The following is a 922,746-nucleotide window of genomic DNA, read 5'->3' on the forward strand; positions in this document are numbered from 1 at the left end:
TCGAAGGTGGTCTGCCCTGGCTTGATATTGAGCTTCTTCTCAATCGCAGCCTGAATACCTTGATAACCGGTGATATGGCACACCACGCTGTCGCAGTAGCGGATCACGTGACGGCCAACCGGCTGACGGAAAATCTGGCTGTAAAATGTTGCCACGCCTTCGACGTCACTGGCCGGGATCCCCAGCACATCGGCGATCGCATAGATCGCGCCATCCGGCACCCAGCCGCGCTGTTTTTGGACAATTTTCAGCGCTTCGATGGACGCCGCACGCGGGTCTTCGTAGTGGTGCTTCTCGTGCTCAATAGCCTCACGCTCAGCCGCACTCAGCTCAAAAGCCTCGGTTTGTGGTTGTTGATTCTCGTGCATAATTAGCGGTCCACGTCTGACATAACAAAATCGATACTACCCAGATAGACGATCAGGTCGGATACCAGGCTGCCGCGGATCGCCGACGGGATCTGCTGCAGATGCGCAAAGCTCGGCGTACGCACGCGGGTACGGTAGCTCATGGTGCTGCCGTCGCTGGTCAGGTAGTAACTGTTAATCCCTTTGGTCGCCTCAATCATCTGGAAGGATTCGTTGGCCGGCATCACCGGGCCCCACGATACCTGCAGGAAGTGGGTGATCAGGGTTTCGATATGCTGCAGCGTGCGCTCTTTCGGCGGCGGCGTGGTCAGCGGGTGATCCGCTTTGAACGGGCCTTCCGGCATGTTATCGAGGCACTGCTGAAGAATGCGCAGGCTCTGGCGCAGCTCTTCGACTTTCAGCATCACGCGGGTGTAGCAGTCAGAGACGCCGCCCCCGGTCGGGACTTCGAAGTCGAAGTTTTCATAGCCAGAATAAGGACGCCATTTACGCACGTCGAAGCCGATACCGGTGGCGCGCAGGCCTGCGCCGGTGGTGCCCCACTCCAGCGCCTCTTTGGCGGTATAGGCTGCCACGCCAACGGAACGGCCTTTCAGAATAGTGTTGCGCAGCGCGGCTTTCTCGTAAGAATCCAGACGCTTCGGCATCCACTCGAGGAATTCCCGCAGCAGGCGATCCCAGCCACGCGGCAGATCGTGCGCGACACCGCCGATGCGGAACCACGCCGGGTGCATACGGAACCCGGTAATCGCTTCCACCAGATCGTAAATTTTCTGCCGATCGGTAAAGGCGAAGAAGACCGGCGTCATCGCGCCGACGTCCTGAATAAAGGTCGAGATATACAGCAGGTGGCTGTTGATGCGGAACAGTTCGGAGAGCATCACGCGGATCACATTCACGCGATCCGGCACGGTGATCCCGGCCAGTTTTTCCACCGCCAGCACGTACGGCATCTCGTTGACGCAGCCGCCGAGGTATTCAATACGGTCGGTATACGGGATGTAGCTGTGCCAGGACTGACGCTCGCCCATCTTCTCGGCGCCGCGGTGGTGATAACCGATGTCCGGTACGCAGTCGACGATCTCTTCGCCATCCAGCTGCAGAATAATACGGAATGCACCGTGGGCCGACGGGTGGTTCGGACCGAGGTTGAGGAACATGAAGTCCTCGTTGTCAGTGCTGCGCTTCATGCCCCACTCTTCCGGTTTGAAGGTCAACGCTTCCATCTCCAGATCCTGCTTGGCTTTGGTCAGCTCAAACGGATCGAATTCGGTAGCGCGCGCCGGATAGTCTTTACGCAGCGGGTGGCCTTCCCAGGTCGGCGGCATCATGATACGGCGCAGGTTCGGGTGGCCATCGAAGGTCATGCCAAACATTTCCCAGGTTTCACGCTCATACCAGTTGGCGTTGGGGAACAGTTTGGTGAAAGTCGGCAGATGCAGATCATTTTCAGACAGCGCCACCTTGAGCATGATGTCGCGGTTGCGGTCGATAGAAATCAGATGATAGAAAACGGAAAAATCCGCGGCGGGCAGGCCATCGCGGTGGGTGCGCAGACGTTCGTCCATGCCGTGCAGGTCAAACAACATCACGTAAGGCTTCGGCAATTTCTTCAGGAAATCACCCACCTCAAGCAGTTGCTCACGCTTCACCCACACCACCGGTACGCCGGTGCGGGTTGGCTGAACGGTAAAGGCATCCGGCCCAAAGCGGTTGCGCAGTTCGCCGATCACCGGGTCATCAAGGTGATCGCGGGTTTGCCAGGCTGGTGCGGCGTCATGCGCGGTTAAATCGGTCATATTGTTCACCATTGCAAAAGGTCCGTGGTGACTGCCGGGCGAGACTTCGCGTTGTTGTAGATTGATTTGCGAAGTGGTACTCCCGCCCGCAGGCGCAAATTAAATCTCGTCCGGCGTCCGCAGATTGGTCACTGCAATACGTTCGCCGCGTTTACGCTCGCGTTCCGACTGCATATTGGCGCGATAAACGCCCTGATCGCCAACCACCCATGAGAGCGGACGACGTTCTTTACCAATGGACTCCTGCAGCAGCATCAGCGCCTGCATATAGGCCTCTGGACGCGGCGGGCAGCCCGGGATGTACACATCGACCGGAATGAATTTATCCACGCCCTGGACGACGGAATAGATGTCGTACATGCCGCCGGAGTTAGCGCAGGCGCCCATGGAGATCACCCACTTCGGCTCCAGCATCTGATCGTACAGACGCTGAATAACCGGCGCCATTTTGGTAAAGCAGGTTCCAGCGACCACCATCAGGTCCGCCTGACGCGGAGAGGCGCGCAGAACTTCTGCCCCAAAACGCGCAACGTCATGCACCGCAGTGAATGACGTCACCATTTCCACATAACAGCAAGAAAGGCCGAAGTTATACGGCCAAATTGAGTTCTTACGGCCCCAGTTCACCATGTCATGCAGCGCATGCTCGAGTTTCCCCATATACACGCTTTTATTGACTTCCTGCTCCAGGGGGTCGGTGACGATCTCCTGTTTCTGCAGGGGGTAACGGTCGTTCTCACCGTTAGGATCTATGCGGGTGAGCGTATAATCCATCTTATTGCCTCGCTTTTACTGCATATGACGGTTAGTGGGACTGTCTGTTTCCGGGTTAACCAGCGTGCGACGGGAACGCGCAGGCGTCCAGTCCAGTGCGCCGATGCGAACGAGATAAACCAGACCAGCCAGTAGCACTAAAATGAAAATTGCGGCTTCCACAAAGCCGACCCAACCGCTCTCGCGGATAGAAGTCGACCATGCGTAGAGATACAGGGCTTCCACGTCGAAGATAACGAAGAACATGGCAACCAGATAAAACTTCGCAGAAAGACGTAAGCGGGCCGAACCAACGGAGTCAATCCCCGATTCAAACGGCGTGTTTTTGCTACGCGCGCGCGCGCGACCGCCAAGGTACCAGCCGCCGACGAGCATGAGGCAGCACAGGCCGATAGCGATGATGAGAAATATAGCGAATGCCCAATGATGAGCGATGACTTCAGTGGATGTTGACATACGCATTGCTTAACCAAAAAAGTGTAGCGCCAAAACCCTCTGCTCTTACTGGCAGATGAACGCCACAGCGTTTCACGGGAGGAATAAAAAAAACCGTGCAAAAAAGCGTCCCTGGTTGATGTGAGAAGCCCAGATGCCGTGGCTTTTTACCCCTTTCTTTAACCTTTTGTCAACTTTAACAAAAGTTTTCATAACATTAATTTACATTGGAATCTTTTCATTAACATTAAATGCCCTTTTATGCGAAATAACCTTGCATACTGTTCGGTTTTAGTGTTGTTGAATCGTGTCCGTTTCCGTCGTAAATCAAAAATCCCTTCTATTTTGACAGGATTTAGCCTCGATTCCTCCCCCCAAAGAGGGGTATTTTCTTGATCTGTGACACGGTTTTGTTAATTACCCCAGGAAATCGGCAACAATCCGTCCGGTTTTTTAACATTAGCAGGAAGTGTTGAAAGTGCAGGGAAAAGTCGACAAGGTGAGCGCCCGGTCACGCCAATACGCTGATTTTTCAGGAAAGAAATAAAAAAAACATTCAAAACATCAATAATAGTGCAAAAAAAAGAGCCACCAGGCGGGAAACCCTCCCCTGAGGCTCTTTTTGCTCACTTACATTCTGTTACCAGTTTTTGTGATCTTTGTTAGAAAATTGCCCTCACAAAATGAAGGTGTTATCTCCCTCTTGCGGAGTAAGTGCCGGCCCCGTTCGCCAGGGGTCGCTCTCCTGACTCAGTGACTGAAAAATCACCTGCGGCAGCTCGCTCACCGTCTGCGGATTGCAACTGACCACATACCGGGTATCCGGCAGGCCAGGCAATCCATCGCTGATGCCAGCCACGCGCAAATCGGGGCTCATCATTTCGACGGGTCGCGCGGTGACGCCCAGCCCGGCTTTGACCGCTGCTTTCACCCCGGAGAGAGACGTCGCGCCATGGGCCAGATGCCATGGGACGCGGGCCGCCTCCAGCGCGGCAATAATATCCTGGCGGAAGGGACCAGGCTCCTCGAGCAAGATCAGAGGGATCGACTCCCCCTTCGCCAGCACATATTCCGCCGCACAGTACCAGAGGGTCGGTGACGTTCTCAGGATGAAAGAGGTAAAGCCGGGAGGCTGATGGGTGGTCAGCGCCAGATCCACCCGCCCCTCGGCCAGCATCGCCATGATGGCGGCATGGGGATGCACTTTGATCTCCAGCGTCATTCTGGGATAGAAGCAGCCGATGCGGTTTAACAAAAACGGCAGGATGGTATCGGCCGTTTCTTCCGACGCGCCGATGGTCAATCCACCTTGCAGGCTGCCATACATCAGCGACATGCAGGCTTCATCGTTAAAACGCAGGATCTTGCGGGCATAGCCCAGTAGCTGGATGCCTTGCTCAGTCAGCAGTTTATTACGCCCGTGACGGGCGAAAAGCTCTTTGCCGACCAGCTGCTCCAGGCGTTGCATTTGCTGGCTGACCGCGGACTGGGTACGACACACTGCGGCGGCGGCGGCGGCGAAGGTGTTCAAATCAGCGACCGCCACAAAGGTGCGCAGCAGATCGAGATCAAGGTTGAGTATCGGACGTGTTGTATTAATCATCTTTCTTCACTTACAGGTGGCTAACGCTGACCTGCCTTGTTGATGCTTTACGCCAGGTTTCCGGCTATTCCCTGAGCCTCGTGCTCACCGTCAGATGGCGGATAAACAACTGGACGAACGTTATTACATGCCAAAGTACTCGTCTGGGCAAATGCGCAGAACCACGGAGTAATATATTGTTCGTATTTCTCATTGTTATTTATTACCACGGCCAGTCAGGCGTCATACGTCGCTCCGGAAAAGCGGCCAGTGGTGGTGAGAAAGTCTCTCTTCCACCGCGCGTTCACACAGGGAAGAATGAACAATAAAATCCTGTAATAACAATATATTAAACATCAATCCAACCGGAGTGCTTACCGGCTATCACTGATATTAACGGCGATATTCTAACCGATTCCCGCCCTTTTTATAAGCCTAAATAAGGATTAACTCAGATAATTTTAAATTTTTTTCAACGTTTTATATAAATTAACAAACCTCAGATTATTACCTGTCAAAAATAATAATAATGCCCCCGCGGACTGTTTTTTATTGATATTATTTAACATCAAAATTACAAATCAGTCCCTATCGTATTAAGGATAGCGTTGTTTAGTCTGCCAACATTCTTCGTTCGCCCCTTCGCCACACAAACAAACCAGATAAATGATGGCAAAAAAGGCATATGGTCTACATATACGACCAAAAAAAGCATCATAAGCAGGTATAACCTACAACCTAAAACCGTAAGGGGCAGATAAATCAATTACGCTTAAAATCCTGCGTTAGCAAAATCTTCTCCTGCAAAGCCTTCAAAACAGCGGGGATGCGGAGTACATTGTTCCGTGCTGACTTCCACGGCAGGGAGTGGCGATAACAGCTAAAAGGTCAAGATTCATGTCCCCCATCGAAAAATCCAGCAAGTTAGAGAACGTCTGTTACGACATCCGTGGCCCGGTTCTGAAAGAAGCGAAACGTCTTGAGGAAGAAGGCAATAAAGTTCTGAAACTGAACATCGGCAACCCGGCGCCATTCGGCTTCGAGGCCCCTGACGAGATCCTCGTCGACGTCATCCGCAATCTGCCTACTGCCCAGGGTTACTGCGATTCGAAAGGGTTGTACTCGGCGCGCAAAGCCATTATGCAGCATTACCAGGCCCGGGGAATGCGTGATGTCACGGTAGAAGATATTTACATCGGCAACGGCGTGTCCGAACTGATTGTGCAGGCGATGCAGGCGCTGTTAAACAGCGGCGATGAGATGCTGGTTCCCGCGCCGGACTACCCACTGTGGACAGCGGCGGTGTCGCTTTCCAGTGGCAAAGCGGTCCACTATCTGTGTGACGAATCCGCTGACTGGTTCCCGGATCTTGACGATATCCGCGCAAAAATCACGCCGCGCACCCGCGGGATCGTGATCATTAACCCCAACAACCCCACCGGCGCGGTCTATTCCAAAGAACTGCTGCAGGAGATCGTCGAGATCGCCCGGCAGCATAACCTGATTATTTTCGCCGATGAGATCTACGATAAGATCCTCTACGACGAAGCCCAGCATCACTCGATTGCTGCTCTGGCGCCAGATCTGCTGACCGTGACCTTCAACGGACTGTCGAAAACCTACCGTGTTGCCGGTTTCCGTCAGGGGTGGATGGTGCTGAATGGCCCGAAAAAACACGCGAAGGGCTATATCGAAGGCCTGGAGATGCTGGCGTCGATGCGTCTGTGCGCCAACGTGCCGGCACAACATGCTATCCAGACGGCGCTGGGCGGCTACCAGAGTATCAGCGAATTCATCATTCCCGGCGGGCGCCTGTATGAACAACGCAACCGCGCCTGGGAGCTGATCAACGATATTCCGGGTGTCTCCTGCATGAAGCCAAAAGGCGCGTTGTATATGTTCCCGAAAATCGATGCCAAACGCTTCAATATTCACGACGACCAGAAAATGGTGCTCGACTTCCTGTTGCAGGAGAAAGTCCTGCTGGTGCAGGGTACCGCGTTCAACTGGCCGTGGCCGGATCATGTGCGCATTGTGACGCTGCCTCGTGAAGACGACCTGGAGATGGCGATCTCCCGCTTTGGCCGCTTCCTCTCCGGCTACCACCAGCTTTAATCGCTACGCCGCCGGCATTTGCATCCGGCGGCGATCCCTGCGCACAATGGAACCCGATGTTGTCACTGATTAAGGGTTCCTATGAGTCAGAGTCATTTCTTTGCCCACCTCTCCCGCCTGAAACTGATTAACCGCTGGCCGCTGATGCGCAACGTGCGCACCGAAAATGTCTCCGAACACAGTCTGCAGGTGGCGATGGTCGCCCATGCGCTGGCGGCAATTAAAAACCGTAAATTTGGCGGCCAGGTCAACGCCGAACGTATCGCCCTGCTGGCGATGTACCATGACGCCTCCGAAGTATTAACTGGCGACCTCCCTACCCCGGTGAAATATTTCAACTCCCAGATTGCCCAGGAATATAAGGCGATTGAGAAAATTGCTCAGCAAAAGCTGGTGGATATGGTCCCTGACGAGCTGCGCGATATTTTCGAGCCGCTGATTGATGAGCATCACTACAGTGAGGAAGAGCAGTCGATCGTTAAACAGGCTGACGCCCTCTGCGCCTACCTGAAGTGCCTCGAAGAGCTGTCTGCGGGTAACAACGAATTTCTGCTGGCCAAAGGCCGTCTGGAAAAGACGCTGGCGTCGCGGCGTAGCGCGGAGATGGATTACTTTATGCAGGTGTTTGTCCCGAGCTTCCAGCTGTCGCTGGATGAAATAAGCCAGGATTCGCCGCTGTAATTTTTCAGGCCGGGCAGCGGTTGCGCCCTACCCGGCCTGACCCCCTTAGAACGGAAACAGTACCGGGATCAGCAGCACGCAGACCACCATCACCAGTACGGTGAAGGGCACGCCAATCTTCACAAAGTCGCTGAAGGAATACTTACCCGGGCCAAGCACCAGGGTGTTGACCGGCGAGGAAACCGGAGTCATAAACGCCGCCGAAGCCGCCATCGCCACCACCATGGCGAAGGGATAGGGCGACACCCCCATTGACTTCGCTGCTGCCAGGGCTATAGGCGCCATCAGGACCGCGGTCGCGGTATTAGAGATGAACAGGCCTATCGCCGCGCACATTACAAACAGGCAGCCGAGCATCAGATAAGGCCCCTCGCTTCCGGCGACGTCCATCAGTCCCTTGACCACCAGATCTACCCCGCCGGTTTTCTGCAACGCCAGGGCAAACGGCATCATCCCGACAATCAAAATAATGCTTGGCCAGTGGATCGCCTTATAGGCGCTTTCGGCGTTGATGCAGCGGAATTTGCCCATCAGCAGGCAGGCGATGATCGCGGCAATCGGGTTGGGAATTTCATCAGTGAGCATCAGGGCTACCATCAACACCAGACAGAAAATCGCGTGCGGAGCCTGGCTGTGTGCCGGCGAAGCGTCATCCACTTCAACCGGCATATTGAGCACCACGAAATCACGCCCACGCTTCGCCAGCAGGGCAATTTGCCGCCAGTTGCCGACCACCAGCAGGATATCGCCGAGCTGCAGCGGCTCATCGACCACGGAACCATCCATCGCCTCGCCATCGCGCTTCATGCCGACGATATTGAGACCAAACCGGGTGCGGAACGCTATCTCACGCACCGTTTTACCAATCATCTCCGAATCCGGGATCAGCGACACCTCCGCCATGCCCACATCCAGCGCCTGATCGGCAAAATACTCGCCGCGCAGCACCATCGGCTCGAGCATCTGCTCACCACAGAACTGGCGTAAGTCGACATCGGAGGCGGACATATCGATCAGCAGGACATCGCGGGCGCGAAATTCCGATACCCCGTTGACGTTAACAATCACCCGACGGAACCGCCGCCAGCGTTCGACACCGATGACGTTGGCACAGTACCGCTCACGCAGCTTTAAATCATCCAGCCGCTGGCCGATCATCGGCGAACCGGGACGGATCGCCAGCCGGCGGGCGCGACCAGTGAGGTGATATTCGCGGATCAGATCGCGGAAGGTGCTTCTTTTTCGCCCATCGCGCGCGGATTCGCCATTCTCTGTCTTCAGCATAAAGCGCACCGCCAGCATATAGACGATGCCCAGGATCAGCACCACCAGGCCAATCGGCGTGACGCTGAAAAAACTGAAGCCGTGCAGCCCTTCTCGCAGCAGTTCACTGTTGACCACCAGATTGGGGGGCGTTGCGACCAGAGTCATCATCCCGCTGATAAGTCCGGCAAAGCTCAGCGGCATCATCAGCCGCGAGGGAGAGGTATTCATCCGCGCCGACACGCTGAGCACCACCGGAATGAAAATGGCGACCACCCCGGTTGAACTCATAAATGCACCCAGCCCGGCGACGGTGAGCATCAGGTAAACCAGCATCTTGGTTTCGCTGTTGCCCGCCACACTCACCAGCCACGCCCCCATCTTGGTGGCCACCCCGGTACGCACCAGGCCATCACCGATAATAAACAGGGCGGCAATCAGGATCACGTTAGGATCGCTGAACCCGGAAAAGGCTTCATTCAGCGTCAGCGTGCCGCTGAGGACGAAGGCGACAATGACCATCAGGGCGATAGCATCCATGCGCACCTTGCCGGTAGCAAACAGCACAACCGCGATAGCCAGAAGGGATAAAACCCAAATCAATTCACCGTTCACAACGTTTCCTTGTCACAAGTGGGAGTCGACATAGTGGCATAAAAAAGCCCCGGCAACGCGGGGCGAAATCATACGTTTACGCTTTAAGACGCACATTAACATAGCCGTCCGCCTGGCGTTCGATCACCAGATCGTCCAGGCTACTCAGCACGAGGTCGGCTTCATCCAGTCGAGGGGCATCGGCAGGCACGTTGACCGCGATGGTGCGACACCCCGCCGCCAGGCCGGAGAGCAACCCCGCCGGCGCATCTTCTACCACCGCGCACTGATCGGCCGGTAGTCCCAGCCGCTCGGCGCCCAGCAGATAGGCGTCCGGCGCCGGTTTTCCGTGTTTTACCTGCTCAGCGGTGATGAAGACCTCCGGCATCGGCAGGCCTGCCGCGCGATGACGCGCGTGGGCAACCGGCACCGACCCGGAAGTGACAATCGCCCATGGGATCCCAGCCTCATTGAGGGTACTCAGCAGGGTTAACGCCCCCGGCAGAGCGACAATGCCCTCGATATCAGTGGCTTCAATCTGCTCGAGGAAGCGGAATTCGGCCTGGATATCCTCCTCGCTACGACCCGGCATAAAATGGCGAATAGAGGTAATGGCCTGCTTGCCGTGAATAAAACTGAGAATTTCATCATGGTCAATGGCGAAACGATCGCCCCACTTACACCATGAACGCTCCACCACCGGCAAGGAATCCACCAGCGTCCCGTCTAAATCGAACAGGAAACCTTTACACTGCACGGGCACCTCCCTCAGGCATTGATAATTTGGTTAATTTCATTACTGCTCAGGTGATACTGGCGCGGACAGGCGTGCCAGACGCTCAGCATCCGCTGATATTTCTCCCACATCGGGGTCTGCGAGTTAAAGCCATGAGTGCCGGCGTCAAAATGGCTGTAGCGGCCTTCAATATTGACCATAAAGCGTACATAGCCGAGAAAACGCGCTTCGGTGGCGGCATCAAATCCGAGGAAGGTAACCCGACGCTCGTCGATACCCGCCGCGTCTTTCAGGTTGGTCCAGGAGACATGTAGCGCGTGGTACATCTCCATGATATCGATAACGGTACGGCAGGTTTCTTCCGTCAGCTGGCCAAACTCGCGGTCCAGTTCGCGCATCTGCAGCCCATACCCACGCTCAATGATGGTTTGCAGACGACGGTAGCGTTCCGCATTGTCCGGGTCGAGCATCGTCATCATTTTGTACTGATTGGATAAAATCAGACGCTGCGCATTGGTCATTTCCATGTTGTGACTCCTGTAGCACGGTAGGGCGTGAAATAAAGAAGGCGCATAAATCATGCGCCTTCTTTTATATGCGTTTTCCGTAGTGAATTACAAATCATCAAGGAAAGTTTTATCCAGTTGTTTGAAGGCGCGCTTAAGCGTGTCAGCCAGCGCCTGATAATCGGGCTTGCCTTCGACCGGCGCCAGCGCCTGCCCCGCCTCCTGCAGTTTGCCGCGCACTTCGTAAAACCAGTTAAGAATGGAGGGCGGCAGCGGCGTCACCGAACGCTTACCCAACCACCATAATCCCTGCATCGGCAGGCTCAGGGCAAACAGCGCGGTGGCGACAGCGGGACCCAGCTGGCCGCCCAGGGCTATCTGCCAGCACAGCGTAAAAATGGCGATCGGCGGCATGATACGGATAGCATAGCGGGTGGCACGAATAATGCGGTTTTCGATAAACACCGGCGCGAGGCGCTTGTCGAGAGGCCAGGTCTTTGCGTAATGCTGCCCGCGGTTGAACAAGCTAAAGAAGCTAACGGGGCGTTTCTCAGGGGTCGACATGGCTTTACCTCAACTTTACATATAAAACTTAAAAAATTCGTGCAAAACACCAACTATGCATGACATCGTTCAAAAGATTTTGGCAAAGGATGCCGCAATCAGGTATCCTGTGCCCGCCTGAAAGGGCGGATAGACTCTTTTGCCAGGCTAGTCAAATTATCGCATATTCTGCCATTGGCTGAAAATTATGCAAAATGGCATAAAATCAAATGTACTTCTCTCATCGTGCCCGAAAACAGAACAAGGCATGATGTTAATCATAAATGTCGAGGTCATCCTGCGCTACGCTAATGACACACTGACGTTTTTTTAGCCACGTATCATAAAAAGGTACTTCCATGTCGAGTAAGTTAGTACTGGTTCTGAACTGCGGTAGCTCCTCTCTGAAATTTGCTATCCTTGATGCCGTTAACGGCGACGAATATCTGTCCGGTTTAGCGGAATGCTTCCACCTGCCGGAAGCCCGTATCAAATGGAAAATTGACGGCGGCAAGCAAGAAGCTGAATTAGGCGCCGGTGCCGCGCACAGTGAAGCACTGAACTTTATCGTTAACACTATTCTGGCACAAAAACCAGAACTGTCTGCTCAGCTGACCGCAATCGGCCACCGTATCGTACACGGCGGTGAAAAATACACCAGCTCCGTGGTGATCGACGAGTCTGTGATTCAGGGTATTAAAGACGCAGCGTCTTTCGCACCGCTGCACAACCCGGCACACCTGATCGGCATCGCTGAAGCGCTGAAATCCTTCCCGCATCTGAAAGACAAAAACGTGGCCGTATTCGATACGGCGTTCCACCAGACCATGCCGGAAGAATCCTATCTCTACGCCCTGCCGTACAGCCTGTACAAAGAGCATGGCGTTCGTCGTTACGGCGCGCACGGCACCAGCCACTTCTATGTGACTCAGGAAGCCGCTAAGATCCTGAACAAGCCGGTGGAAGAGCTGAACATCATCACCTGCCACCTCGGCAACGGTGGTTCTGTTTCCGCTATCCGTAACGGTAAATGCGTTGATACCTCTATGGGGCTGACGCCGCTGGAAGGTCTGGTGATGGGTACCCGCTCCGGCGACATCGACCCGGCAATCATCTTCCATCTGCACGACACCCTGGGCATGAGCGTTGACGCGATCAACAAAATGCTGACCAAAGAGTCCGGCCTGCTGGGTCTGACCGAAGTCACCAGCGACTGCCGCTACGTGGAAGACAACTACCAGGAAAAAGCCGACGCTAAACGCGCGATGGACGTCTACTGCCACCGCCTGGCGAAATACATCGGCTCCTACACCGCGCTGATGGACGGTCGTCTCGACGCCGTTATCTTCACCGGCGGTATCGGTGAAAACGCCGCGATGGTGCGTGAACTGTCGCTGGGCAAACTGGGCGTCCTGGGCTTCGAAGTTGACCACGAACGTAACCTGGCTGCCCGTTTCGGCAAGTCTGGCTTCATCAACAAAGAAGGCACCCGTCCTGCCGTGGTTATCCCGACCAACGAAGAACTGGTCATCGCGCAAGACGCCAGCCGTCTGACCGCTTAATTCCACACCGCCAGCCATAACCTTCAATAATTCGAGCTGCAGGAAGGCGGCGACGCAGCAAATCCCCGGTGGCGTACACCACGTACGCCACCGGGGTGAGCAAGTAGAGCCAACGCGCATGCAACTTGAAGTATGACGGGTAGCTGGTGGTGCTGTTTTGTATCCCGCCTGATACTGGCGGTAACGAAAGAGGATATACCGTGTCCCGTACTATCATGTTAATTCCTACCGGTACCAGCGTAGGCCTGACCAGCGTCAGCCTCGGTGTGATCCGTGCTATGGAACGCAAAGGCGTTCGTCTGAGCGTCTTTAAACCAATCGCCCAACCGCGCTCCGGTGGCGATGCGCCAGACCAGACCACCACCATCGTTCGCGCCAGCTCCTCCACGACCACCGCCGCTGAACCGCTGAAGATGAACCACGTTGAATCTCTGCTCTCCAGCAATCAGAAAGATGTGCTGATGGAAGAGATCATCGCCAACTATCACGCGAACACTCAGGATGCGGAAGTAGTACTGGTGGAAGGCCTGGTGCCGACCCGTAAGCATCAGTTCGCGCAGGCGCTGAACTTTGAAATCGCCAAAACGCTGAACGCGGAAATCGTCTTCGTGATGTCGCAGGGCACCGATACGCCAGAGCAGCTGAACGAGCGTATTGAACTGACCCGCAACAGCTTTGGCGGCGCGAAAAACACCAGCATTACCGGCGTTATCGTCAACAAATTGAACGCACCGGTCGACGAGCAGGGCCGTACCCGTCCTGACCTGTCAGAAATCTTCGACGACTCGTCGAAAGCGAAAGTCGTGAAGATCGACCCGGCTCAGCTGCAGAAAGGCAGCACCCTGCCGGTGCTGGGCGCGGTGCCGTGGAGCTTCGATCTGATCGCCACCCGCGCGATCGACATGGCGCATCACCTGAATGCCACCATCATCAACGAAGGCGATATCAACACCCGCCGCGTGAAATCCGTGACCTTCTGCGCGCGCAGCATCCCACACATGCTGGAGCACTTCCGTGCAGGCTCGCTGCTGGTCACCTCGGCAGATCGTCCTGACGTGCTGGTCGCTGCCTGCCTGGCCGCGATGAACGGCGTGGAAATCGGCGCCATCCTGCTGACCGGCGGCTATGAAATGGACGCGCGCATCAGCAAGCTGTGCGAACGTGCCTTCGCCACCGGCCTGCCGGTGTTTATGGTCAATACCAATACCTGGCAGACCTCCCTGAGCCTGCAGAGCTTCAACCTCGAAGTACCGGTTGACGATCACGAGCGCATCGAGAAAGTTCAGGAATACGTGGCCAACTACATCAACGCCGACTGGATCGAATCGCTGACCGCGACCTCCGAGCGCAGCCGTCGTCTCTCCCCGCCAGCCTTCCGCTACCAGCTGACCGAGCTGGCGCGCAAAGCCGGCAAACGCGTTGTCCTGCCGGAAGGCGACGAACCGCGTACCGTGAAAGCCGCCGCTATCTGTGCGGAACGTGGCATCGCTACCTGTGTGCTGCTGGGTAACCCGGATGAGATCAACCGCGTTGCCGCAGCGCAGGGCGTTGAGCTGGGCGCGGGTATCGAAATCGTCGACCCGGAAGTGGTTCGCGAAAGCTACGTGGCTCGCCTGGTCGAACTGCGTAAGAGCAAGGGCATGACCGAAGCCGTCGCTCGCGAGCAGCTGGAAGACAACGTGGTTCTCGGCACCCTGATGCTGGAACAAGACGAAGTCGACGGCCTGGTGTCCGGCGCGGTTCACACCACCGCCAACACCATTCGTCCGCCGCTGCAGCTGATCAAAACCGCACCGGGCAGCTCGCTGGTCTCTTCCGTATTCTTCATGCTGCTGCCGGAACAGGTTTATGTCTACGGCGACTGCGCGATCAACCCGGATCCGACGGCAGAACAGCTGGCGGAAATCGCTATTCAGTCCGCTGACTCCGCAATTGCTTTCGGTATCGAACCGCGCGTAGCGATGCTCTCCTACTCCACCGGTACCTCCGGCGCGGGTAGCGATGTCGAGAAAGTCCGCGAAGCGACCCGTCTGGCGCAGGAAAAACGTCCTGACCTGATGATCGATGGCCCGCTGCAGTACGACGCCGCCGTCATGGCTGACGTGGCGAAATCCAAAGCGCCGAATTCGCCGGTTGCTGGCCGCGCGACCGTGTTCATCTTCCCGGATCTGAACACCGGTAACACCACGTACAAAGCGGTACAGCGCTCTGCCGACCTGATCTCCATCGGGCCGATGCTGCAGGGTATGCGCAAGCCGGTCAACGACCTGTCTCGTGGCGCCCTGGTTGACGATATCGTCTATACCATCGCTCTGACCGCGATCCAGTCAGCTCAGCAGCAGAAGTAATTCCCCGCTGAGATAAAAGCAAAAGGCAGCCAGATGGCTGCCTTTTTTCGTCAGGAGGCGAGCAGCTGTTGCTGCTGCGCGATTGCGGTATTACTCGCCCTCTTCCGCGTCATCATACTCATTACCCGCGTTACGGGTCATCCACAGCGCCAGCGCTTTCAGCGAGTCCGGCGTGAATTCATCGCAGCGGGCGGTGATCTCTTCCGGCGTTAACCAACACACCTCGCTGACCTCTTCTTCCTGCAGCGCAAATGGCCCATGCGAGACGCAGCTGAACAGGCTTCCCCAGACGCGACAGAACTTATCTTCGTAGTAAAACTGACCGTGATCGGCAAACGGTACTCCCGCGATGCCTAACTCTTCTTCGGCCTCGCGACGGGCAGACTCCAGCAGTTGCTCATCGGCCTGAACGACGCCTCCGGCGGTGGCATCCAGCATGCCCGGATGAAAGTCTTTTGTCTCGGTGCGTCGCTGCACCAGAATTTTTCCCATTCCGTCGTGAACGACGATATAGGTCGCCCGGTGACGCAGGCACTGCGCGCGCATCTGCTCGCGGCTGGATTGTGCTATCACCTCATTGTTTTCATTAACAATATCGACCCATTCTGTGCTTGCCAAATGATTCTGTTCCGCCATCAGGAAACCTTACTTTGAAAGCGCTCTCGCGGCGCGTCTTTATGATTGAGGGCTAAATTACGGGTAAATTGCGACCTCTGCAATAACCTGATTATCATTGAGTGCTAAAACCTGCAGACGCCCCTGATCCAGCAGCCCATAGCTGGCGGAATATCCCCCTTTCGGGATACTCACTGAGCCAGGGTTAAACAGGTAGATCGCACCGCGTTTTTCCGCAACCGGAATATGAGTATGGCCGTAAGCCAGAACATCGCCAGCGTCCAGCGGCGGCAAATTTTCCGGGCTATAAAGATGGCCATGGGTCAGAAACAGGCGGTAGCGTTCGCTGAGCACCTGTTGCCAGGGCGCGGTCATGGGAAAACGAAGTAGCATCTGATCCACTTCGCTGTCGCAATTGCCGCGAACGGCAATAATGCGCTCCGCCACGCTGTTAAGCCGCTCGGCCACCTCCGCCGGCGCATACCCTTCCGGCAGCGCATTGCGTGGCCCGTGATTGAGCACATCGCCGAGAATAATAAGCCACCTGGCGCCGCTTTGCGCGAACCGTTCAAGCACGCGTTCCGTAGCGGGCAGCGAACCATGAATATCGGAGGCAAACATCAGTTTCATAGATTCCATCTCCACTGGTTACGATGCCACTATGATAGCGGAAGCGCGGCGGGCGATCAGCCTGCACGTTTGGCGGAAAGCGCCACGTAACGCTGGATTGAAGCCCGCTGCCACTGAAAAGTCGCATAATCGGCCAGCGTCTCCGGCACCTCATCGCCATTGAGAACCAGACGATTGAGCATCAGCGCCAGGTCGGCGTCGGCAATGGACCATTCGCCAAATAAATTTTGCCCGCCGTGGGCCAGCAGCATGGCGGCGGTGGTAAACAGTTTTTCCGCAGATTGCTTGCCTGCCTCGCTGAGGGCCGGCATTTTCGCCCCGCCAAACACCACGGCGGTGGATCGCTCTTCACGAATCGGCACCAGATCGCTGCGCAGCCAGGCCTGGATCTGCCGGGCGCGGGCGCGTTTTTGCAGATCATGCGGGTAAATGCGCTCCCACTCCGGCGGGGCGAAACGCTCATCCAGATACTCGGTAATCGCCGAGGACTCGCTCAGCGCGAAATCATCAACCTCCAGCAGCGGTACGCGACGGGTGGCGGTATAGCCCGTCCAGCCGGCCTGCAGATGTTCGCCGCGGTTCAGGTCGACGGTTTTAAGGCTAAAAGGCAGGCTCTTTTCCTGCAGGGCGACATAGACAGACATCACATACGGTGAGAAAAAATCGGCATCGGACCACAGGGTAATCACAGGCTGGCTCATGGCTTCCTCAAGGATGGTAGACAGGACAATAAGCCAACATAGCCTGGCTTGCCGGGGATGTCACTGCTCGTCCGCGCGTCAGCATCACGTGGCTGCCTCCAGACCGATGCGCCGCTCGCGGATTTCCTCCCGGGTTGCGCAGCTTCACCTATACTCGAACAGTTTGCGACCCACGACGGCGGGAAATATTATGATCGATCTCTACTATGCACCCACCCCAAACGGCCACAAAATCACCCTGTTTCTCGAAGAGGCGCAGCTGGCCTATCGGCTAATTCGGGTCGATATCGGCAAAGGGGAACAGTTTCATCCACAGTTTCTGGCGATTTCGCCGAATAACAAAATCCCGGCGATTGTCGACCATATGCCTGTCGATGGCGGAGCGCCGTTGAGCGTCTTCGAGTCCGGCGCCATCCTGCTCTATCTGGCGGAGAAAAGCGGCAAGCTGCTGAGCGGTGAACTGCGGGAGCGCTATATTACTCTGCAATGGCTATTCTGGCAGGTCGGCGGTCTTGGGCCGATGCTGGGACAAAATCAGCATTTTGCCCACTCGGCGCCGCAAACGGTGCCCTATGCCATTGAACGTTTTCAGGTGGAAACCCAGCGACTGTACGGGGTTCTCAACCACCGCCTCGAAGCCAGTCCGTGGCTTGGCGGCGACCATTACAGCATCGCCGATATTGCCGCCTGGCCCTGGGTCAACAGCCATGTCCGACAGCGTATCGATCTGACGAACTATCCGGCGGTGCATAACTGGTATGAGCGCATTAAGCAGCGACCGGCGACCATTGAAGCGATGCTAAAAATTCAGCCTTATTAACCCCCTGCTCGCCCGTCGCGCTTTGTTGTATGATTGCAGAACTTACAACACGGAGGAAGCCTGCAATGTCTCAACCAGACGCCATTATTCGTATTAAGAACCTGCGCCTGCGTACTTTTATTGGAATTAAAGAGGAAGAGATCGCCAACCGCCAGGACGTGGTGGTGAATGTGGCGATTCACTATCCCGCCGATAAGGCGCGCGATAGCGAAGACATCAATGATGCGCTGAACTACCGCACCATTACCAAGCGCATCATCAGCCATCTTGAGAATGGCCGTTTCTCGTTGCTGGAAAAATTAACTCAGGATGTGCTGAATATCGCATGCGAACATCACTGGGTCACATATGCTGAAGTGGAGATCGATAAACTTCATGCGCTACGCTATGCCGACTCGGTGTCGATGACCATGAGCTGGCGGCGATAACGATGTCAGGGAGGTGGTATGAAGATCCTGCTTACGGGTGGCACCGGCCTGATTGGCCGACATCTGATACCCCGGTTGCTGGAGCTGGGGCATAGCGTCACGGTTTCCACGCGGCACCCGGATAGCGCCCGCGCCCGCCTCGATCCGCGCGTCACGCTGTGGCGCGATTTCGAAGGCCATCACCACCTCAATGATATTGATGCCGTTATTAATCTGGCAGGTGAGCCCATAGCTGATAAACGCTGGACGGCCGAGCAGAAACAACGCTTGTGCCATAGCCGCTGGGATCTCACTCAGCGGCTGGTGGGCCTGATCCACGCCAGCGACACGCCTCCCTCCGTGCTGATCAGCGGGTCTGCCACCGGCTACTACGGCGATCTCGGCGAGGTGGTGGTGACCGAAGAAGAACCACCGCACAATGAGTTTACCCATAAGCTTTGCGCCCGCTGGGAGCAAATTGCCTGCGAAGCGCAAAGCGAACGTACCCGCGTCTGCCTGCTGCGCACCGGCGTGGTACTGGCCCCGCGGGGCGGTATTCTCGGCAAAATGACGCCCGCCTTTAAGCTCGGCCTCGGTGGGCCTATCGGCAGCGGCAGACAGTATCTGGCCTGGATCCATATCGACGATATGGTTAACGGCATTCTGTGGCTGCTGGATAACGATCTACGCGGTCCGTTCAATATGGTTTCTCCCTACCCAGTGCATAACGAACAGTTCGCCCACGCCTTGGGTCATGCGCTCAATCGACCAGCCATTTTCCGCGTTCCTGCCGCTGCTATTCGCCTGCTGATGGGTGAGTCTGCCGTCCTGGTGCTCGGTGGCCAGCGCGCGCTGCCTAAGCGACTGGAAGCCGCTGGCTTCGCCTTCCGCTGGTACGATCTGGAAGAAGCGCTAAAGGATGTGCTGCGTTAATGGCTGACACAGGGGAGCATTGGCTCCCCTGATTCCATTCTGCTGGCTCATGCTCCACGCCTGGATGGCGGCCTCACCCTGGCGCTGCAGCATCGCCATATTCACGACAAATAGCGCCCTTAATCGCCTGAATTCACCGCCAGCCGGCCGGTTCGCCGATGTTACCTGGCGAAGCAAAGTGCTAAGGTAGGCTTTTCTTTCTGCGTATTGACTGCTTTATGACAACCATCACCACACCACGCCTTTCGCTTACCCGCTTTGTTACCGATGACTGGCCCTTTTTTCTGCGCCTGCGCCAGGATCCGCTGGTGATGCGTTTTATGGGGGAAGTGTTAAGCGAGACGGCGCTACGCAGCGTGTTTGCCAGCCGCTGTGCCGATCCCGGGGTGTTTGTTTTGCGTGATAAACGCGGCGACGCGCTGGGCGATATTGGGCTACGCATCAGTCCGAAAAATCCGCACGAGGCTGACGTCGGCTACGCCCTGTTACCGCAGGCTCAGGGAAGAGGCTATGCCAGCGAAGCGCTGCGCGCGATCTGCGATTATGGTTTCAGCACGCTGGGGGTGCAGGCCATCAATGCCTGGGTGCTGAGTGAAAATCATGGCTCATCGCGCCTGCTGGAGAAGCAAGGCTTTGTGCGCACCCAGGTGCTGGAGAAAGCCTATCATCTGAACGGCATCGATTACGATGACTGGATCTATCGGCTGGAGCGGGAAGCTCACCCGACGCCTACAGACGCCGGGTGAGCCGGTTATTTCAGCGACCCTTTCAGAAACTGCTGCAGGCGCGGGCTTTTCGGCGCGCCAAACAGCGCGTCCGGATGCCCTTCTTCTTCAATTTTGCCCTGATGCAGGAAAATAACATGCGAAGAGACGTGGCGGGCAAAGCCCATTTCGTGGGTCACCACCACCATGGTTTTTCCCTCTTCCGCCAGCTGCTGCATGATACGCAACACTTCGCCCACCAGTTCCGGATCCAGAGCGGACGTTGGCTCATCAAACAGCAGCACTTCCGGCTCCATCGCCAGCGCGCGGGCAATCGAGACACGCTGCTGCTGGCCGCCGGAGAGATGCACCGGGTATTTCGCCTGCTGACGTTCGTCAATCCCGACCTTGGCCAGGTATTTTACCGCGCGATCGCGCGCTTCCTGTTTGCTTAAGCCCAGCACCTGAATCGGCGCCTCCATGACGTTCTCCAGCACCGTCATATGGCTCCACAGATTGAAATGCTGGAACACCATGGTCAGGCGGGTGCGCAGCAGGCGCAGCTGGTTCTTATCAGCCACCTTCAGCTGGCCGTCCTTATCCCGCACCAGGCCAATATTCTGGCCACTGACGACGATCGTGCCTTCGCTCGGTTTTTCAAGGAAGTTAATGCAGCGCAAAAAGGTACTTTTTCCGGAACCCGATGAACCGATGATACTGATAACGTCCCCGGCTTTCGCCTGCAGGGAGACGCCCTTCAGCACCTCGTGTTCCCCATAGCGTTTGTGCAGATCGATAACGTTTAATTTATTGTCGGACATGGCGTTCTCAATGCGTCGAAGAAGGTTTGATATGCTGCAACCAGCGCTTTTCCGCTTTACGGAACAAGCTAATCAGCACATACGAGATAATTAAATAGAGCACCGCGGCGATGCCAAAGGCAGTGAACGGCTGATAGGTCGCGGAGTTAATATCGCGAGCGATTTTCAGCAGATCCGGCACCGTAGCGGTAAACGCCAGCGCGGTGGAGTGCAGCATCAGGATCACTTCGTTACTGTAGGCCGGTAGCGCAATGCGCAGCGCGGAAGGCAGAATAATGCAGCGGTACAGTTTGACGGACGAGAAGCCGTAGGCCCGTGCCGCTTCAATTTCTCCGGCAGGTACTGAGCGGATCGCCCCGGCGAAAATTTCAGTGGTATAGGCGCAGGTATTCAGGGTTAACGCCAGCACCGTGCAGTTTAGCCCGCTGCGGAAAAAAGCGTTCAGCAGCTCCGTGCCTTTGACGATTTCCAGGGTATACATGCCGGAGTAAAAAACCAGCAGTTGTACATACAGCGGCGTGCCGCGAAAGATGTAAGTGAACAACCAGATGGGGAACTGGATAAATTTATTGCTCGAGACGCGGCCAATGGCCAGAAACACCGCCAGAATGCCGCCCATCACCACCGAAGAGATCAGCAACCATAAGGTAATCGCCACGCCGGTAAAGCGATAGCCGTCGGTCCACAGCAGTGATTTCCAGTACTCCTGAATAATTTCAATCACAGGTCAGCCCTCTTCACGCCAACGGTATAGCGGCGTTCGAGCAGCAGCAGTACGCCATTAGAAAGGGTGGTAAACACCAGATAAATCAGGCCGCAGACGATGGCGAAATAGAACGGCTGCCAGGTGCTTTTCCCGGCCAGCTGCGTGGCTTTGACCACATCCTCCAGCCCCAGCAGCGAGACCAGCGCCGTTGCCTTGAGAATAACCTGCCAGTTGTTGCCGATCCCCGGCAGCGCGTAGCGCATCATCGCCGGGAACAGAATACGCCGGAACGTCTGCCCGCCGCTAAAGCCAAAGGCGGTAGCCGCTTCGATATGCCCCTTCGGCACCGCAAGGTAGGCGCCGCGGAAAGTTTCCGTAAAATAGGCACCATAGATAAAGCCGAGGGTAATAATCCCGGCGATCATCGGATCGATATCAAACTGCGCCATGCCCAGCGCATCGGTGACGCTGTTCAGCGCAATCTGCAGGCCATAGAAAATCAGCAGCATCAGCACCAGATCGGGCACGCCGCGAATCAGTGTGGTATAGCCTTCAAATACCAGCGCCAGAGGACGGTTGCTCGATAACTTTGCGCCAGCGCCCGCCAGCCCTATCAGGACGGCGAGAACGACCGAGCTAAGCGCAAGCTCCAGGGTGACGAGCGCACCCTGCAAAATAACCTGTGAAAACCCATACAGCATGCTGCCTACCCTGTCTGTCATTCACCATTGCGCGCGAAACGCACGCAATGGTGAGGCGTGAGAATTATTCGCCGTATACGTTAAAATCGAAGTATTTTTTCGCCAGTTTGTCGTAGGTGCCGTCCTTACGCATCTCTGCAAACGCCTTATTCAGCGCTTCACGCAGTTCGTTGTCTTCCTTACGCAGCCCCATACCGGTACCGACGCCGAACAGCTTCTCGTCTTTAATCGATGGTCCGCCAAACTGGTAATCTTTACCGATAGGCTGTTTCAGGAACCCTTCGCTGGCCGCGACCTCATCCTGGAACGCGGCGTCGATACGGCCGGCGGTCAGGTCGGAATAGATATTGTCCTGCCCCTGATAGGAGACAATTTCGATACCTTTCGGCGCCCAGTGCTCATTGCCATAGGTTTCCTGAGTCGTCCCCTGCAGCACACCCACGCGCTTACCCTTCAGGGTGGCGAGATCCGGCGTTACCGGGCTGCCTTTTTTCACCACCAGACGCGAATCTGCCGCGTACAGCTTGTCGGTGAAGGCAATTTCCTGCTGGCGCTTTTCGGTAATCGACAGCGAAGACATAATCGCGTCGATTTTCTTCGCTTTTAAGGAGGGGATCAGTGCATCCAGCGGGTTTTCAACAAAGGTACATTGGGTATTAATACGCTTACACAGCTCTTTTGCCAGATCGATATCAAAACCCACCAATTCCCCCTGCGCATTCTTCGATTCGAAGGGGGCATAAGTCGGATCGGTGCCAATACGAATTTTTTGCGGAATGGCGGCAAAGACTGTGGAAACGCTGGAAAGGGCCAGCGCTAAAGAGAGAGACAACGCCAGTTTTTTCATAACTATCCTCGACAGACTGTCATTCTAACGGGTTTATTAGAACTATTTACGCCAGTTATCGTGCCATTATTCGCCCCTTGAGGGCAAAGATTTATGCACCAGAAAGGCCGATTTTTTGCATCAGAAACGCTTAACTATGCATTTTTTAGCCAAAAAACTGGCTGCTTTTGCACTGAAATGATCCACAGCGTGTTTGGATGCACCCTTTTGGGGCATGGATACGAACCTGGCGGCAGGCCCACCCTATTGTGCGGGCCTGCAGCAGTCTTAGTCGCCGTAAACGTTAAAATCGAAGTATTTCTTCGCCATTTTGTCGTAGGTGCCGTCTTTACGTATCTCGCCCAGCGCTTTATCAAACGCAGCTTTCAGTTCGACGTCGTCCTTACGCAGACCGATACCGGTACCATCGCCAAAGTACTTTTTATCTTTCACCGACGGGCCGGCGAAGGCGAAATCTTTCCCGGCAGGCTGTTTCAGGAAGCCTTCGCTGGCGGCGACTTCATCCTGCAGCGCCGCATCCAGACGGCCAGCTGCGAGATCTGAATAGATCAGATCCTGGTTCTGGTAGGCCACCACGTCAACGCCCTGGCTGCGCCAGCGGTCATTGGCATAGGCTTCCTGAGTAGAACCTTGCAGCACCCCGACGTGCTTGCCTTTCAGCGCCTCCAGCGTCGGCTGGATCGGCGACCCTTTGGCGGCGATCAGACGCGAGTCAGCGGCATAAAGCTTGTCAGAGAAAGCGATCTCTTGCTGACGCTTCTCGGTAATGGAGAGCGAAGAGATGATGGCGTCAATTTTCTTCGCCTTGAGGGAGGGGATCAGGGAGTCAAAATCACTGCCGACCCAGGTACATTTCACCTTAATTCGGGAGCACAGTTCATTGCCTAAATCGATATCAAAACCAACAAAGTCCCCTTTTGCGTCTTTCGACGAAAATGGCGCATAGGTCGCGTCAGTGCCAATGCGAATGCTCTGCGGCAGAGCAGCAAACACGCTGGCTGTGCTGCTCATTCCCACGAGTAAAGAGAGAGCCAGAATCGTCTTCTTCATACAGTACCCTTAAGTGTCGTGTCGTGATGTGGTGCGTTGCTTGTTATGGTGATTGCCGATCAATCCTGCAGTTTTTGTGCCATCTTCCCGGTGCGTGCCGGGAACAGGGTTAAATTTGTTAAAATAAAGTTGCAGGATTGTCTTGGAAGGGAAGATACCAGCATTACTGGCGAAACCGCAGTGCCTCAGCGCAAAAAGACGAAATAAATGTCGAGGATTTGATCGGGACGACAAATTTGCACCACTGCGGCGCAAGCGTACATTGACTGCACTTATTTAGTGCAATCCTGTGCCCCCTGCCAGCGAGTAAACAAGTCTTGAGACAGGCTAATATCGAACTGATCGAGCACCCGGTTGACGGTTTGGTTGATGACATCATCCAGGCTTTGCGGCCGATGATAAAAGGCCGGCACCGGCGGCATTATCACCGCCCCGAGCTCCGCGGCCTGAACCAGCAGTCGCAGATGGCCGAGATGGAACGGGGTCTCCCGCACGCAGAGCACCAGCGGACGACGCTCCTTCAGCACGACATCGGCCGCCCGCGTCAATAGGCCATCCGTATAGCTATGGACAATGCCAGAGAGCGTTTTCATTGAGCAGGGTAAAATCACCATCCCGGCGGTTTTAAACGAACCGGAAGAGATACTGGCGGCGATATCGCGGGCGTCATGCACCACATCGGCCAGCGCCTGCACGTCGCGCACGCTGAAGTCGGTCTCGAGGGCCAGCGTTTGCCGTGCCGCCTGGCTGAGGATCAGATGGGTCTCAATCTCCGGCACATCCCGCAACACCTGCAGCATCCGCACGCCATAGATAGCGCCGCTGGCGCCAGAAATGCCAATAATCAGTCGTTTCACGTTCTGTTACCCCTTGCGCGTGTGCCGCAGACTTTGCCGGATTATAGCCTGTGGCGCAACTATTGATGCGCAGTTGATGGGCGAAAAAAAGCCCGCCGTCCCTCAGGAGCGGCGGGCCGCGACGCGCGAACGGGTTAACCCTCGTTGTGCATCTCGAGGTTTTCGACTTCGTTCTGCAGCTGGACCGCTTTGGCATCATCGTTACGCAGGGAGTCAAGATAGTCGAGGTACTGCTGGTCGACATCCCGGGTCACATATACGCCGTTGAAGACAGAACATTCAAACTGTTGAATATCCGGGTTCTCCGCGCGCACTGCGTCGATCAGATCGTTGAGATCCTGGAAAATCAGGCCATCGGCACCGATGATCTGGCGGATCTCATCCACTTCGCGGCCATGGGCGATCAGTTCGTTGGCGGTCGGCATATCGATACCATACACGTTCGGGAAACGAATTTCCGGCGCAGCGGAGGCCAGATACACTTTTTTCGCCCCCGCTTCGCGCGCCATCTCAATGATCTGCTCCGAGGTGGTGCCGCGTACAATGGAATCATCGACCAGCAGCACGTTCTTATCGCGGAATTCCGCACGGTTGGCGTTGAGCTTACGGCGAACAGATTTACGACGCAGCTGCTGACCGGGCATGATAAACGTCCGGCCGACGTAGCGGTTCTTCACAAAGCCCTGACGATAAGGTTTGTCGAGAATGCGGGCGATTTCCAGCGCGATGTCGCAGGAGGTCTCCGGGATCGGGATAACGACGTCAATATCCAGATCTTCCCACTCGCGGGCAATCTTTTCGCCCAGCTTAGTCCCCATGTTGACGCGGGCGCTGTAGACGGAAATTTTGTCAATAAACGAGTCCGGACGGGCAAAATAGACGTACTCGAACAAGCATGGGTTGCTGACCGGATTATCGGCACACTGACGGGTATACAGCTGGCCTTTCTCAGTAATATAGACCGCTTCGCCCGGCGCGACATCGCGCAGGAATTCAAAACCAAGCGTATCAAGCGCCACGCTTTCCGAGGCCACCATATACTCGGTGCGGCCGTCGCCAACGTCACGTTTACCCAGCACCAGCGGACGAATGCCGTTAGGGTCGCGGAAGGCCACCATGCCATGACCGATGATCATCGCGACGCACGCGTACGCGCCGCGGATCAGACGGTTGGTCGCCGCAATCGCAGCGAAGATGTTGTCCGCTTCCAGCGGGTAGTGACGGAAGTTATCCAGCTCACTGGCGAAAATATTGAGGAGGATTTCGGAATCAGAGGTGGTATTGATATGGCGGCGTTTTTCTTCAAACAGCTTTTTACGCAGCTCGTGCGCATTGGTCAGGTTGCCGTTATGCGCCAATGTGATGCCATACGGCGAGTTAACGTAAAACGGCTGCGCCTCGGAGGCGCTGGAGCTGCCCGCCGTAGGATAACGCACGTGGCCAATACCCATATTGCCCTGCATACGCTGCATGTGGCGGGCTTCGAATACGTCGCTTACCAGCCCGTTAGCCTTACGCAACCGGAAGCAGTTGTTGGCATCAATGGTGATGATGCCAGCGGCATCCTGTCCACGGTGCTGGAGCACCGTTAGCGCATCATAAATCGACTGGTTAACCGGCATAACACCGGCGATACCGACAATACCGCACATACGTCTTTTCCTCGTTCAGCAACGACCCAAAGTCTATACTTTAGGCAAGAAACTTGACGAGCTTTGCAGGTATTCAAAAAACCATCTGATGACAGGGGTAAAATAGGGAATAAACTGCGACTGATGCCAGTCATCGCTCTTCGCCATCCCGGTAAAGGTGTCCAGGAAGAACAAGATAGCGGCGATGATCAGCACCCCACGTAGCGCGCCGAAGCAGATCCCCAATACCCTGTCGGTTCCTGACAAACCGGTCTTCTCCACCAGCTGGCCTATCACATAGTTCACGATAGCGCCAACGATGAGCGTCACGATAAACAGCGCCGCAATAGCAATCCCATTTCGAACCCGTTCATCCTCAAAGCCCGTAAACCAGACAGACAGGTCAGCGTAGTAATGGCTGGCGACATAAAACGCGCAACCCCACGTCACTAACGATAAAGCTTCGCGAACAAAGCCGCGGATCAGGCTGACCAGGCAAGAAAGACCCAGCACCGCCATAATGGCGTAATCAATCCAGACCATATACGTCCCACGATTTACGCCCTGTCGTCCAGTTCGGGGCGCATTCTAACAGAAAAAGAAAACGTTTGCGTAGGGATTTCCATGCCCTACAGAAATAAAAATGGCGCTGAAAAAACATTCAACGCCAGACTGCCTTTCGCCTCTTGAGGGCGGCTGAGACAGGGTTTGCGGGGCGTTTCTCCCCGCCACGTTCTCTCCGCATGGCGGAAAAAACAATCAGTTTGGGGTGAAGCCCATCACGACCCCGCTAAGCCCGGAGATCTGCTGTAGATCGCCCAGCTGGCCTTTCAGCTTGTCTTTTGACGCATCCGGGCCGACGAGGATGCGGGTAATTTTACCCTGTACCGGCGTCGAAGGCGACGTATAGACTTTGAACCCCGAGGCCCGCAGTTTACCCACAATCTCATTCACCTTATCGGCGTTCTTCAACGCGCCCAGCTGAACCACATAGGCTTTCCCGGTCGGCGCCGGCAGGGCCGCCTGCTGCTGCGGTGGCTGTTGCTGCTGTGGCTTAGCCGGCGGCGGCGTTGGCGTCGCGGCCTGCTGTTGCGGCTGCGGCTGTGGTTTCGGCTGCGGCTTGGGCTGCGGTTTCGCGGCCACCACCGGCTCCTGAACGTCGTCGAAGCTGTTGCTGTTCACCGGAATACGCGATGGATCTAACGATGGCGCGGCGGCATCACCCGCCCGCACCTCTTCCGCCGCTCCTTCCGGCGGTTGCGAAGGCAACGCCTGGGTCGCCGCTGGCAACATATCCGGTTCATCGCGATCGCCCGGTTTCGGCACCAGCGGGATCGCGGCAAACTCATCCTGGTAATGCTTTTTCTGCCCGTCCAGCAGCCCTGGCAGGATAATCACCCCCAGCGCCACCAGCACGATTGTCCCGACTAAACGGTTCTGAAACTTACTCGCCACCGATTCTCCCCGCGTCTATCTCTTCCATAACCTGCGCTACGGTGTGAAACGAACCACACACCAGCACGGTATCTTCCACTTTAGCGTCAGCCATGGCCGCATGCCACGCCTGCGCCACGCTGGTATAGACTGTGCCGCCACGCAAATGTTCCACCAGCTGCTCCGCCGTCGCGCCGCGCGGGCCTTCCAGCGGCGCGCAGTACCAGGCGTCGACTTCCGGGGCCAGATTGGCCAGCGTACCGGCAATGTCCTTATCATGCAGCATACCAATAACCGCCAGCACGCGTCCCGTTTTCGCTAACGTTTTGAGACGCCCGGCGAGATAGGCCGCCGCGTGCGGGTTATGCGCTACATCGAGGATCACCCGCGGGGCATCGCTGATTATCTGAAAACGGCCCGGCAACATCGCGTCGCGGATCCCATCGCGGAGGATGGCGTCATCCACGGCCAGCCCGCTGGCGCGCAGCGCCGCCACGGCCGTCGCCGCATTCGGCAACGGCACCTGAGGCAACGGCAGGCGGCTTAACGCCCCGGCCGCGTCGCGGAAGGACCACGTATCGTCCTCCACCTCATAGCACCAGTCGACGCCGCGGCGCTGGAGCAGCGCGCCTTTCTCGCTGGCCACGTCGGCAATGGTGTGCGGCATATCCGGCTCACCCACCACCGCCGGTTTACCGGCGCGAAAGATACCCGCTTTTTCCCGGCCGATACTTTCGCGATCCGGCCCCAGCCAGTCGGTATGATCGAGGGCGATGCTGGTGACCACCGCGACGTCGGCATCTACGATATTGGTGGCGTCGAGACGGCCACCCAGCCCGACTTCAAGGATCACCACATCCAGCTGCGCCTGCTTAAACAGCCATAGCGCCGAGAGCGTGCCGTACTCAAAATAGGTCAACGAGATGTCACCGCGCGCGGCTTCGATTTCAGCAAACGAGGCCGTATGCGCGGCCTCCGGCAGTTCCGCTCCCTGAATGCGCACGCGTTCGGTGTAGCGCACCAGATGCGGGGAGCTGTAGACCCCCACTTTATAGCCGGCCGCCATCAGGACGGTTTCCAGCGTGCGGCAGGTGGTGCCTTTGCCATTGGTGCCCGCGACGGTAAAAACAAATGGCGCCGGTTTAACGATATCCATCTGCCCGGCGACCTCGCTGACGCGCGCCAGGCCCAGGTCGATGGTTTTACTGTGCAGATGTTCCAGATAAGAAAGCCACGTAGCCAGGGGCGACGTGGCCTGAGGAATAGGATCTTTTTCCATGATGCCCGTAAGAATTGACGGTTAACGCGTATGAATAAAAAAGGGCAGCGCCGCCAGGCCCTGCCCTCTGCTTTATCAGGCCTCAGGTTCCTGATCCGGTGCCGGCGGCACCACCACGCCTTCATGAGGCGCTTCCGAAACGGCAACCGGCGCCGGCAGGTTCATCAGCTTCGCCAGAATGCTGGCCAGCTTGAGACGCATTTCCGGGCGGCGAACGATCATATCGATCGCCCCTTTTTCAATCAGAAACTCGCTGCGCTGGAATCCCGGCGGCAGCTTCTCGCGTACGGTCTGCTCAATTACGCGAGGACCGGCAAAGCCGATCAGCGCTTTCGGCTCGGCAATGTTCAGATCGCCCAGCATCGCAAAGCTCGCCGATACGCCGCCCATGGTCGGGTCGGTCAGCACGGAGATGTACGGCAGCCCGCGCTCCTGCATTTTCGCCAGTGCGGCGGAGGTTTTCGCCATCTGCATCAGCGACATCAGCGCTTCCTGCATACGGGCGCCGCCGGAGGCGGAGAAGCAGATCAGCGGGCAGTTGTCTTCCAGCGCCTGCTCCACGGCGCGCACAAAGCGTGCGCCGACGACGGAACCCATCGAGCCCCCCATAAAGGAGAACTCAAAGGCGGCGGCAACCACCGGCATCGCGTAGAGCGTACCTTTCATTACCACCAGCGCGTCTTTCTCGCCCGTCTCTTTCTGAGCGGACGCCAGGCGGTCTTTGTATTTTTTTGAATCGCGGAACTTCAGCACATCTTTTGGCTCAAGTTCGCTACCCAGTTCTACCAGAGAACCTTCATCCAACAGGCTATGCAGGCGATTACGCGCCGACATGCGCATATGGTGATCGCACTTAGGACAAACCTCCAGGTTGCGCTCCAGCTCGGCGCGGTAGAGTACCTGACCGCAGCTATCGCACTTGGTCCATACACCCTCAGGAATGCTCGCCTTGCGGGTGGGAGTGATGTTGCTTTTAATTCGTTCAATCCAGCTCATTGATAACCTTTCTGCCTGAACCTGGTCGATGCCAGTTTTGTCGTAAGGGGCGCATAATGCCATTTTTGCCTCTTACAGACCATGAATGTTGCACATTAAATCATATCATCCCGGAACATGGGATAAAAAAGTGGTCAAACCGCTGCGCGCGACGATCATGCTCGGTCACGCGCAGCGCAGGGCGAACTACTTCGCCTGCTTTGACGCCGCCCGCTTATGGCGGATGATCTCAATCACACCCGGCAGGACGGAGAGGACGATGATCGCCACGATCAGCAGCTTCAGGTTCTCCTGCACCACCGGCAGATCGCCAAACAGATAGCCGGCGTAGGTGAACAGCAGCACCCACAGCAGCGCCCCGACCACGTTATAGGCTGCAAAATGACGATAGGACATATGCCCCATTCCCGCCACAAACGGCGCGAAGGTTCGGACTATCGGCACAAAGCGCGCCAGGATAATGGTTTTTCCGCCGTGACGTTCATAGAAGCTATGGGTTTTATCCAGATAGCTACGACGGAAAATCTTCGAGTTCGGATTACTAAACAGCTTCTCGCCGAACAGTCGGCCAATGGTGTAGTTGACCGCATCGCCGACGATGGCTGCGATGACCATCAGCAGTACCATCAGGTGAACATTGAGATCGTTCGTCGGCAGCGCCGAGAGCGCGCCCGCGACGAACAGCAAGGAATCGCCCGGCAGGAATGGCGTCACCACCAGCCCGGTTTCGCAGAACAGAATCAAAAACAGAATGGCATAAACCCAGACGCCGTACTGGGCAACCAGTTCGGCAAGGTGCACATCAATATGCAGGATGAAATCAATTAAAAAGTGAATCAAGTCCATGTTTGTCTTTACCCTTAATGACTCTATTAGTCCGCCAGAAACAGCGGGCCCATTGGCAGCACCGGTAAATCATAGTGGGCCGGGTAATCCACCGACACCAGATACAACCCTTCCGCTTTTGCCGTTGCCGCAGCGAGCGTCCTGTCTTTTGCTGCCAGCAGTTCTGCCATCCAGCTCTCTGGCTGGTTTCCGGCCCCGACTTCCATCAGGCTGCCCACAATATTCCTGACCATATGATGTACAAAGGCATTCGCTTTGATATCCACCACCACATACGCGCCGTAGCGGGTAACGTTAATATGCATCACATTCCGCCACGGGGTACGCGACTGGCACTGTACCGCGCGAAACGAGGTAAAGTCATTCTCGCCCAGCAGACACTGCGCAGCGCGCTGCATGCGCTCGGCGTCGAGCGGCTGGTGAAAATGCGTCACGCCATGACTTAGCACCGCCGGGCGCAGGCGATGATTATAGATGACGTAGCGATAACGGCGCGCCGTGGCGCTGAACCGGGCGTGAAAATCCGCCGGCACATGTTTAACCCAACGCACCGCGATGTCACCAGGTAAATTCGCATTTACCCCCAGCGTCCAGGCGGCATCTTTACGCTGCGCCCGGGTTTCGAAATGCACCACCTGGCCGGTGCCATGGACACCGGCGTCGGTGCGGCCAGCGCAAAAGACGGTAATCGGTTCGTTCGCCACCTGCGAGAGCGCCTTTTCCAGCTTCTCCTGCACACTGCGCACTTCGTTTTGCCGCTGCCAGCCGTAATATTTGCTACCGTCGTACTCGATGCCCAGCGCGATTTTAAAGATCGGCTGTTGCTCCATCTCAGACATCAGTACAGGTACTCCTCAATCAGCTTCTCGGCGATTTTCACCGCCATCAGCGCCCCGCCGAAGCGCACGTTATCCGCGACGGACCAGAACTGAATCTGCTCCGGCATGCCGTAATCGTTATGCACGCAGCCGATGGAGAGACGAGCGTTGCCGGAGGCATCGCCAACCTGGGTCGGGAATTCTCCCTCTTCAGAAAGTTCGATATCCTCACCGCGGGTAAAGGCGTCACGCGCCTCTTCCGCCGCCAGCGGACGCATCGCTTCAAAGTTCACCATCTGCGCATGGCCGTAGAAGACCGGCGACTGGACCACGTTGGCGGAGATCATCAGCCCGTCATCCTGAAGAATTTTGCGCGCTTCATCGACGATACGGCGCTCTTCGCGCACGCTACCTTCCCGATCCGGCAGCAGCGGCAGCATGTTGAACGCCAGCTGGCGGCCAAAGAAATCGTCTTCATCGATGGGGATGCCGTTCAGCAGCTTGGCGCTCTGCCCTGCCAGTGCATCCACCGCTTTTTTCCCCTGCCCCGAGGCGGAGAGCAGGTTGGTGACGCTGATCCGCGATAGTCCCCCCTGGTCGATAAGCGGCTTGAGCGCCGTCAGCAGCTGGCTGGTCAGGCTATTGGGCACTGCAATCAGATTGCGGTTGCGGTAATCGCCTAACACGAACGGGTTCACGTCCGGCACCACCAGCGGTACGTCTGGCTCCAGCGCAAACAGGCCGCTGAGATCGATAACCAGACACCCGGCGTTGGTGGCGTCTTCAATATACGCCGCGCTGGCTTCGGCGCCGGCGGCGAAGAAAGCCAACTGGGCCTGGGTCCAGTCAAACTCGGCAGCGTCTTTGACGATCACTGACTTGCCACCAAAACGCAGATGTTCGCCCGCGCTTTCATTGCGCGCCAGAGCAAAAATCTCCCCCACCGGGAACTGGCGTTCAGCAAGAGTTTCGAGCAGGGCTTCGCCTACGGCGCCCGTTGCGCCCAGTACGGCAATATTCCAGCCTTCAGACATGGTGGTTTACTCCAGAAATAAAGCGGCCCTGCCGGAGTATCCGGCAGGGGCATTAAGAAGACATTAACGAACAGGATGATGCACAGCGTTAAAACCGAGCTGGCGCAATAGCGTCGCCGCCTGCGCATCGCTGCACTGTACGTATAGCGAAGACCATTCGCGGCGTTCCTGATAGTTTTTACGCAGCTTGTCAAATTCACCGGCGACGCCGGCCACCTTCCGCAGCGGCGCATCATCGCGGCGCACATCATACACCAAGTGGACCAGCCTTTTCAGCGTCGGCTGATCGAGCGGCCCATGCAGGGTGATGCGGCCAAATTCCGGCGCTGGCAACAGGGTATCCAGCGCCACCTGCTGCGGATGGCCGATAAAGGCGCTGTAGGCTTCAAAAACCTGCGTTGTCCCGCGCGCTTTCCCTTCGAGGGTGTAGCCGGCGATATGCGCGGTACCGATATCCACTCGCTTAAGAAGCTCTACGTTAAGATCCGGCTCAGGCTCCCAGACGTCCAGCACTACGCTCAGCGGCTGTCCAGCTTCCAGCCGTTTCAGCAGCGCAGCGTTATCTACCACCGGTCCGCGGCAGGCGTTGATCAAAATCGTTCCTGGCTTCAGACGGCTAATCAGCGACTCATCCGCCAGATGCTGGGTTTTATATGGCCCTTCTTTATACAGTGGGGTATGGAAGGTGAGGACATCAGCTTCCTGAACCAGCGCATCGAGGGAGCGGAAATCGCCTTCGTCTCCGCGATCGGCGCGCGGCGGATCGCAGAGCAGCGTTTTGATCCCCAGCGCTTCCAGCCGTTTTTGCAGTCGTCCACCGACGTTGCCGACGCCGACGATCCCGACGGTACGATCGCGCAGCGCGAAACCGTCGCGTTCGGCCAGCATCAGTAGCGATGAAAAGACATACTCCACCACCGCAATGGCGTTGCAGCCGGGCGCCGCGGAGAAACCAATCCCTGCCTGCTGCAGCCACGCCTGATCGACGTGATCGGTGCCAGCGGTAGCGGTGCCGACGAACTTAACGGCCTTACCGGAGAGCAATGCTTCATTGACCCGGGTGACCGAGCGTACCATTAAGGCATCCGCATCGGTCAGGGCCTCAGCCGGGACCGGACGCCCCGGAACCGCTTGCACATCGCCTAAACGGCTAAAAAGCTCACGGGCATAGGGCATATTTTCATCAACGAGGATTTTCACAGTTCAGTACCTGTCTGAGAACGAGAGTTAACCGGGGAAGTGTGCCATAATCTGGCCGCCAGGCATACTCATCACCTGGTTTCAGCACCGCGATATCGAAAGGATGAATCATGACGCACCCCCTTGCAGATATGCCAGACCGCCCTCCGGGGCGAGGTCCATCAGGCACTGCCGCCACCGGCGAACCTTCGCTTTCCATGCAGCAACGCACCGTCCTGGAGCGACTGATCACGCGCCTGGTGGCGCTGACCTCGCAGCAGAATGCGGAAGTGTGGGCCTGCGTCAAGCATGATCTCGGACTGAAAGGCGACACGCCGCTGCTGGCCTGCCATTTCAGCGCCGCGGAGGCCAGTCTCAATCAGCGTTTAGCCGCCGCTCAGGACAATCATCATCATCGTCAGACGCTGGCGCAGCTCAGCGATCTGCTGGGTCAGGGCAATAACCGTCAGGCGGTCAGCGATTATATTCGTCAACATTATGGGCAAACGGCGCTGCATGCGCTAAGCCAGCCGCAGCTGGAGAACATTCTGCACCTGCTGCAGCGCGGCCAGCTATCGATCCCGCAACCGCAGCAGCGCCCGCCGACCCTGCGCCCGCTGTTGCCGGCCGAGCACAACACGCTCAATCAGCTGGTGACTAAGCTGGCGGCTGCCACCGGCGAACCGAGCAAACTGATTTGGCAATCCATGCTGGAACTTTGCGGCGTCAAATCCGGAGAGCTTATCCCGGCGACGCACTTCACGCCGCTTTCATACTGGCTGCAGGCGCGGCAAACGCTGAGTGCGCAAAGCGCGCCCACGCTCACCTCGCTGCAGGGTGCGCTCAAGCAGCCGCTGGAGGCCGCAGAATGGCAAAAGATTGTCGACTTTGCTCGTCGCAGCTGGCAGGTCACCCCGCAGACGACGCTGAGCCCAGCGCAGATCCTGGCGCTGTTGAATAAGGTGTTTGTGCTGCGGGTAGCCCGCGCCCAGGAGACGCTGGCCATCCCGCAGGAAAAGGCCGCGCCGAAACGAGCGTGGGCCGCTAAGCCGTGGCAGCTGGCGCTGGGCGGTGTGCTGATCCTGCTCCTTCTGCTGTGGTGGCTGCTGTAGCCCACGCCTTAGGAAAGCGCGCCCGCCTCATGCGGGCGCTCGTTAAGTGATTTGCCGGTTACCACCACACCTCGGCCTGAACGCCAACCATAAACTCATCTTTGCTGTCGTCGTTGAACGCAAACTGCGACAACTGGTTATCGAGAATATTGATATACGTTCCATAGAAGCGAATTTCAGGACGTGACCCCAGCAGGCTCGGCCCAACCTTCAGCGCATGGTACAGCGTCGTTTTATACGCTGACTCCTGCAGATCGTCGCCCTGACGGGTGTTGTTTTTCTGGGTAAACCACCCCAGCTCGATCCCGGTCTGGTTCCAGGTGTCCCATATCCACGCCGGGCGGATCACCGCGCGCAGGCTGTCGAAATCGCTGTGCGCTCCGCTTTCATAGCTATACACATCATTGCCATGGGCCCACACCAGCGAATTGGCCATGATAATGCGATCGGCGAGATACATTTCCCCCTGCGAGATCAGACGCCAGGCCACGCCGTTGGTATGATCGCCATAGTAATAGCGTCCGCTGGCCATGGAGTTACTGGCGCCGGAGAAGTTGGCGAAACTGCTGGCGTACGAGTTGTTCGCCACCTGCAGCGTAAATTCGTTAAAGCCCTTGCGCTCCAGCTCCTGACGAATAATGGCGGTGGCCATCCAGGTATCTTTGAACCGGAAGTAGCTGTTGTTATCCTCGTTTCTCTCCTGCTCGTCATTTTTATTTGCGAACGCATATTTGCCCATTAGCGACAGAGACCCCGACTGCCACAGGGGAATATTGCGATAGCGCAGGTCGACTGAGTTGGTGTTCATCTGAGTGGTTTGTGTGAAATCTCGTGAATATACGTCGACGTCGTTCCTGCTGATGGACGCATCCAGCTGGCCAACCCCCAGCGCCCAGTTCTGGATCCCGACCCCGGCCGCAACGTCGGTGGTCAGTGACTTCCAGTCCAGCATCTGAATTTCATACTCGGGCAGTTTATGTTTGCCGACCCAGAAATCCGCCTCTGGCGCGAACGGCAGAAAACCTTTGGTGGTCAGGTAAATATCACTAAACTGCAAAATGCTGTCGGTATCCTGGCCAGCAAACCAGGCGTCGTTATACTGCTCGCCGACGTTACCGTCGTACGTCACAACGGCATTCGCCGTTTTGCCATCCTGGTTATAGACCCGCTGATTCAATGTTAAGTCGAACCAGCCACTCATTTCATTACCGAAACGACCCAGCGAGCCGGGGGCGTAGGTCTGCGACGATCCGTGATTTGATGTTCCCCAGCCGGAACGGAAGTACCCCTGGTAGCTAAAGCCAATATCATCTTTAACAAATTTACTGATGTCCTTCAGGGTGACGCTTTCCAGTTTCGGCTTCTGGCCTTCGGTATCAATAACCGCCACCTGCTGAGTGGCTTTCACCTGCACCGGGGCCGCTTTTTTACTCAGTTCATTATTTTCATTGGCTATATTTTCCGCCACCGGCGACGTTGCTGTTGGATAACCCGTCGTGACATGACGTTTTTCATTCTCCTTAATACTTTTTTGTAATTCGGCCACCTTACCTTTATAGGTCGATAATTGTGATTGCGTTTTTTGTAGCTCTTTTTTATTCGCCGAAAGTTCAGACTCCAGTAATTCCAGACGCTGTTCAATGGTTAATTTAGCCGCCATCACATCACTTGTCGAAATAGCCAGCAGTACCGATAAAGACAATAAGCTCACCTTCAATTGACTTGAATACATAGGGTACCTTTACATATTGTTATAATTGGCCTTCAGCCAGAACGGCTGAAGGCGGGTAAATCAGGCAGAGCGCTCCTGGCGCAGGGCAATAATTTCTTTGGCTAAATCCTGGCACAGCATCGCGGTCATTAAGTGATCCTGGGCGTGCACCAGAATAAGGTTAACGGTGATTTTTCCGCAGCCTTCGTCCTGACCTATCAACGCCGTTTGGATCTGATGCGCAGCCCGACAGGCCGCTTCCGAGCTGGCCATCAAATCCGCTGCCCGCCCCCATTCCCGCTGCCGGGAGGCGGCAATCGCCTCCATGGCGTCTGATCGCGCCTGACCAGCATAAATCAGCAACTCCATGACCGTACTTTCATCTGCAAACATCGCCATCCTCCTGGTCGGTCGCCGCCGCGGTATTGACCTTGTTAGCGGCAATCACAAACGGTAAGTAAATGAGTGTTGAAACCGCGAGGCACAGAATGCCGACAAATAGCGCCAGCCAGTTGCCGCCGGTGCCAAAGAAGGCGATAAGCGGCCCGGGCGTGGTCCAGGGTACGGCGTAAGCAATCGGCGGAATAAACTCCATGCTAATAAAGAAATAACCGATCAATGAATTCACAAACGGCACCAGAATAAACGGGATCACCAGGATAGGGTTAAGCACAATCGGCAGGCCAAACATCACCGGTTCATTGATGTTAAACAGGCCCGGCACGAAGGCCATTTTTGCCAGGTCACGATAATCTTTGCGCCGTGAGGCAATAAAGATGGCCAGTAACAGGCCCAGCGTCATACCCGACCCGCCGCAGTTGGCAAACGCATCGTTGATGCCAGTCCAGGTAATGGGGTACGGTGCCCCCCAGGTGCTGCCATGCGAGGCGGCATAGGAGAGGTTTTCGAGGTTGGCTTCCGAGAAGATGGTCTCGCGGATGGCGGCCACGGTGTTCGGACCATGGATCCCCAGCACCCACAGGAAATTCGCTACCAGCCCCAGCACCAGAACCGTCACGATGTTGGTCCCCATATCCTTCAGCGGCGCCTGAATAAGGGTATAGATCAGATCGTTAAGGCCGTTAGGCGAAATACGCGTCAACAAATAGTTGAGGATCGAAAAGAAGATCATCACGAAGAAGATCGGCAACAACACCTTAAAGGAACGCGCCACCGCCGGCGGCACCGCAGCCGGCATCGTGATGGTCACCCTTGGGTTGCGCGCCAGGCGGCAAAAGAGTTCGCTGGAAATCAGCGCGACGATAATCGCCACAAACAACCCCTGCGGGCCAAGATATTTGGTCGCCAGATAGGCCTGGCCATCAATGATGGTATAAGGCGTGTACACCACAAAAAAGGCGCCGATCGCCGTCAGGCCGCACAGGAGATCGTCCTGCTGATAGCTGATCGCCATATTGCGCGCCACCAGAAAGGTGATCAATATCGCCATAATATTGACCGAACCGTTCATTACCGGGGTGAAAATCTGCTGCGCCTCCGCGAGGTGGGGGAATATCGCCCCTAAATGCAGAATACTGGCGATAAATCCGTCAGGCGACAAAATAGCAAAGTTGATAAGAATAATCAGCGAACTGGCCATGACGATGGGAAACGAAAGAATAAACGCATCGCGAATCGCTGAAACGTGGATCTGAGAATTTAACTTAATCGCGACAGGCACGAGGATTTTTTCCATGCCGCGCTCAAAGGTATCCATGAAACTCATGACGAACCCTTATTCATAATAATTTATTAACGTCATCGTGTTTTTTAGCCGCAGCAGCCCAGGGCAGCAACGAAAGTACCCACACGATAACGGGGATAAATGAGAAAACTATTGGTTTGCCAATAATGCCAGCGCACTTTCCAGAACAGCTTTACCGTCCATTTGCCCATAATATTTCATATCAATCACCGCCACGGGTATTTTTCCCTGAGCCACCTCTTCTATTTCCTTTTTTTGAAAGCGGACCTGTGGTCCCAAAAGGACGACATCTACTTCATTGTTCTTAATTTTTTCTTTAGCTTCAGAAATGGCCAGCGCATTGATATTAACCTGAGCCTTAATATTTTCAGCCTGCTCCAGCATGCGTTTCACCAGCATACTGGTCGACATTCCCGCCGCACACACTAATAATATATTTTGCATTACCCCTTCCTGTTTTATTTATGACCTCAATTGACGAGCACTTTAATAATTGTTAATTTTCTTAACCGCGGTTTTGATCACAGTTAGCCATACCAAAGTGGTGCAGAAGCAAAGCAAAAAATGAACGTCTTGCCCTGTATTTAACAACATACGTTAGCAAGCCCATGTTTCCAAAGGGATTGTGGAGGTTCAAAAGTGGTTTACAAAAATATCGTCAATTTGCTTAAAAAAAAAATTAATAGCCCGTTCTACAACATTGGCGATCTTCTGCCGGCCGAAAAAGAGTTGGCAGAACTTTATGATGTTTCACGCAATACGTTACGTAAGGCGCTGAAAACCCTGGAAGAGGATGGTTTAATCGAACGCCGACATGGCTCAGGCACATGGATTAGAAATAAGCATTTCCAGGCGTCGGTGACACACTTAGACAGTTTTACCGAAATTGCCCGTAATCAGGGGAAAACGCCCTCCAGCCAGATCCTCAAATTCGAGTTACAGCCAGCGTCGGAGGAAATTGCCCGTGGACTGCAATTGCAGCATGGCGAAGCGGTATATTATGCTAAGAGATTACGTTTTATCGATAATATTGCCATGCAATTAGAAGAAACCTGGCTCTCCGCGACCCGTTTTCCCGATCTGACCATCGCGCATATGAAGAAATCGAAGTTTTCATATATAGAAAACGAATGTGGGGTAAGAATAAATGGATGTTACGAATCAATAGTGCCGGTGCTCCCAACGCCTGAGCTGGCAACCCTCCTGCATATCAGCGCTAAAGATCCGATTATCCGCATGCAGACGCAGGCGATTGATGAACACCACCAGCCTATCGATTATTCCATTCTGTATACCAATATGTTTGAATTCCAGGTGAAGTATTATCTGCCGCGACAGACGGCGTCCGGTCTGCCCGCAAGCAAGACCGGACAATAACTTAACCCTGGCGGCGAAAAGAGACGAGGGTGACGAGGATCCCCAGCGCCGCGCAGAGGGCGCCGGCAAGGAACACCGACGAGTAGCCCAGCGAGGTCGCCAGCAGGCCGGTCAGCGGCCCGGTCAGGCCATAGGAGATGTCCTGAAAGGCCGCATAGCCGCCGAGCGCGGTGCCGCGCACCTGCGCCGGGACGCGCTTCACCACCTCCACGCCGAGCGACGGGAAAATCAGTGAGCAACCGCATCCGGTTAGCGCCGCACCGGCCAGCGCCAGCCAGGCATTCGGCGCCAGCCCCAGCAGGGTCAGACCAACCGCCTCTATCATCAGCGAAACCATCGCCACCCTGACGCCGCCAAACCGGTCCGGCATCCAGCCAAACAGAATACGCATCACGACGAAGGCGCCGCCAAACGCCGTCAGGGTAAAGCCGGCCATCGGCCAGCTATGGCTGGCGAAATAGAGGGAAACGAAGGTGCCGATCACCGCAAAACCAACGCCCTGCAGGCCCAGGCCAATGCCTGGCCGCCAGATCATGCCGATGACGCTCCATAATGAAGGCCGCTCGCCACCGTGAGCCGCCACTTTGCGCACGGTACCGTTAATAAGCCAGGCAACGAGCGGTAATCCCATGGTGACGCAGGCCAGCACCGCCACGCCGAAATGGCTATAGATCAATAATCCCAGCGGGGCGCCCACCGCCAGCGAACCGTACATCGCCATGCCATTCCATGACATCACTTTGCCGGAGCGGGCCGGCCCCACCAGCCCCATCCCCCAGCTCAGGTTACCGGTCAGCAGCTGGCTTTCGCCAAACCCGAGGATCAGGCGGCCCAGCAGCAGCAGGCCAAGCCTGGCGAGCACCGGCAACGGCAACAGCGCAGCGGCCAGCCATGCCGCGCCCGCCAGGGCGCAGGCCAGCATCCCTTGCAGGACGGAGCGTTTAGCGCCGTACTGGTCTGCCAGGCGGCCGGCGTAGCCGCGGGTCAGAACGGTGGCGAGGAACTGGATCCCTACCGCCACGCCAACCACGGTGTTGCCAAATCCCAGCTCCTGATGGACAAAGAGCGGGATCACCGGCAGCGGCAAACCAACAGTCATATAGGTCAAAAAGACGGCAAACGTAATACGGAAAAGCGAAAAATTCGCCGAAGAATGGGATGTTGTTTCAGTAACTGCGGACATGCATTACTCCAGATTCGCAGAGTAAGGCGAGCAAAGCGACACGCCCCCTCCACCTGATTATCAGGGTTAAGGCGCGTTGGTTGACGTTAAACGCTTACGCATTAGTGGAGAGACTAATGGATCCGCCAGCAGTGTGCCTGCTGGCCCTTACCCTGTCAAGATAACGAAAAAGGGGAGCCGGTGGCTCCCCTCTGCACTTCGCATGCTGATTAGGCGTTGTATTTACGCATCACCAGCGTGGCGTTGGTGCCGCCGAAGCCGAAGCTGTTGGACATCACGGTGGTCAGCTTAGCGTCAGTCGGTTTGGTGACGATGTTCAGGCCGGCAGCCTGCTCGTCCAGCTCTTCGACGTTAATGCTCGGCGCGATAAAGCCGTGCTCCAGCATCAGCAGGGAGTAGATGGCTTCCTGTACGCCCGCCGCGCCCAGCGAGTGGCCGGTCATCGCTTTGGTTGCCGAGATAGCCGGGCTGTTGTCGCCGAACACTTCGCGGATGGCGCCCAGCTCTTTCACGTCGCCGACCGGAGTAGACGTACCGTGGGAGTTCAGGTAATCGATCGGCGTATCAACACCGTGCATCGCCATCTGCATGCAGCGCACTGCGCCTTCACCAGACGGGGCGACCATGTCCGCGCCATCGGAAGTTGCGCCGTAACCGACGATTTCGGCATAGATGTGCGCGCCACGCGCCAGGGCGTGTTCCAGTTCTTCCACCACGACCATACCGCCGCCGCCGGCGATAACGAAGCCATCACGGTTCGCATCATAAGTACGGGACGCTTTTTCCGGGGTGTCGTTGTATTTGGTGGACAGTGCGCCCATGGCGTCGAACTCGCAGGCCATTTCCCAGCACAGCTCTTCGCCGCCGCCGGCAAAGACGATGTCCTGTTTACCCAGCTGGATCTGCTCTACCGCGTTACCAATACAATGGGCGGAAGTGGCGCAGGCCGAGCTGATGGAGTAGTTAACGCCGTGGATTTTGAACGGCGTAGCGAGGCAGGCGGAAACGCCGGAAGCCATCGCTTTCGTGACTACATACGGGCCCACGGCTTTCAGACCACGCGGGCTACGCATGGCATCAGCGCCGAAGACCTGGAATTTCGGGGAGCCGCCGCCGGAGCCTGCGATCAGGCCAACACGCGGGTTGCTCTGGTATGCTTCCGGCGCCAGACCTGCGTCGGCAACGGCCTGTTCCATGGACAGGTAAGCATAGATAGAAGCGTCGCTCATAAAGCGCACTACTTTGCGGTCAATGAGGCCAGTGGTATCCAGTTTGACGTTGCCCCATACGTGGCTGCGCATCCCTGAATCTTTAAGCTCCTGAGAGAAAGTGATCCCTGAACGTCCTTCACGCAGAGATGCCAGGACTTCCTGCTGGTTATTACCGATGCTGGAAACGATGCCCAAGCCAGTAATCACTGCACGTTTCATTAAATACCTCTGTAAGTCGCACTATTTTAAGTTTCGTGTCGCACAATAGCGTACACTTGTACGCCGAACAAGTCCGATCAGACATTTTGTGTATAAATTTGCGCCCTCAGGCACACATCGTTAAGATCGTGCTACGCCTTGTGATTCGAGTAACTTACGTGAAACAAAACGCCATACAACCCGCCAACCTGGAATTCAACGCTGAGGGTACACCTGTTTCCCGAGATTTCGACGATGTTTACTTTTCCAATGACAACGGTCTGGAAGAGACTCGCTACGTTTTTCTCGGTGGAAATCGCCTGCCGGAGCGTTTCGCCAGCCACCCTCGCCCGCTGATGATCGTCGCGGAGAGCGGCTTCGGTACCGGGCTCAATTTCCTCACCCTGTGGCAGGCGTTTGACGTTTTTGTTCGTGATAACCCGGACGTTACCCTGCAAAGGTTACATTTCATCAGTTTTGAAAAATATCCGTTAAAGGCTGAGGATCTCCGCCTGGCGCACCAGCGCTGGCCAGAGCTGGCTCCGTGGGCGCACCAGCTGCAGGCGCAATGGCCGTCGGCCTTCGGCGGATGCCATCGTCTGCTGCTCGACGGCGGGCGGGTGACGCTCGATTTGTGGTTTGGCGATATCAATGAGCTGACCAGGGAGCTGGATGATTCGCTGAACCAGCAGGTGGACGCCTGGTTTCTTGACGGCTTTGCCCCGGCCAAAAATCCCGACATGTGGACCCAGGATCTGTTCAATGCCATGGCACGTCTGGCGCGGCCCGGCGGGACGCTGGCCACCTTTACCTCCGCAGGGTTTGTCCGCCGCGGCCTGCAGGAGGCCGGCTTTACCATGCGTAAAAGCAAAGGCTTCGGCCGCAAGCGGGAGATGCTGACCGGCGAGATGGCGCAAACGCTGAGCTTTCCTGCGCGCGTCCCCTGGTTCGCTCGCAGTAGCAGCGATGCCCGCGAGGTAGCCATCATCGGCGGCGGGATCGCCAGCGCCCTGCTCTCCCTTGCGCTGCTGCGCCGCGGTTGGCAGGTGACCCTCTACTGCGCCGACGACGCCCCGGCGCAGGGCGCCTCCGGCAATCGCCAGGGTGCGCTGTATCCGCTGTTAAGCCAGCACGATCCGGCGCTGGCGCGCTTTTTCCCGGCGGCCTTTACCTTTGCCCGCCGAATGTATGACGCGCTGCCGGTGATGTTCGATCATCAATGGTGCGGTGTCACCCAGCTCGGCTGGGATGAAAAAAGCGCGCACAAAATCGCCCAGATGCTGGCGCTGAGTTTACCCCCGGACATCGCCTGCGCGGTGACGGCGGAACAGGTTGTCGGGTTGACCGGCGTCGATACCGGCTGCGGCGGCATCACTTATCCGGCCGGCGGCTGGCTGTGCCCGCAGCAGCTCACCGCCGAATTGCTGGCGCTGGCGGCAACTCGCGGACTGCACGTGCACTATGGTTATCACGTTGAAACGCTCAGCGCGGAGGGCGATGGTTGGCTGCTCAATCAGCAGCGCAATCATCAGGCGGTGGTGCTGGCGAACGGCCACAGCATCGCGGATTTTGCGCAAACCGCGCAGCTGCCGGTCTACCCTGTTGGCGGCCAGGTCAGTCATATACCTACCACTCCGCGGCTTTCCGCCCTGCGCCAGGTGCTGTGCTACGATGGCTACCTGACGCCGCATAATCCGCAAAATCAGCAGCACTGTATTGGCGCCAGCTACCATCGCGGGAAGACCGACACCACCTTCAGCGAGGAAGATCAGCAGCACAACCGGCAACGGTTGATCGACTGTCTCCCGAACGCGGAGTGGACGCTGGACGTGGATATCAGCGCCAATGCCGCCCGCTGCGGCGTGCGCTGCGCCACCCGCGATCACCTGCCAATGGTCGGCAACGTGCCAGACTATGAGGCAACATTGACGCAATACGCCAGCCTCCACGAACAGCAGGATCACGCCGGTCGCGCGCCGGTCTGTCACAACCTGTTTATGCTTGGGGCGCTCGGATCGCGCGGACTTTGCACCGCGCCGTTAAGCGCTGAGCTGCTGGCGGCGCAGATGAGCGGTGAACCGCTGCCGCTGGATAGCGATACTCTGGCGGCGCTGAATCCGAATCGGCTGTGGGTGAGAAAACTGCTGAAGGGAAAAGCGGTGAAATAAAACCATGAGGGCAGGCAATTTCCCGGGTACGGCTGACGCCTGACCCGGGCTACAATATGGCTCAGGCCTGATTTTTCGCCTGTTGATACAGGTTATGCCACATCCCCTGCACCAGAATTTGGTCCGGCGGCGACAGTTCGCCAGCGCTGATGGCCTTCTCCAGGCTCTGGCTGACCTTACTGTTTACCGCTTCAGCAGAATGCTCGCCCTCACCTTCCAGCTCAGCCACCGCCAGCGTCAGGTGGCCGCGCAGATAACCGCCGGCAAACAATTCATCATCACTGGCGTGGTCTACCATGTTGTCAATCAGCGCCAGAATGCGTGATTCAAACTCCGCGATCATCATCTTACCTCTTGTCATGTAATGTGTGGCCTTAGTGCAGGTCTTCCGGCCACGGAAAGTGTTCCGCCGTCAATGTCGGCGTTTGATAATAATGTTGCAATGCGCGAATAAAACGCGCCGGACGTTCGGGGATCCCTTGTTCAAGCAAAGTCATTACCCGAGCATGAACCCGGCGCTGGAAGGCGATGCGATCGGGCTCAACGTCTCCTTCCAGATTGTCACAGCTGACGTTAAACGGAAATCCCGCCGCCACGCAGAACAGCCACTCATAGGCCTGCGGTTTCACCTCGACGTCCTCAAACTGGCTTTGAGTCATCGCATCGCGGCCATCCGGGCAGTACCAGTAGCCAAAATCGACTCGTTCGCGGCGCGCTTTGCCGGCGACACACCAGTGAGAAATCTCGTGCAGGGCGCTGGCAAAAAACCCGTGCGCAAACACGATACGGTGATAGGGCGTGTCGTCATCGGCCGGAAGGTAGATCGGCTCATCGTCGCCTTTTACCAGGCGAGTATTAAATTCTTCGGCAAAGCAACTGTCGAAAAGGTCAATCAGTTGCTGATAATGGTGTTGCTGTTGCATTAATGAATTCCCAACCACTGCAAAATCTCAGCCCCGTGGCTGTCATAGAGAAGCTTCGCGCTCATCACCGCCGAGACGATAACGATCATCGGCCGGATCAGCGACTGCCCTTTACTCAGCACCAGCCGGGAGCCGGCGCGAGCGCCAATAAACTGGCCGGCCATCATCACAAAGCCGGTGGCCCAGATGACCTTCCCGCCGATGATAAACAGCAGCAGACCGCCGACGTTTGAGGTCGCGTTCAGCAGCTTGGCATGGGCCGTCGACTTCGCCAGGTTAAATCCGGCCAGGGTGACAAAAGCCAGTGCATAAAACGAACCGGCGCCGGGGCCAAAAAAGCCGTCGTAGAATCCTACGCTGCCGCCAGCAACCAGCGCAAACGGCAGACCGTACAGCCGACGCTGCCGGTCCGCTTCGCCCAGTTTCGGCATCAGCAGAAAATAGAGACCGATGCCGATCACCAGCAACGGCAGGATCTGCTTAAGAATATCGGACTGGACGTGCTGGACCAGCAGCGCACCCGCGGTTGAGCCGATAAAGGTCATCAGAATATTCAGCTTCTGATCGGCGAGGCTGACCACCTTACGGCGGACAAAATAGAGGGTCGCCGATAGCGACCCGCCGCAGGCCTGCAGCTTATTGGTCGCCAGCGCCTGCGCTGGCGGCATGCCGGCCGCCATCAGTGCAGGGACAGTCAATAAGCCCCCGCCTCCGGCCAGTGAGTCAATAAAACCGGCCAGGATGGCGACAAAGAAGAGTACCACCAGCACCAACGGCGATACGGCAAACAACTCGATAAAACTATCCATTACAGCACATGCTCATCCAGTAGCGCCTGACAGGAAGGCGGCAACGGCGGCGGCGTCTTCTTCACAGGGGGGGTAGACCCGGGTTTAGGTGGTTCGAACCAGCTCTGCAGCTCCGCTCCGCAGCCATCGCCGGGCGGCGGTGGCGCCTGATCCTCGCACTCCAGACTTCCCGCCGGGCAACGCAGTCGGACGTGCATATGAGCGCGATGCTGGAACCAGGGACGGACTTTACGCAGCCACTGGCGGTCGCTGCCCGCGTCCAGGCACAGTTGCTGTTTAATCGCCGGGTTGACGAAAATACGGGTGACCTCGCTATCTTCCGCCGCCAGCTTGATCAGCTGGCTGATTTGCGGGCTCCACAGCGACGGCACCACGTGCTTGCCGTCGCTGGCGACCAGATCCAGCGCCTGCGGCTTCAACAACTGAGACGATGTCCAGCGCGTTTGCGGCAGCTGGAGGAAAATATCGACATCCAGGCCCGTCTGGTGACTGGCGTGACCGCCGTTAAAGCGCCCGCCTGCCGGCATCCCCATGTCGCCAATCAGCACGGTTCCCATTCCTTTATTGTGCACCTGATTACTCAGGCGCTGAATAAACTGAACCAGATCCGGATGACCGAAGTAGCGACGCTGATCGGTACGCATCACCTGATAGCCGGTGGCGCTCAGAGGGAGCGCCTCGGCGCCCACGATACAGCCATTGGAAAATGCGCCGATTGACTGGGCGCTGCCGCCGATCGGCTGGGATATTTTCTGCCACGGCGTCGCGGCCAGGCTACCGGCGCTGGCCAGCAGCGCGAGCAGTGCGATAACGGTGTTTTTCATGGTTACCAGCGTGGAATTGTCGTCGTCACATCGCCATTCTGCGCGCGCTGACGCATAAAGTGATCCATCAGGACGATCGCCAGCATCGCCTCAGCGATCGGTACGGCGCGAATGCCGACGCACGGATCGTGACGCCCTTTGGTGATCATTTCCACTTCTTCGCCAAAGCGGTTAATCGTATGACCGGGAACGGTAATACTGGAGGTAGGCTTCAGCGCGATGTTGGCAACGATCTGCTGGCCGCTGCTGATGCCGCCAAGAATACCGCCGGCGTGGTTGCTCTGGAATCCGTCTTTGGTGATTTCATCGCGGTTTTCGCTGCCGCGCAGCTTCACCACTTCAAAGCCGTCGCCAATTTCCACCCCTTTCACGGCGTTGATGCTCATCAGCGCGTGGGCGATATCGGCATCCAGGCGATCGAAGACCGGCTCGCCGAGGCCCGGCGGTACGCCGTCAGCCACCACCGTCACTTTCGCGCCAATGGAGTCACCCTCTTTTTTCAGGCCGCGCATCAGTTCATCCAGAGCGTCGATTTTATCCGGGTCCGGGCAGAAGAACGGGTTTTGCTCGACCTGATCCCAGTCTTTGATGGCCAGCGGAATATCGCCCATCTGCGTCAGGCAGCCGCGAATGACGATGCCGAACTTCGCGGCAAGGTATTTTTTGGCAATCGCCCCGGCCGCTACGCGCATCGCGGTTTCGCGCGCAGAAGAACGACCGCCGCCGCGATAGTCGCGCAGACCATACTTTTGCTCGTAGGTGTAATCGGCGTGGCCCGGACGGAACAGATCTTTGATTGCGCCGTAATCCTGCGAACGCTGATCGGTGTTCTCAATCAGCAGGCCGATACTGGTCCCGGTAGTAACGCCTTCGAAGACGCCGGAAAGAATTTTGACCTGATCCGGCTCGCGACGCTGCGTGGTGTAACGCGAGGTGCCCGGGCGACGACGATCGAGGTCGTGCTGCAGGTCGGCTTCGGTCAGCGGGATGCCCGGCGGCACGCCGTCGACGATGCAGCCCAGCGCCAGGCCGTGCGATTCGCCGAAAGTAGTGACGCGAAAGAGTTGTCCAATTGTATTTCCTGCCATCACGGCTCCAATCTTTTTCGTTATGTTGGCGTGTTGTTTTTTTAGTCTTTATAAATACCGAAGTGCGCGCGGGCGTCAATCAGCTGCTGTTTGGTCAGCATGAAGACACCGTCGCCGCCGTTATCAAACTCAAGCCAGGTAAACGGCACGTCCGGATATTGCTCCATCAGATGTACCATGCTGTTACCGACTTCACAAATCAGAATCCCGTCATCGCTGAGATAATCCGGCGCGTTGCCGAGGATGCGGCGCGTCAGCTTCAGGCCGTCGCTACCGGAGGCCAGACCCAGCACCGGCTCATGCTCATACTCTTCCGGCAGATCGGCCATGTCCTCTTCATCGACATACGGCGGATTGGTGACGATCAGATCGTACTGCAGCTTCGGCAGATCGCGGAACAGGTCGGAGCGGATCGGCGTCACGTGATGGATCAAGCCATGGGACTCCACGTTGTGCTCGGCGACGGCCAGCGCGTCCAGGGAAATATCCACGGCGTCGACTTCGGCTTCCGGGAAAGCATAGGCGCAGGCGATGGCGATGCAGCCGCTGCCGGTGCACATATCAAGGATATGCTGCGGCTTATGGTTAATCAGCCCGGCAAACTGATTGTTGATCAGTTCGCCAATCGGGGAGCGCGGGACCAGCACCCGCTCATCGACGTAAAACTCATGCCCGCAGAACCACGCTTTGTTGGTCAGATAGGCGACGGGAATGCGCTCGTTCACGCGGCGGATCACCCGCTCAACGATGCGGTGTTTCTCGCTGGAGGTCAGACGCGCAGTCCGCATATCTTCCGGGATATCCAGCGGTAGGTAGAGCGACGGCAGCACCAGCTGTACTGCCTCGTCCCACGGGTTATCAGTCCCGTGACCGTACCAGATATTAGCAGCGCTGAAACGGCTTACCGCCCAGCGCAGCATGTCCTGAATGGTATGCAGCTCATTGACTGCCTCATCAACAAAAATTTTATCCACGACAACCTCCAGGGCACACTCTGCTATAAATTCGGCGGCTAGTGTGCCATGAAGACGGCGATAAATCAGCATTCTTGCGTGGGGTGACCGGGGAAAAAACAGGTTTTCCTTGCCCGAAGGGATATTGAGTCGGGTAAACTAGCGCAAAGTATTAATGAGAGTGGACAATGAAAAAGAAGACATCGCTAAGCGAGGAGGATCAGGCGCTGTTCCGTCAGTTAATGACCGGCACGCGGAAGATCAAGCAGGACACCATCGTTCACCGTCCGCAGCGCAAGAAGGTCACTGAGGTTGCTCCGAAGCGTTTGCTGCAGGAACAGGCCGATAACAGCCACTATTTCTCTGATGAGTTTCAGCCGCTACTGAATACTGAAGGCTCGACGAAATATGTCCGCGCCGACGTCAGCCATTTTGAGCTGAAAAAGCTGCGCCGTGGGGATTATTCGCCGGAACTGTTTCTCGATCTGCATGGGCTCACCCAGCAGCAGGCCAAACAGGAACTGGGCGCGCTGATTGCCGCCTGCCGCCGCGAACATGTGTTTTGCGCCTGTGTGATGCACGGGCACGGCAAACATATTCTCAAACAGCAAACCCCGCTGTGGCTGGCGCAACACCCGCATATTATGGCGTTTCACCAGGCACCAAAAGAGTACGGCGGTGACGCCGCACTGCTGATACTGATTGAGGTAGAGGAGTGGCAACCGCCGGAGCTGCCTTAACGGCGGGCTCCGGGGCCGTCAGATGGCGTTGGCCATCTTGAGATTGCAGGGGCTTTTCTGCCAGAGGTATTCACCCTTGCCGTCGGCGTCCAGCGTCACGCAGGCGATAGCCGAGGTGGTGAACATCGGAGGCGTTTCCCCCGGACACAGCTCTGAGACCAGGTACCCCACCAGCGGCAGGTGGGAGACGACCAGCGCCGTCGCCACGCCTTCATTCGCCAGCGCCTGCAGATAGGCGCTAACCAGGCCTACGTCGCCGCACGGCGTGAGTTCCGGCATCACGTCGACATGTTTCGGCAGGTTCATGCACTCCCCAACAATATCCAGCGTCTGTTCTGCACGCAGATAGGGACTGACAAGAACGCGCTCAATATCCACTTTTTGACCTTTCAGCCAGGTTGCCATCTGACGAGACTCATCACAACCGCATACGGTTAATGGACGAACTGAGTCGCTGGCTGCATCGAGGGCAGCGTCGCCGTGACGCATAATAAAAACTTGCATATTGCACCGCTTTTGTTAACCAGAAGCACCGTAGTTTGGCCTGCGAAGACAATACGCAGGTGACCCGGTGGCCGGGCATTGTGCCTGATCCATTCAACGAATGAAACGCTGTTTTTTACCTCAATGGCGTAAGTATAGTCAATCATTGTTTACAAAACAGCCAATCAACAGCGTCATCCGCAGCCGGATTTATCTTCTTTGACCACAACTTAGGTCAGCCGTTCATCCGCTGGCCAAAAGGTTGTCCCCTGTTCGGCCATGCGTAATAAAGTGTCACAGGGTGTAAAACGTGGGCCGTACTGGGCGGCCAGGCGCTGCAGGATCGCGGCAACTTCACCCGCGCCGATAGTATCCATATACCGGAACGGGCCGCCAAGAAATGGCGGAAAGCCTATACCAAAGACGGCGCCGATATCGCCATCGCGCGCGCTACGGATAATCTGCTCATCAAAGCAGCGCGCCGCCTCGTTAAGCATCATCATCACACAGCGTTCCGCCACCTGCTGCGCGGAGAGCCGCGACTGGGGGCGGTCGATGCCGAGCAGCGGATAGACTGCCGGGTCGGGCCGTTTTTTGCTTTTACGCCCTTTTGTCTCATAAAGATAGAAACCACGATTATTTTTTCTACCTTTGCGATCGTCCTTCAAAATCGCGTCAATGATGTTTGCAGGTGGGCTAAAACGTTCTCCAAACGCGCTCTCCAGCACGGGGATAATTTTGGTGCCGGTATCGATGCCAACCTCATCCAGTAGCTGGATTGGCCCTACCGGGAAACCGAATTTAACCAGGGCCTTATCAATCTCTTCAACCGGTTCGCCCTCCACCAGCAGGCGCATCGCTTCATTGATATAGGGCGCGAGGATGCGGTTCACATAGAAGCCCGCTTTATCCGCCACCACAATCGGCGTTTTCCCCTGACGTTTAGCCAGTTGCACCACGGTAGCGATAGCCTGCGGATCGGTTCCCTTATGCGGGATCACTTCAACCAGCGGCATTTTTTCCACTGGACTGAAGAAATGCAGGCCGATCACCCGCCCGGGGCGACGGGCCTGGGCGGCAATATCGCCTATCGGTAACGATGAGGTGTTCGACGCAAAGATGGTCTGCGGCCCGCAATATTGCTCCACTTCGCTGACCATCCGCTGCTTCAGGGCCAGGTCCTCAAATACCGCCTCGATCACCACGTCGCGATGAGCAAAGCCCTGATAGTCGGTGGCGCCGGAGATCATCGCCATCTGGCGATCGCGCTCACTGGGGCGCAGACGACGCTGGCGGACCTGTTTATTCAGCAGCTCCCAGCTGTACTTTAAGGCATGGTTAATCCCACGCGGCTGGATATCTTTAATGCGCACCGGCAGCCCGCCCTTACAGGCGGTCACATAGGCGATCCCCCCGCCCATCAGGCCGCCGCCCAGCACCGCAATGCTCGTCAGCGGTCCGGGCTCTGCTTCGGCGCCACGGTCTTTTTTCAGATCGGTACTGGCAAAGAAGATCGAACGCAGCGCTTGCGACTGCGGGGTCATCGCCAGTTCGCCAAACGCGCGAGCTTCTTCGGCGTAACCGCTGCTGCAACCGTGGGTCAGGCCATTCTCGACAACCTGCAGAATTCGCTTCACCGCCGGATAGTTCCCCTGGGTCTTGCGCTGCGTTTGTTTGCCGACGAAATGGAATAACAGATGGCGGCCCAAAGGCCCCGCCAGCACGCGTTCGCGTACGGGCATATCCCGACTGGCCGGTCGCCCCTTCAGCGCCAGCTCCACCGCCGCCTGCAATAAAATCGCCTGTGGAACCACCTCGTCCACCAGACCGGCCTTCAGCGCCTGGCGCGCACGCAGCTGCCTGCCGGTAAGCATCATATCCAGCGCTGTACTGACGCCAATCAGCCGCGGTAAACGCTGCGTTCCCCCGGAGCCCGGCAGCAGGCCAAGCTGCACTTCCGGCAAACCGAGTCGGGTTTTTTCGTCATCGCTACAGATCCGGCCATGGCAGGCCAGCGCCAGTTCCAGACCGCCGCCGAGGCAGGCGCCGTGGATGGCGGCAATCACCGGGATCGACAAGCCATGGATCTCAGCCATAATCTGCTGTCCCTGGCGCGCCAGCGCTTCCGCTTCCTGCGCGCTGCGGCAGCGGGCAATCATGTTAATGTCTGCGCCGGCGATAAAGTTATCCGCTTTGGCGGAGATAAACACCACGCCGCGCACCGACTTATCATCACGAACCCGACGTATCAGCCCCCGCACCTGATTGCCGAACTCGGCTTTCAGGGTATTCATTTTCTCACCCGGGGCATCGATGGTGATCACCGCGATCTTGTCCGCACGGACCTCAAGCTTAAAAGCGGAAACAGCATCCATTATTCAGCCTCCACGATCATCGCCGCACCCAGACCACCTGCCGCGCAGGCCGTCACCAGACCAAATCCCCCGCCCCGTCGCCGCAACTCATGCAGCGTCTGGGTGATCATCCGCGCGCCGGTGGCAGCAAAAGGATGGCCATAAGCAATAGATCCGCCGAGGACGTTAAACTTGCTCTCATCCACCTCACCGGTGGCCTGCGAGCGTCCCAGTACTTCACGGGCAAAGCGCTCGCTTGCCAGACACTGGAGATTGGCCAGCGTCTGCGCAGCAAAAGCTTCGTGCATATCAATAAGCGTCAGATCCGCCAGCGTCAGACCTGCCCGCTCCAGCGCCAGCGGCGTGGACCATGCGGGCCCCAGCAGCATATCCTGCCAGACGTCGATGGCGGTAAAGGCATAGCTGCGCAGATAACCCAGCGGCGTCAGACCCAGCTCTTTGGCCCTGGACTCAGTCATCAGGATCACCGCCGCCGCGCCGTCCGTCAGCGGCGTGCTGTTGGCAGCGGTGACGGTGCCATGCTTGCGATCAAAGGCAGGACGTAACTTTTGGTAATCTGCGAGGGTTGAATTTTTACGAATATTGTTGTCCTGCTCCAGCGGCTCGCGGAAGGGGGGCGCGTAGGCGGTCATCACCTCGGCTGACAACTTTCCCTCTTCCCAGGCTTTGGCCGCCAGCTGGTGCGAGCGATGCGCCAGCGCATCCTGTTGTTCCCGGGTGATCCCCCAGCTTTTTGCCATCTGCTCGGCGGTATCGCCCATCCGCAAACCGGTCGAATACTCCGCCACTGCCGGAGGGACCGGCAGCAGGTCGCGTGGCCGCAGACGGGAAAACAGCTTCAGCTTTTGGCTCAGCGTGCGGGCTTTATTGGCATCCACCAGCGTGCGGGCCAGTGTTTTACTGACCCCAATGGGCAATACAGAAGAGGAGTCGGCGCCGCCGGCAATACCGGCGCGGATGGTGCCGGCCATCAGGCTTTCAGCAACATTCGCCACGGCCTGGAAGCTGGTGGCGCAGGCGCGACTGACGCTATAGGCATCGGTGTGCACGCTCATTCCAGTGCCGAGCACGATTTCCCGGGCGATATTCGGCGCCTCCGGCATCTGCACCACCTGGCCAAAAACCAGTTGCTCAATGACGTCCGCGGGAATGTCACTCCGGGCGAGCATTTCGCCAACCACCATTTTCCCTAAATCAACGGCCGGAACGCCATGAAAAACCGTCGCCTGGCGCGCAAATGGCGTGCGTAAACCCCTGACAATGGCAATGCGATCGCCCTGACGGGTGATAAGCGGTAATGCCTGACTCATAACGCTCCCCTGTTAAGCAAAACAACCAAGTGGTCTGACCTGATAACAGTCTTAACTATTTTTTTACATTAAGCCAATCGGGGAAGCGAAAAATTGCGAGCCAAAACACATTGAACAGAAAGGTAACGCCCCTTCTACGGGGCGTTAAACGGAGGGATTAACGTAATCCTAACTGGAAGATCAGCGATTCGGCTTCGCAGCTAAAAATAAAATCGATATCCAGCTGTACGCCGCCGTCAACGTCGGTGAAGGTCGGGTTGATTTTGCACGGTTCAGATTGCACATTACGCGCTTTCTCGCTCAGCGCAGCGAGCGTTTGCTCCGCTTCAGCGCGGTTGGCGAACACGCGGCTGTATGAGGCGGTGCAGTCGGTGTTGTCCACAATGGTGCCAACATCCATACAGCAGCATACCGGGGTTTCATCAGCGCTACATTTACTCATCGTAGATTTCCTCTGTATAGGCACCTTCGGTGCCAGACAAATAATGTGCCTATTTTACGCCCTGCCCCCGGTGAGCCTCCAGCCGAGAATCGCCATCACCGCGTTAAGTGACAGAAATCACACTTAAAAATGATCTAAAACAAAAATCAGCTTTTCTGCCTCTTACTCCCCCCGACAATTTTGCCAGCTGGATCGCGTTTCTGTTATCACAATTGAAAAACTTCATAAACAAACTTGCAACAACTCATCTGGTCAGACCTATACTCAGCGCACTGGTCTGATTTCTCTGTTGTACCACAGACCCTACACTTCCGCGCTTCTGTTACGGCATGTAACATAGTTTAAAAAAAAATAACTCAATGAGGTTATGGGCATGAGCCAGAAAACCCGCTTTACCCAATCTGCCCTTGCAGTGGCTGTAGCACTTGTTTCCACCCAGGCCTGGTCAGCAGGCTTCCAGCTCAACGAATTCTCTTCATCAGGGCTGGGTCGGGCCTATTCCGGTGAAGGGGCTATCGCAGACGATGCAGGCAATGCCAGTCGTAACCCGGCATTAATTATGATGTTTGACCGTCCAACTATGTCGGCGGGCGCCGTTTTTGTTGACCCGGGTGTCAATGTCTCCGGCACCTCTCCCACCGGCAAGAGCCTGAATGCGGACAATATCGCCCCGACGGCGTGGGTTCCCAACTTCCACTTTGTCGCGCCGATTAACGATCAATTCGGTTGGGGGGCATCCATTACCTCTAACTACGGCCTGGCAACGGAATACAACGATGACTATGCGGCTGGCAGCATGGGCGGTAAAACCGACCTGACCACCGCGAACTTCAACCTGAGCGGCGCCTACCGTCTCGACAGCAACTGGAGCTTTGGCTTAGGTTTTGACGCGGTCTACGCCAAGGCGAAGATCGAGCGCTATGCGGGTGACCTGGGTCAGATTGTCGCTGGTTCTGGCGCACTGCCGCCGGCGCTGGCAGGCCAGGTGGCGAAGATCCCTGCCGACACGCAGATCGCCCATCTTAACGGCAACGCCTGGGGCTTTGGCTGGAATGCCGGTATCCTCTATGAGCTGGATAAGAACAACCGCTACGGTTTTACGTACCGTTCCGAGGTGAAGATCGACTTCGACGGTAACTACCGCAGCAGCCTGCCGGCGGCCTATAACCAAATCCTCGGCAACTTCGGTCTGCCAGCGGGCACTAACGGCCAGACCACCGGCGGTTCACTGACCCTTAACCTGCCGGAAATGTGGGAGCTGTCGGGCTATAACCGCGTGGCACCGCAGTGGGCGGTCCACTATAGCCTGACCTACACCAGCTGGAGTCAGTTCCAGGAGCTGAAAGCCACCGGCAGCAACGGCCAGACGCTGTTCTATAAAGAGGAAGGCTTCAAAGATGCCTACCGTCTTGCGCTGGGGACCACGTATTATTACGACGATAACTGGACCTTCCGCACCGGTATCGCTTTCGATGACAGCCCGGTGCCGGCCAACAACCGCTCCATCTCCATTCCTGACCAGGATCGCCTGTGGCTGAGCGCGGGTACCACTTACGCGTTTAACAAGGATGCGTCGGTTGACGTCGGTCTTTCCTATATGCACGGCCAGCACGTAGAAATTAAGGAAGGCCCGTATACCTTCCGTTCCGAAGGGACCGCCTGGCTGTACGGCGCCAACTTCAACTACCGCTTCTGATAAGCCGCGCGCAACAAAAAAGGGTGAACAACATGTTCACCCTTTTTTTATCGTTCGCAGATTACTGTGAATCAATGTCTTTCAGTTCATCCTGAATAGCCTGGGCATTCGGGTTGTCCGCCGGGGTCAGCTTACCGCCGTTGGCGATAAAGTCATGGCGCTGGAAATAAGCTTCACGCATCAAAATGTAAGGATCGGAAGACTGACGGAGCAGGCCGTCGGAATCCAGCAGCTGGGCACGAGTTTCAATCCCTTCGACAGCCCATTTACCAATCGACATCGGCCAGGTCAACCAGGAGAGTACCGGGTAGAGGCCATCGGCCATATCACCGCCTTCATCGCGCAGCGTAAAGCTACCGTAGAATGGCAGTTGCACATACGGACCATAGCCGACGCCATAATGGCCGAGCGTGCTGCCGAAACGATGCGGTTCAACGCGCTGCAGCTGCGGATTCGCCATGCCCGCGACATCGATCAGACCGCCCATCCCGAGGATGGTGTTCAGGAAGAAACGGGTAAAGTGCACCATACCTTTATAGGGGTCGCCCTGCAGGAAGGAGTTCACCATTACCGCCGGCTCTTCAAGGTTGCTGGTGAAGTTGCTCAAACCATTGCGCGCCGGCTGCGGGACGTAGTCACGCCATGCCACCGCCACCGGGCGAAGCACGTAAGGGTCGACCACGTTAAAGTTGAAATTGAACATCGTGCGGTTAAACCCTTCTAACGGGTCTGAACGCCCCTGCGGCTGATCGCCAGAGCTGGAACTGGCACATCCCACCAGCAATGTGGCGCCAAGCGCAAGCGCCGACAGGCGATAATTCATAGGTGTCTCCCTGGTTTTTATGGCTATCGCGAGTTGCCATCCATGACGGAAAGACAACGTTTCCGCCCGTATAGATGTGAGCGATTGTAACAGCACGTTGAACGATGTCTATATCACCCAAGTTGTTGATTTGATCATAGCCTGGGAATAACGAGATCGCGGGGCTCCTATTCTACCGGAGCAACAAAAATCTGACGTTACCATTTTTGCGATTTCAGAGTATACCCAGCCAGACGGCAGGGAAAGCCGCTACGCTATATCTATATAGATTGATAGCGAGGGCCACGAAATGGATGAACTAGACAATAACAAATTAAAACCAGCGGATGACGAGCGAGAAGTCGAAAGTGAAGAAAAACAGCGCGGAGAGGAAATAGAAGTGGATGAAGATCGCCTGCCCTCGCGGGCGATGGCCATCCATGAACATATTCGCCAGGAAGGGGAAAAAGAGATGGAACGCGATGCGCTGGCCTTGCTGTGGTCAGCCATTGCGGCCGGTCTGTCGATGGGCGCCTCCCTGCTGGCAAAAGGGATTTTTCACGTCAAACTGGAGGGGATCCCGGGCGGGTTTTTACTGGAAAATCTCGGGTATACCTTCGGCTTTATTATCGTGATCATGGCCCGCCAGCAGCTGTTCACGGAAAATACGGTTACCGCCGTTCTGCCGGTGATGCACAATCCCACACCAGGTAACATCGGTTTGCTGATGCGGTTATGGTCGGTGGTGCTGGCTGGCAACCTCATCGGTACCGCAGTGGCCGCATGGGCCTTCAATTTTATGCCCGTCTTTGATGAACCAACTCGTCAGGCCTTTGTCAGCATCGCCGAAGACGTAATGAAAAACAGCCCGACGGAGATGTTCGCTAATGCGATTATTTCCGGATGGCTGGTCGCCACCATGGTCTGGATGTTTCCTGTCGCCGGTGCGGCCAAGATCGTGGTGATTATTCTCATGACCTGGCTTATCGCCCTGGCGGATACGACTCATATCGTGGTGGGATCGGTCGAGATCCTTTATCTGGTGTTTAACGGAAGCCTGCCCTGGAGCGACTTTATCTGGCCGTTCGCCCTGCCGACGCTGGCGGGAAATATCTGCGGCGGGACCTTCATCTTCGCGCTGCTGAGCCATGCGCAGATCCGTAACGATATGAGCAGCAAGCGAAAAGCGGAAGCCCGCGCCCAGGCTGCGGAGAAAGCCAAAAACGCCGACCGGGCATAAAAAAAGCGCCGTGAGTGGCGAGGGTTTAAGCAGTCAGACGGTATGGCTCTTACTCAGGCGGGCAAAAAACGCTATACTCGCACCGCCTTGTCCCCTTAGTTAAATGGATATAACGAGCCCCTCCTAAGGGCTAGTTGCAGGTTCGATTCCTGCAGGGGACACCATATAAACGTTGACCGCTATTTCCCACCATGACCTAAACGCCAGCCATGGCATATTCTTCTCGCCATCATAATTTGCCGAAATTATCCGCGTGTGGATTAGCCAGGACAGGAAGGGGCGCCCCAGTCAATCGCACAGACAATAAACCGACAAAAACGCGCATTCCGCGTACAATGCCCCTTGGCTTAAACAGTCACAAGCCACTACCCCAGTGCAACCTTCTCTGGACGATACAGGAGCCAGGCGTTGATATGAAACAGATCACCCTCAGCGATATGCAGCAGCAGAGCGAAGCGGCAGCCAGTGCCCCGCGCTTGCGTGCCCATCGCAATTTTCATCCCGAACTAAGCGACCCGGTACAGCGCCTCGCCATTGCGATGGAACCCGGCACCTATATCCGTCCGCACCGGCACAGACATACCTTCGAACTTTTGCTGCCCCTGAAAGGCCGCTTTGTGGTACTGAATTTTGATGACAATGGCGTAGTCACCCGCCGGGTGGTGCTGGGTGAAACCTGCACGGCGCTGGAAATGGAAGCCGGTACCTGGCATACGGTGCTCTCGCTCGACCCGGGCGGGATGGTTTTTGAAGTTAAGCAAGGTGCTTATCAGCCGCTTGCCGAAGTTGACACCATGGCCTGGGCGCCTGCCGAAGGCCAACCGGGCACCGCAGAGATGATGGCATGGTATGCCATCGCGCAGCCGGGTGACCGTTTTCTGTCGACGCCACAATAACAACAGCTACACCAAACAGACGCGACTGGCGTCTGTTTGCCCCCCTGCCGACCACGAAGGTCGCCAATTGACTGTCCCTTTCTTCGTACTCCGCTCGTGCTCGCCTTCAACATTCCTGCAAAAAGATTCCTGCCAGAAAGAAATGCTTATATTGAGCAAACTATTTTTCTCTACGAATAAGAGATGATAAGATAACGGGATAAAGTAAATACGCGGCAGCAAAAAAATAAAAACAGCCAACTTATCGACATATTATTCTCAATGTGAATGGGTTTTGTTAATCAGGTAAAGGAAGTCAGCGGGAAGAATAAATCCTTGTCATCGATGCTTTTTGCTCACCATGGCGATTTATTTTTTCATCGACGTACAATTCTTATGAATATTACAGAACGGAATATCTGGAAGCTAAATAATTTACCGCCAATGGAGTATTGCTCTCTGGCGCGGGCGCAAAAATTATTAAACTGCGAACTTGAAGACATTCTTCACTGGCATGATATTGGTGCGATCAATCTCTGTCTGAAGCTTAATCCGACGCGGGGAACATTAAAAATAGCCGTCCTTTCTCATCAGGAAAAAGACGTGACCACCGCGCTTAATCCGCTTGCCTCTGCCGAGGAAGTGGAGACTTTCTGGTCACCCCACTCCCATATCCGCAGCATTCTGCGGCTTGATGGCGATATTCCGATTGTGGAAACATTACGCGGAAATACGGTGACGCAGTTTAACGTAAAAGTGTCCGCATCCGGACTCTGGCACCCACACAGTCGGAATTTAATGGCGCTACTGGAGGCGCCTGATGATATTCTTTACGAAAACAGACTCAGCATGATGCTGCCCGACAAACCGTTTGTCTATTGTCATTTCATTCCGGATGAAGACGAATACTCTGCTATATCATTGAACCGCATCTATATCACCAGCCAGGCCATTGAGAAAATATACGCTCACAGTATTAGCGCCCGGCCTATGGACGTGACAAAAAATTCGCTGCTGGAACAAACCAGTTACATCCATCAGGAATTAACCGTCCTGCCGCAAAATGAGGTATTGCTGGAATTTATCCATTACCTTATCCAGTCCCATACCGTATTTAATGAGAAATTACAGAATATGGCCGAGCCAGACAAGACTCAGCTCTTTCATCACGTACTGGAAAGGCTCAAAGAAGAGGGCATGCTCCGGGAGAACACCCTGCCCGATGAGGCCGATATCCTCAGCGAAGCCGATCGTTAGTCCAGGCTCGCCGGCAAGTGACGCAGGTCCTCATACAGGGCCTGGCCGTTTTCCTGCTCAAGCGTTACCGCGATCTCCCGCGCCAGCACAATGAATTCGCGCGCCGCAGCGCTCTGCCATGCGCCCTGGCGCTGCAGCAAACAGGCCGTGCGCTGCAGCAGCGCGGGCTTAAGCTCAATGGCCACGAGGTCATCATACTGTCCGGCGATCGCCGCTGGCAGCAGCGTCGCAAGCGGCGTGCCGCGAATAACCGTTAGTACGGCGCCGATGGAGTTGGCCTCCATCCGCACGTCAGGTTCAAGCCGATGGCGGCGACAATAGCGGTCGATCTGCTCCCGGGTGGCAAACTCGCTGCTCAGCAGGATCAGGGGCTGCGCGTCGAGAGCCTGTAGCTGCAGGTGGCTCTCATGAGCCAGCGGATGCGCGCGGCTCACCACCAGCGCGAGGGTTTCCGTCAGCAGCGGCTGAACCACAATATCCCGCGAGAGGCTCTCGTCAAAAGCAATTCCCACATCCAGTTCATCCTCCAGAAGCATCGTTTCCATCCGCTCCTGGTTCATCTCCTGGATAAGCAATTTCACTCCGGGGTAGCGTCGATAGTACGCCTCCACCAGCGGCCCCAGCATGTAAGTGGTAAAGGTCGGCGTCATGGCGATGCGGAGTTTACCACGCTGCAGATCTTCTGCGTCGTGCAGGGCGCGCCGCCCCTCCTCAAGATCGCGTAACACGCGGCGGGCACACTCCAGCCAGATCTCTCCGGCATCGGTCAGGCGGGTATAACGACCAGAGCGGTCAAAGAGCTGAACCTCCAGCATCGCTTCCAGCTGGCGGATCTGCTGTGACAGCGCAGGCTGGGAGACATGGAGCGCCGCGGCGGCGCGGGTAAATCCACGATGTTCTGCCACGGCGATAAAGTAGGAAAGATGGCGCAGGAGCATCCGCTTACCTATAAGCAATTCAAATAGGGTTCATCATAAATAAGTCTTTTAACTTATGAAACAAGATACGTACTCTCTACCTACCATCCTCTGCGTTTTTCACCATCAACATCATCTTATGCAGGAGTGACTATGTCCGCTGACGATCGCTATCTCCAGCGCGCATTAGCGCTGGCAAACCAAAACATTGCTGACGGTGGCCGCCCCTTCGGCGCCGTTCTGGTGCGGCATGATGAGATTGTCGCCGAAGGCGTCAATACTTTTCATCTGAACGGTGACCCAACGGCGCATGCCGAACTGAACGCCGTTCGCGATCTTGCCGCCAGACTGGGAAGCGAGGTGCTGCGCGAATGCGTTATCTATGCCAGCGGGCAACCTTGTCCTATGTGCCTGAGCGCACTCTATTTAACCGGCGTGCGGGAAGTATTTTTCGCCAACAGTAATCAGGATGGCGAACCCTTTCAGCTCTCAACCACCGCGATTTATCAGCAGCTGCAGCAGCCGCTGTCCCGGCAGACGCTGCCAATCCACCACTGCCCGCAGCCGGAGGGGCCGGCACTTTATCAGCGCTGGGCGGAACAGCAACCATGACGCCCATGCTGCGACAGAATCTGACGCTGTGTGTCCTGGTACTCATTGGGATAAACATGCGTCCGCTGCTCACCTCGATAGGTCCCTTGCTGCCGGATATCCGCGCCGCCAGCGGGATGAGCTATACCCTGGTCGCGCTCCTCACCGCCCTGCCGGTCATCGCGATGGGCGTACTGGCGCTGGCCGGCGGCTGGGTCGATCGCACTGTTGGTCAAAACCGCAGCATTGCGCTGAGCCTGCTGATTATCGCGGCGGGTGCCCTGCTGCGGGAAAGCGCCCCACATAGCGGTTTGCTGCTCAGCAGCGCCCTTGCGGGGGGAATTGGCATCGGCATTATCCAGGCCGCCATCCCGGCGGTGATAAAGCGTCTGTTCGCCCGGCGTACGCCGCTGGTGATGGGACTATGGTCGGCGGCGCTGATGGGCGGCGGCGGGTTAGGCGCTGCGTTCACGCCATGGCTGGCGTCACGCAGTACGGTCTGGCACCAGGCGCTGGCCTGGTGGGCGCTCCCTGCCCTGCTGGCCCTGCTCGGCTGGCTGGCGATTTGCCGGCAATTGCCTCGCGCACCGCATCAGACCAGCGCTTCCCCCCGGGTCGCGATTATTGGCCAGCGCCGCGCCTGGACGCTGGGACTCTATTTCGGACTGATCAATGCCGGTTACGCCAGTCTGATCGCCTGGCTGCCGCCCTACTATATCCAGCTTGGCGATAGCGCCCAGTACAGCGGCTCACTGCTGGCGCTGCTGACCGTCGGGCAAACCGCGGGGGCACTGCTGCTCCCGGCGCTGGCTCGCCAGGATGACCGACGCCAGCTTCTGCTGTTCGCGCTGACGCTACAGCTCATTGGCTTCTGCGGCTTCATCTGGCTGCCGCAGCACGTCCCAGCGCTGTGGGCCATCGCCTGCGGAGTGGGTCTGGGTGGCGCCTTTCCCCTGTGCCTGGTGCTGGCGCTGGATCACGCTGGACAACCGGCGGTAGCCGGCCGGCTGGTGGCGTTTATGCAGGGTATCGGATTTATCATCGCAGGCCTCTCCCCCTGGCTTTCCGGCCTGTTGCGTAGCCTGAGCGGGAACTACACGCTTGACTGGTCCTGGCATGCGCTCTGCGTCCTGCTACTCATGGCGCTCACACTGCGCTTTATCCCGGCTCACTACCCGGCCGAGTGGCGGCCGCGCGCCTCTGACCAGCATTAAATCGGCGGCGGCGCGTAGCAAAGAAATTGCGCACGCCCTCGCTGGCCGTCCTCCATTTTGCCCATCGCCAAAATCCGTTTTAACAGCGTCGCTGGCGTGAAATTTATTACCGGGTGAAATTAATGTGTCGCCGAATCACGACACTCCTAAGTAACTAAAAATTAATAAAAAAATGCCCCTTGTTTCCCTCATTTTTTAGGCGTACATTAGCGCCATCTGGAGCACAAAGCGCACAGAATTGCGAGCTGCCGCAACGTGATTTTTCACCTGCGACAGCCCAGGAATAACAGAACAATTAATTCATTTGAACGTCGCACAAGCGCGTGGAGTGATGAATCGTGAAATACTTCTTTATGGGCCTCTCTTTTATGGTCATCGTTTGGGCCGGTACTTTTGCCCTGATGATCTAGACTGCAGCGGTGTCAAAAAAAAACGGGAGCCCACTGGCTCCCGTTTTTGTTATGGCGTATTCGCCGAAGCGCTAGCTCGCGGCGGGCAGCAAGCCATCGGCGCGGAACATCGCCTTGATGCCACGGATCGCCTGGCGCGTACGGTCCCGGTTTTCGATCAGCGCGAAGCGGACGTGAGTATCGCCATAGTCGCCAAAGCCTATCCCCGGCGAGACGCAGACCTTCGCTTCATTAAGCAACTTTTTCGCAAACTCCAGCGAGCCCATGGCAGCGTAAGGTTCCGGTATTTTTGCCCAGACGTACATGGACGCTTTCGGACATTCCACCATCCAGCCGGCTTCGTGGAGCCCTTTCACCAGCACATCGCGACGGCGCTTATATTGTTCGGCAATTTCACGCACGCACTGCTGATCGCCCTCAAGGGCAGCGATCGCCGCCACCTGCAGCGGCGTAAACGTGCCATAGTCGTGATAGCTTTTGATGCGAGCGAGGGCATTCACCAGGGTCTTATTGCCGACCATAAAGCCAATGCGCCAGCCGGCCATGTTATAGCTTTTCGACAGGGTAAAGAACTCGACGGCGACATCGCGCGCGCCGGGCACCTGCATGATGGAGGGCGCTTTCCAGCCGTCATACACGATATCGGCATAGGCCAGATCGTGGACGACCAGGATGTCATACTGCTTCGCCAGGGCGACGACCTTTTCAAAGAAGTCCAGCTCCACACACTGCGCCGTTGGATTCGAGGGAAAACCAAGGATCATCATCTTCGGCTTCGGGTAACTCTCGCGGATGGCGCGTTCCAGCTCGTTAAAGAAATCCACCCCTTCCACCAGCGGCACCGAGCGCACCTGCGCCCCGGCAATCACCGCGCCATAGATGTGAATCGGATAGCTGGGGTTTGGCACCAGCACCGTGTCGCCATGATCCAGGGTCGCCAGCATCAGGTGCGCCAGCCCCTCTTTCGAACCAATGGTGACGATCGCTTCCGATTCCGGATCGATGTCAACGTTATAGCGTTCTTCATACCAGCGTGAAATGGCGCGACGCAGGCGCGGGATCCCCCGCGAGGTAGAGTAACCATGGGTATCAGGCCGTTGGGCAACGGTGCAAAGTTTTTCCACGATATGCGGCGGCGTCGCGCCATCGGGATTGCCCATACTGAAATCAATAATATCCTCGCCGCGCCGGCGCGCAGCCATTTTCAGTTCAGCAGTAATATTAAAAACGTACGGGGGGAGACGATCGATACGCGTAAAACGGCGTTCAGGACTGGATTCAGCCATAGGTTCCTCTGATTAACGTTAGCGCCCGGACCGTCCGAGCGACGCTGCCGCTGTTGCGGCTCGTTTAGAAAATAACCTGAAAAAAAACATGTTGTCGAGAGGGCCGGTAAAAAATATTCCCTGGCATATAAAACGGGTATCGACGGCGCTAAATACGGCAGTTCATCGCCGGAATAGTCCAGAGTTGTACAAAGAGTGGTAACACATTGATATCTTTCTTAACACAGAATTTTATCGTTAAAAGCCAGGGCTGCCGCTCTCGCGGTGGCCCCCCATCAATCCCCTTTAAAAAGTATGCCTTTTCCTCATTATATTTCTGCGGCTGGTCTTCTGCCGTCAGGTTTTTTATCATGTTCTTTTCTGGCCACTGACGCGGCACACCCATGCACGAAATTTTTACGATGATGCTGGCGGTCTATGATCGTGCGGCCCTGATGCTTATTTGCCTGTTTTTCCTCATTCGCCTGCGCCTGTTCCGCGAACTGTTGCATAAGTCGGCCCATACGCCGAAAGAGCTGCTGGCCGTGACCGCCATTTTCTCGCTGTTCGCCCTGTTCAGCACCTGGTCCGGCGTTCCGGTGGAAGGCTCGCTGGTAAACGTACGCATTATCGCCGTCATGTCCGGCGGGATCCTGTTTGGTCCGTGGGTAGGGGCAATTGTCGGGGTAATTGCCGGCGTACACCGCTACCTGATTGATATCGATGGCGTCACCGCCGTGCCCTGCTTTATCACCAGCATTGTCGCAGGCCTGCTGTCAGGATTGATTAACCGTAAAGTGGCCCGCGATCAACGGTGGAAAATCGGCATTCTGGCCGGCATGGTGTGTGAGACCCTGACCATGATCCTGGTGGTGGTCTGGGCGCCTTCCCTGAGCCTCGGCCTGGATATCGTCTCTAAAATTGGTATCCCGATGATCCTCGGCAGCGTCTGCATCGGTTTTATCGTGCTGCTGGTGCAGAGCGTGGAAGGGGAAAAGGAGGCCAGCGCGGCGCGGCAGGCAAAACTGGCGCTCGATATCGCTAACAAAACCCTGCCGCTGTTTCGTCACGTTAACAGCGATTCTCTGCGCCAGGTATGCGAGATTATCCGCCGTGACATTACCGCTGACGCGGTGGCGATCACCAATACCGAGCATGTGCTGGCCTACGTGGGCGTGGGGGAGGCCAACTATCAACACCACGACGATGTCATCAGCCCTACCACCCGGCAGGCGATTCGTTATGGGAAAATCATTATAAAAAACAATGATGAAGCCCACCGCACGCCGGAGATCCACTCCTTGATGGTGATCCCGCTGTGGGAAAAAGGGGTGGTGACCGGCACGCTAAAAATTTATTACTGCCACGCCCATCGCATCACTTCGACGCTGCAGGAGATGGCGATTGGCCTGTCGCAAATAATCTCCACCCAGCTGGAAGTCTCCCGCGCCGAACAGCTGCGCGAGATGGCCAACAAAGCGGAGCTGCGCGCCCTGCAAAGCAAAATTAACCCGCATTTTTTATTCAATGCCCTGAACGCGATCTCCTCCTCGATTCGCCTTAATCCGGACACCGCGCGCCAGCTCATTTTTAATCTGTCACGCTACCTGCGCTATAACATCGAATTAAAAGACGATGAGCAGATTGATATCAAACGAGAGCTGTATCAGATCAAAGATTATATCGCCATTGAACAGGCGCGATTCGGCGACAAGCTGACGGTCATCTATGATATTGACGACGACGTCAGCTGCGTGATCCCGAGCCTGCTTATCCAGCCGCTGGTGGAGAATGCCATCGTTCATGGTATCCAGCCCTGTAAAGGCAAGGGGGTGGTGACGATCGGCATTAACGAGTGCGGCAATCGGGTTCGCATCAGCGTTCGCGACACCGGCAACGGCATCGATCCCGCCGTGGTCGCTCGCGTGGAAGCCGACGAAATGCCGGGAAATAAAATCGGCCTGCTTAACGTTCATCACCGGGTGAAGCTCCTCTACGGCGAGGGGTTGCATATCCGCACCCTGACGCCAGGAACAGAAATCGCCTTTTATGTCCCCAATCAACACACGCCGCAGGCGCTGACGGAGTCTCTGTTGTCATGAGCGGAGAAAAGATGAAAGTTATTATTGTGGAAGATGAGTTTCTGGCTCAGCAGGAGCTCTCCTGGCTTATCAACACCCACAGCCAGATGGAGATCGTCGGCAGCTTTGACGATGGCCTGGACGTGCTGAAGTTTCTCCAGCACAACAAGGTCGATGCCATTTTTCTCGATATCAATATTCCGTCGCTGGACGGGGTTTTGCTGGCGCAAAACATCAGCCAGTTTGCCCATAAGCCTTTTATCGTTTTTATCACCGCGTGGAAAGAGCACGCCGTGGAAGCCTTTGAGCTGGAGGCGTTTGACTACATCCTGAAGCCCTACCAGGAGTCACGCATCATCAATATGCTACAAAAGCTAACCGCCGCCTGGCAGCAGCAAAATAACGTCGCTGCGGGAGCGACCAGCGCGGCGCCACGAGAAAACGACACCATCAATCTGATAAAAGATGAACGAATAATCGTCACCAGCATTCATGATATTTATTATGCCGAGGCGCATGAAAAGATGACGTTCGTCTATACCCGCCGGGAGTCATTCGTCATGCCAATGAACATCACCGAATTCTGCAGCAAACTGCCCACCGCACATTTCTTTCGCTGCCACCGCTCGTACTGCGTGAATCTCAGCAAGATCCGCGAAATTGAGCCGTGGTTTAACAATACCTATGTGCTGCGCCTGCGCGACCTTGAATTTCAGGTGCCGGTGAGCCGCAGTAAAGTGAAAGAGTTTCGCCAGCTGATGAATCTGTAGAGGCGGGAAGTCCCGCCATCCGGGCTACGACGGTAGCCCGGGAGGGATGCGCTTATAACACCTGGCCCAGCGTCTGACGCAGATGCGCGCCAGAGCCCAGCAGGCCCGGGTTTTCATGCACGATCAGGTAAACCGGAATATCCTGAACATAAGCTTTGAAACGGCCTTTGTCTTCAAAACCGCCGCGGAAGCCGGAGGCTTTAAAGAACTCCAGGAAGCGCGGCACGATGCCCCCGGCGATATACACGCCGCCAAAGGTCCCGAGAGTCAGCGCCAGGTTTCCGCCGAAGCGGCCCATAATGACGCAGAACAGCGATAGCGCCCGGCGACAGTCGGTACAACTGTCCGCCAGCGCTCGCTCGGTGACCTCGCGTGGCTGCAGGTTTTCCGGCAGGCGGCCATCAGACTTCACAATCGCGCGGTACAAATTGACCAGTCCGGGACCCGAGAGCACGCGTTCTGCGGAAACATGCCCCAGCTCGGCGCGCAGCTCTTCCAGAATAATCCCCTCTTCTTCGCTGTTCGGCGCAAAATCGACATGACCGCCTTCGCCCGGCAGGCTGACCCAGCGCTTGTCAACGTGCACCAGATGCGCCACGCCAAGCCCGGTTCCGGCGCCATAAACGGCGATCGGTTTGCCCGCTACCGGAGCGCTGCCGCCAAACTGAATGAGGTGCTCGGCTTTCAGCATCGGGATGGCCATGGAAACGGCGGTAAAATCGTTAATTATCTCCAGATGGGCAAAGCCAAGGTTGCGCTTCATTTCAGCGATGGAGAAGGCCCAGGTATGGTTGGTCATCGCTACCCAGTCGCCGGTGATCGGGCAGGCAATGGCGATACAGCCTTCGTTGACGGTCACCTGGTGCTCCTCCAGATAGACGCGCACCACCGCCTCCAGACTGGGATAATCGAGCCCGGAATAGGTCTTAGCACGAGAGATCTCTCCGCTCGCCAGATCACATAGCGCCAGGCGGGCGTTGGTCCCCCCGACATCTCCTACTAAAGCAAATTTTGTCATTCCGTTACGGCTCCGCTAAAGTCAAAATAATTCTTTTGGCACACTGTAAATTCATGGCGGCTTAACAACAACGTCCAACGCGCAGACGCCCCTTGTTTAGCGACACAGGTCACATTTAGTTTGTAATCTATGCAAGGTAGTCGGTAAACGACGCCGCGGGAATCAGACGCCGCCTTAACTTTATCGTTTCAGCACCATTTGCATCGACGGCCCCTACCGACGAAGGCAAAGTAGTGCTTCAGAACTTTGACAAGGACATTTTCATGCTCCATCCTCGCGCCAGAACAATGCTGATCCTGTCGGTGCCGGCCATCCTGATAGGTATCGCCTGCAGTCTGATCCTGATCGGCGCGATGAAGGTTGCCGCGCTGCTACAGCGCGTGCTGTGGAGCAATCTGCCCACCCAGTTGGGGATCAGCGCTGACAGCCCGCTATGGATTATCGCCATGCTCACGGCGACAGGGATCGCCGTGGGCCTGGTCGTCCGCTACAGCCCGGGACACGCCGGGCCGGATCCGGCGACCGAATCGCTCATTGGCGCCCCCATTGCCACCGGCGCGCTGCCCGGGCTGCTGGCCGCGCTGATCCTCGGCCTTGCCGGCGGCGTCAGTCTCGGCCCGGAGCATCCGATTATGGTGGTGAATATTGCGCTGGCCGTCGCCGTCGGTTCACGGCTGTTTCCGCGCGTCAGCTCGCTGGACTGGACCATCCTCGCGGCCTCAGGCACCATCGGCGCCCTCTTCGGCACCCCGGTGGCCGCCGCGCTGATTTTTTCGCAAACCCTCAACAGCAGCAACGAGTCGCCGCTGTGGGATCGTCTTTTTGCGCCGCTGCTTGCCGCCGCCGCGGGCGCGCTGACGACCGGGCTGTTTTTCCACCCACATTTCACGCTGCCGATCCCCCATTATGGCCAGATGCACTTCGTCGATATCATCAGCGGCATGATCGTCGCTCTGATTGCTATCGCCGTCGGCATGGTGGCCGTCTGGTGTCTGCCGCGCCTGCACGCCCTGATGCATCGCCTGAGACATCCCATCCTGACGCTGGGCATCGGCGGGCTGCTGCTGGGGATCCTGGGGACTATTGGCGGGCCCTTAACGCTGTTTAAGGGGCTGGATGAGATGCAGCAGCTGGCTTTCAGCCAGACGCTAACCGCCGCGGATTTTCTGCTCATCGCGCTGGTCAAACTGGCTGCCCTGGTGCTCGCCTCCGCCAGCGGTTTCCGCGGTGGGCGGATTTTCCCGGCGGTCTTCGTCGGGGTGGCGCTGGGGCTGATGCTGCATGCCCACGTGGATGCCGTGCCAGCGGCGATCACCGTCTCCTGCGCGATCCTCGGCATGGTGCTGGTCGTCACCCGCGACGGCTGGCTTAGCCTGTTTATGGCCGCCGTGGTGGTCCCGGATACGACGCTGCTACCGCTGCTGTGCATTGTGATGCTCCCGGCCTGGCTGCTGCTGGCCGGGAGGCCGTTGATGATTGCCAAACGACATACCGACTAAACGCGGCTGTTTCGTTCCTCCAGCGCCTGCGTCACCGCACGCAGGAAATCGGGGATATCCATTTTCGGTAGCATCACTTCGACCAGGGTAAGGGTATCGGAGGTGATGCTTTCCGCCATCGCTTCCCGTAGCTCAGCCGTGTGCGTGACCCGCCAGCAGCGAGAAACAACGTCCGGGGCGAAAGCTTCCGGCAGCCGCTGCCAGTCCCACAGGGCGATGTCATTGTAGCGCTGCTCAGGGCCATGAATCGCCCGCTCCACGGTATACCCTTCGTTATTCAGCAACAGAATAAGCGGTTTTTGCTTATCGCGAAGCATAGAGCCCATCTCCTGAATCGTGAGTTGGGCAGCGCCATCGCCGACAATCAGCACCACCCGCCGCTCTGCCGCCGCGGTTTGCGCGCCATAGGCCGCCGGGAGGGTAAAACCAATCGATCCCCACAGCGGCTGGACGATCAGCGATGCCTCAGAGGGGAGCTTAAGCGCCGCGATGCCAAACGCCGCCGTCCCCTGATCGGCGAGGATAATATCGCCGGGGCGCAGCGCATCCTGCACTGTCGACCAGAAATTCTTCTGGGTTAACTCGCCTTCGCCCTCCTCTTCCACTTCCGGCGCCACGACCTGAGGCGCCGCCCACTCCGCCGCCAGCGGGGCGGAAAGCGTCATTAATGCAGCCAGAGCTTGATCCATCGGCACGCCGCTGAACCAGTGGTCGCCCACCCTGACGGCGAAGGGCTGGATCTCAATGGTCTTCTCCCGCGCCAGATGCTGGGTGAATCCCGCGGTGATAGTGTCGGTGAAGCGCGTACCAATGCAGATGATGGTGTCGGCGTTTTCAATCGCCTCCCGGGTCTGCGGGGCGCTGGCGATCCCGCTATAGGTCCCGACAAACCCGCTCAGCTGCTCATCGAACAACCCCTTGCCCATTAGCATGGTGGCGTGAGCGATGGGGGTTTTCGCCACCCACTCCCGGAGCGTGTTCTGCAGACCATAGCGTTGCGCCAGGAAATCCGCCAGCAGAGAAATGCGTCGGCTGCCCCGCAGCAGGCGGCTGGCATGTTCGCGGAACCCGGCGAGCTGGTTTTCATCCGCCGGAGCGGGCTCCACCAGTAAGCGCTGGGCTGGGGCAATCGCTGCTGCTCTGGCGACATCGGCCGGCAGCATCAGATAGCCGGGCCGATGATGCGTCAGCATATCGCGCAGGACACGGTCGATCTCATGGCAGGCGTTGCCGGCGGTCAGCAGCGCCTGGCTGCAGGTGATCTGCTCGCTCATGCGGGCGAAATGGCGAAAATCGCCATCGCCGAGGGTATGGTGCAGCAGTTCGCCACGCTGCTGAGCGCCGGTAGAGGGCGCGCCGACGATATGCAATACCGGAATATGTTCCGCATAGCTACCCGCAATGCCGTTCAGCGCGCTCAGTTCGCCGACGCCGTAGGTGGTCAGCAGCGCACCGGCCCCTTTGATGCGCGCATATCCGTCAGCGGCATAGGCCGCATTCAGCTCGTTGGCGCAGCCGACCCAGCCTAATGCGCTGTGCGCGATGACGCGATCGAGAAACTGTAAGTTGTAATCCCCTGGTACGCCGAACAAGCGGTCAATACCGCAGTCAACGAGGCGATCCAGCAGATAATCCCCAATAGTGTAGGTCGGTTGCATGTCCATTATCCTCATTTTGGTGCAGGTGTAATTTGAGTATTGAATAAGCGATCCGCCTGTCCAGAAGGGGGACGATAAAGCCGGTGTAAAGCAATAGTTACGCCCAAAAAGCGGTGTACTCCACGCAAAACATTGATTAGTGTAAACGCATACACACCCTGTTTTATCTGCGGAGGAAGAATGGTTTACCAGGCAAGCACCACGCGATATCAAACGATGGAATATCGTCGCTGCGGTCGCAGCGGCCTTCAGCTCCCGGCGATTTCTCTCGGCCTGTGGCACAACTTTGGCGACGAAACGCGCGTGGAGATCAGCCGGCAGATGCTCCTGCACGCGTTTGACCTTGGCATAACTCATTTCGACCTCGCCAACAACTATGGGCCGCCGCCGGGTTCAGCAGAGAGCAATTTTGGCCGCATTCTGAAAGAGGCGCTCCAGCCCTATCGCGATGAGTTGATCATCTCCACCAAAGCGGGCTACACCATGTGGGACGGCCCGTACGGCGACTGGGGCTCACGCAAATATCTGGTGGCCAGTCTTAACCAGAGCCTGCAGCGCATGGGGCTGGAGTATGTCGATATTTTTTATCATCACCGCCCGGACCCGCAGACCCCACTGATGGAAACAATGCGTGCGCTCGATCATCTTGTCCGTCAGGGTAAAGCGCTGTACGTCGGGATCTCCAACTATCCGCTGGCCCAGGCGCAGGAGGCGGTGAAGATCCTTAACGACCTCGGTACGCCCTGCGTCATTCACCAGCCCCGCTATTCGATGTTCGAACGCAGTGCGGAAGAGGGGCTGCTGGATTTTCTGCAGACGGAAGGGGTGGGAAGTATAGCGTTTTCACCGCTGGCGGGCGGACAGCTTACCGATCGCTATCTGAACGGTATCCCGGCCGACTCTCGCGCCGCCAGCAGCAGTCGTTTTCTGCAGCCGGAGCAACTGACCGCCGCGCGATTAGAAAAAATTCGTCAGCTAAATACGATAGCGGAAGAGCGCGGGCAGAAGCTGTCGCAGATGGCGCTGGCCTGGGTTCTGCGCGAGGAGAAAGTGACCTCCGTGCTGATCGGCGCCAGCAAAACCACGCAGCTGGATGATGCCGTCGGCATGCTGCAGAATCGCCATTTCAGCACCGAAGAGTGCGCGGCCATCGACGCCATCCTTGCGCTGTAAAGCAAATGTTACTTTAGCAAAAAGTGCTCTTTTCTGCGCTTTCGGAGTTCGTCCGATGCGGCGGGTCTTTACCGGCCCGTAATATCAGGTTAACAGGCCGCTTACGGCCCCGATCGTGAAGGAGAAGAGTATGTTCAGGTCACTGATTCTGGCAGCAGTACTGCTGGCCGCAGCGCCACTAGTCGCTAACGCTGGTGAAATCACCCTGCTGCCATCGGTAAAATTACAAATAGGCGATCGTGACAATTACGGTAACTACTGGGACGGTGGCGGCTGGCGCGACCGTGATTACTGGCGTCGTCACTATGAATGGCGTGATAACCGTTGGCATCGACATGACAACGGCTGGCACCGCGGCTGGGACAAGGGTAAAAATAAAGCCTGGGAGCGCGGCTATCGTGCTGGCTGGAGCGACCGCGACGACCACCGCGGCGGCTGGGGACGAGGCCCGGGCGGACGTGGCCATGGCCATGGTCATCACTAACAGACGAAAAGGGGAGCCCATTGGCTCCCCTTTGCTTTAACCAGCGCGGGTCAAGAACTACGCCACGCCGAGCAGCGATCCCACAATTAACCAGCCGTTCAGACTCACCACAATGGCGACAATCACCCAGCCAGTGACTCTCACCCAGCGGGTATTCACCAGGTCGCCCATCAGTTGCGCATTGCTGGTAAATATCAGCAGCGGCACCAGAGCAAGCGCAATACCAAAGCTCAGCAGCACCTGACTCATCACCAGGATACGCGTAGGATCCAGCCCCAGCAGGATCACCACAAACGACGGCAGCATGGTGACCGCCCGGCGAAACCACAGCGGAATATGAAAGCGGATAAACCCCTGCATGACGACCTGCCCTGCCAGGGTACCCACTACCGTCGATGATAAACCTGCAGCGACCAGGCTCAGACCAAAGATGGTCGCCGCCGCGTGGCTCAGCAGTGGCTCCAGCGTTCTGTAAGCCTGATCGAGATCGGCGACGCCGGTATGGCCGTTGAAATGGAATGCCGCCGCGGCGGTCGCCATCATCGCCAGGTTGACAAACCCGGCAATGGTCATGGCGATCGCCACATCCCAGCGGGTCGCGTTATAGCGTTCTTTCCGCGTACCGCCGTGCAGATGCTGGGTAAGCGAGGAATGTAAGTAGATAACGTGCGGCATAATGGTCGCCCCCAGTACCCCGGCGGCTAAGAATACCGCCTCGCCGTTGGGCAGCGTAGGGATCACCAGCCCTTTTGTCAGGGGGGCCAGCGCGGGCTGAGAAAAGATCAACTCCACGACATAGGCCACAGCGACAAACAACAGCAGCCCGCCGATCACCTTCTCCAGCGGCTTTTGCCCGCGCCGCTGCAGCATCAGGATCAGGAAGGTCGCCACCCCGGTCAGCACCGCCCCCTGCAGAAGCGACACGCCCAGTACCAGCTTAAAGCCAATCGCGGCGCCGATAAATTCAGCCAGGTCGGTGGCCATCGCAATGATTTCCGCCTGCACCCAATAGAACCACACCACCGGGCGCGGGTAATGGTCACGGATCTGCTCGGCCAGATTTTTGCCGGTGGCAATGCCCAGTTTGGCAGAGAGCACCTGGATCAGCATCGCCATCAGGTTGGCCCATACCACGACCCACAGCAGCTGATAGCCAAAGCTGGCGCCAGCCTGAATGTTAGTGGCGAAATTACCGGGGTCGATATAGCCAATGGCAGCGACGAAAGCGGGCCCCATGAGGGCGAGCTTCACCTTGCGCGCGGCGCGACTACTGCTATTCTCAACGCGACTGCTAGTCATCTTCTGCCTCTGGAAATATAGCCTTTGCTATGTTTCATGCTATCAAAATGCGAATGATTATCAAGTTCATTTAAAATGGAGATAATGATTGCTGTGATAGGCGGGAACAATAGCTGGCCGGAAATGAAAAACGGGCGTTAGAACACGAGAGCGTGCCCAGTACTAAGAGTAGTACAAGAATGCAACTTTTAAAACCTTTACGTAACATAACAAAAGTGGATGTTTGATCACTATTTTTGCCATTGGTCACAGTTCCTTGCAATAGTGTGCAATTGATCTCGTTTTCTTTAAAGCCGTTGCATAGAATGTGCACGGAAATTTAACCTGCCTCATATTTGGAGCAACTATGGACCGCGTCTTGCATTTTGTCCTCGCGATCGTTGTGGTGGCTATACTGGCCCTGTTGGTCAGTCACGACCGTAAAAAGATCCGTATTCGTTATGTTGTTCAACTGCTTGTCATCGAAGTCCTGCTGGCCTGGTTCTTCCTGAACTCCGATATTGGTCTGGGTTTTGTGAAAGGCTTCTCTGAGATGTTTGAAAAGCTTCTCGGGTTTGCCAACGAAGGGACAAACTTCGTGTTCGGCAGCATGAACGATAAAGGTCTGGCCTTCTTCTTCCTTAAGGTTCTGTGCCCTATCGTCTTCATTTCCGCGTTGATCGGTATTTTGCAGCATATTCGTATTCTGCCGATTGTCATCCGTGCCATCGGTACCGTTCTGTCGAAAATCAACGGCATGGGCAAGCTGGAATCCTTCAACGCCGTGAGCTCGCTGATCCTCGGTCAGTCGGAAAACTTTATCGCCTATAAAGATATTCTCGGCAAAATGTCGCGCAACCGCATGTACACCATGGCGGCGACGGCGATGTCCACCGTGTCGATGTCGATCGTAGGCGCGTACATGACCATGCTGCAGCCGAAGTATGTCGTCGCGGCGCTGGTGCTCAACATGTTCAGCACCTTTATCGTTCTGTCATTGATTAACCCGTACCGCGTGGAAGAGAGCGAAGAAAATCTGCAGATGTCGAATCTGCACGAAGGCCAGAGCTTCTTCGAAATGCTGGGCGAGTACATTCTGGCGGGCTTTAAAGTCGCGATTATCGTGGCGGCGATGCTGATCGGCTTCATCGCGCTGATCTCGGCCCTGAACGCCCTGTTCGCCACCGTGACCGGCTGGTTCGGCTACAGCATCTCCTTCCAGGGGATCCTCGGCTATATCTTCTACCCGGTTGCCTGGGTGATGGGTGTGCCGGCAAGCGAAGCGCTGCAGGTGGGCAGTATTATGGCCACCAAGCTGGTCTCCAACGAATTCGTCGCCATGATGGATCTGCAGAAAATCGCCTCGACGCTCTCTCCGCGTGCGGAAGGCATTATCTCTATCTTCCTGGTCTCCTTCGCCAACTTCTCATCTATCGGCATCATCGCCGGGGCGATCAAAGGCTTGAACGAAGAACAGGGTAACGTGGTTTCTCGCTTCGGTCTGAAGCTGGTCTACGGCTCCACGCTGGTTAGCGTGCTGTCCGCTTCGATTGCGGCACTGGTTCTGTAACAGGCGCCTATCATCTGAGCCGGGCAATGCCCGGCTTTTTTTTACCCGTCATTCGCCCAACGGCTGAGGCTTACCGACCAGGTAACCCTGGAGATAATTCACGCCCAGTTCCAGCAAGCGCGCTTTTTGCGGTTCGCTTTCGACATATTCCGCCACCACGCTCATCTGTTTCGCCCGCGCCATTTCGACAATCGATTTCACCATAATGGCATCCAGCGGGTCCGTCAGAATGTCGCGGACGAAGCAGCCGTCAATCTTAATGATATCGGCCTGCAGATGCTTCAGTCGTTCATAGTTCGCATAACCGGTGCCAAAGTCATCAATGGCGATGGCGCAGCCAAACGCGCGCAGCGCGTCGAGATTTTGCTGGCTGGTGTCGGCATTGGAGAAGGCCTGCTCTTCGGTCACCTCAATGGTGATAAGATCTGGCGAAATGCGATAGCGTTGAAACAGCGCGATAATCTGCGCCGCGCTGTCTTTTTGCATCAGGGTTGAAGGCAGCAGATTGACCGAGAACCGCTGGCCGGGATGCTGATGGAGCGAACTGAACAGGGTCTCCAGCACCAGCATGTCAAAACGCTGGCTGAGGTTAAACTGCACAATCAGCGGAATAAACTGATCCGGCATAATGACGCCGTCACCACAGCGCATGCGCGTGAGGATCTCATGATAGCCCTCCCCCTCCGCGTTTTGAATCGGTTGCGCATAGAGCACCAGCGCCCGCTCTTTGAGAACCTGCTTGACGCGCATCAGGAGGCGTACCTGCTCGGTGGTTTGATCCACCACCAGCTCCTGCTCCTCATCCAACGCCAGTACCCGGCGTTCACTGCCCGCCTGTTCGGAAAGCCAGCTGAGCTGGCCCAGCATCTGGTGCAGCGTCTCACCCTGACCGTCATCACGGCTCCATGCCGCGCCAAACTCAAGATCCAGCGGCTGATTATGCCAGCTGAACTTTTTGTGGTTGAGGATGGCGACCATATGGTTTAGCCGCGCCGCAGGGTCCGGCCCGTCAAGCACGAGGATCAATTCGCTGCCGGGAACCTGGAAGACTTTATCCGTTGCCCCCAACAGCGGCTGAAGCGCCCGGATGATTTGCCGTTTACAGTCCACGCCCATCATTAGCCCATAATGTCGGCTAAGAAAATCGAGATTATCGATACGCAAGCTGCAGATAGCCTGCAGAGGACTGCTCTGTAAATGGCTCACCAGCGCGCGCAGATTAGGTAAGCCCGTCAGCGGATCCTCTTCCGCCTGGCTACGCCAGCGGCGTTTATTGCGATCGCTGCGGGCATAGGTGTCTGCCATATAAAACAAACAGATAGTGAAGGAGATCAGGACTGACAGCACAAAGGATAATGAATACTCGCTCTGGACGCCCTGGAGAAAGTTTTTATTATACACCACCAGCAAAAAGGCTGAGACAGACCATGAAATACGCAGCAGCGCATGACCAATCCGGCTAATCCCGATAAAGTAGACAATAAATATCACCGGAACTAAATAACCGGCAATAAATTCAGACTGATACGGCGCACACAGTAAAGTTAATAAAAGCGCCAGCGAGATAAACCAATATAGGGTAAAAGAACGATGTTTGGGTGCCAGCCATGGTAAACATTCCTGACGCCAGAAACGTCGGGCATAGTGCGGACTGATAATCATCCGCATTGGATAATAAAGAAACGTCGTAAAAATTAATGCCGCGCTGATTAAACTTTGGATATCTATTACGGTATAAATCAACGGCATACTACCAAAGTAACTGGTAATAGATAATGGAAACGCAAAATATTGCCCGGCAAGGTACATGGTGATTTTCAACAGCACCGGCGCGAAGAAGCCGCCCCAGAAGATCCGCGCCCCCATATGTTTCGCCGTGGGGCCACACCGCCAGCGCTTGCCCACCATCAGGCGTAAAACAGCGCAGGAGACAAACACAGCAAACAGCTGACAAAAGAGCAGAATAAGCGCCTGTGACAGCGTTAATTCAATGAGAAAGCTATTGGTAATGGCAAACGCGAGAATTAATGGTGCGATCGCATAGCGGCCAAAGATAAAAATAACAGAAAACATCACGCTGATTGGTAGCCAGGCAATATAAATAAGATTGCCATCAATAACCGTTTGCGGTGAAATAAAACGAGCCAGCGGAATAGCGACTAAACTGACGAGAAAGGCCAACAGAGTTTTTTTGATATTAATGTTAATTTTATCAAGCATTATTGTTAATTAAAACTCCGGCAACCTCATTACGTTTAATGGGGGAAATGTTATGTTGCTTATTTAGGGCAGGCAAGGTGAATTATCAGGAAAAAGTCTGAAATTACTTTCGATTTTAATAGCTGGAGATTAACTGACTTAACCAGAAAGTGCTTTACATGAAAACAGCTAAAAACAAAAACCCCCGCCGAGGCGAGGGTTCTGAATTTTGGTGGAGCTAAGCGGGATCGAACCGCTGACCTCTTGCATGCCATGCAAGCGCTCTCCCAGCTGAGCTATAGCCCCACAGGACCTCTTTACGAACCAAATCTGCTGGGTGCAGAATTTGGTGGAGCTAAGCGGGATCGAACCGCTGACCTCTTGCATGCCATGCAAGCGCTCTCCCAGCTGAGCTATAGCCCCGTAACGTAAAGCGTGTCGTGTTGACGGGCGGCATAATATGAATTCCTCGCTCAGGTGTCAACGGCAAAATTATCCTTCGCAATTCAATCGCTGAAAAAGCAGGCAACTTGCTGACATTGCGAGCCTTATCGCAGCCAGAAGTTAAACAGGTCACTTTTTCACGTAAAAGGATGCTATAACATGTGCAGCTAATTCCCATACATTTACTCAGGAAATAGTATGCTCAAGGAACGAATGACACCTGAAGAAATCGCCCACCTGACCGGCTATAGTCGGCAAACCATCAATAAATGGGTGCGGAAAGAAGGCTGGCAAACCTCTCCGCGGCCTGGCGTCCAGGGTGGCAAAGCGCGGCTGGTCCATGTCAATGAGCAAGTCAGGGAGTTTATCCGCAGCGCTCAGCGCGTGGCAGAGACACCAGGCGCCTATTCTACCCACGACAGCGATCTGGAATCGCTGCTGCTGACCCTTAGCAAAGAGCTCACTCCCAGCGAGCAGAAGCAGCTGATGTCGCTGTTGCTGCGCGAAGGGATCACCGGGTTACTGCTTCGGTTAGGGATCCGCGATCGGTAAAGCATGATGAAACTGAAAGATAAAATGACACCCGCAGAGCTCGCCGACTGCCTGGGACTGGCCAGACAAACGATCAATCGCTGGGTTCGCCAGCAAAAATGGCGCACGGAAGCGATACCCGGCGTCAAAGGAGGACGCGCGCGACTGGTGGTCATCGACAAACCGGTGCTCGAATTTCTGACCAACGCGCCTGCCAGGCGACACCTGTTTACCGACAATCATCTGGCGGAATCGCCCGGTGCTTATCTGGTCAATGAGGCAGACGTGGTCTGGCGGCAAATCACAGAAACCCTGCAGCTGATGACCCCGGCCGAACGGCTGCAGCTTCGCGATCTGCTGGCCCGGGAAGGGATTAGCGGCTTTCTTGCCCGCCTCGGCATCGCCAGCCCGGTGTAACAGACAAAAAAAACGGCAGGGGTAACCCTGCCGTTGTTTCATCCACGTCCCAATCAGGACGCCTGACCTTCACGTTCAGCGATAAAAGCCAGCGCTTTATTGATACGCTCCACGCTACGCGATTTACCGATAGCGTGGACGGTGACGTCAAGCGCAGGAGACTGCCCTGCCCCGGTAACCGCCACGCGCAGCGGCATGCCGACTTTACCCATGCCGACTTCCAGCTCATCAGCGGTTGCCTGAATTGCATGGTGGACGTTCTCCGCTGTCCAGTCGCCGATCGCCGCCAGCTTGTCGCGAACCACTTCCAGCGGCTGACGCGCCACCGGACGCAGATGTTTCTTCGCCGCATCGGCATCGAACTCAGCGAACTCTTCATAGAAGTAGCGGCAGCTCTGAGCAATCTCTTTCAGCGTTTTGCAACGCTCGCCCAGCAGTTTCACCAGCTCGGCCAGCTGTGGGCCATTACGGGTATCGATATTTTCCTGCTCGATGTGCCACTGCAGATGCGTCGCCACGTATTCCGCCGGCAGCGTATTGATGTAGTGATGGTTCAGCCACAGCAGTTTGTCGGTGTTGAACGCACTCGCGGATTTGCTGACCGCCCCCAGCGAAAAGAACTCGATCATCTCTTCGCGGGTGAAGATCTCCTGATCGCCATGGGACCACCCCAGACGTACCAGATAGTTAAGCAGCGCTTCCGGCAGGTAGCCATCGTCACGATACTGCATCACGCTCACCGCACCGTGGCGTTTGGACAGTTTTTTACCGTCATCGCCGTTGATCATCGACACGTGGGCGTAAACCGGCACCGGCGCATTCAGCGCTTTGAGGATGTTGATCTGGCGCGGTGTGTTGTTGATATGATCTTCACCACGGATCACATGGGTGATCGCCATATCCCAGTCATCTACCACCACGCAGAAGTTATAGGTCGGGGAACCATCGGTACGACGAATGATCAGATCGTCCAGCTCCTGGTTGCTGAACTCGATAGGTCCGCGGATCTGATCGTCAAAGATCACCGACCCTTCCTGCGGGTTGGCAAAACGCACCACGCACGGCTCATCGTCGGCATGATGCTCGTGGCTATGGCGGCAGCGGCCATCGTAACGCGGCTTCTCACCGTTCGCCATTTGCTCTTCGCGCAGCGCTTCCAGACGCTCTTTCGAGCAATAACATTTATAAGCGGTGCCAGCTTCCAGCATCTCATCGATCACGTTGTTATAACGGTCGAAACGTTTGGTCTGGTAATAAGGGCCCTCATCCCATTGCAGATTCAGCCAGTTCATGCCATCCATGATGGCTTCAATTGCTTCCGGGGTGGAGCGTTCGAGATCGGTGTCTTCAATACGCAGCACAAACTCACCGCCGTGGTTACGAGCAAAAAGCCAGGAATAGAGAGCAGTACGCGCACCGCCAACGTGCAGATAGCCTGTTGGGCTTGGCGCGAAGCGAGTTTTGATTTTCATGAATTGGCCTTACGTTTAATAAAGATGCCGATAGCCGGCAATGTCCGGTGGAAATTATGGGTCAATATTCTAACACCGTGGGCTGATTCCTCAATGTTGATCCCGTCGGAACGTCACGGTTTGCCATTTTTGTTTATAAATCATGCTACGCCGCCGGTTTTACGATCGCTTTGTTTAATTTTACGACGAACGAACGAATTCTTTAGAAAAGGCGTTGACTCATTTTCAACTCTCCCTATAATGCGACTCCACACAGCGGGGGTGATTAGCTCAGCTGGGAGAGCACCTCCCTTACAAGGAGGGGGTCGGCGGTTCGATCCCGTCATCACCCACCACTACTTAACGTAGTCTCCGCCGTGTAGAACAGAAAATTGAGAAGTGGGTGATTAGCTCAGCTGGGAGAGCACCTCCCTTACAAGGAGGGGGTCGGCGGTTCGATCCCGTCATCACCCACCACTTTCTCGCCAGCTGGATTTTCTGTCAAAATGTGAAGTACCGAAGTGGGTGATTAGCTCAGCTGGGAGAGCACCTCCCTTACAAGGAGGGGGTCGGCGGTTCGATCCCGTCATCACCCACCACTTCGGGTCGTTAGCTCAGTTGGTAGAGCAGTTGACTTTTAATCAATTGGTCGCAGGTTCGAATCCTGCACGACCCACCAATGTAAAAAGGCGCCCTAAAGGCGCCTTTTTGCTATGCGCCGAACTCAACGATTCGACAAAATTGTCGGGAACAATTTTGAACGACGCGGCAGCGTTGGCCCGCAGGGCGAGTCTCAGGATGAGACGAGTTTCTCTGCAGCAGGTTCGGGTCGAACGCAGTGAGACAACGGAGCCGCTTGCGGCGACGGCCCGAAGGGCGAGGCCAAGCCGAGTCATCCTGCACGACCCACCAATGTAAAAAGGCGCCCTAAAGGCGCCTTTTTGCTATGCGCAGTTTGCGGTCTTGCCGCGAGTTCCCCCGCAGCACTCCCCCTGTCAGCGCTGATACAGCGGATCTTCCACCCTCGCAGCGGTTAAATTTGCCCCTTCTTCACGCACAATTTCCCATAACGCCTGAGCGGCGGTCGACAGCGAGCGATTTTTCCGGCATGCCAGCATCAGTTGCCGCTCCATCACCGGGGTCAGCCGCTTCACCGTCAGATGGCTCCCCTGCGGTAACGGCAGCGCCAGCGCCGGCAGAACGCTGATGCCAATTCCCGATTCTACCATCGGAAACAGCGTTGCCGGGTGACCAATCTCCTGCACAATGTTCGCCCGGATAGCCAGCCGGCTAAGGGCCGCATCAATCAGCGGACGGCTGCCGGAGGCATAGTCCTGCAGGATCAGTCTCTCATCCTGCAGCGCTTGCCACGGCACCTCCGTCAGGCCGGCAAAAGGATGATCCTCCCGGCAGAGCAGCAAAAAAGGTTCCGCCAGGACCACTTCACACTGCAGATCTGCCGCCGGGCCGGGGTCGATCACAATGCCGAAATCCACTTCCCCATGGCGAATACTCTCCAGCACCCACTGCTGGGGCCGATCGTGCAACACAAAATCGATATCTGGATAACGACGGTTGCTGTGAGCAATACACTGCGGAATCAGGTGAGCGGAAATCGTCTGACTGGCGGCGACCTTGACGGTACCGCTCATCTGCTGGCCGACGCGCCCGGCGTCGCGCAGGGTAATCGTCAACTCATCGAGCAAACGCTCCAGCCGCCCCGCCAGCTGCTGACCCGCTTCGGTGAGCACGACTTCGCGAGTGGTACGGTCGAGTAGCCGGACGCCGGTCTGATGCTCCAGCTCCTTAACGCTATGGCTGACGGCCGACTGACTTAAGCCAATCATCTCCCCTGCCCGGCTGAAGCTTCTGGCCCGGGCGACGGTGACGAATACTTTTAACTGACGCAGAGAGTAATTCATCTTTTTTATTCATGAATAGATGCAATAAATCAATTTTATTTCTCAAATGAAAAAAAGCACAATAGCGCATCTCTTTTCAGGAGCGTTTATGAAACTTTTCCGCATTCTCGATCCGTTTACGGCAACCCTGGTCACCGTTGTCCTGCTGGCCTCATTCTTCCCCGCCCGTGGCGCTTTCGTTCCCTTCTTTGAACATCTGACCACCGCCGCCATTGCCCTGCTGTTTTTTATGCACGGCGCTAAACTCTCCCGGGAAGCGATTATCGCCGGCGGCAGCCACTGGCGTTTGCATCTGTGGGTGATGTGCAGCACCTTTATACTCTTCCCGGTACTCGGGGTTCTGTTTGCCTGGTGGGCGCCGGTGAATATCGATCCGATGCTCTACAGCGGCTTTATCTATCTGTGCATTCTGCCGGCCACCGTGCAATCCGCTATCGCCTTTACTTCGCTGGCCGGAGGCAACGTCGCGGCGGCGGTGTGCTCAGCCTCGGCCTCCAGCCTGCTGGGGATCTTTGTTTCACCGCTGCTGGTGGGCGTCCTGATGAACCTTCATGGCGCAGGCGGCAGCCTGGAGCAGGTCGGTAAAATCATGCTGCAGCTGCTGCTGCCTTTCGTACTCGGTCACTTATCACGGCCGTGGATCGGCAACTGGGTGGCGAAGCATAAGAAGTGGATTGGTAAGACCGACCAGACCTCGATTCTGCTGGTGGTTTACTCCGCCTTTAGCGAGGCAGTGGTGAATGGCATCTGGCATAAAGTCGGTCTGGGATCGCTGCTGTTTATCGTGGTGGTCAGCCTGGTGCTGCTGGCCATTGTCATCGCTGTTAACGTGTTCGTCGCCCGCCGCTGCGGCTTTAACAAAGCCGATGAGATTACCATCGTCTTCTGCGGTTCGAAAAAGAGTCTGGCCAACGGCATCCCGATGGCCAATATTCTCTTCCCGACCTCCATCCTCGGCATCATGGTGCTGCCGCTGATGATCTTCCACCAAATCCAGCTGATGGTCTGCGCAGTGCTGGCGCGGCGCTACAAGCAGCAAACCGATGCGCGTCTCGCTGAGGAAAAGGCCAACGCCGCCAAAGCTTAACGCGCTTTCTTCAGGGGCTGAACCAGATCGCTCAGCCCCTCGGTTTTAATCAGCAGGGTCAACGCCATCAGCTCGCCGAGATGGCCGGCAGGAAACTGATCCTTACGCGCAAACCACAGTAAATACTCTTCCGGGACATCGATTAAACGACGTCCCTTGTATTTACCGAACGGCATCTCAGTATTGGCTATTTCGACCAGCTGCGCTTTATCCACGTTATTCTCCCAGCAGACGCATCATTTCGGCTTCGTCAATCACCTCAATGCCCAGCTCCTGCGCTTTCGCCAGCTTAGAACCCGCCGCTTCGCCGGCAATCACCAGGTCAGTTTTCTTCGACACACTGCCTGCCACCTTCGCCCCCAGCGCGACGAGACGCGCTTTGGCGTCATCCCGCGATAGCTGACTCAGGCTGCCGGTCAGGACCACGGTTTTACCCGCAAACGGGCTATCAATCTCTTCCGCCTTCACCACGACTGGCGCCGGCCAGTGAACGCCTTCGGCCAGCAGCTGCGCGATGACATCGCGGTTACTCTCTTCGGCAAAGAAGTTGAAGGTATGGGTGGCAACCACGATGCCAACATCAGGGACCTTTTGCAGCTCCTCAATGGAAGCCTGCTCCAGGGCTTCAAGAGTGCCGAAATGCGCCGCCAGGGCCGCCGCTGTCGCTTCGCCTACCTCGCGAATACCCAGAGCGTAGAGGAAGCGTGCGAAGGTCGTCTCTTTGGCTTTTTCCAAAGCATTGACCACATTTTGCGCGGACTTCGGCCCCATCCGATCCAGCCCGGTGAGTTTCCCGGCGCTCAGGCGGAACAGATCCGCCGGCGTATGGACATACTCTTTCTCCACCAGTTGGTCGATGATCTTGTCACCCATGCCGTCAACGTCGAGCGCGCGACGGGAGACGAAGTGCTTAAGCGACTCTTTACGCTGCGCGCCGCAGATAAGGCCGCCCGTACAGCGGGCTACCGCCTCGCCCTCCACTCGCTCAACGTCGGACTGACATACCGGGCAGTGGGTCGGGAAGACAACATCCCGGGCATCCGCCGGACGCTCGGAAAGCACCACATTGACCACCTGCGGGATCACATCGCCTGCACGACGAATCACTACCTTGTCGCCGATTTTCAGACCTAAGCGTTCGATTTCATCGGCGTTATGTAGGGTGGCATTGCTCACCAGCACGCCGGCGACATGGACCGGCTCCAGGCGCGCCACTGGCGTGATCGCCCCGGTGCGCCCTACCTGGAACTCCACATCCCGGACGAAAGTCATCTGCTCCTGTGCCGGGAACTTAAAGGCCACGGCCCAGCGCGGCGCGCGGGCCACAAAACCCAACTGCTCCTGCAGCGCTAGCGAATCGACTTTGATCACCACGCCATCAATGTCAAAGCCCAGATGAGGACGATCTTCCTCGACTTTACGATAGTAAGTGAGCACTTCCTCGGGAGTATGACACAGGGTGACGCGATCGCTCACCGGCAGTCCCCATGCTTTGAACTGCTGCAAACGGGCCGAGTGGCTGGCCGGCAGCTCACCGCCCTCCAGCACGCCAACGCCGTAGCAGAAGAAAGTAAGCGGTCGCTTCGCCGTGATGCGCGGATCGAGCTGGCGCAGCGAACCCGCCGCCGCATTACGCGGGTTAGCAAACACTTTTCCGCCGGTGCGGCGCGCTTCTTCATTGATTTTTTCAAACCCGGCCTGCGGAAGGAAAACCTCACCACGCACCTCAAGACGTGCCGGGATATTCTCGCCATGCAGCTTGAGGGGGATAGTGCGAATGGTTCGCACATTGGAGGTAATATCCTCGCCGGTGGTACCGTCGCCGCGGGTCGCGGCCTGCATCAGTACGCCGTTTTCGTAGAGAATACTCACCGCGAGGCCGTCGAGCTTAAGCTCGCAGCAGTAGGTGAGATCGTCAGTGCTTTTCAGGCGATCCTGTACCCGCTTGTTGAAGGCGAGAAAGCTCTCTTCATCAAACACGTTGTCCAGCGACAGCATCGGCACTTCATGGCGGATCTGGCTGAAGGCAGTTAGTGGCGCCGCCCCCACCCGCTGAGTCGGCGAGTCCGGGGTAATCAGCTCCGGATGTTGACTCTCCAGCTCGCGCAGCTCGCGCATCAGGCGGTCATATTCCGCATCGGGCACTTCCGGCGCGTCCATAACGTGGTACAGATATTCATGATGGCGAAGCGTGGTTCGCAGTTCAGTCAGTTGTTGTTCGATCGGTTCCATATCACACCATCAATGATAAAAAACCCCCGACAGGCGGGGGTTGAGAAGGAGTTGAGATAACGCGGGACGTCAGGCGTTCGCGTCTTTCACTTCGCGAATACGATCCTGGTATTCACGCAGTTTTTGCGGCGTCATCATGCGACGCTGATCGTCAAGCACCACGCCGCCCACTTCATCGGCGATATACTGCGCAGACTGCAGCATCAGCTTGAAGTTCTGCAGTTCATCACCGTAGGAAGGGACCTGCATAAAAATAGTCACCCCAGGGGTCATCATATCCGCCATGCTGTCCGGATTGAAGGTCCCCGGCTTCACCATGTTGGCCAGACTGAACAGTACCGGGCCGCTGCCATCCGGACTCAGATGGCGGTGGAAAATATTCATTTCACCAAACTTGAAGCCGGCCTGCTGGATGCTGTTGATCAGCACCTCGCCGTTAAGCTGTGCGCCGTGATGGGCGGCGACGTTCATCACAATGACCGTCTCTTTACGCTCTTTCGGCTGCGGCGCGGCAGGCTGCGGCGGCTCTACCGGCTGCGGCTCGGCGACGGCGGGCTGCGGCGCGGCAACAGGCTGTGGCACAGGCTGCTGTGGGGCGGCTGGCTGCGGCTGGGCAACGGTCGGCGTCACCGGCTGCGGTGCGACGGGCTGCGGCTGATGTTGGGGTTGCACGGACGGCTGCGCGGGCTGCGGCTGTTGCCAGCCAGGCTGCGGAGCCGCATGCGGCGCAGGCTGCTGTCCCTGCGGTTGAACCGGGGCCTGGCGCGGCGATTGCTGCGGCTGGCGAACCGGTTCATCAGGACGCACAGGCTGCTGCATCTGGCGCTCGTAAGGCGGCTGGTACTGGTGCTGCGGCGCCTGACGAGGGGCTTCATGCTCCCCATGCGCGCCGTGCGGGGCGTGAGTGACCGGATGAACGCGGACTTCACCTACGCCTTCAACATTATCATCAAAGTCTTCGTTTTCCGACTCATCGTCGCGCGACTTCATACGTTTCAGTGGGCGATCGCGAAACATCGAAGAACGTTCTTTACGGCTGGTCCAAAAACCATGTACCAGTAAAGCGATTATGGCGATCGCGCCAACAATGATTAATATCAGACGCAAATCCTGCATCATTATATTCTCTGTTGTTCTAACACCTTGCCACCACGGCAAACATTTACTCACTAAGAGTATTTGCCGATTACCTCAAGTGCAAGTGCGTCGGTCGCTTTCACCACATAAAGATGAACTAAATCGTGCTTTTTGCTGTTTTTTCGAACATTTCCTAACTGGTTATTGTCTGGCGACCCGATAAAATAAGCGAGCATTCACACTGGATGTTAAAAAAGGAGCATTGCCTGGCTATGGTTTCATCATCCGCACCGACCCCGCGTAGCGGCGTTTATTATTTTTCGCAGGGCTGGAAACTCATCGGGCTGCCTGGCATACGGCGTTATGTCTTTTTGCCTTTGCTGGTTAACGTGCTGCTGATGGGCGGAGCCTTCTGGTGGCTATTTACCCGTCTCGACAGCTGGATCCCCTCGCTGATGAGCCATGTGCCGGACTGGCTGCAGTGGCTGAATTACCTGCTGTGGCCGGTGGTGGTGCTCTCGATTCTGCTGGTGTTTGGTTACTTCTTTTCGACTATCGCCAACTGGATAGCTGCGCCGTTCAGCGGCCTGCTGGCGGAACAACTTGAAGCGCGTCTGACTGGCGCCACCCCGCCGGACGTCGGCGTCTTTGGCATCATGAAGGATATTCCGCGCATCATGAAACGTGAGTGGCAGAAGCTGGCCTGGTACCTGCCCCGCGCCATCGTGCTGTTGCTGCTCTACTTTATACCCGGCGTTGGCCAGACGGTGGCCCCGGTACTCTGGTTCCTGTTCAGCGCATGGATGCTGGCGATTCAATACTGCGATTACCCCTTTGATAATCACAAGGTCCCCTTCAGGACCATGCGCGAAGCGCTGCGCAGCCGCAAAGTGATGAATATGCAGTTTGGGGCGCTCACCAGTCTGTTTACCATGATCCCGGTGTTAAACCTGGTGATCCTGCCAGTGGCCATCTGCGGCGCCACCGCAATGTGGGTCGATTGTTATCGCGATAAACACGCGGTCTGGAAATAGCCCCAACATGTTCACCCCGGGAGCGGCTGAGGCCGCTCCTTATATCTCGCTTATTCCTTCTCGCTTATCATTATTTCCCTTCCGCATATAGATATGCTAAATCCTTACTTCCGCATATTCTTTAAGCGGGTATGCTGATGCCGTACCCCCAAATTTCATACAGTTAAGGACGGGCCATGAGTAAGATTTTTGAAGACAACTCCCTGACTATCGGTCACACGCCGCTGGTACGACTGAACCGCATTGGTAACGGCCGTATCCTGGCAAAGGTAGAATCTCGTAACCCGAGCTTTAGCGTAAAATGCCGTATCGGCGCCAATATGATCTGGGATGCTGAAAAGCGCGGCGTTCTGAAACCTGGCGTGGAACTGGTCGAACCGACCAGCGGCAACACCGGTATCGCCCTCGCCTACGTGGCGGCGGCCCGCGGCTACAAGCTAACGCTAACCATGCCGGAAACCATGAGCATTGAGCGCCGCAAACTGCTGAAAGCGCTGGGCGCCAACCTGGTACTGACCGAAGGCGCAAAAGGCATGAAAGGCGCTATTCAGAAAGCGGAAGAGATCGTCGCCAGCAACCCGGAAAAATTCCTGCTGCTGCAGCAGTTCAGCAACCCGGCTAACCCGGAAATCCACGAAAAGACCACCGGCCCGGAAATCTGGGAAGACACCGATGGTCAGGTGGACGTCTTTATCTCTGGCGTAGGCACCGGCGGTACGCTGACCGGCGTCAGCCGCTACATTAAAAATACCAAGGGCAAAAAAGATCTGATCACCGTCGCGGTCGAACCGACCGATTCGCCGGTCATCTCCCAGGCGCTGGCGGGTGAAGAGCTCAAGCCAGGCCCGCACAAAATTCAGGGTATCGGCGCCGGCTTCATTCCTGGCAACCTGGATCTAAAGCTGGTGGACAAAGTGATCGGCATTACCAACGAGGAAGCTATCTCCACGGCGCGCCGTCTGATGGAAGAAGAAGGCATCCTGGCGGGTATCTCTTCCGGGGCCGCTGTTGCCGCCGCGCTGAAGCTGCAGGAAGATGAGGCCTTTACCAATAAGAATATTGTGGTTATCCTGCCTTCCTCAGGTGAGCGTTATTTAAGCACCGCGCTGTTCGCCGATCTCTTCACTGAGAAAGAACTGCAACAGTAGTGCCAGCTTGTAAATAATGTGTAAAAAAGCACCTTTTCAGGTGCTTTTTTGTGGCATACGTCAAAGTTTTACCCCTCCTGGCATTGATTCACCTCGTAGGGTCTGGTATTTAACCAGCACATTTATTTTGATGCGCGAAATTATTCAGAAGAGGATTTCCGCCAGCTGAATCGATTTTATGATTTGGTTCAAGTCTTCCTTTCGCGGCATAATGTTTAATGACGTGCTAGACGTCAATGGCCCGCAGGTCTTCGCAGCGCCAGGCGCTGCCGACGCCAAGGCCGGAAACGTAACGCCGGCGCTAACAATACAGGCTAAAGTCGAGTCGTTAGACTAGACTTTAGGTCCACAACACTAAACCTATAAGTTGGGGAAATATAATGTTCCAGCAAGAAGTTACCATTACCGCTCCGAACGGTCTGCACACCCGCCCTGCTGCTCAGTTTGTTAAAGAAGCTAAAGGCTTCACTTCTGAGATCACTGTAACCTCCAACGGCAAAAGCGCCAGCGCCAAAAGCCTGTTCAAACTGCAGACTCTGGGCCTGACCCAGGGAACCGTAGTGACCCTCTCCGCTGAAGGCGAAGATGAGCAGAAAGCTGTTGAGCATCTGGTTAAACTGATGGCTGAACTCGAGTAAGTTCACGGGTTCTTTTTCATATCAGTCACAAGTAAGGTAGGGTTATGATTTCAGGCATTTTAGCATCCCCGGGTATCGCCTTCGGCAAAGCACTGCTGCTGAAGGAAGATGAAATTGTCATCGACCGGAAGAAAATTTCTGCCGATAAGGTTGATCAGGAAGTCGAACGTTTCCTGAGCGGCCGCGCCAAGGCCTCCGCCCAGCTGGAGGTCATCAAAACCAAAGCTGGTGAAACTTTCGGTGAAGAAAAAGAAGCCATCTTCGAAGGGCATATCATGCTGCTGGAAGATGAGGAGCTTGAGCAGGAAATCATAGCCCTGATTAAAGATAAGCACATGACTGCCGACGCGGCAGCCAATGAAGTTATCGAAGGTCAGGCCACTGCCCTGGAAGAGCTGGACGATGAATACCTGAAAGAACGTGCGGCTGACGTACGCGACATCGGTAAGCGCCTGCTGCGCAACATCCTTGGTCTGTCGATTATCGATCTGAGCGCGATTCAGGATGAAGTCATCCTCGTCGCCGCCGATCTGACCCCGTCTGAAACCGCACAGCTGAACCTGAAAAAAGTGCTGGGCTTCATCACCGACGCGGGCGGCCGTACCTCTCACACCTCCATCATGGCGCGTTCCCTGGAACTGCCGGCCATCGTGGGCACCGGCAGCATCACGGCGCAGGTGAAAAACGGCGATTATCTGATTCTCGACGCGGTGAACAACCAGGTTCTGGTCAACCCGTCTAACGAGCAAATTGAAGCGCTGCGTAATCTGCAGGCTCAGGTTGCGGAAGAAAAAGCCGAACTGGCGAAACTGAAAGATCTGCCGGCGATTACCCTCGACGGCCATCAGGTTGAAGTCTGCGCCAACATTGGTACCGTTCGCGATGTCGAAGGTGCTGAGCGCAACGGCGCCGAAGGCGTTGGCCTGTATCGTACCGAATTCCTGTTCATGGACCGTGACGCGCTGCCAACTGAAGAAGAGCAGTTTGCGGCCTATAAAGCGGTGGCTGAAGCCTGTGGCTCTCAGGCCGTTATCGTGCGTACCATGGACATTGGCGGCGACAAAGAGCTGCCGTACATGAACTTCCCGAAAGAAGAGAACCCGTTCCTCGGCTGGCGTGCCGTGCGTATCGCGATGGATCGTAAAGAAATCCTGCGAGATCAGGTGCGCGCCATCCTGCGTGCCTCCGCTTTCGGTAAACTGCGCATTATGTTCCCGATGATCATCTCTGTTGAAGAAGTGCGTGCGCTGAAGAAAGAGATCGAAATCTACAAACAGGAACTGCGTGACGAAGGTAAAGCATTTGACGAATCCATTGAGATCGGCGTGATGGTGGAAACACCGGCTGCGGCGACCATTGCTCGTCATCTGGCCAAAGAAGTTGATTTCTTTAGTATCGGCACCAATGATTTAACGCAATATACTCTGGCAGTTGACCGTGGTAATGATATGATTTCACATCTTTACCAGCCGATGTCACCGTCTGTACTGAATCTGATTAAGCAAGTTATTGATGCTTCTCACGCTGAAGGTAAATGGACTGGCATGTGCGGTGAGCTTGCGGGCGATGAACGTGCTACACTTCTGTTGCTGGGTATGGGGCTGGACGAATTCTCTATGAGCGCCATTTCCATCCCGCGCATCAAGAAGATTATTCGTAATACGAACTTCGAAGATGCGAAAGTATTAGCAGAGCAGGCTCTTGCTCAACCGACAACGGACGAGTTAATGACGCTGGTTAACAAGTTCATTGAAGAAAAAACAATCTGCTAATCCAAGAGATGCGCGGCCCAAATTACTGCTTAGGAGAAGATCATGGGTTTGTTTGATAAATTGAAATCTCTGGTTTCTGATGACAAGAAAGACACCGGAACTATTGAGATTATTGCTCCCCTCTCCGGTGAGATCGTCAACATCGAAGACGTGCCGGATGTGGTTTTTGCGGAAAAAATTGTGGGCGATGGGATTGCCATCAAACCGACCGGCAACAAAATGGTCGCGCCGGTAGACGGTACCATTGGTAAAATTTTCGAAACCAACCATGCGTTCTCTATTGAATCTGATAGCGGCATCGAGCTGTTCGTTCACTTCGGTATTGATACCGTTGAACTGAAAGGCGAAGGCTTCAAGCGTATCGCTGAAGAAGGCCAGCGCGTGAAAGTCGGTGACCCGGTTATCGAATTCGATCTGCCGCTGCTGGAAGAGAAAGCCAAGTCTACCCTGACGCCGGTGGTTATCTCCAACATGGACGAGATCAAAGAGCTGATCAAACTGTCCGGTAGCGTGACTGTGGGTGAAACCCCGGTTATCCGCATCAAGAAGTAATGCTTGCTGCATAAAAATGGCGCCGAAAGGCGCCATTTTTTTATATCGCGCTGGTCACCGGCTGATAGCACTTCTCCCGGGACAAGATGCGCAATCCCTCCGGCGTGCTCTCCAGAATACGACGATCACTGTCAGAGACCAGCAGATCGCACTGGTACCCTCCGGCCAGGCCGAACAGCGACCGCGCTACGCAGGCATCCTCCAGCGCCGCCTCCCCTGTGGTATCAAAATGACCGACAATACGCCCCTGTTGGCGGATCACTAACCGATAGCTTTTCATCAGTTTTTCTCCCGTGGCGGCAGGATCAGTTCGTCACACCCCTGCGCGGCAGTCCAGTTCATGACCTCCAGCACGCGCCGGGCGGCAGCCTGCGTCGCCGCCCCCAGCGCCAGGCCGGTGAGCAGACCGCTCACCAGCTCTGCACAGAACAGATCGCCCGTTCCCTTCAGGTCCGTTTCCACCCGCGGGTGGGCCACCACCTCCACCGCATCGGCCGTCACCACCAGCACATTTATCGTCGAACGCGCCTCTCCCGGCGCGCTGGTGATCACCACCCATTTGAGGGTATCTGACAGCAGGCTTCGCGCCGCCGCGACCGCCTCCTGCTGATTGCGACAGCGCTGGCCGCTCAGCGTTTCCAGCTCAAACAGATTGGGGGTGATCCCTTGCGCCAGTGGCAGAAGATGCTGACGATAGGCGTCCGGGATCTCAGCCTTAACGTAGATGCCGCTGTCGACATCGCCGATGACCGGATCCACCAGAATGCACAGCCCGGGATGGCGGGCCCGCACCCGCGTCAGCCACTGCGCCAGACGTTCGATTTGAACGGCGTTGCCCATATAGCCGGTGGTCACTGCACGCAGTTCGCGCAACGCGTCGCGTTCCTCCAGCGCCTGCAGATACCCAACAAACCACTCCTCCGGAATAATGCCGCCATAGAACGTCTCATAATGGGGCGTATTGCTGAACAGTACCGTCGGCACCGCCAGCACGCGCAAACCGTGCTGTTTAATGGCCGGAACCGCGATGCTGTTGCCAACGCTGCCATAGACTACCTGGGACTGCACAGCGACGATATCGACTTCCGACGCCCGGCTTGTGTCGTGAAAGAGCACTGATTGTATGTCATCTTGCTGGCCCATCTTTTCTCCCCCCGCTGGACAGCGGGTCACGCACTGATTATGATTCGTCCTATGCTAAATTTCATTTTGTCATAGGTCAATAATGTTTACCGGAAAAACCGCCAGCGATATCTTCGATCATATCCGCCATCTGGTGCAGAGCGGTGGGTTGCGGCCCGGAGAGGTTCTGCCACCGGTACGCGAGCTCGCCAGCCAGCTGGAGGTGAATCGCAATACCGTCGCCGCCGCCTATAAACGGCTGGTCACCTCCGGGCTGGCCGTCAGCCAGGGACGAAACGGCACGGCCATTAAAGCACGGGATCCGCTGCCGGCGCTGGAGGGCGGTGACCCAACGACGCCGCTGAACGATATCTCCAGCGGCAATCCGGACCCCGCCAGACTGCCTGAATTAACCCGTTATCTGGGCCAGCTTGCCCGCACACCACGCCTGTATGGCGATGCTCCCATCGAGCCGCGGCTTGGTCAATGGGCCGAGGCGTGGTTTGCCAAAGAGATAGCGGTTCCCTTTGCGGTGAATCTCGCCAGCGGAGCGATTGACGCCCTGGAGCGTCTGCTGAGCGCTCTGCTGCTGCCCGGCGACGGCGTTGTGGTGGAAGATCCCTGTTTTCTCAGCAGCATCAATATGGTGCGTTACGCCGGTTTTACCCCCTGCCCGGTGGCGGTGGATGCCGAGGGGATGGATCCTGACGGCCTGGAGGAGGCGTTACGCAACGGCGCACGGGCGGTGATCTTAACCCCGCGCGCGCATAATCCTACCGGCTGTAGCCTGACGGAAACCCGGGCGCATGCCCTGCGGGAGGTGCTGGCCCGCTATCCGCAGGTACTGGCGATTGTTGATGACCATTTTGCCCTGCTGTCGGCCACGCCATGGCACTCCCCTCTTCCTGCAAGCACGCAACGCTGGGCGCTGGTGCGCTCAATGTCAAAAACCCTCGGGCCAGACCTGCGGCTGGCCTTTATCGCCAGCGATGCCGATACCTCAGCGGCGCTGCGCCTGCGGCTTAACGCCGGCAGCCAGTGGGTCAGCCATCTGCTGCAGGACCTGACGCTGGCCTGTCTGACCGATGAGGCGTTTATCGCCTCGATGACGGAGACCCGTCGTCATTATCGCCAGCAGAATGAGAAACTGGCGGCGGCGCTGGCCCGGCACGGCCACAGCCATGCTACGCCTGGCGATGGCCTTAATTTCTGGCTGCCGCTGCCAGCGGCGAGCCAGCCCTACGCCTTACGCCTGGCCCGCGCCGGCTGGCTGGTCCGGGAGGGGGAAATATTTGGTGTCCGAACGCCTGCGCACGGGCTGCGCCTGTCGCTGGGCCGTCTGAGTGACGCTGAGATTTCCCGCCTGGCGGCTGATATTGCGCTGGTCTTAAACCAACCCTGATGCAGGCCGTATCATTCAGCATGTTGAAGCATCTGCCGCACAGGTGAGTGATGGCAGCTGCCGATAAACTAATGAAAAAGTAAACGAAAGCAGGCACAGTCTTACCTGCATACCCTGCTCCCCCGGACGAATAAAACAGTCCCGGCGGCGGACAAATCGCTCGCAAGAAGGAGCACCAGAGATGCATCACACTGACCTGGCACTGAAGGCGGTCATTGAAGCCTGCGACCGCGCTATCTCACAGGAAGATTACGATACCCTGATGGCCTATTACGCAGAAGACGCCGCGCTGGTCGTCAAACCGGGCATGGTGGTCAGAGGGAAAGAGAATATCCGCAAAGCCTTTATCGCCATTGCCGACTATTTCCAGCACCGACTGGTGGTGACTCAGGGGAAAATGGAGGTTATTGAAGGCGGCGGCAATGCGCTGGTGATTATGGAGACCCGGCTGGATATCCCGACGGCGGACGGGATATCCCAGGTCACGCGGCGCGCCACCTATGTCTTTCAGAAGCAGGGCGAGCGCTGGCTGTGTACGGTCGATAACTCCTACGGCACCGACCTGCTTGATGATTAAATGCCAGCCCCCTGGCTAAAATGTTCTTCGCCGAACACGCCGGTGGAAAGGTAACGATCGCCGCGATCGCAGACGATCGCCACCACCACCGCGCCAGGATTTTCACGGGCAATGCGTAACGCGCCCGCCACCGCGCCGCCGGAACTGACCCCGCAGAAAATGCCTTCCCGCACCGCCAGCTGACGCATGGTATTCTCGGCATCCTGCTGATGAATATCCAGCACCGCATCCACCAGCGAAGCGTTAAAGATCCCCGGCATATACTCTGCCGGCCAGCGACGGATCCCGGGAATACTGCTGCCCTCTTCCGGCTGCAGGCCGACAATGGCCACCGGTTTACTCTGTTCGCGCAAAAAGCGCGACACGCCGGTAATGGTGCCGGTGGTCCCCATGCTGGAGACAAAGTGGGTGATACGTCCCGCGGTCTGCTGCCAGATTTCCGGCCCGGTGGTAGTGTAGTGGGCGTAGGGGTTATCCGGGTTGTTAAACTGATCGAGCAGTTTGCCCTCTCCGCGCTGCGCCATCTCAAGGGCCAGGTCGCGGGCCCCCTCCATTCCCTGCTCTTTAGTGACCAGAATCAGCTCGGCGCCGTAGGCACGCATCGCCGCCCGGCGCTCCTGGCTCATGTTGTCAGGCATCAGCAGCTTCATATGATAGCCTTTCAGCGCGGCGATCATCGCCAGCGCAATACCGGTGTTACCGCTGGTCGCTTCGATCAGCACGTCGCCGGGCTGAATTTCGCCGCGCTTTTCCGCTTCGACGATCATCGACAGCGCGGCGCGGTCTTTTACCGAGCCGGCCGGATTATTGCCTTCGAGTTTGACCCAAACTTCGCTGCCGTTGTCAGGACCCAGACGCTGAAGCTTGACCAGAGGGGTATTGCCGATGGTGTGTTCGAGTGTATTCACGATTTTTACTCAATAAAAAAGCCGGGTTGCGCTTCGCTTACCCGGCCTACAAGACGCGTAAAAATTCCAGGCCCGGAAAGCGTAGCCTTACCGGGCGATAGACCTGCTCAATAAGCTATCAGGCCGACTCCGCCAGAGCAAGCTCGCCGCGCGGCTCGATACGCTCGGTACCGTTATACAGGCGCGCGTTTTGCAGGCCAACGAACAGCCGTTCGCCGCGGGACGGCGCCTCATCGCCCGCCAGCACCACGCTCAGCGGTTCGTCATACCACCCCAGAGGCTGAACGACTAATTGGGTGTAGTGCCCTTTCGGGCTGGCTTCCAGGACCTGCACCGGCAGCGGGGAATCCAGGCTGGTCCGGCGGCTGATGTCCACTTCCCACGGACGCAGGAACAGATCCACCGGCCCCTGGTATGTTGGGGTATAGCCTAACGGCCAGCGGTGCGCGCCAACGTGGAACTGTCCACCGCGGATAATGCCCTGCAGGCGGTTTACTTCGCCCATAAACTCCAGTACGAAACGGGTCGACGGTTCACGCCACACGCGCTCCGGGGCATCGGCTTGTTCGATGTTGCCCTGACTCATCACCACCACCCGGTCAGCAACTTCCAGCGCCTCTTCCTGATCGTGGGTGACGAACACGCTGGTAAATTTTAACTCTTCATGCAGCTGACGCAGCCAGCGGCGCAGCTCTTTACGCACCTGCGCATCCAGCGCGCCGAAGGGTTCATCCAGCAACAGAATTTGCGGCTCCACCGCCAGGGCGCGCGCCAGCGCCACACGCTGTTTCTGGCCGCCGGACAACTGCGCCGGATAGCGATCAGCCAGATGGGCTAGCTGCACCATCTCCAGCAGTTTGGTCACTTTGGCTTTGATCGCCGCCGCATTGGGTCGTTCACGGCGCGGCAGCACGGTCAGGCCAAAGGCGATGTTGTCGAACACCGTCATATGACGGAACAGCGCATAGTGCTGGAAGACGAAACCCACTTTACGGTCGCGGGCGTGCATCCGGCTGACGTCGGTGCCGTGGAAGCGGATATGACCGCTGGTCTGATGCTCCAGCCCGGCGATAATTCGCAGCAAGGTGGTTTTTCCGGAGCCCGAGGGCCCCAGCAGCGCAACCATTTGTCCGGAAGGGATATCCAGCGAGATATCATTCAGCACCTGGGTGCGACCAAACGATTTCTTAATATTGGCAATCTCAATGCTCATGATTTCCCTCCTGTTGCGCGCGTTCTTTCTGATTGGCCAGACGCCATTGCAACATACTCTTTAAAAACAGGGTCAGAATAGCCATTAACGTCAGCAGGGCCGCAGCGGTAAACGAGCCGACGGTATTGTAATCCTGCTCCAGTAGTTCAATTTGCAGCGGCAGCGACAGCGTTTCTCCACGAATCGAACCGGAGACTACCGACACTGCGCCAAATTCGCCGATGGCGCGGGCGTTGGTCAATACCACGCCATACAGCAGCGCCCAGCGAATATTCGGCAACGTCACCCGACGGAACATCTGCCAGCCGGAAGCGCCCAGCAGCACCGCAGCTTCATCTTCATGACTGCCCTGGCTCATCATCACCGGCACCAGCTCGCGCACCACAAACGGACAGGTGACAAAGATGGTCGCCAGCACCATGCCCGGCCAGGCGAACATGATCTGCAGGTTATGCGCATCAAGCCAGCCGCCCAGCGGGCCGTTAGAGCCATAAAACAGCAGATACACCAGACCGGCCACCACCGGCGAGACGGCGAACGGGATATCCAGTAACGTCAGCAGCAGCTGGCGGCCGGGAAAAGTAAAACGTGTCACCAGCCAGGCCAGCAGCGTACCGAACACCAGGTTCACCGGTACGGTAATCAACGCAATCATCACCGTCAGCCAGATGGCATGCAGCATGTCCGGGTTGGCCAGGTTTTCCAGCACCGGCATCAGCCCTTTGCTGAAGGCCTGGATAAAGATATAGAGCATCGGCACGACGAGGATGAAGGCGGAGACCACCATCCCGACGCCAATCAGAAACCATTTCCCCCAGTTGATGCGGGGCGCGTCGTAGCGTTTCAATTGAGTAACTTCCGCCATTAGTGACCTACCACGCGTCGACCAAAGCGACTCTGCAGGGTATTGATGGAAAAGAGCAGCAGCAGTGAGGCGGCCAGGATCACCGAGGCGATCGCGCTCGCCGCCGGATAGTCAAACTCCTGCAGACGAATAAAGATCATCAGCGAGGTCACCTCTGTCTTCCACGCGATGTTGCCAGCGATAAAAATCACCGCGCCAAACTCGCCGAGGCTGCGGGTAAACGACAGGGCAATGCCCGCCAGCAGCGCCGGCGACAGCTCCGGCAGCACCACTTTGCGGAAACTCTGCCAGCGCGTGGCGCCCAGCGTTTCCGCCGCTTCCTCATACTCGGGTCCCAGCTCCTCCAGCACCGGCTGCACGGTACGTACCACGAACGGGATGCTGGTGAAGGCCATCGCCACGGCGATGCCGAGCCAGGTATAGGTCACTTTAATATCGAACTTCGCCAGCCATTCACCGTAAATTCCGTTAACCGAAAACAGCGAAGCCAGCGTCAGGCCGGCCACCGCCGTCGGCAGCGCAAACGGCAGATCCATTAAGGCATCCAGCAGCGTGCGGCCAGGAAAACGATAGCGAGTGAGGATCCAGGCCATCAGCAGACCAAAGACGCCGTTAAAAATCGAGGCCACAAACGCCGACAGCAGCGTCACCTTATAGGCCGCCACCACCTGCGGATTGGTGATCACATCCCAGTATTGCGCCCAGCTCATCTGCGCCAGCTGCATCACCAGCGCGCTGAGCGGTAATAACAAAATCAGACAGACAAACAGCAGGCTGGTGCCGAGGCTCAGGGTAAAGCCCGGCAGCACGCGCTTGGACGACACAGCAAACATTACTTACGCCCCGCCGCCAGCAGTTTGTCCAGTTCGCCGCCGCTGGCGAAGTGGGTTTTCATCACCTCAGGCCAGGAGCCAAACTTGTCCTCTACGCGGAACAGCTCGGTCTGCGGGAATTTATCCTTCAGGGCGTCCATCACTTTCGGGTTGTTTACCCGGTAGTAGTAGTCGGTAATGATGGTTTGCGCCTGCGGGCTGTAGAGCCAGTTCAGGTAGGCTTTCGCCGCCTTTTCCGTGCCATTGGCTTTGACGTTTTTATCCACCCACGCCACCGGGAACTCCGCCAGAATGTTGGTTTTCGGGATCACCACTTCAAATCCCTGCGCCTCATACTGCTTACGAATATTGTTCACTTCCGATTCGAAGCTAATCAGCACATCGCCCAGGCCGCGTTCAGCAAAAGTGGTAGTCGCCCCGCGTCCGCCGGTATCAAAGACTTCGACGTTCTTCAGAAACTGGGTCATAAACTGTTCGGTTTTGGCTTTATCGCCGCCGTCGGCTTTATCCGCCGCGCCCCATGCCGCCAGGTAGGTGTATCGGGCGTTACCCGAGGTTTTCGGGTTCGGGAAAATCAGCTTGACGTCAGAGCGAACCAGATCGTTCCAGTCATGAATGTTTTTCGGGTTGCCTTTACGCACCAGGAAACCCATCGTCGAATAGAACGGTGAGCTGTTGTTCGGCAGGCGGCTTTGCCAGTCGGCCGGGATCAGGTTGCCCTTGTCATGCAGGATCTGCACGTCCGTCACCTGGTTGTAGGTGACCACGTCCGCCTTCAGGCCCTGCAAAATAGCCAGCGCCTGCTTGGATGAACCGGCATGCGACTGCTTAATCGTCAGCGTGTCCCCGCCATTGTCCTTCGCCCACTGCTGCTCAAAAGGCGGGTTAAGGGCGGCAAACAGCTCGCGGGAGACATCATAGGAGCTGTTCAGCAGCTCTGTCGCCTGCGCCTGCGCGGCCAGCAGCATGGAAGCCGCCAGCGCCAGATATCCTTTTTTCAGTGATTTAACGGCCATTGCGCACCCTTATCAACGTTGAACATTTTCTGATGATCATCATATTTATAACGGGTACGAAAGGAGTAACGGTTTTATATACCGTTTGGCGATTTGGAAGTCGAAAAGAGAATAAGCAACTGGCAAAGCTTTGCTGAAAGCGGCTCGCAGATTAGACGTGTCATTGTGACAAACGGCAGCCAGGCGTGCACTGTGTTTATATGAAAAACACACAGATATTTGCTCGTCAGCTCAGACGTAGCTTAACGCCAACAGAACGTCGACTATGGTACTTACTGCGCAACCGCCATTTTGCTTGCTATAAGTTTCGCCGCCAGCATCCCGTTGGTCCCTATATTCTCGATTTTGCCTGCTGCGCAACACGGCTGGCGATTGAACTGGACGGCGGCCAACACGATGAGAGGCGTGCCTACGATGTTCGCCGCACCCGCTGGCTACAGAGCCAGGGATGGCGGGTTTTACGCTTCTGGAATAATGAGTTTGAAGAGTATGAAGATGCGGTGATGCAGAGAATACTTGAAGCGCTTGAGTCGCCGATGCCCTCACCCCGCCCCTCTCCCTGAGGGAGAGGGAGAAAGAGAGTCCGCACGCAGATTCCATAACCGCACCGAACGGTTCCCTCTCCCCCTTGGGGAGAGGGTTAGGGTGAGGGGAAAAAATTACAGCGCCTGAATACGCTCCAGCGACGGCGCGAAGTAATAGCCGCCGGTCACCGGTTTAGTGAAGCGCAGCATCGCGTCGCGTTTGCCGTCGGTATCGCCGAACATGCTCAGCAGCTGCTGCTCGATGTTATACAGGCGCGCGCAGTAGGCGCAGAAATAGAGACCATGGGTGCCGCTGGCGGTGCCGTACGGCAGGCTCTGACGGACGATTTTCAGCCCTTTGCCATCTTCTTTTAAGTCCACGCGGCTCAGGTGCGACGTGACCGGACGCTCGTCGCCATCGATCTCTTCGTTGGCTTCTTTGGTACGGCCGATCATCATCTCCTGATCCGGTACGCTCATGCGGTTCAGCTGTTTGAGATTATGCTCCCAGCGCTGGACGAACACGTAGCTGCCGCCCGCGTCAACACCGTCTTTAATGACTGCCACTTCGCGGCGGGTTTCTTCCCCCGCCGGGTTTTCGGTGCCGTCGACAAAGCCGCTGAGGTCACGCTCTTCCACCCAACGGAAACCGTGGATCTCTTCTTTCACGTCGATAGCGTCGCCAAAGGCGGCCATCGCGGCCTGCGCCACCGAGAAGTTGACTTCATGGCGGGCGGATAAAATATGAATCAGCAGGTCATACTGGGTGGACGGCGCCAGCCCTTTGCCGTAGACCGGAAAATCTTTTAACTCTTCCGCCCCTTCGCCGCCGCACAGCTGACGCCAGACGTTATTGCCGAACGCCACCACCGCCCCGAGTTTGGCGTCAGGGAATTTAGCCTGGAAGGTGGCCACGTTATCGACAAAATTTTTGCTCGCTTCGCGCAGGGCGTTAACGTCCCCTTTGACATTGGCTTCAATCCAAATCGCCGCGCGGCAATGTTCCGGCAAAATGCCGCTCTGAACCTGAGACATCGCTCCTCCTGAAATGATGCAACCACAACGCTATCGCGTTGCTAACGCGCCATTGTAACCGTTTTTCAGGGCCGTCGTGTCTCTTCAGATCAATTTAGCGACGCCAGATAATTTTGCTGACCTTCCAGTTTTTCAGCGTATCGTCGGAGGGCATCAGCTCGTCCGGGCCGCTCCAGTGGCCGGTAAAGGCATAGCTGATATGCTGGCTCCCCTCGGCCTGACACTCTACGACCGCGCCATTGTCATTGCTGCCTTTCTGGCAGTTGCCGAAGGCTTTGCTGTACAGGTCGCTAAACGGTGTGCCGATTTTCACGCCGCTGGCGGTTTTGATTTCGGCATCACGCACGTCAATCCGGCTGATGGTACCGTTGTCGCCATTGATGGTCAGCGCCACGCTGTTGTCTTTCAGCGCTTCAAAATAGTGGACGATATTGCCCTTATCGGTCTTCATCCCGCTGCGTAAACGGTAGTCGCTCCCCAGCGCATCGCTAATAGCCTGTTCATTGAGCGGCGTGGAGGCCGTCAGTTTACCCACCCCCTGCTCGGTCACCTCGGTGGAAGCGCCAAACCAGTTCCACGGATAGGCCGCCGACCAGTTGACTGCGCTCATCGTGGAGCAGCCGGTCAGCGCCAGCGGAAGCGCACAGAGCATTAAACGTAGCGATTTCATATCACAATCCTTTCTGAGTCATTCAACGCATGTTGGAGTTCACGATCGGCAAAAAGTGCCCTTAAAAGGTGGTCTGGCGAAAACAGGCGCCCAGGCGACGGCTGGTTAACAGCCACCACAGGGCATAACCATCCGCCACCAGCAGCCCGATGGTCAGCAAGGAGGGAGATTCGCCGCTCAGCCATAGCATCGGCTGCCACAGCAACAGCAGCAATTGCGATAGCACCAGCAGCCAGCGCATCGCCCGCCACGCGCGCGGCAGGCGCTGACGGTAGCCGCTAAGCAGAAAGGCCAGCACCGCCGGCACGCCGGGGAGTAAACCGAGCCAGAAGCGGTCGTGATCGGGATAGAACAGATTAAGAATCGCGTCGCCCTGCTGGCGCGATGCGCCGGCCATCAAAAACAGCACCCACGTGCGGGCCTGCAACAACAGCACGCACCAGAAGAGCAAAGGCAGGCGCAGACGGCCATGGGCATCAAAATCGGCGGGGATAAACTCAGTATTCTTCATCTTCGATCAGACGCTTGCCCAGGGTCAGGACATCGGCGTATTCATAGCCCAGCCGCTCATACATTCCCTGCACCACGTCGTTGTCTTCACGAACCATAATGTTGATTTTCGGGCAGCCGCGGGCAATCAGCTTTTTCTCGAGCCGGTTGAGCAGCGCGTTCGCGATACCCCGGCCACGATATTCCGGATGGACGCCGAGATAATAGGCCGATCCGCGATGACCGTCATATCCGCCCATCACCGTGCCGACCACTTCGCCATTCACTTCCGCCACCAGAAACAGGCTGACGTCATGATTCAGCTTGCGCTCAATATCCATCTCCGGATCGTTCCACGGGCGCAGCAGATCGCAGCGCTCCCACAGCGTCACAACCTCTTCGAAATCCTGCTGGCGAAAAACGCGAATCTCCATGGTATTCCCCACCATTGACGGTTAAAAACAGTGATTATGGCGCGAATATAACTGATAGCCAATATCAGGCGAAATCAGCGACAAAAAATGGCATAATATGACTTTGTCATGTATTGAAATGAAAAGTAAAACAATTCTTATTTTGAATGGTCGTAACGGCAAACGCGATACGATATAACATTGGACATCACTTGTTTACAATTCAGGCCGAATGAGCACTTTTAAACCCTTAAAAATACTTGCTTCGCGCCGTCAGGTGCTGAAAGCCGGGCTGGCTGCGATGACGCTGAGTGGCGTCGCCGAACAGGTCAGCGCAAAAGAGCAGCCACTGAAAACATCAAATGGACACAGCAAACCCGCCGCTAAAAAGGCCGGCGCCCGCCGCGTTGTGATGCTCGACCCGGGCCACGGCGGTATCGACACCGGGGCTATCGGCCATAACGGTTCGAAAGAGAAGCATGTGGTGCTGGCGATCGCTAAGAACGTGCGCAGCATTTTGCGCAGCAACGGCATCGACGCCCGCCTGACCCGTACCGGCGATACCTTTATCCCGCTGTACGACCGCGTGGAGATTGCCCATCAGCACGGCGCCGATCTGTTTATGTCGATCCATGCCGACGGCTTCACCAACCCGAGCGCCGCCGGCGCCTCGGTGTTTGCGCTGTCAAACCGCGGCGCCAGTAGCGCCATGGCAAAATACCTCTCCGACCGCGAAAACCGCGCCGATGAAGTTGCCGGTAAGAAAGCGACCGATAAAGATCATCTGCTGCAGCAGGTGCTGTTCGATCTGGTGCAGACCGACACCATTAAAAACAGCCTGACGCTGGGATCGCATATCCTGAAAAAGATCAAACCGGTGCATAAGCTACACAGCCGCAATACCGAGCAGGCGGCGTTCGTGGTGCTGAAGTCGCCGTCCATTCCGTCCGTGCTGGTGGAAACCTCGTTTATCACCAACCCGAACGAGGAGAAACTGCTCGGCACCACCGCTTTCCGGCAGAAAATCGCCACCGCGATTGCCAACGGCATTATCAGCTATTTCCACTGGTTCGATAACCAGAAAGCCCATTCGAAGAGACGTTAATGAAACCCGATGCCGCGCAGGTTAAAACTTTTCTGCTCCAGCTCCAGGACAACCTTTGCCAGCAGCTGAGCGCTGTCGATGGCGCACCGTTTATTGAAGACGCCTGGCAGCGGGAAGGCGGTGGCGGCGGGCGCAGCCGGGTGTTGCGCGACGGCAACGTGTTCGAACAGGCCGGGGTTAACTTTTCTCACGTCCATGGCGATGCGATGCCCGCCTCGGCAACGGCCCATCGCCCGGAGCTGGCCGGACGCAGCTTTGAAGCCATGGGCGTCTCGCTGGTGGTTCATCCGCTTAACCCCTATGTGCCCACCAGCCATGCCAACGTGCGGTTCTTTATTGCCGAAAAGCCTGGCGCCGACCCGGTGTGGTGGTTCGGCGGCGGCTTCGATTTAACCCCTTACTATGGCTTTGAAGAGGATGCCGTCCACTGGCATCGTACCGCCCGCGATCTGTGTCTGCCGTTCGGCGAAAAAGTCTATCCGCGCTATAAAAAATGGTGCGATGATTACTTCTATCTGAAGCACCGCCAGGAGCAGCGCGGTATCGGCGGTCTGTTCTTTGACGACCTGAATACCCCGGATTTTGACCACTGCTTCGCCTTTATGCAGGCGGTCGGGAACGGCTATGCTGACGCCTATTTACCCATCGTCGAACGCCGAAAAGCCATGCCGTACGGCGAGCGCGAGCGCCACTTTCAGCTCTATCGCCGCGGCCGCTACGTCGAGTTCAATCTGGTCTGGGACCGCGGCACCCTGTTCGGCCTGCAGACCGGCGGGCGTACGGAGTCGATTCTGATGTCGATGCCGCCGCTGGTGCGCTGGGAATATGATTATCAGCCCGAGCCCGGCAGTCCCGAGGCGGCGCTGAGCGAGTTTATTCAGGTGCGCGACTGGCTGTAACGGCCGGATGGCGGCTGGCCACCCGGCAGCGGCGTCGCTTCGCTCACACCCACTGGCGCAGGCGATGGTGCAGCGTCATCGACGGTTTCTCAGCAAACAGCTGCTGATAGTCGGTGGCGAACTGCCCCAGATGCCAGAATCCCCACTGCATGGCCGCCTCCTTGACCGTCTCCCGCTCTGACCAGGGACTTATCAGCTCCCGGCGTACGGCGTTCAGACGGATCCGTTTGAGCCAGGCGTTGGGGCCAATCCCCAGAATCGCATGGAAGGCGTTTTGCAGGGTGCGACGGCTGACGTACAGCTGCTGGCACAGGTCGAGAACGGTTAGCGGCTCCGCGCTGTTTTCCAGCACATATTCGCGGGCCTGCGCCAGCAGGCGGCGGTAGCTCTGGTGGCTGATACTCTCCGCGCTCACCATCGGCTGCGCCTCTTCCAGCATCGTCCCCATCGCCAGCAACAGATTATCCCGCAGCACCTTGCGCACCGCAGGCTGATGAAGGGTATCCGGATGCTCGCTGAAGGTGGCCAGCGCCTGCTGCACAAACCCCCACAGCGCGGCCTTATGCGGCTCCCGAACTGCCAGCGCTGACTGGTTGCGTAGCATATGCAGCACTCGCTCCGGGTGGTGCAGGAAACTGGCATGGCGAGAAATCACCTCCTCTGAAATCACCACACCGAGGATGGTGTAATCATCCGGTGTGCTGAGCTCGAACTCCGTACCGCCGGGACGGGTGGCGATTTCTGCCCGGCCCAGGCACTGCGAACCGATAAACCCCTGCTCTCCCCGCGCCGCCGGAATACCAAACCAAAAGGAGTTCGGCCAGACCACGCAGGACTGGCGCAGCGCCAGCCCGGTATATTCGCGAAAGACCTGGATCTCATCGAGCAGAATTTCGGTAAACTCGCCGCGAAACTGCCCCGGATGCAGCTGATCGTAAATCTGTTGCCAGGCGGTAATGGTCAGGGCGTGCTCATACACATCGGTTGTGTGTCGTTGATGAATATTGTCAATTTCAACCTGGGGCGTCAGCCGGGTATTTTCAGGTAACGCCTCGCAACAGAGATGGTGCAAATTTGCAGAACGACGCTTTTTCATAATCGTTAAAGCCGGGGGCAAGCCGCTCCCGGCACCTCCGACAGGTTATGGATTTTTGAGACGATAGCGGCTACTGCGTTTGCGTAGCGTCCCTGCGGAAAAGAGCTGATCCAGCGCCTGGCGGGCCTTATCCAGCGGCCAGGCAAAATGCGCGGCGACCTCGCCGGCCGTCATGCCCTGACGAACTGATGCCAGCAGCGTCAGTAACGCTTCCGATGATGCCGGGTCAGCAGGCGGCAGGGGCGCTGGCGGCGGTGGCTGAAAACCGCCGATCAGCCACTGGGTATCCTCTTCCGGACGGCCGATTTCCCGACGGCTGATCACACATCCGGTTCGCTCCGCCGCTACGCTTCCGGCATCCAGCGCGGCACGACAGGCCGCCAGATCCCCCTCCACCACCAGCGTCAATCTGCCGGGGTCGAGCACTTCATGACTGAGCAGGCGCACATTGGCCGCCTTGAGCATGGCATCCGCGGCGTCTACAGCGGCGACCATGCCCTCCACTTCCAGCAATCCCAGCGCATTGATCATCGCTCCCTCCGTTACGCACGCTGAACAGGATGACGGGCAATATCGAGAACGGCATCGGTAAAGGCGTTGCAGGCGGCTTTACAGGCGGCCTGACTTCCCGTCAAAAAGGCGGCCGAATAGTTGGTTTCCGACGGCGGCGGGACGTAGGTCACCAGCTGAACGTCGGCAGACTTCATCGCCGCATCGATGCCGTACGTCGCCTCCAGCGGCGTCGCCACCAGATAAGCGATCGGATCGCCCAACGCGATGCCAGCGGTCGATGAAAGATAAGAGCCGGTACGCGACACCACGTGCGCCAGAAACGCGGTATCTTGCGCGTCGTTAGCCCACTGGAACGCCGCCCCGCTTTCAATATGCGCCATCATGGCATCCAGCCCGGCGCGAACTTCCGCCGGGTTCGGGCCGCCGAGCATAATCAGCACTTCACCGGCGGTAGGCGACGGGCCATGAGCCGCTCCGGCATACAGGGAGCGGCCATAGACCACCTCCACCATCGCCTGTTTTGTCGCTTCGTCGGCGGCAATATACGTCACGTCATCAGAATCTGCCGTGATGAGTCCGAGGCTACGTATATGTGGCGGTAATTTAAGTTCCCGGGCAAAACCGTCATTCACCGAGGCAATCACGCGCATGGCAGTGACCGAGGGTCGAATCAAATCTAATGCGGGCATGATGCCTCCTTAACGGCTCATGTTGATGCCGGAAGCTTTCTGCTCCAGCATGCGTTTGGCTAAATCCACGATCACCGCGGCGGCTTCTACCGGCGGGGTGCCGCCCTGGTGGATATTGGAGATACAGGTCCGGTCGGCCTCGACGGTGGTCGCCACCCGCGGGGAGTACACCGCGTAGCAGGAGAGGCTCTCTGACTGGCCAAGTCCCGGGCGCTCGCCAACCAGCAGGATCACCACCTTCGCGCCGAGGATCTCGCCGATCTGATCTTCAATCTTGACGCGGCCATAGCGCACGAAGAACGGCGTCCCGACCTTCAGACCCGCCTGTTTCAGGCCGGCAAGCAGCGGCGGCAGGATCTCTTCGTAGTTGGCGGTGATGGCATCCGTCGACAGGCCATCGGACACCACCACCTGCACATCCGGATCCATCACGCACTGCGCCTTCAGCGCATCGATGGCCTCCGGACTGAGACGGCGTCCCAGATCGGGGCGCGTCAGGTAGCGATTTTTGTCGCTGATTTCCGAACGCACTTCCAGCAGCCCCTGCGCTTTCACCCACGCCTCCGGCACCTCTTTGAGCACCGTATCTTTCGAGCGCGAGTGATCCGCCAGGAAGCGCAGCAACGCGAGGGTGCGCGGACGCGGACCGGCGCGACCGGTGCAAACGCGCGCTGCGGTGCTGCGTTTCAGTTCGGTCAGCACTTCGGCGCGGTGCGGATGTTGTACGCCAATCCAGGCTTTCGCTTCCGCAGAGCCCAGATCCAGCGCGCAGCTTTCCACTGTTGCGTCGGTGGCGCACGCGGCAGCGTGGCAGGCCGGCGTCGTCGCTACGGGGGCCTCTGGCTGTGTCTGTGGCTGTCCCATTGACGCCATTACGCTGCGTACAATGTCTTCAATCTGTTTTTGATCCATGATGTGTCATCCCCGCGTCATCAGAAGAACAGTGACGGATCGCCCGCCCGTTTGGTCAGACGACCATTTGCCATAATGCCCATCCGTTCCAGCCAGCCTTCGAACTCCGGTGACGGACGCAGACCCAGCAGCTGGCGCACGGTCGCGGTATCGTGGAAGGCGGTAGTCTGGTAGTTGAGCATGATGTCGTCGCCGAGCGGCATGCCCATGATGTAGTTGCAGCCAGCGGTCGCCAGCAGGATCATCAGGTTTTCGTTGAGGTTCTGATCGGCATCGGCATGGTTGGTGTAGCAGCAGTCGCAGCCCATCGAGATGCCGCTCAGCTTGCCCATAAAGTGGTCTTCCAGCCCGGCGCGAATAATTTGTCGGTCGTTATAGAGGTACTCCGGCCCGATAAAGCCCACCACGGTGTTGACGAGGAACGGATCGTAGTGCCGCGCCAGGCCATAGTTACGCGCTTCCATCGTCACCTGGTCGGCGCCGAAGTTAGCGCCCGCGGAGAGCGCCGAGCCCTGCCCGGTTTCAAAGTAAAGACAGTTCTCCCCGGCGATGCGGTTAAACTCCGCTCCCACCGCCCGCGCTTCATCGAGCATCGCCAGTTCGACGCCGAACTCTTTAAGCCCTTTTTCACTGCCGCAGATGCTCTGGAAGATAAGCCCCCCCGGCGCGCCGCGGCGGATAGCTTCGATCTGGGTGGTGACGTGCGCCAGCACGCAGCCCTGGGTCGGGATGGAAAACTTGTCGATCACCCCGTACACCGTATCCAGCACGCGACTCAGGTTCTCCACGTCGTCAGTGACCGGGTTGACGCCAATCACCGCGTCGCCCGCACCGAAGGAGAGCCCTTCGTAGATTTGCGCGGCAATACTCTGCACGTCGTCGCGGGTATCGTTCGGCTGCAGGCGGCAGCTAAAGGTCCCCGGCAGACCGATGGTGGTATTGGCTTTTTTGATCACCGGCATTTTTTTGCCGCCGTAGATCAGATCGGCGTTGGAGCAGATCTTGGCCACCGCCGCCACCACCTCGGAGGTCAGCCCTTTGCGGACAAAGGCGATATCGTCGCTGGTGACCTCGTCATTGAGCACGTATTCCCGCAGGTCGCTGATGGCCCAGTGTTTAATCCGCTGATAGGCGGTTTCGTTCACGTCATCCTGGATCAGGCGCGTCACGCAATCCTCCTCATAGGGGATCACCGGGTTATTGCGGATATCGGCCACCGTCATATCGGAAAGCACCTGCTTGGCGGCCACGCGCTGCTGCGAACTCTCCGCTGCCACGCCCGCCAGCACATCCCCCGAACGCAGTTCGTTGGCTTTCGCCAGCACCTCTTTAACATCCTTAAACTGATAAACATTGCCGAACAATGTGGTCTTTAGTTTCATAAGTCGTTCCCTCAGGAAGGAAATGCGAGTGATTTCACCGTCACCGGCACAACCGATCCGCCAAAAAGAGGCGTACCAATGTCGATATAGTCCCCCGCCCGGACGCTCACCTCATCGATGACCGCCAGCGGAAGGTGTGGAAGCTGCGGCCGCAACAGCATGCCCAGCGCTTTGCCAAAATCCTGCTCGGCCACCAGCAGCAGCGGACGCGGATTGGGAAAGCGGGCGACAAACGCCAGCAGGGCGTCAATTACGGTCAGTAAGGTGGCGTAGCGCACCGGAAGTGAAGCGGGAAGCGCCAGCACGTAAGCGTCCGCCTCGGGGGCCAGATCAAGCTGCGTCAGCGCCTGCCGCCAGGCGTTCGGCAGATCGGCGGCATCCTGCGGGATAGCCACCGGCAGATTACGCAGCGGCAGTTGAACCCTCTCCAGCCAGATGGTGCTCCCGGACAGGGACAGCGTATGCGCCCCGGCGCCAATCACCGTGGCGCGCACGGTTTGCGTCGGAAACTGCACGTTCATTTCACGCAGGCGCGGATGCTCGTGCAGGGCCGTGGCCAGCAGCGGCCCGACATCGGAAAAACAGAAAGGATCGGCGGGTTGATGGCGGTAGCACTCCCCCACTCCGCCGGAAAGGGTAATCACCTCCGGCTGAACACCCGCAGGCAGTACTTCGGTTTGCATCAGCCCCTGCGCCAGCGGTGAGAGCCTGCCGTCGATCACCTCAACGATCAGCCCCGCCATCCGGCGCGCCACCTGCGCCAGCTGACCCGCAGTCAACGATAAAGCATCGGTTCCCGGGCCGAATACCGCATCGACAATCCGCTGTCCTGGCGAGTGCGCGTGGACCACGCGCCCCTGAGCGTCGGTTTCCAGCAGGCGGCCGCCGACGTTGAGGCAGGCGGTGGCGCTGAGGTTACCGGCGTCAAACAGGGCATAGTTCGAGGTACCGCCGCCAATATCGATATTAAGCACCCGGCACATCCGCTGCTGCGACAGGGTTTGCGCCCCGGCGCCGTGTCCGGCAATGACCGACTCCAGGTGCGGCCCGGCGCTGGCGACGACAAAATCGCCCAGCGACTGCGAGAGCGCCATCACCGCCGGGCGGGCATTGCGGGTTTTCGCGCTTTCACCAGTGATGATGATCGCCCCGGAGTCCACCGCTTGCGGGGCAATCCCGGCGGCCCGGTACTGAGCCAGAATCAGCGCCTCAAGCTCGGCCTCTTTCAGTTCTCCCTGCTTATCAACCGGCGTAAAAAAGACCGGGCTTTGCCAGCTAATGTCGCGTTTGATGAATTCGTAGCGCGGCACCTGGGAGACCGCCGCGCGGTTCACCAGCTCGAGGCGCGAGAAGATCACCTGCGTGGTGGTGGTGCCGATATCAATACCGACGCTCAACAGCTGGCGCGTGTTCACGAGTGCGCCTCCGCTTCGGTGTTGGCAGGCGCCGGTACGTTTTCATCTTTTGGCACCAGCAGCATCGCCACGCCAATCGCGGTAACGCCGCCGACCAGCTTGCCGACGATCATCGGGAAGATCATGGCGTTCATGTTGGCCGCCGCAAAACCGAGATGGTCGCCGAGGGCGAACGCCGCTGACACTGAGAAGGCGCAGTTGATCACTTTTCCACGGGTATCCATCTGCTTCATCATGCCGAACATCGGGATATTGTTCGCGAGGGTAGCGACCATGCCGCCGGCAGCCATATTGTTGATTTTGAGGAGATTACCGACACGCATCAGCGGCTTTTCAAACCAGCGGGTCAGCAGGAGCACCATCGGGTAAGCGCCGAGCAGCACGCAGGAGATAGAGCCAATGACTTCGATGGCGCGCATCACCTCGCCGGGCTGGTCACCAGGCGCCATAAAGATCGGGTCGAGTCCTGGGATCAGCTCCCAGCCGAGCAGGAACTTGATCACCGCCGCCGCCAGGCCGATGGTGATCAGCGCCACGAGGAATTTGGCGAAGATCTGGAAGCCGTTGATCATTTTTTCCGGAATGAACTTCAGCCCCAGCGCCACCAGCACGGCGACGATGATCACCGGGATCATATTCATCAGGATCAGCGCGAAGGTAAACGCTACCGGCTGGCCGTTGATCTCCACCCCGGAATACATCGCCACCAGACCGCCGGCGATACAGCCGATAGGAATAGTGACAATGCCCGCCAGCACGCCGAGCGCCAGCCAGCGGCGATCGGCAGGTTCGATAATGCCGAGCGCCACCGGAATGGAGAACACAATGGTCGGCCCCATCATGGAGCCGAGGATCAGGCCCGAGTACATCCAGGCCGCCACGTCGCCGCCCGCCAGCTCTTTGGCGAGGAAGAAACCGCCCATGTCGCACGCCAGCAGCGTGCCGGCAAACATCGACGGGTTGGCGCCGAGCATCTCATACAGCGGGATAATCACCGGACCGAGCAGATGGGCCAGCACCGGCGCCAGGGCGGTCATCCCGACCATCGCCAGGCCCAGCGCGCCCATCGCCATAAACCCTTCTTCAAACTGACCGCCGGATCCCTCAATGCTTTTCCCCAGTTTGCCGAGAAAGCGCGCCGAGCCGCCGAACTGCGACAGGATCCTGTCCACGGCGGCAATCAGCATAAAGAACATCATGATGTACATGATGATTTCGTTAATTCCCATAGCCCTTACTCCCTGTCATTTATGATTGGTAGATACTGTGAATACGGGGACATTAGCCGCACTCGGGGAACTTTCCCGGGTCGCGGCGTGAACGCCTTACCCGGGCTACGGCATAGCAGACGGCTGTGATCCTGTAGCCCGGCTAAGCGCAGCGCGAGCCGGGAAAGCCACAGCCACACGCCTCCGGGAAAATCCGCATTTATTGCGCCGCCGCGTACAGCTCGATAATCTGCTCCCGGGTGGCGGTGCGTGGATTGGTGCGCAGACAGATGTCGTCCTGCGCCGCCTGTGCCCAGGTGGCGTAGTGCGCGGGCGTCGCGCCGGCATCCGACAGCCGCATCGTCAGACCGACTTCCGCAATCAGTTCGCGCACGGCGGCGATTGCCTCAAGGTCATCGGTTTTCCTGCCGGTCAGCGCCCGGCCGATCTGGCTGAAGCGCCCCCGGCACACCATACGGTTGAAGCCCATCACCGTTGGCAGCAGCATGGCGTTGGCCAGACCGTGCGGAATATGCAGCGCCGCCCCCGGCTGATGCGCCATGGCATGGCATAGCCCCAGCCCGGCGCTGGAAAACGCCATCCCCGCCATGCAGGAGGCCAGCAGCATGTTCTCCCGCGCCGCCAGATCCTGGCCGCAGCCCACCGCTTTCGGCAGCGCTTCGCCGATCATGGCTATCGCCCCCATCGCCAGACTGTCGGTAAACGGCGTGGCGTGACGGGCGCTGTAGGCCTCGACGGCGTGGGTCAGCGCATCAATCCCGGTCATCGCCGTGACAGGCGGGGGAACGCCCTCAGTTAGGGCGGCGTCGAGGATCGCCACATCCGGCATCAGCGAGGCATGCGCCAGCACCTGTTTGCGTCCACTCACCGCATCGATAATCACCGTCACGTTGGTGGTTTCTGACCCGGTGCCGGCGGTGGTCGGCACTGCGATCAGCGGCAGACGTGGCTGTATTTCGCTGTGCTCCGTCATCTCCCCCAGCGTCTGCTCAGGGTTGGCGACCAGCAGCGCCACCGCTTTCGCCGCATCCAGCACCGAGCCGCCGCCGAAGGCCACCACGCCGTCGCAGCGCGCGTCCCGCAGCTGGGCGACCGCAGCGCAGACATCGGTGACGCAGGGTTCGCCGGCGGGACAGGGCCAGAGGGTCATGGCAACCCCTTTCATCGCCAGGCTACGCTCCAGCCCGGCGGTCATTCCCGCCTGATGGAGAAAACGGTCAACCATGACAAACAGATGCTTCAGGCCCCGGGCCTGCGCTTGCGGGCCGCAGGCCGCCAGCGCGCCGACGCCGTGCAGCGTCACCGGCGGAACGTTGAAGCTTTTCACTTGCTGAAGATTCAGCGTATCGAAGGCGTGGAACAGCGCCGTCTGCAGTTCAGCTTGCATAGATCCCCTCCGCTTTTTCCCTCCCGCTGTTGGCGATTGCCAGCGGGGTCATAAACAGGCTGTGCCGGGGTAAATGCACCTTCAGCGTCGGGAAACATTGGCAAAAAAGCGCCCTGACGCCCGGCTGCATGCAGGCGCCGCCTGCCAGCCACAAATCACCAATCCCTTGTCCGGTAATATGTCGGGCGACAATCTCAGCCATCTTCTCGTACACCGGTTTCACTACCGGCCAGATCTCTCCGGCATGGCGGCGCTTGTACTGCTCAGCCTCTTCCAGCCCGATGCCGCGATTCCCGGCCAGAGTCAGGGAGATATGGTGTCCGCCGGTGGCTTCATCCGCCGAATACGTCACCCTGCCCTGTTTAACGATGGCGATCCCGGTGGTGCCGCCGCCGATGTCCACCACCCCGGCATTATCGAGCTGCAGCAGATCCGCCACCGCGGTGGGCTCATCCAGCACATGACTGATCTCCAGCCCGGCGGACTCCAGGACGTTGATCGAAATGCGCGGATCGGTGCCGGGCGGAAACGAGGTCGCCGCATGCGCAAAGCGGCAGCCCAGCTGCTGTTCGAGGGTCGCGAGATGACGGCGCACGAGGGTGACGGCGCCGAAGAAGTCCCAGACGATGCCGTCGCGCACCACATCGGCCCAGTCAAGACATACCGCAACCGGCTGGCCATCGCGGTCGACCACCATCGACACCACGTCGCAGGTGCCCAAATCGATGCCCAGCCACAGCGGCGACTCGCTGGCGGCGGGTGCCTGGTTACACAGGGCAGCGGCTTTTTGCAGTCTCGGCGAAAGCCAGCGTTGTTCGTCGTGCGCCATGTTCATCCCTTATACGATTCGAAACGCATCCACCAGCACGCAGCGGCGCAGACGAACGAAGGTCCGCGCGCTGGTTACCCCTTCCCCGGTTGGGGTGGTGATGGTCATGGTGGTCCAGCCCTCACCGCCCAGCCCAAGCCCGGCGATGCACGGCCCGTTTTTGACGAAGATGCTGGTGTCGATGGCATTCGCCATCTGGTTCATGTTGTCGATGTTGCGCGAGTGCATCGCCGCCGTATGGTGGCAGCCGCCTTCCAGTTGCACCGCCAGGGCGATGGCCTCCTCGACGTTCGCCACCCGCACCACCGGCAGCACCGGCATCATCAGTTCAGTCACCGCAAACGGATGGCTGGCGGGGGTTTCCACGAACAGCAGACGGGTTTGCGCCGGCACCTGCAGGCCAATCGCCGCGGCGATTTTGCCCGCATCGCGGCCGACCCAGTCGCGGCTGACCGTGCCTTTGCCGCGCTCGTCGATATTTTTCAGCAGCAGCGGCTGGAGCTGTTCGGCCTGCGCCGCCGTGAGTTTCACCGCCTGCTGGCCTTCCATCAGGCGCATCAGTTCGTCGGCGACGCTATCGACCACGATCAGCACCTTCTCGTCGGCGCAGATGATGTTGTTATCAAACGAGGCGCCTTTGACGATCGCTTGCGCGGCGCGCGGCAGATCGGCGGTCTCATCCACCACCACCGGCGGGTTGCCGGCCCCGGCGGCAATCAGACGTTTGTTGGTATGTTTGCGCGCCGCCTCGACCACTGCTTCGCCGCCGGTCACCACCAGCAGGCCGATACCAGGGTACTTAAACAGCCGCTGGGCGGTGTCGATATCCGGGTTCGCCACGGTCACCAGCAGGTTGGCCGGGCCGCCGGCGGCCACTACCGCCTGGTTAAGCAAGGTGATCGCCCGCTGCGAGACCTGTTTCGCCGCCGGATGGGGGGCAAAGACTACGCTGTTGCCGGCGGCAATCAGACTGATGGCGTTGTTAATCACCGTCGCCGCCGGATTGGTCGAGGGCGTGACCGAGGCCACCACGCCCCAGGGCGCGTTTTCAATCAGCGTCAGGCCGTTATCGCCGGTCAGCACCTGCGGAGTCAGACACTCCACGCCTGGCGTACCCCGTGCCTGCGCCACGTTTTTGGCAAACTTATCTTCAACGCGTCCCATGCCGGTCTCCGTCACCGCAAGCTCCGCCAGTTCACGGGCATGCTTTTCACCCGCCTCACGAATGGCCTGAATCACCTGCTGACGCATCGCCACCCGCTTTAATCCCTGCTGGGCCGCCGTTGCCGCCGCGACAGCGTCATCCAGTGAGGCAAAAACGCCCCTATCATGAACGGCGTCAGCAGGCTGACTGCTGTCTTTCATTTTCAGCAGTACCGCTTTCACTACCTGTTCAATGTCCTGTTGATTCATGATTTTTCACCCTACTTATGGAAGAGCACCTGACCATCGGCCGCAGCCTCATCCACGATGCCAATCACGCACAGATCGACCGGAGAGGCGCCCTGTGCGTGCGCCTGTCGCGCCGAGCTGCCGCTGACCAGCAGCACCCACTCCCCGCATCCCGCGCCGATGTTGTCGATGGCGACTGCGCATTGCCCGTCGGGTTCGCCGCGGGCATTGAGCATCTCCACCATCAGCAGTTTGTCGTGGGCCAGCCCTTCATGGCGTACGGTGCAGACCACATATCCGGTTACGACAGCCAGCTTCATGTCCATCTCCGCGTGTGATGTGCAGGCCGGAAAAGCGCAGCGCCATCCGGCATTCATGCCTTTTCATGGCCGGATAGCGACGCGCTGACGTCTCATCCGGCCCGAACTTTCCGGCACCCCCTCCCCCGTTAGATGTTGCTGTCGCCCTTGAAGCTGATCGGGAAGACCTCTTCCAGATCGCCATGCGGGCGCGGGATGACATGTACAGAGACCAGCTCACCGATACGCTGAGCCGCCGCCGCCCCGGCATCCGTGGCGGCTTTGCACGCCGCGACATCGCCGCGCACCATGGCGGTCACCAGGCCGCCACCGATCTGTTTCACGCCTACCAGCTTGACGCGGGCCGCTTTGACCATGGCGTCGGAGGCCTCAATCAGTGCAACCAGGCCCCGGGTTTCAATCATTCCTAATGCTTCCATTGTGTTTTCCTCTCATAAGGGGTCCTGAAGGGGACCATTCATTCAACCAGCGTGGACGAGTCGGGGATCCGGCTTGCGTCCGTCTGGCGCGGTACCGACGCCACCAGCGCCAGTTCGATAATTTCCTCTACGCTACAGCCTCGCGAGAGGTCGTGAAGCGGGGCGGCGAGGCCCTGGATCAGCGGCCCGATGGCGCGATATCCACCCAACCGCTGGGCGATTTTGTAGCCGATGTTGCCCGCCTCCAGCGATGGGAAGACCAGCACATTGGCCCGCCCCCGCAGCGGGCTGCCGGGCGCTTTGTGCGCAGCGACGTCCGGTACAAAGGCGGCGTCAAACTGCAGTTCGCCATCGACCATCAGCTGCGGCGCCCGCTGACGCACGATCTCCGTGGCCTGCTGGACGTTAGCCACACAGGGATGCCGGGCGCTGCCGTGTGTCGAGAAGGAGAGCATTGCCACCCGCGGCGCTTCGCCAGCGATCGCTTGCCAGGTCTCGGCGCTGGCAATCGCGATATCCGCCAGCTGCGCCGCCGTCGGCTGCGGCACCACGCTGCAGTCGGCAAACCCCAGCGGCTGGCCGGCATACTGCGGCAGCATCAGAAACAGCGAAGAGAGCGTTTTACACCCCGGCTGCAGGCCGATAAGGCGCAGACCGGCGCGCAGCACGCTGGCGGTTGACGAGAGATTCCCGGCGATACACACCTCGGCCTCACCGCCGCTGACCATCGCCGCGGCGAACATCAGCGGGTCGGCCAGCTTGTCGACGGCGTCAGCGGGCGCTTTATCGCCGGCGCGCGCCTGCCAGGCGGCGGCAAACGCCTCGCGCATCGCCAGGTTGCTGTGCGGATCAATGATCTGCACTCCGGTCAGCGGCAGACGTTCGCCAAGGGCGAACTGCCGCAGCGCGAAGGGACTGGCGACGAGGATCGGACGCGCCAGGCCCTGCTGCTGCAGATAATGCGCCGCCTTCAGCACACGGACGTCCAGCGCATCCGGGAACACCACTCGGGCGGGGGCGCGCAGCGCCAGTTTGCGGCATTGGTCAATGATCATCTTCACCTCCCAGCTGCTGCTGCAGCTGGCTGAGGGTTGGCGGCGAATCCGTCACGCCCAGGATCATCATCACGTAGACCGCGCTGGAGAGACGGTTGAGCGCTTGCATAATATCGGCGCGCCGGACCGCAAATTGCGGCGTGATAAACACCTGCGCCGCGGTCACCTCCGCCTCGCGGACTTTGCCGCGCAGCAGATTAAGCAGCGCGACCTCGCGCCCATGGCGGGCCTCCGGCACCAGGTGAACGTGGCCCAGGAAGCGCAGCGGCTGATGGGACAGACGGTGTAGCTGTCCCTCGCTGAATCCGGCTATCGACTGCGCCGCCAGCGGCTCCTCCAGCGCGTCGGCGCGCATGATGTTGCCCAGCCGCGAACGGATATCCATCAGCCACGGCTGCCAGGACTCCGCCAGTTCAATTTGCAGCCACACCGTCAGAGCGATGGTGCTGTCCAGCACCGCACGGAAGGCCAGCCGCGGATCGTTTTTCGCCACCAGGGTATCGGCCGTCAGGTGGGTCAGGGTGTCCGGCTTTTTATCCACAGGCTGGTGACAGAGCTCGCAGCAGGCCTGGGGCGGATGGTCGCGGCTGGTCAGGACATGCACCGGCTGCGGCGTCTGTTCGTCATCCTCGACAAACAGGCGCCCCTGGCGGTCGAGAAATTTGACCCGCAGATGCCGACTTTCCAGCAGCTCCCTCGCCGAGGGCGTCAGGCGAGCGTCGGCAGGAAGATGGATTTCACCGCCTTCGCTGAGCGTATGATTCGCTCTGAGCCACGCTTCGGTAATGAAATCGTTCATAGCGATTGCCAGTTTGCCGGCCAGGCGACGTACAGGAAGCGCACCGTCGACGGGGTACCGAATTCGATGCTGGCGCCTTTCGGGATAAACATGACGTCCCCTGCTTTGGCAATCAGCGTTTCCCCCTGATGGCGCACATGCAGCTCGCCCTCCAGCACCATATCGATTTCGTCGTAGTTCAGCGTCCACGGGAAGAAGGCGTTCTCCCACTGCATAAATCCGGCGGCCATGCTGCTGCCATCCTGGTCGGTCACCAGGTCCGTTAAGCCGACGCAGTGCGGCTGGGCGCCGTCGAAGCGGCCAAACTTCACGCTGCTGCCGTCGATCACTTTGATGCCGCCTTTGCCGGTCACGGAGTCAAATCCTGGCTGCATCGCCTCCTGCTCCAGGGACTGCTTCTCCTTCATCACCTTTTCCATCAGCTGCGCCACCAGGCTTTCGGTAAACTGGCCTTCCGGCAACTGCGCCAGGATGGTTTCGCGGATCCGCTGGCTTTCCGTTTTGTCGCTGTTCGCCGCTGTCGCCGCCGGCGCGGCGCCATCATCCTCGGTGATAGTGAATCCCAGCAGCTCGGCGACTTCGCGCGCTTCCGGGGTGATAATGCTGGCGCGCAGAACAACTGACATCGCCTGTTCGCCGCGCGCGTGGGCGGCACGAATATCGTTAGCGGTAATGAGTTTCTTCACCTGGCCCTTCCTCCTTTTGGCTGAGCTCACTCAAATAATTTTCCAGCGACGCGACGCTTTGCGGATCGCAACCGTTGAGGGCGAAAACCGGCGCCTGAAACCCCATCCCGTCCAGCAGCTGCCGCACCGCGGCGACGTTGGCATCCGGCAGATCCGTTTTGCTGATCGCCACGATAAGGTGCTTTCGGCTGCCAATATCCAGTAACCCGGGAGGCAGGCGACTTTCGGTATCATTGGCCGCATGGACATAAATCAGGGTGTCCACATCCTGCAGGGTGGTAATTAAGGCGTGATACCAGCGAGGATGGCTGAAATATTCCCCGGGTGTATCGATGTCGCCACGATCGTTAAATTCCAGCGCCTGCGTTTTTCTGGCGAGGGAATAATTTCCCTGCAGGGCATTAAATAATGTGGTTTTTCCTGCACCGACGGCGCCGACAATGGCAATACGCTTCATGGTCGCTCTCAATTAACTTTTCGTTAATTCGCACAAGGTATAATTTAATAAGCGGCCTAACCCGCCGATGGTCTGCAGGAGCGCCTCCTCCACCGCGCCGACCGGACCGTAGATCACCAGCGCGCCGCTAAACCGGTCGAGAAAACCGATGTGCACATCGGCGGCCTTCATCGCCAGATCGCCGGCGATCATCGCTGTTTCCCCCGGTGTCAGCGTCATAATGCCGATCGCGCCGGATTCGGGTACGCCGATCTTTTTCGCCAGCTCCGCTCCCGGGTGGGCAATCAGATGCGCCAGTGTGACCTGTTTGCCTGGTACGAATTCCTGAATAATGCGTTCTTTATCCATGACTGATTGCCCCCCTGAAATCTGTCCTCATGGTGACGGTATTTCAGCGCGGCAAATAACAAATTTCGGCAAGTGGGGTTAAAAGGTGAAGTGGATCACTCAGGAGAGAAAATAATAATGCGGCGGAATTAAAAAGGCAGGCTCAGCGTTTTTACTCGCCGGCCTGCCTGATATTGTGCGCGGAAAACTCTCCGCGCGTTAATGGGAAAAAAACGAGATTACAGCGGTTCGGTTTGCGCTTCGACAACCGCCAGCGCCACCATATTCACAATGCGGCGTACGGAGGCGATCGGCGTCAGAATATGCACCGGCTTCGCCACCCCCATCAGCACTGGTCCGACGGTCACCCCTTCCGAACTGGAGACACGCAGCAGGTTATAGCTGATCCGGGCGGCTTCCATATTCGGCATCACCAGAATATTGGCCGATCCCTTCAGCGGGCTGTCCGGCATGCGGTCGTTGCGGATGCTTTCCACCAGCGCGGCGTCGCCATGCATTTCGCCATCGATCATCAGCTCCGGGGCGCTCGCCTTCACCAGTTCAAGGGTTTTGCGCATCTTGCTGGCTGACGGGCAGTCGGCGGAACCAAAGTTGGAGTGCGACAGCAATGCCACCCGCGGCTCAATACCGAAGCGACGCACGCTTTCCGCCGCCATCAGGGTGATCTCCGCCAGCTCTTCCGGGGAGGGATCGTGATTGACATAGGTGTCGGCGATAAAGGTGTTGCCGCTCGGCAGCAGCAGCGCATTCATCGCCCCGGCGGTGCTGACGCCGTCGCGATAGCCAAACAGCGGCTGCACCACGCGGTAGTGGTCGTGGTACTCGCCGATAGTCCCGCAGATCATCGCATCCGCTTCACCGCGATGAACCATGATGGCGCCAATCACCGTGGTGTTGCTAATCACCGCCCGCTGCGCCTGCTCCTGGGTAATGCCGCGGCGCTTCATCAGCTGGTAGTACTCGCTCCAGTACTCTTTAAACCGCGGGTCGGATTCATTATTGACGATCTCAAAGTCAACGCCGGCCTTGATCTGCAGACCCAGCTTCTGGATGCGCATTTCAATCACGCTAGGGCGCCCCACCAGAATCGGTTTGGCCAGCCCCAGCGACACCAGCTCCTGAGTGGCGTGCAGCACCCGGGTCTCCTCCCCTTCCGCCAACACCACGCGCTTCGGCTCTTTGCGCGCCTGAGAGAAGATAGGCTTCATAAACAGGTTGGTTTTATAGACGAACTCGCTCAGCTTCTCGATATAGGCGTCAAAATCAGCGATGGGGCGCGTTGCCACGCCGGAATCCATTGCCGCCTTCGCCACCGCAGGGGCAATCTTGACGATCAGCCGCGGGTCGAACGGTTTCGGAATGATGTAGTCCGGACCAAAGCTTAAATCCTGATCGCCATAGGCGGAGGCCACCACTTCGCTCTGCTCGGCATGGGCCAGCTCGGCAATGGCGTGCACCGCCGCCAGCTTCATCTCTTCGTTGATCGCCGTCGCGCCGACGTCCAGCGCGCCGCGGAAGATGAACGGGAAGCAGAGCACATTGTTGACCTGGTTAGGGTAGTCGGAGCGACCGGTACAGATGATGGCGTCATCGCGGACCTGCTTCGCCAGCGGCGGCAGAATTTCCGGCTCCGGGTTGGCCAGGGCAAGGATCAGCGGCGCGCGCGCCATCTTCTTCACCATCTCCGGAGTCAGCACTTTCGGGCCAGAGCAGCCGAGGAAAATGTCGGCGCCGTCGATCACATCATCAAGCGTACGTTTGCCGTCGTCTTCCACTGCGTAGGCGGCTTTGGTTTCCGCCATGTTCGGTTCACGGTCTTTATAGATGACGCCTTTCGAATCGCAGACCACGATGTTGTGCTTTTGCATCCCCAGCGCCACCAGCAGGTTCATGCAGGCGATCGCCGCCGCGCCCGCGCCGGAGACCACCATCCGCACGTCGGATAGATTCTTCTCGACGACGCGCAGACCGTTGAGGATCGCCGCGGTGCTGATGATCGCCGTGCCATGCTGATCGTCATGGAAAACCGGAATATTCATCCGCTCGCGCAGCTGCTGCTCGATGTAGAAACACTCCGGCGCTTTAATATCTTCCAGGTTGATACCGCCGAAGGTCGGCTCGAGGGCGGCGACGACGTTAATGAATTTGTCCGGATCCAGCTCATCGACTTCGATATCAAACACATCGATGCCGGCGAATTTCTTAAACAGGACGCCTTTGCCCTCCATCACCGGCTTGCCGGCCAGCGCGCCGATATTCCCCAGCCCCAGCACCGCGGTGCCGTTGGAGACGACCGCCACCAGGTTGCCGCGGGCAGTGTATTTGTAGGCGGCCAGCGGATCTTTTTCGATTTCCAGACAGGGGGCCGCGACGCCCGGCGAGTAGGCCAGCGCCAAATCGCGCTGGGTGGCGAGAGGTTTGGTCGGCGAGACCTGGATTTTTCCGGGAACCGGAAATTCGTGGAAGTCGAGGGCGCTCTGTTTTAACTGCTCATCCATTTTCTATTCCTTTCTTTCACGTATCGTTCGTAGGGGAAAAGCGTGATGACCATCCTGTCGTTCACCTTTCAGTGGCAGACAGTATCCCTCCTGGCGGGGCGATAAACTTTGAACACCGCCAAACTCTGGCCATCGCTATGATCTGGTTGTTATCAATTTATAGCGGTTATGTTACCCGGATTCGCCGCCAATAATAGCCCCGTCTGCTATGCTTTTTGGTTATGTACCTCATCACTATTTATACCGCATACCGGCAAGCACTCATGTAACACCTTGTTCCAGGAGGACTTATCTATGAATCAGCTAGACAGCATCAAGCAGTTCACCACCGTGGTCGCCGACAGCGGCGACATCGAATCCATTCGCCACTATCATCCGGAAGATGCCACCACTAACCCCTCCCTGCTGCTGAAGGCCGCCGGCCTGGCGTCCTATAGCGGACTCATTGACGACGCCATCGCTTGGGCGAAAAAGCAAGGAGGCGGCCGTGAAGCGCAGGTGACTCACGCCTGCGATAAGCTGGCGGTCAATTTTGGCGCGGAGATCCTCAAAAGCATTCCGGGCCGGGTCTCCACCGAGGTGGACGCCCGGCTCTCCTTCAACCGGGAGAAGAGCATCGAGAAGGCGCGCCATCTGGTGGCGCTGTATCAGGAGATGGGCATTGATAAGTCGCGGATCCTGATCAAACTGGCATCCACCTGGGAGGGGATCCGCGCCGCCGAGACGCTGGAAAAAGAAGGCATCCACTGCAACCTGACGCTGCTGTTTTCCTTCGCCCAGGCCCGGGCCTGCGCCGAAGCCGGGGTCTATCTGATCTCCCCTTTCGTCGGGCGTATTTATGACTGGTATCAGGCGCGTAAGCCGCTGGATCCTTACGTGGTGGAGGAAGATCCGGGGGTGAAATCGGTGCGCAATATCTATGACTACTTCAAACAGCATAAATACACCACCATCGTGATGGGCGCCAGCTTCCGCCGCACCGAACAGATCCTCGCCCTGGTCGGCTGCGACCGGCTGACCATCGCCCCGCCCTTGTTAAAAGAGCTGCAGGCCAGCGACGCCCCGGTGGTGCGCAAACTGATCCCTGCCAGCCAGATCCTGCCGCGCCCGGTGCCGCTCAGCGAGGCGGAGTTCCGCTGGGAACATAATCAGGACCCGATGGCGGTCGAAAAGCTGGCGGAGGGGATCCGCCTGTTCGCCGTCGATCAGCGCAAACTGGAAGATCTGCTTGCCGCCAAACTGTCACTTTAGTCTCACGGAGAAAACTATGTCCCGAAGAGAGCTTGCCAACGCCATCCGCGCCCTGAGTATGGACGCGGTGCAGAAAGCCAATTCCGGCCACCCCGGTGCGCCAATGGGGATGGCAGACATTGCCGAAGTGCTGTGGAACGATTTTCTCAAGCACAATCCGCAGAACCCTGGCTGGGTGGACCGCGACCGCTTTATTCTGTCCAACGGCCACGCGTCGATGCTGCTCTACAGCCTGTTGCACCTGACCGGCTACGATCTGCCGCTGTCAGAACTCAAGCAGTTCCGTCAGTTGCACTCAAAAACGCCGGGCCACCCGGAGCATGGCTATACCCCCGGGGTGGAGACCACCACCGGCCCGCTGGGCCAGGGGCTGGCGAACGCCGTCGGCATGGCCATCGCCGAACGCACCCTGGCGGCACAGTTTAACCGCCCCGGTCATGAGATTATCGACCATCACACCTGGGTTTTCATGGGCGATGGCTGTCTGATGGAGGGGATCTCCCATGAGGCCTGTTCGCTGGCCGGTACGCTCGGACTGGGTAAGCTGATCGGTTTTTACGATCACAACGGCATCTCCATCGACGGCAAAACCGAAGGCTGGTTTTCCGATGATACGGCCGAACGCTTCCGCGCCTATCACTGGCATGTGATCGGTGACATTGATGGTCACGATCCGCAGGCCATTAAACAGGCCATTGCGGAAGCGCAGGCGGTGAAAGATAAGCCGTCGCTGATTATCTGTCGGACCATCATCGGCTTCGGTTCGCCCAACAAAGCGGGGTCGGAAGAGTCTCACGGCGCGGCGCTGGGCGAAAAAGAGGTGGCCCTGGCCCGCCAGCAGCTGGGCTGGAAATATCCGCCCTTCGAGATCCCGAAAGAGATCTATCAGGGCTGGGATGCGCGTCCGCGCGGCGAAAAAGCCGAGCACGCCTGGAACGAGAAATTCGCCGCCTACCAGCAGCAGTTTCCGGAGCTGGCCGCTGAGCTGACTCGCCGCATGGATGGCACCCTGCCGGAAGACTTTGCCGCGACCGCCCGCGACTACGTGGCGAAACTGCAGGCCGAGCCGGCGAAAATCGCCAGCCGCAAGGCCTCGCAAAACGCGCTGAACGCCTACGGCCCGCATCTCCCGGAACTGCTGGGCGGTTCGGCGGATCTTGCGCCGAGTAACCTGACCATCTGGTCTGGCTCGACATCGATTAAAGACGATCCTGCGGGCAACTATATCCACTACGGCGTGCGCGAATTTGGCATGACCGCGGTGGCCAACGGCATCGCCCTGCACGGGGGCTTCATTCCGTATACCTCGACCTTCCTGATGTTTGTGGAATACGCCCGCAACGCCGCGCGCATGGCGGCCCTGATGAAGGCCCGGCAGATCATGGTCTATACCCATGACTCCATCGGTCTCGGGGAAGATGGCCCGACGCACCAGGCGGTGGAACAGCTGGCCAGTCTGCGACTGACGCCCAACTTCAGCACCTGGCGCCCCTGCGACCAGGTGGAGACCGCCGTCGCCTGGCAGGCGGCCATTGCGCGCCAGAACGGACCAACGGCGCTGATCCTGTCGCGGCAAAACCTGGCGCAGATGCCGCGCACCCCGGAACAGGTGCAGGCTATTGCCCGGGGAGGCTACGTGCTGAAAGATGCCGGCGGGAAGCCCGACCTGATCCTCATCGCCACCGGCTCGGAAGTGGAGATCACTGTGCTGGCCGCAGAAAAACTGTTGGCGAACGGGGTGAATGTGCGGGTCGTCTCGCTCCCTTCCACCGATGTGTTTGATGCCCAGGATGAGGCCTGGCGCGAGTCGGTGCTGCCGTCGGACGTCAGCGCGCGGGTGGCGGTCGAGGCCGGGATAGCGGACTACTGGTATAAATATGTCGGCTTAAAAGGCAAGATCGTCGGCATGACCGGCTATGGCGAATCCGCCCCGGCAGAGCAGCTGTTTCCGTTCTTTGGCTTTACGGTCGACCATATCGTCGCCACCGCGGAGCAGGTGCTTAACGGGTGATCCACAGCGTGGGCCAGGCGTCTGGCCCCTGCCAGTTATCACACGTCGGCTGCTGCGCGTAGCGGGAGAGACTGAACCGCTGGCCGTCAAAACGCCAGCGGGTCTGGATCCCGCAATCGCCGGCCTCGCGGCCTTTATCCAGGGTCACCAGCTCATGGCGGCGATCATCGTAGCTGGCGTTGATAAGCTCGATCTCCCGCGGTGCCTCGCCCGGCGGCTGAAACGGCAGCGTCAGCCGCACCTGACGGGCGACATAGGGCCGCTGGCGGGAGACCAGCCAGGCCAGCCAGACGGTGTTGTACGCGCCGGATTCGCAGCTGGTCATCAGCAGCACTTTGTCATCCGTCAGCGCAGTAACGCGAATTTCACGGCGGAAGGGATCGAGGGAGCAGTTGCTGTTGGTCATCCGCTCATTACCGTAGTCCATCAGATCGTTGAGCTCCTCACGCCCCAGCGGCGACTGCGCTGTTTCCGCGGTCGCCACTGCGCGCAGCGCCGGGGCCGGCGGTACGCTGAGCGGCGGCTCTTCCCCTTTGCCGACCCAGGCCGTTTCACTGCCTACCCGCTTTTGCCGATCGTCGATAAAAAACAGAGCCGCTTTCAACCCCTGCAGGGAGATGCTCTGCAGGCCATTGGCCAGCGAGAGAGCTTTCCCCTCCTGAACCTGCTGGAGAAATGCATCGATCGTCACGCTGTCGGCGGTTTTAATGAGCTTATCTTCAATGTGCCAGCGCTTGTCGGTCAGGGACACCGGTTTGCCATCCAGCAGCAGGCGCGGCGCTATCGGCGCTAGCGTCGCCACCGGATTACCGGTGCCCCCCAGTTCGATACGCAGGCTGGCGTCAGTCACTGCTCCGGCGCTGCGGCTGAGGGTCATCACCAGCCCATAATGCAGCCCCACGTTACGGGTGACGCAGAAATTTTGGTTGTTACAGGTGACCTGCCAGTCGTTGAAGCGCTGCTGCGTCGGTGCCGACCATGCCTGCGAGCAAGGCAGCACCGCCAGAAAGAGGAAAAAAATGATGCGAAAAAGCATGAACCGCCCGACCCCAGATAAACCCGACCACGGCGCCTATCCTGGACAACGGCAGCCGCTTACTCAATCGGATTTGTCAGAGTTCCCCGACATCAGGCCGGAGGTTTGCAGATACTGCAGCAGGATGACCGCCTTACCGTCGCGGATCTCACCGTCAGCGACCATCTGCAGCGCCTGGCTAAAAGGCAGCTCCAGCACCTCGATGGCTTCATCATCCACCCCGCCGCCGCTGGTGGTTCGCTGCGCGTCGCTGTACTCGGCGATAAAGAAATGCACCACTTCGGTGACGCCCCCTGGCGACATAAACAGCTCAAACAGCTTACGCACCTCGCCCACTTCGTAGCCGGTCTCTTCCACCGCCTCTTTACGAATGCAGGCTTCCGGCTCGTCGTTGTCCAGCAGCCCGGCGCAGGTTTCAATCAGCATGCCGTCATGATTGCCATTGACCCAGGTGGCGACCCGGAACTGCCGCACCAGGACCACCGTCTGCTTATGGCGGTTATACAGCAGTACGGTGGCGCCATTGCCGCGATCGTAGACTTCGCGCTTATGGCGCACGACGCTGCCGTCCGCCCGCGTTAGCTCATAAGTCATGTTGCGTAGTACGAACCAGTTCTCAGAGAGGATTTTATCTTTAATGACGTGAATATTGAGTGACATACCGACCCCACAGCGTAAAAGGACGCCCTCATACTACGCTGCGGGGCCGGGTTTGTCGTCAGTGAAGCGGCGTCGTTTTCAGCGCCAGATAGTCCAAAATCCCCTGCGCCGCGTGACGGCCTTCCGCCATCGCCGTCACTACAAGGTCTGCGCCGCGCACGGCATCGCCGCCGGCAAAGATCTTCTCCTGACTGGTCTGGTAACGGTAACGGCTCTCGACGCCGGCTTTGATGCGCCCCTGGCTGTCCAGCGCCACGCCCGCCGCTTCCAGCCAGGGCATGCGGTGCGGGTGGAAGCCAAAGGCCATGATCACCGCATCCGCCGGCATAACAAACTCACTGCCGGGGATCGGCGTCGGGCGGCGTCTTCCTCCCGCGTCCGGGGCGCCCAGCTCGGTGCGCAAAAAGCGTACCCCGTTCACTCGCCCGCTTTCGTCCAGCTCCAGGGTCACCGGCTGGACGTTAAACTCAAAGACCGCCCCCTCTTCGCGGGCGTTTTTGACCTCTTTTTTCGAGCCCGGCATGTTGGCTTCATCCCGCCGATAGGCGCAGGTCACCTGGCGGGCGCCGTGACGCAGCGCGGTGCGCACGCAGTCCATCGCTGTATCGCCGCCGCCCAGCACGACGACGTTCAGCCCGGCAGTGTTGATATAAGGCTCCTGAGCCGATGCCGCCAGCCCCATCACCTGTTTGGTGTTGGCAATGAGGAACGGCAGCGCATCGTAAACGCCGGGGGCCTCTTCGTTCGGCAACCCCGCCTTCATGGAGCGATAGGTTCCGGCGCCGACGAACACCGCGTCATAGTCGGCCAGCAGCGTCGCCATGGGGATATCTTTCCCCACCTCGCAATTGAGCTCAAAGCGGATACCCATCTCGCTGAAAATGGCCCGCCGCCGGGCCAGCAGCGATTTATCCAGCTTGAACGCCGGGATGCCGAAGGTCAGCAGACCGCCAATCTCCGGATGACGGTCAAAAACCACCGGCTGGACGCCGTGACGCACCAGCACATCGGCGCAGGCCAGCCCGGCCGGCCCGGCGCCGATAATCGCCACCCGCTTACCGCTCGGCTTAACCTGCGAGAGGTCCGGACGCCAGCCGCTGGCCAGCGCCTGGTCGGAAATATAGCGCTCAATGTTGCCGATGGTGACTGCGCCGCTTTCATCGCGCAGGGTGCAGGCACCTTCACACAGCCGGTCCTGGGGGCAGACGCGACCGGTGATCTCCGGCAGGCAGTTGGTCTGATGGGAAAGCGCGACCGCGGCGGCGATATCCCCCGCCTTAACCAGCTCGACCCACTGCGGGATATGGTTATGCAGCGGGCAGGTCCATTCGCAAATACTGTGTTCCCCACACGTGAGGCAGCGGGCGGCCTGCTGCTGCGCCTGCGCCGGGGTGAACGGCTGATAGATCTCCTCAAAGTGGCTCTTACGCGCCTCCGCCGCCAGCTTATCCGGCTCCCCGCGCGGCGGCGTCATCGCCATTTGCCTGACCTTCGCGCCAACATTGGGCTGGCTGCAGGTCAGCGTACCGCGCTGCCACGGCTGCACCTCCTGGCATGCCGAGCGCAGTCGCCGCTGCTTCGCCAGCGCGGTCAACGTCTCATCGTCGGCGAGGGTCAGTGCCTGCGCGGGACAGTTTTCCACACAGGCCGGTCCCGCCTCGCGGCCCTGGCACAGATCGCATTTCAGCGCGCTGGCCTTTACCAGGCCCGCAGCCTGCGGCGTCACCACCACCTGCATCACCCCGAACGGGCAGGCCACCATGCAGGATTTACAGCCAATGCATTTCTCCTGACTGACCTGAACGCTGTCGCCGGACTGGGCAATGGCGTCGTTGGGGCAACTGCGGACGCAGGGGGCGTCTTCACAGTGGCGGCAGGTGATAGCGTTACGCTGGCCCGCCGCTTTGATGACGGTGATACGAGGTAAAAAGCGCTGCGGGGTCAGCACGTGTTGCTCCTCGTTATGCGCCATTACGCAGGCCACTTCGCAGGCCTGGCAGCCGATACATTTTCGACTATCGCTCAAAATAAAGTGGTTCATGGCTTCCTTTTGTCTTTTTGGTGAATAACCCCTCAATGCGCATGACTATTTATTACCCGACAAGACGGCGCCGGAACAATGTCCAAATGCCCAGGATAAACTTTTTCTGGAGAGAATCCGTTTTGGATCAATTTTTTTGACTTAAATGAAATGAGGTTTCACACCGGCAAGAGATAATCCGCCTGTCTGAGGCTGCAAAGCAGACTCACTGCCTGCTGGCAGGAAAGTTCGAGGTTTCTTTACGATACGGCAAAAGCAACATGATAAATTACACTATCTCCTTAATTTCTCCACGATTGCCGGAGGCGCTGGCGCTAAAGTGGCACAGGCTGTGCAATAACAAAAAAATGTGCATATGAGGTCTTTATTCTGATGGCGAATTTCTTTATCGATCGCCCCATTTTTGCGTGGGTGCTGGCAATCCTGTTATGTCTGACGGGCACCCTTGCCATTTTGTCGCTTCCCGTTGAACAGTATCCCGACCTCGCCCCGCCGAACGTGCGGATCACCGCCAACTATCCCGGCGCCTCCGCGCAAACCCTGGAGAATACCGTCACCCAGGTTATCGAACAGAATATGACCGGCCTCGATAACCTGATGTATATGTCATCCCAGAGCAGCGCCACTGGCCAGGCGACGATCACCCTCAGCTTCACCGCCGGTACCGACCCGGACGAAGCCGTGCAGCAGGTTCAGAACCAGCTGCAGTCGGCGATGCGTAAACTGCCGCAGGCGGTGCAAAACCAGGGGGTGACGGTGCGCAAGACCGGCGACACCAATATCCTGACCCTCGCCTTCGTCTCCACCGACGGCAGCATGGATAAACAAGATATTGCCGACTACGTCGCCAGTAACATTCAGGACCCGCTCAGCCGCGTCAACGGCGTGGGGGATATCGACGCCTACGGCTCGCAATACTCAATGCGCATCTGGCTCGACCCGGCGAAGCTCAATAGCTACCAGCTGACCACCAAGGATGTGACCGACGCCATCAGTTCGCAGAACGCCCAGATTGCCGTCGGCCAGCTTGGCGGGACGCCTTCGGTCGATAAGCAGGCGCTGAACGCCACCATCAACTCGCAATCTCTGCTACAAACCCCGGAGCAGTTCCGCAATATCACCCTGCGCGTCAATCAGGATGGTTCAGAGGTGACGCTGGGCGATGTCGCCACCGTCGAGATGGGGGCGGAGAAGTACGACTACCTCAGCCGCTACAACCGGCAGGCCGCTTCGGGCCTGGGAATTAAGCTTGCTTCCGGCGCCAACGAAATGGCCACGGCGGAGCGAGTGATCAATCGCCTCAATGAGCTGTCGCAGTATTTTCCTCACGGTCTGGAATATAAAGTCGCCTACGAGACGACCTCCTTCGTAAAGGCCTCCATCACTGATGTGGTCAAAACGCTGCTGGAGGCGATCCTGCTGGTCTTCCTCGTGATGTATCTGTTCCTGCAGAACTTCCGCGCCACCCTGATCCCGACCATCGCCGTGCCGGTGGTGCTGATGGGCACCTTTGCGGTGCTGTATGCCTGTGGCTACAGCATCAACACCCTGACGATGTTCGCGATGGTGCTGGCGATCGGCCTGCTGGTGGATGACGCCATCGTGGTGGTGGAGAACGTCGAGCGCATCATGAGCGAGGAGGGCCTGTCGCCACGCGAGGCGACCCGCAAATCGATGGGGCAAATTCAAGGCGCACTGGTGGGGATCGCCATGGTGCTGTCGGCGGTGTTTGTGCCAATGGCCTTCTTCGGCGGCACCACCGGGGCCATCTATCGCCAGTTCTCAATCACTATCGTCGCGGCGATGGTCCTCTCGGTGCTGGTGGCCATGATCCTCACTCCGGCCCTTTGCGCCACGCTGCTCAAGCCGGTTAAGCCAGGTGAATCCCATGAAAGAAAAGGCTTCTTCGGCTGGTTCAACCGCACCTTCAACCGCAGCGCCAGCCGCTACGAAACCTTTGTCGGCAAAATTCTTCACCGCTCGCTGCGCTGGATGCTGATCTACGTCGTCCTGCTCGGCGGGATGGTGTTCCTGTTCCTGCATCTGCCCACCTCGTTCCTGCCGCTGGAAGATCGCGGGATGTTCACCACCTCGGTCCAGTTGCCGAGCGGCGCTACTCAGCAGCAGACGCTGAAAGTAGTGCAAAAAGCGGAAGATTACTTCCTCAATAATGAGAAGCAGAACGTCGAATCGGTATTTGCCACCGTCGGTTCCGGCCCCGGCGGCAACGGGCAGAACGTGGCCCGCATGTTTGTGCGTCTCAAAGACTGGGACCAGCGCGACCCGGAAACCGGCTCCTCCTTTGCCATTATTGAACGCGCCACCAAAGCGTTTAATCAGATCAACGAAGCGCGGGTCATCGCCAGCAGCCCGCCGGCCATCAGCGGCCTCGGCAGTTCGGCAGGCTTCGATATGGAGCTTGAGGATCACGCCGGTAAGGGGCACGATGCGCTGATGGCGGCACGCGATACGCTGCTTGAGCTGGCCGGCAAAAACCCACTGTTGACCCGGGTCCGCCATAACGGGCTCGACGACAGTCCGCAGCTGCAGGTCGATATCGATCAGCGTAAAGCGCAGGCGCTGGGCGTCTCCATTGACGACATCAACGATACGCTGCAAACCGCGTGGGGGTCGAGCTACGTCAACGACTTTATGGATCGCGGCCGGGTGAAGAAAGTCTACGTCCAGGCAGCGGCGAAATACCGGATGCTGCCAGACGATATCAATCTCTGGTATGTCCGCAACAGCAGCGGCACGATGGTGCCGTTCTCGGCCTTCGCCACCTCACGCTGGGAGACCGGCTCGCCGCGGCTGGAACGCTACAATGGCTACTCGGCGGTGGAGATCGTTGGTGAGGCGGCGCCGGGTATCAGTACCGGCACCGCGATGGACATGATGGAGAAGCTGGCCGCGCAGTTGCCAACCGGCTTTGGCCTCGAATGGACCGCCATGTCCTACCAGGAACGCCTCTCTGGCGCTCAGGCGCCGGCACTGTACGCGATTTCGCTGCTGGTGGTGTTCCTGTGCCTGGCGGCGCTGTACGAGAGCTGGTCGGTGCCGTTCTCGGTGATGCTGGTGGTCCCGCTCGGGGTGATTGGCGCCCTGCTGGCGACCTGGGTGCGCGGCCTGGAGAATGATGTTTACTTCCAGGTGGGCCTGTTAACGGTGATCGGCCTGTCGGCGAAAAACGCCATTCTGATCGTTGAGTTCGCCAACGAGCTGAACGAGAAAGGCCAGGATCTGCTCAGCGCCACGCTGTCGGCCTGCCGTCAGCGCCTGCGCCCCATCCTGATGACCTCGCTGGCGTTTATCTTCGGCGTGCTGCCGATGGCGACCAGCACCGGGGCCGGTTCCGGCAGCCAGCATGCGGTCGGTACCGGGGTGATGGGCGGGATGATCTCCGCCACCGTGCTGGCCATCTTTTTCGTGCCGCTGTTCTTTGTGCTGGTACGCCGTCGCTTTCCGCTGAAGGAGCGTCCGCAATAAGCCGTCGGGCGTTGGCGGCGAGCCTTAATAACAGAAAAGGCGACCCTTAAGGTCGCCTTCTTTATGTGTTCAGAACCATGACGCGCTTATTTACTTCGCGTTATTCCCCTGCTCACATTGCGGAAATTTATTTACGAAGCATGCCTTCAATAAAATCTTTCCAGTTCCCCAGTTCATGTTCAATCATAATAGCCTCTCTTATTATTATGGTCGATTCTATATAACTTCATTGCTGATGGGAAGTTGGGCTCCCCTATTGCTCTGATTGTCTTGTGGACGTCTGACAGAGATAAAACCTCTGGTTGCCGCCACTATGCCGTTTCGTATGTAAAAATTATGTGACGCAGAGCACTCTCAGGCAACATTTTCGCAATATTGTTAATAGCCTCACATCACTTCCGCGAATGAGCAAAATTTCACCACGCCGTCAATTGAATGAGATACCCGGTAAAAAGTTATATTTATTCATCTGAATCACGTATTATTTCAGTAAGACTTATATATTCGGAAATATCTGAGTTAACCGCTTAATTGAATGTGAAAGGTTTATCTATGCTCACCATGTACGGAATTAAAAACTGCGATACCATTAAAAAAGCCCGTCGCTGGCTGGAAGCGCATCAGATTGCGTATCAGTTTCATGACTACCGCGCCGATGGCCTTGACCGCGCGCAACTGGATACCTTTATTGCCGAACTGGGCTGGCAGGCGCTGCTGAACACCCGCGGCACCACCTGGCGCAAACTCGACGAGTCGCTGCGCAACAGCATCGATAATGCCGACGCCGCCGCCGCATTGATGCTGGAAATGCCGGCGATTATCAAACGCCCATTGCTCTGTGCGCCCGGTCGTCCTATGCTGCTGGGTTTTAGTGAAGCAAGTTATCAGCAGTTTAACGAGGTATAGTCTATGTCTTGCCCGGTCATTGAGCTGGCTCAGCAGCTTATTCGCCGCCCTTCCCTTAGCCCCGATGATGCGGGATGCCAGGCGTTAATGATTGAACGCCTGCGTGCGATCGGCTTTACCGTTGAACCGATGGATTTCGGCGATACACAGAATTTCTGGGCCTGGCGCGGCCACGGCGAGACGCTGGCCTTCGCCGGCCACACCGACGTGGTCCCGGCAGGCGACGCCGACCGCTGGATCAACCCCCCGTTCGAACCGACCATCCGCGACGGCATGCTGTTCGGCCGCGGCGCAGCAGATATGAAAGGCTCGCTGGCGGCGATGGTGGTGGCGGCGGAACGTTTTGTCGCGCAGTACCCGAATCATCGCGGCAGACTGGCGTTTTTGATCACCTCCGATGAAGAGGCCAGCGCCAAAAACGGCACCGTCAAAGTAGTGGAAACGCTGATGGCGCGTAACGAGCGTCTGGATTACTGTCTGGTCGGCGAACCCTCCAGTACCGAGGTGGTCGGCGATGTGGTGAAAAACGGCCGCCGCGGCTCGCTGACCTGCAACCTGACCATTCACGGCGTGCAGGGCCATGTTGCCTATCCGCACCTTGCCGATAACCCTGTCCATCGCGCGGCGCCGATGCTGGCGGAGCTGGTCAATATCGAGTGGGATAAAGGCAATGAATTTTTCCCGCCAACCAGTATGCAGATCGCCAACGTACAGTCCGGTACCGGCAGCAACAACGTGATCCCCGGCGATATGTTCGTCCAGTTCAACTTCCGCTTCAGTACGGAACTGACGGACGAGATGATCAAAGCCCGCGTGGTCTCCCTGCTGGAAAAATACCAGCTGCGTTACAGCGTGGAGTGGTGGCTCTCCGGCCAGCCGTTCCTCACCGGGCGCGGTAAACTGGTGGATGCGGTGGTGAGCGCAATTGAGCACTATAATGAGATCAAACCGCAGCTGTTGACCAACGGCGGCACCTCTGACGGTCGGTTTATCGCCCGCATGGGGGCGCAGGTGGTTGAGCTGGGCCCCGTGAACGCAACCATTCACAAAATTAATGAATGTGTGAACGCCGCCGACCTGCAGCTGCTGGCACGGATGTATCAACGCGTAATGGAACAGCTGGTCGCCTGACGAATTGACGTAAAGAGGAAGCGCGCATGGAATGGCTTATTAAACACTGGTGGATTCTGGTTCTGGTCTTTTTGGTGGGGGTGATTATCAACGTGATCAAAGATCTGAACCGCGTTGACCACAAAAAATTCCTTAACAACAAACCCGATCTGCCGCCGCACCGCGATTTTAACGATAAATGGGACGATGACGACGACTGGCCGAAGCACGACCAGTCGAAGAAACCGTAAATTTGCCTTTATCGCGGTACTGCCCGCCTGTAACCCCGTCCGCCGGGGTTACAGCATTTCGATGATATCGTCCCCTTTTGGCGTACTGCCGCTCAGCGCCTCATCAAAATAGTGCTTCGGCACGGTATAACGCAGACGCTCGATGGCAAACTGCATGCTGCGATCGTCAATGGCATGCCCCAGATCGTCAACAATATCTAAGGTCACGTCGCCGCCCGCCTGCTGTAATGCCTCCTGAGCCGACACCGCCCACGCCAGGTCGATAACCCGATCTTCCCCCCCGTGGATCAGATGAATGGTGGTGGCCGTCGTTGCCGTCATCGGCAGCGTCGCGTAGCGGCCATTAAAGGCGATCACTCTTGAAGCCAGATCTGGCGCCGCTTTGATACTCTCCAGCGACATAATCGCCCCCTGAGAGAAACCGATCAGCGCGGTGGCCAGTGGACTGACGCCGCTTTTCTCTTGCCAGTAGCGCACAATGTCAATGAAGGTCGGCATAATGGCATCGATGCGCTGCTGACGATTCTCTTCCGTCACTCCCTGCACCGAAAACCACTGCCGACCGTTGGGACCGCAAGGTTCGACCCCGCCGATGCTGACAATTAGCGCATCGGGAAACTGCGGCGCGAACCAGCTGCCGATTTGCCCCATAGAGACCGGGTTATCCCCTACGCCATGAAACAGCAGCAACAGCTGTTGCGCAGGCGTCGCAGGGCTTTGAACAATAAAATGATCGTGTTTCATGGCTGTCTCCTTAGTGTATGCCGGCAGTTTACGCCGCTCGCCAGATATGACCATGCCATTTAACTGAATGAGTTAGTTAAAATAATTGCAGATGCGCCACCTGCTGACGCAGCGCCTCAGCACGCGCTGCATCGAGGAAGCGCAAGGCGTCAGCGGCCTCAACACGCCATCTCGCCAGCAGGGCTTTACGCCCCGTCAGCCGCAGCGCAGCACACAGCGCGGCTTCCTCTTCCCCCTGCAGACGTCCGCGCAGAGCCGGCAACGGCATGTCGGCCTGCATCAGCAGGCGGTTGAGGCAGCCCAGCGCCGCGGCCAGCGGGCGATGGGCGAAAGCAAAGCTCGCCGCTTCCAGCCAGTCCTCATCACTAAGCATAGCGTCTGCGACGGCCGGCAGCGGCGCGGATTCGTCCCGCCACGGGCGAAGCCAATATTCATCCCGCAGCAGCCGCTGCGCCTCCCGCTGCGCGAGCTGGTGCCCCGCCGCAGTCAGCGGGAACAGAGCCATCGCGGTATAGCAGCCGCTGCTGGCCTCGCGATGGGTTCCCAGCCGCACGAGGATAAACCCGCAGCGTTGCCAGAAGCGCCACAGCTCAGGGGTATAGCCGAAGCTGACGGACAGATAGTCATAGCCTGCGGCATCGGCGGCGATACTGGCGATCATCTTCTGCCCGAGACCATCGCGCTGACGGGCAGGATGGACAGCGATCCGACTGACCCGCAGCCCGGACAGCGTCGCCGCCAGGGGACTGCCGCCATGCGCCGCCAGCGACTGGGCGACCAGATTCCCGCGCGGCCGGCGAAACCCTGCCCACACCGCCCGGCTAAGTTCGGGAGAAAGTCCCCCCTCGGCCACCAGCCACAGCGCGCCCGCCACCGCGCCGCTGGCGCGAGCGCAGCGAAAAGCCTGGCCGGGGGCATCCATCATGCGCCGCAGATCGAGCGGGGAAGTCCGGTAGTGCGCCCCGGACAATAGCTGGTACATCGCCTCCGGTAGCGCTGGCTGCGATTGCCAGCAGGACTGATTAACCGCTTCCAGCACCACCTCCCCCGTCGGCGCGTCGCGAAATGCCTCATCGTTAAAGATCAGCAACTGACGGATGGCTGACTCCAGCGGACAGCCCGCCGCCCAGCGGATCGGGGCGCTCAGGCTGAACGACTGCAGACGGGGCAGGCTGGCGCAAAATTTCAGCAGGAATCCGCGACCGGTGCCTTCATAACCCTGCACCGTCGTGGTGAGTAGCGTGCGGGGAAAACGGCTTACCAGCTGCCGGAGAAGCGGAGCCGGGATCGACGCGGCCTCATCGACAATCAGCCAGGCCGCCGTTTCTTGCGACGCCAACAGCGCATCGGGCGCCATAAAGCGGAACGCCTCGCCGGCAAAGCTCGCCAGCACCTCGACGGCGCTACGCGTTGGGGCGGTGACGATGGCCTCGCCCTCAAGCTGGCGCAGCAGCATGCCCGCGAGAGCGGATTTCCCTCGCCCGCGCTCTGCCGTCACCGCCGCGATACCGGGCGGCAACCGCGACAGTTGCTCAAGGATTAGCGCCTGCTCGGCCTGGGGGTGGCCATCGGCGGGATGCCAGTCAGGGCGGGGGGCGGCCAGCGGGAAGCGCGGCCGGTCCGACTGCTGCCAGAGCAGCACCTCCGGATCGGCGATAAACTGCCGGCAGCAGCGGTGAACAAAGTTGGGGGTAACGATAGGGTCGGGAGTATCGCTCCAGCGCAGGGAGTCCTCATCCGCCCGGGTCGGCCAGTCGGCGAAGGGGGGCGTCAGCAGCACCAGCCAGCTTCCCGCCCGCAGCGTACCGCTCAGGGCCGCCAGGGCCGCCACGTCACACCCGCGCCGGGCATCGAAAAAGGCGTGCATCACTTCCCGACCCAGCAGCGTCTTCAGGGCGCCAGGCGCCACGCAGGGCGCAGAAACCGGATCGGAGCCTACCCACAGACCATCGCCGCCGAGCCGCTCCCGTAGCGCCTGCGCCTGCTGCAGCGTCCAGGCCTCATCGCCGCTGAGCACCAGCAGGCGACGGATCCCCTCCCGCGCCATCTGCGCGGTGAGGTCAAGCAGCGCGTCCATCATCGGTGGCGATTACAGCGCGCTGCCGAAGGTGTTGCACTGCGCCGGATCGCCGCTGTCGAAACCGCGTTTGAACCAGGTGTAGCGCTGTTTTGACGTGCCGTGGGTAAAGCTGTCCGGTACCACGCGCCCCTGGCTCTGCTGCTGCAGACGGTCGTCGCCGATGGCTTCGGCAGCGTTCAGCGCCTCCTGCAGATCGCCGGTTTCCAGAATATCCTGCTGCTGCATATTATGGCCCCAGACGCCGGCGAAGCAGTCCGCCTGCAGCTCCATCTTCACCGACAGACGGTTGGCTTCGGCCTCGGTGGCATGCTGCTGTTGCTGGCGAACTTTCGGCTCAATGCCCAGCAGTTTTTGCACGTGGTGGCCCACCTCATGAGCAATGACGTACCCCTGAGCAAAGTCGCCGTCGGCGCCCAGTTTATTTTTCATCTCATCGTAGAAGGACAGATCGATATAGACCGTGCTGTCGGCAGGACAGTAGAACGGCCCCATCACCGACTGACCGGTGCCGCAGCCGGTACGTGTCGCGCCGCGGTAGAGCACCAGTTTTGGCTGGGGGTACTGGCGGCCCATCTTTTCAAAGATCGGTCCCCAGGTATCTTCGGTAGTGGCCAGAATGACGGAAGTAAACTTCGCCGCTTCATCGTCTTTCGGACTGATGGAGCGCTGCGTGGAGGTCTGCTGCTGCGGCATCGGCTCCCCGGTCAGCATGCCGGTCAAATCCACGCCGTAGTAGCCCGCCACCAGCACAATAATCAGCAGTACAATGCCGCCCTTCCCGCTCGGCAGACGGAAGCCCCCGCCGCCGCCAAACGGCGAGCCTGATTGACCACGTCGATCTTCAACATTGTCGCTTTCGCGACGCCCTTGCCAGCGCATAAGCACCTCATTCCCTGTTATGTATCAATAGCAGAGATCGTAGGCGGTTCAGCGCAGGATTACCACAGGAAACAGCAAGAGACGCCAGAAGATGAGGCCATCTTCTGGCGGCGAGCGGGTTAGTCGAGCTTAACGCCCAGGCGGTGAGCCACTTCTTCGTAGGCTTCGATCAGGCCGCCCAGGCTCTGGCGGAAGCGGTCTTTGTCCATTTTATCGAGGGTATTTTTATCCCACAGGCGGCTGCCGTCCGGCGAAAACTCGTCGCCCAGCACCACTTCGCCTTTGAACAGACCAAACTCCAGCTTAAAGTCCACCAGAATCAGACCGGCGTCATCGAACAGCTTTTTCAGCACGTCGTTGGCTTTGTAGGTCAGCTCGCGCATCCGCGCCAGATTCTCTTTGCTCACCCAGCCGAAGGTTTCGCAGTAGGAGTCGTTGACCATCGGATCGTGCATAGCATCGTTTTTCAGGAACAGGTCGAACAGCGGCGGGTTCAGCTCGATACCTTCTTCAATGCCTAAACGTTTTACCAGCGAGCCTGCCGCACGGTTACGCACCACGCACTCTACCGGCACCATATCCAGTTTTTTCACCAGACATTCGGTATCGGAAAGCAGCGCTTCCATCTGGGTAGGGATGCCCGCTTCTGCCAGTTTGCTCATAATGAAATGGTTGAACTTGTTATTCACCATGCCTTTACGATCGAACTGCTCGATGCGCGCGCCATCACCTGCTGACGTATCGTTACGGAATTCCAGTACCAGCAGGTCCGGATTATCGGTGCTGTATACTGTCTTCGCCTTACCACGATACAACTCAGCTTGCTTTTTCATCTTTCACTACTCCAGTGATATTGAGCCAAAAAATGACGTGTCGGTTTTACATAACATCCTACATCGAGCCTCAGAGCAGAGGCTAAACGCTTGCGAGGCGAACTGCAGTCAGGCGACTGGAGCGGCCTTAACTCGGCGATTTACAGGATTATGCGGCTACGCACACGTTTGCGTCACTATACATGAAAAAGGGCCGGATTGCTCCAGCCCTTTTGATTACTTGTTAAATGCGGCCTGGAATACGGCTACCAGGGCGTCATTTTGCGACTGCGTCAGGGTGTGACCTTTCGGGTCGATGAACTGCAGGCTACTGCGGTTATCGAGGTCACCGACCTGCAGTTTGTAGTCACCGGAGGCCAGCTGCGGGTCACGTGCGCCCAGCTCCTGCCAGCTGCTGTCAGACAGCGGCTTGTAGGTCAGCGCCATGCTGCCCTGAGAGCGCGTGCTGTCGGTCACTTTCATTCCCACTTTCTCGAGGGCGCCCGGCAGACGTTGCCACACCATATTAAACGGCGCGCGAACGACAAGCATCGGCAGGCCGGTGTCATCGGCAGCGCTCTGCACGTCGAAGGTGGCGCCAGCACTGCGCTGGGCCGCGTTCTGGGCGCTGGTGGCGCTCGCATCAAGGCCTTCCGAAATGACGTTCAGCATGGCGGTGCTGTAGCGCTGCAGTGACGCCGGATCGGCAACCGGTTTACCCGCCTGCTCCAGATTCACCAGCTTAACGACCACCGCTTGCTGATAGCCCTGCGGTTTGACGGAGATTTGATAACGACCGCGATACTGCTGATCTTCATCAAGGCGGTTCCACTCAACCCAGTCGGTGTTCAGCGTCTGGCTCGCATCATCGCGTTTCGCGATAACGTAGTTCTTCGACTGAAGGATACTGGTGACCTGCGCCCACAGCGAGCCGCTGCGGCCGTTCTCAACCATCAGCGTCGCGGTATCGCCATTAAACTGGGTCCGCGCACCGCTGACCAACGCCAGCGGCTGCGCCGGCGGGCGAATGTCCAGCGCTTTGCCCACCGCGCCGGTGCTGTTGGCCACCGGAATGTTGTAATCGCCCACCTGAATCGGCAGGATCATCCCCGCCGGCGCGTGAAGTTCGCTCAACGGTGACGCCTGTAAATAGGCCTCATCACCGCTCACCTGACGCTTATAGCGCGAGTCGGAACTACAGGCCGCGAGGAGTAGAACCAGCGAAACACCCGCAACCTTCGCCAGGCGCGACTTCTGTACTGAGTAAGCCATCAAATCTCCCTAAACTTTACAGCAAACCGGCATGCTTCAGCGCGGCGGTGACGGCTTCACGACCATGGTCGGTGATGGGCGTCATCGGCAAGCGCAGCGTATCGGTCGCCACAAGACCCAACGCCTTGCATCCCCATTTCACCGGGATAGGATTGGGTTCGACAAATAATTTTGTATGCAGTGGCATCAGACGCTGATTAATCGCACGCGCTTCGGCAAATTGACCCGCCAGCGCCAGACGGCACATGTCGGCCATTTCGCGCGCCGCCACGTTGGCGGTGACGGAAATCACGCCCACGCCGCCGAGCTGCATGAAGTCCATACCGGTCGCATCGTCACCGCTCAGCAGAATAAAGTCGTCTGAAACCAGCTCTTTGATCTGGTGAACGCGACTTAAGTTCCCTGTAGCTTCCTTAATACCGACAATATTTTTAATTTCCGCCAGACGGCCAACGGTTTCCGGCAGCATATCGCAACCGGTACGGGACGGCACATTATACAGAATTTGCGGCAGGTCAGTATGTTCAGCGATAGCTTTAAAGTGCTGGAACAGGCCTTCCTGGGTCGGGCGGTTATAATAAGGAGTGACCGTCAGGCAGCCGACAACACCGCTGTCGTTAAAACGTTTGGTCAGGCTAATCGCCTCTGCGGTTGCATTGGCTCCCGTGCCAGCGATAACTGGAATACGCCCGTCGGCCAGTTCCAGCGTCATCATCACTACGTCGCCATGCTCTTCATGGCTCAGCGTTGCGGATTCACCGGTAGTCCCTACCGAAACGATCGCCGAGGTTCCGTTGGCGACATGGTAATCAATCAGTTTTTTCAGGCTTGTCCGGCAGACATTACCGTTTTCATCCATCGGCGTGACAAGCGCTACAATACTTCCCGTGAACATGGGCCATCCTCAGAGCAGAAGTGCGACAAGATTCTCAATGTTACGTTTGGAGCTGCAATAAAAGCAAGAGACCCGACGCCATCAGGGATGTTGTATGGCGGTTTTTTTTATGCTTTCCTAATGTTACCTCACCTTTTTAAAGGAAGAACAGGTTTGACAGCCTCATTACAACACTATCTGGTTATTACCGCCCTGGGGGCTGACCGTCCCGGCATCGTGAATACGATCACTCGCCACGTCAGCAGCTGCGGTTGTAATATCGAAGACAGCCGGCTGGCCATGCTCGGTGATGAGTTTACGTTTATCATGCTGCTTTCCGGGTCGTGGAATGCGATTAACCTGATCGAATCAACCCTGCCGCTGAAAGGTGCGGAGCTGGAATTGTTGATCGTGATGAAACGCACCACTGCGCGCCCGCCGCAGGCCATGCCAAACACCGTTTGGGTCCAGGTTGAGGTGCCGGACTCACCGCATATCATCGAGCGCTTCACTGCCCTGTGCGATACCTGGAATATGAATATTGCGGAACTGGTGTCCCGCACTCAGCCGGGAGACGGCGATTCCGCGCAGCTTTTTATCCAGATAACTGCCCACAGTCCTGCGACGCAAAATGCAGCAAATATCGAACAAGCGTTCAAAGCCCTATGTACAGAACTGAACGCACAAGGCAGTATTAACATCGTTAATTATTCACAGCATGATGAACAGGATGGAGTTTAACCCATGACCCCACTGAAAGCCGGTGATATCGCACCGAAATTTAGCTTACCGGACCAGGACGGCGAGGAAGTAAATTTAACCGACTTCCAGGGACAACGTGTCCTGGTTTATTTTTACCCGAAAGCCATGACCCCGGGCTGCACCGTCCAGGCGTGCGGCTTGCGCGATAATATGGACGACCTGAAGAAAGCCGGTGTAGAAGTGCTGGGCATCAGCACCGATAAACCGGAAAAGCTCTCCCGTTTCGCCGAGAAAGAACTGCTGAACTTCACGCTGCTGTCTGATGAAAACCATCAGGTTTGCGAGCAGTTTGGCGTCTGGGGCGAAAAATCCTTCATGGGGAAAACCTACGACGGTATTCACCGTATTAGTTTCCTCGTCGATGCCGATGGCAAAATCGAACACGTCTTTGATGACTTCAAGACCAGCAATCACCACGACGTGGTGCTGAACTGGCTGAAAGAAAACACCTGATGCAGAGCAAGACGCCGGGGGAGGAGATCCTCACCCGGCGTCTTTTTTATCCCGAACACGTCAGTCGTCGTCAACCACCAGGCCATCCGGCCAGGCATGCACTACCGCTTTAATCAGCGTGGCCAGCGGAATGGCGAAGAAGACGCCCCAGAACCCCCACAGCCCGCCAAAGATCACCACCGACAGGATAATCACCAGCGGGTGTAAATTGACCGCTTCCGAGAACAGCACTGGGACCAACAGGTTGCCGTCCAGCCCCTGAATAATCAGATAGACCGCGAACAGGCTCCAGAACTCGGTGCCAGCGCCAAACTGAAACAGCGCCACCCCCACCACCGGAATGGTCACCACAAACGCGCCGATATAGGGGATCAGCACCGAGAAGCCCACCAGCACCGCCAGCAGCAGCGAGTAGTTGAGGCCAAAGAGAATAAAGCCGATCCAGGTGGCGACGCTGACGACAATCATCTCCAGCACCTTGCCGCGAATGTAGTTGGTGATCTGCTGATTCATCTCCTTCCAGACCTGCCCGGCAAGGCCACGATTACGCGGCAGTACGCGGCGCACCGCGTTGAGCATCTGCTCTTTATCCTTCAACAGGAAGAAAACCATCAGCGGCACCAGCACCAAATAGACCGCCAGGGTAAGCAGCCCCACCAGCGAGGCCAGAGAGTACTTCACTACCGAGTCGCCCACCGTCAACATCCGATTGCGCATATTTTCCGCCATCGCATCGATGATGCCGGCATCCATTAACGCCGGATAGCGCCGCGGCAGCGTAGCGGCAAAATCAGAGAGTTTGTTGAGCATACCCGGCATATCGCGGATGAGATAGATCCCCTGCTGCCAGGCCACCGGCATCACCACAAAGGCCAGCAATAGCAGGATGCCCACAAAGAGGATCAGCACCAGCGAGGTGGCCCAGGTGCGCGACAGGCCAATCCGTTCCAGACGAACCGTCGGCCACTCCAGCAGATAGGCCAGTACGATAGCCACCAGTAACGGCGCTAACAGACCGCTGAAAAAGAACATGATGCCGAAACCGGCAAGCAAAATAACCAGCAGCGCTATCGCCTCAGGGTCGCTGAATCGACGGCGGTACCACTGCATTAACATCTCAAGCATAAAACCTTCCCTGAAGGGCCAAGCGGCGACAATCCGGGGAATTGTATCGAAATGTCACAAAAAAGACTTCGCTTTTTGATGCGCCGCAGACAAACCGTTCTCCGCCGTGAAGATCATATTTTCAAGGCGGCCAACGCCAGCTAAACTCGCTGGGATGCGGCCAGGGAACATTGCGTCGCACAATCGGTCAAACTGGCACACCCACATTACAGGACAGAGGTTATGTTCAGGCAGTTGAAGAAAACGCTGGTGGCGACCGTCATCGCCTCGCTGACGCTGGGTTCGATAGGCCCTGCTTTTGCTGACTCCGCAGATACGCTGCCGGACATGGGGACCTCTGCAGGAAGCACGCTGTCGATTGGTCAGGAAATGCAGATGGGGGATTACTATGTGCGCCAGCTGCGCGGCAGTGCGCCGCTGATTAACGATCCCCTGCTGGTACAATATATCAACGGGCTGGGCATGCGTCTGGTGGCACACGCCAACTCAGTGCGCACCCCGTTCCATTTCTATTTGATTAATAACGACCAAATCAACGCCTTCGCCTTCTTTGGCGGCAACGTGGTCCTCCACTCCGCCCTGTTCCGCTACTCTGATAATGAGAGCGAACTGGCCTCTGTCATGGCGCACGAAATCTCCCACGTTACGCAGCGGCATCTCGCCCGCGCGATGGAAGATCAGAAGCGCAATGCGCCGCTGACCTGGGTCGGTGCCCTGGGTTCGATTCTGCTGGCGATGGCCAGCCCGCAGGCCGGGATGGCGGCGCTGACCGGGACGCTGGCCGGTACCCAACAGGGCATGATCAGCTTCACCCGCCAGAACGAAGAAGAGGCCGACCGGATTGGCATTCAGGTTCTGCAACGCTCGGGATTCGACCCACAGGCTATGCCGATGTTTATGGGTAAACTGCTTGACGAGTCGCGCTACTCGACGCGACCGCCGGAAATGCTGCTCACCCACCCCCTGCCGGAAAGCCGACTGGCCGATGCCCGTAACCGCGCCAACCAGATGCGCCCGGTGGTGGTACAGTCCTCAGCGGACTTCTATCTGGCGAAGGCGCGTACCCTCGGGATGTACACCAACGGCGACAACAAGCTGGGCACCGATCTGCTGAACGCCTGGGATAAGGGCAATATTCGCCAACAGCATGCCGCCCAGTATGGTCGCGCTCTGCTGGCGATGGAAAGCAACAACTTTGACCAGGCACGCAAAACGCTGCAGCCGCTGCTCAGCGCCGACCCGCAAAATGCCTGGTATCTCGACCTGGCCACGGATATCGACCTCGGGCAGAAGAAAACCAGCGACGCCATCAATCGCCTTAAAAACGCCCGCGAGCTGCGCACCAATCCGGTACTGCAGCTGAACCTGGCCAACGCCTTGCTGCAGGGCGGACAGCCCGGGGAAGCGGCGACCATTCTGAACCGGTATACCTTTACCAATAAAGAGGATGGCAACGGCTGGGATCTGCTGGCCCAGGCGGAAGGTGCGCTGGGCAATCGCGACCAGGAGCTGGCGGCGCGGGCAGAAAGCATGGCGCTGGTCGGTCAGCTGGAACAGGCGATTTCCCTGCTCAGCAGCGCCAGCTCGCAGGTGAAACTTGGTAGCCTGCAGCAGGCGCGTTACGATGCCCGTATCGACCAGCTACGCGATCTGCAGGCCCGCTTCCGCCCCTATCAAAAAATGTAAGGAGACCCCATGACCGACGCGGTAACAATTTACCATAACCCACGCTGCTCGAAGAGCCGCGAAACGCTGAGCCTGCTGCAGAGCCGCGGCATCGATCCACAGGTGGTGCTTTATCTCGACACACCGCCGGATGCCGATACGCTGCGTGAGCTGCTGCAGCTGCTGGGTATGGAGAGCCCCCGCGAGCTCATGCGCCAGAAGGAGGATCTGTACAAATCGCTCAATCTTGCCGACCAGGCGCTTAGCGACGCGGCGCTGATTCAGGCGATGGTCGACAATCCTAAGCTCATTGAACGCCCTATCGTCGTCAGCCGCGGCCAGGCGCGTATTGGCCGCCCGCCGGAGCAGGTCCTTGAGATCGTAAGCTAACCCACCTGCGCCGCGCTTTCGCGGCGCTTTTTTTTACGTGGCCGATTCCAGATCTTCCACGCCAATCCCTCCCGCCCGCCGGACGATGCTACTGTTCATCTATCGCTCAATCCACTGGACGGATGAACATGAAAAAACCGACCTCCACGCCCCATGACGCGGTGTTTAAAACCTACCTCTCCCATCCCGATACCGCCCGCGATTTCCTGCAACTGTATCTGCCCGAAACGCTGCTTAAAGTATGCGATCTGCGTACGCTGCATCTCGAGTCGGGGCATTTTGTCGAAGACGATCTGCGCCCCTTTTATGCCGACATTTTGTATTCCCTGAAAACCACGGCGGGAGACGGTTATATTTATGCGCTTATCGAACACCAGAGCACGCCCGACCGGCATATGGCCTTTCGTCTGATGCGCTATGCCATCGCCGCCATGCAGCGTCATCTCGATGCCGGTCACGATCAACTACCGCTGGTGATCCCTGTCCTCTTCTACCACGGTCTGGCCAGCCCCTACCCATACTCTCTACGCTGGCTCGATGAATTCGCCGCCCCGGAACTGGCCAGCCGTCTTTATCACGAAGCGTTTCCGCTGGCGGACATTACCGTCATTCCGGATGACGACATTGCCACCCACCAGCGCATGGCAACGCTGGAGTTACTGCAAAAACATATTCGACAACGCGATCTGGCGCAGCTCCTCGACAAGCTGAGCGAATTATTATTGACTGGACTGGCGACACAATCGCAGGTACAAGCCCTGATGCACTATCTGGTGCAGGCAGGCAATACGCGCGAGCCGATCAAGTTCATACGCGAACTGGCGTTACGTACGCCGCAGCATAAGGAGACGTTGATGACGATTGCGGAATATCTCGAGCAACAGGGACTGGAGCGGGGACTGGCGCAGGGGCGACAGGAAGGCCGGAAAGAAGAGGCACAGCGTATCGCCGCCGCCATGCTACACAGTGGCCTGGCGCGCGATCTGGTCGCTCATCTGACCGGACTGACGGAGCAGGAGCTGGCCCCACTGGCGGACTAGAGCTTAAGGATCTCTTTCACGAAGGGGATCGTCAGCTTGCGCTGGGCGGTAATCGAGGCGTGATCCAGCTGATCGAGGGTCATAAACAGCGAGCGCATCTCGCGATCCAGCCGCTTCAGCAGGAAGCGGCACACGTCTTCCGGCATCTCGAAGCCGCGCAGTCTGGCGCGTAGCTGCAGCGCCTGCAGTTTGTCTTCATCCGACAGCGGCTGCAGCTTATAGATCTGCCCCCAGTCCAGCCGTGAGGCGAGGTCCGGCAGACCAAGATTCAGCTGCCGCGGCGGCCGATCGCCGGTGATCAGCAGTCGGGTTTTGCCTGATTCCAGGATCCGGTTGTAGAGATTAAAGATGGCCATTTCCCAGGGCTCATCCCCGGCGACGCATTCAATATTATCAATGCAGACCAGCGCCAGCTGTTCCATCCCCTCCAGTACCTCGGGCACAAACCACGTCCGTTTATCCAGCGGCACGTAGCCCACCGCATCCCCGCGCTGGGAAAGCTCGGCGCAGGCGGCGTGTAACAGGTGGCTGCGACCTGCCCCTTCACGTGACCAGATATAAATGTACCCGCTGTGTTCCTGGCGCAGTACGTTCTGGAGGGCAGCAAGTAGGGAAGGATTATCACCCGGCCAGAAACTTGCGAAGGTTTCGTCGTCAGGAAGATACAGTGGCAAAGAGAGCTGTGCCGGTGCGTTCAGATGGACCTCAACATAGGCTTACAGAAAAACGCGGAGAGTTTACCACAGATTTAGGTCAGGAGAGAACCGGGCGGGATCGCCGCCCGGTCAGGAGATCGTTATTTAACCTCTTCGCTATCCACCGCGTCGAGGACCACCTCTTCCGGACGCAGGACGCTGATAAGCTTGAAAATCAGGCTCAGCGCGATGCCCACGATGGTCGCCAGCGCCATCCCTTTCAGCTCGGCGGCGCCAATGTGTACTTTAGCGCCGCTGACGCCGATGATCAGGATCACGGAGGTGAGGATCAGATTCTGCGCTTTACTGTAATCCACCTTCGATTCAATCAGTACGCGGATCCCCGAGGCGCCGATCACCCCGTACAGCAGTAGCGAAACGCCCCCCATCACCGGTACCGGAATGATTTGGATAGCCGCCGCCAGTTTGCCGACGCAGGAGAGCAGAATCGCAATGATCGCCGCGCCGCCAATAACCCAGGTACTGTAAACCCGGGTAATCGCCATCACGCCGATATTTTCACCGTAGGTGGTGTTGGGCGTCGAACCGAAGAAGCCGGAGATGATCGTCGACAGGCCGTTGGCAAACATCGAACGATGCAGACCCGGGTCGCGGATCAGATCGCGCTTAACGATATTGGCGGTCACCACCAGGTGCCCGACGTGCTCAGCAATCACCACCAGCGCGGCGGGCAGAATGGTGAAGATAGCAAACCACTCAAAGCGCGGCGTGTAGAAGGTCGGCAGCGCGAACCAGTGCGCCTCGGCGATCGGGGTGGTATCGACCACGCCCATCACAAACGACAACGCATAGCCCACCAGCACACCAATCAGGATTGGAATAATCGCCAGGAAGCCGCGGAACAGCACAGAACCAAATACCGTCACCGCCAGCGTTACCATCGAAATAATAATGGTTTTGCTGTCGGGGGCTTGACCGTCGGCTGGCAGCAGCCCGGCCATATTAGCCGCCACACCCGCCAGTTCGAGGCCGATAACCGCCACGATGGCGCCCATCGCCGCCGGCGGGAACATCACATCCAGCCAGCCGGTACCGGCTTTTTTGACAATAAAGGAGACGAGGCAGAACAGCACGCCGCACATAATAAAACCACCCAGCGCCACTTCGTAGCCCAGCGGCAACAGCAGCAGTACTGGAGAAATAAAGGCGAAACTCGATCCCAGATACGCCGGGATTTTGCCTTTACAGATAAAGAGGTACAACAGCGTACCAATACCGTTAAACAGCAGGACGGTGGCCGGGTTGATGTGGAACAGGATTGGCACCAGCACCGTTGCGCCAAACATAGCAAACAGGTGCTGCAAACTAAGCGGGATAGTCTGTAAAAGCGGCGGTCTTTCACTCACCCCGATAGCACGGCGCGTCATAGTGTTTTCCTCTGAGATGGTTAGTTATGTGTGTTTTATTCAAAAAAAAGCCGACTTTCAAAGTCGGCTTATTTATCGTTATTCGATTATTTCGTACCAAAGATCTTGTCGCCGGCATCGCCGAGACCGGGAATGATATACCCGTGTTCATTCAGTCCCTTATCGACAGAGGCGGTGTACAGCTCAACGTCCGGGTGCGCTTTCTCCAGCGCGGCAATCCCTTCCGGCGCCGCCACCAGTACCAGCACCTTGATGCTGGTGCAGCCGGCGTTTTTCAGCAGATCGATAGTGGCGATCATCGACCCACCGGTGGCCAGCATCGGATCAACCACCAGCGCCATACGCTCATCAATGTTGGACACCAGCTTCTGGAAGTAAGGTACCGGCTCGAGAGTCTCTTCATTACGATAGATACCCACCACGCTGATACGCGCGCTGGGGACGTGCTCCAGTACCCCTTCCATCATGCCAAGGCCTGCGCGGAGGATAGGCACAACGGTAATTTTCTTGCCCTTGATCTGCTCAACTTCCACCGGGCCATTCCAGCCTTCGATGGTCACTTTCTCGGTCGCCAGATCGGCGGTGGCTTCATAAGTCAGTAAGCTGCCCACTTCTGAGGCGAGTTCACGGAAGCGTTTGGTGCTGATGTCGTGCTCGCGCATCAGGCCCAGCTTGTGTTTGACGAGTGGGTGTTTGACTTCCACAATCTTCATTCTCTTTCTCCTCTGAGGGGCGGCCACAAAAAAAATCGCGGGATTATACCGCTTTTTGCGGATTGTGCCATACCCATCTTGCTTGACGTATATCAAGCAAAGTGATTTAGAGACAAAAAAACCGGAGGCAAGGCTCCGGCTTGGGTGCGGGGTGCAGTCCATACGCTTACGCGGGCCTACGTGTATTGTAGGTCGGTTAAGCGTTAGCGCCACCCGACTACGACAGGTTCTCCCCGTTGCTGGCAATCACCTGTTGATACCAGGCAAAGGACTTTTTCCGGCTGCGAGCCAGCGAGCCATTGCCTTCATTATCTTTATCGACATAAATGAAGCCGTAGCGTTTTTTCATTTCCCCTGTGCCGGCGGAAACCAGATCGATACAGCCCCACGGGGTGTAGCCCATCAGATCAACGCCATCCTCGACCACCGCCTTTTTCATCTCCGCGATATGGGCGGAGAGATAATCGATACGATACTGGTCATTGACGCTGCCGTCTGCTTCACGGACATCGATCGCGCCAAAACCATTTTCGACAATAAACAGCGGCAACTGGTAGTGATCCCAGAACCAGTTCAGCGAATAGCGCAGGCCAACCGGGTCAATCTGCCAGCCCCAGTCCGACTTTTTGACGTACGGGTTGGAGACCAGGCTGGTAGTTTCATCATAGTCGAGCAAGGGATTATCTTCGGTGGCTTTGGTGGCGAACGACATATAGTAGCTAAAGCCAATGTAGTCGACACAGCCCTCAGTTAACGCCTGACGATCGGCTTCGGTGATATCCAGGGTAAAGCCGCGGCGGGCAAAATAGTTGAGCAGATGCTGCGGATAGCGGCCGCGCACGTGGACGTCGGTAAACCAGTAACGGCGGTGCATGGCGTTCATCGCCATCATCATATCGTCCGGGGCGCAGGTCAGCGGATAGATGGGGCACATAGCGATCATGCAGCCAATCTGCAGTGCAGGGTTGATCTCGCGCGCCGCTTTCACCGCCAGGGCGCTGGCCACCAGCTCATAGTGCGCGGCCTGGTACATCACCGGTTCCCGGTCTTCATCCGGCAAATATTTCAAACCGGAGTTGGTGAAGGGGGCAAAGTCCTCATGGAAGTTGGCCTGGTTGTTGATCTCGTTAAAGGTCATCCAGTACTTCACTTTATGTTGATAGCGGGTGAAGACGACCCTGGCAAAGCGCACGAAAAAGTCGATCAGCTTCCGGTTGCGCCAGCCGCCATACTCGGTGACCAGGTGATAAGGCATTTCAAAATGCGACAGCGTAATCACGGGCTCAATGCCGTGCTTCAGGCATTCGTCGAACAGATCATCGTAAAACTGCAGGCCAGCCTCGTTGGGCTCCAGCTCATCGCCCTGCGGGAAAATACGCGTCCAGGCAATCGAGGTGCGAAAACATTTGAAGCCCATCTCGGCAAACAGCGCCAGGTCCTCCGGATAGCGATGATAAAAATCGATCGCCTCATGGTTCGGGTAATTTTTCCCCGCCACCACGCCGTCGGTAATTTCACGCGGCACGCCGTGGGCACCGGCGGTCATCACGTCCGCCACGCTGATCCCCTTGCCGCCCTCCTGCCAGCCGCCCTCTAACTGATGCGCGGCGACCGCGCCGCCCCACAGAAAACCTGCTTTAAATCCGGACATAGTCTCTCCCTAATGTCGATCGTCGCCAGGCGAACGATAGTGCTGATTGAAATGGTAAACCGCGCCAATCAGGCCGGCATCGTTGCCGTGACTGACGGTATCGAGATAGTCGGCAATGCCAAACCAGGCCAGATGCTGGCGCAGCAGAGCCAGAAATCCTGGACGTTCCACAATGCCGCCGCCGATAAAGATGGCCTGCGGATCGAAGATATTGACGAGGTTATAAAGGCCATGACCCAGGCCATTGAAGAACTCAGCGACCAGACGCTGACAAACCGGGTCGCCAGCGTCATAGCGGTCAAAAATCATTTCGCCTGTCACGCTCTCCAGCGGCGCAGCGATATGTTCCGCATAGCGATGGCGTAGCACTCGCAGGGTGCAGTTCTCATTCATCGAATAGCGACGAGGATCGCGCCCGCCGGGACGGTCAGTGAGCATGTAGCCGAACTCACCGGCGCGAAAACGCGCCCCGTGAACCAACTGATGATGGCAATAAATCGCCCCACCAATGCCGGTGCCAATGGTGAGTACCAGAAAATTGGCCATTTCCGCCGCTTTGCCCTGCCAGCGCTCTGCCAGCAGCACACAGTTGGCATCATTTTCAACTGAGACCGGCAGTCCGGTCCGGGCTTCAAGCCATGCTTTCATGGCGAAGTTATCAAATCGACGAATAGCGCCGCCCATGGTGATAAAGCCGCTGTGCGGATCAACATAGCCTGGCGCGCTGATGGCGACCCCTTCACACGACGGATGGGCCGCCAGCCATGACAGCATTGCCTGTAAGATATGATCGCCATCGCTGTCATTGATCGACTGCTTCGCGCTTTCCAGTAGCCTGCCATCGCGGGTCATCACGCCCATCTTTAATGCGGTGCCACCGATATCAAATGCCGCAATTTTCATTCATCCCTCTCCTGACCAGCGTCAATCACTGGCAAAATGCGTGGCAAACCAACACAGAAACCGGTTTCAGTCTTATGATGAGGATTCCTTAAGGCTGAGGCAAGCACAAGACTGTACCCGGTTTCATTTTCGTGAGCAGTATCAAATTTGACCATCTATCCGCTGTTTCACGCCGACTGTAAAGCAGGCTCGCAAACGTTTGCTTTCCCTGTTAGAATTGCGCCGATTTTTCTTGCTTACCGCAAACGCGTGGAGACTTCGCAGTGACCGACAAAACCTCTCTCAGCTATAAAGATGCCGGCGTGGATATTGATGCAGGCAACGCTCTCGTCGACCGTATTAAGGGCGTGGTGAAGAAAACCCGTCGCCCGGAAGTGATGGGGGGACTGGGCGGATTCGGCGCGCTGTGCGCACTGCCGCAGAAATACCGCGAGCCGGTACTGGTCTCCGGCACCGACGGTGTCGGTACCAAGCTGCGTCTGGCAATGGATCTGAAGCGTCACGACACCATCGGCATCGACCTGGTCGCCATGTGCGTGAACGACCTGGTGGTTCAGGGTGCTGAGCCGCTGTTTTTCCTGGATTATTACGCGACCGGTAAACTGGACGTCGATACCGCGGCCAGCGTCATTAACGGCATCGCCGAAGGCTGCCTGCAGTCCGGTTGCGCGCTGGTGGGCGGTGAAACCGCAGAAATGCCGGGGATGTATCACGGTGAAGATTACGACGTAGCGGGTTTCTGCGTCGGGGTGGTGGAAAAATCAGAAATCATCGACGGCAGCAAAGTGGCCGACGGCGACGTGCTGGTGGCGCTGGCGTCCAGCGGCCCGCACTCTAACGGCTATTCACTGGTGCGTAAGATCATTGAGGTTAGCGGCGTTGACCCGCAGACCACCGACCTTGACGGCAAAGCGCTGGCCGACCATCTGCTGGCGCCAACCCGCATCTATGTGAAATCGGTGCTCGATCTGATCGCCAGCGTTGACGTCCACGCTATCGCCCACCTGACCGGCGGCGGTTTCTGGGAAAATATTCCGCGCGTGCTGCCGGATAACACCCAGGCGATCATTGATGAGTCCTCCTGGCAGTGGCCGTCCGTCTTCAACTGGCTGCAAACCGCCGGTAACGTCAGCCAGCATGAAATGTACCGTACCTTTAACTGCGGCGTGGGGATGGTTATCGCCCTGCCGGCTGCAGAAGCAGACAAGGCCATTGCCCTGCTGAACGAGAAAGGTGAAAACGCGTGGAAAATCGGGTATATCAAAGCTTCCGATTCCGAACAGCGTGTGGTCATTGCATGAAAAACATCGTGGTGCTGATTTCCGGTAGCGGCAGCAATTTGCAGGCGATCATCGACGCCTGCGGCCGGAAACAGATAAACGGCACCCTGCGGGCGGTATTCAGTAACAAGGCTGATGCGTTTGGCCTTGAACGCGCGCGCGCGGCCGGCATCCCGGCCCACGCGCTGGCGCAAAGTCAGTTTGCTGACCGGGAAGCATTCGATCGTCAGCTGATGCATGAAATCGACGCCTACGCCCCGGATTTGGTAGTGCTGGCGGGCTATATGCGTATCCTGAGCCCGGCGTTCGTCAGCCATTATCAGGGACGTCTGCTGAACATCCATCCTTCGTTACTGCCGAAGTATCCTGGCCTGCATACTCATCGTCAGGTGCTGGAAAACGGTGATGAGGAACATGGGACCTCGGTGCACTTCGTCACTGATGAGCTGGACGGCGGTCCGGTTATCCTGCAAGCCAAGGTGCCGGTCTTCGCTGGCGACAGCGAAGATGAGGTGACGGCGCGGGTTCAGGCCCAGGAACATGCCATTTATCCGCTGGTCATCAGCTGGTTCGTCGATGGGCGTCTGCGCATGGCAGGCAACCACGCCTGGCTGGATGAACGACAACTTCCGCCCCAGGGCTATGCCGCTGAAGAATGAACAACAGCCCCGCCTTTTCCTGTCGCGGGGCTTTTTTTTAATTAAAATTGTTTATTAATCAATCATCTCACAGAAATATTTCTTCTTACTGTCATATTGTTGTGACACAGTAAATCGCTATGCAGAAAAATTCGTCATAATAGTCTACGTCCTGTGAGTAAAACGGAGTGTGAGCGGTAATGGGCCAGGAAAAGCTATACATCGAAAAAGAACTCAGCTGGTTGTCTTTTAACGAACGCGTGCTGCAGGAAGCGGCGGACAAAAGTAACCCGCTGATTGAGCGCATGCGCTTCTTAGGGATCTACTCCAACAACCTTGATGAGTTTTACAAAGTGCGCTTCGCTGAGCTTAAGCGCCGGATTATTATCAGTGAAGAACAAGGCAGTACCGCCCATTCTCGCCACCTGTTAGGCAAAATCCAGGCCCGCGTTCTGAAGGCCGATCAGGAATTCGATAGTCTGTATAACGAACTGCTGCTGGAGATGGCGCGCAATCAGATCTTCCTCATCAACGAGCGCCAGCTGTCCGTCAATCAGCAGGCCTGGCTGCGCAACTACTTCAAACAGTATTTGCGTCAGCATATCTCGCCGATCCTGATTAACCGTGAAACGGACCTCGTGCAGTTCCTGAAAGATGATTACACCTATCTGGCGGTGGAGATTATCCGCGGGGAAAACATCAACTATGCCCTGCTGGAAATTCCGTCAGACAAAGTGCCGCGCTTCGTAAACCTGCCGCCGGAAGCGCCTCGCCGCCGTAAACCAATGATCCTCTTGGATAACATCCTACGCTACTGCCTGGATGATATATTTAAAGGCTTCTTTGATTACGATGCGCTGAACGCCTACTCGATGAAAATGACCCGTGACGCCGAGTACGATCTGGTGCATGAGATGGAGTCGAGCCTGATGGAGCTGATGTCTTCCAGCCTCAAGCAGCGCTTAACCGCCGAGCCGGTTCGCTTCGTCTACCAGCGCGATATGCCGGACGCGATGGTCGAAATGCTGCGCGATAAGCTCTCCATCTCAAACTACGACTCGATGCTGCCGGGCGGCCGCTACCACAACTTTAAAGACTTTATCGGCTTCCCGAATGTGGGTAAGGCTAATCTGGTCAATAAGCCTATGCCGCGCCTGCGTCATCTGTGGTTTGATAAATTCCGCAACGGCTTCGACGCCATCCGCGAACGCGACGTCCTGCTCTACTATCCCTATCACACTTTTGAGCATGTGCTGGAGCTGCTGCGTCAGGCCTCGTTCGACCCCAGCGTACTGGCGATCAAAATCAACATCTACCGTGTAGCCAAAGATTCGCGCATCATTGACGCGATGATCCACGCCGCCCATAACGGTAAAAAAGTCACCGTGGTGGTGGAGCTGCAGGCACGCTTCGATGAAGAGGCTAACATTCACTGGGCGAAACGCCTGACGGAAGCGGGGGTCCACGTGATCTTCTCCGCGCCGGGTCTGAAGATCCACGCCAAGCTGTTCCTTATCTCGCGTAAAGAAGGCGATGAGGTGGTGCGCTACGCCCATATCGGTACCGGTAACTTTAACGAGAAGACAGCGCGGATCTACACCGACTATTCGCTGTTAACCGCCGATGCGCGCATTACCAATGAAGTCCGCCGCGTGTTTAACTTTATTGAAAACCCCTACCGCCCGGTCAGCTTCGATTACCTGCTGGTGTCGCCGCAGAACTCGCGCCGTCTGCTGTATGAGATGATCGATCGCGAGATCGCCAATGCGCAGAACGGGCAACCCTCCGGGATTACGCTGAAGCTGAACAACCTGGTGGATAAAGGGCTGGTGGACAGACTGTACGCCGCCTCCAGCTCCGGCGTGCCGGTCAATCTGTTGATCCGCGGCATGTGCTCGCTGATCCCTGGACTGGAAGGCATCAGCGATAATATCCGCGTCATTAGCATCGTTGACCGTTTCCTCGAGCACGACCGGGTCTACTGTTTTGAAAACGGTGGCGATAAACAGGTCTGGCTCTCCTCTGCCGACTGGATGACGCGTAACATCGATTACCGTATTGAAGTTGCCGCCCCGCTGCTCGACCCGCGTCTGAAACAGCGAGTGCTGGATATTTTTGATATCTTGTTCAACGATACGGTAAAAGCGCGCTATCTTGATAAAGAACTGAGTAATCGCTATGTGCCGCGCGGCAATCGCCGTAAAGTGCGTGCACAGATGGCGATTTACGATTATCTCAAATCACTCGAACAACCCGACTAACCTATGCCAATAAACGAAATAACCCCTCGGCCGCAGGAATTCGCTGCGGTCGACCTTGGTTCGAACAGTTTTCATATGGTGATCGCCCGTGTCGTCGATGGCGCCATGCAGATCATTGGACGCCTGAAACAGCGCGTGCATCTGGCCGATGGCCTTGATGAAAACTCGGTGTTGAGCGAAGAAGCGATGACCCGCGGGCTGAACTGCCTGTCGCTGTTTGCTGAACGTCTGCAAGGGTTCTCCCCTTCCAGCGTCTGCATCGTCGGGACGCATACGCTGCGTCAGGCGACCAACGCGGCAGAGTTTCTTAAACGCGCGGAAAAAGTGATCCCCTACCCGATCGAGATCATCTCCGGCAATGAAGAAGCGCGCCTGATTTTTATGGGCGTTGAGCATACGCAGCCGGAGCGCGGTCGTAAGCTGGTGATTGATATCGGCGGCGGTTCGACCGAGCTGGTCATCGGTGAAGATTTTGAGCCCCGCCTGGTGGAAAGCCGTCGCATGGGCTGCGTGAGCTTCTCGCAAGCCTACTTCCCTGGCGGGACAATCAATAAAGAAAATTTCCAGCGTGCTCGTCTTGCGGCGGTACAAAAACTGGAAACCCTGGCCTGGCAGTTCCGTATTCAGGGCTGGACCGTGGCGCTGGGCGCCTCCGGCACCATTAAAGCTGCGCAGGAAGTGTTGGTGGCCATGGGTGAGAAGGACGGGTTTATTACGCCGGAACGCCTCGAAATGCTGGTCAGTGAGCTGCTGAAGCATAAAAACTTCGACGCGCTCAGTCTGCCAGGCCTCTCTGAAGATCGTAAAGCGGTCTTTGCGCCGGGGCTGGCGATTCTGTGCGGCGTGTTTGACGCGCTAGCCATTAAAGAACTTCGTCTGTCCGATGGCGCCCTGCGTGAAGGCGTGCTGTACGAAATGGAAGGCCGCTTCCGCCACCAGGATATTCGTAGCCGCACAGCGCAGAGTCTGGCGAATCAGTACAATATCGATCGCGAACAGGCACGCCGGGTGCTGGAAACCACCACCCATATGCTGGAACAGTGGCAGGAACAGAACCCCAAGCTGGCAAATCCGCACCTTGCGGCGCTGTTGAAGTGGGCGGTGATGCTCCATGAGGTAGGGCTGAATATCAACCATAGCGGTATGCATCGCCACTCGGCCTACATTCTGCAGAACAGCGACCTGCCGGGCTTCAACCAGGAGCAGCAGATGCTGATGGCCACCCTGGTGCGCTATCATCGCAAAGCGATAAAACTCGACGACCTGCCGCGCTTTACGCTGTTCAGGAAAAAGCAGTTTCTGCCGCTGATCCAGCTGCTGCGCCTGGGCGTGCTGCTGAATAACCAGCGTCAGGCCACCACCACGCCGCCGACCCTGCGGCTGCAGACGGAAGCTCACCACTGGACGCTGACCTTCCCGCACAACTGGTTTAGCCAGAATGCGCTGGTGCTGTTGGATCTGGAAAAAGAGCAGCAGTACTGGGAAGGTGTGCCGGAATGGCTGCTGAAGATTGCAGAAGAAGAGCCAGACGCCTGAGCCGCGCTCCTGAATATTCCCCAGGCCGGGCCATCGCGCCCGGCTTTTTTCTGCTTCAGGCAGTCATCCCTTCCGCCAGCTGCGCCAGTGGTACCGGTACGCCGATATCGTAGCCCTGCAAATAATCGATCCCCAGCGCGATGACCGCCTGGCGTATCTCCGGCGACTCGACATATTCAGCCACCACCTGCATGTTCTTCATACGCGCCAGACGACAAATAGAATCCACCACCTGGTAATCGAGACTGCTGGCAAGCAGATTGCGAATAAAGCTGCCGTCGATTTTAAGAATGTCGACGTTCATCGTTTTTAACCGGGCGTAGCTGGCGTAGCCGGTACCAAAATCATCGATCGCCACCCGGCAGCCCAGCGCCCGCAGATGCTCTAAAGTCTGACAGACCAGCTCAGGGTTACTGAGTGCATAGTTCTCGGTCAATTCGAAAATAATCTGCCATGGCTCAATGTTGTACGTCTGCAGCAGCGCTTCAACTTCCTGAGGAAACTGGCTGCGGCTCAACGTGACCGGAGAGAGATTGATCGCCAGCCGCAGACCGGGCAGTGCCCGCCGGTGGGTATCCATAAAGGCTAGCGTGTGCTCAATGACCCACTGATCCACACGAGAGGAGAGGCCAAACTCGTGCGCCACCGGCAGGAACGCGTTTGGCCCCGTCAGTTCGCCCGACTCCCCTTCCATCCTCAGCAACACTTCATGGTAGTTATCGCCGCGGATGCCCTGGATAGGCTGCGCCATCAGGACGAAGTGGTCTTGCTCCAGCGCCTTGAGGATGCGATTCATCATCACCACTTTATCTTTCAGATCCTGTTGAACATGGCCGGCGCCGCGGCGCTGCATATTCTCCGGATGGCCGCTGGCCAGCGACATGTCGGCAATCGTGTTTAGTTCGCCAAGCAGCAAATACAGATGTTTGACCGGTGAGCGCACGTTGCAATAGCTCATGCCGATCCGCGGCTGGAGGGGAACCCCGTCCCAGTAGAAACGGAACTGCCGCAGGGAGCGGTCGATCAAATGAATACGCGCCTGATGCCCTTCACTGTTGAGGCGGAAAACCAAGTCATGGCCGGCAAGGTGATACACCGCTTCGTTAGGCTGCAGTAACGCGCTCAGGTGGTTCGCCAGCATTTGCTTATACTGAATGCGTAACAATACGCCGTAGTGGCGGCCCAGCAGTTCCAGCTCAGGAATGCGCAAAAAACAGAGCGTCGACCAGCTCGTGCCGTTGAGCGCCCGACTCAGCGCCCGCAGATTAGGCATATGTACGACCGGGTCGAGGAAAGCCATCTGCCGGACGCGAGCGTAGATCAGCCGCTGCTGTGTCGCCAGCATCGCCGTGTAGGCGACAATAAACGAGAAGACCAGATAGCTTGACGAGGTGATCGCCAGTTGGGTGTTATAGCTTGGATAAACCGGTAAGTAACGGTAATGAAAATGGATCACGGCAATCAGTACCGGCGTCCAGATCAGCGAGATAAAACGATAACCAAAACGCATGGCTCCCCAGAGCATGACCGGCATAAGTAATGATAACGTATAATTCGTACTAAATATGGTGCTGGTATCATTAAGCGGCATCAATAATAGCCCCAGCAGCAGGATTAATATCGCCGCCCAGCAAATGATTTCAATTGTTTTTATTTTTGGATCAATTTGTAAGCGAACCTGAGAAATAAATCCGCGAACATGAAAAGGGTTCCGAATTATCCGCAGCAGAAAATAACACAGCGGCACGCCCGTCAGACACCCCACCATCAACGCCTGAAAGGTGATTAACGACCGTAAACTAAACGGCGTAATCCCCGTCATCTCCGTCGTACGTGGATGCAGTCCCAGATACTCAGCGATCTGTGACAGAATAAGAAAAATGACCGAGGGAAGCAGCATCTGCCAGAACAGACGGTGCGGCATCAGTTTGACGTTACCGTGCGAGACCTGCTGGCGACGGGGTACAAAGATGCGATATCCGCCCCAGCACAGCACGCAGGGGATGAGAAAATGAAACAACACGCCGATAGCCTGCTCGGGCGTCATTCCTCGGGCCAGCGTGAGCAGCAGGCCAATAATAATACCCGGGATCGCCGCCCAACCGAAAAACATCATCAGGCTGAGTACTAATGCCAGAGGAAGATAATAAAGGAATACCATGTGGCCATTGAGCATGGTGTAGGTATTCGCCCATCTGGCGAAGGGTAATAACAGCGAGGGCAGAACAAGCGGTAAAGCCCACCACTTGTCGCGATATTGTTGATAATATTTTAATAAATTCATAGGTGCTCTACAGAGAGCCTCTGCTCCTGCGAGGCATATTCAGGCAGGCATCCAACCACCCCATGCTGACCGCATAAGTAATAACGATACGGTAATGTTCGCTGATTTTAGTGGTCAAGAGAATGGGACTGTTGATATAAATCAACAAATACTGACGCTAACATTAATAAAACTTATTTTTTTACCTTTTTATTGCTAATAAAGTGAGCATGTAAATACGATGATTATCTTATATAACATTAATTAATGTTTTCACTGCGGCACTTTTACATCTGCATCAATTGACCCCACCTCGTTCCTGTGCCTTAATACCCCCATCGCCCATCTTCGGGTATACTTCAAGGAACCTTTTGTGAGTCAGGCACCCAGTATGCGTAAACGACATCGATTTAACCGTCGCATGACCCGTATCGTACTGCTTATCAGCTTTCTCTTCTTCTTTGGACGCTTTGTCTACTCCTCCATCGGCGCCTGGTACCATCACCAGGATAAAAAAGCGTCGCAGGAGTCTTCACTCACCGTCGAGCCCTCCGCTCGCGAGTAATCCTTTGATTCTAATACTGGAAGCGCCACACTCCGCAGACAGAGTCGCTCGCTGCTGATGTATTGTCTTTGATGCGGTAATTTTGCCGTCGGCGATTTATCAGCGCACGGCATGCAGCAGGCGCAGCATTTCCGCGATACCTTTTGTCACAATTTTGTCCTGACGCATGACTACCGCCAGCTGTCGATATAGCCGCGGCGCCAGCGAGTGCACGCTTAATCCGTCGCGATCCTTCTCCTGCTCCACCGCCATGCGGGGCACGATGCTGTAGCCCAGCCCTGCCCGCACCATCCGTTTAATCGCCTCGATGCTGCCCAACTGCATCACCGGCGTGACCGCCACTCCCGCCGAGCGGAACCAGCGGTCAATCAGATCCCGGGTGCCGCTGCCTGCTTCGAAGGCAATGAGCGGCAGCGCCAGCAGTTCTGCAGGAGTATAATCCGCCAGCGTCCCCGTCTCGTGACTGGCATGGATAACCACGAACTCCTCGTCAACCACTGAGGTCACCGCCAGACTGCGTCCCTGTACGGGCAAGGTAACCAGCCCGAGATCGAGGCGATTTTCCTCCACCGCCCGGACGATATCCAGCGTGTTGCCGGTGGTCACCCCCACCGTCAACAGCGGATGCTGCTGACGAAGATGCTGCAGCAGCGGCGGGAGAAGATGAATGCAGGCCGTCGCGCCGGTCCCCAGCGTTACCGCCCCATTAACTTCCTGACTGAATGCGCTGACCGACTGCATTGCGCTATTCACCGCCCGATCGATCTGCTCGCTGTGGGCCAGCAGTGCCATTCCCGCCGCCGTCGCCTTGATCCCGCGGCCGGTACGCTCCAGCAAACGGGTCTGTAAAAACTGCTCCAGCTGACGCACCTGCAGGCTAACGGCAGGTTGGGAGATCCCCAGCGCGTCGGCGGCGGCAGAAAAGCTGCCGCGCTGTACGACCAGCCGGAAGGTCGCCAGGTTTCCCAGGTTCAGTGTTGTCATACAAAGTTTCTCTTATACCGCACATAAGGTGGCCGCTCTGCCAGAACAATAGCCTGCCGGGTATGCTCAGGACAACTGCCTTAACGGAATGAAAACCATGGAAACACGCGCTATTCCCCGACGGCTCGCCTTCACCGCGGGTGGTCAGCAACTGATCAACTGGGGGATCTCTTTTTATATGCCCGGCACCTTTGCCGGGGCTATCGCCGCCGACAAAGGATGGTCCTTGCCGCAGATCTATCTCGGCCTGACGCTCGCCATGCTGATGATGGCCGCTGTTTCTCCGTTCGTTGCCAGGCTGCTGGCTCGCTTTGGCGGAAGGCTGGTGGTCACCAGCGGAACCTTACTGATAGCCGCCAGCTGCGCCATGATGGCCTGGCGCCCTTCGCTGGCCGGCTGGTACGGCGCCTGGCTGCTGACCGGCATCGGCATGCGGCTCTCGCTGTATGATGCGCTGTTCGCCGCAGTGGTGAATCTGTACGGTCAGCAGGCGCGGAAAACTATCTCTCATATCACTCTCGCTGGCGGTTTGGCCTCTGCCCTCTTCTGGCCGCTGGGCGAGGTGTTATTAACTATCATGCCCTGGCAGAATGCCCTGCGGATCTATGCGCTGCTTGGCCTGCTGAGCGCATGGCTGAGTTATCAACTGCCTCGCCAGCGGCTCAGTTCACCGGCGAAATCACCAGCCTCGCAAGCGACAGCAGAGGGCGACCGGCGTAACGGGGCGCGTTACGCGATCTTCATTGCGCTGATCACCTTCATCTCTAACGGCACCTCCACCCATCTGCCGGAGTTTATCAGCCACTTTGGTCTGCCGGTTGCCGTCGGTATGCTGTGGGGATTCGGCCAGACCGGCGCCCGGCTGGGGGAAGTGCTGGCCGGTCCCCGGGTCACCCCACTCACGCTGACGCGTTTTACCGCGCTCGCCATGCCGCTCTGTTTTCTCCTTGGATTGAGCAGCACGGCTTATGCCGGATGCGCAGCCGGGTTTGTGCTGGGCTATGGCGCGATTAACGGGCTGGTGACGATTGTCAAAGCAACGCTACCGCTGGCGCTGTTTAGCGCAGAAAGCTATGCCTGCCGCACCGGTATCCTGCTAATCCCCGGGCAACTGATGGCGGCTGCCTCACCCTTTGCCTACGCATGGCTGAACCACCGGCTGGGCATTATCGGCGGAATGTGGGTGTCCACCGGGTTAACGTTGATCGTTGCCGGACTGGCGCTGGCGATGGTGCGCGGGGCGGGCACGGTACAGCCGGGTAAACTTTCCGCGCTCCGCACGGCGGCGGCAAAAAATGGGCCAGCTGAACATCTGCCGGAACCGCAAACGGGGAATTCACAGGGAAACCTCACCCTGCCAGATAACCTTCTGGGACGACGGGATTGAAGGGATGTCTAAAGAAAAAAACCCTCTGTAAAAACAGAGGGTTTTGTTTCATTCAGCTAACGCCGGGGATCATTCCCACTCAATTATATTCAACACAAAAAAGTTATTTTAAATCAGATAAATATAGGGATTTAATATCATCATACCATAACTTATACCATATTTTGATAGTTGTTTCTGATTATTGGTGTCAGCAGAGACGTTACAAGTAGTTAGTCGTTGCAGTCTGTCTCATTCGACGCAAAATTTTGCGGCCATTAAGCTCAATGCAGGCAAACACACCTCTACTACACATGATATATGATCTGTCGTGAGTCATAAAAAGCGGCTGTAGATCCTTGATGTAGAAACTGCAATCTAACGATAGCCGGATAGTGCCGAAACTGAATATAGCTGCAGAAATTCGGTCATTATAGACTCAATGCTTCCTTCACCTGCGGGCTTTCAAAGGCTGGTGCAAGCGCCTTGATGTCTTTCGACGTCATTCCCAACTCGTAGGCAAGAGGGCGCCATTTATCTATAATAATTTCCGCCATTACCCTGAGAGCCTCGCGAGCTTCATCTGTGTTGATGTTGAAGAGCTGCGCCGCGTCCAACACCTCCAAAATTTTGAGTTCGTTTCCATGGATCTCGCTTATCGCGGTCTTTAGGGTGCCACCAATTGACGGGTCGGGATTAATATCATAGGCGGGAGAAAGAGCCCAGCGATTGGCCGTTCGTATGAAACCGTGATTACGCAGATGGTCGTCTGTATTCTGAATCAGCACAGAATAAGCCATTCGTGTCCAAAGTTCGACCAAATCATCACCTGCACCATGTATAAGCATCTGCTCTGCTAGAGAGACATAGTTTGATGGCTCAGTCCCCGCTAAGCCCATAAAAGTCTGAGCCGTGATAAAATGAATACGACGAGGGTTTTTAGGATCTTCATAAGACCGATCAAAACGCTTAATTAAGGCCACAGGAAATTGGCCAGCTACGACAAGTAGCTTGGCTTCAGAAACCGTCATTCCTATTTCCCCTGCGAGACGAAGCGTAAGTACTTCTGCACGAGCCATATCGTATTCATCGCCCATCTTAGGCAACTTCGCTATCCAGATAGTCTGGTCATCTTCACGAACATTTACTTTTGGTCGCGCTCCACCTAACGAACCTGCAGCATCAAGCAGTATTTGTCCGGCAAGCAACTTTGCACGGTTTTCACGATAATGAGCCGGATCTGCTTCTAAAGCGCGAGCCTCATGAATCATAGTCTCAAGTTCAATGAGCCGTGGTATGGAATAGGCTCTTTCTCCAATCCGAGGTTGAGCTAGAGGAAGCGCATCTGGCGTATCGCTCTCATAAAAGCGAAGTGCCCCCGAACGTAAGAAATCATCGACCCCAATTAGGTACTCGAAATCATTCATTACACGACCGCCATTCGCTGCACGCATAATAGCGCGCCCCCAGGAATCAGGGGTGCTATCGGCGATCGGCATCACAAGGGGAGATGAATTTCCTTGTAGGCTGGCCGACGCGACTATCTGGCTGCGCGGCATGAAAGGAGAGAGGTCATAGCCCTCAGGATTATCGATCCAATTCTGCGCATAGGTGAACACGGAGCTCTGTCGCATTCCGTCTACATTGAAATCCAACTGTCCGACCAGATCTTGATCATCCATCCAGACATAAAGTCTTTGCTTCATATAAATTCTCTAATTACGAGCCCGAAGAGTCTCGCGTAGCTTTTAAGCGAGAGAGCAGCGATGATGTATGTCCTGACGGGCTGACTACTAACGTCCCCTGATTGCCCTGTGCCTTTGCTTCAACACCAGATTTTGTCGATTTGTTAACAGTCGCTGTACCTACCGCTCGTTGCATCGTCTTGGCCCTGGACCGGATCACAACATTCGTCTTAGTATCTTTACGGAGCGGCTTTGCACCTTGCATAACATTTTCACGTAGCATAGACAGTCCGATGTCATCATTGCGCATGTCGATCAAATTACTCAAGAGGTCAAGTTTTCCAAGAATGGTGAGCACCATCGCAAGCGTGTTGAGTGAAATACCGGCACCACCACCACTCTCAAGTCTATGCAAAGTAGAGCGCGAAATTCCTGCGGATTTTGCAAACGTATCAGCAGGGATTCCTCTTACTCTACGTGCGAATTCGATGTCTTTGCCCAATTTGACCAAAGCTGCTTCGGTTGAAGGGCGTACAACCGAGCCTTTTGTCCGACGAAGCTTACTCATGTTTTTTTCTTCCGGCATACTAACCTCACTCAGTTGCGTCTCATCTGTGATACAAATAACTATAACATCGAATGAGTAACCCTTGCAAAATAGGGCTAATCTGCTTTTCATCCGTCTCACTTGTGAGTCTGTGGCCATCATACTGCCGTACCAAACTGAAAACATTCATGAATATGTCGAGTCAAATTCTAGTCGAGAGAAACTCATTGTGAGTAATTGTTATATCAACCCCGTAGGGGTATACTATCCTGTTGAATCGATGAGGTTTAAACGTATCTGTGATGCAGCAACAAACTGCTCCAGTTACTATTCCACTTTTAGCGATAAAGTTTGAGGACTAAACCCTAGTGAGAATTCGTTACTTCGTCCCATTCAAACGCAAAATCATCATTGATGATCATTGGGAAATCCCAATGCAAGGCGGGAAGCTCCGCATCATTGAAGAGAGTGGTTACGCCAAAGCTATTGAACTTACTTTCGAAAAGCAGCCTCTGGAATATGCACCGAGCTTTCAGAAACGAGCCACTTATGAGGCTATGACAACGATAACCGGGCACGATGAACTTATAGCATTCGTGAAACGTCAACTCGATAACGCAGCCATATTTCTCGAATGTTTTCATGACATTGAACTCATGACAGAGGAAATTGAGGCCAAATATGAAGGAGAAACCCCGGAAGAAGAAACGCGACTATCCATAAAGAGTATATCAATGGGCAGACATGATTCTGCATTGCCTCTCAGTTTCGATATGTTTACGCGGGCGCTTATGGCTGCTGAGAAATATGATGGGCCGAGATTTGAAGTTGCCTTTGTAAAAAGCGCTCGCAAAATGCTTGAAAATCAGGAATTCATAAATTCCTTCCGCTACTCATTCCTGTTGATCGAGTCACTGTATGGGAATGGTCAATTTAAAACACCAAGCTTGCAAGGTGCGCTAAAATCAAACCAAGAATTTCGTAATATTGTTGAGCTTGCCATCAAAGATATGATTCCAGCAAAGAATGATCGGAATTCGGATACGGCAAAGCTCATTTCGACGAAACCAAATGCAGATGACATTATTAATCATTTAGTCGAAAAGCGAGGTTTCTATTTTCACGGAAACATCAAACGGAAGGACGCCTGGAACCCCGATGAACAAGACTCTGCAGAATCTCTGGCGCTTCTCGCAATAGGTATTATCACAAAAATTACTATGAAGGCGGCGGAGCCAATGTTCGTTGCAGAACTAGAGAAACGCCACTTTGAAGACGCAATGCAAGTAGGAGCCAAAATCGTGTTTGAAATAAAATTCAGATTCCGTGAACCCGAAGAAAATTTCGATAGGCAACATCAAGTCAACATAACTATGCCAGGAACCAAAGTCACCCCTCGTACAGCTTTCGCTGTCGCTCAGCATTTTCTACATGTATTCCAGCATAATCAGCCTATATCGGCTTTATGTGAAGCTGAATGCAAAATACAGGAAACCGGGGAAAAGGTATTTAACCTCACATTTCATTGCAAAGAAGAGTGAACTGAAAAGTCTGCGCTAAAAATATAACCACGGAAGCTATAAATAACATTATATCAAAAAACTACACAAATTTTTCTTCAGAAAATGACATCAGTTTTTTCCGCATCGCTTGCATTCAACCTGCCAAAAAATGCCATTAATGATGAATTAACCATTAATGGCATGATTTTATCAAAAATCAGGTTGTTATAAAAAACCTCATTCCCAACTGACCAAGAAAGCCATTGCAAAACAATAAGTTTATACATAGAGTGATCTTGCTACCATGAAAAATGCCATGCACAATAAAAACGTTCAAGAAGTCGGATTAGCCTCTCTAATGGCAATGGTTGCCGATAGCTGCCTCTCCAGGATGACCAACTAATCCGCATTACCATCACGAACAACCTCAGATAGAAGCTCCGTCGCATAAGACGACTCGGCCTGAAAAAGCCTTTCCCTGACTAGAGTCTTTAACTAATCTCCCATAGTTGTAGATGTCCTCAAACCTCAAGAATAACCTGCTAAGATCACTACAAGATCTTCTAATTCTGGCCGATACTGCCTGTCACGGCTGACATTAACTGGCCATAGCCGGACAGGCATCCCATCAGATAAACCTGCCCTTTCTTCTCCTCATCCAAAAAACTCAATACTCAACTGGCCCAAAATGCCCACGATAGCCAACTTGGGTGAGAATAAGACGATTGATGCACTCGACACTGACCAAGCCGCTTTCCACCGGCCTACCAAATAGGGCGATATTGCGAATGGTAGTTGCCTCCACATATTGCTCCCTCTGCGGATGGAAACGACGAAGCGACAGGCCATAGGCCGTCTCGAAAGGATGGCAGCCAGTGCGGATAAGGCTAAAAAAGGACGGATAACTTATTCCGTCGAAACCAGCCTCTTTAGCGGCAAGAGCAATGTCTCGGGCGATTTCATATGAGTGAGACCGGGCAAGAAAGAGCATATGTATTGCCATATCCAGACTTTCAAACTCGGTCTCTGTTTCTTCCAAAGAATGAGTCAAGTCCAATATCCGCAGATCCTGCTGATTCTTTAAGGTTGCGAAATAAAGCTCATCCTCCGTTGATGCCCTGCATTCATGAATACAAACATCGAGGTCTTGCGATCCGTACATCACAGAGAAGCCAGGAGAATCCAAACGCCCTCTACCTGCCAACCCCACAGGTGGGCTGTCATACTCGGAGGACTCAGCTGGTCGTTCAGGTTTAACGCGAAGACGGTAGAATTTGCTGCCCTTACTGAGCGTTGATTCGGGATATTCCCTCAGGATACGTTCGATGATCTGCGGACGTGTCGTCGGATCCTGAAGCCCCTTTAGCGGCTCGACTTCACCGACCATCCACAATCGAGGGCCGTAATGGAAAAATCCAATTTTAGCGACCTCCTCAATAAGCTTTACGTCATTCTTAAGCCACGTTGACGGGGCGATGTCACCTTGGCCATAATGGTGCTCATTGAACTGAATCACTGGCGCAGCGCCGTAGTCACAACGGACGGTGGTTCCGCTTACGAAAAAGCGCCACGCCAAATCTTTAATCTGGTCTCGGGTCAGCTTTTTCCCATCCGGGCTTTGGCAATTTGGGCATTCGCCTTGTTGTTCAAGGCCATGTTTTGCAGCGTCGATCCGCAGCCCTTCATCAGCGAAGCAATTTGAGCAGAGCAAAACCTGACTGGTTGGCTCGGTTATCTCAGACATAGAGGCTCCCTACATTTTTTACCGAACTTAATGATCAAATAAGCTTGAATAACCTAGACTCAAGATAACCGTTTGTGGCTGTAAGTTACCTGTCGGGAGGTATACAACAACAATGTATCTTTGCTCGAACGGCCATTTCCTGTCCCCCTAACACTGCAAATTATGAGCAAAGACTGGTCGCTGCCTTAGCACCCATTTAGTAAATCAAAAGGCAATAACAATCCTCAGGCCATAATTCGTATTTGATCAGGCGCCAATAATTTACTTTCAATTAGTTCAGCTTGAGCTCCCTCTGGATTAGCTGTGAAAAGTACTATACGTAGATCCTCCTCAGCACGGGAAAACGAGACATACACGAGCTTCTGAGTTACAGAGCGTTGCCGATCAGAGGGCTCCCCAGCAGTGAGAGGAGTAAGGGTTTTACTAAAGCTGTATTGGTTCCATGCTGCTTCGACATCATCATAAACGACCAATACCTTTGGATATTCCTCGCCCTTCACTCCATGTTGAGTGCTAAAGGCGGTATTGTTGTTAAGATATTCGAAATAGCGGGAGACTCCCCCTGTGGCCATTTTAAAAAATGAGTCTGCGAGCCAGTCTCCTTTTTCGAAACTGTGAAGCTCCTCATTGAAAGGCTCAGTACGTGGAGGACGATCAAGATGCTCACTCAATCTTTCTGAGGGCTGGATTATCTGCATCTCGACGCAAAAGTGAAGGATCGTTCCAATCGTTTCGGTATCCCACAAAGCATGCAACTGCTCAACCAAAGACCTCGAAGTCTCAATCATCACTTTCAGTGACTTTTCCGCATTTAATCCATTGCTCGCGAAAGCAGGACTATCTCTACGAAGTAGATGAATAATTTTTCGATCGTCACCTTGGCTTTGAGCTGTTATGAGAGGGCAAATCGTCGAAAGAAATGGTTTAAGAAGGAAATGCGTCCCTTCCTCAAAAGCATCTTGAGCCCTTGATGAGGCATAGTCTCCAGTGAAGAGGCGATTGAGATCAGCGAAGCCAAGTCGTCGCGCGATCATTTGACGTGCCAAGAAGAGCTTCATGACATCGTCGCGACCTTCCCAACCCCAGTTTTCGACTGCAGCATCCATACGAGCTAGCGCCCGCTCAATCTGTTCTTCTGAATAGCGCCTGCGTGGTTCTGTTGGCTCTTCTGCTTTAATTAGCAAAAATTCAACACTGCCTTCACATTCAGCATTTTCGCCAGCAGCATACTGCTCAACATCTCCACGATAAGCATTGAGAAGTCGGATAACGCTTTTAGAACAGCGAAAGTTTTCAGCTTTCTTGATGACTTTACCTTTGTCTGGTGGCGCAAAATCACCGGCACTTCGGTCATAAATCTGCTGCCAGGGGTCACCAAAATAGCCAATCATAGGAAGTTCATCACCCGCACAGACGAGATTGAGTCCTGAGACGATTCCCTCAAATGTGTCCTGTGCTTCGTCGACGAAGATGTAAGGGAAACGTAGGCCAATGATCCGTCTAAGTGTTTGATTATTTTTAAGTAAGTAGGTTGCAATTTCTATGACATCATCATGCCCAATCTGACCTTTTTCGTAATCACTAAAGCTAGTGTCAGAATAGTCAAAATGATTGACTGCTTCGAGAAGGGAAAGCTGTTCTGTCAGTCGTTCTATTTTTGCGCGGGCTTTAAGTGCCTTTTTGCTGTTACCGCCGTTATCATCTTCCCTAGCCTTGCCTATAAGATTTGGAATACGGCTTTCATATAACGCTTGACGAATATTTTCGTGGAAATGGCTAATCAAGCCCCACAGAAATCCATGAAGAGTCGAAACTAGGTACAACTCATCAAACCCCAATCTTTTCTTGATGACCTCAACCGCACGCTTGGTAAAGGTAATACAAGCAATGCGTTGACCATGCTTTCTAAGGATATTCCCTTCATTATCCCGGACCCTGCCAAGAGCATCTACCAGTGAACTAGTCTTGCCCGCGCCTGCGCCGGCTATCATCGCAAAACTACGATGGCCATCGATGCATGCACGGACTTGAATATCCGCTTCGCTTTCTATCCATGTCCTCATGCTATTCTCCCGCCGCGATAGAGGCTTCTGTATCCACCACAACTGGTAGCGGGGGTAATAGGCGCGACTCGAGCCATTTCAACCCTTCGGCAATATATCCAGGGACAATCCATTGCTCAGCGCAAGCCAAGATGTCCATAGCAAAATCAGTTTTTTTGAAATTATCCGACCGAACCATATCGTAAACATCTTGGTAAGCGTCGCTGAGAGACGCTCGGACAGTAATGCCAATAGATAAAGCACCAGATCGAAGGAGCCCAAAATTCTCATATACAATTGCTTCTTCCAACGTGCGCGGACGTAACATCTCGCTGGCATCATTTTCCTCGACCAAAACATCTGTCTGAAAAGCGATGCAACGATCCTTATCGTTGTGTTGCTTCTGCGCGCAAGTCAATGCGATCAGTTGGTCAATTGTTGTCAGCCCACAAAGTTTCTTTAGGGACGCGTTGGACGTTTTTGCTCCAGCAACATCCGCTCGACAGGCTTTGGGATAACCGGTAGGTGAAACTGAATCAATGTCTGTGATAACAAGATAGGGAATATGAAGGAAGCTAAGCAAACCCTCGAAACGGTGAGCATACGCTCCCCCTACCTCCAAAACTGTGAGATACACAGTCCGTAATCGCTCTGCAGCACGCTCAATCATGGTCGGCATTAACAACTTCTCAACAGCGCCTTCAACAAGGATGCCAGCATCGGCGAAAAATAGGTCACAGTGTGTTAGACGTAAATAGCGTTTAAGGAAGGCTAGCGATTCTGATGGTGGGATAACCTTACCATCAATTGTCTCCACATTCGGCTGGAAAGCGCGGAGGCTTCGAACCATTGACGCATTGCGAATGCCAGCAGCTTCTGTTTCACCCTCACAATGGCAGCGCTGGAAATAGCGAACTTTCTCAAAATCCACAGCCTCCATGATATGCGAGGAATGCGTGGTTATAACAAGTTGCGGTACGAGATTCGGTTCTCCAGCCACCTCAGCGGATTGATTTATTACTTGCCAAATGTTAGATATAAAAGTTTGTTGTACCTGAGCATGGAGATGAACTTCAGGTTCTTCAATGAAAATCATCAGGCACAGAGGTCTGTTCTCGGTGGTCATTACCCATTGAGAATGGAAGTGACGCGCCTGAATGGCCATATAAATTAGATTTTTGAATCCAAGCCCGTTATAGAGCTCAGGTAGTTCATGCTTCCGGCTAGGGTCAATATAAAGCAGTTCGGTATTCCCCCGAAGAGCAGTCTCGGGGCTAAGCGATGATATAATCTGCAATTCGCGATCATTAATTGACGGCACACCAAGGCGCTTGATGAGATTGATCAGTGGGGCAAATTGCTTTGCATAGTGATCAGTCAGCTGTTTGTTATTCGCATCGATTACGCTGTGAGCATCAGCGGCATGGTCAACCTGCTCAAGGTTCTTTTGGTAGAAGGTAGCAAATGCCGAAGAGAGCCTATTACTGCGACTGCTGTTGTCATCGTTAATGTTGCGCTGCGCGTCCACGAACTCAACACGAATGAGCTGCTTAAGAAGACGTTTGCCTTCGTCAGGATCAAGATAACTCGACAAGATCTCAGACGGTGCTCCCTCCTGAATCTTCTCGTCTAGTGAGTAGTAACAAACCGTAAAATGTCGGCCACGATTTCCGTCGATAGATAGATATTGCGAAAGCGACTTAGAGCGCGTTCCATCTTCCTTGGGAGGATAGGCAGCGTTGTAATTCTCGTATAACTTCCTTACTTCAGAGACCTCATACGACAGCCTAATCCCTACACTCGTGAAATCCGAAAGATTTGGCAATAATGTGAAAACTCTACCAAAACCGATGCTTTCGGGATCGATAGTGAACCAAAGGTCAAGACTAATTTTGGGGAGGAGCGTCTCATCTCCGGTCAATCCAAATGTGTCTAAATCTGCTATCCGGGCGACAGAAAAGTCGTAGATCTTGAAATCTCGTCCCCCCAGAAAGCAACGAAAAACCGCAGTGGCAGAAGTTTTGCCACTGTTGTTGGGACCAACAAAAATGGACTCCTTCTCTTCAATGTCAATCTGCACATTTTCCAATCGACGGAAGTTCCGAATCGCTACACGACTTACTTTCATTTAATCCCTCCTTGACACTTCAAGATAGCAATCCGAAAACTGATGCTACTCGCTTCGTTTATTTTGAGGACATTTTTTACATTTTTTCCAGCCCTTGCTGAGAAGTTTGTTCCAGAAATGACTTTGAACAAATATCCTTGCTAACAGCTGCCAGAAAGTGCCAGACATAAAAACAAAAAAGCCCGCAGTTACGCGGGCTTAGAGGTACTTTACTGCTTTTACGTGCAGGCTGTTGCCAGACGCGAAATCATTCCCACTCAATCGTTGCTGGCGGCTTACCGCTGATGTCATACACCACGCGGGAGATACCGTTCACTTCATTGATAATGCGGTTAGAGACGCGGCCGAGGAAATCATACGGCAGGTGCGCCCAGTGCGCGGTCATAAAGTCGATGGTTTCCACCGCACGCAGGGAAACGACCCAGTCGTATTTACGGCCATCGCCCATTACGCCGACGGAACGAACCGGCAGGAACACGGTAAACGCCTGACTCACTTTGTTGTACAGGTCAGCTTTGTGCAGCTCTTCGATGAAGATAGCGTCCGCACGACGCAGCAGGTCGCAGTACTCTTTCTTCACTTCGCCCAGCACGCGCACGCCGAGGCCCGGGCCCGGGAACGGGTGACGGTAGAGCATATCGTACGGCAGGCCCAGTTCCAGACCGATCTTACGCACTTCGTCTTTGAACAGCTCACGCAGCGGCTCAACCAGCCCCATCTTCATCTCTTTCGGCAGGCCGCCCACGTTGTGGTGAGATTTGATGACGTGCGCTTTACCGGTAGCGGAAGCGGCAGATTCGATAACGTCAGGGTAGATGGTACCCTGCGCCAGCCATTTGACGTCGTCCAGCTTCAGCGCTTCTTCGTCGAACACTTCCACGAAGACGCGGCCGATGATTTTACGTTTCGCTTCCGGATCGTTCTCGCCTTTCAGCGCGTCGAGGAAGCGCTGCTCGCCTTCAACGTGAACAATGTTCAGGCCAAAGTGGTCGCCAAACATGTCCATCACCTGCTGCGCTTCATTCAGACGCAGGAGGCCGTTATCCACGAATACGCAGGTCAGGTTTTTGCCGATGGCGCGGTGCAGCAACATCGCGGTCACCGAAGAGTCCACGCCGCCGGAGAGGCCAAGGATCACTTTGTCATCGCCAACCTGCTGGCGGATACGCTCGACGGCGTCGTCGATGATTTTCGCCGGGGTCCACAGCGCTTCGCACTGGCAGATATCGCGCACGAAGCGCTCCAGCATACGCATCCCCTGACGGGTGTGAGTCACTTCCGGGTGGAACTGCACGCCGTAGAAGCGTTTTTCTTCGTTGGCCATAATGGCAAACGGGCAGTTGTCGGTGCTGGCGACGGTGACGAAGTCAGACGGGATGGCGGTGACTTTGTCGCCGTGGCTCATCCACACGTCCAGCAACGGTTTGCCGTCCGCGGTCAGGGAGTCTTCGATACCGCGCACCAGCGCGCTGTCGTTAACCACTTCAACCTGCGCGTAGCCAAACTCACGCTCGTTAGAACCTTCCACATGGCCGCCCAGCTGCATCGCCATGGTCTGCATGCCGTAGCAGACGCCAAATACCGGCACGCCGGCTTCAAACACATACTGCGGCGCGCGCGGGCTGTTCTCTTCGGTAGTACTTTCCGGGCCGCCGGAAAGAATGATGCCGCTTGGATTGAATTCGCGGATCTGTGCTTCTGTGACATCCCACGCCCACAGCTCACAGTAGACGCCCAGCTCACGCACGCGACGCGCCACCAGCTGAGTATACTGAGAGCCGAAGTCGAGGATGAGAATGCGATGTTTATGAATGTTTTCCGTCATTGACGCTAATTCCGAGGCAAGTGAAACAGAGTAAATAAATCGCCCGACGCTAGGTCGGGCGAAGAAATCAGGAGCCCAGACGGTAGTTCGGGGACTCTTTGGTGATGGTCACGTCGTGAACGTGGCTTTCCTGAATGCCCGCACCGCTGATGCGTACGAATTCAGCTTTGGTACGCAGCAGGTCAATGGTACCACAGCCGGTCAGACCCATACAGGAACGCAAACCGCCCATCTGCTGGTGAATAATCTCTTTCAGGCGACCTTTATAGGCCACGCGGCCTTCGATACCTTCCGGCACCAGTTTGTCAGCAGCGTTATCGCTCTGGAAGTAGCGGTCAGAGGAGCCTTTAGACATCGCGCCAAGAGAGCCCATGCCGCGGTAGGATTTGTAAGAGCGGCCCTGGTAGAGTTCGATTTCACCCGGGGATTCTTCGGTACCCGCCAGCATAGAGCCGACCATCACCGCGGCCGCGCCGGCAGCGATGGCTTTGGCGATATCGCCGGAGAAACGGATACCGCCGTCAGCGATAACCGGAATACCGGTCCCTTCCAGTGCTTCCACCGCGTCGGAAACGGCGGTGATCTGCGGCACGCCCACACCGGTGACGATACGGGTCGTACAGATGGAGCCCGGGCCGATACCCACTTTCACCGCGCTGCAACCGGCTTCCGCCAGCGCGCGCGCGCCTGCACCGGTGGCCACGTTGCCGCCGATGATCTGCAGGTCCGGGTATTTCGCGCGGGTTTCACGAATGCGCTGCAGGACGCCTTCAGAATGACCGTGCGAGGAGTCGATCAGCAGAACGTCAACGCCCGCGGCGACCAGCGCGTCAACGCGCTCTTCGTTGCCGGCACCGGCGCCGACCGCCGCGCCTACGCGCAGACGGCCCTGCTCATCTTTACAGGCATTCGGTTTACGTTCTGCTTTCTGGAAATCTTTAACGGTGATCATGCCGCGCAGGTGGAAGCTCTCATCCACGACCAGCGCCTTCTCAACGCGTTTTTCATGCATCTTAGCGAAGACCACCTCGCGGCTTTCGCCTTCACGTACGGTAACCAGACGCTCTTTCGGGGTCATATAGACGCTGACCGGCTGGTTCAAATCGGTGACGAAACGCACGTCGCGGCCAGTGATGATACCGACCAGCTCGTTCTCTTCGGTCACCACCGGGTAGCCGGCGAAGCCGTTACGCTCGGTCAGCTCTTTCACTTCACGCAGGGTGGTGGTTGGCAGAACGGTCTGCGGGTCGGTGACCACGCCGGACTCATGTTTCTTCACGCGACGAACTTCTTCCGCCTGGCGCTCGATGGACATGTTTTTGTGAATAAAGCCGATGCCGCCTTCCTGTGCCAGGGCAATAGCCAGACGCGCTTCCGTTACGGTATCCATGGCTGCGGAGAGCATAGGAATATTCAGACGAATGGTTTTCGTCAGCTGAGTGCTGAGATCGGCAGTATTCGGCAGAACGGTAGAATGAGCGGGAACGAGGAGGACGTCGTCAAACGTCAGGGCTTCTTTAGCGATACGTAGCATGGGCAATATCTCGACCAGGGTGGATAAATATTGCCGTGGCATTATACAGAGCGTAACCGATTGCATCTACCCTTTTTTGCAAATAATACTTGCCATCCCCTCTGAGCGCGTTACTATCGACTGAATAACCTGCTGATTTAAAGTTTGATCTTGCTCACATGTTACCCTCTCAATCCCCCGCAATTTTTACCGTAAGCCGCCTCAATCAGACGGTGCGTCTGCTGCTTGAGCGCGAAATGGGCCAGGTTTGGATCAGCGGCGAGATCTCTAACTTCAGCCAGCCTTCTTCCGGCCACTGGTACTTCACCTTAAAAGACGATAACGCCCAGGTGCGCTGCGCGATGTTCCGCAACAGCAACCGCCGGGTGACGTTTCGCCCACAGCACGGGCAGCAGGTGCTGGTTCGCGCCAACATCACCCTGTATGAGCCGCGCGGCGACTACCAGATTATCGTCGAAAGCATGCAACCCGCCGGCGAAGGGTTATTACAGCAGAAGTATGAGCAGCTCAAAGCACAGTTAACGGCGGAAGGACTGTTCGAGCAAAAACATAAGCAGGCGCTCCCCTCACCCGCCCACTGCGTCGGCGTCATCACCTCGAAAACCGGTGCGGCGCTGCACGATATTCTCCATGTTCTCAGGCGCCGCGATCCCGGGCTGCCGGTGATCATCTACCCAACCGCGGTCCAGGGTGACGACGCCCCCGGGCAGATTGTGCGCGCCATCGCGCTGGCCAACGCGCGCCAGGAGTGTGATGTGCTGATTGTCGGGCGCGGCGGCGGTTCGCTGGAGGATCTGTGGAGTTTTAACGATGAGCGGGTGGCGCGGGCTATTTTCGCCAGCCAGATCCCTATCGTCAGCGCCGTCGGCCATGAAACCGACGTCACGATCGCCGATTTTGTTGCCGACCTGCGAGCACCGACTCCCTCAGCCGCCGCGGAGATCGTCAGCCGCAATCAGCAGGAGCTGCTGCGCCAGCTGCAGTCCGGACAGCAGCGTCTGGAGATGGCGATGGACTATTTCCTCGCCAGTCGCCAGCGCCGTTTTACCCAGCTGTTCCATCGCCTGCAGCAACAGCATCCGCAGCTGCGCTTGGCCCGCCAGCAGACCGCCCTGGAACGCCTGCGCCAGCGGATGCGCATCGCCGTGGAATCGCAGCTTAAGCGCGCCGAACAGCGGCAAAAGCGCACCGTTCAACGTCTGGATCACTACAACCCGCAGCCACGGATCCACCGGGCGCAATCGCGGATCCAGCAGCTGGAATACCGGCTGGCGGAAAATATGCGTGGCCGCCTCAGCGAGCGGCGTGAACGGTTTGGCAACGCGGTGACCCATCTGGAGGCGGTGAGTCCCTTAGCCACTCTGGCGCGCGGCTACAGCGTCACCTCGGTGAGCGACGGTACGGTGCTGAAACAGACAAAACAGGTCAAAACCGGCGATCTGCTCACCACCCGCCTGAAAGACGGCTGGGTCGAAAGCGAAGTGAAGCAGATCGCGCCGGTAAAAAAAACGCGAGCCAGAAAGCCTTCGCCCACTAAACCAGCGGAATAAATTCCACCCGTTTTTTCGAGATCAGGCCATGCCCATGCTGGCAAAAGTAATCCACCGCGCCGCACGCCTTGAGCACCTCCAGCGGCTGGTGGCATTCCGGGCAGCGGGCCTCGAGGGCAAATACCCTTTCGCACTGGGCGCAATGCGCGCTGCTGCCTTTGACATCTAACGGCGCGTGGCACAGAGGGCAATCAAGTTCCATAACCATTCCTTTCAACGTTTATCTGCACCTATTTTATCATGTTCCGGGTTTAATGAGGGCCGCGTAATTGCTGCTGTAGCCGGAGCAGCCATTCCACTTCCTCAAGCCGACGTCGCGTCAACCCGGCCACGCTGTCGGGCGCCCGGATAAACAGATTATCCGCGCCGAGGATCTGCTCATCGAGGCAGTGCGAATAGATCGTCCCGGGGCGGGTCCAGCGCTGGATCCGCTCGCCGTCGTGCAGCGTCACCATTTCGCCCTCAGGGGAGCGGTCGAGGATGAGGATTCGCCCGTCCCGCAGCCCTATCCGCATTCCCTTTTGCCCGCCTGCGGGGCCCGCGTATTTGTTTAGCCAGATATTGAGCGGGATAGTGCCCAGGGTTCCCTGCAGATGCGCCTCCCCCTCTGCGGTGACCGTATCCCCAGGGGCGATGCCATGGCCGAGGCGGTCTTTCGCCACCCGAAGGGAAAGGCTCAGCGCCGTATCGCTTCCGCTGGCGTGCAGGGTTTCGCGGAGCATCGCCAGGACATGGGTGCCGATATCAAGGATCACCCCATCAGGGTGACGCAGCTGCCGGGTATCCAGCTCCCCGGTGGCAAAATTGAGCGCGACCGGCTCTCCGGCAGCGTTAAAGCCGCTTGGCTCCTGTAAATAGCCTTCGAGCCAGACGATATCCTGCGCTGACAGGTGCGGCGGCGGCTGGCGGCTGGCCTCCCCTTCCGCCCGCCACCGTGGGCCAGGAGCGTTCAGCGCAACGCCTCGCGCCATCCAGTGGTCAAGAGCCAGCACCCGCGCGGCCTGCTCAGGCGGCGCCAGCAGCGCCCGCAGCCGGGCGGCCTGCTCAAGGTTGGCCACGATCGGCTTTTCCACCACGATGCGGGAAATGCCGCTGGCTAACGCTCTCTCCAGCACGGGCAGATGCTGAAGTGATGAGGTGGTAATGAAGAGCGTATCCAGAGGTTCGGCCAGCAGTGCCGACAGCGAACTACAGCGCTGGATCCCCGGCAGCGCTCTGCTGCAGTCCAGGTCATAGCCCTGGCAGCGGTCGATGATGTTTCCCAGGCGACGCAGCGCCGGTAAATAGGCGGTTTCCACCACCGCGCCGAGGCCGATAAAACCAATCTGCATAGTAAGTCCACCTTTGAGCCGCTCTGTTCCCCGCGAAGTATCGCGGGATTATGGCGGAAGGTTTTGACATTTACCGGCATGGCGGCCACAAAAAACCCGCCGAAGCGGGTTTGATGATTATTTGCTTTTCTTGATGTGCTTGATCAGGCGCTTACGTTTACGCATCTGGTTCGGCGTCAGGGTGTTGCGCTTGTTGGCGAACGGGTTTTCCCCTTCCTTGAACTGGATCCGGATTGGCGTACCCATCACGTCCAGGGATTTACGGAAGTAGTTCATCAGGTAGCGCTTGTAGGAATCCGGCAGATCCTTCACCTGGTTACCGTGGATCACCACGATAGGCGGGTTGTAGCCCCCGGCGTGGGCATATTTCAGCTTCACGCGACGGCCACGCACCAGCGGTGGCTGATGATCTTCCGCCGCCATGTTCATGATCCGGGTCAGCATCGCGGTGCTTACGCGGCGGGTGGCGCTGTCATAGGCTTCGCGTACCGATTCAAACAGGTTGCCGACGCCGCTACCGTGCAGGGCGGAGATGAAGTGCACCCGGGCAAAGTCGATAAAGCCCAGACGATAGTCGAGGGTCTCCTTCACCTGCTCCTTCACTTCCTGACTCAGGCCATCCCACTTGTTGACAACGATCACCAGCGAACGACCGCTGTTGAGGATAAAGCCCAGCAGCGAGAGGTCCTGATCGGAGATCCCTTCGCGAGCATCGATCACCAGCAGCACGACGTTGGCGTCTTCAATCGCCTGCAGCGTTTTGATCACCGAGAACTTTTCCACGACGTCGGTGATTTTCCCGCGCTTACGTACCCCGGCGGTATCGATGAGCACATATTCACGCTCGTCACGCTGCATCGGGATGTAAATACTGTCGCGGGTGGTGCCCGGCATATCGTAAACTACCACGCGATCTTCACCGAGGATGCGGTTGGTGAGGGTTGATTTACCGACGTTAGGGCGTCCAACAATCGCCAGCTTGATCGGCAGATCCTGCGGATTGAAGTCGTCCTCCGGCTCTTCTTCCGCTTCACCATTCTGCTCGGCTTCGAATTTTGCCCAGTATTCGGCGTCTTCATCCACCTCTTCCTGCGGGCTGATCTCATCCACCCATGGCAGCAGGGCCTGCTCCAGCAGGCTGGTCACGCCGCGGCCGTGCGAAGCAGCGATAGGATAGATATCACCCAGGCCTAAGGACCAGAAGTCCGCCATCGCCTGGTCGACATCGATGCCGTCGGTTTTATTGGCCACCAGGAAGGTGGGCTTTTCACGAGAGCGCAGATGTTTAGCGATGGCGATGTCCGCCGGCATCAGGCCTGCGCGCGCATCGACCATAAACAGCACCACATCGGCCTCTTCGATAGCCAACAGCGACTGCTCCGCCATCCGGGTTTCCACGCCCTCTTCCGTACCATCAATACCACCGGTATCGATACAGATGAATTCGCGGCCTTCGACTTCGGCCCGACCGTACTTACGGTCACGAGTCAGCCCCGGGAAATCCGCAACCAGCGCATCACGAGTGCGCGTCAGGCGGTTAAAGAGCGTGGATTTTCCAACGTTAGGGCGCCCGACAAGCGCGACCACAGGTATCATGTTAAATGCCTCATACAATCACTAAGCAACATCGTCTTAACGACGTTTTTAAAAAAGTCAAAACGGCCCCTGTCTGCCAGGGGCCGTTTCTTAATCATTCACGACAGCGGTAATTAACGCGTAATCGCGTACAGCGTACCGTCTTTCGCCTGGATCAGCAGTCGACCATCTGCAACCACCGGATCGGTCAGGAAGCCGGAACTATCGACTTTCTGCTGTGCCACAAAATGGCCATCTTCCGGATTCACCCAGTGCATGTAGCCTTCGCTATCACCGACGACCAGATTGCCATTATACAACACCGGCGCGGTCAGCAAACGGTGCAGCAGATCGCTTTGCGTCCACAGGGTCACACCACCATCGGTGGTCAGTGCCAGCAGGCGATCGTTCTGGTCAACCAGGTAGATACGGTTACCATCGACGATGAAATCATTCACCGAACCCAGCTCGCGTTTCCACATAATCTGGCCGCTACGCAGGTCCAGCGCGGTCAGGTTACCGTTATAAGCCAGCGCATAAACCACACCGTTAACGATGATCGGCGTCGTGTCGACGTCATTCAGGCGGTCAATTTCCGTCGGGCCGGTGGCCGTAGAAATACGCTGCTGCCAAATCATCTGCCCCTGCTGCATCAATACTGCACTGACGCGGCCGTTGTCGCCGCCGACGATCGCCGCGCCATAAGCGGTCGCAGGCGCAGACTCGCCGCGCAGGGAGAGTGCCGGCATATCGAGGTTAACGGTCCACTTCACGGCACCATCGGTCTCATTCAACGCCTGCAGCTGGCCGTTACTGGTATGCACCAGCACCATGCCATCGCTCACCACCGGACGCGACAGCGCCTCGCCAGCAACGCGGGTTTGCCAGGCAACGGTACCATCGCTGGTATTCAGCGCATACAGCTGCGCTTTCTCACTGCCAATATAAACATGGCCGCCAGAGACGGTCACACCGCCGGAAAGCAGCGCTGGCACGCGCGAGAACCAGCCATCTTTCTCCGCCAGGTTCACAGACCACACCTCTTTGCCGTCGTCCGCGTTCAGCGCTTTGACGGTGCCTTTACGGTCAGCAGCATACACTACGCCGTCGGCGAAGGCCGGATGAAGGTTAGAGTAAAATTCGCCGATACCATCGCCAACCGAGGTGCTCCAGGACGTGGACGGCGTAAACTGGTTTTCTACCGTCGGCAGCGGTGACATTTTCACCACATCTTCTTCGCTATTAAACAGCGAACACCCGCTCAGCAAGGTAACGGAAAGCAGCCCTGGCAAAAGTAATTTACGCAATTGCATCGAGTCCCTCTCAGATGGACAAATTATTCATTTTCATACGCATCATTTCGCTGAGCGCAGGAGAAGCATCGCTTTTCACGCCAGCTTCCCACGCCGCACGGGCCCCTTGCTTATCGCCTTTGCTCAACAGAATTTCGCCGCGCAAATCGGCCACAATGGCGGTCCAGCCCTCACCTTTGATGCTGTCGAGGGTTTTCAGCGCCGCATCAGCCTGTTTCATCTGCAGCTGAACGCGGGCAAGACGCATGCTGATAACCGATTTCAGGTTATCATCAGACGCGGCCGCCAGCCCCTGCTGCAGCTGCTTTTCAGCGTTAGGCAGATCGTTCTGTTCAACAAAATGCTGTGCCAGCTCGAGAGAGGCGAAGGCGCCGTAGGTATTTTTATTGTCAGCCGCGAATTTCTCCGCCCCTGACAGTACTTCTGGCGTATTCGATTTCAGCGCGGAAGTCGCCTGTTCGTAAGCCAGAGACGCGTCTCTGGCCGTATCCTGCTGATGGGAGGTCCAGTAGCGCCAGCCAACCAGCGCGCCAATCCCTAAAATCACCCCGACCGCCAGCGCTTTGCCGTTTTCGGCAAAGAAGCGTTTCAGCGCATCGACCTGATCGTTCTCGTTGTTAAAAGTTTCCACGCAGTCCTTCTCCTGACTAATAATTCCCGGGAGATTAACCCAGAAGTGTGCGCAAATGCGCGGCAACGCTCTCCTGCGTTACGGTAGTTTGCTCACCTGAGCGTAAATCCTTCACTACCACGTTTCCGTCAGCGATCTCTGACTCACCGACCACCAGGGCGATACGGGCGCCCCACTTATCGGCGCGGGCAAACTGCTTCTTAAAGTTGCCGCCGCCGTGGTTGGTCATCAGCTTGACGCCGGGCAGCGCATCGCGAACCTGCTCAGCCAGACGCATTGCAGCAGACTGAGTATCGGTCCCGGAGGCTACCAGGTATATATCGACAACAGGATCGGCTTTAAATTCCGGATTCACTGCCTGGACCAGTAAAACAAGACGTTCCAGCCCCATAGCAAAACCCACGCCCGGGGTGGCACGACCGCCAAGCTGCTCAACCAGACCGTCGTAGCGGCCGCCGGCGCAGACGGTACCCTGGGAACCGAGGCTGGTGGTTACCCACTCGAACACGGTACGGTTATAGTAGTCGAGGCCGCGTACCAGACGCTGGTTGACGGTGTAGCGGATCCCGGCATCGTCGAGCAGCGCGCACAGGCCGGCAAAGTGGGTTTTCGACTCTTCGTCGAGGTAGTCGCCGAGCGCCGGCGCGTCGTTCAGCAGCGCCTGCACGTCCGGGTTCTTGGAGTCCAGCACCCGCAGCGGGTTGGTGTACATCCGGCGTTTGCTGTCTTCATCCAGTTTATCGGTAAACTGCTCCAGGTAAGCTACCAGCGCGTCGCGGTAGTTGGCACGCGCTTCCAGCGAACCGATGGAGTTCAGCTCAAGGCTGACGTGATCGGAGATGCCCAGCTCACGCCACCAGCGCGCGGTCAGCATAATCAGCTCGGCATCGATGTCCGGGCCCTGCAGGCCAAACACTTCGGCGCCAATCTGATGGAACTGGCGGTAGCGACCTTTCTGCGGACGCTCGTGGCGGAACATTGGCCCGACATACCACAGACGCTGTTCTTGATTGTACAGCAGACCATGTTCGATGCCGGCACGTACGCAGCCCGCCGTCCCTTCCGGACGCAGCGTCAGGCTGTCGCCGTTGCGGTCCTCAAAGGTGTACATCTCTTTTTCAACCACGTCGGTCACTTCGCCGATCGCGCGTTTGAATAACGGGGTCTGCTCTACAATCGGCAAACGGATTTCGCTGTAACCGTAGCTACCGAGCACCTGCTTCAGTGAGCCTTCAATGCGCTGCCAGAGAGCGGTTTCGCCCGGCAGATAATCGTTCATGCCACGGATGGCTTGAATGTTCTTTGCCACGTTTATTCTCTTTATATATACAAAAATGAACCCCGGCGCCTTGCGCCCGCAGGTTCAATCATACACGGGAAGCGTATCGCTTCCCAACACGTTATTTTGCTTCAAGCTGTTGAACGTCAATACGACGGGCTTCATCGAGCATCGAGGCTTTGGCACGAATACGCGCTTCCAGCTGGTCGATCATGTCGTCGTTGTCCAGTCGATCTTTACGCACGCCGTCTTCATACAGACCGCTTTTCTTGTTGCCGCCGGTCACGCCGAGGGTGGAGACCAGCGCTTCGCCCGGACCATTCACCACGCAGCCGATGATCGAAACATCCATCGGGGTGATGATATCTTCCAGACGCTGCTCCAGGGCGTTGACCGTACCGATAACGTCAAACTCCTGACGCGAGCAGGTTGGACAGGCAATGAAGTTAATGCCGCGAGCACGAATGCGCAGGGACTTGAGGATATCGAAGCCGACCTTGATCTCTTCCACCGGATCCGCCGCCAGCGAGACGCGCAGCGTATCGCCGATCCCCTCGGATAACAGCAGGCCCAGGCCGATCGCGGACTTCACCGCGCCGCTGCGTGCCCCACCCGCTTCGGTGATCCCGAGATGCAGCGGCTGATCGATCTGTTTCGCCAGCAGGCGATAAGACTCTACCGCCAGGAAGACGTCGGAGGCTTTAACGCTGACTTTAAACTGATCGAAGTTGAGGCGATCGAGATGATCGACGTGGCGCATAGCCGATTCGAGCAGCGCCTGCGGCGTCGGCTCGCCATATTTTTCCTGCAGATCTTTTTCCAGCGAGCCGGCGTTGACACCGATGCGGATAGGAATGTTTTTATCGCGTGCGCAGTCCACAACCGTGCGAATGCGCTCTTCGTTGCCGATGTTGCCCGGGTTGATACGCAGGCAGTCAACACCGTATTCGGCGACTTTCAGCGCGATACGGTAGTCAAAATGGATATCGGCGACCAGCGGGACGTTGACCTGCTGTTTGATCAGTTTGAACGCTTCGGCGGCATCCATCGTCGGAACAGAGACGCGGACGATGTCCGCGCCGACGCGCTCTAACGCTTTGATTTGGCTTACCGTCGCGGCCACATCGGTGGTACGCGTATTGGTCATTGACTGGACGGCGATGGGGGCCCCATCGCCAATTGGCACATTACCAACGTAAATACGTTTAGATTTTCTACGTTGAATCGGAGCCTGGTTATGCATGAAAAATCTCCCGCGTTACCCGTCTGTTACTGCGCCGGTGATTGTTCGGCATTGAGGGTCAGACGCGCAACCTGGTTAGTTCTGATAAAACGACTCAAATCGACTGGCTTGCCGAGGAACTGGATCTGTACCGCTGCCGGGGCGCCAATTTTCAGTTTATACGGCGCCTGACCGCTCAGGTTCAGGTTGCCGCCTTTACGCTGCAGGCCGCTGAACAGTTTTTTACCGGTGGCATCGCTCACTTCCAGCCAGCAGTCGGCGGAAAAGTTCATCACCAGATCCTGTGCCGACGCCGCAGGGGTCGTGACGTTCGCCTGATCGGTCGGTAACGGCGAGGCCGGCGTCGTCGGGGCCGTTCCGGCGGTATCGACATTAGCCTGAGAAGGTGCCACGACCGCGTTATTGTCCGCTGGCGTCTGAGCCGGGGCGCTGGTGGTCGGTGTGCTGGCGGTATCGGTTGGCGCGCTGTTCGCGGCGCTATCGGTGCCTGAGTCTACCGGCGCGCTGGTATCCAGCGGCACGTTCTGGCTGTTGGCGTCACCGCCGTTCAGCTCAGCGGAAGACTGATCGGCCATGGTCGAGATCTCTTCCTGCTGCGCCTTATGGTCTTGCCACCACCAGGCACCGCTCAGGCCGATAACCACAAACAGCACCAGCCAGGTAAAGCTCATCAGCCAGCCATCGCGCTTTTTGCGACGCTTGCCTAAAGAGAAGCTCTGCATTGGCGCGACCTTTGCCGCACGGATAGGCGCTTGCTTGGCCATCATCGGCAGCAGTTCTTCTTCAGGGATATGTACGAGGCGAGCGTAGGAGCGGATGTAACCGCGCAGGAAGGTGGAGGCGAGGTCGGCAGGTGCCTTATCGTCTTCAATATCACGAACCGTGGACACCTTCAGGCATAAGCGTTCGGCCACCGCTTGCTGGCTAAGTCCGAGTTGTTCGCGGGCGTGACGCAAACGCGCGCCCGTGGTGTTTGCTTCTTGATGATCTTGAGTGGCTTCAGTATTCATTCGCTACAACTACTGGTACGTGAAATTTAAAGTTCAGCGCGGGAAAACGCCGGCGCCGCGAGACATCTGTGGTACGTCAGCCTCACAGTATAGGACTGTCAGGCGCGCGATCACAGAGACGAATCAAAATTGAATGCTAAGCGGTTGTTGTGCCGCTACATACTGCCTCAAAGTCGACAAAAACGCACCGTAATTATTAACTGAATCAGCGTATTTCGCCTGGTTATTGGTCATAAATATGACCCGCGCCGCCTGTGCTGCACGGGTCATCATTTGTCAGACCGCTTTTACGTCAATCGCTTCACCCTGCATCCGCTTACGCAGCGTGCGCTTGGTACGGTCAATAACATCGCCCGCCAGCTGGCCGCAGGCGGCATCAATATCGTCACCGCGGGTTTTACGCACGATGGTCGTAAATCCATATTCCATCAGGACCTTGGAGAAACGGTCGATGCGGCTGTTGGAGCTACGGCCGTAAGGCGCCCCCGGGAAGGGGTTCCATGGGATCAGGTTGATCTTGCACGGGGTGTCCTTCAGCAGCGCCGCCAGCTCGTGGGCGTGCTCGGTACCGTCGTTGACGTGATCCAGCATGACGTACTCGATGGTCACCCGGCCCTGGTTGGCGTTGGACTTCGAAATATAACCACGCACCGAGTTGAGGAAGGTCTCGATGTTGTATTTTTTGTTGATCGGGACGATTTCGTCACGAATGGTGTCGTTCGGCGCGTGCAGGGAAATCGCCAGCGCAACGTCGATCATATCGCCGAGCTTATCCAGCGCCGGCACCACGCCTGACGTCGACAGGGTGACGCGACGTTTGGAGAGACCAAAACCGAAGTCATCCAGCATGATTTCCATCGCCGGGACGACGTTGTTAAGGTTCAGCAGCGGCTCGCCCATGCCCATCATTACCACGTTGGTGATCGGACGCACGCCGGTGGTCTTCACCGCGCCGACGATTTTCGCCGCGCGCCAGACCTGGCCGATAATTTCGGACACCCGCAGGTTGCGGTTAAAGCCCTGCTGGGCGGTGGAGCAGAATTTACATTCCAGCGCGCAGCCTACCTGTGAAGAGACGCACAGGGTGGCGCGGTCTTCTTCCGGGATATAGACGGTCTCGACGCGCTGATCGCCAACGGCGATCGCCCATTTGATGGTGCCGTCGGTTGAGCGTTGCTCTTCCACCACTTCCGGGGCACGGATCTCAGCGACTTCTTTCAGTTTGCCGCGCAGGACTTTGTTGATGTCGGTCATTTCATCAAAGTCGTCGCAGCAGTAGTGATACATCCATTTCATCACCTGATCGGCGCGGAAAGGCTTCTCGCCCATGTTTTTAAAAAACTCGCGCATCTGCTGACGGTTTAAATCCAGCAGGTTGATTTTGGCATCTTTGTTCGGCACCGTCAGAGCGGCGGTATCAGGCGTGACAATTTGTTCAGACATAATGTTTTCCGGCCTCGTTATTACACGTTATGGCCCCAGGTGGGTTGAAAAAGAAACGCCCCGGAGAGCGACTGCTCGTCCAGGGGCGCTATATTCTACAAATTCTGGCGCATCATTGCCACGTTTGCACAAAGCAATGATAAAAAATCTGTAACTGACTGCTCAATCCTCTAAGGCTTTTCGATTGTCGCAAGGCGGCAAGCAAGTGACAAATTCGTCGGGAACGAATTTGACCAGCCGTAGGCTGGCCTCCGGTGAGAGGCAGGAGCCTCTCATTAATCCCCGGGAGCATAGATAACTATGTGACCGGGGTGAACGCGCGCAGCCAACGCCGCGACGGTCGAAAAGACGAGGTTTGTATCTCCAAAGTATTTCAGGTCACAGCGAGGCGGTGAGTTCGCAAATCCCCGGGAGCATAGATAACTATGTGACCGGGGTGCGCGAAGGAAGCCAACAATGCTGTGGCGTGAAAGACGCAGGAGATTAGCGAGTGCGCGGGCAAACCTCGCCTTCAGCAAAGAAGAACGCGATTTCGCGAGCAGCGGATTCTACAGAATCGGAACCATGGGTGCCGTTCTCAGTGAAGCTATCAGCGTAGTCAGCGCGCAGGGTACCGGCCAGGGCGTTCGCCGGGTTGGTGGCGCCCAGCAGGTCACGGTGACGCTGAACCGCATTTTCGCCTTCCAGTACGGAAACCACGATCGGGCCGGAGGTCATGAATTCAACCAGACCATCGAAGAACGGACGACCTTCGTGCTCAGCATAGAAACCGCGAGCCTGCTCAACGGTCAGATGCAGCATTTTGGTGCCGACGATTTTGAACCCTGCAGCTTCAAAGCGAGAAAAGATGCTGCCAATAACGTTTTTTGCCACCGCGTTTGGTTTGATGATGGAAAAAGTACGTTCAATAGCCATGATTACCTCTAATTAAATGTTCTGTTGTTGCGCATACGATCGTATGGCCTGGCGCGCATTATAATGAGCAACGTCGGCGATGCCTACGGATGAAGGTAACATTTTGTTAAAATAAGATGAGTATTGGAAACACAAACCGCCAACAACAAATTTACCCTTGTTATTGCAGGGTGAAACTGGCGGCCGCCGTTTGCCCAGCCTCATCCATGACCACCAGCTGCCACTCGCCAGGCTTATCCAGCGTTAGCGTGGTTGTCGCACCGGCGGCGTCTAACGGCTGGCCGTTGATAAACCACCAGCGCCGCCCTTCTCCACCGCTGGTTTGCACGGGTAACATCACCCGCGCCTCGCCCGGCAGACGTTTTATTAACGCCCCTTCGCGAATACCTGACAACACCAGCGGCGCGGCATTCTGAGTTTGCAACGGTGGGCACACTTTCGATACCGGCCCCAGACGCGCGCGACGGCGCTCGCTGGCCGGCAGCCACGGTTCCAGCGGCAGCGGCCAGACATCAATAACGACTTCAGTCGCACCCGGACAATCCGCGGCCACCCTTTCCCCTGCTGCGTTGCGCCACACCGGGAAGCGGATCCCGCGCACGCCCTCCTGCCCGGGCAGCAGCAGCGTCGGTGGCTGGCTGGCATCCAGCAGCCAGCTGGCTAAGCGCCGGCGGCAGTTGCTGTCACCGGCCGGTAGATCCTGCCCGCCTGGCCAGCAAATAGCCCCGCGGCTCACCGTTTGCGGGCGCGGGTCGACCGGCAGCCCGCCGCGGCTCATCGCCTGGCGCGCCAGCAACAGATTATTGACCTGGTTTAACAGCGGCACGGCGCTGGCGAAGCCAAACTGGCCCACCACCGGCGTACCGTCGGGCCGTCCGGTCCAGATACCTATCAGATATCGCGCATTGAGGCCGACCGCCCACGCATCGCGATAGCCATAGCTGGTACCGGTTTTCCACGCCAGCGGCACCACTTGCGGCAGTGAGGCATCGGGAACCGGTTGCGCTTCGCCGGCCAAAATGCGCCGGACAATCCACGCCGCGCCGGGTGACATCAGCGATCTTTCCACCAGCGGGTCGTCGGGCTTCAGGCGCAGCCACGCCGCCTTGCCGTGACGGGCAAAGGCGCTGTACGCCGCGACGATATCTTCCAGCCGTGCCCCGGCCCCACCGAGGATCAGCGACAGGTTCGGCTCTGCGCCAGCGGGCAGCGTCAGGGGCAGCCCGGCGTTGCGTAAATTCGCCGCGAAACGTTTGGGCCCGTAGGCTTCAAGCACCTGCACCGCCGGCAGATTCAGGGAGCGCACCAGCGCCTCGCTGACGCTCACCGGGCCATGAAATCCGCTGTCAAAATTGCCGGGACGATAATCGCTAAAGCGTCGTGGAACATCCTGTAATAACGACGCCGGATGGATCAGCCCGTCATCCATCGCCATCGCGTAGACAAAGGGTTTCAGCACCGATCCCGGCGAACGCACCGCCGAGACCATATCAATATGGCCGAAGCGGCTGTCGTCGGTGATATCCGCCGATCCCACCCAGCCGCGGACTTTCATATCCGTGTGATCGACGACAACAATCGCCAGTGAGCTGCGCGGCGGCAGGCGCGATTTCCAGTTCAGCGCCAGATCCTCAAGCTGCCGCTGGAGCCCGGCATCGAGCGTTGTCGTCACCTTTTCGTCGCGACTGGTCGCCAGCGCCCGGCGTGAAAAAAGCGGCGCCAGCTGCGGCATCTGCCGCGGGAATAGCCATACAGGTTCTTCCATCGCTTCCTGTACCGGCCGTTGCGGCCAGACGCCCTGGCTGACCATACGCGTGAGGACTTTATCGCGCGCCGCCTGGGCCCGCTGCGGCCAGCGGTCCGGGCGCAAACGACTGGGCGCCTGGGGCAGCACCGCCAGCAGCGCCGCCTCGCCGTAGCTGAGCTGAGCGGGCGGTTTGCCAAGATAAGCCCAGCTGGCCGCGCCGATCCCCTGCAGAGTGCCGCCAAAAGGCGCGCGGTTCAGATACAGGGTAAGAATGTCGTTTTTTGACAGATGCCACTCCAGCTGCAGCGCCCGCCATAGCTGTCGTAGCTTGCCGCCGAAGGTGCGCGGATGAGGGTCGAGCAGACGCGCGACCTGCATGGTAAGCGTGCTGCCGCCGGAAATGACCCGCCCGGAGGTTAAATCCTGCCAGGCGGCGCGCAGCACCGCGAAGGGATTGACCCCTGGATGTTTCCAGAACCAGCGGTCTTCATACTGGATGAGCGCCTGCAGATAGCGCGGCGACACGTCGGCGAGAGTCACCGGATAACGCCAGACGCCCTGCGCATCGGCAAAGCGCCAGAGCGGCGTGCCGTCTTCCGCCACGACCACGCGGGCAGGCGTGACGTCCTGCAGCGGCAGCGGCCACAGGCGATCGGCGGCCAGCACCGCCAGCCACAGCAGAAAAATAAACGCCGCCAGCCAGCGCCAGCGGCGTTTTACCCGAGGCAATACGCGCATTTACGGCGTCACGGTGAGCGGACCGCTGGCCGCCCCGGTCGCCCGCCACTGCGGCACATACATCGATTCCACCTGGGGCTGCGGGACCTGATAAGTGCCTGGCGTTACCGCCCGCGCCAGATAGACCAGCGTCACCGGCTGGCCTTCATTGACAGCGACAGCGGCGACGAAACGGTCGTCACGGAACTCGATATGCTGAATATCCGCCTGCTGCATCTGGTTAAGGAGATTTTGCACCGCGTCGCCATTCTCCTGCAGGCTGGCGCTGCTGTTGGCCAGGTTCTGGTTTTCCAGCTCCAGACCGGCAGGCAACAGATCAACCACCAGCGCGTCAGGCACATTGCGTTTGGCGGTCACCTCCAGCTTCACCAGTACCAGTTCGCCGCTGCGCAGCGAGGTCAGCGATTTCTGCTGACCCTGGGTATCGAAAATAGTGCGTTCAATCCCCAGGACATTACCGCCTGGCTGTGGCGCGCTATGCGGATAGCCGCTGCTGTCGAGACGCAGCCACAGCGGCTGACTGCCGGTATTACTCACCTGCAGCGTCGCCAGCCGATCGCCGTCGAGGTTACGGGTTTGCGCTTTGTCGCCGGCCAGCGGCTCAGCCTGCAGCGAGGTTTGCGCCTGCCAGTTGCCCGGCAGGTCGGCAAGCGTACGTCCGGCAAGGAACAGGGCGTTGGTTTCCTGGGTCGACAGCCAGCGCTGGCCGTAGGCCTCTTCCGACAGCGTGCTCAACAGCGTGTTTTGCACCTCCGGCAGCAGCTTGTTCTCTTCCAGCAGCGCCAGCTTCAGGGCGTCATCGCGAAGCGGGCTACCGTAATCGCCCAGCCAACGATTCTCATCCTGGCGCGGGGTCGCAACCGCCAGCTTCATGGCCTCATCGCCGCGCGGCGCATCGCCCATGGTTTTCAGCGCAATGCCGAGCTGCAGCAGCGGCAAGCCGGATCGCGCCTGGTCGTGACGGCTCCAGATTTCACGCAATGCGCCGAGCGGGGCTTTTTGCTGACGCGCCAGCACCAGCGCGGCGTATGCCTGGGCGGCAAAGCGGCTGGCCTGGGCGTCATCGCTGTAGCGCACGGTCATCAGCCCCGGATCCTGCAGATAGCGCAGCAGGCGTTCGTTACCTTTATTAATGGCGTTGACCGGTACGCTATAGCCCTGCTCGCCCGCGCGGACGAGGAAGTCCATGGCGTAGGCGGTCAGCCAGTACTCTTCCGGCCCCTCTTTATCCCACAACGCAAAGCCGCCATTTTCCAGTTGCATCTGCAGCAGGCGTGAGATACCAACATCGATTGCCGCGCGGCGTTTTTCATCGCTATCGCCGCTGATGCCCAGCGCTTTTAGCTGCGCCGCGCTGGTGTACAGCGACGGGAACAGGCCGCTGGCGGTCTGCTCAAGGCAGCCGTAAGGATAGGCTTTCAGCTCACGGATATAGCGCGCGAGGTTCAACGGCGGTTTCCCGCTGAGCAGCAGTTGGCCCTGCAGCGTTTGCGGGGCGAACCCCTGGCTCTGCGCCGCCGGCGCCTGCCAGCTTTCGCCGGGCTGTAGCACCGCGCCGCTGTTGACAGTCTGGGCCGGGAACGCCGGACGGACGCCGATTCTCCACTGTTTCTGCAGCGGGGCGAAGGTTTCTCCCGGCAGACTCAGGCCGCTGATAGTAGCATTGACCTGACCATCGCCGAATCCCGCCAGCGCGCTCACCGGTATAAACAGCGTGCTGCGCGCCCCCGGCGCCAGTTGCACCGGCGGCAGTTGACTCTCGCTCAACGTTACCAGCCCGCTGGCGGTAAGGTGAACCTGCAGGGTTTGCGGTTTATCGGTCAGATTGCTGAGATCCAGCGCCAGCCGTGTGGTGTCGCCGCTGGCGAGGAAGCGCGGGGTGTTCAGTTCGGCGATGACCGGGGCGGCCACCACCACTTTATCTTCGCTGCTGCCGAAGTCATCCGCCGTCCACGCCTGGGCCATCACCCGCAGCTCGCCGTTAAAATCGCCAATGGGTAACGTCACCGTGCCTTCGCCCTGATCGTTCAATACCACCGGCTGCGCCTGCTGGGCGACGATCGTCACGTGGTTGACCGGCGGTTTGCCGCCGCGTTTTAACTCGTCGCCATCGCCGCCGAAGCGCAGGCTGGCCACACGTCCCTGCCCTTCGATCACCTGGCCGTAGATGTCATAGATATCTGCGCCGTAACGCTTCTGGCCAAAGAAGGCGTTCCACGGATCCGGGGTAGCGTAATCGGTGATATTCAGTACCCCGCTATCCACCGCCGAGAGCAGGACGTTGACCTGTTTCGGCGCCTCGCCCTCTTTGACGCTGGCTTTCACTTTCACCGTCAGCGGCTGGTTGGGGCGCATTTTGTCCGGCGCTTCCAGCGCCAGCGTCAGGCGGCGGTTTTCATCGCCCAGCGGCAGATGCAGCAGGCCGACCGCGCGTTTCGGCGTCGCCGAGCGGGATTTATCGCCGGGGCGAACCACCAGCGTGCTGAGGTAGAGATCGTGGCGGTTCCAGGCTTTATCCACCGGAATAGACAAATCCATCCCCTCCGCCGGGACGTCAATTTCCTGCCACCACAGAGGCCCTTCGCTGGATTCCACCATCGCGTAGCCTTTACCCGCCGCCGGGGCGGCGATGTGCAGCTTGATGGTGTCGCCCGGTTTATAACTCGGTTTATCCAGCTTCATGGTGACCCGATCAGGACGCGCCGCGCCGGTACCTTCGCTGTTATCCTGCCAGCTATAGCCGGCCCAGAAGCGCACGCTGCTGACCACGTCGTCCGGCCCTTTCACCTCCAGGCGATATGAGCCCCACTCTACCGGGAAGCTCACTTTGCCGGTTTGTCCGGCCTGCAGATCCAGCGACTCCTCGCCCTCCTGCAGATCTTTCTGATCGAACTGCGACTGCCAGCCTTCGCTATCGGACCAGTTCCAGTAGTAGTCGCGGCGCTCGCGGATCAGCCGTACCTGCAGGCCCGAGACCGCTTTTTTCTCGCCTTTGGCGTCGGCATAGACGATATCAAACGCAGCGTTACTGTTCTCATCGACCACCGGCTGCTTCACGGTGGTATCGGTGCGGTAATCGTAAACGTCCTTCAGCGTAAATTGCGGGCGGATCCCCGGCAGCGCCCCGGCGGGCCAGATCGGCTGCTGTACGGTACGGGTCACCGGACGCCCCCCGGATTCCAGCAGGCTCGCCTGCAACACCACCTGCAGCGGCGAATGGCTATCCTGCCACTGGCTTGAGGTGGTCACTTCGCCATGGCCTTTTTCGTCCAGCGTCAGCTGGACTTCATCCAGACTACGGGAGAGGTTTTCTTCCGCAATATCGCCGAACTGGAAGCCCGGCAGCGCAGCGACGGCGTCGCGCAGCGGGCGCAGGAACAGCTTGCCCTGCAGCTGGTTGCCGCTGGCCGGCGCGCCGTAGAGATAAGCGCCGCTGACGGCAAAGGTGACGTCGGTATCCGGCGCGACTGGCGCAGCCTGCGGCGTCAGGTTCAGGGCCATGCGTTCCGGCATAAAGTCTTCGACGTGGAAGTCCCACTCGCGCGGCTGGTTATCGCCGGTGCTGGCGCGAATGTGCCACATGCCGGTAGCCGCGCCGCTGTCGAGCGGATAAGTGAACTGGTACAGACCATTCACCGGTTTGCTCATCACCGAACGGATCACCTGGCCGTCCGGCTGCACCACCTCCAGCTTCACCGGCTGCTCCGCCAGCGGCTTGCCGTCGCTATCGCGCAACAGCGCATTGAGGATCACCGTTTCGCCCGGCCGATAGAGATCGCGCGGGCCAAACATAAAGAACTGTTTGCTAAAACCGGGCGCCCCTGCGATAGAGAATTCCGCCAGATCCAGCGCCGGCAACTTGAGATCCAGCAGCGTCGTCTGCCCCTCTTTACGCGCCAGCAGCAGCGCGGCTTCTTTATCGGTTTGCAGAGTAACGTGGCCCTGGCTGTCGCTTTTCGCCTCCGCCAGGGTCTGCCCTTTGGCGTTGAGCAGCTGGACGTCGATACCAGACTGGGCGGCGCCGTTTTCCAGGCTCTGGGTAAAGACGTCCAGCCGGTTGTGGTAGCGATGCGCCGAGACGCCGATATCGCTGAGGGTAAACAGCGTCGCCGCGTTGCTGTAGCTATAATGGCCCGCCGGGTTCATCACCGCCACGTAGACGCCCGGCTGCTGGAGCTGCTTGATATCGTTCAGCGGCAGCAGCAGCTTTTCGCGGGTATTGCGTGCCGGGTTGAGATCGAAGCGGCCGGTATAGACCAGATCCGCCATCTTCAGCAGCTCGTCAGACTCCCAGTTGCTTAACGAGTTACGGTATTCCCACTGGCTGACAAACGCGGAGAGTGATTCCGGCTTAATACGGAAGAAATTGACATCGACATTGTCGACGTTCAGCGCCATCACCGGCAGCCCGGCGACCACGTTGCCCGGCAGCAGCGAGCCGCGGCTGGCGAAACCAACGCTCGGTGCGATATCGCGGGTGGTCAGGGTCTTCTCGAACGGTTTGTCGAGCGTGGCCTTGTTCAGGGCGGTCAGCGTCGGGTCGACCGAGACAATCAGCTCGCGCTTTGGCTCAAGGTGACGCAGACGCAGCTCTTTCAGATTCGGCGCCAGCTCCCAGGCACCGTCCACCTTACCGCTTTTCTTGTCGACCAGATGCACGCTGCGGGAGAAATCCTGGTCCGGCTGCAGCGGCACGGAAAACGTCAGCACCAGGGTCGCGGCGCCATCCAGTTGCACCTCCGAGGCGTCGAGCAGCGTCAGCGCTTTGCCCTGGCTTTTTTCCGCCAGCGCCGCCAGCTGGGCGCGGTCCGGTTTTGCCGTCGCGCCTGGGTTGCTATCCGCAGCTGGCGCCGGGGCCGTGGCCTGCGGCGTACCGCTGTCATCACACCCGGTTAATGAAAATGCGGTAAGGAGCGCCAGTGACAGCGCCGCTAAACGAAATGGTTTCATCCTTCTAACCCCTCGGCCGGTGGGCCTGATGCAAATTATCACTTTTTATTATGCGTTAAGGCGGCACTTCTCAACAGTGATGACGCGGGTTTCTGCCGATTAATCAGAAAAGTGCCGTGACGTCGTCCCCACTCTGACGTCCTTAACTTGTCAGCGTGAGATAAAACGCCGACAATTCAGTCATGAATTGTAAAACGGAGGCACCCATGTCCACCTCGTTTTTTGTCGCCGCCGACTGGCTGGCAGAACATATTGATGACCCGGAGATCCAGATTATCGACGCCCGTATGGCGCCCGCCGGGCAGGAGGCCCTGCGCGATATGGCCGCGGAATACCGCGCCGGCCACGTGCCGAACGCGCTGTTTTTCGATATTGAGGCGCTGTCCGATCACACCAGCCCGCTGCCGCATATGATGCCGCGCGCCGAGGCATTTGCCGTCGCCATGCGCGAGCTGGGCGTCTGCAGCGATAAGCACCTGGTGGTTTATGACGAAGGCAATCTGTTTTCCGCGCCTCGCGCCTGGTGGATGCTGCGCACCTTTGGCGTGGAGAAGGTGTCCATTCTGGCCGGTGGGCTGGAGGGCTGGCGACGTGACGAACTGCCGCTGGAGCAAGGCGTGCCCGAGGTGGCCGAAGGGGAATTCGACGTGCGTTTCGATCCCCAGCAAATTAAGCGCCTGACCGACGTCCTGCTGGTCAGCCATGAAGGGTCGGCGCAGATTGTCGATGCGCGTCCGGCGGCCCGGTTTAACGGCCAGGCCGACGAACCGCGCCCGGGCCTGCGTCGCGGGCATATCCCTGGCGCGCTTAACGTGCCGTGGACGGAGCTGGTGATTAACGGCGAACTGAAAACCGTCGACGAGCTGAACGACATCTTTTTACGTCAGGGTGTCGATTTTGAACGGCCAATCATCGCCAGCTGCGGATCCGGGGTGACGGCGGCGGTGGTCGTGCTGGCGCTCACCACGCTTGGCGTGAACGGCGTCTGCCTGTACGACGGCTCCTGGAGCGAATGGGGCGCGCGGAGCGATCTGCCGATTGAACCGGCCTCTGCCGCTCCGTAAACACGGCGTGACCGCGGGCCTCCCGTCCCGCGGTCACTAAATAATTTCTGATTTTCCCTCTCCCTTCCTTCTGCTTCTCGCTAAACCGGTTACTCTGTGCTGCAGCAGGGTTTGTACCTGCCGTATTCGCTTTGCCTGATGAGGAGGCAGAGCACCGGTACGGAATTCCTCAGGACTGATAGCGCATCCAGTCCGTCCCAATCTGATGTCACCACAAGGAGTGAAAATGGCATTAGTCTCTAACCCACATTCTGCTGATTCGCCGCGCCGTCCCTGGCTGGGAGGCATAGCTGGCCTGCTGGCGGGCGGCGTCATTCTTTATTTTTGGCCGCAATGGAACCGGACATGGTTAAGCCTGGTGCCTGTGCCGGTTTCTGTTTATACCCGCTTTCTCGGGGTCACGCTGGAAGAGGTCCCGTTAATAACCTATGGTCACCAGGCGCTGCTGGGTTTTCTGATGGTGCTGCTCGCGCCCGGTTACGGTAAGTCGACCCTTGCCGCGTGGATGATGCATAACCCTGCGTCAAGCCGGCGCTGGCCCGGCGAGGTTCTCCGCGCCTGGGGCATAAAATTTGGCCTGCTGATTATCGTCTTTTGCAATCTGTTCTTTTTATCCCGGGTCGGATCCGGGACCCTGGCGTTATATATTTTTATTCTCCAGCACGTCAGCGTTGCCGCGGCGGTGGCGTCAGGGGTGCTGCTCCTGCGTGACGCCCGACGTCTGGCCCGCACGTTCGACGCTCAGCTGGCGGACCTGCGCCTCCTCGTGATACTCACTCTGGGGTTTCAGACGATTTTGCCGGCGCAGATCGCGCTGATGAGCGCCCGGGGCGTGAATACGCCGCTGGGCTGGTACATTGTTATCGCGCAAATGGCAGGGGTGTTACTGGCGTTTATGCTGGTCGGCGGGCTGGTGGCAGCGCTACGTTCTTTGCTGGGCGAGGAGAGATGTCGGGCATGGCGTGGGGATATGGCGCTCTTCAACGGCATTGTCACGCTGTGTGTGACGGGATTTCTTATCTATAACATGGCGTCAGCCTATCCGCGGATCTTTGCTGCGCTGCATTAACCCTGGCAAAGCCGATTTTCGGCCTCACACTGGAAGCATAAAGAAACAGCGGGGGCAGCCGCCCCCGCGGTCAGATAATGCGGTTTTGTTTGAAATCGCGCAGGAAGCTGCCCCAGCGCTTTTCATAGAACGGTGTGATATGGGCAATCATAAAGTGGCTGATGCCCTTCTCGCCTTCCACCACCTGACAAATATCGATCGGCTCATCGCCGGGCAGGGTATCGGTCGCCACGCTGCCGGTGGTCTGAATAATGGACTCGATATCCCCTTCCGCTTCAATACCTATCAGCAGATTAGCGGGCGCGTCGGCGTGCTCTTTGATCGAGCACAGGAACGCCCGCTTGACGGTTTTCAGCGTTTTGAACAGCGTGGTCAGCGAATCGACCATCTGCGCCGGCGGGTCAGCGACTTCAGACAATAACAGCGCTTCGCCCCCTTCCAGCACCGTCTGGGTGCTGAGCGGGCTGCCCTCTTCCCCGAGCAGATGGCTGATTTCACGCGGGGTGAACTCTTTGCCGCTCGGCAGCTTCGGGTTGAGGAACAGCGATTCGCCCAGCGTCATCGCCATCAGCGTACGGGCCGGCATCATCACGAAAGCCTGTTCGTCTTCCACCGCCTGCTGTAGCGCCTCCAGCGAGGTAAAGAACGGGATCACCGAGCTGCCGTCATCTTTTTCCCAGTGCTGCAGATCCAGCGCGCTGTCTTCGACAATCTGCTCACCATCGGCTGCACTGCCGGGTACCCAGACGGTCGCCTCCAGCAGCGCGCTGAAAAATGCCGGACGGTGGGCGGGCTCAGTCGCCGCTTTTTCCAGCAGGGTTTCTAATTCATTTTTCGTATCAGACATAGTTTGGCTACTTCACAATGAATTGCCCGGCGGCCATTCGTCCACGCGGGCATACGGTTTTCCTGGCCGGGTAAGCGTAGCGCCCCCGGCAAGGCCGTTACTCAGCCGTCAGCAGGTTAGCAATGGTACGCACGCCAAGACCCGTCGCGCCCGCCGACCACTGCTCAACGGCAGATTTACGGTAGGTTGCCGAACAGTCGATATGCAGCCAGCCCTGATGGTAGTTTTCCACGAAGTGGGACAGGAAACCCGCCGCGGTACTGGCGCCAGCCGGATAGGCGGCACTGCCGGTGTTGTTCAGTTCAGCGAAGTTCGACGGCAGCTGGTTGCGGTGGAACTCGGCCAGCGGCAGACGCCAGAAGGCTTCGTTTTCCGCCTGGGCGCTCGCCAGCAGGCGATTCGCCAGCGCATCGTCAAAGCTGAACAGCGCGTGGTAGTCATTACCCAACGCGGTTTTCGCCGCGCCGGTCAGGGTGGCGGCATCGATGATCAGCGCCGGCTTCTGCGCCGAAGCGTCAATCAGGCCATCCGCCAGCACCAGGCGGCCTTCGGCGTCAGTGTTCATCACTTCAACGGTTTTGCCGTTACGATAATGAATAATATCGCCGAGTTTAAAGGCGTTACCGCTGATCAGGTTGTCGGCGCAGCACAGGTAGAGCTTCACGCGCTTGTTCAGCCCGCGGGTAATGGCAAAAGCCAGCGCGCCGGTGATGGTCGCCGCGCCGCCCATATCGGATTTCATTGAATCCATAAAGGCGCTCTGTTTGATGCTGTAGCCGCCGGAATCAAAAGTGATGCCTTTGCCCACCAGGCAGGCGTATACCGGGGCTTCTTTATCGCCGGTCGGGTTATAATCCAGCGCCAGCAGGACCGGCGGACGCTCGGAGCCGCGGCCTACGGTGTGCAGACCGAGATAGCCCTGCTCACGCAGATCTTCGCCTTTGGTGATGCGATAGCTCATCTGCTCGCCCGCCACGCTGCACAGCAGGTCCACGGCGCGCTGTGCCAGCTGCTCCGGGCCCAGCTCTTCCGCCGGCGCGTTGATGGTGTCGCGCACCCAGTCAATAATGGTCAGACGGTTGTCCAGCTCGCTACGCTGCGCATCGTCCAGGGTCGGCCATTCAACTTTACGGGTGCCTTTCGGACCTTTATAACCCGCCCAGAACGCCCACGCGCGGTCGGTGTCCCAGCCTTCGCCGCTTAACGCGACATGTTTGATGCCCATACCGTCAATTTTACGCGCCGCGCGTTGAATCAGGCCCAGGTCGTCTTTGCCGTTGAGATGCAGGGCGATGCCGTCGTTATTAATGCTGTAAGACGCCTTTTCTCCCCAGCGCGTATCGGCTGGCTGAGTAGAAAGCGTAATCTTCATGGCTTCGGTCATTATCATTATCCTTCTTAGCAAACGGGCCACCGTATGGCAGCCCGTAATGTTCTCTCGCTCGATGATTCATCCGACTTAATACCGTCGCATAAATCATAACGCGAAAATTATTCGGCTTCGTCTAACCAGACTAACAGAATCGCCTCGAGAATTTTTTCATTGGATGCGTTTGGGTCGTCATCGAACTCTTCCAGATCGCAAATCCACTGATGCATGTCGGTAAAGCGAACGGTTTTCGGATCGAGATCCGGATAAGCGTCGTACAGCGCTTCGCCGATTTCACGGCTGTCGGTCCATTTCAGTGCCATATTAATGCTCGCGTGCGTGGTTGATGGTGTAACGCGGGATCTCAACGACCAGATCTTCGTCGGTGACGCGCGCCTGACAGCTCAGGCGGCTGTCCGGTTCCAGTCCCCAGGCTTTATCCAGCATATCGTCTTCATCTTCGGTACTTTCCGCCAGCGAGTCAAAGCCTTCACGCACGATGCAGTGGCAGGTGGTGCAGGCACAGGATTTTTCGCAGGCGTGTTCAATCTCGATGCCGCTACGCAGCGCCGCATCCAGAATAGTTTCACCAGTCTCAGCTTCCACAACGATGCCATCCGGACACAGGTCCTGGTGGGGCAGAAATACAATTTTTGGCATTTTAAACCTCGTCCACGGATTGGCCTTTCAGCGCGATACGGACCGACTGATCCATACGGCGGGCGGCGAATTCCTGGGTTTGTGTGTCGATATTTTTAATCGCTTCTTTAATGGCGTCGGCGTCGTCGCCTGCCGCCGCGGCGCGTACCTGCTCCGCAGCAGCATCGATAGCCTGACGCTCCGCGGCGCTTAACAGCGCGGCGTCGGCGGCCAGCGCGCTTGTCAGGCTCTCCAGGACGCGGGCGGCTTCCACTTTCTGTTCAGCCAGCATGCGCGCCTGGACATCCTGTTCGGCATAGCTCATCGAATCTTTAATCATGGTGGCGATTTCGCCATCGGTCAGACCGTAAGACGGTTTCACCTGGATAGAGGCTTCCACGCCGGTCGATTTTTCCATCGCCGTGACGCTCAGCAGACCGTCGGCATCGACCTGGAAGGTGACGCGAATATGCGCCCCGCCCGCTGGCAGCGCCGGGATCCCGCGCAGCGCAAAACGCGCCAGCGAGCGGCAATCCTGCACCAGCTCACGCTCGCCCTGCATCACATGAATGGACATCGCCGTCTGACCATCTTTGAAGGTAGTAAACTCCTGCGCGCGGGCCACCGGAATGGTGGTATTACGCGGGATCACTTTCTCCACCAGGCCACCCATGGTCTCCAGCCCTAACGACAGCGGGATAACGTCGAGCAGCAGCAGTTCGCTGTCCGGCTTGTTGCCGACCAGAATATCCGCCTGAATCGCCGCGCCGATGGCGACGACTTTGTCCGGGTCGATGGAGGTCAGCGGGGTGCGGCCAAAGAATTCGCCAACGCGTTCGCGCACCAGCGGCACGCGAGTGGAACCGCCGACCATCACCACTTCCAGCACCTCTTGCGCCTCAACGCCGGCGTCTTTCAGCGCGCGACGGCAGGCCAGTAAAGTGCGTTTTACCAGCGGGGCAATCAGATCGTTAAACTGGCTGCGGGTGATATCGCCCTGCCAGCCGCCGACCTCGACGTGCGCTGCCTCGGCATCGCTGAGGGCGATTTTCGCCGCGATGGCGGCATCCAGCAGCTCACGCTGCAGGCGGTTATCGCTGCGGTCGCTGAAGCCCGCCTGCTCGCGCAGATAGTCGGCCAGCAGATGGTCGAAATCATCGCCGCCGAGCGCCGAGTCACCGCCGGTCGCCAGCACTTCAAACACCCCGCGGCTTAAGCGCAGAATGGAAATATCAAAGGTGCCGCCGCCGAGATCGTAGACCGCAATTACCCCTTCCTGACCGGAATCGAGGCCGTAGGCGATAGCCGCCGCGGTCGGCTCATTGAGCAGGCGCAGCACGTGCAGCCCCGCCAGACGCGCCGCGTCTTTGGTCCCCTGACGCTGAGCGTCGTCGAAATAAGCGGGAACGGTGATCACCACGCCGTCGAGTTCACCAGCCAGCGCTTCGGTTGCCCGGGCAGCCAGCGCTTTCAGGATGTCGGCGGAGACGCGAATCGGGTTCAGCAGGCCGCCGGCGGTCTGGATCATCGGCAGGCCGTTTTCACTGGCCTGCAGCTGATACGGCAGATGCGGGTAGCGGTTTTGAATATCGGCGAGGGAGCGCCCCATCATTCGCTTCACCGAGCTGATGGTATTGGCAGGATCCTGGGCGGCGTTAAGCCGGGCATCATAGCCGACGGTCAGCCCCGAAGCGTGGTAGTTCACCACCGACGGCAGCAGATAGCGGCCTTGATGGTCGGGCAAGGTTTCGGCCTGGCCGCTACGCACGGTAGCCACCAGAGAATTGGTGGTGCCCAGGTCGATACCGGCCGCCAGACGACGCTGGTGCGGCGCGGCGCTCAGGCCGGGCTCACTAATTTGTAATAAGGCCATAATTGCTTCCGAAAATTAAAAATCGAGCAGTTTTTCTTCGAGTTCTTCAGCACTGCTGCGCAGTTTATCAAGAAAACGGAGCTTACGTACCGTATCCGCCGCCGCCTCCCAGCTCTCATTATGCAATTGGTCAACCATCAGTTGATGGCGGGTATCAAACAGCGCTTTCACTCGTTTGATAAAGGCTTCCAGCCGCGCATCGTCTTTCGCCTTACCGATCTCGTCGAGCTCTTCGCGTAGCTCCAGCTGTTCCATCAGGAATGCGGTATCGCGAACGGTATGCTGCTCGCTGGCCAGATCGAAGCCATGAAGCGAGAGGAGGTATTCCGCCCGGGTCAACGGATGGCGCAGCGTCTGCCAGGCCTGGTTTATGGTCGCGGAATGCTGAACCGCCGCAAGCTGTTCCGCAGCAGGCGCGCTGGCAAATTTATCCGGATGGTACTGGCGCTGCAGATCCTGATACCGGACAGCCAGTTGTTCAAGCGAGAGGGTATAGCTGGCTGGTAACCCGAAGAGGGTGAAATAGTCCATAGTAACCTCAGGGTCATGCATCTAAATGAAAACCCCACGCGCGGCGTAACCGCGGTGGGGTTGGGGATGACCGATTATACGTTAAAGCTTTCGCCGCAGCCGCACTCGTCTTTGACGTTAGGGTTGGTGAACTTGAACCCTTCGTTGAGACCTTCTTTGACGAAGTCCAGCTGAGTGCCGTCGAGGAATTGCAGACTTTTGCCGTCGATCACGACCTTCACGCCTTTGTCTTCAAACACGGTGTCTTCTGCCGCCGGCTCGTCAACAAACTCCAGTACATAGGCCATACCCGAGCAGCCGGAGGTTCTCACGCCCAGGCGCAGGCCAAACCCTTTACCGCGGTTCGCCAGAAAGGCATTGACTCGCGCTGCAGCACTGTCGCTAAGAGTAATCGACATAACAAAACCTCAACTAATTATTTTGCTTCACGTTTGCTTTTGTAATCCGCAATCGCGGCTTTAATCGCGTCTTCCGCCAGAATAGAGCAGTGAATTTTCACCGGCGGCAGTTCCAGTTCATCGGCGATATCGGTGTTCTTGATCGCCTGCGCTTCGTCCAGGGATTTGCCCTTCACCCACTCGGTGACCAGGGAGCTGGAAGCGATGGCGGAACCGCAGCCGTAGGTTTTGAAGCGCGCGTCTTCAATGATACCTTCATTGTTGACTTTAATCTGCAACTTCATCACGTCGCCGCAGGCCGGCGCGCCGACCATACCGCTGCCGACGTTCTCGTCGCTGTTGTCAAAAGAGCCGACGTTGCGCGGATTCTCGTAATGATCGATAACTTTTTCGCTGTATGCCATGTTGAATTCTCCTTATCGGTGCCGAATTAGTGATGTGACCATTCAATACTGTTCAAATCCACGCCCTGCTTAAACATTTCCCACAGCGGAGAAAGATCGCGCAGACGGCCGATGGAGTTACGAACCAGTTTGATGGTGTAGTCAATCTCTTCTTCGGTAGTGAAACGACCTAAAGAGAAACGAATAGAGCTGTGCGCCAGTTCATCAGTCATACCTAACGCGCGCAGCACGTAGGATGGCTCAAGGCTCGCGGAAGTACAGGCTGAACCGGAGGAAACCGCCAGGTCTTTCAGCGCCATAATCAGCGACTCACCTTCAACGTAGTTGAAGCTGACGTTAAGAATGTTCGGCGCGCCCTGCTCGAGGTCGCCGTTGAGATAAACTTCTTCCATATCCTTCACGCCGTTCCACAGACGGTTGCGCAGCGCGCGCAGACGCGCCATTTCGCTTTCCATCTCTTCTTTGGCGATACGGTAAGCTTCACCCATGCCGACGATCTGGTGAACAGGCAAAGTACCAGAACGCATACCGCGCTCGTGGCCACCGCCGTGCATCTGCGCTTCGATACGGATACGCGGTTTACGGCGAACGTACAGCGCGCCAATGCCTTTCGGACCATAGATTTTATGGCCGGAGAAGGACATCAGGTCCACCTTCAGCTGGCTCAGATCGATAGGCAGCTTGCCCACGCTCTGGGTGGCGTCTACGTGGTAAATGATACCGCGGGCGCGACACATCTCGCCGATGGTAGCGATATCCTGCACCACGCCGATTTCGTTATTCACATGCATGATGGAAACCAGGATGGTGTCGTCACGCATCGCCGCTTCCAGCTCTTTGAGATCGATAATCCCGTTGCGCTGCGGCGCCAGGTAGGTCACCTCGAAGCCTTCACGCTCCAGCTGACGGCAGGTATCCAGAACCGCTTTATGCTCGGTTTTGCTGGTGATGATGTGCTTGCCTTTTTTCTGATAAAAGTTGGCTGCACCCTTGATCGCCAGGTTGTCGGATTCAGTCGCACCAGAGGTAAAGACGATTTCGCGCGGGTCGGCACCGACCAGCTCGGCAATCTGATTGCGGGCGATATCAACCGCCTCTTCAGCCTGCCAGCCAAAACGGTGGGAACGGGAGGCCGGGTTACCAAAGGTCCCGTCCATGGTCAGGAACTGCATCATTTTCTCGGCAACACGCGGGTCCACCGGCGTGGTTGCGGAGTAATCGAGATAAATCGGTAATTTCATTGCTCTTAAACTCCGTACATCACTCAATGCAAGGAATCAGGCAACCGGCTTGATGTACGACCGAGTACACGGAATGCTGGCGCATCCCGGCCTGATTCTGAAAGCTCTTTATAATCGTTGTCCCGACCGTTTCGTGCTGCCTCGCCCTGTCAGCCGCAGTCCGAAACGGGACGGGTCACTCAGGCGCGCAGCTTAACGTTGATCGCGTCCTGGGTGCGCGCATTGCGCTGGGTTTCGTGCTGATGCTGACGGCCGGACACATCAAGGATCTCCTGGTTATTCACCAGTTCACCCAGGGTGATATTGTTCAGGAAGCCGGTCAGGCGTTCGCTCAAATCGCGCCACAGCGCGTGAGTCAGGCACTTATCGCCGCCCTGACAGCCGCCTTTGCCCTGGCAACGGGTCGCGTCAACGGATTCGTCTACCGCGCTGATCACTTCGCCGACGGCGATGCTGCTGGCATCTTTACCTAACAGATAACCACCGCCTGGACCACGAACGCTGGAAACCAGGCCATTTTTACGCAGGCGAGAGAACAGCTGTTCCAGATAGGAAAGCGAAATTCCCTGACGCTCTGAAATATCTGCCAACGGCACCGGGCCCGTTTCAGAGTTGAGCGCAACGTCAAGCATCGCGGTCACGGCATAACGCCCTTTAGATGTCAGTCTCATGTCTTACTTAACCTCAAACTCGCCCCTGGCCGGGCTTTTTATTAATATGGGTATTGCATAGCAGGGCCAAGTCTGACATTCCCGAGTAATTTGGTCAACTATTTACTTGACTGTTTTAGTCAGGTATTTGGCTTTCCGTGCCGTTATTAATTTCGAGCCGCTCCCGGGGTCGGCCAAAGGCCTCGCCCGGGCTACAACAGAGATGTAGATTCGTAGGCCGGATAAGCGAAGCGCCATCCGGCGTTAACGCGCTTACTTACCTTTATTCTGCTGCTCAATAGACGCCAGCATGCCGCGCAGAATGTTCAGCTCCTGACTTTCCGGACGCGCGCGGGTGAACAGCCGACGCAGCTTGTTCATCACCTGCCCCGGATGATTCGGGCGGATGAAGCCCGTCGCCAGCAGCGTCTGCTCAAGATGGCCGTAGAAACGCTCCAGATCGTCCACCAGCGGGTACGGCGCCTCTTCATGGTCAACCGCAGGCTGCGCCTGCTCCTGCGTCGCCAGCCAGGCCATCCGCACTTCATAAGCGATAACCTGCACCGCCATCGCCAGGTTCAACGAGCTGTACTCCGGGTTCGCGGCGATCGCCACGTGGTAGTGGCACTTCTGCAGCTCTTCGTTGGTCAGGCCAACGCGTTCGCGGCCAAAGACCAGCGCCACCGGCGCATGCTGCCCCTCGGCGACGCTTTTCAGGCCGCATTCGCGCGGATCGAGCATTGGCCACGGCAGTGTACGGGAGCGCGCGCTGGTACCCACCACCAGGCTGCAGCCCGCCAGGGCTTCATCAAGGGTATCGACGATCTGCGCGTTACCGATCACATCGCTGGCGCCCGCGGCGAGGGCTATCGCCTGTGAGTCGGGTTTGACCAGTGGGTTGACCAGCCACAGGTTAGTTAAGCCCATGGTTTTCATCGCGCGGGCTACAGAGCCCATATTGCCGGTGTGGGAGGTTTCTACCAGTACGATTCGAATATTTTGCAGCATTATGGTTCTTCGGCTAAAGATTATTCGGGCATGCTACCATAAAACGGAGACATAAGCAGATTTCGCTGTTATTATATGCGCCGTTTTTTCCCGTTCTTTAACATCCAGTGAGAGAGACCGATGCATCCGATGCTGAACATCGCCGTGCGCGCCGCGCGCAAGGCGGGTAATTTAATTGCCAAGCACTACGAAACGCCAGACACCGTAGAAACCAGCCAGAAAGGCAGCAATGATTTTGTGACCAACGTCGATAAAGCCGCTGAAGCGATTATTATCGAAACCATTCGCAAATCTTACCCGCAGCACACCATTATCACCGAAGAAAGCGGTGAACACGCTGGTGAAGAGCAGGATGTTCAATGGGTTATCGATCCACTGGATGGCACCACCAACTTCGTTAAACGTCTGCCCCACTTCTCTGTTTCCATCGCCGTACGCATCAAAGGTCGTACTGAAGTCGCGGTGGTTTACGATCCGATGCGTAACGAACTGTTTACCGCGACCCGCGGCCAGGGCGCGCAGCTGAACGGCTACCGTCTGCGCGGCAGCAACGCTCGCGACCTCGACGGCACCATCATCGCGACCGGCTTCCCGTTCAAAGCGAAGCAGCACGCCACCACTTACATGAATATTCTCGGCAACATGTTTACCGAATGTGCCGACTTCCGTCGCACCGGCTCTGCCGCGCTGGATCTGGCCTATGTAGCCGCCGGCCGCGTTGACGGTTACTTTGAGATCGCCCTGAAGCCTTGGGATTTCGCCGCAGGCGAGCTGATCGCCCGTGAAGCTGGCGCGATTGTCTGCGACTTCACCGGTGGCCATAACTACCTGCTGACGGGCAACATCGTTGCCGGTAACCCGCGCGTGGTGAAAGCGATGCTGGCGAATATGCGTGAGCAGCTGAGCGATGCGCTGAAGCGTTAATCTCTTACTGATGTCAAAAAGGAAGCCGCGGCTTCCTTTTTTTATGTCATTTTATCATGTTGAGGATCTGGCGAATCACCGCATTGCCGCCGATGCACAGTACCGTCAGGCCGCTAAACAAGGCCAGCGGCCCGCGCCAGCGCAGGCAGCCCTGCGGCCCCAGCCAGCGCCGGAAACACAACGCTATTCCTACCGTCGCCAGGCGGGCTAACAGCACGCCGACCATCGCCGGAACCAGCAGCAGCCATCCCCACAGCGGCAACTCGAACTGCTGCGCACTGAGTAAAATCCATACCAGCTGAAACGGCAGATAAAAGCTCAGGGCAAAGATCAGCGGAATGCGAATATTGCTTGCCGGTGCGGAAACGCCTTGAAAGTCTCGCCAGCTATCGCGCAGCAGTATCCCAGCCAGCACCAGCGTGGCCAGATAGCAGACGTCGTTAAATATGCCCACGAACTGCATCAGCCGATAGCTGGTCAGCTTCCCCATGAAAGCAAAACGCCAGAAAATGATCACCAGGAAACCGAACTGCAATACCCAGCTGCGCAGGATCCAATCGACCATCTCCCGTAGCGAAGGCTGATTATGCACAGCCCAGGCAACAATGGGCAGTTTACTGTGCCCGGGGTGGCAAAAAGCCATGACGAAACCCGACAGCGTTAAGGTGGCGTAGGCCACCAGCGGGATATCCCCGATACGCGACACCCCGAATCCCATGACATACGACATGGCGTGGTAGACGCGCACCAGATCTGACGGCCACCAGCTGGCCAGCGCCGGAAACCAGTAGACGATCGCCAGGCCCGCCAGCAGCCCGGCGGCACCGGCGCAGCCATAATAAAACCGCCCGCTCGGTGCGGAAGAAACGATATTTGCGGCCATAGCGACTCCTTGTCATCCGCCGAAAAGCGGAAAACTAGAGCATCGCTTCGCCAGCGGCAAGCACAGGCGCCCACTTTCGGATTTGCGCCCGGCGTCTGACTAAAACGGGCGGATCCCACCGCCGGCCGGGACCGCGGTGAACCACATCACTCCTGCCGCCGCCAGCAAAATCACGCCGCCGGCCAGCGCCAGCGTCAGCCAGCCCACCTGACGCCACAGCGGCGGCGCCTGATGCTGACCCAGCTTCACCGCCAGCTGGCGAAAACTGTGCACCAGCAGCGCCAGCGCCGTGATGGTCAACGAGGTTCCCGCCGCCATCGCCAGCGCCGCCGCCATTCCCCAACTGAACACCCCGATCACCTTGCTGAACAGCAGCACCATGATCGCTCCCGAGCAGGGGCGCATGCCCATCGACAGGACGATCGCGGCGCGTGCCCGCCAGTCGTCGCCGCTCTGAAGCTGATCCGGCGCCGGGAGATGCTGATGCCCGCAGCCGCAATGCTCGTGATGAACATGATGTGGGGTAAAAGCGGTAAACGTTGGCCGGCTCAGCAGCAGACGCAGCTTTTTTAACGCCCGCCAGCACAGCAGCAAGCCTAATGCGCCCACCAGCAGATAGCTGCCCTTCTCCAGCCAGAAACTGCTGAGATGCAGCTGGCGCGCCGGCAGCTGCAGCAGCGCCAGCACCACGACCACCAGCGCGATGGCCACCAGTCCCTGTAATAAAGAGGCGGCCAGCGTCAGGTTAATGCTTGATTTCAGCTTCGAGGGATGGGTGGCGAGCCAGGTAGTAATGACAATTTTGCCATGGCCGGGCCCTAAGGCATGCACTACACCATAAACGAAACTGAACCCGAGCAGCGACAGGCCCGCCGCTGCCGGGTTCTCCGCCACCGCCTGCAGCAGGCGGCTGAGTTCCAGATTCAACGAGCGCTGCCAGACCGCGCTCTGCATCAGCACCTGCGGCCACGCCCGCCATAGCCAAATGCCGCCGATGATGCTCACAGCCAGCAACAGCGCCAGCGGCCACAGCGCTTTCCAGCGCGAGGATCGCGCGCGGGGGGTGAAAATTACTGACATGTCAGGGTCACCTTCTGGGCAAAATAGCTGCCCAGCGCCATATCCTCCGGCGGCGCATCCGCTTTATCCAGCGACTGAGCGTACGAGAGCATTTTGTCGTTCGGTTTTGGCGTCATCACCGTTGCCTTACAGGCGGCCCGCAGCGCGGCGGGCAGGGAAAAATCGCTATCCTTGTCATAAAACATGTCGACGTAGTAGGTCGGGTCGAAGGTGGAAAAGGTAAACGTCTGCCCGGCAACGGGTTGCGGCGTCGCCAGCGGCAGCGTAAAGGTCAGTACCGCCTGCAGTCCGTCACGCTCGAGGCCATAGCCGTCGGGACGATTTTCAAATTTCACCCGCTGGCCGTTGTGCCACAGCTCGCTGAAATAGTGCTGGCCGAGTACGTTGGCCATCACCTCCGCCGCCAGCTTTTTCCATACTTCGCTGCCCGGTTTGGCGTTACCGGCGTCATAGAGCAGATCCGATGAGGTAATTTCATCCATGGTCCAGCGCATTTTAAACCCGCTCAGCAGACCGTCTTTAACCACCGGCTCGCTCTGCAAACTAATGAAGCTATGCGGATGCGCGGCGGCTGAAAATGATAAAACCATGAAAAACGCCGCGCTGGTGCATTGTTTCACTCTGTTCATCTGTTCCTCACGTGAAAAATTCTGTGAACTTCACCAGCAATCCTGAGCTAAAGCGGGCGTTTCGCCCTGCCCCCGCCTCTGCCATTGTCTATTCTTAGCGAAAACCCTAACTGGAACTTACCAGATGATGACCGTCATTGAACCACCATCTGCGCTTTCCAGTCCACAGCGCCGTAGCCAGGTGCTCCTGATGTTTTATCTGCCCGGACAGTCGGTGACGACTGAACGGCTTGGCAGGATCAACCTCGTTGATGAGACCACGGCCCGGCAGGATATTGAGGAGACCGGACGCGAAATTCAGCGTTACCACCGTTTGACCCTCCGGTCAGAGGTGGACGGCAGCTATCGGATTGAAGGCGCCGCGCTCGACCAACGTTTATGTCTGCTGCATGCGCTGCGGCGGGGGCTACGCCTCTGCCCGCAGTTCGTCAATCATCATTTTACCCCGGCCCTGAAAACGCAGCTTAAACAGGAAGGCATTGCCCGTACCTTATACGATGATACCAATCTGCAGGCGCTGGTGAACCGCTGCGCGCGGGCGCTCAATCGCCAGTTTGACTGCCGCGACGTGCAGTTTCTGCGCTTATATCTGCAGTACTGTCTGCTTGAGCATCACCGGGGATACTCTCCGGACTTCAATGATGAACAGCAGCGTTGGGCCCAGACCGCCGCCGAGTTTACCCTGGCGCAGGAGATTGTCCGCCACTGGCAGCGCCGGGTCGGCGCTCCGCCGCATGTTGGAGAGCCCTTCTTCCTCTCGCTACTGTTTATGTTGCTCAAAACCCCCGACCCGGTCCGCGACGGTCACCCGCACGATCGCCGCCTGCGACTGGCTATCTCCGGCCTGATCCATCGCTTCCAGGTCCTCGCCGGCAGGGCTTTCAGTGATGAGCAGGGGCTCAGCGATCAACTCTATATTCATTTATCGCAGGCGTTGATCCGCAGCGTGTTTGCCATCGGCATCGACAGCACGCTCACGGAGGAAGTGAGCCGGCTCTATCCTCGCTTACTGCGTACCACCCAGGCGGCATTGAGCGAATTCGAGGAAGCCTGGCACATCCATTTTAATGAGGAAGAGACCGGCTTAATCGCGGTGATCTTTGGCGCCTGGCTGATGCAGAAAAGCGACCTGCACGAAAAACAGGTGCTGTTGCTAACCGATGACAACCCGGCTATAGAAGAGGCTCTGGAACAGCAGCTGCGCGAACTCACGCTGCTGCCGCTGAATATCAAATACCAGAGCGTAGAGCGCTTTCAGAAGGAAGGTGCGCCCAAAGGGGTGACGCTTATCGTCACCCCTTATGCGACGGCGCTACCGCTGTTTTCGCCGCCGCTGATCCACGCGGAGAACTGCTTCACTGAACGCCAGCAGCAGCATATCTGCGCGATGCTTGAGGACTAGGTCGCCACCGCTTTTGGCCGGATAATCAGCGCCGGGATCGTCAGCAGGGCCATTACCCAGAACACGCCCTGGTGCAGGTGCTGATAGAGGAAACCGGCGAAGACGGTCATGATGGCAATACTCCCGCCCATCGCCACCGCAGAATAGACGGCCTGCAGGCGGATCACTTCGCTGCCCTGACGGGCGGCGATATAGCGCATCGCCGCCAAGTGACACACCGTGAAGGTGCCACAGTGAAGGATCTGCGCAAGGAGGAGTCCCGGCAGCGCCATGGTCCAGCCCATCAGTCCCCAGCGAATCAGCCCGCAGACGGCGGAGAGCAGCAGCAGGTCGCGTGCGCTGAAGCGGCGGAACACCTTTTTACTCAACGCGAAGATCACCACTTCCGCCACCACGCCTAACGACCACAGATAACCGACCGCCGAGGCAGAATAGCCGGCCTGCTGCCAGTAGATGGCGCTAAAGCCGTAGTAGGCGGCGTGCGCCCCCTGTAGCAAACAGACGCAGGCGAGAAAGCGCCAGCTCTGGCGTACCAGCGTCAGCCAGGCCGTCAGTCCTGCTCCCTGCTGCTGGCGCGACTCCCCGTGGGGCATCACCGACGGCTTAAGCAGCATACCCAGCAGCATCGAGGCGACACCCAGGCTTAACATCAGCAGGATCGCCCGGTAGTCAAACAGACTGACCAGCTTGCCGGTCAGCGCCGAACCGATGACAAAGGCAATGGAGCCCCATAGCCGTACCCGGCCATAGTCCATGGTGATCTGCTTTTGCCAGGTATTGGCCAGGGCATCCGTCAGCGGCACCAGCGGCGAAAAGAACAGGTTGAAGCCGATGATGACCGCCAGCAGCCATGCCACGTGACTGCCGACCCAGAAGGCCAGCGCGAAAAGTAAGGTTAACAGGGCCAGCACGCGCAACGCGGCAATGAGCCGGGAGGGATCGCTGACCCGCGGGGCAATCAGCAGGCTCCCAAGAAAACGGGCCACCAGGCCGGCGCCAAGCAACAGGCCGATGGTTTCCGGAGTCAGCCCGTTTCCGGCCAGCCAGACGCTCCAGAAGGGCAGAAAAATACCGTAGCTAAAAAAGTAGGTGAAATAACTGAGCGCCAGCCAGCGCGTGGAGTGCAAGACCATGATTTCCTCCCGAATGGTGGCGATAGTCTGGCGACAAACCCCATCTTGAGTAAACCGGTGTCTCACTCTCTATATGGAAGTTGAGTACATTTGTCTTTAAATCGTGACACACATCACAGAGCGAGCACCATCCCATCGCCGGTTGTATTAAATAAAATCCGATAACCGGGCATCAAAGTGCGAGCAACCCCGCAGCCAAATCCTGATGAAACGAAGCGCAACATTATTATTTTCTCACCATGGCGGCGGGCAAATTTGTGTATTACGTTTAAATCACACTTCTCTCATAACGAGCTGATTATGAACACACTCCGCTATTTTGATTTTGGCGCTTCCCGCTCCTTGCTGCTGCTCATCGCCCGCATCGCCGTGGTGGTCCTGTTTATCCTTTTTGGTTATCCGAAACTGTTAGGCTTTGGCGGTACGGTGCAGTACATGGCCGCCTCCGGCGCGCCGATGCCGACGCTGGCGGCGATTATCGCTGTGATAATGGAGGTCCCTGCGGCGATCTTAATTGTGTTGGGCTTTTTCACCCGCCCGCTGGCGGTCATCTTTATTTTTTATACGCTGGGTACGGCGGTGATTGGCCATCATTACTGGGATATGACCGGCGATGCGGTATTGCCGAACATGATTAATTTCTGGAAAAACGTCAGTATTGCCGGCGCTTTTCTGCTGTTGGCGATTACCGGCCCCGGCGCGATTTCGCTCGACCGCCGCTAATCGGCAGACACAAAAAAGGCCGCAATCGCGGCCTTTTTTATTGCAACGTTAACGCTTACGCATAAACCGGGAAACGTGCGCAGATATCCAGCACTTTGCCTTTCACACGTTCAATGACCGCTTCGTCATTGATATTGTCCAGCACGTCACACATCCAGCCAGCCAGCTCTTTAACTTCCGCTTCTTTGAAGCCGCGGCGAGTCACAGCCGGAGAACCGATACGGATACCGGAAGTCACGAACGGGCTCTTCGGATCGTTCGGCACGCTGTTTTTGTTCACGGTGATGTTGGCGCGGCCCAGGGCGGCGTCAGCTTCTTTACCGGTCAGGTTTTTATCCACCAGATCCAGCAGGAACAGGTGGTTCTCAGTACCGCCAGAAACCACTTTGTAGCCGCGGTTCAGGAACACTTCCACCATCGCTTTGGCGTTTTTCGCAACCTGCTGCTGGTAAACTTTAAACTCTGGCTCCATCGCTTCTTTCAGCGCCACCGCTTTGGCCGCGATAACGTGCATCAGCGGGCCGCCCTGCGCGCTTGGGAACACGGCAGAGTTCAGTTTTTTGTACAGCTCTTCGCTACCGCCTTTCGCCAGAATCAGGCCGCCGCGCGGACCCGCCAGGGTTTTGTGGGTGGTGGTGGTCACAACGTGAGCATGCGGAACCGGGTTCGGATACACACCCGCGGCAATCAGGCCTGCCACGTGCGCCATATCGACGAACAGGTAAGCGCCGATGCTGTCAGCGATTTCACGCATTTTCGCCCAGTCAACGATACCGGAGTAAGCGGAGAAACCACCGATGATCATCTTCGGTTTGTGTTCCTGAGCCTGCTTCGCCATGTCGTCATAGTCAATTTTACCGGACTCATCAATACCGTAAGGGATGATGTTGTACAGTTTGCCGGAGAAGTTAACCGGAGAGCCGTGAGTCAGGTGGCCGCCCTGCGCCAGGTTCATACCGAGCACGGTATCGCCCGGCTGCAGCAGCGCGGTGTAGACCGCAAAGTTAGCCTGAGAGCCGGAGTGCGGCTGGACGTTAGCATAGTCAGCGCCGAACAGTTCTTTCGCGCGGTCGATAGCCAGTTGCTCAACCACGTCGACATATTCACAGCCGCCGTAGTAACGCTTGCCCGGATACCCTTCAGCATATTTGTTGGTCAGCTGAGAGCCCTGCGCCTGCATGACGCGCGGACTGGTGTAGTTTTCGGAGGCGATCAGTTCGATGTGCTCTTCCTGACGTACTTTTTCCTGCTCCATAGCCTGCCACAGTTCGGCATCATAATCGGCAATGTTCATTTCACGCTTTAACATCCGCATCTCCTGACTCAGCTAACAATAAAATTTCGGCCTAAAAAGGCGGTCCGATTGGACAACGGCCCACAGTATAACCTAATCATTCTGTGATAACAGGTCTTGACAAAGGATTTTACGCAAACGATTGGCTCCGCATGACACAAGGCTTTGAGCAATAACGTCTCTCTCATTATCAACGGATTTCTTTTCAGGTTTGTGATGCAAATTCTTCATGTTGTAACGGCATCGGGGTTAAGTGTTAAAGAACCATTTACATAGCAGGGTTATTTCTATAAGATGCATTTAAAATGCATCAATAAGATAACACACAAGGAAGCACGCTATGCTCGACGCTCAAACCATCGCCACGGTCAAAGCCACCATCCCCCTGCTGGTAGAGACCGGCCCAAAGCTCACCGCCCATTTCTACGATCGTATGTTCGCGCATAATCCGGAGCTCAAAGAGATCTTCAACATGAGCAACCAGCGCAACGGCGATCAGCGCGAAGCGTTATTCAACGCCATTGCCGCCTACGCCAGCAATATCGATAACCTGCCCGCCCTGCTGCCGGCGGTGGAAAAAATCGCCCAGAAACACACCAGCTTCCAGATCAAACCGGAGCAGTACAACATCGTTGGCAGCCATCTGCTGGCGACCCTCGATGAAATGTTCAGCCCGGGTCAGGACGTGCTTGATGCCTGGGGAAAAGCTTACGGCGTGCTGGCGAACGTCTTTATCGGCCGCGAAGCAGAAATTTATCAGCAAAACGCCAGTAAAACCGGCGGCTGGGAAGGGACCCGCGCGTTCCGCATCGTAAAGAAAACCCCGCGCAGCCAGCTCATCACCAGCTTTGAGTTGGCTCCAGTCGACGGTCAGCCGGTCGCCGATTACCAGCCGGGGCAGTACCTGGCCATCTGGCTGAAACCGGAAGGCTTCGACTATCAGGAAATTCGTCAATACTCTTTAACCCGCAAAGCAGACGGCAAAGGCTACCGCATCGCGGTAAAACGTGAGGACGGCGGTCAGGTTTCCAGCTGGCTGCATAACCATGCCAGCGAAGGCGATGTGGTCTATTTAGCCGCCCCGGCGGGAGACTTCTTCCTTAACGTTGAACCACAGACGCCGGTCACCCTGCTCTCCGGGGGCGTCGGGCAAACGCCGATGCTGGCGATGCTGGATGCGCTGGCGAAGAGCGGTCATCAGGGTCAGGTGAACTGGTTCCATGCGGCGGAAAATGGCGACGTTCACGCCTTTGCCGATGAAGTGAGTGCGCTTGGCGCGGCGCTGCCGGCGTTTACCTCGCACGTGTGGTATCGCAACCCGAGCGAAGCCGACCGTCAGACTGGACGTTTTGATAGCGAAGGTTTGATGGATTTAGCGGCAGTGGCGGACAATATTCGCGCCCCGCAGATGCAGTTCTATCTCTGCGGCCCGGTAGCGTTTATGCAGTTTGCAGCGAAGCAGCTGGTAGAATTAGGGGTTAATAAAGACAACATTCATTACGAATGTTTCGGCCCGCATAAGGTCCTGTAAGCCCCGACGACGCGGGGATTTGGAGGCCGGGTAAGCGCAGCGTCACCCGGCAATACTGCAGCGAGCGGCGAGGATTAAATCGCCGCGTCGTCTTCTTCACCAGTACGGATACGAATGACCCGCGCGACGTCGAAGACAAAGATCTTGCCGTCGCCAATCTTGCCGGTCTGCGCCGTACGGATGATGGTATCCACACAGGTATCGACGATATCGTCGGTCACCACGATTTCAATTTTTACTTTTGGCAGAAAATCCACCATGTACTCCGCGCCGCGGTACAGCTCGGTATGACCTTTCTGGCGGCCAAAGCCCTTCACTTCCGTCACCGTCATCCCGGTGATGCCGACTTCGGCCAGCGCTTCACGCACGTCATCCAGTTTGAAAGGTTTAATAATCGCATCAATCTTTTTCATGGTGTTCCTGTCTTAGTCGCGTAACCGGTTGCTTACCGTATCATAACTTGCGCTATGCTGCGGAGCTACTCTTTAAAGTCGTTGGCGTCGAGCTCATGGCGCGACAGCAGTTTATAGAATTCGGTGCGGTTGCGCCCTGCCATCCGCGCGGCGTGGGTGACATTGCCTTTAGTAATTTGCAGCAGCTTGCGCAGGTAGTTCAGCTCAAACTGATTGCGCGCCTCCACGAAGGTCGGCAGCGCGGTATTCTCTCCTTCCAGCGCCTGCTCCACCAGCGCGTCGCCAATCACCGGCGACGAGGTCAGGGCCACACACTGCTCAATCACGTTCACCAGCTGGCGCACGTTACCCGGCCACTTGGCGGCCATCAGCCGCTTCATCGCATCGCTGGAAAACGCCCGGACAAACGGCTTATGGCGATCGGCGGACTGGCGCAGCAAATGATTAGCCAGCAGCGGGATATCCTCAGCCCGTTCGGAAAGCGGTGGGATCTTCAGATTCACCACGTTGAGTCGGTAAAACAGATCTTCGCGGAACTCGCCGCGGGCCATCGCCTTCGGCAGGTCGCGATGGGTGGCGGAGATGATCCGCACGTTGATCTCGATATCGCGGTTGCTGCCCAGCGGACGCACCTTACGCTCCTGCAGGACGCGCAGCAGCTTCACCTGCAGCGCAACCGGCATATCACCGATCTCGTCGAGAAACAGCGTACCGCCCTCAGCGGCCTGGAATAATCCTTCACGGTTACTGACCGCGCCGGTAAAGGCGCCCCGCGCATGGCCAAACAGTTCGGATTCGAGCAGCTGTTCCGGCAGCGCGCCGCAGTTGATCGCCACGAACGGTTTATCATGACGCGGGCTGGCGTTATGGATCGCCTGGGCGACGATCTCCTTCCCGGTCCCACTCTGGCCGTTAATCAGCACGCTGACATCCGATTGCGCCACCATCCCGGCCTGCTCAAGCAGACGCAGCATCAGCGGGCTGCGGGTCACAATCGCCTGGCGCCAGGCTTCGTCGGTGGCCGGCGAGCGCTGCTCCAGCGCCTCATCAATGGCTTTATACAAGGCATCTTTATCGACCGGCTTGGTCAGGAAGCTGAACACCCCCTGCTGGGTCGCGGCCACGGCGTCGGGAATCGAACCATGGGCGGTGAGAATAATCACCGGTATGCCGGGCAGCCCCTTCTGGATCTCGCTGAACAGCTGCAGGCCATCCATTTCATCCATCCGCAGATCGCTAATCACCAGATCCACTTTCTCACGCCCCAGCACGCGCAGCGCTTCCGGCCCGCTCTCGGCGGTGACCACGCTGTAGCCTTCGCTGACCAGGCGCATGCCCAGCAGCTTCAACAGTCCCGGATCGTCATCCACCAGCAGCAAACGCGCCGGTTTACGGATCGTCATGGATCACCTCCGGCACTTTTTCGCTGCCGAAATTACCACCCGGCTTGCGGCTGGAGAGCTGGCGTTCGATATCCGTCAGGTTCTCCAGCTTACGGGTGGTCAGCTCCAGCTGTTCGCGCAACGCCTGCTCCTGCTGACGCAGCGTCTCCAGTTCGCTATCGCTGGACTGCTGAAGCTTCGCGTAACGGGCACGCTCTTCCACCAGCTGCAGCTGACGGGTCTGGCCGTCGCGCCAGAGCTGATACAGCGGGCGGACCTGAACGGCGATTTGCGGGCTGAAGGTATCGAGACGCGCCACCAGGTCGCGACGCTCGTCGGGAGTAATTTTGGCATCAGCAAGCAGGATGCCGCGACGGAACGCGTCCTGCCAGCTGTCGTCGGTATGGCGTTTCGCCTCCGCCCGCGCCTGCGCCGGTGCGAGGCGATCGGCACAGTCAATGCCCCGCAGCCAGTAGAGGGGATTTTTGTCGCTGGCATCGCTGCTGTGCGCCCAGATGTCCGCGCAGTCTACCGCGACAAAATCGGCCACCTGATGCTGCGCCTGCCCGGAGGCGGCGGTACCTTCCGCAGTATGCGGTGAAAAGCCGGCGGAACACCCCGCCAGCGTCAGACAAGCAATGCCTGAAAGCAGCCATCCACGAAGGGAACGGCGCCAGGCCAGGAATTGGGACATAGTTCCCCGATATCGATTCATAAGTTGGATTATTCCGGCGCTGAGGGAAGCGTAATGCGAAAACAGACCTGCCCGGCGGGCGCGTCAACTAAGCTGAGCTCCCCTTGCATCTGCCGGACGCAGTCGCGGGCGATACTCAACCCCAGCCCACTGCCCTTAACGGCCCCTTTACGCTGGTGACTCCCCTGGTAAAAAGGCTCGAAAATCATATTCTTTTCCGCGGCCGGGATCGGTTCGCCGCTGTTGGCGACATCAATACGCACCTGCTCTCCGTGCCGGTAGCTGTGGATACGGATGTTACCGGATTCAGCGCCATAGTGCACCGCATTGGAGTAGAGATTATCCATTACGCTTATCAATAGTGCAGGCTCTGCCAGGCAACGCCGCGCCTGCAGCGTCAGTTCAGTATGCATCAGTTTAGCCCGCGCGGGCAGGCTGTGCGCCGCCACGACGTTTTCCACCAGGTCCACCAGATCCACCGCTTCGCGAGCCACCGGGCTGTCGGCCTGTTTTCGGTTGTAGTCCAGCAACTGTTCAATCAGCTTTTGCAGGTTACGACTACTGCTGTCGAGGATCTCGACGATCTCCTGCTGCTCTGGGGTCAGTGGCCCGGCGACCCGGTCGGCCAACAGCTCGGTACCTTCACGCATACTGGCCAGCGGGGTTTTCAGCTCATGCGACAGATGACGAAGAAATTGATGCCGCTGCGACTCCAGCCACGCCAGGCGCTCGCTGAGCCAGATGATGCGCTTGCCCACCGAGCGCAGCTCGCGCGGGCCGGTAAACAATGCGGCGTCGTCCAGCGACTTCCCTGCCCCCAGCTGATTGATCATTCTTTCTATGCCTTTCACCGGACCGATAATCATACGGGTGAAGAGCAGCACCAGCGCCAGGCTCAGCAGAAACAGCACCAGCGCCTGCCAGCCGAAAAACTGGCCGCGTTCGGCAATCTCCTGCTGCAGCTGCTGGCCGCGGGAATAGACGACTGCCCGGGTCGCCTGCACCATATCGCTGTTATTGCTGGCGAAAACTTCCAGTCTGGCGGCCGCCTGGGCATCGGGGCCGCTATTTTTACACTGCAACTGCGCCAGATCGCTGACGTCCTGACGCAGCGCCTGCCAGAGTTTCTCGTCCGGTAGCACGCCGGCATGGGCATCCAGCATCTGGCTGTAGCGCTGTCGCTGATTCTGATACACCCGCGCCAGCGTCGGATCGTCCAGCACGCAGTACTGGCGATAGCTGCGCTCCATTTCCAGCGCGGCATTGATCATCGCCTCGCTGCGTCGGGCATCGACCAGCGTAGTGCGGTTAATATGCGCCGCCTGGGCGCTAAGGGCATTCAGGCTCTGCCAGGCCTGCCACGCCAGCACCAACAGCGGCAGCAGGATCAGCACAAAGGAGAGCGTCACCAGTTGACGCAGCGAACGGGGAAAAAGAGAGAGTCGCTTCAAGGATGTTGTCTCAATCATTAGCTCTGGTCGATGCTAACTGAGGAGCGCGCCGGAGAAAAGCGCTACCGCTGGTTACTGCGCCGCAGAAACAACAAAGCCAGGCGCAAGGCCTGGCTTTGTTCAGGAATGAGGCGGTGCCTTACTCGACGTTTCGCCCGATGTCTGATAAAGCCAGGCTGTTATCAGGAGTTGGACGGCAGGCACCTGTTTGTGCGTCATTCGAAGTTTATGTAGCGCGTCCCGAAGGGGCTGACATAAGAAGGTGAATGAGCCACTGGTTAATATTATGCATGAACTATGCCACCTTTCAAAACATTTTATTAACACGCTGATATATATGATATTAGCTCACGATCATTGCCATACCGGAACCGTACATTTTTTATTCATACTGTCGCTAATTGACGACACTAAACAGGCGCCGCACCACTGCTCAATAAAATCAATATGTTAAGTGTCTCCTATTGACGACACCATAACATAGGGGTTGTCGGCAATTCCCGACACCCTGGCGTGCCGGCCATCACAGATAAAAAAAGCCCCCTGCCTGAGCAGGGGGCTGATACATTCACATGAGGCGCTGCCGGAAGGTTAACCCAACTGTTTACGCGCGTTACGGAAGATACGCATCCACGGGCTGTCCTCGCCCCAGTTCTCCGGGTGCCAGGAGTTGCTTACGGTGCGGAAGACGCGTTCCGGGTGCGGCATCATGATGGTCGCGCGCCCGCTTTCGCTGGTCACCGCGGTGATACCGTTCGGGGAACCGTTCGGGTTCGCCGGATAGGTTTCGGTCACTTTGCCAAAGTTATCCACGAAGCGCAGCGCCACCAGACCTTTGCTCTCCAGCTGGGCCAGATGCGCGCTGTCGCGCACTTCCACCTGACCTTCGCCGTGGGAGACCGCAATCGGCATCCGTGAGCCAACCATGCCTTCCAGCAGCAGGGATGGGCTTTGCGTCACTTCCACCAGGCTAAAGCGCGCTTCGAAGCGGTCAGACTGGTTACGCACAAAGCGCGGCCACAGGTCGCTGCCCGGGATCAGCTCGCGCAGGTTGGACATCATCTGACAGCCGTTGCACACGCCGAGCGCCAGCGTCTGCGGACGATGGAAGAACGTCGCGAACTCATCGCGCACGCGCTCGTTGAACAGAATCGACTTCGCCCAGCCTTCACCCGCGCCCAGCACGTCACCATAGGAGAAGCCGCCGCAGGCCACCAGGGCATGGAAATCCCCCAGACCGGTGCGGCCCGCCAGCAGGTCGCTCATATGCACGTCGATGGCGTCAAAGCCGGCGCGATGGAAGGCTGCCGCCATTTCAACGTGGGAGTTCACCCCCTGCTCGCGCAGGACGGCCACTTTCGGACGCGCGCCGGTGGCAATGTACGGCGCCGCAATGTCGTCATTAATCTCAAACGAGAGCTTCACATTGAGGCCCGGATCGGCGTCATTGGCTTTCGCCTCGTGCTCCTGATCGGCGCAGGCCGGGTTGTCGCGCAGACGCTGCATCTGCCAGGTGGTTTCCGCCCACCACATGCGCAGCGTAGTGCGGCTCTCGCTAAACACCGTCTGACCGTTGGCGGTCAGCACGAAGCGATCGCCCTCGACCGCTTTACCAAGGTAATGCACGCAGTCTGCCAGGCCGTTAACCGCCAGAATGGCTTCCACCGCCTCACGGTCTGCAGCGCGCACCTGGATCACCGCCCCCAGCTCTTCGTTGAACAGCGCGGCCAGACGATCATCGCCCAGCGCGGCGATATCTGCTTCCAGGCCACAGTGGCCGGTAAAGGCCATTTCCGCCAGAGTCACCAGCAGGCCGCCGTCGGAGCGGTCGTGGTAGGCCAGCAGTTTACGCTGCGCCACCAGGGCCTGCATCGCGTCCCAGAAGCCTTTCAGCTGGGCAACATCGCGCACGTCAGCCGGCTTGTCGCCGAGCTGGCGATAGACCTGCGCCAGGGCCGTCGCGCCCAGCGCGTTGTGCCCTTTACCGAGGTCGATCAGCAGCAGAGCGTTATCTTCTGTAGAAAGCTGCGGCGTGACGGTATGACGAACATCTTCGACACGGGCGAAAGCGGAGATCACCAGCGACAGCGGGGAGGTCATCTCGCGCTGCTCGCTGCCTTCCTGCCAGCGGGTTTTCATCGACATCGAGTCTTTACCGACCGGAATGGTCAGGCCCAGCGCCGGACACAGCTCTTCGCCTACCGCTTTTACCGCCTCATACAGGCCAGCGTCTTCGCCCGGGTGACCTGCGGCGGCCATCCAGTTAGCTGACAGTTTCACGCGATTCAGCTCGCCAATCTGCGTGGCGGCGATGTTGGTCAGCGCTTCGCCGACGGCCAGACGGCCAGAGGCCGCGAAGTCCAGCAGGGCAACCGGGGCGCGCTCGCCCATCGCCATCGCTTCGCCGTAGTAGCTGTCGAGGCTGGCGGTGGTCACCGCGCAGTTGGCCACCGGGATCTGCCACGGGCCGACCATCTGGTCGCGGGCGACCATACCGGTCACGGTGCGGTCGCCGATGGTCACGAGGAAGGTTTTCTCGGCCACCGTCGGCAGGTGCAGAACACGGTTTACCGCATCAGCAAGGGTAATCGGTTGGCGATCCAGCGCGCTGCCCTGGGCTTTCAGGGTCTGCACATCGCGGGTCATTTTCGGCGTTTTGCCGAGCAGAACGTCCAGCGGCAGGTCGATCGGCTGATCGTTAAAGTGGCTGTCGCTCAGGCTCAGGTGCTGCTCCGCGGTAGCTTCGCCGATAACGGCATAAGGCGCGCGTTCGCGGCGACACAGTTCGTCGAACAGCGGCAGTTGCTCCGGGGCGACCGCCAGAACATAACGCTCCTGCGATTCGTTACACCAGATCTCCAGCGGGCTCATCCCTGGCTCATCGCTGAGAATATCGCGCAGCTGGAATTTACCGCCGCGGCCGCCGTCGCTCACCAGCTCCGGCATGGCGTTGGAGAGACCGCCCGCGCCAACGTCGTGGATAAAGAGGATCGGGTTGGCGTCGCCCAGCTGCCAGCAGCGGTCGATCACTTCCTGACAGCGGCGTTCCATTTCCGGGTTGTCACGCTGTACGGAGGCGAAATCGAGGTCGGCATCGGACTGGCCGGAGGCCATAGAAGAGGCCGCGCCGCCGCCGAGGCCGATGTTCATCGCCGGGCCGCCCAGCACGATCAGCTTCGCCCCGACGGTAATCTCGCCCTTCTGCACATGCTCGCCGCGGATGTTGCCGATACCGCCGGCCAGCATGATCGGTTTGTGGTAGCCGCGCAGCTCTTCGCCATTGTGGCTGGTGACTTTCTCTTCATAGGTGCGGAAGTAGCCGTTCAGCGCCGGACGACCAAACTCGTTGTTAAACGCCGCGCCGCCCAGCGGGCCTTCGGTCATGATGTCCAGGGCGGTGACAATGCGGTCCGGTTTACCGAAATCTTCTTCCCACGGCTGCTCGAAGCCCGGAATACGCAGGTTGGAAACCGAGAAGCCCACCAGGCCCGCTTTCGGCTTCGCGCCGCGGCCGGTGGCGCCTTCATCACGGATTTCGCCGCCGGAGCCGGTTGCCGCGCCCGGCCATGGAGAGATGGCCGTCGGGTGGTTATGGGTTTCCACCTTCATCAGTATGTGCGCCGGCTCCTGATGGAAGTCGTAGCGCCCGGTCTGGTGGTCGGCAAAATAGCGCCCCACTTCAGACCCTTCCATCACCGCGGCATTATCTTTATAGGCCGACAGGACGTAGTCCGGCGTTTTTTCGAAGGTGTTTTTGATCATTTTGAACAGCGACTTCGGCTGCTGTTCGCCGTCGATGATCCAGTCGGCGTTGAAAATCTTGTGGCGGCAATGCTCAGAGTTCGCCTGGGCGAACATATACAGCTCAATATCGTTCGGGTTGCGGCCCAGACGGGTAAACGCATCCTGCAGGTAGTCAATTTCGTCATCTGCCAGCGCCAGCCCCAGACGGAGGTTGGCGTCAATCAGCGCCTGACGGCCTTCGCCCAGCAGGTCAACGCTGGTGACCGGCGTCGGCTGATGATGGGCAAACAGCGTCTCGCCCGCTTCCAGGGCGTCGAAGACGCTCTCCATCATGCGGTCGTGCAGTTCCGCCGCCACGACGGTCCACTGCGCTTCGGTCAGGGTTGAGGCTTCAACGTAATACGCCACGCCGCGCTCCAGGCGCACGACCTGAGTCAGACCGCAGTTGTGAGCGATATCGGTAGCTTTAGAAGACCAGGGAGAGATGGTGCCAGGGCGAGGGGTCACGAGCAGTAATTTACCGGTCGGGGTATGGCTGCTTAAGCTCGGGCCATACTGAAGCAGTCGCGCCAGGCGCTCGCGATCGTCAGCGCTCAGCGGGGCGTTCAGATCGGCAAAATGAATATACTCGGCATATATGGCGCTTACCGGAAGGTTGGCCGCCTGAAATCGTGCCAGCAGTTTATTGATACGGAATGCCGACAGTGCAGGTGAACCACGCAAAATTTCCATCATAAGTCTCTCGTCTTCGAAGCTTTCAGGGTGAGCCAGGGGGGGAAACGGGCGTCATTATAGTGAATCCTGCGCCCCGACGAAACCGTTTGCGTAGAAATAAAATCATTGATGCTGTTTATCAATAAATGTGACGACCATCGCGAATAAGTTGCCAACTGGCGCATTCTTAAGCAGAATGCCGCACATTCGACGACAACCTTGCGTTTTTTCCGGACATCGCCTGCTGAGGAACCTGAAGCTGCAGAAGATTAACGCTCTGAAAAAATTAAAGATTAATTATCTGCTGATCGGCATTGTCACCCTTTTGCTGGCGGCGGCCCTGTGGCCGTCAATCCCCTGGTCCAGTAAACCCGAGAACCGGGTGGCGGGTATTATCGCTCGCGGCGAGCTGCGCATCAGCACCATCAACTCGCCGATGACCTTCGCCACCATGAACGATAAAACGTTCGGTCTGGATTATGAACTGGCGAAGCAGTTTGCTGACTATCTGGGCGTGACGCTTAAGATAACCGTCCGGCAGAATATCAGCCAGCTGTTTGACGACCTCGACGACGGTCAGGCCGATATGCTGGCTGCCGGTCTGGTTTATAACCAGGAGCGGGTGAAAAACTACCAGGCTGGCCCCACCTACTATTCTGTTTCCCAACAGCTGGTCTATCGTGTCGGTAATATCCGGCCGCGCACTCTCGCGTCGCTAACCGCCGAGCAACTCACTATCGCTCCGGGCCACGTGGCGATCAACGACCTGCAGGCCTTAAAAGCGGAGAAATATCCGGATCTTACCTGGCGCGTGGACGAGAAGCGCGGTACCACGGCGCTGATGCAGGCGGTGATTGACGGCAAACTCGATTACACCGTCGCCGATTCGGTGGCCGTCAGCCTGTTTCAGCGCGTCCATCCGGAGCTGGCGGTGGCCCTGGATATCACCGACGAACAGCCGGTCACCTGGTTTAGCGCCCGGGGCGAAGATAATTCGCTGTCGGCCGCAATGCTTGATTTCTTCAATAACATTAATGAAGACGGGACGCTGGCGCGCCTGGAGGAGAAATACCTCGGCCACGGCAACGACTTCGATTATGTCGACACCCGCACCTTCCTCCGTGCAGTGGAAAATATTCTCCCGGACGTGCAGCCACTATTTGAAAAGTACGCCCGCGAGATTGACTGGCGCCTGCTGGCCGCGATCGCCTGGCAGGAATCCCACTGGGATCCGCAGGCCACTTCCCCCACCGGCGTGCGCGGCATGATGATGCTGACGCGCAACACCGCGCAAAGTCTGGGACTGACTGACCGGACCGATGCGGCGCAGAGTATCGACGGCGGCATGCGCTATCTGCAGGATATGATGGATAAAGTGCCGGATTCGATTCCGAAAGACGAACGCATCTGGTTTGCGCTGGCTGCTTACAATATGGGCTATGCCCATATGCTGGACGCCATGGCGCTCACCCGCAAACAAAAAGGCAATCCCAACAGCTGGGCAGACGTTAAGCTGCGTTTACCCCTGTTGAGCCAGAAGCCCTATTACAGCAAACTTAAATACGGCTACGCGCGCGGCCATGAGGCCTACGCCTATGTGGAAAACATCCGCAAATATCAGATAAGCCTTGTCGGCTATTTGTCAGAGAAGGAGCGCCAGCAACAGCAAACGCTGGCCCTGGCGGAGGATTACCCGGCCGTGCTCCCGAATGAACTCGAACAGCCGCAGGAGACCACCCTGCCCTTTTTCAAGTTTCGCGCCGATAAGCAGATGGATAATGCCCGGTTAAAATTCCCCGGCCACCTGTATTAACCTTCTCCGGTCTGCTCCCGGGCTTTCTTCAGCGCTTTTTTCTCTTCCCGCCGCCAGCGAAAGAAGTCGCTCAGCATGGTAGAGCAGGACTCCGCCAGCACGCCTTCGCTTATTTCAACCCGATGATTCATTCCCGGATGGTGCAGGACATCTATTAGCGAGCCAGCGGCGCCGGTCTTGGCATCCCTGGCGCCAAAGACCAGGCGGGCGATACGGCTGTGCACCATGGCGCCAGCACACATGACGCAAGGCTCCAGGGTCACGTACAGCGTGGCGTCGATCAGGCGATAGTTTTGCTGCACCAGCCCGCCCTGGCGTAAAGCCATAATTTCCGCGTGAGCGGTGGGGTCGTGACGGCCGATCGGCCGGTTCCAGCCCTCGCCGATGACCTGGTTGTTATACACCAGCACCGCGCCCACCGGCACCTCGCCCTCTTCCCAGGCGCGCTTTGCCAGCGTCAGGGCATGACGCATCCAGTATTCATCATTGAGTTCGAGGTCAGACACAGCGGCCACTCCAGCAGAAAAAGCGGGGCGCATTATACATGGGCGCTATCAATTACACACTATTACTCCAGCTGCTGGAGCTCTCCCTGAGGCGTTACCCGCCAGCGATGCTGGCAAAAGCCGAGCAACGGGTTGTCCTGCTCGCTGTCGCTATAGCCGCTGTACAGCCGCAGCGGCGCGCCGATCTTTTTCTCCAGCTGCACCACTTTTTCATGCCCCAGGCAGCGCAGGGTCAATACCCAGCCGCCCCAGCGGCGCGCGGTGCGGCTGGCTATCAGATTCACCCGCGGCAGCCAGAGAGTATCGCGATAGACCTGCTCCACCAGCGACTGCGGCGAGCCGGTGATTAACCAGACGTCGGCATCGGTACTGGTCAGGTAGGCCGTGAGCCGCGCATGAACCACCGGAAACGCCGTCACATGATGGCGAAACCAGCCGACAAATTCCGCTTCCAGCCGCTTCAGTACCGCCTCGCGACGGCCAAAGGTTGACGCCCACAGCAGGAGGCTCATTGGCCAGCGCGCCGCCCGCCCACACACCGCCAGCCCGGCAAGGATCGCCGGCCCCATCGCCACCACCAGCAGCAGGTTTAGCGGCAGATTACGCAGCAGGTAGCGCAGGAAACTGCCGAACATATCCTGCTGATGCAAGGTTCCGTCCAGATCGAAAAACACCACTTTCCGTTCATTGTGCTGCAAACTGCCTCCTTATGTCAGGACTCGCTTCTCGTTAGGTTAAGCTTAACAGCCTTACGCCGCGAAGAGGGAAAACATCCCCTGCCGTTAAGGAACAATTAAATTAGCAGGCGAAGGAAAAATTGTGGCTCAAGAATTTTTAATTCGTGGTATACCCCTTATAATCGAATAAAAATTCTGTCAGTCACGAGCCGGACGGCTCCAGCGGAGCTCCAATGAACTGTTTAACGCGTATTCGTCAGCGCTATCCCACCCTGGCGGCGAGCGACAAAAAGTTGGCCGATTATATTCTGAGCCAGCCCGATGAGACCCGGCACCTCAGCTCGCAGCAGCTGGCGGCGGAAGCCGGCGTGAGTCAGTCCAGCGTGGTTAAATTTGCCCAGAAACTGGGGTTCAAAGGCTTTCCGGCGCTGAAGCTGGCGCTGAGTGAAGCGCTGGCCAGCAGCCCGGATCCGCACTCGGTTCCGGTACATAACCACATTCGCGGTGACGACCCGCTGCGTCTGGTCGGCGAGAAACTCATTAAAGACAATGTCGCCGCCATGCATGCCTCGCTGGACGTCAATACTGAAGAGACGCTGCGGGAAGCCGTCACGCTGCTGCGCAACGCCCGGCGGGTGATCGTCACCGGCATCGGCGCGTCCGGTCTGGTGGCGCGTAACTTTAGCTGGAAGCTGATGAAGATCGGCATCAACGCGGTTTCTGAGCAGGATATGCACGCCCTGCTGGCGACAGTGCAGGCCATGTCCAGCGACGATCTGCTGCTGGCGATCTCTTACTCCGGTGAGCGCCGGGAGATCAATATGGCGGCAGGTGAAGCGCTGCGCGTGGGCTGCAAGATCCTGGCGATCACCGGCTTTAGCCCTAACGCCCTGCAGCAGCAGGCAACCCACTGCCTGTATACCATTGCCGAAGAGCAGGCGACGCGCAGCGCGGCCATCTCCTCCACCAGCGCGCAAATGATGCTCACCGACCTGCTGTTTATGGGGCTGGTGCAGCAGGATCTGGAGCGGGCGCCGGAGCGCATTCGCCATAGCGAAGCGCTGGTGAAAAAGCTGGTCTGAGCAGAAAATGGGCGTATAATGCCCGCCCTGTTTGTGTTGTTTCTGAGACTTTCCTGATGGCGCTGTTAATTACCAAAAAATGCATCAACTGCGATATGTGCGAACCGGAGTGCCCGAATGAGGCCATTTCGATGGGTGATAGCATTTATGAAATTAACAGCGACCGCTGCACCGAGTGCGTGGGTCATTACGACACGCCAACCTGCCAGAAAGTGTGCCCGATCCCGAATACGATCCTGAAAGATCCGGCACACGTCGAGAGTGAAGAACAGCTTTGGGATAAATTCGTGCTAATGCACCACGCGGATAAAATTTAACCGCCATCCTGGCTAGCTTTCGACAATCACCGTGGCACAGGCGTAGTGGCGTTCATCGGCGAGGGTGACATGAATAGCCCTTACCCCCATTCGTTCCGCCAAAAGCTTTGCTTCGCCCCATAGCCGCAGCTTCGGCTTGCCCAGCTCGTCGTTGTATACCTCGAACTGATTAAACGCCAGTCCGTTACGGATCCCGGTTCCCAGCGCTTTCGCCGCCGCTTCCTTGACCGCAAAGCGTTTCGCCAGGAAACGCACCGGCTGCTGATGCTGCTCCCAGATGCTCCATTCATGGTCGCTCAGCACCCGGCGGGCAAGGCGATCGCCGCTGCGGGCGATCACCGCTTCGATGCGGGCGATCTCGACGATGTCGGTACCCAGCCCGAGAATGGCCATTAGCCGCGCGCTTCCAGCATCAGACGCTTCATTTCCGCGACCGCCTCTTTCAGGCCACTCATCACTGCGCGACCGATAATCGCATGGCCGATATTCAGCTCATGCATTTCCGGCAGCGCAGCAATCGCTTTCACGTTGTGATAGGTCAGACCGTGGCCGGCATTCACCTTCAGGCCAAGGCTGGCGGCATAGATGGCCGCTTTGGCAATACGTTCCAGCTCCTTCGCCTGCCCGGCGTCGGTTTTGGCATCGGCATAGCAGCCGGTGTGAATTTCGATATAGGGCGCGCCAACGTCTGCCGCCGCTTTGATCTGCTCGTTATCCGCATCGATAAACAGGGACACCAGGATACCGGCATCCGCCAGGCGTTGGCAGGCATCGCGCATCTTGTCGCGCTGCCCGGCCACGTCCAGTCCGCCTTCGGTGGTGACTTCCTGACGTTTCTCCGGCACCAGGCAGCAGAAGTGTGGTTTGGTTTCGCAGGCGATCGTCAGCATCTCTTCGGTGACCGCCATTTCAAGATTCATCCGGGTGTGCAGCGTCTCGCGCAGGATACGCACATCGCGATCGGTAATATGGCGACGGTCTTCGCGCAGATGCACGGTGATGCCGTCGGCGCCGGCCTGCTCGGCAATGAACGCTGCCTGAACCGGATCCGGATAGGCGGTGCCGCGCGCGTTACGCAAGGTCGCGATATGGTCAATATTGACCCCTAACAGTAATTCAGCCATGACAATCCTCGTTAATCATTATTCGTATTAGCCGCCCGCGCCTTTCGCGCGGGCATAAACTGGCGAAACAATTCCCGACTCTTAAGCGGTTTGCCCCCAAGATAGGGTTTCAGGGCGATACGGGTAAAGCGCTTCGCGGCCCGCAGCGTATCTACATCTGGAAATTCGCGACTCGCCAACGCTTTCAAATGGTGCCCGGTAAACGTGTTGTTATCAATCACCAGGCTGGCAATAAAGCCCTTTTCTTCGCGATAGCGATAGGTCATGGTGTCATCCACCGGCTCACCGCTGCCCGCGCAGTGAAGAAAATCCACGCCATAGCCCAGGTGCCCGAGCAGCGCCAGCTCAAAACGCCGCAACGCGGGCTCCGGCGAGCCGCTGGTTCCGGCAAGCGTCTGAATGCAGTGCAGATAGTCAAAAAAGAGTTCGGAGAAGCGTGTTTCGTGCTCCAGCACGCGGGAGATAAGCTCGTTCACATAGAGACCGCTGTAGAGCGTGATACCACTGAGCGGCAGCGCCAGCGAGACGGCTTCCGCGCTGCGCAGGGTTTTGACTTCGCCGCGGCCGCCGAAGCGAACCAGTAAGGGGGTAAAGGGCTGTAAAGCGCCTTTGAGATTAGAGCGTTTGGAGCGTGCGCCTTTGGCCACCAGGCGCACACGACCCGATTCTTCCGTGAAGACGTCCAGCATCAGGCTGGTTTCGCTCCACGGTCGGCTATGCAGGACAAAGGCGCGCTGCCATCCATCCACGTTGCGTTAACTCAGAGGTCGTCAACGTAACCGAGACTGCGCAGGGCGCGCTCGTCATCGGCCCAGCCGGATTTCACTTTGACCCACAGCTCGAGGTGTACCGGCGCTTCAAACATGTCCTGCATGTCCTTACGCGCTTCGATACCGATGGTTTTAATTTTGGCGCCTTTATTGCCAATCACCATCTTCTTCTGCCCTTCGCGCTCGACGAGGATCAGGCCGTTGATATCGTAGCCGCCGCGCTCATTGGTTACGAAACGTTCGATTTCCACAGTGACGGAGTACGGCAGCTCAGCACCGAGAAAACGCATCAGTTTTTCACGGATGATCTCGGAGGCCATAAAGCGCTGGGAACGATCGGTAATATAATCTTCCGGGAAGTGATGGATCGCTTCCGGCAGATGCTTACGCACGATCGCCGCGATAGTATCGACGTTGGTGCCGGTTTCCGCAGAGATCGGCACAATGTCGAGGAAGTTCATCTGGCTGGCGAGGAACTGCAGGTGCGGCAATAGCTCCGCTTTGTCCTGCACGTTATCCACCTTATTGACCGCGAGGATCACTGGCGCTTTCGCGTCACGCAGCTTGTTGAGCACCATCTCGTCGTCTTGCGTCCAGCGAGTGCCTTCCACCACGAAAATGACCAGTTCAACATCGCCAATTGAGCTGCTGGCCGCTTTGTTCATTAAGCGGTTAATAGCACGCTTCTCTTCCATATGCAGGCCCGGGGTATCGACGTAAATCGCCTGATACGGCCCTTCGGTATGGATACCGACGATGCGGTGACGCGTCGTTTGCGCTTTTCGGGAAGTGATCGAAATCTTCTGCCCAAGCAGCTTATTCAACAGCGTGGATTTGCCAACGTTTGGACGACCAACGATGGCGACAAATCCGCAATAACTTTTTTCTTCGCTCATTCCAGCTCCAGTTTTTTCAGCGCCTGTTCGGCGGCAGCCTGCTCCGCCTTGCGACGGCTGGAACCTGTGCCAACCACCGGTTCACTCAGGCCACTGACCTGGCAGTGGATAGTAAATTCCTGATCGTGCGCTTCGCCACGCACCTGGACCACCAGGTAGGACGGCAGCGGCAGATGACGTCCCTGCAGATACTCCTGCAGACGCGTCTTCGGATCCTTTTGCTTATCGCCCGGACTGATTTCGTCCAGACGGGTCTGGTACCAGGAGAGGATTAAGCGTTCAACGTTCTGAATATCGCTGTCGAGGAAAACCCCGCCAATTAACGCTTCAACGGTGTCCGCGAGAATGGATTCGCGACGGAAACCGCCGCTTTTCAGTTCGCCCGGCCCGAGGCGCAGACACTCACCCAGTTCAAACTCGCGAGCGATCTCCGCCAGCGTGTTGCCACGCACCAGCGTCGCGCGCATGCGGCTCATATCGCCTTCGTCTACGCGAGGAAAACGATGATAGAGCGCATTCGCGATCACAAAACTTAAAATGGAGTCACCTAAAAACTCCAGGCGCTCATTATGTTTGCTGCTGGCACTGCGGTGAGTTAATGCCTGTTGCAACAGCTCCTGATGATGAAAAGTGTAGCCCAGCTTTCGTTGAAGCCGATTAATTACGATGGGGTTCATGCGTTACCAATAAATGAATGCGTCAAAGATGCAGCACACGAAACCGACCTGAGCATACGCTTCATACAGCAAGTTGAAACAGTCCAATACGCTTTCGTGTGCAGTGTCACCCGGCAGAGCGACAACCAAAAACTTCGGGGGGATATTCTATACGCAACGACACGTGATGTCGTTAGTTTGAATGGATTTAAATATTAAATAATTCACGTCGCTGCGGTTATCGCAGCGACGTGAATTCAACAGGGGAAATTAATGAATTCCACCAATGCGCGATAACCGCACGCCGGTCGGCCATTCACCTTCCTGTTTTTCAAAACTCATCCAGATAGCGGTCGCTTTTCCGACCAGGTTCGCTTCCGGCACAAAGCCCCAGTAGCGGCTGTCGGCGCTGTTATCCCGGTTGTCACCCATCATAAAATACTGACCGGGCGGTACAATCCAGGTGGCCAGCGGCAGGCCGGACTGATGGTAGTACATCCCAACCTGATCCTGGGCAATCGGCACCATCAGAATACGGTGCGTGACGTCGCCCAGCGTCTCCTGACGCTCGGTCAGACGAATGCCGTCCGCTTTGGTTTCGCCCTTCGGCAACTGCCAGAAACCGCTGGACGCTTCGCCGCCGTTGCTGCGGGAGAAGGTCTGAACGAAATCGCTCGGCTCAACATTGGAATAGGTCACCGGCAGCGCGTTGCCGCAGGCCTGTCCGGAGCTGCAGCCCGGCTGAATAGTGACCTGCTTGGCAACCGGATCGTAGGTGACTTTATCGCCCGGTAATCCCACCGCGCGCTTAATGTAGTCGAGACGCGGATCTTCCGGATATTTAAACACCACGATGTCGCCGCGCTTTGGATGACCCGTTTCGATCAGCGTTTTCTGGTAGATCGGATCTTTAATGCCGTAAGCGAATTTCTCCACCAGGATGAAATCGCCAATCAGCAGGGTCGGCATCATCGAACCTGACGGGATCTGGAAAGGTTCATAGATAAACGAACGCACAATCAGCACAATCGCCAGCACCGGGAAGACCGAGGCGCCAGTTTCCAGCCAGCCCGGTTTCGGGCCCACTTTCTTCAGCGTTTTCTTATCCAGTTGCTCGCCGGTCGCTGCCTGAGCAGCGGCCTGACGCTCACGACGTTTTGGTGCGAAGATGAACTTATCCAGACACCACAACAGCCCTGTCACAAGGGTCGCAATGACCAAAATCAGGGCAAACATGTTCGCCATGCCAACTCCTTAATTATTTGCCGTCTTTACCAACGTGCAGAATGGCGAGGAACGCTTCCTGCGGCAGTTCAACGTTACCGACCTGCTTCATACGCTTCTTACCTTCTTTCTGCTTCTGCAGCAGCTTTTTCTTACGGCTGACGTCGCCGCCGTAGCATTTCGCCAGGACGTTTTTACGCAGCTGTTTCACAGTAGAGCGCGCGATGATGTGGTTGCCGATAGCCGCCTGAATGGCGATATCGAACTGCTGACGCGGGATCAGCTCTTTCATCTTCTCGACCAGTTCGCGACCACGATAAGGGGCGTTGTCGTTGTGGGTGATCAGCGCCAGCGCATCGACACGCTCGCCGTTGATCAGCACGTCAACGCGCACCATGTTCGAGGCCTGGAAGCGTTTGAAGTTATAATCCAGCGACGCATAGCCACGGGAGGTAGACTTCAGACGGTCGAAGAAGTCGAGAACCACTTCCGCCATCGGGATTTCGTAGGTCAGCGCCACCTGTTTACCGTGGTAAACCATGTTGGTCTGCACGCCACGCTTCTCGATACACAGGGTGATCACGTTGCCGAGGAACTCCTGCGGCAGCAGCATGTGACACTCGGCGATAGGCTCACGCAGCTCCTGAATATTATTCAGCGGCGGCAGCTTGGACGGGCTATCGACGTAGATAACTTCTTTGGAGGTCGTTTCCACTTCATAGACTACCGTCGGCGCCGTGGTAATCAGGTCAAGATCGTACTCACGCTCCAGACGCTCCTGAATGATTTCCATGTGCAACAGGCCGAGGAAGCCGCAGCGGAAGCCGAAGCCCAGCGCCGTTGAGCTTTCCGGCTCATAGAACAAGGAAGCATCGTTCAGACTCAGTTTACCCAGCGCATCACGGAAGTTTTCATAGTCATCAGAGCTCACCGGGAACAGACCGGCATAGACCTGCGGCTTCACTTTTTTGAAGCCCGGCAGCGCTTTATCCGCTGGATTACGCGCCGCGGTCAGGGTATCGCCCACCGGCGCGCCGAGGATGTCTTTGATCGCGCAGACCAGCCAGCCTACCTCGCCGCATTTCAGCTCGGTACGGTCGACCTGTTTCGGGGTGAAGATGCCCAGACGGTCGGCGTTATAGACCTGGCCGGTGCTCATCACTTTAATTTTATCGCCCTTGCGCATGGTGCCGTTTTTAATACGCACCAGCGACACGACGCCTAAGTAGTTATCGAACCAGGAGTCGATGATCAGCGCCTGCAGCGGCGCGTCCGGATCGCCTTCCGGCGGCGGAATATCGCGCACCAGACGTTCCAGCACGTCCGGCACGCCAACGCCGGTTTTCGCCGAGCAGCGAACCGCGTCGTGAGCATCGATACCGACGATATCTTCAATCTCGTCCGCTACGCGCTCCGGATCGGCCGCAGGCAGGTCGATCTTGTTGAGCACCGGAACGACTTCGAGGTCCATTTCCATGGCGGTATAGCAGTTCGCCAGGGTCTGGGCTTCTACGCCCTGCCCGGCGTCAACCACCAGCAGCGCGCCTTCGCACGCCGCCAGGGAGCGCGATACTTCATAGGAGAAGTCAACGTGGCCCGGGGTGTCGATAAAGTTGAGCTGATAAGTTTCACCATCGCTGGCTTTATAGTCCAGGGTGACGCTCTGCGCCTTGATGGTAATCCCGCGCTCACGTTCAAGGTCCATGGAGTCCAGAACCTGGGCCGCCATTTCGCGATCAGAAAGGCCACCGCAAATCTGGATGATACGGTCAGACAGCGTCGACTTACCGTGGTCGATGTGAGCGATGATCGAAAAGTTACGTATATTCTTCATATTTAGAGTTAATTATGCCTTACGAGTATCATGAGGCCGCTGTACTGTGCCTGACGTTTTTTAATCCGAAAACGCCGCATTCTACACTACATCCGTGAAACCAGGAAATGCTGTTAGATCCAGCATAACGGCAGAAATTGTGGCGTTGTTACAGGAAGAGTAAATAAAGATGAGGGGCAGTGAAATCACTGCCCCATTTCAGAGGAGGGCGTATCAACACGCAGCAGATCCGGCGGCAAACCGACGCTTAAAATCACCGGCTGCCATGACTGGCGAGCAGCCAGCTGCGGCGACAGACCGCGCGCCACCAGGAAGCCGCCGACGCCGCCCAACAGCGCGCCGCAAAGTGACGCGATATCGCTGGCAAACAGCACCTGGAAAATGGACGCCATCACAAACAGCCCCACCAGCGGCGCCATATAGACGAGCAGCGCTGAGCCCAGCAGGCTACTTTCAGCGATCCCCAGTTCCACTTTTTGCCCCGCGGCCAATGGCTGCTCGCAGGGCACGCTAATGGTATGGCTGGTCTGCGGCCCCAGCTTGTTTAACACCCGGCTACCGCAGCCGGCACGGGAAGCGCAGCTGCTGCAGGAGGCTTTAACGTCGCAGTGCACCTGCGCCACGCCGTTATGCCAGGAAACCACGGTGGCCCACTCTTTAATCATTGTACTGCCTTGAATTTAATACTGTCAGAGATACGCTTCGCCGTCTGCGGCGGCAGTTCGCCCACCACGGTGATCTCCGCGTTATCGCGTACCGTCGTGCTGACGGTACGTCGGCCGGTGCGCAACAGCTGGTCGCTGCTGGCCGCCGTGGCGCGGTTGATATTGATCGAGAAGCTGAACAAGCCGTCGGAATAGAGACGTGATTCGACTGGACCGTCAAAAGTGGGCAGACGGCGCTGACTGCTGGAAACTTCAGCCATCCCCTGGGGAAGCCATGTTGGCGCCCAGTTGAAGTTGGCTTTGTCGCCCCCTTCAGGGACGGACAGCTGCGGCGGTAGATTCGCTTTTGCCAGCGTCTCCATGCTGGCGCTGACGTTATCGCCAACGTTGAAGGAGACAACCCGGAACTGCTCCAGCGTTTCACCGTCGCGGTCGAGCAAATCGACGCGCAGAGGCAGTTTGGTCTCGGCGTCCAGCCAGGCGATAAAGCTATAGCGCGTACCGTCGCGAGCTACGACGCGGATCACGTCGCAGAGGCGATCAGCGATACGAGTACGACCAACGGAGATAAAATCATACGCAGCGGAGAGGCGTTTGAAATCGCTATAAACCAACGATGGCAGCGAATCGACGATGTAGTCGCCGTTGAGGGTGAAAGGATCGAGACCGGGTTCAAAATAGCTGATTTCCGTGCCGCGCAGGACCACTTCCCGGCGCGGGCCGTCCAGCTGCAGCAGTTGCGCCAGCGGTTGATTGTTCAGTCGCGCATGACGATAGCGCAGCGACTCAACGCCTTGTTTATTGATGCTGACGAAAGACAGCTCATAATTGAGGGACTGGCTGGCCAGGTTCATCTGCTGCAACAACGCCCCGGACGATGTATCAGCCGAGGCGTTGACAGAGAACAACAGGCTGCCTGCCATGAGCGACATGGCACACCAAAGTTGCTTCATTACTGCGATTGCGTTCCTAAAGTTTGATAACCCGGCACCTGGACTGCTGCCTGCTGAGTCTGGGCCTGGCCAAACTGCAGCTGCTCAGCGTGCAGGCGGCGCTGCAGTTCATAGTCCTGCAACATGGCGTTAATCCGGCGGCGCTGTTCCTGGACTTGCGCCTGCTGGCCGCTACCCGCTGATGCGTCAGCCGGCACGCCAAGGCTTACCGGGCTCGCTTTACCCATCATCGGCAGGGTATTGAACACTGGCGCCTCTGGCTGCTGAGTCGCATCAGACTGCCCATTATAGTGCTGGACGCCGACGATAACCGCAAGCGATACGCAGGCGGCAACGCCCATTTGGGTGAGTGAGCTGGCCCATGGACGCACTTTGTTCCAGAACGGCATCTGCCGCCACTGGTGGGGTGCGGGCTGAGATTCAGGAATAAGCGGCGCCGTCTGACGAACGGGCTCATTTTCAATGGCGGCCATCACCCGGGCGGAGATATCGAATTGCAGCACCTCTGCGGTATCGCCACGCAGCGTATCGCGAATGAGGTGATAGCTCTCCCAGGTTTTTTGCATCTCAGAGGAACGGCTCAGCTCGTTGAGCAGTTCTTTATCCAGCGTTTCACCATCCATTAAAGCCGAAAGTTGTTCTTTCTGCATGCCTGATACCCTTTTCCAGTATTCCGCTATCGTCAACGCCTGATAAGCGGTTGAACTTTATTATCAATAGCTTCTCGCGCCCGGAAGATACGCGAACGCACCGTCCCAACCGGACAATCCATGATAGCGGCTATCTCTTCATAGCTCAGGCCATCCAGCTCCCGTAACGTAATTGCCATGCGTAAATCTTCCGGGAGCGATTCAATGGTACGAAAAACTATTTGTCTCAGTTCTTCTGACAACATTAAGTTCTCAGGGTTCGAAATTTCTTTCAACGCCCCGCCGCTTTCGAAGTTTTCCGCCTCGTTGGCGTCAACATCGCTGGACGGCGGACGGCGTCCCTGAGCAACCAGATAATTCTTCGCCGTGTTGACGGCGATACGGTATAACCAGGTGTAAAAAGCGCTATCTCCCCGGAAAGAGTCCAGCGCACGCCATGCCTTAACGAACGATTCCTGAACAACGTCAGCGATATCGCCCGGCGGTACATAGCGGGAAACCAGACTCGCGACCTTATGCTGATAGCGCACCACCAGCAAATTAAACGCTTTCTGATCTCCTTTCTGGACCCGTTCAACAAGGACCTGATCCGTTAACTGCTCGCTCATCCGAGGTAATGTCTCCCCAAACCCAATTCCCATGCGTCTTCAAAACACCACCCAAAATCTGCATTATGAGCAAGCTGACTGTTGGAGTGCATGAAAACAATAAAGTTCCGTTACGCTTTTGTTTTTTGTCTGGCAACGGCGGCAGATCGTTATCAATCATTATATGCCCAGGTTGCTAAACAACAGGTTAGTCAATAAGAAAAAGCGCAGGCCCGACTGAAGGGTATCGTAACACAGTGTTTATTTCACTATAAAATCCAATGCTAACAACCTGCTCCACTTCTCTTTTTTACCGCACAACGCCCCTTTTCCCGGCCCCTTCTGTTTAGCCGTCACAACACCAGGCAAAAAATATGTACGATTCCTCACGCGCTGGTGCTATTGTGAGCTAAATGTGTTTAGTAAATTAAACAAAGACGATGAATACCACTCCTGACTTCTCTTGTGATGTGTTGATTATCGGCAGCGGCGCTGCCGGTCTCTCCCTCGCGCTGCGCCTGGCGGAGCACAGTTCGGTGACGGTGCTGAGTAAAGGGCCGATCAGCGAAGGTTCGACGTTCTATGCGCAGGGCGGGATTGCCGCCGTCTTCGATGAGACGGACAGTATCGAATCCCATGTTGAAGATACGCTGATCGCCGGCGCGGGACTCTGCGATCGCCATGCGGTCACCTTCGTCGCCAGCAACGCCAGACCGTGCGTACAATGGCTTATCGATCAGGGCGTGCTGTTTGACACCCAGGTCCAGGCCAATGGAGAAGAGAGCTACCATCTCACTCGCGAAGGGGGGCACAGCCATCGACGCATTCTTCACGCCGCCGACGCTACCGGCAAAGCGGTAGAGACAACGCTGGTCGATAAAGCCCTTGCTCATCCGAATATCCGCATCATTGAGCGCAGCAATGCCGTTGATTTGATTGTCTCGGACAAGATTGGCCTGCCGGGCACGCGCCGGGTGGTCGGGGCCTGGATCTGGAACCGCAATAAAGAGCGGGTAGAAACCTGCAGCGCGAAGGCGGTGGTGCTTGCGACCGGCGGGGCCGCCAAGGTTTATCAATATACCACTAACCCTGACGTCTCTTCCGGAGACGGCATTGCGATGGCCTGGCGGGCGGGCTGCCGGGTAGCGAATCTCGAATTCAACCAGTTCCACCCCACCGCGCTGTATCATCCACAGGCACGCAATTTCCTGCTTACTGAAGCGCTGCGCGGCGAAGGCGCCCACCTTAAACGCCCAGACGGCACCCGCTTTATGCCGGACTTTGACGAGCGCGGCGAGCTGGCCCCGCGCGATATCGTCGCCCGCGCCATCGACCATGAAATGAAGCGCCTGGGCGTTGACTGTATGTTCCTTGATATCAGCCATAAACCCGAGGCGTTTGTTCGCCAGCACTTCCCAATGATTTACGAAAAGCTGCTCGGTCTGGGAATTGATTTAACCAAAGATCCGGTGCCGGTCGTCCCCGCCGCGCATTACACCTGCGGCGGCGTGATGGTGGATGATAATGGCCGTACTGACGTCGATGGCTTATACGCCATCGGCGAAGTCAGCTATACCGGGCTGCACGGCGCCAACCGCATGGCCTCGAACTCGCTGCTGGAGTGTCTGGTCTACGGCTGGTCCGCCGCGGAGGATATCGCCCGGCGCCTGCCGCTGGCCCAGAAGGTCACCACCCTGCCGGCGTGGGATGAAAGTCAGGTGGAGATCCCGGATGAACTGGTGGTTATCCAGCATAACTGGCACGAGCTGCGCCTGCTGATGTGGGATTATGTCGGCATTGTGCGCACGACGCGCAGACTGGAGCGCGCCCTGCGGCGCATTACCATGCTCCAGCAGGAGCTGGATGAGTATTACGCCCGCTTCCGCGTCTCGAATAATCTGCTGGAGCTGCGCAATCTGGTGCAGGTGGCGGAGCTTATCGTACGCTGCGCGATGTTACGTAAGGAGAGCCGCGGGCTGCACTATACCCTCGACTATCCGCAGCCGCTGCCGAACAGCGGCCCGTCGATACTGTCGCCCCTGGCTCACATAAAGAGATAAAAATCCCCGGTCAGAGCAGTAAACCCTTCAGAGTACTGCTGCTCTGGCCCGCGGATCGCCAGTCTGTCGCAGAAACACTCTCCTGCCGTCGGGGAGAACGCCAGCAGCACCCGGTGCGGCGGCCGCAGTTCGGTCTCCGCCACGTCAGTGCGCAGTCGCAAATGCCACCCCATCGCCGTTGCCCGCTCGATAAACGCATTACCGATATCCACCGGCAGCACCACGCAAAAAAAACCTTCTTCGGTGATATGCTCTGCGGCACAGGTCAGCAGGGAGGCGTGATCGAGCGTCGTGGTATACCGCGCCTGCTCCCGCTGCGAGGTAGCGCATGGCACGCCTTCGGCAAAAAAAGGCGGGTTACTGATTATCAGTTCATAGCGTCGGGTTTGCGACGGCTGCCACTGATGGATATCGGCCTGGCAGACTTCTATGCGCGAAGACCACGGTGACGCGAGGGCATTTTCCCGCGCCTGAGCGGCTGCCTCCTCGTCCAGTTCGACCGCATCGACTTGCACATCGTGATCGGTACGCTGGGCGAGCATTAGCGCCAGCAGGCCGCTGCCCGCGCCAATATCCAGCACATGCTTCACCCCGGCAATCGGCGCCCAGGCGCCAAGCAAAATGCCATCAGTGCCCACCTTCATCGCGCAACGATCGTGGGCGACAAAGAACTGTTTGAAGGTAAAACCATTGCGCGGCAGCGCAAACTTCGACTGAGACATCCTCAATAACCTTGCCGACAAAACTCCTGAACGTAAGGCTATGCACAATACCGGAGAACAGATAGCCTTACAAACAGATGAACATTACGTCAGTAACGTCTATAATCGGCGGCCCACTCAGAGGTAGAACATGACTGTAACGACTTTTTCCGAACTTGAACTCGACGAAAACCTGCTGGAAGCCCTCCAGGATAAAGGTTTCACTCGCCCGACAGCCATTCAGGCCGCCGCTATTCCGCCTGCGCTCGATGGCCGTGACATTCTCGGTTCAGCGCCGACCGGCACCGGTAAAACGGCGGCGTATCTGCTGCCAGCGTTGCAGCACCTGCTCGATTTCCCGCGTAAGAAATCCGGGCCGCCGCGCATTCTTATCCTGACGCCGACCCGCGAGCTGGCGATGCAGGTGGCTGACCACGCCCGCGAGCTGGCGAAGCATACCCATCTGGATATCGCCACCATTACCGGCGGCGTAGCGTACATGAACCACGCGGAAGTGTTCAGCGAAAACCAGGATATCGTGGTCGCTACCACCGGTCGCCTGCTGCAGTATATTAAAGAAGAGAACTTTGACTGCCGCGCCGTCGAGACCCTGATCCTCGATGAAGCCGACCGCATGCTGGACATGGGCTTTGCTCAGGATATCGAAACCATCGCCGGTGAAACCCGCTGGCGCAAGCAGACCATGCTGTTCTCCGCCACGCTGGAAGGCGATGCGATCAAAGATTTTGCCGAACGCCTGCTGGAAGAGCCGGTTGAAGTCTCCGCTACCCCATCGACCCGCGAACGTAAAAAAATTCATCAGTGGTACTATCGCGCCGACGATATCGAGCATAAAACCGCGCTGCTGATTCATTTGCTGAAGCAGCCGGAAGCAACCCGCTCCATCGTCTTCGTGCGTAAGCGCGAGCGCGTTCACGAACTCGCCGCTAAGCTGCACGAAGCAGGGATTAACACCTGCTGGCTGGAGGGCGAGATGGTGCAGATTAAGCGCAACGAAGCGATTAAACGCCTGACCGATGGTCGCGTGAACGTGCTGATCGCCACCGACGTCGCCGCACGCGGTATTGATATCCCGGATGTCAGCCACGTGTTTAACTTCGACATGCCGCGCACCGCCGATATCTATTTGCACCGTATCGGTCGTACCGGCCGCGCCGGTAAAAAAGGCATCGCCATTTCGCTGGTTGAAGCGCATGACCACCTGCTGCTGGGCAAGATCGGCCGCTACGTTGAAGAACCGCTGAAAGCCCGCGTGATTGATGAATTGCGACCGAAAACCCGCGCGCCGAGCGAGAAGTTAACCGGTAAACCGTCGAAGAAAGTATTGGCGAAGCGCGCCGAGAAAAAAGAGAAAGAAAAAGAGAAACCGCGGGTGAAGAAACGCCACCGCGACACCAAAAATATCGGTAAGCGCCGTAAGCCAAGCGCGGCCGGGACGCCATCAACGTCCACTGAAGAGTAAAAAAAACGCCGGGACATCCCGGCGTTTTCACATCTGGCTTCAGCCTTACAGGCTTTCGGTAAAGGTACGGGCGATAACGTCGCGCTGCTGTTCCGGAGTCAGGGAGTTGAAGCGTACCGCATAGCCGGAAACACGAATGGTCAGCTGCGGGTATTTTTCCGGGTGCTCAACCGCGTCCAGCAGAGTTTCGCGACGCAGCACGTTCACGTTCAGGTGCTGACCGCCTTCCACGCGAACTTCTGGTTTCACGTCTACCGGAATTTCACGGTATTCGATTTCACCCAGTTTGCTCACCGCCACCACGTCATCTTCCGCAAAACCACCTTTGGCACACAGGCAGCGCGCTTCGCCTTTTTCGCTGTCCAGCAGCCAGAAAGAGTTCAGCAGGTCGTCGTTTGCCGCTTTAGTAATTTGGATACCAGTAATCATTTGATGCCTCCCAGGCAGTGTTTATTCGATTTTGGCCTCTTCGCGGCCAATTGGTAAAACCATTGTTGTATGAGTGTATATATATCAGCCGCACCCTCGGCATTCCTTGATATAAATCAATAAAAACCACTCACACAAAGTGGGTATAGGGGGATTTTATTGTTTTACATCAAGTTAGGCCATGGGGTCTCATAAATAATTTTGTAAATTTTCAATTTTTTTTGCATAAAAGCCCACATCAAGCCGTGCCGATTTTGTTCTGTAGAAAGAAGCCGTTAAGCTATAGCGATGACCCTTTGCAGGAGAGCAAGATGACCACCTCTTTAACCTGGCATGACGTGCTGGCGGATGAAAAGCAACAACCCTATTTTCTCAATACACTGAAGACCGTCGCCGAAGAGCGCCAGTCCGGGATCACCATCTACCCACCGCAAAAAGACGTCTTCAATGCGTTTCGCTTTACCGAGCTGGGCGACGTCAAAGTCGTCATTCTCGGCCAGGATCCCTATCACGGCCCGGGTCAGGCCCATGGTCTGGCATTCTCGGTTCGCCCGGGCGTCGCGATCCCGCCCTCGCTCTTGAACATGTACAAAGAGCTGGAGGCCACGATCCCCGGTTTTACTCGCCCCACTCACGGTTATCTCGAAAGCTGGGCGCGTCAGGGCGTACTTCTGCTTAATACGGTCCTGACCGTCCGCGCCGGGCAGGCGCACTCGCACGCCAGCCTTGGCTGGGAGACCTTTACCGATAAAGTTATCGCGTTAATCAATGAGCATTGCGAGGGGGTGGTCTTTCTGCTGTGGGGTTCTCATGCGCAGAAGAAAGGCGCGATTATCGATCGTCAGCGCCACTGCGTGCTGAAAGCGCCGCACCCATCGCCGCTCTCTGCGCATCGCGGCTTCTTTGGCAGCAACCATTTCGTACAGACCAACCAGTGGCTGGCTGACCGCGGCGAAGCGCCGATCGACTGGATGCCGGTCCTCCCCGCCGAAAGCGAGTGATCGACAGCCATAAAAAAAGCCAGCATCAGCTGGCTTTTTCGCATTCAGGCAGGCGAATTACGCCTTGTTCTGACGCCACCATTCTGCCAGCAGGACGCCGGTCGCCACAGAGACGTTCAGGCTTTCGACATTGCCGGTACCGTTGATGGCAACGCTGAGATCGGAGCTGGAAATCGCCGCATCGGACAGACCATCACGCTCCTGGCCTAACACCAGCACCATTTTCTTCGGCAGCTCGGCTTTAAACAGCGGCGTACCATTATGGCTGGACGTTGAGACAATCGCGTAGCCCGCTTTGCGGAACTGATCCAGGGTATCGATAAAGCTGTCGCCGGTGATCGGTTCAACATGCTCCGCCCCGCCCTCCGCCGTACGGATCGCCGCCCCGGACTCCAGCACGCCAGCATCCTGAACCACCACGCCCTTCACGCCGAAGTGCGCGCAGCTGCGCATGATCGCCCCGAGGTTGTGCGGGTTACCCACGTCTTCCAGCGCCAGAACGCAATCGTCTTCTGCCGCCTTCGCGACCCACTGGGCAACAGAAGTGCCGTGGCGTTTTTTGATCAGGAAGCAGACCCCGCCGTGGTGCTCGGTGCCGGAGGCTTTCGCCAGCTCGGCTTCGTCCACCACATGATAGGCTTTACGGTTGGCCGCCATCCAGCGCAGCGCCTCTTTAAAGCGGGGCGTGACGCTCTGGATAAACCAGGCGCGAACGATAGCTTCCGGACGGCTCTGGAACAGCGCCTGGCAGGCGTTTTCGCCATACACGCGGGTCTCTTCCGCACGCTGACGACGCAGTACTTCCGGATCGATAAAGCTCTTCCCGCTGATCCCGCCGTGATCTTCTTTTACCGGCGTCTCATCGCCAGGAGCACGGGAAACGGTACGCCACGGAGACGCATCGTCACGATGAAAATCATCGCGCTTGCGATCGTCACGCTTACGGTCGTCACGTTTGCGATCGTCGCCGCGGCTGTTTCGTTCGTCACGCGCAGGGCGGCTGCGGCCGTCAACACGAGATTTTCCTGGACGACCTCCCCCTTTCCCGGTACGTGGGTTATGGGTGCGTTTGTCAGAATCATCATCACTGCGGACATACATCACTTTGACCTTGCCGCTTTTATTTTTCAGTTCGTCGCTCATCAATTTTCTCCACCTGCGCTGCGCGAAGCGCGCAGATTACCCGATGTGTCATCGCTTCGCCATGATTTCGTTTAAAAGCCGGCCTCTATTGCACTCATCGAACAAAACGCATTGTCCTTAAATAACACTTAATCGATAATATGTAACATCACAGAAACATATCGGCCACGTGCCACGTTGCAACCCATAACCAGAGGTTAGTTATGAATACCGTTTGTGCCAGTTGTCAGGCTCTGAACCGCCTCCCGGACGATCGTAGCGCGGATGGCGCAAAGTGCGGACGCTGCGGTCACGATCTTTTTGACGGCGACGTCATCAACGCGACCGGGGCAACGCTGGATAAACTCTTAAAGGACGATCTGCCGGTCGTTGTCGATTTCTGGGCGCCATGGTGCGGCCCCTGCCGTAGCTTCGCGCCGATCTTTGAAGATGTCGCGGAAGAACGTAGCGGGAAGATGCGTTTTGTCAAAGTCAACACCGAAGCGGAACGTGAGCTTAGCGCCCGGTTTCGTATCCGCAGCATCCCGACCATTATGATGTTCAAAAATGGCGAAGTGATCGACATGCTCAATGGCGCGGTGCCAAAAGCGCCATTTGATAGCTGGCTGAACGAAGCCGGCCAACAGTAATCCTTCCGGGGCACCGCTTGTGCCCCGTTTTCACCTCTGCGACAATAGCGTTTTTCTCTAGCGACTCCCATGATTGAAAACGCAGTCCTTCGCCTGCGCGCTGAACGCCTCGCGCGTGCTACCCGGCCTTTCCTTGCTCGCGGCAACCGCATCCGCCGCTGTCAGCGCTGCCTGCTGCCGCTCAAGCAGTGCCTGTGCGCGACGTTAGTGCCCGCGCAGGCCACCAGCCGCTTCTGCCTGGTGATGTTTGATACGGAACCGATGAAGCCCAGCAACACCGGCCGGCTCATCGCCGATATTCTGCCTGATACCGAGGCTTTTCAATGGTCGAGAACCGAGCCGCCGCAGGCGCTGCTCGATCTGGTCGCGCATCCTGATTATCAACCGATGGTGGTTTTCCCTGCCTCCTATGCCGGGCCGGAGCGCCAGATCCTGAGCGCGCCGCCGTCCGGCAAGCCGCCGCTATTTATTATGCTCGACGGCACCTGGACCGAAGCGCGCAAAATGTTCCGCAAGAGCCCTTATCTTGACGCGCTACCGATAATCTCCGTCGATCTGTCACGCATCTCTGCCTATCATCTGCGCGAGGCGCACGCCGACGGACAATACTGTACCGCGGAAGTAGCCATCGCCCTGCTGGATCTGGCGGACGATGCCCCGGCCGCCGCTGCGCTTGGCGAGCACTTCACCCGCTTCCGGACCCGCTATCTGGCGGGAAAAACCCAGCATAAGGGCAGTATCACAGCGGACCAGGTGGAAAACGTTTAAAATCATTCGGTCACTGGGATGAAAGGAGACCGGTATGAGCCAACGAGGCCTGGAAGCACTGCTGCGACCAAAGTCCATCGCCGTTATTGGCGCATCAATGAAGCCGCAGCGCGCTGGCTATCTCATGATGCGCAACCTGTTAGCCGGCGGTTTCAATGGCCCGGTACTGCCGGTGACCCCCGCCTGGAAGGCGGTGCTCGGGGTGCTGGCATGGCCCACGATTGAGAGCCTGCCGTTTACGCCGGATCTGGCGGTGCTCTGTACTAACGCCCGGCGTAATATCGAATTGCTCGAAGCCTTAGGGCAGAAAGGGTGTAAAACCTGCATCATTCTCTCTTCGCAGCCGGAACAGTATCCGGCGCTGCTCGAATGCGCCGCCCGCTATCAGATGCGCCTGCTCGGCCCAAACAGCCTGGGGTTGCTGGCGCCGTGGCAAGGCCTGAACGCCAGCTTCTCGCCGGTCGCGATCCACCGCGGTAAACTGGCCTTTATCTCGCAGTCGGCTGCCGTCTCTAATACCATCCTTGACTGGGCGCAGCAGCGCGAGATGGGGTTTTCCTACTTCATCGCGCTGGGCGATAGCCTGGACATTGATGTCGATGACCTGCTGGACTTCCTGGCCCGCGACAGCAAGACCAGCGCCATTTTGCTTTACCTCGAGCATCTAAGCGATGCGCGTCGGTTTGTCTCCGCCGCGCGCAGCGCTTCGCGAAACAAGCCTATCCTGGTGATTAAAAGCGGCCGTAGCCCCGCGGCGCAAAAGCTGTTGCACGTCAACTCCGGGATGGATCCGGCATGGGATGCAGCCATCCAGCGTGCTGGCCTGCTGCGGGTGCAGGACACCCATGAGCTGTTCTCCGCCGTGGAAACGCTCAGCCATATGCGCCCGCTACGCGGTGAAAAGCTGATGATCGTCAGTAATGGCGCGGCTCCGGCGGCGCTGGCGCTGGATGAACTCTGGCTGCGGAATGGCAAACTGGCGGTCCTCAGCGAGGAGACCCGCGACGCCCTGCGCCAGGCGTTGCCGGTTGGCGTCGAGATCGCCAACCCGTTAGATCTGCGGGATGATGCCAGCAGCGAACATTATCAGCAGGCCGTGAATATTTTGCTCAACAGTCAGGACTATGACGCGCTGCTGGTGATCCACTCGCCCAGCGCGGCCGCGCCGGGCACGGAGAGTGCGCTGGCCCTGATTGACGCTCTGAAGCATCATCCGCGCGGTAAATATGTCACCGTGCTGACCAACTGGTGCGGCGAATTTTCCTCGCAGGAAGCGCGACGTTTATTCAGCGATGCCGGCCTCCCAACCTACCGTACGCCAGAGGGCACGATCACCGCTTTTATGCATATGGTGGAATACCGTCGCAACCAGAAACAACTGCGCGAGACGCCGGTGCTACCGGATTCGTTAACCGCCAATACCAGCGAAGCGCATGCTCTGCTGCAGCAAGCGATAGATGACGGCGCCACCACGCTGGATACCCATGAGGTCAGCCCGGTGCTCCGGGCCTATGGCATCCATACTCTGCCGACATGGATTGCCGCTGACAGCGCAGAAGCAGTGCATATCGCTGAGCAGATAGGCTATCCGGTCGCGCTGAAGCTGCGTTCTCCGGATATCCCGCACAAATCGGAAGTACAGGGGGTCATGCTCTATCTGCGTACCGCCGCCGAGGTGCAGCAGGCGGCAGATGCGATGATCGATCGCGTCAGACTGGCCTGGCCCCAGGCGCGCATCCATGGTCTGCTGGTGCAGAGTATGGCTAATCGCGCCGGCGCCCAGGAGCTAAGAGTGGTGGTTGAACACGATCCCGTCTTCGGCCCGTTGATTATGCTGGGCGAAGGCGGTGTGGAGTGGCGGGCCGAGGATCAGGCCGCGGTGGCGCTGCCGCCGTTGAATATGAACCTGGCGCGTTATCTGGTGATCCAGGCGATCAAAAATAAAAAGATCCGCGGTCGCAGCGCATTGCGCCCGCTGGATATCGCGGGCCTGAGCCAGCTGCTGGTTCAGGTATCGAATCTGATCGTCGACTGCCCGGAGATCCAGCGCCTGGACATTCATCCCCTGCTCGCCTCCGGCAACGAGTTTACGGCGCTGGACGTCACGCTAGGCCTGGCCCCCTTTGACGGCGACAGTGAAAGCCGCCTTGCGATTCGTCCCTATCCGCACCAGCAGGAGGAGTGGGTGGTAATGAAAAATGGCGATCGCTGCCTGTTTCGGCCGATCCTTCCGGAAGATGAGCCGCAGCTGCTCGCGTTTATTGCTCAGGTCACCAAAGAAGATCTCTATTATCGCTATTTTAGTGAGATCAACGAATTTACCCACGACGATTTAGCCAATATGACGCAGATCGACTACGATCGTGAAATGGCGTTTGTTGCCGTCAGGACCACCGCAGAGAAAAGCGAAATTCTCGGCGTGACGCGGGCGATCTCCGATCCCGACAATATTGACGCCGAGTTTGCCGTTCTGGTCCGTTCAGATTTAAAAGGGTTAGGCCTGGGGCGAAGGCTGCTGGAAAAGCTGATCGCCTATACGCAAAGCCATGGCCTGCAACGCCTTAATGGCATTACGATGCCGAATAACAGAGGCATGATCGGCCTGGCCAGAAAGCTGGGATTCACCGTTGATATTCAGCTGGAAGATGGGATTGTCAGTCTATCGCTGCCCCTGAATCAGGGATAATCGCGCCACGCTGACCGCAATTGTTGACCACATTAGCGGGTAGTAATGGTATTATTGCCCGCTTACGTCGTCTGCATGGTACAGAAGACCCTTCAATAAACAGAGAAGAAACGCACTGTGATGTTGTCAAAATTTAAGCGTAATAAACATCAACAACACCTTGCCCAACTCCCTAAGCTTTCTCAGTCAGTTGATGATGTAGAGTTCTTTTACGCCCCTGCGGATTTCAGGGAAGCGTTACTGACCCGGATTGCCCACGCCACTCAGCGTATATGCATTATTGCGCTCTACCTGGAGCAAGATGATGGCGGAAAAGGAATTTTGCAGGCTCTCTACGACGCCAAACGCCAGCGTCCGGAACTGGATGTCCGCGTTCTGGTAGACTGGCACCGTGCTCAACGTGGTCGTATCGGCGCCGCCGCCTCCAACACCAATGCCGACTGGTATTGCCGGATGGCCGATGAAAACCCAGGTGTGGATATCCCCGTTTACGGCGTGCCGATTAATACCCGGGAGGCGCTCGGCGTTCTCCATTTCAAAGGCTTTATTATCGATGACAGCGTCCTCTACAGCGGCGCCAGCCTGAACGATGTTTATCTGCATCAGCACGACAAGTACCGTTATGACCGCTATCAGTGCATCCGTAACGGCAAAATGGCGGACGTCATGTTCGACTGGGTCGACAATAATCTGGTTCAGGGGCGCGGCGTTAATCGTCTCGACAGACCGGATCGGCCAAAAAGCCCGGAAATCAAAAACGACATTCGCCAGTACCGTCAGGAGCTCCGCGACCGCAGCTACCATTTTGTCGGCACCGCTGGTGACGAAGAACTCTCCGTCACCCCGCTGGTAGGACTGGGGAAATCCAGCCTGCTGAACAAAACTATTTTTCACCTGATGCCTTGTGCCGAGCACAAGCTGACGATCTGTACCCCCTACTTCAACCTCCCTGCCGTACTGGTGAGAAATATCATCCAGCTGCTGCGGGACGGTAAACAGGTGGAGATTATTGTCGGCGATAAAACCGCTAACGATTTCTACATTCCGGAAGATCAACCGTTTAAAATTATCGGTGCGCTTCCCTATCTGTATGAGATCAACCTGCGGCGTTTCCTCAGCCGACTGCAATATTATGTCAATACCGATCAGCTGATCGTTCGCCTGTGGAAGGATGACGATAACAGCTACCATCTGAAAGGCATGTGGGTTGACGATGAGTGGATGCTGCTCACTGGCAACAACCTTAACCCACGCGCCTGGCGGCTCGATCTGGAAAACGCCATTCTGATCCACGATCCAAAGCGGCAGCTGGGGGCCATGCGGGAAAAAGAGCTGAAGCTCATCCGCACCCACACCACGGTAGTGAAACATTATCGGGATCTGCAAAGTATCGCCGACTATCCGGTGAAAGTGCGAAAACTGATCCGCCGCCTGCGACGGATCCGCATTGACCGGTTGATCAGCCGTATTCTCTGACTATCAGCCCCGCGTCGACGGGGCTTTTTTCTGGAAGCGCTATGCGTTCGATAATAGTGATGACATCGCTGCTGTTAACGGGCTGCAGCCACATGGCAAATGATGCATGGTCCGGTCAGGACAAAGCCCAGCATTTTCTGGCCTCGGCGATGCTGTCTGCCGCCGGCAATGAGTATGCGCAACATCAGGGTTACAGCCGGGACCGCAGCGCCGCCATTGGCCTGATGTTTTCCATCAGTCTTGGCGCGTCAAAAGAGCTTTGGGACAGCCGCCCGGCAGGGAGCGGCTGGAGCTGGAAAGATTTCGCCTGGGATGTCGCCGGCGCGACCACCGGCTATGCTGTGTGGCAACTGGCGCACCAGTAAGCGTTACAGGCGCAGGCCTTTTCCCTTGCGATGCAGCATCAGGGAAACCAGGAAGGCGATGGCCGCCATCACCGTCACATACCAGTAGAACACGTGCTCTATCCCCGCCGACTTAAGCGACAGCGCGACATACTCCGCAGAGCCGCCGAACAGCGCGTTCGCGACGGCATAGGAAAGCCCTACCCCAAGCGCGCGGACCTGAGCCGGGAACATCTCTGCTTTCAGGATGCCGCTGATAGAGGTATAGAAACTGACGATCAGCAAGGCGCAGATCACCAGTCCGAAGGCGGCATACGGTGAGCTCACCTTCTGCAGAGCACTGAGAATAGGCACGGTAAATAACGTCGCCAGCACGCCAAAGCACAGCATGGAGGTGCGACGGCCAACTTTATCCGAAAAGGCGCCGAACAGCGGCTGAACCAGCATATAAACGAATAGCGCCGCGGTCATGATCACGCTGGCGGTGCTAGCCGTCATGCCCGCCGTGTTGACCAGATACTTTTGCATATAGGTAGTAAAGGTGTAGAAGGTCAGCGATCCGGCGGCGGTAAAGCCCAACACCATCACGAAGGCCCGGCGATTGCGCCACAACCCTTTAAATGATCCAGCCTCTTTCAGCGCCCGGGTCTCCTGCTTTGAGGTTTCGTCCAGCTGGCGACGCAGCCACAGCGCGACGATAGCCAGTACCGCCCCAAGAGCAAAAGGAATACGCCATCCCCAGGCATGGAGATCTTCATCGCTGAGCACCTGCTGGAGCGCGACAACCACTAATACCGCCAGCAGTTGACCGCCAATCAGCGTAACGTACTGGAAGGAGGCATAGAAGCCTTTCTTACCTTCCACCGCGACTTCACTCATATAGGTCGCACTGGTGCCGTATTCTCCGCCAACAGACAGCCCCTGGAACAGACGCGCCAGCAGCAGCAGCGCCGGGGCCCAGGTGCCGATGACCGCATAACCCGGCAGACAGGCAATCACCAGTGAGCCAAAGCACATCATGCACACCGAGATAAGCATAGAGGCTTTACGTCCGCGGCGGTCGGCGATTCGACCAAACAGCCATCCGCCGATGGGACGCATCAGGAATCCGGCGGCAAATACGCCTGCCGTCTGCAGCAGTTGGGTGGTGGTATTGCCAGATGGAAAAAAGATATGGGCGAAATAGAGCGAGCAGAATGAATAAACGTAAAAATCAAACCACTCAACCAGATTCCCCGAGGAAGCGCCAACTATTGCCCAAATACGACGACGGGTATCGGCCTGATCCGGCGCGCCCCGTTCGGTAATGCTACTTTCTGTCATTGTTATATTGCTCCAGCAAAGACTGCAATCTGTCTTGTCGGGCGTACCACGTCACGTAGACAAATTAGTTAGTGAACTAAATGTTATATAATTGTTATATCTTTATATGTGACTGTATTCACATTTTTTTTCGTAAGAGTGGTTTTCGCGATTAACGCCAGCGCAGGGGCAAGGAAAAAGTAGATTATGATGAAGGGATTACCATGACGGGGTTTTATGTTGCTTTGAATGAAGATAATGGGGCGGGTATGGCAGGGTTTTCCCCGGAGGCGGTGCTGCGCACCTTGTCCGGGCTACAGGTCGTGCAGGGCGGGTGCGAATCCGTAGCCCCGGTAAGCGCAGCGCCACCGGGGAGACATACCCACACAGCAAAAAACCCCGCACCTTTCGGGACGGGGTTCTTGTTAAAACGCAAAAACAAAAAGCTCAGTCTTTCGACTGAGCTTTCTGCTTTGTTTGATGCCTGGCAGTTCCCTACTCTCACATGGGGAGACCCCACACTACCATCGGCGCTACGGCGTTTCACTTCTGAGTTCGGCATGGGGTCAGGTGGGACCACCGCGCTATCGCCGCCAGGCAAATTCTGTTTTTCAACACGTCTCACGGACGCATTGATTAATCTGTATCAGAGCTGAAAATTCTCTCAAATCGCCAAAACATCTTCGGCGTTGTAAGGTTAAGCCTCACGGTTCATTAGTACCGGTTAGCTCAACGCATCGCTGCGCTTACACACCCGGCCTATCAACGTCGTCGTCTTCAACGTTCCTTCAGGAGACTTAAAGTCTCAGGGAGAACTCATCTCGGGGCAAGTTTCGTGCTTAGATGCTTTCAGCACTTATCTCTTCCGCATTTAGCTACCGGGCAGTGCCATTGGCATGACAACCCGAACACCAGTGATGCGTCCACTCCGGTCCTCTCGTACTAGGAGCAGCCCCCCTCAATTCTCCAGCGCCCACGGCAGATAGGGACCGAACTGTCTCACGACGTTCTAAACCCAGCTCGCGTACCACTTTAAATGGCGAACAGCCATACCCTTGGGACCTACTTCAGCCCCAGGATGTGATGAGCCGACATCGAGGTGCCAAACACCGCCGTCGATATGAACTCTTGGGCGGTATCAGCCTGTTATCCCCGGAGTACCTTTTATCCGTTGAGCGATGGCCCTTCCATTCAGAACCACCGGATCACTATGACCTGCTTTCGCACCTGCTCGCGCCGTCACGCTCGCAGTCAAGCTAGCTTATGCCATTGCACTAACCTCCTGATGTCCGACCAGGATTAGCTAACCTTCGTGCTCCTCCGTTACTCTTTGGGAGGAGACCGCCCCAGTCAAACTACCCACCAGACACTGTCCGCAACCCCGGTCAGGGGCCTACGTTAGAACATCAAACATTAAAGGGTGGTATTTCAAGGTTGGCTCCACGCAGACTGGCGTCCACGCTTCAAAGCCTCCCACCTATCCTACACATCAAGGCTCAATGTTCAGTGTCAAGCTATAGTAAAGGTTCACGGGGTCTTTCCGTCTTGCCGCGGGTACACTGCATCTTCACAGCGAGTTCAATTTCACTGAGTCTCGGGTGGAGACAGCCTGGCCATCATTACGCCATTCGTGCAGGTCGGAACTTACCCGACAAGGAATTTCGCTACCTTAGGACCGTTATAGTTACGGCCGCCGTTTACCGGGGCTTCGATCAAGAGCTTCTCCTTACGGATAACCCCATCAATTAACCTTCCGGCACCGGGCAGGCGTCACACCGTATACGTCCACTTTCGTGTTTGCACAGTGCTGTGTTTTTAATAAACAGTTGCAGCCAGCTGGTATCTTCGACTGGTCTCAGCTCCATCCGCAGGGACTTCACCTACACACCAGCGTGCCTTCTCCCGAAGTTACGGCACCATTTTGCCTAGTTCCTTCACCCGAGTTCTCTCAAGCGCCTTGGTATTCTCTACCTGACCACCTGTGTCGGTTTGGGGTACGATTTAATGTTACCTGATGCTTAGAGGCTTTTCCTGGAAGCAGGGCATTTGTTACTTCAGCACCGTAGTGCCTCGTCATCACACCTCAGCGTTAAAAGGTACCGGATTTACCTGGAACCTCCGCCTACATGCTTAAACCGGGACAACCGTCGCCCGGCTAACATAGCCTTCTCCGTCCCCCCTTCGCAGTAACACCAAGTACAGGAATATTAACCTGTTTCCCATCGACTACGCCTTTCGGCCTCGCCTTAGGGGTCGACTCACCCTGCCCCGATTAACGTTGGACAGGAACCCTTGGTCTTCCGGCGAGCGGGCTTTTCACCCGCTTTATCGTTACTTATGTCAGCATTCGCACTTCTGATACCTCCAGCAACCCTCACAGGCCACCTTCGCAGGCTTACAGAACGCTCCCCTACCCAACAACGCATAAGCGTCGCTGCCGCAGCTTCGGTGCATGGTTTAGCCCCGTTACATCTTCCGCGCAGGCCGACTCGACCAGTGAGCTATTACGCTTTCTTTAAATGATGGCTGCTTCTAAGCCAACATCCTGGCTGTCTGTGCCTTCCCACATCGTTTCCCACTTAACCATGACTTTGGGACCTTAGCTGGCGGTCTGGGTTGTTTCCCTCTTCACGACGGACGTTAGCACCCGCCGTGTGTCTCCCGTGATAACATTCTTCGGTATTCGTAGTTTGCATCGGGTTGGTAAGTCGGGATGACCCCCTAGCCGAAACAGTGCTCTACCCCCGAAGATGAGTTCACGAGGCGCTACCTAAATAGCTTTCGGGGAGAACCAGCTATCTCCCGGTTTGATTGGCCTTTCACCCCCAGCCACAAGTCATCCGCTAATTTTTCAACATTAGTCGGTTCGGTCCTCCAGTTAGTGTTACCCAACCTTCAACCTGCCCATGGCTAGATCACCGGGTTTCGGGTCTATACCCTGCAACTTAACGCCCAGTTAAGACTCGGTTTCCCTGCGGCTCCCCTATACGGTTAACCTTGCTACAGAATATAAGTCGCTGACCCATTATACAAAAGGTACGCAGTCACACCCGAAGGTGCTCCCACTGCTTGTACGTACACGGTTTCAGGTTCTTTTTCACTCCCCTCGCCGGGGTTCTTTTCGCCTTTCCCTCACGGTACTGGTTCACTATCGGTCAGTCAGGAGTATTTAGCCTTGGAGGATGGTCCCCCCATATTCAGACAGGATACCACGTGTCCCGCCCTACTCTTCGAGTTCACAACCTGTGCATTTTGGTGTACGGGACTATCACCCTGTACCGTCGGACTTTCCAGACCGTTCCACTAACACACAAGCTGATTCAGACTCTGGGCTGCTCCCCGTTCGCTCGCCGCTACTGGGGGAATCTCGGTTGATTTCTTTTCCTCGGGGTACTTAGATGTTTCAGTTCCCCCGGTTCGCCTCGTTAACCTATGTATTCAGTTAACGATAGTGCAACGAATTGCACTGGGTTTCCCCATTCGGACATCGCCGGTTATAACGGTTCATATCACCTTACCGACGCTTTTCGCAGATTAGCACGTCCTTCATCGCCTCTGACTGCCAGGGCATCCACCGTGTACGCTTAGTCGCTTAACCTCACAACCCGAAGATGTCTTCAGATTGCGAAAATTTGAGAGACTCGAACACACTTAAACAGTGTGTCGTTTCAATTTTCAGCTTGATCCAGATTTTTAAAGAGCAAATATCTCAAACATCACCCGAAGATGAGTTTTGAGATACATCGGCACGCGTCTTTCACTCACGAACCAGCAAGTGGCGTCCCCTAGGGGATTCGAACCCCTGTTACCGCCGTGAAAGGGCGGTGTCCTGGGCCTCTAGACGAAGGGGACACTGAAGTCTCAATCGCAAGACGCCTTGCTTCTTTACTTTCATCAGACAATCTGTGTGAGCACTACAAAGGCAGGTTCTTTAAGGTAAGGAGGTGATCCAACCGCAGGTTCCCCTACGGTTACCTTGTTACGACTTCACCCCAGTCATGAATCACAAAGTGGTAAGCGCCCTCCCGAAGGTTAAGCTACCTACTTCTTTTGCAACCCACTCCCATGGTGTGACGGGCGGTGTGTACAAGGCCCGGGAACGTATTCACCGTAGCATTCTGATCTACGATTACTAGCGATTCCGACTTCATGGAGTCGAGTTGCAGACTCCAATCCGGACTACGACATACTTTATGAGGTCCGCTTGCTCTCGCGAGGTCGCTTCTCTTTGTATATGCCATTGTAGCACGTGTGTAGCCCTGGTCGTAAGGGCCATGATGACTTGACGTCATCCCCACCTTCCTCCAGTTTATCACTGGCAGTCTCCTTTGAGTTCCCGGCCGGACCGCTGGCAACAAAGGATAAGGGTTGCGCTCGTTGCGGGACTTAACCCAACATTTCACAACACGAGCTGACGACAGCCATGCAGCACCTGTCTCACAGTTCCCGAAGGCACCAATCCATCTCTGGAAAGTTCTGTGGATGTCAAGACCAGGTAAGGTTCTTCGCGTTGCATCGAATTAAACCACATGCTCCACCGCTTGTGCGGGCCCCCGTCAATTCATTTGAGTTTTAACCTTGCGGCCGTACTCCCCAGGCGGTCGATTTAACGCGTTAGCTCCGGAAGCCACGCCTCAAGGGCACAACCTCCAAATCGACATCGTTTACAGCGTGGACTACCAGGGTATCTAATCCTGTTTGCTCCCCACGCTTTCGCACCTGAGCGTCAGTCTTTGTCCAGGGGGCCGCCTTCGCCACCGGTATTCCTCCAGATCTCTACGCATTTCACCGCTACACCTGGAATTCTACCCCCCTCTACAAGACTCTAGCCTGCCAGTTTCGAATGCAGTTCCCAGGTTGAGCCCGGGGATTTCACATCCGACTTGACAGACCGCCTGCGTGCGCTTTACGCCCAGTAATTCCGATTAACGCTTGCACCCTCCGTATTACCGCGGCTGCTGGCACGGAGTTAGCCGGTGCTTCTTCTGCGGGTAACGTCAATCGGTGAGGTTATTAACCTCACCGCCTTCCTCCCCGCTGAAAGTGCTTTACAACCCGAAGGCCTTCTTCACACACGCGGCATGGCTGCATCAGGCTTGCGCCCATTGTGCAATATTCCCCACTGCTGCCTCCCGTAGGAGTCTGGACCGTGTCTCAGTTCCAGTGTGGCTGGTCATCCTCTCAGACCAGCTAGGGATCGTCGCCTAGGTGAGCCGTTACCCCACCTACCAGCTAATCCCATCTGGGCACATCTGATGGCATGAGGCCCGAAGGTCCCCCACTTTGGTCTTGCGACGTTATGCGGTATTAGCTACCGTTTCCAGTAGTTATCCCCCTCCATCAGGCAGTTTCCCAGACATTACTCACCCGTCCGCCGCTCGTCACCCGAGAGCAAGCTCTCTGTGCTACCGCTCGACTTGCATGTGTTAGGCCTGCCGCCAGCGTTCAATCTGAGCCATGATCAAACTCTTCAATTTAAGTTTGATGCTCGTGAATTAAACTTCGTAATGAATTACGTATGTTCACTCAGAGACTTGGTATTCATTTTTTGTCCGAAGACATTAAGAATCCATGTCACTTTGAGTGCCCACACAGATTGTCTGATAAATTGTTAAAGAGCAGTTGCGACGCGCTTTAGCGCTCTGTCGCGAGGTCCCGTATAATACGTTTTCCTCATTCAGAGTCAAGCGCTTATTTTGCTTTTCTCTGTCGGTTTTCAGCGTTGAACTTCATCGCCGAAATCCTCCTGACCCGGCGGCTTGTTTGCCGTTGTTCCGTGTCAGTGGAGGCGCATTATAGGGAGTAATTCTGAAGTGACAAGGATAAATTCAAAAAAAGAATTCAACCGCTCACTTTTCAACCAAACCAGGTGTTGAGCTTTAATTCTTGCCTGGTTTTTAAACAAAAACGAGCCCGTTGGGCCCGTTTTTGTCGTTTTGTGATTTACTGCACTGCCACAATACGGTCGTCTTTCACCACCAGCTCGACAGCTTTCCCCGGAACCAGCTCACCGGAAAGGATCTGCTGGGCTAACGGGTTCTCAATCTGCTGCTGAATAGCGCGTTTCAGTGGCCGCGCGCCGTATACCGGATCGTAACCGTTGGCGCTCAGCAACTTCAGCGCCTCATCGGACATCCGCACTTCATACCCACGCTCTTCCAGGCGTTTATACAAACGCTGCAGCTGGATCTGGGCAATAGAAGCAATGTGTTTCTCACCCAGAGGATGGAAGACCACCACTTCGTCGATACGGTTAATAAACTCCGGACGGAAGTTCTGGCTTACCACTCCCAGTACCAGATCCTTCATATGACCGTAGTCCAGTTCGCCAAACCGTTCCTGAATCAGATCGGAACCGAGGTTCGAGGTCATGATGACCACCGTATTACGGAAGTCGACCGTTCTCCCCTGCCCGTCGGTCAGACGCCCGTCGTCGAGTACCTGCAGCAGAATGTTGAACACATCCGGGTGCGCTTTTTCCACTTCATCCAGCAGAATGACGGAATAAGGACGACGACGCACCGCCTCGGTCAGGTAACCACCCTCTTCATAGCCGACGTATCCCGGAGGCGCACCGACCAGACGCGAGACGGAGTGTTTCTCCATAAACTCGGACATATCGATACGCACCATCGCGTCGTCGCTGTCGAACATAAAGTTAGCCAGCGTTTTACACAGCTCGGTTTTACCGACCCCGGTTGGACCGAGGAACAGGAACGAACCAATCGGCCGGTTCGGATCGGATAGCCCAGCGCGGCTACGGCGAATGGCGTTCGATACCGCTTCAACCGCCTCATCCTGGCCAATCACCCGATGATGCAGCTCCTGCTCCATACGCAGCAGTTTGTCGCGCTCGCTTTCCATCATCCGGGAGACAGGGATACCGGTCCAGCGGGCCAGCACTTCGGCGATCTCAGCATCCGTCACTTTATTACGCAGCAGACGCATGGTTTTCCCTTCGGACTGAGTGGCAGCCGCCAGCTGTTTCTCCAGTTCCGGAATTTTGCCGTACTGCAGCTCGGACATCCGCGCCAGATCGCCGACGCGACGCGCCTGTTCGATAGCGATTTTCGCCTGTTCCAGCTCGGCTTTAATAGTCTGGGTGCCGGAGAGAGAGGCTTTTTCCGCTTTCCACTCTTCTTCCAGTACCGAGTACTGACGCTCTTTATCCGCCAGCTCCTCGTTGAGCATATCGAGACGTTTCAGGCTCGCTTCATCAGACTCTTTCTTCAGCGCCTGCTGTTCCAGTTTCAGCTGGATAATACGTCTATCGAGACGGTCCAGCTCTTCCGGCTTGGAGTCGATCTGCATACGAATGCTGGACGCCGCCTCATCGATAAGGTCGATGGCTTTATCCGGCAGCTGACGGTCGGCAATATAGCGATGCGACAAGGTCGCCGCCGCGACAATCGCCGGGTCAGTGATCTGCACGTGGTGGTGCAGCTCGTAACGTTCTTTCAGGCCACGCAGAATAGCGATGGTATCTTCTACCGTCGGCTCGGCGACGAACACTTTCTGGAAGCGACGTTCCAGCGCGGCGTCTTTTTCGATGTACTGACGGTATTCATCAAGCGTTGTCGCCCCGACGCAGTGCAGTTCACCACGCGCCAGCGCCGGCTTCAGCATGTTACCCGCATCCATCGCGCCGTCGGCTTTACCAGCGCCCACCATGGTATGCAGTTCGTCGATAAACAGAATGACGTTGCCTTCCTGTTTTGACAGGTCAGTCAGCACGCCTTTCAGACGCTCTTCAAACTCACCGCGGTATTTCGCCCCGGCCACCAGCGCCCCCATATCCAGCGCCAATACCCGACGGCCTTTCAACCCTTCTGGTACTTCGCCGTTGACGATACGCTGCGCCAGTCCTTCGACGATTGCCGTTTTACCCACCCCGGGTTCACCAATCAGTACCGGGTTGTTTTTGGTACGACGCTGCAGTACCTGGATGGTACGGCGAATCTCTTCATCACGGCCGATCACCGGATCCAGCTTGCCCTGCTCGGCTCGCTCGGTCAGATCGACGGTAAATTTCTTCAATGCCTGACGTTGGTCTTCGGCACCCTGATCGTTCACGCTTTCACCTCCGCGCATTTGTTCAATCGCCTGAGTCACGTTGGCGGTTGTTGCTCCGGCAGATTTTAAAAGGTCGGTCAGCGTACCGCGCGATTCAAGCGCCGCCAGAACGAACAGTTCCGACGAAATAAAGTTGTCCTTTTTCTTTTGCGCCAGCTTGTCGCAAAGGTTCAGGATCCGCACTAAATCCTGAGAAGGTTGTACATCGCCGCCGGTGCCTTCCACCTGCGGTAAACGGCTCAAGGCCTGCTCGATGTCAGTGCGTAGTTTCCCGGCATTGACGCCCGCCGAGGTTAATAAAGGACGTACCGATCCCCCTTCCTGATTCAGTAAGGCGCTCATTAAATGAAGAGGTTCGATGAATTGGTTGTCGTGCCCGAGTGCGAGTGACTGGGCATCGGCAAGAGCAAGCTGGAATTTATTGGTAAGACGATCCAGACGCATAACTCCTCCCATAAACAGGTCAAATTTGCTACTGGAGATTAAATGAGGTCATCCCTCAATTATTCAAGGTTAAAGACCTGAACTATGCGAAAAATAAGTTTGCCTTCTGGATCGTCTTGATTCTCTAGGTTATATCAGCCAAATGAAACTTGCCATACGACCGGTGGTCTTGTCGCGCCGGTAAGAGAAAAAATCATCCTTTTCGCTTAGCGTGCAGCGATCGCCGCCGAAAATCTGCTCAACGCCGACGTTTGCCAGACGCTGCCGAGCCAGTTGATAGATATCAGCAAAATATTTCTCGCCTGCCGGACGAAAAGCCCGGTGCGCGTTCTCGTCTTTCGCCATAAAGGCATCCCGGACTTCCGGCCCCACCTCAAATGCCTGCGGACCAATGGCCGGGCCCAGCCACGCCATCATGTTTTCGGCTTTATCGGCGAAACGGGCAACCGTCTCTTCCAGAACCCCTTCGCATAAGCCGCGCCATCCAGCATGCGCCGCGGCGACTTCGGTGCCGTCGCGGTTACAGAACAGGACCGGCAGGCAGTCGGCGGTCATCACCGCACAGACGGTGCCTGGCGTACGACTATAAGAAGCATCTGCGCGTTTCGATGGATAGGGTCCGCCGTCCAGCGTCAGAACATCGGTGCCATGAACCTGCTCCAGCCAAACCGGGTAAGACGGCAAGCCACCGGCAGCAAACATCCGCCGCCGGTTTTCTTCAACATGCTGCAGATTGTCTCCGCAATGGGCGCCCAGGTTGAGCGAGTCATAGGGCGGCAGACTCACGCCGCCAATGCGGGTCGAACTACAGGCCGCCACGCTGCGGGGCATCGGCCACTGCGGTACAATCAGTTTAGTCATAACCAGTCAATATCGTCCTTATGGGCTTCAAAATCGGCACGCATCGCCTCGATGAGCTCGACCATATCCTGTGGGATGGGCGCGTGCCACTCCATTTCAATGCCGGTGATCGGGTGATACAGACGCAACATGGTGGCGTGCAGCGCCTGACGGTCGAATTTACGCAGCTCGGTGATGAACTCCTCCGACGCGCCCTTCGGCGGACGCGGCCGGCCGCCATACACCTGGTCACCCACCAGCGGATGGGTGATATGCGACATATGCACACGGATCTGATGCGTACGACCGGTTTCCAGGCGCAGGCGCAGGCGCGTATGGATGCGGAAATGTTCCATAATCCGGTAGTGGGTCACCGCCGGTTTGCCCATCGGATGCACCGCCATATGGGTACGTTTTGTCGGATGACGACTGATCGGCTCTTCCACTGTGCCACCGGAAGTCATGTGGCCGATGGCCACCGCTTCATACTCGCGAGTGATCTCGCGCAGCTGCAGCGACTCCACCAGCCGGGTTTGTGCCGGAATGGTTTTCGCCACCACCATCAGACCGGTGGTGTCTTTATCCAGACGGTGCACGATCCCCGCGCGCGGCACATCGGCAATCGGCGGATAGTAGTGCAGCAGCGCATTCAGCACAGTACCGTCAGGGTTGCCCGCGCCAGGATGCACAACCAGATCGCGCGGTTTGTTAATCACGAGGATGTCATCATCTTCGTAAACGATATTGAGCGGAATATCCTGCGGCTGGAAGCGCGCCTCTTCTTCGATTTCGACATCGATAGCGATGTGCTCTCCCCCCAGCACTTTTTCTTTCGGCTTATCGCCAATGCTGCCATTGACTAATACGCGTTGGTCCAGGATCCATTCTTTTATCCGCGATCGCGAATAATCAGGGAACAATTCGGCCAAAGCCTGATCTAAGCGTTGACCGAGTTGATTTTCGGTCACCGTTGCGGTGAGTTGTACTCGTTGTGCCATATACAGCTTCTTCGTTTAACGTTGGGTTTTACGGCTTTGCCGTTTAATATAGTGTGCTATTGTAGCTGGTCTTAATCGGGAGCAGGAACAGAGATTCTCCCGCATAAACATTTTGAGGAAGTCAAAACGTCATGACGCGCATGAAATACCTGGTGGCAGCCGCCACACTGAGCCTGGCTTTGGTGGGTTGCTCCGGCTCTAAGGAAGAGGTGCCTGATAATCCGCCGAATGAAATCTACGCGACCGCCCAGCAAAAACTGCAGGACGGTAACTGGAAACAGGCGATAACGCAACTGGAAGCGTTGGATAACCGTTATCCATTCGGCCCTTATTCCCAACAGGTACAGCTGGATCTGATTTACGCGTATTACAAAAACGCCGATCTGCCGCTGGCTCAGGCGGCCATCGATCGCTTCATGCGTTTGAACCCCACCCACCCGAATATCGATTACGTCATCTATATGCGCGGCCTGACCAACATGGCCCTGGATGACAGCGCCCTGCAGGGCTTCTTTGGTGTCGATCGCTCTGACCGCGATCCACAGCACGCGCGCGATGCCTTCAATGACTTCTCCAAACTGGTGCGTGGTTACCCGAACAGCCAGTACGCCACTGACGCCTATAAACGTATGGTGTTCCTGAAAGATCGCCTGGCCAAATATGAGCTGTCGGTCGTGGATTACTACACCGACCGTGGCGCATGGGTTGCCGTCGTGAACCGCGTGGAAGGTATGATGCGTAACTATCCGGATACCCAGGCCACCCGCGATGCCCTGCCGAAGATGGAAAACGCCTATCGTCAGATGCAAATGAACGCCCAGGCGGACAAAGTCGCGAAGATAATCGCCGCGAACAGCAAGAACACCTGAGTCTGATTCATGGATCGCAAACGGCAGCCAGTGGCTGCCGTTTTTTTATACTTTATCCCGTCAAGCTGAAGCGGTTTAGCGCCGGGTTAACTCATCAAATATGGCCTGCTTTACCGGGTTCGACAAGTAAAATCTCACTTCTTCCTGCCCTGTCTCACAAAATGAATTCGTTGACAAAAAGTGACAATAAAATGTGATTTAGATCACGCTTTTTGACATTGGGAAAGGTATGCTGGATTCACCAAGACGGGAAAGACAAGAGGTAAAATTTATGACAATGAACATTACCAGTAAACAAATGGAAATTACTCCGGCAATCCGCCAGCATGTCGCAGACCGTCTCGCCAAACTGGATAAGTGGCAAACTCATTTAATCAACCCGCACATCATTCTGTCTAAGGAGCCGCAGGGTTTTATCGCTGATGCAACCATCAATACGCCAAACGGTCATCTGGTTGCCAGTGCGCGTCATGAAGATATGTACGCCGCCATTAACGAATTGATCAACAAGCTGGAACGGCAGCTGAATAAAGTGCAACACAAAGGGGAAGCCCGCCGCGCCGCAACATCGGTGAAAGAGGCAGGCTTTGTGGAAGAAGAAGAGTAATCCTTAACTTAAGTTGTGTCATGCCACGCGCCTTCGGGCGCGTTTTTTATTGACAGAGTGAAAACAGTACAGGTACTGTAATCCCCACTACCTCAAGGAATTTACCATGAAACGTGTCCCGTTCTTCTTCGCATTCTTTTTTACCTTCCCCTGACCGGGAGGCAATTCGTCGTATAAGAAAGAATGCGAAGACGAACAATAAGGCCTCCCACCCGGGAGGCCTTTTTTATTTGATAACAACAAAGGCAACATCTATGACCGAGGAAAACCCATTACTGGCGCTGCGCGATAAGATAAGCGCACTGGACGAGAAACTGCTTGCTCTGCTGGCGGAGCGCCGCGGGCTGGCTGTTGAGGTTGGTAAAGCCAAACTGGCCTCCCACCGTCCAGTGCGTGATATTGACCGCGAACGCGATCTGCTGGAGCGTCTGATGACCATCGGCAAGCGCCATAATCTGGATGCGCACTACATCACCCGCCTGTTCCAGCTGATCATCGAAGACTCCGTCCTGACCCAACAAACCCTGCTGCAGCAGCATCTGAATAAAATTAATCCGCATTCGGCCCGCGTGGCCTTCCTTGGCCCTAAAGGCTCTTATTCGCATCTGGCGGCGCGTCAGTACGCCGCTCGCCATTTTGAGCAGTTTATTGAGAGCGGCTGCGCGAAGTTCGCCGATATTTTTAATCAGGTAGAGACCGGCCAGGCCGATTACGCCGTGGTGCCGATTGAAAACACCAGCTCTGGCGGGATCAACGACGTCTACGATCTGCTGCAGCACACCAGCCTGTCGATCGTTGGCGAGCTGACGATCCCTATCGATCATTGCGTGCTGGTTAGCACCTCGACGGATGCCGATAAAATTCAGACCGTCTACAGCCATCCGCAGCCGTTCCAGCAGTGCAGCCAGTATCTGAGCCGCTACCCGCACTGGAAGATTGAATATACCGAGAGCACCTCGGCGGCAATGGAAAAAGTGGCGCAGGCGAACTCCCCGGCCGTTGCGGCACTGGGCAGCGAAGCGGGTGGCGCCCTGTATAGCCTGCAGGTGCTGGAGCACTGCCAGGCCAACCAGACGCAGAACATCACGCGCTTCCTCGTCCTGGCGCGCAAAGCGGTGAACGTCTCCGATCAGGTTCCGGCCAAGACCACGCTGTTAATGGCGACCGGTCAGCAGGCGGGCGCCCTGGTGGAAGCCCTGCTGGTGCTGCGCAACCACAATCTGATCATGACCAAACTGGAATCTCGCCCGATCCACGGCAATCCCTGGGAAGAGATGTTTTATCTCGATATTCAGGCCAACCTGGACTCGCTGCCCATGCGCAAGGCATTAAAGGAGCTGGCGGAAATCACCCGCTCCATGAAGGTCCTCGGTTGCTACCCCAGCGAAAACGTGGTGCCAGTGGATCCGGTTTAACGTTCGCGGAACGGTAATTTCTTCATCCCTGCCACCGCAACCGGCAGGGTGAAGATGGCGCCTGACAGCGGGTACTTCGCCAGCTCATCGTCCTCCATGTTTTCCCGGGTTGTGGTGATATAGAGCGTTTTCATATCCGCCCCACCGAAGCAGACCATTGTCGGACAACGAACCGGCATCGGGTAAGTCTCCAGCTCCTCGCCCTGCGGCGAGAAACGAGCAATCCGCCAGCCGTCAAACATCGCGCTCCAGTAACAGCCCTCCACATCGATCGCCGCCCCGTCAGGGATGCCTTCGCCCGGCTGGAAACGGCGAAACACCTCGCGTCGTCCAGGCTCACCCTGTTCATCCAGCGGCGTACGGTAGATCACGGCGTTCGGCGTATCAGAGGTATACATCCAGCGCTGGTCGGCGCTAAACGCCAGACCGTTGGCGCCATGGATATCACACTGGATCACTTTCGGCTTCAGGTCATTATCGACTCGCATCAGCAGCGCGCCGTTGTAATCCCCCGGCCCCCAGAAGGTGCCGGCATAAAAACGCCCCTCGCGATCGGTCCCACCATCGTTAAACCGCGCCAGCTCCGGATTGCTCGGATTATCACAGACTTTCCGCCGCAGCAGGCCGTGGGCGTCGGTCAGCCAGATGCCACTGCGTAATGCAACGATAAATCCGCCCTTCTCACGCAGGGAGAAACAGCCGACCTCCTCCGGAAACTGCAGCACCTGGTGTTCGCCGCTGCGGGTATCGTAGCGGTGGATTTCACACTCCATGATATCGGCCCAGTAGAGGGCCTGTTCAGCCTCGCTCCAGGTCGGGCATTCCGGCAGGTATCCGGTGTAGTCAAACAGCGGTTGTGGTTCAGCCATCGTTGTCATCCCTATAAAAAAAGCCAGCGGTCGCTGGCTTTATTGTATACATCTTTTTCGCTTTACTGCCGATTATCGTTCGCCTGACGCAGTAGCGTGCGGCTCTCGCTCTGGAAACGCTGAGCGTAATCGCCAAACCAATGTTCGACTTTACGGAAGCTGTCGATAAACGCCTGCTTATCGCCCTGCTCCAGCAGGCCAATCGCTTCGCCGAAACGCTGGTAATAGCGCTTAATCAGCGCCAGGTTATTTTCCGATGACATAATAATGTCGGCGTACAGCTGCGGATCCTGGGCAAACAGGCGCCCCACCATCGCCAGCTCCAGCCGGTAAATAGGTGACGAAAGCGCCAGCAGTTGCTCAAGACGCACATTCTCTTCTGCCAGGTGCAGACCATAGGCGAAGGTGGCAAAGTGGCGCAGCGCCTGAATAAACGCCATGTTCTGATCGTGCTCAACGGCGCTGATGCGGTGCAGCCGCGCGCCCCAAACCTGAATTTGTTCGAGGAACCACTGATAGGCCTCCGGCTGGCGGCCATCACAATAGACCACCACCTGCTTCGCCAGGCTGCCGCTGTCCGGACCGAACATCGGGTGCAGGCCAAGAACCGGGCCCTGATGCGCTGCCAGCATCGCCTGCAGCGGCTCCGCTTTCACCGAGGCAAGGTCAACCAGAATGCAATCCGCCGGCAGCGGCGGCAGCCTGCCGATCGTCTCCACGGTGGTGTGAATCGGTACGCTGACGATGACCATGCCGGCATCGGCGACGATATCCGCCGCCCGGGCCCAATCGTCTTTTTCCAGAATACGCACCTGGTAGCCGGACAGCGTTAACATCTTCTCAAACAGACGCCCCATCTGCCCGCCGCCGCCGACGATGACCACCGGCCGCAGATTCGGGTGCAGGGTTTTGAAGCCTTTGTCGTTTTCGCTGGAATAGGATTCCCGCATCACGCGACGCAGAACATCCTCGATCAGATCCGGCGGTACGCCGAGCGCAGCCGCCTCTTCACGCCGGGAGGCGAGCATCGCCGCCTCGCGCTCCGGGACGTAAATCGGCAGACCATACTGGCTCTTCACCTCGCCGACTTCGGCCACCAGTTCCAGACGCTTAGCCAGCAGGCTAAGCAACGCTTTATCCACTTCATCAATTTGATCGCGTAACGCGGTCAGTTCAGCAACCATACTTTCCTCTTACACCAAACGGGCCGCCAGATGGCCGCGGAGATCCTTATCCAGTTCACGCAGCAGCGCATCGGTGGTTTCCCAGCTGATGCAGGCATCCGTCACCGAAACGCCGTATTTCATCGTCTCACGCGGCTGTTCAGAGGACTGATTGCCTTCGTGGATATTACTCTCGATCATCAGGCCGATAATGGAGCGGTTGCCATCTTTGATCTGTGCGACAACGGATTCAGCCACGGCTGGCTGGCGGCGGAAATCTTTATTGGAGTTCCCATGACTGCAATCTACCATCAGCGACGGTTTCAGTCCCGCCTGCGCCATCTCTTTTTCGCATTTCGCCACATCTTCCGGACCGTAGTTCGGCGCCTTACCGCCGCGCAGGATCACATGGCCGTTCGGATTACCCTGCGTTTGCAGCAGGCAGACCTGCCCGGCCTGGTTGATGCCGACGAAACGATGCGGCATCGCCGCGGCGCGCATGGCGTTGATGGCCGTCGCCAGACTACCGTCGGTACCGTTTTTAAAGCCGACCGGCATCGACAGGCCAGAGGCCATTTCGCGGTGCGTTTGTGATTCCGTGGTACGTGCGCCGATAGCAGACCAGCTGAACAGATCGCCAAGGTATTGCGGGCTGTTCGGATCCAGCGCTTCCGTCGCCAGCGGCAGTCCCATATTGACGAGCTCGACCAGCAGACGACGCGCAATCTTCAGGCCGCCTTCAACATCAAACGAACCATCCATGTGCGGATCGTTAATCAGCCCCTTCCAGCCGACAGTGGTACGGGGTTTTTCAAAGTAGACGCGCATCACCAGGTAGAGGCTATCGCTGACCTCTGCGGCAAGAGCTTTAAATCGACGAGCATATTCAATCGCGGCTTCCGGATCGTGGATCGAGCAAGGGCCGCAAACCACCAGCAGGCGCGGATCGCGGCCGGCGATAATATCGGAGATAGTCTCACGGGCATGCGCAATCTGCGCTTCCTGTTCAACGCTTAGCGGGAATTCCGCCTTCAGTTGCTCCGGGGTCATTAACACCTGTTCGTCGGTAATATGTACGTTATTCAGCGCGTCTTTTTGCATGATTGCGATCCTGTGTAGCTCGTTTGCGATAAAGGGTGCCTCAGCGGGCATGGCGTAACGATACCACACAAAGTAAAGAATTCAATCCATATTCCGTAAATTTTAATTTACACCGGCAAATTAATTGCCACTTAACTCGACAAAATATGTACTAAAATGTTTACACAACCAAAATTCACAGCAAACTTGCGCGCTATCGCGATCGCGATTACGAAAAATCCTGGTGAGATTTGTCCCAAAGCAAAGGGCGCATGTAATGACGGGTTTTGTTAACAGTGGTATTCTGCGCCGGGCATCGGCAGCGGCTTTTCCCGCGCTATGGCGAATTTGACGGAAGCGTTAATGACAGTATTACACCGTCTTTTATTGACTGTATTTTTTCTCATCGCGGTATCTCCTGTTTTTGCTGCCGGACCTTCAGAACATGTTCGCGCTATTGTTTCCGGGATCGTGACCTACACCCGTTGGCCGGCATTAACAGGGGCGCCGAAGCTGTGCATTTTTGCCTCATCACGCTTCACCCATAGCCTGGCTCATGAAGATCCGGATGCCTTGCCCTATCAACCGGTGATAGTACGTAATAGTGAAGAAGCGTTAAAAACAACCTGCGATGGTTTTTATTTTGGCAGCGAATCGCCGACCCAACAGTCGGAATTAACTCGCCGCTATGGCCCGAAGCCGCTTTTACTCATCGCAGAACAAAATACGGATTGCTCCATTGGTAGCGCGTTTTGCCTGATCATCAACGACGACAGGGTCCGCTTCTCCGTTAATCTGGACGTTCTGACGCACAGCGGGGTCCGGGTTAACCCGGACGTCCTGATGCTTGCCCGGAAAAAACCACATGAATAAGGACTTTTCACAGACCGCGCGCCCGACATTTAAACGCGCGCTTCGTCGAATTAGCGTGATAAGCGTGGTGATCTCCATGACGCTGGTCTGGCTGCTGCTAAGCACAGCCTCAATCTTCACGCTCAAGCAGTACGCGCAGAAAAATCTAGAGCTCACTGCCGCGACCATGGGTCGCAGCCTCGAAGCCGCCCTGGTGTTTGGCGATAGCGCAGCGGCGGAGGAGACCCTTGCTTCACTGGGGAAGCAAGGGCAGATTTCCCAGGCGATTGTGCTCAACGGCCAGAAGCAGCACTTCGCCGCATGGCGCCATGAACCGCTGGCCAACAAAGAACAAGTGAGCGGCCTTATCAGTCAATGGCTGTTTCCGGAGCCCACGGTGCAGCCCATCTGGCACCAGGGCAAACAAATCGGCGAGCTGCGACTGACCGCGCTTGATGAACTGATCAGCCACTTTCTCGGTATCTCGATTCTGGTACTGACCGGCAGCATTCTGCTCGCCTCATTCATCGCCCTGCTGCTGACCCACTCCCTGCACCGGGGGATCGTCACCGCCCTGCAGAGCATTACCGAGGTTGTGCACGATATTCGTGAAAACCGTCATTTCTCACGTCGGGTGCCCGAGGAGCGTATTGAGGAATTCCATCTTTTCGCCCAGGACTTTAACAGCCTGCTGGGGGAGATGGAGGACTGGCAGCGCCAGCTGCAGGCCAAGAATGCCCAGCTGTTGCGTAGCTCGCTTCATGACCCGCTGACCGGCCTGGCTAACCGCGCCGCCTTTCGCAACGCGCTCGCCGAACTGATGAAGAACGAGGTGGATCACCAGACCTCGGCATTACTGTTTCTTGACGGCGATAACTTCAAGCTGATCAATGACAACTGGGGGCACGCGGCAGGCGATAAAGTGCTGACGGAGGTCGCCAGCCGCCTGATGGCCTTCGCCGGAAAACGCCATCTGGCATGGCGTCTCGGCGGCGATGAGTTTGCCGTTCTGCTGCGTGAGGTGCGCTCGGAAGCCGAAGTGCAGGCTCTGTGCCAGGCGCTGTCGGAACAATTTCTTCCGCCATTCAACCTGCACAATGGCCATAGCGCCACGCTCTCGCTGAGCGTCGGTTATGCCCTGGCGTGGGAGCACGCCACCGCGGAATCACTGCAAGAACTTGCCGATCAGAATATGTATCGCATGAAAAACCAACGTATCCAGCAGACGCTGAAATAATAAAGGACTCATTATGCTCAGAAAATATTTCGTCCCCGCCCTGATGGCGGCGGCGCTTTTGACAGGTTGCCAGGCTCCTCAGGGAAAATTTACCCCCGAGCAGGTGGCGGCGATGAAATCTTACGGCTTCACTGAAAGCAATGGCGATTGGTCCCTGGGCTTATCCGATAGCATCCTGTTTGACAAGAATGACTACCGACTACGTCCCGACAGCCGCCAGCAGATCACCACGATGGCCTCGCGGCTGGCGGCGACCGGGATCACCCATAGCCGCCTTGAAGGCCACACCGATAATTACGGTGAGGATAGCTATAACGAAGCCCTGTCGCTTAAGCGCGCCAATAGCGTAGCCGATGCCTGGGCGGAAGGCGCCCATGTCCCGCGCAGTCATTTAGTCACCCGCGGCCTTGGCAAGAAATACCCGATCGCCAGCAACGACACGGCGGCCGGGCGCGCTGAAAACCGCCGGGTCACGGTGGTCATCAGCACGCCGTAAGCCTTCGCTTAATCGCTGGACTTCGCCATCCTCATTGCCGTTGCCGCGCGCCAGCGCAGGTAGTCAACGGCAATGAACAGCACCAGACTTGCCCCCATCAATGGCATGGCCAGACCCAGGGCTAACGCTATCCCCAGTACCAGCCCACGGGCAGGCCAGGCGAGCGACAGCCATGCCTGCAGCAGCGAATGCGCCGGATCCCAGACCGCCTGAGGCGGACGGCGGATCCACCACAGCCGGTAGCCCACGCCGATGGTGACGCACAGCGCGCAGCCGAACCCTACCAGCAGCAACTGATTCACCAGACCAAAGAGGACCCCCATGTGGAAATCGACGCCCCAGCGGGTGAGCTTCGCCATCAGCGGGAAGTCGGCGAACCGGGTGCGATCCACCACCTGCATCGTGGCGCCATCGATCGCCACCGCGTCCACCTGCGTCGGCCAGCGGCGGTCGATCTCATTTACCGTCCAGGCACGTTCCTTCGAAACCGGCGGACGGATCTCCAGCCGGCTGGCGTTCAGCCCCGTCTGACGGGCCACCGCCAGCACCAGGTCAAACTGCGCTGGCTGCAGCACTGACTGATGCTGCATGGCCATCCCGTCCATATGATGCCCGGCGTGGGGATCGTGCGCCATCGGCGCCTCACCGTGCAGCAGGGTATTCACCTGCGGCGTCCACCAGCCGAAAGCCGCCCGCATTTTATCCACATTACCGCCAGCCCATTGCGACCAGGTCAGGCCGGTGGCGGAGAAGAGCAGCATGCCCAGCAGTAAGCCCCAGCCCAGCGTCACGTGCAACCGACGATGATTCTGCAGGACGTTATTGATCCGCCGTTTTGGACGTGTCATCGCCCACAGGGCAATACCACCCAGCGCGGCAACCCACATCCATGAGGCAGCCAGTTCGCTGTATAACCTCCCGCTGTCGCCCAGCAGTAGCGAACGATGCGCATAATCAATCCACTGGCGCAGCGGCAGGATGCCGCTGGTACCGTAGACCGTCATATCGCCCTTCACCCGTAGCGAGATCGGATCGACGAAAATGGCCCGGGATTCTGACTCGCCCAGGCTCGGGTCAACAAACATAATCCGGGTGGTCTCCCCCATCGCGGGGGCCGGCCGCACCGCCAGCAGACGCAGATTACCCTGGGTCGCTTCTTCCGCCACTGCAATCTGGGCGCTGAGCGGCTGCGGGGTCCCGTCGGCAAGGCCATGCAGCGCGTTGTGATAGAGCCAGTTTTCCAGCTGCGGCGTCGCCACGTACAGCGTGCCGGTCAGGGCAGCGACAAAGATAAACGGTCCGATAAACAGTCCGATGTAGAAATGGAGGCGACGCAGCAGGTTTAACCATGCCGCGCGCGAGGTGCAGGTTGTCATACTCTTCCTTTTTTAAAGCAAAAGAGGTTATTGCGCCGTGCGCAGATTGATTTTTATTAAAGGGAAAAAGCAGACAGCCGCGGCGGGGCGCGGGTTTCAGGGTAGAGCCAGGGGAAGTAGTGCCAGTGTTTTAATACCGGGCGAGAAACCGGCAGGCGAATACGCCGCAGGAGCATGGCGACGAACAGCGCCAGCGCGAAAAGCAGCCCCGGGACATGGGCTAACAGCACGCAATAGCCACACGCTTCGGCATGGTCCAGCGGCAGTTCGTGTCCGGTATGCGTGGCGCCGTCTGTGCTATGCATCATCGCCATCTCGTGGTCGGGCATTTGCGCCATGCTCGCGGACGAGCTGTCCATCATCATGGCGTGGTGCATGCCGGGCATGGCGCTCATGGGGTCTTTTTGCAGGGAGATGGAGATCAGGGGGGCCACGACGATCAACAGGATCGCCAACAGTGCCAGCCAGGCGGCTCGCCGTTTAGGTGTCGTTTGCTGGAAACTGTTGCTGACCACCGCCCCTCCGAATAGAGGGCGTATTGTAAATGATTTACATCACGATGGTTACAACAAAGATAAAAAAAGGGCCAGCCATCTGGCCAGCCCTTCTGTCAGGATGTCGCGAAAGCGAATCTTAGTTAAGACGCTCTTTGATACGAGCAGACTTACCAGTACGCTCACGCAGGTAGTACAGTTTAGCTTTACGTACAGCACCACGACGTTTAACAGCAATGCTGTCAACTACCGGAGAGTGAGTCTGGAAGACACGCTCAACGCCTTCGCCGTTGGAAATTTTGCGAACAGTGAATGCAGAGTGCAGACCGCGGTTACGAATAGCGATAACCACGCCCTCGAATGCCTGCAGACGTTTTTTGGAACCTTCAACAACCCATACTTTCACTTCCACGGTATCACCCGGACGGAAGGAAGGTACGTCCTGCTTCATCTGTTCTTGTTCAAGTTGCTTAATAATGTTGCTCATAATTTAATCTCTTATCCTGGGTAAACTGATATTGGGGGCTCACGCCTGCCCATCATGTTTATGCTGCTGTTGCGCGTGTTCGCTTTTGAACTGCGCCAGCAACTTTGCTTGCTCTTCAGTCAGAGCCAGGTTTTCCAGAAGTTCAGGTCTTCTAAGCCAGGTGCGGCCCAGCGACTGCTTCAGACGCCAGCGACGTATCTCAGCATGGTTTCCCGACAGCAATACTGGCGGTACTTCCATCTCTTCTAACACTTCAGGACGGGTATAGTGCGGGCAATCCAGCAACCCATCAGCAAAGGAATCTTCCGTTGCCGAAGCTTCATGGCCCAGTACTCCCGGAATGAACCGGGAAACGGAGTCAATCAGCGTCATTGCCGGTAACTCACCACCGCTGAGAACGTAATCGCCGATTGACCATTCTTCGTCAATTTCGGTTTGGATTACGCGCTCGTCTATCCCTTCGTAGCGACCGCACACCAGAATCAGTTTCTGATTCGTTGCCAGTTCGCTGACGCCCGCTTGATCAAGCTTGCGTCCCTGAGGTGACAGATAAATCACCTTCGCGCCTTCACCTGCCGCGGCTTTTGCTGCATGAATAGCATCCCGTAAAGGTTGCACCATCATTAGCATCCCCGGTCCGCCGCCGTAAGGACGATCGTCCACGGTACGGTGCCGGTCATGAGCGAAGTCGCGAGGACTCCAGCTTTCGATGCTCAGCAGGCCATTTTTTACTGCCCGGCCAGTTACCCCGTAATCGGTAATTGCGCGGAACATTTCAGGAAACAGGCTAATTATGCCAATCCACATAGCGCCGTCTTTTACCGTTTATCCGGAGAATTTAAAAACCAGGATCCCAATCTACTTCGATAGTACGCGTAGTGAGATCGACTTTCTTGATAACCTGCCCATCGAGGAACGGAACCAACCGCTCCTTGATGCCAAATGCATCTTTCAGGTTTGCCTTGATGACGAGTACGTCATTAGACCCGGTTTCCATCATATCAATGACTTTACCGAGGCTATAGCCTTCCGTTGTCACTACCTGGCAGCCCATCAGGTCTTTCCAGTAGTAGTCACCCTCTTCCAGCTCCGGCAACTGCGATGAATCCACGATAATTTCGCAATTAGTCAGTAGATTCGCGGCATCACGATCGTCAACGCCTTTCAGCTTGATGATGATGTCCTGATTGTGGTGGCGCCAGCCTTCCAGCTCAACAACCTGCCACTGACCCGCCTTCTGGATTAACCAGGGCTGATAGTCAAAAATGCTTTCGGCGTCTTCGGTGGAGGAAAACACTCTGAGCCAACCACGGATACCGTAGGAAGAACCCATTTTCCCCAATACGATCGGATCAACAGGTGCTTGTGCGGTGTGTTGCTTGCTCATCATGACCACCGTGACAGATTAAGCTGCTTTGTTAGCGGCTTTGATCAGCGCGGCAACGCGATCGGAAACAGTAGCGCCCAGGCCAACCCAGTGAGCGATACGATCCAGATCCAGGCGAGTTTCTTCTTCCGCGCCGCTAGCGATCGGGTTGAAGAAACCAACGCGCTCGATGAAGCGACCGTTGCGTGCATTACGGCTGTCGGTGACAACAACCTGGTAGAACGGACGCTTTTTAGCGCCGTGACGTGCTAAACGAATAGTTACCATAACATCCTCTTGTGTGAATAAAACAACCGGGCCCCATCGAGGAACGGAGCCCGGTGTCATATTAAAAGCCCGAAAATTTTACTGATTTCTGTGCAAAAATCAATTCAAAACTATATACGCTAAATAATTCGAGTCGCAGGACAAAACGCGAAAGCGTTTTGAACAGCGCTTGCGCTGGCCCCGAAGGGGTGAGGCCGAATGGCCGAATCACGCGGCAAGTGAGTAAATCCCCGGGAGCGTACACAAGTACGTGACCGGGGTGAACGAACGCAGCCAACGCATCTGCGGCTTGAATTATGACGCGTATTAGCGGCCCGGGAAGCCTGGCGGCATCATCCCTTTCATCCCGCGCATCATCTTCATCATGCCGCCTTTCGACTTCATCTTCTTCATCATGCGCTGCATGTCGTCGAACTGCTTGAGCAGACGGTTCACATCCTGCACCTGCATCCCGCAGCCGGCGGCGATACGGCGCTTACGTGAGCCTTTGATGATTTCCGGCTTGGCGCGCTCTTTCAAGGTCATCGAGTTGATGATGGCTTCCATACGCACCAGCACTTTGTCGTCCATCTGCGCTTTTACGTTGTCCGGGATCTGGCCCATACCCGGCAGCTTGCCCATCAGGCTGGCCATGCCGCCCATGTTTTTCATCTGACGCAGCTGCTCAAGGAAGTCCGTCAGATCGAAACCGTCGCCTTTCTTCAGTTTGGAGGCCAGCTTCTCGGCCTGCGCGCGGTCAACTTTGCTCTCGATATCTTCGATCAGCGACAGCACGTCGCCCATGCCGAGGATGCGGGAAGCGACGCGGTCCGGATGGAACGGCTCCAGCGCTTCGGTTTTCTCGCCGACGCCGAGGAATTTAATCGGTTTGCCGGTAATATGGCGAATCGACAGCGCCGCGCCGCCGCGGGCGTCGCCGTCCACTTTAGTCAGCACCACGCCGGTCAGCGGCAGCGCTTCGTTAAAGGCCTTCGCGGTATTCGCCGCATCCTGACCGGTCATCGCATCGACGACGAACAGGGTTTCAACCGGGTTAATGGCGGCGTGGACGTGCTTGATTTCGTCCATCATCGCTTCGTCAACGTGCAGACGACCGGCGGTATCCACCAGCAGCACGTCGTAGAATTTGAGTTTCGCTTCTTTCAGCGCCGCATTGACGATATCCACCGGCTTCTGGCCGACGTCAGACGGGAAGAAATCGACGCCGACCTGCTCAGCAAGGGTTTCCAGCTGTTTAATCGCCGCCGGGCGGTAAACGTCCGCGGAAACGACCAGCACTTTCTTCTTGTGCTTCTCGCGCAGGAATTTCCCCAGCTTACCGACGCTGGTGGTTTTACCGGCACCCTGCAGGCCCGCCATCAGCACCACGGCCGGCGGCTGCGCGGCCAGGTCGAGCGTCTGGTTCTCTTCGCCCATCGCCGCCACCAGCTCGTTGCGGACGATTTTGACGAACTCCTGACCCGGGGTCAGGCTTTTATTGACTTCATGGCCGACCGCGCTCTCTTTCACACGGCTGATGAAATCACGAACCACCGGAAGCGCAACGTCCGCTTCCAGCAGCGCCATGCGCACTTCGCGCAGGGTGTCTTTAATATTGTCTTCTGTAAGGCGTCCGCGGCCGCTAATGTTGCGCAGCGTACGCGACAAACGATCGGTTAAATTATCAAACATTGTCTCTCGCCTGAGGTGGAAACGGTCGGTCGCCGCAGCGACACACAAAACGAATGTGGCGGAGTATAACACGACATCAATCTGAATGTGCTGCAACGGTTGGAGCAGAGGCCTGCTGACGTTATACTGCTTCTCTTTCTTATTTAGCCAACAGCCGACACCTATGCCTGTTTTTGCTCTACTCGCCCTTGTCGCCTACTCCGTCAGCCTCGCGCTGATTATCCCCGGCTTGCTGCAAAAAAACAGCAGCTGGCGGCGAATGGCGATTTTATCTGCGACTATCGCGTTGATCTGCCATGCTTTTGCGCTGGAAGCACGGATATTCCCCGGCGGCGAGAGCGGGCAAAACCTCAGCTTACTGAACGTCGGGTCGCTGGTCAGCCTGATGATCTGTACGGTGATGACTATCGTGGCCTCGCGCAATCGCGGCTGGCTGCTGCTGCCTATCGTCTATGCCTTCGCGCTGATCAATCTGGCCTTCGCCACTTTCGTGCCTAACGAATATATCACCCACCTGGAAACCACCCCGGAGATGCTGGTGCATATCGGCCTGTCGCTCTTCTCGTACGCCACGCTGATCATCGCCGCGCTGTATGCGCTGCAGCTGGCGTGGATCGACTACCAGTTAAAGAATAAAAAGCTGGCCTTCAGCAGCGAAATGCCGCCGCTGATGAGCATCGAGCGCAAAATGTTCCACATCACCCAGGTCGGCGTGGTGCTGCTGACTCTGACGCTGTGCAGCGGCCTGTTCTATATGCACAATCTGTTCAGCAGCGAAAACATTGATAAAGCGGTGCTGTCGATTATTGCGTGGTTCGTCTATATCGTTCTGCTGTGGGGCCACTATCATGAAGGGTGGCGCGGACGTCGCGTGGTCTGGTTCAGCGTCGCTGGCGCCGGTCTGCTGACGCTGGCCTATTTTGGTAGCCGCGTGCTGCAGCAGTTCGTGAGCTAAGTCTTTTAAGGAATCCTACGTGGAACATATCTCCACCACCACGCTGATCATAACGCTGATCGTCATGGTGATTATCTCTGCCTATTTCTCCGGCTCCGAAACCGGCATGATGACACTGAACCGCTATCGGCTGCGTCATATGGCGAAACAAGGCAACCGCCCCGCCAAGCGCGTGGAGAAGCTGCTGCGCAAGCCGGACCGCCTGATTAGCCTCGTGCTCATCGGCAATAACCTCGTCAACATTCTCGCCTCGGCGCTGGGCACCATCGTCGGCATGCGCCTGTACGGCGACGCCGGCGTCGCGATCGCCACTGGCGTGCTCACCTTTGTGGTACTGGTATTTGCCGAGGTGCTGCCGAAGACCATCGCCGCGCTCTATCCGGAAAAGGTCGCCTACCCCAGCAGCTTCCTGCTGGCGCCCCTGCAGGTGCTGATGATGCCGCTGGTGTGGCTGCTGAATACCATCACCCGCATGCTGATGCGCATGATGGGCATCCGCACCGATACCGTCATCAGCAGCGCTTTGAGCAAAGATGAACTGCGCACGATTGTGAATGAATCCCGTTCACAAATCTCCCGGCGCAACCAGGATATGCTGCTGTCGGTCCTGGATCTGGAAAAAGTCAGCGTTAACGACATCATGGTGCCGCGCAATGAGATTGTCGGCATCGACATCAATGATGACTGGAAATCTATCGTCCGCCAGCTGACCCACTCGCCACATGGCCGCATCGTGCTCTACCGCGATTCACTGGACGATGCCATCAGCATGCTGCGCGTTCGCGAAGCCTACCGTCTGATGACGGAGAAGAAAGAATTCACAAAAGAGATCATGCTGCGGGCGGCAGATGAGATCTACTTTGTTCCGGAAGGGACGCCGCTCAGCACCCAGCTGGTGAAATTTCAGCGCAATAAAAAGAAAGTGGGTCTGGTGGTCGATGAATACGGCGATATTCAGGGGCTGGTCACCGTCGAAGATATTCTTGAAGAGATTGTCGGCGACTTCACCACCTCCATGTCACCCACCCTGGCGGAGGAAGTGACCCCGCTTAACGACGGCACGGTGATTATCGACGGCAGCGCCAACGTTCGCGAAATCAACAAAGCGTTTAACTGGCACCTGCCGGAAGATGAAGCGCGCACCGTCAACGGTATCATCCTCGAAGCGCTGGAAGAGATCCCGGTCCCGGGCACCCGCGTGCGCATTGAGCAGTACGATATAGATATCCTCGACGTGCAGGACAACATGATCAAACAGGTGAAAGTGATGCCGGTGAAATCATTACGCGAGAGCGTCGCGGAGTAGCGCGAGCGAAGGAATTAACATCACGGTGGGCTGCGGCCCGCCGTTTTTTTATCTCGCGCCGGGAGCGGTGGCATAAAAAAACGGCCGCCCGCGGGCAGCCGTTGAGCAATGCAGCAGACGTTATTTCGCTTTCGCTACCGTCACCATCGCGGCGCGAATAGTACGGCCGTTCAGGGTATAACCTTTCTGCATCACGGCCAGCACGTTGCCCGCCGCCACGTCTTCAGATTCGACCATCGCAATGGCCTGGTGGACGTTCGGATCCAGCGGAACGTTGGTGTCGGCGATCACTTCCACGCCGAACTTACGCACCACGTCCAGCATGGATTTCAGGGTCAGTTCGATCCCTTCCACCATCGGCGCCAGGTCCGGATTAGCCTTGTCGGCCACTTCCAGCGCGCGGTCCAGGCTGTCGATCACCGGCAGCAGTTCATTGACGAATTTTTCCAGCGCGAATTTGTGCGCTTTCTCGATATCCTGCTCGGTACGGCGACGCAGGTTATCTTCGTCGGCTTTGGCACGCAGCATCACTTCACGTTCACGTTTCTGCGCTTCAGCCAGCTGGGCTTCCAGATTCGCAATTTTTTCATCGCGCGGATCCACCTGCTCAGCCGAAACTTCAGGCTCTACTGCCTCAACGTCGTCGTGCTGCTCCGTGATAATTTCTTCCGGGGCTTGCCCCTCAGGCGTTTTCTGTTCTTTACTACTCATGAATTTCTCCGCGTTTTTTTCGCATTCATCTCGCTAACTTCGCTTATTATGGGGATCAGTTTCCGGGTTTCAAGGGAAGCGGACAGATTGTCACTATTTCATTTAACGCAAGGACATCCAGATCATGAAGAACCATTTCAAGTGTATCGGCATTGTGGGACATCCTCGTCACCCCACCGCCCTGACCACACATGAAATGCTCTGGCGCTGGCTGTGCAGCAAAGGGTATGAAGTGCTGGTTGAACAGCAGATCGCCCATGAACTTCAGCTCAGCAACGTGAAAACCGGCACGCTGGCGGAGATTGGCCAACAGGCCGACCTCGCGGTGGTGGTGGGCGGCGACGGCAATATGCTCGGCGCGGCGCGGACCCTGGCCCGTTACGACATTAACGTCATCGGCATTAACCGCGGCAACCTCGGCTTTCTCACCGACCTTGACCCGGACAACGCCCTGCAGCAGCTCGCCGACGTGCTGGAAGGCCACTACATCGCCGAGAAACGCTTTCTGCTGGAGGCCCAGGTGTGCCAGCAGGATTGCCAGAAACGCATCAGCACCGCCATCAACGAAGTAGTGCTGCACCCCGGCAAAGTGGCGCATATGATTGAGTTCGAAGTCTATATCGACGAAGTCTTTGCGTTCTCTCAGCGCTCTGATGGCCTGATAATCTCCACCCCGACCGGCTCCACCGCTTATTCATTGTCGGCCGGCGGCCCGATCCTCACGCCGTCGCTGGACGCTATCACCCTGGTGCCGATGTTCCCGCACACCCTTTCAGCGCGACCGCTGGTGATCAACGGCGACAGCACCATCCGCCTGCGCTTCTCTCATCGCTGCAGCGATCTGGAGATCAGCTGCGACAGCCAGATTGCCCTGCCGATTCAGGATGGCGAAGACGTTCTCATTCGCCGCTGTGATTATCACCTCAATCTGATTCACCCTAAAGATTACAGCTATTTCAATACATTAAGCACCAAGCTCGGCTGGTCGAAAAAATTGTTCTGATTTACATCGCTGCCTCTTTACTGGATAAAAAACCAGTCTATACTGTACGAAAACACAGTATTGGTTTTTCATACAGGAAGGCAGCTATGTTGGCGCAACTCACCATCAGTAATTTTGCTATCGTTCGTGAACTGGAAATTGATTTCCACAGCGGTATGACCGCCATCACCGGGGAAACCGGCGCCGGGAAATCCATTGCCATCGATGCGCTGGGGCTGTGCCTCGGCGGCAGAGCGGAAGCCGACATGGTGCGTCGCGGCGCCACCCGCGCCGACCTGTGCGCGCGCTTCGCGCTGAAAGATACCCCGGCCGCCCAGCGCTGGCTGGAAGAGAACCAGCTGGAGAGCGGGCGTGAGTGTTTACTTCGCCGGGTGATCAGCGCCGACGGCCGTTCGCGCGGCTTTATCAACGGCACCGCCGTCCCGCTCTCGCAGCTGCGCGAGCTGGGCCAGCTGCTGATCCAGATCCACGGCCAGCATGCGCACCAGCTGTTGACCAAACCCGAACACCAGAAAACGCTGCTCGACGGCTATACCGGTGAGTATGCGCTCACTCAGCGCATGGCCGAGCATTACCGCCAGTGGCACCAGAGTTGCCGCGAGCTGGCCCTGCACCAGCAGCAGAGCCAGGAGCGCGCCGCCCGCGCCGATCTGCTGCAGTACCAGCTTAAAGAGCTGAACGAATTTAACCCGCTGCCGGGAGAATTCGAGCAGATTGACGAAGAGTACAAGCGTCTGGCCAACAGCGGCCAGCTGCTCAGCACCTGCCAGCACGCCCTGACGGTACTGGCGGACGGCGAAGAGGCCAATCTGCAGAGCCTGCTTTATACCGCGAAGCAGCTGGTCAGCGAGCTGGTGGGTATGGACAGCAAGCTTTCCGGCGTGCTGGATATGCTGGAAGAGGCGGCCATTCAGCTCAGCGAGGCCAGCGACGAGCTGCGCCACTATCACGACCGTCTGGATCTCGATCCGAACCGTCTGTTCGAACTTGAGCAGCGGATTTCCCGGCAAATCGCGCTGGCGCGTAAACACCAGGTAATGCCGGAAGAGCTGCCGGCGGTTTATCAGGCGATGCTGGAAGAGCAGCGTCTGCTGGACGATAGCGCCGACTCGCTGGAATCCCTCAGCCAGCAGGTGGTCGAACATCATCAGCTGGCGCTGGAGACCGCGCGTCAGCTGCACGCCCTGCGCCAGGCCAGCGCCGACGAGCTGACCCAGCTTATCACCGAGAGTATGCACTCACTTTCGATGCCGCACGGAATCTTCGCGATTGAGGTCGCTTTCGATGAACGCCATCTCACCGCCGACGGCGCCGATCATATTGAGTTCCGCGTCACCACTAACCCCGGTCAGCCGCTGCAGCCGATCGCGAAAGTGGCCTCCGGCGGCGAACTGTCGCGTATTGCGCTGGCGATTCAGGTGATCACCGCGCGTAAAATGGAAACCCCGGCGCTGATCTTCGACGAAGTGGACGTCGGCATCAGCGGCCCGACCGCCGCCGTGGTCGGCAAGCTGCTGCGCCAACTGGGCGAGTCCACGCAGGTGATGTGTGTGACCCACCTGCCGCAGGTTGCGGGCTGCGGCCACCATCATTTCTTTGTCTGCAAAGAGACCGATGGCGAGATGACCGAAACCCATATGCAGCCGCTGGATAAGCGCGCTCGTCTGCAGGAGCTGGCTCGCCTGCTGGGCGGCAGCGAGGTCACGCGCAACACCCTGGCGAACGCGAAAGAGTTGCTTGCGGCGTAAACTTTTTGATTTTCACAGGGTCATAGTGAACAGCAAATTGCCTGCTGACCTGCAGCCGGAGGTTTCCATCGGCGCGAAGGTCTATTATTATCGGCATATTACAGATGAGCCACGTACTGCTCGGGCCCAAAAAGGAATCAAATCACTATGCGCTGTAAAACGCTGACTGCTGCCGCAGCGGTTCTTCTTATGTTGACCGCAGGCTGTTCCACTCTGGAACGAGTGGTTTACCGTCCTGACATCAACCAGGGTAACTATCTGGCACCTAACGATGTAGCAAAAATTCGTGTCGGTATGACGCAACAGCAGGTTGCTTATGCTCTCGGAACGCCAATGATGTCGGATCCGTTCGGCACCAACACCTGGTTCTATGTATTCCGTCAGGAGCCGGGCCACGAGAAAGTGACTCAGCAGACCCTGACCCTGACGTTCAACAGCGGCGGCGTGTTAACTAACATTGATAACAAGCCCGCGCTGACCAGTCAGTAAGGCCCGGAAAAGCAAAAAGCGCTCAGTGAGCGCTTTTTTTATGGCTGATAGCCGGTCTGCTGCTGTGGGTTACTTCGCAGCGCTTTTCTCTGCCCGCTGGCGACGCAGCTCTTTCGGGTCTGCGATCAGCGGGCGATAGATTTCGACCCGGTCGCCGTCGTGAACTTCGTCATGCAGCTTAACCGGACGACTGTAGATACCCAGCTTGTTCTTCGCCAGATCGATATCATCACGCAAGGCCAATAGCCCGCTGGCGATAATCGCCTGCTCGACCGTCGCTCCCTCATCCAGGGTGACTCGCTGCAAATACTGCTTTTCAGGCAGCGCGTAGGCGACTTCAACACGAATATTAGCTGGCACTGTAGACCTCTTTGGCGCGCGAAGTGAACGCCTGCACCATGTTGGCGGCCAGCTCTTTGAAGACCCGGCCAAAGGCCATCTCAATCAGCTTATTGGTAAACTCAAAATCGAGATGGAACTCGATTTTGCACGCCTCGGGGCTCAGCGGAATAAACTTCCAGCCGCCAATCAGCTTCTTGAACGGGCCATCCACCAGGCTCATCAAAATGCTCTGGTTGCTGGTCAGTGTATTCCGGGTCGTGAAGGTCTTACTGATGCCGGCTTTGGACACATCAACCGCCGCCGTCATTTGCGTCGGCCCGAATTCCAGCACGCGGCTACCGGTGCAGCCTGGCAGAAAATCAGGATAGGACTTCACATCGTTTACCAGTTGATACATCTGTTCCGCGCTGAAAGGCACCAGCGCAGTACGGCTAATCTGAGGCATAGCAGGTTCCACATTTAAACACAGTGCAAATAATATCATTTATCTGCTGCTAAAAAAAACGCTGTGCCGCAACTCGTGCTAAGATGCGCAGTACACCTCGCAGGATGCGATCGAGGTAACTGTGTATAAGACGATGACTTCAGGACATTATGACTAAGAAAAAAGCCCACAAACCTGGATCAGCCACCATTGCGCTGAATAAACGCGCCCGTCACGAATACTTTATCGAAGATGAATACGAGGCTGGTCTCGCCCTGCAGGGCTGGGAAGTCAAATCCCTGCGTGCAGGCAAAGCCAACATCGGCGATAGCTATGTCATCCTGAAGGATGGCGAAGCCTTCCTGTTCGGCGCCAACTTTACGCCCATGGCCGTGGCTTCCACCCACTATGTGTGCGACCCGACGCGCACTCGTAAGCTGCTGCTTAACCAGCGTGAGCTGGACACGCTGTACGGCCGCATTAACCGCGAAGGTTACACTGTCGTCGCCCTGTCACTGTACTGGAAGAACGCCTGGTGCAAAGTGAAAATCGGCGTCGCCAAAGGTAAGAAACAGCACGACAAGCGTACCGACCTGAAGGATCGTGAATGGGCGCTGGATAAGGCGCGGATTATGAAGCACGCCGGACGCTAACCCCCTCCCCTGAGGGCCAGCTCTCGCTGGCCCTTACGCTATATCCTTGTTGATGCTGCTTTTTCATCCACCCCGTTGAAACAATCCTGCGTAATGGGGCTGGTAACGACATTCACAAATCTGTTATACTTGACCTACACATTGGGGCTGATTCTGGATTCGACGGGATTTGCGAAACCCAAGGTGCATGCCGAGGGGCGGTTGGCCTCGTAAAAAGCCGCAAAAAATAGTCGCAAACGACGAAAACTACGCTTTAGCAGCTTAATAACCTGCTCTGAGCCCTCTCTCCCTAGCTTCCGCTCTTAAGACGGGGATCAAAGAGAGGTCAAACCCAAAAGAGATCGCGTGGATGCCCTGCCTGGGGTTGAAGCGTTAAATCTAATCAGGCTAGTTTGTTAGTGGCGTGTCTGTCCGCAGCTGGCAAGCGAATGTAAAGACTGACTAAGCATGTAGTGCCGAGGATGTAGGAATTTCGGACGCGGGTTCAACTCCCGCCAGCTCCACCAAAATTCTCCATCGGTGATTACCAGAGTCATCCGATGAAGTCCTGAAAGCCCGTACGGCGCAAGCCCTGCGGGCTTTTTTGTGTCTGCAATTTTTCCCACGACCTCCGAAGAGAACTCATTAAATCCGAACCTCTTAGGCCCATTGATAGGCCCAACGAAAAGCTCTGTTGTTTTCGCGCTACCAATTACCCGCCCCCCCCCCTCTCAGAATTAGACCTCCCACAACATCTCGCACAACCCTTTCACACTCCGGCCGCGTTAGCGGCCGGAGTGATAGGTTTACCCCTTGTCAGAATACGCGTCCAGCATGGCAAGGACCGCCCGACGCGCCGCATCGTCTGCAATATTGTCAGGCAGCGCATCAGCCCGCAGAGTGACATAAGCGTCAGCAGCCCTTCGAATGGCAATCCCGACGGAGTGACGATCGTGCGTTGCCAGAGTGGAAGTCAGCAGGCCATCGGGATCAATGCCGAGGGCTTCTATTCGGCGAACGCCGCGTTGCGGTAGATTGGCGCGACGGAACAGCATCGGTCCCAGCACTTGTTCCCGGAAGAAAGACAGCATCCCCAGCGCTTCGAAGAGTTCGCCCCTGCCCAGTTTAACCACGGCATAATGCAGCCAGATCCAGGCTCGGGACTCAAACCACTCCGGCGTCATGTTCGGCCAGTGCGCGCTAAATTTTGCCAGCTGTCGCTCGAGAGCATCATTATCACGGGTAAATAGCACGGCAGGCTCCTCAACGCGCTGAGTGAGCATGTCCAGGGTGATAAATTTCAGATCGACATGCAGAAGTTGCGGGCCAAACAGGCAGATCAGCAGGCGAGGCTCACCGACGTGTTCCCCGGTGAAAGCATGTAGTAGATGGCCGAGCGTTCCGGCGAACGCCATACGCTGAGCCATGATTTCGTCATAATAGAGAGGGTCGACCACCACCACGAAATCCAGATCGGAGTATTGATCAAACCCGCCATGGATAAACGAGCCGCCGGCGAGAAGGGAGTGGATCCGCGAATCAGACTGTAATTTAAGCTTCAGTTGCTCTGCAAAACTTCTGTGTAAATCGGGTAGCGTATTAAGCATACTTTTTCCTGTTCACAAAAAAGACAAAGCATTACAGAATATCGAGCGATTCATCAGCAGACCAGATATTTCTGCTGGAACCCTACGCTCCATCGCGAAGCGCTAAATGCAAGCAATACCTCCCTCAGACCACCTCGCTCATCCACTCAGCAAACGCCCGCACGGCGGGAGAGAGAAAGCGCTGGTGCGGATAGAGCAATGTGACGGGTACCGGGGGCAGTTGCCAGTCCGTCAGCACTTCCACCAGTCTCCCCTCCTGCAGGTGGTCAGCAACGATATTCTCCGCCAGCTGCGCCAGCCCGAAGCCCGCCAGGCACATTTTTATATAGAGCCCCGTTTCATTCACCGCGGCGTTGCCGCTGACGGGTACAGAAAAGGTCTCCCCGTGGCGAATGAAGCGGAACTCATCGGCCCGCCTCGCCTGGCCAGAGAAATAATGCACCGCCCGGTGCTGAGAGAGCGCCTCCGGTGACGGCGGCACGCCATATTCCCGAAGATAGTCCGGTGACGCGCAGGTTACCCAGCGAAAGCGGCCCAGAGGGCGGGCCACCAGGCTGGAGTTGTTCAGCTCTCCCGTTCGTATCACGCAGTCGACGCCTTCCTGAATGAGATCGACCTGACGATCGCTGACGCCGATCATCAGGTAGATATCGGGATAGCGCCGGTAAAAGTCCGGCAGATGCGGCATGACGATGAAATGCGCGATGCCCGCGGGTATATCAACCCGCAGGCGCCCCTGAGGCCGCGCGACAGACTCGCTCAGGGTGGATTCACTATGTTCGATGAGGGCGAGAATTTCCCGGCACTGCGCCAGATACTGCATCCCTTCCGGGGTAAGGCTCACCCGCCTTGTGGTCCGGTTCAGCAGCCGCACCTTCAGGTATTGCTCAAGGTTTTTAATGGTACTGGTGACAGTGGAGGCAGGCAGGGAAAGGGTTTCCGCGGCACGCACGAAGCTCCCTGCCTCCGCGACGCGCATAAACATCTGCATAGCCTGGATACGATCCACCTTCTTTCTCTCCTGAAGCAAGCAACTTACCGACAGACGGCATGATTATTCGTTAATTATGAATAATGAAAACAATTTACGCACCTTTTTGCGCTTAATCGACTGGCGTATCGTTGCTCGGTGGATGACGAAGGGGGCCCGAAAATGAACATGCCCTCAATAAATATCCAGAGAATCATTACGTTAAATAGCATGCACAAAGGAAAAACCATGTCCGTTCAGCCTGTCGAGTTAAGTAAGGCCTATCGTTTATTACAGCTCGGGTCCACCACCATGATTTCCGCAAAATATAATGGCGTCGAAAATGTCATGTCAGCCGCCTGGGTTGGGCTGGCAGGCGAGCGAAAAGTGGTGGCCTATATCGGCCCCCAGGCCTTCACTCGTCAGCTGGTGGAAAAGAGCGGCTATTACGTGGTGCAGATCCCCGTAGTCAGCCAGATGGCAACCGTCCTTTACGCTGGCGGGCGCAGCTATGCCGACGCGCCGGATAAAAATGACTCCATCCCCTTCATTTATCAGCCGGGGTTCGACATCCCCCTCGTGGCAGGCTGCGCGGGCTGGCTGGTGTGCAAAGTGATGCCCTACCCGGACATTCAGCAACAGCACAATCTGTTTATGGGCGATATCGTCGCCGCCTGGAGCGATGATCGGGTATTCCGTAACGGACACTGGATTTTTGATGATGCGCCGGACGAGCTGCGGACCGTTCACTATGTCGCAGGCGGGCAGTTCTATGCCATCGGCAAAGGCAGCAAATTTGATCATGGACCGGGTCAGGACTGATCCTCCCCGGTCATGAAGATCACTGACGAGATGCCTGCCCTGCAGAGCGGCTGATACTCCGGCGCCAGACGCCGGGCGCCTGGCCATACTGGCGCTTGAAGCTGCGGTTGAAGGATTGCTGGGAGTCAAAGCCGAGGGCGATCGCCACGTTGAGGATCGGCTCGTTGCTGTGGGCTAAGCGTTCGACCGACTTTTGCAGCTTTTGCGCCCGAATATATTCTCCGAGGGGCTGCCCGGTATGTTCTTTGAAGATCCGCTGCAGGTGCCACTTCGAATAGCCGGATCGTCGGGCAACGGTGTCAATATCCAGACGGCTATCAAGATGGTTGTCGATCCAGTCGATCAGATCCTGAATGATGGCGCCAGTGTTCATCATGTTACCTCCGCGCAGCCGGTTAAAAGCATCTTTGTCAGTTGCATTTAAAGGTGGCCTGTTTTTACACAAAATGCAAGTTTTATTGTTACATTTAAATCCACGCCGGGATCGCGGTTTTTGTCTCCAGCCAGGACCGCACATAAAGTGCAACAATTATTCTTGCACTTAGTTAAGCGCCTTCCTACAATCGCCGCGATAGTGTATTCGAAATTGTTACAGTTTTGTGGCGATGATCGACACAAATGGCCTTAAGCCAGCCCGGACAAAGGAAGTGGCGCGGCCTCTCACGCTGCGTCTTGCCCGGCGGCTACAATTACCGGAATAAAAATAATGAGCCTGCAAAAAACCTGGGGAAACATTCACCTGACCGCGCTCGGCGCGATGATGCTCTCCTTTCTGCTCGTCGGCTGCGACGACAGCGTCGCGCAAAATGCCGCGCCTCCCGCCCCGACGGTCAGCGCCGCTAAGGTGCTGGTGAAGTCGATCAGTCAGTGGGATAGTTTTAACGGTCGCATTGAAGCGGTGGAGAGCGTTCAGCTTCGCCCTCGCGTCTCGGGATATATTGATAAAGTGAATTACACCGACGGTCAGGAGGTGAAAAAGGGCCAGGTGCTGTTCACCATAGATGACAGAACCTATCGCGCCGCGCTGGAGCAGGCGCAGGCGACGCTGGCGAGAGCCAAAACGCAGGCCAGCCTGGCGCAAAGCGAGGCGAACCGCACCGATAAATTAGTCCATACCAATCTTGTCTCCCGTGAAGAGTGGGAGCAGCGCCGGTCAGCCGCGGTTCAGGCGCAGGCTGATATTCGCGCCGCGCAGGCGGCGGTGGATGCCGCGCAGCTTAACCTCGACTTCACCAAAGTGACCGCCCCTATTGACGGCCGCGCCAGCCGGGCGCTGATCACCAGCGGTAACCTGGTCACCGCGGGCGACACCGCCAGCGTGCTCACCACTCTGGTCTCGCAGAAGACGGTGTACGTCTACTTTGACGTCGACGAGTCAACCTACCTCCACTATCAAAACCTCGCCCGCCGTGGGCAAGGGGCGTCCAGCGATAATCAGGCGCTCCCGGTGGAGATTGGCCTGGTTGGCGAGGAGGGTTACCCCCATCAGGGCAAAGTGGATTTTCTTGATAATCAGTTAACGCCGAGTACCGGCACCATCCGCATGCGCGCGCTGCTGGATAACTCGCAGCGTCTGTTCACACCGGGGCTGTTTGCCCGCGTGCGTCTGCCGGGCAGCGCGGAGTTCCAGGCTACGCTTATCGACGACAAAGCGGTACTGACCGATCAGGATCGTAAATACGTCTATATCGTTGATAAAGATGGTAAAGCACAGCGACGCGATATTACCCCGGGGCGTCTGGCAGACGGTTTACGCATCGTTCAGAAGGGGTTGAACCCTGGGGATAGCGTCATCGTCGACGGGTTACAAAAAGTGTTTATGCCGGGTATGCCGGTGAATGCCAAAACCGTTGCCATGACCACCAGCGCCGCCCTCAACTGATCCCTAATCAGAGAATCCAACACATGGACTTTTCCCGCTTTTTTATCGACAGGCCGATTTTCGCCGCGGTGCTGTCGATTTTAATTTTTATCACCGGGTTAATCGCTATCCCGCTGCTGCCGGTGAGCGAATATCCGGACGTCGTCCCGCCGAGCGTCCAGGTGCGCGCGGAGTATCCCGGCGCCAACCCGAAAGTGATTGCCGAGACCGTGGCGACGCCGCTGGAGGAAGCGATCAACGGCGTTGAAAACATGATGTACATGAAATCGGTCGCTGGCTCCGACGGCGTGCTGGTCACCACCGTCACCTTCCGCCCGGGTACCGACCCGGATCAGGCGCAGGTTCAGGTGCAGAACCGGGTCGCGCAGGCGGAAGCGCGTCTGCCGGAGGATGTACGCCGTCTGGGCATCACCACCCAGAAACAGTCTCCGACGCTAACCCTGGTGGTGCATCTGTTTTCGCCAAACGGTAAGTACGACTCGCTGTATATGCGCAACTACGCCACGCTGAAAGTGAAGGATGAGCTGGCGCGCCTGCCCGGCGTCGGCCAGATCCAGATTTTTGGCTCCGGTGAATATGCGATGCGCGTCTGGCTGGATCCCAATAAGGTCGCGGCCCGCGGTCTGACAGCCTCGGATGTGGTGACGGCGATGCAGGAGCAAAACGTCCAGGTGTCTGCCGGACAGCTTGGCGCCGAGCCGCTGCCGCAGGAGAGCGATTTCCTGATCTCCATTAACGCCCAGGGCCGTCTGCATACCGAAGAAGAGTTTGGCAATATCATTCTGAAAACGGCGCAGGATGGCTCGCTGGTCCGCCTGCGCGACGTGGCGCGCATCGAGATGGGTTCCGGTAGCTATGCGCTGCGCTCCCAGCTCAACAATAAGGATGCGGTCGGGATCGGTATCTTCCAGTCGCCGGGGGCTAACGCCATCGATCTGTCGAACGCGGTACGCGCCAAAATGGCTGAACTGGCCACCCGCTTCCCGGAAGATATGCAATGGGCGGCGCCGTACGACCCGACGGTTTTCGTGCGCGACTCCATCCGCGCGGTGGTGCAGACGCTGCTGGAAGCAGTGGTGCTGGTGGTGCTGGTGGTGATCCTGTTCCTGCAGACCTGGCGCGCGTCGATTATCCCATTGATCGCCGTGCCGGTATCGGTGGTGGGTACCTTCAGCATTCTCTATCTGCTGGGCTTCTCGCTGAATACCCTGAGCCTGTTCGGGCTGGTACTGGCTATCGGTATCGTGGTGGACGACGCCATCGTGGTGGTGGAGAACGTTGAGCGTAATATCGAAGAGGGGCTTGCGCCGCTTGCCGCGGCGCATCAGGCGATGCGTGAGGTCTCCGGGCCGATTATCGCCATTGCGCTGGTGCTGTGTGCGGTGTTCGTGCCGATGGCGTTTCTCTCCGGGGTCACCGGCCAGTTCTACAAACAGTTTGCGGTGACCATCGCCATCTCGACGGTGATCTCGGCCATCAACTCGCTGACGCTCTCCCCGGCGCTGGCGGCCCTGCTGTTAAAGCCGCACGGCGCGAAGAAAGACCTCCCTACCCGGCTGATCGATCGTCTGTTTGGCTGGATTTTCCGTCCGTTTAACCGCTTTTTCCTGCGCAGCTCGAACGGCTATCAGGGACTGGTGAGCAAAACCCTCGGACGCCGTGGCGCGGTGTTTGTGGTGTATTTGCTGCTGCTCTGCGCCGCTGGGGTGATGTTTAAAGTCGTCCCCGGCGGGTTTATTCCCACCCAGGATAAGCTGTATCTCATTGGCGGCGTGAAGATGCCGGAAGGTTCGTCGCTGGCGCGCACCGACGCGGTGATCCGCAAAATGAGCGAGATCGGGATGAATACCGAAGGGGTCGATTATGCGGTCGCTTTCCCGGGGCTTAACGCGCTGCAGTTCACCAACACGCCGAATACCGGGACGGTCTTTTTTGGCCTGAAACCGTTCGACCAGCGCAAACACACGGCGGCGGAAATTAACGCGGAGATCAACGCCAAAATCGCGCAAATCCAGCAGGGCTTTGGCTTCTCCATCCTGCCGCCGCCGATTTTAGGACTGGGTCAGGGTTCCGGCTACTCCCTGTACATCCAGGATCGCGGTGGGCTGGGCTATGGCGCGCTGCAAAGCGCGGTGAATGCGATGTCCGGGGCGATTATGCAGACGCCGGGGATGCACTTCCCGATCTCGACTTACCAGGCTAACGTGCCGCAGCTGGACGTGCAGGTCGATCGCGATAAGGCGAAAGCGCAGGGGGTGTCGCTAACCGATCTGTTCGGCACGCTGCAGACCTATCTCGGCTCGTCTTATGTCAATGACTTTAACCAGTTCGGGCGTACCTGGCGCGTGATGGCCCAGGCCGATGGGCCATTCCGCGAGAGCGTGGAAGATATTGCTAATCTGCGCACCCGCAATAATCAGGGCGAAATGGTGCCGATCGGCAGTATGGTGAATATCAGTACCACCTACGGGCCGGATCCGGTGATCCGCTACAACGGTTATCCAGCGGCGGACCTGATTGGCGATGCCGATCCGCGGGTCCTCTCTTCTTCACAGGCGATGACGCATCTGGAGGAGCTGTCGAAGCAGATCCTGCCGAATGGGATGAATATTGAGTGGACGGATCTGAGCTTCCAGCAGGCCACCCAGGGCAACACGGCGCTGATCGTCTTCCCGGTGGCGGTGCTGCTGGCGTTCCTCGTGCTGGCCGCACTGTATGAAAGCTGGACCCTGCCGCTGGCGGTGATCCTTATCGTACCGATGACGATGCTCTCCGCGCTGTTTGGCGTCTGGCTGACCGGGGGCGATAACAACGTCTTCGTGCAGGTGGGTCTGGTGGTCCTGATGGGCTTGGCCTGTAAAAACGCCATTCTGATCGTCGAGTTTGCCCGCGAACTGGAGATCCAGGGGAAAGGCATCATGGAAGCGGCGCTGGAGGCATGCCGCCTGCGTCTGCGCCCGATCGTGATGACCTCCATCGCTTTTATCGCCGGGACCATTCCGCTGATCCTCGGCCATGGCGCGGGGGCGGAAGTCCGCGGTGTCACCGGGATCACGGTGTTCTCCGGGATGCTGGGCGTAACGCTGTTCGGTCTGTTCCTGACGCCGGTGTTTTACGTGACGCTGCGGAAACTGGTGACCCGCAGGAAGCCGGTCCAGGAGGATCTGCCCGCCTAGCCTGCAGCAGATAACAAAAAACCGCCTTCACAATGAAGGCGGTTTTTTTTCGTCATCAGATAGGAATTAAAGCGCTTTCTTAAAGCGGGCGATCATTTCCGGCACCGGATCGCAGCCGCTGGTATCGGCGTTTTTGACCGCCTCCAGCGCGCTGGCCACGGTGTGACGAGCAAGGACGTTTAGCGAAGCCTGCTCTGCTTCATCGGCAATCGATTTGAAGTACCAACAGGCGTTGGCGCTGACCACGCAGCGAGCCGGAACTTCAGGACGCGACGCCCACAGCTTTTTATCTTCAATAACCGAAAGATAGATATCACGCAGGGTGATCTTGTCCGCCGGGCGGCCAAGATGAATAGAGCCGTTGCGGCCAAGCGTGGAGACGATGATGCCGTCACGAGTAAGCGGAACCATTAGTTTACGGATAAAGCTCGGGTTCGCTTCCAGGCCGTAGGCCAGAATCGCACTCGTCGAACGTTCACCCATCTGCTCCGCCATTGCTACGCTGAGAACCATCTGCAAAGCTGTCGGGAAGCGGTAATCTAACATGGTATTGTCCTGGGTTGCGGTGAATCTTGTTCTTTTTGGCACCGCAGAGGTGAATAATCAATGAACAACAATATAACAAATACGGGAATTTTTTTGAAGCAATCTGCGGTTAGCCTGCGAAGTAAATTTTCTGATTTCGTCGGCAAAGGCAGGCTGAGAAAACGCGCCCTTCCGTACCGGTTTTCCTGAACGGCAATCGCCTCACCGCTCCCCAGTGGCTGCCCCGTGTTATAGAAATCCGCTGCCATAACGGCAGCGGATCCTGCGGGGTGTTAGGCCGTTAATTCCAGCTCGGTTTCAAAGGTGGTCACCGGCACAAACGGCAGGTAAGAGATCCGCAGCCTCTCGGCCACCTTCAGGCGATGCCATCCGGCCGGCAGGCCGCTTGGTTTGAGTACGGTGATGGTGGCCTTTTCGCCGAAGTTCCACCGGTCATCGTAGACGCTCTCCAGCTCGTCGAGCGTCCACTCCCGGCCGCGCAGCGCCAGGCGGATCGCCTGCCGTGGGATAGCTTCGCCGTTGAGGGTCACGGCGATATCTTCCACCATCGACAGCCCCAGGCCACGGTAGTAAGGCAGACGAGCCAAAAAGCGCACGCCGATAATTTCCCCGTCGCGGGTGACGTTGTCGAACCCTTCACGGCAGATAATATGCTGATCAAACATGATAATGCTCCTTACTGGCCCAGCAGCGCCGGGGGTGGGGTTTCATCTAACAGGCGGCAGAACATCAGCTGCTGGCGGCGGACCTGCTCCAGGCTGTCCACCTCCTGCGCGTCTTCCACCCAGCGGTTACCTTCGTACTCGGAGCACACATATCCCTCATAGCCACCCTTCTGCAGCACGCGGAAGATCTCATCGTAGGGAATCGACCACTCGGTTATCTCGTCGGTCATCTCATAGAATTTGGCATGGATGTTGTGGATCCGCGGCATAAAATCGAGCATCCGCTTCGGCTCGAACGCCGCGTTGTGGCGCAGGGTTTCCGCCATCGCCAGCTGCGGGCCCGGCCCCCATTTTTGCATCACATCCAGGATCACGTATTCGCTGAGCGTCCGGTCTTCATAGGCTTTCTCAATAAAGTCCGCCGCCGCCTGGGGACAACCGTTACGAATAAAGCGTTCTTTCCACACCCGCGGGAAGCGGGCTAAAAACATCCCCATATCCGGCAGGAAACCCAGCGCCCGGGTATGGGCTTTTTCATAGGCTTCGGCATGGCGAATAATCCACGGATGATCGAAATGCAGCGGGGCGTGCACTTCCAGCAGAATCGTGATCCCTTTGTCTTCCGCATAAGGTGCCGCCGCCACCAGCACCTCCGGCGCCACGGAAACCAGGGAGCGGATATAGCGCATGCCCAGCCGGGCGGCAAAGTCGATGTCGTTTTGTACGCTGCGCACCTGCTCGTCAAACGGCATCGGCCGGTCTTTATATCGCTTATAGTCGAGCATAAAGTCATGGCATACCGGCACCGTATCATGGCGCTGCATCAGGCGATGCCAGTCGGCGATCGCCGCCTCCGGCATACCGCATTCGGGCCAGCCGGCGAAGGTCTGTTCGCCGACGACTTCAATGCCGCGGGCGCCGAACGCCGCGCAGTGACCGATCGCCTGATCGAGTGACATTTTGCCGAGGTAGGTCTCATTCTGAAAACTATACAGGCTGACGCCGCGTTTTATTTTCTGAGTCATAAAAGTACCAGGTAAGTTGTTTAACAGGATAAGCCGGTCGCTTCGCGGGCGCGAGCCACCGAGGCCGCTGCGGGCAGCGACGGTTTATACTCCAGACCAATGGCCCCGTTGTAGCCCAGCCGTTGCAGCCTGGCGATCAGCGCTGGCCACTCGCCGCTGCGCGGATCCGGTTCGTTGCGATCCGGCGCCTGGGCTATCTGCACGTGCCCCACCCGATGCATTCTGCCGCCGAGCACCTCCTCCATCTCCTCTTCCATTACCATCGAGTGATAGACATCAAACAGCAGCTGCAGCCGTGGGCTGTCGACCGCCTCGATAATATCCAGCGCCAGCCGGGTATCGTTTAAGAACATCCCCGGATGATCGATGCGGGTGTTGAGCGGCTCCAGCAGCAGGGTGACCCCGGCGGCTTCCGCCAGCGTCGCTGCCTGACGCAGGATGTGGACCGCCTGCGCCCGCTGCTCGGCAATATCGACCCCTTCACGACTGAAGCCGGAGGCTACCACCAGCGGTGGCGACCCCAGCTGACGTGACACCGCCAGGCTGTCGCTCACTGCCGCCAGAAACTGCTCATGCTCCGCCGGATCCACCAGGCTGCGCCGGGGCTCCACCACGAAGCTAGACAGCGTCACGCCCGTCTCCTCCAGCGCCTGCGCCAGCGCTGCCAGCGGTTTATCGCGCCAGAGGTGAAACTCAACGTGGCTGAATCCCTGCGCTTTCGCCGCCCGGACCCGATCGCTGAAATCGGGATACTCTTCACGAAACAGCCATTCAATACATGCGGACAAATACATCCGACCCCCTTCTCTACTTGCCAGATCAAAACAAACAAAATTAGAATAAGAATTCTTATTCTGTTTCGGAGCGGCAGTGTGACGCCTTCCCCTCTGGCTTATCGGTCAACGGCAGGATCTGACGCGGCATAACCAGAATGAGTGCTCTAATTCTAATCTCTGATTGCTATAAATTGTCAATATTATTTAACAAGTATTTAACTAAATCTGAAGGTACATCATGCTCAATAACGCTTCGGCGGCCACAGTTCAGGCGCCTCCCTACACCAGCGAACGGCAGCGCACGCTGGCCACGCTGGTGGTTTCGATAGCGCTGGTGCTGGAGATCATCGACGTTTCAATCATCAATGTCGCCATCCCGGTGGTACAGCGCGACCTGCTCGCCAGCCCGCGGCAAATCGAATGGGTGGTCACCGGCTACCTGTTCTTTTTCTCCATTCTGCTGCTTACCGGCGGCCGTCTCGGCGATCTGTATGGCTACCGGCGGATGTTCATTAGCGGCCTGCTGGCGTTTGGCGCCGCGTCGGCCGGTTGCGGGCTGGCCACCAGCCCGGAAATGCTGGTCGCGATGCGTATTGTGCAGGGGGCCAGCGGGGCGATGATGGGCCCGCAAATCCTCTCCCTGATGCAGGTTCTGTATCGCCCGCACGAGCGTTTTCGGGTGATGAGTATTTTCGGCCTGCTCGGCGGCGCCGCCGGGATCCTCGGCCCGGTACTTGGCGGGATCATCATCGAAAGCAATCTTTTCGGCCTCAGCTGGCGGCCGATCTTTTTGATCAACGTGCCGGTGATCGCCATCGCCGTCGCTCTGGCGTGGCGGGTGCTCCCGGCGGTGCGCAGCCCGGAGGCGAAAGGCATCGATCCGCTGGGAACCCTGCTGGCGGTGGTGGGCGGCGGCGCGCTGCTGCTCACCCTGATCGAAGGCCCCGCCCTGCGCTGGCCGGCCTGGATGGTGCTGCCGCCGCTGCTGTCGGTCATCACGGTGTCACTCCTCTGGCGCCATCTGCTGGGACGCGAACGCCGGGGCGGCACGCTGTTGTTGCCGCCAGCCGTACTGCGCGACCGCTTTTTTCGCGCCGGGATTATCATCACCCTGCTCTATCAGCTGACCACCGCCTCGCTGCTGCTGGCCACCGCGCTGGTGCTGCAGAGCGGACTGGGCTTCAGCCCGTTCCACACTGCCCTGATGCATATCCCCTTCGCGCTTGGGGCGATGTTTTCCATCGCCGTCGCTGGACGCCGGCTGTCACTTCGTCTTGGGCGCAACGTGACGCTGGTTGGGGTGGCGGTACAGATGAGCGGCCTACTGCTGATGGGCTACGGGATCGCCGCAGCGCCGGGGACGCTGCCGCTGACCGCGCTGGGTCTTGGGTTCGGCCTGTGCGGCTGTGGGATGGGGCTTATCTCCGCCCCGCTGCCGGCCTTTGCTATGGCGGCGATACCGGTGGCCCACGCCGGCGCGGCGTCGGGATTATTTCGCACCGGCCAGCAGTTTGGCGCCGCCCTCGGCATGGCGACCCTCGGCGGATTCTATCTGGCGCAAAGCGCCTCCGCACCGGAGGCCTGGCGCGGGGCCTTTATCACCCTGCTGACCCTTGGCGCCCTGATCCTGCTGGCGATTGCCGCCCTCAGCCGCCTGCTGCCCGCCTCAGTGCTTCCCCCGGCGGGTAAGCCATGACCTATCGCGTCCGGCAATGGCTGCTATCATGAGGAACCATTTATCAGGACGCACCAGGCTGTAGTACCTATTTTCTGTACACCTGCAACGGGCATACGCCCGGAGAACAATAAAAGGTAAGAACTGATATGGATGAAAACATCGATGTACTGATTATTGGCAGCGGCCCGGTGGGCGCCGCCTTTGCCCGCCGAATTGCCGATCGCAGCGCCGCGCGGATCCTGGTGGTGGAGGCTGGCGAAGCGCTGACCCCCGCGACCGGCGTCAATATCCGTAACCTGGCGCCTGAGCAGCGGGAAGCGGCGTACGCCAGCGCCCGGGCGTTTCCGCTGGCCGCCCTGCCGGAGAGCCTGCCGGCAGACGCTCTGCAGGCGCGGCCGGGCACCCACCTCCTCGACCCGGCGTCGCCCCACAGCGGCATGCCGGCTGCAGCGCTCTCCACTAACCTCGGCGGCATGGGCGTCCACTGGACCTGCGCCTGTCCGCGGCCGGGCGGCAGCGAAGTCATTCCTTTTCTCGATCCCCGAGAGATGGCTGACGCCTGGGAATCGGCAGAGCATTATCTGCAGGTGACCCGCGAAGGATTTCCGGCCACCGCCATCGGCCGGCAAATCGTCGATGCCCTTAACCAGCACTTCGCCAGCGACCGTCCCCCGGCGCGGCTGGCGCAGCCTATGCCGCTGGCCTGCGCCGCGACGCCGGAGGGCAAACCGCGCTGGTCCGGCGTCGACGCGGTGCTCGGCGAGCTGGCGGAGGAAGAGACCCGCCGCCAGCGCGGGGTGGAGATCCGCACCGCCACCCTGTGCACCCGGATCCTCAGCGAGAACGGCGTCGCCCGCGGAGCGGAGATGCGCGATCTGCGCAGCGGTGAACAGTACGTGGTGACGGCCAAAGCGGTGGTGGTCGCCGCCGATGCGCTGCGCACCCCACAACTGCTGTACGCCTCAGGCATCCGCCCGCGGGCGCTGGGCCGCTGGCTCAACGATCAGCCACAGGTGATCGCCCTGATTGAAGTGGACGCCCCGCCTGCCGTCGCCGCGCAGGCCAACCCGGTGCGCGACGGACGGGACAATGTCTCCGGCGTCACCTGGCTGCCGTTTCATGAGCCCGATTTCCCGTTCCACGGTCAGCTGATGCAGATGGATACCTCACCGATCGCCTTTACCCAGCCGCCGGGGAGCCCGACGAAGCCGGTGGTCGGTCTGGGGCTGTTTCTCGCCAAGGAGCTGCGCGAGGAGGATCGGATCGTCTTCAGCGATGACACCGATGCCGTAGGGCTGCCGAAAATGCAGCTGAACTACCAGTTAACCGACGGCGATCGCCGCCGGTTACAGCAGGCGGTGGCGGTGACCAAACGCGTCGGCGTCGCGCTGGGCCGCGTGGCGCCCGGTGGAGAAGCCATTATCCTGCCGGCAGGCACCTCGCTGCACTACCAGGGAACCTGTCGCCTGGGAGAAGCAAACGACGGCAGCAGCGTGGCCGATCGCCACTCGCGGGTCTGGGATTTTCACAATCTGTACGTCGGCGGCAACGGCGTGATCCCCACCTCAACCGCCTGCAACCCGACGCTGACCAGCGTCGCCCTGGCGATCCTCGCCGCGGATGATATCGTGGCGCGGCTGCTGTAGCGCCTCTGGCTTACCGGGTGGTTCCCCGCGAAAGGCGACATCGGTCGCCTTTTTTATTGCCGCAAAACCACAACAACTCAATGGTATTTTTGTTTGTGATGGATCACATACGTAATCACAATTTTTCCCCGCGCCGTTCCTGCTCCTACTCTTAAATCCGCGGCGATTCCCGCCGCCACCTGTATCCCTGACCTGCATACTAAAAAACCGCGCCACCGCCGACGACAGGCGACCCGCGCGATAAAAGGAGAACGTCGTGAGCCATAGCCTGAATCCGCCCCACGCGCCGCAAGCCGGCGCGATCCAGGGCATCATCATCGCCCTGACCGCCTTTCTACCCATCCTGGCGATCGTTTCCCTGGCGCCGGCGGTCCCGACGCTGATCCAGCACTTCGCCGGCGTGCCTTATGTCGAAACCCTGGTACCGCTGATGCTCACCGCGCCCGGTCTGGTGATCGCCATCGCCGGGCCCTGCACCGGCTGGCTGGCGGATAAATTTGGCCGCCGTAAACTGCTGCTCAGCGCCACGCTGCTGTATGGCATCTGCGGCACAATGCCGCTCTACATCACCTCCCTGACCGGCATCTTTTGCAGCCGCCTCGGCGTCGGACTGGCGGAGGCGGTAGTGCTGACCATCGCTAACACCATGCTGATCGATTACTTTGACGACAAACAGCGCCGCTTCTGGCTGACGGTGCAGGGGGTAATTGGCCCGGCGCTGGCGGTGCTGGTGCTGGCCAGCTCCGGCTATCTGACCGCCCTGCGCTGGAACGGCGCCTTTATGATCTACTTTGTCGCCATCCTGTTGTTCCTGGCGATGTACTTCTGGATGTTCGAACCGGCTCAGGCGGCCCGTCCGCCGCACGCTGCCCAGGCGGCGCAGCATAATCAGTTTCCGTGGCCGCGAGTGATCACCCTCAGCGTGCTGACGTTTGTCTGCGCCATCATTTATTACGTGTACACCATCAATGGCGCCAACGCCTTTCATACTCTGCAAAATGCCACTCCGCAGCGTATCGGCCTGATTATGTCGCTGGTCAGCCTCGCCGTACCTGTCGGTTCGCTGCTGTTCGGTCTGGTCTCCCGCCGCTATACGCCGGAGCGCGTGCTCGCCATCATGCTCTGCCTGATGGGGATCGGGATGCTGGTGGTGGGCGAATCGCGGACGGTGATCGCCATGGGGATCGGCTCCGCCATCCAGCAGCTGGGGGCCGGAATGGCGATTAACGCGATGATTTACTGGGTAGGGTCGCTGATTCCGCCCGCCTACTGCGGCCGGGCGATGGGCGCCTGGTCCGGGGCCTTCTTCGCGGGCATGTTCGTCAGCCCGATTATTGTCGGCGCGATCCGCCTTCGGGCCGGGAACGATGTGCTGAGCGCCTTCCTGACGCTCGGCATCGCGGCGCTGGTTCTGGCCGCCGCGATATTTCTTTATACCTTCTCCCGTCATAGCCAGCGCCTGCGTCAGCATAAGCAGGCCAGCGCCTGGCAGTTAGCGAAGTAAGATCCCGCGGCTTAGCCGGCCTCGACGGGGGTGACCAGATAGCTCAGACACATCATGCCCAGATGGCGTTTGAGCTGTTCCCAGTCGCCCTCACCGGCAGCTTCTGCCGCCGACCCCAGGCCGAGGAAGCGGGCCAGCGCGGCATACGAAACCGTAAAGCAGAAGCGGGCGGCCTGTTCCGGCTCGGGGTGGCGGATCTCCGCCGCGGCATCGAGCAGCTGGTCGATAAAGGTCTGTTCGTTTTTCTGATAAGCGGCTTTACCAATCCCCGCCACGCGCTCATCATCCGCCCGCGCCATAAACGGCCGCAGGATCCCGGCATGGCGGCGCAGATACTCCGCCTGGACATCCATCAGCGCCGGAAGCCGCTGGCGCAGCGGCAGATTGCGTGCGTGCAGCTGCTGGATCAGTTGCTGCCATTCGGCGTCCAGCTCCTGCATCACCTCCATCATGACGGCGATAAACAGATCTTCTTTGCCGCCAAAGCGGGCATAAATCGAGCCGACAGAAACGCCCGAGCGTTTACTGATTTCAGCAATGGTCAGCAGCTCAAAGGTGCCTTCATGCAGGATTTCACGGCTGGCGGCCATCAGCCGCTCCAGCGCCACCCGGCTCCGGTCCTGTTTCGGCTGGCGCATCGCGGGAAGATCGGTCATCGCAGTTCTCACCTCTTTATCCATAGAAAACCCCCGCAGTGTATTGCAGTTAGCAACCGCGCTGCAAATTACCCGCCCGACTCACCTGTGGGCCATGTGGCAAAAGTGTGATGGCGGTCATTTTCATTCTTTGATAAACAACTAGAATCATAATTCTAGTTCTATTTAATAATAACAACCACCACACAACCCAGGAGTTGCTATGCGTTTCTCTGTTTTCCTCGTCGGCCGTTCCACTGCCCCCGAGCAGGATCGTTTCGTGATGCAGTCACTGATCGATCACGCGCGCCAGGCCGAAGATCGCGGTTTCGATGCGGTCTTTATGCCAGACCATCACTTTACCGGCTATGCGCCGATGTCCAGCGATCCGTTTGTCTTCGCCGCATACCTGGCGGGACAGCTGAAAAAGATCCACTTTGGCATGTCAGTCACCACCGTCCCGCTGCACCACCCGGTGCGCTTCGCCGAGCGCGTTAACCTACTGGATCAACTCACCGAAGGCCGCCTGCTGGTGGGCATCGGCAGCGGCACCACGCCGGAAGAGATGATCGGCTTTGGCGTGAACTACAAGGACGCCTCCAGCCTGCTGCAGGAGAACCTCGATCTGGTCCAGCGGCTGTGGGAGAAAAACATTGAAGACGATCCGATCATCTTCGAGACCGGCCACTATAAGGGCGCGGTGGTCCAGCGCATTGTTCCTGCCCCCTGGCAAAAACCGTTTAACCGCATCATGCCGGTGGCCCTGCGTGAAACCAGCATGCAGCGCGCCGCCGACAACGGCTGGCCGGCCTTTATACCCGCGTTTACTCCGCCGATCCCGGCCAGCAACGATCCGTTTGGCCAGCTGACCCACTATTTCACCCGCTACCGCGATGCCCTGCTCAACGCCGGCCATAGCGACGAGGTGGTGAACCACTGCCTCTCGTGGACCACCCATACCTGGCAGTGCGTCCATATCGCCCCCACCGACGAGCAGGCCCGCGAGGAGATGCTGCAGATCATGGGCTGGTACCAGCAGGCCATCGACCGGGAATATGAGTACAACAAGCGGGCGGAAGAGTTTAGCGGCGTTACGCTGCACCGCCATCCGGACTGTTTCAGCGAAGAGTGGATCAAAACCTGGTGCCTGTACGGCAGCCCGGAGACCGTCGCCGAGGAGCTGGAACGCCACCAGCAGCTGGGCATCGGCAACGTGCTGCTCGGCTTCACCAACGGCCCGCTGACCGAGGAGCGCCTGCGCCTGAGCCAGCAGTCGATCTCGTTGTTCGCGGACCAGATCCTGCCGCGCTTTCGCTAATCCGACCGGGAGATCCTGCTATGAATAAGCCTGTTTTCTCGCGCCCGCCGCTGCTGATCGGTATCGGCGGCACTACCCGCCCGGGCTCCAGCACCGAGCGCGCCCTCGCCGCCGCGCTGGCCCATGCCCGCACGCTCGGCGCGCAAACCCAGCTGTTCGGCGGCGCTGAACTGGCGGCCCTGCCGCCGTTTAACCCGGAAGTGACCACCCGCACGCCGCAGGAGGTAGCGTTTGTGGAAGCCGTGCGCCAGGCCGACGGCATTCTGCTGGCCTCGCCGGGCTACCACGGCGGCGTGTCTGGCCTGGTGAAAAACGCCATCGACCTGCTGGAAGATTTGCGCGGCGACAGCCGGGTCTATCTCGATGGCCGGGCGGTGGGCTGCATCGTTACCGCCGCCGGCTGGCAGGGGTGCAACACCACCCTCGGCGCCATGCGCGGTATCGTTCATGCCCTGCGCGGCTGGCCGACCCCGCTGGGGGTAACCCTCAACACCGCCGGCGTGTCGCTGTTCGACAGCGAGGGCCGCTGCACCGACGACGCGGTCCAGCGCGCGCTGGCCACCGTAGCCGAACAGTCGCTGGCCTTCACCCCTGACGCCCTCTTACGGAGACATGCCGATGCCTGCGCTCAGTCTGTCGCTTAGCGTTGCCGAAAAAGTACGGCTCACCGCCGGGATGGGGATGTGGTCTACCCACCCTATCCCGCACTCCACGCTGGGATCGGTCACCTTGTCCGATGGCCCGATGGGGATCACCGGCGGCCGGGTTGACGAGCGGGATATTGCCCTGCTCAGCCCCTGCGGGCTGGCGCTTGGCGCCAGCTGGGACCGCCAGCTGGTCAGCCGGGTGGGCGGCGTCATCGGTCAGGAGGCGCTGCGCACCGGGACGCAGGCGCTGCTGGCGCCTAACCTGAACCTGTTGCGCAGCCCCCTTGCCGGCCGCGCGTTTGAGCTTTTTGGCGAAGACCCGCGGCATATCGCCGAGCTGGGCGCGGCGTGGATCGACGGCGTTCAGCGCCAGGGAGTGGGCTGCATCGTCAAACATATGGTCTGTAACGATTCAGAAACCGATCGGCGGACCATGAACGTGGTCGTCGATGAAGCCACCCTGCGCGAAGTCTATTTCTGGCCGTTCGAAGTGGCGGCCAGCCGCGGTGTCTGGGGCATGCTGACCGCCTATAACCGGGTGAACGGGATCTATTGCGCCGAGCAGCATCAGGCCATCAGCCAGTGGCTGAAGCGCGATCTCGACTGGAACGGGCTGGTGATGTCCGACTGGTTCGGCACCCAGAATGGCCCGGCCAGCTTCCGCGCCGGACTGGATCTGGAGATGCCGGGCCCGGCCCGCCATATGGGCGACCACCTGCTGCCTGCGCTGATGGATACCGACAGCGATGCCCGGCGTCTCGACGATGCCGCCGCCCGGCTGGCGCGGCTGGCCGAACGGGTCAGCCATCCTCTGCCTTGGGATGGCTCTGCGGCCGCCCAGGCGCAGCGGTGCCACACGCTGGAGGAAGCCGCGGCGGCGGGGTTTGTCCTGCTGCACAATCGCCAGCGGCTGCTGCCTCTCGACGCGCAGGCGGGACAGCGGCTGGCGGTGATGGGTCCCAACGCCACGACGCCCTGCTTCCAGGGCGGGACCTTTGCCAGAGTGGCGCTGATGCCGGGACTGATCTCCCCCCTGGAGGCCATTCGTCAGCGCTTCTCCGCCGCCGGGGTTGAGATAAGCTATGCCCAGGGGGTGGAGAGCGATTACCGCATCCCGCCTCTGCATCATCTGCCGCTGCGCACCGCCGCCGGCGAACGCGGACTGGACGTTGCCTACGCCACCGCCGCCGGGGAGGTGGTTCACCGGGAGGTGCGCGATGCCTCCTCGCTGATCTGGTTTCGCGATATGCCGGGCGTCGGCGACATGCTGCGCCTGACCGAACGCGCCACCGTGACAGTAAGCTGCCAGTTCACCGCGCCGGTCAGCGGCCGCTACGGCTTCTGGATCGGCGGCACCGGGGAGGTCGCCCTGCAGCTGAACGGCGAACGCGTGGCGACCTTCAATGGCGAGGCGCTGGACGGGGATATCATGGGCAAGCTGATGCAGGCCCCCCATACTCACCTTGAATTTCCGCTACAGGCCGGGGAATCCCTGACCTTCCGGGCCGAGATGGCGCTCGGTAGCAGTATCGCCCACGGCATCTGGTTTGGCTGCCAGCCCCCGCAAACCATCGATCTGCTGCAGCAGGCGGTCGACCATGCCCGGGCGGCCGACAGCGTGGTGCTGGTGATTGGTGAAACGGCCGATGCCGGTCTGGAGAGCATCGACCGGGACGCTACCGCGCTGCCGGGGCATCAGGTCGCCCTGATCCGCGCCGTCTGCGCGGCGAACCCGCGGACGGTGGTGGTGCTGAACGTTGCCCATCCGGTGGATACCGGGTGTCTCGCCGACGCGGCGGCGGTGATGGTCGTCTGGTATCCGGGCCAGGAGTTTGGCCCGGCGCTGGCCTCGGTGCTGGCCGGAGATCGTGAACCTGGCGGTCGCCTGCCGGTCACCTTCGCCCAGCGCCTGGATGACTATCCGGTACGCAGCCTGACGCCGGACGCCGCGGGCGACCTCTGGTATCACGAGCGCCAGCAGGTCGGCTATCGCTGGTTTAGCGCCCGCGAACGTCCCGCCGCCTGGGCCTTTGGCCACGGTCTGGGGTATGCCGATATCACCCTCAACGCCGCCGCGCTGACAGGCGACGAGGTGGACGGGCTGCAGCTGCGCTGCCAGCTGCAAAACCGCGCCGCCCGCGATGGGAAAGCGGTGGTCCAGCTCTACCTGCGGGGGCCGCAGACGGCATGGTCGGCGCTGGCGGAGTTTGCGGCAGTCAGCGTCCCGGCGCACGACGAAGCCACCCTGACCCTTGACCTGCCGCGTCACGCGCTGCAGCGCTGGCAGGTGCCTGCCCAGGAATGGCAACTGGCCAGCGGCCCCTGGCAGCTGGCGGTGGGTTTCGCCAGCGACGATATTCGGGCAACCTTCGATTTCGTGCTGACCCCCGACGGGAAAATCAGCCACCGGGGCTAAACCCGGATCGATGGCAAAGAGGGTCGGCAACGTGCCGACCCTCTTTTTTTGTCCATCCGCCAACCGGTTCGCGAAAAAAACCGCCCGGCGGCAGCGTACCGGCGGGCGGGGTTAAAATCCTCAGGTGGTCTGTGGTCAGAAGTTCCAGTACATCGAGGACTGCCAGAGAACCGCCGACTCATGCTTCGGTACCAGCGTCGGGTTATCCTGCCAGGTGATACCGTTGATCCAGTAAATGCCTTTGGTCAGGCGCAGAGCGTGCGACAGGGAGATGGCGTTGATGCTCTGCGGCGCCTCCATCCCGGCCTCGCCGACATAATCGCGGAACTTTTTACTGATAAAGGAGCGGGTATAGCCCAGCGAGGTCATATCCTGCTCGCGGCCGGGAAACAGGCCGATATCAAAGAAGGTGACCTGGAAGTCGCTGGTGTAAGCGTTGCGATCGTCCGGAGCATAGTCCGCTTTCACATCAAGATACAGCCCCAGCGGAAGCCCTTTTTTCGGCTGGGTCAGCTGCACAGTGTTGGCGACATAGAACGCGTAGTTACTGCTGCTGTCGCCGGGCTGGTCAAAATACTGGTAATGCGAGGTGTTGTAGATTGCCCCGGCGCGGAACCACAGCGAGCGCTGCGACTCGCCCGCCGGCTGCTTAAAGCCAAACTCATCCACCAGGATCGGGTTGGCGCCATCAACGTGCCATTTCAGGCCCGAGGGGTTCTGCTCCACGTCGTCGAGGTGCCCGGCAGGCGACATACTGCGGCTGACGGCAAAGTTGTTATAAAACTTCTTTTCGCTATCGCGGACGATGGCGGTGAAGGTCGGCGTCGGCGCGTTGAGACTGATCCCCACCTGCACCGGGATCACGCTGGTCGGCCCCAGCGCGGCTGAAGAAGAGTTGCCCCCCAGCACCATGCCGTAAAACTGGCGAATTAACGGATAAAAACCATATTGCAGCTCCAGCTGGCCGTTTAATAAGGGTTGGTTCACCGCCAGCACCGCAATATTATGCAGCTCCGGATAACTGTCATGATAATTCGAGGTCGCCCACTGGGGAGAGAAAGTAAATTGCGCGTCTTTAGTAAACCCAATTCGGCTTAAATCGTAGGTGACGTTCAAAGACATATTTTGCGACCAGGTAAAACTTTGCCCGGCATATTGTTGCGGGTCGGCGGACTGGCCTTTCAGATCGTACATCACCATCGGGTTCCAGCTTAACTGAACGCCCCAGCCGCGGTCGGCAAGCGCGCTGCGAAAGCCGCCAATATCGCCGATAAGCGATTCGCAGGTCGACGGAGGGCTGACGACCTGCGCGGAGCGGGTATTCAGTTTATCCAGTTGCTCACAGGTCCAGGTATCCGCCAGCGCGGTACTGGAGAATATCGCCAGCGTCAGCGCCGAAAGGGGAAAAATTATTTTCTTACTTACGTCGGTACAGCAGAGACTCATAATAAACCCTCATTTTTATTTTTTGCAGGTAAGATGCGCCATATCGTGAAAAATAAATTCGTCACAATACGTTTATTAACAGGGATTAATTAGGCTGAAAGTTAACGCTAAATAAGGTGTAGGCTTTTTTAAATAATAACCTCCCGTTCCCGCCGGGAGGCCAGCGGGCGTATGGTGATATCTTCGTCAGGTGAAATTAGCGGGCCAGCGCGCGGCGGCCCCCCATCCGGGCGCTGGCGATGCCCGTCATACCGGCGATAGCCAGCGTCAACAGCGCAAACCACAGCAGGCTGTGCTGCAGGCTACCGGTAACGCCATTCAGCATGTTCATCAGTACTGGACTGATGAACATGCCGAGGAAAAAGAAGGTATGCCAGATGCCGATCCCCGTCGCGCGGTGCGGCGCCGGCAGGGTCTTCATCATCCAGGCCAGCATCAGGGGGATCAGCATTCCGTTACCGATTTGCGCGACGAACCCGGCCGCCACGCCGGCCAGCGGATTGCGGGCCACAGCGATAAACAACAGGCCGAAACCAAAAATGGCGTAAAACAGCAAAAACTGCCTGTCGATACGCTGCTTCGCGCTGCGGCCATACAGCCAGGCCCCCAGCGGCACCCCCACCCCAGCCATGGCGGTAGCGATGCCGATCTGGCTACTGGAGGTCAGCCCGAGCTGACTGAACACCAGGCTTATCTGCAGCGGCTCGAGAAAGTAGAGGATTGCGCTGCCAAGGGTAATCAGGCCGATCGCCGCCATTTTGCGCCGCGGAAAAGCGACGCCCTTCTCGTCAGCGATATTGTCCGCGCGATGGCGGAGTGCCGGTTCAGCGGTGAACAGACACAGGCCGATAAAGACCGGGATCGCCAGGGCATACAAATAGATCGGCCCATACCAACCCAGGGTTCCCAGCAGGCCAGCGCCCAGCACAATCAGCGTCGACAGTACCGACCCCATGCCGCTCTGCACCGCCAGCCATTTACTGCGCGCCTCGCCGGCAAAGTAGTCGCCAATCAGCGCATTGGCGGTGGTGAGGATAAAAGCGTCGGCGATGCCCATCACCAGCCGCGCCAGCAGAATGGTATGCAGATCGTCGAGCATCACCGGTAGCAGGCCAAACACCGCGTACACGCCGGTGGCGGCGATCAGCAGACGGCGACGACTCAGGCGATCGCCCACCATTCCGGCCAGCGGCGCCAGCAGCGCCATGCTCACCGCCGGTAAGGTGATGATCATCGGCACCAACAGCTGAGCGTGCGGCTGCGCGGCAAAATGGCCGAACAGGATCGGCATCACCGGCAGCATGGTCAACGTCCCCATGATCGGCAGCAGGGCCGCCAACATCAATAACATCGCCTGTACGACCCCCGCCTCGCGCGGGGTTGCTGAAACCTTGTGCATCACCATTTTCCGCTCTCCGTCACTGCCCTTTATTTAGAATATGAATTACAGTTCTATTTTTTATCGATAAAGAAAGGCGTTTTGCGCCCCGGCATACTGGCTGACAACGCATTAGCGAACTCAGCACACATACCGTTCTACCCTACCGGATGCAGGTGGCGTGGACTGCGATTGCTATCACAATTAACACAATACATTCACATTAAATTAACATAACCTTCCGTAGTTTCAGGCGTCGACAATCGCCACCGCGCGGATAAACCCGGCCGAACCGCGGCGGATCTTGTAGGGAAAGCAGCTCACCCAGAAGCCGTAGTCGGGAAGCTGCTCCAGGTTGCTCAGCTTCTCCATTTGCCCATAGGCGATCTCCCTGCCGGCTTTATGCCCCTCCCAGATCAGCCCGGCGTCGCCGCTGGCCTGAAAGCGTTCGCGGGTAAAGTGGAAGGGTGCATCCCAGCTCCAGGCGTCGGTGCCAACAACCCGCACGCCCTGCTCCAGCAGCCACAGCGTCGCCGCCCGACCAATACCGCAGCCGCGCTGGAGATAGTCCGGCTGGCCGTAGCGGGCGCCGGCTGCGGTATTGATTAACACGATATCCAGCGGCGACAGGCAATAGCCTATCCGCGCCAGCTCGCGCTGCAGATCCTCCGGCTGCAGGATCGCCCCGTCGGCGACGTGGCGGAAATCCAGCCGGACGCCGGGGCGCATGCACCACTCCAGCGGCAGCTCATCGATGCCAAACGCCGGTTCGCCGCCGTTGGTGGTCGAGCTGTAGTGCCAGGGGGCGTCCATATGGGTGCCATTGTGCGGCGTCACGGTCAGGCGCTCGGAGGCCCAGGCCTCCTCTCCCGGCATCTGCGATTTTTCCAGTCCCGGGAACATCGCCGCCATTTCCGGCCACCCCTGCTGATGATCCTGATATTCAATGTTCGGCAGCAGCGGCGGCGGATCGGTCCAGGGATTGTTGTCCAGGGTGACGGAAAGATCGATCAGCCGACGCCCTTGTAAAAGATTGATCATGGTTTACTCCATTAACATCACAACGTGTTGATCCAGCACGCCAAACAGCGGCCGGCCATCGGGGGCGTGGGCTGCCATCGTCACCCGCTCCCCTGGGGACAAAAACGGCGTGCGCGGCTCGCCGTGGGCCAGCATCTCCATGGCCCGCACCTCGGCGATACAACTGGCGCCGCGGCTGGCGTCCGGCCCGGACACCGTGCCGGAGCCCACCACCGTCCCGGCGCGCAGGCGGCGGGTCTGCGCCGCATGGGCAATCAGTTCGCCAAAATGGAAATGCATCTCACTGCCTGACTGGCAGCCAAACGGCTCGCCATTGCGCATCACCTGCAGCGTCAGCGCCACCCGCCCATGCTGCCAGGCCTCCCCCAGTTCATCCGGGGTAAGGGCCACCGGCGCAAAAGCCGAGGCGGGTTTGGCGTGAATAAAACCAAACCCGGTCTGCATCTCGCGCGGCGCCAGCGCCCGCAGACTGATATCGTTGAGCAAGACGATCAGGCGGATATAGCTCAGCGCCTGCTGCGGCGAGCAGCCCTGCGGCACCTCGTCGACCACCACCGCGAATTCGCCCTCAAAGTCGAGGCCATCCTCGACCCGGCGGCAGCTTATCCCGGCGTGGGGGGGAAGAAAGTCGTCCCCGCTGCCCTGATACATCAGCGGCGTCTGGTCGGCGCCGGCAATCGGCGGCAGATGAAAGGCCCGCTGCATGCGCTCGCCATGGCTGAGGAAGGCCGAACCGTCCAGCCACTGCCAGGCGCGGGGCAGCGGCGCCAGCAGACGCCAGGGATCATAGGGTTGTGCCGCCGGGTAGCGGCGCGCATTGAGCGCCTGATAGCGCGCCTGCAGCGCAGGCCAGACGCGCGGGGCCAGCTCCAGCGCCTGCTGGAGCGTCGGAGCGATATCCGCCGCATCGGCCATCAGCGTCAAATCACGCGAGACCACCACCAGGCAGCCGTCGCGTTCACCGTTATCTCGTGTTGCCAGTTTCATGATCTGCCTCCTCCTGCAGACAGAGCCAGCCGTCGGCGTCAACGTCGCCAGCCAGCGGACTCAGACGTTGGCCGGCGCAGGCGCCCTGCACGCAAAGGCCGCTGTCCGGCATAAAAATCGCCCCGTGGGCGAAGCAGACCAGCCGGTCGCCCCGGGCGTTGAGAAAAGCGTCCTGCCGCCAGTTCATCGGGGTATCCAGATGCGGACAGCGGTTGCGCCACAGATAGAGTGTCCCCTGATAGCGGCAGGCAATCACCGTCGCCTGCCCGCTGCCCGTAGGGTCAAATCCCCGCGCCTGGCCCTCGGCCAGGCTGTCGGCACGGCACAGACGAACCATCAGCGGGCGTTATCCGGACCGGGGGCCCACTTCTCACGATACCCCAGCAGGAAATATTGCGAGTTATCGGCCCCCGGCAGTGCTTCGCGCGGCTGCCAGTGGTCGTCGTGCTGATCCATATCGGCGTCATATTCGATATGACACCCGAGCGGGCTGTTGAAGTACCAGAACCAGTTCGATCCCAGCTGATGGCGCCCCGGCCCCCAGAAGGTCTGATACCCCTTCTGCTGAAAGCGGCTACCGGCCATCATCAGCTCGGTTGGGCCGCCGAGATGGAAGGTAAAGTGTTCAATACCGGTCATAAACGGCGGAGCCTGGATCAGAAACAGGGTATGGTGATCCTGGGTGCCGGCGGGCCGCAGGAAGGGGCCGACGTGGGTGAAGCGATCGGTACAGACAAAGCCCAGCCGTTGATAGAAGGCTTCAGCGCGCGCGGCGTCCGGCACAAAATAGACCACATGGGAAAGCGAACGCGGCTCTGCCGCCATGTCAGCGCTGGCCCCGGTCTGGTTGACCGGCCGCCCGGCGTGATCCCCCGGGGCATTGATTTTCTCCCCTTCCCGCTGCAGCGGCTGGCGCTGGCTGACGCGAAAACCAAGGGCAAAGCCGGCATCATCGACGCAGCGCAGTACGCCGTCGGCGCCAAGCTTCACCTCACGATCGCGGCGCAGCGTCTCGGCAATCGCCTCCAGCGTGGCGCTATCCGCCACGCCATAGACGGTTTCCCGCAACTGACTGCCGCTGGGCAGCGCCGCGGGCAGCGACGGATCGTCACGCTCCCGCAGCAGCACGCCGGTACCATCCAGCGCGCTAAAAAAACCGTTCTCCTGCTCGCGTAAACCGTAGTCGAGAAGAAATTGCCGGCAACCCGCCAGGTCATCGACGCCAAATACCAGATAATCCGGACCAAGAATATTCATCGCGGTTGTTCCTTATGCGTGTTCAGGCCACCCGGCCGCCGAGGGTTTCCGCCACCCAGTCAGCGATGTAGTGCCCGGCGTTAATCGAGTTGTCGAAGCTGGAGTGCTGCACACCGCCCTCGCGGTCTGTGAAAATTTTCAGCTCGCGGCGTGGGCTGTTCACCAGCTGGTCGTAGGTGCGCTGCGCCCATTTCACCGGGATCTGCGAGTCCTTTTCACCATGGGTGACGAGGAAAGGCACCCGTATGCGGTCGAGTACGCCGTCGAGATGGACGTTCTCCGCAAGGCGCATAAAAGCGTCGATATCCTCGCCGCCCCAGACCCAGCGCACGTGCTGCCAGTAGTGCGGTACCGGAAAATCCCCTTCGCGTTCGCGGCGGCGCTGCTGCACCTCACGCCAGTCGTGATTCGCCCCCCACACCACGCCGCAGGCGAAGCGCGGCTCAAACGCCACCGCCCGCGGGCAGTAATAGCCGCCCAGCGAGACGCCTTCCATGCCGATGCGCCCGGCATCCACCTCCGGGTGCTGCTCCAGCCAGTCAACGATCCGGCTGGCCCAGTGCTCGCTGTCATAGCGGGCCTTCATGTCGTGAAGACGCAGCGCTTCGCCGGTTCCCGGCTGGTCGACCACCAGCGAGGAGACCCCGCGCTGCGCCAGCCACTGCGGTAATCCCACCAGATATTTCATCTCTTTGGTGGAGTCGAGACCGTTGACCTGCACCAGCAGCGGCGCGCGGCCGGTCACCCCTTCGGCGCGGACGTAGAGTGCCGACAGGGTTTTGCCCTCGTAGGGGATGGTTACCCGCTGACAGTTGGCATGGGTATGGTGCAGCCCGGCGGCAAAGACATCGAGAAAGCGGCGGTACAGCGCATCGCGGTCCGGTGCGCCATGCGCCTGCAGGCGTTCGCAGGTCAGGTAATAGTTGGCCGCCCGGAGATACTTCTCTCCCGCCGACAGCCGCCGTCCCCGCGCTTCATCTTCGCCCGCCAGCGCGCATAATTTATCGGCCATTCGGGACCAGGTTTCCCGGAACGCGCGGGTGCCTTCGGCGTCGGGATGCTCGGACGCAGCCAGCAGCGGCGCGCACATCTCTTCGATCTCACCGATGCGGGCGCCCATCTCGATGGAGAGATCCACCGACAGGTTCCAGACATAGTTTTTAGGGAAATAGCGAAACATAGGGTCATCCTTCAACATTCAGTCGCAGTCGCTTTAGCGCAGGCACTGTCACATAAAGCACCTGCGGGCGACCAATCATGTCTCAGGATGTCAGGTATCGACGGGAGCAATACCCGTGGGTTAGCGTGCGCTGGCGACGATTTTTGCCTTCAGCCAGCCGAAGATAGGATCGTTATCCAGCGAGCGGTGCCAGCCGATAAATTCGCGCATCATCGGCAGGGTCACCGGGACCGGGAAAAGACGCAGCGGCAGCATCGCCGCGTACTGCTCCGCCAACCGCCGGTGCAGCGTGGCGATCCGCGAAGTGCCGAGCAGCAGCTGCGGAACGCAATGGTAGCTGTGAGTCACCACCTCGATACGACGACTTAGCCCCGACTCGGCAAACAGATTGCCCTCCAGCCCCGGCTGGCGCTCACGGCCAAAGACCACCGACACATGCCCCAGCTGTTGCCAGGCGTCGAGGGTCAGCATCTCGCCGGTGTGGGGATTGTCCGCCCAGGCCAGGCAGACAAACTCTTCGTCAAACAGCGCTTCGGCAGGATGGTCGGCGGCCATAAAACGTTCCGGCGCCACGATGATATCCAGCTCGCCGCGGTTGAGCATGCCGGTGGACTGGGCGTCAGGCGAGAAAAACTCGAAGGTCATACTCGGCGCTTCCTGATGTACCGCCTGCAGCGCATCCTTCAACATCACGTTGATCACGTAATCCGAGGCCATAATGCGAAAATGGCGCTTGCTGGTTGCCGGCTCATCCACCGGCCGTCGGGCAATAGAGGTCTGAATTTTCATCAGCACGTCGCGAACCGGCTCCCGCAGCTCTTCCGCCAGCGGCGTGGGCCGCATCTTTCTGCCCACCTGGGTGAGCAGGTCGTCCTCAAAGTAGGTGCGCAGCCGGTTGAGTACCCCGCTGGTGGCAGACTGGGTCATATGCAACCGGCCCGCCGCGCGCGTAATGTTCTGTTCATCCAGTAACACATCCAGTGCCACCAGTAAGTTCAGGTCAAGATGTTGATAACGCATGGGTCCCCCGGCGAGAAATGGCGTGCTTATCCTGTGGCTTAATTTAACTTTTCTGCAACTTTTTGTTTTCAATTTCCACGGCGATATTGTTTTTTGCGATAGCGATCATTCTTTATCGCGATTAGTCAGCGTGCCGCTCCGTTGGTTAACGTCCTGCTCTCTGTCCCCTTGAGAAAACACCTACGATGAATATCCATAACGCATTAATCGTTGGCGGCGGCATCGGCGGATTATGCACCGCCATCGCTCTCCGCCAGGCCGGTGTCACCGTCGATGTGGTGGAGATCCAGCCGCAGTGGCGGGTCTACGGCGTCGGTATCATTCAGCAGAACAATGTTGTGCGCGAAATGCAGCGGCTTGGCGTGCTGGAACGCTATCTGGACGCCGCCTGGCCGTTTGACAGCGTCTCGGTGCATACCCTGAGCGGCCAGCAGTTAGCCAGCTTTCCCGGCGAGCGGCTGGCGGGCGAACAGTTCCCGGCCAACGTCGGTATCTCCCGCCTGGCCCTGCACCACGTACTCTGCTCCACCGCGCAGGAGCTGGGGGCCAGGCTGACCACTGGCGAGAGCATTGACGCCTTCCGTCAGCATGATGATGCCGTGGAGGTGAGCTTCAGCCGCGGCGGCGAGGGGCGCTACGATCTGCTGGTCGGCGCCGACGGGATCTACTCCCGGGTGCGCGGCATGCTCTACGGCGAGCGCTATCAACCTCGCTTTACCGGCCAGGGCGTGTGGCGCTACAACTTTCCGCGGCCGCCGGAGGTGGATCATCTGATGTGCTTTATGGGCGAGGGCTGCAATTGTGGGCTGGTGCCGCTGGGGGAAGATCTGATGTATCTGTTTATCACCTCCCATGAAGCGGATAACCCCCGCTACACCCGCGACCAGCTGGCGGCGGAGATGCGCCGCCGTCTGCCGCCCGGCGCGGGGTTACCGGGCAGCCTGCGCGAGCATATCGTTAACAACGACGAGGTCGTCTATAAGCCGCTGGAGGAGCTGTTCGTCGACGATCCCTGGTATCAGGGGCGGGTCGTGCTGGTGGGCGACGCGGTTCACGCTACCACTCCGCATCTCGGTCAGGGGGCGGGCATGGCGATTGAGGATGCCATCGTGCTGCGCGAAGCGCTGCAGCAGACCGACAGCGTAGCAGCCGCGCTGGCGCACTTTGACGCCCGCCGCCGGCCGCGCTGTCAGCAGATCTGGGCCGCCTCGCTGCAGGTGGGCGAGAGTGAGATCCACCGCGATCGCCATTTTAACCGCCAGCAGGCGATCAGCGATATGATGGCCCTGACGGCGAGGCCGATATAAGCCCTGCCCGGCCCCCTCCGCCGGCCACGCTGGCGGATTTTTCCCCCTTTCCCCAGACGCTAATCTCTTATCACCGAAGATATTCTTCCCGCGCAGCGTGATATTTGACACCTCTCCGCTCACATGGCTAAGGTATATTTCAGTTCTCCCCTTCATCATGGAAAGGAATATACGGATATGAATATTCTCTCGGCAGAGTTTTTCAAATATGCGATAGCGATTATCACGTTGATTATTCAGATTGTCGCCGTGCGTTCAGGTTGGGTATTTCCCAAAGATAAAATATTCACCTCGCGCAAAAATATCAGTGAATTCGCCGCCGCACTGCACAAAAATAGTGACGACCCCGATCTGCAACGGATCGCATACGAATATGGTATCGCCGCGCTGACCAAAGATAAAAACCTGACCATGGCGCAAAGAAAGATATTGTTGAAATGCAAAAATCCAGTCAGCGATATTGATAACTACAGTAAATGCCAGCATCTGATTTCGGTCAATGATGAGAAACGCATATTCAAATGGAAAAAATGGGGTTATCGCTTCTGGTTATACCGTAAGGCTGTCGAAGTCATCAGTCTGGTGCTCTATTTTATTGGCGGCTTCTTAACGGCGCTGCCTTTCCTGTATGAAGGCCTCGCCAGCCCAGCGGTGATTGACAGAATTAATCATTTATCGCGTCTGCAAAAATTGAGTATGGCGAGTTATCTGTTTGCCTGCGGGATTTGTCTGGCGCTGATCTGCCTGCACAAACTCTCCACCATCGCGATTGCGGAAAAAACCATTAAAGCGAATCGCTAACGACTGCGCTGCCCGGCGACCTGTCCACACCAGCGGCGCCTAACCCTGTGGATAACCTGGAGGCAGTTGCCTGGCAGCCGCAGCCCGGGCGGGCTACCGGCTGCTGTTCGTTTTTTAAACAGGAGAAATACCACCGCCGGGCTGCGCGCTGAGCGCCAGAGCCACCACCGCGGCGGAGGGAAGCCCCTACCCCACTCAGTAATTCCACTTAGGCCGCGCCACCGTATTTTTCTTCAGCAGGTCGCGGAACGCTTTCAAGTAGGGCTCATTGCTGCGCCCGCGCTTACAGATAGCCGAGAACGGCGACTGAAAGCCAAACTCGTTGGGCAGCAGCACCCGCAGGCGGTTCTCTTTGATCCACGGCCAGGCGTAATGCTCCGGCAGATAGCCAATATATTTCCCCGAGAGGATCAGCAGCAGCTGGGCGTCGACGGTCTCGACGGTGGCGCTGCCTTTGCTGAAGCCCCGGCGGCGCAAATCGCTGGTGTTCCAGTAGCTGCGGGTCACCAGCGGGCACTGGCTGATCTGCTCTTTATCCAGCTGGCGGCTGAAGAACATCGGGTGCAGATCGCTGCAGTAGAGCCAGTGCTGTTCGCGGTACAGCGGCTCGCTGATGATGTTATGCACCTGCGAGTTGTAGCTACCGATGGCCAGGTCGATATGGTTGTTCAGCACGCCGTTCAGTTGCTCCGCCGGGGTGCGAATAATCAGTTTGATATGCACATGGGGAAATTTGTCGCTGAAGCTGCGCAGAACCACCGGCAGCGAGAGCGCCGTTTCGGTCTCGATGGAGTCGAGCGTCGAGATGCACAAGGTGCCGCTGTGCTCCCCTTTGAGCAGCGCCGACTGCCGCTCCAGCTCATTGAGTTCACTCAGCACGCGGATCGCCTGCTGTAAAAACTGCTGACCTTTCTCAGTCAGGGAAAAACCGCCGCGCCCGCGCTGGCAGAGGGTGAAGCCAAGCTGTCCCTCCAGCTGCGACATGGCATTGCTGATGGCGGAGACCGAAATGCCCAGCTCCTGCTGGGCCCGGCTATAGCTCTCCAGGCGGGCCACCGCCTCGAAAACCTGCAGCTGTCGAATATTAAGGCTGGCGTCGTGATGCATCGTATTTAGTTCACCAATAAATGAACTGAGTATTTACGTCAGACGATGTAAAGTCCAGCGCGGGTTGCGCACTATCTCTCCTGTTACGTTTCATCCGTCAGATTCAGGAGCAGACATGGATAACCTCTTTCACCAACCGCAGGGTGGCAATGAGATGCCACGCTTCGCCGGCCGCGCCACAATGATGCGCCTGCCGTTTATCGAAGATTTACAGGGACTTGATGCGGCATTTGTCGGCATTCCGCTGGATATCGGCACCTCGCAGCGCTCAGGTACGCGCTACGGACCGCGCTATATTCGCGCCGAATCGGTGATGATCCGTCCGTACAATATGGCAACCGGCGCCGCGCCGTTCGACTCGCTGTCGGTGGCCGACATCGGCGATGTGCCGATCAATACCTACAGCCTGCTCAAATCGGTGCAAATTATCGAAGATTACTACACCGGTTTGAATAGTTATCCGCTGATCCCGCTAACCCTCGGCGGGGACCACACCATTACCCTGCCGATCCTGCGGGCGCTGACCAAAAAACATGGTCCGGTGGGGCTCATCCACGTCGACGCCCATACCGATACCAATGATGAGATGTTCGGAGAGAAAATCGCCCACGGCACCACCTTCCGCCGCGCCGTTGAGGAGGGACTGCTCGACCTCAAACGGGTGGTGCAGATTGGCCAGCGCGCCCAGGGCTATGCCGCCGGCGACTTCCAGTGGGGCGTTGACCAGGGCTTTCGCCTGGTGCAGGCGGAGCAGTGCTGGCATACCTCGCTGGCGCCACTGATGGCCGAAGTCCGCCAGCAGATGGGCGACGGGCCGGTGTATCTCAGCTTTGATATCGACAGCCTCGATCCCATCTGGGCCCCGGGAACCGGGACGCCGGAAGTCGGCGGCCTGACCTCCATTCAGGCGCTGGAGATCGTCCGCGGCTGCCGCGGCCTGAACCTGATTGGCGCCGATCTGGTCGAGGTCTCGCCCCCCTACGACGTGAGCGGTAATACCTCCCAGCTGGCGGCCAACCTGCTGTACGAGATGCTCTGCGTCCTGCCCGGCGTGAAGTACGCCTGAGGAAGCCGCCATGGAGCTGAAATGCTTTCGCACCCTCTGGGGAGTCACCCCCCCCTGGTCGCAAACGCTGGATGAACTGCAGCGCGTCGGCTGCTGCGGTATCGAAGCCCGCGTGCCGTTAACGGTGGCCGAACGGCGGGAGCTCGCCGACCGCCTGCAGGCGTCGGGGCTGGAGTATATCGCCATTCTTTTCAGCGGCGGCGGAGTGCTCCCCGCCCAGCATGAAACGCCGGAGCAGCATCTGGCGCGCCTGCAGACCCGCTTCGCCGAGGCCAGCAGCCTCAACCCGCGCTTTGTCAATCTGCTGGCGGGCAACGATCGCTGGCCGCTGGCGCAGCAGGTCGATTTTCTCGGCAAGGCGCACGAGCTGGCCGCCGGGTTTGGTTTGACCTGCAGTTTTGAAACCCATCGCGCCACCTCGCTGTACAGCCCGTGGCTCACGCTGGAGATTATTCAGCAGCTCCCCCAGTTGCGCTTTACCGCCGACATCAGCCACTGGGTGGTGGTCAGCGAGCGCCTGCTGGATGACCCCAGCGATGACTTCAGCGCCTTTATCGACCGCGTGCATCACGTGCAGGCTCGGGTGGGCTACGACCAGGGGCCGCAGGTGCCGCACCCGGCGGCGCCGGAGTATCAGTCGGCGCTGGCTTTTGCCGAGCGTTTCTGGCAGCAGGTCTGGTATTCACAGCGCCAGCGCGGCTACCCGCAGACCACGCTGACCCCGGAGTTTGGCGCCGACGGCTATCTGCACCATCTGCCGTTCACCAACGTCCCGGTGGCCGACCTCTGGTCGCTCAACGCCTGGATGGCCGCGCGCCAGCAGGCCCACTTTCAGCAGTTTTTAACGCTCACTGAACAGGAACCGCAGCCATGACCGCCGTGAAGCACGCTTTTACTGAACTCCCGACCATCGATATCCGCGATCTGGCCGGCGACGATCTCGCCAGGCGCCAGGCGGTGGCCGACGCCATCGGCCGCGCGGCGCGCGAGGTGGGCTTTTTCTACATCACTGGCCACGGCATCGACCCGGCGCTGATCGCCGGCGTCCGCGAGGCGGCGAAGCAGATCTTCGCCCTGCCGATGGAGGAGAAGATGAACTATTACATCGGCCACTCCAAAAGCCATAAGGGCTACGTTCCGGAAGGAGAAGAGATCTACGGCTCCGGCAAGCCGGACCATAAAGAGGCTTTCGATATCGGCTTCCAGGCAGCGGATGACCATCCGCTGGTGCTCGCCGGCACGCCGCTGATCGGCGCCAATGAGTGGCCCGATCTGCCGGATTTCCGCGCGCGGGTGCTGGCCTACTACGACGCAGTCTTCGCCCTCGGCCACCGTCTGTTCGACGCTTTCGCCCTCGCGCTCGGCCTGCCGGAAGGGTATTTCAAACCGATGGTGACCTGCCCGCCGGCCAAGCTGCGGCTGATCCATTACCCGTTCGACGCCAGCGTCGAAGATGTTCCCGGAATTGGTGCACACACCGACTATGAGTGCTTCACCCTGCTGCTCGCCGACCAGCCCGGCCTTGAAGTCCTCAATGAAGAAAGCGTGTGGATCGATGCACCTCCCGTCAAGAACGCCGCCGGAGAAGAGGCGTTCGTGATCAATATCGGCGACATGCTGGAAGTGCTCAGCGCTGGCACATTTGTTGCTACAGCCCACCGGGTGCGCAAAGTGCCGCAGGAGCGGTACTCCTTCCCGCTGTTTTTCGCCTGCGATTACCACACGCTGATCCGCCCGCTGCCGACCTTCCTCGCCGCCGGCGAAGCCGGTGAATATCAGGAGCTCAGCATCGGGGAGCATATGTGGAGCCAGGCGCTGCAAACCTATCGCTACCTGCGCGAGAAGGTCAATCGCGGTGAACTTCAGCTACCGGAGCGCGCGCGCGGCACCAATACCTTTGGCCATTTGAAAAAACAGGCACAGCAAAAAAACCCTAACCACCCGTGAGGAACCATGATGACTAGCACCCTGAAAAAAATCTCGCGCCGTGTCGCGCTTACCCTCGCCGTCAGCGCCTGTTTTTCCCCTGTCACCCAGGCGGCGGAACTGCTGACCGAGGGCGTCTTTAAGGTGGGGATGGAGGTCACCTACCCGCCGTTTGAGTCCTATGACAGCAATAACAACATCGTCGGTCTCGACCCGGATTTCGCCGCGCTGATCGCCCAACATCTGCAGGCCAAACCGCAGCTGATCGACACCAAGTTCACCAGCCTGATCCTCGGCATCGGCAAGAAATATGATGCGGTGATCTCCGGGATGTACGTGACGCCGGAACGCCAGAAACAGGCCGACGCCATCCCTTACGCCCTCTCCGGCGCGTCGATCATCGCCCTGAAGGGCGGCGCGGTGCAGCCGAAAACCGAAGATGAGCTGTGCGGTGTGAAGGTCGGCCTGCAGGCAGGCACCACCTGGGTGACCAGCCTGAAAAAACACTCCGATGAGTGGTGCCTGAAAAACGGCAAACCGGCCATCACCATTCAGGAGTTCCCGACGGCGCCGGAAGCCTCGCAGGCGCTGCTGTCGAAGAACATCGGCGCCCAGCTTGAGATTGCCCCGGCGGCGCAGATCATCGTCGACAAGAGCCGCGGCCGCCTGGGGATAAGCTCTACGCGCCTGGTCTACCCGCTGCCGCTGGGGATCTACGTCGCCAAAGGCAACACCGAGCTGGCGGAGGCGATTAAGGCCACCCTGGCCACGCTGAAAGCCAACGGCCAATATGCCGCGCTGATCAAAAAATACAACTTAGAAAGCATCGATTAAGACAATAAGCACTGCGCAACAGGAGTCGGTATGGCGTTCGATTGGGGATACTTTTTTTCACTGTTTAGCATTGGAGCATTCTGGCAGGCGTGCGTGACCGTGATCGTGGTCAGCACCTTGTCCTGGGGGATCGGCCTGGTGGTCGGTTTTCTGTTAGCCTGCGCGAAGCTCTCCGCGCCGCGCTGGGTCAAGATCCCCGTCGAACTCTATATCTGGTTTTTTCGCAGCGTGCCGCTGATGGTGCTGCTGGTGTTTGTCTACAACCTGCCGCAGCTGTTTCCGGTGACCCAGCCGCTACTCGGGGTGCCGTTTATCGCCGGGCTTGTGTCGATGACCGTCACCGAAGCGGCCTATATGGCGGAGATCCACCGCGGCGGCCTGCTGTCGGTGGCCAAGGGGCAGAGCGAGGCGGGCCATGCGCTGAGCTTCAGCTTTATCGGCATCCAGCGGCTGATTGTTATTCCTCAGGCGTTTCGCATCTCGCTGCCGACGCTGATCAATGAATACATCACCATCATTAAGCTGAGCTCGATTCTGTCGGTGGTCTCCTTACCCGAGCTGCTGCTCACCGGCCAGCGCTTGTATGCGCAAAATTTCCTCGTGATGGAGACCCTGCTGGCGGTGGCGGTGTACTACGTGATGGTGGTTACCGTCTTCACCTGGCTGTTCCGGGCGCTGGAAAATCGTCTCGATATTCAGCGCAAGCGTCCGCAAACCCTCAGCGAGGCGGAATGCCAGGCGCTGCGCCAGAGCCTGCCGGCGCTGACGGAGGAGATCAAAACGCCGGCCGTCAACGGCGCGCCGCCAGCGCTCGATCTGCGGGGCATCCGCAAATCCTGGGGTCAGCATGAGGTGCTGAAAGGCATCGATCTGCAGGTGGAGAACGGGGAGGTGATCAGCATCATCGGCCCGTCCGGCTCCGGCAAAACCACCCTGATCCGCACCATCAACGCCCTCGAAAGCCTTGATGGCGGGGAGATCATTCTCTACGGCGAGGACTATCTGAAGGGCGGAGCCATCGTCGACAAACGCCAGATGCGCGCCGGGGTGCGGCGCATCGGCATGGTCTTCCAGAGCTTCAACCTGTTCCCCCACCGCACGGTGCTCGACAACGTGATGCTGGCCCCGCGCTATCACGAGCTGCTTGACCAGCCGGTCGCCCGCGAGCAGGCCCTGGCGCTGCTCGACCGCGTCGGCCTGCTGGCCCATGCCCACAAATACCCCTGGCAGCTCTCAGGCGGCCAGCAGCAGCGCGTGGCGATCGCCCGGGCGCTGGCTCTGAAGCCGGACATTATGCTGTTTGACGAGCCAACCTCGGCGCTGGATCCGGAGCTGGTAGGCGAAGTGTTGAAGGTCATTCAGTCGCTGGCCCGCGAAGGCATGACCATGCTGATTGTCACTCACGAGATGGACTTCGCCCTGTCGATTTCCGACCGCGTGGTGCTAATGGAGAACGGCGTGGTGCAGGCCGATATCGCCCCGCAGGTGATCCGCAGCCCGCTGGAGGCCCCTTCTCTGCAACGAATCCGTGAATTTATGGGAGTACGCTAAATGGCAACTGAGCAACACCTGCGCCAGCAGTTGGCCGCCGCCTACCGGCTGGCGGCGCTGTTCGGCTGGGAGGATACCCTCTACACCCACTTCTCCGTGCGCCTGCCCGGCGACGGCGAGCCGCGTTTTTTAATTAACCCCTTCGGCATGATGTTTGACGAAGTCACCGCCAGCAACCTGATCGTGGTGGATATGCAGGGTAAGGTCGTAGAGGGCGACGCACCGGCTAACTCGGCGGGCTTTACCATCCACAGCGCGGTGCATATGGCCCGGGAAGATGCCCACTGCGTGATCCACACCCATACGCTGCCGGGAATGGCGGTGGCCGCCTGCGAGGACGGCCTGCTGCAGCTCAACCAGATCAGCACCGAGTTTTACCAGCGCGTCGGCTACCATCCCTATGAAGGGGTGGCCTTTGACCTCGACGAACGGGCGCGCATCCAGCGCTCGCTGGGGAATAATATCGCCATGATCCTGCAGAGCCACGGCCTGCTGTCGGTGGGCCGCACCGTGGCTGACGCCTTTTATATCATGTACTACCTGAACCGCGCCTGCGAGATCCAGATGGCCACCGCCCAGCTGGCGGCCCTCAGCCCGATCCACACCATCGCTCCGCACCTCAGCCAGCACGCCTGCGAGCAGCTGATGGGCGTGGAGCATGAACGTCAACAGGTCTGGCAGGCGTGGCTGCGCCGTCTTGACCGTCTCGATACCTCTTACAAAGACTAACGCCTATGTCTGATATCACTATCGTTGTGGATTGTAACGACGCGGATTTCGCCCGCGATATTTGCGCCGCCCTGCAGCAGTTTCCCGACGTCACGGCGCTTCTGCCCCATCACCAGGCGGCACGCGACGCCCAGTACGCCAGTTGCTGGTTCCCGGACCCGCAGCTGCTGAGCCGCTCGCCGGGGCTGAAGCTGATCCAGGCCGCGTCCGCCGGGGTCGATCATCTGCCGCCCGCGCTGTTCGCCAGCGAGATCCCGCTGTGCCGGGTGATCGATGAAGATTTTCGCCACGGCATGTTCGAATATGCTCTGTGGAGCGTCCTGTGGTTTCAGCGCCATTTCGACCGGGCGCTGGCCCACCAGCGAACCCAAACCTGGAAGCTCTATCCCCAGCGCGCCGCCGCCGACTTCCATATCGGCATTATGGGTCTGGGCGAAATTGGCGGCTATATCGCTGACCAGCTGGCCCGCCTCGGCTATCGGGTCTCCGGCTGGTCGCGCAGTGAAAAGCAGCTGGCTGGTGTCACCTGCTATCGCGGCGAGGAGGCGCTCGACCACTTTCTTGGGTCGCTTGACGGGCTGATTAACCTCCTGCCGCTCACCGCGCAGACCCGAGGTATCCTCGCCGCGCCGCTGTTCAACCGGCTACCCGCCGGGGCGGTGTTGATCAACTGCGGCCGCGGGGAGCATATGGTCAATGACGATGTGCTGGCGGCGCTGGAGAGCGGCCAGCTCGCCGGGGCGGTGCTCGACGTCTTCCCGCAGGAGCCATTGCCGGCGGACGATCCGCTGTGGCGCCATCCGCAGGTGGTCATCACCCCGCATATGGCCTCTGCGGCCCCTGCCGAGGTGATCGCCCGCCAGTTGCTGGAGAACATTCAGCGCCAGCGCCGCGGGCTGCCGCTGAAGAACCTGGTCAATAAGCACGCCGGTTACTGATCCCCAGCCATACTGCCGCTGCTACGCTTAATGGGAGATCCACAACCAGAAGGCAGGAACATGAAGATTGATTTATCGGGGAAAGTCGCGCTGGTCACCGCCTCCACGGCGGGTATTGGCTTCGCCATCGCCAAAGGCCTGGCGGAGAGCGGCGCAGAGATCATCATTAACGGGCGCAGCGAGCAGAGCGTGAACGCCGCCATCGCTCGTCTGCAAAATGAGGTGTCGGGCGCGAAGGCGCGACCCGCCATCGCCGACCTCAGCGACGCCGACGGCGCAGCCCAGCTGCTGCGGGCGGTGACCGGCGTCGATATTCTGGTCAATAACGCCGGGATCTATGGCCCGCAGGATTTCTACGCCACCGACGACGCGACATGGGACAACTACTGGCAGACCAACGTCATGTCCGGCGTACGCCTGTCACGGGGGCTGCTCCCGGCGATGGTCAGTAAAGGCTGGGGGCGGGTGGTGTTTATCTCCTCAGAATCGGCGCGCAATATCCCGGCGGACATGATCCATTATGGCGTGACCAAGACCGCGCAGCTGTCGCTGGCCCGCGGCCTGGCGAAATATGTCGCCGGCAGCGGAGTGACCGTTAACAGCGTACTGCCAGGGCCGACGATTTCCGACGGCTTTGCCGAGATGCTGAAAGACGACGTGGCGAAAACCGGCAAGTCGCTGGAGGAACTGGCGAAAGCGTTTGTCATGACCCATCGTCCGAGCTCGGTGATCCAGCGGGCGGCCTCGGTGGGAGAGGTCGCCAATATGGTGGTCTACGTCTGCTCGCCGCAGGCATCGGCCACCTCCGGCGCCGCACTGCGCGTCGACGGCGGCGTGGTGGATGATATTCTCTGACGCCCACCTCATTCAGGGGAGTCACCCTCTCCTGTCGCCTTCGCCGGCGCTAAACCGCGCAAAATGTTAAAAAAACGCGGCAAAGTCGCACAAAGTGAACAGGAACATGCATTCCCAAAACTTATGATATTTCTTTTAAGTATAAGTTGTGGTGTTAATGTCTCTGTTACGAAGCTTGCTATTCTTTCTCGGCGCGGCGGTCGCAGCCGCCCTCGCGGTACTCTGTCTGTGGGTGGATATTCGGGTGTTTGGCAACGACATCCCGGAGGTGTCGCTCACCGAAGTGGTGCAGGAGAGCGTGCTGGCCGTCATCGTACTGGTTCACTTCCTGCTGGCGCGAAAATATACCCACCTGCGCTATAGCAATATCCTCATCGGCGGCTTCTTCCTCGCCATGCTGATCCGTGAACTGGATGGCCTGTTTGATTTGCTCTCCCACGGCAGCTGGGTGTGGTTTGCCCTGCTGGCCACCGTAGGGTCGCTGCTGGCGCCGCTGCGCCATCTGCGTCAGACCCTGTCGCAGCTGGCGGAGTATACCCGCACGCCCTATTACGGGATGATGATCAGCGGCCTGCTGGCGATTCTGGTCTTCTCGCGGCTGTTCGGCATGCACGGCCTGTGGTACGCCGTGCTGGATGAGAACTACGCCCGGGTGGTGAAAAACACGGTCGAGGAAGGCAGCGAGTCGTTTGGCTATATGCTGTGCCTGACCGCCACCCTCGGCTACGCCTGCTACTTCCGCGGCCTCGCGCGACAGCCCCTGTCGCCGCAGCGCTAACCGTGGACGATAACCACCGCCGGACGCGTCTGCCGGCGGTGGCGCGCCGCCGCGTTAACCGCGAATTTTCCACTTCCGTTTGAGAACCTCTTTGTCCTGGCTATCCAGCCACTGGTTCACTTTCTCCAGCAGCGCCGGGTTATCCTTATTCATCATATACACCTTGTCGCTGGCGGTGCCGGCGAACGGTGTTTCGTTAGCAACGCAGAACACGCCGGGCTCTTTGCTTTGGTAATAGTCGCCTTCGATCAGGTCTGTCACCATCATATCGGCTGTTTTCTGCCGCAGCGCCTCCAGATTGTCGACGTTGTTCTGTACGCGAATGATCTGCGCCTGCTTGATATGCTCATCGACAAAGCTCTGGTTTGTGCCGCCAGGGTTGACGACCACCTTCACCTCCGGGCGGTCAATCTTCGCCAGCGAGCCGAGCCGCGGGGCGGCCTGGCAGTTGGCTAAGGCGATTTTACCGTTCGCCACTACCGGATGGCTGAGGGCGAAGTCCTTCGCCCGCGCCGGAGTCTGCGTCACGCCGCCCATCGCAATATCAAACTTGTCCGCCCGCAGATCGGCGGCGAGCGCTGGCCAGCTGGTGTAGACGAAGCTCACCTTCAGCCCCAGCGTGCGCCCGAGATCGCGGGCCATGTCCACGTCATAGCCCTGCAGCTCGCCGGCGGCATTGCGAAACGCCAGCGGGGCGTAATCGCCCGGCACGCCCACTTTCAGCTCACCGCTGTGCTCGATGGTTTGCATATCGCGCGCCTGGGCGCCGCAGGTCATTATCGCCAGCGTCAGCGCCAGCCCCACCGTCAGTTTCATCTCGCCATCCTTATCGTTATCGATTTTTCGCGCCGGGGTGATCGGCCGCTTATCAGTCCACACCATCCGCAGCATACGCCAGGGCATTCATCCTATTTTTAATCATCGTGACATACAACCCGGCAGCACGGTTGCCGATCGCAAATCTGGCGATAAAAAACAGCCCCCCTCCGGTGAATGATCCCTCATCTGCCGGGCGTAGCCTTACGTGAACGATCGTATTTTCCACCATGAAGTGGGTTCGAACACCTGGCAAAAAAGAGCAATAAGCTATTTCTAATGCATTGAATTAAAATAGCAATTTATTTTATCGAGCGATATTTGGCATTCAACTCGCGTTAATAACCGTCTTATTTACGTCGCAATTCCCCCACGCTACTATCCCGACAAAAGCAGCCCCTAAATAACAAGCCAGTTTATTTCCTGGTATTAATAAATTTGTCAGTCAGATGAATTAATAAAAAACATACCTGGCGTAAATAAGACTCATCAAAATAACGGCCCTGGCGCCAGCTTTACGGGCAATAGAGAAGGAAAGAAAATGAAAATAATCACGCTGTGTCTGGCGACGGTCTTTGCCGGGCTGGCCGCTGTCCCTGCACTCGCGGCAGAGGGCAAGCTGAATTTCATCGGCAAGGTCGTGAACGCCTCCTGCAAGCTCGAAGGGGTGAACGACAGCGGGGTCATCGACGTCAGTATGGGCGCTATTCCGCTGTCGAGACTGAAAAACAGTCAGTCTGGGACCGGGCCGGCGGTCGGCATCGACATTCGCGTTAAAGATTGTGAGAAAGGCACTTACTACATTGTGGTTGACGGCCCCTCGCCTGCCGACACACCTGAAAACCGCGTGCTGGCGCTCGACGGCAGCGGTAAGCCGGCCAGCAAGGTAGGTATTCTGCTCACTGACCGCACGGGCACCCCGCTCAGCCTCGATGAACGCCTTGATCCGCAACACGATCCCCGCATAGAGATCCCGGTGGACGGCGGCTCCGGAACCTTCAGGCTGAACGCCTTCTATTACACCTGGGACAAAACCCACGCCGATCCCGGCGACGGCAATGCGACGGCCCGATTTACCATTATGCAGGAATAGCTTCCCGGTCAGGGATGAGACGTCAAGGGAGTCCTCATGAAAACACAACTGGCGGTTCTGCTCTGCGCAGTGACCTTTCAGGCCTGCGCCGGGATCACCATTAATGCCACGCGGGTGGTCTATTCCGGGAAAGAAAAGGTCGCCAGCCTGAACATTCACAATCGCAGCAGCACGCCTTATAAAGTGCAGATCTGGCTGGACGCCGGACTCAATACCTCGCGCGTCGGCCTGCCGATAGTGGCGACGCCGCCGCAGGTCTATTTATCGCCGCAACAATCCGCCCAGCTGCGCTTTATCTATTTCGGCGGCGGGCTGCCCGGCGATCGGGAAAGCGTGTACTGGGTCAATATCCAGGAGACGCCTCCCGCAGCCGTCGGCACGCATACGCTGCAATTTGTCGTCCGTACCCGCCTGAAGCTCTTTTATCGTCCGCCCGCCATCACCACCACCCTCGCCAGAGAGGTGCAAAAGCTGCAGTGGCAGCAGAGCGGGAATCACCTGCGCTTTACCAACTCAGGCCCACTGCATATCACCCTGGTCAACGGGACGCTGATCGATAATAAAGGCCACCTCTCGCCGATGAGAAACGTGATGCTCCGGCCATACAGCAGCCATACCGTGATGACCACCGACAGCACTCGCCTGTACCAGCTGAACTATATCGACGACTACGGCGCGGTGGTGCCCATCCCCCTGCAGAATGCCCATGCGCCAGCGTCAGGCTAGTTATACTCCAGGGCGAAGGTCACCATGCTGTTGGCCGTGCCCGCCCCCACCGTGGCGTCAGTTTGCACATACTGGGCGTTAAAATTGATCGCCTCGGCGGTACCGGCGTTTGTGCCGGTCACCCTTTTCAGGATCGGCAAGTTGCTGGCCTCATTGATCTTAACGCTGGTGCCATCAGAGACCGCCGCGCCGGGGTTATTACCGTAGGTCAGCTTCACGCCGACGCCGCTGGCGCTGTTGCTGGCCTTGCTCAGGGCCAGGGTATCGCTCTCCACGCTGACGCCGAAAAAGCCGATGCGCACGTCGGTCGGCGACGGGCAGAACACCGGGATCGAAAAGCGCTTCGCCTGGCCGCCGGTGCTCCCTTTACCGTGAAACTCCGCCCGGTTTACCGTGCCCAGAGTGACCTGGATCGTCGACGTCGCTACCTGACAGCTGCCGCTGCTGCCGATGTCCACGTTCAGGGCCGCCATATCGATACTGACCGGCGCGCTGGCGACATAGCTGGCGCTCCCGCTGGCCTGCTGCTCAATGGTCATCTCCCCCACCTGCGGCAGCGACGGCGAGTTGGTGTGCGTCCCGTCCGCCAGCTGCACCGTCCCGGTTTTATAGAAGGTCACCGCGATCCTGACCGTGGTTTGCTGCTGCGTCATCAGCGCCGGAAGCATTGCGCTGTCGCACACCACCACCGACTCGCCGCCTGCGGAGTGGCTGCCATCGATAGCGCGCATCGGGCCGCCCGCGCACTGAAAGCTGAGCGAGTAACCGATGCCGTCGATGGCGCTGGGGTAGACGTGCTGTCCGTTAATCACCACCGGCGAGCCGCCGGTTTTCAGTTGCTTATAGACGATGCGTTTGGCGCTCGCCGTCGGCAGCTGCAGGTCGCAGGAAAAGGGGATCCCGCTGCCGTTATCCGCCATCGCGCTGGTCATCTGGGTATTGACCGGCAGCGTGGGTAAATATTTGATATTGGGAATATTGACCGTGGTCTGGCCGATATTCGCGCGGCAGGTTTCAGCCCGCACGCCGGGGAGGTAACCACTCAGCGCCAGCAGAAAGAGAACAGGAAGTAGACGAAAAACAGATTTCATAGCCGCCTCAGCGTGTCTGGCACAGTCCGGAGACGGTTTTCACCGTATTCAGACTCTGCTGTGGGTTATCCGGAAGTTGAAAATGCAGCGTGCAGCTCTGCGACTGGTTGTTAACGACCCAGCTCACCGCCAGGGTCCCCTCCTGCGGCACGCCGCTGAGGTACACCTGCCCACCGTCAGCCACCATGCCGCCCGGCGCATTGCCGCTCTCCTCCGCCGTGACCAGCCGCGCGCTGGCGCCAAACGGCAACGGCCCCTGGGCATTGCGCAGGGTAAACAGCACCCGGTTGCCAATGTGGGTCCGGTAGTTGGCCATCACCACCGCGCCGCCGCCGGGGATCACGGTCTGCCCCTCCTGATCGACGTCGGTATCGTCGGCCATCGACTCTGTGTCGAGGGTAATGACATTTTTTCGATAGGCGGTCAGGGATGGCACCACGGCATAGCCGCGCCAGTCGGTGTGCACATTGTTGCCGTTTTGTACCGCCACCCCAGCGGCCCCCGGCGCGCGGACGATGGCGAAGCTCTCGCCCACCGTCTGGCCGAAGGTGACGCCGTGCGGATGCGCGACCACCGAGCCGGCGCCTCCCCAGGTCAGCTGGTTGCTGGCGGCGTCATGACGATAGCCGAGCTGGGCGTTGCCGAAGCCGCCGTGGTAATCCAGCGCGACGCTGCTGTTGCTGCCTCGCCCCTGGTTGCCATAGCCCTGCTGGACCGAATAGAACAGATTTGGCCGCGTCGGCACCGCGCCATACAGCGAGACCTGCTGCGAGGTATAGCCATTGCTGTCCGAGGTGGTGTTATAGCTTACCGCGCTGTCGGACAGCGGGCCGCCCAGCGGGATGTTGATATTAAATGACCAGGAACGGTCATTTTTTTCCTGATTGCTGGCGCGGGTGTAGTAATAGCCCACGCCCCAGGAGATCCCCTTCCAGGCGCTGTAGAACCCGAGGTGTACCGTCTCATCCCGGCTCTGCCGGTGCCAGTAATCCTGCGACCAGGCGGAGATCGCCAGACTGCCGAGGCCGCCAAGGCTTTGTGTCACCGACAGCTCTTCCCGGCGACGCCGGTTGTCCACCTGCCCCTGCGCGCTTTCCAGCGCGCTGGCTTCGGCAAAATCGTAATAGCCGCTGGAGGAGTAGCGGTAGCTGGCGAGGCTGAATGAGGTCCCCGAGCTGACAAAATCTTTCTGATACTGGGCGCGCAGCGAATGGCCCGCGTAGCGCTTGCCCGACGGCGTGCGGGTGACGGCCTGGGTCACGTCGCCTCCCAGCGATCCGAACTCGCCGAAGCCGCGACCCAGGCCCAGCGCCCAGGACTGATAGTCCTGGGCCAGTTGCGTACCGCCGTAGAGAGTAAACCCCGCCGACAGACCGTAGAACAGGGTTCCCTGCAGGAATTCCGGCGAGCGGACGGTATCCGCCCCCGAATGGTAGCGCCCGGCGCTAAGGCTGAATTTGCCGCGCCCTTCGCGCAGCATAAAAGGAACTGCGGAATAGGGCTGAGTAAAGGTGCGCACCGAACCATTGCTCTCGGTCACCTTCACCTCCAGATCGCCGCTCTGCGAGGTGGGGTAAAGATCGCTGATGGCAAATGCCCCCGGCGACACGAAGGTTTCGTAGATCACATACCCGTGCTGAGAGACGGTCACTTTGGCATTGCTGTGCGCCACGCCGCGGATGGTGGGGGCAAAGCCGCGCTGGCTGTCCGGAAGCATCTCATCGTCAGACATCAGCTGGACGCCGCGAAAGGGGATGCTGTCAAACACATCGCCGGTGGTGTAGGTATCGCCGATCCGCAGCAAGCTCTTCAGCGAGCGGACGTCGCGCTGCAGCCAGGTGCTCTGGGTATCCCAGTGCCGGCGCTGCTGGTCGTACTGCATTGAGGAGACGTTGCGCAGCCGCCAGGCGCCCAGGTTCACGCCGCTGCGTAAATTGAGGTAGTTTGAGTGGCTGCTCTCCCCGTCATCGGCGTTCTTTATTTGCGCGCCGGAAAAATAGTAATCGACAAACGCGGCCGGCACGCCATCGTCCCAGCGCGAGGGATCGACATAGCCGCGGCTTTGCACGTTCATCGCCGCCTGGGGAATACTCAGCGTCAGGCGCTGGTTAGCAAAGGTGAACCGACTGCTGGCGTCGGGAATAAACTTCTCGATCCGGGTGAAGGTTTCTCCTTCATGCAGCGTTTGAAAGGCGGGAAAGGCGCTGACGTTGACCCCATAATCCGCCAGCTGACCGGGCGTCAGCACCGGCTGCAGCTTCCCGCCATCGTCAACAAACGTAATATCAGCCTGACCCAGCTCCTGATCGTTAACCACCACGGTGACAGAGTAAGTGCCCGGCTGCTGCCCGCCGGGTTTGGCGAAGTAGTGCAGGTCGGAGGTTTGCTGCTGCGGGTCGGCAAACTCCAGCGCCGCCGGGTCAAAATAGTCGTCGGCCAGCGCCCGGTTCAGCGGGCTGAGACAAAACATCATCGTCGGCACTGTCGCCAGCGCCAGCGCCCGTCCTGCGGTCACTGGCATTGCGGCATACTCCCGCACCTTCGCTGTTGTTGTTCTTTTCATGCTGGCGCCGTCCGGTCATGTCATCACAAAAGGGAATTACTGCTGGGCGAAATCGCTGACGCCACCGTAGTCGTTAATCGCCCGCCATTTGACGGCGCCGTGCCCGCTCACCGGCCACGTTTTCTGGCCGAACGGAGCCACCATGCCTGGCTCATCGATGCTCTGCCCGCCCACCGCGACGGAGTAAAAAGAGACAAAATAGGGAGTGGGGTTTGCCACCGTCAGATGACCGCCGGACTGGGTAAACTTCAATTGCTGCCAGGCTTTTGCCGGGTCGCCTGCCAGACCGTTGGGGCGATAGAAAATTTTGAATTTCGACTTAATATTGACCTGCAGCTTATTCACCTCGCCCTGCGGCGTCGGAGAAATACTTTTGACGTTCAGCCAAAACACCGACTCACGATCGCCGGGCAGCGAGGCGCCAATAAAGTTAATACGCAGAACGTTATTCTGCTCCGGATCGAGACGGAACAGCGGTGGGGTAACAATAAAGGGCACCTTGCTCTTGTCATTTTCCGCGTAATTTTCCATCCACGACTGCACCAGATAGGGTGTGTGAGTATCGGCATTGGTGACTGAAATAGCGGCTTCACGCTTCCCTTCCTGATAAATCACACGGGTTCCCCCCATGACAATACCGGCCTGCGCTGCCGTGGAGCACAGCAGAAAAGCCGCAACGGCAATTATTTTCTTCATCATTAATAACCATCAGGTAAAGGTTGAACAGACAATAAAATAAAGCTGTGAATAACAGAGCCAGTAACCATTGAGATAATTAGCAGGAACAACAATACCGTCACGAATATATATCGCGACTGCTTCGCCATTAATATTTCAACAGACTGCTATGGATCCAGACGCAATGGACTGGCTCTGAATAACGCGCAATATGCTTAGTTATAAATCATATTGAAATTAGCCGTACCGTTGGCATCGCCCGCCGCCACGGCTCCGGTAGAGACATAGTCGGCGTAAAACTCGAGGTCAGCAGAGCCGGTGCCGGCAGTGGCGCCCGCGACGACCGGGTGATCTTTGGACACTTTGCCGAGGCTGACCGCCGTGTTCTGGTCGTCTTCATACAGCTTGATCGCCACGCCGGTGGCGCCGCCATTGGTGGCCAGCAGAGTGGTATCAGACTGATCGCGCGCGCCGTCAAACAGCACCGCAACCTTGGCCACGCTGGCCGGGCAATCCTTGACTTTGATATGGAAGGGAGTTTTGGTGGTTTCGGAGCCGGTGCCGGTAAAATAGCTGCTGGCCCATTTGCCCAGATCCACGGTCTGGCCGGTTGAACCGCTGTCGACGTTGCAGGAGCTGTCGGTAATAGAGCCGTTAAAAATTACCTGCCCACCGGTACCCTGAGTGCCTGCGCTGGCGCCTGGGTTAACGGTCATTGTCGATCTTGCCGGTTGCGTATTGCCTGAAATTGCCGCGCCCGAAACCAGCGCGCCCATGAGAATTGCCATAATACGAAGTTGGGTTTTCATTATTTATCTCATCGTTAACGAATATATCGCACAGTCATCGGCAATAGCGCTTGGCTATCGCGAAGCTGCTCATCAGTTCCTCCTTGTAAATGTTCATTGCGTTCCTTCCGCAGGATAGTAGGCACACGCCCTCTCGCTCTGCTTTATTCCGTCAAAAGGTGACCATTAATAAAAAACAGAAGCTAAAAAAGTTATTTTGGTGTGCGAAATAAATATATTACCGCACCTACCAAAAGGCAACCCGGCACAATGTTACGAATAAGTTAATGATTATCAGAGGCATAAAATTTATTTTTGAAATGCCTTTTCAATGTTAATTTACATATCTATACAAACGGCAATAAAACACTTTCAAACAACAACAGATCAAAACCATTAACAAATTTAAAGATAATTACTCAAAAAGTTGTCTTGTTTTATTGTGCTTCCGATCGACAGCACAGGAAAATTAGGAATTTTCCTGGTATTAATATTCATCATTTCTACATAAATGAAGCACAAGTGTCCGCCTCACTGCGCATAATTTCTTGTTGTGGAACCCTTTTTATTTTCAAGTGAAAGATATTACATCAGCCGTGTGAATGTGTTGGTCATGCCGCTCAATAAAACCGGCTAAATAGCAGGGTTATTTTGCAGTTAAAAAAAATCCGCAACCCGGACGGATTGCGGACAGAGGTTGGAACAGAAGCGCGGGGTTGTATTTAGAACAGACCCAGCGGGGCGGTGCCGTAGCTCACCAGCAGATTTTTGGTTTGCTGATAGGCATCCAGCGCCATCTTGTGCGTTTCCCGGCCAACGCCAGACTGTTTATAGCCACCGAACGCCGCATGCGCCGGGTAGACATGATAGCAGTTGGTCCATACGCGGCCGGCTTTAATCCCGCGGCCCATGCGATAGGCGAGGTTGGTATCCCGCGTCCAGACCCCGGCGCCAAGGCCAAACTGGGTCTCATTGGCGATGGTCAGCGCTTCCGCTTCGTCCTTAAAGGTGGTCACCCCGATCACGGGCCCAAAGATCTCCTCCTGGAAGCTGCGCATATCGTTGCGGCCTTTAATCAGCGTGGGCTGAATATAAAAACCGTTATCCAGCGCCGGCGCGATAGCCGCCCGCTCGCCGCCGGTCAGAATTTGCCCGCCCTCTTCCCGCGCAATCTGAATGTAGGAGAGGATCTTATCGAACTGCTGGCGGGAAGCCTGCGCGCCGATCATGGTGTCGGTATCTAACGGGTCACCACGGCGGATCTGCGCCACCTTCTCCATGACCCGAGCCATAAAGGGCTCATAGATGGATTCATGGATCAGCGCCCGCGACGGGCAGGTACATACCTCCCCCTGGTTGAAGAAGCCAAGCACCAGTCCCTCCACCGCCTTCTCAATAAACTCCTCTTCTCCCTCCATTACGTCGGCGAAGTAGATGTTGGGCGATTTGCCCCCCAGCTCGACAGTGCAGGGGATAATATTTTCCGCCGCGCAGGCGAGAATATGCCGCCCGACCGGCGTGGAGCCAGTGAACGCCAGCTTGGCGATACGCTTGCTGGTGGCCAGCGCCTCGCCCGCCTCTTTGCCGAATCCCTGTACCACGTTAAGCACCCCGGCCGGGAACAGATCGCCAATCAGCTCCAGCAGCAGGGTAATGCTCAGCGGCGTCTGTTCAGCCGGCTTGAGCACCACGCAGTTACCCGCCGCCAGGGCCGGGGCCAGCTTCCACGCGGCCATCAGCAGCGGAAAGTTCCACGGGATAATCTGCCCAACCACCCCCAGCGGTTCATGGAAATGATAGGCCACCGTCGTTTCGTCAATCTCGGCGGTGCTTCCCTCCTGGGCGCGCAGGCAGCCGGCGAAGTAGCGGAAATGGTCCACCGCCAGCGGCAGGTCGGCATTCAGGGTTTCGCGGATCGGTTTCCCGTTGTCCCAGCTCTCCGCGACGGCCAGATACTCCAGGTGCTGTTCAATACGATCGGCGACCTGTAGCAGCAGCCTGGAGCGCTGCTGCACTGACGTTTTACCCCACGCCGGCGCCGCACGGTGAGCGGCATCCAGGGCGAACTCAATGTCTTTGGCGTCCGAGCGGGGAAATTGCGCAATGTTGCTGCCGTCGACCGGGGAGGTATTCATAAAGAATTCACCGCTCAGCGGCTCGACAAATTTACCGTCAATGAAGTTGCCGTAAGCGGATTTAAATGAAACCAGGGCGCCGGGCTGGCCAGGATGTGCATAACGCATCGCAAATCTCCTTCTGTAGGGTTGAGACGCAGCGGCATATTGATTTTTTAAACTTGCCGCCGAACGCTTCTCACTTTGCAGGGGTTATGCCAGTTTTTTATTGCCAACAATTTATATTATTTATTAATGAGTTAGGATTATTTATTTACCAGGATGGCAGGCGCTGTCGCACAGATGTCCACTTCTGTGTTGCAAATCGCAACACCAAATAAACCAAATGGCTACAATATTGCAACACAGCAACATCGACCCTGAGGTGCCCTGTGCCAGGTAATCCCTATCTTCTCGCACCAGAGGTTAACGCTAACCCCCTGCTCAGCGACTCGTGGTCTCGCTGCCAGCGCTATGGTCTGGATCCCGCTACCGAGGATTTTCCCCGTCTGCGCGCCGGGGAGCTGGCAGACCGGCTCGCCAGCCACCGCAGCCTGCAGCAGCTGGCGCAGCCGGTGGTGGATGCCCTGTCGCGCCAGGTGGCGGACCTGCAGTCGGTGGTGGTCCTCTCCGACCCCAGTGGCCTGGTGCTGCACACCGTCGGCGATACCCAGGCGATGCAGAAGGCTCAGCGCGTGGCGCTGGCCCCCGGCAATCTGTGGAGCGAAAGCGGGCGCGGGACCAACGCCATTGGCACCGCGCTGGTCATTGATGACGGCTGCGAAATCGATGGCCGCCAGCATTTTCTTACCCGCAATCAGAATCTGTACTGTGCGGCGATGCCGCTCCAGCGGCCGGACGGAAGTATTGCCGGGGTGCTGGATATCTCCGGCCCGGCGGATTTTCCCCACCAGCATACCTTCGGCTGGGTGAAGGCGGCGGCAAAGCAGATTGAGTATCTGTGGGTGAAACAGAGCCTGCATCCGGAGCAGTGGCTGATGAGCCTGCACCGGCAGGTGGACAAGCTCGACAGCGTCGAGGAGCTGCTGCTGGTCTTTTCTGACAACGTCCTCACCGCCGGCAACCGACTGGCGATGCGCGAGTTCGGCCTGAGCGCGGCGCAGTTTGGCCAGCTCACCTTTGCGTCGCTTTTTCCGACGCTGGCGCAAAGGGCGGTCAGCGTCCCGTTGCCGCTGACCACCCCGCAGGGCCGCTATCACTATCGCCTGCGGGAGCCCACCCGCCGCCGGGTGGCGGTAAGCGCCCCGCCGGTCATGCATCTCCCTTTCACCAGCCCGCGCGAAGGCGAAAAGCTGCTGCGGCTGCTCAACGCCGGCATTGCGCTATGCATTGAGGGAGAAACCGGCAGCGGCAAGGAGTATGTCAGCCGTACGCTGCATCAGCACAGCCGCTGGCGCAGTGGCAAATTTGTCGCCATCAACTGCGCGGCCATCCCGGAATCGCTGATCGAATCCGAGCTCTTCGGCTACCAGCCGGGGGCATTTACCGGCGCCAGCAAAAACGGCTATATCGGTAAAATCCGCGAGGCTGAGGGCGGGGTACTGTTTCTCGATGAGATCGGCGATATGCCGCTGGCGCTGCAGACGCGGCTCCTGCGGGTGTTGCAGGAAAAAGAGGTGGCCCCGCTGGGCGCCAGCCGCAGCGTGCCGGTGAATTTCGCCTTGATCTGCGCCACCCACCGCAATCTGACGCAACGGGTCAGCGCCGGCGAATTCCGTGAAGATCTGCTGTGGCGCCTGCGGGAGTATGCCCTGGCGCTGCCCCCGCTGCGCGAGTGGCCGGCGCTGGAAACCTTTATCGCCACGCTGTGGCGCGACCTGGGCGGTGTTTCACGCCGGGTGACGCTTTCAAATGCACTGCTGGTCCACCTCAGCCAGCTGCCGTGGCCGGGAAACGTGCGCCAGCTGCAGAGCGTCCTGAAGGTGATGCTGGCTCTGGCCGATGAGGGCGACACGCTGACGCCCGACGCGCTGCCGGAGGCGTATCGCACCGCGCCTGCGCCGCTGCCGCGCGGAGGATTGCAGGCCCATGACGAGCAGTTGATTGTCGATACCCTGGCCAGCGTTAACGGCAACGTCAGCCGGGCGGCACAGATACTGGGTATCGCCCGCAGCACGCTATACCGCCGCGCCGCCCGTACCGGACGGCCTCGTCGCTGAGGCTATGGCGTAAAGCGCGCCGGCAGCCAGGAGAACATCCGCCGGCTGACGGCCTCGCACAGCAGCACCAGCCGTGGGCCGACCGCCTGCCAGACCCGCTTCGCCACGATGACCCCGCCAATGGAGACCAGGGCTGCGCCCACCATATCCAGCGGAAAATGCACCCCAAGATAGATCCGCGACCAGGCCACCGGCAGCGCAGCCAGCAGCATCAGCAGACCAGGCGCCCGCAGGCGCAGCGACAGCAGCGCAAACGCGGCGCTGAACATCACCGTAGCGTGATCGCTGGGGAAGCTGTTATCCGCCGGATGACTTATCCAGGTATGGCCGAGGGGGATCATAAACGGCCGCGGATGAAACCAGAGCGTCCCGCACACCATCCCCAGCCCGAGGGAAATCATCACGGCCAGGGTCATAAACAGCGCCTGGCGGTGTCCCTCACGACCACCGAGAAACCACAGGCCGAGCGCGATCGCCGGCATCATAAACACGATGCCGCTGGCGCAAAAACGGGCCAGCGACAGCAGGCCCTCCGCGGCGCCAGGCTGCGCGTTAAGCGCGAAAAAAACAGATTGATTCAGGGTTTCCAGGGCGTTCATGGCGATAGCTCTCAGTCGTCATCTTTCTGTCATTATCGCCCGGTCGCCTTAAGATACCCTTAACCGCTGGGCGGTGTGCTTTTAGCAAGGCGCAGTCCTTCCCGCAGGGCATCGATCGCCACCCGCGTTTTTTGCGGCAGCCACGGCCCCTCCGGCCACACCGCGTGGATAGCGAAACGCACCTGAGCGCTGGGCGCCAGCACCTGCTGCAGCGTCCCGTCGGCGAGCGCCTGCGCCACCAGCCAGTCCGGCAGCCAGGCGATGCCCATCCCCTGCTGCACCGCCGCCGCGATGGCGGCAAAATCATCCTGTACCAGCCCCGTCTCCGGACTGAAGCGCACTTCACCCTGCTGCGGGTCGTACAGTTGCCATTTTTGCAGTTGGCCGTTGTGCAGATAGCCGAGGGTGCGGTGCTCGCTCAGCCCGGCGATGGTCTGCGGCGCCGGCTGGCGGCGCAGGTACTCCGCCGCCGCGCACAGCACCATGCCATGTTCCCCCAGCGCCCGCGCCCGTAGCGACCCGGTATCGGCCAGGTTTCCGATACGCACCGCAAGATCAAACCCCTCCTCCAGCAGATTGACCTGCCGGTCGCTGTAGTGGAGCTCGAGCTTCAGTAACGGATAGCGCTGGCTCAGGCGGAATAGCACCGGCGCCACGCAGCGCTGGCCAAAGAGCACTGGTAGCGAGATCCGCAGCCGCCCCTGCACCTCGCCCTTCCCGCGCTGGAGCGCCTCTTCGGCCTCGCGGATGCGCGCCAGCGCTTCCCGGCACTGGTGGTAAAATTGCTCCCCCTCTTCCGTCAGCAGTTGCCGACGGGTAGTGCGCTGGAATAACGCCACGCCGAGGCGCGCTTCCAGCCGGGCAATGGTTTTACCCACCGCCGAACGCGTCACGTGGAGGATCGCCGCCGCGCTGGCAAAGTTACCGCTCTCGACCACGGTAACAAACACCGGGATCGCGTTCAGATCGTCACGCACAGATTGGTTCCTTACAGGATACAATAGAGGAAAATAATGTCACTCCAGAGAGAAAAAAGACAGTGTTAGTCTCTGCCTCTCCCCTTCACTTGAGGCACTCATCATGGCTAACGTTCTGGTATTAAAATCCAGCATTAATGGCGAAACATCCCTGACCAATCAGCTGATTAACGAATTTCTCGCGGCGCGCCGGGCAGCAGGACACCGCGATCGGCTCACGGAACACGATCTCAGCGCCATGGCGCTGCCAACGCTGGATCGCCCCCTGTTCGCCGCCCTGCGCGGGGCAGTGGATCCGCAGCCGGCCATCCGCGCGGCGGTTGCGCTCTCCGACCAGCTTATCGCCGAATTAAAAGCCAGCGATCTGCTGGTGATCGGGGCGCCGATGTATAACCTCAACGTCCCGACCGACCTGAAGAAATGGTTCGACCTCGTGGCGCGGGCGCGGGAAACCTTTCGCTACACCGACAGCTGGCCGCAGGGGCTGGTCGAGGGCGTTCGGGCGGTGGTCGTCAGCAGCCGCGGCGGTATTCACCAGGGAGAGACCACCGACGCCATCACCCCCTATCTGCGCGCGGTACTGGGGCTGATGGGGATCCATGAGGTGGAATTTATCTATGCCGAAGGGCTGGACAATCGTCCGCATGGTCGCGACGCAGGGATCGCCAGCGCGCGAGCGCAGATTGCCCAGCTCGCCGTTCCGGCCTGAGTCACAGATAAAAAAATGCTGGCGCAGGGGATGTTTTTATTTTAGAGTTATCTAAATTTAGAAAAATCTAAAATACATGACCACACCTGAAGACCTGCAGGCCCGCGCCGGAGAAGCCGCCGCGCTGATGAAAGCCATGAGCAATCCTCACCGATTGCTGATCCTGTGCATACTGTGCGATGCGCCGCGGGCCAGCGCCGGTGAACTATCGCGCGCTACCGGCCTGAGCCCTTCCGCCACCTCGCAGCACCTTGCGCGGATGCGTGACGAGGGGCTGATCGACAGCGAGCGCGATGCCCAGCGTATCCACTATTTCATCACCCACCCTGCGGTACAGCAGGTGATCAACACGCTGAAAACGCTCTATTGCCCGTGAGGATCCTATGACCATCGCTACCTTAACCCCGGCCGAAGCCCGGGCGCTGATTGCCCAGGGCGCCAGACTGATTGATATCCGTGATGCGGATGAATACGCGCGCGAACATATTCCCGATGCCGAACTGGTGCCGCTGGCCAGCCTGACCAACGGTGCGACCCTCAATGCCCGGGCCGGAGAGACAGTCATCTTTCACTGCCAGGCGGGTTCCCGGACGCAGAATAACGCGATTCGCCTGGCCGCCGCCGCCGCACCGGCTCAGGCAAGCCTGCTGGCCGGGGGGATTCAGGGCTGGAGGGCCGCGGGGTTCCCGGTTGAGGAGGATAAATCCCAGCCGCTGCCGCTGATGCGCCAGGTACAAATTGCCGCTGGCGTCCTGATTTTACTCGGTGTACTGCTGGGCTATACCGTGAGCAGCGGCTTCTTCCTGCTCAGCGGCGCGGTCGGCGCCGGGCTCACCTTCGCCGGGGTGACCGGCTTTTGCGGCATGGCGCGTCTGCTGGCGATCATGCCCTGGAACCGGCGTCATGAGGGTTAAAACGCACTCCAGATAAGCCAGGCAATGCCGCCGAACAGCAGCCATTTAACGATGTAATAGACCGTCTTATTCCATTTTTTCAGCCGCTTGCCGACAATGCGGATCTGGTAGATATAGCGAAACGCCCGGTTAATCCCGCCAATGCGATCGCCGGTATCATTGGGCGCCGAGGCGGCGCTCATCAGATGACGTCCCAGCCAGTGGTTCACCTGCTGCGCCCAGCGGTAGCGCATGGGCCGTTCAATATCACAGAACAGAATCAGCCGATTCTCACCGCTGGTATTTTCCGCATAGTGAATATAGGTCTCATCAAACAGCACCCCTTCCCCATCGCGCCAGCTGTAGCGCTGGCCATCCACCTCGATAAAGCAGCGGTCATCGTTCGGCGTCGCCAGGCCGAGATGAAAGCGCAGCGAACCGGCGTAGGGATCGCGGTGGCGCGGCAGACGGCTGCCGTCTGGCAGGGTGGCGAACATGGCCGCTTTCACCGACGGGATATCGCGCAGTAGCGCGGTGGTGTGTGGGCAGAGCTGGCTGGCGGAGGGATGGGCCTCCTCATACCATTTCAGATAAAAACGTTTCCAGCCGGTTTTAAAAAATGAGTTAAATCCGGCATCGTTATATTTATCGGCCGCTTTAATCTGCTCCAGCTGCTGAAGGTGGAGACCTTCATCGCGAATTACCTGCCAGTTCTGCTGCAATATCGCCAGCTCGGGAAACATCTCCGGGCGCAGATATGGCGTATTCGGCACGCGGGAAAATAAATACATAAATCCATTCAGCGGAGCAGTAAATGTTGAATGATCGGAGAGCTGTCGCCAGAAACGATAGCGCACCCGCCCGCGATAATGGACATACAGAACAGCAATAACAATGATCAATAGAACGATATACTTCATGGTGTCTTTCCTGACCTGATTGATGGTAACCCTACCCTCGCCGTCCCCCCTTCTCAGCAGCGGTATGGCGCCAGCAAAACATTAACAACATTAATACATATACCCCCAAATTGTTTTAACAAAAAACAGCACAGCCAGTGTTCACTGGCCAGTCGTTGAGCTATGGTTGAGGTTCATCCAGGATGTTAACCGTGAGGAGTGAATGATGTTTTCTGTCGGCGATCTGGTACAACCGCGTGCGGGTGGACCAAAACTGAAAGTGGTTGAAGTACAGGGAGAACAGCTGGTGGTGGTTCAGGCCGCGCAAGAGCAGGGCGAGCGCTATACGCTGAACTCAGAAGAGGTGACGCCATACCAGGAAGAGGGCGACTTTGGCGTCTGCTAAAGCCCCTCTCCCGGAGAGTGATAAGGCCGGACGGAACGGCGGGTCTCCCCCACTGTCCTGATACCGGCCGGATCGGCTTTAAATGAGGAAACTGTCCAGCGATTTGCCCTGAGCAACCGCCTGAGCAATCGGCTTCGGCATTCTTCCCTGACCGGTCCAGGTTTTTTCTGCGCCAGTATGATCGGTATAACGATATTTCGCCGGGCGCGGTTGCCGCTTTTTCCCTACCGCCATCGACGGCTGAATATCGGCCACGAGGTCGTCAGGAGAAATACCGTCGGCGCGCATCAGCTCAAGCCAGGTATTCACTTTTTCCTGATATTCCGCCTGCTGCTGCGCCGCCAGCTGCTGTTGCGTACGTTTTTCTTCAGTGACGATCCTGAGCTTTTCCAGCATCTCTTCAAGCACGTCAATGGAGAATTCACGGGACAGGGCACGCAGTGAACGGATATTATTCAGTTTGTGTAACATTAAAGACATAAAATTAAGAAATCCCAGATAACCAATTAAAAGATACAACGCGGCAAGTGTAATGGAAACACTTATTTATTTCCAGCCTTCGGTTGTCCAGATAAATATATTATGCAAAGAGTAAACCTTTTCCGCCTGCCCTATATCGGCAAATCCCCGGTTCTTTTTCGCCAGCGCAGGCCAACAAGACCATGAATAAATAAAAGCGGCGGATGGTAAGATATGAAAATATATTCAGCAGGCGATATTACCTTTATGGTCAGCGGTTTATCCTCTTATCGTCGGCGGATGCGCAGGCCCTCTCCACACGGCCTAATGAATAGTTACCCAGCCAATCAGAATAAAACGCCACACGTCATTTTAGAATTTTTCACCACAAAAACCGGCATAATGGCATAAAAACATCTAAACGAGACCTTCATCACAGGCTCACGCGATTTTGCGCCACAGCGGGCGGTCAGACGCCGCCTCCCTGGTCAGATATCATGCAAAAACGTCAAGTAACCAACTGAAATTAAACACATTTCACAAAACCAGCAATAAAAGTAGCGTAACGGGCAGAAAACCAACTGTCGCAGAGTATTTTATCGACAAAAAGGCAATAAATAAAAATTTATAGCTAGTTGCCACTTTTAATGCAGAGATATACTCTACGCACATCAAAACAGGCAGCCCAAAAACGCTATACCAACGCGCATTTTTCGGCGTTATTGACTTCATTTTCGAGGAGCACTCCGATGTTCTCTGCGCACTCCCGCTTGCGGCATGCGGTTGCAGACACCTTTGCGATGGTGGTTTACTGCACCGTCGTCAACATGATGATCGAAATTTTTCTCTCTGGTATGACGTTTGAGCAGTCGTTATCGTCGCGCCTGGTGGCGATCCCGGTCAACATTATTATTGCCGTGCCCTATGGTTTTTATCGCGACTTTGCGATGCGTCAGGCCCGGCGCATTAGCCCGGCAGGCTGGATGAAAAATATGGCCGACGTGCTGGCCTACGTCACTTTCCAGTCGCCAGTGTATGTCGCGATATTGTGGAGCGTAGGTGCAGACTGGCACCAGATTGTCGCTGCAGTGAGCTCAAACCTGGCGGTATCGATGATGATGGGCGCTGCTTACGGCTACTTCCTCGACTATTGCCGCCGCCTGTTCCGCGTGGCCCCCTACCAGCAGGCGAAAGCCTGACCGACGCTATTCCAGCGACTGGCCCTGCCAGTCGCTCTCTCGCCAGCCTGCTCCGCCCCGGTCTTAACCGTCGTATTAATTTGTCGACATCGCCGGCTGGGCTTCGCCAAATAGTCCATTCAGAAAACGCTCAAGCGCCATCCGTGAGCTAAATCCGTGCGGAATACCATAATGCTGCTGCGCATCTCCGGCTAAATACAGCGGAAATTGTTCATAATGGTCGCAGGTTTTGATATCTGAGGCCGGTTCGGCCAACATATTGCTACGCTCTTTTAGCGCTGGATGAATAATTAACGCTGTCCGCCCCATGCGCGCTTCGCGGTTCACATAAACATAATTATCGCCTCGGCGATAGCCGTACGCTTTTTGCGTCACAACATCCATGGTGAAGCCGGCTTTTTCAAGAACACGCGCCACCTCATCGGGTCTTAAATACATACTGATTCCTCGTTATCTTTTACCGCACATTGACCTTACCTTATTCGTTAAGCGCAGTGCTTTCGGAATATTCCAGAAACCACAGCAGTAAGCATAATTCAAAATCTTGTCCTACACTTACTCACTCGATGGAATTAAGGGAGATAACGATGGCTAACCATGTGAACCGCAACAATTTTGACGAGAATGCTGAGGATATCCATAACGATGTCAGTCAATTAGCGGATACGCTGGAAGAGGTGCTGAAATCGTGGGGCAGTGACGCGAAAGAGGAAGCCGAAGCGGCGCGCGTTAAAGCTCAGTCGCTGCTGAAAGAGACCCGTGCCCGCCTCAATGGTCACAACCGGGTGCAGCAGGCGGCGCTGGATGCCCGTCAGGCAGCCTGTGATGCGCTGGGCTGCGCCGATACCTACGTGCGCAATAAACCCTGGCACAGCGTCGGCGCCGCAGCCGCCGTCGGGGTATTTATTGGCGTATTGCTCAATTTACGTCGATAATAGAGACAGCGTCAGCTTCCGCGCGCGCCTGGCGAGCGGAAGCCCGCGAGCTTCACGGAATCTAATGAAGATAACAAATACGCGTCAGCCCCTGCGCGCCTCTGGCCGCAGGGGTTTTTTATGCGCCATCGTTCGCGATCGCCTCTCTGAGCCGCCGGGCCAGCGCATCGGCCATCGCCGCTGAGCGAATATTGGTAAAACTCATCAGTAATCCCCCCTCGCCTGCATGGCGAAGACGCCAGTCGCTCAGCGCCTGCACCGCCAGCCCGGCCTCAACCGCCTGCCGGGCCAGCAGGCGATCGTTGCCGCTGACCGGCATGACCAGCTGAATGCCCCCCTGCTGCGGCGTGACCTGAAAGCCCTGCGCCTGCAGGGCCGACTCCAGCCACTGTCGGCGCTGGCTATAGCTGGCGCGCATTTTTTTCAGATGACGCCAGAAATGTCCCTGCTGGATAAAATCCGCCAGCGTCTGCTGCCACAGAGTAGGAACGGTGCAGGGCTGGCGCTCCGCCGTCTGATGAAAACGCGCCGCCAGCGGGGTCGGCACCACAAGCCAGGCGGTGCGCAGCGCCGGAAACATCGACTTACTGAAAGTGCCGGCGTAGATAACCCGCTGCGGCGCATCGAGGCTTTTCACTGGCGGCAGCGGTTTGCCGTGATAGCGAAACTCACTATCGTAATCGTCCTCAATAATCCACGCGTCGCGCGCTGTCGCCCACGCCAGCAGCTGGCGACGCCGGGGCAGCGACAGCGCGACCCCCAGCGGGCTCTGGTGTGCCGGGGTGAGCAGGGCAAACCGCGCTTGAGGGTGATGCCGCAAGCCCCAGCCAACATCCATTCCTTCGTCGTCCACCGGGATCGCATCCACCACCAGCTGCCTGGCCTCAACGACCGGGCGGATAAAGGGATACCCCGGATCCTCCATCCACATATGCTGCCCCGGCTGCGCCAGCGTACGCAGGATAAGATCCATGGAGGTAGCATAGTTGCCGGTAATCAGCACCTGCTCCGGCTGGCAGTCAATACTGCGCGACAGGCGCAGATACTCCACGATCGCCTGGCGCAGAAGCGGGTCGCCGCCGGGATCGCCGGGGGCAAGGTCGAACCGCGACTGCGTCCGCAGCCGACGACCCATCACTCGCGCCCACAGCCCGCGCGGAAAGAGATCCAGCGCCGGCAGCCCCATCTGAAAGGGCAACGGGTCCGTCGAGGCGGCTGATTGCGCTGGCGTTACCGGCGCCAGCTGGCGCGGACTGAGCCGCTCGCTGACAAAGGTCCCCGCCTGCCCACGCCGCTCAAGCCACCCCTGGGCGACCAGTTCACCCCAGGCGTTTTCGATAGTCGCCCGGGAGACACCCTGCTCCTGGGCAAACACCCGGCTGGCGGGCAGACGGCTGCCCGGGGTCAGTTCGCCCCGTTCAATTGCCGATTTCAGCTGGCGGGCAATACGCTGATAAAGAGGGAGGTGGATCGCTTCCATTATGGTCTGCTTTTTTCATCACAATATGGCTATCTTTTGCAGTCCATTATAGTGCTATTTTGGCTGCCGTCTTAGAGAGGAGAACACCATGAGCCAATTACGTCAGCCATTCAGTGAACTGAGCCCGGAAGTCTATAAAGGGCTGGTACAGGCCAGCATCGCGCTGGAGAAAAGCGAGCTGGGCAGCGCCCTGGTAGAGCTGGTTTATTTACGCGTCTCGCAGATCAACGGCTGCGCCTTCTGCCTTGAGAAGCACAGCCAGGCGCTGCGCAAGGGCGGTATGGCGCAAAGCAAACTGGATGCCCTGGCGGGCTGGCGGGTAAGCGCCCACTTCACACCTGGCGAACGCGCAGCGCTGGCGTGGGCCGAGTCGGTCACCGACATTGCCGCCAGCCATGCGGAAGATGACGTTTACCTGCCGCTGCGCGAACATTTTACCCCGCGTCAGATAAGCGATCTGACCTTAGCCATCAGCCTGATGAACGCCTTTAACCGTCTCGCCGTCGCCATGCGTCTGTAGTTCCGCACAGCCTTCCCCCTCCTCCGCCGAATTGTCCCGGCGGGGGATTTCCTTGCTAAAAACGCTATATATTGAGTGGTTGAACTTTCAAACAACTACATCTAGTATTTCCTTATCGAATGACCCACAACGTTCGACGCTGCGTTTAGCGCCGTGCTGTTATCTTAAATAGAAATACGAATCATGCGCATTATTATTTACACCCGAAATGACTGCGTGCAGTGCCATGCCACACGGCGAGCCATGGAGAGCCGAGGACTGGCCTTTGAAATGGTGAACGTCGACCAGCAGCCGGATGCAGCTGACACCCTGCGCGAGCAGGGATTTCGCCAGCTGCCGGTGGTGATCGCCGGTGAGCTACGCTGGAGCGGCTTCCGCCCGGATATGATCAATCGCCTGCGCCCCTCCGTCACGGCGGCCAGCGCATGAGCCTCATCGTCTACTTCTCCAGCCGTTCGGAGAATACCCATCGCTTTGTGCAGCGCCTGGGGCTGCCGGCGGTGCGCATTCCGCTGAACGAGCGCGAACATCTCCAGGTAGACGAACCCTATATTCTCATCGTTCCCAGCTATGGCGGCGGCGGTACGGCCGGCGCGGTACCGCGTCAGGCGATCCGCTTTTTAAACGACGTGCATAACCGCCAGCTGATCCGCGGGGTGATTGCCGCTGGCAATCGCAACTTTGGCGACGCCTGGGGGCGTGCCGGGGAGGTCATCGCGCAAAAATGCGCCGTGCCCTATCTCTACCGCTTCGAGCTGATGGGAACCCCCGACGATATCGACAACGTGCGTAAAGGAGTCAGCGAATTTTGGCAACGACAACCGCAGAACGTATAACCGCCGCGGCGGATTTTCACGCCCTCAACGCGATGCTGAATTTGTACGACAGCGAGGGTCGCATACCGTTTGAGAAAGATCGCCAGGCGGTGGAGGTCTTTATGACCGCCCAGATACAGCCCAACACCCTCAGTTTTGTCAGCCAGGAGGATAAACTCACCTGGCTCGTCCGCGAGGGCTATTACGATCCGCAGGTGCTGGCCGGCTATGACCGCGCGTTTGTGCTGGCATTGTTCGCCCATGCCCGGCGCGCCGCGTTTCGCTTTCAGACCTTCCTCGGCGCCTGGAAGTTCTATACCAGCTACGCGCTGAAGACCTTTGACGGCAAGCACTACCTCGAGGATTTTGCCGATCGCTGCGTAATGGTGGCACTGACGCTGGCCCAGGGGGATGACCAGCAGGCGCGGCAGCTAATGGAAGAGATGCTCAGCGGCCGCTTCCAGCCCGCGACCCCCACCTTCCTCAACGCCGGCAAACAGCAGCGCGGGGAGCTGATCTCCTGCTTCCTGCTGCGCATTGAAGATAATATGGAATCCATCGGCCGGGCGGTTAACTCGGCGCTGCAGCTGTCGAAGCGCGGCGGCGGCGTGGCCTTTTTACTCTCCAACCTGCGCGAGGCCGGGGCGCCGATCAAGCGCATCGAAAATCAGTCCTCCGGGGTGGTGCCGGTGATGAAGATGCTGGAGGACGCCTTCTCCTATGCCAACCAGCTTGGCGCCCGCCAGGGGGCGGGAGCGGTCTGGCTGCATGCGCACCATCCCGATATTTTGCGCTTCCTCGATACCCGGCGTGAGAATGCCGATGAGAAAATCCGCATCAAAACCTTGTCGCTGGGAGTGGTGATCCCCGATATCACCTTCCAGCTGGCAAAAGAAGACGCGCAGATGGCCCTGTTCTCGCCGTATGACGTCGAGCGGCTGTACGGTAAACCCTTCGCCGACTGCGCCATCGGCGATCTCTATCCGCAGCTGGTGGCCGACGAACGGGTCCGCAAGCGCTGGATCCGCGCCCGCGACCTTTTCCAGCGCCTGGCGGAGATCCAGTTTGAGTCCGGCTATCCGTACATCATGTTTGAAGATACCGTCAATCGCGCCAATCCGGTGGCCGGACGGATCACCATGAGCAATCTGTGTTCGGAAATTCTGCAGGTCAGTACGCCATCCACCTATGATGAGAACCTCAGTTACGCCCATATCGGCGAGGATATCTCCTGCAACCTCGGCTCGCTGAACATCGCCCATACCATGGACTCGCCGGATTTTGCCCGCACTATCGCCACCGCGGTGCGCGCCCTGACCGCGGTATCCGATATGAGCGACATACAGTCGGTTCCCTCGGTGGCGGCCGGCAATGCGGCCTCCCACGCCATCGGCCTGGGGCAGATGAATCTGCACGGCTACCTGGCGCGAGAAGGGATTGCCTACGGCAGTCCGGAGGGGCTGGACTTCACCAATATCTATTTTTACACCGTGACCTGGCATGCCCTGCACACCTCGATGCTGCTGGCCCGCGAGCGCGGCCAGCGCTTCGCTGGCTTCGAACAGTCACGCTACGCCAGCGGGGCGTACTTCGACAAATATCTGCAGGAGGAGTGGCAGCCGAAAACCGAACGGGTGCGCGCACTGTTCGCCCGCGCCGGTATCCCCCTGCCCGACCGGGAAAGCTGGCGCCAGCTGCGCGACGATGTCATGCGCTATGGCATCTATAACCGCTATCTGCAGGCGGTGCCGCCCACCGGGTCGATCTCGTACATCAACCATGCCACCTCCAGCATTCATCCGATCGTCTCGAAGATTGAGATCCGCAAAGAGGGGAAGACCGGGCGGGTGTACTACCCCGCGCCGTTTATGAATAACAACAATCTGGCCCTTTATCAGGATGCGTACGAGATAGGGCCCCAGAAGATCATTGACACCTACGCCGAGGCGACGCGCCACGTCGATCAGGGGCTGTCGTTGACGTTGTTCTTCCCGGATACCGCCACCACCCGCGATATCAACAAGGCGCAAATCTACGCCTGGAAGAAAGGCATTAAGACCCTCTACTACATCCGTCTGCGCCAGCTGGCGCTGGAAGGCACTGAAATTGAAGGCTGCGTGTCCTGCGCACTGTAAGGAGAACAGGATGACCCATTTAACGCGCATCAGCGCTATCAACTGGAACCGCATTGATGATGACAAAGATCTTGAGGTCTGGAATCGTCTCACCAGCAACTTCTGGCTACCGGAGAAAGTGCCGCTGTCAAACGACATTCCCGCCTGGCAAACCCTCAGCGCGGCGGAGCAGCAGTTGACCATTCGCGTCTTCACCGGGCTGACGCTGCTCGACACCATTCAGAACACGGTCGGCGCGCCGGCGCTGATGGCGGACGCGCTGACCCCGCATGAGGAGGCGGTGCTGTCGAACATCAGCTTTATGGAAGCGGTTCATGCCCGCTCTTACAGCTCCATTTTTTCCACGCTGTGCCACAGCAAAGAGGTGGATGCCGCCTTCGCCTGGAGTGAAAGCTGCGAACCCCTGCAGCGCAAGGCGCAACTGATGCTGGGCTACTATCAGGCCGACGAGCCGCTGAAGAAAAAAATCGCCAGCGTGTTCCTCGAATCCTTTCTCTTCTACTCCGGCTTCTGGCTGCCAATGCACTTCTCCAGCCGGGGAAAACTGACCAATACCGCGGATCTGATCCGTCTGATCATTCGCGATGAAGCGGTACATGGCTATTACATTGGCTACAAGTATCAGAAAGGACTGGAGATCGTCAGCCCCGGAAAGCGCGAAGAACTGAAAAATTTCGCCCTCGATCTGCTGATGGATCTTTACGACAACGAGCTGGCCTACAGTCGGGAACTGTACGGCGAGAGCGGCTGGTTTGACGACGTCAGCGCTTTCCTGTGCTACAACGCCAACAAAGCGCTGATGAACCTCGGTTATGAAGCGCTGTTTCCGGCGGAGATGGCAGCGGTTAACCCAGCGATCCTCGCCGCGCTGTCGCCTAACGCCGATGAAAACCACGACTTTTTCTCCGGCTCCGGCTCCTCGTACGTGATAGGCAAAACGGAAGAAACCGCCGACGACGATTGGGACTTTTAACCGTACTTTCACCAGGAATATGGCGGGCTGGTTCCTGGTGATCTATTTCGCAGAAAAGTGGGTTCATCTGCCAAATATTCTCTCCATCGCATAACCGTCATCACTCCGTCATATTTAACAGAAAACTGGTCCATTTCAGTCGAATTATCCAGAGATAATCAAAAAATATTACCCACAACAAATTGACGCTCAGCCCTTATATCACGGGGGCTGCGCCGCTCTGTCCCTCACGCCATTTTGCCGAGAGTTTGCCATTGAGGGTTGTCACAGAATCTGAGTATGTTAGGGTGTAAAAAGATCATAATCACCATCGGGTATCGTATCGCAATAAACAAATAACAGGAACTTCTCTATTGCATGGCAATTAAATTAGAAATTAAAAATCTTTATAAGATATTTGGCGAGCACCCAAACCGGGCTTTCAAATATATTGAGAAAGGACTCAACAAAGCGCAAATACTGGAAAAAACGGGGCTGTCGCTTGGCGTCAAAGACGCCAGTCTGGCCATTGAAGAAGGCGAGATATTCGTCATCATGGGGCTCTCCGGCTCGGGGAAATCCACCATGGTTCGCCTTCTCAATCGCCTGATTGAACCCACCCGCGGCCAGGTGCTGATTGACGGAGTCGATATCGCCAAAATGTCGGACGCCGAGCTGCGCGAGGTGCGTCGCAAGAAAATTGCGATGGTTTTTCAGTCCTTTGCGCTGATGCCACACATGAGCGTGCTCGACAACACGGCGTTTGGTATGGCGCTTGCCGGCGTCCCGACCGCCGAACGAGAACAAAAAGCGCGGGAGGCGCTGCGTCAGGTGGGGCTGGAGAATTATGCCCATGCCTGGCCGGATGAACTCTCCGGCGGGATGCGTCAGCGCGTCGGTTTAGCTCGCGCGCTGGCGATTAATCCCGATATTCTGTTAATGGATGAAGCCTTCTCCGCGCTCGACCCGCTCATTCGCACCGAAATGCAGGATGAGCTCATCAAATTACAGGCGAAGCATCAACGCACTATCGTCTTTATTTCCCATGACCTTGATGAAGCCATGCGAATTGGCGATCGCATTGCCATTATGCAAAATGGCGAAGTGGTCCAGGTCGGTACGCCGGATGAAATACTGAATAATCCGGCCAATGATTATGTGCGCACCTTCTTCCGCGGCGTGGATATTAGCCAGGTCTTCAGCGCCAAAGATATTGCCCGCCGCAGCCCGGTTGGATTGATTCGTAAAACCCCAGGTTTTGGCCCCCGCTCCGCGCTGAAATTATTACAGGATGAAGACCGGGAATATGGCTATGTCATCGAACGCGGAAATCGCTTTGTCGGGATTGTCTCGATCGATTCTCTGAAAACCGCGCTCAGCGTCGGCCAGGGGATCGAGGCGGCGCTGATTGACGCCCCGCTGGCGGTGGAGGCGCAAACGCCGCTCAGCGATCTGCTCTCCCACGTCGGCCACGCCCCGTGCGCCGTCCCGGTGGTGGATGAAGAACAACAATACATTGGCATCATTTCCAAACGAATGCTGCTCCAGGCTTTAGATCGCGAGGGGGTGAATCATGGCTGATCAAACTAATCCGTGGGACAGCGCCCCGGCAACCGACAGCGCTGCGCAGGCCGCCGATGCCTGGGGTGGCGCCTCTACTGCCGCGCCGGCCAACGGCGGCGGCGCCGACTGGCTGCACAGCGCGCCCGCGCCGCAGCCGGAATCGTTCAACATCATGGACCCGTTCCATAAAACGCTGATCCCGCTCGACAGCTGGGTCACCCACGCTATCGACTGGATCGTGCTGCACTTCCGTCCGCTATTCCAGGGGATCCGCGTGCCGATCGACTACATCCTCAGCGCCTTCCAGCAGCTGTTGTTGGGGATGCCAGCGCCGGTGGCGATTATCGTCTTCGCGCTGATCGCCTGGCAGATCTCCAGCCTCGGCATGGGGGTCGCCACCCTGGTTTCGCTGATTGCCATCGGCGCTATCGGCGCCTGGTCGCAGGCGATGGTCACCCTGGCGCTGGTCCTCACCGCCCTGCTGTTCTGCATGGTTATCGGCCTGCCGCTGGGTATTTGGCTGGCGCGCAGCCCGCGGGCGGCAAAAATTATCCGCCCGCTGCTCGATGCCATGCAGACCACGCCGGCCTTCGTCTACCTGGTGCCGATCGTGATGCTGTTCGGCATCGGCAACGTGCCCGGCGTGGTAGTGACGATTATCTTCGCCTTGCCGCCGATCGTCCGCCTGACCATTCTCGGGATAAACCAGGTGCCCGCGGATCTGATCGAAGCGTCGCGCTCGTTTGGCGCCAGCCCGCGCCAGCTGTTGTTTAAGGTTCAGCTGCCGCTGGCGATGCCCACCATCATGGCCGGGGTAAACCAGACGCTGATGCTGGCCCTGTCGATGGTGGTGATCGCCTCGATGATCGCCGTCGGCGGTCTTGGCCAGATGGTGCTGCGCGGCATCGGCCGCCTGGATATGGGTCTCGCCACCGTCGGCGGAGTGGGGATCGTGATCCTCGCGATTATTCTTGACCGCCTCACCCAGGCCGTCGGTCGCGACGCCCGCAGTCGCGGCAACCGCCGCTGGTACACCACCGGCCCACTGGGGCTTATCACTCGCCCTTTCTGTCGATAAGTCGATAACAGCGCCGCTCCCCGGCACCAGCCGAGGCCGGGGGGTCGCTCTTCCCGTTAAACAATAAGAGGAACCACCATGCGACATCGTACGATGATGGCCACCGCCGCCTTTGCCACCCTGATCGCCACCAGCACCTTCGCCGCCGACCTGCCGGGCAAAGGGATTACCGTGAAGCCTGCCCAGAGCACTATTTCGGAAGAGACCTTCCAGACCCTGCTGGTCAGTCGCGCGCTGGAGAAGCTAGGCTACACCGTCGAGAAACCGAGCGAAGTGGACTATAACGTTGCCTATACCTCGATTGCCGCCGGGGATACCACCTTTATCGCCACCAACTGGCAGCCGCTGCACGATGACATGTACGCCGCGGCAGGCGGTGATAACAAATTCTATCGTAAAGGGGTGTATGTCTCAGGCGCCGCCCAGGGCTATCTGATCGATAAAAAAACCGCCGAGCAGTACCACATCACCTCCATCGATCAGCTTAAAGATCCGCAGATCGCCAAACTGTTTGATACCAATAATGACGGTAAAGCGGATCTCACCGGCTGTACGCCAGGCTGGGGCTGCGAAGCGGTGATTAACCACCAGATTGACGCCTATGGCCTGAGCAAAACCGTCACCCATAACCAGGGCAACTACGCGGCGATGATGGCCGACACCATCGCCCGCTATAAAGAGGGTAAACCGGTGCTCTACTACACCTGGACGCCGTACTGGGTCAGCGACGTGCTGAAACCTGGCAAAGACGTCGTCTGGCTGCAGGTGCCGTTCTCCTCCCTGCCGGGCGAGCAGAAAAACATCGACACCAAACTGGCCAACGGCGCCAACTATGGCTTCCCGGTGAACACAATGCACATCCTCGCCAACAAAGCCTGGGCCGAGAAAAATCCGGCCGCCGCCACCCTGTTTAGCGTCATGAAGCTGCCGATCGCCGACATCAACGCCGAGAATGCGATGATGCACGAAGGCCATGCTTCCGAAGCCGACATTAACGGTCATGTCGATGGCTGGATCAAAGCCCACCAGCCGCTGTTCGACAGCTGGGTGAAAGCGGCGCTCGCCGCGCAGCAGTAACCCTGCCTCCCGGATAAGGCGCTCCGTCTTATCCGGGCTCCCTTTCCCTCGTTGCTCGCAGCACAGAGTATGGAAAAGCGGATTCCAGGAATTTCCATAGTGTTAAGGCGCGTCGCGCTCTGTTAAGGTGGACCCATCGGTCAATTTGTCACCTTCACATGGATCCAGCGATAAGTTATTCATATGGAAAACCCCGCGCCCTTAACCTGTGCCTTACCTGAACGTGTCGCCACCGTCGGCGAAGGCATCAAAGACAGTCTCCCCATCGTTATCAGCTACCTGCCGGTGGCTTTCGCCTTCGGACTGAACGCCACCCGGCTGGGATTCACCCCGCTGGAAAGCGTGTTTTTCTCCTGCATTATTTACGCCGGCGCCAGCCAGTTTGTGATCACCGCCATGCTGGCCGCCGGCAGTTCGCTGTGGGTCGCCGCCCTGACGGTGATGGCGATGGATGTCCGCCACGTGCTGTATGGTCCCTCATTGCGCAGCCGCATTCGCTCAGCGCTGGATAAAAAGAAAACCGCCCTCTGGGCCTTTGGCCTGACCGATGAGGTTTTCGCCGCGGCCACCGCCAGGCTGGTTCGCGATAACCGCCGCTGGAGCGAAAACTGGATGCTCGGTCTCGCTTTTACTTCCTGGGCATCGTGGGTATGCGGCACGCTGGCCGGCGCCTGGTCCGGCAACGGCCTGCTGGTGGATTATCCCGCGGTGGAGGCCGCGCTCGGCTTTATGCTGCCGGCGCTGTTTATGAGCTTCCTGCTGGCCTCATTCCAGCGCCAGCAGTCACTCTGCGTCACGGCAGCCCTGGCAGGCGCGCTGGGTGGCATTTTGTTATTTTCCATTCCGGCGGCCATCCTCGCCGGGATTGTCTGCGGGTGTCTGACGGCGCTGGTCCAGGCCATGCTTAAGGGGATGCCGGATGAACAGTGAAGTCCTTCTGCTCGGGGTGATAGTCGGCAGCGTGAATTATCTGTTTCGCTATCTTCCCCTGCGCCTGCGCGCCGGCCATGCCCGGCCTGCCCGCCGTGGCCCGGTCAGCGTGCTGCTGGATACCATCGGCATCGCCTCGATTTGCGCGCTGCTGGTGGTCTCCAGCGTGCCGGAGATCCTCGCCGATGCCCATCGCCTGGCGCCGACGCTGATCGGCTTCCTGGTGCTAGGGGCCGCCTTCTGGAAAACCCGCAGCATTATTGTCCCGACGCTGCTGTCGGCGTTGGCCTACGGTCTGGCATGGAAAATCACCAGCGGACTCTAAGCTTTACGTATCAATTTTAGTCAATAATTCATTTGATTTATTTGTCACAATAGTTATTATATCGGCTGTAATTAATGAGGTCATACCCAAATGGATAGTTCGTTTACTCCCATTGAGCAAATGCTCAAATTCCGCGCCAGCCGCCATGAAGATTTCCCGTTCCAGGAGATCCTGTTAACTCGTCTTTGCATGCATATGCAAGGTAAGCTGCTGGAAAATCGCAATAAAATGCTCAAAGCGCAGGGAATTAACGAGACATTATTTATGGCGCTGATTACGCTGGAGTCACAGGAAAACCACAGCATCCAGCCGTCCGAGCTGAGTTGCGCGCTGGGCTCGTCGCGTACCAACGCCACCCGTATCGCTGATGAACTGGAAAAACGCGGCTGGATTGAACGTCGCGAGAGCGATAACGATCGCCGCTGTCTGCATCTGCAACTGACCGAAAAGGGCCATCAGTTTTTGCGTGAAGTCCTGCCACCGCAGCATAACTGCCTGCATCAGCTGTGGTCTTCACTCAGCACCAGCGAAAAAGATCAGCTCGAACATATCACCCGCAAACTCCTGAGCCGCCTTGACCAGATGGAAGAAGAAGGCGTGCTGGCGGACTCTCTACGCTAAGGGCGGCGTCGCTCAGCCCATTTTTACGTTGCAAGGAAAACAGCCAGGCCAGCAGATCTCTGCTGGCCTTTCTGATAAACAGGTCGGCTCAGCCGATGTGAAATAATAAGATCGTGGAGAATAACATGAGCGCAAATGCGGAGAGCCAAACCCCGCAGCAACCAGGCAGCAAAAAAGGAAAGCGCAAAGGCGCACTCCTGTTGCTGACATTGCTCTTTATTATTATTGCCGTGGCATATGGGATTTACTGGTTTCTGGTACTGCGTCATTACGAAGAGACCGACGATGCCTACGTGGCAGGGAACCAGGTACAAATTATGGCCCAGGTCTCAGGCAGCGTGACCAAAGTCTGGGCTGACAACACGGACTACGTGCAGAAAGGCGATCCGCTGGTGACGCTCGATCAGACCGATGCCCAGCAGGCGTTTGAGAAAGCCAAAACGCAGCTGGCCGCCAGCGTGCGTCAAACCCGTCAGCAGATGATCAACAGCAAGCAGTTGCAGGCGAATATTGACGTCAAAAAGACCGCCCTCGCCCAGGCGCAGGCTGACCTGAATCGCCGCATCCCGCTGGGCGCCGCGAACCTGATCGGCCGCGAAGAGTTGCAGCACGCCCGCGATACCGTCGCCAGCGCGCAGGCCGAACTCGACGTGGCAATCCAGCAATACAACGCCAACCAGGCGATCGTGCTGGGCACCAAACTGGAACAGCAGCCGGCGGTGCTGCAGGCGGCCACCGAAGTGCGTAACGCCTGGCTGGCCCTGCAGCGTACGCAAATCGTCAGCCCGATTAGCGGCTACGTTTCCCGTCGCTCGGTACAGCCTGGGGCGCAGATCGGCACCACCACGCCGCTGATGGCGGTGGTCCCGGCGACCAACCTGTGGATCGACGCCAACTTTAAAGAGACCCAGCTGGCGCACATGCGCATCGGCCAGCCGGCCACCGTGATCAGCGACATCTATGGCGATGACGTGAAATACACCGGCAAAGTGGTCGGCCTGGATATGGGCACCGGCAGCGCCTTCTCCCTGCTGCCGGCGCAGAACGCCACCGGTAACTGGATCAAAGTGGTACAGCGCCTGCCGGTCCGTATCGAGCTGGACGAAAAACAGCTGGCGGAACACCCGCTGCGCATCGGCCTCTCCACGCTGGTGGAAGTCAACACCACCGATCGCGATGGCGAAATGCTGGCCAGCCAGGTGCGAAGCTCCCCGGTTTACGAGAGCAATGCCCGCGAAATCGCGCTTGAGCCGGTTAATAAACTGATCGACGAGATCATTCAGGCCAACGCCGGATAATTCGGGGTGAGCGTAATGCAACAGCAAAAACCGCTCGAAGGCGCGCAACTGGTCATTATGACCATTGCGCTGTCGCTGGCGACGTTCATGCAGGTGCTGGACTCCACGATCGCCAACGTGGCGATCCCAACCATTGCCGGTAACCTTGGCTCGTCGCTGAGCCAGGGGACGTGGGTCATCACCTCGTTCGGGGTGGCCAACGCCATCTCCATCCCCATTACCGGCTGGCTGGCGAAGCGCGTCGGCGAGGTGAAGCTTTTCGTCTGGTCGACGGTGGCATTCGCTATCGCCTCCTGGGCCTGTGGGGTGTCGAACAGCCTGACGATGCTGATTTTCTTCCGCGTCATTCAGGGGATCGTCGCCGGTCCGCTGATCCCGCTGTCGCAGAGCCTGTTGCTCAGCAACTACCCACCGGCGAAGCGTTCTATTGCGCTGGCCCTGTGGTCAATGACCGTGATCGTCGCGCCGATCTGTGGCCCGATTCTCGGCGGCTATATCAGCGATAACTACCACTGGGGCTGGATCTTCTTCATCAACGTGCCGATTGGTATCGCAGTGGTGATCATGACGCTGCAAACCCTGCGCGGGCGCGAAACCCGTACCGAACAGCGACGTATCGACGGCGTCGGGCTGGCGTTGCTGATTATCGGTATCGGTAGCCTGCAGGTGATGCTCGACCGCGGTAAAGAGCTCGACTGGTTCGCTTCCAACGAGATTATCATCCTGACCATCGTGGCGGTGGTGGCGATAAGCTTCCTGATTGTCTGGGAGCTGACTGACGATAACCCGATAGTCGACCTGTCGCTGTTTAAGTCGCGCAACTTCACCATCGGCTGTTTGTGTATCAGCCTGGCCTATATGCTCTACTTCGGCGCTATCGTACTGCTGCCGCAGCTGTTGCAGGAGGTCTACGGCTACACCGCTACCTGGGCCGGTTTGGCGTCGGCGCCGGTGGGGGTGATCCCGGTCATTCTGTCGCCGATTATTGGCCGCTTTGCCCATAAGCTCGATATGCGTCGGCTGGTCACCTTCAGCTTTATTATGTATGCCGTCTGCTTCTACTGGCGTGCGTGGACCTTTGAACCGGGTATGGACTTTGGTGCATCGGCGTGGCCGCAGTTTATCCAGGGCTTCGCGGTGGCTTGTTTCTTCATGCCATTGACCACCATCACCCTCTCCGGCCTGCCGCCGGAGCGGCTGGCGGCGGCGTCGAGCTTGTCAAACTTTACCCGAACTCTGGCCGGCTCCATCGGGACCTCGATCACCACCACCATGTGGACCAACCGTGAGGCGCTGCACCATGCGCAGCTCACCGAGTCGGTGACGCCGTTCAACCCCAACGCCCAGCAGATGTACGATCAGCTGCAGGGCATGGGAATGACCCAGCAGCAGGCTTCCGGCTGGATAGCGCAGCAGATAACCAACCAGGGGTTGATTATCTCCGCCAACGAAATCTTCTGGGTTTCGGCGGGGATCTTTATTCTTCTGCTCAGCCTGGTGTGGTTCGCCAGGCCGCCATTCAGTGCCGGCGGCGGCGGCGGGGGCGCACACTAAGCATCAGACTAAGGGACCTGCGGGTCCCTTTTTTATGGCGTCAGATTGTCCAATTCTCGCTAGTTTCTGTCTCGTTTGCGAAAGCTCGCCACCCGGTGCTCGGGCAGGATAAAGGCTGACCATTAAGGAGAACACTATGCTGAGCCATCCTGCTGAAAAGTACCGTCCCTATCCGCCGATTGCCCTGCCCGACCGCCGCTGGCCCGACCGGCAAATCAGCCACGCCCCGCGCTGGCTGTCGACCGACCTGCGCGACGGCAACCAGGCGCTGGCGGAGCCCATGGACAGCGCCCGCAAACTGCAGTTCTGGGATCTGCTGCTGGAGTGCGGTTTTAAAGAGATTGAGGTCGCCTTCCCTTCCGCTTCGCAAACCGATTTCAACTTCGTCCGCCAGCTGATCGACGAGCAGCGCATCCCGGAAGATGTCACCATCCAGGTGCTGACCCAGGCGCGGGATCCGCTGATCCTGCGCACCTTTGAGGCACTGCGCGGCGCCCGCCAGGCCACCGTCCACCTCTACAATGCCACCGCGCCGCTGTTTCGCGAGCTGGTCTTCGGGATGGATAAAGCCGAAGTGATCGCCCTGGCGACCCGCGCCACCCGACTTATCCGCCAGCAGTGCGAACAACAGCCGGAGACCCGCTGGCAATACGAATACTCACCAGAGACCTTCTGCTTTACCGAACCCGAGTTTGCCCTTGAGATTTGCGAGGCGGTGGCGGACGTCTGGCAGCCCTGCGCCGAACGGCCGATGATCGTCAATCTGCCGGCGACGGTGGAAGTGAACACCCCCAACGTCTATGCCGATCAGATCGAGTATTTTTGCCGCCACTTCTCCCGCCGCGGCGAGGTCTGCATCAGCGTGCACCCGCACAACGACCGCGGGACCGGTGTCGCCAGCGCCGAGCTGGCGGTGATGGCCGGCGCCGATCGGGTGGAAGGCTGCCTGTTTGGCAATGGCGAACGCACCGGCAACGTCTGCCTGGTGACGCTGGCCATGAATCTCTACAGCCAGGGCATCGACCCTGAGCTTCGCTTCGAGCAGATGAACCGGGTGGTGGAGGTGGTGGAAAACTGCAACCAGATCCCCGTTCACCCACGCCACCCGTGGGCGGGAAGTCTGGCTTATACCGCCTTCTCCGGCTCCCATCAGGATGCCATCAAAAAAGGGTTTGATGCCCGTCAGCCAGGCGATCCGTGGCAGATGCCCTACCTGCCCATTGACCCACAGGATATTGGCTGTAGCTATGAGGCGGTGATCCGCGTCAACAGCCAGTCGGGAAAAAGCGGCAGCGCCTGGCTTATCGAACAAAACCATGGTCTCAAGCTGCCCCGCGGGCTGCAGCAGGACTTCAGTCAGCATGTACAGCAGGTGACCGATAGCGACGGCAAAGAGATGACCCACCACGCGCTGTGGCAGCTGTTCCGCACGCGCTACGGCCTGCTGGCGCAGCCTGCGCTGACGCTGCTTGATTATCAGAGCGCCAGCCAACAGGATGGCCAGCTTTCGCTGCAGGCGACGCTGCGACACCACGGCGAAACCCGACGCCTGCAGGGCCAGGGCAACGGCCTGCTGTCGGCCGCCGCCAGCGGCCTCAGCGCGCTGCTCAGACAGCCGTTTATGATTAAGGACTACCATGAGCATACCCTTGGCGCGCGCAGCGACAGTCGGTCGGTCGCCTATATCCGCTGCGTTTTTCCACAAGGTGAAAGCTACTGGGGAGTGGGTATTGATAATGACGTGGCGCGCGCTTCGCTGCAGGCATTGTGCAATGCGATCAGCGTCGCCGATCAGGTCGGAGGGCGAAAATAGTCGCTGGGAGCAACGCCCATCACCCGACGAAACATGGCGCTGAAAGCGCTGTGGCTGCCGTAGCCCAGCTCCAGCGCCACCCGCAGCACGGAGTGACCCTGCGCCAGGCGAATCAGCGCTTCCATTAGCTTCGCCCGGCGCACCCACTCGCTCCACGTCAGGCTAGTCTGCTGCTGAAAATGGCGGTTAAGGGTTCGCTCACTCATGCTGCACACCTTTGCCGCCTGGCCGCTGCTCCAGGCTTCGCCCGGCGCCTCGCGTACCTGCTGGCACAGCCGACGCAGCGTGTCACTTTGCGGTTCCGGCAGGCCAAACGGCAGGATCGCCATCCCGCGGATCTCATCGAGGATCAGCTCATAAATCCGTTCGTCACGGCTGGCGGGGGCATAGCACTCGGCCAGTCCCAGGGATGAGACGATCAGTTCCCGCAGCAGCGGCGTGATCTGTACGATCTGGCAACCCGCCGGGAGATCGGCGCGCGCCAGCGGATCGATAAACAGGGTGCGCGCCGCCACGTTGCCGGTCATACGCAGCGCGTGCGGCGTTCCCGCCGGCAGCCAGACGCCGCGCCCGGGAGGCACCACCCAGTAACCTGCCGGTGTCGCGACCCGCACCACGCCGCTTAAAATATGCAGCAGCTGGGCGCAGTCATGCTGATGCCAGTCTTCCTGGTCACCGTGGGCATAATCATGGGCAAAAGGCACCAGCGGGCGGTGCTGAAAGGAGAAAGTCGTGGTGGTCGTCATGGCGGCGTCAGGAGAGCGGCCCGGCGACAGGCGTCGGGCCGTGGCGGAAGCACTAGATGTGCAGTTCCTGCAGTTTTTCTTTCGGCAGCGCCAGTTCGTCGTTGCTGTTGATGCGTACATCGCGCTCAATGATATGACGAGCGATGTCCTGGGCCTCTTCCAGCGAGTGCATGGTATAGGTTCCGCACTGGTAGACGTTGAGCTCCGGGATCTGGTTCTGATCTTTCACCTTCAGCACATCGGCCATCGCCGCTTTCCAGGCGTCAGCGACGCGCTGCTCGTCCGGTGTACCAATCAGGCTCATATAGAACCCGGTGCGGCAGCCCATTGGCGAAATGTCGATAATTTCCACGCCATTCCCGTTCAGGTGATCGCGCATAAAGCCCGCGAACAGGTGCTCCAGGGTGTGGATACCGCGTTCCGGCATCACTTCCTGGTTCGGCACGCAGAAGCGCAGATCGAAAACGGTGATTTCATCGCCATGCGGCGTGTTCATTTTCTTCGCGACACGCACCGCTGGGGCTTCCATTCGGGTATGGTCGACTGTGAAACTATCTAACAACGGCATTCGTCACCTCCGGGAGTGATTTTTTTTAAAATAAAATGAACTCTTTGTTCAGCCGCGAGTCTCAGTATATGAAAGACGCGCATTTATTATCATCATCATCCCTGAATCAGAGATGAAAGTTTGGCCACATTGATGTGGCCTTTTTCTTTTGTATCGTCAGCGGCTACGCGTGTCGTGCCAGCAGCGCTTCGAACGGCTCACTGTCTTCCGCTTCCACTTTCTTCTGCCGTGCCACCGATGCCTCGCGCTCGGCGATGAAATCGGCTTCGCTCAGGATCTCCAGCGGCTCTTCCCGCAGCTGCGTCCGATAGCGATCCGCCAATGCACGGCCAGTGCCGCCAATCCCTTCTTCAATCATAGAACGCAGAATGCGGGCTGAGAAGGTTAATTCCGGATCGTCAAAGCAGGCCAGCAGCTCGTCGCAGACCTGCTGATATGCCTGGCCACCGTGGATACTGTCAAGGGTCTGCGCCACGCGGCGTAAATCGCGGAACAGATCTTTGCCCACCTGAGCCAGCGGGAACTGCGCGCTTTCGCAGCCAATCCCCAGCGTTAAGCCCGGCTTACGCCCTTCCAGAATCACCCGATTCCAGTTGGTGCGAGTGCACAGCAGCTCATCGCTGCTCATCTCCGGCGCGTCGGCCAGCGCGCACCAGACCATAAACAGATCGAGGAAACGCACCTGCTGGGCGTCAACGCCGATCGGCGAGAACGGGTTGATATCCAGCGAACGCACTTCAATGTACTCAATGCCGCCGCGCAGCAGCGCATCGGACGGGGTTTCGCCCCGACGGGTCACGCGTTTCGGACGGATCGGCGCATAGAGTTCGTTTTCAATCTGCAGGATATTGCTGTTGATCTGCAGATACTTGCCGTCTTTCTGCAGCCCGATTTTAGCGTACTCTTCCGACGGCGTTTTAATCGCCCGCTTCAATCCTGCCACATACTCATGCAGATCGTTAAACGTAATTCCGAGATTGCTTTGCGACTTATTGGTATAACCGAGGTCGCTGAGGCGCAGCGAGGTGGCGTACGGCAGGTAGTACATACCGTTACCCGCCTCCTCAAAAGGCAGCGTCGTCGGTTTCCCTTGCAGGAACGAGGAGCAAATCGCCGGCGAGGCGCCGAACAGATAAGGGATCACCCAGCCAAAACGATAGTAGTTACGAATCGAGCGGAAATAGCCCGCCGAGATAGCTTCTTTACCGCTTTCGACGTCTTCCACGCCACACTTCGCCTGCCAGAACGCCATCGGCAGCGAGAAATTATAGTGCACGCCGGAGATAGTCTGCATCAGCGCGCCATAGCGGTTCTTCAGCCCCTCGCGATACAGCGTTTTCAGACGCCCCACGTTTGAGGTGCCGTACTGCGCCAGCTCAATATCCTGACCGGGAGCGATATAGCATGGCATACTCAGCGGCCACATTCGCTCGTCGCCCAGCTGACGCGCGGTATAGCGATGGACATCGCGCATAAAGGTCAGCATATGCTCAATATCGCCATCCACCGGCGTAATGAACTCGAGTAAAGCTTCGGCAAAATCGGTGGTAATCCATTTATGCGTCAGCGCTGAGCCTAACGCCAGAGGGTGACCGGTCGTTGCAAGGGTGCCGTCTGCGTTCACGCGCAGCGTTTCCCGCTCCAGACCACGTTGAATACCCTGCAGAGCCTGCGGATGTTTTTCCAGCCAGGCCAGCGCCTGTGATACGTCCGGGATCAATTTGACCTCCCGCCTGTCGAAATCGTTTGAATAAGCATAATTGTAATGGATGAACTATCAGTCCAATTAGTGCCACCACGTCATACCCTGAAGCGTCGCTGCTGCAATAACGATATAGCGCAGCGCCTTACCAAGGCATAAGAAAAAGAGTACCGGTCCCCAGGAAATGCGCATCCATCCCGCCAGCAAACACAGTAAATCGCCGACAACCGGCGCCCAGCTCAGTAAGAGCGTGACCGCGCCGTAGCGCTTAAGCCAGCCAGCCGCCCGCTCCTGCCAGCGCGAGGTTTTGCGCAGCGGAAACAAGCGCCCCAGAATAACGTTAGTTACCCCTCCAAGGCTATTGCCGATTGTTGCTATTAATACTAACCACCATGGATGACTGACCCCTGCAAGTAGCATAGCCACCAGCACAACCTCCGAATTACCGGGAAGCAGCGTGGCGCTTAAAAAGCTACTGGCAAACAGCGAGGTGAGTGACAGCGCGTCGCTCACAGCAAACGCACGTCAACAGCGTCCATGCCTGCACGCTTCGCCGCTTGCAGACCAAAGTCGGCATCTTCGAAGACCACGCATTTTTCCGGCGCGACGCCCATGCGCTCGGCGCACAGCAGGAAGGTATCGGGCGCGGGTTTATGGTTGACCACATGATCGGCCGCCACCACCGCAGAGAAGTAATGACGCAGGCCCAGGTGCGCCAGCAGCGCCTCGGCGACGGCGCTTTCGCTGCCGGTACCCACCGACATCGGGCGACGACCATGCCACGCCTTGACCACCTCAATTAGCGGCAACGGGCGTACGCTGTCCAGCAGCATCGCCTTAACCGCCTGGGTTTTTTCCTGCGCCAGGCGATGTGGATCGAGATCCGCCTGGTTGAGTTCAATAATCGCCTGGGCAATCCGCCAGGTTGGTGAGCCATTGAGCGCGACCATCGCCTGTTCGTCGAAACGCATACCGTAGCGGCCCAACACCTCGTTCCATGCCTGCCGATGGGTCGGCTCGGTATCGAGAATGGTGCCATCCATATCAAAGATCAGTCCTGCGTAACCTTCGTACATTGTCTTCTCACCAACCGGTTAATGAATAGTTACTCTATCGCAAAAGCCCGTCGTTGTCGCGGCCAGCGGCTCAAACGACAAAGGCGCCCTCAGGCGCCTTCAGGCATAAACCGGGTAGTGGGTCTTATTTAATACGCAGATCGTTCTCGACCATACGCACGCCCTGCACCCGACGGGTGACTTCCACCGCACGTTTAGCGCTTTCCGCAGAGGAGACAAACCCGCTCAACTGCACGCGGCCTTTAAAGGTCTGGACGCTGATTTCTGAGGACTTGATATCTTTATCGTTAAAGAGCGCCGTTTTCACCTTAGTGGTCACCACGGTATCGTCAATGTAACCGCCGGTGCTTTCTTTGGTGGACGAACCGGCACAGCCAGTAAGGGCCGTCGCCACCAGCAGCGTCGCGCAAAAAGCAGGTATTGCTTTGAACCATTTCATGGATTTCTCTCCTTGCATTTAACTCAGCCTGATAACGCTGATATACAAGGATAAATTATAGTGGAAAGCGCGGCTTGCCAATAAAAAAAGTCAGTATGAAACCGGTGATGGAAAACGAGGTTATCGGGATGGTGAGGGGAGAGTAAAGAGTGAAGATGGTGCATCCGGGAGGATGACTCGGCTAAGCCTCGCCCTTCGGGCCGTTGCTTACGCAACGTTATCCTCCCTGGTGCTGGCGCTGATTTCGCAGACCATACAACAACGTCGTCGCTGTTACTAAGGAGAATATGGTGCATCCGGGAGGATTCGAACCTCCGACCGCTCGGTTCGTAGCCGAGTACTCTATCCAGCTGAGCTACGGATGCATCGGGAAAGCTATTTTACTGCGGGGTTACTCTCCTGGCACTTACGATGGTTTCGCAAACCAGATAACAACAATGTTGCTGTTACTAAGGAGAATATGGTGCATCCGGGAGGATTACTCGGCTGCGCCTCGCCCTACGGGCCGTTGCTTACGCAACGTTATCCTCCCTGGTGCTGGCGATAATTTCGCAGACCATAAAACAACATCGTCGCTGTTATCAAGGAGAATATGGTGCATCCGGGAGGATTCGAACCTCCGACCGCTCGGTTCGTAGCCGAGTACTCTATCCAGCTGAGCTACGGATGCATCGGAATAACTAGTTTACTACAGAATTCATCTGAATAATCAGAATCGGGCAAGAATGGTGCATCCGGGAGGATTCGAACCTCCGACCGCTCGGTTCGTAGCCGAGTACTCTATCCAGCTGAGCTACGGATGCATCGGGAAACTTGCTTTACTACGCGTCAGTGTCACAACTAACACCTGCCACACTGAGTATGATGGCCTAATCGGTAGAGTGACTCGATTATACCTCGCACTGCGGGCCGCTGCTTTCACAGCGTTCTTCTCTCTTAATTCAGAAAGAAGATGGTGCATCCGGGAGGATTCGAACCTCCGACCGCTCGGTTCGTAGCCGAGTACTCTATCCAGCTGAGCTACGGATGCAAAATGGCGGTGAGGCGGGGATTCGAACCCCGGATGCAGCTTTTGACCGCATACTCCCTTAGCAGGGGAGCGCCTTCAGCCTCTCGGCCACCTCACCACACACGCCTCTTTCGAGTGCTTCGAAGAACTTGTTTCTGCTCTTCGTCGCTGCGATGGCGCACATATTACTTTCTGGTACTTATAAGTCAAACACTTTTTCGAGACCTTTTTTCGTTTGCACACTTCGCACGCAATTCGCGTGCAAAAACGGCAAAAAGGGCAATTTATCAACAGGAAATCAGACCTGACGCAGGCATAACGCCAAACAGCCAAAGCGGCAAAGGGTGATGAAAACCGGTATTGCGCAGGGGAAAAAGTGAAAAAGGCAAAAATAACGGCGGGAAGGGATGCGCCTCACTGAACAGCGAGGCGCGGAAACCTTAGTAACTGGACTGCTGGGATTTTTCAGCCTGAATACGCTGGTAGATCTCTTCACGGTGAACAGATACTTCTTTAGGGGCGTTTACGCCAATACGAACCTGGTTACCCTTCACCCCTAAAACTGTCACAGTGACCTCATCTCCAATCATGAGGGTCTCACCAACTCGACGAGTCAGAATCAGCATTCTTTGCTCCTTGAAAGATTAAAAGAGTCGGGTCTCTCGTATCCCGGCATTATCCATCATATAACGCCAAAAAGTAAGCGATGACAAATACCTTGCGGTATAAGGCAGTCATGGCATCACATTCTGTTAAACCTAAGTTTAGCCGATATACACAATTTCAACCCGACTTTATCGTTATCAGTACTTATGACGCAAGGTGCCGTTTCCCCGAGGTTACGGCACCTATACCCGCCATACTTCAAGTTGCCTGTGTGTTGGCTTTCCTCACTCACCCCAGTCACTTACTTGAGTAAGTTCCTGGGGATTCGCTGCGTCGCCGCCTTCCTGCCACTCGAATTATTTAGGGTATAGGCGTTTATAGTTATTACAGTTTTGCGCTGACCCAGCCTTTCACACTGGCTAACGCTGCAGGGAGAGCAGACGCATCGGTACCACCGGCCTGCGCCATATCCGGACGACCGCCCCCTTTACCGCCCACCTGCTGAGCGACCATACCAACCAGCTCCCCTGCCTTCACGCGATCTGTCACATCCTTAGACACACCGGCAATCAGGGAAACTTTACCGTCTGCGACCGTAGCCAACACCACAACCGTCGAACCCAGTTGGTTCTTCAGATCGTCAACCATGGTACGCAGCATCTTCGGCTCCACGCCGGCCAGCTCGCTGACCAGCAGCTTAACGCCGTTAATCTCTTCCGCTTTGCTGGAGAGGTTTGCGCTCTCCTGCGCCGCAGCCTGCTCTTTCAGCTGCTGCAGCTCTTTTTCCAGCTGACGGGTACGCTCCAGCGCGGCGCGAACTTTCTCGCCGAGATTGTGGCTGTCGCCCTTCAGCAGCTGTGCGATATCGCTGAGCTGATCGCTCTGCGCGTGCAGCATGGCTATCGCGCCTTCGCCGGTTACCGCTTCGATACGGCGCACGCCAGCGGCGGTACCGGACTCAGAGGTGATGCGGAACAGGCCGATATCACCGGTACGCGCCGCGTGAGTCCCGCCGCACAGTTCGGTGGAGAAGTCGCCCATCTGCAGCACGCGGACGCGGTCATCGTATTTCTCGCCGAACAGCGCCATGGCGCCGGATGCGCGCGCGGCATCGATATCCATAATGTTGGTTTCGATAGCCAGGTTACGACGGATCTGCGCATTGACCAGATCTTCGACTGCACGGATCTCTTCCGGCTTCATCGCTTCGAAATGCGAGAAGTCAAAGCGCAGCGCTTTATCGTTAACCAGCGAGCCTTTCTGCGCTACATGGGTGCCGAGCACCTGGCGCAGCGCCGCATGCATCAGATGCGTCGCGGAGTGGTTCAGACGGATACGCTGACGGCGAGCCTCGTCCACATCGGCCTGCACCGCGTCGCCCACTTTCAGGGAACCGCTGGCGACTTTACCGATATGACCAATGGCCTGACCGTACTTCTGCGTGTCGCTGACGGCGAAGGAGAAGCCTGCGCCTTTCAGTTCGCCTTTATCGCCCACCTGGCCGCCGGACTCCGCATAGAACGGGGTCTGGTCGAGGATCACCACCGCTTCCTGGCCCGCGCTGACACTATCCACCGCTTTACCGTCGATAAACAGCGCAGTCACTTTGCCGTTCAGCTCCAGATGATCGTAGCCTTTAAATTCAGAGGCGCCGTCAACGCGGATCATCGCGTTATAGTCAGCGCCGAAACCGCTGGACTCGCGCGCGCGGCGGCGCTGCTCTTCCATGGCGGCCTCAAAGCCAGCTTCGTCAACTTTAATGTTGCGTTCGCGGCACACGTCCGCCGTCAGGTCGACCGGGAAGCCGTAGGTGTCGTACAGACGGAAGGCCGTTTCGCCATCCAGCGTGTCGCCTTTCAGCTTCGACAGCTCTTCATCCAGCAGCGCCAGTCCGCGCTCCAGAGTACGGGCGAACTGCTCTTCTTCAGTTTTTAGTACCTGCTCAACCTGAGCCTGCTGCTGTTTCAGTTCTTCACCGGCGGAACCCATCACGGCGATCAGCGGGGCAACCAGTTTCCAGAAGAAGGTGTCCTTCGCGCCCAGCATGTTGCCGTGACGGATCGCACGGCGAATGATGCGACGCAGCACGTAGCCGCGGTTTTCATTCGACGGGATCACGCCGTCAGCAATCAGGAATGCACAGGAGCGAATGTGGTCGGCAATCACACGCAGCGACTTGTTCGTCAGGTCGGTCGCGCCGGTGACTTTCGCCACGCTGGCGATCAGATCGCGGAACAGGTCGATATCATAGTTGGAGTTAACGTGCTGCAGCACGGCGGCAATACGCTCCAGCCCCATACCGGTATCAACGGACGGCTTCGGCAGCGGCTCCATGGTACCGTCAGCCTGACGGTTGAACTGCATGAAGACGATGTTCCAGATCTCGATGTAGCGGTCGCCGTCTTCTTCCGGGCTTCCCGGAGGGCCGCCCCAGATGTGATCGCCGTGGTCAAAGAAGATTTCGGTGCACGGGCCGCACGGACCCGTGTCGCCCATCTGCCAGAAGTTATCAGAAGCAAACGGCGCGCCTTTGTTGTCGCCGATGCGGATGATACGCTCGCGCGGAACGCCTACTTCATTGGCCCAGATGTCGAATGCTTCGTCATCGGTCTCGTAGACGGTGACCCACAGCTTCTCTTTCGGCAGGGCGAACCAGTTTTCACCGGTCAGCAGTTCCCATGCGTATTTGATGGCATCCTGTTTGAAGTAATCGCCAAAGCTGAAGTTGCCCAGCATTTCAAAGAAGGTGTGGTGACGCGCGGTGTAACCGACGTTTTCCAGATCGTTGTGTTTACCACCCGCACGCACGCAACGCTGCGCGGTGGTCGCGCGCGAGTAATTACGTTTGTCGAGGCCAAGGAAGACATCCTTGAACTGGTTCATCCCGGCGTTGGTAAACAGCAGGGTTGGATCGTTGTGCGGTACCAGGGAGCTGCTGGCAACTACCTGATGTCCCTTACTATGGAAAAAGTCGAGAAACGCCTGACGGATCTCAGCGGTGCTCTTGCTCATAATTATCCTGAAATCAAGCTACACGTCATCCTTCAAGTCGCCTCTGTCCTGGCTGCGCTTGCTCTCCCGGCACCGAACTGACGTGCGTTCCAGAAGATGTTCTCTCTTGCCGCCCTGATGCAGCTTGAATGATTTTGTGTATAAGGAATAATCGCCCTGGACGCTGTCTGTACTGTCACAACCAGCGGCCCGACGGAATAAAGTGGGAATAAGATAAGTTTTCTTTACGGCGAAGTAAAATCCCCGATGGGTCAATCTGCAAAATTTCGCCAGATTTCCTGGATATCTTCCATCAGGTAGCCGCGGTAAAGCAGGAATCGCTGAACTTTCACTTTTTCAGTAAAGGCGGAAGGTAACGGTTCGCCGTATTTACGCTGCGCCTGCTCCCTGGCAAGGCTCACCCAGTCGATATCACATTCGCGCATCGCCTGTTCAACGTCCTGGCGGGCAATCCCTTTCTGGCTGAGCTCCTGACGAATGCGCGCCGGGCCATAGCCTTTGCGGCTCCGGCTGGCGATGAACTGGCCGACAAAACGGTGATCGTCGAGATAGCGGTTTTCGATACACCAGGCAACCACCTGCTCCAGCTCTTCGGGGGTGACGTCCAGCGCCTCGGGGCCATTTTTGCTCATTACTGGTGCAGCCAGTTTGCGCCGCAGCTCCTGTTCGCTGTGGTCGCGCATGGCCAGAATGCGGATAGCGCGGTCCAGCAGGCGGGCGTAGCCGGAGCGGCGTGATGAAGGTTCAGTCACAGGCACCTCAATAATCTAAAAAATGCAAAAGGGCCGCATAAGCAGCCCTTTATCACTCTGTTAGACGATATCAGAAATCTTGTTCCGTTTCTTCTGCGTCGTTGCCGTCAACGGCGAAGTCCGGCGTAGAGTCCTGGTTGTTGAGCAGCAGTTCGCGAACTTTCTTCTCAATTTCTTTCGCCGCCGCCGGGTTCTCTTTCAGCCAGGTGATCGCGTTCGCTTTACCCTGACCAATTTTGTCGCCGTTGTAGCTGTACCAGGCGCCCGCTTTCTCAATAAGCTTCTCTTTCACGCCCAGGTCAACCAGCTCGCCGAAGAAGTTGATGCCTTCGCCGTAGAGGATCTGGAATTCAGCCTGTTTGAACGGCGCGGCGATCTTGTTCTTCACCACTTTGACGCGGGTTTCGCTGCCGACGACATTGTCGCCCTCTTTCACCGCGCCGATGCGGCGGATGTCCAGACGCACGGAGGCGTAGAACTTCAGCGCGTTGCCGCCGGTGGTGGTTTCCGGGTTACCGAACATTACGCCGATTTTCATACGGATCTGGTTGATGAAGATCAGCAGCGTGTTGGACTGCTTCAGGTTACCCGCCAGCTTACGCATCGCCTGGCTCATCATACGCGCCGCGAGACCCATGTGAGAATCGCCGATTTCGCCTTCGATTTCCGCTTTCGGCGTCAGCGCCGCGACGGAGTCGACGACGATAACGTCAACCGCGCCAGAGCGCGCCAGCGCGTCACAGATTTCCAGCGCCTGTTCACCGGTATCCGGCTGAGAACACAGCAGGTTGTCGATATCCACGCCCAGTTTGCGCGCATAGACCGGGTCCAGCGCGTGTTCGGCATCGATGAACGCACAGGTTTTACCTTCACGCTGCGCTGCGGCGATAACCTGCAGCGTCAGGGTGGTTTTACCGGAAGATTCCGGCCCGTAGATCTCGACGATACGGCCCATTGGCAGACCGCCGGCGCCGAGCGCAATATCCAGAGAAAGCGAGCCGGTGGAGATGGTTTCTACGTCCATAGAACGGTCTTCACCCAGGCGCATGATGGAGCCTTTACCGAATTGCTTTTCGATCTGGCCCAGTGCAGCCGCCAACGCTTTCTGTTTGTTTTCGTCGATCGCCATTGTTACTCCTAATCATGCAGGGTGAAGCGTGTTCGCTTCGCCGTTAATATTTGTTCAGTTGAGGCAATTATACTGTATGGTCATACAGTATCAAGTGTTTTGTAGAAATTGTTGCCAGAGCAGATTGAGCGCATAGGCCGTCGCCTGACGACGCACCGCTTCGCGGTCTCCGGCAAAGCATTCGCGCCGCGTCACGCCTTGCCCGCTCACGCTGGCGACACCAAACCACACCGTGCCGACCGGCTTTTCGTCGCTGCCGCCATCCGGCCCGGCGACGCCGCTAACGGAGATGGCATAGTCCGCGCGCGCCGCGCGCAGTGCGCCGATCGCCATCTCGACCACCACCGGTTCGCTCACTGCGCCGTTGTCCCGCAGCGTCGCTTCGCTGACGCCGATCATTTGCGATTTGGCTTCGTTGCTGTAGGTCACAAAGCCGCGTTCAAACCACGCTGAGCTGCCGGCAATATCGGTGATCGCTTTCGCTATCCAGCCGCCGGTGCAGGATTCCGCCGTGGTCACCGTCGCACCGCGCGCCTTCAGCGCCCGGCCCACCTTCTCGCTTAGCTGCATTAATTCTGAATCGGTCATTATCGCCCCGCTTTGGTCTGGATAAAGAGGCCATCAAAGATAGCACTTTCCACAGAGATATGGGGACGAGGTGTGGAATTTACGAGGGGACATCCAAAATGAATCATCCCGGCGATGCCGGGATGATAAATCGCACGATTACTTCATGCTGGCGGCGATCAGCGCCACGTTATGACGCATCATTTTCACATAGCTATCCGCGACGCCACCCGGTGCGGAGAGCGCCTCCGGATAGAGTTCGCCCCCCGGCTGGGCGCCTGTCGCGCTGGCGATTTGCTTCACCAGCCGCGGGTCAAGCTGGTTCTCCATAAACCAGGTATGGACGCCATCGGCTTTGATTTGCTTAATCAGCGCCGCCACCTGCGCCGCGCTGGCCTCGCTCTCTGAAGAGAGCCCCTGTGGCGCGAGGAATGTCACATTGTAAGCGCGGCCAAAATAGCCGAAGGCGTCATGGCTGGTCAGGACCTTGCGCTTTGCCAGCGGAATGGCGCTGAACTGCGCTTTCGCCCAGCCGTCGATATTCGTCAACTGCTCGATATAGCGCTTGCCGCTGCTGGTCAACGCCGCTTTATCTTCCGGGTCGGCTTTCACCAGACCATCGAGGATATTCTGCGCATACAACGCACCGTTCGCCGCGCTGTTCCAGGCGTGGGGATCGGTCACCGTTTTGCCATCCTCATCAAGGGTATGGGTCTTGACGCCTTTCGAGGCCACCACCAGCTCGCCCTTAAAACCAGAGGCCTTAATCAGACGATCCAGCCACCCTTCCAGCCCCAGGCCGTTGACCACCACCACGTCGGCCTTGCTGAGCAGCGCACTATCTTTCGGCGAGGGCTCGAAGGTGTGTGGATCGCCGTCCGGGCCGACCAGCGTATCGACATGGACATGCTCGCCGCCGACCTGCTGCACCATATCACCCAGCACCGAAAAACTGCTTACCACGTTCAGCGTTTTTGCCATCGCCCCCTGCGCCATCAGCCCCAAAGCCAGCGCCACAACCATTGCACTACGTTTCATCATTTCCTTACCCCATCAATTTGCGCCAGCCGATCAGCAGCCGGCTATGCGTGCCAAAAAACAGCGAAATAAAAAACAGCGCGCTGGCGGTCAGCACGATGGCGGGCCCGGCGGGAAGACTGGCCGCCCAGGAGAGACTTAATCCCAGCCAGGCGCAGAGTGCGCCGGAGAGCGCCGCCAGCAGCAGAATGCCCGGCAGCGTTCGCGCCCAGCAGCGCGCGGCAACCGCCGGAAGCATCATCACCCCTACCGCCATCAGCGTGCCGAGTACCTGAAACCCCGCCACCAGATTAAGCACCAGCAGCGCCAGAAACAGTCCATGCAGCAGCGCGGGAAGGCGGGGGTGGTTCACCTGCAGCCAGGCGCTGTCGAACGCCTCGCTGACCAGACCGCGGTAGCACAGCGCAATGCACAGCAGCGTCAGGCTGGCGACGCCGCTGACAAACAGCGCCGCGTCACGATCGACCGCCAGAATAGAGCCAAATAACAGATGCAGGAGGTCGACGCTGGAGCCGCGCAGCGACACCAGGGTGACGCCCAGGGCCAGCGATCCCAGATAAAATCCGGCAAAGCTGGCGTCCTCTTTTAACGGTGTCCGCCGGCTCACCCACCCGGCCACCAGCGCCACCACGATGCCGGCGATGAAGCCGCCCAGGGTCATGGCCAGCAGCGACATGCCGCTCAGCAGATACCCCACCGCCACCCCGGGGAGAATGGCGTGCGACAGCGCATCGCCCATCAGGCTCATGCGCCGCAGCAGCAGGAAGACGCCCAGCATGGTGGTGCTCAGCGACAGCGCCAGACACACCACCAGCGCCCGGCGCATAAAACCAAATTCAATAAAAGGCTGAAAGAAGGTGTGCCAGATCATGCCGACCTCGCATGACTGAAAGCCGGAAGTACCGCCCGGGTGACGCCCCAGCAGGCGCGTTGGGAAGTCAGCAGCAGCGTCTCGGGGAAAAAGTCGGCCACCCGCTGGTTATCATGCAGCACCGCCAGGATGGTCTGCCCCTGCTGATGCATCTCGAGGATCAATTCCATCAGTTCCCGGCAGGTCGCTTCGTCGATGCCGGTGAAGGGCTCGTCGAGCATCACCAGCGGCGCCTGCTGCACCATCACCCGGGCAAACAACATGCGCTGAAACTGGCCGCCGGAGAGCGCCTCAATCGGCGATTTCGCCAGACCCGCCAGCCCGACCCGCTCCAGCACCGCGCTGATACGTCGCCGGGTATCGCCGCCCAGACCGCGTAGCAGCGACACGCCGGGCCATGCGCCCTGACTCACCACATCCTGCACGTTGAGAGGAAACTGCGACTCGAGGGCATGGCGCTGCGCCAGCCAGCCAATCACCGGCCGTTTCCCCTGCCAGCGCAGGCGGCCACTGACCGGTGGTAGAAACCCGGCGAGCGTTTTCAGCAGCGTTGATTTTCCGCAGCCATTGAGGCCAACGATTGCTGTCAGGCTGCCGGGGCATATCATCCCGCTCAACGGTGGGGTGATCGCCACCCCGTCATAGCCAGCGACCAGTTGCTCCAGCTCAATCATGGCAGCGCCACCGCCCACCAGGTCGCTAACCATAGCGCCACCAGCAGCACGCCTGCGATGGTCGCGCGCGTCGCGCCGGAGGCCATAAAAACTGATGTGAACATATTTCACCTCTTTTAATGTTATAACATAACAATACAGAAGCGAAAAAAGAATGTAAATCAGTGTCAGTGGGCAGAAATGTAACAAAGGTCAACAAGAGGCATGCGGGCGGGAAAAAACGAGAGGTTAAGCGCGGCCTCCCCGGCGTCATCCCCCGGTCGCGCTGCGCTTACCGGGGCTAGCAACCGGATACCGCATCGTAGCCCGGATAAAGCGCTGCGCGCCGCTATCCGGGGAGGCGCGGAATCTGTCAGTAACGTAGCCGCAGTGTTGCCGATGGGCGACAAGCTGTCATTGAACTCTCCCCCGGTCGCGCTGCGCTTACCGGGGCTACCAACCGGATACCAGACCGTAGCCCGGATAAGGCGCTACGCGCCGCTATCCGGGGAGGCGCGGAATCTGTCAGCCGGATGAAAATCAGTACCCGCCGCGGGCCTGCGAAACCGCCAGCCCCAGCTGCCAGACGGCCATCGCGTAGTGGGTGCTGTGGTTATAGCGGGTGATGGTGTAGAAGTTCGGCAGCCCGTACCAGTACTCATAGCTGGTGCCGACATCCAGCCGCAGCAGACTGGCCTGCTGATGGTTACCCAGCGGCTGGGTTGGGGTTAGCCCCGCCGCCGCAAGCTGCGACACGCTGTATTTGGTTTTGAAACCATTCTCCAGCCCCGGCGCCTGGCCCAGCGCCTGCACCGCCACCAAATCGCCGCTCACCCAACCATGCTGTTTGAAGTAGTTGGCCACGCTGCCGATGGCATCCACCGGGTCCCACAGGTTGATATGGCCGTCACCGTTAAAATCGACCGCATACTGCTTATAGGAGGACGGCATAAACTGGCCGTAACCCATCGCCCCGGCGAAAGAGCCTTTCAGATCCAGCGGGTCGTCGCTTTCGCTGCGCGCCATTAACAGGAAGGTTTCCAGCTCCGACGAGAAGTATTCAGCGCGGCGCGGGTAGCTAAATGACAAGGTCGCCAGCGCATCAAGGATGCGGGTTTTGCCCATCACCCGACCCCAGCGAGTCTCCACGCCGATAATGCCGACGATGATTTCCGGCGGCACGCCATAAACCTGATAAGCGCGGTTCAGCGCATCCTGATACTGGTTCCAGAACACCACGCCGTTCTGCACATTATCCGGGGTAATAAACTGTTTCTTGTAGCGCAGCCAGGCGCCGGTCGGCCCGGTCGGCGGCAGGCCGGTCGGCGCCTGACGATCCATCAGCCGCAGGACGTAATCCAGGCGCTTAGCCTGCGACAGGATCTCCTGCAGCTGCTGTCTGTCGAAGCCGTGCTTCGCCACCATCTTATCGATGAACTGCGCCGCCGCCGGGTTGTTGGCGAAGTCGCCGCCCATCTGCATCACGTTATGCTGCGGTTCCAGCAAAAAGCCGCCGGTTCCACTCGCCATCTCCGTTTCCGCGGGGGTCTTGGGTTTGCTGCTGCAGGCAGCGAGGAGCACACAAAGGGGAAGTAAAGCCAGATAGCGACGCTTCAACATGGGAATTCCGTTTAACAAATTCAGCAAGGGATAATTATGGTAAAGCATGCGACGACCAACAAGAAAGCGACAATCCGTTTGTAGACAAAATAGTCCTTCATCGCCCCTTCCCTACATACTGCCATGCGCCTCATCGTTTCATCCTCTTGCCTTCAAACTTTCAAAATAAAATATTTATCTTTCATTTTGCGATCTATTTAACACTTTAAAACCTTTCAAAATGATTAAAATCAGCCTGCAGTTAGCAAGAAAAATAACACGCTGAAGGAGAGAACAATGATTGACGTCGTTACCCACGGCGCGGAGTGGTTTATCGGCCTGTTTCAGAAAGGCGGCGAGGTATTTACCGGCATGGTGACCGGGATCCTCCCCTTACTGATCAGCCTGCTGGTGATCATGAACGCGCTGATCAACTTTATCGGCCAGCAGCGGATCGAAAAGCTGGCGCAGCGCTGCGCCGGCAACCCGCTTACCCGTTACCTACTGTTGCCCTGCATCGGTACCTTTGTCTTCTGCAACCCCATGACCTTAAGCCTTGGCCGCTTTATGCCAGAGAAGTACAAACCAAGCTACTACGCGGCGGCCTCCTATAGCTGTCATTCGATGAACGGGCTGTTTCCGCATATCAACCCCGGCGAGCTGTTTGTCTATCTCGGTATCGCCAACGGCCTCACCACGCTGGGCCTGCCGCTTGGCCCGCTGGCGGTGAGCTACCTGCTGGTTGGCCTGGTAACCAACTTCTTCCGCGGCTGGGTCACCGACCTGACCACCTCTATTTTCGAGAAAAAAATGGCGATTCAGCTTGCCCGGAAAGTGCATCTGTCAGGAGCGACATCATGACCCGCATTCGTATTGAGAAAGGCACCGGCGGCTGGGGCGGCCCGCTTGAGCTCGACGTCGTCGAGGGCAAAAAGATCGTCTATATCACCGCCGGCACCCGACCGGCGATCGTTGACCGCATCGCCAGCCTGACCGGCTGGCAGGCGGTTGATGGATTTAAAGAGGGTGAACCGGCGGAAAGCGAAATTGGCATCGCCATTATTGACTGCGGCGGCACCCTGCGCTGCGGCCTCTACCCGAAGCGCCGTATCCCTACGGTGAATATCCATGCCACTGGCAAATCGGGGCCGCTGGCGCAGTATATCGTCGAGGATATTTACGTCTCCGGGGTGAAAGAAGAGAACATCAAACTGCTGGAAGATAGCGGCGAGACGGCAGCGCAACCACTCCCTGCCGCGGGCCGCGATTATGACGCCAGCAAAAAGATCACCGAACAGAGCGACGGCCTGCTGGCGAAGGTCGGGATGGGGATGGGATCGGTGGTGGCGGTACTGTTCCAGGCCGGACGCGACACCATCGACACGGTGCTGAAAACCATTCTGCCGTTTATGGCCTTCGTCTCGGCGCTGATCGGCATCATCATGGCCTCCGGCATCGGCGACTGGATTGCCCACGGCCTGGCGCCGCTTGCCAGCCATCCGCTGGGGCTGGTGACCCTGGCGCTGATCTGCTCCTTCCCGCTACTGTCGCCGTTTCTCGGCCCCGGCGCCGTTATCGCCCAGGTCATCGGCGTGCTGATCGGCGTCCAGATCGGCCTTGGCAACATTCCACCGCACCTCGCCCTGCCCGCGCTGTTTGCCATTAACGCCCAGGCCGCCTGCGATTTTATCCCGGTAGGCCTGTCGCTGGCCGAAGCCCGTCAGGATACCGTGCGCGTCGGCGTGCCGTCGGTGCTGGTCAGCCGCTTCCTCACCGGCGCGCCAACGGTGCTGATCGCGTGGTTCGTTTCCGGATTTATTTACCAGTAAGAGGTTCCTGAAGATGACCGTCATTTACCACACCACCATTACCCGCATCGGCGCCTGCGCGACGATGGCGCTGGAAGAGCAGATGCTGATCACCTTCCGCGAGGGCGCCCCGGCGGATATCGAAGAGTATTGCTTTATTCACAACCACGGCGAGCTTGCCGGCCCCCTGACGCCGGGCGCAGAGCTGCAGCTCGGCGACAGGCGTTATCCGGTGACCGCCGTCGGCGAGGTCGCCGAACAAAACCTGCGCGAGCTGGGCCACATCACCCTGCGCTTCGACGGCCATCGTGAAGCGGAGTTTCCCGGAACCGTTCACGTCGCCGGCCCGGTGCCGGATGCTATCGCGACCGGCTGCGTACTGAAATTTGTTGCTTAGAAGGAGAGAAAGATGAATCAGGTTGCTGTTGTCATTGGTGGCGGACAAACCTTAGGAGAGTTTCTGTGCCGCGGTCTGGCCGCCGAGGGGTACCGCGTGGCGGTGGTCGATATTCAAAGTGAAAAAGCCAGCCGCGTCGCCCAGGAGATCAACGCTGAATATGGCGAAGGCACGGCATACGGCTTCGGCGCCGACGCCACCAGCGAAGCCAGCGTCACTGCCCTGGCTCACGGGGTGGATGAGATTTTCACGCGCGTCGATCTGCTGGTGTACAGCGCCGGGATTGCCAAAGCGGCGTTTATTAGCGACTTCGCGCTGGGGGATTTCGACCGCTCGCTGCAGGTGAACCTGGTGGGCTATTTCCTCTGCGCCCGCGAGTTCTCGCGGCTCATGATCCGCGATGGCATTAAAGGTCGCATCATTCAGATCAACTCGAAGTCCGGCAAAGTGGGCAGTAAGCACAACTCCGGCTACAGCGCGGCGAAGTTCGGCGGCGTCGGGCTGACCCAGTCGCTGGCGCTGGATCTGGCGGAGTACGGTATTACCGTCCATTCGCTGATGCTCGGCAATCTGTTGAAATCGCCGATGTTCCAGTCGCTGCTGCCGCAGTACGCCGCCAAGCTCGGCATTGATGAGAGCGAAGTCGAGCAGTACTACATCGATAAGGTGCCGTTGAAACGCGGCTGCGATTACCAGGATGTGCTGAACGTGTTGATGTTTTACGCCAGCCCGCAGGCGTCGTACTGCACGGGTCAGTCAATTAACGTTACCGGCGGCCAGGTGATGTTTTAAAAGGTTCCCGGATGGCGCTGCGCTTATCCGGGCTACAAAAATGTCGGTCGGGTCAGGCGCTAGCCGCCACCCGACAAAAAACGGTACCCGGGTTGTACCCGGTACCCCACTTTCAGGAGACATTATGGTTACCGCATTAATCACCGTCGCCGCTATCGCCTGGCTGACTCAGCTGGCTTTCGGCGGCTGGCAAATTCGCCGCTTCAATCGCGCCTTTGATAGCCTTTGCCAGCAGGGCCGCGTCGGCGTCGGCCGTTCCTCCGGGCGCTTTAAACCGCGCGCGATTGTCGCTATCGCCGTCGATGAAAACGATCGTATTTGCGATACGCTGTTGATGAAGGGTCTCACCGTCTTCGCCAGCCCGCAAAAAATCCCCACGCTTAGCGGTAAACATCTCAAGGAATTGCAGCCTGATGTGATCTTTCCCAATGATCCGCTCTGTCAGAATGCACTATCATTAGCGCTTAATCCGAAACATGCATAATTTCGTTGTGAAAGTTAATATCTTGCGAAATTATCACTTCGAAACTTAAACGCAGGATACAACGCCTATGAAACCACGTCAGCGCCAGGCAGCCATTCTCGAGCACCTGCAATCGCAGGGCAAATGCTCGGTCGAAGAGCTGGCGCAACACTTCGACACCACCGGCACCACTATCCGCAAGGATCTGGTGATTCTGGAGAATGCCGGGACCGTCATCCGCACCTACGGCGGCGTAGTGTTGAATAAAGACGAGGCCGACCCGCCTATCGACCACAAGACGCTGATCAACACCCACAAGAAAGCGCAGATTGCCGAGGCCGCCGTACGCTACATCCACGATGGCGATTCAATTATCCTCGACGCCGGCAGTACCGTGCTGCAAATGGTGCCGTTGCTGAGCCGCTTCAATAACATCACGGTGATGACCAACAGCCTGCATATCGTCAACGCCCTTTCCGAGTTCGATAACGAGCAGACCATCCTGATGCCGGGCGGCACCTTCCGTAAAAAATCGGCTTCATTCCACGGCCAGCTGGCGGAAAACGCCTTCGAACAATTCAGCTTCGACAAGCTGTTTATGGGCACCGACGGCATTGATCTGGTGGCGGGCGTCACCACCTTTAACGAGGTCTATACCGTCAGTAAGGCGATGTGTAACGCCGCCCGCGAAGTGATCCTGATGGCCGACTCATCCAAGTTTGGCCGTAAAAGTCCCAACATTGTCTGCGGCCTTGAACGCGTGGATAAATTGATTACCGATGCCGAGATTGACCCTGAATTCCAGCGGGCGCTGGAAGCCAAAGGTATTGAAGTCATTATTACTGGAGAACATCATGAGTAACTTTTTGTTAGAGGCCGGACGCCAGACCCTGATGCTTGAGCTGCAGGAGGCGAGCCGCCTGCCGGAACGCCTGGGCGACGACTTCATCCGCGCGGCGGAAACCATCATCCACTGCGAGGGCAAACTGATTGTCTCCGGTATCGGTAAATCCGGCCACATCGGTAAAAAGCTGGCGGCAACCTTCGCCAGCACCGGCACCCCGGCCTTTTTCGTCCATCCGGCGGAAGCCCTGCATGGCGATCTCGGTATGCTCGATAGCCGCGACGTGATGCTGTTTATCTCCTACTCCGGTAGCGCAAAAGAGCTGGATCTCATCGTGCCGCGGCTGGAAGAGAAATCCATTCCTCTGCTGGCGATGACCGGCAAATCCACCTCGCCGCTGGCGCTGGCGGCGAAAGCGGTGCTGGATATCGCCGTGGAGCGCGAAGCCTGTCCAATGCATCTGGCGCCGACCTCCAGCACCGTTAACACCCTGATGCTGGGCGACGCGCTGGCGATGGCGGTGATGCAGGCGCGCGGTTTCAATGAAGAAGATTTCGCCCGTTCCCATCCGGCGGGCGCCCTCGGCGCGCGTCTGCTGAATAAGGTGCATCACCTGATGCGCCGCGACGAAGAAGTGCCGCGGGTCGATGCCGGGGCCAACGTCATGGACGCCATGCTTGAACTCAGCCGAACCGGGCTCGGCCTGGTGGCGGTCTGCGATGAAACCAACCGCGTGCAGGGCGTTTTCACCGACGGCGACCTGCGCCGCTGGCTGGTTGCTGGCGGTACGCTCAACGATAGCGTCACTCGGGCGATGACCCGCAACGGCGTAACGCTGCAGGCGGAAAGCCGCGCGGTGGAAGCCAAAGAGCGACTGATGAAACACAAAATCAGCGCCGCGCCGGTCGTGGATGAAAACGGTCAACTGGTCGGCGCCATCAACCTGCAGAATTTTTACCAGGCGGGGATCCTTTAAGTCCCAGACGTTTCGCCAGCCGATGCAGGTTGGCGACGTCCAGTTCCAGCGCACGGGCGGTCGCCGCCCAGTTGCGCTGGTTCGCCTCGAGCGCGCGGCTAATCGCTTCCCGCTGAAAAGAGTCGGTCGCCTTGCGCAGATTGACCTTCTCTATCGCGGGTGCCGCTGCCACCGTCTCAGTCGGTAACATCGGCGCGGCCACCGCAAACTGGAAATGCTGCGGCTCCAGCACCACTTCATCGCCGGCCTGGGTGGCCCGCGCCAGCACCACCGCCCGGTGAATAGCATGCTCCAGTTCGCGCACGTTGCCCGGCCAGGACCACTGCTGCAGCCTGTTTCGCGCCGCCTCAGCCAAAATGACCCGCGCCAGCCCCATCCGCAGGCGGCACTGCTCACAGAAATAGCCCGCCAGCAGCACCACATCGTTTTCCCGTTCGCGTAGCGCCGGAACCGACAGCGGGAAGACGCTCAGGCGATGGTACAGATCGGCGCGAAAGCGCCCTTCCACCACCTCCTGGCGCAGATCGCGGTTCGTCGCCGCCAGCACCCGCACATCGACCCGCAGACTGCGGTCATCGCCGACGCGCTGAATATCACCATACTGCAGCACGCGCAGCAGCTTCGCCTGCAACGCCAGCGACAGTTCGCCAATTTCATCAAGGAACAGGGTGCCGTTATCAGCCATCTCAAATTTACCGCTGCGGTTGCTGATAGCCCCGGTAAACGCCCCTTTCACATGGCCAAACAGCTCGCTCTCCGCCACGCTTTCCGGCAGCGCCGCGCAGTTGAGATAGACCAGCGGATTGGCGGCTCGCGGCGATCCCTGGTGCACCGCTTTCGCCACCAGCTCTTTACCGGTGCCGGTTTCGCCGCTTATCAGCACGTTTAAATCCGAGGCGGCGACGATATCGATCTCTTTTTTCAGCTGCAGCATGGGCGCTGACAGGCCGATAATTTCCTGGCGCTCAGGTTGCGCATAATTGACCGGCTGCGCCGGCAACACGTTTTGCGCCTCAAGGCGGGCGATGAGCAGCGCGTTGTTCAGCGCGCCGGCCACCAGCGCGGCAATCAGCCGCAGCTCTTCATCGCTGAAGCTATCGAAACGGTCGGCATCCATACCATCAAGGGTCAGCGCGCCAATCAGCGTCTGTCCGGCAAACAACGGCAGGCCAACGCAGGCGTGAACCTTCAGGCTCTCATGACCGGGGATCAGCCCGTCATAGGGGTCGGGCAAATCGCTATCCGCCGGGAAGCGCACCACATCCCCGGCGCGCGCAATCGCCTCAAGCCGCGGGTGTCCTTCCAGGGCAAAGCGCCGACCAAGCACATCCTGCGCCAGGCCATCGATCGCCAGCGGCACAAACTGATGCGCCTCATAGCGCAGCAGCGCCGAGGCATCGCAGCCGAGGATCTGCCGCAGGGTAGTAATCAGGCGCGAAAAGCGGTCGGTGTGACCAATATCGCTTTGTAAATCAATGGCGATTCTCGCCAGCTCGTCGACGGAAAAACTCATTGCCGCTCCATTGTCATTTTGACAACACGCATTGTCATATAGACTATTTTAGCTATTGTCATTTTGACAGCAACCAAAATCAGAAAAAATTAAAAATAGATAATTATCAATGAATTAAAAAGTTGGCATGTAACTTGATATAAGCCAGTCAACTGAGTTTAAACACACTGTATTGATTGAGGTTGCTATGTCTATTGCGGTTAAAAATAACATTCTTTGGGTTGGCCAACGTGACTGGGAAGTGCGTGATTTCCACGGCACCGAATATAAAACGCTGCGCGGCAGCAGCTACAACAGCTATCTCATCCGCGAAGAGAAGAACGTGCTGATTGATACCGTCGATCATAAATTCAGCCGCGAGTTCGTGCAGAACCTGCGCAGCGAAATCGATCTGGCCGACCTCGACTATATCGTCATTAACCACGCCGAAGAGGACCATGCCGGCGCGCTGACTGAGCTGATGATGCAGATCCCGGATACGCCGATCTACTGCACCGCCAACGCTATCGACTCGATCAACGGCCACCATCATCATCCTGAGTGGAACTTCCACGTGGTGAAAACCGGCGATACTCTCGATATCGGTAATGGTAAACAGCTGATCTTCGTGGAAACGCCGATGCTGCACTGGCCTGACAGCATGATGACCTACCTGACCGGCGACGCGGTGCTGTTCAGCAACGACGCCTTCGGCCAGCACTACTGCGACGAACACCTGTTCAACGATGAAGTGGACCAGATTGAACTGTACGAACAGTGCCAACGCTACTACGCCAACATCCTGACGCCCTTCAGCCGCCTGGTGACGCCGAAAATTACTGAAATCCTCGGCTTCAACCTGCCGGTGGAGATGATTGCCACCTCCCACGGCGTGGTCTGGCGCGATAACCCGACGCAAATCGTCGAGAAATACCTCGAGTGGGCGGCGGATTATCAGGAAGATCGCATCACCCTCTTCTACGACACCATGTCCAATAACACCCGCATGATGGCGGACGCCATCGCTCAGGGGATCACCGAGGTTGATCCACGGGTGGCGGTGAAAATCTTTAACGTCGCCCGCAGCGACAAAAACGACATTCTCACCAACGTTTTCCGCTCGAAAGGTGTGCTGGTGGGCACCTCCACCATGAACAACGTGATGATGCCGAAAATCGCCGGGCTGGTGGAAGAGATGACCGGGCTGCGTTTTCGCAATAAACGCGCCAGCGCCTTTGGCTCACACGGCTGGAGCGGCGGCGCGGTAGACCGCCTGTCCACCCGCCTGCAGGATGCCGGCTTTGAGATGTCGCTGAGCCTGAAAGCCAAATGGCGCCCGGATATCGACGCGCTGGAATTGTGCCGCCAACACGGACGCGACATCGCCCGCCAGTGGGCCCTCTCTCCGCTGCCGGTTGCTGAAGCAGCGACAACGCCGGAACAACCGGACTGTGCCTGTGCCGCCGCCGCGGCCGCCGATCTCGGTCCCATGATGCAGTGCAGCGTGTGCCAGTGGGTCTATGACCCGGCGAAAGGCGAACCTAACCAGGATGTCCAGCCGGGTACGCCGTGGAGTGAAGTGCCGGACAATTTCCTCTGCCCAGAGTGTTCTCTTGGCAAAGATGTCTTTGACGTACTGGCGACGGAGGCAAAATGAGTGATGGCATCGTCATCATCGGCTCGGGCTTCGCGGCCCGCCAGCTGGTGAAAAATATCCGTAAGCAGGATACGCAAATCCCGCTGACGTTAATCGCCGCCGATAGCATGGATGAATACAACAAACCGGACCTCAGCCATGTCATCAGCCGCGGGCAGAAGGCCGACGATCTGACCCTGCAAAGCGCCGGCGAGTTCGCCGAGCAGTATAATCTGCGTCTGTTTCCCCATACCTGGGTGAGCGATATCGACGCCGAAAAACGGTTAGTGAAGAGCCAGGATAACCAGTGGCGCTATGACAAACTGGTGCTGGCCACCGGGGCGACGCCGTTTATCCCGCCGGTGCCGGGACGCGAGCTAATGCTGACGCTGAACAGCCAGCGCGAATATGGCGCGGCGCAGAGCCAGCTGCACGACGCGAAGCGCGTGCTGATCGTCGGCGGCGGCCTGATTGGCTGCGAACTGGCGATGGATTTCTGCCGCGCCGGTAAAGCGGTAACGGTAGTCGATAACTCAGCCAGCGTGCTGGCGGCGCTGATGCCGCCGGAGGCCAGTAGCCGCCTGCAGCATCGGCTTACCGAGATGGGCGTACATCTGATGCTGAAAACGCAGCTCGAAGGGCTGGAACACACCGCCGACGGCATCCGCGTCAGCCTCGATCGCCAGCGCGCGTTAACCGTCGATGCGGTGGTGGCCGCCGCCGGCCTGCGCCCGGAAACGTCGCTGGCGCGCCATGCCGGATTGCAGATTAACCGCGGCGTGGTGGTCAATAATCAACTGCAAACCAGCGACCCGGCGATTTACGCCCTCGGCGACTGTGCGGAAATCAACGGTACGGTACTGCCGTTCCTGCAGCCGATTTTACTCAGCGCCATGTGCCTGAGTAAAAACCTGCTGGCGCAAACGGGCGAGCTCATCTTGCCGCCAATGCTGGTGAAAGTGAAAACGCCGGATCTGCCGCTGCATCTGGCCGGCGACACCCGCCGCGACGATCTGACGTGGAATATCGTGGCCGCCAAAGAGGGGCTGGTGGCGAAAGGCCTGGATGCAGAGAATCAACTGCGTGCCTTTGTGGTCAGCGAAGACAAGATGAAAGAAGCCTTTGCGCTGCTCAAGCAACTGGTGAGTTGATTACCGTCCAGGCAGCCCTGTTTTGCCGGGTGGCGCTACGCTTACCCGGCCTACGGAGGCCGCCCGTAAGCTCATATACTGTAGGCCCGCGCAAGCGCAGCGCCGCCGGCGCAGGGGGCGGCGTCTGGCCGCTCCCTGCGCCACGGAAAACAGAGTGCCGAAAAATTAACCGGGAGCGCAGGTTCGGTTAACACTCAAAACGTTGTTTCTGTCTGAGCCGACTCCTGCAGCACCTGCAGAATGTTGGCTGCGGCGGCGGTCCCCATTTTCACGTAAGAGGCATCGCTAACGCCACCCACATGCGGAGACAGAATGACATTATCAATCGCCTGCCAGATATGCGGCGTGGTGAGTGGTTCACTGTGAAAGCTGTCGAGCGCCGCCCAGCGCAAGGTCCCCGCTTTTAATGCTGCGGCCAGCGCCACATCGTCAATCAACCCGCCGCGCGCAGTATTCACCAGGATAGCGCCCGGCTTACACTGCGCCAGCGTGGCGGCATTGATCATTCCTCTGTTGTGTTGCGTCAAGGGACAATGAAGGGACAGAACATCGGCCTGCATCAGCAGGTCTTTGAGTTCGTCAACACGTTCACATTCCGGCGGGACCGTTTTCGCGTAGGGATCGTAAGCCAGAACCTTCATACCAAAGGCGACGGCAATTTTCGCCACACGGCTGCCAATAGCGCCGAGGCCGACCAGTCCCAGCGTTCTGCCCTCAAGTTCGAGTGATTTATGCGTTGATTTATCCCAGTGCCCTTCACGCAGGCGGCGGTCAAGCGGAATTACCGACTTGGCACAGGCCAGAATTAACGCCCAGGTGTGTTCGGAAACCGCGGCGGCATTGGCCCCCGTCGCCGCGCGAACCATTATGCCGCGCGCGGTGGCCGCCTCAACGTCAATGACATCAATGCCGCTGCCATGTTTGGCAATCACCTTCAATGCCGGGGCGGCATCCATGACGGCGGCCGTGATTTTGCCATAGCGCACCAGTATCGCGAGCGGATTGTGCTGCTGGCACAAGGCTATCAGCTGGGATTCTGTTGGCTGGCGGCCGGCAAAGACAAGCTCGTAATCTTCCAGCATCTCCAGCGCTGCTGCAGCCAAATCGCTGCCGGTAATCAGGATGACGTTTTTAGCGCTCATGGCAGTGTCTCCCCTTCGCTCAGCATCCCTGCCTGACGCAGAGCGCTCTCCAGCCAGTGCGGACGAAGGTCGCCGTCGCGGATAGCAACCAGACGTTTTGATTCCATCGCCAGTTTGCCTTTCGCCAGTTCGATGATGGTGCGAACTTCATCGCGCGGGATAACGACCACGCCGTCAATATCCCCTACCACTAAGTCACCTGCCTGCACGGCGGCGCCACCGACTGAAATAGCGTGATTGACCCTGCCTGGAATGAACTTGGTGGGGCCGCACGGATTCAGGCCGGCGGCGAAAACCGGAAAGAGTTGGTTACTTAAGGTTTCCGCATCGCGAACGGCACCGTCAATGATAATCCCTGCGATACCGCTGGCCTGGGCCTGCGTGGCCATGATCTCTCCCAGCAGCGCGCAGGAGAGATCGCCCTTCCCGTCGATGACCAGCACATCGCCAGGTTTGGCGACGGCCATTGCGGCGTGAATAGCGAGGTTATCCCCCGGGCGGACCTCTACGGTAATCGCTGGCCCGGCAACCGCCATATGCGGCGCCAGCGGCTTGATGCGGCCATGTAATGTGCCACGGCGTCCGGCCACGTCAGCCAGAATGGCGGCCTGAAATTCGGCGGCCTGGCGGACCTCTTCCGCGTCAACACGCGCAATATCAAAGTTGATGAGTTTCTGTTGCGAAGCAGGCATGGTTACTCTCCATTTGTTTTACTAGATACAACTCACGTGTACTATATAAAACAACTATACGAGCATTGCTTCGCTTTTCGCCAGTGTTGCGAAGTTGTTTGTGATGTAAACACGAAGTTACTCACAAAATTCAGGTACAATTTTGTTCGGCAAAAAGGAGAACATGATGGGGAATGAAGGCGTAATTGCCGTTGAAAAGGCGCTGGCTTTACTTGATTGCTTCCGTCCCGGTAATGACAGTCTGACGTTAACGGAGCTGGCCCAGCTTTCGGGATATCACAAAACAACCGTTTATCGCCTGATGAATTCGCTTGAGCGAATGAACTACATCATCCGGCACGACGATGGCACCTATACGCTCGGCCACCGTCTGCTCTATCTCGGCAAGCTCTATGAGCAATCATTTGAACTTGCCAGAGTCGTACAGCCGGAATTGCAGGCGCTGTCACAGGCCTCCAGCGAAAGCGCGAGCTGGTATGTGATTGAGGGGGGACAGCGCCTGTGTCTGTTCCGCGCCGAAGCCTCCCAGGGATTACGCCACAGCAACCTGCCCGGCAGCCAGTTCCCGCTGGATGGTTCCGCTATCAGCAAGGTTTTACGCCACTGGGGATTGGGTGAATCGTTGCAGGAAGACGAACCGACGCTGCCGTTCTATACCTCCGGCGCGCGCGACCCGCACACCGCGGCCTTCGCAATGCCGGTGTTTGGCGTCCACGATAAACTGATCGCGGCGCTGGCCCTGACCGGGCCGGCATCGCGTCTGACGGAAGATCGTAAAGAAAACGGCATCAGCCAGCTCATGCAGGAGACGGCCAACCGCCTGTCGCTCAAGCTAGGCGCCAGCAAGCCATTCTGCGAAAGGTTTTACGGTCTGAAAGAGTAAGATTGGCTAAGAAGGCGGGAAAAATCCCGCCTTTGCTTATTAATGGGTCATCTGTTTTTCCTGCCTGGCAGTCTGCGAGTAACGCCGTCCCATGGCCAGCACCGCAATGCCGCCTGCCAGACACAAGGCGGCCAGCGGCAGCATCGCCAGCGTATGGCTTCCTGTCCGTTCGCTAATAATGCCATAGGCATTCACCATCACCGCGCCGCCAATCAGGTTGGCGATCGCGCCGATGGCCGCCAGCCCGGCGGCGGCTGACGTGCTGCTCATCCAGCCCGATGCCAGCGCCCAGAAGGGGCCCTTCGCCGCATAAGCGCCAATCAGTATGGTACTGAGGATCATAATGGTGGCCGGAAGCGACAGATTGATAAACGCCGCGAACACGCCAGCCGCAATCATAAAGAGGGTGAGAGCCGTGTGCCAGCGGCGTTCATTGTTCCGGTCCGAACTACGTCCCCAGACAATCATCAGCACCGAGGCCAGACCATAGGGGATGGCATTCAGCAGCCCGGTGGTCAGGTTATCAAGATGGAACGACTTCAGCAGCTGTGGAGACCAGACGCTAAGCGTGGTGCCGGCAGACGACGCACCGGCGTAAATCAACGCCATCAGCCAGATTTGGCGATGCTTCAACAGTTGCCATGTGGTGGTATGGCCGATCTGTTTCTGCTGTTGGCGCTCCGCCTGAAGCGTGTTTTCCAGCCACGTCTTCTGCCGGTCGTTTAACCAGGCAGCCTGATGCGGGCGGTCGCGCAAAATAAAGAAAGCGGCAATCCCCAGCAGCACCGCCGGCAACCCTTCAATAATGAATAACAGATGCCAGCCGCGCAGCCCTAACCAGCCATCCAGCATCAGGATCAGCCCTGAAAGCGGTGAGCCGATAAAGTTAGCCAGCGGAATGGCCACCATAAAAGAGGCAATGATGCGCGCACGGTAGCGTGACGGGATCCACCAGGTAAGATAGAGCACCACGCCCGGGAAAAAGCCCGCTTCGGCAGCGCCCAGTAAAAAACGGACGATGTAAAGGGAGGTGGTGTTTTGCACCAGCGCCATACACATCGATACCACTCCCCAACTGATCATAATGCGCGGGATCCACAAGCGGGCCCCCACCTTCTGCATCGCCAGGTTGCTGGGCACCTCAAAGATAAAATAGGCGACAAAATACAAACTGCTGGCGAAGCCAAAAGCCGCCTTACTCAGGCCCAGATCCTCATTCATCTGCAGCGCAGCCATACCAATATTGCCCCGGTCAATAATCGACACCAGGTAGCTGACAACCAGGAAAGGCAGGATGCGCCAGATAACCCGCCGCATGGTCTCTTTTTCCAGCGCATCGTTATCGATAGCGCGGTTCGGTAATTGATCGGTCATGGTTTCCTCGCAGGGTTTCATTATGTTTATCAGGAAAACGATGTAGTGACGAAATAAGTGACTTCAGCCTGATGCGTCCGTTTTGCCGCGTCCGGAGATGAGGATGGGCTGCCTGGGTTGTCATGTTGCTTCACCAGGTAACGCAAGCCACACGTTTCTGGCCGCAAGGTGCGGCGCGGTAACGATCTCCATGAACATCTCGCCATTGTTGCACTCTGTACAACTTAGTTTTATTTTACAAAACTACTATAACGAGGCTGTCGTGTTTTTATCCAGTTAACGAGTGGTTTAAATTATGTAAATAAGAGGTAAATCACAGATGCTTCGGGTCGTTAAAACGGGGGAAAATGAAGATTTGATAAAAAATAATAATTTTTCAATGAGTTAAGTAATTGAAATTATTGACGCAGAGCGATGCCTCACCAGGACCTGGGTCAGCCTGCGCAGAGCAGCGCCGCCGGGCAGGTAGGGTAGCCCGGCTTAGCGCAGCGCAAGCCGGGAAAATGCTGCAGCTAACGCGCCAGATTGTCGTAGCCGCGCCAGCGGTAGTTAAGCACCGACAGCGCCCAACAGGCGACAAACAACCCGACCACCACAAATCCGGCATCGCCAAGGTTATCGTTTAACATCCCCACCCAGCGCCATATCCCGCCACTGAGCGCAAACTTATCCATTAGCAGGCCCAGCGCTTCCAGGCCGCCGATAAACAGCGCCACCACCACCGAGGTGCCGGTGATGGTCATATTGTAATAAAGCTTGCGCTGCGGTTTGCTGAACGCCCAGCCGTAGGCGCCGACCATCAGCACGTTATCGAGGGTATCCACCAGCGCCATACCACTGGCGAACAGCGCCGGGAAGACCATAATCGACCAGACGGAAATCCCGCTCGACGCGCCGGCGGCGGAGATACCCAGCACGCCGATTTCGGTAGCGGTATCAAAACCGAGGCCGAACAGGAAGCCGACCAGGTACATCTGCCAGCTGCGGCTGACCAGACGGAAGGTTTTGCCAAACAGCCAGCTCATTATGCCGCCGCCGCTGACGATTTCGTCGCTCACCTTCTCACCGCGCTTCCACGCCCGAAAGCTGCGCCACACGCTGCGTAAAATCACCAGGTTGATAAAAGCCATCGCCAGTAAAAACAGGGCCGACACGGCGGTGCCGATGACGCTACCGGTGTCATGCAGCCAGCTCATCTGCGCGCTGAAGGCCGTGGCGGTCGCGGCAATCGCCGCCGAGGCCAATACCACAATCGATGAGTGGCCCAGCGAGAACCAGGCCCCGACAGCGAATGGCCGCCGCCCCTGCTGCATCATCTTGCGGGTCACGTTATCAATCGCCGCGATGTGGTCGGCATCAACTGCGTGGCGCAGGCCGTAGCCCCAGGCCAGCAGGCTGGCGGCCATCAGCGCGCCGCTGTCGCCAAAGGCCTGCAGCGCCCAGCACCAGGCCAGTAAGTTTGCCGCGATCAACCCCAACACCAGTCCCGCAGCGCGCGGCTGCTGGCGTAAAACTGTCATTATCATTGTTGTGTTCCTTGAGCCTGCCCGCGGGCGGCGGCGATCACCGCCTGACCATATGCGATTGCGCCGTCGCCGGCCGGCAACTGCTGCGCCAACAGCAGAGTAAAATCCGCCAGATAAAAGGTCAATCGCGCCGCCAGCAAGCGGTTGTGCAGCACCCCGCCGCTGCAGACCATCGTCTCGATACCGCGGGCAGTGGCGCAGTCGCGGGCCATCGCCGCCAGCCCACAGGCCAGGGCGTCATGGAAGGCCCAGGCTTTCTGCGCCGGGGTCGCCTGCCAGTTCAGCCACTGTCGCCAGAAGGTGGCTAAGTCCAGCACGTCGTCGCGCCACGGCAGCGTAACCGGGTGGCTGACGCCGGGGCAGCTGGCGGCCAGCGCCTCCAGCCGACAGGCTGCTTCGCCTTCATAGCTCAGGCTCTCCGGCGCACAATCCAGCGCACAGGCGACGGCATCAAACAGCCGTCCGCAGGACGAGGCGCGCGGCGCGTTAATGCCGCGATCGATGGCCTGCGCCAGCAGCGGCCAGTTGCGCTGGCGGAGGGGGGCGGTCTGCGGATAATCCTGCCAGTCAGGGACAAAGGCCAGGCACTGAGCCAGCAGATTTCGCCACGGCTGGCGCGCCGCCAGGTCACCGCCCGGCAGCGCGACGGCCGGCAACCCGCCAAGATGTTCGCACTGGCGATAGTTAACCCGCAGGCACTCCCCGCCCCACAGCGCGCCGTTCTCCCCCATGCCGATGCCGTCGAGGGTCAGGGCGATAACGTCGCCGCCGTCAAGCGGCCAGCGGTGCTCGGCCAGGCACGCCGCAGCATGAGCATGGTGATGCAGCACCGTCTCCACCGGCAGCGACAGGGACGCCGCCCACTGCGTTGAACGATAGCCGGAATGGGCATCAACCACCACCCGCTGCGGCACAAACGCGTAAATGCTTTGCATCAGTTGCAGGGTGCTGCGCCACTGCTGTTCAACGCCTTCCTCGCCAAGATCGCCAAAGTGCTGGCTCAGCAGCGCTTCGCTGCCGCGCGCCAGGCAGAAGGTATTTTTCATATCCGCGCCGAGAGCCAGCAGCGGCGGGATGTCTCGTAGCCCCGGCGGCAGCGGCAGCGCATCCGGGACGTAGCCCCGGGCGCGGCGCAGCATTTCACCGCTTGACCGCACCAGCGAATCATCCATTCGCTGCAGGATGTCGCGATTATGCAAGAGAAAGCCGTCGGCAATGTCGGCTAAGTCGTTGAGCGCCTGAGCATTACTTAACGCCGGCGGACGGCCGCTAAGGTTGCCGGAGGTCATGACGATGGGGCGCGCCAGGGCCTGCAGAAGCAAATGCTGCAGCGGATTAGACGGCAGCATCACCCCTACTTCCGCAAGTCCTGGCGCAATCTTGTCACACAGGCCGGAGACCTGCGCTTTAGCAATCAGTACGATGGGCGCCGCCGGGGAGCCCATCAGCGCCGCGGCGTCGGCGGGTAAGCCCGCCGCTGACGGCAACATTACCGCCAGCGGTTTCGCCGGACGGTGTTTCCTCGCCCGCAGCGTGGCAACGGCAGCGGGATTACCGGCATCGCAGGCCAAATGAAAGCCGCCGATGCCTTTTATCGCCACGATGTCGCCTGCCGCCAGCCGCGTGATGGCCGCCTGCAGCGCCGCCTCGCTGTTCAGCGTTTCCCCCTCTGCCCGCCATTCCAGCCGCGGCCCGCAGTCGGGGCAGGCCACCGGCTGGGCGTGAAAACGGCGATCCGCAGGATCGCGGAACTCCGCCTCACAAGGGGAACAGAGCGGGAACGGCGCCATTGCGGTGAAAGGCCGGTCGTAGGGCATGGCGCGGATAATGGTTAACCGCGGCCCGCAGTGGGTGCAGTTGATAAAGGGGTAGCGGTAGCGGCGCGCCCGGGGATCGTTCATCTCCGCGAGGCACGCCGGACAGGTCGCGGCATCGGGCACAATCTGAGTGCGCATGCATCCCGCCCCGCTCTCGCGGATGGTGAAATCCTTCGGCGTGGCCGTCCAGCAATAAGGGGTGCAGTCGGTGCTGTCGATACGCGCCAGCGGCGGGCAGTGGTCAGCCAGAGCGGCAGTAAAACCATCGTCGCCCCCGGCCAGCCGCACCAGGACGCCGTCACCGTCATTACAGACATCGCCGCAGCGGGCCTGCGTCCGGGCCAGCTGCCAGACAAAGGGGCGGAACCCCACCCCCTGCACTTTACCGCGAATGCGGATTTGCACCCCGTTCATGCCACGACTTACCAGGCCAGCGCCGTACGGCGACGTTTCTCGATATTCATCTGCTCGAGTTTATTGCGGTCAACGCACACCAGGGCGTGCGTCGGGCAGACTTCCATGCAGGCCGGGCCGCTCTCGCGGTGGAAGCAGAGGTCGCACTTGTTGGCTTCGGCTTTTTCCGCCACGACGTTCAGTCCGGCACCGCTATGGCGGATCACCGGGCGCACCACCACCTCCATCGCCCCGTACGGGCAGGCAACAACGCAGGTTTTGCAGCCGATGCAGCGCTCCTGCATCACATGGACAAAGCCTTTATCGCGGCTAATGGCGCCGTTCGGGCAGACGTTGGCGCAGGGGGCGTCTTCACACTGACGGCAGGCGGTCGCCGTGGAGACATTGACCCCTTTGATCACGTGAATACGCGGTTGAAAGGTGTGAGGCGTCAGGGCGGCGCAATCCTGATGTTCCTGATGGGACACCACGCAGGCCACTTCGCAAGTGCGACAGCCGATACATTTGCTCGCATCGGCGATAATGAAACGGTTCATCCATTTCTCCAGCAGTAAGAAGGTTAGGCGCCGGAGTATGCATAATACGTTCCAGTTTTTATATTATTGATAGTTAAGAGAATTAAATCGAACATTTGCTGTCATCGTCAGTAGTGACGATGACAGCTGACGACGTCAGGCACAGGGACCCGCCACCAGTGAATCACGCTCAATTAGCGCCCCGGGGAAGCTCTGCTGAAAGTTGAACTCCCCACCATCCAGCATAAATATCAGCCGATTGATGCTCTCTTTAATCATCTCCGTCACCGGTACCCGAACGCTGGCGAGCGACGGCACCATATACGGCGCCAGCACAATATCATCAAACCCCACCACCGAGACCTGATCCGGAACCTTAACGCCCAGCTGGTGAAGCTGCTTCATCGCTCCGATCGCCATATCGTCATTGCTCGCCACCAGCGCGCTGTAGGTCACCCCGCGTTGACGCAGGCTCTCCACCGCCGCCGCGCCGGTTTCCGGCGTCCAGCGCCCCTCCGCGATGAGCGCCTCGTTCAGGGCGATGCCGTGGCCAGCCAACGCGTCTTTGTAGCCGGCGAGGCGTTCGACGCCGGTGGGTGAGTCAAGGGAACCGGTAATAAAGGCGATATCGCGATGGCCAAGCGCAATCAGCCGCTCCACCACCCGCATCGCCGAGGCTTTTTGATCGGACCAGACGCAGTGGCTGGCGTGGCGGCGCAGGCGGCGATTAAGCACCATGATCGGCTGCGAGTGGTTCTCAACGATCTCGTCCATCTCGTCAACGGTGAGAAAGCGCGGGTAGATGATAATCGCATCGCAGCGCAGGTCCAGCAGGTACTGGATCGCCTCCCGCTCCTCTTGCGCGCTGTACTTGCCGTCGGCCAGGATCAGCTGTCGTCCCTTGTCTTCCGTCATCCGCGCCACGTGATACAGCAGCTCGCTGAAATAGACGCCGTGGTACAGGGTGTTGGTCACCACCAGGCCCAGGGTTTGCGTCGTTTTGGTCGCCAGGTTGCGCGCCAGCAGATTAGGCCGATAGCCGCTCTCCGCCACTGCCTTAAACACCCGGTCTTTGGTCTCCTGACTGACATAGCCGTTGCCCGACAGTACCCGCGAAACGGTTGCCTTCGATACCCCCGCGCGCTTTGCGACCTCCAGCATCGTTGCCATGTGATTCTTCCTGTTGCAAAAGTTGCAGGCAGTGTACTGCACGTTTCCCGCTTTTACAGCATTCCCCTGTTCACCACCGCGATCCGGCTCACGGCGACGCTTCGCGATCAAAATCACAAAATTGAGATCATCTTTTTTTATTCCTTGTGCAATCAAATGAAACTCACCATGATTTTGTGGAACCGGTTTCCTATATAAACATGGTATCGCCCGGCGATGCGGCGCGGTAGCAGATCAGTACCCTATTGATAAACAGGATAAAATCCGATGTCGAAAAATTATGCAGCCCTGGCGCAACAGATAGTCGCGGCAATCGGCGGAGTCGATAACGTCGCCGCCGTGACCCACTGCATGACCCGTCTGCGCTTCGTGGTCAAAGACGACGAAAAGGTCGATAGCCCCACCCTGAAAGGCCTGACCGGGGTACTCGGCGTTGTGCGCAGCGATAACCAGTGCCAGGTGATCATCGGCAATACCGTTTCCCAGGCCTACCGCGAGGTCGTGAATCTGCTGCCTGGCGACCTGCGCCCGGCTGAGCCGCAGGGCAAAGCGCCGCTAACCCTGAAACGCATCGGCGCCGGGATCCTTGACGCGCTGATCGGCACCATGTCGCCGCTGATCCCGGCGATTATCGGCGGATCGATGGTCAAGCTGCTGGCAATGATCCTTGAGATGAGCGGCGCACTGCCGAAAGGCTCGCCGACGCTGACACTTCTGGCGCTTATCGGCGATGGCGCATTTTTCTTCCTGCCGCTGATGGTGGCCGCCTCCGCGGCGGTGAAATTCAAAACCAATATGTCGCTGGCCATCGCCATCGCCGGGGTGCTGGTGCATCCCGGGTTTATCGAGTTGATGGCCAAAGCCGCCCAGGGCGAACACGTTGAATTTGCCTTTATTCCGGTTACCGCGGTGAAATACACCTACACGGTGATCCCGGCGCTGGTGATGACCTGGTGCCTGTCGTATATCGAGCGCTGGGTGGATCGCATTACCCCGGCGGTGACGAAAAACTTCCTTAAGCCGATGCTGATCGTGCTGATCGCCGCCCCGCTGGCGATCCTGCTGATTGGCCCGCTGGGCATCTGGATCGGTAGCGCCATTTCCGCGCTGGTGTATACGATCCACAGCTATCTCGGCTGGCTGTCGGTGGCGATCATGGGCGGGCTGTGGCCACTGCTGGTGATGACCGGGATGCACCGCGTCTTTACGCCAACCATCATTCAGACCATCGCCGAAACCGGCAAAGAAGGCATGGTGATGCCATCGGAGATCGGCGCCAACCTGTCGCTGGGCGGATCGTCGCTGGCGGTGGCGTGGAAAACCAAAAACCCGGAGCTGCGCCAGACGGCGCTGGCCGCCGCGGCATCGGCGATTCTGGCCGGGATTTCCGAACCGGCGCTGTACGGCGTGGCGGTGCGCCTGAAGCGCCCGCTGATCGCCAGCTTAATCAGCGGCTTTATCTGCGGCGCGGTGGCGGGAATCGCCGGTCTGGCCAGCCATTCGATGGCGGCGCCAGGGCTGTTTACCAGCGTGCAGTTTTTCGATCCAGCCAATCCGATGACTATCGTCTGGGTATTTGGCGTGATGGCGCTGTCGGTGGTGCTGTCGTTTGCCCTGACGCTGATCCTCGGCTTTGAAGATATTCCCGTTGAACAGGCCGCTGCCGACGCCAGAGCGCGCCAGGCCCGGGCCCAGGCATCCCACGCCTGAACACACAATTGATAATGAGGTAATGCATGGCGAGTTTCCCACAGGGATTTTTATGGGGCGGCGCACTGGCCGCCAACCAGTCTGAAGGCGCTTATCTTGAAGGCGGTAAGGGGCTGACCACCGTGGATACCCTCCCCCACGGCGCCCACCGCCTGCCGGTAAAATTAGGCCTGGAGAAGCGCTTTACACTGCGTGAAGACGAATTTTACCCCAGCCATGAAGCGATCGATTTTTACCATCGCTATAAAGAAGATATTGCCCTGATGGCCGAGATGGGGTTCAGCGTCTTTCGCACCTCCATCGCCTGGAGCCGCCTGTTCCCGCGCGGCGACGAGCAGCAGCCGAATCCGCAGGGCATCGCCTTCTATCGCTCACTGTTTGAGGAGTGCAAAAAGCACGGTATCGAGCCGCTGGTCACGCTGTGTCATTTCGACGTGCCGATGCATCTGGTGATGGAGTACGGCTCCTGGCGCAACCGCAAAATGGTGGATTTTTTCAGCCACTACGCCCGCACCTGCTTTGAAGCTTTTGACGGTCTGGTGAAATACTGGCTCACCTTCAATGAAATCAACATCATGCTGCACAGCCCCTACTCCGGCGCCGGTCTGGTGTTTGAAGAGGGTGAAAACCAGGAGCAGGTGAAGTACCAGGCCGCGCATCACGAGCTGGTGGCCAGCGCGCTGGCGACAAAAATCGCTCATGAGATTAACCCGCAAAATCAGGTCGGCTGCATGCTGGCGGGCGGCAATTTCTATCCTTACTCCTGCAAGCCGGAAGATGTGTGGATGGCGCTGGAGAAGGACCGCGAAAATCTGTTCTTTATCGACGTCCAGGCGCGCGGCGCCTATCCGGTGTGGGCCGCGCGGGTGTTCCGGGAAAAAGGGGTCACGATTGCGAAACAGCCGGGCGATGACGAGATCCTCAAAAACACCGTCGATTTCGTCTCCTTTAGCTACTATGCGTCGCGCTGCGCCTCGGCGGAGATGAACGCCAGCAACACCAATGCCGCCAATATCGTCAAGTCGCTGAAGAACCCGCACATCCCGGCCAGCGAATGGGGGTGGGGCATCGACCCGCTGGGCCTGCGCATCACCATGAACATGATGTACGACCGCTATCAGAAACCGCTGTTCCTGGTGGAAAACGGGCTTGGCGCCCGCGATGAGATCGATGCCAATGGCGACATCAATGACGACTATCGCATCAGCTACCTGCGCGAGCACATCAGGGCAATGCGCGACGCTATCGGCGACGGTATTCCGGTGCTGGGCTACACCAGCTGGGGCTGCATCGATCTGGTCTCGGCGTCAACCGGCGAGATGAGCAAGCGCTACGGCTTTGTCTATGTCGATCGCGACGATGCCGGCAACGGCACCCTGGCGCGTAAGCGTAAAAAGTCATTCTTCTGGTACCAGAAGGTGATAGCCAGCAACGGCGCCGATCTCGACTAAGCGTCCTCGCCCACGCGCGCCCATTCCCCGCGATAAACGGGGGACGGGCGTCTGCTTTCTGTTGCATCTATTACATGCTTTTTTCTCGAGCCTGATTCCAGTTTCTGGTTTGCCTCCTGTTCACAATAACTGGTATTTTATCCAGTACTTTTACAGGGGTATCTTCAGCAAGGAGCACATCATGAGCGCACAGCACACTACCGCAGCCAGAGGGATAGCCAGGGCCATTCGCCAGTTAACCGTGGGATATGTCAGAAAACGCCATGAAGACCGCAAAACGCGGGAGACGCGGCGCTACACCCGCCACGCAGCCCTGAACCTGAACGGCGACTGGCTGGAGCAGGCGGGGTTTCCGGTCGGCACGCAGGTCAGAGTCTCGGTGTCGCCCGGGAAATTAGTGATAGAGAATCTTGAGCTGGCGCCGCCGGGAACGGGGCTCCCGGCAGGTCAGTCGTGCGCCGGCGGAGAGCCCGGTTCGCCGCTGGGTTAATCGTCTTCAGCCTCCAGCCGGGCAAAGCCGCCCTGGCCCTGCCAGTCTGCCAGCTGCTGGTACACCCGGGCAACGGCCTCTTTTACCGGCTGGGTCATCGGATAATAAAAACCGACGATATCCGGCTGAATGCCGAGGAAAATCACCTCGCCGACGTCCTCTTTCAACTGATCGACCAGATAGTTGAGCGGCATGTTATGGGTGGTCATCATAAACATCTCGGCGATGTCGTCGGGGTCGATGACGCGAATGTCGCCGGGGTTGAGGCCCATATCGGTGGCATCAACAATCAGCAGGCGTTCGGGGCGTAATTCGCGGATCGCCACGATGTCGTTTTCCGGCGCGCTGCCGCCGTCGATGACCACCCACTGGCCGGCCGGGTTCGCCGCGCACATCTCCGCCAGCAGCGGGCCGGCGCCGTCGTCGCCCATCATGCTGTTGCCGACACAGAGTAAAACGTCAGTCACGTAATCTCCTCACCATCAGATAGATGGCGCTCTCCTGGTGAATATCATGCAGCATGCTGAGCATCGTTTTACTCCACGCCTGCTGCTGCGGGGTCTGCGCGGACTGCGCTTTATCAAAGGCGTTGGCCAGCATCGCCACATGGCTGCTGTCGATGACGATCTCGCCATACTTCGGCACGCCCTCCATTTTGCGCCGCGCGGCGCTGCCCGCCTCAAGGGTGGCGATCCATGCCAGATACGCCTCCCACGGGCAGCTCAGCGCCGCCTCGAGACAGTCGATGACGCCGAGGTGGTGGCCAATCGCCAGGCTGTAATAGACCACCTGCTGCGCCTGATCCGGCGTGGCGTCGTTCTCATCAATAAATTTACGGCTCAGCTGACTGAACACCACCGTCTCGCTCATCGGATACGCGCCCCCTCGACCACCTGGTTGAGATGGGTGACGATCTCGGTCAGACGCGGATCTTTCTCCGCCTCCAGCCAGCGCAGCACCTGGCTGTCGCCCTGGCCGAGCAGACGCATATAGTCGTCAGCAATCTGCCGGCCATAGCGATAGCCCGCCAGACGCCGCGCTTCGCGATCGATGCGCACCCGCAGGGGCTGCACCATATCGGCATGCAGCAGCTCGGTCGGCTGTTCGTCGAGTTCGCCTGGCAGACGAGCATGGATTTTCTGCTCCAGCAGGCCGAGGGCCATGGCGAAGCCGTACAGGGTGGCGGCGGGCGTCGGCGGGCAGCCCGGAATATAGACATCGACCGGTACGATTTTATCGGTACCGCCCCAGACACAGTACAGGTCGTGGAAGATGCCGCCGCTGTTGCCGCAGGCGCCGTAGGAGATACAGATCTTCGGATCCGGCGCCGACTGCCAGGCGCGCAGCGCCGGGGAGCGCATGGCGCGGGTCACCGCCCCGGTAAACAGCAGGATATCGGCATGGCGCGGCGAAGGCACCACCTTGATCCCGAAGCGTTCAGCATCGAACAGCGGCGAAAGGGTGGCGAAGATTTCAATTTCGCAACCGTTGCAGCCGCCGCAGTCGACGCGGTAGACGTAGGCCGAACGTTTAATTTTCTTCAGCAGCGAGGCCTTCATGCTGGCGATGGATTCATCCACCGTCATCGGCACGGGTATGCCGTTTTCATCGCGCGGGCCAAGTAAAGTACTCATCAGCTGGCCTCCCTCATATGGCGGGTCAGTTCAATACGATCGGACGGCACCAGGCATTTCTGGCGCTTGCATTCCGGGCAGGTTTCGAAGCTTTCACGGTGCAGCTCGGCGCGGGTATCGCCGTTATGCTTGAGCAGCGCGATGGCGTAGTCGATCTCCTTCTGCACCGCGAACGGACGCTGGCACTCCCGGCAGTGGCAGATAGCGAAGCGCGACTGCTGGAGGAAATCCTCTTTCTTCCACACCGCCAGCTCATACTCCGGCGACAGCTTAATCGCCGCCGTCGGGCACACCTCTTCACAGCGGCCGCAGAAGATGCAGCGCCCGAGGTTAAACTGCCACGCCAGCTGTTTAGTGGCCAGATCGGTCTCGACCGTCAGGGCGTTCGACGGGCAGGCGTTCACGCAGGCCGCGCAGCCGATACACTGCTGCGGCGTATGCTCCGGCTTGCCGCGGAAGTTTTTGTCCACTGGCATCGGCTCCAGCGGGTAGGCGTGCGTCGCGGTGCCGGTCTTAATAACTTTTTTAATAAAGGTAAACATGGCGATTCCTTATTTCAGCGGCGAGTTTTTACGCTCGATGCTGTAGCGCTCCAGCTCTTTGTACGGCACCACTTTGCTCTTCTTCTTGCGTACGTCGACAACGGTCATGCGGTCGGTACAGGAGTAGCACGGGTCGAGGCTGCCGATGATCAGCGGCGCATCGGAAACGGTGTTGCCGCGTAGCATATAGCGCAGGGTCGGCCAGTTGGCGTAGGTCGCCGCCCGGCAGCGCCAGCGGTACAGTTTCTGGTTGTCGCCGGTCATGCTCCAGTGGATATCGTCGCCGCGCGGCGCCTCGGAGAAGCCCAGTGCGAAGCGGTGCGGAATATAGGTGAACCCTTCCACCATCAGCGGGCCGCCCGGCAGGTTATCGAGACCGAAATCAATCATATTCAGCGCGGTATAAACCTCGTTGATCCGCACCTTGAGGCGAGATATCACGTCGCAACCCTGCTCGCTGTGGACTTCCATCGGCAGCAGGCCGTAGCCGACAAACGGGTGGTCGGCGCGGGTGTCGCGGGCGTGGCCGCTGGCGCGCACCATCGGGCCGACGTTACTAAAGTCGCGGGCGATTTCCGGATCCAGACGGCCAATACCGACGGTACGCTGTTCCATATTCGGCGTGCTGAGCAGCATATCCACCAGCTCCTGCACGTCGCGGCGCATCTGCTGCGCCAGCTGACGGGTCTGGATCATGTCCTCTTTCAGCAGGTCGCGGCGGATCCCGCCGATCAGGTTCAGGCCGTAGGTTTTACGCGCGCCGGTGAGAATTTCCGCCATCTTCATTGAGGTTTCGCGCACGCGGAAGAACTGCATAAAGCCGGAGTCAAAGCCGGTAAAGTGGCAGGCCAGACCGAGGTTCAGCAGGTGCGAGTGCAGGCGTTCCACCTCCAGCAGAATGGCGCGGATCATCTGCGCCCGCTCCGGCACCACGATGCCCATCGCGTTCTCCACCGAGGTGGTGTAAGCGGTACTGTGGGCGAAGCCGCAGATGCCGCACACCCGGTCCGACAGGAAGGTCACTTCGTTATAGCCCATGCGGGTTTCCGCCAGCTTTTCCATCCCGCGATGGACGTAGAACAGGCGGTAGTCGGCATCGATAATGTTCTCGCCGTCAACGAACAGGCGGAAGTGGCCAGGTTCATCAGAGGTGACGTGCAGCGGGCCGATCGGCACCACGTTGTTTTTCTTGCTGCCGAGCTCGTTAATGAACTCGTAGGTTTCCGCGTCGGTGGTCGGCGCCGGACGCTGGCGATAGTCCATGCTGTCTTTGCGCAGCGGATAGAGTTCGTCCGGCCAGTCGTCCGGTAGCACCAGACGACGTTCGTCAGGCAGGCCGACCGGCACCAGGCCGTACATATCGCGCACTTCGCGCTCGCCCCACACCGCCGCCGGGACGCGCGGCGTCACCGACGGGTATTCCGGTTTGTTGGCATCCACTTCCACGCGCACGGTGATCCAGCATTTGGTGCCCTGCTCCATCGACAGCACGTAATAGACCGCGTAGTGGCCGTTGAGCTTACGTTCATCGTTGCCGAACAACACCGACAGCCAGCCACCCTGCTGGTAGTAGAGAAACTCCACCACTTCCGGCAGGTAGTTGACCTTCACGGTGATAGTTAACTGTTCTTTGGTCTGCCAGGCTTCGTCCAGCACCACGCCCGGAAAGGCCTGGTGCAGCGCCGCAAGATAGTGTTGACCGATTTTTTCTTCAGACATGCTCAAACTCTCTTAATCACGCCACCAGCAAGGAGACGAAAGCTAAAAAGGCAAAACCAAACCCGGCCCAGGTGACGCGGGAGGTGGCACAAAAACGCAGACGCGCCATGCTGTTTTCAAACAACGCGATAATCAGCACCCCGACCACCAGCTTGACGATGGCGACCACCAGCGCCAATAGCAGGCCGCCGACGCTGAAGCTGGTCATCTGACCCCACGGGAAAAAGACCCCGACAAACATCTGCAGCACCACCAGCTGTTTGAGGCTGATGCCCCACTTCAGGATGCCAAAGCCGCTGCCGCTGTATTCCGACAGGGGGCCCTCCTGCAGCTCCTGCTCTGCTTCCGCCAGATCGAACGGCAGTTTGCCCATCTCAATAAAGGTGGCGAAGGCGCAGGCGCACAGCGCCAGAATCAGTGGAATGCTGCGCGCCGCCGGCCAGTGGTAAAGGGTATCGGTGATGGTGCTGATATGGGTCGAGCCGGCGACCTGCGCCGCCACCCACAGGCCCAGCAGCAGGATCGGCTCCACCAGCACGCCGAGCATCGCTTCGCGACTGCTGCCCAGCGCGGTAAACGGGCTGCCGGTGTCCAGACCAGAAATGGCAAAGAAGAAACGGGCGATGGCGAACAGGTAGATCAGGGTGATGAGATCCCCGAGCACCGGCAGCGGAGAGTCCACCGTCACCACCGGCAGCGCGGTGGCGATGGTCAGCATCACGCCCACCATGACGTACGGCGTCAGGCGAAACACCCAGCCCGAGGCGTCAGGGCCCACGCTCTGGCGGCTCAGCAGTTTCAGGATATCGCGATACTCCTGCAGTACCCCCGGTCCACGGCGGTTATGCAGCCGCGCGCGGGCGACGCGAACGATCCCGGACAACAGCGGCGCGACGGCAAACAGCACCAGCGCCTGTAGCAATGCAATTAACAGACTCATTCTCAGGCTCCTCGCGAAATGACAATCACCACCAGCACCGCCAGCTCAACCAGCGCGATCCCGCGCAGCAGCGCCGGCGCCGAGGCCGATTGCCAGCCCGGCACCAGACGCACCGGGTTCAGCCAGTGACGCAGCTTCAGCAACGGCGCAAAGGCCTCTTTCACCGGCATGGCAAAGCCGTGGGCCGTTACCACCATCGACTGCTCGTGGTCGTAACCGCAGACCCACGCCGCGCCGCGCGAGCGCGCCGCCAGGCGATCACCTTTAAAGAAGATCATCAGCAGGAACGGCAGCAGCGGGCAGGCGATAAGCAGCAGCGCGATCATCGGCTGCGATACCACGCTCGATACCTGTGCCTGCACCGGGAAGGCGCCGCTCACCAGCGGCAGCAGCCACGGCGCGGCGATGCCGCCAACGAGGCAGAAGACCGCCGCCAGTATTACGCTCAGGGTCATCAGCCAGGGGGCGCAGGTGGCGTTTTCCGCCTCTTTCGTCCGCGGCGCGCCGAGGAAGGTCACGCCATAGACTTTCGCCATACACATCACCGCCAGTGCGCCGGTGATCGCCAGGCCGACGGCCAGCAGCGGCCCCAGCAGACGGCCAATAAACAGGTCGCCGGTGCTCATTTTGAAGAAGGACTGGTAGATAACCCACTCGCCGGCGAAGCCGTTCAGCGGCGGCAGAGCCGCCATTGCCATCAGCCCTACCAGCATGGCGAGGGAGATCAGCGGCATTTTTTTACCGATGCCGCCCAGCTTCTCGATATCGCGATGGCCGGTACGGAACCACACCGCCCCGGCGCCGAGGAACAGCGTGGTTTTGAACAGGCTGTGGTTAATCAGGTGATACATGCCGCCGATAAAACCCAGCACCATCAGCGTGCTGTTGCGGGTTGCCACGCCGGTAACAAAGGCGCCCAGCCCCAGCAGGATGATGCCGATGTTCTCGAGGGTGTGATAGGCCAGCAGACGCTGAATGTTATGCTCCATCAGGGCATACAACCCGCCGATAAAGGCGGTGATCATCCCCAGCGCCAGCAGCATGACGCCCCACCACAGCGGCGGCACGCCGCCGGCCAGCGAGACGGTCAGCATGCCGTACAGACCGACCTTCATCACCACGGTGGAAAACAGCGCGGCGGCCGGCGCGCTGGCCCCCGCGTGAGCCTGCGGCGCCCAGCCGTGCAGCGGGATCGCCCCGGCCAGCAGGGCGAACCCCACCAGTCCCGGCAGCCACAGCAGCGGGTTCTGCATCATATCCACTGCCTGGAGGTTGATCTGCGCCAGCTCGAGGGTGCCGTAGGTCGACCACACCAGCCAGCAGGTCCAGGCCATCAGCAACGTGCCGAGACGCCCCAGGGCAAACCACAGCTTACCGGAGGCGGCGCAGCCGGTGAGAAACGCCGCGCAGAGCGCCATGATCTCCGCCATCACCACCAGCGAACCGATATTGGTCACCACCACCGCGCAGGTGGCGGCGGCCAACAGCAGGTTGACCAGCAGGCCGTTGGCCTTCACCTGCGGATGGCGATGCCAGCTAATATTGAACAATGACACCGGCAGCGCCGACAGGCCGATGGCCAGCAGCCACAGCGCGTTGACACCGCCCACCCGCATCGTCAGATGCAGAAACTGCAGCATGCCGCCGTGGATCCGTTCCGGCATCAAGAGCGCTGCGCCGCCGGCAACCACCAGCATGGCGCTGGCCACCGCGCCGCCGATCCCGGCAATAGCGCCGCTGAGCGGTTTACGCATGGCAAACACAAAGGCCAGCACGGCGCTGGCGGCGTACCACATCACCGCCTGATTGACTAATCCCATTACACTCATTCCCTCTCCCCCTGTTGCGCCTGGAACAGCGACAAGTCGCCAAGGTCGGTATTAAAGGTCAGCTGGCGTTTACGCTTGCTGGCCTGGGCGATATCCCGGCTATCCACCAACAGCAGCGCGTTGGTCGGGCAGGTCCGCACGCAGGCCGGGCCCTGGTCATCGAAGTGGCAGAGGTCGCATTTCACGGCAATGGCGCGCACGCCGGGCACCCAGTCGAGCAGCGAGCTGACACGGGCCGGCGCCGGCGGCGCGGGGGGCGCCAGTCGGGTATTGGCATTGGCCGGAATATCCAGCGGACGGCTGCCGGAAAATTCGATGGCGCCAAACGGGCAGGCGATGCCGCACAGTTTGCAGCTTACGCACAGGCTCTCGTTGAGCTGGACGGCGCCATCGACGCGCTGGATGGCGTTAACCGGGCAGACGGTGGCGCAGGGGGCATCTTCGCAGTGGTGGCACATCTGCGGTGCCGATTCTTTTTCATTACGCATCACCTGCAGCCGCGGCATAGCCTGCAGGCCGTGCTGGCGATGCGTCTCAGAGCAGGCGGCTTCGCAGGTGCGGCAGCCGATACAGACAGTGGAGTCAGCAATTACAAAACGGTTCACCGGGTCATCCTCGGGTGAAAGTCATTTTTGACGAAATCAGGTTGCGCAGGTGTCATTTTCGACACGTGTCGACACCTCGCGATCAGTGGGTCAGGGCCAGATGGCTTAAATCCACCGGTTGGTCTTGCTCCATGGCGTCATACAGACGGTCATAGACGGTGGCGATAATCGCCAGATAGTGCTCCAGCACCTGGTCGCGGGAGCGGTTGCTGATCCGCCCGTCCACCGTGCCATCTGCCGCCAGCGTGGCCTGAGCAATCAGGTACTTATCACCGCCGCCTTTGTTTTCGACGTAGTATTCGATGGTGTGGCTGTTAAAGCCTTCCGCCAGCGCGACAAACACCTGAAAATGGCCGAACAGCACGAAGCACAGCTCTTTATCCGGCGCGCAGCTCATCGCGTGATGCAGGCGGGCCTTCGACAAGGTGATCCCCTGAACCAGCGAGTTACAGTAGATGTGCCACTGCTCCTGCTGCTGCCGGTGACGGTCGGCGATGTAATCCGCCTTTTCACTTATTTCCCAAATAGTCATATCGGTTTCTCCGTTGCATGAGATGCACCCTCTAAGCATTTTTCATGCCAGGTTTTATTTAATTGATTTAACTATGTTTTTGTATTCATCCCTGCCGACGCGACATGTCGATGACAGCCCCGGGGCGTCGACATCGATATCGACGGCCACGACGATTTCATTCTGGCATCGTTATTGCATACAAGGCGCATTGCGATACGGAGGCGACTATGCACGAAATCACCCTCAGCCAGCGGGCGCTGGAAATTATTGAACAACAGGCGCAGCAGGCCGGCGCGCGACGGGTGACCGGCGTGTGGCTCAAGGTCGGCGCATTTTCCTGCGTGGAAGCCAGCGCCCTGACCTTCTGCTTTGAGCTGGTCTGCCGGGGCACGCTGGCGGAGGGGTGCGAACTGCATATCGCCGAACAACAGGCTGAATGCTGGTGCGAACGCTGCCAGCAGTACGTCCATCTTGTCTCGCAGCACGTCCGCCGCTGCCCGCTCTGCAATAACGACCAGCTACAGATCGTGGCGGATGACGGCTTACAGATTCAGCGTTTAGAACTGGAGTAAACTATGTGTACAACATGCGGCTGTGGCGAAGGCAACCTCTATATTGAAGGAGACGAACGAAACCCGCATTCCGCGTTCCGCAGCGCCCCCTTCGCGCCCGCCCCACGCCAGACGATGGCCATCACCGGTGTCAAAACCGATCACTTCGCCCCCACCCGCACGCCAGAGGGCGACCTGCATTACGGCCATGGCGAGGCTGGGACTCACGCCCCGGGGCAGAGCCAGCGGCGGATGCTGGAAGTGGAGATCGACGTGCTGGATAAAAACAACCGTCTGGCGGCGCGCAACCGCGCACGCTTTGCGGCGAAACAGCAGCTGGTGCTGAATCTGGTTTCCAGCCCCGGCTCCGGTAAAACCACCCTGCTGACCGAAACCCTCGCCCGGCTGAAAGGACGCGCCGACTGCGCGGTGATTGAAGGCGATCAGCAAACGGTCAATGACGCCGCCCGCATTCGCGCCACCGGCACCCCGGCGATTCAGGTCAATACCGGGAAAGGCTGCCATCTCGATGCCCAGATGATCGCCGACGCCGCCCCGCGCCTGCCGCTGGCTGACCACGGCATTCTGTTTATCGAAAACGTCGGCAACCTGGTCTGCCCGGCCAGCTTTGATCTCGGCGAACGCCATAAGGTGGCGGTGCTGTCGGTCACCGAAGGCGAAGACAAACCGCTGAAATATCCACATATGTTTGCCGCCGCCAGCCTGATGCTGCTCAACAAAGTCGACCTGCTGCCGTATCTCAATTTCGACGTTGAGAAGTGCCTGGCCTGCGCCCGTGAGGTCAATCCGCATATTGAGATTATTCTCCTCTCGGCCACCAGCGGCAAAGGCATGGAGCAGTGGCTCACCTGGCTGGAGACGCAGCGATGTGCATAGGCATTCCGGGACAAATTTGCGCCATCGACGGCGTGCTGGCGAAGGTGGAAGTCTGTGGCATTCAGCGCGACGTCGACCTGACGCTGGTGGGCGCCGTTGACGAGCAGGGTCAGACGCGTCTCGGCCAGTGGGTGCTGGTGCACGTTGGGTTCGCCATGAGCGTGATCAATGAAGCCGAAGCGCGCGACACTCTCGAGGCGCTGCAAAATATGTTTGACGTGGAGCCGGACGTCGGCGCCCTGCTGTACGGCGAGGAGCGATAATGCGTTACGTTGACGAATACCGCGCCCCCGAACAGGTGATGCAGCTGGTGGCGCATCTTCAGCAGCGTGCGCGTCTGCTGCCGCACACCGCCGCGCGACCGCTACGCATCATGGAGGTCTGCGGCGGCCATACTCATGCCATTTTTAAATTCGGGCTCGACCAGCTGTTGCCGGAGAATATCGAATTTATTCATGGGCCAGGCTGCCCGGTGTGCGTCCTGCCGATGGGGCGCATCGATGCCTGCATTGAGATTGCCAGCCGTCCGGGGGTCATCTTCTGCACCTTCGGCGACGCCATGCGCGTGCCAGGTAAAAACGGCTCGCTGCTGCAGGCGAAATCCCGCGGCGCCGATGTCCGCATCGTTTACTCGCCGATGGACGCCCTGCGGCTGGCGCAGCAAAACCCGCAGCGTGAGGTGGTCTTTTTCGGCCTCGGTTTCGAAACCACCATGCCCGCCACCGCCCTCACCCTGCGTCAGGCGCGGGAGCGCAACGTCGATAACTTCTACTTTTTCTGCCAGCACATCACCCTGCTGCCGACCCTGCGCAGCCTGCTGGATCAGCCGGACAACAGTATCGACGCCTTTCTCGCCCCGGGCCACGTCAGTATGGTGATCGGCACCGAAGCCTACGGCTTTATCGCCAGCGACTATCATCGTCCTTTAGTGGTCGCTGGTTTCGAACCGCTTGATCTACTGCAAGGCGCGGTGATGCTGGTTGAGCAGACAATAGCGCAGCGCAGCGATGTGGAAAATCAGTACCGTCGCGTGGTGCCGGATGCCGGCAACCCGCTGGCGCAGGCGGCGATGGCCGACGTCTTTCGCCTGGATGGCGACAGCGAATGGCGCGGCCTGGGGGTCATTAGCGACTCCGGCGTGCAGCTTACGCCAGCCTATCAGCGCTTCGATGCCGAGGCGCATTTCCGCCCGGCGCCGCAGCGCGTGTGCGACGACCCGCGGGCCCGCTGCGGCGAGGTGCTGACCGGCCGCTGTAAACCGCACCAGTGCCCGCTCTTCGCCCGCACCTGCAATCCGCAAAGCGCCTTTGGCGCGCTGATGGTCTCCTCAGAAGGGGCCTGCGCCGCCTGGTATCAATATCGCAGTCAGGAAAATGAAGCATGAAAAGCGTCCAGTTAGCCCACGGTAGCGGCGGTCAGGCAATGCAGCAGCTGATCGGCGACCTGTTTATGCAGGCCTTCGCCAACCCCTGGCTGGCGGAGCAGGAGGATCAGGCGCGCCTCGATCTGGCGGCGCTCGCCGCCCAGGGGGACCGCCTCGCCTTCTCCACCGACAGCTACGTGATTGACCCGCTGTTCTTTCCCGGCGGCAATATCGGCAAGCTGGCCGTCTGCGGTACCGCCAACGATGTGGCGGTCAGCGGCGCCATCCCCCGCTATCTTTCCTGCGGCTTTATTCTCGAAGAGGGGCTGGAGATGGCCACCCTGGAAGCGGTGGTCGCCAGCATGGCCGACACCGCCCGGGCGGCAGGGATCGCCATCGTCACCGGCGACACTAAAGTGGTGCCGCGCGGCGCGGCGGATAAGCTGTTTATTAACACCGCCGGCATCGGCGCCATCCCGGCGGACGTTCGCTGGGGGACGCAGCAGATTAGCGCCGGTGATGTGCTGCTGGTCAGCGGCACGCTGGGGGATCATGGCGCCACCATCCTTAACCTGCGCGAGCAGATGGGGCTGGACGGCGCGCTGTCCAGCGATTGCGCGGTGCTGACGCCGCTTATCCAGACCCTGCGGCCACTGAGTGGAGTGAAAGCTCTGCGCGACGCCACCCGCGGCGGGGTCAATGCCGTCGCCCATGAGTTCGCCGCCGCCAGCGGCTGCGGCATCGAACTGCAGGAGGCAACGCTGCCGGTCAACGATACGGTGCGCGGCGTCTGCGAACTGCTTGGGCTGGACGCCCTGAACTTCGCCAATGAAGGCAAACTGGTGCTCGCCGTCGCCCGCGAGGCCGCGGAAAACGTGCTAGCGCATTTGCGGTCTCACCCACTGGGACGCGATGCGGCGATAATCGGCGAAGTGGTCGACCGCCCGGGCGTGCGTTCCGTTGGGCTGTACGGCGTGAAGCGTACGCTCGATCTTCCCCACGCCGAGCCGCTGCCGAGAATTTGTTAACGACGGCGTCGGGTCCCGGATAGCGGCTGGCGCCTTATCCGGGCTACAAAACTGCGCGCACGTAGCCCGGCTAAGCGCAGCGCGAGCCGGGGTTAAAGCGGCAATAACCGCTTTATTAACATACTATTATTTGTACCATCATTTTCTTATGCGCCACGTTGTCGGCGCGTTTTGGACGTAAGCAATGTCGTATACACCGATGAGCGATCTCGGCCAGCAAGGGCTGTTCGATATCACCCGGCTTTTATTACAGCAGCCCGATCTGGCCGCGCTGAGCGAAACTCTCACCCGCCTGGTGCAACAGTCTGCGCTCGCCGACGAGGCGGCCATCATCCTGTGGAACGCGGGTAACCACCGCGCGGCCAGGTACGCCTGCGATGAAGCCGGTCACCCGGTGAGCTACGAGGACGAAACCGTGCTCGCCCACGGTCCGGTGCGCCGCTTACTCTCCCGGCCGGATGCCCTGCATTGCGACCACGAGACCTTTGCCGACACCTGGCCGCAGCTTATCCGCAGCGGGCTTTATCGCCCGTTCGGGTACTACTCGCTGCTGCCGCTGGCGGCTGATGGGCGGATCTTCGGCGGCTGTGAATTTCTGCGCCGTGACAACCGGCCGTGGAGCGAGAAAGAGTTCCAGCGGCTGCATACCTTCACGCAGATCGTCGCCGTCGTCACCGAGCAAATTCAGAACCGGGTCAGCAATAACGTCGATTACGATCTGCTGTGCCACGAGCGCGACAACTTTCGCATCCTGGTGGCGATCACCAACGCGGTGCTCTCACGCCTGGATATCGACGAGCTGGTCAGCGAGGTGGCGAAAGAGATCCATCGCTACTTCCGGATCGACGCCATCAGCGTGGTGCTGCGCAGCGACCGCAAAGGGAAGCTCAACATCTATTCCACGCATTATCTTGACGCCAGCCATCCGGTTCACGACCAGAGCGAGGTGGATGAAGCCGGTACCCTCACCGAGCGCGTGTTCAAAAGCAAAGAGATGCTGCTGCTCAACCTGCACGAACATGACACCCTCGCGCCGTATGAGAAAATGCTCTTCGAGATGTGGGGCAATAAGATCCAGACCCTGTGCCTGCTGCCGCTGATGTCCGGCAATACCCTGCTCGGGGTGCTGAAGCTGGCGCAGTGCGACGAACAGGTCTTCACCACCACCAATCTCAAGCTGCTGCGGCAGATCGCCGAGCGGGTATCGATCGCTATCGATAACGCCCTCGCCTACCGCGAAATTCAGCGCCTGAAAGAGCGGCTGGTGGATGAGAACCTCGCCCTCACCGAGCAGCTCAATAATGTCGAGAGCGAATTCGGCGAGATCATCGGCCGCAGCGAGGCGATGAACAATGTGCTCAAACAGGTCGAGATGGTGGCGCACAGCGACAGCACCGTGCTGATCCTCGGCGAAACCGGCACCGGTAAAGAGCTTATCGCCCGCGCCATCCACAACCTCAGCGGGCGTAACGGTCGACGGATGGTGAAGATGAACTGCGCCGCGATGCCCGCCGGGCTGCTGGAGAGCGATCTGTTCGGCCACGAACGCGGCGCGTTCACTGGGGCCAGCGCCCAGCGTATCGGCCGCTTCGAGCTGGCGGACAAAAGCTCCCTGTTCCTTGATGAAGTGGGCGATATGCCGCTGGAGTTGCAACCTAAACTGCTGCGCGTCCTCCAGGAGCAGGAGTTCGAACGTCTGGGGAGCAACAAGCTGATCCAGACCGACGTCCGGCTGATCGCCGCCACCAACCGCGATCTCAAGCAGATGGTTATCGACAGGGAATTCCGCAGCGATCTCTACTATCGGCTCAACGTGTTCCCCATCCACCTGCCGCCGCTGCGCGAACGTCCCGACGATATTCCGCTGCTGGTGAAGGCCTTTACCTTTAAAATCGCCCGCCGCATGGGGCGCAACATCGACAGCATTCCGGCGGAAACCCTGCGCACCCTGACGCGGATGGAGTGGCCGGGCAACGTACGCGAGCTGGAAAACGTTATCGAACGGGCGGTGTTACTCACCCGCGGCAACGTACTGCAGCTCTCCCTGCCGGAGCGGGAGATCGTGGAAGTTCCTCGAACGCCGGCGGTCCTGCCTGAGGAAGGTGAGGATGAATATCAGCTGATCGTCCGGGTGCTGAAGGAGAGCAACGGCGTGGTGGCCGGGCCGAAAGGCGCCGCCCAGCGGCTGGGGCTCAAGCGCACCACGCTCCTGTCGCGCATGAAGCGGCTGGGTATTAATAAAGACGAACTGGTGTAACCTCGTGCGCTCCCCCTTTCCGCGCCGGTGAGAGGGAGCGCTGGCGCAGCGCGCTATTTATCGCTGGTAAAACCGTTGCTGGTCGCCAGTTCGGCAAACCACAGCGCATTGCGTTTTATCTGTCGCTCGCCGGTCTCCAGATCCAGTCGCCAGAAGCCGTAGCGTCGTTTGAAGGCATTGATCCACGACCAGTTGTCGATAAACGTCCACTGGTGTACGCCAAAGCAGTTCGCGCCGTCGGCAATGGCGCGGTGCAGCTGCACCAGATGCTCCTCCATCAGCTCGATGCGGAAAGTATCGTCTATCACCCCGTCCGCCCCGGGCTCTCCCTCTGATTGTCGATCCATCGCGATGCCGATTTCCGCGAGATACCACTTAATATTGCCGTAGTTATCGCGAATATTGGCGGCAATGTCATAGATCGCCTGCGGCAGGATCTCGTTGTTATCACGATAGGGGTTAAAGCGGCCCTGCGGGTTCACCGCATTTTCGAAATAGTATTCCGGGGTGAAATAATCGAGGTCATAGTCGCCCTCTCGCGCTTTTACCCGCCGCGGCACGTAATAGTTCACCCCAAGAAAATCGATTTCCGCGCTGAGGATCAACGCCACGTCGTCTTTGCTGGTCGTCGGCAGGCAGTCGTGGGCGGCGAGGATCTCGCACAGCGCTTTGGGGAATTCATGTTTTACCAGCGGGTCAAGGAAGCTGCGGTTAAAAAACAGGTCGGCATACCCGGCGGCTTTTTTATCCGCGTCGCTGTCAGTGAGGGTATAGCTCGGGGTCAGGTTTAGCACCACGCCGATCTCGCCCGCCAGCGCCAGTTCACGATAAGCCGTTACCGCTTTGGCGTGCGCCAGCATAATGTTAAACGCCACCTGCGCCGCCAGCCGGCCATCTTTCTTACATGGATAGTGGAAGTCGTACAGGTAGCCTCCCTCAACCGGCACAATCGGCTCGTTGAAGGTTATCCAGTATTTAACCTTATGGCCAAACAGGCTAAAGGCGGTGCGGGCAAAGCGGGCAAACAGCTCGGCCACGTGCGCCGATTCAAAGCCGCCGTACTGTTTCTGCAGCGCTTCCGGCATATCAAAGTGGTAGAGATTGATCATCGGCTCAATGCCGTTGGCGATCATCTCATCGAGATAGGCGTGATAAAAACGCACCGCGTCCGGGTCCGGCGCACCGGTTTCCAAATCAGCGATCAGTCGTGACCACTGAATTGAGGTGCGAAACGAGTTGAAGCCGGTCTGTTTCATTAGCGCCACGTCCTGCGGATACTGATGATAAGTATCACATACGGTTTGCGGCCCTACCTGCTGATAAAATCGCTCCGGTTGTTCGGCAAACCAGCTATCCCAGATGGAACGATGGCGCTTATTGGTGACCCCTTCCGTTTGCGGGCCGGACGCCGCCGCCCCCCATAGAAACCCTTGCGGAAACTGATATTGCTGCATAACCTCTCCTTCGAAAAAAGGCTGCGCCCGTCTGGCGCAGCCTGAACGTACTACTCAGCGACCACTTCGATCGATTTAATGAACATATAGCCCCAGTCGCCGGCGAAGCGGCCGAAGTCAATCTGATTAGTCCCCGCGTTAAGCGTCACCGGTATCCGCAACTGCTGGCCCTGCTCATCCGTCTGCGGGAAGGCCACAGCCTGCGGAGCGCCCCCGTTGACGACAAATGAGTTCTGCTTACCGCCCCATTTGCCGTTGAAGGTTACATTGAGTAGGAACTGACCGCTCCACGGCGCCTGCACCTGCCAGCTGATCTTATCCCCCTCGTTGGCAAATGGGCCGAGGAAGCCGTCCTCGCCAACTGTCAGCGCGTCTTTATCACTCTTCATCACCGTCAGCCGACCCTCAGCCACGCCATAAACTTCGCCGTAATAACGACAAAAATCCGCTGGCGCTTTCCCCGTCGCTTCGCCCACCGTCACGGTCACGGTTTTGCTGCTTTTCAGCAGCCCATCGTCCGCCGTGAACGTCAGCGCATAGGTACCTGGCGTCGTAAACCAGGCCCGGGTTTGAGCCCGATCGGCATGGCAGAAATGCACCTGTCCCTCACCGGCGTGCTGCCAGCCCACCTTAACCTCTCGCGACGGCAGGCCATCGTCCTGCCAGCTGGCCGTAAGCTCGACGCCCTGGTCCTGCGTGGTGGTTAGGGCCGGTTCCAGCGTGACAACCGGCGGCTGATTCTCCTCGCTATGCTGCACGCTAATCACATTGGAAGGAGCCGAATGACCGCTCTCGTTTTTCGCCGTCACCCGGTAGTAATACGTATGCCCGAGCTGAAGCTGACGATAATCGTCGCGGAACAGAACCATGGTTTCCGGATTCCATTCGTTAACGCCATCGGAGATATCCCGGCCCACCACCGTCCACGGCCCGGTCGGCGAGGCGGCGCGTTCGACATCGTAGCTGCGTCCCACCGCGGCTCCCATCCAGTTGATCGCGAAGGGCGAGGTGGTCTCGCGCAGCAAAGGCGCGTCCGGCTTCGGCAGCGGCGCCATCGTCTGCTGCCCGGCCATCTGCGCCGCGGCCGTGCGCACCAGATCGACCACCGCCTGCTCCTGGTTCGCTTCGCCTTCTTTGGCAAACCCCGGCAGGTGGTAACTGTAGTGCCCGGTCGACTCCTTATGCCAGTAGAAGCCGCCGTCGTGACGATGGCCGCGGAAGCCCCAGATAAGCCCGCCGGCGGCTTGCGCCCCGTTGACGTCGCTGTGAACGATCGACTGCATAATGGCGTTCAGTTGATCCGCCGGCAGCAGGCCAAACTCGCCGACGAGATAGACTTTTTGCCCGCCGACGGCGCGCAGATCCTGCGTCACCTGCCCGGGATGGTTATTATCGGCATTGGTGTAATAGTGATTGCTGACGATATCCACATTGGGGTCGGTCAGCGCAAAGGAATTGATTTTCTTATAGGTACCATCTACCACCAGCTGATGAGGGGCCCATTTTTTAATCCACGCCGCGGTCTGATGCAGGAAATCGGCGTTGGTATCCTCCAGCTCGTTACCGGTTTCCCAGGCCATGATCGCCTTTTCATCATAATAGGCGCGGCCGGTGACAGTATTTGTCCGGGTGATAACCTGGCGGATCACATCCAGATAGGCTTTGAAGGTCTTGCTATCGGTCCGATAAAAGTCTTCCGCTTTTTCGTGGTAGAACGCCGCCAGCTGCTCACGCCCGCCCCACCACCACCAGTGGTCAATAAACGGCAGGATCAGTCGCAATCCCTGTTTATCCGCTTCGGCAATCATGTTGTCATACACCCGCATGGCTTTCTCATTCAGCCGCGGCATGCCGTCCGCCGTTTCCGGCGCCAGAATATGGGTCTCGCGCCCGCAGGCTTTATCAAATTCCTGCTGCACCGACAGCACGTAGACGCGCTGGGCTTTCGCCCCGGTTTGCACCATCGCCTGGATCCAGTTTTGCTGCTCCTGCGCCGTTGGCCATTTAAAGTATTGTCCCCAGCCGCGCGGGTCTGCTCTGCAGGGGCCGCGGGCGTCGTCTTCAATGCGGTGCAGCTCCGGCGCGTGGATCCCGGCGAAACGAAACACCTTGTCGCCGTCCTTGAGGGTGGCGCCGTCGCGAGTGATAAAGTGCGTAAAGTGCGAGCGCTCGGCGGCCAGCGCCCCGCCGGCCCCCAGCGCGGACAGCAGCCCCATCAGCAGCAGGTTTTTCATCGGCTTCATCGTTGTCTCTCCTTAGAACCAGACCTCGGCCTGTACGCCGAAGTTAACGGTGTCGGTAGAGCCACTGCGGGAATACCCGCCGGCGGTGATGGTATTGGTATCCCAGTTGTAGTTGCCGTCCAGCGCATCGGAGACACCTTTATCCCACTTCGCGTAGGTGACGAAGAAGCGCAGCTGCGGGCGTGCCCAGAAACCGGAGTCAAAGGTCAGGGTTGGCGCAACGGTGACTTTGGTCAGGCCGCCTTTGCCTCTGCCGTTTACCCCTTTGTAGTTTTTGTCATCCAGGTATTCGTAGCCCAGCTCGTACTGCATGGCAAAGTTGCGGGTGATCTGATGATAAGGGCGGATACCGGCGACCCACATCGAGCGTCCCCAGCCATGGTCATCTTCCGTCCACCAGCGGTAGTTTTTATCTTTCTGCCAGAAAGCGAAGGTCGAGATCTCCAGGTCGCCCATCGAGGCCACGCTATCCAGCACCACTCGCCAGGACTGAGTGTTTTCCAGATTGGCCCAGCCCCAGCCGTTTTTACCCAGTGAGTCACCCGCCGCCAGCCCTTTCCCGTACTGCAATGCAAGGCGGGAGTAGCCTCCGGTCAGACCATAGAAACCGTCAAAGTTATAAATACCGGTCACGCCATAGCCCTTCTCGGCGGAAGTCGGGTGGTTTTCGTTACGGTTCATATGGTGGCCGATCAGCTCCAGATCGAAGCCTGTCCCCGCGATCTTTTTCAGCCACAGGTTGAGGGAATAGTCATCCGGGTAGCCCTGATCTCCCTTATCCACCGGGTAGGCTTTGGTTTCATCGGTGGGTGAAAAGGCGTACACCCCGGCGTCGAAGCGGGCGAAGCCGAGATCCATGTTGTCGAAGCCGCCGCCGGTGCCGTTGTACTGAATGTACTCCCAGTCGAACTGATGGCTGGAGGTGTTGGAGCTGCTGTAGCGCTTACCGGCCCAGAAGGTCATCTCCGGCGCAAAATCCAGATTGCTCAGCTCGGCGAACCCTTCGCGAAACTGTACGTCATGGCCATCGTCATCCTGACAGTTCCAGTCGGAGGTGCATTTCGACTGATGAGTGAGGTTGGCCTGCACTTTCGCCACCACGCCGCTGTCCGCCGTCAGCGTCACGGTGGGGATCAGTTCGATCTTGGTGTCTTCTTCGTTGCCCAGTCGCCACTTACCGTCCGGCATCAGGCCGACGGAGTCCGCGCGGTTGCCATCGGAGTTCGCCAGGATCCCGGAGCGGATATAGCCATGCAGCGCAAAATCATACTTCGGATCGGCGCAGGCCAGGCTGCTGGCCCCTGCCAGCGAGAGGAGAGCCAGAGGTATTGAATGTTTCAGCTTTATCATTATTTTTTTCCCACGTTATGTTTGTTAACACGAACCGATAACGGAGGGGAAATTTACGGATCAAAAATGGAAATGTACATCCGTTAATGGAAAGCGCTTTCCATAATTGCCTATCTGGTTCACAAAATTCGCTCCGCGGCGAATATATTCGTGAGACTGATCACATAAAATAACAAGAATGCCGCCGGGAGCCGGCAGCAGAGCGGAAGGAGGAGCAGGTGAATGAGTGCCGCCGGGGGATAAGCCGCCGACGGCGAGGGGGTCAGCGTTCGGTTTCCGCGAGCTGGCGTTCGTACACTTTGAAGAAGGGGCGATAGAGCATCCAGGCGTTAAACATCGCGAACAGGCTCATGCACAAATTTTTCCAGCTACCGTTCGCCGACCATGCTGCCCCCAGCGGGGAAGGCATAGACCATGGCAGCATCGCCACCGCGCGGTCGAGGATACCCAGCTGAGTTAAATACCATGCGATACAGGCATTTATCAGCGGAACAAAGAGAAACGGCAGTAAAAAAACCGGGTTCATGATTACCGGAAAACCAAACAGTATTGGCTCGTTGATATTAAACAGCGACGGCAGCAGGCCAATTTTTGCCACGCTTTTCAGCTGCCGCGAGCGGCTGCGCATCGCCATCAGCACCAGCGGCAAAGTGGAGCCAATACCGCCGATCAGCAGGTAAAAATCCCAGAACCCCTGCAGATAAATATGCGGCAGCGTTGGCGAACCCGCCGCCAGCGCCTGCTGATTTTCAAACAGATAGGTCATCCAGAAGGGGTTCATGATCCCGGTGATGATCAGCGCGCCGTGGATACCGATAAACCAGAGTAAGTTACAGATAAATAAAGAGATCAGTACCGCCATCAGCGTGTCGGACGCCAGCACCAGCGGCCGCACCGCTTCGCTGATCAACTCCGGTACGATGCGTCCGGTGGTCTGCAGCAGTATGGCATTCATCACGCTTATCGACAGCATCACCACCAGCAGCGGGATCAGCAGTTGAAAGCCATTGCGGGTCATCAGCGGCACTTCATCAGGCAAGCGAATACACCAGCCTTTTTTGTAGAAAAAGCGAATTATCTCAATGGAATAGGTGCTGGATATCAGGGCGGTAAATATCCCCATACCGCCGAGATAAACATTGCTCACCGCAGTCTCGCGAAAGCCGATAAACAGCAGAAAAGCCAGACACCCGGTTAAACCGCAGAGCCGTTCCGGCAGACGGTACTGCTTGGCGAGACTGGCGCTGGCGCCGAAGGCGACAATCAGCGCCACCAGGCCAATGGTTAACTGAAAGGTCGGCAGCAGGATAGGCCGCAGTAGCAAATAGACCTGGCCGAAACGCGAGGCGCCGTCGATGGAAACGGGCGGAAACAAAATGGGCACCAACAGGCTGCCAACAATCACAAAGGGCATCGCCAGCGCAAAGCTATCGCGCATCGCCGTAATGTGGTTGTTGCGCGTCAGAACATTCGCCAGCGGCGCCAGCCGCTGCTCGATGATGTCCACGGCCACATTCATTAACTGAATGTTCATACTCCTACCTTTGCGAATGGTTGTCTCGCCGGGATGATCGCCCACAACACCGGAAAGTGAAAGCCTGCCATAGGTGATCATGGTCACAATTAATAAATCCACAAACGGAAAGCGCTTTCCGTAATGCATCCATTTTGACTATAGTCCGCTCATCCAACCTCATCAGGAGCGGTACTTATGAAAAAAATTATGTTGTGTTGTTCGGCAGGCATGTCCACCAGCCTGCTGATGAAAAAAATGATTGCCGAAGCCGAACAGCGGGGCCTGCCGGTAGAGATCAATGCCTATGGCGTAGCGGAGTTCGCCGAACAGGTTGGCCATTATCAGGTGGTACTGCTGGGGCCGCAGGTGAAATACATGCAGCAGGATCTGCAAAAACAGGCGGATAAATACGGTATCCGCGTCGAACCCATCAATATGATGGACTACGGCATGCAAAAAGGCGCCGCGGTCCTTGATTTCGCCCTTTCCCTCATCGAAAACAAGAACTAAGGAAAGATCATGAGCTCTCTGTACGCTAAACTGATCGATGTGATCGAACGGCAGATCACGCCGCTGGCCGGCGCGATCGGCCAGCAAAAATACGTGACCTCGATCCGCGACGGTTTTATCACCGCCCTGCCCTTTATGATCGTCGGCTCGTTTTTGCTGGTATTTATCTTTCCGCCGTTTTCTCCGGATACGACGTGGGGCTTTGCCCGCGCCTGGCTGCAATTTTCGCTCGATCATCGCGATGCGCTGATGCTGCCGTTCAACTTCAGCATGGGGGTGATGACCCTGTTCATTGCCGTCGGGATCGCCGCCAGCCTCGCCAAGCACCATCACCTGGACTCGCTGACCGCCGGGATGCTGTCGCTGATGTCGTTTCTGCTGGTGGCCGCGCCGCTGAAAGATGGCCAGATCTCTACGGCCTACTTCTCCGGCCAGGGGATCTTCACCGCCATTCTGGTGGCCATCTATTCCACCGAGCTGTACGCCTTCCTCAAGCGGCATAACATCACCATTCGCCTGCCGCCGGAAGTGCCTGCCGGGGTGGCGCGCTCGTTCGAGATCCTGATCCCGGTGCTGGCGATCATTCTGACGCTGCATCCGCTGAACCTGTTTATCGAGGCTCAGCTGGGGATGATCATTCCGGAAGCGATCATGTCGCTGGTCAAACCGCTGGTCGCGGCTTCCGATACACTGCCGGCCATTCTGTTGTCAGTGCTGGTCTGTCAGGTGCTGTGGTTCGCCGGGATCCACGGCGCGCTGATCGTCACCGGGATCATGAACCCGTTCTGGATGGCCAACCTGTCGGTCAATCAGGCGGCCATGGCGGCAGGTACCGCTATCCCGCACATCTATGTCCAGGGCTTCTGGGATCACTATCTGCTGATCGGCGGCGTCGGCTCCACCCTACCGCTGGCGCTGATGCTGCTGCGCAGCAAGGCCGTGCATCTGCGGACGATTGGCCGGATGGGGGTCGTGCCGGGGGTATTCAATATTAACGAACCGATCCTCTTCGGCGCGCCGATCATCATGAACCCACTGTTTTTCCTGCCGTTCGTGCTGGTGCCGATGGTCAACGCGACCCTGGCGTACTTTGCGCTGAAGCTGGATCTCGTCAGCCGCGTAGTATCGATGACGCCGTGGACAACGCCGGCGCCCATCGGCGCCTCGTGGGCGGCGAACTGGAGCTTTAGCCCGGTGATCCTGTGCCTCATTTGTATGGCCACCTCCATGGTGATGTACCTGCCATTTCTCAAAGCTTACGAAAAACAGCTGCTGGCCCAGGAGCGTGAAAACGCCGTCGGCCAGGCTGACAACGCGGCGCAAACCGCTTAACGCTAACGATTCAGAGGATAATCATGGAATTAGAAGAACAGGTGATGGGGATCATCATCAACGCCGGCCAGTCACGTAGTCTGTGCTACGAAGCGCTGCACGCCGCTAAAGCGGGTGATTTCGCCACCGCCGACGCCAAAATGCAGGAAGCGGCGCACTATTCCCGCGAAGCTCACCTTGTACAGACCCAGCTTATCGAAGCTGACGAAGGCGAGGGAAAAACCAAAATGACGCTGGTAATGGTCCATGCTCAGGATCACCTGATGACCTCCATTCTGGCGAAAGAGCTGATTGCCGAACTGATTGCGATTTACCGCGCGCAACCGCTTCACGCCTAGCGCGTTCCCCGGCCAGGCGCGCTGGCCGGGTCTGATTCCCCGAGGTCACTATGTTACATCTTGGAATAGATATTGGCGGCACCAAAATGGAAGCCGTACTGCTGGACCCGGCAGGCGAATGCGTCCAGCGCCTGCGCCGGCCGACCCACAAAGAGAGCTATGACGCCTTTATGCGTCAGCTGCTGACCCTGATTGCCGATATTCGCGCGGTCAGCCCGCAGCCATTCACCCTGGGGATCGGCCTGCCCGGGGCTATCGATCCGCAAAGCGGGCGCATTAAAAACTGCAACTGCCTGGTGCTCAACGGTCACGATCTGCGCCGGGATATCATGCAGCAGCTTGGCCAGCCGGTGTGGATGGCAAACGATGCCGACTGCTTCACCCTTTCGGAGGCGGTGGATGGCGCCGGCGCCGGGGCCTCCACCGTCTTCGGGGTGATTATCGGTACCGGCTGCGGCGGCGGGATCGCCGTTCATCAACAACTGCTCAGCGGCCCCAACGCTATCGCCGGGGAGTGGGGGCATAATCCGCTGCCGGGCTATACTCCTGAGCGCGATGGTCCGCCGCAGCCCTGCTACTGCGGCAAAACGAACTGCATCGAAAGCTTTCTCTCCGGCACCGGCTTCGCCCGCCGCTATGGGGAACAAGCCCGTGCGGAAGCCATTGTCGCCGCGGCGCAAAACGGCGATCCGCGCGCGCTGGCCCACTGGCGACACTTTATCGATGCCTTTGCCCGTAGCCTGGCGTCGGTGATCAATATTCTCGACCCGCAGGTGATTGTGCTGGGCGGCGGTCTGTCCAACGTCAGCCAGATCTATCGCGATCTGCCTGCCGCCATCGTGCCGTGGATCTTCTCCGACACCTGCCGCACGCAGATCAAACCGGCCCGCTTCGGCGACGCCAGCGGCGTGCGCGGCGCGGCCTGGCTGCCCCGTCTGCCCGGCGCCGCGGACGGGCAGCGGTAGACACTTTTTTCAGCAGGTATGTTAAGCTAGGCGAAAATGTTCAGACAGAAAAAGCCATGCCAACGATTGATGATGTTTCAAGATTAGCGAATGTCTCAAGAGCGACGGTTTCCCGCGTGCTGACCGGCACCCGGGGCGTGCGCGAAGAGAGCCGGGAAGCTGTGCTGCGGGCCGTTGAAGAACTCAACTATCGCCCGAGCTTTGCCGCGCAAAACCTCGCCAGTCAGACATCCAGCCACGTTGGTCTGGTGATTTCCGCGCAGGACGAAAGCCACGGCGCGCGTCTACTGCCGCTGCTCTCTCAGGCGCTGAAAGGGCTGAATAAAAGCCTGCTGGTCCAGTATGTCAGCGATCCGGTAGAGCAGGCGGCGGTGATCGACGATCTGCAGCGCCAGTGCGTGGCGGTGGTGGTGCTGGGCGCCGTTGCCGCCGACGCGCCGCGCAACGTTATCGCCTTTGACCGCTTCGGCGTCGCCGGGAGCAACAGCCAGGGCTACGACTTCGCCTTCGCCACCGAAAGCGCCTGCCGCTATGTGATTGGCAAGGGACACCGCAACATCGCCCTGCTGGTGGACAGCGATAGCGACGATGCCAGCCGTCAGATGCTGGAAGGCTACCGCAACGTCCTGCAAAACTACTCCATTCCTTTTAACCGCCAGCTGGTGCTGACGGCCAACGATGACGTCGAGCAGGCGCTGCTGACCTTAATTAACAGCTTCAGTAAATACTCAGTCATTATCGTTAAACGCGACCGCTACGCGGCTGAGGCGATGCGTCTGTTACGCGAATTCACCATCGCCGTCCCGCAGGAGGTCTCCCTGTTGAGCCTTGAGGATTCCCCGCTCGCCTCGCTGCTCTACCCGCCGCTGACCTGCATCTCCTGGCCACTGGAGGCGCTGCTGGATAACTGTATTCAGCGTATTCGCAGCCTGATTGACGACCGGCCAACCTTCACCGCCGAGGGCCGCTCGCTGGCTGGCCGCCTGATCCCGCGCCAGTCTGTCGCCGATATCTCTTGATCTTCGCCCGGTTCGCGCCGGGCCAGCCTTATCTCCCCCTTTCTTGTCGCTTTCGTTTCCCGGCTCATTATTACTCACGCATGCAAATAAGAATTATTTTCATTTGTAAATAGCTTGTGCTATATAACATAGCAATGGCTATAAACGCTGGGAAATTAACCACACCATTGCGAGGGATCCTATGCAACACCTGACACTGCTGAAATCATTGCTGCTGGCCAGCGCGCTGGCTCTGCTGGCCGCGACGCCGGCCACCGCGCAGGAGAAATTCAGGGTTATCACTACCTTCACGGTTATCGCCGATATGGCGCAGAACGTGGCCGGCGACGCCGCCGTCGTCAGTTCCATCACCAAACCGGGCGCGGAGATCCACGATTACCAGCCCACGCCAGGCGATATCAAACGCGCGCAGGGGGCGCAGCTGATCCTCAGCAATGGGCTTAATCTCGAACGGTGGTTTGCCCGTTTTTATCAGCACTTACAGGGCGTTCCGGAGGTGGTGGTCAGCAAGGGGATCCAGCCGATGGGCATCAGCGCGGGCCCCTATAGCGGGAAGCCCAATCCCCATGCCTGGATGTCAGCAGATAACGCCTTGATCTATGTCGATAACATTCGCGATGCGCTGGTGAAGTACGATCCGCCTCACGCCGACACCTATCGCCGTAACGCCGAGGCCTACAAAGAGAAGATCCGTCAAACGATGGCGCCGCTGCAGGCCAGACTGGCGCAGCTGCCGGCGGATAAACGCTGGCTGGTCACCAGCGAGGGAGCCTTCTCCTATCTGGCCCGCGACTATGGTCTGCGCGAACTGTATCTGTGGCCGATCAATGCCGACCAGCAGGGCACCCCGCAACAGGTTCGCAAGGTTATCGACATCATGAAGAAAGAACGCATCCCGACCATCTTCAGCGAAAGCACCATCTCCGATAAACCGGCGCGTCAGGTGGCGCGCGAAGCCGGGGCCCACTACGGCGGCGTGCTGTATGTCGATTCGCTGAGCGCCGCCGACGGCCCGGTGCCGACCTGGCTCGACCTGCTGCGCGTCACCACCGAAACCATCGTCAACGGTATCCAGGACGGGATGAGGAAGCAGCCATGAATGCAGCGCAAGCGGGACTGTATGTCGACCAGCTCACCGTCACCTGGCGCAACGGCCACACTGCCCTGCGCGACGCCTCGTTCAGCGTACCGCGCGGCTCCATTGCCGCACTGGTGGGCGTTAACGGCTCGGGTAAATCCACACTGTTTAAAGCGCTGATGGGCTTTGTGCGCGTCGGCCACGGCGAGATCGCCATACTCGGCCAGCCGGTCAACCGCGCGCTGCGCCAGAACCTGGTCGCCTATGTCCCGCAGTCGGAAGAGGTGGACTGGTCCTTCCCGGTGCTGGTGGAGGATGTGGTGATGATGGGCCGCTACGGCCATATGGGCTGGCTGCGGCGGGCAAAGCCGCGCGATCGCGAGATTGTCGATGCCGCGCTGGCCCGCGTGGGCATGAGCGAGTTCCGCCATCGGCAGATTGGCGAGCTCTCCGGCGGGCAGAAAAAGCGCGTTTTCCTTGCCCGCGCTATCGCTCAGCAGGGTCAGGTGATCCTGCTGGATGAGCCTTTTACCGGCGTCGATGTGCAGACCGAAGCGCGGATCATCAGCCTGCTGCGCGAGCTCCGCGATGAGGGCTGTACCATGCTGGTCTCCACCCACAACCTCGGGTCAGTGAGCGAATTTTGTGATTACACGGTGATGGTGAAAGGCACCGTGCTGGCCAGCGGCCCGACAGAAACCACCTTCACCGCCGAGAATCTGGAGCGGGCTTTCAGCGGCGTGCTGCGCCACGTCGCGCTCACCGGCGCGGAAGCGCAGGTTATCACCGATGACGAGCGGCCGTTTATCAGCCGGCGCGCGGCAGGAGGCCCACGATGAGCTGGCTGCTGGAGCCGTTTGGCTATCACTATATGCTCAATGCGATGTGGGTGTCGGCGCTGGTAGGCGGCGTCTGTGCGTTTCTCTCCTGCTACCTGATGCTGAAGGGCTGGTCGCTGATTGGCGACGCCCTCTCCCACTCGATTGTGCCCGGCGTCGCCGGGGCCTATATGCTCGGCCTGCCTTTCGCGCTCGGCGCGTTTCTCTCCGGCGGCCTGGCGGCGGGCAGCATGCTGTTTTTGCAGCAGCGCTCGCGGCTGAAAGAGGATGCCATTATTGGCCTGATCTTCTCCTCCTTCTTCGGGATCGGGCTGTTTATGGTGTCGCTGAATCCGACGTCGGTGAATATCCAGACCATTATCCTCGGCAATATTCTGGCCATCGCCCCGGAGGATATTATCCAGCTGGCGGCGATCGGCTTTATCTCGATGGCGATCCTGCTGCTGAAGTGGAAAGATCTGATGGTGACCTTCTTTGATGAAAACCATGCCCGCTCGATTGGCCTGAACACCCGCGGCCTGAAGCTGCTGTTCTTTACCCTGCTGGCCGCCTGCACCGTGGCGGCGCTGCAGACCGTCGGCGCCTTTCTGGTCATCTGCCTGGTGGTGACTCCCGGGGCCACCGCGTGGCTGTTAACCGACCGCTTTCCGCGCCTGCTGGCCATCGCCGTGGCTATCGGCAGTCTGACCAGTTTCTTCGGCGCCTGGCTCAGCTACTATCTCGACGGCGCCACCGGCGGCATTATCGTGGTCGCGCAAACGCTGTTGTTCCTCATCACCTTTATCTTCGCGCCGAAGCACGGCCTGCTGGCCAGCCGCCGCCGTGCCAGGGAGGCCGCATGCTGAACCTGTTCCTGGCCCCGTTCCAGTTTCCTTTTATGGTCAATGCGATAGCGGTATCGATCATCGTGGCCGTGCCCTGCGCGCTACTGTCGGTTTTTCTGGTGCTCAAAGGCTGGGCGCTGATGGGCGACGCCATGAGCCACGCGGTCTTTCCGGGCGTGGTGCTGGCCTACATTATCGGCATCCCCTTCGCCATCGGCGCGTTTATCGCCGGGCTGCTGTGCGCCGTGACGACCGGTTTTCTCGACGATAACAGCCGACTCAAGCGCGATACCATCATGGGGATTGTCTTCTCCGGCATGTTTGGCGCCGGGCTGGTGCTGTATGTAGCGATCCAGTCCGATGTTCATCTCGACCATATCCTGTTCGGCGACATGCTGGGGATATCCCTTCGCGATATTGGACAAACGGCGGCTATCGCGCTGGTGATTGCGCTGATTATCGGTCTCAAATGGCGGGATTTTTTGCTGCACGCCTTTGACCCGACGCAGGCCAAAGCCAGCGGCCTGCGCGGCGGGCTATTGCACTACGGCCTGCTGTGCATGATCGCCCTGACCATCGTCGCGACGCTGCAGTCGGTGGGGATTATTCTGTCGATTTCGCTGCTGATTGCTCCCGGGGCGATCGCGCTCCTGCTGGTGCGGCGCTTTATCCACGCCCTGCTGCTGGCGGTAGCGGTGGCCATCGGCTGCTCGGCGGGAGGGGTGTGGCTGGCGTTTTATCTCGACAGCGCGCCGGCGCCGACTATCGTGGTGCTGTTTTCCGCGCTGTTTGTGGTCGCCTTTGTGGCAAGCACGATCCGCGATAGTCAGAAACAGAGGGCTTCAGCAACCATCCCCGGTGGCGGCTAATGCCTTACCGGGGCCGACTTGTCGCCCGGCTACGCGCCGCGCTGACCAGGGAAAGGCCGCTATTTTTTCGGTCGGTATTTTTCCGGTAGCGCCGGCACCGGGCGCCTGTCGTCCAGCAGATGGCGAATAGTGAGGATCGGGTGGCGCCAGAGCATTCGCGGCCCGGCCCAGCGCATAATCTGCTTCATCTCTTCGCGCTTCGCCGGCTGGTAGCAATGCACCGGACACTGCTTGCAGGCTGGTTTATTCTCGCCAAACACGCACTTATCAAGGCGCTTGTCGGCGTAGGCGTTCAGCGCCTGATAGTGCGCATTATCGGCCAGCGCCCCGGGACAGCGCCGCTGGTAGAGGGCAATCATCCGCTGAATCGTCATCTTTTCCCGTTCGATACGCTTCCCCATCTCCCCGCCTTTCGCCTGTTATTAAGATGCATATATTATACACCTTAACGTTCGTGCCCGACCAGCCTCACTGCTTGAGATGCTGGATCAACTGCAGGGCTGCCCCGGACAGAACCCCGAAATGGCTATAGGCATAGAAATCGCGGATAAAAACGCTGCCCTCGAGTTCGAACGGACGCAGCAGGCCCAGCGCTTCCTCGTGCCGGTAAACCGGGGCCGGCATCGACGTTAACAGATCGCTCTCGCACAGAAAGGCCTTAATGGCCGAGGAGGACGCGCACTCAATCACCGGCTGCGGACAGGGTAGCTGATGGGCACGAAAGATATCCTCAAGGATGTTCATCGGGGTACTTAACGGCGGCGGCATGATCCACGGATAGTCCAGCATCTCCTCGAGGGATAAGTTCGCCGCCTGATGTAGCGGGTGGTACTGCCTGGCGACGATGCAGATCCGGTCCTGCCAGTTAATTTTACCGCGCACCACGATTTTCTCATCATGCGGTAAGGGGCCGCAGAGGGCGATATCGATGTCGTGCATCCGCAGGAGTTTAAAGAGCTCGGAGTCAATGCGGTCGACGATCCGCAGATGGATCCGGGGATGTCGCTGATGGAAAGCTGCCAGCTTATCGATGAAATGGCTGGTCAGCAGGCTGGAAACACAGCCAATCCGCAGGATACCTTTCCCGGCGCCGCGGATGAGCGCAATCTCCTCGCGGGCCTTTTGTTCGGTATTCAGCATCGTCAGCGCATAGGGTAAAAAGGCGCTGCCATATTCGCTCAACGCCATACCGTGTTTGTGTCTTTCGAATAAGGTCGCGCTCAGGTCCGCTTCCAGGCTCAATAACAGCCGGCTCAGTCCCGACTGAGTGATCCCCATCTTCTCCGCGGCCAGGGTCATATTGCCTTCGTGAGCGACAGTAATAAAAGCCTGAATCTGCTTAAATTTCATTGGCATGATATTTACTCATTGAACAAACGGTTTTTACATTTCCCTTGCGGCCTGTTTTAGCGAATAAATGTCGCTATCAATACGCTCAAAAATAGCTACCGCGCATCAGGAAAAACGGATTTATTAACCTCATCGCGCACGGCAAAAACGAATTGCGGACCCGAAGATAATTTATAACGAGAATATATCACCATGACACAGAACAATATTCTATTAATTTCAGGCGCTATATTACCGGTCATCATTACCGTCATCATCGGCTATATTAGCGGTAAACGAAAAGACTTTAACTGGCAGCAGGCAGGAGACATCAATAAAATTGTGATGCTCTATGCATTACCGCTAAGTATTTTCAGCAATATGGTGATGACGCCGCGACACATCGTCATGACCATGGGCCCGGTTGCGGTGGCCATTATCCTCGCGCTGATTCTGAGCTTCGTCATTCCCTTACTGGTCGCCCGCTATCTGTTCCGACGCGACCTCGCCCTCAGTACGCTGCAGGCGCTGGCCATCGGCTCGCCGGCGGTTCCTTTCATCGGCACCTCGGTGCTGGCCTTTTTATTTGGCACCGTCAGCGCGTCGCTGATCACGGTGTCCAGCATCACGCAAAATGTCTTCCAGCTGCCGCTGGTGATGATTCTGATGTCGGTCGCCACTGGCGATAAAAACCAGCATATCTCCTTTGGCACACGGGTGATAAACGCCATTAAACAACCTGTGGTCTGGTCACCGGTGATCGCCCTGATCATCGTGCTGGCGGATATCCATATTCCGCAGACTATCTCGATGTCGCTGGGTCTGCTGGGTAAAGCCTCTGGCGGGCTGGCGCTGTTTGCCGCCGGGATCGTGCTCTATACACGCAGCATTGTTATCACCACCGCTACCATTATCACCGTTATCGCCCGCAATATTTTGGTGCCCGGCGCCTGCTATCTCCTGTTATTAAAAATGGGCTTCAGCATGGAGCAAATAAAGGAAGTCGTATTGACGATGGCTATCCCGGTAGGCTCCATCGCGATAATTATTGCCATGCAGTATAAAACCGGCGAGCAGGAAATGGCCTCGACGATGGCGCTGAGTATTATTGCCTCCATCATTACGATGGGCGGATTTATTTTCTTAACCTTTTAATTACCGCGATGACACCGCGTGAATACGGAGAGAATATGGCCTCTATCACATTATCGGCTGCTGAACTGTTACTGCATCGGCTACAGGCGCTGGACGTGGCATATATTTTTATTAACTCGGGCACCGATTATCCGCCAGTTATTGAAGCCTGGGCAAAGGCCCGGGCGACCGGGCAAAAGGTACCCGAGCTGGTGATCTGCCCGCATGAAAACGCCGCCATCGGCATGGCGCACGGCTACTACCTCGGCACTGGCAAGGTGCAGGCGGTGATGGTTCACACCAACGTCGGGTTAGCCAACGCCGCCTGCGGTGTCATCAATCTGGCGAACAGCAATATCCCGGTGCTGATTTTTGGCGGTCGCACGCCGATTAGCGAACATTCCCACTTCGGCTGCCGCAATACGCCGATTGGCTACGGCCAGGAGATGCGCGACCAGGCGGCGCTGATCCGTGAATCCGTGAAGTGGGATTTTGAACTGCGGCTGGCCGATCAGATCGGCGAGCATGTTGACCGGGCCTGGGCGATTGCCAGCTCCCTGCCGAAAGGTCCGGTCTACCTGAGCTTACCGCGCGAGCCATTGTGCGAGACCTTTGCCATTGATGAGGCCGCGCTGCAGGCCGGTCCTTCGCAGCAGCCGGTCCGCTATGCGCCAGTCCGGGAAGATATCGCCCGGGCCGCCGAGGCAATCGCCTGCGCCAGACATCCCGTCATCTTCGCCCAGCGCGGCGCCCGAACGGCGGGTGGCTTTGCGCGACTTAATAGCCTGGTGCGCGAATGGGCGATCCCATTGGTGGAATACTGGGGTACCGAGGTGACCCTGAGCGCCGATAACCCACTGCTCGCCGGGGCTGATCCCAGCGCCTGGCTCGCCGACGCCGATGTGATTCTGGTGGTCGACTCGCAGGCGCCATGGATGCTCGCCGAGGGCGACTGTCGCCAGGACTGCACCGTGATCCAGATGGGCCCCGATCCGCTCTTCTCCCGCTACCCGGTACGTGGCTATCGCGCGGACATCAACCTGGCGGGCGAGACCGATGAAGTCTTCAGCCTGCTGGAAGAGGCGCTGCGCCCGCTGCAGGCCGCCCGCCAGCAACATGTGGCGGAGCGGGCGGCATATACGCAGAACCGCATCCAGCAACAGAAAAACCAGCGCGACGCGCTTCTCCATGCCAGCCAGACCGGGGCCATTACCAAACCCTGGCTCAGCTACTGCCTCGGTCATCTGGCGAATCAACACCGTGGCCGGATCGTTTCTGAACTGACCACGCTGCCGCAGTTTGCCGGACTGATCCATGCCGAGAGCTATTACCAGGAAGCGCTGGCCGGCGGCCTGGGCGAAGCCCTGCCTATCGCGCTGGGGCTGCAGCTTGCGCGCCGGGAAGAGCTGATTATTGCCGCCGTCGGCGACGGGTCGTACCTGTTCGCCAACCCTGCGGTCTGCCACCATATTGCGGAGGTAATGAAGCTCCCTGTCCTCGTCGTGGTCGGAAATAACGGCGGATGGGGCGCCGTCGCGGGCGGCACCAAAGCGCTCTACCCGGACGGCTACGCAGCCCGCGCGGAGACCATTCCGGCCACCGCCTTTACCACCTCGCCGGATTTCGCCGCGATCGCCGCCTCCAGCCGCGCGGCGGCCCTGTCGGTTTCCCGGGCCGAGGATCTCCCCGGCGTGCTGGAAGAAGCGGTCACCCTCATACGCACCCGCCGACAAAGCGTGCTGGTTGACGTGCAGTTAGCCCGCTAACGGCTTCTCCTCCGGGCGCTTGTCGCCCGGAGGGGGTTGTCACCCTTTCTGCTCATCTTTATCCACATGGCCCAGCGGCTTCTCCGGGAAACAGACATCGCGCACCCGGCGTTTCAGCTCGGCCGCATCCGGAAAACCGCCATCCTGCTTGCGCTCCCAGATCTGCTGACCGCCGACATCGATCGTGAAGATCCCGCCGGTCCCCGGCACCAGCGTCACTGAGGCGATGTCGGTGCTGAAGGTATGTAACAGCTCCTGCGCCATCCAGCTGGCGCGCAGCATCCAGTTGCACTGGGAACAGTAGGTGATGGTGATGGCCGCTTTTGAGTTCATCGTCGTCTCGCTAAGTCTGAAAGGGCAAATTGTAAACAAAGTGCAGTTTAAATGAAGAACACATGATTATTTTGTTGCAAACGATAATGCCTATCATTACCATTCGCAATCAACAAATGGAGTAAGATCCCATCCGCAACGGAAAAGACGGAGCAACCTGCAACTCTGGAAGTAACGCGTGAGCCGATACTAATAACGATCAAGGCGTGGCGACTATGTACAAATCGACTCCGTCAGCAGCATGGTGTAAAAAACGCCTGCTGGTGACCTCTTTGCTTGCAGCAATTTATCAGACTTCTGCCATCGCAGCAGACACTTCCGCCGTTAGCGGCGAGGCGGTGGATGACACCTCGGAACAAATGACCGTCACCGCCCCCGCACCGGTGCAGAAAGCCGGTAGTGAGCACAGCATCAGCGCCCAGGAGCTGGAGGATAAAGGCGCTAACGATTTTGGCTCTATCATGCGCTATGAGCCGCTCATCAGCGCCACCGGGGCCAGCGGCGGCTCCGGCAACGGCAAAAGCGGCTTCGACCGCGGAGGCTACACCGGCTACAACATCCGCGGCATGGAGAGCAACCGCGTCGGCATCGACGTGGACGGTATTGCCCAACCCAACGCCACCGGCCGCGGCTACGTCGGTCGCGCCGGGCTCAACACCTTCGGCATCGGCCGCGATTATATCGACCCGTATATGTATGGCAGTGTGGATATTCAGTCCGGCGCCACCTCGACGGAAACGGCCAACAGCGCTATCGGGGGAAATGTCTCCTTCCGCCCGAAATCGGCGGATGATTACCTGCGCCCGGGCAAGACCAGCGCCTTCGGCTACCGCAGCGGTTACGACTCTGCGGATCGCAGCTGGCACAACGGGGTGACCGTCGCCGGCGGCGATGAGTTCCTGCGCGGAATTTTGGTCTACAGCCGCCGTGATGGCCAGGAAACTGAAAACAACAGCGGCACCGTCGACGCCTACCCGGCGAACTGGCATTCCGATGCTTTTCTGGCCTCCGGGATCTGGCAACCTAACGATGAGCACAAGCTGACCAGCACCTTCGACTATTACCATAAAACCAACCACACCCACTACGATACCTGGGACTCCAGTGGCAACAGCACCATCGGCACCGCCAACCAGACCAGCCAGACCCGGCGCTGGGGCCTGAGCCTGAAGGATGACTGGACGCCGATGAACGACTACCTCGACAGCGTCTCCACGAAAATCTACTACCAGCATACTGAAGCCCATGACTGGACTTATATGCCGGACAGCGTCACCCGCCGCATGCAGACGGTGAACTCCAACTACGACACCGACACCTGGGGCCTGCAGACCGCGCTGGCGAAAACCCTGGGCCGCCACGATCTGAGCGCTGGCTTCAACGCCAGCACCAGCAAAACCCAGCGGCCGTTCAGCCAGTCGCCGATCCCCAGCGTTTACAGCGAGATCATGCAGCCGGAGGCAGACAGCCGCAGCTACACTCTCGGCGGCTTTGTCCAGGATAAGATCAACTTCGACCTTGATAGCCACAACTTCGCCATTATTCCCGGCGTGCGCGTGGTGCATCAATCGACTAAGCCGGAAAATCTGTCCGACCTTGCCGCCAACAGCAGCGTACTGACCGAATCGTCGGTGGCGAATCTGTACGGCAAAAACAGCGATACCCAGGTTCTGCCGTCGTTGACCTTCCAGTACGACCTCACCCCGCGCCTGATGACCTACCTGCAGTACCAGCGCGGCGCGCAGTTCCCCAACGCCAGCCAGCTGTATGGCTCCTGGAACCTCGGCTCCAGCTACGCCGGTAGCCAGCAATATGCCCTGATCGGCAATACCGATCTGAAGACGGAAACCAGCGATAATCTCGAGTGGGGGCTGAAAGGGGAAGTCACCGAAGGCATCACCGTGCGCACGGCGCTGTTCTACAACAGCTATAAGAACTTTATCGCCTATACGCGCTATACCCGCGCCAATAATCCGGGCCAGTTCACGAATGTGCCGTCGAACATCTACACCATTTATCAGGCGGAAAACCGCGATAAAGCCTATATCTACGGCGGTGAGATCAGCACCAAATTTAACTTTGGCACCTGGTTTGAGCAGGTGAACGGCCTGAGCACCACCCTCGCCCTCGGCTATAGCGAAGGGAAATCGAAATCCAGCTACAGCGGCGATAAATACGTCGACCTCGACAGCGTGGCGCCGATGAAAGCCATCGTCGGCGTGGCGTGGGACGATCCGGCGAAACGCTACGGCACCGCCCTGACGGCGACCTTTGTCAAAGGGAAACAGGCGACCACCACCAACCGAGAAAGCTACAGCAACAGCGGGTCCGCCATCACCGATGCCAGCAGCGACTATATGCGCGTGCCGGGCTACGGCATGCTGGACTGGACCGCGTACTGGCAGGTGGCGAAAAACGTGCGCCTCAATGGCGGGGTCTACAACCTCACCGATCGTAAATACTGGGATTACCTGAGCAGCCGCAATATCGAGACCGGCACCAACCAGGACGCCAACGATAAAGCGCTGGCGGTGATGCCGGGCCGCACCTGGCAACTGGGCGTCAACGTCGACTTCTGATTGCCCGAATAATAACGCACCTGCCCCCGGCCCGCCGGCCGGGGATATTCATCGTCGAGAAGGATATGATTATGCCAAATGCACACCCTGACCTGTGGCAGCGCTACCAGGCCACCAAAGCGGCCAGTACCGCGAAATATGCCCGCGATATCGCCGCGGAAATGGGGATCAGCGAAGCCGAGCTGACCGCCGCCCGCCTCGGCCATGATGCCGTGCGCCTGAGCGATGACGCCCGGACGCTGATTGCCGCCCTGGAGCGCGTCGGCGAAACCAAATGCATCTGCCGCAACGAGTATGCCGTGCATGAGCAGGTGGGCCAGTTCACGCACCAGCACCTCAGCGGCCACGCCGGGCTGGTGCTGAATCCGCGCGCGCTCGACCTGCGTCTGTTCCTCAGCCAGTGGGCCAGCGCCTTCCATCTGAACGATAATGGCCGTCAGAGCATCCAGTTTTTCGACCACCACGGCGACGCCCTGCTGAAAGTCTATGCGACCGCGCAGACCGACATGGCGGCCTGGGACACCCTGATCGCGGAACATCGGGTAGCGGCGCCCGCACCGCTGGCCCTGCGCCCGCTGGAGCCGGTGAAATATGCCGATACCGCCGACGGCGCCGCCCTGGAGAACGACTGGCGCACGATGACCGACGTTCACCAGTTCTTCGGTCTGCTGCGTAAATATCAGCTTTCCCGCCAGCAGGCTTTCCGTCTGGTGAGCGACGACCTCGCCTGCCGCGTGGATCGCCATGCGCTGCCGCCGCTGCTGGAGACGGTGCGCCAGGAGGGCAATGAAATCATGATTTTCGTCGGCAATCGCGGCTGCGTGCAGATCTTCACCGGCGCCCTGGAAAAGCTGGCCCCCATGCGCGGCTGGCTGAATATCTTCAATACCACCTTTACCCTGCATCTGCGCGAAGAGAGCCTCGATGAAGTGTGGGTGACCCGTAAACCGACCTCAGATGGACACGTCACCAGCGTCGAACTGTTCGCCAAAGACGGCACCCAGATTGCCCAGCTCTATGGCCAGCGCAGCGAAGGCCACCCCGAGCAGGCACAATGGCGCCAGCAGGTAGATCGTCTGACCCGTGAAGGACTGCCCGCATGATGCGCTGGTTACTGCTCTTCATCGCTTTCCCGCTGCTGAGCCACGCTGCCGTTGAGCGGCTCGTCACCCTCGGCGGAGATGTCACTGAGATCGTCTATGCCCTTGACGCGGAACAGAGCCTGGTGGCGCGGGACAGCACCAGCAGCTGGCCCCCGGCGGTGCAAAAGCTGCCGGACGTCGGCTACCTGCGACAGCTGAACGCCGAGGGGATCCTCGCGTTACGCCCGCAGCTGGTATTAGCGAGCGCCCAGGCGCAGCCCTCGCTGGTCTTACACAAAGTACAGGCGAGCGGGGTGAAGGTGGTTAACGTGCCGGGCGGCGAAAGTCTGTCCGCGATCGATAACAAAGTGGCTGTCATTGCCGAAGCGTTAGGCAAAACGGCGGCAGGCGACGCGCTGCGCCAGCAGCTTCAGCAACAGATCGCCGCCATTCCCACGCAGCCGGTTGCTAAGCGGGTGCTGTTTATTCTCAGCCACGGCGGAATGAATACCCTGGTGGCCGGACAGCACACCGCGGCCGATGGCGCCATTCGCGCCGCCGGGCTGCAGAACGCGATGCAGGGCTTCGACCACTATCGCGCCATGTCGCAGGAAGGAGTCGCCGCCAGCCAGGCGGATCTGGTGGTGATCTCCGCCGATGGTCTCAAAGGGATGGGCGGCGAAGCCGGGCTGTGGAAACTGCCCGGCCTGGCACAGACCCCGGCGGGGCGTCATAAACAGCTGCTGACGATCGACGACATGGCCCTGCTGGGCTTCGGGCCGCGCACACCGCAGGCGATAATCGCGCTGCGAAACAAAGCGGAGCAGTTGCCCTGATGCGCCCTGCCCTCGCCCGCCGTTTGCTGTTGATGACGCTGCTGCTGGTCTTCCTGACACTGTTTGCCACCACCCTCGGCGCCATGCGCTTGCCGCTGGTCAACTTGCTGCCTTCCGGGGATGAGATGCTGCGCCACATCTGGCTGAGTATCCGTCTGCCGCGGGTGCTGCTGGCCCTGCTGGTGGGCGCGGCGCTGGCCCTCTCCGGTTGCGTGATGCAGGGGCTGTTTCGCAACCCGCTTGCCGACCCGGGCCTGCTGGGCATCAGCAGCGGCGCCGCGCTGGCGGTGGCCAGCTGGCTGGTGCTTCCGTTCTCCGCTACGGGGCTGATCGCCCTGTACATGCCGATGCTGGCGGCGTTTATTGGCAGCCTGGCGGTGATGGTGGTGATTTTCATCCTCAGCCGGGCGGAGGAGGGTTCGCTGTCGCGCCTGCTGCTGGTGGGGATCGCCATCAACGCGCTGTGCGGCGCGCTGGTCGGCGTCCTGTCCTGGCTGAGCAATGACGCCCAGCTGCGCCAGCTGTCGCTGTGGGGAATGGGCAGTCTGGGCCAGGCCGAATGGCCGACGCTGCTGGTGGCCGCGACCTTGATTATCCCGGCGGCGCTGGCGGTGTGGTGGATGGCGTCCCGCCTCAATCTGCTGCAGCTTGGCGATGAAGAGGCACACTATCTCGGGGTCAACGTGCAGGCGCTACAGCGCTGGCTGCTGCTGTGCAGCGCGGTGCTGGTGGCCGCCGCGGTGGCCATCAGCGGAGTCATCGGCTTTATCGGCCTGGTGGTGCCGCACCTGATGCGCCTGTGGCTGGGACCGGACCATCGCGGACTGATCCCCGGCTCGCTGCTGGCCGGCGCGATCCTGCTTCTGCTGGCCGACACCCTGGCCCGCACCGTGGCGGCGCCGGCGGAGATACCGGTCGGTCTGCTCACCAGCCTGCTGGGCGCCCCCTGGTTTCTGTGGCTGGTCTTTCGTCGGGAGAACTCCAGACATGGTTAATGAATACTGCGCCCAGGGGCTGGCGCTTCGCCTCGGCCAGCGGCAGATCATCGACAACGTCTCCGTCGCGCTGCGCGGCGGCGAGATGACGGCGCTTATCGGGCCGAACGGCGCCGGGAAATCCACTCTGCTGCGGCTGTTGACCGGCTATCTGACTCCGGACAGCGGCACCCGCCGTCTTGCAGGCAAGCCGCTGGAGGCCTGGTCCCCCGAGGCGCTGTCGCGCCGGCGGGCGGTCATGCTGCAGCGAACGGCCCTGCAGGCCGACTGGACGGTGGAAACGGTCATTGCCATGGGACGCGCACCGTGGGGCGCGACGGCAGATCCGGCGGTGCTGGCGGCGGTGATGGCCGTCACCGGCTGCGATGGCCTTGCCGGTCGCCGCTATCCCGGCCTCTCCGGCGGCGAGCAGCAGCGGGTGCAGCTGGCCCGCTGTCTGGCGCAGCTGTGGCGCGACGGCGCGCCGCAGGGCTGGCTGTTTCTTGATGAGCCCACCTCGGCGCTGGATCTTTACTATCAGCAGCACCTGCTGCGTTTGCTCAAACGGCTCACCGCCGGCGGGCAACTGCATGTCTGCGTGGTGCTGCATGACCTTAACCTCGCCGCCCTGTGGGCCGACCGCATTCTGCTGCTCCACCAGGGAAATCTGGTCGCCCAGGGCACGCCGCAGGAGGTGATCCAGCAGCCGGTTATCCATCGCTGGTACGGGGCGGATGTCCGCCTCGTCCAGCACCCGGACAACGCGGCCCCCCAGGTTTATCTGGCGCCATAATCCCCGCGCGGCGCAACTGGAATCCGGATCGCGCCGCGCTTACGCTTTCTGGCAATAATTGCCTGCATTATATTATTGAGGGTCATTTATATTTAAAATCTATACCAATGGCGTAATAACCCAATGAAATATTTACGACAGCTATTTTTAAATATAAACCATCATTACAGAGAAGATATTTCCCGTATTAATCCAAAAACGACACATTGATTATTTACTGCGCTTAATCAACTCGATACACTGTTTTCTTTCTAATGATAATAGAGGGAAGAAGAAGCATGGCTATTCCAGGTAATATGTGGATATACGACGACGGTGGGGCACTAATCAAAGGTGGTTGTGATGTTGCAGACAGGGAGTTCAGCATCGAATTTAAAGGGTTTCATCACAATCTCTCCATTCCCACTGATAATGCCACTGGCAAGCCTACCGGCACTCGTCAGCACTCACCAATGATCATCGTTAAAGAATTCGACTATTCCAGTCCATACCTCTACAAAGCAGTAGCTACTGGTCAGAACCTGAAATCTGCTGAAATCAAATGGTATAAAATCAGCGATGCTGGTCAAGAAGTGGAATACTTCAATATGCTACTTGAAGGCGTCCGAATCGTATCAATATCTCCTACAATGGCTTCCCCAGAAGACAAGAACAACAACCATCTTGAATCTGTCGAACTTAGATATGAGAAGATCACCTGGAAACATTGTGACGGAAATATAATTTTCACCGATGCCTGGAATGAAAGACAAACAGCATAATAGATGAGCAAATGGATACGACAGAAGAACTAAATGGAACCTATTTCTATCACGGACTATCCAATCTTTCGGCTGGTGAACTTTTTGATGTCATTTTTCTTGAACAATTTTGTGACGAACTTGGCATTGGTATTGAATCTGGTGCCGCTATCCTCGCCGGGCAACCTTGGCTAAAAACCAGAACAAAGCCAGGAGAGGCAATAAAAGGAACAAGTGTTGTTTCTAAATATGGAAGGATGCTTCTGAGAAATGCAAAAACTCCATTTGGTATTAGGGTTCCTACACCCGTTGGTGTAAGAATGAGAAAAACGAATAGTCTTGCTGCTGTTATCGCCCGTTATGTTCCGTGGTTAGGTTGGATAGGACTTGTAAACTCAATTTATCAAGTTTCAAGAAAAACTCAGGAAAAATACAACCTAATAGCTCGCCCCAAAGACCGTATACAATGGACATCCTTTTAATGAAAAGCATTCAAGATCAGGTTTTAGACTTGTTTAAAGATGAGATCTCAACCCGTTTAGATAAAAATTGGAAAGAAATCCCATTGGAACTTGATTATGACTTATTTGATGCTCCCGGCGACGATCTGCATGACGCTTTAAATAAATTTGAACAAAAATTTAATGTTGATCTTTCCAGTGTTAAATGGTCGTGTTATTTCCCTTGGGAGAATACTCCAATGCTAACTCGGTGGTTTAAAGTAAAACGAGAAGATGTAGAAAAAACGCGTAAACCTTTAACTATCAAAATGTTTGCCGAATCAGCAAAAGCAGGTAAATGGCTTTACGACTAGCAACCACAAGCCGTTGTCGTAACGAGGTCTACGGCCAGAAGGCAGAACAACATCGACGGCGAACGTAATGTATGAAGACGATCGCGTGGCGGCGGTTCAATTACTGTGACGGTACCCCGCCCCCTCTGCAACTGGAATCCGGATCGCGCCGCGCGCTTTCGTCGGTTTCCCTCACCTGCCCATCTCCGTTATTATGTCTCATCCATGTGATAACGACGACAACTACAAAATCGCAGCCATTTCAAATCAGGGATCTGGATAACACCCCATGAGCACAATTGACAATCTCGACGCCCACACGCCGATGATGCAGCAGTACATTTGTTTTTTGGTTAACGCATTGTTCTATATGAGATAAATAATATATTTTAAATAAAGGTATACGTATGAGCTACAAAATACTCACAAAAAGGGCATTGAGATATAGTTAACGAAATTAAAAAATGTTGAGATAGTCGGAGTTAGATTTTCTTATGTTTGTAGTTTCGTGGTCCTCAATGCGGTGGGAGAAGCGGAGCGTTTGCAGGTTGGGTACGGAGCCTCAAGTTGCTAAGTTCGATAGGCTGAAAAATTCTTGGCGGCTAGATATTTCACTTTTAGAGCCTCTCTTGCAAATTACATATTCATCACGGGTTAGCATCTTAATGTGAAGGAGTAAGAAACGCTGAGAAATCATGGCAAGTTTCATCATGCCGAAGGACAAACTTTGTGCCCTCACGCCACTCGTGGATGCATTATATGCATACCAAAGCAAGTGCAGCCTAGCTTTACACTGTAGCTCGTACAGTTCTCAGGTCAGCGATCTCGCAAGCATGGAGAGTCGGGGATGACAGTATTAGAACTCACCTTTAGTATTCTTGTAGTATCCTGAAAATCTACGTGCTTAAGCGCTGTATCGGCAACTTTTTGATGAGCTATGGATTCTCTTGCTTCGCAGGTACATATAAGTTTAAATGCAATTATATGATTGCTATGAAATTCCTTTTGATTGATAGGGCTCAACTATGGCTATAATTTGCATTTAACTGACAGCATGGATAATGAATAGCTAAGGTTGCTGCGCCAGATGTCGAATACCAATATGTAGACCGAAGTTTCTATCAATTGAAAACATCTCCTAAGTGCAAAGGTAAAATCATAATTCAAAGCTATGAAATTGAATGAGTACATAGGCCCATATAAATTATGACGGTCTAATTTTTGGTAAGTATATAAAATTAATATCAAAAAATTTATCATTGAACTTAAACGATTGAGCAAAGCATTAGGCAAGTAAACACAAAAAATTACATTAAAACACTCTTTGACACAGTTGAAAAAAAATGATAGAAAGGAGATATGATGAGGGATAGCATAAATTTCGACATACCTAATCAAAATTTATCTTGAAGAGTAGAAGGATAAACTAATGAGCCATATTATGCCGCTAAATAACCTCCCCAAATTATTTAGCAAAGATGGTAAATCAAGCGTTAATAACGAACTTATAAAAAATATAATTCAAATAGAGCAAACACCATCAAAAAAAATAAAACTCTTGTTCAAACAAATGAGTTTTGAAAAAAATTCAAAACAAGAAGATATTATTATTACACTTGCATCAAAAGTGATTGAAGGAGATTTTAGAAGGAGATGGATAGATCTCTTCGAAAGCAATCCCAATAAATGTGCTATAGCACCATTCAATTCGCTTACCTCAAAATACTTAATCAATAAAAACGCAAAATTTGAGATCAGCTCCAATTATTTTTCAGAATTATTTGATATAGTAAAATCAAAATCTAAAGAACATCAAAAATATTTTCCAAAGTTGGATAAGATTGATATCTTAATCGAGAAAGCTTTACAAGAAGAGGATATTGGACCTCTGTTTCTATGGACGTTAATTGAAAAGGCTGAATACGCAGTTTTAACTGGATCAAATGATAAAAGGTTAGTTAATTTCAAAAGTGCAATACTACAAGAATTAAAAAAAATTAATGCCACAACTGTAATAGATAGCTTGCTCCCGAACGACTGGGTAATTTCTTCTCTTCCAGAAGTAAAAGTGAATATCACTAATGACAAAATAATAGAAACAAATCTACAGATAACAGAAAAAAAACCAGAAATTAATAATCCAATGCATGAAAGTTTCTGTCTGATAAGGAAACAATTAAACAGTAGTCATGCGAAGATAAAAAGTTCCATTCAATTAATAACGACGAAATCATCATCCATACTTTCGAGCAATAACTGCGAAGCAAATATCGATCAAATTAATATTAATTTGATAACAGTACAAAATGAATTTTCAATAATTAATAATGTACTAAATAAATTTCAAGAAGAAATATTTGAATTCGTGTCTCCATGTTTGAAAATATTAGGGTGCGAATTTACGTTGATTTTACCTAATTTCAAAAATGTAAATGGGATACCTGAGCTAATAATAGAATTCGAGCAACTCGAAGAGAAAACAAAAAACATATTCATATCTTTAGTTAATATAAAACTCTCTCCTTATGCAAAAGAAATTTACCTTGATGAGATTGAGAAATCCCTATCATCCATTCATGATTTAGAACAAGTTTGTAACTCCGCTCTTATAAAAATAAGCCATCTCGAAAAAGGAATTTCAGCCTTAACTAAATTAACACAAAAAATAAAAGAACATGTTAAGGACTTAGAATTAACCTCAGATTACTTTAGAAACGAAATAGATCAAGACTTACAAAGCATTTTCTTATATAAGAAAGCTAAAAACGAAATCGATGATATGTTATCATTAGCCGCCGTTAAAGTTGGGCATTCTAATGTTAGAGAATTGAGCGAATTAATAGAGAAAAACTCAAATGAAATAAGCATCAATCAGCTTAAAGCAGTAATCACCCTCATCAATTTCCTGCCAACACAACTAATAGACTTGTTAATTAATAAGCACAACGTACTCAAGCCAATAATCACTCTTGCACATATTCATTTAGTACTACACCCTAAAGTTTCAATCCCAAACAAACACTTACTTCTAAATTCAAGATCTTTTTTGGAATTTAAAAGCAACACTAACAGATCACTTTCTAATTTTTTAAATGAAATATCCAATTTATATACGACACAAACATTAAAGAATGGTTATTCATTCTTGATCAGAAAAATGAGTAGCCTTTCCATAAAAGAAACAGATTCAAAAATATCTGAAAAATACATTTCAGACCTCCTTAACATATTAACATTCTATAAAAAAGGAGGACGCACAACATATGCACACATTTGGAGTGAAGCATACAATGATCTTTTTGCACCATTATTAAAATATATCAAAGAGAAAGATTTAAATAAGTTTGTTGACTCATTTAATAACATGGTTTCAGTCTTAGATTTAGACTCCAAGCTATCCACTTGGAAAGTTAATATTCCAGAACATCTCAAGAAAAACTCTGAATACAATAAGAATATTAAAAACACCGTAAGGTCAAAAATAGAAGAAATAGAGAATTACATTGAGGATAACAACAACTTTATTGTTGAAAACAAAAAAGACAACTTCGTGGAATTGCTTAAAAATCTTTTAAATGAGCAAAGTGCTGATTCAAAGCCGTTTCACTTCTGGCTTAATAACTTAGACAGTTTTGAAAAAGATACTTCAAACTATACAATATTAAAAAATCTCTCTGGCAATGAGGTAAACATATCATCAGATTTAATTCCAGCTCAGTTTGTTCGCTCTTTTATAAAATCAGTAAAAGGTGAAACTATAAGCAATGATGATCTGTTCTATGACACCCTTACAAATACAATCGAAAATTACACACCTACCGATATAGCAAAAGAATACCTTGAGCACGATATTCTGGAAGGCTATACAAAATTGCTAACTGAAATAAAGGGTGATGAGATAAGTTTAGAACTGGAGAGAACAATTGAAAAAAGAATAGAAGAAAAAAGTGAACTATTTAAAGCAAGAATATCTGAAATAACTGACAGCATATTAAAGATGCCTTCAACCGAGAGGTCATTGTATAGTAGCGAGCTGAAAAAGGTTGAAGATTTATACGAGCAGCAAAAGTGGTATGAATTGAATCAGTTTATAACTGAATTGCTCATCATTATAGAAACATTCAAGAAAGAAGCTGTTGAACAAGTTAAAGTTAAAGAATTACAACGAAGGGTAAGCATCATTACCGGATCGAACACATCTATAAACGATATCAAAAAATTGGAGGCAATACACACTCAACTAATGGATGATATGAAGCAATGCATCCAGCATATAATCCAACTTCAACGTCTAAAGAAATCTGAGATTAATGACACACGCTTGATTAAAATCATTGATGAAAGCATTGAATTTTACTATAACAAAATCCCTTACCCTCATGAGCAACAATCTCAGATGATATCTTTTGCTTGGCAGCAAGCAATAGATCCATTGGTATTAGAATTATCCAGATCAAAAACATTATTACCTTCATATTATTCAAAACTGAGACTACTCGCAGAAACATTTTTATCTAACTTAATTAAATCAGATACTTTGGATAAAAATTCAAGATTCAATGAATTGATGCTTGAAACCTCAGATTTGTGGTCTTCTTTGCCTTCACAGGGTGAGTATAGCATCCATGATATTTATTCAGCTTTTACTACAGCTGGATTGGTAATAATTACAGAAAGTACTGAAGTTGAAAATACGGTTATATTTAACGAAGACCAAGTTAACTCAAGAACAACAGATTTGATAGAAGTTAATGCAGTAGAAAAAATAAATAATCGTCTAAAAAAGATAAGACAAACATTAGTTTCATTTGTAATTTCATCTACACATCAAAACGTTGACATTTTAAACGACACAAAGGTTATTGGTTTTGTAAAAGATAACAATTGGAAAGCAATATTAAATTCATCTCCATTTGTTTTAACAGATGAAGAAGGGAAACAAGAGCTCAGTAGTTTATATTTAATTGGATGGTGTTATGCATTTGTAATTGAAGGGGGGAATGGACTGGAGTTGAGTCATAAAGCTTATCTCTGCCATTTACTCAATATTGAAAAGGAAATATTAAATGTCGCAAAAATAAAATCAATCGCATTCGACAACTTACTTAATTTCTTTAAGTCAGCCTGTTCTCAAATTGAACATGACTCAATATTACCAAAAGCTAAAATTGTTAGTTTGGGTGATTCATTTTTGTTTGCTCATAATAATATCAATGAATTCATTAAATATGAAGAAGAATTCAATATTGTTTTTCTGGGTTTAGGTAATTCAACACCATATACATTAAAAGTACTTTGGGAATCTTTTTCAGGAGACCCTAAACAAGCAGAGTTGCGTGCATATTTCATGTATATATGCTGGAGCTTACATGCAAAGAATGTCTTAGCAAAATGCCTTACATTTTCTCCTATTGAGTTAGACTCTCGTAAAGCAACAGCATTAGCCGATATTTCAGAAAAGGCGTTGGTTGACAAGAATAATGACCTTTTACAACCGTTGTATGATTTAAAAAACTCACTATCATCAAAACCATATGCTTTATTTGTAGATCTACTTAGAAAAGTTGCTCCTGTGTATATGGAAGATGCAGCATCATTACAATTAGTTGGTCCTCTGGAAATTTTGACGCCGAAATTAGCAAAAGGTCGTCTCTGCATTACCCCACGAAAAAATGATGCCCCTGATACTCTCATCATTACATTACCCCCCAAAGGTCCTTTAAGATTTGACGGTGGAAAATTGAAAAATGAATTACTCGGACCATTTTTAGAGGAAAGTATAATACCAATTGATTTTGAACTCCTCATCAAGGATCTGGAGGACTTTAACATTGAAATTGATATCGACTCCATTTCAATCACTGGTATTAAGAATAAATATAGTTCTAAGCTAAATATTAAATTAGTTAACACAATTAGTTTTAATAAACTAACACCAGATGAAATAGAAGATGCTTTCGATAATTTCCCTGAACAACAAATGCGAGGTGATGAATATGTGCCTCGTATTGAGGATGAGCGTAAGATTGAAAAAGCATTAATCACCAGCAAGACTCTTAGAAGTATTTGGATTACCAGCCCGAGACGCTCAGGTAAAACCACAATGCTTTATAGAATCTTGGATTCATATTCACATAAAGTTGGTAGGGATATCATAGTAATTTACTTTACCTTAGATGAGAAAATTAAAAGCACTACTGATTTTAATAAATGGCTATGGAAAAGATTGAGAACTATCTTTGCTAATAAAGAATTAAGAAGCCTATATAATAATTTCAATGATATTGGGAAAGATCTGGATTATGAAACTGACGTTGGAACATTCATGTCTTCGCTTGCGGAATTATTAATTGAGCGCATCGAAAATGTCGGTATTGTTAATCGAGTAATATTCTTGTTCGATGAGGTAGACAAATTCGCATCAATGTATTTTGATAGTGAAGAAAACAAGGAAACCGTTAATACCATTTTATGGCAAATGCGAGAGATGATTTCTAATCGTAGAAATGTGGGCGTTGTTTTTGCTGGTTCAACAGCAGCAAAAGAAATTTTCATAACTAATCCAGCATCACCTTTCTATAACAGCATTGAGCATATAGAGTTGACTCCATTCTCCTGTAAAACAAAAGAAGCAGAAAATGCTGCCCGCAAGATTGTTGAGCCTCTTAAAATTCGAGGTAAGTATGAATTAAGCAAACAAAGCTTAGAGCATCTATTATGGGTGTGTGCCGGTATACCTTATTATATGAAACTACTGGCTGGCGCAACGTACTCAGTCATTCGGCAGAGCAAGGTTATTGAGTCTGATATAAATGATGGACTATATGCCCTCTTGAATAAAAATACCGGCATTACAAAACTTGACAGCATAGGTGGGGCATCTGGGACCGATGATTTGCGTACAACATTAACTCTAAAAACAAGTGATGAAGGTATCATAGCAAGAGCTGTTTTATTTACCCTCGCAGAATTATATAGTCCTGTAAGTGGCCATTCCGTTTTGAGAGGTAAACTTACCTCAAGTGATTGCAAACTTACTTATGAGTACAAACTGACAAAAAAACAAATAAATGATGGAATTGACTCATGCATAAAATTGGGACTAATTAAATACAATCAAGGTTCGTCAAGTAATAATTTATTCATTGCGATTCCAATTTTAGGTGAGTCAATTAGATTTAATTCACATAGATTTTGGGCAGAGATTGATACAGAGCTGAAAGAATTAAATAATCATTTGGGGGAAGAGAAATGATACCAAGTTATTTTAAAAAGTTATCTGAGACTATAGTTAAATCTTGGGTAAAGAAACGTAGCAATTATATTATTGTTTCACCGCCCATGTCTGATTCATATTTGTTCTTTAAACAATTAGTTGACATGAATTCTATTAAAGAACTATTAGGGGAGGATGCACGAAAAATAAACATAACGATTTTAGATACTATTAATTTTAAAACCGAGTTTACTTTCGCTCAAGCAGTTTGCAAAGGATGGAATATCGATACTGAAAGACTTAAAACGAATGACCCTATAGAAATGTTGCACTGTGCTGTTGAATTCGTTACCGAGCGTGGCGAGTATCCAGTTCTAATAATAAAACGCTTTCATGAAGCTCTTTCAAAGCTTGGCGAAGATATTGGTACTACGCTAAGAAATCTAGAGCACGACTTTGCATTAAAAACTGTAGTAGAATTACCAGTTTCTATTAATACGCTTAGAGTAAAATGGGAACAAGAGAATCGAGAGTTAACACCATTTTTGGTGTCAGATTGGGGTCAAGGGCATATTCATAAACTTTTGAAAGGTTATGATATTAATGAGATTGATAATTTATTCAAATCCAATAAACTTAACAAAGAAATTATAATTCCTTTTTTTAAAATGACGGGAGGACTTCCCACTATTGTTGAGAGTTTAATTCAAGACCTTGAAACAATAAACAGTAGATCATTTGAGCCATTTTGCATATCAAAAGCCAATGACCTTTGTAGAAAACTGCATGAATGGTTTGAAAGTAATAACAGCTATTACTATCGTAAAGCAATCATAGATTTTGCTGATGGACAAGAGGAAGAAAAAAACTTAAATATTCTAAAATCTCATGATTGGTATGATATACTTTTCAACAAGCAGAATGAGTTAAATTTTAAAATGATCACTTATCCCATAAGAAGTTCTCTTCTTCGGGAGATAAATATATCAGAAGATACGCAAAAGATAAGAGATTACTTAGATAAAAATAATTTTTTGAAAATTGCTGATATTTTTCAAAATAAATGCACGACAGGTGCTGATTATAATTCAAAATATAGCTACGGTAGGGATTTAGCAAGTTTATGCCATGATCTGTCAGATATTCATAATAATTCATCTGACTGGGATGAAATTAAAAATAAAATAGTTAAACTCTCCATTAAAGAACTCCCCTTTAATAATAACATTAAAGCACACCTTAAACCTTGGTTGAACATTTCAAATCTTCTTTCAAGCTATTTTCAACAAAAATCTAAAAACGCAGGATTAAGAGTAGAGCAATTTGTTTGTGAAACAAATACAACACAGTTGTCTGATCTTCTTTCACTATTAGAAATGAGATTGCTTGATGCTGATCAAAACCAACCTTTTTATGCCTTGCAAGCAGTAATTTCCCATCCAGAATCACTATTACAATTGTACTGCCATTCTAAATTTAATTTGAAATTTTGGAAGTTTGATGGATTAGAGGTAGATTGTAGTGATATTTCTAATTTCATCAGAAGACCATTTGTAATGCCATCTAAAGATAGCACATTAGGATTTGCAACCCTTTTATTTTTAAGCACCTATTTATCTGCAAAGGACAATATGCAGAATGTTCTCGTACAAGAATTTAATGAAATGGAAAAATATCTTAACATATATGAGCTTAGAAAAGATCAGGTTCACAGTATGGCATTTATAAAAAATTCAGACTGGAGTGAATACCGTAATTTTTGCCAAAAGATGATAGCTGATATCAGAAAGAGTTTAGGCATTACTAATGCATATAGTCTTTCATTGCCAAATGAAATATTCACCATATATTTTACTAACTTATTAAAGATGAATTAGAATACTTTAGCAAGGGCTAACTTTAAGAAGCTACGCTTCTTAAAGTTTCCCTTGTTTTTCTTCTTTCAGTCGAAAAAAAATACGAAAACACGTTTTAAAGCAACTCTAAATAACTATTTATTAAATTATACTGAAAGATGTAGGTCATAGTCTTTTTTTATCAAAATTTCCAAAAGGTAATTTTCCAGCATTTGAAATAATTAATGCTTTTTCTTTTGAAGCAATTAGCGAAGATATATTTACCGACATAAAATCTAAATTATCGCACCACCAATTCACAAATATATACACATTCGGGCTCATAAGCCTATGAGCTTCCGAAAAATCATTCTTTGCAAACATCTCATTTATTGATTTCAAACTCTCAACTTCTGTCTTATTTACAATGATTCTAAACATATCTTCACCTGGATATGCATTGATTTCGCCTAGCCCTATTTTTAATATCTCGAATAATTCTTCCATAAGCAAATCAATCTCATTGAATGCTGAAATATATTTTTCCATACCACCCTCTTTTTTTCTTATATTTTCCACAAGCTACCTGAAGATTATAAAATGTCAAGAGTAATGCTTATGAATAAACATATATCAATAAACACCACTTGACATTACAGCAAATAAAGAATAATAAATTTATAAAAATAAAAAAGGAGTTTGTATGTTTGAAAATAATGCTGATGTCTACAATTACAAAAATAAAAACATTGATTTAAAATCCAATAACGCTAATTTATATAGAGATAAACTAAGGCAACACTGTGTGAGTGTTAGACTTAATAAAGAGGAATTACAATTTTTAAATGAAAAACGAGGAAACATAAGAAAAGGTGAATGGCTTCGAAAGAGCTTTCTGAACACAACCCCCACCCTCATTCCTCCAATCAATCTCGATGCCTGGAAAGAATTAGGGAAGATATCGCAAAACCTAAATAAGCTCAATATCCATCTTGATAACAAGAGTGATGGCAGCTGTTTGACAAATACAGAACTTTTTGCCGTTAGACGTCAAATCTCTGAGCTTCGTTTGCATCTCATAAATATCGATCTTTGGAGGATATCTGATGAAGGGAATGCAGAAGATTAAAAGAGGAAAATGTTTCTCAGGAATTATTCACTATGCTTTGAAATCAGTATCTCATCATAAAACTGTACCAAGAGTAATCGGTGGAAACATGCTGGGAAGCTCTACTACTGAGTTAATCGATGAATTTAATACAGCCAAAAAGCTTCGTGAAGATATAGTAAAGCCGGTGTGGCACAATTCACTTCGATTACCAAAAGATGATACGCTTACAGATTATCAGTGGTCTAATATCGCTGATGATTACATGGCACGTATGGGGTTCACGGAAACACATCTAAAATGCTATGTTCTACATGATGATATTAGCGGTCAACATATCCACATTATCGCCTGTCGTATTGATCTCATTGATGGCAGAGTCTACTTAGGTAAAAATGAAAATCTCATCAGTACACGTATTATCCAAGAACTGGAAGAAGATTATAAATTAACTCGAACTAGAGGGCCATCAGCTATTGGAGCGCAATCATCTAAGTCGAAAAATAAAAAAAGTCGTGGTGAGGATATGTTGGAAAAAAGAACTGGTAAGCCATGTTCTAAAGTCATAATCCAGGAAGCTATTGAAACCTTGCTTGTCAAAAATATTTCGACTATAGAATTTGTACATCAACTCAAAGAAAGAAACATTGTAGCTGTTCCAAACATCTCATCTACTGGTCGTATGAATGGCTTCTCGTTTAAATATGGAAATATGGCTTTCAAAGCATCGCAATTAGGAAAAATCTACTCATGGTCTGCTCTACAGAACAGGATCAATTATATTCCAGATCGCGACAACGGTTTTCTTTTAAATTTAAAAGCATCTTGCAGTGAAACTCTTGATATGATACCTCCTTCTGGAATTGTAATAGAAGAGGTTAATCCCACGATAGAAATGCTTGCACTTTGTAAAACTTCTCATGACGATAGATACGATACTGATTATACCAAAGAATGTATCTCGACAATTCCTAGTAATAGCGAAGGGGTGTTAACTGATGCTCCAAAATTAAGCTTAGAAATACCTAAGTTTAGATGGCTAGAAACAATTCCCTATATTGATGCAGTTATTAGTCTACTAAAAAACATCAAAATACTAACACTTAAACGTCCCAAAAACCCTAGTATTATCAGCAATATAAGAATTGCGAAGATAGCCCCTTTATGCCTCGCCACAACAGCTGAGCCTGTCTCGGTACACCGCAAACGATCACCATCATTGTAGGCATAACTTTTCTTTTTCGGTCTTCGGATGGATAGAACGCGCACCACAATTGATCGTTTATACCGATCGATAAAACAATCATGATAGCCTGCAACTATCATTATTGCTCAATCGATCGGTACAAGTGATTTGCCTTCTTTTCAAAATCAGTCAAAATGAAAATTTGTAATAACCGACATAACAGACTGATTTATCTAGCCTATTTATTCACAACCGAGAAAAGTATATTTTTTATGTCCAGTTTCAGCACATTCAAAAGCTTGAATTGCTTCATACATCGAATATGAATGTCATTTACTTAAAAGGAATCGGTATGAGCATTTACTCTATGAAGAGCAACAGTAAACAAGCAGAAACTGTTGATCCTAAATTCGTTTTCTTAGGGGAAACCTACGAGTTTGTTGAAACTTTTTCAGGCGAAGTCATCGAATCATTTAATGAACAGATCTTAGTAAGGAATGATTCAGGTGAGGAAACAAAAATTTCTGACTACGGTATTACATTCAGGAATTCACACCGCATTCATAAATATGAGTTGCGCCAATATAGTGGATATGAGCGGTGTAGTGTAAATTACGATGCTCTGATCGTAAATGAGAATACAGGTGAGTATAAAGTAAATTTAAGCAGAAAACTCATTGTCATACCTGCATTCATGACAATGTTATTAAATAATGTATCAATGGCATCACACTACAAAGTGATGCCTGTTCCCAAACTTTTTTATATCCTTTTCACTTTGCTTTGCTTAGCTTCTTTCATTGCCTTCTGTATTTTACTTGCAGGATATAAAGATGGGTATGTTTTCAATGAACACAAATATGAGTGGTTAACATATCTCCTATCTCGCTCAGCAACTTTTATCTGCATCCAATGGATGAAAAGAAAAAGTTCAAGGTTTGATAACGAAATCAGAAACATTATTTATAAGTTAGTTAAAAATAAAACATCATCATAAGGATAGTCGATTTATATAAGAAAGAATAATTATCTCCTCATTCACATTTCTGGCTCTGGTTGGCTGCTCCTCGGTTGAAAATCAGTCCTTAAAAATAAGACGCCAGACAGTGTGAAGACGAAACTACTAAAAGATAAGACTTCTAATAGAGCAAAAGCCTGTATCAAATCTACAGGCTTTTACTATCATTACAACCCATATTTTTTTCTCTTATTTTTCATTGATAAATCTCTTTGTAACTGGAAAGCATCATACTTCTTTTTTTCCTGAACATAGACCTTCTCTGATTGACTACCATTATCGACAATAAAATTAATAAGCAAAGAGCATATTTTCCTTATACGTCTCTTATCAATTAAATCATCATCTAACTTATTAATAAATTTATAGTATGAATAGAGTAGAAACGTCAAAACAACATCACTATTAGAGAATTTTATCTTTTCAATTTCTTGCTTATATTTAATATAAAAGCCAGAACAAAATAGATATGATTGTTCGATGACTTTTTGTTGCGGCACTCCAGATTCTGATATTTTACTCACAAACTTATCGAGAATAATTAAATACCTCTCCATAAGATCAAGCTTTGTATTTTTCATATTAACCTTTCCTATTATGATAAAAACCTTGAATTATTAATATAATTATCACATTTTTTACAAGTGTCAATAGACACTAATCATCCGTACAATATTACACAGTGAGATTTTATCTGCTGCACACAACACTAAAGTTATTTATTTAATGAGAGAAGAATTATTCGGTTTTATGTAATGCTAAATATCTTCTATAATACCCAATCGCACTGTGCTGTGTAGTATTCATCTTTTGAGCCACCTCTTTCCATTTCAAACCGGACGATCTCAACTGAAATGAAAGACTTCTTTTTTTAGATGCCTCTTTCAAGTAATCCTCACGAGAAATACCATAGTATTTAATAACAGTTGAACGTGATACTTCTGCTAATTTCGCTAAATCTTTCGCTTTTATTTTTTTACCGTTTATAATCATAATAATATCCTCAATGCTTTTTCTAATTTTTCTTTGGTATCAGTATTTTTTATTTTTCCAACATTATTCATCCCTCGTTTAGATTGAATAATTGAAAACTGTTTTTTTGAGAAATTTTTCCACGTCCACTTACAAACGCTTTGGCAAATTTGCCTAATTTCATTATGTGATAATGGGTTGTTAGAGTTGCTCTGTTTGTTAATTATATCAGCCGTTAAATACAAATAATTATAAAATTCATGCTCATTTTTACTCTCTTGATATTTTAGTATATTTTTATATGCAATTACTCTTAGATCTTCGAATAAATTAACATTGCGCCCTAATCCATATATATTTCTTTTGTTGCTATCATTCTTTCTAATTACATCAGGAACAAAATCAGCTAAATAGTATAGATCATACGCTTTAATATCTGTCCACGTGGTTCTCCATTCAAAGATGTTAAGAGGGTTCTTCATTAGAATATCAGCGTAAGATTTATCTGCTTTTAATCTTTCTGTAAATCCACACTGCACAACAGAAGCTAATCTTAGTGGTTTTATTTTTGAAGAGTTTGTTTTTAATACTGGTATTTTTAGAGCATAAAGTAAATGAGCATGACCATTTATTGTATTTTGTATGATCGCATTTGGTTTAGGCAGTCCAGCCATATCCCACGCAATTGCCCCATATTCATGATCCACATCAAAAACAAAACCATTTATAAAATATTTATTGTTATATCCTATATATTTCTTTAAGGTAGCTTTCTCTCTCGGTTTCCTGTATACACCATCATTAAAATCATCACAGCATAGAGCATATTTTTGTATTTGGCTCTTGTATTTATCCTCATTATATATTTCTTTTCTCATTATCATCCTCCTCTCATATTACCCCTCCGAATATCATTAAATACCTCTAATTAAAAAAGGAGTGTTATATATTAAATCATTTACCACCCTATAAATAATACAATATAAAACATTGTCAAGTGTCTATTTTAACCATATCAGATATTATATGGTTTCTGGTTGGAATTTAATGTGTCAAAAGGAACTAATAGAGAATATTTAATAGCCATGGATATATTAAAATAACAAAAAGAAAACTCTATAAATAATTTCAATCCAGAATAAAATGAGAGAAAATAGAAAAGTAAAGACCGTGATTTTTTTCTTGCTAATTTAGTATTTACTTATCTTTTTTATTTTTTAAATCTCTAAGAAATTATTGCTTCCATTATAGATTCTTATCACACACAGAAAATAAATCAATATTGCATACTGATATTTTAACTCAACCAGAAAAGGGTCTTTATATTTAATTCCCCAAGACATCATTCATTGTATATCTTTCTTGCGCTGCTTCTGAAGCATAGCTCAAATTATTTAGAATTGTTATGAAAATATTGTGCCAAATAATTCGTTCATTTTTATTTTCCCACTCTTTGAAAATAGCCTGCTCAACAGAAATCCAGACTATATCAACATTAGGCTCTGACAATAACTTTCTAAAAAGATCATCAGAGGTTGTCAAAGCATGAGATATTATTTTTTGTCCTGAAAAATTAGACAGCCAAAATGGATGCGGCTCACATAAATCGGTTAATGACGTAAATGTTAATCCACGGATTTGAGCTGCGTGCATAGTATTTTGGACCTTATGATTATCACGCCACGCTCGAAGATCTTTTAGCAAGTAATTTACTCGCTGGTTTCTCGCTTTGCTATTTTCTACTTGGTACTGGATATATGCTGGTCCACCGCCATTTTGCCTATATCGAGCAAGTGATTTTACACTAATACCAAGATACAGAGATGCCAACTCAACATTAAGTGTCGCATCATCAGGAATCTCACTAAAAAGCTTCCATACTTCTGAAAACTCTCTTAACGTCTCAACAACACTCATCCCTCTTTCCTTTCTGGTAATGGCGGATACTTCGCAGATGCTAAAAGTGCATTATACAATTTAGGTGCAGTCATTAGCATATGCAACTCAATCCTTTGAAGTGCCTCAAAAACTCGCTGATTATCTGGCACAGCATACCTTTCCGTAGGATCGGTGGTATTGCGGTGGTTAAGCAACTTTTTCACAACTGCATATGAAGTTAGCTCTTCTGCAACACGGCCAAAGGTTCTGCGCAGATCATGCATACCCAACTTCGTTATGCCTGCTTCCTGACAGATATACTCACGTAGGCTTTTACTGTCGGAATAGTGTCCAACCTTACTTCGTGATGAACGAGCCGGAAAAACCCATTTGCGTTTATCTGCTCGCTTTTCGTTATCGTTGACGATATCTCTTCGATCTTCCAGAATTCGCTTTGTAGCATCGCAGATTGGCAACTCATGGTCATTACGGTTTTTGGTGTCGTAGAATCGAATCATTCGGTTTTCAAGATCGACGTAGCTTGTCGTTCTGGCTTCCTCTTCTGTCAGAGTCTCTCGCCAGCACAGTGCAGCGGTTTCTTCTTTCCGGGCTCCAATCAGAACGGTTAGCAACAGATAATCACAACCCAACCGATTAAAACCTCGCTTATTGTGTAATGCAGTTAGAAAACGTCCCAGGGTATCTTTGGGAGACAATGGGTTTCGAACTCCCTTGGCACGATAGCTATCCTCCAGTTCAGATCGCGTTCTGAACTTCTTCTGTACCTTTAAAATTGAAAAAGGATTATAGGACAGCGAAGGTTGTCGTTGTTGTGTCTGGGCATTGCCAGCTTCAATTTCAATCGCATGTTTAACTGCAACATTAGCCCATCGGAAAGTTTGTTCAGCAGCCGTTCTTGCTCTTGAAGCAATTTCATCAAACTTACTAAGGATTTCAGTACCCGTAAGATCTTTTATCCGAAGGTTTTGCCATTCTTTCAACCGATTCTCAGCTTTGTCTAACACATTGAGAGTGTTTGGTTTAGCGGGTTTGGTTCTGCCAAGTAAGTGGCTCCTGTATTGGGCAAAAGCTTCACTCACGGTCAATTCAGCAAGATCGAGTTCCCTCTTAATCTTGTTGGGATTTCTCTTTGTTGCGATCATGGTCTGAACCAACTGTCGAGCTACCTCACGGGCTTGATCGATACTCGGAAAATCAGACACATTTCCAACCTTTACTTTCAAGACAGAGCTTGGCTTCTTACCCTCGCTGACATTACGATCTGACGAGGCTACTCTTCGCTGGATTACATAGGTTTTTTTCGTCAAACTGACCTTCACACCGAAGCCAACAGGTGAATCTCGATGATCGTCAAAAACTATGTAAGGCTTTTGGTCAGGGTTGGCTTCGAAAACGACTTTTCCAGAGCTACTGAGTTCAGGCTTAAAATTAATACTTAACTTGTTGATAATAAAAGCTTGGTTGAGAGTTGTTTTCAAAGTATCACCACCATTTGTAGCCCAAAGAAGGAGTACAACCAATCTATCACGCCTTGGGCTACAAGTGAGCTACAAATTTATGGGTTTATGTGGGTTTAAAGGGGTTTTACCTGGGGCCATATGAGCACTTGAAAGAATTAAAAAATGAGTAAAATCAATATGAATGAAGACATTGATAAGGACTTCTCTAGCCACACCCCGATGATGCAGCAGTATCTCAAGCTGAAGGCGCAACATCCTGACATTCTACTGTTTTACCGGATGGGGGATTTTTACGAGCTATTTTATGACGATGCGAAACGCGCGTCGCAGCTGCTCGATATCTCGCTGACCAAGCGCGGCGCCTCCGCGGGCGAACCCATCCCGATGGCCGGCATCCCCCACCACGCGGTCGAGAACTACCTCGCCAAACTGGTCAACCAGGGCGAGTCGGTGGCCATTTGCGAGCAGATTGGCGACCCGGCCACCACCAAGGGACCGGTCGAGCGTAAAGTGGTGCGTATCGTTACGCCGGGCACCATCAGCGATGAAGCGCTGCTGCAGGAGCGCCAGGACAACCTGCTGGCCGCCATCTGGCAGGACAGCAAGGGCTTTGGTTACGCGACGCTGGATATCAGCTCCGGGCGCTTTCGCCTGAGTGAACCGGCCGACCGCGAAACCATGGCGGCAGAGCTGCAGCGTACTAATCCGGCGGAACTGCTGTATGCGGAAGATTTTGCCGAATCGTCGCTGATCGAGGGCCGCCGCGGTCTGCGCCGTCGCCCGCTGTGGGAATTTGAAATCGACACCGCGCGCCAGCAGCTTAACCTGCAGTTCGGCACCCGCGATCTGGTCGGCTTCGGCGTGGAAAACGCCCCACGCGGCCTGTGCGCCGCCGGCTGCCTGCTGCAGTATGTCAAAGACACTCAGCGCACCTCGCTGCCGCACATCCGTTCCATCACCATGGAACGCCAGCAGGACAGCATCATTATGGATGCCGCCACCCGCCGTAACCTCGAGATCACCCAGAATCTGGCCGGCGGCACCGACAACACCCTGGCCTCGGTACTCGACTGTACGGTGACGCCGATGGGCAGCCGGATGCTCAAGCGCTGGCTGCATATGCCGGTCCGCGATACCGCCGTGCTGGTGGAGCGCCAGCAGACCATCGGCGCGCTGCAGGAGCGCTATACCGAGCTGCAGCCGGTGCTGCGCCAGGTCGGCGATCTGGAACGTATTCTGGCGCGTCTGGCGCTGCGTACCGCCCGTCCACGCGATTTAGCCCGCATGCGTCATGCCCTGCAGCAGTTGCCGCTGCTGCGTGAGCTGCTGGCCGACGTTGACCGTCAGCCGGTGCAAAAATTGCGCGAGAAAATGGGCGAGTTCACCGAACTGCGCGAACTGCTGGAGCGCGCGGTGATTGACGCGCCGCCGGTGCTGGTCCGCGACGGCGGAGTCATCGCTCCGGGCTATAGCGAAGAGCTGGACGAGTGGCGGGCGCTGGCCGATGGCGCCACCGATTATCTCGATAAGCTGGAGATCCGCGAGCGCGAGCGGCTGGGCCTCGATACCCTGAAAGTCGGCTACAACGCCGTCCACGGCTACTACATCCAGATTAGCCGCGGCCAGAGCCACCTCGCGCCGATCCACTACGTGCGCCGCCAGACGCTGAAGAACGCCGAACGCTACATTATTCCTGAGCTGAAGGAATACGAAGATAAGGTGCTGACCTCCAAGGGCAAAGCGCTGGCACTGGAAAAACAGCTTTATGACGAACTGTTCGACCTGCTGCTGCCGCATCTCGCCGACCTGCAAACCAGCGCCAGCGCGCTGGCCGAGCTGGACGTGCTGGTCAACCTGGCGGAACGGGCGGAAACCCTGAACTACTGCTGTCCGACCTTTAGCGATAAGCCGGGCATTCGCATCAGCGAAGGCCGCCATCCGGTGGTCGAGCAGGTGCTGAAAGAGCCGTTTATCGCCAACCCGCTGCAGCTAGCGCCGCAGCGGCGGATGCTGATCATCACCGGGCCGAACATGGGCGGTAAAAGTACCTATATGCGCCAGACCGCGCTGATTGCGCTGCTGGCCTATATCGGCAGCTACGTCCCGGCGCAGAAGGTGGAGATCGGGCCCATCGATCGCATCTTTACCCGCGTCGGCGCGGCGGATGACCTGGCCAGCGGCCGCTCGACCTTTATGGTGGAGATGACTGAAACCGCCAATATTCTGCACAACGCCACCGAGCATAGCCTGGTGCTGATGGATGAGATTGGCCGCGGCACGTCCACCTACGACGGGCTATCGCTGGCGTGGGCCTGTGCGGAAAATCTGGCCAACAAAATCAAGGCGCTGACGCTGTTCGCCACCCACTACTTCGAGCTCACTCAGCTGCCGGAGAAAATGGAAGGCGTCGCCAACGTCCACCTCGACGCGCTGGAGCACGGCGATACCATCGCCTTTATGCACAGCGTGCAGGATGGCGCGGCCAGCAAGAGCTATGGCCTGGCGGTCGCCGCGCTGGCCGGGGTGCCGAAAGAGGTGATCAAGCGCGCGCGGCAGAAACTGCGCGAGCTGGAGAGCATCTCGCCCAACGCGGCGGCGACCCAGGTCGACGGCACGCAGATGTCGCTGCTCGCCGCCCCGGAAGAGACCTCGCCTGCGGTTGAGGCACTGGAGAATCTTGATCCCGACTCCCTGACCCCGCGTCAGGCGCTGGAGTGGATCTACCGTCTGAAAAGCCTGGTTTAGCCACCCATTAAGGTGAAAAACGGCAGCGCCGCTCAGCGCTGCCGTTTTAACAAACTAAAAATGGGTGCTAGAGGATGCGTCCTGACAACCCATACGCGGGGTTGCCCCCGCGCGGATGCTACTTCTTCGATTCGTAAGCGAGAACAGCTTTAAACTCAATATTACGCTCTTTAATACTCAGCTCGCATAGTGAGCTGTGCACCAACAGCGTAAATCCCAGTACCGTAATACAGAGTACGATGATTGCCACAAGGGCATATTTTGTCAGCATATCTTGCCTCCCTGCAAAGAAGAGACTAACATCTGAATTGTCGATGTTCATTCGCTAGCCTCAGTTGATAGAAATATCTCCTGGGGCTTTCGTCTGTCTGGGGTCCTGGTAATGCTCAAGGCCAGACAGCCTCAAGCACCCGCCGCTATTCTATACTCGTCAGGGCGTGAAATTTATCTGCAAGGAATTAATCAGACGGATTTTATAATAATCTGGAAGCAGGCTCGCAAAGTCATCCCAGTATATTAACCCCTCACGTAATTTTTTAATTTAATGAAAAAATAGCTTCCATAATTGTACTAAATATAAAAAAGGCCCGACTTAGCGGACCCCTTTTATTAACGCTTATCTTCCGGCAATAGCGGCGGTACGTGTGGCACCTGCGGTGCCTCATCAATATCTTTCTGCGTCATGCGGAACGCTTCCGGATAGTGTTCGCGACTGGTGCGGCGCAGCGGCTCGGTATCTCGCCAGGTGTAAAGACAGTGCTGGCACTGATACACGGTCCAGACCCCTTTCACCGGCGAGGTTGCCATCACTTCAATCTTTTCATCGGCGCAACGTGGACAAATCATCTTCTTCTCCTTATTTACGGTTGGCCAGCATAGCGGTCAGTTTTTCAGCCCAGGCTTTGGTTTCCGGCAGATCCTGCACCGGCTGGCTGTAGTGGCCGCGAAGGTCCGGCGCAACCGGGGTGGTGGCGTCGATAATCAGTTTGTCGGTGATGCCTGCCGGGCTGGAGCCTGGGTCAAGTTCAAGGACCGACATGTTCGGCAACTGCACCAGGTCTCCCGCCGGGTTAACCTTCGAGGAGAGCGCCCACATCACCTGTGGCAGGTTGAACGGGTCGACGTCTTCATCAACCATGATCACCATCTTCACATAGCCGAGGCCGTGCGGAGTGGTCATCGCCCGCAGGCCCACCGCGCGGGCAAAACCGCCGTAGCGTTTTTTGGTGGAGATGATCGCCAGCAGACCATGGGTGTACATGGCGTTGACCGCCTGTACTTCCGGGAACTCTGCCTTCAACTGCTGATACAGCGGCACGCAGGTCGCCGGGCCCATCAGATAGTCAATCTCGGTCCACGGCATACCGAGATAGAGCGATTCAAAAATCGGTTTGCTGCGATACGAGACTTTGTCGATACGCACTACCGTCATGTTACGACCGCCGGAGTAGTGACCGGTAAACTCACCGAACGGCCCCTCGATCTCACGCTTACGCCCTTCAATGACCCCTTCGAGGATCACTTCCGAACCCCAGGGCACGTCAAAGCCGGTCAGCGGCGCGGTGGCGATGGGATACGGGCTCTCGCGCAGCGCGCCAGCCATTTCATATTCTGATTGATCGTATTTCAGCGGCGTGGCGCCCATCAGGGTAATAATCGGGTCGTTACCGAGGGTAATAGCGATCGGCAGATCTTCCCCACGCTCTTCCGCTTTGTGCAGATGCAGCGCGATATCGTGCATCGGCACCGGCTGCAGACCGAGTTTGCGCTTGCCTTTCACTTCCATGCGGTAGATACCGACGTTTTGCTTACCGAAGTTGTCAGGATCAAGCGGATCGCGCGAAACGACACAGGCTTTATCGAGGTAGAAACCGCCGTCACCATCGTTGAGGCGGAACAGTGGCAGAATATCGAACAGGTTGATATCGTCGCCATCCACGGTGTTTTCCGCCCACGCCGGGTTGGCGCGGCGCTCTGGCGTCACCGGGAAGTTATCCCAGCGGCGAATGAATTCATCAATCTGCTTTTTCACCGGCGTGTTGGGCGGCAGGCCCAGCGAGATGGCATGGTTCTGCCACGAGCCGATGGTGTTCATCGTCACGCGGGCGTCGGTAAAGCCGCGAATATTATCGAACCACAGCGCCGGGGCGCCGTCGCCGATGCGTCCGGTCGCATTGGCGGCCGCCGCCAGATCGGGCTCAGCGTTCACCTCTTCACTGATTTTCAGCAGTTGTCCCTGGTCATCCAGCGCCTGCAAAAAGCTGCGCAAATCATCAAAAGCCATTATTCGATCTCCTGTGCAAATTGTTCTGCCGTGCGCAAGCCGTTCCAGCGGCGCGCTTTGTGATAGTCGAGGCCAAACTGATCCAGCACCCGGGTGACGATATGATTGGTGATATCGTCAACCGTCTCCGGGTGGTTGTAGTAAGCCGGCATGGGCGGCACCATCGCCACGCCCATGCGCGACAGCGCCAGCATGTTCTCCAGATGGATCGTGCTGAGCGGCATTTCCCGCGGGACCAGCACCAGCTTGCGCCCCTCTTTGAGCACCACGTCCGCCGCGCGGCCCACCAGCCCTTCGGCATAGCCCGCGCGAATGCCTGCCAGCGTTTTCATACTGCAGGGAATAACGATCATGCCGTCGGTACGAAATGAACCGGAAGAGATGGTGGCGGCCTGGTCTGCCGGGCTGTGGGAAAAGTCCGCCAGCGCGGCCACTTCGCGCGCTGTCCAGGGCGTTTCCAGCTCGATGGTGGTTTTGGCCCATTTCGACATCACCAGGTGGGTTTCCACCTCCGGCATATCACGTAGCGCCTGCAGCAATGCCACCCCAAGCGGAGCCCCGGTGGCCCCCGTCATCCCAATAATCAGTTTCATTCCAGACCTCATTCACTTTGTTCGTACACGAACTTTATATTTAAATTACCCTCTCCGGACGGGGATGACAAGATCGTTCGTATACGTGCGCATTTTTAATCAAAAACGCAGAAAGGGTATAAAATGGCGTACGAACGGCTATCATAGAGGTGACAGTTTTGTTACGGAGTATTCATGGAGTTACGAAACGAAGCATTTCACCTGCTGCGCCAGCTTTTTCAACAACATACCGCCCGCTGGCAGCAGGCGTTACCCGATCTGACTAAACCTCAGTATGCGGTGATGCGCTCGGTAGCGGAGCAGCCTGGTATCGAGCAGGTCGTGCTGATTGAAGCGGCGGTCAGTACCAAAGCCACGCTGGCGGAGATGCTCAGCCGGATGGAGGCGCGCGGCCTGGTGCGCCGGGAACACGACCCCGCCGATAAACGCCGCCGTTTTGTCTATCTGACCGAACAAGGCGAGGCGTTGCTTAACCGTTCGATTCCGCAGGGCAATGAGATCGATGACGAGTTTCTCGGCCGCCTGAGCGATGGCGAACGTGAACAGTTCACCCGGCTGGTGCGCAAAATGATGGCGCCCTGAACGGGCGCTTAACCGACCTTCTCGCGCAGGAAGTCAATAAACGCCCGCACCCGGGTCGGCATATGCTGCGCATCGGGATAAAGGGCATACACGCCCTGCTGTGGGAAATGGTATTCCGACAGGAGCGGCACCAGCTCCCGCTGCGCCACTTTTTCGGCTACCAGCCATGCCGGCAGCAAGGCGATGCCGCACCCGGCCAGGGCAAAGCTCATCAGCGCCGTAGCGCTGTCGGCTGAAAAGCGCGGCGCGCTGGCGATGGCGAAATCCACCTCTGTCTGTTGATCCGTGCGCAGCTGCCAGCGCAGCGGCGCCGACAGACGCTCATGAATAATCCAGTCAGCTTGCGCCAGATCGGACAGCGTCTGCACCGGATGGCTTGCCAGCCAGGCCGGAGAGGCGACGGGCAGGATCGCGAAACTGGCTATCCGCGTCGCCCGATAGCGGGAATCGGCCAGCGTACCGAGGCGTATCGCCACATCAAATCGTTCTGAAATGAGGTCCGCATGATGGGAGGACGAAACGTGGCGCACCCGCAGCGCCGGGTGACGACGGGCAAACGCGGCCAGCGCCGGAATGATAACCTGCGCGCCATACTCCGGCGTGGTGGTGATCCGCAGCTCGCCACTTAAGCCGGTATGGCTGGCCCGCACCTCATCCTGCAGATTTTCCGCCGCTTTCAGCAGCGCCACCCCGCGCTGATAGAACAGCGCCCCGGCGTCAGTGAGCCGCAGACGACGCGTAGAGCGCAGCAGCAGGGTCACCCCCAGCTCATTTTCCAGTTGCCGCACGTTAAAGCTGACCACCGCCTTGGTCTGCCCCAGCGCCGCAGCGGCCAGGGTGAAGCTGCCGGCATCCACCACGGCGATAAACATGGTCACACGCTGAAGATTAAGCATCGTCGTCCGGATGATTGTCAAAAATATTCAGACAGTATATCCCGACTAGCCCCGTTTATCCCCCATGGCACCGGGTTTACAGTAACCGCCTGTCTGAGGGAGTGAACCATGACCTATCGCCACCGCGTTGCCACCGTTTTTCTGTTCGGCTTTTTTCTCGATTTAATCAATATGTTTATCGCCAGCATCGCCTTCCCGGCCATCAGCCGCGCGCTGGCGGTTTCCGTCTCTCAGCTGGCGTGGGTCAGCAATGCTTATATTCTCGGTCTGACGGTCGTCGTACCGTTCAGTGCCTGGCTTAGTCAGCGCTGGGGGGCGAAACGACTGTTTTTACTCTCGCTGGGGCTGTTCAGCCTCGGCGCGCTGGCGGCAGGGCTTGCCAGTAGTCTCGGCGAGCTGTTTTTCTGGCGGACGCTGCAGGGGATGGGCGGCGGGCTGTTAATCCCCCTTGGCCAGGCATTGACGTGGCCGCTGTTTCAGCCGCATGAGCGGGCGAAACTGTCAGCGGCGGTGATGCTGGTCGGCCTGCTGGCACCAGCCTGCTCGCCGGCGATCGGCGGCCTGTTAGTCCAGGCCTTCAGCTGGCGCTGGGTCTTTTTCGCCAGCCTGCCTGTGGCTCTGCTAACCTTTGTGCTGGCGGTGCGATGGCTGGACGACAGCCCCGGTCCGGTTCGCCCGACTCGCTTTCTTCCGCTGTCGCTGCTGGCCGATCCCCTGCTGCGCTTCGCGATGCTGATCTACCTCTGCGTACCGGGGATGTTTATTGGCGTCAACGTGGTCGGGATGTTCTACCTGCAACGCGTCACCGGGATGGCGCCGGGGGCCATCGGTGCCCTGATGGTGCCCTGGTCGCTGGCCTCGTTCGCCGCCATCACCTTTACCGGCAGGTATTTCAACCGCTTCGGGCCCCGGCCGCTGGTCGTCATCGGCTGCCTGCTTCAGGCGGCGGGGATCCTGCTGCTGCTGAAGATCGATGCGCACAGCCCGCTGGTGCTGTTAATTCTGGCCTTTACGCTGATGGGCGGCGGCGGCAGCTTATGCAGCAGTACCGCGCAAAGCAGCGCTTTCCTGCATACGCCTGCCGAAGAGATGCCTGACGCCAGCGCGCTGTGGAATCTGAACCGCCAGCTCAGCTTCTTTGTTGGCAGCGCGCTGCTCGCCCTGCTGCTGAGGGTATTCCCGCCGGTCTACGCCTGGCAGGGGGTGTTTATTAGCGCCGCCGCCATCACCCTGTTGCCGCTGCTGTTTTGCCTGCGGCTGAACAATCGGGCGATTATCCATCGCCTGCACACCACACTGGAGAAGTCATGAACCCTTATCTGCAGGAAGTCCTCGACGCCCATGTCCTTATCGAACGCTGGTTAAGCCAGGGGGAAGGAAGCGCTGAGGCGCTGATGACACGTTTTGCCGCCGAATTCATCATGATCCCTCCGGGCGGCGAGAAGATGGACTACCCGGCGGTGAGCCGTTTTTTCCACCATGCGGGGGCAACCCGTCCGGGATTACACATCGTGGTGGATCAGGCGAAAATCATTAGCGAGTGGCACGACGGCGCCGCAGTGCTATACCGTGAAAGCCAAACGCTGGCTGATGGCAGTGAGAACGTACGCTGGTCGACGGCGATTTTTCAGCAAGCGGAAGGAAAAATGATCTGGCGTCATCTGCAGGAAACCCGACTCGGCTAGCGCAAAGAAAAAGGCCCCGACTGTCGAGGGGGCCTTTTTGAGAGAAAAGATCTTATTCGCGGAAGAGCGCTTCGATATTCAGCCCCTGCCCCTGCAGAATTTCCCGCAGGCGACGCAGACCTTCCACCTGGATCTGCCGCACACGCTCGCGGGTGAGGCCAATTTCACGGCCCACATCTTCCAGCGTGGCTGCTTCATAACCCAGCAGACCGAAACGACGCGCCAGAACTTCACGCTGCTTGGCGTTCAGTTCGAACAGCCATTTGACGATGCTTTGCTTCATATCATCGTCCTGCGTGGTGTCTTCCGGGCCGTTCTCTTTCTCATCGGCCAGAATATCCAGCAGCGCTTTTTCTGAATCGCCACCCAGCGGAGTATCCACGGAGGTGATGCGCTCGTTCAGACGCAGCATACGGCTGACGTCATCGACCGGTTTGTCCAGCTGTTCGGCTATCTCTTCCGCACTTGGCTCGTGGTCCAGCTTATGGGACAACTCGCGCGCGGTACGCAGATAGACGTTCAGCTCTTTAACAATGTGGATCGGCAAACGGATCGTACGGGTTTGGTTCATGATCGCCCGTTCAATGGTCTGGCGGATCCACCAGGTCGCATAGGTCGAAAAACGGAACCCACGTTCCGGGTCAAACTTTTCAACGGCGCGGATCAGTCCGAGGTTACCTTCTTCAATCAGATCCAGCAGCGCCAGACCACGATTGCTGTAACGACGGGCAATCTTCACCACCAGACGCAGGTTGCTTTCAATCATGCGACGGCGTGAAGCGACATCACCACGCAGTGCGCGACGCGCGAAATAGACTTCCTCTTCCGCGGTCAGCAGTGGGGAATAACCAATCTCTCCAAGATAAAGCTGAGTGGCGTCAAGTACGCGTTGTGTTGCGCCTTGCGACAGCAGCTCTTCCTCAGCCAGATCGCTATCACTGGGTTCCTCTTCTACTAAGGCCTTCTCGTCGAAAACCTCAATTCCGTTCTCATCAAATTCCGCGTCTTCATTTAAATCATGAACTTTCAGCGTATTCTGACTCATAAAGGTGGCTCCTACCCGTGATCCCTGAGCAAAGCACCTTCCACGGCACATCAACAAACGACGCCTGGACGATTTCCCCTGCCCTCTCTGTGAGAGGGACGTAGACACCGCCCTGGCGCCTGTTAGCTGATGCTTCGCTTATCCGTACTTTGCCAAATTATCGCTGCGGTAAGTACTGCAGCGGGTTGACGGATTTCCCCTTGTAACGAATTTCAAAATGTAATCTTGTTGAGCTGGTTCCGGTGCTACCCATGGTAGCGATTTTCTGCCCCGCTTTGACTTCCTGTTGCTCCCGAACCAGCATGGTATCGTTATGAGCGTAGGCACTCAGGTAATCATCGTTGTGTTTGATGATAATAAGATTACCGTAGCCGCGCAGTGCGTTACCGGCATAGACGACACGCCCATCGGCGGTCGCGACAATAGCCTGTCCCTTACTGCCTGCAATGTCGATACCTTTATTGCCGCCTTCCGCGCCGCTAAAGTTCTCGATAACCTTGCCATCAGTCGGCCAGCGCCATGATGAGATCGGCGAACTGGTTGACGTACTGCTTGCAGTCGGCTGGGTTGTGCTCACCGTTGTTGGTGCCGTCACCGGCGCGACAACCGTTGTGGTCGTGGTCGCTGGTTTATTATTAGGCAACATCTTGGTAGCACTCTGTTCACCTGAAGATTCAGAATACGTAATAGTCGGTTGTGAAGCAACCACCGCGGTCGATTTTTGTGCAGAAGTTGTGGTGGCTGTCGCACCGCCGCTCGCCCTTGCGCTGGCCTGAGAAACGGCGTTTTCACCAGTGATCGGCTGGCCTGAGGCGTTGCCGACCTGCAGCACCTGACCCACGTTCAGCGCGTACGGGGCCGGGACATTGTTGCGTTGCGCCAGGTCACGGAAATCGTTGCCGGTGACCCACGCGATATAGAACAGCGTGTCGCCGCGTTTGACCGTATAGGTACTGCCGCCGGTGTAGCTACCTTTCGGAATATCGCCATATTTGCGGTTGTAAACGATCTTACCGTTCACCGTCTGCACCGGCTCCTGCGCCATCGGCGTCGGCTGCGGCTGAATGGTCTGGGTCTGTACCGGCTGGATCGGCTGCGCCTGAGGAGCAGACTTGACGCCGGAGGATGGCGGCGTAATCAGCATGCCGGAGTTGGTGCTGGAAGAGGCGGCACCGCCGGCAGAGCTAACCGGCGCTGGCGGATTATTGGTGTTGGTACACCCGGCCAGCCAGAGTGAAACCAGTGAAAGAGCCGCAATACGGCTGACGGTAAATTTGGTGCTTCCCGCGCTCATTTATCCCCCAGGAATATGTTAACTGCCAATATCTTGCTTACCGGGCGGCGCCCGGCCAGGACACTGAAAAATGCGTCCACCCTACGCCTAAAGTCAGGCAAAAAAAACCTGGAATAATCCGGGTCTCAGGCCAGCTCCCCCTTCACCAGGGGAACAAAGCGAACGGCCTCGACGGTATCAATGATAAATTCGTTGCCCCGGCGACGGATCCGTTTGAGAAACTGATGCTCTTCGCCAACCGGCAGCACCAGCACGCCTTCGTCATCCAGCTGCGCCAGCAGCGCGGTTGGAATCTCCGGCGGCGCCGCCGTCACAATAATGGCATCAAACGGCGCCCGTGCCTGCCAACCTTGCCACCCATCGCCATGACGGGTTGAAACATTATGTAAATCAAGTTGTTTCAGGCGACGACGCGCCTGCCACTGTAAACTCTTAATCCGCTCCACCGAGCAAACGTGATGCACCAGGTGCGCCAGGATGGCCGTCTGGTAGCCGGAACCAGTGCCGATCTCCAGCACGCGCGACTCCGGCGTCAGCGTCAGCAACTCGGTCATCCGCGCCACCATGTAAGGCTGGGAGATGGTCTGCCCCTGGCCAATCGGCAGCGCGGTGTTTTCCCACGCTTTATGTTCAAAGGCTTCATCAACAAATTTTTCGCGCGGGACCCGCGCGATCGCCTCGAGGACACGCTCATCGACGATGCCCTGCGTGCGCAGTTGATTCAACAAACTTTCAACACGTTTACTTACCATTGCCCGTCAACCCCGACACGTTCCAGCCAATCGCTGACTACCTCATGCGCCTGATGGGCGGTTAAATCGACGTGCAATGGCGTCACGGAAACATAGCCTTCATCCACTGCCGCAAAATCGGTGCCCGGCCCGGCATCGCGCTTATCGCCCGGCGGGCCAATCCAGTACAGGGTGTTGCCGCGCGGATCTTTTTGCGGGATCACCTGGTCGGCCGGATGGCGGTTGCCGCAGCGGGTCACGCGAATGCCCTGGATTTGATCAAGCGGGAGATCCGGCACGTTGATGTTAAGGATCCGTCCGGTACGCAGCGGCTCGCGGCTTAAGGCGCGCAGAATGGTGCAGGTTACCGCCGCGGCGGTATCGTAATGCTGATAGCCGTTCAGCGACACGGCCAGCGCGGGGAACCCCAGATGGCGACCTTCCATCGCTGCGGCCACGGTGCCGGAATAGATGACGTCATCGCCCAGGTTGGGACCCGCGTTAATGCCGGAAACGACGATGTCCGGACGCGGGCGCATCAGCGCGTTCACGCCGAGATAGACACAGTCGGTCGGGGTGCCCATCTGGACGGCGATGTCGCCATTTTCAAAGGTAAACGTACGCAGGGATGATTCCAGCGTCAGCGAATTCGAGGCTCCGCTGCGGTTACGATCGGGTGCAACAACCTGGACCTCGGCAAACTCCCTTAAGGCCTTTGCCAGGGTCTGTATCCCCGGCGCATGGATCCCGTCATCGTTACTCAGCAATATTCGCATAGTCACCCGTTGTATTGATAAGCTCCCTGACCACGCTGGTGGCGAAGCTGCCCGCCGGCAGCCAGAAACGCAGTTCAACGGTTACGTCATCCCACCAGTTCCAGCTAAGCTGCTGCGGATAGAGGAGCATCGCCCGGCGCGCCGCCTCAACTTTCTCCCGCACCAACAGCGCCTGCAGCGACGTTTCTTCGGCGATGGCGGCCTGCTCGGCGGCCAGAGCGTCGCGCTGGCTTCCCCAGTCGCCGCTGCCCGGCAGCGCAGCCGTGATCATCAGTTCGCGGTTGTGCACCCGTGCCTGCGAAACCTCGAGTTCTTCCGGTGTGACGACAAACCAGCTCCCACGCCCCGCTAATTGTAGGGCATCGCCATCAACAACCTGATTAAATTCCGTTTTTTTTAATCTAATACTGACTTGCTGATTAAACAACGCACTGCGGGCCGCCGACAACCAAAAACTGCGCTTATTGCGATCGCGCACCGGCGCGTCGCTTTCCGCCCAGCGCAACGCGCCCTGCAGATTACTGCCGCCAATGCCAAAGCGCTGCGCGCCGAAATAGTTCGGTACGCCCCGTTCAGCGATGGCCTGCAGACGCGTCTCCACGTCCTGGCGATGGCTAATCTCGCGCAGGATCACGGTAAACTGGTTGCCTTTCAGCGCGCCTAAACGCAGCTTACGCTTATGGCGGGCATATTCCAGTACCTGGCAGCCCTCGAGCTGAAATTTGCTCAGGTCCGGCATCTCTTTGCCGGGCACCCGCGCGCACAGCCACTGCTCGGTGACGGCGTGCTTATCCTTTTGCCCGGCGAAGCTCACTTCACGGGCGTGGATCTTGAGGAATTTCGCCAGCGCGTCGGCGACAAAGCGCGTATTGCAGCCGTTTTTCAGGATCCGCACCAGCACATGTTCGCCTTCGCCGTCCGGCGCAAAGCCCAGATCCTCCACTACCAGAAAATCTTCCGGATTGGCTTTCAGCAGCCCGCTGCTCTGCGGCTTGCCGTGCAGCCAGGTCAGTTGGTCAAAGGCGATCATTTTTCGGCCTTACGCAGCAGCGCGACCGCTTCGCAGGCGATCCCTTCCCCGCGGCCGGTGAAGCCCAGCTTCTCGGTGGTGGTCGCTTTCACGTTGACGTCGTCCATATGGCAGCCGAGATCTTCAGCGATAAAGACGCGCATCTGCGGAATATGCGGCAGCATCTTCGGCGCCTGGGCGATAATGGTGACGTCGACGTTGCCGAGCGTATAGCCTTTGGCCTGAATACGACGCCACGCTTCGCGCAGCAGTTCGCGGCTATCGGCGCCTTTAAACGCCGGATCGGTATCGGGGAACAGTTTGCCGATATCGCCGAGCGCCGCGGCGCCCAGCAGCGCGTCGGTCAGCGCATGCAGCGCGACGTCGCCGTCGGAGTGGGCCAGCAGCCCTTTTTCATAAGGAATGCGTACCCCGCCAATAATGATTGGGCCTTCACCGCCAAAAGCGTGTACGTCAAAACCATGTCCAATTCGCATTAAGCTTTCTCCTGGTGTCGGGAACGGGTGAGGTAAAATTCAGCCAGCGCCAGGTCTTCCGGGCGCGTCACTTTAATATTATCCGCGCGACCGGCGACCAGTTGCGGATGGAAGCCGCAGTACTCCAGCGCCGAGGCTTCATCAGTGATGGTCGCCCCCTCGTTCAGCGCCCGGGTGAGGCAATCCACCAGCAGCTCGCGAGGGAAAAATTGCGGGGTGAGCGCATGCCACAGGTCATTACGATCGACGGTATGGGCGATCGCGGTTTTGCCCGGCTCGGCGCGCTTCATGGTGTCGCGCACCGGCGCCGCGAGGATCCCCCCGACACGGCTGGTTTCGCTGAGCGCCAGCAGACGGCTGAGGTCGTCCTGATGCAGGCAGGGGCGCGCGGCGTCATGCACCAGCACCCACTGCGCCTCCGGCAACGCCTTCAGGCCCGCGAGCACGGAATCGGCGCGCTCGGCGCCGCCATCCACGACGGTAATTTGCGGGTGCTGCGCCAGCGGTAGCTGGCTGAAGCGCCGATCGCCGGGGCTGACGGCAATCACCACGCGCTGGACGCACGCATTCGCCAGCAGTGCGGCGACGGCATGTTCGAGAATCGTTTTGTTACCGATTGAGAGATATTGTTTCGGGCATTCCGTTTGCATGCGGCGGCCAAAACCGGCTGCCGGCACCACGGCGCAAACGCCCGGAAAAGTGGCTGCCATGTCGTAATCCTGGGCCTGGTTATCGATTGTTCTGCTGTTGTCCCGATGCCTGGTTGCGTTTAGACGCATCCGGTACCAGACGATAGAAGGTTTCGCCCGGGCGGGTCATACTGAGTTCATTGCGCGCGCGCTCCTCGATCGCTTCCTGCCCGCCGTTGAGGTCGTCAATTTCGGCAAATAGCTGATCGTTGCGTGCTTTTAATTTGGCGTTAGTCGCCTGCTGGGCGGTGACGTCGTCGTTAACCCGCGTGTAGTCGTGCAGGCCGTTTTTACCGAACCACAGTGAATACTGTAGCCAGACCAGCAAAGCTAATAATAGCAGCGTTAGTTTACCCATCCTGCCCCCTGAAAAACGGCATCATCATCCCAAAACTCGCCCGGGTACGCTACCGGGGCGCGCGGACGATGCCGCGTAACGCGGGGACTGTACCATATTTTTGCTGCCGATACCCATGCTTGATTCATCCCGGAAACGGGTTATCCCAACAGCCAGAGGAAGAGTAGCGCAAACATCAGCCCGACGGTCAGGATGGTCGCGCTGGCGCTATAGAGCAGTTTGCCATTGAGCAGAGAGTGCAGCGCAATACCGACCACTACCGCCACCGGCATCAACGCAAGGAAGAACGGCCAGGTGTAAAGGAGGAAGAAGAGCGTATTACTGCCATAGAGAAGGAAGGGAATACCCAGCGCCAGCAGCCATGAAATAAAGCCCACGGCAGCGCCCGACAGAGACCAGGTGGTCTCGTCGCCGATCGCCGGAGGCGGTTCTGAACGAATAATACTGAGGTTCTGGGTATTGCGCATATCGAATCCTGTAGACCGGGCAACCGGCACCCCTCGATGCCGCTGCCGTTTCAGGATCTGATAATATCGCTCTGTTGCAGCAGGTCTAATAGTTGGTGCACCAAATTTGTTACCAATTGTTCACCATCCAGATGAATTTCCGCCTTTTCCGGTGCCTCATAGACCGAGTCTATGCCGGTGAAATTGCGTAATTCCCCTGCCCGCGCCTTCTTGTATAATCCTTTCGGATCCCGCGCCTCGCAGATGGCCAGCGGGGTATCGACGAACACTTCGATAAAGCGTCCCTCCCCCAGGCGCTCGCGCACCATCTGCCGTTCCGCGCGGTGTGGTGATATAAATGCCGTCAATACCACCAGCCCGGCATCGACCATCAGCCTGGCCACTTCGCCGACGCGGCGAATGTTCTCTTTACGATCCTCATCACTGAATCCCAGATCGCTGCACAGACCATGGCGCACGTTGTCGCCGTCCAGCAGATAGGTACTGACGCCGCGCTCATGCAGCGCCTCTTCCAGCGCCCCGGCGACAGTGGATTTACCCGACCCCGAAAGGCCGGTAAACCACAGCACCACGCCGCGATGGCCGTGATGCTGCTCCCGCTGCTGCTGAGTCACAGGATGGGCATGCCAGACGACGTTTTCGTCATGCTGGGCCATTATTGGCCTCCCAGCAGGTCGCGGGCGTCCCAGTGCGGGAAGTGTTTACGGATCAGCTGGTTCAGCTCCAGCTCGAAGGCGCTGTACTGCGATGCCGAGGTCGACGCCTGCAGGTGCGGCTCGTTGACCATCCCGGCGCCCACGGTGACGTTGGTCAGGCGATCGATAAAGATAAGCCCGCCGGTCACCGGGTTTTGCTGATACGGATCCAGCACTAAAGGTTCGTCAAAGGTCAGCTCCACCAGCCCAATGCCGTTCAGCGGGAGAGACTCGACTTCACGCTGGGTCAGGTTGTTAATATCGACCTGGTAGCGGATAGCGTCGACGCGAGCGCGGGTCTTCTTCCCGGCGATTTTGATGTCGTAGCTCTGGCCCGGGGTCAGCGGCTGCTCAGCCATCCACACCACGTCGATGCTGGCGCTTTGCACCGCCGGCAGCGAGGCTTGCGCGTCAACCAGCAGGTCGCCGCGGCTGATGTCGATTTCATCTTTCAGCACAAGGGTAATGGCTTCGCCGGCGGCGGCTTCCTGCAGGTCGCCGTCGAAGGTGACGATACGCGCCACGCTCGATTCAACGCCCGACGGCAGCACCTTCAGACGCTGGCCAACGGTAACCGTACCGGAGGCGACCGTGCCGGAGAAGCCGCGGAAATCGAGGTTCGGACGGTTAACATACTGCACCGGGAAGCGCAGCGGCTGGCTCTCGACCACCCGCTGGATCTCCACGGTTTCGAGGACTTCCAGCAGGGTCGGGCCACTGTACCACGGGATGTTCGCGCTCTGGCTGGCGACGTTATCGCCTTCCAGCGCCGACAGCGGTACAAAGCGGATATCGAGGTTGCCCGGCAGCTGCTCGGCGAAAGTCAGATAATCTTCCCGGATCTCGTTGAAGCGCGCTTCGCTAAACTCGACGAGATCCATTTTGTTGACCGCTACCACCAGGTGTTTAATGCCCAGCAGCGTCGAGATAAAGCTGTGACGGCGGGTCTGGTCGAGCACGCCTTTGCGCGCATCGATCAGCAGGATCGCCAGGTCGCAGGTTGACGCGCCGGTGGCCATATTGCGCGTGTACTGCTCGTGCCCCGGGGTGTCGGCGATGATAAATTTGCGTTTTTCGGTCGAGAAGTAGCGGTAAGCGACATCGATGGTGATGCCCTGCTCACGCTCAGCCTGCAGGCCGTCCACCAGCAGCGCCAGGTCCAGTTTTTCGCCCTGGGTACCGTGACGCTTGCTGTCGTTGTGCAGAGACGACAGCTGGTCTTCATAGATCTGGCGCGTATCGTGCAGCAGACGGCCAATTAAGGTGCTTTTGCCATCATCGACGCTGCCGCAGGTCAGAAAACGCAGCAGGCTCTTGTGCTGTTGCGCGTGCAGGTAAGCTTCTACGCCGCCTTCATTAGCAATTTGTTGGGCAATTGTGGTGTTCATGGCGGCTCCTTAGAAATACCCCTGACGTTTCTTCAGCTCCATCGAGCCGGCCTGGTCGCGGTCAATCACGCGGCCCTGACGTTCACTGGTGGTCGATACCAGCATCTCTTCAATAATTTCCGGCAGCGTCTGCGCTTCAGACTCCACTGCGCCGGTCAGCGGCCAGCAGCCAAGGGTACGGAAACGCACCATCCGTTTTTCAATCACTTCGCCCGGCTGCAGATCGATACGGTCGTCATCGATCATCATCAGCATACCGTCGCGCTCCAGCACCGGGCGCTCAGCGGCCAGATACAGCGGCACGATTTCAATATTTTCCAGATAGATGTACTGCCAGATATCCAGCTCAGTCCAGTTGGAGAGCGGGAAGACGCGGATGCTTTCGCCTTTGTTAATCTGGCCGTTGTAGTTGTGCCACAGCTCCGGACGCTGATTTTTCGGGTCCCAGCGGTGGAAGCGGTCGCGGAAGGAGTAGATGCGCTCTTTCGCGCGGGATTTCTCTTCGTCGCGACGCGCGCCGCCGAACGCGGCGTCAAAGCCGTATTTGTTCAGCGCCTGCTTCAGGCCTTCCGTTTTCATGATATCGGTATGCTTAGCGCTGCCGTGGACAAACGGGTTGATGCCCATCGCCACCCCTTCCGGGTTTTTATGCACCAGCAGCTCACAGCCGTAGGCTTTAGCAGTACGGTCGCGGAACTCATACATCTCACGGAATTTCCAGCCGGTATCGACGTGCAGCAGCGGGAACGGCAGGGTTCCCGGATAAAACGCTTTGCGCGCCAGATGCAGCATTACGCTGGAATCTTTCCCGATGGAGTACATCATCACCGGGTTAGAAAATTCGGCGGCCACCTCACGAATAATATGGATGCTTTCCGCCTCCAGTTGCCGCAGGTGAGTGAGTCGTTTTTGGTCCATAACCGTTCCTTAAGCCAGATTGACCACCGAAGCGTTAAACCCCTCGGCGGATGATGTATGTTGAAACCAGGCGAGCTGCTGATGCAGCTGCACCACTTCGCCGACCACCAGCAGGGCAGGCATCGGGGCGTCTTTCGCCAGGTGTTCGAGTTGTTGCAATGTGCCGGTTATCGTCTGCTGATCGTCGCGGGTACCGCGGGAAATCACCGCGACCGGCGTAGCGCTGTCGCGACCGTGGGCGATCAACTGCGCGCTGATTTCCGCCGCCTTCATGGTGCCCATGTAGATCGCCAGCGTTTGTTGGCTCTTCGCCAGCAGCGACCAGTCGAAGGGGGCGCTGTCCGGCTTGTAGTGGCCGGTGACAAAGACGGCGCTTTGCGCATAGTCGCGATGGGTCAGCGGAATACCGGCGTAGGCCGTCGCCCCGGCAGCAGCAGTGACGCCAGGCACCACCTGGAACGGGATCCCCGCTTCGGCGGCAGCCTGCAGCTCTTCTGCGCCGCGGCCAAAAATAAACGGATCCCCGCCCTTCAGACGCACGACGGTTTTCCCTGCCTTCGCCGCCGCCACCAGCAGCTGATTGGTTTCATGCTGCGGCACCGAGTGCTCGCCGGCGCGTTTGCCGACACAGATCAGCTCGGCATCACGGCGCACCAGCTCGAGAACCGGCGGGGTCACCAGGTGGTCGTGGAAAACCACGTCCGCCTGCTGGATCGCCTGCAAGCCGCGAAGGGTCAGCAGCCCGGCATCGCCCGGCCCGGCGCCCACCAGAATAATTTCTCCCGTCTCGCGTTCGGGCTTATCCAGCTCATCCTGCAGCGCCTTTTCCGCCTCCGCATGATTGCCCGCCACCATCAGGCTGGCAAAGCGGCCGGTGAAGACGCGTTCCCAGAAGCGGCGACGCGCTTCGGTGGTCGTCAGACGAGTTTTCAGATGGTTACGCCAGTAGCTCGCCGATTCCGCCAGCCGCCCGAGGTTCGTCGGCAGCAGCGCTTCAATTTTCTCGCGCAGAATGCGCGACAGCACTGGCGCTTTGCCGCTGGAGGAGATCGCCACGAGCAGCGGCGAACGGTCGACGATAGAAGGGAAGACAAACGAGCACAGCGCCTGGTTATCCACCACGTTGACCAACCGGTAGCGCGCGTTAGCCGCCGCAAACACCCGCTGGTTAAGCGCCTCATCCTCCGTGGCCGCAATCACCAGAAAGACATCATCCACCAGCGACTCGCTAAATTCCGTCGCCCGCCAGCTAAGCGCCTGGCGCGCCGCCAGATCGGCCAGCGCCGGAGAGAGCGTCCCGGCGACCACCTGCACCTGCGCCTGGGCGCGCAGCAGGAATTTAATCTTGCGTTCAGCAATCTCATCGCCGCCGATCACCAGCACGGGCCTTTGTTTCAGTTCGGCAAAAAGGGGCAAGTAATCCACGGCGCAACAACTCTCTTACAATCAGCGATACTGCGACTATAGGGTGCGCCTGAGAGCAAATGAAATTACGAAATGGAATGAGTTGTGACGCAAAGGAATAACGCTGTGGAAATACAAATATCAAAAAGTGCTTAACGCGCTATTTTTCCGCTATTTAAGAGCAATTGAAATTGTTTAACCGCGGTCACAGTTTCATACTGTACGCGTCAAATTGTCTTGTTCGTGTAAGGACCCCTTATGTTTTCCGCGTTGTGCCGCCGTCTGCTTCCTCTGGCGCTCGGCACCGGTTTTGTTTTCGCCGCCGCCCCCGCTTTCAGCGCGCTGGGCGACACCGCCAGTAGCCAGGCCCGTCATATCGCCACCGTCTTCCCGGGACGAATGACCGGAACACCAGCCGAGATGTTGTCAGCCGAGTACCTCCGCCAGCAGTTCGCCCAGATGGGTTATCAGAGCGACGTGCGCAGCTTCAATACCCGCTACATCTATACCGATAACAATCAGCGTAAGAACTGGCATAACGCCACCGGCAGTACGGTGATCGCCGCCCATGAAGGCCAGTCCCGCCAGCAAATCATTATTATGGCGCACCTCGATACCTACGCGCCGCAGAGCGATAAAGACGTGGAGAACAACCTTGGCGGCCTGACGCTGCAGGGAATCGACGACAACGCGATGGGGCTCGGCGTGATGCTGGAGCTGGCGGATCATTTAAAGAATATCCCCACCCGCTATGGCATTCGCTTTATCGCCACCAGCGGTGAAGAGGAAGGTCGTCTCGGGGCGCAAAATCTGCTACAGCGCATGAGTGAGGCGGAAAAGAAAAATACCCTGCTGGTGATCAACCTCGATAATCTGGTGGTGGGCGATAAGCTTTACTTCAACAGTGGCCGCCGCACGCCGGCCTCGGTGCGTAAGCTAACCCGCGACCGCGCGCTGGCTATCGCCCGCAGCAAGGGGATTGTCGCGGCGACCAATCCAGGACTGAACCCAGCATACCCAAAAGGCACCGCCTGCTGTAACGACGCCAGCGTCTTCGACAGCGCGGGGATCCCGGTACTGTCGGTCGAGGCAACCAACTGGTCACTCGGCAAAAAGGATGGCTATCAGCAGCGCCAGAAATCCCGCGCCTTCCCGGACGGCACCAGCTGGCATAGCGTGCAGATTGATAATCAGCAGTATCTCGACCACGCGCTGCCGGGACGCATAGAACGCCGCAGCCGCGAGGTAGTGAAAGTGATGCTGCCGCTGGTGAAAGAGCTGGCGAAGGTGGAGAAGAAAAGCTGATACGCACAAAAGAACGCGCGGTATCACCCGCGTGTTCTTCTTGAATTATCACCCAAAGAAAGCGCTAACAGCTTAACCCTCGTGCAATCCGCACTCGCGTTTAAGCCCGAAGAACCGGGTCTCTTCTTCTGCCATGCCTGGCTCCCATTTGCGGGTGGTGTGGGTATCGCCTACCGACAGATAGCCCTGATCCCACAGCGGGTGGTATTTCAGCCCGTGCTTTTGCAGGTACTGATACACCGTCCGGTTATCCCAGTCGATAATCGGCAGCACCTTGAACACCCCGCGCTGGATAGCCAGCACCGGTAAGGTCGCCCGGCTACCGGACTGCTCGCGGCGCAGACCAGCGAACCAGGTCTGGGTATTGAGCTCTTTCAGCGCCCGGTTCATCGGCTCGACTTTGTTGATCTCATTGTATTTCTCAATGCCCTCAACGCCCTGCTCCCACAGCTTACCGTAACGCGCCTCCTGCCAGGCGGCGCTCTCCTGCGCCCGATAGACCTTCAGGTTCAGCTTGAGCTTGTCGGTTAACTCATCGATAAACTGATAGGTTTCCGGAAACAGATAGCCGGTATCGGTGAGGATCACCGGAATATCCGGGCGCAGCTGATTCACCAGGTGCAGACTCACCGCCGCCTGAATGCCAAAGCTGGAAGATAAAGCATACTCGCCAGGCAGATTTTCCAGCGCCCACGCTACGCGTTCTTCGGCGCTGAGCTTCTCCAGCTTCGCATTGGTCTCCGCCAGCGCCAGGATACGTTCCACTTTCGGCAATGCATTAAGCGCGTTTAGATCGAGTACGGACATATAAACCTCGTTTGCCTGTTTTACCGGGCGGCACTGCGTTTGCCCGGCCTACGGGTTTTACAGGCCCGGGTCGCTACGCGCCACCGGGCACCAGGATGTTATTCCCAGAAATCGCGGGCTGGGTCGAGCACCGGGCGAATGATGCCCGCACGCACCGTAAAGTCGCCGAAGCCTTCACCCGCTTCGCGCTCTTTCGCCCAGCGCCCTACCAGTTCGTCTAGCGAGTCGAGAATTTCCGACTCGGTAATATTCTCACGGTACATCCGCGGGATGCGGGTGCCGCTGCGGTTACCGCCAAGGTGCAGGTTGTAGCGCCCCGGCGCTTTGCCCACCAGTCCCACTTCCGCCAGCATCGCGCGGCCGCAGCCGTTCGGGCAGCCGGTGACCCGGGTGACGATATGCTCATCGCTCACGCCGTGCTTGTTCATCACCCCTTCCACCTTGTCGATAAACGACGGCAGGAAACGTTCGGCTTCCGCCATTGCCAACGGGCAGGTCGGGAAGGAGACGCAGGCCATCGAGTTTTCGCGCTGCGGAGTAACGGCATTCATCAGACCATGATCCCGCGCCAGCTTCTCGATCCGCGCCTTCTGATCTTCCGGTACGCTGGCAACGATCAGGTTCTGGTTGGCAGTGATGCGGAATTCGCCTTTATGGATCTTAGCAATCTCCAGCAGGCCAGTCTTCAGCGGACGACCCGGATAATCGAGAATGCGGCCGTTTTCAATAAACAGCGTCAGGTGCCATTTGTCATCAATCCCCTTCACCCAGCCGATGCGGTCGCCGCGGCCGGTGAATTCGTACGGGCGGATCGGCTCAAACTTAATGCCGGCCCGGCGCTCCACTTCCGCCTTGAAGGTTTCGACGCCAACGCGCTCAAGGGTGTACTTGGTTTTCGCATTCTTACGGTCGGTACGGTTGCCCCAGTCGCGCTGGGTAGTCACGACCGCTTCCGCCACCGCCAGAGTATGCTCCAGCGGCAGATAACCGAATTCGCTCGCCGTGCGGGCGTAGGTTTTCTTGTTGCCGTGTTCGATAGAGAGACCGCCGCCCACCAGCAGGTTAAAGCCTACCAGCTTGCCATTTTCGGCAATCGCCACGAAGTTCATGTCGTTAGCGTGCAGATCGATATCGTTCTGCGGCGGGATCACCACCGTGGTTTTAAACTTACGCGGCAGATAGGTCTGACCGAGGATCGGCTCTTCGTCAGTAGTGGCGACCTTTTTCTGATCCAGCCAGATCTCGGCATAAGCGCGGGTACGCGGCAGCAGATGCTCGGAGATCTTTTTCGCCCACTCGTAGGCCTCAGCGTGCAGCTGCGACTCGTACGGGTTGGAGGTGCACAGCACGTTACGGTTCATATCGTTGGCGGTGGCCAGCGCATCCAGCCCCACCGAGTGCAGCATCTGATGCACCGGTTTCACGTTCTTTTTCAGAATGCCGTGGAACTGGAACGTCTGCCGGTTGGTCAGACGAATACTGCCGTAAATGGTGTTGTCCGCGGCAAACTTATCGATCGCCTTCCACTGGGTGGTGGTGATCACCCCGCCCGGCAGACGGCAGCGCAGCAACATCGCATGGCGCGGCTCCAGCTTCTGGGCGGCGCGTTCCGCGCGGATATCGCGATCGTCCTGCTGGTACATGCCGTGGAAACGGATCAGCAGGAAGTTATCACCTTTAAAACCGCCGGTCAGACCGTCGTTTAAATCTTCCGCAATGGTGCCGCGCAGGTAGTTGCTCTCAAGCTTCATGCGCTCGGCATCGGTCAGTTTACCTTCGACCACTAAAGGCCCCGGATGTTTTTCGCTCATTAGTAGACATCTCGCTGATAACGGCGCTCAACGCGCAGCTCACTTAAAAATTCGTCCGCCGCTTCGGCGTCCATCGCGCCGTATTCGGCAATCACTTCCAGTAACGTATGCTCCACGTCTTTCGCCATACGATTGGCGTCGCCGCAGACATAAATGTGGGCGCCATCATTGATCCAGCGCCACAGCTCGGCCCCCTGCTCGCGCAGTTTGTCCTGTACATAGACTTTTTGTTGTTGATCGCGGGACCAGGCCAGGTCAATACGGGTCAGCAGACCTTCCTTCACATAGCTCTGCCACTCTACCTGATAGAGGAAATCTTCAGTGAAGTGCGGGTTGCCGAAGAACAACCAGTTCTTGCCTTGCGCCCCGTCCGCTGCGCGCTGCTGCATAAAGGCGCGGAACGGCGCAATGCCGGTGCCCGGGCCAATCATGATCACCGGCGTCTCCGGGTTAGCCGGCAGACGGAAGTTGTCATTGTGTTCAATAAAGACGCGGACTTCGCCATCTTCTTCCACACGGTCGGCGAGGAAGCTGGAGGCACCGCCAGCCCGGGCGCGGCCTTCTATTTCATAGCGCACCACGCCCACGGTGACATGCACTTCGCTCTCCACTTCCGCCTGTGAGGAGGCAATGGAGTACAGGCGCGGCGTCAGCGGACGCAGCAGACCGATTAACGCCTCGGCGTCCAGCTGTGCCGGCGAGAAACGGACCATATCGACGATCGGCGTCGCAGCAGCATACTGCTGCAGCTGAGCTTTATCGCCCACCAGCGGCAGCAGCGATTCGCTGCGGGTCAGGGTGGCGTAGTTTTCGACGATAGTCGCGGTGTTAACCGTCAGCTCAAAATGCCACTCCAGCGCTTCCGCCAGCGGCAGAGTTTTGCCATCAACGGTTACCGGCTCGTCGCCCTTCAGCCACAGCAGCTCCACCAGCTCTTTGACCAGCTGAGGATCGTTTTGATACCAGACCCCCAGCGCGTCGCCCGGCTGATAGCGCAGACCGGAATCACCGAGGTCAATTTCGATATGGCGCACATCTTTTTCGGAATCGCGGCCAGTGATTTTCTGGTTGACCGACAGGGTCGCCGACAGCGGAGCCTCTTTGGTGTACGGGCTGGTATGGATGTCGTTCACCGCGCCGCTGGTGGCCAGCTGGGCGGGCGCGGCAACTGGCGCACGGGCTTTCAGCACCTCAACGACGCGCGCGCGCCATTCCGCAGCCGCGGTCTGATATTCGACGTCGGCATCGACGCGATCGAGCAGGCGTTCCGCGCCGAGCTCGGCCAGCTTGCTGTCGAAATCTTTGCCAGACTGGCAGAAGAATTCATAAGAAGTATCGCCGAGGCCAAAGACAGCGAACGCGGTCCCGTCCAGCTTCGGCGCTTTTTTCGAGAACAGGAACTTATGCAATGCGACCGCTTCTTCCGGCGGCTCACCTTCCCCCTGGGTGGACGTCACGACCACCAGCAGTTTTTCCGCAGCAATTTGTTTGAATTTATAATCGCCTGCATTCACCAGCTTCACGTTCAGCTTCGCTGCCAGCAGATCGTCGCGCAGCGCTTCGGCGACGCGGCGGGCATTGCCGGTTTGCGAGGCGGAAATCAGCGTGATCGAGGGCACCTCAGCGGCCTGGGCAGGAACGGCCACAGCCGCGCCGGACTGCTGATTCAGCACGCCCCAGAAATAGCCAGACACCCAGGCAAGCTGAGTGGGCGTGAAGTCAGTGGTGGCCGCCTGAAGGCGCGCCAGTTGCTCCGGGTTGAGCGGCAGCAAGTTGGAAGGTGTGGCCTGTGTCGTCATGCGTCGTTTGTTCCAGTAAGCAAAGCTGTTGTTCGCGCCCTGTCAGCGCGACAAAAACAGAAGAGAATAGAAGGGTAACGGTGCTGATAGTAACAATTAAAGAAGGGATGGAAATAATAAATAACCAAATGGACTAACCTGTTTTAGTTGTAGTTATTAACAACAAAATCGATTAAATAACCACATGAAATATAACCATTTAATTCAGATAACCCAGATAAATGTGTCCATTTTCTGTTCAGGGCCGTTTTAGTTAATGCGAAAAAATGTGCTTTCCGGTACCCTACGGCGGTTTTTTTCGTCCTGTTGAGAGTCAATGATGTCCACCACGCTGTTTAAAGATTTCACCTTCGAAGCCGCCCACCACCTGCCGCACGTCCCGGAAGGACACAAATGCGGTCGCCTGCATGGCCACTCCTTTATGGTGCGTCTGGAGATCACCGGTGAAGTCGATCCCCATACCGGGTGGATCATGGATTTTGCCGAGCTGAAGGCCGCCTTCAAGCCGACATACGATCGCCTGGACCACTATTATCTGAACGATATCCCCGGTCTGGAAAACCCCACCAGCGAAGTGCTGGCGAAATGGATCTGGGATGAGATGAAACCGAGGGTACCGCTGCTGAGCGCCGTGATGGTCAAAGAGACCTGCACCGCTGGCTGCATCTATCGCGGCGAGTAAGCGAAAAAAAAGCCCGGTCAGTACGCTGCCGGGCTTTTTTATCAGGCAATATTCAAATATTTGTGCGTCTGCATGGACAGGCGCCAGTTACGGGCGATGCAGGTGTCGATACACAGGCGCGTCGCGTCTTCTTTCTGACTGATCGGCTGCAGGGCGATGATCCGCGGTTTGTCATCGCTCAGCGTTTCCAGCAGTTCGTCCAGCGCTTCGATGTCGCGGACGCGCCCTACCGGATGCTTGATCTCATCCGCCCGCTGCAGAGCCTGCGACAGCACATCATACCCGCCACGCATATTAACCTTCGGGGATACCGTCACCCAGGTGTTGTGGCTGCAGCGCACTTCATGGGTGCCGCTGGTTTCAATCTGACAGCTAAAGCCGTTTTGTTCCAGAAGCGAGGTTAACGGCGTTAAATCATGAATGCAGGGTTCACCGCCGGTAATGACCACGTGGCGGGCAGTCCACCCCTGGCGCCCAATAATCGCCAGCAGATCCTCGCTGCTTGCCGGCCCCCACTTATCGCTCTCTTTGGTTTTCGCCAGGATGCTGAACAACGACACTTCCCGATCGGCCAGCTTGTCCCAGGTATGCTTAGTGTCGCACCACGCGCATCCTACCGGGCATCCCTGCAGACGAATAAAAATGGCAGGCACGCCGGTGAAGTAACCCTCGCCTTGCAGGGTCTGGAACATCTCGTTAATCGGGTACTGCATAGTCATCTCTGTTTAGGGTCATAAACGTCCATTATCGCAGATTTCAGCGCACAGGTCTTGTCCTGCGCTGCGATCCCTTTTTTACCCCTTCGTCAATATCCGTGTCGGGAATAATATTATTGATTAAAGAAACAATCTTTTCTTTTGGCTTAATTTATTAGCATGATAAGAATTAAAATAATTAATATTCTGACACGTGGACTGAAAATGTGTAACAGAAAATGTTATTCCTGTCATTCAGGATAAAATAAAAGGTCCAGACAGCAAAATAAAAAACCTTAAAATACAGTGATGTACAAACTGATACATGAAAGAGTGAATTATCTGGCCGATCTGCAAGTCCAATTCAATCCGCCGGTGATAATAACCTTAAACTGGTCTTAATAAATCCCTGATCGGGCCCCTTCTTTATTTAATCGTCGTTTACTTTTGCCCGCCTAGAATCCCGCAGACCAACCATAATGAGATAGCGTTTATGACCACATTATTAATTACCGGCGTTACGGGGTTTCTGGGCGGTGCCGCGTTAGAGAAAATACTCCATCAGGAAACCCGGTTAGATCTGCTACTGCTCGTGCGTGCTGATAGCCCCGAGGCAGGCCTCGAACGGGTCAAAGAGAACATGCGTAAGTTCAACATCGCCGAGGAGAAGCTGGCGATGCTTCACCCGCAGCATATCCTGCTGGGCGATCTCGCTTCTCCGGAGCATTTTCTTAACGATCCGCGCCTCGATCAGGTGACGCATGTCCTCAACTGCGCCGCTGTCGCCTCGTTTGGCAGCAACCCGCTCATCTGGAAGGTTAACGTTGAGGGTACGCTGCGCCTGGCGCAACGGATGGCGCAGGTTGAGGGTCTGCAGCGTTTTCTGCACGTCGGCACAGCGATGTCATGTTCGCCTGAGCCGGATTCACTGGTCGCCGAAAGCGCGGAGTTTCGGGAACGCGCTGAGCACCTGGTGGAATACACCCACTCGAAATCAACCATCGAGCAGTTGATGCAGCAGCATTGCCCTACACTGCCGCTGGTCATTGCCCGCCCTTCTATCGTGGTGGGTCATACCCATCACGGCTGCCGGCCTTCCAGCAGTATTTTCTGGGTGTTCAGCATGGGGCTGATGCTGCAGAAATTTTTATGTTCCATGGAGGACCGAATCGATGTCATCCCGGTGGACTACTGCGCTGATGCCCTGCTGATGCTGCTTAACCAGCCGCTGGCTCACGGCGAAGTGGTGCACATCTCTGCCGGGGAGGAGAATAGCGTGAAGTTTGCCGAAATCGACCGGGCGATGGCTCAGGCCCTCGAACAGGCCCCGGTGGGGGATAAGTACGCCCAGGTCAGCTATGACACGCTGGTCAAAATGCGTCGTGAACTGAAAGGGATATTTGGGCCATGCAATGAACGTCTGATGCTGAAAGCCATGCGCTTATATGGCGCGTTCGCTACGTTGAATGTGCGCTTTAGTAACGACAAGCTGTTGAGCATGGGAATGCCAAAACCACCGCGTTTTACGGATTACATCGACCGCTGCGTGGAGACCACTCGCGGGCTGTCGATCCCCCAGCAAATGGCCGTCGATTTTAAATAATCGCCGACGAGGTAAAAAAAATGCCAGCCCTGAGGCTGGCATTATTATTTCACAAAGACAGGATTATGCCTGGCCTTTGATCTCTTTACGACCGTTGAACGGCGCTTGCTCACCCAGCGCTTCTTCGATACGAATCAGCTGGTTGTATTTAGCAACGCGGTCAGAACGGCTCATAGAACCGGTTTTGATCTGGCCTGCAGCGGTACCGACAGCCAGGTCAGCGATGGTCGCGTCTTCAGTTTCGCCAGAACGGTGAGAGATGACAGCGGTGTAGCCAGCGTCTTTCGCCATCTTGATGGCAGCCAGAGTTTCGGTCAGAGAACCGATCTGGTTGAATTTGATCAGGATGGAGTTAGCGATGCCTTTTTCGATGCCTTCTTTCAGGATCTTGGTGTTGGTTACGAACAGGTCGTCACCAACCAGCTGGATTTTGTCGCCCAGTACTTTGGTCTGGTATGCGAAACCGTCCCAGTCAGATTCGTCCAGGCCATCTTCGATGGAGACGATCGGGTACTGTTTGGTCAGGTCTTCCAGGAAGTGAGTGAACTCTTCAGAGGTGAACGCTTTGTTGCCTTCGCCAGCCAGAACGTATTTACCGTCTTTGTAGAATTCAGATGCTGCGCAGTCCATCGCCAGGGTGATGTCTTTGCCCAGCTCGTAGCCAGCAGCTTTAACCGCTTCAGCGATAACAGCCAGTGCTTCGGCGTTAGAACCCAGGTTCGGCGCGTAGCCGCCTTCGTCACCAACGGCAGTGTTCATGCCTTTGGACTTCAGCACTTTCGCCAGGTGATGGAACACTTCAGAACCCATGCGTACGGCTTCTTTCAGGGTCGGCGCGCCAACCGGCTGAATCATGAATTCCTGGATGTCGACGTTGTTGTCAGCGTGCTCACCACCGTTGATGATGTTCATCATCGGAACCGGCATGGAGTATTTGCCCGGAGTGCCGTTCAGTTCCGCGATGTGCGCGTACAGCGGCAGGCCTTTGGACGCTGCAGCTGCTTTGGCGTTTGCCAGAGAAACAGCCAGGATAGCGTTCGCACCGAAGTTAGATTTGTTTTCAGTACCGTCCAGGTCGATCATGATCTTGTCGATGCCAGCCTGATCTTTAGCATCTTTGCCCAGGATTGCCTGAGCGATCGGGCCGTTTACCGCAGCAACAGCTTTGGTTACGCCTTTACCCAGAAAACGGGATTTGTCGCCATCGCGCAGTTCCAGCGCTTCGCGGGAACCAGTAGAAGCACCTGACGGAGCAGCTGCCATACCGACGAAACCACCTTCCAGGTGTACTTCGGCTTCAACAGTCGGGTTACCACGGGAGTCGATGATTTCACGACCGATGACTTTAACGATTTTGGACATTAGGTTTTCCTCAGTACAAGTTAAACTAAAACTCCAGACAAACAATGCACCCAGTTGGGTGCATTGCCGTTCTAACTCTTTTACTTCGCCTGACGCTTCTGGTACTCGCTCGCGGCTTTCACAAAGCCAGCAAACAGCGGGTGCCCATCACGCGGCGTCGAAGTAAACTCCGGGTGGAACTGGCAGGCAACAAACCACGGATGGTTCGGCACTTCGATGATCTCGACCAACTGATCATCCCCGGAACGGCCCGCAACGCGCAGACCAGCAGCTTCAATCGGTTTCAACAACATGTTGTTGACTTCGTAGCGGTGACGATGGCGCTCGGTGATGGTCGGCTCGCCGTACAGCTGGCGCACCAGAGATTCATCATCCAGCTGGCACTGCTGTGCGCCCAGGCGCATGGTGCCGCCCAGATCGCTCTTCTCGGAGCGGACTTCAACGTTGCCATCTTCGTCACGCCATTCGGTAATCAGGGCCACAACCGGGTATTTACAGTCTGGCACAAATTCCGTCGAGTTGGCGTTTTCCATACCCGCTACGTTGCGCGCGAACTCAATCAGCGCAACCTGCATACCCAGGCAGATGCCCAGATAAGGAATATTGTTCTCACGCGCATAGCGCGCGGTGGCGATCTTACCTTCCACACCGCGGTAGCCGAAGCCGCCCGGGATAAGGATAGCATCTAAATCCTTGAGGATTTCGACGCCGCGCGTTTCCACATCCTGCGAATCGATCAGCTTGATGTTGACGGTCACGCGGTTTTTCAGACCACCGTGTTTCAGCGCTTCAATCACCGACTTGTAGGCATCCGGCAGTTCAATGTACTTACCGACCATACCAATGGTGACTTCGCCTGCCGGATTGGCTTCTTCATAGATTACCTGTTCCCATTCGGCCAGGTTTGCTTCCGGACAAGTTAAGCTGAATCGTTTACAAATATAATCGTCCAGCCCCTGAGATTTCAACAGGCCCGGAATTTTATAAATGGAATCGACGTCTTTCAGAGAAATCACAGCCTTTTCCGGAACGTTACAGAACAAAGCAATTTTGGCTCGTTCGTTGGCCGGAACCGCGCGGTCTGAGCGGCAGATCAGGATATCTGGCTGGATACCGATGGAAAGCAGCTCTTTCACGGAGTGCTGGGTCGGCTTGGTTTTGACTTCGCCCGCAGCGGCCATGTACGGCACCAGGGTCAGGTGCATAAACAGGGTATGCTCGCGGCCGATCTCTACCGCCATCTGACGAATGGCTTCGAGGAACGGCAGGGATTCGATATCGCCTACGGTACCGCCGATTTCCACCAGTACGACGTCATGGCCTTCGCCGCCCGCCAGTACGCGCTCTTTGATAGCGTTGGTGATGTGTGGAATAACCTGAACGGTGGCGCCCAGATAGTCGCCACGGCGCTCTTTGCGCAGTACGTCGGAGTAGATACGGCCGGTGGTGAAGTTGTTGCGACGCGTCATCTTGGTACGGATGAAACGCTCATAGTGGCCCAGGTCCAGATCGGTTTCTGCGCCGTCTTCAGTAACGAACACTTCCCCATGCTGGATTGGGCTCATGGTGCCCGGATCGACGTTGATATACGGATCCAGTTTCATGATGGTCACGTTGAGACCACGGGCTTCAAGAATGGCTGCCAGGGAGGCTGCGGCAATGCCTTTACCCAGAGAGGATACGACCCCGCCGGTCACAAAAATATAGTTCGTTGTCATGCTGAACCTGAGAAGTTAGGGTAAAACGATGGAATAACCAGGACGGGAAAGTAGTATACCCGAACATGCGTGACGCCACAAACTTTCATTCTTCCCCTCCCCTTCGTTCTTCAAGTTGCACCTGTGTTGCGACTCGAACAACTCGAAGAGGCAGGCTACATGGTGTTTCAACGACATAACGGAAAGAGAAAATAGACGCTTTTGGCGAAATGTTTTTGACGTAAATCAAGCGCTTGTTATTTATAAAATCACACAAATCGCGCTTGATCACGAAAACTCGTTAGAGATCAGTTTCCTGGCGTTTTACTTCCTGCCACACTTCTTCCATGGTATCGAGGTCGATGCCGGTCATTTCCAGGCCGCGGGCGGCGACAATGCGCTCGACCTCGCGGAAGCGACGCTCAAATTTGAGGTTTGCTTTCTGCAGCGCCACCTCGGCTTTGACCCCTAAATGACGGGATAAATTCACCGTGGCGAACAGCAGATCGCCCACTTCCTCTTCCAGTTTTGCTTCATCCACCACCGCCTGCTGCGCTTCATGCATCACTTCATCAATTTCTTCATGCACCTTGTCGAGCACCGGTCCCAGCGAGGTCCAGTCGAAACCGACCGCCGAGCAGCGGCGCTGAATTTTGTGCGCGCGCATTAGCGCCGGCAGGCTATGGGGTATATCGTCCAGCGCCGAGTGCTGGGCTTTTTCCGCCCGCTCCGCGCTTTTGATCTGCTCCCAGCGCGCCAGGACTTCGCTGCTGTTTCCTGCGGTAGCATCAGCGAAAATATGGGGATGGCGACGCTCCAGCTTATCGCTGATGGCAGCGCAGATATCGTCAAAGTTAAAGCGTTCCTCTTCCTGCGCCATTTGCGCATAGAACACCACCTGGAACAGCAGATCGCCCAGCTCACCGCGCAGGTCGTCAAAATCTTCCCGCTGGATAGCATCGAGGACCTCGTAGGTCTCCTCAAGGGTGTAAGGGGCGATAGTGGCAAAGGTCTGCTCTTTATCCCACGGGCAGCCGTTTTCCGGGTCGCGCAGGCGCTTCATAATGCCGAGCAGGCGGTCGATTTGGGTCATGTGAGGATCCTGGAAATGTAAAAAATGGTAGAAATTGATATCGGTTTGCAACTTTTGAGCCCGGGAAAAGCGTTTTTCACGTGTGACTCCAGCGTACTTTGCGCTCCCGGTAAATGTTCTGCCATATGTCTCCTGTGGTACAGGGAGCGCACAGGGGGCGGCCAGTCGACGCCGCCCCCTGTACCCCCGGGATCCGGCCAGCAAAATCGCCGCTGCGCGGTGCCTTCGACTTATCCCTGCAGGCTTCGGGTCGGGCCGAGGCAGCGTCCCTGCAAAACACGGCCCTCAGCCCGCATCCATGCGGGCTGCCCCTGCCTTCCGGGAACGTCTCAGCGATTTTGAGGCCGCCAACGCCGGCAGTTTCAGCAGCCATTGCCCCAGCGGTCATTCATTGACCTGGCCTGGAGAGGGCTTAACCGCCGTGCAGACGGCGCGCGTCAATGACATCGGGCACCTGGTTGAGCTTACCAAGCACCCGGCCCAGCACCTGCAGGTTGTAAATCTCAATGGTCATATCGATGGTTGCCAGCTGCTGACGGGTATCACTGCGGCTGGCGACACCCAGCACATTCACCTTCTCATTGGCGAGGATGGTGGTGATATCGCGCAGTAAACCGCTGCGATCGTTCGCCTCCACCCTGACCACCAGCGAGTAGCCCGCCGAGTAGCTTTCACCCCATACCGCATCGACGATGCGCTCCGGAGCATGCGACTGCAGTTCAGCCAGCTGATCGCAGTCGGCGCGATGCACGGAAATCCCGCGCCCCTGGGTGATAAAGCCGACGATCTCATCGCCCGGGATCGGCTGGCAGCAGCGGGCAATATGGTGCATCAGGTTGCCTACCCCTTCCACCACCACCCGGCCATTGTCCTTGGTGCGGTTCTGTGGGGCGTAGGTTTTCTGCTGCAGCTGCTTCAGCGCGGCCGCATCCTGCTCAGCGGCGCTCGGTTTATTGAACTGCGCCTGCAGGAAATTGACCATCTGGTTGAGACGGATATCGCCGCCGCCAATGGCAGCCAGCAGTTCATCGAGCTCGTTGAAGTTGTAGCGCGGCAGCAGGTGTTTTTCCGCATCCTTAAGACTGATGCCCAGATGCTCCAGCTCGTCGTCGAGGATCTGCCGACCGGCGAGAATATTCTTGTCGCGGTCCTGTTTACGGAACCAGGCGTGGATCTTCGAGCGTCCGCGACTGGTGGTCACGTAGCCGAGGTTAGGGTTCAGCCAGTCGCGGCTCGGGTTCGGCTGCTTCTGGGTAATAATTTCGATCTGATCGCCCATCTGCAGCTGATAGGTGAACGGCACGATACGGCCGCCAATTTTGGCGCCGATGCAGCGATGGCCGACGTCGCTGTGAATATGGTAGGCAAAGTCGAGCGGCGTCGACCCCGCCGGCAGGTCCACCACGTCGCCTTTCGGCGTAAAGACATACACCCGGTCGTCGAAAACCTGGCTGCGCACTTCGTCGAGCATTTCGCCAGAGTCGGCCATCTCTTCCTGCCAGGCAATCAGCTTACGCAGCCAGGCGATGCGGTCCTCATAGCCACGGCCACCGCCGGTGCCCGCTCCCGCCCCCTCTTTGTACTTCCAGTGCGCAGCCACGCCAAGCTCAGCATCTTCATGCATCTGCCGGGTGCGAATTTGAATCTCCACCGTCTTGCCGCTCGGGCCCAGCACCACGGTATGAATAGACTGATAGCCGTTGGGTTTCGGGTTGGCCACGTAGTCATCGAATTCATCCGGCAGGTGACGATAGTGGGTATGGACGATCCCCAGCGCGGCGTAACAATCCTGCAAACGCTCGGCCACGATGCGCACCGCGCGAACGTCAAACAGCTCGTCAAACGCGAGGTGTTTTTTCTGCATTTTGCGCCAGATGCTGTAGATGTGCTTCGGCCGGCCATAGACTTCCGCCTTGACGCCTTCGGCTTTCATCTCCGAGCGCAGGTGACCGACGAACTCGTCGATGTAATGCTCACGGTCGATACGGCGTTCGTGGAGCAGTTTAGCAATGCGCTTGTATTCTGCCGGATGCAGATAACGGAAGCAGTAATCTTCCAGCTCCCACTTCAGCTGGCCGATACCTAAGCGGTTCGCCAGCGGCGCATAGATATTGGTGCACTCTTTCGCCGCCAGCACGCGTTCATCTTCCGGCGCGTCTTTGACCTCGCGCAGATGCGCGATCCGCTCAGCAAGCTTGATGACCACGCAGCGGAAATCGTCAACCATCGCCAGCAGCATGCGGCGAATGTTATCCACCTGCTCGGAAGATACCGAGTCGTTATGGGTGGCTTTTAGCTGGCGGATAGCGGCCATGTCCCGCACCCCGTGAATCAGGGTCACGACCGATTTACCCACGCTCTCCTGCATGACCTCTTCACTAACGACTTCACCGTCCGCCAGTGGGAACAACAGCGCCGCGCGCAGCGTATCGAGATCCATACTCAGGGTGGACAGAATCTCCACCATTTCGACGCCACGCCACAGCAGCAGGTCTGCCTGCGGGTGTCCTTGCGTTTTTTCGCGACAATAATCCCAGGTTTCGGCTAAGCGCTCACACGACTGCTGGCTGGAAATCCCCAGACTCGCGATCCATTTCTTCGGGTCAAATTCACCAGCTTTATTAAGATGTGCACTTCTTACCGCAACCATTGTCCTCTCCTTAAGGGACCGGCCTGCCGAAGTCGGCAAGCCTCAACTTTCTACATGTCATCCTGCAGGTCGCGTCAGCATTGACGGCCAGGGTGGCTCTTCTGCGACGTTGTGAATGACCTTATGTAAGCCTGCGCTCAAACAACACCATTGATTCCAGATGACCGGTATGCGGGAACATATCCAGCATCGCCAGGCGTTGAATCTGATATCCAGCCTGCAACAGGGTTTCGCTGTCTCGCGCCAGCGTCGCCGGGTTGCAGGAAACATACACCACCCGCCGCGGTGCCAGTTTTATAATATGCGGCATCACGCCCGGCGCGCCGGCGCGGGCCGGGTCCAGCAGCACTTTATCAAAGCCGTGCTTCGCCCAGGCCTGACGGGTGACATCCTCTTCCAGATTTTCATGGAAGAAAGTGACATTTGATAAACCATTGAGGGCGGCGTTTTCCCGCCCCTTTTCTACCAGCGCGGGCACCCCTTCCACCCCCACCACCTGGGCGGCTCGCGTCGCCAGCGGCAGGGTAAAGTTCCCCATCCCGCAGAACAGATCCAGCACCCGGTCCTCCGGCCGCAGATCCAGCCATTCCAGCGCAGTACGCACCATCTGCTGATTCACGCCGTCGTTGACCTGGATAAAATCCCGCGGACTGAACACTAAGCGTAGTCCGTCTGAGGTGTACCATGGCGCTTCGCCATGAATATGTTCCAGTATCTCGCTTTGCGGCGCGAGGTACAGAGAAAGACCGTGAGTTTGCGAAAAGCGTTCCAGTTTTTCCCTGTCGCCCGCTGGCAGCGCGGCGGTATGGCGCAGCACCATCAGCGGGCCGTTGTCCGCCTGCACCAGCTCGACGTGGCCGAGGTGGCGTAATGCGCTCAGCGCGCTTAAGCACTCACGCACGGCGGGCAGCAATGCCTCAAGCTGGGGCACCAAAACAGGGCATTGCACCACATCGACGATCGCTTTGGCGTTGGCCTGGCGAAAACCCATCTGCAATTGTTGGGTCTTTGGCTGATAATTCAAGCTTAAGCGCGCGCGACGGCGGTAGCCCCACGGCATGCCGGCGATGACCTCATCCACCTCACGCTTCATCAGCCGCGCCAGCGCGGCGCGTTTACTTTGCTGCTGAAGCGCGACGCTGGCATGCTGCTGTTGGCAGCCGCCGCAGACGCCAAAATGCGGGCAGCGCGGCGCCTGGCGCTGCGGGCTGTCGGTTAGACGGCGTTTCACCTGGGCGCGGGCGTACTGTTTTTTGTCTTCCACCAGCACCACCTCGGCCTGCTCCTGCGGCAGCAAACCGCTCACGAACAGCGCCTTCCCCTGGTGACGGGCAACGCCCTGACCAAAGGGATCGAGGTCATTGACTGTAACGGTTATGATCTGGCGCGTCGTCACACGCCGTTTTGCAGAGTAGAATTGCGCCATCGTAGAGAGTTGTCTCAATCAAATAAAACGAGCTCGTTCAGGGCGGCAGTGCCGCGAAGCGCACCGACGCGCACAGAACGATGATGTCTATATTCTCCCATAATGGAACCGCATGACCAACTACAGCCTGCGTGCTCGCATGATGATTCTGATACTGGCGCCAACCGTCCTGATTGGGCTGTTGCTCAGTATTTTCTTTGTCGCTCATCGTTATAACGACCTGCAACGCCAGCTGGAGGACGCCGGCGCCAGCATTATTGAGCCGCTGGCGGTCTCCAGCGAATATGGGATGAATTTGCAAAACCGCGAATCCATCGGCCAGCTGATCAGCGTCCTGCATCGGCGTCATTCGGAGATCGTGCGGGCCATCTCGGTATACGATTCGCATAACCGGCTGTTTGTCACCTCCAATTACCAGCTTAACCCCAGCGAACTGCAGATCCCGAAAGGCGAGGCATTTCCCCGCCGTCTCAGCGTCATCCGCGACGGCGACATCATGATCCTGCGCACGCCGATCGTCTCGGAAAGCTATTCGCCCGATGAGTCCCCCGAATCTGACGCCAAAATGCCGGGCAATATGCTGGGCTACGTCGCGCTGGAGCTGGATCTGAAATCAGTCCGCCTCCAGCAGTACAAAGAGATTTTCATCTCCAGTGTGATGATGCTGTTCTGCATTGGCATCGCGCTAATCTTCGGCTGGCGCCTGATGCGCGACGTCACCGGGCCTATCCGCAATATGGTCAACACCGTCGACCGCATCCGCCGCGGACAGCTGGACAGCCGGGTCGAGGGTTTTATGCTCGGCGAACTGGATATGTTGAAAAACGGCATTAACTCGATGGCCATGTCGCTGGCGGCCTACCATGAGGAGATGCAGCACAACGTCGACCAGGCGACCTCCGATCTGCGGGAAACCCTTGAGCAGATGGAGATCCAGAACGTTGAGCTGGACCTGGCGAAAAAGCGCGCCCAGGAGGCGGCGCGCATTAAGTCTGAGTTCCTGGCCAATATGTCCCACGAACTGCGCACCCCGCTCAATGGGGTGATCGGCTTTACCCGCCTGACGCTGAAAACCGATCTCAACGCCACGCAGCGCGACCACCTGACCACCATCGAACGTTCGGCCAATAATCTGCTGGCGATCATCAATGACGTGCTCGACTTTTCCAAGCTGGAAGCCGGGAAGCTGATTCTGGAGAGTATTCCGTTCCTGCTGCGCACCTCGCTTGATGAAGTGGTCACCCTGCTGGCGCATTCCGCGCACGATAAAGGGCTGGAGCTGACGCTGAACATTAAGAACAATGTGCCGGATAACGTCATTGGCGACCCGCTCCGTCTGCAGCAGATTGTGACCAACCTCGTGGGCAATGCGATTAAATTCACCGAGCACGGCAATATCGACGTGCTGGTGGAGCAGCGGGCCATCAGCAACTCGCGGGTACAGATCGAAATTCAGATCCACGATACCGGCATCGGCATCCCCGAGCGCGACCAGTCCCGACTGTTCCAGGCCTTCCGTCAGGCCGATGCCAGCATTTCACGCCGGCACGGCGGCACCGGGCTTGGGCTGGTGATCACCCAGCGTCTGGTCAAAGAGATGGGCGGCGATATTTCGTTCCACAGTCAGCCGAACCGCGGCTCCACCTTCTGGTTCCATATCAGCCTTGATCTCAACCCGAACGCCATTCCGGATATGCTGAACACCGACGGGCTGACGGGCAAACGTCTGGCCTATGTGGAAGCCAACGCGACAGCGGCGCAATGTACGCTGGAGATGCTGGCCGCCACGCCGCTGGAGGTGATCTACAGCCCTACCTTCTCCTCGCTGGCGGAAGCGCAGTACGACATTCTGCTGGTCGGCATCCCGGTCTCAATGCGCGATTTGTCGCCGCACCGGGAAAAATTAGTCAAAGCCTGCGCGATGTCTGACAACGTGCTGCTCGCTCTGCCATGTCATGCCCAGGTCAGCGCCGAAGCCCTGAAGCGCGACGGCGTCGCTGCCTGCCTGTTGAAACCGCTCACTACCACCCGTCTGCTGCCGGCGCTGGTGGCCACCAATCATGCGCCGGCTTCCGCGCCGTTGACGCAAACCGACAGTCATAAGCTGCCGATGACCGTGATGGCCGTCGACGACAATCCGGCTAACCTGAAGCTGATCGGCGCCCTGCTGGACGACCTTGTGCAGCAGGTGATCCTCTGCGACAGCGGCCAGCAGGCCGTGGACCAGGCCAAGCGGCTGCAGATGGATCTGATCCTGATGGATATTCAGATGCCGGATATGGACGGCATCCGCGCCTGCGAGCTGATTCATCATCTGTCGCATCATCAGCAAACCCCGGTGATTGCGGTCACCGCGCACGCCCTGGAGGGCCAGCGGGAGAAGCTGTTGAGCGCCGGCATGAACGATTATCTGGCGAAGCCAATCGAAGAAGAGAAACTGCACGCTCTGCTGCTGCGCTATCAGCCCGGCCTGCTTAGCGTCGCTCCGGCGGCGCTACCGCCTGCAGAGCCGGTCATCGACCATAACCTGACGCTTGACTGGCAGCTGGCGCTGCGTCAGGCCGCCATGAAGCCGGATCTGGCGCGGGAGATGCTGCAGATGCTGATCGCCTTTATGCCGGAGGTGCGTAATAAAGTGGAAGAGCAGCTGGTGGGCGAGCAGCCGGAAGGGCTGGTGGATCTGATCCACAAGCTGCACGGCAGCTGCAGCTACAGCGGCGTGCCGCGGTTGAAAAAGCTGTGCCACACCCTGGAGAGCCAGCTGCGGTCGGGTACCGCCGCCGAGGACCTGGAGCCGGAGCTGCTCGAGCTGTTAGACGAGATGGATAATGTGGCCCGCGAAGCGTGCCGGATGGGCGTGTAAACCCCGGATAGCGGCACTACGCGCCTCATCCGGGCTACGCCCTACGGTCCGGTATTCGGTTGGTAGCCCCGGTAAGCGTAAGCGCCACCGGGGACGGTTCCCGGATCGCAGTGTTACGGTCCAGTACTCGGTTGGTAGCCCCGGTAAGCGTAAGCGCCACCGGGGATGGTTCCCGGATCGCGGTGCTACGCACCTTATCCGGGCTACAAATACCACTGCGCCAACCGGGTTACCGCTTATCGCCCATCTGCAAAACCGCGGCGACGTTACGCGCCGTCATCCGCAGGTTGGCGGCGGCATTGGCCAGCGCTTCATCCAGGGTACAGATGGTATATAACACGCTGAATACCGCATCCAGTCCGTGCTGATGCACCACCCCGACATCGGCGGTAAGGCTGCCGGCAATCCCAATCACCGGAACGTTAAAACGCTTCGCCACCTTAGCTACCCCCACCGGCACCTTGCCGTGGATCGTCTGGCTATCGATACGCCCTTCGCCGGTGATCACTAAATCGGCATCCGCCACCCGCGTCGCCAGCTGCAGCGCATCGGTGACGATCTCAATGCCCGGGCGCAGCGTTGCGCCACAAAACGCATACAGCGCCGCCCCCATGCCGCCCGCCGCGCCACCGCCTTCCAGGCTCAGCACATCGATATCTAAATCACGGGCGATTATCCGGGCATAGTGCAGCAGGCCGCTGTCGAGGCGGTCGATCATCTGCGTCGTCGCCCCTTTTTGCGGGCCAAACACCGCGCTGGCCCCCTGCGGGCCGGTTAGCGGGTTGGTGACGTCGCAGGCAACCTCAATCCGGCAATCTGCCAGCCGCGGATCGAGTTCGCTAAGGTCGATACGCGCCAGCGTCTCCAGCGCGCCGCCCCCGGAGGCGATTTGCTGGCCGTCGGCGGTCAACAGTTTCGCCCCCAGCGCCTGCGCCATCCCGGCGCCGCCGTCATTGGTCGCACTGCCGCCAATGCCAATAATGATCTGTCGCACGCCGGCGTCCAGCGCGTGTCGGATCAGCTCCCCGGTTCCCCAGGAAGTGGTCAGCAGCGGATTACGCTGCGCCGGCGGGACGCTCTCCAGCCCGCTGGCTGCCGCCATTTCGATAAAGGCGCACTGGCGATCGCCGGACAGCCCATAAAATGCCTCAACCGGTTCACCCAGCGGCCCGGTGACCGTCAGCGGAACCTGATGCCCGCCGGTCGCCGCCACCATGGCTTCCACCGTCCCTTCACCACCGTCGGCAACCGGCAGCTTGACGTACTCCGCGTCAGGATAAATCTCGCGAAAGCCTTGCTCTATCGCCGTGGCCACTTCCAGCGCGCTCAGACTCTCCTTCCAGGAATCCGGTGCGATCACTATTTTCATGTGCTGTCCTTACTCTGAGCCAACCCCTGGCGCTGTCGCGCAATGCCGGCCCCCGCAGAGGCCGGCGGCCTTTTAGCGCACCATGCATGGACGCTTGTTGTCAAAGGTCCAGCCCGGGATCAGATACTGCATCGCCATCGCATCGTCGCGGGCGCCAAGACCATGTTTCTTATATAGCTCATTTGCCTGCATCACGCGGTCCATATCCAGCTCAACCCCCAGGCCCGGGGTACTCGGTACCTGCACCATACCGCCTTTGATTTCAAAAGGTTGTTTGGTCAGACGCTGGTTGCCCTCCTGCCAAATCCAGTGGGTATCAATCGCGGTGATTTTGCCCGGCGCCGCTGCCGCGACATGGGTGAACATCGCCAGCGACACGTCGAAGTGGTTATTGGAGTGCGATCCCCAGGTCAGGCCGAACTCATGGCACATCTGCGCCACACGCACCGACCCCTGCATGGTCCAGAAGTGCGGGTCCGCCAGCGGGATATCCACCGACTGCAGGGACAAGGTATGGCCCATCTGTCGCCAGTCGGTGGCGATCATATTGGTCGCGGTCGGCAGGCCCGTCGCGCGGCGGAACTCGGCCATCACTTCGCGGCCAGAGAAACCTTGTTCGGCGCCGCATGGGTCTTCCGCATAGGCCAGCACGCCCTTCAGCTGTTTACCAATCTGGATGGCTTCCTCCAGCAGCCAGGCGCCGTTCGGGTCGAGAGTGACGCGGGCATTCGGGAAGCGTTTCGCCAGGGCGCTGATCGCCTCAGCTTCTTCAAAACCGGCCAGCACGCCGCCCTTCAGCTTAAAGTCGTTGAAGCCATATTTTTCATACGCCGCTTCCGCCAGGCGGACCACCGCATCCGGCGTCATCGCCTCTTCATGGCGCAGGCGATACCATTCGCACTGCTCATCCGGCTGGCTCTGATAGGCCAGCGGCGTGGCGTGGCGGTTGCCGACAAAGAACAGATAGCCCAGCATTTCGACTTCGCTGCGCTGCTGGCCATCGCCAAGCAGGGAAGCGACATTGACGCCAAGGTGCTGGCCCAGCAGGTCCAGCAGCGCCGCTTCAATCCCGGTTACCACGTGAATGGTGGTACGCAGGTCGAAGGTCTGCAGGCCGCGGCCCCCGGCGTCGCGGTCGGCAAACTGGTTGCGCACCGCGCCCAGCACATTCTTGTACTCGCCCAGCGTTTTGCCCACCACCAGCGGCGCGGCATCTTCCAGGGTCTGGCGGATTTTTTCGCCGCCGGGGATTTCGCCGACGCCGGTATGCCCGGCGTTATCTTTGATAATCACAATATTGCGGGTGAAGTACGGGGCGTGCGCGCCGCTCAGGTTCATCAGCATGCTGTCATGGCCGGCAACCGGGATCACCTGCATGGTCGTAACAACGGGCGTTGAAGTGAAAGTCGTCATAGCATCATCCTTTTTAATTAGTGGCGGCCGAAAACGGGACGTTTGCGGTCGAATGTCCAGCCGGGGATCAGGTACTGCATCGGGCCTGCGTCGTTGCGCGCGCCGCCCGGCAGCGCTTTATAGGCCTCATGGGCTTTGCGCACCTGCTCCCAGTCAAGTTCCACGCCGAGTCCCGGCGCGTCTGGCACGGCAATCTTGCCGTGAATAATCTGCAGCGGATTTTTGGTCAGGCGCGCGTCGCCCTCCTGCCAGATCCAGTGGGTGTCAATGGCGGTGGGGTTGCCCGGCGCGGCGGCGCCGACGTGGGTAAACATCGCCAGGGAAATATCAAAGTGGTTGTTGGAATGGCAGCCCCAGGTGAGCCCCCAGTCGTCACACAGTTGCGCCACCCGTACCGCGCCGGAGAGCGTCCAGAAATGCGGGTCCGCCAGCGGGATGTCGACGGCATTGAGCATCACCGCATGGCCCATTTCACGCCAGTTGGTGGCGATCATATTGGTGGCGACCGGCAGCCCGGTGGCACGACGGAACTCGGCCATCACCTCCCGGCCGGAGAAACCTTGCTCGGCACCGCACGGATCTTCGGCATAAGTCAGGACATCCTGCAGCCCTTTGCACAGCGCGATGGCCTCATCCAGCAGCCAGGCGCCGTTCGGGTCGACGGTGATGCGCGCCTCCGGAAAACGCTTTTTCAGCGCCCGCGCGGTGTCGATCTCCTGCTCGCCGGGCAGCACGCCGCCCTTCAGCTTAAAGTCTTTGAAACCGTAGCGATCCTGGGCGGCTTCCGCCAGACGCACTACCGCCTCGCTGCTCAACGCCTGCTGATGGCGCAGGCGGTACCATTCATGATCGCCCGGCGTATGGTCCAGATAGCCAAGGTCGGTTTTCTGCCGATCGCCAATATAGAACAGGTAGCCCAGCACGGTGACGGCATCACGCTGCTTACCCGGCCCCAGCAGCTCGCAGACCGGCACCTTCAGCACCTGGCCGAGCAGGTCGAGCAGCGCCGCTTCCAGCGCCGCCACCGCGTTAACCTTCAGTTCGAAGGTCCATGCCCCTTTGCCGAAGGTATCGAAATCCGCCGCCTGATTGCCTTTGTGCACCTGCTGCACTACGCGATTGAGTCGGGCGACCTCCTGGCCCACCACCTGCGGGATCGCCGCCAGCAGCGTCTGGTAGATAACCTCCCCGCCGGGCGCTTCGCCAACGCCGGTGTGGCCGGCGTTATCGGTCAATACCACGATATTGCGGGTAAACCAGGCGTTGTGCGCCCCGCCGATGTTCAGCAGCATGCTGTCGTGCCCGGCCACCGGAATGACCTTCATCTCTGTGATAATCGGGCTGGATTGGGTAGTCATGATGAGCGCCCCACCACAGGTTTCAGTTCGATGCGTTTGATATCGCCCACCAGCACCAGGTAGCTCAGCACCGCCACCAGGGCATGGATGCCGACGTAGATCAGCGCGCCGTTGAACGAGCCGGTGGTGCCAACGATATAGCCGATGGCGATGGGAGTGACGATACCGGAGATATTGCCGAACATGTTGAACAGGCCGCCGGAGAGACCGCTAATTTCTTTCGGCGCGGTATCCGCCATCACCGCCCAGCCGAGCGCCCCGATCCCTTTGCCGAAGAAGGCCATTGCCATAAAGCCGATCACCATCCACTCCACGTTGACATAGTTACACATCAGCATGGTCATGGAGAGCAGCATCCCCAGCACGATCGGCGTTTTGCGCGCGATGTTCAGCGAGCCGGTGCGGCGCATTAACCAGTCGGAAATCACCCCGCCCAGCACCCCGCCGACAAAGCCGCACACCGCCGGAACGGAGGCGACAAAGCCGGCTTTGAGGATCGACATGCCGCGCGCCTGCACCAGATAAACCGGGAACCAGGTGATAAAGAAGTAGGTTAAGGCGTTGATGCAATACTGACCGATATAGATGCCGATCATCATCCGCGATCCGATCAGCTGTCTGATCTGTCCCATTTTGACGCTAAACGGCACTTTCTGCGCGCTACTCTTCTGATCCATGTTGATCAGCGCCCCGCCTTCGGCGATATAGTCCAGCTCTTTCTGGTTCACGCCCGGATGGTTGTTCGGATCGTGGATCACTTTCAACCACACAAAGCTGATCACAATCCCCAGGCCGCCCATAAAGAAGAATACGTGCGACCAACCCACCTCATGCGTCAGCCAGCCCATGATCGGCGCGAAGATAACGGTGGCAAAGTACTGGGCGGAGTTAAAAATCGATACCGCCGTCCCCCTCTCCTGCGCCGGGAACCAGGCGGCGACGATACGGCTGTTGCCCGGGAATGACGGCGACTCGGCAAGGCCGACGAGGAAACGCAGAGTGAACAGCGCGATGATAATGCCAAAGCCGCTGAAGATATCGACGAAGCCCTGCAGCAGGGTAAACATCGACCAGATGAAGATCGACCAGAAATAGACGCGCTTCGAACCGAAGCGGTCAAGCAGCCAGCCGCCCGGGATCTGGCCGATGACATACGCCCATGAGAACGCGGAGAACACATACCCCATGCCAACAGGATCGAGGCCGATATCTTTGGCCATTTCCGAACCGGCGATCGACAGCGTCGCCCGGTCACCATAGTTAAAAGAAGTGACGATAAACAGCATCACCACTATCCAGTAGCGGGCGTTGGTGCGCTTTTCAGCCGCCGTCGCCGCCTGACTTAATGAACTCATTGTTGTACTCCTGAATCATAGCGTTTAGCTACGTTCATTCTGAACAGCACAACCTGTAGGGTAATCAGAATGACGTGGTCGTGTTTTGATAGTTGTCGTTATATCTGGCACTGCATTTATCACTGGCTGGAGCAGTATATGAAGAGGCACACCGCGGCTCACCGTGCATCTACACAGCTTTTACGCCGCTATTGCAGGTGGTTTGTGGCGAATGCCTGAAAGAATGGGGGGAAGTTCACGGAAATGAAAAACCAGCGCCGCTGGAGCCGCAAAGCACAGCAAAAAGGGCCGGAGTGTGAAATACCTCACTTGACCCGGTGAAACTGGCTGGCTTAAGCCATGATATTGCTAAGGATATTGTGGCGTTTGCCTAAAGGCGTGGCGCCAGGAACGCGCTACCATTTTGACGTCCGCGTATCTGGCCGCGACGTATTGAAAGAGCGCCCTCTGCGTAGGGAGAGGGCAGCGCTTTTATTCGAGCAGGGTGGCCCACTGCTCAACCCACGGATTGGAGACGCTCTCCGGCTCCGGGTCTTCGCTAGCGTCAATCTTCAGCATCTCGCCGATGCGCTTCGCGCCCTGCTCCTGCAGTAGCTGGTCGAACTTCAGCCCGCCGCCGCAAAAGTTAGCATAGGTGCTGTCGCCGAGCGCGATAATGCCGTAGCGCAGATGGGGCTGATACATATCTTTCATCCCCTCATACAGCGGAACAATGCTGTCCGGCAGATCGCCCTGCCCGGTGGTGGAGGTGACCACCAGCACATATTTACCCGTATAGGATTCCCAGTCGTTGACCTGCGGATCCTCGTACACGGTTGCCTTGTGTCCCAGTCCGCTGAGGATCGCTTCCGCTTCTTCCGCGACCAGCAGCGAGTTGCCGTACATGGTGCCGACAAAAATTCCGACTTCCGCCATGCTATTATCTCCCTGGATTGACCTTATTCCCTTCATCCTGACCGCAGTCGTCGGCAAACTCAACCCTTTCATTTAGCGGGAGAAGCCCGCGCCAGCCAAACTGCGACAGGGCGCGCATCCAGACCTCATCAAAACCAGCGCGCAGGGTCAGCGGCTCGCCGGTAAAAGGATGGGTCAACGACAGCTCGCTGGCGTGCAGCATCAGGCGGTGACAGCCGAAATGTTCTGCGGCGCTGCGGTTTTGCCGCAGATCGCCGTGCTTGCTGTCGCCAAGGATCGGATGACGCAGATGAGCAAGATGGCGGCGCAGCTGGTGCTTGCGGCCGGTTTTCGGCTCCAGTTCCACCAGCCCGTAGCGCGTGGTGGGATAACGCCCGGTTGCCACCGGCATCTCCACCGTCGCCAGGCCGCGGTAGTGGGTCACCGCCGGCTGCGGATCTTTGTCCTCACGAGCAAATTTATCGGCGATTTTATCCAGCTCTTCCACCAGCGGGTAATCCAGCAACGCTTCGTCCATCAGCCAGCCGCGGACGATCGCATGGTAGCGCTTCTGGATCTGATGCTGTTCAAATTGCTGCGCCAGCAGGCGGCCCGCCTCGCTCGACAGCCCCATCAGCAGGACGCCGGAGGTGGGCCGGTCGAGACGATGAGCGGTAAAAACGTGCTGGCCAATCTGGTCGCGCACGGTCTGCATCACCACCACTTTCTCATCGCGATCGAGCCAGCTGCGATGCACCAGCCAGCCCGAGGGTTTATTGACCGCCACCAGCCAGTCGTCCTGGTAGATAATCTCCAGCATCAGGCCTGCTCACCGGCAAACAGCGCGTCTAACAGCAGAAGTTCCGCCAGCATGGATTCGCGGACCGGGTGGGCCTGATCCAGAGCCATCTCGTAATAAGGCGCAACGGCAAAATTTTGCGGCAGCGGCTGACCGCTCTCCAGCAGCTGGTGCATACGCGGGATCAGGACCCACTGCAGCCACTCCAGCGGCTCCAGGGTATCCAGGCAAAACGGCTTATCGCTGGCGAAGGCGCTGCTGTCCGGCGCCGTCGCCTGCCAGTGCTCTGTTTCGCGCAGCAGGGCTTCAATGGCGCGCAGGCGATCGCGCACGCTATCGTGAAGAGTCATGGGGAAACCTCGATGAGTTAAAAACCGGGCGCAGGATAGCAAATCCGCAGAAGAAATAAAAAAAGGGAGCACTGTATAAACAGTGCTCCCGGTTCGTTTTGCAGCATTCCCGCTACATTGGTGCTCCCTGCTCGTCCTTGAAAACTTTTCCTGAGGTCTCCTGACCAATGTTCATCCATAAACTCGCGCATCCTGCTTTCACACCACCCCGATGCGAAATGACTTATCCTTAAGTTTGTCCCGATCTTCCTGATCCACCGTTCATCCTGAGCGGCTCTCGTTCTCCATCCTGGAGGTGTCCATTACGCGTTCCTGCGTTATCCTTGCTTCATCCTGAAGCCTGTCCTTGCAACGCCATCCTGGCGGGTCCTGCAGAAGCGCCATCATCCTGATGTTCGCTTCATTTCGCGACTTCCTGTCGACAGACATAGGATCACTGATTCTGCCTCGTCTTACAACCCTTCTTGAGACAATCTCTTAAGATTAGTCCCCACTCAAAAGGACGAAAAAATTAAGATCTGATTTGATACCAATGACTTATAAAAAAAAGAAGGGATTAAATTTGCCTTAAATGATGACGATCTCTTACAGGTTTTGTAAGAGATCTCTCACAAACGACCAGGTAGACTGGATTACAGAACCGGCTCAAGGTGGCTGAGGAAACTCGCAAGCGAGGGGGAAAGCGTGATGCGTTTGGCGGTGCCGAGGGTCTCTTTGATCACCTCGCCGCTGAGATTACAGACGGAAATCACATCCCGTTCACTCTCGAGGGTGGCGATAAACAGCGTCGGCGCCAGCTTCAAGCGCTTCTGTACCACCAGGTGCCCGATTAAGTTTTCCTGCACCCGCTGGAAATCCTCTTCACTCCAGGTCTGCAGCAGCGTCAGCGTTTCGTCGGCAAACCGGCCGGTCATGTCGCCGGCAAACTGAGTGGTATAATAAGAATGAAGCGGCTGTTGTACCACAATATCCAGGGCGCGTTCAACCGCGCTGATATTTTGCGCCAGCGAAAACGGCTGCGGCTGCCAGAATACGGCCTCGCCCTGGGTATCAACGACGCAAGGCGACGGAACGCCGTAAAGCTCTTCACTGCGCGGCAGGCTGTTGCGCTGTTGCTGCCAGGCGGCGCAGTAACGTTGGGTAAAAGCGCGCAGCGCTTCTGCGGTCTGATGGTCCACCGGTTTCTCTCTTCACGTTAGACAGGATACACTGGAGAGATAGTGTACCCGCTTTACTATGGTGAAACATGTCTTCTTACGATAATCATCAGGCGCTGGCCGGCCTGACGCTCGGTAAATCAACCGATTACCGCGATACTTATGACGCCTCGCTGCTGCAGGGTGTCCCGCGCAGCCTTAACCGCGATCCGCTGGGCCTGCATGCCGATAACCTGCCGTTCCACGGCGCCGATATCTGGACGCTGTACGAACTCTCCTGGCTGAACGGCAAAGGCCTGCCGCAGGTGGCCGTCGGCCACGTCGAACTCCCCGACACCAGCGTCAATCTGGTGGAGTCAAAAAGCTTTAAGCTCTATCTCAACAGCTTTAACCAGACGCGTTTCGCCAGCTGGCAGGACGTTGCAGAGACGCTGACCCGCGATCTGAGCGCCTGCGCGCAGGGCGAGGTCAAGGTGGCGCTGTATCGGCTGGATGAACTGGAAGGCCAGCCGATTGCCCACCTGCACGGCGCCTGCATCGACGATCAGGATATCGAGATCGATAACTATCAGTTCAGCACCGACTATCTGCAGGGCGCCGCCAGCGGCAAAATCGTGGAAGAGACGCTGGTCAGCCATCTGCTGAAATCCAACTGCCTGATCACCCACCAGCCGGACTGGGGCTCGGTACAGATCCAGTATCGGGGGGCGAAAATCGACCGCGAGCAGCTCCTGCGCTATCTGGTCTCATTCCGCCATCATAACGAATTCCATGAGCAGTGCGTCGAGCGCATCTTTAACGATATTCTCCGTTTCTGCCAGCCGGAATCGCTTTCCGTTTACGCCCGCTATACGCGACGCGGCGGTCTGGATATCAACCCCTGGCGCAGCAACGGCGACTTTTCCCCCGCCACTGGCCGCCTCGCCCGACAATAATAAATAATTTCACAATATGCGTGCGTTTAGGCGCGCGCAAGGTTGTGGAAACGCCGCTCGCAGGGCTATTGTAATCACAGGAAGACCATAAGCGTCCTGTAAGGAGTTCACTTGATTACACATGTTAGCCCGCTTGGTTCAATGGATATGCTGTCGCAGCTGGAAGTGGATATGCTTAAGCGCACCGCCAGCAGTGACCTGTATCAACTCTTTCGCAACTGCTCGCTTGCTGTGCTTAACTCGGGGAGCCTGACCGATAACAGCAAGGAGCTGCTCTCCCGTTTTGAAAACTTCGATATTAACGTGCTGCGTCGCGAACGTGGCGTGAAGCTGGAACTGATCAACCCGCCGGAAGAAGCTTTCGTTGACGGGCGTATTATCCGTTCCCTGCAGGCCAACCTGTTCGCCGTGCTGCGCGATATCCTGTTCGTTTACGGCCAGATCCACAATACCGTTCGCTTCCCGAACCTCGATCTGGAAAGTTCGGTCCATATCACCAACCTGGTGTTTTCGATCCTGCGCAACGCCCGCGCGCTGCACGTCGGCGAAGCACCGAACATGATCGTCTGCTGGGGCGGTCACTCCATTAATGAAAACGAATATCTCTACGCCCGCCGCGTCGGTACGCAGTTGGGACTGCGCGAACTGAACATCTGCACCGGCTGCGGGCCTGGCGCAATGGAGGCCCCGATGAAAGGCGCCGCCGTCGGCCACGCGCAGCAGCGCTACAAAGACAGCCGCTTTATCGGCATGACCGAACCGTCCATCATTGCCGCAGAACCGCCGAACCCGCTAGTCAACGAACTGATCATCATGCCGGATATCGAAAAGCGTCTGGAAGCCTTCGTGCGCATCGCCCACGGGATCATTATCTTCCCGGGCGGCGTCGGCACTGCCGAAGAGCTGCTCTATCTGCTGGGTATTCTGATGCATCCGGAGAACAAAGCGCAGGTGCTGCCGCTGATCCTCACCGGACCGAAAGAGAGCGCCGACTACTTCCGCGTGCTGGACGAGTTTATCACCCATACTCTGGGCGAGTCCGCCCGTCGTCACTATCGGATCATCATCGACGATCCGGCGGAAGTGGCGCGGCAGATGAAAAAAGCGATGCCGCTGGTGAAAGAGAGCCGTCGCGAGACCGATGACGCCTACAGCTTCAACTGGTCGATTCGCATCTCGCCGGACCTGCAGATGCCGTTTGATCCGACCCATGAAAACATGGCCAATCTCAAGCTCTCCCCGGACCAACCGGTGGAAGTGCTGGCCGCCGACCTGCGTCGCGCCTTCTCCGGGATTGTCGCGGGTAACGTCAAAGAGGTGGGCATCCAGGCCATTGAGCAGTACGGTCCTTACAAGCTGCATGGCGATCCGGAGATGATGCGCCGCATGGACGATCTGCTGCAGGGCTTCGTCGCCCAGCATCGTATGAAACTGCCGGGCGGCACCGCCTATATTCCTTGCTACGAAATCATCGCCTGATTTCTCACTCTCCCGCCGGGGTATCTTCTACAGCCTGCCCCCGGCGGGCTCTCTTCCTCTGACTTCCAGAACACGCTAAAAACCTTTCTGTTATTATTCATTCACCTGAATCATTTCTACATAGCCAATCGTTTGCGTTGGTAAAAACTGCGACAATTATCACTGCAAAAAATGGTTTTAAGCGCAAAAACGTCGACTACATCTCTTTTTTACAGTAAATCCCTCGTTATTACGCCGCTCCGCTTTTATCTCATATGCTGCAAATGGTAGCCTGCGCGCCACAAATCGCTGGCTGATCACCAGAAACAGGCTGTTGGACTAAAAATACGCACATTGAAAGTGGATTATTGCATTTGAGATCGCGATCACTGATGCATAAACCATATAAATGTATCTTTCCGGCCCAATTATTACGGAGAAAATTTCTAAAAAAACCGTAATTAAACGAATTTCATGTTACGCAATTGTATTTGTTCATTAGATTTTGTTGATTCCTCCAGGAGATACAGATGGAAACCACTCAAACCAGCACCATCGTTTCGGGCGAAACCCGCAGCGGATGGCGTAAAACCGACACCATGTGGATGCTGGGCCTGTACGGTACAGCGATCGGCGCGGGCGTCTTGTTCCTGCCGATCAACGCCGGCGTCGGCGGCATGATCCCCCTGATTATCATGGCGATTCTGGCCTTCCCGATGACCTTCTTCGCTCACCGCGGTATGACTCGCTTCGTCCTCTCCGGGAAAAATCCGGGCGAAGACATCACCGAAGTGGTGGAAGAACACTTTGGCGTAGGCGCAGGGAAGCTGATTACCCTGCTCTACTTCTTCGCTATCTACCCGATCCTGCTGGTGTACAGCGTGGCGATCACTAACACCGTCGAAACCTTCATGGCGCACCAACTGCACATGACGCCGCCGCCGCGCGCCATTCTGTCGCTGATCCTGATCGTCGGCATGATGACCATCGTGCGTTTCGGTGAGCAGATGATTGTGAAAGCGATGAGCATCCTGGTGTTCCCGTTCGTTATCGCCCTGATGATTCTGGCGCTGTACCTGATCCCGCAGTGGAACGGCGCGGCGCTGGAGACGCTCTCCCTGAGCAGCGCCTCCGCAACCGGCAATGGCCTGCTGATGACCCTGTGGCTGGCGATCCCGGTGATGGTCTTCTCCTTCAACCACTCGCCGATCATCTCCTCCTTCGCGGTGGCCAAGCGTGAAGAGTACGGCGCAGGCGCCGAGAAGAAATGCTCCAGCATCCTGGCCCGCGCTCACATTATGATGGTGCTGACCGTGATGTTCTTCGTATTCAGCTGCGTCCTGAGCCTCTCTCCGGCGGACCTGGCGGCGGCGAAAGAGCAGAACATCTCGATTCTGTCTTACCTGGCAAACCACTTTAACGCGCCGGTTATCGCCTGGATGGCACCGATCATCGCGATGATCGCCATCACCAAATCCTTCCTCGGCCACTATCTGGGCGCCCGCGAAGGCTTTAACGGCATGGTGATTAAATCCCTGCGCAGTAAAGGCAAATCTATCGAAGTCAACAAACTGAACAAGCTGACCGCGCTGTTCATGCTGGTGACCACCTGGATTGTGGCGACGCTGAACCCGAGCATCCTCGGGATGATCGAGACCCTTGGCGGCCCGATTATCGCGATGATCCTGTTCCTGATGCCGATGTACGCGATTCAGAAAGTGCCGGCGATGCGTAAATACAGCGGCCATATCAGCAACGTCTTCGTGGTGATTATGGGTCTGATTGCCATCTCCGCGATCTTCTACTCGCTGTTCAGCTAATTCAGTCAATACCTCCCCCCGCGCCGCTTAACGGCGGCGCGCTTTCCGACAGCACGGGAATACATATGATCAGCGTATTCGATATCTTTAAAATCGGCATTGGCCCTTCCAGCTCCCATACCGTTGGACCGATGAAAGCGGGCAAACAATTCACTGACGATCTGATCGCACGCGGCCTGCTGGCCGACGTCAGCAAAGTCGTCGTCGACGTCTATGGCTCCCTCTCCCTGACCGGTAAAGGCCACCATACCGACATCGCGATTATCATGGGACTCGCCGGCAACCTGCCGGACACCGTCGACATCGACGCCATTCCGGGCTTTATTCAGGACGTTAACACCCATGGCCGCCTGATGCTGGCCAACGGTCAGCACGAAGTGGACTTCCCGGTCGATCAGTGCATGAATTTCCATGCCGACAACCTGTCGCTGCATGAGAACGGCATGCGCATTACCGCCCTGGCCGGTGACAAGGTGATCTACAGCCAGACGTATTACTCTATCGGCGGCGGCTTTATCGTCGACGAAGCGCACTTCGGCCAGATCGCCGATGCGCCGGTTGCGGTTCCTTACCCTTATAAAAACGCCGCCGACCTGCAGCGTCACTGCCGTGAAACCGGGCTGTCGCTCTCTGGGCTGATGATGCAGAACGAACTGGCGCTGCACAGCAAAGAAGCGCTGGAGCAACACTTTGCCGCGGTATGGGAAGTGATGAGCGCCGGTATCGAACGCGGCATCACCACCGAAGGCGTTCTGCCGGGCAAACTGCGCGTGCCGCGCCGGGCCGCCGCGCTGCGCCGCATGCTGGTGAGTCAGGACACCACCAACAGCGATCCGATGGCGGTGGTCGACTGGATCAATATGTTCGCCCTGGCGGTGAACGAAGAGAACGCCGCCGGTGGCCGGGTCGTTACCGCGCCAACCAACGGCGCCTGCGGTATCGTGCCGGCGGTGCTGGCCTACTACGACAAGTTTATCCGCAAAGTGAACAGCAACTCTCTGGCCCGCTATATGCTGGTCGCCAGCGCGATTGGTTCGCTGTATAAGATGAACGCGTCCATCTCCGGCGCCGAAGTCGGCTGCCAGGGTGAAGTGGGCGTCGCCTGCTCGATGGCGGCGGCCGGTCTGGCGGAACTGCTGGGCGGTAGTCCGGGTCAGGTGTGCATCGCGGCAGAGATCGCCATGGAGCATAACCTCGGCCTGACCTGCGACCCGGTTGCCGGCCAGGTGCAGGTACCGTGCATCGAACGCAACGCTATCGCCGCCGTGAAAGCGGTCAACGCCGCGCGAATGGCGCTGCGCCGGACCAGCGAGCCGCGCGTCTGCCTCGATAAAGTGATCGAGACCATGTACGAAACCGGTAAAGACATGAACGCCAAGTACCGGGAAACCTCTCGCGGTGGCCTGGCGATGAAGATCGTCGCCTGCGATTAATCCTCAGACCCGGCACGCGTCGACGTGTCGGGTCATCGTCCTGAATAACTCTTTTTGTTATATCAATAAAATTTTAGTTATTTAATGGTTATAAGCGCTGTTTGTTACCTTACGCAAAACCGCTAAGGAGAACAGACAATGTCCAACCGATTCCGTCCCGCCTGGCTGCTGGTCCTCGCCGCCCTCTCTACCTCCGCGCTGGCCAAAGCGCCGGAAACCGTCAACATCGGCTATCAAAAGGCGAATATCTTCGCGCTGCTGAAGTATCGCGGCACGCTGGATGAGAGCCTGAAAAAACAGGGTATTGCCGTACGCTGGGTCGAATTCCCCGCCGGCCCGCAAATGCTGGAGGGGCTGAACGTCGGTAGTATCGATCTGGCCGCGACCGGCGATGCGCCTCCGGCCTTTGCCCAGGCGGCGCAAGCCGATCTGGTCTACCTTGCCCATTCCCCCGCTAACCCGAAAACGGAAGCGATTGTGGTGCCTGAACAGTCGGCAATCCACAGCGTGGCCGACCTGAAGGGCAAGCGCGTGGGGTTGAACAAGGGGTCTGACGTCAACTACCTGCTGGTTGCCGCACTGGAAAAAGCGGGCCTCAGCTATAAAGACATCACCCCGGTCTATCTGCCGCCGGCGGATGCCCGCGCCGCTTTCCAGCGCGGGGCGATTGATGCGTGGGTGATCTGGGATCCGTTCCTCGCAGAAGTGGAAACCAACGCGAAAGCCCGACAGATCCGCAATGCCGAGGGGCTGGTGCCGCACTACACCTTCTATCTCGCCAGCCGCAAGTTTGCAGATACCTACCCGGAGACAGCAAAGCAGGTGGTGGATGAGCTGGGTAAACTCAGCGCGTGGGCGAACAGCCATCAGGACGAGGCCGCCGGGCTGCTGTCGACCTCAACCGGGCTGGATAAAGCCATCTGGCTGAAGACCCTGGCCCGCCTGCCCTACGGTGCCGAACGCATGACCCCGGCGGTGTATAACGAACAGCAGGCGCTGGCGGATACCTTTACGCGCATCGGCCTGCTGCCGGTGAAAGTCGACGTGCGCAGCGCCACCTGGTCGCTGGATAAACCTTGATTTTCCTGACGACGGGAAGCACTGCGCCTCCCGTCGCCGACAGGCTTACCCCGCCGTTTTCTCACCATTGCCTATCTGCCAGATAAAGGTGGGCGCTTCACCGTTCACCAGCCAGTTACCGATATTACGTGCCTTATAAATCACCGGATTATGCGAGGCGACCGTCCGCGCATTGCGCCAGTGGCGATCCAGCGCAAGGCGAGTTCGCGTATCCGACGCCCCGAGGGCATTAAACAGCTCCGTCGCCGCCCGCGGGATCCAGTCGCTGGCGATCACCTGCGCCTGCGCCGCTTCCACTTCCGCCAGCTGGTTACGCCGGGCGATCAGCGCTTCGTCGTCGCTGACGTGCGCCACATAGGCCTGCTGCAGCGATTCCGCAGCCTGCAGGACCGCGGCCCGGGTCGCCCATGCCCAGCTGCTGATCTGCCCAACGACCTGCAGAACCTGAGCGTCATCGCGCGGCACGGCGGCGTTGCCGTGGCTGTACATCCGGGAGCGATGTTTGACGCCCTGCGCGGCATCCCGCTCAACCGCCAGGCCAATGCCCGCGAGGGTCGCCAGCAGCACATGCTGGTAGAAGGCGGTCTGATAGCGAAAGCGCTGGGCAAAATCATAGACATGTTCGGTTTCCACCCGAGCGCCGGTAAAGCGGGTGGTCCCGCTGCCGGTCAACCGCTGGCCAAAGCCATCCCAGTCATCTTCCCGCACCACGCCGGTCTGCTGGGTACTGACCAAGGCTATCACATCGCCGGCGGTATCACTGCGCCGGGCAAACACATCGATCCAGTCGGCGTACAGCGCGCCGGTGCTGTAAAACTTCTCGCCGTCGAGTCGCCAGCCGCCCTCTGTCGGCGTCACTCTGGTGTTCACCTCTCCCAGCTTAACCGCGCCGATCTCCGTCCAGCCGCTGCCCACCAGCTCACCGTCGAGGAAGCGACGAAACCAGCGGTCGCGCCCGGCGGAATCCGGCTGATTCAGCTGATCTTCCACAAAGGCAAAGTGCGCGCGCAGGGCCTGCGGCAGGTTAGAGTCCGCTTGCGCCAGCTCGATCAGCAGCGCGCTGAGCTGCGGCAGCGAAGCGCCCCAGCCGCCCTTCTCGCGCGGGATACGCAGCGTGCCGAAGCCCGCTTCTTTCAGCCAGCGGATCGGCTCATCGGGCAGAATGCGCTGCTGTTCGCGCTCCGCAGCGCCCTGGGCGATACGGGTGAATATCGGGCGGAAGGCGGCCGCCAGCGCGTCATAATCGGTGCCAGTGGAGAGCAGGGTCATTGTCAGTTCCTTATTCATGGAGTGCGTCGATATCTTCTCGCATCGGTTCATGACGGACCGCCAGCAGGAAGAAAATGGGAATAATGGCGGCAAGCGAGACCACCCAGAACATCTGCGTGCCGAGGGAGGCCTGCAGCAGCGGCAGAATAAACAACGCCAGCGCGCTGCCGATCCCGGAGAGTGCCCGGCTGAAACCGACCCCGGTGGCGCGAATGGCAGTAGGATAGGAGAGCGCCGGGTAGATCATCAGCTGCGCCCCCGGGCCAAACCCTTCGGCGAACAGCCACAGCCCCAGCATCGCGATAGCCAGCACGATACCTGCCGTCGCGTGCGGTTGCCCCACCAGCGCCAGCACAATCAGCGCCACAAACTGCAGGGCGAAGCCGGCTATCGCCACATGACGCGAAGGATATTTCCACGCCAGATGCATACCGAGCAGCCCGCCGGTAAAAGCAAACAGGGCGTTCAGCCCCAGCGATGCCGAAATAGTTTCGAAGACGCCAGCCCCGAGGAACTGGGCAAGAATTGACGGCAGGAAAAAGGCAATCGCCGTGTACTCGAAGGAGATACAGATATTCATCACCCCGGCGACGATAGTCCGCTCGCGGTAGGGTTTTTCGAACAGCACGCGGAAGCTCACTTTCGGCGCTGGCGCGGGCTTCGCCGCCGGGACCTCATGGGCATGGATCCCCCAGGAGTCGCGTAAAATACGCACTGCAGAGGTCAGATCGCCCTGGTTCGCCGCCCACAGCGGGGATTCATTCATAAATCGACTGCGGACGGCAATAATCAGCAGTGCCGGCACGGCGCCGAACAGCAGAGAGGCGCGCCACAGCCAGTCAAGATGCTCCTGCGGCAGCAGGAAATAGAGGCCGAAGATAATGAGAAAGCAGACGGTTGAGGCGGCGTACCACATCGGGCACCACGCCGCGAGGCGAGCCGCTTTGTTGCCTTTGCCGGCAAAGCGGGAAAACTCGGCCAGATAGGACATCGCTACCGGCAGGTCGATGCCAACGCCGATGCCCATCAGGAAGCGGGCGCCAATCAACACCCAGACGTTCGGCGCCAGCCCGGCGGCGATAGCCGAAATCACGAAAAAGAACATATCGGCCATAAAAACCGAATAGCGACCATATTTATCGGTCAGCCAGCCGCCGATAATATTGCCGACGATAGTCCCGACCATAATGGACGAAGTCACCAGGCCGGTCAGCAGCGGTGAGAGCTGAAATTCACGTACAACGTCATCAATACCGTAGGAGAGCGTGGTTAAGTCATATGCGTCGAGAAAAACGCCCCCCAGCGCGAGGAAGACAATCATCCGCGCATATTTCGCTTGTTCCTTGCCGGAATTAATTAGCCGCGCCACATCCCCGACGCTACTGACCGGTACCGAAGCGATACCGGGATTATCCACTGGTAATGTACTCATTTTTTCACCTTATTATTTTGTGCAGGTCATCAGCGGTTATAGACCGCGCGCGACGAGAATCAAAACAACAAATCATTCTATAAAAATCAATATAATCAATAAGTTAATAAATATTACCAGCACAAAAAGGACGCGCTTTCGCGCATCCTCAAGGGAAATAAATAACAACGAAAATAGACGTCGTGCAGGACGCTTATTCCGCGGACACTGGAACTAATACGTCTTTTACCAGCGGGTCATCGGTGGTTTGTAACCACGTCTGGATCCGCGGGTCAGAAAAAGCCTGTTTTAATTTGACGATATTTTCCTGCGATAAATACGGTGTACCAATCACTAATTGCGAAGCAAAGGTGCGCGGCGCCGGCGGGAATAATATGCCTTTCTCACGCGGCACTTTCCCGGCGTCAAATTGCGAGACATAGCCGATGGCGGCATCCACCGAATTTAACGCCCGCGGCATGGTCAGCAGATCCAGCTCTTTAAAGACAAACTGATGCGGGTTACCGACAATATTTTTCAGCTTCGCCGTACGCGGCTCCACCGCCGGGTCGAGCGAGATCAACCCAATGCGCTGGAGCAGCCACAGGGCCTGCCCCTGATTGGCGCCATCGTCAGGCACGACAATGGTCGCGCCGTTGGGCAACGCCTGTACCGACGAGTAGCGGTCGGAATAGATGCCAAACGCCCACTGGAACACCGGCACCGTGGTCGACAGCGCAAAGCCGTTAGCGTCCACCACCTGTTTAAGCCACCACTGATGCTGATAGATCGTCCCGGCATACTGTCCTTCCGCTACCGCGCGGTCAGCCTGGACCGGATCCTGCACCCCCACCGCCTCCAGTTTCAGACCGTAATCGGGCGCAATATGCTGATTAATATACTCAATGATCCGCTGCTCGCCGGCCATCGCCGGCTCGTAGTGAATTTTTAACGTGCTGCCGAAGACCACCTGCTGGCTTTGGGTATGTCCCCGCCACCACCAGAAGGCGATGGCGAGCAGGATAATCACCGCCAGCGCCGCCAGCCAGGGCCAGCGCCGCGCTTTACGTAACTCAAATTGCTCTGTTGTCATACAAGGTTCCCCTGCGTGTGGCGTAAACGGTTGACCAGACGGTCACCCAAAAATTGAATCAACTGGATCGTGGCGATCAGGGCAACGATCGTCGCGATCATGATGTGGTTGTCGAAGCGCTGATAGCCGTACACCACGGCCAGGTAGCCGATGCCGCCGGCGCCGATGGTCCCGGCGATAGCCGAATACTCAATCATCGAGACCAGGTTCAGCGTCACCGCCGCCACCAGCGCGGGCAAGGCTTCACTGAGCTGCGCGCTGGCAATGATTTGCCAGCGCGACCCGCCGCAGACGACCCCCACTGCGGTGACCTCCGCCGGCAACTCGCGCAGCGCGTTCTCCACCAGACGGCCAAAGAACGGGACGCCGGCGGCGATCATCGGCACTACCGCGGCGGGGATGCCAATCGTGGTGCCGGTCAGCCAGTAAGTGAACGGGATAATAGCGGCCATCAGCACCAGAAACGGCAGCGAACGTCCCATATTGACCACCCAGTTCAGCAGCCGGTACAGCAGCGCGTGCGGAAATAAGCCCCGCGGCGAGGCGTTAAACAACACCACCCCCACCAGCCCCCCCAGCGTGACGACAAACAGCATCACAATGGCCACCATAAGCCAGGTTTCGCCATAGGCGGGGAGCAGCAGCGAAGGGATTTCGCCCCAGGGGGTATCCTGGCTGATGACTGTCGGTTTCATACCACCTCCCTGAGCAACGGCGCGCTGTCGAGGATCTCCGCCGTTATGCCGAGCTGCGCCAGCAGGCCCTGCAGTCGCGCGGGCGACAGGCGTTCGCCCTGAAAGCGCACTCCGGCCTGCAGGCGACCGGCCAGCCGACCATTAATCACCTCGACGTGACCGCCAAGGAGATCGATCTGCAGCGCCCACTGCTGGCTCAGGCGGCTGATCCAGTCGGTGGCCACCGGCACATCCCAGCGGTAGCTCAGACGCAGCAGCAGATCGCTGTGGGCCGCTGCCGCCGGCGTCAGCGGCAACAGCTGCTGGCCGAGCAGAGAATCGGGACGCGCCAGCAGATCTTCGATCCGCCCGTACTGGACGATCGTCCCGTCGCGGATCTCCGCCACCGCATCCGCCGCCGTGCGCACCGCGTCCATTTCATGGGTGATCAGGACGATCGCCAGCTGGTACTCGTCACGCAGCCGCTTGAGCAGAGCCAGCACCGAGGCCGTGGCCTGAGGATCGAGGCCGGAGGTGGCTTCATCCGCCAGCAGAACGGACGGGCGCAGCGCCAGCGCGCGGGCAATGCCGATCCGCTGGCGCTGGCCGCCTGAGAGCTGGGCCGGCCAGGCATCCGCTTTGTGGCTCAGGCCGACGCTCTCCAGCAGCTCGCCAACCCGCGCCTTGATATCGCGCTCCACCACACCCAGCCACGCCAGCGGTAGGGCGACATTCTCCCAGGCGGTCCTGCGGCTCAACAGCGCCGAAGACTGGAAAACGGTGCCAATCGCCCGCCGTTCCCGGCGCAGCGCCTCGCCGGACAGCGCCGACAGATCCTGGCCATTGATACGAATGCTGCCGCTGTCCGGTTGCTCCAGCAGGCTGATGCAGCGCGCCAGGGTTGATTTACCGGCGCCGCTCGGCCCCACCACCGCGGTGATGGAGCGCTCAGGCACCTGCAGCGACAGCCCTTTCAGCACCGCGCTGAGCCGGCCATCCGCCGTGCGGTAACTTTTATGCAGGTCATCGATAGCGATCATGTCACCTTCTCCTCTACCGATGCCGCCGTGCGCGCATCGCGGCGGTAGCTGGCGCCCGGGTGAGGCGCGGCCAGACGCGGGCCGGCGCCGAACAGTTTTTCGCGCAGGGTCCCCTCGCGGTACTCCTGCTTAAAGACGCCGCGCTTTTGCAGCTCAGGCACCAGCAGCTCGACGACGTCGCGGAAGGTTTCGTGAGTGACGGCATAGGCGAGGTTAAAGCCATCGACGTCCGTCTCTTCGACCCAGGACTGCAGTTCGTCCGCCACGGTTTGCGCGCTGCCAACCACCAGCGGACCGAAGCCGCCGATCCCCGCCCAATCGGCCAGGGCCTGCACCGTCCACTGGCGGTTCGGATCAGCGGTCGAAAAGGCCTCCACCGCCGACTGAATGGCGTTGGTGTGCAGATACTTCAGCACCTGATCCGGCTGATACTGGCCGAAATCGATCCCCGTCCAGCCGGAGAGCAGCGCCAGCGCGCCTTCATAGCTGACGTACTGCTTATATTCCTGCCACTTCGCCTGCGCCTCGCGGTCGGTGTCGCCGACAATCACCGTCTGCAGGTTGAAGATCAGGATGCTGTGCGGATCGCGCCCCGCCTCAACTGCCCGGCGGCGAATATCCGCCACCGTCTTCTTCAGCAGCACCTTCGACGGCGCAGCGACGAAGACACATTCGGCATGGCCGGCGGCGAACTGTTTGCCGCGGCTGGACGCCCCCGCCTGATACAGCACCGGCGTGCGCTGCGGGGATGGCTCGCAGAGGTGGATCCCCGGCACGGAAAAGAACTGTCCCTGATGGTTAATGGGATGGATTTTCCGCGGATCGCTGAAGATCTTCCGCTCTCTGTCGCGCAGCACCGCCCCATCCTCCCAGCTTCCCTCCAGCAACTTATAGATCACCTGCAAATACTCATCGGCATAGTCATAGCGGGTGTCATGGTCGGTCTGGGTCTGCTGGCCGATATTGCGCGCCCCGCTCTCCAGATAGGAGGTGACGATATTCCAGCCCACCCGCCCTTTGGTCAGATGATCGAGCGTCGACAGACGACGAGCGAAGGGGTAAGGATGCTCAAACGACAGCGAGGCGGTCAGGCCGAAGCCCAGATGCTCCGTCACCAGCGCCATCGGGGTGATCAGTGCCAGCGGATCGTTGACCGGAACCTGCGTCGCCTGGCGGATCGCCGCGTCGCCGCTGCCGTTCAGTACGTCATAGATCCCCAGCACGTCGGCGATGAACAGCCCGTCGAACTTGCCGCGCTCCAGCAGCCGCGCCAGATCCACCCAGTACTCCAGATCTTTATACTGCCAAGAGCGATCCCGGGGATGCGCCCACAGGCCCGGCGACTGATGGCCGACGCAGTTCATATCGAAAGCGTTAAGACGAATTTCACGTTGTGATGACATAGCAATCTCCATAGCGCGGCCCGTCGCCGGGGCGCACGCGGCAAAATGAATCAGGGAAAATAAAGGGAGGTATTCAGTACGCAGGACATCGGGAGTCCAGCGGGATCCCGAGCGTGAGTAACGCTTGCGCCGCCACGTCGGCGGCATGGTCGGCTACCTGCGGCAGGCCCATCAGTTCGCCAAAACGCCCGCGGGCGGCCGGACCGGCCACCAGCACCGGCGGCGCCTCAACGTGCGGCTCAGCCACTGCCCGGGAACGGCTGTCCACCTCCAGGCCCATGCCGAGGGCATCGGCGCGAATCAGGCCGCGGCGGGCGAGGTCCTGTAAAAATGGCTGGCTGTCGGTCAGGGCGCGGTGTGCGGGTCCGGTCGTCAGGATCAGGTGATCGACGCTCAGGGTTTGCACACCGCCGCCGCGCCGCGCCAGCGTCAGACGCAGCGTTTCGCCTTCACCGCTTATCGACAGTAGCCTGGCCGCCTGCACCTGCAGACTGCCCGTGCGCTGGCGCGCCTCCAGCACCTCGGCGACCTGCGGCGCCACGCGGTAGCGGTGGACATCCCAGTAATGGCGCAGATGGCGCAGAAAACGCTGGCGATCGGCGACGCTGAGCACCTGCCAGATCCGCTGCCCCTGCTGACGAACCGCATCCAGCACCACCTGCCAGCTCAGGCCCTGCTGCGCCGCATACGCGACGTCGAGGCGGATCTGACGCAGGCGCTGACGCAGGTTGCCCTGCTGATAGTCGCCGGGCCAGGTTGTCCCTGCGCCGCTAAGGTTGCCGCGCGACAGCAGGCCGTGGCGCGAAAAGGCGACGATACTGCCGCGGTGGCCCAGCCGGTCCAGCGTCGCGACCGTATCGGCCATGGTTAATCCGGTGCCCATCACCGCCACCCGGGCGTGCGGGGCGATGGCATCGAGCGCGCCGGGCTGCCACGGGTTGGCAATCAGCGCCGGATGATGACGCCAGGCTTCGGCCTGCGGCGGCAGCGAAGGCGGTGGATGACTGATCGCCAGCACCAGCAGATCGGCCTTAAGCTGCAGGCCGCCGTCGGTGGTCACCGTCCCCTGATGAAAAGCGAGCGCCCGATCGCGCAGGTGGCGAAGCCGTCCGCCGCTGGACGCCACGGCGTCGGCAAAACGCTGCGCCACATAGCGACCAAACTGGCCGCGCTGAGGGTAGACGGAACCGTCCGGGCGCAGCGCCTGCACATCGACGGCAAAGGCAGGCTGATGGCGGTACCAATGATCGAAGGCGCCCTCTTCGTCGCCGGCCAGCTGCATGCGAGCGGCCGGAACGTTAATCCGGTGCGTCGGCTCCGCAGTGGAGTAGGCCACCCCGGCCCCGGGGGACTGGCGCGGCTCCAGCAGCGTCACGCGCACCCCGTTCGGCGCCAGGCGCAGCAGCTCAATCGCCACCGCCGCGCCGCTAAAGCCGCCGCCGATAATCACGATATGCGGTTCTGCACTCATCGCTGCCCTCCTCCGGTATGCTGTCTCATGGTCGCGCTCCGGGCCATCAGCTGGCGCTGACCTGGCGCACCGGGCGCTTATCGCCGCCGATGGTTTCGCCAAACGGACCGGTGTTCACGCTACGCGCCTTCGACGAGGCCGCGTTTTCCAGCGGCAGCAGAGGCATCACCAGCTCAGCAAAGCGGTGCGCTTCTTCCAGATGTGGGTAGCCGGAGAAGATAAAGTTGCTGATGCCGAGCGCCTGATATTCGCGGATGCGTTCCGCTACCTGCTGCGGATTACCCACCAGCGCGGTACCCGCGCCGCCGCGCACCAGTCCGACGCCGGCCCACAGATTGGGCGCAATGCGCAGATTATCGCGCGACCCCTGATGCAGGGCGCTCATCCGCGCCTGGCCGGCCGAGTCCATGCGGGCGAAGATCTTTTGCGCCTGGGCAATGGTATCGTCGTCAAGATGGGCGATCAGCCGGTCGGCGGCGGCCCATGCCTCTTCTTCCGTTTCGCGCACAATGACGTGCAGACGAATGCCGTACTGCAGGGTGCGTCCGCGGGCCGCGGCGCGCTCGCGCACCACCGCCAGCTTCTCCGCCACCAGTTCCGGGGGTTCGCCCCACGTCAGATAGCTGTCGATCTGCTCGGCCGCCACATCAATGGCCGCATCAGAAGAGCCGCCGAAATAGAGCGGCGGGCCATTCTCCTGTACCGGCGGGAACAGCACTTCAGCGCCTTCCACGTGAATATGCTCGCCGTGATAGTCCACTTTTTCCCCGCGCAGCAGGCGGGTGTAAACATCAAGAAATTCGCGGGTCACCTGATAGCGCTCGCTGTGGCTGAGAAAGATGCCATCGCCTTTGTTTTCCACCGGGTCGCCGCCGGTAACGACGTTGATCAGCAGCCGACCTTCCGATAAACGGTCGAGGGTGGCCGCCATCCGCGCCGCCAGGGTTGGCGGCTGCAGGCCCGGCCTGACCGCCACCAGATAGCGCAGACGGCGGGTCAACGGCGCCAGCGCCGAGGCCACCAGCCACGAATCTTCACAGCTTTTACCGGTGGGGATCAGCACGCCGTAGTAGCCCAGACTGTCGGCCGCCAACGCCACCTGCTGCAGATAAGGTAAATCGACCGGGCGTCCACCCTCGGTGGTACCCAGATAACGGCCATCGCCATGGGTAGGTAAGAACCAGAAGACATTGATCTTGTCGGGAGCTTGCTGCGTCATTATCTATTTCCTATATAACCATATCCGATATTTATCGAAGAGATGTTTTAATTTGGTTATATGAGTGTTAGCGATAATCATGCCAATGGTGAATAAAAAATTAATCTTTTAAAATCAATGCACTGAAAACGGCTTCGCCGCGCCACGCTGTTGCAAATCGCGCAGCCGCCGCGCATCCGCTGGCGCATTTGCAACAGCCGCGGGCCTTCCCCCTCTGGTTTCTGCGGCCGCCGCAGGATAAGTTCAGAGCGTCAACGATCGGAGGCCCGCTATGCTGAACCCAGAATCCCCTTCCACCGCTCCCGCGCTGATCGACCCGGCGTCGAAGGCCTTCCAGAGCCTGCTGGACAAGCTCGCGCCAACGGAGGCGACCGTGCTGATCGTGGGCGAAACCGGCACCGGCAAGGAGGTGGTGGCCCGCTATCTCCATCATCACAGCGCCCGTCGCCAGCAGCCGTTTCTGGCGGTCAACTGCGGCGCGCTGACCGAGAGCCTCGCCGAAGCCGAACTGTTCGGCCATGAGAAAGGCGCCTTCACCGGCGCGCAGCAGGGACAGCCCGGCTGGTTTGAAGCCGCGGAAGGGGGGACGCTGCTGTTGGACGAGATCGGCGAATTAAGCCTGCCGCTGCAGGTCAAGCTGCTGCGAGTGCTGCAGGAGCGTGAAATTACCCGCGTCGGCTCACGCAAAGCGATTAAAGTGAATGTCCGGGTGATTGCCGCCACCCACGTCGACCTGGCCCAGGCGATCCGCGAGCGCCGCTTTCGCGAGGATCTCTACTATCGACTGAATATCGCGGTGGTGCCGCTGCCGCCGCTGCGCCAGCGTCGGCAGGATATCCCGCTGCTGGCGCACCACTTTTTATCACTCTATGCCCGGCGCCTAGGGCGGCCAACCCTGCGTCTGGCGCCGGAATCACTGGCCCGGCTGATGGACTATTCGTGGCCGGGCAATATTCGCGAGCTGGAAAACACCCTGCACAACGCGGTGCTCCTCAGTAAAGAAGAGGAGATCAGTCCTGCCCAGCTGCGCCTGGCGACGCTCAACGACGCCCCGGCGCCGGCGAGCGATCATGAACTGGACGACTTTATTCGCCACCAGCTGGCGCTTCCCGGCGAGCCGCTGTGGCAGCGAGTCACCAGCGCCCTGATTCGCCACGCCATGGCGCATTGCGACGATAACCAGAGCCAAGCGGCCGCGCTGTTGGGGATCAGCCGGCATACCTTGCGCACCCAGCTCGCTAACCTCGGGCTGATCAAAAGCCGCCGCCGCCCGCCTGCGCCGCCGCGGGCGTTCGCCAACGCAGCCGGGGCCGATCGCGAACTGCGCATTGGCTACCAGCGCTTCGGCAGCCTCGGGATCCTGAAAGCCCGTCAGAGTCTGGAAACCGCCTTCGCCAGCCTCGGCGTCAACGTGCTGTGGAGTGAGTTTCCTGCCGGACCGCAGCTCCTCCACGCCCTCGCCTGCAACGAGATCGACTTTGGCACCACCGGGGAAGCGCCGCCGGTGTTTGCCCAGGCCAGCAATAGCGAACTGATGTACGTGGCGTGGGAGCCGCCGGCGCCGCGCAGCGTGGCGATGGTCGTCCCGCAGGAGAGCGACATTCGCCAGCTCAGCGATCTGCGCGGTAAACGCATCGCCCTCAATAAGGGGTCGAATGTCCACTGGCTACTGCTGCAGATCCTCGAAGACGCCGGGCTGGGGCTGAACGACGTGCGGGTGGTCTATACCCCGCCGAAATATCCGCTGACCGCCAGCGACTACCTGGCGGTTGACGCCTGGATGATGTGGGACCCGCTGCTCAGCGACGCCGAACACACCGGCGAGCTGCGGGTGGTCGCCAGCGGCGAAGGACGAGTCAACAACCATCAGTTTTATCTTTCGCGACGGGACTACCTCGCTCAGCATGGCGATATCATGCGCCGTCTGTTGACGGAGCTGACCCACACCGGGCAGTTTATCGACTCGCATCGTGGCGAAGCGGCCCGCTTACTCTCGGCAGAGCTGGGGATTGACGCCCGGTCGCTGAGCATGGCCCTCGCCCGCCGCAGCCATCGCCCGCGGCCGATGGATCTGTCGGTGATCCGCGCCCAGCAGACCATCGCCGATCGCTTTTACGCCCTCGGGCTTATCGCCAAACCGGTCCCGGTGCGCGAAGCGGTGTGGTACGGCGAACCCGCGCCGGGCGTCATCAGCCCGCTGATGGCGGTCAGTTAGCGAAATTTGCGCGTTATCTTCCTGATTGTTCAGGCGCAGATAGCCTCGATCCGATGGCGATGTTACCCTAAAGACGCTGAGAATAAGGGGGTATCTGTGGCTGTTCATCTGTTAATCGTCGACGCGTTAAATCTGATCCGCCGCATCCATGCGGTGCAGGGTTCGCCCTGCGTCGATACCTGCCTGCATGCGCTGGAGCAGCTGATCGTCCACAGTCAGCCCACCCACGCGGTGGCGGTGTTCGATGATGAGGATCGTGCCCACGGCTGGCGCCACCAGCGCCTGCCAGAGTACAAAGCCGGCCGCGCGCCGATGCCGGAGACGCTGGTGGCCGAGATGCCAGCGCTGCGGGCGGCCTTCGAACAGCGAGGGATCCGCTGCTGGGCCTCGCCGGGCAGCGAAGCGGACGACCTCGCCGCCACCCTGGCGGTAAAGGTGGCCCAGGCGGGCCATCAAGCCACCATTGTCTCCACCGACAAAGGCTACTGTCAGCTGCTGTCGCCCACCATCCGCATCCGCGACTACTTTCAGAAGCGCTGGCTGGATGCGCCCTTCATCGCCAGCGAGTTCGGCGTCACCCCGGAGCAGCTAGCGGATTACTGGGGGCTGGCGGGGATCAGCAGCTCGAAGGTGCCGGGCGTGGCGGGCATTGGACCCAAAAGCGCCGCCCAGCTGTTGAACGAGTTTCAGGACCTGGAGGGGCTGTACGCCCGTCTGGCCGAGGTGCCGGAGAAGTGGCGCAAAAAGCTGGCCGCGCATCAGGAGATGGCCTTCACCTGCCGGGAAGTGGCCCGCCTGCAGACCGACCTCCAGCTGGATGGCAATCTGCAGCAGCTGCGGCTGACGCGCTAACCATCGTTAAGAGGTGCGCCGGTGCAGGGTAACTGCCTCCGGCACTGCCTGCTTTACCCGGGCCAGGCAATCACCAGGCCGCCTGATATAACCCGACGATATCGGCCAGGCTCGCCTCACGCGGGTTACCGCCGGTACACACATCCTCCAGCGCCGCCTGCGCCAGCGCCGGAATATCCTCTTTCCTGACACCCACCTCGCGCAGATGGCCGGGAATACCGACATCGCGGTTTAGCTGGCAGACCGCCTCCACTGCCGCCTGGCGCGCGGCAGTCAGGCTTAACGCTTCCACCCTGACGCCCATCGCCCGGGCGATATCGCGATATTTTTCCCCCGTCGCCTCAGCATTAAAGCGCATCACATGCGGCAAAAGGATGGCATTCGCCACGCCGTGCGGCGTGTTGTAAAAAGCGCCGAGCGGATGCGCCATGCCGTGCACCAGCCCGAGCCCGACGTTGGAAAATCCCATCCCCGCGACGTACTGGCCGAGCGCCATGGCTTCGCCCGCGCCGGCATCCCCGGCAACCGAGCCGCGCAGCGCCCCGGCAATGATCTCGATGGCCTTGAGGTGCAGCGCATCAGTCAAAGCCCAGGCGCCGCGGGTGAGATATCCTTCGATAGCGTGCGTCAGGGCGTCCACGCCGGTGGCCGCCTTCAGCGCCGGCGGCATGGCGTCCATCATATCGGCATCGATAAAGGCCACCTGCGGAATATCATGCGGATCGACGCAGACGAACTTGCGCCGCTGTTCTTCATCGGTGATGACATAGTTAATCGTCACCTCCGCCGCGGTACCCGCGGTGGTCGGCACCGCGAAGATCGGCACGCTGGGCTGACGGGTGGGCGAGAGCCCCTCGAGGCTACGGACATCGGCGAATTCCGGGTTACGCTGAATAATACCGATCGCCTTACAGGTATCCTGCGGCGAACCGCCGCCGATGGCGATCAGGTAATCCGCCCCGCTGCGCTGAAAGGCCTGCAGCCCCTGCTGGACCACGGCAATGGTCGGGTTAGGGATCACGTCGCTGAACATATCCCATTCCAGCCCGGCGGCATCCAGTTTGTCGGTGACTTTCGCCGCCACGCCGCACCGGGCGAGGGTGCTGTCGGTGACGATCAATGCTTTACGATAGCCGCGCCGCGCTACTTCATCGGTTAATGCGTTTATCGCCCCCCGGCCAAACCACGCCGTTTCGTTGAGGATCATTCGGTTTGCCATCGCGTCTCTCCTGTTAGCGTTGCGGCATCACTCTTCAATACGTAATCCGTAGGTTTTGAACTTCTCCAGCACGATGGCGATCGCCTCGTCATTCAGCACCGGTACCGGGTCGATAATCGCCAGCGTGCTGAGATAGAGCTGGGCCAGGACTTCCACTTCATGCGCCAGCCAGAGCGCTTTCTCCAGGCTGGCCTCGCAGGCGATCAGGCCATGATGCTGCAGCAGCGTGGCTTTGCGGTGCTTCAGCGCTACCGCGACATGCTCAGACAGCTCGCGGGTGCCGAAGGTGGCATAGGGCGCGCAGGGGATCGAATTCCCGCCGGCCGCGGCGATCATATAGTGGATGGCCGGGATGGGCCGGTTGAGGATCGACACCGCCGTACAATGGACAGCGTGATTGTGGACCACCGCCTGGGCGTCGGGCCGCGTCTGGTAGGCCGCCTGATGAAAACGCCATTCGCTGGAGGGCAGTTTTCCCTGCTCATGCTGGCCATCGGCATCAATAAAGACGATCTTGTCTTCCGTCAGCTTTTCATACGGGATACCGGTGGGGGTGATCAGCATTCCTCCCTGATAGCGCACGCTGACATTGCCGGCGGTCCCCTGATTTAACCCCAGGCGGGTCATTTCCAGGCAGGTATCGATAATCTGCCGGGCCAGTCTGTTTCTTTCCATTGCGTTCCTCTTTTGGTGACTCATCATCCGTCAACGGCAGGGCAACAGAAATATCGTCGGCTACCGTGGGATAGGGTGAATAATGGTCTTCATCATCAACCTGAATAATCAAAGGGGAATTTTCATGACTATATTTTGTGAACCGCGTCAATAATTCCGCCATGAATAAAGCAACCATGCCCATTAAGAGAGTGTTTAAAATGCCCGTTCTTAATAATATTTCATCAAGCGGGCATTTTATTTCTTTGTAACATTTGCCCGTTTTCCACGATATACATTCATTCGGTCATTAGCGTTGTGGTTTTGTGAATTTATTTTCTCAAACGGTCAGCGTTTTTGAAAAATTAAAGTGACAATTATCACATAAAATGGCCCGCAGATCGTTAAGTGTGACCATCATCATATTAACAGGCGGTTTTTATTTGAAAATGAAGTCATGAGTTCCGCCGTGACTTTCATTTCACTCACCGGCGCGTCACCTGAGCTCACTTAATTTTGCGGTCTGCTGCAGCACCAGACTGCGCCCTGAATGCTGTTGTAAATGCTTCTGAACTGATGAGGACGCTATGGGAAACACAACGATACCAACGCAAAGTTACCGCGCCATGGAGAGCGGGCAGAGTAAGAGCTACATTATTCCTTTTGCTCTGCTGTGCTCCCTCTTTTTTCTGTGGGCGGTGGCTAATAATCTGAATGATATTTTATTACCGCAATTTCAACAGGCCTTTACCCTGACTAATTTCCAGGCCGGATTAATTCAGTCGGCCTTTTATTTTGGCTATTTTATTATTCCCATCCCCGCCGGGATGCTGATGAAAAAATTCAGCTATAAAGCAGGAATTCTTACGGGTCTGTTTTTATATGCCTGCGGCGCCGCGCTGTTCTGGCCTGCCGCCGAAGTGATGAACTACACTTTATTCCTGATTGGATTATTTATTATCGCCGCCGGGCTTGGCTGCCTGGAAACGGCGGCCAACCCGTTTGTGACCGTTCTCGGTCCGGAAAGCGGCGGTCACTTCCGCCTTAATCTGGCCCAGACCTTTAACTCATTTGGCGCCATTATTGCCGTGGTATTTGGCCAGAGTCTTATTTTGTCTAACGTCCCGCATCAGCCGCAGGATGTGCTGGATAAAATGACGCCAGAACAGCTCGGCGCCTGGAAGCACAGCCTGGTCCTGTCGGTACAAACCCCCTATATGATTATCGTGGCCATCGTCCTGCTGGTCGCCCTGCTGATCGTCTGTACCCGCTTCCCCTCCCTGCAGAGCGATGACCACAGCGACAGCGCGCAGAGCACCTTCCTCGCCTCGCTGACGCGCCTGATGCGCATCCGTCACTGGCGCTGGGCGGTGCTGGCCCAGTTCTGCTACGTCGGCGCGCAAACCGCCTGCTGGAGCTACCTGATTCGCTACGCTATCGAAGAGATCCCGGGCATGACGGCCGGTTTCGCCGCCAACTACCTGACCGCCACCATGGTCTGCTTCTTTATTGGCCGTTTTACCGGCACCTGGCTTATCCGCCGCTTTGCGCCGCATAACGTGCTCGCTATCTATGCGTTTATCGCCATGCTGCTCTGTTTGCTCTCTGCCTTCAGCGGCGGCCACGTCGGCCTGCTGGCCCTGACCCTGTGCAGCGCCTTTATGTCCATTCAGTACCCGACCATCTTCTCGCTGGGGATTAAGCATCTGGGCCAGGACACCAAATATGGCTCGTCCTTTATCGTCATGACCATTATCGGCGGCGGGATCGTCACCCCGGTGATGGGCTTTGTCAGCGACGCCGCCGGCAATATCCCGACCGCCGAACTGGTCCCGGCGCTGTGCTTCGCCATCATCTTTATTTTTGCCCGTTTCCGTTCACAAGCGGCGACGAACTAAACCTGTTATCCGCATAACCTGAGGGATCTGTAATGAAAAAAATCAGCTTACCGAAGATCGGTATCCGCCCGGTAATCGATGGTCGTCGCATGGGGGTCCGCGAGTCGCTGGAAGCGCAAACCATGAACATGGCGAAAGCCACCGCCGCGCTTATCAGCGAGAAACTGCGCCACGCCTGCGGCGCCCGGGTGGAGTGCGTGATTGCCGATACCTGCATCGCCGGCATGGCCGAGTCGGCCGCCTGTGAAGAGAAATTCAGCAGCCAGAACGTCGGCGTCACCATCACCGTCACCCCCTGCTGGTGCTACGGCAGCGAAACCATCGACATGGATCCGCTGCGCCCGAAGGCCATCTGGGGCTTTAACGGCACCGAACGTCCGGGGGCGGTCTATCTGGCCGCCGCGCTGGCGGCCCATAGCCAGAAAGGGATCCCGGCGTTCTCCATCTACGGGCATGACGTACAGGATGCCGATGACACCTCGATCCCGGCGGATGTCGAAGAAAAACTGTTGCGCTTCGCGCGCGCCGGCCTGGCCGTCGCCAGTATGAAAGGGAAAAGCTATCTGTCGCTGGGCGGCGTCTCAATGGGCATCGCCGGCTCCATCGTCGACCACAATTTCTTTGAATCCTGGCTCGGCATGAAGGTCCAGGCTGTCGACATGACGGAGCTGCGCCGGCGAATCGATCAGAAAATCTATGATGAAACCGAGCTGGAGATGGCGCTGGCGTGGGCGGATAAACACTTCCGCTACGGCGAAGATCAGAACGCTGAGCAGTATAAGCGCAATGAAACACAGAGCCGCGCGGTGCTGAAAGAGAGCCTGCTGATGGCGATGTGCATCCGCGACATGATGCAGGGCAACCCGAAGCTGGCGGAAAAAGGGCTGGTGGAGGAGTCGCTGGGCTACAACGCCATCGCCGCCGGTTTCCAGGGTCAGCGCCACTGGACCGATCAATACCCCAATGGCGATACCGCCGAAGCGCTACTCAACAGCTCTTTTGACTGGAACGGGGTGCGCGAGCCGTTTGTCGTCGCTACCGAAAACGACAGCCTCAACGGCGTGGCCATGCTGATGGGTCATCAGCTCACCGGCACCGCCCAGGTGTTTGCCGACGTGCGCACCTACTGGTCGCCGGACGCCGTTGAGCGGGTCACCGGGCAGCAGCTCACCGGACGGGCGGAGCACGGCATCATTCACCTGATTAACTCCGGCTCTGCGGCGCTGGACGGCTCCTGCCAGCAGCGCGACGCGCAGGGCAACCCGACGATGAAACCTCACTGGGAGATTGAGCAGAACGAGGCGGATGCCTGCCTCGCGGCGACCGAATGGTGCCCGGCGATCCACGAATACTTCCGCGGCGGCGGCTTCTCTTCCCGCTTCCTGACCGAAGGCGGCGTGCCGTTCACCATGACCCGGGTGAACATCATCAAAGGTCTGGGGCCGGTGCTGCAAATTGCCGAAGGCTGGAGCGTGACGCTGCCCAAAGCGATGCACGACCAGCTCGACGCCCGCACCAACTCCACCTGGCCCACCACCTGGTTTGCCCCACGTCTGACCGGCAAGGGTCCGTTCAGCGATGTTTACTCGGTCATGGCCAACTGGGGCGCCAACCACGGCGTGCTGACCATCGGCCACGTTGGTGCGGATTTCATTACCCTCGCCGCCATGCTGCGCATTCCTGTCTGCATGCACAACGTGGAAGCGGAGAAAATCTACCGCCCCTCCGCCTGGGCTGCGCATGGCATGGATATCGAGGGCCAGGACTACCGCGCCTGCCAGAACTACGGGCCGCTGTATAAGCGTTAACAGGTTGGTTTCGCCCGGTGGCGCAGGCTTACCTGGCCTACAGATGCGCGCGGTCTGTAGGCCGGATAAGCGCCGCGCCATCCGGCGAAGTTGTTTCGGGAGTCACTATGAAGCAAGACGTTATCCTGGTCCTCGACTGCGGCGCCACCAACGTGCGGGCGATGGCCGTTGACCGACAGGGAAACATTATCGCCCGCGCCGCAACGGCGAACGCCAGCGACATCGCGGCGGAGAACAGCGACTGGCACCAGTGGTCGCTGGAGGCCATTATGCAGCGCTTTGCCGACTGCTGTCGGCAGATCCATGACCAGCTGGCCTCCTGCACGGTGCGCGGCATCACCGTCACGACCTTTGGCGTCGATGGCGCGCTGGTGGATGAGCAGGGTGCCCTGCTGTATCCGATCATCAGCTGGAAATGCCCGCGCACCGCGGCGGTGATGGAGAATATCAGCCAGTATATGCCAGCACACCAGCTGCAGCAGATTGCCGGCGTCGGCGCCTTTGCGTTCAACACCCTGTATAAGCTGGTGTGGCTGAAAGAGAACCACCCGCAGCTGCTGACGCAGGCCCATGCCTGGCTGTTTATTTCGTCGCTGATCAACCACCGGCTGACCGGGGAGTTCACCACCGACCTCACCATGGCGGGTACCAGCCAGATGCTCGATCTCCGGCAGCGCGATTTCAGCGCGCCAATCCTGCAGGCGACCGGCCTGCCGCGCCGCCTGTTCCCGCGGCTGGTTGAAGCAGGCCAGCCGATCGGCGCCCTGCTGCCGGAGGCCGCTGCGCTGCTGGGCCTTCCCATCGGGATCCCGGTTATCTCGGCCGGGCACGACACTCAGTTCGCTCTGTTTGGCGCCGGCGCCGGGCAGGATGAGCCGGTGCTCTCCTCCGGGACCTGGGAGATCCTGATGGTGCGCAGCGCCCAGGTCGACACTTCGCTGCTCTGCGACTACAGCGGCTCCACCTGCGAGCTGGACAGCCAGCCGGGCCGCTATAACCCGGGAATGCAGTGGCTGGCCTCCGGCGTGCTCGAATGGGTGCGCAAGCTGTTGTGGAGCGCTGACACGCCGTGGCAGACGCTGATTGCCGAAGCGCAGGCGATCCCGCCCGGCGCCCAGGGCGTCAGGATGCAGTGCGACCTGCTCGCCAGCCAGCACGCCGGCTGGCAGGGCGTCACGCTCAACACCACCCGCGGCCATTTTTACCGCGCCGCGCTGGAGGGGTTAAGCGACCAGCTGGCGCAGCATCTGCAAACCCTGGAAAACATCGGCCGCTTCCGGGCGCAAGAGCTGCTGCTGGTGGGCGGCGGCAGCCGCAACGCGCTGTGGAACCAGATCAAGGCCGACCGGCTTGGAATACCGATCAAAGTTCTCGATGATGCCGAAACCACGGTGGCCGGCGCGGCGATGTTTGGCTGGTATGGCGTGGGCGAGTTCTCTTCGCCGGAACAGGCCAGAGCGCAGGTCGCGTACCGCTACCGCTATTTTTGGCCGCAAACTGAACCTGAATTAACAGAGGAAGCCTGAGATGCTCAAAACCATTTCCCCGCTGATATCGCCGGAGCTGCTGAAAGTGCTGGCCGAAATGGGCCATGGGGATGAAATCATTTTTTCCGATGCCCATTTCCCGGCGCACAGCATGGGGCCACAGGTGATCCGCGCTGATGGCCTGCGGGTCAGCGATCTGCTGCAGGCGATTATCCCGCTGTTCGAGTTAGACAGCTACGCGCCGCCGCTGGTGATGATGGCCGCCGTCGAAGGCGATGCGCTGGACCCGACGGTGGAACAGCGCTATCGGCAGGCGCTCTCGGCGCAGGCCCCCTGCCCGGATATCGTGCGGATTGACCGCTTTGCCTTCTACGACCGGGCGCAAAAAGCCTTTGCGATCGTTATCACAGGAGAGCGAGCTAAGTACGGAAATATCCTTTTAAAAAAAGGAGTCACGCCGTAATCTCATGCCGGAGCGTCTGCCTGATGCAGACGCTCAATCAATGATGGGATGAGAATAAATGAAAGCAGCCCGCCAGCAGGCGATCGTCGATCTCCTGATCACCCACAGCAGCCTGACCACCGAAACCTTGTCAAAACAGCTCAACGTCAGCAGGGAAACCATTCGCCGCGATCTGAGCGAGCTGCAGGCGCAGGGCAAAGTGCTGCGCAACCACGGCCGGGCCAAAGTGATCCATCAGCGCAGCCAGGACAGCGGCGACCCTTTTCACATGCGGCTGAAAAGCCATTACGCGCATAAAGCCGATATCGCCCGCGAAGCGCTGGCCTGGATTGACGAAGGGATGGTGATCGCCCTCGATGCCAGCTCCACTTGCTGGTATCTCGCCCGCCAGCTGCCGGACCGCCCGCTGCACGTCTTTACCAACAGCCAGCCCATCTGCCAGGAGCTGGCCAAACGCGACCAAATCACGCTCACCTGCTCCGGCGGCACTCTGCAGCGGAAATATGGCTGCTACGTGAACCCGGCGCTGATTTCCCAACTGAAATCGCTGGAGATCGATCTGTTTATTTTTTCCTGCGAAGGCATCGACCCGCAGGGCGCGCTATGGGACTCCAATGCGTTCAATGCCGACTTTAAATCGATCCTGCTTAAGCGCGCGGCGCAGTCGCTACTGCTGATCGACAAAAGCAAGTTCAACCGTTCCGGCGAGGCGAGAATTGGTCATCTGGATGACGTGACGCATATTGTGTCGGATGCGCCGCAGCCTTAAGGGGAAGGCCGGAGGACGCGCACGCGTCTCCGGCCTGAGGGGGAAGGATTAACGCTCGTCGCGACGTCCGCCGACGGCGGCCCACAGGCGACGCACGTGAACGGTCACCTCTTCACGATCGTGATACAGCTGACGCGCCTGGATCTGGGCGTTGATGCCGTGCTCGTCCAGTTGGGCCTGAATATAGGCCAGATTCTGCGACACCTCTTCATAGCGCTTTTTCATCGGCAGCTTGAGGTTGAAGATGGTCTCCCGGCACCAGCCGTTGACCAGCCACTGCGCCATCAGCGCCGCCACCTTCGCCGGTTTCTCCACCATATCGCAGACCATCCACGAGATGTTGTTGCGGTTCGGACGATAGCGGAAACCGTCTTCGCGCAGCCAGGTCACCTGGCCGGTATCCATCAGGCTCTGGGCCATCGGGCCGTTATCGACCGAAGAGACCCACATGTTGCGCTTCACCAGCTGATAGGTCCAGCCGCCCGGGCAGGCGCCGAGATCGACGGCATACATGCCGTTCGCCAGGCGCTCGTCCCACTCGTCCGCCGGAATAAAGACGTGGAACGCCTCTTCCAGCTTGAGGGTGGAACGGCTCGGGGCATCGGACGGAAACTTCAGCCGCGGAATGCCCATATAGAACGGTGAGTTGTTGTTGCTGTACGAGTAGCCGGTATAGCAGCAGCCGGGTGCGATAAAGAACACATGCACCACCGGTCGCTTTGGCGTTTCATAGTTGGTCAGCACGCCCGCCTCGCGCAGCGCCGCGCGTAACGGCACCGTGAACTTGCGGCAGAACTTCATCAGCTCTTTGCTTTCGTTGGTATCCGCCACTTCCACACGCAGCTCGCCACCCTTCTCCACCACGCCCTGCAGCATGCCGACGATCGGGGTAATGCGATCCTCCGGCGGCAGGTCGCGCAGCAGTTCGCCGACCACGAACATCTGACGGGCGAAAATCAGCGAGCTGAACGGCAGATCGCGTACCAGCTTCTCACCGTCGTCTTGCTGATAACCTTCAAAAATCACATAACCAGAGTCTTCTTTGACCCGGGCAAAACCAAACACCTCAAGGCGGGCGGCCTTATCGGTAATTTCTGCTGCGCACTCTTTCTCAAACCCAGGGCGACAATAGAGGACAACCTTATTCATGAACAACGCCCTTACGTTTCAGACGAATTGCACCAATTAACATTAAAACCCAACCGGCGAGGAAGCTTACGCCGCCCACCGGGGTCACGAACGCCCACAGACGTAAATGAGACAGCGCCAGACAATAGAGGCTGCCGCTGAACAGCACGGTCCCTAACGCCAGAAACACGCTGCTCCAGTAGAACCAGATACTGATCCGACGCTGCATCGCCACCGCCAGACCAAAAATCGCCAGGGTATGGAAGGCCTGATACTCCAGGCCGGTATGGATCCAGGCCATCTCCGCCGCGCCGAGCGATTGACTTAATACATGCGCGCCAAAGGCACCCAGAGCCACAAAGATAAAGCCGCTAATCGCGGCGAATATCAGCATAAAACGGCTGGTCATGTTTTTACCCTACAAGTATTTATTGTTCATAACGAAAGCGGAATTTTTCTTGCTCACTTGCCGCTTTCGCCAGGATCCATTGCCGGAAAGCGGCTATTTTACCCAGTTCTGCCTGACTGTCATGGCAAACAAGGTAAAACGCATTCTTACTGACCAGAACATCATTAAACGGACACACCAGACGACCGGCTTCAATTTCGGACTGCGCCATCACGTTGTTGGCCAGCGCCACACCCTGCCCGTGAATGGCCGCCTGCAGCACCATCGCGCTATGGCTGAAAATCGGCCCCTGTTGCACATTAATATGGCTTAGACCAAGCTGGCGGGTATAAGTTTGCCAGTCGCGACGGGACGCATCGTGAAGCAGCGTATGTTGCGCCAGATCGGCAGGCGTTTTCAATGCTTTGTCGCCGGTGAGCAAGAGCGGGGAACAGACCGGCAGCAGATACTCGGCGTACAATTTTTCCACACGCAGGCCCGGCCAGTTGCCGCGGCCGTAAAAAATCGCCACATCGACATCGTCCGCCAGCTTATCCTCCTGGCGGTCCACCGCCTGGATCCTGACGTCGATTCCCGGATAAGCTGAGTTAAAGCTTGTCAGTCTCGGCACCAGCCACTGAATGGCGAAACTTGGCAATAAACTGACCGTTAATGCCCCTTTGGCGCTGCGCGCCTGCAGTTTACGCGTCGCTTCCGTCAGTTGCGAAAAAATCTCTTTAATATCCTGAAAATAGCTCTGCCCTTCTTCCGTTAACAGCAGCGAACGATTGCGCCGCCGGAACAGCTTAAGGCCCAGAAAATCCTCGAGAGACTTGATTTGATGGCTGACTGCGGCCTGCGTCACAAAAAGCTCATCGGCTGCCCGAGTGAAGCTGAGATGACGTGCGGCTGCATCAAAAACACGTAATGCATTCAGAGGTGGTAATCGCTTCGACATGGTTATTCTGGCTTAGATGTTAACTCAATTTAACAAATAGGAAACAATGATTAACCTATTAGTTTTTTTTATCTGAGCCATTATAAATTGTCCGTTGAGGTTCTACCAGCAAATACCTATAGTGGCGGCACTTCCTGAGCCGGAACGAGAAGCTTTTTTTGGAATGCGTGTTCCATCAAGCTTTTGGCTTACGGTTGTGATGTTGTGTTGTTGTGTTTGCAATTGGTCTGTCTTTGCAGACCCTGGTAGCAAAGCTACCCCTTTTCACTTCCTGTACATTTACCCTGTCTGTCCATAGTGATTTAATGTAGCACCGCAACGCGCGGTGCTTTTTTTTGCCTTTTTACTGCCTTACTCGTCCAGCTCACCCAGCTGTTTCACGTCAGAGCGATTGATCTGCTGTTTGTTGCCCCACGCGTCCTTATACGAGATCATGCCAGTATCATTATCGGTTTGCGGTTTCCCGTCGGTAACGATGGTTCGCCCATCATTGGTATGCATCACATAGTTAGAGGAACAGGCGCTCAGGCCTAAAGTCAGCATACAGGCAGAGATAATCGCAGCGGCCTTAGTCATTTTCATTTTTCTCTCCTTACGGCTATTTATACTATTCGTGACTCGTTAAGTAATAGGTTAAAACACAAACCCAACACTTTTCAGCATAACCCTCTTTGACCCACCTGAAGTCACATTCGGACAATTCCACAGGGCGCAGAGGCCTTGTCACGCCCGGCAAATTGCGCGACGATCGCGGGATTGATACGAGGAATTCCATGAACGCATTCAACCCGGCGCACTTTCGCGCGCAGTTTCCGGCTCTGGCCGATGCCGGCGTCTATCTCGACAGCGCGGCGACCGCGCTCAAACCGCAGGCGGTGATCGACGCCAGCGACCAGTTTTATCGCCTGAGCGCCGGCAACGTCCATCGCAGCCAGTTCGCCGCCGCCCAGCGGCTGACCGAGCGCTACGAGGCGGCCCGCGAGCGCGTGGCGGCGTGGCTTAACGCCCCGTCCGGCAAAGATATCGTCTGGACGCGGGGAACCACCGAGGCCATCAATATGGTGGCGCAGAGCTACGTCCGGCCGCGCCTGCAGCCTGGCGATGAAATTATCGTTAGCGAAGCCGAGCATCATGCCAACCTCGTGCCCTGGCTGATGGTAGCCGGGCAGACCGGCGCCAGAGTGGTCAAACTACCGCTTGGCGCCGACCGCCTGCCGGATATCGCCAGCCTCAGCGCGCTCATCACCCCGCGCAGCCGGGTGCTGGCCATCGGCCAGATGTCCAACGTCACCGGCGGCTGCCCGGACCTGGCGCAGGCTATCCGCCTTGCTCACGCCGCCGGGATGGTAGTGATGGTCGATGGCGCCCAGGGCGCGGTGCATTTCCCCGCTGACGTGCAGGCGCTGGATATCGATTTTTACGCCTTTTCCGGCCATAAGCTGTATGGCCCGACCGGGATCGGCGCCCTGTACGGCAAAAGCGAGCTGCTGGCGGCGATGTCGCCCTGGCTCGGCGGCGGGAAAATGATCGCCGAGGTCAGCTTTGACGGCTTTACGCCGCAGCCGGCCCCTTATGGTCTCGAGGCCGGCACGCCGAATGTCGCCGGGGTAATCGGCCTTAGCGCCGCCCTGGAGTGGCTGGCGCAGAGCGATATCGGCCAGGCGGAAAACTGGAGCCGCAGTCTGGCGAGTCTGGCGGAAGAGGCGCTGGCGAAACGGCCGGGCTTCCGCTCTTTCCGCTGCCAGCAGTCAAGCCTGCTGGCCTTTGAGTTCGACGGTGTTCATCACAGCGATCTGGTGACGCTGCTGGCGGAGTCCGGCATTGCTCTGCGCGCCGGGCAACACTGCGCCCAACCGCTGCTGGCGGCCTTAGGGGTCAGCGGCACGCTGCGGGCCTCTTTCGCCCCCTACAATACCCAAGACGATGTTGCGGCGCTGGTCCACGCGGTGGATCGCGCCCTGGAAATTCTGGTGGATTAATGACAACTCTGCACCCCTTCGGCACAACCATTACCGACGCCACGCTGCGCCAGACCTTCGCCCCGCTGAACCAGTGGGAGGATAAATATCGTCAGCTGATTTTATTGGGCAAAAAGCTGCCGACGCTGACCGATGAGCGCAAAGCGCAGGCCCGGGAGATTGCCGGGTGTGAAAACCGCGTCTGGCTGGGCTATGAGGAGGATGCCGAGGGCAGGCTGCACTTCTTTGGCGACAGCGAAGGACGGATTGTGCGCGGTCTGCTGGCGGTACTTTTGACCGCCGTGGAAGGCAAAAGCGCCGCTGAGCTGCTGGCGCAGGATCCGCTGGCGCTGTTCGACGAGTTGGGGCTACGCGGCCAGCTCAGCGCCTCGCGCAGCCAGGGCCTCAGCGCCCTCAGCGAGGCAGTGCTCGCCGCCGCCCGCGAGGTTGAGGTTTAAGCTCATCCCGGGGGCGGCGCTTGACGCGCCTTGCCCGGGCTACGGGCTCATGCAGTTTTGTCGCCCGGACAGGTGCGCAGCGCCGCCTCCGGGGAATTGTCCTGTAGACCGGGTAAGGCGCCTGCGCCGCGGCCCGGGATTTACGTCGTCTGCCGCTCCGCCTTCGCCAGCATCTTCTTCAGAGCATGCGATACCGCGACGAAGCCAAAGGTCGCGGTCACCATGGTAGCCGCGCCAAAGCCGGAAGCGCAGTCCATCCGTTTCGGCCCTTCCGCCGTGCTCTTCATCGCGCAGACGCTGCCGTCCGCTTGCGGGTAGACCAGCGCTTCCGTAGAGAAGACGCAGTCCACGCCGAGCTTGCCTTTGCTGTTTTTCACCACCCCAAACTGGCTTTTCAGCCGCTCGCGCAGTTTAGCCGCCAGCGGATCCTGGATGGTCTTCGCCAGGTCAGCGACCTGGATCTGCGTTGGGTCAATCTGACCGCCCGCCCCGCCGGTGGTGACCAGCGGCACTTTGTAGCGGCGACACCAGGCGATAAGCGCCGCTTTCGGCCGGACGCTATCGATCGCGTCAATAACATAGCTAAAGCCGACGCCAAGATATTCCGCCACGTTTTCCGGGGTCACGAAATCATCCACCACCGTCACCCGACACTCCGGGTTGATAAGACGAATACGCTCCGCCATCACTTCCGCTTTCGCCAGCCCGACGTTGCCGCTCAGGGCATGGATCTGGCGGTTGGTATTGGTGACGCAGACATCGTCCATATCGATAAGGGTGATCGCCCCGATGCCGGTTCGCGCCAGCGCTTCCGCCGCCCAGGAGCCGACCCCGCCGATCCCGACCACGCAGACGTGGGCATCGGCAAAACATTGCAGCGCTTTTTCACCATATAAACGTGCCGTACCGCCAAAACGCTGGCGCCAGGCATCGCTGATTACAACAGACATAGAACCTCAGAACAAAATGACAGCGCCCGGAGGCCGCCGTAAACGGCGTCATCCGGGCGCCCTGGTCAACAGGCAGGGCCAGGGGAGTTAGCCGCTAAAAACATTCCCCGCGCCCGGGGCGTTTTTCAGCACCCATACGCGGCCATAGTGGTTATACCAGCCGGCACGGTGGCCTGCGTCAGGCCCAATGCCCTGATAGATGTCGAAATGCTGGCCTTTGATGGCCCCGCCGACGTCGAGAGCGACCATCAGGCGCAGTTCGTACTGGCCGTTAAACTTGCCGTTATTATCCAGCAGAGGCACCTCGGCCAGCAAGGTGGTTCCCGGCGGAATAATCGACCGGTCAGAGGCCACCGAGGCGCGGCCGATCAGCGGCACAGCGCTGGCCCCTTTCACCGGCGCGAAAGACTGCGGTTTAAAGAACACGAACGACGGGTTCTGCTCCAGCAGCTCGCGCACTTCCGCTTCGCTGTGCTTTTCACCCCACTCGCGGATCGCCTGCATCGACATATCTTCTTTCTTCACTTCCCCGCGGTCGATCAGCACTTTGCCGATGCTGCGATAGGGCCAGCCGTTTTTCCCGGCATAGCTAAAGAAGTTGAGCGGCGAACCATCGCCAAAGTCGATATAGCCGCTGCCCTGCACGTCCATGATGAAGTTATCCATCAGCGAATTGCTGTACGCCAGCACATAGTTATCGCTCAGCGCGCCGGCATAGATGCTGGCGCGGGACGGCAGCTTACCGCGTTTCGGCGGCATCCGGTAAATGGGGTACTGGAATTCGCCCTGACGGGTGTGGCGCGCCTGCACCACCGGCGTGTAGTAGCCGGTAAACTGAACGTTGCCATAGTTGTCGACGCCCTGCATCTGCCAGGCGTCGATGCCAAACTGGCGCAGCGTACGGGTGTCGCCGCCGGCGCGCAGCCACTCCTGCAGGGCGTTATAGACGTTGCTCTGGCTATTATAGAGGCGCGGCGAGGCGTTACGAATTTGATTAACCTGCTCGGAGAAGTCGCCAGCGTTGATCGGCGCCCCGACGGCATCCGGCTGGTTTACCAGTGAAAACGGCTGGGTGAACTTGCCATCGCTATATTGCTGACCGCGGTCGGTCGGTTTTGAGGAACAGGCGGCGAGCATGGCCAGCATTGCCCCCGTCGCTACATATTTTACCCAACGTCCTTTCATGGTGTCTCATCTTTTGCTGCGAAGCCTTAGTGCGTGTTGAAGATAACAAAGCGCCGGGGCTATTGAAATGCGCGATCTCATCGATGGCACAGATTTGTGTAAAAAAACACCACAACGTGGCGTTTTATAAGCCAATTCTTACAAAAATGTCGATTTGGTCGAAAAAAGGTTGCATCATCTCGCTAGCGGAGTATAGTGCGCTTCCACGGACGCGGGGTGGAGCAGCCTGGTAGCTCGTCGGGCTCATAACCCGAAGGTCGTCGGTTCAAATCCGGCCCCCGCAACCAATTAAAATTTGATGAAGTACAAAGCAGTACGGTGACGCGGGGTGGAGCAGCCTGGTAGCTCGTCGGGCTCATAACCCGAAGGTCGTCGGTTCAAATCCGGCCCCCGCAACCAATCAAATTTGACAAAGTAAAGCAGTACGGTGACGCGGGGTGGAGCAGCCTGGTAGCTCGTCGGGCTCATAACCCGAAGGTCGTCGGTTCAAATCCGGCCCCCGCAACCAACATCATAAACACCCTCAAGGGTGTTTTTTTGTTTCTGCCGCCGGCAAACCTCTGCCGAAAACGGGAACGGCCGTTGCCGCTCCCATCTCCTGCTTACCCCTTCGGTAACACAATATTGCTTGCCGCCAGCATGCCCATGCGATGGTACATCGCGCAGGCTGCCTCGACGATCGGCATCGCCAGCGCCGCGCCGCTGCCTTCTCCCAGACGCATACCCATATTGAGATACGGTTCGAGGCCCAGATGCGCCAGCGCGATACGCGCCCCCTTCTCCGCCGAATAGTGGGACGGGATCAGATACGGTTTTACCTCCGGCGCTATCTGGCACGCCGCCAGCGCTGCGGCGTAGGAAAGAAAGCCATCCAGCACCACCGGCAGCCCGCAGGACGCCGCCCCCAGCATCACCCCCGCCATCCCCAGCAGATCGAAACCACCGACTTTGCTCAGCACATCGAGACCATCATTCGGGTCGGGCTGATTGACGGCGATAGCCCGCCGCACCACCTCCACCTTGTTGCCAACCTTCGCCAACGGCAGATTGGCGCCAACCCCAACCACCTCCTGCGCATCACTGCCGGTCAGAACGCTGACCATCGCCGCCGCCGGCGTGGTATTGGCCATCCCCAGCTCGCCGACACCAAACAGAGTAACGCCCTCCCGGGCCAGCGCGCGGGTGTAGCGCATCACCTCCAGCAGCAATTCCTGCCCCTGCTCGCGGCTCATGGCCGGGCCGCGGGCAATATTGCCGCAGCCCCGCGCCACCCGCATATTCACCACCCCGGGGAGCGGTTCGCTATCGATACCGACATCAATCACATGCACTTGCGCCCCGGCCTGGGCGGCGAGCACGCAGACGCCGGTGGTGCCGCGGGTCATATTGGCTGCCTGAATGGCGGTGACCGCTTTCGGCGAAATCGCCACCCCTTCGTCCCACACCCCATGATCGGCGCACATCACCAGCAGGGCCTTTTTCGCCACCTGCGGTTGGCCGCCCAGGCCGGGCATTCCCGCCAGCTGAACCGCCAGCGCCTCCAGACGGCCGAGGCTGCCGGGGGGCTTAAGCAAGCCGTCGATATGGTGTTGTGCCCGCACCATGGCGTCAGCGTCCGGCGCGGGGATCGCCCGCAGAACCGTGTTTAAATTTTCCATACAGAATCCCTGCCAGGGCTGGCCCGGTCAGCCAGCGATTGAGTTATTTGATTTTGACGCCGATGCCGGAGACCACCAGCCAGACCGCATCCGCCGCGGCCGCCAGGCGCTGATTGACCCGCCCGGCGATATCGCGAAAATGCCGCGCCAGGCGATTCTCCGGCACAATGCCCATCCCCACCTCGTTGGTCACCAGCACGACGTGCGCCGGGCAGCGCTGACAGGCGGCAATCAGCACACCAATTTCGTCATCAATAGCCCGCTCCATGGCGGCGTAATCCCAGCCGTCGGGGTCGCTGTCGCCGCCGAGCGCGAACAGCAGGTTGGTGACCATGGTGGTGATACACTCCAGCAGAATCGCCTCCGCTGGGGCGATAGCCGGGGTGATCAGTTCATCAAGCTGCTGCCAGCGCTCGGCGGTGCGCCAGTGGGCGGGCCTGCCGTCGCGATGGTGCTGGATCCTTGCGGCCATCTCGTCGTCAAAGATTTGCGAGGTGGCGATATATAACACCTGCGGCGCATCGGCAATCAGCGCCTCGGCATGGCGGCTTTTGCCGCTGCGCGCGCCGCCGGTAACCAGAGTCAGCATAGGGGCTCCTGATGTTGGCGCATGATGGCGTAAATTTTATCGATGGCGATATGTTCGCGCATGGCGTCCGCCAGCCGATCAAACTGCCGGGTTTTATAGCGGGCATATTCCAGCGCGCTATCCAGCGGCGCCAGCCCTTTGCGCTGGCGCAGGCCGTTGAGCAGCGCCCGGGTAAAGGCATCGCTGTCGAACAGGCCATGGAGATAGGTGCCGAATGCCAGGCCGTTGTCGCTTATCGCCCCGTCCTCTACTGACTGTCCCGCTTTATGCAGCTGCAGCAGCGGCGGGCTGCCGGCCTCGCGGCGCGTCTCGCCCATATGAATTTCGTAGCCACTGACAGGCAGACCTGCCGCGTCGGCTAACCATTCCGGGAGGTTAGTTCCCAGGGTCGCCTGCACCTGGGTGGTGGTTTTGTGCTGGGCGAAGTGGGTCACGGTCTTCAACACCCCCAGTCCGGGCTGGGTGCCAAGGCCAGACTCCACCTCATCGATAATGGTTTCGCCGAGCATCTGATAGCCGCCGCAGATCCCCAGCAGCGGCACCTTGCGCTGCCGGGCCTGCTCGACTGCATGCGCCATGCCGCTCTCGCGCAGCCAGCACAGATCGCCGAGGGTATTTTTACTGCCCGGGAGAATGACCAGGTCGGCGTCGGCCAGCGCCTGCGGGTCGCGGACATAGCGCACCCGGACGTCTGGCTGCGCCGCCAGGGCGTTAAAGTCGGTAAAATTGGCGATATGCGGCAGGTGAACCACGGCGATGTCGATGTCGCGCCGGTCGGTGCGATGGTATTTCCCGGCCTGCAGCGCGACGCCGTCCTCATCCTCGAGATCCACGTCAAGCCACGGCATAACGCCCAGCACCGGCACCCCGGTCAACGCCTCGATTTGCTCTATCCCCGAGCGCAGGAGCGCCACATCGCCGCGGAATTTATTGATGATCACCCCTTTCACCCGCGCCCGCTCCTGAGGCTGCAGCAGCGCCAGCGTGCCGTAAATCGCGGCAAACACCCCGCCGCGGTCGATATCGGCCACCAGGATCACCGGGCATTGCGCCATCTCGGCCATGCCCATATTGACGATATCGCGGTCGCGCAGGTTAATCTCCGCCGGACTGCCGGCCCCTTCCAGCACCAGCGCCTCATACTCTCCGGCCAGGCTCTGGTAGACCGCGAGGATCTGTTCGCGCAGGCGCGGCTTGTACTGGTGATAGCTCACCGCGTCCATGCTGGTCGCCACCTGCCCCATCAGGACCACCTGCGCCTGACGGTCGCTGGTGGGCTTGAGCAAAATCGGGTTCATGCGGACATCCGGCGCGATCCCTGCCGCTTCGGCCTGGAAAATCTGCGCCCGGCCCATCTCTTTGCCATCCGGCGTAATGCCGGAGTTCAGCGCCATATTCTGTGATTTAAACGGCGCGGTACGCAGCCCATCCTGATGAAAAATACGGCACAGTCCCGCCACCAGTACGCTTTTCCCCACGTCGGAAGCCGTGCCCTGTAACATCACTGCCAGCGTCATGACGCCTCCTTTATCGCTATCGCGCCTATCGCGTTGTTGTGCATCCGCTGAAAAAACTCCGCTTCGGTTTTACACAGCGGCAATCCCAGTTCGCTATGAAGTTTCACCAGCCACGGCTGCGTCAATCCCGCCTGGGCCATGATCGCCGCGCAGGCAAATACCTCGCCGGGATCCCCCGCGGCCAGCACTTCGCCGTGACGCAGAACGTAAACGGCGTCGCTCACCTCATAGATCAGATCGATATCGTGGCTGGAGATCACCACGCGCCGCCCCTGCCCGACAATGCGCCGGATGATGGCGATCATCTGCGCCCGCCCCCGGGGATCGAGGCCCGCGGTGGGCTCGTCAAGCAGCAGGTAACGCGCCTGCAGCACCAGCGCCCCGGCGATCGCCACCCGTTTTTTCTGCCCATGGCTGAGACACTGGATCGGCTGCTGGCGAAACCCCTGAGCATCAACGAGGGTCAACGCTTCATCCACCCGGCGGGCGATCTCCTCTTCCGCCACCCCGAGATTACGCAGGCTAAAAGCGATATCGCTGTCGATATCGGTATAGAAGATCTGCTGATCCGGATCCTGAAACACCGTCGCCACCTGCTGGCGCAGCGCCAGCAGACCGCGCTTGCTGTAATTCAGCGCCTCTCCCTGCCACAGCACCGCCCCCTGCTGCGGGCGCAGCAGGCCGCTCAGGTTCATAAACAGCGTCGACTTTCCGCAGCCGTTGGCCCCCACCAGGCCGGTCACCGCATGGCGGGAAAAATCCAGCGTCAGCCCTTTAAGTACCGGCTCATCCTGATAGCGAAACCAGAGATCGGTTGTGGCAAGCATACTTATCCTTAGAGGTGAAAATCACCCTGGTACAATTTGATATCCAGCGCGGTGCTCATCTGCTGATAGCGCAGGAGGACGCGAGTGAACAGCAGTCCCACCAGCATCGCCAGCGAGCGATAGCCCTGCGGCACGCTACCATAGCCAAAACGTAGGGTTTGCGCGCGGTGAATCGCCATCGCCTCGTCCAACAGAATAAAAATGAAGCGCCAGGTCAGCAGGATCTGCTCCGTCAACAGTCGCGGTACGCGACCGCGCTTGAGCAAGATAATCAGCTGTGGGAAAGGCAGATTAAGCACCAGCCAGAGCGTGGCCGCCATCGCTGCCAGGCTGCGCCAGAAGGTCTCCCCGGCCACGACCAGCCCCGGAGTGGACACTCCTATAGAGAAAGCGCCCAGCCGGATGCTGGCTAACAGCATCTGCGGGTCGCGGCTGACGCTGAACACAATGGTCAGCACGCCGACCAGCAAAAAGCCAAAGGGTAGCGCCATCCAGCGGCACCAGCGCCAGAATGAGACCCGCAGCAGCCAGCAGGTCAGCGCGGCGGTCAGCGCCAGCGTCAGCGCCTGGCCCCACGCCGGCAGCGTAAAGGCCAGCACCATCAGCAGCAGCCAGAGCAGAAACTTACGCTCTGGCGCCACGTGCAACCAGCGGCTCTGGTAGCTGAGTCGGTCAAACCCGGTCATCACGGCGCTGCCTGCCCCTCGCATAGCCGAGAATGTAAAAAATCACCGCCGCGCCCAGCGAGCCCTGCAGGGTAAACAGCAGGCTCTCAATCTCGCCGCTCGCCGGTTCGTACAGCGGCTGGAACCAGGGTTGATAATCCGGCGCCACCACCTGGATCTGGCTCTCCGCTTCGCCGTCCGAACCGCCAAACTCACCGCCGTGGTTAATAAAAAAGGGCAGGATCATCAGGGCAACCACCATCGCCAACAAGATCAGGGGCTTTTTCATATTAATGTCCCTCCGCGGCGATCAGCCGCCGTTTGGTCAGTTGATCGTAGATCATCACGGTAAGCAATCCTTCCGCGATGGCGATCGGGATCTGCGTCAGGCAGAAGATCCCCATAAACTTCAGGATCGATCCACCTGCCCCGGTGGCCGGATCGGGAAAGGCCACCCCGAGCTGGACGGAGGTGACAAAATAGGTCATCAGATCCGCCAGCATGGCGCAGAGAAAGACCCCGACATCGCGACGGATCCCCGCCCGGCAGGCCAGCTTCCACACCAGATAGCCGACCATCGGGCCGATCACCGCCATCGACATCCCGTTAGCGCCAAGGGTGGTCAGGCCGCCATGCGCCAGCAGCAGCGCCTGGAACAGCAGAACGATCGCCCCCAGCACCGCCACCACGCCCGGCCCGAAGAGGATCACCGCCAGACCAACGCCGGTCGGGTGCGAGCAACTGCCGGTCACCGACGGGATCTTCAGCGCCGAAAGAACAAAAATAAACGCCCCGCAGAGGGCCAGGAGCACCTTCTGATTGCTCTCCTCCTGGACGATACGCCGCAGGCGCACCAGGCCGTACCACAGGCAGGGTAAAAACAGCAGCCACCACGCCAGCGCCCACATCGGCGGTAAAAAACCCTCCATGATATGCATGGCGAACGCCTCCTGCGGGACGATGATCAGCAGAACAGCCGCTGCCAGCCCCCCGTACGAAAGCTGCTTCAGCGATTTCACCTGATTCATTACGCCTCCTCCCACTGTTTGTTAACCAGGATGGTCGAGAAATAGGGCAGCGGCTGGTCATCGCTGACCTCGCGCAGACGGCGCCAGCACTGCTCGCCCGGCAGGGTGGCCTCTGACATCATCAGCGCCGCATCCAGCAGCCCCGCCTGCGCCAGCAGCGCCTTAATGCGGGCGAAGCGGCCGTAGACTTTCATCAGCACCAGGCTGTCATGCTGGCGCAGCGCCGCGGCAATGTCCGCTTCCGGCGCGGTACAGGAGATCACCGCCAGCGACTGCTGCTCCATAGCCAGCGGGGTTTTCGCCCGCGCGGCAATGGCGGCGAAGGAGGTAACGCCAGGGACAATCTCCAGCCAGTCCGGGCAGCCAATCCGCTGCAGCAGAAAGACCCAGGTGCTGAACAACATGGCGTCGCCGAGGGTGATAAATCCGACCTGCCTGCCCGCCGCCACCTCCTGGGCCAGCGCCGCGGCAACGTCGTTCCACACCGCCTCTTTTTCCGCGCTGTCGGCGCTCATCGGAAAATGGCAGCAGCGGACCTCCGTGTGTGCGCCAAGGTACTCGCGCACGATGGAGAGCGCGAGGCTGTCGCCGCCTTTGCGGCCGGCTGGCGCATACAGCACATCCAGCTGGCCGAGGATCCGCGCCGCACGCACGGTGATCAGATCGGCCGCCCCCGGCCCGGTGCTCAGGGCGTAGAGTTTGCCGCTCATGCTGCTTTCTCCATTGCGTTATTCAGCGCCTGCTGCAGATGGGCAACAAACATTGCCCGCACCGCCGGATTTTCCCCTAACCCGTTCAGCCACGGCGTGGCAGGAATACCGGCGGCATTAAAGCGGGTTTTCCACGAATCGTCTTCGTCGGAGGCCATATCATTAATGGCATGATCGCCGGCCACCAGCATCAGGGGCATCAGATGCACGCCGGTCACGCCCTGGCGGGAGAGTTCGTTAATCACGATGTCCACTTCGGGATAGCTTTCCACCGCCCCCACCCGCGCCGGAAAACCCTGCACCGCCATCATATGATCCAGACAAGCGTAGGCCGCGAAGGCGTGGTGGCTGGCGCCGTGCCCCATAAACACCACTCGCTCCGTCGCCGCCAGCGGCGGCATCTGCTGGCGCAGGGCCTGCATCAGCTGAACATAATCGCCATGACCGCTCAGCAGCGGCACGCCCAGCGTCAGGCGCTGAAAGCGCGGACGCAGGCTCTGCACTTCGCGAACGATCTTCTCGTACTCGTCGCCGTTGATAATGTGCAGGGACTGGATCGCCACATCCTGGTACCCCTGCTCAGCCAGCTTTTGCAGGGCCTGCAGCGGGGTATCGATATGGATACCGTCGCGCTGCCGCAGTTTGCGAATAATCATCCCCGAGGTGAAGGCGCGGAACAGCGTGCGATCCGGACAGCTGGCGGCAAGATCGCGCTCGCAGGCGGTAATGTTCTTCTCGCGGGTGTCGTGATAGCTGGTGCCGAAGCTCACCACCAGAAGTGCTTTTTTCATATCCTGTTCCTCAAGTCGCCGACAGCCAGCGCGTCAGCCGCGTAGCGAAATCGGCCTGGCTTTCCAGTAATTCATCGCCCTTCACCAGCGGCGCCGGGCGGGTAATGACGATGCAGGGGATCCCCGCATCAAGACAGGGTTGTACTTTTTCCTGATAGCCCCCTTCCGCGCCCGAGGCTTTCGTGACCACAACATCAGCCCGGCACTGGCGATAAAAGGCGGCGTTAAATTCGGCGCTGAACGGCCCGCAGAGGGCAAAGATTTCCCCGACGCCAAACCCCAGATCGCTACAGTGCTGAACCACCTCCGGCACCGGCAGCACCCGGGCGAGCAGCGTTTTCTCCGCCAGTCCCGCCCGCCAGGCCGCCAGATCTTTGCTGCCGGTGGTCAGCAGGATCCGCTCCCCGAGGCGACGGGCCAGCGCGCAGGCCTCGTTCAGATCGCCGACCACGTGAAGTAGCGGATGGCGCAGATCGCTCAGCTGCTCCGGCCTTTGATAACGGCTGAGCAGGACCCCGACGCTGGCGCAGGCGCGCACAATATTCTGGCTGACCACTTCGGCGTAGGGGTGAGAGGCGTCAATCACCCAGCGGGTGCGCTGCGCCCTGAGCCACTCCGCCATCTGCTGCCACTCCATGCGCCCGCAGCGTATCCGCCCGCGGATATCGCCGGCCAGCCGCTCGCCGGTGGGGGTCGCCACCGACAGGGTGTAGCGCACGCCGGCGGCATCCAGCTGCTGGCAGATCGCCCGCGCATCGCTGGTGCCCCCGATAACCAGCACGTCGCCGTGGTTCACAGCGCGTAGCCTCGCGGGGTGATCATCAGACCGTTGTCGATGTAAGTCGCTTTGTTGCCGACGATGACCAGACTGGTCATATCCACCGGGGCAAAATCCATCTCTCCGAGGGTGGTCAGCCATTTCTCCTGCTTTTTGCGCCCGGCGGATTTGACTACGCCGACCGGCGTGTCCGGGCTTTTGCTGGCCGCCAGCAGCGCAAAGGCGCGCGCCAGATGCCCTTCGCGGCCGCGGCTGCGGGGGTTGTAAAAACAGATAACGAAGTCTGCTTCCCCTGCGGCGACAATGCGTTTTTCAATCACTGGCCACGGCGTCAGCAGATCGCTGAGGCTGATATGGCAGAAATCATGCATCAGCGGCGCGCCGAGCAGCGAGGCGGCGGCGATACTCGCCGTCATCCCTGGGATCAGACGGACCTCAATGTCCAGCTGCTGCTTATTGACCAGCTCCAGCACCAGCCCCGCCATGCCGTAGATGCCGGCGTCGCCGCTGCTGATCAGCGCAACGTTGTTCCCGGCCTGCGCCAGCTCAATGGCGGCCTGGCAGCGTTCAATCTCTTTGCACATGCCGGTTTTGATCACCTGCTTGTCACCGGTAAAGGCTTTTACCAGGTGGGTGTAGGTCTTGTAGCCCACCACAATCTCTGCCGCCTGCAGGGCCTCCACGGCTTCCATGGTCATCATCGCCTGCGAGCCAGGGCCAATTCCGATTACGCTTAACATCAGTGTGTTACTCCCAAAGTAATGGTCACGCCCTGCTCGCGCAGGGTTTCGCCGGACAGGTTTCCCTGACTCAGCAGCCAGGCCACCGGACCGGAGACGCTGCCGACGCCGACCGTCTCCCGGACAAAAGACGAGGCTGGAAAGCGGTGCTCGTGCTCGCGCAGCGCCTCGGCGCTGAAGGTTTCGAACGGCACCCGGCAGCGGTGAGCCAACTGGCGCAACCCCGGCTCGTTTGCCTTCAGGCTCACGCTGCCGATCGCTTTCAGCGCCAGCGGGTCAAGACGCTGAGCGGCAAGCTGGCGATCCAGCAGCGTACAGAGCAAGGAACAGGGGGTGTCGCGCCGACAGCCGATCCCCGCCACCACCCGCTGGGGCACCAGCTTCCAGTAAGGTACCGGCAGCGGCGGCAGCGACCGGCGCAGGGTGACGCAGATCAGCGCGTCGAGCGCCGGCAAGCGCGCCAGGTCGCTTACCGGGATAAAGCCGCGTTGGTCGCACCGGCTTAGCGCCTCGGTAAATTCAGCGTCGCACCACAGCCCCACCCGCATACCGCTCACCAGCATCTGGTTGACGGTTTTCACCGCCGCGCGAAAATCGGTCATCCGGGCGTTCAGCTGGAAGGCCAGCGTGTCAAGGGCGGCCAGCTCGTTGACATCGGTGGCGGTGGTGATCACCGGGTCGGCGTCGAGCATCCCGGCGAGATAGCGGGTCAGCGCATTCGCCCCCCCGGCATGGCCGGAGAGCAGGCTGATGACGTGCCGGGCGCGCTCATCAATCACCACCACCGCCGGGTCGCTGAACTTGTCATTCACCAGCGGGGCCAGCACCCGCACGGCAATCCCGGTGGCGCCGATAAAAATCAGCGCCGAGAAACTGCTGAATGCCTCGCGGGCTGCGCTGGCAAAGCCGCCGTTGAAGGGGATAAACCCCTCTTCCTGCAGCGCTTCGCTGGTGTAGCAGGTGAGCGGCAGCATGGCCGCCAGCCGTTTTGCCAGCCGCACGCCGCCGGGCGTCAGGCAAAACAGGGCAATGGATTCAGGCTTTACGGTATTCATGGCTAAAATCCGCTGCGTACAGTTTTGAGTAGTGATACTCATCGCCGAGGAAGGGACCGACCAGGATCAGCGCCGTTTTGCGGATCCCGGCGTCGCGTACTTTGTCGCCGATGTCCGCGAGGGTACCGCGGACGGTCTGGCTTTCCGGCCAGGTGGCCTTGTAGATCACCGCGACCGGGGTGGTCGCGGGGTAGCCGCCCTCCACCAGCCGCTCCGCCACCCGGTGAATACGTTGCACCGACAGGTAAATCGCCATCGAAGTTTGATGGCTGGCAAAGGCCTCCAGCTGTTCGCGCGCAGGAACCGGCGTGCGCCCTTCCAGACGGGTAATAATCAGACTTTGCGATACCTCAGGCACCGTGTACTCCACCCCCAGCTCGGCCGCCGCGCCGAGGAAAGCGCTGACGCCCGGCACCACCTGCCAGCGGATCCCGCGGCGGGTCAACTCTTCGCCCTGCTCGCGCACCGAGCCGTACAGCGAAACATCGCCCGTCTGCAGACGCACCACCGTTTTTCCCGCCTTCACCCCCGCCTCCATCAGGTCGAGGATCTGCTCCAGATGCAGCGCGGCGCTGTCGTGGCACTCCGCCTGTGGCGGACAGTAGGCCAGCAGCTCGGTGTTGATCAGCGACCCGGCGTAGATCACCACCTGCGCCTGCTGCAGCAGACGGTAGCCTTTGAGAGTAATCAGTTCGCGATCGCCAGGACCGGCGCCGACGAACCACACGCAATGGGGATCAAAAGTCTCAGCCATGGTTTTCTTCCTTCTGACAGGCGATGACAAAAACGGGATTATGGGGTTTGAAATAGTGGCCGCTGCCCAGCGTGGCCAGAGTGGAGACCGCCAGCTGCTGGCAGTCCACCTCGTGGATGCCGCACTGCTGCAGGTGCCCCAGGGCGCTATGAAGGTTTTCCTGCAAAATAAAAGTCATCACCAGCCGGCCGCCGGGATGCAGCTGCGCCAGCGACCAGTCGATCAGCGCCGTCAGGTGGCCGCCGCTGCCCCCCATAAAGATCGCGTCGGCTTTGTCGGCGACCGCCAGCGGCGCAACGCCCGCCACGATAGCGATGTTGTCGCAGCCAAAGCGCTGCCGGTTCTCCGCCAGCAGGCGCAGCGCGTCGGCCTGACGCTCAATCGCCGTCACCCGTAGCGCCGGGTTCTGCAGGGCGGCCTCAATGCTGACGCTGCCGCTGCCCGCGCCGATATCAATCAGGTGGCGCGCCCGGTGCAGCTCCAGCTTCGCCAGCGCCAGCGCGCGCACGGCCTCTTTGGTCATCGGCACCTGGGCGCCGCGCAAAAACAGCTCATCTTTCATCGAGGATCACCACCGCATTCATCTCATATTCGTCCTCCACGGCGCTGACCGGCAGCCAGTGGATCCGCTCGTTTTCCATCGCCAGATTTTCGCCGATCACCATCCAGCGGTGGCCTTTGCCGCGGGCCGTCAGCTGGGCGGCAATCTCCCGCGGACCACAGCGGCCGTCGGTCACCATGGCGACTTTCCGGTGGGCGGCCAGCGCATCGACGCTCACCGCCCGGCCATGGCTGCTGGTCAGCCACATGTCGTTCATGTCGATGCCCGCCCGGGCGCAGAGGTACTGCACCGCGCTGATGCCGGGGATCACCTGCACCCGTTCCCGGCCAAAGTGGGCAATCAGCCGGGTGCCAATGCCATAGAACAGCGGATCGCCGGAGGCCAGCACCACGACGCGGCGCCCGGCGCGGGCCTCGATCCACGCCAGCAGCGCCGGAATATCAGCCCCCAGCGCAAAGCGCTCGCCGGCGAAGGCGGGAAACTGCCGGAGGTGGCGGCTGCCGCCCACCAGCGCCTCGGCGGCGGCGATCGCCTCGCGCGCGGCCGGGGTCAGCCACTGCAGCCCCGCCGGGCCCATCCCCACGACCGTCAACATGCCAGCTCCCGGGCAATCGCCTCCAGCGGACGGCTGCTGCCCAGCACCTGGTTATCAAAAGAAAACAGAACCGCGTCGCAGGCAGGCGGTTGCTCAGTGAAGCGCAGCATCTCAAGAACGCGCTGGCAGATACGCTCAGCCAGATGGTTATAGAGGCGCTGGTATCCCCAGGCGTCGATATGCTCCATTGCCGCTTCGGTGGTGTCGCACTCGCTGACCAGCGTCAGCAGCGGCAGCGGCGCGCCAAGCAGCGCCAGATGAGCGACGAGGGTTTCCATCCGCGCATCGGCGATATGGCTGTGGGTATGAAAGATCCCGGCGGCGATTTTGATCAGTTTGCCGGGGTGGCCGATGAGCACAATCTGGCGGAAACCAAGCCGGACCGCCTCTTCAATCATGTAGCCGACGAAGTTGCTCATGGTGACGACTATCTGCGGGTCGATGCCCATCTGTTCGCGGACAAAGCGCTCACCGTGGTTGCCCGGCACCAGCACTACGCGATCCAGCCCGGCGGCGCGTTTTATCTCCAGCTCGAGGGAGAGCGAGCGCTTCCAGCTCTCTTCCGACATCGGGGTGACGATCCCGGTGGTGCCGATAATCGAGATCCCGCCGAGGATCCCCAGCCGCGCGTTATAGGTTTTTTGCGCGCGAAGTACGCCTTCCGGAGCAAAGATTTCCACCTGCGCGCCGCGGGAAGGGCCAATCGCTTCGCGCACGGCGGTCTCGATGGTGTGCCGCGGAGTACGGTTTATCGCCGGGCTGCCTGTCGGCAGGCCGATCCCTTTGCGGGTCACCGTGCCGATGCCCTCGCCGCCCAACAGGCTAATCTCTCCGCTGTCATTGAGGGTCACCCGGGCAAAAATCAGCATGCCGTGGGTGGCGTCGACATCATCGCCGCCGTCTTTACGGATCGCGGCGACCGCCTGCTGCCCTTCGACGTGCGGAGACTCGACGTTCAGGCACAGGGTGACGCCGGAGGGGGTGACGATCGAGACCTGGTGGATCAGATGCTGGCGCATCACCATCAGCGCCGCCACTTTTGCCGCCGCCGTGGCGCAGGAGCCGGTGGTGTAGCCCTTGCGCAGCGCTTTGCCGTGATGCCACACCGGGGCGTCAAAGGTCTGATCGCTCATTGCGCCTCCCGCAGGTGGTAAAGCAGAGCGTTCACAATCGCTGCCGCCACGTTGCTACCCCCTTTGCGGCCGAGCGCGGCGATGGCCGGCAGGCCGCTCTCGCTGAGCGCCGCTTTCGACTCCGCCGCGCCGACGAACCCGACCGGCACCCCCACCACGCCGCCGATGGCCGTCTCGCGATGTTCCAGCAGGCGAAACAGCGCGGTTGGCGCATTGCCGAAGACGAACACTTTCTCCCCGGGCTCCTGCACCGCAATATCCACCGCCGCCATCGAGCGGGTCATCCCCCGGCTTTGCGCCTCGCGCACCACCCGTGGGTCGCTGATATAGCAGCGGCATTCGCCGCCAAAGCGGGCCAGCAGGTTTTTGTTGATCCCGGACAACGCCATGGTGGTATCGGTATACAGCGTGCAGGGCCGGCTCAACGCCTCGCTCAGCGCGATCAGGGCATCCGGAGAAAACCACAGAATATCCAGCCAGTCGAAGTCAGCGGTGGTGTGGATCACCCGCTTGATAATCGCCTCGTGCAGCGGGCTGGCGAAACGGTAGTCCGGTCGCGTTTCGGCGATGATCTCGCTGATGATGTCGAAGCTTTTCGCCTCGATCGCCTGCGGTTGTTGGATGTACTGCATCAGGTTCTCCTCAGGCCGCGCCGACCAGCCAGTAGCGCACGCCGATAAATAGCGCCAGCGCCAGGCTTGACGCCACCCACATTAATCGAATGGTTCGGGAAATATCGTCCACCGCGATGTCGCGGACGGCGTCGCCTATCCAGGGCTTTTCAACGCGCTGGCCGAAGTAATCGTTCGGGCCGCCAAGGCGGATCCCCAGCGCGCCGGCGACGGTCGCTTCCGGCCAGGCGCAGTTAGGACTGCTGTGCTGATAACGATCGCGCCAGCCCGTACGCAGCGCCCGGGCGCCATCTTCCCGGCATAGCACTGCGGCAAGGCTGAGCAGCAGCCAGCTCAGCCGGGCGGGAAGGAAGTTGGCTACATCATCAAGACGGGCGCTGACCATGCCGATCGCCCGGTATTTTTCGTGTTTATAGCCGACCATGGAATCGAGGGTGTTGACCGCTTTATAGGCCATGGCCAGCGGCGCGCCGCCCAGCAGCAGGAAAAAGAGCGGCGCGATAATGCCATCCACCGTGTTTTCCGCCACGGTCTCCACCACCGCACGGTTGATCTGCGCTGGCTGGAGCTGAGAGGTATCGCGCCCGACAATCCAGGAGAGCTTATGCCGGCTTTCGGCGAGATCCCCGGCCTGCAGCGGCCGGGCCACCGCCATCGCCGACTGTGCCAGACAGCGTCCCGCCAGCACGGTGAAGATCATCCACACCTCCACCAGCCATCCCAGCCAGGGATGGAGCCCGTGCGCCAGCGCCAGTGCGCCCCAGGCCACGCCCCATGTCAGGCCGGTCACCACCAGCCACATTACCCCGCCGCCGATGCGCAGCGCCCGGTCGCTATGGCAGACGCGCCGCACCACACGCTGGCTGACGGTGATCAGGCGACCTATCCAGCGCACCGGATGCGGCCAGTGCGGCGGATCGCCAATGAGCACATCAAGTATCCAGGCCACACACCAGGCGAGAAGAGTCATTGCGCCCTCCTTGCCGCTCGCAGCCAGTGGTTGAGCATGGTGGGGCGCTGGGCAAAGTGGACATGGAGATAGCTGGCAAAGGCGCTGCCGGACTGCCATCCTCCCGGCCACTGCTGGAGCGTCTTACCGTCTCGCTGTTTACGGCAGGCCAGTACGGCAGGGGTGGCGGGCGAAAAATCGGAGTAATGAAATTCATGGCCGCGCAGCCACTCGCCAGGAGCGGCCAGCAGCGTCTGCTGCTGCGCCTGCGCTTCGCAGTAGCCGAACCGGGTCAGACGCGTCCCCATTCGGCTGTGTCCAGGAATAATATCCGCCATGGCGTAGCGCTCGCCGCCGGTGACTTCCAGGGTCGTGCCCAGATACATCAGGCCGCCGCACTCGGCGTAGATCGCCACCCCGCGCCGGTGCGCCGCGCGAAGCTGCGCCAGCATCTCATGGTTGGCGGACAGCCCGGCCGCATGCAGCTCCGGGTAGCCGCCGCCGAGCCAGATCATCTGGCAGGCCGGCAGCTGGCGATCGCGCAGCGGGCTAAAGCGCACCATCTTCACGCCGCAGCGCGCCAGCAGCGCCAGGTTATCGGGGTAATAAAAATTGAAGGCCTCATCGTCGGCGAGGGCCAGCGTCAGTCCTTCGCCGGCGTCGGCGGCAAGCTGTTCCCCCCACTCGCCGGCCGGCATGGCGGCCAGTTCGCTGAGGGCCAGTAGCCGGTCTATGTCGAGGGTGCGCCCCAGCAGGCTGGCAAAATCCCGCCATGCCTGCTGATTGACCACCGACTCGCGGGCGGTCACCAGCCCCAGATGCCGTTCGGGCAGCGCCACGCCTTCCACGCGCGGCACATAGCCGAGCACTGGCACCTGACAGTAGCGCTCAATGGCGCTTTTCAGCAGCTGGAAGTGCGCGTCGCTGTTAACCCGATTGACGATAACGCCAGCGATGTTGAGGGCCGGATCAAAGTGTTGAAAGCCCATCACCGTGGCGGCGACGGAAGTCGACACCGCTTTGCCATCCACCAGCAAAATCACCGGGCAGCCAAGCTGTTTGGCCATGGCCGCGCTGCTGCAGTAGTTGGGGTCGATACCGTAGCCGTCATACAGGCCCATCACCCCTTCGATAACCGCGATGTCGGCCTGCTGCAGTTGTTCGGCAAACAGCGCGTTGAGTATCGGGGCGGGAAGCATAAAGCTGTCGAGATTGCGGGAGGCGATGCCGCTGATGGCGGTGTGCCAGGCGGTGTCCAGGTAGTCTGGCCCCACTTTACAGGGTTGCACCCGCAAACCGCGCTGTTGGAGCAAGCTGAGCAGGCCAAGCGTAACGGTGGTTTTGCCACAACCGCTGCCGGTACCCGCAAGAATAAACGCACGCCTGGTTGCCATACCCTGTCCTGTTCAGGTGGTCGGGGTATAGCTGCGCGCATGCCTGGTCCTGCGACCACGCACCGCTAAGCCACCCACTTCCCACCGAAGTTGTTGGTCAGTTACCGGCAGGCAGGTCTTCTGGCTTAGCCTCGTTCTCGCCCGCCCTTCCCAATCTTACGATCAGTGGTTTTTGCGGGGTCGTCAGCATCACAGCAGCGGGGGCTGCGGGGGATTTACACCCCCTTCCCTGACACCAAACTGGTGTCGAACCTGTCGGTTGTATTCGCCGATGCGCCATGCATCCGCGGTTAATGTTTCACGCTTACTTTTACCGCCTCATCGCCTGCAAAATGACGTCCGCGAGGTGAAGCGGTGTTGTGATATTCATCAGTCTCGTATTAACGGACACTCTATCCCATCACAAAAATAAAAACTGGTGTAGTTTATCCCTCGAATATCACTATTTTGTTGCGCTATGACAATTTATTGCTCTACTGTCGTTTTTTTCATTTTATAATGATGAAGATACTCCGGGATATCAAAAATCGGCAATAGCAAAATATTGTCATTTAAAAAGACTCAGTTTGTGATCCGGCATTAATTTGCTGACGAAATGCCTGCGGCGTTACCTGATAGGTCTGGCGAAACACTTTGCAAAAATAGCTGGTTTGCGAAAAACCTAAATTCCGCGCGATGCTGGCAATGCTCCAGTCGCTGTGGCATAGCAGCTCTTTTGCGCTCGCCATCCGCTGCTGATTGACCCAGGCGTTAAAGCCGATCCCCTGATACTTTTTAAACAGTTTGCTGAAGTAGTACGGGCTGAGATAGACGTGCGCCGCCACGTCCTCCAGACGCAGCTCATCGGAGAGATGCGCGTCGATATAGCGCAGCGCCTTCTTCATTTTGCCATCGTGCGGCGAGGCCGCCCGGCAGGCCTGCGCCGGGTCGTTCTGCGGCGGGTTATCTTTGATAACCACAAAGTTGAGCTGTTTTTTCAGGCAATTCTCGACGATCAGCTTCAGCAGATCCGCCGAAGCGATAACCCGCGAATAGTCCATCTCAGGCACATCGCGAAACGCCTGGACCAGCGCCGGATCGTCCTGCCAGCGGTCATCCACGTTCAGAATATCAACCAGTTCAATATCATTGCTCAGACGCACCTGGCCGCACAGCACGAAGCCAACGAGGTGGCCGGCGATCACCAGCGGGATGGAAAAATCGGTTAACCCCGCGTGACAGCGGTAGATACACAGCTGGTCATTTTTTGAGGCTTCCAGCCCGCCGCAGCGGTCGCTCATGCGACAGCGTCCGCTGTGCTCCGGGTGCTGACGCATGAGTTGGCAAAACGGCGTGAAATTAAACAGTTCAGAAATCTCATCACCGTGAATATTGACGACCACAACCGCCAGACTGGTGGCTTGCGCAAAATCCTGTGCGATTTTATTGATGAGTTCTGAGTTCAGGGTACTCGCAGAAATCATGATAAAACCCCTCAGTTAATTTTTTGTTATAAATAAAACATATTATTCATATTTCCCTTTTTTAGCATCAGATCCCGTCGACGATAAAAAAGTGCATTGACAATAACAAAAGTCTCCCACCCCGGGGAGACTTTTTGAGCGGTTCGTGATATCGGTTCATGAAATAGTTTTGCTATTTCAGTAATACATTTTTCACTGGATGCTAACGCGTATTTTTCTCCTCAACGCAGGTATGACAGGGAAGATTATTAGCGATGAGAAAACGATAAATTGCGGCGCCGAGGCAGGCGCCCAGCAATGGCGCGATGATGGGCACGATAAAATAGGGAATATCCCTTCCGCCAGTCATCGCGATGTCGCCCCACCCGGCGAGCCAGGCAAATAATTTCGGGCCAAAATCACGCGCCGGGTTCATCGCAAAACCGGTAAGCGGCCCGGTCGAGGCGCCGATCACCGCTACCAGAATGCCAATCAACAGCGGCGCCAGCGGGCCCTTGGGTACGCCATTGCCATCATCGGTGAGCGCCATGATCATCCCCATCAACATCGAGGTGATCACCACCTCCACCAGCGCCGCATGCCAGATGCTGAGCTCAGGCGCCGGGTAGGTACTGAAGATACTGGCCAGCTGCAGGCTTTCCAGGCTGCCACGCACCATATGATGTACCGTTTCAAATTGCGTAAACAGGGTGCTGTAAAGTATCCAGGCCAACACGGCGCCGCCAAACGCGCCGGCGACCTGGGCCACGATATAGGGCAACACTTTTCTGCCCGGGAAGCAGGCAAACAGCCACAGGGCGACGGTGACGGCGGGGTTCAGATGCCCCCCCGAAATGCCGGCCGTCAGGTACACCGCCAGAGAAATACCCAGTCCCCAGATAATACAGATCTCCCACAGCCCCAGGCTGGCGCCAGCCAGCTTCAGAGCGCTCAGGCAGCAGATACCAAAAAACAGAAATAGCCCGGTGCCTAAAAACTCGGCGATACATTGCGCGCGTAAAGAACCATTCATTGTGACACCTCTTGACGAAGTTCGTGTCCAGGCCAGCCAACCATCCGCTGGCTCGTTGGGTACGGCGAGGCCCACTATAGAAACCGGCGGCAGCAAAGTGTTGGCATCCTGCGGAAAACGGGCGGCGTAAAGTCGCTGAAGAAGAGCAATTTATTGCTATTTGCTCGCGAATCCATGCAGCAATGGCGGGCGTTCAGGGGATATTTTTATTTCCAACTCAATAATAAAAAATTGCAAAAGCGCAGTGCTTATTTTCCAACAAATATCACACCATGCAAAATATCGCATAGCAAAAACAATTTAAAAAATCACGCCCAAAAATGTAAATACGGAACAGCATCCGCAAGATAATCACATTAATAAGTAAAATAAAAACCAATAAAAACAACAATATAAAATAAATCATGACTATTTATTATTATATAAAAACCACTATTTTTTCGTTCTACACCATCAACTCAGCCATTCTTTTTCGCCGCCCCGCCATATAGTTCCCTCACTGGAACATACCCTGCGAGGTCTTTATGCAACAAGAAGCATTAGGAATGGTAGAAACCAAAGGCTTAACCGCAGCCATAGAGGCCGCTGACGCAATGGTTAAGTCGGCCAATGTTTTATTAGTTGGCTATGAAAGGATCGGTTCAGGCCTGGTGACCGTCATCGTGCGTGGCGACGTGGGAGCCGTAAAAGCCGCCACCGACGCCGGTGCCGCCGCAGCCCGCCACGTGGGCGAGGTGAAAGCCGTACACGTCATTCCCCGCCCCCATACCGATGTTGAAAAAATCTTACCGAAGGGGAATAGCCAATGAGCAGCAATGAGCTGGTTGAACAGATCATGGCGCAAGTCATAGCCCGTGTGGCGACGCCAGAGCAGCAGGCGCTTCCCGATACCCCCCATCCCACAGGAGAAACGGCTATGGCAGAGAAAAGCTGCAGCTTAACGGAATTTGTCGGGACCGCCATTGGCGACACCCTCGGGCTGGTCATCGCCAACGTGGATGCCGCATTGCTGGAAGCCATGAAGCTTGAAAAACGCTATCGCTCTATCGGCATCCTCGGCGCTCGCACCGGCGCCGGGCCGCACATTATGGCCGCCGATGAAGCGGTCAAAGCCACCAACACCGAAGTGGTCAGCATTGAGCTTCCTCGCGACACCAAAGGCGGCGCAGGCCATGGCTCACTGATTGTGCTGGGCGGGAACGATGTTTCCGACGTCAAACGCGGGATTGAGGTCGCGCTGAAAGAGCTGGACCGTACTTTCGGCGATGTCTACGGCAACGAGGCGGGTCATATCGAGCTGCAGTATACCGCGCGCGCCAGCTACGCCCTGGAAAAAGCCTTCGGCGCTCCGCTGGGCCGCGCCTGCGGGATTATCGTCGGCGCGCCGGCGTCCGTTGGCGTGCTGATGGCCGATACCGCGCTGAAATCAGCCAACGTCGAAGTGGTGGCTTACAGCTCACCGGCCCACGGCACCAGCTTCAGCAACGAAGCCATCCTGGTGATTTCCGGCGACTCCGGCGCGGTGCGCCAGGCGGTGATCTCCGCCCGGGAGATCGGCAAAACCGTACTGGGGACGCTGGGCGCCGAACCGAAAAACGATCGCCCCTCCTACATTTAATACCCGCGAGGCTGATTCATGAGATCGAAAAGATTTGAAGCACTGGCGAAACGCCCTGTGAATCAGGATGGTTTCGTTAAGGAGTGGATCGAAGAGGGCTTTATCGCGATGGAAAGCCCTAACGATCCCAAACCCTCTATCCGCATCGTCAACGGCGCGGTGACCGAACTCGACGGCAAACCGGTTGAGCAGTTCGACCTGATTGACCACTTTATCGCGCGCTACGGTATTAATCTGGCACGTGCCGAAGAAGTGATGGCCATGGATTCGGTCAAGCTCGCCAATATGCTCTGCGACCCGAACGTTAAACGCAGCGACATCGTGCCGCTCACCACCGCGATGACCCCGGCGAAAATCGTCGAAGTGGTGTCGCATATGAACGTGGTCGAGATGATGATGGCGATGCAAAAAATGCGCGCCCGCCGCACGCCGTCCCAGCAGGCGCATGTCACTAATATCAAAGATAATCCGGTACAGATTGCCGCCGACGCCGCTGAAGGCGCATGGCGCGGCTTTGACGAGCAGGAGACCACCGTCGCCGTGGCGCGCTACGCGCCGTTCAACGCCATCGCCCTGCTGGTCGGTTCACAGGTGGGCCGCCCCGGCGTCCTCACCCAGTGTTCCCTGGAAGAAGCCACCGAGCTGAAACTGGGCATGCTGGGCCATACCTGCTATGCCGAAACCATTTCGGTCTACGGTACGGAACCGGTGTTTACCGATGGCGATGACACCCCATGGTCGAAAGGCTTCCTCGCCTCCTCCTACGCCTCGCGCGGCCTGAAAATGCGCTTTACCTCCGGCTCCGGCTCTGAAGTGCAGATGGGTTATGCCGAAGGCAAATCGATGCTGTATCTCGAAGCGCGCTGCATCTACATCACCAAAGCCGCCGGGGTGCAAGGCCTGCAGAATGGCTCCGTCAGCTGTATCGGCGTGCCGTCCGCCGTACCGTCGGGTATCCGCGCCGTACTGGCGGAAAACCTGATTTGCTCAGCGCTGGATCTGGAGTGCGCCTCAAGTAACGATCAAACCTTTACCCACTCGGATATGCGGCGTACCGCGCGCCTGCTGATGCAGTTCCTGCCAGGCACCGACTTTATCTCCTCCGGTTACTCGGCGGTGCCAAACTACGACAACATGTTCGCCGGTTCCAACGAAGATGCCGAAGACTTCGACGACTACAACGTGATCCAGCGCGATCTGAAGGTCGATGGCGGCCTGCGGCCGGTGCGTGAAGAGGACGTGATCGCCATTCGTAATAAAGCCGCCCGCGCGCTGCAAGCGGTATTTGCCGGCATGGGTTTGCCGCCAATTACGGATGAAGAGGTGGAGGCCGCCACTTACGCCCACGGTTCAAAAGATATGCCTGAGCGCAACATCGTTGAGGACATCAAGTTTGCCCAGGAGATCATCAACAAGAACCGCAACGGCCTGGAGGTGGTGAAAGCCCTGGCGAAAGGCGGCTTCCCCGATGTCGCCCAGGACATGCTCAATATTCAGAAAGCCAAGCTCACCGGCGACTACCTGCACACCTCCGCCATTATCGTCGGCGAGGGCCAGGTGCTCTCGGCCGTGAATGACGTGAACGATTATGCCGGTCCGGCAACAGGCTATCGCCTGCAAGGCGAGCGCTGGGAAGAGATTAAAAATATCCCGGGCGCGCTCGATCCCAATGAACTTGGCTAAGGGGTGAAAAATGGAAATTAACGAAACGCTGCTGCGCCAGATTATCGAAGAGGTGCTGTCGGAGATGAAATCAGGCGCAGATAAGCCGGTCTCCTTTAGCGCGCCTGCCGCTTCCGTCGCATCGGCCGCTGTTGCGCCTGTGTCCAGCGAAAGCTTCCTGACGGAAATCGGCGAAGCCAAACCCGGCACGCAGCAGGATGAAGTCATCATTGCCGTCGGGCCCGCCTTTGGCCTGGCGCAAACCGCCAATATCGTCGGCATTCCGCATAAAAATATTCTGCGCGAAGTGATCGCCGGCATTGAGGAAGAAGGCATCAAAGCCCGGGTGATCCGCTGCTTTAAATCTTCTGACGTCGCCTTCGTGGCGGTGGAAGGCAACCGCCTGAGCGGCTCCGGCATCTCGATCGGTATTCAGTCGAAAGGCACCACCGTCATCCACCAGCGGGGCCTGCCGCCGCTTTCCAATCTGGAACTCTTCCCGCAGGCGCCGCTGCTGACCCTGGAAACCTACCGCCAGATTGGCAAAAACGCCGCGCGCTACGCCAAACGCGAGTCGCCGCAGCCGGTGCCGACGCTCAACGATCAGATGGCTCGTCCCAAATACCAGGCGAAGTCGGCCATTTTGCACATTAAAGAGACCAAATACGTAGTGACCGGCAAAAACCCGCAGGAACTGAGCATGGCGCTTTAACAAAGGATATCCCGATGAATACCGACGCAATTGAATCCATGGTACGCGACGTGCTGAGCCGGATGAACAGCCTACAGGACGGGGCAACGCCCGCGCCAGCCGCACCGACAAACGACACCGCTCGCCAGCCTAAAGTCAGCGACTACCCGTTAGCCACCCGCCATCCGGAGTGGGTCAAAACCGCTACCAATAAAACGCTCGATGACCTGACGCTGGAGAACGTATTAAGCGATCGCGTTACGGCACAGGACATGCGCATCACCCCGGAAACGCTGCGCATGCAGGCGGCGATCGCCCAGGATGCCGGACGCGATCGGCTGGCGATGAACTTTGAGCGGGCCGCCGAGCTCACCGCGGTTCCCGACGACCGGATCCTTGAGATCTACAACGCCCTGCGCCCTTACCGTTCCACCCAGGCGGAGCTACTGGCGATCGCTGATGACCTCGAGCATCGCTACCAGGCCCGGCTCTGTGCCGCCTTTGTTCGGGAAGCGGCCGGGCTGTACGTCGAGCGTAAGAAACTGAAAGGCGACGATTAACAGGGGGCAAGCATGCGCTATATCGCTGGCATTGATATTGGCAACTCATCGACAGAGGTCGCCCTGGCGACGGTCGATGACGCAGGTGTGCTGAACATCCGCCACAGCGCGCTGGCTGAAACCACCGGTATTAAAGGCACATTACGTAATGTGTTCGGTATTCAGGAGGCGCTAACACAGGCGGCAAAAGCGGCAGGCATTCAGGTCAGCGATATCTCGCTTATTCGCATTAACGAAGCCACGCCGGTCATTGGCGATGTGGCGATGGAGACCATCACGGAAACCATCATCACCGAGTCCACCATGATCGGCCACAACCCGAAGACACCCGGCGGCGTCGGACTGGGGGTCGGCATCACCATCACACCGGAGGCGCTGCTGTCCTGCGCTGCGGACACCCCCTATATTCTGGTGGTCTCCTCAGCCTTTGACTTTGCCGATGTCGCTGCGATGGTCAATGCGGCGACGGCAGCGGGCTATCAGATTTCCGGCATTATTTTGCAGCAGGATGACGGCGTGCTGGTCAATAACCGGCTACAGCAACCGCTGCCGGTGATCGATGAAGTTCAGCATATCGACCGTATTCCACTTGGCATGCTGGCGGCGGTCGAGGTCGCTTTACCCGGCAAGATCATCGAAACGCTCTCCAACCCCTACGGTATTGCCACCGTTTTCGATCTCAACGCCGAAGAGACCAAAAATATCGTGCCAATGGCGCGGGCGCTGATTGGCAATCGTTCGGCCGTAGTGGTGAAAACCCCCTCCGGCGACGTCAAGGCACGGACTATTCCGGCGGGGAATCTGCTGCTCATCGCTCAGGGGCGCAGCGTACAGGTTGATGTGGCCGCCGGGGCGGAAGCCATCATGAAGGCGGTTGACGGCTGCGGCAAACTGGACAACGTCGCGGGAGAAGCGGGCACCAATATCGGCGGCATGCTTGAGCACGTGCGCCAGACCATGGCGGAGCTTACCAATAAGCCAGCTCAGGAGATCCGCATTCAGGATCTGCTGGCCGTTGATACGGCGGTGCCGGTCAGCGTGACCGGTGGCCTGGCGGGGGAGTTCTCGCTGGAGCAGGCGGTGGGTATCGCCTCGATGGTCAAGTCGGATCGCCTGCAGATGGCCCTGATCGCCCGTGAAATTGAGCACAAACTGCAGATTGCGGTTCAGGTGGGTGGCGCTGAGGCGGAAGCGGCCATTCTCGGGGCGCTCACCACTCCCGGCACCACGCGCCCGCTGGCGATCCTCGATCTGGGCGCCGGGTCGACCGACGCCTCCATTATCAATGCGCAAGGAGAGATCAGCGCCACTCACCTGGCCGGCGCCGGCGATATGGTCACGATGATCATCGCCCGCGAGCTGGGGCTTGAGGACCGCTATCTGGCGGAAGAGATCAAAAAATACCCGCTGGCGAAAGTCGAAAGCCTGTTTCATCTGCGTCATGAAGACGGCAGCGTCCAGTTTTTTCCGTCGGCCTTACCACCGGCGGTATTTGCCCGCGTCTGCGTGGTGAAACCGGATGAACTGGTTCCCCTGCCCGGCGATCTGCCGCTGGAGAAAGTGCGCGCCATTCGCCGTAGCGCCAAATCACGCGTCTTTGTCACCAACGCCCTGCGGGCGTTACGCCAGGTGAGCCCTACCGGCAACATTCGCGACATCCCGTTCGTAGTGCTGGTGGGCGGCTCGTCCCTCGATTTCGAGATCCCCCAGCTGGTCACCGACGCGCTGGCGCACTACCGGCTGGTTGCCGGGCGCGGCAACATCCGCGGCAGTGAAGGCCCGCGCAATGCGGTCGCCAGCGGATTACTCCTTGCCTGGCAAAAAGGAGGTACGCATGGAGAGTAGCCTCGTCACCCCCGCCATCGTCATTGCGGTCACTGACGAATGCAGCGAACAGTGGCGCGATGTCCTGCTGGGCATTGAAGAGGAAGGCATTCCTTTCGTTCTGCAACCGCGGACCGGCGGCGATCTTGTCCATCACGCCTGGCAGGCGGCGCAGCGTTCGCCGCTGCTGGTGGGCATCGCCTGCGACCGGGAACAGCTCATCGTGCACTACAAAAATTTACCCGCATCAACTCCGCTGTTTTCGCTGAGGTATCACCAGGACAGGCTGGCCCGGCGAAACACTGGCAACAATGCGGCTCGTCTCGTCAAAGGGATCCCATTTCGGGATCGCAATGCTTAATCCACAGGAGAACACAATATGAATAACGCACTAGGACTGGTTGAAACGAAAGGCCTGGTTGGCGCCATTGAAGCCGCTGATGCAATGGTGAAATCCGCCAACGTGCAGTTGATTGGTTACGAAAAAATTGGCTCCGGGCTGATTACCGTGATGGTCCGCGGAGACGTCGGTGCAGTGAAAGCCGCCGTTGACGCCGGGAGCGCGGCGGCCAGCGTGGTCGGCGAGGTCAAGTCCAGCCATGTGATCCCACGCCCGCACAGCGATGTCGAGGCCATTCTGCCGAAATCCGTCTGACCTTGAAACAAGGAGCACTGCGTGAAGCAATCACTGGGATTACTTGAGGTCAGCGGCCTGGCCCTGGCCATCACCTGCGCCGACGCCATGGCGAAAGCGGCCGCCATCACGCTGCTCGCCCTGGAAAAGACCAACGGCTCCGGCTGGATGGTGGTGAAGATCGCCGGTGATGTGGCCTCTGTCCAGGCGGCGGTGATGACCGGGGCCGAACTCGCCGACCGGCAGCAGGGGCTGGTGGCGCAGAAGGTTATCGCCAGGCCCGGCGCAGGCCTGCTGCCAGCCCACGTCGAAGCGCCTTCACCAGCACCTGACGCTGCTCTGGAAGAGGAGAACGCCACCGTAATGGATGAGCGCAGAGATCCCGCAGACACCCTCCCCCGCCCTGCGGAGCAGGTGACCTGCAACCTGTGCCTGGACCCGCACTGTCCACGGCAAAAAGGCGAACCTCGCTCGCAGTGCCTGCACGCCGGTAAACGAGGTGACGCGTAATGGATAAACAACAGCTGGCTTCAACAGTCAACAAAGTGCTGGATGAGATGCGCCAGCGTCCCATCCCAATCGGTATCTCCAGTCGCCATATCCATTTAGCGGCGGAGGACTATGCCAGGCTCTTTCCCGCTCAGCCCATCCAGCCGAAAAAAGCGCTGCTGCAGCCCGGGCAGTATGCCGCAGAGCAGACGGTGACTCTGGTTGGCCCCAAAGGACGATTAAATAACGTGCGCCTGCTCGGCCCTTTGCGCCAGACCAGCCAGGTGGAAATCTCACGCACCGACGCCCGGACCCTCGGTATCGCCGCGCCGCTGCGCATGTCAGGCAATCTGCAGGACACGCCAGGGATCCGCCTGATAAGCCCCTTTGCCGAACTGGAGCTGAGCAGCGGGACGATCGTCGCCCAACGACATATTCATATGTCCCCGCTCGATGCCCTGATCCTGCGCGTCGCCCATGGCGATAGCGTCGCGGTGGCGATCGAAGGCAGCGACAGGCGGCTTATCTTCGACAATGTAGCGGTCCGCGTAGCCCCGGATATGCGTCTTGAGATGCACATCGATACTGACGAAGCCAATGCGGCAGGCGCTGACGCTGCGCAGGCCTGGGCTACGCTGGTGACGAAGCCATGAACCACGCGATGCTGCAGCGTATCGTCGAAGAGGTCGCCGCCCGTCTGCGCCGTCGCGCCCGGAGTACGGCCACGCTCAGCGTGGCCCAGCTCGGCGAAGCGGATATCCACAGCCTGCTGTGCCAGCACGCTTCGCTGCGCATCGTGCAGGTGGATTTACCGCTGCTGGAGCAGCTTACCGGCCAGCGCGCGCTGACGGCCGCCGGTTGCGCGTTGCATGAGGCGATGGCCTGGGGCGTTCGGGTACAGCTAACGCTGCTTCCCGCCCTGCTCCCCGCGCTGGCGGTAAAAAAACTCGCCCGTTTGCCGCTGACGTTCAGCGACCCGCCTGGCCAGCCCGTCAGACTTCACGCCGCGTCGGTGCTCACCTATGCCGATGTAGCCCGTCTCAGGGGAGGTTATCTGGTGCTGCGCCGCCGCCCCATTATCACCGCCCTCGCCCGCGAAGCGGCCGTCGCGCGGCATGTTCAATTGATTAAGCAGGAGTGAACTATGCATCTGGCACGCGTGACCGGCGCCGTCGTCTCGACGCAAAAATCGCCCTCTCTGAACGGCAAAAAACTGCTGCTGGTGCGCCGGGTAAGCACAGACGACGAACATCCATTTCAGCCCGCGAGCGGCGATGAAGTGGCGGTAGATTCGGTTGGCGCTGGCGTCGGCGAACTGGTGCTGCTCTGCAGCGGCTCGAGCGCACGCCACGTCTTTAGCGGCCCGAATGAGGCCATCGATCTTGCCGTTGTGGGCATTGTTGACTCACTTTCACGCTAAGGGGGCGCCTGTGGCTATTTATACCCGAACCGGCGATGCCGGCAGTACATCACTCTTTACCGGCCAGCGGGTCAGCAAGACGCATCCGCGCGTCGAAGCCTACGGCACCCTGGATGAACTGAACGCGGTGCTGAGCCTGTGCGTCTGCGCCGCCGCTGAAGAGGAACATCGCGTCCTGCTCGAAGCCCTGCAGCAGCATATTTTCTGGTTCAGCGCGGAGCTCGCCAGCGACAGCGAACAGCCATCACCGGGTAAGCGCTATATCAGCAGCGAAGAGATTGCCCTGCTGGAGCAGACCATCGATCGCGAGATGGCCCGCGTGCCGGCGCTGCACCAGTTTGTGTTGCCCGGACGGTGCGAAGCCGCCAGTCGCCTGCACCTGGCCCGCACCGTTGCCCGTCGGGCGGAGCGTCGGCTGGTCGAGCTGGCGGCAGAGGTCACTCTCCGTCAGATACTGCTGCGTTATCTGAACCGCTTATCTGACTGTCTGTATGCCCTGGCGCGCAGCGAGGATCAGGCCGATCACCAGCGCCGCCTCGTGGCGGAGATCGCGGCCCGCTACCTGGCCGCCAGCGGGTCGCCTGCGTCCGACGCGCCCAAAGCCCAGGCCGGGGCACTCTCCTTTCACGAGCTGCATCAGCTTACCCGTCAGGCTATCGAACACGCCCGCCAGCTGCAGGTGCCGGTGGTGGTGAGCATCGTTGACGCACACGGTACCGAAACCGTGACCTGGCGAATGCCCGATGCGCTGCTGGTCAGCAGCGAGCTGGCGCCGAAAAAAGCCTGGACCGCCGTCGCCATGAAAACCGCCACCCACGAGCTCGCGACGACCGTACAGCCAGGCGCTGCGCTGTACGGTCTGGAGAGCCATCTGCAGGGCAAAGTCGTCACCTTTGGCGGCGGATATCCGCTGTGGCGCGATGGTCAGCTAATAGCCGGTCTCGGGATTAGCGGCGGCAGCGTCGAGCAGGATATGGCTATTGCACAGGCTGCCATGGCGGCCATTAACGTGAGAACACATCAATGAATACAGCAGAACTGGAAACCCTTATCCGCACCATTCTCAGCGAAAAGCTCGCGCCCGCCCCCGTTTCTCAGGAACAGCAGGGCATTTTCCGCGACGTCGGCAGCGCCATCGACGCCGCCCATCAGGCTTTTCTCCGCTATCAGCAGTGTCCGCTAAAAACCCGCAGCGCCATTATCAGCGCCCTGCGGGAGACGCTGGCCCCCGAGCTGGTGACGCTGGCGGAGGAGAGCGCCACGGAAACCGGCATGGGCAACAAAGAAGATAAATATCTGAAAAATAAAGCTGCCCTTGAGAACACACCGGGCATTGAGGATCTCACTACCAGCGCCCTCACCGGCGATGGCGGGATGGTGCTGTTTGAGTACTCACCGTTCGGGGTTATTGGCGCCGTGGCGCCCAGCACCAACCCAACGGAAACCATTATCAACAACAGTATCAGCATGCTGGCGGCGGGTAACAGCGTCTATTTCAGCCCCCATCCCGGCGCGAAAAAGGTCTCGTTAACGCTTATCGCCAGGATCGAAGAGATCGCCTACCGCTGCAGCGGGATCCGTAACCTGGTGGTGACCGTTGCCGAGCCGACCTTTGAAGCCACCCAGCAAATGATGGCCCACCCGCTGATTGCCGTTCTGGCTATCACCGGCGGCCCTGGCATTGTGGCGATGGGCATGAAAAGCGGTAAAAAAGTGATCGGCGCTGGCGCCGGCAATCCGCCGTGCATCGTTGATGAAACGGCCGATCTCGTCAAAGCCGCCGAAGATATCATCAGCGGCGCCGCCTTCGATTACAACCTGCCCTGTATCGCCGAAAAAAGCCTGATCGTCGTCGCCTCCGTCGCTGACCGCCTGATCCAGCAGATGCAGGATTTTGACGCGCTGCTGTTGAGCCCGCAGGAGACCGATACCCTGCGAGCCGTCTGCCTGCCCGACGGCGCGGCGAATAAAAAACTGGTTGGTAAGAGCCCGGCTGAGCTGCTGGCGGCCGCCGGTCTCGCCGTCCCTTCCCGCCCCCCTCGCCTGCTGATAGCCGAGGTGCAGGCGAACGACCCCTGGGTGACCTGCGAGCAACTGATGCCGGTGCTGCCGATCGTCCGGGTCGCCGATTTTGATAGCGCCCTGGCGCTGGCCCTGCGCGTTGAGGAGGGTCTGCACCACACCGCCATTATGCACTCGCAGAATGTCTCGCGGCTCAATCTGGCGGCACGCACGCTGCAGACCTCCATTTTTGTCAAAAATGGTCCGTCTTACGCGGGTATCGGCGTCGGCGGCGAAGGGTTTACCACCTTCACCATCGCCACGCCAACCGGAGAAGGCACCACCTCCGCGCGGACGTTCGCCCGCCTGCGGCGCTGCGTGTTAACCAACGGTTTTTCCATTCGCTAGCCGGGGGCGCCATGCACACCTTTTCTCTGCAAACGCGCCTCTACAGCGGCCCGGGCAGCCTGGCCGCGCTGCAGCGCTTTAGCCATCAGCACATCTGGATCGTCTGCGACGGCTTCCTGGCGCGCTCGCCGCTGTTCGAGCGGCTGCGCGCCGCGCTGCCCGCCAGCAACCGCGTCAGCGTGTTCAGTGATATTACACCGGATCCGACCATTCACACCGTGGCGAAAGGGATAGCGCAGATGCAGGCCCTGCGTCCGCAGGTGGTGATCGGCTTCGGCGGCGGCTCGGCGATGGACGCCGCCAAGGCGATCGTCTGGTTCAGCCAGCAGGGCGGGCTGCCTGTCGACACCTGCGTGGCGATCCCCACCACCAGCGGTACCGGGTCGGAAGTGACCAGCGCCTGCGTCATCAGCGACCCGGAAAAAGGGATCAAGTACCCGCTGTTCCATGAGGCGCTCTGTCCCGACATGGCGATCCTCGACCCAACGCTGGTGATCAGCGTACCGCCCACCATCACAGCCCATACCGGACTGGACGTCCTGACCCACGCCCTTGAGGCATGGGTATCGCCGCAGGCCACCGATTTTACCGATGCGCTGGCGGAAAAGGCCGCCAGGCTGGTGTTTCGCGCCCTACCCGTTGCGGTTCGCCAGGGCGACTGCGTTGCGACCCGCAGCAAAATGCACAATGCTTCAACCCTCGCCGGTATGGCCTTTAGCCAGGCTGGCCTTGGGCTCAATCATGCTATCGCCCATCAGCTTGGCGGCCAGTTTCACCTTCCCCATGGCCTGGCCAACGCGCTGCTGCTGACCGCGGTGATCCGCTTTAACGCCGGCGAGCCGCGAGCGGCGAAGCGCTATGCGCGCCTGGCCAGGGCCTGCCGGTTCTGCCCGCCGGAAGCTGGCGAACAGGAGGCTCTCCAGGCGCTGCTTGCCGCGGTGGAAACACTGAAACAGCAGTGCGCCATTCCCACCCTCAAGGGCGCCTTGCAGGAAAAATATCCCCTTTTCTTATCGCGAATTCCCGCCATGGTGCCGGCCGCGCTGGCCGACGCCACCCTGCGCACCAACCCGCGTCCGGCCGATGGCGCGGCCATCGCGCAACTGCTGGAGAGCCTGCAATGAGTGAAGCGATAGTGCCACTACCAGACATGGATCCGGCGGAGATCCGCGAGCGCGTCCGGGCCGCCGGGGTAGTGGGCGCCGGTGGGGCGGGCTTTCCGACCCACATCAAACTGCAGGCCCGGGTAGACACCGTGCTGGTGAACGCCGCCGAATGCGAACCGATGCTGAAGGTTGATCAACAGCTGATGGCGCAGCAGGCTGACCGGCTGATTCGCGGCCTGGGTTACGCAATGACCGCCACCGGCGCCCGGGAAGGGATCATTGCCCTGAAGGCGAAATATACTCCGGCGATTGCGGCGTTAACCCCGCGACTACCGGAATGGGCCCGGCTGCATATTCTGCCTGATGTCTATCCGGCCGGGGATGAGGTGCTCACTATCTGGCTGGCGACGGGTCGTCGCGTGCCGCCTGCCGCGCTGCCGGTCAGCGTCGGCGTAGTGGTCAATAACGTTCAGACGGTACTCAATATCGCCAGAGCCGTGGAGCAGGGCTATCCGGTGACCCGCCGGACGTTGACCGTCAACGGCGCCGTCGTCCGTCCTCTGACGCTGACCGTACCGCTGGGCATGTCGTTGCGCGAGGTGTTGGATCTGGCCTGCGGCGCGACGGTTGCCGAACCGGGGTTTATCAACGGCGGTCCGATGATGGGCTCGCTTATGACCTCCCTGGAGACACCGGTCACCAAAACCACCGGCGGCCTGCTGGTGCTCCCGGGCAACCATCCATTGATCCAGCGACGGCGGCAGGATGAACGCACCCTGCTCGCCATCGCCCGCACCGTCTGCGAACAGTGCCGTTTATGCACAGATTTATGCCCCCGGCACCTGATCGGCCATGAGCTTTCTCCCCACCTGCTGGTGCGGGCGGTGAACTATCGCCAGGCGGCCACCCCGTCGCTGCTGCTCAGCGCCCTGACCTGCTCGGAGTGCAACGTTTGCGAGAGCGTCGCCTGCCCGGTGGGGATTTCCCCTATGCGCATCAACCGTCTGCTGAAACGTGAGCTGAGAGCGAAAAATCTGCGCTACGAAGGACCGCTGCGTCCGGCGGACGAGATGGCGAAGCACCGCCTGGTGCCGGTCAACCGGCTCATCAGCAAACTGGGGCTTGATCCCTGGTATCAGGAGGCGCCGCTGACGGCGGTGGAGCCGGAGGTGGGCTGCGTCACCCTGCCGCTGCGCCAGCATATCGGCATCAGCGCCGTCCCCTGCGTCGCGCCGGGAGAGCGAGTAACGCGCGGCCAGCTGCTGGCAGACATCCCTGCCGACGCCCTCGGTGCGCCGGTACACGCCAGTATTGACGGCCAGGTCTCCGCCATCACGGAGCAGGCCATTACGCTTGTAAGAGGTTAATCATGACCCAGGCTATCGGAATTTTAGAACTGACCAGTATCGCCAGGGGAATGGAGCTGGGCGACGTCATGCTGAAAAGCGCGAACGTACAGCTCCTGCTCTGCAGAACCCTTTGTCCCGGGAAATTCCTGCTGATGCTCGGCGGCGACGTCGGCGCCGTGCAACAGGCAATCGCCGCCGGCACGGCGCGCGCCGGGGAGATGCTGGTGGACAGCCTGGTGCTGGCCAACATTCACCCCAGCGTACTGCCGGCGATCAGCGGACTCAACGTGGTCGAGCAGCGGCAGGCGGCGGGGATCGTCGAAACCTGGAGCGTGGCAGCGTGCATCAGCGCCGCCGACCGCGCGGTGAAAGCGGCCAACGTCACCCTGGTGCGCATCCATATGGCGTTTGGTATCGGCGGCAAGTGTTACATGGTGGTGGCTGGCGATATCGCCGATGTCGACAACGCCGTCACGGTGGCCAGCGACAGCGCAGGCGAGAAAGGATTACTGGTTTACCGGGCAGTGATCCCGCGACCGCACGACGCGCTGTGGCAACAGCTGATGGAGGGATAATGGAACCGCAAACCCCTACCGAACGCATGATCCAGGAGTATGTCCCGGGTAAACAGGTCACTCTGGCGCATCTCATCGCCAATCCGGGCAAAGATCTGTTCAAAAAGCTGGGTCTGCCGGACGCGGTCTCCGCCATCGGCATTCTCACCATTACCCCCAGTGAGGCGTCAATCATCGCCTGCGACATCGCCACCAAGTCTGGCGCGGTGGAGATCGGCTTTCTCGATCGCTTCACCGGCGCGGTGGTGTTGACCGGCGATGTCTCCGCGGTGGAGTACGCGCTCAGGCAGGTCACACGCACCCTTGGTGAGCTGATGCGCTTCACCGCCTGTCCAATTACCCGGACCTGAGCCCATGAAACGCCTGATGCTTATCGGACCCAGCCAGTGCGGCAAAACCTCGCTGACCCAGGTATTGCGTGGCGAAACCCTGCGTTATCAAAAAACGCAGGCCATCGTCTGGACGCCGGCCGCCATCGACACCCCGGGGGAATATCTGGAAAACCGCTGCCTGTACAGCGCACTGCTCACCAGCGCCTGCGAGGCCGATGTCATCGCGTTGGTACTGAATGCCGATGCGCCCTGGTCACCCTTTTATCCGGGGCTTACCGCTCCGATGAACCGCCCGGTCATCGGGGTGATCACCAAAGCCGATTTAGCCGCCCCGCCCCGTCTGCAACAGGTCCGGGCATGGCTCGAGGCAGCAGGCGCCGAACATATCTTTATCACCAGCGCGTTAACCGGCGACGGGCTTGATGACCTGCTCGCCTGCCTGAACGCAGAGGAATATCAATGACCTATAAAATCATGGCGATCAACGCCGGCAGCTCCTCCCTGAAATTTCAGCTGCTTAACATGCCGCAGGGAGCGTTGCTCTGCCAGGGGCTGATCGAACGTATTGGCCTGCCCGAGGCCCGCTTCACGCTGAAAACGCCGACGCAGAAATGGCAGGAGACGCTGCCCATCGCCGATCACCATGAGGCAGTGACCCTGCTGCTGGAGGCGCTGACCGGCCGCGGGATCCTGAGCAGCCTGCAGGAGATAGACGGCGTTGGCCACCGCGTCGCCCACGGCGGCGAACGCTTCAAAGACGCCGCGCTGGTCTGCGACGACACCCTGCGGGAGATCGAACGCCTGGCGGAGCTGGCGCCGTTGCATAACCCGGTCAATGCGCTGGGCATACGTCTCTTTCGCCAGCGGTTACCCGCGGTACCGGCGGTGGCGGTCTTTGATACCGCCTTTCACCAGACCCTGAAGCCGGAGGCCTGGCTCTATCCCCTGCCCTGGCGCTATTACGCCGAGCTGGGCATTCGCCGCTACGGTTTTCACGGCACCAGCCATCACTATGTCAGCAGCGCGCTGGCGGAAAAGCTGGGCGTACCGCTGAGCGCCCTGCGGGTAGTGAGCTGCCACCTGGGCAATGGCTGTAGCGTCTGCGCCATCAAAGGCGGGCAGTCGGTGAATACCTCAATGGGCTTTACTCCCCAGTCCGGGGTGATGATGGGCACCCGCAGCGGCGATATCGACCCGTCGATCCTTCCCTGGCTGGTGGAGAAAGAGGGGAAATCCGCCCTGCAGCTCAGCCAGTTGCTGAATAATGAATCCGGGCTGCTGGGCGTCTCCGGCGTGTCTTCTGATTACCGCGACGTCGAACAGGCAGCCGACGCCGGCAACGAAAGGGCGGCTCTGGCGCTGTCGCTGTTTGCCGAACGCATTCGCGCAACTATCGGCAGCTATATCATGCAGATGGGAGGTCTGGACGCGCTGATCTTTACCGGCGGCATAGGCGAGCATTCCGCCCGGGCGCGGGCGACGATCTGCCGCAATTTGCATTTTCTCGGCCTCGCACTGGACGACGAGAAAAACCAGCGGAGCGCGACCTTTATTCAGGCGGATAATGCGCTGGTCAAAGTGGCGGTGATCAACACCAATGAAGAGCTGATGATTGCCCGCGACGTCATGCGTCTTGCCTTGCCGCAGGCGCGCGAGCTGGCGGTGTCGGCCTAAACGACGTACCTCCTCTTGCGGAGAATCATGGTAACCGGCGGGTCGCCATGCCACTATGCGCCCTGGCGAAGGTAAGCGGAAAGGTGAAAACGTGGCTGTTGCACAATGTCCCGCCTCGTGCGGAGAACTTATCCAGGGCTGGATCCTCGGCAGCGAGAAACTGGTCTCCTGCCCGGTGGACTGGTACAGCACCGTCGAGGTCGAGACCGGGGTGCCGCGAAAAGATGAGCGGCCGCTGTCACGGGCGATGGTCGACCAGTTGCTGGCCCACTGGGGCTACCCCCCAGCGCTGAGCCAGCAGATCCGCATCACCCTGCACTCAACGATCCCGGTGGCCAAAGGGATGGCCAGCAGCACCGCCGATATCGCTGCCACCGCCGTCGCCACCGCCCATCATCTGGGCCATCTACTGGATGAGCCGACGCTGGCGCGCCTGTGCGTCGCGCTGGAGCCTACCGACAGCACCCTGTTTCGCCAGCTGACGCTGTTCGACCATAATACCGCCGCCACGCAAATCGCCTGTCCCCCTCCGCCAGCGCTCGACCTGTTAGTACTGGAGAGCCCGCTGACGCTGCGCACCACCGACTACCACCAGCTGCCGCGCGAGGCGGGTCTGTTGGCTAACGCCTCCCGACTGCAGCTGGCGTGGGAGAAAGTGCAGCAGGCCTGCCACTGCGGCAGCCCACAGCTGCTGGGCGAAGCGGCGACCATCAGCGCCATCGCCAGCCAGCAGCTGTTGCCCAAACCGGGGTTTGACGCGCTACTGCAACTGGTGGAAAGCGCAGGATTGTATGGCCTTAATGTAGCGCACAGCGGCAGCGTCGTCGGCCTGCTGCTGGACCGCCGTCGTCATGACGTCGAATTTCTGCAATGGCGGCTGGCAGAGAGCGACATCGCCGCCCACTGGCCGCAGCAGCATCTGCTGGCGATGGTGCCCGGGGGCGTCACCCTGCAGTAGGCCTCAGGCCAGCGCCCGGCGCAGCGCCGCCAGCAGCTGGTCGTTTTCGCTGGCGCTACGGATCGCCACCCGGAAATAACGGCTATCCAACCCCGGGTAGTTGGCGCAGCTGCGGATCAGCACATGCTGGCGCAACAGGGCGTATTGCAGGTCAAGCCCTTGCCTGTCGCAGCGCAAGAACAGGTAGTTAGCACGCCCGGGCCACACGGTCAGCCCGGTAATCTCTTTCAGTCGTGAATAGAAACGCGCCCCCTCCTCCTGCAGCCACTGCCAGGTGGCCCGCTGATACGCCCGGTCCTGGAGGATGATCTCTCCGGCCAGGGCGGCATAGGCATTGATGGACCACGGCATTTGTCGCTCGCGCAGCCGGGCCACTGCCTGGGCGTCAGCGTTGAGCAGGTAGCCAAGACGCAGCCCAGGAATGGCATAAAATTTGGTGAGAGAACGCAGAACCCAGACGTGCGGGTGCTGCGCCAGCAGAGGAATAAACCCCGGCTGGTCGGGGATAAAGTCGAGGAAGGCCTCATCGAGGATCAGGCTGATGTTCAGGGCCCGACAGCGCTGCGCAATGGCTTCCAGTAGGCCCCGCTCCGGCAGCAGGCCGGTGGGGTTGTTCGGGGTGCAAAGAAACAGGCAGTCCAGCGCCGGAGTCAGGGCATCGAGGATGGCGTCAGTCAGCTGCCAGCCATCGCACTCCCGGAGGGCATACTCCACCACCTCGCAGTCCACCGTCTGCAGCGCCCGCCGGTACTCCGCGAAACCAGGAATGACGATCATCGCCCGCCGCGGCTTAAGGCCGTGGACGAGGGTGAAGATCGATTCAGTTTCGCCGTTGCCGGCAAGGATATGTGCCGCCGGCAGCTGATGGTGGGCAGCCAGCGCCTGATGCAGCTGTTGATATTCAACGTCAGGGTAGCGCTCGGCGCAGCCTGGGTTGTCGACGATCGCCTGCCTGAGCGAAGCTGGCATCCCCAGCGGATTGATGTTGGCGCTAAAATCCAGCAGCTCGCCGGGCGCAATACCCAGCAGGGCGGCGGCCTCGCGGATGTTACCGCCATGGGCGCTTTTCAGTAAGGCCATATCCCTTTCCTGTGTGGTTATCCGCGACGGGCCAGCGTCGCGCCGTCGGCGAAGTAGGCTTTAATCCCGGCGAGGATCGACTCGGCTACCTCCTGCTGGAATTTGGCCGTTTTCAGCTTCCGCTCTTCTTCCACGTTGCTGATAAACGCCGTCTCCACCAGAATGGAGGGGATATCCGGCGCCTTCAGCACCGCAAAGCCCGCCTGCTCTACCCGATTTTTGTGCAGGTTATTGATATTGCCCATTTTCTCCAGCACCGCCTTGCCAAATTTGAGGCTATCGGCGATGGTGAGGGACTGCACCATATCGAACATGGTGTGGTCGACATAGCGGTCGCCGCTCTTGCTGACCCCACCGATCAGATCCGAGGCGTTCTGCGTCTGGGCGAGATATTTTGCCGCGGTACTGGTGGCCCCCCTGGTGGAGAGGGCAAACACTGAGGAGCCGCTGGGCTGGCGGCTGGTAAAGGCGTCGGCGTGAATCGATACGAACAGGTCGGCGCGCTGCTTCTGCGCCTTGGCGACACGCACCTTCAACGGGATAAACACGTCTTCGTTGCGGGTCATATAGGCCTTCATATTGCCTTCTTTGTCGATCAGCGCCCGGAGGCGGCGGGCAATCTGCAGCACCACATCTTTCTCGCGGGTGCGATACTTCCCCACGGCGCCGGAGTCTTCGCCGCCGTGTCCGGGATCGAGCATAATGACAATCGGCCGGTCACGCCCGGCTTTGCCCGGCTGCGGTCCGCTTTGCGCCGGCGGCACCTGACGCTCCAGATCGCCTTTGTTGTAATCCTCGAGCAGCGCCAGCAGCGGATCCTGAACATCGGTGGCGTTGGCGGGGTAGAGGTCCATCACCAGACGCTCTTTAAAGCCGGCCACCGGCGCGAGGGCAAACAGCTGCGGCTTGACGTTCTGCTTGAGCTCAAAAACCATGCGCACGGTTTGCGGATCAAACTGGCCCACGCGGGCGGACTGAATAAAGGGGTCGTCATCGCGGATCTGCCCCCCCATGCCCTTCAGCACAGAGTTAAGGTTAACCCCTTCCAGATCCACCACCACCCGCTCCGGGTTACTGAGGGCAAACTGCCGGTATTTCAGCACATGATTCGATTCTACCGTGACGCGCGTGTAGGTCGATGCTGGCCAGACGCGAACAGCGACCACCCGCGCATCGGCAGCCAGCCCCACAGGGCTCACGCTCATTAACCACATGGCGCCCGCGCCCTGCAGCAGACGGCGACGGCTTAATCCAGAGTTGTTTCCCGACATGCCACTCCCAAGCAATAAAAACGCATTTGTACCCAAAACAAACAGATTGACCAGAAACTTTAACGAAAGGCATATAACCTGTCATCTATAAAAGGGTAAACATTCATTGACACCCTGCGCCGGGTCACATGTTTTTCGTGGCTTAGCCTAAAATTGGCACTTGCGTTTAACAGCAAAACAGAATAAAAATACAATAATTACGAATAATCATGCATTGAGGGTTTGTCATGGTGAAGGAACGTCGCACTGAACTGGTAGAAGGATTCCGCCATTCTGTTCCCTATATTAATGCCCATCGGGGAAAAACGTTTGTCATCATGCTGGGCGGCGAAGCCATTGAGCATGAAAATTTCTCAAATATTGTCAATGACATAGGATTATTGCATAGCCTGGGCATTCGCCTGGTCGTGGTCTATGGCGCCCGCCCGCAGATTGACGCTAACCTCGCCGAGCACCACCACGAGCCGGTCTATCACAAGCAGACGCGAGTGACTGACGCTAAAACGCTTGAGCTGGTTAAGCAGGCGGCGGGGATGCTGCAGCTGGAGATCACCGCCCGCCTGTCGATGAGCCTCAACAACACCCCGCTGCAGGGGGCCCATATCAACGTCGTCAGCGGCAACTTTATCATCGCCCAGCCGCTGGGCGTCGATGACGGCGTCGATTATTGCCACAGCGGACGCATTCGCCGCATTGACGAAGAGGCGATTCATCGTCAGCTCGACAGCGGCGCCATTGTCCTGATGGGGCCGGTCGCGGTGTCGGTCACCGGCGAGAGCTTTAACCTGACTTCGGAAGAGATCGCCACCCAGCTGGCCATCAAGCTGAAGGCGGAGAAAATGATCGGCTTCTGTTCGTCGCAAGGGGTTTACAACCAGGCCGGAGAAATCGTCTCCGAACTGTTCCCTAATGAAGCGCAGGCCCGCGTCGAAGAGCTGGAAGCGGACGAAGATTATAACTCCGGCACCGTGCGCTTCCTGCGCGGGGCCGTGAAGGCCTGCCGCAGCGGCGTGCGGCGCTGCCACCTGATCAGCTATCAGGAAAATGGCGCGCTGCTGCAGGAGCTGTTCTCACGCGACGGCATCGGCACCCAGATCGTCATGGAGAGCGCGGAGCAGATCCGCCGGGCGACCATCAACGATATCGGCGGTATTCTTGAGCTGATAAGCCCGCTTGAGCAGCAGGGCATCCTGGTGCGCCGCTCCCGCGAGCAGCTGGAGATGGAGATCGACAAATTCACCATTATTCAGCGCGATAACACCACTATCGCCTGCGCTGCCCTCTATCCTTTCCCGGAAGAGAAGATCGGCGAAATGGCCTGCGTGGCGGTGCATCCGGATTACCGGAGCTCGTCGCGGGGAGAGGTGCTTCTGGAGCGTATTGCCGCTCAGGCCAGACAGATGGGACTGAGCAAGCTGTTCGTGCTAACCACCCGCAGCATCCACTGGTTCCAGGAGCGCGGCTTCACGCCGGTGGATATCGACCTGCTGCCGGAGAGTAAAAAGCAGATGTATAACTATCAGCGCCGGTCGAAGGTGCTGATGGCCGACCTCGCTTAGGCCCTTCTTCACCCTTTCTAACGGCCCGGGATAGCGCGACGCTTATCGCTTTATCCTGGGCCGGTCTCCCGCCACTCTTCGCGCCAGCGCTCGTCTGCGGTACGCGGGCGAAATTCCTGGTTTCCGCACAGGCCATTTCTTTCTCGCTGGCTCACCGATATGCTATTGGCTGTCGACAGGACGTCGACTGGCGCCACGGCCGCCACCCGCCCTGCAAGGATCGCTGAAATAATGGAAACCAAACCGAACTGGCTGGTCAGACATATCAACCTCATTACCGCCGCGGTCGCCCTCTATCCGTGGTTGCTGATGATATTGCTGCTCTGGGATAACCAGCGCCATCATCAGCATGGTTATGCCGCGCTCGGCGCCGCCATCGCGATATTATTCCTGCTGGCCCTGACGTCCGGCATGAATGTTCTCATCTCCTCGCTGGTGATTTTTGTTGCCCGCTGTTCCACCCCACCGCTGGCCAGCGGCGCGGCAGTCCGCTTTTGCGCCATGAACTCGATATCGGTGCTCTGGCTCATCCCCCTGGTCTTCAGCTACTGATTTTTCTGCCAGTCCGGGCAACGGGCTGCATTATTTTCCCATCGCCCGGATGCGGCCTCTCAGGGGGCTTCGCGCCCGGCGAAAATCTCCGCCAGGCCGCTGCGCCGCTCGGTGCGCGTCACAATGGCCTGGGAGAGCACCTGCTCGTCGGCATAGAGTGACAATCGCTGTTTCGCACGGGTGATCGCCGTGTAGACCAGTTCGCGGGTCACCAGCGGGACGCTGCGCGCCGGCAGGATCAGCGCCGCATGTTCGAACTCGGAGCCCTGCGATTTATGCACGGTCATCGCCCAGGCGGTATCATGCTCCGGCAGGCGACTCGGTTGCACCGACTTGATGGTGCCGTCGGGCATCAGGAACCACACCCGCAGCTCGCCGTTGCGCTCCAGCGCTATGCCGATATCGCCGTTAAACAGCCCCAGCGCGCTGTCGTTGCGCGATATCATGATCGGTCGGCCGTCATACCAGCGGGAGTGGCGCGGCAGGGCGATCGCCCGCTGGCGGTTGAGCCGCTGCTCCAGCCGCTCATTGACGCCGCTCACGCCGTACGGCCCTTCACGCAGCGCGCACAGCAGCTGGAATTCGCTGAAAGCGGCCAGCATGGCCTGCGGTTCGGCCCGCTCGCGGCGCAGCTGCAGGTAGCGTTCATAGCCCTGCTGGGCCGCGCCGAGCATGGCCTCGTACTCTTCAGTCGTGCTGAGGGGATGAAGCGCGATATCGTCAAACGGCTGGCGCAGCGTGGCCTTCACCTCCGCGCGCGCGCCAGCATTCACCGCCCGCGCCAGGCTCCCGATGCCGGAGTGACTGCCGAAGCGATAGCTCTTTTGCAGCAGGCACAAGCTGTCTCTCAGCGCGCCAGCGATAGCCCCCTCGCCCGCCGGCACCGGCGAACCGGTCAGCCGGGTCAGCTCCTGCGCCCGCGCGGCAGTGTAGCCCGAGCTCGCCCAGGCGCAGATATCCCCCAGCACCGCCCCCGCTTCCACGGAGGCCAGCTGGTCGCGATCGCCGAGGAAAATCACCCGCCCGTGGGCCGGCAGCGCGTCGATAAGCCGCGACATCATCGGCAGGTCAATCATCGAGGCTTCATCCACGACCAGCACATCCAGATGCAGCGGGTTGCCGGCGTGATAGCGCATGCGCTGGCTGCCGGGCTGGGCGCCCAGCAGACGATGCAGCGTGCTGGCCTCGGTGGGAATTAACGCTTTCTGCGCATCGGTCAGCGGCAGCTTTCTCAGCGCCGCGCCCAGCGATTCGGTCAGGCGCGCCGCCGCTTTCCCCGTCGGTGCCGCCAGGCGAATACGACAGCGTGGACTGTCGTCAATCTGGATCAGCGCCGCCAGAAGCTTCGCCACGGTGGTGGTTTTCCCGGTCCCGGGACCACCGGAGATCACCGAGATACGGCGGGTCAGCGCCACCGCCGCGGCCACTTTTTGCCAGTCGGTTTCGCCAGTGGCGGGAAACAGCGCATTTAGCGTTGACGCCAGCCGCGCCTCATCCATCTCCAGCACCCGGTTGGCTTCGTTAAAGAAGCGGGCGACGGTCAGCTCGTTGCGCCACATCCGGTTCAGATAGAGCCGGTCGCCGCACAAAATCATCGGCGCCGGAGCATCGCCGCAGCTCACCGCCGACGAAGCGAGCAGCAGCGCGGGCCAGTCCTCCGGCGCGCCGGCTTCGGCCAGCAGCCGATCGCGGATCTCCCCCGCTTTTCCGCTCAGCGCCTCGTCGCCGCTCAACCGCGACAGCGGCAGGCAAACGTGCCCCTCGCCAGCATCCCGGCTCAGCAAGGCCGCCGCCAGCATGACCGCCGGCGGGTCGTTTTGCGCCACCATCAGGGCAAACTGGACGTCCAGCGGCCGCAGCAGACGCTGCTCCACCGCAGCCAGCAGTAATTGTTCGAAAGTCATGAGGCCTCCTCCTGAGTTTCTCCGGCAAAAAGCTGATCCAAACCGTCAATCAGCGGTCTCACCGGCCGGGTGGTGAAGATCCCCTGCCCCCCCTCCTGCCCGTCCATGCCGCGCAGGAAAAGATAAATCACGCCGCCGAAGTGGCGGTCATAGTCATAATCGGCCAGCCGGTGGCGCAGATAGCGGTGCAGCGCCAGGCTGTACAACTGATACTGCAGATCGTAGCGGTGGGCACGCATCGCCTGCTCCATTGCCGGCCGGGTGTAGGCCTCGCGGTCTTCCCCCAGCCAGTTGGATTTGTAATCCAGCAGGTAATAACGGCCTTCGTGGCGGAAGACCAGATCGATAAAGCCCTTCAGCATGCCACGCACCTGGCGGAAATCCAGCGGTGGCGTGTCGGCGGAGAGGGGATCGTACTGGCGGATAAGCGCGTCAAGGCGCTCCGCCGTCAGCAGCTGAGCGATAGGCAGATAAAACGCCATCTCCACCTGTTTATCCCGCGCCGCAAGCTGATTGAGCGCAATATCCGCTCCCGGCAGGCGAGTCTTCAGCACGCCCCCCAGCCAGTCGGTCAGCACCGGCGCCCACTGCGCGTCAAACCCGCTCAGCTGCAGCTTCTCCGCCATCCATCCGTCCGGCACCGGCTGGGTGAAGTCCAGCTCCTCAAACAGGCTGTGCAGGAAGGTCCCCGGCGCGGCGCCGCGCGGAAACTGGTGCGGAGTCAGCTGCGGCTCTTCCACGACTTCGCCGACGCCGGCGGCATCGACATCCAGACGCGGCAGCAGATCCTGCCCGCCGCTGAAACCATGCTGTTGCAGTCCGGAGTAGCTGGTCACCCGCCAGTCGTCGGCGATGCGGCGCTGCAGCTCGCGCGCCGACAGCGGGGGGATGGTCGCCGCGGGCGCCTGCCACGGGGTCAGATCCAGCTCGCCCGGTCTCTGTAATGCAATATCGCCATGACAGAAGTCCGCCAGCCGCGCGGCCAGCCCGGCGGCGTCCATGGCTTCGCCCGCCTGCAACAGCCGCCCCAGCGCGCTGAGGTGGAAATCGCTGTTGCCGGATTTCCGGCTGCTGAGCGGCGCCACGCCGAGGCTGCAGTGCCAGACCGCACGGGTCAGGGCGACGTATAGCAGGCGCAGATCTTCCGCCAGCCGTTCCGCCTCCGCCAGCTCGAGACTGGCCTCATCCTGGCCCAGATCCAGTACCGCCGCGAACGTCTCGCGATCGTGGTAGAACGCCTGGTCCTGTTTACGAAACCGGGCGATAAACGGCAGCCAGACCAGGGGGTACTCCAGCCCTTTTGACTTGTGAATGGTGACAATTTGCACGAGGTGCTTATCGCTTTCGAGACGCATCTGCTGGCTGGCGGCGTTGCTGTCCGGCTCGGCGATATGCTGCGCCAGCCAGCGCACCAGGGCATGCTCGCTTTCCAGCTGGCTGGCCGCCTCCTGCAGCAGTTCGCTGATATGCAGAATGTCGGTTAAGCGCCGCTCGCCGCCGCGGGTCGCCAGCAGATTCTCGGCGATATGCCGGGCCGTCATCAACGCCCGCAGCATCGGCATCACTCCGCGCTGACGCCAGATCTGGCGGTATTCGCTGAACTCTTCCACCAGCGCGTCCCACGCCTGCTCATCCTGGTTCAGGTTTTCAATATCCAGCGCGGTCAGGCCAAACATCGAGGTCGCCAGCGCGCTGCGCAGGGTATTTTCCCGCTCCGGGGCCAGCACCGCCTGCAGCAGCCAGAGCAGCTCCTGGGCCTCCAGCGTCTCAAAAACGCTGTCGCGGTTAGAGAGGTAGACCGAGGGGATGCCCAGCGTCTGCAGCGCTTCACGCACCTGCGCCGCCTCCAGCCGGTTGCGCACCAGCACGGTGATATCCGAGGCCTGCACCGGGCGCGAGGTTTCCCCGCGCCACAGCAGCGCGCGCCCCTGCTGCCCGGCGCTCAGCCAGTCGCGGATCTGCGTGGCGCAGAGCTGCGCCATAAACGTTTGATAATCGCCAGACCCGACGGTGTCGCCGGGCATCAGCCAGACGTTCATCGCCGGTACGTCCGCCGCGTCAACGGTAAAGCGCAGCCCCTGATTCTTTGCCGCCGCCTTCACCGGCAGAAACGGGATCTCGCGGAACATGAAGGGGTTATCGCTGAGGCTGAACAGCCGATTGACGCTGCCCACCATGCCCGGCGAGGAGCGCCAGTTGGTATCGAGGGTGTAGTGCGCGGCAACGTCGCCGCGCGCTTTCATATAGGTAAAGATATCGGCGCCGCGAAAGGCGTAGATGGCCTGTTTCGGATCGCCGATCAGCAGCAGCGCCGTCTCCGGCTGCTGGCGCCAGATGCGGCGAAAAATCCGGTACTGCTGGGGGTCGGTGTCCTGAAATTCGTCGATCATCGCCACCGGAAAACGCTGGCGAATGGCGCTGGCCAGCGCCTCGCCGCTGTCGCCGCGCAGCGCCTCGTCAAGCCGGCTGAGCATATCGTCAAACCCCAGCTCGCCGCGGCGGCGCTTTTCGCGGGCGACCGCATCGCGGATCTCGACCATCGCTCTCGCCAGCACCAGATCGGTGAGTGTCAGCGAGGAGGCCAGCAGCGACTCCACGGCGCTAAACAGGGGATGCACCGGTGGTTCGCCACCGGCTTTGGTGCGCTCGAGCAGAAACGACTGGGCAAATTTCTCCAGCGCGTCGGGCAGCTGGTAGCTTAACGTCTCTTCCTGCGCCCAGGCGTTCACTTTCTCAAGCCATTTGCCCTGGTTGCCACGATTGTATTTCCGCCGGTCGAGCCCGGAATTTTCCAGCACGCCTTCGATCTCGCCCACCTGCTCGCGCCACTGCTGCTTGAGCGAGTCAATGCGGCCGATGATCTGCTGATGGCGTTCAGCCAGCGTCTCGTCGGGGGCCGGCGGCGACTTAAGCTGCGGCGCTTCGCCCTGCAGCCAGCGGTCAAGAGACTTCAGCAGATCGCGCGGCCCTTTCCAGACGTCGTGGATCACCGCCGCGATATCGCGGGTCAGCGGATAGCAGTGGCGGCGCCAGAAGTCAGCGCAGGCCTGATAGCGCAGGCGGGATTCATCCTCGATCAGTTGCTGCTCGAACAGCATGCCCGACTCGAAGGCGTTAAGGCTCAGCATCCGTTGGCAAAAGCCGTGGATGGTGAATACCGCCGCCTCGTCCATCTGCCGTTCAGCCAGCAGCAGCGTCTTCGCGGCGTCGTCTTTATCATCGATCTCCGCCAGCAGCGCGCTGTAGAGCGGATTGTCGGATTCGCCGCGCAGGCAGGCGATGCGCAGTTCGTGGATGTTGCTGCGGATACGCCCGCGCAGCTCTTCGGTCGCCGCCTCGGTAAAGGTCACCACCAGCAGCTCTTCAACGCTGATAGCGCGGGAATAGGCGGACTCGCCGCCCAGCCCCAGCAGCAGCCGCAGATACAGCGCGGCGATGGTAAAGGTTTTTCCGGTGCCCGCAGAGGCTTCTATCAGGCGCTCACCCCTCAGGGGCAAGCGCAGGGGATCCAAAGACTCAGCGGTGTCGGTCATTCATTCTCTCGCATCAGGGGTAAGGATTGCTGCAATGCGCTGACGTTTTCCCACACTTTGCCGCCTTTCGGCTGGGCATAGTCCGCTTTGCCATTCTGGCTACCGGAAATCTGGGACAATATCGTCATGCCCTGCGGATCCACCACCGTCTGATGGAAGAAGTCGGCAAGTTTTTGCGGCGTCAGCAGTTTAATCTGAGCCACTACTTTATCACGTGAATCAAAACGCATATTACCGCGATCGAAATCTTTGCTCAGTTTCGAGGCTTCATCGCCCAGCGTCTGCGGCGCCTGCAGCATCTGGCTTATCACCGCCTGCTGGAGCTGAGCAAACTCTTCCGGCTTCATCGCCCGCAGCTTCGCCTCCGCGGTGGGAAAGAAGGCCTGGAACCGCTGCCAGAGGAAGGCCGGCTGCTTATCGCTACTCTGCAGCAGGAAGCCCATGCCCCACTGGCGCCCCACGTTCATCGGGAAGGCAAAGACCGCATAGCCGAGCTGCTCTTCGGTACGCAGCTGGTTGTAGAACCACGGCTGAATAATCTGCCCCAGCAGGGTGCTGGCGGCGGTGCTGCTGAACTCATCCACGTTGGGCGGCGCGAACACCGCGGCCAGCGCGGAGTCGGTGCTGTTGCCCGCTTTGTTGAAGATCGCCAGCTGCTGCCGGTTCACCACCACGTCTTTATTGCGGCACCATTCGTTGCCGTCAGCGCCCAGCTGCTGCTGGATCTGGCGGGCCAGCGTCGTGGCGGCATCGGCGGTCATATTGCCGATCACCATCAGTTCAGGACGCCCCTTGGTTTTCAGGTTGGCGCGGTAGTCGAGCACCTCTTTAAGAGTGATGGAGGGCAGCAGCGCCCGGCGCACTTCGCGCTGGAAGTACGGCACCTGGGAGACCATCTGGATCGGCATTATCGCCTGATCGTAGGCTTTGCCTTTCTCGGCGGAGTCCATCATCTGCGCATACCAGGATTTGGCCTGCTCCAGCTGCTCCTCGGTCGGCGTATAGCTGAAGTATCCCTGCAACAGATCGCTGAACAGTGCCGGAAGGTGCTGGGTATAGCCGTTGGCATTAACCATTAATCCGTTATTAGCGCCGGTGGAGAACGAAATGCCGCCGACCGCCGCCTGGTTACTGAGCTGATCGAGGGCGATGCCGGCGAGATAATCGTTGAGGGCAAACATCACCTGCCGGCGAGCGCTGTCCATCGCCTGGGGATTACGCAGCACCAGGGAGATATCCGCCTTCGGCTCGCTGGCAAAATACTGGCTCGGGGCATACACCACCCGCAGCGTCGGTTCATCAAGGATCAGCTGCGGATGCGGCCAGGCTTTATCGCTTTTGATGAGGGTGAAATCATCCGGAATATAGGGGTTGAGCACCGGCAGCTGCAGCTGGATGGCCTGCGATTTTTGCTGCCAGTCAGCGAACGTCTGCTCGCTAATCTTATCCACCTGATACGGCGCATCGACAAAATAGGCCGTCTTGTTATGCGGCTCCTGGGGGCTGATATACCAGATACGGGCGTTCTGTGGGGTCATCATCGCCAGCCGGTCTTTGATCGCCTGCGGGTCGTACTGGTCGGCAATATTCACCACGTCCAGCGCATGCTCGACCGGCACCCGGATCATGGTATCCGCCAGCCATTCCACGTAGTCCATGTCGCGGTTGATCGACGGATAGCGGAAATCCAGCGCCAGCACATGCGCCAGTTCATCGAAGTACCGTTTGTCGATGCCCTGAGTACGCAGGAGGTCGAGATAGCTGAAAATGGCCGCCGTCACTTCGTCGCGGTGCGCCAGGCCTTTATCGGTGAGGGTGGCAGAGATCGCCAGTACGCCGCTGTTGCCGTTTACCACCGGATCGGAATCGGCGCGGATACCTTCCGCCAGCCCCTGCTTTTGCAGCCAGTCGGAGAGCGTGCCCGGGCTGCGGTTGCCGATGAGATAGGTGACCAGCTCATCGGTCTTGCTGCGGAAGCGATCGCTGTTGTTGTCGATGCGAAACTCGACGCGCAGCACTTTGCGCGGCATCGCCGGCACATAGTGAATAATGATGCCTTTTTGCGCATCCGTTACCACCGGGACGGTAATTTCCGGCCTGCTGATCTGACGATTCGGCACGCGGCCAAAGGTGTCAGCAGCCATCCGCGCCAGCGCCGGCAACGGCTTGTTGCTGTAGATCACCGCTTTCATCAGGTTGGCGGAGTACCAGCTATCGCGGAAGGTATGCAGCGCATCAAGTACCGGGCTGCCGGGCTTATCGCTGAGCGTCTCGAGGTTACCACCGGAGAAGTGGGCCGCCGGGTGGGCCGGGTTGATGGTCTCCGCGCTGACCTGGGCCATGCGCATCCCGTCTCGCGTCCGGGCCATCGTCAGCTCGGCGTTGACCGCGTTACGTTCGCGGTCGGCATATTTTTTATCCAGCAGCGGCGCGGCGATGGCGTCGGCCAGGCGGTCTACGGCCCCGTCCAGCGCATCATTTTCCACTTCGAGATAAAACGCGGTGCGGTAAGGCGCGGTGCTGGCGTTATGGCTGCCGCCGTGCAGTTTAAGAAACTCTGCAAGGCTGTCAGGCTGGGGATATTTTTGCGACCCCATCAGCGTCATATGTTCCAGAAAATGCGCCAGCCCCTGATGATCGGCCGGATCCTGCAGGGATCCCACCGGCACCACCAGCGCCGACAGCGATTTCACCGCCTGCGGATCGGAAACCAGCAGCACGACCATGTCGTTATCAAGGCGGATCGCCTGATACTGACGCGTATCTTTTTCGCTTTTGCGGATCGTCTCCTGAATCGGCTGCCATCCGGTGTCGGCCTGACTAAACGGCGCCCAGAGGGCGGCCAGCACAACAAAAACCTTGAACCATAAACTGCGGGGCATTCACGAACCTCATCATTAACAAACTTGCGCTGCACAGCGTGCAGCCTTTTATGTCCATCAGTCCGTGATACGTTGCGCATAATAAATGAACCGCCATTCACTGCGCAATTTTTATACTATTTAAATTTGTGTGGACTGATGGTAACGATATAGCGGTAACAGATAACGCTGCGTCTGAGCAATAATTTCTTCGTAATGCGCCGGCTCCAGCGAACGCCACAGGCGTTGATACCAGATATCGGCGCCCTCCCCGCTGACCACCATATTACCTTCGTAGGTCTGCAGGAATTTGCTCCGCGCTTTCTGCTGCGTCTCTTCGTCCATTAAGATGACATCCTTTTCGGCGTCGTAACAGGCTTTCAGCCAGGCGCCACCGCTTTCCGGCAGCAGCAGCAGCGGCTGCGACATCCCCAGCAAATAGCCATCCACCAGCGCATTAAGGTACGCCTGCGCCTCGGCGGGCGCCAGCGCCGGGAAGCGCCACTCTCCCTCTTTCCGCACAAACAGCCGGCTCTCGCCGGTGCCGCCGCTGGCACAGTAGACAAGGTGTTCCAGCCAAAGTTGCATCCCCTGGGAGACGCTCAGCAGCGAAGGCCGCCAGCGCAGCAGACCGTCCGGCTGCACCTGCTGCAGCCAGCCGGTCAGGTTCACGCCGCCGCACTGCAGATCGATCTCCATACTCTGCGCCTGCTGGCGCTCGGCCATCACCCGCTCGGCCAGAGCCTGCATCTCCAGGCGCTGCGTCTCCCAGACCAGCTCGCCAAAGGCGCCATACGGCAGCTCGCCGGCGGCGCGGAAGCGGCGGAACATGGCTGAGTCGTCCTGCTCCTCGATAAGCGTATTGAGCAGTTGCTGATTCAGTTGATAACGGCTCAGCCCTTCAAGAGTGAAGGGCTCGTCGTCTGGAATATCGTCCTCTTCGGCGCGGAAATTGACCCGCAAACGCTGCTGAAAGAACGCGCGAACCGGGTGCTGCCAGAAGCGTAAGAGCTGCTCGAACGGCAGGCTGTCAATCGGCGGCGCGGTGAGCGGCTGTATAAAATCGCTATGCGCCTCTCCCTGCTGGCCGGCGGCGGCCAGCCATTCACGAGCGTAGCTCTTGTTCTCGTCTTCCTGGAAATTAGCGACGTCGAACGGCATGCGCGTATGCAGATGGGTGATATAGGCTTTGACCCGGGCTTCGCTGGCGTCGCAGTCAAGCTCTTCGTCGCCAGCAAGACAGTGGCTCTGGCCAATGTAATCCACCAGCTCCTGCACCAGCACCGAAGGAAAGCGCTCGCTGTTGTCCTGGATCGAACGTCCGATATAGCTGATATACAGCGTCTGTTCGGCGGACATCAGCGCTTCGAGGAACAGATAGCGGTCATCATCGCGCCGGCTGCGGTCGCCGCGCTGCGGCTTCTGGCTCATTAAATCAAAGCCCAGCGGCGGTAGCGTTCGCGGATAGACTCCGTCATTCATCCCCAGCAGGCACACCACCTTAAAGGGGATCGAACGCATCGGCATCAGGGTACAGATGTTGACCGGGCCAGCAAGAAAGCGCTGGCTGATCCGCTGCTGATCGAGACGCTGGGCCAGCTCATCGCGCAGTAGCGTCAGCGGCACCTGGTCGCCATACTGTGCTTCCAGACCGCTATCAATAACCGCCAGCCATTGTTGCTCAATCAGTGCCAGCGCCGCTTCGGTCTCGCTGTCCGGCAGGAAAAAGTCATTCAGCAGATCGCGACAGACCGGCAGCCACTCCGCCAGCGGCCGCTGCTGGGCAAGGCCGCGTCGCCACAGATTAAGCTGCATCAGCAGCGACGCGAGGTTGCCCACCAGTTCGGCGATCAAACCGCTGGATTCGTCATACGGCAGCACCGACTGCCACTCTCCCTCGCGGCTGTCCATCGCGTAGCCCAACAGCATGCGGGTGAGGCCGAACCGCCAGGTATGCTGCCCGGTCGCCGGCAGGTCCAGCTCGCGGACGTTGTCGTCATCCATTCCCCAGCGGATGCCGGACTCGTTCACCCACTGGCGCAGGTAGCGCAGCCCTTCTTCCGTGATATTAAAGCGCGCCGCCAGCACCGGCACGTCCAGCAGCGCCAGCACATCTTCGCTGGCGAAGCGGCTGTCCGGCAGCGAGAGCAGCGTGATAAACGCCTGCAGCACCGGGTGCGACTCGCGGGCGCGACGGTCGGAGATCGCCCACGGCAACCAGCGATCGCCGCTGGCCGCGCCAAACACCGCCTGAATATAGGGACTGTAGCTGTCGATATCCGCCACCATGACGATGATATCCCGCGGCGTGAGCGTCGGATCCGCCTCCAGCATCACCAGTAGCCGATCGTGCAGAACCTCCACTTCGCGCTGCGGACTGTGGCAGACGTGAATGCTCAGGCTGCGGTCATCCAGCGCCAGCGGACGTTTGTCGCGACTGTGAGCGAACGCCTCTGCGCTCTGCCCGGCCACCGCCGCGTTGCGCAGTTCGAGGATATCCGATTGCAGGTTATGCAACAGGTTATCGGGGGCAATATCGACAAAGGCGTCCAGCTCCTCATAGCGCTCCAGCCCCGCCAACAGGTAGATATAGTCGCGCCCCAGTTTGCCCCAGGAGGCGAGCAACGGGTTGCCGACATCCTGTTCCCCAGCGTCATTAAACAACCCCGGCGCCTGCTCGGTGTCGCGAAACAGGGGTAGCGCGCGCGCCTCGCGGTGATGGCGCCGCTGGCGCGACAGCAGCTTCGCCAGGAACGCCGGATCCTTAATGTCTCCCCAGTAGTAGCGGCAGGGGTTGGTAAACAAGACATAGACATCGACATGCTTACCCAACGCCTGCAGCGCCTGAAGATAGACCGGCGGCAGCGCGGAAATCCCGCAGATGAAGACGCGCGACGGCAGCCCGGCGGGCGGTTCGTCCGCTTTTTCCAGGGTACTGATAAAGCGCTGGTAGAGATTGGCGCGGTGCCACTGCGGTTGCCCCAGCTCGGCGGTATAGCTCACCAGCGCCTGCCACAGCGGCGCCTGCCACTGCTGGGCATCGCCGAGACCTTCCACCCGCTGGCCGGCCTCCCAGCGCATCAGCCACTCCGGGCGATAGACGAGGTACTGGTCATAGAGGTCCGCCACCCGGGCGGCGAGTTGAAACAGTTTGCGCTTGTCGCCGTCATCGCTCAGATACTGGCGCAGCAAGATAAAATCGTCTTCCTCCAGGTGCTGCGGCAGGAGGGTCATCAGCTTCCAGCTCATGCTCTGCTTGCTGAAGGCGCTTTCGCCAGGAATATCTTTCAGGACGCGCACGAACATGTCCCAGATAAAGCTCGCCGGCAGCGGGAACTCGATATTGGCGGCAATTCCGAAGCGCGAGGCCAGGGTCATCTGCAGCCACTGCGCCATACCGGTACTCTGCACCAGCACCATTTCGGCCTGAAAAGGGTCATCCAGCCGCTGGCGCTCGACGATAAATTCCATCAACGCCTCGAGAACATCCAGCCGGTTTGAGTGGTATACCCTTAACATAATTGCTCCTGACTACTGACTGACCGGGCAATGCAGCCGGGTCATCTGCACCCGCTTGGCAACGGGCATACTGATCGTTACCGTGATGCTGACACATCTTTGCGTCGATGTCTGCATACGGCTTACCTGCCCGCGTGCCGGCGAGGGCGGCGCGGAGAGCTGGCTATAGCGCCACGCGTCGCGCCACAGCTGACGGGTCTGGTTCAACTGGACAATTCCTTGCGCCATTCCGCGCTGATAGCCGCCCAGCGCGGTGACCGTCAGCACCATCAGCGCCATCGCCAGCACGGTCTCCGGCAGGCTAAACCCCCGCTGATGCTTCAGGGCATTTGACATAAGCTCGCCTCCCTGAGCGGGCAAAAATCGCTCCAGCCGTGGGCGGAAAAACGCACCTGCCCGCCGCGCACCTCGCCGGACTGCCAGACCTGCACCTCGCCGCTGGCGCTGCTGAGCAACAGTGAACCGTCGCCGAAGATACGCAAGCAGGCGCGCCAGCCCTGCGGCGTCTGCTCCCGGCAGGCCAGCGGCAGCTGCGCCGACCAGGCCTGTTGTTTTCCCCACTGCAGCGCCGAATGGGCTATCGCCGTATCGCGGATCGCCTGCGTTTCGCTGGCGGTTTGCGCCAGCAGCGCCCGCTGCTGCAGGTTAAGCCCCTCGAGTAACAGGCTGCCGAGGGTCAGCAACAGGAGCACCATCAGCAGCGACGACATTCCACGCTGACGGATCACAGGTTATACCCCGTCACCCGCTGCTCCACCTCGCTCGTCAGGCCCCTCTGTTGCGCGGAGCGCGCCGCCAGCGTCACGCTCAGCTCCGGCGCGAAGCCCGAGGTGACCTGACGTTGTACCGAGAAGCGCGTCACCACGATGGCGGCCGGGTTGGTGATTTTCTCCCATCCGCCCCCGCGGCAGTCGCTGGCCCCGCGCAAGGTCTCCAGCGCGCCGTCGCGCAGGCGAAAGCCGGTGCTCTCCGCCGCTGCCGCGGGGGAGGTTTCCCATCTCCCGTTGCTGTTCGCATCCCAGCGCACAATCAGACACTCGCCATCAGCGGCTAGCTCCAGCCCGGCTCCGCTGCACGCTCCCCGGCAGTACCCGGCGCGCTGGAGATGTTTTCCCACGGCATGCACGCGCTGCCACAGCTCGTTCTCCAGGGCCAGCTGTTCGCCCTGGCGCAGAATATGACGCTGCAGGGCAGGCAGAAAACGGCAGGCCCCCATCAGCAGCAGTGAGCCGATGGCCATGGCGATAAGCGCCTCCGCCAGGGAAAATCCTCGACTGTTCACTGACACCCTCCTGCGCTGTCGCTGCGGCATAAACGAATCCGCCCCCAGTGTGAGATCACAATGCTCCAGCTGCCGGCCGCGCTCTGCAGCCGCAGATTCCCCGCCCAGGCGGTGCTGCGCAGACCATAAAACCCCAGACCAGGCGTAACGCCAGCCAGCGTGATCCCCGGCCAGCGCGGGCGCAGCGTGAAGGATGTCCCCGAGGCGCATTCCGGCCCCTCCCCCTCCGCGCTCAGGCACCAGCCCACTTCGTCCTGGCCGACGCGAAGCACGCGGTCCCGGTTGTACGCGTTGGCGTCATCGCGCAGAAAGAGCAGAAAATCCCGCACCTGGACGGCGGTTTGCCACAGTTGTTGCTGCTGCTGCCAGCGCTGCCAGCCGTACAGGCCGCCGACGCTGAGGATCATCATCAGTGTCAGCGTTACCAGGGTTTCCATCAGGGTGTAGCCATGTTCTCTGTTCATGGCGTCGAGTATGCCGCGGCGGTTGACCCTGGCGCGACGACGGAAAATAGCTTTCCCGGCCAGATACGCAAAAAAGGTTTGCATACTCGACAGAGGAACATTTTTTTGCGAGCGTCTACCCAACTTCGCCCACCGCAACCGCCGGGGGGCAGTGGGCAGGCTGAAGCGACCTTATCCCTGTGGCTATGGAGATAGCCTCCATTCTGATGGTGCAAAAGGCATAAAAAAACCGGCGCCATCGGGCGCCGGTTGATCATCTCTGCAGGGGGGGTTAAATCGCCACCGGCGCTTTAATGCCCGGGTGCGGATCGTAACCTTCAATCTCGAAGTCTTCAAAACGGTAGTCGAAAATCGACGCCGGTTTGCGTTTGATGACCAGCTTCGGCAGCGGACGCGGTTCGCGGCTCAACTGCAGGTTGGTCTGCTCAAGATGGTTGCTGTACAGATGGGTGTCGCCGCCGGTCCAGACGAAATCACCGACCTGCAGATCGCACTGCTGCGCCACCATATGCACCAGCAGCGCGTAGCTGGCGATATTGAACGGCAGGCCGAGGAATACGTCGCAGGAGCGCTGATACAGCTGGCAGGAGAGCTTGCCGTCAGCGACGTAGAACTGGAAGAAGGCGTGGCACGGCGCCAGCGCCATTTTATCCAGCTCGCCGACGTTCCACGCCGAGACGATGATCCGGCGGGAGTCCGGGTCGTTTTTCAGTTGGTTCATCACCGTGGTGATCTGGTCGATATGACGACCGTCCGGCGCAGGCCAGGAACGCCACTGTTTGCCGTAGACCGGCCCCAGGTCGCCATTTTCATCTGCCCACTCGTCCCAGATGGTGACGTTGTTGTCGTGCAGATAGGCGATGTTGGTGTCGCCCTGCAGGAACCACAGCAGTTCATGGATGATGGAGCGTAAATGACAGCGCTTGGTGGTCACCAGCGGGAAGCCTTCCTGCAGGTTAAAACGCATCTGATGGCCGAAAATAGAGATCGTGCCAGTGCCGGTGCGGTCATTTTTTGGCGTGCCCTCGGTGAGCACTTTCTGCATCAAATCAAGATACTGTTTCATGGTTCCTCAAGAATTCTGTTGCTGCGGACGATGGCGGTAAGCCCAAACCATCATGATGATACCCGCAAGCACCATCGGGATCGAAAGAATCTGCCCCATGCTGATGTACTGCACCCAGCCGCCGGTGAACTGGGCGTCGGGCTGGCGGAAGAATTCCACGATGATGCGGAACAGGCCGTAGCCAATCAGGAACAGACCGGAAACGGAGCCGGTCGGGCGCGGTTTACGGATAAACAGGTTCAGGATCAGGAACAGCACCACGCCTTCCAGCGCCAGCTCGTACAGCTGCGACGCGTGACGCGGCAGCGCGCCGTAGGTATCGAACAGCGATTGCCATTCCGGATGCGTCGGCAGCAGCGCCAGGTCTTCGGCACGGGAGCCCGGGAAAATCATCGTGTAGTGGAAGCTCGGGTCCACGCGGCCCCACAGCTCACCGTTGATGAAGTTGCCCAGACGCCCGGCGCCAAGGCCAAACGGGATCAGCGGCGCGATAAAATCGGAGACCTGGAAGAAGGTGCGTTTGGTGCGTCTGGCGAAGATAATCATCACCAGGATCACGCCGATCAGGCCGCCGTGGAACGACATGCCGCCGTCCCAGACGCGGAACAGATACAGCGGATCGGCAAGAAATACCGGCAGGTTGTAAAACAGCACGTAGCCGATACGGCCGCCCAGGAAGACGCCGAGGAAGCCCGCGTAGAGCAGGTTTTCCACTTCATTTTTCGTCCAGCCGCTGCCCGGACGATTCGCCCGACGGGTGGCCAGCCACATCGCAAAGACAAAGCCCACCAGGTACATCAAACCGTACCAGTGGAGGGAGACCGGGCCTAGAGAAAAAATGACCGGATCGAACTCCGGAAAATGCAGGTAGCCACTATTCATCTGTCACCATAAAGACTTGTTATTCCGCCGAAAGTGGACAGCGGTGATGATCTATGCCCGATAAAAACGGGCACGCCGAAGGAGGCGAATCATAGCATAAGCCTGGAGTGCGATCCGCGCCGAACGTGTAAAAGATATGTATACGGATGCTAACAGAATGCCGTTTTCCCGGCGGTACCCTATTTTGCCGGATGGTGCGAGCAGAGGATCCCCGGGTTACGGCTTACGCCTCACCCGGGCTACCGCTACCGCCCGCCGCGGATCAGGCCGCCGAGACCGCGACGCTCCATAAAGGCCGCCACCTGATGGCGCACCTCAGCGGTCATCTGGGCATCAAGGCTGCGACGCGACAGCTCCTGCGCCTCTTCGATATCAATGCGGCGCAGCAGATATTTCACCCTCGCCACCGAGCGGCCGTTCATCGACAGATGGCGATAACCGAGGCCGATAAGGATCGTCACGCACATCGGGTCGCCCGCCATCTCGCCGCACAGTCGCAGATCGATGCCAAAGCGCTCCGCGTCATGGGCGATCATCGCCAGCGCCCGCAATACCGCCGGATGCAGGCTGTCATACATGCTGGCGACCCGGGTATTGTTGCGGTCGACGGCCAGCAGGTACTGGGTCAGGTCGTTCGTCCCTACCGAGATAAAATCGATCCGGCTGGCCAGCTGCGGCAGCATAAAGACCATCGACGGGACCTCCAGCATCACCCCCAGGCGCGGACGTGGGATGGCGTAGCCGATCATCTCTTCCACTTCCCGGCTGGCGCGGTCGATCAGCCGACGGGCCTCATCCACCTCCTCCAGACTGGTCACCATAGGCAGCAAAATGCTGAGGTTGCCGGTGGCGGCGTTGGCGCGCAGCATCGCTCGCACCTGGATCAAAAAGATCTCCGGCTGATCGAGGGTGATGCGGATCCCGCGCCAGCCGAGGCACGGGTTCTCTTCGCTGATCGGCATATACGGCAGCTGTTTATCCGCGCCGATGTCCAGGGTACGCAGGGTCACCGGTTTGCTGTTAAACATCTGCAGCATGCCCTGATACTGGGCGACCTGCTCCTCTTCAGAGGGGAAGCCGCTCTGCAGCATAAAGGGAATTTCGGTACGGTAGAGGCCAATGCCGTCAACAAAGCTGCCGAGCTTCTCTTCGTGCTCCGGGCTTAAGCCGGCGTTGAGCATGACTTTCACCCGCTCGCCGCTTTTCAGCTCCGACGCGCGCTGGAGATCGTCCTCCGCCAGGCGGCTGAGCTCGTTCTCTTCGCTAATAAGGCGCTGATATTCCTGCAACAGAACAGGTTCGGGATCCACCAGCAGCTCACCGCGATAGCCATCGACAATCAGCGTATGGCCATGCAGCAGAGAGGGCTGGATATCGGCGCCCATCACCGTCGGGATGCCGAGGGCGCGTACCATAATGGCGGCATGGGAGTTGGCGGCGCCATCGCGCACCACCACACCGACCAGACGATCCTGCGGCACTTCGGCAAGGGTGGTGGCCGACAGCTCGTCCGCCACGAGGATAATGCGCGCCGGCCAGGTGTTGGGCCCCTGAATGCTGTCGTCGAGATGGAATAGCAGACGCTGACCCAGGGTACGCAGATCGCCGGCCCGCTCTTTCAGATAACCGTCGCTGAGCGCGGCAAACTGTTCGGCGAACTTCTCAATGATCTTTTTGACCGCCCACTCGGCCACCGCGCCTTTGTCGACTTCGGCAAACAGCTCGCGACGCAGGCGGGCGTCGGAGAGAAGGTGCGAGTAGAGATCGAAGATCGCCGCCGTCTCTTTTTGCGCGCCGGCAGCATAGCGTTTGCTGTAGCGACGAAATTCGTTAGCCGCCTCTTCCAGCGCGCCGGTCAGGCGTTCGCGTTCCGAGGCGGTGTCCAGCGTCGAGGCTTCATACACCTGCTCCATCAGCGGCAGGCTGACGTCCATCCAGCCCTCGGCGATCGCCACCCCGGAAGAGGCCGGGAGGGCGCGAATGCGCGTCTGACGATACTGGCCGAACAGGGCGTTCAGCTGGGACTGGGAGAGGATCGCCGCCATCTGGGTGGCGAGGGTGACGAGGAAAGACTCTTCGCTTTCATCAAACTGACGCAGCTCGCGCTGCTGGACCACCAGCACGCCCAACAGCTGGCGGCGCTGAATGATCGGCACGCCAAGGAAGGCGCGGAAGCGGTCCTCTTTGACGGCAGGGATATATTTGAAGCTGGGGTGTTTTTGCGCATCGGCGAGGTTGATGGGCTCCGCCAGGCGGCCAACCAGACCCACCAGGCCTTCATCGAACGCCAGCGCAACGGTGCGCCCGCGAGGTTTTTTTAACCCGCGGGTGGCCATCAGGTAATAGCAGCGTCGGTCATTGTCAGCCAGGTAAACCGAGCAGACTTCCGTCTCCATCGCCTGGCAGACATCCGTCACCAGAATATCCAGCGCCTCGTTTAAACGCGGCGCACTCGCGACCTTCTCGACTATTTCTCGCAACCGAGTGAGCATAATGTGCGTGGCTTAACCTCTTTTACGTCGATAAGCAGGCGCGCTTTGCGGCTTAGGTGCACTCTCCGCCAGCGACATGGTCACGCTGGCGAACTCTTTCATCACCCGGCGGTAGACGTCGCGCTTGAACGACACCACCTGGCGGACCGGGTACCAGTAACTCACCCAGCGCCAACCATCAAATTCTGGTGTACTGCTGGTTTGCATATTGATGTCCGCATCGTTGCCGATCAACTGCAAAAGAAACCACTTTTGTTTCTGGCCGATACAAACCGGCTTTGTGTCCCAACGCACCAAACGTTTAGGCAACTTGTAACGCAGCCAGTTACGGGTTGAGGCAAGGATCCGCACATCTTTACGGCTTAACCCGACCTCTTCAAACAATTCCCGATACATCGCCTGCTCTGCGGATTCTCCTGGATTTATGCCCCCTTGCGGGAACTGCCACGAGTGCTGACCATAGCGCCGGGCCCACATGACCTGGCCCTGACGATTACAGATTACAATACCGACATTTGGGCGGTAGCCATCGTCATCAATCACCGGACTACCTCAAGATAAGCTTCAATGTGAATGATTGTTTCACACTCGCCGGAAACGGTAAACCACTCTGTTCGCACACTGAGAACGGATAACATTTGAATAACTCACAGTAATGGCCAGAGTTATAAACAACGAATGCGGCTTAGGCCCTATTTTATTCACTTTTTCTGTGGATAGAGTTGTGAAGAAGTACGGAATTACCCCGGGAAAACCCGGAGTAATCTGAACATCGCACCGCTAACACCTTAAAATAATGATAGCATATTCATCAAGTTAGAATATATTCCTTTCATTTATTACAACGTAACGTGACGATCATCACATATGCGATCCGCTGACTGATGAAAGATCGAGCAATGTCGATTTTATCCACAGATTACGCGCAGACCGCGGGCAGGTTTTCTCTAAAATTTCGATTTTCGTCGCACGTCAAGGCTGTAAATCGAACCAGTAGTGAGGCTTTTCCCCAGTTATCCCAATTTTCTGTGGATAACATGGTGTAAGATCCTGTTTATTGTCAGTGACCAGTTCTGGAAAACCTGTTTTCACGGTTTTCACCCGCGGCGCAATAAGTTTAAAAACTCATATAAATCATGACATTGGTATAGTTACTCAGAAAACGGTAAACTCTATCCACAACGCGCAAAAATAGCGCTCATTTTTTAGCCAAAGGTAGCGCCCTATGCCCACTATCGCCCCTCTCTCCTCGCCGCCGCAAAGTCAGGAACAGTTGCTGGCCCAGGCCCGTCAGCTGGCTGGCTATTCGCTGGGCGAGCTGGCGGCGCTGGCCGGGATCCCCATTCCGCGCGATCTGAAACGCGATAAAGGCTGGACGGGCATTCTGCTGGAGCTGTGGCTGGGCGCCAGCGCAGGCAGTAAACCCGAGCAGGATTTCGCCGCGCTGGGGGTCGAGCTCAAAACGATCCCCATCGACAGCCGGGGGCGTCCGCTGGAGACCACCTTCGTCTGTGTCGCCCCGTTAACCGGCAATAGCGGCGTCACCTGGGAGAGCAGCCATGTGCGGCATAAGCTGCAGCGCGTCCTGTGGATCCCGGTGGAGGGTGAGCGCACCATTCCGCTGGCGACGCGGCGCGTCGGCGCACCACTGCTCTGGAGTCCGGACGAAGACGAGGAGCGCCAGCTGCGCATGGACTGGGAGGAGCTGATGGATCTCATTGTTCTGGGCGAAGTTGAGCGCATTACCGCCCGCCACGGCGAGGTGCTGCAGTTAAGACCGAAAGCCGCCAACAGCAAGGCGCTGACCGAGGCCATCGGCGCGCACGGGGAGACGATCCTGACGCTGCCGCGCGGCTTTTACCTGAAAAAGAATTTTACCGCCGCCCTGCTCGCCCGCCATTTCTTGTTACAACACGATTAATTTTTTGTTCTGCGTTAGGGCTTGCATATAATTGCTGCTTTCTATTTTGCAGGACTTTGAACAATGTTATTTGCATGGATAACCGATCCTAACGCCTGGCTGGCGCTGGGCACGTTGACGCTGCTGGAGATCGTGCTCGGGATCGATAATATTATTTTTCTCTCTCTGGTCGTGGCCAAGCTCCCCACCGCCCAGCGCGCCCACGCGCGACGGATCGGTTTGATGGGCGCGATGGTCATGCGCCTGGCGCTGCTGGCCTCTATCGCCTGGGTAGTGAAACTGACCAACCCGCTCTTCACCGTCCTCGGTCAGGAGATTTCGTTTCGCGACCTGATCTTGCTGCTCGGTGGGCTATTCCTTATCTGGAAAGCCAGTAAAGAGATCCATGAATCTATCGAAGGTGAAGAAGAGGGGCTGAAGACCAACGTCCACTCCTTTCTCGGCGCTATCGTGCAGATCATGCTGCTGGATATCATCTTTAGCCTCGATTCAGTGATCACCGCCGTCGGCCTGTCGGATCATCTGTTCATCATGATGGCGGCGGTGGTGATTGCGGTGGGGGTGATGATGTTCGCCGCGCGACCTATCGGCGATTTTGTTGACCGCCATCCTTCGGTGAAAATGCTGGCGCTGTCGTTTCTGATCCTCGTCGGCTTTACCCTGATGCTGGAAAGTTTCGACGTTCATGTGCCGAAGGGATACATCTATTTCGCCATGTTCTTCTCTATTGCGGTGGAGAGCCTTAACCTGCTGCGTAATAAGAAAAACCCGCTGTAAACCACAAAATTGCAGCCTGGTCACAGGCTGCAACCCTTTTTCAGACTTTACTGCTTTTTATGTCTCACAAATCAGGCTATTAATAGACGGGTATGGGGTGCAGCTACTCAAGAGGTGATGACGATGAAAAAATGGGCAGTATTGATTTCCGCCGTAGGACTGGCGTTCTCGGTTTCCGGTTGCAGCAGCGATTACGTCATGGCGACCAAAGATGGGCGAATGATCCTGACCGACGGTAAACCTACCGTGGATGACGATACCGGTTTAATCAGTTACGAAGATCAGCAGGGTAATAAAATGCAGATCAATCGTGACGACGTTTCGCAAATCATTAAGCGTTAATCTTTCCCCGTCGGCCCCAGCCTCTGTTGACGCTGCGCTTACCGACAACCAGTCTTTTGAGAAGAGTCGGGACACACCAGGACGCCGCGGGTTCCACCCACCGCCCCTCCTCGTCACCCGGCTTTTTTGATTTTTTACTTCCTCTTTTTCTCACCCTCTGCCATGTTGATACTCCTTTGTCGGGGAATGCCTGACCTTATAAATAAAAAGGAAGCTGGCTATGCTGTATCACCGTATCCCACACAGTTCACTTGAAATCAGCACCCTCGGGCTGGGGACCATGACCTTTGGCGAGCAGAACAGCGAAGCTGATGCCCATCAGCAGCTCGACTATGCGGTTGCCAACGGCATCAATCTGATCGATGTCGCCGAAATGTACCCCGTCCCGCCGCGCCCGGAAACTCAGGGGCTGACTGAAACCTACGTCGGCAACTGGCTGGCGAAACGCGGCAATCGCGAAAAGCTGGTGCTGGCCTCCAAAGTTAGCGGGCCCGCGCGCAATAACGACAGCAGCATTCGGCCCAATCACGTCCTGGACCGCAAAAATATCCGCGAGGCGCTGCACGCCAGCCTGAAGCGGCTGCAGACCGATTACCTCGACCTGTACCAGGTACACTGGCCGCAGCGCCCAACCAACTGCTTTGGCAAGCTGGGCTATACCTGGGCTGATGCCGCGCCCGCCGTGACCCTGCTGGATACCCTCGAAGCGCTGACCGAGTTCCAGCGCGCCGGGAAGATCCGCTACATCGGCGTGTCGAACGAAACCGCCTTCGGCGTGATGCGTTATCTGCACCTGGCGGATAAGCACGACCTGCCGCGGATCGTGACCATTCAGAATCCTTACAGCCTGCTGAACCGCAGCTTTGAAGTCGGCCTCGCGGAAGTGAGTCAGTTCGAAGGCGTGGAGCTGCTGGCCTACTCCTGCCTGGCTTTCGGCACACTGACCGGCAAGTATCTCAACGGCGCGAAGCCGGCGGGGGCGCGTAACACGCTGTTCAGCCGCTTTACGCGCTACAGCAGCGAGCAGTCGCAGAAAGCGGTAGCGGCCTATGTGGATATCGCCAAACGCCACGGCCTCGATCCGACGCAAATGGCGCTGGCCTTTGTGCGTCGGCAGCCATTTGTCGCCAGCACCCTGCTGGGGGCGACGACCATGGCGCAGCTGCAGGCCAACGTGGAAAGTTTGCAGCTTGAACTGAGTGAAGAGGTATTAGCGGAGATTGAGGCGGTGCATCAGGTTTATACCTACCCGGCACCGTAAGAAAGCAAAGCCCCGGGTAGCGGCGTATACGCCACCACCCGGGCTACCGAAGAGCAGACATTGATGAACCCGTCGCCCGGTTAAGCGCAGCGCAAGCCGGGAGGTTATTTACGCCGCCCCCAGACCCACAGCGCGGCGATGGCCACGGCAAAGACCGCGCCAAACCCTATCCCCACGGCGACCGGCGGAACGCCCACGCTCACCGCCAGGGAATAGAGCCCCAGCATCAGCAGCATCGCCACGTTTTCGCCCAGGTTCTGTACCGCAATGGCGTTACCTGCCCCGACCGAATGTTTCCCACGCTCCTGCAGCAGCGCGTTCAACGGTACGATAAAGAACCCGCCGAACACCCCGAGCAGTAACAGCAGACCGAACGCCGGCAGCAGCGACTGCTGCACCGCAAAGGCCATCACCGCGATACCGATCAATATTCCCGCCGGCATACAGCGCGATACCGTCTCCAGGGTCACCAGCTTCGCCGCCGCCCCGGCCCCCAACACAATCCCGACCGCCACCATCGCATTAAGATAGGTAGGCATGGCGTTGCTGGTAATGCCCAGCGCCACCGGCACCCAGATCACCAGCAGGAAGCGCAGGGTCACGCCAGCGCCCCAGAACAGGCTGGTCCCCATCAGCGAAAAGCGGGTTTCGCCGTTGCGCCACAGCGTGCGGCAGGCGCTGAAGAAGCTGTGCGTCATTGGCTTAAAACGCCACGACTGCCCCGGGCGCGCCGCCGGCAGCCTGGGTATCCACAGGTTTGCCACTACCGCCCCGCCGTAGACCAGCGCGCAGACGATCAGCGCCGCCAGCACGTGCCAGTCGGCGAGGATCCCGCCGGCCATGGAGCCCAGCAGGATCGCCGCGATGGTCGAGGACTCCATCAGTCCGTTAGCTTTCACTAACTTATCGCCGGTAGTCAGTTCGCCGAGAATGCCGTACTTGGCCGGCGAATAGGCGGCGGCGCCAATCCCCACCAGCGTATAGCCGATAAACGGATTGACACCGAAGCAGATGCAGCCGGCGCCGAGCAGCTTCAGACCGTTGGCCACCATCATCACCCGGCCTTTGGCAAAGCTATCGGCAAACTGGCCGACAAAAGGAGCAAAAAGAATGTAAGCGCCCACAAACAACATCTGCAGGACCGGCTGGCTCCACTCCGGATAATAGAGCTGCTTCATCAGCGCCAGGGTGGCGAAGAGAAGCGCATTGTCGCCGAAGGCCGACAGGAACTGGGCGCAGATCACCGCCAGCATCCCTTTCGAGTACAGCGAAGGGTTAGTATGTACTGACTCACTCATGGGTTGTTTCCGCCTCGTCGACCATGTTTTTCAGGGTGACATAGTCTGGCTTGCCGCTGCCCAGCACCGGCAGTTGCTTCAGCCAGCGTATATCTCGCGGTACCGCCAGCTCCGGTACTCCGTGCTGGCGAGCGTAGCGCAGCAGGGCTTCGCGAGTCAGTTCATTATCGGTGGTAAAGAGCACCAGCGCCTCACCTTTGCTGGCGTCCTGCTTAATCGCCGTGGCGTGCATTTTGTCCGGCGACGCGCCGAGGGCCACCTGTTCCACCATCTCGAGGGAGATCATCTCGCCGGCGATTTTGGCAAAGCGCTTAGCGCGGCCCTGAATGCGAACATAGCCCTGCTCGTCGAAGGTGACGATATCGCCGGTGTCATACCAGCCCGCTTCCTTCTCGCCGTGCTGGTTTTCCGCCGCTGGCGCTTCCAGCACCCCGGGGTTTTCCACCCGCAGGTAGCCTTTCATGATGTTCGGCCCTTTTAGCTGCAGTCGCCCCCCTTGCTCAATGCCTGGCATCGCCAGCAGGCGGGCGTCCATCCCCGGCAGGATACGGCCCACGGTGCCGACCTTCGCCGCCATCGGTACGTTAATCGATACCACCGGCGCGCACTCAGTCACGCCATAGCCTTCGAGAATGCGCAGGCCGAATTTATCCTGCCACAGCTGTTTGGTGCTCTCCTGCAGTTTCTCCGCCCCGGCGACCACATAGCGCAGGCGGTAGAAATCATACGGATTAGCGAAGCGGGCATAGTTGGCGAGGAAGGTCGAGGTACCGAACAGCACCGTGCAGTTGCGATCGTAGACCAGCTCCGGCACCACGCGATAGTGCAGCGGGCTGGGATAGAGAAACACTTCTGCCCCGGTAAACAGCGGCGTCAACAGGCCGACGGTGAGGCCAAAGGAGTGGAACAGCGGCAGCGCCGACATAAAGCGGTCGTTGGCGGTAAAGTCGGCGATGGTTTTGATCTGCTCGACGTTGGCCAGCAGGCTCTTATGGCTGTGCACCACCCCTTTTGGATTGCCCTCCGAGCCGGAGGTGAAGAGGATCATCGCCGCGTCTTCCGGCTGCTGCTTAACCTGCGCCAGACGCGGCGCCAGCAGATGTCCGAAAATCCATAGTTTGTCAGCGAGGGTGATATCACCTTTAAGATCTTCGAGGAATACCCAGCGCACCTGGGTCAGCTGCTCCGGCAGATGCCAGAGTTTGCCTTTATCGAGGAAGGTGCGTGAGGTAAAAATAGTGTTGATTTCCGCGGCGGCTATCGCGCTGCTAAGCCCTTTCACCCCGGCGGTATAGTTCATCATCGCCGGAATACGCCCGCGGGCGATAGCGCCGAAAATCACCGCCGCGCTGATGCCGGCGTTAGGCAGCATCAGGCCAATCTTTTCGCCCCGCTGGCTGTATTTTTCCAGAATGCGGGCGACAAACAGGGTTTTGGTCAGCAGCTTGCGATAGGTATCCGGCTGGAAGTTGATATCCTCCACGCAGGGTTTGCGCGCGCCGAAGCGGTCCTGTGCCGCCAGCAGCGATTCATACAGGGTTTCCCGCGGACGCACTGCCATCCGGGCTTCCATCATGATTTGATGCAGCATTTCCCCGGCGATTTTCCGCCGGTCGCGGGCGCGCGGCGCCTCGGGCATCGGCAGATGGGTGGGCGGCAGCAGATGCAGCTGAATACGCGGGAACAGGCGACGCTTCACCAGCCCCTTCAGCCGGCTGAAGGGCGTCAGTTCGGCGCCGTCAATGCGTAGCGGCACGATGGTCGCCTGCGATTTGGCGGCGACAAAGGCGGCGCCGTCATAAATTTTCATCAGCGAGCCGCTAACCGAAATTCGCCCTTCCGGGAAGATAACCACCGGCCGCCCCTGCTCAATCAGCCGCACCAGATGTTTGATCGACATCGGTTTGGTCGGGTCCAGCGGTACAAAATCGATAATCGGCGTCAGCGCGCGCATAAACCAGCGCTGGCTGATTGAGGTATAGACCGCAAAAACCGGTCGGACCGGCAAAAACAGCGCCAGCAGAATGCCGTCGAGGAAAGAGACGTGGTTCGGGGTAATTAAGACCTTTTGCTGGTATAAAGCCTGCGTGTCGCCGGTCAGTCTGACCCGGTATAACCCCTTGAACAGCAGTCTGAAAAATCCCAAAAGCATAACAACTCCATGTGACCGGTGATGAGTCAAAGCAGGTTACACGAGAAGGCATGGGAAAGCAGTGCAGCGGGGAGATTTTCGGAATAAAAAAAACCTGCGCATCCGCGCAGGTCGGTGTAAGACGTTCAGTACGAAGAGCGTACCTAAGAAACTCACCTATCAATACCTCTGGGATCTCGATTGTCGCGTTTTTCGACCGTAACGGGCCAGCGGGAAAACGCAAGGGAGTGAGCCTAAGTGCAACCAGGTATTACGATTTTCGCTATCTGTAACAACGCCGATAGCGGGCAAAAAAAAACCTGCGCATCTGCGCAGGCTGGTGTAAGTAAAGTGGTCAACGTGACGTTGACTCCACCTATCAATACCTCTGGGATAGCCAGAATATCAACCGGATCCGCGAACAAACCAGCGAACATTCGCAACAGCGCATCGCAAAGTGTAAGCAAAGGTTTGTATTTCCCTGCGTCGGTTTCAATTAGCGATGACGTCAATGTAACCAGGTTACCCATAAGCCCGGTCTGAATCACATTTGCGCCATTCCTTCGCCGCCGCGCCTTGAATCTGCCGCTCTTTCCCGTAACATAGCAGTATGTAAACGCTTACCCTATAAAAGGCATGGTATGGCGACAATTAAGGATGTAGCCCGACTCGCAGGAGTCTCCGTCGCTACCGTCTCCCGCGTCATCAATAACTCTCCCAAAGCCAGCGAAGCCTCGCGTCAGTCCGTGGGCGCGGCGATGGAAACCCTGAACTATCATCCCAATGCGAACGCCCGGGCCCTGGCCCAGCAGTCAACGGAAACCGTCGGCCTGGTGGTGGGTGATGTCTCCGACCCCTTCTTCGGCGCGATGGTCAAAGCCGTCGAACAGGTGGCTTACCGCACCGGCAACTTTTTGCTGATTGGCAATGGCTACCACAACGTGCAGAAGGAACGCCAGGCGATAGAGCAGTTGATCCGCCACCGCTGCGCGGCGCTGGTGGTGCACGCCAAAATGATCCCCGATGAGGAACTGGCGGGGTTAATGAAGCAGATCCCCGGCATGGTGCTGATCAACCGCATCCTGCCCGGGTACGAAACCCGCTGCGTGGCGCTGGACGACCGCTATGGCGCCTGGCTGGCGACCCGTCATTTGATCCAGCAGGGGCACACGCGTATCGGCTATCTGTGCTCAAACCACCATATCTCCGATGCGGAAGATCGACTGCAGGGGTACTACGCGGCGCTGGAAGAGAGCGGCCTGCCGTGCAATGACCGGCTGGTCGCCTTTGCTGAACCGGATGAAAGCGGCGGCGAACTGGCAATGACCGAACTGCTTGGCCGCGGCCGCCACTTTAGCGCCGTCGCCTGCTATAACGACTCGATGGCCGCCGGCGCGATGGGCGTACTCAACGACAACGGCATCGACGTCCCGCGGGAAATTTCGCTGATTGGCTTCGACGATGTCCTGATTTCGCGCTATGTCCGTCCGCGGCTGACCACTGTCCGCTACCCGATCGTCACCATGGCGACCCAGGCGGCCGAGCTGGCCTTAGCCCTGGCGGAGTACCGCCCGGCTCCGGAGATCACCCACCTGTTCAGCCCGACGCTGGTGCGCCGTCACTCGGTGGTCGCCCCGCTGGAAGGCGATAAATCGTAGCGATAGAGATGCACGGCGGTGGCCGGGTAATCCAGCCCCTCGCCGATGTAGCGCCAGCCGAAGCGTTCATAGAAATCCCGGCAGGCGGAGTAGAGATAGAGCTCCCGAAAGCCCGCGCGGCGGGCATAATCGATCACATGCCGCTGCAGTTTTCCGGCCAGCCCCTGACCGCGGGCGGCGGGCGCGACGTACAGCGACGCCAGCCAGGGAAACAGATCCTGGCGGCTGATCAAGTCGCAGCGCCAGAGGCCAATCGTGCCGAGCAACTGCTCGCCTTCCACGGCAATAAAGGTCAATGGCAGCGCCTCCGCCGTCTGGCTATGCTGCACAATGCTGGCGAAAAACTCCCGCGGCAGCGTCTCGCCGCCAAAGGCGTGCCACAGCCAGTCGGTTACCTGCGGGGCGTACTGCGGCGCAGCGTACAGCGGCAGGATCGTCATACCAGCTTCCCCTGAAAAATCGGCACCGAGTCGAACAGATAGCCGTCAAAGTCGGGGGCGTCTTCATCGGACAGCTCCAGCAGACTGTTTTTGACGTTTTCCAGATGCTGCCACATCGCCTGCCAGGCGCCCATCACATCGCGACGCCGCAGCGCGGCGAGCAGCGTCTGTCGGTCACCGAGCCACTTCAGCCGCCAGGCGCGGCTGGCAATATGCACATTGAACTGCTGCCACAGTGGGCTGCTGTCCATCTGCAGCCAGATCCGCTCCACCGTCGCCAGCAGCATCTGGTTCTGCGTCGCCCCGGCCAGCACCAGATGGAACAGACGAGCGTTATCCTGCGCGGTGTCGTTGAGGGCGATAGCCCGCTGCTCCTGCTCGACAATCCGCTTCAGATTGTCGATATCGGCGCGGGTGGCCATTTTCGCGGCAAAGGCGGCGATATTGCTCTCCAGCAGCTGGCGCGCCTGCAGAATTTCAAACGGACCGACGTCGCTGCTGAGCAGTTGCTCCTCTTCACTGTCGTTCTCGTGGGGAATACGCATGACGTACACCCCGGATCCCTGACGAATATCCACCGTCCCCTGCAGCTCCAGCATCAGCAGCGCTTCGCGCACGATGGTCCGGCTGACGCCGTAGGTTTCGGCAATATGACGTTCCGGCGGCAAACGCGACCCGACCGGGTAGCGCCCCTGCGCGATCTGGGCGCGTAAGTCATCACCAATCTCCTGATAGGGCTTCTTTTCCGGCGGAATTATCGCTTTTTCCACAAAATCACCTGTGCGTTACATGCCTGCGAGTCAAATACGCCGCTATCTTAGCAAATATTGCCCCCGGCTAGCGGTATTCATCATCGATATCCAGCACCAGTTCACGCCGTTCGCCCAGCTGACGAAACCAGTGCGCCGAGGCTTTGGGTCGCCGGGCGCGATGGTTTTGCAGGTCGATTTCGATAAGCCCGTAGCGGTTTTTAAAGGCGTTCATCGGCGACACGTTGTCGGTAAACGCCCACAGCATATAGCCCTGGCAGTTGGCCCCTGCCTCGCGGGCGCGCAGGGTGTGCCACAGATGTTCGCTGATAAAACGGATGCGGTAACTGTCATCGATGGTGCCTTCGCGGTTACGGAACTGGCCTTCGTTTTCCACCCCCATCCCACTCTCCGCCACGAACCAGGGGATGTTGCGATAGTCATTTTTTATCCGCATCGCCATATCAAAGATGATTTGCGGGTAGATTTCCCAGCCGCGGGAGGCGTTCATTCGCCGGCCGGGCAGCTCAAACGGCTCATAATACCAGGCCGGATGAAACGGGGTATGCGGATGCCAGGCCCGCGACGGGGCTTTGACCCGGTGCGGGTAGTAAAGATTAATCCCCAGCTCATCGACGGTGTGCTCGCGGATAATCGCCAGATCCTCCGCGCTGGTGCCCCACGTCACCTGATGCTGTTCGAGCAGTGCAAGAAGCTCCGGCGGCCAGACCCCGTGCACCAGCGGGTCGAGGAACATGCGGTTGTAGAACAGATCGTAGATCTCCGCCGCGCGCAGGTCATGGGGGGCGCGTGAGCGTGGGTAGGTCACCTCCGGATTGAGGATGCAGCCGACGGTCCCGGGATAGCCGAGCTCGCGAAACCGCTTCACGACGCTGGCGGTCGCCAGCACCTTATGATAGTTCCACTGCATCCAGGTGCTGGTGTTCTGCTCATAGGGCCAGCGCAGGGCATCCAGATAGACCCGGGTCTGTACCACAATTGGCTCATTAAAGGTAAACCAGCGGGTCACCTTCGGGTGGTAGCGGGCAAAGACCTGCTCCGCGTAGCGCACAAACAGCTCGACCACCGTTTTCGACCCCCAGCCGCCATACTTTTCCAGCAGATAGCCGGGCAATTCATAATGCTCAAGGCAGATCATCGGCGTGATGCCGTTGGCCAGCAGCGCATCGAACAGCTGGTCGTAATAGGCCGCATACTCCTCATCCACCGTGACGTTTTCATAGTCGGTCAGAAAGCGCGACCAGTTGATTGAGGTGCGGTAGTGGGTCAGCCCGGCCAGCTTCATCAACTGCACATCTTCCTGAAAGCGGTTGATAAAATCGGTGGCCACCGCCGGGCCATAGCCGTTATGCCAGACGTGGCGGTCGTTTTTGTACCAGAGATCGGGCCAGGAGTCCTGCCCCGGTTTTTTCCCGCTCCAGCCCTCGGTCTGCCAGGCGGAAGCCGCCGCGCCAAGGATAAAATCATCGGGAATGGTCATCCGTACGGTAGTCATAGGCTCCTCAGACAGGGTTGGCGGTCTGTTGATTGTCGGCCTGACGCTGTGCGGCATCGGCACGGCGGGAGGCGATTTTGACGAAAGGCAGATAGATAAGCACCGCGGTCACGATGCAGATAAGCTGGGTCACCACCGCCCCCATCGAGCCGGCGGTGGAGAGCCAGGCGTTGATCAGCGGCGGCGTGGTCCAGGGCACCATCACTACCGCCTTGCCGGCGAAGCCGGTCAGGGTGGCGAAATAGCCGATGCTGCCGGTCACCAGCGGGGTGATGATAAACGGGATAGCGAGGATCGGGTTGAGCATGATCGGCATCCCGAAGATCACCGGCTCGTTAATATTGAACAGCCCCGGGCCTATCGACAGCTTGGCGATCTCTTTCATCTCTTTACGCTTCGTGGCGATCATCACCGCAATCAGCAGGCCGATGGTCAGCCCCGAGCCGCCGATGCTCATGTAGACGTCCCAGAAGGGCATCGTGATAATGTTCGGTACCTCTTTTCCCTGCTCAAAAGCGCTCATATTGACGGTGATCGCCCCCAGAAGCAGCGGCTCGCGGATCGGCTTGATCATCTGGTTGCCGTGAATGCCGATCACCCAGAACAGCTGGGCGACGAACATCAGCAGCAGGATCCCCGGCAGGCTCTGCACCACCCGCTCCAGCGGCTGCTGCACCACCTGGTAGACCGCATCGTACAGATACATTCCCGTCAGTTGGTGAAAGAGAAAACCCAGGGTGGCGATCGCGGTGGTGGTGATGATCGCCGGGATCAGTGCCGAAAAAGAGGCGGAAACGTTCGGCGGCACGGTATCCGGCATTTTAATTTTCAGTCCCTTGCGCCCCTCCAGCCAGCAGTAAATCTCCACTGACAGAATGGCGATGAACATCCCGAGGAACAGGCTGCGGGTATCGGAGAACTGGCGCAGCAGGACATCTTTCACCACGTGCATCTGGCCATCGACCATCATCTCCACCGTCGTCGGCGTGACGCAGATAAAGCAGATCACCGCCAGCAGGCCGGGAAACAGGCTTTTGATGCCGTTGATCCGCCCCAGCTCAATACCGATCAGAAACACGGCGCCGATATTGAGGAAGTTGAGCGTGGCGTAGTTAAGCGCGCTGGTGATCGGCTTCAGCGCCGCAAGAAAGGAGAGCGAGGAAAAGCTGGCGAGCCCATTCTTCGGATCCAGCACCATATTGGAGATCAGTACCGAAAAGGCCCCGACGATGATCACCGGCATCAGAGTAATAAACGCCGATTTGATCGCCATAATGTAGCGATAGCTGTTGAATGTCGTCGCGAAACGCCCCAGCGCGTCGATCAGTTTGTCCTGTAATGCCATAAAAGAGTACCTCAGAGTAAAGGGCTTATTGCGGCCAGGTGAACAGCCAGAGACTTTTGGCATACCAAAACATAGTCGCCAGGCAAAAATAGTTCTGTGACAGCGCTCGCAACGCGCACTGTGGTATCCCAAATATCCGATAGAATCGACATTGGCATACCAGACTATGCCGGCTCGTCAGTTCCTGCCAAAAGCGTGATCGCGATGGTTTTTCCGCCCCGCCCCGTCGATATGTCCCTTTTCGGTCTGTGATAAACTGCGCTTTACCACGTGAAATCAGGAATCGATGAATGGCTACAATGCTGGATGTCTCAATTCGCGCAGGCGTCTCGAAAGCGACGGTTTCCCGCGTGTTGAACGGCACAGGTCAGGTGAAAGAGAGCACCCGCCAACAAGTCTTTAAAGCGATGGAAGAGCTGGGCTACCGGCCGAATTTTCTCGCACGCTCGCTGGCCAATCAGACCAGCAATAGTATTGGGCTGGTCGTCTCCACCTTCGACGGCTTCTACTTTGGCCGTCTGCTGCAGCAGGCGTCACGCCAGACGGAAGCCTGGGGAAAGCAGCTTATCGTCACTGACGGCCATGATACGCCGGAGCGCGAAGAGGAAGCGGTGCAGATGCTCGCCGACCGGCAATGCGATGCGATCATCCTCTATACCCGGCACATGAGTGAGAAGGCGATCATGTCGCTGATTAATTCGATCGCCATGCCGCTGGTGGTGATTAACCGCGATGTGGCGCAGGCCCGCGAACGCTGCGTGTTCTTCGAGCAGCAGGAAGCCGCCTTTCAGGCCGTGGAGTATCTGATTACCCAGGGCCACCGCGATATCGCCTGCATGACCGTCCCGATGCACACCCCTACCGGCCAGGCTCGCCTGCAGGGCTACCGCAACGCGCTGATAAAACATGGTATTGAGTGGGATCCGAGCCGGGTGAAGTACGGGGACTCGACGATGACCCGCGGCTACGAACTGTGCCGGGAACTGCTGGACGAGAAAGCCCGCTTCAGCGCGCTGTTTTCCTGTAACGATGATATGGCGCTGGGGGCGTCAAAGGCGCTGCATCAGGCGGGGCTGCGTATTCCGCAGGATGTGTCGCTGTTTGGCTTCGACGATGCGCCAAGCGCGAAATGGCTGGAGCCGGGGCTGTCGACGGTCTATCTGCCGATCGACAACATGATCACCACGGCTATCGATCAGGCGATCAAGCTTGCTAACCAGCAGCCGATAGAAACGATCCCGCCGTTTACCGGCACGCTGGTGTTGCGCGAGTCGGTAACGACGGGACCTTTTTTAAATAAGCTCTAAGGCCAGCAGCTCCTGAATGGTCTGGCGACGGCGGATCAGCCGTGCCTTGCCGCCATCAAACAGCACCTCCGGCAGCAGCGGACGGCTGTTATAGTTGGATGACATCGAAGCCCCGTAGGCGCCGGTGTCATGGAGCACCAGATAGTCCCCAGGCACCACCGCCGGCAGCAGGCGGGTCTCGACTTTGCCCCCTTCCTGCTGGGTAAAGACGTCCCCGGATTCGCACAGCGGCCCGGCCACCACGGTTTCCACCTGCGACGCGGCGCTGAGATCGCGACCATCCGCCGCCAGAGCGGTGATATGGTGATAGCTGCCGTACATCGCCGGGCGCATCAGGTCGTTAAAGCCGGCGTCAATCAGCACAAAGTGACGGCTGCCCATCTCTTTCACGCTGCGCACCTGCGACACCAGCACGCCGGACTCGGCCACCAGGAAGCGTCCTGGCTCAATCTCCAGTTTCACCGAGTGCCCCAGATGGGCCGCGATCTGCTCCCGGGCGCGGTTCCACAGGCCATAATAGTGGGCGGTGTCGATGGCCTCTTCACCTTCGCGGTAAGGAATCGACAGACCGCCGCCGGCGGAGATGGCCTGCAGATCCTGGCCAAAGTCGACGACCTGGCGCACCATCGCGCCGCACACCTGCTCCAGGTGACCATAGTCAACGCCAGAGCCGATATGCATATGGATCCCGACCAGCTGCAGCTGATAGCGACGCATCACTTCCAGCGCCGCCGGCAGGTGGCTGTACCAGATGCCATGCTTGCTATTCTCACCGCCGGTATTGGTTTTCTGGCTGTGGCCGTGGCCAAAGCCCGGGTTGACGCGCAGCCAGACGCGATGGCCCGGCGACACCTCGCCCAGCTGGCTCAGCATGTCGATCGAGCCGGCGTTCACCGGGATCTGTAACGCCTTCACCCGATCGAGGGTGGCGTCGTCGATCAGATCGGCGGTGAAGACGATATCCTCGGGATTCTGCTGCGGATCGTAGCCTGCCGCCAGCGCCCGCTCGATCTCCCCCAGCGACACCGAGTCCACCTTCACCCCCTGCTCACGCATCAGACGCAGAATATGAATGTTAGAGCAGGCTTTTTGCGCAAAACGCACCACGTCGAACTGGCTGAGCTGGGCTATCTGGCGGCGAATAATCTGCGCATCATAGACCCAGACCGGGCAGCCAAATTCCGCCGGCAGGCGCAGCAGGTTGTCCGCGGTCAGGTCAGTATCGGTGGCGTAAAGCGAGTGTGGCATAAGAACTCCGGTGCAGTGCGTGTGTTGGTCGCTGTTTTTTCTGATTACGCCACAGTGACAGACGAATAAAAAATATCGTTTTATCGCGACTCTATGCAAAAATGATATGGTTCCAGCCGAGCCTCACGGAGACCGCATGCCAGCCGTCAATTTGCGTCATATCGAAATCTTTCACGCGGTGATGACCACCGGCAACCTGACCGAAGCGGCGCGGATGCTGCACACCTCGCAACCCACGGTCAGTCGCGAGCTGGCGCGCTTTGAGAAGGTGCTCGGCCTGCAACTGTTTGAGCGGACCCGCGGTCGCCTGCAGCCGACGGTGCAGGGCCTGCGTTTGTTTGAGGAGGTTCAGCGCTCCTGGTATGGCCTGGACCGTATCGTCAGCGCCGCCGAGAGCCTGCGCGAGTTCCGCCAGGGCGAGCTGTCGATCGCCTGTCTGCCGGTGTTTTCCCAGTCCTTTCTGCCGCTGCTGTTGCCGCCGTTTCTCACTCGCTACCCGGAGGTCAGCCTGCAGATCGTCCCCCAGGAGTCGCCGCTGCTGGAGGAGTGGCTCTCCGCCCAGCGCCATGACCTTGGCCTGACGGAGACCCTGCATACCCCCGCGGGCACCGAACGCACCCCGCTGCTGACGCTGAATGAAGTCTGCGTGCTGCCCGCCGGCCATCCGCTGGCGGCGCAGGCGACGCTGACCCCCGCCGATTTTCAGGGCGAAAACTACATCAGCCTGTCGCGCACCGACAGCTATCGCCAGCTGCTCGACGCCCTGTTCCTTGAGCATCAGGTTAAACGGCGGATGGTGGTCGAAACCCACAGCGCGGCCTCGATCTGCGCCATGGTGCGCGCCGGCGCCGGGATCTCGGTGGTGAATCCGTTAACCGCCCTGGACTATGCCGATAGCGGCGTGGTGGTGCGCCGCTTCAGCGTCGAGGTGCCGTTTACCGTCAGCCTGATCCGCCCTCTCCACCGCCCGCGCTCGGCGCTGGTCGACGCCTTTGTTGCCCACCTGCAGCAGAGTCTGCCGCAGATCCTCACGCCGCTGGCGTCGGTCCTGCAGAGAGCATAAAGTTGACCGCGTCTTCCGCGTGGATCGCCGCGGTGTCAAAGACCGGCAGCGGGCTGAGCTCGGCAGGCACCAGCAGGCCAATCTCCGTACAGCCGAAAATAACCCCTTCCGCCCCCTGCTCCGCCAGGGCGGCGATCGTCTGCAGATAATAATCCCGCGACGCCTCGCTGAAGGTGCCGAGACAAAGTTCGTCGAAGATGATCTGATTGATCTGCGCCCGATCGTCAGCCTCAGGGATCAGCGTCTCGATGGCAAACTGCTCCTGCAGACGACCGCGGTAAAAGGTCTGCTCCATGGTATAGCGGGTGCCCAGCAGCGCGACCCGGCGCTGACCTTTGGCGGCAATCGCCCGTCCGGTGGCATCGGCAATATGCAGGAAGGGAACCTGGCAGCGGGCGGCGATGGCATCTGCGACTTTATGCATAGTGTTGGTGCACAGGACAATGCCTTCGGCCCCCGCCTGCTGCAGCCCGACCGCGGCCTCAGCAAGGATCTCCCCGGCGCGATCCCAGTCGCCGGCGGACTGGCAGGCTTCGATGTCGTGAAAATCGACGCTGTGCAGCACCAGGCTGGCAGAGTGCAGGCCGCCCAGTCGCGCCTTAACGCCCTCATTGATCAACCGATAATAGGGGATCGTGGACTCCCAGCTCATGCCGCCTAACAGGCCAATGGTTTTCATCTTCTGCTCCTTATGTCGTTTCTGCCAGTGAAGCAAACTTGTGATCAACTTTCCACTTCTCTGGCCGCGTATTTCTTTTTCATGAAGAGTGGGATAAGTTAAAGTGAAACAATGTTTCACTTTAACAACAGGACCGCCCGATGTTTATTTTCCATAAAGACACCACCCTTGAAGACCTCGGCAATGGCGTAACTCGCCGCATTCTGGCCCACGACGGTAAAATGATGGCCGTGGAGGTGAATTTTGCCGCCGGCGCCGTCGGCCCGATGCATAACCATCCCCACGAACAGCTCACCTATGTGCTCTCCGGTGAGTTTGAATTCACCATCGGCGAGGAGACGCGCGTCGTCAGCGCCGGCGATACGTTGTATAAGCAGCCAGGGATCATGCACGGCTGCGTCTGCCTGCAGCCCGGCACGCTGCTCGATACCTTCACGCCGGTCCGCGAAGATTTTCTCTCACGCTGATCCATGATGGGGGCGTTCACCGCCCCCGGTTTACGTGTTACCACAGGCATTAAAAAAGATGCCGTCGCAATCATTATCCTGGTAATAATATTTTTCGCTCAGTTAACGCTGAACCTTCATTCTTTTCAGGCTCCCTCAGCTCCCTAAAATGCTTACCACCTCACCTTTTTGAAACATCGTTTCGACTTTGATCACATTTCCATCCTGATCTGCATGACGCAGAAATAAATCGCAATAAAATGAAATTAAAACGATGTTTTATAAAAAATAGAGCAGCATAAAAGCGAGCCTGACAGCACGCCACTTGCTGGCTCACTTAATTACTAACCCATTCATTAACAAGGACATGTTAATCAGAGGAAGCGTTCAGACATTTTTGCGTTGTCAGGCGAAAAGGCCGACAGCGCCGCGTCACCGAATCCGTATTACAACTCGTAAGCCAGGTAGGTATGTATGAATGAAAACAAGCTGCTGGGATTGGCATGGATATCACCCTATATCATCGGGCTGATCGTCTTTACCGCTTTTCCCTTTGTTTCATCTTTCTTTCTCAGTTTTACTGAGTACGACTTGATGAGCCCGCCGGTATTTAACGGCATCGAAAACTATCGCTATATGTTGACCGAGGACAGCCTGTTCTGGAAATCGATGGGCGTGACCTTCGCCTACGTTTTTTTAACTATTCCCTTAAAACTGGCTTTCGCCCTCGGCATTGCTTTTGTGCTCAATTTCAAACTGCGCGGCATCGGCTTTTTCCGTACCGCCTACTACATTCCGTCGATTCTCGGCAGCTCGGTGGCTATTGCGGTACTGTGGCGCGCCCTGTTCGCCATTGACGGCCTGCTGAATAGCTTCCTCGCCGTCTTTGGCATTGATGCCGTCAACTGGCTGGGGGAGCCTTCGCTGGCGCTGATGTCGGTCACCCTGCTGCGCGTCTGGCAGTTTGGTTCCGCGATGGTCATCTTCCTCGCCGCGCTGCAGAACGTTCCGCAGTCGCAGTATGAGGCGGCGATGATCGACGGCGCCTCAAAGTGGCAGATGTTCATGAAGGTCACCGTGCCGCTGATTACCCCGGTCATTTTCTTCAACTTTATTATGCAGACCACCCAGGCGTTCCAGGAGTTTACCGGCCCGTACGTGATAACCGGCGGCGGCCCGACCTATTACACCTACCTGTTCTCACTCTATATCTACGATACCGCCTTTAAGTACTTCGACATGGGCTATGGCGCCGCGCTGGCATGGGTGCTGTTCCTCGTCGTCGCGGTCTTTGCATCGATAGCCTTTAAGTCATCGAAATACTGGGTCTTCTACTCCGCCGATAAGGGAGGCAAAAATGGCTGATATTCAACAGATGGCGCCGGTAATGAGCAACGCCGATCGTGAGGTCGCTCGTACGCTGCGTCGGGAAAAGGTGAGTCGGGTGGTACGCTACGTCGTGTTGATATTCGTCGGCCTGCTGATGCTCTACCCGCTGGCGTGGATGTTCTCCGCCTCGTTCAAGCCGAACCATGAGATCTTCACCACCCTCGGACTGTGGCCTGCCCACGCGACCTGGGACGGGTTTATCAATGGCTGGAAGACCGGCACCGAATACCATTTCGGCCACTATATGCTTAACACCTTTAAATATGTGATCCCGAAGGTGGTGTTAACGATCATCTCCTCCACCATCGTGGCGTACGGCTTTGCACGCTTTGAGATCCCGTGGAAGAAGTTCTGGTTCGCAACGCTCATCACCACCATGCTGCTGCCAAGCACCGTCCTGCTGATCCCGCAGTACCTGATGTTCCGTGAAATGGGGATGCTGAACAGCTATCTGCCGCTGTACCTGCCGCTGGCCTTCGCCACCCAGGGATTCTTTGTCTTCATGCTGATCCAGTTTCTGCGCGGCGTCCCACGCGATATGGAAGAGGCGGCGCAGATCGACGGCTGCAACTCCATCCAGGTGCTGTGGTACGTGGTCGTGCCGATCCTCAAGCCGGCCATTATCTCGGTGGCGCTGTTCCAGTTCATGTGGTCGATGAACGACTTTATCGGCCCGCTGATCTACGTCTACAGCGTCGATAAGTATCCCATCGCGCTGGCGCTAAAAATGTCCATCGACGTCACGGAAGGCGCGCCGTGGAACGAAATTCTGGCAATGGCGAGTATCTCCATTCTGCCGTCCATCATTGTCTTCTTCCTGGCTCAACGCTACTTCGTGCAGGGCGTGACCAGCAGCGGAATCAAAGGTTAAGAGGGAAATATCATGGCTGAAGTCATTTTCAACAAACTGGAAAAAGTTTACTCCAACGGGTTTAAAGCGGTGCATGGTATCGACCTGAAGATTGCCGATGGCGAATTTATGGTGATCGTCGGCCCCTCCGGCTGCGCCAAATCGACCACCCTGCGCATGCTGGCGGGTCTGGAAACCATCAGCGGCGGCGAGGTGCGGATTGGGGACAAAATCGTCAACAACCTGGCGCCAAAATCACGTGGCATCGCGATGGTGTTCCAGAACTACGCCCTCTATCCGCATATGACGGTGCGCGAAAACCTCGCCTTCGGCCTGAAGCTGAGCAAGCTGCCGAAGGCGCAAATCGACAGACAGGTGGAAGAAGCGGCGAAAATTCTCGAACTGGAAGAACTGCTCGATCGCCTGCCGCGCCAGCTCTCCGGCGGCCAGGCGCAGCGCGTGGCGGTGGGTCGGGCGATCGTCAAAAAACCGGACGTTTTCCTGTTCGACGAACCGCTCTCCAACCTTGACGCCAAACTGCGCGCCTCGATGCGGATCCGCATTTCCGATCTGCATAAGCAGTTGAAAAAATCCGGCAAACCGGCGACCACCGTCTACGTCACCCACGATCAGACGGAAGCGATGACCATGGGCGACCGCATCTGCGTGATGAAGCTCGGCCACATTATGCAGGTTGATACGCCAGACAATCTCTACCACCAGCCGAAAAATATGTTTGTCGCCGGGTTCATCGGCGCGCCGGAGATGAATATTCGCCCCAGCCAGCTGGTTGAGCACGACGGTCGCCTGCATCTGACGCTGGGCGATCAGCGACTGCCGCTCAACGACCTGCTGCAAAGCAAAGTTGAGACCCATAAGAATCAGCAGGTTTTCTTTGGCGTGCGCCCGGAGTTTGTCTCTCTCTCCGATGAACCCTTTGCCGAGGGTTCCTGCACGGGTGAAATGGTACGTGTGGAAAACATGGGACATGAATTCTTTGTTTATCTGAAGGTTGCTGATTATGAGCTGACCGCCCGCGTGCCGTCCGATGAAGCGAAACCCATGCTCGAGAAGGGCCTTCATCGCAAGGTGTATTTCAAATTTGATCTCAATAAGTGTCACATCTTTGACGCGAAAACCGAACAGAACCTCTCTCTGTGAACACTGGAGTATTAAAATGAAAAACGTGCTTTTAAGCGCCGTCATCTCCGCCACTCTGGGCCTTACCGCATTACCTTCAATGGCGAAGGATGTCGACCTTCGTATGTCCTGGTGGGGGGGCAACGGCCGCCATCAGGTCACCCTCAAGGCGCTGGAGGAATTCCACAAACAACATCCCGACATTAACGTCAAAGCAGAATACACCGGCTGGGACGGCCATCTTTCGCGCCTGACCACCCAGATTGCCGGCGGCACTGAGCCTGACGTGATGCAGACCAACTGGAACTGGTTGCCGATCTTTTCGAAAAATGGCGAGGGCTTTTACGATCTCAATACCCTGAAAGACGAGATCGACCTCAGCCAGTTCGATGCCAAAGAGCTGCAGTCCACCACGGTCAACGGCAAGCTTAACGGTATTCCCATTTCCGTCACCGCCCGCGTCTTCTACTTTAACGACGAAGCGTGGAAAAAGGCGGGCATCGCCTTCCCGAAAACCTGGGATGAGCTTATGGCGGCGGGCAAAACCTTCGAAAGCAAGCTCGGGAAACAGTACTACCCGGTCGTGCTCGAACACCAGGACGTGCTGGCGCTGCTCAACTCTTATATGGTGCAAAAATACAATCAGCCGGCCATCGATGAGAAGGGGCGCAAATTTTCCTACAGCAAAGCGCAGTGGGCAGATTTCTTCGGTATGTATAAGAAGCTTATCGACAACCATGTGATGCCGGACACCCGCTACTATGCCTCGTTCGGCAAGAGCAACATGTACGAGATGAAGCCGTGGATCCAGGGTGAATGGGGCGGCACCTACATGTGGAACTCCACCATCAACAAATATTCCGATAACCTGAAGCCGCCGGCGAAGCTGGTGCTGGGGGAATACCCGATGCTGCCGGGCGCCACCGACGCCGGACTGTTCTTCAAGCCCGCGCAAATGTTGTCGATTGGCAAATCGACGAAAAACCCGCAGGCGGCGGCGAAAGTGATTAACTTCCTGCTGAACAGTAAAGAAGGGGTGGATATTCTCGGACTGGAGCGTGGAGTACCACTGAGTAAAGCGGCGGTCAACTACCTGACCGAGGACGGGATCATCAAAGCCGACGATCCGGCGGTGTCTGGCCTGAAACTGGCACAATCCCTGCCCACGACCCTGCCGGTCTCCCCGTACTTCGACGATCCGCAGATCGTCGCCCAGTTCGGCACCACCCTGCAGTACATCGACTACGGTAAAAAGTCGGTGGAAGAAGCGGCCGAGGACTTCCAGCGCCAGACCGACCGCATTCTGCGCCGCGCGATGCGCTAACGTGCCCGTCGGAAACCTCCCGCGGCGTCCGCCGCGGGAGAGTCTGCCTGAGTATCCTGTCAGAAAAAATATTTAAAACGCACCCGAGCGCCGTAGCGTTCATCGGGATTCCCGCTCTTCGCTGCCGTGGAATCGAGCCACGAAGCATAGGCGCCAAGGTAAATATTGAAGTTCGGCATCGCCATAATATTCGGCAACTGCCAGGAGGTGTGCAGGGTATGGATGTCATAGCGCCCCGGCGCGAGAATTGCGCAGTCGCCATCACATTCGCTGGTCACCCCGGCCATATTGAACTGGTCGATTTTGTTATGCGCGTAGATATAGCCCAGCTCCACGCGATGCCACAGGGCGTTAATTCCGGCGCTGAAGTCGGTTTCGTCCGCCGCGTCCAGCAGAGCGGTACTCAGATTGACCACCGCCCCATCCTGCGGGTCGCTTTTCAGGGTGTTCCAGCTCATGGTCAGCCCGTAGCCGGTGCGATTTGACTGGTCGACCCAGCGTCCGCTCTGGTTCTGATAGCCGTAAGCATTGTTGACGAGATTGCTCTCTATCGCCGCGGCCGCCGACCAGGCGCCGGACTGCCACACCGCCACCGGCCGCACGTACACCACATTTTTGCGGTTTTCCAGCGCGTTACCGTGATAGTTCTGATCGACAAACAGCGAACTGCCGTCCTCCACCAGGGTATTAACCTCGAAATACCAGTTATCCACCGTTTTGCTGAACAGAAGGTTGCCGCCGCTGCTGCTGCGCCCGCGCCCCTCTTTCATCATGTAAATATAGCCATAGCCGTCGGAATAGAGATCGTTGGCGGTATTGCCTGAATATTCAATAAAGGTGTCCTGATTCAGGGGGAACATATCCCAGGCTTCAAAGCGGCCTATTTTTATTTTCCAGTCATCCTGCTGACCAAAGAAAAATACCGCATCGTCGAGATTCATTTTGCCATCCATATCCGCCAGCGGCTGCACGCTGAATCCGGCATATTTCCCGTCAGCGCCATTACGCCTGCCGTCAATCCCCAGCAGAATACGACCATTAATATCCCAGCGTTCTTTATCGCCCGGCGCCCAGCTTTTATTCGCGCTGGTTTTGACCGACGTCAGACTGCCGGTGCGGCTGGCGCCATCGAGGTTAAATTCGACGTCGCCATAAAATTTTAATTCGCCATTGTCGTTTAGCTGCAGGCGCGGCGTAGCCGGCGCCGCGCGGGCGACCGTCGTGGCCTGCTGCTGGCCTTTCAGTGTCTTAATTTCCGCCTCTGCGCTGGCGGCGCGCGCCTCCGTTGCCTTTAACCGCTGCTCCATTTGCGCCAGTCGCTCCTCCAGCGATAACGGCGCCTGCGCCATAACGGATGGCAGATACAGAGACGTGAGAAAACACCCGACCCAGATTTTATTCATCGGTAAACCCTTTTATTATGGAATGAACTGAATTTGTTATTAATGGGTAACGCACGACGATGCAGGCAATAATAACCCGCCCATCGTCAAAGACGGGTTATTAACGACAACAGCCTTATTATTATTCGAGCTGCCAGGCGCCGGCTTCAGTTAATGCAGCTGAGCCGCTCCAGGCAAATAACGCTAATTCACGGCAAGGGACCTGCGGATAGATACGGCTGCTCAGGCAGGCTTCGCCATCATTGACGAAAACCTCAACCGAAGAGCTATCGAAAAATATCCGCAGGTTGAGATCCGCCCCGGCGGTCAACGGCACGCTGCGCGTCCCACACAGGCCAAACTGCGGATAATGCCGCTCCACCACCAGACGCTGCTGTTGGGCATCCACGTAGATGCGCAGGCCATCGCCAAAGCGCAGACCATACTGCTCAGCGCTGCTGCGGGCGCAGTCCCAGCGCAGGTGCACTTCCATCGCCTCGCAGTTGTCGACCATCGTCGTCTGCTGGTTGTTCAGCGTGCTGACCGGCCACGGGAACCAGGCGCCGCGCAGGCTCTCCACTTCTTTCGCCGGGCGCATCTGCAGGCGGCCATCGGCGCTCAGGCTCAACTCGCGCGGCAGGGAGAGCATGCCCGCCCAGCCGTCCTGCTGTTCCGGTAGCGGCGATTCCCACATATCCAGCCAGCCAATTACGATCCGCCGGCCATCGGGGGTGGCGAAACTTTGCGGGGCATAGAAATCGTGGCCGTGGTCCATCTCCCTGAATTCGCCGTGGCGAATAAAACGCTGCCCCGGCTGCCACTCGCCGATCAGATAGCCGCTCTGGAACAGGTTGCGGTTGCGGAACCCTTCGGCCTGCATCCCCTGCGGGGAAAACATCAGGACGCGCTTACCGTTGAGGGTGAAGAAGTCCGGGCACTCCCACATGTAGCCCATGGTGCTTTCCGCTTCATCCAGCACGCCCGCATCCTGCCACTGGCGCAGATCGGTTGAACGGTACAGCCGCACCTGGCCGGTATCGCCTTCGCGCGCGCCGACGATCATGTACCAGCTATCCCCTTCCCGCCAGACCTTCGGGTCGCGGAAGTGGTGCATGCCTGGAGGGGTGTCGACCACCATCCCCTGGCGCTCAAAGTGGATCCCGTCGCGGCTGGTGGCCAGACACTGCACCTGATACAGATTGGCTTCGTCGCCAGGATCGCCGTGGAACTTATGCCCGGTGTAAATCAGCGCCAGGGTATCGCCATCGACCACCGCCGAACCGGAGAAGCAGCCGTCTTTATCTTCCGGCCCCTCCGGCGCCAGCGCCACCGGCAGGTGCTCCCAGTGCACCAGATCCTTACTGCGCGCGTGCCCCCAGTGCATCGGCCCCCATTGGGTGGAATACGGGTGATGCTGATAAAAGGCATGGTACCAGCCGTCGAACCACACCAGACCGTTAGGGTCGTTGATCCACCCGGCGCGGGCCGCCAGGTGATAGTGTGGATACCAGCGCAGATTGAGCGCCTGGCGTTGTGTCTGGAGTACCTGTTCAGCCCGGGAGATTGTGTAAGTCATCATTTTCACTCTTTTTGATTCAGATAGCGGTAGGTTGCGACACCAGCGGATCGGCCGAGGATTTACCGGAGCGCAACAAGAAGATGGAGATAAAGGTGGTGCAGAACACCAGCAGGCCCATGATCAGATAGGACTGGGCGAAGCCATATTTTTCATAGCTGTAGCCCGCCAGCGGCGACAAGACGCTGGCAATGATCGAGCTGGTGCAGGCGAAACCCACCAGATAGAGGGTGGAGGAGAGGCGTTTATCAAAGTTGATGCTGTTGTACTTAAAGATAGCCACCAGCAGTATCGGCAGCTCCACCGCGTGCAGCAGTTTGGTAATGGAGATCAGCAGCGGCCCCTCCACCAGGCCAGAGGCCACCATGCGCATCGCCATCACCATGCCGGCGAAAATCAGACCGTTCTTGGCGCCGATACGGTTCACCAGCCACGGCGCGCAGAACATGCCGGCCGCCTCGAGGAACACCTGGAAGGAGTTGAGATAACCATACATCTCGTTGCCTTCCTGCAGGGTCGCGAACTGCGATGAGAAATAGACCGGGAACTGCTGGTCATAGACACCGTAGATGCAGGTGCCGATGACGAAAAAGACCAGCGCCCAGAACCGCGGCAGCGTCAGCAGGCGCAGTGCATCTTCCAGCGTCACCTTACCGCCCGATACCGCCTCCTGCATCGCATGCGGCGCCGAGGAGACCCGCAGCCGCGCCAGCAGGATAAAGAACACCAGCCCTGAGCAACTGGCGACGAGGAAGTTAAGCTGCGGATTGATATTAAACAGCAGGCCGGCGAAGAAGGCGGCCACCGCCCAGCCGAGCGAGCCCCACATCCGTGCCCTGCCGAATTCAAACTGGCTCTGACGCGCCACGCGCTCGGTGTAGGATTCCAGCACGCCAATGCCGCCGTTAAAGGTCAGGCCGATGTAGATCCCGCCGAAGATGCTGCCCAACAGGACGTTAATCTTCAGCAGGTGGCCGAACAGCAGATACGCCGGACCGGAGAGGATCAGCAGCGCGGTGATATACCAGAGCAGATGTTTGCGCAGCCCCAGTTTGTCCTGAATGAAGCCATAGAAAACTTGCGCAAACAGCGCGGAAACCGACAGTACGGCATAGATAATACCGGTATCGCCAGCCTTTAACCCAACCTCCTGGTGAAGCCAGATAGAGAGCAAGGAGCCGGATGACGACCAGGTCACGAAAAAGAAAAACAGTAAGGCACTGAGCAACGGGTAGCTGTGTGAGTGATGCGCTTTCATCATGACATTCTCGTGTTAGAGGAATGCAACTATGGTAACGTTAACAAAAAACAAAACGCAGGGGGATTCGCTGCGATACATGATGTTAATCACAAAAGTTAACGTTAACATAATGAAGATGCGATCGCGATCAAATATTAACCGCGGCAGCGTTCAGGACGGCGATAGCAGAAAATCGTTTCACTCTTTTACATCAGCGACTTAGTTGTATAGCCTGTACTCTGCAGCCACGGCGGAGGAAAAAATGGCGTCCCTGAAAGATGTAGCAAAACTGGCGAATGTATCTCTGATGACCGTCTCGCGGGCGCTGAACACCCCGGAGCGGCTCAAGCCGGAGACCCTGGCCCGCGTGCAGGCCGCTATCGCCGAGACCAACTACGTCCCCGACCTGTCGGCGAAGAAGATCCGCGGGGCGCGCGCCACCCCCAGCACCATCGGCGTGCTGGCGCTGGATACCGTCACCACACCCTTTTCGGTGGAGATCACCCTCTCGATCGAAGAGACCGCCCGCGCCCACGGCTGGAACAGCTTTGTGGTCAACATGTTTTCGGACGATAGTCCGGAAGCGGTGGTCGACCTGCTCCTCTCCCACCGTCCGGACGGCATTATCTTTACCACCATGGGGCTGCGCCAGGTGCCGCTGCCGGACAAACTGCTGACTCTGCCCTGCGTGCTGGCCAACTGCGAAAGCCTCAGCCAGCCGGTGGCCAGCTATATCCCGGACGATGAACAGGGCCAGTACGACGCGGTGAAAGCCCTGCTTGCCGCTGGCTATCGTCATCCGCTGTGCCTGCACTTACCCGCCAGCCAGCTGGCGACGATCCGCCGCCGCCAGGGGCTGGAGCGCGCCTGCCGGGAGGCGGGTATCGAACCGGACCATCTGATCCATTCGTATATGGGCCAGGGCGATGAGCATTACCACGATATCCCGGCGGTGGTGCTGGCGCATATCCGCGAGGGTAAACCTGGCTTTGACTCGGTGATCTGCGGCAACGATCGCATCGCGTTTATGGTCTATCAGACGCTGCTGGGTCAGGGGTTACGCATTCCCCAGGACGTGGCGGTGGTGGGATACGACAATATGGTGGGCATTGGCGATCTGTTTCTGCCGCCGCTCTCCACGGTGCAGCTGCCGCACTACGACATCGGGCGCCTGAGCGCCCTGCATATCATTCACGGCGACAACCATCGGGAGACGCGCAAAGTCGCCAGCCCGTGGTTGCCGCGCGCCTCACATTAACGGTTACCGATGTTGCGCAGCTTCTCGCCCGCCATCAGGTTGCGCTCAATGTGCTCGAGGGTGACATTCTTGGTTTCCGGGATCAGCCAGAAGGTGACGCCGATAAAGGCCACGTTGAGCACCGTGTAGAGCCAGAAGGTACCGGCGGCGCCAATCGCGTCAAGCAGCGTCAGGAAGGTGGCGCCGATGATCATGTTCGACACCCAGTTGGTGGTGGTCGAGCAGGTGATACCGAAATCGCGGCATTTCAGCGGCTGGATCTCGGAGCAGAGGATCCACACCACCGGCGCCGCGCTCATCGCATACCCGGCAATACACATCATGGTCATGCCGACGGAAAGCCAGGAGAGACCGCTGGAGGCAGTGCCATTGTCGAACTGCATCAGGCAGTAACCCAGCACCAGGGTGCCCAGCGCCATCACGCTAAAGCCGATTTTTAGCGCCGGCTTACGACCCGCTTTATCCACCGTGAACACCGCAATAAAGGTGGCAAACATAAAGGTCAGGCCCACCACCAGGGTGGCGATCATCTGCTGTTCGGTAGTGGTAAAGCCCGCCATTTTAAAGATACGCGGCGCGTAGTACATGATGATGTTCATGCCGGTGAACTGCTGCATCGCCTGCAGCAGCATGCCAAGGAACACCGCCCGGCGCACGTTACGATTGACCTTAAACAACGCCCAGCCGCCCTGCTTCAGCTTCAGGCTCTCACGGATCTCGTTAAGCTCGTCGCGCGCCTTTTCCGAGGTATCGCGCAGCATCCGCAGCACCTCTTCCGCTTCGATATGGCGTCCTTTCTCCGCCAGCCAGCGCGGGCTGTTCGGCAAAAAGACGACCAGAATAATCAGGATCACCGCCGGCAGCGCCAGCACGCCTAACATGGCGCGCCAGTTACCGCTGTAGCTAAAGGCGGTATCGGAAAGAAACGCCAGCACAATGCCGAGGGTCACCATCAGCTGGTACATACTGATCATTTTCCCGCGCACGTTCTCACTGGCCATCTCGGAGAGGTACAACGGCGCGGTATAGGAAGCGATCCCGACGGCCACCCCCAACACCACGCGGGCTATCAGCAGCACCTCCACGCTGGCGGCAAAAGCGGAGCCGATAGAGCCGGCAACAAAGAGCACAGCCCCCGCCATCAGGCTGTATTTACGGCCGAGGCGGAACGACAGCCAGCCGTTAAACAGCGCACCGATCGCCGCCCCCAACATCATACTGCTGACCACCCACTCCTGAAGCTGGCTGGATAAGGTGAAGTGGTCGGTAATAAAGGGCAGCGCCCCGGATATCACGCCGATATCCAGGCCAAAGAGCAACCCCGCTACCGCCGCAGCGATAGAAACAAACCAGTTCATCCGCCGGGTGTCACGTTGTGTCCGCGGCGTTAATGCAGAGTCGTTACTGATTGAAGTCATTTTTATTCCTGCCACACAGAGAAAGACATAGGACGAAAGTACGTGACTGGCGGAGGAGTTTGTCAGGCTGGATAAGCCAAAGATATGGACTATTTTGCTGGCAGGAGAGGTTTTGTGATGGACATTAAACTTTCTAAGGAACAAAAAATGCGTTTGTCATAGTGAATAACCCTGTCCATACAGGGCAGTAACATTAATCAGGCGATATAGAATATGGACGATTATCACTTATTGATATGGACAATAATTGCTCACTCGGCCGGTGCGATACTCACCGCCCCGGCCTCGGGGAGGGGGTTAGCGCGCCAGCCAGCCGCCGTCCACCGCCACCGTATAACCATTGATGTAATCGGAAGCTGGGGAGGCGAGGAATACCACCGGCCCCATCAGATCGGCCGGCAGGCCCCAGCGTCCGGCGGGAATGCGGTCGAGAATTTCGCTGCTACGCTGTTCGTCAGCGCGCAGCTGCTGGGTGTTATTGGTCGCCATATACCCCGGGGCGATGGCGTTGACGTTGATATTGTGTTTAGCCCATTCGTTCGCCAGCAGGCGGGTCACGCCCATCACCGCGCTTTTGGACGCCGTATACGATGGCACGCGGATCCCGCCCTGGAAAGACAGCATGGAGGCGATGTTAATGATCTTCCCGCCGCTGCCCTGGGCGATAAAGTGCTTCGCCGCCGCCTGGGACATGAAAAATACGCTCTTGATGTTCAGGTTCATGACGTCGTCCCAGTCCTTTTCGCTGAACGCCAGCGCGTCCTCGCGGCGGATCAGCCCGGCGTTATTGACCAGAATATCAATATGGCCGAACTCCGCCACCGCACGCTCCAGCAGCTGGGGGATACCGTCGATCTGGCGCAGGTCGGCGGTCAGGCTGAGAAAGCGGCGTCCCAGCGCCGTCACCCGTTCGATGGTTTCCACGGGCTCGACGATATTGATACCAACAATATCGCAACCTGCTTCCGCCAGCCCGAGGGCCATTCCCTGACCTAAACCGGTATCGCATCCGCTCACGACGGCTACTTTTCCCTGCAGGGAGAATGCATCAAGAATCATAATGTGTTCCTTAATCGTTCAGAGCCTGCTGCGTGCAGGCAAGGTTCTCTCGGCCCTGCCCACGCCGATGGCGGAGCTGAGCGTGGGGTGAACTCTCGGGCATAGCCCACCATAATGAAAATAAAACAGAGTTCCGTTTTTGCTGATGAGTGCCATCTTAGCCCTGCCCCCTGTCATTTTCAATAATATTTAAAACGATGTTTCATTTTTTATGATGGCGATTGCAAAAAAAGAAAAAGCGAAGGCACCTGGCGGCACGCGCCGGGTCGGAAGCGATTTTAAAAGGTTGATGATTCAATCGGTTGTCTGGAGAGACGGCAGAAGACAGGCCAACAGGCCGCTGAAAATGCGGGAATTACGCTGAACTGCGTGAAGCATCACAAATAATGAAACGATGTTTTGATAAATTAACACTCATCTTTTAAAACACATCACTCAGCGACACGCCTCTGGTCCAGCGGCATCGCAGGAAAGAAAGGAGCACTACATGGCTAAAGGCATGCGGGTCAAACTGAATTATCAGGTCAGCCACGATCCGGATACCGGAGCGGAAGTTACCCGCTTAACCCCTCCGGAGGTCACCTGTCATCGCAACTACTTCTATCAGAAGTGTTTTTTTAACGATGGCAGCCATTTACTGTTCGCCGGCGAGTTTGACGGCCACTGGAACTACTATCTGCTGAATATCGCCAGCGCCGAGGCCATCCAGCTGACGGAAGGCGCCGGGGATAACACCTTCGGCGGCTTCCTCTCCCCGGACGATAAGTCGCTTTATTACGTGAAAAATGACCGCACCCTGCTGGAGGTGAATCTGACCACCCTCGTTGAGCGCGAAGTTTATCGCGTCAGCGATGACTGGGTCGGCTACGGCACCTGGGTGGCAAACAGCGATTGCAGCAAACTGGTGGGCATTGAGATTGCGAAAAGCGACTGGACGCCGCTCAACGACTGGCAGATTTTTCATGACTTCTTTCACAAAGGACCACACTGCCGCCTGCTGCGCGTCGATCTGCACAGCGGTGAGAGCCAGGTGATCCATGAGGAAAAAATCTGGCTGGGACATCCAATCTATCGTCCCTTCGACGACCACACCGTCGCCTTCTGCCATGAAGGGCCGCACGATCTGGTGGACGCCCGCATGTGGCTGGTCAATGAAGATGGCAGCCACGTCCGCAAAGTGAAAACGCATGCCCCGGGCGAAAGCTGCACCCATGAATTCTGGGTACCGGACGGTTCGGCGCTGATCTACGTCTCCTATCTGAAAGGTCAGCAGGGGCGGACGATCTATCGCTTTGATCCCGAAAGCGGCGTCAACGAGGCCCTGATGACCATGCCGGCCTGCTCGCATCTGATGAGCAATTTCGACGGCACGCTGCTGGTGGGCGATGGCTCAGGGACCCCGGTGGATGTCAAAGATACCGGCGGCTACTCCATTGATAACGATCCTTATCTGTATGTCTTTAACGTGGCGCAAAAACGCTACTTCCGCGTCGCACGTCATGATACCTCGTGGGCGACGGTGGCCAACAGCCGTCAGGTGACTCACCCACACCCCTCGTTTACCCCGGACGACAGCGCCATTCTGTTCAGCTCCGATAAAGACGGTAAACCGGCCATCTATATCGCGAAATTACCCGAGCATCCGCCAATGCTAAGCGCCTGATCCACGCCACACGTCTTTCTGTCACTGGCCTTGCCCTCCTTCGTGGAGGGCTTTTTTTGTCCCTTCTCTTTCCCCCATAAAAAACCCCGGCTGACGGCGCCGGGGAAAACAAACGATGAGGGCTGAATGGTCTGTCAGAACGAGTAGGCCACCCCAACGCGGAAGCGGGTCTGACGATCGCTGCGGTCGTTCACCCCGACGTTGCCAATTTCACCATACGGTGACCAGTTGTTATCCAGCTTATAAGCCACCTTCACGTTATATTCCTGCGAGTAGGGTTTGTTGTCGTTGCGGCTGACCCCTTCGGAACTGCGGGCATAGACATAGTTCAGCTCTGTACGCCAGTCACCAAGCGCAAACCCGGCCCACGCGTCGCCGCGGTTAACTTTGTCATCATCTTTACCGGCGTTGTTCGGATAACGGGTGTATTCATAGCGATAGCGAGCGGCGACATAGAAGCCGTTGTCGAAGCTGTATTGCACGTGGAGGTGCGGCTTGTAGATGGAGCGGCTGTCGTTGCTCTCAATGGTAAACCCGGGGGTGAGGAAAAAGTTCGACGTTGCTTTCCAGCGCCAGCTGATGGTGTCTTCATGTCCATTACCCACCACGTCTGAATAGGGCTGCGAACCGTTGTCGCCACCCGAGCGCCATTTGGCCTCGACGGTAAAGCCTAGCCCGTTGGCAAAACGGTGGGAAACGGAGACGCGGTCGGCATTACTTTTATCGCTCTTGCCGCCATCTATAAATTCATGACGTAAATCTATCGTTACCGCAGTCGCCGCAAAAGACATACCACAGAGGGCGGCCAGAACCAGAGATCGTTTTAACATAGGGTACCCCTTATAATAAATAAAATGTCATTTCGTTTTTATGGAACGTTATTTTATTTTTTAAGCACCTTAGTTTTAGTGACCAGGATCGTAGTTATTTGTTTCAAAAAATGTGGCACAACAAGACGTGACGGAGCTCAATAAATTCGCCAGGGGGGAAGTGAAATACGCGAGAAAAAGCAGGGTTCGGCAAAGCGCGGCGCATAAAAAAGGCCTCCCGCAGGAGGCCATGTAGATCGAGACAGAGCGTCAGGCGCGCTCTACCGCCAGCGCCACGCCCTGACCGCCGCCGATGCACAGCGTCGCCAGCCCTTTACGGGCATCACGCTTGATCATTTCATGCACCAGCGATACCAGGATCCGGCAGCCGGAGGCGCCGATGGGGTGGCCGAGGGCGATAGCGCCGCCGTTGACGTTGACCCGCCGTTCATCCCACTCCAGTACCCGGCCAACCGAGATCGCCTGAGCGGCAAAGGCCTCATTGGCTTCGATCAGATCGACGTCGTCCAGCCGCCAGCCGGCCCGCTCCAGACAGCGACGGGTGGCGTGCACCGGGGCAATGCCCATCAGCGCCGGATCGACCCCGACGCTGGCGAAGGCGCGGATCCGCGCGAGGATCGGCAGCCCCAGTTCAAGAGCTTTGGCTTCACTCATCATCATCACCGCCGCCGCGCCGTCGTTGATGCTGGAGGCGTTGCCGGCGGTCACCGACCCGAGGCGGTCGAAGGTAGGCTGCAGGCTGGCCAACCCTTCCGCGCTGGCATCCACCCGCGGTTGTTCATCGGTATCCACGGTGCGCGCCGCGCCGTTATGCTCGGTAATAACCGGGACAATCTCGTCGCGAAAGCGGCCGGAATCAATCGCCTTGCGCGCCTTATGCTGTGAGCTGAGCGCCCAGGCGTCCTGCAACTCGCGGCTGATGCCGTATTCCCGGGCGAGGTTTTCCGCCGTAACGCCCATATGATAATCGTTGAAGGCATCCCACAGGCCGTCATGCACCAGGCTGTCAATCAGCTGGCTATTGCCCAACTGGGCGCCGGTGCGGCTGTCGGTGAGTACATGCGGAGCGCGGCTCATATTCTCCTGGCCGCCGGCGATCACCACATCCGCTTCCCCGCACTGAATCGCCTGGGTGGCGAGGTGCAAAGCCTTCAGGCCGGAGCCGCAGACGTCGTTTATGGTAATGGCCGATACAGTGTTAGGCAGCCCGCCGCGAATTGCGGACTGCCGCGCGGGGTTTTGCCCGGTACCGGCGGTCAGCACCTGGCCGAGGATCACCTCATCCACACTCTGCGGATCGATCCCTGTCTGCTCAACCAGCGCTTTCAATACCACACTCCCCAGCTCGACGGCTGAATGGCGCGATAAGGCGCCCTGAAAGCAGCCAATCGGCGTTCGCAGCGCCCCGACGATCACGACATCCTTCATCCTCTACCCCTGCCCATGCTTTTGCGCAAAGAAACAGCGATATACTAGATAATTGTTATCAAAAAACTTTGTAATTGTTTAAAAAAAGTGAAGCTAATCACAAAGAAACCGCTTTTTATTAACGTTCACGCCGCTGCAGATGCTCACGCAGCCAGCTGCCGGCCGCCCCCGGCGGCGCTTTCTTATTCCACAGCAGATCGACCGAAATCGCCCGCGGCCAGCCGGGAATATCAAGCGCCACCAGCCCGCCCTGCGGCGCAAACTCCGCCACCAGCGCACAGGGCAGAATGCACCAGCCGAATCCCTGCACTGCCATGCTGAGCAGCAGCAGGTAGTTTGGCGCCGACCAGACCTGACCTGCGGCAGGTTCGGTGGCGCTGGCCAGAAAGGTGCTCAACCGCAGCTCACGCCAGCTGCGCAGCTCATCCCAGACGACCTTGCCCTGCGCCGCCAGCGGATGGTCAGGCGCCACGTAAATGCCCATCGCCGTCTGCAGCGGCAGGCGGGTGCTGCCGATGTCGGTCGGGTAGCGATCTCTGGCCTCAATCAGCCCCACCTGGGCGCGGGCTTTTTGCAGGAGATCGATCACATCCTCGTCTTCGCCAATCAAACACTCAAACTCGGTATGGGGAAAGCGGCGGTCAAACTGCACCAGCAGATCTTCCAGCACGTCCGGGTGCAGGGTGTCCGAGAGCACGAAGGTCAGCCGCGGTTCCGTCTCACCGGCGAGCGACACCGCCAGCTCATCCAACCGCTCGCTGGCGGCGAGGATCGCTTTGACATAGCTCAGCACCTGCTCCCCCTGCGGCGTCAGCGTCGGCTGCCGCGTTGCCCTGTCAAAGAGGGTCACGCCGAGATCGGCCTCCAGGTTGGCGATAGCGGTACTGATCGTCGACTGGCTTTTACGCAGGCGACGGGCGGCAGCGGAAAACGATCCGCAGTCAACCGCCTCCACAAAGGCGGTTAACGCTTCCGGGGAATAACGCATAATCTATCTACTTTATCGATGGTTTCTATCTTTTGTTTATCATGTTTTTCCATAAAATGCCGGGTAATTTCCTGTTCAGGCTAAAACTGGAGGTCGCTCGCCATGCAACAGATCCCTCATCAGCGCAAGACGCTTACGGAACGCGTTATCCACGCCATCACCTTCGAAGGACTGGCGACGCTGATCCTCGCCCCTACCGCCGCCTGGCTGATGCAGCGCTCGGTCGTGGAGATGGGCGGGCTGAGTATTCTGCTCGCCACCCTGGCGATGGTATGGAACATCATCTATAACGCGATGTTCGATCGCCTGTGGCCGGTCTCCCGCTTTCCCCGCCAGCTGAAAGTGCGTGCGCTGCACGCGCTGGGCTTTGAGACCGGATTCATCATCATTGGCGTCACCATGGTGGCGATCGTGCTGGGCGTATCGCTCTTGCAGGCGTTTATGCTGGAGATCGGCTTCATGCTCTTCTTCCTGCCCTACACCATGGCGTTTAACTGGGCATGGGACACCCTGCGCGAGCGCGTTATCCGCCGCCGCCGCCCACGCCAGCCGGCGCGCGGGTAGTGCCCCGGGCGGATCCTCCACGATCCGCCGCGACTTTATCACCAAAAACTATCGCAACAGACGAACCATAAATATGGTAAATTGCACTCCTTTTTTTTGGTTTACCGGTTGATAAAGTCGCATAATGTCTAAAATTTGGTCTAAAGAAGAAACTCTATGGAGTTTTGCCTTATATGGCACTGCAGTAGGCGCTGGGACGCTATTTCTACCGATCCAGCTGGGTTCGGCTGGCGCCATTGTCCTGTTCATCACCGCGCTGGTCGCCTGGCCGCTCACCTACTGGCCTCACAAAGCGCTGAGCCAGTTTATTCTCTCGGCCAATATCGCGCCGGGAACCGGGATCACCGGCGCAGTCAATCACTACTATGGTAAGAAAATCGGCAACCTGATCACCGGCCTCTATTTCCTCGCCTTCTTCGTCGTGGTGCTCATCTATGCCGTGGCCATCACCAACTCGCTGGCCGAGCAGGTGGCGCATCGTACGCCGGTGACCCCCACGCTGCGCGCGCTGCTGAGCCTGGGCGTTGTGCTGGTCCTCAACCTGATCTTTCTCATGGGGCGGCAGGTCACCATCAAGGTGATGGGCTTTCTGGTCTTCCCGCTTATCGCCTGCTTCCTGTTTCTCTCCCTCTATTTAATCCGCGACTGGCATCCTGAGCACCTCACCAGCCAGATGCAGTTCAGCACGCACACGCTCCATCAGATCTGGATCTCCATTCCCGTGATGGTTTTCGCTTTTAGCCATACACCGATCATTTCTACTTTTGCTATCGACCAGCAGGAGAAACATGGCGACCTGGCCATGGGTAAATGCAAAAAAATCATGAAGGTGGCCTACACCATCATCTGCGCCAGCGTGCTGTTTTTCGTCTTCAGCTGTCTGCTGGCGATCCCGGCGACCTATATTGAAAGCGCCCGCGATCAGGGGGTGACTATCCTTTCCGCCCTGTCGATGGTGCCGGGCGCGCCCGGCTGGCTGGCGGTAACCGGCATCATCGTTGCCGTGGTCGCCATGTCGAAATCCTTCCTTGGCACCTACTTCGGGGTGATTGAAGGCGCCAGTGAAATCGTCAAGAGTTCGCTGGGGCTGGTCGGGGTGCGTAAGAGCCGCGCCTTCAACCGGGCGATGTCGATCCTGCTGGTCTCCGCCTTCACCTTTGCGGTGTGCTTTATCAACCCGAATGCCATTTCGATGATCTACGCCATCAGCGGGCCGCTTATCGCCATGATCCTGTTTATCATGCCCACGCTGTCCACCTGGCTTATTCCGGCGCTTAAACCGTACCGCTCGGTGGGTAACGCCATTACGCTGGTGGTCGGCCTGCTCTGCGTTTCAGTGATGTTCTTTGGCTAATCGCCTCTGGCGGCAGCGGCTTACCTGAGCCGCTGCCGCACATTCTGACAACATTCTCGCCCTTCCCTTTCCCCTGAGCGGATTACACTTACGGCTTAGCCACCGTAAGGAGAGTTCGTATGTCCAGTGTCACCTTATCCGGTCGCGGCACGCTCGGCGATCGCCAGGTTTATCGGTTGGGTTATGGCGCGATGCAGCTGGCCGGCCCCGGCGTCTTCGGCCCGCCGAAAGATCCCGAGGAGGCGGTGCGCGTCCTGCAGGCCGCCGTCGAGGCCGGGGTAAACCATATCGATACCTCTGATTTTTACGGTCCGCATGTGACCAATCAATTGATCCGCAAAGCGCTCCATCCCTATCCTGACGACCTGTGTATTGTCACCAAGGTTAGCGCCCGCCGCGACGAGAAGGGCAACTGGCTGCCGGCCATGTCGCCTGCCGAACTGACCCAGGCCGTCGAGGATAATTTGCGTAACCTGGGGCTCGACGTGCTGGAGGTGGTGAACCTGCGCAGTATGCTCAGCCCTCACGGCCCGGTGGAAGGCTCGCTGGAGGCGCCGCTCACTACCCTGCTGGAGCTCAAAGCGCGGGGATTGATCCGCCATATCGGCCTCAGCAACGTGACGGCAAAACAGGTCGCGGATGCGCAGAAAATGACGCCCATCGTCTGCGTGCAAAACCTCTATAACATTGCCCATCGCGCCGACGACGCGCTGGTCGATGCGCTCGCCGCGCAGCACATCGCGTGGGTGCCCTTCTTCCCGTTGGGTGGTTTTACGCCACTCCAGGCGCAGGAGCTGAACGAGGTCGCGGCCTCGCTTGAGGCGACGCCGATGCAGGTCGCCCTGGCCTGGCTGCTTCAGCGTTCGCCGAATATTCTGCTGATCCCCGGCACGTCTTCCCGCACGCATCTGGCGGAAAATATTGCCGCCGCGCAGCTGGCCCTGCCGGGCGACGCCCTGCGCATCCTCGATAATATCGCCACCCGCGCACGCCCCTGACCCGTGGGGAGAAATGGGGGGAACGACAGCTATCCTTAATATTTGCCTGGAAAAACCTCAACACTGCTGGCACTATAGATCTTACAAATGGGGTGTGATCGACGATCGTTTTCTCATTATCCCCGTTAATCAAACTACTGTTTTTATCCTTCGACCGGTCTCCAGCATGGAGGCCGTTGTCGTTTTTGTCATGACCAAAATTTGAAACTCTTGATTACAGGAAACACAATATCAAATTCCAAGTTTATACATATCAATCTGGCTGCAAAGATAGCCAATAACATCAAACGCTCATAAAAACATCTGATTAACCCAATCAGAATGTTGCTATTGCTATAAGAAAAATCAAACGCCTCACGACAACTATTTACAAGGGAAGCACATGACAGAGGGAACGATAAAGACCAGTAAGTATGAAATTATTGCTATTTTCAGAGAGGAGTTGCGCAAACGTACTGAAATTGAAATATTTTTTAACAACACGAGTATCGTAACCCAACTGACACGTGTGGATTTTGCCGAGTTCCATATTCAGACTCACCGCAAAATCCCGCCGGGGCATAAAATTCGCTTTCTCCTGCATAGTGATTCAGGGAAAATAGAGTTTAATGCACCCCTGACAAAACATGACAATAGCGGTGTGGATAAAGGTATCCGCTACGCCTTTTCTTTGCCTGAATGTCTGCAGGTCGTACAGCGCCGCCGCGATCCCCGTTTTCGTTTACGCCACGAACATGATTTTTATTGCCGCGGTCGCCATAAAAATGGCGAAAACTATCTTTTCGACATCAAAGACATTTCAGATGGCGGTTGCGCATTGATGACCAGGACGCCGAACCTGAAATTTCTCAGCCATAACGCCTTACTGAAAAATGCTGTACTGATGCTCGCGGAATATGGTGAGATCACCATTGACCTGGTGGTAAAGAATGTCATTGTTATCACCCTTGATGACGCCAATGAAGAGAGTGAAAGCTACTATCAGATATCCTGCCAGTTTAAGTTCCGCCATCTCGATGACCAGCGCAGAATAGAGAAGATACTGCTGGACCTGATCTTAGAAGCCAAGCGCAAAAAGAGAATCTGATACCCTTGGACAGTATATTGCTGTACACCAATGATAATCTCATTGGTCACTCAATCTATCACTACCTTATTGATAGCCATGAAAATATCACCCGTCTTGGTTATGGCGACGTTATCCATGAGAAACATCTACCACTGGCTCAGACGGTTATTTTCAATTTAATTAATAAGGATATTTCTGCCATCAGAATCGTCGACCTGCTGAACGCGCTTCGCCTTTCTCTGCAGCGCTGCCAACAGCCGGTACTGGTGGTGAAAAGCGACATTGTCGCCCTGTGCAGAGAGTTGATAACTATTGATAATGCCATGATTATTAGCGAAAAATCTCCATTATCTCTTTTTTCCTCTATCGTCAAGCGCGCAGAGGGCGCCAGCGAACTGCCACCGCGAAGGTTGCGCAAACAGCTGTCGCCACGGGAGTGCCAGATCCTCGAACTGCTGATTGCCAACAATAATAACAAGCGTATTGCCGCCCTGCTCGGCATTGCCCATAAAACGGTTCACAGCCATCGTATCCATATCATGCAAAAGCTGGGCATTGATAATTCCCGCGCCATGAACCAGCGTATTGCCGCACTCCATCAATGTTAAATTATGCTCCAGTAAATCAATAGCGGATAAAGCGTACTTATTCGCTGTTGATTTACATTTCCTGCCATTCCCATTAACCATCAGGTAGCCTATAATTAGTGTATCCTCTGCCTATTGTCTGACTAACCTCGTGATGAGGGATAATGAACACTAAAATAACCGAAGACAACATTTTATCTCGTAATGATATCGCTGTACGCTACGTCTTTCAGAAAATGTTTTCCCCACAAGGTACCTTAGTCGCGGTTGAATGCCTGAGCCGCTTCGATAATCTTACCGTCTCTCCTGAGTATTTTTTTCGTCATGCTACCGCAGCGGTTCGTGAGCGTATTTTTCTCGAGCAACTGGCATTGATTGAAAAACATAAAGAATGGTTTTTACACAACAACATTTCCGCCACGATTAACGTCGACGACCATATCCTGAATCTGCTGCGTCAGAAGGAAATAAAAGATAAAATTGCCGCACTCACCTGCGTCCATTTCGAAGTGACCGAAAACGCTGAGAATCTTCTCAATAATTCCCTGGCCGCCTGGCAAAACCCGCAAGATACCTCGCTGTGGCTCGATGACTTCGGCTCAGGCTATGCGGGGATTAACGCCATCAGAGGGTATCATTTTGACTATGTCAAAATTGATAAAGATTTTTTCTGGCATCTGATGCGCAAAGAGTCAGGCCGCCAGTTAATGGATGCCCTGGTGACCTTTTTATCCCGCAATCATCACAACGTGATTATTGAGGGGGTGGAAAGCGAAGACCATAAAAAATGGTTGCAGGGAATGGAATGGTTTGCCATTCAGGGCCATTACTGGCAGGAAGTCAGTATTGAACAACTGGTTGCTGACGATATTACCCGATAAAAAAAGCCGGGGATTCTCCGGCTTTTTTGCATTGCTTAATTATAAACTAATTCCCACGTTGCCCAACTGGTAATCGGCCCACTGGTGGCGCTTTTTGGCGTTGGCGAAACGTAGCCCACGTAATAGGTGAACAGCCCACCGCTGACCGCGTTTTCCTGCAAATGCACCTGATTTTGCTGCGGGTCCGCCGGGACAATTTTATTACTTTTATCCAGCGTATTATTATCATTGGTCGACAGCGCCAGATAAATATTCTGCGCCCCATCTGGCAAGGTATTGGCCAGATAGCCCGCATTCTCATTCCCGACCGCCGTCAGTAAAAAGCCGTCAATCCAGCGAACGCTGACCCGTCGCACTTCGTCCTGCGAGGCGGCCCCACCGTCATGGCGCAACTGACAGTTTGACAGCGCCAGGGTAAATGGCTGCGGCTTCATAAACGCCCCGGCCCCGCGATCGTGCACTTCCGCCAGGCTGACCGGCGCCAGCCAGACGTTGCCATTGCCGGCATGCTGACCGCCATTCAGCGCGACACTGCAGGAAATATCCGTCACCCGCCCGGCAAATTCGACCCGTCCGCGGTCATAATTGGTCTCGAAACCCCACGCCGAGGGGGCGGCGAGGCTGCCGCAGAATAGCAGCCACGCGATAGTGTGTTTCGGCAATCCCTTCATTCCCCCTCCCGTATTAATCGTACGTCAGGTTAAAGATCATATGCGACTCCACCTCGCCGGTGCTGGTCGTCGGGCCATACTGATAAAAGCGCGCGTGCAGCGGGATGGTGATGTAGCGGATCTCCTGATTATTCAAGCGGCCAACGGTGTATTTCTTATTAAACTGCAGCGGCGATCCATCCTTCAGTACCTGAATACCGACGCCTTTTGCCATACCGCTACCGGCCTTTTCATTGAGCAACGCGCCCATAGTCGCCGTCGTGCTGGTAGCCAACGTTCCGGAAAACGAGGTGCTGATGTTGGCATACCCGGTTTCGCTCAGGCCGCCGCTGCACTGCAGATCGATATTAAAATCTTTCCCGCCCGCGGTAGTGCCCACCCCTTTCAGGTCACTGCGCCGGATGGAGCCCACATCGACATTCATATTCTTCCCGCTCATCACCGTACAGGAGGGCGAGACCACGGTGATGGCGTTGGCGCTCAGATAGGTTTCGAGGATCGGGTTGCCGCCGCTCTCCCAGTCATAGGAGGTGTATTTCCCTGTTGCCAGGGTGCCGCTGCCGGTGGTTGCCGCGGTTTTGATTATCTCCAGGGTAAAGCGCGATCCCTCCAGCGAATAGTTGGTGGTACCCGATACCCGAGACGAAAAGACGTCGGGATAGACGATATTGACCGTCGCGCCGCCGCGGCTGAAACGCATGCCGATACCCGGCACGTTGGTGGAATAGATTTTATTCCCGAGATCAGTGGCCCCTGGCGCAACAATCTTCGCCGCGAAGCGGTTGGTGCCGGAGGTACAGCGATAGCTCGCGCCGCCGGGGGCGCTCATCGTCCAGTCGCGGGTGAGGATCACCGACCCCACCGGCAGATCCGGAGGCACCACCACCCTGCCCACCACCATGTCCAGCATCACCGTTGGCGAAGAAAGGCGCGTACAGACGGCCCAGGACGAGGTGGTTCCCAGCGCCATTAAGACGATAAAAAGCGTTAGTAATTTCCTCAGCGACATACGCTATCCTTTGTTGTTTGCGGTCCCAGATCCACCGAACACTGCCCGCCGCTCCACTTCACAATCGCGCGTTTGGCATTCGCATCGCTGATAAACATCATGCTGCCCTGGCCGACAACGCCGATCTCCTTACCATCAGGAGAGAAAATACTCGCCGCAAACGGCAGCGGCTCATGGTTCGCCTGGCGCACCTGCAGCGTGAGGTTGTTCTGCACCGTGGTGCCGAACGCCACCTTAACCACGCTGCCTTCCCACGGCACAACCTGCGCCAAGGTGCGATCGAAGGCGACATCGTCAAGGCTACCTTTCGGGTCGATCTCGACGGCGTTAATCCGGTACGGGCGCAGATACGGCAGGATGGCGTAACCATTGCTGTCCACACGGGTGCCCGGCGACCCCGGGAGCATGGCGCCGGCAGCGTCTTTGGCTTCAATCAGCGCCATCGTCGAGCCGCTTTCGGGCGAGAGCACCACGCCGCCGCTATGGGCGATCATCGTCCCGCTGGCGCCCAGGCCGCTCTGGCGATAGCCTTCGCCCTGGCTGTAGCTGCCGTTGAGCGTGGTCCATGGCGTACGGTAGCTGCCGTTGAGCGCCACGTCGTGCTGGCCGCCGGTGGCCGTGGTGGTCGACACGCCGTAGTTAAGGTTGTTTTCACTGTCCAGCGAACCGTTGATACCAATCTGCGAGCTGGCAAAGCGTGAGTTGTTGAACGAGGTGTTCGACGTCAGGTTGGCAGTGCGGTTATCGCCAAACCACAGCGGGTAGCTGAAGTTAAGTGAAATGCGATCGTCGCGGCGATGACCGGAGCTGTCTGGCGTGTAAACGCGCTGCGCGCTCGCCGACCAGGAGAGACGACCAAATGAGTTGTTGTAGCTGACCTGATACTGCTTCTCGGTCCCGGAGCGGTTCCAGTAGTCGGAGACGCGACCGCTCAGATAAAACCCGCCCCAGCCGTCCGGCAGGTTCTGGTTCACGGTGAAGGTCATGCCGTTTTTCTGCCGCCACAGGGTGTAGTTGCTGCGGCTGTTTTTTTCCTGATCGACGGCATACAGCGCGTCGTTGAGGTTGTAATAACCTTTCGTCGAGTAGCGATACGCCGCCAGCACGATGCTGGTCTGGGTATCGGTAAACATGCGGTTAAAGGTGGCGCGATAGCTCTGCCCCGAATCATCATGGGTATCACTCTTCAGCCGCGAATGGGTCACGTCAAAGGAGAGCGCGCCGATGCCGGTGTTCATCCCGGTCCCCACCAGGAAGGCCTGATAGTCGTCGAAACCCGTGACCCCGGTATAGCCGGTCAGCAGGTTGTTGATACCGTGCTGCCAGGTGGCCTGATAGAGCATCGGCTTGTTACGCAGAGAACTGTCGTCCACTTTACCGGCGGAGAGCGCGTAGCGGGTCATTCCCGGGCGCAACAGCTGGGCGACGGAAGCGTAAGGCACGCTAAACACTTCCACCGAGCCATCCGCCTCTTTCACCGAGACCTCAAGGTCGCTGCCATAGCCGGAAGGATAGACATCCTGCAGGGTAAACGGCCCGGGCGGAACGGTGGTCTGATAGATAATGTTGCTGCCCTGGCGCACGGTGACGAGGGCGTTGCTCTGCGCCACGCCGCGAATTTCCGGGGCATACGAGCGCATGCCATCCGGGAACATATTGTCATCGGTGGAAAGGTTGACCCCACGCAGACCGATGGTGTCGAAAAATTCACCATTGGTAAAAATCTGACCGCCGCTGACGATGGAGTTGAGCTGCGGAATGGGGCGCTGGAGATAGGTCTGGTTGCTGTTCCAGTGCGCTTTACCCTGCTGCTGTTGCCAGTTCAGGTTGCCGATGTGCTTCAGCAGCCAGCCGTCCCACGACAGGCCGGCGTTGACACCAAGATAGGCGCTGCTGTTATCCGAGCCGCCGACCGAAGAGGTGTGGCTGTTCCAGGCGTTGGCCATCCAGCCCAGATTGAGCGCAGTAATGCCTTTGTCCCAGAACTCCGGGCTGACATAGTTTTTCAGACGTTGATCTTCATAGATCTGCGGTACCGAAATGTTCAACCGCAGGGAGGACTGGACCAGGTTGTCTTTGACGTTTTCTTCGTTACGCCAGGATTTGAGGCTACCACAGTACCCCTCCTGTTCGCTGAGCTTTGGGTTAAGCTTTTCCGCCGCGATGCCGTACTGCGTCAGCATCGCTTTGGTGTAGCAAACGCCAAGGTTACCGTCTTTGTCGCGCGCGATGCGCAGGTCGTAGCGCCCTTTCCACTCGTCGTTGGTGTAGACGTCAAGGGAGTAAGTGCCTTCGGTAATCGCGCTGGTCGAAAAGCGAGACAGATCGACCTTCTCGCGGCTACCGACAATAAAGCCGTCGTTAAATTGATATACCGTTCCCGGGTTTTCCTGTCCGCTGGAAAATGGCGGAAAGCAGCACAGCGCGATGGCTATCGCGGTGCTTAATCTTCCCGGGCAGAATGACCTCTGCTTCATTAGCTTTTCCCTTATTTAACGGCCACTTTCACTGCGACATCGGCGCCATAGTCATTAATGTTGTTAACGGTCAGGGTTTCGCCGCGGTTGACGGCGGAGGAGAGTGCTACCGTCTGGCTGGACTGCGGCGCCAGCATCACGGTTTTGCTGTTCAGGGCTTTACCGCCGTCGCGGGAAATACGGCTGACGGTAATGTAGAACGGCGTCGGGTTATTGATGGCGAGACTGCTGCCGTTGGCAGTCAGCGTCAGCTTCTCGGCCGCCGCATCGCGGTTGCCCAGTCCGGCAGGGCGGTAAATAAATTTAAAGCGGGAACGGATCGCCAGCTGCAGCACGTTCTGGCCTTCATTTTTCTGATTGGCCACTACCGGTGGAATTTCCAGCAGATTCAGCCACCACAGTGTCTCTTTATCTTTCGCCAGACCGGCGCTGCTGCCGAGCTTAATACGCAGCGTCTGGCCACTTTTGGCGTCAACGCGCGAGATCGGCGGGGTGATAATAAACGGGGTGGTAATGGTATCCGGTGTGGCATCGGCATCGCCATTATCCAGCCAGGCCTGCGCCAGTGCCGGACGGTCGGCGTTATTTGAAAGCTGTACCGTTATTTCTTTTTCATTTCCTGGATAAATAAAGCGGGTACCGTTAACAATAATGTTGTTGGCATGGGCCGCAAAACTAAAAATGAAACAGAAAAAAAGGGCAATACGCTTCATGCTGACCTCAGAATAAAAATACAAGCGGCGGACATCGCCGCTTTATTATTGTTATTAACTGCCCCGGAGCGGGGCAGTTTTATTTTCTGGCGGAATTACTGATAGGTAATTTCGTAAGTCGCGTAGCTGTTGACCACACCGGTAGTTACTGTGGTCGGTGCGCTGGTCGCATAACCAACGTAGTAGGTGAAGCGCGCGCCATCAGCTACAGCAGCAGCATCGCCTTTTGCTTTCGGCTGAGTGCTGTCACCCGGGATGATTTTGTTGGTCAGCGCGGTGGCGTTGTCAGTAGACAGCACCAGCTGGATGTTCTGGGCACCGGAAGCTTCGGTGTTCGCCAGGTAACCCTGCTGTTTGCTGGTTGCGCCAGCCAGCAGGTTACCGCCGGTCCAGTTCACGCCCAGTTTGGTTACGTCATCCTGTTTGGTGCCGTCAGCAGCCTGGCAGTTAGAGACGTCAATGGTGAAAGATTTCGGTTTCAGATAAGTATCCGCTGCTGCCGCTTTAACTTCAGTCAGGGTTACCGGAGACAGGTAAACGTTCGCATCGCTGCCCTGGCCGTTAACAGAAACAGTACAGGATACATCGGTAACTTTACCGAAGAAATTAACCTGGCCGCCGCCAACATTGGTATCAGCTGCATGGGCAGCAGTCATGCCAAAAAACGCGGTTGCCATTGCTGCAGAGAGAAGAACCTTTTTCATTGCCATTTCCTTGTCAGAGTGAATTACGAATCAATGAGCACACTGTGAATTCGCATAGAACCAGAAACATCAGGCGATGCTGATTTATGCCACTGCTAATAGAATCTTCGACTGACCGGGAGCCGCAATATTTAAGGCGTCAGGTAACGAACTTAAAAATATCAGTTCGCTGGTGCTATCGGCGTCAAAGAATGCTATTTATTCGCCGACAAATATACATTTGTTCACGTTTCATTAAGTTATATAACAGATAACCATCAACTATTAATAAACAGTCATTGATAGATGAAAACGAGAGGGTGGTTGTTTACAGCGCAGCAAGCCTAACGCCAGTGCGAGAGAAAGTGACCGCAACAGCATGCAGAAAAAGCCCTCGGAAGGCCATCGCGATAAGTCTGAATCTGCCTTTGCGGTGGTGAAAACAGCACCAAACCATTCATACAACGAATGATGAAAGCATGAATGAGGCGCATTCCTCTCCCTGAACAAGGGCAGCCCATGTGATATCCCCTTCCAGAAACAAATGATTAATCCATTGTTTTTAAATTAAAAAAATCGATAAACGATCATATTTCCGCCATCAAACCGCCATAAAAATGTGATCTAAATCGCACTTTTTGCAACGCACGTTATAGTTAGCAGACTTATTATAAGTCCATCGAAAGCAAACACGCTTTCCACCATAAAAGTTAAAAGGACAAACACCATGAAAAACGTAAAATTACTCGCCGCTGCCGGTATGCTCTCCCTGGTTTCTTTTGCTAGCTTCGCGCATCCGGTGAGCGTGACTGCCGACACCCTGGACAGCGCAGAAGCGAAAATCGCGACCATTGCGAAAGAACAAGGCGCTTCCTACCACATCACCGAAGCGTACACCGGCAACCAGGTCCATATGACCGCCGAGCTGTCTAAATAAGCGAATGGTTGCAGAGGGAGCTGCCGGACAGGCCGCCTGCGGGTGGCTGGTCTGGCTCCCGCCGCCCCCCCGCACGCAGCAATGTCGAGCCCCGTTATGGGGCTTTTTTCGTTTTTGCTCCCGCCGCCTGGCGCGCCAGCGCGCGCTGGATAGACAGCACGCTCGCCAGCACCACGATCAACCCCACCAGCGCCATCCCCTGGATCTTTTGTCCAAGGAAAATCCATCCCAGCACCACGGCGGTCACCGGGCTCAGCAGACTCATCGCCGACACCGCCACCGGCGAGAGGCGACCAATCCCCCGGAACCACAGGCCATAGGCCAGCATGGCACCCGCGACGCACAGCCACAGATAGCCTGCGACCTGCAGCGCTGTCACCTGATGCAGAGGGGGGTCAACGATCAGCGCCACCGGGGCCAGCACCACTCCCCCAATCGCCAGCTGCCAGCCGGTCAACGCGACAATCGGCAAGGAGAGCGCCCAGCGGCGGGAGAGCCAGGTGCCCAGCGCCATACTGATCGCGCCGAGAAACGCCGCGCCGATCCCCAGCGGGTCGAGGACGGTGTGCGGCGACAGCAGCAGCATGGCCATACCGAGTATACCGGCGATGGCGGAGAACACCGCCAGCCAGGGCGAGCGCTGCCGATCAACGCACCAGGCGAGGAGCATCACCAGCAGCGGCTGGATCGCGCCAATCACCGCCGCCAGTCCACCGGGTAAGCGATAGGCAGCGATAAACAGCAGCGCCTGGAAAGCGCCGATATTTAAAATGCCGGTAACGATAAGCTTTGCCCACTCGCCGCGCTGCGGGAAACGACGGCTCCAGATCAGCAGGGCGATGCCTGCCGGCAACACCCTCAGCAGCGCAGCGATAAATGGCCGATCGGGAGGAAGGAACTGGGAGGTGACGATATAGGTCGTCCCCCAGATAGCGGGCGCCAGCGCGGTGAGCAGTAAGTCGATCATCAGACTACGTGAGAGAAAAGCCATGATTTTATCTTCACTTCAAGCTAAATTGGTGACTGAAGTATGTACCGACAAGTATCTTGATATCAAGACAAGTGAGCACTGATGGACAAATCACCCGCGATCGACGCCGTGGATCGCATTCTCGCCCAGTGGCAGCGGGAGCGACCGGATCTGGACTGCAGCCCAATGGGACCGATAGGCCGCCTGAAACGATGCGCCATGCTGCTGGAGCCGCAGGTGGAAGTGGCCTTTACGCGCCACGATCTGGTGCGCTGGGAGTTTGATATGCTGGCGACGCTGCGCCGCGCCGGCCCCCCTTTCACTCTTTCGCCGACCCAGCTCTTCTCCACGCTGATGATCACCTCCGGCACCATGACTCATCGCCTGAAGGCGCTGGAGAAACGCGGATTTATTACCCGCCTGCCGAACCCGGAGGATGCCCGCAGTATGCTGGTCGCCCTGACTCCTGTCGGGCGTGAGCGGATCGATGAGGCGGTGGAAACACATGTCGATAATGAACGGCAGCTGCTGGCAGGACTCAGTGACAGCGAACGCCTGCAACTGGATCAGGCGCTGCGGGTATTGATGCACCTGCTGGAAAGTCGTTAACAGCCGGCGGCGATAAAGTCGCCGTTGGCGCTGATCGGCACCACGGTGAAAAACAACCCGGCGGCAAAGAGGATCAGCGCCAGCCCGCCGAGGATCTTCACCAGCGGCACCAGCCAGGGCCGCGGACGACTCCCCACCGTCAGCCTGTTGGCCATACGGTGACGGGCATAGTGCACCGTCAGTGACAGACCGAGGATCGAAAGTCCGGTGCCCAGCGCCATGGTCATCACCGCGGCGATGCCCCAGCTGACAATCCCCAGCGCGTTGGCGAACAGCAAGATCATGATTGCCCCGCTGCAGGGGCGGGCGCCGATGGCCAGCACCACGCCAAGGCGTGTTTTCCAGTCGGCGCCGTGCAGGTTGTGCCCCACGCCGTGGTGCCCGCAGCCGCACGAGGCATCATGCTGATGCACCGGCGTCATGGCGCGAATCACTCTCTTGCCCGGCCCCAGGTTCTGCAGCGCGCGAAAGATAATGTAAATTCCAAAGGCGCCGATGGTCAGGGCGCTGATCTTCTCAACGTACCAGCGGCTGACGCTGAGATCGCCGGCGGCCAGATTCAGTCCTACCGCGAGAATAAAGACAAAGAGGATGGCGCTGACGCCCTGCAACAGGCTGCCGAGAAAGGGCACCACCCGCGCCGCCATCAGGCTCTCCGGGTTGGTGCTCAGGTAAGTCGTGACGATAAACTTGCCGTGACCCGGCCCGATGGCGTGCAGCACGCCGTAGAGAAAGGCGCCCACTAACAGCCAGACGCCGCCGCTGTACTGGTGATTATTCAGCAGTAAAGATACATCACCAGATAGCGATGTAAGGTTATTTGGGTGGCGAGGCACCACTGGAGAAAATCACCCCAGTGGCTGTGCAACATGATGCCGGCCACCAGCAGAAGGAGCCCGCCGCTCCCGGCCGCCAGCAGGCGCCAGTCGCGCTGCGCAATCGGAGTATTCATCATTATGCCATTGCGTAAAGAGTTTATCTCACCGGGCGGCGAACCGTTTGCCTGCCCTGTCGGCCAGGGGAAGCGGTATGCCCCCTGACAGATAGAGATAACATTAGCCTGGGCTGGCGTCGACAGGCAAAGCGGGGTTAGTTATTGTTGACCACGATGATGACCCGGCTTTTCATCTCCCCGGTACGTATATTCTCGCCATACTTCATTGGCTTGATATTAAGGGTAATTGGGTTTTTGCCGTGCACGGCTTCCTGAGGCGTTTCGTACAGGTAGCCATTGTCATACTGGATATCCGCCCCGCTGGCATCCTGAATATGGAACCCGACCTCACCGGCGCCGGTGGCAGATAATTCCTCATCGTTGGCTAACACCTGGCCGTTTTTCAGTCCCGATGCGCTCCTGAACGAGTACTCAATCTTGCCCGGCGTCAGTTCCAGTACACCGGACTCTCCCTGGCGGCAGTCGATATAGATCACCTCCGGGCGGTACGCGACAGTTCCCTGTTTAATATCGATGAAATTATATTCACCCATGTTGATTTCCGTCGTCGGATTCTCAAAACCACAGGTCATCACGTTGATTTGCAAAATGATATGATAAATATAGGTAATGGGGATATCGGTGCACTCTTTATCCTTATTCTGACAATACCTTAGATTGAGTTTATAACTTACCGTAAAGGGCTGACCGGGGGTGATCACCGGCCTGCCTGCGACCTCTCCCTTACTGATGGCATAGCTAATCGAGGCGGTATCATTAAAAATGTCAGACAATTTATAGTGAATTTTTTCGGTCAAATCGGTGCCGGAAATATTATGCGGCGACAGGTCGAATTTAATTTTATATTTTTCGTGGCCCACCAGGAAATTATACTCGGTGCTGTGCTGCGCTTCTCCTGTCAGGGTAATCACGACGTTCTGTAATGACTGACAAACAAACAGCCAGTCATCATTGGTAAAGGTGCCTTCGCGTAACGCCAGAGTACCGGAGAGGGTGACGGGTTTGAAAATATAGGTACCGTACCCCTCAATCCCTTTCTGGATATGACTGGTGTTCAGGTCGCAGTTCCCCGCCCAGGCGCCAAAGGTACTGAAGGTGAATAGCAGAAACAGTAGCCATCTCATCGTAATATTCCTTTACCGGCAGACATAGGTCTGCTCTTCATCAATGGTTTGTTTAAAGGTGATCGTGCAGTACTGATTATTTGCTTTATCAACAGCCACTTTCAGCGTCGACGGAACAGTATCCGTGCGGATGTATAATAAGCTGCCCTGGCCCACGACCCCGACATTCTGCCCCCGGTTATCCTCGATTTCATAACCAAACGGCAGCGGCTCACCCGCGGCTTGTCGGGCATGAATCAACCACGGCTTACGCTGGTCGGTATCAAAGTGGCTGACCACCACAGCCCCCCGATACGGAGCCACCATTTTCCGGTTGCCTTTCAGTTCCGTCGTACTGTGGGAATCCGACACATCCAGCATCAGGGCGTTTTCACGGAACGGCGTGAGGTTGTCGTAGAGCACGATCCCTTTCCCGTTGGTGGTGCGGTATTTCTGACCATTGACATAAGCCCCCTCCAGCCCCGGCGCCTGCAAAATCGCGAAGGTGTCTGATAACCGATTCGCCAGGTTCACGCCCCCGGACCAGAGCACCATGCCCCCGGACAGGCTTCCGCTGGCCTGGGTGTAGTTTGACGACTGGCTGTAACTTCCGCTCAGTGTGGCCAGCGGGGCATTCCAGGTAAGGTTGGCCCCGGCAGCGGTTTCATTATTTTGCTGCTGATGACTGAGATTAACCCCGTAGCTGAACTGATCGCGCGAGCCGGCAATGCCGTTCAGTCCGGTGTTATTGGAGGCAAAGCCACTGTTATCGAAGGTGGTGGAGTTAGACAGATTCAACCGACGGCGCGGCGCGGTCAGGTCGTCCCCCCAACTGAACGGAATGGAGAAATAAAGATTAAATCGCTTATCCTGGTGATGATATTCGTCATAGGTTTGGCTGGCCGATAGCGTATAGGTCAGCCGCTGCCAGGTATTCGAGTAGCCGAGCTGATAATCTTTATTGCTGCCGCTTTTTCCCCAGTAGTCGCGCCACAGGGCGCTCAGGGAAATCGCGCCATAGCCCGCCGGAAGCGCCTGACTCAAACTGGCCGACAGGGAATTTTTCCTGCCGAAATCATATTGATAATAATCGGCAATATCGTAGATATCATTTTCGTCGCGGTGATAGTGGGTTCTGTTCTTCGCCCACACGTGATCGTTAAAGGTGCGGTAATCGCGGCTGGAATAGCGGTAGGCCGCGAGGCCAAAACGGGTCTGGGTTGGCGTCAGGAATTTACTGTAAGCCACCTGATAGCTTTGTCCATCATAGGTGCCGTTATCCTGCTCGCTGTGCGACTGGGTGGCATCGACGGAAATAGCGCCGAGCCAGGTATTCCAGCCCGTCCCGAGGGTAAAAGCCGAATAGTGATTCGACAGCATCGAACCACCATACAGCGTCAGCAGATTGTTCAGACCATACTGATAGGTCCCCTGGATAAAATCAGCCTGCCGATCGGCCCCCTCAATATGGCTGCGTCCGACAGCAAGATCGTATTTCGAGACGCCTGCCTGCAGCATATTGGGAACGGAAGAAAAGGGAACCAGATAGCTGGTGACCGTCCCGTCTGCTTCTCTGATGCTCACGTCAAGATCGGCCCCGCCGCCGGCCATCTGTAAATCAGCGATGGCAAAGGGACCGGGCGGCACCTCTTTCTGATAAATGACAAAGCCATTTTGCTCAATGGTGACCAGGGCATTGCTTTGCGCAATCCCCTGGACGATCGGCGTAAAGTTGCGTCTGGAGTTGGGCAACATCTGCATATCGCGATATAAGCGCACCCCGCGAAAGCGCACAGTGTCGAATATATCTCCTGATGTGTACATATCGCCAGCGCGCAGCGTACTCTCTATCTCGCCGAAGCCTCGCTCCAGATAAAGGGTGTTACTTTTCCACTCACCGGCGCCAGAATCATTATTGTTATAGCTGGCGTCAGAGTGCAGTTGCCATCCCAGGAGATTTAAACCGCTGGTAAAACGGGCAAAGGTACTCTTGTTATTCCCGGCGCTTTTATAATCGCTGTAATACTGACTGGCATAATAGGACGTATAGAAGGCGTTGACCCCGCGGTCCCAGCTTTCCGGGGAAGCATAGCCCGCCTCCAGCTCATTAACAAACGCCTGCGGGACAGTGAGCTCGAGGGTCAGGGTGGAGATATCAAAATGATATTTCCCCCCCTGCACAGCCTCGCGTAGCGTGATGCATTGCGCCAGATCCTTTTTGTCCAGCCTCTCGGCTTTAATACCGAGCTGCTGCAGCTGGGAGTGTGACAAGCAGCTTTCCCCTGGCTGCTCCTTCACTGTCAGGTCATATTTCCCACGCCACTTGTTATTGACATACACATCCAGGTTATATTCACCCGCAATCGGTGCGTCATCTGTAAACTGATAGTGACTGTCTTTGACCCCTTTCATCCCGCCGAACATAAAGTTGGTATCAAAGGTCTCTTCTGCCGCCAGGGCTTCAGCAAATAATGATGCAATAATTGCCAGGGCCAGTGATGTCATCCTTAACATAACCACCTCTTTTTATTTTACGCTGATGCTATCACTAATATAATTTCCATAATCATCAATAAGAGTTATTTTGTACTGTCTGGCAACGCTGCCGCTGAGGGTGATCATTTGCTGTGAAAATGGCGCCAGCATAATGGCTTTACTGTTTCCTTTCACATTATTCACTTTAATTTCAGGGATCGTAATCCAGTTTGCGCTGTTATTTTTAAGCAGTACATTTTTACCTTTTTGCTGCAGGTCTAAATGATGAAAACTGGCCTGCGTAACGCCAGCGACACCTTCCGGGCGATAAAACAACTTAATTCGATTTTGGATCGCAAATTTCACCACATTTTTACCATCATTCACGCTGGCATTGGGTGGGATATCGAGGACATTCAAATAAAATAAACTTTCCTGATTTTGCGGTAACGTATTGGATAATGCTTTTATTTTAAGCTGCTGACCGGTATTGGCTCTGACGCGCACCACCGGCGGTGAAATAAGAAAAGGTACGCGGATATTTTCCGGGGCAATGGAAGTATTACCGTCGTCGATCCACGCCTGTACCAGGGCGCCGCGATCGCCGCGATTCATTAACTGCACCATCACCTCATTTTTACCGGCCGGATAAATAACGCGCGTCCCATAGATCACAATACCCGCCTGCGCGGGGATAATGAAAAAGGTCAGTAGCAGCAGAATGAATCCTTTCATCTCTTTCACTCCATGTAAACAGAGACCCGGCGAACGCCCTGCGTCTCGCCGGGTGACAGCATCACTCGGTTACCACGGTCAGCGTAAGGGTTGACTCAACATCGCCCTGGGTGACTGCGTTACCTGCGGCCACCACCGCATACTGTGCTGAAAAATCAATGGTATATACACCGTTTTCATCAGGATCCCCATTAAGAGGAATCAGCGAGTTGGCGTTTAGTTCGGCGTCATTCGCTGTCACCACAAAGCCGACGCCGGATGCGCCACCCGCTACGGTATTTTTCGTAATGTTCGGGTAAGTGGTATCAAACTGGTTACGTGCCAGGCTGATTTTCGGCGCAGCACCGGTACATTTTAATTTTAATGGCACCGTGGTGCTGTTTTTAATGCCGGTATAGGTGGCGCCGGCACCCAGACTTGCAAGACTTTCCTGCCCGACCTGGTTCATCGTAATAGTGGTAGAGTTGTTGCCATCAAGAAACTGACACGTGGTTCCCACAACGCGTCCGGTGATAATAACTTCACCCTGGTCAGTATCCGCAAAAGCACCGGCACTCATAAATACGGTGGACAGGACTGCTGCAGCAACAGTTAAACGCTTCATAATATAGTTCCTTTTATTTGTTTATCCATTTGGCTTATGAGATGAGAAAAAACTCATGCGGTAAATATTGCACGCGACTTAATCATTCACAACAGACGTATTTAATTCACTTGACTAATATCAAGCCAAATAATTCATTATATCTACGACTCATCCAAAAGTCATGTTGCTTATATCGCATTAAAACACAATAAAAACATAGACATCAGAAACGACGAATTCATTTAATAAAAAACAACGTTATCGCTGGCAGCGACGCATTTTGTGCCATCCTCACTTAAGCTATATGATAATTTTATAATTACCTGCTAATTATTTATTGTGTTTATAAAAACAGAAGGCCATCTCCATGAAAAGAGGCTTACTTGCCCTGGTCTGCGTCGCGCTGCTGGCGCCATCGTTTTCGGCGCAGGCGACCTGGCGTGGCGACAAACGCCAGGACGCCCGCGATATCCGACAGGATAGCCGCGAGCAAGGTCGTGATACCAAGCAGGAATGCGTCCGCAATAACAATCAAAGCAACGCCAGCTGCCGTCACGATAAACGGGAAAACCGCCGCGAAGGTCGCCAGGAAGCACGTGACGAAAAATGGTGAAACTGAGGCTTCGGCGTCTTCAGGACGTCATTCCTCCCACCGCCGGAGCCTTTAACGTCCCCTCATACTTCAGTTGTCTGGCTGACATTTGTGGCATGCGCCTTATTCTTAGCATAGCGCAGAATATTCCCGCGCCCCCCTCAGACCGTATCCCGGTCCTCATCATATCCCCCTTTTTTCCAGCCCACTAATATCGCCGCCACTGGCGCTTACCGTGCCTGATACCACTCCACTTCGACCACATGCTTTAGATTAAACTGAATTACTGAAATACAGCGTAAAGTGCCCTCATACAGACAATGGCTATTATCCCCAGGCTTTTTGCAGTATGGTTTAATCACTGTTGTAGTTTTGCAGTGAATGCTATCCAGACGATGCAGAGTTGTATTCTGTCTGAGAAATTTCTCATGCTATTCCCGAAGGTTGTTGGCGCGGGAGGTTGGTTTGCTGGCGCAATGATGTCCAGCAGGCAGGCAATAAATCATGACGGCATTGATGGCCGCCTTGCCGCGGCCGGAAGCCCGCGCCTTCATCATCATGCGGGCATCATCAAGAGGATCAGGGATGTACAGGACGTGGAAACCACCAGGAAAGCGACGCCACTTCAACCCGCTAACCCTTTCTTTACCCTTCAGCTTGCGGCGCCTTATCGGTGGCGATGGAGATAGCCTATGATACCGCACGCTCACTCAGCGATAGCATTCAGATTTTGCCTTCACCAGGTGAAACGCTTTCGTATGAGATTAAAACGTTATCAGCACGCCGTTTCAAAATAAAAAGGCAGTCGAATTTAACAATGACCTGACGCAGGCCTGGAAAGAGAAAAATATGCCTGCAATAAAAGGGAAAACCATGACGAATAACGCCGATATAAAAAAAAGGAACTTCCTGACTCAGAATGAGATCGAGTCTTTACTTAAAGCCGCCGATACCGGTCTCTATGCCGCACGGAATTATTGCCTGACATTACTGTGCTTCATTCACGGTCTGCGAGCCAGCGAGATCTGCCGTCTACGAATATCGGATATCGACCTTGCTGCCCGCTGCGTTTACATCCATCGACTCAAAAAGGGGTTTTCAACTACCCATCCGTTGCTGGAGAAAGAGATCCACGCCCTAAAGCGATGGCTGGCCATTCGCAGCAGCTGGCCGCAGGCAGCCAGCGAATGGCTGTTTCTCTCCCGCAAAGGTAATCCCCTTTCTCGCCAGCAGTTTTATCAGATTATCGCCTCATCAGGGGATCTGGCGGGATTACCGCTGGAGATCCACCCACACATGCTGCGTCACTCCTGTGGCTTTGCGCTGGCCAATATGGGGATCGATACCCGTTTGATCCAGGATTACCTTGGGCATCGCAATATCCGCCATACCGTCTGGTATACCGCCAGCAACGCGGGACGTTTCTATGGCATCTGGGACAATACGCGCGACAAACAGCGATCGTCTTTGATCCAATAACCTTGACGCCAAGGATGGCGTTGTCTCGCAACCTGCTCGCAAATTATAACATTTATTATCATTAACCCTGCGTTAATTATGATTACTGTTCCCGCAAGTTCTTATTTATTCCTGCCAGCTCCGCGTCAATTTAACCCTGCGTTCATTCTGGATTTGACCGAATTATTTATTGCTCGAGTAAAATTTCCGCACCGTTTTTTTAATGACAACGTGCGCCAGAAAAAAATCCTTTTATTTTATGCACCTGGCGATAACATCTGGAGAGGCTATTGAGACAACGATTAAAATCTTTAAAATTAAGAATTATCGCCCGGCGATATTTTTAGTATCAGTCAATGTAATGTGCTATCTATTCGTGGTTAATCAACTTCACCCTACAACGTTTTAGCATTACGCATTCTTTTCGTCATGGCGTAAGGTTTCGCCGTGACGGTCATTCATCCTTTTTTCAGGAGCTAATATTGTGAACCGACGTCGTTTTCTTACCGCCAAAGAAGTTCAGGCAATGATGCAGGCCGCTCGCCAGGGCCCAACCGGTGAACGGGATTACTGCCTCATCCTGCTTGCCTTTCGCCACGGCATGCGCATCAGCGAACTGCTGGATCTGCACTATCACGATCTGGATCTGCATGAAGGACGGGTCAATGTGCGGCGGCTTAAGAACGGTTTTTCGACTATTCATCCGCTGCGCTTTGATGAGCGCGAGGCAATCGAACGCTGGAGTCAGGTCCGCGCCGGCTGGAAAGCGGCGGCAAAAACCGACGCGCTGTTTATCTCTCGTCGCGGTACGCCGCTCTCACGCCAGCAGGCATATCGTATTATTCGATCCGCCGGTGAAAATGCGGGCACCGTTACGCACACGCACCCTCATATGCTGCGTCACGCCTGCGGCTATGAACTGGCGGAAAGAGGTACAGATACCCGTTTGATACAGGATTATCTGGGACATCGTAATATTCGTCACACGGTACGCTACACTGCCAGCAATGCGGCGCGTTTTGCCGGGATTTGGGAAAGAAATAATCTTTTAGAGGAAAAAGGCCTGTCAAAGGAAAATGATTTAAGCGATTGATTTAATACAATAAAATCAATTGCTAACAGGTCAATTGGGGCCAAACTGTTTATATCATAAAAATGTTTTGTAATGTTTTGCAACTCACCGCGCTATATTTCTGCAGAAAAAATCATAGTTTATTGATTATTATATATTTTTAATCACGCAATCACTCACTTTTCTCCCACCATACTCCCGTTGCACCGGCGATCCTTCGCCAGCGCCATCGCTATTCCTTTTGCACTCCCGCCCACCACTCCAGATTATATACCCACAAAAAGCCAAATAAACAGAATTTAAAACCACAAATAAACCAGTCAAAAACCAAAAACAGATCATTTATCCCAACGAGTCAAAATGGCCCCAATTGTCTCATCAGTTGGGTAAAAACTGTGCAGAGCCGGCAGCCTGACTACTCGGCTGAAATCTGACATGCCTGGAAGGCACATCGGCTGCCAATCCGGTTCGTTATTTCGACATCGTTCAAAGGAAAACAGTATGAAAATCAAAACACTGGCAATGGTTGTTGTGTCAGCCCTGTCTCTGAGCTCCGCGGCGGCGCTGGCCGATACCACCACGGTCAACGGCGGGACAGTGCATTTTAAAGGGGAAGTCGTCAATGCGGCCTGTGCGGTAGATGCCGGCTCTATCGATCAAACCGTCCAGTTAGGTCAGGTGCGTTCCGCGAAACTTGCCACCGCAGGTAGCACCAGCTCCTCCGTCGGTTTCAACATTCAGCTGGATGACTGCGACACCACAGTGGCGACCAAAGCTTCTGTCGCTTTCTCCGGTACCGCTATCGACAGCAGCAACACCACCGTTCTGGCACTGCAAAACTCTGCCGCCGGCGGTGCAACCAACGTTGGCGTGCAGATCCTCGACAGCACCGGCACGCCGCTGGCGCTGGACGGGGCCACCTTCAGTGCCGCGACCACGCTGAATGACGGCACCAACATCATCCCGTTCCAGGCGCGTTACTACGCGACCGGCGCAGCGACCGCCGGTACGGCGAACGCGGATGCCACGTTCAAAGTGCAATACGAGTAAGGCCCGATCCACGCAGGGAGGCAATCAGGGCCAGGAGGGCCCGCTCTCTATTTCCAACTGGAGTGAAACGATGCAGGGAATGAAATCAGGTCTGCTGCTGCTACTACCCCCGCTGGCCCTGGCCGGTAATCAGTGGAACGTCACGCTGCCTGGGGGCAGCATGCGTTTTCAGGGCCTGATTATGGCGAGTTCCTGTCGCGTCGAAGCGGGCGATCGGCAGATGACGGTCAATCTGGGGCAGATCAGCAGTAACCGATTTCATGATGTCGGCGAAGACAGTAACCCGATCCCTTTCGCGATTCATTTACAGGATTGCAGTACCGCAGTCAGCCAGCATGTGGGGGTGGCATTTCACGGCGTGGCTGATGGTAAAAATCCCGATGTGCTCTCGGTGGGCGAAGGCCCGGGGATCGCCAGCGGGATTGGCATTGCGCTGTTCGACAGTCAGGGCCAGCAGCTGCCGCTCAATCGTCCGCCCGACCGCTGGGTGCCGCTCTACCGCGGACCGACGACGCTCAATTTTGTCGCCAAATATCGGGCGACCGGACGCCAGGTCACCGGCGGCGCGGCCAACGCCCAGGCCTGGTTCTCATTGACCTATCAGTAATTAATCCGCAGACAAACAGGACAACACGGTGAGCAGACAAGGAGATAACGTGAGAAAAATGGCAACGACGACACGCGGCATACTGGCGGGATGTTTACTTTTCGTCGCCGGTGCGTTGAGCGCCAGCGCGCAGGCGGGCGTCGCGCTGGGCGCGACCCGGGTTATCTACCCGGCGGGACAGAAGCAGGTCCAGCTCGCGGTGACCAATAATGACGACAACAGCACCTGGCTTATACAGTCATGGGTGGAAAATGCCGATGGTCAGCGAGACGGCCGGTTTGTCATCACTCCCCCGCTGTTTGCCATGCAGGGCAAAAAAGAGAACACCCTGCGCATTATCGACGCCACCAATAACCAGCTGCCGCAGGATCGGGAAAGCCTGTTCTGGATGAACGTGAAGGCGATCCCCTCGATGGATAAATCCAAGCTCAGCGACAATACCCTGCAGCTGGCGATTATCAGCCGCATCAAGCTCTACTACCGTCCGGGAAAACTGGCACTGCCCCCGGATCAGGCAGCGGAAAAGCTGACCTTTAGCCGCAGCGGATCGTCGCTGACGCTGACGAACCCCACCCCTTATTACCTGACGGTGACCGAACTGAACGCCGGGACGCGCATTCTGGAAAACGCCCTCGTGCCGCCGATGGGCAAAACCAGCGTCAAGCTGCCCGCGGATGCCGGGAGCACCATCACCTATCGCACGATTAACGATTACGGCGCGCTGACGCCGAAAATGAATGGCGTACTGCGTTAACCCAGAGTACCCCGCCGCGCGGGCCACGCTGCGCATGACCAGAAGCACTGACAGCCGGGCAACGTCGGACCGGAGGGATTATGTCACATCGAAAATATGGACTGGACCATTGGGGTTGCCGAAGCGCCCGGCGCCTGATTACGCCGGCGCTGACGCTGTGGCTCTGCTCACAGCCGTTTGCCGCGCGGGCGGACCTCTATTTTAACCCCCGCTTCTTAGCTGACGATCCGGCGGCGGTGGCTGACCTGTCGGGATTTGAAAAAGGCCAGGAGGTGCCGCCAGGCACCTATCGCGTCGATATTTATCTCAACAATGGTTTTATGACCACCCGGGACGTCACTTTCCAGGCCGACGTTCAGGGCCATGGCTTGTCGCCCTGTCTGACGCGCGGCCAGCTGGCGAGCATGGGCGTGGATACCGGTCGGGTGCCGGGCATGGCGACGCTGGACAGCGCAGCCTGCGTGCCGCTAACGACGCTTATCAGCGAAGCCACTACACGCTTCGACGTCGGCCAACAGCGTCTGTATCTCACCGTGCCTCAGGCATTTATGGGCACCCGCGCGCGCGGCTATATTCCGCCGGAGCTGTGGGATAACGGTATCACCGCCGGGCTGATTAACTATAACTTCACGGGCAATAACGTCCATAACACCACGGGTGGCAGCAGCCGTTACGCCTATCTGAATCTGCAGAGCGGCCTGAACGTTGGCGCCTGGCGTCTGCGCGATAACAGCACGTGGAGCTACAGTAGCGGCAGCGGCAGCGCTTCCTCCAGTGAAAACCGCTGGCAGCACGTTAACAGCTGGCTTGAGCGGGACATCACGCCTCTGCGTTCGCGGCTGACCCTCGGGGACAGCTATACCAACGGCGATGTCTTCGACGGGATCAACTTCCGCGGCGCCCAGCTGGCCTCGGACGACAATATGCTACCGGACAGCCAGAAAGGCTTCGCGCCGGTGATCCACGGGATCGCCCGCGGCACGGCGCAGGTGTCAATCAAACAAAACGGCTATGAAATCTACCAGAGCACAGTGCCGCCGGGGCCGTTTACCATCGACGATCTCTACGCCGCGGGCAATGGCGGCGATCTGCAGGTCACGATTAAAGAAGCGGATGGCTCCCGCCAGGTCTTCAGCGTGCCCTGGTCAACGGTGCCGGTGCTGCAGCGTGAAGGCCATACCCGCTTCGCCCTCACCGCCGGGGAGTACCGCAGCGGCAACAGCCAACAGGAAACGCCCGATTTTTTCCAGAGCACGGCCATGCATGGCCTGCCGGCCGGCTGGACCCTGTACGGCGGCACTCAGCTGGCGGACCGCTATCGCGCCTTTAACCTTGGGGTGGGGAAAAACATGGGCTATTTCGGCGCCCTGTCGCTGGATATCACCCAGGCCAACGCCACGCTGGCGGACGACAGCGAGCATCAGGGACAGTCGGTGCGTTTCCTCTATAACAAATCCCTGGATGAGACCGGGACTAACCTGCAGCTGGTGGGCTACCGCTACTCCACCCGCGGCTACTATAACTTTGCCGATACCACCTACCGCCGGATGAGCGGCTACAGTGTGGAAACTCAGGACGGCGTTATCCAGGTGAAACCCAAATTTACCGACTACTACAATCTGGCTTACAGCAAGCGCGGCAAGGTGCAACTGAGCGTGACCCAGCAGCTGGGGCGCACCGCCACCCTCTATCTCAGCGGCAGCCACCAGACCTACTGGGGCACCGACGATGCCGATGAGCAGCTGCAGGCCGGCCTCAACGCCGCCGTAGACGATATCAACTGGTCGCTAAGTTACAGCCTGACCAAAAACGCCTGGCAGCAAGGGCGCGATCAGATGCTGGCGGTCAACGTCAATATCCCCTTCAGCCACTGGCTGCGTTCCGATAGCCGCTCAGTCTGGCGGCACGCCAGCGCCAGCTACAGCCTGTCGCACGATCTCAATGGCCGCATGACTAACCTGGCGGGCCTGTACGGCACCCTGCTGGAAGACAACAACCTCAGCTATAGCGTGCAGACCGGCTATGCGGGCGGCGGCAACGGCGACAGCGGGAGCACAGGCTATACGGCGCTCAACTACCGCGGCGGCTACGGCAACGCCAACGTCGGCTACAGCCGCAGCGACGGCTTTAAACAGCTCTACTACGGGGTCAGCGGCGGCGTGCTGGCGCACGCCAACGGCATCACCCTGAGCCAGCCGTTGAACGATACCGTGGTGCTGGTGAAAGCCCCCGGCGCCGGCGGCGTGAAGGTGGAAAACCAGACCGGGGTACGCACCGACTGGCGCGGGTATGCCGTCCTGCCCTATGCCACCGAGTATCGCGAAAACCGGATCGCGCTGGACACCAACACCCTGGCAGACAATGTCGACCTTGATGATGCAGTGGTCAGCGTGGTGCCGACCCATGGGGCGATCGTCCGCGCCAACTTTAACGCGCAGGTGGGAATGAAGATCCTGATGACGCTGACCCATCGCGGCAAACCGGTGCCGTTTGGCGCCCTCGCCACCGGCGACAGCAACCAGAGCGGCAGCATCGTCGCGGATAACGGCCAGGTCTACCTGAGCGGGATGCCGCTGGCGGGCAAGGTGCGAGTGAAATGGGGCGATGGCCCGGACGCTCAGTGCGTGGCCGATTATCGTCTGCCGCCGGAGAGTCAGCAGCAGGCGCTCAGCCAGCTGTCGGCCGCGTGCCGCTAAGGAGATCATGATGAAAACACTGCAGTATCTGCTGGGCGCCCTGCTCACCCTGGTGACGCCGTTTGCCTTCGCTGCCGATAGCACGATCACCATCAGCGGCTATGTGCGCGACAACGCCTGCGCAGTGGCCGGCGAGTCGAAGGATTTCACCGTCGATTTTCAGGACAACGCCGCGAAGCAGTTTTATGCCGTCGGGGCGACGACGCCGCCGGTGCCGTTCCGCATCGTGCTGTCGCCCTGTGGCACTTCCGTCACCGCGGTGAAGGTCGGTTTCACCGGCGTGGCGGACAGCGTCAACACCAGCCTGTTAAAACTCGATGCCGGCGCCTCGGCGGCGGCGGGAATGGGGGTGGAAATTCTCGATCAGCAGCAGTCCCGGCTGCCGGTCAATGCGCCGTCGTCAGCCATGTCCTGGACCACGCTGACGCCGGGCCAGACCAACATTCTCAACTTTTACGCCCGTCTGATGGCCACTCAGGTGCCCGTCACCGCCGGGCATGTCAATGCGACAGCGACATTCACGCTGGAATTTCAGTAAGCGGAGGCTGAAATGAAATGGACCCACGTGGGCTGGCTGCTGGCCGGCCTGTTAACCGCGAGCGCTTCCCTGCGGGCGGCCGACGTCACCCTCACCGTCAACGGGAAGGTGGTGGCCAGACCCTGCACGGTTTCCACCGTCAATGCCACCGTCGAGCTGGGCGATCTCTATACCTTTAGCCTGATCGGCGCGGGCTCGGCATCGGCCTGGCACAGCGTGGCGCTGGATCTCAGTAACTGCCCCGTGGGTACTTCACGGGTGAAGGCCACCTTCAGCGGGACGGCGGACAGCACCGGCTATTACAAAAACCAGGGAACGGCGGGCAATATTCAGCTCGAACTGCAGAGCGAGGACGGCACCACGCTGAACAATGGCAGCAGCCAGTCGGTACAGGTGGATGAGGCCAGCCAGTCCGCTCGCTTCCCGCTGCAGGTTAGAGCCCTGTCCGTCAACGGCGGCGCCACGCAAGGCACCATTCAGGCGGTGATTAACGTCACCTATACCTACGCCTGAGCCAGGAGAGCATTATGATGAAAAAAATTATCCCCCTGTTCACCACCCTGCTGCTGTTGGGCTGGTCGATGAACGCCTGGTCCTTTGCCTGCAAAACGGCCACCGGGGCGACGATCCCCATCGGCGGCGGGTCAGCCAACGTCTACGTAAATCTGACACCGGCGGTTAACGTCGGGCAAAACCTGGTGGTCGACCTCTCCACGCAGATTTTTTGCCATAACGACTATCCGGAAACGATCACTGACTACGTCACCCTGCAGCGCGGATCCGCCTACGGCGGCGTGCTGTCGAGTTTCTCCGGCACCGTGAAATATAACGGCACCTCTTACCCCTTCCCGACCACCACGGAAACGGCGCGGGTGGTTTACGATTCACGGACCGATAAGCCCTGGCCCACCGTCCTGTATCTGACGCCGGTCAGCACCGCCGGTGGGGTGGCGATCACCGCAGGATCGTTAATCGCGGTGCTGATCCTGCATCAGACCAACAACTATAATAGCGACTCCTTCCAGTTCATCTGGAACATTTACGCCAACAACGACGTGGTGGTCCCCACCGGCGGCTGCGATGTCTCCGCCCGCGATGTCACCGTCACCCTCCCCGACTACCCGGGATCGATGGCCGTGCCGCTCACCGTGCACTGCGCGCAAAGCCAGCAGCTGGGGTATTACCTCTCCGGCACCACCGCGGATAGCGCCAACGCGATCTTCACCAATACCGCCTCCGCCTCGCCGGCGCAGGGGATAGGCGTTCAGCTGACCCGCAACGGCAGCGCCGTGCCGGCGAACAGCACGGTCTCGCTGGGCACCGTCAGTACCTCGCCAGTTAATCTCGGTCTGACGGCAACCTATGCCCGGACCACAGGCCAGGTCACTGCCGGCAACGTGCAGTCGATCATCGGCATCACCTTTGTCTATCAATGATGACCGACTATATCCTCTCACCCTGCTCGCTGGCCGCCCGCGGGTTGAGCCAGCTGATGGTGAACGCCGCGAAGCGGCCCGTTGAGCTGCCGGTCGAGGGCGTGTCCCTGCGGGAGCTGACCGCCGTGACGCGGATCGTGGTGTTTCTCCCTGACGATCCCCTGTGGATGCTCACCACGCTGCGCCAGGCGGCAAGGCTGCTCGACCAGGCCTTGCAGCCGTTACCGATGTTGATTCTGAGCCGCAGCCCGGCCATCTGGCTGTGGCAAACGCTGCTTTATCAGGTGAGCCATCCGGATCGTCTGCGCAACGTCCATACCGCCCCCGCCGATCTCTCCTGCACGGAGCTGGCCGATCGGCTGGAGAACGCACCGCGACTTGAGCGGCTTGCCAGTGAAGCCGCCCTGCTCAACGACAAACGAGCCGCCGGATTGAGCCATGCCGAGTTCAAAGTGATCCTCGCCCTGCTGCAAGGGCAGACGATAGGCGAGCAGGCCCGGCGTCTCCGATTGAGCCAGAAAACGCTCTACACCCAGCGGCTGGCCGGGGTGAAAAAGCTGGTGGAATATCACCCGCATCTGGCCCCCCGCTTTCCGCGTACGCTGCTACCGCGCTCATCCGCCAGCTCACTGTCGGCGTTTGAACAGGAATGGGTACAAGCGATCCACGATCGCCAGGTCTTCCCGGTTTTTCAACCTATCGTCGATAGTCGCTCACAGCTACAGGGGGTGGAGATCCTGATCCGCTGGCGCCACCGCGGCCAGGTTCTCCATCCGCAGGCTTTTTTGCCGCAGTTCCGCGCCGACTACGCCTGGCTGCTGCTCACGGCCTTTGTCCTGCAGGAGGCCGTGCAGAATATTAATGAGCATCCGGGTACTTTCTATTTTTCGGTCAATATTCCTTCCTCGCTCGCCGCCAGCGATAGCCTGCTGCGGATGGTGGAAGCCGCTCGCCAGCAGCTCCGGCAGCCAGAGGGCGTGGAAAGGCTGGTGCTGGAATATGCTGAAACCATCGATTTTCGCCGTCAGAGCCGATCCACCGCCCAGGTGGAGGAACTGCAACGTGCTGGCGTGCGGGTGATGCTGGACGACTGCTTTTCTCAGGGGAGCGTCATCTTTCCGGCGCGTCGCCTGCACTTCAATGCCTATAAACTGGATATGAGTATCGTCAACGACGCTCAGCACGATCAGAAGGCGCTTGCGCTGATAAAAAGCCTGGCCTACTACTGCCAGTTGAGCGGCAGCCGCTGCGTGGCGGAAGGGGTGGATTCGCTGGCGAAGTTTACGCAGTTAAAATCGCTGGGTATTGACCGTTTCCAGGGCTATCTGTTTTCACCGCCGATGCGGCGCGAGCATCTCCCGGATCTGATCCGCCGCTTTTCCCATCAGCGCGATCCGGCGGATCGTTGATGGCGCGAGAAAAGCGCACCGGTTGGCACCGGTGCCGGTACGTCAGGCGCGAATATCGTCGTATTCGCGGGTGTTATCGAATTCATGTTTGGCAAACGGGCAGAGAGGAATGATCTTCCGCTGCTCCTGGCGCATTTTTTCCACCACCTTCGCCACCAGCTGTTTCCCCACGCCCTGGCCTTTCAGGCTGGGATCAACATCGGTATGTTCGATAATACTGAGGTGTTCCCCGGTGGGAACAAAAACAATTTCCGCCACCTGGTTTCCCTGCGCGTCGTTAACATAAAACTTGTTGTGCCCTTCCAGTATTTCCATCTTCTCCTCGCTTATTTATGACGATAGTGCAGGGCGCCGCTCGGGCAGGTATCGATCACTTTTACCACCGTCGCCACATCCACTTCATCCGGGATAATCCACGGTTTACGCTTCAGGTTAAAAAGCTTCGCGCTGCCGCGCACGCAGTTCCCCGAATGCTGACAGATCGCCGTATTAAAGTAGACGTCGATTTTCTCTCCGGTGTAGGCCCGGTAGCCCGCTTCCAGTAATTCCTTATCCATGACATTGCCTCGTTCTTTTTTTATGTTTCAGGCTAAGCATAGTCCTACACGTCGCGGCTGACTACGCGTAAGCGTGGGAATTGGCGCCTCACATCATGCTTTCCCATCGGGTAAGGATCCCGCAGTCGGCGATCCGTTGACTTTCATTCCCGCAACGAGGCGATTACACTCATCACACACTGGTATGATCACTCAGGGATGCTCTATTGAATCATATTGCCACCATCGCCCGCCCGGCGCGGTTACTGCTCGTCTTGCCGCTTTCTGGCTGCTCACTTTCGCCCGCGATCCCGGTATTGGGCGCCGCGTTCCCCGGCTGGTTTTTCTGCTTATTGGGCGGTGCGTTTTTACTGATCCCCTGCCATATCCTGATTACCCGTAAAGGCTGGCAGCCGCGCTTTTCTCCTCTGGTCTTCAGCTATGTCGCGCTGATGTTCCTGTTCGCCACGCTGCTGTGGTTTCTGTTTTTTGTTCACTGATCGCTTATGACAACTTCCCGCACTCCCCTGTTACGCAAAAAGTGGCCTCTGCTGGCGCTGGTCCTTGCCGCTATCCTGGCGCTGATCCTGGTTATCTGGCAGTTGCAAACCTCGCCGGAGACCAATGACGCCTATGTCTATGCCGATACCATCGATGTGGTGCCCGAGGTCAGCGGACGCATCGTGGAGATGCCCATTCGCGATAACCAGCGGGTGAAAAAAGGCGATCTGCTGTTCCGCATCGACCCCCGTCCCTATCAGGCGATGCTCGATGACGCGAAAGCGCGGCTGACGACCCTCGACGCGCAGATCATGCTGACCCAGCGCACCATCAAAGCGCAGGAGTATAACGCCCAGTCGGTGGCGGCCGCCGTCGAGCGCGCCAGAGCGCTGGTCAAGCAGACCACCTCCACGCGCACCCGCCTTGAGCCGCTGGTGCCGCAGGGGTTTGCCTCCCAGGAAGATCTCGATCAGGCGCGCACCGCTGAGAAAGCGGCGCGGGCGGAGCTGGAGGCCACGCTGCTGCAGGCCAGACAGGCCTCGGCGGCCGTGACCGGCGTGGATGCCATGGTGGCGCAACGCGCCGGGATCCTGGCGCAAATCGCCCTCGCCGAACTGCATCTGGAATTTACCGAAGTGCGTGCGCCCTTCAACGGCGTGGTGGTGGCGCTGAAAACCACCGTCGGCCAGTACGCCTCGGCGCTGAAGCCGGTCTTTACCCTGCTGGATGACGACCGCTGGTATGTGATCGCTAACTTCCGCGAGACCGATCTGAACAACGTGCGCCCCGGCGTGGCGGCGCGGATCACCGTGATGACCAACCACAACCGGACCTTTAACGGGGTAGTCGATTCGGTCGGCTCCGGGGTCCTGCCCGAAGGCGGGAGCGTCATCGAAGGGCTGCCGCTGATCCAAAAAAGCATTAACTGGGTTCACGTCTCGCAGCGCTTCCCGGTGAAAATCGCCGTCAGCGATCCCGATCCGGCGCTGTTCCGCATGGGCGCCTCGGCCAGCGCCGTGCTGCAGCCGTAGCCGGGGGACGCGATGTTTCCTCTCGCCCATTTTTTACGCCAGGAGCTGCGCGACGCGCCGGGACGCGCCAGCTACACGCTGCGCCTGACGCTGAGCTGCGCGGTGCTCATCACCCTGTTTATGACCCTGCAGATCCCCTTCCTGGCCGTTGCGCTGATCGTCGTGTTCTACGTCAGTCAGCCTAACGTGTTGATGATCAAGCTGGTCAGCGTGGTCTTTTTTGTTACCGTCACCGTGGCGCTCGGCGGCGTGCTGCTGATCATCAAGTGGACCTATGACTACCCGCTGATCCGCCTGGCGGCCTCCGTGGCGCTCTTTTTCTGCGCCATCTACCTGATGCGGGTGCTGGGTAAGCTGGGACTGGCTTTTTTCGTGGTGGCGCTGGCGGTGATTTATGCTCAGACCTTCCCGTCAATGACCAGTCAGAGCGAGATCCTGGTGCGGCTGCTGCTCTGGCTGTGGGTGGCGATTAACACCGCGATCCTCGTCACTTTGCTGGTCAACGCCTGTTTTCAGCAGGCCTTTCCCGGCAACCAGTTTAAGGCGCGCCTGGCGGGGATGCTGCACGAGGTCGCCCGGCGGCTGACGGCTCCTGGCGATGAAGCGCCACCGACCTTCGGCGAGACCGCCGCGCAGTTCAACCAGCTGCAGTCGCTGTTCGCCCAGGCCAGCCGGGCCACGCCGGAGATAGCCGCCGAACCGCAGGCCTGGCGCTCGCGGCTGGCCGCCACCCTGCGCTGCTATCAGCTGGCGGCGCTGCTGCAAGCAGACGAGGCGGATAGCGAAGATCGCCAGCAGCTGTCGCAGGCGGTACTGAAGCTGAAGAGTGCCCTCAGCGAGGAACAGTTTGACGGCGCCATTCCTCCCCTGGCGCTCAGCGGTCGTGGCATTAATCACGCGGTTCTGCAGGAGATGGCTACCCTCCTGCAGCAGCTGGCGCAGGGTGAGCCCGTCGCCCTGCCGCAGGGTGAGGTGGAGAAGGCGCCCCTGCTGGCGCCGGACGCCTGGCGCAACCCGGCTTATCTCCATTTTGCGCTCAAGACCCTGCTGGCGACGCTAATCTGCTATGTCTTCTATACCGCTGCCGACTGGCAAGGGCTGCACACCATTATGCTGAGCTGCGTCATTGTCGCCCAGCCCGGGCTGGGCGCCACGATGCAAAAGACATGGCTGCGTATCGGCGGGGCGCTGCTCGCCACCCTGCTGGCGCTGCTGTTAATCGTCTTTGTTCAGCCCTGGACCGATTCGCTGTCGGGCCTGCTGGCGATGTCTCTGCCGGTGCTGGCGCTGGCGGCGTGGATTGCCGCCGGCTCGGAGCGTATCGCCTACGCCGGGATCCAGATTGGTTTCACCTTTGCGCTGGCCTTCCTCAGCTGGTTTGGCCCGCTGACGAACCTCACCGAGCTGCGGGATCGGGTGCTCGGCATCCTGCTCGGGGTGCTGGTCTCCTCCATTGTCCATTTGTATCTCTGGCCGGACAGCGAAGCGCCGCAGCTGAAATCGCGCCTCGCCAGCCTCTATCGCCGGCTGGCGGACTGCCTCGCCGCCCCGCACGATGCGGTGCCGCTGGCTCCCCTGTTTGTCGCCTTCACCGACAGCGAAGCGCTGCTCCATCGGGTTCGCGCTGAACCGCTGGGCACCTGGGCCCATCCCTGGCCCCAGGCGAAAGGCTGGCCGATGCGCGCCACCCTCGCCCAGGCCGAGGAGATCGCCCGCCTCAGCGAAGGCTACCGGCTCAACGCCGCGCCGGGAGACCCGACGCTGGCCCGCTGCGCCGAACAGCTGCGGCACTACGCCGAACGTATCGAACAGGAGGCGGCAGCGCCTGACGGGACGCTGGCCGCCGATCTCCGCAACCCCTTTGGCCCGGCGCTGGCTACCGCGCTGGCCGCCCTGCCCGACTGGGGCCCGACACCGCTAGCGACTGAGCAACAGGCTAAAACGTCATGATGATGCTTCCTTTCCCCGCGCGATTGCGGGTCACTCTCTTTACCCTGACGCTGACGCTGCTCAGCGGCTGCGCGCTGATCCAGGATGAGCCTTCCCAGGTCGCCATCGTCAATCCGCAGCAGGCCCAGCTGGCGCAGGTGATCCACCTGGCGAACAGCGACTGGCCGGCAGCCCGCTGGTGGGAGGCCTATGATGATCCTCAGCTCAACATGTTGATCAACCGGGCGCTGCAGAACTCGCCGACCATGCAGGCCGCCCGACTGCGTATCTCCCAGTCGCAGTCCACGGTGGAGCTCGCCCGCTCGGCGATGGGCCTGCAGGCCACCGCCGTCGCGGCGCAAAACCGCCTGCGGATCACCGACAAATCCTTTAGCTGGCCCTACTCGTACTCCCTGCCGGTGGATAAGAACGGTCCCTGGTATACGCTGAATACCGTTGGCGTCGGGGCGCAGCTGAATATCGATCTCTGGGGAGCCGATCGCGCCCGGGTCGCCGCCGCCATTGGCGAGAAAAATGCCCGGCTGGCGGAAACCGCCGGCATTGAGCTCGACATCGCCAGCAGCGTGGCGCAGCTCTATTTCGCCATGCAGGCGACGTTCCAGAAAATCGCGCTGCTGCAGGAGCTGGAGGGTATTGCCCAATTCTCGGTAGCGGCCCATGAGCACCGGACCCAACGCGGCATGGAAGACAGTGTGGATGTGGCCAATGCCCGGGCTGAGCAGCTCGCCGCTCGCCAGCAGATCATTAGCGCCGAGGGGATGCTGACCCAGTATCGTGAAACCCTGCGGGCGCTGATCGGCGCCGATGCGCAAAGCATGCCGGCCATCCATCCGGTGGCGCTGCCGGCGCTCCAGGAGACGCTGCCATCGTCGCTCTCTTTCGAGCTGCTGGCCCGCCGTCCGGACCTGCAGGCGCTGCGCGGCTACGTGACTGCCTCCCTGAGCCAGGTCGATGCGGCGAAAGCGGCCTTCTATCCTCATTTTGATATCAAAGCGTTCTGGGGATATAACGCCCTGAGCGTCGGGGATCTGTTTAAGTCCTCTTTCCAGCAGATCAACCTGCTGCCCGGGCTGTATCTGCCAATCTTCGACGGCGGTCGTCTGAACGCTAATCTGCAGTCGGTGCGCACCGCCAGCAACATCCTGCTCAAACAGTACAACCAGGCGGTGCTGGACGCGGTGCGCGATGTCGCCATCAGCTCCAGCCAGCTTAACGATCTGAACCAACAGCGCGCGCTGCAGCAGCTAAAGGTCACCGCGGCGCAGACCACTACCGACAGCGCTCGCGCCCATTATCAGCGCGGCCTGCTCAGCCGCTACGCCGCCGAAGAAGCTCGCCGGGCGGTCCTCGCCCATCAGCTGTTGCTGCTGGACATTGAGGCCCAGCGGCTAAGCACCGACATTACCCTGATCAAAGCCCTGGGCGGCGGCTATCGCGGGCAGTAACAAAAATGCCTTCCCCGAGGGGAAGGCATTCAGACTGCAGACAAAGTGCAATCTTCAGAGATTGCCCGGCGGCGCTGCGCTTGCGCGGGCCTGCAACTAACTGCATAACTTTTTGATGTTGCTGTATTTTGTAGGCCGGGTAAGGCGAAAGCCGCCACCCGGCAGAAAGGCGAGCACAATAACCAAACAGGTTTGTCATCAGCAAGAATGCCTTCCCGGATGGGGAAGGCATTTAACAGAAGAGGCGGGGTGGATGCGCGGCGATTACACCAGGGCGCGCAGCTCCTCCTGCATATAGGTGGAAAAGAATTCCGGATGCTTGATGACCATCCGCTCGCCGGCGGCGATCCGTTCAGCCCAATCCGCCACTTTGTCGGTAAACCCGGCGCTCCAGCCCTGCTGCTGCCCGCGTTCAGCGACGTCGGCCGGGGTGGCGGGCACGCCCAGCTCTTTCAAATATTTGAGAATTCCCTTCGCGGTACTTTCATCCATAGACTGTGGTACTGGCTCAGACGTATTCATACCACCGATGAAATCCAATGCTTTATCAATGACTGCTGGCATAGGTGTGTCCTTATATTAACCACATAGTAAACCTGACTACACTATGGACCGGAAAGTGACGTGATTTCAAAGAACACGCTCACGTTATGGGACATCGCGCATTCTGAAAAAGGGATTTTGTTCTGCTGAGGCGGGTTTCGTACAAAAATAAGCCGGCCCCGTAGGGCCGGTCTGAGGATCGCGTCAGGCGTTGCTGACGGATGTTTGCCCGGCACTGGACCGACTGTTCTCCAGCATCCGGCGGACCGGGACAATCAGCACGGCCAGCACGGCGGCGCAGATCAGCAATGCGATGGAGCAGCGGGCGAAGAGGTCCGGCAGCAGCGACAGCTGATCGGCCTTCACGTGACCGCCAATCAGGCCCGCCGCCAGGTTACCCAGCGCGCTGGCGCAGAACCACAGGCCCATCATCTGGCCGCGCATTCTCTCCGGCGCCAGCAGAGTCATGGTCGCCAGACCAATCGGACTCAGGCACAGCTCACCGAGCGTCAGCATCAGGATGCTGCCCACCAGCCACAGCGGCGACACACCGGCCCCGCCGTTGCTCAGGACGTTCTGCGCCGCCAGCATCATCAGGCCAAAGCCCGCCGCTGCGCACAGGATGCCAATCACGAATTTGGTCATACTGCCCGGACGCACGTTTTTACGCGCCAGCGCAGGCCACGCCCAGCTGAATACCGGCGCGAGCAGAATGATAAACAAGGCGTTAATCGACTGGAACCAGACCGCGGGGATCTCAAAGTCGCCGATCATCCGGTTGGTGTAGTCGTTAGCAAACAGGTTAAAGGAGGTCGGTTTCTGTTCAAACGCGGACCAGAAAAAGGCCGCCGAGACCAGCAAAATAAAGCACACCAGCAGGCGCGCCCGCTCTTTACGGTTCAGCCCAGCGAAGACGAACAGCCAGATGAAATAGAGCGCCACGGAGGCGGCAATCACATAGACCAGCACGCTGGCCACCGCCACCGGGTTAATCACGATCGTGCCCAGGCTAATCAGCGTGACCAGCACTGCCACCCCCAGGGCCAGGGCCAGCAGCCACGCTCCGACGCCATTCTTTTTCGCCACCGGGCTGTTCCAGGTGGAATCGAGGCCGACCTCCGCGTCATAGCGCTTCATCGACGGCACGGCAAAGACGCGGAAAATGACCAGCGCCACCAGCATCCCGATCCCCCCGATGCCGAAGCCCCAGTGCCAGCCATGGGATTTAATCAGCCAACCGGAGATCAAGGGCGCGATAAACGAGCCGATATTGATCCCCATGTAGAACAGCGAAAAACCGCCGTCGCGGCGCGCGTCGCCTTTTTTATACAGGGTGCCGACCATCACTGAGATACAGGTTTTAAACAACCCGGAACCCAGGACGATAAACATCAGACCGATAAAGAACAGGTCGTTGCCCAGCCATGCCGACAGGGCGATCGACAGGTGCCCCAGGGCGATCAGGATAGAGCCGTACCAGACGGCCCGCTGCTGGCCAAGCCAGTTATCCGCCAGCCAGCCGCCCGGCAGCGCGGCCAGATACATACTGCCAGCAAAAATCCCGACGATCGCCGAGGCGTTCTCCCGCGCCAGTCCCATCCCACCGTCGTACACCGTCGCCGCCATAAACAGGATCAGTAAGGGACGGATGCCGTAAAACGAGAAGCGCTCCCACATTTCGGTGAAGAACAGGGAGCCCAGCGGATAAGGATGGCCGAAAAAGGTACGGCTTTCGTTTTTATTAACAGAGGAATGCATAAATTCTCCAGGTAAGGTGCGCCGCAGCGCAAGTTAACCGTATAAAGCGGGCTGACGATTTATAATTTGTTTGCATTAACATCAAACGCGAGCATTTTTAACCATTTGATAACCACACAATGGTTTTGTCCAGCCCCTTACCTTCCCTTTTTAGATGAAAAGTCGACAAACATCTAGTTTTGCAGATTTAACGTTCATAAAAAGATAAACAGCATTGACTTTATATTAGTGCAGAAAATCCGATTATTTTTATTAAAAAACAGAAAGTTAACGCTAAGGCGAGGTTCTATAGCGGCTCAGTTCGGCTACCAGGATAACGACAGAAAAAGTAAGGAAAACAGGTGGAATGATGTAGAAACCACGCTAAGTGGCAATATTTCTCTATCAGGGACTATCCTGGCCCACGATGTTTGTCGCGGAGGATGACGGGAGGGGAAGTGAGGCAGCCGGGAGTCAAAGCCGGCGCCTTTCGCGAGTTATTTCACACGCTGCCCTGCGGCATCAATGACTGGCTCACCGTCTTCCTTCACGAACGCGCCTTTTTGCGACGCCGTCAGGATCTCCAGCACCACCTCTGACGGGCGGCAGAGTCGGGTGCCCCGCGGCGTTGTCACGATCGGACGGTTAATCAGGATCGGATGCTGAAGCATAAAGTCGATTAACTGATCGTCAGTAAACCGGTCTTCCGCCAGTCCCAGCGCGTCGTAGGGTTCAACGTTTTTCCGTAGCAGGGCACGTACCGGGATCGCCATCGCGGCGATCAGCTGGCGCAGCTCATCGCGCGATGGCGGCGTCTCCAGATAATAGATAATGGTGGGCTCAGCGCCGCTGTTGCGGATCAGCGCCAGGGTATTACGCGAGGTGCCGCAGTCAGGGTTATGGTAAATGGTGATGCTCATAGTACGTTCTCATGGCTGGTTGAAGGAGAGACGCAGCGCCAGCGCGGCCAGCGTCACAAGCAGCACCGGCAGGGTCATGGTAATGCCGCAGCGGAAATAATACCCCCAACCGATGGTGATGTGCTTCTGCGCCAGCACATGCAGCCAGAGCAGCGTGGCCAGGCTACCAATTGGCGTGATCTTGGGCCCCAGATCGCAGCCGATGACGTTGGCATAAATCATGGCCTCTTTGATCGTCCCTGTTGCCGCGCTGCCATCAATCGACAGGGCGCCGACCAGTACGCTGGGCATATTATTCATTATTGAAGAGAGGAAGGCCGACAGGATACCGGTGCCCAGCGTCGCGGCCCAGAGCCCGCGCTCCGCCAGCATGTTCAGCACCGTGGTCAGATAATCCGTTAACCCGGCGTTTCGCAGGCCATACACCACCAGATACATTCCCAGCGAGAAGATCACGATCTGCCACGGGGCGCCGCGCAGCACCTTGCCGGTGTTAATCACCCGCCCGCGCTTCGCGACAGCAAACAGGATCCCCGCTCCCGGCGCCGCGATGGCGCTGACCGGGATCCCCAGCGGGTCAAGAACGAAAAAGCCGACCAGCAACAGCAGCAGCACGCCCCAGCCGGTGCGGAACGTCGCCGGATCTTTTATCGCCGTGACCGGCGCTTTCAGTAACGCCATATCCCAGGCCGGCGGGATATCCCGGCGAAAGAACAGGTGCAGCATCGCCAGGGTGGTGAGGATCGCCGCGAGATCGACCGTCACCATCACCGAAGCGTACTCCCTGAAGCCGATGGCAAAGAAATCTGCCGAAACGATATTCACCAGATTCGACACCACCAGCGGCAGGCTGGCGGTATCGGCAATAAATCCGGCGGCCATGACAAAGGCCAGCATCGTTCCCTTGCTGAATCCCAGCGCTCGCAGCATGGCAATCACGATGGGGGTGAGGATCAGCGCCGCGCCGTCGTTGGCAAACAGCGCCGCCACCGCGGCGCCGAGCAGGATAATCCAGGTAAATAGCAGACGACCCCGCCCTCTTCCCCAGCGGGAAACGTGCAGCGCGGCCCATTCAAAAAAGCCAGACTCATCAAGCAGCAGGCTGATAATGATAACGGCGATAAAGGTGGCGGTCGCATTCCAGACGATATGCCACACCACCGGGATATCGGCTAACTGTACTCCACCGGTGGCCAGCGCCAGCGCCGCGCCAAAGGCCGCGCTCCAGCCGATCCCTAAACCCCGCGGCTGCCAGATCACCAGCACCAGGGTCAGGACAAAAATCGCGCCTGCCAGCAACATGATTCCCCCCGTCAATCACATTCGAAAAAACAGATATGTTTAGATAAAATTTTTACTGACAACCCGCCCCGTCAGCCAGTCTGCAAACCATCATCCGCACATCGTCCTGCTGACTGAGCCAGGCTTGCTCAATCACCTGCGCCGCCCAGGCCGGCATCTGCGGAGAGAGGCGGTAATGGACCCATTTACCCTGTTTACGATCCAGCAGCAGCCCGCTTTCCCGCAGCATCGCCAGATGGCGGGAGATCTTGGGCTGGGACTGGGCGAGCGCCGTACAGAGATCGCAAACACACAGCTCTCCACGCGCCTTGAGCAGCAATACGATCCCCAGCCGGGTTTCATCGGCGAGGTTTTTGAACAGTTGCAGGGGCAACAAAGACATGATTTCTCCTTAAGCGTGACGGACAGCATACGGAACCACCAATAAAGATCAATATACATTCGTAAAAACATATGTGTTATTTCACGCCTGCGATAAGCCTCCGTTGAGTGGCTACACGCCCTCCCTTGCGCAATAGCACGGAAAAATACCGCGCTTTCTTTTATCCCTCATCGAAATGTGTCAGGCTGGCGATCCCATCGGATTGACAGGGTTTTCAGGATGAGTACGCTTTATGTGGTTGTTTTAACGTATATAAAACCGCTCGAAGAGGTGGACGACGCCATTCCCGCCCACGTCGAATGGCTCAAAAAAGGCTATGCTGACGGCCTCTTTCTCGCCTCCGGCCGCCGCCTTCCCCGCACCGGCGGGGTGATTCTGGCGAAATGCGCCAGCCGGGAAATGCTGGAATCGCGTCTGAGTCAGGATCCCTTCCAGCAGTTGGGTCTCGCCCGTACCGAGATTATTCCCTTTGAGGCCAGCATGGCGTCACCCGTACTGCAGTCGCTGTTATAAGCGTATCCCGGAGGAAAAATGCAGCCGTCCTTTCACTGGATCAATGAACCTGCCGAGTGGCGCCGCGATACCGACGGCCTGACGGTGGTCACCGATAAGCATACCGACTTCTGGCGCCATACCTGGTATGGCTTCGAGCGTTTCTCTGGGCATCTTTATGCTACTGAGGTGGAAGGTGATTTTACCCTGCAGGCAAAAATATGTGCCGATTTCACCACGCTTTACGACCAGGCTGGACTAATGATGATGGCGGACGAGCAGACCTGGCTGAAGGCGGGGATTGAATTCAATGACGATGCCCCGGCCATCGGCAGCGTACTGACGCTAACCCACTCCGACTGGGCCACCGGGCTTTTTCCCGGCGACCCGCGCACCTTCTGGCTGCGGCTGACCCGCAAGGGCGATGCGTTAAGGCTGCAGTATTCGACCGACGGCGAGCGCTGGCCGCTGCTGCGGCTCGGCTACTTTCCGCCAGGCCCGGTGAAAGCGGGCGTCATGTGCTGCTCACCGGAGCGCGCGGGACTGGCGGTTGAGTTTCAGGATATCCAGCTTTCCCCGCCATCAGACAAAGCGCTGCACGATCTGAGCTGAATGCTAGCGGGAAGACCCGACTTTCTCTGCATCCTGAGGGCCAGGATTGCAGGGTTCGCGGGTGCCGGGCAGGTAAAAATGGCCGTGCTTATCGGGATCGGTGCCGCCCGGGCACCCTGCCCGACCCGAGGAATTATCGCTATCGCCGCCGTTCGAACCGTTGCCGCCGTCGGCGCCAGCTATTACCGACTGCCCGTTATGGCCACCGTGAACGCCCTGCGCTGCACTGGCCGAAAACGCCACCAGCGCGAAAATACAGACCATGAAGCGTCTGCCCATTGCTGCCTCTCCCTTATTGATATTCCCCGTCCATCGCGTTGACGATGGGATGAGCCGTTGCACGGCAAAATGCACCGCGATAAAAACGCGTTATCCGCAGGGAGTATAGGGTTAAGGCTGAGAGAAAGACAGGGCCGGTGCCTTCAGACATTTCGCACGCAAAATAGACTCTATTCCGCGGTATGCGCTATCAGAAAATCAATCAGGGCTTTCACCCTTTTCGTTCTGCCCGCGTTTTTCGGGTAATAGAGATAAACCGGCGGATAGGTTTTCCAGTAGTCCTCCATCACCGGTAGAAACTGTTCACGATCGGGCTGTAGCCGCCAGATGGGTTCAAACAAGCGGCCAATCCCCAGTCCATGGCGGATACCGTCGGCCATGACGTCAATATCATTGCTGATTAACTGCCCCGGCATCTCGACGGTGAGCTGCTCGCCGTGATCATTGAGGATCAGCGGCAGGATGCGGTTGTTGGTAATAAAGCGATAGCCAATCAGCCGGTGATGGTTGAGATCGGCGGGCACCGCAGGCACGCCATATTCGGCCAGATAGGCTGAGGAGGCATATAACCCTTCCCGAAACGGCTTCATTAACGGGCGGGCGACCACTCCGCCTTCGAGAATATCGCCAAAGCGGATCCCCAGGTCGAATCGTTCTTCAATAATATTGACGGTACCGTCATAGACCGATATTTCCAGCTGGATCCCCGGATATTGCTGACAAAATGCCGCCATCGCCGGTTTCAAAATAAGCAGGTAGGCAAAGCGCGAGAGGGTTATTCTCACTGCTCCGGAGGGTTCCTGATTCTGGTCGCGGAGGCTCTCCAGCGATGTTTCCAGAACCTCCACCGCCGCCGCAGTCTGCTCCAGCAGCTGTTGCCCGGTTTCTGTCAACTCGATTCGCCGGGTAGTGCGCACAAAAAGCGGATGACCAATGTGCTCTTCCAGCAGCTTGAGCGCATTGCTGACCGACGGCGGCGTGATTTCTAATTTCCTTGCGGCGGCCGAGATAGTGCCTTCGCGCGCAATGCTCTGAAAAATGCGTATCTGATTATAAAGCGCGTTATTCATAGCATCTCCTTAAGCCAACCTCGCCTGATTATTAAGTACAGGCTAAATATTCTTAAGTCAATGACCGCCTAATCTTCGCCACCAGGGGCCCGTATACTTTTGTCTCTTCCCGCTGATAACGACTTTCCGGAGACAACGATGCGAATTTTATGTCTGGATATTCCCGCGCCCGGCGCGACGCTGGAACACTATGCGCCGCACCTTACCGCGGAAGCCCTGCATGCCTGGGGACTGTATAAGTCTGGCTTTATCCGCGATATCTATTTCCGTCAGGACCGACCCGGCGTCGCTATTTTCCTCGAATGCGACACCGTGGAAGAGGCGAATAACGTCATGGCCGAATTTCCGCTGGCAAAAGCGGGTTTATTAACCTTCGAGTGTATTCCACTCGGCTCGTTTATTAGCTGGGAAAACCTCTTTTCTGCCGAATTTAAACATCAGGAGTAACGATGGAAAGGCCTCATATCCTTATCGTTTCCGGGCATCCGGATCTCAACCATTCCATCGCCAACGCCACCATTCTCGACGAGGTAGAGACCGCCCTGCCCGACGCGGAAATCCGTCGTCTGGACTGGCTCTATCCGGACGGCAAATTCAACATCAGCGCAGAGCAGGAAAGCCTGCTGAAGGCCGATGTGATTGTCTGGCAGTTTCCTTTTTCCTGGTATGGGCTGCCCGGGTTAATGAAACAATGGCTGGACGAGGTCTTTGTTCACGGCTTCGCGCATGGCTCAACGGCGAAACTGGGCGGTAAAAAACTGCTTCTCTCTTTCACCACCGGTGCGCCGCAGGCGCTCTACACCACTGACGGTTTCTTTGGCCACGCCATTGAAGAGTACCTCCTCCCCTTCGAGACCACGGCCAGGCTGTGCAATCTTGAGCTGCTGGCGCCAGTTTATACCTGCGGCATCAGCTACGCCGACCGGGATGCCGACAAAATCGCCCAGCAAAAAGCGCGTGCCCGGGAGCACGCGGCCAGACTGATCGCGCAGCTGAAAACTCTGGTGGAATAATCCAAAGGGAGAAAATAACGATGCAGTATACCCGGCTCGGTAAAAGTGACTTACTGGTCTCCCGCATCTGCATGGGATGTATGGGGTTTGGCGATCCGTTGACGGGTCAGCATCGCTGGACGCTGGACGAAACAGCAAGCCGGGACATCATTCGCTACGGCCTCGAAAAGGGCATCAATTTTTACGATACCGCTATCGCCTATCAGAACGGCTCCAGTGAGCGGTACGTTGGCCGGGCGCTGCGGGAGATGGCAAAACGCGAGGAGGTGGTGCTGGCCACCAAGTTTCTGCCACGAACCGCTGCCCAGATAGCCGAGGGGATCAGCGGAAAAGAGGCGATAGCCCGCTCGCTTGACCAGAGTCTGCGAAACCTCGGGATGGACTACATCGACCTCTACATCTACCACATCTGGGATCACAACACCCCGGTTATCGACGTGCTGGAGGCGCTGCACACCGCCGTGACCGCTGGCAAGGTGCGCGCGATTGGCATTTCCAATTGCTATGCCTGGCAGTTGGCGAAGGCGAACGCCCTTGCCGAACGCGAAGGGCTGACGCTCTTTGTCTCCATGCAAAGCCATTACAACCTGATTATGCGTGAAGACGAACGAGAACTCTTCGGGCTGTGCGCAGAAGATAATATCGCCATGACCCCCTATAGCGCGCTGGCCAGCGGCCGTCTCTCGCGTTTAGAAGGCTACACGCGGCGAGCGGTGGAAGATGATTATGCCCGGGGCAAATACGACGGCACGGCAGAACAGGACCGGATCATTATTGCCCGCGTCGCCGAACTTGCCGAACGGCATCAGGTCTCCATGACCGAAATCTCGCTGGCCTGGCTGCTGACTAAAGTCACCGCCCCGGTGGTCGGCGCCACGCAAAAGCACCATGTTGACGGTGCGGTCAGCGCCGTGAACCTGCGGCTCAGTTCTGAGGAGATCCGCTATCTGGAAGAGGCCTACCAGCCGCACGTTCTCACAGGCGTGATGGCGCAAAACACGCCGCAAGCCAAAGACCATCCTCAGGTGTGGACGCGGTAACCCTCTGTCCTGTTCAGCAGGGAGAATAAAACATGAAAAACGTGATTGCCGCGGCAGCCTTGTCGCTTGTGCTGTCTGATTTTGCTTATGCCAACGAACAAAGAGATGAAGCTATGATGAAAATTACCCCTTCAACCCTTGTGGACGCTGATATTCACGCGGTCTCACCGGCGCTGGCGCGCTTCGGCCGCGAGGCCATCAGCAACGACCTCTGGCAACGTGACGCCCTGTCCACCCGCGACCGCAGCATCGTGACCGTAGCCATGCTGATTGCCCGCAACCAGCCAGGCGAGCTGAAGCACTATATTGCCGTTGCGCTCGATAGCGGCGTGACGCCAGCGGAAGTATCAGAGATCATTACCCATCTGGCGTTCTACTCAGGTTGGCCCAATGCAATGTCAGCCGTCAGCGTGACCAAAGCGATCTTTGCAGCCCGCGGCATCACGGCAGAGGCCCTGCCCGCCGCCTCGCCAACGCTGCTGCCACTCAATGAACAGGTAGAGAAACAGCGTGCAGAGACCGTGGAGAAAAATGTCGGCCCCATTTCGCCTGGCCTGGTTAAATTTACCGCCGACCCGCTGTTTCTCGACCTCTGGCAACGGCCCGCGCTTACGCCCCGCGACAGAAGTCTGGTGACGGTCAGCGCGTTAATCGCCGCCGGACAGAGCGCGCAGATTGGCTACCACCTGAACAGAGCCATGGATAATGGGCTTTCGGCTGAAGAGGCAGGAGAAGTGGTCGCCCAGGCGGCGTTCTACGCGGGATGGCCAAATGCGTTTACCGCCGCCCCGGTAGTCGGCGAGGTATTGCGATCGCGCGAAAGCAAAGCTGAATAAAAAAGAATAAAGGACAGGTAAGCTGTCCTTTATTTATCGTTAACTGTTAATTTAAAGGTACCACGAGGGCTTTCGATTAGGTCTCGCGGAAAGAACATAAACGGTCTATCGAAGTATGGAGACTTCGATAGTGAGTCTGTTCACATCGCTCATTGAGAAAATTTCCGTTCCGTATGCCGTCATGAGTCTCATCCTTTGAAAGCAGCGATCGCTGTGGCGAGACGGTAGCGCGGACATGTCTATTTGGTCAGAGATGGACATCTCAATTTAGCTACTACACCGCTACTTCGCTTGATTTTTTATATTAAATATCAATAATTTGAATTATTCATTTAATATAAATTGATGTTATAGCAATCGCTATACAGGCTCCTTAGTCATGACTGACCTCCCCACACCGCATATCGCAAGAATTTGCTCTCTCAGCCAGCGGTGACCGGGGTCGCGTTCCATTCTTGGGTGCCACATCTGCGATACCGTAATACGACGGCTTTTGAACGGCAGCTCGAAAACGTGTACCTGGTCCGTTACCTGCTGATTGAGTAAATAGAGTGCGGGTATCATGGCGATAAGATCCGATTCCAGCGCCACGGACAGGGCTGTCGGAAATCCCGGTACGACGCTCGCAATTTTACGTTTTGTCCCCAGTTCGGCCAGCGCATCGTCGACGGATCCGTGCAACGCGCCATCGGGTGACGCTACCACATGGCCCCAGGCGACATAATCACCCACGCCTATTTCTGCCTGCTTAGCCAGCGGGTGCCCTTTACGCACGACGCCAACAAACCGATCCTCAAACAGTCGTTGCAGCCGTATTTCTGGCCCCATATTACTCTGAACGCCAATCTCCAGATCAACCAGCCCTTCCCGAAGATAGCGCGACGTTTTTTCCGGCTTAGGCGCGAAGCGTATACAGACATCCGGCGCGGCGTCGGCAACCGCTGCTATGAGCGCAGGCCCAAACGCCACCACAAAGCCATCGTTTGCCCTGATGGTAAAAAGACGCGCCAGACTTCTCGCGCTGAACGTTTCCATTGAGGGCTGCAATACCGCCCTGGCCTCGTGCACTGCACGCCTGGCGCGATCCCGGGTCGCTTCGGCCCACGGGGTCAGTACCATGTTACGCCCGGCGCGCACCAGGATCGGGTCTCCTGTGACATCGCGTAACCTGCTTAATGTCCGGCTCATGGCCGAGGTGCTGAGGTTCAGACGACGTGCCGCACCTGCGACACTCGCTTCACTCAGCAATATGTCGAGTGCTACCAGCAAATTAAAATCGGGATCAGACATTACCCTTCCTCCCAGCACATTAAGATAAGGCGTTTGATGCAACAATAAAGTGAAAGTAGTGCGTCTTCCGCCCAGTAAAAGCCATCTTTATAGTTTTGTCATCCATACACTCTTCTCAGAGGACAAATGATGACGCTCTTTTCCAGTCAACCCGGCGACGAAGGACTGCCTGGCCCGGCGCGCGCACGGGTGATGGCCGCAATAATGACCACCACCTTAATGGGCGTGTTTGATGGCACCATGATCAACATTGCCCTGCCCTCAATGGCTCAGGAGATGCAGGTACCTGCCAGTATTGCCGTCTGGTTCGCCAACGGGTATCTGCTGGCGGCTGCGATGACGCTGGCGATATTCGCGGCGCTTGCGGCCCGTCTGGGTTATCGCCCCGTATTTCTGGCGGGCCTGACGACCTTTACCCTGACATCACTGGGTTGCGCGCTGGCGAATAAGCCCGAAGTGCTTATTGGTATGCGCGTGCTTCAGGGGATCGGCGGCGCGGCGACGCTGAGTATTGCCCCCGCAATACTCAGGTCCGTATTTCCCGGACGATTACTTGGCCGCATTCTGGGGTTCCATGCCCTGCTCATTGCCTCCAGCTCCGCTATCGGCCCGGTATTGGGCGGTACGATCCTTCACACCCTGAGCTGGCAATGGCTGTTTGCGATAAACGTTCTTCCCGGCACCCTCGCCTTACTGCTGGCGGTCAGAGCGCTGCCGCGGGATGCGATCCCTATGCAGGCGCCCTTCGACACCCTGGGCGCCATATTGTCGGCGCTGCTGTTGGGTTCGACGATCATGGCGGCGAACAGCCTACAGAACGCTACTTCTCAATTCGGCAGCCTTTGCTGGATGGCTCTCGCTGCGCTGAGCGGCATGGCTTTTATCTGGCAAATCCGCCGCACGGATCATCCCTTACTGCCGCCGACCATGTTTAAAAATGAACGTTTTACCCTCGCGGCCTTCACGTCGATGGTTGCTTTTGTCAGCCAGGGGATCACCTTTATTGCGCTACCCTTCCTGTTTCAGAGCGAATACGGCTACAGTCCGGTAGTGTCTGCCCTGCTGTTTACGCCGTGGCCGTTAGGGATCGTGCTGATTGCGCCGCATGCAGGCCGTTGGGCGGACACGATATCAGCCCCGGCGATATCCACCCTGGGGCTGGTGATTTTTGTCGTCGGTTTGATCCTGCTGGCGACGTTACCCGCCGGCCCTTCAATGTGGGATATCTGCCTGCGAAGTCTGGTGTGCGGAATAGGGTTTGGCTGCTTTCAGAGTCCTAATAACCGGGAAATGCTCTCAAACGTTATTCGTGAGCACGCGAGTTATGCGTCCGGTGTTTTATCCATTATGCGCACTTTCGGGCAGTGCCTGGGAGCCGCCGCCGTAGCCGTTCTGCTGGCAGCAGATGAAAGGTCAATTCATGTTGCGCTGTGGAGCGCTGCCGCGGCCTCTGCGGTATCGGTCATCGTCAGCGCGAGCCGGTTGCGTAAAATTACTCATCCTGCGGAAACAGGATAAATGCGAAAATATCACTAAACGCGACTACTCCAGCGCCAGCAGCGCAAAACGCTGATCCCGCAACCAAAGTGGAGTCCTCCGTCGGAGTTCAATAGACTAACAGCATGCTATAACCGCTTATTTATCAAGGGAGAAGTGAGTTTAGAAGACGTCAGGAGACTGGAGTTTGGAGTTTGGAGTTTGGAGTTTGGAGTTTGGAGTTTGGAGTTTGGAGTTTGGAGTTTGGAGTTTGGAGCGGGCGAAGGGAATCGAACCCTCGTATAGAGCTTGGGAAGCTCTCGTTCTACCATTGAACTACGCCCGCGAAGAGGTGCGAGAAGCATTATAGCCCTTACGCACCTTGTGACAAGCCTGCCAGATGCTGACTGGCGATAAAATAACCTTTTAGCACTTAGGTTTACTGCCCTGCGGCGGCAGATAGCGCAGCGGATCGATGGCCGTGGCCCGATAGCGGATCTGGAAATGCAGGCGCACAGAGTCGGCATCCGTACTGCCCATGGTGGCAATTTGCTGGCCGGCCTTCACGCTCTGGCCATTATTCACCATCAGCTTATCGTTGTGGGCGTAGGCGGTGATGTAATCCTCGCTGTGCTTAATCATGATCAGGTTGCCATAGCCGCGCAGCTGGTTGCCGACATACACCACCTTGCCCGCCCCGGCGGCATACACCGGCTGCCCGCGGGTCCCGGCAATATCAATGCCCTTATTGCCGCCATCGGCGGTGGAATAAGGCAGGACCACTTTGCCACTGGTCGGCCAGCGCCAGCAGCGCTGTCCTACCGGCGGCCAGGAGGATTGAGGTACCGCAGATGAAGGGGTGACCGCCGCAGTGCGCGTAGAGGAAGATTTTTTCTTCGTCGTCTTTGACGCGCCGCTGCCGTTGAGCTTCAGCTTCTGCCCCACCTCAATGGTGTAAGGCGGCGAGATGTTATTCAGACGAGCCAGATCGCGAACGCTGGTGCCGGTAGTGCGCGAGATGCCGTACAGGGTATCGCCACGTTTGACGGTATAGGTGGCACCGGAGTCGGAGGTGCTGGAGCAACCGGTCAGCACCAGGCTTGTCGCCAGCATCAGTGTCATATAAAAGCGTTTCATCATCAGGCATCCTGCACTTAACACAACCACTTACCTCGCAATCAGGGCGAATATCATACCAGCCCGCGGCGCAGGGCGTCATCCCTGAAGGCTAACAGATGACCCTCTGGCATCACGTTCGGCCAGCGACGGAAAGATTCACGTTCATACCGCACGTCGTGGAGGGCACGCCCCGCAGTCCCAGGCTGCCGCTCGCAGACCAGCCTCCAGGGCTTGTTTTGGTAATGCCTTTCTCCCATTTATGGGCTACCCTAGTGGCCTGAGTACATGACCCGGCGGGTTTGTGCCGGGTCATTTTTTATTTTCAGGAGTCGTCATGGCCGGGGAACACGTCATTTTACTGGATGAGCAGGATCAACCTGCCGGTATGCTGGAGAAGTATGCCGCCCACACGCTTGATACCCCTTTACATCTCGCGTTTTCCTGCTGGTTGTTTAATCAGCAGGGTCAGTTTCTGGTCACCCGTCGTTCGCTGGGCAAAAAAGCCTGGCCCGGGGTGTGGACTAACTCGGTCTGCGGACACCCCCAGCAGGGCGAGACCTTCGAGCAGGCCGTCACGCGCCGCTGCCGCTTCGAGCTCGGCGTGGAGATCGCCGATATCGCGCCGATTCACCCGGCCTTCCGCTACCGGGCGGTCGCCCCCAACGGCATCGTTGAGAACGAAGTGTGCCCGGTGTATGCCGCGCGCGTGGTCAGCCAAGTGCAGCCTAACGACGATGAAGTCATGGATTATCAGTGGGTTGACCTGGCAACGATGTTAAGCGCGCTGGCCGCCACGCCGTGGGCGTTTAGCCCGTGGATGGTACTGGAAGCGGAAAACCAGGACGCCCGCCAGGCGCTGATCGATTTCGTTGCGCGTCTGCGCGGGTAAGCTGACTATTCTCCAGGCCAGGCGCAGCCCTTTGCCTGTCATTAATGCCTGGCGGCGCTACGCTTGCACAGGCCTACGGTTCTGCGCCATTGCGTAGCCCGGATAAGGCGTTTATACCGCTATCCGGGATCCCCTGGCTTGCGCTGCACTGAGCCGGACTACGTCAGGCTTCGGCCCTCACATCAGACATAAAAAAACCCGGCAAGCCGGGTTTTTTGTATTTCGCGAAGGGCGATTATTTCTGCGGACGCATCGCCGGGAACAGGATCACGTCGCGGATGGTGTGGCTGTTAGTGAACAGCATGACCATACGGTCGATACCGATACCCAGACCAGCGGTCGGCGGCAGGCCGTGTTCCAGCGCGGTGACGTAGTCTTCGTCGTAGAACATCGCTTCGTCGTCGCCGGCGGCTTTCGCATCAACCTGATCCTGGAAGCGCTGCGCCTGATCTTCAGCGTCGTTCAGCTCGCTAAAGCCGTTACCGATTTCACGGCCGCCGATAAAGAACTCGAAACGGTCGGTGATTTCCGGATTCACGTCGTTACGGCGCGCCAGCGGAGAAACTTCCGCCGGGTATTCGGTGATGAAGGTCGGCTGAATCAGATGCGCTTCCGCCACTTCTTCGAAGATCTCGGTCACGATACGGCCCAGACCCCAGCTCTTCTCAACTTTAATGCCGATGGACTCAGCGATCGCTTTCGCGGAATCGAAGTTATCCAGATCCGCCATCTCGGTTTCCGGACGGTATTTCTTGATAGCTTCACGCATGGTCAGTTTTTCAAACGGCTTGCCGAAGTCGAACACCTGGTCGCCGTAAGGCACTTCAGTGTTGCCGAGGATGTCCTGCGCCAGGGTGCGGAACAGGGATTCGGTCAGCTCGATCAGATCTTTGTAATCCGCGTATGCCATATAGAGTTCCATCATGGTGAACTCTGGGTTATGACGAACGGAGATCCCTTCGTTACGGAAGTTACGGTTGATCTCGAAGACGCGTTCGAAGCCGCCAACCACCAGACGCTTGAGGTACAGTTCCGGCGCGATACGCAGGTACATGTCCAGATCCAGCGCATTGTGATGGGTGATGAACGGACGCGCGGAAGCACCGCCCGGGATCACCTGCATCATCGGGGTTTCCACTTCCATAAAGCCGCGGCCAACCATGAACTGACGAATACCCGCCAGGATCTGCGAACGCACTTTGAAAGTGTTGCGAGATTCATCGTTGGAGATCAGATCGAGGTAACGCTGACGATAGCGCGCTTCCTGATCCTGCAGGCCGTGGAATTTGTCCGGCAGCGGACGCAGGGCTTTGGTCAGCAGACGCAGCTCGGTGCAGTGGATGGACAGCTCGCCGGTTTTAGTCTTGAACAGCTTACCGCGGGCGGCGATGATGTCGCCAAGATCCCATTTTTTGAACTGGTCGTTATAAACGCCTTCCGCCAGGTCATCACGCGCAACGTATAGCTGAATGCGGCCGCCCACGTCCTGCAGGGTAACGAAAGACGCTTTACCCATAATACGACGGGTCATCATGCGGCCAGCAACGGCCACTTCAACGTTCAGCGCTTCCAGCTCTTCGTTTTCTTTCGCATCGAAGTCAGCGTGCAGTTGGTCAGAGGTATGGTCACGACGGAAATCGTTCGGGAAAGCGACGCCCTGCTCACGCAGCGCGGCCAGCTTCTCACGGCGGGTTTTCAGTTCATTATTAAGGTCAATTGCCGCGTCAGCGCCCTGTGCTTGTTGTTCAGACATGTTGGTTCCTCATAACCCTGCTTTCAAACTTGCTTCGATAAATTGGTCCAGGCTGCCGTCGAGCACCGCCTGAGTGTTGCGGGTTTCCACCCCGGTACGCAGATCTTTAATACGCGAGTCGTCCAGCACGTAAGAGCGGATCTGGCTGCCCCAGCCGATGTCGGACTTGTTGTCTTCCATCGCCTGCTTCTCGGCATTTTTCTTCTGCATCTCCAGCTCATAAAGCTTCGCTTTCATCTGCTTCATGGCCTGGTCTTTGTTCTTGTGCTGCGAACGGTCGTTCTGGCACTGCGTCACCAACCCGGTCGGGATGTGGGTAATACGCACCGCGGATTCCGTACGGTTAACGTGCTGTCCACCGGCGCCGGATGCGCGATAAACGTCGATACGCAGATCGGCCGGGTTAATTTCGATATCGATATCGTCATCCACTTCCGGATAAACGAACGCCGAGCTAAAGGAGGTATGACGACGGCCACCGGAATCGAACGGGCTCTTACGCACCAGGCGGTGAACGCCGGTTTCCGTACGCAGCCAGCCGTAGGCGTAATCGCCAATGATTTTGATGGTCACGGATTTAATGCCCGCAACTTCACCTTCGGATTCTTCGATGATTTCGGTCTTAAAGCCGCGGGCTTCCGCCCAGCGCAGGTACATGCGCATCAGCATGCTGGCCCAGTCCTGGGCTTCGGTGCCGCCGGAACCGGCCTGAATATCGAGGTAGCAGTCGGCGCTGTCGTATTCGCCGGAGAACATGCGGCGGAACTCAAGCTGTGCCAGCTTCTCTTCCAGCCCGTCCAGCTCAGCAACCGCTTCGTTGAAGGTCTCTTCGTCTTCGGCTTCAACCGCCAGCTCCAGCAGACCAGCCACGTCTTCCAGCCCCTGGGACATCTGATCCAGGGTATCCACAATGGCTTCCAGAGAAGAACGCTCTTTACCCAGCGCCTGGGCGCGTTCAGGTTCGTTCCAGACGTCCGGCTGTTCCAGCTCGGCGTTTACTTCTTCGAGACGCTCTTTCTTGGCATCGTAGTCAAAGATACCCCCTAAGAACGTCGGAGCGCTCCGTGAGGTCCTGAATGCGGTTTTTTACCGGATTTATTTCAAACATGGTCGGTTTCTTTTAATGGATTTGTCAAAATGCGGTGATAAGAGCGGAATTCTACCGGATTCGCGCCCTTATTCATACACTGTTGTCAATTTGGCCAGAGGTGATCGATGATCAGCTGCAGGCTGCGGTTGCCGCGGAACTCGTTGATGTCGAGCTTGTAGGCTAACTGCACTTCGCGCACGCCGTTGTCCGGCCAAATGGAAGTATCAACGTTGAAAGCAATACCGTCCAGCAGCGGGCCGCCGCCAACCGGTTCGACCATCACTTTCAGGTGACGCTCGCCCACCAGCCGCTGCTGCAGCAGGCGAAAACGGCCATCAAACAACGGTTCCGGGAACATCTGCCCCCACGGCCCGGCGTCGCGCAGCATCTGCGCCACTTCCATGCTCATCTCCGCCGCCGCCAGCGGGCCGTCGGAGACCACCTCGCCCTGCAATAATGCGGGATCCAGCCACTCGGTCACCAGCTCGCCGAAGCGCTGTTGAAACTCCTCAAAGTGCGCCTCTTCCAGCGATAAACCCGCCGCCATCGCATGGCCGCCGAACTTCAGGATCAGTCCCGGATAGAGCGTATCCAGGCGCTCCAGCGCATCGCGCATGTGCAGCCCCTGAATAGAGCGGCCGGAACCTTTCAGCGTGCCGTCGCCGGTCGGCGCAAAAGCGATAACCGGGCGATGGAAGCGCTCCTTAATGCGTGATGCCAGAATGCCGACCACCCCCTGATGCCACTGCGGATGGTACATCGCCAGCCCGCCAGGCAGGGTGTCGCTGCTGCGTTCCAGTTGCTGACACAGGGTCAACGCTTCGGCCTGCATCCCCTGTTCAATCTCTTTACGCGTCTGGTTGAGCGCATCAAGCTCATTGGCTAACACGCGCGCTTCGCCGATGTTATCGCACAGCAGCAGCGCCACGCCGACGGACATATCATCCAGCCGCCCCGCCGCATTGAGGCGCGGCCCAAGGGCGAAACCGAGGTCGCTGGCCGCCAGTTTTTGCGGGTCACGGTTGGCAATTTCCAGCAGCGCTTTAATGCCTGGCCGGCATTTGCCGGCGCGAATGCGGCTTAACCCCTGCCAGGTCAGGATGCGGTTGTTGGCATCCAGCGGCACGACGTCCGCGACGGTGCCCAGCGCCACCAGATCCAGCAGCTCAGCCAGGTTCGGCGCGGCTATGCCGCGGGCGTCGAACCAGCCTTTATCGCGCAGGAAAGTACGCAGCGCCAGCATCAGATAAAACGCCACCCCCACCCCGGCCAGTGATTTCGACGGGAAGTCACAATCGCGCAGGTTAGGGTTAACGATGGCCTCGGCCGCCGGTAGCGTCTCGCCCGGCAGGTGGTGATCGGTCACCAGCACCGGAATGCCCAACGCATGGGCGTGATCGACACCGGCATGTGACGAAATGCCGTTATCAACGGTCATGATCATCTGCGCGCCGCGGGCGTGCGCCTGATCGACCACTTCCGGGCTTAAACCGTAGCCGTCTTCAAAACGGTTGGGCACAAGATAGGAGACGTTACCGTAGCCCAGCGCGCGTAGCGCCAGCACGCTAAGGGCGGTACTGGTGGCGCCGTCGGCATCAAAATCGCCGACCACCACAATATGTAACCCTTTCTCGAAAGCCTCATGCAGCATTTCAACCGCTTTTTCAACGCCGGTGAGCTGCGTCCACGGCAGCATGCCTTTGACGCTGCGCTCCAGCTCCTGCGCGCTGCGCACGCCGCGGCTGGCATACAGCCGCTGCAGCAGCGGCGGCAGGTCGGCAGGGAGATCGACGCCGTCAACCGCCTCACGGCGGCGTAGTTGTATCTGTTGTTTCACGCGAATCAGTTACCGCTTGTCTGTTTTTTATGCTCGTCGAGGAACGCTTTCAGCTCTTTCGGCCCCTGATAGCCCGGCAACACCATACCGTTGCTGAGAACCATCGCCGGGGTGCCGTTGACGCCCATCTGCACGCCGAGGGTGTAATGTTTGGCGATATCCACATTGCAGCTTGCCGGCTGCACGCCTTTGCCGTTCATGGCGTCATCCAGCGCTTTGTTGCGATCTTTCGCACACCAGATGGCCTTCATGTCCTGCTCGGCCTGGCTCTGCAGCCCCTGGCGCGGGAAGGCCAGATAGCGCACGGTGATGCCCAGCGCGTTGTAGTCGCTCATCTGCTCGTGCAATTTATGGCAGTAGCCGCAGGTGATATCGGTGAAGACGGTGATGACGTGCTGCTCCTTCGGCGCTTTATAGACAATCATCTCGTTGCTCAGCGCGTTCAGCTTACCGACCAGCAACTGGTTGGTGACGTTGACCGGCTGCGCGCCGCTCACATCGTACATCGGCCCCTGGATGATGTGTTTGCCATCGTCGGTAACGTACAGGACGCCGCTGTCGGTCAGCACCGTGCTCATCCCGGAAACCGGCGACGGTTGGATATCGGTACTCTGCACACCCAGCTTCGCCAGCGACTGTTTGATCGCCGCGCTATCGGCATGCGCCACGCCGGAAAGCGAGGCTGCCAGCAGAGTGAACATCAATAAACCTTTTTTCATACTCAGTCCTTTTGTTCAGCACTCACGCCCGCGGGTGGTGCTGTTGATGAAGTTGTCGCAGACGCTCGGTCGCCACGTGGGTGTAGATCTGCGTGGTGGAGAGATCGCTGTGTCCTAACAGCATCTGCACCACGCGCAGGTCGGCGCCGTGATTGAGCAAATGCGTGGCGAAGGCATGGCGTAATACGTGCGGGGAGAGTTTCGCGCTGTCGATCCCCGCCAGGACGGCATAGTGTTTAATGCGGTGCCAGAAGGTCTGACGCGTCATCTGCTGTGCGCGCTGGCTGGGAAATAAGACATCCGACGCCACGCCATTCAGTAGCCACGGGCGACCATATTCGAGGTAATTTTCTACCCACATTACCGCCTCTTCGCCCAGCGGCACCAGACGTTCTTTGTTGCCTTTACCAATGACCCGCAACACGCCCTGACGCAGGCTGATATCGCTCATCGTCAGGCCAACCAGTTCCGAGACGCGCAGACCGGTGGCATACAGCACTTCCAGCATCGCCTTATCGCGTAACTCCAGCGGCTGCTCCACCAGCGGCGCCTGCAGCAGACGTTCAACCTGCGCCTCGCTGAGATCCTTCGGCAACCGCTGCGGCAGCTTCGGCGAAGCCAGCAGCGCGCTGGGATCGTCCGGGCGAATTTTTTCCCGGTACAGATGCTGGAAGAACCGGCGCACGGCGCTGAGCAGACGTGCGGTGCTCGTTGCTTTGTAGCCGCCGGTTTGCCGCTCGGCCAGCAGCGCCTGCAGATCGTCGCTGCCGACGCTGGCCAGCGACAGGCCGCGATGGTGCAGCCACTCGACTAACATCGTCAGATCGCGACGGTAAGCGCTGAGCGTATTCTCCGCCAGATTCCGCTCCAGCCAAAGGGCATCGAGAAACTGTTCGATTTGTGCCAGATCCTGTTTCACATCGGCCTCTTTGTTCGTTATACGGTCTCATTATGCCTTAAGAGGCCGCCTTTCTGGTACACTGGGCGCAATTCACGGCAAGAATTGAGACGTTTACGCGATGAATATAGGTCTTTTTTACGGCTCCAGTACCTGCTATACCGAAATGGCTGCGGAGAAAATCCGCGATATCATCGGCCCTGAGCTGGTGACGCTGCACAATCTGAAAGACGATTCCCCCGCGCTGATGAGCCAGTACGACGTACTGATCCTCGGCATCCCGACCTGGGATTTCGGCGAAATTCAGGAAGACTGGGAGGCGGTCTGGGAGCAACTGGATACCCTGGACCTGGAAGGCAAAATCGTCGCACTGTACGGCATGGGCGATCAGCTGGGCTATGGCGAATGGTTCCTTGACGCACTGGGCATGCTGCACGACAAGCTGGCGACCAAAGGCGTGAAGTTTGTCGGCTACTGGCCAACCGAAGGCTATGAGTTCACCAGTCCAAAACCGGTTATCGCCGATGGCCAACTGTTCGTTGGCCTGGCGCTGGATGAAACCAATCAGTACGACCTGAGCGACGAGCGCATCCAGAGCTGGTGCGAGCAGATCCTCGGCGAAATGGCCGAACACTTCTCCTGACGCCGCTTACTCCTGCGCCGGTTTTTGCAGCACCAGCCGGCGCAGATCGCGCCATTCTCCGGCATCCATGCTATCCGCCGCCAGCCACAGATGCTGCCCGCGCCGGGTATCGACATGGCGTAAACGCAGCAGCATACCGCTATTGATGACCCACGGCGTCCCGAGGATCTCCCATTCGGCGTTTTGCCAGCGAAGACGGGAATCGGTGAGCAGTTTTATCTCACCGCGACGGGCATGGATCCGCCGCTGGCTGCGTACGCAGTCAAACACTACCAGCGACAACAGCAGCAGCCAGATCGGGGTGTAGCTTAGCGGCCAGGGAACCAACAGCACCAGCGCCGCCACAACGCCGTGGAGCAGCAGGGAAAACCACTGCGCGCGCCAGGAGATACGGAGATCAGATTGCCACAGGACCACGTTCCCGATTCCGTGTCTGAATTAAGGTTACCATCCGCTGCAGCTCCGCATCGGCCGGTTTGCCGTGGTTCATCAGCCAGTTGAACAGATCCGGATCGTCATTTTCCAGCAGGCGAATGAACAGCTGTTTGTCAGCGTCGCTGAGGGTATCGTACTCATACTCAAAGAACGGCATGATGGAGATGTCGAGTTCGCGCATCCCGCGGCGGCATGCCCAGTGGATACGTGCTTTATTGTTAATGTCCATGTTGACCTTCCAGCAGCAAAATATAGGTTAGTTTAACCCGTTTTCTGCCGTAACTTTACAGGAATATCGCTGAATGCGAGCATCCTTCCATAAAAACCATAAAATAATGATGGGCTTATTGATTCCCTGCGTCAGGCGACTGTCTCACGCCAGCGCACAAATGGCCTGTTGAAAGCACTTGCAATGCACTATAGCTCTTTTACCATTGGTCACACACACTGCGTTAAGCGATTCAGGATATGACTATGGCTTTTACACCTTTTCCTCCGCGTCAGCCTTCCTCTTCCGCTCGTCTGCCGTTAACGCTGATGACCCTGGATGACTGGGCGCTGGCGACGATTAGCGGGCCGGATAGCGAAAAATATCTGCAGGGGCAGATTACCGCCGATGTGAGCAATCTCACCGATGCTCAGCATCTGCTTGCCGCCCACTGTGACGCCAAAGGCAAGATGTGGAGCAATCTGCGCGTATTCCGCCGCGACGGCGGCTTCGCATGGATCGAGCGCCGCAGCCTGCGTGACGTACAGCTGACCGAACTGAAAAAATATGCCGTCTTCTCTAAAGTCACCATCGCCGCCAACGACGATCTGGTTCTGTTGGGGGTGGCCGGCTTCCAGGCGCGCGCCGCGCTGGCGCCGCTGTTCGCTGCCCTGCCCGACGCGGCCGCCCCGGTGGTCAGCGAAGGCGCCACCAGCCTGCTGTGGTTTGAACATCCAGGTGAACGCTTCCTGCTGGTGACTGATGTCGACACCGCCAATCGCGTTACCGATGCGCTGCGCGGCGAAGCGCAGCTCAATAACAGCCAGCAGTGGCTGGCGCTGAATATTGAAGCCGGTCTGCCGGTTATCGACAGCGCCAACAGCGGGCAGTTCATTCCGCAGGCGACCAACCTGCAGGCGCTGGGCGGTATCAGCTTCAGGAAAGGCTGCTACACCGGTCAGGAGATGGTGGCGCGGGCGAAATTCCGCGGCGCCAATAAGCGTGCGCTGTGGACGCTGTCAGGGACCGCCAGCCGGGTGCCGGAAGCGGGGGAAGATCTGGAGCTGAAAATGGGCGACAACTGGCGCCGCACCGGGACGGTGCTTGCGGCGGTTCAGCTGGATGATGGCCAGTTGCTGGTGCAGGTGGTGATGAATAACGATATGGAGCCGGACAGCATCTTCCGCGTGCGCGACGATGCCGGAAGCCTGCGCATCGAACCGCTGCCCTATTCGCTGGAAGACGCGTAATAAAGCGTTATGACTCCCGGCTTGCGGCGCTCGCGCCTTAGCCGGGCTACTTGACTGCAAATACCGTAGCCACGGTAAGCGCAGCGCCACCGTGGGATTTCCAGGCGGCAGATAACCGTAGCCACGGTAAGCGTAGCGCCACCGTGGGATTTCCAGGCCGCAGAGTATCGTAGCCACAGTAAGCGCAGCGCCACCGTGGGATTTCCAGGCGGCAGATAACCGTAGCCACGTAAGCGTAGCGCCACCGTGGGATTTCCAGGCGGCAGAGTATCGTAGCCACAGTAAGCGCAGCACTACCGTGGGATTTCCAGGCCGCAGATAACCGTAGCCACGGTAAGCGCAGCGCCACCGTGGGATTTCCAAGCCGCAGATAACCGTAGCCACGGTAAGCGTAGCGCCACCGTGGAAGTTTAATCAGGACTGGCCGACGTACAGATAGATCGCCAGGAAGTGACACACGCTGCCGCCGAGCACGAAGCCGTGCCAGATAGCGTGGTTATAGGGAATACGTTTGCAGACGTAGAAGATAACCCCCAGCGAGTACACCACCCCGCCGACCGCCAGCAGCGTTACGCCGCCCACCGCCAGCTTCACTGCCAGCTGATAGACCACGATAAGCGACAGCCAGCCCATGGTCAGATAAGTCACCAGCGACAGAATTTTAAAGCGGTGTGCGATGGTCAGCTTAAACAGGATCCCCAGCAGGGCCAGGCTCCAGATGACGATCATCAGCCCCTTTGCCAGCGGTGAATTCAACCCCACCAGCAAAAACGGCGTGTAGGTCCCGGCAATCAGCAGGTAGATAGCGCAGTGGTCGAACTTTTTCAGCCACTGTTTCGCCCGCTGATGCGGGATCGCGTGATAGAGCGTAGAGGCGAGGAACAGCATAATCATGCTGCCGCCGTACAGGCTGTAGCTGGTGATCGCCGTCGCGCTGGCGTTGGTGTCTACCGCCTGCACCAGCAGCAACACGAGGCCGACAATACCGAACACCAGCCCGATCCCGTGGCTGATGCTGTTGGCAACTTCCTCTGCCAGAGAATATCCCTGAGTGATTAATGGTTTGCGCACCATATTTGACTCCGTGAAAACAAGAACGCTTTCATTGCCCACTTAGGGTAACTGAGAATGATTCCAGTGAACACCTGTTAGCTAAAATAAAACGATGTATATTTGTAAATACATTAAAATCAAAATGTTACAACATTATTTCAACTAACAGTTGTGCTGATTTTATTTAAAGGCGTTTGAATTCAATAACATAAAACCGTTCTTCCGTAGGATAGATTTCCATAATCACCTGCCGCAGCTGTTCGAGAGTCATATTCTCCTGTTGAGCATGCTGTTCAGTTAGCGTGTCGAGGGTCACCGTTGAGGTCGCGGTAACGGCGATAGTGCAAAAGTAGCCGTCATCTTCATAGCGTCCGACGCGCAGCACATCACCGGCCTTAAAGTGCGACTCCGCCGCATCGCGAATGGTGATCGTTTTGCGCCCGGCGAGGATGTCGTCCTGAAAACGCTGAAAAAAGGTAATGTCATTAGCCTGCATGATATAATTCCGTCCTGGTCTTTATGAATTGTGAGTTCGCCACTGTGAGTATGTTCTCCCACGCCGCTGTCGCCAGTCTCAATAATCTTGAGATGATGGTCTACCACTACGTCATTAAGAATCGTGACAAAGTGATGTACATGACTATTCGCGAACTGGCCGAGGCCGCCGGGGTCTCCACCACCACCGTGTTGCGCTTCTGCCGCAAACTGCAGTGCGAGGGCTACTCTGAATTTCGCGTGCGCTTTAAATTATATCTTGAGCAGAATGAGCCTCAACAGGCAAATATCGGCGCCAGCGAAATTATGAGCTTTTTTAAAAGCGTCAATAATGACGAGTTCGATGAATTACTCGAGCAGGCCGTGGATATTATTCTCGCTTCGGAACGTATTATTTTCGTCGGCGCCGGCACCTCCGGCGCGCTGGCGAAATATGGCGCACGCTTCTTTTCCAACGTCGGTAAATTCAGCAACCATATTGACGACCCCTATTTTCCGGTAACCAATGATATGGCCCGTAACGCGCTGGCGATCGTGCTTTCCGTCTCCGGCGAAACCGAAGAGATCCTGCGCTTCGCCAGCCAGTTCAGCCTGCACCGCTGCAAGGTGATGTCGATTACCAGCCACGAGCATTCGCGACTGGCGAAACTGGCTGATTTCAATCTCTCCTGGCACGTGCCGCAGACGCGCATCGGCGGCGTCTACGATATTACAACGCAAATTCCGGTGATCTATATCCTTGAATCGCTGGGACGTAAATTAGCGCGCAAAATCAGCTAAAAATAACAGCCTGTTTTTTCGATGTAACATATTACCTTTAGCGGAATTTGTTATATCGTGACATTCATTTTCGCTTTGCTAGACTCAATCGCAATAGTTATTCAGAGAGATTAGCAAAGATGAAAAAATTGACTCTTCCCAAAGACTTTTTGTGGGGCGGCGCGGTCGCCGCGCATCAGGTTGAAGGCGGCTGGAATAAAGGCGGCAAAGGCCCGAGCATCTGCGACGTGCTGACCGGCGGGGCGCACGGCGTACCGCGCGAAATCACCCACCAGGTCGAAGCGGGTAAATATTACCCTAATCATGAAGCGGTCGATTTCTACGGCCACTACAAAGAAGACATCAAGCTGTTCGCCGAGATGGGCTTCAAGTGCTTCCGCACCTCTATTGCCTGGACCCGCATCTTCCCGCAGGGCGACGAAACTCAGCCGAATGAAGAAGGGCTGAAATTCTACGATGACATGTTCGATGAACTGCTGAAGTACAACATCGAGCCGGTGATCACCCTTTCCCACTTTGAAATGCCGCTGCATCTGGTACAGCAGTACGGCGGCTGGACCAACCGCAAAGTGGTCGATTTCTTTGTACGCTTCGCCGAAGTGGTCTTCGAGCGCTATAAGCACAAAGTGAAATACTGGATGACCTTTAACGAGATCAACAACCAGCGCAACTGGCGTGCGCCGCTGTTCGGCTACTGCTGTTCCGGCGTGGTCTATACCGAGCATGAAAATCCGGAAGAGACCATGTACCAGGTGCTGCATCACCAGTTTGTCGCCAGCGCGCTGGCGGTGAAAGCGGCCCGTCGTATCAACCCGGAAATGCAGGTCGGCTGCATGCTGGCGATGGTCGCCCTCTACCCTTATTCCTGCAAACCGGAAGATGTCATGTTCGCCCAGGAGTCGATGCGCGAACGCTACGTCTTTACCGATGTCCAGTTGCGCGGTTACTACCCGAGCTATGTGTTGAATGAATGGGAACGCCGCGGCTTCAACATCAAGATGGAAGACGGCGACGCGCAGATCCTGCGCGAAGGCACCTGCGCCTATCTCGGCTTCAGCTACTACATGACCAACGCGGTGAAAGCCGAAGGCGGTACCGGCGATGCCATTTCCGGCTTCGAAGGCAGCGTGCCGAACCCGCACGTCAAGGCCTCCGACTGGGGCTGGCAGATTGACCCGGTCGGCCTGCGCTATTCCTTGTGTGAACTGTATGAGCGCTACCAGAAGCCGCTGTTTATCGTGGAAAACGGCTTTGGCGCCTACGACAAAGTAGAAGCCGACGGCAGCATCAACGATGACTACCGCATCGATTATCTGCGCGCCCACGTCGAAGAGATGATCAAAGCGGTCACTTATGACGGCGTCGATCTGATGGGCTATACCCCATGGGGCTGCATCGACTGCGTCTCCTTCACTACCGGGCAGTACAGCAAACGCTACGGCTTCATCTACGTCAATAAACACGACGATGGCACCGGCGACATGTCCCGCTCGCGCAAGAAGAGCTTTAACTGGTACAAAGAAGTCATCGCCAGCAACGGCGAGAATCTGTAATTGACCGCCCTCTCCCGGCCGGGAGAGGGCAAATCGCTTATCTGCCAGACACTTCTTTACAGCTTTACCATTGCCAAAACGCGTTCGCCCGATAAGATAGGCCTCGTGAATATTTGAGGCGCTCATGATTAAGCGACAACGCAAAGCCATTCTTTTTGTCCTCCTGGCCTGTCTGGTGGTGCTGACCTGCACCGCCCAGCGGATGGCCGGGATGCACGCGCTGGTCATGAACCTCACCGCCGACAGCCCGTCGCTACAGCAAAACCAGGATAAGGCCGAGGCGCCGGTCACGCCGTGCGAGCTCAGCGCCAAGTCGCTGATGGCCGTTCCGCCGATGCTGTTTGAAGGGGCGCTGTTGGCTATCACTCTGCTGCTGGCGGTGCTGGCGGCGATCCCGCCGCGTATCGAACGCCAGTGGCCTCCCCGCGTTATCTCCCCACCCCGATTGCGGGTGCATCTGCGATTATGCGTCTTCCGTGAGTGATTAATTCTCCTGACAGCTCAGGTTAATTTATTACTTACGGAGAAAATTTATGTTTATGGTATTCAGGCGACTGCTGGTCTGCCTGCTTTGGCTATGGCTGCCCGTCAGCCAGGCCGCCGATAGCGGCTGGCTGCGCGTCGCCGACAATCAACACGCCAGCGTGCGCCTGCGGGCGCAAAGCGAAAGCAATGGCGACACCCGCCTGCTTTTAGACGTAGCGCTGGAAAAGGGCTGGAAAACCTACTGGCGTTCGCCGGGCGAAGGCGGCATCGCGCCGGCTATCGCCTGGCACACGCCGCTGGAGGTGAACTGGCGCTGGCCGACGCCGCAACGCTTCGACGTCGCGGGTATTTCCACTCAGGGGTATCACGGCGACGTCAGCTTCCCGATGACCCTGCGCGGCAAAATACCGCCGACGCTTAGCGGCGTCCTGACGCTATCCACCTGCAGCAATGTCTGCATTCTCACTGACTATCCCTTTTCGCTGGATATGACGGCTCCGGCGGGGGAGCGTTTTAATTACGATTTCACCCGCGCGATGGGCACGCTGCCCCTGCGCGATGGCCTGACTTCGCAACTGACCGCCAGCTACGTCAGCGGCAAACTGACTGTGACCGCCCGCCGCGATGCCGGCTGGCAGCAGCCAGCGCTGTTTATCGACAGCATGGAGGATGTTGATTTCGGCAAGCCGAGTTTTACCAGCCGCGGCGATACGTTGACCGCTACCGTACCGGTCACCGATAGCTGGGGCGAAGCGGCGCCGGACCTGAGCGGCAAAACGCTGTCGCTGGTGCTGGCCGATAGCGGCCAGGCGCAGGAAAGCCAGATCGCCATCGCCGCCGGCAGTACCGCGACGTGGCTGGCGTTAGGCTGGGTGCTGCTGATGGCGCTGGCCGGCGGGCTTATTCTCAACGTCATGCCTTGCGTGCTGCCGGTGCTGGCGATGAAACTCGGCTCATTGGTGCAAACCGAACGTCGTGAACGCGGCGCGGTGCGGCGGCAGTTCCTCGCCTCGGTATGCGGGATCGTCGTCTCCTTCCTGGCGCTGGCGCTGATGATGACCGCGCTACGCTTAGGTAATCAGGCGCTCGGCTGGGGGATCCAGTTCCAGAACCCGTGGTTTATCGGCGCGATGGCACTGGTGATGGTGCTGTTCAGCGCCAGTTTATTGGGACTATTCGAAATCCGTCTCTCCTCCAGCGCCAGTACCTTCCTCGCCACCCGCGGCGGCAACGGCTTGATGGGCCATTTCTGGCAGGGCGCCTTCGCCACCCTGCTGGCAACGCCCTGTACCGCGCCGTTCCTCGGTACCGCCGTTTCGGTGGCGCTGGTGGCGCCACTGCCGCTGCTGTGGGGGATTTTCTTCGCCATGGGGATCGGCATGAGCCTGCCGTGGCTGCTTATTGTCGCCTGGCCGGGGCTGGCGCAACGACTCCCACGTCCAGGCCGCTGGATGAATCATCTGCGCGTGGTGTTGGGGCTAATGATGCTTGGTTCAGCACTATGGCTGGTCAGCCTGCTGACGATCCACATCGGCCGCACGCCGGTGCTTACCCTGCTGGTGATTCTGGCCATCGGCCTGTTATTGGCCACCGCCTGGCGCTACCGCTGGCGTACGGCGCTGCGCGCGGGCACTCTGGCCATCGTGGTGGCAGGCGCCGTCGCCTTTGTCGCCCAACAGGACGGCCAGGGCCCGCGCCGCGACCGGGTTAACTGGCAGCCGCTCAGCGAGCAGGCTATCGCTAACGCCCTTGCGGAGCATAAACGGGTATTTATTGATGTCACCGCCGACTGGTGCGTGACCTGTAAAGCCAATAAATACAACGTGCTGCTGCGCGATGACGTCCAGCAGGCGCTGTTAGCGCCAGACGTGGTCGCCTTACGCGGCGACTGGAGCCGCCCCTCCGCTGACATTAGTCAGTTTTTAACCGCACGCGGCAGCGCCGCGGTGCCGTTTAACCAGATTTACGGACCGGGATTGCCGCAGGGAAAGATCCTGCCTGCGCTGTTAGACCGCGAACAACTTCTCGCCGACCTGTCCGCCGCTAAAGGAAAATAACATGAGAGCTATCACCGCCTTATTACTGCTGTGCGTATCGGCCTTCAGCTTCGCCGCGCCGGCGGAAGAACCACAATCGAACGGTAATGACCAGTTAGCCCAGCTGCTGTTTAACGATCCGAATAGCCCGCGCACCGGCGCGAAAGCGCCGAAGCTCACGATCGTCTCGTTTACCGATTACAACTGTCCTTACTGCAAACAGTTTGATCCGCTGCTGGAAAAAATCGTCCACGATAATCCGGACATTCAGCTCATCGTTAAGCTGCTGCCGTTTAAAGGGCAGAGTTCGGTGAATGCCGCTAAAGCCGCGCTCTCCACCTGGCGTCAGCAGCCCGATAAATTCTGGGCGCTGCATCAGCGGCTGATGGCAAAAAAAGGCTATCACGATGACGCCAGTATCGCCGCCGCACAGAAGAAAACCGCCACCGATGGCGTCAGTATTGATGACAAGACCATGGATTCGCTGAAGATGAACCTGATTTTGTCGCAGGTGCTGAATATTCAGGGCACCCCGGCGACCATCATCGGCGATCAGATGGTGGCCGGCGCGATCCCTGCTGAAGACCTGGAGGGGCTGGTGAAAGAACAGCTGGGGAAAGCCCGTGGCCAGTAAAATCAGGCGCTGGCTGCGCGAGCTGGCGGTGTGGCTGCTGATTGGCGCGGCGGTGAGCCTGGCGGTGGATTATTTTCGCCAGCCCGCGCTGCCGCAAAACGTCAGCGCCACATCGCTGCAGACACTCGACGGCAGGACGCTGGATCTGAACGCCATGAGCCAGCAAAAGCCGCTGCTGCTGTACGTCTGGGCGACCTGGTGCGGAGTCTGTCGCTATACCACGCCGTCGGTGGCATCACTTGCCGCCGACGGCGGCAATGTGCTGACGGTAGCCCTGCGTTCCGGCGATAACGCCGCGCTGGAGAAGTGGCTGACCAGGAAGAAAATGACGCTGCCGACGGTGAATGACCCGAGCGGCCAACTGGCGCGGCAGTGGGATATCCAGGTAACGCCAACGCTGGTAGTCATTTCTCAAGGCGAGGTGAAGTCGGTTACCACCGGCTGGACCAGCGGTTGGGGAATGCGCCTGAGGCTGTGGCTGGCCTCCTGGTAGACCGTCGGTTTCCCCGGCTCGCGCTGCGCTTAGCCGGGCTACGGGTAGGCATCGTTGGGTAGCCCGGATAAGGCGTAGCCGCCATCCGGGAAGGTTACCCTGTAGGCCCGGCAAGCGCAGCGCCGCCGGGCAATAGACATCTACGGGTTATTTACCGCCCGCCAGTTCGAGGAAGCTGCCCGTCACATACGACGCTTTGTCGCTCAGCAGCCAGGCAATGGCCTGAGCGACCTCTTCCGGCTGGCCGCCGCGCTGCATCGGTAGCGAATTTTTTACCCGGTCCACGCGTCCCGGTTCGCCGCCGGAAGCATGCATCTCGGTATAAATCAGCCCCGGACGCACGCCGTTCACCCGGATCCCTTGCGCCGCCACTTCCAGCGCCAGCCCGGTGGTCAGGGTATCTACCGCCCCTTTTGAGGCGGCATAGTCAACGTACTCGCCCGGCGCGCCAAGGCGCGAGGCCGCCGACGACACGTTAACTATCGCCCCGCCCTTGCCGCCATGCCGATGCGCCATGCGCTTTACCGCCTCACGACAACAGAGGAAGTAGCCGGTGACGTTGGTGACCAGCACGCGGTTAATACGCTCAGCGCTCAGGCTCTCCACCGTACATTGGGTAAACAGGATCCCGGCATTGTTGACCAATGCCGTCAACGGTTCGCCCATGCGGTCAACCGCCTCAAACATCGCCATCACCTGCGCTTCATCGCTGATATCCGCCCGCAGCGCCGTGGCTTTGCCGCCAGATTCAACAATGGTATTGACCACTTCGGTGGCGGCGTTAATGTTGTGATGATAATTAACCGCGACGGTATACCCTTCCTGCGCCAGCAGCAGCGCCGTCGCCCGGCCTATGCCGCGGCTCGCGCCGCTAATCAGAGCTATCGCCATACCTTCTCTCCAAAAAATAAAGGCGCCGCAGCGCCTTTAAAAGTTTAGCTAATTCACCACTTACTGGTATTCGCTCATCGGCACGCAGGAGCAGAACAGGTTGCGGTCGCCGTAGACATCATCCAGACGTTTCACCGTCGGCCAGTACTTGTTGTGCAACCCAGCCGGGAATACCGCCAGCTCGCGGCTGTACGGATGGTTCCACTCGCTCACCAGCTCACCCTGGGTGTGCGGCGCGTTCACCAGCGGGTTGTCTTCCAGCGGCCATTCACCGGCTTTGACGCGGTCGATTTCCGCGCGGATCGCCAGCATGGCGTCAATAAAGCGGTCCAGCTCTACCTTGCTTTCCGATTCTGTCGGCTCAACCATCAGCGTCCCGGCAACCGGGAAGGACATGGTCGGCGCATGGAAACCAAAGTCGATCAGGCGTTTAGCAATATCCAGCTCGCTAATGCCGGTCTCTTCTTTCAGCGGACGAATATCAAGAATACATTCGTGCGCCACGCGACCATCGCGACCGGTATAGAGCACCGGGTAAGCCTCTTTCAGCCGGGTAGCGATATAGTTGGCGTTGAGAATCGCGTTCTGGCTCGCCTGCTTCAGGCCTTCCGCGCCCATCATGCGGATATACATCCAGCTGATCGGCAGAATGGAAGCGCTGCCGAACGGCGCGGCGGAAACCGCGCCCTGGCGGGTCAGCATGCCTTCAATTTGTACCACGCTGTGGCCCGGTACAAACGGCGCCAGGTGCGCTTTCACGCCGATAGGGCCCATACCCGGACCGCCACCGCCGTGCGGAATGCAGAAGGTTTTATGCAGGTTGAGGTGCGAAACGTCAGCGCCGATAAAGCCCGGAGAAGTGATCCCGACCTGGGCGTTCATGTTGGCGCCATCGAGGTAAACCTGGCCGCCGAACTGGTGCACTATCTCGCACACTTCACGGATGGTCTCTTCATACACGCCGTGGGTCGACGGATAGGTGACCATGATGCAGGAGAGATTCGCCCCTGCCTGCTCTGCTTTTTCACGCAGATCGGCAAGATCGATGTTGCCGTTTTTATCGCAGGCAACGACCACTACCTGCATACCCGCCATCTGCGCGGAAGCCGGGTTAGTGCCGTGCGCGGAGCTTGGGATCAGGCAGATATCGCGATGGCCTTCGTTGCGGCTTTCGTGATAGTGGCGAATCGCCAGCAGGCCAGCATACTCGCCCTGCGCGCCGGAGTTCGGCTGCATACAGACGGCGTCATAGCCGGTTAGTTTAACCAGCCAGTCAGAAAGCTGGGCGATCATCTGATGATAACCTTCCGCCTGCTCGACCGGGCAGAACGGGTGCAGCTCGGCAAATTCCGGCCAGGTGATCGGGATCATTTCCGCCGCGGCGTTCAGTTTCATGGTGCAGGATCCCAGCGGGATCATTGCCTGGTTCAGCGCCAGATCTTTACGCTCCAGCGCGTGCATGTAGCGCATCATCTCGGTTTCGCTATGGTAGCGGTTAAACACCGGATGGGTGAGGATCGCATCGTCACGCAGCATCGCCGCCGGGATCGAACGGCTATCCAGCGCCACGTCTTTATCCAGGGTATCGATATCCAGACCGTGATCGTCGCCGACGATGGCGCGGAACAGGTTCAGCACATCTTCGCGGGTGGTCGCTTCATCGAGCGTAATGCCAACCGCGCCGTGAATATCGCTACGCAGGTTAATCTGCAGCGCTTCGGCACGCGCCAGCACCGCGGCTTTATCCGCCACTTCGACGCAAAGGGTGTCGAAGTAGTGCGCATGGCGCAGCTTCAGCCCTTTCTTCTGCAGGCCGTCGGCCAGAATGTCGGTCAGGCGATGAATGCGGCCAGCGATACGTTTCAGGCCCGCCGGGCCGTGGAAAACCGCGTACAGGCTGGCGATGTTGGCCAGCAGGACCTGCGAGGTACAAATGTTGGAGTTCGCTTTCTCGCGGCGGATGTGCTGCTCGCGAGTCTGCATCGCCATGCGCAGCGCGGTATTACCCGCCGCATCTTTCGATACGCCGATAATACGGCCCGGCATGGAGCGTTTGAATTCATCTTTCGCCGCGAAGAAGGCCGCGTGCGGGCCGCCATAGCCCATCGGCACGCCGAAACGTTGAGCGGAACCGAAGACAATATCGGCGCCCTGCTTGCCCGGCGCCGTCAGCAGCACCAGCGCCATAAAGTCGGCGGCGACGCTGACAATCACTTTGCGCGCTTTCAGCTCGGCGATCAGTTTACTGTAATCGTGGATTTCACCGGTGGTGCCAACCTGCTGCAGCAGCACGCCAAAGACATCCTGGTGATCGAGCACTTTGTCGGCGTCATCGACGATCACGTCGAAGCCGAAAGTTTCCGCACGGGTGCGCACCACGTCCAGGGTTTGCGGATGGACATCGGCGGCAACGAAGAAACGGTTGGCGTTCTTCAGTTTACTGACGCGTTTGGCCATCGCCATCGCTTCGGCGGCGGCGGTGGCTTCATCGAGCAGCGAAGCGGAAGCGATATCCAGCCCGGTCAGATCCAGCGTGACCTGCTGGAAGTTGAGCAGCGATTCCAGACGGCCCTGGGAGACTTCCGGCTGGTAAGGGGTATAGGCGGTATACCAGCCCGGGTTTTCCAGCATGTTGCGCTGAATGACCGGCGGCAGCTGCACGGCGGTGTAGCCCATGCCGATGTAAGACTTGAAGCGCTTGTTGCGACCGGCAATCGCCTTCAGCTCCGCCAGCGCGGCGAATTCGGTAGTCGCGTCGCCCACCTGCGGTGGGGTCGCCAGCTGGATATCCTGCGGCACAATCTGGCCAATCAGGGCGTTAAGCGAATCCGCGCCGACGGTCTTCAGCATCTCTTGCTGCTGCTGAGCGTCCGGGCCAATGTGACGTTCAATAAAGGCGTCGCGGTTTTCAAGCTGACTTAAAGTCTGAGTCATGAGCGATGGTTCCTGAAACGTGCGGTGAATCGTGATTGTCTGACTGGTTTGCCCGGCAAGCGCTGATGCTTACCGGGCCAGAATACGCAAAATCATTCGCGTTGCAGGAAGGCGGCGACACAGCGACTCCCCGGGAGCTTACAAAAGTAAGTGACCGGGGGGAGCCAGGAAGCCAACGCCCCTGCAGCGTGAAGGATGAAGCGTATTTATTCGTCTTCTAACAGAGCTTCATAAGCGGTCGCATCCAGCAGCGCGGCAACCTGCGCTTCGTCGCTGGCTTTAATTTTGAAGATCCAGCCGTCGCTGTACGGGTCGCTGTTGACCAGTTCCGGCGAGTCGTTCAGCTCTTCGTTGACGGCAACGATTTCACCGCTAATCGGCGCGTAGATATCAGAAGCCGCTTTCACGGATTCAGCAACGGCGCAATCGGCGCCCGCTTCAACGGTGGCGCCCACTTCCGGCAGGTCAACGAAAACCATGTCGCCCAGCAGCTCCTGCGCATGCTCGGTGATCCCGACGGTATAGGTGCCGTCCGCTTCTTTACGCAGCCATTCGTGTTCTTTGCTGTATTTCAGTTCTGCTGGTACGTTGCTCATCAATTCATCTCCAAAAAAGGGAAATCACACAATGGCTTTGCCATTGCGTACAAAACCAGGTTTAGTCACTTTTACCGGCATTTCACGGTTACGAATTTGCACCACCGCGGTGTCGCCAATCCCGGCCGGCACGCGCGCCAGCGCGATGCTGTAGCCCAGGGTCGGCGAGAAGGTGCCGCTGGTGATAATGCCTTCTTTTTGATTACCGTCGCTATCGGTAAAACGGACCGGCAGGCCGCCGCGCAGGACGCCTTTCTCGGTCATCACCAGGCCCACCATCTGCTCGGTGCCTTTTTCGCGCTGCATCTCCAGCGCTTCGCGACCGATAAAGTTACGATCGGCGGGCTCCCAGGCGATAGTCCAGCCCATGTTCGCCGCCAGCGGGGAGACGCCTTCGTCCATCTCCTGGCCATACAGGTTCATCCCGGCCTCCAGGCGTAGGGTGTCACGCGCGCCGAGACCGCACGGCTTAACGCCGGCATCCAGCAGACCGCGCCAGAAATCAGCGGCCTGCTCGTTCGGCATCGCAATTTCATAGCCCGCTTCGCCGGTATAACCGGTGGTGGCGATAAACAGGTCGCCGGACTGCACGCCAAAGAACGGCTTCATGCCTTCCACGGCCTGACGCTGCGCATCAGTAAACAGCGTCGCCGCCTTCGCTTTCGCCTGGGGGCCCTGCACCGCGATCAGCGACAGATCGTCGCGAACGGTAATTTCAAGGCCGTAAGGCTCAGCTTGCTCGGAGATCCAGGCGAGGTCTTTTTCGCGGGTGGCGGAGTTAACAACGAGGCGGAAATAATCTTCAGAAAGGAAATAGACAATCAGGTCATCGATGACGCCAGCGGAGGCGGTAAGCATTCCCGTGTAGAGCGCTTTGCCTGGGGTGGTCAGCTTCGCCACATCGTTGGCCAGCAAATAGCGCAAGAACTCGCGGATCCGGCTGCCGTGGAAATCGACGATGGTCATATGCGACACATCGAACATCCCTGCATCGCCGCGCACCGCATGGTGCTCATCAATCTGGGATCCGTAATGCAGCGGCATCATCCAGCCATGGAAATCCACCATGCGAGCGCCGCATAGCGTGTGTTGTTCATACAACGGAGTCTGTTGAGCCATCTTTTCCTCATCGAATAAAACGGAACCAGCCACGAGATTGTCGGCGATTTTGCGCCACGAAATTCGGCGACGGCACCGCTGACGGACGCCGACGCAAACGTTCTCTTTTGCCTGAACTTACCACCGAACCCGGCGCTAAACCATAAGCTCATTCAGGGCATCACATTAGCTTATGACTAAAATCCGCCGAAAAGCCTACAGAGTTATTGACTGGAAAAAAGCGATTTATGCCACATAAAATTAACATCAAGCTTTCATCGATAAGGTAATGATGGTGTTTTATGCGATTTTACGGGCCTAATTTCTTTAACAAAAAAAAGAGCGCATTAATAAAACTAATGCGAAAAAAGAGGTGAAATTAGAATATTTCAAATGAGGGAGAAAACCCGGCACGCAGGCCGGGTAAAAGAAGTGTGACGGGGTTAACGTAACCAGGCGGGGAGATCGTTGAGGCCCATCGCCTGACGAATCAGCTGCGGTTTTACGCCAGGCAGCGAATCGGCCAGTTTGAGTCCCATGTCGCGGAGGAATTTCTTCGCCGGATGGCTGCCGGAGAACATTTCGCGGAACCCCTGCATACCCGCCAGCATCAGCGCGGCGCTGTGTTTGCGGCTGCGCTCATAGCGGCGCAGGTACAAATGCTGGCCGATATCTTTCCCCTGCGCATGCAGGCGCCTCAACTCGTCGATAAGCTCGGCGGCGTCCATAAAGCCAAGGTTCACCCCCTGCCCGGCCAGCGGGTGGATGGTATGCGCGGCATCGCCGACCAGCGCCAGGCGGTGGGCGGCGAACTGACGGGCATAGCGGCCGGTCAGCGGGAAGACTTCACGTTCGCTTGCCAGCTGGCAGAGGCCGAGGCAATTATCGAAGGCGATATTCAGCGCCTGGTTGAAGGTGGCTTCATCAGCCTCCTGCATCCGCTTCGCTTCCGCTGGCGATAGCGACCAGACGATCGAGCACAGGTGCGGATCGCTGAGCGGCAGGAAGGCCAGAATACCCTCGCCATGGAACGCCTGGCGTGCCACCGCCTGATGCGGCTCAGCGGTGCGAATCGTCGCCACCAGCGCATGATGGTGGTAATCCCAGAAGGTCAGCGGAATATCGGCCTTATTACGCAGCCATGAATTCGCGCCATCAGCGCCCACCACCAACCTCGCGGTCAACATGCTGCCGTCCTGCAGGCTGAGAAAGGCTTCGTTTTCACCCCACGCCACCTGCTGTAGTTCCGCAGGCGCCAGCAGGGTGACGTCAGCGCAGCGCTGCGCTTTCTGCCACAATGCGTGATGCACCACGGCATTTTCAATAATATGGCCCAGATGGCTAAAGCCCATGCTCTGGTCATCGAAGCTAATGCGGCCGAAGCTGTCTTTGTCCCACACTTCCATACCGTGATAGCAGCTGGCGCGCTGGGCGACGATCTCGCGCCAGACATCCAGCTTAGTCAGCAACTTTTCGCTGGCGGCATTGATCGCCGAAACGCGCAGCGCCGGCGGCGCATCGGCGGCCAGAGGCTGCGGCGCAGCTTTCTCCAGCACCGCGACGCGCAGGCCGCTGCCCTGTAAACCGCAGGCTACCGCCAGTCCCACCATTCCACCGCCAACAATGGCAACATCAACACTTTGCACGTTTTACTCCTTAACGGGGAACCCAACCGAGGGTACGCTGCGCCAGCGCATCGCGCGCCGGGGTAATTAAGTCCATGGCCATCAGACCGACGTTGCGCCCCGCCACCAGCGGCGCCCAACGGTTGGCAAACAGATGCACCAGCCCATCGGTGACACCGATAGTGGCGGCTTTATCACCTGCCCGCCGTGCCTGGTAGCGGCACAGCAGGGAATAATCGCCCACATCGTCGCGGGCCACGTGCGCATCGGCAAGCATCTCCGCCAGGCTCATCACGTCGCGCAGGCCGAGGTTAAAGCCCTGCCCGGCGATCGGGTGTAATGTCTGCGCCGCGTTGCCGACCAGCGCCAGACGGTGCGACACCGAACGGATAGCGGTGGTTAACGCCAGCGGATAAACACTACGCTTACCGGCATGGGTAATGCGCCCAAGCCGCCAGCCGAACGCCTGCTGTAATTGTTGGCAAAAACGTTCGTCAGACCAGCTCAGCACCTCGTCGCGCCGCGACTGCGGATGGCACCACACCAGCGAACAGCGCCCTTGCGACATCGGCAGCATCGCCAGCGGACCGTGCTCGGTAAAGCGCTCGAAGGCGCGGCCTTCGTGCGGCAACGCGGTGCTAACGTTGGCGATAATCGCCAGTTGCTCATAGGGCTGCTGCTGCCAGCTAATGCCGCAGCGGGCGCCCAGCGACGAACGCGAACCATCTGCCGCCACCAGCAGCTTACCGTTGATCGTTTCGCCGCTATCAAGGGTGAGGCTGACGCTATCCTGGCTGCGGCTGACCGCTTCCACTTTCGCCGGACAGTGCAGGGTGACGCCCGGCGCCTCGCGCAGCAGGCTAAACAGCCGCTGGCCGACATCGTGGAGTTCAACCACCTGCCCCAGCGCCGACAGGCCGTAATCGGCCGCCGCCAGGTTTACAAACCCGGCATGGCCGCGGTCGCTGACGTGTACCCGCTGGATAGGCGTCGCTCGTTTAGCAAGGTTCTGCCAGATACCGATGCGCGCCAGCTGCTGGCAGGTGCCCGCAGCCAGGGCGATCGCCCGATCGTCAAAACCTGGGTGGCGTGACGACGCCGGATCCTGCGCTTCAATCAGATGAACCGGCAGCGCACCGCCGGTCAAACGGGAGATGGCCAGCGCGAGCGTCGCGCCGGTCATCCCGCCGCCGACAATCAGCACGCTCATGACTGGCACGCCGCCGCCATCAGCGCCTCGATCTCATCCGCCTTCTTCACCACGCTGGCGGTGAGATTTTCGTTGCCGTCTTCGGTAATGACGATGTCATCTTCAATACGAATGCCGATGCCGCGATATTGGGCCGGCACGTCGGCATCGGTGGCGATATACAGTCCCGGCTCGACGGTCAGCACCATTCCCGGTTCCAGTACCCGCGAACGGTCGGTGTCGTAATTACCGACATCGTGCACATCCAGCCCCAACCAGTGGCTCAGGCCATGCATAAAGTACGGGCGGTGGGCGTTGTTGGCGATGAGCTCGTCAATCTCGCCTTTCAGGATCCCCAGCCGCACCAGGCCGGTAATCATAATGCGCACCACTTCCTGATTAACTTCATAAATGGAGGTGCCCGGACGATAAAGCTCCAGCGCGGTTTCCAGCGACTCCAGCACGATGTCGTAGATTTCACGCTGCGGCTTGCTGAATTTACCGTTAACCGGGAAGGTGCGGGTGATATCGCCCGCATAGCCGCGGTATTCGCAGCCGGCGTCAATCAGCACTAAATCGCCATCGCGCAGCTCGGATTCGTTTTCGGTGTAGTGCAGAATGCAGCCGTTTTCGCCGCCGCCAACGATGGTGTTATAGGACGGGAAACGCGCGCCGTGGCGGTTGAATTCATGGAGAATTTCGCCTTCCAGCTGATACTCGAATATGCCAGGGCGACATTTTTCCATCGCCCGGGTATGGGCAAGGGCGGAAATTTCGCCGGCGCGGCGCATCACTGCCAGCTCTTCCGCAGATTTAAACAGGCGCATCTCATGCACGATGGGCCGCCAGTCGATGACCGAGTTTGGCGCCTGCAGATTCTGGCGCGAGCCTTTGCGCAGTTTTTCGAGGGCGTTAAACACAATCTCATCGGCATAGGCATATTCGCCCTGGGCGAAGTAGATAGCATCCAGGCCGTTGAGCAGCTGATACAGCTGCTGGTTGATTTCGCTAAACGCCAGCGCACGATCCACACCGAGCTTCGCCGGCGCGGCATCCTGACCCAGACGGCGACCGAACCAGATCTCAGCGGTCAGATCGCGAACCCGGTTAAACAGCACGCTATGATTGTGCGTTTCATCGCTTTTAATCAACACCAGCAGCGCTTCCGGTTCGTTGAAGCCGGTGAAGTACCAAAAATCGCTGTTCTGCCGGTAGGGATATTCCGAATCTGCGCTACGCACCGCTTCCGGTGCGGCGAAAATCAGCGCCGCGCTGCCTGGCTGCATCTGCGCCAGCAGCGCCTGGCGACGCGAGAGAAATTCCTGCTGAGTCATGACGCCCCCTGAACGAATTTTAGTTAGTGTAATGTCGGTTTGCGGACTTCCGGTGCGGTTGGCTGCTGACGAGAAAAAGTGTCGTGGCACAGCAGTGCGGCAACGCGGACATACTCGATAATCTCCTCCAGAGACATCTCCAGCTCTTCCTGATCTTCGTCTTCATCGTAGCCCAGCTGGGCAATATTACGCAGATCGTCAATCGCTTCCCCGGTCTCGTCTTTCACTTTATCCAGCTTCGGTTGGCTGACGCCAAGGCCGAGCAGGAAATGGTTGACCCAACCGGCGAGAGCGTCGGCGCGGTCGAAGACGCTTACCGCATCGCCTTCCGGTAGATACAGTTGAAAGAGGAAACCGTCGTCATCCAGTGAATCGCTGATGGCGGAATGCATGTTACGCAGCGCCTGGGCCAGTTCATGACCAAAGGCGAGCCCTTCGTTGGTCAGGTCGTGCACCAGCGGCAGCCAGCTGCTGTCCGTGTTGCCGCCGCACAGCAATCCGCTGATCAAACCGTGCATTTCGGCTGGGGTGAGGCCGACCCCTTGTTGGTTCAGTAACTGGTCTACATCGTTGTAACCAGGCATTTCGTTCTGTATAGACATGCGCATTCGTCATCGTTGGGAGGAATATTCATGATATGCTACCACTTTGGACCCTGGTGAACCAGAAAAGGGCTTGTATCCCTGCACCAGGGTAGCTATAGTGTCGCCCCTTCGCAGACCCAGGCTCGGATGTGAAGGCAGCGCAGTCAATCAGCAGGAAGGTGGCATGTCTGCACAACCCGTAGATCTCCAAATTTTCGGCCGTTCACTGCGAGTGAATTGCCCGCCTGAACAAAGGGATGCCCTGAATCAGGCAGCTGAAGACCTTAATCAGCGGTTGCAAGATTTAAAAGAACGCACTAGAGTCACAAATACTGAGCAGCTGGTCTTCATCGCCGCGTTGAACATCAGCTATGAGTTGACTCAGGAAAAAGCGAAGACCCGCGACTACGCTTCGAGCATGGAGCAGCGCATTCGGATGCTTCAGCAGACCATTGAACAGGCATTGCTTGAGCAAGGTCGCATAAGCGAAAGACCAGGGTCAAAGTTTGAATAACACTTTGCAGTTAACTGTGTTAGAGTAATTCCAGAACAAAATTTCTCTGAGATGTTTGCAAGCGGGCCAGTCCCCTGAGCCGATATTTCATACCACAAGAATGTGGCGCTCCACGGTTGGTGAGCATGCTCGGTTCGTCCGAGAAGCCTTAAAACTGTGACGACACATTCACCTTGAACCAAGGGTTCAAGGGTTACAGCCTGCGGCGGCATCTCGGAGATTCCCTTCTTTAGTTCGCATTATCCCAACACTCCTGTTTTCGGCTGCTGCCGCCCTGTATTACACTTCCTCGTACTGTTTCGCTTGCTCGTAATGAGACCTGTATGACCCTACAGCCTGATATCCCGCTCTCCAGACAGCATATTCGCCAGCAGATCCGCGAGCGTCGCCGCGCGCTCAGCCCGGAGCAACAGCGCCTGTTTGCCCAACAGGCCGCGGAGCGGATGATGGCCTGGCCGCCGGTCGTACTCGCTCATACCGTGGCGCTGTTCCTCTCCTTTGACGGCGAGCTGGACACCCAGCCGCTGATCGACCAGCTCTGGCGCGCCGGCAAACGGGTGTATCTCCCGGTGCTGCATCCGTTTAGCCCCGGAAACCTGTTGTTTTTACACTACCATCCACAGAGCCAACTGATAGTGAATCGCCTGAAAATCCGCGAACCGAAGCTCGATGTGCGGGACGTACTGCCGCTCGCTGAACTCGATGTGCTGGTGACCCCGCTGGTGGCCTTCGATGGCAGTGGCCAACGGCTGGGAATGGGCGGCGGTTTTTACGACCGGACGCTGCAAAACTGGCAGCAGTATCGCCTGCAGCCGGTAGGCTACGCGCACGACTGCCAGCAGGTGGATAGTCTGCCAAGCGAAGAGTGGGATATCCCGTTACCAGCGGTGATCACCCCGGGAAAAACCTGGAGTTGGTAGGTACGCGAGGACGAGAATTTCAGCCTGGAAAGTATTAACAAAAAAACGGGCAGGTACGCGACCTGCCCGAGAGGCAAAAATAATTAGAACAGCAGACGGGCGCGGATAGTCCCCGGGATCGCTTTCATTGCCTGCAGCGCCTGCTGGGCAACATCTTCTTCCGCTTCAATATCAATAACCACGTAGCCCATCTGCGGCGACGTTTGCAGATACTGCGCGGCAATGTTGATGCTCTGCGCGGCGAAGATCTGGTTGATGGCGGTCAGGACGCCCGGCCGGTTCTCATGGATATGCAGCAGACGGCGGCCGCCATGCAGCGGCAGAGAAACTTCCGGGAAGTTAACTGCCGACAGGGTTGACCCGTTGTCAGAGTACTTCGCCAGCTTGCCAGCCACTTCCAGACCGATGTTCTCCTGCGCTTCCTGGGTCGAACCGCCGATATGCGGAGTCAGGATCACGTTATCAAACTCGCACAGTGGCGAAGTGAAGGGGTCGCTGTTGGTGGCGGGTTCTGTCGGGAAGACGTCGATAGCCGCCCCGGCCAGATGCTTACTCGCCAGCGCATCGCATAGCGCCGGAATATCCACCACGGTACCGCGGGAGGCGTTGATCAGCAGCGCGCCCGGCTTCATCAGCGCCAGCTCTTCCGCACCCATCATGTTTTTGGTGGAGGCGTTTTCCGGAACGTGCAGGCTGACCACATCGCTCATGTTCAGCAGGTCGGAGAGATGCTGAACCTGGGTGGCGTTGCCGAGCGGCAGTTTATTTTCAATATCATAGAAGAAGACATGCATCCCCAGCGATTCCGCCAGAATGCCGAGCTGGGTACCGATATGGCCGTAACCGATAATCCCCAGTTTCTTGCCGCGCGCTTCAAAGCTGCCGACCGCCAGCTTATTCCATACGCCGCGATGCGCCTTGGCGTTGGCTTCCGGCACGCCGCGCAGCAGCAGCAGCAGCTCACCGATGACCAGCTCGGCCACCGAACGGGTATTCGAGAATGGCGCGTTAAACACCGGAATACCGCGCTTCGCGGCGGCGTTCAGATCGACCTGGTTGGTACCGATGCAGAAGCAACCCACGGCAACCAGTTTTTCCGCCGCGGCGAAAATCTCTTCAGTCAGATGGGTACGGGAACGCAGGCCGATGAAATGGGCATCACGGATCGACGCTTTCAGCTGTTCGGAGTCCAGCGCGCCTTTATGAAATTCAATGTTGGTGTAACCTGCTGCGCGAAGGCTATCGATTGCCTTTTGATGCACACCTTCAACCAGCAGAAATTTAATCTTGTCTTTTTCCAGTGATACCTTAGCCATTTCCCCGTCCTGTTTTGTCTTAACTGATGTCGTGCTGAACGAAAGTTCGTCTCAGCAACATATCAAAAAAAACTATCGCGGCAATATGAACGTTTGCGTCGCCGTCCTGAAGAAATGTCATCCAGAGGGAAATGACAGGACAAAACACCAGAAAGAAGATTAATGGTAGCGTGTTAATCAGAATGGTTGCATAAATGTGACAGAAGTCACCAAATTGCACCAGGTGAAAAAATATTTGCGAGGGAGCCGACTGGCTCCCTGCGGACAGACTATTTTACGATGGTTTTCACGCCATCGGCCGTACCGATCAGTGCCACGTCGGCCCCGCGGTTGGCGAACAGCCCTACGGTCACGACGCCAGGGATGCCGTTGATGGCATTCTCCAGCGCGACAGCATCAAGAATTTCCAGGCCATGCACGTCCAGGATGACGTTGCCGTTATCGGTCACCACGCCCTGACGGTACTCCGGACGACCGCCCAGCTTGACCAGTTGACGCGCGACGGCGCTGCGCGCCATCGGAATGACTTCAACCGGCAGCGGGAATGCGCCGAGAATATCAACCTGCTTGGAGGCATCGGCGATGCAGATAAATTTATCGGCGACCGAAGCGATGATCTTCTCACGGGTCAGCGCCGCGCCGCCGCCTTTGATCATTTGCATATGGCCGTTGATCTCATCCGCGCCATCAACATAGATCCCCAGGCGATCGACGCTGTTGAGATCGAAGACGGGGATCCCGAGGCTTTTGAGCTTTTCGGTAGAGGCATCGGAGCTGGAGACCGCGCCTTCAATCTGCCCCTTCATCGTGCCCAGCGCGTCAATAAAATGGGCCGCCGTCGAGCCGGTACCTACGCCGACAATGGTCCCTGGCTGTACGTATTGCAGCGCCGCCCAACCTACTGCTTTTTTCAGTTCATCCTGCGTCATAATTATGGTCCGAGATGTGAATGCCTGTGGCGCATTATAGAACATCGACAGTGGAAATGTCCCTGCGATGCAGATCACACAACTGAGCAGACCAATTTCGTCTGTATCAAATAAAAATTTATGTCATAGTGCGAGATAACGATTAGTTATGGGGGCACGCCAGAATAATGAAACGACCGGACTACAGGACACTACAAGCGCTGGATGCGGTGATTAGGGAACGAGGATTTGAGCGCGCCGCGCAGAAGCTATGTATTACCCAGTCCGCCGTCTCACAGCGTATTAAGCAGCTGGAAAATATGTTCGGTCAGCCGCTGCTGGTGCGCACCGTGCCGCCACGCCCCACCGAGCAGGGGCAAAAGCTGCTGGCCCTGTTACGCCAGGTTGAACTGCTGGAAGAAGAGTGGCTGGGCGACGAGCAGACCGGCTCCACGCCGCTGCTGTTGTCGCTGGCGGTGAACGCCGACAGTCTGGCCACCTGGCTGCTGCCGGCGCTGGCCAATGTTCTGTCAGACTCCCCTATTCGTCTTAACCTGCAGGTGGAAGATGAAACCCGCACCCAGGAGCGCTTGCGCCGTGGGGAAGTGGTGGGCGCAGTGAGTATCCAGCCGCAGGCGCTGCCAAGCTGTCTGGTGGATCAGCTCGGCGCGCTCGATTACCTGTTTGTCGCCTCAAAAGAGTTTGCGCAACGCTATTTCCCGAACGGCGTGACGCGTTCTGCGCTGCTGAAAGCGCCGGTCGTCGCCTTTGATCATCTGGACGATATGCATCAGGCGTTCCTGCAGCAAAACTTCGACCTGCCGCCGGGTAGCGTCCCCTGCCACATCGTTAACTCATCAGAAGCCTTCGTGCAGCTGGCGCGCCAGGGCACTACCTGCTGTATGATCCCGCATCTGCAAATCGAAAAAGAGCTGAAAAGCGGCGAGCTTATTGACCTCACGCCCGGTCTGTTCCAGCGTCGTATGCTGTACTGGCACCGCTTTGCGCCGGAAAGCCGCATGATGCGCCGGGTGACCGATGCGCTTATTGATTACGGCCACAAAGTGCTGCGTCAGGATTAAATCCCCGGCATAAAAAAAGCCACTTCCCGGAAGTGGCTTTTTTGTTTCTATCGCTTACTGCGCTGGTTTCGGCTCTTCCGCCGGTTTCGCCGGCGCGGCTGGCGCGGCGGCCTGAGCTGGCTGCAGCTCAAAGACCACGTCAACCTGGTCGTCAAACTGGATAGTCGCCTGCTCGTAGGTTTCCTGGGCTGAAACCGGCGCAGCGTCAGCGGCCTTCATCATACGCACCATCGGGCTCGGCTGATAGTTGGAGACGTGGTAGCGCACGCTGTAGACCGGCCCCAGCTTGCTGTGGAAGCCAGCCGCCAGCTCCTGTGCCTGATGCACCGCGTCATCGATCGCCGCTTTACGTGCCTTATCTTTGTAGGCATCCGGTTGCGCAACGCCCAGCGAAACGGAGCGGATTTCGTTCAGTCCCGCCTTCAGCGCGCCGTCCAGCAGGCCGTTAAGTTTATCCAGCTGGCGCAACGTCACTTCCACGGTGCGCACCGCCCGATAGCCTTTGAGAATGCTTTTCCCGTTCTGATAGTCGTAATCAGGTTGGGTACGCAGATTCGCCGAGTTGATGTCTTTTTTCGCAATGCCGCTCTTTTCGAGGAAAGAGAGGTATTGCGCAACACGATCGTCAGCCTGTTTTTTCGCCGATGCGGCATCTTTTGCCGCGACGTTCACTTCGATCGCCAGGGTAGCGATATCCGGAACCGCCGCAACGCTTGCTGTGCCTGAAGTCACAATGTGCGGACCGTCCGGCAATTCGCTGGCCTGTACCGCCATCGTGCTAAATCCGAGTGTTGCCGCCAGGGCTAAGACTTTTAACTTCACTGTCGTTTCTCCATGTTACTTAAATCGCCCTTACGGGACGCATGCCAGCAAGCTTAGCGCGTACAGCAGGAAAGTCCATCGGACAACGCTTAGTTGAGCAACGCCAGGATATGGCCGACGCCCTCTTTTGCCAGCTGAAACGCAATAAACCACATGACGGCGCCGACCACAATATTGATGATCCGCTGGGCTTTGGCGGTACGCAGCCGCGGCGCCAGCCAGGCGGCTAACAGCGCCAGGCCAAAGAACCACAGGAAAGAGGCGCTAATGGTCCCCAGCGCAAACCAGCGCTTCGGCTCCACCGCCAGCTGCCCTCCCAGGCTGCCCAGCACCACAAAGGTATCCAGGTAAACGTGCGGGTTCAGCCAGGTGACCGCCAGCATAGTTATAATGATTTTCCAGCGCCCCTGCTGCATCACCTCGGCGCTGGCGAGCTCAAGATTCTGACTGAACGCCGTTTTCAGTGCGCCGAAGCCATACCACAACAAAAAGGCCACGCCGCCCCAGGTCACTATCGCCAGCAGCCATGGGGATTGCATCAGCAGCGCGCTACCGCCAAAAATACCGGCGCAGATCAACAGCAAGTCGCTGACCGCGCACAGCAGGGCAATCATCAGGTGATACTGACGACGGATCCCCTGATTCATCACAAAAGCATTTTGCGGGCCAAGCGGCAAAATCATTGCCGCTCCCAGGGCAAGGCCCTGAAAGTAATAGGTAAACATAAGGATTTTTCCGCTGTGTTCGAGAGTGGCGCTGACTATAACGCGAATGGATTATTAGCGGAAATTGAAAGTATTAATGATTAATAAGCTAAGCTAATAGTGAGCCATTAAAAAAGGCCGGCATGGCCGGCCTGACTCTGTCAGTGATGATTTACTCTGCTTTTTCCGGCAGTTGTACCACATGAACATCCATCTGCGGATACGGGAAACTGATGCCGTTAGCGTCGAAATCACGCTTAATACGCTCCAGCACGTCCCAGTAGACGTTTTGCAGATCGCTGCTTTTGCTCCACACGCGAACCACGAAGTTCACCGATGAGGCGCCAAGTTCGTTCAGGCGTACGGTCATTTCGCGATCGCGCAGAATACGATCGTCAGATTCGATAATCGAGGTCAGCAGCTGCTTCACCTTGTCGATATCAGCATCGTAGGATACGCCAATGATAAACTCATTGCGGCGCGCCGGTTCGCGGGAGAAGTTAATGATGTTGCCGGCGATGATTTTGCCATTCGGCACCACCACGATTTTGCCATCTGCGGTACGCAGGGTGGTGGAGAAAATCTGCACGTTCTGCACGGTGCCGGCGATACCGCCGAGATCGACATATTCACCCGCGCGGAACGGGCGGAACATCACCAGTAGTACGCCTGCGGCAAGGTTCGACAGCGATCCCTGCAGTGCTAAACCCACCGCCAAACCGGCGGCACCCAGCACAGCAATGACCGAGGCGGTCTGCACGCCTACCCGGCCCAGGGCGGCAATCAGGGTGAAGGCGATAACCGCGTAACGCACCAGCGCCGAGAGAAAATCAGCAACGGTGGCATCAATCTTACGCGCCAGCATCAGGCGGTTGACGGTGTTAGAGACGATGCGCGCCACGATCATCCCGATGACCAGGATAACGATCGCCGCCACGATGTTGACGGCATAGCTCAGCAGCAGCTCCTGGTTGCGTGCCAGCCACGTCCCGGCGTTGTTGATGCTATCGACAACGTTCAAATCTTCCATTTAACATTCCTTATGAATCCCCGAACGGGGAAGTAAATAACTCAGCCTGCAACAGGGCAGTCAGGTTATAGGGTAAACAATAAGTGCACGTTTTGCCAAATGGATCACAGTTTTCCTGCACGCTATCCTGTTGTTAAAGTAATAAAAAAGCCCGCATTGCTGCGGGCTTCAGGGTAAGAAACAGATTTTTCTTACAGAACGTCGATCGCGTTCAGCTCTTTAAATGCCTGCTCCAGACGGGTCACCATGGAAGTCTGTGCAGCACGCAGCCATACGCGCGGATCGTAGTATTTCTTGTTCGGCTGGTCTTCGCCTTTCGGGTTGCCCAGCTGGCCCTGCAGGTAAGCTTCGTTAGTTTTGTAGTACTGCAGGATACCGTCCCAGGTCGCCCATTGGGTGTCGGTATCGATGTTCATTTTCACTACGCCGTAGCTGACGGAGTCTTTGATTTCCTGAGCGGAAGAACCGGAACCGCCGTGGAAGACGAAGTTCAGGCTGTTGTGCGGCAGGTTGTGTTTCTTGGAAACATATTCCTGAGAGTCGCGCAGGATGGTCGGAGTCAGAACCACGTTACCCGGTTTGTACACGCCGTGTACGTTACCGAAGGAAGCGGCAATGGTGAAGCGCGGGCTGATTTTGCTCAGCTCGGTGTAGGCGTAATCCACATCTTCCGGCTGAGTGTACAGGGCGGAAGCGTCCATGTGGCTGTTGTCCACGCCGTCTTCTTCGCCGCCGGTGCAACCCAGTTCGATTTCCAGGGTCATGTCCATTTTGGCCATGCGCGCCAGGTATTTAGAGCAGATTTCGATGTTTTCGTGCAGGGACTCTTCAGACAGGTCGATCATGTGAGAAGAGAACAGCGGTTTACCGGTAGCAGCGAAGTGTTTTTCACCGGCGTCCAGCAGACCGTCGATCCACGGCAGCAGTTTCTTCGCGCAGTGGTCAGTGTGCAGGATAACCGGCACGCCGTAGTGCTCAGCCATCTGGTGCACGTGGTGCGCGCCAGAGATAGCGCCGAGGATAGCAGCACCCTGAGGAACGTCAGTTTTCACGCCTTTACCTGCGATGAACGCGGCGCCGCCGTTAGAGAACTGAACGATAACCGGAGAGCGAACTTTCGCAGCAGCTTCCAGAACGGCGTTGATGGAGTCAGTACCTACGCAGTTTACCGCCGGCAGTGCAAAGTTGTTTTCTTTCGCTACCTGGAACACTTTCTGAACGTCGTCGCCAGTGATGACGCCCGGTTTTACGAAATCAAAAATTTTAGACATGTTACTTAGTCCTGTATCTGTATCTTCGACCGTTGAAGAAGGTTCGCGAGCCCTTAAGCGCGCTGAAAAACAGGCGGGTTTCCCCGCCTGAACTGAATTACTGCTTAGCGCGCTCTTCGAGCATCGCTACTGCCGGCAGGACTTTGCCTTCGACGAATTCAAGGAATGCGCCGCCGCCAGTGGAGATGTAGGAGATTTTGTCAGCGATGCCGAACAGGTCGATCGCTGCCAGGGTGTCACCGCCGCCGGCGATGGAGAAACCTTCGCTGTCCGCGATAGCGTTAGCCACGATTTCAGTCCCTTTACGGAAGTTCGGGAATTCGAATACGCCAACCGGGCCGTTCCACAGGATGGTTTTGGCGTTTTTCAGGATGTCGGCCAGTTTCTGTGCGGAAACGTCGCCAAGGTCCAGAATCTGCTCGTCATCTTTGATGTCGTTAACAGATTTCAGGGTTGCCGTTGCGGTTTCGGAGAACTCGGTCGCGACGCGAACGTCAGTCGGAACCGGGATATCACAGGTGCTCAGCAGGCGCTTAGCTTCATCAACCAGGTCTGCTTCGTACAGGGATTTACCGACGTTGTGGCCCTGGGCAGCAACGAAGGTGTTGGCGATACCGCCGCCGACGATCAGCTGGTCAGCGATTTTAGACAGGGAATCCAGCACGGTCAGTTTGGTGGACACTTTAGAACCACCCACGATAGCGACCATCGGACGAGCCGGCTCTTTCAGCGCTTTACCCAGCGCGTCCAGTTCAGCGGCCAGCAGCGGGCCTGCGCACGCCACGTCAGCAAATTTGCCGATGCCGTGGGTGGAAGCCTGCGCGCGGTGCGCAGTACCGAAAGCATCCATCACGAACACGTCGCACAGCGCGGCGTATTTTTTGGACAGCGCTTCGTCGTCTTTTTTCTCGCCTTTGTTGAAGCGAACGTTTTCCAGAACCACCAGCTCACCGGCAGCCACTTCCACGCCATCCAGGTAGTCTTTAACCAGACGTACCGGGTTGGACAGTTTGTCTTTCAGGTAATTAACAACCGGCAGCAGAGAGAATTCTTCGTTGTACTCGCCTTCGGTCGGACGACCCAGGTGAGAAGTAACCATGACTTTCGCGCCCTGCTTCAGCGCCAGTTCAATGGTCGGCAGAGATGCACGGATACGTGCGTCGCTGGTTACTTTCCCGTCTTTAACTGGTACGTTCAGATCCGCACGGATAAAAACGCGTTTACCAGCCAGATCCAGATCGGTCATCTTAATTACAGACATGGTGAATCCTCTCGTTGATTCATAAAGTTTTGTCGACGTTTACGCGTCGAACCTGAAACCAATAGCCGCCATCGCTAACGTCGTGTCGAGCATTCGGTTAGCAAAGCCCCATTCGTTATCGCACCAGACCAGCGTTTTGATCAGATGCGCGCCACTGACCCGGGTTTGCGTGCCATCAACAATAGCACTGTGCGGATCGTGGTTAAAATCTGTCGAGACCAACGGTAATTCCGTATAGTCAACTATACCATGAAATGCACCTTGTGCTGCTTTTTGCAGCAACTGGTTGACTTCACATGCTTTTACCGGTTTTTTCACCGTCACGCTCAGGTCAATTGCCGTCACGTTTATCGTCGGCACCCGCACGGCAATCGCTTCAAAACGGTCATTAAACTGCGGGAAAATACGGGTGATCCCTGCCGCCAGTTTGGTATCCACCGGAATGATCGACTGGCTGGCCGCGCGGGTACGCCGCAGATCCGGATGGTAGGCGTCAATCACCTGCTGGTCATGCATCGCCGAATGAATGGTGGTGACGGTGCCGGACTCAATGCCATAGGCATCATCTAACAGTTTAATGATCGGAATAATGCAGTTGGTGGTGCAGGAGGCGTTGGAGACAATGCGGTGCTCGGCGCGGAGCTCATCCTGATTGACGCCATAGACCACCGTCGCGTCGAGATCGTTGCCGCCAGGATGGGAGAAGAGCACTTTCTTCGCGCCAGCCTGCAGATGGGCTTCGCCGTGTTCACGACTCCCGTATACGCCGGTGCAGTCGAGCACCACGTCTACCGCCAGCTCGCGCCACGGCAGCGCCGCAATGGTCGGCTCGTGTAGCAGGCGGATGGCATCATCGCCAACAAACAGCTGTTCGCGCTCCTGACGGACATCCCAGGCGAAGCGGCCATGGCTGGTATCATATTTCAACAAATGCGCGATCCCTGCCGCATCCGCCAGCTCATTGATTGCCACCACGGTGATTTCCGCACGACGCCCGGACTCATATAGCGCACGAACCACGTTACGTCCAATACGACCGAAGCCATTAATCGCGATGCGAATGGTCATAGATCTCCTGCAAGGCTGACCCTTTTTTGAGGTGGCTGACAGAGTAATCCAGCAACGCTCTGAGGGGAACCTTACCAGCTGCAAACTGCGACTGATTGATTAATTGTCGAACATTTAAACGACTGAAACGCTTCAGCTAGAATAAGCGAAACAAGGAATAAAAGGAATGTTTGTCCAGCGCAATAAACCAGCTATATGACTTGTGTCACATTTCTTTTGGAATAATTCACAGGGCGGTTACATGTTCGAAGAATAGTGCATACAAAAAGCCGGGTGGCGAGGTAACAGCAAAACGGTAACCCAGGGGTTACCGTTTTTGGTGTTTGCACCCTCTCCTGTGGGAGAGGGTTGGGGTGAGGGCATCAGCCCGCACCGTACCAGCCATTACAGCAGCGCTTTCGCTTTAGCGACCACGTTGTCGACGGTGAAGCCGAACTCTTCGAACAGCTGCTCAGCCGGCGCAGACTCACCGAAGGTGGTCATGCCAACGATAGCGCCGTTCAGGCCAACGTATTTGAACCAGTAGTCCGCGATACCGGCTTCTACCGCGACGCGGGCAGAAACGGCTTTCGGCAGTACGGATTCACGATAAGCGGCATCCTGCTTGTCGAACGCGTCGGTGGACGGCATGGAGACCACGCGCGCCTTCACGCCTTCGGCAGTCAGTTTGTCCCACGCGGCAACCGCCAGCTCTACTTCGGAACCGGTGGCGATGAAGATCAGCTCCGGCTGGCCGGCACAATCTTTCAGCACGTAACCGCCGCGAGCGACGTTCGCCAGCTGCTCTGCGGTACGCTCCTGCTGCGCCAGGTTCTGACGGGAGAGGATCAGCGCGGTCGGGCCGTCCTGACGCTCTACGCCATATTTCCACGCAATCGCGGATTCAACCTGGTCACACGGACGCCAGGTGGACATGTTCGGCGTCACGCGCAGGGAAGCCACCTGCTCTACCGGCTGGTGAGTCGGGCCGTCTTCACCCAGACCGATGGAGTCGTGGGTGTAGACCATCACCTGACGCTGTTTCATCAGCGCGGCCATACGTACCGCATTACGCGCGTATTCCACGAACATCAGGAAGGTGGAGGTGTACGGCAGGAAACCGCCGTGCAGCGCGATACCGTTGGCGATAGCGGTCATACCGAATTCACGCACGCCGTAATGAATGTAGTTACCCGCGGTGTCTTCGTTGATCGGCTTAGAACCAGACCACAGGGTCAGGTTGGACGGCGCCAGGTCAGCGGAGCCGCCGAGGAATTCCGGCAGCAGCGGGCCGAAGGCTTCGATAGCATTCTGCGACGCTTTACGGCTGGCGATTTTCGCCGGGTTAGCCTGCAGCTTCGCGATGAACTCGTTAGCTTTGGCGTCGAAGTCAGACGGCATCTCACCTTTCATACGACGGGTGAATTCGGCCGCTTCCTGCGGGAAGGCTTTCGCGTAGGCAGCAAACTTCTCATTCCACGCCGCTTCTTTCGCCTGGCCGGCTTCTTTGGCATCCCACTGCGCATAGATGTCAGACGGGATGTCAAACGGCGCGTGTTTCCAGCCCAGCGCTTCGCGGGTCAGCGCGATTTCTGCGTCGCCCAGCGGTGCGCCGTGGGAGTCGTGGGTACCGGCTTTGTTCGGCGAACCAAAACCAATGATGGTTTTGCACATCAGCAGGGACGGTTTGTCGGTGACCGCACGCGCTTCTTCTACTGCGCGTTTGATGGCGTCAGCGTCGTGACCGTCCACGCCGCGCACCACGTGCCAGCCGTAGGCTTCAAAGCGTTTCGCGGTATCGTCGGTGAACCAGCCTTCAACGTGGCCGTCGATGGAGATGCCGTTGTCATCATAGAAGGCCACCAGTTTGCCCAGCTTCAGGGTCCCGGCCAGGGAGCACACTTCGTGAGAAATGCCTTCCATCATGCAGCCGTCGCCCATGAAGGCGTAGGTGTAGTGGTCGACGATATCGTGGCCCGGACGGTTGAACTGCGCCGCCAGAGTTTTCTCGGCAATAGCCATCCCGACCGCGTTAGCGATACCCTGGCCCAGCGGACCGGTGGTGGTTTCCACGCCCGCGGTGTAGCCGACTTCCGGGTGACCCGGGGTTTTGGAGTGCAGCTGGCGGAAGTTTTTCAGCTCTTCAATCGGCAGATCGTAGCCAGTGAGGTGCAGCAGGCTGTAAATCAGCATCGAACCATGGCCATTTGACAACACAAAACGGTCACGGTCAGCCCAGGCCGGATTGTTCGGGTTATGGTTCAGGAAATCACGCCACAGCACTTCGGCAATGTCAGCCATACCCATCGGGGCCCCCGGGTGGCCGGATTTGGCTTTCTGTACAGCGTCCATGCTCAGCGCACGAATAGCGTTAGCAAGCTCTTTACGTGAGGACATTTTGACTCCAGTTCGGACTGTTGAAGGCCATGCCCTTAACGACTTGACGAGAGCGCGTTTTGGGCTACGCCGGAAAAAAGTGTGAACAATGTAACCCAAGCGACAAGTCATGTACATGGAGCATCCTTTTGCCCTTTAAGAAATCTCTGGAACAGGTTGTGCTACCCCGGAATCCGCTCGCCCGCATCCTGCGATACTCTTTATAATTTACGCAGAATACGGTTCCCTGCCGTCGCCGTATTGTCGGATAAACAACCATAAGATTGTGGAAGATAAAAAAATGAAAATTCGCTCAACCGTACTTGCTCTTGGGATCGCAGCAACCCTCACCGGATGTCAGAACATGGACTCCAATGGTCTGCTCAGCTCAGGCGCCGAAGCCTTCCAGGCGTACTCCCTCAGCGACGCGCAGGTGAAAACCTTAAGCGACCAGGCCTGTAAAGAGATGGACGCCAAAGCGAAAATCGCCCCGGCCAGCAGTGAATACAGCCAGCGTTTGAGCAAAATCGCGACCGCGCTGGGCGATAACATCAATGGCCAGCCAGTGAACTACAAGGTCTATGAGACCAAGGATGTGAACGCCTTCGCGATGGCGAACGGCTGCATCCGCGTTTACAGCGGGCTGATGGACATGATGAACGATAATGAAGTTGAAGCGGTTATCGGCCACGAAATGGGTCACGTTGCGCTGGGCCACGTGAAGAAAGGCATGCAGGTCGCGCTGGGGACCAACGCCGTGCGTGCGGCGGCGGCCTCCGCCGGCGGCATCGTCGGCAGCCTGTCGCAGTCGCAGCTGGGCGATTTAGGCGAAAAACTGGTGAACTCGCAGTTCTCCCAGCGTCAGGAATCGGAAGCGGATGACTACTCTTATGACCTGTTGCGTAAGCGCGGCATCAATCCGTCGGGACTGGCCACCAGCTTCGAAAAACTGGCCAAGCTGGAAGCCGGTCGTCAGAGCTCTATGTTTGACGATCACCCGGCCTCCGAAGCTCGCGCCCAGCATATTCGCGATCGCATGAAAGCCGACGGGATTAAATAATCGACAGTGGGAGGCATTATCGCCTCCCTTTTTTATATCCCTGTAAAAATATTTAGCCGCATGAATTGATAACTTAAGCGCACAAACCGTTAATTATTGCTGCACCTCGTCACAGCCAATTATTTTAAGCGCTGTCACTCAGCAAGATATTATTTGGCAAATAAAAAACAGCGTGCACAATCCGCCTTTCAGAACCGCGTTCCTCCAGATAATAAATAGTCCACCCCTCTTCGCCAAACGCAGCCGGCATGCGCCACACAGCTTGTTTCCTGGCGATACCATTGCTCACACAATGATTGCTTTCGACATTATTTCAGGAGAATATCGCGACTGCAGTGATTCCCTTGAATATATCGACAGACAGAGAAGTGCCTTCAGTGAAAAAAGAATTATCGTTAATCGCACTTGGCATTATTGCCGCCACGCCGACTTTCGCCAGCCAACAATCCGCCAGTCAGGGCTTTATTGACGACAGCCATCTGGATCTCTTTTTGCGTAACGCTTATATCAAACGTGATTATCGCGATGGGTTGCCGGATAAAGCCGAATGGGGCCAGGGGATTATCGCCACCTTCGAATCGGGCTTTACCCAGGGACCGGTCGGCTTTGGCGTGGACGGTATCGCCCAGTATGCGGTGCGCCTTGACGGCGGTCGCGGGCGCAGCGGCGCGGGCGGGATCGACTTTTTCGCCCAGGATGACGACGGCCGCGCGAAATCCGACCTCGCCAAATTCGGCGCTACCGGCAAAATGCGCTTTTCGAATACCGTGCTCAGCTACGGCAGCCAGCGGCCGATGCTGCCCATCGTCTACGCTGACGATTCACGCCTGCTGTACGAGAGCTATACCGGCACCATGCTCACCTCGCGCGAAATCGACGGCCTGGAAATTAACGCCGGTTATCTCACCGACCAGCAGCGCAAAAGCGACGACAGCCATAACAGCGGCCTGAAAAGCCTGACCTTCGGCGGGGCCAGCTACCGGTTCAACGACCAGCTCAGCGGCGCGCTGTACGCTTCACACGTCGAAGATGTGCTGAACAAACAGTATCTTGGCCTGAACTATAAGCAGCCGTTCGCCGCCAACCAACAGCTGGTTCTCGATTTCAACGGCTATAACTCACGCCTGGATCAAGAATATGCCGACGCCAATGACACCGGTCGCAGCAATAGCATCTGGAGCCTGGCCGCCAGCTACATCTGGGATATTCATACCTTTAAAGTCGCTTATCAGCAAAGCAGCGGCAGCACCGGTTACCACTACGGTGGCTACCAGAACCAGGGCGGCGTCGGCGATGGCGGGAACACCATCTGGCTGGCCAACTCCTACTGGTCTGATTTTAACGGTGAAGATGAACGCTCCTGGCAGGCATCGTACGGACTGGATTTTGCCGGGCTGGGATTACCGGGGCTGACCTGGACCACCGCCTATGTGCGCGGTGATAACATTAAAACTTCAGAGACCAGCAACGGCAAAGAACACGAATGGTTCAACCAGGTTCAATACCAGGTACAAAACGGCGTGGCGAAAGATTTGAAATTCAGACTACGCTATTCGGTGCTGCGCGTGTCCAGCAACGCCAGCGACTATAACGTCAGCGGGAATGAAGTCCGGTTCTACGTCGAATATCCGTTTAACGTGTTTTGACGCAATAATGACCCCTCTCCTGCGCGCCGGCCCTCTCCCGGCGCACAGGAGCACTCGCCCGGCGCCTTGATAACCCCTCTGTGCCGCGCGCAACCCTCTCCCGGGAAGGGAGAGGGTCGGGGTTACCCGGCTTATTCGCCCTTCTTCGCCGCCTGGATGTAGAGCATTTCCAGAGCGAGAGTCGCCGCCGCCAGAGCGGTAATTTCGGACTGATCGTAGGCCGGAGCGACTTCCACTACGTCCATCCCAACGATGTTCAGATCCTTCAGGCCACGCACCAGTTTGATCGCCCGGTCTGAGGTCAATCCGCCGATAACCGGGGTCCCGGTGCCTGGCGCAAACGCCGGATCCAGACAGTCGATATCAAAGGTCAGGTACACCGGCATGTCGCCGACGATCTGCTTCACCTGGGCAATGACGTCATCAACGCTGCGGTCGTTAACCTGGCCGGCGTCCAGCACCGTAAAGCCATTATCTTTGTCGAACTCGGTACGGATACCAATCTGCACGGAGTGGTTCGGATCGATAAGCCCTTCGTTCGGCGCGGTGTAGAACATGGTGCCGTGGTCGAACTCGCAGCCGTTGGCGTAAGTGTCGGTGTGGGCATCGAAGTGCACCAGCGCCATTTTACCGAAGTGCTTAGCGTGGGCGCGCAGCAGCGGCAGGGTAACAAAGTGGTCACCGCCGAAGGAGAGCATGCGCTTGCCTGCCGCCAGCAGCTTCTCGGCGTGGGCCTGCAGCTTCTCGCTCATTTCGCGCGCGTCGCCGAAGGCGTACACCAGATCGCCGCAGTCCACCACGTTCAGGCGTTCGCGCATGTCAAAGTTCCACGGGAAACGGTTGTGCTCCCAGGCGAGGTTAGTGGAAACCTGACGGATAGCCGCCGGGCCATGACGGCCACCCGCGCGCCCGGAGGTCGCCATATCGAACGGCACGCCGGTGATGACCCAGTCCGCATCGCTTTCATACGGCATGAAGTTCATTGGCAAACGCAGAAAGCCAAAGGCATTGGATACCAGGGAGTTATCGTATTGATGACCTAAAGTGCTCATGGATATGACCTCTTTTCGCAGTCGTGGAACGTAAAAAATAAGTATAAAAAAACCCCTCCGCGTCGTTAGGCCCGACGAGGAAGGGTTTGATAGATAAATCGCTTATTGGCGTGAATTATCGCCGGTAATGCATACGGGTTCAAGTAAGTATCGCATTCCGCCGGATGACGGCTTCGCCTTATCCGGCCTACCTTCGCAGGCCCGGTAAGCGCTACGCCACCGGGCATCAATGGTTACTCGTCTTCCAGATAAGTATAGCCGTACAGTCCCGCCTCAAACTCTTCGAGGAACTGCTGCTGCAGCGCGTCGTCCAGGCCGGTATTTTTCACCTGATCGCGGAACTGGGTCAGCAGCGTGTTCGGATCCAGCTGCACATACTGCAGCATATCCGCCACGGTATCGCCCTCGTCGGACAGCTCAACCTCAACGCTGCCGTCAGGGAAGACGAACACGTCCACCGCCTCGGTATCGCCAAACAGGTTATGCATGTTGCCAAGGATCTCCTGATAGGCGCCGACCATAAAGAAGCCCAGCATCGGCGGGTTCTCCGGGTCGTACTCCGGCATCGGCATGGTGGTGGCGATCCCGTCGCCGTCCACGTAGTGATCGATGGCGCCATCGGAGTCGCAGGTGATGTCCAGCAGCACCGCACGGCGCTCCGGCGACTTGTTCAGCCCTTCCAGCGGCATCACCGGGAACAGCTGATCGATCCCCCAGGCATCCGGCATCGACTGGAACAGCGAGAAGTTGACGTAGATTTTATCCGCCATCCGCTCCTGCAGCTCATCGATGATGGGACGATGCGCGCGGTTGCTCGGGTCGAGCTGCTTCTGCACTTCATGACACATGTTCAGATACAGCTGCTCGGCCCAGGCGCGCTCCTGCAGGTTGAAGGTGCCAGAGGAGTAGCCGATATGGATATCGTGCAGGTCCATCTGGCTGTCGTGCAGCCATTCGCGCAGCGAGCGGCGGTTGCCGGTCTCGTGCATCTCCAGCCAGGTTTCCCACATGCTCTGTAGCGGACGCGCGGCGTCTTCCGCCGGCGGGGTCGCCTCAGTGTATTCGTTACGCTCCACGCCGATGATGTTGGAAACCAGCACGGTATGGTGCGCGGTCACCGCGCGGCCGGATTCGGTGATCACCGTCGGGTGCGGCAGGCCGTTCTCTTCGCAGGCATCGCCGATCGCCCAGATGATGTTGTTGGCGTATTCGTTCAGACCGTAGTTCACCGAGCAGTCAGACTGCGAGCGGGTCCCTTCATAGTCCACGCCCAGACCGCCGCCGACGTCAAAGCACTGAATGTTGACGCCCAGCTTATGCAGTTCGACGTAGAAACGCGCGGATTCACGCACGCCGGTGGCGATATCGCGAATATTGGCCATCTGCGAACCGAGGTGGAAGTGCAGCAGTTGCAGGCTCTCAAGGTGCCCTGCGGCACGCAGGATCTCGACCAGCTGTAGTACCTGGGTCGCCGCGAGGCCAAACTTGGACTTCTCTCCGCCGGAGGATTGCCATTTGCCGGAGCCCTGCGAGGCCAGACGCGCACGCACGCCAAGGCGCGGCACCACGTTCAGGCGCTCGGCCTCTTCCAGCACGATGGCGATTTCCGACATCTTCTCGATGACCAGATAGACCTTGTGGCCCATCTTCTCGCCCACCAGCGCCAGGCGGATATATTCGCGGTCTTTATAGCCGTTACAGACGATGACGCTGCGGGTCATCCCGGCGTGCGCCAGCACGGCCATCAGTTCGGCTTTCGAACCGGCTTCCAGTCCCAGCGGCTCGCCGGAATGGATCAGCGATTCAATCACGCGACGGTGCTGGTTAACCTTAATCGGGTAGACAAGGAAGTAATCGCCATTATAACCGTACGATTCACGCGCGCGTTTGAAGGCGGCGTTGATCGAGCGCAAGCGGTGCTGCAGGATCTGCGGGAAGCAGAACAGCGCCGGCAAACGTTGCCCTTGCGCCTCGCGGGCTTTGACTAATTCCGCGAGGTCCACGCGCGCTTCCGGGACGTCCGGATCCGGGCAAACGCTGATGTGGCCCAGTTCGTTGACGTCATAATAGTTATTGCCCCACCAGGCAATATTATAAGTACGCAGCATCTTGCTGGCTTCCTGGGAGCTCATCGCTACCTCCTGCATGGAACGTAGTACACCGTGTTCGCCTGCTGACGAAGGCGAAACCATAGACATGTCGTCAGACATAGCGAACCTCAATTTTTAATAATAAGTGTAAGACAGTTAACTACTATCGCAGTCCAAAGATGCGATAACAACCCATGAACAGTCCTAAAGCCCAGCACTATCTGCTGGTTTTGCGACTGCGCGACCGGTTTCTTATTCATATCATCGTAAAACACGTAGCCGAACAGAGTATGACAGTCCGGAGAAACCACGAGAAAACTCTTGCCTGGCAAGAGCGCCCTTGTTCAGTTTTCTAACGACCGACCGGCCCTGGAATCCTGAGAAGCGCCGAGATGGGGTGAACATCGGCTGGTTTGCATGAGAGAGATGCAGGTTGCGGAGTGCTGACGCGCGACAGAACGACGCGACGAATCAAGCGAAAAACATTGGTTCATTATCTGGTATCACCTCCACACCGCCCTGCGACAGGGTCGGCGACAAGCCAAAGCTATACATACCGGGCAACAGGCGCTACGCCGCTGCGAGATTCTGTAAATACAGACTGCTTAACCCGGCTGGAAGTGGCACCACAGGGCGATGCCCCGTGCGCTTTTTTAATGAGCCGCGCGCGGCGTTTTATACCGAGAAGCAGGGTAAAAAGCAAAATAAAAATGTGTGCGTTTGCGCGGTTGTCAGGAAAATTTGCCAGGCGGGTTTTCCCATAAATGCGACCGCCATCAAAAAAGGCTGGAAATGGGCTCAAGAATTGACCTAAAATAGCCATCCAGAAGTTAATCCGTCTATACTGATTAACACTCAGACTGCTCGTGTCGCTACCTGCGCGGCTTTGCGCTGATTATCCACCAAAGCCACATTACACAACAGTATGAGCTATCCGAATCGTCCACAGGTGAAATAAAATATGGCAAAACACCTTTTTACGTCTGAGTCCGTATCAGAAGGGCATCCTGACAAAATTGCTGACCAAATCTCTGATGCCGTGCTGGATGCGATCCTCGAGCAGGATCCGAAAGCGCGTGTCGCATGTGAAACCTATGTCAAAACCGGCATGGTGCTGGTAGGCGGCGAAATCACCACCAGCGCATGGGTTGATATCGAAGAGATCACCCGCAACACCGTCCGCGAAATTGGCTACGTGCATTCCGATATGGGCTTTGACGCCAACTCGTGTGCCGTTCTGAGCGCCATTGGTAAACAGTCTCCGGACATCAACCAGGGCGTCGACCGTGCCGACCCGCTGGAACAGGGCGCAGGCGACCAGGGTTTGATGTTTGGCTATGCGACCAACGAAACCGACGTGCTGATGCCGGCGCCGGTGACCTATGCTCACCGTCTGGTGCAGCGCCAGGCTGAAGTGCGTAAAAACGGCACCCTGCCGTGGCTGCGTCCGGATGCGAAAAGCCAGGTGACCTTCCAGTATGACGACGGGAAAATCGTCGGCATCGATGCGGTGGTTCTGTCCACGCAGCACGCGGAAGACATCGACCAGAAATCCCTGCAGGAAGCGGTGATGGAAGAGATCATCAAGCCGACCCTGCCGACCGAATGGCTGAACGCTTCGACCAAATTCTTCATCAACCCGACCGGACGTTTCGTTATCGGCGGCCCGATGGGCGACTGCGGTCTGACCGGTCGTAAGATCATCGTTGATACCTACGGCGGCATGGCTCGTCACGGCGGCGGCGCGTTCTCCGGTAAAGATCCGTCTAAAGTTGACCGTTCCGCAGCCTACGCGGCGCGCTATGTGGCGAAAAACATCGTTGCCGCGGGCCTGGCCGATCGTTGTGAAATTCAGGTCTCCTACGCTATCGGCGTCGCTGAACCGACGTCGATCATGGTGGAAACTTTTGGCACCGAGAAAGTGCCTTCTGAACAGCTGACCCTGCTGGTGCGCGAGTTCTTCGACCTGCGTCCGTACGGCCTGATTCAGATGCTGGACCTGCTGCACCCGATCTACAAAGAAACCGCGGCTTACGGTCACTTTGGTCGCGAGCATTTCCCATGGGAAAAAACCGACAAAGCGGCTCTGCTGCGCGAAGCGGCCGGTCTGAAATAACCCCTGCTTCCTCTCTTCAAGGCCAGCCTCGCGCTGGCCTTTTTGTTTCCGTCTCCCTCCCCTCTGCGCCTCGCTTCAGCGGAACGCGGTAACGCGATGAAAGCGATTACATTATGATGACTGCCCCTTTGTTTCCAGAACAGGCATAGCATGCGGGTATTTTTCACAATGTTACATATTGTTTCGGTCAACTCCGATTACCGTTTTTCAAAATGTCGACTATCCTTGTATATACTGCTGATTTAAAAAGCATTTAATGGATTACGTTTCTTTACCTTTGTGTAAACGATTACACAGCCGTGACTATAATCACGTTTTTTTACCGTCGAGTGTCCTACCCTAACCATCGACAGAATCAATAACTCAACTGGAGGGCGTTATGCCTGACAACAAAAAACAAGGGCGTTCGAACAAGACTATGACGTTCTTCGTCTGTTTCCTCGCCGCGCTGGCTGGCCTGCTGTTCGGCCTTGATATCGGTGTTATTGCGGGTGCCTTACCCTTTATTGCCAATGAGTTCCAGATTTCAGCCCACACCCAGGAGTGGGTGGTCAGCTCCATGATGTTCGGGGCTGCCGTCGGTGCGGTCGGCAGCGGCTGGCTCTCCTTCAAACTGGGCCGTAAAAAAAGCCTGATGATCGGCGCCATCCTCTTTGTCGCCGGCTCTCTGTTCTCCGCTGCCGCGCCAAACGTCGAGATCCTGCTGGTTTCCCGCGTGCTGCTGGGCCTGGCGGTGGGCGTCGCGTCATACACGGCTCCGCTGTATCTGTCGGAAATCGCGCCAGAGAAAATTCGCGGCAGTATGATTTCGATGTACCAGTTGATGATCACCATCGGGATCCTCGGCGCCTATCTCTCTGACACCGCTTTCAGCTACAGCGGCGCGTGGCGCTGGATGCTCGGCGTGATCATTATTCCGGCGGTATTGCTGCTGATCGGCGTTATCTTCCTGCCGGACAGCCCGCGCTGGTTCGCCGCCAAACGTCGTTTCGTCGATGCCGAACGCGTGCTGCTGCGCCTGCGCGATACCAGCGCCGAAGCGAAACGTGAGCTCGACGAAATCCGCGAAAGCCTGAAGGTGAAACAGTCCGGCTGGTCGCTGTTCAAAGACAACAGTAACTTCCGCCGCGCGGTGTTCCTCGGTATTCTGCTGCAGGTGATGCAGCAGTTCACCGGCATGAACGTCATCATGTACTACGCACCGAAGATTTTTGAACTGGCGGGCTATGCCAACACCACCGAGCAGATGTGGGGGACGGTGATCGTCGGTCTGACCAACGTGCTGGCCACCTTTATCGCTATCGGTCTGGTCGACCGCTGGGGCCGTAAACCAACGCTGATCCTCGGCTTTATCGTGATGGCCGCGGGCATGGGCGTGCTGGGTAGCATGATGCACATCGGCATTCACTCCTCTACCGCGCAGTACATCGCCGTCCTGATGCTGCTGATGTTCATCGTCGGTTTCGCCATGAGCGCCGGTCCGCTGATTTGGGTACTGTGTTCCGAAATCCAGCCGCTGAAAGGCCGCGACTTCGGCATCACCTGCTCCACAGCGACCAACTGGATTGCCAATATGATTGTCGGCGCCACCTTCCTGACCATGCTCAACTCGCTGGGCAGCGCCAACACCTTCTGGGTGTACGGCGGTCTGAACGTGCTGTTTATCCTGCTGACTATCTGGCTGATTCCGGAAACCAAAAACGTCTCGCTGGAACATATTGAACGTAACCTGATGCAGGGTCGTCCGCTGCGTGAAATCGGCGCCCGCGACTAACCCGCCTGAGCTTCCTCCCCTCCCGGGAGGAAGCTTCCTCTTGCTCTCCCCCGCCCGTCGCACTATCCTCTGGCGCTATGAAAACACCCCGTATTCCCATCGCTATTCAGCAGGCCGTGATGCGCAGCCTGCGGGAGCATCTCGCCAAAGCGAACCTCAAACTGGAACGCCGCTACGCTGAGCCGACGCTGGTCTACCAGCAGCGCGGTACCTCCGCCGGCACCGCCTGGCTGGAGAAAAACGAAATTCGTTTAAATCCGGTGCTGCTGCTGGAAAATCAGCAGGAGTTTATCGATGAAGTGGTGCCGCACGAGCTGGCGCACCTGCTGGTCTGGCAGCACTTTGGCCGCGTCGCGCCGCACGGTAAAGAGTGGAAATGGATGATGGAGAACGTCCTTGGCGTTCCCGCGCGTCGCACTCACCGTTTTGAACTCGATTCGGTCCGCCAGAACACCTTCCCCTACCGCTGTCGCTGTCAGCAGCATCAGCTCACCGTCCGTCGCCATAACCGGGTGGTGCGCGGCGAGGCCACCTACCGCTGCGTTCACTGCGGCGATCTGCTGGTGGCTGAAAAATAACCATCAGAATTTATTAGAAACTTTCTGATCTGACTGATTGCATCCAGCACCCTCATTCGCTACGTTGCGGGCTCGTTTTGACACGGAGTTAACGATGTCCCGTATGCATATTTTAGCCGTTGCGGTATTGAGCACGGCAGTCAGTGGCCCGCTCGCGGCCGCCGGTATTAATAGTTTTTCCCAGGCCAAGGCCGCTGGCGTCAAAGTGAACGCCGACGTTCCGGGCGACTTTTATTGCGGCTGTAAAATCGACTGGCAGGGTAAAAAAGGCGTTATCGATCTGGAATCTTGCGGCTATAAAGTGCGTAAAAATGAGAACCGCGCCAGCCGGGTTGAATGGGAACACGTGGTGCCGGCGTGGCAGTTCGGCCATCAGCGCCAGTGCTGGCAGGAAGGCGGGCGGCAAAACTGCGCCAAAGATCCGGAGTACCGCAAGATGGAAAGCGATATGCACAACCTGCAGCCGGCGGTAGGGGAAGTCAATGGCGATCGCGGCAACTTTATGTACAGCCAGTGGAACGGCGGTGAAGGCCAGTACGGCCAGTGCACCATGAAGGTCGATTTTAAAGATAAAGTCGCCGAGCCCCCTGCCCGCGCCCGCGGCGCTATCGCCCGCACCTACTTCTATATGCGCGACCGCTACCAGCTGAATCTTTCCCGCCAGCAAACTCAATTGTTTACCGCCTGGGATAAACAGTACCCGGTCACCGCCTGGGAATGTGAGCGCGATGAGCGCATCGCGAAAGTGCAGGGCAACCATAATCCGTATGTCCAGCAGGCTTGCCAGGCGCAAAAGAGCTAACCTACACTAGCGGCAATTGTTAATTTGCAGCCCTGTGCTTCCCGCCCGGTGGCGGGAAGCTGGCATCTGCGCAACGAACGGAATATCAAGCATGCGCATTCCTCGCATCCATCATCCAGAACGCCTCACTGTCGGCAGCCAGATTGCGCTGAGCGATGACGCGGCCAACCACGTCGGTCGCGTCCTGCGCATGACCGCAGGTCAGCACCTACAGCTTTTTGACGGCAGTAACCAGGTATTTGACGCCGTCATCACCGAGGCCGGCAAGAAAAATGTCACGGTTGAAGTGCTCAGCGGCGAACCCGACGATCGTGAATCGCCGCTGCATATTCACTTAGGCCAGGTGATGTCGCGCGGTGAAAAAATGGAATTTACTATCCAGAAATCGATCGAACTCGGGGTAAGCCTCATAACGCCACTGTTTTCCGAGCGCTGCGGCGTTAAACTGGACGCCGAACGTTTGCAGAAGAAGATCCAGCAGTGGCAGAAAATCGCTATTGCCGCCTGCGAACAGAGCGGTCGTAATGTGGTACCGGAAATACGTCCGGCCATGCAGCTGGAAGAGTGGTGCGCCGAGCAGGACAGCGGGATGAAGCTCAACCTGCACCCGCGCGCCAGCGCCAGCATTAATACGCTGCCGCTACCGGTTGAACGCGTCCGTTTGCTGATTGGTCCGGAAGGTGGGCTATCGGCAGAAGAGATAGCGATGACCGCGCAATACCAGTTTACTGATATCCTGTTGGGACCGCGCGTTCTGCGTACAGAGACTACTGCGCTCACCGCCATCACCGCCCTGCAGGTGCGTTTTGGCGACTTAGGTTGAGGCGTTAACGGAGAAGAACCATGATCAAGCTCGGCATCGTGATGGATCCCATCGCAACCATCAACATCAAGAAAGACACCAGCTTCGCTATGTTGCTGGAAGCGCAACGTCGCGGCTATGAACTCCATTATATGGAGATGAACGACCTCTATTTGATCAACGGCGAAGCCCGCGCCCGTACGCGCACGCTGAGCGTCGAACAGAACTACGATAAATGGTATGACTTCACCGGTGAGCAGGATCTGCCGCTGGCCGATCTTGACGTTATTTTGATGCGTAAAGATCCGCCGTTCGATACCGAATTTATTTATGCCACCTACATCCTGGAGCGGGCGGAAGAGAAAGGCACGCTTATCGTCAACAAGCCGCAGAGCCTGCGCGACTGTAACGAGAAACTGTTCACCGCCTGGTTCTCAGAACTGACGCCGGAAACGCTGGTCACCCGCAATAAAGCCCAGCTGAAGGCCTTCTGGGAAAAACACGGCGATATCATCATGAAACCGCTCGACGGCATGGGCGGTGCCTCTATTTTCCGCGTCAAAGCCGGCGATCCGAACCTTGGCGTGATCACGGAGACCCTGACCGAGCTCGGCAGCCGCTACTGCATGGCGCAGAACTATCTGCCCGCCATTAAAGACGGCGACAAGCGCGTGCTGGTGGTGGACGGCGAGCCGGTGCCTTACTGCCTGGCGCGTATTCCGCAGGGCGGCGAGACCCGCGGCAACCTGGCCGCCGGCGGCCGTGGCGAAGCTCGCCCGTTGACCGAAAGCGACTGGGAAATTGCCCGCCGCGTCGGCCCGACGCTGAAAGCCAAAGGTCTTATCTTCGTCGGCCTGGATATCATCGGCGACCGTCTGACGGAAATTAACGTCACCAGCCCCACCTGCGTGCGTGAGATTGAAGCCGCCTTCCCGGATATTTCGATCACCGGCATGCTGATGGACGCTATCGAAAGACGTATCACCAAATAAACACCAGAGCGGATAAACGTCCGCTCATGGCGCAGCGAGCACGGTTGACCGCGCTCGTGAAACGCCGCCAGCCAGGCGCCACTCGGGCGCCAGCCAGATAAAGTGCATCGACACTATTCTACTTTGCCCGCATACTGGGTGTTGCTTTTTGAACCAGGAACAGAACCTCTGACAATGAATTTACAGCATCACTTTCTGATTGCCATGCCTGCGCTTCAGGACCCGATTTTCCGCCGCTCCGTGGTATATATCTGCGAGTATAACGACGAGGGAGCCATGGGCATTATTATCAATAAGCCGCTGGAAAATCTGCAGGTGGAAGGGATCCTTGAGAAGCTCAAGATTGTTCCGGAGCCGCGCAATCCGGAGATCCGTCTGGATAAACCGGTGATGCTGGGCGGCCCGCTGGCGGAAGACCGCGGTTTTATTCTGCATACCCCGCCCTCTGACTTCTCCTCGAGTATCCGCATTTCGGATAACACAGTGGTCACCACCTCGCGGGATGTTCTTGAAACCTTAGGTACCGACAGGCAGCCGGGCAACGTACTGGTGGCGCTGGGCTACTCCTCATGGGAGAAAGGGCAACTGGAGCAGGAGATTTTAGATAATGCCTGGCTTACCGCCCCTGCCGACCAGAATATTCTCTTCCGCACGCCCATCGCCGATCGCTGGCGCGAGGCGGCTAAACTGATTGGTATCGACATTGTGACGATGCCAGGCGTCGCGGGGCATGCATGATGAGCGGAACCTTTCTCGGCTTTGATTTCGGCACCAAAAGCATCGGCGTGGCGGTGGGGCAACGCATCACCGCTACCGCGCGACCGTTACCGGCGCTGAAGGCGCAGGACGGTAAACCAGACTGGAATGTCATCGAAAAACTGCTCAAAGAGTGGCAGCCTGAGGCGGTGATCGTTGGCCTGCCGCTGAATATGGACGGCACCGAGCAACCGCTGACGGCGCGCGCGCGGAATTTCGCCAATAAAATTCATGGCCGCTTTGGCGTCGCGATCGTCCTTCACGATGAACGTCTGAGTACGGTGGAGGCTCGGGCAGGCTTATTTGAACACGGCGGCTACCGCGCGCTGAATAAAGGCAGCGTTGATTCGGCCTCAGCCGTGGTCATTCTGGAAAGCTACTTCGAGCAGAGCTTTTAGGCTCTGCTCTCCTGCGCCGCCGGCAAATTGCTGACGGCGCGCTTCCGACCGCTTAGTGGCGCAGATGTTCGTTCGCCCAGCTCACCGCTTGAGTGCGATTCTTCACGCTCAGTTTACGAAACACATTGTACAGGTGCGTACGCACCGTGTTCTCGCTGATAAACAGGGCACGGGCAATATCCAGATTCGTCGCCCCACAGCGCAGCTCGTTGAGGATCTCACATTCCCGCTCGGTGAGTGGCGAGTTCTCAACGGGCGCCGATGCATGGTCCGCAGCGTACATCGCCGGGTGCATCACGCTCAATTCAGCCGTCTGTTCGCCGTTTAGTACGGCCTTAACGCCCTCAATTAAGCGCGATTCATCATCGTCATGGCGGAACACGCCATATAAAGCCGGCCACTGCGCCATTTCGTATAACTCATACTTTTGTGCGCTATTAATAATCAACAAACGAGGATTATCTGCCTGCAGTCGAATAATGTCTCGCCATACCCCATTTAATTTCTTATTTGACACTGCGATATCAAATAATATTACAGAATCTTTCGCCAGGCGTTGTGCCAGTGGTTTATTAATATTTTGTAAAACCACTGGTGCCATCAGGGTTTCGCTCAGATAGCTGGCAAAAGCTTTGCTCTGAATTGACGGATGGGTAATAAATGTGACCTGACGAGAAGATGATGAATTTCCATTTAAATTAATCACTTAAAACTCTCCTTAGCTGCTATCCACCGCCATGGTGGTTAAATGAATAAAAAAATATACAAACAGTCGTGAATTTATAAATAGCCTTGGCAATTTACAAATTGAAACGTTATTCCATGAGAATCATCCTATTCCCGTAAACAGCATAAATCGAACACCTCAAAGCTGTCAAAAGGTAATCAAACTTTTTTCCTGGAAATGCGTATTCACTGTCGACATATCGCAACTGAATGTGTTATTTGAATTTATTCATAGTGATTATTTGTATTACCAAATAATATAAAGAAACAGCAATCAAACATTCAGTTAACATATCATTTAACCCGCCCTGCCTGCTTCACGCTGCTCTTATAGTTCGCCTGCGGCGACACGTTGCTGAAAACTCTGCGTAAATGTCAGCATTCCGGCCTGCATCCCGGTCTGCATTATGCCGGGCAACTGATGCACTTTTCCTTCACGGATCAAGTTAGCTACTGCGGGGGTATTGACCAAAAGCTCGTATAGCGCAACTCTGCCGCCCTGACGTGCAGGCAACAATTTTTGCGCCAGCACCGCGCACAGGCTTCCGGCCAGCTGACTACGAACCTGATCTTTCTCCTCTGCCGGAAAGACATCGATCAATCTCTCCACCGCCGGCGCCGCGCCGCGGGTATGTAATGTCGCCATTACCAGATGTCCGGTCTCCGCAGCCGTTAACGCCAGACGAATGGTTTCGCTGTCGCGTAGCTCCCCGAGCAGGATCACATCCGGATCCTGGCGCAGCGCCACGCGGAGCGCCGCGGCGAACGAAGGACAATGACGGCCAATCTCCCGCTGCTGGATCAGGCAGCGCTCGCTGTGATGGATAAACTCCACCGGGTCCTCCAGGGTCAGAATATGGCCATCAAGACGCTGGTTGAGATGCCCCACCATCGCCGCCAGGGTGGTCGACTTGCCGCTGCCCGTCGCTCCGGTGACCAACAGCAAACCACTCTCTTCCGCCAGCAGCTCGCTCAGCGCAGGCGGGGCGCCCAGCGTCTCCAGACGCGGGCACTGTTCAGGCAGAAGGCGTAGCACCAGCGATATTCCACGCGTATGGGCGAAAGCGCTGGCGCGCAGCCGCAAACCGCAGGCCAGGGTCAGCGCAAAGTCAATCTGTCCCTGTTCCTGCCAATGCTGTAACTGTGCGGCATCAAGCCAGCAGTTGAGTAAATCCGGGATATCCGGCGCGGGAAACGGGGCGGGCTCCAGCTTGCCCTGCCGCCGCCAGCGCGGTGCGGCGGAATTGCACAGGTGTAGATCGGAGACATTATGCTTTACACTAAGGGCTACGATTTCTTCCAGCTTCATAACTCATCCTCGGAATATGAACGATATTGCGCATAACCTGGCACAGGTCCGGGACAAAATCTCCGGTGCCGCCGCTCGTTGCGGGCGTGCGCCAGAAGAAGTGACATTGCTTGCAGTGAGTAAAACGAAACCTGCGAGCGCGATCGAAGAAGCCATCGCGGCAGGCCAGCGGGCATTTGGTGAAAACTACGTCCAGGAGGGCGTGGAGAAGATTAACCATTTCCAGCAGGCCGGCGTCAGTGGGCTGCAGTGGCACTTTATTGGCCCCCTGCAGTCCAACAAAAGCCGGCTGGTGGCAGAGCATTTTGACTGGTGCCACACCGTCGATCGGCTGAAAATCGCCTCCCGCCTGAACGAACAGCGCCCGGCGCATCTGCCGCCGCTGAAGGTGCTGATTCAAATCAACATCAGCGATGAGCAGAGCAAATCCGGCATCCCGCTGGAAGCGCTCGATGGATTAGCGGCAGAGATCGCTGAGTTACCTCATCTGGAGCTGCGCGGTCTGATGGCCATCCCCGCGCCTGAGTCAGAATATGTAAGGCAGTTTGCCGTCGCCCAGCAAATGGCGGTAGCATTTGCGCGATTAAAAACGCGGTACCCCACGGTCGATACGTTGTCTCTGGGAATGTCGGACGATATGGAAGCCGCAATCGCGGCGGGAAGCACGATGGTGCGCATCGGTACAGCTATTTTTGGTGCGCGCGACTACAGCAAATAATAAGGAATCTGAGGAACGCCATGAAGACGTTGACTTTCCTGCTTTCAACGGTCATTGAGCTTTACACGATGGTCGTGTTGTTACGCGTCTGGATGCAGTGGGCGCGCTGCGACTTTTACAACCCGTTTTCGCAGTTTGTGGTGAAGGCCACGCAGCCGATTGTCGGGCCGCTGCGCCGGATTATCCCGGCAATGGGGCCAATTGACAGCGCCTCGCTGCTGGTGGCATTTATTCTCTGCGTCATCAAAGCGATCGTGCTGTTTATGGTGATCACCTTCCAGCCGATCATCTGGATCTCCGCCCTGCTTATTCTGCTGAAAACCATCGGCTCATTGATCTTCTGGGTGCTGCTGTTGATGGCGATCATGAGCTGGGTCAGCCAGGGCCGTAGTCCGGTGGAGTACGTGCTGATGCAACTGGCGGACCCGCTGCTGCGCCCTATCCGCAACCTGCTGCCGTCGATGGGCGGTATCGATTTCTCACCGATGGTACTGGTGCTGCTGCTGTACGTGATTAATATGGGCGTCGCCGAAGTGCTGCAGGCCACCGGTAACGTGCTGCTGCCGGGGCTGTGGATGGCGCTATGAGTGCCGTTGAAACCTGCGCTGAGGGGCTGGTGCTCAGGCTGTATATTCAGCCGAAGGCCAGCCGCGATAGCATCGTGGGCGTACATGGCGACGAGCTTAAAGTCGCCATTACCGCCCCGCCCGTTGATGGCCAGGCCAATGCCCACCTGGTGAAATTTCTCGCCAAACAGTTCCGCGTCGCCAAAAGCCAGGTACTGATTGAAAAAGGCGAGCTGGGTCGCCATAAGCAAGTTAAAATCATCGCCCCACAACAGATCCCGACTGCGGTCGCGGCGCTAACTGAATAAACAGGATTTATCATGCAAAAAGTCGTCCTCGCGACCGGCAACGCCGGTAAAGTGCGCGAACTGGCCTCGCTGCTGGAAGATTTTGGTCTCGATATCGTCGCTCAGACCGAGCTGGGCGTGGACTCTGCGGAAGAGACCGGCCTGACCTTTATTGAAAACGCGATTCTGAAAGCGCGTCATGCGGCGCAGATCACCGGCCTGCCGGCCATCGCTGACGATTCCGGTCTGGCCGTCGATGCGCTTGGCGGCGCACCGGGTATTTACTCCGCCCGCTATTCCGGCGTCGACGCCACCGACCAGCAGAATCTTGAGAAGCTGCTCGACGCGTTAAAGGACGTGCCGGACGACCAGCGTCAGGCGCAGTTCCACTGCGTGCTGGTCTATCTGCGCCATGCCGAGGATCCCACGCCGCTGGTGTGCCACGGCAGCTGGCCTGGGGTAATCACCCGACAAGCCGCCGGTACGGGTGGCTTCGGCTACGACCCGATATTCTTCGTCCCGTCCGAAGGGAAAACCGCGGCCGAACTGAGCCGTGAAGAAAAGAGTGCGATTTCCCATCGTGGGCAAGCGCTAAAACTGTTACTGGAAGCATTACGTAATGGCTAATTTGCCGCCGCTGAGTCTCTATATTCATATTCCCTGGTGCGTGCAGAAATGCCCGTACTGCGACTTTAATTCGCATGCGCTGAAAGGCGAGGTGCCGCATGACGATTACGTCCAGCATCTGCTAAACGACCTGCAGGCCGATGCGCAATATGCTCAGGGACGGAAAATAGGCACTATTTTTATCGGCGGCGGTACGCCAAGCCTGCTGTCCGGCCCGGCCATGCAAACCCTGCTGGATGGCGTCCGCGCCTGCCTGCCGCTGGCCGCCGGGGCGGAAATCACCATGGAAGCCAACCCGGGCACCGTGGAGGCCGATCGCTTCGTTGATTACCAGCGCGCCGGGGTGAACCGTATCTCCATCGGCGTACAAAGCTTTAGCGAACCGAAGCTGCAGCGCCTGGGGCGGATCCACGGTCCGGAGGAGGCCAAGCGCGCAGCACGTCTCGCCAGCGGCCTCGGCCTGCGCAGCTTCAATCTCGACCTGATGCACGGTCTGCCGGACCAGTCGCTGGAGGAGGCGCTGGACGATCTGCGTCAGGCGATTGCCCTCAACCCGCCGCACCTGTCGTGGTACCAGCTGACCATTGAGCCGAACACCTTGTTCGGCTCCCGGCCGCCGGTGCTGCCGGATGACGACGCGCTATGGGATATTTTCGAGCAGGGGCATCAGCTGCTAAGCGCCGCTGGCTATCAGCAGTACGAGACGTCCGCCTACGCTAAACCGGGCTTCCAGTGTCAGCATAATCTCAACTACTGGCGCTTTGGCGACTACCTCGGCATCGGCTGCGGCGCGCACGGTAAGATAACCTTCCCTGACGGACGCATTCTGCGGACCGCCAAAACCCGCCACCCGCGCGGGTATATGGAAGGCCGTTACCTCGAGCGTCAGCATGATGTGGAAGAGGCGGATAAACCGTTTGAGTTCTTTATGAACCGTTTCCGCCTGCTGGAGGCCGCGCCGCGCGCAGAATTTAGTCGCTATACCGGTCTTGATGAAGCGGCGATCCGCCCGCAGCTGGACGCGGCGATAGCCCAGGGCTATCTGCAGGAAGACGAGCAGAACTGGCAGATTACCGAGCACGGTAAGCTGTTTTTGAATTCCCTGCTCGAACTCTTCCTTAACGAATAAATATCACCCTTGTCCTTCCCTTTATCGTTTTAACGGGAAGGACAATAGTTCGAATTTATCGAAATATCAACCTCGTCATTCCCGAACCATTCTTTTAAAATATTTCATCATCTAATTAATTCACTTTTATTTATAGAAACCAAATATAATTGAAGCCATAAAAGCCGTTATTTCAGTGCCTCATTGAGAAAAAGTGTGAGTCAGGCAGCTTAAAGATGTACGACAACAAGGATAATATGTCATACAGAAACAAAGCATGACGCTTAAGATATTGACCAATTACCACAAGTGCATGGAGCCAACTTATGAAAAAATACGCTTTTTCTCGTTCTCTGATAGCAATATCTTTGCTTGCTCTATTCTCTTCAGGAGCCAGCGCAGCTGAAAAAATCACGTTAAAACTGGCACATAACCTTGAACGCAGTCACGTGGTGCATCAGGCGTTTGAAGAGATGGCCAAAGAGGTAAACCAACTTTCTGACGGTAATATGAAGATTCGTATTTACCCCAGTAGCCAGATGGGCAGCGCACGAGAAACGATGGAGTTATTACAAAATGGCGCGCTGGATTTGACCAAAGGTTCCGCCAGCGATCTGGAGTCATTTGATAATATCTATGCGATATATAATTTACCGTTCCTGTTTAACGATCAAAATCATTTCAATAAGGTGGTCTTCGGAGAAGCGGGCAAGGAAATAATGGATTCGACGAAAGAGAAAGGATTCTTTGCCCTTTCCGCTTATGTCGCCGGAACCCGAAGTTTTTATGCCAAAAAGCCCATCACCAAACCGGAAGATTTAAAAGGACTGAAGATCCGCGTGCAGGCCAGCCCGACAACCTTAAAAATGATTGAATTAATGGGCGGCTCCCCGACACCAATCTCCTTTGGTGAGGTTTATACCGCCATGCAGCAAGGGGTGGTGGACGGCGCGGAAAATAACGTGCCCTCCTGGGTGCAGACTCGCCATATCGAAATCGCGAAAGTATTCTCTGAAGATGAGCATGCCTCCATCCCTGACTTCCTCGTTATCTCCAGCAAAACCTGGGACAAACTGACGCCGGGACAGCAGCAAATCCTGGTCAAAGCGGCCAAAGCCTCAGAGGTTTATCAGCAACAGCTGTGGCAGAAGATCGACGCCGATACCCGCGCTCAGGCCAAAGCCCTGGGGGGCGAAATTATCAAAGTGGATAAAGCGCCGTTCCGCGCCGCCGTGCAGCCGCTATTTGATGACTTTAAGAAAGATCCAAAACAGGCCGCTCTGCTGGCCAAATTTGACGCTGCCGCTGAATAACCTTTAACGGGCCAGCCGCTGGCCCGCTTTCACCAGGAAATCAATGATGATACTTAACCGCATAAAGCTGGCGGTGGACCGCACCATCGCCGCATTCTCTGTCGTCGTAATGATTGCGCTGGTTTTCTGCGTCGTCTGGCAGGTGTTCAGCCGCTACGTGCTCAACCAGCCTAGCACCCTGACCGATGAACTGGCGCGTTTCTTAATGATCTGGGTCGGGCTACTGGGTGCGGCCTATACCGTCGGCGCCCAGCGTCATCTGGCGATCGATTTACTTACGCTGATGCTCTCTTCCCGCAAGCAGGCACTGCTCAGCGTCATTATCAATCTGCTTATCTTTCTGTTTGCTGGCTCAGTGATTGTTACCGGCGGCGTAAAACTGATTGAAAAAACGCTGTCGACCGCCCAGGTCTCAGTCGCAATGCAGATCCCGATGGGCTATGTGTATCTGATCCTGCCGCTCACCGGCATCATGATGATGTTTTACGCGTTGTGTTTTATCAGCAACGGTCTAAAAAACATGAAACATTCAGAAGCAGGAGCAAATTAATGGATAGCTATATTGCACTGACGCTGTTTGGCTCGTTCTTTATTCTGGTCTTTATTGGCGTACCTATCTCTTTTTCCATCGGTCTTGCTACCGTCGGCTCAATGCTGCTGATGTTTCCCTGGGATATCGCGGTGATTACCGTTGCTCAGCGCCTGGCGAACGGACTCGATAACTTCGCGCTGCTGGCTATCCCCTTCTTTATCTTTGCCGGTACCCTGATGAACAGCGGGGGAATTGCTATACGCCTCATCAATCTGGCGCAGGTGATGGTTGGGCGGGTACCCGGATCGTTGGGACACGTCAACGTGCTGGCCAATATGATGTTCGGCTCGATCTCCGGTTCGGCGGTCGCTGCCGCCGCTGCGGTAGGGGGGACGCTCAATCCCATTCAGACGCAGAAAGGCTACGATCCGGCATTCTCCACGGCGGTAAACGTTTCATCCTGCATCACGGGCCTGCTCATTCCGCCATCAAACGTGCTGATCGTCTTTTCTCTGACGGCCGGCGGCGTCTCGGTCGCCTCGCTGTTTATGGCCGGTTATTTGCCGGGCATTCTGATGGGTCTGTCCATCATGCTGGTCTGCGCTGGTATCGCTAAACACCGCGGATATCCGGTTTCCGAGCGCCCGACCTGCGCCCAGGCGGCAAAGGCTTTTTTCGACGCCCTGCCCAGCCTGCTGCTGGTCATTATTGTCATGGGCGGGATCCTCGGCGGTATTTTCACCGCCACTGAAGCTTCCGCCATCGCCGTGGTCTACACCTTTATCCTCTCAGTGCTGATTTATCGGGAAGTCAAATGGCGCGACCTGCCAAAGCTGATCCTTGAATCGGTGGTGATGACGTCTATCGTCCTTCTGCTGATCGGTTTTTCCGTCGGCATGTCGTGGGCAATGACCAATGCCGATATTCCCTACATGATAAGCGATGCGCTCATGGGGTTTTCTGAAAATCCGCTGGTGATCCTGCTACTGATTAACATCGTGCTGTTAATCGTCGGTATCTTTATGGATATGACCCCAGCAGTACTGATTTTTACGCCAATATTTCTCCCCATCGCTGAGGATTTAGGCATGAACCCGGTCCATTTTGGCATCATGATGGTCGCCAATCTGTGCATCGGCCTGCTGACCCCGCCGGTAGGCAGCGCGCTGTTTGTCGGCTGCTCCATTTCAGGGGTTAAAATTCAGCAGCTCATCAAACCGCTGCTGCCGTTCTACGCCGCCCTGCTGATCGCGCTGATGATGATTGTTTATATCCCGCAGATCTCACTGTTTATTCCACAGCTGCTGGGGCTGATGTGATCGACTGAGCCTAACCGCTACCTGCAGGCGCAGGTAGCGAAATCAACTTACTTTAACGAGCCAACCAGCGATTTCCTGCTATCCTCCAGCGAGACCACCCGGCTGCAGACGTCCTTACCAAACTGCTGGAAATCGGCCTCCTGGTTTTTCCATTCATCCTGAATCGCCGTTTGCAGGCCGCCGAGGCTGCCGAGAATGCCCTGCAGCGGGTTGCCGCCGCCTTTGAGCACTGCTTTCGCGCCCATCTCGTTAATACTGTCCTGCAGAATGCCGCCCATCGCCTGATTCACCAGCTGCTGACCATCGGCACGTACCTGGTCGATAGCTTTATAGTGGAAGGTCAGGCCATCGCTGCGGCGCTCAATGATGCGGTTCATCTGTTCTTTCAGCTGCGCATCCAGCTTGGTCAGGCGACCATGCATGCTGCTGTTGGCGCCAACCTGTTCGGTAATGATTTTATCCAGCGCCTTGCGGCCTTTTTCGACTCGCGAGCGCGCGCCTTCGTCAATCCACGGCAGGCTGCTGCGCAGACTGGCCTGATAGTCCTGCGCCTGCTCGCGCTGGGCGGCGCTCAGAGTATAGGTTTTACCGTTAAAGGTCAGGTTGCCGTCCGGTTTTATCACCAGATTGCCGTTTTCCCCTTTCACCTGCACCTGCTGCGGGCTGAGGATCACATCGTCACGCGGCGTGACGCTACACTGGTAGTCCGCATGGGCAGACAAAGCGGTGACGGAGAGCGCCACCGCCAGCAGCGTTTTACGCATCATAAAACTCCCTTAAGACAAAACGGGCCGGCAGTTGCCGACCCTTGTCAAACTTAGTCCCACCAGACGTCAAAAAGTTCGCTGGTGCGCACATCCTCTAACTTACGCGCTTCCAGCCATTGGCGTACGATGGCCTGATGCTCTTCGGTGCACTTACCGATCTCCTGCATGCAGATGAGCCCTTCCCAGGAGAGATAGCCGCTGCCGTCGAAGGCCAGCTTGTTCGGCTCAATCACCTCTTCGATCAGATCGTTGACCGTCTGGTCGATCTGCTCTTCGGTGGTCCCTTCCGGGAAACGCCAGGCGACGGAGAAGCCTAACTCCTGAAACTCGTCGATATGCATTTTTTTACGCAGACGACGGCTACGATTCTTGGCCATTATTTCACCCTCTCGAACATTAAGTCCCATACGCCGTGGCCGAGACGATGGCCACGCTGTTCAAATTTGGTTACCGGGCGCGATTCCGGGCGCGGTACGTAATCGTTGCTTGCCGACTGGTTACGATAGCCTTCCAGCGAGGACATCACTTCCAGCATATGCACGGCATAGGCTTCCCAGTCGGTCGCCATATGGAAGACGCCGCCGAGTTTCAGTTTGCTTTTGACCAGCTCAGCGAAAGGCGGCTGCACGATACGACGTTTATTATGACGCGCTTTATGCCACGGGTCAGGGAAAAACAGCTGCACCATATTCAGTGAGTTATCCGGGATCATGGTATGCAGCACTTCCACCGCATCGTGACACATCACGCGCAGATTTTGCACACCTTCTTCTTCAGCAGAAGCCAGACAGGCGCCAACGCCCGGGGAATGCACTTCAATGCCGAGGAAATTCTGTTCCGGTTTGGCTTTCGCCATCGCCACCAGCGAAGCCCCCATGCCGAAACCAATTTCTAGTGTGACCGGCGCGTCGCGGCCAAACAGGGCAGCGAAATCGAGTGGCGCATCGTTGAATTCAACGCCCATCACCGGCCAAATGTTATCCAGCGCATGCTGCTGCCCTTTCGTCAGGCGCCCCTGGCGACGGACGAAGCTACGAATACGGCGCAGCGGGCGACCGTTTTCATCGAATTCCGGAGAAATGACGTCGTTTTTCATAAAAGTTAAGTCTGCTAGTGAAAGTGTTCGGAAAACGGGCATTATCCAAAGTTACCCGGCGGATGCAAGGGTTTACAGCCACTCGCCCTTGTGCTGCAATCTGCCACCCTGTAATCGCGATCCCGGAGCCATAGCTTTGACTTTTCTCGCCGCGCAATTTTCAGCCCAGGTCCTGGACTGGTACGACAAATACGGGCGTAAAACCCTGCCCTGGCAAATCGCCAAGACGCCCTACAAAGTATGGCTCTCCGAAGTGATGTTGCAACAAACCCAGGTGACCACGGTAATCCCGTATTTTGAACGCTTTATGGCGCGTTTCCCAACGGTGGTTGATTTAGCCAACGCGCCGCTGGATGAGGTGCTGCATCTGTGGACCGGCCTTGGCTACTACGCGCGGGCGCGCAATTTACATAAAGCCGCCCAGCAGGTGGCGACACAGCATGGCGGCATCTTCCCGCAATCCTTTGAGGAAGTGGCCGCGCTGCCCGGCGTCGGGCGTTCAACGGCAGGGGCGATTTTGTCGCTTTCGCTCGGTCAGCATTATCCGATTCTCGACGGCAACGTGAAGCGCGTGCTCGCCCGCTGCTATGCTGTCAGCGGCTGGCCGGGAAAAAAAGAGGTCGAAAAACGGCTGTGGGATATCAGCGAAGAGGTGACCCCGGCGCAAGGGGTAGAACGCTTCAACCAGGCGATGATGGATCTCGGGGCGATGGTTTGCACCCGCTCGAAGCCGAAGTGCGAGCTGTGCCCGTTGAGCAATGGCTGCGTGGCCTACGCGAATCATTCATGGGCGGAATATCCGGGTAAAAAACCGAAGCAGACCATCCCGGAACGCACCGGCTATTTCCTGCTGATGCAGCACGGCGACGAGGTGTTTCTCTCCCAGCGTCCGCCGGTGGGTTTGTGGGGCGGACTATTCTGTTTTCCGCAGTTTGCAGACGAAGCGGAGCTGCGCGAGTGGCTGGCGCAGCGTCAGATAAAGGCCGATAATCTGACGCAATTAACCGCCTTTCGCCACACTTTCAGCCATTTCCACCTGGATATTGTGCCGATGTGGCTTACAGTGCACTCATCTGGCGCATGCATGGATGAAGGCAACGCACTCTGGTATAACTTAGCGCAGCCGCCGTCGGTCGGACTGGCGGCCCCCGTGGAGCGCTTGTTGCAACAGTTAAAAGCCGGAACGCCGGTATAAATTTTTCGGCTATCAAAGAGGAGTGATTATGAGCAGAACCATTTTTTGTACTTTCCTGCAGCGTGAAGCGGACGGCCAGGATTTCCAGCTCTATCCGGGCGAACTCGGGAAGCGCATTTACAACGAAATCTCCAAAGAAGCCTGGGCGCAGTGGCAGCACAAGCAGACCATGCTGATCAACGAGAAAAAACTCAGCATGATGAACCCGGAGCACCGCAAGCTGCTGGAGCAGGAGATGGTGCAGTTCCTGTTTGAAGGGAAAGACGTGCATATCGAAGGCTACACGCCGCCGGAAAAACAGTAAGGGCCCTGCGGCCTTTTAAAAACAAACACAACACGCACGCCCGGAATGATGAAAAAATACTTAGCGCTCGCGCTGATTGCGCCGTTGCTCGTTTCGTGTTCCAGCTCCAATAAAAAAGGCACCGAATACAACGAGGCCTGGGTCAAGGACACGAACGGATTCGATATCCTGATGGGCCAGTTTGCCCATAACATCGAGAACATTTGGGGGTATAACGAAGTCCTGCTCGCCGGGCCGAAGGACTACGTTAAATATACCGATCAATATCAAACCCGCAGCCACATCAACTTTGATGCCGGGACGATCACCGTCGAGACCATCGCGGGCACCGATCCGCGCGGACGACTGCGCCAGGCGATCATCAAAACGCTGCTGATGGGCGATGACCCCAACTCCATTGACCTCTATTCCGACGTCGATGATATTCAGATCTCCAAAGAGCCGTTCCTCTATGGTCAGGTGGTGGATAACACCGGCGCGTCGATTCGCTGGGAGTGGCGCGCCGCGCGCTACGCCGATTATTTGCTGCAAACCCGCCTCAAGAGCCGCAACAATGGCCTGCGCGTGATCTACAGCATCACCATCAACCTGGTACCAAACCACCTCGACAAACGTGCGCATAAATACCTCGGCATGGTGCGCCAGGCCTCGCGTAAATACGGCGTTGATGAGTCGCTGATCCTTGCGATTATGCAAACAGAATCATCGTTTAACCCCTATGCGGTGAGCCACGCGGATGCCATGGGGCTGATGCAGGTCGTCCAGCACAGCGCGGGGAAAGACGTCTTCCGTTCGCAGGGCAAATCCGGCCTGCCGAGCCGCAGCTATCTGTTTGACCCGGCGAATAACATCGATACCGGCACCGCTTATCTGGCGATGCTGAACAATGTTTATCTCGCCGGCATCGATAACCCCACCTCGCGTCGCTACGCGGTGATCACCGCCTATAACGGCGGCGCCGGCAGCGTACTGCGCGTGTTCTCCAGCGATAAAGTCCAGGCGGCGAACATCATTAACAGCATGGCGCCAGGCGACGTCTACCAGACGCTCACCACCCGCCATCCGTCGGCCGAATCGCGCCGGTATCTGTATAAAGTTAACACTGCGCAGAAAAGCTATCGCCGCAAATAACCCCCCCTCTCTTACAGGCCCGGACATCGCACTGGGCCTCTCTTTTTTATAGGACATACTTCGTAATATCTTTTCGATTTTCTGCGGCAGTTAACAGAAGCTTCTCACCCCTGAATGATAGAATCGCATCAAAATAACGGTGGTTATGTTATTTAATAAACATAACAAGCCCACATTCGTGAGGATAAATACATGAATCTTAAGCTGCAGCTAAAAATACTGTCGTTCCTGCAGTTCTGCCTTTGGGGGAGCTGGCTGACCACGCTCGGCTCGTACATGTTTGTCACGCTGAAGTTTGACGGCGCAGCAATCGGCGCAGTGTATAGCTCGCTCGGCATCGCCGCCGTCCTGATGCCAACGCTGCTCGGCATCGTCGCCGATAAATGGATCAGCGCCAAATGGGTATACGCCATCTGCCACCTGGTCGGCGCGTTAACGCTGTATCTGGCGGCGCAGGTCACCACGCCGGGCGAGATGTTCCTTGTGATCCTCCTCAACTCGCTGGCCTATATGCCGACGCTGGGGCTGATTAACACCATCTCTTACTATCGCCTGCAGTCGGCGGGGCTGGATATCGTCACCGATTTCCCGCCAATTCGTATCTGGGGCACCATCGGCTTTATCCTCGCCATGTGGGGCGTCAGCTTCTCGGGCTTCGAACTGAGCCATATGCAGTTGTACATTGGCGCGACGCTGTCGGTCTTGCTGGCGCTGTTCACCCTGACGCTGCCGCATATTCCGGTCGCCAACGCCCAGCGCAATCAAAGCTGGACGGAGATGCTGGGGCTTAACGCCTTTGCGCTGTTTAAAAACAAGCGCATGGCTATCTTCTTTATCTTCTCGATGATGCTCGGTGCCGAACTGCAAATCACCAATATGTTCGGCAACACCTTCCTGCATAGCTTCGATAAAGATCCGCTGTTTGCCGGCAGCTTTATCGTCGAGCACGCGTCAGTGCTGATGTCGATTTCGCAGATCTCCGAAACGCTGTTTATCTTGACCATCCCGTTCTTCCTTAGCCGCTACGGCATTAAGAACGTGATGCTGATTAGTATCGTGGCGTGGATGCTGCGCTTCGGCCTGTTCGCCTTTGGCGACCCGACACCGTTCGGCACTGTACTACTGGTGCTGTCGATGATCGTCTACGGCTGCGCCTTCGACTTCTTCAACATCTCCGGTTCGGTGTTCGTTGAGAAAGAGGTTCGTCCGGAAATCCGCGCCAGCGCCCAGGGGATGTTCCTGATGATGACCAACGGCTTCGGCTGTATTCTTGGCGGGATGGTGAGCGGCAAAGTGGTTGAGCACTTTACCGTCGAGGGGATCACTGACTGGCAAAGCGTGTGGCTGATTTTCGCCGGTTATTCGCTGGTGCTGGCCTTTGCCTTCGTGGCGCTGTTCAAATACAAACACGTCAGACAACCGACCGCCGCCCAGCAGAGCGCGTGATCGTCAAAAGCAAAACGCCCCGCCTGTTCAGCGGGGCGTTTTTTTATCCCTTCAGCACGTAGCCATACAGCCGCTTAATGCCATCCGGATCCGTCTCGCTGTAAACCCCCTGCAGCTCCGGTGAGAAGCCCGGCAGCATATTGACTCCCTCCTCCAGCGCGAGGAAATAGCGCAGTACCGCCCCGCCCCAGATCTCACCGGGCACCACGCATAATACCCCTGGCGGATAGGGCAGCGCCCCCTCTGCCGCAACGCGGCCTTCCGCCTCGCTCAGACGCACCAGCTCCACGTTGCCGCGGATAAATTCGCGGTTAGCATCCTGCGGATTCATCACCACGCGCGGGAAGCTCCGTTTACGGAACATCTCCTTTTGCAGGCTCTTCACATCAAAGCTGACGTACAGATCGTGCATCTCCTGGCACAGTTCGCGGAGGGTATAATCGCGATAGCGCACCGGATACTTGTTGTAGATGGTCGGCAGCACGTCGGCCAGCGGCGTATCCGATTCAATATGCTGTTCGAACTGTCCCAGCATCGCCACCAGCTGCGCCATTTTTTCGGCGCTCTCCGCCGGCGTCAGCAGGAACAGAATCGAGTTGAGATCGCACTTCTCCGGCACGATGCCGTTTTCACGCAGATAATGCGCCAGAATGGTTGCCGGGATGCCAAACTCACTGTACTCCCCACTTTCAGCGTCAATGCCCGGGGTGGTCAGCAACAGCTTGCATGGGTCGACAAAATACTGGTCGTCCGCATAGCCCTCAAAACCATGCCAGCGCGCGTCGGGTTCGAAGCTGAAGAAGCGGCGCTCCCGGGCGATCGCCTCGGTCGGGTGATCCTGCCATGGACGCCCCGCCACCACTGGCGGAATAAAGGGCTGGATCATCTTGCAGTTAGCGATGATCGCTTTCCGCGCCTCAATGCCCAGCGCCACACACTCGGCCCACAGGCGGCGGCCGCTCTCACCTTCATGAATTTTGGCGTTGACGTCCAGCGCGGCAAACAGCGGATAGAACGGGCTGGTGGAGGCATGCAGCATAAAGGCGTTATTCAGCCGCTTGTGCGGACAGAAACGCGCCTGGCCGCGCAGATGGTTATCCTTTTTATGGATCTGCGACGTCTGTGAGAAGCCGGCCTGCTGCTTGTGCACGGACTGGGTGACAAAAATACCCGGATCGTCCGGGGTCAGCTCCAGCAGCAGCGGCGAGCAGTCGGCCATCATCGGGATAAACTGCTCATAGCCCACCCACGCCGAGTCGAACAGGATGTAATCGCAGAGGTGGCCTATTTTATCCACCACCTGGCGGGCGTTATAGACCGTGCCGTCGTAGGTCCCCAACTGGATCACCGCCAGACGAAACGGGCGGGAGGCATTGGCTTTCTCAGGCGCCGCTTCGCGGATGAGATCCCGCAGGTAATGCTCATCAAAGCAGCGCTCGTCAATGCCGCCGATAAAACCGAACGGATTGCGCGCGGCTTCAAGATAGACCGGCGTCGCCCCCGCCTGAATCAGCGCCCCGTGATGGTTTGACTTGTGGTTGTTACGATCGAACAGCACCAGATCGCCGCGGGTCAACAGCGCATTGGTCACGACTTTGTTGGCCGCCGAGGTGCCGTTGAGGACGAAGTAGGTTTTATCCGCATTGAACACTTTCGCAGCGAACTTCTGCGCGTGCTTGGCCGACCCTTCGTGGATCAGCAGATCGCCTAATTTCACGTCGGCGTTGCACATGTCGGCGCGAAAGACATTTTCGCCAAAAAAGTCATAGAACTGACGGCCTGCAGGGTGCTTTTTGAAAAACGCCCCGTGCTGATGCCCCGGACAGGCAAAAGTGCTGTTATCCATCTCGACGTACTGGGTCAGAGTATTGAAAAACGGCGGCAGCAGACGCGCTTCATAATCACAGGCCGCCGCCTCCAGCTCCAGCCACTCCTGATCTTTACCGGCGATCACCGCCTGCACCCCCTCTGGCCTCTCGACCGCCGTCTCACTCAGCAGGTAGACCGGCAGATTAAATCCGCTGCGTCTGAGGAGAGCAAGGATGCCGCTGCGACTGTCCGCCGCGGTGATGACGACTGCCGCCACATCGGTAAAATCGGTACTGTCCAGCGCCACAACGCGACGGTGGGTGGACAAGCGGGTGACCAGCTCGCAGCTGGCGGCAATGTGCATGGATTTCATAAGCGCAAATGCCCGTATCGGGAGTGTAAAAATCTCAGACAAGGAAACCTTGCCCAACGATGTGTCCGGGTCTGACGGATTTCAGCTCCGACCGCCGGACATCAGTAAAAGCAGACGCGTCCGATCTTACTGTTGCCCTACAGTGAGCATACGTGTCCTTCACCGCATGGTGAACAGAGGAGTAAGCGTAGCAAGATGAGGCAGCCCGCGCATCTGTGCGCGACGTCGCTGGCGAGATAATGGCAGTGTCGTCATCGGCAGCCTCATATCAGGGAGGAGAAAATTCGCGCAATCATGGCACCTTTCCCGAACAGGCGCAAGATGAAAACCGTATGCACTTATATCACGGATACACAAGCTTTCACGGCGGGTTAACGTCATAATAATGCGGTTATCAGGGATATTTAACAGGAGTCAGCGTGGTTACAGGACCTTTTATTAACGCCAGCGCGGTGCTGGTCGGCGGTGTGCTGGGTGCCTTGCTCAGTCAACGGTTGCCGGAACGGATCCGCACATCAATGACCTCAATTTTTGGCCTGGCGTCATTAGGCATCGGCATTTTACTGGTCATTAAGTGCGCCAATCTGCCAGTGATGGTGCTGTCGACCCTGGTGGGGACGCTGCTCGGCGAAATATGCAATATGGAAAAAGGCATCAATACGCTGGTCAGTAAACTCCAGCAGTTGATGTCAGCGAAAGGCAAGAAAAAGGCTTCGGCTCATGAGTCTTATATTCAGAGCTATGTGGCGATTATCGTCCTGTTCTGCGCCAGCGGCACCGGCGTCTTCGGCGCCATGCGCGAAGGGATGACTGGCGACGCCAGCATTCTGATTGCCAAAGCGTTTCTCGACTTTTTCACCGCCACCATTTTCGCCTGCACCCTGGGCATTGCCGTCGCCGCTATCAGTGTGCCGATGCTGCTCATCCAGCTGACTCTTGCAGCCTGCGCGGCGATCATTATGCCGCTTACCACGCCGATGATGCTGGCGGATTTCAGCGCCGTCGGCGGTATGCTGCTGGTGGCCACCGGGCTGCGCATCTGCGGGATAAAAATGTTTGCCGTGGTGAATATGCTGCCTGCGCTGGTGCTGGCGATGCCAATTTCAGCGGCCTGGACGCTGTTTTTTGCCTGAAGACGCGTGCTTTTAGCGCAATGTGGTGATAGATTGTTCAGTCTGCTGCAAAACAGATAAATTTCGTTGACGAGGCGCGGCGATTACGGTTTAATGCGCCCCGTTGCCCGGATAGCTCAGTCGGTAGAGCAGGGGATTGAAAATCCCCGTGTCCTTGGTTCGATTCCGAGTCCGGGCACCACTATTTAAAGAACCCGCCCAAAAGGCGGGTTTTTGCTTTTCTACGACCGGACTCTCCATCGAACTGCGTTCGATTATTCGCCGCACAGCGGCTCACCCCTTCGGGGCCAGCGCGACAAGCGCGCTGTTCAACGCCTGCGGCGTTAGTCCGAGTCCGGGCACCAAATTCATAGCAACGGACCTCCACGGAGGTCCGTTTTTGCATTCCAAGCCCGCAGTAATCAACATCTCTTCAATCCCTTAACTCGACCCAACTCAATCAACTTCAACCCGCATCATGTCCATTGCGAGGGTACAACTGAGGGTGAGCTGACTCCGCCCCGGTAGGTCTTATAGCCACAAGCTTTTTCAGCCGCTGATTTTCATCCTCCAGTTGCCGCAGACGACGCAATTCAAGTTCAGTTACGCCCAGAGCAGCGAATTTCTCTTCTAATTATAAAAATGGCTTCAGAAATGCCCATCTTTCGGCAGACTTCCCCGACACAGATGCCGGTTTCGGCCTGCTTCAGTGCAAATGCAATCTGTTCTTCGGTATAACGGGTCTTTTTCATGGCGATATGCCTCTCTGTGAGATGGAAGAAAAACCGTAGACTTCAGTTTATCCTGTCACTCTTTCCTGGGAGGAGATCAACTTAAGAGCCTCGTGATTAACGTCCTGGCTTCAGATAAGGGGTGAACATCCCCTGGAAATCAGATTTTAATTCTGGGGTGATAAGAACATCTCCTGTAACTTTTCTAGATTCTTCTACACCTACCATTTGGGAGCAACCGTCCATTGCATTAAATGATCGTAAATTTTTATAAGTTGTTTCACTACACCATGCTTCATCCACAGATTTTACAATGTTTATATATAAAAATTTTAACTGTGGCTCATTGTCACATTTATCACATCTAAAAAAAGGATACCAATAACTTCTCCCTATACCTATTAAGGTATAGCCTTTCATATATGGTATGTATGCCTTTAATATTCTATTACGAAAATCAGCATGCTGAATATCAACAAAAAAAATATCACCTTTATTTTTATAAGAAATTGTATAGTTTGTTTTTCCTGGAATATAGCCATTGCCATACGCCATTTCATTTGCCAGTCTGAAATCCATGACTATATACCCATAGCCGGGCATCTGTTTAGCGTCTTGATAATCAATAGTTTTATCAAAACTTCCCGAACAAGAAACCATAAACAATGACAGAATAATACAAACTGACAACCTTGCGAGAATTGAAGGCATCTAAATTTCCCTTTAGTAATATTAGCTTCCTGTTAGCAATTATCATCCTTCGCGTTCAACATAGCAACAAATTATTACTTAGAACATGCAGGTTTATTCATCCCCTCCCCGTTTTGCCGTTTCCGGAACACAGCGTTCATAGCGGCGATAAAATGTGATTTGCACGGCGTCGTCAATTCATTTTAATTTTATGGCTTGTCGTGACTAACTGGGCTGTTTTTACCTGTGCGGTGAATTTTGCAGGCAACCTTATCTAGTTCGCCATCGGCGACCTTTAAGCTTCCATATGCTAATTGGTGACCTGGAGCGGTAAAGGACCGCTTGACGACGCCGTAACATCGGACGATATACAATACATCCTGTGAGTCCATATAGAACATCCTTTGTCGGATTTTCCCAGCTACAGCGGGAAGCTTATTACTTAGATCTGCATCCACGTCTATTCGCGTTCAAAGAGCTTGATAGCCAGTCACGGTACGACAAATCTGCATTACTTGGTTCAGACTGTTATGCATAAATTTGACATACAGTTGGAAGCCTTCTGACCGTCAGTTGGGACCATAGTCACAGACTAAATAGTACTAAAATGAGCAGATGGGACCGTGGTCCCAGGTTGATAATCTGACCGACGATACATGTGGGACTGAATCGCTACGGGTTTAACAAACACTTCAGATTCTCTTGTAATTATAAATAATACCCATCAGGCATGAACCAAATCCCTCAACGTCACCATCAACATCATCGGATCCATCGGCGACGGCTCAAACCCCACCCGCAGGTAAAATTCCCGCGCCTCGTCCGACAGGGCGTGAACCAACATTCCACGAATGCCGATAGTCTCCGCCACCTGAATCACACGCAGCCCGGCATCACGTACCAGCGCCCGCCCGACACCTTTCCCATGTAGTGATTTATCCACCGCCAGACGACCCAGCACCACAACCGGGATCGGATCAGGCATATTGCGGCGAAAACGGCCAGGCGCAGTATTTGTCGTCACAGCGCTGGAAGCCAATGAGTAGTATGCCATCACCTTCCCGTCGTCGCAGCAGACAAAGGTACGGGATGCGCCAGTAACCTGATTTTTCATCGCCCGCTGTTTCAGCCAGTGATCCATGGAATCTATACCGCAGCAAAACGGGGTAAGAATATGCCCGGCATGAAGCGGTTCTGGTGCGGAGATCATTTTTGCGGCTCCCACGGCGCAGGGGTCTGCATAGTTTTACGCAGTGCGGCATTAGGTGCAGGAGCCTGATCCAGACGAGCGAGAAATTCCTGATAAGCCTGCGGATCGGCCATAATGATGCGTTGCTCAATCAGCGCTTCCTCAGCGGCAGCGCGGGCGGCCTCCAGCACAAAGTCGGTGCGGTTTTTCCCTCTGGCTTTCGCCGCCCGATCAATAAGATCGCGTTCGGCAGGTTTAATGCGCAGATTTAACGTTTCGCGTTTTATGGACATGCTGTTTGCGGCTGGCATAGTTCTATCCTTTAGTCGATGGCTGGACAGTAATTATACAATCAATGTAACGCTAATGTCATTACGAAATACAGAACTCAGATGAAATCTCACGAAGACTTAAACCCATTTATTGCCTATGCAAATAATGTCATCTTTATGATTTAAAACCCAAAATACCCTCACCACTTAACACTCTATAGCACAAGAAGTACTGACAGAAATCCAAGTGGTCATGCACTTAAGACGATCGCGCACAGACAATAGTGATCGCCAAAAAGACGGGTTTTCTCTTTTCTACACCCTGCATCGGTGTCTATGGGTTTCTACCACGCCGTATCCTCTGTGCCATTAAGACCTATTCCCCATAGAATCTTTTCGAAAATACATTTTCAGATATCAGATAACACGCTGATTAAAATGGCCATTTTGTCGCAAAAAGCGGCTAAAAACGCCCTTTTCTGGCAATCGATCCGCCCAGGTGGCTACCCTGCTTTCCCTCCAGATGGCCAAATAGCATCTTATATTCCATTTGACGCTAACAGGCAGATAAATGTTCTTTAAATTACCGTTTTCACAGCTCTACCATGCAAAAATATCTTAAACGAGTGGGTAAATGGTTATGTCACTGTTTCATTCCGTGAGCGACCTGATCGGTCATACTCCCCTGCTCCAGTTGCACAAACTGGATACCGGCCCCTGCAGTCTGTTTTTAAAACTGGAAAATCAGAATCCCGGCGGGTCAATTAAAGATCGCGTTGCGCTGTCGATGATTAATGAAGCCGAGCGCCAGGGAAAACTGGCGCCCGGAGGAACGATAATCGAAGCCACCGCCGGCAACACCGGCCTCGGCCTGGCCCTGATCGCGGCGCAGAAAAATTACCGGCTGATCCTGGTGGTGCCGGACAAAATGAGCCGCGAGAAAATCTTTCACCTGCGGGCGCTGGGCGCGACGGTGCTGCTCACCCGTTCCGACGTCAATAAAGGCCATCCGGCCTATTATCAGGATTATGCCCGCCGCCTTGCCGATGAAACGCCGGGCGCCTTTTATATCGACCAGTTTAATAACGACGCCAATCCGCTGGCCCATGCCACCTCCACTGCGCCGGAGCTTTATCAGCAGCTGGAGGGCGATATCGACGCCGTCGTCGTCGGCGTCGGCTCCGGCGGTACGCTGGGCGGGCTTCAGGCCTGGTTTGCTGAACACTCGCCGAAAACGGAATTTATTCTCGCCGATCCGGCGGGTTCGATCCTTGCCGATCAGGTCGATACCGGACGCTACGGCGAAACGGGATCCTGGCTGGTCGAAGGGATCGGCGAAGATTTTATCCCGCCGCTGGCCAGGCTGGAGGGGGTACATACCGCGTATCGCGTCAGCGACCGCGAAGCGTTCCAGACTGCGCGCCAGCTGCTGCAGGTCGAGGGCGTGCTGGCCGGCTCTTCCACCGGCACCTTGCTCAGCGCCGCCCTGCGCTACTGCCGGGCACAAAGCCGTCCGAAACGGGTGGTGACCTTCGCCTGTGATAGCGGCAATAAATACCTGTCCAAAATGTTCAACGATGACTGGATGCGCCAGCAAGGACTGATCGCCCGGCCCGAACAGGGCGATCTCAGTGATTTTATCGCCCTGCGCCATGACGAAGGCGCCACCGTCACGGCCGCGCCGGACGACACCCTGGCCGCAGTCTTTACCCGCATGCGGCTGTATGACATCTCCCAGCTGCCGGTGCTGGAGGATGGCCACGTGGTCGGCATTGTCGATGAGTGGGATTTGATCCGCCACGTACAGGGCGATCGCCAACGCTTCTCCCTGCCGGTCAGCGAAGCGATGAGCCGCCATGTTGAAACTCTCGATAAGCGTGCGCCAGAGAGCGAACTGCAGGCTATTCTCGATCGCGGTCTGGTGGCGGTGATCGCTGACAACGCGCGTTTTCTTGGCCTGGTCACCCGCAGCGATGTACTAACCGCCTGGCGTAACCGAGTCGCACAATAAGGAATTTTTTTATGTCATCTATCCACACCCTGAGCGTACATAGCGGAACCTTCACCGACAGCCACGGCGCAGTGATGCCGCCGATTTACGCCACCTCCACTTTTGCTCAGCCGGCGCCGGGGCAGCATACCGGCTATGAATATTCCCGCAGCGGGAACCCTACCCGCCACGCGCTGGAGACGGCGATCGCCGACCTGGAAAACGGCACGCGCGGCTATGCGTTCGCCTCCGGGCTGGCCGCCATCTCCACCGTGCTGGAGCTGCTGGATAAGGACAGTCACCTGGTGGCGGTCGATGATGTGTATGGCGGCACTTATCGCCTGCTGGAAAACGTTCGCCGCCGTAGCGCTGGTCTGCAGGTGAGCTGGGTGAAACCCGACGACCTGAAGGGGATTGAAGCGGCGATCCGCCCCGATACGCGCATGATCTGGGTGGAAACGCCCACCAACCCGCTGCTGAAGCTGGCGGATCTCAGCGCCATCGCCGCCATCGCGCGACGCCATAACCTGATCAGCGTCGCCGATAACACCTTCGCCTCGCCGGCGATCCATCGCCCGCTGGAGCATGGATTTGATATTGTGGTGCACTCCGCGACCAAATACCTCAACGGCCATTCCGATGTCGTCGCCGGCCTGGCGGTGGTTGGCGATAACTCCGAGCTCGCGGAAAAGCTTGGCTATCTGCAGAATGCGGTAGGCGGTGTACTCGACCCGTTCAGCAGCTTCCTGACGCTACGTGGTATCCGTACCCTGGCGCTGCGGATGGAGCGCCACAGCGCGAACGCGCTGCAGCTCGCCGAATGGCTGGAACAGCAGCCGGAAGTGGAGCGAGTCTGGTTCCCCTGGCTGGCCTCGCACCCGCATCATCAGCTGGCGCGCCAGCAAATGGCGCTGCCCGGCGGCATGATTTCGGTGGTGGTGAAGGGCGATGAAGGTTACGCCGAGCGCATTATCAGCAAGCTGCGCTGGTTTACGCTTGCGGAGAGCCTGGGCGGCGTGGAGAGTCTGGTGAGCCAGCCGTTCAGCATGACCCATGCCTCGATCCCGCTGGAGAAACGTCTGGCGAATGGCATCACGCCCCAGCTGATCCGCCTGTCGGTGGGGATCGAAGATCCCAACGATCTGATTGCCGACTGGCAGCAGGCGCTGCGGGAGGAGTGATTATTCCGACGCGCGGGTCATTGTCAGCGCGTCGGCCATTCCCTGCTGAAGATGGGCAATAAACTGCGTCAGCTTCGGCAGGGGCCGACGATCCTGGCGCCAGAGCAGATGCACGGGTCTCGGCTGCGGGGTCCAGGCCTCCAGCACCCGCACCAGGCTGCCGCTGGCCAGCGCATCGGCCAGTAGCACCTCCGGCTGCATCAGCAGCCCGGCCCCGGCGATCGCTGCCTGGCGCAGCGCGTAGCCATCATTGCAGCGTAAAATCGCATCGCGTTTCCAGCGCACTTCCCCCTCCATACCCGGCAGCCGCCACTCGTTGCGGGCGGTCCAGACCGTATGGGACAGGCAGAGATGATCGGCGAGATCCTCCGGCGTCCCTGGCGTTCCGTAACGCGCCAGATAAGCCGGCGCGGCGCAGATCACCATCCGATACGGCGCCAGATAGCGGGCCACCAGATCCTCCTGATGGATCTCGCCAATGCGGATCGCCAGATCGACCCCCTCATCCACCAGATCGACCATCCGGTTAGTCAGATCCAGCTCCACCCGGACCGCAGGCCAGGCCTGCAGGAAGGTGGCGGTCAGGGGCGCGATCACGCTGGCGCCAAACGAGGTGGGGGCGCTCACCCGCAGGGTGCCGGCGGGCGCCAGCCGCAGCCGCTCGACCGCGCTTTCGGCGATGGAGACCTGCTCCATCACCCGTTTCGCTTCGTCAAAATAGACCCGCCCGGCGTCGGTGAGGCTCTGGCGTCGGGTGTTACGCTCCAGCAGACGCGTCGCCAGCTGGCTTTCCAGCTGGGCGATATATTTCCCGACCATCACCGCCGACAGCCCCAGGCGCGACGCCGCCCCGGTAAAGCTGCCGCACTCCACCACGGCAATAAACGTCTCCATCCCTCGCAGCTTATCCATATTGCTAACCTCTGGTTAGTAATGTTCTAACTTTTAGCCAGTTTATCCGATATTCGTTTTATTAAAGAATAGCGTCTCACCTCATCAGGAGACAGCCATGAAAATTATCGTTATCGGTGCCAGCGGCACCATCGGTCGCGCGGTCAGCGAAGAGCTGAGCCAGAGACATGACGTTATCCGCGTCGGCCGCACCCGGGGAGATTATCAGGTGGATATCACCTCGCAGGAGAGCGTCGAGGCGCTATTTGCCCAAACGGGCGAAGTAGATGCGATTGTCTCCACCACCGGCAATCTGCACTTTGGGCCGTTAAGCACCATGACCGACCGTCAGTTCAACCTCGGGCTGCAGGACAAGCTGCTGGGGCAAATTCGCCTGGCGCTGATCGGGCAGCATTTCCTGCGTGACGGCGGGTCGATTACTCTGGTCAGCGGTATTGTCGCCCAGGAGCCCATTGCTCAGGGGGTCAATGCCACGACGGTCAACGCCGGTCTGGAAGGCTTTGTGCGCGCCGCCGCCTGCGAACTGCCACGCGGGATCCGCATCAATCTCATTAGCCCCACCGTGCTCAGCGAGTCGCTGGCGGCCTACGGCGACTTTTTCCCGGGCTTTGCCAGCGTCCCCGCCGCCGCCGTGGCGCAGGCCTATCGTCGCAGCATTGAAGGCGTTCAGACCGGCCGCATCTACCCGGTCGGCTACTAGCCTGTGCCGGCCCGCCGGGGCCGGCGCTTACATCAGGCCGTCATTGCAGGTACACTGACGGCTGATTGTCTCCGGCCAAAAAACTGATGTTGAAAAAATTACCTTTTATTATCCCGCTTTTGGCGCTTATCGCGCTGCTGGTCTGGTGGTTCACCCCGCATTACACCGCAGATGAAGAAGCCTACTACCGGGCAGTCTTTTGCATGATCGATCATGACGACAGCCGCCAGTTCCTCCACGATATGCAAAATATCGTCGAAGGGGGAAATTCGGACTATGCATTGCATAAAACCCATTACCTGCCGGCGCTGGGGCAGCGGATGCTGGACACCTGGCGCCAGCTCAGCGCGCAGGAGCAGCAAACACTGGGCGAAGATCGGCAGCGCTGTGGCGAGATATTGCGCGAAAAACAGCAGGGAAAATCATCCTGATGGGGGGCGAAATCGCAGTATATCTTCAGCGTCGAATGAGATTGTGCTGTTGGTAGCCAGATGACCGCCATAAAACACCCCGCTCTTGCGGGGCCGCGATATGACGTTTTTTTCTGCTGCGACATACTATAAAAAGTAGTTGATCTGGTACGAACTAACTCTTATTTTGCTTCTCAGTTTTCAAAATGAGATAAAACTGATGCCAGTCATTATTGCCAGTAGTATTAAAGAAGCCAAAGCATTGATTAACGGTGGGAAATACAGGGAAATTATTCTCAACTTCGATATTGATGCCGATGACTTTTTCTCTCTCGCCAGCCATTCTGCTGGGACAAAAATCTCCATCTCCGACCGAAACGATCGCTCTCCGGTAAAATCAGAAAAATAATTAACCCGCGAGGGACATTTATGTGGTTGTTTATTGGCACCTTTGCGGTTGCTTTTCTCGCATCGCTGATGCTGGTCTGGCTGGATGACCGGATCGCCGAGACAGATTGACCCTGGCGCTGGACGCTAACGTCAGTTCCTCCCGCTCTCGCCGCGAAGGGCTGTGCGCCGTCGTTAAGCGGCGCACAGCAGAGTCATTACAGGGAGGCCGCCAGCCGCTCAACGGCCGTCAGCAACCCGGCCTCAGACACCGTGGAGTAGGAGAGACGCAGAGTACGGGTATCCGGCTTATCGTGATAGAACGCTTCGCCAGGAACGTAGACTACGCCGTTTTCCAGCGTTTTCTTCATCCATTCCATGGTATCGAACGGATAGCGGAAACGCGCCCACAGGAACATGCCCCCCTGCGGGCGGCTGAATTCCAGGTGCTCGCCAAGGCGGCTTTCCAGCGCGTCGGCCAGCGCCACACACTTCTTGCGGTAGTCTTCGCGAATCAACGCGATCTGGTTCTCCAGCCGGTTCATGCCGAGGTACTCCGCGGTGATCACCTGCGAAAGCATATTGGTATGCAGATCCGCCGCCTGCTTGACGATCACCGTCTGCTGCGCCAGCCAGTCCGGCATCACGACCCAGCCGATGCGCATCCCCGGCGCGAGGATCTTCGAAAAGGTCGAGGTGTAGACCACCTGATCTTCACAGCCCAGCTCAACCGCGTGCTGATAGAGCGGGCGTCGAACGGCGTCAGTGAAGCTAATTTCGCCATAGGGATCGTCTTCCAGAATGACGAAGTCATATTTTTTCGCCAGCTCAACCAGGCGACGACGACGCGTCTCGCTCAGCGTTTTGCCGCCGGGGTTGCCGAACGTCGGCACCAGATAAACGGCTTTGACGCGGGTGGTCTCCAGCAGGTCGGCCAGTTGCTCCACCAGCATCCCGTCATCATCGGTGTCGACACTGAGAATATTGGCCTGCGCCAGCTGAAACACCTGCAGCGCCGCCAGATAGGTGGGACGTTCAACGACGATAGTGTCACCTGGATCGAGCAGCGTACGAGCAACGATATCCAGCGATTGCTGCGAGCCGGAGGTGATATAGACCTGAGCGGGAGAACAGGTCACGCCACGGGAGTGACAGATTTCACTCACCGCCTGACGTAGCGGCGGGTAGCCCTCCGTCAGACCGTACTGGAATGCGTCATGAAAACGTTCGCTCATCACCTTCTGCACCGCCAGCTCCAGGCCTTCGGTATCAAACAATTCCGGGGCCGGAATTCCGCCGCCAAGCGAGATCACGCCGGGCAGTTTACTGTGCTTGAGAAGTTCGCGGACGGCGGAGGGCTTGAGTTCACCCGCGCGGGCGGCGAGACGCCGATCGTGCATACTATTTTCCTTTTCTGTCTTGTTGTTGTGTTAATTATCTTCGCTTCGTTGCAGGTGTTCCCCGGCGGCGCTGACCATGCCGGGGCTATCCTTTTCTGTACGTTGTCACCCGGACAGGGGTATGCCGCTACCCGGGTTTCGCACGTCATGCTTTGTCTTTCAAAACGATTAACGGCTCGATATCGCTCTCTTTTTTCACCACCAGCGACGAATCGCCGCGCAGGCAGGTACCGCCGTAGTTACCACCAACGGTAAATGTGCACACCTGAATGTACTTACCGTCCACTTTCGGCAGGCACCACAGCTGCTGGTAGATATTCTTGCGATCGACAAACTGGCCGCTGGTCTTATCCAGAACCTCATCCTGAGGACCGATCAAATCGATATTGTTCCCGCAGCGTCCGGAAATGGGCTTCACGGCATAGCCGGTTTTCGCCAGCTCGTCGTTAACCACAAAATCGGTATCCAGCAGATAGCGATGATGCGGGAACAGCGACCACAGCACCGGCAGAATCGCTTTGTTACCCGGGATCACCGTCCACAGGGGTTCGAATACCAATACTTCAGGACGCAGCAGGACGTCAATCAGCCGCACCTCATTCTGCGGATGTCCGGTACGAATCGGCACCGCCGCGTACTCATCGGCGCTGACTTCGCGCACCTGCTCAATGGCGGTTTCCCATGCCCAGGTTTTCCAGACGCAGTTGACCAGCCGCCCGTCAGCGTCAATCAGCTGGCCGGCAGCGTCCCAGCGCAGCTCATCAAGGCCAAAGAGAATTTTGCTCTCAAAACCGGCCTGGGTCAGCGAACGCTGGATAAATTTCGCGTGGTAATTCTCTTCCAGATCCTTGTCCTGCATGATGTGGACGAAGGGCCGCGCCCGGCTGTGTTTCCACGCCCCCGCCAGCTCATCGAGCAGACCTTCCGCCGGATTGTGGCCGGTGCCGTAGTAGCCCTGCTTCAGCCACTGCTCGAGGATCAGCCCGCCTTCGGTATGGCAGGAGGCGGAGTCGGCATTGTACTCGTACACCTTCAGCCCGCGCTCGTCCATGCAGAAATCCATGCGCCCGGTGATCATATGATGACGACGGCGCTGCCAGGAGAGACGCAGACGCGGCCAGAGGATTTTCGGGATATCAAACAGCGCCAGCAGGTTATCATCCTTCATCACCTTATCGGTGGCGTGCAGATACATCAGGTGCAGCTCGTTAGTGGCTTTGATCAGCTCCTGTTCGGCGCTTTCGCTGATGGTGAAATACTGGTAGGGATCCTGGTTGATGAAATGGCCGTTGGCCGCCACGTAGGCTTTCTGCAGCGGATCTTTCTCGTTCAGCCATTTGCCGCGGAACTGGCCGTTGTTCGGCAGCCGCGCGCCTTTGATCGCCATCGCCTCGCCCGGCAGCACCGGCTGCGGCAGGCTGTGTTCGGTATCGGCGGTCTGGATCATCCAGCCTAAAATTTCGGTATCGGTAAAGGTATCTTTGATGGTGTACCGGCCGGCGTTGACCTCGAGGGTCAGCTCGCGGGTCCACTGCTGGCCCTGCGGCAGCGGCGAGTGAATGACGTTCTGCTCGGCGATACGCACTTTATTGCCGACAAGCTGGGTGATCACCGCGACGTGGCCTGTGTGCTTAAACTCGCCTCCCTTCTGCCAGATCAGTAACGAACCGGCGATGGGCGGACGGCGGGAACCGTTGGCGAAGGCCTGCAGCGGCAAAATATTGTCATTGACCACTTCACGCAGGAAACGCAGGGAGAAGATTTCATATGCCATCCCCACATCGGTAAAGACAAACCCGTAGGTCAGGAACAGAAAGCGGCGTGCAAACTCGACGCACTGCCATTTATGCCCCATATACTCATTGCCGATGTAGCTGCGAAACGTCGCGTCATCCGGGTAATCTTGCGGATTTAAGCTACTGTAATTCGATGAATAAATCGCCACGCCGCCGGGCGCGTAGCCTAACAATGTCCCAAACGGGGCGTCACTGCTTGTCGATCCTTTGCTCATTTAGCCTGACCTCAAATTAATGCAGCCCGGGCAGTTGGCGAAACAAAACTCCCTCTTCTTATCCTGCCGCAGGCACTTACCAGACAGAGGTGTAACGATGATACCACTCATTCGTTTCGCTAATCGTGCCGTTAAGGAAAATAACCCTGCAGCCGGAAACAAAAGTGATATCGTTATCGGTGATATAACAAAAAAACAACGCAACATCAGGAGTCAACAATGAGCACACCCTCGCATCTGAATGCCCAACCGCTGGTCTGGGGACACGGCCCGCGGACGTTTGAGGTGTTCCTTGAGCCCACCTGCCCCTACTCTGTCCGCGCGTTTAATAAGCTCGACGACCTGCTTGATGAGGTCGGCGCCGATAACGTCACCATCAAGATACGCCTGCAGTCGCAGCCGTGGCATCTGTTCTCCGGGGTGATTGTCCGCTGCATCCTCGCCGCGTCTACCCTGCCGCACGGCAGAGAGCAGGCGCATAAAGTGATGCAGGCCGTGGCCGACCATCGGGAAGAGTTTGAGTTTACCGATCACTGCAGCGGGCCGAACATGAACGCCACGCCGCAGCAAATCATTGAGCGCATTGAACGTTACAGTCACGTGCTGCTGGGGGCCGCCTTTGCCCGCCCGGAGCTGCAGGACGTGATCAAGTGGCACAGTAAATACGCCCGTCAGAACGGCATCCACGTCTCGCCGACCTTTATGGTCAATGGCCTGGTGCAGCCGGATCTGGGCAGCGGCGATGATGTCAGCGTGTGGGCCGCGCGGATTATGGCCTGAGGTCACCTGCTACACTTTTTGTACATCCACGAAAAAGGCAAACCAGCATGTCAGAGCAAAACTACCAGCCACCCAAAGTGTGGGAATGGAAGCAAAACAGCGGCGGCGCGTTCGCCAATATCAACCGTCCCGTTTCCGGCGCGACCCATGAACGCGTCCTGCCGGTCGGTACCCATCCGCTCCAGCTATACTCACTGGGCACGCCCAACGGCCAGAAGGTGACCATCATGCTGGAGGAGCTGCTGGCGCTGGGCGTCAGCGGCGCGGAGTACGACGCCTGGCTAATACGCATTGGCGAAGGGGATCAGTTTTCCAGCGGCTTTGTCGATATCAACCCGAACTCGAAGATCCCGGCCCTCAGCGACCACTCCACCACGCCGCCGACCCGGGTATTTGAGTCCGGCAACATTCTTCTCTATCTGGCGGAAAAATTTGGCTTCTTCCTGCCAAAAGATCCTGCCGGCCGCACCGAAACCCTCAACTGGCTGTTCTGGCTGCAGGGCGCGGCACCATTCCTCGGCGGCGGCTTCGGCCACTTCTATAACTATGCGCCGGTGAAGATCGAGTACGCGATCGACCGCTTTACGATGGAAGCCAAACGCCAGCTCGACGTGCTGGACAAACAGCTCGCCCGCGGTCGCTATGTGGCCGGCGAGGAGTACACCATCGCCGATATGGCTGTCTGGCCGTGGTATGGCAACGTAGTGCTGGGCAATGTCTATAACGCGGCGGAGTTCCTCGACGCCGGGAGCTATAAAAACGTGCTGCGCTGGGCGCAGGATGTCGGCAACCGCCCGGCCGTCAAGCGCGGACGCATCGTCAACCGCACCAACGGCCCGCTCAATGAGCAGCTACATGAGCGCCACGACGCCCGCGACTTTGACACCCAAACGGAAGATAAGCGCCAGGCGTAAGGTCTTCACCCTTTCCCGCTGACGGGAAAGGGTTCCCACCACAGGACGGCTCCGCCTGCGAAGCCGTCCTGTTTAGCTTTCCAGCCGATAGCCCGCCAGAAAATAGCGCATCGCCATACCCGACCCACCTTCTTTGAAGAAATCCATCACCATATCTCTGTCAAGGCCATAGCGACGGGTCAGGATCCCCGCCTCCCACGCGCTGAGCTGGCGGTCGCCGGTTTTTTCAAACATGCGGTGCGAGTAGCCGAGCACAAACCCGCGTTTATAGTCGGCGCAAAAATTCGCCGCATGCGCGGCGGTGTCAGCATAGGATGCCTGTAGCCCCGCCATTAAGCCTTTGCCAAAATGATTTTCCATCGCGCCCTCCCAATCGCTGTATAATAAATTATATAGCGTTTTTTTGAGCGAGCGGTAGCGCTATTTATGTCGTTTGCGCTAGCGTAAATACTTCTCAAACCATGCCAGCGTGCGTTGCCAGGCCAGATCAGCCGCAGCCCGATCGTAGCGCGGCGTGGAATCATTATGAAAGCCGTGATTCACGCCCTGATAGAGATAGGCCTCGTAGACTTTATGGTGTTCCTTCAACGCCTGTTCATAGGCGGGCCAGCCTTCATTAATGCCGCTATCGAGGCCGGCATAGTGCAGCAGCAGCGGCGCTTTAATTTTATCGACCTCCTTCAGCGGCGGCTGGCGGCCGTAAAACGGCACCGCGCAGGCTAGCTCCGGGATCGCCACCGCCGCCGCGTTGCTGACGCCGCCGCCGTAACAAAACCCGGTGATACCGACCTTCCCCGTCGCCTGTGGATGCTTCGCCATAAACGCGACCGCCGCAAAAAAATCATTCATCAGCTTCACGGGATCGACTTTCTGCTGTAGCAAGCGGCCTTCATCATCATTCCCCGGATAGCCGCCGACGGCGCTCAGGCCATCAGGCGCCAGCGCGATATATCCCGCTTTCGCGACCCGCCGGGCTACGTCTTCAATGTAGGGATTCAGGCCTCGGTTCTCATGTACCACCACAACGGCGGGCGCTTTGTCGGCTATTTTCGTCGGCGTCACCAGGTAAGCCCGCACTTCGCCGTGGCCGTCAGGAGAGGGATAATGAATATACTCCGGACGGATATCCGGATCGGTGAACGGTACCTGCTCTGCCAGGGCATAGTCGGGCTTCAGCAGATTAAACAGCGCCAGCGCGGTCATCCCGCCGACAGTATATTTCCCCGCCAGCTGGAGAAACTCGCGTTTGCTGATTTTGCCGTGGGCATAGTAGTCATAATACTCGAGCAGCTGCTGCGGGAAATCTTTGGCCGTTAATCGCGTCATCACCTTGCCTCCGTTGTTAAGCGCCCTTTAAGCAAAGCAGAAGCCCGGACATACGCCAGCGCAGAGAAGCAGAAACGGGGGAGAAAAAAGCCCAGCGGCTAACACCGCCGGGAGAGAAGAGATCAGTGTTTCACTTTGTTCAGACGATCGAGATAGCCCATCACAAAGGCCGAAAGGACGAAGGTCAGGTGGATAATCACGTACCACATCAGCTTGTTGTCCGGCACGTTTTTCGCATCCATAAACACCCGCAGCAGGTGGATAGAGGAGATCGCCACAATTGACGCCGCGACTTTATTCTTCAGAGAGGTGGCGTCCATTTTACCGAGCCAGCTCAGCTTCTCTTTCCCTTCATTGATATCCAGCTGCGACACGAAATTCTCATAGCCCGAGAACATCACCATCACCAGCAGGCCACCCACCAGGGTCATGTCCACCAGCGACAGCAGCGTCAGGATCAATTCCGACTCGCTGACGCTGAAGATATGCGGCAGAACGTGGACGATCTCCTGAAAAAATTTGATGGTCAGCGCGACCAGTCCCAGCGAAAGGCCAAAATAAACCGGTGCCAGCAGCCAGCGCGAAGTGTACATAGCGTTTTCCAGAAAGCGTTCCATATAATCCTGTTAGTTAACAAAAAGAAGCGACATTATATCTCAGACAGATAACGTGATGGCAACGCCAGGCCAACACATCGCCGGCAGACGGCCATAAAAAAGGCCGGCGCGCGGCCAGCCTTTTCAGGAACAGAATCGGGTTATTTGGCTTTGACGGTCTCTTCGCCCACCAGCCCGATCTTGAGATAGCCCGCCTGATGCAGGGTATCCATCACTTTCATCATCGTCTCGTAATCGACGGTTTTATCCGCGCGGAAGAAGACAGTGGTATCTTTTTTGCCGGCGGTCAGGCTATCCAGGGCGTTAATCATATTCGCTTCGGTAATCGGGTCGTTGCCGAGGAACATGCTCTTATCCGCCTTCACCGACAGATAAATGGGTTTTTCCGGTCGCGGTTGCGGCTGGCTGGAGGAGGCCGGCAGATTCACCTTCACGTCAACCGTCGCCAGCGGCGCAGCCACCATAAAGATAATCAGCAGAACCAGCATGACGTCGATAAACGGCGTCACGTTGATCTCATGCATTTCGCCGTTATCGTCCAGATTTTCATTAAGACGTATCGCCATAGCCGATCAACCTACCCGTAATTTCTGCGCGCTACGCACCGGCTTCACACCGCTGGCGCTGAGGTCCAGGTCGCGACTTTGCAGCAGCAGCACCTGAGCGGCGACGTCGCCGAGCGAGGCCTTGTAGCTGCCAATCATGCGGGCAAAGATGTTATAGATGACCACCGCCGGGATGGCGGCGAACAGGCCGATGGCCGTCGCCAGCAGCGCTTCCGCGATGCCCGGCGCTACCACCGCAAGGTTGGTAGTCTGCGTCTGGGCGATACCGATAAAGCTGTTCATGATGCCCCAGACGGTACCAAACAGACCCACGAACGGCGAAATGGCGCCGATGGTGGCCAGATAACCATTGCCGCGCCCCATATGGCGACCGACCGCCGCGACGCGGCGCTCAAGGCGGAAACCGGTGCGTTCCTTGATGCCTTCATTGTCTTCCGCACCGGCAGAGAGTTCGAGTTCGTTCTGCGCTTCATTGATAAGCTGGGTGGTCAGGCTCTTCGCCTCAAAGGCGCTGGCGATATCGCTGGCCTGATCGAGAGAGCGGGCTTCCGCCAGCTGCTGCTGTTCACGTTTGAGGCGACGCTTGCTGGCGAGGATTTCCGCCCCTTTGCCGAAAAAGATGGCCCAGGTGACGACCGACGCCAGAATCAGGCCAATCATCACCACCTTAACGACAATATCGGCATGATGATACATACCCCAAACGGAGAGATCCGCCTGCATCAAATTATTACCCACGCTCTATCTCCACGACGATAATCACAAAATCTGCCCACAATAATATCAAAACGACATCGAATTGATAGTGGTTCTCATTAGTATTTACACTGTGCAGCAAATCACGTTTATTTTCCTTGCGCTCACGCAGTAAAAAAGCGGCTTAGCGCGGGCCTGGTAAAATTTTCGCCTGTATCGGCGCCGCGCTGGTACAGAAAAGAAGATTCATGCTAGTTTAGACGTCCAGACGTATAAAAACAGGTTCATCAACATGGCTGATAAACATCTTGATACCGCGCTGGTCAACGCCGGGCGGAGCAAAAAATATACCCAGGGCTCAGTGAACAGCGTGATCCAGCGCGCGTCATCGCTGGTTTTCGACACCGTAGAGGCCAAAAAGCACGCCACCCGCAATCGGGCCAACGGCGAGCTGTTCTACGGGCGTCGCGGCACCCTGACCCACTTCTCGCTGCAGGAAGCGATGTGCGAGCTGGAAGGCGGCGCCGGCTGCGCCCTCTTCCCCTGTGGCGCGGCCGCGGTGGCCAACACCATCCTGGCGTTCGTCGAACAGGGCGACCATGTGCTGATGACCAATACCGCCTATGAGCCAAGCCAGGATTTTTGTACCAAAATTCTCGCTAAACTCGGCGTCGCCACCAGCTGGTTCGATCCCCTCATTGGCGCCGATATTGCCCAACTTATTCGGCCGGAGACCCGCGTGGTGTTCCTTGAATCGCCTGGCTCCATCACCATGGAAGTGCATGATGTGCCAGCGATTGTCGCCGCCGTGCGTCAGGTCGCGCCGGAAGCGATTATCATGATCGATAACACCTGGGCGGCGGGGATCCTGTTCAAAGCGCTGGATTTTGGCATCGATATTTCTATTCAGGCAGGCACCAAATACCTGATCGGCCATTCCGACGCCATGGTCGGCACTGCGGTGGCGAACGCGCGCTGCTGGCCGCAGCTGCGTGAGAATGCCTATCTGATGGGACAAATGCTGGACGCCGATACCGCCTATATGACCAGCCGCGGCCTGCGCACCCTGGGCGTGCGCCTGCGTCAGCATCATGAAAGCAGCCTGCGCATCGCCGAGTGGCTGGCGCAGCATCCGCAGGTGGCGCGGGTCAACCACCCCGCCCTGCCCGGCAGTAAAGGCCATGAGTTCTGGAAGCGCGATTTTACCGGCAGTAGCGGGCTGTTCTCGTTTGTACTCAACAAGCGCCTCAATGATGCCGAACTGGCCGAGTACCTCGACAATTTCAGCCTGTTCAGCATGGCCTACTCGTGGGGCGGCTTTGAATCGCTGATTCTGGCCAATCAGCCGGAGCAAATCGCTCACATCCGACCGGATGCGGAAGTCGACTTCAGCGGCACGTTGATCCGTTTGCACATTGGTCTCGAAAATGTTGACGATCTGCAGGCGGATTTAGCAGCGGGCTTCGCGCGTATCGTGTAAAGTGACAGTCAGTGGCAACAATAGCGGACGCTTTTTAGCAAAGCGGCCGCTTTTGTTGCGCCCGGGATCAAGGTGCTCGGGTCTCTTCAGGAGTACACTAGTCAACAATACGGTACCACTTAGGAAAGTCCATGGTTGTCATTCAAGAGATTGTCGCCGCGTTGTGGCAACATGATTTTGCCGCATTGGCGAACCCTCACGTTGTGGGCGTTGTATATCTGGTTATGTTCGCCACCCTGTTTCTGGAAAACGGGCTGCTGCCCGCGTCCTTTTTACCGGGGGATAGCCTGCTGCTGCTCGCCGGCGCGCTGATTGCTAAAGGCGTCATGGACTTTGTGCCCACTATCGCCATTCTGACCGCCGCCGCCAGCCTCGGCTGCTGGTTGAGCTATGTGCAAGGGCGCTGGCTGGGCAATACGCAAACGGTGAAAGGCTGGCTGGCGCATCTGCCGCATAAGTACCATCAGCGCGCCACCTGTATGTTTGACCGCCACGGCCTGCTGGCGCTGCTCGCGGGCCGCTTTCTGGCATTTGTCCGCACCCTGCTGCCAACCATGGCGGGGATTTCCGGCCTGCCGAACCGCCGCTTTCAGTTCTTCAACTGGCTGAGCGCCCTGCTGTGGGTTGGCGTGGTCACGGGTCTCGGCTATGCGCTGAGCATGATCCCGTTTGTGAAGCGCCATGAAGATCAGGTCATGACCTGCCTGATGATCCTGCCGATTGCTCTGCTGCTGGCGGGCCTGCTCGGCACGCTGTTCGTGGTGATCAAAAAGAAATACTGCAGCGCCTGACGGCCACCTGCCGGGGGGCCTGCGCCCGCCCGGCTTGCCCTTCCCGATATTACATGCCCTGCATCGTGCGAATTCGTGCGGCATCTTCCCCGGGCGTCATACCGAAGTAGCGCTTAAACTCGCGGCTGAACTGCGAAGGACTTTCATACCCCACCCGCATCGCCGCCGCGCTGGCCTTCATGCCGTCATGGATCATAAGCATGCGCGCCTTGTGCAAACGGTAGGTTTTCAAATACTGCAGCGGTGAAGTACTGGTCACCGATTTAAAATTATGGTGAAACGCCGAGACGCTCATATTCGCCTCTGCCGCCAGCCGATCGACGCTCAGGTTTTCGGTGTACTGGCTCTCGATGTGTTTCAGCACGCGGCTTATCAAACTGAAATGGGTCTGCCGGCTGACCAACGCCAGCAGTGCGCCGCCGCAGGGGCCCGTCAGCACATAGTAGAGGATTTCACGGATGATCTGCTTGCCAAGAATGCGCGCGTCCAGCGGACGATCCATGACGTCGAGCAGCCTTTCGGCAGCGCATAAAATATCTTCGGAAAGCACTGCCGAATTTATTCCGCTGGAAGCGACGGCGGGCTGAAACAGCGGATCCTCGCCAATATCCATCAGCAGCTCCTGCAGTTGCAGGATATCGACGTTCAGACGCATCCCGGCGAGGGGCACCTCCGGGGTGGCAAAGGTTTCGCATTCGAAGGGCAGCGGCACGGTCAGCAGCAGATATTCATTTGTGTCGTAGCGAAAAGTCCGCTCATTGATATAACCAATTTTATGGCCGGAAAAGAGAAAAACGATCCCCGGCTGATACATCACCGGCGTCCGGGTACCCGGCTGCGTCCCATACAGCAGGCGGACGTCAGGCAGCAGCGAACTTAACAGTTCGTGCTTATCTTTCAGCTGGTTAATCTTCTCTGTCAATATCTGGCATATCTGTGCGTGTTGCATTGCCACCGCCTCTCCCGATGTTTCTTCACCCATACATTGTGCGCAGGCTGGCGAGAATTCTCCAGCCACATGGAGAAATAGGCAAGACATCGGCAGAAATGTGCATTGAGGGTCAACGGCGCCAGGACCACAATAACCGTCATCTGGCAGCGGTATCGTCCCTGTCGGCGGTTTTACTCTTTTGAGGACACTAGCAATGAATAATTTTGACCTGCATACCCCAACCCGCATTCTGTTTGGCAAAGGCGCGATTGAAAAGCTGCGTGAACAGATCCCGGCGGAGGCTCGCGTACTGATCACCTACGGCGGCGGCAGCGTGAAAAAAACGGGCGTCCTGGATCAGGTACTCACCGCCCTGAATGGCCTGGATGTCCTTGAATTTGGCGGCATCGAGCCGAACCCGTCTTACGAAACTCTGATGAACGCCGTGAAGCTCGCCCGTGAAGAGAAGGTCACCTTCCTGCTGGCGGTCGGCGGCGGTTCAGTACTGGATGGCACCAAGTTCATCGCCGCGGCGGCCCATTACGACGCCGCTATCGATCCATGGGAAATTCTGGAAACTTACGGCAGTAAGATCGCCAGCGCCATTCCAATGGGTTCGGTTCTGACTCTGCCAGCGACCGGTTCTGAATCAAACAAAGGGGCGGTGATTTCGCGGAAAACCACCGGCGACAAACGCGCGTTTATGTCTTCGCACGTCCAGCCACAGTTCGCGATCCTCGACCCGGTTTACACCTACACTCTGCCACCGCGCCAGGTCGCCAACGGCGTGGTTGACGCCTTCGTCCATACCGTTGAACAGTACGTCACCTACCCGGTTGACGGCAAAATTCAGGACCGTTTCGCCGAAGGCATTCTGCTGACGCTGGTGGAAGATGGCCCGAAAGCGCTGCAGGAGCCAGAGAACTACGACGTGCGCGCTAATATTATGTGGGCGGCGACTCAGGCGCTGAACGGTCTTATCGGCGCTGGCGTACCGCAGGACTGGGCGACCCATATGCTCGGCCACGAACTGACGGCGATGCATGGTCTGGATCACGCCCAGACGCTGGCTATCGTGCTGCCGGCGCTGTGGAATGAGAAACGCGATACCAAGCGCGCGAAGCTGCTGCAGTATGCCGAGCGCGTATGGAATATCACCGAGGGCTCCGAAGAACAGCGTATCGATGCCGCTATTGCCGCAACCCGTAGTTTCTTCGAGCAGATGGGGGTGCCGACCCGCCTCTCCGATTACGGTCTCGACGGTAGCTCCATCCCGGCGCTGCTGGCGAAACTGGAAGAGCACGGCATGACCAAACTGGGCGAACATCAGGATATCACCCTGGACGTCAGCCGCCGTATTTACGAGGCTGCTCGCTAATTTAACCCCGCCTGATTCACCTCTCCTTACGTTAAACAAACGTCGGGGAGAGGTGTTTTTACTACCGTTTTTAGCTATTTCGTCCAGACTTAATGCTACCCCTCGGCGGATTCTGCCTCGCCGAGTTCATTAACAGGAGGAAGGCATGACACATCCAACCGTTATAAAACTACACGACGGCAACCTGATGCCGCAGCTGGGTCTCGGCGTGTGGAAAGCTGGCAACGAGGAAGTCGTCTCCGCCATTCATAAGGCGCTGGAAGTCGGTTATCGCTCTTTTGACACCGCCGCCGCGTACCAAAATGAGGCCGGCGTCGGCAACGCGCTGCACAGCGCAGGCGTCAATCGCGATGAGCTGTTCATCACCACCAAGCTGTGGAACGACGATCAAAAACGGCCGCACGAGGCGCTGAAAGAGAGCCTCAGCAAGCTGAAGCTCGACTATGTGGATCTCTACTTAATCCACTGGCCGGTGCCAGCGATCGGCCATTACGTCGAAGCCTGGCAGGCGCTGATCGAGCTGCAGCAGCAGGGGCTGGCGAAAAGCATCGGCGTGTGTAATTTCCAGGTCCCGCATCTGCAGAAGCTGATTGATGAAACCGGCGTCGCACCGGTGATCAACCAGATTGAGCTCCATCCGCTGCTGCAGCAGCGTCAACTGCATGCCTGGAACGCCACCCACAAGATCCAGACAGAGTCCTGGAGCCCGCTGGCCCAGGGCGGTAAAGGGGTGTTCGATCAGAAAGTCATCCACCAGCTCGCCGATAAGTACGGCAAAACGCCGGCGCAAATCGTCATCCGCTGGCATCTTGATAGCGGTCTGGTGGTGATCCCGAAATCAGTGACGCCGTCGCGTATCGCGGAAAACTTTAACGTCTGGAATTTCCGTCTCGACAAAGACGAACTCAGCGAAATCGCGAAGCTGGACCAGGGCAAGCGTTTAGGGCCCGATCCGGATCAGTTTGGCGGCTAACATATAAAAAAGCCGGATAGCGCTGACGCCTATCCGGCTCTCTAACTGGCCCGGTCAGCAAAGCGCTACCGGGCACAACATCAGGCTTAACGCCCGGCGACTTTACCGCGTTTGACCGGTTTTTTCGCCGTCGTTTCACCGTTAGAACGCTGATGTACAATCGGCGTGTGCTTGGTCAGCGCCGGACGGGTATGGCGGTTCTGGCGACGCGCTTCGCGCATCTCATCCAGCGTCGGGGCAGGCACCAGGCAGTCGCGGCGTGAGCCAATCAGGTGCTTTTTACCCATCGCCTCCAGCGCCTGACGGATCAGCGGCCAGTTTGCCGGATCGTGATAGCGCAGCAGCGCTTTATGCAGACGGCGCTGTTTATCGCCCTTCGGCACCACCACCTCTTCGCTCTTATAACCAATCTTGCCCAGCGGGTTCTTGCCGGTGTAATACATAGTGGTCGAGTTCGCCAGCGGCGACGGATAGAAGTTCTGCACCTGGTCGAGACGGAAGCGATGTTTCTTCAGCCACAGCGCCAGGTTCACCATATCTTCATCACGGGTCCCCGGGTGAGCGGAGATAAAGTACGGGATCAGATACTGTTCTTTACCCGCCTGCTTCGAATAGGTATCAAACAATTCTTTAAAGCGGTCGTAGCTGCCCATCCCCGGCTTCATCATCTTCGACAGCGGCCCCTCTTCGGTATGCTCCGGGGCGATCTTCAGATAGCCGCCGACGTGGTGGGTCGCCAGCTCTTTGATATAGCGCGGATCTTCGACGGCGATGTCATAGCGTACGCCAGAGGCAATGAGGATCTTCTTAATGCCCTTCAGCTCACGGGCGCGACGGTAAAGATTGATCGTCGGCTCATGGTTGGTATCCATGTGCGGGCAGATATCCGGGTAGACGCAGGAGAGACGGCGGCAGGTCTGCTCGGCGCGTGGCGATTTGCAGCGCAGCATATACATGTTGGCCGTTGGTCCGCCGAGATCGGAGATCACCCCGGTAAAGCCGGGCACCGTGTCGCGAATGGCTTCGATTTCATTAATGATCGAATCTTCTGAACGGCTCTGGATAATGCGCCCTTCGTGCTCGGTGATTGAGCAGAACGAACAGCCGCCGAAGCAGCCGCGCATGATGTTGATCGAGAAACGGATCATCTCATACGCCGGGATACGCGCGTCGCCGTAAGCAGGATGCGGCACACGCTTGTAAGGCAGCGCGAAGACGCTGTCCATCTCTTCAGTCGAGAGCGGGATTGCCGGCGGGTTGATCCAGATATAGCGTTCGCCATGCTTTTGCATCAGCGCCCGGGCGCAGCCGGGGTTGGTTTCATGGTGCAGAATACGCGAAGCGTGAGCGTACAGGACCTTATCGCCTTTCACCTTCTCGAAGGAAGGCAGCAGCACATAGGTCTTTTCCCACGGTTTGGGCCGCGGCGGCTGCACGGTGATGCTTTTGGCTTCCTGCTTTTTCGGCGCAACCGGCTTGTTATCGGCACACGGCAGATCCTCACCGTACGGATGCGGGATCGGGTCAATTTTGCCAGGCGTATCCAGGCGGGTGGAATCGACGCCGCTCCAGCCCGGCAGCGCCTCTTTCACCATGATGGCGGTATTGCGCACATCGCGGATCTGGTCGATGGTTTCGCCCATCGCCAGGCGATGCGCGACTTCCACCAGCGGACGCTCGCCGTTGCCGAACATCAGCATATCGGCCTTGGAGTCCACCAGCACCGAGCGGCGCACGGTATCGGACCAGTAATCATAATGCGCGGTACGGCGCAGGCTGGCCTCGATGCCGCCGAGGATCACCGGCACGTCTTTCCACGCCTCTTTACAGCGCTGGGTGTAGACCAGGGTGGCGCGGTCCGGGCGTTTACCCGCCACGTTGCCGGCGGTGTAAGCATCGTCATGGCGCAGCTTACGGTCGGCGGTGTAGCGGTTGATCATCGAGTCCATATTGCCCGCGGTCACGCCGAAGAACAGGTTCGGCTTACCCAGGCGCATAAAGTCGTCTTTGCTGTTCCAGTCCGGCTGGGAAATGATCCCCACCCGGAACCCCTGCGCTTCCAGCATACGGCCGCAGATGGCCATCCCGAAGCTCGGGTGGTCGACGTAGGCGTCGCCGGTCACCAGAATAATGTCGCAGCTATCCCAGCCAAGTTGGTCCATCTCTTCACGCGACATCGGTAAAAATGGCGCAGGGCCAAAACAGGCAGCCCAGTATTGCGGCCAGGAAAAAAGGTCACGATCCGGTTGGATCAGGGATATTGCGCTCATATTGCTTCCGGGGGAAATGATAAAAAAATAACCAAAAGGGCGTGGATTATAAGCCGGAATGATAGTGGAAATGAAGGAGGATTTTCTCAAACCCTGACCGTGTTCCGGCCAGGGTTGAAGAGATTACGGCGCGGGATTCACCAGCATCTGGCCGATCGAGCCGCGGTCGGCAAGCTCCAGCGTCTGGCTCAGATACTGGAACGGGAAGTGCGGCCACGACGGCTGAGCATAGTAGACCAGCAGTTCAACCTGCCCGTCGACCCACACGGTGTCCTTCCAGCCGCGATCTTCCGGGAAGGGCGACGAGCCGTTGACGTTACGGATCTGGAACATCACCCCTTCAATATGGAACGACTGCGGGCGGTCGGCGCGCACCGTCCAGCGCTCCCAGGTCCCCTGTTGCGCCGTGATATCGATACGCTGCGGATCCCACAGCTGGCCGTTGATGCCCGGATCGTCGCCAAGGGTGATATCCCGGCTGCGGATCGGCGTGCCGGAGAGCAGTTCGGTCGGCAGCAGACGCACCGGCAGACTGTCGGTGACCAGCGGCAGCAGTCCGGTCGGGCGCAGGGTCAACACCAGCGTGGAGACCAGAATACTTGACGGTTCAAAAAAGCCGCGGATACGGTCGACAATACTCGCCGCTTCTCCGCAGGTAATGGACACTTCATCGCCGTTGGTCATATCGACCAGAATTTCACGCCGTTCCCCCGGCCCCAGCGACAGCTGCTTGAGCGAGACCGGCGCCGGCAGGAACCCCTGGTCGCCGGAAATCACATGCAGCAGTCGGCCATCGCTCATCTGCAGCTGATAGCGCCGGGAGTTGGAGGCGTTCAGCAGGCGCAGGCGCACCCAGCCGCGCGACACTTCGACATAGGGGCTCTGCACGCCGTTAACCAGCAGCGTATCGCCAACGAAGCCGCCGCTCCCCGGTTCGCTATATTCCGGCGTGCCGAAGTTATCCAGCCGCTTGTCCTGAATAATCACCGGGAAGTCATCAACGCCGTAGTGGTTAGGGATTGGCAGGTTCTTGCTGACCTCATCTTCCACCAGCCACATGCCGGCCAGGCCGTTGTATACCTGCTTCGCCATCCGGTTCGGCGTGTTGGCCTGATACCACAAGGTGGCAGCGCTCTGGCGGATAGGCAGCACCGGCGCCCAGTCGGCGTTCGGCGACATCATACGCGCCGCGCCGCCGATCAGCGGGCCAGGCACCTGCAGACCGCGGATGGTCATCGCGACATTCTCAGTCAGACGGTTGCTGTAGATAAGCTTGACGTCGTCCCCGCTCCAGACGCGGATCGTCGGCCCCATGTAGCGGCCATTGATCCCCCAGACGGGGGCGCGAGTGCCTGGCGTAAACGACCAGTGCGAACGCTGCAGCGTCAGAAACAGCGGCTGACCGCGACGCGATTCCAGCAGCGGCGGAACCGGCAGCGCAAGCTGCTGGCCGGCGGCATGGGCTTTCAGCGGCGCGGCGCCAGCGCACAGCGCTACGCCGGAAGCCTTAATAAACTGACGCCGACTGAGTGACATATTAACTCCATGACATACTGACAAATGAAAAAGGGAATTCGTTTCCCGCCAGCAATACGCGCGCGTTGGCGGCGTTTCCTGTCTTATGACTTTTTAGCCGCTTCGCGCGCGGCCACTTCGTTGTCCAGCTCAGCAATTTTGGCGGCCATCAGCTCGCGGCAATGCGTCGCCAGCGCGCGCACGTTGTCTTTACCGAACTGGCTGGTATCCACCGGCGGCAGCATCTCAACAATCACCAGACCGTTGTTCCAGCGGTTGAGCTTAATTTTGTTCGATGTGTTGGACACGCACACCGGAATAATCGGCACTCCGGCGGCGATCGCCGCGTGAAAGGCGCCGGTTTTAAAAGGCAGCAGGCCGCGGCCGCGACTGCGGGTCCCTTCCGGGAACATCCAGAACGAAATTTTACGCTTTTTAAAGGCATTCACCACTTCAGCAATGGTGCCATGCGCTTTGGTTCGGTTATTACGGTCAATCAGCAGGTTGCCCGTCAGCCAGTAGAGCTGGCCAAAGAACGGGATCCACAGCAGGCTTTTTTTACCTACGGTGACCGTCGGCGGCTGCACGATGTTCGACGCCGTCACCATATCATAGTTGTTCTGGTGGTTAGCGATGTAGATCGCGTTGCCATAGCTTTCCACATCAGCAGGTTTGCGCAGTTCCACCTTCAGGCCAAATACCGGAGATAAGCGGCCAAACAGATGGCCGAAAGTGGCAACATGTTTTGGATTACGCGGGCTGAACAAGCAGTACAGACAGCCAAGTATGCACACCACGATGCAATAAATGACCACGAAAATTACTCGAAAAATGAATAGCATAGCTACCTCTAAAACCCAAACCGCTTAGAATTATTCGCTGCTGACAGAAGGCAGGCTCATCAGTTCTGCGCAGGCCGGGACCGTTCTTCCTGGGTCCCTGGTGATGGACATTGTTAATCGCAACGCCTGAATAAACAACGATTTTGCGGCATTTTTTCGCCTCCTCCCGTCAAAGACGGGAGGAGTGGCGTTTACTCTTCACTATCGCCTGCCGCGGCGCGGCGCGGCGAGTCGATTTCAACACGGTCGATCTTCTGCAGCCCGCGCATCAGCGAACCGCGGCGACCACGCTCGCCGGTGACTTTTTGCAGCTCTTCCGGACGCAGTTTGATTTTCCGTTTGCCAACATGGATGGTGAGCGTGCTCTGCGGTGGCAGGATAAACAGATGCGCCAGGCCATCCTGCCCGGCGGCGGCTTCCGCCGCAGGAATGCTGATAATTTTGTTGCCCTTGCCTTTCGACAGCTGCGGTAGATCGCTCACCGGGAACATCAGCATCCGTCCGGCTGCCGTGATGGCCAGCAGCATATCGGACTCGTCCTCAATCACCAGCGGCGGCATCACGTGCGCGTTGTCAGGCAGGGTGATCAGCGCTTTACCGGCACGGTTGCGCGCCACCAGATCGTTGAAGGTGCAGACAAAACCGTAGCCCGCGTCGGAAGCCATCAGCAGCTTACGATCGTCGCTTTCCATCAGCATATGTTCCACGGTCGCCCCCGGCGGCAGAGTCAGCTTACCGGTAAGCGGCTCGCCCTGGCCACGCGCGGAAGGCAGGGTAATCGGATCGATGGCATAGCTGCGCCCGGTGGTATCGATAAACACCACCGGCTGGTTGCTCTTGCCTTTCGCCGAGGCCTTCCAGCTGTCGCCCGCTTTATAGCTCAAGCCCTGAGCGTCGATGTCGTGCCCTTTGGCGCTCCGCACCCAGCCCATCTGCGACAGAACGATAGTCACTGGCTCAGACGGCTGCATATCATGCTCGCTCATCGCTTTCGCTTCTTCACGTTCGTGAAGCGGCGAGCGGCGTTCGTCACCGAAAGCATCGGCATCAGCCTGCAGCTCTTTTTTCAGCAGGTTGTTCATTTTACGCTCAGAAGCCAGAATCGCCTGCAGCTGGTCGCGCTCTTTTTCCAGCTCGTCCTGCTCGCCGCGGATCTTCATCTCTTCCAGTTTGGCGAGGTGGCGCAGTTTTAATTCCAGAATCGCTTCCGCCTGGGTTTCGCTGATGCCAAAGCGCGACATCAGGGCTGGCTTCGGTTCATCTTCGGTGCGGATGATCTCGATCACTTCATCGATATTGAGAAACGCCACCAGCAAACCTTCAAGGATATGCAGGCGCTTAAGCACTTTCTCTAACCGATGGTTCAGACGGCGACGCACGGTATCGCGACGGAACACCAGCCACTCGCTGAGGATCTCCAGCAGGTTTTTCACCGCCGGGCGTCCGTCGAGGCCGATCATATTGAGGTTGATGCGGTAGCTTTTTTCCAGATCGGTAGTAGCAAACAGGTGGTTCATCACCTGTTCCATATCCACCCGGTTGGAGCGCGGGACGATCACCAGACGGGTCGGGTTTTCGTGGTCCGATTCGTCGCGCAGATCGTCAACCATCGGCAGCTTTTTATTGCGCATCTGCGCCGCAATCTGCTCCAGCACTTTGGCGCCGGAAACCTGGTGCGGCAGCGCGCTAATCACCACCGCGCCGTCCTCTTTGCTCCACACCGCGCGCATGCGCACTGAGCCGCGTCCGTTCTGGTAGATTTTGCGAATTTCCGCCCGCGAGGTGATGATCTCCGCCTCGGTCGGGAAATCCGGCCCCTGCACGATATCCAGCAGTTCGTCGAGAGTCGTTTTCGGCTGCTCAATCAGGGTAATAGCCGCTTTGGCCACTTCACGCAGGTTGTGCGGCGGAATATCAGTGGCCATACCCACCGCGATGCCGGTGGTGCCATTAAGCAGGATGTTCGGTAGACGCGCAGGCAGCATTTTCGGCTCCTGCAGCGTCCCGTCAAAGTTTGGTACCCAGTCGACCGTTCCCTGTCCAAGCTCGCTGAGCAGCAGTTCAGCATACTTCGACAGGCGGGACTCGGTGTAACGCATGGCGGCGAAGGATTTCGGATCGTCCGGCGCACCCCAGTTTCCCTGCCCGTCTACCAGCGGGTAACGGTAAGAGAACGGCTGCGCCATCAGCACCATCGCTTCATAGCAGGCGCTGTCGCCGTGCGGGTGATATTTACCCAACACGTCGCCGACGGTGCGGGCGGACTTTTTGAATTTCGCGCTGGCGTTCAGCCCCAGCTCGGACATCGCGTAGACGATGCGACGCTGGACCGGTTTTAAGCCATCGCCAATAAACGGTAATGCCCTGTCCATGATCACGTACATGGAGTAGTTCAGGTAAGCATTTTCCGTAAATTCATGCAGCGCAAGGCGCTCTGCCATATCGCTCATTAATCGTGGATCCTCAATCTGGGTACCGACCGTTCGGACGGCAAAACTACCCGCGATAATACCCGATCTCACGCCCTGAGTCACAGGCCGTGAGATCGGCTGAGGATTCCGTCACGCTTAATCAGGCCAGCGGCAGATAAATATCGGTTTGCAGTTCATGCTCAGCCACCTCATGGACAAAATTGAGGTAACGGAAGTACACCGGAAAATCCCGTAACGTCTCGCCTGACGCGGGTAACCAGTCGCGATAGAGAAACCAAACGCTGTTCGCCAGCGTGTCCAGCGAGCCGTGATGGCGCACGACGGCGCAGCGTCCGCCGGGGATTTCGCCGTTAATCACGCCAAAGGCGTTTTCACCGACCGGCCCAGCGACCGTACCGCAGATATCAAAACGAAATGCCTCCTGCGGGGTGGTCTGCGGATCGTCCCAGGCGATACCCCAGGTATCGCTGGTGGCGACGGGCGATAATCCGCTCGTCTTACGCCAGGCGATAAAACGCGCGGCGGTGGTGTTGACAAGGTCCGGGCTGCCGCGATGTTGCAGTACGGCTATCCGGGTGGTGGGGAAGGAAATGATATTGACGTCCATCGACGTTTGCTCCTGTAGCGTATGTTTCGGTACGCGTCGATGCCACTCGGCCCAGTCCGGTTGCTGACGGAATTGGGTCGGGCTTTGGTCAAACGCGGTACGGAAGGCACGACTGAACGACTCCGCATTCTGAAATCCGGCATCAAGGGCAATATCGATGACTTTATCGCGGGGGTTGAACGCCAGGCGCCAACAGGCGCGTCGCAGACGCAACCACTGAATATACCGGTACAATGGAATGCCGGTATAAGCGCTAAATTGCCGGTGAAAATGGTAAGGCGAACTGTGCGCTATCGCGCTCAGCGCCTCCAGCGACAGCGGCTCATCAAGATGGCGCGCAATGTACCTACAGACACGCTGGAAGCGCCCGACATACGCCGGGCTGGCCTTAATATCGTTCATCGTCTCCTCCTCGCGACATACTCTGACAGAGCGAGGATCGCGATGCCTGACCGATCTTGCGCTTATCTGACGAAGACTTATGGCGCGATTTTACGGATCTGTTTAACGTCGATTTCTACTGAGTTCCAGTCCTTATCGACTTCCCCCTGAATTTCTACTGTGTCCTGCGGGCCGACGGTCACGCCGTTCCAGCGCTTGTGGTCGATATCGACATTGATCACCCCGGAAGCATCCTGGAATTTATACAGATCGTCAGAAATGCGCTCGGTTATCTTGCCGCGCAGGGTCACCCAGGTATCGTCCCGCAGCGATTTGGCATTGGCGACGGTGGTCACCGCGCCGCTCGGGCCGGTGAATCCGCCAGCCTGCGCGGTGGAACTGACCTGCGTGGTCGAAGAAGGACCGGTAAACCCGCCCTGTTCGGCAGCCAGCACCGGCATGGAAACCAGGGCAACGATCGCGGTCATCGCAGCAATTTTCTTCATGATGTGTTCTCCCTTCGTGTTGATATGGCTCCTATTACGCCCGACAAAACTTAACGACTTCTTAAGCGGAAAAAAGAAATTTTAATGCTGTACATCACCCGCTTCAACGCGGTTTACTGCGCAAAGAAACAGGATCGTCGGAGGGAAACATGCGCATATTACTGGTGGAAGATGACAAGCTGATCGGCGACGGCATCAAAGCCGGGCTGAGCAAAATGGGCTTCAGCATTGACTGGTTTACCGCCGGGCTGGAGGGCAAAAATGCCTTATATAGCGCCCCCTACGACGCCGCAATCCTGGATCTCACCCTCCCCGGCATCGATGGCCTCGATATTCTGCGCGAATGGCGGGACAAGGGCCGCCATGAGCCAGTGCTGATCCTTACCGCCCGCGATGCGCTCAGCCAGCGAGTGGAGGGGCTACGGCTCGGCGCCGATGACTATCTGTGCAAGCCTTTCGCCCTGATTGAAGTGGCGGCGCGCCTCGAAGCGTTGATCCGTCGCGCGCACGGCCAGAGCAGCAGCGAGCTGCGCCACGGCAAAGTGAGCCTCGACCCGAACCGCTTAACCGCCAGCCTCGACGGCGAGAGCCTGGTGCTAAAGCCGAAAGAGTTCGCCCTGCTGGAACTGCTGCTGCGTAACGCTGGTCGCGTACTGCCGCGCAAGCTTATCGAAGAAAAGCTCTACACCTGGGACGACGAGGTCTCCAGCAACGCCGTGGAAGTTCACGTCCATCATCTGCGCCGCAAACTCGGTAGCGGATTTATCCGCACTGTCCACGGCATAGGCTATACCCTGGGTGACGCATGAAACGACTTGCCCGCCTGAGCCTGCGCGTCCGTCTGACGCTGCTGTTTGCTGTGCTGACCGCGGCCGCCTGGGGCGTCGCCAGCGTGATCGCCTGGCAGCAAACCAGCAAAAAGCTGGATAAGCTGTTCGATACCCAGCAGTTGCTGTTCGCCCGCCGCCTGAGCGCCATGCATTTCGATGAACTCCGCGCCCCGCCCGAATCGTTCGGTGAAAAGAAAAAGGTGCGGCATGGACACATCGACGACGACGCGCTGGCGTTCGCCATCTTCACCCGCGACGGCACCATGGTGCTCAACGACGGCGAGAATGGAGAGGATATCCAGTGGAACTCGCAGCGCGAGGGGTTCAGCAATGGCTACCTGCGCGGCGATGATGACGAATGGCGCTTCCTGTGGTTAACCACTGCCGATGGTCGTCATCGCATCGTCGTCGGTCAGGAGTGGGATTATCGGCGCGAAATGGCGATGGATATCGTGACCTCGCAGCTCACCCCGTGGATGATCGCCCTGCCGCTGATGTTCGTGCTGCTTATCGTGCTGTTAAGCCGCGAACTGGCGCCGTTGAAAAAGCTGGCGCGCACGCTGCGCCTGCGCGCGCCGGACTCAGCGGAATCGCTCAGCGTGGAGAAGATCCCCTCCGAAGTCCGCCCGCTGGTCGAGGCTCTGAATCAGCTGTTCCAGCGCACCCATGACGCCATGCTGCGCGAACGTCGGTTTACCTCTGATGCCGCCCATGAGCTGCGCAGCCCGCTGGCGGCGCTGAAGGTACAGACCGACGTCGCCCAGCTCTCTATGGACGATGCAGAAGGACGTGAGAAAGCGCTGGCCCAGCTCCACCAGGGGATCGATCGCGCCACCCGGCTGGTCGATCAACTGCTGACGCTGTCGCGGCTGGACTCACTCGCCCAACTGGACGACGTGCAGCCGGTCGCCATCGACGACCTGCTGCAGTCGGCGGTGATGGAGATGTATCACCATGCGCAGCAGTCCGCCATTGAACTACGCCTACACCTGAATGCCAGTCATATCGTTCACACCGGCCAGCCGCTGCTGCTCAGCCTGCTGGTGCGCAACCTGCTGGATAATGCCGTACGCTATAGCCCGCGCGGCAGCCAGGTTGATATCACCCTCAACGCCCGCGAGTTTCGGGTGCGTGATAACGGCCCAGGCATTAGCCCGCAGGCGCTGGCGCGCATCGGCGAGCGTTTTTATCGCCCGCCGGGGCAGGACGCGCCGGGCAGCGGCCTGGGCCTGTCTATCGTCCGGCGCATCGCCTCGCTGCACGGTATGCAGGTTGATTTCGCCAACGCGCGCGACGGCGGCTTCGAAGCCCGCGTGTACTGGTAGCGAGATTATTGCTCATTTGGCAAAAGACTTTGCACATTTTGCTCATTTTACTGCCCCGCTTCGCGGGGTAAGATCATCGGCAAATTTTCAAGATTGAGGACAAATGATGAGCAACATCCTGATTATCAATGGCGCAAAAAAGTTCGCGCACTCGAATGGCCAGCTGAACGACACCCTGACCGAGGTCGCGGAGAGTTATCTGCGCGACGCCGGGCACGATGTTAAAAGCGTTCGCGCCGAAAGCGAGTACGACGTAAAAGCAGAAGTGCAGAATTTCCTCTGGGCCGATGTGGTGATCTGGCAGATGCCGGGCTGGTGGATGGGCGCCCCGTGGACGGTGAAGAAATATATGGATGATGTCTTTACCGAAGGCCACGGCTCGCTGTACGCCAGCGACGGTCGTACCCGCTCCGACGCCAGCAAAAAATATGGCTCCGGCGGCCTGGTGCAGGGGAAAAAATATATGCTCTCCCTGACCTGGAACGCGCCGATGGAAGCCTTCACCGACGAAGACCAGTTCTTCCACGGCGTCGGCGTTGACGGCGTTTACCTGCCGTTCCATAAGGCTAACCAGTTCCTGGGAATGGAAGCGCTGCCGACCTTTATCGCCAACGACGTGATTAAAATGCCTGATGTCCCACGGTATATCGCAGAATATCGCAAGCATCTGGCGGAAATTTTTGGTTAACTACAGGTCTACGCTCTACATATTTCGAGTTATTCGAACCTGGAGTATGACGAGATACACACAGAAGGAGTTGAGTTAACCATGTTAACAGTGATTGCAGAAATCCGTACCCGCCCGGGCCAGCACCACCGTCAGGCGGTTCTCGATCAGTTCGCGAAAATCATTCCGACCGTTTTGCAGGAGGCCGGCTGCCACGGCTACGCGCCCATGGTAGATCATGCCGCCGGCGTCAGCTTCCAGACCACGGCCCCCGACTCTATCGTCATGGTGGAGCAGTGGGAAAGCGTCGCGCATCTTGAAGCGCACCTGCAAACGCCGCACATGAAAGCCTGGTCGGAAGCGGTCAAAGGCGATGTGCTGGAGACCACCATCCGTATCCTGCAGCCTGGCGTCTAAGCCCGCCGACGCAGTCGTGAAATGAAAAAGGGAGCCTGAGGCTCCCTTTTACGTCAGGCGCAGCGTACAGACTTACACTTCCAGATCCGCCATATCGCCCTTCTCCTGCAGCCAGTTGCGACGGTCTTCGGAACGCTTCTTGGCCAGCAGCATGTCCATCATCGCCGTGGTCTGCTGCTCATCCTCATCGCTGATCACCAGTTGCACCAGCCGGCGGGTATTCGGATCAAGCGTGGTTTCCCGCAGCTGCATTGGGTTCATCTCACCCAGACCTTTAAAGCGCTGGACGTTTGGCTTGCCCTTCTTACGCTTCAGCTGCTCCAGCACGCCGGTTTTTTCTTCTTCCGTCAGCGCGTAGTAGACCTCTTTACCGAGATCGATACGGTACAGCGGCGGCAGCGCGACGTAGACGTGCCCCTCTTTCACCAGGGTACGGAAATGTCTCACAAACAGCGCGCACAGCAGGGTGGCAATGTGCAGGCCATCGGAATCGGCATCCGCCAGAATACAAATTTTGCCGTAGCGCAGCTGGCTTAAATCATCGCTATCCGGGTCAATACCAATCGCCACCGAAATGTCGTGCACTTCTTGCGAAGCTAACACTTCATCGGACGAGACTTCCCAGGTATTCAGGATCTTGCCTTTCAGCGGCATGATCGCCTGATATTCGCGATCGCGCGCCTGCTTGGCAGAACCGCCCGCCGAGTCCCCTTCGACGAGGAACAGCTCGGTGCGGTTCAGGTCCTGGGCGGTGCAGTCTGCCAGCTTACCCGGCAATGCCGGACCGCTGGTCAGCTTTTTACGCACCACTTTCTTGGCGGCGCGCAGACGACGCTGGGCGCTGGAGATAGCCATCTCCGCCAGCAGTTCGGCAGCCTGTACGTTCTGGTTCAGCCACAGACTGAAGGCATCTTTCACCACGCCGGAGACGAACGCCGCGCACTGGCGCGACGACAGACGCTCTTTGGTTTGCCCGGCGAACTGCGGATCCTGCATTTTCACCGACAGCACGTAGGCGCAGCGATCCCAGATATCTTCGGCTGACAGCTTCACGCCGCGCGGCAGGATATTACGATATTCGCAGAACTCGCGCATCGCATCCAGCAGTCCCTGACGCAGACCGTTAACGTGCGTCCCGCCCTGCATGGTCGGGATCAGGTTGACGTAGCTTTCGGTCAGCAATTCGCCGCCTTCCGGCAGCCACAGCAGCGCCCAGTCCACGGCTTCCGTCTCGCCGGAGAAGGTGCCGACGAACGGTTTTTCCGGCAGCAGCGGCAGGCCGTTTACGGCTTCGCACAGGTAGTCGTTAAGGCCATCGGCATAGCACCAGCGCTGCTCGCTGTCGTTGACCTGATCGCGAAACACGATTTCCACGCCGGGACACAGCACCGCTTTCGCTTTTAACAGATGGGTCAAACGCGAAACGGAGAAACGCGGGCTGTCGAAGAAGCTTTCGTCCGGCCAGAAATGGACGCTGGTCCCGGTATTGCGTTTGCCACAGGTACCGGTGACGTGCAGATCTTCTACTTTTTCACCGTTTTCAAAGGCGATGCTGTAGACCTGACCGTCGCGACGAACCGTTACCTCTACGCGTTTTGACAGGGCGTTGACCACCGAGATCCCCACCCCGTGCAGGCCGCCGGAAAACTGGTAGTTTTTGTTGGAAAACTTACCGCCCGCGTGCAGTCGGCAGAGGATCAGCTCAACCGCCGGCACCCCTTCTTCCGGGTGAATGTCGACCGGCATGCCGCGCCCGTCGTCAATGACTTCCAGGGACTGGTCGGCATGAAGGATAACTTCCACGCGTTTGGCGTGGCCTGCCAGCGCTTCATCGACACTGTTATCAATAACTTCCTGACCAAGATGGTTAGGACGGGTGGTGTCGGTATACATGCCCGGACGGCGGCGCACCGGCTCTAGCCCGGTGAGTACCTCAATGGCATCAGCGTTATATGAAGATTGCGTCATGGTGTGTATTCGTAGGTCGTTCAGGGCCGTTTAGCACAGGCCGAGAAATTCGATAATCTGAGTGAAATGATCGTCAAAGCCGACAAATGCGTGATTACCGCCCTCCTCCACCGTTTGCCGGCAGGAGGCGTAGTAATGAACGGCCTGGCGGTAATCAAGCACTTCATCCCCGGTCTGCTGCAGCAGCCAGAGTAAATCCGGCGCTTCAAGCGGGTCGATTTGCATGACCTTGAGATCGTAAATATGGCGAGACTCTAGCACATATTGCTGCCCGGTGTATGGATTCTCATTGTGGCCGAGAAAATTGTTCAGCAGTTCAAACGGGCGCACCGCCGGGTTGACGACCACCGCCGGCACCATAAAGCACTGCGACAGCCAGGTCGCGTAGTAGCCGCCCAGCGACGACCCCACAACCCCGAGTGGCTCGCCGCCATGCTCCAGCACAATGGATTCCAGCAGCTCTGCCGTTTCAGCCGGATAAGGCGGCAGCTCCGGTACCACCATGGTGATGTCGGGGTGCTGCTGCGACAGCCAGGTCTTTAACGCCATCGCCTTCGCCGAGCGCGGGGAACTGTTAAAGCCGTGCAGATAAAGAAGCGTCGCCATCAGTAGCCTTCTGAAGCAATATCCGGGTGGAACTCGGCGCCTTCCAGGCGGCACACTTCGGTGGTCAGCGTCCCGTCAGGATGCAGCTCCAGCCAGCGCCAGCCGGGTGAGACGGTATCCAGAGTGAAATTGGCGCAGTGTGGTTTGAACTGGACGCAGGTCGACGGCGTCGCCATCATACGCCGGCCATTCCAGTCCAGATCCAGTTCCTGATGAATATGGCCGCACAGCAGATGTCTCACCCGCGGCCAGGCGCTCAGCGCGCGGTCCAGCGCGCCAGCGTTGCGCAGGCTGTGTTGGTCCAGCCAGCTACAGCCAGCAGGCAGCGGATGGTGGTGCAGCAGGAGTAAGGTATAACGCTCCGGCGCTTCTGCCAGCTTGTGTTCGAGCCACTCCAGCTGGAAGTCGCTCAGCTCGCCATGGGGAACGCCAAACACCTGGCTGTCCAGCAGCAGGATCTGCCAGTGGTCGCCGAGAAACACGCGCTTGGCGGGTGAAATGCCTGACGCCTGCAGCGTACTGTACATCGCCGGCTGGAAATCATGGTTACCCGGTAGCCAGACGCAGGGTGCAGCAAAACTCGCGATACCCTCAGCAAAATGCTGATAGGCCGCGGAGGAGTGGTCCTGCGCCAGATCGCCTGTTGCGACAATCAGATCGCATGGACGCTGTGAGGCATGAATAGCCGACAGTACGGCCTGATAACTTTCCCAGGTATTAATGCCTAACAACGTTTCATGTTTTTCAGCAAACAGGTGAGTATCAGTAATTTGTAAGATCCTGACTCTGGCCTCACCAGCCAGAGGTAGGTTTAACAGGCTTTCCAAATGGTGTCCTTAGGTTTAACGACGCTAACAAACCGGAATCGCCATCGCTCCATGTGCTAAACAGTAACGCAGCCAGTCGGCCAGAAACTGGTTAATTTGATGCTTTTCGTCGCGTTGATGCAACTTTTTATTAGGATAATCATACCGCGCTTTGAAGCGAAAGATCTGCTGACTCGAACACACTTCGGCCACCATGGCGTCATGGTAGAGGCGAACGGTCATCGACGGCAGGCTCCAGTAGCTTACCGCAGGCAGAGTCTGTTCTATCGCCACCAGAGTAGTGTAGCGGGTCGATTCAACTATCGTTAACCGATACTGCGCGCTTCCCACCTGATAACTTACCTTCTCACCCGCTGCATCCGTTCGCGGCAACAGGCGGCGCAACTGCGCGAAGTTGGTCTCGCACAGGCGCATCATCTCAGGGAAGTCAGGTGTATAACGCTTCATTTTGTCCACTCGTTTCGTAAATTGTGATAATGCAATTGCAGCCATTGCAAGGCGATGACAGAGGCTGCGTTATCGATTTTCCCCTCTTCTACCCACTGGTAAGCCTGTTCCCGGCTCACCATATGCACCCGAATATCCTCGTTTTCCTCGGCCAGGCCGTGAATGCCTTTTGCCGTGGATGCATCAACTTCTCCCACCAGGATCGATAACCGTTCGCTGGTGCCGCCAGGACTGGCCAGATAGCTTAATATTGGTTTCGTCCGCCCGACTTCAAGTCCGGCCTCCTCCAGCGCTTCCCGACGGGCAACGTCTTCCACCGTTTCCCCCGCTTCGATCATGCCGGCGACCATTTCGAGCAGCCACGGGCTCTCGCTGGTATCATAGGCGGCAATACGGATTTGTTCGACGAGCACCACTTCGTCCCGCACCGGGTCAAAGGGTAGCAAGACGGCGGCATGCCCGCGCTCAAAAATTTCACGGGTGACTTCGCCGCTCATGCCGCCGTTAAACAGGCGGTGGCGAAAACGGTATAAATCGAGCGAAAAAAAACCACGATACAGCGTTTCGCGTGCAATAATTTCTACATCATTTTTGAAGAAGGTAATTCCCTGCTGAATGGGTTTGCTCATTGTCATGTCCTGCTAATCCGAAATTAGGGATTTCCAGACCGTTTGGCTACCGTTTTACGGTCCGTATGTTAGATTGGTGCAAATTACCGCCGGATGGCACGTAACGCCAACTTTTTACGGCGGCAGAATCGATACAATCAGCGGAATTTTTCTTAGAATTAGACCAGCGCTAAATGCTTCACAACAAGGAATGCAAATGAAGAAATTGCTCCCCATTCTTATCGGCCTGAGCCTGACCGGGTTCAGCGCCATGAGCCAGGCGGAAAACCTGCTTCAGGTTTACCAGCAGGCGCGCATCAGCAACCCCGATCTGCGTAAATCGGCAGCCGATCGTGACGCCGCGTTCGAAAAGATCAATGAAGCGCGCAGTCCATTACTGCCTCAGCTTGGGCTGGGAGCGGATTATACCTATAACAATGGCTATCGCGACAGCAACGGCATCAATTCAAACGTCACCAGCGGCTCGCTGCAGTTAACGCAGGTTCTGTTTGATATGTCGAAATGGCGCGCCCTGACGCTGCAGGAAAAAACGGCAGGCATTCAGGATGTCACGTATCAGACCGATCAGCAAACGCTGATTCTGAATACCGCGACGGCCTATTTTAAAGTGCTGGCCGCCATCGACACGCTCTCCTATACCGAAGCGCAGAAACAGGCCATTTACCGCCAGTTGGATCAAACCACGCAGCGCTTTAACGTAGGCCTGGTGGCGATCACTGACGTACAGAACGCCCGTTCACAATACGACGCCGTGCTGGCGAACGAAGTCACCGCGCGTAACGATCTCGACAACGCCGTCGAAGAACTGCGCCAGGTCACCGGTAACTACTATCCGGAGCTGGCCTCGCTGAATGTGAATGGCTTCAAAACCAACAAGCCGCAGGCGGTCAACGCCCTGCTGAAGGAAGCGGAGAACCGCAACCTGTCGCTGCTGCAGGCGCGTCTGAACCAGGACCTGGCTCGCGAGCAGATTCGCCAGGCGCAGGACGGGCATTTGCCGACGCTCAGCCTATCCGCGTCGAGTGGGGTATCGAATACTAGCTACAGTGGTTCAAAAACCCATAATAATCCTCAGCAATACCAGGATAACGATGCCGGGCAGAACCAAATCGGCCTGAACTTCTCTCTGCCACTGTATCAGGGTGGCGCGGTGACCTCGCAGGTCAAACAGGCGCAATACAACTTCGTTGGCGCCAGCGAGCAGCTGGAAAGCGCCCACCGCAGCGTCGTGCAGACTGTACGTTCGTCGTTTAACAACGTGAACGCCTCCATCAGCAGCATCAATGCCTACAAACAGGCGGTGGTCTCTGCGCAAAGCTCCCTGGATGCGATGGAAGCAGGCTACTCGGTGGGTACGCGTACCATCGTTGACGTCCTCGACGCCACCACCACGCTGTATAACGCCAAGCAGCAGCTCTCCAATGCGCGCTATAACTACCTGATCAACGAGCTGAACATTAAGTCGGCGTTAGGTACCCTGAACGAGCAGGATCTGGTCGCCCTGAACAACACGCTGGGCAAACCGATCCCCACCTCCGCAGACAGCGTCGCGCCGGAAAATCCACAGCAGGATGCCACTGCCGATGGCTACGGCAACACTACCGCAGCGGTGAAACCGGCGTCCGCACGGACCACCCAGAGCAGCGGCAGCAATCCGTTCCGTCAGTAATTCCCATACTGTGACGCGCATCGCCTGTCCGTCGGACAGGCGATGCGTTAAACGTAAGGCAACGTAAAGATCCCCCGCTTAGCGCCCCTCTTCGCTTCATTTTCCACCACTCATCCTCTATCCTGAGCGTTAACACACGCCATACCACTGGGTCCTGGAAGACAAATATGAAACGGACAAAAAAAATTAATCATTCGTCGTTCCGCAAAAGCTGGAGCGCACGCCATCTGACGCCGGTCGCGCTGGCCGTCACCGCGGTCTTTATGCTTGCCGGTTGTGAAAAAAGCGATGAAACGGTGTCGCTATACCAGAACGCCGATGACTGCTCCGCCGCCAATCCGGGCAAAGCAGCCGAGTGCACCACGGCCTACACCAACGCGGTAAAAGAGGCAGAGCGCACCGCGCCGAAATATGCCACCCGGGAAGACTGCGTCGCCGAGTTTGGCGAAGGCCAGTGCCAGCAGACGCCAGCCCAGGCGGGCGTCGCCCCGGAAAACCAGGCGCAGGCGCAAAGCAGCGGCAGCTTCTGGATGCCGCTGATGGCCGGCTATATGATGGGCCGCCTGATGGGCGGCGGCATGGCGCAACAGCAGCCGCTGTTCAGCTCGAAAAACCCGGCCAGCCCGGCCTATGGTCAATACACCGATGCGAGCGGCAAGAGCTATGGCGCCGCCCAGCCGGGTCGCACCATGAACGTGCCGAAAACCGCGATGGCGCCGAAGCCAGCAACTACCACCACCGTTACCCGCGGTGGTTTTGGCGAGTCGGTGGCGAAGCAGTCGACTATGCAGCGTAGCGCCGCAGGCTCAACGTCCTCTTCTCGCTCGATGGGCGGCTAACTCACATGGAAAGAGTCAGTATTACCGAGCGCCCGGACTGGCGTGAGAAAGCGACCGAGTACGGTTTCAACTTCCACACCATGTACGGTGAGCCCTACTGGAGCGAAGAGGCGTATTACAAGCTGACCCTCGCGCAGGTGGAAAAACTGGAGGAAGTCACCGCCGAGCTGCATCAAATGTGCCTCCAGGTGGTGGAGAAAGTGATCGCCAGCGATGAGCTGATGACTAAATTCCGCATCCCTAAACACACCTGGGGCTTTGTGCGCCAGTCGTGGAAAACCAACCAGCCGTCGCTCTACTCGCGTCTCGACCTGGCCTGGGATGGCGTCGGCGAGCCGAAGCTGCTGGAGAACAATGCCGACACCCCGACCTCGCTGTATGAAGCGGCCTTCTTCCAGTGGATCTGGTTGGAAGACCAGCTCAACGCCGGCAAGCTGCCGGCGGGCAGCGACCAGTTCAATAGTTTGCAGGAAAAGCTCATCGATCGCTTCGGCGAGCTGCGCGAGCAGTTTGGCTTCCAGCTGCTGCATATGGCCTGCTGCCGCGATACCGTTGAAGATCGCGGCACTGTGCAGTATCTGCAGGACTGCGCCGCGGAAGCAGGCCTGGCGACGGAATTCCTCTATATCGAAGATATCGGTCTGGGCGAAAAAGGTCAGTTTACCGATCTGCATGATCAGGTGATTGGTAACCTGTTCAAGCTCTATCCGTGGGAGTTTATGCTGCGGGAGATGTTCTCCACCAAGCTGGAAGACGCCGGCGTGCGCTGGCTGGAGCCCGCGTGGAAAAGCATTATCTCCAACAAAGCGTTGCTGCCGATGCTGTGGGAAATGTTCCCCAATCACCCGAATCTGCTGGCGGCCTACTTCAGCGAAGATGCCCACCCGGAGATGGAGAAGTACGTCATTAAGCCGCTCTTCTCTCGTGAAGGGGCCAACGTCTCCATTGTTGAGCAGGGCAAGGTCGTGGAGTCGGTGGAAGGTCCGTACGGGGAAGAAGGAACCATCGTGCAGGAGTTTTACCCCCTGCCGAAGTTTGGTGACAGCTACACGCTGATTGGCAGCTGGCTCATCAACGATCAGCCCGCCGGGATCGGCATTCGCGAAGATCGGGCGCTGATCACTCAGGATCTGTCGCGCTTCTATCCGCACATTTTCGTCGAATAATGTCGCGCTCCGGCGACGATATCGCCGGAGCGCACTATCATCAGGCGCCAACCACTACCGACAGCATACTCAGCGAGCCCATCTCGATGCCATCGACCGGGATCGTAATCGCTTCAACACCATCCCACGCCCCCAGGATATATAGCAGCGGCAGGAAATGCTCCGCCGTTGGGTTGGAGAGCGAGCCTCCTTCGTGTGCCAGGTAGTTAACCAGCGGGTGCTGCTCGTCCGGCCCCTGCCATTGCAGATTCGCCTTCACGTAGTTATTGAAGGACTCTGCCCATGGGTACGGCGTGTTCTCGCCGTGCCAGCGGGCGGTGCGCAGGTTATGCACCACGTTGCCGCTGGCCACCAGCATAATGCCTTCATCACGCAGCGAGGCCAGTTTCCGCCCCATTTCGAGATGCCAGGCCGGCGGTTTGGTGCTGTCGATGCTCAACTGAACCATCGGGATATCCGCCTGCGGATACATTTTAATCAGCACGCCCCACGAGCCATGGTCAAATCCCCAGGCTTCTTTGTCGAGAGTGACCGGCACAGGCGAGAGCAGCTCCACCAGTCGTTGCGCCAGCGCCGGAGAGCCCGGCGCCGGATAATGGGTGTCATACAGCGCCTGTGGGAAACCGCCGAAGTCGTGAATGGTCTTCGGGGCCTCCATCGCCGTCACGCCCGTACCGCGCGTGAACCAGTGCGCAGAGACCACCACAATCGCCTTCGGACGCGGCAGGGTTTCGCCCAGGTGAGCCCAGGCGCGAGTATAAATGTTGTCTTCCAGCACGTTCATTGGGCTGCCATGGCCGAGAAACAACGCGGGCATTCGGGTAGGGGACATGATGATATCCTTAGGGTGTCAATGTGATGTGCTCACATTACGCGCTTTTGCGCCAGGATAAACTCAGATAACCATGATGATGATCGTCAGAAAATTTGAATGTAAGTCGCGGTAAAGGGACGTGTCCCGTACGCGCATCCTCAGGCAATATACTCATATGCACTTATTTTCACAGGGAGAGTAGCGATGTCATCACCCTTAATATTGACGCTGCTAGCCGGTAGCGCAACCTTTATTGGCGCCATATTCGGCGTGATTGGTCAGAAACCCTCTAACCGTCTGCTTGGCTTCTCCCTCGGCTTTGCCGCCGGGATCATGCTGTTGATTTCATTGATGGAAATGCTGCCTGCCGCGCTGACCGCCGAAGGCATGTCGCCGCTGCTCGGTTACGGGATGTTTGTCATCGGCCTGCTGGGCTATTTCGGCCTTGACCGCCTGCTGCCGCACGCTCACCCGCAGGATCTGATGACCCCCGCCACGCCGCGTCCACGTAATTTACGTCGCACCGCTATTCTGCTGACGTTGGGTATCAGCCTGCATAACTTCCCGGAAGGGATCGCCACCTATGTCACGGCCAGCAACAACCTGGAACTCGGCATGGGCGTGGCCCTCGCCGTTGCCCTGCACAATATTCCTGAAGGACTGGCCGTTGCCGGGCCAGTGTATGCCGCCACCGGGTCGCGCAGCAAGGCGGTACTCTGGGCCGGGCTTTCCGGCATGGCGGAAATTTTGGGCGGCGTGCTGGCGTGGCTGATTCTGGGGAGTCTGGTCTCACCGCTGGTGATGGGAGCGATCATGGCCGCTGTGGCCGGGATTATGGTGGCACTGTCCGTCGATGAACTGATGCCGCTGGCGAAAGAGATCGATCCGCAAAGCAACCCAAGCTATGGCGTTTTGTGCGGGATGTCGGTCATGGGGCTGAGTCTGGTGGTACTCCAGACGATGGGCATCGGTTAAAGCGCAGAAACAACACAGCCCACTAAGAAGTGGGCTGTGGTCGGGCGTAGCGAACCGCTATTTAGCTGGCTTTACGCTCATGTTCGCGACGATAGGCCACCAGATCTTCAATCGTGACTACCGCCATATTGTGTTGCTGAGCGAACTTGATGCACTCCGGCGCGCGCGCCATGGTGCCATCGTCGTTGGTCAGCTCGCACAGCACGCCTGCGGGTTTAAAGCCAGCCAGGGTCACGAGGTCGATAGTGGCTTCAGTGTGGCCGCCGCGGGTCAGTACGCCACCCGGCTGCGCACGCAGCGGGAAAACGTGGCCAGGACGGTTGAGATCGGAAGGTTTTGCGCCGTCGGCAATGGCCGCGCGGACGGTGGTCACGCGGTCGGCAGCGGAGACGCCGGTGGTCACACCTTCGGCCGCTTCGATGGTCACGGTAAAGCCGGTGCCGTAGGCGCTGGTGTTGTTCTCAACCATCATCGGCAGATCCAGCTGTTTGCGGCGATCTTCGGTCAGGCACAGGCACACAATGCCGCTGCCGTGACGAATGGTCAGCGCCATCTGCTCAACGGTCATGGTTTCGGCGGCGAAGATCATATCGCCTTCGTTTTCACGGTCTTCATCATCAAGCACCATCACGCCGCGGCCTTCGCGCAGGGCGTCCAAAGCGTGTTCCACACGTTCAAAAGCGGTACCAAAAGAAGAAAGGAGCGTCTGATTCATGGTAAAAAAACCTCATTAAAATTATGGTTACCAGAATCAGGGCAGTCTTAGGAGCGCCGGTTTAGCGGCAAAAGTCAACGCGAGCGGGCCTGGACCCGACTGTGCCGTTACTCTCTCCCATCCGGACTTTAACCGTCGGCCCCGGAATTACACCGGATCTGCTGACCTTCCCGTAGTCACGGGAAGCGCTCGCGGGCTTTCAACGCAATGGTTGATTTACCGCCGGTGGGGAATTTCGCCCCGCCCTGAGAATAAGCGAGATAACTATAACGCTATTGACTATCCTCGGCAATGCATAAGCTTCAAACATTTCTGGTTTATAGGCGGCCTGGTTCGCACTACAATGATCAATCATCCGACCCGAGCAGGAAACCACCATGATTGACCCGAAAAAAATTGAACAAATCGCCCGCCAGGTCCATGAGTCGATGCCAAAAGGACTTCGCGATCTGGGTGAGGATGTTGAGAAGAAAATCCGCCAGGCGCTGCAGTCGCAGCTGACCCGCCTGGATCTGGTCAGCCGCGAAGAGTTTGACGTACAGACTCAGGTTTTGCTGCGGACCCGCGAAAAACTGGCGCTGCTGGAGCAGCGTCTGAATGACCTCGAAAACCGCCAGGCAGCGACGCCTGGCAGCGAAGAGCAGCCGTAAGAAACGGGCCCTCAGGGGCCCGTTTTGCGTTTGGCTTAGTGGGCGGCTTCCGCCGGGCTGTTTACCTGACGACAGTAAAGTTCATAACGCTGGCAAAACCATTCACGATGCTCTTCATCCATATTGCCGACAATAGCCTGAAGATCAACTGGCTGGCCTTGCGCGTGCATTCTGGCGAAACTCCGCGCCAAAAAATCAAAATTCTTCATTGAATACATATCGTTATGGTTCATGCGCATACTCCTTCAGCGGTGGATGTTCTGATCAGTCATATGCCTTTTACTCACTTCAGTATTTACGCTTACCTTAACGCGATTTGTACGAAAAATGCGCTTAACATGATTATTTATTGCGCTAAATCATTTTCCACATGATTAAATAAAAACGGCCCGCGATATCTCCATCGCGGGCCGTGATGCTTCACCGTACAAGCCGGTGAATAGCGAAAAGCTTATTTATCGCTATCTTTTTGTATTTTCTTAATAATATTGGTGGTCGAGCAGCCATCTTCAAAGTTGAGCACCAGCACTTCGCCGCCGTTAGCCCAGACTTCTTCGCTGCCGGCGATCTGTTCCGGCTTATAATCGCCGCCTTTGACCAGCAGGTCCGGCAGGATACCGGCAATCAGCCGCTGCGGGGTGTCTTCCTCGAAGGAGACCACCCAGTCGACGGCCTCCAGCGCCCCCAGCACGATCATCCGCTGCTCCAGCGGGTTCACCGGGCGGGTTTCGCCTTTCAGACGTTTGGTTGAGGCATCGCTGTTGACCGCCACGATCAGACGGTCGCCCAGCTTGCGCGCATTCGCCAGATAGGAGACATGGCCGGCATGCAGAATATCGAAGACCCCGTTGGTCATCACCACTTTCTCACCGCGCTTGCGCGCTGCCGCAACCGCCTGTTTGAGTTCCTCTTCGCTCATCACGCCAAAGCCGGTCTCAGCCCGGCCGCGGACCGCGTTTTCCAGCTCGACAGGAGAAACGGTGGAGGTTCCCAGCTTACCGACCACCACGCCCGCCGCGGCGTTGGCGAAATAGCAGGCCTCTTCCAGGGTGTTGCCGGAGGCCAGGGTCGCCGCCAGCACGCCAATCACCGTGTCGCCGGCGCCGGTGACATCGTACACTTCCTGGGCCTGGGTCGGCATATGCAGCGGCGGACGCCCCGGCTGCAGCAGCGTCATCCCCTGCTCAGAACGCGTCACCAGCAGCGCTGACAGTTCAAATTCGGCGATGAGCTTCATGCCGCGTTCAACGATCTCCGCTTCATCCTGACACTTGCCCACCACCGCTTCAAACTCAGAGAGGTTCGGGGTGAGCAGCGTCGCGCCGCGGTAGCGTTCGAAATCGGTGCCTTTCGGATCGATCAGCACCGGCACGCCCGCTTCACGGGCGAGCTTGATCATCGTCTGGACGCTGGTCAGCGCCCCTTTGGCGTAGTCCGAGAGGACCAGTGCGCCAATGGATCCCAGCGCCTGCTGAATGCGCTCATGCATCGGCTGCGGATCCACGCCGGAGAAGCCCTCTTCAAAGTCGAGGCGGATCAGCTGCTGATTGCGCGACAGCACCCGCAGCTTGGTGATGGTCGGGTGAGTCGGGACGGAGACGAAGTCGCACTTCACATTCACATTGGCCAGCGCCTGGCTCAGCGCGCGGGCTGCGTCATCAATCCCGGTAAATCCCACCAGGCGCGACGTTGCCCCCAGGGAGGCGATGTTCATCGCTACGTTTGCCGCGCCGCCAGGACGTTCTTCGATATTTTCCACCTTCACCACCGGCACCGGGGCTTCCGGGGAAATACGACTGGTGGGGCCGTACCAGTAGCGGTCCAGCATCACATCACCCACCACCAACACTCCTGCACGTTCAAACTCCGGCAGCGTTACTTTCATGACTCTCTCCTGCGAGACGCAAACTTTGCGCGCGATAATAGCACACCCGATTTTATAGTTAAGCCATCAGCCACTTCTGCCAGCTGGCGCTGACCTGCTGACGCTCCCGGCTGAAGGCCTCTGGCGCCACGTGTCCCGGCTGCTCCTGCAGGGCCAGGTGATGGAGCGCATCACGCAAGGTGGTGTATGCATGCGTTAAGGCGCGCGCCTCCTCCTCGTCCATGATGTCGTTCTGCGCCAGCAGCTCAAGAATACGCACGTTGTCAGACCAGCGGGTCAGCTTCGGCTTGTCACTGGCATAGCGTAGGACCAGATACTGAGTAATAAATTCAATATCGGTGATCCCGCCGGCATCGGCTTTGATATCAAAACGATCGGGATGTTTGTTGCCAAGGTGGGCGCGCATCTTCTCGCGCATCTCGCGAACCTCGGTCTGCAGGGTCGTCCCCTCCCGCGGGGTGGTCAGGATATCGCGACGAATGGCGTCAAAGCGCGCCTGCAGCGCCGGGTCGCCATAGACCACGCGGGCGCGCACCAGCGCCTGATGTTCCCACGTCCAGGCTTCGTTCTGCTGATAGTCAGCAAACGCGTCGGCGGTGGTGACCAGCATCCCCGCCGCGCCAGAAGGACGCAGCCGGGCGTCCACTTCGTAGAGAATACCGGACGAGGTGCGGGTGCTGAACAGGTGCATGATCCGCTGGGCCAGCCGCAGGTAGAACTGACGGCCGTCAATCTCCCGCTCGCCGTCGGTCATCACCTCCGCCGGGCAGTCATGGAGGAACACCAGATCGAGATCGGAGCTGTAGCCCAGCTCCCAGCCGCCGAGCTTACCGTAGCCGACAACGGCGAAGCCGCGACCCTGGCGATCGTGCAGGTGGGTCGGCTGGCCGTAGCGAGCGACCATCTGCCCCCATGCCTGCTGCACCACCGCGTCGAGGATCGCTTCGGCAAGCCAGGTTAAGTGATCGCTGACCTTCATCACCGGCAGGGTGCCAGCGATATCCGCCGCCGCGATATGCAGCTGCTGCGCCTGCTTAAACTGGCGCAACGCCTCCAGCTGCTGCTCTTCATCCTCTTCCGGCACGCGCAGCAGGTACTGGCGCAGCTCGTCGCGATAGGCATCGGTCGCCGTCGGCTGATAGAGGGTGTTGGGATCCAGCAGCTCATCCAGCAGCAGCGGGTGGCGCGCCAGCTGGCTGGCGACCATCGGCGACGCCGCGCAGAGCGTGATCAGGTGCTTCAGCGCGCCGGGGAATTCGCTCAGCAGCTCAAGATAGGTGGTACGGGTGACGATCCCGGTCAACAGCGGCGTGATCCGCGCCAGAGGCAGCGGCGCATCGGCACGCGAGCAGATTTCGCTCAGCAGATGCGGCATCAGCTGATCCAGCACCTGGCGGCCGCGCGGGCCGATGGTGCGCCGATCCAGCTCTTTACGAAAATCGGCAATCAGCGCCAGCACGCTACGGCGGTCGGTATCGTTTAAATGCGCCAGCGCCGGGCTGGCGTCATCTTCTTCCAGCGCATCCTGCCACAGCTCGCGCCAGTACTCGGCCAGTTGCTCATCCGGGGACTGATCCTCATCATCGCCGATCAGTTCATTAAACACTCGCCGCACGTTGGCCATCTGGCTCGCCAGCTGCGCGCTCAGCGTCTCCCAGTCTTCGGTATGCATCCCCCACGCCAGCCTGGCGCGGTTAAGTTCATCCTGCGGCAGGGTCTGGGTCTGTTCATCGTTGATGCTTTGCAGCAGGTTTTCCAGCCGGCGCAGGAACAGATAGGCCTCGCGCAGCAGCGCCGCGTCGCCTTCCGGCAGCAGATGTAGCTCATCAATCGCCGCCAGCGTCGGCAGCAGGGCGCGCTGCTGCAGTGCAGGTTCGCGACCACCGCGGATCAGCTGAAAGACCTGAACGATAAACTCAATTTCACGGATCCCGCCGGCGCCGAGCTTGATGTTGTCTTTCAGCCCGCGACGCCGCACTTCGCGGGCGATCATGCCTTTCATGTTACGCAGCGACTGGATCACGCTGAAGTCGATATAACGGCGGAAGACGAAAGGACGGAGCATCGCGCGCAACTCGCTGGCGTACACGTCGTCGTTATCCCCCATGATCCGCGCTTTCACCATCGCATAGCGTTCCCAGTCCCGACCCTGCTCCTGGTAATAATCTTCCAGCGCCGCAAAACTGAGTACCAGCGGCCCACTGTCGCCAAACGGCCGCAGGCGCATGTCAACCCGATAGACAAAGCCGTCCTGCGTCGGCTGGTCAAGGGCCTTGATCAGCCGCTGCCCCAGACGGGTAAAGAACTGGGCGTTATCCAGCTCGCGGCGGCCGCCGCGGGTGGCGCCATGCTCAGGCCAGGCAAAGATCAGATCGATATCGGAAGAGAAGTTCAGCTCGCCGCCGCCCAGCTTTCCCATCCCGAGGATCAGCAGCGGCTGCGGCTGGCCCTCGGCATTGCATGGCGTTCCCCACTCCTTACAGCAGGCGGTGTATAGCCAGTCGCGGGCGGCGACAATCAGGGTCTCCGCCAGGGCGCTCAGCTGCTGCAGGGTCTCTTCTTCGCTCACCAGCGACAGCGCCTGCGCCCAGGCGATGCGGACCATCATCTGGCGGCGGAAGAGACGCAGCTCTCGCATCAACCCCGCTTCGTCAGTGACTGCCTGCAGACGATCCTGCAGCCAGGCCTCGTAATGCCGCCACTCTTCCGCCTCCGGCGAGGAGTCCGCAAGCTCATTCAGCCAGCCCGGCTGGGCGATCACACTCTGTTCGACAAAATCGCTGAACGCCATTACCGACCTGGCCTGTGGGCTCAGTTCGGCAACGGGAAAATCCGCTGGCAGACGGTCAGCGACCGTCTGCCAGTGCTGCTGTAATTGCGGAGAAAGCGGCATCATAAGGGCTCCCTGGCCTGAAATTATCGTTTTCCACTATGCAGCCAGAACGGCTCGGCAGCCAGCGCCTGGCGACGGAAATATTCAAAGACGCTGCGATCGTCATGTGCTATTGCACGGTGAAGCTCCTGCCAGTTCTCCAGCCACGGCGCGACGGCGTCGCCATAGGCGCCCGCCAGCAGCTGGACGCTGTCGATGTCACGGGACAGCTTCGGCAACTGGTCGGCGGCATCTTCGACCGCCAGATGCTGCACGGCGCCGCGCAGCTCGGCTGCCACCCGCGAGAGGTTAATATCGGCAAACCGTTTGAACGATCCGGCTATTTTTTTCTCTCCCGCCTCGTTGAGGAACGGACGCCAGCCGCGCTGGACCAGCCATTCAGTCAGGGCCAGTTTGGCGCCGACGACCTCGGTGCGGAATAACGCCTCGTCGGCGGTGTCCGCGGCCAGCAGAACGGCTTCGGCGTCGTTCAGCAACGCGCGGAGCTGGGTGGTCGCCTTACGCGGCACGATGCCGCCGAACAGCACGAGGGTATGGCGCACGCGGGCTAACGCCAGCAGGATTTCCGCTTTGGCTTTCGCATTGCCGCGCAGCCATACTTCGTCGTGATACAGCCAGTGCGCCAGGGCGCTCTCCAGCGCCGCCTCCAGCCCTTGCTCCACGCTGGCCTTCGCCGCCACCGCCAGCACCGTCAGCGAGGTGACGGGACGCTCGCCATTGCCTTGCGCCAGATGATACCCGCGCGCGGCTTTGCTCAGGCTCCCCTGACGCAGGACGCCGCTCTCCAGCAGACGGTGCGCAAGGCGCAGCAGATCGGCAGTCTCCCCGGCAAGCAGCTCCAGCTCCAGTTCGCAGATCGGCTCCTGATGTTCGCCAGCCTTCACTTCGCCGCGATCGAGGGCGATCTCAATCTCACTATTCCCTTCCTGTATCACCCAACGTTCACGAGCAAAATCAGTGCTGAACAGCGGCTGGACATGCTCCGCCAGCGCGGCCGGGAGCTCGCCTTGCGGCCAGACCTCCGCCGGCAGGCGCTCAAGCGCCAGCTCCGGTTTATCCAGTGGGATATTGTATTCCGGACGCTGGTGCAGCCCCCCTACCACCCGGCCGGCAATTTTCAGCGTCATTTCATAACGCCCCTGGTCGCCGCGGATGCGCAGCCCCATATCGTGACGACGCAGCCAGTTATCGGCGGTTTCGTAATAAATGTTCAGTAACTGGCCCGCAGGCGTATGTTTCGCCTCGAGCGCATTGAGCTGCTCGCGCAGCGTCTCTACCCCATTCTGAGCGACGATAAACTTGAGTTCGATTTCTTGAGCCATGACTGAATTCTTCCGCTTCTGTGCTGCGCCGACAAATTGCGGCGAACTTACGACGATATTTTTTGTCAGTAGATAGTATTTTGCGGCGAATCGCCATGCAACGCGCTTTTTGCCGGGCCACCTCCTGGATGATTCCGATTGTGGTGGAAAACTTTGCGTCGCTCTGGCGATGCCTCTACTATCGTTCCACTTTTTATGACCAAACGATGACCTGATGCCAAAATTACGCCTGATTACTTTTACTTTGCTCGCGCTTAGCGCCGCTACGGCGGTTCACGCAGAAGAAAAGCGCTACGTTTCCGATGAGCTGAACACCTGGGTTCGCAGCGGCCCGGGCGATAATTATCGTCTGGTCGGCACCATCAACGCCGGGGAAGAAGTGTCGGTGCTGCAAACGAACGACAGCACCAGTTACGCGCAGGTCCGCGACAGCAATGGCCGTACCGCCTGGATCCCGTTGAAAGAGCTGAGCAATGAGCCCAGCCTGCGCACCCGCGTCCCGGATCTGGAAAACCAGGTCAAAACGCTGACCGATAAGCTGAACAACATCGACGCCACCTGGAACCAGCGCACGGCGGATATGCAGAAGAAAGTCGCCGGCAGCGACAGCGCGATTAACGCGCTGAAGGACGAGAACCAGAAGTTGAAAAACGAGCTGGTGGTCGCGCAGAAGAAGGTGAATGCGGCGAATCTGCAGCTTGATGACAAACAGCGCACCATTATCATGCAGTGGTTCATGTACGGCGGCGGCGTGCTCGGCGTCGGTCTGCTGCTGGGTCTGGTGCTGCCGCATCTGGTGCCAAGCCGCAAACGTAAAGACCGGTGGATGAACTAATTCGTCTTCTCTGCCAGACTTACGTATCATCTTGCGAAAAACAGATACGGGAGAATCGGGCGTGAAGAGCTATCTGGTCGGCGGTGCGGTGCGCGATGCGCTATTAGGGCTGCCGGTCAAAGACCGAGACTGGGTGGTGGTGGGCGCCACCCCGCAACAGATGCTTGACGCGGGCTACCAACAGGTAGGCCGCGACTTTCCCGTGTTCCTCCATCCGCAAAGCCGGGAGGAGTATGCCCTGGCCCGTACCGAGCGCAAATCCGGCGCGGGCTATACCGGTTTTACCTGCTATGCCGCCCCGGACGTGACCCTCGAAGCCGATCTGCTGCGCCGCGACCTGACGGTCAACGCCCTCGCCCAGGATGCCGATGGCACGATCATCGACCCCTACGGCGGGCAAAACGATCTTCGCCTGCGCCTGCTGCGCCATGTCTCTCCCGCCTTTAGCGAAGATCCGCTGCGCGTGCTGCGTGTGGCGCGCTTTGCTGCCCGCTATGCGCATCTGGGCTTTCGCATTGCCGAAGAAACCCAGGCCCTGATGCATGCGATGGTTGAGGCCGGTGAGCTGGCGCATTTAACGCCGGAGCGGGTGTGGAAAGAGACGGAAAGCGCGTTAACCACCCGCAATCCGCAGGTCTTTTTCCAGACGCTGCGCGACTGCCAGGCTCTTAAGGTGCTGTTTCCGGAAATTGACGCGCTGTACGGCGTGCCGGCCCCGGCGAAGTGGCACCCGGAAATCGATACCGGCCTGCACACCCTGATGACCGTCACGATGGCCGCGATGCTGTCGCCGGATGTCGACGTGCGTTTCGCCACCCTGTGTCATGACCTCGGTAAAGGACTGACGCCGAAAGCGCTCTGGCCGCGTCACCACGGCCATGGCCCGGCGGGCGTCAAGCTGGTAGAACAGATCTGCGCGCGTCTGCGGGTGCCAAACGATATCCGCGATCTCGCGAAACTGGTGGCGGAGTACCATGACTTGATCCACACCCTGCCGATCCTGCAGCCGAAAACCCTCGTCAAACTCTTCGACAGCATTGACGCCTGGCGCAAACCGCAGCGCGTGCAGCAGATCGCCCTCACCAGCGAAGCCGACGTCCGCGGACGCACCGGTTTCGAGGCCAGCGATTACCCGCAAGGGCGCCTGCTTCTGGAGGCCTGGGAAGTGGCGCAGTCTGTCTCCACCAAAGAGGTAGTGGCGGCGGGCTTTAAAGGGGCGGAAATTCGCGAAGAGCTGACGCGGCGGAGAATTGCTGCGGTGGCGCAGTGGAAGGAACAGCGTTGCCCCCAGCCGCAAGGCTGAGGGCACTGGTCTTAGAAGAAGACCACGTAAACGGCTGCCGCCACGATAAAGCGGTAGATAGCGAACGGGATAAACGAGATCCGCTTGATCAGCTGCAGGAAGGTTTTAATCGCAATCAGCGCCACGATAAACGCCATCACGAAGCCGACGGCAAACATCGGCACATCGCCCATGTTCAGGAAGCCGATGCTCTTGTAGACGTCCAGCACGGTGGCGCCCATCATCATCGGTACCGCCAGCAGGAAAGAGAACTCCGACGCCGCGTAGCGGCTGACGCCCATCAGCATGCCGCCGGAGATAGTCGCCCCCGAGCGCGAGAACCCCGGCCACAGCGCCAGACACTGAAAGCAGCCGATGACAAACGCCTGACGATAGGTCATATCGTCAATCCCGACCGCGCGCGGCTGTTTCGGCTTGAGTACTTCCGCCGCAATCAGCAATACGCCGCCGACAATCAGGGCGTACATCACGTTTACCGGGTTAAATAAGGATTTAATGGTGTCGTGGAAAATCAGCCCCAGCACCACTGCGGGGATCATGCCGAGGAGGATATGGATAAGCGACAAGCGACCGCTGCCTTTGCCTTCATGCTCCGGCGGCCTGCCGAAATGGATGCCGATCAGACCGAACAAACGACGCCAGAACATCACCACTACGGCGAGTATCGAGCCTAGCTGAATAACCACTTCAAAGGTATTTGCCGTATCACCTTCAAACCCCAGCAGGTGACCAACAATAATCATATGACCGGTACTGGAAACAGGTAAAAACTCTGTCAACCCCTCAACCACACCCAATATTGCCGCCACCAGCAGCGAGTGTATATCGCTCATTCAATTAAACCCTTTAAAAAGTAAAATGAAAAAAACCTGGAACACATTATCGATCAACAGGCGCAACCCAACAGCCAGAGCGCGCGTAATCCGCAGCGTACAGGAAGTACACACGGATTCGTCCACCGTTCTGGAAGGACATCGCCAGTAAAATTGCCTGATGACCGGATGCTATGACCGGTATAAACGCAATTTGTTTAACAAGTATGACCTGAAAAGTTTTGTTTCAGATTAAGGCCACGTTCAATAATCACACCGACATTTGCCGCGCGGGCCACGGCGCCAGGTTTGCTGACTTTAATACGCACCCATGGCGACTGGAATGTTTCCAGCAGCAGGTCGGCCACTTCTTCCGCCACCCGCTCCACTAACGCGAATTTTCCCCCCTCCACATGCGCGATCACTCGCTCGCTGATATCAGCATAGCTGAGGCAGTCGCTGACATCATCGCTGGCGGCCGCCTTGCGGTTATCCCATGCAATTTCGATATCGAACACCAGCTTCTGCTCAATGGTTTGTTCCCAGTCATAAACACCAATGGTGGTGATTACCGAAAGTTGCTCTATAAATACAATATCCATCACGCCCTGCCTGCTTTTTAGCTAAACCGGATACCACTTCCGGCGAATTATGCGTATTATCCACAGATGCAGAGAATACAACGACATTTTCAAAACGGAACAGCGTTATGAGTGCAATCGCGCCTGGACTGGTACTCCTCGCCTACCTCTGCGGCTCCATTTCCAGCGCCATTCTGGTATGTCGCCTTGCTGGCCTGCCCGACCCACGCGACAGCGGCTCAGGCAACCCCGGGGCCACTAACGTACTACGAATTGGCGGAAAAGGGGCGGCCGTAGCGGTACTTATTTTTGATGTGCTGAAGGGCATGCTCCCGGTGTGGGGCGCCTGGGCGCTGGGCCTTACGCCGTTCTGGCTGGGGTTAGTGGCGATTGCCGCCTGCGTGGGCCATATCTGGCCAGTCTTCTTTCATTTCCGCGGCGGTAAAGGCGTCGCCACGGCCTTCGGCGCTATCGCCCCCATCGGTCTCGATCTGACCGGGGTGATGGCCGGGACCTGGCTGCTGACCATCCTGCTCAGCGGCTACTCATCCCTTGGCGCTATCGTCAGCGCGCTTATCGCGCCTTTCTACGTCTGGTGGTTTAAACCGCAGTACACTTTTCCGGTGTCGATGCTCTCCTGCCTGATCCTCCTGCGCCATCACGACAACATTCAGCGTCTGTGGCGCCGCCAGGAGAGCAAAATCTGGACCCGGATGAAGAAGAAAAAAGCGCCAGAGCAGAAATAATCTCCCCTCCCGGCCCCGTCTGCCGGGAGGATCCCCGGGCCTGTTTGCCCATCTCACCCGCACTTTTGCTCCACGTCGTCATGATACGCGGTAATCGCCGCATCCCCCTTTTATAACAACGCGTTATCGGCAACTAAAAGCAAAAGTTCCGCCGCCTGCTGGCATCGGGGACGGGCCCGCCCTCCCGCTTTATCCGCCGCGGCCAGTCAGCGGATAAGGATATTGACGGCAAAGATTATCCGGGTGAATAATCCGGAGCGGTTATACCGCTTTCCCCTCGCGCCCGTCGCGACGCGCCGGGTAACGAATGACATAAGCGTTTCGTATGACCGGGATAAACTCCCGCCGATCAATACTCATTGCTGCTGTTTTATCTTGATTTTGCAGGGGCGCAACATTGCACGGCACCGTGTTACCACCACTCAAAAAAGGCTGGCAGGCTACGCTGGATCTCCGCTTTCAGCAGGCCGGAGGCAAGACCGTTCTCGCCAGCGCCCAACACGTCGGCCCGCTGACCGTCCAGCGCCCGTTTTACCCGGAAGAAGAGACCTGTCACCTCTATCTGCTTCACCCGCCCGGTGGCATCGTCGGCGGTGATGAGCTGACAATTAGCGCCCATCTTGACCCCGGCTGCCATACGCTGATAACCATGCCTGGCGCCAGCAAGTTTTACCGCAGCAGCGGTGCGCAAGCGCTATTGCGCCAGCAGTTGACCCTCGCCCCGCAGACGACCCTGGAGTGGCTCCCGCAGGATGCCATCTTCTTTCCCGGGGCCAATGCCCGGCTGTCCACCACCTTTCATCTTTGCGCCTCCAGCACGCTGCTGGCATGGGATCTACTCTGCCTTGGCCGCCCGGTGATTGGTGAAACCTTCAGCCACGGCACCCTCAGCAACCGGCTGGAAGTGTGGGTGGATGAGATACCGCTGCTGGTTGAGCGCCTGCACCTGCAGGAGGGAGAGCTGTCCAGCGTCGCCGAACGTCCCTGGGTCGGCACTTTGCTGTGCTATCCGGCTACCGATGCCCTGCTCGACGGGGTGCGCGACGCGCTGGCGCCGCTCGGTCTCTACGCTGGCGCCAGCCTGACCGACCGCCTGCTGACGGTGCGTTTCCTCAGTGACGATAATCTGATTTGCCAACAGGTGATGCGCGACGTCTGGCAGTTTCTGCGCCCTCATCTCACCGGCAAATCCCCCGTACTTCCCCGAATCTGGCTGACTTAAGAGAACGTTATGGAACTGACCCCCCGAGAAAAAGACAAGCTGTTGCTGTTTACCGCCGCGCTGGTGGCGGAACGCCGCCTGGCCCGCGGCCTGAAGCTCAACTATCCGGAGTCCGTGGCCCTCATCAGCGCCTTTATTATGGAAGGCGCCCGCGACGGCAAAAGCGTGGCCTCACTGATGGAGGAAGGCCGTCACGTCCTGACCCGCGAGCAGGTGATGGAGGGCGTCCCGGAAATGATCCCGGATATCCAGGTCGAAGCCACCTTTCCGGACGGTTCGAAGCTGGTCACCGTTCACAACCCGATAATCTGAGGTAGCGCCATGATCCCCGGTGAATATCACGTTAAGCCCGGTCAGATAGCCCTGAATACCGGCCGGGCGACCTGCCGCGTGGTCGTTGAGAACCACGGCGATCGACCGATTCAGGTCGGTTCGCACTACCATTTCGCCGAGGTCAACCCGGCGCTGAAGTTCGACCGTCAGCAGGTCACTGGCTATCGTCTGAATATCCCGGCCGGCACGGCGGTACGTTTTGAACCCGGCCAGAAACGCGAGGTCGAGCTGGTGGCCTTCGCCGGTCACCGCGCTGTCTTCGGCTTCCGCGGCGAGGTCATGGGCCCTCTGGAGGCAAACGATGAGTAATATTTCACGCCAGGCCTATGCCGATATGTTCGGCCCCACCGTCGGCGACAAGGTGCGCCTGGCCGATACCGAGCTGTGGATCGAGGTGGAAGATGATTTGACCACCTACGGAGAAGAGGTCAAATTCGGCGGCGGCAAAGTGATCCGCGACGGGATGGGTCAGGGACAGATGCTGGCCGCCGACTGTGTCGACCTGGTGCTCACCAACGCGCTGATCGTTGATCACAGGGGGATCGTCAAGGCCGATATCGGCGTGAAGGACGGGCGGATCTTCGCCATCGGCAAAGCCGGTAATCCCGATATCCAGCCCAACGTCACCATCCCCATCGGCGCCGCGACGGAAGTGATTGCCGCCGAAGGCAAGATCGTCACCGCCGGCGGGATCGATACCCATATTCACTGGATCTGTCCGCAACAGGCGGAAGAGGCGCTGGTCTCCGGCGTGACCACCATGGTCGGCGGCGGCACCGGCCCGGCCGCAGGCACCCACGCCACCACCTGTACTCCGGGCCCGTGGTATATCTCACGCATGCTGCAGGCGGCCGACAGCCTGCCGGTCAATATCGGCCTGCTGGGCAAGGGCAACGTTTCTCAGCCGGATGCCCTGCGCGAGCAGGTGGCGGCGGGCGTCATTGGCCTGAAAATCCACGAGGACTGGGGCGCCACGCCGGCGGCGATCGACTGTGCGTTAACCGTCGCCGATGAAATGGATATTCAGGTCGCCCTGCACAGCGACACCCTCAATGAGTCCGGTTTTGTGGAAGACACCCTCGCCGCCATCGGCGGGCGCACTATTCACACCTTCCATACCGAAGGGGCCGGCGGCGGCCATGCGCCGGACATCATCACCGCCTGCGCCCACCCGAACATTTTACCGTCGTCCACCAACCCAACGCTGCCCTACACCCTCAACACCATCGATGAACATCTCGATATGCTGATGGTCTGCCACCATCTGGACCCGGACATTGCTGAGGACGTGGCCTTTGCCGAATCGCGCATTCGCCGGGAAACCATCGCCGCGGAAGACGTGCTGCACGACCTCGGCGCCTTCTCGCTCACCTCCTCCGATTCGCAGGCCATGGGTCGCGTCGGGGAAGTGGTCCTCCGCACCTGGCAGGTGGCGCACCGCATGAAGGTGCAGCGCGGAGCGCTGGCGGAAGAGACCGGGGATAACGACAACTTCCGTGTGAAGCGCTACATCGCCAAATACACTATCAACCCGGCGCTGACCCACGGCATCGCGCACGAAGTCGGATCCATTGAGGTGGGTAAGCTGGCGGACCTCGTGGTTTGGTCACCAGCCTTCTTTGGTGTGAAACCGGCCACCGTGATCAAAGGCGGCATGATCGCCATCGCGCCGATGGGCGATATCAATGCCTCGATTCCGACCCCGCAGCCGGTGCACTACCGTCCGATGTTTGGCGCCCTGGGCAGCGCCCGCCATCACTGCCGCCTCACCTTCCTGTCGCAGGCGGCGGCGGACAACGGCGTTGCCGAACGGCTGAACCTGCGCAGCGCGATCGCCGTGGTAAAAGGCTGCCGTACGGTGCAGAAAGCCGACATGGTGCACAACAGCCTGCAGCCTAACATCACCGTCGACGCGCAGACTTATGAGGTGCGGGTGGATGGCGAACTCATCACCAGCGAGCCGGCAGACGTTCTGCCGATGGCGCAACGATATTTTCTGTTTTAAGGAGAGCGGATGCTTTATTTAACTCAACGTCTGGAGACCCCCGCCGCCGCGACCGCCAGCGTTACGCTGCCGATTGACGTTCGCGTCAAAAGCCGGGTTAAGGTCACCCTCAACGATGGCCGGGAAGCCGGTCTGCTGCTGCCCCGCGGCCTGCTGCTGCGCGGCGGCGATGTGCTCAGCAACGAAGAAGGCACCGAGTTTGTGCAGGTGATTGCCGCTGATGAAGGGGTGTCGGTAGTGCGCTGCGACGATCCGTTTATGCTGGCGAAGGCCTGCTACCACCTCGGCAACCGTCACGTGCCGCTGCAGATCATGCCGGGCGAGCTGCGCTACCATCACGATCACGTGCTGGACGACATGCTGCGCCAGTTCGGCCTGACGGTGACCTTTGGCCAGCTGCCGTTCGAGCCGGAAGCCGGCGCTTACGCCAGCGAAAGCCACGGTCATCATCATGCCCACCACGCTCACAGCCACTAACATGTCGACAGCGGAACAACGCCTGCGGCTGATGCAGCTGGCCAGCAGCAACCTGCCGATAGGCGGTTACAGCTGGTCCCAGGGGCTGGAGTGGGCTGTGGAAGCCGGCTGGGTGCCGGACGTCGCGGCCTTCGAGCGCTGGCAGCGACGCCAGATGACGGAAGGCTTTTTTACCGTTGACCTGCCGCTGTTCGCCCGCCTGTACCGCGCCTGCGAACAAGGCGATATCGCTGCGGCCCAGCGCTGGACCGCCTATCTGCTGGCCTGCCGGGAAACTCGTGAACTGCGGGAGGAAGAGCGCAACCGCGGCGCGGCGTTTGCCCGTCTGCTGAGCGACTGGCAGCCGGACTGTCCGCCGACGTGGCGCACGCTGTGCCAGCAAAGCCAGCTCGCCGGGATGGCCTGGCTCGGCGTGCGCTGGCGCATCGCACTGCCCGAGATGGCCCTCAGCCTGGGCTACAGCTGGATTGAGAGCGCCGTGATGGCCGGCGTCAAGCTGGTGCCCTTCGGTCAGCAGGCCGCCCAGCAGCTGATTTTACGTCTTTGCGACCACTACGCGGCCGAGATGCCCCGCGCGCTGGCCGCGCCGGACGGCGATATCGGATCGGCCACCCCGCTCGCCGCTATCGCCTCGGCCCGGCATGAAACCCAATACTCTCGATTATTCCGTTCCTAGGAGAAGCCATGAACTCTTATAAACACCCGCTGCGCGTCGGCGTCGGCGGCCCGGTCGGCTCCGGTAAAACCGCTCTGCTGGAAGCGCTGTGCAAAGCGATGCGTGATACCTGGCAGCTGGCGGTGGTCACTAACGACATCTATACCAAAGAAGATCAGCGCATCCTCACCGAAGCGGGCGCGCTGGCGCCTGAACGCATCGTCGGTGTGGAAACCGGCGGCTGCCCGCATACGGCGATCCGCGAAGATGCCTCAATGAACCTCGCCGCCGTGGAAGCGCTGAGTGAAAAGTTCGGTAACCTCGACCTTATCTTCGTGGAAAGCGGCGGCGACAACCTGAGCGCCACCTTCAGCCCGGAGCTGGCGGATCTGACCATCTACGTCATCGATGTGGCCGAAGGGGAAAAGATCCCGCGCAAAGGCGGGCCGGGGATCACCAAATCCGATTTCCTGGTGATCAATAAAACCGACCTTGCCCCCTATGTGGGCGCGTCGCTGGAGGTGATGGCGAGCGATACCCAGCGTATGCGCGGCGATCGCCCATGGACCTTCACCAACCTGAAGCAGGGCGACGGCCTGAGCACCATTATCGCCTTCCTCGAAGACAAAGGCATGCTCGGCAAATAGGCCTGTTGCACCAGCCGGGCGCAGGCGCGTCCGGATGGTGCAACCCCTGCTCTCTCTTCTATCACCCTGCACCACCCTCCCCGCCACGCCTGCCCTGCAATATGGCATAAGGTTTGCTAATTCAAGTCATGCCTAACCATTAAGGAATGACTATGTCATCACTGGATCTCAACCCTGAATTACCTGCGACAACGCGGACTTCCGGCTCCCGGGAAACCTTAGAAGATTACACCTTACGTTATGCCCCGCTGAGCTTCCGCCGCTGGGGACCGGGCGTCGTCGCGGTCACGGCGCTGGGCGGCATCGCCTACCTGGCCGACTTTTCCATCGGCGCCAGCATCGGTATGGCCTGGGGCACCAGCAACGCCATCTATTCGATCCTGGTGGCGGCGCTGGTGATCTTCCTCACCGGCATTCCGCTGGCGATCACCGCCGCGCGCTACAACATTGACCTTGACCTGATCACCCGCAGCGCCGGCTTCGGCTATTTCGGCTCGGTGATCACCAGCATTATTTTTGCCGGCTTCACCTTTATCTTCTTCGCCCTCGAAGGCTCGATCATGGCCCAGGGGCTGCTGGTGGGCCTCGGGATCCCGCTGTGGATGGGGTATCTGATCGCCACCCTGATGGTGCTCCCGCTGGTGGTCTATGGCATGAAAGCCCTGACCCGCCTGCAGGTATGGACCACCCCGCTGTGGCTGGTGCTGATGGTGGTGCCGGTGGTGTGGCTGATTGTCAAAGATCCGCAGCTGGTGGACGGCTTCCTGCATTTCGCCGGTAAAAACAGCGCGTCGACGGTGGATATCACCGCCATCATGCTCGGCGCCGGGGTATGCCTGTCGCTGATCATGCAGATTGGCGAGCAAATTGATTACCTGCGCTTTATGCCGCCTAAGACCGCGGAGAACCGTAAAAGCTGGTGGCTGGCGGTCTTTTCCGCCGGCCCGGGCTGGGTGGTGTTAGGCGCGATCAAACAGATCATCGGCGCCTTCCTCGGCTTCTATCTGTTGACCCGTTTCCCGGCGGTGCACAATACCGAACCGGTGCAGCAGTTCGTCAGCGTCTTCGATAACCTGGTGCCCGGCTGGCTGGCCCTGACGCTGGCGGTGGTGCTGGTGGTGATCTCGCAGATCAAAATTAATGTCACCAATGCCTATTCAGGCTCGCTGGCGTGGACCAGCGCCTGGACCCGCACCACCAAACGCTATCCGGGACGGATTATTTTTGTGGTGGTCAACCTGGCGATTGCCCTGGCGCTGATGGAAGGCGATATGTTCAGCGCCTTGTCGTGGATCCTCGGCTTTTACTCCAACTTCGCCATCGCCTGGGTCGTGGTGGTGGCGACCGACATCACCTTTAATAAAGGCTTGCTCAAGCTGGCCCCGGCGCAGCCGGAGTATCGTCGCGGCATGATCTACAACGTTAACCCGGTGGGCGTGGTCTCCTTTGGTCTGGCCGCCGGGCTGTCGATCTGCGCCTTCTTCGGCCTGCTGGGCGCGACGCTGGCGCCGTTCTCGCCGCTGATTGCGCTGGTCGTCGCCTTTGTCATGACCCCGCTGATGGGACTCCTTACCCGCGGGCGCTACTATATTAAGCAGGTGGATGACGGCATCGCCGAGCCGCGCTATGACGCGGCGGGGAACGCCTCCACCACCGTGTATCAATGCGTTAGCTGTGAGGAAGAGTACGAGCGCCCGGATGTGATGCACTCACACAAGCATCAGGGAGCCATCTGCTCGCTGTGTAAAAGTATGGAGTAGTCAGCAAGGCAGGCCGACGTGACGTCGGCCTGTTTCAGGATGCGTTAGGCGGCAGGCAGCTCGGCCAGCGGCCAGCGCGGGCGAACCGTCACGCCGAGCTCGGCTTTGGCGCCGGTTTGCAGACGCACCATGCCGGCGTAGGCGATCATCGCGCCGTTGTCAGTACAGAACTCAGGGCGGGCGTAGAACACCTCGCCGCCGCGTTTTTGCATCATCTCCGCCAGCTTCGCCCGCAGGGTACGGTTGGCGCTCACGCCTCCCGCCATCACCAGACGCTTAAAGCCGGTTTGCTCCAGCGCGCGGCGACATTTAATCATCAGCGTATCGACGACCGCATCCTCAAATGCCCGGGCGATGTCGGCGCGGGTTTGCTCATCGTCGCCATTATTACGAATGGTGTTGGCGGCGAAAGTTTTCAGGCCTGAGAAGCTGAAATCGAGCCCCGGGCGGTCGGTCATCGGCCGCGGGAAGACAAAGCGGCCTTCGGTGCCCTGAGCGGCCATTTTCGACAGCATCGGCCCGCCGGGATAATCCAGTCCCAGCAGTTTCGCCGTCTTATCAAAGGCTTCGCCCGCCGCATCGTCAATCGACTCGCCCAGCAGTTCGTACTGACCAATACCAGTGACGCTAATCAACTGGGTGTGGCCGCCGGAAACCAGCAGCGCGACGAACGGGAACGCCGGTGGGTTATCTTCCAGCATCGGCGCCAGCAGGTGCCCTTCCATATGGTGTACCGGGATCGCCGGCACGTTCCAGGCGAAGGCCAGCGACCGGCCAACGGTCGCCCCGACCAGCAGCGCGCCGACCAGGCCAGGACCCGCCGTATAGGCGACGGCGTCGATATCTTTCGCCGTCAGACCGGCTTCTTTCAGCGCCGCCTGGATCAGCGGCACCGTTTTGCGCACGTGGTCGCGCGATGCCAGCTCCGGCACCACGCCGCCGTAGTCCGCATGCAGTTTCACCTGACTATACAGTTGGTTGGCTAACAGACCTTGCTGGTCGTCATAAATCGCGATGCCGGTTTCATCGCAGGATGTTTCAATGCCCAGTACACGCATGAGTTGTTTTACCTCGCTTCAATACCGCGCAGTGTAGGTCCAATGACCGGCGATGTAAAACTTTGCTCACCCCTGGTGCTCTCTTCGTGTATACTCCTCACCCTTATAAAAGTCCCTTTCAAAAAAGGCGCCGGTGCTTTACAAAGCAGCAGTAGTTGCAGTAAAATTCCGCACCATTTTGAAATAAGCTGGCATTGCGGCCAGCGGCAAACCGAATTAATCAAAGGTGAGAGGCACATGCCGGTAATTAAAGTACGTGAAAACGAGCCGTTCGACGTAGCTCTGCGTCGCTTCAAGCGTTCCTGCGAAAAAGCAGGTGTTCTGGCGGAAGTTCGTCGTCGTGAGTTCTATGAAAAACCGACTACCGAACGTAAGCGCGCTAAAGCTTCTGCAGTGAAACGTCACGCGAAGAAACTGGCTCGCGAAAACGCACGCCGTACTCGTCTGTACTAATCTGTTGAGAGCGACGCTCTCAATTCAGACCGAGTTGTAGTTGTAAGGCCGTGCTTCCGAAAGGAATGCGCGGCTTATTTTCGTTTATAGTCATCAGAAATAACGGGGCTTATGGCTGGACGAATTCCACGTGTATTTATTAGCGATCTGCTTGCCAGAACCGACATCGTCGATCTGATCGATGCGCGGGTAAAGCTGAAAAAGCAGGGCAAAAATTTTCACGCGTGCTGTCCGTTCCATAACGAAAAAACCCCCTCTTTCACCGTCAACGGTGAAAAACAGTTTTACCACTGCTTCGGCTGCGGGGCGCACGGCAATGCTATCGACTTCCTGATGAACTACGACAAGCTCGAGTTCGTGGAAACGGTCGAAGAGCTGGCCGCCATGCATAACCTTGAAGTGCCTTATGAAGCAGGCAACGGACCCAGCCAGATAGAGCGCCATCAACGGCAGAACCTCTACCAGTTACTGGATGGGCTGAATGCGTTTTACCAACAGTCTCTGATGCAGCCCGCCGCCGACCCTGCGCGCCAGTACCTGGCAAAACGGGGGTTAAGCAGCGAGGTGATTACGCGCTTTGCCATCGGCTATGCTCCCCCGGGTTGGGATAACGTTTTAAAACGTTTTGGCGGCAATCAGGAAAACCGCCAGTCGCTTATTGATGCCGGCATGCTGGTCACCAACGATCAGGGACGCAGTTACGACCGCTTCCGCGAACGGGTGATGTTCCCCATCCGCGATAAGCGAGGCCGGGTAATTGGGTTTGGCGGACGAGTGCTGGGCGATGCCCTGCCGAAGTATCTGAACTCCCCGGAAACCGACATATTCCATAAAGGCCGTCAGCTGTATGGCCTGTATGAAGCGCAGCAGGACAATCCCGAACCACCGCGTTTGCTGGTTGTCGAAGGGTATATGGACGTCGTGGCGCTGGCGCAATACGACATCAACTATGCCGTGGCCTCGCTGGGCACCTCGACCACGGCCGACCATATCCAGCTGCTGTTTCGGGTGACCAATAACGTCATCTGCTGCTACGACGGCGACCGGGCCGGCCGCGATGCCGCCTGGCGCGCGCTGGAGACAGCGCTGCCGTACATGACCGATGGCCGCCAGCTGCGTTTTATGTTTCTGCCTGACGGCGAAGACCCGGATACGCTGGTGCGTAAAGAGGGCAAAGCGGCGTTTGAGGCGCGGATGGAGCAGGCTCAGCCGCTCTCCACGTTCTTGTTTAACAGCCTGCTGCCGCAGGTCGATCTGAGTACCCCGGACGGGCGCGCGCAGCTGAGCACGTTGGCGCTGCCGCTGATAACCCAGGTCCCGGGCGAAACGCTGCGCATCTACTTGCGTCAGGAGCTGGGCAACAAGCTGGGCATTTTAGATGACGCACAGCTTGAACGTTTAATGCCAAAACAGTCTGAAAATGGCGCGCCGCGTCCCGCGCCACAGCTAAAACGCACGACCATGCGTATACTGATAGGACTGCTGGTGCAAAACCCGGATCTGGCGCCGTTAGTCCCGCCGCTGGAGGGACTGGACTCGCGCAAAATGCCAGGCCTTAGCCTGTTCAGCGAGTTGGTGAAAAGCTGTCTGGCGCAGCCTGGTCTGACGACCGGGCAACTTTTAGAGCAATATCGCGGCACAAAAGAGGCTGCAACCCTTGAAAAACTGTCGATGTGGGACGATATAGCAGATAAAGATATCGCTGAAAAAACCTTCACCGACTCGCTTAACCATATGTTTGATTCACTGCTGGAACTGCGACAGGAAGAGTTGATAGCTCGCGATCGCACACACGGTTTAAGCAGTGAAGAACGCCGGGAGCTCTGGACCATCAGCCAGGAGCTGGCGAAAAAATAAATGACAGACAATATCCTTCACGTTGTATCAAAGCAGTAAGAAAACGCAGAACAACGTGAAGGAAAAGTATTTAACGGCTTAAGTGCCGAGTATCGATCGGGAAGCCCCCGACAGCCGCGCAGAGGCGCAGCGGCAATAATATAAGTACGCCCTCGCTTTAAATGTCGACAGCCCGCCTGCCGACACCAATCAAACGAATTAAGTGTGGATACCGTCTTATGGAGCAAAACCCGCAGTCACAGCTGAAGCTTCTTGTCCAACGTGGTAAGGAGCAAGGCTATCTGACCTATGCCGAGGTCAATGACCATCTGCCGGAAGATATCGTCGATTCCGATCAGATCGAAGACATCATCCAAATGATCAACGACATGGGTATTCAGGTGATGGAAGAAGCACCGGATGCCGATGATCTGATGCTTGCCGAAAACACCGCGGATGAAGATGCTGCCGAAGCTGCCGCGCAGGTGCTCTCCAGCGTGGAATCCGAAATCGGACGCACGACCGACCCGGTGCGCATGTACATGCGTGAAATGGGTACCGTAGAGCTGCTGACCCGTGAAGGCGAAATCGACATCGCCAAACGCATCGAAGATGGGATCAACCAGGTCCAGTGCTCCGTTGCCGAATACCCGGAAGCGATCACCTACCTGCTTGAGCAGTACGACCGCGTCGAAGCGGAAGAAGCCCGTCTGTCCGATCTGATCACCGGTTTCGTCGATCCGAACGCCGAAGAAGACATGGCGCCGACCGCCACGCACGTTGGCTCCGAGCTGTCTCAGGAAGAGATGGATGACGACGAAGACGAAGATGAAGATGACGACGCCGACGACAACAGCGATGACGACAACAGCATCGACCCAGAGCTGGCCCGTGAGAAGTTCGCCGAGCTGCGTACCCAGTACGAGCTGACGCGCGACACCATCAAAGCCAAAGGTCGTAGCCATGCCGCCGCGCAGGAAGAGATCCTGAAGCTGTCTGAAGTCTTCAAGCAGTTCCGCCTGGTGCCGAAGCAGTTCGATTACCTGGTCAACAGCATGCGCAGCATGATGGATCGCGTTCGTACTCAGGAACGTATCATCATGAAGCTGTGCGTTGAGCAGTGCAAAATGCCGAAGAAAAACTTCATCACGCTGTTCACCGGCAACGAAACCAGCGAAACCTGGTTCAACGCTGCGGTGGCAATGAACAAGCCGTGGTCCGAGAAGCTGCTGGAAGTGAAAGAAGACGTGCAGCGCGGCCTGCAGAAGCTGCAGCAGATCGAAGAAGAGACCGGCCTGACCATCGAACAGGTGAAAGACATCAACCGTCGCATGTCCATCGGTGAAGCGAAAGCCCGCCGTGCGAAGAAAGAGATGGTGGAAGCGAACTTGCGTCTGGTTATCTCTATCGCCAAGAAATACACCAACCGTGGTCTGCAGTTCCTCGATCTGATTCAGGAAGGCAACATCGGTCTGATGAAAGCGGTTGATAAGTTCGAATACCGTCGCGGCTACAAGTTCTCGACCTACGCGACCTGGTGGATCCGTCAGGCGATCACCCGCTCCATCGCGGATCAGGCGCGCACCATCCGTATTCCGGTGCATATGATTGAGACCATTAACAAGCTCAACCGTATCTCCCGTCAGATGCTGCAGGAGATGGGCCGTGAACCGACCCCGGAAGAGCTGGCTGAGCGTATGCTGATGCCGGAAGACAAAATCCGTAAGGTGCTGAAGATCGCCAAAGAGCCTATCTCCATGGAAACGCCGATCGGCGACGATGAAGATTCGCATCTGGGGGATTTCATCGAGGATACCACCCTCGAGCTGCCGCTGGATTCCGCGACCACCGAGAGCCTGCGTGCGGCAACGCACGACGTGCTGGCCGGCCTTACCGCTCGTGAAGCGAAAGTCCTGCGTATGCGTTTCGGTATCGACATGAACACCGACCACACGCTGGAAGAAGTGGGTAAACAGTTCGACGTTACCCGCGAACGTATCCGTCAGATCGAAGCGAAGGCGCTGCGTAAACTGCGCCACCCGAGCCGTTCTGAAGTGCTGCGTAGCTTCCTCGACGATTAATCGTCGCGGGACATCGTCCACAGCCGGTTAAAAAGCTCCCTGCGGGGAGCTTTTTTTATGGCGTTCAGGTGGCCATCCGGGGAAAGTCGCCTCTCTCCGCTACTGGCCGCGGGTCGCCAGGGCATCATCCAGTTCACGATAGGCCGCCATCAGCTTATCGAGCGTCGCCCGGTTTAAGCCGCTGGGATTGGGCAGCACCCAGACCTGGGTCGTCCCGATGGTCATAGCCTGTTTCCCCCACTTCGCGCCGCGCTGGTTAAAGGCCAGCTCGAAGGCCTGCTTGCCGAGCACCGCCAGCGCCTGCGGCTGATACTCCTCAATCTTCCTCACCAGCTCACGGCCGCCGCTGCGCAACTCCTGCAGGGCGACCTCGCTGGCCTGCACCGTCGGACGCTCTACCAGCATGGTGATGCCGCAGCGCGTATCCAGCAGCTGCAGCTCCTCTTCCGGCCTGAGCTGTCGATCGGTGAATCCGGCCTGATGGATGACCTTCCAGAAGCGATTGCCAGGATGGGCAAAATGAAAGCCGGTATGGACGGAGGACTTCCCCGGGTTGATACCGCAAAAGACAACGCGCAGGCCCGGCGCAAGGATATCGCTAATCATGTTTTCTCCGGCTGTATGGCTAAAACATGATTATAAAGGATTGAAAATGCATTGTTTATAAAAACAGCAGCTGCGCGCTTTACGCTGGATTGCAACCGTCAGTTACTTTATAATCCCTCGCCACGGCCCCTTAGCTCAGTGGTTAGAGCAGGCGACTCATAATCGCTTGGTCGTTGGTTCAAACCCAACAGGGGCCACCAGATATCAAGGGCTTACGTGCAAACGTAGGCCCTTTTCCTTTTCAGCCTTCCCTGAAGAGAACAGCGATCGGCAAACCACCGGCTTAACCTGGACCTGCGCTTATGCCGACAGGCGCCGAAGACGCCCGCCGGGTATACCGCACTATTTCAGCCCAACGCTCAGGAGGTCGGTAATGCCATCATGTGGTACTTATTGCCATTGAAGTTAAAGAAACCGACGTCTTCGAACTGGTTGCGGGTATGAAACGCATACGAGCGCGGGTTCAGTACATTGACGAAAGTAACGATGACGGGATAACGCGGGGCGAACACCTTGCGCTGATACTCAAGCAGCAACTCGCCCACGCCCTGACCACGATACTCTTCTGCGACGCAGATGGGGCCATACTGATATGAGCTAGCCGCATCCAGTTTTTTCCCCTGGTAGCGATATTCGTTGAGAATACTTGCCATATATTTAAACATAGGCCAGGGGCTGAGAAATTCCCACGATCCGCCGAGCAACAGGCCAATAACCTTGTTACATGAACGATCAACAGCGATCACTACACCACTTTCGGCTGAACTCAGTTCGCTTAATTGCTGCTGCGTCATATCGGTGGTGACAAATCCATTCGCCCGCTGCTCGCCTGCAAGATTTTTAGCGTGATAGCGCTCCAGCAATTGTTTCACCTCAGGGATGTCTACGTCTTGCGCCAGACGAATGACGATATTTTCATTGACCATTGCCATTTCATACTCCTGTAAAATATTTTACTGAAAGCGTCACCATCATCGCACCGACGGTGACAAACAGAACTTTGCGAATGATTTCACCATTGGTTTTAATGGCGGGCAGAACCATAAGCGCCATGTACCTCTGCATTTTTTGCTTCAATATAATCAGTACAGGCGGGAATGATGGAGGACTGGGTGATTTGCCGGATATAAAATTGCGGTAGTTTCCATATTACATAACAGTCCTCTTCAAGCCTTTTCCTGAATTCGTCTGTTGGTATGGGAAGCGCGTCTTTGATACGATCGGCGATTGATAGAATAATTCCATTCTTCATAAACATACCCTGTCCTGAAGCTACCAGTATAATAAGATTTGTTTCACTATTTATCTGAATAACGCATTCAGATATTTCCATTTCATTCTAAATAGTGCGGTCAATTTATAACGCAGATTTATTAACCCCTTCAAGATAGCGGATAAAATCCAGACGATCTTTTTACCTTGCGAGCTGATTACAATCCTTTAAATTTTAACTACATAATTTTTATAAAACTTTATCCTGCCGGGATAAAGCTGAATCAGTTCAGCTAAATATTGTCAACAATTCATTAATAACAAATAGAAATAAGATATATCAACATTAGCAATGCTACTGGATACGACGTTTCTCAAGTCAGTTCAGCGATGCGGGCAATTGCGCATTTCCATCCCTGCAGCCCTCAGGATCGTGGATGTCGAACGGCCCGACCTGACGGTCGCGTTCATTCGGTCTACCACGAGGGCGTGGCGTAATACCGGCATACTCATAGACAGGTTAAGTTGTCAGTAATGAAAGACAGTGATTGCCCTGCCACCGCTGCCATTGACACGATAGTTGCCGCGTCTGCATTAATAGCTAACTCAAGCAAGAAGCGGGCTTTGCGAATTTTTTAGCTGTGCCCATTCTTTTTCCTGCAGGTGGCTAGCCAGCATTAACGTGCAAGCCAAATGTTGGTGAATTGCTTATCCGCAATGAATGTGGCATAACACCGGTCCATAATAGAAAGAGTTTCCTTTTCATATTGTTGGCGCAACATCGAGGATTTGCTGATGCAATTAACGGTTCTGGTTGATAATAATACATTAATTGACAGGTATCTTGTCGGTGAGCCTGGTGTATCCTATCTGATTGAGCATGATGGACAAAAAATCCTTTTCGATACCGGATATTCGGATGTTTTTTTGCAGAATGCGCAAACGTTGCAAATTGATTTAACCACCATCGATAGTATCGTTTTATCGCATGGGCATAACGATCATACCTGGGGCCTCAATCATTTAACCCAACATTATGATCGCCTAAATTTCACGCCTGAGAGAAAGATAAACTTAGTTTGCCATCCAGATGCATTAAACCCAAAGTATTTTGATGCAAAATCTATAGGGATCAACTACAGATTCGATCAAAATGATCTCTTCTTCGATAAAATTTGCAGCAAAAAACCTTATCCACTCACTGAAAACATCATCTTTCTTGGTCAAATACCAAGGGACAATAAATTCGAGATGCTGACACCGGTAGGCCAAACGGCGGATGATAACGGCGAAATCACTGATGATTACGTTATGGATGATTCTGCGTTGGCAATAAAGACAGAAGAGGGACTGGTGGTAGTCACAGGCTGTTCTCACGCGGGAATAGCTAACATTATCGAATATGCCAAACAGGTTACCGGAGAGAATCACATTGTGTCGGTCATTGGCGGATTCCATCTGCAAAATGCCGATGAAGATCGCCTCACGCAGACAGGGGATTATCTTAAAGCATTATCCCCAGATTCCCTCTATCCATGCCATTGTACCGATCTTGCGGCTAAGATTAGCCTGGCGCGTTTTATCAAAATCAACGAGGTCGGCGTTGGGCTAAAACTAGATTTTTCTGCCGCCGGGAAATGAATGCAAAAGAAGGTAGCCGGCACGCAGGAGAGCAAACGGCAGCAGCGGCAGCGGCAGCAACCAGGCTCGTTAAAATTCAGGTCAATATCTGAAAAATAACCATAGCCTGCACCAGCTGATCGAAATCAATACTCCCCTCTCGCCCCTCTTATATATAACCCGTTGACTCACAAAAAGGATGAAATGATGAAAATGCGGGATATATCAATCAGTACCTGTCTGGCACTGTTATTAATGGGTTGCGTAGCTAAACCGCCAATGGCGACGGAAAGTGAAATGAAAGAGGCCGCCGCCTTTGCTTTTAATGTCGATGCTTCACAGGTGACAATTTCCGATGCGAAGCAGCAGGATGTGAAAACCAATTTTGTGGCCACCATCGGCAAAACCAGCCATCGATGCTATGTGACAAAAGCCGCCGAGCCGAAACTTTACGGGCTGATCCCACTGGGCGGCGGCAGTACCGTCTCGGATGCCATCTGTGCCGGCAGCAACCCGACGCCAGCGAGCAAAACCTGCGACGCCCTGTCGAAAAAAGCGGGCCGCTGCTGAGCCTTTGCGCAGGAGAAGGCCGCTGACTGCACACTTAGTCACTTTTCCTGCCGCTTTACCGCGGTCGCTTAATTCAGCGACCGCACCTGCTGATAAGAATTGAGCCGTTCACGCAGCGAAGTCAGCCAGGCATCTGGCTCCTGGCGGCAGATTTCGGTGAGGATCGGCGTCAGCACCAGTTCAGCTTCATGAAAGTCGGTCCACTCCGGCGGCTGCAGAGAAAAAGGATCGTTCATCAACCAGATCACCATCGGCGTCCAGGTGCGCGGGTCCAGTTGCAGATAATCCTGACAGCGCATCATATCGCGAGTCCGTACCTCATCGGGTGCGATATTCTTTCCCGCCGCGACGCTACTTATTGCCAGAATGATTATTCCTGCCATCAGACGTTTCCAACCCCATTTTCGCCAGAGGGCGCGCTTTTCTTTTGCCATTGTTATTATTTACCTGCCAGCTGTTGCCGGAGGGAATTCCGGGCTACTCACCTTAAAAAGAGCAGATTAATCGTTTGCATTTTTTTTAACAGCAGACAGCGCTGAAGTCAGTGAACGCCTGTTCCTACAGCTGTCATCCAGATATGCAAATATATTCGACAAGCACTCATTGACAATATTTTCCCGGCCGAAAACGATTTGTGTTACAATTGCGCCTTATTCCGGCACCTATAAAAAATAACCTCCGCCGCACCTGCACCAGGCATCGCCCTTCTTTTTTCATATCAGGATTTACGCCCCCATGAATGCGATAATCATTGACGATCATCCATTGGCACGTATCGCCATTCGCAACCTTCTCGATACCAACGGCATTACCGTCGCGGCAGAACTCGACAGCGGCGCCCATGCGGTGCAGACCGCAGAAAGCATGCAGCCTGACCTGCTGATTGTCGATGTCGATATTCCGGAGCTCAGCGGCATCGACGTTCTGGAGCAGCTGCGCAAACGCCGCTACCGGGGAAAAATTATCGTCATTTCCGCGAAGAATGAACGGTTCTATGGCAAACGCAGCGCCGACTGCGGGGCCAATGGTTTTGTGAGTAAAAAAGAGGGAATGAATAATATCCTCGCCGCGATCGACGCGGCCAATAATGGCTACAGCTATTTCCCTTTTTCACTGGAGCGCTTCTGCACCCACGGCATCACCGATCAGGACCGGCTGGATACGCTGTCAACGCAGGAGATGAAGGTTTTCCGCTATATCCTCTGTGGCGTCGACTACACCACCATCGGCAGCAAAATGAATATCAGCAATAAAACGGTAAGTACCTATAAGGTCCGTCTGATGGATAAATTAGGCTGCGGCTCCCTGCTTGAGCTTTATGACTTTGCGCAACGCAATAAAATAGGGTGATGGCATGGTGGTTCGTCTTATTTTATCCGTCGTTGTCGGGCTGACGCTGAGCCTCTCCCCCGCGGTGTTTGCCATGAAGCAGCTGGAGTTGAAGAGCCATTCTCATATCGCAGCGATCGATATCCCGCTTAGCGTTAAGGAGAAAGCCTGGCTTGCCGGACAACCGACGTTGACCATCGGCACCTGGCTTCCCGAAATGACACCCATCGTCTATGACGGCGACGAGAAAAGTTATCAGGGCATCAACGCCGACTATCTGGCACTGATGAAGCACAGCCTCGGACTGAAGGTGATTATCCGCCAGTATGACACCGAGCAGCAGGCGCTCACCGCCCTGGCCGACCGGCAGGTGGATACCCTGCTCACTCAGGTGGCGCACCGGGATGCGCTCGCCCCGGGCCTGGATCAATCCGCGCCGCTGCTTAAAACCTGGCCGACGCTGGTCACCTCGCTGAAATCCCCCCTGCCGCCGCTGACCACTGACCGCCGCGTTACGCTGGCCTGCACCCGCGAATGCGCCTTTTTCGATATTATTCAGCAGGCGTTTCCCAACGCCAAAATCACCCTTTACGATAGCGACTATCAGGCGCTTGCCTCGGTGGTCAGCGGTGAAAATCAGTATTTCATTGGCAACAACATCACCACTGGCCACTGTATCTCGAAGTATTTCTCGCAATCGTTGGTCATTGCTCACTATTTTCGTCAGCAGGAGCAACACAACCGCTTCGTCACCCGCGACGATCGGCCGGAGTTACACCAGATCCTCGATCGTTTCATTCATGCCATCGACAGCGATACCGCGATGCGGATCATGCAAAACTGGCTCAACCGCGGCGATCTGTCGTTTCTCAATACCCCCCTCCCCTTTAGCGCCGAGGAGCAGCGCTGGCTGCAGAAGCATCGTCGCGTCCGCCTGCTGGTGAACCCCTATTTTCCGCCATTTACCCTGGTGGATAACGAGGATGAACTGCGCGGCATCATGGCCGATATGCTGAATATTGTCTCACTCCAGACCGGCCTGCAGTTTGACCCCATTCTGGTGCGCAACCGTCAGGCTCTGGCAAAGCGCATGGAAAAAGAGGACTGGGCGATCATGCCCGCCGCCACCCTGACCCCACAGCCGCAGGCCTACGTCACCCTCAGCGATCCGCTCATTAACGTGGCCTTTGTGCTGGTCGCCCGCGGCAGCGCCCCCGACCCGCATCTGCTGACGCGCTCGGCACGGATCGCCCTGCCGGTGGGGCCGATTGCCGCCCACGACCTGAAAGCGCGTTTTCCGCAGATTAACTGGGTGGAGACAGATAACGTTGGTATCGCCATGAAGATGGTGGAAGAAGGCGAAGTGGATGCCGCCGTGGCCTCGGAACTCTCCGCCCGCTATATGATCGATCACTACTATCCGCAGGGCCTGCACTACACCCGCATCGACGGACTCCCGGTCGCCGCCATTCGGCTGGCCATCCCGCGCGATGAACCGGTGCTGGCCGCCATTCTTGGCAAAGTGCTGCAGGCGATTCCACCACGGGATATTCTGCAGATGACCGAGAAGTGGTCGAAAATATCCAGCCAGCAAATAGAGAACTGGAGCCAGTACAGCCGCCAGTTTTACCAGCTGATCGCCTTTGCGCTGGTGCTGATCGCCATCAGTCTCGGCTGGGGACTCTCCCTGTGCCGGGAAGTGCGCAAACGCAAAGACTCCCAACAGCGGCTGGAGGACGAGCTGGCGCAGAAGGAGGCGCTCTCCTGTGCGCTGGAGCGCGAAAAAGACAAAGCGATTCAGGCGACAAAAGCCAAGAGCCGCTTTCTGGCCAGCATGAGCCACGAGCTGCGCACGCCGGTGAGCGCCATCGTCGGCTTTCTGGAGCTGCTGGCGAAACCGGAGCTGAACGGCGGCCAGCGTAAAGAGGCGATCGAGCTGGCGGGATCGACGGCGCAAACTCTGCTGGGGCTGATCGGTAATATTCTCGATATCGACAAGATTGAGTCGGGAAAATACCAGATCACCCCGCAGTGGAGCGATGTCGCACAGTTAGTGTCGCAGCAATGCCACACCTTCGACGCGCTGGCGCAGCAAAAGGGCATCGTTCTGCACCACCATAACGCGCTGCAGGAAGGGATCATGCTGTGGCTCGACCCGCAGGCGCTACGGCAAATCCTCAATAATCTCATCGGCAATGCGCTGAAGTTTACCGCCGAGGGTGCGATTCAGGTCAGTTGCCGGCTGGTGCAGGCGGATGAGACGCAGGGAGAGCTGACCCTCACCGTCAGCGACAGCGGCTGCGGGATCAGTGAAGCAGAGCAGGCTACCCTCTTCCACCGCTATGCTCAGGCGCGCCAGGGGCGCCAGCAGACCGGCTCCGGACTGGGGCTGGTCATTTGCAAAGAGCTGGTTGCGCTGATGCAGGGCCGACTGGAGATGGTCAGTCACCCGGGGGTGGGGACAACTTTCACCATCACCCTGCCGGTCAAGGCGAGTCGCTGCGCGCTTCATGCGCCGCAGGCATTGCCCACCAGGCCGCAGGCCCTGCCCGGGCTGGCCATATTGATAGCGGACGACCACCCCACCAACCGGCTGCTGCTTAAACGCCAGCTCAGCACCATCGGCTATAGCGTCGATGAAGCCTGCGACGGTGAAGAGGCGGAGAATAAGCTCGCCAGCAAACATTACGATCTGCTGATCACGGACCTCAATATGCCCAGGAAAGATGGTCTGGCGTTGGCGGCCTCGTTACGCCGTCGCTATCCGGGCCTGGTCATTTGGGGCGTGACCGCCAGCGCGCTGCCGCAGTCACGGGAGGCGTGTCTGGCCAGCGGCATGAATATGTGTCTGTTTAAGCCGGTGTCGGTTCAGACGCTGAGCCATGAGCTTAGCCGTTTAGCGGAGGGCCGCGCATCACCTAACGTCACCCGGCACCTGAAGCTCAGCGTGCTGACCGAAAATACGGGGGGAGACCAGGCGCTGATGACTGAAATACTGGAGACGTTCCGCGATGCGTCGGCCACAGATTTGCAGGCCGCCGGACAGGCTATCGCCCGGCATGAACCGCAGACCTTTCTGCGAGCGCTGCACCGTCTGCACGGTTCAGCACAAATTCTGGGGATTACTGCGCTACAACAATTGTGCGCCCCTTTTGAGGCTAAGCGACCTGATTCGCTGACGCCGGCAAGCTGTCTGGAGGTGGTACAGCACATCACCGGCGTCATGCGCGAGATCGACGGCGAAATCAACGCCCTGATCGGCCGCTAGCCGTTCCGCTCGGGCAGTCCGCCTGCCCGAGCGTTAAGGGGACATCCATGTCAGTTTCTTCCTCTGCGCTCTCTCAGGGTGGAACGAGGATCAGTTGCCTGCCACCAGCATCTCGCTATCCACCACAATGCCCTCTTCAGCGCCCTTCAGCACCAGATTCGCTTCGTAATACTTCCCGGCTTTCAGCAGTTTTTGCGCCTGCGCCACCGCTTTACGGGTCTGGTTGAGCGGCATCAGATACTGGTTCTCGATCACGCCGATGCCGGCCAGACGCAGGGTATCAATAGCCCCTTTCTGGTCACCTTTCGCCAGCTTTTCGTTGGCAGATTTAATGGCACTCTCTTTTTCCGGTGTGGCCACGTAGTCTTCAGACAGGGCGACGGTCGCGTTGATCACCACATAGCGATCGGCGATCATTTTTGCTGTGGCGTCAGTTTTCACGAACTTCGCCCAGCTGGCGTCATCGGCGGCCAGCAGCGCGGCGGCGTCGTCTGTCAGTTTTTTGGCGCTCTCCGGCTGGCCGTGGAACAGCGCCAGACGGGCGAACTGGACGTCGCGCATCGCGTTCGCGCCCTGCACCGCCACCTGCAGCACATCGGCAGCTTCTTTCTGTACCTGCGCCGTGGCTGCCGCGGTTGGCGCTGCCGTCGCGCTGTCTGCCGCCCACACCGGAGAGGTACCCATCATGGTTGCCAGCAGGCTAGCCAGAATGACTTTTTTCATTGTTAACTCCTGATTAAAATCGGTAAGCATCACCAAACGCAGCCAGCTTAAAAAATATCGTGGTTATTGAGAATCAGAGCCCGGAAGCGATATTGCGGGCCTGGTCTGACAGCTGTCAGACCAGGCGTATAAAGTGACCTCGGCGCTCTTATTTACGCCTGGCGATACCGCGGCCTACTATTTTTCTCAGATATTTTTTTTGGCCCGCGGAATAAACCATACGTTTATTTCAGCGCCAGGCCGCCTACCGGGATCTGCGGAGCAATTATGTTTATGTTTAGCCATTACACTTTAAATGCGTTTAGTCCACGCATCTTCTTACGATATAAACGGCATGCCGGCATGATGGCCGCCCTGCTGTTTATCTGCGGGGCCTGTTGCCTGGCCTGGCCGTTGGTCGCCGGTTGGTATCTCGCCGTGGTAACCGGCATGTTGTTGATGATCTGTGGCTTCTATTCACTGTACAGCTTGATTGTCTTCCGCCAGCAGCACTGGAAATCACGCCTGGTGGCGCTGATCTTCGCCATCGCCTGGATCGTGCTCGGCCTGAGCTTTGTCGTCAATCCCCTCAACGGTATGAGCAGTCTGGCCATTTTATTTGGCTTTTTATTTGTTCTCGGCGGTATTTCCCGCATCGTCAGCGGATGTCAAACCCGAAAACAAAGCGGCGCTGGCTGGAATATTTTTATCGGTTTGCTGGATTTACTTATCGCCTGCCTGTGGCTGGCAATGAACCCGCAGCAAAGCTGGTTATTTATCACCGCGTTTATCGGCGTTGAAATGATATTTAGCGCCATCGGCTTTCTGGTCCTGCGCAATAAGATGAAGCACGCCCAGGCTTAAGCCGTATTTTATCACTGGAGAAGAAAATGAATTTACCTAAAGCACTCGTGTTGACCGCGGCGGCCACCACATTCTGTCTGATGACCAGCCCGGCGTTCGCGGTTCAGGAAACCACACCGCAGAATATGACCTGTCAGGAGTTTATGGATATGAACCCGAAAAGCATGACCCCCGTGGCCTTCTGGGTCGTGAATCGCAACACCGACTTCAGCGGCGGCGACTATGTCGACTGGCATGAAGTCGAAACCGTCTCGGTGCCAAAAATGTTGCAGCAGTGCCACAAGAACCCCGCCGCTAAACTCGGCGATCTCAGCGCGGTCATCAAAAAATAACCCTGCTCCCCGGCGTCAGGCCGGGGAAACCCGCCGCGCTGCGGCGGGTCCCGCTTTACTCATCGATACCGCATTCGCACGGCAGATGGCGGCCGATAAGCTTGCGATACAAAAACGCCCCGATAATCGCCCCCACCACCGGCGCCAGCAGCGGCACCCAAAAGTAGGGTATCGACTGCCCGCCGGTAAAGGCGATCGCGCCCCAGCCGGCCAGACTGGTAAACAGTTTTGGGCCGAAGTCGCGCGCCGGATTCAGTGCAAAGCCGGTTAGCGGCCCCATCGACGCGCCGATCACGGCGATCAGCAAGCCAATCAGCAACGGCGCCAGCGGCCCGCGCGGAATTCCGTTGCCGTCGTCGGTCAGGGCCATGATCATCGCCATCAGGATTGCCGTGATGGTGGTCTCCACGGCAAACGCCTGTATAAAAGTGATATGTGAATGCGGGTACGTGGAAAAGACCCCGGCCAGGTTAAGGCTGGCGGCAGTGCCGCGCACGATATGCTGACTCTGTTCAAGATCGAGAAACAGCTGGCGATAGAGCCCATACACCAGCGCGGCGGCGCAGAAGGCCCCGGCCGTCTGGGCAACAATAAACGGCAGCACCTTGCGGCGTTCAAAACAGGCGAACAGCCACAGGGCAATGGTCACCGCCGGATTAAGGTGCGCGCCGGAGACACCGGCCGTCAGGTAGATGGCCATGGCGACGCCAAGGCCCCAGATAATACTGATCTCCCACTGACCAAAGCTGGCCCCGGCGACCCGCAGCGCAGCGACGCAGCCCGCGCCGAAGAAAATGAGCAATCCGGTGCCAAGAAACTCGGCCACGCACTGCCCGGTTAAGGTAGAAGTCTGGTTCATTATCGGCATCCTGAAATAGCACGTTAAAGAGAGAGGCTGGCGCGAGCGCCCGTTTAATTCGCCTGACCGGCCAGTACCAGCCCGGTGGCGACCGCATTGCGCGGCCCTTCTGTTCCCCGAATATTGCCCTGCCCGGCGACCACGCCATAGTGCGACAAGGCTTCCGTGATAAGCTGCGGGATCTCAAAGTCCAGCGATGAGCCGCCCACCAGCACCACAAAGGCGATATCGCGAATGGAACCGCCGGGTGAGACCTGGCGCAGCGCGCGCAGGCAGTTGGTGACAAACACTTTCTCTTTCGCCTGCCGGCGCACGAGACGAATTTTTTCCAGCGGGCTGGCGTTATCGATCGGCACCAGTTCGCCCTCCCTGATGTACACCACTTTGGCGAACACCGCCGGGCTGAGGGCTTCCCGAAAGAACTCCACCGCGCCATTCTCATGACGAATACTGAACAGGCTTTCCACTTTGGCCAGCGGGTATTTTTTAATCGCTTCCGCCAGCGAAAGATCCTCGAGGCCTAACTCGGTTTTAATCAACAGGCTGACCATATTCCCCGCCCCGGCGAGATGGACCGCCGTTATCTGCCCCTCCGCGTTGACGATCGCCGCATCCGTCGAGCCGGCACCGAGGTCGAGGATCGCCAGCGGCGCCGCACAGCCGGGAGTGGTTAACGCCCCGGCGATGGCCATGTTGGCCTCCACGCCGCCCACCACCACCTCGGTCTGCAGTCGGGCGCTCAGTTCGCGGGCGATAACCTGCATTTGCAGGCGATCCGCTTTCACCATCGCCGCCATCCCGACGGCATTCTCCATGGCGCACTCGCCGGCCATCCCGCCCTGCACCTTGCGCGGAATAAACGTATCCACTGCCAGCAGATCCTGGATATATATCGCGCTCATCTCATGGCCGGTCAGGGACGCCATTACCTTGCGCACCCGCTCAAGCATGCCGCCGGCGTGGGTGCCCGGTTCGCCGCGGATATCGCGTACCGGAGCGCAGGCGCTCATCGCCTGCATGATGGCTTCCGCGCCCTCGGCGACATCGGCCTCTCCGCGGCGCTTTTCGCCGCTAATGTAGAGGTTGCCCGCCGGGATCACCCGCGACTGTACGTCCCCCTGCGGGGTCTTGAGCACCACCGCTGAACGGTTGCCAATCAGGGCGCGGGCGATGGGGACGATGGCCTGGGTCTCTTCCGGGCTTAGCCCGAAGAAGGTGGCGATCCCGTAGGGATTTGACAGGATCCGCACCACCTGGCCCGGCGCGGCCACTTCCACCGCCGCCATCACCCCCTCGGGGACCTGCTCCAGCAGCGTCACTTCATCCACCACCGGCAGGGTTTTACGCAGGCGGTTGTTCACCAGCACGCCGTCGTCCTTTTTGAGGATCGCCGCCACCACGTTGATCCCCCGGTCGAGCGCCTCATTGAGCCACCACACGGCGTCAAGGAAATCGACGGCGTCGTCAATCAGTACGATCCACCCCTCGGCATACTGCGCCGCCTGCAGCGTCGCCAGCCGCCCGAGGGCGATAGTCGTCCCCACGCCAACGCCCACCCCGCCCGGAGTCTGCGGGTTATGACCGATCATGGTCGATTCGGTGATAATGGTCTCGGTGATGGTTTCCATCGCCACATCGCCAATCACCGGCGCGGCTTCGTTAAGATAGATGCGAGAGACATCGCTCATCGACCACGGTGTTTTCGCCAGGGCCTGCTCCAGCGCGGCGAGGGTCCCGGCGATATTGTCCCGCGTCCCTTTCATGCCCGTCGTCGCGACGATCCCGCTGGCAACAAACGCCCTCGCCTGCGGGTCGTCGGACGCCAGCGCCACCTCAGTGGTGGCGTTGCCGATATCAATCCCGGCTATTAACGGCATGCTGACCTCCGCTTAGCTTCCTTTACGCAGCTTATGCCGCTGCTGATACACTTCCGCCGACTCCCGGACAAAGGCGGCATTCACTGTCGCATGCCAGGTGTGCTCCAGCTCGTCGGCGATCGCCAGCAGCTCCGCCTGCGAGGAGCGGAACGGGCGCAGCGCGTTATAGATAGCCAGAATGCGCTCGTCAGGAATGGCGATAAGCTCCGCCGCGCGGCGAAAATTGCGCGCCACCGCATGGCGCTGCATCTGCTCGGCAATCTGCGCCTGGTACTCAAGGGTCTGGCGGGAGATCCGCACATCCTGCGGGCCCACCTCGCCAGAGAGCACCTTCTCGAGGGTAATATCGGTCAATGGTTTGCCGGTAGGCGTCAGGATATGCTCCGGGCAGCGGGTGGCTAACGGATAATCCTGCACGCGCATGGTTTTCTCGCTCATGGTCACTCCCTTACTAAGTCGACGTGCAGGGTGACGGGCTCGGCGTCCTGCACCACATGTTTGGTCTCTTTGATATGAAATAGCGCGGCTTTGGCCATAAATTTCGGCCGCACCATCTGATCGTTCACCACCGGCACCGGCGAAGGTGACTCTTTGCGCGCATAGCGCGCGGCGTTTTTGCCAATCTGCCGGTAGGTCTCCAGCGTCAGCAGCGGCGCCTGGGAGAACAGCTCCAGGTTGCTGAGCGGCAGCAGATCGCGCTGATGGATGACCGTGGTCCCCTTCGACTGGATACCGATGCCGATCCCCGAGCCGCTCAGGTTGGCCGCATCCCAGGCCATAAAGGAGACGTCGGACGTGCGCAGAATGCGCACCACCCGGGCGTGAAGCCCCTCTTCTTCCACCCCGGCAATCAGCTCTTTGAGGATCGCGCCATGGGGCATATCGATCAGCGTGTGATGCTGGTGTTTATCGAAGGCAGGGCCGACGCCGATCACCACTTCATCGGCACGTTCATCGGCAGAAGCCACCCCGCCCTCGCGGGTTTTCAGGGTAAAAGAGGGCTGAATTTGGGTTGTCTGTTGCACAGGAATACCGCCTTATTCAATGGTGTCAGGCTGAACCACGCCCGGAATATTTTTGATCTCCGCCCAGCGTTCGGCAGAGATGCGATAGCCGGTGCCCGGCCCCTGATAGTCATTGATGTCGTTGACCGCGCTCACCACCTCGAATTGCCGATCGAGAATGGCCGAGGTCTGCAGGTAATCGCCGGTGACCCGCTGGCGCAGCATATTGAGAATATTGCTGGCGATATCCTCAAAGCCGCTGCGGCTCAGCGCGCCGACAATATCGAGGCCGGTGATGTTGCGCTTCATCATCTCTTCCACCGCGCTCAGATCCTCCACCACGTTACGCGGCGGCATCTCGTTGCTGCCGTGCGCGTAGGTGGCGGCCTCCACCTCCTCGTCGGCGATCGGCGGCAGCCCCAGCTCGCGGAAAACCGCCTGGATCGCCCGCGCCGCTTTCAGGCGAATGGCAATGGTTTCCGCCTCGGTCACCGGACGCAGGCCGCCGTCAACCATCAGGTCACGCTGCAGGATGTTGTAATCATCAAAATCTTCCGCATCGAAGTTCGAGCCGGCGAACATGTTGTCGTAGTTCGGCACCGCGCTGTAGCCGGAGAAAATAAAGTCGGTGCCCGGCAACATCTGCATTAGGGTGCGCGCGGTGCGGCGAATATCCGAGTGGGAGAAAGTCTGGTCGTTGGCGGACGCCACTTCGAGGTCGAGCATAGAGGCAATCAGGTTTTCCGCCAGCACCGCCCGAATGCCCGACGGCACAGCACCGGTCATGCCGATACAGCTCACCGCGCCGTTTTGCAGTCCCTGGACCCCGGCGCCTTTGGTAATGAAGATGCAGCGCGATTCGAGGTAGAGCATCGACTTGCTCTCCGAATAGCCCATCAGCGCTTCGGATCCGGTGCCGGAGGTGTAGCGCATTTTCAACCCGCGGGAGGCGTAGGCCGAGGCGAGGAACGCCTTTGACCACGGCGTATCATCGCCGTCGGTAAATACCGCCTCGGTGCCGTAGACCGACACCGTCTCGGCGTAGCTGGTTAAGCCACGCATGCCCAGCTCCAGCTCGGTGGCCTCTTCCACCGAGCACTGCGTCAACACGCCGGGGCGGCCGCACTGCGAACCGACCAACAGCGCCAGGGCGTTAAACGGCGCGTAGCGCGCGATACCGACCGTGGTCTCCTGTTCTGAGAAGCCGCGGATCCCGGCCTCGGCGGCGTCAGCGGCAATCTGCACCGGATTATCTTTGAGATTGGTGACGTGGCACTGGTTGGAGGGGGTCCGGCGGGCACGCATCTTCTGCAGCGCCATCATCATCTCCACCACGTTCATCTGCGCCATCACCTCGACCGCTTTGGCCGGAGTGATGGCGGTAGTGATGGCAATGATCTCCTCCCGGCTGACGTGAATATCCACCAGCATGCGGGCTATTTCCACCGCCTCCAGGCGCATTGCCTGCTCTGTGCGCTCAACGTTGATCGCGTAATCGGCGATAAACCGGTCGATCATGTCAAACTGGTCCCGGCGTTTGCCGTCCAGTTCGACGATCAGACCGTTGTCCACTTTTACTGAAGAGACAGGGTCAAAGGGGCTGTCCATGGCGATCAGCCCCTCTTCAGGCCACTCGCCAATCAGCCCGTCCTGATTGACGGGGCGCTGGGCCAGTACTGCAAATCGTTTTGATCTTTTCATTGTTCATCGGCTCAAAAGGTGAAATCCGCAGACGGTAGCGAATACGCCGGGCCAGCGTCGTTGCCGCCCGGCCATTACCGGCAATAGCGGAACTTTAAATGAGCCAGTGGTGAAAAAAATAAATTTAATTTCGTTTCAATTTGGCACACGAAATCTACCGACAGTTTCACTATGAAACTTTACTCCGGCGGCAAAAATAAAAAATGTGATCGCCCGCAATGATGTAAATCAATTAATAAAAAACGCCCTTAATTACGTTTTGCCGACGCTATTTTAACCCTATTGACTAAATCATGGCGGGCGACAAAATAACGCTGACAAAAATAAAGCAAGCCAACCGAATGGTAATAGTTTTTTACTATCACCCCCTACTGACTATTCGCGCCAGCGTTATCCTGGTGCGGGAGAGAATGATGAACAAGAGCCAACAAGTTCAGACAATCACCCTGGCCGCCGCCCAGCAAATGGCGGCGGCGGTGGAAAAAAAAGCCACTGAGATCAAGGTGGCGGTGGTGTTTTCCGTGGTTGACCGCGGAGGCAACACGCTGCTTATCCAGCGGATGGACGAAGCCTTCGTCTCCAGCTGCGATATTTCCCTGAATAAAGCCTGGAGCGCCTGCAGCCTGAAGCAAGGTACCCATGAAATTACGTCAGCGGTCCAGCCAGGACAATCTTTGTATGGTCTTCAGCTAACCAACCAACAGCGAATTATTATTTTTGGCGGCGGCCTGCCAGTTATTTTTAATGAGCAGGTAATTGGCGCCGTCGGCGTTAGCGGAGGTACGGTCGAGCAGGATAAATTATTAGCCCAGTGCGCCCTGGATTGTTTTTCCGCATTATAACATGAAGCGAGAAGGTATATTATGAGCTATCGTATGTTTGATTATCTGGTGCCAAACGTTAACTTTTTTGGCCCCAACGCCATTTCCGTAGTCGGCGAACGCTGCCAGTTGCTGGGGGGGAAAAAAGCCCTGCTGGTCACCGACAAAGGCCTGCGGGCAATTAAAGATGGCGCGGTGGACAAAACCCTGCATTATCTGCGGGAGGCCGGGATCGAGGTGGCGATCTTTGACGGCGTCGAGCCGAACCCGAAAGACACCAACGTGCGTGACGGCCTCGCCGTGTTTCGCCACGAACAGTGCGACATCATCGTCACCGTGGGCGGCGGCAGCCCGCACGACTGCGGTAAAGGCATCGGCATCGCCGCCACCCATGAGGGCGATCTGTACCAGTATGCGGGAATCGAGACCCTGACCAACCCGCTGCCGCCTATCGTCGCGGTCAACACCACTGCCGGCACCGCCAGCGAGGTCACCCGCCACTGCGTCCTGACCAACACCCAAACCAAAGTGAAGTTTGTGATCGTCAGCTGGCGCAACCTGCCATCGGTCTCCATCAACGATCCGCTGCTAATGATCGGTAAACCTGCCGCCCTGACCGCGGCGACCGGGATGGATGCCCTGACCCACGCCGTAGAGGCCTATATCTCCAAAGACGCTAACCCGGTGACGGACGCCGCCGCCATGCAGGCGATCCGCCTCATCGCCCGCAACCTGCGCCAGGCCGTGGCCCTCGGCAGCAATCTGCAGGCGCGGGAAAACATGGCCTATGCCTCTCTGCTGGCCGGGATGGCTTTCAATAACGCCAACCTCGGCTACGTGCACGCCATGGCGCACCAGCTGGGCGGCCTGTACGACATGCCGCACGGCGTGGCCAACGCTGTTCTGCTGCCGCATGTGGCCCGCTACAACCTGATCGCCAATCCGGAGAAATTCGCCGATATCGCTGAACTGATGGGCGAAAATATCACCGGACTGTCCACCCTCGACGCGGCGGAAAAAGCCATCGCCGCTATCACGCGTTTGTCGATGGATATCGGTATTCCGCAGCATCTGCGCGATCTGGGAGTAAAAGAGGCCGACTTCCCCTACATGGCGGAGATGGCTCTGAAAGACGGCAATGCGTTCTCGAACCCGCGTAAAGGCAACGAGCAGGAGATTGCCGCGATTTTCCGCCAGGCATTCTGAGTGTTAACGAGGGGGCCGTCATGTCGCTTTCACCGCCAGGCGTACGCCTGTTTTACGATCCGCGCGGGCACCATGCCGGCGCCATCAATGAGCTGTGCTGGGGGCTGGAGGAGCAGGGGGTCCCCTGCCAGACCATAACCTATGACGGAGGCGGTGACGCCGCTGCGCTGGGCGCCCTGGCGGCCAGAAGCTCGCCCCTGCGGGTGGGTATCGGGCTCAGCGCGTCCGGCGAGATAGCCCTCACTCATGCCCAGCTGCCGGCGGACGCGCCGCTGGCTACCGGACACGTCACCGATAGCGACGATCATCTGCGTACGCTCGGCGCCAACGCCGGGCAGCTGGTTAAAGTCCTGCCGTTAAGTGAGAGAAACTGAATGTACCGTATCTATACCCGCACCGGGGATAAAGGCACCACCGCCCTGTACGGCGGCAGCCGCATCGAGAAAGACCATATTCGCGTCGAGGCCTACGGCACCGTCGATGAACTGATATCCCAGCTGGGCGTCTGCTACGCCACGACCCGCGACGCCGGGCTGCGGGAAAGCCTGCACCATATTCAGCAGACGCTGTTTGTGCTGGGGGCTGAACTGGCCAGCGATGCGCGGGGCCTGACCCGCCTGAGCCAGACGATCGGCGAAGAGGAGATCACCGCCCTGGAGCGGCTTATCGACCGCAATATGGCCGAGAGCGGCCCGTTAAAACAGTTCGTGATCCCGGGGAAGAATCTCGCCTCTGCCCAGCTGCACGTGGCGCGCACCCAGTCCCGTCGGCTCGAACGCCTGCTGACGGCCATGGACCGCGTGCATCCGCTCCGCGACGCGCTCAAACGCTACAGCAATCGCCTGTCGGATACCCTGTTCTCCATGGCGCGTATCGAGGAGACTAGGCCTGATGCTTGCGCTTGAACTGGCTGGCGTCAATATCGTACTGCTTCATTTTGCGCCACAGGGTGGTGCGGCCGATATTGAGCAGCTGCGACATCTCCTGCACCCGCCCGCTGGTCACTCGGGCGGCGTGAATAATAGCTTCCTTTTCGATGGCGCTAAAGGTCAGGCTGGCCGGCAGCAGCGATGACGCGCTATCCCCGCCCGGCCGCTCGGAAAAGAGATATTCCGGCAGATTACTCAGGCGAATGTGGCCGTTGTCGCTGCTGATGGCGATATTCTCAATGACACTGTTGAGCTCAAAATCATTCCCCGGCCACGAGTAGGCCACCAGCTGCGCCAGCGCGTCATCGTCCACTTTCAGTCGCGAAGAGAAACGCTTCTCCAGGCTCTTCAACCGGTTATGCACCAGCGACGGAATACTGTTGCGTCGGGCGCGCAGCGGCGGGATGACGATCTCGAACGAGTGCAGCGCATAGTACAGCTGGCGGCTAAAGCGGTTCTGCTCCACCAGGTTGGCCAGATCGACGGTGGTGGTGGCGATCACCTTCACATCCACCGGGATCAGGCGCCGGGCGTCAAGGCGGGTGAGCACTCCCTGCTTAATGACCTGCAGCAGAGCCGACTGCAGCTCCGGCGCCAGATACTCAATCTTTTCCAGAAACAGGGTGCCGCCGTTGGCCAGCTCAAGCCGGCTCAGGCGACCATTTTCATCATCAGTGGGGGCGCTGCCCATAAAGTCCTGGCCCAACACGCTGTCGGCATACAGCTGGCAGTTGACGGCGATGTAGGGGCCGCCCGCCCGCTCGCTTTCATTGTGGATGGCCTGGCTCAGCAGCTCTTTCCCGACCCCCTCTTCGCCGCACAGCAGCACCGGGAAGCCGCCGCGCGCCGCCTGGCGGCCAAAGTGGATCAGGCGCCGGGTTTCCGGATCGTCAGCAGACATCTGCTCAAAGGTGTGGCTGACTTTACCGAGCTGGCTGGTCATCAGCTGCCGCATCTGCTCCACCGGGTGCAGGAGCAGGATAAAGCTGTTGCCTTGCGCCTCGACAATCGGTTTTAAGGTGATCACCGCGTCGACAAACTGATGCTGGCTTTCAAAGGTGACTTCGACGTGATTCAGGCCGCGGGCGTGTTTGATGGCGCGGCGCAGCAGCGCCGGGAGGGTCACCAGATCGGCGATATTTTTCCCCTGGCTGGCCTGGGCATCAAGATGCAGCAGTCTCGCCGCCTGAACATTGAGAAACTGCAGGACGCCCTGCTCGTTCCACGCCATCACCCCATCGTCCATGCTCTCCAGCAGGCCGTACATCTGATTGAGGTGGCGGTTGGATTCCGCCAGCAGGCTGTCGGTGAGCAGGGAATTGCCCACCTCGCGGGCGATGGCCAGCGTCAGGGAAAGGTCGGCGCTGGATTGATTCTCCACCAGGCAACCGAGGGAGATGGAGCCGAATAGCCGCCCGTGATTATCAAACACCGGCGTCGAACAAAAGCTCCATGGCTGCAGGGCCTGCTTAAAATGCCGATCGCCGGCGGTGTTGATCGGCTGCCCCTGCATCGCGGCCAGCGACAGCGCGCAGGTGCCGATAATGCTCTCCGCGCAGTAGCTGCCGTCGCGAAATCCCAGGTCAGCCAGCTGGGCCAGCGTTTGCGGTTCGCCGCAGCGGCTCAGGATGCAGGCGGTCTCATCAAGAATAAACAGCGCGCAGGGGCGACCGTCCATAAACTCCCAGGCGTCCTCCAGCGCCGCCTGACCGATGGTCAGCAGCGCGGTTTTACGCCGACAGATGGAGTCGAAGGTCAGGCCCTGGGCCTGGTGCGGCTTTTGCCAGGTTTCACGCTGCATAAACTTGCTGCAGCGATGCCATGACTGGGCGATGACGGCAGAGACCGCCTTCCCGGTATCCTGAGTCTGAACAGTCATACTGTTTTCCGCGTTTTACCATAGAGAACCCCTCCGGCAGCCACTGCCAGAGGGGAGAAAGAAAAACCGCCGACCGGCGCCAGCGGTTTAGCCACCGCGAATTAACGCGCCAGCCACTGCTGGCCTAACAGATCGGCGGTGAGGATAGCGGCGTGCACACTCTCCGGGGTCACCGCGAACGGCATATTGTGGATGGTCTCCCCTTCCGCGCAGGTGGCTTTCGCCACCGCGGCGATTTTCGCGTCGATCCCCTCTTTGACGCCCATCTGCGCGAGGGTCACCGGCAGGCCGACGCGCTGGCAGAAGCCCAGCACCGTTTCAATCTCATCCATCGGGCTGTTCTGCAGCACCAGCTGCGCCAGGGTACCGAAGGCCACTTTCTCACCGTGATACAGATGGTGGCACTCTTCCAGAATGGTGAAGCCGTTGTGGATCGCGTGGGCGGCGGCCAGGCCGCTGCTTTCAAAGCCAATGCCGCTGAGGTAGGTGTTCGCCTCGATGATGCGCTCCAGCGCTTCGGTCACTACCCCGGCCTGTGCCGCCAGACGGGCCTTTTCGCCCTCCGCCAGCAGCGTATCATAGCACAGGCGGGCCAGGCTCAGCGCCGCCTCGGTGGACTGCCCCCCGGCCATGCTGGTGGCGCGCGCATCGTAGCAGGCCTTGGCCTCGAACCAGGTGGAGAGCGCATCGCCCATGCCGGAGACCAGCAGGCGTACCGGCGCTTTGGCGATAATCGCCGTGTCCATCACCACCATATCCGGGTTTTTCGGATAGATCAGATACTCTTCAAACTCGCCCGCTTCGGTGTAGATCACCGACAGCGCGCTGGTTGGCGCATCGGTCGAGGCGATGGTCGGGATCACCACCACCGGCAGCTTCTGGTAGTAACCGATCGCCTTCGCGGTATCGAGGGTTTTACCGCCGCCGATGCCAACCACGCCGCGGCAGCCCTGTTTTTGCAAAATCGCCATCAGACGGTTAATTTCCGCATGGCTGCATTCACCGTTAAACCGTTCCGCATGGCAGCGAATATCGTGACTCTGCAGGCCATTCACCACTTTCTCTCCCGCCAGCTTCATCACGAAATCGTCGGCGATGACGAAGAAGCTCTCCGCCAGGTTTTTGGCATATTGACCGAACAGGACAGCAGCATCAGGACCCTGAAGATATTTGGCTGGAGATTGAATAACTTTTAGCATTCCTTTCACCCTCAAATAAGTGCGCATGTAGACATGAAGAGCCCTGGCGTTATCCGCGCCGGCCGGAAAACGCGGCCTGAACGGAACGGTACCGGAGCAGTGCGATCACTGTAGGGCCGGCAGGGAACAAAAAAATCTTTCGCCTTTTTGTTCTGATATGAAACACAGGTTAATTTTTTACGTTCCATATTGGAACAAAAAACCCTGTTCTCTGTCAGGATTGCGATCCCGATCCGCTCATCTGCCGCATAATACCCTTACCATCCCCCCTTTTCGGCCTTTTTTTCTCCCGCAGCCGGCAGAAAATCAGCAAAAATTTTTTCCCACCCGCTTCGCCAGCCATCCTGACCGCCGCTTATGACAGAAGAAAAAAAGCGCGCCAGCTCGCATTTTCACCGTATCCTCGGCAAAAACGTTCCATAAAGAAACAAAATCAGGAAGCAATGTTTCGTAATGAAACCCGATCGTCGGGGCATTCTTTTTTTCGTCCGCTCAGCCAGAATCATCATATCGCCAGGCACGCTCCACCGTCAGACGATACCCCTACGCGATGACCGCCTCCGCCAGCAGAGAGGCCGCATCGAACCTTCTCCAACGGAGCACTGAATAATGAAAAAGCTGATTAACCGTGTTGAAGATGTACTGAATGAACAATTACAGGGGCTGGCTAAAGCCCATCCGCAGCTGACCCTGCATCAGGACCCGCTATATGTGACCCGCACCGACGCGCCGGTGGCCGGCAAGGTGGCCTTGCTCTCCGGCGGCGGCAGCGGACATGAGCCGATGCACTGCGGCTATATCGGCCAGGGCATGCTCTCTGGCGCCTGCCCGGGGGAAATCTTCACCTCGCCGACGCCGGACAAAATGTTCGAATGCGCGATGCAAATTGACGGCGGCGAAGGCGTTCTGCTGATTATCAAAAACTACACCGGCGACATCCTGAACTTCGAAACCGCCACCGAGCTGCTGCATGAAAGCGGCATTAAAGTCACCACCGTAGTGGTCGACGACGACGTGGCGGTGAAAGACAGTCTCTATACCGCTGGTCGCCGCGGCGTCGCCAATACCGTGTTGATCGAAAAACTGGTCGGCGCCGCCGCCGAGCGCGGCGACTCGCTGGAAGCCTGCGCTGAACTGGGCCGCCGCCTGAACAATCTCGGCCACTCGATTGGTATCGCTCTCGGCGCCTGCACCGTACCGGCCGCCGGGCAGCCCTCCTTTACGCTGAAAGATGACGAGATGGAGTTCGGCGTCGGCATCCATGGCGAGCCGGGTATCGACCGCCGCCGCTTCAGCTCGCTCGACCAAACCGTCGATGAGATGTTCGATACCCTGCTGGAGAATGGCGCCTACAGCCGCACGCTGCGCCAGTGGGATACCGTCAAGGGCGCGTGGCAGGAAGTGAAGCAGAGCAAAACCGCGCTGCAAAACGGCGACCGGGTCATCGCGCTGGTCAATAACCTCGGCGCCACCCCGCTGTCCGAACTGTACGGCGTGTATCACCGTCTCGCCCAGCGCTGCGAAGCGTCTGGCATCATCATCGAACGCAACCTCATCGGCAGCTACTGCACCTCGCTGGATATGTCGGGCTTCTCCATCACCCTGCTGAAAGTGGATGACGAGACGCTGACGCTATGGGACGCCCCGGTTCATACCCCGGCGCTGAACTGGGGAAACTAAGGAGCACGACATGTCACTGAACAGAACGCAAATCGTCGACTGGCTATACCGCTGCGGCGACATTTTCACCAAAGAGAGCGATTTTCTCACCGGCCTCGATAAAGAGATCGGCGACGCCGACCACGGTCTCAATATGCACCGCGGCTTTAGTAAAGTGGTCGAAAAGCTGCCGTCGATCGCCGATAAAGACATCGGCTTTATCCTGAAAAACACCGGCATGACGCTGCTCTCCAACGTCGGCGGCGCCAGCGGCCCGCTGTTCGGCACCTTCTTCATTCGCGCCGCGCAGGTCACTCAGGCCCACCAGAGCCTGACCCTCGACGAACTGTACCTGATGATCCGCGAAGGCGCGGACGGGGTGGTCAACCGCGGCAAAGCGGAGCCAGGGGATAAAACCATGTGCGACGTCTGGCTGCCGGTGGCGGACTCCCTGCGCCAGTCCAGCGAGCAGCACCTGTCGATCGCCGCCGCGCTGGATGCCGCCTGCGAAGTGGCCGAGCGTGCGGCCCACGCCACCATCACCATGCAGGCGCGTAAAGGCCGCGCCAGCTATCTCGGCGAGCGCAGCATCGGACATCAGGATCCCGGCGCAACCTCGGTGCTATTTATGGTTCAGATGCTGGCCGCCGCCGCCAAAGAGTAAGGAAATCGCGATGGTAAACCTGGTTATTGTTTCTCATAGCGCCCGGCTGGGCGAAGGTGTCGGAGAACTGGCCCGGCAGATGTTAATCAACGATGGCTGCAAACTGGCGATCGCCGCCGGGATCGACGATCCCGACAGCCCGATCGGCACCGATCCGCTTAAAGTCATGGAGGCGATCGAATCCGTCGCCGATACCGATCACGTGCTGGTGATGATGGATATCGGCAGCGCGTTGCTCAGCGCCGAAACCGCCCTCGATCTGCTCGATCCGGCGATTGCCGCGAAGGTGCGGCTGTGCGCCGCGCCGCTGGTGGAGGGGACGCTGGCGGCCACCGTCAGCGCTGCCTCCGGCGCCGGGATCGACAAGGTGATCGCCGACGCCATGAGCGCCCTGGAGGCCAAGCGGGTTCAGCTGGGTTTACCTTCGCCAACTTCTGACGCCGCGCCGGCGCCGACGCTTGCCGACGATGGCGACACAAAATCGGTTTCAGTTATTATTAACAACCACAACGGCCTGCACGTGCGTCCAGCGTCGAAGCTGGTCGCCGCGCTGGCGGGTTTTAACGCCGATCTGCTGCTGGAGAAAAACGGGAAGTGCGTCAAACCGGACAGCCTCAACCAAATCGCGCTATTGCAGGTCCGCCGCAACGATAAGCTGCGCCTGCTGGCCCGCGGTCCGGATGCCGACGCGGCGCTGGCGGCGTTTCAGACGCTGGCCGCCGATAACTTCGGTGAATCGCCTGCGGGGCAACCGGCAGCGGCTCCGGCAACGCCCGAGCGCGTCGAAGGCGCAGCCCTGCGCTATCCGCTGGCCCTGATCCAGCCGCTCCGCCCGGCTGCCGCCGATGCTGCCCGCGAGCAGCAGCGCCTGCGCCAGGCCATCGACCAGACGCTGGCGGATCTTATCGCCCTGACCGAGCTGGCGGAAAATAAATTTAACGCCGATATCGCGGCGATCTTCGCCGGGCACCACACCCTGCTCGACGATGACGATCTGTTTGATGCCGCCAACGATCGTCTGCTCACCGAACAATGCTCGGCGGAATGGGCGTGGCATCAGGTGCTAATGGAGCTCAGCCAGCAGTATCGCCAGCTGGATGACCCCTACCTGCAGGCGCGCTATATCGATATCGAAGATATTCTGCAGCGCACCCTGCGCCATCTGCAGGGTATTCAGGAGACGCTGCCGACGCCCGGCGAGCCAACAATTATTATTGCCGACAACATTTATCCCTCAACCGTCTTACAACTGGATGCCAGCTTCGTTAAAGGCCTGTGCCTGCGCGATGGCAGCGAACAGGCTCACGGCGCGATTATCGCCCGCGCGGCGGGGATCGCCTGGCTGAGCCAGCAGGGCGAGGCACTGAACAGCGTGCAGCCCGGCGAGACTATCGTGCTCGATATGCGTAACCAGCGCCTTATCCGTGACTAAAATTCACGTTGACCGTTACCGCTCCGGGGGCCTGCCTCCGGAGGGGGAGTTTTCGCTTACTCTTCAGGAACCACTATGTCTCAATTCTTTTTTAACCAGCGCGCCAGCCTCGTCAACGATGTGATTGAGGGTACCATTATCGCCAGCCCGTGGAATAACCTCGCCCGTCTGGAGAGCGACCCGGCGATCCGGGTGGTGGTCCGTCGCGATCTGAATAAAAACAACGTGGCGGTGATCTCCGGCGGCGGCGCCGGCCATGAACCGGCGCACGTCGGCTTTATTGGTAAAGGCATGCTGACCGCCGCGGTCTGCGGCGATCTGTTCGCCTCGCCGAGCGTCGACGCGGTGCTTACCGCCATTCAGGCGGTGACCGGCGAGGCGGGCTGCCTGCTGATCGTCAAAAACTACACCGGCGATCGGCTTAACTTCGGCCTGGCGGCGGAGAAAGCGCGCCGTCTCGGCTACAACGTGGAGATGCTGATCGTCGGCGACGACATTTCGCTGCCGGATAACAAGCAGCCGCGCGGCATCGCCGGGACCATTCTGGTGCATAAAGTGGCGGGCTATTTCGCCGAGCGCGGCTTCAACCTCGCCACCGTCCTGCGTGAAGCGCAATACGCCGCCAGCCATACCGCCAGCATCGGGGTGGCGCTGGCCAGCTGCCACCTGCCGCAGGAAGCCGACAGCGCGCCGCGCCATCAGGCCGGTCACGCCGAGCTGGGAATGGGCATCCACGGTGAGCCGGGCGCCTCGACGATCGCCACGCAAAACAGTGCGGAAATCGTCAACCTGATGGTGGAAAAACTGACTGCCGCCCTGCCGGAAACCGGCCGCCTGGCGGTGATGCTTAATAACCTCGGCGGCGTGTCGGTGGCTGAGATGGCGATCCTCACCCGCGAGCTGGCCAACACCCCGCTGCAGGCGCGCATTGACTGGCTGATAGGCCCGGCCTCGCTGGTGACGGCGCTGGATATGAAAGGCTTCTCGCTGAGCGCCATCGTGCTGGAGGAGGGTATTGAAAAAGCGCTGCTGTCGGACGTGGAAACCGCCGGCTGGCAGACGCCGGTGCAGCCGCGGGCAGTTAACATCATGCCGTCCACTCTCGCCAGCGCGCGCGTCGACTTTATACCATCGGGCAATCCACTGGTGGGCGATTACGTCGCGCAGGTGACCAGCACCCTCTCCGACCTTGAAGCCCATCTCAACGCGCTGGACGCCAAAGTGGGCGACGGCGATACCGGCTCCACCTTCGCCGCCGGGGCGCGCGAGATTGCCGACCTGCTGCAGCGCCAGCAGCTGCCGCTAAACGATCTGCCAACGCTCTTCGCGCTGATCGGCGAACGTCTGACGGTGGTGATGGGCGGCTCCAGCGGGGTATTGATGTCTATCTTCTTCACCGCTGCCGGGCAGAAGCTGGGACAAGGCGCCAGCGTGGCCGAGGCGCTGAACGCCGGTCTGGAACAGATGAAGTTTTACGGCGGCGCCGATGAGGGAGACCGGACGATGATCGACGCTCTGCAGCCGGCGCTGGCGGCGCTGCTGGCCGAACCGGAGAACCTGCAGGCCGCTTTTGCCGCGGCGCAGGCCGGGGCGGATCGCACCTGCCAGTCGGGCAAAGCTGGCGCCGGACGAGCGTCCTATCTCAACAGCGATAGCCTGCTCGGCAACATGGACCCCGGCGCCCATGCGGTAGCGATGGTGTTTAAGGCCCTGGCGGAACGATAAGCCTTCCCCGGTGGCGCTGCGCTTACCGGGGCTACAAATCGGCGCCAACCGTACGCAAGCCGCTATCCGGGTTTTACTGGGGCGACGTCACACCGCCGAAGAGAAGGTCGGGTAAGGCGTAAGCCGCCACCCGACAAAAAACGGCGCCAACCGTAGCCCGGATAAGGCGCAAGCCGCTATCCGGGTTTTACCACGATGGCTTTTTACTTGCTGTGCCAGTACGCCTGGGAACGCACCAGCTGCTGATCGATACTCTCGTCTTCAAAGCGCGCCAGCAGCGATTTCACCACCGCGCCTTCGCCGGTCAGCCAGATGAAATAATCCTCCGCCGGCACCTTCACCTGGGCCAGACGCTCGGCGACGAAGGCCGGGTTGTGGCCCACCACCCACTCGATGTTAAAGCCGTCGAGATCCGCCAGATAATCTTTATACGACGCATCGGCGATAGTAACGATGGCCGTCACCTGCGGCGTCACCGCCAGCTGGCGTAATCCCAGCAGACGACGGCGCAGCGCCGGCATGCCGGACTCATCGCAGACGTAGAGTTGCCAGGCATAATCTTCCGGTACCACCAGCGAGCCGCGCGGGCCGCCGATCACCAGCTTATCGCCCACTTTCGCTTCCAGCGCCCAGCGGCTGGCAATACCGCCATCGTGGATATAGAAATCGTAAGTCAGCTCATGACGTTCGGCATCGTACAGCGGCGTATAGTCACGGGTGGCAGGCCGCACGCCCTCGCCCCAGTCAATCCCCTCCTCGGTCACCTGCGGCGGGGTAAATGCCGCGCCCGGCTCGGGGAAAAAAAGCTTGGTATGATCGTCAAAGCCGTGAGAAGCGAAGCCTTCCAGCGCCTCGCCTCCCAGCACGATACGCTGGAACGCCGCGCCTGCGCGCTCCACGCGCAGCACCGTCAGCTCACGGAAACGCAGCTCATTGCGGACACGCTGCGGGTACTTGTCTGCTTTGGTTTTTGTCATCATCGATTGCCTTCGTGAACGGTAAATAGATATATCTAAACTTGATGCAAATGATAATGATTGCCAACTAAAAAGAATGCAAGTCTTTTTTTCATATAGTCAAAACAAACCGCATCAAAATCCACAGCCAGAAAATAATTACATATATATCAATATATTAAAAAATAAATAGCAACCAGCATTGCGAACATTCATTTTTTAGATATAAATTAGATATATCAAAAACAGCAGGAGGTAACCATGCGACATCATCATGAAGAGGGGCGTGGGCCACGCGGGCGCCACGGTGATCCCAGCGAACACGGCGACCATGGCCGCCGCGGCGGCGGACGTCGCCAGCGTTTCTTTGGCCACGGTGAACTGCGGCTGATCATTCTGGATATCCTCAGCCGCAACGCCAGCCATGGCTATGAGCTGATCAAAGAGATCGAAACGCTTACCCAGGGGAACTACAGCCCCAGCCCGGGGGTGATCTACCCGACGCTGGATCTGCTCCAGGACCAGGGCCTTATCAGCGTGGAAGATGACAACGGACGTAAAAAAATCGTTATCAGCGAGGAAGGAAAACAGCTGCACGCCGAGAACCAGGAGCACCTGGCCCATATCCAGGAGCGTCTGCAGGCGCGGATGGTCGGCTGCGAGCTGCGCCGGGATCCGCAGATGAAGCGCGCGCTGGAAAACTTCAAAGCGGTCCTCGACCTGAAAGTGAACCAGCAGGCCAGCAGTGCCGCCCAGCTCAAGCAGATCATCGGCATTATCGACCGGGCGGCGATGGAGATCTCTCAGCTCGACTAAGCCTCTTTTGTTACCACCGGCTGCCCCGCCCTGGGGCAGCTCGCACCACGACGGATCGCCCCGTTCATCGCCGCCAGGCAGAAAATCTCGTCAGCTCAGGAATAAAACGTGCCAATAGTGGCGCAATGAGATTAAATTTTACACATTTCGTCTTTTACTTTGCATTTATCCCGATTTTCACCGCTTCTGCCGAACTGGCGTAATCCCTGCAATACTTAATCCAGTATCGTGTGATACGTCCGCCCCAGGAGCACATTTTGAACAGGTTACCTTCCAGCGCATCGGCTCTGGCCTGCAGCGCACACGCACTGAATCTCATTGAAAAGCGCACGCTTGATCATGAGGAAATGAAAGCACTTAACCAGGAGGTCAGGGAATACTTTAAAGAGCATGTGAATCCGGGGTTTTTAGAGTATCGAAAATCGGTCACAGCCGGCGGGGATTACGGAGCCGTAGAGTGGCAAGCGGGAGGGTTAAATACGCTTGTCGACACCCAGGGACAGGAATTTATCGACTGCCTTGGTGGGTTTGGCATCTTCAATGTAGGGCACCGTAATCCAGTTGTGGTATCCGCCGTCGAGAATCAACTCGCGAAACAACCGCTTCACAGTCAGGAACTGCTGGATCCGCTACGCGCGATGCTGGCGAAAACCCTGGCAGCCTTAACGCCCGGCAAACTAAAGTACAGTTTCTTCTGCAACAGCGGTACCGAATCGGTAGAGGCGGCTATCAAGCTGGCGAAAGCCTATCAGTCGCCGCGCGGTAAATTTACCTTCATCGCCACCAGCGGCGCCTTCCACGGTAAATCGCTGGGTGCGCTGTCGGCCACCGCCAAGTCGACCTTCCGCAAACCCTTTATGCCGCTGCTGCCGGGCTTCCGCCACGTGCCGTTCGGCGATATCAACGCCATGCGCACCATGCTGAGCGAGTGCAAGAAAACCGGCGACGACGTCGCGGCGGTGATCCTCGAGCCGATTCAGGGCGAAGGGGGCGTGATCCTCCCGCCGCAGGGGTATTTGCCGGCGGTGCGTAAGCTGTGCGATGAGTTTGGCGCCCTGCTGATCCTCGACGAAGTGCAGACCGGCATGGGCCGCACCGGCAAGATGTTCGCCTGCGAGCATGAGAACGTTCAGCCCGATATTCTGTGTCTGGCGAAAGCGCTCGGCGGCGGTGTGATGCCGATCGGCGCGACGGTGGCGACGGAAGAGGTCTTCTCGGTGCTGTTCGACAACCCGTTCCTGCACACCACCACCTTCGGCGGCAACCCGTTGGCCTGTGCGGCGGCGCTGGCGACGATCAACGTGCTGTTGACGCAAAACCTGCCGGCGCAGGCGGCGCAGAAAGGCGATATGCTGCTGGACGGGTTCCGCCTGCTGGCGCAGGAGTATCCGGACCTGGTGAATGAAGTGCGCGGGAAAGGCATGCTGATGGCCATCGAGTTTGTCGATAACGAGATTGGCTACGACTTTGCCAGCGAGATGTTCAGACAGCGGGTGCTGGTCGCCGGGACGTTAAACAACGCCAAGACGATCCGCGTTGAACCGCCGCTGACCCTCACCCTGGAGCAGTGTGAGCAGGTGCTGAAAGCGGCGCGTAAGGCGCTGGCGGCCCTGCGCGTCTCGGTTGAAGAAGCGTAATAAGTGCCCTTCCCCCTCTCCCACAGGGAGAGGGGGAAGGAAAATCCTCACACCTGCGGTAACAGGCCGATAAAGCTGCGCTTCTGCCGCGGCTGCGACATCATCTCCTCCAGCTTTTCGACGCAGGCTAAATAGTGCGGCGTCTTCTTATGCGCCAGCACCGCCTCATCGTCTTTATAGGCTTCGTAGATAAAAAAGCGGGTTTTCACCTCGGGATCCTGCAGGACATCAAAGCGCAGGTTGCCCGGCTCCTGCAGCGCGCCTTCGTGGTTGGCGCGAAACACCTCAAGAAACTCATCCACCCGCTCGGGTTTAATATTGATCTCCACCAGCGTCACATTCATTTCAGCTCTCCCTGTTTCTCTTCCTGCCAGAACTGATACGCTTCGCGCGCGTTCAGATTCTCATGCACCACCTTTTTCACCGCCTTCAGCATCGCGCGCGGGGCGCTGGACTGGAAAATATTGCGCCCCATATCCACCCCGGACGCCCCCTGATCGATCGCCCGCCAGCACATCTCCAGCGCCTCATGCTCCGGCAGTTTTTTACCGCCGGCAATCACGATCGGCACCGGACAGCTGGCGGTCACTTTTTCAAAGCCTTCCTCAACGAAATAGGTCTTCACAAACTGCGCCCCCATTTCGGCGGCAATCCGGCTGGCCAGCGAGAAGTAGCGCGCATCGCGGGTCATCTCTTTGCCGACGCCGGTAACCGCCAGGACCGGCATACCGTAGCGATTGCCGGCATCCACCAGTTTGATGATGTTATTGATCGACTGATGTTCGTATTCGCTGCCGATATAGACCTGCGCCGCCACCGCGCAAACGTTGAGACGCAGCGCGTCTTCCATCGCCACCGCCACGCATTCGTTGGAGAGTTCGCTCAAAATCGAATTGCCGCCGGAGGCGCGGAGCACCACCGGCTTATTGGTGGCCGCCGGTACCTGGCTGCGCAGTACGCCGCGGGTGCACATCAGCACATCGGTGTCGGCAAACAGCGGCGCAATCGACAGGTCGATACGCTCCAGCCCGGTGGTTGGCCCCTGGAAGTAACCATGATCGAAGGCCAGCATCACCGTGCGGTTGCTGTGCGGATTAAAGATGCGCGCCATCCGCGACTGCATGCCCCAGTCCAGCGAGCCGCAGCCTTTCAGGGTATACAGCGTATTCTGCTGCGGGCGGTCGATACCGAAGTCCTTACCTTCTTTGATGTCGTCTAAATCAGCCATCTCATCCTCCATCAGAAGTCGTAGTTATTGATGTTCTCTTTGCTGAACACCACGCGCTCCGGCAGCAGCACGATACCGTTGCCCTTCGCCTCATACTGGTAGCCCTGCACGCTATTCGGTTCGACCTTCAGCGAGCCGATATCTTTCACCTCAACGCTATCGCCTACGTTAAGATCGCCCTTTTTCAGCAATCGATCGGCGACGTTAACCGCAATTTTGCCCTGCTGAACCACATCCCACAGGCCGAACGCTTTTACCGTGCCGCGCTCAACGTACGGGCGCATCACGTTCGGCGTACTAAAGCCGACGATCGCCACGCCCTGACGCTTGAGGTTCTCCGCCGCCTGCGCCGCCGCCGGCAGCGCATTGGCATCCGGCGCGATAATGGCGTCGAGATCCGGATACGCTTTTAAGATCCCCTCGGCGGTTTGCAGCGATTTGGTGGCATCGTTATAGCCAAACTGGGTGGTGACGATTTGCCACTGCGGATGCTCTTTTTCGATTTTGGCTTTGGCTTCCTTCACCCACTGGTTCTGGTCGGTCACCGTCGGGCTGGAGTAGAAAAACGCGACTTTGGCGGCAGGTTTGCTGACCTGCTTTTCCGCCATCTCCACCAGCAGGCCGCCGAGCTGCTGCGGCGTGCCCTGGTTGATATAGATGCTGCGGCACTCCGGTTTGGTATCGGAATCCCAGGTCAGGACTTTCACCCCGCGCAGCATCGCCCGCTTCAGCGCCGGGCACAGGCCGTCCGGCGAAACGGCGGAGACGATAATCGCGTTGTAGCCCTGGTTGACGAAGTTGTTGATAAGCTGCACCTGGCCGGAGACGCTGGGCTCGGTGGGGCCGTCATAGTTGACATCCACACCCAGCGCTTTCCCCGCCTCTTTCGCGCCGTTGCCGCCGCTGGTAAAGAAGCCGACGCCGACCAGCTTAGGAATAAAGGCGATGCGGTCCGCCGCTTGCGCGGTAACCACGCTCATCGCCAGCGCCAGCACGATCAGTTTTAATTTCATTTTATGCTCCGATTGTTTTATGCGAGAAAAGACGCCGCCAGGTCGCGCGCACCCATTCACGGTGCAGGCTCAGCGAACGCCCCATCACCACCACAACCAACAGCGCCCCTGACAGCGCGCTCGACACCTGGTTGGGGATGCCGACCATCTGTAAACCCTGTTGCAGATACCCCACCAGCAATGCCGCCAGCGCGGTACCCAGTATCGATCCCGAGCCGCCGTAAATATTGGCCCCGCCGAGCACCGCCGCGGTCAGCGCCGGCATCAGCAGGTCGCGGCCTAAATCCGAACGCGCCGAGCCGAAATAGGAGACCATCACCAGCGCCGCGACCGCCGAGGCGACGCCCACCAGGCCATACAGCACGTACGGGATGCCGTTCACCGACAGCGCGGCATAGCGCGCGGCGCGCGGGTTTTGCCCGAGTAAAAAGAGATGGCGGCCAAAGCGCCCGCGATGGGCCAGCAGCCAGAAGAGAAAGGTGATAATCGCGAACAGCACCAGCGGCAGCGGCAGTCCGGCGAGGGTTAAATTGGCGAAGGCGGTGAAGCTATCGGGAAAACCGCCAATCCCCTCGTAACCGGTCGCGCCGGCCATCCCGGAAAGCAACAGCGCGCCGCCGCCATACAGATACAGCGTACCAAGCGTGATCACCAGCGGGCTGATGCCGGTGTAGTGGATCAGCGCGGCGTTGAATAACCCGCACAGCAGTCCCAAGAGCAACGTCAGCGATACCGCCAGCCACAGCGGCCAGGCCGCCTGGGTCATCACCCCGAGGGCGATGGCGCACAGGCCGATGGTCGAGCCCAGCGAAATATCGATCCCGCCGCTGATGATCACCAGCGTCAGCGGCAGCGCGACGATACCGATGCAGATAAAGTCGCTGGTGCTAAAGAGCAGCATATTGAGATCCAGCATGCGCGGATTCAAGGCGCCGAATAGCAGGATTTCCGAGATCAGCAACGCCAGCAGCGCGCTTTCCCAGTTAAGCTTCAGCTTCATTTAAGCCACCTCTTTACTTTTGCGTTCGGGAAAGCGGGCAACCTGTTTCCCCCCTTTGTTACCGGGCTGGAAACGGCTGTACTTTAGCGCCCGCTGATGGCGGGCCAGCGCCTGGCGCAGGCGGCCATCGAGCACCAGCACGCCGAGCAGCACCAGACCGGCGATAAAGTCATTCCACCAGGCGGGAAGGCGGAACAGCACCAGTACGGTGTCGATTTGGGTAAGGAAAAAGGCGCCGAGAAACGCACCGAGCAGCGTACCGGTACCGCCAAGCAGCGAGATCCCGCCCAGTACGCAGGCGGCGATGGCTTTCATCTCCAGGCCGCTGCCGGTCTGATTAGGCACAAAACCAATCTGCGCGGCGAAGACGATCCCGGCGCAGGCCGCCAGCATACCGTTGAGGGTAAAGGCCAGCATCCGCGTGCGGTTGACCGCCACGCCCAGCTGGCGCGCGGCGGCGAGGTTATCGCCAACGGCGTAAAAATCACGACCAAAGGCGGTGCGCGACAGCAGCCAGCCGCCCGCCAGCAGCAGCGCCAGCACCAGCCAGCCCAGCGGCGACACGCCGATAAACGCAGGCTCCGAGAGCGATTTCAGGCTGTCGGGCAAGCCCTCGATCCATTTCCCGCCGGTCCACAGCAGCATTACCCCGCGATACAACCCCAGCGTGCCGAGCGTCGCGACGATCGCCGGAATGCGCAGCCCCACCACCAGCAGGCCGTTAAACGCCCCGGCCAGCGCGCCAATAGCCAGCGCGAAGGCGATGGCCGTCGCCAACCCGTAGCCGTTGTTCAGCGCCACGCCGACGGCGATGGCGCATAGCCCAACGGTGGAGCCTACCGACACGTCAATATTGCGGGTCAGCATCACCAGGGTCGCGCCCAATGCCAGCAGGCAGAGGATTTGCGAGCTGGCGAAAATCATCGCCAGGGTCTGCAGGCTGAAATAGGCCGGATTGAGCGCCACCAGCACAACAAAGAGCGCCACGATGGCAAAGAAGGCGCTCAGTTCGCGATTCTTGAGTAACGTTTTCATGCCTGCCCTCCGAAGGCCAGGGTCATCATGCGATCGACGGTCACCGCCTGCCGCGCCAGCTCGCCGCTGTAGCGGCCCTGATGCATCACCAGCACCCGGTCGGCCAGGCCGATGAACTCATCCAGATCGGAGGAGATCATCAGCACTGCCACATTTTGCGCGGCGACGCTTTTCAGCAGCTGATAGATATCGGCGCGGGCGGAGACATCCACGCCGCGCGTCGGCTCATCGACAATTAGCAGCAGCGGGTTGGCCTCCAGACAGCGCGCCAGCAGCACCTTTTGCTGGTTACCGCCAGAGAGAGTGCGCACCGGCTGATCGCCATCGGCCAGCTTGATCCCCAGCGCCCGGTGATAGCGCTCAACCACCGCCGCCTCCCGTTTCCCCCGCTGCCACCACGACGGCTGATTGAACATCACCGTGTTCCAGCGCACCGGCGCATCAAGAAACAGCCCCGAGACCTGGCGGTCTTCCGGCAGATAGACCAGCCCGCTGGCCAGCCGGGCTCGGGTGCTGTCATTACTAATCTCGCGATTCTCCAGCCAGATCCGCCCGGCGCGCGGTGGACGCAGGCCGTATAAGGTTTCGGCAAATTCGGTGCGCCCGGATCCCACCAGCCCGGCGAGGCCGACGATCTCCCCGGCGCGGATCTCCAGATTGAGATCGATAAAGCCTTCTCCGGTAAGATCCTCCACCCGCAGCACGGGAAAATCCTGCGCCTGGGTGCGGCGGTTGCCCGGCAGCGCCAGCCACAGCTTTTGCGTGTCGCTCAGCGTATGGTCGCGGCTGGCCGGCGTCATAGCGCTAATCAGTTGCTCATCGCGGTAAGTTGCGGTCTCGCCGCTCAGCACTACCGCCCCGTCGCGCATCACCGAAATATGGCTGGCAAGCTGGCGGATTTCGGGCAGTTTGTGCGAGATAAACACGATCCCCACGTCCAGCGCCTGTAACGCGCGGATCTGGCTAAACAACCTCTCCGTTTCCCCCGGGGTTAAAGAGGCGGTGGGTTCATCAAGGATCAGGATCCGCGCTTCGCGCATCAGGCCGCGCAGGATCTCGACCATCTGTTGATCGGCTACCTCGAGCGTGCTGGCGCTGGCATCGAGGTTGATCTGGCAGTTCAACTGCTGCAGTTTGTCCTGCAGTCGCGCGGCGGTATCCGCCCGCTTCGGCAAACGAAAGAGAATGTTCTCGCGCACGCTGAGGTTGGGAAACAGCATCGGCTCCTGCGGCACCAGATAGATGCCCAGCTGGTGGGCCAGCGCCGGGCTGAGGCGCGCAAACGCGCGGTCGCCGATCGTCAGTTCACCGCTATCCGGCGTTTCAACGCCGGCGATGATCTTCATCAACGTCGATTTACCCGCGCCGTTGCCGCCCATCAGCGCATGCACCTGGCCCGCGCCTAGTGTGAAATCAATGCCCTTGAGCACCGCAACGCCGGAGAACTGTTTGCAAATCTGGCGAGCTTCAAGCAGTGGCTTCATCATCGCGCCTCGATTGAACAAATGATTTTTAAATTTAATAATGTTCAAAAGCGTAGACGGTGAACTATATTTACAACCGTGCGAAGATCACAGTTTGGCGCTTTAGATCATCAGGAAAAAATGGGCCAGCGATGAAAGATCCGTTTTGCCAGTCGGCTCACACTTTCCGACCGCGCAATAGCGAACATATGATCTAAATTTTTATAAGAGTTCAATTTATGAGCGAAAAACGCATTACGGAAGAGAACCGCTACGCCGGGCTGGCGTTAGCCGAGGAAGAGCTGGTGGCGCGGGTGGCGTGGTGCTACTACCACGACGGCCTGACGCAAAATGACATCGGCGAGCGTTTGGGGCTGCCGCGGCTGAAGATTTCCCGTCTGCTGGAGAAAGGCCGCCAGTCCGGGGTGATCCGCGTGCAGATTAACTCGCGCTATGAGGGCTGTCTGGCGCTGGAAAGTGAACTCCAGCAGCGCTTTGGCCTCAAGATTGCCCGCGTGCTGCCGGCGCTCAACACCCCGCCGATGAATACCCGGTTGGGGATCGGCGCGGCGCAATCGCTGATGGGCATTCTGCAGCCGGGACAGCTGCTGGCGGTCGGCTTCGGTGAGGCCACCATGAGCTGCCTGCAGCATCTCAGCGGCTTTATCGGCTCGCAGCAGGTGCGGCTGGTGACCCTCTCCGGCGGCGTCGGCCCCTATATGACCGGCATCGGCCAGCTTGATGCCGCCTGCAGCGTCAGCATTATTCCGGCGCCGCTGCGGGTCTCTTCAGCGGAGGTCGCCGAGATCCTGCGCCGTGAGTCGAGCGTGCGCGACGTGATCCTCGCGGCAACGGCGGCGGACGCGGCGGTGGTTGGCATTGGCGCCATCGATCAGCGGCGCGACGCCACGATTTTACGCTCCGGCTATATCAGCGAGGGCGAACAGCTGATGTACGCGCGCAAAGGCGCGGTCGGCGACATTTTAGGTTATTTCCTGCAGGCCGACGGCCGGCCGGTAGAAGGACTGGAGATCCATCGGGAACTGCTCGGCGTAACCCTGGATGAGCTGGCGCAGCTGCCAACCATCGTCGGCGTCGCCGGGGGAGAAGAAAAAGCGCAGGCGATTTATGCCGCTCTGACTGGAAAGCGCATTAATGGCCTGGTAACGGAAGAGACAACAGCACGCGCGGTGCTCGCGCTGGCCTCCTGACGGCCTGGCGCCGCGCGACAACAGCGAGGCGCATGTCATGAGTTACCTGTTAGCGTTAGATGCCGGGACCGGCAGCATTCGGGCGGTCATTTTCGATCTTAATGGCCGCCAGCTGGCGGTAGGCCAGGCCGAATGGAAACACCTGAGCGTCGATAACGTCCCCGGCTCGATGGAGTTCGACCTTACCACCAACTGGCAGCTGGCCTGCCAGTGTATTCGCCAGGCGCTCAACGCCGCCGGGCTCTCTGCCGCCGATATTCAATCCGTCGCCTGCTGTTCGATGCGCGAAGGGATCGTCCTCTATGACCGCGACGGCGAGGCCATCTGGGCCTGCGCCAACGTCGATGCCCGCGCCAGCCGCGAAGTGGCGGAGCTTAAGGAGATCCACGACTATCGTTTTGAATCCGAGGTATACGAGGTCTCGGGACAAACCCTGGCGCTTAGCGCCATGCCGCGCCTGCTGTGGCTGGCGCACCACCGCCCCGATATCTACCGCAAAGCGGCAACCATCACCATGATCAGCGACTGGCTGGCGGCGAAGCTATCCGGCGAGCTGGCGGTCGACCCGTCAAACGCCGGCACCACCGGCATGCTCGACCTGTTTAGCCGCGACTGGCGTCCGGCGCTGCTGGATATGGCCGGGCTGCGCGCCGATATGCTGTCGCCGGTCAAAGAGACCGGTACCCTGCTGGGCGCCGTCACCGAAGCGGCGGCGCATGAGAGCGGCCTGCGCGCCGGGACGCCGGTGGTGATGGGCGGCGGCGACGTCCAGCTCGGCTGCCTGGGCCTTGGGGTGGTGCGCGCCGGGCAAACTGCGGTACTCGGCGGCACTTTCTGGCAGCAGGTGGTCAACCTGCCGCAGGTGCGTACCGATCCGCAGATGAATATTCGTGTTAATCCTCATGTCATTCCCGGCATGGCGCAGGCGGAATCGATCAGCTTCTTTACCGGCCTGACCATGCGCTGGTTTCGCGACGCCTTTTGCGCTGAAGAAAAACTGATTGCCGAGCGGCTCGGCGTCGATGCCTATTCGCTGCTGGAGGAGATGGCCAGCCGCGTCCCCGCCGGTTCCCACGGCGTGATGCCTATTTTTTCTGACGCCATGCACTTTAAGCAGTGGTACCACGCCGCGCCGTCGTTTATTAACCTCTCCATCGATCCGGAGAAGTGCAACAAAGCGACCCTGTTCCGCGCGCTGGAGGAGAACGCAGCGATTGTCTCCGCCTGCAACCTCGCGCAGATCTCCCAGTTCTCCGGGGTGACATTCGAGAGCCTGGTGTTTGCCGGCGGCGGCTCTAAAGGCGCGCTGTGGAGCCAGATCCTCAGCGACGTCACCGGCCTGCCGGTGCGGGTGCCGGTGGTTCGCGAAGCCACCGCGCTGGGCTGCGCTATCGCCGCCGGAACCGGCGCCGGACTGTATGGCGATATGGCCAGTACAGGAGAACGGTTAGTGAGCTGGCACCGCGAGTTCACCCCGAATCCGCAGCATCGCGAGCTGTATCAGGAGATGATGAGCAAATGGCAGACGGTGTACGCCGATCAGCTTGGCCTTGTCGATAGCGGGCTGACAACGTCGATGTGGCAGGCACCGGGCCTGGAGCGCCGCCAGCGCGTAGCGTCTTCCCCGTCACCCTAACCACCGGTACCGATCCGCCTTTCCCCCTCTCCCTTTGGGAGAGGGCCGGGGTGAGGGACAACGAGTTCCGTTCTTTGAATCCCATCACAATCACCGCACTCCCCTTTTCCCTTTTTCTTCGCGACGGCTAAATTAGTAACTCATCCGACCACATAACAATAATTTTACATTGGAAGCCACTATGAGCCGCTATCCGTCGCTTTTCGCCCCGCTTGAGCTGGGCTTCACAACGCTCAAAAACCGCGTGTTGATGGGCTCGATGCACACCGGGCTGGAAGAGCTGCCGGACGGCGCGCAGCGGCTGGCGGCCTTTTACGCCGAGCGCGCCCGCCACGGCGTGGCGCTGATCGTCACCGGCGGCATCGCTCCGGCGCCCTCTGGCGTCACCATGGCCGGCGGCGCGGTACTCAACGATGCCAGCCATCTGGCGCACCATCGCCATATTACCGACGCGGTACATCAGGAAGGCGGCAAAATCGCCCTGCAGATCCTGCATACCGGCCGTTACAGCTACCAGCCCGCGCTGGTGGCCCCCTCGGCGCTACAGGCGCCGATTAACCGTTTTACGCCCCATGAACTGAGCCACGATGAGATCCTGACGCTGATCGATGATTTTGCCCACTGCGCCCAGCTGGCGCGTGAAGCGGGCTATGACGGCGTCGAAGTGATGGGTTCAGAAGGCTATCTGATTAACGAATTTCTCGCCGCGCGCACCAACCAGCGCGACGACCAATGGGGCGGCGATTATGCCAGGCGCATGCGTTTCGCCATTGAAGTGGTTAAGGCGGTGCACCAGCGCGCCGGCCACGATTTCATAATCATCTACCGCCTGTCGATGCTCGATCTGGTCAACGACGGCAGCACGCTGGCGGAAGTCACCGAACTGGCCAAAGCGATTGAAGCGGCGGGAGCGACAATTATCAACACCGGGATTGGCTGGCACGAAGCGCGCATTCCGACCATCGCCACACCGGTACCGCGCGGAGCGTTCAGCTGGGTCACCCGCAAGCTGAAAGACGCGGTGTCGATCCCGTTAATCACCACCAACCGCATCAACGATCCGCAGGTCGCGGAGGATATTCTCGCTCGCGGCGATGCCGATATGGTATCGATGTCCCGCCCGTTCCTCGCCGACGCCGAATTTATGTCGAAAGCGCAGCGCGATCGCGCCGGGGAGATCAATACCTGCATCGGTTGCAACCAGGCGTGTCTCGATCGAATCTTCGTCGGCAAAGTCACCTCCTGTCTGGTCAACCCGCGCGCCTGTCATGAAACCCTGATGCCGGTCCTGCCGGCCAACGCGCCTAAACGGCTGGCGGTGGTCGGCGCCGGGCCTGCCGGTCTGGCCTTCGCCGTTAACGCCGCCGCTCGCGGTCATCACGTCACGTTGTTCGATGCGCTCCCGGAGATCGGCGGCCAGTTTAATATCGCCAAACAGATCCCCGGCAAAGAGGAGTTTCACGAGACGCTGCGTTACTACCGCACCATGCTCGATCTTCATGGTGTCGATCTACGCCTGAACACCCGCGTCACGGCAGACGATCTGCTGACGTTCGATGAGACGATCCTCGCCACCGGTATCGCCCCGCGCCTGCCGGCGATCGACGGGATCGATCATCCCAAAGTGCTGAGCTACCTGGATGTCTTGCGCGATAAAACACCGGTTGGCGAGAAGGTGGCGATTATCGGCTGCGGCGGTATCGGCTTCGACACCGCGATGTATTTAAGCCAGTCGGGCGCGGCCACCAGCCAGGATATCGGCGAGTTCTGCCGCGAATGGGGTATCGATACCAGCCTGCAAACGGCGGGAGGGCTGCATCCTGAAGGCCCGCAACTGAGTAAAAGCCCGCGACAGATTGTGATGCTACAGCGCAAAGCCAGCAAACCGGGCGAAGGGCTCGGCAAAACCACCGGTTGGATCCACCGCGCGACGCTGCTGGCGCGCGGCGTGAAAATGATCCCGGCGGTCAGCTATGAAAAGATCGATGATGAAGGGTTACATGTCACTATCGGCGGCGAGCGCCAACTGTTGGCGGTCGATCAGGTGGTGATCTGCGCCGGTCAGGAACCGCGCCGCGAGCTGGCGGAACCGCTGCGCGCGGCAGGGAAAACGGTGCATCTCATCGGCGGTTGCGACGTGGCGGCGGAGCTGGATGCGCGCCGGGCGATTGCCCAGGGCACTAAACTGGCGCTGGCGATTTAGCCCTGTCCCGGGGGCGGCGCGATGCGCCTTCCCCGGGCTACCACGATAATCCCGGACGGTAGCCCGGCTAAGGCGATAGTCGGTAGCCGGGGGGAAACAACAAAAGGAATCAGCGCTGCTCACGCACCTTCGTTGCTTTCAAAACTACGAACTTATTGTTCGTCGCAATCGTCGGTAGCCCGGCTAAGGCGACAGCCGCGAGCCGGGGGAAACCGCGACAAGAATCAGCGCTGTTTACGCACCTTGGTTGCTTTCAAAATGACAAACTTATTGTTCGTCGCAATCGTCGTGCAATTACCAAAAGCGCGCTTCAGCTTACGGAAGTAATCGAGGTGGCGGTTGCCGACGACGTACAGCTCGCCGCCATATTTCAGGCTGCGGCGGGCATCGTTAAACATCTGCCAGGCAATATGGTCGGTAATCGCGTGCTGCTGATGGAACGGCGGATTACACAGGATCGCCGTAAAGCGATCCGGCTCAATGCCGGAGAGCGAGTTATTGACCATAAATTCACAGCGTGCGATATCGTCCGGCAGGTTGCGCTCGACGTTCAACCGGCTGGAAGCCACCGCCATGTGCGACTCATCGGTGAACATCACGCTGGCGTTTGGGTTTTGCGCCAGCGCCTGCAGGCCAATCACCCCATTGCCGCAGCCGAGATCGGCGATCTCGCCTTCTAGATCAGACGGTAAATGCTGCAGGAAGAAACGCGCGCCGATATCCAGTCCGCTGCGGGCAAAAACGTTGGCGTGGTTATGGATGGTCCACGGCGTGCCGTCCAGCTTCCAGCTGTAGGTTTGCGGCGCATCGGCAAGCTTGGGGGCGGTGAAAACGCAGTGGATCAGACGCGCTTTTTTCCACGCCAGCGAGGTGGTGGTGGTGCCGAGGATTTTTTCAAACAGCGCCAGCGTCGAGTTGTGCACATCACGGGCTTTCGCCGCGGCGATAATGCGGGTTTCCGGCGTGACCACTTCGCGCAGGGCGCGCAGCTGCTGTTCCAGTAGCGCCAGCTGTTTTGGCACCTTAATCAGCACCAGCGCCGGCGCGGCCGGTAGCGGGCTCAGGCTATCCTGAAAGCGCACGCTCTCTTCATCGATACCGTTCATCCGCAGGTTGTGGCGGGTCGCCAGCTCGGAAATAAAGGAGTCGTTGATGCTGACCGGGTTGCGCGCCGCCAGCGCGCAGGCGAGCGCGCCGAAGCCGTCGTTGAAGATGAGCGTCAGGCCGTCGACGTCATTCACCTGTTGCAGCAGATATTCATCCGCCGCTTCCCATGCCTGTAGCGCTTCTTCTTCAGCGTTAGGTGGGAACCGCTCTAATGTGAATAACTCACCGTTTAACTCTGCCTGGCTCATCGCCTCTCCGCCTCCGGAATACTAAAACCCGCGAGTTTATACGCAAACTTCGCCCAGTTGAATAGAGATCGGTCGATTATCTCCCGCTTTCCTGCGCCATATGCGACAGACGTTTATCATCCAGACTGTAGCGATTCATTATCACTATCAACAGCGCCACCAGCACACCCGGGAAGAGAGTGAACAACAATTTAATCATCTGCAGCGCTGAAGCCGATTGCTGCGCGGCGCCGCCGACGTAGTCCCCCCACGCCAGCAGATAACCCACCAGCGCGCCGCCGATGGCAATCCCTAATTTGATTGCAAACAGGTTGGTTGAGAAGACAATTCCGCTGAGCTTCTTGCCGCTGCGCTTTTCTTCCGCATCAATGATATCTGAGAGCATGCTCCACTGTAGCGGTGTTGCCGCCAGCTGAATGATATTGATGATTATCACCAACGTGAAGATGGCGGCGACGTTGCCCGCCGGGACGAAATACATCGCGATTAACAGCACCGCCTCCAGCGCCATTGACAGCTTGAAGCCCTTCACTTTATCGATGTTCTTAAATATGAACGGCGACAGCATGGCTCCCACCACTCCGGAAGCCAGCGTGGTGGTCAGCAACAAGCTGCCAAGATCCGCGCGCCCCATAATGTTATTGACGTAGTAGAGCGTGGTACCGCCTTTGAACAGCACGGCGATCAGGTTCACCACGTTCAGCGTAAATAAAATGCGCCAGTCTTTGTTCGCCAGCAGGGTTTTCAGGTCATCAAGGATGCTGCTCTGATTATTGGCCGTAATGTCTGTAGAGTAGCGCTCTTTAGTCAGGCCAAAACAGATAAAGAACAGCACGATGCTCAAGGCGCCCATCACCATCATGGTGTAGAAATACCCGTTTTGCAGATTGCCTTTCCCCAGCCAGGCTACCAACGGTAGCGCAGTCAGCGACACAATCAGGCCGCCTAAGGTACTTAGCGCAAACCGCCACGACTGCAGCGATACTCGCTCGCGGGAGTCATTGGAAATATTATTAATCATCGCGCAGTACGGGACGTTAATAGCGGTATACACTAACGATAATAAAGTATAAGAAACATAGGCATAAATTAACTTACCGCTATAACCTAAATCCGGGGTATAAAACGTTAAGCAGCACAATACGCCAAACGGAATGGCAAACCATAAAATATAGGGCCGGAATTGACCATATTTAGTGCGGGTTCTATCAGCCACCGCCCCCATTAATACATCGGTCACCGCATCTAATACTCTGACGGCTAAAAACATGGTTCCCATATGCGCGGGGCTTAAACCAAATACGTCAGTATAAAACCAGGCCATGAACAACATCACTGTTTGCCATACTAAATTACAACCGGTGTCGCCTAAGCCATAGCTGAATTTTTCTTTGATACTAATACGGGCAGTATTCATCGCGCCTCCGCAATAAGAGCACTGGTAGATTTGATATGCATACGTTATTGCTAAGGGCAATCCGGTTATGTATAAATTATCCTGTTAAATATAAGAAGAGTGTACCCGATGAGTGACGAATCTCCCGTTTTCGAAAAGATCCCCGTTGGCGCAGGTGAACTCTTTACGCTGCGAGCAGATAACATAAATGATTTCAATGGGATAAATGTAGTTCCACATTTCCATATGATGGACGAACTGATGTGGTTCAGAGAATCAGGGGGAAGCTATTCCATTGGCGACGAAAAATTTACCATTAAAAACAACACGCTGGTATATGTCCCTGCCCTACTCATTCATGAAATGACGCTACCGCCCGCTGCCAGCCACAAGCGTTATCTTATGCAATTCGAAAAAGAGTGGCTGGAAGGATATGATCTGTCGCTACCTGCGGCCCACTGCGGCGCGGTAGTTTATCTTTCCGGCGAGGAGGCTGAGCGCCTTGAGCTGCTGCTGAGCTGGTGCAGTGAGTTCAGCGACTTCTCCGATTCGCTGTTCCGTTCCCTGATGCAAAGCGTACTACTGCATGCTTTTAATCGCCTTAAAGATTCCGTTCCTGTTACCGAACGAACCCATCATCGCTACCTGAGCGAACTTATCGAACTACTACAAGTCATTAATGCCAATGAAAATTTTGAAATGACAACAGAGGAAGCCGCCCGACGCTGTCAGTGGTCAAAATCCTGGTTTTCCCGCACCTTTAAATCCGCCTTTGGCATCAGCTTTAAGAAATTCATGCTGCTGCGCAAACTCAATATCGCTGTCAATCTGCTGACAAACACCGACCTGAAGATCAGCGATATCTCGCAAAGTGCCGGCTTCACTGACAGCGCCTACTTCTGCCTCAAGTTTAAAGAGATGATGAACGATACTCCGCAATCTTTCCGCCACAAAATCAGAAGCACCGATGCCGTAGGCAGTCGGGCGGAGAAATAAATCGTTTTTTGTGAGCAGCATCACCAGATAAGTGGACGTTTATTATATAAATGGAAACAGTCTATATATCTCCTGAGTCATCCTCCACTTAAAATTATTGCTATATTTTGAGCATTAAGGATAAATACGATGATTCAGAATCCTGTCTTTAGAGGTTTTAATCCTGACCCCTGTATATGCCGCCGCGGCGATGATTATTATGTGGCGGTATCATCATTTGAATGGTTTCCCGGACTACCGGTTTATCATTCAAGGGATCTTAAACATTGGCAATTGCTCACCCATGTGCTTACCGATGATAATAACCCAGACTTAAAAAAACTGCCTTCTGCCAAAGGTATTTGGGCCCCAAGCCTGACCTGGTGCGAAGAAGAAAAGCTGTTTTATGTCATTTATGGCGTTATGAATTCAATGAACTCCCGTTATTTTGACGTTGATAATTATCTTATTACCGCCGAGGAGATCACTGGCCCGTGGAGCGCCCCCGTTTATCTCCATTCTGCTGGATTCGATGCCTCAATTTTGCACGACCACGATGGCAGAAAATGGATCGTCTCACTGGAGTGGGAAACTCGCGAAGGCTATGAAAAACCGGGAGCGATCTGCCTGGTGGAATATTCGCCGCAGACGCACAGCGTCATCGGCTACCCGCAGCGCATCTGGCACGGCGGTACCGACCGCGGCTGCATTGAAGCGCCGCATCTGACGAGACGCGGCGACTATTACTACCTGATGGTCGCCGAAGGCGGCACCGGTTACGGGCATTCTGTCACCATGGCCCGCGCCACCGAGGTCGCTGGCCCCTATCAAGGCGATCCGCTCAATCCAATCGTCACATCCTGGCCAGAGAATTTTAACGAACGCAAAGATACAGGCCATCTCAAGCCCCACTATTTCAATCCGGAAACCTACCTGCAAAAGGCCGGGCACGGTAGCTATGTCGAGACCCCAACGGGTGAAGTCTGGCTAACCCACCTTTGCAGTCGTCCGTTTCGCCAGGAGCTACGCTGCCCTCTGGGTCGCGAAACGGCGCTCCAAAGGATGGAATGGAGCGAGGATGGCTGGCTGCGCCTGGCCGCTGGGGGTCATCTCGCACAGCATCAGGTAGAAGGATCCCGTCTGCCGCCGCACCCGTTTCCACCAAAAGCGGACCTTGATGATTTTGATGAGCCAAGGGTGGATAACGCGTTTTATGCGCCGAGGATCCATTTCCAGCGTTTTACCTGCCTGACGCGTAAAGCAGGCTATCTTGCTCTACGCGGTCAGGAGTCGCTGAGCTCGCTCAATAAAGTCAGTCTGCTGGCGAAAAAGCTGACCTCGGTATACGCCAACATCAGTACGAAGATGGATTTTAACCCGGAGATTTATCAGCACAGCGCTGGACTGGTGCTCTATTACGACAACATGAACTATCTGTTTTTACATAAAACCTGGGATGAAACCTCTGGCGCGGCGCAACTGGCTATTATCTACATGGATAACGGTGAGCGTCACGACGATCCACAGAAAATTCGCCTTGCCGAGGGAGAAATCTATCTCGCGATTGCTATTAATGGCCGAGAGGTACAGTGTTCATGGTCTGTCGACGGTGAGCACTATCACCCCATCGGAGCGGTCTACGACACATCGCATTTCTCCGATGAATACAGCCGCTACGGCGAGTTTACCGGGGCGTTTGTCGGCATGGCCTGCGTGGATAGTATGCTGCATCGCAAAGAGGCGCTGTTTGATTTCTTCTGCTACCGGGCGGATGAAGACGCGATAATCGAGTAACGATGCCTTTCTGGCATCCTGTCCGCACAGGGTGCTAGAATCCCCGGCTGTTGTCGCTTAATTACGCAAACGGGCTACATGAGCACATTACCTTATCTCCATGGCTATCCTGAATCGCTGTTGTCGCAGGTGACGACCTTAATCGAGCAAGACCGCCTCGGCGAGGTGCTGCAAAAGCGTTATCCGCAGGGGCATGACGTTAACAGCGATAAAGCGCTGTATCAGTACACCCAGGATCTGAAGGCCCGCTTTCTGCGCGGAGCGGCGCCGATCAACAAAGTGATGTACGACAGTAAAATCCACGTGCTGAACAATGCGCTCGGCCTGCATACCGCGATTTCCCGCGTTCAGGGCGGTAAGCTGAAAGCCAAAGCGGAAATTCGCGTGGCGACGGTGTTTCGCGACGCGCCGGAGGCCTTTCTGCGGATGATCGTGGTCCATGAACTGGCGCATTTGAAAGAGAAAGATCACAACAAAGCCTTTTATCAACTGTGCTGCCATATGGAGCCACAGTACCATCAACTGGAATTCGATACCCGCCTGTGGCTGACGCACCTTTCGTTAAATCGTTCTGCGTAGTGACGCACTGGTTTTGTCATGATGGCATGATAGAGTGACGACAGGTTCCCTTTAATGGAGTTCGTCAACGTTTATGATACGTTTCGCAGTTGTTGGCACAAACTGGATCACTAAGCAGTTTGTCGATGCCGCCCATGAAACCGGCAAATATAAACTTACCGCCATCTACTCCCGCAGCCTCGAACAGGCGCAAGCCTTCGCCAATGACTATCCGGTCGAGCATCTGTTTACCTCGCTCGATGAGCTGGCACAGAGCCCTGACGTTGACGCGGTCTATATTGCCAGCCCGAACTCGCTGCACTTCCCGCAGACCCGGCTGTTCCTGAGCCACAAAAAGCACGTCATTTGCGAAAAGCCGCTGGCATCGAACCTGCAGGAAGTCGAGGCGGCGATAGCGCTGGCGAAAGAAAATAACGTTGTGCTGTTTGAAGCCTTTAAAACCGCCAGTCTGCCTAACTTTCTGCTACTGAAAGAGACGCTCGCTAAAGCGGGCAAACTGCGCAAAGCCTTCATCAACTATTGTCAGTACTCCTCGCGCTATCAGCGCTACCTTGACGGCGAAAACCCCAACACCTTTAACCCGGCGTTCTCTAATGGTTCGATTATGGATATCGGCTTCTATTGCCTGGCGTCCGCTGTGGCGCTGTGGGGCGAACCGCGGGCCGTTCTTGCCACCGCCAGCCTGCTGGACAGCGGCGTAGACGCCCAGGGCACCGTGGTGCTGAGCTATGGCGACTTCGACGTGACGCTGCATCACTCCAAAGTTAGCGATTCCGCGATCCCCAGTGAAATCCAGGGCGAAGACGGCGCGTTAGTGATCGAAAAAATCTCCGAATGCCAGAAGCTGGCGTTTGTGCCGCGCGGCGGTAAAGCCCAGGACCTGACGCAGCCCCAGCACATTAATACTATGCTGTATGAGGCGGAGACCTTTGCGCGCCTGGTGGAGACACAGGATGTTGATCACCCGGGTCTGACCGTGAGCCGTATTACGGCAAAACTGTCGAGCGAAATTCGTCGCCAGACCGGAGTGATCTTCCCGGCCGATACGCAGCCGCTGGCGTAAAAGAGTGTAAAGGCCGGACCGGCCGCCATTGACGAAAACCGCCCTGTGACATATTTTGTTACGTGCAAAGGGGAGTAACTTCCTTGCCGGTTGATCGTCATTACGATGCGTGCAATACCGCATCCGGTCGCCGGGCAATAACCAAAGCCCATCGCGATGTACTTTGGTTGTTGTAAGTGAGACCTTGCCGGAAGGCGAGGTCTATGCATAAAAGCGCAGCGGCTGCCGTCTTCCGACGTCAGCCGTTTTGTTTTTATGTAAGGAATATCAAATGAATACTGTCGGCACGCCGTTGCTATGGGGTGGATTCGCTGTCGTCGTCGCGATCATGTTGGCAATCGATCTGCTGCTTCAGGGACGACGCGGTTCGCATAGCATGACCATGAAGCAGGCCGCGGGCTGGTCAATCCTCTGGGTCACGCTTTCTCTGCTGTTCAACGCCGCCTTCTGGTGGTATCTGGTACAAACCCAGGGCCGGGCCGTCGCTGACCCGCAGGCCTTAGCCTTCCTCACCGGTTATCTGATTGAGAAAGCGCTGGCGGTCGATAACGTCTTCGTCTGGTTGATGCTGTTCAGCTATTTCGCCGTACCGCCTGCTCTGCAGCGCCGGGTACTGGTGTATGGCGTGCTGGGCGCGATTGTTCTGCGTACCATCATGATCTTCGCCGGCAGCTGGCTGATTTCCCAGTTTGACTGGCTGCTGTACGTCTTCGGCGCCTTCCTGCTTTTTACCGGCGTGAAGATGGCGCTGGCGAAAGAAGATGACTCCGGCATCGGCGATAAACCACTGGTGCGCTGGATCCGCAGCCATCTGCGAATGACGGATAAAATCGAGAGCGAGCGCTTCTTCACCCGTAAAAACGGGGTGCTGTTCGCCACGCCGCTGCTGCTGGTGCTGATCCTGGTGGAACTGAGCGATGTGATTTTCGCCGTCGACAGTATCCCGGCGATCTTCGCGGTCACCACCGATCCGTTTATCGTCCTGACCTCAAACCTGTTCGCCATTCTCGGCCTGCGCGCGATGTACTTCCTGCTGGCGGGGGTCGCCGAGCGCTTCTCGATGCTCAAATACGGTCTGTCGGTGATCCTGGTGTTTATTGGCGTGAAGATGCTCATCGTCGACTTCTACCATATCCCGGTCGCCATCTCGCTGGGCGTGGTGGGAGGCATCCTGACCGTCACGCTGCTGATTAACGCCTGGGTCAACAAGCAACACGACAAGCAGCGCAAACTGCCTGAGTAATCTGCACAACGCGCCGTCGGCCATCGCCGACGGCAATCTCTGCTCATGTCACAGTTATGTTACTGCATAGTTAAAAAACAAGATCCAGATTAAAATCACAGCATTTTACGCTTCCCGCCCGCCATTCTTTCCGTATACTCGACTATGCAAACATCTACTTACATCCTGACATAAACGTAACAAATAATACGTGGCTGGGATGGCTTGCTACATCACTGGAAGGAATGAATTATGACCACACGCACTCCCCCATCGGGGTGGATCTCACGCCTGGCGCAAGGCAGCCTGGTGAAACAAATTTTAATCGGTCTGGTGCTTGGCGTGCTGCTGGCGCTGGTCTCTAAGCCAACGGCCATTGCCGTCGGTCTGCTGGGGACCCTGTTCGTCGGCGCGTTAAAGGCGGTGGCGCCGGTGCTGGTATTGATGCTGGTGATGGCCTCCATCGCTAACCATCAGCACGGACAAAAAACCAGTATTCGCCCCATTCTGTTTCTCTATCTGCTGGGCACCTTCAGCGCGGCGCTGACCGCGGTGTTGTTTAGTTTTGTCTTTCCGTCGACTCTGCATTTAACCACCGCCGCCGACAGCATCACGCCGCCGTCGGGGATTGTCGAAGTGCTGCGCGGCCTGCTGATGAGCATGGTATCTAACCCGATCGACGCCCTGCTGAACGCCAACTATATCGGCATTCTGGTGTGGGCGGTGGGGCTGGGCTTCGCCCTGCGTCACGGTAATGACACCACCAAAAACCTGATCAACGATGTCTCCCATGCGGTGACCTTCATCGTCAAAGTGGTGATCCGTTTTGCACCGCTGGGGATCTTCGGTCTGGTCTCTTCCACCCTGGCGACCACCGGTTTCGAGACCCTGTGGGGCTACGCCCAGCTACTGCTGGTGCTGGTCGGCTGTATGCTGCTGGTAGCGCTGGTGATTAACCCGCTGCTGGTGTTCTGGAAAATCCGCCGTAACCCCTATCCGCTGGTGCTGACCTGCCTGCGCGAAAGCGGCGTCTACGCGTTCTTCACCCGCAGCTCCGCCGCCAATATTCCGGTGAATATGGCGCTGTGTGAAAAGCTGAATCTGGATCGCGATACCTATTCGGTCTCCATTCCACTGGGGGCGACCATCAATATGGCGGGCGCGGCGATCACGATCACCGTGCTGACGCTGGCGGCGGTGCATACGCTGAATATTCCGGTGGATCTGCCGACGGCGCTGCTGCTGAGCGTGGTCGCTTCGCTGTGCGCCTGCGGCGCCTCCGGCGTGGCGGGCGGTTCGCTGCTGCTGATCCCGCTGGCCTGTAATATGTTTGGGATCCCGAACGATGTGGCGATGCAGGTGGTTGCCGTCGGCTTTATTATCGGCGTGCTGCAGGATTCCTGCGAAACGGCGCTCAACTCATCAACCGACGCCCTGTTTACCGCCGCGGCCTGCATAGCAGAAGATGACCAGCTGGCGAAAAACGCCCTGCGCAGCTAATGCCTTTCCCCTCCGCTATCGGGCGGAGGGGCTCTCTTCCTGGACTGCGTTTTCAACCTTAAACGGATCGATACCGCGCTTTTGCATCCGGCGGAAGCGAATGATATTCAGCCCGTTGACGATCAGAAAACTGCCTTCAATCAGCGTCCCACCAATCGAACCCAACCACAGATTATGCGTGACCCAGCAGGCGGTGGAGCACCACATCACGCAGCGGACGGTCAGCCCTTTGCAACGAAACAGCGCCCAGGTGCTGGCGACGGTGCCAATGATCGGCAGCAGCTCCATGGCATGCTGCAGTTTGCCCAGGCCGAGGATCAGCGTCAGGAGGATAAAGACGGTCATCACCCACAGGCTACGGGTGCGTAAGGAAATGACCGTACGTAGCGCATTGAGCCCGGCGCTCATTCCGGCCGACCCGGCGCCCATCAGGAAAAAATGGACGCCGATAATAGCGCTATAGACCGCCAGCTGTAGCCTGAAACGGCGTTCATCGCGGTTGATAAAGGTGGTAATGCCGATAAGAAAGGCGATGACGCCGACCCCCTGGGCCAGCCAATACGCGGTCATGAAAGCTCCCTGACTGAAAAAAACAAACGGCGCTTCACTGGCTGAAACGCCGCTGTTACGAGCCCGATGGCGTTACGCTATCAGGCCGATACACGTTCTACGCCCTTGGGCGCCAATGTGAATACCCCTTTACAGGGTAACACCGCTTTTAAAGATGGCCAGTTCGCGGAAGTCATTCTGTTCATTACAGGTCGGTTTACCGTTAGCGAAAGCCACAATGGCATCCACAAACTCCTCCAGCAGCTGCGGCATCGCTTTGCCATGGATCAGCTGCCCGGCATCAAAGTCGATCCAGTGCTTTTTCTTCGCCGCCAGTTCGCTGTTGGTGGCGATCTTCACCGTCGGCACAAAGCCGCCGTACGGCGTGCCGCGTCCGGTGCTAAACAACACCATGTGACAGCCGGCGCCGGCCAGCGCGCTGGTGGCGACCGCATCGTTGCCCGGCGCGCTCAGCAAATTCAGACCATGAACCTTCAGGCGCTCGCCGTAGCGCAGGACATCCACCACCTGGCTGGAACCCGCTTTCTGAGTACAGCCCAGCGACTTATCTTCCAGGGTGGTGATCCCCCCGGCTTTGTTACCCGGGGAAGGGTTTTCGTAAATAGGCTGATCGTGTGCAATAAAGTACTGCTTAAAGTCATTGACCATGGTCACCAGCTTGTCGAAGGTCGCTTCGTCACGGCAGTGACTCATCAGCAGCTGTTCAGCACCGAACATCTCCGGCACTTCGGTCAGCACGGTGGTGCCGCCGTTGGCGATCACATAGTCTGAGAAGCGGCCCAGCATCGGGTTAGCGGTAATGCCCGACAGGCCGTCCGATCCCCCGCACTCGAGACCAAACTTCAGCTCGCTCAATTTACCCGGCTGGCGTTTATCCTGACGCATCACTTCATACAGCTGATGCAGATGCGCAACCCCCGCTTCCACTTCATCGTCCTGGTGCTGGCAAACCATAAAGTGCACACGCTGCGGGTCAAACTCGCCCAGCGTTTCGCGAAAGGCATCCACCTGGTTGTTTTCACAGCCAAGGCCAACCACCAGTACCGCCCCGGCGTTCGGGTGACGAACCATATTTTGCAGCATGGTGCGAGTGTTGATGTGGTCGTCCCCAAGCTGCGAGCAGCCATAGGTGTGGCTGAAGAGATGCACCCCATCGATATCCTCAGCGCCATACGTCTCTTTCAGGAAACGGTTCTGCATTTGTCTGGCCATCGCGTTGACGCAGCCGACGGTCGGCAGGATCCACAGCTCATTGCGCACGCCGACGTCGCCGTTAGCGCGACGATAAATCTGCACTTCACGATCCGCAGGCTGTGGCGGTTGGGCAACCTGGTCCGGTTGATAGCGATACGCGTCAAGGTCGCTGAGATTGGTGCGCGTATTGTGCGCATGAACATGCTCGCCCGGCGCGATATCCGCCAGCGCATGGCCAATCGGCAACCCGTACTTAACGACGTTTTCCCCTTTCGCGATAGCGCGCAGTGCAAACTTGTGGCCACGAACGATATCCTGGCCGAGGGTGACCGAATCCTTATCAATCGTCACCACGCTACCGGCAGCGATATCCGCCAGCGCGACCGCGACGTTATCCTGCGAATGGATTTTAATGTATTGCATATCAACCGACCTCTGGCCTTAGTTCAGTTCAATGGCGAAATAGTCACGCGCATTGTTAAAGCAAATGTTTTTCACCATCTCGCCCAGCAGCGCGATATCCGCAGGCGCTTCGCCGGCAGCCACCCAGCGGCCGATCATCTGGCACAGAATGCGGCGGAAGTATTCGTGGCGCGTGTAGGAGAGGAAGCTGCGGCTGTCGGTCAGCATCCCGACGAAGCGGCTCAGCAGGCCGAGCTGCGCCAGCTGGGTCATCTGCCGCTCCATGCCGTCTTTCTGATCGTTGAACCACCAGCCGGAGCCGAACTGCATCTTGCCTGGCATGCCTTCACCCTGGAAGTTACCGATCATGGTGCCCAGCACTTCGTTATCGCGCGGGTTCAGGCAGTAGAGAATGGTTTTCGGCAGCAGGTTTTCTTCGTTCTGCTTGCTCAGCAGCTTAGACAGCTCTTCCGCCATCGGGCGATCGTTGATCGAATCGAAGCCCACATCCGGGCCTAACAGTTTGAACTGACGCAGGTTGTTGTTACGCAGCGCACCGATATGGTACTGCTGTACCCAACCGCGACGGGCATATTCTGCGCCGAGGAACACCAGCACCGCGGTTTTGAACTGCGCCACTTCGTGTTCGCTGAGGGTCTCGCCAGCCAGACGGCGCGCCAGAATGGCGTCCAGCTCGGCGTCGGTCGCTTCCGCAAACAGCACCACGTCCAGCGCGTGGTCGGAGACCTTGCAGCCGTGTGCGGCAAAGTGGTCCAGACGTTTGGTCAGAGCGCTTTGCAGGTCCGCAAAACGGCGAATATCGGTATCGGACACCTCACCCAGCTTCGCCATGTAGTCATTAAAGGTCGCCTGTTCAATGTTGAATGCTTTATCCGGGCGCCAGCTCGGCAGCACTTTGATATCAAAGGAGGTATCTTTGGCGACAACCGCATGGTGCTCGAGAGAATCAATCGGATCGTCGGTGGTACCGACCATCTTCACATTCATCTGCTTCATGATCCCGCGGGCGGAGAAGGCGTCCTGAGCCAGTAAATCATTGCACTGGTCCCAGATCTCATCGGCGGTGGATGGAGACAACAGCTTACCTGTAATACCAAAAGGGCGACGCAGCTCTAAATGGGTCCAGTGGTATAACGGGTTGCCAATAGTGTGCGGCACCGTTGCCGCCCAGGCGTCAAATTTCTCGCGATCGGACGCATCACCGGTACACAGACGATCCGGTACGCCGTTAGTGCGCATTGCGCGCCATTTGTAGTGATCGCCTTTCAGCCAGATGTCATACAGATTTTTGAAGCGATAGTTTTCGGCAACCTGCTGCGGCGGAAGGTGGCAATGGTAGTCGAAAATCGGCTGATCTTTGGCGTAATCGTGGTACAGACGGCGAGCAAATTCGGTATCGAGTAGAAAATCTTCAGTCATAAACGGTGTCATTCGCGTGTCCTCTTCGCTCCGTAGCGGGAGCCTTTCAGATGATTGACTACAATGCTGACAAAGTTATCACACCAATTTCTACAGACCGAGCTGTTTTTCGTGAGTTAGATCAATAAACGTCGATAAAAAAACGACCGCCTCATTGGAAAACACCCCGGCAGGGCGCGCCATCTCTGGCTTTCCCGGTAAGGGCTAAAGACCACACTAACTTTCCCACTTTTGTGACAGCACTCAACTTTTAAAGTTGTATGACAAGTTATCTTTCTGCCGTCGCAACATATAAACCGACGGAATGCATTACCGGTGTTTATGGCATCGGCTTATACGGAATGGACACCGACTTTCAACATAACAACTGATGGTAAGGTTCGGGCCAGAGGGGGATCCCCCCTCCTGAACCCTCCGTTTCGCTTTCCCGACCGCGTATTGCCGTCAGGAAAGGCCGCACCTGATGCGGAAAGATAACAGACGATGAGGTTTACATGCGTAAAATTAAAGGGTTACGTTGGTACATGATTGCGCTGGTGACGCTAGGCACCGTGCTGGGCTACCTGACCCGTAACACCGTGGCGGCGGCCGCGCCGACGCTGATGGAAGAGTTACACATCTCGACTCAACAGTACTCCTATATCATTGCAGCCTATTCCGCTGCCTACACCGTCATGCAGCCTGTCGCGGGTTACGTACTTGATATTCTCGGGACCAAAATCGGCTATGCCTTCTTTGCTATCGCCTGGGCGATATTCTGCGGCTCAACCGCGCTGGCAGGCAGCTGGGGCGGCCTGGCGCTGGCTCGCGGCGCAGTCGGCGCAGCGGAAGCCGCGATGATCCCTGCCGGGCTGAAAGCCAGTTCTGAATGGTTCCCGGCAAAAGAGCGCTCTATCGCGGTGGGCTACTTCAACGTCGGTTCCTCTATTGGCGCCATGATCGCGCCGCCGTTGGTGGTGTGGGCGATTGTCATGCACAGCTGGCAGATGGCGTTCATCATCTCCGGGGTATTGAGCTTCGCCTGGGCCATCGCCTGGCTTATCTTCTACAAACACCCGCGCGACCAGAAAAAATTATCTGACGAAGAACGCGACTACATCATTGGCGGTCAGGAGTCTCAGCATCAGACCAATAACGCGAAGAAAATGTCGCCGTGGCAGATCCTGCGCAACCGTCAGTTCTGGGGTATCGCCCTGCCGCGCTTCCTCGCCGAGCCGGCCTGGGGGACCTTTAACGCCTGGATCCCGCTGTTCATGTTTAAGGTTTACGGCTTTAACCTGAAAGAGATCGCGATGTTCGCCTGGATGCCGATGCTGTTCGCCGACCTCGGCTGCATCGTGGGCGGTTACCTGCCGCCGCTGTTCCAGCGCTGGTTTGGCGTCAACCTGATCGTGTCGCGTAAAATGGTGGTCACCATGGGCGCCCTGCTGATGATTGGCCCGGGGATGATCGGCCTGTTCACCAGCCCGTACGTGGCGATTGCCCTGCTGTGCATCGGCGGGTTCGCTCACCAGGCGCTGTCCGGGGCGCTGATCACCCTCTCTTCCGACGTCTTTGGCCGTAACGAAGTCGCTACCGCCAACGGTCTGACCGGGATGGCCGCCTGGCTGGCGAGCACCATGTTCGCCCTGGTTGTCGGCGCGCTGGCAGACACCATCGGCTTCAGCCCGCTGTTTGCGGTACTGGCCGTCTTTGACCTGCTGGGCGCGCTGGTTATCTGGACGGTGCTGAAAAACAAACCGGCTGACGATGACTCGACGCCGCTTAGCAGCCGCAAACCCGCCACGCAGAGTTAGATCATGTGCTGATATGACCGCTTATCGAGCCGCCTTCTCAGGCGGCTTTTTCATGCCTGCCAGTGGTGGAAAGCGTGTAAAAGTGGTATAACAAATCGAATATTGTCGCCATCTTGCGGGAGCGAATATGGAAATCATTGAACCACGCCGTCTGTATCAGCAGCTTGCCGCTGAGCTGAAGACGCGCATCGAACAAGGTGTCTACCTTGTAGGGGATAAGCTGCCCGCCGAGCGCTTTATCGCCGATGAAAAAAACGTCAGCCGCACCGTGGTTCGTGAAGCCATTATCATGCTGGAAGTGGAAGGGTATGTCGAAGTCCGCAAAGGGTCGGGTATTCATGTCATCTCCAACCATCCCAAGTACCAGCAGGTGGCCGATGAAAGCCTTGAATTCGCCAACTATGGCCCTTTTGAACTCCTGCAGGCGCGGCAGCTAATTGAAAGCAATATTGCTGAATTCGCGGCGACTCAGGTGACCAAACAGGACATCATGAAGCTGATGGAGATTCAGGAGAAAGCGCGCAACGAGAAGTGTTTCCGCGACTCCGAGTGGGATCTCCAGTTCCACGTCCAGGTGGCGCTGGCCACGCAGAACAGTGCGCTGGCGGCGATCGTGGAAAAAATGTGGACCCAGCGCGTGCATAACCCGTACTGGAAAAAGCTGCATGAGCATATCGACCTGCGCACGGTCGATAACTGGTGCGACGATCACGATCAGATCCTGAAAGCCCTGCTGCGTAAAGATCCCAACGCCGCCAAGCTGGCGATGTGGCAGCATCTGGAAAATACCAAGCAAATGCTGTTTAACGAAACCAGCGATGACTTTGAATTTAATGCCGATCGCTACTTATTTGCCGATAATCCGGTAGTTCATCTCGATACGGCGGCCAACAGCGCGAAATAAGCGCTTATCCTGACGGCGCGCGGCCCCTGCGCGCCTGCCCCCCAGGCCGGCTGGAGTAAGTAAAACATATATAGTGTCAGCCTGTGTAAATCCTCTCGCCTCCCACCGCCGCAATCAGCAAAATCAACGAGCAACACCTTGCAATTTCTCTGACGTAAAGTCAGCTGATTTGTTACAATTAGATGCATTTTGCCGTTCTGGGGGTAAGTGTTTACTTACTTCAGTCTTATACAGGGAAGCGTTCAGAGCGCCTAAGCAGCGACCAAAATCTCATAAAAATCTTGTCGCCCAACATGCCACGCGCTCAGACGTGCCGTTAACCGATGTACCAGGAATCGTGAATGGAACTTTTAACCCAGTTATTGAATGCCTTGTGGGCTCAGGATTACGAAACGCTCGCGAATCCCTCCATGATTGGCATGCTGTATTTTGTCTTGTTTATGATTTTGTTCCTTGAGAACGGGTTACTGCCTGCCGCGTTTTTACCGGGGGATAGTCTGCTTGTGCTCGTGGGCGTGCTGATCGCCAAAGGGGCGATGGGCTTTCCGGAAACCTTGCTGCTGCTTACCGCCGCCGCCAGCCTCGGCTGCTGGCTGAGCTACATTCAGGGGCGCTGGCTGGGCAATACGCGGATCGTGCAAAACTGGCTGTCGCATCTGCCCTCTCACTATCATCAACGCGCGCATCACCTGTTTCATAAGCATGGGCTCTCCGCGCTGCTGATCGGCCGCTTTATCGCCTTCGTGCGTACGCTGTTGCCGACGATTGCCGGCCTTTCAGGCCTCAATAACGCTCGCTTTCAGTTCTTTAACTGGATGAGCGGCCTGCTGTGGGTGCTCATCCTGACCTCGCTGGGCTATCTGCTGGGCAAAACCCCGGTATTCCTCAAGTATGAAGATCAGCTGATGTCCTGCCTGATGCTCCTTCCGGTCGCGCTGCTGGTCTTCGGACTGATCGGCTCGCTGGTGGTGCTGTGGAAGAAAAAATACAGAAGCCGGGGCTAATGATGGTCATTAAACGCCCCTCCCTGCGCCAGCTGAGCTGGCTGCTGGGTGGCTCTCTTGTGCTCTGCGCGCTGTTCTGGCTCTGGCTGGCAGTGCAGCAGCAGGAGGCCACGCTGGCGATCCGTCCGGTTGGCCAGGGCGTCAGCATGCCGGACGGCTTCTCCGTCTGGCATCATCTCGACGCCAACGGTATCCGCTTTAAGAGCATTACGCCGCAAAAAGATGGCCTGCTGATTAAGTTCGACTCCACCGCCCAGGGCGCGGCGGCGAAAGAGGTTCTCGGTCGCGCTCTGCCACATGGTTATATTATTGCCCTGCTGGAGGACGATAACTCGGCCACCGCCTGGTTATCCCGTCTGCGCGACGCGCCTCACCGGCTCGGGTAAACTACCGCCTTACTGCGTTTTTTACGCAGTCTGGTGGTTTCCTGCATTTGTTACTATGCTTAAACCTGCGGGAATCAACGCATTCCCGTTCACCATCGGGAACGGGTATATCCTCCGGGTATACCCTCAGACAATGGAAGGTACTATCCATGAAACACCGCATCGCTCTGCTTCTGGCCCTGACTTCACTTAGCGCCAGCGCCATAGCAGCCTCTCCCTGCCAGGAAAAAGAGCAGGATATTCAACGAGAGATCAGCTATGCCGAAAAGCATCATAATCAAAGTCGCATTGATGGGCTAAATACCGCGCTACGTCAGGTACGGGAAAACTGCAGCGACAGTAAACTCAAAGCCGATCATCAGCAAAAAATTGCCAAACAGCGGGAAGAGATCGCTGAACGTCAGCGCGATCTGCAGGAAGCCCGGAAGAAAGGCGATGCGGACAAAATCAACAAACGCCAGCATAAACTCAATGAAGCGCAACAGGAGTTAAAAACGCTGGAGTCTCGGGACTACTAATAACAGTTAACTTTCGCAACACGGACCACGCTACAGGAGAACGACATGGCTAAAGAGAATGTGACTGACGACCTTCGTGCAGAACTGAAAACGCTGGCGGATACCCTGGAGGAAGTTCTGAATTCCTCAGCGGACAAGTCGAAAGAAGAGATTGGTAAACTGCGTAGTAAAGCAGAGAGCGCGCTAAAAGAGAGTCGTGCCCGCCTGGGTGAAACCAGCGATGCGATTTTGCGTCAAACGCGCGAGACCGCCGCGCGGGCGGATGATTATGTTCGCGAAAATCCGTGGACAGGAGTCGGGATTGGTGCCGCCGTCGGGCTGGTGCTGGGTGTCCTGCTGTCGCGTCGCTGATTATGGCGAATACTCAACACACGCAGGGGCCAGGCCAGCGCGTGTTCTCCATTGGCCAGCGTATCGTCACGCTGCTGGCCGAAATGGTGGAAACACGGCTGCGCCTGGTCGTCGTGGAGCTGGAGGAGGAGAAAGCCAACCTCTTCCAGCTGCTGATCATGACCGGACTGACGCTGCTGTTTGCCGCGTTTGGCCTCATGAGTCTGCTGGTGCTGGTTATCTGGGCCGTTGACGCCCAGTACCGCCTGCACGTCATGATCGCCACCACCGTCGTTCTGCTCCTCGCCGCCGCGATCGTGGGTATCCTTACCCTACGTAAGGCGCGCCGCTCCACGCTGCTGCGCCTGACGCGTAAAGAGCTGGAGAACGACCGTGCCCTTCTGGAGGACGATAAACCGTGAATGGCCGACAGGAGCGTGAACGGCAAAAGGCGCTGCTGCTGCGCCAGATCCAGCAGCAACGACTGGAGCTTAGCGCCTGTCGTCGCCACTGGCTGGAGGCGACAGCGCCCCTCGATCGCGGCTGGCATACGCTGCTGAGTTTACGTTCGTGGCTGATGGTTGGCAGCGGTTTGATGGCCGTCTGGTCCATACGACACCCGCACTTTTTGATGCGCTGGACCAAACGCGGTCTCGGACTGTGGAGCACCTGGCGGATGGTCCGCGGGATCCTGCGCCAGTCGTCAACACACTAGCAGCCCGGAGCGCGGGCGCTTATCCCGGCGCCCCGCTCTGCCATTTCCCCGTCCGATACAATACGCCGTTCGCGGCAGACGGGGCCTTCGCCGCAACCCGCGGTTAGCCCCCCTCAGATCTCAATTCATTCCGCTCAGCCACCCGATATCGGGACGGGTAGTTCCCCTCGTCGCCAGAAAATTTCTCCTCACCGCACTTATTGCTCAGAAACTTTGAAGAAGATCTACAGTTTTCCTTGCTAACAATTCCCTCTCCGCCTCGTTACTATCCTCTCCATCGACAGCAACACCGTGTAACCACGCGGGATTGCGCTAAAAAACAAAACTGCCGCCCTTTGGGTTTTCTGGAGTAAGAAATGAAAAAATTAGAAGATGTTGGTGTACTGGTAGCGCGTATTCTGATGCCGATTCTGTTTATCACTGCTGGATGGGGCAAAATCACTGGTTACGCCGGAACCCAGCAGTATATGGAAGCCATGGGCGTGCCGGGAGCACTGCTGCCGCTGACCATTCTCCTTGAATTCGGCGGCGGTCTGGCGATTCTGTTCGGTTTCCTGACCCGTACCACCGCGTTGTTCACCGCAGGCTTTACGCTGCTGACCGCGTTCCTGTTCCACAGCAACTTTGCGGAAGGCGTGAACTCGCTGATGTTCATGAAAAACCTGACCATTGCTGGCGGTTATCTGCTGCTGGCCATTACCGGACCGGGCGCATTCAGCATCGACCGCGTACTGAATAAAAAGTGGTAAGCGCACTATACTGAGTAAAAATCTAAAAAAAGCGAGGGGATATCTCCTCGCTTTTGCTATCTGCAGGAGGAAGTAATGGGACAATTAGTCGACGGCGTCTGGCAAGATACCTGGTATGACACCAAATCCACCGGAGGACGATTCAAGCGTTCCGTTTCGGCCTTCCGTAACTGGCTCACGGCCGATGGCGCGCCGGGGCCTGCGGGCGAAGGTGGCTTTGCCGCGGAAAAAGACCGTTATCATCTGTATGTTTCTTTAGCCTGCCCGTGGGCGCACCGCACGTTAATTCTGCGCAAGCTGAAAGGACTGGAACCCTTTATATCCGTCTCCGTGGTCAATCCGCTGATGCTGGAAAACGGCTGGACCTTCGCCGATGATTTCCCTGGTGCTACCGGCGACCAGCTCTATCATCATCAGTTCCTCTATCAGCTCTATCTGCAGGCTGACCCGCACTATACCGGTCGCGTCACGGTCCCGGTATTGTGGGACAAAAAGCAGCAGACCATCGTCAGCAATGAGTCGGCAGAAATCATCCGCATGTTTAATACCGCCTTCGATGGTCTGGGCGCCAGAGCCGGGGATTACTATCCGCCGGCGCTGCGGGAAAAAATCGATGAACTGAACGGCTGGATCTACGACAACGTCAACAACGGCGTGTATAAGGCCGGCTTTGCCACCAGCCAGCAGGCTTACGACGAAGCGGTCGAGGCGGTCTTTACTTCACTGGAGCGGCTGGAGCAGATCCTCGGTCAGCATCGTTACCTGACGGGAAATCAGCTGACGGAAGCCGATATTCGCCTGTGGACCACGCTGGTACGGTTCGACCCGGTATATGTGACGCATTTTAAATGCGACAAACGGCGCATTAGCGATTACCTCAACCTGTACGGTTTTCTGCGCGATATCTACCAGATGCCCGGCATCGCGGAGACGGTGAGTATTCCGCATATCCGCCACCACTATTACCGCAGCCATAAAACCATTAATCCAACCGGCATTATCTCCATTGGACCGCAACAGGATCTCAACGAACCCCACGGCCGCGATCAGCGCTTCCGTTGATCTTTCGGGCGCCAGTGATGGCGCCCAATAATTCAGAAAACAGATATTTACCCACCATTCATTCACGTCTATTCTTATTGCGATCGCTTAAAAAACAAGTGATTGACGGTTAATTGAGGCGTAGAAATGGACTGGTATCTCAAGGCATTAAAAAACTATATAGGATTTGGCGGCCGTGCGCGGCGCAAAGAGTACTGGATGTTTATTCTGGTCAACCTCATCCTGACCGGCGTATTGAGCATCATCGATAAAATGCTGGGCTGGCAGCGGGCGGGCGGCGAAGGCATTCTGACGACCATCTATGGCGTACTGGTCTTTTTACCGTGGTGGGCGGTGCAGTTTCGGCGTCTGCATGACACCGACCGCTCAGCTTGGTGGCTGCTGCTGCTGTTGATCCCGGTCATCGGCTGGCTGGTGATCCTGATCTTTAACTGCCAGCGCGGCACCGAAGGCAACAATCGCTTCGGACCCGATCCGAAACCCTTCTCCTATTAATCTTCCCGCTCCTCCCGCTAGCGGGAGGAGCGTCTTCTCGACTAGCGTCCCGCAAACAGCTTAGGGATTTCGCGCAGACACCAGGACTTCGCCTCGCCCATACTGTCCCGCCGCCAGGCCATGATTATGTCAATTTCATTGGTGTATTCCGGGCTGACGACCCGCAGACGCCCTTCGGCAATATCCTTCTCCACCAGCGGATAGGGCATGGTCGCCACGCCTAGCCCGGCCAGCAGTGCCTGGCGCTTATCTTCAATGGTACTCACCGTTAAGCGCGGCTGTTTATCCAGCAGCTGAACGGTAAGGACGGGCCGCTCGCGTGCGGTATCCGCTACTGCGACGCCGCGGTATTTCACGCGGGTCACTTCCGAGAGCGGTTCCGGCTCCTGGTGGATCGGGTGATCCGGCGCCGCGACGTACACACTGAGCACCGAATAGAGTTTGCGCGAGTTAATCTCCGAGGAGGAACGAAAATGCATATCCGGCGCGACAACAATATCCGCCCGCCCCTGCTCCAGCCGCTCCCAGGCGCCGGCCAGCACCTCGGTGATAATCGACAACTGCGTATTAGATTTGGTCGCCAGTTTTTCAATTAGCGGAAACAGATCCGGGGTGGGCACCAGCGCTTCGGTGACGATCGTCAGGTGGGTTTCCCAACCGCGCGACAACGCTTCCGCATCGGTGGTGAGTTTATCCGCCGCTTCGAGCAGCACGCGCCCGCGTTCCAGGAGCATCCGTCCAACGTTGGTGAACTTCGTGCGATGACCTGAGCGGTCAAACAGCACCACGTCCAGCTCCTCTTCCAGTTTTTGCATGGTATAGCTCAGGGCGGAAGGCACGCGTCCCAGCTCATCAGCCGCGGCAGCAAAGCTCCCACGGCGGTCGATCGCATCCATCACACGCAACGCTTCCAGCGTTAATGCTCTCTCTTTGGCCATCGCTTTCTCATTCAGGAAATTTGAACATACCGGGCAGAATATCTGGCTAACAATACAGCGTCCATACCTTTACCATTGATTTAGTGTAAAGAGAGGTCAAGAACATGATTACTACCCGAACAGCCAAACAATGCGGACAAGCAGACTTCGGCTGGCTGCAGGCCCGCTACACCTTCTCCTTTGGCCACTACTTCGACCCGAAATTACTGGGCTTCGCGTCCTTGCGCGTCCTCAACCAGGAAGTGCTGGCGCCCGGCGCTTCCTTCCAGGCCAGGACGTACCCAAAAGTCGATATCCTGAACCTGATTCTGGAAGGCGAAGCAGAATATCGCGACAGCGACGGCAACCACGTGCAGGCCAAAGCCGGTGAAGCGCTGCTTATCGCCACCCAGCCTGGCGTGAGCTATAGCGAGCATAATCTGAGCAAAGAGCAGTCGTTAACGCGAATGCAGCTGTGGCTCGACGCTTGCCCGCAGCGGGAAAACCCGCTACAGCAGAAAACCGAAGTGGTGAGCGCACCGCTGCAGCTGCTGGCCTCGCCGGAGGGAGAGAACGGCAGTCTCCAGCTTCGCCAGCAGGCCTGGGTCTACCATATCGCACTGGAGAAAGGAGAGCAGATTAGCGTGCAGCTGCATGGCCCACGCGCTTACCTGCAGTCAATCCACGGCACCGTCCATGCCGTCGCGCAGGAACAACAAAAACAGGCTCTCACCTGTGGTGACGGCGCATTTATTCGTGACGAAGCTAACATTACCCTCGTCGCCGATACGCCGCTGCGCGCTTTGCTGATAGATTTACCGGTGTAACAACGGAAGGGATGGAGTCTGTCAGTGAGTAAAAAGAAAAACAGAAAAAAGGCGTCCCCGACGCCATCAGCCCCGACGCAGCCGGAAACCGCCGGCGTCGTCAGCTTTGGTTATGATGAGATGCTGAGCGAACTGGAAGCCATTGTTGTCGAAGCGGAGATTCGTCTGCGGGATGAAGAAAGTCTCGCCTGAAAAGGCAATATCAATGATTCGATTTTCGTTTATAGCCTGAAGATAATATCGGCCCCGAAAGGGGCCGATGGCATTATTCGCTCAGCGCGTCGGCAAGATCTTTTTTCACCTGGGTACGCTGCTCCGGCGTCAGGACCTGATTCACATCGAAATAATACTTCACGCGGTAATAACGCACCTGCTGATCGATCTTACTGAAGGCAGCCAGCTGATCCTTGACCGCCTTTTCATCCCATTTTCCGGAATCAATCACGTTAATCAGGGCGCCATCTTTAATGTCTTGCTGCGAAATCTGTTGAACATTATTTTCCAGTTGCTGATGCAGGCTTTTAATTTTCGCAACCTGATCGCTGGTGAGTTTTAAGTGCTGGACAATAGGGTCCTGCGCCGGCGCTGGCGCCGCCTGCACGTCCGCGGCTTGCGCAGACAGAGAGAAACCGGTAGTCAGAAGGGTTGCGAACGCAATACGGGTCATTAATTTCATTTTTTTATCCTGAGGTGAAAGTGTCTGAAATAGTGGTTTATTATTTTACAGTTGGTAGTGAATAAATGTAAAAAATAATACCTAAAGATTATTCACAGCGTGCACCTGATCACAAGCCATTCAATACATAAGAAATTCAAATATTCTCACCAAATGAATTCACATGAAGAATACCACATTTGTATAAAATGACTTTAGCGCTTATCACGGAAATTAATTGACAGTAGCCACGGTTACTTTATTTAATTAGCGAGAAAGATGTCATACATAAAAGCAGGGATATCATTTTTAAAATATATAAGGAGATAGTTATGTTATTACGCACTCGCGTATTACCGCTGGTTTTTGTCATCTCGCTGTTAAGCGGCTGCGGCCTGGCTTCTAAAGCCTTTTATTCCGCGGGAGACAAATTATTTCAACCGGGAGATGACGCCGTCGCTTCGATGCAGACGTATTCAGTCGCCCAGTTCCTGCAGCCGTTTACCCTCAACCCGGCGAAGGCCAGCAGCGATTATCTGGGCAAATGGGTCAAGGTGCGCGGCGTGATTGTCGACATTCGCCGAATGAGCGGTATCGCCGGCAGCTACTATTTTACCGTGACCATGCGAGATGAACAGAATAAAACGGATAAACGTCTGACCTTCAATTTTGGCTCACATAACAGCGCAGACGTTGAGGCGTTAAGCAACGGCAGCATCGCCACGATCGTCGGTCAGGTTCATCAGGTGCAAGATTCCACGATCCCGACGCTACAGAATCCTAAGGTGGTTAAATAACGGTAACTGACCAATAAGCCGCGTTCTTTTGGTATAGCGTCGTGGACAGTCATTCATCCTGCTTTCGGTATTCGAATAGCAAAAACCCCGCCGGAGCGGGGTTTTGACATAAAGAGGTGAAACTGACCGATAAGCCGCGTTCTTTTGGTATAGCGTCGTGGACAGTTATTCATCCGAGTCACGGATTCAGATAGCAAAAACCCCGCCGGAGCGGGGTTTTGACATAAAAAGGTGAAACTGACCGATAAGCCGCGTTCTTTTGGTATAGCGTCGTGGACAGTTATTCATCCGAGTCACGGATTCAGATAGCAAAAACCCCGCCGGAGCGGGGTTTTTGCATAAAGAGGTGAAACTGACCGATAAGCCGGGTTCTGTCGTGGACAGTCATTCATCTAGGCCAGCAATCGCTCACTGGCTCAAGCAGCCTACCCGGGTTCAGTACGGGCCGTACCTTATGAACCCCTATTTGGCCTTGCTCCGGGTGGAGTTTACCGTGCCGCGGACTGTTACCAGCCGCGCGGTGCGCTCTTACCGCACCCTTTCACCCTTACCTGATCCCGCTTACGCGGGCCATCGGCGGTTTGCTCTCTGTTGCACTGGTCGTGGGCTGTGACACCCCCCAGGCGTTACCTGGCACCTTGCCCTATGGAGCCCGGACTTTCCTCCCCTCCGCCCGTCTCCCCCCGAAGGAGGACGACGACGAAGCGGCGACTGTCTGGTCAGCTTCGGCGCGCAGTATAGAGGGTTTACCGCCCGTTGTCATCCTTCTGTCGTCATCCCAACCTGCAGGGTGGCGGCGATATTGCGCGACGCGCGGTAAATGTTATCAAACGCCCCGCGAAATGCCTCTTCCAGCGTCGAAACTGTGGTTAACACGCTGAAAACCGCATCGATACCGTGCTGGTGAACCACGCCGACGTCGTGGGTCAGGCTGCCAGCAATACCGATCACCGGCTTACGGTATTTTTTCGCCACCCGGGCTATCCCCACCGGCACCTTACCGTGAATGGACTGGCTATCGATCCGCCCTTCTCCGGTGACCACCAGCGAGCAGTCATGGATCTGCTCTTCCAGCTTCAGCGCCTCGGTAACGATCTCAATCCCGCTACGCAGTTCCGCATTAAGAAAGGCCATCAGCGCCGCGCCCATGCCGCCGGCCGCCCCCGCCCCGGGGATCGGCTTAACGTCCACCTGCAGCGACGCCTTAATGACGTCGGCGAAGTGCGCCAGATTACGATCCAGCTCAACGATCATCGCCTCGGTCGCCCCTTTCTGCGGGCCAAAGATCCGCGACGCGCCGCGCTCGCCCACCAGCGGGTTAGTGACGTCACAGGCCACGTGGATCATCCTGTCACGTAAGCGTGGATCGATGGCGGAAAGATCGATCCGGCTCAGACGGCTCAGGCTACCGCCGCCATGGCCGATCTCCTGCCCCTCGGCGTCGCAAAGACGGGCGCCTAGCGCCTGCATCATGCCCGCTCCACCGTCGTTGGTCGCGCTGCCGCCGATGCCGATAATGATCCGTTTCGCGCCATGTTCCAGCGCCTGTAATATCAGCTCGCCGGTACCGCGTGAAGTGGTGATGAGAGGGTTGCGTTTTTCGGGCGGAACGAGTCCCAGGCCGCTGGCCGCCGCCATCTCAATAAACGCAGTGACGCCATCGCCGGACATGCCCCAGCAGGCCTCCACTTTCTCGCCCAGCGGGCCAGTCACCCATGCGGAATGTTCCGTTCCCTGCGTCGCGGCAATCATCGCCTCCACCGTTCCCTCGCCGCCGTCGGCGACGGGCATGGAAACATACTGCGCGTCGGGGAAAATTTCACGGAATCCTTTTTCTATCGCCTGAGCTACCTCGGCGGCAGACAGGCTTTCTTTGTAAGAGTCTGGGGCAATGACGATTTTCATAAGTTTGTAGCCTGACAGTGCCGCGCAAGGCAAGAATAACAGGGCGCGTGGTGCGCCCTTCTTGTTAGCGAGTGACTTCCACTTTCGCCAGTTTTTCGTAGTAGCACGCCAGCGCGCTATGGTCCGCGGTGCCCAGACCGTCCGCACGCAGCGCCTGCATCATCTCCATTACCGCCGCCGTCAGCGGTAGCTGAGCGCCCACGCCATGGGACGTATCCAGGGCGTTCGCCAGATCTTTAATATGCAGGTCGATACGGAATCCCGGCTTGAAGTTACGATCCATCACCATCGGCGCTTTGGCATCCAGCACGGTACTGCCCGCCAGGCCGCCACGGATCGCCTGATATACCAGATCCGGATTGACGCCAGCTTTGGTCGCCAGAGTCAGCGCTTCAGACATCGCCGCGATGTTCAGGGCGACAATCACCTGGTTAGCCAGTTTGGTGACGTTGCCCGCGCCGATGTCGCCGGTATGCACCACGGAGCCCGCCATCGCTTTCATCAGATCGTAGTATTTATCAAAGATCGCCTTATCGCCGCCGACCATCACCGACAGGGTGCCGTCGATGGCTTTTGGTTCGCCGCCGCTCACCGGCGCATCCAGCATATCAATACCCTTGGCTTTCAGCGCTTCGCTGATTTCCCGACTCGCCAGCGGCGCGATAGAGCTCATATCAATCACCACGGTGCCCGGCTTTGCGCCTTCGATAATGCCGTTTTCACCCAGCGCCACCTCTTTCACATGCGGAGAGTTTGGCAGCATGGTAATGATCACGTCACATTGCTCAGCAATCGCCTTCGGCGTCGTGGCGGTCTCAGCACCCGCGGCAATCACGTCGGCAATCGCTTCCGGGTTACGGTCGGACACCACCAGCGAATAACCTGCTTTCAGCAAATTTTTGCTCATCGGTTTGCCCATAATGCCAAGACCGATAAAACCCACTTTGATTGTCATAATGTTCTCTCTCTTCATCCTGGTGATTATTTTTTAAACGCATCAGCAAGTTTCTGCGTTGCTGAGCGGAAGACGCCCAGATCGCTGCCGACGGCGACGAAAGTCGCGCCCCATTCCAGATAGCGGCGCGCATCGGCTTCCACCGGCGCCAGAATGCCACTTGGCTTACCGTGCTTCTTCGCGCTGGCGAAGATATGCTGGATAGCGCGCTGCACCTCAGGATGGGCGGCATTGCCCAGATGACCTAAGGCCGCGGCCAGGTCGCTCGGGCCGACGAACAGGCCGTCGACACCGTCGGTCGCGGCAATCGCCTCGACGTTGTCCACCCCGGTCTGGCTCTCAATCTGCACCAGAATGGAAATGTTCTTGTTGGACTGGGCGAAGTAGTCCGCCACGGTGCCGAACATATTGCCGCGGTGGGAAACGGAGACCCCGCGGATCCCTTCCGGCGGATAACGGGTCGACGCCACCGCCTGCGCCGCCTGTTCAGCCGTCTCGACAAACGGCACCAGGAAGTTATAGAAGCCGATGTCCAGCATGCGCTTGATGATGATCGGCTCATTGGTCGGCACACGGACTACCTGCGCGCTGGAGCTGCCCTTCAGCGCCATCAGCTGTGGGATAAGCGTGGTCACGTCGTTCGGCGCGTGTTCCGCATCCAGCACCAGCCAGTCGAAACCGGCCAGACCCAGCACCTCGGTGCTGATCGGGTTAGCCAGCGCGCACCAGCAGCCAATCTGCACCTGATGAGCCGCCAGCGCGGCCTTAAATTTGTTCGGGAAAATTGCGTTATCCATGATGTTTACCTTGCGTTAATCGTTGCTTACTTCTGCAATTCCAGGCGTTTAATCTCGCGAACCATAAATATAATCAGCAGAATAAAATAGCGAGTTGGTATTCCTTGTTTCTCATCCCATCCAGGATCATGAAGATATTCATCAAACACAGAACACCTTTTATTATTTTTTTAATCGGGTTCTTTATTTGTTAAATAGACGATATCAACGCTCTCTTATTGCCTATCGGCTACCTCAAAATCATGACACAGTATAATCAGCCTGCCATCGCCAGACACCATGCATAATCACAATATAAATGTCTTATCTGACGCTTTAGTTAGGCAAATGCCACAAGTCATGGGCGCTAATCCACAGTTCTCATGATTGCCTGTCGGTGCGTGAGCGTCGTCGCAAAGAGGGGTGATACAGATCACATTTTAAAGCCATTACTCCTGACATTCTTTATTTCATTATTCTTTTCTACAGCACCAGAATGACCATTTCATTCTTTTTTTAGCACCTGTTTGGAGATGACTGGACAATGGCTGACATTGCAATTCGACAACAATCGCCAACCGCGTTTTATATTAAAGTTGACCCGACAGATAACGTGGCGATTATTGTTAACGATCGGGGATTGACCGCCGGAACACGTTTCCCGGACGGCCTGACGCTCGTCGAACACATCCCACAGGGTCATAAAGTAGCCCTGGTGGATATCCCTGCCCGCGGTGAAATCATCCGCTACGGAGAAGTGATTGGCTTCGCCGTGCGCGACATCCCACAGGGAAGCTGGATTGACGAATCGCTGGTGGAACTGCCCACCGCCCCGCCGTTGAACACCCTGCCGCTGGCGACCAAAGTGCCTGAACCCCTACCGCCGCTGGAAGGCTATACCTTTGAAGGGTACCGCAATGCCGATGGCAGCGTGGGCACCAAGAACCTGCTGGGCATCACCACCAGCGTGCACTGTGTTGCGGGCGTGGTTGATTATGTGGTGAAAATCATTGAACGCGACCTGCTGCCGAAATACCCCAACGTCGACGGCGTGGTAGGCCTGAACCACCTCTACGGTTGCGGCGTGGCGATTAATGCACCGGCGGCGGTAGTGCCAATTCGCACTATCCACAATATCGCCCTCAACCCGAATTTCGGCGGCGAGGTGATGGTCATTGGCCTCGGCTGTGAAAAGCTGCAGCCGGAACGCCTGCTGCAGGGCACGGAAGACGTCAAAAGTATCCCGGTGGACAGCGCCAGCATCGTCAGCCTGCAGGATGAAAAGCATGTTGGTTTTAAATCGATGGTCGATGACATTCTGCAGGTCGCCGAGCGCCACCTGGCGAAACTGAACCAGCGCCAGCGGGAAACCTGTCCGGCTTCAGAGCTGGTGGTCGGCATGCAGTGCGGCGGCAGCGACGCCTTCTCCGGTGTGACCGCCAACCCGGCGGTGGGTTATGCATCCGACCTGCTGGTGCGCTGCGGCGCGACGGTGATGTTCTCGGAAGTGACCGAAGTCCGCGACGCCATCCATCTGTTAACCCCGCGGGCGATTAACGAAGAGGTCGGCAAACGCCTGCTGGAAGAGATGGCCTGGTACGATAACTATCTCGACATGGGCAAAACCGACCGCAGCGCCAACCCCTCCCCCGGCAACAAAAAAGGCGGCCTGGCTAACGTGGTGGAAAAAGCGCTGGGTTCTATTGCTAAATCAGGGAAAAGCGCCATCGTCGAGGTGCTCTCTCCAGGCCAGCGCCCGACCAAACGCGGCCTGATTTATGCCGCTACCCCCGCCAGCGATTTTGTCTGCGGCACCCAGCAGGTCGCCTCTGGCATTACCGTGCAGGTGTTCACCACCGGTCGCGGCACGCCGTATGGCCTGATGGCGGTACCCGTAATAAAAATGGCGACCCGTACCGAGCTGGCCAACCGCTGGTATGATTTAATGGACATTAACGCCGGGACCATCGCCACTGGCGAAGAGACGATTGAGGATGTCGGGCGGAAGCTGTTCGAATTTATTCTCGACGTCGCCAGCGGACGCAAGAAAACCTTCTCCGATCAATGGGGCCTGCACAACCAGCTGGCGGTGTTTAACCCGGCGCCGGTGACCTGATCGAGAGCGTGAGAATTTAACTACTTTTAGCCCGGATTTATCCGGGCTTGTTGGTTACGGATGCTGTGCGGCAAGGAAAGCGATTCTGCCCTTTTCTTCCGACATTTCTTCCGACATATCGGATGACGTTCAAGCCGCCCTTCAATTTCTGAAGAGCGGCTTGCTGCTCCCAAAGTCAGTTTACAGGCTTACTCCCCCTGCTGCTCCAGGGCGTACTTATACAACGCATTTTTCTTCACGCCGTGGATCTCCGCGGCCAGCGCGGCGGCTTTCTTCAGCGGCAGCTCCGCTTGCAGCAGCGCCAGGGTACGCAGCGCGGCCGCCGGCAGCGCCTCTTCCTGGGCCTTAAAGCCTTCGACAATCAACACCATCTCGCCTTTGCGGCGGTTTTCGTCTTCCTTCACCCACGCCACCAGCTCGCCAATCGGCGCGCCGTGGATAGACTCCCAGGTTTTGGTCAGCTCGCGGGCCAGCACCACGTAGCGGGATTCTCCCAGTACCGCGCAGATATCTTCCAGACTCTCCACCAGACGGTGCGTTGACTCATAGAAGATGAGAGTGCGCGGTTCTTCTTCCAGCGCCTTCAGGGTATCGCGACGGCCTTTCGATTTCGCCGGCAGGAAGCCTTCATAGCAGAAACGGTCGGAAGGCAGACCGGCGGCGCTCAGGGCGGCGATGGCCGCACAGGGACCCGGCAGCGGCACCACGCGAATATTCGCTTCGCGGCAGGTGCGCACCAGATGATAGCCAGGGTCGTTAATCAGCGGCGTGCCGGCATCGGAGACCAGCGCGATGTTTTGCCCTTCTTTCAGTTTAGCGAGAAGTGTTTCCGCCTTTTGCTGCTCGTTATGGTCGTGAAGCGCAAATAAGCGGGCGTTAATCGCAAAATGTTGCAGCAGCAAACCGGTGTGGCGGGTATCTTCCGCAGCAATTAAATCAACAGCTTGCAACACTTCCAGTGCGCGCTGCGTGATATCAGACAGATTCCCTATCGGAGTGGGCACAATATAGAGCTGCCCCTGAGAATTATCCGCTGATTCGTGTTGTTTCATTGTCTCGTCCGTATTGCCGATTTAATATTGAGCATTGAGCCAAAAAAATATCACTGGACACTTATGGTACCGTCAACATTTCTTCGTTCTAAGCCCGCGCGCTGTCTGCCCGTATTGCTGGCGACGCTTCTTTTTGCTGGCTGCGGCACCCACACGCAGGATCAAAGCACGGCGTTTATGCAGGGTACATCGCAGGCCAACTCCAGTTTCTACCTACAGCAGATGCAGCAAAGCACGAATGATAGCAAGACCAACTGGCAATTACTCGCCATTCGTGCACTGCTGCAGGAAGGGAAGAAGCAGCAGGCCATCGACCTGTACAACCAGCTGCCGTCGAACCTGAACAGCACCCAGGCCCGTGAACAGTCGCTGCTGGCGGTGGAAGTGAAGCTGGCGCAAAACGACTATCAGGGCGCTCGTACTCTGCTGGCAAAGCTCGACCCGACAAGCCTGGATCAACCCCAGCAGGCGCGCTACTGGCAGGCGCAAATCGATGCCAGCCAGGGCAAACCATCGCTGACCCTGCTGCGCGCCTTAATCGCCCAGCAGCCGCTGCTGAGTGACGCGAAACAGCGTCAGAAAAATATTGATGCGACGTGGCAAGCGCTCACCTCGATGCCCCAGGACCAGGCCAATGCGCTGGTGATCAACGCCGATGAAAATACCCTCCAGGGCTGGCTGGATCTGCAGCGGATGTGGTTTGACAACCGCAACGATCCGACGCTGCTGAAAGCAGGCGTTAAAGACTGGCAGACGCGCTATCCGCAAAATCCGGGCGCCAAAATGCTGCCGACGGCGCTGGTGAACATGCAAAACTATAAGCCCGCGTCCACCAACAAGATTGCGCTTTTTCTGCCGCTGAACGGTCAGGCGTCGATCTTCGGCCGCACTATCCAGCAGGGCTTTGAAGCAGCCAAAAATGGTGCGCCGTCGGTGACGGGTAGCGCGGTTCCCGCGCAGGTTGCCCAGGCGGCGAATGTCTCCGGTAATGATGATGTAGTGAGTCCGTCGCAGGCAGAAGTCAGCGATCTAACCGCCACCGGAAGCCGCGCTGAACCGGTGCAAGCCCCGGCACAAGACCAGGCGGCGCCTGCCGCGGAACCTACAGCCCAGGCGCCGGCAGCGTCCGCCACGCCGCAGACCACCGCTTCCCCGGTCACTCAGCCGGTCACCGCCCCGACCGCACAGCCTCAGCCCGCAGTCGCCAGCGCCGCCAACCCCTCTGCGGAACTGAAAATTTACGACACCACCAGCCAGCCCATCAGTCAGTTGCTTGCCCAGGCTCAGCAGGATGGCGCCACTTTAGTCGTCGGGCCGCTGCTGAAAGAGAACGTAGATGATGTGATTAAGAGCAACACGCCGCTCAATGTACTGGCCCTCAACCAGCCGGAGAAAGTCGAAAGCCGCGCTAACCTCTGCTATTTCGCGCTTTCCCCGGAAGACGAAGCGCGTGACGCGGCCCGACATATCCACCAACAGGGCAAACAGACGCCACTGCTGCTGGTTCCGCGCGGTGCGCTGGGCGATCGCGTGGTTAGCGCGTTTGCCGACGAATGGCTGAAGCTGGGCGGCGCCAGCGTCCTGCAGCAGCGTTTTGGATCCACGGCCGAGCTGCGCGCCAGCGTCAACGGCGGAGGGGGCATTGCGCTGACCGGCACCCCGGTCTCCACCCTGCCTTCGGCCCAGAACAGTTCCCTCGGCAGTGCGGATGAGATGCCGGTGAGCAGCGGCGGCAGCGTGGACGCCGCCTATATCCTCGCCACCCCGGAACAGATTGCCTATATCAAACCCATGATCGCCATGCGCAACGGCAGTCAAAACAATGTCACCCTGTACGCCAGCTCGCGCAGCGCCCAGGGCACCGCAGGGCCGGATTTCCGTCTGGAGATGGAAGGGCTGCAGTATAGTGAGATCCCGATGCTGGCCGGCAGCAACCCGGCGCTGATGCAGCAGGCGCTGTCCGCTGTACGTAATGACTACTCGCTGGCGCGCCTGTATGCCATGGGAGCTGACGCCTGGTCACTGGCGAACCACTTCACGCAAATGCGCCAAACGCCGGGCTTCGAGCTGAACGGCAATACCGGCGATCTGACGGCCACCCAGGACTGCGTGATTAACAGGAAACTGTCATGGCTCAAGTACCAGCAGGGAAAAATCGTTCCGGCCAGCTAAGCAAACAGACTGGCGATGCCTGGGAAAACCAGGCTCGCCGCTGGCTGGAAGGCCAGGGCCTGCGTTTTATCGCCGCCAATGCCCGCGAGCGTGGCGGCGAAATTGACCTCATCATGCGCGACGGCGCCGTCACCGTTTTTGTCGAGGTGCGCTACCGCCGTAGCGCCCGGTACGGTGACGCGGCGGCCAGCGTCACCCCGCAAAAACAACAACGACTGCTTAAAGCCGCCCGTTTGTGGCTCTGCCGACAGAATGGGAGCTTTGAGACTGTGGATTGCCGTTTCGATGTGGTAGCCTTCACCGGAAACGACATCCAATGGCTAAAAAACGCCTTTGGCGAATAGCGTAATACCAGAAGTAAGGGATCCCGTGCTCGACAGAATCAAAGCCTGCTTTACCGAAAGCATTCAAACCCAAATTGCCGCAGCGGAAGCACTCCCGGACGCCATCTCCCGGGCGGCGATGACGCTCGTGCAGTCCCTGCTCAACGGCAACAAAATCCTCTGTTGTGGTAATGGCACCTCCGCCGCCAACGCACAGCATTTTGCTGCCAGCATGATTAATCGTTTTGAAACGGAACGCCCTGGTTTACCCGCCATTGCACTAAATACCGATAATGTGGTCTTAACCGCGATCGCCAACGATCGCCTGCATGACGAGATCTACGCCAAGCAGGTGCGCGCCCTGGGACACGCCGGCGATGTGCTGCTGGCGATCTCTACGCGCGGTAACAGCCGGGATATCGTCAAAGCGGTGGAAGCCGCCGTGACTCGCGACATGACTATCGTCGCGTTAACCGGCTATGACGGCGGTGAGCTGGCTGGCCTCTTAGGTCAGCAGGATGTCGAAATCCGCATCCCCTCGCATCGCAGCGCGCGTATTCAGGAGATGCATATGCTAACCGTCAACTGTCTGTGCGATTTGATAGATAACACCCTTTTTCCACACCAGGACGATTAAGGAGAACACATGAAGGCTCTCTCGCCCCTCGCCATCCTGCTTTCTGCACTATTGCTGCAGGGCTGCGTTGCCGCCGCGGTAGTCGGAACGGCAGCTGTCGGCACTAAAGCCGCAACGGACCCGCGTACGGTGGGAACCCAGGTCGATGACAGCACCCTGGAACTGCGCGTCAATAGCGCCTTGTCGAAAGATGAACAGATTAAGAAACAGGCCCGCATCAACGTCACGGCTTATCAGGGCAAAGTCCTGCTGACCGGCCAGTCGCCGACGCCGGACCTCTCCGCCCGCGCCAAGCAAATCGCCATGGGCGTGGAAGGGACCACGGAAGTGTTTAATGAAGTGCGCCAGGGCCAGCCGATTGGTTTAGGGACCGCCTCGTCTGATACCTGGATTACCACCAAGGTGCGTTCGCAGCTGCTGAGCACCGATCAGGTCAAATCCTCGAACGTGAAGGTGACCACGGAAAACAGCGAAGTCTTCCTGATGGGGCTGGTGACCGAGCGCGAAGGCCGGGCTGCCGCGGATATTGCCAGCCGGGTGAGCGGCGTGTCCCGGGTGACTACCGCCTTTACCTACATCAAATAAACCTGCAGTCTCCCGGCTGGCGCTGCGCTTAGCCGGGCTACCGTCCCCTGTCCGTTGTGTGCCGGGTAAGGCGTAGCCGCCGCCCGGCAGCCAATCCGGCTATCCATACGTTTACGGCAAACTACACCAGCGCCAGCGCACCGACAATCGCCCCGCACAGCGCCACCAGTCCGCCCGTCAGCCACAGCGCTTTGGCGGGGAAGGCTTTGCGCAGCATAATCAGCGACGGCACGCTCACCGCCGGCAGAGTGATGAGCAGCGCCAGCGCGGGCGCTGTCCCCATGCCAGCCAGCATCATCGTCTGCACAATCGGAATTTCCGCCGCGGTAGGGATCACAAACAGGCAGCCGGCGATCGCCATCGCGATGACCCAGAACAACGTGTTATCCACCGCGCCATCGGCGTGCGGGAACAGCCAGACCCGCGCCGCTCCCAGCACCAGTACCGCGAGGATATAAACCGGGATCGTGTTCCAGAACAGGGTCCACAGCGCCCGCAGCCAGCGGCTAAAGAAGCTGTCTCTGGCCGCTTCAGACGGTGCAGCAGGCACCGCTACCGGCTGCGTCGCCGCCTCTTTCACCCATTTCTGCACCAGGGTCGCAACAATCAGCACCGTCGCCAGGCCAGCGACCAGGCGAACCAGCGCAAACTGCCAGCCCAGGACAAAGCCCATAAACACCAGTGTCGCCGGGTTGAGCAGCGGGTTACCCATCCAGAACGCCAGCGCCCCGCCCATCGACACCTGTTGTTTACGCATGCCGGCCGCGACCGGCGCGGCGCAGCAGGTGCACATCATGCCAGGCAGTGAAAAAATCGCCCCCAGCAGCGTGCCCTGAAAACGCGATTGTCCCAGGGTGCGCAGCAGCCAATCGCGCGGGATGAGCACCTGAATCAGCGACCCGAGCAGCACGCCGAGCACTGCCGCTTTCCAGACGGCGAGGAAGTAAACCATCGCATAGTCCCACGCGGCTTTCAGCGGATTGGCGTCGGCCTGGGCGAGAATGGATTTACCGATACTGTGGGTTTCCGCGGCGGTGAAGGCTTTCCCGTAATAGGGCTGCCATTTGACGAACCACAGGCCGACAATCACGACGAGAAAGAAAAGCGCGGGTTTCCACCATTGAAACGGTGACGCCGCCTGAGATGAAGACTGACCAGTCATAGCATTCCCCAGCAAGAAATGTGGATATGAATTGAAGCCGTGAATAGTACGCCGGATATTTGCGTTTGCAAAACGCTATTCAGCCTGCTGCGCGGCGCGCTCCCGCAGCTGGGATGACGTCAGAATTTGCACGCCTTCCTGGGAGGGCGACAGCGCCTCCGCCAGCAGGGCAATCGCCACGTCACGGGCCGGAATCGCTTTCCAGTTTCCTGGCAGCAGCCGGAACAGCGGTTCGAGGAAAGTCTCATTGGCCCGTTTTTTTTCCCGCTCGCCTGACAGCATCGACGGCCGGGCGATGGTCAGCCGCGGCCAGGCCTGTTCAATCAACGCCGCCTCCATTTCCCCCTTCACCCGATTGTAGAAAAACGGCGAGTGGGCATTGGCGCCCATCGCGCTGACCACCAGCATATGCTGCGCGCCAAGCCGTTTTCCGGCCAGTGCCGTATCGATAACCAGCGTGTAATCAGCATGGACAAAGGCCTCTTTGCTTCCCGCTTCCCGACGCGTTGTTCCCAGACAGCAGAAGACGATATCGACCGGGTCGACCACCTGCGCCAGGGCATCGGTCAGCTGGGGATCGTGAGGATTAAAGACACCTTCCGCTGGCGCCAGCGGGCGACGCGTCGGGGCGGCGATGGAGCTGATGCTCGGCTCATTCTGCAGCAGCCGGAGTAAGTGACCGCCAACTAATCCGGTCGCACCGGTTAATAATACCTGACTCATTGATTCTCCTTTACAGAATTCTCCGCCTTGCACTTTCGGGCTCATGTTCCAGGCTTAATACCTTACAAGGTAAGTATCCACCATCATCATGGAATTACCTCATTGACCATCCAGATAGCGGAGGAAGCATGAGTAAAAAGATAGCCGTGCTCATTACCGACGACTTTGAAGATTCTGAATTTACCTCTCCCGCCGACGCGTTCAAGCTCGCCGGGCATCAGGTCGTCACGATCGAAAAGCAGGCTGGCAAGACGGTGAAGGGTAAACAGGGAGAAGCGGAGGTCGCCATCGACAGAGCCATCGATGACGTCACACCGGGCGAATTTGATGCCTTGCTGCTGCCCGGGGGCTATTCCCCTGATCAGTTGCGCGGGGATGAACGCTTCGTCACCTTTACCCGCGATTTCGTCAACGGCGGGAAGCCGGTCTTCGCCATCTGCCATGGCCCACAGCTGCTGATCAGCGCCGATGTGATCCGCGGGCGTAAGCTCACGGCGGTGAAGCCTATCGTGGTGGATGTGAAAAACGCCGGGGGCGAGTTTTACGACCAGGAGGTGGTGGTCGATAACGAACAGCTGGTCACCAGCAGAACGCCGGACGATCTGCCGGCCTTCAATCGCGAAGCGCTACGCCTGCTCGGCGCCGGCATCACGCCGCCAGTGTAACTTTTTCCCGAAGCCCAGCGTGTTATCGGTAAACTTGATTTCGTCCGGACGAATCTCCCATACCGGCGCCGACAGCATGCGGGCCACTGGAAAGCGCTTGACGTAGCGCTGGCGCATCCGCGCCTCTTCGTCACCGCTCAGACGACGGATCTCGCCTTTGAACTGCACGCCGCGGATCAGGGCCACGGTTTTTGGCTGGCCATTAACCGTACCGGCAACTTTCGCCCGTTCGCCGGTCATCTGACCGTGGCGGGTGTGCTCATCGCTGAGCAGATAAAAGGCCACGGTATCCTGGTCATAGACGTAAAAGGCATTCGCACACCACAGCTCGTCGTCGCGGGAGACGCACCAGGTGACGACGTGCTGCTTACTCAGCCAGCGACCAATGGCAGCAAGGGTTTCCATCTTTCTTCTCCATTATGCTATGGTGCACACACCTTACCATAGTGACTTTGTGACCGTGTGCTGGTTTCTGTATCTCATTCGAACCGCGGACAATCGCCTTTATACCGGCATCACCACCGATGTGCCGCGCCGCTTTCGCCAGCATCAGGCGGGAAAAGGCGCGAAGGCGTTGCGCGGTAAAGGCGACCTGCTGCTGGCCTTTAGCCACGAGGTTGGTGAACACTCACTTGCGTTGCGACTGGAATACCGCGTTAAGCAGCTAACGAAGCGCGAAAAAGAGCGCCTCGTTGCCGGAGAGGATGCCTTCGATACCCTGCTGGCGAGGCTCAAAGGCGATTAAAATGGTCGCTGTATTCTACCTGGCCGTGGACGCCTTCGAGAGCGTCATCCGCCAGACGGTGAACCTGGAACGCCTCCGCGCTGTCCGGCCAGCGGCAGCGGAGATCGAAGCGCGCGGCCGGCTCAAAGCCGAAGCGACGGTATAAATCCGGGTCGCCCAGCGTCACCACCGCGGCATAGCCGAACTCATTCAGCGAATCCAGCCCTTCATAGACCAGTTGCCGGCCAATGCCCTGTCCACGATAGTGTTCATCCACCGCCAACGGCGCCAGACCGACCCACTGCAGCTCTTCACCTTCCACTGCAACCGGGCTGAAGGCAACGTAGCCGATCACCTGGCCTTCATCATCCGTTGCCACCACCCCCAGCGTGATCAGTCCATCTTCACGCAGATCGTGCACCAGCTGCGCTTCGGCATCGCGGCCGAAGGTACGACGCAGCAGCGCGTCGATTCCCGGTGCATCAATCCCAATCTCCACTCGAATCAGCATGCCTCACCTACCGATGTCTGTTCAGGTTTCTGCGGGCTCTTCAGTCCAGCTTCGACAAAATCCGCCAGTTGCAGCAACATCACGCGCAGCGCTTTTGGCATCTGCTCGAGCTCAATGGCGTCCATCAAATTTTTTACGTACAGCCCCAGCTCCGTATCGCCTTCAATCACCAGACGACGCTGGAAGAATAGCGTATCCGGATCCTGCTTGCGCGCGGCAATCATTAACAGATCGCTGGCGTCGGCGCTGAAGCTGACGTCGGCGTCGGCCTGCTGGCTGACCACCAGGCGACCATCGACTACCGAGGTATACCACAGCAGACCGATGTCACGCACATGAATACTTAACCAGCGCCCCTCGAGAAACTCCAGTTCTCCCTCTGCCAGCGCCTGACGGAACTGCCAGCTTAGCACCTGCTCCAGCACCTGGCGCTTGAGGGCAAAAGGCGCCAGCTTAACCGGCACGCTCAGTAAAGACGGGCCAAAGTGGACCAGCCGGGAACGCAGTTTATCCAACACAAGCTTTACTCCATGAATGCAATTGTTCCGCTATTGTGCCATATCACATAAACAACATAGCGGCGTAAATCAACAAAAACGCGATGACGGCCGCCAGTTATTGGCGCCACCAATACACTTTTAACTGCCTCAAATCAAAAATTGTCACCAGAAGGTTAACTAAAATCCCTGCTCGTTAACCATTCAGCGTCCCTGACGGGCCGCATTTTTCAGGAAAAATTATGGAGCTGCTCTGCCCAGCCGGTAACCTTCCGGCGCTTAAGGCGGCCATCGAAAACGGCGCCGATGCCGTCTATATCGGGCTGAAAGATGACACCAACGCCCGCCACTTTGCCGGCCTTAATTTCACCGAAAAGAAACTGCAGGAAGCCGTCAGCTTTGTGCATCAGCACCGTCGTAAGCTACATATTGCGATCAACACCTTCGCCCATCCCGACGGCTACGCTCGCTGGCAGCGCGCGGTGGACATGGCCGCCCAGCTGGGCGCCGATGCGCTGATCCTGGCCGATATTGCCATGCTGGAGTACGCCGCGGAGCGTTATCCACACATTGAGCGTCACGTTTCGGTGCAGGCTTCCGCCACCAATGAAGAGGCCATTCGCTTCTATCATCGCAACTTTGACGTGGCACGCGTCGTACTACCACGAGTGTTATCTATTCACCAGGTGAAGCAGTTGGCCCGTGCCACGCCGGTGCCGCTGGAAGTCTTCGCCTTCGGTAGCCTGTGCATCATGGCGGAAGGCCGCTGCTATCTCTCTTCCTACCTGACCGGCGAATCGCCGAATACCGTCGGCGCCTGTTCACCTGCCCGCTTCGTGCGTTGGCAGCAAACGCCGCAGGGGCTGGAATCTCGCCTTAATGAGGTGCTGATCGACCGCTATCAGGATGGCGAAAACGCCGGCTATCCGACGCTGTGCAAAGGCCGCTATCTGGTCGATGGCGAGCGCTATCACGCACTGGAAGAACCCACCAGCCTAAACACCCTGGAGCTGTTGCCGGAGCTGATGGCCGCCAATATCGCCTCGGTGAAAATCGAAGGCCGTCAGCGCAGCCCGGCGTACGTCACCCAGGTGGCGAAAGTCTGGCGCCAGGCGATCGACCGCTGCAAAGCCGATCCGCAGAATTTTGTGCCGCAATCCGCCTGGATGGAAACCCTTGGTTCGATGTCCGAAGGGACGCAAACCACCCTTGGCGCCTATCACCGTAAATGGCAGTGAGAAACATGAAATATTCATTAGGGCCGGTGCTGTACTACTGGCCAAAAGAGACGCTGGAAGATTTTTACCAGCAGGCGGCAAACAGCAGCGCCGACACCATTTATCTCGGCGAAGCCGTGTGCAGCAAACGCCGCGCCACCAAAGTTGGCGACTGGATCGAGATGGCAAAAGCGCTGGCCGGTAGCGGCAAACAGGTGGTGCTGTCTACCCTCGCGCTGGTGCAGGCCTCTTCCGAACTGGGCGAACTGAAGCGCTATGTCGCTAACGGCGAGTTCCTGATTGAGGCCAGCGACCTTGGCGTGGTGAACCTCTGCGCCGAACGCAAGCTGCCGTTCGTTGCCGGGCATGCGCTGAACTGCTATAACGCCGTCACTCTGCGCCTGCTGCTGAAACAAGGCATGATGCGTTGGTGCATGCCGGTAGAGCTTTCCCGCGACTGGCTGGCAAATTTACTGACCCAGTGCGAAGAGCTGGGTATTCGCAACCAGTTTGAAGTGGAAGTGCTGAGCTACGGCCATCTGCCGCTGGCCTATTCCGCGCGCTGCTTTACCGCCCGCTCGGAAGACCGGCCAAAGGACGAATGCGAAACCTGCTGCATCAAGTACCCGACCGGACGCAGCATGCTGTCGCAGGAGAACCAGCAGGTGTTCGTGCTCAACGGTATCCAGACGATGAGCGGCTACGTCTATAACCTTGGCAACGAGTTAACCTCGATGCACGGCCTGGTGGATATGGTGCGCCTGTCGCCGATGGGCAACGAAACCTTCGCTATGCTAGAGGCCTTCCGCGCCAACGAAAACGGTGCTGCGCCACTGGATCTTACCAGCAATAGTGATTGCAACGGCTACTGGAAACGGCTGCCCGGTCTGGTGCTGCAAGCCTGATAAACCGCTCACTTTGTTAACAACAGTGCTCAGATTTTAATGCATTATTAAAGATGCAGCTTTTCTGGCTGGCGCGTCCAGGATGCGCCAGGCTGGAAGAAGACCTTCAATCTGATGACGATGCTGTAGCAAAGTGAGCCTTTATGACTGACAAATCTGTTCCGTTCTCGGTGCTCGACCTGGCGCCGATCCCGCAAGGATCTTCTGCCAAAGAAGCCTTTACCCACTCTCTGGATCTCGCCAGGCTGGCCGAATCGCGCGGCTATCACCGCTACTGGCTGGCGGAGCACCATAATATGGTCGGCATTGCCAGCGCGGCGACCTCAGTGCTGATAGGCTATCTCGCCGCCAATACCACCACTCTGCATCTCGGTTCCGGCGGGGTGATGCTGCCCAACCACTCACCGCTGGTGATCGCCGAGCAGTTCGGCACCCTGAATACCCTTTATCCCGGGCGTATCGATCTCGGCCTTGGCCGCGCGCCAGGCAGCGATCAGCCGACCATGCGCGCCCTGCGCCGCCATATGAGCGGCGATGTCGATAACTTCCCGCGCGACGTGGCGGAACTGGTGGACTGGTTTGACGCCCGCGATCCGAACCCGCACGTGCGTCCGGTTCCCGGCTATGGCGAACGAATTCCGGTGTGGCTGCTGGGCTCAAGCCTGTACAGCGCCCAGCTGGCGGCGCAGCTCGGCCTGCCGTTTGCTTTCGCCTCGCATTTCGCGCCGGATATGCTGTTCCAGGCGCTGCATCTGTATCGCAGCAATTTCAAACCTTCGGCGCGGCTGGAAAAACCGTACGCGATGGTGTGTATCAATATTATCGCCGCCGACAGCAACCGCGATGCGGAGTTCCTCTTTACCTCTATGCAGCAGGCGTTCGTTAAGCTGCGGCGCGGCGAAACCGGACAGCTGCCGCCGCCGGTGGAAAATATGCATCAGCTGTGGTCAGCGTCCGAGCAGTATGGCGTGCAGCAGGCGTTAAGCATGTCGCTGGTCGGCGATAAAACGAAAGTCCGCCACGGCTTAGAGTCCATTCTGCGCGAAACCGAGGCGGATGAAATCATGGTCAACGGCCAGATCTTCGACCATCAGGCTCGCCTGCATTCGTTTGATTTGGCGATGCAGGTGAAAGAGGAGCTGTTGGGGTAACACAAACGTCAGCCCGGTGGATGTTATGCCACCGGGCATTAACCTTACTGATAAACCGGCAGCAGATTAAAGCTCGACAGGAAGTGCACCACCGCGTTGCCGAGACCAAAGAGCAGGATCAGCACAATCATCGCTTTTCCGCCCCACACGCGGAACTGTGGGCTGCCGAAGCGTTTACGCGAAGCGCGGGCCAGCAGCGCCGGCACAATGGCCGCCCATACCGTCGCCGCCAGGCCGGCATAGCCGATGGCGTAAAGGAAACCATCTGGTTTCACCAGCCCACCGAGCATCGGCGGGATAAAGGTCAACAGCGCGGTTTTAAAGCGCCCCATCGCGCTATCGTCAAAGCCAAACAGATCCGCCAGATAGTCGAACAGACCCAGCGTCACGCCGAGGAACGAACTCGCGACGGCAAAGTTGGAGAACACTACCAGCAGCAGATCCAGGCCGCGGTTATTCAGTACGCCGCTCAGGGCCTGTACCAGTACATCAATGTTACCGCCCTTCTGCGCAATATCGATAAACTGCGGACGCGGGATATTGCCCATCGTCACCAGCAGCCAGACCACGTACAGACCCAGCGCCAGCAGCGTACCGTAAATCAGACAGCGGGTAATGGTGCGCGGATCCTTACCATAATATTTCATCAGGCTCGGCACGTTACCGTGATAGCCAAACGAGGCCAGGCAGAACGGCAGCGTCATCAGCAGGTAGGGCGCATAGGAGGCATTCTTCTCCGCGACGTTAAACAGCGTCGTCGGTTCGACGTGTCCCAGCAGGCTGCCGAAGGTCAGGAAGAAGGTGATGACCTTGGCGCCGAGCACGATAGCCGTCATGCGGCTCACCGCTTTGGTGCTCATCCAGACAATAAATGCCACCAGAAGCGCAAAGCCGAAGCCCGCCGCGCGCGCCGGTACGTTCAGCGACATTTCACTGAAGGTATGGTGCAGGATCGAACCGCTCGCCGAAATATAGGCGTAAGTCAGGATATACAGCACAAAGGCGATCGACACGCCGTTCACCAGGTTCCAGCCCTTGCCGAGCAGGTCTTTGGTGATGGTGTCGAAACTGGAGCCAATCCGGTAGTTGAGGTTGGCTTCCAGGATCATCAGACCGGAGTGCAACATGCAGAACCAGGTAAAAACCAGCGCCGCCAGCGACCAGAAGAACCACGCGCCGGACATCACCACCGGCAGCGAGAACATGCCCGCGCCAATAATCGTGCCGCCGATAATCACCACGCCGCCAAACAGGGACGGCCGGGTGGTTGTAGTGGTTAGTGTCGCCATTTACCGAAATCTCCAGTCAAAAAAACTTTCCCACAGTGGGTGCGACGCACTGTACCAGTACACGAGTACAAAAGGAATAAAAAAAGCCCCAATCATGGCGATCGGGGCTGTATTATTTACTTTACGCTAGCGTGTTGCGCTAATTACGCATCGCCACCGAAACGACGACGACCAGCGGAGTCATCACGGCGCGGCGCAGCTGCATCGTCACGACGCGGCGCACGGCCTTCACGACGTTCGCCGCTGAAACGACGACCATCACCACGACCGCCTTCACGACGTTCGCCACCGAAGCTACGGCCGCCTTCACGACGCTCACCGCCGAAACCACGACCGCCTTCACGACGTTCACCGCCGCCACGACGTTCAGTGCGCGGCTGCGCATCGCCCATCAGCTGCATGTTCATCGGTTTGTTCAGGATGCGGGTGCGAGTAAAGTGCTGCAGTACTTCGCCCGGCATACCTTTCGGCAGTTCGATGGTGGAGTGAGAACCGAACAGCTTGATGTTACCGATGTAACGGCTGCTGATATCGCCTTCGTTAGCGATCGCGCCAACGATATGACGAACTTCAACGCCGTCATCACGGCCTACTTCAATGCGGTACAGTTCCATCTCGCCAACATCACGACGCTCACGCTTCGGACGATCTTCACGATCGCCACGCGGGCCGCGGTCATTACGGTCGCCACGACGCTCGAAACGGTCATCACGATCGCGGAACTCACGCTTAGGACGCATCGGCGCATCCGGCGGGACGATCAGAGAACGTTCGCCCTGGGCCATTTTCAGCAGCGCGGCGGCCAGCGTTTCCACGTCCAGCTCTTCGCCTTCCGCCGTCGGCTGGATTTTCGCCAGCAGCGCACGGTACTGGTCCAGATCGCTGCTTTCCAGCTGCTGCTGAACTTTAGCCGCGAATTTTTCCAGGCGACGTTTGCCCAGCAGTTCTGCGTTTGGCAGTTCTACTTCAGGGATCGTCAGTTTCATCGTACGTTCGATGTTACGCAGCAGGCGACGCTCGCGGTTCTCAACGAACAGCAGGGCGCGGCCAGCACGACCCGCACGACCGGTACGGCCGATACGGTGAACGTAAGACTCGGAATCCATCGGGATGTCATAGTTAACAACCAGGCTGATACGCTCAACGTCCAGACCACGGGCCGCAACGTCGGTGGCGATCAGAATGTCCAGACGACCGTCTTTCAGACGCTCCAGCGTCTGCTCACGCAGCGCCTGGTTCATATCGCCGTTCAGCGCGGCGCTGTTATAGCCGCTACGCTCCAGCGCTTCAGCCACTTCCAGAGTCGCGTTTTTGGTACGCACGAAGATAATCGCCGCATCAAAGTCTTCCGCTTCCAGGAAGCGCACCAGCGCTTCGTTTTTACGCATGCCGTAGGCCGTCCAGTAGCTCTGGCTGATGTCCGGGCGCGTGGTGACGCTGGACTGAATGCGCACTTCCTGCGGCTCTTTCATAAAGCGGCGGGTAATGCGACGAATCGCTTCCGGCATGGTGGCAGAGAACAGCGCGGTCTGATGACCTTCCGGGATCTGCGCCATAATGGTTTCTACGTCTTCGATAAAGCCCATGCGCAGCATTTCATCGGCTTCGTCCAGTACCAGACCGCTCAGTTTAGAGAGATCCAGCGTGCCGCGCTTCAGGTGGTCCAGCAGACGACCCGGGGTACCGACAACGATCTGCGGACCCTGACGCAGGGCGCGCAGCTGCACGTCATAACGCTGGCCGCCGTACAGGGCAACCACGTTTACGCCGCGCATATGTTTAGAGAATTCCGTCATTGCTTCAGCAACCTGTACCGCCAGTTCGCGGGTCGGCGCCAGCACCAGAATCTGTGGTGCTCTCAGCTCAGGATCAATGTTGTTCAGCAGCGGTAAAGAGAACGCTGCGGTTTTACCGCTACCGGTCTGGGCCATACCCAGAACATCGCGGCCGTCCAGCAGATGCGGAATGCACTCAGCCTGGATCGGAGATGGTTTTTCGTAACCCAGATCGTTAAGCGCTTCAAGGATGGGAGCCTTCAGGCCCAGATCTGCAAAAGTGGTTTCGAATTCAGCCATGTAGTACGTGTGCCTCAAAATTAATGGCGGCCAGTCTACATAACTCATCGTGAAAATTTACGGTAATTTTCATTGAAAAGTGTGAACCGGCTCAAAGTAGGTGTATTAACGAACAACAACGCCCTCACCCGCAAAGGTGATGGCAAGCAAAAAACTATGGGCTGATGTGTTCGTCAGCTATTGCTGGTCCGATTCTGCCAGGTCATCTTGCTCCTGGCCCAAGAGCGATAATTCCAACAATGCGTATCGGTGCTCAACGTAGTTATGTACGTTGTTAGCGACCGCCAGTTTGAACAGTGCCGTAGCGCTGTCCTTGTCCCCCAGACTTAGGTAGTACTTACCTAAATAGAAGTTGGTTTCACTGAGATGCTCAGCGAGCGAGGTGTTATCCGTTGCGTCTGCCTTCAGACGAGTCATCAGCTCTTTTTCGCTAATGTCGCCAAGGTAGAACTCGACAATGTTCCATCCCCATTGCTCTTTGTCCGACTTGTTTAAGCGCTCTCTGAGTGCTTCAAGCGCCCGCTTCTCGTCGAGTTTACGCTCGGCGATATAAAGCCACAGGCTACGGAAAGGATCATTGGGATCGTCTTGATAAAACGCCAGCAGATCATCTTGCGCTAACTTAGCCCGGCCGCCGTAATACAGGGCGATACCGCGGTTCAAGTGCGCGTAGTTGTAAGTTGGATCAAGCTCAAGTACAGAATCAAACGCTTCATAGGCAGCATCAAAATTGCCTGCCTGCGTTAAGTAAATGCCTAAGTAATTGAATACTTCAGGCATATCGGGTCGGATTGCCAGCGCTTGTGAAAAATCATTTCGCGCTAATGCCCTCAGACCGAGACTATCATACAACACTCCGCGCTCATATAAAAGCTGTGCGCGTTCGTCATCGGATAAAGCCCGACTGGCAAGAATTTGTTCCATGCGTGCCAGAATCACTTCTTGCTGTAAAGTCGGTTGCAATGGTACTGCGAGGACGGCGTCCTTACGCCAGGCGGTGCTACTGCATCCTGCCAGCGTGAGAGCTGTCGCCACGAAACACCAGCGCAAAAAAGGCTTCATTTCCCACTCCCGAAGACAACGATTGGATGAACGTCCTGTTCCCCGGCTGCAAACGAGGCATCCTGCCCGTAAAACGCCCTCCGCAAAAGCGGAGGGCTAACGGCAACCTTACTCGCCCTGCTCGGCGACCGGAGCTTCCGGCGCTGCGGCAGACGGAGTCTGTTCAGTTGCTTCTTTGATGCTCAGACGAACACGGCCCTGGCGGTCAACTTCCAGAACCTTAACCGGCACTTCCTGACCCATCTGCAGGTAGTCAGTCACTTTCTCAACGCGCTTATCAGCGATCTGCGAGATGTGAACCAGACCTTCTTTACCGCCGCCGATGGCAACGAACGCGCCAAAGTCAACGATACGGGTCACTTTACCATTGTAGATGCGGCCAACTTCGATCTCAGCGGTGATCTCTTCGATACGACGGATAGCATGCTGTGCTTTATCGCCGTCGGTCGCTGCGATCTTCACGGTACCGTCATCTTCGATTTCGATGGTGGTGCCGGTTTCTTCGGTCAGGGCACGGATAACAGAACCGCCTTTACCGATAACGTCTTTGATCTTGTCCGGGTTGATCTTGATGGTGTGGATACGCGGTGCGAATTCAGAGATATCGCCGCGCGGCGCGTTAATCGCCTGCTCCATCACGCCCAGGATGTGCAGACGCGCACCTTTAGCCTGGTTCAGAGCAACCTGCATGATTTCTTTGGTGATACCTTCAATTTTGATATCCATCTGCAGCGCAGAGATACCGTCGCGGGAACCCGCAACTTTGAAGTCCATATCGCCAAGGTGGTCTTCGTCACCCAGGATGTCAGACAGAACGACGAAGTTGTCGCCTTCTTTCACCAGACCCATTGCGATACCCGCAACGGCGGCTTTCACCGGCACACCCGCATCCATCAGCGCCAGAGAGGCGCCACAGACGGAGGCCATGGAAGAAGAACCGTTGGATTCGGTGATTTCAGACACCACGCGAACGGTGTACGGGAATTCGTCGATAGTCGGCATCACGGCCAATACGCCGCGCTTAGCCAGACGACCGTGACCGATTTCACGACGCTTCGGAGAACCCACCATGCCAGTTTCGCCTACGGAGTACGGAGGGAAGTTGTAGTGGAACAGGAAGGAGTCGGTGCGCTCGCCCATCAGTTCGTCGATGTTCTGCGCGTCGCGTGCGGTACCCAGAGTCGCGGTAACCAGCGCCTGCGTTTCGCCACGGGTGAACAGTGCGGAACCATGAGTACGCGGCAGTACGCCGGTACGAACGTCCAGACCACGGATCATGTCTTTTTCGCGGCCATCGATACGCGGCTCGCCTGCCAGTACGCGGCTACGAACCACGTTTTTCTCGATGGCGTGCAGGATTTCACCCAGCTCGTTAGCGTCCAGGGTTTCATCTTCTGCTACCAGCGTGGCGATGGTTTCAGATTTGATCACGTCAACCTGAGCGTAACGCTCTTGTTTGTCGGTGATACGGTAAGCATCGCTCAGGCGGGATTCAGCCAGCGCAGCCACGCGCGCGTTCAGCGCTTCGTTGACGGCTTCCGGCTGCCAGTCCCAACGCGGTTTACCGGCTTCTTTCACCAGATCGTTGATGTTCTGAATAACAATCTGCTGCTGCTCGTGGCCGAAGACCACCGCGCCCAGCATCTGGTCTTCGCTCAGCAGTTCAGCCTCGGATTCAACCATCAGCACGGCCGCTTCAGTACCGGCAACCACCAGATCCAGTTTGCTGGACTTCAGTTCTTCCTGGGTTGGGTTCAGTACGTACTGGTCGTTGATGTAACCCACGCGCGCGGCGCCGATTGGGCCATTGAACGGAATACCAGACAGGGACAGCGCAGCGGAAGCGCCGATCATCGCGACGATATCCGGGTTAACCTGCGGGTTAACGGAAACGACGGTGGCGATAACCTGAACTTCGTTAACGAAGCCTTCCGGGAACAGCGGGCGAACCGGGCGGTCAATCAGACGCGCGATCAGGGTTTCGCCTTCGCTTGGACGGCCTTCACGACGGAAGAAACCACCCGGGATTTTACCGGCAGCGTAAGTACGCTCCTGGTAGTTAACAGTCAGCGGGAAAAAGTCCTGGCCTGGCTTCGCTTTTTTCTGACCCACAACGGTCACGAATACCGCGGTGTCATCCATGCTAACCATCACAGCGGCCGTTGCCTGGCGCGCCATCATGCCGGTTTCCAGGGTTACGGTATGCTGGCCGTACTGGAATTTACGAACGATCGGATTAAGCAAAATTCTATCCTTTTTATCTATAAATCACGCCATATCAAAGATATAGCGTCTATTGACCCGATCCTCTGCATCCTCGCGACTAATGACAACCTTTACCCGCCCCTGCGGATGAAGCCTCTCATTAGCCGCGCGAACCTCTGCATGAAGATCATTACTAGCAACAATACATGAGTTTTGAATGAATTGCTGCCGCCCGGTCGAAAAAAGGGGCCGTCAGGCCCCTTTTTCTGAAACTCGCAGAATTAGCGACGCAGACCCAGACGCTCGATCAGCGCAGCGTAACGTGCAACATCTTTACGTTTCAGGTAGTCGAGCAGTTTACGACGCTGAGAAACCATGCGCAGCAGACCACGACGGCTGTGGTGATCTTTTTTGTGCTCTGCAAAGTGGCCCTGCAGGTGGTTGATCTGTGCAGTCAGCAGTGCAACCTGAACTTCGGTAGAACCGCTGTCGTTTTCGCCACGACCAAACTCAGAAACGATTTTTGCTTTAGCTTCAACGCTTAGAGACATTTTAGAACTCCAAAAATTAAAAGAAAGAAAGGGTGCCGATCTCTAATTCAGCGACCCCTGATGCAACGCCCGAAAATGTTAAAACACTTTAGCGGACGTTAAGCGGCGATATTCTACTCGTAGCAGGCTTTTATCGCAAGAAAAGCGCTTACGCCGGGTATTCCACCACCAGACGACGCGGCGCCACGCGGCCTTCATCGTCAATTTCGCCCATGCCGAGAAACTTGCCGGATTCGTTTTCCATCACCCGCACCAGCCCGTTAAGCGGCGCGCCTGACTGACGAACCGGGTTACCGTTTTTAAAGTAAACCGCGGAGGTCTCCGGAATCGCCACCAGCGGATAGTCCGATGCCGGGCTGTCCATCGGCATCAGCAGCGGATCAAGCAGCTGCGCGGCAGGAATATCCTGCGCTGCCGCCTGATCGACCAGCGCCTGCAGCTGCTCGAGGGTCACCATCCGCTCAACCGGGTATTTGCTCACCGCCAGGCGACGCAGGAAAATCACGTGCGCGCCGCAGCCGAGCTTTTCACCTAAATCATCGATAATCGTCCGGATGTAGGTGCCTTTCGAGCAGTGGATCTCCAGCTCCAGTTCATCGCCTTCATGGCGAATAAACAGCAGCTCATAGACCGTAATCGGCCGGGCTTCACGCGGGACCTCAATGCCCTGACGAGCATACTCGTACAGCTTCTTGCCCTGATACTTCAGCGCCGAGTACATCGACGGTACCTGCTGCGTCTCGCCGCGGAAACTATCCAGCGCCGCCGCCAGCTGCTCGTCGCTAAAGGTTAGCGGACGCTCTTCCACCACCTGACCGTCGGCATCGGAGGTATCCGTGCGCTGGCCCAGTTTGGCGATCACGCGATAACGCTTATCGGAGTCCAGCAGATACTGGGAAAACTTGGTCGCTTCGCCAAGACACACTGGCAGCATACCGGTCGCCAGCGGATCCAGCGCGCCGGTGTGGCCAGCGCGGTTGGCGTTATAAATACGCTTTACTTTCTGCAGCACATCGTTGCTGGAAGCGCCCTGAGGCTTGTCCAGCAACAATACGCCGTGCACGTCGCGGCCGCGACGACGAGGACGACTCATCAGTCCTCCTTGCTGTCGTCCGGGTTCACACGACGTTCATCGTCGTGTTTCACCACGCTGGTGACCAGGTTGGACATACGCATCCCTTCCACCAGCGAGTTGTCGTAGAAGAAAGTCAGTTCCGGCACAATACGCAGGCGCATCGCTTTACCCAGCAGGGAGCGGATAAAACCAGAAGCTTCCTGCAGCGCTTTGATGCCCGCTTTCACCGCGGCTTCATCTTTGTCGTTGAGGAAGGTGACATACACCTTGGCATAGGCCAGGTCACGGGACATTTCCACACCGGAAACGGTGGTCATCATACCCAGACGCGGATCTTTGATTTCACGTTGCAGGATGATGGCAATCTCTTTTTGCATCTCCTGGGCCACACGCTGCGGGCGACCAAATTCTTTCGCCATAATAAGTTCTCCAGAATAAAGACAAAAAAGGGGCCAAAAGCCCCTTTTTAAAATGATTGCCGGGTGGCGCTTCGCTTCCCCGGCTGCTTAGCCATCAAATGATTAATCGATGCTACGCTGGATTTCGATGATTTCGAACACTTCGATCATATCGCCAACGCGAACGTCGTTGTAGTTCTTCACACCGATACCACATTCCATGCCGTTACGGACTTCGTTAACGTCATCTTTGAAGCGGCGCAGGGATTCCAGCTCGCCTTCATAGATAACCACGTTGTCGCGCAGGACGCGGATTGGGTTGTGACGTTTGATCGTCCCTTCGGTAACCATACAGCCCGCGATGGCGCCGAATTTCGGCGATTTGAACACATCACGCACTTCAGCCAGACCGATGATCTGCTGTTTCAGTTCCGGAGACAGCATGCCGCTCATCGCCGCTTTTACTTCGTCGATTAGGTTATAGATGACGGAGTAATAACGCAGATCCAGGCTTTCCGCTTCGATAACTTTACGCGCAGAGGCATCGGCACGAACGTTGAAGCCAACCAGAATCGCGTTGGATGCTGCTGCCAGGGTCGCGTCGGTTTCGGTGATACCACCTACGCCGGAACCGATGATCTTCACTTTCACTTCGTCGGTAGACAGTTTCAGTAAGGAATCGGAAATCGCTTCGACAGAACCCTGTACGTCCGCTTTCAGCACGATGTTCACTTCGTGAACTTCGCCTTCGGTCATGTTAGCGAACATGTTTTCCAGCTTAGATTTCTGCTGACGCGCGAGCTTAACTTCACGGAATTTGCCCTGACGATACAGTGCCACTTCACGCGCTTTTTTCTCGTCACGAACCACAGTCACTTCATCACCCGCAGCCGGCACACCGGACAGACCGAGGATTTCCACCGGAATGGACGGACCCGCTTCCAGCACTTCGCGACCCAGTTCGTCACGCATCGCACGCACGCGGCCATATTCAAAGCCACACAGGACAATATCGCCCTTATGCAGAGTACCTTCGCGAACCAGAACGGTAGCCACCGGGCCACGACCTTTATCGAGGAAGGACTCGATGACCGCGCCGCTCGCCATACCGTTACGTACGGCTTTCAGTTCGAGAACTTCAGCCTGCAGCAGAATCGCGTCCAGCAGGTCGTCGATGCCGGTACCGGCTTTCGCGGAAACGTGGACGAACTGGCTCTCGCCGCCCCACTCTTCCGGCAGGATGCCGTACTGGGACAGTTCATTCTTCACGCGATCCGGATCAGCTTCTGGCTTATCGATTTTGTTCACCGCAACCACCACCGGTACCTGCGCCGCTTTAGCGTGCTGGATAGCTTCGATGGTCTGCGGCATCACGCCGTCGTCTGCCGCCACCACCAGAACCACGATATCCGTCGCCTGCGCACCACGAGCACGCATGGAGGTAAACGCGGCGTG

General features: G+C 57.7%; 876 protein-coding genes, 19 tRNA genes, 3 rRNA genes, 4 other RNA genes, 6 pseudogenes, 2 riboswitches and 1 other annotated feature (2 of these 911 running past the window's edge). Of the genes and pseudogenes, 399 read left to right on the plus strand and 509 right to left on the minus strand.

Features of this window, described 5'->3' with window-relative positions; genetic code table 11:
• From nuoE to SPE70_RS18755, 5 genes are all read right to left on the minus strand, one after another.
• Positions 1-368: the 5' portion of an NADH-quinone oxidoreductase subunit NuoE gene (gene nuoE, locus SPE70_RS18735; protein WP_002913160.1), read on the minus strand. 133 nt of this gene lie to the left of the window's left edge; the window shows 368 of its 501 coding nt (coding positions 1-368); it begins with the start codon at positions 366-368; the stop codon falls past the left edge of the window.
• Positions 369-370: 2 nt separating this feature from the next.
• Positions 371-2,179 (minus strand): NADH-quinone oxidoreductase subunit C/D, encoded by a 1,809-nt coding sequence (gene nuoC, locus SPE70_RS18740; protein WP_008803946.1) that lies wholly within the window; start codon positions 2,177-2,179, stop codon positions 371-373.
• Positions 2,180-2,266: 87 nt separating this feature from the next.
• Positions 2,267-2,941, minus strand: coding sequence for an NADH-quinone oxidoreductase subunit NuoB (nuoB, locus tag SPE70_RS18745; RefSeq protein ID WP_002913178.1), 675 nt, complete (start codon positions 2,939-2,941; stop codon positions 2,267-2,269).
• 15 nt (positions 2,942-2,956) lie between these two features.
• The gene (gene nuoA, locus SPE70_RS18750) at positions 2,957-3,403 is read right to left on the minus strand and encodes an NADH-quinone oxidoreductase subunit NuoA (RefSeq protein WP_002913181.1); all 447 of its coding nucleotides are present in this window, start codon (positions 3,401-3,403) and stop codon (positions 2,957-2,959) included.
• Positions 3,404-4,052: 649 nt separating this feature from the next.
• Complete coding sequence (locus SPE70_RS18755) at positions 4,053-4,979, minus strand: LysR family transcriptional regulator (protein ID WP_032740184.1); 927 nt, start codon at positions 4,977-4,979, stop codon at positions 4,053-4,055.
• 876 nt (positions 4,980-5,855) lie between these two features.
• On the opposite strand from SPE70_RS18755, the gene alaA reads away from it, so the two are divergent.
• Together alaA and yfbR are read left to right on the plus strand one after the other, a co-directional pair.
• The gene (gene alaA / locus SPE70_RS18760) at positions 5,856-7,073 is read left to right on the plus strand and encodes an alanine transaminase AlaA (RefSeq protein ID WP_008803944.1); all 1,218 of its coding nucleotides are present in this window, start codon (positions 5,856-5,858) and stop codon (positions 7,071-7,073) included.
• 81 nt (positions 7,074-7,154) lie between these two features.
• Positions 7,155-7,754: a 5'-deoxynucleotidase gene (gene yfbR / locus SPE70_RS18765; protein WP_002913188.1), complete on the plus strand. Its 600-nt coding sequence runs from the start codon at positions 7,155-7,157 to the stop codon at positions 7,752-7,754.
• 45 nt (positions 7,755-7,799) lie between these two features.
• On the opposite strand, the gene SPE70_RS18770 is transcribed toward yfbR, so the two are convergent.
• The 4 genes from SPE70_RS18770 to yfbV form a co-directional block, all read right to left on the minus strand.
• Entirely contained in the window at positions 7,800-9,632 is a 1,833-nt protein-coding gene (locus SPE70_RS18770) for an SLC13 family permease (protein ID WP_008803943.1), read from the minus strand.
• Positions 9,633-9,708: 76 nt separating this feature from the next.
• Positions 9,709-10,368, minus strand: a complete 660-nt coding sequence (locus SPE70_RS18775; protein ID WP_008803942.1) for a sugar phosphatase — start codon at positions 10,366-10,368, stop codon at positions 9,709-9,711.
• Positions 10,369-10,379: 11 nt separating this feature from the next.
• A complete protein-coding gene (locus tag SPE70_RS18780; RefSeq protein ID WP_012540982.1) occupies positions 10,380-10,874 on the minus strand; it encodes a YfbU family protein in 495 nt (164 codons plus the stop codon).
• A gap of 87 nt (positions 10,875-10,961) precedes the next feature.
• A complete protein-coding gene (gene yfbV / locus SPE70_RS18785; RefSeq protein WP_002913194.1) occupies positions 10,962-11,417 on the minus strand; it encodes a terminus macrodomain insulation protein YfbV in 456 nt (151 codons plus the stop codon).
• Positions 11,418-11,755: 338 nt separating this feature from the next.
• Between yfbV and ackA the strand changes: the two genes are divergently transcribed.
• Both ackA and pta (SPE70_RS18795) read left to right on the plus strand, forming a co-directional pair.
• On the plus strand, positions 11,756-12,958 hold the full coding sequence (gene ackA, locus SPE70_RS18790; protein ID WP_008803940.1) for an acetate kinase: 1,203 nt from the start codon (positions 11,756-11,758) through the stop codon (positions 12,956-12,958).
• A 200-nt stretch (positions 12,959-13,158) separates the two neighbouring features.
• Positions 13,159-15,306, plus strand: coding sequence for a phosphate acetyltransferase (gene pta, locus SPE70_RS18795; protein ID WP_008803939.1), 2,148 nt, complete (start codon positions 13,159-13,161; stop codon positions 15,304-15,306).
• A gap of 90 nt (positions 15,307-15,396) precedes the next feature.
• Here pta (SPE70_RS18795) and yfcD read toward each other — a convergent pair whose 3' ends face one another.
• Genes yfcD through yfcF form a run of 3 tightly spaced genes read right to left on the minus strand, consistent with a single transcriptional unit; the run spans position 15,397 to position 17,252 of the window.
• Complete coding sequence (yfcD, locus tag SPE70_RS18800) at positions 15,397-15,942, minus strand: NUDIX hydrolase YfcD (RefSeq protein WP_012540981.1); 546 nt, start codon at positions 15,940-15,942, stop codon at positions 15,397-15,399.
• Positions 15,943-15,999: 57 nt separating this feature from the next.
• On the minus strand, positions 16,000-16,551 hold the full coding sequence (gene yfcE, locus SPE70_RS18805) for a phosphodiesterase (RefSeq protein ID WP_012967508.1): 552 nt from the start codon (positions 16,549-16,551) through the stop codon (positions 16,000-16,002).
• Positions 16,552-16,607: 56 nt separating this feature from the next.
• Complete coding sequence (gene yfcF / locus SPE70_RS18810) at positions 16,608-17,252, minus strand: glutathione transferase (RefSeq protein WP_012967507.1); 645 nt, start codon at positions 17,250-17,252, stop codon at positions 16,608-16,610.
• 190 nt (positions 17,253-17,442) lie between these two features.
• Between yfcF and yfcG the strand changes: the two genes are divergently transcribed.
• The 3 genes from yfcG (at position 17,443) to SPE70_RS18825 (ending at position 19,412) form a co-directional block, all read left to right on the plus strand.
• Complete coding sequence (gene yfcG / locus SPE70_RS18815) at positions 17,443-18,072, plus strand: GSH-dependent disulfide bond oxidoreductase (RefSeq protein WP_064170365.1); 630 nt, start codon at positions 17,443-17,445, stop codon at positions 18,070-18,072.
• Between the two features lie 65 nt (positions 18,073-18,137).
• A complete protein-coding gene (gene folX / locus SPE70_RS18820) occupies positions 18,138-18,500 on the plus strand; it encodes a dihydroneopterin triphosphate 2'-epimerase (protein WP_002913200.1) in 363 nt (120 codons plus the stop codon).
• Positions 18,501-18,518: 18 nt separating this feature from the next.
• Positions 18,519-19,412 carry a TIGR01777 family oxidoreductase gene (locus SPE70_RS18825; RefSeq protein WP_008803933.1) on the plus strand — a complete coding sequence of 298 codons (894 nt, stop codon included), beginning with the start codon at positions 18,519-18,521 and terminating at the stop codon, positions 19,410-19,412.
• Here SPE70_RS18825 and SPE70_RS18830 read toward each other — a convergent pair.
• Positions 19,392-19,511, minus strand: a complete 120-nt coding sequence (locus SPE70_RS18830) for a hypothetical protein (RefSeq protein ID WP_046621444.1) — start codon at positions 19,509-19,511, stop codon at positions 19,392-19,394. The genes SPE70_RS18825 and SPE70_RS18830 overlap by 21 nt on opposite strands.
• A gap of 119 nt (positions 19,512-19,630) precedes the next feature.
• Between SPE70_RS18830 and SPE70_RS18835 the strand changes: the two genes are divergently transcribed.
• The gene (locus SPE70_RS18835; protein WP_008803932.1) at positions 19,631-20,158 is read left to right on the plus strand and encodes a GNAT family N-acetyltransferase; all 528 of its coding nucleotides are present in this window, start codon (positions 19,631-19,633) and stop codon (positions 20,156-20,158) included.
• A 5-nt stretch (positions 20,159-20,163) separates the two neighbouring features.
• Here the strand turns inward: SPE70_RS18835 and hisP are convergent, their stop codons facing one another.
• The 5 genes from hisP to argT all read right to left on the minus strand — a co-directional run bounded on the left by hisP (position 20,164) and on the right by argT (position 24,241).
• Positions 20,164-20,937 (minus strand): histidine ABC transporter ATP-binding protein HisP, encoded by a 774-nt coding sequence (gene hisP / locus SPE70_RS18840; protein WP_008803931.1) that lies wholly within the window; start codon positions 20,935-20,937, stop codon positions 20,164-20,166.
• 7 nt (positions 20,938-20,944) lie between these two features.
• A complete protein-coding gene (gene hisM / locus SPE70_RS18845) occupies positions 20,945-21,661 on the minus strand; it encodes a histidine ABC transporter permease HisM (protein WP_002913207.1) in 717 nt (238 codons plus the stop codon).
• Positions 21,658-22,344 (minus strand): histidine ABC transporter permease HisQ, encoded by a 687-nt coding sequence (locus SPE70_RS18850; RefSeq protein WP_004201769.1) that lies wholly within the window; start codon positions 22,342-22,344, stop codon positions 21,658-21,660. The genes hisM and SPE70_RS18850 overlap by 4 nt, the downstream gene beginning before the upstream one ends.
• A 64-nt stretch (positions 22,345-22,408) precedes the next feature.
• Positions 22,409-23,191 (minus strand): histidine ABC transporter substrate-binding protein HisJ, encoded by a 783-nt coding sequence (gene hisJ, locus SPE70_RS18855; protein WP_002913209.1) that lies wholly within the window; start codon positions 23,189-23,191, stop codon positions 22,409-22,411.
• Positions 23,192-23,458: 267 nt separating this feature from the next.
• Positions 23,459-24,241 (minus strand): lysine/arginine/ornithine ABC transporter substrate-binding protein ArgT, encoded by a 783-nt coding sequence (gene argT, locus SPE70_RS18860; protein ID WP_008803930.1) that lies wholly within the window; start codon positions 24,239-24,241, stop codon positions 23,459-23,461.
• Positions 24,242-24,286: 45 nt separating this feature from the next.
• Here argT and SPE70_RS18865 point away from each other — a divergent pair, with 45 nt between their 5' ends.
• On the plus strand, positions 24,287-24,448 hold the full coding sequence (locus SPE70_RS18865) for a hypothetical protein (protein WP_012540975.1): 162 nt from the start codon (positions 24,287-24,289) through the stop codon (positions 24,446-24,448).
• 65 nt (positions 24,449-24,513) lie between these two features.
• On the opposite strand, the gene SPE70_RS18870 is transcribed toward SPE70_RS18865, so the two are convergent.
• The 10 genes from SPE70_RS18870 to pdxB form a co-directional block, all read right to left on the minus strand.
• Complete coding sequence (locus SPE70_RS18870; protein ID WP_008803929.1) at positions 24,514-25,098, minus strand: UbiX family flavin prenyltransferase; 585 nt, start codon at positions 25,096-25,098, stop codon at positions 24,514-24,516.
• 134 nt (positions 25,099-25,232) lie between these two features.
• Positions 25,233-26,750 carry an amidophosphoribosyltransferase gene (gene purF, locus SPE70_RS18875; RefSeq protein ID WP_002913213.1) on the minus strand — a complete coding sequence of 506 codons (1,518 nt, stop codon included), beginning with the start codon at positions 26,748-26,750 and terminating at the stop codon, positions 25,233-25,235.
• A gap of 33 nt (positions 26,751-26,783) precedes the next feature.
• Complete coding sequence (cvpA, locus tag SPE70_RS18880) at positions 26,784-27,272, minus strand: colicin V production protein (protein ID WP_002913214.1); 489 nt, start codon at positions 27,270-27,272, stop codon at positions 26,784-26,786.
• A 216-nt stretch (positions 27,273-27,488) separates the two neighbouring features.
• Complete coding sequence (gene dedD / locus SPE70_RS18885) at positions 27,489-28,184, minus strand: cell division protein DedD (RefSeq protein WP_008803928.1); 696 nt, start codon at positions 28,182-28,184, stop codon at positions 27,489-27,491.
• Entirely contained in the window at positions 28,174-29,442 is a 1,269-nt protein-coding gene (gene folC, locus SPE70_RS18890; protein ID WP_032730857.1) for a bifunctional tetrahydrofolate synthase/dihydrofolate synthase, read from the minus strand. Before folC ends, dedD begins: the two co-directional genes overlap by 11 nt.
• A 75-nt stretch (positions 29,443-29,517) precedes the next feature.
• Positions 29,518-30,438, minus strand: coding sequence for an acetyl-CoA carboxylase, carboxyltransferase subunit beta (gene accD / locus SPE70_RS18895; protein ID WP_002913220.1), 921 nt, complete (start codon positions 30,436-30,438; stop codon positions 29,518-29,520).
• A gap of 186 nt (positions 30,439-30,624) precedes the next feature.
• A complete protein-coding gene (locus SPE70_RS18900; RefSeq protein ID WP_008803926.1) occupies positions 30,625-31,284 on the minus strand; it encodes a DedA family protein in 660 nt (219 codons plus the stop codon).
• A 26-nt stretch (positions 31,285-31,310) separates the two neighbouring features.
• A complete protein-coding gene (gene truA, locus SPE70_RS18905) occupies positions 31,311-32,123 on the minus strand; it encodes a tRNA pseudouridine(38-40) synthase TruA (protein WP_008803925.1) in 813 nt (270 codons plus the stop codon).
• Positions 32,123-33,136: an aspartate-semialdehyde dehydrogenase gene (locus SPE70_RS18910; RefSeq protein ID WP_008803924.1), complete on the minus strand. Its 1,014-nt coding sequence runs from the start codon at positions 33,134-33,136 to the stop codon at positions 32,123-32,125. Before SPE70_RS18910 ends, truA begins: the two co-directional genes overlap by 1 nt.
• Before the next feature lie 63 nt (positions 33,137-33,199).
• On the minus strand, positions 33,200-34,336 hold the full coding sequence (gene pdxB, locus SPE70_RS18915) for a 4-phosphoerythronate dehydrogenase PdxB (RefSeq protein ID WP_008803923.1): 1,137 nt from the start codon (positions 34,334-34,336) through the stop codon (positions 33,200-33,202).
• Positions 34,337-34,446: 110 nt separating this feature from the next.
• On the opposite strand from pdxB, the gene flk reads away from it, so the two are divergent.
• Entirely contained in the window at positions 34,447-35,427 is a 981-nt protein-coding gene (gene flk, locus SPE70_RS18920) for a flagella biosynthesis regulator Flk (protein ID WP_048293507.1), read from the plus strand.
• A gap of 58 nt (positions 35,428-35,485) precedes the next feature.
• Here the strand turns inward: flk and SPE70_RS18925 are convergent, their stop codons facing one another.
• From SPE70_RS18925 to SPE70_RS18940, 4 genes are all read right to left on the minus strand, one after another.
• Positions 35,486-37,159 carry a carbohydrate porin gene (locus SPE70_RS18925; protein WP_032730860.1) on the minus strand — a complete coding sequence of 558 codons (1,674 nt, stop codon included), beginning with the start codon at positions 37,157-37,159 and terminating at the stop codon, positions 35,486-35,488.
• A gap of 60 nt (positions 37,160-37,219) precedes the next feature.
• The gene (locus tag SPE70_RS18930; protein ID WP_032730861.1) at positions 37,220-37,531 is read right to left on the minus strand and encodes a PTS lactose/cellobiose transporter subunit IIA; all 312 of its coding nucleotides are present in this window, start codon (positions 37,529-37,531) and stop codon (positions 37,220-37,222) included.
• The gene (locus SPE70_RS18935; RefSeq protein ID WP_032730862.1) at positions 37,518-38,864 is read right to left on the minus strand and encodes a PTS sugar transporter subunit IIC; all 1,347 of its coding nucleotides are present in this window, start codon (positions 38,862-38,864) and stop codon (positions 37,518-37,520) included. Before SPE70_RS18935 ends, SPE70_RS18930 begins: the two co-directional genes overlap by 14 nt.
• Positions 38,865-38,972: 108 nt before the next feature.
• Positions 38,973-39,287, minus strand: coding sequence for a PTS sugar transporter subunit IIB (locus SPE70_RS18940; protein WP_022066023.1), 315 nt, complete (start codon positions 39,285-39,287; stop codon positions 38,973-38,975).
• Between the two features lie 195 nt (positions 39,288-39,482).
• Here SPE70_RS18940 and SPE70_RS18945 point away from each other — a divergent pair, with 195 nt between their 5' ends.
• Entirely contained in the window at positions 39,483-40,220 is a 738-nt protein-coding gene (locus SPE70_RS18945; RefSeq protein WP_136047292.1) for a GntR family transcriptional regulator, read from the plus strand.
• 1 nt (position 40,221) lies between these two features.
• Here SPE70_RS18945 and SPE70_RS18950 read toward each other — a convergent pair whose 3' ends face one another.
• Positions 40,222-41,403 (minus strand): MFS transporter, encoded by a 1,182-nt coding sequence (locus SPE70_RS18950; protein WP_012540965.1) that lies wholly within the window; start codon positions 41,401-41,403, stop codon positions 40,222-40,224.
• 209 nt (positions 41,404-41,612) lie between these two features.
• Positions 41,613-42,833, minus strand: coding sequence for a beta-ketoacyl-ACP synthase I (gene fabB, locus SPE70_RS18955; protein ID WP_008803915.1), 1,221 nt, complete (start codon positions 42,831-42,833; stop codon positions 41,613-41,615).
• Between the two features lie 158 nt (positions 42,834-42,991).
• Here fabB and mnmC point away from each other — a divergent pair, with 158 nt between their 5' ends.
• Positions 42,992-44,980, plus strand: a complete 1,989-nt coding sequence (mnmC, locus tag SPE70_RS18960) for a bifunctional tRNA (5-methylaminomethyl-2-thiouridine)(34)-methyltransferase MnmC2/FAD-dependent 5-carboxymethylaminomethyl-2-thiouridine(34) oxidoreductase MnmC1 (protein WP_064170465.1) — start codon at positions 42,992-42,994, stop codon at positions 44,978-44,980.
• A gap of 61 nt (positions 44,981-45,041) precedes the next feature.
• On the opposite strand, the gene SPE70_RS18965 is transcribed toward mnmC, so the two are convergent.
• The 6 genes from SPE70_RS18965 to prmB are packed head-to-tail and all read right to left on the minus strand — an operon-like array spanning position 45,042 to position 49,598.
• Positions 45,042-45,323: a YfcL family protein gene (locus tag SPE70_RS18965; RefSeq protein ID WP_008803913.1), complete on the minus strand. Its 282-nt coding sequence runs from the start codon at positions 45,321-45,323 to the stop codon at positions 45,042-45,044.
• Positions 45,324-45,354: 31 nt separating this feature from the next.
• Positions 45,355-45,903 carry an elongation factor P hydroxylase gene (locus SPE70_RS18970; RefSeq protein ID WP_012540963.1) on the minus strand — a complete coding sequence of 183 codons (549 nt, stop codon included), beginning with the start codon at positions 45,901-45,903 and terminating at the stop codon, positions 45,355-45,357.
• Complete coding sequence (locus tag SPE70_RS18975) at positions 45,903-46,712, minus strand: sulfite exporter TauE/SafE family protein (protein ID WP_008803911.1); 810 nt, start codon at positions 46,710-46,712, stop codon at positions 45,903-45,905. The genes SPE70_RS18970 and SPE70_RS18975 overlap by 1 nt, the downstream gene beginning before the upstream one ends.
• A complete protein-coding gene (mepA, locus tag SPE70_RS18980) occupies positions 46,712-47,536 on the minus strand; it encodes a penicillin-insensitive murein endopeptidase (protein WP_008803910.1) in 825 nt (274 codons plus the stop codon). The genes SPE70_RS18975 and mepA overlap by 1 nt, the downstream gene beginning before the upstream one ends.
• A 2-nt stretch (positions 47,537-47,538) precedes the next feature.
• Positions 47,539-48,624 carry a chorismate synthase gene (aroC, locus tag SPE70_RS18985; protein ID WP_008803909.1) on the minus strand — a complete coding sequence of 362 codons (1,086 nt, stop codon included), beginning with the start codon at positions 48,622-48,624 and terminating at the stop codon, positions 47,539-47,541.
• Between the two features lie 41 nt (positions 48,625-48,665).
• A complete protein-coding gene (prmB, locus tag SPE70_RS18990) occupies positions 48,666-49,598 on the minus strand; it encodes a 50S ribosomal protein L3 N(5)-glutamine methyltransferase (RefSeq protein ID WP_048292245.1) in 933 nt (310 codons plus the stop codon).
• Positions 49,599-49,765: 167 nt separating this feature from the next.
• On the opposite strand from prmB, the gene smrB reads away from it, so the two are divergent.
• Positions 49,766-50,317, plus strand: coding sequence for an endonuclease SmrB (gene smrB / locus SPE70_RS18995; RefSeq protein ID WP_023323062.1), 552 nt, complete (start codon positions 49,766-49,768; stop codon positions 50,315-50,317).
• A gap of 18 nt (positions 50,318-50,335) precedes the next feature.
• Here the strand turns inward: smrB and sixA are convergent, their stop codons facing one another.
• The 4 genes from sixA to SPE70_RS19015 all read right to left on the minus strand — a co-directional run bounded on the left by sixA (position 50,336) and on the right by SPE70_RS19015 (position 54,927).
• Positions 50,336-50,821: a phosphohistidine phosphatase SixA gene (gene sixA, locus SPE70_RS19000; protein WP_008803906.1), complete on the minus strand. Its 486-nt coding sequence runs from the start codon at positions 50,819-50,821 to the stop codon at positions 50,336-50,338.
• A gap of 209 nt (positions 50,822-51,030) precedes the next feature.
• The gene (fadJ, locus tag SPE70_RS19005; RefSeq protein WP_063106003.1) at positions 51,031-53,175 is read right to left on the minus strand and encodes a fatty acid oxidation complex subunit alpha FadJ; all 2,145 of its coding nucleotides are present in this window, start codon (positions 53,173-53,175) and stop codon (positions 51,031-51,033) included.
• Positions 53,175-54,485 (minus strand): acetyl-CoA C-acyltransferase FadI, encoded by a 1,311-nt coding sequence (gene fadI / locus SPE70_RS19010; RefSeq protein WP_008803904.1) that lies wholly within the window; start codon positions 54,483-54,485, stop codon positions 53,175-53,177. Before fadI ends, fadJ begins: the two co-directional genes overlap by 1 nt.
• A 157-nt stretch (positions 54,486-54,642) precedes the next feature.
• Positions 54,643-54,927 carry a YfcZ/YiiS family protein gene (locus tag SPE70_RS19015; protein ID WP_012967491.1) on the minus strand — a complete coding sequence of 95 codons (285 nt, stop codon included), beginning with the start codon at positions 54,925-54,927 and terminating at the stop codon, positions 54,643-54,645.
• A gap of 373 nt (positions 54,928-55,300) precedes the next feature.
• On the opposite strand from SPE70_RS19015, the gene fadL reads away from it, so the two are divergent.
• Positions 55,301-56,623: a long-chain fatty acid transporter FadL gene (fadL, locus tag SPE70_RS19020; RefSeq protein WP_012967490.1), complete on the plus strand. Its 1,323-nt coding sequence runs from the start codon at positions 55,301-55,303 to the stop codon at positions 56,621-56,623.
• A 61-nt stretch (positions 56,624-56,684) separates the two neighbouring features.
• Here fadL and mlaA read toward each other — a convergent pair whose 3' ends face one another.
• The gene (gene mlaA, locus SPE70_RS19025) at positions 56,685-57,446 is read right to left on the minus strand and encodes a phospholipid-binding lipoprotein MlaA (protein WP_012967489.1); all 762 of its coding nucleotides are present in this window, start codon (positions 57,444-57,446) and stop codon (positions 56,685-56,687) included.
• 289 nt (positions 57,447-57,735) lie between these two features.
• Here mlaA and SPE70_RS19030 point away from each other — a divergent pair, with 289 nt between their 5' ends.
• The 4 genes from SPE70_RS19030 (at position 57,736) to SPE70_RS19045 (ending at position 60,797) form a co-directional block, all read left to right on the plus strand.
• Positions 57,736-58,665 (plus strand): formate/nitrite transporter family protein, encoded by a 930-nt coding sequence (locus tag SPE70_RS19030; RefSeq protein WP_008803900.1) that lies wholly within the window; start codon positions 57,736-57,738, stop codon positions 58,663-58,665.
• An 89-nt stretch (positions 58,666-58,754) separates the two neighbouring features.
• Positions 58,755-58,829: transfer RNA gene (locus SPE70_RS19035), tRNA-Arg, on the plus strand.
• Positions 58,830-59,078: 249 nt separating this feature from the next.
• The gene (locus SPE70_RS19040; protein ID WP_008803899.1) at positions 59,079-59,561 is read left to right on the plus strand and encodes a WbuC family cupin fold metalloprotein; all 483 of its coding nucleotides are present in this window, start codon (positions 59,079-59,081) and stop codon (positions 59,559-59,561) included.
• A gap of 375 nt (positions 59,562-59,936) precedes the next feature.
• Entirely contained in the window at positions 59,937-60,797 is an 861-nt protein-coding gene (locus tag SPE70_RS19045) for a hypothetical protein (RefSeq protein ID WP_012967487.1), read from the plus strand.
• Here SPE70_RS19045 and cynR read toward each other — a convergent pair.
• Complete coding sequence (gene cynR / locus SPE70_RS19050) at positions 60,794-61,735, minus strand: transcriptional regulator CynR (RefSeq protein WP_063106005.1); 942 nt, start codon at positions 61,733-61,735, stop codon at positions 60,794-60,796. The genes SPE70_RS19045 and cynR overlap by 4 nt on opposite strands.
• A 132-nt stretch (positions 61,736-61,867) precedes the next feature.
• Between cynR and SPE70_RS19055 the strand changes: the two genes are divergently transcribed.
• The 3 genes from SPE70_RS19055 to ypdK all read left to right on the plus strand — a co-directional run bounded on the left by SPE70_RS19055 (position 61,868) and on the right by ypdK (position 63,929).
• Complete coding sequence (locus SPE70_RS19055; protein WP_063106006.1) at positions 61,868-62,326, plus strand: nucleoside deaminase; 459 nt, start codon at positions 61,868-61,870, stop codon at positions 62,324-62,326.
• On the plus strand, positions 62,323-63,519 hold the full coding sequence (locus SPE70_RS19060; RefSeq protein WP_012540956.1) for a cyanate transporter: 1,197 nt from the start codon (positions 62,323-62,325) through the stop codon (positions 63,517-63,519). Before SPE70_RS19055 ends, SPE70_RS19060 begins: the two co-directional genes overlap by 4 nt.
• A 338-nt stretch (positions 63,520-63,857) precedes the next feature.
• Positions 63,858-63,929, plus strand: coding sequence for a membrane protein YpdK (gene ypdK / locus SPE70_RS19065; protein WP_099119320.1), 72 nt, complete (start codon positions 63,858-63,860; stop codon positions 63,927-63,929).
• Between the two features lie 71 nt (positions 63,930-64,000).
• Here the strand turns inward: ypdK and alaC are convergent, their stop codons facing one another.
• On the minus strand, positions 64,001-65,215 hold the full coding sequence (gene alaC / locus SPE70_RS19070) for an alanine transaminase (RefSeq protein WP_008803894.1): 1,215 nt from the start codon (positions 65,213-65,215) through the stop codon (positions 64,001-64,003).
• A gap of 88 nt (positions 65,216-65,303) precedes the next feature.
• On the opposite strand from alaC, the pseudogene SPE70_RS19075 reads away from it, so the two are divergent.
• From SPE70_RS19075 to SPE70_RS19085, 3 genes and pseudogenes are all read left to right on the plus strand, one after another.
• Positions 65,304-65,478, plus strand: a pseudogene (locus SPE70_RS19075) (phytanoyl-CoA dioxygenase); the annotation flags it as partial.
• A 120-nt stretch (positions 65,479-65,598) separates the two neighbouring features.
• Entirely contained in the window at positions 65,599-67,296 is a 1,698-nt protein-coding gene (locus SPE70_RS19080) for a sensor histidine kinase (protein WP_012540955.1), read from the plus strand.
• Between the two features lie 11 nt (positions 67,297-67,307).
• The gene (locus SPE70_RS19085; protein ID WP_012967486.1) at positions 67,308-68,045 is read left to right on the plus strand and encodes a LytR/AlgR family response regulator transcription factor; all 738 of its coding nucleotides are present in this window, start codon (positions 67,308-67,310) and stop codon (positions 68,043-68,045) included.
• Positions 68,046-68,097: 52 nt separating this feature from the next.
• Here SPE70_RS19085 and glk read toward each other — a convergent pair whose 3' ends face one another.
• The gene (gene glk, locus SPE70_RS19090) at positions 68,098-69,063 is read right to left on the minus strand and encodes a glucokinase (protein WP_012540954.1); all 966 of its coding nucleotides are present in this window, start codon (positions 69,061-69,063) and stop codon (positions 68,098-68,100) included.
• A gap of 263 nt (positions 69,064-69,326) precedes the next feature.
• Here glk and SPE70_RS19095 point away from each other — a divergent pair, with 263 nt between their 5' ends.
• Positions 69,327-70,562 carry an ion channel protein gene (locus tag SPE70_RS19095; RefSeq protein WP_022066014.1) on the plus strand — a complete coding sequence of 412 codons (1,236 nt, stop codon included), beginning with the start codon at positions 69,327-69,329 and terminating at the stop codon, positions 70,560-70,562.
• Here SPE70_RS19095 and SPE70_RS19100 read toward each other — a convergent pair.
• Positions 70,559-72,220, minus strand: coding sequence for an alpha-keto acid decarboxylase family protein (locus tag SPE70_RS19100; protein ID WP_022066013.1), 1,662 nt, complete (start codon positions 72,218-72,220; stop codon positions 70,559-70,561). The two genes, SPE70_RS19095 and SPE70_RS19100, sit on opposite strands and share 4 nt — an antisense overlap.
• 180 nt (positions 72,221-72,400) lie before the next feature.
• Here SPE70_RS19100 and mgrA point away from each other — a divergent pair, with 180 nt between their 5' ends.
• Together mgrA and SPE70_RS19110 are read left to right on the plus strand one after the other, a co-directional pair.
• Entirely contained in the window at positions 72,401-73,393 is a 993-nt protein-coding gene (gene mgrA / locus SPE70_RS19105; RefSeq protein ID WP_032730868.1) for an L-glyceraldehyde 3-phosphate reductase, read from the plus strand.
• Positions 73,394-73,523: 130 nt separating this feature from the next.
• The gene (locus SPE70_RS19110; RefSeq protein WP_008803887.1) at positions 73,524-73,877 is read left to right on the plus strand and encodes a DUF2502 domain-containing protein; all 354 of its coding nucleotides are present in this window, start codon (positions 73,524-73,526) and stop codon (positions 73,875-73,877) included.
• A 57-nt stretch (positions 73,878-73,934) separates the two neighbouring features.
• Here the strand turns inward: SPE70_RS19110 and SPE70_RS19115 are convergent, their stop codons facing one another.
• Positions 73,935-75,176: an Nramp family divalent metal transporter gene (locus tag SPE70_RS19115; RefSeq protein ID WP_012540951.1), complete on the minus strand. Its 1,242-nt coding sequence runs from the start codon at positions 75,174-75,176 to the stop codon at positions 73,935-73,937.
• Between the two features lie 346 nt (positions 75,177-75,522).
• On the opposite strand from SPE70_RS19115, the gene nupC reads away from it, so the two are divergent.
• Positions 75,523-76,725, plus strand: a complete 1,203-nt coding sequence (gene nupC, locus SPE70_RS19120; protein WP_012540950.1) for a nucleoside permease NupC — start codon at positions 75,523-75,525, stop codon at positions 76,723-76,725.
• Positions 76,726-76,773: 48 nt separating this feature from the next.
• Here the strand turns inward: nupC and SPE70_RS19125 are convergent, their stop codons facing one another.
• The 3 genes from SPE70_RS19125 to SPE70_RS19135 form a co-directional block, all read right to left on the minus strand.
• Positions 76,774-78,945: an EAL domain-containing protein gene (locus SPE70_RS19125; RefSeq protein ID WP_012967481.1), complete on the minus strand. Its 2,172-nt coding sequence runs from the start codon at positions 78,943-78,945 to the stop codon at positions 76,774-76,776.
• 209 nt (positions 78,946-79,154) lie between these two features.
• A tRNA-Ala gene (locus SPE70_RS19130) sits at positions 79,155-79,230 on the minus strand.
• A gap of 41 nt (positions 79,231-79,271) precedes the next feature.
• A tRNA-Ala gene (locus SPE70_RS19135) sits at positions 79,272-79,347 on the minus strand.
• Between the two features lie 219 nt (positions 79,348-79,566).
• Here SPE70_RS19135 and SPE70_RS19140 point away from each other — a divergent pair.
• Together SPE70_RS19140 and SPE70_RS19145 are read left to right on the plus strand one after the other, a co-directional pair.
• Positions 79,567-79,920 carry a YfeC-like transcriptional regulator gene (locus SPE70_RS19140; RefSeq protein ID WP_008803883.1) on the plus strand — a complete coding sequence of 118 codons (354 nt, stop codon included), beginning with the start codon at positions 79,567-79,569 and terminating at the stop codon, positions 79,918-79,920.
• 3 nt (positions 79,921-79,923) lie between these two features.
• Positions 79,924-80,316 (plus strand): MerR family transcriptional regulator, encoded by a 393-nt coding sequence (locus SPE70_RS19145; protein ID WP_043875455.1) that lies wholly within the window; start codon positions 79,924-79,926, stop codon positions 80,314-80,316.
• Positions 80,317-80,369: 53 nt separating this feature from the next.
• Here the strand turns inward: SPE70_RS19145 and gltX are convergent, their stop codons facing one another.
• Positions 80,370-81,788 (minus strand): glutamate--tRNA ligase, encoded by a 1,419-nt coding sequence (gene gltX / locus SPE70_RS19150; RefSeq protein ID WP_008803881.1) that lies wholly within the window; start codon positions 81,786-81,788, stop codon positions 80,370-80,372.
• Between the two features lie 259 nt (positions 81,789-82,047).
• On the opposite strand from gltX, the gene SPE70_RS19155 reads away from it, so the two are divergent.
• From SPE70_RS19155 to SPE70_RS19175, 5 genes are all read left to right on the plus strand, one after another.
• A tRNA-Val gene (locus tag SPE70_RS19155) sits at positions 82,048-82,123 on the plus strand.
• A 45-nt stretch (positions 82,124-82,168) separates the two neighbouring features.
• Positions 82,169-82,244: transfer RNA gene (locus SPE70_RS19160), tRNA-Val, on the plus strand.
• Positions 82,245-82,290: 46 nt separating this feature from the next.
• Positions 82,291-82,366: transfer RNA gene (locus SPE70_RS19165), tRNA-Val, on the plus strand.
• 4 nt (positions 82,367-82,370) lie between these two features.
• A tRNA-Lys gene (locus SPE70_RS19170) sits at positions 82,371-82,446 on the plus strand.
• A 95-nt stretch (positions 82,447-82,541) separates the two neighbouring features.
• A non-coding RNA gene (locus SPE70_RS19175) (RtT sRNA) lies at positions 82,542-82,679 on the plus strand.
• An 83-nt stretch (positions 82,680-82,762) separates the two neighbouring features.
• Here the strand turns inward: SPE70_RS19175 and SPE70_RS19180 are convergent.
• A complete protein-coding gene (locus SPE70_RS19180; RefSeq protein WP_008803880.1) occupies positions 82,763-83,689 on the minus strand; it encodes a LysR family transcriptional regulator in 927 nt (308 codons plus the stop codon).
• A gap of 88 nt (positions 83,690-83,777) precedes the next feature.
• Between SPE70_RS19180 and SPE70_RS19185 the strand changes: the two genes are divergently transcribed.
• Entirely contained in the window at positions 83,778-84,776 is a 999-nt protein-coding gene (locus SPE70_RS19185) for a bile acid:sodium symporter family protein (protein ID WP_064170363.1), read from the plus strand.
• On the opposite strand, the gene SPE70_RS19190 is transcribed toward SPE70_RS19185, so the two are convergent.
• The 3 genes from SPE70_RS19190 to zipA all read right to left on the minus strand — a co-directional run bounded on the left by SPE70_RS19190 (position 84,773) and on the right by zipA (position 88,127).
• Positions 84,773-84,991: a DUF3820 family protein gene (locus SPE70_RS19190; protein WP_002913440.1), complete on the minus strand. Its 219-nt coding sequence runs from the start codon at positions 84,989-84,991 to the stop codon at positions 84,773-84,775. The genes SPE70_RS19185 and SPE70_RS19190 overlap by 4 nt on opposite strands.
• A gap of 1 nt (position 84,992) precedes the next feature.
• Positions 84,993-87,008 carry an NAD-dependent DNA ligase LigA gene (gene ligA, locus SPE70_RS19195; RefSeq protein ID WP_012540946.1) on the minus strand — a complete coding sequence of 672 codons (2,016 nt, stop codon included), beginning with the start codon at positions 87,006-87,008 and terminating at the stop codon, positions 84,993-84,995.
• 69 nt (positions 87,009-87,077) lie between these two features.
• A complete protein-coding gene (gene zipA, locus SPE70_RS19200) occupies positions 87,078-88,127 on the minus strand; it encodes a cell division protein ZipA (RefSeq protein WP_063106007.1) in 1,050 nt (349 codons plus the stop codon).
• Positions 88,128-88,357: 230 nt separating this feature from the next.
• Here zipA and cysZ point away from each other — a divergent pair, with 230 nt between their 5' ends.
• The 5 genes from cysZ (at position 88,358) to crr (ending at position 93,229) form a co-directional block, all read left to right on the plus strand.
• Positions 88,358-89,119 carry a sulfate transporter CysZ gene (gene cysZ, locus SPE70_RS19205; protein WP_008803876.1) on the plus strand — a complete coding sequence of 254 codons (762 nt, stop codon included), beginning with the start codon at positions 88,358-88,360 and terminating at the stop codon, positions 89,117-89,119.
• Positions 89,120-89,295: 176 nt separating this feature from the next.
• Positions 89,296-90,267 carry a cysteine synthase A gene (gene cysK / locus SPE70_RS19210; protein WP_012540942.1) on the plus strand — a complete coding sequence of 324 codons (972 nt, stop codon included), beginning with the start codon at positions 89,296-89,298 and terminating at the stop codon, positions 90,265-90,267.
• A 380-nt stretch (positions 90,268-90,647) separates the two neighbouring features.
• Positions 90,648-90,905 (plus strand): phosphocarrier protein Hpr, encoded by a 258-nt coding sequence (gene ptsH, locus SPE70_RS19215; protein ID WP_002913505.1) that lies wholly within the window; start codon positions 90,648-90,650, stop codon positions 90,903-90,905.
• A gap of 44 nt (positions 90,906-90,949) precedes the next feature.
• The gene (gene ptsI, locus SPE70_RS19220; protein WP_008803874.1) at positions 90,950-92,677 is read left to right on the plus strand and encodes a phosphoenolpyruvate-protein phosphotransferase PtsI; all 1,728 of its coding nucleotides are present in this window, start codon (positions 90,950-90,952) and stop codon (positions 92,675-92,677) included.
• A 42-nt stretch (positions 92,678-92,719) separates the two neighbouring features.
• On the plus strand, positions 92,720-93,229 hold the full coding sequence (crr, locus tag SPE70_RS19225; RefSeq protein WP_008803873.1) for a PTS glucose transporter subunit IIA: 510 nt from the start codon (positions 92,720-92,722) through the stop codon (positions 93,227-93,229).
• 40 nt (positions 93,230-93,269) lie between these two features.
• Here crr and SPE70_RS19230 read toward each other — a convergent pair whose 3' ends face one another.
• Both SPE70_RS19230 and pdxK read right to left on the minus strand, forming a co-directional pair.
• Positions 93,270-93,509 (minus strand): cytoplasmic protein, encoded by a 240-nt coding sequence (locus SPE70_RS19230; protein ID WP_136047288.1) that lies wholly within the window; start codon positions 93,507-93,509, stop codon positions 93,270-93,272.
• Positions 93,509-94,372 (minus strand): pyridoxine/pyridoxal/pyridoxamine kinase, encoded by an 864-nt coding sequence (pdxK, locus tag SPE70_RS19235; protein ID WP_012540940.1) that lies wholly within the window; start codon positions 94,370-94,372, stop codon positions 93,509-93,511. The genes SPE70_RS19230 and pdxK overlap by 1 nt, the downstream gene beginning before the upstream one ends.
• 82 nt (positions 94,373-94,454) lie before the next feature.
• Between pdxK and ptsJ the strand changes: the two genes are divergently transcribed.
• Both ptsJ and SPE70_RS19245 read left to right on the plus strand, forming a co-directional pair.
• Positions 94,455-95,753 carry a MocR-like B6 salvage transcription factor PtsJ gene (gene ptsJ, locus SPE70_RS19240; protein WP_016161615.1) on the plus strand — a complete coding sequence of 433 codons (1,299 nt, stop codon included), beginning with the start codon at positions 94,455-94,457 and terminating at the stop codon, positions 95,751-95,753.
• 181 nt (positions 95,754-95,934) lie between these two features.
• On the plus strand, positions 95,935-96,330 hold the full coding sequence (locus SPE70_RS19245; protein ID WP_008803870.1) for a YybH family protein: 396 nt from the start codon (positions 95,935-95,937) through the stop codon (positions 96,328-96,330).
• On the opposite strand, the gene cysM is transcribed toward SPE70_RS19245, so the two are convergent.
• The 5 genes from cysM to cysP form a co-directional block, all read right to left on the minus strand.
• The gene (gene cysM, locus SPE70_RS19250) at positions 96,327-97,238 is read right to left on the minus strand and encodes a cysteine synthase CysM (protein ID WP_012540938.1); all 912 of its coding nucleotides are present in this window, start codon (positions 97,236-97,238) and stop codon (positions 96,327-96,329) included. The two genes, SPE70_RS19245 and cysM, sit on opposite strands and share 4 nt — an antisense overlap.
• Positions 97,239-97,356: 118 nt before the next feature.
• The gene (gene cysA / locus SPE70_RS19255; protein WP_012540937.1) at positions 97,357-98,451 is read right to left on the minus strand and encodes a sulfate/thiosulfate ABC transporter ATP-binding protein CysA; all 1,095 of its coding nucleotides are present in this window, start codon (positions 98,449-98,451) and stop codon (positions 97,357-97,359) included.
• Complete coding sequence (cysW, locus tag SPE70_RS19260) at positions 98,441-99,316, minus strand: sulfate/thiosulfate ABC transporter permease CysW (protein WP_008803867.1); 876 nt, start codon at positions 99,314-99,316, stop codon at positions 98,441-98,443. The genes cysA and cysW overlap by 11 nt, the downstream gene beginning before the upstream one ends.
• Entirely contained in the window at positions 99,316-100,149 is an 834-nt protein-coding gene (cysT, locus tag SPE70_RS19265; protein ID WP_002913626.1) for a sulfate/thiosulfate ABC transporter permease CysT, read from the minus strand. Before cysT ends, cysW begins: the two co-directional genes overlap by 1 nt.
• The gene (gene cysP, locus SPE70_RS19270) at positions 100,149-101,165 is read right to left on the minus strand and encodes a thiosulfate/sulfate ABC transporter substrate-binding protein CysP (RefSeq protein WP_008803866.1); all 1,017 of its coding nucleotides are present in this window, start codon (positions 101,163-101,165) and stop codon (positions 100,149-100,151) included. Before cysP ends, cysT begins: the two co-directional genes overlap by 1 nt.
• Positions 101,166-101,365: 200 nt before the next feature.
• Between cysP and SPE70_RS19275 the strand changes: the two genes are divergently transcribed.
• The gene (locus SPE70_RS19275; protein WP_012540934.1) at positions 101,366-101,728 is read left to right on the plus strand and encodes an endonuclease domain-containing protein; all 363 of its coding nucleotides are present in this window, start codon (positions 101,366-101,368) and stop codon (positions 101,726-101,728) included.
• 96 nt (positions 101,729-101,824) lie between these two features.
• Here the strand turns inward: SPE70_RS19275 and SPE70_RS19280 are convergent, their stop codons facing one another.
• The 4 genes from SPE70_RS19280 to SPE70_RS19295 form a co-directional block, all read right to left on the minus strand.
• Positions 101,825-102,724 (minus strand): Dyp-type peroxidase, encoded by a 900-nt coding sequence (locus tag SPE70_RS19280; protein WP_032736077.1) that lies wholly within the window; start codon positions 102,722-102,724, stop codon positions 101,825-101,827.
• Between the two features lie 94 nt (positions 102,725-102,818).
• A complete protein-coding gene (locus SPE70_RS19285; RefSeq protein ID WP_008803863.1) occupies positions 102,819-103,394 on the minus strand; it encodes an RpoE-regulated lipoprotein in 576 nt (191 codons plus the stop codon).
• A 61-nt stretch (positions 103,395-103,455) separates the two neighbouring features.
• Entirely contained in the window at positions 103,456-103,905 is a 450-nt protein-coding gene (locus tag SPE70_RS19290; RefSeq protein WP_032736078.1) for a DUF2919 domain-containing protein, read from the minus strand.
• Positions 103,892-104,317, minus strand: a complete 426-nt coding sequence (locus SPE70_RS19295; protein WP_002913637.1) for a GNAT family acetyltransferase — start codon at positions 104,315-104,317, stop codon at positions 103,892-103,894. Before SPE70_RS19295 ends, SPE70_RS19290 begins: the two co-directional genes overlap by 14 nt.
• A 211-nt stretch (positions 104,318-104,528) precedes the next feature.
• Between SPE70_RS19295 and amiA the strand changes: the two genes are divergently transcribed.
• Both amiA and hemF read left to right on the plus strand, forming a co-directional pair.
• Complete coding sequence (gene amiA, locus SPE70_RS19300; protein WP_064170362.1) at positions 104,529-105,401, plus strand: N-acetylmuramoyl-L-alanine amidase AmiA; 873 nt, start codon at positions 104,529-104,531, stop codon at positions 105,399-105,401.
• Positions 105,401-106,300 carry an oxygen-dependent coproporphyrinogen oxidase gene (gene hemF / locus SPE70_RS19305; protein ID WP_016161616.1) on the plus strand — a complete coding sequence of 300 codons (900 nt, stop codon included), beginning with the start codon at positions 105,401-105,403 and terminating at the stop codon, positions 106,298-106,300. Before amiA ends, hemF begins: the two co-directional genes overlap by 1 nt.
• 43 nt (positions 106,301-106,343) lie before the next feature.
• Here the strand turns inward: hemF and eutR are convergent, their stop codons facing one another.
• The 18 genes from eutR to maeB form a co-directional block, all read right to left on the minus strand.
• Positions 106,344-107,396 carry an HTH-type transcriptional regulator EutR gene (gene eutR, locus SPE70_RS19310; protein ID WP_016161617.1) on the minus strand — a complete coding sequence of 351 codons (1,053 nt, stop codon included), beginning with the start codon at positions 107,394-107,396 and terminating at the stop codon, positions 106,344-106,346.
• Between the two features lie 45 nt (positions 107,397-107,441).
• Positions 107,442-107,927 carry an ethanolamine utilization microcompartment protein EutK gene (gene eutK / locus SPE70_RS19315; RefSeq protein WP_008803858.1) on the minus strand — a complete coding sequence of 162 codons (486 nt, stop codon included), beginning with the start codon at positions 107,925-107,927 and terminating at the stop codon, positions 107,442-107,444.
• 11 nt (positions 107,928-107,938) lie between these two features.
• Positions 107,939-108,598, minus strand: coding sequence for an ethanolamine utilization microcompartment protein EutL (gene eutL, locus SPE70_RS19320; RefSeq protein ID WP_046621657.1), 660 nt, complete (start codon positions 108,596-108,598; stop codon positions 107,939-107,941).
• A 9-nt stretch (positions 108,599-108,607) separates the two neighbouring features.
• Positions 108,608-109,510: an ethanolamine ammonia-lyase subunit EutC gene (eutC, locus tag SPE70_RS19325; RefSeq protein ID WP_012967471.1), complete on the minus strand. Its 903-nt coding sequence runs from the start codon at positions 109,508-109,510 to the stop codon at positions 108,608-108,610.
• Between the two features lie 20 nt (positions 109,511-109,530).
• Positions 109,531-110,892, minus strand: a complete 1,362-nt coding sequence (gene eutB / locus SPE70_RS19330) for an ethanolamine ammonia-lyase subunit alpha (protein WP_136047283.1) — start codon at positions 110,890-110,892, stop codon at positions 109,531-109,533.
• An 11-nt stretch (positions 110,893-110,903) separates the two neighbouring features.
• Entirely contained in the window at positions 110,904-112,307 is a 1,404-nt protein-coding gene (gene eutA / locus SPE70_RS19335) for an ethanolamine ammonia-lyase reactivating factor EutA (protein WP_046621656.1), read from the minus strand.
• Positions 112,304-113,536, minus strand: coding sequence for an ethanolamine utilization protein EutH (eutH, locus tag SPE70_RS19340; protein WP_008803853.1), 1,233 nt, complete (start codon positions 113,534-113,536; stop codon positions 112,304-112,306). Before eutH ends, eutA begins: the two co-directional genes overlap by 4 nt.
• A 199-nt stretch (positions 113,537-113,735) precedes the next feature.
• The gene (eutG, locus tag SPE70_RS19345; RefSeq protein WP_046621652.1) at positions 113,736-114,923 is read right to left on the minus strand and encodes an ethanolamine utilization ethanol dehydrogenase EutG; all 1,188 of its coding nucleotides are present in this window, start codon (positions 114,921-114,923) and stop codon (positions 113,736-113,738) included.
• Complete coding sequence (gene eutJ, locus SPE70_RS19350; RefSeq protein WP_008803851.1) at positions 114,913-115,752, minus strand: ethanolamine utilization protein EutJ; 840 nt, start codon at positions 115,750-115,752, stop codon at positions 114,913-114,915. The genes eutG and eutJ overlap by 11 nt, the downstream gene beginning before the upstream one ends.
• 9 nt (positions 115,753-115,761) lie before the next feature.
• Positions 115,762-117,165 carry an aldehyde dehydrogenase family protein gene (locus SPE70_RS19355; RefSeq protein ID WP_016161620.1) on the minus strand — a complete coding sequence of 468 codons (1,404 nt, stop codon included), beginning with the start codon at positions 117,163-117,165 and terminating at the stop codon, positions 115,762-115,764.
• A gap of 11 nt (positions 117,166-117,176) precedes the next feature.
• Positions 117,177-117,464 (minus strand): ethanolamine utilization microcompartment protein EutN, encoded by a 288-nt coding sequence (gene eutN, locus SPE70_RS19360; protein ID WP_012540924.1) that lies wholly within the window; start codon positions 117,462-117,464, stop codon positions 117,177-117,179.
• 128 nt (positions 117,465-117,592) lie between these two features.
• On the minus strand, positions 117,593-117,883 hold the full coding sequence (eutM, locus tag SPE70_RS19365) for an ethanolamine utilization microcompartment protein EutM (RefSeq protein WP_000387720.1): 291 nt from the start codon (positions 117,881-117,883) through the stop codon (positions 117,593-117,595).
• A gap of 38 nt (positions 117,884-117,921) precedes the next feature.
• Positions 117,922-118,938 (minus strand): phosphate acetyltransferase, encoded by a 1,017-nt coding sequence (gene pta / locus SPE70_RS19370; RefSeq protein WP_012540923.1) that lies wholly within the window; start codon positions 118,936-118,938, stop codon positions 117,922-117,924.
• Positions 118,928-119,737, minus strand: a complete 810-nt coding sequence (gene eutT, locus SPE70_RS19375; protein ID WP_324726401.1) for an ethanolamine utilization cob(I)yrinic acid a,c-diamide adenosyltransferase EutT — start codon at positions 119,735-119,737, stop codon at positions 118,928-118,930. The genes pta (SPE70_RS19370) and eutT overlap by 11 nt, the downstream gene beginning before the upstream one ends.
• Complete coding sequence (gene eutQ / locus SPE70_RS19380; RefSeq protein ID WP_032730882.1) at positions 119,734-120,423, minus strand: ethanolamine utilization acetate kinase EutQ; 690 nt, start codon at positions 120,421-120,423, stop codon at positions 119,734-119,736. The genes eutT and eutQ overlap by 4 nt, the downstream gene beginning before the upstream one ends.
• Positions 120,401-120,880: an ethanolamine utilization acetate kinase EutP gene (eutP, locus tag SPE70_RS19385; RefSeq protein ID WP_023323086.1), complete on the minus strand. Its 480-nt coding sequence runs from the start codon at positions 120,878-120,880 to the stop codon at positions 120,401-120,403. Before eutP ends, eutQ begins: the two co-directional genes overlap by 23 nt.
• Positions 120,881-120,892: 12 nt before the next feature.
• A complete protein-coding gene (gene eutS, locus SPE70_RS19390) occupies positions 120,893-121,228 on the minus strand; it encodes an ethanolamine utilization microcompartment protein EutS (protein ID WP_012540919.1) in 336 nt (111 codons plus the stop codon).
• Between the two features lie 218 nt (positions 121,229-121,446).
• Positions 121,447-123,726: an NADP-dependent oxaloacetate-decarboxylating malate dehydrogenase gene (gene maeB, locus SPE70_RS19395; RefSeq protein WP_008803844.1), complete on the minus strand. Its 2,280-nt coding sequence runs from the start codon at positions 123,724-123,726 to the stop codon at positions 121,447-121,449.
• A 294-nt stretch (positions 123,727-124,020) separates the two neighbouring features.
• On the opposite strand from maeB, the gene tal reads away from it, so the two are divergent.
• Both tal and tkt (SPE70_RS19405) read left to right on the plus strand, forming a co-directional pair.
• A complete protein-coding gene (gene tal / locus SPE70_RS19400) occupies positions 124,021-124,977 on the plus strand; it encodes a transaldolase (protein ID WP_008803843.1) in 957 nt (318 codons plus the stop codon).
• A gap of 16 nt (positions 124,978-124,993) precedes the next feature.
• A complete protein-coding gene (gene tkt, locus SPE70_RS19405) occupies positions 124,994-126,988 on the plus strand; it encodes a transketolase (RefSeq protein ID WP_008803842.1) in 1,995 nt (664 codons plus the stop codon).
• Here tkt (SPE70_RS19405) and SPE70_RS19410 read toward each other — a convergent pair.
• The 3 genes from SPE70_RS19410 to aegA form a co-directional block, all read right to left on the minus strand.
• Positions 126,978-128,024, minus strand: a complete 1,047-nt coding sequence (locus tag SPE70_RS19410; protein WP_008803841.1) for a DUF1176 domain-containing protein — start codon at positions 128,022-128,024, stop codon at positions 126,978-126,980. The genes tkt (SPE70_RS19405) and SPE70_RS19410 overlap by 11 nt on opposite strands.
• Positions 128,025-128,087: 63 nt before the next feature.
• A complete protein-coding gene (nudK, locus tag SPE70_RS19415) occupies positions 128,088-128,684 on the minus strand; it encodes a GDP-mannose pyrophosphatase NudK (RefSeq protein WP_002913754.1) in 597 nt (198 codons plus the stop codon).
• Positions 128,685-128,742: 58 nt separating this feature from the next.
• Positions 128,743-130,725, minus strand: coding sequence for a formate-dependent uric acid utilization protein AegA (gene aegA, locus SPE70_RS19420; protein WP_008803840.1), 1,983 nt, complete (start codon positions 130,723-130,725; stop codon positions 128,743-128,745).
• A gap of 372 nt (positions 130,726-131,097) precedes the next feature.
• Between aegA and acrD the strand changes: the two genes are divergently transcribed.
• On the plus strand, positions 131,098-134,211 hold the full coding sequence (gene acrD / locus SPE70_RS19425) for a multidrug efflux RND transporter permease AcrD (protein ID WP_008803839.1): 3,114 nt from the start codon (positions 131,098-131,100) through the stop codon (positions 134,209-134,211).
• Positions 134,212-134,338: 127 nt separating this feature from the next.
• Here the strand turns inward: acrD and ypfM are convergent, their stop codons facing one another.
• Positions 134,339-134,398, minus strand: coding sequence for a protein YpfM (gene ypfM, locus SPE70_RS19430; protein WP_100181659.1), 60 nt, complete (start codon positions 134,396-134,398; stop codon positions 134,339-134,341).
• Between the two features lie 365 nt (positions 134,399-134,763).
• On the opposite strand from ypfM, the gene SPE70_RS19435 reads away from it, so the two are divergent.
• From SPE70_RS19435 to SPE70_RS19445, 3 genes are read left to right on the plus strand one after another with little or no spacing between them, the layout of a single operon-like run.
• On the plus strand, positions 134,764-135,117 hold the full coding sequence (locus tag SPE70_RS19435; protein ID WP_008803838.1) for an ArsC family reductase: 354 nt from the start codon (positions 134,764-134,766) through the stop codon (positions 135,115-135,117).
• Positions 135,118-135,120: 3 nt separating this feature from the next.
• Positions 135,121-136,248, plus strand: coding sequence for a succinyl-diaminopimelate desuccinylase (gene dapE / locus SPE70_RS19440; RefSeq protein WP_012540914.1), 1,128 nt, complete (start codon positions 135,121-135,123; stop codon positions 136,246-136,248).
• 26 nt (positions 136,249-136,274) lie between these two features.
• Positions 136,275-136,478, plus strand: a complete 204-nt coding sequence (locus tag SPE70_RS19445) for a YpfN family protein (RefSeq protein WP_002913768.1) — start codon at positions 136,275-136,277, stop codon at positions 136,476-136,478.
• A 48-nt stretch (positions 136,479-136,526) separates the two neighbouring features.
• Here SPE70_RS19445 and ypfH read toward each other — a convergent pair whose 3' ends face one another.
• The 6 genes from ypfH to dapA form a co-directional block, all read right to left on the minus strand.
• Entirely contained in the window at positions 136,527-137,222 is a 696-nt protein-coding gene (gene ypfH / locus SPE70_RS19450) for an esterase (RefSeq protein ID WP_008803836.1), read from the minus strand.
• 76 nt (positions 137,223-137,298) lie between these two features.
• Positions 137,299-139,302, minus strand: a complete 2,004-nt coding sequence (locus SPE70_RS19455; RefSeq protein WP_032755104.1) for a tRNA(Met) cytidine acetyltransferase TmcA — start codon at positions 139,300-139,302, stop codon at positions 137,299-137,301.
• Between the two features lie 9 nt (positions 139,303-139,311).
• Positions 139,312-140,181 carry a KPN_02809 family neutral zinc metallopeptidase gene (locus tag SPE70_RS19460; RefSeq protein WP_023298061.1) on the minus strand — a complete coding sequence of 290 codons (870 nt, stop codon included), beginning with the start codon at positions 140,179-140,181 and terminating at the stop codon, positions 139,312-139,314.
• Between the two features lie 119 nt (positions 140,182-140,300).
• Entirely contained in the window at positions 140,301-141,014 is a 714-nt protein-coding gene (purC, locus tag SPE70_RS19465; RefSeq protein ID WP_002913801.1) for a phosphoribosylaminoimidazolesuccinocarboxamide synthase, read from the minus strand.
• A gap of 216 nt (positions 141,015-141,230) precedes the next feature.
• A complete protein-coding gene (gene bamC / locus SPE70_RS19470) occupies positions 141,231-142,265 on the minus strand; it encodes an outer membrane protein assembly factor BamC (RefSeq protein WP_008803834.1) in 1,035 nt (344 codons plus the stop codon).
• A 16-nt stretch (positions 142,266-142,281) separates the two neighbouring features.
• Positions 142,282-143,160, minus strand: coding sequence for a 4-hydroxy-tetrahydrodipicolinate synthase (gene dapA, locus SPE70_RS19475; protein WP_002913803.1), 879 nt, complete (start codon positions 143,158-143,160; stop codon positions 142,282-142,284).
• Positions 143,161-143,313: 153 nt separating this feature from the next.
• On the opposite strand from dapA, the gene SPE70_RS19480 reads away from it, so the two are divergent.
• Together SPE70_RS19480 and bcp are read left to right on the plus strand one after the other, a co-directional pair.
• Complete coding sequence (locus tag SPE70_RS19480; RefSeq protein WP_002913804.1) at positions 143,314-143,880, plus strand: glycine cleavage system transcriptional repressor; 567 nt, start codon at positions 143,314-143,316, stop codon at positions 143,878-143,880.
• A gap of 3 nt (positions 143,881-143,883) precedes the next feature.
• Positions 143,884-144,354 (plus strand): thioredoxin-dependent thiol peroxidase, encoded by a 471-nt coding sequence (bcp, locus tag SPE70_RS19485; RefSeq protein ID WP_136047281.1) that lies wholly within the window; start codon positions 143,884-143,886, stop codon positions 144,352-144,354.
• A gap of 60 nt (positions 144,355-144,414) precedes the next feature.
• On the opposite strand, the gene SPE70_RS19490 is transcribed toward bcp, so the two are convergent.
• On the minus strand, positions 144,415-145,479 hold the full coding sequence (locus SPE70_RS19490) for an AI-2E family transporter (RefSeq protein ID WP_012540911.1): 1,065 nt from the start codon (positions 145,477-145,479) through the stop codon (positions 144,415-144,417).
• 54 nt (positions 145,480-145,533) lie between these two features.
• Positions 145,534-145,650 (minus strand): hypothetical protein, encoded by a 117-nt coding sequence (locus SPE70_RS19495; RefSeq protein ID WP_012540910.1) that lies wholly within the window; start codon positions 145,648-145,650, stop codon positions 145,534-145,536.
• Positions 145,651-145,701: 51 nt separating this feature from the next.
• Here SPE70_RS19495 and bepA point away from each other — a divergent pair, with 51 nt between their 5' ends.
• The 3 genes from bepA (at position 145,702) to SPE70_RS19510 (ending at position 148,574) form a co-directional block, all read left to right on the plus strand.
• The gene (bepA, locus tag SPE70_RS19500; protein WP_008803831.1) at positions 145,702-147,165 is read left to right on the plus strand and encodes a beta-barrel assembly-enhancing protease; all 1,464 of its coding nucleotides are present in this window, start codon (positions 145,702-145,704) and stop codon (positions 147,163-147,165) included.
• Between the two features lie 9 nt (positions 147,166-147,174).
• The gene (gene arsC / locus SPE70_RS19505) at positions 147,175-147,534 is read left to right on the plus strand and encodes an arsenate reductase (glutaredoxin) (protein WP_008803830.1); all 360 of its coding nucleotides are present in this window, start codon (positions 147,175-147,177) and stop codon (positions 147,532-147,534) included.
• 128 nt (positions 147,535-147,662) lie between these two features.
• Positions 147,663-148,574 (plus strand): Rpn family recombination-promoting nuclease/putative transposase, encoded by a 912-nt coding sequence (locus SPE70_RS19510; protein WP_012967455.1) that lies wholly within the window; start codon positions 147,663-147,665, stop codon positions 148,572-148,574.
• Here the strand turns inward: SPE70_RS19510 and SPE70_RS19515 are convergent.
• The 5 genes from SPE70_RS19515 to bglK form a co-directional block, all read right to left on the minus strand.
• On the minus strand, positions 148,571-149,272 hold the full coding sequence (locus SPE70_RS19515) for a DnaA inactivator Hda (RefSeq protein WP_020947395.1): 702 nt from the start codon (positions 149,270-149,272) through the stop codon (positions 148,571-148,573). The two genes, SPE70_RS19510 and SPE70_RS19515, sit on opposite strands and share 4 nt — an antisense overlap.
• A gap of 98 nt (positions 149,273-149,370) precedes the next feature.
• Positions 149,371-150,657, minus strand: a complete 1,287-nt coding sequence (gene uraA / locus SPE70_RS19520) for a uracil permease (RefSeq protein ID WP_008803828.1) — start codon at positions 150,655-150,657, stop codon at positions 149,371-149,373.
• 86 nt (positions 150,658-150,743) lie between these two features.
• Positions 150,744-151,370 (minus strand): uracil phosphoribosyltransferase, encoded by a 627-nt coding sequence (gene upp / locus SPE70_RS19525; RefSeq protein ID WP_004201927.1) that lies wholly within the window; start codon positions 151,368-151,370, stop codon positions 150,744-150,746.
• A 217-nt stretch (positions 151,371-151,587) separates the two neighbouring features.
• On the minus strand, positions 151,588-153,021 hold the full coding sequence (locus tag SPE70_RS19530; RefSeq protein ID WP_023340606.1) for a 6-phospho-beta-glucosidase: 1,434 nt from the start codon (positions 153,019-153,021) through the stop codon (positions 151,588-151,590).
• 9 nt (positions 153,022-153,030) lie between these two features.
• Positions 153,031-153,924 (minus strand): beta-glucoside kinase BglK, encoded by an 894-nt coding sequence (bglK, locus tag SPE70_RS19535; RefSeq protein ID WP_008803826.1) that lies wholly within the window; start codon positions 153,922-153,924, stop codon positions 153,031-153,033.
• A 263-nt stretch (positions 153,925-154,187) separates the two neighbouring features.
• On the opposite strand from bglK, the gene purM reads away from it, so the two are divergent.
• The 4 genes from purM (at position 154,188) to ppx (ending at position 159,639) form a co-directional block, all read left to right on the plus strand.
• Positions 154,188-155,225: a phosphoribosylformylglycinamidine cyclo-ligase gene (gene purM / locus SPE70_RS19540; RefSeq protein WP_064170359.1), complete on the plus strand. Its 1,038-nt coding sequence runs from the start codon at positions 154,188-154,190 to the stop codon at positions 155,223-155,225.
• Positions 155,222-155,863 (plus strand): phosphoribosylglycinamide formyltransferase, encoded by a 642-nt coding sequence (purN, locus tag SPE70_RS19545; RefSeq protein ID WP_012540904.1) that lies wholly within the window; start codon positions 155,222-155,224, stop codon positions 155,861-155,863. The genes purM and purN overlap by 4 nt, the downstream gene beginning before the upstream one ends.
• Positions 155,864-156,042: 179 nt before the next feature.
• Positions 156,043-158,103, plus strand: a complete 2,061-nt coding sequence (gene ppk1, locus SPE70_RS19550) for a polyphosphate kinase 1 (RefSeq protein WP_004890441.1) — start codon at positions 156,043-156,045, stop codon at positions 158,101-158,103.
• 3 nt (positions 158,104-158,106) lie between these two features.
• Positions 158,107-159,639 carry an exopolyphosphatase gene (gene ppx, locus SPE70_RS19555; protein ID WP_008803823.1) on the plus strand — a complete coding sequence of 511 codons (1,533 nt, stop codon included), beginning with the start codon at positions 158,107-158,109 and terminating at the stop codon, positions 159,637-159,639.
• 55 nt (positions 159,640-159,694) lie between these two features.
• Here ppx and SPE70_RS19560 read toward each other — a convergent pair whose 3' ends face one another.
• Positions 159,695-161,923, minus strand: coding sequence for a sensor domain-containing phosphodiesterase (locus tag SPE70_RS19560; protein WP_008803822.1), 2,229 nt, complete (start codon positions 161,921-161,923; stop codon positions 159,695-159,697).
• A gap of 370 nt (positions 161,924-162,293) precedes the next feature.
• Here SPE70_RS19560 and SPE70_RS19565 point away from each other — a divergent pair, with 370 nt between their 5' ends.
• Positions 162,294-162,467, plus strand: a complete 174-nt coding sequence (locus tag SPE70_RS19565) for a YfgG family protein (RefSeq protein ID WP_012967451.1) — start codon at positions 162,294-162,296, stop codon at positions 162,465-162,467.
• A gap of 99 nt (positions 162,468-162,566) precedes the next feature.
• On the opposite strand, the pseudogene SPE70_RS19570 reads toward SPE70_RS19565, so the two are convergent.
• Positions 162,567-163,476: pseudogene (locus tag SPE70_RS19570) on the minus strand (LysR family transcriptional regulator).
• Between the two features lie 72 nt (positions 163,477-163,548).
• Between SPE70_RS19570 and SPE70_RS19575 the strand changes: the two are divergent.
• Complete coding sequence (locus tag SPE70_RS19575) at positions 163,549-164,838, plus strand: MFS transporter (protein WP_101825807.1); 1,290 nt, start codon at positions 163,549-163,551, stop codon at positions 164,836-164,838.
• 410 nt (positions 164,839-165,248) lie between these two features.
• On the opposite strand, the gene SPE70_RS19580 is transcribed toward SPE70_RS19575, so the two are convergent.
• Together SPE70_RS19580 and SPE70_RS19585 are read right to left on the minus strand one after the other, a co-directional pair.
• Positions 165,249-166,523, minus strand: coding sequence for a type II toxin-antitoxin system HipA family toxin (locus SPE70_RS19580; RefSeq protein ID WP_064144472.1), 1,275 nt, complete (start codon positions 166,521-166,523; stop codon positions 165,249-165,251).
• A 13-nt stretch (positions 166,524-166,536) separates the two neighbouring features.
• Positions 166,537-167,088, minus strand: a complete 552-nt coding sequence (locus SPE70_RS19585; protein WP_127097544.1) for a helix-turn-helix domain-containing protein — start codon at positions 167,086-167,088, stop codon at positions 166,537-166,539.
• Between the two features lie 329 nt (positions 167,089-167,417).
• On the opposite strand from SPE70_RS19585, the gene SPE70_RS19590 reads away from it, so the two are divergent.
• Complete coding sequence (locus SPE70_RS19590) at positions 167,418-168,590, plus strand: hypothetical protein (RefSeq protein ID WP_109849095.1); 1,173 nt, start codon at positions 167,418-167,420, stop codon at positions 168,588-168,590.
• A 77-nt stretch (positions 168,591-168,667) separates the two neighbouring features.
• Here the strand turns inward: SPE70_RS19590 and SPE70_RS19595 are convergent, their stop codons facing one another.
• The 6 genes from SPE70_RS19595 to guaB all read right to left on the minus strand — a co-directional run bounded on the left by SPE70_RS19595 (position 168,668) and on the right by guaB (position 177,824).
• Positions 168,668-168,838, minus strand: coding sequence for a hypothetical protein (locus SPE70_RS19595; RefSeq protein WP_153682606.1), 171 nt, complete (start codon positions 168,836-168,838; stop codon positions 168,668-168,670).
• 380 nt (positions 168,839-169,218) lie between these two features.
• Positions 169,219-170,295, minus strand: a complete 1,077-nt coding sequence (locus SPE70_RS19600) for an RES family NAD+ phosphorylase (RefSeq protein WP_044172447.1) — start codon at positions 170,293-170,295, stop codon at positions 169,219-169,221.
• Between the two features lie 224 nt (positions 170,296-170,519).
• Positions 170,520-172,358: a UvrD-helicase domain-containing protein gene (locus tag SPE70_RS19605; RefSeq protein WP_136047279.1), complete on the minus strand. Its 1,839-nt coding sequence runs from the start codon at positions 172,356-172,358 to the stop codon at positions 170,520-170,522.
• A 1-nt stretch (position 172,359) separates the two neighbouring features.
• Entirely contained in the window at positions 172,360-174,465 is a 2,106-nt protein-coding gene (locus SPE70_RS19610) for an ATP-dependent nuclease (RefSeq protein WP_109849096.1), read from the minus strand.
• A gap of 247 nt (positions 174,466-174,712) precedes the next feature.
• The gene (gene guaA / locus SPE70_RS19615) at positions 174,713-176,290 is read right to left on the minus strand and encodes a glutamine-hydrolyzing GMP synthase (protein WP_008803811.1); all 1,578 of its coding nucleotides are present in this window, start codon (positions 176,288-176,290) and stop codon (positions 174,713-174,715) included.
• 67 nt (positions 176,291-176,357) lie between these two features.
• On the minus strand, positions 176,358-177,824 hold the full coding sequence (gene guaB, locus SPE70_RS19620) for an IMP dehydrogenase (RefSeq protein WP_004151980.1): 1,467 nt from the start codon (positions 177,822-177,824) through the stop codon (positions 176,358-176,360).
• Between the two features lie 158 nt (positions 177,825-177,982).
• Here guaB and xseA point away from each other — a divergent pair, with 158 nt between their 5' ends.
• Positions 177,983-179,374 carry an exodeoxyribonuclease VII large subunit gene (gene xseA / locus SPE70_RS19625; protein WP_023340611.1) on the plus strand — a complete coding sequence of 464 codons (1,392 nt, stop codon included), beginning with the start codon at positions 177,983-177,985 and terminating at the stop codon, positions 179,372-179,374.
• Here the strand turns inward: xseA and SPE70_RS19630 are convergent.
• The 12 genes from SPE70_RS19630 to SPE70_RS19685 form a co-directional block, all read right to left on the minus strand.
• Positions 179,358-179,576 carry a zinc ribbon domain-containing protein gene (locus SPE70_RS19630; protein WP_004201901.1) on the minus strand — a complete coding sequence of 73 codons (219 nt, stop codon included), beginning with the start codon at positions 179,574-179,576 and terminating at the stop codon, positions 179,358-179,360. The genes xseA and SPE70_RS19630 overlap by 17 nt on opposite strands.
• Positions 179,577-179,625: 49 nt before the next feature.
• Positions 179,626-180,705: a Gfo/Idh/MocA family oxidoreductase gene (locus SPE70_RS19635; RefSeq protein ID WP_047666847.1), complete on the minus strand. Its 1,080-nt coding sequence runs from the start codon at positions 180,703-180,705 to the stop codon at positions 179,626-179,628.
• A 117-nt stretch (positions 180,706-180,822) separates the two neighbouring features.
• Positions 180,823-182,301 (minus strand): ribosome biogenesis GTPase Der, encoded by a 1,479-nt coding sequence (gene der / locus SPE70_RS19640; protein ID WP_008803808.1) that lies wholly within the window; start codon positions 182,299-182,301, stop codon positions 180,823-180,825.
• 113 nt (positions 182,302-182,414) lie between these two features.
• The gene (gene bamB, locus SPE70_RS19645) at positions 182,415-183,593 is read right to left on the minus strand and encodes an outer membrane protein assembly factor BamB (RefSeq protein WP_008803807.1); all 1,179 of its coding nucleotides are present in this window, start codon (positions 183,591-183,593) and stop codon (positions 182,415-182,417) included.
• A 10-nt stretch (positions 183,594-183,603) separates the two neighbouring features.
• Positions 183,604-184,224 carry a YfgM family protein gene (locus SPE70_RS19650; RefSeq protein ID WP_004201892.1) on the minus strand — a complete coding sequence of 207 codons (621 nt, stop codon included), beginning with the start codon at positions 184,222-184,224 and terminating at the stop codon, positions 183,604-183,606.
• Between the two features lie 34 nt (positions 184,225-184,258).
• On the minus strand, positions 184,259-185,533 hold the full coding sequence (gene hisS, locus SPE70_RS19655) for a histidine--tRNA ligase (RefSeq protein WP_012967446.1): 1,275 nt from the start codon (positions 185,531-185,533) through the stop codon (positions 184,259-184,261).
• Between the two features lie 91 nt (positions 185,534-185,624).
• Complete coding sequence (gene ispG / locus SPE70_RS19660; RefSeq protein WP_008803805.1) at positions 185,625-186,746, minus strand: flavodoxin-dependent (E)-4-hydroxy-3-methylbut-2-enyl-diphosphate synthase; 1,122 nt, start codon at positions 186,744-186,746, stop codon at positions 185,625-185,627.
• A gap of 26 nt (positions 186,747-186,772) precedes the next feature.
• Positions 186,773-187,756 (minus strand): cytoskeleton protein RodZ, encoded by a 984-nt coding sequence (gene rodZ, locus SPE70_RS19665; RefSeq protein ID WP_110221894.1) that lies wholly within the window; start codon positions 187,754-187,756, stop codon positions 186,773-186,775.
• 276 nt (positions 187,757-188,032) lie between these two features.
• Entirely contained in the window at positions 188,033-189,199 is a 1,167-nt protein-coding gene (locus SPE70_RS19670; protein WP_008803802.1) for a dual-specificity RNA methyltransferase RlmN, read from the minus strand.
• Positions 189,200-189,682: 483 nt separating this feature from the next.
• Entirely contained in the window at positions 189,683-190,114 is a 432-nt protein-coding gene (gene ndk, locus SPE70_RS19675) for a nucleoside-diphosphate kinase (protein ID WP_004144312.1), read from the minus strand.
• A 160-nt stretch (positions 190,115-190,274) separates the two neighbouring features.
• On the minus strand, positions 190,275-192,599 hold the full coding sequence (gene pbpC / locus SPE70_RS19680) for a peptidoglycan glycosyltransferase PbpC (protein ID WP_032736110.1): 2,325 nt from the start codon (positions 192,597-192,599) through the stop codon (positions 190,275-190,277).
• On the minus strand, positions 192,600-197,549 hold the full coding sequence (locus SPE70_RS19685) for an alpha-2-macroglobulin family protein (RefSeq protein ID WP_264972535.1): 4,950 nt from the start codon (positions 197,547-197,549) through the stop codon (positions 192,600-192,602).
• Between the two features lie 206 nt (positions 197,550-197,755).
• Between SPE70_RS19685 and sseA the strand changes: the two genes are divergently transcribed.
• Complete coding sequence (gene sseA / locus SPE70_RS19690; RefSeq protein ID WP_012967442.1) at positions 197,756-198,613, plus strand: 3-mercaptopyruvate sulfurtransferase; 858 nt, start codon at positions 197,756-197,758, stop codon at positions 198,611-198,613.
• Positions 198,614-198,839: 226 nt separating this feature from the next.
• Positions 198,840-199,682 carry a hypothetical protein gene (locus tag SPE70_RS19695; RefSeq protein ID WP_008803796.1) on the plus strand — a complete coding sequence of 281 codons (843 nt, stop codon included), beginning with the start codon at positions 198,840-198,842 and terminating at the stop codon, positions 199,680-199,682.
• A gap of 70 nt (positions 199,683-199,752) precedes the next feature.
• Here SPE70_RS19695 and sseB read toward each other — a convergent pair whose 3' ends face one another.
• From sseB to trmJ, 11 genes are all read right to left on the minus strand, one after another.
• On the minus strand, positions 199,753-200,529 hold the full coding sequence (sseB, locus tag SPE70_RS19700) for an enhanced serine sensitivity protein SseB (RefSeq protein WP_008803795.1): 777 nt from the start codon (positions 200,527-200,529) through the stop codon (positions 199,753-199,755).
• A 97-nt stretch (positions 200,530-200,626) separates the two neighbouring features.
• Entirely contained in the window at positions 200,627-201,913 is a 1,287-nt protein-coding gene (pepB, locus tag SPE70_RS19705; RefSeq protein ID WP_136047274.1) for an aminopeptidase PepB, read from the minus strand.
• Between the two features lie 107 nt (positions 201,914-202,020).
• The gene (iscX, locus tag SPE70_RS19710) at positions 202,021-202,221 is read right to left on the minus strand and encodes a Fe-S cluster assembly protein IscX (RefSeq protein WP_002913954.1); all 201 of its coding nucleotides are present in this window, start codon (positions 202,219-202,221) and stop codon (positions 202,021-202,023) included.
• Position 202,222: 1 nt separating this feature from the next.
• Positions 202,223-202,558, minus strand: a complete 336-nt coding sequence (fdx, locus tag SPE70_RS19715) for an ISC system 2Fe-2S type ferredoxin (protein ID WP_004201872.1) — start codon at positions 202,556-202,558, stop codon at positions 202,223-202,225.
• 1 nt (position 202,559) lies between these two features.
• Entirely contained in the window at positions 202,560-204,410 is a 1,851-nt protein-coding gene (hscA, locus tag SPE70_RS19720) for a Fe-S protein assembly chaperone HscA (protein ID WP_032733428.1), read from the minus strand.
• A 15-nt stretch (positions 204,411-204,425) separates the two neighbouring features.
• Positions 204,426-204,941 carry a co-chaperone HscB gene (hscB, locus tag SPE70_RS19725; protein ID WP_008803792.1) on the minus strand — a complete coding sequence of 172 codons (516 nt, stop codon included), beginning with the start codon at positions 204,939-204,941 and terminating at the stop codon, positions 204,426-204,428.
• A 74-nt stretch (positions 204,942-205,015) separates the two neighbouring features.
• Positions 205,016-205,339, minus strand: coding sequence for an iron-sulfur cluster assembly protein IscA (gene iscA, locus SPE70_RS19730; RefSeq protein ID WP_002913979.1), 324 nt, complete (start codon positions 205,337-205,339; stop codon positions 205,016-205,018).
• A gap of 17 nt (positions 205,340-205,356) precedes the next feature.
• Complete coding sequence (iscU, locus tag SPE70_RS19735) at positions 205,357-205,743, minus strand: Fe-S cluster assembly scaffold IscU (protein ID WP_002913991.1); 387 nt, start codon at positions 205,741-205,743, stop codon at positions 205,357-205,359.
• A 26-nt stretch (positions 205,744-205,769) separates the two neighbouring features.
• Entirely contained in the window at positions 205,770-206,984 is a 1,215-nt protein-coding gene (iscS, locus tag SPE70_RS19740) for a cysteine desulfurase (RefSeq protein ID WP_023323104.1), read from the minus strand.
• A gap of 179 nt (positions 206,985-207,163) precedes the next feature.
• Positions 207,164-207,655 (minus strand): Fe-S cluster assembly transcriptional regulator IscR, encoded by a 492-nt coding sequence (gene iscR, locus SPE70_RS19745; RefSeq protein ID WP_008803790.1) that lies wholly within the window; start codon positions 207,653-207,655, stop codon positions 207,164-207,166.
• A 252-nt stretch (positions 207,656-207,907) separates the two neighbouring features.
• Entirely contained in the window at positions 207,908-208,642 is a 735-nt protein-coding gene (gene trmJ / locus SPE70_RS19750; protein WP_008803789.1) for a tRNA (cytosine(32)/uridine(32)-2'-O)-methyltransferase TrmJ, read from the minus strand.
• A gap of 120 nt (positions 208,643-208,762) precedes the next feature.
• Between trmJ and suhB the strand changes: the two genes are divergently transcribed.
• The gene (gene suhB, locus SPE70_RS19755) at positions 208,763-209,566 is read left to right on the plus strand and encodes an inositol-1-monophosphatase (RefSeq protein WP_008803788.1); all 804 of its coding nucleotides are present in this window, start codon (positions 208,763-208,765) and stop codon (positions 209,564-209,566) included.
• A gap of 46 nt (positions 209,567-209,612) precedes the next feature.
• Here the strand turns inward: suhB and SPE70_RS19760 are convergent, their stop codons facing one another.
• The 3 genes from SPE70_RS19760 to SPE70_RS19770 form a co-directional block, all read right to left on the minus strand.
• On the minus strand, positions 209,613-210,449 hold the full coding sequence (locus SPE70_RS19760) for a hypothetical protein (protein WP_016161641.1): 837 nt from the start codon (positions 210,447-210,449) through the stop codon (positions 209,613-209,615).
• 99 nt (positions 210,450-210,548) lie between these two features.
• Positions 210,549-211,529 carry a nickel/cobalt transporter gene (locus tag SPE70_RS19765; protein WP_012540864.1) on the minus strand — a complete coding sequence of 327 codons (981 nt, stop codon included), beginning with the start codon at positions 211,527-211,529 and terminating at the stop codon, positions 210,549-210,551.
• Positions 211,520-212,158 carry a DUF1007 family protein gene (locus tag SPE70_RS19770; protein ID WP_012967437.1) on the minus strand — a complete coding sequence of 213 codons (639 nt, stop codon included), beginning with the start codon at positions 212,156-212,158 and terminating at the stop codon, positions 211,520-211,522. Before SPE70_RS19770 ends, SPE70_RS19765 begins: the two co-directional genes overlap by 10 nt.
• A gap of 124 nt (positions 212,159-212,282) precedes the next feature.
• Between SPE70_RS19770 and csiE the strand changes: the two genes are divergently transcribed.
• Positions 212,283-213,560 (plus strand): stationary phase inducible protein CsiE, encoded by a 1,278-nt coding sequence (gene csiE, locus SPE70_RS19775; RefSeq protein WP_012540862.1) that lies wholly within the window; start codon positions 212,283-212,285, stop codon positions 213,558-213,560.
• On the opposite strand, the gene SPE70_RS19780 is transcribed toward csiE, so the two are convergent.
• Positions 213,557-214,693 (minus strand): 3-phenylpropionate MFS transporter, encoded by a 1,137-nt coding sequence (locus tag SPE70_RS19780; protein ID WP_324726402.1) that lies wholly within the window; start codon positions 214,691-214,693, stop codon positions 213,557-213,559. The two genes, csiE and SPE70_RS19780, sit on opposite strands and share 4 nt — an antisense overlap.
• 300 nt (positions 214,694-214,993) lie before the next feature.
• Here SPE70_RS19780 and SPE70_RS19785 point away from each other — a divergent pair, with 300 nt between their 5' ends.
• Positions 214,994-215,416, plus strand: a complete 423-nt coding sequence (locus SPE70_RS19785; protein WP_012540860.1) for a DoxX family protein — start codon at positions 214,994-214,996, stop codon at positions 215,414-215,416.
• Between the two features lie 55 nt (positions 215,417-215,471).
• Here SPE70_RS19785 and glyA read toward each other — a convergent pair whose 3' ends face one another.
• On the minus strand, positions 215,472-216,725 hold the full coding sequence (glyA, locus tag SPE70_RS19790; RefSeq protein ID WP_008803781.1) for a serine hydroxymethyltransferase: 1,254 nt from the start codon (positions 216,723-216,725) through the stop codon (positions 215,472-215,474).
• A 325-nt stretch (positions 216,726-217,050) separates the two neighbouring features.
• Here glyA and hmpA point away from each other — a divergent pair, with 325 nt between their 5' ends.
• The gene (hmpA, locus tag SPE70_RS19795) at positions 217,051-218,241 is read left to right on the plus strand and encodes an NO-inducible flavohemoprotein (RefSeq protein ID WP_032730949.1); all 1,191 of its coding nucleotides are present in this window, start codon (positions 217,051-217,053) and stop codon (positions 218,239-218,241) included.
• Positions 218,242-218,315: 74 nt separating this feature from the next.
• Here the strand turns inward: hmpA and glnB are convergent, their stop codons facing one another.
• The 5 genes from glnB to purL form a co-directional block, all read right to left on the minus strand.
• Positions 218,316-218,654 (minus strand): nitrogen regulatory protein P-II, encoded by a 339-nt coding sequence (glnB, locus tag SPE70_RS19800; RefSeq protein WP_002914032.1) that lies wholly within the window; start codon positions 218,652-218,654, stop codon positions 218,316-218,318.
• A 65-nt stretch (positions 218,655-218,719) separates the two neighbouring features.
• On the minus strand, positions 218,720-220,057 hold the full coding sequence (gene glrR, locus SPE70_RS19805) for a two-component system response regulator GlrR (protein WP_032730950.1): 1,338 nt from the start codon (positions 220,055-220,057) through the stop codon (positions 218,720-218,722).
• Positions 220,044-220,730: a two-component system QseEF-associated lipoprotein QseG gene (qseG, locus tag SPE70_RS19810; protein ID WP_012540858.1), complete on the minus strand. Its 687-nt coding sequence runs from the start codon at positions 220,728-220,730 to the stop codon at positions 220,044-220,046. The genes glrR and qseG overlap by 14 nt, the downstream gene beginning before the upstream one ends.
• Positions 220,731-220,759: 29 nt before the next feature.
• Positions 220,760-222,181 carry a sensor histidine kinase gene (locus SPE70_RS19815; protein WP_012967434.1) on the minus strand — a complete coding sequence of 474 codons (1,422 nt, stop codon included), beginning with the start codon at positions 222,179-222,181 and terminating at the stop codon, positions 220,760-220,762.
• A gap of 591 nt (positions 222,182-222,772) precedes the next feature.
• The gene (gene purL, locus SPE70_RS19820) at positions 222,773-226,660 is read right to left on the minus strand and encodes a phosphoribosylformylglycinamidine synthase (RefSeq protein WP_023323109.1); all 3,888 of its coding nucleotides are present in this window, start codon (positions 226,658-226,660) and stop codon (positions 222,773-222,775) included.
• Positions 226,661-226,835: 175 nt separating this feature from the next.
• On the opposite strand from purL, the gene mltF reads away from it, so the two are divergent.
• Positions 226,836-228,452, plus strand: coding sequence for a membrane-bound lytic murein transglycosylase MltF (mltF, locus tag SPE70_RS19825; RefSeq protein ID WP_064170355.1), 1,617 nt, complete (start codon positions 226,836-226,838; stop codon positions 228,450-228,452).
• On the opposite strand, the gene tadA is transcribed toward mltF, so the two are convergent.
• Positions 228,449-228,958, minus strand: coding sequence for a tRNA adenosine(34) deaminase TadA (gene tadA / locus SPE70_RS19830; protein ID WP_012967431.1), 510 nt, complete (start codon positions 228,956-228,958; stop codon positions 228,449-228,451). The two genes, mltF and tadA, sit on opposite strands and share 4 nt — an antisense overlap.
• Positions 228,959-229,020: 62 nt before the next feature.
• Positions 229,021-229,632: a phosphatidylglycerophosphatase C gene (gene yfhb / locus SPE70_RS19835; RefSeq protein WP_212734955.1), complete on the minus strand. Its 612-nt coding sequence runs from the start codon at positions 229,630-229,632 to the stop codon at positions 229,021-229,023.
• Between the two features lie 236 nt (positions 229,633-229,868).
• Between yfhb and SPE70_RS19840 the strand changes: the two genes are divergently transcribed.
• Both SPE70_RS19840 and SPE70_RS19845 read left to right on the plus strand, forming a co-directional pair.
• On the plus strand, positions 229,869-230,717 hold the full coding sequence (locus tag SPE70_RS19840) for a MurR/RpiR family transcriptional regulator (RefSeq protein ID WP_004144349.1): 849 nt from the start codon (positions 229,869-229,871) through the stop codon (positions 230,715-230,717).
• A gap of 56 nt (positions 230,718-230,773) precedes the next feature.
• Positions 230,774-231,034, plus strand: a complete 261-nt coding sequence (locus tag SPE70_RS19845) for a YfhL family 4Fe-4S dicluster ferredoxin (protein ID WP_004144350.1) — start codon at positions 230,774-230,776, stop codon at positions 231,032-231,034.
• A gap of 12 nt (positions 231,035-231,046) precedes the next feature.
• On the opposite strand, the gene acpS is transcribed toward SPE70_RS19845, so the two are convergent.
• From acpS to rseD, 12 genes are all read right to left on the minus strand, one after another.
• Positions 231,047-231,427: a holo-ACP synthase gene (gene acpS, locus SPE70_RS19850; protein WP_008803771.1), complete on the minus strand. Its 381-nt coding sequence runs from the start codon at positions 231,425-231,427 to the stop codon at positions 231,047-231,049.
• Positions 231,427-232,158, minus strand: coding sequence for a pyridoxine 5'-phosphate synthase (pdxJ, locus tag SPE70_RS19855; RefSeq protein WP_110209672.1), 732 nt, complete (start codon positions 232,156-232,158; stop codon positions 231,427-231,429). The genes acpS and pdxJ overlap by 1 nt, the downstream gene beginning before the upstream one ends.
• An 11-nt stretch (positions 232,159-232,169) precedes the next feature.
• Positions 232,170-232,907, minus strand: a complete 738-nt coding sequence (gene recO / locus SPE70_RS19860; RefSeq protein WP_048964139.1) for a DNA repair protein RecO — start codon at positions 232,905-232,907, stop codon at positions 232,170-232,172.
• Between the two features lie 11 nt (positions 232,908-232,918).
• On the minus strand, positions 232,919-233,824 hold the full coding sequence (era, locus tag SPE70_RS19865) for a GTPase Era (protein ID WP_008803768.1): 906 nt from the start codon (positions 233,822-233,824) through the stop codon (positions 232,919-232,921).
• Entirely contained in the window at positions 233,821-234,501 is a 681-nt protein-coding gene (gene rnc, locus SPE70_RS19870; protein WP_002914065.1) for a ribonuclease III, read from the minus strand. Before rnc ends, era begins: the two co-directional genes overlap by 4 nt.
• Positions 234,502-234,750: 249 nt before the next feature.
• Complete coding sequence (lepB, locus tag SPE70_RS19875) at positions 234,751-235,725, minus strand: signal peptidase I (RefSeq protein WP_008803766.1); 975 nt, start codon at positions 235,723-235,725, stop codon at positions 234,751-234,753.
• A gap of 13 nt (positions 235,726-235,738) precedes the next feature.
• Positions 235,739-237,538: a translation elongation factor 4 gene (gene lepA / locus SPE70_RS19880; protein ID WP_008803765.1), complete on the minus strand. Its 1,800-nt coding sequence runs from the start codon at positions 237,536-237,538 to the stop codon at positions 235,739-235,741.
• Positions 237,539-237,723: 185 nt separating this feature from the next.
• A complete protein-coding gene (gene rseC, locus SPE70_RS19885) occupies positions 237,724-238,203 on the minus strand; it encodes a SoxR-reducing system protein RseC (RefSeq protein ID WP_008803764.1) in 480 nt (159 codons plus the stop codon).
• A complete protein-coding gene (gene rseB / locus SPE70_RS19890; protein ID WP_012540854.1) occupies positions 238,200-239,156 on the minus strand; it encodes a sigma-E factor regulatory protein RseB in 957 nt (318 codons plus the stop codon). Before rseB ends, rseC begins: the two co-directional genes overlap by 4 nt.
• A complete protein-coding gene (gene rseA, locus SPE70_RS19895; protein WP_008803762.1) occupies positions 239,156-239,806 on the minus strand; it encodes an anti-sigma-E factor RseA in 651 nt (216 codons plus the stop codon). The genes rseB and rseA overlap by 1 nt, the downstream gene beginning before the upstream one ends.
• A 32-nt stretch (positions 239,807-239,838) precedes the next feature.
• On the minus strand, positions 239,839-240,414 hold the full coding sequence (rpoE, locus tag SPE70_RS19900) for an RNA polymerase sigma factor RpoE (protein WP_002914074.1): 576 nt from the start codon (positions 240,412-240,414) through the stop codon (positions 239,839-239,841).
• On the minus strand, positions 240,411-240,506 hold the full coding sequence (gene rseD, locus SPE70_RS26480) for a rpoE leader peptide RseD (protein ID WP_121980491.1): 96 nt from the start codon (positions 240,504-240,506) through the stop codon (positions 240,411-240,413). The genes rpoE and rseD overlap by 4 nt, the downstream gene beginning before the upstream one ends.
• A gap of 327 nt (positions 240,507-240,833) precedes the next feature.
• Here rseD and nadB point away from each other — a divergent pair, with 327 nt between their 5' ends.
• The gene (nadB, locus tag SPE70_RS19905) at positions 240,834-242,453 is read left to right on the plus strand and encodes an L-aspartate oxidase (RefSeq protein WP_008803761.1); all 1,620 of its coding nucleotides are present in this window, start codon (positions 240,834-240,836) and stop codon (positions 242,451-242,453) included.
• Here the strand turns inward: nadB and trmN are convergent.
• The gene (gene trmN, locus SPE70_RS19910) at positions 242,438-243,175 is read right to left on the minus strand and encodes a tRNA(1)(Val) (adenine(37)-N(6))-methyltransferase TrmN (protein ID WP_012540852.1); all 738 of its coding nucleotides are present in this window, start codon (positions 243,173-243,175) and stop codon (positions 242,438-242,440) included. The two genes, nadB and trmN, sit on opposite strands and share 16 nt — an antisense overlap.
• A gap of 130 nt (positions 243,176-243,305) precedes the next feature.
• Here trmN and srmB point away from each other — a divergent pair, with 130 nt between their 5' ends.
• On the plus strand, positions 243,306-244,637 hold the full coding sequence (gene srmB / locus SPE70_RS19915) for an ATP-dependent RNA helicase SrmB (RefSeq protein ID WP_012540851.1): 1,332 nt from the start codon (positions 243,306-243,308) through the stop codon (positions 244,635-244,637).
• Between the two features lie 45 nt (positions 244,638-244,682).
• On the opposite strand, the gene grcA is transcribed toward srmB, so the two are convergent.
• The gene (gene grcA / locus SPE70_RS19920; RefSeq protein WP_002914084.1) at positions 244,683-245,066 is read right to left on the minus strand and encodes an autonomous glycyl radical cofactor GrcA; all 384 of its coding nucleotides are present in this window, start codon (positions 245,064-245,066) and stop codon (positions 244,683-244,685) included.
• Between the two features lie 311 nt (positions 245,067-245,377).
• Here grcA and ung point away from each other — a divergent pair, with 311 nt between their 5' ends.
• Positions 245,378-246,067, plus strand: a complete 690-nt coding sequence (gene ung, locus SPE70_RS19925) for a uracil-DNA glycosylase (RefSeq protein WP_012540850.1) — start codon at positions 245,378-245,380, stop codon at positions 246,065-246,067.
• Positions 246,068-246,124: 57 nt separating this feature from the next.
• Here ung and SPE70_RS19930 read toward each other — a convergent pair whose 3' ends face one another.
• Entirely contained in the window at positions 246,125-247,210 is a 1,086-nt protein-coding gene (locus tag SPE70_RS19930) for a tRNA/rRNA methyltransferase (protein ID WP_022064862.1), read from the minus strand.
• A 203-nt stretch (positions 247,211-247,413) separates the two neighbouring features.
• Between SPE70_RS19930 and trxC the strand changes: the two genes are divergently transcribed.
• From trxC to SPE70_RS19955, 5 genes are all read left to right on the plus strand, one after another.
• Positions 247,414-247,839 carry a thioredoxin TrxC gene (trxC, locus tag SPE70_RS19935; RefSeq protein WP_002914091.1) on the plus strand — a complete coding sequence of 142 codons (426 nt, stop codon included), beginning with the start codon at positions 247,414-247,416 and terminating at the stop codon, positions 247,837-247,839.
• Positions 247,840-247,908: 69 nt separating this feature from the next.
• The gene (gene tapT / locus SPE70_RS19940; RefSeq protein WP_064170353.1) at positions 247,909-248,607 is read left to right on the plus strand and encodes a tRNA-uridine aminocarboxypropyltransferase; all 699 of its coding nucleotides are present in this window, start codon (positions 247,909-247,911) and stop codon (positions 248,605-248,607) included.
• 34 nt (positions 248,608-248,641) lie between these two features.
• Positions 248,642-251,293, plus strand: coding sequence for a bifunctional acetate--CoA ligase family protein/GNAT family N-acetyltransferase (locus SPE70_RS19945; RefSeq protein WP_012540847.1), 2,652 nt, complete (start codon positions 248,642-248,644; stop codon positions 251,291-251,293).
• Positions 251,294-251,413: 120 nt separating this feature from the next.
• Entirely contained in the window at positions 251,414-252,769 is a 1,356-nt protein-coding gene (gene pssA, locus SPE70_RS19950; protein ID WP_008803754.1) for a CDP-diacylglycerol--serine O-phosphatidyltransferase, read from the plus strand.
• A gap of 41 nt (positions 252,770-252,810) precedes the next feature.
• Positions 252,811-253,134: a YfiM family lipoprotein gene (locus tag SPE70_RS19955; protein WP_008803753.1), complete on the plus strand. Its 324-nt coding sequence runs from the start codon at positions 252,811-252,813 to the stop codon at positions 253,132-253,134.
• Positions 253,135-253,137: 3 nt separating this feature from the next.
• On the opposite strand, the gene SPE70_RS19960 is transcribed toward SPE70_RS19955, so the two are convergent.
• The 8 genes from SPE70_RS19960 to rluD all read right to left on the minus strand — a co-directional run bounded on the left by SPE70_RS19960 (position 253,138) and on the right by rluD (position 264,770).
• Positions 253,138-254,436, minus strand: coding sequence for an MFS transporter (locus SPE70_RS19960; protein ID WP_064170352.1), 1,299 nt, complete (start codon positions 254,434-254,436; stop codon positions 253,138-253,140).
• A gap of 461 nt (positions 254,437-254,897) precedes the next feature.
• Positions 254,898-255,013 (minus strand): 5S ribosomal RNA (gene rrf, locus SPE70_RS19965).
• 95 nt (positions 255,014-255,108) lie between these two features.
• A 23S ribosomal RNA gene (locus SPE70_RS19970) occupies positions 255,109-258,013 on the minus strand.
• A gap of 178 nt (positions 258,014-258,191) precedes the next feature.
• Positions 258,192-258,267 (minus strand) — tRNA-Glu (locus SPE70_RS19975).
• Between the two features lie 85 nt (positions 258,268-258,352).
• Positions 258,353-259,892, minus strand: a 16S ribosomal RNA gene (locus SPE70_RS19980).
• Together the 16S, 23S and 5S rRNA genes with 1 tRNA gene alongside form the textbook arrangement of a ribosomal RNA operon.
• A 466-nt stretch (positions 259,893-260,358) precedes the next feature.
• On the minus strand, positions 260,359-262,932 hold the full coding sequence (gene clpB, locus SPE70_RS19985) for an ATP-dependent chaperone ClpB (RefSeq protein WP_008806080.1): 2,574 nt from the start codon (positions 262,930-262,932) through the stop codon (positions 260,359-260,361).
• A 129-nt stretch (positions 262,933-263,061) separates the two neighbouring features.
• Complete coding sequence (gene yfiH / locus SPE70_RS19990) at positions 263,062-263,793, minus strand: purine nucleoside phosphorylase YfiH (protein ID WP_008806081.1); 732 nt, start codon at positions 263,791-263,793, stop codon at positions 263,062-263,064.
• Positions 263,790-264,770, minus strand: a complete 981-nt coding sequence (gene rluD, locus SPE70_RS19995; protein WP_117133572.1) for a 23S rRNA pseudouridine(1911/1915/1917) synthase RluD — start codon at positions 264,768-264,770, stop codon at positions 263,790-263,792. Before rluD ends, yfiH begins: the two co-directional genes overlap by 4 nt.
• Before the next feature lie 131 nt (positions 264,771-264,901).
• Between rluD and bamD the strand changes: the two genes are divergently transcribed.
• The 4 genes from bamD to pheA all read left to right on the plus strand — a co-directional run bounded on the left by bamD (position 264,902) and on the right by pheA (position 267,661).
• Positions 264,902-265,639 carry an outer membrane protein assembly factor BamD gene (gene bamD, locus SPE70_RS20000; protein ID WP_004145664.1) on the plus strand — a complete coding sequence of 246 codons (738 nt, stop codon included), beginning with the start codon at positions 264,902-264,904 and terminating at the stop codon, positions 265,637-265,639.
• A 271-nt stretch (positions 265,640-265,910) separates the two neighbouring features.
• Positions 265,911-266,246, plus strand: coding sequence for a ribosome-associated translation inhibitor RaiA (raiA, locus tag SPE70_RS20005; RefSeq protein WP_002914111.1), 336 nt, complete (start codon positions 265,911-265,913; stop codon positions 266,244-266,246).
• Positions 266,247-266,351: 105 nt separating this feature from the next.
• Positions 266,352-266,476: a sequence feature (Phe leader region), on the plus strand.
• Positions 266,353-266,400: a pheA operon leader peptide PheL gene (gene pheL, locus SPE70_RS20010; protein WP_100632159.1), complete on the plus strand. Its 48-nt coding sequence runs from the start codon at positions 266,353-266,355 to the stop codon at positions 266,398-266,400. (Overlaps the previous feature by 48 nt.)
• Before the next feature lie 24 nt (positions 266,477-266,500).
• A complete protein-coding gene (gene pheA / locus SPE70_RS20015) occupies positions 266,501-267,661 on the plus strand; it encodes a bifunctional chorismate mutase/prephenate dehydratase (RefSeq protein ID WP_012540845.1) in 1,161 nt (386 codons plus the stop codon).
• On the opposite strand, the gene SPE70_RS20020 is transcribed toward pheA, so the two are convergent.
• From SPE70_RS20020 to aroF, 3 genes are all read right to left on the minus strand, one after another.
• Complete coding sequence (locus SPE70_RS20020; protein ID WP_012540844.1) at positions 267,658-268,530, minus strand: SMP-30/gluconolactonase/LRE family protein; 873 nt, start codon at positions 268,528-268,530, stop codon at positions 267,658-267,660. The two genes, pheA and SPE70_RS20020, sit on opposite strands and share 4 nt — an antisense overlap.
• A 62-nt stretch (positions 268,531-268,592) precedes the next feature.
• Positions 268,593-269,714: a bifunctional chorismate mutase/prephenate dehydrogenase gene (gene tyrA, locus SPE70_RS20025; RefSeq protein WP_008806085.1), complete on the minus strand. Its 1,122-nt coding sequence runs from the start codon at positions 269,712-269,714 to the stop codon at positions 268,593-268,595.
• A 9-nt stretch (positions 269,715-269,723) separates the two neighbouring features.
• Entirely contained in the window at positions 269,724-270,794 is a 1,071-nt protein-coding gene (aroF, locus tag SPE70_RS20030) for a 3-deoxy-7-phosphoheptulonate synthase AroF (RefSeq protein WP_022064802.1), read from the minus strand.
• Between the two features lie 342 nt (positions 270,795-271,136).
• Between aroF and SPE70_RS20035 the strand changes: the two genes are divergently transcribed.
• From SPE70_RS20035 to SPE70_RS20045, 3 genes are read left to right on the plus strand one after another with little or no spacing between them, the layout of a single operon-like run.
• Positions 271,137-271,646, plus strand: a complete 510-nt coding sequence (locus SPE70_RS20035; protein ID WP_012540842.1) for a regulatory sequestration protein YfiR — start codon at positions 271,137-271,139, stop codon at positions 271,644-271,646.
• Positions 271,639-272,862: a diguanylate cyclase DgcN/YfiN gene (dgcN, locus tag SPE70_RS20040; RefSeq protein ID WP_008806088.1), complete on the plus strand. Its 1,224-nt coding sequence runs from the start codon at positions 271,639-271,641 to the stop codon at positions 272,860-272,862. The genes SPE70_RS20035 and dgcN overlap by 8 nt, the downstream gene beginning before the upstream one ends.
• A 13-nt stretch (positions 272,863-272,875) precedes the next feature.
• Entirely contained in the window at positions 272,876-273,358 is a 483-nt protein-coding gene (locus tag SPE70_RS20045; protein WP_008806089.1) for an OmpA family protein, read from the plus strand.
• Between the two features lie 8 nt (positions 273,359-273,366).
• On the opposite strand, the gene SPE70_RS20050 is transcribed toward SPE70_RS20045, so the two are convergent.
• From SPE70_RS20050 to ffh, 7 genes are all read right to left on the minus strand, one after another.
• Positions 273,367-274,734 carry a PepSY-associated TM helix domain-containing protein gene (locus tag SPE70_RS20050; RefSeq protein WP_119866787.1) on the minus strand — a complete coding sequence of 456 codons (1,368 nt, stop codon included), beginning with the start codon at positions 274,732-274,734 and terminating at the stop codon, positions 273,367-273,369.
• A gap of 56 nt (positions 274,735-274,790) precedes the next feature.
• On the minus strand, positions 274,791-275,249 hold the full coding sequence (locus SPE70_RS20055) for a DUF2946 domain-containing protein (protein WP_119866786.1): 459 nt from the start codon (positions 275,247-275,249) through the stop codon (positions 274,791-274,793).
• 118 nt (positions 275,250-275,367) lie between these two features.
• The gene (gene rplS, locus SPE70_RS20060; protein WP_002914145.1) at positions 275,368-275,715 is read right to left on the minus strand and encodes a 50S ribosomal protein L19; all 348 of its coding nucleotides are present in this window, start codon (positions 275,713-275,715) and stop codon (positions 275,368-275,370) included.
• A 39-nt stretch (positions 275,716-275,754) separates the two neighbouring features.
• Positions 275,755-276,522: a tRNA (guanosine(37)-N1)-methyltransferase TrmD gene (trmD, locus tag SPE70_RS20065; protein WP_008806092.1), complete on the minus strand. Its 768-nt coding sequence runs from the start codon at positions 276,520-276,522 to the stop codon at positions 275,755-275,757.
• Between the two features lie 31 nt (positions 276,523-276,553).
• Positions 276,554-277,102 carry a ribosome maturation factor RimM gene (gene rimM, locus SPE70_RS20070; protein WP_008806093.1) on the minus strand — a complete coding sequence of 183 codons (549 nt, stop codon included), beginning with the start codon at positions 277,100-277,102 and terminating at the stop codon, positions 276,554-276,556.
• An 18-nt stretch (positions 277,103-277,120) separates the two neighbouring features.
• Positions 277,121-277,369, minus strand: coding sequence for a 30S ribosomal protein S16 (rpsP, locus tag SPE70_RS20075; protein WP_012540839.1), 249 nt, complete (start codon positions 277,367-277,369; stop codon positions 277,121-277,123).
• Positions 277,370-277,675: 306 nt separating this feature from the next.
• Positions 277,676-279,040, minus strand: a complete 1,365-nt coding sequence (gene ffh / locus SPE70_RS20080; protein ID WP_002914152.1) for a signal recognition particle protein — start codon at positions 279,038-279,040, stop codon at positions 277,676-277,678.
• Between the two features lie 163 nt (positions 279,041-279,203).
• On the opposite strand from ffh, the gene SPE70_RS20085 reads away from it, so the two are divergent.
• Entirely contained in the window at positions 279,204-279,995 is a 792-nt protein-coding gene (locus tag SPE70_RS20085) for a cytochrome C assembly family protein (protein WP_119866785.1), read from the plus strand.
• Between the two features lie 19 nt (positions 279,996-280,014).
• A complete protein-coding gene (locus SPE70_RS20090; protein WP_012540838.1) occupies positions 280,015-281,301 on the plus strand; it encodes an HlyC/CorC family transporter in 1,287 nt (428 codons plus the stop codon).
• Between the two features lie 120 nt (positions 281,302-281,421).
• Here SPE70_RS20090 and grpE read toward each other — a convergent pair whose 3' ends face one another.
• A complete protein-coding gene (gene grpE / locus SPE70_RS20095; protein ID WP_008806096.1) occupies positions 281,422-282,012 on the minus strand; it encodes a nucleotide exchange factor GrpE in 591 nt (196 codons plus the stop codon).
• A gap of 124 nt (positions 282,013-282,136) precedes the next feature.
• On the opposite strand from grpE, the gene nadK reads away from it, so the two are divergent.
• The 3 genes from nadK (at position 282,137) to bamE (ending at position 285,252) form a co-directional block, all read left to right on the plus strand.
• Positions 282,137-283,015: an NAD(+) kinase gene (nadK, locus tag SPE70_RS20100; RefSeq protein ID WP_002914158.1), complete on the plus strand. Its 879-nt coding sequence runs from the start codon at positions 282,137-282,139 to the stop codon at positions 283,013-283,015.
• A gap of 86 nt (positions 283,016-283,101) precedes the next feature.
• Entirely contained in the window at positions 283,102-284,763 is a 1,662-nt protein-coding gene (gene recN / locus SPE70_RS20105) for a DNA repair protein RecN (RefSeq protein WP_016161654.1), read from the plus strand.
• Positions 284,764-284,910: 147 nt separating this feature from the next.
• Complete coding sequence (gene bamE / locus SPE70_RS20110) at positions 284,911-285,252, plus strand: outer membrane protein assembly factor BamE (RefSeq protein ID WP_008806098.1); 342 nt, start codon at positions 284,911-284,913, stop codon at positions 285,250-285,252.
• Positions 285,253-285,321: 69 nt separating this feature from the next.
• On the opposite strand, the gene SPE70_RS20115 is transcribed toward bamE, so the two are convergent.
• Entirely contained in the window at positions 285,322-285,612 is a 291-nt protein-coding gene (locus tag SPE70_RS20115; RefSeq protein ID WP_004145682.1) for an RnfH family protein, read from the minus strand.
• On the minus strand, positions 285,602-286,039 hold the full coding sequence (locus SPE70_RS20120; protein WP_008806099.1) for a type II toxin-antitoxin system RatA family toxin: 438 nt from the start codon (positions 286,037-286,039) through the stop codon (positions 285,602-285,604). Before SPE70_RS20120 ends, SPE70_RS20115 begins: the two co-directional genes overlap by 11 nt.
• Positions 286,040-286,188: 149 nt before the next feature.
• Between SPE70_RS20120 and smpB the strand changes: the two genes are divergently transcribed.
• Complete coding sequence (gene smpB / locus SPE70_RS20125; RefSeq protein WP_002914164.1) at positions 286,189-286,671, plus strand: SsrA-binding protein SmpB; 483 nt, start codon at positions 286,189-286,191, stop codon at positions 286,669-286,671.
• 143 nt (positions 286,672-286,814) lie between these two features.
• Positions 286,815-287,177: a transfer-messenger RNA gene (gene ssrA, locus SPE70_RS20130) on the plus strand.
• Between the two features lie 279 nt (positions 287,178-287,456).
• On the opposite strand, the gene SPE70_RS20135 is transcribed toward ssrA, so the two are convergent.
• Positions 287,457-288,257 (minus strand): nucleotidyltransferase domain-containing protein, encoded by an 801-nt coding sequence (locus SPE70_RS20135; RefSeq protein ID WP_119866784.1) that lies wholly within the window; start codon positions 288,255-288,257, stop codon positions 287,457-287,459.
• 124 nt (positions 288,258-288,381) lie between these two features.
• Complete coding sequence (locus SPE70_RS20140; protein ID WP_119866783.1) at positions 288,382-289,266, minus strand: LysR family transcriptional regulator; 885 nt, start codon at positions 289,264-289,266, stop codon at positions 288,382-288,384.
• 210 nt (positions 289,267-289,476) lie between these two features.
• Between SPE70_RS20140 and SPE70_RS20145 the strand changes: the two genes are divergently transcribed.
• On the plus strand, positions 289,477-290,049 hold the full coding sequence (locus SPE70_RS20145) for a flavin reductase family protein (RefSeq protein ID WP_119866782.1): 573 nt from the start codon (positions 289,477-289,479) through the stop codon (positions 290,047-290,049).
• Positions 290,050-290,068: 19 nt separating this feature from the next.
• On the opposite strand, the gene SPE70_RS20150 is transcribed toward SPE70_RS20145, so the two are convergent.
• Complete coding sequence (locus SPE70_RS20150) at positions 290,069-290,422, minus strand: helix-turn-helix domain-containing protein (RefSeq protein ID WP_048268071.1); 354 nt, start codon at positions 290,420-290,422, stop codon at positions 290,069-290,071.
• A 333-nt stretch (positions 290,423-290,755) separates the two neighbouring features.
• Between SPE70_RS20150 and oqxA the strand changes: the two genes are divergently transcribed.
• Both oqxA and oqxB read left to right on the plus strand, forming a co-directional pair.
• Positions 290,756-291,931 (plus strand): multidrug efflux RND transporter periplasmic adaptor subunit OqxA, encoded by a 1,176-nt coding sequence (gene oqxA / locus SPE70_RS20155; protein ID WP_023298089.1) that lies wholly within the window; start codon positions 290,756-290,758, stop codon positions 291,929-291,931.
• A gap of 23 nt (positions 291,932-291,954) precedes the next feature.
• The gene (oqxB, locus tag SPE70_RS20160) at positions 291,955-295,107 is read left to right on the plus strand and encodes a multidrug efflux RND transporter permease subunit OqxB (RefSeq protein ID WP_038421667.1); all 3,153 of its coding nucleotides are present in this window, start codon (positions 291,955-291,957) and stop codon (positions 295,105-295,107) included.
• A gap of 66 nt (positions 295,108-295,173) precedes the next feature.
• Here the strand turns inward: oqxB and SPE70_RS20165 are convergent, their stop codons facing one another.
• The 4 genes from SPE70_RS20165 to SPE70_RS20180 form a co-directional block, all read right to left on the minus strand.
• Positions 295,174-295,653, minus strand: a complete 480-nt coding sequence (locus tag SPE70_RS20165; protein ID WP_032736298.1) for an RrF2 family transcriptional regulator — start codon at positions 295,651-295,653, stop codon at positions 295,174-295,176.
• Between the two features lie 272 nt (positions 295,654-295,925).
• Positions 295,926-296,318 carry a C-glycoside deglycosidase beta subunit domain-containing protein gene (locus tag SPE70_RS20170; RefSeq protein ID WP_119866781.1) on the minus strand — a complete coding sequence of 131 codons (393 nt, stop codon included), beginning with the start codon at positions 296,316-296,318 and terminating at the stop codon, positions 295,926-295,928.
• 11 nt (positions 296,319-296,329) lie between these two features.
• Positions 296,330-297,343 (minus strand): sugar phosphate isomerase/epimerase family protein, encoded by a 1,014-nt coding sequence (locus SPE70_RS20175; RefSeq protein ID WP_032731114.1) that lies wholly within the window; start codon positions 297,341-297,343, stop codon positions 296,330-296,332.
• Between the two features lie 20 nt (positions 297,344-297,363).
• Positions 297,364-298,137 (minus strand): TIM barrel protein, encoded by a 774-nt coding sequence (locus SPE70_RS20180; RefSeq protein ID WP_012967409.1) that lies wholly within the window; start codon positions 298,135-298,137, stop codon positions 297,364-297,366.
• A gap of 220 nt (positions 298,138-298,357) precedes the next feature.
• Here SPE70_RS20180 and SPE70_RS20185 point away from each other — a divergent pair, with 220 nt between their 5' ends.
• The 3 genes from SPE70_RS20185 to SPE70_RS20195 all read left to right on the plus strand — a co-directional run bounded on the left by SPE70_RS20185 (position 298,358) and on the right by SPE70_RS20195 (position 302,947).
• Positions 298,358-299,815 (plus strand): MFS transporter, encoded by a 1,458-nt coding sequence (locus SPE70_RS20185; protein ID WP_023298093.1) that lies wholly within the window; start codon positions 298,358-298,360, stop codon positions 299,813-299,815.
• Between the two features lie 128 nt (positions 299,816-299,943).
• Positions 299,944-301,443 carry a GMC oxidoreductase gene (locus SPE70_RS20190; protein WP_023323144.1) on the plus strand — a complete coding sequence of 500 codons (1,500 nt, stop codon included), beginning with the start codon at positions 299,944-299,946 and terminating at the stop codon, positions 301,441-301,443.
• A 256-nt stretch (positions 301,444-301,699) separates the two neighbouring features.
• Entirely contained in the window at positions 301,700-302,947 is a 1,248-nt protein-coding gene (locus tag SPE70_RS20195; RefSeq protein WP_050887275.1) for an MFS transporter, read from the plus strand.
• A gap of 11 nt (positions 302,948-302,958) precedes the next feature.
• Here the strand turns inward: SPE70_RS20195 and SPE70_RS20200 are convergent, their stop codons facing one another.
• The gene (locus SPE70_RS20200) at positions 302,959-303,603 is read right to left on the minus strand and encodes a TetR/AcrR family transcriptional regulator (protein ID WP_012967405.1); all 645 of its coding nucleotides are present in this window, start codon (positions 303,601-303,603) and stop codon (positions 302,959-302,961) included.
• Positions 303,604-303,805: 202 nt separating this feature from the next.
• On the opposite strand from SPE70_RS20200, the gene SPE70_RS20205 reads away from it, so the two are divergent.
• The 3 genes from SPE70_RS20205 to SPE70_RS20215 are packed head-to-tail and all read left to right on the plus strand — an operon-like array spanning position 303,806 to position 307,963.
• Entirely contained in the window at positions 303,806-304,900 is a 1,095-nt protein-coding gene (locus tag SPE70_RS20205; protein ID WP_014907086.1) for an LLM class flavin-dependent oxidoreductase, read from the plus strand.
• A 20-nt stretch (positions 304,901-304,920) separates the two neighbouring features.
• Positions 304,921-305,544 carry an NADPH-dependent FMN reductase gene (locus SPE70_RS20210; RefSeq protein WP_012967403.1) on the plus strand — a complete coding sequence of 208 codons (624 nt, stop codon included), beginning with the start codon at positions 304,921-304,923 and terminating at the stop codon, positions 305,542-305,544.
• Positions 305,519-307,963 (plus strand): glycoside hydrolase family 3 protein, encoded by a 2,445-nt coding sequence (locus SPE70_RS20215; protein WP_050887273.1) that lies wholly within the window; start codon positions 305,519-305,521, stop codon positions 307,961-307,963. The genes SPE70_RS20210 and SPE70_RS20215 overlap by 26 nt, the downstream gene beginning before the upstream one ends.
• Positions 307,964-308,098: 135 nt before the next feature.
• On the opposite strand, the gene SPE70_RS20220 is transcribed toward SPE70_RS20215, so the two are convergent.
• The 8 genes from SPE70_RS20220 to SPE70_RS20255 all read right to left on the minus strand — a co-directional run bounded on the left by SPE70_RS20220 (position 308,099) and on the right by SPE70_RS20255 (position 316,272).
• Positions 308,099-309,409 (minus strand): carbohydrate porin, encoded by a 1,311-nt coding sequence (locus SPE70_RS20220; protein WP_023323147.1) that lies wholly within the window; start codon positions 309,407-309,409, stop codon positions 308,099-308,101.
• 196 nt (positions 309,410-309,605) lie between these two features.
• Positions 309,606-310,808, minus strand: coding sequence for an MFS transporter (locus SPE70_RS20225; protein ID WP_223168617.1), 1,203 nt, complete (start codon positions 310,806-310,808; stop codon positions 309,606-309,608).
• A gap of 228 nt (positions 310,809-311,036) precedes the next feature.
• The gene (locus SPE70_RS20230) at positions 311,037-311,828 is read right to left on the minus strand and encodes a cyclase family protein (RefSeq protein WP_064166556.1); all 792 of its coding nucleotides are present in this window, start codon (positions 311,826-311,828) and stop codon (positions 311,037-311,039) included.
• Positions 311,829-311,831: 3 nt separating this feature from the next.
• Positions 311,832-312,815, minus strand: coding sequence for a fumarylacetoacetate hydrolase family protein (locus tag SPE70_RS20235; RefSeq protein ID WP_046622109.1), 984 nt, complete (start codon positions 312,813-312,815; stop codon positions 311,832-311,834).
• The gene (locus SPE70_RS20240) at positions 312,793-313,152 is read right to left on the minus strand and encodes a Rieske (2Fe-2S) protein (protein WP_012967397.1); all 360 of its coding nucleotides are present in this window, start codon (positions 313,150-313,152) and stop codon (positions 312,793-312,795) included. The genes SPE70_RS20235 and SPE70_RS20240 overlap by 23 nt, the downstream gene beginning before the upstream one ends.
• Positions 313,152-314,072 carry a VOC family protein gene (locus tag SPE70_RS20245; protein ID WP_012967396.1) on the minus strand — a complete coding sequence of 307 codons (921 nt, stop codon included), beginning with the start codon at positions 314,070-314,072 and terminating at the stop codon, positions 313,152-313,154. The genes SPE70_RS20240 and SPE70_RS20245 overlap by 1 nt, the downstream gene beginning before the upstream one ends.
• A gap of 22 nt (positions 314,073-314,094) precedes the next feature.
• Positions 314,095-315,252 (minus strand): alpha/beta hydrolase family protein, encoded by a 1,158-nt coding sequence (locus SPE70_RS20250; RefSeq protein ID WP_012967395.1) that lies wholly within the window; start codon positions 315,250-315,252, stop codon positions 314,095-314,097.
• A gap of 120 nt (positions 315,253-315,372) precedes the next feature.
• Positions 315,373-316,272 (minus strand): LysR family transcriptional regulator, encoded by a 900-nt coding sequence (locus SPE70_RS20255; RefSeq protein WP_032731117.1) that lies wholly within the window; start codon positions 316,270-316,272, stop codon positions 315,373-315,375.
• A 185-nt stretch (positions 316,273-316,457) separates the two neighbouring features.
• Between SPE70_RS20255 and SPE70_RS20260 the strand changes: the two genes are divergently transcribed.
• Together SPE70_RS20260 and SPE70_RS20265 are read left to right on the plus strand one after the other, a co-directional pair.
• Entirely contained in the window at positions 316,458-317,579 is a 1,122-nt protein-coding gene (locus SPE70_RS20260; protein ID WP_072122893.1) for an FAD-dependent oxidoreductase, read from the plus strand.
• Positions 317,580-317,702: 123 nt separating this feature from the next.
• Positions 317,703-318,380 carry a hypothetical protein gene (locus SPE70_RS20265; RefSeq protein WP_226544859.1) on the plus strand — a complete coding sequence of 226 codons (678 nt, stop codon included), beginning with the start codon at positions 317,703-317,705 and terminating at the stop codon, positions 318,378-318,380.
• Positions 318,381-318,575: 195 nt separating this feature from the next.
• On the opposite strand, the gene SPE70_RS20270 is transcribed toward SPE70_RS20265, so the two are convergent.
• Positions 318,576-319,487, minus strand: a complete 912-nt coding sequence (locus tag SPE70_RS20270; RefSeq protein WP_002914199.1) for a LysR family transcriptional regulator — start codon at positions 319,485-319,487, stop codon at positions 318,576-318,578.
• A gap of 115 nt (positions 319,488-319,602) precedes the next feature.
• Between SPE70_RS20270 and speB (SPE70_RS20275) the strand changes: the two genes are divergently transcribed.
• The 9 genes from speB (SPE70_RS20275) (at position 319,603) to SPE70_RS20315 (ending at position 328,164) form a co-directional block, all read left to right on the plus strand.
• Positions 319,603-320,553, plus strand: coding sequence for an agmatinase (gene speB / locus SPE70_RS20275; protein ID WP_004145693.1), 951 nt, complete (start codon positions 319,603-319,605; stop codon positions 320,551-320,553).
• A gap of 10 nt (positions 320,554-320,563) precedes the next feature.
• Positions 320,564-321,427, plus strand: coding sequence for a sugar phosphate isomerase/epimerase family protein (locus SPE70_RS20280; protein ID WP_324726404.1), 864 nt, complete (start codon positions 320,564-320,566; stop codon positions 321,425-321,427).
• Positions 321,424-322,500 (plus strand): isopenicillin N synthase family dioxygenase, encoded by a 1,077-nt coding sequence (locus SPE70_RS20285; RefSeq protein WP_032731120.1) that lies wholly within the window; start codon positions 321,424-321,426, stop codon positions 322,498-322,500. Before SPE70_RS20280 ends, SPE70_RS20285 begins: the two co-directional genes overlap by 4 nt.
• Positions 322,501-322,509: 9 nt before the next feature.
• Entirely contained in the window at positions 322,510-323,313 is an 804-nt protein-coding gene (locus tag SPE70_RS20290; protein ID WP_016161662.1) for an ABC transporter substrate-binding protein, read from the plus strand.
• 30 nt (positions 323,314-323,343) lie between these two features.
• Complete coding sequence (locus SPE70_RS20295) at positions 323,344-324,864, plus strand: amino acid ABC transporter permease/ATP-binding protein (RefSeq protein WP_136047553.1); 1,521 nt, start codon at positions 323,344-323,346, stop codon at positions 324,862-324,864.
• Positions 324,865-325,593, plus strand: coding sequence for a class II aldolase/adducin family protein (locus SPE70_RS20300; protein WP_004899997.1), 729 nt, complete (start codon positions 324,865-324,867; stop codon positions 325,591-325,593).
• 5 nt (positions 325,594-325,598) lie between these two features.
• Positions 325,599-326,531 carry a 2-hydroxyacid dehydrogenase gene (locus SPE70_RS20305; protein ID WP_008806113.1) on the plus strand — a complete coding sequence of 311 codons (933 nt, stop codon included), beginning with the start codon at positions 325,599-325,601 and terminating at the stop codon, positions 326,529-326,531.
• A gap of 60 nt (positions 326,532-326,591) precedes the next feature.
• Positions 326,592-327,386 (plus strand): SDR family NAD(P)-dependent oxidoreductase, encoded by a 795-nt coding sequence (locus SPE70_RS20310; protein WP_047666864.1) that lies wholly within the window; start codon positions 326,592-326,594, stop codon positions 327,384-327,386.
• 157 nt (positions 327,387-327,543) lie between these two features.
• The gene (locus tag SPE70_RS20315) at positions 327,544-328,164 is read left to right on the plus strand and encodes a hypothetical protein (protein ID WP_012540816.1); all 621 of its coding nucleotides are present in this window, start codon (positions 327,544-327,546) and stop codon (positions 328,162-328,164) included.
• 54 nt (positions 328,165-328,218) lie between these two features.
• Here the strand turns inward: SPE70_RS20315 and SPE70_RS20320 are convergent, their stop codons facing one another.
• Entirely contained in the window at positions 328,219-329,055 is an 837-nt protein-coding gene (locus SPE70_RS20320; RefSeq protein ID WP_043876172.1) for a transporter substrate-binding domain-containing protein, read from the minus strand.
• Positions 329,056-329,521: 466 nt separating this feature from the next.
• Here SPE70_RS20320 and SPE70_RS20325 point away from each other — a divergent pair, with 466 nt between their 5' ends.
• Together SPE70_RS20325 and SPE70_RS20330 are read left to right on the plus strand one after the other, a co-directional pair.
• Complete coding sequence (locus SPE70_RS20325; RefSeq protein ID WP_040968812.1) at positions 329,522-330,073, plus strand: fimbrial protein; 552 nt, start codon at positions 329,522-329,524, stop codon at positions 330,071-330,073.
• A 36-nt stretch (positions 330,074-330,109) separates the two neighbouring features.
• Entirely contained in the window at positions 330,110-330,799 is a 690-nt protein-coding gene (locus SPE70_RS20330; protein ID WP_008806118.1) for a fimbrial biogenesis chaperone, read from the plus strand.
• Here the strand turns inward: SPE70_RS20330 and SPE70_RS20335 are convergent.
• From SPE70_RS20335 to SPE70_RS20355, 5 genes are all read right to left on the minus strand, one after another.
• Positions 330,796-331,890: a fimbrial protein gene (locus SPE70_RS20335; RefSeq protein ID WP_008806119.1), complete on the minus strand. Its 1,095-nt coding sequence runs from the start codon at positions 331,888-331,890 to the stop codon at positions 330,796-330,798. The genes SPE70_RS20330 and SPE70_RS20335 overlap by 4 nt on opposite strands.
• Before the next feature lie 7 nt (positions 331,891-331,897).
• The gene (locus SPE70_RS20340; RefSeq protein WP_077267428.1) at positions 331,898-334,411 is read right to left on the minus strand and encodes a fimbria/pilus outer membrane usher protein; all 2,514 of its coding nucleotides are present in this window, start codon (positions 334,409-334,411) and stop codon (positions 331,898-331,900) included.
• Positions 334,412-334,489: 78 nt separating this feature from the next.
• On the minus strand, positions 334,490-335,152 hold the full coding sequence (locus SPE70_RS20345) for a fimbrial biogenesis chaperone (protein WP_022065767.1): 663 nt from the start codon (positions 335,150-335,152) through the stop codon (positions 334,490-334,492).
• A 194-nt stretch (positions 335,153-335,346) separates the two neighbouring features.
• Positions 335,347-335,940, minus strand: coding sequence for a fimbrial protein (locus SPE70_RS20350; RefSeq protein WP_008806122.1), 594 nt, complete (start codon positions 335,938-335,940; stop codon positions 335,347-335,349).
• Positions 335,941-336,641: 701 nt separating this feature from the next.
• Positions 336,642-338,162 carry an acetaldehyde dehydrogenase ExaC gene (locus SPE70_RS20355; protein WP_008806123.1) on the minus strand — a complete coding sequence of 507 codons (1,521 nt, stop codon included), beginning with the start codon at positions 338,160-338,162 and terminating at the stop codon, positions 336,642-336,644.
• Between the two features lie 263 nt (positions 338,163-338,425).
• Here SPE70_RS20355 and SPE70_RS20360 point away from each other — a divergent pair, with 263 nt between their 5' ends.
• On the plus strand, positions 338,426-340,213 hold the full coding sequence (locus SPE70_RS20360) for a sigma-54-dependent Fis family transcriptional regulator (RefSeq protein ID WP_016161670.1): 1,788 nt from the start codon (positions 338,426-338,428) through the stop codon (positions 340,211-340,213).
• A 2-nt stretch (positions 340,214-340,215) separates the two neighbouring features.
• On the opposite strand, the gene SPE70_RS20365 is transcribed toward SPE70_RS20360, so the two are convergent.
• The gene (locus SPE70_RS20365) at positions 340,216-340,812 is read right to left on the minus strand and encodes an undecaprenyl-diphosphatase (RefSeq protein ID WP_008806125.1); all 597 of its coding nucleotides are present in this window, start codon (positions 340,810-340,812) and stop codon (positions 340,216-340,218) included.
• Positions 340,813-340,871: 59 nt separating this feature from the next.
• Complete coding sequence (locus SPE70_RS20370; RefSeq protein WP_022065771.1) at positions 340,872-341,789, minus strand: LysR family transcriptional regulator; 918 nt, start codon at positions 341,787-341,789, stop codon at positions 340,872-340,874.
• A 103-nt stretch (positions 341,790-341,892) separates the two neighbouring features.
• On the opposite strand from SPE70_RS20370, the gene SPE70_RS20375 reads away from it, so the two are divergent.
• The 3 genes and pseudogenes from SPE70_RS20375 (at position 341,893) to SPE70_RS20385 (ending at position 343,428) form a co-directional block, all read left to right on the plus strand.
• On the plus strand, positions 341,893-342,498 hold the full coding sequence (locus SPE70_RS20375; RefSeq protein WP_012540805.1) for an FMN-dependent NADH-azoreductase: 606 nt from the start codon (positions 341,893-341,895) through the stop codon (positions 342,496-342,498).
• Positions 342,499-342,574: 76 nt separating this feature from the next.
• On the plus strand, positions 342,575-342,874 hold the full coding sequence (locus SPE70_RS20380) for an ArsR/SmtB family transcription factor (RefSeq protein WP_012540804.1): 300 nt from the start codon (positions 342,575-342,577) through the stop codon (positions 342,872-342,874).
• Between the two features lie 7 nt (positions 342,875-342,881).
• Positions 342,882-343,428: pseudogene (locus SPE70_RS20385) on the plus strand (rhodanese family protein).
• Here SPE70_RS20385 and lpxO read toward each other — a convergent pair.
• The gene (lpxO, locus tag SPE70_RS20390; RefSeq protein ID WP_012540802.1) at positions 343,409-344,311 is read right to left on the minus strand and encodes a lipid A hydroxylase LpxO; all 903 of its coding nucleotides are present in this window, start codon (positions 344,309-344,311) and stop codon (positions 343,409-343,411) included. The pseudogene SPE70_RS20385 and the gene lpxO overlap by 20 nt on opposite strands.
• A gap of 205 nt (positions 344,312-344,516) precedes the next feature.
• On the opposite strand from lpxO, the gene SPE70_RS20395 reads away from it, so the two are divergent.
• Positions 344,517-344,696: a YodC family protein gene (locus SPE70_RS20395; protein WP_012540801.1), complete on the plus strand. Its 180-nt coding sequence runs from the start codon at positions 344,517-344,519 to the stop codon at positions 344,694-344,696.
• 78 nt (positions 344,697-344,774) lie between these two features.
• On the opposite strand, the gene stpA is transcribed toward SPE70_RS20395, so the two are convergent.
• Entirely contained in the window at positions 344,775-345,176 is a 402-nt protein-coding gene (stpA, locus tag SPE70_RS20400) for a DNA-binding protein StpA (RefSeq protein ID WP_040975977.1), read from the minus strand.
• Positions 345,177-345,904: 728 nt separating this feature from the next.
• Here stpA and alaE point away from each other — a divergent pair.
• Positions 345,905-346,354: an L-alanine exporter AlaE gene (alaE, locus tag SPE70_RS20405; RefSeq protein WP_008806131.1), complete on the plus strand. Its 450-nt coding sequence runs from the start codon at positions 345,905-345,907 to the stop codon at positions 346,352-346,354.
• Between the two features lie 75 nt (positions 346,355-346,429).
• On the opposite strand, the gene SPE70_RS20410 is transcribed toward alaE, so the two are convergent.
• Entirely contained in the window at positions 346,430-346,792 is a 363-nt protein-coding gene (locus tag SPE70_RS20410) for a DUF2002 family protein (RefSeq protein WP_008806132.1), read from the minus strand.
• Between the two features lie 149 nt (positions 346,793-346,941).
• Here SPE70_RS20410 and SPE70_RS20415 point away from each other — a divergent pair, with 149 nt between their 5' ends.
• Positions 346,942-347,289: an ElaB/YgaM/YqjD family protein gene (locus SPE70_RS20415; protein ID WP_002914293.1), complete on the plus strand. Its 348-nt coding sequence runs from the start codon at positions 346,942-346,944 to the stop codon at positions 347,287-347,289.
• Positions 347,290-347,407: 118 nt separating this feature from the next.
• Here SPE70_RS20415 and SPE70_RS20420 read toward each other — a convergent pair whose 3' ends face one another.
• Positions 347,408-348,769 carry a MocR-like pyridoxine biosynthesis transcription factor PdxR gene (locus SPE70_RS20420; protein WP_022065773.1) on the minus strand — a complete coding sequence of 454 codons (1,362 nt, stop codon included), beginning with the start codon at positions 348,767-348,769 and terminating at the stop codon, positions 347,408-347,410.
• 88 nt (positions 348,770-348,857) lie between these two features.
• Between SPE70_RS20420 and SPE70_RS20425 the strand changes: the two genes are divergently transcribed.
• The 14 genes from SPE70_RS20425 to leuA all read left to right on the plus strand — a co-directional run bounded on the left by SPE70_RS20425 (position 348,858) and on the right by leuA (position 363,450).
• Positions 348,858-349,289 (plus strand): carboxymuconolactone decarboxylase family protein, encoded by a 432-nt coding sequence (locus tag SPE70_RS20425; RefSeq protein WP_012540797.1) that lies wholly within the window; start codon positions 348,858-348,860, stop codon positions 349,287-349,289.
• 183 nt (positions 349,290-349,472) lie between these two features.
• Positions 349,473-349,718 carry a glutaredoxin-like protein NrdH gene (gene nrdH / locus SPE70_RS20430; RefSeq protein ID WP_012540796.1) on the plus strand — a complete coding sequence of 82 codons (246 nt, stop codon included), beginning with the start codon at positions 349,473-349,475 and terminating at the stop codon, positions 349,716-349,718.
• Positions 349,715-350,125: a class Ib ribonucleoside-diphosphate reductase assembly flavoprotein NrdI gene (nrdI, locus tag SPE70_RS20435; protein ID WP_008806136.1), complete on the plus strand. Its 411-nt coding sequence runs from the start codon at positions 349,715-349,717 to the stop codon at positions 350,123-350,125. The genes nrdH and nrdI overlap by 4 nt, the downstream gene beginning before the upstream one ends.
• A complete protein-coding gene (gene nrdE / locus SPE70_RS20440) occupies positions 350,098-352,239 on the plus strand; it encodes a class 1b ribonucleoside-diphosphate reductase subunit alpha (RefSeq protein ID WP_064170045.1) in 2,142 nt (713 codons plus the stop codon). The genes nrdI and nrdE overlap by 28 nt, the downstream gene beginning before the upstream one ends.
• Positions 352,240-352,249: 10 nt before the next feature.
• Entirely contained in the window at positions 352,250-353,212 is a 963-nt protein-coding gene (gene nrdF, locus SPE70_RS20445) for a class 1b ribonucleoside-diphosphate reductase subunit beta (RefSeq protein WP_008806138.1), read from the plus strand.
• Positions 353,213-353,569: 357 nt separating this feature from the next.
• Complete coding sequence (gene proV / locus SPE70_RS20450; protein WP_008806139.1) at positions 353,570-354,772, plus strand: glycine betaine/L-proline ABC transporter ATP-binding protein ProV; 1,203 nt, start codon at positions 353,570-353,572, stop codon at positions 354,770-354,772.
• Entirely contained in the window at positions 354,765-355,832 is a 1,068-nt protein-coding gene (proW, locus tag SPE70_RS20455) for a glycine betaine/L-proline ABC transporter permease ProW (RefSeq protein ID WP_008806140.1), read from the plus strand. Before proV ends, proW begins: the two co-directional genes overlap by 8 nt.
• A 78-nt stretch (positions 355,833-355,910) precedes the next feature.
• Entirely contained in the window at positions 355,911-356,909 is a 999-nt protein-coding gene (gene proX, locus SPE70_RS20460) for a glycine betaine/L-proline ABC transporter substrate-binding protein ProX (RefSeq protein WP_064170044.1), read from the plus strand.
• Between the two features lie 183 nt (positions 356,910-357,092).
• The gene (locus SPE70_RS20465; protein ID WP_022065776.1) at positions 357,093-357,839 is read left to right on the plus strand and encodes an AzlC family ABC transporter permease; all 747 of its coding nucleotides are present in this window, start codon (positions 357,093-357,095) and stop codon (positions 357,837-357,839) included.
• Positions 357,829-358,164: an L-valine transporter subunit YgaH gene (gene ygaH, locus SPE70_RS20470; protein ID WP_008806143.1), complete on the plus strand. Its 336-nt coding sequence runs from the start codon at positions 357,829-357,831 to the stop codon at positions 358,162-358,164. The genes SPE70_RS20465 and ygaH overlap by 11 nt, the downstream gene beginning before the upstream one ends.
• Before the next feature lie 90 nt (positions 358,165-358,254).
• A complete protein-coding gene (gene mprA / locus SPE70_RS20475; RefSeq protein WP_002914337.1) occupies positions 358,255-358,785 on the plus strand; it encodes a transcriptional repressor MprA in 531 nt (176 codons plus the stop codon).
• 125 nt (positions 358,786-358,910) lie between these two features.
• The gene (gene emrA / locus SPE70_RS20480) at positions 358,911-360,083 is read left to right on the plus strand and encodes a multidrug efflux MFS transporter periplasmic adaptor subunit EmrA (protein ID WP_008806144.1); all 1,173 of its coding nucleotides are present in this window, start codon (positions 358,911-358,913) and stop codon (positions 360,081-360,083) included.
• A 15-nt stretch (positions 360,084-360,098) separates the two neighbouring features.
• Positions 360,099-361,637: a multidrug efflux MFS transporter permease subunit EmrB gene (emrB, locus tag SPE70_RS20485; protein WP_008806145.1), complete on the plus strand. Its 1,539-nt coding sequence runs from the start codon at positions 360,099-360,101 to the stop codon at positions 361,635-361,637.
• A 136-nt stretch (positions 361,638-361,773) separates the two neighbouring features.
• The gene (gene leuA / locus SPE70_RS20490) at positions 361,774-363,450 is read left to right on the plus strand and encodes a 2-isopropylmalate synthase (protein ID WP_012967376.1); all 1,677 of its coding nucleotides are present in this window, start codon (positions 361,774-361,776) and stop codon (positions 363,448-363,450) included.
• Here the strand turns inward: leuA and SPE70_RS20495 are convergent.
• From SPE70_RS20495 to mltB, 20 genes are all read right to left on the minus strand, one after another.
• Positions 363,429-364,196: an AraC family transcriptional regulator gene (locus SPE70_RS20495; RefSeq protein ID WP_064170043.1), complete on the minus strand. Its 768-nt coding sequence runs from the start codon at positions 364,194-364,196 to the stop codon at positions 363,429-363,431. The two genes, leuA and SPE70_RS20495, sit on opposite strands and share 22 nt — an antisense overlap.
• Positions 364,197-364,248: 52 nt before the next feature.
• A complete protein-coding gene (luxS, locus tag SPE70_RS20500; RefSeq protein WP_002914351.1) occupies positions 364,249-364,764 on the minus strand; it encodes an S-ribosylhomocysteine lyase in 516 nt (171 codons plus the stop codon).
• Positions 364,765-364,927: 163 nt separating this feature from the next.
• A complete protein-coding gene (gene gshA / locus SPE70_RS20505) occupies positions 364,928-366,484 on the minus strand; it encodes a glutamate--cysteine ligase (RefSeq protein WP_008806148.1) in 1,557 nt (518 codons plus the stop codon).
• A gap of 66 nt (positions 366,485-366,550) precedes the next feature.
• On the minus strand, positions 366,551-366,979 hold the full coding sequence (locus tag SPE70_RS20510) for a YqaA family protein (RefSeq protein WP_008806149.1): 429 nt from the start codon (positions 366,977-366,979) through the stop codon (positions 366,551-366,553).
• A complete protein-coding gene (yqaB, locus tag SPE70_RS20515; RefSeq protein WP_004174701.1) occupies positions 366,976-367,542 on the minus strand; it encodes a fructose-1-phosphate/6-phosphogluconate phosphatase in 567 nt (188 codons plus the stop codon). The genes SPE70_RS20510 and yqaB overlap by 4 nt, the downstream gene beginning before the upstream one ends.
• 124 nt (positions 367,543-367,666) lie before the next feature.
• A complete protein-coding gene (locus tag SPE70_RS20520; protein ID WP_008806150.1) occupies positions 367,667-367,981 on the minus strand; it encodes a BON domain-containing protein in 315 nt (104 codons plus the stop codon).
• Positions 367,982-368,269: 288 nt separating this feature from the next.
• Positions 368,270-368,346 (minus strand) — tRNA-Arg (locus tag SPE70_RS20525).
• Positions 368,347-368,574: 228 nt separating this feature from the next.
• A tRNA-Arg gene (locus tag SPE70_RS20530) sits at positions 368,575-368,651 on the minus strand.
• A gap of 56 nt (positions 368,652-368,707) precedes the next feature.
• A tRNA-Arg gene (locus tag SPE70_RS20535) sits at positions 368,708-368,784 on the minus strand.
• Positions 368,785-368,934: 150 nt separating this feature from the next.
• Positions 368,935-369,011: transfer RNA gene (locus tag SPE70_RS20540), tRNA-Arg, on the minus strand.
• A 4-nt stretch (positions 369,012-369,015) separates the two neighbouring features.
• Positions 369,016-369,108: transfer RNA gene (locus SPE70_RS20545), tRNA-Ser, on the minus strand.
• A gap of 322 nt (positions 369,109-369,430) precedes the next feature.
• Entirely contained in the window at positions 369,431-369,616 is a 186-nt protein-coding gene (csrA, locus tag SPE70_RS20550) for a carbon storage regulator CsrA (protein WP_000906486.1), read from the minus strand.
• Positions 369,617-369,980: 364 nt separating this feature from the next.
• Entirely contained in the window at positions 369,981-372,608 is a 2,628-nt protein-coding gene (gene alaS / locus SPE70_RS20555; protein ID WP_012540791.1) for an alanine--tRNA ligase, read from the minus strand.
• Between the two features lie 251 nt (positions 372,609-372,859).
• On the minus strand, positions 372,860-373,360 hold the full coding sequence (recX, locus tag SPE70_RS20560) for a recombination regulator RecX (RefSeq protein ID WP_008806152.1): 501 nt from the start codon (positions 373,358-373,360) through the stop codon (positions 372,860-372,862).
• 70 nt (positions 373,361-373,430) lie between these two features.
• A complete protein-coding gene (gene recA, locus SPE70_RS20565) occupies positions 373,431-374,489 on the minus strand; it encodes a recombinase RecA (protein WP_004205686.1) in 1,059 nt (352 codons plus the stop codon).
• Positions 374,490-374,579: 90 nt separating this feature from the next.
• A complete protein-coding gene (pncC, locus tag SPE70_RS20570) occupies positions 374,580-375,077 on the minus strand; it encodes a nicotinamide-nucleotide amidase (protein ID WP_012540790.1) in 498 nt (165 codons plus the stop codon).
• A 138-nt stretch (positions 375,078-375,215) separates the two neighbouring features.
• A complete protein-coding gene (locus SPE70_RS20575; RefSeq protein ID WP_016161684.1) occupies positions 375,216-376,094 on the minus strand; it encodes a metal ABC transporter substrate-binding protein in 879 nt (292 codons plus the stop codon).
• 7 nt (positions 376,095-376,101) lie between these two features.
• On the minus strand, positions 376,102-376,965 hold the full coding sequence (locus SPE70_RS20580; RefSeq protein ID WP_008806155.1) for a metal ABC transporter permease: 864 nt from the start codon (positions 376,963-376,965) through the stop codon (positions 376,102-376,104).
• Positions 376,962-377,672 carry a metal ABC transporter ATP-binding protein gene (locus SPE70_RS20585; protein WP_012540787.1) on the minus strand — a complete coding sequence of 237 codons (711 nt, stop codon included), beginning with the start codon at positions 377,670-377,672 and terminating at the stop codon, positions 376,962-376,964. Before SPE70_RS20585 ends, SPE70_RS20580 begins: the two co-directional genes overlap by 4 nt.
• A 486-nt stretch (positions 377,673-378,158) precedes the next feature.
• Entirely contained in the window at positions 378,159-379,238 is a 1,080-nt protein-coding gene (gene mltB, locus SPE70_RS20590) for a lytic murein transglycosylase B (protein ID WP_324726405.1), read from the minus strand.
• A gap of 276 nt (positions 379,239-379,514) precedes the next feature.
• Here mltB and srlA point away from each other — a divergent pair, with 276 nt between their 5' ends.
• The 7 genes from srlA (at position 379,515) to gutQ (ending at position 384,497) form a co-directional block, all read left to right on the plus strand.
• Entirely contained in the window at positions 379,515-380,078 is a 564-nt protein-coding gene (gene srlA / locus SPE70_RS20595) for a PTS glucitol/sorbitol transporter subunit IIC (RefSeq protein WP_008806158.1), read from the plus strand.
• Positions 380,075-381,046 carry a PTS glucitol/sorbitol transporter subunit IIB gene (srlE, locus tag SPE70_RS20600; RefSeq protein ID WP_064170042.1) on the plus strand — a complete coding sequence of 324 codons (972 nt, stop codon included), beginning with the start codon at positions 380,075-380,077 and terminating at the stop codon, positions 381,044-381,046. Before srlA ends, srlE begins: the two co-directional genes overlap by 4 nt.
• Positions 381,047-381,059: 13 nt before the next feature.
• Positions 381,060-381,422, plus strand: coding sequence for a PTS glucitol/sorbitol transporter subunit IIA (srlB, locus tag SPE70_RS20605; protein WP_008806160.1), 363 nt, complete (start codon positions 381,060-381,062; stop codon positions 381,420-381,422).
• A 12-nt stretch (positions 381,423-381,434) separates the two neighbouring features.
• Positions 381,435-382,214 carry a sorbitol-6-phosphate dehydrogenase gene (gene srlD, locus SPE70_RS20610; RefSeq protein ID WP_012540782.1) on the plus strand — a complete coding sequence of 260 codons (780 nt, stop codon included), beginning with the start codon at positions 381,435-381,437 and terminating at the stop codon, positions 382,212-382,214.
• Positions 382,215-382,338: 124 nt separating this feature from the next.
• Positions 382,339-382,698, plus strand: a complete 360-nt coding sequence (gutM, locus tag SPE70_RS20615; protein ID WP_012540781.1) for a transcriptional regulator GutM — start codon at positions 382,339-382,341, stop codon at positions 382,696-382,698.
• 67 nt (positions 382,699-382,765) lie between these two features.
• Complete coding sequence (gene srlR, locus SPE70_RS20620; RefSeq protein ID WP_012540780.1) at positions 382,766-383,539, plus strand: glucitol operon DNA-binding transcriptional repressor SrlR; 774 nt, start codon at positions 382,766-382,768, stop codon at positions 383,537-383,539.
• Positions 383,532-384,497, plus strand: a complete 966-nt coding sequence (gene gutQ / locus SPE70_RS20625; RefSeq protein ID WP_008806164.1) for an arabinose-5-phosphate isomerase GutQ — start codon at positions 383,532-383,534, stop codon at positions 384,495-384,497. Before srlR ends, gutQ begins: the two co-directional genes overlap by 8 nt.
• Here the strand turns inward: gutQ and norR are convergent.
• Positions 384,460-386,010 (minus strand): nitric oxide reductase transcriptional regulator NorR, encoded by a 1,551-nt coding sequence (gene norR, locus SPE70_RS20630; RefSeq protein ID WP_044650042.1) that lies wholly within the window; start codon positions 386,008-386,010, stop codon positions 384,460-384,462. The genes gutQ and norR overlap by 38 nt on opposite strands.
• A 187-nt stretch (positions 386,011-386,197) precedes the next feature.
• Here norR and norV point away from each other — a divergent pair, with 187 nt between their 5' ends.
• Positions 386,198-387,646, plus strand: coding sequence for an anaerobic nitric oxide reductase flavorubredoxin (gene norV / locus SPE70_RS20635; RefSeq protein WP_063105684.1), 1,449 nt, complete (start codon positions 386,198-386,200; stop codon positions 387,644-387,646).
• Positions 387,643-388,776 carry an NADH:flavorubredoxin reductase NorW gene (gene norW / locus SPE70_RS20640; protein WP_063105685.1) on the plus strand — a complete coding sequence of 378 codons (1,134 nt, stop codon included), beginning with the start codon at positions 387,643-387,645 and terminating at the stop codon, positions 388,774-388,776. Before norV ends, norW begins: the two co-directional genes overlap by 4 nt.
• 194 nt (positions 388,777-388,970) lie before the next feature.
• Here the strand turns inward: norW and SPE70_RS20645 are convergent, their stop codons facing one another.
• Both SPE70_RS20645 and SPE70_RS20650 read right to left on the minus strand, forming a co-directional pair.
• Positions 388,971-389,918: a hydroxyacid dehydrogenase gene (locus tag SPE70_RS20645; RefSeq protein WP_008806168.1), complete on the minus strand. Its 948-nt coding sequence runs from the start codon at positions 389,916-389,918 to the stop codon at positions 388,971-388,973.
• On the minus strand, positions 389,915-390,610 hold the full coding sequence (locus tag SPE70_RS20650; protein ID WP_012967367.1) for an RraA family protein: 696 nt from the start codon (positions 390,608-390,610) through the stop codon (positions 389,915-389,917). The genes SPE70_RS20645 and SPE70_RS20650 overlap by 4 nt, the downstream gene beginning before the upstream one ends.
• 166 nt (positions 390,611-390,776) lie before the next feature.
• Between SPE70_RS20650 and SPE70_RS20655 the strand changes: the two genes are divergently transcribed.
• Positions 390,777-391,493, plus strand: a complete 717-nt coding sequence (locus SPE70_RS20655) for an IclR family transcriptional regulator (protein WP_008806170.1) — start codon at positions 390,777-390,779, stop codon at positions 391,491-391,493.
• A 39-nt stretch (positions 391,494-391,532) separates the two neighbouring features.
• Here SPE70_RS20655 and SPE70_RS20660 read toward each other — a convergent pair whose 3' ends face one another.
• From SPE70_RS20660 to SPE70_RS20680, 5 genes are all read right to left on the minus strand, one after another.
• Positions 391,533-392,867, minus strand: coding sequence for an MFS transporter (locus SPE70_RS20660; protein WP_012967366.1), 1,335 nt, complete (start codon positions 392,865-392,867; stop codon positions 391,533-391,535).
• Positions 392,868-393,379: 512 nt separating this feature from the next.
• Positions 393,380-394,393 (minus strand): HoxN/HupN/NixA family nickel/cobalt transporter, encoded by a 1,014-nt coding sequence (locus SPE70_RS20665; RefSeq protein WP_016161693.1) that lies wholly within the window; start codon positions 394,391-394,393, stop codon positions 393,380-393,382.
• A complete protein-coding gene (hypF, locus tag SPE70_RS20670) occupies positions 394,390-396,624 on the minus strand; it encodes a carbamoyltransferase HypF (protein ID WP_049010201.1) in 2,235 nt (744 codons plus the stop codon). The genes SPE70_RS20665 and hypF overlap by 4 nt, the downstream gene beginning before the upstream one ends.
• 8 nt (positions 396,625-396,632) lie before the next feature.
• Positions 396,633-397,160 (minus strand): electron transport protein HydN, encoded by a 528-nt coding sequence (gene hydN / locus SPE70_RS20675; RefSeq protein ID WP_008806174.1) that lies wholly within the window; start codon positions 397,158-397,160, stop codon positions 396,633-396,635.
• A 135-nt stretch (positions 397,161-397,295) separates the two neighbouring features.
• Complete coding sequence (locus SPE70_RS20680) at positions 397,296-398,309, minus strand: LacI family DNA-binding transcriptional regulator (protein WP_136047551.1); 1,014 nt, start codon at positions 398,307-398,309, stop codon at positions 397,296-397,298.
• 267 nt (positions 398,310-398,576) lie between these two features.
• Between SPE70_RS20680 and ascF the strand changes: the two genes are divergently transcribed.
• From ascF to SPE70_RS20695, 3 genes are all read left to right on the plus strand, one after another.
• Positions 398,577-400,019, plus strand: a complete 1,443-nt coding sequence (ascF, locus tag SPE70_RS20685; protein WP_012967363.1) for a PTS cellobiose/arbutin/salicin transporter subunit IIBC — start codon at positions 398,577-398,579, stop codon at positions 400,017-400,019.
• Between the two features lie 26 nt (positions 400,020-400,045).
• Positions 400,046-401,470 carry a 6-phospho-beta-glucosidase gene (locus SPE70_RS20690; protein ID WP_022065322.1) on the plus strand — a complete coding sequence of 475 codons (1,425 nt, stop codon included), beginning with the start codon at positions 400,046-400,048 and terminating at the stop codon, positions 401,468-401,470.
• A gap of 181 nt (positions 401,471-401,651) precedes the next feature.
• On the plus strand, positions 401,652-401,960 hold the full coding sequence (locus tag SPE70_RS20695) for a SymE family type I addiction module toxin (RefSeq protein WP_012967361.1): 309 nt from the start codon (positions 401,652-401,654) through the stop codon (positions 401,958-401,960).
• Here the strand turns inward: SPE70_RS20695 and hycI are convergent.
• The 9 genes from hycI to hycA form a co-directional block, all read right to left on the minus strand.
• The gene (gene hycI / locus SPE70_RS20700; RefSeq protein WP_008806179.1) at positions 401,957-402,427 is read right to left on the minus strand and encodes a hydrogenase maturation peptidase HycI; all 471 of its coding nucleotides are present in this window, start codon (positions 402,425-402,427) and stop codon (positions 401,957-401,959) included. The two genes, SPE70_RS20695 and hycI, sit on opposite strands and share 4 nt — an antisense overlap.
• Complete coding sequence (locus SPE70_RS20705; protein WP_016161698.1) at positions 402,420-402,830, minus strand: formate hydrogenlyase maturation HycH family protein; 411 nt, start codon at positions 402,828-402,830, stop codon at positions 402,420-402,422. Before SPE70_RS20705 ends, hycI begins: the two co-directional genes overlap by 8 nt.
• A complete protein-coding gene (locus SPE70_RS20710; protein ID WP_002914891.1) occupies positions 402,827-403,594 on the minus strand; it encodes an NADH-quinone oxidoreductase subunit B family protein in 768 nt (255 codons plus the stop codon). The genes SPE70_RS20705 and SPE70_RS20710 overlap by 4 nt, the downstream gene beginning before the upstream one ends.
• Positions 403,594-404,136 (minus strand): formate hydrogenlyase complex iron-sulfur subunit, encoded by a 543-nt coding sequence (locus tag SPE70_RS20715; protein ID WP_016161699.1) that lies wholly within the window; start codon positions 404,134-404,136, stop codon positions 403,594-403,596. Before SPE70_RS20715 ends, SPE70_RS20710 begins: the two co-directional genes overlap by 1 nt.
• 9 nt (positions 404,137-404,145) lie before the next feature.
• Positions 404,146-405,855, minus strand: a complete 1,710-nt coding sequence (gene hycE, locus SPE70_RS20720) for a formate hydrogenlyase subunit HycE (protein ID WP_049010206.1) — start codon at positions 405,853-405,855, stop codon at positions 404,146-404,148.
• Between the two features lie 16 nt (positions 405,856-405,871).
• Complete coding sequence (locus SPE70_RS20725) at positions 405,872-406,795, minus strand: respiratory chain complex I subunit 1 family protein (RefSeq protein ID WP_012967358.1); 924 nt, start codon at positions 406,793-406,795, stop codon at positions 405,872-405,874.
• Between the two features lie 2 nt (positions 406,796-406,797).
• Positions 406,798-408,624 carry a formate hydrogenlyase subunit 3 gene (gene hycC, locus SPE70_RS20730; protein WP_012967357.1) on the minus strand — a complete coding sequence of 609 codons (1,827 nt, stop codon included), beginning with the start codon at positions 408,622-408,624 and terminating at the stop codon, positions 406,798-406,800.
• On the minus strand, positions 408,621-409,229 hold the full coding sequence (locus tag SPE70_RS20735; RefSeq protein ID WP_012540764.1) for a 4Fe-4S dicluster domain-containing protein: 609 nt from the start codon (positions 409,227-409,229) through the stop codon (positions 408,621-408,623). Before SPE70_RS20735 ends, hycC begins: the two co-directional genes overlap by 4 nt.
• An 82-nt stretch (positions 409,230-409,311) precedes the next feature.
• Positions 409,312-409,761, minus strand: a complete 450-nt coding sequence (hycA, locus tag SPE70_RS20740; RefSeq protein ID WP_004205645.1) for a formate hydrogenlyase regulator HycA — start codon at positions 409,759-409,761, stop codon at positions 409,312-409,314.
• A gap of 209 nt (positions 409,762-409,970) precedes the next feature.
• Here hycA and hypA point away from each other — a divergent pair, with 209 nt between their 5' ends.
• From hypA to flhA, 6 genes are all read left to right on the plus strand, one after another.
• Complete coding sequence (hypA, locus tag SPE70_RS20745) at positions 409,971-410,315, plus strand: hydrogenase maturation nickel metallochaperone HypA (RefSeq protein ID WP_012540763.1); 345 nt, start codon at positions 409,971-409,973, stop codon at positions 410,313-410,315.
• Between the two features lie 3 nt (positions 410,316-410,318).
• Positions 410,319-411,191 carry a hydrogenase nickel incorporation protein HypB gene (gene hypB, locus SPE70_RS20750; RefSeq protein ID WP_136047550.1) on the plus strand — a complete coding sequence of 291 codons (873 nt, stop codon included), beginning with the start codon at positions 410,319-410,321 and terminating at the stop codon, positions 411,189-411,191.
• Positions 411,182-411,454 carry a HypC/HybG/HupF family hydrogenase formation chaperone gene (locus SPE70_RS20755; protein WP_022064696.1) on the plus strand — a complete coding sequence of 91 codons (273 nt, stop codon included), beginning with the start codon at positions 411,182-411,184 and terminating at the stop codon, positions 411,452-411,454. The genes hypB and SPE70_RS20755 overlap by 10 nt, the downstream gene beginning before the upstream one ends.
• On the plus strand, positions 411,454-412,575 hold the full coding sequence (gene hypD, locus SPE70_RS20760; RefSeq protein ID WP_012967355.1) for a hydrogenase formation protein HypD: 1,122 nt from the start codon (positions 411,454-411,456) through the stop codon (positions 412,573-412,575). Before SPE70_RS20755 ends, hypD begins: the two co-directional genes overlap by 1 nt.
• Complete coding sequence (gene hypE / locus SPE70_RS20765; RefSeq protein WP_008806188.1) at positions 412,572-413,582, plus strand: hydrogenase expression/formation protein HypE; 1,011 nt, start codon at positions 412,572-412,574, stop codon at positions 413,580-413,582. Before hypD ends, hypE begins: the two co-directional genes overlap by 4 nt.
• 184 nt (positions 413,583-413,766) lie before the next feature.
• Complete coding sequence (gene flhA, locus SPE70_RS20770; RefSeq protein WP_008806189.1) at positions 413,767-415,839, plus strand: formate hydrogenlyase transcriptional activator FlhA; 2,073 nt, start codon at positions 413,767-413,769, stop codon at positions 415,837-415,839.
• Between the two features lie 53 nt (positions 415,840-415,892).
• Here flhA and SPE70_RS20775 read toward each other — a convergent pair whose 3' ends face one another.
• The 4 genes from SPE70_RS20775 to SPE70_RS20790 all read right to left on the minus strand — a co-directional run bounded on the left by SPE70_RS20775 (position 415,893) and on the right by SPE70_RS20790 (position 422,420).
• Positions 415,893-417,293 (minus strand): glycoside hydrolase family 1 protein, encoded by a 1,401-nt coding sequence (locus SPE70_RS20775; RefSeq protein WP_040968825.1) that lies wholly within the window; start codon positions 417,291-417,293, stop codon positions 415,893-415,895.
• Between the two features lie 50 nt (positions 417,294-417,343).
• Positions 417,344-419,536: a CBM35 domain-containing protein gene (locus SPE70_RS20780; RefSeq protein ID WP_044614161.1), complete on the minus strand. Its 2,193-nt coding sequence runs from the start codon at positions 419,534-419,536 to the stop codon at positions 417,344-417,346.
• Positions 419,537-419,548: 12 nt separating this feature from the next.
• A complete protein-coding gene (locus tag SPE70_RS20785; protein WP_063105690.1) occupies positions 419,549-420,886 on the minus strand; it encodes a maltoporin in 1,338 nt (445 codons plus the stop codon).
• Positions 420,887-421,148: 262 nt separating this feature from the next.
• Positions 421,149-422,420, minus strand: a complete 1,272-nt coding sequence (locus SPE70_RS20790; RefSeq protein ID WP_004151052.1) for a PTS sugar transporter subunit IIC — start codon at positions 422,418-422,420, stop codon at positions 421,149-421,151.
• 177 nt (positions 422,421-422,597) lie between these two features.
• On the opposite strand from SPE70_RS20790, the gene SPE70_RS20795 reads away from it, so the two are divergent.
• From SPE70_RS20795 to SPE70_RS20835, 9 genes are all read left to right on the plus strand, one after another.
• Positions 422,598-422,912, plus strand: coding sequence for a PTS sugar transporter subunit IIB (locus tag SPE70_RS20795; RefSeq protein ID WP_002914979.1), 315 nt, complete (start codon positions 422,598-422,600; stop codon positions 422,910-422,912).
• A 9-nt stretch (positions 422,913-422,921) separates the two neighbouring features.
• Positions 422,922-424,244, plus strand: a complete 1,323-nt coding sequence (locus tag SPE70_RS20800; protein ID WP_040968827.1) for a PTS sugar transporter subunit IIC — start codon at positions 422,922-422,924, stop codon at positions 424,242-424,244.
• Positions 424,245-424,267: 23 nt separating this feature from the next.
• On the plus strand, positions 424,268-424,582 hold the full coding sequence (locus SPE70_RS20805; protein ID WP_002914983.1) for a PTS lactose/cellobiose transporter subunit IIA: 315 nt from the start codon (positions 424,268-424,270) through the stop codon (positions 424,580-424,582).
• A gap of 50 nt (positions 424,583-424,632) precedes the next feature.
• Entirely contained in the window at positions 424,633-425,547 is a 915-nt protein-coding gene (locus SPE70_RS20810) for an ROK family protein (protein WP_012540756.1), read from the plus strand.
• Between the two features lie 56 nt (positions 425,548-425,603).
• Positions 425,604-426,566, plus strand: a complete 963-nt coding sequence (locus SPE70_RS20815) for a LacI family DNA-binding transcriptional regulator (RefSeq protein WP_002915031.1) — start codon at positions 425,604-425,606, stop codon at positions 426,564-426,566.
• Between the two features lie 181 nt (positions 426,567-426,747).
• On the plus strand, positions 426,748-427,665 hold the full coding sequence (locus SPE70_RS20820) for a metal ABC transporter substrate-binding protein (protein ID WP_040968828.1): 918 nt from the start codon (positions 426,748-426,750) through the stop codon (positions 427,663-427,665).
• Positions 427,662-428,483 carry a manganese/iron ABC transporter ATP-binding protein gene (locus SPE70_RS20825; RefSeq protein WP_004149506.1) on the plus strand — a complete coding sequence of 274 codons (822 nt, stop codon included), beginning with the start codon at positions 427,662-427,664 and terminating at the stop codon, positions 428,481-428,483. The genes SPE70_RS20820 and SPE70_RS20825 overlap by 4 nt, the downstream gene beginning before the upstream one ends.
• Positions 428,480-429,328, plus strand: coding sequence for an iron/manganese ABC transporter permease subunit SitC (gene sitC / locus SPE70_RS20830; RefSeq protein ID WP_012540753.1), 849 nt, complete (start codon positions 428,480-428,482; stop codon positions 429,326-429,328). Before SPE70_RS20825 ends, sitC begins: the two co-directional genes overlap by 4 nt.
• Complete coding sequence (locus SPE70_RS20835; RefSeq protein ID WP_012540752.1) at positions 429,322-430,176, plus strand: metal ABC transporter permease; 855 nt, start codon at positions 429,322-429,324, stop codon at positions 430,174-430,176. Before sitC ends, SPE70_RS20835 begins: the two co-directional genes overlap by 7 nt.
• Positions 430,177-430,235: 59 nt before the next feature.
• Here the strand turns inward: SPE70_RS20835 and SPE70_RS20840 are convergent, their stop codons facing one another.
• Together SPE70_RS20840 and SPE70_RS20845 are read right to left on the minus strand one after the other, a co-directional pair.
• The gene (locus SPE70_RS20840) at positions 430,236-430,577 is read right to left on the minus strand and encodes a nitrous oxide-stimulated promoter family protein (protein WP_008806199.1); all 342 of its coding nucleotides are present in this window, start codon (positions 430,575-430,577) and stop codon (positions 430,236-430,238) included.
• Positions 430,578-430,644: 67 nt separating this feature from the next.
• Positions 430,645-431,532 (minus strand): LysR family transcriptional regulator, encoded by an 888-nt coding sequence (locus SPE70_RS20845; protein ID WP_022065494.1) that lies wholly within the window; start codon positions 431,530-431,532, stop codon positions 430,645-430,647.
• Between the two features lie 186 nt (positions 431,533-431,718).
• On the opposite strand from SPE70_RS20845, the gene SPE70_RS20850 reads away from it, so the two are divergent.
• Together SPE70_RS20850 and SPE70_RS20855 are read left to right on the plus strand one after the other, a co-directional pair.
• Entirely contained in the window at positions 431,719-432,660 is a 942-nt protein-coding gene (locus SPE70_RS20850; protein ID WP_044650049.1) for an AEC family transporter, read from the plus strand.
• A 35-nt stretch (positions 432,661-432,695) separates the two neighbouring features.
• On the plus strand, positions 432,696-434,405 hold the full coding sequence (locus SPE70_RS20855; protein ID WP_048268097.1) for a thiamine pyrophosphate-requiring protein: 1,710 nt from the start codon (positions 432,696-432,698) through the stop codon (positions 434,403-434,405).
• Positions 434,406-434,444: 39 nt separating this feature from the next.
• Here the strand turns inward: SPE70_RS20855 and SPE70_RS20860 are convergent, their stop codons facing one another.
• Positions 434,445-434,738 carry an Rdx family protein gene (locus SPE70_RS20860; protein WP_012967347.1) on the minus strand — a complete coding sequence of 98 codons (294 nt, stop codon included), beginning with the start codon at positions 434,736-434,738 and terminating at the stop codon, positions 434,445-434,447.
• 215 nt (positions 434,739-434,953) lie between these two features.
• Between SPE70_RS20860 and SPE70_RS20865 the strand changes: the two genes are divergently transcribed.
• From SPE70_RS20865 to SPE70_RS20910, 10 genes are all read left to right on the plus strand, one after another.
• Positions 434,954-437,317, plus strand: a complete 2,364-nt coding sequence (locus SPE70_RS20865) for a TonB-dependent receptor domain-containing protein (RefSeq protein WP_008806204.1) — start codon at positions 434,954-434,956, stop codon at positions 437,315-437,317.
• 71 nt (positions 437,318-437,388) lie between these two features.
• Complete coding sequence (locus SPE70_RS20870; protein WP_064170038.1) at positions 437,389-438,420, plus strand: hemin-degrading factor; 1,032 nt, start codon at positions 437,389-437,391, stop codon at positions 438,418-438,420.
• The gene (locus tag SPE70_RS20875) at positions 438,417-439,235 is read left to right on the plus strand and encodes a heme/hemin ABC transporter substrate-binding protein (RefSeq protein WP_050887251.1); all 819 of its coding nucleotides are present in this window, start codon (positions 438,417-438,419) and stop codon (positions 439,233-439,235) included. The genes SPE70_RS20870 and SPE70_RS20875 overlap by 4 nt, the downstream gene beginning before the upstream one ends.
• Positions 439,235-440,230, plus strand: coding sequence for a FecCD family ABC transporter permease (locus SPE70_RS20880; protein WP_022064536.1), 996 nt, complete (start codon positions 439,235-439,237; stop codon positions 440,228-440,230). The genes SPE70_RS20875 and SPE70_RS20880 overlap by 1 nt, the downstream gene beginning before the upstream one ends.
• On the plus strand, positions 440,223-441,002 hold the full coding sequence (locus SPE70_RS20885) for a heme ABC transporter ATP-binding protein (RefSeq protein WP_046622640.1): 780 nt from the start codon (positions 440,223-440,225) through the stop codon (positions 441,000-441,002). The genes SPE70_RS20880 and SPE70_RS20885 overlap by 8 nt, the downstream gene beginning before the upstream one ends.
• A gap of 278 nt (positions 441,003-441,280) precedes the next feature.
• On the plus strand, positions 441,281-441,763 hold the full coding sequence (locus SPE70_RS20890; protein ID WP_002915094.1) for an Hcp family type VI secretion system effector: 483 nt from the start codon (positions 441,281-441,283) through the stop codon (positions 441,761-441,763).
• Between the two features lie 11 nt (positions 441,764-441,774).
• Entirely contained in the window at positions 441,775-442,224 is a 450-nt protein-coding gene (locus SPE70_RS20895) for an STM2901 family protein (protein ID WP_072122884.1), read from the plus strand.
• Positions 442,209-442,556 carry a DUF1493 family protein gene (locus SPE70_RS20900; RefSeq protein WP_008806210.1) on the plus strand — a complete coding sequence of 116 codons (348 nt, stop codon included), beginning with the start codon at positions 442,209-442,211 and terminating at the stop codon, positions 442,554-442,556. Before SPE70_RS20895 ends, SPE70_RS20900 begins: the two co-directional genes overlap by 16 nt.
• 1,408 nt (positions 442,557-443,964) lie before the next feature.
• Positions 443,965-449,790: a rhoptry family protein gene (locus tag SPE70_RS20905; RefSeq protein ID WP_097401547.1), complete on the plus strand. Its 5,826-nt coding sequence runs from the start codon at positions 443,965-443,967 to the stop codon at positions 449,788-449,790.
• Positions 449,787-451,628 (plus strand): hypothetical protein, encoded by a 1,842-nt coding sequence (locus SPE70_RS20910; protein WP_097401548.1) that lies wholly within the window; start codon positions 449,787-449,789, stop codon positions 451,626-451,628. Before SPE70_RS20905 ends, SPE70_RS20910 begins: the two co-directional genes overlap by 4 nt.
• A gap of 144 nt (positions 451,629-451,772) precedes the next feature.
• Here the strand turns inward: SPE70_RS20910 and SPE70_RS20915 are convergent, their stop codons facing one another.
• Positions 451,773-452,165, minus strand: coding sequence for a hypothetical protein (locus SPE70_RS20915; RefSeq protein ID WP_228673450.1), 393 nt, complete (start codon positions 452,163-452,165; stop codon positions 451,773-451,775).
• 124 nt (positions 452,166-452,289) lie between these two features.
• Here SPE70_RS20915 and SPE70_RS20920 point away from each other — a divergent pair, with 124 nt between their 5' ends.
• From SPE70_RS20920 to SPE70_RS20930, 3 genes are all read left to right on the plus strand, one after another.
• Positions 452,290-452,715, plus strand: coding sequence for a hypothetical protein (locus SPE70_RS20920; RefSeq protein ID WP_023321516.1), 426 nt, complete (start codon positions 452,290-452,292; stop codon positions 452,713-452,715).
• A complete protein-coding gene (locus SPE70_RS20925; RefSeq protein WP_008322746.1) occupies positions 452,693-453,919 on the plus strand; it encodes a relaxase/mobilization nuclease domain-containing protein in 1,227 nt (408 codons plus the stop codon). The genes SPE70_RS20920 and SPE70_RS20925 overlap by 23 nt, the downstream gene beginning before the upstream one ends.
• Positions 453,920-454,232: 313 nt before the next feature.
• Positions 454,233-454,877: a hypothetical protein gene (locus SPE70_RS20930; RefSeq protein ID WP_097401552.1), complete on the plus strand. Its 645-nt coding sequence runs from the start codon at positions 454,233-454,235 to the stop codon at positions 454,875-454,877.
• A gap of 188 nt (positions 454,878-455,065) precedes the next feature.
• Here SPE70_RS20930 and SPE70_RS20935 read toward each other — a convergent pair whose 3' ends face one another.
• From SPE70_RS20935 to SPE70_RS20955, 5 genes are all read right to left on the minus strand, one after another.
• The gene (locus tag SPE70_RS20935) at positions 455,066-455,479 is read right to left on the minus strand and encodes a hypothetical protein (protein WP_001513941.1); all 414 of its coding nucleotides are present in this window, start codon (positions 455,477-455,479) and stop codon (positions 455,066-455,068) included.
• A gap of 157 nt (positions 455,480-455,636) precedes the next feature.
• Entirely contained in the window at positions 455,637-455,891 is a 255-nt protein-coding gene (locus tag SPE70_RS20940; RefSeq protein WP_097401553.1) for a plasmid replication protein, read from the minus strand.
• Positions 455,888-456,748: a replication initiation protein gene (locus SPE70_RS20945; RefSeq protein WP_008322748.1), complete on the minus strand. Its 861-nt coding sequence runs from the start codon at positions 456,746-456,748 to the stop codon at positions 455,888-455,890. Before SPE70_RS20945 ends, SPE70_RS20940 begins: the two co-directional genes overlap by 4 nt.
• 448 nt (positions 456,749-457,196) lie before the next feature.
• Positions 457,197-457,787, minus strand: a complete 591-nt coding sequence (locus SPE70_RS20950; protein ID WP_023321520.1) for a hypothetical protein — start codon at positions 457,785-457,787, stop codon at positions 457,197-457,199.
• Positions 457,784-459,247 (minus strand): tyrosine-type recombinase/integrase, encoded by a 1,464-nt coding sequence (locus SPE70_RS20955; protein WP_324726723.1) that lies wholly within the window; start codon positions 459,245-459,247, stop codon positions 457,784-457,786. The genes SPE70_RS20950 and SPE70_RS20955 overlap by 4 nt, the downstream gene beginning before the upstream one ends.
• Before the next feature lie 159 nt (positions 459,248-459,406).
• Here SPE70_RS20955 and mutS point away from each other — a divergent pair, with 159 nt between their 5' ends.
• The gene (gene mutS, locus SPE70_RS20960; protein WP_049153484.1) at positions 459,407-461,974 is read left to right on the plus strand and encodes a DNA mismatch repair protein MutS; all 2,568 of its coding nucleotides are present in this window, start codon (positions 459,407-459,409) and stop codon (positions 461,972-461,974) included.
• Between the two features lie 118 nt (positions 461,975-462,092).
• On the opposite strand, the gene SPE70_RS20965 is transcribed toward mutS, so the two are convergent.
• The 4 genes from SPE70_RS20965 to SPE70_RS20980 form a co-directional block, all read right to left on the minus strand.
• Positions 462,093-462,245 (minus strand): Hok/Gef family protein, encoded by a 153-nt coding sequence (locus SPE70_RS20965; RefSeq protein ID WP_002915097.1) that lies wholly within the window; start codon positions 462,243-462,245, stop codon positions 462,093-462,095.
• Between the two features lie 338 nt (positions 462,246-462,583).
• A complete protein-coding gene (locus tag SPE70_RS20970; protein WP_002915098.1) occupies positions 462,584-462,820 on the minus strand; it encodes a non-oxidative hydroxyarylic acid decarboxylases subunit D in 237 nt (78 codons plus the stop codon).
• Between the two features lie 10 nt (positions 462,821-462,830).
• Positions 462,831-464,258, minus strand: coding sequence for a non-oxidative hydroxyarylic acid decarboxylases subunit C (locus SPE70_RS20975; RefSeq protein WP_004205612.1), 1,428 nt, complete (start codon positions 464,256-464,258; stop codon positions 462,831-462,833).
• Positions 464,258-464,851, minus strand: coding sequence for a non-oxidative hydroxyarylic acid decarboxylases subunit B (locus SPE70_RS20980; RefSeq protein WP_002915099.1), 594 nt, complete (start codon positions 464,849-464,851; stop codon positions 464,258-464,260). The genes SPE70_RS20975 and SPE70_RS20980 overlap by 1 nt, the downstream gene beginning before the upstream one ends.
• Positions 464,852-465,025: 174 nt before the next feature.
• Here SPE70_RS20980 and SPE70_RS20985 point away from each other — a divergent pair, with 174 nt between their 5' ends.
• Positions 465,026-465,433, plus strand: a complete 408-nt coding sequence (locus SPE70_RS20985; protein WP_008806213.1) for a MarR family winged helix-turn-helix transcriptional regulator — start codon at positions 465,026-465,028, stop codon at positions 465,431-465,433.
• A gap of 8 nt (positions 465,434-465,441) precedes the next feature.
• On the opposite strand, the gene SPE70_RS20990 is transcribed toward SPE70_RS20985, so the two are convergent.
• Entirely contained in the window at positions 465,442-466,329 is an 888-nt protein-coding gene (locus SPE70_RS20990) for a LysR family transcriptional regulator (protein WP_016161716.1), read from the minus strand.
• Between the two features lie 108 nt (positions 466,330-466,437).
• On the opposite strand from SPE70_RS20990, the gene SPE70_RS20995 reads away from it, so the two are divergent.
• A complete protein-coding gene (locus SPE70_RS20995; protein WP_072122882.1) occupies positions 466,438-467,640 on the plus strand; it encodes an MFS transporter in 1,203 nt (400 codons plus the stop codon).
• Positions 467,637-468,014, plus strand: coding sequence for a DUF4440 domain-containing protein (locus SPE70_RS21000; RefSeq protein ID WP_012540739.1), 378 nt, complete (start codon positions 467,637-467,639; stop codon positions 468,012-468,014). The genes SPE70_RS20995 and SPE70_RS21000 overlap by 4 nt, the downstream gene beginning before the upstream one ends.
• Positions 468,015-468,066: 52 nt before the next feature.
• Here the strand turns inward: SPE70_RS21000 and rpoS are convergent, their stop codons facing one another.
• From rpoS to cysG, 13 genes are all read right to left on the minus strand, one after another.
• Positions 468,067-469,059: an RNA polymerase sigma factor RpoS gene (gene rpoS, locus SPE70_RS21005; RefSeq protein WP_002915106.1), complete on the minus strand. Its 993-nt coding sequence runs from the start codon at positions 469,057-469,059 to the stop codon at positions 468,067-468,069.
• 157 nt (positions 469,060-469,216) lie between these two features.
• On the minus strand, positions 469,217-470,353 hold the full coding sequence (gene nlpD, locus SPE70_RS21010; RefSeq protein WP_008806218.1) for a murein hydrolase activator NlpD: 1,137 nt from the start codon (positions 470,351-470,353) through the stop codon (positions 469,217-469,219).
• A 125-nt stretch (positions 470,354-470,478) separates the two neighbouring features.
• Positions 470,479-471,105 (minus strand): protein-L-isoaspartate(D-aspartate) O-methyltransferase, encoded by a 627-nt coding sequence (locus SPE70_RS21015; RefSeq protein ID WP_008806219.1) that lies wholly within the window; start codon positions 471,103-471,105, stop codon positions 470,479-470,481.
• Entirely contained in the window at positions 471,099-471,860 is a 762-nt protein-coding gene (surE, locus tag SPE70_RS21020; protein WP_016161720.1) for a 5'/3'-nucleotidase SurE, read from the minus strand. Before surE ends, SPE70_RS21015 begins: the two co-directional genes overlap by 7 nt.
• Positions 471,841-472,890 carry a tRNA pseudouridine(13) synthase TruD gene (gene truD / locus SPE70_RS21025; protein ID WP_012540736.1) on the minus strand — a complete coding sequence of 350 codons (1,050 nt, stop codon included), beginning with the start codon at positions 472,888-472,890 and terminating at the stop codon, positions 471,841-471,843. Before truD ends, surE begins: the two co-directional genes overlap by 20 nt.
• Positions 472,887-473,366, minus strand: coding sequence for a 2-C-methyl-D-erythritol 2,4-cyclodiphosphate synthase (gene ispF / locus SPE70_RS21030; protein WP_008806222.1), 480 nt, complete (start codon positions 473,364-473,366; stop codon positions 472,887-472,889). Before ispF ends, truD begins: the two co-directional genes overlap by 4 nt.
• The gene (gene ispD, locus SPE70_RS21035) at positions 473,366-474,076 is read right to left on the minus strand and encodes a 2-C-methyl-D-erythritol 4-phosphate cytidylyltransferase (protein ID WP_008806223.1); all 711 of its coding nucleotides are present in this window, start codon (positions 474,074-474,076) and stop codon (positions 473,366-473,368) included. Before ispD ends, ispF begins: the two co-directional genes overlap by 1 nt.
• Positions 474,077-474,095: 19 nt before the next feature.
• Positions 474,096-474,413 (minus strand): cell division protein FtsB, encoded by a 318-nt coding sequence (gene ftsB / locus SPE70_RS21040; protein ID WP_002915156.1) that lies wholly within the window; start codon positions 474,411-474,413, stop codon positions 474,096-474,098.
• Positions 474,414-474,553: 140 nt separating this feature from the next.
• A complete protein-coding gene (locus SPE70_RS21045) occupies positions 474,554-474,880 on the minus strand; it encodes a DUF3561 family protein (protein ID WP_008806224.1) in 327 nt (108 codons plus the stop codon).
• Between the two features lie 50 nt (positions 474,881-474,930).
• Positions 474,931-475,536 (minus strand): adenylyl-sulfate kinase, encoded by a 606-nt coding sequence (gene cysC / locus SPE70_RS21050; protein WP_002915158.1) that lies wholly within the window; start codon positions 475,534-475,536, stop codon positions 474,931-474,933.
• Positions 475,536-476,963, minus strand: a complete 1,428-nt coding sequence (cysN, locus tag SPE70_RS21055; RefSeq protein WP_012967340.1) for a sulfate adenylyltransferase subunit CysN — start codon at positions 476,961-476,963, stop codon at positions 475,536-475,538. The genes cysC and cysN overlap by 1 nt, the downstream gene beginning before the upstream one ends.
• Positions 476,964-476,972: 9 nt before the next feature.
• Positions 476,973-477,881 (minus strand): sulfate adenylyltransferase subunit CysD, encoded by a 909-nt coding sequence (cysD, locus tag SPE70_RS21060; protein ID WP_002915160.1) that lies wholly within the window; start codon positions 477,879-477,881, stop codon positions 476,973-476,975.
• Between the two features lie 9 nt (positions 477,882-477,890).
• Positions 477,891-479,297, minus strand: coding sequence for a siroheme synthase CysG (gene cysG / locus SPE70_RS21065; protein ID WP_162494494.1), 1,407 nt, complete (start codon positions 479,295-479,297; stop codon positions 477,891-477,893).
• A 246-nt stretch (positions 479,298-479,543) separates the two neighbouring features.
• On the opposite strand from cysG, the gene SPE70_RS21070 reads away from it, so the two are divergent.
• Positions 479,544-480,590, plus strand: a complete 1,047-nt coding sequence (locus tag SPE70_RS21070; protein ID WP_012540734.1) for an aminopeptidase — start codon at positions 479,544-479,546, stop codon at positions 480,588-480,590.
• A 72-nt stretch (positions 480,591-480,662) separates the two neighbouring features.
• Here the strand turns inward: SPE70_RS21070 and cysH are convergent, their stop codons facing one another.
• From cysH to cysJ, 3 genes are all read right to left on the minus strand, one after another.
• Positions 480,663-481,397 (minus strand): phosphoadenosine phosphosulfate reductase, encoded by a 735-nt coding sequence (cysH, locus tag SPE70_RS21075; protein ID WP_008806238.1) that lies wholly within the window; start codon positions 481,395-481,397, stop codon positions 480,663-480,665.
• Between the two features lie 98 nt (positions 481,398-481,495).
• Positions 481,496-483,208 (minus strand): assimilatory sulfite reductase (NADPH) hemoprotein subunit, encoded by a 1,713-nt coding sequence (cysI, locus tag SPE70_RS21080; protein ID WP_008806239.1) that lies wholly within the window; start codon positions 483,206-483,208, stop codon positions 481,496-481,498.
• Positions 483,208-485,007 carry an NADPH-dependent assimilatory sulfite reductase flavoprotein subunit gene (gene cysJ, locus SPE70_RS21085; RefSeq protein ID WP_012540733.1) on the minus strand — a complete coding sequence of 600 codons (1,800 nt, stop codon included), beginning with the start codon at positions 485,005-485,007 and terminating at the stop codon, positions 483,208-483,210. Before cysJ ends, cysI begins: the two co-directional genes overlap by 1 nt.
• A 316-nt stretch (positions 485,008-485,323) precedes the next feature.
• Here cysJ and queD point away from each other — a divergent pair, with 316 nt between their 5' ends.
• Entirely contained in the window at positions 485,324-485,689 is a 366-nt protein-coding gene (gene queD / locus SPE70_RS21090; protein ID WP_012967329.1) for a 6-carboxytetrahydropterin synthase QueD, read from the plus strand.
• Between the two features lie 41 nt (positions 485,690-485,730).
• On the opposite strand, the gene queE is transcribed toward queD, so the two are convergent.
• The gene (gene queE / locus SPE70_RS21095) at positions 485,731-486,402 is read right to left on the minus strand and encodes a 7-carboxy-7-deazaguanine synthase QueE (RefSeq protein ID WP_008806241.1); all 672 of its coding nucleotides are present in this window, start codon (positions 486,400-486,402) and stop codon (positions 485,731-485,733) included.
• A gap of 475 nt (positions 486,403-486,877) precedes the next feature.
• On the opposite strand from queE, the gene SPE70_RS21100 reads away from it, so the two are divergent.
• Positions 486,878-487,987, plus strand: coding sequence for an SDR family oxidoreductase (locus SPE70_RS21100; protein ID WP_008806242.1), 1,110 nt, complete (start codon positions 486,878-486,880; stop codon positions 487,985-487,987).
• 63 nt (positions 487,988-488,050) lie between these two features.
• Here the strand turns inward: SPE70_RS21100 and eno are convergent, their stop codons facing one another.
• From eno to rlmD, 5 genes are all read right to left on the minus strand, one after another.
• Entirely contained in the window at positions 488,051-489,349 is a 1,299-nt protein-coding gene (gene eno, locus SPE70_RS21105) for a phosphopyruvate hydratase (RefSeq protein ID WP_008806243.1), read from the minus strand.
• A gap of 80 nt (positions 489,350-489,429) precedes the next feature.
• Positions 489,430-491,067 (minus strand): glutamine hydrolyzing CTP synthase, encoded by a 1,638-nt coding sequence (gene pyrG / locus SPE70_RS21110; protein ID WP_008806244.1) that lies wholly within the window; start codon positions 491,065-491,067, stop codon positions 489,430-489,432.
• Between the two features lie 280 nt (positions 491,068-491,347).
• Positions 491,348-492,139: a nucleoside triphosphate pyrophosphohydrolase gene (gene mazG / locus SPE70_RS21115; RefSeq protein WP_012540729.1), complete on the minus strand. Its 792-nt coding sequence runs from the start codon at positions 492,137-492,139 to the stop codon at positions 491,348-491,350.
• Between the two features lie 412 nt (positions 492,140-492,551).
• Positions 492,552-494,789 (minus strand): GTP diphosphokinase, encoded by a 2,238-nt coding sequence (relA, locus tag SPE70_RS21120; RefSeq protein ID WP_008806246.1) that lies wholly within the window; start codon positions 494,787-494,789, stop codon positions 492,552-492,554.
• Positions 494,790-494,910: 121 nt separating this feature from the next.
• Entirely contained in the window at positions 494,911-496,215 is a 1,305-nt protein-coding gene (gene rlmD, locus SPE70_RS21125; RefSeq protein WP_032740921.1) for a 23S rRNA (uracil(1939)-C(5))-methyltransferase RlmD, read from the minus strand.
• A 112-nt stretch (positions 496,216-496,327) separates the two neighbouring features.
• Between rlmD and barA the strand changes: the two genes are divergently transcribed.
• Positions 496,328-499,078 carry a two-component sensor histidine kinase BarA gene (gene barA / locus SPE70_RS21130; protein WP_022066414.1) on the plus strand — a complete coding sequence of 917 codons (2,751 nt, stop codon included), beginning with the start codon at positions 496,328-496,330 and terminating at the stop codon, positions 499,076-499,078.
• A gap of 229 nt (positions 499,079-499,307) precedes the next feature.
• Here the strand turns inward: barA and SPE70_RS21135 are convergent, their stop codons facing one another.
• From SPE70_RS21135 to syd, 8 genes are all read right to left on the minus strand, one after another.
• Positions 499,308-500,447 carry a glycerate kinase gene (locus SPE70_RS21135; RefSeq protein ID WP_008806249.1) on the minus strand — a complete coding sequence of 380 codons (1,140 nt, stop codon included), beginning with the start codon at positions 500,445-500,447 and terminating at the stop codon, positions 499,308-499,310.
• Positions 500,448-500,519: 72 nt separating this feature from the next.
• Positions 500,520-501,860, minus strand: coding sequence for a glucarate dehydratase (gene gudD / locus SPE70_RS21140; protein WP_008806250.1), 1,341 nt, complete (start codon positions 501,858-501,860; stop codon positions 500,520-500,522).
• Positions 501,861-501,877: 17 nt separating this feature from the next.
• A complete protein-coding gene (locus SPE70_RS21145; protein ID WP_012967325.1) occupies positions 501,878-503,218 on the minus strand; it encodes an enolase C-terminal domain-like protein in 1,341 nt (446 codons plus the stop codon).
• Positions 503,215-504,573, minus strand: a complete 1,359-nt coding sequence (locus SPE70_RS21150; RefSeq protein ID WP_008806252.1) for an MFS transporter — start codon at positions 504,571-504,573, stop codon at positions 503,215-503,217. Before SPE70_RS21150 ends, SPE70_RS21145 begins: the two co-directional genes overlap by 4 nt.
• Positions 504,574-505,044: 471 nt before the next feature.
• Positions 505,045-505,488, minus strand: a complete 444-nt coding sequence (locus SPE70_RS21155; RefSeq protein WP_008806253.1) for a flavodoxin — start codon at positions 505,486-505,488, stop codon at positions 505,045-505,047.
• A 4-nt stretch (positions 505,489-505,492) separates the two neighbouring features.
• Positions 505,493-506,287 carry a tRNA pseudouridine(65) synthase TruC gene (gene truC / locus SPE70_RS21160; RefSeq protein ID WP_008806254.1) on the minus strand — a complete coding sequence of 265 codons (795 nt, stop codon included), beginning with the start codon at positions 506,285-506,287 and terminating at the stop codon, positions 505,493-505,495.
• Positions 506,287-506,616: a YqcC family protein gene (locus tag SPE70_RS21165; protein WP_008806255.1), complete on the minus strand. Its 330-nt coding sequence runs from the start codon at positions 506,614-506,616 to the stop codon at positions 506,287-506,289. The genes truC and SPE70_RS21165 overlap by 1 nt, the downstream gene beginning before the upstream one ends.
• Before the next feature lie 632 nt (positions 506,617-507,248).
• Positions 507,249-507,794 (minus strand): SecY-interacting protein, encoded by a 546-nt coding sequence (syd, locus tag SPE70_RS21170; RefSeq protein ID WP_008806256.1) that lies wholly within the window; start codon positions 507,792-507,794, stop codon positions 507,249-507,251.
• A 68-nt stretch (positions 507,795-507,862) separates the two neighbouring features.
• Between syd and queF the strand changes: the two genes are divergently transcribed.
• The 5 genes from queF to SPE70_RS21195 all read left to right on the plus strand — a co-directional run bounded on the left by queF (position 507,863) and on the right by SPE70_RS21195 (position 514,499).
• Complete coding sequence (gene queF, locus SPE70_RS21175) at positions 507,863-508,708, plus strand: NADPH-dependent 7-cyano-7-deazaguanine reductase QueF (protein ID WP_008806257.1); 846 nt, start codon at positions 507,863-507,865, stop codon at positions 508,706-508,708.
• A 111-nt stretch (positions 508,709-508,819) separates the two neighbouring features.
• Positions 508,820-510,187, plus strand: coding sequence for a nucleotide 5'-monophosphate nucleosidase PpnN (gene ppnN / locus SPE70_RS21180; RefSeq protein ID WP_008806258.1), 1,368 nt, complete (start codon positions 508,820-508,822; stop codon positions 510,185-510,187).
• A gap of 509 nt (positions 510,188-510,696) precedes the next feature.
• Complete coding sequence (locus SPE70_RS21185; RefSeq protein ID WP_008806259.1) at positions 510,697-511,986, plus strand: HAAAP family serine/threonine permease; 1,290 nt, start codon at positions 510,697-510,699, stop codon at positions 511,984-511,986.
• Between the two features lie 65 nt (positions 511,987-512,051).
• A complete protein-coding gene (locus SPE70_RS21190; protein ID WP_012540721.1) occupies positions 512,052-513,419 on the plus strand; it encodes an L-serine ammonia-lyase in 1,368 nt (455 codons plus the stop codon).
• A gap of 138 nt (positions 513,420-513,557) precedes the next feature.
• Positions 513,558-514,499 (plus strand): aliphatic sulfonate ABC transporter substrate-binding protein, encoded by a 942-nt coding sequence (locus tag SPE70_RS21195; protein ID WP_002915261.1) that lies wholly within the window; start codon positions 513,558-513,560, stop codon positions 514,497-514,499.
• A 45-nt stretch (positions 514,500-514,544) separates the two neighbouring features.
• On the opposite strand, the gene SPE70_RS21200 is transcribed toward SPE70_RS21195, so the two are convergent.
• The 9 genes from SPE70_RS21200 to SPE70_RS21240 form a co-directional block, all read right to left on the minus strand.
• Entirely contained in the window at positions 514,545-515,768 is a 1,224-nt protein-coding gene (locus SPE70_RS21200; protein ID WP_012967322.1) for an acyl-CoA dehydrogenase family protein, read from the minus strand.
• 10 nt (positions 515,769-515,778) lie between these two features.
• Positions 515,779-517,200 carry an MFS transporter gene (locus SPE70_RS21205; protein WP_324726406.1) on the minus strand — a complete coding sequence of 474 codons (1,422 nt, stop codon included), beginning with the start codon at positions 517,198-517,200 and terminating at the stop codon, positions 515,779-515,781.
• Positions 517,201-517,393: 193 nt separating this feature from the next.
• Positions 517,394-518,272: a MetQ/NlpA family ABC transporter substrate-binding protein gene (locus SPE70_RS21210; RefSeq protein ID WP_008806262.1), complete on the minus strand. Its 879-nt coding sequence runs from the start codon at positions 518,270-518,272 to the stop codon at positions 517,394-517,396.
• Complete coding sequence (locus SPE70_RS21215; RefSeq protein ID WP_008806263.1) at positions 518,269-518,967, minus strand: methionine ABC transporter permease; 699 nt, start codon at positions 518,965-518,967, stop codon at positions 518,269-518,271. The genes SPE70_RS21210 and SPE70_RS21215 overlap by 4 nt, the downstream gene beginning before the upstream one ends.
• Complete coding sequence (locus tag SPE70_RS21220; RefSeq protein ID WP_008806264.1) at positions 518,964-519,986, minus strand: methionine ABC transporter ATP-binding protein; 1,023 nt, start codon at positions 519,984-519,986, stop codon at positions 518,964-518,966. Before SPE70_RS21220 ends, SPE70_RS21215 begins: the two co-directional genes overlap by 4 nt.
• A complete protein-coding gene (locus tag SPE70_RS21225; protein ID WP_012540717.1) occupies positions 519,983-521,389 on the minus strand; it encodes an LLM class flavin-dependent oxidoreductase in 1,407 nt (468 codons plus the stop codon). Before SPE70_RS21225 ends, SPE70_RS21220 begins: the two co-directional genes overlap by 4 nt.
• 73 nt (positions 521,390-521,462) lie before the next feature.
• Positions 521,463-522,860 (minus strand): FAD/NAD(P)-binding protein, encoded by a 1,398-nt coding sequence (locus SPE70_RS21230; protein ID WP_136047547.1) that lies wholly within the window; start codon positions 522,858-522,860, stop codon positions 521,463-521,465.
• 46 nt (positions 522,861-522,906) lie between these two features.
• Positions 522,907-524,079, minus strand: a complete 1,173-nt coding sequence (gene ssuD / locus SPE70_RS21235; RefSeq protein WP_022065017.1) for an FMNH2-dependent alkanesulfonate monooxygenase — start codon at positions 524,077-524,079, stop codon at positions 522,907-522,909.
• Positions 524,080-524,156: 77 nt separating this feature from the next.
• Positions 524,157-524,273: a hypothetical protein gene (locus SPE70_RS21240; protein ID WP_046882366.1), complete on the minus strand. Its 117-nt coding sequence runs from the start codon at positions 524,271-524,273 to the stop codon at positions 524,157-524,159.
• Positions 524,274-524,350: 77 nt separating this feature from the next.
• Between SPE70_RS21240 and SPE70_RS21245 the strand changes: the two genes are divergently transcribed.
• Together SPE70_RS21245 and xni are read left to right on the plus strand one after the other, a co-directional pair.
• The gene (locus tag SPE70_RS21245) at positions 524,351-526,294 is read left to right on the plus strand and encodes a sigma-54-dependent Fis family transcriptional regulator (RefSeq protein WP_008806268.1); all 1,944 of its coding nucleotides are present in this window, start codon (positions 524,351-524,353) and stop codon (positions 526,292-526,294) included.
• Positions 526,295-526,390: 96 nt separating this feature from the next.
• Complete coding sequence (gene xni / locus SPE70_RS21250) at positions 526,391-527,146, plus strand: flap endonuclease Xni (protein ID WP_004142871.1); 756 nt, start codon at positions 526,391-526,393, stop codon at positions 527,144-527,146.
• A 70-nt stretch (positions 527,147-527,216) separates the two neighbouring features.
• Here xni and fucO read toward each other — a convergent pair whose 3' ends face one another.
• On the minus strand, positions 527,217-528,365 hold the full coding sequence (gene fucO / locus SPE70_RS21255) for a lactaldehyde reductase (RefSeq protein ID WP_064170032.1): 1,149 nt from the start codon (positions 528,363-528,365) through the stop codon (positions 527,217-527,219).
• Positions 528,366-528,392: 27 nt separating this feature from the next.
• On the minus strand, positions 528,393-529,040 hold the full coding sequence (gene fucA / locus SPE70_RS21260; RefSeq protein WP_012540715.1) for an L-fuculose-phosphate aldolase: 648 nt from the start codon (positions 529,038-529,040) through the stop codon (positions 528,393-528,395).
• Between the two features lie 566 nt (positions 529,041-529,606).
• On the opposite strand from fucA, the gene fucP reads away from it, so the two are divergent.
• The 5 genes from fucP to fucR all read left to right on the plus strand — a co-directional run bounded on the left by fucP (position 529,607) and on the right by fucR (position 535,444).
• Positions 529,607-530,917 (plus strand): L-fucose:H+ symporter permease, encoded by a 1,311-nt coding sequence (gene fucP / locus SPE70_RS21265; protein WP_032736350.1) that lies wholly within the window; start codon positions 529,607-529,609, stop codon positions 530,915-530,917.
• Between the two features lie 32 nt (positions 530,918-530,949).
• Positions 530,950-532,725 carry an L-fucose isomerase gene (fucI, locus tag SPE70_RS21270; RefSeq protein WP_064170031.1) on the plus strand — a complete coding sequence of 592 codons (1,776 nt, stop codon included), beginning with the start codon at positions 530,950-530,952 and terminating at the stop codon, positions 532,723-532,725.
• Positions 532,726-532,832: 107 nt separating this feature from the next.
• On the plus strand, positions 532,833-534,251 hold the full coding sequence (gene fucK, locus SPE70_RS21275) for an L-fuculokinase (RefSeq protein ID WP_064141596.1): 1,419 nt from the start codon (positions 532,833-532,835) through the stop codon (positions 534,249-534,251).
• A gap of 1 nt (position 534,252) precedes the next feature.
• Positions 534,253-534,675 carry an L-fucose mutarotase gene (fucU, locus tag SPE70_RS21280; RefSeq protein ID WP_008806274.1) on the plus strand — a complete coding sequence of 141 codons (423 nt, stop codon included), beginning with the start codon at positions 534,253-534,255 and terminating at the stop codon, positions 534,673-534,675.
• A 58-nt stretch (positions 534,676-534,733) separates the two neighbouring features.
• A complete protein-coding gene (gene fucR, locus SPE70_RS21285) occupies positions 534,734-535,444 on the plus strand; it encodes an L-fucose operon activator (RefSeq protein ID WP_004142883.1) in 711 nt (236 codons plus the stop codon).
• A 48-nt stretch (positions 535,445-535,492) separates the two neighbouring features.
• On the opposite strand, the gene rlmM is transcribed toward fucR, so the two are convergent.
• The 4 genes from rlmM to SPE70_RS21305 all read right to left on the minus strand — a co-directional run bounded on the left by rlmM (position 535,493) and on the right by SPE70_RS21305 (position 538,494).
• Positions 535,493-536,593 (minus strand): 23S rRNA (cytidine(2498)-2'-O)-methyltransferase RlmM, encoded by a 1,101-nt coding sequence (rlmM, locus tag SPE70_RS21290; RefSeq protein WP_008806275.1) that lies wholly within the window; start codon positions 536,591-536,593, stop codon positions 535,493-535,495.
• The gene (locus SPE70_RS21295; protein ID WP_002915543.1) at positions 536,586-536,981 is read right to left on the minus strand and encodes a DUF423 domain-containing protein; all 396 of its coding nucleotides are present in this window, start codon (positions 536,979-536,981) and stop codon (positions 536,586-536,588) included. The genes rlmM and SPE70_RS21295 overlap by 8 nt, the downstream gene beginning before the upstream one ends.
• A gap of 19 nt (positions 536,982-537,000) precedes the next feature.
• Positions 537,001-537,918: a glycine cleavage system transcriptional regulator GcvA gene (gene gcvA, locus SPE70_RS21300; protein ID WP_002915545.1), complete on the minus strand. Its 918-nt coding sequence runs from the start codon at positions 537,916-537,918 to the stop codon at positions 537,001-537,003.
• A gap of 351 nt (positions 537,919-538,269) precedes the next feature.
• Positions 538,270-538,494, minus strand: coding sequence for a YgdI/YgdR family lipoprotein (locus tag SPE70_RS21305; RefSeq protein ID WP_002915549.1), 225 nt, complete (start codon positions 538,492-538,494; stop codon positions 538,270-538,272).
• A 197-nt stretch (positions 538,495-538,691) separates the two neighbouring features.
• Between SPE70_RS21305 and csdA the strand changes: the two genes are divergently transcribed.
• Positions 538,692-539,897 (plus strand): cysteine desulfurase CsdA, encoded by a 1,206-nt coding sequence (gene csdA / locus SPE70_RS21310; RefSeq protein ID WP_008806276.1) that lies wholly within the window; start codon positions 538,692-538,694, stop codon positions 539,895-539,897.
• Positions 539,897-540,334: a cysteine desulfurase sulfur acceptor subunit CsdE gene (csdE, locus tag SPE70_RS21315; protein ID WP_008806277.1), complete on the plus strand. Its 438-nt coding sequence runs from the start codon at positions 539,897-539,899 to the stop codon at positions 540,332-540,334. The genes csdA and csdE overlap by 1 nt, the downstream gene beginning before the upstream one ends.
• A gap of 140 nt (positions 540,335-540,474) precedes the next feature.
• Here the strand turns inward: csdE and tcdA are convergent, their stop codons facing one another.
• A complete protein-coding gene (tcdA, locus tag SPE70_RS21320; protein ID WP_008806278.1) occupies positions 540,475-541,284 on the minus strand; it encodes a tRNA cyclic N6-threonylcarbamoyladenosine(37) synthase TcdA in 810 nt (269 codons plus the stop codon).
• Between the two features lie 87 nt (positions 541,285-541,371).
• Positions 541,372-542,469, minus strand: a complete 1,098-nt coding sequence (mltA, locus tag SPE70_RS21325; protein WP_023287947.1) for a murein transglycosylase A — start codon at positions 542,467-542,469, stop codon at positions 541,372-541,374.
• A 210-nt stretch (positions 542,470-542,679) separates the two neighbouring features.
• Between mltA and SPE70_RS21330 the strand changes: the two genes are divergently transcribed.
• From SPE70_RS21330 to SPE70_RS21340, 3 genes are all read left to right on the plus strand, one after another.
• Positions 542,680-542,756 (plus strand) — tRNA-Met (locus tag SPE70_RS21330).
• 35 nt (positions 542,757-542,791) lie between these two features.
• Positions 542,792-542,868 (plus strand) — tRNA-Met (locus SPE70_RS21335).
• A gap of 32 nt (positions 542,869-542,900) precedes the next feature.
• A tRNA-Met gene (locus tag SPE70_RS21340) sits at positions 542,901-542,977 on the plus strand.
• A 94-nt stretch (positions 542,978-543,071) separates the two neighbouring features.
• Here the strand turns inward: SPE70_RS21340 and cobT are convergent.
• From cobT to pduF, 21 genes are all read right to left on the minus strand, one after another.
• The gene (gene cobT / locus SPE70_RS21345; protein WP_064170030.1) at positions 543,072-544,127 is read right to left on the minus strand and encodes a nicotinate-nucleotide--dimethylbenzimidazole phosphoribosyltransferase; all 1,056 of its coding nucleotides are present in this window, start codon (positions 544,125-544,127) and stop codon (positions 543,072-543,074) included.
• A 43-nt stretch (positions 544,128-544,170) separates the two neighbouring features.
• Positions 544,171-544,716 carry a bifunctional adenosylcobinamide kinase/adenosylcobinamide-phosphate guanylyltransferase gene (gene cobU, locus SPE70_RS21350; RefSeq protein ID WP_002915611.1) on the minus strand — a complete coding sequence of 182 codons (546 nt, stop codon included), beginning with the start codon at positions 544,714-544,716 and terminating at the stop codon, positions 544,171-544,173.
• The gene (locus SPE70_RS21355) at positions 544,710-546,233 is read right to left on the minus strand and encodes a cobyric acid synthase (protein WP_064170029.1); all 1,524 of its coding nucleotides are present in this window, start codon (positions 546,231-546,233) and stop codon (positions 544,710-544,712) included. The genes cobU and SPE70_RS21355 overlap by 7 nt, the downstream gene beginning before the upstream one ends.
• Positions 546,230-547,060, minus strand: a complete 831-nt coding sequence (locus SPE70_RS21360; protein WP_064170028.1) for an energy-coupling factor ABC transporter ATP-binding protein — start codon at positions 547,058-547,060, stop codon at positions 546,230-546,232. The genes SPE70_RS21355 and SPE70_RS21360 overlap by 4 nt, the downstream gene beginning before the upstream one ends.
• A gap of 8 nt (positions 547,061-547,068) precedes the next feature.
• Entirely contained in the window at positions 547,069-547,746 is a 678-nt protein-coding gene (locus SPE70_RS21365; protein ID WP_023287951.1) for an energy-coupling factor ABC transporter transmembrane protein, read from the minus strand.
• Positions 547,733-548,014, minus strand: a complete 282-nt coding sequence (locus tag SPE70_RS21370) for an energy-coupling factor ABC transporter substrate-binding protein (RefSeq protein WP_008806285.1) — start codon at positions 548,012-548,014, stop codon at positions 547,733-547,735. Before SPE70_RS21370 ends, SPE70_RS21365 begins: the two co-directional genes overlap by 14 nt.
• A gap of 1 nt (position 548,015) precedes the next feature.
• A complete protein-coding gene (gene cbiM, locus SPE70_RS21375; RefSeq protein WP_008806286.1) occupies positions 548,016-548,753 on the minus strand; it encodes a cobalt ECF transporter S component CbiM in 738 nt (245 codons plus the stop codon).
• Positions 548,753-549,463: a cobalt-factor II C(20)-methyltransferase gene (locus tag SPE70_RS21380; RefSeq protein WP_012540689.1), complete on the minus strand. Its 711-nt coding sequence runs from the start codon at positions 549,461-549,463 to the stop codon at positions 548,753-548,755. The genes cbiM and SPE70_RS21380 overlap by 1 nt, the downstream gene beginning before the upstream one ends.
• Entirely contained in the window at positions 549,460-550,254 is a 795-nt protein-coding gene (gene cbiK / locus SPE70_RS21385; protein ID WP_008806288.1) for a sirohydrochlorin cobaltochelatase, read from the minus strand. Before cbiK ends, SPE70_RS21380 begins: the two co-directional genes overlap by 4 nt.
• 10 nt (positions 550,255-550,264) lie before the next feature.
• Positions 550,265-551,050 carry a cobalt-precorrin-6A reductase gene (locus SPE70_RS21390; protein WP_008806289.1) on the minus strand — a complete coding sequence of 262 codons (786 nt, stop codon included), beginning with the start codon at positions 551,048-551,050 and terminating at the stop codon, positions 550,265-550,267.
• Positions 551,047-551,772, minus strand: coding sequence for a precorrin-3B C(17)-methyltransferase (locus SPE70_RS21395; protein WP_008806290.1), 726 nt, complete (start codon positions 551,770-551,772; stop codon positions 551,047-551,049). Before SPE70_RS21395 ends, SPE70_RS21390 begins: the two co-directional genes overlap by 4 nt.
• The gene (cbiG, locus tag SPE70_RS21400) at positions 551,772-552,827 is read right to left on the minus strand and encodes a cobalt-precorrin 5A hydrolase (protein WP_064170026.1); all 1,056 of its coding nucleotides are present in this window, start codon (positions 552,825-552,827) and stop codon (positions 551,772-551,774) included. Before cbiG ends, SPE70_RS21395 begins: the two co-directional genes overlap by 1 nt.
• Positions 552,808-553,581 (minus strand): cobalt-precorrin-4 methyltransferase, encoded by a 774-nt coding sequence (locus SPE70_RS21405; RefSeq protein WP_004149602.1) that lies wholly within the window; start codon positions 553,579-553,581, stop codon positions 552,808-552,810. The genes cbiG and SPE70_RS21405 overlap by 20 nt, the downstream gene beginning before the upstream one ends.
• Entirely contained in the window at positions 553,574-554,143 is a 570-nt protein-coding gene (locus tag SPE70_RS21410; RefSeq protein WP_064170025.1) for a decarboxylating cobalt-precorrin-6B (C(15))-methyltransferase, read from the minus strand. Before SPE70_RS21410 ends, SPE70_RS21405 begins: the two co-directional genes overlap by 8 nt.
• Positions 554,133-554,738, minus strand: coding sequence for a cobalt-precorrin-7 (C(5))-methyltransferase (locus tag SPE70_RS21415; protein ID WP_049139866.1), 606 nt, complete (start codon positions 554,736-554,738; stop codon positions 554,133-554,135). The genes SPE70_RS21410 and SPE70_RS21415 overlap by 11 nt, the downstream gene beginning before the upstream one ends.
• Positions 554,732-555,871 carry a cobalt-precorrin-5B (C(1))-methyltransferase CbiD gene (gene cbiD, locus SPE70_RS21420; RefSeq protein WP_064170024.1) on the minus strand — a complete coding sequence of 380 codons (1,140 nt, stop codon included), beginning with the start codon at positions 555,869-555,871 and terminating at the stop codon, positions 554,732-554,734. Before cbiD ends, SPE70_RS21415 begins: the two co-directional genes overlap by 7 nt.
• Positions 555,868-556,503 carry a cobalt-precorrin-8 methylmutase gene (locus SPE70_RS21425; protein ID WP_012540682.1) on the minus strand — a complete coding sequence of 212 codons (636 nt, stop codon included), beginning with the start codon at positions 556,501-556,503 and terminating at the stop codon, positions 555,868-555,870. Before SPE70_RS21425 ends, cbiD begins: the two co-directional genes overlap by 4 nt.
• A 10-nt stretch (positions 556,504-556,513) precedes the next feature.
• On the minus strand, positions 556,514-557,473 hold the full coding sequence (gene cbiB, locus SPE70_RS21430; RefSeq protein WP_008806296.1) for an adenosylcobinamide-phosphate synthase CbiB: 960 nt from the start codon (positions 557,471-557,473) through the stop codon (positions 556,514-556,516).
• Positions 557,470-558,846: a cobyrinate a,c-diamide synthase gene (locus SPE70_RS21435; RefSeq protein WP_032755427.1), complete on the minus strand. Its 1,377-nt coding sequence runs from the start codon at positions 558,844-558,846 to the stop codon at positions 557,470-557,472. The genes cbiB and SPE70_RS21435 overlap by 4 nt, the downstream gene beginning before the upstream one ends.
• A gap of 92 nt (positions 558,847-558,938) precedes the next feature.
• A riboswitch (cobalamin riboswitch) is annotated at positions 558,939-559,117 on the minus strand.
• 280 nt (positions 559,118-559,397) lie between these two features.
• Positions 559,398-560,309 carry a transcriptional regulator PocR gene (pocR, locus tag SPE70_RS21440; RefSeq protein ID WP_012967304.1) on the minus strand — a complete coding sequence of 304 codons (912 nt, stop codon included), beginning with the start codon at positions 560,307-560,309 and terminating at the stop codon, positions 559,398-559,400.
• A gap of 202 nt (positions 560,310-560,511) precedes the next feature.
• Positions 560,512-561,321 carry a propanediol diffusion facilitator PduF gene (gene pduF / locus SPE70_RS21445; RefSeq protein ID WP_012967303.1) on the minus strand — a complete coding sequence of 270 codons (810 nt, stop codon included), beginning with the start codon at positions 561,319-561,321 and terminating at the stop codon, positions 560,512-560,514.
• A gap of 524 nt (positions 561,322-561,845) precedes the next feature.
• On the opposite strand from pduF, the gene pduA reads away from it, so the two are divergent.
• The 21 genes from pduA to SPE70_RS21550 all read left to right on the plus strand — a co-directional run bounded on the left by pduA (position 561,846) and on the right by SPE70_RS21550 (position 578,622).
• Positions 561,846-562,130: a propanediol utilization microcompartment protein PduA gene (gene pduA / locus SPE70_RS21450; protein WP_002915737.1), complete on the plus strand. Its 285-nt coding sequence runs from the start codon at positions 561,846-561,848 to the stop codon at positions 562,128-562,130.
• Positions 562,127-562,939 carry a propanediol utilization microcompartment protein PduB gene (gene pduB / locus SPE70_RS21455; RefSeq protein WP_008806300.1) on the plus strand — a complete coding sequence of 271 codons (813 nt, stop codon included), beginning with the start codon at positions 562,127-562,129 and terminating at the stop codon, positions 562,937-562,939. The genes pduA and pduB overlap by 4 nt, the downstream gene beginning before the upstream one ends.
• Before the next feature lie 18 nt (positions 562,940-562,957).
• Positions 562,958-564,622, plus strand: coding sequence for a propanediol dehydratase large subunit PduC (pduC, locus tag SPE70_RS21460; RefSeq protein ID WP_002915744.1), 1,665 nt, complete (start codon positions 562,958-562,960; stop codon positions 564,620-564,622).
• Between the two features lie 10 nt (positions 564,623-564,632).
• Positions 564,633-565,313 (plus strand): propanediol dehydratase medium subunit PduD, encoded by a 681-nt coding sequence (gene pduD, locus SPE70_RS21465; RefSeq protein ID WP_012967302.1) that lies wholly within the window; start codon positions 564,633-564,635, stop codon positions 565,311-565,313.
• A gap of 14 nt (positions 565,314-565,327) precedes the next feature.
• On the plus strand, positions 565,328-565,852 hold the full coding sequence (gene pduE, locus SPE70_RS21470) for a propanediol dehydratase small subunit PduE (RefSeq protein ID WP_012540674.1): 525 nt from the start codon (positions 565,328-565,330) through the stop codon (positions 565,850-565,852).
• A 12-nt stretch (positions 565,853-565,864) separates the two neighbouring features.
• Positions 565,865-567,697 (plus strand): diol dehydratase reactivase subunit alpha, encoded by a 1,833-nt coding sequence (locus SPE70_RS21475; RefSeq protein WP_038421744.1) that lies wholly within the window; start codon positions 565,865-565,867, stop codon positions 567,695-567,697.
• Positions 567,687-568,037, plus strand: a complete 351-nt coding sequence (locus SPE70_RS21480; protein ID WP_012540672.1) for a glycerol dehydratase reactivase beta/small subunit family protein — start codon at positions 567,687-567,689, stop codon at positions 568,035-568,037. Before SPE70_RS21475 ends, SPE70_RS21480 begins: the two co-directional genes overlap by 11 nt.
• A gap of 18 nt (positions 568,038-568,055) precedes the next feature.
• A complete protein-coding gene (pduJ, locus tag SPE70_RS21485; RefSeq protein ID WP_002915806.1) occupies positions 568,056-568,331 on the plus strand; it encodes a propanediol utilization microcompartment protein PduJ in 276 nt (91 codons plus the stop codon).
• Between the two features lie 21 nt (positions 568,332-568,352).
• Positions 568,353-568,820 carry a BMC domain-containing protein gene (locus tag SPE70_RS21490; RefSeq protein WP_038421746.1) on the plus strand — a complete coding sequence of 156 codons (468 nt, stop codon included), beginning with the start codon at positions 568,353-568,355 and terminating at the stop codon, positions 568,818-568,820.
• Positions 568,820-569,452, plus strand: a complete 633-nt coding sequence (locus SPE70_RS21495; protein WP_012540670.1) for a phosphate propanoyltransferase — start codon at positions 568,820-568,822, stop codon at positions 569,450-569,452. Before SPE70_RS21490 ends, SPE70_RS21495 begins: the two co-directional genes overlap by 1 nt.
• Positions 569,449-569,940 (plus strand): microcompartment protein PduM, encoded by a 492-nt coding sequence (gene pduM, locus SPE70_RS21500; RefSeq protein ID WP_012540669.1) that lies wholly within the window; start codon positions 569,449-569,451, stop codon positions 569,938-569,940. The genes SPE70_RS21495 and pduM overlap by 4 nt, the downstream gene beginning before the upstream one ends.
• A gap of 3 nt (positions 569,941-569,943) precedes the next feature.
• Positions 569,944-570,219, plus strand: a complete 276-nt coding sequence (locus tag SPE70_RS21505) for a EutN/CcmL family microcompartment protein (protein WP_012540668.1) — start codon at positions 569,944-569,946, stop codon at positions 570,217-570,219.
• A gap of 10 nt (positions 570,220-570,229) precedes the next feature.
• Entirely contained in the window at positions 570,230-571,246 is a 1,017-nt protein-coding gene (gene pduO, locus SPE70_RS21510) for a two-domain cob(I)yrinic acid a,c-diamide adenosyltransferase PduO (RefSeq protein ID WP_063105712.1), read from the plus strand.
• A complete protein-coding gene (gene pduP, locus SPE70_RS21515; RefSeq protein WP_012967296.1) occupies positions 571,243-572,628 on the plus strand; it encodes a CoA-acylating propionaldehyde dehydrogenase PduP in 1,386 nt (461 codons plus the stop codon). The genes pduO and pduP overlap by 4 nt, the downstream gene beginning before the upstream one ends.
• Positions 572,629-572,639: 11 nt before the next feature.
• Positions 572,640-573,752, plus strand: coding sequence for a 1-propanol dehydrogenase PduQ (gene pduQ / locus SPE70_RS21520; RefSeq protein WP_032740964.1), 1,113 nt, complete (start codon positions 572,640-572,642; stop codon positions 573,750-573,752).
• Positions 573,749-575,101, plus strand: coding sequence for a 4Fe-4S dicluster domain-containing protein (locus SPE70_RS21525; protein WP_064170023.1), 1,353 nt, complete (start codon positions 573,749-573,751; stop codon positions 575,099-575,101). Before pduQ ends, SPE70_RS21525 begins: the two co-directional genes overlap by 4 nt.
• Before the next feature lie 2 nt (positions 575,102-575,103).
• On the plus strand, positions 575,104-575,658 hold the full coding sequence (gene pduT / locus SPE70_RS21530) for a propanediol utilization microcompartment protein PduT (RefSeq protein ID WP_023298168.1): 555 nt from the start codon (positions 575,104-575,106) through the stop codon (positions 575,656-575,658).
• Positions 575,658-576,008 carry a propanediol utilization microcompartment protein PduU gene (pduU, locus tag SPE70_RS21535; protein ID WP_002915850.1) on the plus strand — a complete coding sequence of 117 codons (351 nt, stop codon included), beginning with the start codon at positions 575,658-575,660 and terminating at the stop codon, positions 576,006-576,008. Before pduT ends, pduU begins: the two co-directional genes overlap by 1 nt.
• A 4-nt stretch (positions 576,009-576,012) precedes the next feature.
• Positions 576,013-576,453, plus strand: a complete 441-nt coding sequence (gene pduV, locus SPE70_RS21540) for a propanediol utilization protein PduV (RefSeq protein WP_063105714.1) — start codon at positions 576,013-576,015, stop codon at positions 576,451-576,453.
• Positions 576,450-577,664 carry an acetate/propionate family kinase gene (locus SPE70_RS21545; protein ID WP_063105715.1) on the plus strand — a complete coding sequence of 405 codons (1,215 nt, stop codon included), beginning with the start codon at positions 576,450-576,452 and terminating at the stop codon, positions 577,662-577,664. The genes pduV and SPE70_RS21545 overlap by 4 nt, the downstream gene beginning before the upstream one ends.
• A gap of 91 nt (positions 577,665-577,755) precedes the next feature.
• Positions 577,756-578,622: a GHMP family kinase ATP-binding protein gene (locus tag SPE70_RS21550; protein ID WP_032691454.1), complete on the plus strand. Its 867-nt coding sequence runs from the start codon at positions 577,756-577,758 to the stop codon at positions 578,620-578,622.
• A gap of 3 nt (positions 578,623-578,625) precedes the next feature.
• Here SPE70_RS21550 and cobD read toward each other — a convergent pair whose 3' ends face one another.
• Both cobD and amiC read right to left on the minus strand, forming a co-directional pair.
• Positions 578,626-579,702, minus strand: coding sequence for a threonine-phosphate decarboxylase CobD (gene cobD, locus SPE70_RS21555; protein ID WP_032733763.1), 1,077 nt, complete (start codon positions 579,700-579,702; stop codon positions 578,626-578,628).
• A gap of 17 nt (positions 579,703-579,719) precedes the next feature.
• Positions 579,720-580,973: an N-acetylmuramoyl-L-alanine amidase AmiC gene (gene amiC, locus SPE70_RS21560; RefSeq protein WP_008806319.1), complete on the minus strand. Its 1,254-nt coding sequence runs from the start codon at positions 580,971-580,973 to the stop codon at positions 579,720-579,722.
• A 227-nt stretch (positions 580,974-581,200) separates the two neighbouring features.
• Between amiC and argA the strand changes: the two genes are divergently transcribed.
• Both argA and SPE70_RS21570 read left to right on the plus strand, forming a co-directional pair.
• Positions 581,201-582,532, plus strand: a complete 1,332-nt coding sequence (argA, locus tag SPE70_RS21565; protein ID WP_004149616.1) for an amino-acid N-acetyltransferase — start codon at positions 581,201-581,203, stop codon at positions 582,530-582,532.
• A gap of 231 nt (positions 582,533-582,763) precedes the next feature.
• Entirely contained in the window at positions 582,764-583,084 is a 321-nt protein-coding gene (locus SPE70_RS21570) for a hypothetical protein (RefSeq protein WP_008806320.1), read from the plus strand.
• 59 nt (positions 583,085-583,143) lie between these two features.
• On the opposite strand, the gene recD is transcribed toward SPE70_RS21570, so the two are convergent.
• The 12 genes from recD to rppH form a co-directional block, all read right to left on the minus strand.
• Complete coding sequence (gene recD / locus SPE70_RS21575; protein ID WP_008806321.1) at positions 583,144-584,988, minus strand: exodeoxyribonuclease V subunit alpha; 1,845 nt, start codon at positions 584,986-584,988, stop codon at positions 583,144-583,146.
• Entirely contained in the window at positions 584,985-588,521 is a 3,537-nt protein-coding gene (gene recB / locus SPE70_RS21580) for an exodeoxyribonuclease V subunit beta (RefSeq protein ID WP_032733764.1), read from the minus strand. The genes recD and recB overlap by 4 nt, the downstream gene beginning before the upstream one ends.
• Positions 588,518-591,403, minus strand: a complete 2,886-nt coding sequence (gene ptrA / locus SPE70_RS21585; RefSeq protein ID WP_008806323.1) for a pitrilysin — start codon at positions 591,401-591,403, stop codon at positions 588,518-588,520. The genes recB and ptrA overlap by 4 nt, the downstream gene beginning before the upstream one ends.
• A 120-nt stretch (positions 591,404-591,523) precedes the next feature.
• Positions 591,524-594,901 carry an exodeoxyribonuclease V subunit gamma gene (gene recC, locus SPE70_RS21590; RefSeq protein WP_324726407.1) on the minus strand — a complete coding sequence of 1,126 codons (3,378 nt, stop codon included), beginning with the start codon at positions 594,899-594,901 and terminating at the stop codon, positions 591,524-591,526.
• Positions 594,902-594,913: 12 nt separating this feature from the next.
• Positions 594,914-595,237 carry a prepilin-type N-terminal cleavage/methylation domain-containing protein gene (locus SPE70_RS21595; protein WP_008806325.1) on the minus strand — a complete coding sequence of 108 codons (324 nt, stop codon included), beginning with the start codon at positions 595,235-595,237 and terminating at the stop codon, positions 594,914-594,916.
• Positions 595,222-595,629: a DUF2509 family protein gene (locus SPE70_RS21600; protein ID WP_012967286.1), complete on the minus strand. Its 408-nt coding sequence runs from the start codon at positions 595,627-595,629 to the stop codon at positions 595,222-595,224. The genes SPE70_RS21595 and SPE70_RS21600 overlap by 16 nt, the downstream gene beginning before the upstream one ends.
• Positions 595,626-596,183: a prepilin peptidase-dependent protein gene (locus SPE70_RS21605; protein ID WP_012967285.1), complete on the minus strand. Its 558-nt coding sequence runs from the start codon at positions 596,181-596,183 to the stop codon at positions 595,626-595,628. Before SPE70_RS21605 ends, SPE70_RS21600 begins: the two co-directional genes overlap by 4 nt.
• On the minus strand, positions 596,180-596,731 hold the full coding sequence (locus SPE70_RS21610) for a prepilin peptidase-dependent protein (protein ID WP_016161770.1): 552 nt from the start codon (positions 596,729-596,731) through the stop codon (positions 596,180-596,182). The genes SPE70_RS21605 and SPE70_RS21610 overlap by 4 nt, the downstream gene beginning before the upstream one ends.
• 187 nt (positions 596,732-596,918) lie before the next feature.
• The gene (thyA, locus tag SPE70_RS21615) at positions 596,919-597,713 is read right to left on the minus strand and encodes a thymidylate synthase (RefSeq protein ID WP_008806329.1); all 795 of its coding nucleotides are present in this window, start codon (positions 597,711-597,713) and stop codon (positions 596,919-596,921) included.
• Between the two features lie 6 nt (positions 597,714-597,719).
• Positions 597,720-598,595: a prolipoprotein diacylglyceryl transferase gene (lgt, locus tag SPE70_RS21620; RefSeq protein WP_002915934.1), complete on the minus strand. Its 876-nt coding sequence runs from the start codon at positions 598,593-598,595 to the stop codon at positions 597,720-597,722.
• Between the two features lie 245 nt (positions 598,596-598,840).
• Positions 598,841-601,087, minus strand: coding sequence for a phosphoenolpyruvate--protein phosphotransferase (gene ptsP / locus SPE70_RS21625; RefSeq protein WP_008806330.1), 2,247 nt, complete (start codon positions 601,085-601,087; stop codon positions 598,841-598,843).
• Positions 601,088-601,099: 12 nt separating this feature from the next.
• A complete protein-coding gene (gene rppH / locus SPE70_RS21630; protein WP_004205443.1) occupies positions 601,100-601,630 on the minus strand; it encodes an RNA pyrophosphohydrolase in 531 nt (176 codons plus the stop codon).
• 453 nt (positions 601,631-602,083) lie between these two features.
• Here rppH and SPE70_RS21635 point away from each other — a divergent pair, with 453 nt between their 5' ends.
• The 5 genes from SPE70_RS21635 (at position 602,084) to SPE70_RS21655 (ending at position 605,388) form a co-directional block, all read left to right on the plus strand.
• A complete protein-coding gene (locus SPE70_RS21635; RefSeq protein ID WP_012540652.1) occupies positions 602,084-602,227 on the plus strand; it encodes a hypothetical protein in 144 nt (47 codons plus the stop codon).
• A gap of 85 nt (positions 602,228-602,312) precedes the next feature.
• Positions 602,313-603,008 (plus strand): DNA mismatch repair endonuclease MutH, encoded by a 696-nt coding sequence (mutH, locus tag SPE70_RS21640; RefSeq protein WP_012967282.1) that lies wholly within the window; start codon positions 602,313-602,315, stop codon positions 603,006-603,008.
• Positions 603,009-603,071: 63 nt separating this feature from the next.
• Positions 603,072-603,785: a TerC family protein gene (locus tag SPE70_RS21645; protein WP_004205441.1), complete on the plus strand. Its 714-nt coding sequence runs from the start codon at positions 603,072-603,074 to the stop codon at positions 603,783-603,785.
• A gap of 123 nt (positions 603,786-603,908) precedes the next feature.
• Complete coding sequence (locus SPE70_RS21650; RefSeq protein WP_002915974.1) at positions 603,909-604,127, plus strand: YgdI/YgdR family lipoprotein; 219 nt, start codon at positions 603,909-603,911, stop codon at positions 604,125-604,127.
• Between the two features lie 220 nt (positions 604,128-604,347).
• Complete coding sequence (locus tag SPE70_RS21655) at positions 604,348-605,388, plus strand: NADP(H)-dependent aldo-keto reductase (protein ID WP_064170020.1); 1,041 nt, start codon at positions 604,348-604,350, stop codon at positions 605,386-605,388.
• 104 nt (positions 605,389-605,492) lie between these two features.
• Here the strand turns inward: SPE70_RS21655 and lplT are convergent, their stop codons facing one another.
• Together lplT and aas are read right to left on the minus strand one after the other, a co-directional pair.
• A complete protein-coding gene (gene lplT, locus SPE70_RS21660; protein WP_008806333.1) occupies positions 605,493-606,686 on the minus strand; it encodes a lysophospholipid transporter LplT in 1,194 nt (397 codons plus the stop codon).
• Positions 606,679-608,838: a bifunctional acyl-ACP--phospholipid O-acyltransferase/long-chain-fatty-acid--ACP ligase gene (gene aas, locus SPE70_RS21665; protein ID WP_012540651.1), complete on the minus strand. Its 2,160-nt coding sequence runs from the start codon at positions 608,836-608,838 to the stop codon at positions 606,679-606,681. The genes lplT and aas overlap by 8 nt, the downstream gene beginning before the upstream one ends.
• Positions 608,839-609,458: 620 nt before the next feature.
• Between aas and galR the strand changes: the two genes are divergently transcribed.
• Positions 609,459-610,475, plus strand: coding sequence for an HTH-type transcriptional regulator GalR (galR, locus tag SPE70_RS21675; RefSeq protein WP_008806335.1), 1,017 nt, complete (start codon positions 609,459-609,461; stop codon positions 610,473-610,475).
• Here galR and SPE70_RS21680 read toward each other — a convergent pair.
• From SPE70_RS21680 to SPE70_RS21695, 4 genes are all read right to left on the minus strand, one after another.
• Positions 610,436-610,915 carry a GNAT family N-acetyltransferase gene (locus SPE70_RS21680; RefSeq protein WP_064170018.1) on the minus strand — a complete coding sequence of 160 codons (480 nt, stop codon included), beginning with the start codon at positions 610,913-610,915 and terminating at the stop codon, positions 610,436-610,438. The two genes, galR and SPE70_RS21680, sit on opposite strands and share 40 nt — an antisense overlap.
• Complete coding sequence (locus SPE70_RS21685) at positions 610,912-611,685, minus strand: GntR family transcriptional regulator (protein WP_008806337.1); 774 nt, start codon at positions 611,683-611,685, stop codon at positions 610,912-610,914. The genes SPE70_RS21680 and SPE70_RS21685 overlap by 4 nt, the downstream gene beginning before the upstream one ends.
• A 67-nt stretch (positions 611,686-611,752) precedes the next feature.
• On the minus strand, positions 611,753-613,180 hold the full coding sequence (locus SPE70_RS21690; protein ID WP_064170017.1) for a glycoside hydrolase family 1 protein: 1,428 nt from the start codon (positions 613,178-613,180) through the stop codon (positions 611,753-611,755).
• Positions 613,181-613,187: 7 nt separating this feature from the next.
• Positions 613,188-614,525, minus strand: a complete 1,338-nt coding sequence (locus tag SPE70_RS21695; protein WP_008806339.1) for a PTS sugar transporter subunit IIC — start codon at positions 614,523-614,525, stop codon at positions 613,188-613,190.
• Between the two features lie 299 nt (positions 614,526-614,824).
• Here SPE70_RS21695 and SPE70_RS21700 point away from each other — a divergent pair, with 299 nt between their 5' ends.
• Positions 614,825-615,832 (plus strand): LacI family DNA-binding transcriptional regulator, encoded by a 1,008-nt coding sequence (locus tag SPE70_RS21700; RefSeq protein WP_162708846.1) that lies wholly within the window; start codon positions 614,825-614,827, stop codon positions 615,830-615,832.
• Here the strand turns inward: SPE70_RS21700 and lysA are convergent.
• Complete coding sequence (gene lysA, locus SPE70_RS21705; RefSeq protein ID WP_136047541.1) at positions 615,818-617,080, minus strand: diaminopimelate decarboxylase; 1,263 nt, start codon at positions 617,078-617,080, stop codon at positions 615,818-615,820. The two genes, SPE70_RS21700 and lysA, sit on opposite strands and share 15 nt — an antisense overlap.
• 136 nt (positions 617,081-617,216) lie before the next feature.
• Between lysA and SPE70_RS21710 the strand changes: the two genes are divergently transcribed.
• On the plus strand, positions 617,217-618,143 hold the full coding sequence (locus tag SPE70_RS21710; protein ID WP_072122862.1) for a LysR family transcriptional regulator: 927 nt from the start codon (positions 617,217-617,219) through the stop codon (positions 618,141-618,143).
• Here SPE70_RS21710 and SPE70_RS21715 read toward each other — a convergent pair.
• The gene (locus SPE70_RS21715; protein WP_002915992.1) at positions 618,109-618,822 is read right to left on the minus strand and encodes an aspartate/glutamate racemase; all 714 of its coding nucleotides are present in this window, start codon (positions 618,820-618,822) and stop codon (positions 618,109-618,111) included. The two genes, SPE70_RS21710 and SPE70_RS21715, sit on opposite strands and share 35 nt — an antisense overlap.
• A gap of 140 nt (positions 618,823-618,962) precedes the next feature.
• On the opposite strand from SPE70_RS21715, the gene SPE70_RS21720 reads away from it, so the two are divergent.
• The 5 genes from SPE70_RS21720 (at position 618,963) to SPE70_RS21740 (ending at position 623,971) form a co-directional block, all read left to right on the plus strand.
• The gene (locus SPE70_RS21720) at positions 618,963-619,289 is read left to right on the plus strand and encodes a cupin domain-containing protein (protein ID WP_012540645.1); all 327 of its coding nucleotides are present in this window, start codon (positions 618,963-618,965) and stop codon (positions 619,287-619,289) included.
• Positions 619,290-619,742: 453 nt separating this feature from the next.
• The gene (locus SPE70_RS21725; protein ID WP_004205419.1) at positions 619,743-620,633 is read left to right on the plus strand and encodes a carbohydrate ABC transporter permease; all 891 of its coding nucleotides are present in this window, start codon (positions 619,743-619,745) and stop codon (positions 620,631-620,633) included.
• Complete coding sequence (locus tag SPE70_RS21730) at positions 620,626-621,528, plus strand: carbohydrate ABC transporter permease (protein WP_008806346.1); 903 nt, start codon at positions 620,626-620,628, stop codon at positions 621,526-621,528. Before SPE70_RS21725 ends, SPE70_RS21730 begins: the two co-directional genes overlap by 8 nt.
• A gap of 12 nt (positions 621,529-621,540) precedes the next feature.
• The gene (locus SPE70_RS21735) at positions 621,541-622,668 is read left to right on the plus strand and encodes an ABC transporter ATP-binding protein (RefSeq protein ID WP_008806347.1); all 1,128 of its coding nucleotides are present in this window, start codon (positions 621,541-621,543) and stop codon (positions 622,666-622,668) included.
• Between the two features lie 16 nt (positions 622,669-622,684).
• Entirely contained in the window at positions 622,685-623,971 is a 1,287-nt protein-coding gene (locus SPE70_RS21740; RefSeq protein WP_008806348.1) for an ABC transporter substrate-binding protein, read from the plus strand.
• Between the two features lie 59 nt (positions 623,972-624,030).
• Here SPE70_RS21740 and SPE70_RS21745 read toward each other — a convergent pair whose 3' ends face one another.
• The 4 genes from SPE70_RS21745 to SPE70_RS21760 form a co-directional block, all read right to left on the minus strand.
• Positions 624,031-625,374: a carbohydrate porin gene (locus tag SPE70_RS21745; protein WP_022064921.1), complete on the minus strand. Its 1,344-nt coding sequence runs from the start codon at positions 625,372-625,374 to the stop codon at positions 624,031-624,033.
• A 121-nt stretch (positions 625,375-625,495) separates the two neighbouring features.
• On the minus strand, positions 625,496-626,929 hold the full coding sequence (locus SPE70_RS21750) for a glycoside hydrolase family 32 protein (RefSeq protein ID WP_032747069.1): 1,434 nt from the start codon (positions 626,927-626,929) through the stop codon (positions 625,496-625,498).
• Positions 626,930-626,948: 19 nt separating this feature from the next.
• Positions 626,949-628,190: an MFS transporter gene (locus SPE70_RS21755; RefSeq protein ID WP_136047540.1), complete on the minus strand. Its 1,242-nt coding sequence runs from the start codon at positions 628,188-628,190 to the stop codon at positions 626,949-626,951.
• Between the two features lie 12 nt (positions 628,191-628,202).
• On the minus strand, positions 628,203-628,337 hold the full coding sequence (locus tag SPE70_RS21760) for a hypothetical protein (protein WP_168443375.1): 135 nt from the start codon (positions 628,335-628,337) through the stop codon (positions 628,203-628,205).
• A gap of 94 nt (positions 628,338-628,431) precedes the next feature.
• Here SPE70_RS21760 and SPE70_RS21765 point away from each other — a divergent pair, with 94 nt between their 5' ends.
• Positions 628,432-629,427 carry a LacI family DNA-binding transcriptional regulator gene (locus tag SPE70_RS21765; protein ID WP_008806352.1) on the plus strand — a complete coding sequence of 332 codons (996 nt, stop codon included), beginning with the start codon at positions 628,432-628,434 and terminating at the stop codon, positions 629,425-629,427.
• Here SPE70_RS21765 and SPE70_RS21770 read toward each other — a convergent pair.
• Both SPE70_RS21770 and kduD read right to left on the minus strand, forming a co-directional pair.
• Positions 629,424-630,845, minus strand: a complete 1,422-nt coding sequence (locus SPE70_RS21770) for an arabinose-proton symporter AraE (protein ID WP_008806353.1) — start codon at positions 630,843-630,845, stop codon at positions 629,424-629,426. The two genes, SPE70_RS21765 and SPE70_RS21770, sit on opposite strands and share 4 nt — an antisense overlap.
• 297 nt (positions 630,846-631,142) lie before the next feature.
• Positions 631,143-631,904, minus strand: coding sequence for a 2-dehydro-3-deoxy-D-gluconate 5-dehydrogenase KduD (gene kduD / locus SPE70_RS21775; RefSeq protein WP_012540639.1), 762 nt, complete (start codon positions 631,902-631,904; stop codon positions 631,143-631,145).
• Positions 631,905-632,391: 487 nt separating this feature from the next.
• On the opposite strand from kduD, the gene SPE70_RS21780 reads away from it, so the two are divergent.
• The gene (locus SPE70_RS21780; RefSeq protein ID WP_008806355.1) at positions 632,392-633,567 is read left to right on the plus strand and encodes an oligogalacturonate lyase family protein; all 1,176 of its coding nucleotides are present in this window, start codon (positions 632,392-632,394) and stop codon (positions 633,565-633,567) included.
• Between the two features lie 134 nt (positions 633,568-633,701).
• On the opposite strand, the gene ompK26 is transcribed toward SPE70_RS21780, so the two are convergent.
• From ompK26 to SPE70_RS21795, 3 genes are all read right to left on the minus strand, one after another.
• The gene (gene ompK26 / locus SPE70_RS21785; RefSeq protein WP_012967271.1) at positions 633,702-634,397 is read right to left on the minus strand and encodes a KdgM family porin OmpK26; all 696 of its coding nucleotides are present in this window, start codon (positions 634,395-634,397) and stop codon (positions 633,702-633,704) included.
• A gap of 249 nt (positions 634,398-634,646) precedes the next feature.
• Positions 634,647-635,825 carry an acetyl-CoA C-acetyltransferase gene (locus SPE70_RS21790; protein ID WP_008806357.1) on the minus strand — a complete coding sequence of 393 codons (1,179 nt, stop codon included), beginning with the start codon at positions 635,823-635,825 and terminating at the stop codon, positions 634,647-634,649.
• 118 nt (positions 635,826-635,943) lie between these two features.
• Positions 635,944-636,813, minus strand: coding sequence for a LysR family transcriptional regulator (locus SPE70_RS21795; RefSeq protein ID WP_008806358.1), 870 nt, complete (start codon positions 636,811-636,813; stop codon positions 635,944-635,946).
• A gap of 102 nt (positions 636,814-636,915) precedes the next feature.
• Between SPE70_RS21795 and SPE70_RS21800 the strand changes: the two genes are divergently transcribed.
• The 6 genes from SPE70_RS21800 (at position 636,916) to mkrJ (ending at position 642,266) form a co-directional block, all read left to right on the plus strand.
• A complete protein-coding gene (locus tag SPE70_RS21800) occupies positions 636,916-637,377 on the plus strand; it encodes a multidrug/biocide efflux PACE transporter (RefSeq protein WP_008806359.1) in 462 nt (153 codons plus the stop codon).
• Positions 637,378-637,501: 124 nt separating this feature from the next.
• The gene (locus tag SPE70_RS21805; RefSeq protein ID WP_008806360.1) at positions 637,502-638,731 is read left to right on the plus strand and encodes an amino acid permease; all 1,230 of its coding nucleotides are present in this window, start codon (positions 637,502-637,504) and stop codon (positions 638,729-638,731) included.
• Positions 638,732-638,850: 119 nt separating this feature from the next.
• The gene (locus SPE70_RS21810; protein WP_012540635.1) at positions 638,851-639,729 is read left to right on the plus strand and encodes an aldo/keto reductase family oxidoreductase; all 879 of its coding nucleotides are present in this window, start codon (positions 638,851-638,853) and stop codon (positions 639,727-639,729) included.
• 382 nt (positions 639,730-640,111) lie between these two features.
• Positions 640,112-640,816, plus strand: coding sequence for a transcriptional activator MrkH (gene mrkH, locus SPE70_RS21815; protein WP_008806362.1), 705 nt, complete (start codon positions 640,112-640,114; stop codon positions 640,814-640,816).
• 17 nt (positions 640,817-640,833) lie between these two features.
• Positions 640,834-641,406, plus strand: a complete 573-nt coding sequence (locus tag SPE70_RS21820) for a transcriptional regulator MrkI (protein ID WP_022064922.1) — start codon at positions 640,834-640,836, stop codon at positions 641,404-641,406.
• Between the two features lie 143 nt (positions 641,407-641,549).
• Positions 641,550-642,266 (plus strand): cyclic-di-GMP phosphodiesterase MrkJ, encoded by a 717-nt coding sequence (gene mkrJ / locus SPE70_RS21825; protein ID WP_032731214.1) that lies wholly within the window; start codon positions 641,550-641,552, stop codon positions 642,264-642,266.
• A 35-nt stretch (positions 642,267-642,301) separates the two neighbouring features.
• On the opposite strand, the gene mrkF is transcribed toward mkrJ, so the two are convergent.
• The 5 genes from mrkF to mrkA all read right to left on the minus strand — a co-directional run bounded on the left by mrkF (position 642,302) and on the right by mrkA (position 647,840).
• On the minus strand, positions 642,302-642,937 hold the full coding sequence (mrkF, locus tag SPE70_RS21830) for a type 3 fimbria minor subunit MrkF (RefSeq protein WP_012540633.1): 636 nt from the start codon (positions 642,935-642,937) through the stop codon (positions 642,302-642,304).
• Between the two features lie 13 nt (positions 642,938-642,950).
• Positions 642,951-643,946, minus strand: a complete 996-nt coding sequence (mrkD, locus tag SPE70_RS21835; RefSeq protein ID WP_012540632.1) for a type 3 fimbria adhesin subunit MrkD — start codon at positions 643,944-643,946, stop codon at positions 642,951-642,953.
• Positions 643,937-646,423, minus strand: coding sequence for a type 3 fimbria usher protein MrkC (gene mrkC / locus SPE70_RS21840; RefSeq protein ID WP_064170015.1), 2,487 nt, complete (start codon positions 646,421-646,423; stop codon positions 643,937-643,939). The genes mrkD and mrkC overlap by 10 nt, the downstream gene beginning before the upstream one ends.
• A gap of 11 nt (positions 646,424-646,434) precedes the next feature.
• Positions 646,435-647,136: a type 3 fimbria chaperone MrkB gene (gene mrkB / locus SPE70_RS21845; protein WP_012967265.1), complete on the minus strand. Its 702-nt coding sequence runs from the start codon at positions 647,134-647,136 to the stop codon at positions 646,435-646,437.
• A gap of 95 nt (positions 647,137-647,231) precedes the next feature.
• Positions 647,232-647,840 carry a type 3 fimbria major subunit MrkA gene (mrkA, locus tag SPE70_RS21850; protein WP_008806369.1) on the minus strand — a complete coding sequence of 203 codons (609 nt, stop codon included), beginning with the start codon at positions 647,838-647,840 and terminating at the stop codon, positions 647,232-647,234.
• Positions 647,841-648,546: 706 nt separating this feature from the next.
• Here mrkA and SPE70_RS21855 point away from each other — a divergent pair.
• Entirely contained in the window at positions 648,547-648,756 is a 210-nt protein-coding gene (locus SPE70_RS21855) for a YdgH/BhsA/McbA family protein (RefSeq protein ID WP_002916131.1), read from the plus strand.
• A 94-nt stretch (positions 648,757-648,850) separates the two neighbouring features.
• Here the strand turns inward: SPE70_RS21855 and SPE70_RS21860 are convergent, their stop codons facing one another.
• Positions 648,851-649,747, minus strand: a complete 897-nt coding sequence (locus tag SPE70_RS21860; RefSeq protein ID WP_012540631.1) for an EamA family transporter — start codon at positions 649,745-649,747, stop codon at positions 648,851-648,853.
• Between the two features lie 81 nt (positions 649,748-649,828).
• Between SPE70_RS21860 and SPE70_RS21865 the strand changes: the two genes are divergently transcribed.
• Positions 649,829-650,335 carry a MarR family winged helix-turn-helix transcriptional regulator gene (locus SPE70_RS21865; protein WP_012540630.1) on the plus strand — a complete coding sequence of 169 codons (507 nt, stop codon included), beginning with the start codon at positions 649,829-649,831 and terminating at the stop codon, positions 650,333-650,335.
• On the opposite strand, the pseudogene SPE70_RS21870 reads toward SPE70_RS21865, so the two are convergent.
• The 5 genes and pseudogenes from SPE70_RS21870 to yehD form a co-directional block, all read right to left on the minus strand.
• Positions 650,332-651,287: pseudogene (locus SPE70_RS21870) on the minus strand (nickel/cobalt transporter). The gene SPE70_RS21865 and the pseudogene SPE70_RS21870 sit on opposite strands and share 4 nt — an antisense overlap.
• A 137-nt stretch (positions 651,288-651,424) precedes the next feature.
• Entirely contained in the window at positions 651,425-652,414 is a 990-nt protein-coding gene (locus SPE70_RS21875; RefSeq protein ID WP_012967263.1) for a fimbrial protein, read from the minus strand.
• Between the two features lie 12 nt (positions 652,415-652,426).
• Positions 652,427-654,907 (minus strand): fimbrial biogenesis outer membrane usher protein, encoded by a 2,481-nt coding sequence (locus SPE70_RS21880; protein ID WP_064170014.1) that lies wholly within the window; start codon positions 654,905-654,907, stop codon positions 652,427-652,429.
• 12 nt (positions 654,908-654,919) lie between these two features.
• Positions 654,920-655,603: a fimbria/pilus periplasmic chaperone gene (locus SPE70_RS21885; RefSeq protein ID WP_012540626.1), complete on the minus strand. Its 684-nt coding sequence runs from the start codon at positions 655,601-655,603 to the stop codon at positions 654,920-654,922.
• A 61-nt stretch (positions 655,604-655,664) separates the two neighbouring features.
• Positions 655,665-656,207 carry a fimbrial protein YehD gene (gene yehD, locus SPE70_RS21890; protein ID WP_008806376.1) on the minus strand — a complete coding sequence of 181 codons (543 nt, stop codon included), beginning with the start codon at positions 656,205-656,207 and terminating at the stop codon, positions 655,665-655,667.
• Positions 656,208-656,556: 349 nt separating this feature from the next.
• Between yehD and SPE70_RS21895 the strand changes: the two genes are divergently transcribed.
• Positions 656,557-656,802 carry a hypothetical protein gene (locus SPE70_RS21895; RefSeq protein WP_008806377.1) on the plus strand — a complete coding sequence of 82 codons (246 nt, stop codon included), beginning with the start codon at positions 656,557-656,559 and terminating at the stop codon, positions 656,800-656,802.
• Positions 656,803-657,212: 410 nt separating this feature from the next.
• On the opposite strand, the gene SPE70_RS21900 is transcribed toward SPE70_RS21895, so the two are convergent.
• Positions 657,213-657,410 (minus strand): hypothetical protein, encoded by a 198-nt coding sequence (locus SPE70_RS21900; RefSeq protein ID WP_153242724.1) that lies wholly within the window; start codon positions 657,408-657,410, stop codon positions 657,213-657,215.
• A 244-nt stretch (positions 657,411-657,654) separates the two neighbouring features.
• On the opposite strand from SPE70_RS21900, the gene fimB reads away from it, so the two are divergent.
• The 10 genes from fimB (at position 657,655) to SPE70_RS21950 (ending at position 667,801) form a co-directional block, all read left to right on the plus strand.
• Positions 657,655-658,260, plus strand: a complete 606-nt coding sequence (gene fimB, locus SPE70_RS21905) for a type 1 fimbria switch DNA invertase FimB (protein WP_012967261.1) — start codon at positions 657,655-657,657, stop codon at positions 658,258-658,260.
• Positions 658,261-658,723: 463 nt separating this feature from the next.
• Positions 658,724-659,332 (plus strand): type 1 fimbria switch DNA invertase FimE, encoded by a 609-nt coding sequence (fimE, locus tag SPE70_RS21910; RefSeq protein ID WP_012540621.1) that lies wholly within the window; start codon positions 658,724-658,726, stop codon positions 659,330-659,332.
• A 480-nt stretch (positions 659,333-659,812) separates the two neighbouring features.
• The gene (gene fimA / locus SPE70_RS21915) at positions 659,813-660,361 is read left to right on the plus strand and encodes a type 1 fimbrial major subunit FimA (RefSeq protein ID WP_008806380.1); all 549 of its coding nucleotides are present in this window, start codon (positions 659,813-659,815) and stop codon (positions 660,359-660,361) included.
• Positions 660,362-660,431: 70 nt separating this feature from the next.
• A complete protein-coding gene (locus SPE70_RS21920; protein WP_012967260.1) occupies positions 660,432-660,968 on the plus strand; it encodes a type 1 fimbrial minor subunit FimI in 537 nt (178 codons plus the stop codon).
• Positions 660,969-661,017: 49 nt separating this feature from the next.
• Positions 661,018-661,722, plus strand: a complete 705-nt coding sequence (locus SPE70_RS21925) for a fimbria/pilus periplasmic chaperone (RefSeq protein WP_012540619.1) — start codon at positions 661,018-661,020, stop codon at positions 661,720-661,722.
• Between the two features lie 80 nt (positions 661,723-661,802).
• Positions 661,803-664,418 (plus strand): fimbrial biogenesis usher protein, encoded by a 2,616-nt coding sequence (locus tag SPE70_RS21930; RefSeq protein ID WP_032733789.1) that lies wholly within the window; start codon positions 661,803-661,805, stop codon positions 664,416-664,418.
• A 10-nt stretch (positions 664,419-664,428) separates the two neighbouring features.
• On the plus strand, positions 664,429-664,956 hold the full coding sequence (locus SPE70_RS21935; protein ID WP_012540617.1) for a type 1 fimbrial adaptor subunit FimF: 528 nt from the start codon (positions 664,429-664,431) through the stop codon (positions 664,954-664,956).
• A 27-nt stretch (positions 664,957-664,983) separates the two neighbouring features.
• On the plus strand, positions 664,984-665,469 hold the full coding sequence (locus tag SPE70_RS21940; protein WP_074194464.1) for a type 1 fimbrial minor subunit FimG: 486 nt from the start codon (positions 664,984-664,986) through the stop codon (positions 665,467-665,469).
• Between the two features lie 17 nt (positions 665,470-665,486).
• A complete protein-coding gene (locus SPE70_RS21945; protein ID WP_012540615.1) occupies positions 665,487-666,392 on the plus strand; it encodes a fimbrial protein in 906 nt (301 codons plus the stop codon).
• Complete coding sequence (locus tag SPE70_RS21950; protein WP_012967256.1) at positions 666,389-667,801, plus strand: cyclic diguanylate phosphodiesterase; 1,413 nt, start codon at positions 666,389-666,391, stop codon at positions 667,799-667,801. Before SPE70_RS21945 ends, SPE70_RS21950 begins: the two co-directional genes overlap by 4 nt.
• Positions 667,802-667,843: 42 nt before the next feature.
• Here SPE70_RS21950 and SPE70_RS21955 read toward each other — a convergent pair whose 3' ends face one another.
• Both SPE70_RS21955 and yjdI read right to left on the minus strand, forming a co-directional pair.
• Positions 667,844-668,116 carry a GNAT family N-acetyltransferase gene (locus SPE70_RS21955; protein WP_002916201.1) on the minus strand — a complete coding sequence of 91 codons (273 nt, stop codon included), beginning with the start codon at positions 668,114-668,116 and terminating at the stop codon, positions 667,844-667,846.
• Positions 668,117-668,127: 11 nt separating this feature from the next.
• Positions 668,128-668,358, minus strand: coding sequence for a 4Fe-4S mono-cluster protein YjdI (gene yjdI, locus SPE70_RS21960; protein ID WP_012540613.1), 231 nt, complete (start codon positions 668,356-668,358; stop codon positions 668,128-668,130).
• 206 nt (positions 668,359-668,564) lie between these two features.
• Between yjdI and SPE70_RS21965 the strand changes: the two genes are divergently transcribed.
• The 4 genes from SPE70_RS21965 to SPE70_RS21980 are packed head-to-tail and all read left to right on the plus strand — an operon-like array spanning position 668,565 to position 673,264.
• A complete protein-coding gene (locus SPE70_RS21965; protein ID WP_008806389.1) occupies positions 668,565-668,837 on the plus strand; it encodes a YtcA family lipoprotein in 273 nt (90 codons plus the stop codon).
• A 6-nt stretch (positions 668,838-668,843) separates the two neighbouring features.
• Positions 668,844-669,869 (plus strand): multidrug transporter subunit MdtN, encoded by a 1,026-nt coding sequence (gene mdtN, locus SPE70_RS21970; protein WP_008806390.1) that lies wholly within the window; start codon positions 668,844-668,846, stop codon positions 669,867-669,869.
• 12 nt (positions 669,870-669,881) lie between these two features.
• Positions 669,882-671,819: a multidrug efflux transporter permease subunit MdtO gene (mdtO, locus tag SPE70_RS21975; protein WP_324726408.1), complete on the plus strand. Its 1,938-nt coding sequence runs from the start codon at positions 669,882-669,884 to the stop codon at positions 671,817-671,819.
• A complete protein-coding gene (locus tag SPE70_RS21980; protein WP_064170013.1) occupies positions 671,816-673,264 on the plus strand; it encodes an MdtP family multidrug efflux transporter outer membrane subunit in 1,449 nt (482 codons plus the stop codon). The genes mdtO and SPE70_RS21980 overlap by 4 nt, the downstream gene beginning before the upstream one ends.
• 264 nt (positions 673,265-673,528) lie before the next feature.
• Here SPE70_RS21980 and SPE70_RS21985 read toward each other — a convergent pair whose 3' ends face one another.
• From SPE70_RS21985 to SPE70_RS22005, 5 genes are all read right to left on the minus strand, one after another.
• The gene (locus SPE70_RS21985; protein WP_008806393.1) at positions 673,529-673,828 is read right to left on the minus strand and encodes a DUF1889 family protein; all 300 of its coding nucleotides are present in this window, start codon (positions 673,826-673,828) and stop codon (positions 673,529-673,531) included.
• Positions 673,829-674,011: 183 nt separating this feature from the next.
• Positions 674,012-675,565 carry a peptide MFS transporter gene (locus tag SPE70_RS21990; protein WP_008806394.1) on the minus strand — a complete coding sequence of 518 codons (1,554 nt, stop codon included), beginning with the start codon at positions 675,563-675,565 and terminating at the stop codon, positions 674,012-674,014.
• 476 nt (positions 675,566-676,041) lie between these two features.
• The gene (gene arsC, locus SPE70_RS21995; RefSeq protein ID WP_008806395.1) at positions 676,042-676,464 is read right to left on the minus strand and encodes a glutaredoxin-dependent arsenate reductase; all 423 of its coding nucleotides are present in this window, start codon (positions 676,462-676,464) and stop codon (positions 676,042-676,044) included.
• Between the two features lie 9 nt (positions 676,465-676,473).
• Positions 676,474-677,766, minus strand: a complete 1,293-nt coding sequence (locus SPE70_RS22000) for an arsenic transporter (RefSeq protein WP_012967253.1) — start codon at positions 677,764-677,766, stop codon at positions 676,474-676,476.
• Positions 677,767-677,818: 52 nt separating this feature from the next.
• A complete protein-coding gene (locus SPE70_RS22005; protein ID WP_008806397.1) occupies positions 677,819-678,148 on the minus strand; it encodes a metalloregulator ArsR/SmtB family transcription factor in 330 nt (109 codons plus the stop codon).
• A 219-nt stretch (positions 678,149-678,367) separates the two neighbouring features.
• Between SPE70_RS22005 and SPE70_RS22010 the strand changes: the two genes are divergently transcribed.
• Both SPE70_RS22010 and SPE70_RS22015 read left to right on the plus strand, forming a co-directional pair.
• Positions 678,368-678,661 carry a YciI family protein gene (locus SPE70_RS22010; protein WP_008806398.1) on the plus strand — a complete coding sequence of 98 codons (294 nt, stop codon included), beginning with the start codon at positions 678,368-678,370 and terminating at the stop codon, positions 678,659-678,661.
• Between the two features lie 18 nt (positions 678,662-678,679).
• Complete coding sequence (locus tag SPE70_RS22015) at positions 678,680-679,252, plus strand: DUF1349 domain-containing protein (protein ID WP_023323252.1); 573 nt, start codon at positions 678,680-678,682, stop codon at positions 679,250-679,252.
• Positions 679,253-679,255: 3 nt separating this feature from the next.
• Here SPE70_RS22015 and SPE70_RS22020 read toward each other — a convergent pair whose 3' ends face one another.
• Together SPE70_RS22020 and SPE70_RS22025 are read right to left on the minus strand one after the other, a co-directional pair.
• Positions 679,256-679,531: a hypothetical protein gene (locus SPE70_RS22020; protein ID WP_043876093.1), complete on the minus strand. Its 276-nt coding sequence runs from the start codon at positions 679,529-679,531 to the stop codon at positions 679,256-679,258.
• A 170-nt stretch (positions 679,532-679,701) separates the two neighbouring features.
• Complete coding sequence (locus SPE70_RS22025) at positions 679,702-680,601, minus strand: LysR family transcriptional regulator (RefSeq protein WP_012540606.1); 900 nt, start codon at positions 680,599-680,601, stop codon at positions 679,702-679,704.
• Positions 680,602-680,739: 138 nt separating this feature from the next.
• On the opposite strand from SPE70_RS22025, the gene SPE70_RS22030 reads away from it, so the two are divergent.
• From SPE70_RS22030 to SPE70_RS22045, 4 genes are read left to right on the plus strand one after another with little or no spacing between them, the layout of a single operon-like run.
• Positions 680,740-681,048: a superoxide dismutase gene (locus SPE70_RS22030; protein ID WP_004151785.1), complete on the plus strand. Its 309-nt coding sequence runs from the start codon at positions 680,740-680,742 to the stop codon at positions 681,046-681,048.
• A 2-nt stretch (positions 681,049-681,050) separates the two neighbouring features.
• On the plus strand, positions 681,051-681,614 hold the full coding sequence (locus SPE70_RS22035) for an NAD(P)H-dependent oxidoreductase (RefSeq protein ID WP_023298192.1): 564 nt from the start codon (positions 681,051-681,053) through the stop codon (positions 681,612-681,614).
• Positions 681,615-681,634: 20 nt separating this feature from the next.
• A complete protein-coding gene (locus tag SPE70_RS22040) occupies positions 681,635-682,654 on the plus strand; it encodes an aldo/keto reductase (protein ID WP_049008715.1) in 1,020 nt (339 codons plus the stop codon).
• Between the two features lie 32 nt (positions 682,655-682,686).
• Positions 682,687-683,490 (plus strand): carboxymuconolactone decarboxylase family protein, encoded by an 804-nt coding sequence (locus tag SPE70_RS22045; protein WP_049008717.1) that lies wholly within the window; start codon positions 682,687-682,689, stop codon positions 683,488-683,490.
• Between the two features lie 360 nt (positions 683,491-683,850).
• Here the strand turns inward: SPE70_RS22045 and SPE70_RS22050 are convergent, their stop codons facing one another.
• Positions 683,851-684,780, minus strand: coding sequence for a LysR family transcriptional regulator (locus SPE70_RS22050; RefSeq protein WP_110197622.1), 930 nt, complete (start codon positions 684,778-684,780; stop codon positions 683,851-683,853).
• Between the two features lie 129 nt (positions 684,781-684,909).
• On the opposite strand from SPE70_RS22050, the gene SPE70_RS22055 reads away from it, so the two are divergent.
• Positions 684,910-686,298, plus strand: coding sequence for an MFS transporter (locus SPE70_RS22055; RefSeq protein ID WP_064170011.1), 1,389 nt, complete (start codon positions 684,910-684,912; stop codon positions 686,296-686,298).
• A 230-nt stretch (positions 686,299-686,528) separates the two neighbouring features.
• Here SPE70_RS22055 and SPE70_RS22060 read toward each other — a convergent pair.
• Together SPE70_RS22060 and actS are read right to left on the minus strand one after the other, a co-directional pair.
• Positions 686,529-686,602 (minus strand) — tRNA-Gly (locus SPE70_RS22060).
• Positions 686,603-686,682: 80 nt separating this feature from the next.
• Positions 686,683-687,396: an amidase activator ActS gene (gene actS / locus SPE70_RS22065; protein WP_136047538.1), complete on the minus strand. Its 714-nt coding sequence runs from the start codon at positions 687,394-687,396 to the stop codon at positions 686,683-686,685.
• 313 nt (positions 687,397-687,709) lie between these two features.
• On the opposite strand from actS, the gene idi reads away from it, so the two are divergent.
• Positions 687,710-688,264 carry an isopentenyl-diphosphate Delta-isomerase gene (gene idi / locus SPE70_RS22070; protein ID WP_044614464.1) on the plus strand — a complete coding sequence of 185 codons (555 nt, stop codon included), beginning with the start codon at positions 687,710-687,712 and terminating at the stop codon, positions 688,262-688,264.
• A 235-nt stretch (positions 688,265-688,499) separates the two neighbouring features.
• Here idi and lysS read toward each other — a convergent pair whose 3' ends face one another.
• From lysS to xerD, 5 genes are all read right to left on the minus strand, one after another.
• Positions 688,500-690,017: a lysine--tRNA ligase gene (gene lysS / locus SPE70_RS22075; protein WP_008806422.1), complete on the minus strand. Its 1,518-nt coding sequence runs from the start codon at positions 690,015-690,017 to the stop codon at positions 688,500-688,502.
• 9 nt (positions 690,018-690,026) lie between these two features.
• Positions 690,027-691,125, minus strand: a protein-coding gene (gene prfB, locus SPE70_RS22080) for a peptide chain release factor 2 (protein ID WP_012540595.1) whose coding sequence is annotated in 2 segments (ribosomal slippage) — positions 690,027-691,049 and positions 691,051-691,125 — 1,098 coding nt in all. Because the reading frame shifts where the segments join, the coding sequence is not laid out codon by codon here.
• Between the two features lie 85 nt (positions 691,126-691,210).
• Positions 691,211-692,944: a single-stranded-DNA-specific exonuclease RecJ gene (recJ, locus tag SPE70_RS22085; RefSeq protein WP_136047537.1), complete on the minus strand. Its 1,734-nt coding sequence runs from the start codon at positions 692,942-692,944 to the stop codon at positions 691,211-691,213.
• Positions 692,945-692,949: 5 nt separating this feature from the next.
• Complete coding sequence (gene dsbC, locus SPE70_RS22090; protein WP_136047536.1) at positions 692,950-693,663, minus strand: bifunctional protein-disulfide isomerase/oxidoreductase DsbC; 714 nt, start codon at positions 693,661-693,663, stop codon at positions 692,950-692,952.
• Between the two features lie 22 nt (positions 693,664-693,685).
• Positions 693,686-694,582, minus strand: a complete 897-nt coding sequence (gene xerD, locus SPE70_RS22095; protein ID WP_008806426.1) for a site-specific tyrosine recombinase XerD — start codon at positions 694,580-694,582, stop codon at positions 693,686-693,688.
• A 100-nt stretch (positions 694,583-694,682) separates the two neighbouring features.
• Between xerD and fldB the strand changes: the two genes are divergently transcribed.
• Entirely contained in the window at positions 694,683-695,204 is a 522-nt protein-coding gene (gene fldB / locus SPE70_RS22100; RefSeq protein WP_008806427.1) for a flavodoxin FldB, read from the plus strand.
• A gap of 6 nt (positions 695,205-695,210) precedes the next feature.
• On the opposite strand, the gene SPE70_RS22105 is transcribed toward fldB, so the two are convergent.
• Entirely contained in the window at positions 695,211-695,621 is a 411-nt protein-coding gene (locus SPE70_RS22105) for a protein YgfX (protein WP_002916310.1), read from the minus strand.
• On the minus strand, positions 695,602-695,868 hold the full coding sequence (gene sdhE / locus SPE70_RS22110; protein WP_002916312.1) for an FAD assembly factor SdhE: 267 nt from the start codon (positions 695,866-695,868) through the stop codon (positions 695,602-695,604). The genes SPE70_RS22105 and sdhE overlap by 20 nt, the downstream gene beginning before the upstream one ends.
• A 245-nt stretch (positions 695,869-696,113) precedes the next feature.
• Here sdhE and ygfZ point away from each other — a divergent pair, with 245 nt between their 5' ends.
• Positions 696,114-697,097 (plus strand): tRNA-modifying protein YgfZ, encoded by a 984-nt coding sequence (gene ygfZ, locus SPE70_RS22115; RefSeq protein WP_012967246.1) that lies wholly within the window; start codon positions 696,114-696,116, stop codon positions 697,095-697,097.
• 414 nt (positions 697,098-697,511) lie between these two features.
• Here the strand turns inward: ygfZ and trhA are convergent, their stop codons facing one another.
• Together trhA and yqfB are read right to left on the minus strand one after the other, a co-directional pair.
• A complete protein-coding gene (trhA, locus tag SPE70_RS22120; RefSeq protein WP_008806429.1) occupies positions 697,512-698,171 on the minus strand; it encodes a PAQR family membrane homeostasis protein TrhA in 660 nt (219 codons plus the stop codon).
• Between the two features lie 163 nt (positions 698,172-698,334).
• Complete coding sequence (gene yqfB, locus SPE70_RS22125) at positions 698,335-698,646, minus strand: N(4)-acetylcytidine aminohydrolase (RefSeq protein WP_109848735.1); 312 nt, start codon at positions 698,644-698,646, stop codon at positions 698,335-698,337.
• A 50-nt stretch (positions 698,647-698,696) separates the two neighbouring features.
• Between yqfB and SPE70_RS22130 the strand changes: the two genes are divergently transcribed.
• The 6 genes from SPE70_RS22130 to SPE70_RS22155 all read left to right on the plus strand — a co-directional run bounded on the left by SPE70_RS22130 (position 698,697) and on the right by SPE70_RS22155 (position 704,627).
• Positions 698,697-699,425 carry a MurR/RpiR family transcriptional regulator gene (locus SPE70_RS22130; RefSeq protein ID WP_012967245.1) on the plus strand — a complete coding sequence of 243 codons (729 nt, stop codon included), beginning with the start codon at positions 698,697-698,699 and terminating at the stop codon, positions 699,423-699,425.
• 119 nt (positions 699,426-699,544) lie between these two features.
• Entirely contained in the window at positions 699,545-700,978 is a 1,434-nt protein-coding gene (bglA, locus tag SPE70_RS22135; RefSeq protein WP_025712495.1) for a 6-phospho-beta-glucosidase BglA, read from the plus strand.
• 124 nt (positions 700,979-701,102) lie between these two features.
• Positions 701,103-701,462 (plus strand): copper resistance protein, encoded by a 360-nt coding sequence (locus tag SPE70_RS22140; RefSeq protein WP_109848734.1) that lies wholly within the window; start codon positions 701,103-701,105, stop codon positions 701,460-701,462.
• Between the two features lie 49 nt (positions 701,463-701,511).
• Positions 701,512-703,521 (plus strand): protein-disulfide reductase DsbD family protein, encoded by a 2,010-nt coding sequence (locus tag SPE70_RS22145; RefSeq protein ID WP_136047535.1) that lies wholly within the window; start codon positions 701,512-701,514, stop codon positions 703,519-703,521.
• A gap of 1 nt (position 703,522) precedes the next feature.
• Positions 703,523-704,134, plus strand: coding sequence for a DsbA family protein (locus tag SPE70_RS22150; protein WP_117112483.1), 612 nt, complete (start codon positions 703,523-703,525; stop codon positions 704,132-704,134).
• Positions 704,124-704,627 carry a protein disulfide oxidoreductase gene (locus SPE70_RS22155; RefSeq protein ID WP_022064985.1) on the plus strand — a complete coding sequence of 168 codons (504 nt, stop codon included), beginning with the start codon at positions 704,124-704,126 and terminating at the stop codon, positions 704,625-704,627. Before SPE70_RS22150 ends, SPE70_RS22155 begins: the two co-directional genes overlap by 11 nt.
• Before the next feature lie 147 nt (positions 704,628-704,774).
• Here the strand turns inward: SPE70_RS22155 and SPE70_RS22160 are convergent, their stop codons facing one another.
• The 8 genes from SPE70_RS22160 to SPE70_RS22195 all read right to left on the minus strand — a co-directional run bounded on the left by SPE70_RS22160 (position 704,775) and on the right by SPE70_RS22195 (position 714,896).
• A complete protein-coding gene (locus SPE70_RS22160; RefSeq protein ID WP_114500636.1) occupies positions 704,775-705,518 on the minus strand; it encodes an SDR family oxidoreductase in 744 nt (247 codons plus the stop codon).
• A gap of 60 nt (positions 705,519-705,578) precedes the next feature.
• Positions 705,579-708,452, minus strand: coding sequence for an aminomethyl-transferring glycine dehydrogenase (gene gcvP / locus SPE70_RS22165; RefSeq protein ID WP_012540583.1), 2,874 nt, complete (start codon positions 708,450-708,452; stop codon positions 705,579-705,581).
• Positions 708,453-708,658: 206 nt separating this feature from the next.
• Positions 708,659-709,048 (minus strand): glycine cleavage system protein GcvH, encoded by a 390-nt coding sequence (gene gcvH, locus SPE70_RS22170; RefSeq protein WP_008806439.1) that lies wholly within the window; start codon positions 709,046-709,048, stop codon positions 708,659-708,661.
• A gap of 24 nt (positions 709,049-709,072) precedes the next feature.
• Positions 709,073-710,167 (minus strand): glycine cleavage system aminomethyltransferase GcvT, encoded by a 1,095-nt coding sequence (gene gcvT, locus SPE70_RS22175; protein ID WP_012967238.1) that lies wholly within the window; start codon positions 710,165-710,167, stop codon positions 709,073-709,075.
• A 422-nt stretch (positions 710,168-710,589) separates the two neighbouring features.
• On the minus strand, positions 710,590-711,792 hold the full coding sequence (gene ubiI, locus SPE70_RS22180; RefSeq protein ID WP_012540581.1) for an FAD-dependent 2-octaprenylphenol hydroxylase: 1,203 nt from the start codon (positions 711,790-711,792) through the stop codon (positions 710,590-710,592).
• Between the two features lie 10 nt (positions 711,793-711,802).
• Positions 711,803-712,981 carry a 2-octaprenyl-6-methoxyphenyl hydroxylase gene (gene ubiH, locus SPE70_RS22185; RefSeq protein WP_012967237.1) on the minus strand — a complete coding sequence of 393 codons (1,179 nt, stop codon included), beginning with the start codon at positions 712,979-712,981 and terminating at the stop codon, positions 711,803-711,805.
• Positions 712,978-714,294, minus strand: coding sequence for a Xaa-Pro aminopeptidase (gene pepP / locus SPE70_RS22190; protein WP_012967236.1), 1,317 nt, complete (start codon positions 714,292-714,294; stop codon positions 712,978-712,980). Before pepP ends, ubiH begins: the two co-directional genes overlap by 4 nt.
• A gap of 23 nt (positions 714,295-714,317) precedes the next feature.
• Positions 714,318-714,896 carry a YecA/YgfB family protein gene (locus tag SPE70_RS22195; RefSeq protein WP_008806444.1) on the minus strand — a complete coding sequence of 193 codons (579 nt, stop codon included), beginning with the start codon at positions 714,894-714,896 and terminating at the stop codon, positions 714,318-714,320.
• Between the two features lie 166 nt (positions 714,897-715,062).
• Here SPE70_RS22195 and zapA point away from each other — a divergent pair, with 166 nt between their 5' ends.
• The 3 genes from zapA to SPE70_RS22210 all read left to right on the plus strand — a co-directional run bounded on the left by zapA (position 715,063) and on the right by SPE70_RS22210 (position 716,312).
• Complete coding sequence (zapA, locus tag SPE70_RS22200) at positions 715,063-715,392, plus strand: cell division protein ZapA (protein WP_004205298.1); 330 nt, start codon at positions 715,063-715,065, stop codon at positions 715,390-715,392.
• 40 nt (positions 715,393-715,432) lie between these two features.
• Positions 715,433-715,616: non-coding RNA, 6S RNA (gene ssrS / locus SPE70_RS22205), on the plus strand.
• A 99-nt stretch (positions 715,617-715,715) separates the two neighbouring features.
• Positions 715,716-716,312 (plus strand): 5-formyltetrahydrofolate cyclo-ligase, encoded by a 597-nt coding sequence (locus SPE70_RS22210; protein WP_049008741.1) that lies wholly within the window; start codon positions 715,716-715,718, stop codon positions 716,310-716,312.
• An 83-nt stretch (positions 716,313-716,395) separates the two neighbouring features.
• Here the strand turns inward: SPE70_RS22210 and serA are convergent, their stop codons facing one another.
• Both serA and rpiA read right to left on the minus strand, forming a co-directional pair.
• Positions 716,396-717,628: a phosphoglycerate dehydrogenase gene (serA, locus tag SPE70_RS22215; RefSeq protein WP_008806446.1), complete on the minus strand. Its 1,233-nt coding sequence runs from the start codon at positions 717,626-717,628 to the stop codon at positions 716,396-716,398.
• A gap of 269 nt (positions 717,629-717,897) precedes the next feature.
• Positions 717,898-718,557, minus strand: coding sequence for a ribose-5-phosphate isomerase RpiA (gene rpiA, locus SPE70_RS22220; RefSeq protein ID WP_008806447.1), 660 nt, complete (start codon positions 718,555-718,557; stop codon positions 717,898-717,900).
• 167 nt (positions 718,558-718,724) lie between these two features.
• On the opposite strand from rpiA, the gene argP reads away from it, so the two are divergent.
• Positions 718,725-719,618 carry a DNA-binding transcriptional regulator ArgP gene (gene argP / locus SPE70_RS22225; protein WP_008806448.1) on the plus strand — a complete coding sequence of 298 codons (894 nt, stop codon included), beginning with the start codon at positions 718,725-718,727 and terminating at the stop codon, positions 719,616-719,618.
• Positions 719,619-719,672: 54 nt separating this feature from the next.
• Here the strand turns inward: argP and SPE70_RS22230 are convergent, their stop codons facing one another.
• The 7 genes from SPE70_RS22230 to tkt (SPE70_RS22260) all read right to left on the minus strand — a co-directional run bounded on the left by SPE70_RS22230 (position 719,673) and on the right by tkt (SPE70_RS22260) (position 728,150).
• Complete coding sequence (locus SPE70_RS22230) at positions 719,673-720,440, minus strand: oxidative stress defense protein (protein ID WP_038421789.1); 768 nt, start codon at positions 720,438-720,440, stop codon at positions 719,673-719,675.
• A gap of 89 nt (positions 720,441-720,529) precedes the next feature.
• Positions 720,530-721,165, minus strand: a complete 636-nt coding sequence (gene argO / locus SPE70_RS22235; RefSeq protein WP_008806450.1) for an arginine exporter ArgO — start codon at positions 721,163-721,165, stop codon at positions 720,530-720,532.
• A 151-nt stretch (positions 721,166-721,316) separates the two neighbouring features.
• Positions 721,317-722,174: a small-conductance mechanosensitive channel MscS gene (locus SPE70_RS22240; protein WP_012967232.1), complete on the minus strand. Its 858-nt coding sequence runs from the start codon at positions 722,172-722,174 to the stop codon at positions 721,317-721,319.
• 191 nt (positions 722,175-722,365) lie between these two features.
• Complete coding sequence (gene fbaA / locus SPE70_RS22245; protein WP_008806452.1) at positions 722,366-723,445, minus strand: class II fructose-bisphosphate aldolase; 1,080 nt, start codon at positions 723,443-723,445, stop codon at positions 722,366-722,368.
• A 97-nt stretch (positions 723,446-723,542) separates the two neighbouring features.
• On the minus strand, positions 723,543-724,706 hold the full coding sequence (pgk, locus tag SPE70_RS22250) for a phosphoglycerate kinase (protein ID WP_008806453.1): 1,164 nt from the start codon (positions 724,704-724,706) through the stop codon (positions 723,543-723,545).
• A 39-nt stretch (positions 724,707-724,745) separates the two neighbouring features.
• Positions 724,746-725,774, minus strand: a complete 1,029-nt coding sequence (epd, locus tag SPE70_RS22255; protein ID WP_004205289.1) for an erythrose-4-phosphate dehydrogenase — start codon at positions 725,772-725,774, stop codon at positions 724,746-724,748.
• Between the two features lie 384 nt (positions 725,775-726,158).
• On the minus strand, positions 726,159-728,150 hold the full coding sequence (gene tkt, locus SPE70_RS22260) for a transketolase (RefSeq protein WP_012540573.1): 1,992 nt from the start codon (positions 728,148-728,150) through the stop codon (positions 726,159-726,161).
• A 280-nt stretch (positions 728,151-728,430) separates the two neighbouring features.
• Here tkt (SPE70_RS22260) and SPE70_RS22265 point away from each other — a divergent pair, with 280 nt between their 5' ends.
• The gene (locus SPE70_RS22265; protein WP_064170007.1) at positions 728,431-729,189 is read left to right on the plus strand and encodes a metalloprotease LoiP; all 759 of its coding nucleotides are present in this window, start codon (positions 728,431-728,433) and stop codon (positions 729,187-729,189) included.
• A 377-nt stretch (positions 729,190-729,566) separates the two neighbouring features.
• Positions 729,567-730,835 (plus strand): OprD family outer membrane porin, encoded by a 1,269-nt coding sequence (locus SPE70_RS22270; RefSeq protein WP_008806455.1) that lies wholly within the window; start codon positions 729,567-729,569, stop codon positions 730,833-730,835.
• Between the two features lie 131 nt (positions 730,836-730,966).
• On the opposite strand, the gene speB (SPE70_RS22275) is transcribed toward SPE70_RS22270, so the two are convergent.
• From speB (SPE70_RS22275) to SPE70_RS22290, 5 genes are all read right to left on the minus strand, one after another.
• The gene (gene speB / locus SPE70_RS22275) at positions 730,967-731,887 is read right to left on the minus strand and encodes an agmatinase (RefSeq protein ID WP_002916572.1); all 921 of its coding nucleotides are present in this window, start codon (positions 731,885-731,887) and stop codon (positions 730,967-730,969) included.
• A 233-nt stretch (positions 731,888-732,120) separates the two neighbouring features.
• Positions 732,121-734,097 (minus strand): biosynthetic arginine decarboxylase, encoded by a 1,977-nt coding sequence (speA, locus tag SPE70_RS22280; RefSeq protein WP_008806456.1) that lies wholly within the window; start codon positions 734,095-734,097, stop codon positions 732,121-732,123.
• An 8-nt stretch (positions 734,098-734,105) separates the two neighbouring features.
• Positions 734,106-734,237: an acid stress response protein YqgB gene (yqgB, locus tag SPE70_RS22285; protein ID WP_002916578.1), complete on the minus strand. Its 132-nt coding sequence runs from the start codon at positions 734,235-734,237 to the stop codon at positions 734,106-734,108.
• Between the two features lie 84 nt (positions 734,238-734,321).
• Positions 734,322-734,471, minus strand: a complete 150-nt coding sequence (locus SPE70_RS26485; RefSeq protein ID WP_418268773.1) for a hypothetical protein — start codon at positions 734,469-734,471, stop codon at positions 734,322-734,324.
• Between the two features lie 53 nt (positions 734,472-734,524).
• On the minus strand, positions 734,525-734,800 hold the full coding sequence (locus SPE70_RS22290; RefSeq protein WP_136047534.1) for a hypothetical protein: 276 nt from the start codon (positions 734,798-734,800) through the stop codon (positions 734,525-734,527).
• 138 nt (positions 734,801-734,938) lie between these two features.
• On the opposite strand from SPE70_RS22290, the gene metK reads away from it, so the two are divergent.
• The 8 genes from metK (at position 734,939) to ruvX (ending at position 742,195) form a co-directional block, all read left to right on the plus strand.
• Positions 734,939-736,093, plus strand: coding sequence for a methionine adenosyltransferase (gene metK / locus SPE70_RS22295; RefSeq protein ID WP_008806457.1), 1,155 nt, complete (start codon positions 734,939-734,941; stop codon positions 736,091-736,093).
• A gap of 379 nt (positions 736,094-736,472) precedes the next feature.
• Positions 736,473-737,867, plus strand: a complete 1,395-nt coding sequence (locus SPE70_RS22300) for a sugar porter family MFS transporter (protein WP_008806458.1) — start codon at positions 736,473-736,475, stop codon at positions 737,865-737,867.
• Positions 737,868-737,944: 77 nt separating this feature from the next.
• Positions 737,945-738,445 (plus strand): SprT family zinc-dependent metalloprotease, encoded by a 501-nt coding sequence (locus SPE70_RS22305; protein ID WP_008806459.1) that lies wholly within the window; start codon positions 737,945-737,947, stop codon positions 738,443-738,445.
• Positions 738,446-738,539: 94 nt separating this feature from the next.
• Positions 738,540-739,247 (plus strand): deoxyribonuclease I, encoded by a 708-nt coding sequence (endA, locus tag SPE70_RS22310; protein WP_008806460.1) that lies wholly within the window; start codon positions 738,540-738,542, stop codon positions 739,245-739,247.
• Between the two features lie 91 nt (positions 739,248-739,338).
• Positions 739,339-740,070, plus strand: coding sequence for a 16S rRNA (uracil(1498)-N(3))-methyltransferase (gene rsmE, locus SPE70_RS22315; protein ID WP_008806461.1), 732 nt, complete (start codon positions 739,339-739,341; stop codon positions 740,068-740,070).
• 20 nt (positions 740,071-740,090) lie between these two features.
• Positions 740,091-741,041, plus strand: coding sequence for a glutathione synthase (gshB, locus tag SPE70_RS22320; protein WP_008806462.1), 951 nt, complete (start codon positions 740,091-740,093; stop codon positions 741,039-741,041).
• 174 nt (positions 741,042-741,215) lie between these two features.
• Positions 741,216-741,779, plus strand: coding sequence for a YqgE/AlgH family protein (locus SPE70_RS22325; RefSeq protein ID WP_012540566.1), 564 nt, complete (start codon positions 741,216-741,218; stop codon positions 741,777-741,779).
• Positions 741,779-742,195, plus strand: a complete 417-nt coding sequence (gene ruvX / locus SPE70_RS22330) for a Holliday junction resolvase RuvX (RefSeq protein WP_012540565.1) — start codon at positions 741,779-741,781, stop codon at positions 742,193-742,195. Before SPE70_RS22325 ends, ruvX begins: the two co-directional genes overlap by 1 nt.
• A 52-nt stretch (positions 742,196-742,247) precedes the next feature.
• On the opposite strand, the gene SPE70_RS22335 is transcribed toward ruvX, so the two are convergent.
• Together SPE70_RS22335 and SPE70_RS22340 are read right to left on the minus strand one after the other, a co-directional pair.
• A complete protein-coding gene (locus tag SPE70_RS22335; RefSeq protein WP_004205179.1) occupies positions 742,248-742,901 on the minus strand; it encodes a LuxR family transcriptional regulator in 654 nt (217 codons plus the stop codon).
• Between the two features lie 348 nt (positions 742,902-743,249).
• Positions 743,250-744,230 carry a type IV pilus twitching motility protein PilT gene (locus tag SPE70_RS22340; protein ID WP_012540564.1) on the minus strand — a complete coding sequence of 327 codons (981 nt, stop codon included), beginning with the start codon at positions 744,228-744,230 and terminating at the stop codon, positions 743,250-743,252.
• 16 nt (positions 744,231-744,246) lie between these two features.
• Here SPE70_RS22340 and SPE70_RS22345 point away from each other — a divergent pair, with 16 nt between their 5' ends.
• The 8 genes from SPE70_RS22345 to SPE70_RS22380 all read left to right on the plus strand — a co-directional run bounded on the left by SPE70_RS22345 (position 744,247) and on the right by SPE70_RS22380 (position 750,700).
• A complete protein-coding gene (locus tag SPE70_RS22345; RefSeq protein ID WP_022064839.1) occupies positions 744,247-744,948 on the plus strand; it encodes a YggS family pyridoxal phosphate-dependent enzyme in 702 nt (233 codons plus the stop codon).
• A 20-nt stretch (positions 744,949-744,968) separates the two neighbouring features.
• Positions 744,969-745,535 carry a YggT family protein gene (locus tag SPE70_RS22350; protein WP_004205182.1) on the plus strand — a complete coding sequence of 189 codons (567 nt, stop codon included), beginning with the start codon at positions 744,969-744,971 and terminating at the stop codon, positions 745,533-745,535.
• Positions 745,532-745,822: a DUF167 family protein YggU gene (gene yggU, locus SPE70_RS22355; RefSeq protein ID WP_008806468.1), complete on the plus strand. Its 291-nt coding sequence runs from the start codon at positions 745,532-745,534 to the stop codon at positions 745,820-745,822. The genes SPE70_RS22350 and yggU overlap by 4 nt, the downstream gene beginning before the upstream one ends.
• 12 nt (positions 745,823-745,834) lie before the next feature.
• The gene (locus SPE70_RS22360; RefSeq protein ID WP_012540562.1) at positions 745,835-746,428 is read left to right on the plus strand and encodes an XTP/dITP diphosphatase; all 594 of its coding nucleotides are present in this window, start codon (positions 745,835-745,837) and stop codon (positions 746,426-746,428) included.
• Positions 746,421-747,557 (plus strand): radical SAM family heme chaperone HemW, encoded by a 1,137-nt coding sequence (gene hemW / locus SPE70_RS22365; protein ID WP_023298217.1) that lies wholly within the window; start codon positions 746,421-746,423, stop codon positions 747,555-747,557. The genes SPE70_RS22360 and hemW overlap by 8 nt, the downstream gene beginning before the upstream one ends.
• A 305-nt stretch (positions 747,558-747,862) precedes the next feature.
• Complete coding sequence (locus SPE70_RS22370; RefSeq protein ID WP_023298218.1) at positions 747,863-748,849, plus strand: TRAP transporter substrate-binding protein; 987 nt, start codon at positions 747,863-747,865, stop codon at positions 748,847-748,849.
• Between the two features lie 46 nt (positions 748,850-748,895).
• Positions 748,896-749,399 (plus strand): TRAP transporter small permease, encoded by a 504-nt coding sequence (locus SPE70_RS22375; protein ID WP_064170006.1) that lies wholly within the window; start codon positions 748,896-748,898, stop codon positions 749,397-749,399.
• On the plus strand, positions 749,399-750,700 hold the full coding sequence (locus SPE70_RS22380; RefSeq protein ID WP_022064843.1) for a TRAP transporter large permease: 1,302 nt from the start codon (positions 749,399-749,401) through the stop codon (positions 750,698-750,700). The genes SPE70_RS22375 and SPE70_RS22380 overlap by 1 nt, the downstream gene beginning before the upstream one ends.
• Positions 750,701-750,747: 47 nt before the next feature.
• Here SPE70_RS22380 and SPE70_RS22385 read toward each other — a convergent pair whose 3' ends face one another.
• Genes SPE70_RS22385 through trmB form a run of 3 tightly spaced genes read right to left on the minus strand, consistent with a single transcriptional unit; the run spans position 750,748 to position 752,563 of the window.
• On the minus strand, positions 750,748-751,467 hold the full coding sequence (locus SPE70_RS22385; protein ID WP_008806471.1) for a YggN family protein: 720 nt from the start codon (positions 751,465-751,467) through the stop codon (positions 750,748-750,750).
• 50 nt (positions 751,468-751,517) lie between these two features.
• On the minus strand, positions 751,518-751,844 hold the full coding sequence (locus SPE70_RS22390; RefSeq protein ID WP_012967224.1) for a YggL family protein: 327 nt from the start codon (positions 751,842-751,844) through the stop codon (positions 751,518-751,520).
• Entirely contained in the window at positions 751,844-752,563 is a 720-nt protein-coding gene (gene trmB / locus SPE70_RS22395; protein WP_002916627.1) for a tRNA (guanosine(46)-N7)-methyltransferase TrmB, read from the minus strand. The genes SPE70_RS22390 and trmB overlap by 1 nt, the downstream gene beginning before the upstream one ends.
• 136 nt (positions 752,564-752,699) lie before the next feature.
• Between trmB and mutY the strand changes: the two genes are divergently transcribed.
• The 4 genes from mutY (at position 752,700) to SPE70_RS22415 (ending at position 756,639) form a co-directional block, all read left to right on the plus strand.
• Positions 752,700-753,758 carry an A/G-specific adenine glycosylase gene (gene mutY / locus SPE70_RS22400; RefSeq protein WP_008806473.1) on the plus strand — a complete coding sequence of 353 codons (1,059 nt, stop codon included), beginning with the start codon at positions 752,700-752,702 and terminating at the stop codon, positions 753,756-753,758.
• Positions 753,759-753,786: 28 nt separating this feature from the next.
• Positions 753,787-754,062: an oxidative damage protection protein gene (locus SPE70_RS22405; protein WP_004105744.1), complete on the plus strand. Its 276-nt coding sequence runs from the start codon at positions 753,787-753,789 to the stop codon at positions 754,060-754,062.
• Positions 754,063-754,110: 48 nt separating this feature from the next.
• Positions 754,111-755,193: a membrane-bound lytic murein transglycosylase MltC gene (gene mltC, locus SPE70_RS22410; RefSeq protein ID WP_012540557.1), complete on the plus strand. Its 1,083-nt coding sequence runs from the start codon at positions 754,111-754,113 to the stop codon at positions 755,191-755,193.
• A gap of 192 nt (positions 755,194-755,385) precedes the next feature.
• The gene (locus SPE70_RS22415) at positions 755,386-756,639 is read left to right on the plus strand and encodes a nucleoside permease (protein WP_008806476.1); all 1,254 of its coding nucleotides are present in this window, start codon (positions 755,386-755,388) and stop codon (positions 756,637-756,639) included.
• 43 nt (positions 756,640-756,682) lie between these two features.
• Here the strand turns inward: SPE70_RS22415 and SPE70_RS22420 are convergent, their stop codons facing one another.
• On the minus strand, positions 756,683-758,821 hold the full coding sequence (locus SPE70_RS22420) for an ornithine decarboxylase (RefSeq protein ID WP_008806477.1): 2,139 nt from the start codon (positions 758,819-758,821) through the stop codon (positions 756,683-756,685).
• Between the two features lie 419 nt (positions 758,822-759,240).
• On the opposite strand from SPE70_RS22420, the gene SPE70_RS22425 reads away from it, so the two are divergent.
• Positions 759,241-759,954: a DUF554 domain-containing protein gene (locus SPE70_RS22425; protein WP_008806478.1), complete on the plus strand. Its 714-nt coding sequence runs from the start codon at positions 759,241-759,243 to the stop codon at positions 759,952-759,954.
• 105 nt (positions 759,955-760,059) lie between these two features.
• Positions 760,060-760,135 (plus strand) — tRNA-Phe (locus SPE70_RS22430).
• A 333-nt stretch (positions 760,136-760,468) separates the two neighbouring features.
• Here SPE70_RS22430 and SPE70_RS22435 read toward each other — a convergent pair.
• From SPE70_RS22435 to SPE70_RS22450, 4 genes and pseudogenes are all read right to left on the minus strand, one after another.
• Positions 760,469-760,685: pseudogene (locus SPE70_RS22435) on the minus strand (transposase); the annotation flags it as partial.
• Positions 760,686-760,781: 96 nt separating this feature from the next.
• Positions 760,782-761,375 (minus strand): hypothetical protein, encoded by a 594-nt coding sequence (locus SPE70_RS22440; protein WP_004188553.1) that lies wholly within the window; start codon positions 761,373-761,375, stop codon positions 760,782-760,784.
• A gap of 703 nt (positions 761,376-762,078) precedes the next feature.
• The gene (locus SPE70_RS22445) at positions 762,079-762,564 is read right to left on the minus strand and encodes a GNAT family N-acetyltransferase (protein ID WP_064170005.1); all 486 of its coding nucleotides are present in this window, start codon (positions 762,562-762,564) and stop codon (positions 762,079-762,081) included.
• Positions 762,561-762,854: a type II toxin-antitoxin system TacA family antitoxin gene (locus SPE70_RS22450; protein ID WP_046881921.1), complete on the minus strand. Its 294-nt coding sequence runs from the start codon at positions 762,852-762,854 to the stop codon at positions 762,561-762,563. Before SPE70_RS22450 ends, SPE70_RS22445 begins: the two co-directional genes overlap by 4 nt.
• Before the next feature lie 595 nt (positions 762,855-763,449).
• Between SPE70_RS22450 and SPE70_RS22455 the strand changes: the two genes are divergently transcribed.
• Positions 763,450-764,826 carry a pyridoxal-phosphate dependent enzyme gene (locus tag SPE70_RS22455; protein ID WP_016161835.1) on the plus strand — a complete coding sequence of 459 codons (1,377 nt, stop codon included), beginning with the start codon at positions 763,450-763,452 and terminating at the stop codon, positions 764,824-764,826.
• 11 nt (positions 764,827-764,837) lie between these two features.
• Positions 764,838-765,986, plus strand: a complete 1,149-nt coding sequence (locus SPE70_RS22460) for a trans-sulfuration enzyme family protein (protein WP_008806488.1) — start codon at positions 764,838-764,840, stop codon at positions 765,984-765,986.
• Here SPE70_RS22460 and SPE70_RS22465 read toward each other — a convergent pair whose 3' ends face one another.
• Positions 765,987-766,898, minus strand: a complete 912-nt coding sequence (locus tag SPE70_RS22465; protein ID WP_008806489.1) for a LysR family transcriptional regulator — start codon at positions 766,896-766,898, stop codon at positions 765,987-765,989.
• A gap of 97 nt (positions 766,899-766,995) precedes the next feature.
• On the opposite strand from SPE70_RS22465, the gene SPE70_RS22470 reads away from it, so the two are divergent.
• From SPE70_RS22470 to SPE70_RS22480, 3 genes are all read left to right on the plus strand, one after another.
• Entirely contained in the window at positions 766,996-767,598 is a 603-nt protein-coding gene (locus SPE70_RS22470; protein ID WP_008806490.1) for a short chain dehydrogenase, read from the plus strand.
• Positions 767,599-767,684: 86 nt separating this feature from the next.
• Entirely contained in the window at positions 767,685-768,029 is a 345-nt protein-coding gene (locus tag SPE70_RS22475; RefSeq protein ID WP_012540552.1) for a hypothetical protein, read from the plus strand.
• Between the two features lie 199 nt (positions 768,030-768,228).
• Positions 768,229-768,417 (plus strand): hypothetical protein, encoded by a 189-nt coding sequence (locus SPE70_RS22480; RefSeq protein WP_016161836.1) that lies wholly within the window; start codon positions 768,229-768,231, stop codon positions 768,415-768,417.
• A 196-nt stretch (positions 768,418-768,613) separates the two neighbouring features.
• Here SPE70_RS22480 and SPE70_RS22485 read toward each other — a convergent pair whose 3' ends face one another.
• From SPE70_RS22485 to SPE70_RS22495, 3 genes are all read right to left on the minus strand, one after another.
• Positions 768,614-769,795 (minus strand): aminotransferase-like domain-containing protein, encoded by a 1,182-nt coding sequence (locus SPE70_RS22485; protein ID WP_008806493.1) that lies wholly within the window; start codon positions 769,793-769,795, stop codon positions 768,614-768,616.
• Positions 769,796-769,940: 145 nt separating this feature from the next.
• Positions 769,941-771,806, minus strand: a complete 1,866-nt coding sequence (gene gss / locus SPE70_RS22490) for a bifunctional glutathionylspermidine amidase/synthase (protein WP_008806494.1) — start codon at positions 771,804-771,806, stop codon at positions 769,941-769,943.
• Between the two features lie 76 nt (positions 771,807-771,882).
• The gene (locus SPE70_RS22495; RefSeq protein WP_004217169.1) at positions 771,883-772,005 is read right to left on the minus strand and encodes a hypothetical protein; all 123 of its coding nucleotides are present in this window, start codon (positions 772,003-772,005) and stop codon (positions 771,883-771,885) included.
• A gap of 20 nt (positions 772,006-772,025) precedes the next feature.
• On the opposite strand from SPE70_RS22495, the gene SPE70_RS22500 reads away from it, so the two are divergent.
• Complete coding sequence (locus SPE70_RS22500; RefSeq protein WP_004150918.1) at positions 772,026-772,586, plus strand: DsbA family protein; 561 nt, start codon at positions 772,026-772,028, stop codon at positions 772,584-772,586.
• A gap of 47 nt (positions 772,587-772,633) precedes the next feature.
• Entirely contained in the window at positions 772,634-773,500 is an 867-nt protein-coding gene (gene yghU / locus SPE70_RS22505) for a glutathione-dependent disulfide-bond oxidoreductase (protein ID WP_008806496.1), read from the plus strand.
• A gap of 72 nt (positions 773,501-773,572) precedes the next feature.
• Here the strand turns inward: yghU and SPE70_RS22510 are convergent, their stop codons facing one another.
• From SPE70_RS22510 to exbB, 5 genes are all read right to left on the minus strand, one after another.
• Positions 773,573-773,860, minus strand: a complete 288-nt coding sequence (locus tag SPE70_RS22510; RefSeq protein ID WP_002916743.1) for a DUF2623 domain-containing protein — start codon at positions 773,858-773,860, stop codon at positions 773,573-773,575.
• Between the two features lie 78 nt (positions 773,861-773,938).
• Positions 773,939-774,826, minus strand: coding sequence for a YghX family hydrolase (gene yghX / locus SPE70_RS22515; RefSeq protein WP_012967220.1), 888 nt, complete (start codon positions 774,824-774,826; stop codon positions 773,939-773,941).
• A gap of 122 nt (positions 774,827-774,948) precedes the next feature.
• Positions 774,949-775,443 (minus strand): TIGR00645 family protein, encoded by a 495-nt coding sequence (locus SPE70_RS22520; RefSeq protein ID WP_008806498.1) that lies wholly within the window; start codon positions 775,441-775,443, stop codon positions 774,949-774,951.
• A 140-nt stretch (positions 775,444-775,583) separates the two neighbouring features.
• A complete protein-coding gene (gene exbD / locus SPE70_RS22525) occupies positions 775,584-776,009 on the minus strand; it encodes a TonB system transport protein ExbD (RefSeq protein ID WP_064170004.1) in 426 nt (141 codons plus the stop codon).
• 6 nt (positions 776,010-776,015) lie between these two features.
• On the minus strand, positions 776,016-776,747 hold the full coding sequence (exbB, locus tag SPE70_RS22530; protein ID WP_004174395.1) for a tol-pal system-associated acyl-CoA thioesterase: 732 nt from the start codon (positions 776,745-776,747) through the stop codon (positions 776,016-776,018).
• Between the two features lie 250 nt (positions 776,748-776,997).
• Between exbB and metC the strand changes: the two genes are divergently transcribed.
• Both metC and yghB read left to right on the plus strand, forming a co-directional pair.
• A complete protein-coding gene (gene metC / locus SPE70_RS22535) occupies positions 776,998-778,185 on the plus strand; it encodes a cystathionine beta-lyase (protein WP_008806499.1) in 1,188 nt (395 codons plus the stop codon).
• 131 nt (positions 778,186-778,316) lie between these two features.
• Positions 778,317-778,976: a DedA family general envelope maintenance protein YghB gene (gene yghB, locus SPE70_RS22540; protein WP_004205217.1), complete on the plus strand. Its 660-nt coding sequence runs from the start codon at positions 778,317-778,319 to the stop codon at positions 778,974-778,976.
• A 49-nt stretch (positions 778,977-779,025) separates the two neighbouring features.
• On the opposite strand, the gene SPE70_RS22545 is transcribed toward yghB, so the two are convergent.
• Positions 779,026-779,925, minus strand: coding sequence for an AraC family transcriptional regulator (locus SPE70_RS22545; RefSeq protein WP_012967218.1), 900 nt, complete (start codon positions 779,923-779,925; stop codon positions 779,026-779,028).
• Positions 779,926-780,121: 196 nt separating this feature from the next.
• On the opposite strand from SPE70_RS22545, the gene yqhD reads away from it, so the two are divergent.
• Together yqhD and dkgA are read left to right on the plus strand one after the other, a co-directional pair.
• On the plus strand, positions 780,122-781,285 hold the full coding sequence (yqhD, locus tag SPE70_RS22550) for an alcohol dehydrogenase (RefSeq protein ID WP_008806500.1): 1,164 nt from the start codon (positions 780,122-780,124) through the stop codon (positions 781,283-781,285).
• Positions 781,286-781,430: 145 nt separating this feature from the next.
• Positions 781,431-782,258 (plus strand): 2,5-didehydrogluconate reductase DkgA, encoded by an 828-nt coding sequence (gene dkgA / locus SPE70_RS22555; protein WP_044650160.1) that lies wholly within the window; start codon positions 781,431-781,433, stop codon positions 782,256-782,258.
• A gap of 86 nt (positions 782,259-782,344) precedes the next feature.
• On the opposite strand, the gene SPE70_RS22560 is transcribed toward dkgA, so the two are convergent.
• From SPE70_RS22560 to SPE70_RS22585, 6 genes are all read right to left on the minus strand, one after another.
• Positions 782,345-784,618 (minus strand): YgiQ family radical SAM protein, encoded by a 2,274-nt coding sequence (locus SPE70_RS22560; RefSeq protein ID WP_012540546.1) that lies wholly within the window; start codon positions 784,616-784,618, stop codon positions 782,345-782,347.
• A gap of 33 nt (positions 784,619-784,651) precedes the next feature.
• Entirely contained in the window at positions 784,652-786,064 is a 1,413-nt protein-coding gene (ftsP, locus tag SPE70_RS22565; protein ID WP_008806504.1) for a cell division protein FtsP, read from the minus strand.
• 83 nt (positions 786,065-786,147) lie between these two features.
• Positions 786,148-786,885 (minus strand): 1-acylglycerol-3-phosphate O-acyltransferase, encoded by a 738-nt coding sequence (gene plsC, locus SPE70_RS22570; RefSeq protein WP_324726409.1) that lies wholly within the window; start codon positions 786,883-786,885, stop codon positions 786,148-786,150.
• 191 nt (positions 786,886-787,076) lie between these two features.
• Complete coding sequence (gene parC / locus SPE70_RS22575; RefSeq protein ID WP_008806506.1) at positions 787,077-789,335, minus strand: DNA topoisomerase IV subunit A; 2,259 nt, start codon at positions 789,333-789,335, stop codon at positions 787,077-787,079.
• Positions 789,336-789,456: 121 nt separating this feature from the next.
• Complete coding sequence (locus SPE70_RS22580) at positions 789,457-790,326, minus strand: AraC family transcriptional regulator (RefSeq protein ID WP_008806507.1); 870 nt, start codon at positions 790,324-790,326, stop codon at positions 789,457-789,459.
• A 77-nt stretch (positions 790,327-790,403) separates the two neighbouring features.
• Positions 790,404-790,811: a YgiW/YdeI family stress tolerance OB fold protein gene (locus tag SPE70_RS22585; RefSeq protein WP_008806508.1), complete on the minus strand. Its 408-nt coding sequence runs from the start codon at positions 790,809-790,811 to the stop codon at positions 790,404-790,406.
• Positions 790,812-790,960: 149 nt separating this feature from the next.
• On the opposite strand from SPE70_RS22585, the gene qseB reads away from it, so the two are divergent.
• The 4 genes from qseB (at position 790,961) to SPE70_RS22605 (ending at position 794,050) form a co-directional block, all read left to right on the plus strand.
• Positions 790,961-791,620, plus strand: coding sequence for a quorum sensing response regulator transcription factor QseB (gene qseB, locus SPE70_RS22590; protein WP_008806509.1), 660 nt, complete (start codon positions 790,961-790,963; stop codon positions 791,618-791,620).
• Entirely contained in the window at positions 791,617-792,966 is a 1,350-nt protein-coding gene (gene qseC, locus SPE70_RS22595) for a quorum sensing histidine kinase QseC (protein WP_064170002.1), read from the plus strand. Before qseB ends, qseC begins: the two co-directional genes overlap by 4 nt.
• 106 nt (positions 792,967-793,072) lie before the next feature.
• Entirely contained in the window at positions 793,073-793,654 is a 582-nt protein-coding gene (locus SPE70_RS22600; protein ID WP_008806511.1) for an NAD(P)H-dependent oxidoreductase, read from the plus strand.
• An 81-nt stretch (positions 793,655-793,735) separates the two neighbouring features.
• Positions 793,736-794,050: a putative quinol monooxygenase gene (locus SPE70_RS22605; protein ID WP_008806512.1), complete on the plus strand. Its 315-nt coding sequence runs from the start codon at positions 793,736-793,738 to the stop codon at positions 794,048-794,050.
• Positions 794,051-794,122: 72 nt separating this feature from the next.
• On the opposite strand, the gene parE is transcribed toward SPE70_RS22605, so the two are convergent.
• From parE to nudF, 5 genes are read right to left on the minus strand one after another with little or no spacing between them, the layout of a single operon-like run.
• Positions 794,123-796,018, minus strand: coding sequence for a DNA topoisomerase IV subunit B (parE, locus tag SPE70_RS22610; RefSeq protein WP_008806513.1), 1,896 nt, complete (start codon positions 796,016-796,018; stop codon positions 794,123-794,125).
• Between the two features lie 30 nt (positions 796,019-796,048).
• Positions 796,049-796,624, minus strand: coding sequence for an esterase YqiA (gene yqiA, locus SPE70_RS22615; RefSeq protein ID WP_008806514.1), 576 nt, complete (start codon positions 796,622-796,624; stop codon positions 796,049-796,051).
• Entirely contained in the window at positions 796,624-797,451 is an 828-nt protein-coding gene (gene cpdA / locus SPE70_RS22620) for a 3',5'-cyclic-AMP phosphodiesterase (protein ID WP_008806515.1), read from the minus strand. The genes yqiA and cpdA overlap by 1 nt, the downstream gene beginning before the upstream one ends.
• 24 nt (positions 797,452-797,475) lie before the next feature.
• Positions 797,476-797,898 (minus strand): DUF1249 family protein, encoded by a 423-nt coding sequence (locus tag SPE70_RS22625; protein WP_002916847.1) that lies wholly within the window; start codon positions 797,896-797,898, stop codon positions 797,476-797,478.
• Complete coding sequence (nudF, locus tag SPE70_RS22630) at positions 797,895-798,527, minus strand: ADP-ribose diphosphatase (RefSeq protein WP_064170001.1); 633 nt, start codon at positions 798,525-798,527, stop codon at positions 797,895-797,897. Before nudF ends, SPE70_RS22625 begins: the two co-directional genes overlap by 4 nt.
• A gap of 196 nt (positions 798,528-798,723) precedes the next feature.
• On the opposite strand from nudF, the gene tolC reads away from it, so the two are divergent.
• From tolC to SPE70_RS22645, 3 genes are all read left to right on the plus strand, one after another.
• On the plus strand, positions 798,724-800,196 hold the full coding sequence (gene tolC / locus SPE70_RS22635; protein ID WP_008806517.1) for an outer membrane channel protein TolC: 1,473 nt from the start codon (positions 798,724-798,726) through the stop codon (positions 800,194-800,196).
• A gap of 167 nt (positions 800,197-800,363) precedes the next feature.
• Entirely contained in the window at positions 800,364-801,035 is a 672-nt protein-coding gene (locus SPE70_RS22640) for a DUF1190 family protein (protein WP_008806518.1), read from the plus strand.
• Between the two features lie 5 nt (positions 801,036-801,040).
• The gene (locus tag SPE70_RS22645; protein ID WP_064170000.1) at positions 801,041-802,201 is read left to right on the plus strand and encodes a glutathionylspermidine synthase family protein; all 1,161 of its coding nucleotides are present in this window, start codon (positions 801,041-801,043) and stop codon (positions 802,199-802,201) included.
• A 40-nt stretch (positions 802,202-802,241) separates the two neighbouring features.
• Here SPE70_RS22645 and ygiD read toward each other — a convergent pair whose 3' ends face one another.
• A complete protein-coding gene (gene ygiD / locus SPE70_RS22650; protein WP_008806520.1) occupies positions 802,242-803,033 on the minus strand; it encodes a 4,5-DOPA-extradiol-dioxygenase in 792 nt (263 codons plus the stop codon).
• A gap of 186 nt (positions 803,034-803,219) precedes the next feature.
• Between ygiD and zupT the strand changes: the two genes are divergently transcribed.
• On the plus strand, positions 803,220-803,990 hold the full coding sequence (gene zupT, locus SPE70_RS22655) for a zinc transporter ZupT (RefSeq protein ID WP_008806521.1): 771 nt from the start codon (positions 803,220-803,222) through the stop codon (positions 803,988-803,990).
• Positions 803,991-804,051: 61 nt separating this feature from the next.
• On the opposite strand, the gene ribB is transcribed toward zupT, so the two are convergent.
• Positions 804,052-804,705 carry a 3,4-dihydroxy-2-butanone-4-phosphate synthase gene (gene ribB / locus SPE70_RS22660; protein WP_004174356.1) on the minus strand — a complete coding sequence of 218 codons (654 nt, stop codon included), beginning with the start codon at positions 804,703-804,705 and terminating at the stop codon, positions 804,052-804,054.
• 105 nt (positions 804,706-804,810) lie between these two features.
• Positions 804,811-804,962, minus strand: a riboswitch (FMN riboswitch).
• Positions 804,963-805,082: 120 nt separating this feature from the next.
• Between ribB and ubiK the strand changes: the two genes are divergently transcribed.
• On the plus strand, positions 805,083-805,355 hold the full coding sequence (gene ubiK, locus SPE70_RS22665; protein WP_008806522.1) for a ubiquinone biosynthesis accessory factor UbiK: 273 nt from the start codon (positions 805,083-805,085) through the stop codon (positions 805,353-805,355).
• A 35-nt stretch (positions 805,356-805,390) separates the two neighbouring features.
• Here the strand turns inward: ubiK and glgS are convergent, their stop codons facing one another.
• Positions 805,391-805,588, minus strand: a complete 198-nt coding sequence (glgS, locus tag SPE70_RS22670; RefSeq protein WP_004205248.1) for a cell surface composition regulator GlgS — start codon at positions 805,586-805,588, stop codon at positions 805,391-805,393.
• Here glgS and SPE70_RS22675 point away from each other — a divergent pair.
• Positions 805,580-805,729: a hypothetical protein gene (locus SPE70_RS22675; RefSeq protein WP_004144536.1), complete on the plus strand. Its 150-nt coding sequence runs from the start codon at positions 805,580-805,582 to the stop codon at positions 805,727-805,729. The two genes, glgS and SPE70_RS22675, sit on opposite strands and share 9 nt — an antisense overlap.
• Positions 805,730-805,806: 77 nt before the next feature.
• On the opposite strand, the gene hldE is transcribed toward SPE70_RS22675, so the two are convergent.
• The 3 genes from hldE to SPE70_RS22690 are packed head-to-tail and all read right to left on the minus strand — an operon-like array spanning position 805,807 to position 811,455.
• Complete coding sequence (gene hldE, locus SPE70_RS22680) at positions 805,807-807,240, minus strand: bifunctional D-glycero-beta-D-manno-heptose-7-phosphate kinase/D-glycero-beta-D-manno-heptose 1-phosphate adenylyltransferase HldE (RefSeq protein ID WP_064169999.1); 1,434 nt, start codon at positions 807,238-807,240, stop codon at positions 805,807-805,809.
• Positions 807,241-807,298: 58 nt separating this feature from the next.
• Entirely contained in the window at positions 807,299-810,136 is a 2,838-nt protein-coding gene (gene glnE, locus SPE70_RS22685) for a bifunctional [glutamate--ammonia ligase]-adenylyl-L-tyrosine phosphorylase/[glutamate--ammonia-ligase] adenylyltransferase (RefSeq protein ID WP_064169998.1), read from the minus strand.
• 20 nt (positions 810,137-810,156) lie between these two features.
• A complete protein-coding gene (locus SPE70_RS22690; RefSeq protein ID WP_022064948.1) occupies positions 810,157-811,455 on the minus strand; it encodes a CYTH domain-containing protein in 1,299 nt (432 codons plus the stop codon).
• 214 nt (positions 811,456-811,669) lie between these two features.
• Between SPE70_RS22690 and SPE70_RS22695 the strand changes: the two genes are divergently transcribed.
• Positions 811,670-812,290 carry a TIGR04211 family SH3 domain-containing protein gene (locus SPE70_RS22695; RefSeq protein WP_008806527.1) on the plus strand — a complete coding sequence of 207 codons (621 nt, stop codon included), beginning with the start codon at positions 811,670-811,672 and terminating at the stop codon, positions 812,288-812,290.
• 61 nt (positions 812,291-812,351) lie between these two features.
• Positions 812,352-813,593 (plus strand): multifunctional CCA addition/repair protein, encoded by a 1,242-nt coding sequence (locus SPE70_RS22700; RefSeq protein WP_008806528.1) that lies wholly within the window; start codon positions 812,352-812,354, stop codon positions 813,591-813,593.
• Between the two features lie 11 nt (positions 813,594-813,604).
• On the opposite strand, the gene bacA is transcribed toward SPE70_RS22700, so the two are convergent.
• Together bacA and folB are read right to left on the minus strand one after the other, a co-directional pair.
• The gene (gene bacA / locus SPE70_RS22705; RefSeq protein ID WP_008806529.1) at positions 813,605-814,426 is read right to left on the minus strand and encodes an undecaprenyl-diphosphate phosphatase; all 822 of its coding nucleotides are present in this window, start codon (positions 814,424-814,426) and stop codon (positions 813,605-813,607) included.
• A gap of 197 nt (positions 814,427-814,623) precedes the next feature.
• Entirely contained in the window at positions 814,624-815,007 is a 384-nt protein-coding gene (folB, locus tag SPE70_RS22710) for a bifunctional dihydroneopterin aldolase/7,8-dihydroneopterin epimerase (RefSeq protein ID WP_004150923.1), read from the minus strand.
• A 107-nt stretch (positions 815,008-815,114) separates the two neighbouring features.
• Between folB and plsY the strand changes: the two genes are divergently transcribed.
• Positions 815,115-815,732, plus strand: coding sequence for a glycerol-3-phosphate 1-O-acyltransferase PlsY (gene plsY / locus SPE70_RS22715; RefSeq protein WP_008806530.1), 618 nt, complete (start codon positions 815,115-815,117; stop codon positions 815,730-815,732).
• A 155-nt stretch (positions 815,733-815,887) separates the two neighbouring features.
• Positions 815,888-815,983 (plus strand): hypothetical protein, encoded by a 96-nt coding sequence (locus SPE70_RS26490; RefSeq protein ID WP_046621578.1) that lies wholly within the window; start codon positions 815,888-815,890, stop codon positions 815,981-815,983.
• A gap of 10 nt (positions 815,984-815,993) precedes the next feature.
• On the opposite strand, the gene SPE70_RS22720 is transcribed toward SPE70_RS26490, so the two are convergent.
• Positions 815,994-816,140, minus strand: coding sequence for a hypothetical protein (locus SPE70_RS22720; protein ID WP_012540536.1), 147 nt, complete (start codon positions 816,138-816,140; stop codon positions 815,994-815,996).
• Here SPE70_RS22720 and SPE70_RS22725 point away from each other — a divergent pair.
• The 8 genes from SPE70_RS22725 (at position 816,130) to SPE70_RS22760 (ending at position 822,831) form a co-directional block, all read left to right on the plus strand.
• A complete protein-coding gene (locus tag SPE70_RS22725; RefSeq protein ID WP_022064950.1) occupies positions 816,130-816,954 on the plus strand; it encodes an urease accessory protein UreD in 825 nt (274 codons plus the stop codon). The two genes, SPE70_RS22720 and SPE70_RS22725, sit on opposite strands and share 11 nt — an antisense overlap.
• 9 nt (positions 816,955-816,963) lie before the next feature.
• Positions 816,964-817,266 carry an urease subunit gamma gene (locus SPE70_RS22730; protein ID WP_002916871.1) on the plus strand — a complete coding sequence of 101 codons (303 nt, stop codon included), beginning with the start codon at positions 816,964-816,966 and terminating at the stop codon, positions 817,264-817,266.
• A gap of 9 nt (positions 817,267-817,275) precedes the next feature.
• Complete coding sequence (locus SPE70_RS22735) at positions 817,276-817,596, plus strand: urease subunit beta (protein WP_008806532.1); 321 nt, start codon at positions 817,276-817,278, stop codon at positions 817,594-817,596.
• Positions 817,589-819,292 (plus strand): urease subunit alpha, encoded by a 1,704-nt coding sequence (ureC, locus tag SPE70_RS22740; RefSeq protein WP_324726411.1) that lies wholly within the window; start codon positions 817,589-817,591, stop codon positions 819,290-819,292. The genes SPE70_RS22735 and ureC overlap by 8 nt, the downstream gene beginning before the upstream one ends.
• A 9-nt stretch (positions 819,293-819,301) precedes the next feature.
• The gene (gene ureE / locus SPE70_RS22745; RefSeq protein ID WP_042946668.1) at positions 819,302-819,769 is read left to right on the plus strand and encodes an urease accessory protein UreE; all 468 of its coding nucleotides are present in this window, start codon (positions 819,302-819,304) and stop codon (positions 819,767-819,769) included.
• 1 nt (position 819,770) lies between these two features.
• Positions 819,771-820,445 (plus strand): urease accessory protein UreF, encoded by a 675-nt coding sequence (locus tag SPE70_RS22750; protein WP_032739005.1) that lies wholly within the window; start codon positions 819,771-819,773, stop codon positions 820,443-820,445.
• 8 nt (positions 820,446-820,453) lie between these two features.
• Positions 820,454-821,071, plus strand: a complete 618-nt coding sequence (ureG, locus tag SPE70_RS22755) for an urease accessory protein UreG (RefSeq protein ID WP_002916877.1) — start codon at positions 820,454-820,456, stop codon at positions 821,069-821,071.
• Positions 821,072-821,223: 152 nt separating this feature from the next.
• Complete coding sequence (locus tag SPE70_RS22760; RefSeq protein ID WP_004181356.1) at positions 821,224-822,831, plus strand: purine-cytosine permease family protein; 1,608 nt, start codon at positions 821,224-821,226, stop codon at positions 822,829-822,831.
• 44 nt (positions 822,832-822,875) lie between these two features.
• Here the strand turns inward: SPE70_RS22760 and tsaD are convergent, their stop codons facing one another.
• A complete protein-coding gene (gene tsaD, locus SPE70_RS22765) occupies positions 822,876-823,889 on the minus strand; it encodes a tRNA (adenosine(37)-N6)-threonylcarbamoyltransferase complex transferase subunit TsaD (protein ID WP_008806537.1) in 1,014 nt (337 codons plus the stop codon).
• Between the two features lie 237 nt (positions 823,890-824,126).
• Between tsaD and rpsU the strand changes: the two genes are divergently transcribed.
• From rpsU to rpoD, 3 genes are all read left to right on the plus strand, one after another.
• The gene (gene rpsU, locus SPE70_RS22770) at positions 824,127-824,342 is read left to right on the plus strand and encodes a 30S ribosomal protein S21 (RefSeq protein ID WP_001144069.1); all 216 of its coding nucleotides are present in this window, start codon (positions 824,127-824,129) and stop codon (positions 824,340-824,342) included.
• Positions 824,343-824,453: 111 nt separating this feature from the next.
• Positions 824,454-826,199 (plus strand): DNA primase, encoded by a 1,746-nt coding sequence (gene dnaG / locus SPE70_RS22775; protein WP_008806538.1) that lies wholly within the window; start codon positions 824,454-824,456, stop codon positions 826,197-826,199.
• A 218-nt stretch (positions 826,200-826,417) separates the two neighbouring features.
• On the plus strand, positions 826,418-828,259 hold the full coding sequence (rpoD, locus tag SPE70_RS22780; protein WP_008806539.1) for an RNA polymerase sigma factor RpoD: 1,842 nt from the start codon (positions 826,418-826,420) through the stop codon (positions 828,257-828,259).
• Positions 828,260-828,358: 99 nt separating this feature from the next.
• On the opposite strand, the gene mug is transcribed toward rpoD, so the two are convergent.
• Positions 828,359-828,865 (minus strand): G/U mismatch-specific DNA glycosylase, encoded by a 507-nt coding sequence (gene mug, locus SPE70_RS22785; protein ID WP_324726412.1) that lies wholly within the window; start codon positions 828,863-828,865, stop codon positions 828,359-828,361.
• Between the two features lie 124 nt (positions 828,866-828,989).
• Here mug and SPE70_RS22790 point away from each other — a divergent pair.
• Positions 828,990-829,065: transfer RNA gene (locus SPE70_RS22790), tRNA-Ile, on the plus strand.
• Between the two features lie 159 nt (positions 829,066-829,224).
• On the opposite strand, the gene SPE70_RS22795 is transcribed toward SPE70_RS22790, so the two are convergent.
• Entirely contained in the window at positions 829,225-829,797 is a 573-nt protein-coding gene (locus SPE70_RS22795) for a GNAT family N-acetyltransferase (RefSeq protein ID WP_008806541.1), read from the minus strand.
• 92 nt (positions 829,798-829,889) lie between these two features.
• Positions 829,890-830,117, minus strand: coding sequence for a hypothetical protein (locus tag SPE70_RS22800; RefSeq protein ID WP_223168545.1), 228 nt, complete (start codon positions 830,115-830,117; stop codon positions 829,890-829,892).
• Positions 830,118-830,872: 755 nt separating this feature from the next.
• Here SPE70_RS22800 and SPE70_RS22805 point away from each other — a divergent pair.
• Together SPE70_RS22805 and SPE70_RS22810 are read left to right on the plus strand one after the other, a co-directional pair.
• Positions 830,873-831,718: an MBL fold metallo-hydrolase gene (locus SPE70_RS22805; protein WP_077263642.1), complete on the plus strand. Its 846-nt coding sequence runs from the start codon at positions 830,873-830,875 to the stop codon at positions 831,716-831,718.
• Positions 831,719-831,994: 276 nt separating this feature from the next.
• Positions 831,995-832,267: a hypothetical protein gene (locus tag SPE70_RS22810; protein ID WP_032691249.1), complete on the plus strand. Its 273-nt coding sequence runs from the start codon at positions 831,995-831,997 to the stop codon at positions 832,265-832,267.
• A 68-nt stretch (positions 832,268-832,335) separates the two neighbouring features.
• Here SPE70_RS22810 and SPE70_RS22815 read toward each other — a convergent pair whose 3' ends face one another.
• Positions 832,336-832,701, minus strand: a complete 366-nt coding sequence (locus SPE70_RS22815; RefSeq protein ID WP_162494467.1) for an HdeA/HdeB family chaperone — start codon at positions 832,699-832,701, stop codon at positions 832,336-832,338.
• A gap of 301 nt (positions 832,702-833,002) precedes the next feature.
• Between SPE70_RS22815 and evgA the strand changes: the two genes are divergently transcribed.
• Both evgA and SPE70_RS22825 read left to right on the plus strand, forming a co-directional pair.
• Positions 833,003-833,617 carry an acid-sensing system DNA-binding response regulator EvgA gene (gene evgA / locus SPE70_RS22820; RefSeq protein ID WP_040968892.1) on the plus strand — a complete coding sequence of 205 codons (615 nt, stop codon included), beginning with the start codon at positions 833,003-833,005 and terminating at the stop codon, positions 833,615-833,617.
• A gap of 4 nt (positions 833,618-833,621) precedes the next feature.
• The gene (locus SPE70_RS22825) at positions 833,622-836,864 is read left to right on the plus strand and encodes an ATP-binding protein (RefSeq protein ID WP_064169995.1); all 3,243 of its coding nucleotides are present in this window, start codon (positions 833,622-833,624) and stop codon (positions 836,862-836,864) included.
• A gap of 90 nt (positions 836,865-836,954) precedes the next feature.
• Here the strand turns inward: SPE70_RS22825 and SPE70_RS22830 are convergent, their stop codons facing one another.
• Entirely contained in the window at positions 836,955-837,617 is a 663-nt protein-coding gene (locus tag SPE70_RS22830) for a YfdX family protein (RefSeq protein ID WP_162493302.1), read from the minus strand.
• A gap of 237 nt (positions 837,618-837,854) precedes the next feature.
• Here SPE70_RS22830 and SPE70_RS22835 point away from each other — a divergent pair, with 237 nt between their 5' ends.
• Positions 837,855-838,430 (plus strand): HdeD family acid-resistance protein, encoded by a 576-nt coding sequence (locus SPE70_RS22835; RefSeq protein WP_012540525.1) that lies wholly within the window; start codon positions 837,855-837,857, stop codon positions 838,428-838,430.
• Between the two features lie 26 nt (positions 838,431-838,456).
• Positions 838,457-838,762, plus strand: a complete 306-nt coding sequence (gene hdeB / locus SPE70_RS22840) for an acid-activated periplasmic chaperone HdeB (RefSeq protein WP_012540524.1) — start codon at positions 838,457-838,459, stop codon at positions 838,760-838,762.
• 55 nt (positions 838,763-838,817) lie between these two features.
• On the opposite strand, the gene SPE70_RS22845 is transcribed toward hdeB, so the two are convergent.
• The 5 genes from SPE70_RS22845 to SPE70_RS22865 are packed head-to-tail and all read right to left on the minus strand — an operon-like array spanning position 838,818 to position 844,203.
• Positions 838,818-839,621 (minus strand): MIP/aquaporin family protein, encoded by an 804-nt coding sequence (locus SPE70_RS22845; protein WP_012540523.1) that lies wholly within the window; start codon positions 839,619-839,621, stop codon positions 838,818-838,820.
• Between the two features lie 53 nt (positions 839,622-839,674).
• Positions 839,675-841,498, minus strand: coding sequence for a diol dehydratase reactivase subunit alpha (locus tag SPE70_RS22850; protein ID WP_022065623.1), 1,824 nt, complete (start codon positions 841,496-841,498; stop codon positions 839,675-839,677).
• Positions 841,499-841,510: 12 nt separating this feature from the next.
• Complete coding sequence (locus SPE70_RS22855) at positions 841,511-841,936, minus strand: glycerol dehydratase small subunit DhaB3 (protein ID WP_002917670.1); 426 nt, start codon at positions 841,934-841,936, stop codon at positions 841,511-841,513.
• A gap of 2 nt (positions 841,937-841,938) precedes the next feature.
• Positions 841,939-842,523 (minus strand): propanediol/glycerol family dehydratase medium subunit, encoded by a 585-nt coding sequence (locus SPE70_RS22860; protein ID WP_002917672.1) that lies wholly within the window; start codon positions 842,521-842,523, stop codon positions 841,939-841,941.
• A gap of 12 nt (positions 842,524-842,535) precedes the next feature.
• Positions 842,536-844,203 (minus strand): propanediol/glycerol family dehydratase large subunit, encoded by a 1,668-nt coding sequence (locus SPE70_RS22865; RefSeq protein ID WP_064169994.1) that lies wholly within the window; start codon positions 844,201-844,203, stop codon positions 842,536-842,538.
• Between the two features lie 413 nt (positions 844,204-844,616).
• Here SPE70_RS22865 and SPE70_RS22870 point away from each other — a divergent pair, with 413 nt between their 5' ends.
• The 4 genes from SPE70_RS22870 to SPE70_RS22885 are packed head-to-tail and all read left to right on the plus strand — an operon-like array spanning position 844,617 to position 847,135.
• A complete protein-coding gene (locus tag SPE70_RS22870; protein WP_022065621.1) occupies positions 844,617-845,045 on the plus strand; it encodes a GlcG/HbpS family heme-binding protein in 429 nt (142 codons plus the stop codon).
• A gap of 21 nt (positions 845,046-845,066) precedes the next feature.
• Positions 845,067-846,230, plus strand: a complete 1,164-nt coding sequence (gene dhaT / locus SPE70_RS22875; RefSeq protein WP_022065620.1) for a 1,3-propanediol dehydrogenase — start codon at positions 845,067-845,069, stop codon at positions 846,228-846,230.
• A gap of 20 nt (positions 846,231-846,250) precedes the next feature.
• Positions 846,251-846,604 (plus strand): glycerol dehydratase reactivase beta/small subunit family protein, encoded by a 354-nt coding sequence (locus tag SPE70_RS22880; RefSeq protein WP_002917678.1) that lies wholly within the window; start codon positions 846,251-846,253, stop codon positions 846,602-846,604.
• Positions 846,605-847,135, plus strand: coding sequence for a cob(I)yrinic acid a,c-diamide adenosyltransferase (locus SPE70_RS22885; protein WP_022065619.1), 531 nt, complete (start codon positions 846,605-846,607; stop codon positions 847,133-847,135).
• On the opposite strand, the gene dhaR is transcribed toward SPE70_RS22885, so the two are convergent.
• Both dhaR and SPE70_RS22895 read right to left on the minus strand, forming a co-directional pair.
• Positions 847,113-849,038, minus strand: coding sequence for a dihydroxyacetone kinase operon transcriptional regulator DhaR (gene dhaR, locus SPE70_RS22890; protein WP_022065618.1), 1,926 nt, complete (start codon positions 849,036-849,038; stop codon positions 847,113-847,115). The genes SPE70_RS22885 and dhaR overlap by 23 nt on opposite strands.
• 101 nt (positions 849,039-849,139) lie before the next feature.
• Positions 849,140-850,237, minus strand: a complete 1,098-nt coding sequence (locus SPE70_RS22895) for a glycerol dehydrogenase (RefSeq protein ID WP_008806556.1) — start codon at positions 850,235-850,237, stop codon at positions 849,140-849,142.
• Positions 850,238-850,488: 251 nt separating this feature from the next.
• Between SPE70_RS22895 and SPE70_RS22900 the strand changes: the two are divergent.
• From SPE70_RS22900 to SPE70_RS22920, 5 genes and pseudogenes are all read left to right on the plus strand, one after another.
• Positions 850,489-850,691, plus strand: a pseudogene (locus SPE70_RS22900) (hypothetical protein).
• Between the two features lie 155 nt (positions 850,692-850,846).
• Entirely contained in the window at positions 850,847-851,917 is a 1,071-nt protein-coding gene (gene dhaK / locus SPE70_RS22905; protein ID WP_012540516.1) for a dihydroxyacetone kinase subunit DhaK, read from the plus strand.
• Positions 851,918-851,927: 10 nt separating this feature from the next.
• The gene (dhaL, locus tag SPE70_RS22910) at positions 851,928-852,560 is read left to right on the plus strand and encodes a dihydroxyacetone kinase subunit DhaL (RefSeq protein ID WP_008806558.1); all 633 of its coding nucleotides are present in this window, start codon (positions 851,928-851,930) and stop codon (positions 852,558-852,560) included.
• Between the two features lie 10 nt (positions 852,561-852,570).
• Positions 852,571-853,992: a dihydroxyacetone kinase phosphoryl donor subunit DhaM gene (gene dhaM, locus SPE70_RS22915; RefSeq protein WP_064169993.1), complete on the plus strand. Its 1,422-nt coding sequence runs from the start codon at positions 852,571-852,573 to the stop codon at positions 853,990-853,992.
• A gap of 75 nt (positions 853,993-854,067) precedes the next feature.
• Positions 854,068-855,717: a glycerone kinase gene (locus SPE70_RS22920; protein WP_086512104.1), complete on the plus strand. Its 1,650-nt coding sequence runs from the start codon at positions 854,068-854,070 to the stop codon at positions 855,715-855,717.
• A gap of 203 nt (positions 855,718-855,920) precedes the next feature.
• Here SPE70_RS22920 and SPE70_RS22925 read toward each other — a convergent pair whose 3' ends face one another.
• A complete protein-coding gene (locus SPE70_RS22925; RefSeq protein WP_165453582.1) occupies positions 855,921-856,697 on the minus strand; it encodes a siderophore-interacting protein in 777 nt (258 codons plus the stop codon).
• 237 nt (positions 856,698-856,934) lie between these two features.
• Between SPE70_RS22925 and SPE70_RS22930 the strand changes: the two genes are divergently transcribed.
• Complete coding sequence (locus SPE70_RS22930) at positions 856,935-857,489, plus strand: PadR family transcriptional regulator (RefSeq protein WP_008806562.1); 555 nt, start codon at positions 856,935-856,937, stop codon at positions 857,487-857,489.
• Between the two features lie 257 nt (positions 857,490-857,746).
• Positions 857,747-859,126 carry a putrescine aminotransferase gene (ygjG, locus tag SPE70_RS22935; RefSeq protein WP_012540512.1) on the plus strand — a complete coding sequence of 460 codons (1,380 nt, stop codon included), beginning with the start codon at positions 857,747-857,749 and terminating at the stop codon, positions 859,124-859,126.
• Positions 859,127-859,173: 47 nt separating this feature from the next.
• Here the strand turns inward: ygjG and lsrG are convergent, their stop codons facing one another.
• From lsrG to lsrA, 6 genes are read right to left on the minus strand one after another with little or no spacing between them, the layout of a single operon-like run.
• A complete protein-coding gene (gene lsrG / locus SPE70_RS22940) occupies positions 859,174-859,470 on the minus strand; it encodes a (4S)-4-hydroxy-5-phosphonooxypentane-2,3-dione isomerase (protein ID WP_002917723.1) in 297 nt (98 codons plus the stop codon).
• Positions 859,467-860,354, minus strand: coding sequence for a 3-hydroxy-5-phosphonooxypentane-2,4-dione thiolase (gene lsrF, locus SPE70_RS22945; RefSeq protein WP_012967199.1), 888 nt, complete (start codon positions 860,352-860,354; stop codon positions 859,467-859,469). Before lsrF ends, lsrG begins: the two co-directional genes overlap by 4 nt.
• Positions 860,355-860,365: 11 nt before the next feature.
• Positions 860,366-861,367, minus strand: coding sequence for an autoinducer 2 ABC transporter substrate-binding protein LsrB (lsrB, locus tag SPE70_RS22950; RefSeq protein WP_324726414.1), 1,002 nt, complete (start codon positions 861,365-861,367; stop codon positions 860,366-860,368).
• 1 nt (position 861,368) lies between these two features.
• Positions 861,369-862,367, minus strand: a complete 999-nt coding sequence (gene lsrD / locus SPE70_RS22955) for an autoinducer 2 ABC transporter permease LsrD (protein WP_064169990.1) — start codon at positions 862,365-862,367, stop codon at positions 861,369-861,371.
• A complete protein-coding gene (gene lsrC / locus SPE70_RS22960; protein WP_004174225.1) occupies positions 862,368-863,402 on the minus strand; it encodes an autoinducer 2 ABC transporter permease LsrC in 1,035 nt (344 codons plus the stop codon).
• The gene (gene lsrA, locus SPE70_RS22965; RefSeq protein WP_063105752.1) at positions 863,399-864,886 is read right to left on the minus strand and encodes an autoinducer 2 ABC transporter ATP-binding protein LsrA; all 1,488 of its coding nucleotides are present in this window, start codon (positions 864,884-864,886) and stop codon (positions 863,399-863,401) included. The genes lsrC and lsrA overlap by 4 nt, the downstream gene beginning before the upstream one ends.
• A gap of 218 nt (positions 864,887-865,104) precedes the next feature.
• Between lsrA and lsrR the strand changes: the two genes are divergently transcribed.
• From lsrR to SPE70_RS22980, 3 genes are all read left to right on the plus strand, one after another.
• Positions 865,105-866,076 (plus strand): transcriptional regulator LsrR, encoded by a 972-nt coding sequence (lsrR, locus tag SPE70_RS22970; RefSeq protein ID WP_012540508.1) that lies wholly within the window; start codon positions 865,105-865,107, stop codon positions 866,074-866,076.
• 37 nt (positions 866,077-866,113) lie between these two features.
• On the plus strand, positions 866,114-867,712 hold the full coding sequence (lsrK, locus tag SPE70_RS22975; protein ID WP_016161858.1) for an autoinducer-2 kinase: 1,599 nt from the start codon (positions 866,114-866,116) through the stop codon (positions 867,710-867,712).
• A 181-nt stretch (positions 867,713-867,893) separates the two neighbouring features.
• The gene (locus tag SPE70_RS22980) at positions 867,894-869,915 is read left to right on the plus strand and encodes an NADPH-dependent 2,4-dienoyl-CoA reductase (RefSeq protein ID WP_064169989.1); all 2,022 of its coding nucleotides are present in this window, start codon (positions 867,894-867,896) and stop codon (positions 869,913-869,915) included.
• 224 nt (positions 869,916-870,139) lie between these two features.
• On the opposite strand, the gene rlmG is transcribed toward SPE70_RS22980, so the two are convergent.
• On the minus strand, positions 870,140-871,270 hold the full coding sequence (rlmG, locus tag SPE70_RS22985) for a 23S rRNA (guanine(1835)-N(2))-methyltransferase RlmG (RefSeq protein WP_012967193.1): 1,131 nt from the start codon (positions 871,268-871,270) through the stop codon (positions 870,140-870,142).
• Positions 871,271-871,346: 76 nt separating this feature from the next.
• Positions 871,347-872,687 carry an MFS transporter gene (locus SPE70_RS22990; RefSeq protein ID WP_008806572.1) on the minus strand — a complete coding sequence of 447 codons (1,341 nt, stop codon included), beginning with the start codon at positions 872,685-872,687 and terminating at the stop codon, positions 871,347-871,349.
• 108 nt (positions 872,688-872,795) lie between these two features.
• Here SPE70_RS22990 and SPE70_RS22995 point away from each other — a divergent pair, with 108 nt between their 5' ends.
• The 6 genes from SPE70_RS22995 (at position 872,796) to sstT (ending at position 879,799) form a co-directional block, all read left to right on the plus strand.
• Positions 872,796-873,662 (plus strand): helix-turn-helix domain-containing protein, encoded by an 867-nt coding sequence (locus tag SPE70_RS22995; protein WP_012540503.1) that lies wholly within the window; start codon positions 872,796-872,798, stop codon positions 873,660-873,662.
• A 129-nt stretch (positions 873,663-873,791) separates the two neighbouring features.
• Positions 873,792-875,435: a glycoside hydrolase family 43 protein gene (locus SPE70_RS23000; protein WP_022066319.1), complete on the plus strand. Its 1,644-nt coding sequence runs from the start codon at positions 873,792-873,794 to the stop codon at positions 875,433-875,435.
• Positions 875,436-875,513: 78 nt separating this feature from the next.
• On the plus strand, positions 875,514-876,014 hold the full coding sequence (locus tag SPE70_RS23005) for a M48 metallopeptidase family protein (protein WP_008806575.1): 501 nt from the start codon (positions 875,514-875,516) through the stop codon (positions 876,012-876,014).
• 73 nt (positions 876,015-876,087) lie between these two features.
• Complete coding sequence (locus SPE70_RS23010) at positions 876,088-877,077, plus strand: Gfo/Idh/MocA family protein (RefSeq protein WP_064169988.1); 990 nt, start codon at positions 876,088-876,090, stop codon at positions 877,075-877,077.
• Between the two features lie 271 nt (positions 877,078-877,348).
• Positions 877,349-878,320 (plus strand): TerC family protein, encoded by a 972-nt coding sequence (locus SPE70_RS23015; RefSeq protein WP_004188496.1) that lies wholly within the window; start codon positions 877,349-877,351, stop codon positions 878,318-878,320.
• Positions 878,321-878,551: 231 nt separating this feature from the next.
• Entirely contained in the window at positions 878,552-879,799 is a 1,248-nt protein-coding gene (sstT, locus tag SPE70_RS23020) for a serine/threonine transporter SstT (RefSeq protein WP_008806578.1), read from the plus strand.
• A gap of 15 nt (positions 879,800-879,814) precedes the next feature.
• Here the strand turns inward: sstT and SPE70_RS23025 are convergent, their stop codons facing one another.
• The 3 genes from SPE70_RS23025 to uxaC all read right to left on the minus strand — a co-directional run bounded on the left by SPE70_RS23025 (position 879,815) and on the right by uxaC (position 883,417).
• Positions 879,815-880,369: a YgjV family protein gene (locus tag SPE70_RS23025; protein ID WP_008806579.1), complete on the minus strand. Its 555-nt coding sequence runs from the start codon at positions 880,367-880,369 to the stop codon at positions 879,815-879,817.
• A 129-nt stretch (positions 880,370-880,498) separates the two neighbouring features.
• A complete protein-coding gene (locus SPE70_RS23030; protein ID WP_064169987.1) occupies positions 880,499-881,986 on the minus strand; it encodes a UxaA family hydrolase in 1,488 nt (495 codons plus the stop codon).
• 18 nt (positions 881,987-882,004) lie between these two features.
• On the minus strand, positions 882,005-883,417 hold the full coding sequence (gene uxaC / locus SPE70_RS23035; RefSeq protein ID WP_136047531.1) for a glucuronate isomerase: 1,413 nt from the start codon (positions 883,415-883,417) through the stop codon (positions 882,005-882,007).
• 482 nt (positions 883,418-883,899) lie between these two features.
• Between uxaC and SPE70_RS23040 the strand changes: the two genes are divergently transcribed.
• The 11 genes from SPE70_RS23040 (at position 883,900) to SPE70_RS23090 (ending at position 891,364) form a co-directional block, all read left to right on the plus strand.
• A complete protein-coding gene (locus SPE70_RS23040; protein ID WP_008806582.1) occupies positions 883,900-885,201 on the plus strand; it encodes an MFS transporter in 1,302 nt (433 codons plus the stop codon).
• A 127-nt stretch (positions 885,202-885,328) separates the two neighbouring features.
• Positions 885,329-886,105: a transcriptional regulator ExuR gene (exuR, locus tag SPE70_RS23045; RefSeq protein WP_012967188.1), complete on the plus strand. Its 777-nt coding sequence runs from the start codon at positions 885,329-885,331 to the stop codon at positions 886,103-886,105.
• Between the two features lie 341 nt (positions 886,106-886,446).
• Positions 886,447-887,109, plus strand: a complete 663-nt coding sequence (yqjA, locus tag SPE70_RS23050) for a DedA family general envelope maintenance protein YqjA (RefSeq protein WP_004206121.1) — start codon at positions 886,447-886,449, stop codon at positions 887,107-887,109.
• Between the two features lie 8 nt (positions 887,110-887,117).
• Positions 887,118-887,495 (plus strand): EnvZ/OmpR regulon moderator MzrA, encoded by a 378-nt coding sequence (mzrA, locus tag SPE70_RS23055; protein ID WP_162493301.1) that lies wholly within the window; start codon positions 887,118-887,120, stop codon positions 887,493-887,495.
• Between the two features lie 149 nt (positions 887,496-887,644).
• Positions 887,645-888,013, plus strand: a complete 369-nt coding sequence (locus SPE70_RS23060) for a DUF1090 domain-containing protein (RefSeq protein ID WP_008806585.1) — start codon at positions 887,645-887,647, stop codon at positions 888,011-888,013.
• A 45-nt stretch (positions 888,014-888,058) separates the two neighbouring features.
• On the plus strand, positions 888,059-888,364 hold the full coding sequence (locus tag SPE70_RS23065; RefSeq protein WP_008806586.1) for an ElaB/YgaM/YqjD family protein: 306 nt from the start codon (positions 888,059-888,061) through the stop codon (positions 888,362-888,364).
• A 2-nt stretch (positions 888,365-888,366) separates the two neighbouring features.
• Positions 888,367-888,765, plus strand: a complete 399-nt coding sequence (locus SPE70_RS23070) for a phage holin family protein (RefSeq protein ID WP_008806587.1) — start codon at positions 888,367-888,369, stop codon at positions 888,763-888,765.
• Positions 888,762-889,058 (plus strand): YqjK-like family protein, encoded by a 297-nt coding sequence (locus SPE70_RS23075; protein ID WP_008806588.1) that lies wholly within the window; start codon positions 888,762-888,764, stop codon positions 889,056-889,058. The genes SPE70_RS23070 and SPE70_RS23075 overlap by 4 nt, the downstream gene beginning before the upstream one ends.
• A gap of 356 nt (positions 889,059-889,414) precedes the next feature.
• Positions 889,415-889,807, plus strand: a complete 393-nt coding sequence (locus SPE70_RS23080) for a DoxX family protein (protein ID WP_002917920.1) — start codon at positions 889,415-889,417, stop codon at positions 889,805-889,807.
• A gap of 75 nt (positions 889,808-889,882) precedes the next feature.
• On the plus strand, positions 889,883-890,869 hold the full coding sequence (locus SPE70_RS23085) for a glutathione S-transferase family protein (protein WP_008806589.1): 987 nt from the start codon (positions 889,883-889,885) through the stop codon (positions 890,867-890,869).
• 126 nt (positions 890,870-890,995) lie between these two features.
• Positions 890,996-891,364 carry a DUF805 domain-containing protein gene (locus tag SPE70_RS23090; RefSeq protein WP_008806590.1) on the plus strand — a complete coding sequence of 123 codons (369 nt, stop codon included), beginning with the start codon at positions 890,996-890,998 and terminating at the stop codon, positions 891,362-891,364.
• A 41-nt stretch (positions 891,365-891,405) separates the two neighbouring features.
• Here the strand turns inward: SPE70_RS23090 and SPE70_RS23095 are convergent, their stop codons facing one another.
• On the minus strand, positions 891,406-892,302 hold the full coding sequence (locus SPE70_RS23095) for a LysR family transcriptional regulator (RefSeq protein ID WP_004144865.1): 897 nt from the start codon (positions 892,300-892,302) through the stop codon (positions 891,406-891,408).
• A 104-nt stretch (positions 892,303-892,406) separates the two neighbouring features.
• Here SPE70_RS23095 and SPE70_RS23100 point away from each other — a divergent pair, with 104 nt between their 5' ends.
• Positions 892,407-893,108 (plus strand): pirin family protein, encoded by a 702-nt coding sequence (locus tag SPE70_RS23100; protein WP_008806591.1) that lies wholly within the window; start codon positions 892,407-892,409, stop codon positions 893,106-893,108.
• 24 nt (positions 893,109-893,132) lie between these two features.
• Positions 893,133-893,300 (plus strand): hypothetical protein, encoded by a 168-nt coding sequence (locus SPE70_RS23105; protein WP_008806592.1) that lies wholly within the window; start codon positions 893,133-893,135, stop codon positions 893,298-893,300.
• Positions 893,301-893,373: 73 nt separating this feature from the next.
• Here the strand turns inward: SPE70_RS23105 and SPE70_RS23110 are convergent, their stop codons facing one another.
• Positions 893,374-893,784, minus strand: coding sequence for a Spy/CpxP family protein refolding chaperone (locus SPE70_RS23110; protein WP_012540495.1), 411 nt, complete (start codon positions 893,782-893,784; stop codon positions 893,374-893,376).
• A gap of 311 nt (positions 893,785-894,095) precedes the next feature.
• Between SPE70_RS23110 and SPE70_RS23115 the strand changes: the two genes are divergently transcribed.
• Positions 894,096-894,560 carry an OB-fold putative lipoprotein gene (locus tag SPE70_RS23115; RefSeq protein ID WP_008806594.1) on the plus strand — a complete coding sequence of 155 codons (465 nt, stop codon included), beginning with the start codon at positions 894,096-894,098 and terminating at the stop codon, positions 894,558-894,560.
• 344 nt (positions 894,561-894,904) lie between these two features.
• Here the strand turns inward: SPE70_RS23115 and rnpB are convergent.
• The 4 genes from rnpB to garL all read right to left on the minus strand — a co-directional run bounded on the left by rnpB (position 894,905) and on the right by garL (position 898,217).
• Positions 894,905-895,287: RNase P RNA component class A (rnpB, locus tag SPE70_RS23120), an RNA gene on the minus strand.
• 32 nt (positions 895,288-895,319) lie between these two features.
• Complete coding sequence (gene garK, locus SPE70_RS23125) at positions 895,320-896,465, minus strand: glycerate 2-kinase (protein ID WP_023323313.1); 1,146 nt, start codon at positions 896,463-896,465, stop codon at positions 895,320-895,322.
• Between the two features lie 64 nt (positions 896,466-896,529).
• Positions 896,530-897,420 (minus strand): 2-hydroxy-3-oxopropionate reductase, encoded by an 891-nt coding sequence (gene garR / locus SPE70_RS23130; protein ID WP_012540492.1) that lies wholly within the window; start codon positions 897,418-897,420, stop codon positions 896,530-896,532.
• Positions 897,421-897,446: 26 nt separating this feature from the next.
• A complete protein-coding gene (gene garL / locus SPE70_RS23135) occupies positions 897,447-898,217 on the minus strand; it encodes a 2-dehydro-3-deoxyglucarate aldolase (protein WP_023298255.1) in 771 nt (256 codons plus the stop codon).
• Between the two features lie 523 nt (positions 898,218-898,740).
• On the opposite strand from garL, the gene garD reads away from it, so the two are divergent.
• Positions 898,741-900,312 (plus strand): galactarate dehydratase, encoded by a 1,572-nt coding sequence (gene garD, locus SPE70_RS23140; RefSeq protein ID WP_049157122.1) that lies wholly within the window; start codon positions 898,741-898,743, stop codon positions 900,310-900,312.
• 188 nt (positions 900,313-900,500) lie between these two features.
• On the opposite strand, the gene rsmI is transcribed toward garD, so the two are convergent.
• The gene (rsmI, locus tag SPE70_RS23145) at positions 900,501-901,364 is read right to left on the minus strand and encodes a 16S rRNA (cytidine(1402)-2'-O)-methyltransferase (RefSeq protein ID WP_004144878.1); all 864 of its coding nucleotides are present in this window, start codon (positions 901,362-901,364) and stop codon (positions 900,501-900,503) included.
• 63 nt (positions 901,365-901,427) lie between these two features.
• Here rsmI and SPE70_RS23150 point away from each other — a divergent pair, with 63 nt between their 5' ends.
• The 4 genes from SPE70_RS23150 to dolP are packed head-to-tail and all read left to right on the plus strand — an operon-like array spanning position 901,428 to position 905,081.
• On the plus strand, positions 901,428-903,536 hold the full coding sequence (locus tag SPE70_RS23150) for a penicillin-binding protein activator (RefSeq protein ID WP_048964577.1): 2,109 nt from the start codon (positions 901,428-901,430) through the stop codon (positions 903,534-903,536).
• On the plus strand, positions 903,494-903,880 hold the full coding sequence (locus SPE70_RS23155; RefSeq protein WP_008806614.1) for a YraN family protein: 387 nt from the start codon (positions 903,494-903,496) through the stop codon (positions 903,878-903,880). Before SPE70_RS23150 ends, SPE70_RS23155 begins: the two co-directional genes overlap by 43 nt.
• Before the next feature lie 25 nt (positions 903,881-903,905).
• Positions 903,906-904,496 (plus strand): DnaA initiator-associating protein DiaA, encoded by a 591-nt coding sequence (gene diaA, locus SPE70_RS23160; protein ID WP_002918211.1) that lies wholly within the window; start codon positions 903,906-903,908, stop codon positions 904,494-904,496.
• A gap of 9 nt (positions 904,497-904,505) precedes the next feature.
• Positions 904,506-905,081 carry a division/outer membrane stress-associated lipid-binding lipoprotein gene (dolP, locus tag SPE70_RS23165; RefSeq protein WP_008806615.1) on the plus strand — a complete coding sequence of 192 codons (576 nt, stop codon included), beginning with the start codon at positions 904,506-904,508 and terminating at the stop codon, positions 905,079-905,081.
• 121 nt (positions 905,082-905,202) lie between these two features.
• Here the strand turns inward: dolP and SPE70_RS23170 are convergent, their stop codons facing one another.
• Together SPE70_RS23170 and SPE70_RS23175 are read right to left on the minus strand one after the other, a co-directional pair.
• Complete coding sequence (locus SPE70_RS23170; RefSeq protein ID WP_008806616.1) at positions 905,203-906,243, minus strand: permease; 1,041 nt, start codon at positions 906,241-906,243, stop codon at positions 905,203-905,205.
• A gap of 75 nt (positions 906,244-906,318) precedes the next feature.
• A complete protein-coding gene (locus SPE70_RS23175) occupies positions 906,319-906,966 on the minus strand; it encodes an NAD(P)H-binding protein (protein ID WP_012967175.1) in 648 nt (215 codons plus the stop codon).
• 128 nt (positions 906,967-907,094) lie between these two features.
• Here SPE70_RS23175 and SPE70_RS23180 point away from each other — a divergent pair, with 128 nt between their 5' ends.
• On the plus strand, positions 907,095-907,631 hold the full coding sequence (locus tag SPE70_RS23180) for a type 1 glutamine amidotransferase domain-containing protein (protein WP_008806618.1): 537 nt from the start codon (positions 907,095-907,097) through the stop codon (positions 907,629-907,631).
• Here the strand turns inward: SPE70_RS23180 and SPE70_RS23185 are convergent.
• Positions 907,593-908,036: a YhbP family protein gene (locus SPE70_RS23185; protein ID WP_012540486.1), complete on the minus strand. Its 444-nt coding sequence runs from the start codon at positions 908,034-908,036 to the stop codon at positions 907,593-907,595. The genes SPE70_RS23180 and SPE70_RS23185 overlap by 39 nt on opposite strands.
• A gap of 49 nt (positions 908,037-908,085) precedes the next feature.
• Between SPE70_RS23185 and SPE70_RS23190 the strand changes: the two genes are divergently transcribed.
• Positions 908,086-908,376 (plus strand): GIY-YIG nuclease family protein, encoded by a 291-nt coding sequence (locus SPE70_RS23190; protein ID WP_032691467.1) that lies wholly within the window; start codon positions 908,086-908,088, stop codon positions 908,374-908,376.
• On the opposite strand, the gene SPE70_RS23195 is transcribed toward SPE70_RS23190, so the two are convergent.
• Both SPE70_RS23195 and ubiT read right to left on the minus strand, forming a co-directional pair.
• Positions 908,363-908,866 (minus strand): GNAT family N-acetyltransferase, encoded by a 504-nt coding sequence (locus tag SPE70_RS23195; protein WP_008806621.1) that lies wholly within the window; start codon positions 908,864-908,866, stop codon positions 908,363-908,365. The two genes, SPE70_RS23190 and SPE70_RS23195, sit on opposite strands and share 14 nt — an antisense overlap.
• The gene (ubiT, locus tag SPE70_RS23200) at positions 908,860-909,384 is read right to left on the minus strand and encodes a ubiquinone anaerobic biosynthesis accessory factor UbiT (RefSeq protein WP_008806622.1); all 525 of its coding nucleotides are present in this window, start codon (positions 909,382-909,384) and stop codon (positions 908,860-908,862) included. Before ubiT ends, SPE70_RS23195 begins: the two co-directional genes overlap by 7 nt.
• 221 nt (positions 909,385-909,605) lie before the next feature.
• On the opposite strand from ubiT, the gene ubiU reads away from it, so the two are divergent.
• The 3 genes from ubiU to SPE70_RS23215 all read left to right on the plus strand — a co-directional run bounded on the left by ubiU (position 909,606) and on the right by SPE70_RS23215 (position 912,636).
• Positions 909,606-910,601, plus strand: coding sequence for a ubiquinone anaerobic biosynthesis protein UbiU (gene ubiU / locus SPE70_RS23205; protein WP_004206164.1), 996 nt, complete (start codon positions 909,606-909,608; stop codon positions 910,599-910,601).
• Between the two features lie 5 nt (positions 910,602-910,606).
• Positions 910,607-911,485: a U32 family peptidase gene (locus SPE70_RS23210; RefSeq protein WP_008806623.1), complete on the plus strand. Its 879-nt coding sequence runs from the start codon at positions 910,607-910,609 to the stop codon at positions 911,483-911,485.
• A 143-nt stretch (positions 911,486-911,628) separates the two neighbouring features.
• A complete protein-coding gene (locus SPE70_RS23215; RefSeq protein WP_002918234.1) occupies positions 911,629-912,636 on the plus strand; it encodes a luciferase-like monooxygenase in 1,008 nt (335 codons plus the stop codon).
• A 44-nt stretch (positions 912,637-912,680) separates the two neighbouring features.
• Here the strand turns inward: SPE70_RS23215 and mtr are convergent, their stop codons facing one another.
• The 9 genes from mtr to infB form a co-directional block, all read right to left on the minus strand.
• Entirely contained in the window at positions 912,681-913,925 is a 1,245-nt protein-coding gene (gene mtr / locus SPE70_RS23220; protein ID WP_012540482.1) for a tryptophan permease, read from the minus strand.
• Positions 913,926-914,068: 143 nt separating this feature from the next.
• Positions 914,069-916,000 carry an ATP-dependent RNA helicase DeaD gene (gene deaD / locus SPE70_RS23225; RefSeq protein WP_012540481.1) on the minus strand — a complete coding sequence of 644 codons (1,932 nt, stop codon included), beginning with the start codon at positions 915,998-916,000 and terminating at the stop codon, positions 914,069-914,071.
• Positions 915,993-916,073 (minus strand): protein YrbN, encoded by an 81-nt coding sequence (gene yrbN / locus SPE70_RS23230; RefSeq protein ID WP_085903200.1) that lies wholly within the window; start codon positions 916,071-916,073, stop codon positions 915,993-915,995. The genes deaD and yrbN overlap by 8 nt, the downstream gene beginning before the upstream one ends.
• A gap of 104 nt (positions 916,074-916,177) precedes the next feature.
• Positions 916,178-917,062 carry a lipoprotein NlpI gene (gene nlpI, locus SPE70_RS23235; protein ID WP_002918241.1) on the minus strand — a complete coding sequence of 295 codons (885 nt, stop codon included), beginning with the start codon at positions 917,060-917,062 and terminating at the stop codon, positions 916,178-916,180.
• 108 nt (positions 917,063-917,170) lie between these two features.
• Positions 917,171-919,306, minus strand: a complete 2,136-nt coding sequence (gene pnp / locus SPE70_RS23240; RefSeq protein WP_008806626.1) for a polyribonucleotide nucleotidyltransferase — start codon at positions 919,304-919,306, stop codon at positions 917,171-917,173.
• Positions 919,307-919,548: 242 nt separating this feature from the next.
• Positions 919,549-919,818, minus strand: coding sequence for a 30S ribosomal protein S15 (gene rpsO / locus SPE70_RS23245; protein WP_012540479.1), 270 nt, complete (start codon positions 919,816-919,818; stop codon positions 919,549-919,551).
• Positions 919,819-919,966: 148 nt separating this feature from the next.
• Positions 919,967-920,911, minus strand: a complete 945-nt coding sequence (gene truB / locus SPE70_RS23250; RefSeq protein WP_008806628.1) for a tRNA pseudouridine(55) synthase TruB — start codon at positions 920,909-920,911, stop codon at positions 919,967-919,969.
• Entirely contained in the window at positions 920,911-921,312 is a 402-nt protein-coding gene (gene rbfA / locus SPE70_RS23255; protein ID WP_002918248.1) for a 30S ribosome-binding factor RbfA, read from the minus strand. The genes truB and rbfA overlap by 1 nt, the downstream gene beginning before the upstream one ends.
• Before the next feature lie 102 nt (positions 921,313-921,414).
• Positions 921,415-922,746: the 3' end of a translation initiation factor IF-2 gene (gene infB / locus SPE70_RS23260; protein ID WP_008806629.1), read on the minus strand. It continues 1,359 nt past the right edge of the window; only the last 1,332 of its 2,691 coding nucleotides appear in the window; the start codon falls outside the window, past its right edge — the gene reads right to left on this strand; it ends in the stop codon at positions 921,415-921,417.

This window comes from Klebsiella sp. ZJOU C1 (assembly GCF_035620215.1).
GTDB lineage: Bacteria > Pseudomonadota > Gammaproteobacteria > Enterobacterales > Enterobacteriaceae > Klebsiella > Klebsiella variicola.

Coding starts and splice junctions, on each gene's coding strand:
- hypB (WP_136047550.1), top strand. CDS start 410,319: ATGTGTACAACATGCGGCTGTGGCGAAGGCAACCTCTATATTGAAGGA.
- SPE70_RS21380 (WP_012540689.1), bottom strand. CDS start 549,463: ATGAGCGGCAAACTCTACGCCCTGAGCACCGGGCCGGGGGCGGCCGAT.
- SPE70_RS19510 (WP_012967455.1), top strand. CDS start 147,663: ATGAAAAAACCGACCTCCACGCCCCATGACGCGGTGTTTAAAACCTAC.
- ureC (WP_324726411.1), top strand. CDS start 817,589: ATGAGTAATATTTCACGCCAGGCCTATGCCGATATGTTCGGCCCCACC.
- cvpA (WP_002913214.1), bottom strand. CDS start 27,272: ATGGTCTGGATTGATTACGCCATTATGGCGGTGCTGGGTCTTTCTTGC.
- SPE70_RS20345 (WP_022065767.1), bottom strand. CDS start 335,152: ATGATGAAGAAAATAATTGCCGTTGCGGCTTTTCTGCTGTGCTCCACG.
- eutG (WP_046621652.1), bottom strand. CDS start 114,923: ATGCAAGCTGAACTGCAGACGGCGCTGTTCCACGCCTTCGATACGCTG.
- flhA (WP_008806189.1), top strand. CDS start 413,767: ATGTCGTATACACCGATGAGCGATCTCGGCCAGCAAGGGCTGTTCGAT.
- SPE70_RS22930 (WP_008806562.1), top strand. CDS start 856,935: ATGCGACATCATCATGAAGAGGGGCGTGGGCCACGCGGGCGCCACGGT.
- SPE70_RS20920 (WP_023321516.1), top strand. CDS start 452,290: ATGTTTGAAAATAATGCTGATGTCTACAATTACAAAAATAAAAACATT.
- SPE70_RS19030 (WP_008803900.1), top strand. CDS start 57,736: ATGGATGAACTAGACAATAACAAATTAAAACCAGCGGATGACGAGCGA.
- SPE70_RS21725 (WP_004205419.1), top strand. CDS start 619,743: ATGAATGAAAACAAGCTGCTGGGATTGGCATGGATATCACCCTATATC.
- SPE70_RS21215 (WP_008806263.1), bottom strand. CDS start 518,967: ATGAAACCGACAGTCATCAGCCAGGATACCCCCTGGGGCGAAATCCCT.
- nrdI (WP_008806136.1), top strand. CDS start 349,715: ATGAGCCTCATCGTCTACTTCTCCAGCCGTTCGGAGAATACCCATCGC.
- SPE70_RS22360 (WP_012540562.1), top strand. CDS start 745,835: ATGCAAAAAGTCGTCCTCGCGACCGGCAACGCCGGTAAAGTGCGCGAA.
- SPE70_RS18865 (WP_012540975.1), top strand. CDS start 24,287: ATGGTGATTGCCGATCAATCCTGCAGTTTTTGTGCCATCTTCCCGGTG.
- ispF (WP_008806222.1), bottom strand. CDS start 473,366: ATGCGAATTGGACATGGTTTTGACGTACACGCTTTTGGCGGTGAAGGC.
- upp (WP_004201927.1), bottom strand. CDS start 151,370: ATGAAGATTGTGGAAGTCAAACACCCACTCGTCAAACACAAGCTGGGC.
- SPE70_RS19045 (WP_012967487.1), top strand. CDS start 59,937: ATGAATATTACAGAACGGAATATCTGGAAGCTAAATAATTTACCGCCA.
- SPE70_RS22990 (WP_008806572.1), bottom strand. CDS start 872,687: ATGAATACTGCCCGTATTAGTATCAAAGAAAAATTCAGCTATGGCTTA.
- SPE70_RS18850 (WP_004201769.1), bottom strand. CDS start 22,344: ATGCTGTATGGGTTTTCACAGGTTATTTTGCAGGGTGCGCTCGTCACC.
- cysK (WP_012540942.1), top strand. CDS start 89,296: ATGAGTAAGATTTTTGAAGACAACTCCCTGACTATCGGTCACACGCCG.
- hycE (WP_049010206.1), bottom strand. CDS start 405,855: ATGTCTGAAGAAAAAATCGGTCAACACTATCTTGCGGCGCTGCACCAG.
- SPE70_RS22830 (WP_162493302.1), bottom strand. CDS start 837,617: ATGCTTACCGATTTTAATCAGGAGTTAACAATGAAAAAAGTCATTCTG.
- mrkH (WP_008806362.1), top strand. CDS start 640,112: ATGACAGAGGGAACGATAAAGACCAGTAAGTATGAAATTATTGCTATT.
- SPE70_RS20335 (WP_008806119.1), bottom strand. CDS start 331,890: ATGAAATCTGTTTTTCGTCTACTTCCTGTTCTCTTTCTGCTGGCGCTG.
- mrkC (WP_064170015.1), bottom strand. CDS start 646,423: ATGAAGCAGAGGTCATTCTGCCCGGGAAGATTAAGCACCGCGATAGCC.
- hydN (WP_008806174.1), bottom strand. CDS start 397,160: ATGAACCGTTTCATTATCGCCGATGCGAGCAAATGTATCGGCTGTCGC.
- folC (WP_032730857.1), bottom strand. CDS start 29,442: ATGGAAAAAGATCCTATTCCTCAGGCCACGTCGCCCCTGGCTACGTGG.
- mdtO (WP_324726408.1), top strand. CDS start 669,882: ATGTTTCCTCTCGCCCATTTTTTACGCCAGGAGCTGCGCGACGCGCCG.
- hemF (WP_016161616.1), top strand. CDS start 105,401: ATGAAACCCGATGCCGCGCAGGTTAAAACTTTTCTGCTCCAGCTCCAG.
- hisP (WP_008803931.1), bottom strand. CDS start 20,937: ATGTCCGACAATAAATTAAACGTTATCGATCTGCACAAACGCTATGGG.
- SPE70_RS19845 (WP_004144350.1), top strand. CDS start 230,774: ATGGCGCTGTTAATTACCAAAAAATGCATCAACTGCGATATGTGCGAA.
- SPE70_RS22835 (WP_012540525.1), top strand. CDS start 837,855: ATGTTTATGTTTAGCCATTACACTTTAAATGCGTTTAGTCCACGCATC.
- ubiH (WP_012967237.1), bottom strand. CDS start 712,981: ATGAGCGTGCTGATTGTCGGCGGCGGGATGACCGGCGCGACGCTCGCG.
- SPE70_RS19455 (WP_032755104.1), bottom strand. CDS start 139,302: ATGATGGACGCGCTGCTTGACCTCACCGCGCAGATGGCGCGGGAGGGG.
- trmB (WP_002916627.1), bottom strand. CDS start 752,563: ATGAAAAACGACGTCATTTCTCCGGAATTCGATGAAAACGGTCGCCCG.
- SPE70_RS18755 (WP_032740184.1), bottom strand. CDS start 4,979: ATGATTAATACAACACGTCCGATACTCAACCTTGATCTCGATCTGCTG.
- dhaR (WP_022065618.1), bottom strand. CDS start 849,038: ATGACTGTTCAGACTCAGGATACCGGGAAGGCGGTCTCTGCCGTCATC.
- SPE70_RS20660 (WP_012967366.1), bottom strand. CDS start 392,867: ATGACCGATCAATTACCGAACCGCGCTATCGATAACGATGCGCTGGAA.
- bglK (WP_008803826.1), bottom strand. CDS start 153,924: ATGAAAATTGCGGCATTTGATATCGGTGGCACCGCATTAAAGATGGGC.
- SPE70_RS21735 (WP_008806347.1), top strand. CDS start 621,541: ATGGCTGAAGTCATTTTCAACAAACTGGAAAAAGTTTACTCCAACGGG.
- SPE70_RS22240 (WP_012967232.1), bottom strand. CDS start 722,174: ATGGAAGATTTGAACGTTGTCGATAGCATCAACAACGCCGGGACGTGG.
- trhA (WP_008806429.1), bottom strand. CDS start 698,171: ATGGTGCGCAAACCATTAATCACTCAGGGATATTCTCTGGCAGAGGAA.
- SPE70_RS18835 (WP_008803932.1), top strand. CDS start 19,631: ATGACAACCATCACCACACCACGCCTTTCGCTTACCCGCTTTGTTACC.
- SPE70_RS19610 (WP_109849096.1), bottom strand. CDS start 174,465: ATGAAAGTAAGTCGTGTAGCGATTCGGAACTTCCGTCGATTGGAAAAT.
- SPE70_RS20855 (WP_048268097.1), top strand. CDS start 432,696: ATGGCCTCTATCACATTATCGGCTGCTGAACTGTTACTGCATCGGCTA.
- nlpD (WP_008806218.1), bottom strand. CDS start 470,353: ATGAGCGCGGGAAGCACCAAATTTACCGTCAGCCGTATTGCGGCTCTT.
- rnc (WP_002914065.1), bottom strand. CDS start 234,501: ATGAACCCCATCGTAATTAATCGGCTTCAACGAAAGCTGGGCTACACT.
- SPE70_RS22645 (WP_064170000.1), top strand. CDS start 801,041: ATGGAAAGAGTCAGTATTACCGAGCGCCCGGACTGGCGTGAGAAAGCG.
- sitC (WP_012540753.1), top strand. CDS start 428,480: ATGAGCTGGCTGCTGGAGCCGTTTGGCTATCACTATATGCTCAATGCG.
- SPE70_RS20715 (WP_016161699.1), bottom strand. CDS start 404,136: ATGTTTACCTTTATTAAAAAAGTTATTAAGACCGGCACCGCGACGCAC.
- SPE70_RS20200 (WP_012967405.1), bottom strand. CDS start 303,603: ATGACCGATCTTCCCGCGATGCGCCAGCCGAAACAGGACCGGAGCCGG.
- SPE70_RS20905 (WP_097401547.1), top strand. CDS start 443,965: ATGAGCCATATTATGCCGCTAAATAACCTCCCCAAATTATTTAGCAAA.
- SPE70_RS23070 (WP_008806587.1), top strand. CDS start 888,367: ATGGCGAATACTCAACACACGCAGGGGCCAGGCCAGCGCGTGTTCTCC.
- glyA (WP_008803781.1), bottom strand. CDS start 216,725: ATGTTAAAGCGTGAAATGAACATTGCCGATTATGATGCCGAACTGTGG.
- SPE70_RS21000 (WP_012540739.1), top strand. CDS start 467,637: ATGAACCCTTATCTGCAGGAAGTCCTCGACGCCCATGTCCTTATCGAA.
- SPE70_RS21710 (WP_072122862.1), top strand. CDS start 617,217: ATGCCAGCCGTCAATTTGCGTCATATCGAAATCTTTCACGCGGTGATG.
- lepB (WP_008803766.1), bottom strand. CDS start 235,725: ATGGCGAACATGTTTGCCCTGATTTTGGTCATTGCGACCCTTGTGACA.
- gltX (WP_008803881.1), bottom strand. CDS start 81,788: ATGAAAATCAAAACTCGCTTCGCGCCAAGCCCAACAGGCTATCTGCAC.
- argO (WP_008806450.1), bottom strand. CDS start 721,165: ATGTTTACCTATTACTTTCAGGGCCTTGCCCTGGGAGCGGCAATGATT.
- SPE70_RS20085 (WP_119866785.1), top strand. CDS start 279,204: ATGCCTGTTTTTGCTCTACTCGCCCTTGTCGCCTACTCCGTCAGCCTC.
- yqfB (WP_109848735.1), bottom strand. CDS start 698,646: ATGCAGGCTAATGACATTACCTTTTTTCAGCGTTTTCAGGACGACATC.
- nrdF (WP_008806138.1), top strand. CDS start 352,250: ATGACCCATTTAACGCGCATCAGCGCTATCAACTGGAACCGCATTGAT.
- SPE70_RS22995 (WP_012540503.1), top strand. CDS start 872,796: ATGAGTGACGAATCTCCCGTTTTCGAAAAGATCCCCGTTGGCGCAGGT.
- SPE70_RS20965 (WP_002915097.1), bottom strand. CDS start 462,245: ATGCTGACAAAATATGCCCTTGTGGCAATCATCGTACTCTGTATTACG.
- SPE70_RS22370 (WP_023298218.1), top strand. CDS start 747,863: ATGAAAAAATACGCTTTTTCTCGTTCTCTGATAGCAATATCTTTGCTT.
- SPE70_RS20850 (WP_044650049.1), top strand. CDS start 431,719: ATGACACAGAACAATATTCTATTAATTTCAGGCGCTATATTACCGGTC.
- SPE70_RS20315 (WP_012540816.1), top strand. CDS start 327,544: ATGTCTCTGTTACGAAGCTTGCTATTCTTTCTCGGCGCGGCGGTCGCA.
- SPE70_RS21805 (WP_008806360.1), top strand. CDS start 637,502: ATGTCTAAAATTTGGTCTAAAGAAGAAACTCTATGGAGTTTTGCCTTA.
- hypE (WP_008806188.1), top strand. CDS start 412,572: ATGAAAAGCGTCCAGTTAGCCCACGGTAGCGGCGGTCAGGCAATGCAG.
- gss (WP_008806494.1), bottom strand. CDS start 771,806: ATGAGCAAAGGATCGACAAGCAGTGACGCCCCGTTTGGGACATTGTTA.
- SPE70_RS19670 (WP_008803802.1), bottom strand. CDS start 189,199: ATGTCTGAACAAATTGTCACGCCTGATACCGCCGCTCTGACGGTGCCG.
- SPE70_RS20210 (WP_012967403.1), top strand. CDS start 304,921: ATGAATAAGCCTGTTTTCTCGCGCCCGCCGCTGCTGATCGGTATCGGC.
- SPE70_RS19760 (WP_016161641.1), bottom strand. CDS start 210,449: ATGGCCGCAAATATCGTTTCTTCCGCACCGAGCGGGCGGTTTTATTAT.
- SPE70_RS19290 (WP_032736078.1), bottom strand. CDS start 103,905: ATGAAGAATACTGAGTTTATCCCCGCCGATTTTGATGCCCATGGCCGT.
- SPE70_RS20235 (WP_046622109.1), bottom strand. CDS start 312,815: ATGAAACTGGCAACACGAGATAACGGTGAACGCGACGGCTGCCTGGTG.
- SPE70_RS20875 (WP_050887251.1), top strand. CDS start 438,417: ATGATGCGCTGGTTACTGCTCTTCATCGCTTTCCCGCTGCTGAGCCAC.
- nlpI (WP_002918241.1), bottom strand. CDS start 917,062: ATGAAGCCTTTTTTGCGCTGGTGTTTCGTGGCGACAGCTCTCACGCTG.
- SPE70_RS21880 (WP_064170014.1), bottom strand. CDS start 654,907: ATGTTAAGGATGACATCACTGGCCCTGGCAATTATTGCATCATTATTT.
- SPE70_RS20890 (WP_002915094.1), top strand. CDS start 441,281: ATGGCTATTCCAGGTAATATGTGGATATACGACGACGGTGGGGCACTA.
- proW (WP_008806140.1), top strand. CDS start 354,765: ATGGCTGATCAAACTAATCCGTGGGACAGCGCCCCGGCAACCGACAGC.
- dhaM (WP_064169993.1), top strand. CDS start 852,571: ATGGTAAACCTGGTTATTGTTTCTCATAGCGCCCGGCTGGGCGAAGGT.
- alaS (WP_012540791.1), bottom strand. CDS start 372,608: ATGAGCAAGAGCACCGCTGAGATCCGTCAGGCGTTTCTCGACTTTTTC.
- SPE70_RS21200 (WP_012967322.1), bottom strand. CDS start 515,768: ATGACCCTGCTCTCCACTGGCACCGATTATGACGCGCTGGCGGCCGCC.
- SPE70_RS21195 (WP_002915261.1), top strand. CDS start 513,558: ATGTCCAACCGATTCCGTCCCGCCTGGCTGCTGGTCCTCGCCGCCCTC.
- dgcN (WP_008806088.1), top strand. CDS start 271,639: ATGAATAAGGACTTTTCACAGACCGCGCGCCCGACATTTAAACGCGCG.
- recB (WP_032733764.1), bottom strand. CDS start 588,521: ATGACCGACACCGCTGAGTCTTTGGATCCCCTGCGCTTGCCCCTGAGG.
- pduA (WP_002915737.1), top strand. CDS start 561,846: ATGCAACAAGAAGCATTAGGAATGGTAGAAACCAAAGGCTTAACCGCA.
- SPE70_RS19955 (WP_008803753.1), top strand. CDS start 252,811: ATGCGTTCGATAATAGTGATGACATCGCTGCTGTTAACGGGCTGCAGC.
- norV (WP_063105684.1), top strand. CDS start 386,198: ATGTCTATTGCGGTTAAAAATAACATTCTTTGGGTTGGCCAACGTGAC.
- SPE70_RS20895 (WP_072122884.1), top strand. CDS start 441,775: ATGGATACGACAGAAGAACTAAATGGAACCTATTTCTATCACGGACTA.
- SPE70_RS22025 (WP_012540606.1), bottom strand. CDS start 680,601: ATGAATAACGCGCTTTATAATCAGATACGCATTTTTCAGAGCATTGCG.
- cysP (WP_008803866.1), bottom strand. CDS start 101,165: ATGGCCGTTAAATCACTGAAAAAAGGATATCTGGCGCTGGCGGCTTCC.
- arsC (WP_008803830.1), top strand. CDS start 147,175: ATGACCGACGCGGTAACAATTTACCATAACCCACGCTGCTCGAAGAGC.
- luxS (WP_002914351.1), bottom strand. CDS start 364,764: ATGCCGTTGTTAGATAGTTTCACAGTCGACCATACCCGAATGGAAGCC.
- SPE70_RS20175 (WP_032731114.1), bottom strand. CDS start 297,343: ATGACTCAGAAAATAAAACGCGGCGTCAGCCTGTATAGTTTTCAGAAT.
- SPE70_RS19115 (WP_012540951.1), bottom strand. CDS start 75,176: ATGACTAGCAGTCGCGTTGAGAATAGCAGTAGTCGCGCCGCGCGCAAG.
- cysH (WP_008806238.1), bottom strand. CDS start 481,397: ATGTCCGTACTCGATCTAAACGCGCTTAATGCATTGCCGAAAGTGGAA.
- SPE70_RS21745 (WP_022064921.1), bottom strand. CDS start 625,374: ATGAATAAAATCTGGGTCGGGTGTTTTCTCACGTCTCTGTATCTGCCA.
- SPE70_RS23110 (WP_012540495.1), bottom strand. CDS start 893,784: ATGAAATTAATGACCCGTATTGCGTTCGCAACCCTTCTGACTACCGGT.
- SPE70_RS22870 (WP_022065621.1), top strand. CDS start 844,617: ATGAACAAGAGCCAACAAGTTCAGACAATCACCCTGGCCGCCGCCCAG.
- cobD (WP_032733763.1), bottom strand. CDS start 579,702: ATGGCCTTACTGAAAAGCGCCCATGGCGGTAACATCCGCGAGGCCGCC.
- dhaL (WP_008806558.1), top strand. CDS start 851,928: ATGTCACTGAACAGAACGCAAATCGTCGACTGGCTATACCGCTGCGGC.
- SPE70_RS22885 (WP_022065619.1), top strand. CDS start 846,605: ATGTACCGTATCTATACCCGCACCGGGGATAAAGGCACCACCGCCCTG.
- SPE70_RS21135 (WP_008806249.1), bottom strand. CDS start 500,447: ATGAAAATAGTGATCGCACCGGATTCCTGGAAGGAGAGTCTGAGCGCG.
- trmJ (WP_008803789.1), bottom strand. CDS start 208,642: ATGCTGCAAAATATTCGAATCGTACTGGTAGAAACCTCCCACACCGGC.
- SPE70_RS21875 (WP_012967263.1), bottom strand. CDS start 652,414: ATGAGATGGCTACTGTTTCTGCTATTCACCTTCAGTACCTTTGGCGCC.
- hypD (WP_012967355.1), top strand. CDS start 411,454: ATGCGTTACGTTGACGAATACCGCGCCCCCGAACAGGTGATGCAGCTG.
- SPE70_RS20585 (WP_012540787.1), bottom strand. CDS start 377,672: ATGGTTAGCGACCTGGTGGGCGGTGGCGCTGCCATGATTGAGCTGGAG.
- SPE70_RS23080 (WP_002917920.1), top strand. CDS start 889,415: ATGAAAAAATTAGAAGATGTTGGTGTACTGGTAGCGCGTATTCTGATG.
- fimB (WP_012967261.1), top strand. CDS start 657,655: ATGACGAATAACGCCGATATAAAAAAAAGGAACTTCCTGACTCAGAAT.
- lysS (WP_008806422.1), bottom strand. CDS start 690,017: ATGTCTGAACAACAAGCACAGGGCGCTGACGCGGCAATTGACCTTAAT.
- parC (WP_008806506.1), bottom strand. CDS start 789,335: ATGAGCGATATGGCAGAGCGCCTTGCGCTGCATGAATTTACGGAAAAT.
- pyrG (WP_008806244.1), bottom strand. CDS start 491,067: ATGACAACGAACTATATTTTTGTGACCGGCGGGGTCGTATCCTCTCTG.
- cysW (WP_008803867.1), bottom strand. CDS start 99,316: ATGGCGGAAGTTACTCAATTGAAACGCTACGACGCGCCCCGCATCAAC.
- acrD (WP_008803839.1), top strand. CDS start 131,098: ATGGCGAATTTCTTTATCGATCGCCCCATTTTTGCGTGGGTGCTGGCA.
- SPE70_RS21045 (WP_008806224.1), bottom strand. CDS start 474,880: ATGCGCAATACCCAGAACCTCAGTATTATTCGTTCAGAACCGCCTCCG.
- SPE70_RS22920 (WP_086512104.1), top strand. CDS start 854,068: ATGTCTCAATTCTTTTTTAACCAGCGCGCCAGCCTCGTCAACGATGTG.
- fimA (WP_008806380.1), top strand. CDS start 659,813: ATGAAAATCAAAACACTGGCAATGGTTGTTGTGTCAGCCCTGTCTCTG.
- SPE70_RS20980 (WP_002915099.1), bottom strand. CDS start 464,851: ATGAAACTGATTATTGGGATGACGGGGGCCACCGGGGCTCCGCTTGGG.
- mtr (WP_012540482.1), bottom strand. CDS start 913,925: ATGGCGACACTAACCACTACAACCACCCGGCCGTCCCTGTTTGGCGGC.
- ribB (WP_004174356.1), bottom strand. CDS start 804,705: ATGAATCAGACGCTCCTTTCTTCTTTTGGTACCGCTTTTGAACGTGTG.
- SPE70_RS21765 (WP_008806352.1), top strand. CDS start 628,432: ATGGCGTCCCTGAAAGATGTAGCAAAACTGGCGAATGTATCTCTGATG.
- SPE70_RS20945 (WP_008322748.1), bottom strand. CDS start 456,748: ATGAGAAAAGAAATATATAATGAGGATAAATACAAGAGCCAAATACAA.
- tolC (WP_008806517.1), top strand. CDS start 798,724: ATGAAGAAATTGCTCCCCATTCTTATCGGCCTGAGCCTGACCGGGTTC.
- hypA (WP_012540763.1), top strand. CDS start 409,971: ATGCACGAAATCACCCTCAGCCAGCGGGCGCTGGAAATTATTGAACAA.
- SPE70_RS23090 (WP_008806590.1), top strand. CDS start 890,996: ATGGACTGGTATCTCAAGGCATTAAAAAACTATATAGGATTTGGCGGC.
- ftsP (WP_008806504.1), bottom strand. CDS start 786,064: ATGTCACTCAGTCGGCGTCAGTTTATTAAGGCTTCCGGCGTAGCGCTG.
- rluD (WP_117133572.1), bottom strand. CDS start 264,770: ATGGCACAACGAGTACAACTCACCGCAACGGTGACCGAAAATCAACTC.
- SPE70_RS19595 (WP_153682606.1), bottom strand. CDS start 168,838: ATGTATAAACTTATTGTTTTGCAATGGCTTTCTTGGTCAGTTGGGAAT.
- rpsU (WP_001144069.1), top strand. CDS start 824,127: ATGCCGGTAATTAAAGTACGTGAAAACGAGCCGTTCGACGTAGCTCTG.
- SPE70_RS21225 (WP_012540717.1), bottom strand. CDS start 521,389: ATGTCATCACAACGTGAAATTCGTCTTAACGCTTTCGATATGAACTGC.
- SPE70_RS21595 (WP_008806325.1), bottom strand. CDS start 595,237: ATGTCAAATGCCCTGAAGCATCAGCGGGGGTTTAGCCTGCCGGAGACC.
- SPE70_RS20655 (WP_008806170.1), top strand. CDS start 390,777: ATGGGGAATGAAGGCGTAATTGCCGTTGAAAAGGCGCTGGCTTTACTT.
- folB (WP_004150923.1), bottom strand. CDS start 815,007: ATGGATATTGTATTTATAGAGCAACTTTCGGTAATCACCACCATTGGT.
- mlaA (WP_012967489.1), bottom strand. CDS start 57,446: ATGAATTATCGCCTGTCGGCGCTTGCGCTTGGCGCCACATTGCTGGTG.
- SPE70_RS19635 (WP_047666847.1), bottom strand. CDS start 180,705: ATGCAGATTGGTTTTATCGGCCTCGGCGCGGTGGTGGAAACCGCCTAT.
- SPE70_RS18825 (WP_008803933.1), top strand. CDS start 18,519: ATGAAGATCCTGCTTACGGGTGGCACCGGCCTGATTGGCCGACATCTG.
- lepA (WP_008803765.1), bottom strand. CDS start 237,538: ATGAAGAATATACGTAACTTTTCGATCATCGCTCACATCGACCACGGT.
- SPE70_RS23060 (WP_008806585.1), top strand. CDS start 887,645: ATGAAACACCGCATCGCTCTGCTTCTGGCCCTGACTTCACTTAGCGCC.
- ygfZ (WP_012967246.1), top strand. CDS start 696,114: ATGGCTTTTACACCTTTTCCTCCGCGTCAGCCTTCCTCTTCCGCTCGT.
- SPE70_RS22845 (WP_012540523.1), bottom strand. CDS start 839,621: ATGAACCAGACTTCTACCTTAACCGGGCAGTGCGTGGCCGAGTTTCTT.
- ffh (WP_002914152.1), bottom strand. CDS start 279,040: ATGTTTGATAATTTAACCGATCGTTTGTCGCGTACGCTGCGCAACATT.
- SPE70_RS19100 (WP_022066013.1), bottom strand. CDS start 72,220: ATGCAACCGACCTACACTATTGGGGATTATCTGCTGGATCGCCTCGTT.
- SPE70_RS19285 (WP_008803863.1), bottom strand. CDS start 103,394: ATGAAATCGCTACGTTTAATGCTCTGTGCGCTTCCGCTGGCGCTGACC.
- recA (WP_004205686.1), bottom strand. CDS start 374,489: ATGGCGATCGACGAAAACAAACAGAAAGCGTTGGCGGCTGCACTGGGC.
- SPE70_RS20320 (WP_043876172.1), bottom strand. CDS start 329,055: ATGCTGCGGATGGTGTGGACTGATAAGCGGCCGATCACCCCGGCGCGA.
- SPE70_RS22760 (WP_004181356.1), top strand. CDS start 821,224: ATGTCATCACTGGATCTCAACCCTGAATTACCTGCGACAACGCGGACT.
- purC (WP_002913801.1), bottom strand. CDS start 141,014: ATGAAAAAGCAAGCTGAGTTGTATCGTGGTAAGGCGAAGACAGTATAC.
- epd (WP_004205289.1), bottom strand. CDS start 725,774: ATGACCATTCGCATCGCGATTAATGGCTTCGGTCGTATTGGACGTAAC.
- SPE70_RS19040 (WP_008803899.1), top strand. CDS start 59,079: ATGAAACAGATCACCCTCAGCGATATGCAGCAGCAGAGCGAAGCGGCA.
- iscA (WP_002913979.1), bottom strand. CDS start 205,339: ATGTCGATTACTCTTAGCGACAGTGCTGCAGCGCGAGTCAATGCCTTT.
- pdxJ (WP_110209672.1), bottom strand. CDS start 232,158: ATGGCTGAATTACTGTTAGGGGTCAATATTGACCATATCGCGACCTTG.
- ndk (WP_004144312.1), bottom strand. CDS start 190,114: ATGGCTATTGAACGTACTTTTTCCATCATCAAACCAAACGCGGTGGCA.
- SPE70_RS21155 (WP_008806253.1), bottom strand. CDS start 505,488: ATGGCGGAAGTCGGAATTTTTGTCGGCACCATGTACGGCAACTCGCTG.
- norR (WP_044650042.1), bottom strand. CDS start 386,010: ATGAGTTTTTCCGTCGACGAGCTGGCGAGAATCGCCATTGATTTACAA.
- aegA (WP_008803840.1), bottom strand. CDS start 130,725: ATGAACCACTTTATTTTGAGCGATAGTCGAAAATGTATCGGCTGCCAG.
- SPE70_RS21545 (WP_063105715.1), top strand. CDS start 576,450: ATGACCTATAAAATCATGGCGATCAACGCCGGCAGCTCCTCCCTGAAA.
- SPE70_RS21185 (WP_008806259.1), top strand. CDS start 510,697: ATGGAAACCACTCAAACCAGCACCATCGTTTCGGGCGAAACCCGCAGC.
- SPE70_RS21980 (WP_064170013.1), top strand. CDS start 671,816: ATGATGATGCTTCCTTTCCCCGCGCGATTGCGGGTCACTCTCTTTACC.
- pduC (WP_002915744.1), top strand. CDS start 562,958: ATGAGATCGAAAAGATTTGAAGCACTGGCGAAACGCCCTGTGAATCAG.
- SPE70_RS20415 (WP_002914293.1), top strand. CDS start 346,942: ATGGCTAACCATGTGAACCGCAACAATTTTGACGAGAATGCTGAGGAT.
- mprA (WP_002914337.1), top strand. CDS start 358,255: ATGGATAGTTCGTTTACTCCCATTGAGCAAATGCTCAAATTCCGCGCC.
- truB (WP_008806628.1), bottom strand. CDS start 920,911: ATGAGTCGTCCTCGTCGTCGCGGCCGCGACGTGCACGGCGTATTGTTG.
- SPE70_RS22440 (WP_004188553.1), bottom strand. CDS start 761,375: ATGCCTTCAATTCTCGCAAGGTTGTCAGTTTGTATTATTCTGTCATTG.
- leuA (WP_012967376.1), top strand. CDS start 361,774: ATGCTGAGCCATCCTGCTGAAAAGTACCGTCCCTATCCGCCGATTGCC.
- surE (WP_016161720.1), bottom strand. CDS start 471,860: ATGCGAATATTGCTGAGTAACGATGACGGGATCCATGCGCCGGGGATA.
- SPE70_RS19460 (WP_023298061.1), bottom strand. CDS start 140,181: ATGCGCTGGCAAGGGCGTCGCGAAAGCGACAATGTTGAAGATCGACGT.
- grcA (WP_002914084.1), bottom strand. CDS start 245,066: ATGATTACTGGTATCCAAATTACTAAAGCGGCAAACGACGACCTGCTG.
- SPE70_RS19435 (WP_008803838.1), top strand. CDS start 134,764: ATGCTCACCATGTACGGAATTAAAAACTGCGATACCATTAAAAAAGCC.
- fucO (WP_064170032.1), bottom strand. CDS start 528,365: ATGGCAAACCGAATGATCCTCAACGAAACGGCGTGGTTTGGCCGGGGG.
- fucI (WP_064170031.1), top strand. CDS start 530,950: ATGAAAAAAATCAGCTTACCGAAGATCGGTATCCGCCCGGTAATCGAT.
- SPE70_RS22640 (WP_008806518.1), top strand. CDS start 800,364: ATGAAACGGACAAAAAAAATTAATCATTCGTCGTTCCGCAAAAGCTGG.
- SPE70_RS20970 (WP_002915098.1), bottom strand. CDS start 462,820: ATGATTTGTCCACGTTGCGCCGATGAAAAGATTGAAGTGATGGCAACC.
- SPE70_RS19140 (WP_008803883.1), top strand. CDS start 79,567: ATGCTCAAGGAACGAATGACACCTGAAGAAATCGCCCACCTGACCGGC.
- fucU (WP_008806274.1), top strand. CDS start 534,253: ATGCTCAAAACCATTTCCCCGCTGATATCGCCGGAGCTGCTGAAAGTG.
- yggU (WP_008806468.1), top strand. CDS start 745,532: ATGAGTGCCGTTGAAACCTGCGCTGAGGGGCTGGTGCTCAGGCTGTAT.
- accD (WP_002913220.1), bottom strand. CDS start 30,438: ATGAGCTGGATTGAACGAATTAAAAGCAACATCACTCCCACCCGCAAG.
- SPE70_RS22675 (WP_004144536.1), top strand. CDS start 805,580: ATGGTTCATGCGCATACTCCTTCAGCGGTGGATGTTCTGATCAGTCAT.
- ackA (WP_008803940.1), top strand. CDS start 11,756: ATGTCGAGTAAGTTAGTACTGGTTCTGAACTGCGGTAGCTCCTCTCTG.
- eutT (WP_324726401.1), bottom strand. CDS start 119,737: ATGAACGATTTCATTACCGAAGCGTGGCTCAGAGCGAATCATACGCTC.
- SPE70_RS20650 (WP_012967367.1), bottom strand. CDS start 390,610: ATGCCTGCTTCGCAACAGAAACTCATCAACTTTGATATTGCGCGTGTT.
- zipA (WP_063106007.1), bottom strand. CDS start 88,127: ATGATGCAGGATTTGCGTCTGATATTAATCATTGTTGGCGCGATCGCC.
- SPE70_RS19060 (WP_012540956.1), top strand. CDS start 62,323: ATGACGCCCATGCTGCGACAGAATCTGACGCTGTGTGTCCTGGTACTC.
- mltC (WP_012540557.1), top strand. CDS start 754,111: ATGAAAAAATACTTAGCGCTCGCGCTGATTGCGCCGTTGCTCGTTTCG.
- SPE70_RS19145 (WP_043875455.1), top strand. CDS start 79,924: ATGATGAAACTGAAAGATAAAATGACACCCGCAGAGCTCGCCGACTGC.
- oqxA (WP_023298089.1), top strand. CDS start 290,756: ATGAGCCTGCAAAAAACCTGGGGAAACATTCACCTGACCGCGCTCGGC.
- ppx (WP_008803823.1), top strand. CDS start 158,107: ATGCCAATAAACGAAATAACCCCTCGGCCGCAGGAATTCGCTGCGGTC.
- SPE70_RS22510 (WP_002916743.1), bottom strand. CDS start 773,860: ATGGAAAATCATTTTGGCAAAGGCTTAATGGCGGGGCTACAGGCATCC.
- SPE70_RS20180 (WP_012967409.1), bottom strand. CDS start 298,137: ATGTATTTGTCCGCATGTATTGAATGGCTGTTTCGTGAAGAGTATCCC.
- SPE70_RS20205 (WP_014907086.1), top strand. CDS start 303,806: ATGCGTTTCTCTGTTTTCCTCGTCGGCCGTTCCACTGCCCCCGAGCAG.
- cbiM (WP_008806286.1), bottom strand. CDS start 548,753: ATGAATCAGGTGAAATCGCTGAAGCAGCTTTCGTACGGGGGGCTGGCA.
- SPE70_RS22850 (WP_022065623.1), bottom strand. CDS start 841,498: ATGCCGTTAATAGCCGGGATTGATATCGGCAACGCCACCACTGAGGTG.
- SPE70_RS20365 (WP_008806125.1), bottom strand. CDS start 340,812: ATGAACGCCCTGGAAACCCTGAATCAATCTGTTTTTTTCGCGCTTAAC.
- SPE70_RS22980 (WP_064169989.1), top strand. CDS start 867,894: ATGAGCCGCTATCCGTCGCTTTTCGCCCCGCTTGAGCTGGGCTTCACA.
- yqaB (WP_004174701.1), bottom strand. CDS start 367,542: ATGTACGAAGGTTACGCAGGACTGATCTTTGATATGGATGGCACCATT.
- SPE70_RS21480 (WP_012540672.1), top strand. CDS start 567,687: ATGGAGAGTAGCCTCGTCACCCCCGCCATCGTCATTGCGGTCACTGAC.
- SPE70_RS19685 (WP_264972535.1), bottom strand. CDS start 197,549: ATGAAACCATTTCGTTTAGCGGCGCTGTCACTGGCGCTCCTTACCGCA.
- SPE70_RS21220 (WP_008806264.1), bottom strand. CDS start 519,986: ATGATCGCTATCGATGACCTGCATAAAAGTTACCGCACGGCGGATGGC.
- SPE70_RS21865 (WP_012540630.1), top strand. CDS start 649,829: ATGGACAAATCACCCGCGATCGACGCCGTGGATCGCATTCTCGCCCAG.
- SPE70_RS23040 (WP_008806582.1), top strand. CDS start 883,900: ATGCGTAAAATTAAAGGGTTACGTTGGTACATGATTGCGCTGGTGACG.
- SPE70_RS20680 (WP_136047551.1), bottom strand. CDS start 398,309: ATGGCAACGATGCTGGAGGTCGCAAAGCGCGCGGGGGTATCGAAGGCA.
- thyA (WP_008806329.1), bottom strand. CDS start 597,713: ATGAAACAGTATCTTGATTTGATGCAGAAAGTGCTCACCGAGGGCACG.
- SPE70_RS20325 (WP_040968812.1), top strand. CDS start 329,522: ATGAAAATAATCACGCTGTGTCTGGCGACGGTCTTTGCCGGGCTGGCC.
- yghU (WP_008806496.1), top strand. CDS start 772,634: ATGTCAGAGCAAAACTACCAGCCACCCAAAGTGTGGGAATGGAAGCAA.
- amiA (WP_064170362.1), top strand. CDS start 104,529: ATGAGCACTTTTAAACCCTTAAAAATACTTGCTTCGCGCCGTCAGGTG.
- mazG (WP_012540729.1), bottom strand. CDS start 492,139: ATGACCCAAATCGACCGCCTGCTCGGCATTATGAAGCGCCTGCGCGAC.
- SPE70_RS19770 (WP_012967437.1), bottom strand. CDS start 212,158: ATGAACAGAGTGAAACAATGCACCAGCGCGGCGTTTTTCATGGTTTTA.
- SPE70_RS22485 (WP_008806493.1), bottom strand. CDS start 769,795: ATGCACGATCGGCGTCTCGCCGCCCGCGCGGGTGAACTCAAGCCCTCC.
- SPE70_RS21570 (WP_008806320.1), top strand. CDS start 582,764: ATGGAAACCAAACCGAACTGGCTGGTCAGACATATCAACCTCATTACC.
- cysJ (WP_012540733.1), bottom strand. CDS start 485,007: ATGACGACACAGGCCACACCTTCCAACTTGCTGCCGCTCAACCCGGAG.
- SPE70_RS23170 (WP_008806616.1), bottom strand. CDS start 906,243: ATGACTGGTCAGTCTTCATCTCAGGCGGCGTCACCGTTTCAATGGTGG.
- rseA (WP_008803762.1), bottom strand. CDS start 239,806: ATGCAGAAAGAACAACTTTCGGCTTTAATGGATGGTGAAACGCTGGAT.
- SPE70_RS20795 (WP_002914979.1), top strand. CDS start 422,598: ATGAAAAAAATTATGTTGTGTTGTTCGGCAGGCATGTCCACCAGCCTG.
- pduD (WP_012967302.1), top strand. CDS start 564,633: ATGGAAATTAACGAAACGCTGCTGCGCCAGATTATCGAAGAGGTGCTG.
- lsrD (WP_064169990.1), bottom strand. CDS start 862,367: ATGAAGCTGAAGCTTAACTGGGAAAGCGCGCTGCTGGCGTTGCTGATC.
- ligA (WP_012540946.1), bottom strand. CDS start 87,008: ATGGAACCGATCGAACAACAACTGACTGAACTGCGAACCACGCTTCGC.
- SPE70_RS20185 (WP_023298093.1), top strand. CDS start 298,358: ATGCTCAATAACGCTTCGGCGGCCACAGTTCAGGCGCCTCCCTACACC.
- recD (WP_008806321.1), bottom strand. CDS start 584,988: ATGACTTTCGAACAATTACTGCTGGCTGCGGTGGAGCAGCGTCTGCTG.
- SPE70_RS22585 (WP_008806508.1), bottom strand. CDS start 790,811: ATGAAGAAAATTGCTGCGATGACCGCGATCGTTGCCCTGGTTTCCATG.
- yfcF (WP_012967507.1), bottom strand. CDS start 17,252: ATGAGCCAGCCTGTGATTACCCTGTGGTCCGATGCCGATTTTTTCTCA.
- SPE70_RS21370 (WP_008806285.1), bottom strand. CDS start 548,014: ATGAAAAAGCCCCTGATCTTGTTGGCGATGGTGGTTGCCCTGATGATC.
- ypfH (WP_008803836.1), bottom strand. CDS start 137,222: ATGAAACACGATCATTTTATTGTTCAAAGCCCTGCGACGCCTGCGCAA.
- SPE70_RS19575 (WP_101825807.1), top strand. CDS start 163,549: ATGGAAACACGCGCTATTCCCCGACGGCTCGCCTTCACCGCGGGTGGT.
- SPE70_RS19580 (WP_064144472.1), bottom strand. CDS start 166,523: ATGAAGCAAAGACTTTATGTCTGGATGGATGATCAAGATCTGGTCGGA.
- SPE70_RS20820 (WP_040968828.1), top strand. CDS start 426,748: ATGCAACACCTGACACTGCTGAAATCATTGCTGCTGGCCAGCGCGCTG.
- SPE70_RS21305 (WP_002915549.1), bottom strand. CDS start 538,494: ATGACTAAGGCCGCTGCGATTATCTCTGCCTGTATGCTGACTTTAGGC.
- SPE70_RS22010 (WP_008806398.1), top strand. CDS start 678,368: ATGAGTACGCTTTATGTGGTTGTTTTAACGTATATAAAACCGCTCGAA.
- SPE70_RS19110 (WP_008803887.1), top strand. CDS start 73,524: ATGTTCAGGTCACTGATTCTGGCAGCAGTACTGCTGGCCGCAGCGCCA.
- yfbV (WP_002913194.1), bottom strand. CDS start 11,417: ATGTCGACCCCTGAGAAACGCCCCGTTAGCTTCTTTAGCTTGTTCAAC.
- idi (WP_044614464.1), top strand. CDS start 687,710: ATGGCCGGGGAACACGTCATTTTACTGGATGAGCAGGATCAACCTGCC.
- pdxK (WP_012540940.1), bottom strand. CDS start 94,372: ATGGGCCAGCAAGATGACATACAATCAGTGCTCTTTCACGACACAAGC.
- SPE70_RS21695 (WP_008806339.1), bottom strand. CDS start 614,525: ATGGCATTACAGGACAAACTGATCGACGCGCTGGGGCGTTTCGCGACG.
- SPE70_RS21190 (WP_012540721.1), top strand. CDS start 512,052: ATGATCAGCGTATTCGATATCTTTAAAATCGGCATTGGCCCTTCCAGC.
- SPE70_RS21755 (WP_136047540.1), bottom strand. CDS start 628,190: ATGATGAAAGCGCATCACTCACACAGCTACCCGTTGCTCAGTGCCTTA.
- SPE70_RS23195 (WP_008806621.1), bottom strand. CDS start 908,866: ATGCTGATTCGAGTGGAGATTGGGATTGATGCACCGGGAATCGACGCG.
- rpoE (WP_002914074.1), bottom strand. CDS start 240,414: ATGAGCGAGCAGTTAACGGATCAGGTCCTTGTTGAACGGGTCCAGAAA.
- SPE70_RS22625 (WP_002916847.1), bottom strand. CDS start 797,898: ATGAAGCGTTATACACCTGACTTCCCTGAGATGATGCGCCTGTGCGAG.
- SPE70_RS21395 (WP_008806290.1), bottom strand. CDS start 551,772: ATGTTAAGCGTAATCGGAATTGGCCCTGGCTCGCAGGCGATGATGACC.
- bamB (WP_008803807.1), bottom strand. CDS start 183,593: ATGCAATTGCGTAAATTACTTTTGCCAGGGCTGCTTTCCGTTACCTTG.
- SPE70_RS19960 (WP_064170352.1), bottom strand. CDS start 254,436: ATGACAGAAAGTAGCATTACCGAACGGGGCGCGCCGGATCAGGCCGAT.
- SPE70_RS23175 (WP_012967175.1), bottom strand. CDS start 906,966: ATGAGTCAGGTATTATTAACCGGTGCGACCGGATTAGTTGGCGGTCAC.
- glrR (WP_032730950.1), bottom strand. CDS start 220,057: ATGACGATCCGTAAACCGGCGCGTTTGCTGCTGGTGGATGACGATCCG.
- SPE70_RS19015 (WP_012967491.1), bottom strand. CDS start 54,927: ATGAGTAAATGTAGCGCTGATGAAACCCCGGTATGCTGCTGTATGGAT.
- SPE70_RS20330 (WP_008806118.1), top strand. CDS start 330,110: ATGAAAACACAACTGGCGGTTCTGCTCTGCGCAGTGACCTTTCAGGCC.
- SPE70_RS20170 (WP_119866781.1), bottom strand. CDS start 296,318: ATGTTTGATCAGCATATTATCTGCCGTGAAGGGTTCGACAACGTCACC.
- SPE70_RS21245 (WP_008806268.1), top strand. CDS start 524,351: ATGCTGAACCCAGAATCCCCTTCCACCGCTCCCGCGCTGATCGACCCG.
- queE (WP_008806241.1), bottom strand. CDS start 486,402: ATGCAGTACCCGATTAACGAGATGTTCCAGACCCTGCAAGGCGAGGGT.
- gutM (WP_012540781.1), top strand. CDS start 382,339: ATGGTTACCGCATTAATCACCGTCGCCGCTATCGCCTGGCTGACTCAG.
- SPE70_RS20240 (WP_012967397.1), bottom strand. CDS start 313,152: ATGGTTCGTCTGTGCCGTGCCGACAGCCTGGCCGAGGGCCAGGCGCGG.
- SPE70_RS23025 (WP_008806579.1), bottom strand. CDS start 880,369: ATGACCGCGTATTGGCTGGCCCAGGGGGTCGGCGTCATCGCCTTTCTT.
- fabB (WP_008803915.1), bottom strand. CDS start 42,833: ATGAAACGTGCAGTGATTACTGGCTTGGGCATCGTTTCCAGCATCGGT.
- ubiU (WP_004206164.1), top strand. CDS start 909,606: ATGGAGCTGCTCTGCCCAGCCGGTAACCTTCCGGCGCTTAAGGCGGCC.
- pduU (WP_002915850.1), top strand. CDS start 575,658: ATGGAACCGCAAACCCCTACCGAACGCATGATCCAGGAGTATGTCCCG.
- fucK (WP_064141596.1), top strand. CDS start 532,833: ATGAAGCAAGACGTTATCCTGGTCCTCGACTGCGGCGCCACCAACGTG.
- SPE70_RS20580 (WP_008806155.1), bottom strand. CDS start 376,965: ATGATCTGGCACACCTTCTTTCAGCCTTTTATTGAATTTGGTTTTATG.
- ureE (WP_042946668.1), top strand. CDS start 819,302: ATGCTTTATTTAACTCAACGTCTGGAGACCCCCGCCGCCGCGACCGCC.
- SPE70_RS23150 (WP_048964577.1), top strand. CDS start 901,428: ATGGTACCGTCAACATTTCTTCGTTCTAAGCCCGCGCGCTGTCTGCCC.
- SPE70_RS22465 (WP_008806489.1), bottom strand. CDS start 766,898: ATGGATAAGCTGCGAGGGATGGAGACGTTTATTGCCGTGGTGGAGTGC.
- cbiK (WP_008806288.1), bottom strand. CDS start 550,254: ATGAAAAAAGCACTTCTGGTGGTGAGCTTCGGCACCAGCTATCACGAC.
- fadJ (WP_063106003.1), bottom strand. CDS start 53,175: ATGGATGCTGTTTCCGCTTTTAAGCTTGAGGTCCGTGCGGACAAGATC.
- SPE70_RS20690 (WP_022065322.1), top strand. CDS start 400,046: ATGGCGAGTTTCCCACAGGGATTTTTATGGGGCGGCGCACTGGCCGCC.
- SPE70_RS20825 (WP_004149506.1), top strand. CDS start 427,662: ATGAATGCAGCGCAAGCGGGACTGTATGTCGACCAGCTCACCGTCACC.
- SPE70_RS22500 (WP_004150918.1), top strand. CDS start 772,026: ATGAGCACACCCTCGCATCTGAATGCCCAACCGCTGGTCTGGGGACAC.
- yfcD (WP_012540981.1), bottom strand. CDS start 15,942: ATGGCGGAACAGAATCATTTGGCAAGCACAGAATGGGTCGATATTGTT.
- alaE (WP_008806131.1), top strand. CDS start 345,905: ATGTTCTCTGCGCACTCCCGCTTGCGGCATGCGGTTGCAGACACCTTT.
- srlB (WP_008806160.1), top strand. CDS start 381,060: ATGACCGTCATTTACCACACCACCATTACCCGCATCGGCGCCTGCGCG.
- yfbR (WP_002913188.1), top strand. CDS start 7,155: ATGAGTCAGAGTCATTTCTTTGCCCACCTCTCCCGCCTGAAACTGATT.
- mutS (WP_049153484.1), top strand. CDS start 459,407: ATGAATGAAGACATTGATAAGGACTTCTCTAGCCACACCCCGATGATG.
- rsmE (WP_008806461.1), top strand. CDS start 739,339: ATGCGCATTCCTCGCATCCATCATCCAGAACGCCTCACTGTCGGCAGC.
- pduV (WP_063105714.1), top strand. CDS start 576,013: ATGAAACGCCTGATGCTTATCGGACCCAGCCAGTGCGGCAAAACCTCG.
- yjdI (WP_012540613.1), bottom strand. CDS start 668,358: ATGGATAAGGAATTACTGGAAGCGGGCTACCGGGCCTACACCGGAGAG.
- cysI (WP_008806239.1), bottom strand. CDS start 483,208: ATGAGCGAAAAACATCCGGGGCCTTTAGTGGTCGAAGGTAAACTGACC.
- SPE70_RS22735 (WP_008806532.1), top strand. CDS start 817,276: ATGATCCCCGGTGAATATCACGTTAAGCCCGGTCAGATAGCCCTGAAT.
- nuoA (WP_002913181.1), bottom strand. CDS start 3,403: ATGCGTATGTCAACATCCACTGAAGTCATCGCTCATCATTGGGCATTC.
- SPE70_RS20285 (WP_032731120.1), top strand. CDS start 321,424: ATGACCGCCGTGAAGCACGCTTTTACTGAACTCCCGACCATCGATATC.
- hisJ (WP_002913209.1), bottom strand. CDS start 23,191: ATGAAAAAACTGGCGTTGTCTCTCTCTTTAGCGCTGGCCCTTTCCAGC.
- SPE70_RS21435 (WP_032755427.1), bottom strand. CDS start 558,846: ATGGCAACCAGGCGTGCGTTTATTCTTGCGGGTACCGGCAGCGGTTGT.
- dhaT (WP_022065620.1), top strand. CDS start 845,067: ATGAGCTATCGTATGTTTGATTATCTGGTGCCAAACGTTAACTTTTTT.
- cysD (WP_002915160.1), bottom strand. CDS start 477,881: ATGGACCAAAAACGACTCACTCACCTGCGGCAACTGGAGGCGGAAAGC.
- SPE70_RS20950 (WP_023321520.1), bottom strand. CDS start 457,787: ATGAGTGTTGTTGAGACGTTAAGAGAGTTTTCAGAAGTATGGAAGCTT.
- SPE70_RS19445 (WP_002913768.1), top strand. CDS start 136,275: ATGGAATGGCTTATTAAACACTGGTGGATTCTGGTTCTGGTCTTTTTG.
- mgrA (WP_032730868.1), top strand. CDS start 72,401: ATGGTTTACCAGGCAAGCACCACGCGATATCAAACGATGGAATATCGT.
- plsC (WP_324726409.1), bottom strand. CDS start 786,885: ATGCTATTCATTTTTCGAGTAATTTTCGTGGTCATTTATTGCATCGTG.
- kduD (WP_012540639.1), bottom strand. CDS start 631,904: ATGATTCTTGATGCATTCTCCCTGCAGGGAAAAGTAGCCGTCGTGAGC.
- SPE70_RS23005 (WP_008806575.1), top strand. CDS start 875,514: ATGAGCACATTACCTTATCTCCATGGCTATCCTGAATCGCTGTTGTCG.
- SPE70_RS21355 (WP_064170029.1), bottom strand. CDS start 546,233: ATGACGCTGGCAGTGATGTTACAGGGCACGGCTTCCGACGTGGGGAAA.
- SPE70_RS22045 (WP_049008717.1), top strand. CDS start 682,687: ATGAAAAACGTGATTGCCGCGGCAGCCTTGTCGCTTGTGCTGTCTGAT.
- SPE70_RS19565 (WP_012967451.1), top strand. CDS start 162,294: ATGCGTAAACGACATCGATTTAACCGTCGCATGACCCGTATCGTACTG.
- eutC (WP_012967471.1), bottom strand. CDS start 109,510: ATGGATCAAAAACAGATTGAAGACATTGTACGCAGCGTAATGGCGTCA.
- ung (WP_012540850.1), top strand. CDS start 245,378: ATGACCACCTCTTTAACCTGGCATGACGTGCTGGCGGATGAAAAGCAA.
- lsrK (WP_016161858.1), top strand. CDS start 866,114: ATGAGTTACCTGTTAGCGTTAGATGCCGGGACCGGCAGCATTCGGGCG.
- SPE70_RS21070 (WP_012540734.1), top strand. CDS start 479,544: ATGTTTTCCGCGTTGTGCCGCCGTCTGCTTCCTCTGGCGCTCGGCACC.
- deaD (WP_012540481.1), bottom strand. CDS start 916,000: ATGGCTGAATTCGAAACCACTTTTGCAGATCTGGGCCTGAAGGCTCCC.
- hycC (WP_012967357.1), bottom strand. CDS start 408,624: ATGAGTGTAATGGGATTAGTCAATCAGGCGGTGATGTGGTACGCCGCC.
- SPE70_RS20865 (WP_008806204.1), top strand. CDS start 434,954: ATGTACAAATCGACTCCGTCAGCAGCATGGTGTAAAAAACGCCTGCTG.
- SPE70_RS19600 (WP_044172447.1), bottom strand. CDS start 170,295: ATGTCTGAGATAACCGAGCCAACCAGTCAGGTTTTGCTCTGCTCAAAT.
- SPE70_RS22415 (WP_008806476.1), top strand. CDS start 755,386: ATGAATCTTAAGCTGCAGCTAAAAATACTGTCGTTCCTGCAGTTCTGC.
- SPE70_RS19085 (WP_012967486.1), top strand. CDS start 67,308: ATGAAAGTTATTATTGTGGAAGATGAGTTTCTGGCTCAGCAGGAGCTC.
- SPE70_RS20355 (WP_008806123.1), bottom strand. CDS start 338,162: ATGCGTTATGCACATCCTGGCCAGCCCGGCGCCCTGGTTTCATTTAAA.
- SPE70_RS22000 (WP_012967253.1), bottom strand. CDS start 677,766: ATGTTGCTGGCAGGCGCGATTTTTGTCCTGACCCTGGTGCTGGTGATC.
- cysT (WP_002913626.1), bottom strand. CDS start 100,149: ATGTTTGCTGTGTCGTCCAAGCGCGTGCTGCCGGGCTTTACCCTGAGC.
- SPE70_RS21985 (WP_008806393.1), bottom strand. CDS start 673,828: ATGCCAGCAGTCATTGATAAAGCATTGGATTTCATCGGTGGTATGAAT.
- SPE70_RS22020 (WP_043876093.1), bottom strand. CDS start 679,531: ATGGGCAGACGCTTCATGGTCTGTATTTTCGCGCTGGTGGCGTTTTCG.
- plsY (WP_008806530.1), top strand. CDS start 815,115: ATGAGTGCAATCGCGCCTGGACTGGTACTCCTCGCCTACCTCTGCGGC.
- SPE70_RS19355 (WP_016161620.1), bottom strand. CDS start 117,165: ATGAATCAACAGGACATTGAACAGGTAGTGAAAGCGGTACTGCTGAAA.
- SPE70_RS22340 (WP_012540564.1), bottom strand. CDS start 744,230: ATGAAGCTGGAAGAAATCGTAGCCCTTAGTGTAAAGCATAATGTCTCC.
- SPE70_RS23100 (WP_008806591.1), top strand. CDS start 892,407: ATGATTACTACCCGAACAGCCAAACAATGCGGACAAGCAGACTTCGGC.
- SPE70_RS20790 (WP_004151052.1), bottom strand. CDS start 422,420: ATGAACATTCAGTTAATGAATGTGGCCGTGGACATCATCGAGCAGCGG.
- SPE70_RS20190 (WP_023323144.1), top strand. CDS start 299,944: ATGGATGAAAACATCGATGTACTGATTATTGGCAGCGGCCCGGTGGGC.
- SPE70_RS20775 (WP_040968825.1), bottom strand. CDS start 417,293: ATGCAGCAATATCAGTTTCCGCAAGGGTTTCTATGGGGGGCGGCGGCG.
- SPE70_RS21790 (WP_008806357.1), bottom strand. CDS start 635,825: ATGAAGGATGTCGTGATCGTCGGGGCGCTGCGAACGCCGATTGGCTGC.
- pta (WP_012540923.1), bottom strand. CDS start 118,938: ATGATCATTGACCAATGCCGCAAACTGGCGCTGCGCGCCCCCGCCCGA.
- SPE70_RS19410 (WP_008803841.1), bottom strand. CDS start 128,024: ATGCTTTTTCGCATCATTTTTTTCCTCTTTCTGGCGGTGCTGCCTTGC.
- dnaG (WP_008806538.1), top strand. CDS start 824,454: ATGGCTGGACGAATTCCACGTGTATTTATTAGCGATCTGCTTGCCAGA.
- stpA (WP_040975977.1), bottom strand. CDS start 345,176: ATGTCTTTAATGTTACACAAACTGAATAATATCCGTTCACTGCGTGCC.
- SPE70_RS20150 (WP_048268071.1), bottom strand. CDS start 290,422: ATGAACACTGGCGCCATCATTCAGGATCTGATCGACTGGATCGACAAC.
- metK (WP_008806457.1), top strand. CDS start 734,939: ATGGCAAAACACCTTTTTACGTCTGAGTCCGTATCAGAAGGGCATCCT.
- SPE70_RS22130 (WP_012967245.1), top strand. CDS start 698,697: ATGTTCTCCCACGCCGCTGTCGCCAGTCTCAATAATCTTGAGATGATG.
- truC (WP_008806254.1), bottom strand. CDS start 506,287: ATGCTGGAGATTATCTACCAGGACGACTGGCTGGTGGCGGTCAATAAA.
- pduQ (WP_032740964.1), top strand. CDS start 572,640: ATGCACACCTTTTCTCTGCAAACGCGCCTCTACAGCGGCCCGGGCAGC.
- emrA (WP_008806144.1), top strand. CDS start 358,911: ATGAGCGCAAATGCGGAGAGCCAAACCCCGCAGCAACCAGGCAGCAAA.
- SPE70_RS21610 (WP_016161770.1), bottom strand. CDS start 596,731: ATGCAAACCTTTTTTGCGTATCTGGCCGGGAAAGCTATTTTCCGTCGT.
- nuoC (WP_008803946.1), bottom strand. CDS start 2,179: ATGGTGAACAATATGACCGATTTAACCGCGCATGACGCCGCACCAGCC.
- SPE70_RS20340 (WP_077267428.1), bottom strand. CDS start 334,411: ATGCCAGTGACCGCAGGACGGGCGCTGGCGCTGGCGACAGTGCCGACG.
- mltA (WP_023287947.1), bottom strand. CDS start 542,469: ATGAAAGGACGTTGGGTAAAATATGTAGCGACGGGGGCAATGCTGGCC.
- cysZ (WP_008803876.1), top strand. CDS start 88,358: ATGGTTTCATCATCCGCACCGACCCCGCGTAGCGGCGTTTATTATTTT.
- glk (WP_012540954.1), bottom strand. CDS start 69,063: ATGACAAAATTTGCTTTAGTAGGAGATGTCGGGGGGACCAACGCCCGC.
- SPE70_RS21715 (WP_002915992.1), bottom strand. CDS start 618,822: ATGAAAACCATTGGCCTGTTAGGCGGCATGAGCTGGGAGTCCACGATC.
- yfcG (WP_064170365.1), top strand. CDS start 17,443: ATGATCGATCTCTACTATGCACCCACCCCAAACGGCCACAAAATCACC.
- aroF (WP_022064802.1), bottom strand. CDS start 270,794: ATGCAAAAAGACGCGCTGAATAACGTACATATTACCGACGAACAGGTG.
- eutS (WP_012540919.1), bottom strand. CDS start 121,228: ATGGATAAAGAACGCATTATTCAGGAATTCGTACCAGGCAAACAGGTC.
- SPE70_RS23185 (WP_012540486.1), bottom strand. CDS start 908,036: ATGGAAACCCTTGCTGCCATTGGTCGCTGGCTGAGTAAGCAGCACGTC.
- qseG (WP_012540858.1), bottom strand. CDS start 220,730: ATGTCCCAATTCCTGGCCTGGCGCCGTTCCCTTCGTGGATGGCTGCTT.
- SPE70_RS22825 (WP_064169995.1), top strand. CDS start 833,622: ATGGTGGTTCGTCTTATTTTATCCGTCGTTGTCGGGCTGACGCTGAGC.
- SPE70_RS20495 (WP_064170043.1), bottom strand. CDS start 364,196: ATGACGACCACCACGACTTTCTCCTTTCAGCACCGCCCGCTGGTGCCT.
- SPE70_RS23095 (WP_004144865.1), bottom strand. CDS start 892,302: ATGGCCAAAGAGAGAGCATTAACGCTGGAAGCGTTGCGTGTGATGGAT.
- cbiB (WP_008806296.1), bottom strand. CDS start 557,473: ATGACTCTTCTCGCCTGGTGTGTGGCCTGGATACTTGATGTGCTCATT.
- SPE70_RS20645 (WP_008806168.1), bottom strand. CDS start 389,918: ATGAGCGCTAAAAACGTCATCCTGATTACCGGCAGCGATTTGGCTGCA.
- rseD (WP_121980491.1), bottom strand. CDS start 240,506: ATGCACTCCAACAGTCAGCTTGCTCATAATGCAGATTTTGGGTGGTGT.
- SPE70_RS21165 (WP_008806255.1), bottom strand. CDS start 506,616: ATGACTCTTCACGATAGCGTGCGCGATCGCCTGCGCGCCATTGAAGCC.
- pduP (WP_012967296.1), top strand. CDS start 571,243: ATGAATACAGCAGAACTGGAAACCCTTATCCGCACCATTCTCAGCGAA.
- SPE70_RS19560 (WP_008803822.1), bottom strand. CDS start 161,923: ATGAATTTATTAAAATATTATCAACAATATCGCGACAAGTGGTGGGCT.
- yehD (WP_008806376.1), bottom strand. CDS start 656,207: ATGAAGCGTTTAACTGTTGCTGCAGCAGTCCTGTCCACCGTATTTATG.
- ptsP (WP_008806330.1), bottom strand. CDS start 601,087: ATGCTCACTCGGTTGCGAGAAATAGTCGAGAAGGTCGCGAGTGCGCCG.
- bamE (WP_008806098.1), top strand. CDS start 284,911: ATGCGCTGTAAAACGCTGACTGCTGCCGCAGCGGTTCTTCTTATGTTG.
- SPE70_RS22055 (WP_064170011.1), top strand. CDS start 684,910: ATGACGCTCTTTTCCAGTCAACCCGGCGACGAAGGACTGCCTGGCCCG.
- SPE70_RS20800 (WP_040968827.1), top strand. CDS start 422,922: ATGAGCTCTCTGTACGCTAAACTGATCGATGTGATCGAACGGCAGATC.
- SPE70_RS23015 (WP_004188496.1), top strand. CDS start 877,349: ATGAATACTGTCGGCACGCCGTTGCTATGGGGTGGATTCGCTGTCGTC.
- pepB (WP_136047274.1), bottom strand. CDS start 201,913: ATGACCGAAGCCATGAAGATTACGCTTTCTACTCAGCCAGCCGATACG.
- suhB (WP_008803788.1), top strand. CDS start 208,763: ATGCATCCGATGCTGAACATCGCCGTGCGCGCCGCGCGCAAGGCGGGT.
- SPE70_RS22730 (WP_002916871.1), top strand. CDS start 816,964: ATGGAACTGACCCCCCGAGAAAAAGACAAGCTGTTGCTGTTTACCGCC.
- bamC (WP_008803834.1), bottom strand. CDS start 142,265: ATGGCTTACTCAGTACAGAAGTCGCGCCTGGCGAAGGTTGCGGGTGTT.
- queF (WP_008806257.1), top strand. CDS start 507,863: ATGTCTTCTTACGATAATCATCAGGCGCTGGCCGGCCTGACGCTCGGT.
- SPE70_RS21295 (WP_002915543.1), bottom strand. CDS start 536,981: ATGACCAGCCGTTTTATGCTGATATTCGCCGCGATTAGCGGCTTTATC.
- SPE70_RS20265 (WP_226544859.1), top strand. CDS start 317,703: ATGGCTAAGGTATATTTCAGTTCTCCCCTTCATCATGGAAAGGAATAT.
- SPE70_RS21795 (WP_008806358.1), bottom strand. CDS start 636,813: ATGCGTTATTCCCCGGAAGCGTTAACCGCCTTTGTGGAGGCGGTTGAC.
- SPE70_RS21935 (WP_012540617.1), top strand. CDS start 664,429: ATGAAAACACTGCAGTATCTGCTGGGCGCCCTGCTCACCCTGGTGACG.
- truA (WP_008803925.1), bottom strand. CDS start 32,123: ATGTCTGAGATGGAGCAACAGCCGATCTTTAAAATCGCGCTGGGCATC.
- SPE70_RS21015 (WP_008806219.1), bottom strand. CDS start 471,105: ATGGTAAGTAAACGTGTTGAAAGTTTGTTGAATCAACTGCGCACGCAG.
- SPE70_RS20710 (WP_002914891.1), bottom strand. CDS start 403,594: ATGAGTACTTTACTTGGCCCGCGCGATGAAAACGGCATACCCGTGCCG.
- SPE70_RS19180 (WP_008803880.1), bottom strand. CDS start 83,689: ATGAATTACTCTCTGCGTCAGTTAAAAGTATTCGTCACCGTCGCCCGG.
- recN (WP_016161654.1), top strand. CDS start 283,102: ATGTTGGCGCAACTCACCATCAGTAATTTTGCTATCGTTCGTGAACTG.
- tsaD (WP_008806537.1), bottom strand. CDS start 823,889: ATGCGTGTACTGGGCATTGAAACATCCTGCGATGAAACCGGCATCGCG.
- SPE70_RS26485 (WP_418268773.1), bottom strand. CDS start 734,471: ATGAACCAATGTTTTTCGCTTGATTCGTCGCGTCGTTCTGTCGCGCGT.
- yfcE (WP_012967508.1), bottom strand. CDS start 16,551: ATGAAACTGATGTTTGCCTCCGATATTCATGGTTCGCTGCCCGCTACG.
- ptsI (WP_008803874.1), top strand. CDS start 90,950: ATGATTTCAGGCATTTTAGCATCCCCGGGTATCGCCTTCGGCAAAGCA.
- bglA (WP_025712495.1), top strand. CDS start 699,545: ATGAAAAAATTGACTCTTCCCAAAGACTTTTTGTGGGGCGGCGCGGTC.
- hscB (WP_008803792.1), bottom strand. CDS start 204,941: ATGGACTATTTCACCCTCTTCGGGTTACCAGCCAGCTATACCCTCTCG.
- gshB (WP_008806462.1), top strand. CDS start 740,091: ATGATCAAGCTCGGCATCGTGATGGATCCCATCGCAACCATCAACATC.
- SPE70_RS20835 (WP_012540752.1), top strand. CDS start 429,322: ATGCTGAACCTGTTCCTGGCCCCGTTCCAGTTTCCTTTTATGGTCAAT.
- SPE70_RS23085 (WP_008806589.1), top strand. CDS start 889,883: ATGGGACAATTAGTCGACGGCGTCTGGCAAGATACCTGGTATGACACC.
- fadL (WP_012967490.1), top strand. CDS start 55,301: ATGAGCCAGAAAACCCGCTTTACCCAATCTGCCCTTGCAGTGGCTGTA.
- norW (WP_063105685.1), top strand. CDS start 387,643: ATGAGTGATGGCATCGTCATCATCGGCTCGGGCTTCGCGGCCCGCCAG.
- SPE70_RS18950 (WP_012540965.1), bottom strand. CDS start 41,403: ATGTCCGCAGTTACTGAAACAACATCCCATTCTTCGGCGAATTTTTCG.
- SPE70_RS20290 (WP_016161662.1), top strand. CDS start 322,510: ATGACTAGCACCCTGAAAAAAATCTCGCGCCGTGTCGCGCTTACCCTC.
- recC (WP_324726407.1), bottom strand. CDS start 594,901: ATGTTAAGGGTATACCACTCAAACCGGCTGGATGTTCTCGAGGCGTTG.
- SPE70_RS20990 (WP_016161716.1), bottom strand. CDS start 466,329: ATGCTTAATCTTCAGCGTGTGACCATGTTTATCGCCGTGGTGGATGCC.
- SPE70_RS22420 (WP_008806477.1), bottom strand. CDS start 758,821: ATGAAATCCATGCACATTGCCGCCAGCTGCGAGCTGGTCACCCGCTTG.
- SPE70_RS20985 (WP_008806213.1), top strand. CDS start 465,026: ATGGAGTTACGAAACGAAGCATTTCACCTGCTGCGCCAGCTTTTTCAA.
- SPE70_RS19245 (WP_008803870.1), top strand. CDS start 95,935: ATGCATCACACTGACCTGGCACTGAAGGCGGTCATTGAAGCCTGCGAC.
- SPE70_RS22030 (WP_004151785.1), top strand. CDS start 680,740: ATGCGAATTTTATGTCTGGATATTCCCGCGCCCGGCGCGACGCTGGAA.
- ygiD (WP_008806520.1), bottom strand. CDS start 803,033: ATGTCCCCTACCCGAATGCCCGCGTTGTTTCTCGGCCATGGCAGCCCA.
- garD (WP_049157122.1), top strand. CDS start 898,741: ATGGCTGACATTGCAATTCGACAACAATCGCCAACCGCGTTTTATATT.
- hldE (WP_064169999.1), bottom strand. CDS start 807,240: ATGAAAGTAACGCTGCCGGAGTTTGAACGTGCAGGAGTGTTGGTGGTG.
- zupT (WP_008806521.1), top strand. CDS start 803,220: ATGTCATCACCCTTAATATTGACGCTGCTAGCCGGTAGCGCAACCTTT.
- exuR (WP_012967188.1), top strand. CDS start 885,329: ATGGAAATCATTGAACCACGCCGTCTGTATCAGCAGCTTGCCGCTGAG.
- SPE70_RS20420 (WP_022065773.1), bottom strand. CDS start 348,769: ATGGAAGCGATCCACCTCCCTCTTTATCAGCGTATTGCCCGCCAGCTG.
- dhaK (WP_012540516.1), top strand. CDS start 850,847: ATGAAAAAGCTGATTAACCGTGTTGAAGATGTACTGAATGAACAATTA.
- relA (WP_008806246.1), bottom strand. CDS start 494,789: ATGGTTGCGGTAAGAAGTGCACATCTTAATAAAGCTGGTGAATTTGAC.
- SPE70_RS22895 (WP_008806556.1), bottom strand. CDS start 850,237: ATGCTAAAAGTTATTCAATCTCCAGCCAAATATCTTCAGGGTCCTGAT.
- glnB (WP_002914032.1), bottom strand. CDS start 218,654: ATGAAAAAGATTGATGCGATTATTAAACCTTTCAAACTGGATGACGTG.
- SPE70_RS23215 (WP_002918234.1), top strand. CDS start 911,629: ATGACTGACAAATCTGTTCCGTTCTCGGTGCTCGACCTGGCGCCGATC.
- SPE70_RS22350 (WP_004205182.1), top strand. CDS start 744,969: ATGAAGACGTTGACTTTCCTGCTTTCAACGGTCATTGAGCTTTACACG.
- ptsH (WP_002913505.1), top strand. CDS start 90,648: ATGTTCCAGCAAGAAGTTACCATTACCGCTCCGAACGGTCTGCACACC.
- SPE70_RS20930 (WP_097401552.1), top strand. CDS start 454,233: ATGAGCATTTACTCTATGAAGAGCAACAGTAAACAAGCAGAAACTGTT.
- ureG (WP_002916877.1), top strand. CDS start 820,454: ATGAACTCTTATAAACACCCGCTGCGCGTCGGCGTCGGCGGCCCGGTC.
- actS (WP_136047538.1), bottom strand. CDS start 687,396: ATGATGAAACGCTTTTATATGACACTGATGCTGGCGACAAGCCTGGTG.
- SPE70_RS22475 (WP_012540552.1), top strand. CDS start 767,685: ATGTTGAAAAAATTACCTTTTATTATCCCGCTTTTGGCGCTTATCGCG.
- SPE70_RS21945 (WP_012540615.1), top strand. CDS start 665,487: ATGAAAAAAATTATCCCCCTGTTCACCACCCTGCTGCTGTTGGGCTGG.
- SPE70_RS21780 (WP_008806355.1), top strand. CDS start 632,392: ATGGCTAAAGGCATGCGGGTCAAACTGAATTATCAGGTCAGCCACGAT.
- SPE70_RS21100 (WP_008806242.1), top strand. CDS start 486,878: ATGACCACATTATTAATTACCGGCGTTACGGGGTTTCTGGGCGGTGCC.
- SPE70_RS21720 (WP_012540645.1), top strand. CDS start 618,963: ATGTTTATTTTCCATAAAGACACCACCCTTGAAGACCTCGGCAATGGC.
- tkt (WP_012540573.1), bottom strand. CDS start 728,150: ATGTCCTCACGTAAAGAGCTTGCTAACGCTATTCGTGCGCTGAGCATG.
- uraA (WP_008803828.1), bottom strand. CDS start 150,657: ATGACGCGCCGTGCTATCGGGGTGAGTGAAAGACCGCCGCTTTTACAG.
- alaC (WP_008803894.1), bottom strand. CDS start 65,215: ATGGCTGAATCCAGTCCTGAACGCCGTTTTACGCGTATCGATCGTCTC.
- SPE70_RS22035 (WP_023298192.1), top strand. CDS start 681,051: ATGGAAAGGCCTCATATCCTTATCGTTTCCGGGCATCCGGATCTCAAC.
- SPE70_RS20935 (WP_001513941.1), bottom strand. CDS start 455,479: ATGAAAAATACAAAGCTTGATCTTATGGAGAGGTATTTAATTATTCTC.
- SPE70_RS19230 (WP_136047288.1), bottom strand. CDS start 93,509: ATGAAAAGCTATCGGTTAGTGATCCGCCAACAGGGGCGTATTGTCGGT.
- ispG (WP_008803805.1), bottom strand. CDS start 186,746: ATGCATAACCAGGCTCCGATTCAACGTAGAAAATCTAAACGTATTTAC.
- speB (WP_004145693.1), top strand. CDS start 319,603: ATGGATAACCTCTTTCACCAACCGCAGGGTGGCAATGAGATGCCACGC.
- ppk1 (WP_004890441.1), top strand. CDS start 156,043: ATGGGCCAGGAAAAGCTATACATCGAAAAAGAACTCAGCTGGTTGTCT.
- sseB (WP_008803795.1), bottom strand. CDS start 200,529: ATGTCTGATACGAAAAATGAATTAGAAACCCTGCTGGAAAAAGCGGCG.
- lpxO (WP_012540802.1), bottom strand. CDS start 344,311: ATGAAGTATATCGTTCTATTGATCATTGTTATTGCTGTTCTGTATGTC.
- SPE70_RS18830 (WP_046621444.1), bottom strand. CDS start 19,511: ATGGCGATGCTGCAGCGCCAGGGTGAGGCCGCCATCCAGGCGTGGAGC.
- SPE70_RS21145 (WP_012967325.1), bottom strand. CDS start 503,218: ATGACTACCCAATCCAGCCCGATTATCACAGAGATGAAGGTCATTCCG.
- pssA (WP_008803754.1), top strand. CDS start 251,414: ATGTTGTCAAAATTTAAGCGTAATAAACATCAACAACACCTTGCCCAA.
- SPE70_RS20230 (WP_064166556.1), bottom strand. CDS start 311,828: ATGATCAATCTTTTACAAGGGCGTCGGCTGATCGATCTTTCCGTCACC.
- rpoS (WP_002915106.1), bottom strand. CDS start 469,059: ATGAGTCAGAATACGCTGAAAGTTCATGATTTAAATGAAGACGCGGAA.
- grpE (WP_008806096.1), bottom strand. CDS start 282,012: ATGAGTAGTAAAGAACAGAAAACGCCTGAGGGGCAAGCCCCGGAAGAA.
- SPE70_RS20805 (WP_002914983.1), top strand. CDS start 424,268: ATGGAATTAGAAGAACAGGTGATGGGGATCATCATCAACGCCGGCCAG.
- ptrA (WP_008806323.1), bottom strand. CDS start 591,403: ATGCCCCGCAGTTTATGGTTCAAGGTTTTTGTTGTGCTGGCCGCCCTC.
- oqxB (WP_038421667.1), top strand. CDS start 291,955: ATGGACTTTTCCCGCTTTTTTATCGACAGGCCGATTTTCGCCGCGGTG.
- SPE70_RS19275 (WP_012540934.1), top strand. CDS start 101,366: ATGAAAAACACACAGATATTTGCTCGTCAGCTCAGACGTAGCTTAACG.
- ftsB (WP_002915156.1), bottom strand. CDS start 474,413: ATGGGTAAACTAACGCTGCTATTATTAGCTTTGCTGGTCTGGCTACAG.
- SPE70_RS22005 (WP_008806397.1), bottom strand. CDS start 678,148: ATGTCTTTGTTGCCCCTGCAACTGTTCAAAAACCTCGCCGATGAAACC.
- eutH (WP_008803853.1), bottom strand. CDS start 113,536: ATGGGAATTAACGAAATCATCATGTACATCATGATGTTCTTTATGCTG.
- SPE70_RS20465 (WP_022065776.1), top strand. CDS start 357,093: ATGGAAAACCCCGCGCCCTTAACCTGTGCCTTACCTGAACGTGTCGCC.
- amiC (WP_008806319.1), bottom strand. CDS start 580,973: ATGTCGGGAAACAACTCTGGATTAAGCCGTCGCCGTCTGCTGCAGGGC.
- cbiG (WP_064170026.1), bottom strand. CDS start 552,827: ATGAATACCGTAAAGCCTGAATCCATTGCCCTGTTTTGCCTGACGCCC.
- pduM (WP_012540669.1), top strand. CDS start 569,449: ATGAACCACGCGATGCTGCAGCGTATCGTCGAAGAGGTCGCCGCCCGT.
- lsrB (WP_324726414.1), bottom strand. CDS start 861,367: ATGAAATTAAAACTGATCGTGCTGGCGCTGGCGATGAGCGTGGTTACC.
- SPE70_RS21920 (WP_012967260.1), top strand. CDS start 660,432: ATGCAGGGAATGAAATCAGGTCTGCTGCTGCTACTACCCCCGCTGGCC.
- fdx (WP_004201872.1), bottom strand. CDS start 202,558: ATGCCAAAAATTGTATTTCTGCCCCACCAGGACCTGTGTCCGGATGGC.
- SPE70_RS19765 (WP_012540864.1), bottom strand. CDS start 211,529: ATGTCAGTAATTTTCACCCCCCGCGCGCGATCCTCGCGCTGGAAAGCG.
- SPE70_RS21505 (WP_012540668.1), top strand. CDS start 569,944: ATGCATCTGGCACGCGTGACCGGCGCCGTCGTCTCGACGCAAAAATCG.
- SPE70_RS19125 (WP_012967481.1), bottom strand. CDS start 78,945: ATGCTTGATAAAATTAACATTAATATCAAAAAAACTCTGTTGGCCTTT.
- mltF (WP_064170355.1), top strand. CDS start 226,836: ATGCCGCACATTCGACGACAACCTTGCGTTTTTTCCGGACATCGCCTG.
- srlE (WP_064170042.1), top strand. CDS start 380,075: ATGACCCGCATTCGTATTGAGAAAGGCACCGGCGGCTGGGGCGGCCCG.
- yqjA (WP_004206121.1), top strand. CDS start 886,447: ATGGAACTTTTAACCCAGTTATTGAATGCCTTGTGGGCTCAGGATTAC.
- rlmM (WP_008806275.1), bottom strand. CDS start 536,593: ATGAATAAGGTTGTCCTCTATTGTCGCCCTGGGTTTGAGAAAGAGTGC.
- pheA (WP_012540845.1), top strand. CDS start 266,501: ATGACCGAGGAAAACCCATTACTGGCGCTGCGCGATAAGATAAGCGCA.
- SPE70_RS23155 (WP_008806614.1), top strand. CDS start 903,494: ATGGCTCAAGTACCAGCAGGGAAAAATCGTTCCGGCCAGCTAAGCAAA.
- bamD (WP_004145664.1), top strand. CDS start 264,902: ATGACGCGCATGAAATACCTGGTGGCAGCCGCCACACTGAGCCTGGCT.
- SPE70_RS20375 (WP_012540805.1), top strand. CDS start 341,893: ATGGCTAACGTTCTGGTATTAAAATCCAGCATTAATGGCGAAACATCC.
- cysN (WP_012967340.1), bottom strand. CDS start 476,963: ATGAACACCACAATTGCCCAACAAATTGCTAATGAAGGCGGCGTAGAA.
- nadK (WP_002914158.1), top strand. CDS start 282,137: ATGAAGAACCATTTCAAGTGTATCGGCATTGTGGGACATCCTCGTCAC.
- purN (WP_012540904.1), top strand. CDS start 155,222: ATGAAAAACATCGTGGTGCTGATTTCCGGTAGCGGCAGCAATTTGCAG.
- SPE70_RS21425 (WP_012540682.1), bottom strand. CDS start 556,503: ATGCAGTACATCCAACAACCGCAGGCGATCGAGGCGAAAAGCTTCGAC.
- endA (WP_008806460.1), top strand. CDS start 738,540: ATGTCCCGTATGCATATTTTAGCCGTTGCGGTATTGAGCACGGCAGTC.
- bepA (WP_008803831.1), top strand. CDS start 145,702: ATGTTCAGGCAGTTGAAGAAAACGCTGGTGGCGACCGTCATCGCCTCG.
- cbiD (WP_064170024.1), bottom strand. CDS start 555,871: ATGAGCGATCAGACCTTTGACGCCCCGGTGTGGCATCACGGCAAAGCG.
- SPE70_RS20380 (WP_012540804.1), top strand. CDS start 342,575: ATGACCACACCTGAAGACCTGCAGGCCCGCGCCGGAGAAGCCGCCGCG.
- ubiK (WP_008806522.1), top strand. CDS start 805,083: ATGATTGACCCGAAAAAAATTGAACAAATCGCCCGCCAGGTCCATGAG.
- rpsP (WP_012540839.1), bottom strand. CDS start 277,369: ATGGTAACTATTCGTTTAGCACGTCACGGCGCTAAAAAGCGTCCGTTC.
- ruvX (WP_012540565.1), top strand. CDS start 741,779: ATGAGCGGAACCTTTCTCGGCTTTGATTTCGGCACCAAAAGCATCGGC.
- SPE70_RS21210 (WP_008806262.1), bottom strand. CDS start 518,272: ATGACAACAGAGCAATTTGAGTTACGTAAAGCGCGGCGCTGGCCCTGG.
- SPE70_RS21205 (WP_324726406.1), bottom strand. CDS start 517,200: ATGAGTACATTACCAGTGGATAATCCCGGTATCGCTTCGGTACCGGTC.
- SPE70_RS22450 (WP_046881921.1), bottom strand. CDS start 762,854: ATGCCAGCCGCAAACAGCATGTCCATAAAACGCGAAACGTTAAATCTG.
- clpB (WP_008806080.1), bottom strand. CDS start 262,932: ATGCGTCTGGATCGTCTTACCAATAAATTCCAGCTTGCTCTTGCCGAT.
- SPE70_RS22805 (WP_077263642.1), top strand. CDS start 830,873: ATGCAATTAACGGTTCTGGTTGATAATAATACATTAATTGACAGGTAT.
- mrkA (WP_008806369.1), bottom strand. CDS start 647,840: ATGAAAAAGGTTCTTCTCTCTGCAGCAATGGCAACCGCGTTTTTTGGC.
- SPE70_RS21495 (WP_012540670.1), top strand. CDS start 568,820: ATGGATAAACAACAGCTGGCTTCAACAGTCAACAAAGTGCTGGATGAG.
- qseB (WP_008806509.1), top strand. CDS start 790,961: ATGCGCATATTACTGGTGGAAGATGACAAGCTGATCGGCGACGGCATC.
- SPE70_RS22210 (WP_049008741.1), top strand. CDS start 715,716: ATGACCCTACAGCCTGATATCCCGCTCTCCAGACAGCATATTCGCCAG.
- SPE70_RS23030 (WP_064169987.1), bottom strand. CDS start 881,986: ATGCAATACATTAAAATCCATTCGCAGGATAACGTCGCGGTCGCGCTG.
- SPE70_RS20575 (WP_016161684.1), bottom strand. CDS start 376,094: ATGAAACGTAGTGCAATGGTTGTGGCGCTGGCTTTGGGGCTGATGGCG.
- fadI (WP_008803904.1), bottom strand. CDS start 54,485: ATGAGTCAGGCATTACCGCTTATCACCCGTCAGGGCGATCGCATTGCC.
- maeB (WP_008803844.1), bottom strand. CDS start 123,726: ATGGATGAGCAGTTAAAACAGAGCGCCCTCGACTTCCACGAATTTCCG.
- rpoD (WP_008806539.1), top strand. CDS start 826,418: ATGGAGCAAAACCCGCAGTCACAGCTGAAGCTTCTTGTCCAACGTGGT.
- SPE70_RS22580 (WP_008806507.1), bottom strand. CDS start 790,326: ATGAACGATATTAAGGCCAGCCCGGCGTATGTCGGGCGCTTCCAGCGT.
- SPE70_RS22195 (WP_008806444.1), bottom strand. CDS start 714,896: ATGTCTATACAGAACGAAATGCCTGGTTACAACGATGTAGACCAGTTA.
- rseC (WP_008803764.1), bottom strand. CDS start 238,203: ATGATTAAAGAGTGGGCCACCGTGGTTTCCTGGCATAACGGCGTGGCG.
- hycA (WP_004205645.1), bottom strand. CDS start 409,761: ATGACTATTTGGGAAATAAGTGAAAAGGCGGATTACATCGCCGACCGT.
- SPE70_RS20665 (WP_016161693.1), bottom strand. CDS start 394,393: ATGATAATGACAGTTTTACGCCAGCAGCCGCGCGCTGCGGGACTGGTG.
- SPE70_RS21410 (WP_064170025.1), bottom strand. CDS start 554,143: ATGAAAGATGAGCTGTTTTTGCGCGGCGCCCAGGTGCCGATGACCAAA.
- mrkB (WP_012967265.1), bottom strand. CDS start 647,136: ATGAAGCGTATTGCCCTTTTTTTCTGTTTCATTTTTAGTTTTGCGGCC.
- qseC (WP_064170002.1), top strand. CDS start 791,617: ATGAAACGACTTGCCCGCCTGAGCCTGCGCGTCCGTCTGACGCTGCTG.
- SPE70_RS18910 (WP_008803924.1), bottom strand. CDS start 33,136: ATGTCTGAAGGCTGGAATATTGCCGTACTGGGCGCAACGGGCGCCGTA.
- srmB (WP_012540851.1), top strand. CDS start 243,306: ATGACTGTAACGACTTTTTCCGAACTTGAACTCGACGAAAACCTGCTG.
- dkgA (WP_044650160.1), top strand. CDS start 781,431: ATGACACATCCAACCGTTATAAAACTACACGACGGCAACCTGATGCCG.
- eutB (WP_136047283.1), bottom strand. CDS start 110,892: ATGAAACTAAAGACCACATTGTTCGGCAATGTTTATCAGTTTAAGGAT.
- SPE70_RS21990 (WP_008806394.1), bottom strand. CDS start 675,565: ATGCATTCCTCTGTTAATAAAAACGAAAGCCGTACCTTTTTCGGCCAT.
- SPE70_RS20165 (WP_032736298.1), bottom strand. CDS start 295,653: ATGTTAGATTACCGCTTCCCGACAGCTTTGCAGATGGTTCTCAGCGTA.
- cobU (WP_002915611.1), bottom strand. CDS start 544,716: ATGCTGACTCTGGTTACCGGCGGCGCGCGCAGCGGCAAAAGCCGCCAT.
- SPE70_RS20245 (WP_012967396.1), bottom strand. CDS start 314,072: ATGAATATTCTTGGTCCGGATTATCTGGTATTTGGCGTCGATGACCTG.
- SPE70_RS20940 (WP_097401553.1), bottom strand. CDS start 455,891: ATGATTATAAACGGTAAAAAAATAAAAGCGAAAGATTTAGCGAAATTA.
- SPE70_RS22050 (WP_110197622.1), bottom strand. CDS start 684,780: ATGTCTGATCCCGATTTTAATTTGCTGGTAGCACTCGACATATTGCTG.
- tal (WP_008803843.1), top strand. CDS start 124,021: ATGAATCAGCTAGACAGCATCAAGCAGTTCACCACCGTGGTCGCCGAC.
- SPE70_RS21690 (WP_064170017.1), bottom strand. CDS start 613,180: ATGACTACCGTACGGATGACCATTCCCGATGATTTTATCCTTGGCGCG.
- SPE70_RS20900 (WP_008806210.1), top strand. CDS start 442,209: ATGGACATCCTTTTAATGAAAAGCATTCAAGATCAGGTTTTAGACTTG.
- lgt (WP_002915934.1), bottom strand. CDS start 598,595: ATGAATAGTGGCTACCTGCATTTTCCGGAGTTCGATCCGGTCATTTTT.
- SPE70_RS22695 (WP_008806527.1), top strand. CDS start 811,670: ATGCCAAAATTACGCCTGATTACTTTTACTTTGCTCGCGCTTAGCGCC.
- pocR (WP_012967304.1), bottom strand. CDS start 560,309: ATGATTTCTGCGAGTACCCTGAACTCAGAACTCATCAATAAAATCGCA.
- flk (WP_048293507.1), top strand. CDS start 34,447: ATGACGCACCCCCTTGCAGATATGCCAGACCGCCCTCCGGGGCGAGGT.
- yqhD (WP_008806500.1), top strand. CDS start 780,122: ATGAATAATTTTGACCTGCATACCCCAACCCGCATTCTGTTTGGCAAA.
- trmN (WP_012540852.1), bottom strand. CDS start 243,175: ATGTCTCAGTCGAAGTTTGCGCTGCCGCGCAATGGTTTTACCTTCAAA.
- lsrC (WP_004174225.1), bottom strand. CDS start 863,402: ATGAAAACGTTACTCAAGAATCGCGAACTGAGCGCCTTCTTTGCCATC.
- SPE70_RS22265 (WP_064170007.1), top strand. CDS start 728,431: ATGAAAATTCGCTCAACCGTACTTGCTCTTGGGATCGCAGCAACCCTC.
- SPE70_RS18925 (WP_032730860.1), bottom strand. CDS start 37,159: ATGTATTCAAGTCAATTGAAGGTGAGCTTATTGTCTTTATCGGTACTG.
- tkt (WP_008803842.1), top strand. CDS start 124,994: ATGTCCCGAAGAGAGCTTGCCAACGCCATCCGCGCCCTGAGTATGGAC.
- SPE70_RS22470 (WP_008806490.1), top strand. CDS start 766,996: ATGAAAATTATCGTTATCGGTGCCAGCGGCACCATCGGTCGCGCGGTC.
- rpsO (WP_012540479.1), bottom strand. CDS start 919,818: ATGTCTCTAAGCGTTGAAGCTAAAGCAAAAATCGTTTCTGAGTTTGGT.
- guaB (WP_004151980.1), bottom strand. CDS start 177,824: ATGCTACGTATCGCTAAAGAAGCCCTGACGTTTGACGACGTCCTCCTC.
- SPE70_RS22325 (WP_012540566.1), top strand. CDS start 741,216: ATGAATTTACAGCATCACTTTCTGATTGCCATGCCTGCGCTTCAGGAC.
- SPE70_RS19280 (WP_032736077.1), bottom strand. CDS start 102,724: ATGTCTCAGGTTCAGAGCGGCATTTTGCCGGAACATTGCCGCGCGGCG.
- SPE70_RS22345 (WP_022064839.1), top strand. CDS start 744,247: ATGAACGATATTGCGCATAACCTGGCACAGGTCCGGGACAAAATCTCC.
- SPE70_RS20145 (WP_119866782.1), top strand. CDS start 289,477: ATGTCCGTTCAGCCTGTCGAGTTAAGTAAGGCCTATCGTTTATTACAG.
- era (WP_008803768.1), bottom strand. CDS start 233,824: ATGAGCGAAGAAAAAAGTTATTGCGGATTTGTCGCCATCGTTGGTCGT.
- galR (WP_008806335.1), top strand. CDS start 609,459: ATGGCGACAATTAAGGATGTAGCCCGACTCGCAGGAGTCTCCGTCGCT.
- ompK26 (WP_012967271.1), bottom strand. CDS start 634,397: ATGTTAAAACGATCTCTGGTTCTGGCCGCCCTCTGTGGTATGTCTTTT.
- SPE70_RS20035 (WP_012540842.1), top strand. CDS start 271,137: ATGACAGTATTACACCGTCTTTTATTGACTGTATTTTTTCTCATCGCG.
- SPE70_RS23065 (WP_008806586.1), top strand. CDS start 888,059: ATGGCTAAAGAGAATGTGACTGACGACCTTCGTGCAGAACTGAAAACG.
- sseA (WP_012967442.1), top strand. CDS start 197,756: ATGTCCACCTCGTTTTTTGTCGCCGCCGACTGGCTGGCAGAACATATT.
- dapE (WP_012540914.1), top strand. CDS start 135,121: ATGTCTTGCCCGGTCATTGAGCTGGCTCAGCAGCTTATTCGCCGCCCT.
- guaA (WP_008803811.1), bottom strand. CDS start 176,290: ATGACGGAAAACATTCATAAACATCGCATTCTCATCCTCGACTTCGGC.
- hmpA (WP_032730949.1), top strand. CDS start 217,051: ATGCTCGACGCTCAAACCATCGCCACGGTCAAAGCCACCATCCCCCTG.
- aroC (WP_008803909.1), bottom strand. CDS start 48,624: ATGGCAGGAAATACAATTGGACAACTCTTTCGCGTCACTACTTTCGGC.
- SPE70_RS19185 (WP_064170363.1), top strand. CDS start 83,778: ATGAAACTTTTCCGCATTCTCGATCCGTTTACGGCAACCCTGGTCACC.
- srlR (WP_012540780.1), top strand. CDS start 382,766: ATGAAACCACGTCAGCGCCAGGCAGCCATTCTCGAGCACCTGCAATCG.
- garK (WP_023323313.1), bottom strand. CDS start 896,465: ATGAAAATCGTCATTGCCCCAGACTCTTACAAAGAAAGCCTGTCTGCC.
- acpS (WP_008803771.1), bottom strand. CDS start 231,427: ATGGCCATTCTCGGGCTGGGTACCGACATCGTCGAGATCGCCCGCATC.
- rlmD (WP_032740921.1), bottom strand. CDS start 496,215: ATGGCGCAATTCTACTCTGCAAAACGGCGTGTGACGACGCGCCAGATC.
- SPE70_RS21810 (WP_012540635.1), top strand. CDS start 638,851: ATGTCCAGTGTCACCTTATCCGGTCGCGGCACGCTCGGCGATCGCCAG.
- pduB (WP_008806300.1), top strand. CDS start 562,127: ATGAGCAGCAATGAGCTGGTTGAACAGATCATGGCGCAAGTCATAGCC.
- pepP (WP_012967236.1), bottom strand. CDS start 714,294: ATGACTCAGCAGGAATTTCTCTCGCGTCGCCAGGCGCTGCTGGCGCAG.
- SPE70_RS22380 (WP_022064843.1), top strand. CDS start 749,399: ATGGATAGCTATATTGCACTGACGCTGTTTGGCTCGTTCTTTATTCTG.
- SPE70_RS20910 (WP_097401548.1), top strand. CDS start 449,787: ATGATACCAAGTTATTTTAAAAAGTTATCTGAGACTATAGTTAAATCT.
- truD (WP_012540736.1), bottom strand. CDS start 472,890: ATGATCGCCTTTGACCAACTGACCTGGCTGCACGGCAAGCCGCAGAGC.
- tapT (WP_064170353.1), top strand. CDS start 247,909: ATGATTGAAAACGCAGTCCTTCGCCTGCGCGCTGAACGCCTCGCGCGT.
- sstT (WP_008806578.1), top strand. CDS start 878,552: ATGACCACACGCACTCCCCCATCGGGGTGGATCTCACGCCTGGCGCAA.
- lsrF (WP_012967199.1), bottom strand. CDS start 860,354: ATGGCTGATTTAGACGACATCAAAGAAGGTAAGGACTTCGGTATCGAC.
- yqiA (WP_008806514.1), bottom strand. CDS start 796,624: ATGGCGACGCTTCTTTATCTGCACGGCTTTAACAGTTCCCCGCGCTCG.
- SPE70_RS20785 (WP_063105690.1), bottom strand. CDS start 420,886: ATGATAAAGCTGAAACATTCAATACCTCTGGCTCTCCTCTCGCTGGCA.
- SPE70_RS20860 (WP_012967347.1), bottom strand. CDS start 434,738: ATGAACTCAAAAGCGGCCATCACCATCACCTACTGTTCCCAGTGCAAC.
- cobT (WP_064170030.1), bottom strand. CDS start 544,127: ATGGAAAATTTAAACACGGTTCTGCGGGCGATCCCCGCGCCGGACGCT.
- SPE70_RS21645 (WP_004205441.1), top strand. CDS start 603,072: ATGTTATTTGCATGGATAACCGATCCTAACGCCTGGCTGGCGCTGGGC.
- hemW (WP_023298217.1), top strand. CDS start 746,421: ATGGCTAATTTGCCGCCGCTGAGTCTCTATATTCATATTCCCTGGTGC.
- glnE (WP_064169998.1), bottom strand. CDS start 810,136: ATGATGCCGCTTTCTCCGCAATTACAGCAGCACTGGCAGACGGTCGCT.
- SPE70_RS22445 (WP_064170005.1), bottom strand. CDS start 762,564: ATGATCTCCGCACCAGAACCGCTTCATGCCGGGCATATTCTTACCCCG.
- SPE70_RS20020 (WP_012540844.1), bottom strand. CDS start 268,530: ATGGCTGAACCACAACCGCTGTTTGACTACACCGGATACCTGCCGGAA.
- SPE70_RS19495 (WP_012540910.1), bottom strand. CDS start 145,650: ATGTTCCCTGGCCGCATCCCAGCGAGTTTAGCTGGCGTTGGCCGCCTT.
- SPE70_RS21930 (WP_032733789.1), top strand. CDS start 661,803: ATGTCACATCGAAAATATGGACTGGACCATTGGGGTTGCCGAAGCGCC.
- SPE70_RS22455 (WP_016161835.1), top strand. CDS start 763,450: ATGGTTATGTCACTGTTTCATTCCGTGAGCGACCTGATCGGTCATACT.
- SPE70_RS20845 (WP_022065494.1), bottom strand. CDS start 431,532: ATGCCAATGAAATTTAAGCAGATTCAGGCTTTTATTACTGTCGCTCAC.
- srlD (WP_012540782.1), top strand. CDS start 381,435: ATGAATCAGGTTGCTGTTGTCATTGGTGGCGGACAAACCTTAGGAGAG.
- xseA (WP_023340611.1), top strand. CDS start 177,983: ATGTTACCCTCTCAATCCCCCGCAATTTTTACCGTAAGCCGCCTCAAT.
- SPE70_RS20310 (WP_047666864.1), top strand. CDS start 326,592: ATGAAGATTGATTTATCGGGGAAAGTCGCGCTGGTCACCGCCTCCACG.
- SPE70_RS22690 (WP_022064948.1), bottom strand. CDS start 811,455: ATGGCTCAAGAAATCGAACTCAAGTTTATCGTCGCTCAGAATGGGGTA.
- SPE70_RS20225 (WP_223168617.1), bottom strand. CDS start 310,808: ATGCACAAGGTTTCAGCAACCCCGCGCGAGGCGGGGGTCGTACAGGCG.
- csiE (WP_012540862.1), top strand. CDS start 212,283: ATGATGACCGTCATTGAACCACCATCTGCGCTTTCCAGTCCACAGCGC.
- eutM (WP_000387720.1), bottom strand. CDS start 117,883: ATGGAAGCATTAGGAATGATTGAAACCCGGGGCCTGGTTGCACTGATT.
- SPE70_RS21855 (WP_002916131.1), top strand. CDS start 648,547: ATGAAAAACGTAAAATTACTCGCCGCTGCCGGTATGCTCTCCCTGGTT.
- SPE70_RS22145 (WP_136047535.1), top strand. CDS start 701,512: ATGTTTATGGTATTCAGGCGACTGCTGGTCTGCCTGCTTTGGCTATGG.
- SPE70_RS18940 (WP_022066023.1), bottom strand. CDS start 39,287: ATGCAAAATATATTATTAGTGTGTGCGGCGGGAATGTCGACCAGTATG.
- mepA (WP_008803910.1), bottom strand. CDS start 47,536: ATGAAAAACACCGTTATCGCACTGCTCGCGCTGCTGGCCAGCGCCGGT.
- fldB (WP_008806427.1), top strand. CDS start 694,683: ATGAATATAGGTCTTTTTTACGGCTCCAGTACCTGCTATACCGAAATG.
- rsmI (WP_004144878.1), bottom strand. CDS start 901,364: ATGAAACAACACGAATCAGCGGATAATTCTCAGGGGCAGCTCTATATT.
- SPE70_RS20260 (WP_072122893.1), top strand. CDS start 316,458: ATGAATATCCATAACGCATTAATCGTTGGCGGCGGCATCGGCGGATTA.
- fucR (WP_004142883.1), top strand. CDS start 534,734: ATGAAAGCAGCCCGCCAGCAGGCGATCGTCGATCTCCTGATCACCCAC.
- SPE70_RS23115 (WP_008806594.1), top strand. CDS start 894,096: ATGTTATTACGCACTCGCGTATTACCGCTGGTTTTTGTCATCTCGCTG.
- SPE70_RS20925 (WP_008322746.1), top strand. CDS start 452,693: ATGAAGGGAATGCAGAAGATTAAAAGAGGAAAATGTTTCTCAGGAATT.
- speB (WP_002916572.1), bottom strand. CDS start 731,887: ATGAGCACTTTAGGTCATCAATACGATAACTCCCTGGTATCCAATGCC.
- SPE70_RS21955 (WP_002916201.1), bottom strand. CDS start 668,116: ATGGAAATACTGGAAGGGCACAACAAGTTTTATGTTAACGACGCGCAG.
- barA (WP_022066414.1), top strand. CDS start 496,328: ATGACCAACTACAGCCTGCGTGCTCGCATGATGATTCTGATACTGGCG.
- SPE70_RS19095 (WP_022066014.1), top strand. CDS start 69,327: ATGCTCCATCCTCGCGCCAGAACAATGCTGATCCTGTCGGTGCCGGCC.
- SPE70_RS20395 (WP_012540801.1), top strand. CDS start 344,517: ATGTTTTCTGTCGGCGATCTGGTACAACCGCGTGCGGGTGGACCAAAA.
- yghX (WP_012967220.1), bottom strand. CDS start 774,826: ATGACGCGATTAACGGCCAAAGATTTCCCGCAGCAGCTGCTCGAGTAT.
- SPE70_RS20215 (WP_050887273.1), top strand. CDS start 305,519: ATGCCTGCGCTCAGTCTGTCGCTTAGCGTTGCCGAAAAAGTACGGCTC.
- argP (WP_008806448.1), top strand. CDS start 718,725: ATGAAACGACCGGACTACAGGACACTACAAGCGCTGGATGCGGTGATT.
- SPE70_RS21740 (WP_008806348.1), top strand. CDS start 622,685: ATGAAAAACGTGCTTTTAAGCGCCGTCATCTCCGCCACTCTGGGCCTT.
- SPE70_RS20305 (WP_008806113.1), top strand. CDS start 325,599: ATGTCTGATATCACTATCGTTGTGGATTGTAACGACGCGGATTTCGCC.
- SPE70_RS21800 (WP_008806359.1), top strand. CDS start 636,916: ATGCAACAGATCCCTCATCAGCGCAAGACGCTTACGGAACGCGTTATC.
- SPE70_RS20350 (WP_008806122.1), bottom strand. CDS start 335,940: ATGAAAACCCAACTTCGTATTATGGCAATTCTCATGGGCGCGCTGGTT.
- SPE70_RS21680 (WP_064170018.1), bottom strand. CDS start 610,915: ATGACGATCCTGCCGCTGTACGCTGCGCCGCAGTACGCCCCGCAGGTA.
- SPE70_RS19055 (WP_063106006.1), top strand. CDS start 61,868: ATGTCCGCTGACGATCGCTATCTCCAGCGCGCATTAGCGCTGGCAAAC.
- exbD (WP_064170004.1), bottom strand. CDS start 776,009: ATGGCGATACGTCTTAATGAAAATCTGGACGATAACGGCGAAATGCAT.
- SPE70_RS22150 (WP_117112483.1), top strand. CDS start 703,523: ATGAGAGCTATCACCGCCTTATTACTGCTGTGCGTATCGGCCTTCAGC.
- nadB (WP_008803761.1), top strand. CDS start 240,834: ATGAATACCACTCCTGACTTCTCTTGTGATGTGTTGATTATCGGCAGC.
- bacA (WP_008806529.1), bottom strand. CDS start 814,426: ATGAGCGATATACACTCGCTGCTGGTGGCGGCAATATTGGGTGTGGTT.
- eutL (WP_046621657.1), bottom strand. CDS start 108,598: ATGCCCGCATTAGATTTGATTCGACCCTCGGTCACTGCCATGCGCGTG.
- uxaC (WP_136047531.1), bottom strand. CDS start 883,417: ATGACACCGTTTATGACTGAAGATTTTCTACTCGATACCGAATTTGCT.
- SPE70_RS20410 (WP_008806132.1), bottom strand. CDS start 346,792: ATGTATTTAAGACCCGATGAGGTGGCGCGTGTTCTTGAAAAAGCCGGC.
- SPE70_RS18975 (WP_008803911.1), bottom strand. CDS start 46,712: ATGGATAGTTTTATCGAGTTGTTTGCCGTATCGCCGTTGGTGCTGGTG.
- pgk (WP_008806453.1), bottom strand. CDS start 724,706: ATGTCTGTAATTAAGATGACCGATCTGGATCTGGCTGGTAAACGCGTT.
- SPE70_RS20120 (WP_008806099.1), bottom strand. CDS start 286,039: ATGCCTCAGATTAGCCGTACTGCGCTGGTGCCTTTCAGCGCGGAACAG.
- argA (WP_004149616.1), top strand. CDS start 581,201: ATGGTGAAGGAACGTCGCACTGAACTGGTAGAAGGATTCCGCCATTCT.
- eutN (WP_012540924.1), bottom strand. CDS start 117,464: ATGAAGCTGGCTGTCGTAACCGGATATGTGGTCTGCACCGTACGCCAT.
- SPE70_RS20780 (WP_044614161.1), bottom strand. CDS start 419,536: ATGAAGCCGATGAAAAACCTGCTGCTGATGGGGCTGCTGTCCGCGCTG.
- tyrA (WP_008806085.1), bottom strand. CDS start 269,714: ATGGTTGCTGAACTGACCGCGTTACGCGATCAAATTGATGAAGTGGAT.
- SPE70_RS21360 (WP_064170028.1), bottom strand. CDS start 547,060: ATGCTTGCCACAACCGATCTCTGGTTTCGCTATCAGGATGAGCCGGTA.
- pncC (WP_012540790.1), bottom strand. CDS start 375,077: ATGACCGATTCAGAATTAATGCAGCTAAGCGAGAAGGTGGGCCGGGCG.
- mrkD (WP_012540632.1), bottom strand. CDS start 643,946: ATGTCGCTGAGGAAATTACTAACGCTTTTTATCGTCTTAATGGCGCTG.
- SPE70_RS19080 (WP_012540955.1), top strand. CDS start 65,599: ATGCACGAAATTTTTACGATGATGCTGGCGGTCTATGATCGTGCGGCC.
- SPE70_RS22815 (WP_162494467.1), bottom strand. CDS start 832,701: ATGGCAAAAGAAAAGCGCGCCCTCTGGCGAAAATGGGGTTGGAAACGT.
- arsC (WP_008806395.1), bottom strand. CDS start 676,464: ATGAGCATCACCATTTACCATAACCCTGACTGCGGCACCTCGCGTAAT.
- SPE70_RS20695 (WP_012967361.1), top strand. CDS start 401,652: ATGAGCGCACAGCACACTACCGCAGCCAGAGGGATAGCCAGGGCCATT.
- lsrA (WP_063105752.1), bottom strand. CDS start 864,886: ATGAAGCCACTGCTTGAAGCTCGCCAGATTTGCAAACAGTTCTCCGGC.
- SPE70_RS19930 (WP_022064862.1), bottom strand. CDS start 247,210: ATGAGCGACGAACTGAAAAATAAAAGCGGCAAGGTCAAAGTGATGTAT.
- iscR (WP_008803790.1), bottom strand. CDS start 207,655: ATGAGACTGACATCTAAAGGGCGTTATGCCGTGACCGCGATGCTTGAC.
- gcvH (WP_008806439.1), bottom strand. CDS start 709,048: ATGAGCAACGTACCAGCAGAACTGAAATACAGCAAAGAACACGAATGG.
- sixA (WP_008803906.1), bottom strand. CDS start 50,821: ATGCAAGTTTTTATTATGCGTCACGGCGACGCTGCCCTCGATGCAGCC.
- SPE70_RS21950 (WP_012967256.1), top strand. CDS start 666,389: ATGATGACCGACTATATCCTCTCACCCTGCTCGCTGGCCGCCCGCGGG.
- SPE70_RS20755 (WP_022064696.1), top strand. CDS start 411,182: ATGTGCATAGGCATTCCGGGACAAATTTGCGCCATCGACGGCGTGCTG.
- tcdA (WP_008806278.1), bottom strand. CDS start 541,284: ATGTCTGTTGTAATCAGCGATGCCTGGCGCCAGCGTTTTGGCGGTACG.
- SPE70_RS21700 (WP_162708846.1), top strand. CDS start 614,825: ATGCTGGATGTCTCAATTCGCGCAGGCGTCTCGAAAGCGACGGTTTCC.
- SPE70_RS19695 (WP_008803796.1), top strand. CDS start 198,840: ATGGCATTAGTCTCTAACCCACATTCTGCTGATTCGCCGCGCCGTCCC.
- proV (WP_008806139.1), top strand. CDS start 353,570: ATGGCAATTAAATTAGAAATTAAAAATCTTTATAAGATATTTGGCGAG.
- parE (WP_008806513.1), bottom strand. CDS start 796,018: ATGACGCAATCTTCATATAACGCTGATGCCATTGAGGTACTCACCGGG.
- eutJ (WP_008803851.1), bottom strand. CDS start 115,752: ATGGCGCACGACGAACAACGCTGGCTTTCGCCGAGACTGCAAAAAGCC.
- pduT (WP_023298168.1), top strand. CDS start 575,104: ATGACCCAGGCTATCGGAATTTTAGAACTGACCAGTATCGCCAGGGGA.
- pduF (WP_012967303.1), bottom strand. CDS start 561,321: ATGAATGGTTCTTTACGCGCGCAATGTATCGCCGAGTTTTTAGGCACC.
- SPE70_RS22405 (WP_004105744.1), top strand. CDS start 753,787: ATGAGCAGAACCATTTTTTGTACTTTCCTGCAGCGTGAAGCGGACGGC.
- iscS (WP_023323104.1), bottom strand. CDS start 206,984: ATGAAATTACCGATTTATCTCGATTACTCCGCAACCACGCCGGTGGAC.
- SPE70_RS22040 (WP_049008715.1), top strand. CDS start 681,635: ATGCAGTATACCCGGCTCGGTAAAAGTGACTTACTGGTCTCCCGCATC.
- yghB (WP_004205217.1), top strand. CDS start 778,317: ATGGTTGTCATTCAAGAGATTGTCGCCGCGTTGTGGCAACATGATTTT.
- dolP (WP_008806615.1), top strand. CDS start 904,506: ATGAAGGCTCTCTCGCCCCTCGCCATCCTGCTTTCTGCACTATTGCTG.
- rlmG (WP_012967193.1), bottom strand. CDS start 871,270: ATGAGCCAGGCAGAGTTAAACGGTGAGTTATTCACATTAGAGCGGTTC.
- srlA (WP_008806158.1), top strand. CDS start 379,515: ATGATTGACGTCGTTACCCACGGCGCGGAGTGGTTTATCGGCCTGTTT.
- SPE70_RS20280 (WP_324726404.1), top strand. CDS start 320,564: ATGGAGCTGAAATGCTTTCGCACCCTCTGGGGAGTCACCCCCCCCTGG.
- SPE70_RS22605 (WP_008806512.1), top strand. CDS start 793,736: ATGTTAACAGTGATTGCAGAAATCCGTACCCGCCCGGGCCAGCACCAC.
- SPE70_RS20045 (WP_008806089.1), top strand. CDS start 272,876: ATGCTCAGAAAATATTTCGTCCCCGCCCTGATGGCGGCGGCGCTTTTG.
- gcvT (WP_012967238.1), bottom strand. CDS start 710,167: ATGGCTCAACAGACTCCGTTGTATGAACAACACACGCTATGCGGCGCT.
- rpiA (WP_008806447.1), bottom strand. CDS start 718,557: ATGACGCAGGATGAACTGAAAAAAGCAGTAGGTTGGGCGGCGCTGCAA.
- SPE70_RS20295 (WP_136047553.1), top strand. CDS start 323,344: ATGGCGTTCGATTGGGGATACTTTTTTTCACTGTTTAGCATTGGAGCA.
- SPE70_RS22925 (WP_165453582.1), bottom strand. CDS start 856,697: ATGATGACAAAAACCAAAGCAGACAAGTACCCGCAGCGTGTCCGCAAT.
- mug (WP_324726412.1), bottom strand. CDS start 828,865: ATGATTAGCGATATCCTTGCGCCGGGCCTGCGCGTTGTCTTTTGCGGT.
- yfiH (WP_008806081.1), bottom strand. CDS start 263,793: ATGACTAAACTGATTGTACCGCAGTGGCCGATGCCCCGCAGCGTGGCG.
- SPE70_RS21730 (WP_008806346.1), top strand. CDS start 620,626: ATGGCTGATATTCAACAGATGGCGCCGGTAATGAGCAACGCCGATCGT.
- ispD (WP_008806223.1), bottom strand. CDS start 474,076: ATGGCAGCCACTTTTCCGGGCGTTTGCGCCGTGGTGCCGGCAGCCGGT.
- trmD (WP_008806092.1), bottom strand. CDS start 276,522: ATGTGGATTGGCATAATTAGCCTGTTTCCTGAAATGTTCCGCGCAATT.
- SPE70_RS21655 (WP_064170020.1), top strand. CDS start 604,348: ATGCTGTATCACCGTATCCCACACAGTTCACTTGAAATCAGCACCCTC.
- purL (WP_023323109.1), bottom strand. CDS start 226,660: ATGATGGAAATTTTGCGTGGTTCACCTGCACTGTCGGCATTCCGTATC.
- SPE70_RS22880 (WP_002917678.1), top strand. CDS start 846,251: ATGTCGCTTTCACCGCCAGGCGTACGCCTGTTTTACGATCCGCGCGGG.
- SPE70_RS18965 (WP_008803913.1), bottom strand. CDS start 45,323: ATGATCGCGGAGTTTGAATCACGCATTCTGGCGCTGATTGACAACATG.
- SPE70_RS19605 (WP_136047279.1), bottom strand. CDS start 172,358: ATGAGGACATGGATAGAAAGCGAAGCGGATATTCAAGTCCGTGCATGC.
- SPE70_RS22460 (WP_008806488.1), top strand. CDS start 764,838: ATGTCATCTATCCACACCCTGAGCGTACATAGCGGAACCTTCACCGAC.
- SPE70_RS21895 (WP_008806377.1), top strand. CDS start 656,557: ATGAAAAGAGGCTTACTTGCCCTGGTCTGCGTCGCGCTGCTGGCGCCA.
- ssuD (WP_022065017.1), bottom strand. CDS start 524,079: ATGACGCAGCAAGCTCCCGACAAGATCAATGTCTTCTGGTTCTTACCT.
- SPE70_RS20050 (WP_119866787.1), bottom strand. CDS start 274,734: ATGACAACCTGCACCTCGCGCGCGGCATGGTTAAACCTGCTGCGTCGC.
- alaA (WP_008803944.1), top strand. CDS start 5,856: ATGTCCCCCATCGAAAAATCCAGCAAGTTAGAGAACGTCTGTTACGAC.
- hscA (WP_032733428.1), bottom strand. CDS start 204,410: ATGGCCTTATTACAAATTAGTGAGCCCGGCCTGAGCGCCGCGCCGCAC.
- zapA (WP_004205298.1), top strand. CDS start 715,063: ATGTCTGCACAACCCGTAGATCTCCAAATTTTCGGCCGTTCACTGCGA.
- dsbC (WP_136047536.1), bottom strand. CDS start 693,663: ATGAAAAAAGGTTTATTGATGTTCACTCTGCTGGCAGCCTCGCTTTCC.
- SPE70_RS22140 (WP_109848734.1), top strand. CDS start 701,103: ATGATTAAGCGACAACGCAAAGCCATTCTTTTTGTCCTCCTGGCCTGT.
- fbaA (WP_008806452.1), bottom strand. CDS start 723,445: ATGTCTAAAATTTTTGATTTCGTAAAACCGGGCGTCATCACTGGCGAC.
- SPE70_RS22375 (WP_064170006.1), top strand. CDS start 748,896: ATGATACTTAACCGCATAAAGCTGGCGGTGGACCGCACCATCGCCGCA.
- trxC (WP_002914091.1), top strand. CDS start 247,414: ATGAATACCGTTTGTGCCAGTTGTCAGGCTCTGAACCGCCTCCCGGAC.
- mutH (WP_012967282.1), top strand. CDS start 602,313: ATGCCCACTATCGCCCCTCTCTCCTCGCCGCCGCAAAGTCAGGAACAG.
- ascF (WP_012967363.1), top strand. CDS start 398,577: ATGTCGAAAAATTATGCAGCCCTGGCGCAACAGATAGTCGCGGCAATC.
- SPE70_RS18900 (WP_008803926.1), bottom strand. CDS start 31,284: ATGGACTTGATTCACTTTTTAATTGATTTCATCCTGCATATTGATGTG.
- aas (WP_012540651.1), bottom strand. CDS start 608,838: ATGCTTTTGGGATTTTTCAGACTGCTGTTCAAGGGGTTATACCGGGTC.
- iscX (WP_002913954.1), bottom strand. CDS start 202,221: ATGGCACTGAAATGGACCGACAGCCGTGAAATCGGCGAAGCGCTGTAC.
- dapA (WP_002913803.1), bottom strand. CDS start 143,160: ATGTTCACGGGAAGTATTGTAGCGCTTGTCACGCCGATGGATGAAAAC.
- eutP (WP_023323086.1), bottom strand. CDS start 120,880: ATGAAGCGTATTGCCATTGTCGGCGCCGTCGGTGCAGGAAAAACCACA.
- SPE70_RS22795 (WP_008806541.1), bottom strand. CDS start 829,797: ATGGCAATGGTCAATGAAAATATCGTCATTCGTCTGGCGCAAGACGTA.
- SPE70_RS19840 (WP_004144349.1), top strand. CDS start 229,869: ATGAACTGTTTAACGCGTATTCGTCAGCGCTATCCCACCCTGGCGGCG.
- SPE70_RS20995 (WP_072122882.1), top strand. CDS start 466,438: ATGACCTATCGCCACCGCGTTGCCACCGTTTTTCTGTTCGGCTTTTTT.
- nrdH (WP_012540796.1), top strand. CDS start 349,473: ATGCGCATTATTATTTACACCCGAAATGACTGCGTGCAGTGCCATGCC.
- pduJ (WP_002915806.1), top strand. CDS start 568,056: ATGAATAACGCACTAGGACTGGTTGAAACGAAAGGCCTGGTTGGCGCC.
- SPE70_RS20870 (WP_064170038.1), top strand. CDS start 437,389: ATGCCAAATGCACACCCTGACCTGTGGCAGCGCTACCAGGCCACCAAA.
- SPE70_RS21230 (WP_136047547.1), bottom strand. CDS start 522,860: ATGAGTGCAGAACCGCATATCGTGATTATCGGCGGCGGCTTTAGCGGC.
- csdE (WP_008806277.1), top strand. CDS start 539,897: ATGACAACTCTGCACCCCTTCGGCACAACCATTACCGACGCCACGCTG.
- SPE70_RS22600 (WP_008806511.1), top strand. CDS start 793,073: ATGAGCAACATCCTGATTATCAATGGCGCAAAAAAGTTCGCGCACTCG.
- pduE (WP_012540674.1), top strand. CDS start 565,328: ATGAATACCGACGCAATTGAATCCATGGTACGCGACGTGCTGAGCCGG.
- SPE70_RS20270 (WP_002914199.1), bottom strand. CDS start 319,487: ATGCATCACGACGCCAGCCTTAATATTCGACAGCTGCAGGTTTTCGAG.
- nudF (WP_064170001.1), bottom strand. CDS start 798,527: ATGAGCAAACCCATTCAGCAGGGAATTACCTTCTTCAAAAATGATGTA.
- SPE70_RS22290 (WP_136047534.1), bottom strand. CDS start 734,800: ATGGCTATTTTAGGTCAATTCTTGAGCCCATTTCCAGCCTTTTTTGAT.
- gcvA (WP_002915545.1), bottom strand. CDS start 537,918: ATGTCGAAGCGATTACCACCTCTGAATGCATTACGTGTTTTTGATGCA.
- smrB (WP_023323062.1), top strand. CDS start 49,766: ATGAAAAAGAAGACATCGCTAAGCGAGGAGGATCAGGCGCTGTTCCGT.
- SPE70_RS20840 (WP_008806199.1), bottom strand. CDS start 430,577: ATGGGGAAGCGTATCGAACGGGAAAAGATGACGATTCAGCGGATGATT.
- eutR (WP_016161617.1), bottom strand. CDS start 107,396: ATGAAAAAGCGTCGTTCTGCAAATTTGCACCATCTCTGTTGCGAGGCG.
- SPE70_RS19530 (WP_023340606.1), bottom strand. CDS start 153,021: ATGTCCGGATTTAAAGCAGGTTTTCTGTGGGGCGGCGCGGTCGCCGCG.
- SPE70_RS19945 (WP_012540847.1), top strand. CDS start 248,642: ATGAGCCAACGAGGCCTGGAAGCACTGCTGCGACCAAAGTCCATCGCC.
- SPE70_RS18970 (WP_012540963.1), bottom strand. CDS start 45,903: ATGCAACAGCAACACCATTATCAGCAACTGATTGACCTTTTCGACAGT.
- SPE70_RS22160 (WP_114500636.1), bottom strand. CDS start 705,518: ATGGCGATAGCTCTGATTAGCGGCGCGAGCCGCGGCATAGGCCGGGCG.
- nuoB (WP_002913178.1), bottom strand. CDS start 2,941: ATGGATTATACGCTCACCCGCATAGATCCTAACGGTGAGAACGACCGT.
- iscU (WP_002913991.1), bottom strand. CDS start 205,743: ATGGCATACAGCGAAAAAGTTATCGATCATTACGAGAATCCGCGCAAC.
- cynR (WP_063106005.1), bottom strand. CDS start 61,735: ATGCTCCTGCGCCATCTTTCCTACTTTATCGCCGTGGCAGAACATCGT.
- hypF (WP_049010201.1), bottom strand. CDS start 396,624: ATGAACGGGGTGCAAATCCGCATTCGCGGTAAAGTGCAGGGGGTGGGG.
- SPE70_RS20135 (WP_119866784.1), bottom strand. CDS start 288,257: ATGCTTAATACGCTACCCGATTTACACAGAAGTTTTGCAGAGCAACTG.
- SPE70_RS20255 (WP_032731117.1), bottom strand. CDS start 316,272: ATGCGTTATCAACATCTTGACCTGAACTTACTGGTGGCACTGGATGTG.
- SPE70_RS22480 (WP_016161836.1), top strand. CDS start 768,229: ATGCCAGTCATTATTGCCAGTAGTATTAAAGAAGCCAAAGCATTGATT.
- garR (WP_012540492.1), bottom strand. CDS start 897,420: ATGACAATCAAAGTGGGTTTTATCGGTCTTGGCATTATGGGCAAACCG.
- SPE70_RS21415 (WP_049139866.1), bottom strand. CDS start 554,738: ATGTTGACGGTCGTGGGGATGGGCCCGGCGGGGCTGCAGTGGCTGACC.
- rseB (WP_012540854.1), bottom strand. CDS start 239,156: ATGAAGCAACTTTGGTGTGCCATGTCGCTCATGGCAGGCAGCCTGTTG.
- SPE70_RS19785 (WP_012540860.1), top strand. CDS start 214,994: ATGAACACACTCCGCTATTTTGATTTTGGCGCTTCCCGCTCCTTGCTG.
- mrkF (WP_012540633.1), bottom strand. CDS start 642,937: ATGAAGGGATTGCCGAAACACACTATCGCGTGGCTGCTATTCTGCGGC.
- SPE70_RS19585 (WP_127097544.1), bottom strand. CDS start 167,088: ATGCCGGAAGAAAAAAACATGAGTAAGCTTCGTCGGACAAAAGGCTCG.
- lsrG (WP_002917723.1), bottom strand. CDS start 859,470: ATGAATGTGACGCTGGTGGAGATCAATATTAAACCCGAGCGGGTGGAT.
- nupC (WP_012540950.1), top strand. CDS start 75,523: ATGGACCGCGTCTTGCATTTTGTCCTCGCGATCGTTGTGGTGGCTATA.
- SPE70_RS21405 (WP_004149602.1), bottom strand. CDS start 553,581: ATGGCTGAGACTTTTGATCCCCATTGCGTGTGGTTCGTCGGCGCCGGT.
- SPE70_RS23000 (WP_022066319.1), top strand. CDS start 873,792: ATGATTCAGAATCCTGTCTTTAGAGGTTTTAATCCTGACCCCTGTATA.
- SPE70_RS18780 (WP_012540982.1), bottom strand. CDS start 10,874: ATGGAAATGACCAATGCGCAGCGTCTGATTTTATCCAATCAGTACAAA.
- SPE70_RS19295 (WP_002913637.1), bottom strand. CDS start 104,317: ATGGAGATTCGCGTTTTTCGCCAGCAGGATTTCGAAGAGGTTGTGACG.
- SPE70_RS20520 (WP_008806150.1), bottom strand. CDS start 367,981: ATGAAATGGTTCAAAGCAATACCTGCTTTTTGCGCGACGCTGCTGGTG.
- serA (WP_008806446.1), bottom strand. CDS start 717,628: ATGGCTAAGGTATCACTGGAAAAAGACAAGATTAAATTTCTGCTGGTT.
- rodZ (WP_110221894.1), bottom strand. CDS start 187,756: ATGAATACTGAAGCCACTCAAGATCATCAAGAAGCAAACACCACGGGC.
- queD (WP_012967329.1), top strand. CDS start 485,324: ATGATGTCCACCACGCTGTTTAAAGATTTCACCTTCGAAGCCGCCCAC.
- cysA (WP_012540937.1), bottom strand. CDS start 98,451: ATGAGCATTGAGATTGCCAATATTAAGAAATCGTTTGGTCGCACCCAG.
- eutK (WP_008803858.1), bottom strand. CDS start 107,927: ATGATCAATGCGCTGGGATTGCTGGAAGTGGAGGGCATGGTCGCCGCT.
- rbfA (WP_002918248.1), bottom strand. CDS start 921,312: ATGGCGAAAGAATTTGGTCGCCCGCAGCGTGTGGCCCAGGAGATGCAA.
- SPE70_RS21750 (WP_032747069.1), bottom strand. CDS start 626,929: ATGACTTACACAATCTCCCGGGCTGAACAGGTACTCCAGACACAACGC.
- SPE70_RS22300 (WP_008806458.1), top strand. CDS start 736,473: ATGCCTGACAACAAAAAACAAGGGCGTTCGAACAAGACTATGACGTTC.
- SPE70_RS18930 (WP_032730861.1), bottom strand. CDS start 37,531: ATGTTTGCAGATGAAAGTACGGTCATGGAGTTGCTGATTTATGCTGGT.
- purF (WP_002913213.1), bottom strand. CDS start 26,750: ATGTGCGGTATTGTCGGTATCGCCGGTGTTATGCCGGTTAACCAGTCG.
- gcvP (WP_012540583.1), bottom strand. CDS start 708,452: ATGACTCAGACTTTAAGTCAGCTTGAAAACCGCGACGCCTTTATTGAA.
- SPE70_RS22855 (WP_002917670.1), bottom strand. CDS start 841,936: ATGAGCGAGAAAACCATGCGCGTGCAGGATTATCCGTTAGCCACCCGC.
- metC (WP_008806499.1), top strand. CDS start 776,998: ATGGCTGATAAACATCTTGATACCGCGCTGGTCAACGCCGGGCGGAGC.
- SPE70_RS21475 (WP_038421744.1), top strand. CDS start 565,865: ATGCGCTATATCGCTGGCATTGATATTGGCAACTCATCGACAGAGGTC.
- garL (WP_023298255.1), bottom strand. CDS start 898,217: ATGGATAACGCAATTTTCCCGAACAAATTTAAGGCCGCGCTGGCGGCT.
- SPE70_RS22800 (WP_223168545.1), bottom strand. CDS start 830,117: ATGAAGAATGGAATTATTCTATCAATCGCCGATCGTATCAAAGACGCG.
- gudD (WP_008806250.1), bottom strand. CDS start 501,860: ATGACGACTTTCACTTCAACGCCCGTTGTTACGACCATGCAGGTGATC.
- rimM (WP_008806093.1), bottom strand. CDS start 277,102: ATGAGCAAGCAACACACCGCACAAGCACCTGTTGATCCGATCGTATTG.
- pbpC (WP_032736110.1), bottom strand. CDS start 192,599: ATGCGCGTATTGCCTCGGGTAAAACGCCGCTGGCGCTGGCTGGCGGCG.
- SPE70_RS20885 (WP_046622640.1), top strand. CDS start 440,223: ATGGTTAATGAATACTGCGCCCAGGGGCTGGCGCTTCGCCTCGGCCAG.
- SPE70_RS23010 (WP_064169988.1), top strand. CDS start 876,088: ATGATACGTTTCGCAGTTGTTGGCACAAACTGGATCACTAAGCAGTTT.
- der (WP_008803808.1), bottom strand. CDS start 182,301: ATGATACCTGTGGTCGCGCTTGTCGGGCGCCCTAACGTTGGAAAATCC.
- SPE70_RS20250 (WP_012967395.1), bottom strand. CDS start 315,252: ATGTTTCGCTATTTCCCTAAAAACTATGTCTGGAACCTGTCGGTGGAT.
- SPE70_RS21770 (WP_008806353.1), bottom strand. CDS start 630,845: ATGACTTCAATCAGTAACGACTCTGCATTAACGCCGCGGACACAACGT.
- emrB (WP_008806145.1), top strand. CDS start 360,099: ATGCAACAGCAAAAACCGCTCGAAGGCGCGCAACTGGTCATTATGACC.
- proX (WP_064170044.1), top strand. CDS start 355,911: ATGCGACATCGTACGATGATGGCCACCGCCGCCTTTGCCACCCTGATC.
- SPE70_RS23210 (WP_008806623.1), top strand. CDS start 910,607: ATGAAATATTCATTAGGGCCGGTGCTGTACTACTGGCCAAAAGAGACG.
- mltB (WP_324726405.1), bottom strand. CDS start 379,238: ATGTTGAAGCGTCGCTATCTGGCTTTACTTCCCCTTTGTGTGCTCCTC.
- SPE70_RS22015 (WP_023323252.1), top strand. CDS start 678,680: ATGCAGCCGTCCTTTCACTGGATCAATGAACCTGCCGAGTGGCGCCGC.
- glgS (WP_004205248.1), bottom strand. CDS start 805,588: ATGAACCATAACGATATGTATTCAATGAAGAATTTTGATTTTTTGGCG.
- yqgB (WP_002916578.1), bottom strand. CDS start 734,237: ATGAATAAGAAACCGGTCGCGCAGTCGCAAAACCAGCAGATAGTGCTG.
- csrA (WP_000906486.1), bottom strand. CDS start 369,616: ATGCTGATTCTGACTCGTCGAGTTGGTGAGACCCTCATGATTGGAGAT.
- SPE70_RS20425 (WP_012540797.1), top strand. CDS start 348,858: ATGAGCCAATTACGTCAGCCATTCAGTGAACTGAGCCCGGAAGTCTAT.
- SPE70_RS22305 (WP_008806459.1), top strand. CDS start 737,945: ATGAAAACACCCCGTATTCCCATCGCTATTCAGCAGGCCGTGATGCGC.
- smpB (WP_002914164.1), top strand. CDS start 286,189: ATGACTAAGAAAAAAGCCCACAAACCTGGATCAGCCACCATTGCGCTG.
- SPE70_RS22545 (WP_012967218.1), bottom strand. CDS start 779,925: ATGCAACACGCACAGATATGCCAGATATTGACAGAGAAGATTAACCAG.
- lysA (WP_136047541.1), bottom strand. CDS start 617,080: ATGCCACACTCGCTTTACGCCACCGATACTGACCTGACCGCGGACAAC.
- lplT (WP_008806333.1), bottom strand. CDS start 606,686: ATGAGTGAGTCAGTACATACTAACCCTTCGCTGTACTCGAAAGGGATG.
- ptsJ (WP_016161615.1), top strand. CDS start 94,455: ATGTTTACCGGAAAAACCGCCAGCGATATCTTCGATCATATCCGCCAT.
- SPE70_RS20725 (WP_012967358.1), bottom strand. CDS start 406,795: ATGAGTCTGTTAATTGCATTGCTACAGGCGCTGGTGCTGTTTGCCGTC.
- SPE70_RS22750 (WP_032739005.1), top strand. CDS start 819,771: ATGTCGACAGCGGAACAACGCCTGCGGCTGATGCAGCTGGCCAGCAGC.
- nudK (WP_002913754.1), bottom strand. CDS start 128,684: ATGTCACTCAATATTCACGTCATTAAAGATAAAATCCTCTCTGAGAAC.
- fucA (WP_012540715.1), bottom strand. CDS start 529,040: ATGGAAAGAAACAGACTGGCCCGGCAGATTATCGATACCTGCCTGGAA.
- eno (WP_008806243.1), bottom strand. CDS start 489,349: ATGTCCAAAATCGTTAAAGTCATCGGTCGTGAAATCATCGACTCCCGT.
- folX (WP_002913200.1), top strand. CDS start 18,138: ATGTCTCAACCAGACGCCATTATTCGTATTAAGAACCTGCGCCTGCGT.
- raiA (WP_002914111.1), top strand. CDS start 265,911: ATGACAATGAACATTACCAGTAAACAAATGGAAATTACTCCGGCAATC.
- mkrJ (WP_032731214.1), top strand. CDS start 641,550: ATGAACACTAAAATAACCGAAGACAACATTTTATCTCGTAATGATATC.
- SPE70_RS22520 (WP_008806498.1), bottom strand. CDS start 775,443: ATGGAACGCTTTCTGGAAAACGCTATGTACACTTCGCGCTGGCTGCTG.
- gutQ (WP_008806164.1), top strand. CDS start 383,532: ATGAGTAACTTTTTGTTAGAGGCCGGACGCCAGACCCTGATGCTTGAG.
- SPE70_RS20705 (WP_016161698.1), bottom strand. CDS start 402,830: ATGAGCGAGACGGTGGTGTTCAGTCAGCTGAGCCGTAAATTTATTGAT.
- yrbN (WP_085903200.1), bottom strand. CDS start 916,073: ATGAAAATTACCGTAAATTTTCACGATGAGTTATGTAGACTGGCCGCC.
- SPE70_RS21525 (WP_064170023.1), top strand. CDS start 573,749: ATGAGTGAAGCGATAGTGCCACTACCAGACATGGATCCGGCGGAGATC.
- SPE70_RS23180 (WP_008806618.1), top strand. CDS start 907,095: ATGAGTAAAAAGATAGCCGTGCTCATTACCGACGACTTTGAAGATTCT.
- SPE70_RS20300 (WP_004899997.1), top strand. CDS start 324,865: ATGGCAACTGAGCAACACCTGCGCCAGCAGTTGGCCGCCGCCTACCGG.
- SPE70_RS19780 (WP_324726402.1), bottom strand. CDS start 214,693: ATGGTCTTGCACTCCACGCGCTGGCTGGCGCTCAGTTATTTCACCTAC.
- SPE70_RS20815 (WP_002915031.1), top strand. CDS start 425,604: ATGCCAACGATTGATGATGTTTCAAGATTAGCGAATGTCTCAAGAGCG.
- SPE70_RS18935 (WP_032730862.1), bottom strand. CDS start 38,864: ATGAGTTTCATGGATACCTTTGAGCGCGGCATGGAAAAAATCCTCGTG.
- SPE70_RS19630 (WP_004201901.1), bottom strand. CDS start 179,576: ATGGAACTTGATTGCCCTCTGTGCCACGCGCCGTTAGATGTCAAAGGC.
- SPE70_RS19490 (WP_012540911.1), bottom strand. CDS start 145,479: ATGCTTGAGATGTTAATGCAGTGGTACCGCCGTCGATTCAGCGACCCT.
- SPE70_RS21365 (WP_023287951.1), bottom strand. CDS start 547,746: ATGACCGGGTTTGACCGACTCAGCTACCAGAGCCGCTGGTTGCACGTG.
- cysC (WP_002915158.1), bottom strand. CDS start 475,536: ATGGCCCAGCATGACGAAAACGTCGTCTGGCATGCCCATCCTGTGACT.
- SPE70_RS21860 (WP_012540631.1), bottom strand. CDS start 649,747: ATGGCTTTTCTCTCACGTAGTCTGATGATCGACTTACTGCTCACCGCG.
- sdhE (WP_002916312.1), bottom strand. CDS start 695,868: ATGGACATTAACAATAAAGCACGTATCCACTGGGCATGCCGCCGCGGG.
- SPE70_RS20975 (WP_004205612.1), bottom strand. CDS start 464,258: ATGGCTTTTGATGATTTGCGCAGCTTTTTGCAGGCGCTGGATGACCAG.
- rplS (WP_002914145.1), bottom strand. CDS start 275,715: ATGAGCAACATTATTAAGCAACTTGAACAAGAACAGATGAAGCAGGAC.
- mdtN (WP_008806390.1), top strand. CDS start 668,844: ATGACAACTTCCCGCACTCCCCTGTTACGCAAAAAGTGGCCTCTGCTG.
- SPE70_RS22390 (WP_012967224.1), bottom strand. CDS start 751,844: ATGGCCAAGAATCGTAGCCGTCGTCTGCGTAAAAAAATGCATATCGAC.
- SPE70_RS20810 (WP_012540756.1), top strand. CDS start 424,633: ATGTTACATCTTGGAATAGATATTGGCGGCACCAAAATGGAAGCCGTA.
- lsrR (WP_012540508.1), top strand. CDS start 865,105: ATGAGCGAAAAACGCATTACGGAAGAGAACCGCTACGCCGGGCTGGCG.
- SPE70_RS22385 (WP_008806471.1), bottom strand. CDS start 751,467: ATGATGCGTAAAACGCTGCTGGCGGTGGCGCTCTCCGTCACCGCTTTG.
- crr (WP_008803873.1), top strand. CDS start 92,720: ATGGGTTTGTTTGATAAATTGAAATCTCTGGTTTCTGATGACAAGAAA.
- SPE70_RS21650 (WP_002915974.1), top strand. CDS start 603,909: ATGAAAAAATGGGCAGTATTGATTTCCGCCGTAGGACTGGCGTTCTCG.
- SPE70_RS20880 (WP_022064536.1), top strand. CDS start 439,235: ATGCGCCCTGCCCTCGCCCGCCGTTTGCTGTTGATGACGCTGCTGCTG.
- argT (WP_008803930.1), bottom strand. CDS start 24,241: ATGAAGAAGACGATTCTGGCTCTCTCTTTACTCGTGGGAATGAGCAGC.
- hdeB (WP_012540524.1), top strand. CDS start 838,457: ATGAATTTACCTAAAGCACTCGTGTTGACCGCGGCGGCCACCACATTC.
- speA (WP_008806456.1), bottom strand. CDS start 734,097: ATGTCTGACGACATGTCTATGGTTTCGCCTTCGTCAGCAGGCGAACAC.
- SPE70_RS20220 (WP_023323147.1), bottom strand. CDS start 309,409: ATGAGTCTCTGCTGTACCGACGTAAGTAAGAAAATAATTTTTCCCCTT.
- evgA (WP_040968892.1), top strand. CDS start 833,003: ATGAATGCGATAATCATTGACGATCATCCATTGGCACGTATCGCCATT.
- bcp (WP_136047281.1), top strand. CDS start 143,884: ATGACCCCACTGAAAGCCGGTGATATCGCACCGAAATTTAGCTTACCG.
- SPE70_RS21885 (WP_012540626.1), bottom strand. CDS start 655,603: ATGAAAGGATTCATTCTGCTGCTACTGACCTTTTTCATTATCCCCGCG.
- ygaH (WP_008806143.1), top strand. CDS start 357,829: ATGAACAGTGAAGTCCTTCTGCTCGGGGTGATAGTCGGCAGCGTGAAT.
- SPE70_RS22810 (WP_032691249.1), top strand. CDS start 831,995: ATGAAAGAGGCCGCCGCCTTTGCTTTTAATGTCGATGCTTCACAGGTG.
- fucP (WP_032736350.1), top strand. CDS start 529,607: ATGGGAAACACAACGATACCAACGCAAAGTTACCGCGCCATGGAGAGC.
- csdA (WP_008806276.1), top strand. CDS start 538,692: ATGAACGCATTCAACCCGGCGCACTTTCGCGCGCAGTTTCCGGCTCTG.
- SPE70_RS21150 (WP_008806252.1), bottom strand. CDS start 504,573: ATGAGTTCATTAAGTCAGGCGGCGACGGCGGCTGAAAAGCGCACCAAC.
- SPE70_RS22865 (WP_064169994.1), bottom strand. CDS start 844,203: ATGAAAAGATCAAAACGATTTGCAGTACTGGCCCAGCGCCCCGTCAAT.